Here is a 904,088-nt window from a genome sequence, read left to right on the forward strand (position 1 = left end):
CCAGGTCACCCATTCACCCGACGAAAGCGATATGCTGGCCGCGGTCAGGGAGGCCGGCGATTGGGTCGATGTCCTCCGCAAGGTCCAGCCTACGGGCGCAATGTATTCCTGGTGGTCTTATCGGTGGTGGAACGCCAAAGTCCCGGTCGGTCACAAGAACGACAAGGGCCGCCGGATCGACCATATCTGGGCGTCACCCGATCTTGTTGTCCGCCTGCAATCCGCCTGGGTCGACCGGACCGCGCGGGACTGGAAGGGCACGTCCGATCACGCCCCGGTATTCGCCAGCTTCGATATCTAGCGCCGACCCGCGGCCGGAAGTAAGCGGTGTCCCGACCCCACCTTCCCAGTGAATCTGCAAGCTGCGATTGCGCGTTGTGTGTAGATTTGCACGGGAGGTATCAGTGGGAGTCCATCGGGAGCGCAGTATGGAGGCCGTTGGGTTCGTGGAACTTTTGGCGGCTCCGACGACGAAGCGGCGCTGGTCGGATGAGGCGAAGGGTCGGTTGGTGGCCGAGACGCTAGTGCCGGGTGTCACGGTGAATGAGGTGGCACGTCGGCATGGGGTCAAGGCGAACCATCTGTCCTCATGGCGGACGCTGGCTCGGAAGGGCAAGTTGGTCGTGCCGGAGGTCGAGGGTGCGGAATTTGCGGCCCCCTCGGTTGCCGATCAGGACGCGCCCAAGCCTGCACGTATCGGATCACTTGATCTGGTGATCGGCCCGGTGACTGTGCGGCTCGATGCTGCCACGCCCGCTGTCCGGGTTGCGGAACTGGTCATGGCTCTGCAGGCCCGCCCGTGATCTTCCCGTCGAACCGGGTGCGGATCATGGTGGCGACGAAGCCGATCGACTTCCGCAAGGGCCACGACAGTTTGGCGGCGTTGGTGAAGAATGAGTTGCGCAAGGACCCGTTCACCGGGACCGTCTTTGTGTTCCGCGCCCGGAAGGCGGATCGGCTGAAGCTCCTGTATTGGGACGGGACCGGTCTGGTGATGGCCTACAAGCGGCTGGAGGAGCACGTGTTCACCTGGCCCGCCGTGAAGGACGGGCTGATGGTGATGAACCACGCGCAGTTCGAGGCGCTATTTTCCGGGCTCGACTGGCGTCGGGTTCGGGCCATCGAGGCGCGGGCTCCCGAGGCGGTGGAATGACTGCGGCAGGATGACTCAGGGGCTGCTTTGTGCGGGCGGCGGCGAAGCGGGTGTGGTAGAGCCGCGCCATGTCCGAGACCGCTGATCTGCTTGAAGAAAATGCTGCCTTGAAGGCGATGCTGATCGCCTCGGAGGCGCGCAACCAGCGCAAGGACGAACGGATCGAGCGGTTGGAGAAGCTCGTCGCGGCGTTCCGGCAGGCGGCCTTCGGGCGCCGCTCGGAGAAGAGCGATCCGGACCAGTTCGAGCTGGCGCTAGAGGATCTGGAAACCGCCATCGCAGTGATCCATGCCGAAGCGGACGCCGAGGACCGCGCCGCCAGGCGCCCGGCCAAACCGCGCGCCACCAATCGCGGATCGTTGCCCGGACACCTTCCGCGCATCGAGGAGGTGATCGAGCCCGAGAGTCTGATCTGCGCCTGCGGCGGTTGCCTGCATTGCATCGGCGAGGACGTGTCGGAGCGGCTGGATATCGTGCCCGCCCGGTTCCGCGTGATCGTCACGCGGCGCCCGAAATATGCCTGCCGGTCCTGCACCGACGGCGTTGTGCAAGCACCCGCACCGGCGCGGCTGATCCCGGGTGGCATGCCGACCGAGGCGACGGTGGCGCATGTGTTGGTCTCGAAATACGCCGACCACCTGCCGCTCTATCGCCAGGCTCAAATCTACAGCCGCCAGGGCGTCGATCTGGACCGGTCGACCCTGGCTGACTGGGTGGGCCGCGCCGCCTTCGAACTCCGGCCCGTCTTCGATGCGCTGATGGCCGACCTGAAGCGATCGACGAAGCTGTTCATGGACGAAACCCGCGCGCCGGCGCTCGATCCGGGGGCGCAAAAGACAAAGACCGGATACTTCTGGGCGCTCGCCCGCGATGACCGGTCCTGGGGCGGGAGCGCGCCGCCCGGTGTGGCCTTCACCTATGCCCCCGGTCGGGGCGGTCAGCATGCCGAGCGGATATTGCAGGGCTTTGCCTGATCAGTCCCCAGCGCCGGATGAGGAGCGTCAGTCAACAAACGCATAATTGCCAGGGCCATACATGCGGACCCTGGCAATTCTTCGCGCTCAGGTCATGATGGTCCCTAGTTAAACCACCAACGGCTGACGGCGTAGCGACCGTCGAGCGACGACGGCGACGCGGTCGCTTCCGGCGTGCCAATCTTGTCGGACACCGCATCGACGACATTGTAGAAGGCCGGGATGATCGAGGGGCCTTCGTCGGTCAGGATGCGTTGCGCTTCGGAATAAAGCTCTGCCCGCTTCGCTTCGTCGCGCTCGCCCTTGGCTTGTGTAACGATATTGTCCAGGCGTTCGCTTGAAAAACTGGTCGCGTTCCATGCCGCCCCGGTGCCGAAGGCAAGGGATATGATCAGCGCCTCTGTCGGGCGACCGGTCCAGTAGGAGGCGAAGAACGGATCCTTGCCCCATACTTCGGCCCAATAGCCATCTGCCGGAACCCGCTTAGGCACCAGATTGATCCCAGCAGTCTTAGCGGATTCTGAGTAAAGCTGCGCGGCACTCACCGAACCTTCAAAAGCGCTATCTGACACACTCAATTCCACATTAATGCTGTCGAGACCTGCCTGCTTGAGATGGTAGCGCGCGCGATCGGGATCGTAGCTGTGCTGTTCGATACTTGCGTCGTGGAAGCGGTAGCTCGGTCCGATCGGGTTGTCGTTGGCCACGGTTCCGAAGCCGTTCAGAATCTTGTCGACGAATTCGTCGCGCTGGATCGCATATTTCAACGCCAGTCGAACGTTATTGTCGTTGAAGGGTGCTTGCGCGGTTTGCATGTCGAAGAGGTTGAAGCCGGGGCTGGTACGCGAAACGAGTTTGATGTTGGGTGCAGTGCCCACACGTTGTGCTACGCTTGTATCGACTTCGGCCACGACATGGGCTGCGCCAGTAAGTATCGCATTGACGCGGGCTGCACCATCATTCACCGCGATCAATTCGACACTGTCGAACCAGCCGCGGTCCGAACGGTGGTCGTTCTCGTTTCGCTCGAGTTTCGCACCAGCGCCGGGCTCGAACTCGAGTAGCTTGTAGGGGCCGCAGCCGATTCCCGATTGCCAGTCTGCCACGCCATCCTTGGTGGGCATGATTGAAAGATTGTAATCCGCGAAGACTGCCGGCCAGTCCGCGTCTGGCTGATTCAGCTTGAAAACAACGTCGTCTCCGTCGACGGCATAGCTCTCGAGTGCCGTCATCGTCGACTTGACCGGCGATTTCGTATCCGGCCCCAAGTGAATGGCGATGGAATTCACCACATCTTCAGGTGTCAGGGTCTGGCCGTTGTGGAATGTGATCCCCTTCTTGATTGTCATGCGCCATTCAGTAGCGTTTTCATTGGCCTCGGCACCGGTCGCCACGCTGGGCACGAGTTTGCCGTCCGAGGCGACCTCGAACAGGGTGTCGTGTACGCTCACCCGCAGGACGCCGCCAAAATGGGCCAAGGTCACTTCCGGATCGAATGAGTCGGTCGTGGAAGCCTTCCCGATCGCAAAGATTGCATGTCCGCCACGCTTCGGTTCGGCACGCGCCGCCTTCGGTAGCAGAAGCCCGCCCAGAGACGCAGCCCCAAGCGCTGCCCCGCCCCTAAGCACACCGCGGCGACTGAGGCGACTGTGACCTAGTCCACCTAGCTGAGATCCTGAATAACCCATTAGTTCCTCCCTGTTGGTGGCGCCAGGCGTACCCGGCACATGGCGATTGTACTCTATAGTATGTCAAGATACCATCAAGTATTCATACCTTCTGGTCGTTTTTTATCGGGAGCAATCCGACGGGAGGCCCTGTCTTAACCGGACCCGTTGGCGCGAAAGGTTCGTCGGCATGACGCAACCAGCGCCGACTGCCCACGCTCCATCAGTAAGGCAGCCCCAAAATGCCGCGTTCGTCGTCCTTGATCCGCCGGGCAATTACCAAACGGTTAATGTCGTTCGTTCCCTCGCCTATCGTGTAGAGCAGAGCCTCGCGATAAAGCCGCTCGACGGCGTATTCCTTGATGTATCCGGCCCCGCCGTGAACCTTTACGGCGTCCTGCGCGATCTTGACCGCCACTTCGGACGCGAAGAGTTTGGCCATCGCACCGATCATGTCGCAGCGCTTCCCCGTTTCCTTCTCGCGGGCGGCTTCCATCGTGATCAACCGCGCCGCGACGAGACGGGTCGCCATATCGGCGAGCTTCAGCTGGATGGCCTGATGCTGGTCGATCGCTACGCCAAAGGTCCGGCGCTCGGCAGCAAACTTCCTGGCCTCGGCCACTGCGTTCGCAGCAAGTCCGACGGCACTGGCCGCAATGGCGATGCGACCGACCTCCAGCGCATCCATTAATTGACGAAAACCGATCCCGGTATCTCCGCCCAGAATATTGCGGCTCGAAATGGGAACGGCGCTCATCTCGATCTGAACGGTATCGACCTGCCCGAAGGCCATCTTGCGAAACGTCGTCGTGACCTCGACCCCGTCGCAGGCCTTCTCCACGATCGCGAGGCTGAAACGCGGCTTTCCCGCTGCGTCGCTTTGGGGATGTCGCGCCAGCGTCAGGAGCAATGTCGCCCGCCGCCCGTTTGTGACATAGGTCTTCGACGCATTCAGTCGATAATCCTCACCATCCGGAACCAGCGTGCCCCGAATTGCCTGCAGGTCCGAACCGCAGTCCGGCTCGCTAAGGCAGAGCGCGCCCCGATGCTCCCCCGTCGCCAGACCGGGAAGATAGCGCCGTTTCTGATCCTCGGTCCCGTATGTGGCGATCGCATGTGCGACCGTCGCGTGACTGTTGGCGTAAGCGGCCAACGTCGTCCACGCTCGCGCCAGCGTTTCAAAGACGGCGGCAAAGACGGTGAGGCGGAGGCCAAGCCCGCCGAATTCCTCTGGCACCGCCAGACCGAAAAGCCCCAGCTGCACCATCTCATCGACCAGATCCGCCGGGAAGGTTCCACTAGCCTCGTAGCCAGCCACAAGAGGACGGACGCGTTCCTCGGCAAAGCGCTCCACGGTGCGGACGATCTCCCTTTCGACGTCGGAGAAGGACTCATGCATCAGGGACGGCTCCTGTGAAGTTAGACCGGGACCCTCCGGCCCATGTCAAAGTCGCGCGGACGCGGCGGGGAATTTTCGGCCGAGGTCCTTAAGGATTTCACGCGCCGCGTTGTGCCCCGGCACACCGGTCACACCGCCGCCGGGATGGCAGGCAGCACCGCACATGTAGAGGCTCGCGACTGGCGTGCGGTAATCCGCATAATGCGCGATCGGCCGCCGGAAGAAGATCTGATCGAGGCTCATCTCGCCATGATGGACGTGCCCGTCGGCCATGGCGAACATAACTTCGATGTCCTGCGGCGTCAGGATCTGCGCGTCGACCACTTCGCTCTCGAATCCAGGCGCATAGCGGCAGATCTGCCGAACGACGATGTCGAGAAGTTCTGCCTTCGTAGCTTCGTCCCAGTCCTTGCCGCGCAGCTTGTAGGGCACATGGCCGCCCATGATCTGCACGACATGCCTGCCCTCGGGCGCGACGGTCGGGTCGAAGGCCGAGGGTGTCGTGATCCAGAGATAGGGACGTGGCGCGATCTCTCCGCTCAAAGCGGAGTGAAACGCGTCCTCGAGTTCGTCGGAGTTCTCGGCAAGCACGATCCCGCCGGGATCCCGGTCGTTCAGCCTGCGCGCATCATAGGCTGTCCAGCGCGGCAGGGACTTGGTAGACAGGTTGATCTTGAAGGCGATCGACTTCGTGCGATGCCGCTCGACCTGCTTGATGATGTCCGTGCCAATACGATCCTTGCCGATCAGCCCGAAATAGGTGGCCTTTGCACCGGCATTTGAGACGACAACGGGCGCTTTCAGCACACGTCCATCGTCCAGCCGGACGCCCTCGACGCCCTTGTCTGCAAAGAGAACACGTTCAACGGCGTGTCCGGTGATGACCTCGGCGCCATTCGCCTTTGCCACCTTGCAGAGCGCGTCCGAAATCGCGCCCATCCCGCCTCGAACGAGACCTCCGGGTCCCTGATCGGTCGATCCATCGCGCAGGAACGGGCGGGCGAGGACATAGGCTGAACCAGGGCTCTTGGGGCTGAGCATGCCGGCAGAGCCCGAGGCATAACTCCCGAATACCGTCAGCACCTGATCGGATTCGAACCAGCGCGACAGGAACTCCCAGGCGCTCAGGGTCAGCAGATCCCAGATATCGTGGAAATGCGGCAGGGCGTCACGCATCTTCCAGGCCAAGCGGGCAGCTTTGGCGAGATTTTTCGGCGTCAAGTTCGTGGGATCAAGGGGCGTCTCGAACATCAAACGGCGGATCAACGGGATAATCCGCATCATGTGGTCTTCGTAGTCAGCGTAAGCAGCCGCGTCGCTTTCGGAGAACTGCGCCAGCTCTTCCTGCATACGCGCACGATCTGGCCAGAAGACGATCGAACGGCCGTCGGCGAAGGGCTGAAACGTCGGTGGCGTCGGAATGACCTCAACCCCGTTCGCACGCAGGTCGAGGTCGCGCATGATCTTGGGCTGGAGGAGCGACATCCAGTAGGATGCGACTGACACCTTGTGGCCGGGAAATACCTCGCGCGTGATCGCCGCCCCCCCGACGAAAGGCCGCTGCTCGACCACGCAGACCTTCAGACCAGCCTTGGCAAGGTACGCGGCGCAAGTCAGGCCGTTATGCCCTGCTCCTACCACGATGGCATCGTACCGTGCAGGGTTTTCGCCGGGCATCTCAAGGCACCACGCCGATGGCTTCGACTTCGATCTTGAGCCGTGGATCGTAAAGCTCGACGACTTGGACGAGGACGCTTGCCGGTGGAGTGTCCGCATTCAGATAGCGCGCCCTAACCTTGCGATAGGTCTCGATCAGCTCCGAGCCGCCCTCGGTGACATAGGCTGTCAGACGCCCCAGGTGTTCGAATCCGAGACCGCCCGCCGAGAGCGTTGCTTTCAGGTTCTCGAACAGGGCTGTGATCTGGTCTTCCAAGGAAGTGACGACGGGCTCTCCTTCAGCATCGGTTCCAACGTGACCGGTCAGCAAGAAAATGCCCGAACCTTTCAGGATCGTGCCCTGCGACACGCCCGGCCAATCGGCGTTCAGCGGGTTGAAAGGCGTGATCATCTGTGCCGCCCCGGTCACGCGTCCGGCCGGCAGGCGAACATCACCTTCCATTCGCCGTCCTGGCAGACCTCGCCCCGATGGTTGCGCAACTCGACCCAGAAGGTGACGATGCCGCGCCCGCCCTTCGAGGTCGGGCGCACAGACTCGACCCGCTGGTAGACGTGGATCGTGTCCCCTGCCATGATCGGCGCTTTGAGGTTCCAGTTCATGCCGAGAAAGGCGATTGCGGTGCCTTCCTTGATGCCGAGGCGGCTTTCCAGTCCCGTTGCGACAGCGAAGGCTGCCGGCCCCTGAAAGATGCGGCCGCCGAACTGCGTGGTCTTCGCGAACTCCTCATCGGTATGGATGGGATTGAAGTCCCCGGTCAGGCCCGAGAACATGACGATATCCGCCTCGGTGATCGTTCTTCGCGGCGTAAGCCACTCTTCTCCGACCTTGAAGTCGTCGAAGTATTTAGCGTTTTGCCCGATACCGGCCGCTTTCAGGTCTTTCATGGGAACTCCATACGATTTCTGTCCACCCGGCTCCCTCGCAGCGACCGGAAAGATCAGCTTCCTGATATACTATATCGTCTTTTTATATACCGCAAAGTATTTTTTTGATATGCGCCGTAGAATATTTGCTTCTCGGCGGAATTGAGGGAGACCATGCCGGCCATGGATCCCCGTATCTATCATCCGGGCCATACAATCACGGAACTGCCCTCACATTGGCCCAGGGTGCGTCCCGTTCGAGTTCTGCGGACAACCTGAGAAGGCCAGATTCGTCCCCGAAACGACCGATCAACTGGATGCCGATCGGCAACCCGGCATCGGTTCGATGCAACGGCAGACTTGCCGCGGGCTGACCCGATGCGTTGATGATCGCGAGAAACGTCGTGTAGCTGCCAATCTTGCGCCGGAAGGTGACGAAGTCCTCCGCCATGGAGAACTGTCCGAGCGGCACCGGCGGCTGCGTCAATGTCGGCGTCAGGATGAAATCGTACTCCTCCATGTAGAAGGCAAGCGTACGCCCTAGCGCGTGGAAGCGATTGATCGCCAGACCGTAGGTTTCGGCGCTGATGTTCTTGCCCCGTTCGAAGGCGTCGAGGATCGCGGGCTCAAGGGCTTCGCTCGCCACGATCTTCGGATGTGACCGGAGGTAGCCATTGACGGTCAGCGTCACGCTCGCGGCCATGACGTCGATCATCGCGTCGAGGAATTTCGCGAACTTGATTCCCGGAGGCGGTGCATCGACCACCTCATGGCCGAGCGCACGCAACTTATCGGCCGCGCTGTCCGTCGCAACCTGGCAGACAGACGCGATCCCGATCCCGTCCCAGGCCTCGGTCCATCGGACGATCTTCTGCGGCCGGTCGAACGGGCGACTGAGATCCGCGAGGTAGGAGCGCGGCTTGGATGGTGCGGCATAGGGTGCACCGAGGTCCGTACCGGCAATTCCGTCAAGCGCTGCCGCCGTGTCCCTCACTGTGCGGGACAGCACGCCATCTGCGGCAAGGCCGCCCCACCCTTCTCCGCGATGCGGACCGAACGGGACAAGTCCCCGCGACGGCTTGAGTCCGTAGACGCCACAACAGGATGCCGGAATGCGGATGGAGCCGCCGCCGTCGCTGCCATGCGCGAGGGGCACGACACCAGTGGCCACAGCGACCGCCGCCCCCCCTGACGATCCGCCCGCGGACCGGCTCAAGTCCCAGGGGTTACGGGTTGGTCCACTGTTAGCGATAGCCTCGGTCGTCGGAGCCATGCAGAGTTCCGGCACAGTTGTTCGGGCGAAGGACTGCAGGCCGGACGCCTCGAACCGCTCAGTCAGTGTCGCGTTTGTCGATGACCGCATTCCGGCGAAAAGCCGCGATCCCACGGATCCTTCAAGGAAGGTGGAGGCGAGACCGGAATCCTTGAGGAGAAACGGTATGGCCCCGAAAGCGCCTTCCAGCTTTGCAGTCGCCGCGCATTTTCGCGCCTCCTCGTAGCGCGGATAGCAGATCGCATTGAGTTCGGGTTGGATCGCGTCCGCGCGCGCGATGGCGCAGTCCATCAACTCCGCGGCGCTCACGTCCCCTGACCGCAGACGCTCGGCCAAGCCAAGCCCATCGTATCCCGCATAGTCCGAAAAGTGCATGGCTCGTCCTCGTCAGTTCGCTTGTTCGGCGAGGCGGGTCTTGAGCTTCGCCTTGTCGACCTTCCCGGTCACGCCGAGCGGGAAGGCCTTCTCGAACAGGATGCGTCTTGGCACCTTGAACGCTGCCAGGCGCTTCGCGGCATGCGCTTCAAGCTCTTCGGCTGTCGCGGTTCGACCGCTCGCGAGAACCACAAATGCCACCGGAACCTCCCCAAAGATCCGGTCGGCCGCGCCCACCACGGCAGCCGCTTGCACCGCCGGATGTGTTTCAATGGCTGCCTCGACCTCGGCGGGCGCAATGTTTGCGCCCCCCCGAATGATGATATCCTTGAGCCGCCCGGTGAGAAAATAGAACCCGTTCGCATCCCGATATCCAAGATCGCCTGATCTAAAGAAGCCATCGACGAGAGACTCGCGGGTCAGCACTTCATTCCCGACATAGCGGGTCAACGTCGAAGCCCCCCGCACAAGTATCTCGCCCTCCTCGCCATCCGCGCAGGCCGTACCGTCTGGCCGGAGGATACGTATCTCCGCGCCGGGGGCGGCCTTTCCGATTGCCATCCCCGGAACGGGCCCAGGGTCTTCCCGGTATCGACCGAAGATCGGGGTCGCCTCGGTCATCGCGTAGTAGTTCTGTATCTCGTTCCCGAAGCGGTCCTTGAAGCGCGCGGCGAGTTCGGGGCCAAGCGGCGCCCCCGCACAGATCAGGCTGCGCATCCCGGACAGGTCAAAGAAAATGTCCTGTTGTTCGCAATATTCGAGCATCATGGAGTACATCGTCGGCACCCCCTGAAATACCGTCGCATTCTCTGATACGAAACCTTCGAGCGCCTCACCGGGATGGAAGCGGCGTTGCAGCACGACCGTTGCACCCGACTGAAAGGCGACCGCACAACCGGTCGAAAGACCGTAGAGGAAACCGAGTGGAAGGGCCACAAGCACTACGTCATCGGCGCCAACCCCCCACATCCGGGCGAGGGCTTCCGGTGCAGCGCACTGCCCGCCCTGGCTCAGCATCACGGCTTTCGGCGCGCCGGTCGAACCCGACGTGTAGATCAACAGGAAATCGTCCTCGGAACGGACCTCCGCGGCCGTGATCTCGCGCTCACCGTCGAGCGGTTCGGCTAATGCGTCGATCAATTCGATGCGGTCTTCATCCACCGCAGCCCAGATCGTTTCGGTCATGGACGCGTCGTAGTAGAGGACGTTGGCGCCGCTGTGCTCGACCGCGTAGGCCACTTCTTCTGCAGTCAGCGCGGCGTTGACCGGAACCAGAACGGCGCCCAGTTTCGCCGCTGCATAGTAGGCATACATGATCTCCGGCCGGTTTTGTGAGCAGACGGCCACCACCCCACCACGACCGATCCCGGCACGCGAAAAATGCGCGGCGGCCCGGTCCACCATAATCAGAAAGGTCGTGTAGCTGATCTGTTCGCCGTCGAAAACGATGGCAGTCTTCGCGGGGTGCTTGGCAACGACCTCAGCAAGGGCCTGATAAACAGGGGCAGTTTGGATTGCTTCGCTGACGGCCATCGCTTTCTGATCCCCTTTTGCTGAACAGCCTGCACCGGCCGATTGCTACGCGTGCCTGACTAACGCGGCAGTTGCTTGTCTTGCCTTGAAGCTTCCTCGGCAACCGTGCTGAACGACACACCGGGCCGCGACTTCATGTGGTCGATCAGACGCCCAAGCATTGCCAGTCGCGGCCCACGCCCGATGACCTGTGGATGCAGAGTGAGGGTGAAGACCCCACCCCCAAGCGAATGACAAAAGTCGAACTCGTCCCGCCAAATGCCGAAGACCTCGTCGGGTGCGCGCAGGCCAGAATAGAGGGGGCGATTGAGAAACGTGAAATAGGGGAAGTCGTCGAGTTCCCAGGCAACCGGGATTTCGACTACTTTCGACGGCAGGCCGGGGTCGAAGCCCTCTTCGTCCACAACGTGCCCCTTTCGGGCACGGTAGGGCATGAAATCGGTCGCCATCATCGAGCTGTCGTAGAGCAGCCCGCGCTCTTCTAGAAGCGCCACGCTGTCCGACGACAGATCGAAGGCAGGCGAGCGGTAGCCGAGCGGCCTGAACCCTTGACCGACCGCACCACTCAGCCGGTTGATGGCCCGGTCGAGAAGATCCGCCTCCTCGTCCCGCGTCAGCCCTACGGGAGCTTCGTGGCAGTATCCGTGAAGCGCGATTTCATGGCCGGCGTCCCCGATCGCCTTCACCGCATCCGGGAACGATACGGCGGTGTGCGAGGGCACAAAAAACGTCGCGGGAATGTCATGCTGCCTGAGCAGGCTCAGCATTCGCGGCAGACCTACCTCCGCACCGAACACGCCGCGCGACATCGGTGTCGCCGTGGTCTGGTTGAACGAACTGAACCAGAGTGAGACGGCGTCGAAATCGAACGTCAGGCAGACCGTCGTCATGCGCGACACTCCCTTTTCACCGGGCGGTCCACCCTCCGTCGACCGCGTAAGCCTGCCCCGTTACATAGGAGGCATCATCGCTCAGGAGGAAGCGGATGACCTTCGCAATCTCGCCCGGATCGGCCTTGCGCGCCATCGGGACGTTTCGTGGCAACCAATCGGGATCGGCCCCGACCCCGCCCATTTTGGGGGCGTCCTTGCCCAGAAGCTCCAGCGAATTCTTGCGGATCTCGGTCGCGATGACGCCCGGGCATACCGAGTTGATGGAGATGCCCTCGGGCGCATAGACACAGGCAAGTTGCTTGGTCAGCCCGATGACTGCGTGCTTGGACGCCGTGTAGGCCGGGCCATCCGCCGCCCCGACAAGACCACCAACCGAAGACACGTTGACGATCCGGCCGGACTTCCGTGCCGTCATATGTCGTAGCGCAGCGCGGCAGCCGAAGAAGGTTCCGCGCAAGTTCACGTCAAGGACGTGGTTCCACAGCGCATCGGTGGTATCGAGGCAGGACGCGAAGCCATCGAAGACGGCGGCGTTGTTGATCAGCCCGTCGATCTGGCCGTATCGCGCGACCGCATCGTCCACGAACGCATCGACCTGCGCACTATCGCGCACATCGACCTTGTGGAACTCGGCCTTACCACCGGCTGACTCGACCGCGGAAACCGTCGCCGCGCCCTGATCCCCCAGCATCCCGCCGATGACAATCGTAGCCCCCAGCGCCGCAAGATGCTCGACCGACGCTCGACCGATTCCGGTCTCGCCTCCGGTGATCAGAATGATCTTTCCGTCGAATTCAGACATGTGAGACGTCCTCTCCTAGCGCATACATACCATAAGGTGTTTTTTAATACTCGCAAGTATATTCAGCAGTCAGCCGCGTTCCGTTACATTCATTTCAGCTTGACCTTCACCTGAAGTCGATAGATCATACTCATAAGTACATAAATATTCTAACCCGTATGCAGCGCGCTGAAACCGGGAAAGCCGAGAGGATCAGGATTGTGAAGACCGCGCTGACCGAGATGTTCGACATAGACGCCCCTATCTTCGCCTTCAGCCACTGCCGCGATGTCGTGGCGGCCGTCTCGAAAGCGGGAGGATTCGGCGTCCTCGGCGCGGCCTGGATGACGCCGGAGCACCTGGAACAGGAACTCGCCTGGATCGACGATCATGTGGACTCCAAGCCCTATGGCGTCGATATGGTCTTCGCCGCAAAAGCACAGACAGTGACCTTCTCCTCCAGCCCGCGAGAAGTCCTGCCGCAGACGCATATCGACTTCATCAATGGGCTGATGACCGATGACGGCATCCCGGAGCTACCGGACACCGAGGTCGCGGACTGGTACAGTAACTACGCTTCCAACCTCAGCTTTTCGAACGAGGTGAGCGAACGGCTTCTCGATGTCGCCATGCAGCACCCGATCAAGCTGGTGGTCAGCGCGCTTGGGCTCGCCCCGCAGCACGTCATTCAGCGTGTCCAGGGCGCCGGCATCAAGTTCGGCGCGATGATCGGATCGGCGAAGCATGCCCGAAAACAGGTCGAGGCTGGCGTTGATCTGATCATTGCCCAGGGCGCCGAGGCGGGCGGCCATGTTGGCAACGTCACGACGATGGTGCTCACACCGGAAGTCGTGGATGCCGTCGCGCCGGTTCCAGTACTTGCGGCGGGAGGCATCGGTCGCGGCCGCCAGATGGCGGCGGCGCTGGCGCTTGGTGCGGAGGGGGTGTGGACGGGCTCGATCTGGCTGGGCACTGTCGAAAGTGAGCTCAATCCCGACCTGCGCGACGTGCTGCATGCGGCAAGTTCCGAGGACGCCATCGTGACCTACGGCTATACCGGCAAGCCCTGTCGGGCGCTCCGCAGCAAGTTCACCGAGGCCTGGGCGCGGGCCGATGCGCCCAAGCCGCTCGGCGTTCCGTTCCAGTCGATCCTGTCGGGCGAACCCTTCCGACGCGCCGAACGTGCGCATCGCAAGGACTGGATGACCTATTCCGCAGGCCAGATCGTCGGTCAGATCACCGAACCGACGACGGTCAAGCAGGTCGTCTATGACATGATTTCCGAATACGTCGACACGATGGAGCGCACGACCGCCCTTCTTGAAGACTGAGTTAGGCGCGCGCCCTTCTTCCCGGACGCGCGGCTACGGCCGATCATGTATTGATATTGCCCGCCTGCCAGTTCCACGCCCGCCGCCAATCTCCCGGCAGGCTGGCGAAACGGTCGAGCGTCAGATCGCCGATCGGAAGTTCCGTCCGCCCCTGCAGCGCGAGATCGGCGATGGCCACCCCCATCGCCGGCGCCATACCGAAGCCGTGCCCTGAAGCCGAGGCGGCGACAAGACCGCGTGGCGTATCGAAGGAATGGATCAGGGTCATCGTGTCCGGGGTAATGTCCACGATCCCCGCCCATGAGCGCAGCATCTGCGCTTTCCTCAGGACGGGAAAGACCTCGACCAGCCGCTGCGCGATGTTGCGCACGAGCGGAGTGGTCGGTTTCGCCGGCTCGCCTGTCACATCCACGTCGATCCATTCGAAGGGGCCACCATTGACATGAATGTTGCCGCGCCTGGTCTGACGCACCGCGAGCCCGTGGGCAATGAACGCCTCCTCGAAGAGGGGCGGCAGCGGAGCGGTGACGAACGCCTCAAGCCGCACTGGCGCGAGCGGAAAGACGATGCCCAAAGGCTCGAGCAGCTTCGTCGTATGGGAGGCCGCGCAAAGGACGACGGTTCCAGCGTGGATATCGCCCCGCGTCGTCCTGACGCCATGGACCGCGCCCCCCTTTTCCAGGACCGACAGAACCGGCGTATGTTCCCGAATCTCCCCGCCCCGGTCGAGGAATGCCCAAGCAAAGGCCTGTGTCGTGCGCTGCGGGTTGGCGTGCCCGGCGCGCGGCGTGTAGATGCCGCCGAGGGTCTTGTCGGTCAGCGCCGGGATAAGGTCGCGGCAGGCTTTCGCGTCGATGAACTCGAACCCGATATCGGTGGCCTGAAAGCTCTGGAAGGTCGCCTTGAGCTCGGCAAGTTCGCCGTCGTCAATCGCCGCCCAGAGGCGGCCCTTCTGGGTCCACTCGGTCGGATATCCCAATTCCTCGTCCAGCTCGTCCCACAGCTTCTCTGCAACCTGGGCAAGGGCGCATTCCTCGGGTGTTTCTCCCCGCAGGCTGAGATAGCCAGTCGCGCGCGATGACGCTTCATAGCCGGTCGCGCCCTTGTCGAGAACGAGCACGCGTGCGCCGGATTTCTGTGCGTGATAGGCGGTCGCGAGGCCGACAATGCCCGCGCCGACGACGATTACGTCAAAGCTTTCCATCTGGCGTCCCGGATTGCAAAATAGACCCCCTACACGTCACAGGTTTTCCGGCGCGGCCGGCCAGTAAAGCCAATTCTCGCGCATCTCCGGCGTCTCATCTCCCGCAGCGATCAGGTCAAGGTCGAGCGGCCGGACCGGAAAGCGGTAGCTTCCGGGCTGGATGCTCTCCAATCCGATCCCGAAGCGGGTCGACAGCAAAAGCGCGGCCTCATCGCGGCACCTTTTGCCCTGACAGTGACCCATGCCGACCCGTGTCATGCGCTTCATCTGATCCTGATGGATGCGGGGCACTCCGCAGCGGCCCGTAACCGGTGTCTGCGGGTGCCGAAGCTGCCCATCAAGGTAGCGGGGCGGCTCCAAACCAAGGAAGGCCCCCCGCGTCACGTCCTCGCACTGGCAAAGCATCACGTTGCTGCCCCCCGTCTGGAAGAGCGTGTCGACCCAGAGCTGCAGATAGTCCGCCCGCGCCACGCTCTCCGCTGGAGCAGCAGGTGCAACCGTGTCTCCGCCGATACTGGCGAGGATGGCCTGAACCTGTTCTTCGCCACCTGTGAAGCGCGAAAGCCAATAGACGCCGGCCGCGCTGGTCATTCCGCCTGCATCCGTTTCGGGCAACCATGAGCCAACCGAGGCGTCAAACCTTAGCTGGCACCCCATGGCGGCCGGCAGTTCGATATTGGGCAGGCGGCCAATCGCGATACAGATCGTGTCGCAGTCCAAACCTTCAACCGTGCCGGAACCGTTCGTCGGCACAAGCTGCGCCCCATTGACAGCGGTCTTACCCTCTGCGGCGGTGATGATCCGACCGTAGAGCACGGGAACGCCGAGACCCGCGATTTCGTCCGCCGCAAGCCGACCGGCCGCAAAATGCTGCGTCGGCTCGACCATGCCGACGATCTCCACCCCGGCGGCGAGCGCAGATCGGGTGAACTTTACCGCTTCCGGCGACGTCCCGAGAACGAGCGTCCGCTTGCCTTCGTAGCACTGGTAGATGTCCAGAAGCGCGAGACCCGCCTTCACGCCGAACACGCCCGGCAGATCCCAGCCGGCGAATGAGGGCACGAAATCGCGCGCGCCCGTCGCAAGCACAAGAACGTCATGCTCCAGAAGTTTGTTGCTGTCCTGAGAGACGAGGCCGAGCTTGGGCGTACCGATATGGGCGGAGTTCGGCGCATTCCGGAAAGCACCCCAGGCGATGGTGCCGACCCGGACGTCAACCTCGGCCTCGAAACACTCGAAGATCTCGGGATTCGACTCCAGCACCACCTGCGCGATGGCGTTTTCATTCAGAACGGCGGCAGGGATGGCGGCGCCGTAGAAATACGGCGCATCCAGCGACATCTGCTTCAGGCTTTGCGGGTGCTCATCCACAAGGGTCACGTCATGCCCCGCCTGCCGCGCGGCGAGCGCGAAGGAACAGCCGAGGTCGCTCGCGCCGACGACAGCTATGCGACGAACTGACGACGAAGTCACAATCGGCACTCCTCCTTGGCCCGCCTGATCCGAATACGGCGTCACTGTGGTCCTGCAAACCGGGCTCACCACACGCGGCCGGCAAGACTTGCTGACACCCCAATAAGACCCTTAAGTCATAAAAACATACCGTAAAGTACAAATAGCGCTCCGGAGAAATCTCGTCAAGGCGAGAATCCAGGGATCGGCCTCGGCGGTGATCCACCGGAAAAGCGGAGGCGCGGAGGATTGTGGACCATTCACTCCTGTTGAAGTGAGAGAAGATCCTTGATGTCTCTGCCCCCGTCGGCCACGAGTTCCGGTAGCAAGGTGCGTCCGGCATCAATGATGCGCTTTCCGACCATATAGGCGCGAGGATCGTTCATGGCGTCGAGCGCCAGCAATCGATCGCCCGCGAAATACCAGACAGAGCGCGCGTCGCCCTTCCCTTCACGCACGATGGTCCGGTCATAGCCGACATTCAATCCGGCGATCTGTAACTTGGTGTCGTACTGGTCGGACCAGAACCAGGGTTTGGCGACATATGGCGCACCAGCCCCCAACATGTTTCTGGCTGTGCTCTCGGCATGGTCGATCGCGTGGCCGACACTTTCCAGTCTAAGTCTCCCTTGGCCGATCGGGAATGATGCACAGTCGCCCGCGGCCCAGATTGAATCATCGGAGGTCCGTCCAAATTCATCCGTCCATATCCCGTTCTCGACCCGGAGCCCCGCTTCTTCCGCCAGTCCCGTCGCCGGGACAACACCGATACCCACTATGACGAAATCGACAGCAATCTCCCGCCCATCGGCAAGGCGGGCCATCCTGACCGACGGGGATCCCGAAAGATGGTCAAGACCAACGCCTTCAAGGATCGTCACGCCATGCCGCGCGTGCAGATCTCGAAAATAGGCGGATGTCTCGGGCGCCGCCACGCGTTGCAGGATTCTCGGTGCTGCCTCTATGAGCGTGACGGCAAGGCCAAGTTTTGCCGCGACCGCTGCGGCCTCAAGACCGATATAGCCGCCGCCAACGATCAGAACACGTCGGCCCGGAACGAACTCGGGGGCCATCGCGTCGATATCCGCGATGGTGCGCACCGTATGGACGCCTGCAAGCCCCCCCCCAATCGCCTCGGGAAGCGCGCGCGGAACCGCCCCCGTTGCAAGTGCAAGCTGGCCGTAGGGCAGAGCTTCACCCTCGACCCGGATCGTCTTTGCAGCGCGATCGATTCCCTCCGCCGGCGCCCCGAGACGCAGCTCGATACCCTGCTCGGCGTAAAAGCCTTCCGGGCGTAACAACAGGCGATCTGGCGCCATCGTGCCGAGCAGGTATGATTTGGACAGCGGTGGTCTTTGATAGGGTGGCATTGCCTCATTGCCGATCAGAGTTAGCTTCCCCTCGTATCCCGACGCCCTGAGCTTGATGGCCAGCGAGGCACCCGCCTGCCCGGCCCCGACAATTACAACTCCGCCCATCGCTGACCCGCTCTTCCTGACGGCCGGATTTTTCGGCCCGTTGATCTGATCGCGGCCCCAGAGCGCGATCCATGCGTCATCCTCGGCTTGACGATATGGAGGAAGAAAATTCTGTCAAGTATGTTTTGGTACTGTTAAGTACCTAAGCGAGACCACTTTGTCTTAACGCTTTGCGAGACCGGGAACAGGCATGGAAACAGACACTTGGCATAAACTGGCAAGCGAACTGCCCATATCGGCGCAGTCCTTCGTTAATGGCCAACACGTCTCCGCGCGGTCAGGGGCGGTCATGCCAACCCATAACCCCGCGAATGGAAAGCTGCTGGCAGAGGTCCCTGCTTGCGATGCCCCAGATGTCGACCTTGCCGTCGCCGCTGCACGGCGCGCCTTTGATCGTGGCGTATGGTCCAGCCGCCCGCCCTCCGAACGAAAGCGTGTTCTGCTGCGCCTTGCGGAGCTCATTTCTGAGCACGGTAACGAACTGGCGCTGCTCGAAACGCTGGATGCGGGGAAACCGATTGCCGATACCCTCTCGGTTGACCTTCCGGCGGCTGCAAGTTCCGTGGCGTGGTATGCAGAAGCAATCGACAAGATCTACGACGATGTCGCGCCGACCGCTGGAAACGTGGTCGCGACAATCACCCGCGAGCCGATCGGCGTCGTCGCCGCGATCGTTCCCTGGAATTTCCCGCTGTTGATGGCATGCTGGAAGGTCGCGCCAGCGCTGGCCGCCGGGAACTCGGTCATACTCAAACCGGCGGACCTGTCGCCACTGTCCGCCATACGCCTGGCAGAGCTTGCGGCAGAAGCGGGCGTGCCCGAAGGGGTGTTCAACGTCGTGACGGGCCATGGTTCCAAGGCCGGGCAGGCCTTGGGCATGCACATGGACGTCGATGCCGTGAGCTTCACGGGCTCGACAGCCGTCGGCAAGCTGCTGATGTCCTATTCGGCGCAATCGAACATGAAGCGGGTCGCACTCGAATGCGGCGGAAAAAGCCCCCACATCGTGATGAACGATTGCCGTGATCTCGATGAAGCGGCGCGGGCGGCGGCGTTCGGCATCTTCTTCAACCAGGGCGAAGTATGCTGCGCTGGGTCGCGGCTTCTGGTGCAAGAGGACATCAAGACCGAGTTCCTCGAACGGGTGATCTCCATCGCCAGCACCCTGAAACCGGGCGACCCCCTCGACCCCGATACGAATCTTGGCGCTCTCATCTCGGAAGAACACACGAGGAGCGTGCTCCGGCACATCGACAACGGCAAATCCGACGGGGCAAATCTGATCTGCGGGGGCGCACAGGTGTTGCAGGAGACCGGAGGGCATTTCCTTGAACCCACTATCTTCGATCAGGTGAACATGTCCATGCGACTTGCCAGCGAAGAGATTTTCGGGCCCGTCCTTGCCACACTCACCTTCCGCGATGTCGACGACGCCGTCCGGATTGCCAACGATACGATCTACGGACTGGGGGCAGGCCTCTGGACCTCGGATCTCGACACGGCGCTTTCCGTGTCAAAGCGACTGCGGGCGGGGACGGTCTGGATCAACAACTACGATGAAAGCGACATCACCGTCCCTTTCGGCGGTTACAAGCAATCCGGTATCGGCCGCGACAAATCATTGCAGGCGCTGGATTTCTATCGAGAAATCAAAACGACCTGGATCAAGTTCAGACATCACGAGAAAGCTTGAGACGGAGTCTTTGCCGCGCCTGACGAAAAGAAGAATACTTGTGAGTATCTATTATTGACCCACAAGAATTTCCCGACTACTACAACAGTGAATACCCTTGAACAAAAGGCGGGCTGGCGCCGGACTGGATTGCCCAAGCGACCTGGTTCCTATCGCGCCCGTTGATCCTGAAAGGCATCGCAAGGCATGAAAAGCACATCATCGTTCTGGGTGACATCGGTCAGCTCGATCACGGCGGGCGACATTTTCATTCGCGGTTACGCGATGCAGGATCTGGTCGGGCGGGTTCCGTTTACCGCGATCGCCTACCTGCTCCTGCGTGGGAAATTGCCCTCTCCGGGCGAAGCGCGCATGATGGACGTGATCTGCTCTTCCATCCTCGACTACGGCTTGCAAAAATCGGGGACGATTGCCGCCCGCGCCGTAGCCTCGGTCAACCCTCGGATGAATGCTGGGCTGGCGGCCGGGGTGCTGGGCGCGGGCGACTTTGCCGTCTCGCCCGAGCCCACCGGGCGTTTCATCAAGGATGGATACGCCGAGTACAAAGCGAGCGGTGCGCCGCTGGAGCGTTTCGCAGACGACTATGTCGCCAACCTGCGGGCGGCGAAGCAACGTGTCCCGGGCTTTGGGCACCCTGTGTTCCGCAACGTCGATCCGCGCGCGGAAAAGCTCAAGGCCCTCGCCAAGGAATGCGGCGTCTGGGGCGAGGTCAACGATTGGTACGGGGCCATTCATGTGGCGTTCCGCAAGGCGGCAAACAAGCCCGATCTGGTCATGAACGACGTCGGGATGCTGGCCGGGATCATGGCGCAAATGGGGTTCACGCCCGCAGAAATGGAAGGCCTCGCGCTTCTGTCCACGTTCCCCGGACTGATCGCGCATGTCTCGGAAGAATTGCGGACAGGTGCAATCAACCGGATCGTAGCCGATGAGAACGCGCATTACGCGATTGAAACGAGGGACCTGGAAAAGGATCTCTCCGTCGCCGGTTGGGCGTGACGTGTCCATGGCTGAGACAGCGGTCACCCTGTGGCGCGGTACGGTTCCCGAAGATTGGATCGATTACAATGGCCACATGACTGAATTCCGGTATCTCCACGTTTTTGGAGACACGTCCGACGTGTTCTATTGCGATATCGGTGTCGATCCCGAAAACGCCGATATAGGAGCCTACTACACGCTGGCGACCCAATTGCGGCATCTCTCCGAATGCCGTGTTGGAACGTCGATCTATACCACGACCGAAGTTCTCGGCTACGATGAGAAACGCGTTCATCTGTTCCACCGTCTGTTCGATGATGACGACAAGTTGCTTGCGACAGGGGAGCATCTGGCTATTCACGTCGCATACAAGACGGCTGCTCCCGCCTCGACGGAAATGCAGGGGAAAATTGCCGCTCTATTCGACGATCAACGCACATGGCCCGTGCCCGAACGGGTGGGAAGTGTGCTGACAAGACCGCTGACGTTTTCGCGCTTGGGCTAGATCCCGCGCGATCGCTGGCGTAACGCCGCAGGCATACCTTTTCCGTCAGACCTTGCAGCCGTTCAGCAGGATATCGGCGAAATGCTCGGCAATCTGCTCGGCCTTCAGCCCGCCGTCCTTCTTGTACCAGTCATGCGTCCAGTTGCACATGCCGATGATGCCGCCGATGATGAGTGGTGTCGGGATGTCCTTGAACTGGCCTTCCTCGACCCCGCGGCGATAGACCTTGCGGAAGTTGTCGTTGAAGACCTTGCTGCGCTTCTCGACGATGGCTTTCTGATCGTCATTCAGATTGCCCTGTTCGCGGAAGTAGATGGCGGACCACGCGGTCCGTTCCAGCACGTTCAGCGCGTGCTTGCGGATCATCTGCCACAGCATGCTTGCCGCATCGACGTCGCTGGCGAGGATGTCGTCCATATCGTGGGCCCAGGAATCGTGGATCTGGTTGAAGATCGTCCACAGAACCTCGTTCTTGTCCTTGAAGTAATAATAGACCACCGATTTCGTGTAGCCGAGTTGCGCTGCTATATCGTCGATCGTGACGGTACGATATCCGCCGGAGGCGAAAAGATCGGCGGCCGCACTCGTGATTTCATCTTGAACGAACGCCTGCTTCCGAGCCTTGAGTTCGTCTCTAAGTGATTGGTTCATGCTCTGGCCCTACACTATCGCTGTATCTGCAAATGGCTTCGTTTTTGAGATGTCCTAGCCATTCGAAAACAACAATATCAGGGTTCGTACTGGAGAGTCCATCAATCATACTGCCTCATAGTGAACTCAGTTCGAACGGGTCACTTCAATCAATTTTCGGGAATCCCGTAGTAGGCGTCGGATCCCCTCTCCTTCAGCAATTTCGTCAGCCAGTCCGGGTCCATTTCCGGCACCGAGGAGAGGAGGAGTTCGGTGTAGGGATCGTGGGGCGGCTCGAACATTTCGAGCTTCGGGCCCTGCTCCACCACCTTGCCGTTCTGCATCACCACCACCTCGTCGGCGATCGAGCGCACGGTGGCGAGATCATGCGTGATGAACATGTAGGCGAGGTCGAACTCCGACTGGAGCCGGTCGAGAAGCTTCAGGATGCCCTCGGCCACAAGCTGGTCGAGCGCCGATGTCACCTCGTCGCAGATGATGAACTTCGGCTCGGCCGCAAGCGCCCGCGCGATGCCGATCCTTTGTTTCTGCCCGCCGGACAGCTCGGACGGCAAGCGGTCGATGAACCTGTCCGGCTCGAGCTCGATGAGGCGCAGAAGGTCGCGGATCCGTTCCGTCAGCGCCTTGCCGTGCAGGCCGAGATACATCTGCGCCGGACGGCCGATCAGCTCGCGCAGGCGAAGCTTGGGGTTCAGCGCGGTATCGGCCATCTGGTAGATCATCTGCGCCTGCCGGAGCTGGTCGCGGCTGCGCTGCCGGTAATCGGCCGGCAGGGGCGCCCCGTCGAACAGCACCCTGCCCTGCCGCGGCGGCAGAAGCCCGGTGATCACCCGCGCGGCGGTGGACTTTCCCGAGCCGCTTTCGCCGACCACCGCGACGGTGCGGCGCTTGTGGATGTCGAAGCTGATGTTCCTGAGGATGTCGGCCGCGCCGTATCCCGCCGTCACGTTCTGCACCGAGACGACCGGAATGCCGTCGGTCACCGGCGGCTGGACCGGCCGCGCATAGCTTCTGACCGCCCAGAGCGACTTGGTGTAGTCCTCTTTCGGGGCCGACAGCATGGTGCGGGTATCGGCCTCCTCGACCTCGTCGCCGCGCAGGAGAACCTTGATCCTGTCGGCCATCTGCGCCACGACCGCGAGGTCATGGGTGATGTAGATCGCCGCGGTATCGAATTGCGCGACGATGTCGCGGATCGCCGACAGAACCTCGATCTGGGTCGTCACGTCGAGCGCCGTCGTCGGCTCGTCGAAGATGATCAGATCCGGCCGGCAGGCCATCGCCATCGCCGTCATCGCCCGCTGGAGCTGGCCGCCCGAGACCTGGTGGGGATAGCGAAAGCCGATCTCCTCGGGGTTGGGCAGCCGCATCCGGCGGTAAAGCTCCACCGCGTCCCGCTCCGCCTCGGACCGCCCCATCACGCCGTGCTGGACCGGCGCCTCGCTGTACTGGTCGATGAGCTTGTGGGCCGGATTGAAGCTCGCCGCCGCCGACTGCGCGACATAGGCGATGCGTTTGCCGCGAAGCGCGCGCCGCTGGTCCCTGGTCGCCGCCCGAAGGTCGATCCCGTCAAAGTCGATCGTCCCGCCCGAGATCCGGCAGCCGTCACGGGTGAAGCCCATCGCCGCGAGGCCGAGCGTCGACTTGCCCGCCCCGCTTTCGCCGATGAGGCCGAGCACCTCGCCCTTGCGCAAGGTCAGGTCCACGCCCTTGATGATCGGCGACCAGACCTCCTCGGACCGGCCCTCGATATGGATGTCCCGCATCGTCAGGAGGACGGGCTTTTCCGCTTGCGTGTCCTTCATGGCCCTATTCCTTCAATCCGCTGGCGCGGTGAAGCATCCAGTCCACCACGAAGTTGACCGCCACCGTCAGAAGCGCGATGGCCCCGGCCGGCAGGAGCGGCGTCACGTCACCGAAGGTGATCAGCGCCGCGTTCTCGCGCACCATCGACCCCCAGTCCGCCGTGGGCGGCTGGATGCCGACGCCGAGGAACGACAGCGCCGAGATCGCGAGGAAGACGAAGCAGAACCTGAGCCCGAACTCGGCGACCAGTGGCGCCAGCGCGTTCGGCAGGATCTCCCGCGTGATCAGCCGCCAGAGGCCCTCGCCCCTGAGCTTCGCCGCCTCGATATAGTCCATCACCACGATATTCAGCGCCACCGACCGGGCCAGCCGGAACACCCGGGTGGAATCGATCGTCGCGATGACGAGGATCAGCGTGGTGACGGAGGTACCGAAGATCGTGAGCAGCAGAAGCGAGAAGATCAGCGACGGGATCGCCATCAGGATGTCGACCACCCGGCTCAGCACCTGGTCGAGCCAGCCGCCGACCGTCGCCGCCAGAAGCCCGAGGATCGAGCCGATGGTGAAGGCGAGCGCGGTGGTGGCGAAGGCGATGCCCACCGTGTTGCGCGCGCCGTAGACCAGCCGCGTGAACATGTCGCGGCCGAGATTGTCGGTGCCGAAGAGATGGGTGGAATCCCAAGGCAGGAACTGCGCGCCGACCACCTCCCGCTCGCCATAGGGCGCGATGAGGGGCGCGAGGATCGCCACGACGAGATAGATGAGGATCACCAGCATGCCGAACCCGGCCGTGACCGGCGCCGTGCGCAAGGCCCGGGCCGTCGGCCCCTTGGTCAGCGCGACGGCGGCGGCGCGGAAAAGCCAGCCCGCCCCGAGGGCGACGGCAATGGCGACGGCGATCCAGAAGAGGTTGATCAGGATAGTCATGTCACCCCTTCCTATTTGCGGTGGATGAGACGCGGGTTCGACAGGGTCGACAGCACGTCCGCGGTGAGGTTGAGAAGCACATAGGCCGCCGCGAAGATCAGCGCGACCGCCTGCACGACCGGGAAATCGCGCTTGGCCACGCTGTCCACCATCAGCTGGCCGAGGCCGGGATAGACGAAGACCACCTCGACCACGACGACGCCGGTGATGAGATAGGCGAGGTTCAGCGCCACGACGGTGATGATCGGCGCCAGCGCGTTCGGCAGCGCGTGTTTCAGGATCACCCGCATCGGCTTCATCCCCTTCAGCCGCGCCATCTCGATATAGGGCGAGGCGAGAAGGTTGATGATCGCCGCCCGCGTCATCCGCATCATGTGCGCCGTGACCACGAGCGTCAGCGTCAGCGCCGGCAGGAAGGTGCGGTAGAGCGCCTCGGCGAAGGTCGTGGTCGCATCCATCCGCGCCATCGACGGGAAGAGGCCCGACTGCGCGAGGACGAAGATGAGGATATAGGCGACGAAGAATTCCGGGAAGGAAATCGACGTCAGCGCCAGCGCGTTCACCGCCCGGTCGAAGATCGAGTTGCGGTAGAGCGCGGCGAGAACACCGAGCGCCAGCGACAGCGGCACCGCGATCGCGGCCGCGTAAAGCGCAAGGAAAAGCGTGTTGCCGAGCCGCGTGGCGATCAGGTCGGCGATGGGACGCTTGTTGGCAAGCGACGTGCCGAAATCGCCCTGGAGCGCGCCGAGAAGCCAGTTGATGTAGCGCGTATGCGCCGGCAGATCGAGCCCCAGCTCCCGGCGGAACGCGGCGACCGTCTCCGGCGTCGCCGACTGCCCGAGGATGTTCTTGGCAAGATCCCCGGGCAACAGCTCCGTCGCCCCAAAAATGATCACCGAAATCACGAACAGCGTCAGCAGGCCGAGAGCCAGACGCTTCGCAATCATGGACCAGACGATGGACATTCAACGATTTCCAAAATTCTCAAGCTCAGTGCAGCGCGGCGCCCCATGAAGGGCGCCGTCGACCGTCTCGTTCGGGGAGCAGCGCCTTGGCAGTCACCCCAGTGCGTTAGGCTGGCACCTGCTCCGCCTCAGCCAGTGCCGGAGCGATCGCATCTCGATGCAGCGCCTGGAAATGCGCGATCGCATGTTCGCTCGAGGGCGTGATTTCTTCGGAGATCATGAGCGGTCCAGTGTCGTAAGCCTTGCTATTCAGCCCCACCTGCACCGCCTCGACGATCTCGGCGTCTTCGTTGGCCGTCGTCTCGACATACTGCTTGCACAGGCTGTTGACCTCGGCCTTCGCCTCCTCTGACAGGTTCGGGTCAATGAACCAGGAGTAGCTGTAGGTCGTGCTTACCGGCCCGTCGGCGGAAATGTGGCGAAGCGACACTGAGCGGTGCATCGGGAAAAGCTCGATCGCGACGTTCGGCCACAGATACCAGCAATGCAGGTCGCCATGCGTTTCGCGGTCGCGGATCCGCGCGAGGAAATGCTTGACCACGTTTCCGCTGATATCGGCCCTGTACGTCTCGGCCGCGTAAAGCTGGGTCGTCAGGAACTTGTGCACGACGGCGCAGTGATAGCATTCGTTGAAGTTCTCGAGCGAGACCTCCCAGTTGCAGCGGTGTTCGAACCTGTCCTCGAAGGCCAGCTCCATTTCCGGCAGGTTCGGACAGGCCTTGAGAACGGCCTCCTCGACGCCGGGATAGGTCTCGTTCAGCGATTTCGCGTCCTTGTCGAGATTGACGAAGATGAACCCGGCCAGCGTTTCCAGCCGCACTTCGGTCAGGGCGATGTCGCTCTTGCAGAACCCACCGACGTTCTCGCTGTTGGGCGCCGCCTGCAACTTGCCGTTCAGACGATATGACCACGCGTGGTAGGGGCAGACAAAGAGCCGCTTGTTGCCGCAACCGGATGCGACCGGATGGGCGCGGTGGCGGCAGACGTTGTAGAAACCGTGAAGCGTGCCCTCCTCGTCGCGGGTGATGAGAATATTCTCGTCCGCAATCCTGACGGTCAGGAAATCGCCCGGCTTCGCCAGGCTGCTGATATGGCCGACATCCTGCCAGGTCTTGTGGAAGATCTGCCCCTTCTCGACGTCGAAATAGGCGGCGTCGGTATAGAAGCGTGACGGCATCGTGAACTGGTTCATGGTCTTTCTCCGGTTTGCTCCTGTAACCGCCAAAATCCGGCGTCAGGAGTCCATGTTGACGGTGTAGCCATCGACGGCGATGACCTGGCCCGATACGAAGCGGGCCTGAGGCGAGGCGAGGAAGACCGCCATTTCGGCGACGTCCTGCGGCTGGATAAAGCTGCGCATCGCGACGCAGGCGGTGTAGGATTGGCGAACCTCGCCGTCAGCGATCCCCCGCGCCTCCGCCTCGCGGCGGATGACACCGTCCATGCGCGGCCCATCGACCGAACCCGGGCAGATCGCGTTCGCCCTCGCTCCGAACGGCCCAAGCTCCATAGCGAGGGTTTTCATCAGGCCAAGGACCGCCCATTTGGCCGAGACGTAAGGTGCCCGCCTGGGAAGGGCGCCAAGCCCGGCCGTCGACGATGTGATCAGGATGCTGCCACCCTTCTGCGCCCGCATGTAAGGAACAGCATACTTGCTGGCGAGAAAGGCGCCCTCGAGGTTGACCGAGACGCAACGGCGCCAGTCTTCTAGCGAAATATCCTGCACCCCGGCAGTGGGGCCGGAAATGCCTGCATTGGCGCAGACCGTATCAAGGCCGCCCCACCTGTCGCCGACATCCTGAAACAGGTTCCGCATCGCACCCTCGTCCGAGGCGTCCACGACGCTGGCGCGCCAGGTGTCGGGACAGGATGCGATCGCCGCGGCATCGACATCGGTCACCCAGACCCGCGCACCGGCGCGGTCGAAGGCTTCAGCCATGGACCGGCCAATGCCGGCTGCCCCGGCGGTTATGAGGACGCGTTGGTCGGAGAGATCGGTCATGGCGGCACATCGAATCCAAGGCTTACAAACCCACTAGGCCAATAAAAATACTTGCAAGTCAAATTTTTTATAAAATGCTATCCCCAACATCCAGTCGGCCGGATGAGTTCCGCCGCGGCGAGCCCTCGCAACGGTGCTGTCATTTGTGGACGGCTCCCGTCACCCGCGATACCGTCCCTCTGGCCTTGGCCGGTTACTTCTGATCGCTCGTCGCTCGGCGATGATCGGATGGTCAACTGAGAGCTTTGCGTAGAACCGGCCGCTGGTCGCCCAGTTCATCATCTGCGAGAAGCTGTCGACCTGGTCCTTGAAGGCGCCACGTGGGAAGGCGAGGAGTTCCTGCCGGAACGACGGCAACCACGGCGCCTCTAGCGGTAGCAGGACGAGCCCCTCCGAGACCGGCGCGCAGGCGGCACGGAAGCGCCGCTCCTTGTCAGTCTCTGGCGTGCTCGCCTGGAAACGGCCGCGGTGAACCAGGCGGCAGTCCTGCAGGAGCGGCACGCCCGAGGAGGCCTTCTCGATCAGAACGAGATCAGCCGCCCAGTCTTCGGCCATTGCGAGGCACTTGCGCTTGAGTTCGGGATACTCGAGCCGGGCACGGAAGACGTCGAGAAGCCACCACTTCCGCTCTCGGAAGCCCCAGGTCGTGCAGACCGAGAAGGCTGCATTCGGATCGGCCGAACTCGCCGTATCCCAACTCTGGACCAGCATCTCGAAGGCCGACCGAGATGGCGCCTTCTCGTAGCTGCCGAACCACTCCCACCGCAATGGCGAGCCATCCGCCGCCGTCGGGTTCTGCTGGTACTGGCAGTTGAAGACAACCGACCCCATTTCGCGGCGCATGCGCGCGAGCGTCTCGAGGTCCATCTTGGCGGGGAAGAGGGCCTCGCCCGTTTTCCGGTGATGCACCCGTCCGCGCCCGATCGGGACGGCCTCGTCGGTCTCGGCGATCGCGCGCAGGTTCAGGTGATGGTAGGTTCCGCTCTCGAGCAGGAAGCCCGCCGGGTCCCGCTCGTGCAGGCGCTGCGCGATCATCACCACGCGGCCCTTGGCCGGGTCGTCGAGACGCGACAGGAGCGAGGACTGGATGTAGTCGCGGGCATTCTGCAACTCGGTCTCTGATGTGGCATCGGAGGCCTTCAGCAGGTCGTCGATGATGATGTAGTCCGCGCCATGGCCTGTCACCGCGCCACCAAGGGAGACAGCCTTGCGGCTGCCTCCCCTGGTCGTGCGGATCTCGTCGTTCGTATTGCCGCGTTGCGCGAGGCGCGTTCCCGGGAAGACGCGCCGGTACCAGTCGGCCTCCATGATGCGGCGGCAATCCTCGGAGTGCTTGCGGCCAAGATCGAGACCATAGCTGGCCGCGATCACCTTCGCCGCAGGGTTATGCCCGAGCAGGAAGGCCACGAAGGCGACCGAGACGGTGATCGACTTCAGGTGCCGCGGCGGCACGTTGATCACGAGCCGCAGGTTCTCGCCGCGTCGCAGCCGGTCGAGCTCATGGCACATCGCTTCGATATGCCAGTTCGCAACGAAGCCTTCGGTCCGTCCCGCGTGCAAGGTGCCAAAGGCGCGCCAGAGGAAGGGGAGGAAGTCCTGGCGGCAGATGGCATCGACCACCTGCCGCTCGAGCGCTGGATCGAGCCGCGTCATGGGGCGCCCTCCCGCTGATCGCCATTGCTGTTTTTACCAGATCATCGCCCTGCCCCCGTCGGCCGAATGATCCGGCTTGCCGATCTCGAGACGCTGGACCGGGCCGCGCTTCTTGCGGCCTGGAGCCAGCTCTTCGGCAGCCCGGCGCCGAAGAAGATCAGCCGACCCCTGCTTCTCCGCTTTCTCGCCTTCGAACTGCAGGCGCGGGAGCGGGGCGGATTGCCGAAGTCGGTGCTGGCGGACCTCGCCCGCGCGGCGCGCGCGGGCAAGCCCGCGCATTCCACCGCCCCGCGGCTCAAGCCGGGCGGCCGGCTCCTGCGCGAGTGGAACGGCATCACCAATGTCGTGGAGGTTACCTCGGAGGGTTACCTATGGCGCGGGACGACGCATCGGTCGCTCTCGGCCATCGCCCGGGCAATCACCGGGGCGCATTGGTCGGGCCCGCGGTTCTTCGGCCTCGGGCAGAAGGCAGGCCAGTCATGACGCGTCCGGTGGTCCGTTGCGCGATCTACACCCGGAAATCCTCCGACGAGGGGCTCGAGCAGGAGTTCAACTCGCTCGATGCCCAGCACGAGGCCTGTGCGGCCTATGTCGCGAGTCAGAAGGCCGAGGGCTGGAAGGTCATCTCCAGCGGCCTCCGAGCGGCTGCGATCGAAGCTGCATCACTTCTCGACAGGGCGGGAGAGCGGCGGCGGTTCCTTCAGCCGGGGGCAAATCCACAAGATCCTGACCAACCCGGTCTATCGCGGCCTCACCCGGCACCGGGACAAGACCTACCCGGGAACGCATCCGGCGATCGTGGACGAGACGACGTGGAACTCCGTGCAGGTGGCGCTGCAGGCCGCAAGCGGCCGGCGGCGGGGGGTGACTGCGGGTGCATCGCAAGGACAAGGGACGGTAGCCCGTGCTGGCGTGAACCCTGCCGCGTCACTTCTTGGCAAGGTCCGCGACGAGACGGGCGACCCGCTGACACCGACGCATACGCAGCGCAACGGCCGGCGGCATACCGCGCCCGGCGGCACCCGTCCTCCGACATCTCGATCTCCTCTCGCTTCAACACCGTGAAGCCAAGAAAATCGGAAATCTGCCAACAACGACAAGTGTGTGGCGAATGGACGCTTACAATCGTTCCCTGTTCGGGCGGAAAAATTCCCTGTTCCGTTGCGTAGGGAATTTTTGCGCAAGCCATTGGAATACCTCCATGAATCTTGGGCGCGATCAGAAAAAATGAGCTGGAGTCGTGGAAATTCCCTGTAAATCGGCCCGGAACAGGGAAAAACAGGCAAACCCCACCGCCTCCAGGGGGCGACTGAGACGGCGGCTGGGAATGCGCCCGGATCGGCGGCAAGGGCGCGTCTCACGCGAAATCCCTGCGCGCAAACCCACGGGAATTGCGGGGAAAACCGTGCTCTACAGAAATATTTATCGATAACAAGGGGTTGCTGGCGGAGGAGCCAGTCTGGAGCTATCCCGTCTCTGCAAAATTCCCTGCAAACAGGGAAAATAACAGGGTATTTCCGATGTTTTTGCCAATCTAACGCCGATCTCGGCGAAAATCCCCGCGAGTATTCAATGAGTTATTGGGAGTTTCCCTGCTGAAAAGAACAGGGAACTTTTTCGAGCTGAACACGGTAATTTTCAGATCGAGCAGGGAACCTGGGTAAGCGTCCATTCGCCACACACTTGTCGTTGTTGGCAGATTTCCGATTTTCTTGGCTTCACGGTGTTGAAGCGAGAGGAGATCGAGATGTCGGAGGACGGGTGCCGCCGGGCGCGGTATGGCGAAGCGTTCTGGCGGGCGCATCACGAGGCCTGGAAGCGCGGTGACCTGAATCAGCGGGAATATTGCGAGGTGCAGTGCCTGTCGCTGAAGGCGTTCGGGAACTGGCGGGCGAAGTTCATGGCCGAACCTGAGGTGCCGGTGCGCAAGTTGCTCTGGCGGCGCGGCGGCGCAAGTCACACCCTAGGTCACAACCAGAGTCACACTCTTGGTCACACCGCAGGTCACATGACTTATCCCAGTTCGGAGGTGCCCGAGGTGCCGGCCGTGCCGCCTCTGCGTGACGGTCACCGCCGGCGTTTCAGCGATGTGCAGCGCGCTCGCATCCTGGCCGAAGCGGCCCGACCCGGTGCCAGCGTCTCCGAAGTGGCGCGCCGCTACGGCATCGCCCGGCGCGTGCTTTGCCGCTGGCGGCAGGAAGAGGCGGTGCGGTTCGTGGATGTCGAGATCGCCGATGGGGAGATGGCGCCATGACCTTGCTGCCTGCCGGCGTCAAAGTGCACCTGGCGTTTGGCTACACCGATATGCGGAAGGGGATGGACGGTCTGGCCGTGCTCGTTCAGGAAGTGCTGCATCAGGATCCGTTCACCGGGCATCTCTTCGTGTTCCGGGGGCGCAATGCCAGTCTCATCAAGATCGTGTTCTGGGACGGCACCGGCCTGTGTCTGTTCACCAAGAGGCTGGAGCATGGTGTCTTCGTCTGGCCGGCCAATATCGAGCCGGGACGGACGCTTTCTCTGACATCAGAGCAGCTCTCGCATCTTCTGGAAGGGATCGACTGGCGGGCGCCGGACCAGCGCTGGCGACCGGCGGCGGCGGGCTGAAAGACCTGCGGCGCATTGACTCAGGGCGGTGATAGCGGCGCGGGATGAGCCTGCGGCATGGTACAATCGACCATGTCCATCGACCTTGCCAGCCTGCCGGACGACGTGGAAGCGCTGCACGCGCTGATCGGCGATCTGGTGCGCGAGCGGGACAGCGCGCGGGCCGAGGCGGAGGCCGAGATCGCGCGGCTGAGAGGCATTCTGAAGACGCTGCAGCGGATGCAGTTCGGCCGCCGATCGGAGCGCCTCGATCCCGATCAGCTGCAACTCGGGCTCGAGGACGTGGCCGCCGATCTGGTGGAGCTGGAAGAGGCCGCGGATCGCAATGAACGCCGTCCGGGCACAGCTGCACGTGGCAAGGATCAACGTCTCAGCCTGTCGGACCATCTGCCGCGTGAAGACCGTGTCGCCGATGTGGATGCGGAGGTCTGTCCCTGCTGCGGCGGGGCCCTGCACCTGATCGGCGAGACGGTCAGCGAAATGCTGGACCATGTGCCGGCGCAGTTGCGGGTCGTGCGGATCCGCCGGCCCAAATACGGTTGCCGGACCTGCGGGACGATCCATCAGGCCCCGGCGCCGGAGCGGCCGATCGCGAAGGGACTGGCAACACCGGCACTCCTGTCACATGTCCTGATCGGCAAATACTGTGATCACCTGCCGCTCTACCGGCAGAGCCAGATCTTCGCCCGCCAGGGGGTCACGCTGAACCGCTCGACGCTGGCGAACTGGGTGGCGGGCGCCGCCTGGTGGCTTGCCCCGATCCGGGATCGGATCGCCGATCACGTGATGGCGGCGGAACGGGTCTTTGCCGATGATACCGTGCTGCCGGTACTCGACCCCGGGCGCGGCCGCACCCGCACCGGGCGGCTCTGGGTCTATGCAAGGGACGACCGCCCCTGGGGCGGGAACGATCCGCCAGCGGTTCTCTATCGTTACAGTCCGGATCGGCGGGCCGAGCGGCCGGCGGCGCATCTGGAGCACTTCAGCGGCATTCTCCAAGTCGACGGCTATCCCGGCTTCGAACCGCTGGCCGCACGGCGCGACATCGTGCTGGCTGCCTGCTGGGCGCATGCGCGGCGGAAGTTCTGGGAGGTGCATCAGGCCACCGGATCGCCCATTGCGCAGGAGGTCCTGCGCCGGATCGCGGCGCTCTATGCGATCGAGGCGGAGATCAGGGGCGGATCCGCCGCGGGCCGGCAGGCCGTGCGTGACCACCGTGCGCGCCCGATCGTTGATGATCTGAAGCCCTGGCTGGAACTGCAGCTGCCACGCCTGCCACAGCGCAGTGGTCTTGCAGAGGCCATCCGCTATGCGCTCGCCCGCTGGCCGTCGCTCTGCCGCTTCCTCGACGATGGTCGGATCGACCTTGACACCAATACGGTCGAGCGTGCCATCCGCCCCGTCACGCTCGGCCGCAAGAATGCTCTCTTTGCCGGCTCCGACGGCGGTGCCGACAGATGGGCCACAATCACCACGCTGATCACCACCGCCAAACTCAACAATGTCGAACCGCAGGCCTGGATCACCGATGTCCTGCAGCGCATGACCGACGGCCATCCGATCAGCCGTGTCGATGATCTCTTGCCCTGGAACTGGCAGCCCAGTTCGAACTGACGCCGCGAAGTGTCAGAAATGGACGCTTACGAACCTGGTCACGGCCAATGTCTCAATGGCAGGTTCCAGCCGATGCAGACTCCCGGTGTCATTTGAGCGGCCTCGGACGCGACAGAATCTGGTATCGTGAAGGGGACTCATAGAATGACGAACGACCTTACCCGGGCCTCTGCGGCACCGGCGTTGGATGTTTTTGTTCTGGCGCAGATGGAGGCCGAGCCCGGTGGTGAATCCCGAGTTCCCAGACAAAGCACGCGATGGCCCGTCCCTTGTTCGGGCGGCCGAGTACGTGCGTATGTCTACCGATCACCAGCGCTACTCGACCGAAAACCAGACGGCGGCAATCCAAGCCTACGCCGCACGGCGCGGCATGGAGATCGTCCGCACTTACGCCGATGAAGGAAAGAGCGGGCTGCGGATCGAAGGCCGGGACGCCCTGAAACGGTTGATCGAGACCGTAACTTCGGGAAACGCAGATTTCGACGTCATCCTTGTCTACGACATCAGCCGTTGGGGCCGCTTCCAGGACGCCGACGAGAGTGCCTACTACGAATATATCTGCCGGCGCGCCGGGATCGACGTGCACTATTGCGCCGAACAATTCGAAAACGACGGCAGCCCTATGGCCACGATGTTCAAGGGCTTCAAGCGTGCCATGGCCGGCGAATACAGCAGAGAGCTCTCCAGCAAGGTTTTCACCGGGCAATGCCGCCTGATTGAAAAAGGCTTTCGTCAGGGTGGTCCCGCCGGGTTCGGTTTACGCCGCCTACTCATCGATCAGCACGGGGTTCCCAAGGCAACGCTCACCCAAGGTGAGCATAAGAGCCTTCAGACCGATCGCGTCGTGCTCGTGCCGGGACCCGAGGAAGAAGTTGCCGTCGTCCGTGAGGTCTACCGTTCCTTTGTTTCAGGAGGTCAAAACGAAGCACAGATCGCCGATGGGCTAAATGACCGAGGCATCCTGACGGACCTCGGTCGGCCCTGGACACGGGGATCCGTCCATCAGCTGCTGATCAACGAGAAGTACATCGGCACAAATGTCTGGAACCGGGTGTCGTTCAAGCTCAAGAAGAAGCGCGTCCGCAACGACCCCGAGACATGGATTCGAGCGCCCAACAGCTTTCCGGCAATCGTCGATCCGACGCTCTACGAAGCCGCCAACAAGATCATCGCGGCACGCTCTGCCCGCATGTCCGACGAGGAGATGCTCGCCGCGCTGCAAGCGTTGCTGGAACATCAGGGGGCTTTGTCGGGCCTTATCATCGACGAGGCCGACGAAACTCCATCGAGCAGCGCCTACAGCCATCGGTTCGGCAGCCTTCTCAGGGCCTATCGTCTCGTCGGTTTCCGGCCGCGGCGCGACTATCGCTACATCGAGATCAACCGCGAACTCCGCCGGCTCCATCCCGAAGTCATCGATGAAGTTCTAAGTGGGATCTCCGCTGCAGGCGGTGCCGCCACGCGAGATGCGACGACCGATCTCGTGACCGTCAATGGCGAGTTTTCCCTGTCGTTGCTTATTGTCCGCTGCACCCGCACCCAGGCCGGCTCGCTGCGCTGGCGTGTGCGGTTCGATACAGGGCTCGTACCGGACATCTCCGTTGTCATCCGGATGGACGAACTCAACCGGAAACCTTTCGACTACTTCCTCTTTCCTCTCCTCGACATTGGCACCGGCAGACTTCGTCTTGCCGAGGACAATGGCCTCGCCCTCGACGGTTATCGTTTTGACAGCCTCGATCCGCTCTACGCGCTCGCAGAGCGCAAACCTCTCAGGGAGGTAGCATGACCGATCAGCCCCGTCCCCAGCATCTTCGAATGATCCCGATCGATCGGATCGAGGTTCTAAATCCTCGAGCCCGCAACAAGCGGCTGCACAGGGAAATCGTGGACAACATCGATGCCGTCGGGCTCAAGCGACCGGTGACCGTTCGCAGACACCCTGACGACCCCGAGCGCTACGACCTGGTTTGCGGCGAGGGCCGGCTGGAAGCCTTTCGACTGCTTGGGCAGGAGAAGATTCCGGCCGTCGTCATTGAGGCGGAGGAAGCGGACTGCATGGTGATGAGCCTGGTGGAGAACATCGCAAGGCGCCAGCATCGTCCGATCGATCTGATGCTCGAGATCGGCAACCTTCACCAGCGTGGCTACACCGATGTCGACATCGCCGAAAAGATCGGCTGCACACAGAGCTGGGTGAACATGATCGTCACCCTCCTCGAGCGCGGCGAGGAACGGCTTGTGGCGGCGGTCGAAACCGGCCTCATCCCTGTCAGCCTCGCCGTCGACATCGCCCGAGCGAAAGGCGACGACGTGCAGACTCTCCTGATGGACGCCTATGAGGCTGGTCAGATCAAAGGCAAGAAGCTCGGCAAGATCCGCCGTCTGCTGGACCAGCGGCTCTCGCAGAAGAAGACTGTGCCGGATAGTGGCTTGGGTCGGCGAGGTGGGAGCCGCAAGCTCACCCAGGCCGATCTGATGAGACTCTACCAGCGAGAGGCCGATAAGCAGCGCATCCTGGTCCGGAAGTCCGACGTTACCCAGGCCCGGCTGATCTTCATCGTCGAAGCCCTACGGGATCTGCTTTCTCAGGGGGAGTTTCCAGAGCTTCTCCGCGATGAAGGCCTCATCGACATGCCCAGAGCTCTCGCCGACCGTCTGATGCCGGAGCCAGTCCGATGAGCGCTGATCGCCGCGGCACGCATGCCGTCAAACTTGCCTTCGAACCTGACACCATCGACCTCGCAATCGAACAGCTTGTTCCGCTGAAGGTGCTGCGCCCGGGCGCCAAGGAGAGCAAGAAATACGCGCAGATCCGAGGCTCGATTAAGGCGATCGGACTGGTCGAGGCGCCAGTCGTGGCGCGCAACCTTGATGACGCAGCGAAGTTTTTCCTGCTCGACGGCCACATGCGGATCGAGGCCCTGAAAGACCTCGGCATCCAGCGTGTCGAGTGCCTCGTCTCTACCGATGACGAAACCTACACCTACAACAAACGGATCAACCGGCTGGCAGCGGTGCAGGAGCACAGCATGATCAAGCGCGCGATTGCACGTGGTGTGCCAGAAGCAGCAATCGCCGAGGCGCTCGGACTCAATATTGAAACGATCTTTCGGAGAACGCGGCTCCTGAACGGGATTTGTCCCGAAGCCGTAGAGGTGCTGAAAGACACGTCCGCACCCATGGCGGTATTCGACATTCTGCGACGCATGGGCCCGATCCGGCAGGTGGAAGCGGCCGAGCTCATGGCGGGCCAGAACAACTACTCTGTTCAGTTCGCCAAGGCGCTTCTGGCGGCGACGCCGGACGCGGCCCTTGCTGTTCCGCGCCGAAAGCCGCCGAAGAGAGATGGTCAGGTTTCGACCGAACAGATGGCGAAGATGGAGCGCGAACTGGCGAGCCTGCAGACCCAAGTGAAATCCTTCGAAGAGACCTATGGCGTCGACACGCTGCACCTGACGGTAGCTCGCGGCTATATCCGGAAACTGCTCGCCAATCCGAAAGTGGTGTCTTGGTTGGGGCAGCACCGCGGCGAATATCTCGGCGAGTTCCGTTCGCTCACGGACTCCGATGGCGAGGGCACCGATCGAACGATTGGCTGAAGACGATGGGGACCCGGACCCGACAAGCGCGGGGACCACAGGAGACGCCGCACTGTGGGGCGGATCGAGTGTGGCGATGGGGAGGACGGCGAACCCGTCGGGGCCCATCGAGCCGACCCAGACGGTCGGCGACGTGCTGGCATGCCTGCCGGCGCGTGGATGATAGACTGGGGAGGCCGCGAAGCGCGGCGTGGCCTCCCGCATTTTCCGCGGCGATAGGCGCAATGCTTGCGGGCCGCCGAAATCCAGCCAATTCAATTTGCGAGATCATCTACTCGGGTCAGCACGCGCACACCGACTGATTTTTTTCGCGGTTAGGCAAGCAAGGCCTTCATTGCGTCAGCCTCGTCGACCAAGATCAGGCTTCGCAGTCGACCAAGCATGTCCTTACCGTTCGCCACATCAATGCTTGCCGTTTCGAGAATAGTGTCGTGGCCAGTGATACGGTTCCGAGCGAGAACGAGCTCTCGGCTACCCAGGCCCGAATGATGAGGATAAAGGAGGGTTAGACGTGGCGCGCCATAGAGCTGCGCATAGGCCATCATCTGATAGACGTCGCCCTGTGAAACCCCTTGCTTCGGATCATCGATCCGGGAGGATATCCGCTTCCACTTGGTGTCGATCACATGGACCACGGCACCCCCACGTCGGATCAGAATATCTGGTTTAGTCTGGAAAAGACCGCGCTCCGTCATTTCAGCCGACAAGCAGAAGAGACGCCCGCCCTGCAGAGAGACAGTCATGTCCGTCCCAGCCAACGCGCGCGCAATCAGGCGTCCAACATACTCCTCGAACAATGTGTTCATCTCGAAGAGCAGTGCGGTGCCGCGGCCAGCACCGCCTGTTGTTGTCTGATACCGGCCCTCCAAGAAAAGCCGCGCCATACTCAGCAGCTCCTGCCAGCGGCGATTGGTTCTGTCGATTACCACGTCATCCCATCGCAACGCTGCGGGCTCGATGTCCGCGATGTCTGCGTAGACGAAAGCCAGTTCGCGAAGGCGCTGCTGATTTGCCGTACTCCGTGAGGTACGAGACAAAGACCTAACTGCAGCCTTCATGATCCGATTTAGCGCCATGTCCTCCGAAAGGAGATCAAATCGGCATGCGAGACGAGACGCATTCACAGCATTGCGTGTAAATTGCCGAACGACGTCCAACGTGCCCCGCAGCGCGGGTAGATCGTCCTCGTGCTCGATGTAGCGACGTGGTATTCCTTTCCGGACGGCTTCGGTGAGCTTGTCGCAAAAGATACGGATCAAGATTTCGAGCAGGGTCTCCCGTTGCCAGGCCAAGTCTGTTACGGACCCGAGATCCAGTTTCAGATTCAGGGCAACGGCAAGCATGTGAATTAGCCGTTTCCGGATTGCCGCATTCTGGTTTTCGACTGACTCGTCGGGCGCGACTTCGATCTTGGGCAGGATCTCCAGGCTGCAGTCCCCGGCCGCCAAGATACCGACGACCCCCCGCGCCCGCAGGGCATGCCGGCCATGCTCTAGCACGCCGTTGCCACCTCTCCCCGAAAACGGCGACTGTTGTGCCAAGGCCGCCAGCCGATCCGCCAAATGTCCAGGAATCTGCCCGTCACCGTCACCATATGTGAGCTTGTCCCATTCACGGACGGTATAGGGTCTCATCAGGCTTCGAACTCCGAGAAGTCAAAATCAGCCTTCACGCTCCAGCGCAGTTTGTCGCCGTTCAGATCGTCCTCAGACATACCTTTCGGCGGCGGTAGACTGATGGCTTCAAGGAAGTGTTTCCTGGTCGTCGTCGGCCCGTCGCCCAATACCGCGGCCACCTTGGACCAATCCTCATAGAAGTACTCTGCCAAAAGCGGAATGACCTTGTGGCGCATCACGTCCTCGACGTCTGACCGTCTACGGCATCCCGTGAAGTATGCATGCCCGATCTGATGCTCTCGGTCGAACAGATACTCGATACGTTCATTGATCGTCGACAGCAACTTGCACAGATTGATGCCATCCAGATTATTCGCGTTGAGGCCTTTTTGCGCAAGCGCTTCCGAAAGCGCAGTCGTGCTAGGCATCAACTCCTGAAATGTGAAGCGGCGACGCAATGCAGTGTCGAGCAGAGCAATCGAGCGGTCCGCCGTGTTCATCGTTCCAATGATGTGCAGATTGGAAGGCACACCGAACGGCTTTTTCGAGTATGGGAGCTGAACGCGCACCTCGTTCTGCGCCCCTAGGCGCTTGTCTTGTTCCAGCAGGGTGATCAGCTCGCCGAAAACCTTGGAAATGTTGGCGCGGTTGATCTCGTCGATGATTAGAACGTATTGGTTGGAGGGTTTCTCAGGACCTTTACTAGCCCGATTTTCAGCACTCACGTTATCAATTGGCATCCCACCATCCGGTCTAGACGTTGCACTTGCCTGTGCCTTGGGAACAAGCCAGCCCTGCGCCGGATGACTTGCCCAGTTGGGCATATTGTGGCTTTCCCATCCCCCTGTCGGTTCAATGGCAGCCATCTTCCCCGCCTTCACCAGAGCGTCACGGTACTGGTTCAGCGCGAACCCACGCGGATATCTCTTAACCAACTGCTTCGCGACGTCTTGTGCCAGATGCCTGAACGTACCGGCGCGAACCGGTGGCAATTTTCCGATTGTGAAGAGTTCGCCTTCTGGTTCCTCGTCCAAATTCAACTTATTCAGATCAACCAACGGCTCTAGATAGCCGCCATCATCTGAAAGAGCCTGCTCATCGGAAGAGCCTGAGCCGTCGAGGAAGGGAAGCTCTGCGCCCTCGTGCCCCGCAGGCGTCGTTGACTGCGCCTTTTTTCCGAAGGCAATTGCTTCCAATGTATCCCAGTCGATTTTGTCGGGCGCCAACTGATACATTGGCTGAAACGCACTAAAAGTCTGAGGGTAGAACGACGACCTATCTGCCCCTCTCTCGTCGCCCCAAATCCAATCAACTTTTCGGGTATGCTGTCGATCACCTGCATGCGGATGAAATTCATAGTCACCAGAGATGCGTCCCAACGCGACAATACGATTCTTCCCCACAGTGAGCAGAACATAACTTCCGACGTCGACTGCGCCTCTGAAATACCAAGTACCGCTTATGTCTGCCGATCGGCCGTCAGTTCCTGGATTGCTTTCCAACCAGAGTTGCTTGATCGCTTGGAAGTCCTCGAATTCTGGCGCTGACCAATCAATGCCCGCGCCAAAACCCCATGATATTTGATGCTGCTTCATTGCTGACGCGAGCTGATCCCGCCAGTCAGAGCCGATGAGGCTGAGTTTGAAGAGACCTTGGCTCCGGTCGAGATGTCGAGCGCGATCGTCATCTCCTTGGTCCAGACGTGCGCGTTCACTGATACGTTTGAAAATTCCGTCGTGAGGCTTCAAATCAAAGCCCCCTCCGGATCGGATTTCTTCAGGCGTGTTCGTCTCACCTTCTCCGGTACTCGGCCGAAGGCCTTCAACAAACTCTTCGTAAGAAAACGACTGATGGAAGGTCGTAAATTCGATCCTACCATCATTCACAAGACGTCGATACTCGGCCATCAGAACGTCTCGGTTGTTCTCAAGTTCTGCGGCAACGTCGTTACCCAAACAGAGCCGCACCGCCTCCCAAGCCGTCGCATAGGTCTTCCCGGTTCCGGGCGGGCCGTAGAGGATCAGGTTAGTAGCGGAGAACGCTTTGGTAGAGGTTGCTTCTGTCACGGTATTTGGCTCCGCTTTTGATCCAAGCTGGTAGGTAAATGTGGTCGAGCTACTGGGATTGGGTTCGGTGGACGTTGGGGCTGGGACCTTGGCCAAGTGCTGGAACTTGTCTCCGCCGAGCACCTGACAAATGTTTGGAAACGCGTCTCTGAGCCCCATGGCTTGGGCGAGATCGCCGGCGCGTATTGCCACACTGGATGCCCCGCGCTCGCGAGCCGGCTCGATAAAATAGTTCAGCGCACAGACTCGAATACGGTCCGCATCACGTAAAAGGTGCTCGGCTTTCTCGGGCGGTGTGGCCGGCTTGTCGTCTCGATCCACGACAATGAAGCCCGCATTGTGCATTCGTGCGGCCGCGTCGGCTTTCTGTCCCCAACCGCCATTCAGATCGGTCTTGTTCAGGATGTAGCCAACAAGTGGCTTGGTTGGGTAGACACGGTTTTGGCGCTCCCGCGTCGAACGCACCCAATAATCGCGAGGTTCTCCGAACGCGTTGAAAATGTCACCGTGCTCACCACTGACACGGTAACTGTCGTAGGCGTCCATTGCGGCTTCAACGGTGCCGCGGTTGAACAATTCATCCAAAGTTGCGTCGCCATCATCCTTGTAGTTGTGCACCACCCACAAAGCGCTCTGAACGTCGATCATGTCACGCGGCGCTAACCCACGTTGTTCGAAGGCTTTCCGAACTGCCCTCATGAACCTGAGTTCATCCAAGTAGGTATCGGCCATCGATTCATGCGCAGGAAAACGCGTCCCGATGGCCTCTCGCCACAGATCCTGCCTTACTGAATGCCTGATATAGACCCCTTCGTCAGGCCAAAGATGCAAGAACAGGAACTCTCCAATCTGACGAGCCGCGTCGTCAGAACCCTTTGGCACTGCGTCTCGCCAAGCCGACGCGAACGCTGCCAAAGCTGCGGGATGGCCATCTGTCGGCCCGAGCGCAGCTTGGGCAAGCGCGCCGAGGGCTGGATCCAATTGCGAGCGATCAGCATCGCTTCCTCGCGTCAATGGAAGATATGTGCGCCAATCGAGAAGGTTGCTGTCGGATGCGGCGGCCAAGATCGCCTGGGCAACCGCTTGATCGTCTGCGGCGCCCTCTAACGCTGCGCGTAAATTTGCCACGGTCTTCAGTTTATAGTCGCGTTCGCGATCGTCAAAATCCGGGTCGGGAGTGTCGAAACGATCAAGGTTTGGGAAAAACCTTCGCAAACTTGCAATCCAGCGCTCAACCGCTGCTGGATCGAGCACCAACTCCGCGCCGGATTTCACTAAGAGTTCTAGCAATCGCTTCAGATCCCCAGCGTCGTCAATGCGTAGCACAACGCAGTCAGCCTCACCAAAGGCCCATTCACGACTTAATGCTGAATGCCGCCCGCCATCTTTCATGCCCTTTTGGTATGGCCGCAACTCGCAGGAAAAGCCGGCTTGCTCCAGGTAAGATTGCCATTTCTGGGACAGAAAGACATTCCGCGCCGGACTCTGAATTTCCCACAAGAGGCGCTCCGACGGACCGAACTCGAAGGATACCATCTTCTTGGTAACGCCTTGTCCAGGGCGCAAATTCGATCCGCGTATTACTTCGAAAAGCGCGCGGCGAAGAGGTAGGGACTGCTCTCCTTCATTCTCTGCAATTCGCGCTTCGAATTCACTCCACATTCATTCTTCTCCAAGCTTTCGTAGCGCGCACAATGTGTTGACCAGCCGCATCTGCTCCACGCTCTCGCATTTAGCTTCGCGCAGACGCGGAGCCCCGAAAACCAGGGCCAAACCTTTTGCCCGCGAGACGGCCACGTTGATGCGGTTGAGCGAGAACAGGAAGTCCATCCCGCGCGAAGTTTCCTCAGCAGAGGATGCCGTCATCGAAACGAGGCAGACCGGTGCTTCCTGGCCCTGGAATTTGTCCACCGTGCCCACCCGGATCGCTTCGGGCAAGGCCTCGCGTAGCGCGTTAACCTGAGCGTTGTAGGGCGCGACGACGATGATATCAGATTGACGAATGGGGCGCGTTACGCCGTCCTTCTCCGTCCAAGCGCCCGTAAGCAGTTCCTCGACGGCAGCTTGGATCGCCTCGACTTCTTCCAATGCGACCTGCGCGTTCCCTTCATGTGCCACCGTTACCCAAAAGGCGCCGGCTTCCGAAAAATTCGTGCCGGTCACCGCCTGGCGGGCAGTATCGGGGTGACTTTCGAGACGACCCTCATAGACCTGATCCGAAATGAAGCGATTGACCTCCGGATGCATGCGCCGTGTCACGCCCAGGAAAATGCCGCGATCCGGCGGAATGGTGGCGTGATCACCCAACATCCATTCCAGACAGGACAGGTTCGCAGGCGCCGGATGCGCGCCTTGGATCACCTGCGGCAACTGGCGCGGGTCGCCCACCAGCACGATGTTACGCGCGGCACGGCCCATGGCCGCCATGTTGGCCAGCCCCACCTGGCCTGCCTCGTCCACAAACAGCCAGTCGAAGGTTTGAGTGTTCTCTTCGCGGGAAAAGAAGAATGCCGTGCCGCCCACCACCTGACCACCTGACGCTGCTTCCGCGTTGTCATTGGTGCGGCGGATCGGGCAGTCCTGAGGATAACCATCCTCTTCGCCCGACACCTTGTGGATGAGGTCCAGGTCAATCGGAAGATCCGCGTCTTCCAGCGCCTTCAGACACCCCATCAAAACGTTGCGAATGGCTTCATGGGAATTGGAGGCCACGCCCACCCGTTTTCCCGCTCGGACAAGCGACAGAATTGCACGCGCTGTGACATGAGTCTTGCCGGTCCCAGGCGGTCCCTGAATGGGCATCACCGTTTCATCCATTCGCCCGACTGCCGCGATGGTGCCTGCGACCACGTCACCCTGAGGCAGAATGGGGCCCGCGCCCGTCAGCCTCGGGGCCGACCGCGAGAGAAGATCATCGACGGCGCGGTAGCTCCGAGGACCACACTGGTCATCAATCACGTCGCGCAGGGCGGACGCGATCACGTCGGCATTGATCGGTTTGTCGGGATGAAGTGTCAGGCGGTCCGTCAAGAGATCAGCCCGTGCCGCACCAATCTTCAGTGTAATCGTTCGCCCCGTCCGATCGAACGCCTCGATACTCACCGATGTGAAGCCCTCGGGCGTCGGAATGCTGGCCTTCTTGCCGCCGCGCAATTTGCTTTCCTGCGCCGGAAAGCGGTAGCTGCGCTGCACTGAGCGCTTGATCGGCTCGGCGGGCCCAGTCGCGACGAGTCCTCCCAAGGCATCGAGATCATCGATCAGATCCTCATCATCCTTGCCCAGACTATCAAAAATCGCCCACCAGGCCGGTTTGGCCTCGCGCTTGTGAAACATCCCGAGGTCAAACAGCATCGACTGCCTCTCCTCTGAGAGGTCTGACTCCGCAAGCTGTGATCGTAAGGCCTGGGCCTCGATATCCTCATCACTTTCCTTCGCATCCGCAGATTCAATGAGCTGCGGCCAAGGGCCTTCGGGGCGGATTTCAACCAACCAGTCGCGGAGGCGTTCTGTCGAAACACAGTCGATGCGATTGTAGTCCTCGATCTCGTCGAGGATCTGCTGCTCGCCGGTTTCTCGCCAATGTTCATACGCCACAACCGAACCGCCGGCCGTCTTGACCTCACCCTTGCGTTCAAGCCCATAGAAGGCTTCCAGCGACTTGATCGAATAGTTGGGCTCGGAGCAGATCAGGCTACCGCGCACAACAGCATAGAGATCCACGAAGCGGCGCTCCCGAAGCAGCCGATCCAGGAACGCCTCGCCGATCCCGTATTTCGCGGTCAGGCGGCGCAGGGCCGTGATTTCGTAGGGAGCGTAGTGATAGATCCGCGCCTGCGGGAAACTTGCGAGCCGGTCCCGGAAGAAGTCGAGCAGTTCCGACAGGGCCTGCGCCTCCGCCTTGTGGTCATGCGCCCAGAAGGCTCGAAAGCCTCCATCGAACCAGACGCCATGCAGATATTCGAGCCCGCCTTCGTAATGGGGGTCCCCCTCGATGTCGTAAAAGAGGTCACCAGGCTGCGGCGCCGGCAGCAGATCAAATCCCTTCCCGAATTGGGGTGGACGCAGCTCATAGTGGGGTGCCCCCACCTTCCGGGCATTTTGGAGCCGAGCCTGCGTGCGCAGTTTTTCCAGGGTCTCATTCGCCATGCCGCGAATTGAACCGGCATGCGTCGCCAGCCCCGCCATCGTGGAGATCCCGGCGGCTTCCAGCTTCTTGACCTGCCCCTTGGCGATGTTCGCCACGTTGAAAAGACTGTCCTCGGCATCCCAGACACTGCCGCAGTGATCTGCCCACCGACAGAGAGCGCAATCGGAACAAGGTATAGGCCGCGTCGTCGCGGGTTCAGCCACAAAGGCCTCAAGTCTAGCGCGAGCGGCGCGCGCGTAATGGGCATAGTCCGCCAGCCGCAGGGTCGCCCTCTGGCCTGTCCCCAGTTCGACATGGGCAAATTCGGGTGCCACGCCTTGGATCTCGGCCAGAAGGTCGGAGTAGAGCACCAGTTGCAGCACGTGCTTCGGGTGAGGCTGGCGCTTGAGCTTGGTATCGGCTACCTCATAGCTGAACGGACCCAGAGCCGAAGGGCGCTCGACCCTTTCCAGGAAGTCTGACCATCCGCCCCAGTTGCCCGCGAGAAACGCGCCCTGGAACACCACCTCGGCCCCTATGGCAAGTGCGGCGCGGGTTTCTTCTGCGTTGGCAGCCAGATCACCCCGATCGATCTCGATCACATGCCGCCCGGATGCCTTCAGCTTCGCCAAATGCGCCGCCTCATGCGCATCCCCCTGCTTCTGCAGCAGGGCAGCATCTTCGGTGTCTTGACCGGGCTCAGGCCCCTCGCCGCGCATCCGCAACAGATCAAGCTGGGTTGCGTGAGCGCAGCCCATGAAGCGCATCAGATCCGTCGCAGAGAAAAGGATATTGCCGCCAAATGCCCGCATGGGTTCCTACAATTAATAAAGAGCGCAACTCAAAGCGAAATCGTCTCAGAGTTGCACCTTGTTCAATAACCCAGATGGGTGTCAACAACTGTCACGCACAACATTGCGCGGCAACGGAATACGACGAAGCATTACCCTGATTTCTTCGTGATGCTAGGTGCTTAGAGATCACGCCTCTAGCTTGCACGCACGATCCGCAGGCTTTTCGGCGCGATCAACGAAGGGGCCTTGCCTTTCGCCCCCATCCGAAGTGAGAACCCGCGCTCGATCAGCGCCACCGCTTCGTCGAGCGTCTTCACATAGGTCGCATGCTCGGCATGGTGCTTGTGCTTGCCATGCGCCGGGTCGGCAAGTTGATAGCCCTTGCTGGTGACGACCGGTTCCTCCACGCCGCCGCTCCGGGAGGAGATCCGTTCAATCCTGATGACACGTCCGCTCATGTTGCAGTTCCTTCTGCCAAGTTGGTGCGCCCCGCCGAACCCAAGGAACTCGTGCTGAAATCACCTGCTAAGGGAATCACTCGACAGGGCGCAGGAACCTTCCTAGCCTGCGAGGGTGTCAAACTCTGACAGGCTCGCTCGGTGCGCTTATGTCTTTCGCGAAAGCCCAGGATCTGATCCGCCTCGCTCAAATGGCAGCGGCGCGGCGGTATGGCATAAGCCTTGAAGACATTTGCGCCGAGTTCGACGTTTCGCACCGAACAGCACAGCGGATGACCGACGCTCTGGAAGAGACGTTCAGCAACGTCACTGCGGAAGACGGTGAGGATAGAAAACGTCGCTGGCGCCTCTCCGATCCGCACCTCGATCGGCTTCAGCTGCGCCAAGAGACCGGGATCGAGGCGCTGGAGATCGCGGCGCGCGGCGCCGAGGCCGATGGACGTCTCCGACACGCGCAAGCTCTCACCGATCTTCGTGACGGGCTGCTCGCCAGGCTGTCCTCACGCAGCGCAGCCCGGGTCGAAGCCGATGCCGAAGCGGTTCTGACGGCAATGGGCCAGGTGACACGACCCGGTCCACGCGTCAGCGTTTCCCCTGACATTCTCGACGCGATCATCGAGGCGTTGCGCGGCCCCTTCCGCCTGCGCGTTCTTTACAATGCAGACACGACGTCGCGCATCCTCGAACCTCATGGCGTCCTGCTCGGTCATCGCACCTATCTTGCTGCCCGTGATCCAGCCAAGGCCGATGAGGTTCGGAACTTCCGGATCGATCTCATTCGCGAGGCAACAACGCTCGACGAGAGCTTTGCGCTGAAGGAAGGGTTCACCATTGCGGACTATGCCGCGCAGTCCTTCGGCGTCTGGCAAGACCCGGAGCAATATGGAGAGGTCGTTTGGCGTTTTGCGCCGGAGGCGGCGGACCGGGCGGCGGGGTTCAGGTTTCACCCGGATCAGATCCTCGAGCCGCAAAGTGACGGCAGTCTGATCGTGCGCTTCCATGCGGCCGGATGGCTCGAAATGACCTGGCATCTTTATCAATGGGGCGACAAGGTCGAGGTGATCGCCCCCGAGGGGTTACGCGCCTTAGTGGAGGACTATCGCCGGTCCGATTTCGGGGCGATGCCATGAAAGCGATTTTCAAAGGAGATATTTGATGGACGGCAGTTTGAAATTCAGCGCGCTCAAGGAAAAACAGCGCGCCATTCGGGCCGGCTTCCCTGAAACGATGGGCTTGCGCGTCCACCGCGCCATCAGCTGGGTCGGCAGGTCCGAGGCCTGTGATGGGGACGACGACGCACGCTTCCTGTTTCTCTGGATTGCCTTCAATGCGGCCTATGCCGACGAGCGCGAGTTTCAGTCGATCGCACCGGGTGAACGCGCGGCCTTTCTGGATTTTTTTGGCAAGCTTGTCGCGCTGGACAAGGAGAAGAAGGTCTACAAGGCTTTGTGGCAAAGGTTCACCGGCCCCGTCCGTCTGCTCATGGACAACCGGTTCGTGTTCAATCCGTTTTGGCAGCACCACAATGGGATCGACGGGTATGACGACTGGGAGGCGCGTTTCAACGCCTCCGTCCGATCCTTCACCCAGGCATTCCAGGCCGGGGATACCGCACGCGTCCTCAGCTTTGTTTTTGACCGCCTATACGTATTGCGCAACCAACTCATCCATGGCGGTGCGACCTGGAACAGCGGTGTGAACAGAGCGCAAGTTCGCGATGGCGCCACCATTCTGGCGTTTCTGCTCCCCGTCTTTGTAGACCTGATGATGGACAACCCTGAACAGGATTGGGGGAAGCCGTTTTATCCCGTTGTCGATTAGGATTTTGAGGTCGCCAACATTGTTGCGCCAGGCGCCCCAATTTCCACTTCTCGCCCCAACTGTGACAAAAAGCTTTCCAATCATCACAGCCGTATCTGTTTCAAGGTCCCTCGAAGGCACACGAACCTTGTGTTTCAAGCCGGGAGAAGATCGACGACATCTCAGACTGAAAGACCATCTCGGACCGATCGCTCGCAATGTATGAACCTTCAGACAAGCTTCTCGAGCAGTGCGTGTCGGTCGACATCGAGGTGGATCCCAAGACCGCTCGGATCTTTGCCTTTGCGGCGGTTCAGCGTGGCGAAACGCCTCCGATCCTCTCCCGCAAAGGCGATTTGGAAGGTGCACTTGATCGGCTGGAAAGGTCGCTGGCCAACAGCGATCATCTGATCGGTCACAACATCCTGCGCCATGATCTGCCCCACCTCGCTGCGGCGCGGCCGCGCTTGGCGAAGCTCTTCGGCGCGCCGATCGACACATTGTGGCTCAACCCGCTCGCCTTTCCGCGCAACCCTTACCACCACCTCGTCAAGCACTACCATGATGGCCGTCTGCAGGCGGGACATGTGAATAATCCAGAACTCGACGCACGGTTGGTGTTTCAGGTCCTTGAAAACCAGATCGACGCATTCCGCGATCTCCATAGGGCTGAACCCGATGCGCTGACCGCCTATCATTTTCTGGCCACGCGGCAGGAAGCCTCGGCCGGGTTTGATGCCGTGTTCAACCTTACCCGTTCCGCCCCGGCTCCCTCGGCGCGAGCGGCAGAAGATGCGATCCGGCGTCTCCTGTCAGGCCGTGCATGTAGCCGGCGTATCGAGCAGACGCTGGGGCGATTGGCAAGTCCGCAGCTCGGCTGGCCGATGGCCTATGCCCTCTCGTGGATTTCGGTAGCCGGCGGAGAGTCCGTGATGCCGCCGTGGGTGCGCATGCAGTTCCGCGAGGCCGCGCTCATCGTGCGCCATTTGCGTGATACGGCCTGCGACAGCCCCGACTGTGCATGGTGCCGCGAAAAGAATGATCCCAAACGCGCGCTCTCGCGCTGGTTCGGTTTCGAGGCCTTCCGGCCTCAGCCAATGGACGACATGGGCCGACCCTTGCAGGAACGGATCGTCGATGAGGCGATGCACGGACAGAGCATCCTCGGCATTCTGCCTACCGGCACCGGGAAATCGGTCTGCTATCAGATCCCGGCACTTTCCAAGTTCGACAAGACCGGGGCGCTGACAGTCGTTATCTCGCCTCTGGTGGCGCTGATGTCCGATCAGGTGCAGGGAATGGCACGCGCCGGGATTTCCTCTGCCGTCACAGTGAACGGCATGCTTTCGCTACCCGAACGGCAAGATGCGCTCGACAAAGTACGCATGGGCGAAGCTGCAATGCTGCTGATCTCGCCCGAGCAGCTGCGCAGTGTGTCGGTCCGCTCGGTCCTGGCGCAGCGCGAGGTCGGTCTTTGGGTGCTGGATGAAGCCCACTGTATTTCGAAATGGGGCCACGACTTTCGGCCCGACTACCGCTATGTCGGACGCTTCATCAAAGAATTCTCGGGGGACGAGCCCTCGGCGCCTATCTTGTGCTTGACCGCCACTGCCAAGCCAGAAGTCGTTCGCGATATCCGGGAGCATTTCCTATCCCGACTTGAAGCCGACCTGTTACTCCTGGACGGCGGCGCGGTCCGTACCAACCTGACCTTCGAAGTGCGGCCGACCCAGCGCGGGACCAAGCTTGCCGATATCCTCGACGTGATCGAAGCGAAGCTGCCGCGCGAAGGAGCCTCTGGTGCTGTAGTCTACTGCGCGACGCGCAGCACAACAGAACGGGTCGCGGAGTTCCTCAAACAACAGGGTCTCGCGGCCGAGCATTTCCATGCGGGACTGAAGCCGGACGAAAAGCGGGACATTCAGGAACGGTTCCGAATCGGAGAGCTCCGGGTGATCGCCGCCACCAATGCCTTTGGCATGGGGATCGACAAGCCCGATATCCGGCTGGTTGTTCATGGGGATATTCCCGGATCTCTTGAGAACTACCTGCAGGAAGCCGGTCGCGCCGGACGCGATCGGGAGCACGCCAATTGCGTCCTGCTCTTCGCCGGCGATGATGTTGAGCGCCAGTTCTCGCTCTCCGCCCGGTCACGACTCGCACGGCACGAGATTGGCGCGATCTTGAAGGCCCTGCGCAGACTCGACGGTAGGACCTCGAAGCATGGGGAAGTTGTCGCAACCTCGGGCGAAATCGTGCGCGCCGAGAAGGATCTGGAGTTCGAGCGCGACAGCGCAACCGACGATACCCGGGTCAAGACAGCCGTGTCATGGCTCGAAGAAGCAAAGCTGCTGACCCGCGAAGAAAACCGGGTTCAGGTCTTCCCCTCCTCCCTGCGTGTCCAGCGGCTGGAGGAAGCTGAGACTATTCTCGCGGCAGCCGACATCACCGGCACGCGTCGGCAGCAGCTTCTGGACATCGTGCGCCACCTGATGAACGCACCGCCGGACCAGGGTATCTCGACGGACGAATTGACCGGCGTCAGCGGCTTGACGGGCGGCGGCCTAAACAAGGCGCTGTCCGATCTCGAAGCCCTCGGCATCGCCCAAAATGATGTAGTTGTAACTGTCTTCATTCATGTCGGCGTTGAAGGGCAGTCATCGCAGCGCCTCGGTCAAGCTTCCCGGCTTGAGGAGGATCTGATCGCACTGATGCGCGAGGCGGCCCCCGACATCGAAGGGGATGAGGCGTCACCATTGCATCTCGCCGAGACCTGTCAGGCGCTGCGCGATCGTGACCATGGATCCGCACGCCCGGATATCGTCGAGAAGCTCCTGCGCGGAATTGCAGGGGACGGGCGTGATCAGGATGGCGGGCGCGGCAACATTCGGCTGCGCAAAGCCTCGCGCAACACCCTCATGGTGGCCTTGCAACGCTCGTGGCCGGTGCTGGAACAGACTGCGGCAATCCGCCGGCAAGCCGCGGAACTTCTGCTCGCCCACTTGGTCGGCAAGCTGACCAAAGGAACGCGCGGCAAAGACCTCCAGGTCGAAACCACGATGGGCGATCTGCTCGCATCGCTCAGCGGCGACGCCTTCCTTCGTGGCGCCGTGCAGGACATGAACAAGCTCATGGAGCGAGCCCTTCTGTGGCTGCACGAACAAGAGGTGGTGACGCTCGGCAAGGGGCTGACCGTATTCCGGCCGGCGATGACCGTGCATCTGCGTTCAGGCGGCGGTGGTTTTACCCAGAAGGACTTCACACCGCTCGATGAGCACTACGGCGAGCAAACGATCCAGACCCATGTGATGGCGGCCTATGCCGAAGCGGGTCTCGATGCGATGGATCGGGCGCTGCGGCTCTCTGAAGACTACTTCGTGCTGGATCGCGATGCATTCCTGCGACGCTGGATGCCAGGGCGCGGTGCCGAAATCCGACGCCAGACGACCGGGACATCCTGGAAGGCAATCGTCGAGGCGCTCGACAATCCGGTGCAGCAGAAGATCGTCGCGGACGATCGGGAACAGACCAACGTGCTGGTGCTCGCCGGCCCCGGATCGGGCAAGACACGGGTTCTTGTCCACCGGATTGCCTATCTGGTCCGGGTTCGGCGTGAAGATCCGCGCGGGATTCTGGTCCTTGCCTACAACCGGCATGCCGCCGCCGAAATCCGCGCGCGGCTTCGGCACCTGATCGGCGACGATGCCAGTCGCGTCACCGTGTCCACCTGCCACGCCTTGGCGATGCGTCTCGTCGGCGCCAGCCTTGTCGGCGCTTCGGGAGATGCTCATGATTTCGACGGCATCGTGTTGGAGGCTGTGCGCCAACTGAATGGCGAAGGTCTGACCAGGTCAGAAGCCGAAGCGCAGCGCGACGCGTTGATCCAGGGCTATCGTTGGATCCTGGTCGATGAGTATCAGGACATCGGACCCGAGGAATACGCTTTGATCGCGGCAGTTGCGGGTCGATCCCTAGACGACCCTGACCTGCGCCTGAGCCTCTTTGCCGTGGGCGACGATGATCAGAACATCTATGCGTTCGCCGGCGCCTCGATCCGTTTCATCCGCCAGTTCGAGACGGATTACAAAGCCAAGCCGGAATTCCTCACCGCCAACTACCGCTCGACGCGACATATCATCGATGCCGCCAACAGCGTGATTGCCCCTGCGACAGAGCGGATGAAGACAGGGCACGACATCAGCATAGACCAGAAGCGCGAGAAGGATCCGCCGGGCGGCGCGATGGCAGAGCATGACCCGGTCGCAGCCGGACGCGTGGAGCTTCTGCACTGTCCGCCCGGAGACTTCGCCCAAGCCGTCGCAGCGGTGGATCAGCTTATCCGTCTCTCGCGCCTTGACCCCAATTGGAGTTGGTCGCGTGCGGCCGTCATTTCGCGCGACTGGCGTCGGCTGGGAGCCGTACGGGCCTATTCCGAGGCGCAAGGCATTCCGGTCGAGATGGCCAACGAAAGTCTCCCGAACATCTGGCGTCTTCGGGAAATGCAGAGCTTCGTGGCCGAGTTGCGACGAGACCCTGCGCGGCTTCTCGGCATCGCGGAGCTTCTCGAGCTCCTGAACGAACAGACGCGGAACCGATGGACCGATCTGATCGCCGAAGGCATTGCGGCGCTCGCGCGCGAGATCGCGGACAAGGCGATGCCGGTTCCGGACCTTGTCGAGTGGTTTGCCGAATGGTCGAGAGATACGCGCGGCGAGCAACGAGGCTTGTTGCTGCTAACGGCCCATCGGGCCAAAGGGTTGGAGTTCGACTACGTCGTGATCCTGGATGGGGGCTGGGAGCAGCCTTCGCGTGGAGAGGATGCCGATGCGCCCCGTCGTCTCTTCTATGTCGCCATGACGCGCGCGCGGCGCAGTCTGGCGGTCATGGCCTCGGGTGCACATCCATTCCTCAAGCCCCAACAGGATGCCGTGCTGGAACGACCTGTCGTGCCTGATCCGGCTGGGCTCGCCGGGCGCCCACCCCATTACGTGACACCGGATCTGAAACTGGTGGACCTCTCGTGGGCGGGACGGCTCAATGACGGTCATCCCGCGCTCGCAGCCATTAACGCGGCCCAGGTCGGGGATCCCGTGACGCTGGTCGCAGACGGGACGGCTTGGATCATTCGCAATACTAAGGGGCAGAAGCTCGGCCGCATGGCGCGCGCCTACACAGCCCCTGAGGGGTTGGAGTTTCTGCGCGGCGAGATCGGCGCGATCGTCCGCTGGCGCAAGAGCGACAACAAGGAAGAATTCCGCAGCACTATCCGGCGAGACGAATGGGAAGCGATCCTGCCGGAACTGGTCTTCGGCTGAACGACGTGTGCCAGGCCGATCTTATCTCTTCCAATCCGGGCGCTACGCTAACCCGCGATACTGTGGATCTGCACGCTGTCGCCGCAGACCTCACGCGCAATATCGACCACATGCTGATGGTGCGTGAGGTAGATCGCCTGTCCGCGCCGGCCAACCCGCTCCATCACTCGGCAGGCTGAACGCGTGCGTTCCTCGTCGAAGGTCTCGAAGATATCATCGCAGAAGAAAGGCAGCGCCGCGCCCTGATCCGCCAACTGCTCGTAGGCCGCAGCGCGCAGGGCGAGATAGAGCTGGAACCGCGTGCCTTTGGACATGTCCTGCGCCTGTTTCGCCATGCCACTCGCATCCAGCGCCAACAAGGTTTCTGCAGCTCCGTCGATCTGGGTCTGAAGTTTCGAATAGGCACCATTCGTGAGCTCCGAAAACGCCGTTTCCGTGGCTTGCATCATCGCGCTGCGGTGGGCATCGCGGTACCGACGGATCGCCGCTTCAGCGAGGCGGTGACCCAAACTCAGTTCAAGATGCCGGAGTGCCAGGTCCTGCATTTCGAGTTCGAGCGTTGTCTTTCTCTCGACCAGGAGCGCAACATCCGCATCCCCGCCGATGGCGCGCAGCGCTTGTGCGGCGGAGGTCCGCGCCTCGATCGCACCCTTATAGAGCCCTTCAATGCCATCGAGATCAGCGCTGATTTCGTCGAGCTCGGCCAGCAAACCGGTTTGGGTCGCCCCCGACAAAACGGCTCGCGCGTCCTCCAGGCTCTCCAGGTCAAGGAGCGACAACAGACTGCGCTCAAGGTCCGAACGTCTGGCCCTGTCAGAGATGACCCCGGTAGCAGTGCTGACGGCCTGCCGCAGAGCGCCCAGAGAACTGGTATCTATGCCTTCGGGAAACACCCGTGCCAGTTCAGAGACGGCACGATCTATGTCGTCCAGGACCTTTTGAGCCTTGGCCAATGAGACTTCACGCGCCTTAATCCGCTCGTTCATATCGCGCGCCTTTTCTTCGGCGTCCATCGCCTGCTCCGAGATGGCCTTTAGAGCATCGTAGTCGGACAGTGGCGATCCAGTCGGAGTGGTACCCACCCGCTCGACCAGTTTCTGCACTTTCTCGGCAAACTGGGTCTGGTCGTCTTCCATGGCCGAAACCTGACGCTCCAATGATACGCGTTCCTTGTTGTGTTCACGCAGGTCCTGGAGCGGTTGCAGCGAGGCCTCAATCAAACCTGCGTCCAAACCCTTCGGCAAGGCCGCTGCCACCCGGTCCAGCCAATCACGGCGCGCGCTCGATGCGTCCGCTTCAATGACCGCAAGCTTTTCGGTGCGCTTGGTCCGATCTCGGGTCAGGTCATCAACACGCGCCTTGGCGCCGCGCAGGTTTTCCTGATGGGTGCGCTGCGCGGCGAGATTGGTTTTCGCGACGGCGACCAATTCGTCAAACTCCGGCGCGTCGCGGCGGATGTGTTCCGAGAGCACTTTGATCAGCCGGTCCGCCTTTTTGAACGTCTCCTGATGCTCGTCTTGAATCCGGCGCAATTCGGCATCTGCGCGGGACGCCAATTCAAGCTTGCGCAACCAGCTCACGAAAGTGTCCGGGGCAAGTATGGTTTCGAGACCAGCCTCGGTCGCCGCCCCCGCCAAACGCTCCAATACTGCGTTGCGCGCTCTTTCCAGTTCGGAGACCCGTTGTTCCACCGAGCCCGCCTTTGCTTTCGCCGCCGCGAGATCCCGTTCTTCCTGGCGCAGTGTTCCAAGATCAGCAGCCTGCGAAAGTCGGAGATCCATTGCGGTGTCGACACGCGCCATAGCGACCTCGACGGCGTCAGCGCTCTCGCTGGTCAAGCTGGCTCTGTGAGCCTTCCAGAGGTCATCGCGACCCGCGCGGATGCTGCGGGTCTCGTCATCGTCTACAAGCCCATCCATGGCCTTGATCTGTGCGATCCGAGCGTCGCGTTCCGCGATTTCGACCCGAACGTTTTCCAGCTCCTGGACCGTAGTCTGATGCCGCTGCGTCGTTTCCTGCACATCGCAGAGCAGAGTTTCGGCCCCTTCCAGGGTCAGAGGAAGGGTCGGCAGAGCGTCAAAGCTTTGTCCCTTGATGGCGAGCGCATCCAGCGCGGTGCGTCGGCTGCGGCCCGCGGTCTTTAGAGCTTCGGAAGCAGCCGCATGGCGCGCGGAAAGCGTGTCGACGTCAAAGCGCTCGAGGACTTCCGCAAAGTCGACAGAAGCAGATTCCTCTGAACCAAGACGGCGCAGCTGCTCCTTGGCAGCGTCGATCCTTTCGTCGATCGCAGCCACCTCTTCCTGCTCCCGCGTAACCGCGGCATCTGCATCCCGCATCTTCTCCCGGGCCCGCTCGAGCTCTGATAAGGCGGCCGAGGACAGCACCAGACCCACAGGGTCGATACCGGCGGGTGCACCAAGATCCCGGGTTGCCAGGCCCATATCTGCGCGAACCTGTTCGAGTGTCTTGCGGCGCCGCTCCAGGTCCAGGTCGGCCGTCGCGTAACGGCTCCTCAGGGCGTCCAGATCCTCCAACTCCTGCGTCAGCGCCAGATGTTCGGGATGGTGTTCGATCGCAGCTAGGTCCGAACGCGATCCTTCGAGCTCATCGCCGAGTTTGGTGATGTCGCTCTGAGCCGTGGTCTGTTGGGTGAGCATGCGCACCAGATCTTCAGGGTCGATGTCCAATTGCGCCGGCCAGGTGCTGAAATCCGCCAGCTTGCCATCGAGCACACCGATCTCGCCCAGCACGGGCAAGGCCTTGACCCTGGCGTCCAGCCGAGCTTTCGCGGCAAAAAGCTCCTTGCGACGTTTGGAAACCTGGGCTTCCTCCAGCAGGGCATCGTCAGCCGCCTTCTTGAGCCCGCGATACTGCGACGCGGAAACATCGATTTCCCGGATCTGCTTCTCGATCTCGGCATGTTCTTTTTTCAAGGCCGCGAGCCGCGTCGAGCTCGCCCGCTTGCGATAGAGCCCGTCAGCCTCTTCCCGGACTTTGTCGAGCACATCGGAAAGTTCGCTGATCCCAGCCGCCGCAGAAAACAACAGGCGTCCGATATCGCCCTTGGCCCGGGTGATCTCTTCGCCCCCCTTTTCGATGGTCAAATCGTCCAGACACAGGAGGTTGCGGTAGTCCTCCTCGGAAAGGCCACTGAGATGGGCTTGCAACGCGCTGTTGGGCAATTCCTGGCCATGGGCATCCCGCAGCGACGGATCGCGGGTCGGAAGCCGCGCAAAGGCTGTTTCAGTGCCGTCGATATCCAAAAGGCCGGAAACCCGAAGGTTCTTGCGTTGGTGTAGAAAATCGTAGGGCTCCCTGTGCGGGAACCCGTAGAGAAGCCGGAGATAGCCTTCCATCGTCGTGGTCTTGCCGGCTTCATTTGGCCCGTAGATCACGTGGAAGTCGGGAGTGCCGACATCTCGGCGGGGCCCGAAATCAAACTGTTTGCCGGTAAACCCGCCGAAGAGATCCAGATTGAGCTGGCGCAAGCGTATCATTCCGAAGCTCCCTTCATCAGGGCAAAGAGGTGCTCCGACCCGGCCCCGGCCAACTCCTTCGTGAGGGCGGAAAGCGCCGCGGCATCGGACATGAGCTCCGCGCGCCGAGCTGGAGGAAGTTGCGACAGAACCTCATCGACTTCGGCCTGCGCCTGCGCCGCAAACCCTTCTTCTGCCGCGATCTGCGCCATCAGCCGCCCCAACTCTTGGGTGGCGCTGGTATCAGCCGCCGCATCGGGTGCCTCGAGCGCAAAGATTAGCTTCTCGATCCACAGTCGACCGGTCTCTTCGGCGATCTGCGAGACGGTTTCAGCCCAGATGTCTCGGTCGCGCAAAACTTGCCAATGCCGCGTGGTGCGCCCCGAAAGTTTAAGGCGCAAAATGGCAGCGTCATCGGCGCGCATGTCTTGGATGGGCCCATGCAGGCCACTTCGGATTCTTTGGCGGATCTCGTCATCGGCCTCGGCGCCAGAAACATCGATGCTGTGACCGAGGAACGAAATCACCGAGGTGGGCACCTCTTCGATGCCGATCGCCCCGTTCTCAATCGTTAGAAGCGTGGCCGACGTGGGACCCGCCTCGCCAATGTCGCGCCCCTGGGGGATCCCGGGCATGACGACCCAAGGCACCTCACTGTGCACTTGCCGTTTGTGCACATGGCCGAGCGCCCAGTAGTCAAAGCCCAAGGCGGCAAGTTCACTGACAGAACAGGGCGCATAGTTGTCGTGACCGGCGGCTCCGGCCAGGGACGTGTGCAGCATCGCAATGTTGATGGCGCCGGAAACCGGGCCGCCGAACTTGCCGAGCAGACTGTCGGGGGCGTGTTTACCGTTGAAGCTGACGCCGTGGATCCAGATGTCGGTACCTTCCAACTGCACCTTGCCACCCCGTCCATCGAACACGTGAACGTTGTCGGGGAGTGCAACTTCGCCGGTGATCGGGTTTTCGGCGTCGTGATTGCCTTTGATGTAGAACACCGGGATCCCGGCGGCCCGCAGCCTTTCAAGCTGCCCCACCAGAAAGGCCGCTGTCTTGGCGCTGCGCTGTGCGCCGTCGTACAGGTCGCCAGCGATTAAAAGCGCCCGGACGCCCTCAGCGAGCGCGGTATCGATGATCCGAACAAAGGCGGACCGCGTGGCCGATTGGATGTTCGCGCGCAAAGCCTCGTCGCGAAGCGCCAGGGACGTGAGCGGCGAGTCAAGGTGAACATCGGCGGTGTGCAAAATCTTGATCAAACAAACTCTCCCATAAACCAGCCCAAACGACTGCCCTCGGTCTCGGCTCGGTGTCCACCTTCCGCAATTAATTCGGGCCACGCAGCACGAATCGATCGCCAGCCATCAAACTCAGTCTACGCGCAATGGGTGTCAATTTATGACATGGCTGGTGTGGCGCCGGCGATAGTGAAACCGGGCTCTGGGATTGCCAAAACGGATCCGGAATCTCGTTGCGTCGCCCACGCGTCCAGTTCGGCCGTTTAGGCCCATCACGAAGGGGAGAGACACCCCGTACAGCAGGCGGACCGAGGTTGGCCCTCTTGTCAGCGTGCAGCACCCCATTGGTCCTGTGGCGCGCCCGTACGGCAGGTGCAGGGCAACAGCCGTACGGGCGCTGAAATTGAGACGCCACGGGCAGGCCGCGGCCTCTCTTGATCTAAGCCGCTTTCAGGCTGCCAAGACGCCGCATCGCCTCAGTCGTCCTCCAGCGGCCGATTGCGCAGGGCCTCCGTCGGCAGGCCGAGCCGTTCGAGCCGGGCGATCAGGTCTTCCCGCTTCCGGCGCTTGTCATCGATCTTTGCTTCGACGGCCGGCTGGACCTCAAGCATGATGGTGATGGCCCTCAGGAGCGCCGGCACGTCCCCCTTCAGCCCTTTGCGGCAGAGCGCCAGATAGGCCGCCTCCAGCCCGGCGAGGGACACGGGGCGCCCGTCGGGGGTCCGGGCCGTTACCGGCTCTGACAGGATCGCTGCGGCATCCCTGAGATGGTCCACGCGGGTCTTGGGCCGACCCTTCGGATTGCCCGACTGCCCCTTCCGCCACCGACTGGTTTCGGGCGGCTTGCCGTAGCCGATATCGTAGTCGTCAGGCATCGTCGCCTCCGTCTTTCTTCATCGCCGCGGCGATGCGGCGGAGCGCTTCCACCACCTTCCGCTTTTCCTCTTCAGGGTCGAACCGGTCGACGTCTGCGGCGCCCGCCTCGGCCAGAATCCGGCGCTGCAGCTCCAGCGCGCGGCGGTCACCGGCCAGAGCCAGTTCCCGCAGACGGCGGATCAGAGCCTCGCGGATCGGAATCTGATCGTCACTGCCCTGGAGCTTGACCTTGCGGCTCAGCACCCGGTTCATGTGGCTCCAGAGATCATCCTGCTTGCGCGGCCGGCCGCGGGGGTTTCCGGATTTACCCTTCTTGAAGCGGTGCTGTGCCGGCGGGTTGGCATACCCCGCCGGCTGATTGCCTTGATCGCTCATTCTGCAGCCTCCGGTGCGGGCGCCCTGGCCTCCGTGGAGCGCGTCTCGGCCGCGGCCTCGAAGGTTTCGCCGGTGGCCTCCAGCACCGGCTCGACGCCCGTAAGCGCTGCGTAGCGGCGGCAGATCACGTCACAGTAGATCGGGTCGAGCTCCACCACCCGCGCGACACGGCCGGTGCGCTCGGCCGCGATCAGCGTGGTGCCCGAGCCTCCGAAGCCGTCGAGCACGATCTCGCCGCGGCGGGTGACGTCCTTGATCGCATCGGCCACCAGCGCCACCGGCTTTACCGTCGGATGCAGCGCCAGATCCTTCTGGTTGCCGCCGAAGCTGTTCACACCGGGATAGTCCCAGACATTGGTGCGGTAGCGCCCATGTTCGCCGAGCCCGAAGGTGTTGGTGTGCGGCGCGGTGCCGACCTTCCAGACATAGATCAGCTCGTGCCGGGAGCGGTAGAAGGTCCCCATGCCGCCATTGGTCTTGGCCCAGATGACGAGGTTCTTCAGCTCGCTGTAAACCTTGGCACCGGCGGCCTGCAGCTCGGCCATGTGGCGCCAGTCCATGCAGGTGTAGTGGATCGCGCCATCAAGACTGACCGCGGCCATGGCGCCGAGAGAGGCCTCGAGGAAGGCGGTGAAGGTGTCCGCATCCATCTCGCCCGAGGCCATCGCGAATTCGCGGTGCTTTACGGTACCGGAGCCGCAGACATGGCCGTCGATCTTCACGTTGTAGGGTGGATCGGTGAACACCGCCCGAGCGCGATCGGCACCCATGAGCGCGGCATAGGTCGCCGGGTCGCGCGCGTCGCCGCAGATAAGCCTGTGCTTGCCCAGGACCCAGACGTCGCCCGGCTGGGTCACCGCCGGCCCGGGCTCGGGTTCGAGCATCTCATCAGCCGGGTCCGTGGAATCTTCGTCGGCGCTATCGTCGAGCAGCAGATCGAGCTCGGCGGTCTCGAAGCCTGTGATCTCCAGGTCGAAGTCGAGATCCAGTGCGGCCAGCGCCTGGAATTCGATCTTCAGGATTTCGCGATCCCAGCCCGCGAGCTCGGCCAGGCGGTTGTCGGCGATGACATAGGCGCGCCGCTCGGCCGGCGTGAGATGGCCCAGCACGATCGTCGGCACCTCGGCGATGCCAAGCTGCTTTGCCGCCGCCACGCGGCCGTGGCCGGCGACGATGCCGCCCTTTTCGTCGATCAGCACCGGGTTGGTGAAGCCGAACTTGCGGATCGATGCCGCGATCTGCGCGATCTGCTTGTCGCTATGGGTGCGGGCATTGCCTGCGTAGGGAATGAGATCGCCGGTCTTGCGATAGGTGATCTTGAGCCGGGTGCTTTCCGGCAGGGTCTTGATGTCAGCCATTCTGGGGCCTTTCGGTTTCGCGCTGCCGGCTCGCCGTGACAGGGGCCAGCGCCCATAAGGGCGAGCCGGTCAGCGTTGTTTCAGGGAGAGGCCGGACCGTCAGGTCCTTGCGAAGGGCCGGTCTCCCGGCACAAGATCGGCAGGCCCCCCACCGATCACTTCGCGTCCTTTGCTCAATCCGCTACTGCCGCGCGCGGATCGGCTGCTCCTTGCCATTGGCATGGAAGAAGCGGCCATTGATCTTGGCCATCGTCGCGAGGCGGATCTTTTTCACGTGCTGCAAGTCAATTTGCAGCATGTCACGGCTCCAGCCCGCGAGGTCGCCGAACTCGGTCAGCGTCTTGACGTAGTGCTTGCGCTCTTTCTCGGTGAGCCAGGCGAGCGGCAGCGTCGGGATCGTCTCGATGCCCAGGCGCAGCGCGGCTTCGACGCGCCCCTGGCCCGCGATGATGTTGCCGATGCCGTTCGTGATGACAGGCAGGGCCGCGCCGACCTCGCGGATCGTACGCGCGAAGCATTCGATGTGGTCTTCGCTGTGCTGACGCGCGCTCGGCGCGTGGTAATCCAGCTCACCCGGATGGCACCAGATGATCTTGTCGAGGGTCACGGCCCTCAGGGTGGGAACTTCGGTTCCCGTGGTGGCTGCGTGCATGGATACCTCCTTACGCAACAGGTGCCCCCGGACAATTCCGGGCGCTTCGAAACTTTTTTCGACGCCTGGGCGCCGCGTTTCACCGTTGATGCGTAAGCGAGACCCCATGTGGGGCGCTTACGGATGGGACGGTTTCCCGCCCCGAGACCGGGATATTCCCGCTCTCTGTCTCCGTTGCTGTTGAGCCGGCAGCTTTCTGCGGCTCGTACCCTACATTGGGGCGCTTGCCCAAGAGCGCAAGGGTTTTCTGCCGCGATGTATAAATGGCTTATATAGAATCTGTATTCCGGGTCGGTTTTCGGGGTCTACGAGGCCCCAAAGCATGGTCTTCGCACCAACGCCTGACCAGACGAATCTCTAACTCGCGCCGGAGCGCTGTTCGTCGAGCAACGCACCCACCGGTACGCCCAGCGCCACCGCCAACTTGTCGACCACGGTAATTGTCGGATTGCGCGCCCCGCGTTCCAGGTCGCTGACATAGGTCCGATGCAGCCCGGCCTGATGCGCAAACTCCTCCTGCGACCAGCCTTTCGACTGGCGCAGACGGCGCATGTTGAGGCTCAGGCGTTCGCGGATCTCCATTCCGCTAAAGGACGGGTCATGTCGCCGATCCGTCTACAGACGAACAGTGACATTCATGCTTGACCTCAGCCACCGCGCAAGCGTTGGTCATGTCACTGATCGACGACAATGCGAGGTTGTGACGCTGATGGAAGCGGAAGGCGCAAACGAGACGACGGCGAAGAATTCGCGGGGATGTGGCGATCCCGTCGTCATGCTTGCCGACCATATCGAAGCCATCGGGCTGGAGCCGGTTGGCGTCTCCGAAGAACACCGATATGCTTCCTTGCCGCTCTGCGTGATCGACGCGGTGTTTTCGATCGGCGTGAAATACGCGTCCACGCAAGCCACCGTGGCGCGGTTCTGCGACATGTCTGGCTGGCCGCGGTTTGCATCGTTGCGCGAGGATCGTGGCGCCGGGACCCACAGCCTCTCAGATCTGTTGGCACTCTATGACGGGTTGAGCGCGGAGACCGCAGCCCAAGTGCTCTTCGGGAACCGCCAGCGTACATCGACGACTTCAGGGATATTGAAAGCCGAGGCGGTCAGGCTTTTTGCCGAAGCTCTGCGTCAGTGCGAGATCGACACCTTCGTGGATATCACGGCGGACCGCCTGGAGCTGGCCGAGGCCACTATCCTCGGCCTCCCGGGCCAGGGTAGCGGGATCGCTTTTGACTATTTCAGGATGCTGGCCGGTGACGATGACCTCATCAAGCCCGACCGGATGATCCAGCGCTTCGTCGCCTGCGCGCTGGGGGCCGAAAAAGAACCTGAGCCGCGGCAGGCAGCGGTGTTGGTTCGGCTTGCAGCCCGTGAACTGACCGGGCGCGGGTACCGCTGGACGCCGCTCTGCCTCGATCATGCGATCTGGCAGTATCAGCGGGCCCTGCGCGCAAGCGTCGGAACGGCCTGAGTTTCTCTGCCGGACGGCAGAAACAACTGGACTTTGGCTCCGCCGGAAGCGGTCCTTGCCCGACAGGGATTGGAGCCGGAACGTGCAGGACACCGAAATGCAGGAGCTCTTCGCGCGACTAACCGCACAGTTCGAGGACTGCGCGGCGCTGGCGGCCGAGGGGCAGCGGGCTGGGCTCAGCTGGGAGGAAGCGAGGAAGCTGTTCCACGAGATCAGGGCGACAAAAAGGGCTGCCAAGCAGTCTCTTTCCCGCGTTGAACGGTATCTGGATGGCTAGCGCCAATCAAAGGGCGATGATTTGTAACGGAGCGGCCCTGAAGAGACATTCACGACAACGCCCGATGCCGCGCTGCAGCTTCATCAATCCAGACATTGATCACGGGGCGAAGGTTCGCAGCTGAAGCTCAGCGCGCATGGCCTCAAGATCTGCGCAGTCCGGTTGACAATCAGGGGACCAGAAACCATCACTCAACCCAGTCGATTCCGTTAAGCGTGATGCGAGCGACGCGCCAGCCATTTTCCCGCAGGCGGCCGATCTCGGCGTCGTCGAAGGCATCCGCCCGCATGGCAAGGCAAAGTAATCTGGCCGCTCTCGTCATTGCCACGTAGTGCAGCCTCAAACGCTGCTTTATTCGATCAGATCGACCGTTCCCACCTTGGTTTTGTCCTAGCAGCCACGGCTTTAGCTCTTTTAGATGGTGAGCGTAGTAGAAAGTTTCCAAGACAAGTGTGGCAGTATGCGTCTCCCCCTTGACCGAGTGGATGGATCCAACACGCACTTTAATAGCTGGCTCTTGCGTCGCATCCTTAAGGACGTTGTTCTGTTTTGCTTTCGCAGGATCGCCGCCGCCGATCTCGCTCCAAGCAAGAAATTCATTCGCAGCCGCAGGGGTCGCATCTGCCGCGCTCAGCACACGCCCCAATTCCTCGAAAAGCTGCTTGTACTCGGCGTCCCACCTAACCTGCACTGGAACTAGCCGTGAGACCGCGAATATTCGGACCAAAGACAAATATGTCTCCAGCGCGCCCTTGTTGCCCTCCAGAAGTTCCATAACGTAGCGGTGGTTTCGCTTTCTTGTTCCGATGGCGGTCTCAGGCGACATCAGCCGCGCCAGCCTAAGAAGTCCTTGGGCGAGCTTTTCAACCAGATCGCTTGTTTCGCCAGACAACTCGGCCAGGCGGCGTCCTGCCGCCAAATACTGGAGCAGAGTTTTCGGCCTTGGCTCTGCGCCCGATATCTCTGGATCATACTCGGGCCAGTAGTGCCTTATCGAATATGGTAGATTGTCGTCCTTGTGGGTCCGGTGAACTGCTCCCACGGCGGTGAAGTCGCCGCTGCTTAGCTCCGCCGCTCCAAACTCCTGCCGAAGATAGGCGACATATTCGTCGATGACGCGCCCGGCGCTATCGTCATCGACCAGAAAGATCGCGTGACGGCCCACAAGTTCTGGCTCTCCGCTGCGTCCAACACCTCCCTGCCCAACCAAGCCATGAGGCGAGACGCCGAGGGGATTGGCGAGAGCCGCCACGCTATTTCCGAAGCGATAACTGTTCGGAAGCGTCCACTTGATATCCTCGACGGGGAAGCTATCGGTCGCCGCTCCGTCCTGGCCTTCATAGGCATAGATCGCCTGGTTCTGGTCACCAATTCTCTGGCGCGTTACGGGACGATCGCCCGCCATAAAGATGCGCTGGAGCAACCGGGATTGAGACTCGCTGTTGTCCTGCACTTCATCGATCAGAAGTAGCGGGAAACGCTGCCTCAGATGCCGCACAACCTCGGGATGCCGGTCAAGTAAGTCGGAAGCCCAAACAAACATTTCGTCATGGCAGTACAGCCCTGCCCCATAGGAGTCCCGGCAGACGCCTTGCATGTTTTGATAGGTTTGCGATGACTTGCCAAGCACTCCGCCCTTGCCCCAAGGGATATCGCCAAGATCGAAGTCAGAGTTCTGGTAGCGCAGTCGATGAATGCTCTGCCGCCTTTGTTCGAGTGCTCGCCTGGTGACAAATGGAAGCCTCTTCCATCGCCAATTTAGGCAAATGTCGTCGTCTACGGCCTCAATCGTAATGCCTTTTGATCTCAGCCAAGGCAGGGCGAGGTATTCGTTCACGAATCCATGGATCGTGCCCACATAGTGCGGGTAGGAAAGCAGCCGTTGGCCTTCGGAGGTCGCTCCGAGCTTCCTTTCAATCTCGCGCCGCGCAGCATTGGTGTGGGAAAGGACGCAGATGCCGCGCTCTGCTGCGTTCCAATGTCGGGCGAGAATTGCCAGCTTTGCGACGAGCAGAGTGGTCTTCCCGCTTCCAGGGCACGCTTCCACATCCAAGGTCGCGTTCTCGCGCAACACACCGAGTCGCGGGTCCGCTCCGTCCGCACCAGAAAACGCCGATTCAGGCAGCCCGAGGACTTTGCAAGCCCACTGAACGTCCTGGTCGCTGACTTCTGGTAGCTCGATCACGCCGGGCCACCCGCAACTTCTTCGGCGGGCGCGGCTTCCACTTCACCTTCGCCGATTGGTGCGTCAACTCCACCGCGCCCGGTGGCGTGCCGCACAGCTGCTGTGACGTAAGACGGAAGAAGCTCCGTGAGGGCTGCGGCATCGTATTTGCCCCTCGCAACCTTCCACTCCAGAATCTCCGAGAGGTACTGGGCGGCGATTGGCTTTGACGCCTTCGGGGAGTTCGTAAACAGGGAATAGACGTGGGAAGCCAACTCTTCGGCATTTCCGCACGCCTCCTGTTTTCCCTTGAACTCTGCCTTGGCCGCGCGCGTCACACGGAAGATGTTCTCGGCCTTGTCAGGCTCGTTGATCTTCTCATCTTGCCGCGCAAGCGTTCCGGCAATCCACACTTCTTCAGCCAACCCATGGAGAGCGAGATCATACTCCAAGGTCCAATCATTGGATACGAACGTGTCGACAAACTGGCCGCTGGCTTTCGCGCGGATCGCCTCGCGGCGCACATCCAACTCACCATCCGCGAAGTCGCTTTTCATGCGCCACCGACGGTCCTTAAGGGCCGGGAATGGTTCTGTCTTCCCGACAACCACAGGGGCGCAATCCGGCATTACATCCATATCGGTGATGCAGGCGACAGGCACTTTTATCAGGCCGTCGACCTCAGGATCCTTGCGCTGAAATATTCTGGCGAAGCGGCGCAGCCCGACGCCGCCCACATTGACGATTGAGACGCCATGAGCCGATAAATCCATCTCAATCAGCCGCGCAAGCGTTGGCAGCAGGATATTCTCCGCATCGCCCTCCACGATCATGACGCCTCTCGCGAAGAAGAGGTTTGCCTTGGTCACGTCAAGGAACCGCTGCAAGAAGCGGTAATCGTCGGGACTTAGCTCCGTGTGCCCGCGTGCAAGCGTGAAAGCTTTGCCGCCATGAATGAGAACCAGGCTGTCCAAAGGGATCGCCGAGGCTAGGTTAGGGCTGTGCGTTGTTAGAATAATCTGAATTTCGTTCTCGCCATTCGCTCCGGATCCACTGGATTGCTCTGCCAAGAACTGCATCAGGCGAAGCTGCCTTTGCGGGTGCAGATGTGCCTCAGGTTCTTCAATGAGCAATAGCGGCAGTCCGACATCCTCCGAGCCAAGCAGCAAAAGCTCGCACGCCATAAAGAGCAGGTTGTTGGATCCAAGGCCCCGGTTAGCAGGAAGTTCCGGCGCAGTGCCGCTTCTAAGCTCAAGCTCCAGACGTTCGAGAAGCTGACGAAGCCTCGCGTCGCGGTCACCCTGTCTGCCCACGGATATTTGGCCTTCGAGGTCATCACCTGCAAAGGAAAGCGGCCTAAGATAGGTTTCGTTCAGGGTCTGCCGTGCTTGGCGAATTCCCTCATGCTCAACGATCAATGCACTCGAATAATCTCCGATCCCAAGCACGCTGAGGTCGGCCACATTCGGCGCGGGGTTGGCAGCGGGATCATAGTCTGCGCCTATGTCGGTGACCTGCTTGGTGCTCTTGAGAATCTCCGATAGCCTTGAACCGCGTCCCGCAGCCAGGGCGCGCTCGGCATCACGCAGGGGGCGCAAGTATGTGGAGCGCAGCAATTCCCGCGCCTCGACATCAAGTGCCGGGCCATCACCGTTTTTTCCCGTCCGAACCTCAGAAAAGACCATCCTGCGGCCACTGCGGGCACCGCTTTTGTCCTTGGTAGTCCAGTGGACGTATAACGCGACATCGGGCTCGCCGCCTTCATCCACATAGGTCAGGAACTCGGCGAACGCGCCTTGCTCTTTCAAGCTTAGGCCATCAAGCCGACAGCAAATCCGAATTTCCTTGCGTCTCCCGGCACCGCCGGCGGGCCAGTGAAAGTCGCTATCCTGAACGCGGTAGTATTCCTGATCGCGCGTTCCGAAGATGAACCTCAATGCATCGATGACAGCCGTCTTGCCTGAATCATTTTCCCCTAACAATGCCGTCAGGCCGGGCGAGAGCGGTAGCACAAATTTCTGGTCTCCCTCACCAAAGCACCGGAAATTTTCAATCTCAATCTTGCTAATATACATGGCTGCCCCGCGCTTCTTCCTTCAGGCCTAAAATCCATCTGAAAAACAATGAGGGACACCGAGTATCAAGACAACGCCCCCGGGGTAGTTATCCACAAAATCTGGGTCATCCTAACGATCATCCAGCCGGACCTATTCGCCAGGAAACTCGAACTCGGCAGCTTCATATCTGCGGCCTCTTGTGCCCATATGCACCGATGTCTCCAGCCCGGCAAGCCGGTAGGCGTTTGCCACGCCGTAGTCGTTCGACGAACTTGGCACCCGCTCTATGTAGGCGAGCGATAGCGAAGCGAGCAGGCTTGTCGCTGCTTTGATCTCGTGGCGGCGAATACCGGAGTATTCAATGATCTTGTCAAAACTGATGTTGGCCAGATTGGTATCCCTGCCACGGCGCGCGGCGAAGAGCAGATAAAGCTTGAGGGCGTTCAGCTCCGCCTTGCTGCGCAAGTGGAAGTGTCTGAATGCCTCCACCACAGGGCCGACATAGAGCGGCTTTGCCGGAAGCTTGCACCAACCGCCGCTCAGGTCGTAGCCGACCAGTTGGAAGGAACTGCGGCCATCCTGCCAGCGTTTGACAATGCCGCGCCGCTCAAGAAGGCTTAGACCTTTGGAAAGCTTCGCGCGGCTCATATCCGTAGCCGCACAAAGGTCGTCATAGGTTATTTTGGTCAGGCCGGTCTCTTGGTCCGCGTGATGTGCGATGACAACCAAAGCCATGAGTGCCGCCGTGTTGTCCGAGGCACCATCCGTCCACTTGAACTTCTTAAGACCGTGCTCCTCGATCCAAACCGAGGGCAGATTTACCCATTTGCGTATCGCCATCACTTCTCCTTCTTGGCGACCGTGACCACCGCATAGATCGCGTATGCCGCCAGTCCAAATGCCGCCAAGATCAAGATCAGAACTAGCACTCCGGGCGGCAGGCCGGAGAGCAGTTCACCAAGGTTCGTCAATTCTTCCATCGTTTGCTCCATCGTCGTTTCGCGTTTGCTCGATGAAGCAAAAATTCGCAGAGGACACAGAATATCTCTAGAAACAGTGTCAGGGCAATTCCAAAGAATTTGCAGTCTTAATCGTTTTATTTCAATATATTAAGTTCACAACAATAGGCTTTGAGCGATCCTAAAACAGTTCACGAACGCGAGCCCATGAACCGTATGAGCAGTTTTCGGCAGTATGACCGCTGCTAGTCACCCATCGATATGAGACTTGAAGCATAGCAATTTTTCGGCGCGTTTGCACCCTTGCGGGCCGGGCTGTCGTGAACCGAGCCCGCCTTCGTCGGTCTCGGACAACCGGTTTCCATCACTTGCGAGAAATCGTCGGCCAGCCCCGATGGGCTGACTTTCCTTTTCTTTGTTTGGGGGCCTCACGGCCCCGTCCTCCATCGGGAACAGGCCCTTTGCAAGTACCTCGGGCGGAAGCCAGAAACCGTGGCTCGGCTATCAGCCATTACTAGCTCGATCCACCGACGCGAATCTTGCCCGACCATTGCAACCGCATGTCTTTCTGTCATCCTTTCGCTCTTCAAATTTGGCCCGAATATTGCGCCGCCATCCGTCGGGTCGATTTGCGAGGCGTCCCAGTCTTCCTTCGGCATCGAGTTCTGCTTGTTCGCGTCCGCTTCGATCAGGCTGGCATTGACCGCAATGCGCTGCCCACTCACCAAGCCTTCCTCGATGCAGCGTGCGACCGTCATCTCGAACAGGTGGCGTAGCAGCTCGCTGTCACGAAACCGGCCATGGCGGTTCTTCGAAAAGGTGGAGTGATCCGGCACCCGGTCAGCAAGGTCGAGGCGGCAGAACCAGCGATACGTGAGGTTCAGATGGACCTCTTCGCAGAGCCGCCGCTCAGATCGTATACCAAAGCAATATCCCACCAGTAGCATCCGGATCAGCAGTTCGGGATCGACGGACGGGCGGCCGGTGTGGCTGTAGAAATCCGCCAGATGGGCCCGGATGCTGTTCAGATCGACGAACCGATCAATCGACCGCAGCAGATGGTCTTGGGGGGACATGATCCTCGAGCGAGAACTCGTAAAACAGAGCCGCCTGCGCTTCCTGCCTCGGTCCCATCATCGCAAATCCTCCCGCTCATCGAGAGAATTGAAACAGCGACTTACCACCCAATCAAGCGCGAGTTTTTCAACAAAATACGCCCTTTTGCCCACCAACAATTTCCCGCTGGACTTCGTCTGCCCCGCAAGCGGTAGTCAGGTCATGCCGACACGGCGGGTTCGTTTGGCGCCACTGCCCGGAACTCCGGGCTCTGCTTGGTAGGAAGGCCGGAACGGATCCGACCCCAACCAGGAGGCCAACCATGGCGAAGAAACCCGCGACCACATCCGACACCAACGCAGTCACCAGCGCAACGACCGAGTCGGAAGCTACGATACGCACGGAGAGCAAGAAGGATCGGCTGATCGGGATGCTGAGCCGTGACGGTGGCACCACGATTGCTGCGATCAGCTCGGCACTCGGTTGGCAACCGCATACGACGCGCGCGGCGATCACCGGCTTGCGCAAATCGGGCCACGAGGTCGAAACGGCCAAGCCGGAGGATGGCACCTCTGGGTTGATCTATCGGATCGCCGTCGGCGCTGGCGCCGACGCGAAAGCGAAAAACAGTTCGGAGGTTGACCAATGAGCTTGGCCAACCGACCGGTTTCCCTGAAGGACCTGCCCGAGGCTCTCACCGCTCTTGAAACCGCAGATCGCGCCGCCCTGCTCGACCGTTGGCGCGAGGTGATCGGGGCACCGCCCCCGAAGAGCCTCTCGATGCCGTTCTTGCGCCGCGCGCTCGCCTTTGAACTGCAATGTCAGGCGCTCGGGGGCCCCAAGGTTCGAACCCTCGAGGATCTCGACCGCATCGCCGCTGGCAGCGCATCCCGGGCGTCCGTTGGCACCAAGCTGCGCCCTGGCTCCAAACTGATCCGGGAATGGCAGGGCCGCACCTGGACCGTTGAGGTGACCGACGGTGGCTTCCTGATGGCCGGGGACCGATATGTCTCGCTCTCCGCCATTGCCCGGAAGATCACTGGCGCGCGCTGGTCAGGACCACGGTTTTTTGGGTTGGCTGAGGAGGTTCGGCGGGACGATACGCCCACCAAGCTGTCTCATCGCAGAAAGGCGGCTTGAGATGGCCCGCCGAATCCGATGTGCAATCTACACCCGGAAATCCTCCGAAGAAGGACTTGATCAGGACTTCAACTCGCTCGACGCCCAGCACGAGGCATGCGGTGCCTATGTGACGAGCCAGAAGGCGGAGGGTTGGGTACTCATCCCGATCCGCTACGATGACGGAGGGTTGTCCGGGGGGACCCTGCAGCGGCCTGCATTGCAGCGCCTGCTCGCGGACATCGAGGCAGGTCTCGTCGATCAAATCGTCGTCTACAAGATCGACCGGCTGACCCGGTCGCTGTCCGACTTTGCGAAGATTGTCGATCGGCTCGATGCCGCCGGCGCCTCCTTCGTCTCGGTCACCCAGTCCTTCAACACCGCCACCAGCATGGGACGGCTGACATTGAACATGTTGCTGAGCTTTGCCCAGTTCGAACGGGAGGTGACGGCCGAAAGGATCCGCGACAAGATCGCCGCCTCGAAGAAGAAGGGGCTCTGGATGGGCGGCACAGTTCCCTTCGGCTACCAGCCTGACGGCCGCAGCCTGAAGATCGACGAGACCGAAGCGCCAATCATCCGCCGGATCCATGACCTCTATCACGATCTCGGCTCAGTCCGCGCAACCGCCGAACGTGCGGAAAAACTTGGCTATCGAACTCGGTTTCGGTCGTTCGCTACGGGAACCTCGACCGGCGGAACGCCCTTCAGCCGCGGGCACATCTATCAGATCCTGAGCAACCCGCTTTACGCCGGCCGCATCCGGCACCGGGATAAGATCTATGACGGGCAGCATCCCGCAATCATTGACCCTGCAGCATGGGACGAAATGCAAGAACGTCTTGCCTCCGCAGCGGCCCGCACACGCGGTCGGTCGAACGCGGCGGAACGCTCGCCCTTGGTCGGCAAGCTCTTCGATGAGACCGGAGATCGGTTGACCCCGAGCCATTCTCGGAAAAACGGCAAGCGTCTGCGCTACTACATCTCGCGCAGGTTGGTGACCGACCGGCGTGAGAAACACGCCGATGCATGGCGGTTGCCGGCCCGAGATCTTGAGGCCGGTATTGCCCGTGTCCTCGGCGATCACCTGCGCAAACCCACCGTGGTGACAGATCTGGTCCGGGACATCACGGCCTCCGAGGTTCCCGATCTGCAGGCGAAGCTTCGACAGGTCGCAAATGATTGTGACCCGGAGGGCAGCGCTGACGCCTGGGCACCGCTGCTGCGCCGCGCCGATCTTGCGCAGGGTAGCATCCTCTTGCGGCTCGACCGGAAGGTTCTGGCGGAACGGCTTGGCATCGCGCCGGATCGGATTGAAAGCTCGGCCCGACGGGTTCCCGCATCCTTTCAGATGCAACGTCGAGGTGTCGAAGCACGCATCATTCTCGGAAGCGCGGTTCCGCGGGTCGATCCAGTGCTTGCGAAGAACATCCTGACTGCACAACGATGGTACGCGGCCATTAAGGACGGCGCCTCCTTCGGCGACCTTGCCGCTCGAGAGAAAACCACGTCGAGCCGCATTCAGCAGATGATCGGTCTCGCCTTCCTCGCCCCCGATATTCTGGATCAGGTTGCCGCGGGTAACCAGCCCGTTTCCTTCACGTCGGAATTGTTCAAACGAAGGCAGCTACCCCCAGAATGGAATAAGCAAGAACAGATTGTTCGCGAGCTTTGACTGCTTCTGACATCAGAAAAGTCTCATATTTCAAAGTATTTGGATTGCGCGCGACCATCTCCCCCGATAGCCTGGAATAGGACCAGAAAGTGGGTGCACATAGTTTCGGTGCGCGACAGCTATGCCGGGAGAACATAGTGGACTCCGATAAGTCGGAACTTCGTTGGGGAGTCGAGCAGCGCCTCGAGTTCATAGAGTTCCGCCTGTTCTGGGAGGGGCACGTGAACCGCAGCGATCTGATGAACCAGTTCGGGGTCTCGGTGAACCAGGCGTCCAACGACCTGAACCGCTACATCGGCTTTTCTCCGGACAACATGGTCTACGACAAGAGCGCACGGACCTATGTCCGAGGCGCTGAATTCAAGCCGGTGTTCCTCGAGCCAGACGCGAGCCGCTACCTTACGCAACTTCGGTCTGTCGCAGATCAGATCCTCAGCCGCGAGGATGCCTGGATAGCGGATCTCCCGCCCTACGCCTCGACGCCTACTCCAGTGCGCGGAGTCAATCCAGTGACACTTCGGTCAGTCGTTGGGGCTATTCGTCGGTCCGAGGCGATCGAGGTGAAATACCAGTCTCTGTCTATCCCAGAGCCGCGCATGCGCTGGATTGCTCCGCACGCCATCGCGTTCGACGGGTTTCGATGGCACACCCGGGCGTATTGCTTGACCGAAAGGTGTTTCAAGGACTTCCTGCTCTCGCGAATTCTCAAAATCCGAGCGGTGCGCGAGAGCGAAATATCGGCCGGTGATGATTACGACTGGCATTCCGAAGTCACGCTGGAAGTCGCTCCACACCCCGACCTATCGGAGACGCAGGCGAAAGTCATCGCGCTCGACTACGGGATGCGGGATGGCAAAGCTAAGATCAATGTCCGTCGCGCGCTCCTTTATTACGCGCTAAGGCGGCTGGGATTAGATACTGACCCGGCGGCCAGGGAACCGCAGGATCAGCAGATAGTGCTACTGAATCGGGATAAAATTCACGAGAGCAAACAATTGAGCTCCGAGAGACAAGGTTTCCAATGAAAGCGTTTGAATTCGACCATCAATTGATAAATGCCTACGAGCACTTCTCGCGTTCATTCAGCGCAATCCGAGCGCCTGATCTGAAATCCGAGATCGACGCCCAGTACGACGCCGGAAAATTCTGGCCGGATGCCCTCTTGTCACTGAACCCGCGCTTCATGGCCGGGCCGACGGTCGACGAGCTCGTTGCCACGGGTGATCTTGATGAGGGGACGGGCAAGGTCTTTCGGTTTGGCACGACACCACTACGCTTTCATCGGCACCAAGCCGAGGCAATTGCGAAGGCGAAGCAAAGCAAAAGTTATGTCGTCACTACCGGCACAGGTTCGGGGAAATCCCTGTGCTTCTTCGTACCGGTTGTCGATGCAATTATCCGCGCGCGGCGCGCAGGAAAGCCGCGGCGCACAACGGCAATCATCGTCTACCCCATGAACGCACTGGCAAATAGCCAGATGAAGGAAATTGACAAGTTCATCGCCGGTTCCGGTTTGCCAGATAATCTCAAGCCGGTGGTCAAGCGCTACACGGGTCAGGAAAGCCGAGAAGAACGCGAGCGCATCGCTGCCAATCCGCCAGATGTTCTCCTGACCAACTACATGATGGCGGAACTGCTTCTGACGCGTCAGGACGAACTGGACTCGAAAGTCGTCTCGAACGCGTCCGGTCTCGAGTTCATCATTCTCGACGAACTCCATACCTATCGCGGGCGCCAAGGTGCCGATGTCGCGGTCCTCGTTCGACGCCTGCGGGACAGGTGCTCGCCGGACAAGGAGCCAATCTGCATCGGGACCTCGGCAACGATGGCCTCCGAGGGATCGGACGAGAGCCGCGCGCTTGCTGTCGCGAAGGTAGCGTCTCGTCTGTTTGGCTCCGACATTGGCCCGGACGCGGTCATCGACGAGTCTTTGCAGCGCGCGACCGATGACACCCTGAAGACCGAGCACGTCCTTGGCGCTTTGAAGACGGCCCTGACTCAGCCTTTACCGGACGCACTCGATGACGAAACACTGAGGCGCCATCCGCTCTCGGTGTGGGCCGAACTCGAACTCGGATTGGACGATGGGCTTGAGCTTCGCAGGAAGAAGCCGATCCCTTTCGAAGAGGCCGTCGAAAAGCTCTCTCTGGCCAGTGCGGTCGATGCCGAAACCTGCCGAGACTATCTCGAAAAATTCCTGACCCGGGTAAGCCTGCCGGAGCATGAGCGCGGCGGCGCGAAGGACGGAGCCTTTCTCGCCTTCAAACTCCACCGTTTCATCTCCGGTGCCGGTGAAGTCTTTACGACACTCACAGCCAGGCCGCGTCGGATCCTTCTTGAAGGGCAGCTCGAGGACCCCGAAGCCCCTGGCAACCGCCTCTACCCCACGCGGTTCTGCCGAAACTGTGGTCAAGAATATCATGTCGTGACGAAGGTCGACGATGATGGGAGTTTGCGCTTTCTGCCCCGAAGCATCGACGACACTCCGCTCGACACTGACGAAGACGAGGTCGCAGGGTATCTCTGTCCGGTGACGCCCGGCGATACTGACTTTCAGTTCACTGGCGAGCTTGAGGGTTACCCCGAAAGCTGGCGAGAAGAGAAAAACGGCATTGAACGGCTGAGAGGGTATCGCAAGAAGCGTATGCCGGTATCCTACGTCGTCGGTGCTGATGGTCGCCATGGAGCGGGCGGAAACGATTTCTGGTTCATCCCGGGAAAGTTCGCGTTCTGCCTATGCTGTCATGACGAACCGACGCAGGGGATGCGCGAACGCAGCAAGTTGGCGGGGCTCTCCGGCGAAGGGCGAAGCTCGGCAACAACCTTGCTCGTAGCCAGCGCCCTGGAGTGGATGAACAAACCTGGCAGCGGCGTACCCGAGACGAAGCGGAAGCTTTTGGGGTTCACGGATAACCGTCAGGATGCAGCCCTGCAGTCTGGCCATTTCAATGATTTCCTCTTCGTAAGCCTGTTGCGCGGAGCCATCCTCCGCGCGGTCATTTCTGCTGGCGCAGGTGGGCTCGCAGAAGACGAGTTCGGCCTGCAGGTTGTGAAGGCGCTCGGCTTTACTGCCGCCAACAAAGAGGCGCGCCAGCATTGGCTACTGGATTCGAATGCTGGTGCCATCATTCGCGAAGACGCCCAGCGGTCGCTCGCAAAGGTTTTAGCCCATCGTGTTTGGACGGACCTGCGTCGCGGTTGGCGCTTCACCAACCCCAGCTTGTCTGTCCTGAACCTGATCGACGTGAGTTTCCTCGGCCTCGAGGAAATCTCTGAAGATCGCGAGCGCTTCATGGCCATCCATCCAGCGCTGGGAGACCTCGGCCTCGAGCAGCGGCAGGCAATTCTCAAGGCAATTTTGTCCGCGATGCTCGAGGGCCTGGCTGTTCAGACCGAAGCCTTGGATCTGACTGTCCTCGACGGCGTGGCCCAGAAATCCCGAATGCTGCTTCAGGCACCTTGGGCAATCGACCAAAAGGAAAATCCGCGAGCGCGGTCCTCACTTGTCCTGCGCGCGGGCAGCAAGAACGTCGTCACGCTGCGTGAAGAACAAACGCTTCTCCGGGCAGGTCCGAATTCGCGGATCGCACGGCTCGTGAACCGGAAATCCGTTCTCGGCACGAAGCTGAACAAGGATGAGTACTACGAGTTCATGGAAGGGATGCTTGCCTTCCTGAGCGACGAAGGGCTGCTGGTGCCAGTCGAACTCGATAGCGATGTGACGGGCTGGCGCCTGTCACCATCTGCGGTTCGGCTTGTGCCTGGACCGGCCCTCGATGATGAAACCCACCGCGGCAACCGATATTTCCACGACCTTTACACCGCGATTGCCAGTGACCTTGGCGCTGGGCGTAGTTCCTACTGGGGGCTGGAGGGACGCGAGCACACGGCTCAGGTTTCGCAAAAGCAGCGGGAATGGCGGGAATGGCGGTTCCGTTTCGAGCAGGACGACATGGACCATCTCGCGACCTCGGAGTACCGAACGGAAATTCGGGCGACCGGCGAGTCCGATCGGTTCCTGCCCGCGCTGTTCTGCTCTCCGACTATGGAACTCGGCGTTGATATTTCTGCCTTGAACGCCGTCTACCTGCGCAACGTACCGCCTACGCCGGCGAATTACGCGCAGCGCGCTGGTCGTGCCGGTCGATCGGGTCAGGCGGCGGTTGTCGTGACCTACTGCGCCTCGGGGTCTCCGCATGACCAGTATTTCTTCGAGCGGCGCAACGATATGGTTGCCGGTGTCGTGCGGCCGCCAGCACTCGACATCACGAATGAAGAGCTGGTCCGATCGCACCTGCACGCGGTGTGGCTGGCGGAAGCGAAACTGGCGCTTTCTCCCGACATCCCAGAGATTCTGGACCTTCACGGGGATAAATTCCCGCTGAAGGAGGACGTCCTAGCGGTCATCTCGAAACCCTCTCTGGTTTCGCAGGCACGGGGGCCGATGGCGCGTGTCTTGAAGCAGATTCTGGCGTCCGACGGAGGGCAAACCCCGATCTGGATGGACGATCCGGACGAGTTCGTTCTTCACACGGCCATGAATGCCCCAAAGGAGTTTGACCGCGCCTTCGACCGTTGGCGGGAGCTTTATAGCTCTGCCAGGACGCAATTGGCAGAGGCCAACAAGCGTTCGGAGATCACAGGGCTCTCGGGAGCCGACCGGCGCAAGATCAAGGCCGCACAAATGCAGGCCCAGGATCAGATCGCCATCCTCGAACAAGGCAAAGCCTCGAATGGCTCCGACTTCTATTCGTATCGGTATCTGGCAACAGAGGGCTTCCTGCCCGGGTACAACTTCCCCCGCCTGCCGCTCTACGCATTTGTCCCTGGCGAAGGTAAGACGGGCTCATTCCTTTCCAGAGCCCGCTTCCTCGCCATTTCCGAATTCGGCCCGCGCAGTCTGATCTATCATGAAGGCCGTGCCTACCGAGTCATGAAAGCCAAACTGCCCCCCGAGGTGCGTCAGGGCGACGGATCGGAATTGGCGACCAAGGATATCTACATGTGCTCCAACTGTGGCGCATCGCATGAGGGCGAGGTCGAGCGTTGCCATGGGTGCAACAACCACATGGCGGGTGAGGTCCCCATCAAGAAGACCCTGCGCATCGATAACGTCGAGGCCGCCCCGACTGAGCGCATCACGGCGAACGATGAAGAGCGCGTTCGGCAGGGCTTTGACATCCAGACCGTCTTCTCCTGGCCGAAGAAGGATGGGCAGGTCCAAGTGACCAACGCCAAATTCGTCTGTGGCGAGACTTCGCTCTTGGCCCTGCAATATGCCAACAGCGCAGAAATCAGCCGACTGAACAAGGGCTTGAAGCGCCGAAAGGACCAGACGGTCTTCGGTTTCCACATCGATCCGAGGTCCGGATATTGGGCGAAATCTGACGACGAGGACAGCGACACGGACGTCCCGCCGGACGTGGTCAAGCCGGTTCGCATTGTCCCGATTGTCCGCGACAGAAAGAATGCCCTGTTGTTCCGCTTCGAAAAGCCAGAGCAGTATGAGCCCGAGACGATCGCGACGGTTCAACATGCGTTGCTGCGTGGAATCGAAGTGGTTTTCCAGTTGGAAGAAGGCGAAATCCTCGGTGAACCGCTGCCCGCGAGGGACAACCGTCGCGCAATCCTTGCCTACGAGGCAACGGAAGGCGGCGCCGGCGTGCTCACGCGCCTGATTGATGACGGTAAGGCAATCAACGAGGTGGCGAAGACCGCACTTGGTCTGATGCACTTCGAGAATGTGGATGCTGCGATTGCGGCGGGTGATGCGGATCTGTTGCAGGAGAAGAAAGACGGAAGCTGTGTTCGCGGCTGCTACCGTTGCCTGCTGTCCTACTTCAACCAACCGGACCATGAGCTGATCGACCGCTCGAGCCCGGAAGTGGCGCAATTCCTGATCGATCTTGCACGCGGCACAATTTCCCTTGCTGCGAAGCCGACTGCTGGAACGGTGGCATCACCATGGCTTGAGGCATTCAGCGCAGCAGGCATTCCCCAAGTCGATACGATGCCCGCGAGCTTTGGCGGGCGCGAATTCGAGTTCGTTTGGCGCGCATTCGCGGTTGCCGCAACGACCGCTGACCTGACAGCAGAAGCTGAGGCAGACGCGATGAACAAGGGCTGGGTCGTTTTTGGATTGCCTTCGACTCCGTCGGAAGGACTGCCAGATGGCTTCATGAAGAATTTTGAAGGTTGATATGACTGTGAATTTTACTCCTGGAGATCTTGTCAGAGTGCGCGGCCGTGAATGGGTTGCCTTGCCGACACCCGGCGAGGGCCTGCTCGCCCTGCGCCCCCTCTCGGGCAATGAAAACGACATCGTGGTTCTTGCTCCGGATCTCGAGCTTACACCGGTAGAAGCCGCTCGTTTCGACCTGCCTGACGATGCGCGCACGACAGTGCAGTCCAAGGCGGCCCTTCTTGCCGACGCGTTGCGACTGACCCTCCGCCGGGGGGCAGGCCCGTTCCGGTCCGCCGCACAGCTTGCTTTTGAGCCTCGGACCTACCAGCTCGTCCCGCTTCTCATGGCCCTTCGGCTTCAGGTCCCGCGTCTGTTGATTGCCGACGATGTTGGTATCGGAAAGACCATCGAAGCGGGTCTGATCCTGCGCGAACTGATGGATCGCGGAGAGGTCGATGCGTTTTCGGTTCTCTGCCCTCCGCACCTCGTGGACCAGTGGATCACTGAATTGAAGGATCGCTTCGGGATCGATGCCGTTGCCGTCACCTCCGGGACTGCCGCGCGTCTGGAGCGCAATCTCCCATTGGCGCAAACCCTTTTCGATGCCTATCCCTTCACGGTGGTCAGCCTTGACTACATCAAAGCCGAAAAACGCCGGGATGGGTTCGCCAGGGCCTGCCCGGATTTCGTTATCGTCGATGAGGCACACGCCTGCGTCGGGACGCACAAGGGAAAGCAGCAGCGCTTCGACCTGCTCCAAGGCCTAGCACGCGATCCTGAGCGTCGGTTGATCCTGCTGACAGCCACGCCGCACTCCGGGGACGAAGAGGCATTCGCTCGGCTTCTGTCGCTGATCGACACGGAATTCGGGACCGTCAACTTCGACAACCAGAAATACCGCGAGCGCCTTGTCAGGCACTTTGTTCAGCGGCGGCGCGTCGACCTGGTGGAGGGCGACTGGGATGAGAACCGCTCGTTCCCCAAGCACGAGACGACCGAATACTCGTATCGTCTGAACGACGAGCATCGGGCCTTCCAGGAAGCCGTACTTGATTACTGCTTCTCGGTCGTGTCTCGGGCTGGGGACGCGCAAAGGGATCGCCGGCTTGCGTTCTGGGGCACTCTGGCGCTGATGCGATGTGTCGGATCGTCACCCGCAGCCGCAATGAGCGCGTTGCGAAACCGGGCTTCCAATGAAGACGACCGCCTCGAGCCGCAGATTTACGACGAAGATGGCGATGATGAAGACGCCGTGGACATCGAGCCAAACACCGTCTTCTCAAATGATCCCGCTCTCCAAGGGCTGCTCGACAAGGCCAGCGAACTTCTGACGGCCGAGGATCCCAAACTGAACGCCCTCATCAAGGCCCTCAAACCCTTGATCAAAGACGGCGCTAACCCTGTCGTGTTCTGCCGCTACCTCGCCACGGCCGAACACGTGAAGGAAGGGCTTCGTAAGGCTTTCCCCAAGCTGAATGTGCAGGCCGTGACCGGTGAATTGACGCCGGACGAACGTCGCGATCGCGTGGCGGAAATGGTGGCGGAAGAAGGTGCCGCCACCGATCAGCGCATCCTTGTCGCCACGGATTGCCTGTCGGAGGGGATCAACCTTCAGCAATTGTTCGACACCGTAATCCACTACGACCTCTCCTGGAATCCGACGCGCCATCAACAGCGCGAAGGTCGCGTGGATCGTTTCGGGCAACCCGCCGAACTCGTTCGCTCGATCATGATGTTTTCGCCCGACAGCGCCATCGACGGTGCCGTCTTGGACGTCATTCTTCGCAAAGCCGAGGAAATCCGTAAGGCGACGGGCGTGACTGTGCCTCTCCCCGATGAGCGGGGACCGGTCACCGATGCGCTGATGGCTGCAATGATGCTCCGCCGTGGCGGTGGCAGCCACAAGCAGCTGACGCTGGACCTGCAGATCGGCGACGGTATCCAGGTGATGGAGACCCGCTGGCGCGATGCAAGCGAGAACGAAAAGCGGTCACGCGCCCGGTTTGCACAAAACGCCATGAAGCCGAGTGAAGTCGCTCCTGAATGGGACAAGGTGAAGTCCCTGCTTGGATCGCCAGCGGAAACGCTCGAATTTCTCGAGCGCGCGATGTCTCGGTTCGGGGTGCCCCTCGAGAAGAAGAAATCGCTGCAGTTCGCCCACGTGCATGCGCTTCAGGATAGCCTCAAGGAAAAGCTGGAGCAGCGTGGGCTGAAGGGCTCTCTGAGACTGGCCACGCAGGAACCGGTGCCCTCAGGCGCTTCACTTCTGACCAGAACCCATCCGCTGACATCGTCCCTGGCAGAAAGCCTGCTTGAAGCCTCTCTTGACACCGAAGCGCTGCCGGATCTGGGCATCGGTCGTGTCGGGGCCTGGCCGAGTGCCGCCGTCACTCAGATGACGCGTGTCGCGCTCTTGCGTATTCGCTACAAGCTGACGGTTCATGCACGGCGTGAGCGCCTCCTGCTGGCAGAGGAAGCCGCCCTCGTTGCCCTCGACAGCAATATGGTGATCGCCTCTGGCAGCGAGGCGCGCGCGTTGCTTGCCTCTCCCGCGACTGCTGATCTTGCGCCTGTCGCCCGCGACCGGATGATCAATACGGCGAAGGCGGCCCTTCCTGACCTGCTGGGCGGCCCTATTGCCGATTTCGTGCAAAAGCGTGCCGCGGAGCTGGTTGAAGACCACGCCCGCCTTCGTGCTGCCGCCGGGTCCGCGTCGCGTGTCAGTGTCGAGCCGATCATTCCCCCAGACGTCATCGGCCTCTTCGTTCTTGTTCCGGGGGAGGTGTAATCATGGCCCGCAAACCAATCACCGATATGTCCGCGTGGCCGTCGCTGAGCCTCGAAGGCAACCTGATCGCGCCAGCGATGATCGCAAAGATCGATCAGCGCCATGCACCCGAGCAATCCCCCGAGGAATACGGGGTTCGCAAAGGCCTACAGATCCGCGAAGAAATCGCCACCGCCTTCCGCGTAGGCCAATCGCATTTCGACGCCTTTGTAAAAATCGAGCAACCCTCGGCCGCCGCCACCTCGCGTTTTATCGCCGATTTCTTCAAGGAAACCTTCGGGTACAACGACCTCGCGGTAGCGGCGGCACCGATCGCGCTGATCGCGTCCGACCGTGTGCCCGTTGTCGTCGTGCCGCCGTCCGAGCTGCTTGATCGCCGCAGCCCGACGCTCTCGACGGACAGGTCGCGCTCTCCGGCCTTTGCCCTTCAGGACCACCTGAATGATCGGGACGAGGCCCTTTGGGGTATTGTGACCAACGGGATGCAGTTGCGCCTCATGCGCGACAATGCCTCGCTGACCCGTCCGGCCTATATCGAGGCCGATCTGGCGCAGATGTTCACCAACGAGGACATCGCGTCCTTCGCGGTGCTCTGGCTCTTGATCCACCGCACCCGCTTCGGCGCGGCAGACACCCCCGCCACCGATTGCCCCCTCGAACGCTGGCGCGACGCTGGCTCCAAAGAAGGCGAAGCCGCGCGTGATCGCCTGGCCGGTCAGGTCCAGCTGGCCCTCAAACTGCTCGGCTCGGGCTTCCTCGAGGCCAACCCCGACCTCGCCGCGAAACTGCATTCCGGCGAAGTGAACCTGACCGAATGGTTCAACGAACTCCTGCGTCTCGTCTACCGCCTGATCTTCCTCATGGTGGCCGAGGACCGGAACCTCCTTCACCCGGAAAAGGCCAAACCCGAGGCCCGCGCCCTCTACGCCCAGGGCTATTCGCTCCAGTCGCTGCGCAAGCAATGCTACCGCGCCGCCACCTGGGACAAGCACCATGACCGCTACGAGGGGGTGAAGATCGTCTTCCGCGCCCTCACGCAGGGCCAGCCAGCCCTTGCGCTGCCCGCCCTCGGCGGCCTCTTTGCCGAGGACCGTCTGCCCGACCTCGAAACCGCCCGCCTGCGCAACCGCGCCTTCATGGAGGCGCTCTACCGCCTGTCCTGGCTCGCCGACAAGAACGGCATGGTCCCGGTCAACTGGCGCGCGATGGAGACCGAGGAACTGGGTTCGGTCTACGAATCCCTCCTCGAATTGCAGCCGCAGCTGGGCGACGACGGCAAGACGCTGGTCTTCGCCTCCGAGGCGGCCGAGCAGAAGGGCAACCAGCGCAAGACCACCGGCTCCTACTACACGCCCGACAGTCTCGTTCAGGCGCTGCTCGATACCGCGCTCGACCCCGTGCTCGACAAGACCGAGGCCGAGGCGGACGATCCCGCCAAGGCGCTGCTGAAGCTTTCGATCATCGACCCCGCCTGTGGCTCCGGCCACTTCCTGCTGGCCGCCGCCCGCCGCATCGCCACGCGTCTCGCGCGCATCCGGGCCGAGGGCACGCCCTCGCTCGCCGACTTCCGCCATGCCCTGCGCGATGTCGCGCGCTGCTGCATCCACGGGGTGGACCGCAACCCGATGGCGGTGGAGCTGACCAAGGTCGCGCTCTGGATCGAGACGGTGGACCCCGGCCTTCCCCTCGGCTTCTTCGATGCACAGATCCGCTGCGGCGATGCGCTGCTGGGGGTGTTCGATCTGCAGGTGCTGCAGGACGGCATCCCCGATGCCGCCTACAAGCCGTTGACCGGCGACGACAAGGAAACCGCGAAATACTACCTCAAGGCCAATCGCGATGCGACGGCGGGGCAAGGCGGGTTCGACTTCGGCACCGGTCAGGCGTCGATGCCCGCAATGAAACCGCTGGCGCTGGATTTCTCGGGCTTCCGCGACCTGCCCGAGGATACGGTCGAGCAGATCGGCGCCAAGGCCAAGCGGTTCAAGGAACTGCGAAAGGGGCAGACCTTTGTTCGCGCCAAGGCGGCTGCGGACCTCTATGTGGCTGCTTTCCTGCTGCCCAAGGTGGGCGGCGCACCGGCTGGGGCATCGGCCCGCACCGTGCCGACGACCGAGGAGCTGTGGATGGCTCACAATCAGGGCAAGATGCGCCAGGCGATGGTCGAGGCGCCCAAGGCCGCCCGCAACGCCCGCGCCCTGCATTGGCCGCTCGAGTTCCCCGATGTGATGCAGCGCGGCGGGTTCGACGTGGTGCTGGGCAACCCGCCGTGGGAACGGATCAAGCTGCAGGAGCAGGAGTTTTTTGCTTCCAGGTCACCTGAGATTGCCAATGCGCCGAACAAGGCTGCGCGGGACAAGCTGATCAAGGCAATGGAGAAGGCTGACACTGGCAGCGCAGATCGCGCTCTTTTTGACGCCTTCACCGAGGCGAAGCGCGATGCTGAGGCGACCGGCGAGTTCGTCCGCGTGCCGGGCGAGGATGACGGGCGCTTTGCGCTGACCGGGCGGGGCGACGTGAACACCTATGCTCTGTTTGCCGAACTGTTTGCAAACCTCGCGCGGCAGCGGGCTGGGGTCATCGTGCCAACAGGGATTGCCACCGATGCCACCACGGCCCCTTTTTTCGCGCATCTGGTGGAGCACAAGCGACTGGCGAAACTGGTGGACTTCGAGAACTCGAAACCCATCTTCCCGAGCGTACACCGCAGCTTCAAGTTCGCTCTCTTGACCCTAGGCTACGACGAATCTACTGCCCATTTCGCCTTCTTCCTAACTGAGCCTGCACAACTGGCCGAGCCCGAGCGCAACTTCATCCTCGCGCCCGCCGAAATCGCCGCGATCAACCCGAACACTAAGACTGCGCCTGTTTTCCGCTCCCGGCGGGACGCCGAGTTGACCGCCAAGATTTTTCGCAACTCGCCCATACTGATCGACGAGGGTAAGGGACCGGCAGGCAACCCTTGGGGTGCGTATTATCTAAGATTGATCCATTTTGGTGACCATACCTCAGAACTGTATGACCAGGCGCGTGCCTGTAATGAGGGATTTGTCCGTGATGGACAGATTTGGACATCTTCGTCCGATACGCTCCTGCCTGTTTGGGAAAGCAAACTGACAAATGCTTATTGTCTGCACTACGCGACGTTCAAAGATGGCGACAAAACCGAAGCACTTTCTGAGAATACGAAGCCGGAACTGCAAACCCATAGATATTGGGTCTCAAAAGAATTCTTTCTGGGTCTGATGGAGAAATATCCACGCCAAGCAAATTGGCTTCTTGCATATCGTGATGTAGCAAGAGCCACGGACGAAAGGTCTGTCATTTCTCTTGCGCTCCCTTTTGAACCTGCTTCGATCAAACACCCGACCCTCGGTTGGAACATTGCCCACCCTGGCCATGCACTTTTGGCAAACTTGAATGCTTTGCCTCTAGATTTTGCAGCAAGACAAAAGATCAGCGGCATTTCGCTAAGTTTTTTCGTTTTGAAGCAGCTCCCGGTTCTGCCCCCCGACTTCTACACCGAACCTCGCCTCGCCTTCATCACCCCAAAGGTGCTGGAACTCACCTACACCTCGCACAGCCTCGCCCCCTTCGCCCGCGATCTGGGCCACGACGGCCCGCCCTTCACCTGGGACGAAGACCGCCGCGCGCTCCTCCGCGCCGATCTCGACGCCTTCTACGCCCGCGCCTACGGCCTGACCCGTGACGAGCTGCGCTACATCCTCGACCCCGCCGACGTGAAGGGCCCCGACTACCCCTCGGAAACCTTCCGCGTCCTCAAGGAAAAGGAAATCCGCCAGCACGGCGAATACCGCACCCGCCGCCTCGTCCTCGAAGCCTGGGACCGGATGGAAGCCAACGGCGAATTCGCAGCGATGGGGATGTGAGCGATGCAAGATGAAGTGATTGTCATAGAAGTGCCCGTTCTCGAAGAAGTCGCGAACCCCGAAATCGAGGCCGTCGCTGCCGAGTTTGAAGAGGTGAAGGCCGACGTGGCGGCGGGGCGGGAACCTTCGCGCAGCGTAAGAGAGCTGCTTCGCTGGTTTGGCGCGCGCCGCAGGCGTGGCGGAGTCGTCGAGCGCATCGAAGCAGAACTCGAAGCCGCGGGGCTGCGGACCGATCCTCATTTCACGACAACATGGATCGATGCGCCCGTGATCTTCAAGAAGCGAGAAGCGCAAGCACCCGCACCTGAGGCCGCTCCTGTTGTCGCTGCCCAGCCGGGCGCCGAGGCGGTGGAGGCTGCCAAACCAGCAGATGTCGCGGACATGACCCACCTCGTGCGCATGCTCGAGGCTGCGAACCGCGAGGTGATTTCGGTCAATCCGCAGGATCCGATCGAACGGGCCGTCACGCTGATGCTGGCCTATGACTTTTCACAACTCGCCGTCATGACCGGGCCACGTGATCTGAAGGGTGCGATCAGCTGGAAGTCCATCGGAAGCAGGCTCAGCCAACGAAACGCGTTGACCAATGTAAGTGATGCCATGGAGCAGGCGACAGAGGTCTCTGACGCAGACTCGCTCTTTGAGGTCACGAAGACCATCATTCAGCGGGACTATGTTTTCGTCCGAGCGGCTGCAGATCGAAAAATCACGGGGATCGTGACGGCTACCGACCTCAGTGAACAGTTCCAAGGTTTGTCGGAGCCGTTTCTTCTGTTGGGTAGGATCGAAAACCAGATCCGGCGGCTTATTCAGGATGTGTTCGACGTCGATGCCCTGCGCGCGGCTTGTGATGACAATGATCCAGATCGGAAGGCCGCAGTCACGAAAGCGTCACAGCTGACCTTTGGCGAGTATCAGAGAATTTTCGAGAAGGAGGAAAACTGGGCTCAGCTCGGGTTCGTCGCCTGCAGGAAAACCTTCTGTAAAGAGCTCGATGAGGTTCGTAAGCTTCGAAACGAAATCATGCATTTCCACCCCGATGTGATCGAAGACGGCGATTTCGAGCAGCTTCGCAGGTTTTCGCGTCTTCTTGAGCAGCTTGATCAACTGGCCGGCTAAGGGAGCAGGCAGGAAAGACGCATGACCATGATCGAGATGCCCCAATCCTTCGTGACCCGCCAAGAATGCGACAAGGTCGCGTTCCAGAATGGCTTCCGCCGGTCTCATGGCGAGGCGGATGGCTGGAGGCGCTACAGCTCGACGACGGCGCAAGGCTCGATCTGGATGGCGCATGATGAAGATGGCGGATGGTTGTTGGCCATCGACCATACCGGCGTGGCAGAAGAACTCGACGCAGCAGCGGCCCCGGTCGAGGGACCAGGCGTTGTGCGCTACACATTTACGACCCTGGGCCTGCTCTATGCCTTGATGCCCCGTGTCTACCAGTTGGCCGCCAGCCTTCCCAACGCGCCGCTGGCGCAATTCCAGGCCAAGGTGAAGGATCTGCCAACATCTACGGAGGCCGAACGCCTCGTCGTTCAACGTATTGGTCAGGATGTATTTCGATCGGGACTACTGGAATATTGGCAAGGGCGTTGCCCACTGACGGGTATCGCTGATACCCCGCTACTTCGCGCTTCGCATATCGTTCCCTGGAAGGATTGCCCAAGCGATGCAGAGCGCCTCGATGTTCACAATGGCCTGTTGCTCTCGGCACTCTGGGATGCTGCGTTTGACCGCGGCCTTGTCAGCTTCGATGACACAGGCCATCCATTGTTTTCGCCAGCCCTCGGAGCGGCCGCCCGCGATGAACTGCGCTGGCATCAACCAGTTAGATTGACGGATAGTCATCGCGGACGCCTTGCCTGGCATCGCGCAAATCTTTTCAAAGAAAAATCAAAGTAATGGCGGTCGCCGCAGACAAAATCCTGTCTACACTTGAGGATGAGCGAACATTGCCCAACCCATCGGCCACGGAGTGGGTTCAGTGGAAGCTCGCCTGAAACGCCGTCGCTGTGAGGGACACGTGGGCATTCAGTGGCGGGCGAAGCTCAAAGGCCTTGGGTTCGCGTGAGAAATTCCAGAGCCGGAACAGGCACCATTCCGAACGCCGCTCCTCCGCGACGGCCAGTTCGTTGCGAGTGATATGGAAGGGCGTGCGCTCCCATCCGTTCGCCGTCTTCACCTCGATCAGCCGCGGCCGCCCGTCGGGTTCGAAGCTCGCGATGTCGTAACCCGCACCGTCGCCTTCTTCTTCGGAGACCCAGATCACCTTTCGCGCGAGGTCATCACGACCAGCCGATCGGAGTTGTGCCCGCTCATGTTTCAGCATTCGCTCTTCGCCGGCGCGGCCAAGCGCTCGATTTCGCTCGTCCCGAGCCGCAACGTCGAATTTGCGCGCAACGCGCAGCACCTGCTCCAGCTCGTGCGGCGGCAGTTGGTTTGAGAGTGTGGGAGGCGGTCCAACCCAGATCTGGGACGTTTCACGGAGGCCGGTGCCTTGCGGCGTTTCTGCCACGCGGGCTAGCCAAGATGGGTTCGCCTTTAGCCAGCGGACCACTGCATCTTCCAAGGCCATCTGGAAATTGAATGCAGGTTTGTAGCCGGGGATCCGATCTTCGCCGAGCCCGATCAGAACCGCGCTGATGTTTTGGTGTTTGAACTCGACAGATCCTTCGGACCGATTGTTCAGCAGAGACAGGAGTGCGCGACGATGCTCAGCCTTGCTATAAGAGCGCCCGGAAACATCGTCGGCGAGCATTGCGAAGTAATCCGCGACAATCAGATCGTTCTCGATGTCCGTCCACGCCCCATTCGACATGCCGCCAGGCTGAAGGCGAGAAGTTCCTTTGTCATCAGGGCTTTCAGGCGTCCGCGCTCGACAGGCACGCCCGCCGCTATTAGCCGCTACATTACGCTGAACGCCACGAATTCAGCCCCGCTCCAGCTTCGAAATGGCCCAAAGTCAAGTCCAACGCCTGAAGCCGCGGCCGAAAACCGTATCGCGCCAAATGCCAAACAGAGACTCGCGCCATTCTGGGCGGCTATTTCGTCTGGAATTTCAAGTCTCTAGGGGGCATCGCGCCTCGTATGTCGCGGAAACCACGCCACAATAGGTGAGGTTAAAAATCGTTTACAATCAATGACTTATGTGGTGGCGGAGAGAGAGGGATTCGAACCCTCGAGACGGTTCCCCGCCTACACACTTTCCAGGCGTGCGCCTTCGACCACTCGGCCACCTCTCCGTGAGGCGCCGTTATAGCGGGCAATGCGGCACGATCAAGGGCGAAGTCAGCGGAAGAGAAGGCGTTTGCGGAACTTTTCGCGCCGCGGCATAAAGCGTTCGCATTGCCTGCTGTCGTCGTCGTCGGGCGAGGGCAATGCGGCGCTTGCTGAGGGGCCCTTGCGTTCCCCGCCGCGTTCCGTGCGGTGGTTCGGAGGGTGAGATGCCGGTGAAGCCGCATGAGTTCGTTCACGAAGATCGCCATGAACTCGGCGGCCCGGTCGCCTGATCGAAGAAGCATGGTCCCGCCGGTATTCCTGACCGGCGCGGCCGGGAACTTTATGGAGCCGGAGAAGAAGCGGCGCGATGTGATGAAAGGACCGATCATCATCGGCTTGGTGTGGATGACGTCGATGTAGCCGGTCTTGCGGTGGCGGTCCTCGCCCTCGAACCAGCGGCCGAGCGCCTCGCCTTCAGGCCCCGCCGCGACGCCTTGATTGGACAGCGTCGCGCCCGTCACGACGCTGTCGTCTGGATGGGCGTCGGTGCGGCCGGATAGTTCCGCGACGATCCTGCGCGGCGTGCCGGACGGGCCGGTGAGGGCCGCGCCCATCTCGGGCGCGGCACCGAAGGCGGCGGCGAGAAATCCTGCCTCTTCCGCCCGCGTCATCTGGTCCGCATACCGGCCGAGCATGCCTTCGGGCCGGGGTGGATCGACTGGTGTCAGCGTATTGGAGCGAGCGGCGATGAGTCGGGATTAAGCATCGCCGCCCGGTTGGCGAAGGCGGCCCCGTCCAGGCAGGTATCACCGGTCGCGGGTCTTGACACTGACCCCGCTTTTCGTCCGACGCGTCGCGGCACTCCGTCCCGACGAGCGCAGGATCCGAGACCGCCCTGGCGCCGGTCAAAGAGGTTGCGTCGCGCGAACGGCCGTGCGTCAGTCGGAGAGGATGAGACTGACCCGCCGGTTCTGGCGGCCTTTCTTTTCGATCTTGCCGATCGTCACGCGGCCGATCTCCCCGGTCCGGGCGACATGGGTGCCGCCGCAGGGTTGCAGGTCGATCTGCTCGCCCCCCTGCCCGATCCGGATCAGCCGGACGCGACCCTGCCCGATCGGCGGCGCGACCGACATCGTCTTGACGAGGCCCGGATTGGCGGCGAGTTCCTCGTCGGTGATCCAGTCCCCGGTCACGGGCAGATCGCGGGCGACGAGCTCGTTCACCCGCTCCTCCAGCGCGGTCACGTCGCCCGGCGGGTGCGGCATGTCGAAGTCGAGCCGGCCTTTCTCGGCGCCGATCTGGCCGCCGGTCACTGGCAGCGGGATGACGACCGACAGGAGGTGCAGGCCGGTATGGACCCGCATGTGGCGATAGCGCCGCCCCCAGTCGAGGCGCTGGCGGACAAGCGCGCCAACGGGCGGCAACGGCTGCGGCTCCGCCGGCACGAGGACGACGGCGCCCTCCCCGCCCTTCACGGTCGTGGCGATGTCGATCCGGCCGCCGGACCATTCCAGATGCCCGCTGTCACCGGGCTGGCCGCCGCCCGTCGGGTAGAAGAGGCTCGCGTCGAGGATGATGCCGCCTTCGGCGGTATGGCCGGTGACATGCGCCGGTGCCTCGCGCAGGTAGGCATCATCACGGAACAGAAGCGCGGTCACAGTTCATCCCCATCCGCGAGAGCGTCGGCGTCGGGATCGTTGCGGATCCGGGACGGGTCCGTCTCGGCGGCCTCGACGGGCTTCGCCGGCGCCTCGGGCTTCGGCTCCGGCGCCTTGCCGCGCCCTCCCGGCACAAGCGCCTCGGGATTGCGGATCCAGAGGTCGCGTTGCGCGAACGGAATCTCGATCCCCTCGGCCGCGAAGCGCTCGGCGATCTGGTGCAGGATCTCGGACTGGACGACCATCTTGAAGTTGACGTCGGACAGGATCGTCCGGATCTCGAAGTTCAGGCTGTCGGCGCCGAACCCCACGAAGAACACGTTCGGCGCGGGGTCGACCATGACCAGCGGCTGCGCCTCGGCGATCTCCTTCAGCAGCGTCTCGACCCGGCGGGTATCGGTGCCGTAGGCAACCCCCACAGGAATGATCAGCCGGCCCGTCAGGTTCCCGCGCGTGAGGTTCGTCACCACGCCCGAGACGAGATCGGCATTCGGCACGATCACATCCGTGCGGTCAAAGGTCTCGATCCAGGTCGAGCGCACGGAGATCCCCTTCACCGTGCCGAACTGGCCATTGACCTCGATCATGTCGCCTTCCGAGATCGGCCGTTCGATCAGGAGGATGATGCCCGACACGAAGTTCTGCACGATGTTCTGCAGGCCGAAACCGATACCGACCGACAGTGCCCCGACGACATACCCGAATACCGAGAGGTCGATCCCCGCCCCGGTGATCGCAATAAGCGCGGCAAGGATGATCCCGACATAGCCGATCCCCGAGATCAGCGCGTTCTGCACACCCTTGTCGAGCTTCGTGCGCGGCAGGATCGCCGACTTCAATGCCCCCTGCGCCAGCCGGGTGATCGTGTAGCCGATCGCAAAGATGATGAGGAATGTAACGAGAACCGCGGGCGACAGCCTCGTATCGCCGATGGCAACGCCTTCGCTGAACCGCGTCCACGCCTCGGAAAGATCGGTGACCCTCGCGCCCCAGATCAGCGCGAAGAGCGGCACCGCGAGGATCGTCAGGAGAAAGCCGAAGAGGACCGGCAGCAGGGCCTCCCGCCCTTCCTCGCCGGATTGGGTGGCGACGAGGTAGATATCGGTCGCGAAGCGCTGCAAGAGCACGATCATTCCAACGAGACCGAGCGAGGACACGGTCGGCCAGATCAGCGCGTTCGCCGCCGCGACATATCCGATGACCGCGAGGAGCGGCGCGAGGATCGACACCGCCATCACGGCCATGCCGATCGTGCCGACGATGCGATCCCGGAATTCCGCGGCGGCAATGCGCGCGCCAGCCTCATGGCGCGGGCGAAGAAGCTGGCCGAGGCGGAAGAGGAAGATCGCGAGGATCAAGACAAGGGGCGCCGCCCAGACGGCCTGCGCCGCCATCGACAGGGGCGGCCGCACCTCGGTGATGAAGGCGCGGCGGAAGGCTTCCAGGGCCAACATGAGCGCGATCATGTTGACGTGGAACCGCGCCTCGGCCGGGCGGGCGGACAAGGGCGCGCCAATGCCGTCGACACGGAAGAGCCAGCCACCGATCCAGCGCGCCGTGAAGAACGAGAAGGCCGCCGTCGGCAGCGCCGAGATCAGGGCGCCCGAGCGCAGGCCGGTCATGCCGGTCGCCTTGATCGCCGCAACCAGAAGGATCATGCCGCCGACCGGCACGATCACCTGTCCGAGCGACAGGATCGCGGCGGCGATATCGCGGCCCTTCAAGGAGGCACCGCTCTGGAGCCGGAGCGAAAGCCGCTCGATGAAGATCGGACCGCGCAGGAGAAGAACGCCGGCGATGGCGAGGAGGAGAACGATCACGGGAAGGTTGTTCTTCAGTTCCGTCCGCCGCGCCGGGTTCTTCCAGGCGTCCACGGTTTCGGTCCAAAGCGTCTTGGTGCCTTGCGTCAGCACGGCCCATCCGGCCGGCCAGTTGCTCGGGTTGACCGGTGTCGGCGACAGCCTGAGAAGCTCGCTCGCTTGCCGCGCGCGGACGCGGGCGTCGATCTGGCGGATCAGCCCGTCCGCCCGGCTGCGGGCCTCGACGGCGGTGATCCCCGGGGCCTGGAGCTTGGCCAGCTGATCGTTCAGGGCCTTTCGCCGGTCGGCGATTTCCGGCGCGTCCGGCTTGTCCTCGGACGGTGCGGGGCCGAGCGAGGAGATCTGGCCCTTGACCGTCTCGATCTGTGCCGCATTGGCATTCTGCGCCTGCGTGAACTTGGCGCGCCAGTCGACGATGTCGCTTCGGACCTTTTCCAGCGCGTCCGTGCTTGCACGGTCGGACGCCAGCGCCTCCTCCGCGCGTTTCGCGACCTGTTCCCAGGCCTTGTAGTCCGGCTCCTGAACGTCCTGCGCCGCGACCGCGAGCGGCGTCAGCACCAGCGGCAGCGCCGGCACAAGGCCGAGGCAGAGGGCGAGGAGAAGTCCGCGAAGCGCCCGCATCAGTCGACGAACGCGCTCGGCACCGCGCGCGGCGCCCTGGCGAGCCAGTCCGGCACCGGCAGGCCCTTGGCCTTCAGGAAGTCCGGGTTGAAGAGCTTCGACTGATAGCGCGTTCCATAGTCGCAAAGCGGCGTGACGATCGTGTGCCCCGGCCCCATTTCCAGCGCCATGCGGATTGCGCCGGCGATATTGATCCCGGTCGAGCCGCCCATGCAGAGCCCCTCCTCGACGAGAAGGTCGAAGACGATGGGCAGCGCCTCGGAATCGGGAATGCACCAGGCCATGTCCGGCGTGATCCCTTCGAGGTTGGCGGTGATCCGCCCCTGCCCGATGCCCTCGGTGATCGAAGAGCCTTCGGCTTTCAGCTCGCCGGTCGTGTAATAGCTGAACAGCGCCGCGCCCTCGGGATCGGCAAGGCCGATCTTCACGCCCTTCGGCTGCAAGGCCATCGCGACACCGGCAAGCGTGCCGCCGGACCCGACGGCCGAGACAAAGCCGTCAACCTTGCCACCGGTCTGTTCCCAGATCTCCGGCGCCGTCGTCTCGATATGCGCCTGGCGGTTGGCGACATTGTCGAACTGATTGGCCCAGATCGCGCCGTTTGGTTCGGTTTGTGCAAGCATTTCGGCAAGGCGGCCCGAATATCGCACGTAATTGTTCGGATTCTTATAGGGCGCAGCCGGCACCTGAACCAGATCGGCCCCTGCGAGACGCAGCATGTCCTTCTTTTCCTGGCTCTGGGTCTCGGGAATCACGATCACCGTCTTGAACCCCATCGACGCGCCGACGAGCGCGAGACCGATACCGGTATTCCCCGCCGTGCCCTCGACGATGGTGCCACCGGGTTTCAGAAGCCCCTTCGCCATCGCGTCACGAATGATGAACAGCGCGGCGCGGTCCTTGACCGACTGGCCGGGATTCATGAATTCCGCCTTGCCGAGGATCTCGCAGCCGGTGATCTCGCTGGCCTTGCGCAGCCGGATCAGCGGCGTCTTGCCAACGGCATCGGCGAGGTCACTGTAAACACGCATCTGGATCCTCCTGTCGCCCGTCCCATTCCTAGGACGCGGGCCGTCCGACCTCAAGCCCCGGCTTCGGCGCGCAGCCGCGCCCGGTTGCGGTCGAGCCAGTAGGCCAACACGATCAGCGGGCCGGTATTCACCTCGCCCGTCTCGACCATCTCCATCAGCCGCTCGAAGGGCAGGACATGGGCGCGGATATCCTCGGCCTCGGTCAGGAGACCGCCGAGACCGGCGGCGTCGTCCGGCAGATCGGCAAGGCCGATATAGGTATAGAGATATTCGCCCATCGCCGCCGGTGAGGGATAGTGGTTCGACGCCGGCAAAAGCGCGTGGAGGGCAAGCCCCGCCTCCTCCTCCGCCTCGCGCCGCGCCGTCTCCTCAGGGGTCTCGCCCGCATCGACCCGACCGGCCGGCGCCTCCAGAAGCCAGGCGCACCGGTCGCCGCGGGCATGCGGCCCCATGCGGAACTGTTCGATCAGCAGGACCCGGTCGCGGACCGGATCATAGGGCAGCACGACGGTCGCGTCGCCGCAGAGGAAGACGCCGCGATTGACCTCGGGGCTCATGGTGCCGTCGAAGCGGCGGAAGCGAAGGTCAAACTCCTCGACGGCGAAATAGTTCGCGTAGACTTGCCGCACCCGCGTCTCGGCAACGTCGTCCGGCGCGGGCCGACGACGGGTCGTCAGCCTGGTCGCCTCGTGCCCGGCCCGGACCCGCGCCCCGCCGCGCATCAGCATCATGCCGTAGCGTGCCCAGAGCCGCTCGGCCGGCACGACCCCCATCTGGCGCATGAAATCGCCGGCTGTCGCCACCGCGATCTCGCCCCAGCGGGCGACCCAGTCGGATAGTGACCACGCCGCGCCAGGCTCCCAGCGACCGGGTTCCGGGAAATAGGCCCGCGCGCGACGCGGCCCCTCCGCTGTCTCGATCGTCATCTCGCGGGTGACGAAGGCGAACCCCGCCTCGTAGAAATCGAGGCGCGCGACATCGGCCTCGCTGAGACCGGGCACCCAAAGTCCGTCCGCCCCGGCGCCCCCTTGCCCGATCATCGGGAACGCCCCGTCGGCGGCCCAGGCGACGGAATGATCCGGCAAGCATGCCGGCACCACCCGAACCTCGCGGCCCAGAACCACGCGCAGAAGCGGCGGGTGGCAGAGCGACCCGTAGAAGAAGAAATCGGTCAAGGGTCTATTTCCAGCGCCGCGCCGCCCATTCGGACAAAAGCCCGGCAAGCGCGCCGCCAAGGACAAGAACCGCGATCACGTCCCAGGCGATCATCGTCAGAAAGAAATCGATCGCCAGTTCGAAGATCCCGACGACCGCCTCCATCGGCCCCTTGTAGGCCGGCCGGAACGCGAGAAGGAACATCTCGTAGGTGGAGAAGATGATCAACGCCATCCCGACCATCACGGCAGAGGTCTTCAACCCGGAATTCACCGCCTGCCAGTTGCCGTGCCCGGCTTCCGGCCCCATGACTCGCCAGCCTGCGACAAGTCCGATCAGCGCCGAGACAAAGGAGAAATAGCCGAACTTCGTGCCCTCGGGCATGTGCGGCTTGAAGATTTCGGCCGTGAAAAAGGCCAGCACCGCGAAAGCGAAGGCGGCGAAGAGCTTGGCTGCCGTGGGCACTAGACTGCTGGCCTCGTAACGGTGATCTGCGTTACGTCGCAGTTTCCGCCGTGAAACGCCCCGGCGCAAGAGGTCAGATAGAAATTCCACATGCGCTGGAAACGGGTATCGAAGCCGAGCGAGGCGACCTCGTCCCAGCGCTCGTTGAAAACGTCGTGCCAGCGCCTGAGCGTCTGGCTGTAGCTCTCGCCGAACTCGAAGGATCCGACAAGGCCGAGGCCCGCCCGGCTGATTTCGGCCCTGAGCGCGGATGGCGATGGCAACATGCCGCCGGGAAAGATGTATTTCTGAATGAAGTCAACGCCTTTCCGGTAGATCTCAAAGCGTTTTTCCTGCAAGGTGATGATCTGCAACGTCGCATTCCGGCCGGGCTTCAGCCGCTCGCGCAGCGTCTCGAAATAGACCGGCCAGTACTTTTCGCCCACAGCCTCGAACATCTCGATCGAGGCGATCCCGTCGTAGGTTCCTTGCTCGTCGCGGTAGTCCTGCAACTTCAACTCAACCTTGCTGGAGAGCCCTGCCCGCGCGATCCTGGCCCTGGCATAGGCGAGTTGCTCTTTCGAAATCGTCAGGCCCGTGACTTTAAGGCCACGCTCCTTCGCCGCATATTCGGCAAATCCGCCCCAGCCGCAGCCGATTTCGAGCACGTGATCGCCGGGTTTGACGCCCATCCGGTCGACGAGCGAGGCATATTTCTCCCTCTGCGCGGCCTCCAGGCTTTCCTGTCCTGTCCTGAAGAGCGCCGAGGAATAGGTCATGCTCTGATCGAGCCAGAGCGCATAGAAGTCGTTACCGAGGTCGTAGTGATAAGAGATGTTGCGCTTCGCCTGCCGGCGCGAATTGGACTTGAGCAGATGACGCATCCGTTCGTAGGCGCGAACGAAGGCCATTCCCGGGAAACCGTCGTAGATACTCTCATTATCCGCGTGGACGAGGTCCATGAAGGCTTGCAGGTCGGGCGTCGACCAACCGCCTTCCAGATAGGCCTCGCAGAACCCCAGATCGCCTTCGCGGATCAGGCGCGCGAAGATGTCGTCGTCATGAACCCGGATCTCGCCAACCGGACCGGCGCCAGATCCCTCGGCCCGGAAACGCCGGCCGTCCTGCAAGACGAAATCGAGCCGGCCGTTCTGAATGCCGCCCGCAATCCGGAAGACCTGCGCGAAGTAGCGCGGCAGGTCGCTCTGGCCGTCGGTGCTGCGCAGGATTTCCATTGCAATCCCCCTACAACCGGAGCGTAGCCCGCCCATGCGTCTTCGGGCAAGCGGGTCATTTCGCGGTTGCAGCATCCCGCGTCGCATAGGCGTCGAGCGCCCGCTTGCGGCCCACGGCAAGGTCGATCATCCGCGCCGGATAGGGGGAATTCGGCGAAAGCCGCCAGTGCAACGGTGTCGCCTCGAAATAGGCGCGCGCCGTCTCGGGCGGCTTCTTTTGTCCCTCGGCGATATAGGCACGCCTGTACCCGCCGTCGGGGTCGAACTTCTCGGCCTGGGTTGCGGGATTGAAGATGCGGAAGAACGGCGCCGCGTCCGGCCCCGACCCGGCCACCCACTGCCAACCCATGGCATTCGCGGCCGGATCCCAGTCGGTCAGGCACTCGGCGAACCAGCGAAGGCCGACCCGCCAGTCGGTCAAGAGGTGCTTGGTGAGGTAGGATGCCGCGACCATCCGCGCCCGGTTATGCATCCGGCCGGTGACGAACATCTCGCGCATGGCGGCGTCGACGAAGGGTTCTCCGGTCAGGCCGCGACGCCAGCGTTCCGCATCCGCGTTGTCGCCCCGCCAGGGAAAGTTGTCCCAGTCCGCGCGCCAGTTGCGGCGGTCCATGTCCGGCGCGTGGTACATGAGATGCCAGGCGAACTCGCGCCAGCCAAGCTCCGACAGGAACTTTTCGGCGCCCGCAACGCCGTCATCGCGGGCCGCCATCGCCGCCTGCCAAATCGTACGCGGCGATATCTCGCCCCAGGCGAGGTGCTCCGACAGGCCCGACGTGGCGTCCCGCATCGGATAGTCGCGATCCGTCCCGTAGCGGGAAAGCTTATCATGAAGAAAGGCATCGAGCCGTGCCCGGGCCGCGACCTCCCCGACCGAGGCAAAGCGCCCGACGACCGCCGCCCCGCGTTTCATCGCCGTCCCCATCGCCCAGTCCGCAAGGCTTTCTGACCCCGGCCAGGCCCCAGGTGGCGGGAGCCGCGTCGGTGCGCGGTCCGGTCCGCCCGGATCGCGTCCGCGCACCGCGCGCCAGAACGGCGTGTAAACGCTGTAGGGCCGGCCCTGCCCCGTCTCGACGGTCCAGGGTTCGAAAAGTACGGCACCGGGGAAGCTCCGAGCCCCGATCCCCGCCGCGCCAAGAGTCGCCTTGACCTCCCGGTCGCGCGCGACAGAATCCCGGTCGTAGCCGCGCGTCCAGTGGACCGAACCTGCCCCGGTCTCGGCCACCAGCGCCCGCAGCACGTCAAGGGCCGGGCCCCGCCGCAACACAAGCCGCGACCCGATCACCTCAAGCGTCCGGGCGAACGCCGCCACGCCCTCGCCCAGCCGCCATTTCGCCGCGGCGCCGAGCGTCTCGACCGTTTCGTCATGGACGAAGACCGGGATGACCGGCCGCCCCGTCGCCACCGCCGCCACCAGCGCCGGATGATCCGCAAGCCGCAGGTCGCGCCGGAACCAGAGGATGACCGCTGCGTGCTCCTCAACTGTCATCGTGGTTAAAATACCTCCAGGGCGCGCGGCGGGCGCCCCTGACCGCGCACCGCTCTCACAGCACCCGTTCCAGCGCGCCGATCAGCCTCGCGACGTCCTCGGCCGAGGTATAATGCACCATCGACAGCCGCAGCACCCCGACCGCCGGGTCGATCCCCATCGCTGTAAGCGGCCGGACGGCATAGAAATCGCCCGCCCAGCAATTGATCCCGTGTTCCGCCAGGGCAACCGAAACCGGCTCCGCCGCACGGCCGAGATCCACCGCCACCGTCGGCGCCCGCGCCCCGGCATCGCGAGGGCCGATCAGCCGGACATCGTTACGCGCCGCGAGGTAGTCGAGAAGCGGCTGGCAAACCGCCACCTCCTGCGCCCGCATGAGATCGTGCACCGCCGCCGCGCGCTTCGCCGCATCCGGCTCCGGGGCGAAGTGATGGGCGTGGAGCGCGTCGAAATAATCCGCGATCCCGGCAGAGGCCGCGACCTGCGCGTGGTCGGGCCCCGCGGGCGTGAAGCGCTTGTAAAGCGTGTCGCCGTTGAAGCAATGACCCTGATTGGGCAGTGCCATTCCCAGTTCCTCGCGGATCGCCATGATCCCCTGATGCGGCCCGTAAGTCTTGTAGGCCGAGAAGAGATAGATGTCGGCGCCGAGCGCGCCCACATCCGGTATCCCGTGCGGCGCATAACTCACCCCGTCGACGCAGGCTGCGGCTCCGGCGGCATGGGCCATCGCCACGATCCCGGCCACCGGGTTGATCTCGGCCACCACGTTCGAGCAATGCGGAAAGCAGACGAGCCGGACCCGGCCGTCCGCCAGCAAAGGCCCGAGCCTGTCCGGGTCGAGATGCCCGGTCGCCGGGTCGATCGTCCACTCCCGAACCTCGACCCCGTCTTCCGCCAGTCGCCGCCAGGGTCCGGAATTCGCCTCGTGATCCTGATCGGTGACAACGATCGCCTCGCCGGGTTTCAGCCAGCGGCGCACCGCCTGCGCGAGAACGTAGGCATTTTGCGTCGTGGACGGGCCGAAGCTCAATTCATGCGTCTTCACCCCCATCATCGCGGCCAGCCGCGCCCGGGCCTCGTCCATTTCGGCTCCGCCCGCCTCGGCCGCCGCGTAGGGCGCATAGGGTTGAACCTTCCGCTCCCGGTAGAACCGCGTCAGCCGGTCGATCACCTGACCGCAGGCATAGGAGCCGCCGGCATTCTCGAAGAACGCCTTGTCGGCGAGCTCCGGCACCGAAAACGCTGGAAACTGGCGACGAGCGAAACCGAGATCTAGCTGCATGAACCCCTCATTGACATCTGCCCGGCCACCCTGCCCCGGCGCGACGCGGGCCGCAATGGCAAGCGCCCGGTCCGGCTCCGGCAAACGAAGACGCGCGCCGCGCGACCTTGATCCAAATGCGACCTTTTATGACGCAAACGGACATCGTATGATCGCAAACAGTCCCGACACGGTGCGGCGGGGGCCGCATGGTCCGGTTACGCCATCCGGCCGCACCGGCGCTTCCGGTCCGACCGCCCCGATCATCGGGCCCTGCCGTCGCCACGGCGGCGCCCGTCACACCCGAGGAAGGAGGACCGCGTGTTCAAGAAAATCATGGTTCCGGTGGACCTGCGCCATATAGAGCGACTGGGCCGGGCATTGCAGGCCGCCGCCGATCTCGCACGGCTCTATTCGGCCAGCGTCTGCTACGTCAGCGTCACCACCTCCGAACCGAACGAGTTCGGCCACACGCCTCAAGAGGCGGCCCGGCACTTCGCCGACTGGGGCCAGGCAGAGGCCGAACGCCGGGGGCACGCAGCCGATACACGTATGGTGGTCAGCCACGACCCGACGGTTGAACTCGACAAGGCGCTGATCGACACCATCGACACGCTCGGCGCCGACCTCGTCGTCATGGCGACACATATGCCGAACGTCGCCGACTACATCTGGGCGTCGCATGGCGGAACGCTGGCGATGCATTCGTGCGCGTCGGTAATGCTCCTGCGCGGCTGAGACCCCGCAGGACCGACGAAATTCCCGACAGGAGAAGGAGGCCACATGGCCGAACAGGACAACAGCCCAGGGATCCCGGTACCGGAAGGTGCCGCCGCCATCATCGACACCGATTACACGATCGGGCAGGACAACGTGGAGGGCCAACTCGGCCCCTTCGGCTTCGACGTGCACAACCCGGTCTTCCTGATTTCGGGACTGTCGATCGTCGCCTTCGTCTTCTACGCGCTGGCGCTGCCCGAGCAGGCCGCGACCGTCTTCGGCTGGCTTCGCCCCTGGCTCACCTCGACCTTCGACTGGTTCTTCCTCGGCGCGGCCAACATCTTCGTCCTGTTCTGCCTGTTCCTCATCGTCAGCCCCTGGGGCGCGGTGCGGCTAGGCGGCGTGGACGCGACGCCCGACTACAGCTACATCGGCTGGTTCGCGATGCTCTTCGCCGCCGGGATGGGGATCGGGCTGATGTTCTTCGGCGTGCTCGAGCCGGTCTATCACATGGCGATCTCCGAACCGCTCGGTGTGCCGTCTCCAATTGCCGAGGACGGCTCGATCATCGCGGAGAACGTCGATGCGGCGAAGAAGATGGGTCTCGCCGCGACGATCTATCACTGGGGGCTGCACCCGTGGGCCATCTACGCCATCGTCGCGCTCGCGCTCGCGCTCTTCACGTTCAACAAGGGGCTGCCGCTGACGATCCGGTCGGCCTTCCACCCGATCTTCGGCGAAGCGATCTGGGGCTGGGTCGGCCACGTCATCGACACGCTAGCGGTTTTCGCCACGCTCTTCGGGCTCGCCACCTCGCTCGGTTTCGGGGCGCAGCAGGCCAATGCCGGGCTTGAACATATCTTCGGCATCCCGAACACGATCACCGTGCAGGTCGTGCTGATCACCATCATCACCGGCATAGCGCTCGTCTCGGTCCTGCGCGGGCTCGACGGGGGCGTGAAGGTGCTCTCCGAGATCAACATGGCAATCGCGGCACTGCTGCTGGTCTTCGTTCTCATCGCCGGACCGACCGGAACGATCTTCGCCGACTTCATTGCCGGTCTCGCGGCCTATGCCGCCGATATCGTGCCGCTTTCGAACCCCTTCGGGCGCGAGGATACCGGCTACATGCAAGGCTGGACGGCCTTCTACTGGGCCTGGTGGATCAGCTGGTCGCCCTTCGTCGGCATGTTCATCGCCCGTGTCTCGCGCGGCCGGACGGTGCGGGAATTCATCACCTGCGTTCTGATCATCCCCTCGCTCGTCTGCGTACTCTGGATGGCGGCCTTCGGCGGCGTGGCGATCGACCAGGTGCTGACCGACCCGACGACAAGCGCGGTCAAGGCGCAGGTCATCGACAGCTACAACCCGCCGCTGTCGCTCTTTGCCATGCTGGAGGGGCTGCCGCTCGCGTCGATCACCTCGTTCATCGGGATTATTCTGGTGATCGTCTTCTTCGTGACCTCGTCGGATTCGGGCTCGCTCGTCATCGACACGATCACGGCGGGCGGCAAGGTCGACGCGCCGCTGCCGCAACGGGTGTTCTGGTGCACGTTCGAAGGCGCGGTCGCCATCGTCCTCCTGATCGGCGGCGGGCTCGGCGCATTGCAAGCCATGGTCATCTCGACCGGCCTGCCCTTCACGCTCGTGCTCCTCCTGATGTGCCTGGCAATCTTCAAGGGCCTGCGGAGCGAGACGCGCTGACGGCTGCGGCGGGCGCTCCTTTCGGAAGGGAGCGCCCGTGGCCTTTGCGGTACGGGGATCGCCCTCCCGGTGCATCGGACGGATTGCGCGCCAGATCATCAGGATGAGAGTTCAAGCGAGACCGGAAGCGTCTGGCTTTCGTCGGCTGTTTCCAATGCAGAGGCGAGACGGGCCGCATTTCACACCCTTGCCGCCCCCGCGGCCCCCCCCTATATTGGACCCGTTCGGGGCCTGCTCCGGACTATGGACATAAACGCGCTCGTAATAACCGGATCGGACCCGGGGGCGGTACCCGGCGGCTCCACCAACCACCCGTTATTGGCGGGACATGGGGCCGAAACAGGATCGACGAACGTCTAAAGGGGTTTGCTTTGTCCCGGTGAGGTACCACCGTTATCGGTCCGCAAAGTACAGTTGCCAATAACAACCGTGCTCCGATGGCTCTGGCTGCGTAAGCAGTTCGATCTGTCGAAATCTAAGCCCTTGCGCCTAGCAGCGTAAGGCGGGGTTCGCAGGCACCTGGCAACAGAAGCCTGCACTTCCTGCCTTCATGCTTCGTCAAGATTGCCGGCCTAGGATCGGTCCGGCACGGATATGGCTGGGGGAGTATCCCGGATGACGAAGCTCGACCTCCTGAAGGACTGGTACCGGACCGTCTGGATCGACGGCGACCTGACCGCGATCGACCGCTATTTCGCGCCGAGCGCCGGTGCCGACGGCCTCATGTCCGACGGCCAGGTCAGCATGGAGGATTTTCGCGCACTGGTGCCGGCCCTTCTGGCGCTTGTCCGCGATCTCTCCATCGGCATCGACCGCAGCGTCGAGACCGGCGACTGGCTTTGGGCGCAGATCACCGTCCGGGCGGTGACGGCACACGGGGTCGATCCGATCCACGCCTCGGGCCAGGTGATGGTCCGGGTCGTGGACGGGCAGATCGCTGAGGCTTACAACGCCTTCGACTTCATCACCTTCTTCGAGCAGGCCGGTCTCCTGCCGCAAGATGCATTCATGCTCCTCCTGTCGGGGGAAAGGCTCGGCTGATCGCGCTGGCGCCGCCCCCGTCAGTCAGCGCTTGCCCGGCCGCCGGACCACGGCCATCATCGGGGCATGACATGCGCCCCGGCCGGTTTCGCCCTCTGCCTTGCCCTGTCGACCCTGGCATCGGTCCCCGTCCGGGCCTGCGACGTCGCGCTCCTCCTCTCGGTTGACGTTTCGGGGTCCATCGACCGGGGCGAATACCGGCTCCAGGTCGACGGGATCGCCGCGGCGCTCTCCGACCCCGAAATCGCGGACGCGCTGGTTCTGGGCCAGATCGCGCTCAGCGTGGTGCAATGGTCGGGCACCGCGAAGCAGACGCTCTCGATTCCGTGGCGGCGGATGCTCTCGCCGGCGGAGGTGGCGGATTTCGCCGCCCGCGCCGGCGCCCTGCCGCGCGCCTATACCGGGTCTGACACGGCGGTGGGCGAGGCCATCGCTTTCTCGGTCCAGCAGTTCGACGCGGTCCGCGACTGCCGCCGCAAGGTCATCGACATCTCTGGCGACGGGCCGCAGAACGCGGGCTTTCCGCTCGCCCCCGAACGCGCGGGGGCGGCGGCCGCCGGGATCGAGATCAATGCCATCGCCATCGAGGATGTCGGCCGCTCGATCCCGATCACCGAGTTCTACCGTCGCTACGTCGTCACACGGGACGGCTTCGTGATCACCGCGCGCGGCCTGTCGGATTACCCGCGCGCGATCCGGGAAAAGATCCTGCGCGAGATAGCGAAGCCCCTCGGCTGAGGCGTTGCGCGTTCTGGTCGATCTGGCATGTATCAGAATCCGAACGAAAAGGTTCACATTCTGCCAGAACGCAGACTGGAAACGCTCTGGGCCTTGACGCGCCCGGACGTTGGTGCGAGCCTCTTTCCGTGGGGCTCCGCGACCGCGCCCCGTGAGGCCACGGCCCAAGCGTCGCATCCTTCGCCCGTGTCAAGAAAGGATGCCCCATGCCCGGCTTCGGTTCCATATCCGCGCTCCAGCTCTCGCGCCTGATCGGCACGCCCGATTGCCCCGCCCTTGTCGACGTTCGCACCGACGAGGACTTCGCCGCCGACGCTCGCCTGATCCCCGGCGCGTCGCGCCATCGCTTCGACCGCATCGAAGACCTTGCAAGGGAGATGGACGGCCGTCAGGTCGTGACCATCTGCCAAAAGGGCCGCAAGCTTTCCGATGGGGCGGCTGCTCTACTGCGCTGCCACGGCATCGCCGCCGAAACATTGGCGGGCGGCGCCATCGCCTGGGCCGAGGCCGGTCTGCCGATGATCCCCGCCGAGGCGATCCCGGTATCGCGGCTCTGGGTCACGCGCCACCGGCCCAAGATCGACCGGATCGCCTGCCCGTGGCTGATCCGGCGCTTCGTCGATCCGGGCGCGCGGTTTCTCTTCGTTCCACCGGCGGAGGTCGCCGAGGTCGCGGAACGATTTTCCGCGACGCCGTTCGACGTCGAGGGCGTGCGTTTCAGCCATCGCGGCGAACACTGCAGCTTCGATGCGTTCCTGGACGATTTCGGCCTTCACACCGAGGCGCTCGACCGGCTCGCTATCGTTGTGCGCGGTGCCGATACCGACCGGCACGACCTCGCGCCGCAAGCCGCCGGGCTTCTCGCGATTTCGGTCGGCCTGTCGCGGCAATACAAGGACGATCTCGCCCAGCTCGAGGCTGGCCTTCTTCTCTACGACGCGCTCTACCGCTGGGCGCGCGACGGGCATGAAGAGGGCCACGACTGGCCCGCGGGGCGCACGGCATGAGCGCGACGGAACCGCTTTGGCGCGTCTTCGGGCGGATCGGCCTTCTCTCGTTCGGCGGGCCTGCGGCGCAGATCGCGCTCATGCACCGGGAACTGGTCGAAACCCGGCGCTGGCTGACCGAGGCGGAGTTCCTGCGCGCGCTTTCGTTCTGCATGCTCCTGCCCGGGCCGGAGGCGATGCAGCTTGCCACCTATGCGGGGTGGCGGCTTGGCGGGGTGCGTGGCGGGTTGCTGGCGGGCGGGCTCTTCGTCCTGCCGGGCGCCGCCGTGATCCTTGCGCTCGCGGCGAGCTATGCCGCGTTCGGGCAGGTGCCGCTGGTCGCGGCGCTCTTTCTCGGGGTCAAGGCGGCCGTCGTGGCCATCGTGATCGAGGCGCTGCTGCGGGTGTCTCGGCGCGCCCTGAACGGGCGCGCGGCCCGGCTCATTGCCGTCGGGTCGTTCGCGGCGATCTTCCTCTTCGGCCTGCCCTACCCGTTGATCGTGATCGCGGCGGCGGCCGCCGGTGCGGCCCTCCTGCCGCGGGCGGCCGCCGAACCGCGTCCCTTGCCGGACAACCCCCGGCTGGGCGCGACGCTTGCCGCCGGGCTCGGCCTCTGGTGGGCACCGGTCGCCGTTCTCGCGCTCTTGGGCCAGGAACTTCTCGTCCGGATCGGCGTCTTCTTCTCGGAACTGGCCGTCGTCACCTTCGGCGGCGCCTACGCGGTTCTGGCATACATGACCCAGACCGTCGTGCAGGATCACCACTGGCTGACCACGCCTGAAATGATGGATGCCCTTGGCCTTGCCGAGACGACGCCGGGGCCCCTCATCCTCGTGACGGAATTCGTCGCCTATCTGGCAGGGGCCGGCGCGGGATCCCCGGCATTGGGCCTCGCGGCGGCGGGCCTGACGCTCTGGGTCACCTTCGTGCCGTGCTTCCTCTGGGTCTTCGCCTTCGCGCCCTACATCGAATGGATCGCCAGCCGGCCCCGCCTCGGCGCGGCCCTCGCGGGTGTGAGCGCTGCGGTGGTCGGCGTGATCGCCACGCTGGCGCTCTGGTTCGCGCTGCACCTCTTCTTCGCCACCGTGACCGAGGTCGGCTTGGGCCCCTTCTCCCTTACGCTTCCCGAGCCCGCCTCGATCCGGCCGGCCCCGCTTTTGATCTCGGCTGGCGCGGGGGTTCTGCTTATCGCCCGCCACTGGAATCTTCTTGGAGTTCTGGCCCTCTCGGCGCTGGCAGGCGCGGTGGTCCCGGCCGGTTTCTGACGGTCTCGCAAATCGAACCCCAAGCGCCTCTTTCAATCCGTTCCGAATCCCTTATGCTGACCTCAATTGCAGGCCGGAACTCACGCCCATGTCCAAATCCATCGACTACGGAAACCTCATGCACCGCGCGATGCGCGGACTGATTCTGGAGGTGATGCGCGGGGTCGAACGCACCGGCCTTCCGGGCGAGCATCACTTCTTCATCACCTTCGACACGCGCCACCCCGATGCCGAACTCGCCGACTGGCTGCGCGAGCGCTACCCCGAAGAAATGACGGTGGTGATGCAGCACTGGTACGAAGGGCTCACGGTCGATGACGAAGGCTTCGCCATCACCCTGAACTTCGGCGACTCGCCGGAACCGCTCTACATCCCCTTCGACGCGATCCGCACCTTCGTCGATCCCTCGGTCGAATTCGGCCTCCGGTTCGAGACCCAGGACAGCGACGAGGATGACGAGGAAGAGGACGACGAGGACGTGGAGGAGAGCGCCCCGCAGGAAGCCGAGGTTGTCAGCCTCGACAAGTGGCGGAAGTAGGGCACCGGGACGGTTAGCGCCACCGTTACCGACATCATCCTTGGCCGGGATCGGGGAATCGCATAGCTAATGCGCGACCCGAGCAAAGGACGGATGATTTCCATGACCAAGACCCGCACCGAGACCGACAGCTTCGGCCCCTTGGAGGTTCCCGCCGACAAGTACTGGGGCGCGCAGACCCAGCGCTCGATCATCAACTTTCCGATCGGCTGGGAAAAGCAGCCGGTTGCGATCGTCCGGGCGCTCGGGGTGATCAAGCAGGCGGCGGCCGAGGTCAACATGGCGACCGGCAAGCTTGACCCGGCCATCGGCAAGGCGATGGTTCAGGCGGCCTCGGAAGTCGTCGCGGGCAGGTTCGACGACAACTTCCCGCTCGTCGTCTGGCAGACCGGCTCGGGCACGCAGTCGAACATGAACGCGAACGAGGTGATCTCGAACCGCGCGATCGAGATCCTCGGCGGCGCGATGGGCTCGAAAAAGCCGGTCCATCCGAACGATCACGTCAACATGGGGCAATCCTCGAACGACACGTTCCCGACCGCCATGCACGTGGCCATCGGCATGATGGCCCGCGATGTCCTTTTGCCGGGGCTGGAGAAGCTGCACGGCGCGCTGGTCGCGAAATCCGAAGCCTTCAAGGACATCATCAAGATCGGCCGCACCCATACCCAGGACGCCACGCCGCTCACCCTCGGCCAGGAGTTCTCGGGCTACGCCAAGCAGGTCGAGAACGGGATCAAGCGGGTGGAGATGTGCCTGCCCGCGATCTACGAACTCGCGCAGGGCGGCACGGCGGTCGGCACGGGCCTGAACACCAGGAAGGGCTGGGATACCGCGATTGCGGCGCAGATCGCCGAGATCACCAGCCTGCCCTTCGTCACGGCGCCGAACAAGTTCGAGGCGCTTGCCGCCCATGACGCGATGGTGATGTTCTCGGGTGCGCTGAAGACCGTCGCCGCCTCGCTCTTCAAGATCGCGAACGACCTCAGACTTCTGGGCTCCGGCCCGCGCTCGGGCCTCGGCGAACTGATCCTGCCGGAGAACGAGCCCGGGTCTTCGATCATGCCGGGCAAGGTGAACCCGACCCAGGCCGAGGCGCTGACGATGGTCTGCGCGCATGTGATGGGTAACGACGCGGCGGTCGGTTTCGCCGGCTCGCAGGGCCATTTCGAGTTGAACGTCTACAACCCGATGATGAGCTACAATGTCCTCCAGTCGATGCAGCTTCTGGGCGATGCCGCCGGCAGCTTCACCGACAACATGGTCGTCGGCACCGAGGCCAATATCACCCGCATCGACAAGCTGATGAAGGAAAGCCTGATGCTGGTCACGGCGCTGGCGCCGACCATCGGCTACGACAATGCCACCAAGGTCGCCAAGACCGCGCACAAGAACGGCACGACGCTGCGTGAAGAGGCCATCGCGCTCGGCTTCGTCGACGGCGAGACCTTCGACCGGATCGTGCGCCCGGAACTGATGGTCGGGCCGGAGGATTGATGGCCGAGATCGTCAATCTTCGCGCCGCGCGCAAGGAACGAGATCGCGCGATGAAGCGCGCGGGAGCCGATGAGAACGCGGCACGTTTCGGGCGCACCAAGGCGCTGAAGGTTCTGGAAAAGACGCGGGCGGAGAAGGCCCGCGACACCCTTGACGCGCATCGCCGCGAGGAGCCGCAGGCGTGAGCCGCCCGGTCAAGCGGTCCTTGACGCTGAACGGACACCGCACCAGCGTCTCGCTGGAGGACGAGTTCTGGCGGGAGTTCCGGACACTCGCGGACGCGAAAGGACAGCCCCTCAACGCGCTCGCCGCCGAAATCGACGCGGCGCGCGGCGTGGATACCGGCCTTGCGACCGCGATCCGGCTCTATGTTCTGAGGGAATTGCAGGCGGGTCGGACGCCCCGCTGATGCCGCGTCAGTGGCTGAGGGCGTTGCCCTGATAGGGGTAAAGCGCGCGGCGGATGCGCTTCGCGAGGGTCTTTTCCTGCTCTTCCCGCGCGGTCAGCTTCGATTTCTTCTTCGACCTGACGTTCAACTCGCCCTGAAAGAGCGATTGAAGCTCCTCCCGCGAGACGGTCGGCTGCTCCACGACGGGTTCGGGCAACTGCTGATTCCCCACCGAGCGCCAAGACGGCACGGCGATGCGCAGGTAGCTCGGTACGCTCACGACGGACGAGACATAGTCCGGACCTGACACCGCAAGTGATTTCATCGTCATGGTACCCCCCAAAGGAACCGCAGCGGAGTGAGCAGATTTCAGCCTATCTGTAGACCCCGGCCAGATGAGCAGGATTTGGCCGATCACGCATTACAAAAACCGAATCACCGAGGTGACTACCCGAAAATGCACCACTTTCTTGGCAAGGATCAATTCAAGGTTGCGTTTCAGGATTGTTTCAACCCGCTCACCAATTGTGACGTTGCGTCACGCGGCGTGACCAGGAGACGGATTCCCGACCGCGACCGCACCGTCAGATGGGCCTCGGGCACCGGATCGTGCCCCGCCACGGTCGCGAAGTGCAGGTCGCGGATCAGGATCGCCAGCAAAAGCGGCCCCTCGACCATCGCGAACCCCGCCCCGGGGCAGACCCGGGGCCCGGCGGAGAACGGAAGGTACGCCGCGCGCGCCGCGCGCCGGCCCTCCTCGCTTTGCCAGCGATCCGGGTCGAACGCATCCGGCCGGTCCCAGATCCGCTCGTGCCGGTGGACGTGCCAGGGCGACAGCACGATCTGCGCCGCCGGTGCCACGTCTCGTCCGCGCAACGTCTCGGGCCGGAGGTTCTGTCGCACCATCATCGGCACGGGCGGGTAAAGCCGCAGTGCCTCGCGGAACACATCGCGGGTGAAGGACAGGCGGGAAATATCTGAAAACCCGACATTATCCGGAATTGACGCCACTTCTTCCGCGACCCGGTCCTGAACTTCGGGGAACGCCGCGAGTAGATAGAGTGTCCATGCCAGCGCTGAGGCGGAGGTTTCATGGCCGGCCAGGAAGAAGATCGCGACCTGATCGACCATTTCGGCGGTATCGAAGGGGCGACCCGTCTCGGGGTCGTGCGTCGTCATGATCTTGGTGGCAAGATCGTCCGGCGCCGTCCCGCCCCGGATCGCCGCCATCCGCGCCTCGGTCAGCCGCGTGATCAGCGCCCTGATCGACCGCGCCGTCGCCAACGTCCGCCGCCGGTGAAGGCGCGGAAAAAATCGCGGCAGGGGCAGAAAGGCCGCGAGGTTCAACAAAGGCTGGGCTTTCTGGTGCGCACGGAACTGCGCGAAGACATCCGTCGCGATTTCATGCTCGATCGGGATCGAGAAGAGTGTCCTAAATATCACATCCGCGGCTGCATGGCTTGCCTCGGCCTCGATCTCAACGATCTCTCCGGCTCTCGCGCGAAGCCGATCGCGCGCCGCGACTGCGGCCTCGCGCATGGCAGGGAACGTGTCATGCAGCCGTCCGCGCTCGAAAGCCGGATCGATGATCCGCCGCTGGTGCCGCCATTCAGTGCCGTTGGTGACGAAGACGGAGCGGCCAAGGAGCGGCGCGAGTCCTTCGCGGACCCGGTCGGATTTCGGGAAATCTTCGGGGCGCTCTTTCAGGACCAGGTCGATCAGCGCCGGGTCGTTGCAAAGGTATGAGCGGAAGAAAGGCGTCCGGAATTCCGCCATCCAGGCCCGGTAGAGCCGCGCCGGCTGCGCCGACAGGATGTCGGCCCGGAAGAGCTTCAGATAGCGCCAAAGCGAAACCCTGTCGGGCCGGGATGCGGGTTTCGGCGGGATCATGCGACATCCCTGAAACGGCTCGCCGGGCGTTCGATCCGGCTTTTCGACGGCGCCCGGCCGCGGTACCGCGCCGCCAGCGTCATCGGCCCGGCGGTGATCCGGAAGTAGTCGTAATCCCCCGGCCGGTCGAACGCGCACAGATACTGGAAATGCAGCCGGAAGAACCGCCAGCGCAGCGCCTTCCAGCGCTCGGGGCTCAGCGTCTGGGTGAAGGCCGCCGAGATCACCAGCGGCCAGCGCTTGTCCTCCGGCGCGACACCGCTGACCGCGACGGGATCGCAGAGCGCGAAGGCGCAGCCGTCGCCCGGCGCCGTCACGTCGACCCAGGTGAGTTCGGAGCGCGCCGAGAGATAGGCCAGGTCGCCGCGAAGCGTCTGCGCACGCGGCAGGAACGAGGCCATCGGCACCACATGGCCAAGCGACAGGAAGCCGAGCGCGGGGCCGCGTTCCGGCACCCTGCCCGCCCGGATCAGGTCCGCAAGCGCCGAGACCGCGAGATGCGCGCCCGAGGAATGGCCGACGACGAGCACCTCGTCCCAGTCCTGCAAGAGCGCCTCGGCGATGCGGTCCCGAAACTCCGCCATCCGCGCGCCGAGAGGCGGCGGCGTGGCGCCGCCAGATTGCGCGGTGAACGCGAAATCGTGCATCAGATAGTAGGCGTAAATCCGTCCGTCCGCCCTGCGAAAGCGCCAGAGAACGGCCCAGACAAGTGCCGCCCCCCCGGCCCAGCCAAGCGCGGGCGGCAGGCCCAGGGCCGCCAGCGCCCAGCCGAGACCCAGCGCAAGGCCCCAGCCGGCGAGCACCGCCAGAGCGAGTTGCAGGAGCAAGACGGCGATCGGGTAGAAGGCCGCGATGGTCGGTCCCTTCCTTAGCCGCATCAGCCGGAAAATCGCGCCGGAACCGATATAGGCCCATGCCGTGCGCAGAAGCTGCCAGTAGGTCTGGGCGATGCCGTGGCTCATCGAGCCCCGCACGATGTCGGACCAGACCAGCACCTCGACGTCGGCGTCGGCCGCGTGCCCATCGATACTGGCCGAGACATGCCAGCCATACGCACCACTGCCCGCCTGTTTCGGTTTCAGCGCAATCTCGTAGCCGCTGAGAGCGGCCTGGGATGCCGCCTCCTTGCGGTAAAGCTCGCGGTAGCGGCGGGGATGAAAGGGATCATAGCCGGGAATGTAGAACACCCGGCGCCGTCTGACCCTCTCCCGGTTGCTGCCGCCCATATCGTTGTCGTTCCGCCATCCGGCCCTGCCCGCCGCGATGCTAGCGAAAAGCGCGTCCGGGAACAAAGCCTTATGGCGCGGCGTTCGGGATCAGAGGTCACGCCCGGCCAGAATCCGGCCCGCCTGCTGCCCCAACTGCCGCGACACGTCGACGAAAACCGCGTCGAACCCGGAAAAGAGCGCCGCGTTCAGGGCCTTTCCCGCCTCGGTCCGGGAGAACGCGATGTAGTCCCGCATCTCACTGTCCGAGAGCGGGGCATAGGCCATCGCCAGATAGGAATGGATCCAGATATCGGTCTCGTCGCGGATCACGTCTTCCTGCGACCAGATCTCGCCGATGATATCGTCCTCGGTCATCTCCGGCCCGAGGGCACCGGCATCGCCGAGACCCTGATAGAACGCATAATTCGCGTTCATGGCGCCCGAGACATTTGCCTCGATGAGACCGTTCACCGACACGAACTCCTCGACCAGAGCGACCTGCGGATCGCCCACCGCCCGCATCTCGTCGTATTTCAGCCGGCTCGCATCCTCCACGGCCTCGTCGAGAAGCGCCCGGCGTGCGGATATTTCCAGCGTCGTCACCTTCCGCCCGAGGTCCGAGTCGAAGAAGTCGAGCATCGCCGCGGTATCGGCACCGGGCCGGGAAAGTTCGGCTTCGAACCTCTCGGAAAACGCCGGCAAGATGCGGTCCACTGAATAGATCTGCGCCACGGCGGCGGCCCATAGAGCACCCCCGGCACCGGGAAACATGTCGGTTTCCATCTGGGCACCGTAGACATGCCCCTCCTGGCTCATCACCGCGAAGACGTCGGGCAGTTGCAACGCCGCCTCGAGCGCCGCAACCTCGTCACTGGCCGCGCGGGCCGGGGCCGCGATCAGGACCGCAAGGGCGGCGACCGGCGCGATCAGGCGGCTGAACATTGGGCAAACCTCCGTCGGGGACGCACCACAGGTAATCGCCCGGCCGCGCCCTGCCAAGCCGCGTCACGGAAAAGAGTTGCCATGCGCGGAACGCCGCACCGTTCCCGGCCGCCCGGGCTACAAATAACGGTTGCACTGGCGTCGCCGGCCAGCTAAATCCCGCCCCCACGACGACCCCCGATGCGGAGAGGTGCCGGAGCGGTCGAACGGGGCGGTCTCGAAAACCGTTGTGGGTGTGAGCCCACCCAGGGTTCGAATCCCTGTCTCTCCGCCACCTTCCTTCTGTGTATAAAAATCCATTAGAATCAACAATTTGGGGCTTCCCGTTTCGGGCGCTCCACACACGTTTTCCACACACGTTTTCTGCTAGCATGCATTGCCGGACCCAAGTGAGATTCGACCTAGACTTGGCAGAGTTGGCCGACATGTCCGCTGCGAGGCGGTAACAGCTGTCGAACAATCTGCTCTGGGGCGGGGGTGAACAGGATCGTGCGGTTGGGATGAGACGGCCCAGAGCCGCCGCTCATTTAAGGAAGCGAAGCTGCAATGCAGCTTCCCCAAAACGGTCATGCGGTCTAAGTAGCGTTCCTACTTCAAATTCGATGTGAGCTAGCATGATCACGTACAGAACCGTCGTTGGTACTGAAGCCACAAACGTGGAGGTGGATACCTTCGTCAAGTTGGTTGGGTCAGGCGGCGCCGTCGATGAAAACTATGTCCGGATGGGCGTGATCCGGCCGGGAGCCCAAATCACCTTCGCAGAAGTTGATGGCCAAACAGTTGGTGTTGCTGCCTTGAAAGTACCACAGGTCAGATACCGAACTGGCCTTCAAGGAGCCACAAAGGCGCGCTATTCGCTACCGGAAAGCGAATATCCGTATGAACTCGGCTATGTTTCAGTTTCACCCAAACACTCTCGCCAAGGCATAGCGAAAGCATTAGTTGCTGAAGTGCTGCGCCTTGCGTCTGGAAACGGTGTTTTTGCGACCACAAGCAATCCCATCATGAGAGAAGGTTTGCTACCGTCCTTCGAGTTCGACCCTGTCGGCAAGACTTGGCGGAACGAAGCTGGAGACATACTCAGTCTCATGGTTCGGAAGTCCCAAACGAAGTGATCCCGCCCAATTGCGTCCCGGCCCAGAGCCGTCATTCGCCCCCCGTGCAGCGTATGGCCGGTCCCAAGGACCATGCAGACACAACAGGCTCCGTGGTCCAGCTTTTTCCACGCACTAAGGGGTGAGAAAGCCAAACTTCACAGCTTTGCCGGAATCGTGGAACACTTGCTACGATTCGCCCAAAATCCCGGAGCAAAGAAAGAACCCCGGTTTCCCCACCAGTTCTTAAATGTACGAAATCTGTTCTTCTTTGAATAAGCCTCGATCAATCAACTCCCGCCCCGCATTTTCTGGATTTAGAGAGAAGAAAAGGATACGCAAGTTCACCTCCGCGCGAGAAAAACAGACGTAGGCTAGTTTGCGGGTTAGTTCAGCTTGGCGCTCAGTCGGATCGCCAGCGGTTACTGGAGTCAGCGTCTTCCCGAAGCTATAGGTATTCCAAGATGCTTCGATGTCGTCGATCATCACCAATACGTTTGGGTATTCTTCGCCCTTAGAGCCATGCTGAGTACTAAAGGGAGAATTTTCATGGAGAAAAGCGACGTAAGGGCCAATTTCGCTGCAATCCATTTTGAAAAAGTCATCAGCCAGCCAGTCTCCTTTGTCTCGCTGGTGGTCCTCGTTGTCAGCATCAAAATCTTCACGCGCATCACGTCCTAGCTGCGAAGAAAGGCGATCCGAAACCTGCAACAAGGTGCTGTCCTCACAATATTTGAGAATCTCCTTGGTCGTCGCCCCGCCCCACAACTCAGCCAGATGCTGGGAAATCTCATCAGCGCGACCGAGCATTTGCTTTAGAGACTTTCCCCTATTTATGCCAGCTGGAGAAAACGCAGGGCTTGTTTGGCGCAAGACTTCCAGAACGCGCTTCGGGTCACCCTTGGCCAACGCTGACACAAGTGGATAAATTCCCTCGGCAAAGGGTTTTAGAAGATAGTGCGTCCCATCTTCGTAATCGGATTGCGATCGAGACGATGAGTAAACACCCGTAAAAAGTCGATGGAGTTTCGAGAAGTTCAGCCGCCTTGCAATCATTTGCCGCGCCAAGAACAGCTTCTTCACAGATGAGATGTCTTTCCATTCCCAGTTTTCTAACGCTTGGTGAAAAATGCTGGATACATGATCAAGCTGCTCTGGCGTGTATGTTTTTCTGGGCCCCTCAGGATCGGGGGCCTGAGCAATAATGATTTTAACGCTACCCAAGACATCCGCGTTCTTTCCGGCTGGGAATTGCTCAACATCGTCCCTAAACTTATTGAGAAGATTGATAACTGAAACCGAACAGCGGAAATTTTCGTGCTTTGCGATAGTCACTGAACCTTCTGGTCCGGCAAAATCTCCCGCGCGCTTGTCATAGATTTGCTGCATGGGATCACCAAAATACCCGATGATCGGGAGGCCTTCCCTAGCGCAAACAGAGTTCAGCGCGGCCATGACCTGCGGAAAGGTGTCCTGCGCTTCGTCTACGAAAATATAGGGGTACTTAAACCCAAGACCTTTTTGAAGCATCGGCTTCGTTGCAATTAAGTGCGAGGCGACATCTATGATGTCGTCGTGGTTGAGTACGCATTTCGAGTAATCGCTTACCGTCGTTTCTTCATATTTTACAGGTGGACTATTTTCGACGAGCTCTGCAAGCTCGGCACGCAAACGTTCAACTTTCTTTCGTGCGGCAATCGCCCTTTTCGAGTTCCCACCATTGTCGTCTTGTTGAGCCTTCTCTATATGGGCGGGAACAACGTGCTCGACCAATGCCTCTCTTAGGGGAGCTTGAAACCTGGAAACCTCGCCCCAAAGGAACCCATGGAGTGTCGTTACAGCGTAAAGCGCATCAAACCTCAAACGTGATGAAATCACCCGCACGGCTCGATTAGTATAGGTGATACAAACCACTTTCTGGCCACGCTCTCGCAGTTGACGCCCTTGGGTCTCACGAATTTTTTTTAAGGCCTCGATCAATGACGTGGTCTTGCCTGACCCAGCACCCGCTATGACCGTGAACGATGTTTTTTCAGCGATGCAATTGGCAATTTCGACATCTGCTTCGGTTGGCTGGAGGTCAGGCATTCTGCTCTACCTCAACCGGCTGGTCGCCCACACGGCCTTCTAGCCAGCGCAACCCAACTGCTATGTATTGCGGAACCTTCCAGGGCGCAGCCCCTTCAACGTCCGGATCGCGCGCTAGAACATCCATAGCAAACTCGGTTTTCTTGAACGTGTCACTCTTTATTCGCGTCCAGACAACATCATGAAACTCTGCGGCACCCTCAGGTATCTCTTTTCCAATCGACAACGCGCCACTAGAGAATAGTTCATGATTTTCATAGACAAAGGCCTCCTCAAACGTCCTGCCATGGAAACTGTGAGCAGCACCTCCATACTCGATTTCAACCTTTTTCTGGTAAGAGACGAAGCGCATATTGTCGGCTTGGATATGATCTGCGTCGGCCTTGGCCGTCAAATCGGAGACAAGATCGCTACCAGTGAAGAAATACTTTATTGAAGCGTTCGATGTGACGGCGCCCACATCGGTTGCCTTACATCCTTTTCGATTATTGGCTGGGTCGACCGAGTCGATATCGGTGATGACCAAATAAGGAATACCCAGAAACTCCATCAATTTAGAAAAGCGCATACTGTATGCACCGCCAACTTCCAGAATGGTGAGATACTTCGCGTTCAATCCGCCCGCTGCCAGATCGATCATCTTTGGCAATAGTAATTTCTCAACTGCTCCCTCGACCAAAATCGCGGCGTCGGCGAAGAACAGGTCACAATGTGTCAACCGAAGATACTTTTTCAGAAATGCCAGCGCCTCATCCACACTGACCTCAAGATCGCCAACGTTGATTGCGTCGGGTTGGAACTCCTTTAGACTTGTGACGATCGATCCTGGGTAAGTGTTCCCGGTGCCTTCGTCATCCAAGTCAACGCGGCGGAAGTAGCGAATTTTTGAGAAATCCACTGCATCCAGTACATGGGACGAATGAGTTGTTACAGTGAGTTGTGGGCGCGGTTCATCGGCGCCCGCGCCTTGGGTGAGTACCTTCCACATTTGCTTGATGAAGGTTTGCTGTACTTGCGCATGCAGATGAACTTCGGGCTCTTCGACAAAGATCATCTGGCACAGCGGCCGATTTTCGTCGGTTGCAAGCCACTGCTTGTAGAAGTTGTCGATTTGAATGGCCATGAAGACCAGGTTCTTGAAACCAAGGCCATTATACGCCTCAGGCAACTCATGGCTGGATGTGGCGTCTACATAGAAGAGCTCAGAGCTACCTCGTAACGCGATCTCGGAGCTGAGCGTCGAAACAATTTTCATCGCCCGATCATTGTGCGAGGGCAGTCCCAAGTCTGCGATGATGTCCATCAAAGGCTGAAAGTGTTGACGATAGTGTTTCGTGAGGTTCTGGTTGTTCTGTTCAATCACCGCGACTGCTTCTTCGGCGGCTTCGGCTTGTTCCAGGTTCCTCTGGTAGTACGCTGCAAATGCCTCCGAGAGCTTGTTGCTACGGGTGGCATTCTCGTCGTCGATGTTCCGCTGCGCATCGACGAAATCGACACGAAGCATTGATCGAAGCGTCTTTTTCCCCTCAATAGGGTCAAGGGGCGTCGGGACAACGTCCGCACCGCTATTCTCAAGGGAGTAGTATCGGGTCTTGAAGTGCGCCTTAAGATTTCCTTCTAGGGCGAGGAAATCCACCAGTGCCTTCTTCCGTTGCCCATCTTCTTTGACGGGGAATGCTTGATCATACTTGGTCCAGAGCTCCACGGCATCCTCGACTTCCAAGGAGCATCGAATACCAATTTCGGTAAAGTCGCCCGAGAGGTCAGTTGCGAGCGCAAAAACTGTTCCAAACTCGATGGCGTCAGGGTCAATGTGAAACCAAAGATCAAGCTGGATACATGGGTGGGTGCTCGGAGCAGCAGGGTCGTATGTATTGATCGCCGTCAGGGAGCAGAGCGAGAAATCGTGAATCTTGAAGTCCCGGTTGCTAAGAAAGCTCCTGATCGCAGCGGTTGCGGATGTCTTGCCGCTATTGTTCGGGCCTACAAAGACGGTTTCATTTTCTTCGAAGTCAATCGAGACGTCTTTCAGACGCCGGAAATTTCGTATGGCAATTTTCTTAAGGTACATGCAGTGCCGCCTCCAAATTTCGTCGCGACGATAACAACTTCAGGAGCAACTTGAAACGAGTTTTCATCATATGATTGCGTCTTAGAGGGTCACATGCCCACGCTTGTATGCGACCGTCCAGTCAGAGAGATTTGGACGGAAGTCATGAGCCTCTGAGGTGGTCAGGTCGCACGAAGGTGGCCTTGATATCCGTAATGTTCAGTAAGGCCTCACAACTTTCGTTAGGTTAGGTTCAGCGGTGCAACTCGGCAATCGACGCATGCTACGCACTTCGGTCATTCATATACTACGCAGCGAATGACCGCTTTCCGCCGTCCCAGTGGATGGCAGAGGAGGAGCGAGGCTTAATGCCCCGCCCCCCCCGGCGCCTTCATCGTTCGCTGGTTCCGTCAAGCCCCTCTTCGAGCATTTCCAAACGGTCCGTTAAAGCTTCGATTTTTCCTAAGACCATTTTGGTGTACTCGTCGAGTGCCTCCCTGAAGTCCGCCTCTGTAAGCAGCGACAGTTCGATTTCGGACATCTTGCGTTCATGCCATTCCCAACGATCTTCCAGCTTCCCGAGCCAACGCTCGCTTGCCTTGCCAAGAATGATGAGGACTGCGAACAGCACAAGAACGAAAAACAAGTTGTGTGCCCAGACCGAGCTTGCGAATGCTTGAAACATCTTCCTATACCTCCGACCGCAGGGTCCGGTAGACGGATCGTTCGGAGATTCCGAGACGCTCAGCCACCACTCGCTTTGCCAAGTGTTCGCCCACAAGCCTTTCGATTTCCTGACGCATGATCCGAGCCGTTGGCTTCCTACCCTTGTACTTCCCTTCCGCCTTCGCCTTGGCGATCCCTTCTCGCTGCCGTTCAAGCATCATCTCCCGCTCGAACTGAGCCACTGAGCCCAACACGTTCAGTATGAGCTTCCCAGTGGCTGTCCCTGTGTCGAGCCCCAGGTCCAAGACCCTAAGCCCGACCTGCCGGCTCTCCAGCGCCTCAACCAGCTCTCCCAGATGCCTGACTGATCGAGCCAACCGGTCGAGCTTCGTAACCACCAGCGTATCCCCTTCTCGGGAGAAGCTCAGGGCCTCGCCGAGAGCATCCCTGACGCCCACTGAGCTCACTTGCTCCTCCCAGATGCGCTCACAGCCAACGGCTCTCAGAGACTCTCTCTGAGCCTCCAAGCCAGCCTGAGGTGCCCCTAGTTTCCTAGACACCTGCCTTGTTCAGATTGAGCTGTCTGATTTCGAAGTCAACGGGCGACAGCATGCCGTTTTTCGTGTGCTTGCGCTTCGGGTTGTAGAATAGCTCGATGTATTCGAACACGTCCTGTCTGGCGGCATCGCGGGTCGGATAGGTCCGACGGCGGATGCGTTCGCGCTTCAACAGCTGGAAGAAGCTTTCTGCGACGGCATTGTCATGACAGTTTCCGCGCCGGCTCATGCTCGGTTCCAGATTGTGCTGATGTAGGAACATCTGCCACTCCCGGCTGGTGAACTGAGAGCCTTGGTCTGAATGCACCGTGACCCGGTCCGTCGGCTTGCGTCGCCAGACGGCCATCAGCAGGGCCTGCAGGGCCAAGTCCGTGGTCATTCGGGACTGGGCGGACCAGCCAACAACACGCCGCGAGAACAAGTCGATAACGACACACAGAAACATCCAGCCTTCGTGGGTCTTGATGTAGGTGATGTCGGTCACCCAGACCTGATCGGGAGCGGATGCCTCGAACCGCTGCTCCAATCTATTCTCGGCAACCACGGCGGTCTTGCCGCCATATCGGCCGGGACGGCGCTTGTAGCCCACCTGTGCGGCGATCCCGGCCAGCGACGCCAGCCGGGCAACCCGGTTCTCCGAGATGCGTTCGCCCTGGTCGCGCAGATCGTCGGTCAGCTTGCGGTAGCCATAGACCTTGCCGCTTTCAGTCCAGGCCTGCCGGATCAGCTCGGTCTGACGTGCATCCTCTTGCGCACGGTGGCTTAATGGTTCCTTAAACCATGCGTAGAAGCCGGAGAAATGGACCCGAAGCACTCGGCACATGGCCCGGACGCCGAATTCCTCGCGATGCGCCCGGATGAACGCGTACTTCATTGGGACTCTCGCGCGAAGTACGCCGTTGCCTTTTTTAGAATGTCGCGCTCCTCGGTCACCCTGGCCAGCTCGCGCTTCAGCCGCCGGTTCTCGGCTTCATGATCCACGCCGGGCTTTGGAACCGGCTCCGCGAACAACTTCAGCCACTTGTAAAGAGAATGCGTGCTGACGCCCAAACGCTGCGACACCTCCCGCACCGGATACCCGCGCACCGTGATCTGGTGCACCGCATCCCGCTTGAACTCGTCGCTGTAGTTGCTTGTCCCCATGTCGGCCTCCTCGCCTCAAAGTTAGGGGGCAATGCGTCTACAAATCTAGGGGCACCTCAGAGAAAGCGTCAAGGCGGGCTGTCTCTCCGCCACTCCCCCTAACGCATTGATCTAATGAAGAAATCTCGCACGTTGTCCAGCAGCACGTTGTCCACAATGGACAACAGAAAGGCAGACGGCGAGGACATGCGTTACCTGAAGCAGCCCCGAGGCCCCGGCACAAGCTGGGTGTTTCGCTTCGTTCCCCCCGCCCATCTCGTTGGCTTCCCGAACCCTTGGGACGGCAAACCGATACGCGAAACCATTGCGCGGGGGCTGAATACTCGCCACCTTCCGAGCGTCCGAAAGCTCCGCGATCAGCTTCTTGGTGACGTGCGCAGACTGGAAGCGGCACTATCCGACGACGAGGCTTTCTCTCTGGCGACCGCAGAGGAATGGCGCGACGCTGTCCTGACAGCCCGGCAATCCGCGACCGACCCCGCGAACGTGGGGCTGGAGTTGGTCCTGAGCGACAAGCTGGAACAGGCTGAAACTCGCGGCGTTCCCCGCGACTAACTGAAGCGGTTCTCTCGGGTATCGCCCAGCGCCACCTTGTCCTGTGACCGATACATGAAACCACCAGAATCGACATTCATGCTGTGGTAGATCAGGTCAGCCGCAAAGGCCCCTATCCGAAACCAGCGATGTTGCCCAGCGTCGTTGGTCGTCAACATCACGACAGCGAACTTGAATGCTCCTAATCTCAGCGAGAGAAAAAGGTAGACGTTTTTCGACGGGTTCATCCTTGTTCGGGATTACGACGCCGGAGAATATATTCTGACGCTGTATCTCGAACTCTCGGATTGCTGTCGTGAAGATCGGGCTGAGTTGGGCCACATAGCGTTTTATCGTTGTGTACTTGACCCCACGATCCACCAAGGTTGCTACGAACTCGTTTGCGTGCTCGCGGCGGTATTGGTTTATCGGCAAGTCACCTGCAATGCTCAGAAAGAGATCGAATGCGTTATCGAACTGCGGTCGAGATTTACCGCCCTTCGGCCCCAGCCCCAACGCGAAGTGCTTGTCTCTTGCGTCGGTCAAAGTGGGCGGTAGGGTTTCGCCGTAGTAAAGCTTAACTGCCAGCGCATATTGTGGCGGCAAAGCATCCGAAACGATACGGCCTTCTTCATCCTGCGACAGGTAGCGTAGCTCATCTAAGAATTGGTCAGGCTCAAGCCCTAGCCTCTCGAACTCTCTGTGCTGACCCGGAGCGAGGCCGAATGACTTCAAGGTTTGCATTGCCGCCAGTTGGAGGTCCTTGCCAACAACGTCCTGCCCCGAACGGCATGACTTCCAGAATGTATTCTGTTCAAGGGCCAACTGATGGGCCAGCGTGGCAGCCTTCCGTGGGTCAGATGTCTTCAGCGAAACGAATATCTGATTGGGTTTGTCCGGATAGTGGCGCTGGACATCTGAGGGAACTCTACGCCGGAAGTACCAAGTGTTGTCCCTGCGTTGGAGGTACTTTGCCTTCAGTGTGTAGGCTCCGGGTTCGCGTAACACTACGGCCATGTGTAACCCCTTGTGTCACCCCCAGCAACACAAGATAGCCATCAAGCGTCTGAATTATATAGATAATTTCAGATGATGGTGGCGCACCCGACAGGATTCGAACCTGTGACCTCTGCCTTCGGAGGGCAGCGCTCTATCCAGCTGAGCTACGGGTGCAGCGCCATCGCTCTATAACGGCCGGTCGCGGGCTTCGCAACGGGCTTTCGGCGCTTTCGCTCAGGCAAAGAGTTCGTGGCAAAGTTCCAGCGCCTCGACCAGTTTGTCGACCTCGGCGCGGGTGTTGTAGAGGCCGAACGACGCCCGGCAGGTCGCGGTCACGCCGAGATGATCGAGAAGCGGCATCGCGCAATGGGTGCCGGCGCGGACGGCCACGCCCTTCTTGTCGAGAACGGTCGAGATGTCGTGGGCATGAGCCGGACCCTCGAGGGTGAAGGAAAAGATCGCCCCCTTCCCCGGCGCCGTGCCTTGCAGGTTCAGCCAGTTCAGGCCCTTGAACCGCTCCATCGCGTAATCCCGCAACTCGGCCTCATGCGCCGCGACGTTCTCCATGCCGAGCGACATGAGGTATTCCAGCGCCACACCCATGCCGATCTGCTGGACGATGCCGGGTGTGCCCGCCTCGAACTTCATCGGCGGATCATTGTAGGTCACCGTGTCTCGGCCGACCTCTCGGATCATGTCGCCGCCGCCGAGGAAGGGGCGCATCTCGGCCATCCGTTCCTTCGCGATCCAGATCGCGCCGGAGCCGCTCGGCCCGTACAGCTTGTGCCCGGTGATCGCGTAGAAATCGCAGCCGATCTCGGGAACAGATACGGGCCGGTGCACCGCGCCCTGGCTGCCGTCGACGAGAACCGGCACGCCCTTTTCCTTCGCGCCCCGGCAGATCGCCGCGACGTCGACCAGCGTGCCGGTGACATTCGACATCTGGGTGACGGCGACGAGCCTGGTCTTCGGTCCGATCGCGTCGATCACCTTTTGCGGATCGAGCGAGCCGTCGGCGGCGGGCTCCACCCATTTCAGCACCACGCCCTGACGCTCGCGCAGAAAATGCCAGGGCACGATATTGGCATGATGTTCAAGGACGCTCAGCACGATCTCGTCGCCGGCTTCCATCCGCGGGGCCGCCCAGGCGTAGGAGACAAGGTTGATGCCCTCGGTGGTGCCGGTGGTGAAGACGATCTCCTCCGGGTCCGGCACGGACAGGAACCGCGCGACGATGCCGCGCACCGCCTCGTACCTGTCGGTCGCGACATTGGAGAGATAGTGCAACCCGCGGTGCACGTTCGCATATTCGTTCTCGTACATATGCGTCATCGCGTCGATCACCACGCGCGGCTTCTGTGCCGACGCGCCGTTGTCGAGATAGACCAGCGGCTTGCCGTTCACCTCGCGCGCCAGAATCGGGAAATCAGCGCGGATCTTTTCGACGTCGTACATGCTTTGCCTTTCTAGACCTGCGTGACGATCCCCAGCGCCCCGAAGAGCATCGCGAGGGTCGTGACGATGACGACGAAGCCCGCCACCATGCCGAGGAACACCTTGAACAGGTTCTGAAACCCGTGGAGCGCCGCGGTGAACTGCACCATCAGCCATAGGAAGCCCGCCAGAACCCCGATCGCCAGAAGCGCCCCGAGCGGCGGCAGCACCAGCATCGCCACCATCTGAACCGCCTGGGCGACGGTCAGCAGGAATTCGAGCCAGACCACCAGCAACAGCGCGTCCGCGAAACGGCCGCCTCCGCCGAACAATCCGCCGATCCAGGCCATCGCGGCCGCGATCAACACCAGCGAGGCGATCTGGGCCGGAACGCCAAGCCAGGGATTGCCGAGGATCGCGAAGACCCCGCTCTCCGCCCCGATCGGCATCAGAAAAAGCGCGAGCCGGGTCTCGAAGACCGCGAACACCGCGACGAAGAGAAGCGCGAGCCAGCGCGCCTCCATCGGCGGGTCGAGCGCGACCAGACGCCCAGCCGCCTTGCGCGGGCTGCGCAATGTCTCGCGGGCCAGATCGACAAGAAGGTCGCGCCAGCCGCTCATGCCGCCCCCCCGAATTCGGCGGCGCGCAGGCCGGTGAACCAGAACCACAGGAAGACGGCGAATGTTGCGACACTGACGATGGACAATTGTGGCCCCGGCCCCATGAAACCCGCGACGAGGCCTCTCAACAGCACCATTGGCGTTGTCGCGAGGAGCGCCCAGAAAAGGACGATGCGGGCCGAGAAGAAACTGCCCCGGCCGCCCAGAAATCCTGCGGCGAGCCTGCTCAACGCCGCAATCATGTAAAATACCGGCAGGAGCGCAAGGACACCCAGAAAGGCCGCAATCATCCGCTGGGCCATCGGCACCGGCCCGTCTGGGCCGGCCAGAACGTCGGCGCGCGACAGTGCGGGCCAAAGCGCGATATAGGCGACGATCAGCGCCGCCAAAAGGTAAGCCAGCGCGCGCACCTCGTGCCGCTCGCCCGCCAGAAGCCGGCGCATCACCGCGCCCGGCCCCCGATAGGTTGCGACGATATCGTCGGTTATCGCCATTCAGCCCTTCCTGCGCGCGAGCCAGGCTTCGAGCCGCGAGACGATGTCGTCCACCAGCCGCTCATCCTCGATCTCGGCGATCGCGTCGGCGAGAAACGAGAGGATGAGCAGCGCCGTCGCCTCCTCCTTCGGCACGCCGCGCGAGCGCAGGTAGAAAAGCGCCGTCTCGTCGATGGCGCCGGTCGTGGACCCGTGCGAGCACTGGACGTCGTCGGCGTAGATCTCCAGTTCCGGCTTGGCGAGGAACTGGCTGTCCTCGTCCAGAAGCAGCGACTGGCTGATCTGGTAGCCGTCGGTCTTCTGGGCGCCGGGCTTCACCAGGATCTTGCCCTGGAACACCCCGGTCGCGCCGTTCTTCAGCACCTTCTTGAAGACCTGGCGGCTTTCGCAGCCCACCGCGTCATGGGTGATGAAGACGGTGTCGTCGTGCAGGAACCGGCCCGAGGCCCCGTCGCCGAGCGCCGCACCCGCGACATGGGCGACCGCGTCGTCGCCGACGATCTCCAGCACGCATTCGTTCCGCGTCATCTGACCGTTCACGGTGAGCGTGAAGGACTTGAAGAGCGCGCCTTCGGCGATACGGGCGAAAATATGGGTGATTGCCCGGCGCTCGTGATCGCGTCCCTGCGCGCGGACATGGTGGAAGCGGCCGCCCTCGGCGACATCGACCTCCAGAACCTTGTTGAACCGCGCCGCCGCCGGGCCGCTTTCCAGAAGCGTCAGTTCCCCGCCCGGTTCGACCTTCACACAGTGATGCAGGATCGCGTCGGAAGTCGGCGAGCCGTGGCGGTAAACGAGGTGCACCGGCCTTGCGGCCTTCCCCGAGACCCGGATCAGGAGGCCATCCGTCGCGGCCGCCGTGTTCAGCGTCGCGAAGGGCCGCGCGACCGGGGTCTGGCCCCGCGCCTCAAGCACGCCGTAAAGCTCTTTCGCCCAATGGATATCGGTCCGCGCCGTCTCGGCCAGCCGGGTAATCTCCACCCCGGCGAGCGCAGGGTCGTCCGACGCCTCGGCGTTGAAGACACCGTCCTCGAAGACCAGCGTCAGCCGGTCGACGGCCCCGAAGAACGGGGCCTCGTCCGCGACGAAGAGCGCAGCCTCCGGCGCTTCGACCGCGACGAAGTCCGCCGGATTGGTGTATTTCCAGTACTCGTCGCGCCGCCCCGGCAGCCCCGTCGCCTTGAGCCGCTTGAGCGCGTCCGCCCGCGCGGCGGCGGAGAATCCACCCTTGGGCAGGTCCAGCGCGGCGATCCGCGTTTCAGTCGCCGCCAGCCGGCCGTCGTCCTTTCGCATCGGCGCCGCCATCATGCCGTCTCCGCCAGAATGTCGGCATAGCCGTTCTGCTCGACCTCGAGCGCAAGCTCCGGCCCGCCGGTCTTCACGATGCGGCCGTCCGCCATGATATGGACGACGTCCGGTTTGATATGGTCGAGCAGGCGCTGGTAATGGGTGATGACCAGGAAACCGCGCCCTGCGTCGCGCAGCGCGTTGACCCCGTCCGCCACGAGCCGCATCGCGTCGACGTCGAGGCCGGAATCGGTCTCGTCGAGGATGCACATGGACGGTTCCAGCACCGCCATCTGGAGGATCTCGTTGCGCTTCTTCTCGCCTCCCGAGAACCCGACATTGACCGGGCGCTTCAGCATCTCGGCGTCGATCTTCAGCGTCTTGGCCTTGTCGCGCACCAGTTTCAGGAACTCGCCCGCGCTCACCTCCTCGAGCCCGCGCGCCTTCCGCTGCGCGTTGAGGGCGGTGCGCAGGAACGTCATGTTGCCGACGCCGGGGATCTCCACCGGGTACTGGAAGGCGAGGAACAGCCCAGCCGCCGCCCGCTCTTCCGGCTCCATGTCGAGAAGGTCGTGGCCGTCAAGCGCGGCCGATCCGCCAGTGACGGTGTAGCCGTCGCGGCCCGAGAGCACGTAGGACAGCGTCGATTTCCCCGACCCGTTCGGCCCCATGATCGCGTGGACGCGCCCCGGCTCGACGGTCAGGTCGACCCCTTTGAGGATCTGCTTGTCCTCGTCTTCAAGTTTGACCTGCAGGTTCTTGATTTCCAGCATATTTTCCTCATTCAAACGGATCGGGCGGCCAACGGGCCAATGGCCCGGACCGCAAGGATTTCGGATTGGGTTGGGATCAGCCCGCGGGCGTCAGCCTGTAGTCGCGGCCCTGTTCGGCCATCGTCGCGGCATAGTCCGCCGAGAAGAGATGGGACCAGAATTCCGGCGCGTTCGAGGCGACGGCCGCCTCGCCGTAATGCATCACCACGCAGCCGACCAGAAGCGCCTGGACCCGCGACCGGTTCGACAGGTGGAAGACAACGATCAGGATCAAGGCCAGCACGAAGGCGAAGAGCACCATGCCCCGGTTGCCGAGGTCGTAGAACGCCGGCGGCAGCCCCTCGAGTTTCGCAAGGTGGAAATAGGCGACGCGCCCGACCAGAACCGAGGACATCCCGCACAGGAATGCGATCAGGACCATCATCTTGTCCGCGAAGGTGCGCTTGGGCTTCTGGTTCTTCTTGCCGAAGATCTTGTTGTAGCGCTTCTGGGTCGAATGCCCGATGACATCCACATGCTCGAACTGCTTGCCCGTCTGAATGCGCTTCAGGCGTTCGGCAAAGATCGTCTTCTGATCGACCATCACGGTCATGGTACGGCCCCGAGAGATTCCCCTTCGCCGTACAACCTGACGTCGATTTAAGGCGGAATTCAGACCGGAATAAGGGGAATTTCGCGCCATTGCGGCCAACAATCCGCCGCAAAGCGGAGTGACGCAGCGTCAATCTTTCAGGGACAGTCCCGCTCATCCCAGCGTCACCGCCGTGCCGGAGGCCGAAACCATCAGCATGTTGTTGATCACCTCGTAGTCGAGATCGACACCGACAATGGCATTTGCGCCCATCATCGTTGCCCGTTCTTCCATTTCGCGCAGCGCCGTCTCCCGCGCCCGGCCCAGCTCCTGCTCGTAGGCCGCCGACCGGCCGCCGACGACATCGCGGACAGCCGCGAAGAGATCGCGGAAGATATTCGCGCCAAGGATCGCCTCGCCGGTGACGATACCGTGGTAGCGGGTGATCCTCTGGCCCTCGACGGAGGGGGTGGTGGTGACGATCATGGATCGGGCCTCAGTCTCTGTTCAGGATCATGCCGCTGACGACCCGACGCACGAAGGGCGCCATCCCCTCGGGACCGGACGCGCGATCCTTTAGATGGATCGAAAGATCGGGCCGCACCGCCGCGATGATGCCGACAAGGTCGCCGCGAATATCATCCGGCAGTCCCGCGCCCATGATGACGCACGCAATCTCCGGTTCGGTTTCGAGCTGACGCACCACCTCGCCATGGTCATGCGCGCCGAGCCAGCGGATCGGCAGATCCTCAAGCTCGTCCGCCAAATGCCCGACGATGCCGGGCAGCTTGCCGATCAGAAGAACAACGGGTTTCATCCGACACTCCCCTCCAGCGAAATCGCCACGAGGCTCTGCGCCTCCATCGCGAATTCCATCGGCAGCGCCTGCAACACTTCCCGGCAGAAGCCGTTGACGACCAGCGCCACCGCCTCCTCCTCGTCCATGCCGCGCGAGCGGCAGTAGAAGAGCTGGTCGTCATCGACCTTCGAGGTCGTCGCCTCATGTTCCACGCGGGATGAGTTGTTCTTCACCTCGATATACGGAACCGTATGCGCCCCGCACTTGTCGCCGATCAGAAGGCTGTCGCACTGGGTATAGTTACGCGAGTTCTTCGCCTTCGGGTGCATGGACACGAGGCCGCGATAGGTATTCTGCGCCTTTCCGGCGGAAATCCCTTTCGAAACAATGCGGGAGCGGCTGTTCTTGCCAAGATGGATCATCTTGGTTCCGGTATCCGCCTGCTGCATGTTGTTGGCGATGGCGATCGAATAGAACTCGCCCGAACTGTCGTCGCCGCGCAGGATGCAGGATGGATATTTCCAGGTGATCGCCGATCCGGTCTCCACCTGCGTCCACATCACCTTGGCCCGGTCGCCCCGGCAATCGGCGCGCTTGGTGACGAAGTTGTAGATGCCGCCCTTGCCCTCCTCGTCGCCGGGGAACCAGTTCTGCACCGTCGAATACTTCACCTCGGCATCGTCGAGGATCACGATCTCCACCACCGCCGCGTGAAGCTGCGCGGTGTCGCGCTTCGGCGCGGTGCAGCCTTCCAGGTAGCTCACGTAAGAGCCCTTGTCGGCGATGATGAGCGTGCGCTCGAACTGGCCGGTATTCTCCGCGTTGATGCGGAAATAGGTCGAAAGCTCCATCGGGCAGCGCGTGTTCGGCGGGATGTAGACGAAAGAGCCGTCGGAAAAGACCGCCGAATTCAGCGTCGCAAAGAAATTGTCCGACTGCGGCACGACGCTGCCCAGATATTTCTTCACGAGATCCGGATACTCGCGGATCGCTTCGGAGATGGGGCAAAAGATGACGCCGGCCTTGGCCAGTTCCGCCTTGAAGGTCGTGCCGACCGACACGCTATCGAAAACCGCGTCCACCGCCACTTTCCGCGCATCCGCCGGCGCTTCGTCCGCGCCTTCGACGCCCGCCAGAATCATCTGCTCCTTCAAGGGGATACCAAGCTTTTCGTAGGTGGCGAGAAGCTTCGGATCGACCTCGTCCAGCGACTTCGGCTTCTCCGTCATGCTCTTCGGCTTGGCGTAGTAATACTGCGCCTGGTAGTCGATGTCGGGATAATGGAGCATCGCCCAGCGGGGTTCCTCCATCTCCTTCCAGCGGGCGAAGGCCTTCAGCCGCCAATCGGTCATCCACTCCGGCTCGCCGTTCTTTTCCGAGATGAGGCGCACGATGTCCTCGTTCACGCCGAGTGGCGCGAATTCCATCTCGATCTCGGTTTCCCAGCCGTATTTGTAGGCGCCCATGTTCTGGACGGTCTCGACCGTCTCGCGGTCGACGCCTTCGCGCACATCAAGAACGGCGGTCTCTCCTGCCGTAGCTGCCATTGCTTTTTCTTTCGCCATGATAATGCCTTGCCTGATGTTCCTCACGCGGCTTTCGCGCGAAATTTCCGATATTGGGCGAGCCATGCCGCCGCGAAACTGTCGATCTCTTCCACCGTGGTGGTGGGCCCGAGCGAGACCCGGATCGCCGAGGCCGCCTCGACCTCGTCGAACCCCATCGCCTTCAGGACCCGGCTGGCCCTGACCTTGCCGCTCGAACAGGCGGAGCCTGCCGAGATCGCGAAGCCGGCGAGGTCCATCTGCATCACCTGCGTCTCGCCCTTCCAGCCACGGGTCATGAGGCAGGTCGTGTTGGGCAGGCGCGGCCGGTCGCGCCCGACGATCACGACATCCGGGGCCCCGTCCAAGATCCGGGCTTCGAGCCCGTCGCGCAGGTCCGCGACCTTCGCCGGGACACCCGCGTCGAGGTCGGCAAGGGCCGCCCGCGCGGCGGCGCCGAACCCGGCGATACCGGCGACGTTCTCGGTCCCGGAGCGCCGTCCCTGTTCCTGCCCGCCGCCGGGCCTGAGCGGTGCAATCTCCAGCCCCTCGCGCAGGATCAGCGCGCCGGCGCCCTTCGGGCCGCCGAGCTTGTGGGCCGAGACCAGCGCGAAGTCTGCGCCCGACCAGGAAAAGGCGAACGGCATCCGCCCCACCGCCTGCACCACGTCGAGGAGGAGCCAATCGGCCCGCCGCGCGCCGTAGGCGTAACCATCCCCGGCCTTCGCCGGCGGCTCGGTGATCACGCCGGTCTCGCTGTTCGCAAGACCCATCGCCAGCGTATGGCCGCGCGCGGCGTCCCCGCCCATCCGGGCATGGGCGATCAGGCAGTCATGCGCCGCCGGATCGACATAGACGTCATGCCCGGCCAGCAGTCCCGACAAAACGCCGGCCGCCTCCGTGGCGCCCGAGGTGAAGACCACCTCCGCCGGGCGGCACCCGACAAGCCGGGCCACATCCTCGCGCGCCGCCTCGACGATCGCCTTCGCCGCCCGCCCCTCGGCATGGACCGAGGACGGATTGCCCACGACGTCGAGCGCCGCGATCACGGCGGCCCGCGCCTCCGGCCGCAGGGGCGCCGTCGCGTTCCAGTCGAGATAGGCGCGCGCCGTCATTCGTCCACCAGTTGGAACAGCGCCGGCACCGCCGGACAGGGTTTCAGCGTGTTGCCGATCACGTCGGAAAGGCGGGTCTGGTGCAGGAACACGTAGACCTGCGCCGAAAGCCCCTCCCAAAGCCGGTTGGTCATCGACTGCGCGCGGCTGCCCGACACGCCGCCCGACGCGCCGGCCCCGGTGTGCAGCGCGCTCACCGTCTCGTCGACCGCTTCGAGAACCTCGCTCACCCGGATGTCGGCCGGATCCCGCGCGAGCTTGTAGCCACCGCCGGGGCCGCGCACCGAATCGACCAGCCCGGCCCGGCGCAGCTTCACGAACAGCTGCTCCAGATAGGGCAGCGAAATGTCCTGCCGCTTGGAGATCTCGGCCAGCGAGGTCAACTGATCGTCCCGCACCGTCGCCAGATCGGCGAGCGCGACCATCGCATAGCGTCCCTTGGTCGAGAGTTTCATGCCCTAAAGCCCCGCAAAGACATTGACGCCGGGCGGAAGGCCGCTTAACTCCTTCCCACCCGGTCACCGGCACCCGCCGGTATTTAGAACAATTCTAGGGTGCCTGAGCAAAATCGTCAAGAATGGCTTGGCCAGAATTGACGCGAAGGGCGCCCGCAGAGAGAAGACAGGCGATGCCCGAAGTCATTTTCGCCGGCCCAGAAGGCCGCCTCGAAGGCCGTTACCACCCCCAGAAACAGCCCGACGCACCGATCGCGATCATCCTGCATCCGCATCCACAGTTCGGCGGCACGATGAACAACCGTGTCGTGCACCGGCTGCACTATGCGTTCTACGAGCTTGGCTTCACCGTCCTGCGCTTCAACTTCCGCGGCGTCGGCCGCAGCCAGGGAGAATACGATCAGGGCATCGGCGAGTTGTCCGACGCCGCGTCGGCGCTCGACTATTTGCAGGCGATGAATCCGAACTCCAAGCATTGCTGGGTCGCGGGCTTCTCCTTCGGTGCCTGGATCGGCATGCAGCTCCTGATGCGGCGGCCCGAGATCACCGGCTTCATCTCGGTCGCTCCCCCGGCGAACATGTACGACTTCTCCTTCCTAGCGCCCTGCCCGTCCTCGGGCCTGATCATCAACGGCACCGCCGACCGCGTCGCGCCGCCGAAAGACACCGCCTCGCTCGTCGGCAAGCTCCGCGAACAGAAGGGCATCACCATCACCCACGAGCAGATCGAAGGTGCGGGACATTTCTTCGAGAACGAGGAAGAGCATATGGCCCCGATGATCACGACCGTGCAGGACTATGTCCGCCGGCGGCTCGGCGAACAGACGCGGTAGGATCATGCCGACGACCGAGGAACTCGCCATCGCGCTGGCCGAGGACGTTCTGAAAGCGGTGGAGGAGACCGGCGACGAGGCGCTGGTCAACGATATCAACAAGATCATCGAAGCCTCCTCCTCCGCCCTGCAGGAAGCCTACATGGCCGCCATCCGCGCCCAGCGCTCCGAGGCCAAGGCCCGGCAGATGCTGGACGCGCGGCTGAAACGGGCGCGCGCCGCGCAAGCCGCGAAGACGGGATGACCGACCGGCTCGACGCCCAGTTCGCCTTTCTGATGGAGGCTGACAAGCTCAAGCAGGTCCTTCGCGCCACCACCCTCGCCGACGGCTCGCGTCCCGAGAATTCCGGCGAACATTCCTGGCATCTCGCGCTTTATGCGATGGTCCTGGCCGACCATGCCGGCCCCGGGGTCAGCATCGACCGGGTGATCCGCATGCTGATCCTGCACGACCTGGTGGAGATCGACGTGGGCGACGTACCGATTCACTCGGCGAACGGCTCCGCCCACGGCTCGGCCGAAACGCTGGCCGCCGAGGCACGGGCCGCCGACCGTCTCTTCGGCCTGCTTCCCGGCGATATCGGCCCCGACCTGCGCGCGCTCTGGGAAGAGTTCGAGGCGGCGGAGACGCCGGACGCCATTTTCGCCAAGTCGCTCGACCGGGTGCAGCCGGTCCTGCACAACCTCGCGAGCGGTGGCGGAAGCTGGACGGAGTACAACGTCACCGCCGAGCAGATCGAGGCCCGCGTCGGCCGGAAGGTCGCGCGGGGTGCGCCGAGGTTGTGGGATTTCGTCCGGGGCCGTTTGCGCGGCTACTTTCCCGACCTCTGACCGGCAAGGTCACGGAAGCCGCCGCCCCGCCCGTAGCTGGCCAAGCGCATCCGCCGGCTTCCGGCCGGCACCAAGCCATTTCTGCACCGCACAGGCCGAGGCGGTATAGACCGGCCCCGCCCCCTTGCCGTTCGACTTCGACAGGGCGACGAATTCCTTGCGCGTAGCCGGGAGCTTCCAGTTTGCAACCGCACGGCATTGCGCCACCCCTTTGGGATAGCCGACGGAGCGTGAAATGATCGTCGCCAGCCCCTCGTCGAACCAGGTCGGCAACAGGCCCTTCTTGCGCCCGGCGAAGCCCTCGGCGCGGTGCGTCTCGGCATGGACGCGCTCGTGGACATAGGTGACCGGATCGTTCACCGCTTTGGAAGACACCGTGATCACCAGCCCGCCCAGCGTCATCGCCCGGCTCGTCATCGCGTTCCGGCGGTCGCATTCTTTCGTCACGCAGACCTGCCAGAGCGGTGCCGCCCGAAGCCGGCCAAATTCCGCCCCGACCTTCCGCTCCGCCGCCGCGATCCGCGCCCGGATCGCCTCGACCTGCTTGCCCCCCGCCGCCCGATCGACCCAGATTGTCGGCGTCACCCGCTTCATCCCGACCGCGAGGCCGGGCAGCGACAGGTTCTGCGCGCCGGCGGGAAGCGGCGCGAGGCAAAGGAGAAGTCCGAGCCGGACAAGGAATGATCTGAGGTCCATGACCCTTTCATACCCTTTGGGCATGCCGGGGAAACTCACTTTGTCGTGGTATACCATTGCATACCTTCTTTCCAGCCGCCGGGCATTCGGCTATGACGCGGGCAACGAGTCTGTCCCCAACCGGAGAAGATCATGTCGAAGATCAAGGTAGCGAACCCCGTCGTCGAGCTCGATGGCGACGAGATGACGCGGATCATCTGGGACTTCATCAAGAAGAAGCTGATCCTGCCCTATCTCGACATCGACCTGAAATACTATGACCTCGGCATCGAGGAGCGTGACCGCACCGACGACCAGATCACCATCGACGCCGCGAACGCCATCAAGCAATACGGCGTCGGCGTCAAATGCGCGACGATTACGCCCGACGAGGCCCGCGTCGAGGAATTCGGCCTCAAGCAGATGTGGCGGAGCCCGAATGGCACGATCCGCAACATCCTCGGCGGCGTGATCTTCCGCGAGCCGATCATCTGCAAGAACGTTCCGCGCCTCGTGCCGGGCTGGACCAAGCCGATCGTCGTCGGCCGCCATGCCTTCGGCGACCAGTACCGCGCCACCGACTTCCGCTTCCCCGGCAAGGGCAAGCTCACGATCAAGTTCGTGGGCGAGGACGGCACGGTGATCGAGAAGGACGTCTTCGACGCGCCGGGCGCGGGCGTCACGATGGCGATGTACAACCTCGACGCATCGATCATCGACTTCGCGCGGGCCTCGATGAATTACGGCCTCGTCAAGGGCTGGCCGGTCTATCTCTCGACCAAGAACACCATCCTCAAGGCCTATGACGGCCGCTTCAAGGACCTCTTCCAGAAGGTCTATGACGAGGAATTCGCCGACAGATTCAGATCCGCCGGCATCACCTACGAGCATCGCCTGATCGACGACATGGTCGCCTCGGCGCTGAAATGGTCGGGCGGCTATGTCTGGGCCTGCAAGAACTATGACGGCGACGTGCAGTCCGACACCGTGGCGCAGGGCTTCGGCTCCCTCGGCCTCATGGCCAGCGTCCTGATGACGCCCGACGGCAAGATCGTGGAGGCCGAGGCTGCCCACGGCACCGTCACCCGCCACTACCGCCAGCACCAGCAAGGCAAGGCCACCTCCACCAATTCCATCGCCTCGATCTACGCATGGACCGGCGGCCTCAAGCACCGCGCCAAGCTCGACGGCAACGTGCAGCTCCAGACATTCGCGGAAACGCTGGAGAAGGTGACGGTCCAGTGCGTCGAGGACGGCTTCATGACCAAGGACCTCGCGCTTCTGGTCGGGCCGGACCAGAAATGGCTGACCACGATGGGCTTCCTCGAGAAGGTCGACGAGTACCTGAACAAGGCGCTGGCCTGACCGGATTTCGCCCCGGCTTTGCGCCGGGGCGATCCGCCGGGGGGCGCTGCCCCCCGGTCCCCCCGGAGTATTTCGGCCAAGAAGAAGGACCGGGGCCTCTGGACCTTTCCGCGTCCTTCGCTCATCAGACGTGCCATGACCGACCCCGCCCGCCATACGCTTCTCGAAGACGCCCAGGGCATCGCCTACGGAGCGGGGATGGCGGCGTTCGGGATCGCCATCCTGACCCATCTCGGCCTCGTGACGGGCCAGACGGCGGGACTCGCGGTGCTGATCTCCTATGCGACCGGATGGGGCTTCGGCCCGGTCTTCTTCGCGATCAACCTGCCGTTCTACTGGCTCGGATACCGCCGCATCGGGCCGGTCTTCGTCCTCAAGACCTTTCTGGCCGTCGGCCTCATGTCGGCCCTCGCGATGATCTTCCCGCGCTGGGTGGATTTCGCCCATCTCGACCCGATCGTCGGGGCGGTGCTTTTCGGGGCGATCTCCGGCTCGGCACTTCTGGCGCTCTTTCGCCACGGGGCGAGCCTCGGCGGGGTCGGCATCGTCGCGCTCTATCTTCAGGACAAGACAGGCTTCCGCGCCGGCTGGACCCAGCTGTTGGTCGACCTCGCCATCTTCGCCGTCGCGCTTACGCTCCGCGACCTCGGCACGGTTGCGGTCTCGGCCCTCGGCGCGCTGGTCGTGAACCTGGTGATCGCCGTCAATCACCGCCGCGACCGCTATATCGCGACCTGACGCCGGCGGGGCTGGCGTTTCAGGCGGAATTCCTCTATCGGGGCGCCAACCTCAGGAAATGGCGGACCCCATGGACCTTCGCAACATCGCGATCATTGCGCACGTTGACCACGGCAAGACCACGCTCGTCGACGAGCTTCTCAAGCAATCCGGCACCTACCGCGACAACCAGCAGGTGTCCGAGCGGGCGATGGATTCGAACGATATCGAGCGCGAGCGCGGCATCACCATCCTCGCGAAATGCACGAGCGTCGAGCATGACGGGGTGCGCATCAACATCGTCGACACGCCGGGCCACGCCGATTTCGGCGGCGAGGTGGAGCGGATCCTCAACATGGTCGACGGGGTGGTCCTTCTCGTCGACGCGGCCGAAGGGCCGATGCCGCAGACGAAGTTCGTGACCTCGAAGGCGCTGGCGCTCGGCCTGCGCCCCATCGTCGTCCTCAACAAGGTCGACAAGCCGGACGCGGAGCCGGACCGGGCGCTGAACGAGGTCTTCGACCTCTTCGCCAATCTCGGCGCCGATGACGACCAGCTCGACTTCCCGCATCTTTACGCCTCCGGCCGCTCCGGCTGGGCGGATGCGGAGCTGGACGGGCCGCGCCAGAATCTCGACGCGCTCTTCGACCTCATCGTGCGCCACGTCCCGGCGCCGCGCCAGGTCGCGGATGCCGACAAGCCGTTCCGGATGCTCGCGACGACCTTGTCCGCCGATCCGTTCATCGGCCGCATCCTCACCGGCCGGGTCGAATCGGGCCGTCTGAAGGTCGGCGAGACGATCAAGGCGCTTTCCCGAAAGGGCGAGCGGATCGAGCAGTTCCGCGTGACCAAGATCCTCGCCTTCCGGGGGCTCTCGCAGCAGCCCATCGACGAGGCGCAGGCCGGCGACATCGTGACCCTTGCGGGCATGACCAAGGCCACGGTCGCCGACACGCTCTGCGATCCGGCGATCGACGTGCCGCTCCCGGCGCAGCCGATCGACCCGCCGACGATCTCCGTCACCTTCGGCATCAACGACAGCCCCCTGGCCGGCAAGGACGGCACCAAGGTCCAGTCCCGCGTGATCCGCGAGCGGCTGATGAAGGAAGCGGAATCGAACGTCGCCATCAAGATCGAGGATACGCCGGGCGGCGAGGCCTTCATCGTCTCGGGCCGCGGCGAATTGCAGATGGGCGTCCTCATCGAGAACATGCGCCGCGAGGGGTTCGAGCTGTCGATCTCCCGCCCCCGCGTGATCTTCCGCGAGGAGAACGGCGTCCGCATGGAGCCGATCGAGGAAGTCATCGTCGATGTCGACGACGAATATTCCGGCACCGTGATCGACAAGCTTACCGGCCAGCGCAAGGGCGACCTCGTCGAGATGAAGCCCGCCGGCGTCGGCAAGACCCGGATCGTCGCCCATGTGCCTTCGCGCGGTCTCATCGGCTATCACGGCCAGTTCCTGACCGACACGCGCGGCACCGGGGTTCTCAACCGCATCTTCCACGGCTGGGCCCCGCACAAGGGTCCGATCGAGGGTCGCCGCGTCGGCGTCCTGATCTCGATGGAGAATGGGGTGTCGGTCGCCTACGCCCTCTGGAACCTCGAGGAGCGCGGCAAGCTTTTCATCGGCGCGCAGGAACAGGTCTACGAGGGGATGATCATCGGCGAGCATTCCCGCGACAACGACCTGGAAGTGAACCCCCTGAAGGGCAAGAAGCTCACCAACATCCGCGCCTCGGGCACGGACGAGGCAGTGCGGCTGACCCCGCCGGTGCGGATGAGCCTCGAAGAGGCCATCGCCTATGTGCAGGACGACGAGCTTGTCGAGGTCACGCCGAAGATCGTGCGGCTGAGGAAGCGCTTCCTCGACCCGCATGAGCGCAAGCGGCAGGCCAAGGCCGGCTGAACGCCCCCTTCCCGCGCCCGGCCTATGTGCTAACCTGAGGCCCCCGCCTCAGGAAAGGAACGCGTCATGGGTATCATCGTCATGCTGCTGGTCGGCGCGATCGCCGGCTGGCTCGCCGGGCAACTCGTCAAGGGCTACGGCTTCGGGCTGATCGGCAATATCGTCGTCGGGATCGTCGGCGCCTTCATCGCCGGCCTGATCCTGCCCAGGATCGGGTTCGGCATGGGCGGCGGCTTCCTTGCCGCCATCGTTCATGCCACGATCGGCGCGGTGATCTTCCTGTTCTTGCTGAGGCTGGTGAAACAGAGCTAAGTCTGTCGCAGGGACGAAGCAGACGGTCGGCACGCGGCCTTTGTCTTGGCTGTATTGAAGTGCGGCAGATACTTCGCGTCAAGCTCAACGTGATATCCAACTTGCTTGCGACAGGCACCGAGCGCAACATCGATCGCAGGAGAGCCAAACATGATACTGCCCTCCGAGCTATCCGAAAGGAGTACATCGAATGCCTTTGTACCTGACGCGATTTAGCTACACGCCCGAAACATGGGCCCGACTAACCAAGACCCCCGAGGATAGAAGAGCCGCCGCCAAGAAATACATCGAATCCGTAGGTGGGAAGCTGCACGGGTTTTGGTATGCTTTTGGCGGCCAGGACGGTTACAACCTCTGGGAGGCCCCTGACAATGTGGCGATGGCCGCAACGGCTATCGCGATAAGTGGCGGCGGTGCGCTCAGCTCTTTCGAAACAACGACATTGCTGTCGGTCGAAGACACCTTGGAGGCGTTAAGGTTGGCAAGTTCGATCAAATATCAAGCGCCGGGGGATACGCATTGACGATTGCATTGGATGTATGGCGCTGATCGACAGCGTGCTGCGGAGTTGTAAGACCCCTCTTTCGGCACTCAGGTAATCTTGCCGGACAATTTCCGTTTGCCCTTCGCACCGCGCTTCCATGTCCGTTCCGGGCTCCAAGCCGCCCCTCACGCCCCCGTATCCACCACCTCGAAGTCGTGCGTGACCTCGGCGGTCGCCGCCATCATCGCGGAGGCGGAGCAGTATTTCTCGGCCGAAAGCTGCACCGCGCGTTCGACCTTGGCGGGGTTCAGGCCGCGGCCCGTCACGATGAAATGCATGTGGATCTTCGTGAAGACCTTCGGCTCCGTCTCGGCCCGCTCCGCCGTCAGGTCGCAGACGCAATCCTCGATGGGTTCGCGGCCCTTTTCGAGGATATGCACGACGTCGAAGGCCGCGCAGCCGCCGGTGCCGATGAGGAGAAGCTCCATCGGGCTCGGACCCGGCTTCGGCTTGTCGCCGATCCCGTTGCCGAAGACGATCTTGTGCCCCGCCTCGACTTCCCCGGTAAAGGTCCGGTCCTCGACCCATTTCACACGCGCTTTCATCGCTCACCTCTTGCGGTTCGTTGCCCCTTCTATGAGGGCAAGCGCGCGGCGCTGCAATGTCCTTTGCGGGCGCGCCCTGCGTTGCGCGATTACGGGCTGCGGCGCGCGGTCTGTAGCTACGGGAAACCTACGCTTCTCCTACGCCGAAACGACGCAAGCGCTACGCCGGTTTTCAGTGCAGCCGGAACTCGCCCACGACGTTGCGCCATTCGCCGGGACCGATCAGCTTTCGGTGGCAGAAGCGGACCGAATGCAGCGGCCCCTCGATCTTTTCCTGCCAGAATTCGATGAAGCGGAACAGCTCCGGATAGTCCGGGGCGAGGTCGTATTCCTGCCAGATGTAGGAGTTGAGGACGTGCCGGTAATCCGGCATCCGGTAGTAGAATTCGGCCGTCGTGAGCCCGTAGCCCTTCAGCATCAGCTCCGTCTCGGCCCCCGGTTCGCTCGCGCGCATGAGTGCCTCCGTCAGTGCCTTCCTCGGACCATGCTACATCAGCCTCTGGTAACGACAATGAAAACAATGTGTTATGATTGTGTTGCCGGAACCCGGCGAAAGCGGGGCGGCTGCCATTGCACCCTATGGATGGCATGGGGTATAGTTCGCCGCAACAATATCTAGCGCCCTGAGCGGGCCGAAGGACAGAGGGCGAGCATCCGTGACCGACACCCCGGAAACCCCTGAAAACGCTGAAAACGCTGAAGAAAAACCCCGGCGCCCCACATATGACGGCCCCAGCGTCGACATCGCGGAGGAGATGAAGACCGCCTATCTCGACTACGCTATGAGCGTGATCGTGAGCCGGGCGATTCCGGACCTGCGCGACGGGCTGAAGCCCGTGCACCGCCGCATCCTCTACGCGATGCACGAGACCGGCAACAGCCACGACAAGCCCTACCGGAAATCCGCCCGCCCCGTCGGCGACGTGATGGGGAAATACCACCCGCACGGCGATGCCGCGATCTACGACGCGCTGGTCCGCATGGCGCAGGATTTCTCCATGTCGCTGCCGCTTCTCGACGGCCAGGGCAACTTCGGCTCGATGGACGGCGACAACGCCGCGGCCATGCGCTACACCGAGGTGCGGATGGACAAGCCGTCGGCCTTCCTTCTTGCCGACATCGAGAAGGAAACCGTCGATTTTCAGGACAACTACGACGGCAAGGACAAGGAACCGACGGTCCTTCCCGCGCGCTTCCCGAACATGCTGGTCAACGGCGCGGGCGGCATCGCGGTCGGCATGGCCACGAACATCCCGCCGCACAACCTGGGCGAGGTGATCGACGGCACGCTGGCGCTGATCGAGGATCCCGACCTGTCGATGGAAGCGCTCATGGAGATCATCCCGGCGCCGGATTTCCCGACGGGCGGCATCATCCTTGGCCGCTCCGGCGCGCGGAAAGCCTATCTCGAAGGGCGCGGCTCCGTCGTCATCCGTGCCAAGACGCGGGTGGAGGAGATCCGCAAGGACCGCTATGCCATCGTGCTGGACGAGATCCCGTATCAGGTCAACAAGGCCTCGATGATCGAGAAGATCGCCGAGATGGTCCGCGACAAGAAGATCGAGGGCATCGCCCACGTGCAAGACGAAAGCGACCGGGTCGGCGTGCGCGTCGTCGTCGAACTGAAGCGCGACTCGACGCCCGAAGTGGTCTTGAACCAGCTTTTCCGCTTCACGCCGATGCAGACCTCGTTCGGCTGCAACATGCTGGCCCTGAACGGCGGACGGCCGGAAACCCTGACGCTGCGCGATTTCCTTACGCATTTCATCGGTTTCCGCGAGGAAGTCGTGGCGCGGCGGACGGCTTACGAGCTGCGCAAGGCGCGTGAACGCAGCCATATCCTCTGCGGGCTTGCCGTCGCGGTGTCGAACGTGGACGAGGTGGTGGCGACGATCCGGTCCTCGGCCGATCCCGCCGAGGCGCGCGAGAAGCTGATGACCCGGCGCTGGCCGGCGGCCGACATCGCCGACTATATCCGGTTGATCGACGATCCCACCCACAAGATGAACGACGACGGCACCTATAACCTCTCCGAGACCCAGGCCCGCGCGATCCTCGACCTGCGCCTGCAGCGCCTGACAGCGATGGGCGTCAAGGAAGTCACCGACGAGCTTCAGGAGCTTGCCGGCAAGATCAAGGACTACCTCGACATCCTCGGCAGCCGCGAACGGATCATGGCAATCATCTCGGACGAGCTTCGCGAGGTGAAGGCCCAGTTCGCCGTGCCGCGCCGCACCGAGATCGTCGACTGGGCCGGCGACATGGACGACGAGGACCTGATCGAGCGCGAGGACATGGTCGTCACGATCACCTCGGGCGGGTACATCAAGCGCACGCCCCTGGTCGATTTCCGCAGCCAGCGGCGCGGCGGCAAGGGCCTCAGCAGCATGGCGACGAAAGAGGATGACGTCGTCACCACGCTGTTCGTGGCGAACACCCATACCCAGCTTCTGTTCTTCACTACCGACGGCATGGTCTACAAGCTCAAGACCTGGCGCCTGCCCTTGGGCGGTCGGACCGCGAAGGGCAAGGCGATCGTCAACATCCTGCCGATCCCGACCGGCGTCTCCATCGCCGCGATCATGCCCGTCGACGTGCCGGAGGAGGAATGGGAAGCCTTGCAGATCTTCTTCGCCACCTCTGAAGGCGACGTGCGCCGCAACGCGCTTTCCGATTTCACCAACGTGATGCGGAACGGCAAGATCGCGATGAAGCTGCCCGAAGGCGTCAGCCTCGTGAATGCGCGGATCTGTGACGAGAATGACGATGTGATGCTGGTCACCGCCCTCGGCCGCGCCATCCGCTTCCCGACGACCGAGGTCCGCGTCTTCAAGGGCCGCGACTCGACCGGCGTCCGGGGCGTGCGGCTCGCCGCGAAGGACGAGGTCGTCTCGATGTCGGTCATCCGTCATTTCGAGGCCACGCCCGAGGAGCGCGCCGCCTACCTCAAGCAGCGCCGCCTGATGGCCGGCGTGACCGAAGACGAAGCGCCGGACGAGGACGAGGAAGCGGTGGCAGAAGGTCAGCTCAGCCAGGACCGCTACGCGGAGATGTCCGCGGCCGAGGATCTGATCCTGACCATCACCGCCAAGGGCGCGGGCAAGATCTCGTCCAGCCACGACTACCCGGTGCGCGGGCGCGGCGGCCAGGGCGTGATGGCGATGGACAAGGCGATGCGCGGCGGACGGCTCGTCGCCTCCTTCCCGGTCGAGATCGACGACCAGGTCATGCTCGCCACCTCGACGGGTCAGTCCATCCGCTGCCCGGTCGACGGGATCAGCTTCCGCTCGCGCTCCGCAGGCGGGGTCCGGGTCTTCGACACGGCGAAGGGCGAGGAAGTCGTCTCGGTCGCGCGGATTGCCGATCAGGGCGAGGACGACGAGGCCGAGTGACGCGCCGCACCGGCCTACGGCCGGCGCCGGTCAGCATCGTTAGCGCTTTGTCCCAAAGCGGCATGTCCAGCGGCGCCCGCGCGTTCACGCGCGGGCGCCGCGCGATTCGGGCCGGTTCCGCGCCAAGGGCGGCACAATCTTAAGATGAAAATCAGATCCGAAACAATCTGACGCAACAGGCGCCGATTGTCTTCAAAGCTCGTCGGCAAGGGCAAGATTTCAACAAATTCTTGAGGGCTATTACCACATTCCAACCGAAGTCCCGCCCGATTTGGCTGACAATCATTCAATCAGGGGGAGACTGTTTCGGGTTTATCAGTGATTTGGGTCTCGGTTTTCTAGTTGCCAGAGAAGGGACTGCGTCATGGCGGATCAAGAAACAAGAAACGCACAACTGAACCAGAGCGGGCAGAACCTTGTCCGCATTGTCATCGCCTCGTATTTCCTAGCGGTCTCGCTGGGTCTCATCCCCGGTACCGTCGCCTGGCCATTGACCGCGCCGTTCCTGCCTGAACCCTATGCCGATCTCGCCGGCAAGGCGGTGATCTTCACGACGGCCTATCTGGTTCTGGTCGGCGCCTGGCTGCGGGTCTCCGCGCTTCTTCTGGCGACCGTGCTCTTCTGGTCGAGCTACATCCAGAATATCTCCTCGAACAACCTCGAGGGCTTCTGGCGCGACCTCGCTCTGATCGGTGCGCTGATCCTGACCTACACCCAGACCCTGCCGCGCGCCAATTCCCGCCGGTCGGCGCTGCACTGGAGGCCGCGCGCCCGCAAGATCGCGCCGGCCCCGGTGGTCGCCCCCCGGCGCGTGGTAAACGTCCCGCGGCAACCGCGCGACGAATCGGCACGTCCGCAATCCGCGCGGCCCGGATTTACGACCCATCACGCGGCCCGCCCGAAGCCTGCGCGCGGCATGTCCGTTCAGCCGCATCTCAACCTGGTCGTCAACGACAACATCTTCCGCGAGCACCCGGACCTTGCCCTCGCGTCCTGACCTTGCGTCAGGGTCAGGATGAGTGGCCTGCGGGCCACAATTCCGACACAACCCTCGGTTTATAAATACAACATTAACGCAATCTAAAGAATTTCCTTCCCAGCATTGATTACCACTCATCGCACCATTTCGTGCATGTGCCATTGATCGGGACCGGTTCCGGCCGGCCCTTACGGAGGACGAGACATGAGCCTGTTCGACACCACCGCCAACTATCCGGCCGGACCCGCCCGGACGCCTCTTGGCAGCGCCCTCCTCGCCTCCATCGCCACGGGATTCTCGCATTTCCGCCGTGACCTCGAGACGGAAGCGGAGGCCTCGCACGACCGCTCCAACAAGGCGGATAGGGACTACCTCAAGGATATCGGCGTCGAGATCGGGTTCTGAACCCGATCCGCCCGCACGGGGCTTTTCATTCCGCCGGACATGGCCTAGATCGCGGCCATGCGTGACAGACTCCACATCGTCGGTGGCGGCATGGCCGGATCGGAGGCCGCCTGGCAGGCGGCCACAATGGGGGTTCCCGTCACCATCCACGAGATGCGGCCGAAGGTCGGCACCTTCGCGCACCGCACCGGCCATCTGGCCGAGATGGTCTGTTCCAACTCGTTCCGCTCCGATGACGACGAACGCAATGCGGTGGGCCTCCTCCATTGGGAGATGCGCGCGGCAGACGGCCTGATCATGACCGCGGCCGACCGCCACCGCCTGCCCGCCGGCGGCGCGCTCGCGGTGGACCGCGATCCCTTCGCCGAAAGCATCACCGAAACACTGCGCTCCCATCCGCTGATCGAGGTCAGCGGTGACGAAGTGACGGCGCTGCCACGGGACGGGCACTGGATCATCGCCACCGGCCCCCTCACCTCCGGCGCCCTGGCCGAGGCCATCCGCGCCGAGACCGGCGCCGAGGCGCTTGCCTTCTTCGACGCGATCGCGCCCATCGTCTATGCCGAAAGCGTCGATATGTCGGTCGCCTGGATGCAGTCGCGCTACGACAAGGGCGAGACCGAGGACGAGCGCACCGCCTACATGAACTGCCCGATGACCCGCGACGAATACGAGGCGTTCATCGACGCGCTCCTCGCCGCAGACAAGACGGAGTTCCACGAAGGCGAGACGGCGGGCTATTTCGACGGCTGCCTGCCGATCGAGGTGATGGCCGAACGCGGGCGCGAGACGCTGCGCTTCGGCCCGATGAAGCCCGTGGGCCTGACCAATGCCCACCGGCCGGAGGTCAAGCCCTATGCCGTGGTCCAGCTCCGCCGCGACAATGCGCTCGGCACGCTCTACAACATCGTCGGCTTCCAGACGAAGATGAAGTACGGTGCGCAAACGGATGTTTTCAAACGGATCCCAGGCCTGGAGGACGCAAGTTTCGCGCGCCTCGGCGGCATCCACCGCAATACGTTCATCAATTCGCCCACGCTTCTCGACAGCCGCATGCGCCTGAAATCCCGGCCGCATGTCCGCTTTGCCGGGCAGATCACCGGCGTCGAGGGCTATGTCGAGAGCGCCGCGATGGGTCTTCTGGCCGGGCGCATGGCGGCGGCCGAGATCCTCGGCCGCGACCTGCCGCCACCCGGTCCCGAAACCGCGATGGGCGCGCTCATTACCCACATCACCGGCGGCGCGGATGCGAAGACGTTCCAGCCGATGAACGTCAATTTCGGGCTCTTCCCCCCGATCGACGCGAAGGGCGGCCGCAGGGGCCGGAAGGATCGCTACAAGGCCTATACCGACCGGGCGAAAACCGTTTTTTCGGAATGGCTTGCGGCGCAAGGCTGATGCGCACCCGCTTCGCGCCCTCGCCGACCGGCCCGCTTCATCTCGGCCATGCCTATTCCGCGATCCTCGCCCATGACATGGCCCGACGCGCCGGCGGCGAATTCCTCCTGCGGATGGAAGATACCGACCTCGGACGCAGCAAGCCGGAATGGGAAGCCCTGATCCGCGAAGACCTGTCCTGGCTCGGCCTGAGATGGGACGGTCCCGTCCACCGGCAGTCCGGGCACATCCCCGACTACAATTCCCGGCTGGAGACGCTCGCCGACAGCGGCCTTCTCTACCCCTGCTCCTGCAGCCGCGCCGATATCCGCAATGCGGCCTCCGCACCGCAGGAAGGCGTTGCGCACCAAATCTATCCCGGCACCTGCCGCCACCGACCGATGTCGGACCGCAAGCCCGGCGACGCGCTGCGCCTCAATCTCGGCCGCGCATTCGACCAAATCGACCCGGACGCCCTCGTCTTCACCGAAACCGGAGAATGCCATCGGGGCCAGCACCGCATCAGCCGTGCGAAGGTCGTCTCGGAGATCGGCGATGTGGTCCTGTCCCGGAAGGGGGAGAACATCGTGGCCTATTTCCTCGCCTCGGCCTTCGACGATGCCGACCAGCGTATCAGCCACGTGATCCGGGGCGAGGATCTCTTCGGCTTCACGCCCGTCCAGGTCATCCTCCAGCACCTCTTCGGCCTGCCGACGCCAATCTACCACCATCACCGCCTGATCCGCGACGCGGCAGGCAAGCGGCTCGCCAAGCGCGACGATGCCCGCGCCATTTCGAAGTACCGGGCCGAAGGCGCGAGTCCGGCGGATATCCGCCGCATGGTCGGCCTGGCCTGACGCTCAGGCCTCGGGCGCCATGATCTCGACCTCGCCGCCATCCCGAACGGCGGTGAAAAAGCAGCTCCGGCGGTTGGTGTGGCAGGCCGGCCCGGTCTGCTCGACAAGCGCCAGCAGGCAATCGCGGTCGCAGTCTAACCGCATCTCGACCAGCTTCTGCACGTGGCCCGAGGTTTCGCCCTTCACCCAGAAGGCGCCCCGCGACCGCGACCAGTAGGTCACCCGCCCCGTCGACAGCGTCCGCGCCACCGCCTCCGCATTCATCCAAGCCAGCATCAGCACCTCGCCCGAACCGTGATCCTGCGCGACCACGGGGATGAGGCCACGGTCGTCATAAACCAATGTCGCGGGGTCGAAGGGCATGGCGCCACCTTTCCAAGTCGCTCGTCGCGTCCTATCTAGGGGGGAACCGCCGACAGGAAAAGCCATGAGCGACACCGATCTCATCAAGCTCTATTCGCAGCGCATCCTCGCGCTCGCCGCCGACATCCCGCATGCGCGGCGGCTCGACCACCCGACGGCGACGGCGCGGAAGCGCTCGCCGCTCTGCGGCTCCACCGTGACGGTCGATGTGGTCGTGAAGGACGGCCGGATTGTCGACTACGGCCAGGACGTGAAGGCGTGCGCCCTGGGGCAGGCCTCCGCGGCGCTCTCGGGCGCGCACATGATCGGACGGAGCCGGGAAGAGGTCGAACGCGCGCGCGACGAGCTTCGCGCCATGCTGAAGGAGGGCGGGCCGGTGCCCTCCGCCCCCTTCACCGGCTACGAGGTGCTGGAGCCCGCGCGCGACTACAAGAACCGCCACGCCTCGATCCTTCTCGCGCTCGAAGCGACCGCCGAGGCGCTGGCCGAGGCCGAAGCGGCCGCCTGAGCTTCTTCTGTTCGAAAATACTCTGAGGGGTCCGGGGGGCAACGCCCCCCGGCGGATCGGCGCGCGGCACGCGCGCCGACATAAAAAAACCGCCGCGCTCCGGTTCGGGAGGCGGCGGCAGGAAGCGATTTCCGTTTTCCGGGCGCGCGGCTCGGGGAGAGCCGGGGACTGGGGACAGGCGCAAGACCGGCGGAAAACCGCGAGGCAGTAACGTCAGGATCAGATGAGGCTCGGCAGGTGCAGCCCGACGATCAGCATCGCGACGAGCGATGCAAGGCCGGCCATGTCCTGGGCAAGGGTGCCACGGGCGCGGAGCAGGACGGATTTCAGATCGGTCTTCATCGGGCAACCCCTTCAGCTTCACCTCTGTTGCTCATTTGTTCTCACAGCAGAAGCGCTTTGTAAAGAACTTTTTAAGAACATTAGTGAACGAAAGCGGATTTCCTCATCCGACCTTGATCAGCCGGATCGCCCGGTCCTGCGCCATCAGCCACAGAAGCACCCGCGCCGCTTCGCCCCGCCTGGACGTCAGGCCGGGATCGTCGGCCAGAAGCTTGCGCGCATCGCTCTGGGCCACGGCCAGAAGCGCGGCTTGCCGTTCCAGATCCGCGATGCGGAACCGCGGCAGGCCCGATTGCGCGGTGCCGATGAGATCGCCCGCCCCCCGCATCGCCAGATCCTCCTCCGCGATCCGGAACCCGTCCTCGGTCTCGCGCAGGATGGCCAGCCGCCGCTCGGCGCCGTCGTTCAGCGGCGGCTGGTACATCATCAGGCAGGTCGATTCGGCGGCACCGCGCCCCACCCGGCCCCGAAGCTGATGCAGTTGGGCGAGGCCGAAGATCTCCGCCCGCTCGATCACCATGATCGAGGCATTGGGCACGTTGACGCCGACCTCGATCACCGTCGTCGCCACCAGCACCTTGGTCCGGCCTTCCGCGAAGGCGGCCATCGCGGCGTCCTTTTCGGACGGCGGCATCTGGCCGTGGACGAGGCCGACCACGCCCTCGCCCAGCGACACGCGGAGCGCCCTGAACCGGTCCTCGGCCGCCGTCAGGTCGACGAGTTCGCTTTCCTCGACAAGCGGGCAGACCCAATAGGCCTGCCGCCCCTCGGCGACGGCCTGGCGCAGATGACCGACCACCTCGTCATAGCGCCCGGACGAAACGAGCGCGGTCTTCACCGGCTTCCGCCCCGCCGGCTTCTCGTCGAGGATCGACACATCCATGTCGCCGTATTGCGCGAGGCTGAGCGAGCGCGGGATCGGCGTCGCCGTCATCACCAGCACGTCCGCCGTCAGCCCTTTCGCCGCCAGTTCCATCCGCTGCGCCACACCGAACCGGTGCTGTTCGTCGATGATCGCCAGCCTCAGATCATGGAACGCGACATCCTTCTGAAAGACGGCATGGGTGCCGACGAGGATGTGGATCCTGCCGTCCTTCAGCGCGGCCAATTTCGCCGCCCGCTCGCCCCCCTTGTCGCGGCCAGTCAGAACCTCCAGCACCACGCCGGCATCCTCGGCGAGCGGCCGCAGGCTTTCGAGGTGCTGCCGGGCAAGGATCTCGGTCGGCGCCATCATCACCCCCTGCCCGCCCGCCTCCACCGCGACGAGAAGCGCCATGAAGGCCACCAGCGTCTTGCCGGAGCCGACATCGCCCTGCAAAAGCCGGCTCATCCGCTTGTCGGCGGCCATGTCGGCGGCGATCTCGCCCATCGCACGCTCCTGCGCGCCCGTCGGACGGTAGGGAAGTGCGGCCAGGACCTTGCGCTGATACCTTCCGGTCGCGACACTCGCCCGCCCCTTGCCCCGGCGGAGAGAGGCACGTGCCAAGGCCAGCGTCAGCTGATGGGCGAACAACTCGTCATAGGCAAGCCGCTGGCGTGCCGGCGCCTCGGCGGCAAGGTCGGACATTGTGCCCGGCGCATGGGCGGCGCGGATCGCCTCGGCCCAGCCCGGCCATTTCTCGCGGGCCTTCAGGGCGGGGTCGATCCAGTCAGCAAGGTCCGGCACGCGCGCCAGGGTCGCCGCCACCGCCTTCTGCATCAGCTTCAGCGTGATGCCGGCGGTCAGGGGATAGACCGGTTCGAATTCCGGCAGGTCGCGCGCGTCCTCGGGCCGCAGGATATGGTCGGGATGGACCATCTGGGCGAGGCCGTCGAAGATCTCGACCTTGCCGGAAACGACTCGTCTTTGCCCCGTAGGCAATTGTTTTTGGAGATAGTCCGGTTTCGCGTGGAAGAAGACGAGCTGGAACTCCGTCTCCGCGTCGCGGACGAAAACCCTTGCCGGCCCGCCCTTGCGCCGCGCCGGAACATGGGCGCCGACCTCGACCTCGACCGTGACCGTCGCCGGTGGAACGCAGTCGCGGATCGTGCGTTTCAGGCGCCGGTCCACGCCGGCATAGGGCAGCGTGAAGAGAAGGTCGCGCGGCCGCTCCACGCCCATCTGCGCGAAATGCTTCGCCGTTTTTTCGCCGACGCCCTCCAGCGTGTCCAGTTCCGCGAAAAGCGGGAAGAGGATCGCCGGACGGCTCATCCGCCGATCAGCCTCAGCCAGGCGTCCTCGTCGATCATCTCGACCCCGAGTGCTTCGGCCTGCTTGGCCTTCGATCCCGCACCCGGTCCCGCGACGACAAGGTCGGTCTTGGTCGACACCGACCCCGCCACCTTCGCGCCCAATGCCTCGGCCCGCGCCTTGGCCTCGGCGCGCGTCATCTTTTCGAGCGTACCGGTGAAGACGACGGTCTTTCCGGCGACCGGGCTGCCGTCCGTGCGGGGGCGCGCGACCTCCTGAACGTCGAGATGGGCCACCAGCCGGTCGATGGAGGCGCGCTCGGCCTCCTGGTGAAAGCTGTTGACGACCGAGGCGGCCAAAACGGCACCCACGCCGTCGATGGCGGTCAGCGCCTCCCATTCCGGCCCCTCGCCGACCGTCGCGGCGGTCATCGCCGCCTCGAACGCCGCCCATGTGCCGTAGTTCCGCGCCAGAAGGTTCGCGGCACTTTCGCCGACATGGCGGATGCCGAGCGCGAAGATCAGCCGGTTGAGCGGGATCGTCCGCCGTTCCTCGATCGCCTGGAAGAGGTTCGTCACGGATTTCTCGCCGAAGCCGTCGCGGTTCTTCAGCTTCGAAAGGTGGGCCGCATCGCGCGCGGCGAGGGTGAAGATATCGGCAGGCTCCCGGATCGGCAGCGTCTCGTCGGCAAAGAACATCTCGATCTGCCTGGCGCCGAGCCCCTCGATGTCGAACGCCGCGCGGGAGACGAAATGCTTCAGCTTTTCAACGGCCTGCGCGGGGCAGATGAGACCGCCGGTGCAGCGGCGAACCGCATCGCCCTCCTCGCGCACGGCATCCGACCCGCATTCAGGGCAGGTGGTGGGAAAGACGTAAGGCGCCGCATCGACGGGGCGCTTGGAAAGGTCCACATCGGCGATCTTCGGGATCACGTCGCCGGCGCGGTAGACCTGCACCCAGTCGCCGGGGCGGATGTCCTTGCCGCCCCGGATCGCCTCTCCGCTTGCCGAACGGCCGGCGATGTAATCCTCGTTGTGCAAGGTCGCGTTCGAGACGACGACGCCGCCGACCGTCACCGGCAGGAGCCGCGCCACCGGTGACAGCGCGCCGGTGCGCCCGACCTGGATGTCGATCGCCTCAAGCCGCGTCCAGGCCAGTTCGGCGGGGAACTTGTGGGCGATGGCCCAGCGAGGGGTGGTGGAGCGGTAGCCGAGCCGGTGTTGCAGCGACAGTTCGTCGACCTTGTAGACCACCCCGTCGATATCGTAGCCGAGCGTCGCGCGCTTCTGCTCGATCTCGCGATAGGCATCGAGAAGGGCCGACGGTCCGTCGCAGCGGCGCGTCAGCGGGTTCGTGACGAAACCGAGCGCGCCCAGCCGGGCGATGGCTTCCATCTGCGTCGGGGCCAGCGGTTCGGAATGTTCTCCCCAGGCATAGGCGAAAAACCTGAGCGGCCGCGCGGCGGTGATCGCCGCGTCGAGCTGGCGGAGCGAGCCTGCGGCGGCGTTGCGCGGATTGGCGAAGGTCTTGGCGCCGGCCGCCTCCTGCCGCGCGTTCAGCGCGGCGAAGTCGGCATGGCTCATATAGACCTCGCCCCGGACTTCCAGCACCTCGGGCGCGCCGGAGAGCGTCGTCGGGATATCGGCGATCGTGCGGGCGTTCTCGGTCACGTTCTCGCCGGTCTCGCCATCTCCCCGCGTCGCGGCCTGAACCAGCCGCCCGCCGACGTAGCGCAAAGAGAGCGACAGCCCGTCGATCTTCGGCTCCGCCGTGTAGATCAGGGCCGCGTCGGGGCCGAGGTTCAGGTAGCGCCGGATGCGGTCGTCGAAATCGGTGATCTCCTCCGGCTCGAACGCGTTTTCCAGGCTGAGCATCCGCACCGCATGGCGCACTTTCGCAAAGGTTTCGGACGGGGCCGCGCCCACCTGACCGGTCGGGCTTCCGGCCGAGGCAAGCTCCGGAAACCGCGTCTCAATTGCCTGAAGCCGCCGCTTCAGCGCGTCGTAGTCGGCATCAGATATCTCCGGCGCGTCCTCCGTGTGGTAGGCTTGGTTCGCCCGCGCCACCGCCGCTGCCAGCCGCTGCCATTCCGCCCCCGCCTGCGCCGCGTTCAGCTCCGCGACCGCCACCATGGTGCGGCCGGTGGCGCCCGAATTTCCGGCGCCGGAAGGCGTCTTTGCCGCTGACATGAAAGGACCTCTCCGAAGCTGACCCCGAAAGTGTTAGGGCGCCCGTCCGGAGAGGTCCAGTCTTCGCGTCGCTGCCCGTCCCATTGCGCCCACCGGCCCGCGCCCTCCCCCAAGGGCGCGGAGCGCGCGGCCGCCGCTCAGGCCCCGACCGCGATCTTTCGCGGCTCGCTCGACTCGCTCGGTTCACGCAGCACGTAACCGCGCCCCCAGACCGTCTCGATGTAGTTGTCGCCGCTCGTCGCCTCGGACAGTTTCTTCCTGAGCTTGCAGATGAACACGTCGATGATCTTCAACTCCGGCTCGTCCATGCCGCCATAGAGGTGATTGAGGAACATCTCCTTCGTCAGCGTCGTGCCCTTGCGGAGGCTGAGAAGCTCCAGCATCTGGTATTCCTTGCCCGTCAGATGCACCGGCGTCCCCGCGACATCGACGGTCTTGGCGTCGAGGTTGACCGCGATCTTGCCGGTCTTGATGATCGACTGGGAATGCCCCTTGGAGCGGCGGATGATCGCATGGATCCGCGCCACCAGCTCCTCCCGGTGGAAGGGCTTGGTCATGTAGTCGTCGGCGCCGAACCCGAAGCCGCGGATCTTGTTTTCGGTATCGTCGGCGCCGGTCAGGATCAGGATCGGCGTGTCGATCTTCGCCATGCGAAGCTGGCGCAGCACCTCATGCCCGTTCATGTCCGGCAGGTTGAGATCGAGCAGGATCAGATCGTAGTCATAGAGCTTCGCCAGATCGATGCCTTCTTCCCCGAGATCGGTGCAATAGACATTCAGATTGGCATGGGTCAGCATCAACTCGATACTGCGGGACGTGGTGGGATCGTCCTCTACCAACAGGATTCTCATCAGGCGTTCTCCGCATTAATCCCTCGATCACCCCCACACTGGATCAGAATGGTTAATCACAAGTTACCGTAGCGGCAGGATTATTCTGATCAACCTAAAGTTGACGATATTTCTGGATCGCCGTCACTTTCAAGGCCTTTTCGCCGTGCTTTTCGACGGCATCGCGCCAGATCTCGAACTCCTCCTCGCTGAGCGCGTAACGCTCGAGCGCCTCCCTCAGCGGCAGAAGGCCGTAGGCCACTGCCCTGACAACCCGCGCCTTGCGGCTCGCCACCCAGCGGCGCGTCTCGGCCGGCGGCAGGTCGGCCCGCGTCATGATCGTTCCGTCGGGAAGCGTAATGGCCCTCGGCCCGTCGATTTTCTTCAGGAACATGGTACACCCCTTGTCTTCGCCCGCGGAAAATCTGGACCGCCAGACTTAAGGAGGGGTGAAACTGCGGGTTGTGAGTGGATCGAATTTTCCTATATTCCATTCGATCTTCCCCGGAGTGCACGATGGCGCTGGACCACCACGGACTGAATTCGCTCGGCTTGCCGAAGCCCCCCGCCGAAACGCGGGTCGTCGTCGCCATGTCGGGCGGCGTCGACAGCTCGGTCGTCGCGGCCATGCTGAAGGAGGAAGGCTACGACGTCGTCGGCGTCACCCTGCAGCTTTACGACCACGGCGCGGCGCTGGCCAGGAAGGGCGCCTGCTGCGCGGGTCAGGATATCCACGATGCCCGCCGGGTGGCCGAGGCGATGGGCTTTCCGCACTATGTCCTCGACTATGAGAACATGTTCCGCGAGGCGGTGATCGACGAATTCGCCGACGCGTATCTTGCCGGCGCGACGCCGGTGCCCTGCATTCGCTGCAACGAGCGGGTGAAGTTCAAGGATCTTCTGGCAACGGCCAGGGATCTCGACGCGGATTGCATGGCGACCGGGCACTACATCCAGCGCAAGATGGGGGCGAACGGGCCGGAACTGCATTCGGCCGCCGACCCGAACCGCGACCAGTCCTATTTCCTCTTCTCGACGACGCCGGAGCAGCTGGCCTACCTGCGCTTCCCGCTCGGCCATCTCGCCTCGAAGGCCGAGACCCGCGCGCTTGCGGCGAAGTACGGGCTTTCGGTCGCCGACAAGCCCGACAGTCAGGACATCTGCTTCGTGCCGAACGGCGACTACGCGAGCGTGATCGAAAAGCTGCGCCCCGGCGCGGCCGATCCGGGCGAGATCGTCGACATGGACGGCAATGTCCTCGGCAGCCACCGGGGCGTCATCCACTACACGATCGGCCAGCGCCGCGGTCTCGGCATCGGCGGGCTCGAGGATCCGCTCTACGTGGTCAAGCTCGACCCCGCGACCCGGCGCGTCGTCGTCGGGCCGAAAGAGGCGCTCTCGACCCGCACGGTTCCGGTCCGCGAGATCAATTGGCTCGGCGACGGGGACTTCGACGCGGCCGCCGAACGGCCGGTCCATGTCCGCATCCGCTCCACCCGGCCACCGCGACCGGCCGTGATCCGGCCCCTGTCGGCCACGACGGCGGAGGTCGAGCTTCTCGACCCCGAAGAGGGCGTCAGCCCCGGCCAGGCTTGTGTCTTCTACGACCCGGACGGCAGCCGCATTCTCGGCGGCGGCTGGATCTGGCGCGGAAACTGATCCTCTTCACCTTGCTTCAAATATCCCCCGAGGAGCGTCCTTCGGCAGCCGTGGGAGCCTCCGGCGGGGATATTTCCGGCGAGATGATGTCCAGGGCCTCAGAGATGCGCGAGGACCGAGCGCGCCGCGCGCAGCCCCGGAGCCTCGCCGCCCTGTCCGAGCCGGTCCATCGTCAGCGCCATCGCCGAAAGCTGGGCCGCGCGGGCATCCTCGTCGTCGACGAGCCGCGCGAGTGCGGCGGCGATCGGGCCCGGGCGGCAGGCAGGGCCGAGGAATTCCGGGATGGTCCGGGTCTCCGACACGATATTGACGAGCGTCACCGTGTCGATCAGGGCGGCTCGTTTCATCATCTGCCAGGTGAGCCAGTTGAAATCATGCGCGATGACCATCGGGATCCGGTTGGCCGCGAGCTCCAGACTGACCGTGCCCGACGCGGCGAGCGCGATATCGGCGGCGGCGAAGGCCGCGCGCTTGTCGTCGGCGCCCTCGACCACGAGCGGCACGACCTTCCAGCCGGCCACGATACCGCGCACCAGCGCGCTGACGCCGCGCACGGTGGGGATCACGACGCGCAGGGTCGGCTCGCGGTCGCGCAGCCGGGCGATCGCCTCCTCGAAGCGCGGCGCGAGACGGGTGACCTCGCTGCGCCGCGAGCCCGGCAGGCAGAGGAGGAGCGGCTGGTCGGCGCCGATCATGTGCGTCTCGCGGAACGCCTCCGCCTCGTCGGCGGTACCGAGGCGGTCGGCCACGACCGGATGGCCGACGAAATCGCAGGTCATGCCGGCAGCTTCCATATAGGGCGGCTCGAAGGGAAAGAGTGCCAGCACATGGTCGATGACGGGCGCCATCTTCGCGGCCCGGCCCGGACGCCAGGCCCAGACCGTCGGCGCGACATAGTGCATGGTCCGGAGCGCGGGCCGCAGGGTCCGCGCTGCGGCGGCGACGCGGAGGCAGAAATCCGGGCTGTCGATGGTGATGAGGGCGTCGGGCGCAAGCTCCGCCACGGCCGCGGCGGTTTCCGCGATCCGGCGCTTCAGATGGCGGTATTTCGGCAGGATCTCCACCAGCCCCATGACCGAGAGCTCTTCCATCGGGAAGCGGCTCTTCAGCCCTTCGGCCTCCATCCTCGGGCCGCCGACACCGTGGAAGGCGATGCCGGGCGCGAGGGTCTTCAGTCCCGCCATCAGGGCGGCCCCGAGGGCATCGCCGGAAGCTTCGCCCGCGATGAGGAACAACTTCATCGTTCCCGCGCCCAGAGGAAGAGGCCGGCGGCCCTGGCCGCTTCCACCATCGCGGCGGGGTCGAGCAGGATCACCCCCGACGCTTCCCAGGCGATGCCGGCAAGACCGGCGGCGGCGGCGGCGCGGACCGTGTCGGGCCCGAGCGTCGGCAGATCGACCCGGCGGTCCTGAGAGGGCTTCGGCGCCTTGTAGAAGACGCCCCGCGCACCTGCCGGATCGGGTCTGAGCCTGGGAGCATGGAGTGCCACGAAGGCCAGCATCGCGTCGGTGCCCGGCAGCGTTTCGACGGCAAGGCAGAGCCCCTGCGCCACCACGGCCCCCTGCCCGAGATCGAGCGCGCCGAGGCCCGCGACGATTTCGGCGGCGCGGGCGGCGTCGCGGCGATCGGCCTCGCCCGGCGTGCCGGCGAGAAGTCCGGCGCCGGGAACGAGGTCGGGCGCGAGCGTCTCGGCACCGACGACCTCGAACTCCCAGTCCTCGAAGATCGCGATGACTTCGCGGAGCGCCGCGTCATCACCCTCCCCGATCGCGGCGAGAAGCCGGGGCACGAGCGTCGCCGTTCTCGGATCGAACAGCTCCGGGTCGAGGCGCGGGCGTCGGATCGCCCCGGCAAAGACGACGCGGGTCACTCCGCGCGCGGCGAGATCGTCGAGAAGGAGCGCAAGACGCTCGATACGGAACCGGATCGGGGTCACGCCCGAAACGTCGGCCGGAAACCCGTCGAGTTCGGCCAGGATGCAGGTCTCGCCGCGTTCCGCGAGCGCCGCGACGAGCCGGGCCGGCAGCCCGCCCTCGCCGGCGATGATCGCCGTTCCGCTCATCGCGGCGTGAGGAAGGAGCGGTCGGACGGGCCGAGGATGAAGTCCAGCACCTCGCGCACGAGCGCGCAGTCGGGATTCTCCGCCGACCGTGCCCGCGCGGTATCCCGGAAGGTGCCCTGCCCCAGCGCCGCGACCAGATCGCGAAGCGCGGTGATGTCGCCGCGCCCGGCCCCGCGCCGTTTCAGGCCGACGAGGTTCAGCCCGTCGAGCGTGCCGCGCGGGCCCTGAACGAGACCGTGGGGGATCACGTCGGCCGTCACCATCGTCACCGCGCCGATCATGGCGCCGCGGCCGATGCGGACGAACTGGTGGACACCGGAGAGGCCGCCGACGATGACCTCGTCCTCCAGCACGCAATGGCCGGCAAGGGCGGCGTTGTTGACAAGGATGACCTTGTTGCCGAGCTGGCAGTCATGCGCGACATGGGCCCCGGCCATCAGAAGGCAATCGTCGCCGATCCGGGTCACGCCACCGCCGCCCCCCGTGCCGACATTGATCGTCACGTGTTCGCGGATGCGGTTGCGCGCGCCGATCACGAGCGACGTATCCTCTCCCTGGAACTTCAGGTCCTGAGGGATTTCGCCGATGGTCGCGAAGGGAAAGATGACCGTGCCCTCGCCGATCTCGGTCCGGCCGGTGATCACGGCATGGCTCTTGACCTCGACCGCCCGGCCAAGCACCACCTCCGGCCCGATCAGGCAGAACGGCCCGACCCGGCATCCCGCGCCGATACGCGCGCCCGGCTCGACATGCGCCGAGGGATGGATCTGCGCGCTGGGGTCGATGGTCATCCTCAGTCCCTGAGATCCATCATCGCGGCGATCTCGGCCTCGCAGGCGAGTTGGTCCCCGACCATCGCCCGGCCATCGAACTTCCAGATCTTGCCGCCGCCGCGCTTGACCGTCATGTGCAGTTCCAGAACGTCGCCGGGAACGACCATGCGGCGGAAACGGCAGGAATCGATCGAGAGGAAGTAGGTCAGGAGATCACGGCCCACCACATCCATCGAGATGCCGACCAGAACCGCCGCCGCCTGTGCCATCGCCTCGACCACCAGCACGCCCGGCATGATCGGCTTGGCCGGGAAATGGCCGGTGAAATGCGGCTCGTTGAAGGTGACGTTCTTGATGCCGACACACCCCTTGTCGGGGACGATATCGACGACCTTGTCGATCAGCAGGAAGGGGTAGCGATGCGGAATGATCCGCTGGATCAGATGGATGTCGGCCTCGGTGATCGGCTCTGCTGTCATGAGATCGTCTCCCCCGCGATGGTCCGGTCTAGCTAGCAACTCGCCCCGGCGCTGGCAAGAAGAAGCGCTCAGTTGCCGTCATCCGCCGCGCCCGGTGCCTCCGTCCCGTCGGCGGGCGCCGGCATCGGCACATCCTCCCCGGCACCGATCGAGGCGTCGATCCGGGCGACCATTTCCCCGGTGATGTCGATCACGTCGGCGGCAAGGAAGATCGCACGGGAATCGAGGACCGCGACCGCGCCCCGGCTGCGGAGAACCTCGCCCATGACCGGCAGTGCCGCCGCATAGAAGCGCTGGCGTTCGGTGTCCTGCATCTGACCGATGGCGCGCGCCTTCGCATCCTGCGTGTGGCGGATTTCGGTGACCTTGGCGTCGAAAGCGTCGGCTGCCGTCCGGAATTCCTCGGCCGGCATCGAGGCGCGTTTTTCCGTGAGCGCTTTTTCCTCGGCCGTCAGGTCCGTCTCGATCCGACGGTTCTCCGCGGCGAGGTCCGCAGATGCCGCCTCGATCCGCGCAGCCGCGCGTTTTCCCCAAAGCGTTTCGGCAAAAAGCCGATCCTGATCCAGCGTCAGGATCGGACTTTGGACCGGCTGGGCTGGCGCGGTTTGTGCAATCGCAACATTGGCGCCGGCGAGCCATGCCAGCGCCAGGAGTGCGGACCAGAACCGGCCCATCAGAACCGCGTCGAGACGGTCAGGTCGAAATTCTGCTCCTTGTCGTAGCTCTGCTTGTCGAGCGCTTTCGAGAAGTTGAAGCGGAGCGGGCCAAGCGCGGTATCCCAGAAGATCGAGAAACCGATCGAGGAGCGCAGGTGCATCCCGTCGTCGATGATGCCCAGAGTGTTGTCGAGCCCCCAGACCGAGCCGAAATCGGCAAAAAGACCGCCGCTGATCCCGTATTCCTCGGGCAGTCCAAGCGGGAATTCCGCTTCCAGCCGCGCGACGGCGAAGTAGTTGCCACCGACCGCGTCCTCGTTGGTCGCGGTCAGATCGCGCGGACCAATGCCGTTCGGTTCAAATCCCCGGATCTTTCCGTTCCCGGTGAACCGGTCGACAAGCCGGCTGTCGCCGCCGCTCGTGAACAGCGCACCGCCTTCGATCTCCGCCCGCAAGGTGACTTCCTCGCGGAACGCCTTCATTTGATAGGAGGCAAGAGCCGTGGATTTGACCGACTGGATATCGCCGCCGACGCCGGCAAAATCCTGCCCGAACTCGAACCGGACCGAGCGGTTCGGATCAAGGCCACCGATCCGGGTGTCGTAAGCATAGCGGTAGCCGAGCGAGCTGGTCAGTTCGGCGCCACGGGCTTCCTCGTTCTTCAGGAGCTGGGAGGAATTGGCGTCGACATCGTAGATCTCGTCCTGCGAGACCTTGTAGCTCAGTTCGAGACTGCTGAATTCGCCCATCGGGAACTCGATCGACGGAGAACCGCCGATCCGTTTCGTCGAGTAGTCCGAATTGTCATTCTCCGTAGTGTTGTAATAGGCGGAGAAGCGGAACTTCAGGTCGCGGTCGAGGAAGGCAGGTTCGACGAACGTGATCGAGCTGTTCTTGTTGTCCGTCCCCGCGGCGAGATTGAGGCTGACATACTGGCCGCGTCCGAGGAAGTTCGCCTCGCTCAGTCCGATATTGAATCCGACGCCATTGGAAACCGAGTAGCTCGCGCCGAAGCTGAGCGAGCCGGTCGGCTTTTCCTCGACGTTCACGTCGACAATGACCTGGTCGCCCGCTGTGCCCTGACGCGAATTGACCTCTGCCGTCTCGAAGAATCCAAGCGCCCGGGTCCGCTCCGCGCCCTCGCGGATCTCGCGCGGATTGAACGGGTCGCCTTCCACGGTTTTGAACTGACGCCGGATGACCTTGTCGAGCGTGGTAGCGTTGCCTTCAATGTCGATGCGCTCGACGAAAACCCTCGGTCCCTTGGTCAACGCGAAGACAATGTCGAGCGTCTGGTCGCGCTCATTGCGGGTGACGCGGGGCACGATGTTGACGAAATTCAGCCCCTGATCGAGAGCGATCTTCTCCATCCGGCTGATCGTGGTATCGATCGCGAGAGGAGAGTAGGTCGCACCCGGACGGATCCGGACAACGGCGTCGTAGGGCGCGGCGTCCACGCCCTCGTATTCACTGACCGTCGTGATCTTGCCGAACTTGTAGCTCAGACCTTCACGGACCGCGAAGGTCAGGAAGAAACCATCGCGTTCACGGGAAAATTCGCGCGTCACCGACAGAACCTGGAAGTCGATGTAGCCACGGGCCCGATAGAAGTCGGTCAGCATCTGTTTGTCGAACTCGATGCGGTCGGCGACATAGGTGTCGCGTTGAATGATCGTGCGCAGCAAACCGGCCTGCTTGGTCCCGAGAACCTGCCGGAGGCGGCGGTCGGAATAGGCGCGGTTGCCCGTGAAGCTGAGCCGTTCAATCTCCGTCACCTTGCCTTCGCGGATCTCGAACACCAGATCGACGCGGTTGTTGCCGCGGTCGATGATCCTTGGCTCGACCCGTGCGGCGAGGCGGCCGGCATCGGCATAGGCCTGGGTGATCGCGGCCGCATCCGCCTCGGCCTGGGCTGCCGAGTAGACGCGGCGGGCCTGCGACTTGACGACCCCGGCGAGGTCCTCGTCCTTCAGCCGCCGGTTGCCCTCGAAGTTCACGATGTTGACCACGGGATTTTCCCGCACCCGGATGACGAGCGTGCCGCCGGAGGTGACAATATCCGCCGAAGCGAAGAGACCGGAGCCGATCAAGCGCTGGACAGCGTCGTTGAGCGCCGCGTCCGACACCGTCTCGCCCTGGGCGATTCCTGCGATCTTGACGATGGTCGCGGGCTCGATCAGTTCGTTACCTTCGACCGACACCCGGGAAAAGCTGTAGTTCTGCGCCTCGGCCTGGGTGAAGAGGAGCCCGCAAATCACGGTCAGAACGGTGAAAAGCGCAAACCTGAAACCGCCCTTCAGGTTGCGCCCGATTTTAAATCCATTGCGCCCGTCCGCCGACATGCTCTGCCCCCCGGGTTTTATTTACTACTCTCTGTCGAAGTGACTACCGGGAAAGGCGTATCTTGTCAAAAGGCACGGCGCGGCCCTTTGGGGCCGCGCCGGTATTCGGGCGATAGAAGACTGCCGCGCGGACAGTCAGTGCATGAAGGGGTTTTCCGGGCTCTGGAACTGCGTCAGCTCGGCGCCGATCATCGCGCCGCCGGCAAGGCCGAGGACGATGGCCAGCGGGATCAGGATACGGTCCAACCCGAGGTCGAGCACCAGAGAAAAGCCGCGATATCCGCTCTGAATCAGCTGCATGGGCCTGAACCTTCGATGACCTGGACGATTGGCCCAAAAATTAGGCGCCGAATATGGCAGCAATGCGGCACGATGGGGGCGCTATTGCGCTGCCGCGCCGCGGCATCCGTCCCTCAGCGGCAGAAGAGGTCGTTGGTCAGGCCGAAGAGCATCAGCGCGAGAACGAGCGTCAGCCCGACGGCCATCGCCACGTTCATGAAGCGGTCCGGCGGCGGCTTGCCCGTCGCCCATTCATAGGCGTGAAAGACCAGATGCCCGCCGTCGAGGACCGGAATCGGGAAGAGATTGAGAAGCCCGATCGCCGTCGAAAGCGCCGCGATGAGCCAGACGAAGGAGGACAGCCCCGCACTCGCGGCCGCCCCCGTGGCCTGTGCCATGCCGACCGGGCCGTTGAGGTTGCAGGTGGAAATCTTGCCGGCCACCATCGAGGAAAGCGCCGAGAAGGTGGTCTCGATGATTCCCCAAGTCTGACCGACCCCGGATTGCAGGGCTTCGCCAAGGCCCGGCGCCCGCGTCGCGGGATCGAACATAAAGCTGCCCGAAATGCCGATCTGATAGCCGGTCTGAAGCCCGCCATCCTCGGCCGTGACCGGACGTTCGCGGGGCGCGAGCCTGGTCTCGAACTCCGTTCCGTCGCGCCAGACGCTGAGCGTGATGGGCTCGCCGCCGCTTTGCTTCACGATAGCCTGCAGATCGTCGAACCGCGGCGTCGGTGTGCCGTTCATGGCGAGGATGACATCGCCTTCCCGAAGCCCGGCATCCATCGCCGCGCTTTTCGGCAGCACCGCGAGCACAAGCGCCGGGATCAGCGTCGGCCCGTCCACCGTCACCTCCTGCCCGTCCCGCAGGACCCGGTAAGCGACCGATGCATCGTCCGGCAGCATCTCGGCCACCTTGCCGAGCGCCTCGTAATCCGGTGTCTCGTGCCCCGCCACCGACAGGATACGATCGCCGGGCATCAGGCCGTTCTCCACCGGAAGGGGCCGCAGCGCCTCGATTTCCGGCGCATCTGTGGCGACGCCGCTGACAAAAAGCATGCCCGCGAAGACGACGACCGACAGGACGAAGTTGAAGGCCGGGCCCGCGAAAACCGTCGCGGCGCGCGCCCAGAGCGGGGCACCGTGCATCGTGTGCCGGCGTTCGTCGTCCGAAAGCCGCGACATCGTTGTCGTGTCTGCCCCGGCGGAGGCCGCGTTGGCGTCGCCAAGGAACTTCACATAACCGCCGAAGGGCACGGCGGCGATCTGCCAGCGGGTACCACGCCGGTCCATGCGGCTCCACAGCACCGGGCCGAACCCGAGAGAGAAGACGTCGGCATGGATGCCGGACCAGCGGCCGACGATGTAGTGCCCGTATTCGTGCACCGCGACGATGATCGACAACGCAATCACGAATGCGCCGGCGGTGTAGGCAAAATCGCCGAGCGAGGTCAGAAGTCCGGGAAAATCCAAGGTCAGATCCTGTCGGTTTCGCCGATCACCTCGCCGGCAATGCGGCGGGCAGATCGGTCCATGTCGTAAACCATATCGAGGCTCGTGGCCGGTTTGCCAAGCCCACCCTGCCCGGAAAGCCGGTCGAGCACCTCTTCGACAACACCGGACATGGCCGTGAACCCGATGCGGTCGGCGATGAAGGCATCGAGCGCGGCCTCCTTCGCGGCGTTGAACGCGGAGCCGGCAAGGCCGCCCGCCGCCATCACCTCCCGCGCCAGCCGGAGTGCGGGGTACCGCGCCGGATCGGGGGCGGAGAAGGTCAGCCGCCCGATCGCCGCGAGGTCGAGCCGCGCGACGGGCAGATGCGCCCGGTCGGGCCAGTTCAGCGCGTAACCGATGGCATGGCGCATGTCGGGGGCGCCAAGATGCCCGATCATGCCACCGTCGCGGAAGCTGACCAGCGCGTGGAGCATCGATTCGGGATGGACGAGGACCTCGATCCGGTCGGGGTCTATTCCAAAGAACTCCCTTGTCTCAATGACTTCCATCGCCTTGTTGAACATGGAGGCGCTGTCGATAGTAATCCTCTGCCCCATGTTCCAGTTCGGATGCGTGGACGCTTCGGCCACCGATGCGCGGGCGAGGTCTTCAAGCGGCCAGTCACGGAAGGCGCCGCCCGAGGCGGTAATCGTGATCCGCTCCACCGCGTCCATATCCTCGCCCGCCAGCGCCTGGAACACCGCGGAATGCTCGCTGTCGACCGGCAGGATCCGCGCCGAATGGCGGGCGGCCTCTTCCATCAGCAAGGGACCGGCCGTCACCAGGCTTTCCTTGTTCGCGAGCGCCAAAGTCCCGCCATGCGCCAGAGCCCGGAAACCGGGCGCGAGGCCGGCGGCACCGACGATGCCGGACATGGCCCATTCGGCGGGCCGGTCGGCGGCCTCGGCCACGGCGGCGTCGCCAGCCGCCGTGGCGATCCCCGTGCCGGTGAGGGCCTCCCGCAGGTCCGGCAATAGCGCCTCATCCGCAATGACGGCGATCTCTGGCCGGAGCACCCGCGCCTGTTCGGCAAGCCGCCGCACGTTGCGGCCGGCCGTCAGGGCGACGATGCGGTATGTGTCCGCCCCGCCCTGCCGGGTCAGGAGATCGAAGGTGCTTTCACCGATCGACCCGGTGGCGCCGAAGACCGAAACGCGGCGCATGACTTAGAACCTGACGACGGGCACATCCGTCAGTTGCGCCACGAGAAGCATGAAGAGCGCGGCCCCGAGAAGCCCGTCGAACCGGTCCATCAATCCGCCATGCCCCGGGATCAGGTTCGACGAATCCTTCACCCCGGCCTTCCGCTTGATCGCGCTTTCGGCGATATCGCCCAGTTGCGACGCGAAGGCCAGCAGGGCCGAGATCCACAAGAGGTCGATGCCGGCGGTAGAGAGGCGTAGGAAGACGAGCCCGATAAGAGCCGCGGCGATCCAGCCCGCCACCGTGCCGGACCATGTCTTCTTCGGGCTGAAGCGTGGCCAGAATTTCGGTCCCCCGAAGATCCGGCCCGCGAAATAGCCGGCGATATCGGTGACGACGACGACGAGGACCAGCCAGAGAAGCCACAAGAGCCCGTAGCCCTCACGGAAGGCGACGAGCCCGTAGCTCGCGATCATGACCATCGCCGCGTAAAGCACGAAGGCGAGACGCATCGGCCGTTTCGGGCGCAAGAGACCAAAGAGCGTAGGCACCATGAGAAGTGGCAGATGATAGGGGTTGTGCGAGACGAGGATCGTGCTGAGGATCACGGCAGCGGCGGCGGCCAGCAAGAGCGCCTCGGCCGGACGGCCTGGATCGGTCATCCGCGCCAGTTCCCAGATCATCAGCGCGCCAGCGACGATGGCAAGTCCGGCGAACCATGGCCCACCCATCCAGACCAGCGTCAACCCGCCCACTGCCATCACGGCGCCCGAGATCAGGCGCGGGGCAAGGTCGCCCCATTTGCCGGCATCGCTCATGCCGTCAGCGCGCCGCCGTAGCGGCGTTCGCGCGCGTGGTAGCGCGACAGGATCGCCTCAAGCTCGGCCGGGGTGAAATCCGGCCACAGGGTCTCGGTGAATTCGTATTCGGCGTAGGCCGACTGCCAGAGGAGGTAGTTGGAAATCCGCGTCTCTCCCGAGGTGCGGATCACGAGGTCGGGATCCGGCAGGTCATGGGTGTCAAGCCGCGCCTCGAGCGCGGCATCGTCCACAGCCTCGGGGGCGATCCGTCCCGCAGCCACATCCTCGGCCAGTGTCCGTGCCGCGCGGGCCAACTCGTCCCGGCCGCCGTAGTTGATCGCGACCGTCAGGTGCAGCCGGTCGTTGTTCTTCGTCTTTTCCTCGATCCCGGCCATCAGCTTCTGCAGCTTCTTGTCGAGCCGGTCGCGGCTGCCGATGAAGCGCAGGCGCACGCCTTCGGCCGAAAGACGCTCCGCCTCGGACTGGATGTAGCGGGCGAAGATCGTCATCAGGCCGATGACCTCTTCGGTCGACCGCTTCCAGTTCTCGGTCGAGAAGGCATAGAGCGTGAGATAGCGGATCCCGAGGCCCGGTGCGGCCTCGACGATGGTGCGGACGCGCTCGGCCCCCCTGCGGTGGCCGACGAGACGCGGCCAGCCGCGCGAGGTCGCCCAGCGTCCATTGCCGTCCATGATGATGGCGACATGTGACGGCGCGGCGCCCGTGATGTCCTTCGCGGCCATTGGCCCTGCCCTTTCCGGCCCCCGTGGCAAGTCCTCAGACTTGCATGATCTCCGCCTGCTTGTCTTCCAGTGCCTTGTCGACGGCGGAGATCTGCCGATCGGTCAGGCCCTGCACCTCGTCGTGCCAGAACTTCTGATCGTCTTCGCTCATCCCGTCGTTCTTGGCCTTCTTGATCTGGTCCATGCCGTCGCGGCGCACGTTGCGGATCGCGACGCGCGCGCTCTCGGCATATTGCGCGGCGACCTTCGTCAGTTCGCGGCGGCGCTCCTCGTTCAGCTCGGGGATCGGCAGCATGATGATCGTGCCGTTGAGCTGCGGGTTGATGCCAAGTCCGCTGTCGCGGATCGCCTTCTCGACCTTGCCGACAAGGCCCTTGTCCCAGACGTTGATCGTGACCATCCGGGGTTCCGGCACATTGACGGTGCCAACCTGGTTGATCGGCGTCATCGCGCCGTAGGCATCGACCATGACCGGTTCCACCATGCTCGCCGAGGCGCGCCCGGTGCGCAGACTCGCGAATTCGTGGCGCAGCGCCACCATCGCGCCGTCCATCCGGCGTTCAAGATCGTCGATGTCGATTTCGATGTCGTCTGACATGGGAAAAGTCCGTATTGGGTCGTCAAATTGCTGTTCGGCGCCCTTTACCACGAAAGGCGCAGGAAAGGATAGGATTCAACCGCCGACGCGGGTGTAAGTTCCGCGGCCCGAAAGAATGCCCCGGAAACCGCCGGGCTCGTCGAGCGAAAAGACGATGATGGGAAGGTGATTGTCGCGCGCGAGCGCGATGGCCGAGGCGTCCATCACGCCGAGATGCTTTTGCAACACTTCATCGTAGCTGACCGTGTCGTAGCGCTTGGCATCGGCGTGTTTCTTCGGGTCCTTGTCGTAGACCCCGTCGACCTTCGTGCCCTTGAAGATCGCCTGGCACGCCATTTCGTTGGCGCGCAGCGTCGCGGCGGTGTCGGTGGTGAAATAGGGGTTTCCGGTGCCGGCGGCGAAGATGCAGACCCGCTTCTTCTCGAGGTGCCGGACGGCGCGGCGGCGAATGTAGGGTTCGCAGACCTGATCCATCGGGATCGCGCTGATCACGCGGGTATGGACGCTGAGCTGTTCGAGCGCCGCCTGCATCGCGAGCGCGTTCATCACGGTGGCGAGCATGCCCATGTAATCGGCGGTCGTCCGCTCCATCCCCTGAGCGGAGCCCTGAAGGCCGCGGAAGATGTTGCCGCCGCCGATCACCATGCAGATCTCGACGCCGAGGTCGTGGACCGATTTCACCTCGGCCGCGATGCGGGCCACGGTCGGGGGATGCAGGCCGTAGCCCTGATCTCCCATCAAGGCCTCGCCCGATATCTTCAGAAGAACGCGCTTGTAGGTTACCTTGGGTTCTTCCGCCCCTGCCATTCTTCGCTCCACTTGCCGCCTCTTTTGTTCCGGCGCAAAATGAATGAAATCGACGGCGGGTTCAACCGGCCTCGGCGGGAAAGCGGCAGAGGTCTGCGGCCCGCCATCCAAGACACGTGAAGAGTGGCGGGCACAGCACTGGAATTCATCGACAATATCGACCCCGAAAAACCGGTCGTCATCGCCGGACCGACGGCGTCGGGGAAATCCGCTCTGGCCCTGCGTCTGGCCGAGACGCAGGGCGGCGTAATCGTCAATGCCGATGCGTTGCAGGTCTGGTCGACCTGGCGGATTCTGTCGGCACGGCCAACGGCGGAAGACGAGGCCCGCGCGCCGCACCGGCTCTACGGTCACCTCGCCCCCGGTGCCGACTATTCCGTGGGGCATTGGCTGCGGGAGGTGGCCCCCCTTCTGGAAGGCCCGGAACGCCCGATCATCGTCGGCGGCACCGGGCTTTATCTCAGCGCCCTGACCGAGGGTCTGGCCGAGATTCCGCCCGTGCCGGCGGCGATCCGCGCGGAGGCCGCCGCCCGCCTCGCCGATGGCGGGCCCGCGGCGCTCCTGGGCGAAATCGACGCCGAAACGGTATCGCGGATCGACCGGCGGAACCCCGCCCGCATCCAGCGCGCCTGGGAAGTCGCCCGCGCCACCGGCCGCGGCCTGTCCGCCTGGCAGGACGAAACCGGCGCGCCGCTTCTGTCGGCCGACCGCGCCACCCTCATCGTCCTCGACGCGGAGCGCGACTGGCTGGCCGGGCGGATCGACCGCCGTTTCGAGGCGATGGTGCGGCAGGGCGCACTCGACGAGGTTCGCGCCACCCTCGCCCGCTGGGATCCGAAGGCGCTTTGGGCCAAGGCCATCGGCGCCCCCGAAATGGTCGCGCATCTGCGCGGCGAGATGACGCTGGAAGCGGCGGTGACGGCCGCCCAGGCGTCCAGCCGGCAATATGCGAAGCGCCAGAGGAGCTGGTTTCGCGGCCGGATGCGTGGCTGGACATGGCTGCGGCCAGAGTGACAAGCCGGCCACGCTCCGCCGATCCTGCTGATTCCGCATATTTTTTCCTTGGGGATTGGCGGCCGGCTGGCTATGATCCGGCGACCGCTCAGACGACCCTCCTTTCGCCGCCCGACCGTCGGCCCGATCCTGAGGACCCTGCCCTTGAAGCTTTTCTCTGGCACGCCGCTGTCGCAATTCTCCGACCGGCCCGCCGCCAAGACCGCACCCAAGGCACCGGCAGCCGCGCCGGCGATTCCCGAAACGTCAGCAAAGTCGCCGCTGCGGATCGTGCCGATCCCGCGCCTGGCCGCCGGCGGACGCTGGCGGATCGAGGCGATGCGGTCGCTGTCGGAACCGCTCCTTCTGTGGTTCACCCGAGGTCAGGGCCGGATCACGGTGGGCGGCGTAACGCGGGGCTACGGCGTCCACAACGCGATCTTCATTCCGGCCGGCGTCATGCACGGGTTCGAGGTCGGCGCACAGACCTACGGCACGGCGGTCTTCTTCGGTCGCGGCTGCACGACGGACCTGCCGCAAACGCCCCAGCATCTGCGCATCCGCGAAGTCGGCCCGCAAGCCGAGTTGTCGGGGCTGATCGACAACATCCAGCGCGAGCTGGAAAGCGGCAAGCCCGGCGCGGAACGTGCGGCGCAACATCATCTCGGCCTGCTCGGTGTGTGGCTCGAACGCCATGTCGATGCGGATGGGGCCGGCGCCAAGAAATCCGATGCCGCCCGGCGCCTCGCCGCGCGCTATTCGGCCCTTCTGGAAAGCGAATTCCGCTCGGGCAAGGGCGTGGCCGAATATGCCCGCGCCCTCGGCGTCACGCCCACGCACCTGACGCGGGTCTGCAACCAGACCTGTGGCCGCTCGGCCTCGGACATCCTTCATGACAGGGTGATCTTCGAAGCACGGGTTTTGCTCGCCGAAACCGGGATGCCGATCGCCCGGATCTCGGAGGCGCTGGGCTTCACCTCGGCGGCGTATTTCACCCGTGCGTTCCAGCACCGGACAGGAAAGACCCCCTCGGCGTTCCGCCGCTCCGTCTGAGAGCCTCCCCGCCGTCCGCGATGTCGCAAAAAGACCGCTCGTGACGGAATCGGGCGTTGACGCAGGGGGAAAAAAAGGGCGCAATGCGGGCGTGAGCACAGATCCGGCTGCGTCAGCTACCGCCCGTTCAGGGGCATAGGCGCAACGGAATCAGAGAACGACTCGCAGGGAGAAAACTATGACCAAGCATTTCGCGCCGGAGATCCATCCGGCTGCCATTCACTATGCCGACGAAGTCCGCGCGGGCACGTTGAGCCGCCGGGAGTTCCTGACCCGGGCCTCCGCGCTTGGCGTGAGCAGCGCGGCGGCTTACGGCCTCTTGGGCCTCAAGGCCCCGGCGCTGGCGCAGGACACCCCGAAACCGGGCGGCACGCTGCGCATGCAGATGGAAACCAAGGCGCTCAAGGACCCGCGCACTTTCGACTGGTCCCAGATCGCCGACTTCGCGCGGGGCTGGCTGGAATACCTTGTCGAATACAATGCTGACGGGACGTTCCGCGGCATGTTGCTGGAAAGCTGGGAAGTCAACGACGACGCCACCGAATACACGCTGAAGGTCCGTCAGGGCGTGAAGTGGAACAACGGTGACGACTTCACCGCCGAGGACGTGGCCCGCAACATCACGGGGTGGTGCGACGCCGAGGTCGAGGGCAACTCGATGGTCGCCCGCATGGGCGGTCTCGCCGACGAGACGACCAAGAAGGCCCGGGACGGGGCCATCACGGTGGTGGACACCCATACCGTCAAGCTGTCCCTGCCCGCGCCCGACATCACCATCGTCGCCGGCATGGCGGATTATCCCGCGGCGATCGTGCATTCGAGCTATGCGGGCGGCGATCCGACCGACAATCCGATCGGTACCGGGCCGTACATGCCCGAGACCAACGAGGTCGGCGTCAAGCAGGTTCTGGTCAAGAATGCCGACCAGGTCTGGTGGGGCACCGATGTCTATGGGGGCCCCTACCTCGACCGGATCGAGTATATCGACCTCGGCACCGATCCCTCGGCTTATCTTGCCGCGGCAGAAGCCGAAGAAATCGACGTCACCTACCAGACCACCGGCGACTTCGTCGAGATCTTCGACGGGCTGGGCTGGACCAAGTCCGAGGCGGTGACTTCCGCCACGATCTGCGTCCGCTTCAACCAACTGGCCGACCTCTACAAGGACGTCAAGGTGCGCAAGGGCCTGCAGATGATGGTCGACAATGCCGTCATCCTGGAACTCGGCTACGCCTCGCTCGGGACGGTGGCGGAAGATCATCACGTCTGCCCGATCCACCCGGAATATGCCGAACTTCCGCCGCTCGCGGTCGACCCGGCCGGCGGCAAGGCGCTGATCGACGAAGCGGGGCACGCGGATACCGAATTCGAGCTGATCTCGATCGACGACGACTGGCAGGCGGCGACCTGTGACGCCGTGGCCGCCCAGCTTCGGGACGGCGGTGTGAATATCAAGCGCACGATCCTGCCCGGCTCGACCTTCTGGAACGACTGGACGAAGTACCCGTTCTCGGCGACCGAATGGAACATGCGCCCGCTTGGCGTGCAGGTTCTGGCCCTCGCCTACAAGAGCGGCGGTGCCTGGAACGAAACGGCGTTCAGCAATGCCGAGTTCGACTCGCTTCTAGCCGAAGCCATGTCGATTGCCGACGCCGACAAGCGGCGCGAGGTCATGGCCAAGATCGAGAAGATCATGCAGGACGAGGGTGTGATCATCCAGCCCTACTGGCGGTCGCTCTATCGTCACTTCCGCGAGGGCGTGAAGGGCTGCGACATGCATCCGACCTTCGAACACCACCATTACAAGTGGTGGCTGGAAAGCTGATCGGCCTCTTGGGGGCGTGTGCCGCGGCGCGCGCTCCCGCCCCAATTCGTCTTTGTGACGCCCCGTTCCACCAGATGGCGGAAAGGACATAATAGCGCATGCTCACGTTCCTCCTCCGGCGCATCGTGACAATGATACTGACGGCGCTCTGCCTGACCTTCGTCGTATTCTACCTCACGAACCTGCCTCCGAACCTCGAGAAACTCGCCAAATCCGAAGCCGGAACCCGCATCTCGGACGCAGAGGTGCAAAGCTGGCTGGAAAAGAACGGGCATGGCAGCCCGCTTCTCGTCCGCTACGGCGAATGGCTGGGCGTCATGCCGGGCTGGACGCGCGAGGAAAACGGCGTGACCACGGGGCGTTGCATCGCGCGCGGGCAAGATCCCGCGACGGCGCCCGCCTTCTGCGGGGTTCTCGAAGGCTACTGGGGCTTTTCCTCGGTCTTCAAGGAAAATGTCGGCTCGATCATCGGCACCCGGCTCGGCCTGACGGGCGTTCTCATGTTCTGGGTGATGATGCTCATGGTGCCGGTCTCGCTCATCATCGGAATTCTCGCCGGGATGCGCGAGGGCTCGAAACTCGACCGTTCGCTCTCGACCTTCTCCATCGCCTCGACCGCCACCCCGGAATATGTCTCCGGCGTCATCCTCATCGCGGTCTTCGCGACCTCGATGGGCTGGAAGGTGTTCAAGGGCACCGCGACCTCGGCGATGGACAGCATCACCTTCGAGAACTTCTTCCTGCCGGTCCTGACCATCGCGCTTTACGGCATCGGCTATATCGCCCGGATGACCCGCGCCTCGATGACCGAGGTGATGACGGCGCAGTATATCCGCACCGCACGGCTGAAGGGCGTCAGCTTTGCCAACGTGGTGATGAAACACGCGCTGAGAAACGCCCTCATCGCGCCCTTCACCGTGATCATGCTCCAGTTCCCCTGGCTCCTGAACGGCGTCGTCATCGTCGAGACCCTCTTCAACTACAAGGGTTTCGGCTGGACGCTGGTGCAGGCCGCCGGCAACAACGACATCCAGCTTCTTCTCGGCTGTTCGGTCGTCGCCGTGGTCGTGGTGCTCACCACGCAGCTCATCTCCGACGTGGGCTACGTTTTCCTCAACCCCAGAATCAGGATCAGCTGACATGGAAGACCTTGGCTGGGGTGCCATCCTCTTCGGACTGGCAAAGCAATTCACGCCGGTCTGGATCGCGCTTGTCGTCACCTTCGCGGTGTCGATCCGCTACAAGCGGCGTCTCGGGCTCTATGGCAAGCTCTTCGATTCCACTATCGGCATGATCGGCTTCGCCATCGTCATGTTCTGGGTCTTCTCGGCGCTCTTCGCCGACCTGATCGTGACCCATGACACGCTGAGCCAGATTAGCCAGATGAAGAACAAGGCGCCCGGAACGCTGCAACCGGACGGGACCGCCTGGTACCTCCTCGGCGGCGATCACCTCGGGCGCGACGTCTTCTCCCGAATGGTCGCGGGCAGCCGCGTGGTGATCCAGATCGCCCCCCTCGCAACGCTCTTCGCCTTCATGGTCGGCGTGACGCTCGGCCTGCCGGCGGGATATTACGGCGGCCGGCTCGACACCGGGCTCTCGTTCCTCGCGAACCTCATCCTCGCCTTCCCGGTGATCCTCCTCTTCTACCTCCTCGTGACGCCGGAGATCGTGGAGACCGGGCTGCCGCAATACCTCGCGATCGTGCTCTTCCTCTTTCCGATCATCTTCCTGATGGTGCTGGTGAATTCGCGCTTCTACGTGATGCCGGCTTTCCGCAACAAGATGATGACGGCGATCGCGGTGGTCGGCGGCTACGTCTACCTCTCGCTCGTGGGCGAGGTCGGCACCAAGGTCGCGGTCCTGCCGAACGCGCTCGACCTCATCCACGTGCCGGGCAACATCCTCATCGTCTTCGTCTCGGTGGTCTTCGTGAACTCGCCCACCGTCTTCCGGATCGTCCGGGGCATCACGCTCGACATCAAGACCCGCGACTATGTCTCGGCGGCCCAGACCCGGGGCGAGCGGCCCTGGTACATCATGCTCTGGGAAATCCTGCCCAATGCCCGCGGGCCCCTCATCGTCGATTTCTGCCTCCGGATCGGCTACACCACGATCCTCCTCGGCACCCTCGGCTTCTTCGGCCTCGGCCTTTCCCCCGAAAGCCCCGACTGGGGCTCCACGATCAATGCCGGCCGCAAGCTCCTCACAATCGCGCCGCACCCCGCCATCGTGCCGGCCCTTGCGCTGATGAGCCTCGTCCTCGGCCTCAACCTCCTTGCGGACGGCCTCCGCGAGGAAAGCCTGAAGGACTGAGCCGGTGCGGCCCACCCTTCTTCTTGGCCGAAATACTCCGGGGGTCCGGGGGCAGCGCCCCCGGCTGACCCGCAAGGGAGACACGCCATGACCAAATGGGACTATGACGGCCCGATCCTCGAAATCGAGAACCTGTCGATCAGCTTCTTCACGCGCCTCCGCGAAATCCCCGCCGTGATGGACTTCTCCTGCGTGGTCCAGCCCGGCGAGGCGATGGGCCTCGTGGGCGAATCCGGCTGCGGCAAGTCCACTGTCGCCCTCGCCGTGATGCGCGACCTCGGCAAGAACGGCCGCATTGTCGGCGGAACGATCAAGTTCAAGGGCCGCGACCTCACGACGATGTCCGAGGAAGAACTGCGCCTCATCCGCGGCTCCGAGATCGCGATGATCTACCAGGAGCCGATGGCCTCCTTGAACCCGGCGATGAAGATCGGCCAGCAGCTCATGGAAGTGCCGATGATCCATGAGGGCATTTCGAAGGAGGAAGCCTGGAAACGCGCGCTCGAAGTCGTCACCGACGTGCGCCTGCCCGACCCCGAGCGGATCCTGAAAGCCTATCCGCACCAGCTTTCGGGCGGCCAGCAGCAGCGTATCGTCATCGCGATGGCGCTGATGTCGAAGCCGGCCCTTCTCATTCTCGACGAACCCACGACCGCGCTCGACGTGACGGTCGAAGCGGCGGTGGTCGATCTCGTCAAGGATCTCGGCCGCAAATACGGCACCTCGATGCTGTTCATCTCGCACAACCTCGGCCTCGTCCTCGACACCTGCAACCGGCTTTGCGTGATGTATTCGGGCGAGGCGGTGGAAACCGGCAGCATCGAGGATGTCTTCGACAAGATGCAGCACCCTTATACCCAGGCGCTCTTCCGCTCGATCCCTCTGCCGGGGGCGGACAAGAATTCGCGCCCCCTCGTCGCCATTCCCGGCAACTTCCCCCTCCCGCACGAACGGCCCCAGGGCTGCAATTTCGGCCCGCGCTGCGACTACTTCGTCGCCGGGCGCTGCGACAAGGCCGATATCCCGATGATCCATGTGCCGGGCAACGACCGCCACGATACCCGCTGCCTCAGGGTGGACGAGATCGACTGGGACGCGCCCGTGAAGGCGACGAAGACCGTCGAGAAGACACCGATCGGCGACGTCGTCCTGAAGATGGAGGACTTGAGGAAATACTACGAGGTCAGCGCCAACGCGCTCTTCGGCGGCGGCGACACCAAGGTCGTGAAAGCCAACGAGACGCTGAGCTTCGAGGCGCATGAGGGCGAGACGCTCGCCATCGTCGGCGAATCGGGCTGCGGCAAGTCCACCTTCGCGAAGGTACTGATGGGGCTGGAAACCGCGACCTCAGGCCAGATCTTCCTCTACGACAACGAGATCCAGTCGACCCCCATCGAATCCCGCAATACCGAGACGGTCTCGGGCGTCCAGATGGTGTTCCAGAACCCCTTCGACACGCTCAACCCCTCGATGACCGTCGGACGGCAGATCATCCGGGCGCTGGAGATTTTCGGCGAGGGCAATACCGACGACGAGCGTCGCCAGCGGATGCTGGAGCTTCTCGACCTCGTGAAGCTGCCGCGCGCCTTCGCCGACCGCATGCCGCGCCAGTTGTCGGGCGGGCAGAAGCAGCGGGTTGGCATCGCCCGCGCCTTCGCCGGCGGCGCCAAGATCGTGGTCGCGGACGAACCCGTCTCGGCCCTCGATGTCTCGGTGCAGGCGGCGGTCACCGACCTCCTGATGGAGATCCAGCGCAAGAACCGCACGACGCTTCTCTTCATCAGCCACGACCTGTCGATCGTCCGCTACCTCTCGGACCGGGTCATGGTGATGTATCTTGGCCATGTGGTGGAACTGGGCACGACCGATCAGGTCTTCTCGCCGCCCTACCATCCCTATACCGAGGCGCTCCTCTCCGCCGTTCCGATCGCGGACACCCGCGTCCAGAAGAAGCGGATCGTCCTCGAAGGCGATATCCCCTCGGCAATGAACCCGCCGCCCGGATGCCCGTTCCAGACCCGGTGCCGGTGGAAGTCGAAGGTGCCGGGCGGTATCTGCGATACCGAGATGCCGCCGGTCCGCATGCTCGCGAACGGCCATCAGATCAAGTGCCACCTCCCGGACGAGGAATTCGCCGCCATGGAGCCGGTGATCAAGATCGCGGCCGAGTGAGCGCCGGCAGGACGAGGCCCGTCGCCCCGAGGGCCACGACTTCGGCGCCGGTGCCGACCTTGTACCGGGCAAGGCCGGGCGCGCCTTCGGTATTCACGTCGCCGAGGTCGAGCATCCGGTAGCCGTCCGCCTTCAGACGCAGCACGGCCTGCCAGAGAAGGAGGTTGTGCGCGTTCTGCCGCCGGCCCTCTGGTCCGGCCCAGCCGATGTGGTAGGTGGCCCAGGGCCGGTGCAGGAGAAAGAGCATCGCGGCGATCACCTCGCCCCCACGCCGCGCCTCGACAAGAAGCGCGTGACCCGGATCTCCGGCGAGCCAGGCATGCGTGAACCGGGCCGGCAACGCCCGGTAGCCCCGCGCCTTCTGCTGCCCCGCATCAAGGGTCAGAAGCCGCGCGACCGGCGCCGGGTCGGGATGGCCGAGATGGACGCGCAGGCCCGCCGCCTCCGCCCGGACCAGCCGGTTGCGCCATTTGCCGCGAAGCCCGGCCCTAAGGCGCTCCACATCGGGTGAGAGGTCGAGCAGAGCCACATGGCGCGGGGTGACGATGGGCACGAAACCCCACCCGCCACCGCCGTCTTCCGGCATGACGACGAGCGGCGAGGCGGACCGGGCAAGGACGCGCAACGCCTCCAGCTTCTCGTCAGGCGTCACATCCGCCGTCCAGACAGGTCCGCGAAGCAGAAGCGACAGGCGAAGCGGACCGAAGCGCCGCGAGACGATGCGGGCGAAACCGACCGGATCACTGCCGCGCAGGATCTGAACGCGCCGGGTCGTGCCGCCAAGCCGCCGAAGCGCCGCCGCATAGCCCCGGCTTTGCTGGAGCGGAAGGGCCGCCGCCCCGTCCTCCTCCGCCGCGATTCCGTCCCAGACGATGTTCATGGCCGCATTACGCGCGCGGAAACCTAACGGGTGCCTAATGGCGGCATGAGACAGAGCCACACCCCGGTTCCTCACACCGTCCACGCCGTTCACGCCCCCGCCGCACGGCTGACCTTGCCGGCCGCGCTGCCTGTCGCGATGGGTCTTGCTTCGGCCTTTCTCGCTGTGCTGGCGGGTGTCAGCTTCGCCATGACGATGATCCGGCCCGGCTGACCCTCATCGGTAAAGAAGCGAACGGCCGACATGGAACAGGTGGACCCTGGCGGGGTCCACCCGCAGCCCGACCGACGCGTGCCGCAGTCCGGGATGAATGCCGGGAAGCTTGGCGATGACCGGCGCCGTGCCGTTCCGGGCCTTGAAATACAGAAGCGTCACCTCGCCAAGCGCCTCGGTGATCTCGACCTCGCCGCGCCAGGCCACCGCCGCATCATCCGCCGGCACGAAATGCTCCGGCCGGATCCCGACCCGGACCTTGAGCCCGCGGTCGCCAGCTTCCGTAGGGACCGTCGAGGTCACCGTCCCGCCAGAATCCAGCCGCACCGTTGTCTCCGCCCCGGTCCCGGTGATCTCGCCGTCGAGAAGGTTCATCGCCGGGGATCCGATGAACTGCGCGACGAACTCGGTCTCGGGGCGTTCGTAGAGATCGAGGGGCGTTCCAACCTGCGCGATGCCGCCCCCCGAAAGAACCACGATGCGGGAGGCGAGTGTCATCGCCTCCACCTGGTCATGCGTGACGTAGATCATCGTCGCCCCCGGCATGTTCTCCTTCAACTGCGCGATCTCGATCCGGGTCGCGACACGCAAGGCGGCGTCGAGGTTGGAAAGCGGCTCGTCGAAAAGATAGACCCTGGGGTCGCGCACGATCGCCCGGCCGATGGCGACACGCTGGCGCTGGCCGCCGGACCGCGCCTTTGGCAGCCGGTCGAGATAGGGGGTCAGTTGCAGGATTTCGGCCGCCCTGCCGACGGCGGCCGCGATCTCCACCCGGCTTTTCCTCGCGATCTTCAGCGCGAAAGCCATGTTGTCGCGCACCGTCATATGGGGATAGAGCGCATAGGACTGGAACACCATCGCGATGCCGCGCTGGGCCGCGGGAACCGCGTTCGTCACCACGCCGTCGATTTCCAGCGTGCCACGCGTGATCGGTTCCAGCCCCGCGATCATGCGCAGGAGCGTCGACTTTCCGCAGCCCGACGGGCCGACGAACACGATCAGTTCGCCCTGCCGGATATCGAGATTGATATCCCTGAGGACCTCGACATTGGCGTAGGATCTGCCAATGCCTGTCAGTTTCAGCCCGGCCACCGACGCCTCCTCACGCCGCGCGCCGCAGCAGGTTGCACTGCCACGGCCCAAACGCCAACACCCCGCCCTCCCGCGGCGCGGCGCCGCGCCACCAGTCCCGGTCCCCGTCAAGCTGCGCCGCTGCCGGCAGGTTCGTCGCGGTCACGTCAGCCCCCTTTCACGGATCCAGCGAGTATGCCCCGCACGAGGAATTTCTGCATCGAGAAGAACACCAGAAGCGGCACCGCGACGGAGACGAAGGCCGAAGCCGCTAGAATCTCCCACTCGCCGCCCCGCGAGCCCATGAGATTCACCAGCCGCCCGGTCAGAACCAGCTTCTCGTCCTGCGGGCCGAGAAAGACCAGCGCCACGAGAAGGTCGTTCCAGGTCCAGAGGAACTGGAAGATCGCGAAGCTCGCGAGCGCCGGAAAGGAAAGCGGCAGGACGATCCGGGTGAAGATCTGGACGTCGCTCGCCCCGTCGAGACGGGCGGACTCCATCACCTCGCGCGGAAGCCCGGCCATGTAGTTGCGCAAGAGATAGATGGCGAGCGGCAGTCCGAACCCGGTATGGGCAAGCCAGATGCCGAGATAGCTTTTCGGTTCGAAACCAAAGGCTTGCCCGGCAGAGTTGTAGATCTTGAGGAGCGGGATCAGCGAGATCTGCAAGGGCACGACCTGAAGCCCGACCACCGCCGCGATCAGGAGGGAACGCCCCGGAAACGGCATCCAGGCCAGCGCATAGGCGGCGAATGCGGCGACAAGGATCGGGATCACGGTCGCGGGCACGGCGACGGTCATCGAGTTCAGGAAGGACCGGCCGAGACCGGCCGCCGTCAGGACGCCCCGGTAATTCTCCGCCGTGAAGCGCGGCGGCAGATCGGCGGTGTAGAAGATACGCTGCCCGCGCGCCCCGGCGGAACTTTGCGGGCCCGAGAGTTCGAACCTGCCGTCTTCCGCGACGCTGAGCGTCACGCCGTCCTTCAGTTCCGCCGTCGCCCCCGGCGCGAAGGCGGCCGGGTCGCGCGAGGAGAAGCCGAAGGCCGACACGCGGCCGGCCCCGCCCTCCAGCACGTTGCCGGTCAGGACGTGGCGGCCCGCCACCAATGGTCCCCCGTCACCCGGCGGCGCGCGGAAGACGCGGTTCTGCGACGAGGTCGACAGCGCCGTCCACCAGCCCGAGACCGAGATCTGGTCCTTATCCCGGAAAGACGAGACGAGAAGCCCGGCCGTCGGCAGCGTCCAGAGCAGGACGAGAATGGCGACCGAAAGCTGCACGGCCCAGGCGAGCGGGGATCGCGGCCGCGACGGCATCACCGATCCCCCGTCTCGGACCGCGCCCGCAGGATGTTCCAGATCATGATCGGCACGACGAGCACCATGATCACGACGGCGATGGCCGCCCCGCGCCCGAAATCGCCGCCACCCCGAAACATCCAGTCGAACATGAGGTTCGCGAGGACCTGGCTGTTCCACTGGCCGTTCGTCATGGCCAGCACGATGTCGAAGACCTTGAGGACGGTGATGGTGATGGTGGTCCAGACGACCGCGATCGTGCCCCAGATCTGCGGCACCATAATCCGCAGGAAGATCTGAAGACCCGAGGCGCCGTCGAGGATGGCCGCCTCGATTGTTTCTTCCGGAATCCCCCTCAACGCGGCCGAGAGGATGACCATCGCGAATCCGGTTTGGATCCAGATGAGGATCACCATCAAGAAGACGTTGTTCCAGAACGGCAGGGCGATCCACGCCTGCGGTTCACCGCCGAGGGAGACGACAATCGCATTGAGGAGGCCGATCTGATCGGAGCCTTCGCCCCGGTAATCGTAGACGAATTTCCAGATCACCGCGGCGCCGACGAAGGAGATCGCCATCGGCATGAAGATCAGCGATCTGGCGATGTTGCCCCAGGCGATCCGGTCTGTAAGGGCGGCGGCGACAAGGCCGAGGAAGTTCGACGCCGCCGGCACCACGAGAAGCCAGAGAAGGTTGTTCACCATCGCTTCCCGGACCCCCGGATCGCCCAGCAGCCAGCGGTAGTTGGCGAGCCCGACGAAGTCCTGCCCGCTCCGGTCGTGAACGCTGAGCCAGATCGACGCGAAAACCGGGTAGACGAGGTAGAGCCCGAGCGCCAGCAAGGCGGGCCCGAGGAAGAGCCAGGGCCGGATCAGCGCCGCACGGGCGATGTTGCGCGACGCCACCGCCCTGTCGGCGGCCCGGAGCGGGAAGATCCGGTCAAGACACCAGTTGGAGCCCCAGAAATAGAGACCCGCCCCGGCAATCCCGCAGACGATGGTGAAAAGCGCGGCCCAGAGCTGTTCCATACCCCCTCCCCCCGGCGGGCCGCCTTACTTGATCGCGTCCCACTCGGCCTGGATCGCCGCCGCGACGGCGCCGGTCTCCTTGCCGCCGGCGTAGTCGACCATGCCGGTCCAGAAGGCACCGGCGCCGATCTTGCCCGGCATCAGGTCCGATCCGTCGAAGCGGAAGGTCGTGGCGCCGAGGAGGATCTCGCCCTGCTTCCTCAGCGCGGAATTGGCATAGGCGTCGACATTGACCGCCTTGAAGGGGGTGAGAAAGCTCGATTGCGCCATCCAGACCTCGTGCGCGATGGGCGTTTTCAGAAACTCGATGAACGCCCGCGCGGCCTCTCCGTCCCGGGTGATCATGGCGAGCGTGCCGGCGCCAAGGACGGGTTTCCCGAGGTCCTTGCCCGCATAGGCCGGAAAGTAGAAGAAATCGGCGTCGCGCCCCAGTTTCGTTCCTTCCGGGAAGAAGGACGGGATGAACGACGCCTGGTGATGCATGTAGCATTTCGGCGGCGAGGCGAAGAGCCCCTTGGCGCTGTCACGGAAATCGGTCGTCGCGACCGCGGCGGCTCCGCCATCAACGAAGGCGTCGTTGCGGGCGAACCAGCCGAATTCGTCGATCGCGCCGGTGATGGCGAGGTCGGTGAAGGGCAGATCATTGCCGATCCACCTGTCGTAGACATCCGGCGCGGCCGTCCGAAGCAACAGATCCTCGACCCAGTCAGTCGCGGGCCAGCCGGTCGCGCCACCCGAGCCGAGACCGATACACCACGGCGTTCCGCCATCGGCGGTGATCCGTTCGGTCAACGCCTTCAGGTCCTCCATCGTCCCCGGGACCTCGTAGCCCGCATCCTCGAAATTCTCGGGCACGTACCAGACGAGCGATTTCACGTCGATCTTGTAGGGGAACGCGTAGAGCGCCGAGGTTCCGTCGGCGCCCTTGTAGATACCGAGGCCGGCCCAGCTGTCGCCCGCAGCGTAGTTCCCGCGAATCCATGCCTCGGTCTCGTCGCCGAGCGGCGCCAGCAACCCTTTCGCGGCGAGGTCGCCGATCAGCCCCGGTTGCGGCAGGATCGCGATGTCGGGCGGGGAGCCGGCCTGGGTGTCGATGACGATCTGCTGTTCGTAGTTCTCCGACGAGGAGTAGATCACCGTGATACCGGTGGCGGCGGAGAAATACGCAAGGACACTTTCCGCGAGCACCTGATCCTCGCCCCGCCACGGTCCGAAGATCGACAGCGACTGACCGTCAAGGTTGTATTTATTGGCATAGGAATCGAAGCTCGCCCAGTCGAAACGCGCATCCTCGCCCGGTTCGAATTTCAGCTCCTGCGCTGCCGCGCCGCCGGCAAGAAGCGCCAGGGCGGCGGCTCCGACATGAAGCGTACTCGTCATGATATCCCCACATCGTTCGTTGGCGTTCCGACACTCATTATCCTTTTTTATAATGATTACAAAGCGTTTTAAAACATGATCCGCAGGCCCGCGTCGGGGCGGCTCAACGTCGTCTGGACGATCTTCCGCCACGCGCCGGATTGCACGCCTGAACCAGGCGGGCGGTGAGTATCGAGGCGGCCGACGGCCTTGCGTATACTCAACCGAAGGACGATCTCTTGGACGTGACCGCGCATCATGGCGCGGCATTTCCGGACGACCGTCTCATGGTCCGTTGGCGGCCATGTGGCTGACCTACTTCGGCGTCTTCGGGATGTGGGCGACGCCCGCGCCGCGTCACCCCCACCACGCCACGCACGGGATCGCGGCATCGGCCGCCCAAAACCCGTCTTACGTCCCGATATCGGCGCAGCGCGCTTGATGCGGACCCCGAAAGCATCCTATCACGCCATTGAGGGCCCCACGACCAAAGCCCCTGCAAAGCGAAGATGCGGATGCCTGAGACCCTTTCGCTCGTGGCCGATATCGGCGGCACCAACACCCGCGTCGCGCTGGCGCGGGGGGATGCCGTCGACCGCGCGACGATCCGGCGCTTCGCCAATGCCGATTTCCCCGGTCTCGGCCCCGTCCTCGTCCGATACCGGGCCGAGTCGGGCAATCCGGCCTGTGCTGGCGCCTGCGTCGCCGTTGCCGGGCCGGTCGATCACGGCGTTGCACGCCTCACCAATCTCGACTGGACCATCGACCGGGCTGCAGTCGGGGCAGCGACCGGGGCAGAGCGGGTCGCGGTCCTGAACGACCTTCAGGCCCAGGGCCATGCGCTCGGCCACATCGCGGCCGACTGCCTGCGGCCGCTGATCGTGGCCGAGGGTTCCGGCCGGACCGACGGGCCGCAACTCGTCATCGGCGTCGGCACCGGCTTCAACGCCGCCGCCGTCCACGAGGCGCCCGGCGGGCGGATCGTCACCGCCTCCGAAAGCGGCCATGCCAGCCTGCCGGTCCGGACCGAGGCCGATCTGCGGCTGATGCGGTCCGTCGAGACGGCACACGGGTTCGCCGGGGTGGAGGATGTGCTTTCGGGTCGCGGGCTCGAACGGCTCCACGCCTGGGCGGCGAGCGAGGCCGGTCGCGACGAACTTCTCGGGGCCTCCGCGATCATGGCGGCGATCGCCGAGGGCACGGACCCGGTCGCGACCGAAACGGCGCGCGCCTTCCTCCGCCTCCTTGGCACCGTCGCCGGCGATCTGGCGCTGACCCACCTGCCCTTCGGCGGCATCTACCTGATCGGCGGCGTCGCCCGTGCCTTCACCGATCACTTCGACCGCTTCGATTTCGCCGCCGCCTTCCGCGACAAGGGGCGGTTCTCGACCTTCATGCGGGAATTCCCGGTGTCGATCATCGAGGACGATTACGCCGCCCTCGAAGGCTGCGCCCGCTACCTGAGCGCCGCCGCTATCTAGCCGACCCGCCGTCCAGGAAATCTTGACGACGATGCCCGTCAGCCGCCACCGAGCGCCGCGACCAGCATCCGGGTGGAGCCGTCCTTGCCCTCGGCACTTTCCCGCCCGGCAAGTATCGGTTCGAGCGCGAGCGCCAGTTCCTTGCCAAGCTCCACCCCCCATTGGTCGAAGGAATTGATCCCGAGGATCACGCCTTCGACAAAGACCCGGTGTTCGTAGAGCGCCACGATCTGGCCGAGCGTGTAGGGCGTCAGCCGCTCGTAGACGAGCGTCGTGGAGGGGCGGTTGCCGGGGAAGACCCGGTGGCGCGCCTGCCGGTCAAGCTCCGCCCCCGTCAGGCCCTTCTTCGCCATCATCGCCCGCGCATCTTCAAGGCTGCGACCGCGCATCAGCGCCTCGGACTGGGCGAGGCAGTTGGCGACGAGAAGGCGGTGCTGGTGGGCAAGCTCCGGCTCGTGGCCCTCGCGGCCAACCATGAATTCGCACGGGACGACCCGCGTTCCCTGATGGATGAGCTGGTAGAAGGCGTGCTGGCCGTTCGTGCCAGGCTCTCCCCAGACAACGGGACCGGAATGCTCGATCAGGTCCGAGCCATCCATTGCGACGCGCTTGCCGTTGCTTTCCATCTCCAGTTGCTGAAGATAGGCCGGCAGGCGCGAGAGGCGCTGTTCGTAAGGCAGGACGGCGCGGGTCGCGTGGCCGCAGATCTGGTTGTGCCAGATACCGGTGAGGGCGAGCATGACCGGCAGGTTCCCGGCAAACGGCGCCTCGCGGAAATGCGCGTCCATCGCGGCCCCGCCGACGAGGAACCGCCCGAAATCCTCAGGACCGACAGCGATCATCAAGGACAGCCCGATCGGCCCCCACATCGAGTAGCGCCCGCCGACCCAATCCTCGAAGCCGAAGACACGGGCGGCGTCGATGCCGAAGGCGGCGGTCCTGCCGGCGGCGGTGGAGACGGCGGCGAATTGCGCGGCCGGATTCGCGACCTTGGCCGCCATCCAGTCCCGCGCGGTCTCGGCGTTCGTCATCGTCTCGATCGTCGTGAAGGTCTTCGAGGCGACGATGACCAGCGTCGTTTCGGGGTTCAACGGCGCCAGAACGTCATGCACATGCGCCCCGTCGACGTTCGAGACGAAATGCGCCCTGGGCCCGTCGGCATGGGGCGCAAGCGCGAGACAGGCCATCGCCGGGCCAAGGTCGGACCCGCCGATGCCGATATTGACCACGTCCGTGATCGCGCCCCCGGCCCCCGTGAACCGCCCGTTGCGAACGTCGCGCGCGAAGGCCACCATGCGCGCGTGGGTCGCGCGGACCTCGGGCATCACGTCGCGGCCATCGACGGTGACGGAGCCCGCGAGATTGCGAAGCGCGGTATGCAGGACGGCGCGGCCCTCCGTTTCGTTGATCTTCTCGCCGGAGAACATCGCGTCGCGCTTGCCGGCGACGCCCGATGCCTCGGCAAGCCGGATCAGGAGGTCGCGCGCGTGGGCGTCGATCCCGGTCTTGGAATAGTCGAAAAGCAGCCCGTCGGCGCGGATCGAGAAATGCCGCGCCCGGTCGGTGCCCTCGAAGAGCGACAGGATCGGCCTGTCTTCATGCCCCTTCCGGTGAAAGCGCAGGTCATCCCAGAGGCTCATCGACATCTCCCTCGTTCCGAAAATCTCATTCCGCCCAATGCACCGTCGCATCGGCCAGGACCGCGCGAACCGGCGCCTCCTGGTCCGTCAGCGACTGCGCGCGCTCCAGCGCGGCGCGCTTTTCCGCCCCGGTGATCAGGATGTGGCAGGACATCGCCCCGGCGAGGACCGGCGCGGTCAGCGTCACCCGGGGTTCGGGCGCGCCGGGCGCGCGCATCGGCATCAGGATCGGCGCCTCGGGCGACAGCGCCTCCTCCAGCCGGTCGGCGCCGGGGAAGATCGACGCGGTATGCATGTCCGCCCCCATGCCGAGCAGGAGGACCGAGATCGGCAGGCAGGGTTCGATCGCCGCCGTCAGCGCGTCGAGCGCGGCTTCCGGCTCCGGCGCGTCGGCATAGAGCGGGACGTAATGCGCGGCGGCGGCGCGGCCGGTGAGGAGCCGTTCCTTCAGGAGACGACCGTTGGAGCGCGGATGGCTCTCCGGCACCCAGCGTTCGTCGTTGAGGAAGACCGAGACCCGGTCCCAGTCGAGCTTCACGCCGGAGAGCACGTCGAAGACCGGGCCGGGCGTCGTGCCACCCGGCACGCAAAAGCTCACCCTCTCATGCTGGCGAAGCGCCATCGCAAGCTCGCTCGCCAGATGATCGGCGAGTTGGAACATCATCAGTTCGCGGTCAGGATACTCGACGAATTCCATCGCTAACTCCTCCAACTTTTCCGCCCTCGTGCCGCAACGAGGTCGCGAGCCGTGGTTCTGGCGAAGCTGTTCATTCCCGAATCTCCCGCCACCTCCGGCCGTCGCGATGAAGCAGCATCAAGGCGTCTTCCGGTCCGGACGAGCCCGGATCGTAGCCTTTCGGCTTGTCGCCCCGCGCCTCCCAGGCGGCAATGATCGGGTCGGTCCAGGCCCAGGCGGCCTCGACCTCGTCGCCCCGCATGAAGAGGGTCTGATTGCCCCGGATCACGTCCATGATCAGCCGCTCGTAGGCGTCGGGAATGTCGGTTCCGTCCTCGCCGAGCGCCTCGGCGAAGGACATGTCGAGCGGCACCTCGGTCAGGCGCATGCCGCCCGGCCCCGGCTCCTTGATCATGACCGAGAGCGTCATCCCCTCGTTCGGCTGCAACCGGATCGACAGCACGTTCTCGCGCCAGCCCTCTTCGTCGTCGAAGATCGAATGCGGCACTTCCTTGAATACGACCGCGATCTCCGAGGCGCGGGCGCGGAGCTTCTTGCCGGTGCGCAGGTAGAAAGGCGTGCCTTTCCAGCGCCAGTTGGCGATCTGCACCTTCAGCGCGATGTAGCTTTCGGTCTTCGAGGCAGGATCCTCGGCATCCTCGACATAGGACGGCTCTCCCCCCGCCCTCGGGCCGCCGCGATACTGCCCCCTGACGATATCCTCCGGCCCGATCTCCTTGAGCGCGCGGATCACCTTCAGCTTCTCGTCGCGCACCGCATCCGGGTCGAACCTGTACGGCGCCTCCATCGCGATGAGACAGAGAAGCTGCATCAGGTGATTCTGCACCATGTCCCGCATGGCGCCGGACTTGTCGTAATAGGCGCCGCGCCCCCCGACCCCCACCGTCTCGGCCACGGTGATCTGGACGTGATCGACATGGCGGGCGTTCCACAGGGGTTCGAAGAGGATGTTGGCGAATCGCACCGCCATCAGGTTCTGGACGGTTTCCTTCCCGAGGTAATGGTCGATCCGGTAGATCTGGTGTTCGGTGAAGTGCTCGGCCAGCGTCGCGTTCAGGGCGCGGGCGCTGTCCAGATCGCGCCCGAAAGGTTTCTCCACCACGATCCGCGCCGTCTCCGTCGCGATCCTGAAACGGTGCAGCCGCTCGGCGAGGTCGCCGAAGAGCGATGGTGCGACCGAAAAATAGAAAGCCTGTACGACATCCTTGCGCATCAGGCGCGCGAGATCCTTCCAGCCGCCATCGCCCTTCGCATCGACCGACACGTAGTGGACATGACCGAGAAAACGGGCGAGCGTCTCGCCGTCGCGTTTGCCTTCGCTCACGAATTCGCCGATCGCCTCGGCGACAAAGGCCCGAAATCCGTCGTCGTCCATCTCGCCCCGCGCGGCGCCGATGATCCGCGACGAGTCGGGAACTTGCCCGGCAAGGAAGCGCCGGTAGAGGCCGGGCAGGATCTTTCGCCGCGCCAGATCGCCGGTTCCCCCGAAGATGACAAGGTCGAACGGATCGACCGGAATCACGCGTGAGACCATATTGCCCGTTCCTTTCCGGCGTCCGTTAGCGCTAACGGTTCCGCTGATACCGCCTTGCCGTTCGAAAGTCTAGCATCGGGTTTTGGGGCTGGCCATGCCGAGGACCGGGTACTCGTCTTCGGACATCCGGAGACCATTCCGGGGCACCTGTCGAGGCGCAGCGCCCAGCCCCCGTCGACCCTGGGCCCGAAGACTATGTCAGCCTGTTCATCCTAGCCAGCGCGGACAGTGATGCGCCACGTCTCGCGCGGCTTCACATGCCGTGAAGTGGCGGCCGGTTGGGCCGCCAGGCCCGGGTTTCAGGCGTTCACGTCAACGACGACGCGGCCCTTGACCTGGCCCTTCAGGATATCCGCGCCGAGTTTCGGCAGGTCCGACAGCGTCGCCGGCTGGATCATCGCATCGAGCTTGTCCATCGGCAGATCCCTGGCGATCCGTTCCCAGGCGCGGACGCGGTTCGCATAGGGCTGCATCACGCTGTCGATGCCGAGAAGGTTCACGCCGCGCAGGATAAAGGGCGTGATCAGCGCCCCCTCGATCGCCGCGCCGCCGGCAAGGCCGACCGCCGCGACAGAGGTTCCGTATTTCATCTGCTTCAGAACGCGGCCGAGCATTGCGCCCGCGACGGCATCGACGCAGCCCGACCACTGCTCGCCCTCAAGCGGCTTGCGCGTGACCTCGGTCAGTTCCTCGCGCGCGACGATGCGACTGGCGCCGAGGCCGGTGAGGTAATCGGCCGTCTCGGGCCGCCCCGTGACCGCGGCCACCTCGTATCCGAGTTTCGCGAGGATCGCCGTCGCGACCGAGCCGACACCCCCCGCCGCGCCGGTCACCAGAACCGGCCCGTGGCCGGGTTCCAGCCCATGATCCTCGAGCGCCATCACCGCGAGCATCGCCGTCAGCCCGGCGGTACCCACCGCCATCGCGGCCCGTGTGCTCAACCCGTTCGGCAGCGGCACCAGCCAGTCGGCGCGCACCGACGCCTTCTGGGCATAGCCGCCCCAATGCGCCTCGCCCACGCGCCAGCCGGTCAGCACGACCTTGTCGCCGGACTTGTAGCGGGGATCGGAAGACGCCTCGACCGTGCCGGCGAAGTCGATCCCCGGCACATGCGGATAGTGCCGGACGAGCCCACCGCCGGGGCCGACGCAAAGCCCGTCCTTGTAGTTCACGGTCGAATACTCGACCGCGACCTTCACCTCGCTCTCGGGAAGGCGGCTTTCCTCGATCGCCTGAACCGAGGCGCTGGTCTTGCCCGACGCCTCGTCCTTTTCCACCACAAGTGCGTTGATCATCGTCCCGCCTCCTTCAAATCCAGAACTTGTCCTGCACAACGGCATCCCGCATGCCGTCCTGCGTCTCGACCTCGACCGTCGTCCCCGCGCCCCAATGGCTCTTGTCGATCATCCCTATGGCGACGTTGGTATTGAAGTCGGGGCTGTATTTCGCGCTCGTCACCTGCCCGACTTTCGCACCGTCGGCATAGACATGCCAGAGCCGGTCGCATCGCGGCAGGTCGCCCGAAATAGCGACGGGGCGGATCATCCGTTCGGCCGGCCGCGCGGCAAGGGCCGCCTTGCCGATGTAGTCTGCGGGCGAGTTGACGAACTTGCCCAGACCCGCTTCGAACGGCGTGTTCGCGCGCGTCATGTCGTTGCCGTAGCTCAGAAGCCCGCCCTCGACCCGCTCGATCAGGTTCGGGCAACCGGCGCGGACGTGAAGATCCTCTCCGGCCGCGAACAGCGCCTCCCAAAGCGGCATGCCGTAATCCCCGTCATCGACATAGATCTCGAAGCCGCCCTGCCTGGAGTAGCCAGACCGGGCGACGATCATCTCGCGCCCTTCGAAGCTGAGCCGCTTGTAGCGGAAAAAGCGAACGTCCCGGACCGCGTCACCGAAAACCCGCGCCATCAGATCGTCCGATTTCGGGCCCTGCACCGCGAGCGGCGAGACATCCGGTTCCTCAGCCTCGACATCGAGCCCGAGCGCGTCGGACACACCGAGAACGTATTGCAGAAAATCGCTGTCGGCGATCGAGATCCAGTAATGATCCGCCGCGATCTTCACCGCCACCGGATCGTTGAGCATGCCGCCGTTGCGGTCGACCACGGGGATATAGTAGCACTGATCGTCCGCCATCTTGGCAAGATCGCGCGGGCTGATCAGCGTCATCAGCCTTGACGCGTCCGGCCCCCTGACGCTCACCTGCCGTTCGCAAGCCACGTCCCAGACCTGAACGTGACGCTTCAGATGGTGGTAATCCTCGACAAATCCGCCGAACTGCGCCGGAAGTAGCATGTGGTTGTAGACCGTGTAGCTCGTCACGCCTGCGGCCTCGACCCCGGGCGTGAATGGCGTGCGCCGCACGCGGCGCGAGGATGTGATGACCGTCATGTCGCGCTCCCCGCCCCCGTCAGTTGGGCCCGTGCCAGTCGATCTGGCAGATCTCGGCCGAGCGGCCGTCGAAATCCCAGACCCGGCCGAAGGCGCGGACCTTGCCCTTGCTGGCCTTGGCGACCGTGATGTCGGGGCCCATCCAGTATTCGGTATTGGTCACCACGATATCCTTGCCGCCGTGGCCCTCGACCGGCGCGATCTCGCCCTTGATGGCGCGGCCGACGGTCAGGCGGCGGGTCTTGCCCTCGGTCTCGAACGTCACGGGCGCGCGTTCGGCGCCGAGGAATTCGCTGACGAGCACCTTGAAAAGGCCCGTCGTCCCGCGCGCCTGGCCGGTGAAGACCTTCAGAAGGCCGTCATAGGCCTTGTTGCTGGCACGCTCGTCGATATAGGCCGCCGCCTTCCAGTTGCCGCGCCCCATCCGGCCGGGGATCTCCAGAAGCAGTCCGATGTTCAGCCCCGACAGATCCTCGCCGTCGTAATGGCCCGCATCGATGCGGATGCCGGCCCAGCCCATGCAGTGGCCTTCGGTCGGCGGGTGATCGCCGAGCGAGATCACGCACGGGCAGAAGACCGTGCAGTTGCAGTTGAGGATCAGCTCCCCCTTGATGGCCCATTCCGGCAACTCGCTGCCCATGTCGTCCTCCCTCAGACAAATCCGGTGGCGCGGAGTGCCGTAACGCCCCCCGCGATGATCAGCGCCCATCCGACGGGCCGGGTCAGGCGCCGCCCTATATCGGGCAGTTTTTCGAGCGTCATGAAGAGCGTCGCCGCCCCCATCCAGACGAGGTTCATCACCCCGCCGACAAAGCCGAGCGCCATCAAGGCCCAGCAGCAGCCAAGGCAGACCGCGCCGAGACGGAGCCCCATCGCGAAGGCGGCGGGCGCGCCCGGACGCCAGCGCTCCATGAAGAAGGTCAGCGGCATCCGGCATTTGGCAAGGCAGGCCGCCTTGACGACCGAGAACTGGTAGAGCCCGGCCCCGACCAGAAGCGCCGCCGTCAGCCAGGGCGAGAGGCTCGCCCCGAAGGGCGTCAGCATCCCCGCCCGCGCCAGCGCCGCCTGCGCCCCCGCGCCGAGCGCCGAGGCCGTCAGCCAGACCGCGCCATATCCGGCGACGAGCGCCGCCGCGCCCGCAGCGGTCGTCGCGCCGGTCGCGGAGAGGTCGGCAAAGGTTCTGAGCGCCGGCACGAAGGTCGGCAGCATCATCGCCGCCGCCATCAGCGCCCACATCGCCCAGAGCGCCGGCAGGGACGCCTCGGCCGCCGAGGCGCAGAGCGCCGCCCAGAACTCCGCCGGGATGCCGCCTGAGGCCTGGCCGCGCGCCATCAGCGCCACCGAGACCCAGGCCAGAAGGATGAGCGCGTAAAAACCGATCCAGCCCCAAGCCCGCCGGGACGGCAGCGCGATGCCGCGCCCTTCGCCAGACTGGACATTCACGGACATGGCCCCCTCATTCCCGAAAAAAGCGATGGACGGATGACACCCTCCTGCCTACGGTCACCCTGACCGGATCAAATGTCAAACAATTAATGTCTGACATTTGAAGATCGCGAGGACGGAATGGAGAAACTGACGCTCGGCGCCGAAGGGGAATTGCCGATCCGCATCGCGGAAGGCATCCGCGAGGCGATCGTCGAGGGGCGGCTGATCGTCGACGAACGGCTTCCTTCCGAACAGGAACTGGCCGAGACATTCGGCGTGTCCCGCCCCACGGTGCGCGAGGCGCTGAAACGGCTGGCCGCGCAAAGCCTGATCCGCACCCAGCGCGGAGCGACCGGCGGCGCCTTCGTCAACCGGCTGTCCTACGACGAGGCGCGCGAGCAGCAGGTCACCACATCGACGCTGCTGCTCAGCATGAACGCGGTCGATTTCGAAACAGCCTGCGAGGCGCGCTACGCGCTCGAACGCGCCTGCGTGCCCTTCGCGGCGGACCGGCGCGGGCCCGACCATCTGGCGGCGATGCGGGCCGAGATCTTCCGGCAGGGCCAGCCGGGCCTTTCCGACGAGGGTTTCTGCGCCTCCGACGTGGCCTTCCACCGCGCGCTCGTCGATGCGGCGGGCAATCCGGTCCTGTCCTACCAGCTTGCCGGCGCGGTCGAGGCGATGCAGCCGCTGATGAACATGATCACCTTCTCCGCCCGGTCGCGCGAGTGGATCGTCGCCCTTCACACCGCCATCGCCGACGCGGTCGAGGTGTCCGATGCGCCCCGCGCCGAGGCGGCGCTGGCGGAGCTTTCGGTCTACACGGTCGCCCTGGCCCGCGATATCCGGGCGGCCCGGCAGAAACGCGACGGCGGCTGATTGCCACAGCTTCGCGCAATCATCGCCCAAGTTTTGTCCAAGGACCCTGACAAAACCGGCCAGAACACACAGAGCAGAGACGAGGCCCCATGAAACCGGAAACCCTCCAGCGGATCTCCACCTGTTTTCTGATTTCCATGGTGGCGCTGGTTGTTGGAATCCTGTCCGGGCTGAAGGAATGGACGCCGGCAACGCTTTATACAACGGGCCAACAGATCGTGCTGTCGCTGCGCGATACGGGGCGGGTCCTGCCGGAGCACGCCTATTCGCGCCGCCGCGCCGGGTCGCCGGACGAGCGTTATGTCGTGAACCGTCCCGAATCGATTGCGCCGGGCGACCTGCTCATCAACCGGCTCCAGCTTCCCGAAAACCGGTTCGTGACCGAACTTCTCGACGAAAGGGGCGAGGTGATCGGCAGTTGGCCCTCCGACTATTCGAACGTAGTCGAGAACGGCAAGCCCGGCGGCACCTTGCAGGCGACCTACCCCCTTCCCGACGGGTCGTTGCTTCTGGCCTACGATCAGGGGACCGCTCTTGTCCGGGTCGATATCTGTGGCAAGATCCTTTGGTCGCGGACGGATCAGACCTATCACCATGCGATCCGCCCGGACGAGGATGCGGGCGGTTTCTGGGTCTGGCAGGCCGGGATGTGGTATGGTGGTGACGACCAACGGCTCGTGCGCTTCGACGAAGAGACCGGCGAGATCCTCGAGTCGATCGACCTGATCGACGACATCATCCTCAGATCTCCTGCGAGCAAAGTCGCGTTCGGCTTTCCCGACGGCTTCAATTTCTACCGCGACCTGCCGGAAGAGGCGTCGTCCGACGTTTTCCATCCCAACGACATCAAGCCTCTGCCGGCCCGGCTCGCGCGGGCTTTCCCGCAGTTCAAACCGGGCGATCTGCTGATCAGCCTGCGCAACATCAACCTGCTGGCCGTCGTCGACCGGACCACCAAGCAGCTGCTCTGGTCGAGGCACGGCCCCTGGCAGGAGCAGCACGACCCCGACTGGCAGGCGGATGGCACGATCACGGTCTATTCCAACAACCAGCGCCGCGGCGTCACGACGATCCTTAAGATCGACCCGAAGACGGACCTGGCCGAGGATCTTTTCGCCGACGCCAGCTTGCGGTTCTTCTCGCGCGTCATGGGTCAACACCAGTTGCTGCCGAACGGTAACTGGCTGATCGTCTCGCCGCTCGAAGGTGCCGCCATCGAAGTCTCCCCCGCCGGCGAGATTCTGCGCGAGGTGAGCAACCGGCTCACGGGCGAGTTCAACGGCATCCTGTCCTACGCGCAACTCTTGCCGCCGGGCTACTTCACCGCCCCGCCGCGCTGCGGGCGGTGACCGGGGGCCATCAGGGCCCTCTCTTCCCCGCCTTTTCCGCGCGCTCCTTCAGCAGTTTCGTCAGCCAGTCCGGGTCCATCTCTGGGACGGAGGAGAGGAGGAGTTCGGTATAGGGATCGTGGGGCGGCTCGAACATTTCGAGCTTCGGGCCCTGCTCCACCACCTTGCCGTTCTGCATCACCACCACCTCGTCGGCGATCGAGCGCACGGTGGCGAGATCATGCGTGATGAACATGTAGGCGAGGTCGAACTCCGACTGGAGCCGGTCGAGAAGCTTCAGGATGCCCTCGGCTACAAGCTGGTCGAGCGCCGATGTCACCTCGTCGCAGATGATGAACTTCGGCTCGGCCGCAAGCGCCCGCGCGATGCCGATCCTTTGTTTCTGCCCGCCGGAAAGCTCGGACGGCAAGCGGTCGATGAACCTGTCGGGATCGAGCTCGATCAGGTTCAGAAGGTCGCGGATCCGTTCCGTCAGCGCCTTGCCGTGCAGGCCGAGATACATCTGCGCCGGACGGCCGATCAGCTCGCGCAGGCGCAGCTTGGGGTTCAGCGCGGTATCGGCCATCTGGTAGATCATCTGCGCCTGCCGGAGCTGGTCGCGGCTGCGCTGCCGGTAATCGGCCGGCAGGGGCGCCCCGTCGAACAGCACCCTGCCCTGCCGCGGCGGCAGAAGCCCGGTGATCACCCGCGCGGCGGTGGACTTTCCCGAGCCGCTTTCGCCGACCACCGCGACGGTCCGGCGCTTGTGGATGTCGAAGCTGATGTTCCTGAGGATGTCGGCCGCGCCGTATCCCGCCGTCACGTTCTGCACCGAGACGACCGGAACGCCGCCGGTCACCGGCGGCTGGACCGGCCGCGCATAGCTTCTGACCGCCCAGAGCGACTTGGTGTAGTCCTCTTTCGGGGCCGACAGCATGGTGCGGGTATCGGCCTCCTCGACCTCGTCGCCGCGCAGGAGAACCTTGATCCTGTCGGCCATCTGCGCCACGACCGCGAGGTCGTGGGTGATGTAGATCGCCGCGGTATCGAACTGCGCGACGATGTCGCGGATCGCCGACAGAACCTCGATCTGGGTCGTCACGTCGAGCGCCGTCGTCGGTTCGTCGAAGATGATCAGGTCCGGCCGGCAGGCCATCGCCATCGCCGTCATCGCGCGCTGGAGCTGCCCGCCCGAGACCTGGTGGGGATAGCGGAAGCCGATCTCCTCGGGGTTGGGCAGCCGCATCCGGCGGTAAAGCTCCACCGCGTCCCGCTCCGCCTCGGCCCGTCCCATCACACCGTGCTGGACCGGCGCCTCGCTGTACTGGTCGATGAGCTTGTGGGCCGGATTGAAGCTCGCCGCCGCCGACTGCGCGACATAGGCGATGCGTTTGCCGCGCAAGCCGCGCCGCTGGTCCCTGGTCGCCGCCCGAAGGTCGATCCCGTCAAAGTCGATCGTGCCCCCCGAGATCCGGCAGCCGTCACGGGTGAAGCCCATCGCCGCGAGGCCGAGCGTCGACTTGCCCGCCCCGCTTTCGCCGATGAGGCCGAGCACCTCGCCCTTGCGCAAGGTCAGGTCCACGCCCTTGATGATCGGCGACCAGGTCTCCTCCGACCGGCCTTCGATATGGATGTCCCGCATCGTCAGGAGGACCGGCTTTTCCGCTTGCGTGTCCTTCATGGCCCTACTCCTTCAATCCGCTGGCACGGTGAAGCATCCAGTCCACCACGAAGTTGACCGCCACCGTCAGGAGCGCGATGGCCCCGGCCGGCAGGAGCGGCGTCACGTCGCCGAAGGTGATCAGCGCCGCGTTCTCGCGCACCATCGACCCCCAGTCTGCCGTGGGCGGCTGGATGCCGACGCCAAGGAACGACAGCGCCGAGATCGCGAGGAAGACGAAGCAGAACCTGAGCCCGAACTCGGCGACCAGTGGCGCCAGCGCGTTCGGCAGGATCTCCCGCGTGATCAGCCGCCAGAGGCCCTCGCCCCTGAGCTTCGCCGCCTCGATATAGTCCATCACCACGATGTTGAGCGCCACCGACCGCGCCAGCCGGAAGACGCGGGTGGAATCGATCGTCGCGATGACGAGGATCAGCGTGGTGACGGAGGTTCCGAAGATCGTGAGCAGCAGAAGCGAGAAGATCAGCGACGGGATCGCCATCAGGATGTCGACGATCCGGCTCAGCACCTGGTCGAGCCAGCCGCCGACCGTCGCCGCCAGAAGCCCGAGGATCGAGCCGATGGTGAAGGCGAGCGCGGTGGTGGCGAAGGCGATGCCCACCGTGTTGCGCGCGCCGTAGACCAGCCGCGTGAACATGTCGCGGCCGAGGTTGTCGGTACCGAAGAGATGGGTGGAATCCCAGACCAGGAACTGCGCGCCGACCACCTCCCGCTCGCCATAGGGCGCGATGAGGGGCGCGAAGATCGCCACGACGAGATAGATGAGGATCACCAGCATGCCGAACCCGGCCGTGACCGGCGCCGTGCGCAAGGCCCGGGCCGTCGGCCCCTTGGTCAGCGCGACGGCGGCGGCGCGGAAAAGCCAGCCCGCCCCGAGGGCGCCGGCAATGGCGACGGCGATCCAGAAGAGGTTGATCAGGATAGTCATGTCACCCCTTCCTATTTGCGATGGATCAGACGCGGGTTCGACAGGGTCGACAGCACGTCCGCGGTGAGGTTGAGAAGCACATAGGCCGCCGCGAAGATCAGCGCGACCGCCTGCACGACCGGGAAGTCGCGCTTCGACACGCTGTCCACCATCAGCTGCCCGAGGCCGGGATAGACGAAGACCACCTCGACCACGACGACGCCGGTGATGAGATAGGCGAGGTTCAGCGCCACGACGGTGATGATCGGCGCCAGCGCGTTCGGCAGCGCGTGTTTCAGGATCACCCGCATCGGCTTCATCCCCTTCAGCCGCGCCATCTCGATATAGGGCGAGGCGAGAAGGTTGATGATCGCCGCCCGCGTCATCCGCATCATGTGCGCCGTGACGACCAGTGTCAGTGTCAGCGCCGGCAGGAAGGTCCGGTAGAGCGCCTCGGCGAAGGTCGTCGTGGCATCCATCCGCGCCATCGACGGGAAGAGGCCCGACTGCGCGAGGACGAAGATGAGGATATAGGCGACGAAGAATTCCGGGAAGGAAATCGACGTCAGCGCCAGCGCGTTCACCGCCCGGTCGAAGATCGAGTTGCGGTAGAGCGCGGCGAGAACACCGAGCGCCAGCGACAGCGGCACCGCGATCGCGGCCGCGTAAAGCGCAAGGAAAAGCGTGTTGCCGAGCCGCGTGGCGATCAGGTCGGCGATGGGACGCTTGTTGGCAAGCGACGTGCCAAAATCGCCCTGGAGCGCGCCGAGAAGCCAGTTGATGTAGCGCGTATGCGCCGGCAGATCGAGCCCCAGCTCCCGGCGGAACGCGGCCACCGTCTCCGGCGTCGCCGACTGGCCGAGGATGTTCTTGGCAAGATCCCCGGGCAACAGCTCCGTCGCCCCAAAAATGATCACCGAAATCACGAACAGCGTCAGCAGGCCGAGGGCCAGACGCTTCGCAATCATGGACCAGACTATGGACATCTTCGCCCCCTGTTCATTGTGCCACGCGTTCCGGCGGCTTGGCCCCGATGGGGCGAAAGGCCCCGGCGGCGACCGCCGGGGCCGGGATCATCAGGCGAGCCACCAGCGCTCGATCATGCGCAGGCCGTCCATGCCCTGGTTGGTGCCGACCACTTCGGGAACGCCGACCTTCTCGGTATGCGCCATGACGTAGTTCGCGAACATCGGGATCACCGTGCCGCCTTCGTTGGCGCAAAGATCCTGCATTTCCCAGTACATCTGGCGGCGCTTGTCCTCATCGAGTTCCGACCGCGCGGCGACCAGAAGCTCGTTGAAGCGGGCATTGTCCCAGAAGCTTTCGTTCCACGGCGCACCGCCCTGGTAGGCGACCGAGAACATCAGGTCCGGCGTCGGACGCCCACCCCAGTAGGAGGCGCAGAACGGCTTTTTCATCCAGACGTTGTCCCAGTAGCCGTCAGACGGTTCGCGCACGACCTCGATGTTGATCCCGGCGGCGGCGGCGCGTTCGGAGTAGAGAACCCCTGCATCCACGGCACCGGCGAAGGCGGAATCCGCGACCGAAAGCTGGACGCTGAGCGAGTCCATCCCGGCTTCCTTCAGATAGAATTTCGCCTTGTCCGGGTCGTAGGCCTTCTGCTCCAGTTCGGTGTTGTAATAGGGCTGCTGCGCCCCCATCGGGATGTCGTTGCCGATCGACCCGTACCCTTGCAGGATCTTGTCGACCAGCTCTTGCCGATCGATGCCGTATTTCAGCGCCTGACGCACGTTGTTGTCGCTGAACGGCGCCGCACGGGTGTCCATCACGAAGACGTAGTGCTGGTTGCCGGCCACCGGCAGGATGGTGATCCCCTGCGCGCGCTGGAGCAGCCCGACGGTGTTCAGATCGACGTTGTCGATCAGGTCGACCTCGCCGGTGATCAGCGCGTTCTGCCGGGCGGCGGGATCGACGATCGACAAAAGCTCGACCTCGTCGAACCAGGCGCGGTCCGTCTTCCAGTAGTTCGGGTTGCGCTTCAGCTTCCCGGAAACGCCCTGGTCCCACGATTCGACGATGTAGCCGCCGCAGCCATCCGTCGTCATCGGATCGATCTTGCCGTCGGCCGAGGGCAGGATGACAAGGTGGTAATCCGCCATGATGAACGGGAAGTCGGCGTTACCGCCCGAAAGCGTCACGACGACGTTCTGCCCGTCCGCCTTGATGTCGGTGATCGGATCGACATAGGGCTTCGCGGCCGACTTCGAGTCTTCGCCGCGGTGATAGTTGATCGAGGCGACGACGTCGTCGGGCGTCAGCGTCTTGCCCGAATGGAAGGTGACGCCTTCGCGGATCTTGAACGTCCAGGTCGTCGCGTCGGCCGAGGCTTCCCAGCTTTCCGCGATCTCGGGGGCGAGGCTGCCATCCGGTGCGACCTCGGTCAGCGTGTTGTTCCGGGCGGTGTTGAAGATCTGCGTGTAGACCGAATCCCAGGTGCCGGGATCGTAGCTGTCGGTCGTGTTGCCGCTGGCCACCGCGATGCGGATGGAGCCGCCCCGCTTCGGTTCGGCCATGGCCCGGCGCACGCCCGCCGGCAGGATCAGCGCGGCGGTGCCGAGCGCGGTCGCGCCCTGCAGAAGTCCGCGGCGGCTGACGCCTCTCGGGGTGATGTTTTGTGTCATGTCGTCCTCCTTGTTGTCGGTAAGTGTTTTTCGCAGTTACGGCGCGAGGGAGCGCCCCGGTCAAGCCTCAACCGCACTCCTTTGATAGGTCGCCCGGTCGAGCCAGGCGGGATCGATGTCCACCCCCCATCCGGGAGCGTCGGAAATGATGACCTTGCCATCGCGGACGGCAAAGGGATCACCGCGGAACAGCCCGTCCTGCCACGGGTAATAGTCTGCGCCCTCGATAGAGAATTCCAGGTATTTCCCGGCATTCGGGATCGCGCCGAGAAGATGCATCGTGCAGATCGTCACGAGCGACAGGTTGGCACTGTGCGGCGTACAGGGCAACCCCGCCCTGGCAGCCATCCCGGCAACGAGGAGCGTCCGGGCGATACCGCCCATGTACATTACGTCCGGCTGCACGACATCGACCGCGCGCATGTCGATCATCCTCTTCCAGGTGGCGAGGTCCCAGTCCTGCTCGCCCCCCGTCACGTCGATGTCGAGCGCGTCGGTGACCTCTTTCGTCTGCTCCAGTTCCCAGTAGGGACAGGGTTCCTCGAAATGCGAAATGCGTTCGGCTTCCAGCTGCCGGCCAACCGCGATCGCCCGCGCCGGGGAAAAGCCGGAATTGCCGTCGACGAGCTTCGCGACACCGTCGCCAAGCGCCCGCGCGACGACCGGAATCACCTCTTCCGTCCGGCCCGGCCATTCGTCCACGTCACGCCCGCATTCGGCGCCGACGCGCCATTTGAACGCATCAAACCCCTTGTCGTCGCGCAGACGGCAAAGCCGCGCCGCCTCGTCCTCCGGCGTGATATCGCGCTTCATCGAAGACGCATAGGCCCGCAGTTGCCCCGGCCTGCCGCCCAGCAATTCCACGACCGGCTTTCCCTCGCGCCGACCGCGCATGTCCCAAAGCGCGGTATCGAGCCCGGCAAGCGCCCGGCAGCGATAGGAGCCGGGGAACTTGTGCTCCTTCTCCTCGATCCGCTGCACGAGGCCGAGAATGTCGTCTGTCCCGGCACCGAGCGCATGGGGGGCCACCTGGCGGTGGAGGATCTGGGCGGTGATGTCGGCATTGTAGGTGGAGCACTGGCCCCAACCGATGGCGCCGTCCTCGGCGGTGATGCGCGTGAAGCAGACGAATTCGTTACTAAAGGTCTCGACGCACGAGATCTTCACCATCCAGCCCCGCTCCCCCCTTATGTCCGTCATGTGCCGGTCTCACCGGCCTCGAGCGCCTTATCCCATAACGTCTAGGCTGCGACGATTTGGCGCCAACTCTGAAAACCGACGATAGACATAGCGTTTGCGACATCAAGGAAATTTTTGTTGATTGACTGGTCAATCTAAAGAATTTGCCGCGCAAGGCCCGCAAAACATTCGGAACATCCGCTCTTTCGGCAGATCAGACGGACGAACCGGGCGTGGCGCCGAGGTCAAAGCGCTCGCCGGGAAATGCTTTCTCCAGCCGCAGATCGGCGGAACGGGCATGACCTTCCATCCCCTCGTGCCGCGAGATCCGGGCAGTGACGGCGGCCAGATCGCGAAGCGCCTCGGGCGAAACCTCCTGCCAGGTGACGGCCCTGAGGAACTTGTGCACCGACAACCCGCCGGTATAGCGCGCCGCGCCCGATGTCGGCAGCACATGGTTGGTGCCCGCCGCCTTGTCGCCGAAGGCGACGGTCGTCGCCGCCCCGAGGAAGAGCGACCCGTAGGCCCGAAGCCGCCCCCGCCACCAGCCGAGATCGGCGGCCTGCACATGCAGATGCTCGGGCGCGATCCGGTCGGCATGCGCCGCCATCTCCTCGCGCGTATCGCACAGAACGACCTCGCCGCGCCCCGACCAGGCGGCAGCGGCGGCGGTCCGGTTCGGCTCCGGCAGGCTCGCGATGCAAGCCGGCACCCGCGCCATCACCGACTCCGCCAGATCGGCACTGTCGGTCACCAGCCAGACCGGAGAGGTCGGCCCGTGCTCGGCCTGTCCGACGAGGTCCGCCGCCACCAGATCGGCGTCGGCTCCGGCATCGGCGATCACCATGCTGTCGGTCGGCCCCGCCACCATGTCGATGCCGACACGGCCGAAGAGCTGGCGCTTGGCCTCGGCGACATAGGCGTTGCCGGGCCCGACGAGGATATCGGCGGGCGGCAGGCCAAACTGGCCGAAAGCCATCGCCGCGATCCCCTGCACGCCGCCGAGCGCAAGCACCGCGTCCGCGCCGCAAAGGTCGAGTGCGTAAAGGATCGCCGGCGGAATGCCCGTGCCGGGGCGCGGCGGCGTGGCGGTGGCGATATGGGCGACACCGGCGACCTTCGCGGTCGTCACGGTCATCAGCGCCGAGGCGATATGACTGTAGCGCCCGCCCGGCACATAGGCACCGGCGGCGGCGATCGGGATCAGCCGTTGCCCGACCTTGAGGCCGGGTCGCAATTCCACCTCCGTCTCCCGGCAACTCGCGAGCTGGGCGCGGGCGAAGGCGGCGATGTTGTCATGCGCGTAGCGGATGTCGTCTTTCAGTCGCTCCGGCACCGCCGCGGATGCGGCCTCGATCTCGGCGCGCGGGATGACCGCTGGGCCGGTCCAGCCGTCGAGCTGCTCGGCATAGTGGCAGGTGACCGTCTCGCCGCCCGCCTCGATCTCGGCCAGGATCCGCGCCACCGTGACTTGAACCTCGGCCGTGAGCGAGGCTTGCTCTGCCGCCGCCTGCTTGAAAAATCTGACACTCATGACAGCCACCCACTCCCGTCTTTGCCTCGAACGGCCTTGACCGGACCTCCCATCAGGTTCAACTTTCCGAAAGGTCCACCCGTCTGCCGCCCCGGAGCGCCATGCTCGCCAAAGGCATCACCCTGCGCGCGCTCGAGCTTTTCGAGGCGATCGCCCGCACCGGCACCGTCGCGGACGGCGCCCGGGCCGTGGGGCTTAGCCTGCCCGCCGCCTCGCAGCAATTGTCGAACCTCGAAACCTCGCTCGGCACCGTGGTCTTCGACCGCGCCCACCGGCCCTTGGGCCTGACTCCGGCGGGGCGCATTCTCCTCCACCGCGCGCAGGCGGCGCTGAGCCAGATCCGCCAAGCGCAGGCGGAATTGACCGTGCTCGACATCTCGCATCTGAAAAGCCTCAGGCTGGGCGTCATCGACGATTTCGATACCGAGATCACGCCGAACCTCGTGATCGCGCTCGCGAAGAACCTGCGCAATTGCGACTTCCACCTGACCACGGCGCCAAGCCACGACCTGACCGCGATGCTGGCCGCCCGGACGCTCGACATCGCCGTCGCGGCCGCGCCGCAGGATGCGCTGGCCGGGATCCGCGAACATCGGCTTCTGCGCGATCCCTACCTCCTCGCCGTTCCGCGCGGGTTCGGGTTGCCGAAGGGCGGGGACATGGCCGCGCTCGCCGCATTGCCGCTCCTGCGCTATGACCGGACCCAGTTCATGGGCCGCCAGATCGAGGCGCATCTCGCGCGCCACCGGATCACCCTGCCTGACCGGTTCGAAATCGACAGCAACCAGTCGATCATGGCGCTGGTTGCCAGCGGCACCGGGTTCTCGATCACCACGCCGCTGGCGCTTCTCCGCGCCAAGGCGTTTCTCGGTCAGGTCGATATCCACCCGCTGCCGCTCGCCGCGATGTCGCGGACCATCTCGCTCTTCGCGCCGACCGACCAGCGCGACGACGTCGCGACCGAGATCGCGCGCACCCTGCGGGCGACAATGGCGACACGTCTGATCGCGCCGATGCAGGACCTCGCCCCCTGGCTCGGCGACAGCTTCGCCGTCATTCCTGCCTAGACCCGCGATCACGCCCCCTCCACCGCCCGACAAACCCGCGCGGACGATTGGCAGTGGGAAGCCCCTGTCAGGCAAGAACTGCCCGTCGGGTTTCGCAAGATCGAAGGTCGGATTTCGAAAAGTGGAATTGCAGCGCATCGGGCGGGCGGCATAAGCCGCGTCTCAGACCGTCCTAGCGCTGACCGTAATAGAGGCCGACGACATGCTCCGCCTCGGCGAAGAAGAGCCAGCGGGCAACGAACGCCCCGGCGAGATGAACCACGAAGACAGTCGCCATGAACGGCAGGATCGGCGGCAGGACGAGCAGGCCCAGGAACGGCAACAGCGCCGCGAGGACGACCGCGATCACCCTGAGCCGCCTCGCATGGCGGCGCCCGACGACATGGATCATCTCTCGCGTCAGGTAGTTCGGCCCGGTATGGGCGGGTGCGAACTGACGGACAGCGCCCCCCTTGCCAAGCCCCGTCGCGGTCGAGAGCGTCTGGCCTGCCGCCGCGAAGCGTCCGTCCCCGATCCGGAAGGCAACGATCAGGAGCAACCCGAGGACGAGGCAGGCCAGCGCCGCGATGGGCACCTGTCCGCTGAGGATCGCGCCCGATACCGTGGCGAAGGTGAGGAACAGCGCCGGCGTCGTCCAGTGGTTCCAGCGCGGCACCGTCTTCAACTGCGCATAGATCATCGACGTCGACACCACGGCTAAAAGGCAGGCCAGCGCGCCGATGGCCCCGAAATGCCCCGGCAGCCCGCCGCCCATGATCGCCGCCAGCGCCACCGGCGCGAGAAGCAGAAGCGCCCCCGCCGAGGCCCACGCCTCGCGGCTGAGCCAGCTTGTCCGCCACTGGGTAAAGGCCCGAAGCGCCCGCGCCGGATTGCCGAGATGGAAGGTCGAGGCCAAAAGACCCGCCACGCTCAGTCCGTAGCCAACGCCCCAAAGCAGGAACGCCGCTGCCCCGTAGACCTCGACCGCGCCGAGTGCGAGGAAGGCCAGAAGGCCGAAGCCCGCACCGGAAAGAACCGTAAAGACGATGACGGAGGGGGCGGGATGCATCAGAACTTCTCCAGAAGCCGGTCGAGCCACCCGGCGAACCCGGTCTCGGGACCATCGCTGAGCGGCTCCAGTGCCGCCTCGGGGCGTGCGCCCTTGGGCCGTGGCGGCAGGTATTTGTTGACTGGCTTCGTCCCCATGTCCGGCATCAGGTCATAGCCGCCGCGCTCCGCCACCAACCGGCTGACAGCGCTGTCCGGGTCGCCGAGATCGCCGAAATGCCGCGCGCCGGTCGGGCAGGTCCGGACGCAGGCCGGGACGCGGTCCGCCTCGGGCAGGTTCTCGTTGTAGATCCGGTCGACGCAGAGCGTGCATTTCTTCATCACCCCGGCCGAGGGGTCGAGTTCGCGCGCACCGTAGGGACAGGCCCAGGCGCAAAGCCCGCAGCCGATGCAGGCATCCTCGTTGACCAGCACGATCCCGTCCTCGGCGCGCTTGTAGCTCGCGCCGGTCGGGCAGACGGTGACGCAGGGCGCGTCTTCGCAGTGCAAGCACGAACGCGGGAAGTTGACGATCTCGGCCGGCCCGGTCGCGGGTGTCACCTCATAGCCGTGAACCCGGTTGAGGAACGTCCCGCAAGGCGTTGATCCGTAAGCATCCTGATCGGAAAGCGGCGCACCGTACGCCTGATCGTTCCAGCCCTTGCAGGCCGTGACGCAAGCCTGACAGCCGACACAGGTGTCGAGGTCGATGACCAGCCCGAGTTTCTTCGCGGATGGCGGCGGAAGCGCGGTCATGGCCCGTTTCTCCGCGCCGGCGGCACCGGCGATGCAAGCGGCGGGAAGGCCGGCTGTGCCTCATCCGGCGACGCCACCTTTTCGATCCGCACGCGAAGGTCGAACCACGCGGCCTGACCGGTGATCGGATCGGAATTCGACCAGCGTAGACCGTCGCCCTTTTCCGGCAGAAGTTCGTGGATCAGGTGGTTGAGAAGAAAGCCTTTCGTGGCTTCCGGCGCGGCGGGATCGAGGGCCCATGCGCCCTTCCGCTTGCCGATCGCGTTCCACGTCCAGATCGTGTTGTCGTTGAGCGCCGCCATATGCGCGACCGGCACCGTGATCTCTCCGCTGGGCGAGGTCACACGCGCCCAGTCGCCATCGCGGAACCCGTGTGCCTGCCAGAGCTTCGTCGGCAGGTAGAGCGGATTGACCCCGTGGATCTGCCTCAGCCAGGCGTTCTGGGAACCCCAGGAATGATACATCGCCATCGGCCGCTGCGTCAGGGCATGGACCGGATAGGCCGCCCCTGCCGCCTCGCCGAAAGGCTCGTACCAGATCGGCAGCGGGTCCATCGTCGCTTTCAGTCGGTCGCGCAGGTGTTCCGGCGGCTGGCGCTCACCGTGCCCTTCGGCCGCGAGGCGGAAGCGCTGCAACGGCTCCGACCAGAGCGAGAAGAGATAGGGCTGCGGCTTGTCATAGAAGCCGAGCGCGACAGCCCAGTCTTGGTAGGCGGCGTTCCACGGTTTGAAATAGGTGGCCTCGTCCGGGATATGCTCCACACAGAACCCGCCATTGGCGATATAGCGCTGAAGCTGGTCCGGGTTCGGCGCCCCGCGCCCGACCTGATCGCCCGCGCCGCGCCAGCCCATCAGCGGGCCAACGCCCGGCCGGCGCTCATGCCGGACCATGTAATCCGCGTAATCCCGGTACCTTGCGCGCCCTTCTTCATCCACGAAACCCGGCAGGCCGAGCCGCGCGCCAAGATCGACCAGCACCGACTGGAAGCCGCGCACATCGCGGTCGGGCTCCACCACCGGCCAGCGGATCGCGTCCGCCGCCGCCTCCGCCTCGCAGATCGGGCGATCCAGCAAGGATATGCAGTCGTGCCGTTCCAGATAGGTCGTATCGGGCAGGATCAGATCGGCATAGGCCACCATCTCGGACGCATAGGCATCGGAATAGATGATGCGGGGAATCCGGTATTCGCCGTCCTCGTCCGTGTCGGTCAGCATCTCCATGACCGAGGCCGTGTTCATGGAAGAGTTCCATGACATGTTGGCCATGTAGAGCAGGAGCGTGTCGATTCGGTAGGGATCGCCGGCATGGGCGTTCGGGATGACCATGTGCATCAGCCCATGCGCCGACAGCGGGTTTTCCCATGTGAAGGCCTTGTCGATCCGCGCCGGGCTGCCGTCGGGCTTGAACGCCAGTTGCTCGGGCCCCTGCACGAAGCCCAGATGCGGCCCGGCCAGCGGCTTTCCCGGCACGCAGGCGCAATGCGGTGTCGGGTGCGCCTCCACCGGTTTCGGATAGGGCGGCTTGAAGCGGAAGCCGCCGGGCGTCTCGACCGAGCCGATGAGGATTTGCAGAAGATGCAGGGCGCGGGCCGTCTGAAAGCCGTTCGAATGGGCCGAGATACCGCGCATGGCGTGGAACGCCACGGGTCGGCCCACCATCCGTTCGTGACGGTCCCCCCGGAAATCCGTCCAGGCCCGGTCGAGCACCACCGGCGCGTCGAAGGCAGCATGGGCAATCTCGGCCGCGAGGCCCCGGATGCGGCCGGCCGCGATACCGGTGCGTTCGGCCACCGCTTCCGGCGCATAATCGTCCGACAGGTAGCGTTCGGCGAGATGCTGGAAGACCGTGCGGCAGCCCTTGTAGGTCGCGGCCAGATCGGGGGTCACACCCGTCCTGTCGAAAGGCGCGGGCTTGCCCGTGGTCCGGTCGATGACCAGAAGCTTGCCATCCTTGTCGCGCAAGAGAAGCCCCTGCCCCGGCCCCTCCGCCGCATCGACCAGACAGGGCGCGTTAGTGAACCGGGCGAGGTAGTCGAGGTCGATCTTGCCGGCCTTCAGAAGCTCATGGATGAGCGAGAGGATCAGCAATCCGTCCGTCCCCGGCGTGATCCCGTACCAGTCGTCGGCCACACCGTTATAGCCGGTGCGGATCGGGTTCACCCCGATCACCCGCGCACCGCGTTTCTTCAGCTTGCCGATACCGATCTTGATCGGGTTCGAATCGTGGTCCTCCGCCACGCCGAAGAGGATGAAGAGCTTCGCCAAGTCCCAGTCGGGCTGGCCGAATTCCCAGAACGCGCCGCCCATCGTGTAGATGCCGGCCGCCGCCATGTTGACCGAGCAGAACCCGCCATGCGCCGCGTAGTTCGGTGTGCCGAAGCCTTGGGCCCAGAAGCTCGTGAAGCTCTGCGACTGGTCGCGGCCGGTGAAGAAGGCGAGTTTCTCCGGCGCCGCCTCGCGCAGCGGTTTCAGCCAGCCGACGGCGATCTCAAGCGCCTCGTCCCAGCCGATCTCCTCGAACGCGCCCGACCCGCGCGGGCCGACCCGCTTCAACGGCGCGCGAAGCCGGGAGGGCGCCGTCACCTGCATGATCCCCGACGCCCCCTTGGCGCAGAGGACGCCCTTGTTCACCGGGTGGTCGCGGTTGCCCTCGATATAGGAAACCTTGCCCGATTTCAGGTGCACGTTGATGCCGCAGCGGCAGGCGCACATGTAGCAGGTGGTCTTGCGCACCTCGTCCGACACTTTGGGAGATGTGTCCAGCTTCGGTTCCTGAAAGCCCATTTCGTTCCCTAACCCTGTCCGCAGGCGGAACGTTCTCCGCCTTAGTCGCGCGATGCAACCCCGTTGTCTCGCAAGGCCGCGCTCATGCCCCGGCCCCGTCAAGCCGGGTGCGCACCTCGGCGGCGATCTCGGCCTCCTCCGCGGCCGGAACGATGACGACGGGCAAACCGCCCGCGTCGATCCGACGGGCATTCGCGGCATTCCCGGCCGGGTCGAGCGCAACGCCCATGAAGCCGAGGCCCTCGGCGATCGCCGTCCGCACCGTCGCGTCGTTCTCGCCGATGCCGCCGGTGAAGGCGACGCAGTCGAGCCCCCCCATCGCCGCGATCATCGAGCCGGCGTGCCGGACGGCCCAGTAGCAGAAATGCACGATGGCGAACCGCGCCGCGTCCGTTCCCGCCGCATGGAGCGCCCGCATGTCCGAGGCATTGCCGAGCGCCAGAAGCCCGCTTTCGCGGTTGAGGATACGGGCCGCGCCCTCGATGCCGTGATCCCCGGCCAGCCGCAGCACCGCGTTGCCGTCGATCGCGCCCGTGCGCGTCCCCATCGTCAGCCCGTCCAGGGGCGAATAGCCCATCGTCGTGGCCACCGAGCGGCCGCCGCGGATCGCGCAGAGCGAGGCGCCATTGCCGAGATGGAATGCCAGCACCCGCTCCGGCATGGCGCCGAGAAGGCCGGGCAGCCGCGCTGTCAGGCTCTGGTAGGAGATCCCGTGAAAGCCGTAGCGCCGGATCCCCTTCGCCTCTTCGGCGGCCGGCAGCGCATAGCGCAGCGCGACCTCCGGGTTGGTCGCGTGGAAGGCGGTGTCGAAGACCGCGACCTGCGGCAGGTCGGGCAAAAGCCGCCGGACCGCCCGGATGCCCGACAGGTTGTGCGGGTTGTGCAGCGGCGCGAGCGGGATGCAGGCGGCGATCTGTGCCTCCACCGCGTCACTGACACGGACGCTGGCGGTGAGGTCGCGCCCGCCATGGACGATCCGGTGTCCGGCCGCATGGAACCGCGAGAGCGGAAAGCCTGCGGCGGCGAACGCATCGAGAAGCAGGGCGAGCGCGGCATCGTGATCGGGCGCCGCGCAATCGCGTTCCTCCGCGCCGACCTTCAGCCGTGATACACCCCCGATCTCGGTCACGGCACCCGACGCGACCGGAACCTCGCCCGTGCCAAAGAGGGCGATCTTGATCGAGGACGACCCGGCATTCACGACAAGGATCAGATCGCCCGCCATCTCAGATCACAGATTTCAGAAGACCGAGAACCGCCAGGATCGCCAGCAGTCCGATGGCGAGGCGACGGAAGCTCGTCGGCGCCGATTTGCTGAAGCGGAAACTGCCGAAATGATTGCCGATGAGCAGGAGCGGCAAGGCGACGGCGCAGGCGACAAGGGTGTCCCGCGTGATCAGGCCCGCATGCAACAGGACCGGCAGCGACAGAAGGTCGAGGATGGCGAAATAGGCGATGAGCGTGGCGCGGAAGATCCGTGGCGGAATCGGCTGGGCCGAAAAGACGGCCGCGACCGGCAGGCCCGCCATCGCCGCGCCGTTCGCGACGCCCGACGCGAAGCCGAGAACGGCATTCGGCCAGCCGCGCACCTCGCGGGTGGTGTGCCATCCGGCAAGAAGCACGCCGCACATCACCAGGATGAAGAGCGAGATCGCGACGCGGGACGCGTCGAGCCCGATCGCGATCAGCCCGTGCACCCCGATCGGCAGGCCGATGGCCGCGCCGGCGAGAAGAAGGCCGACGCGCCGCCAGTCGATATCCCTGGCAATGCCCTTCGCGGCCTGGAGCGTCATGACCACCTCGCAGAACAGCGCGACGGCGACCGCATTCAGGGGGTCGCTGACCAGCCCCGTCGCCACCACCACGAGCGCCGAAAAGCCGAAGCCGGAGAACCCCCTGACGATCGCCGCGATCAGGACCGCCGCCAGAAGGAACGCCGCTGCCTCCGGCGAGAGGCCGAAGGGAAGCGCCATCACGCTCCCTTCTGGGGACGCATGTCGGCAGGGTCGATCCCCGCGACCTCTACCGGCTTCTTCATCGCGTCGCGGCGGAAGGGCTCCCCCAGTTCCTGGTTGATCAGCGCCTCGATGAAGGTGGTCTTGCCCGCCTTCTGGTCCTTCAGGGCCTGATCGAGCGCCGCCGTCAGCTCCTCCATCGTCTTCGCCTGGCCCCCCTTCAGGCCGCAGGCCTGCGCGATGCCGGCATAGCTGACGCCGTCGTTCAGTTCGGTCCCGACGAAGTTGTCGGCATACCAGAGCGTCGTGTTGCGCTTTTCCGCGCCCCACTGGTAATTGCGGAAGACAACCATGGTGATCGCGGGCCATTCCTTGCGGCCGACCGCCACCATCTCGTTCATCGAGATGCCGAAGGCACCATCACCGGCAAAACCCACGACCGGAATGTCGGGATTGCCGATCTTGGCGCCGACGATCGCGGGGAAGCCGTAGCCGCACGGGCCGAAGAGACCGGGCGCGAGGTACTTCCGCCCCGCCTCGAACGACGGGTAGGCGTTGCCGATGGCGCAGTTGTTGCCGATGTCGGAGGAGATGATCGCCTCCTTCGGCAGCGCGGACTGGATCGCGCGCCAGGCCATGCGCGGGCTCATCCAGTCGGGCTTGGCCTTCCGCGCCCGGTCGTTCCAGCTCGTGCCCGGATCGTCCTCTTCGTGGTCCATCGAGGTCAGTTCCTGCGCCCAGGCCGACTTCGTCTTCGCGATCAGGTCCTTGCGCTCGGCCCGGCCGGCATCGCCTGCCCCGTCGCCAAGCTGCGCGAGGATGCTCTCGGCGACGCCCTTGGCATCGCCAACGATCCCCACGGCAACCGGCTTCGTCAGGCCGATCCGGTCGGGGTTGATGTCGACCTGGATAAGCTTCGCCGTTTTCGGCCAGTAGTCGATACCGTAGCCCGGCAGCGTCGAGAACGGGTTGAGACGGGTGCCGAGCGCCAGCACGACGTCAGCCTTCGAGATCAGCTCCATCGCCGCCTTCGAGCCGTTATAGCCAAGGGGGCCGGCGAAGAGGGGATGCGAACCCGGGAAGGCGTCGTTGTGCTGGTAATTGCAGCAGACCGGCGCATCGAGGCGCTCGGCAAGCGTCTGGCTGGCCGGGATCGCGCCGCCAAGGACGACGCCCGCGCCGTTCAGGATCACCGGGAACTTCGCCCCGCTCAGCAGCTTCGCCGCCTCCGCGATCGCGTCGGCGCCGCCAGAGGGGCGCTCGAAATCCACGATGGCGGGCAGGTCGATGTCGATCACCTGCGTCCAGTAGTCGCGCGGCACGTTGATCTGTACCGGCGCCGAGAGCCGCTTGCCCTTGGTGATGACCCGGTTCAGCACCTCGGCGATGCGCGTCGGATCGCGCACCTCCTCCTGATAGGCGACCATGTCCTTGAAGGCGGCCATCTGTTCGACTTCCTGGAACCCGCCCTGACCGATGGTCTTGTTCGCCGCCTGCGGCGTCACCAGCAGCATCGGCGTATGATTCCAGTAGGCGGTCTTCACCGCCGTCACGAAGTTGGTGATGCCCGGCCCGTTCTGGGCGATGATCATCGCCATCTTGCCGGTGGTGCGGGTGAAGCCGTCGGCCATGTAGCCGCCGTTGCATTCATGCGCCACGTCCCAGAACGTGATGCCGGCGCGCGGGAAATAGTCCGAGATCGGCATGAAGGCCGATCCGATGATCCCGAAAGCATGTTCGATTCCATGCCGTTGCAGGACTTTGACGAAAGCTTCCTCGGTGGTCATCTTCATGGCGTGTCTCCCTGAGTGTTGACCGGTAATATGCCGGGACGATGCGCCCCTGTAGGGCCAGTCAGGCGGGCTTGTTATGTCCAGATTCACGCAAGGATTCGGCGATAAGGGCGATCCCTTCAGGAATCCGGCTTTGCGCGATCGAGGAATAGGCCAGCCGGTAATAATTGCCCGGCGCGGTCCCCGGCGCGAAGAAGACGCGACCGGGCTCGATCAGCACGCCCCTGGCCCTCAGTTCCGCCGCCAGCGCCCCGGTATCGACCCCGGCCGGCGCCCGCATCCAGAAGCTCGATCCGCCGAACGCGCCCTGCCCGGCAATTTCCAGCCCGTTCGCCCGGATCGCCTCGTCCATCGTCGTGCGGCGGCGCTTGTAGGCCTGGCCAAGCCGCTTGATCAGCGCGTCGTAATGGCCGAGGGCAAGGAAATAGGCGACGGTGCGCTGGATGTGGCCCGGCGGATGGCGCAACATCGCGGCGCGAAGCGCCCGCGCCTCGCGGATGAAGGCCTCGGACGCGACGAGATAGCCGAGCCGCAAGCCCGGAAAAAGCGATTTCGAGAATGACCCGGCATGGATCACCCGCCCCTCGCGGTCGAGCGATTTCAGCGCCGGCGCGGCGGGCTTCAGGAACGACATCTCGAATTCGTAATCATCCTCGACGACAAGGAAATCCTCCCGCCCCGCGCGTTCCAGAAGCGCCACGCGCCGCTCCATCGGCATCGTCGCATTGGTCGGGCAGTGATGGCTCGCCGTGGTGAAGACCGCCGCGATCCCCTCGGGCACCCGGTCCGGCGGCAACCCGTCCTCGTCGACATCGACGGGCAACACCCGCGCGCCAAGCTGGTTAAGGATCGCGCGCAGCCCCGGATAGCAGGGGTTTTCCACCGCCACCGCCCCGCGCGGCGCAATCAGCACCTCGGCGGCGAGCCAGAGCGCGTTCTGCGCCCCCATCGTCAACAGGATTTCTTCGGGCCGCGCAACGATCCCGCGCCGGGGCAGAATGGTGCGGGCAATGTATTCGACCAGCATCGGATCGTCGCGTTCGTAGAAATCGTCCGTCAGCACCCCGAAATCGCGCTTGCCAAGGGCGCGGAGCGCGCATTGCCGCCAGTTCTGATGATCGAAGAGGCTCGCATCCGCCTGCCCGTAGATGAACGGATAGGGATAGGCATGCCAGTCCTGCGGCTTCGCCGGCAGTTCATGGCGCGAGAAGCGCCGGCCGATGATCCGCTCCCAGTCGACGCTGTCGCGGCGCGGAGCGTTCGCGACCACGAAACCCGGCTGCACCGGCGCGGTGTCCGAAACGTAATAGCCCGACCGTCCCCGCGCGCTGAGATAATCGCCCGAGACAAGCTCCGTATAGGCCAGCGTCACGGTGATCCGGCTGACGCCGAGATGCTGCGCGAGGCCCCGGCTCGACGGCAGCCTTTCGCCGGGCCGGAACCGGCCGCGCAGGATGCCCTCGGCCACCATCTGCTGTATCTGCTGCTGCAAAGTCCCGTTGAACCCGGGCGTGAGAAAGAAGCTTTCGGCGGGGATCGACATGGCTGGACTTATGAAGAAAACGATCTGGACATAGAAAGAGTGGGATCCGGACCGAGGTCAAGGACAATTCGCAAATGTCGACCGCAATTGGCCCCATGCCTTCCACAATACAGCCATATATCTTTTGTCTTTCGGAAGCCAATTCACCTGCGAGAGCCCAGAGATGAGCAGTCACGGCACCGATTCCAACGCGCTTCCGTCGATGCGCCGCGCGCACGCGGCCGATGGCAGGCAGATTTCCGGTGCACTTCTGTCGCTGCTGATCTCCATGGCGCTTATGGCCGTTCTCTGGGACCGTCCAATCAACCACGATACCGCTTGGTATCTTCTCGCCACGCGCGAATGGCTGGCCGGGGAGCGGCTTTACATCGACATCTACGAAGTCAACCCGCCCCTGAACTTCTACCTCACAATTCCCGCGATCCTGCTGGCGGATCTAACCGGCATGAGCGAGACCAACGCGCAATATGCGGTGACCTGTTTTCTGACGGGCGCCAGCCTGCTTTGGTGCACGCGCCTTCTTGTCGCCCGAAATGACCTCTCGTCCGCCCGACGGACCATGTTTGTCCTTGGGCTCGGCACCGCGATGGTCCTGCCGGCGCTCGGCGATATCGCACAGCGCGAACACGTGCTTGTTATTGTCGCCATGCCCTGGGCCATCGGCCTTCTGCCCGGAACCATATCGGACGGGTGGCGGCCGGCGGCACTGCGCGGGGCGGTGGCCGGACTCGGGATATGCCTCAAACCTTTCTTCCTGCTTTTCCCCATTGCCGCGACGCTTTGGGCAATGGCGCGGAGCCGATCTTTGTCGCCCACGCTGTCGGCTGGAAACATCGCGATGTTCGGTGTCGGGCTCACCTATGTCGCGGCAGTCTGGCTGCTGCACCCGGAATACTTCCGCGACATCATCCCGACGGCCCGCTTGGTCTATGGCGCTATCGGCGCCTCGGACGAAGTCGTCTACATGATGCTCGCCGTTACCGCCGCGCCCTTCGTGCCGCTGATGCTCGCGCTTTCGGTCGCGCGCACCTACCCGCCGGGAACCTGGCTTTTCTTCATGCTCGCGCTTGCCGGGTTGGGCAGCTATCTCGTCCAGTGGACGGGCTTTGCCTACCACCTCGTCCCGTTCAAAGCCTTCGGTATGGCGGCGGGATTCTGGATCCTCATCCATACGACCCGGTTCACACCTATCCTGATCGCCGCCCTGATCGCGCTCCTGACAACGGGTTACGTCGCGATATCGCGCGGAACCTACGGCGTGCCCATCATTGCGGAGTTGGCCGAGGATCTTGCCACCCTGCCGCACCAAGAGAGCCTTTTCGTGGCTTCAACCTTCGTACACGCCGGCCCACCGCTCGCGCTGAGCCTCGGCGCGCGCTGGGTCAGCCGCTATCCACACAACTGGCTGACGCCCGGCGCCCTGAAGGCGTTGGCCGAGACGGACTGCGCCCGGGCACCCGACCGTTGCGCGCAATACCGCGCGATCACCGACAGAAATCGCGACGACAACCTTGCCGACATACTGGCCGCACACCCGGATCTGATCGTCATCGACAAGCGAAAGGGCTATATGACCGATCCCGATTTCTCATGGCACGACTATTATGACGCAAACCCGGATTGGGCGCGGATCCTGCGGTCCTATCGCCAGATCCGCGACACCGAATCCTTCGACGTCTGGTCACGCTGCGCCCTTGACACCGCCACGCCCGGTCAGGACTGCCGTTAGAACGGGTCGCACCCGACCTAGCTGAAGACCTTGGTCAGCGCCTTGTCGATCGCTGTCGTGATCTCGTCGATATCGTCCGCCGTCGCGATCAGCGCCGGCGACAGGCAAAGCGTGTTGTTCAGGCCCGGCAGCGAGCGGTTGGTGGCGCCGATGATCACGCCCTGCGCCATGCAGTCGGCGACCACGGCCTGCACCTTCTTCTCGTCCACCGGCTCCTTGGTCTGGCGGTCGGCGACCAGTTCGGCGCCGCAGAACAGGCCCTTGCCGCGCACGTCGCCGATCACCCGGTGCTTGTCCATCAGCGCGTGAAGGTTGTTCATCACCCGCTCGCCCATCTTCACCGTGTTAGCCAGAAGCCCCTCGTCCTCGATGATCCGCATGTTCTCGACCGCCGCCGCCGGGCCGGCCGTGCAGCCGCCGAAGGTGGAGATGTCGCGGAAGTAGTTCATCGGGTCGGCGGCGTCGTCCTTGAACATCTCGAAGACGGCCTCGGTCGTGACGCAGCAGGCGATCGCGGCATAGCCGGAAGCGACGCCCTTCGCCATCGTCACGAAGTCGGGCTTGATGCCGTAATGCTGATAGCCGAACCAGGTGCCGGTACGGCCAACGCCGCACACGACCTCGTCGATATGCAGAAGGATCTCGTACTTCCTGCAGATCTCGCCCACGCGCTCCCAGTAACCCGCCGGCGGCACGATGACGCCACCACCTGCCGTCACCGGCTCCAGGCAGAGCGCGCCCACGGTATCCGGGCCTTCGCGCAGGATCACCTCCTCGATCGCGTCGGCGGCGCGTTCGCCGTAATTCTCCACGTCCCACTGCTTGCGGTATTCGAGGCAGTGCGGGACCTTGACGAAGCCCGGCACGAACGGCCCGTACTGGGCGTTCCGCTCCTCCTGACCGCCCGCCGACATCGCGGCGATGGTGGCGCCGTGGTAGTCGCGGTCGCGGAAGAGGATCTTGTGCTTCTTGCCGCCATAGCGCTTGTGGGCGATCTGGCGGATCATCTTGAACGCCTTCTCGTTCGCCTCCGATCCCGAGTTGGTGTAGTAGACGCGGGACATGCCCGGCATCTTCTCGATCAGCATCTTGGCGAAGATCGAGCCGGGGATGGACCCCGCCGAATTGGCGAAGTAGTTCATCTTCACCAGCTGGTCATAGACCGCCTTGGCGATCGACTCGCGGCCATAGCCGACGTTGACGGTCCAGACCCCGCCCGACACGGCGTCGAGATGTTCCTTGCCTTTTGCGTCCCAGACCCGCATCCCCTTGCCCTCGACGATGATCCGGGGATCGTTGGTCTCGAAGGGCTTGTGCTGGATCAGGTGATGCCAGAGATGCGCGCGGTCGGCTTCGACCACTTCGGAAATGTCGTTGGAATACACAGCGTTGCTCATGTGCGTTGCCTTTTTGCCGGTGTTCTGTCGCCGGGCGCGATCATGTCAGGGGCCGCGCGCGGACGGAATATCGCTCTTTCGCTGAAATCATCACGAAAGCAAGCCGCCCCGTAGGGCCAGAATGCATACTCCGATAGCGCCAGATCGCCCAGCACGGCCAAATTTGCCGGATTCGCCCGCAACCGCTCGGTCGAAACCGGTCAGTAGCCCGGCTGTCCGAAGCTGGCCGTGGTGCCGTTGACCGCGTGAATCCGCTCCAGGTTGACGATGGTCGACAGCATGATCCGGTCCGGGCTCCAGTCGCCGGGCCGCTGGATCGCCACCGATGCCAGAAGCGTGACGACCAGCGCCGGAGCGGCCAGTACCGCGAAGGCCAGCGTCGGATGCCGTTCGGCCCGCCCCTCGATCACCGACATCATTCGCCGCTTCAGAAGCGTCGCGGAGCGGCTGCCGAAGAACCGGTTCTCGGTCCGGACGAGCGCCACGATCGGCGCCTCGACCGCCAGCAGGCGGCGCGGGCGCAGCCCGTCATGGCACACCCTGAGAAGGCAGTTGCAATAGGCCGCGACGTCATAGCCGCGCCGCGACAGGACCTGCCGGTCGCACGAGAGTTCGCGAAGTTCCTCGACCTGGTGCTTCCAGATGTAGAAGGCCGGGTTCCAGAACAGGAAGGGCCGGATCAGCCCCGTCACGAATTCCCATTCGACATCGCCCTGTCTCAGGTGCTGCAACTCGTGGCCGAGCGCGATCCTGAGATCGTCGCCTCGCGCCAGCATCGTTGAGGGCAGGACCACGATCCGCGACCGGAGACCGCGCGTCGAAAACGGCACGCTCGCCGTATCCGAAACGCGCAGTTCGACCCGGCCGAAGCGGCGCCAGACATAGCTTTCCGCGATGACACGGCGGAGCTTCAGGACGCTCCAGCCAAGCCGGACGAGGCAGGTCGCGATGCCCGCGGCCAAGGTCCACTGCACCCCCTGCCCGACGGGCGAAACCAAGGCTTCGGCGAACCGGCTGCGCAGGCTGACCATATTTTCGAGGGCCGACGGGCTCATGTCGAAGCGGCCTTGCAGGTATTGCGCGACGATGAAATCGGTGAGGTTCACGGAATGGTCCGTCGTCACATAGCCCGACCGGCCGAGCAGCGCAAAGAGCGCCACGAAGACAGGGCTGACGAGAACCGCGAGGAACACCGCCCGCAGCATCCTCAGCCGGGCCGTCGCGGCATAGGAGAACCCCACGAAGTCGAGCAGGCGCCCCGACACGAACCACAGGCCGCAGACGAAAGCCAAAAGCAGATTCACGTCGAGATAGGCGTCGAAAAGGGTGTTAGCGTTTATCATCCCTGAGCCTCTTATCTATCAGCGCCCGGATCTCGTCGAGCGCTTCCTGAGACAGATCGTCGTCGTCAACCAGCCGCGCGACGAGCGTCGCCGGGGCATTGTCGAACAGCTTTTCGGAGAGATTCTTCAGCGAACGCGACTGGTAGGCGTCCTTGCTCAGCGTCGCCCTGTAGATGAAGGTCTTGCCCTGTTTCGTGCTTTTCACGAATTTCTTTTGTTCGAGGATCCTGAGGATCGTCGCCGCCGAGGTGTAGGCGAGCTTGCGGGCAGGCGCGAGCGCGTCCTGCACGTCACGCACCGTCGCCTCGCCCAGATCCCAGAGCTTCGACATGAATTCCAGCTCCACTTCGGTCAGGAATTTCGTCTTTTTCTTCTCGCTCATCTCGGCTTCGGTCCTGATGCTGCACGATCCTCGTGCACCCTTTCTACTAAGCTTTGCGTATTTCTCCAAACGCCATCGCGATCAGACCTTCCAGAAACAGAAGATGCCCCAGCCGATGGCGATGACCAGCGGCCACCAGAGCGGCATGCCGATGAACCCGAGCCAGGCCATGAAGATGTAGCTGGTCCCGAGAAGCGTGATGAACAGCCGGTCGCCGCGCGTCGTCGTCAGGCCGAGCACACCGCGCCGCTCGTCTCCGCCGGGGCGGCGGACTTCCAGCACCGTCAGGACCGCCATCGCCGAAAAGATGCCGACGAAGACGGCAAGCGTCGCCGGCGTCCAGGCCATCCAGAACGACGGCCAGAGCGGCTGGGTCCAGGAAAACGCCTTTTCCACCGGCTTGCCGACATTGCCCCAGCCCGCCTGCTGGGCACCCGCCATCGTCGGCAGGAGGGCGAGAAGGATCGCGAGATGACGCATCACACCCTCCCCAGGGCGAAGCCCTTGGCGATGTAGTTGCGGACGAACCAGATGACGATGGCGCCGGGGATGATCGTCAGCGTTCCGGCGGCGGCGAGAAGCCCAAGCTCGTAACCCGCGGAGGAGGCTGTCTTGGTCATCGTCGCGGCGATGGGTTTCGCGTAGACCGCCGTCAGCGTCTTGGCCAGAAGCAGCTCCACCCAGGAGAACATGAAGCAGAAGAAGGCGGCGACCCCGACCCCGGCCTTGATCGTCGGCAGGAAGATCGTGGCGAAGAAGCGCGGGAAGGAATAGCCGTCGACGAAGGCGGTTTCGTCCAGTTCCTTCGGCACGCCGCCCATGAAACCTTCGAGGATCCAGACCGCGAGCGGGATGTTGAAGAGGCAATGCGCGAGCGCCACCGCCCAGTAGGTGTCGAAAAGCCCGACCGCCGAATAAAGCTGGAAGAACGGCAGAGCGAAGACCGCCGCCGGGGCCATCCGATTGGTCAGGAGCCAGAAGAAGAGCTGCTTGTCGCCAAGGAACCGGTAGCGCGAGAACGCATAGGCCGCCGGCAGCGCCACGGTGACAGAAATCACCGTGTTGATAGAGACATAGGCGATGGAGTTGATGTAACCCCAATACCAGGTCGGATCGGTGAAGATGGTCCGGTAGCTCGCCAGCGTCCATTGGCGCGGGAACAGCGAGAAGCCGCCGAGGATCTCCTGTGTGGTCTTGAAGCTCATCGCCACCAGCCAGTAGATCGGCAGCATCAGGAACAGGATGTAGAGGATTGGAATGATGGAGCGTTTCTTCATTTTGATCCCCTATTTCGCGTCGTTGCGCGTCATCAGCGTGTAGAAGAGCCACGACACGAAGAGCGTGATCGCGAAGTAGATCAGGCTCATCGCCGCCGCCGGGCCGAGGTCGAACTGGCCAAGCGCGATCTTCACGAGGTCGATCGAGAGAAGCGTCGTGGAATTGCCGGGGCCGCCGCCGGTGAGAACGAAGGGCTCGGTATAGATGTTGAAGCTGTCCATGAAGCGCAGCAGCACCGCGATGGTCAGCACCTGCTTCATCTTCGGCAACTGGATGTAGCGGAAGACCGACCAGTTCGACGCCCCGTCGATCTTCGCCGCCTGATAATAGGCGTCGGGGATCGAGACGAGGCCCGCGTAGCACAGAAGCACGACGAGCGAGGTCCAGTGCCAGACATCCATCGTGATGATGGTGACCCAGGCGGCCAGCGGGCTGCGGGTCATGTTGTAATCGATCCCGAGCGTATGGTTCATCAGGTAGCCCAGAAGCCCGATATCGGGCAGGGTAAAGATGTTCCACATCGCCCCGACGACGTTCCAGGGAATGAGCATCGGCAGCGCCATCGTCACAAGGCAGACCGGCACCCAGAACCCCTTGCGCGGCATCGACAGCGCGATGATCACACCGAGCGGCACCTCGATGGCAAGGATCATTCCGGTGAACAGGAACTGCCGCCCGAGTGCGGCATGGAAACGCTCGGACCGCAGTATGTCCTGGAACCAGCCGAGGCCGTGCCAGAAGAACTGGTTGTTGCCGAAGGTCTCCTGCACCGAATAATTGACGACCGTCATCATCGGCACCAGCGCGTTGAAGGCGACGAGGACGAGGACCGGCAGGACGAAGAGCCAGCCCTTCTGGTTGACCTTGCGCATCAGGCGGCCCTCCCTTTTTCCGTGGCGATCCAGCCGTCGCGGTAAAGCCGGGTCTGGTCGGGCCGGAAGGCAAGGTGCACCGCCTCGCCCTGCCCCGGCACTTCGCCTTCGACGATGGCACTGATCCGCGTGTCACCCGCCACCGCCTCGACCACCGAATGGCGGCCGAGGTCCACGACCTTGCGCACCGTCGCCCTGAGGCCGCGCTCGGCAAGCGAGACGAATTCCGGCCGGACGCCGATCTCGTGCCGCCCGTCGCCGGGCGCGACGGCACCTTCCAGGGGGACGGCCTCTCCCATGAAGAAGGCGCGCCCGTCCTTCAGTTCGGCCGGCAGCACGTTCATTCCCGGAGAGCCGATGAAATGGCCGACGAAGGTATGGGCCGGGCGGTCGAAAAGATCGACCGGCGTGCCGATCTGCACGACCTCTCCGTCCTGCATCACGACGACCTGATCGGCGAAGGTCAGCGCCTCGGTCTGGTCGTGGGTGACATAGATCATCGTCACCTTCACGCGCTGATGCAACTCCTTGAGTTTGGATCTTAATTTCCATTTGAGATGTGGATCTATGACGGTCAGCGGTTCATCGAACATCACTACGTTCACGTCGTCGCGGACAAGGCCCCGGCCCATGGAGATCTTCTGCTTGTTGTCGGGGCTGAGGTTCGACGCGCGGGTGCCGAGCATCTCGGTCACTTCCAGCATCGCCGCGATCTCCTCGACCCGGGCCTTGACCCGATCCTCGCCAACGCCCCGGTTGCGCAAGGGGAAAGCGAGATTGTCGTAGACGCTCATCGTGTCGTAGATCACCGGGAACTGGAACACCTGCGCGATATTGCGCCGGTCCGGCGGCAGGCCGGTCACGTCCTTGCCGTCGAACAATATCCGCCCCTCGGACGGTTGAAGAAGGCCGGATATGATATTGAGAAGCGTAGATTTTCCGCAACCGGACGGCCCCAGAAGCGCATAGGCCCCGCCATCCTGCCAGTCGAGGTTGATCTCCTTCAGCGCGTAATCCTCGGGCCCTTTCGGGTTGCCCATGTAGCTGTGACGCAGCTTGTCGAGGGTGATCTTGGCCATCTCGTCCTCCTCACGCCACAAACGCGCCGTCGGGCGCGAAATAGAAGCAATGGGCGGGATCCATGAAGAACTCCTGATCATCGCCCACCCGGTAGGGATGCACCCCCGGCGCGAGCGAAACCCAGATCTCCGCCCCCATGCGGAAATGCGCGGTGGACTCCGAGCCGGACAGTTCGGTGATCTGCACCGTCCCAGTCATCGGCACATGCGCGCGCTCGGACCGCACGGGCGAGATGTAGTTCGGGCGAATCGCGACTGTGTAGGCCCCGTCGCGAAGGCCCGCCGCCGCCCCGGTCAGTGTCCAGCCGACGCCGTGGCCAAGCTCCATCCGGTCGCCTTTCTTCGTCACCGGCGCGGAATTGATCGGCGGGTCGGAAAAGACCTTGGCCGAGGTCAGCGTGTTTGGATGGCGGAAGATCTCTGCCGTGGCCCCGAACTGCGTCACCCGCCCGTCCTGCATCAGGGCCGTCTTGCCGCCCAGCATCAGCGCCTCTGCGGGTTCCGACGTCGCATAGACGACAATGGCACCTCGGCCCGCGAAAAGGTCCGGCAACTGGTCGCGCAACTCCTCGCGGAGCTTGTAATCGAGGTTCGCCAGAGGTTCGTCGAGGAAGACGGCCGTCGACTCCTTGGCGATGGCGCGGGCGAGCGCGGTGCGCTGCTGTTGCCCGCCCGACAGTTCATGCGGGCGGCGGTGCAGCATCGGCCGCAGTTGCAGCACGTCGGCCGCCGCCTCCACCCGCCCCTGGATCTCGGACTTCGCCATGCCTGCGACCCGCAAGGGGGAGGCTATGTTGTCGAAGACGGTCATGTGCGGATAGTTCACGAAGAACTGGTGGACGAGGCTGATATTGCGCTTTTGCGGCGACAGGCCCGTCACGTCGCGCCCGTCCATGAAAATCCGCCCGGAAGCCACCCGGTCGAGCCCGGCCATCAGCTTGATCAGCGAGGTCTTGCCCGATCCCGTCTCGCCCAGGAGGACGTTGAAGCGTCCCGGCTCCAGAACCAGTGAAGTTTCCTTGATATGCGTCACCTGGCCCACGCGCTTGGTGATCGCTTTCAGTTCGAGCGCCATGTCCCCTCCCCGGATCTTGTCCACAGGCCGGAACCTGCGGCTGGCGAAGGCCGGGGCGCGCGTGCTGCCCCGGCCCTGCCCGCCCGGACGTCGCCGGACGGGCCGTTTTTGTCAGGACCTCAGTTCTCGGCCCACTGCTTGATCAGCTCGTCGTAGCTGATCGTCACGCCCTGCTCTTTCTCGTTCTCGAGCTTGGCATGCGGGCCGTTCTCCTTGCCGAGCCATTCGGACGGATCGACCTCGGGGTTCAGGCGCGGGCCGCAGCCGCCGTAGACGTTGGCGCTTTCGTCGGCCGCCTGCATCCGGGCCATCGTGATGTCCATCTCTTCGGCAAGACGGTCCATGGCTTCTTGCGGAGTGAAGGCACCCGAGTTCACGTCACCGATCTGCTGCCACCAGATCTGCGCGAGCTTCGGATAGTCCGGCACGTTGATGCCGGTGGGCGACCACCGCACACGGTCGGGCGAGCGGTAGAACTCCACGAGGCCGCCAAGTTTCGGCGCGCGTTCGGTGAAGCTTTCATGCCGCACCGTGGAGTCGCGGATGAAGGTCAGACCCACATGGGACTTCTTCACGTCGACGGTCTTCGACACGACGAACTGGGCGTAAAGCCAAGCCGCCTTGGCACGGTCTTCCGGCGTCGACTTCAGGAACGTCCACGAGCCCACGTCCTGGTAGCCGACCTTCTGGCCTTCCTTCCAGTAGGGGCCGTGCGGGCTTGGCGCCATCCGCCACAGCGGATTGCCGTCGCCGTCCACGGTGTTGTTGCCTTCCGACTTCGGCTTCACCATGTCGGCGGTGAAAGCAGTGTACCAGAAGATCTGCTGGGCGACGTTGCCCTGGGACAGCGCCGGCAGCGACTGGTAGAAGTCGTAGGAGGCCGCCCCCGGAGGCGCGTATTTCCTGAGCCACTCGTCCCACTTGGCGATGGCGAAGACCGCCGCCGGGCCGTTCGCCTCGCCGCCGCGCGACACCGAGGCACCGGCCGGGTTGCACGATCCGGCTTCCATCCGGATGCCCCATTCGTCGATCGGCACGCCGTTGGGTTCGCCCGGAGACCCCGCCCCGGCCATCGAGAGCCAGGCATCGGTCATCCGCCAGCCAAGGTCCGGTGCCCGCTTGCCATAATCCATGTGGCCGTAGATCTGGACGCCGTCGACCTCCTTCACATCGTTGGTAAAGAACTCGGCGATATCCTCGTAGGCCGACCAGTTCACCGGCACACCGAGGTCGTAGCCATACTTGGCCTTGAACGCTTCCTGCAGATCGGCACGGTCGAACCAGTCCTTGCGGAACCAGTAGAGGTTGGCGAACTGCTGGTCGGGAAGCTGGTAGAGCTTGCCGTCGGGACCGGTGGTGAAGCTCGTGCCCATGAAGTCCGGCAGGTCGAGGCCCGGGTTCGTGACGTCGGCCCAGCTCCCGGCCATCATGTCCGACAACGGATAGGCGAGCTGAAGGCGCGAATGGGTGCCGATGAGATCCGAGTCGTTCACGTAACCGTCATAGAGGTTGCGCTGGGTCTGCATCTGCGTCTGGACCGCCTGCACGACCTCGCCTTCGCCGAGGATCTGGTGGTTGACCTTGATTCCGGTGATCTCCTCGAACGCCTTGGTCAGCACTTCGGATTCATAGGAATGCGTCGGGATGCCTTCCGACAGCACGTTGATTTCCATGCCCGCAAAGGGCTCTGCGGCCTTGATGAACCATTCCATCTCCGACATCTGCTCGTCTTTCGAGAGCGCCGAAGGCTGGAATTCGTTGTCGATCCATTTCTGTGCGGCCGCGGCGTCGGCAAAAGCCGATCCGGCCCCCGCAATGACAGCACTCACTGCCACTGCGGAGAGAAGATACTTCCGCATCCTGTCTCCTCCCTGAGATATGAGAGCCAGTTTCCCTGGCTAAGCGATAGTCTGCCGAGCTGTTCGCGTTTGTCAAACTAAAACTTTAGTAGAAAATAGATACACAAAAACACGCCACAACACATTGAAATAAAGTTATATTTCAAATCTTAATTAGAGCGACCTCCTGTCTCCACGCGCCTGAACCGCGCCGAAGTGCATGATGTGGGCGCCTGTCTCCGACGCGGCGGACAGCCCTCCGACCACGGGCGGGTTTTCGCAATCTCGCCCGGTTCTCGGCAAAGAATGGCCATCCCCGCATGGCGAACTGGCCGCAGACATCAACGGCCCGGAGACCCGGATCTCATGAAAGGACGCTTTGAAACGGCCACCGCGGCCGCGACGCGGCGGCATGGCCGTGCGGTCAACCCTCTGCGCAGGGTCGTTGGCGTCGTGCTGGTTGCCCTCGCGTCCACCACCGGCGCGGCCGCGGCACCGAAACCGTTGACCTCACACCTGGTCGCGGTCAAACCCATTGCCGCGCCGAACGGGGTCGGCGATCTTTGCCGCCGCTATGACTGGGCTTGCGCCAACCCGGCCGGTAGCCGGATCGCGGCCGGGAACGTCTTGGCACTCGCCAAAGCCGTGAACGCGGCGGTCAACGCAAAGGTCCGCGAAGTCTCCGACCGCCGGCAATACGGCCGCGAGGATGTCTGGGCGCTTCCAACGGCGCGCGGCGGCGATTGCGAGGATTTCGCGCTCGCCAAGAAGAAGCAACTGATCGAGGCAGGCGTTCCGCCGACATCCTTGCTGATTGCGACCGTCCTCGACAGGCGACGCAACCCGCACGCGGTCCTCGTTCTCAGGACCGCGACGGGCGACTACGTGCTCGACAACCTGACCAACCGGATCCTGCCCTGGCAGGAAACCGGCTACAGTTTCCTCAGGATGCAGAACCCCAAGGCCCCGCGCCTCTGGGACGCGATCCTTGCAGGCGGAATCTTCGCTCGCTCCTGAGCCCGAGCCGCGTCAGATCCCCTTCGGCGACTCCTTCTCCTTCGACGGCCGGTCGCTCGGCGCCCGTTCGTTGTCATTGTTGCGCGGCATTCTGCCGATCGAGGCTGTCGCCCCGTCGGCGAGGACACCGGCGACGTTCGGGCAGGCCTCCAGCGTATAGGTCAGGATCAGCGCGAATTCGCGGCTGCGCTGAAGGCTGTTGATCTCGCTCCGCGTGAATTCCGTCCGCTGGCAGAGAAACTCGACCTGCTCCTGCAAGGCAGCCGACATGACCGGCTGGGCGCTGGCCGCGCCTGGAAAAACCAAGGCGCCGACCAGAAGCGCAGCCGAAACACCGCCACAAAGCGGCAACGCGATGAACCTGTTCATGACCTTAACCCCCACAACGGCCCCGGCACCTCCGCGCCCGAACCGAACCAAAAAGTAGCACCCGGAAAAACATCGCATATCCGGCGGCAAATGTGACCGGAAAACGGCGAATTCCCGCCCGGAACGTGGCACATGTTGCGAAAATGCAGACAATGACCGCAACATGGTGCGGATTGGAGCGGGAATTCACCCTCCCGCTACGCGGTCCGTTCGGCAATCTCTGCCCCGGCCCGGGCGGAAAGCGCCATGATCGTCAGCCCGGGATTGTGGAACGGGTTGGTCGGAAAGGACGCGGAATCCGTGACATAGACATTCGGCGCGTCGTGCAGCCGGTTCTTCGCATCGCTCACATGCCGCTTGGGGTCGTCGCCCATGCAGGCACCTCCGGTCTCATGAATCGAGGAACCCGGGATCAGCGCACCTTCGGGTGTGTAGACCAGGGGCCCGGCGAGCTTGTAGGCCAGTTTCGAGATCAGGCTTTCGCGGCCCAGAAGGTCGTCGGGCAGCCCGAAGGTTTCCGACACGTCCTTCAGGCTCCGGTTCATGTCGCGGATCATCGCGCGTTCATTCTCCGAATGCCTGAGCGTGACCTTCGCCGCCGGAATACCCCAGGCGTCGCGCTTCGACGGGTCGATCTCCACCCGGTTCTCGGCGCGCGGCAACACCTCGCCGATCGCCATGAAAAACCAGCCCGGCTCCAGCCGCCCGACGGAACCCAGAAGCGAATAGCCGCGCAGAAAACCGCGCCCGTCGTCACCGCCGACATTGCGGAAGGAGGGGACGTAGATTCCCGATTGCTGGCCGAAATCGTAGGGGTCGTGGCCCGCGCCCATCCCCTCAATCTCGGGCAGGGTGCCGGCGCGGAAGACCATGAGGTGGTCAGAGAGGTAGCGCCCGAGATTTCCGCTCGAATTGCCAAGTCCGTTCGGATGGCGCCCGCCCCGGGAGTTGAGAAGAATCCGGCAGCTTTCGATGGTCGACGCCGCGACCGCGACATGGCGCGCCGCCACCGTGACCCGTTCGCGGCTGTCCGCATCAATATAGGTGACGCCAGTCGCGCGCCCGGTGTCGGGATCGGTCTCGATCCGCTCGACCACCGCGCCAGAGCGCAACTCGAACCGGCCCGTCGCCTCGGCGGCCCGCAAAGGGGGCGGCGTCCGGTTCGGCATGTGGTGAATGATCCGGCAGGTCGTCGCCGGCCGGTCGGGCCATTTCTCGGCCATCTCGGCCAGAAGCCGACGTTCGGCCTTCGTCAGTGGATGAGGGCCGGAATAGACGCCGTCGGGCAGGTTCGGAATGCCCGCCGCCTCTCCGGTCACGCCGAGGAACTCCTCGACCCGCGCATACCAGGGCGCGAGGTCGGCATGGGAGATCGGCCAACTGTCGCCGAATCCGTCCGCCTCGGCCGCCTTGAAATCGAGATCGGAGATGCGAAGCGCGTTCCGCCCCCAAAGGTGCAGCCGTCCGCCGACCTGCCGGGACCGGTACCAGTTGAACCGCGCACCCGTGCCGGTCGTATAGGGATTCTTCCGGTCGTTGAGGAAAAGGTGCGCGGTCTGCGGCGTGAAGGACATGCAGCGCGCCTGCACCTGCTGGCCGTTGAGGATCGCCATCACCCGCGTCAGGATCGAGACACGGCTGCCGCCCTCGTGGTCCGGTTCGGGGAAGTCCTTCGCCGGGTCGAGCTTGCGCCCCGCCTCCAGCATCAGGACACGGGCGCCCCGTTCCGCCGCTTCCTTGGCGACCCAGCCGCCCGAGGCGCCCGATCCGATGACGATGAGATCCCAGGGCTCGCTCATGGCTTCTTCGTCACATAGCCCCAGACCTCGCCCAAAATCCAGGACGTGGTCAGGATCATCGTGTAAGGAAGCGCCTTCAAATATCTGATACCCCTTCCCTTTTGCCTTTGCGTCAACCCGTGGCGGACCCAGAGGAGCGGCGGGATCAGCGGGCTCATGAGGATCAGCTTCCAGCGCTCGCCCTCGCCCATCGTCATCGTGCGGATATGGCCGAAAAGCCGCCCCCAGTGGAAGCGTTCGGGGATAAGATAGGAAAGCGTACAGGGCGGCCGGCCGTGGAAGATGATCATCTCGTTCGACAGCCAGAGCTTCTCGCCCTTCTTCATCAGGTAGTCGTGCAGGACCGGCTCGTGATACCGCTCCTTCCAGAGATGCCGCATTTCCTCAAGGGATTGCCGGGAATAGCTCACGTTGACATCCGACACCCACTCCGCCGGGCCGCTGTCGAACGGCAACCCGTAGCGGCCGAAATCGGTGAGGTAGAAGGCGAAGTTCAGAAGGCTCGCGGGTTCCCGGCATTCGATGCCGCCGCCAACGACGTGGCAGCCGGTTTCGGCATGCAGGCGCACGATCTGGCGCGCCCAGTCGGCGCGCGGATGGCCGCGATCCTCCAGAATGGCGATGATCCCGCCCCTTGACGCGGCAAGCCCCCGTGCCCTGCGGCGGTCGTAAAGCTCGTGCAGCCCCGCCTCGGTGGTAATCGGGTGAATGGGGTCGATCCGGCCGATATCGAGGAAGGTCACCGTCGGAAACTCCGCCGCCATCGCCGGAACCTCCGGGCGGCTCGCGTCATAGGGCAGAATAATTTCGTGGGAGGGCGGGTGGTCGAACGACGTCACCGCGCGCAGGAAATCGCGCAAGGGTTCGCCGCCGTCGATGATGGTGACGACGATGGACAGCTCCGGCCCCTCGCTCACAGCACCATCGCCCCGAGGTTCTCCAGCTGCACCGGCTGCCCGGTGCGCGAACTTTCGGCAACCGCCGCCGCCACCTCGACCGCCCTTAGCGCCGCGTGCCCGTCGGCGATGCGCAGGCCCGCGCGGCCTTCTGTCAGGGCGATGAACTCCGCCAATTCCTCCTGGAACGAGGCCAGAGCCGTTGTCTTCCACGATTTCAGTTTCTCGCGGATCTGGATATCGAGATAGCGCTTCTTCACCGTGGTGGTCGTGCCGCCGGGTTTTTCCATCGTGATCAGCATGTTCTCCATCGGCGCATAGGCGCCGCGCACCACGCCGTGGCTGCCATAGACCTCGACGGCGCTCTTGTAGCCCTTCCAGTCGGTCCAGGTCGCCTGGTAGATCGCCGGGACGCCCGAGGGCGACTTGAAGATCGCCAGGGCATTGTCTTCCGAACCTTTGACTTTCCACACCTTTTCAGTCGCGACGCCGTAAACCTCAGTGATCTCGCCCAGAAGGTGCCGCGCCATGTCGGTCATGTGGATGCCCACGTCCCAAAGCGCGCCGCCGCCCGAGATCTCCGACTTGTACTCCCAGTCGAAGGCAAATTTCGGCAGGCCCTCATGCCCGCCATAGACGCGGATATGGTCGATCTCGCCGATCCTGCCGCTCTCCATCACGTCCTTCACATAGGCGAAGGCCGGGTAGTAGCGCATGTTGAACCCGGCGCCGAGATGGCGCCCCGCGGCCTTCGCGGCGGCGAGGATGCGTCGGCTGCCCTCGACCGTGTGATGCAGGGGCTTTTCCGAGAGGACATGCAGGCCCTTCTCGAAGGCGGCAAGGCACAGGGGTTCGCGCACATGGGCGGGGGTGGAGATCACGACCCCGTCCATCGGCACCGACAGGAACTCTGCCAGATCGGTGAAGGCCGGCGCGCCGTGGGCGTGTTCGCGTGCCTTTTCCATAGTCATGTCCATGACGGCGGCAAGTTCCGCCTTCGGTTCCGCCAGAATCGTCGCGACCCGCATCTGGCCGATCTTGCCCGCCGCCCCGATCACTCCGATCCGCATCTGCCGTCCTTTCCGTCCGCCGGGTGGACGAAGCTCGAATTCCGAAAATCAATGCAAAACGGCTAGCATGGCGGCCGGATTCGGGCCAGCCTGCACCGGCCGGACAGGTTCCAATGGCGCCTGTCTGTGGCTATTCTGCGCTGCGGCGGCAAAAGGGGTAAGGACATGGAAACAGCGCTCAAGGGCAGGAAGGTCGTCGTCACCGGGGCGACCGGCTTCATCGGCCGCCGGCTGGTCTCGGCGCTGCTGAAGTTGGGCGCCGAGGTCACGGTGCTCACCCGCAGCCGCTCCGGCCTCGCCGATCTGCCCTCCGGCATCCGCGCCGAGATCGGCGGGATGGGCGATCCTGCCGTCCTCGCCCGCGCGCTGGCCGGGCAGGAAGTGCTTTTCAACCTCGCCTACGACGTCCGCGCCTCGGCGGGTGAGAACCTCGCCGCATTCGACCAGCTGCTTGCCGCCGCGCACGAGGCGGGCGTGGGCCGGATCGTCCATACCAGTTCCATCGTCGTCTACGACGCCTGGCCCGATCATGATTGCGACGAAGGAGGCAGCATGGAGCGCCCGGGCGGCAGCCCCTACCGGCAGGCCAAGATCGCGATGGAGAAACGGCTCCTCTCCGGACCGCTGCCCACCGCGATCCTGCAACCGACCATCGTCTACGGTCCGGGATCGTCGCTCTGGACCGACGGGTTCGCATCGGCGTTGCTGGCGGGTGGCGTGGTGCTGCCGGAACCGGAAGGGCTCTGCAACGGCGTTTTCGTCGAGGACGTGGTGCAGGCCTGCCTGAAGGCCGCCGCCCTGCCCGATCTTGGCCGCGAACGCTTCGTTATCTCGGGGCCAGCGCCTTTCGCCTGGTCGGCGCTCCTCGAAGGCTACGCCGCGATCCTCGGGCGCGGCGCTGTCCGCCGGGCGCCCTTGGCCGAGATCGAGCGAAATCTCGGCCCAAAGCCCGACGAAAGCGCCGATCACAGTCCCTCTCTCGCCGCCCGCGTCAGCGCCGTGGCGCGGCGGCTGATCGGCCACAAGCGGTTCGAGGCGCTGGTCCGGGCCTTGAAGAAGCGGCTTTCGAAGGGCGGGGAACTCTACCCCAACCACCACCTTCTGGAGGAATATTCCGGCAAGGGGATCTGCCGGATCAGCCATGCCCAGTCACGGCTCGGCTATGCGCCGGACTTCGATCTGGAACGCGGGCTGGCCGCGACGGCGGATCATTTGCGGGCGATGCGGGCCTGATTGCAACGGACGACGTGTCGGCCTGCGGCGGGAGCCCTTCCTGTTCGCGGGCCCGTGGTTACCGCCGTCCGGCCAGTGCGACATAGGTTTTCTCGAACTGCCGGTGCACCCAGTCGGGGTCGAAGCGGTCGAGCCTTGACTTCGCCAGAGCCGCCGCCGCCATTCGCGCGCGCAAGCCTTCATCAGTCAGGATTGCCGTCACCGCCCCGGCGATCGCCTCCACATCGCCGATCGGCACCACCGCGCCAACCTCATCGTCGATCAGTTCGACGACCCCGGAACAGGCCGTCGCCACCGCCGGAATCCCGGCCTGGAACGCCTCGACGATGGTGAAGGGCAAGGCTTCCCAGCGCGAGGTCAGGAGGAACAGATCCGAGGCACGCAGGTAAAGATGCGGCCGGTTCACCCGTCCCAGGAAGCGCAGATGATCCTGCACGCCCGTCTCGCGCGCCAACGCCGTCAGCTTCGCCTCGTCCACGCCGTCCCCAGCAACGACGAACCGGAAGCCGGGATGGTCCGGGATCATCCGGGCCACCGCCTCGATCAGGACGTCGATCCCCTTCTGATGTTCCAGCCGCGCGACGGTGATGATCAGCCGCTCACCATCGCCCAGAAGGTCGCGGCGAAGTGCGGCCACCTCCTCCGCGCTGTCCTCGGGCGGCGGCGCCACGCCGAGGCCCAGCACTTTCAGCTTCGCCTCTGGCACCCTGCCGATCTTGGCCAGATCCCCGGCCGAGCGGTGCGATGGCGTGATCACCAGATCCGCCTTCGCGGCGATGCCGCCGAAGGAGGCGATGCGGGACGGCTCCGAGCCGTGATACGTCACCGCAAGCGGGATATTGAGCCCGCGCCGCGCGAGGTTCGCCACCAGCGCCGGCGCCGATTCATGGGCGTGGATCACATCCACCGGGTTCCGCTTCAGCCAGCGGCGCAGCACCCATGCCGACTTCGCGACATTGAAAAGACGCGCGGGCAACGACCCGCCCTCGCCGGACACGTATTTCGTCGGCAGGTCGAGGAAATCCGTCTCCGTCTCCGGCCCCGCCCAGGCCGCCGGCGTGCCGCCGAGCGTCACCCGGTGGCCCTGCCCCCGCATCCAGTCGCGCAAGGCCAGGACATGGCGGGTGATGCCGCCGACCCCGAACTGCGTCTGCATTTCCAGAATGTGAAGCCGCCCGCCCGCGGAAGTGTCCTTCGCCATCGTGCCAAATTCGCTTTTCTCAACCCGTCCCTCGTCCATAGCGCAACCCTGCGCGCGCCGCACCTGCAAGATCGGCCCGCGCCACATTTCCGTCGCCGATCGGCTCCGGCGGGGAAACGAAGTGGCGGATTTGCCACCTTTGCCCACGCTCGCGCCGGACCATATGCGCGCGCCGGTCGAAGCGATTGGGCATCCGCCCCAAATCGGCATAGGTAAAGGCAACGCAACAAGGCAGGGACGCGCCGCGCGATGCATGTCGGGATAGACGCCAGCGCCTGGGACAACGAACGCGGCTTCGGGCGCTTCACTCGCAGCCTCGTCGAGGCGCTCGCGGCCCGCGACAGCGGCTTTCGCTACACGCTCCTCTTCGGCCGTCCGCCGGAACGCCCGGTGCCCGCAGGCGTCGCCACCGTGATCGCCGGGGCGCAGAAGTCGATGGCGGAGGCATCCTCCGGCACGGGCGCGCGGGCCGGGGCCGACATGCTGACGCTGTCGCGGGCGGCGTCCCGGCTCGGCGCGGATCTCTTCTTCTTTCCGGCCAGCTATTCCTTCTTCCCGATCTTCTCGCGGGTGCCGAAACTCGTCTGCATTCACGACACGATCCCCGAACGCTTCCCCGACCTCATCTTCCCGACACGGCGCAACTTTCGGTTCTGGCAGGCGAAATCCTGGCTTGCCCGCGCACAGGCGACGCGAATCCTGACGGTATCGGAGGCATCGGCCGCCGATATCTCATCCATGCTTCGCGTGCCGCGCGACCGGATCGACGTGACGACCGAAGGGGCGGACGCGACCTTCCGCCCGGTCACCGATCCTGCGCGGCTTGCAGCCACCCGCGCCCGCCACGGCATCGCGGAGGGCGACAAGGTGCTGATATATATCGGCGGCTTCAACCGTCACAAGAACGTGCTGAGGCTGATCGAGGCGATGCCGGCGATTCTCGCCGCCTGCCCGGGCGCCCGGCTGGTCATCGTCGGCCGCACCACCGGGGACCGGTTCTGGGACAATGTCGACGAATTGAAGGCGGGGGCCTCGAAGGATGCCCGTGCCTCGGACCGGATCGGCTTTGCCGGAGAGATTTCCGACGCCGACATGGCGGAGCTTCTCAACGTCTCCGAAGCCTTGGTCTTTCCCTCGCTCTGGGAAGGCTTCGGCCTGCCGGCGGTCGAGGCGATGCAGTGCGGCACGCCGGTCCTCGCCTCGGACCGCAGCAGCCTGCCGGAGGTGGTCGGCGACGGGGGGCTCCTCTTCGATCCCGAACGGACGGAGGATCTTGCCGGCGCCGCGATCCGACTTCTGACCGAGCCCGGCTTGCGCGATCGGCTGGCGGCGGCGGCATCCGAACGCGCGCGCCTCTTCACATGGGAGAAGGGCGCGGAGCTGACCGAGGCATCGTTCAGAAAGACCTCAGGGCGCGCCTGAATGCGCAGCACTGAGGGCCGCGCCGACCCTGGGCGGGCGCTTCTCAACGGCCGAGCATGGAACTTAATGGTGCCACAACCCTCCACCGGTTTTCCTAAGCCCGACGCAGCAATGCGCCCTCCCGAGGGGAGGGTCGGGCGCGGCCCGGGCTGGTCGCCCGAACCATCACGGGTAGGAAGCGCAGCCCAAACCTCTGACGCCCCTCACGCCCGGCCGAACTCGTCCTCGATCCGCTCGATATCGTCCTCTTCGAGATAGGTGCCGGTCTGCACCTCGATGATCTCGACCGGGATCCTGCCGGGATTGGCCAGCCGGTGAACCTCGCCGATCGGGATGTAGACGCTCTCGTTCTCGTGCAGGACCGAGACCTTGTCGCCCAACGTCACCTCGGCGGTGCCGCGCACCACGACCCAATGCTCGGCCCGGTGATGATGCTTTTGCAGCGACAGCCGCGCGCCGGGCTTCACGACGATCCGCTTCACCCGAAACCGTTCGCCAAGGTCCATCGTCTGGTACCAACCCCAGGGCCGGTGGTTTCGGATATGCTCGACTGCCTCCGGCCGACCCTGGCCCTTCAGCGCGCCGACCAGCGCCTTCACCTCCTGCGCCTTGTCGCGCGGGGCGACCATGATCGCGTCCGTGGTCTCGACGATGGCGAGGTTCTCGACCCCGAGGGCACAGACCAGCCGGTGCTCGGAATGGATGAGGTTGCCGCGCGCGTCCAGTGCCAGCGCATCGCCGCGGACCGCATTCTCGTCCGCGTCGCGCTCCGACGCCGCCCAGACCGCGTTCCAGTCGCCGACATCCGACCAGCGGAACCCGGCGGGAACGACGACCGCCTCGGATGTCCTTTCCATGAAGGCATGGTCGAACGAGATCGCCTTGACGCCCGCGAACGCCTTGCCCGGCACCCACATGCCGAGATCGGGTTTCATCGCGGCGACGGCATCGCCGACCGTGCGCACCGCCTCGGGCTCCAGCGCGGCCATCGCGTCGATGAGCCAGCCGGCGCGGAAACAGAATATGCCGGCATTCCAGAGGCAGCCCTCGAAGATCAGCCGGTGGGCGCGGTCCTCGTCCGGCTTCTCGACAAAGCGCGTTACCTTGAACGCGCCGCCCGCCGCCGCACCCGGCTTGATGTAGCCATAGGCGGTCGAGGGTTCGGTCGGCGTCACGCCGATGACCGCGATCCCGGTTTTCGCCACGGCCGACGCCGCCGCGCCGATGGCGCCGCGAAACGCGTCCGTCTCGCGGATCAGGTGATCGGACGGCATCACGGCGAGGATCGCGTCGGGATCGTCGGCGGCCGCGATGGTTGCCGCCAGAAGCACCGCCGCCATCGTGTCGCGCCGTGCCGGTTCGATGACGATGCGCGCCTTCGGGGCCACCGCCTCGACCTGATCGCGGATCGTGAACCGCACGGGGTGAGAGCCGATCACCATCGGGTCGGCGAAATCCGGCCCTGTCGCCCGCCGGAGCGTCATCTGCAACAGCGTCTCGTCGCCGATGATCGGCAAAAGCTGCTTGGCCATCCCCTCGCGCGACACCGGCCAGAGCCGGGTGCCGGTTCCGCCGCAGAGAATGACCGGCAGGATCTTTTCGCTCATCGCCCACCCTCCCGGATCATTTCGCGCATTGCGGCACCGTGGTCAGGTAGCCCGGATCGAGATGTTCCGAGTACAGCACCAGCGTATTGTAGGTGTCGTCGAGGATATTGTTGTATTCCCGCACGATCCGCCCCTCCGGCGTCACCTCCAGAACCCGCCCCTGAATGGTCGAGGTGATCTGCCAGTTGCCGTTTTTCAGGTGCTGGTGCTTGCCCATGATGAAGCTGTCGAAGCTGAGGCCGGTGCCGTCGAAAAGATCGTGCGCCTGCCCGGTCTTCGGATCGACCTCGATGATGGAGGAGCGGAAGCGGTCGGTATTGTTGGAAAACACCGTGATCGTGCCGTTGGGCTGAAAATCGGCGTCGTGCTGGTGCTGCCAGGGGCCATACTGGGCCCACTTGATCTCACCCGTCTTGCGGCCGATCACGGCCAGCTGGTCGATATTGCGCATCGACACCAGAAGGTCGCCGGCCTCGAACTGCGGAAACGCCGCGGCCATTTCGGGCATCAGCTCCTCCAGGTCGTTGGGATGGAAGATGTCGGCCCGGTCGCCGTAATGCGTCGTGCGGTCGAACTTGTAACCCTCGGGCACCACCATCGCCAAACGGTTCGCCGGGGACTTGGCGATCACGTCGTCGATGAGGTCGATGGATTCGAGGATCTCGCCGGTTTCGGGATCGAAGCGGATCATCCGCTGGTCCTCGCCGCCATTCCAGATCGCCGACTGCCAGGTCCAGTAGCCGTCGACCCCGCGCTCGATCGAATGGTGGTAGATCTGATCGGTCTTGGCCCAGACCGGATCGCCGCAGGCATCGAGCCGCGCCATCCCCGGCGCGTCGTCCCAGACGACGAGAACCGAGCCGTCGGGCAGCATCGTGGCGATATGCGCGAACTCGCCGGGGCTGCCGCCGTCCTTGATCCGCGAATAGTCGATCGGCCGGGTGTTCACGACATTGCCGTCATCGTCCAGGAGGTCGAGGTGGTAGGTCTTGGTCGGGCCGTCGAAGCGGTTGATCACCATGTAGCCGGGTGCCGCTGCCGCCGCATCGTGCACGACGTAGCGCTCATCCGGGACGTCAGGTTTGCGCCGCGCGAAGGTGTCGGCCTGCAAAAAGAGCCCGGTCGCGCGGAAGGACCGCCAGGCGGTCTGCGCCTCGGAGACCTTCTGCCAGGGCCACCATTCCTTGTAGGTCGTCCACATCCCGGCAAGGAACGTCCCGACGAAGGCGAGGAATACGGCGGCGAGGATCGAAAGGGTCTTGGCGCTCATGCGAAATCCACGAAAGAAGCGGCGCGGCGCGCCGGGGCTATGGAAGGACAATAGACGGAGCGATGCGGCTTAGCGACCCCGCTCCACAATGCGCGGGCAATTGGCCGGAAGCCGGAAACAATTTTTCGCCTCGCGGGCATTTCACTCCGTTTCGCCGCCAACGCGGACCCGGCGCGTGAGAGAATCCATCGCCTCAAATCCACGGCCGCCACCCAAATCCGTCCCAGTGCCGACCCTCCTCGGCAGAGGCTATGCGCAACCTCCCCTTCCGATCAATCTGCGACTATGCAGACGGCTCGACATCCGCGGCCGATCTGTCACAATCGCCCGCGCTAACGGATTGAAAAAGCGGGCGGATATGGCACCGAAATTCGGGACGAGCGGGTTGCGCGGGCTGGTGAGCGAGCTGACGGACGGTCTTTGCGCGGGCTATACGCGCGCCTTCCTCGCTTCCGTGCCGCATCGGGGCCTTCTGATGATCGGGCGCGACCTTCGCCCCTCCTCGGCGCGGATCGCGGGCGCCGTGGCGGCGGCGGCGCGCGAGGCCGGGCTCGATGTCCGCGACTGCGGCGAACTGCCGACGCCCGCCCTCGCGCTCGCCGCGATGGCGGCCGGGGCGCCGTCGATCATGGTCACCGGCAGCCACATCCCCGCCGACCGCAACGGGCTGAAATTCTATTCCCCGACCGGCGAGATCACCAAGGCCGACGAGGCCGCGATCCTCGCCGCCTATTCCGGCGATGCTGGCGCCCCTCCCGCCGCGGCGGAGCTGCACAATTCCGCCCTGCCCGCCTACGCAATCCGCTACCGCGACGCCTTCGGGACGTCGGCCCTCAAAGGTCTCAGGGTCGGGGTCTATGAGCATTCCTCCGTCGCCCGCGACCTGACGCGCGATCTCACCGCCGATCTCGGCGCCGCGGTGATCCCGCTTGGCCGCTCGGAAAGCTTCATCCCCGTCGATACCGAAGCCGTCGATACCGGCACTCGCGCCCGTCTCGCGGGCTGGGCGGCGGCGCACCGGCTCGACGCCGTGATCTCGACGGATGGCGATGCCGACCGGCCGCTCGTCGCCGACGAGACCGGGGCTGTGATCCCCGGCGACATACTCGGCACGCTGACGGCCCTCGCCCTCGGCGCGCGGACGGTGGTGACGCCGGTCTCCTCCAACACGATGATCGAGGCGACGGGCCGCTTCGCGGCTGTCCTGCGCACCCGCATCGGCTCCCCCCATGTCATCGCGGCGATGGAGACGGCCATGCTGGACGCCGACGCCCGGACGGTCGGGTTCGAGGCCAATGGCGGATTCCTTCTGGGGTTCGAGGCCGACGGTCCCGGGGGTCGTCTCGCGCCGCTTGTGACCCGCGACGCGATGCTGCCGATCCTGATGCCGCTCGCCGAAGCGGTCCGGCAGGGCCGGCCACTCTCGGCGCTCGTCGCTGCGCTTCCCGACCGACGGACCGCGAGCGACCGGCTGGAAAATGTGCCAACCGAAACCTCTCAGGCCCTCGTCACCCGGCTCACCGAGGATACGACCGAACGCGCCCGGTTCTTCGCCGGTCTCGGCCCGGAACGCGGGATCGACACGACGGACGGGCTCCGGATCAGCTTCGCCTCGGGCAACATCGTGCACCTGAGGCCCTCGGGCAACGCGCCCGAACTCCGGTGCTATGCCGAAGCCAGCACGACCGCGGAGGCCGACGCCCTCGTCCGCCGCACCCTCGACGCGATCCGCGCCGCGATGGCTTGACGGCGGCCCGGCCCGCGAGGCACCGTCGCACCACCATCGAAAGGACCGCCATGACCCGCCTTGCCCGCACCCTCGCCGCCATCGACGCCGCCAACGGTGCCGATCCCGACCGGAGCGAAGGCACACCCGCCGCGCGGCTTTACGGTGAGCGGATGACGGCGGAACTGGAGCGGCTTTTCCCCGACGCGTCCGAGGACCTCAGGATCGCCGCGCGCGGCCAGCATATCGAACGCTGGACCTCCCCCCGTTCCGCCTATCCCGAGGGGCGCGAAGGCTACCTTGCCTGGCGGCGCGACCTCGCCGCCTTCCATGCCGGCCGGGTGGGCGAGATCATGTCCGCCGAAGGCTATGGGAACGACGCGGTCGAACGGGTCGGACAGATGATCCGCAAGGAGGGCATCAAGCGCGACCCCGAAGTCCAGGCGCTTGAGGACGTGATCTGCTTCACCTTCCTGCGCTGGTATTTCCAGCCCTTCGCCGAGGGTCGCGACGCGGGCGGGCTGGAACGCATCGTCGCGAAGACGGCGCGCAAGATGTCCGCCGAGGCGCGGGCGCGGGCGCTGAAGGAGTTCGACCTGCCCGCCCCCTTTGCCGCCGCATTCCGCATCTGAGTCCAGCGGAACAACCCTGAATTGTCCACCCGGCGGGTTGTCGCCCAATTCTGTTTCGGATTCGTAACTTTTCCCCGGTTTCGACGGGCGGACTGTTGCCGCGCGGACTCGCAATCCGGCGGAATGCCGCGCCGCGGCTTGGCGGATCGGAGTGTCGGGCGCAGAATCACTTGACGGAGCCGAAGCGCGGCCATATCTGCGCCGCGCCAAAGCCACCGTCACGTGTGAGTATGGCCTGAGGACAGGTTTGTAATTGCGGCCAGAAGGGGCCGTGCGGGAAGGAAGAGAACGATGGAAATGCCAAAGCAGATGAGCGCTGGCGAAACGCAACCGCGCGCGCGCAAGCAGCAAGGGCAAAGCGAGGACATGCCGGAACGCCGCAAGACGGAATCCGATGTCGCCCGGTCGGCCGGAGAGCAGATGCAGGCGACGCATTTCAGCGACTGGGCCTCGATCTGAGCCTTTTCGCCTGAGCCCGGGCCGGACAGGCGTATCAGGTTCACATCCGACGAAACGTATCGGAATTCGGCCCAACGGGGTACGAATTCCGATTAAAGGCAGATCCGAAATGCCTTAATCTGAGGCTCCGCGAGGAGCCCTGATGCCCGACCCCGTATCGACCATTCCCAATCTCGGCCCCGCCTCCGAAGCGGCCTTCGCCCGCGCGGGCATCCATACGGCCGACGAACTGCGCGCGCTCGGCGCGGACGCGGCCTATCTGAGGCTTCTGCAATCCGGCAGCCGGCCGCATTTCATCGGCTACTACGTTCTCGTCATGGGCCTTCAGGGCCGCCCCTGGAACGATTGCCAGGGTGCCGAGAAGGCTGCCCTGCGCAAGTCCTTCGACGCGCTGAAGGCCCAGGCCGCCACCACTCCGACAAAGGAAAAGGACCGCGCCCGGCTGGACGCGATCCTCGATGAGATCGGGTTGCTCACGCCAGCCCCGCGCTGACCGGCGGTCGCCGGATCAGTTCCCGCCCGCGGCCGGAGGATAGGCCGGCAGCGCCACGCACTCGGCGGCTGAGACCCCGCACACCCAGTCGCGCAGTTTCAACGCTGTGGCATTCCCGGGTTCGCGCGCGAGCACCTCGCGCGCGTCCGACGCCGCACCGGCATAGTCGCCGGAAAGCTGCCGGCTCAATCCGCGCATCAGGAGCTTTTGCGGATTTGCCTCATCCCAGTCCGGCATGGATTGGAGGACGTCTTCGTATTCCCGAAATTGCCTCGCCCTCGACAGCGCAAACAACAGCACTCCCCAGTCGGGATACGACTCCGGCTCACGCGCGACGACCTCCCGGAGGGCGTTCGCAGCCGCGGCATGGTCCTCGCGCCGCAGATTGATCCGCGCGATCATCCGGTAGCCGCCCGCCCTGTCCGGTTCAAAGGCGATCGCCCGTCCGGCCGCGTCGAGCGCCGCGTCCCAGTCCCCAAGGTCGAGATGCGCAAGCGCCTGCCATTGCGCGATCTGGTAGTGTTGCATCCGGGTGAGCAGGCGCCGCGAGGAAAGGTCGCGACAGGCCGCGGCGCGGGATGCCGCCGGCCGGGCCGGATCGGCGCAAGGCGCGACGAACGTCGCAAGGTCGGGTGCGGGCGTCAGCGCATAGGATGCCAGCGCGGTCGTCGTGCCGGCGACGGCAAGGGACAGAAATCGCAGGGACAGTGTCAGTTTCCTCCGTCGCAGCATTCCGTTTCCTCCTGAGCGACAACATCGGCGGAACTAAGGCACGAAAAAGGGGCCGCCCCTTCGGGCGGCCCCATCCGATTTCGCGACGGCTGTCCGCTCAGCCGACGAGTTCAAGGCCGGAGAAGAAGTAGGCGATTTCGACGGCGGCAGTTTCCGGGGCGTCGGAGCCATGGACCGAGTTCTCGCCGACCGAGAGGGCGAATTCCTTGCGGATCGTGCCCTCGGCCGCGTTGGCCGGGTTGGTGGCGCCCATCACTTCACGGTTCTTCGCGATGGCGCTCTCGCCTTCGAGGACCTGCACCACGACCGGCTCCGAAGCCATGAACTCGCAAAGTTCGCCGTAGAACGGCCGGTCCTTGTGGACCTCGTAGAACTTGCCGGCCTGGGCGAGGCTCAGGTGGATGCGCTTTTGCGCGACGATGCGCAGGCCCGCTTCCTCGAACTTGGCATTGATCTTGCCGGTCAGGTTGCGGCGGGTCGCGTCGGGTTTGATGATGGAAAGCGTGCGTTCGGTCGCCATGTGATGTGCCTCTGATCTGGTGCGGCCGGGCCGCGTCTCGGTTCGGGTTCGGTTCGGCGCGCCTGCTAGCATGGCGGCGCGGGATTGAAAAGGTGGCGCGGGCAGCGGGTCGGGATGCCTCCGGCGGAGGTATTTCGGGCAAGATGAAGGCAGGAGTGCTTTTCCCGCCCCCGCGCCTCTGCTATGCGGCCCGCCATGCTCAGGATTTCCGACATCACCTATTCGGTCGAAGGCCGGCCCCTCTTCGAGGGCGCATCGGCCGTGATTCCCACCGGCCACAAGGTCGGCCTCGTCGGCCAGAACGGCACCGGCAAGACCACGCTCTTCCGGCTGATCCGGGGCGAGCTGTCGCTCGAGGGCGGCGAGATCGCGATGCCTTCGCGAGCGCGGATCGGCGGCGTGGCGCAGGAAGTGCCGTCCTCGGCGACCTCGCTTCTCGACACGGTGCTTTCCGCCGATACCGAGCGCGCGGCGCTGATGGCGGAGGCGGAAACCGCGACCGATCCCCACCGGATCGCCGAGATCCAGCACCGGCTGGCGGATATCGACGCCTGGTCTGCCGAGGCGCGGGCCTCGGCGATCCTGAAAGGGCTCGGCTTCGACACCGAGGCGCAGGCGCGGCCCTGTTCGGACTTTTCCGGCGGCTGGCGAATGCGCGTGGCGCTGGCGGGGGTGCTTTTTGCCCAACCCGACCTGCTCCTCCTCGACGAGCCGACGAACTACCTCGACCTCGAAGGGGCGCTCTGGCTCGAAAGCTACCTCGCGAAATATCCCCATACGGTGATCATCATCAGCCATGACCGCGGGCTTCTGAACCGCGCCGTGGGGGCGATCCTGCATCTGGAGAACTGCAGGCTGACGCTCTGGTCCGGTCCTTACGACCAGTTCGCCCGCCAGCGCGCGGCGCTCCGCGCGGCCCAGGCGGCCGAGGCCAAGAAGCAGGAGGCGCGGCGCGCCCATCTGCAAAGTTTCGTCGACCGCTTCAAGGCCAAGGCATCGAAGGCGGTCCAGGCGCAGAGCCGGGTGAAGATGCTGGAGAAGATGACGCCGATCCTGGCGCCGGAAGAGGCGAAGAAGGTCGTCTTCACCTTCCCCGAGCCCGAACAGCTGTCGCCACCGATCATCACGATGGAAGGCACTGCGGTCGGCTATGACGGTCCGCCGGTGCTGCGCCGGCTCGACCTCAGGATCGACCAGGACGACCGCATCGCGCTTCTCGGGCGCAACGGCGAGGGGAAATCGACGCTCTCGAAGCTTCTTGCCGGCAAGTTGCATCCCTGCGAGGGCAAGATCGTCCGCTCCTCGAAGCTGCGCATCGGCTATTTCGCCCAGCACCAGGTCGACGAGCTGCATCTGGACGAGACGCCGCTGCAGCATATCCTTCGGCTGCGTCCGGCCGAGGGGCAGCCGAAGCTCAGGGCGCGGCTCGCGGGGTTCGGCCTCGGCGCCGATCAGGCCGATACCGTGGTCGGGCGGCTTTCCGGCGGGCAGAAGGCACGGCTGTCGCTCCTGCTGGCCACGATCGACGCGCCGCATCTCCTGATTCTCGACGAACCGACCAACCACCTCGACATCGAGAGCCGCGAGGCGCTGGTCGAGGCGCTGACCGAGTATTCCGGAGCGGTGATCCTCGTCAGCCACGACATGCACCTTCTCGGCCTCGTCGCCGACCGGCTCTGGCTGGTGAAAGGCGGGGCCGTCGCACCCTATCCGCATGATCTGGAGACCTACCGCAAGGACCTGCTGGCCGGCGACGACGCCGAAAAGCCGGTCGAGAAGCCGAAGGAGAAGGCGCCCAGACCGTCCCGCGACGCGGTGCTCGCGCTGAAGGCGGAGGTGCGCCGCGCCGAGGAAAGGCTGGCCAAACTCAACGAAATGCGGGACAAGTTGGCGGTGAAGCTTGCCAACCCGGAACTCTACGAACGCCCCGCCGAAGCCGTCATCTGGCAAAAGAAATACGCCGAGGTGATGGAGGCGCTCGACCGGGCAGAGGGATTGTGGCTCACGGCGGCGGAGAAGCTCGAAGCGGCGGAGGCCTGAGGCCCTGGACCCGGCATTCTACATCACGGCCTTCGTCACGCTCTTCGTGATCATCGACCCCGTGGCGCTTGCCCCGCTTTTCGTGGCGCTGACGCAAGGCATGGACAGCGCCCATCGCCGGGTCGTGGCGCTGCGCGCCTGCGGCATCGCGATCGTGCTGATGACGCTCTTCGGGCTTCTCGGCGACAAGATCCTGAGCGTGATCGGAATCTCCATGCCGGCCTTTCGCATCTCGGGCGGGATCCTGCTGTTCGTGACCGCGCTCGACATGCTTTTCGAGCGCCGCACCCAGCGCCGCGAGGGACAGCACGCCGATCCCCATCACGATCCTTCCGTCTTTCCGCTCGCCACCCCGCTGATCGCGGGGCCGGGCGCCTTCACGACGATGATCCTTCTCGTCAACAACTCGCCGTCGACCGGCCTCGCCCATACGCTCGCCATCCACGGCGTGATGATCGCGGTCGTCGCCTGCGCCTTCGTCTTCTTCCTTGCCTCGGGCATCATCGAGCGTGCGCTCGGGCGGACCGGAATCGTGGTGATCACCCGGCTTCTCGGCATGCTTCTGGCCGCGCTTTCGGTGCAGTTCGTGCTTGACGGCGTCAAGGGCACCGGGCTCCTCTGAGCCATGGATTTCAACGACCTTCCGCGCCTTGCCTATTTCGTCCTGCTTCTTGCCGTGGTCGGCGGATATTTCCTGATGGAGAACCGCAAGAACCTCGGCAAGACCGCGCAGCAGGCGGCGATCTGGGGGCTGATCTTCCTTGGCGCCATCGCGGTTTCGGGACTGTGGGGCGATATCCGCCGTGGCGCCCTGCCGACCGAGGTTGTGGTGCACGGCGATACGCTGGAAGTGCCGGTGGCCCAGGATGGGCATTTCTATCTCACGGCGGAAGTGAACGGGACGAAGGTGCTTTTCGTCGTCGATACCGGCGCCTCCGACATCGTGCTGACCCAGCGCGACGCGGAACGGGTGGGGCTGAAGCCCGGGACGCTCAACTACTTCGGCACCGCGATGACGGCGAACGGAAGGGTCGAGACGGCCCCCGTCCGGCTCGGCACGCTCGCCCTCGGCGAGGTGACGGACACGAACGTGCCGGCCGTGGTCAATGGCGGCCAACTCGACACCTCGCTTCTGGGGATGAGCTGGCTTGGCCGGCACGAGGTGACGTTCGCGCGTGACCGGCTGATCATCCGGCGGTAGCGGCAGGGCCCGGCGGATCCCGGCCCCGAGGCGCAGAGGGCCGCGCCCGTTCTGCCCCTCACCCGCCGCTTTCGGCCTTCTTCGCCCAGCGGCCGCTTTCCTCGGACCAGTATTGCGCCGCGACCCCGGCGCCGGTCAGCGCCTTCCACTGCCCCCGCGCCCGGTCGGTCGCCGCCGGGTCGTTGCCGTCGAAAAGGATGCAGACCCGTTCGAGCCCGGCGCAGTCCTCCGCCAGAACCTCGGCGCCGTCCATGGACATCAGGCAGACGGCGCCGTTCGGCGCCTCCCGTCCCGTCGTGAGCAGGATCGGCTGGTCGGCGTCATACTTTCCACCCGCGAGCCCGTGCGGCAGGAAGCTTTCGTCGCCGCCCTGCCAGAGCACCTGGTCGAGCCAGTCCATCCGCTGGGCCGCAGTCCCGCGCACCACGACATGCCAGCCCGCCTGCAACGCCTTCGTCAGGAGAAGCGGCAGCGTCGCCTCCAGCGGCGAGCGCGTCAGATGGTAGAAAAGCGCGGCCCCCATCAGCCTTCCAGCATGTCCCGCACCAGCCGGTCGAGCGCCATGACCCCCCAGCCCGTCGCCCCTTTCGGCGCGAGTGTGGTTTCCTTCGGCGGCAGCGCCACCCCGGCAATGTCGAGATGGCACCACGGCACATCGTCCTTGACGAAGCGCCTGAGGAACTGCGCCGCCGTGATCGAGCCCGCCGGCCGGCCGCAGGAATTCTTCATGTCGGCGAGGCGCGATTTCAATAGCGCATCATAGGCCGGCCCCATCGGCATCCGCCAGGCGCCCTCGTCCTCGGCCGCCGCCGCCTTGAGGAAGGCGTTGCAGAGGGCGTCGTCGTTCGAAAACACCCCGGCATTCTCGTGGCCGAGCCCGACGATGATCGCGCCGGTCAGCGTCGCGAGGTTGATCATGCCGGTCGGTTTGAACCGCTCCTGCGCGTACCAGAGCACGTCCGCCAGCACCAGCCGCCCCTCGGCATCGGTGTTGATGACCTCGATCGTGTCGCCCTTCATCGAGCGGACGATGTCTCCCGGCCGCTGCGCCCGCCCGTCCGGCATGTTCTCGACCAGGCCGACAAGGCCCACGACATTGGCCTTGGCCTTTCGCAGCGCGAGCGTCCGCATGACGCCGGAGACGACGCCGGCGCCGCCCATGTCCATCGTCATCTCTTCCATCCCGGCCGCCGGCTTGATCGAGATGCCGCCGGTATCGAAGACCACGCCCTTGCCCACCAGCGCGAAGGGCGCGTCGCCCTTCCTGCCGCCGTTCCACTGCATGACGACGACTTTCGACGGGCTTTCGGAGCCCTGCCCGACGCCCAGAAGCGCGCGCATGCCGAGCTTTTCGAGCGCCGGTTCGTCCAGCACCTCGACCTCAAGCCCGATCTCTCGCATCGCAGCCAGGCGCTCGGCGAAGTCGGTGGTGGTCAGGACGTTCGCCGGTTCGTTCACGAGATCGCGGGTGAAACAGACGCCGTCGGCCAGGGCCATCAGGGGCGCGGCCTTCGCCGAGGTGGCGTCGGGATCGTCGACGAGCATCGTCACCGCGCCTTTCGCGGGTTTCTCGGCGGTGTGGTAGAGCGCGAAGTCATAGGCCCTGAGCGTCAGGCCGAAGGCGATCTCGGCAGCGCGGGGATGGGCCGCGGCAAGGACCACGACGCCCGCTTCGCCCAGCGCCTTCCCGACCGAGGCGCCGGCCTTGCGCGCCTCGGCGGTATCGGCGCGGCGGGCCAGCTTCACGAGTTGCACCGCCTCCGCCTTCAACCCGGCGGGATACGAAAGATCGAGCGCGTCGCCCGCTTTCAGCTTGTCCCAGGCCTTGCCTTGCAGGGCCCGTCCGATCGCGCCGCGCGTCGCCCGGTCAAGCCGTTTTGCCACGGCGCCGAGCTTGCCGTCGGGCCCGACGATCAGGGCGACCCGCCCCTCGGCGTCGGTCAGGGCCTCGAACCCGGTCTTTTCGAATTGAACCGTCACGGGCGTTGTCATGTCTTGTCTCCGGCATGGTTTTGCCGGACCCTAGCGCCCGCCCCGGCCCTTGGCCAGATATGAGTTTTCCCGCCGGTCGGTTTCGGCTAGGGATGGGAACCGAGGCAGACGGGAGACAGGCGAAGTGTCCAGATTCGACAGATACTTGCTGTCGCAGCTGATGATGCTCTTCGGCTTCTTCGCCCTCATCCTCGTTACGGTCTACTGGATCAACCGGGCCGTCATCCTCTTCGATCAGCTCATCTCCGACGGCCAGTCGGCCTGGGTTTTCCTTGAATTCACAGCGCTGACGCTGCCGAACGTGATCCGCCTTGTCCTGCCGGTCGCGGCCTTCGTCGCCTCGGTCTACGTGACCAACCGGCTCTCGTCGGAAAGCGAGCTCGTGGTGATGTCGGCGACCGGCTTCTCGCCCTTCCGGCTCGCCCGCCCCGTGCTTTACTTCGGCCTCATCGTCACCCTGATGATCGCGATCCTCATGCATGTCCTCGTCCCCGCAAGCCGCGCCAAGCTTGCCGAACGGCGGGGCGAGATCGCCGAGAACGTCACCGCGCGGTTCCTGACCGAAGGCGCCTTCCTGCACCCGGCCGACGGCATCACTTTCTACATCCGCCAGATCACCCCCCTCGGCGAATTGCAGGATATCTTCCTCGGCGATGCCCGGACACCCGGCAAGCGCACGACCTACACGGCCGAGCGCGCCCTGCTGGTCAAGAGCGAGGCCGGACCGAAGCTGGTGATGTTCGAGGGCATGGCCCAGACGCTGGACGTCGAGACGAGGGCGCTGGCGGTCACCCGCTTCGCAGACTTCTCCTACGATATCGGGGCGCTGATCGGCGCCGGCGCGGACCGGCCGCCGGGTGTCGAGGAGATGTCGACCCTCACCCTCCTGTCCTCCGACGCGGCCGAGGCGAAGCGTCTCGGCACGACGCGGAGCGAGATGCTTCTGGAAGGCCACGGGCGGCTGTCGCAGCCGTTCCTCGCGCTCGTCGCGGCGCTGATCGGGTTTTCCACCCTGCTCACCGGCGGGTTCAGCCGCTTCGGCCTCTGGCGCCAGATCGCGCTCGCGGTCGGGCTTCTGGTCTTTGTCCAGTTCCTCGCGAACGGCGCGACCAGCCTCGTGACCGGGCGCCCGGCGCTCTGGCCGGTGCTTTACGTCCCGATCGTCGCGGGCCTCGCCCTCGCTGCCCTCTTTCTGACGATGGCCGGGCGGGTGCGCCGGGTCCGGCACGGCCTTGCCTCGGCGGTGGCGTCATGACGCTGTCGCTCTATATCGCCCGGCGGTTCCTCGCGACCTTCGCGATGGTCTTCGGGGGCTTTTCCGTCCTGCTCTACCTGATCGACATGGTTGAGCAGATCCGCCGGTTCGCTAGCGCCGATCTCGGCCTCGGCGCGGCCGCCGAACTCGCCGCGCTGAACACACCGCAATCGGTCTACCGCATCCTGCCGATGATCGTGATCCTTGCGTCCATCGCGCTCTTTCTCGCCCTCGCCCGCTCGTCCGAGCTGGTGGTGATCCGGGCGGCCGGGCGGTCGGCGCTGAGGATGCTGGTGGCCCCGCTGGTCACCACGCTAGTGGTCGGCGCCGTCGCGGTGGCCGCGCTCAACCCCATCGTCGCCGGAACCGCGAAGCGCTACGAGGTGCGCGCGAACCAGTACAAACTCGGCGAGGGCAACGTGCTCTCGGTCACCCGCGAAGGCCTCTGGCTGCGCCAGGGCGGCCCCGAAGGCCAGACCGTCATCCGCGCCGCGCGGTCGAATTACGACGGCACGGTGCTTTACGACGCCACCTTTATCGCCTTTGCCGAGGCGAGCGGCCCCGTCGCCCGCATCGACGCGGCCGAGGCGACGCTGACCGAAGGCGCCTGGCTTCTGACCGACGCGAAGGAATGGACCTTCACCCCCGGCGGCAATCCCGAACGCGAGGCGGTCCGCCGGGACGCGATGCGGTTGCCGTCGGAACTGACCGTCGACCAGATCCGCGACAGTTTCGGCACGCCCTCGACCGTACCGATCTGGGATCTGCCGGCTTTCATCGCCGGGTTGGAAAGGGCGGGATTTTCGGCTCGCAAGCACAATGTCTGGTTCCAGATGGAACTCGCGCTGCCGCTTCTTCTCGTCGCGATGGTCCTCGTCGGCGCGGGCTTCACGATGCGCCACGCCCGGTCCGGCAATACCGGGGTGATGGTGCTTCTCGCCGTGGTCTCGGGGTTCGCGATCTTCCTCTTGCGGAACTTCGCCCAGGTGCTTGGCGAGAATGGCCAGATTCCTGTCCTCCTCGCCGCTTGGACGCCGCCCGTCGCCGCACTTCTTCTGTCGCTGTCGCTGCTTCTGCACCTGGAGGAGGGCTGAATGCGCCGCCTCCTCGCCGCCCTCGCCCTCTGGCTCATCGCGCTGCCCGCCCTGGCGCAAGACCCGGCAACCCTGATCGCCGACCGCGTCTTTCTCAGCGGCGATGAGACGCTGACCGCCGAAGGCGCGGTCGAGGTCTTCTACAAGGGCGCGCGGCTGACGGCGCGGCGGATCATCTACGACGGCACCACGGAGCAGTTGACCATCGAAGGGCCGATCACGCTCATCGACGGCACCGGGACGGTGGTGCTGGCCGATTCCGCCGAACTGTCGCGCGACCTCACCGACGGGATCCTCACCGGCGCCCGCATGGTGCTCGATGACCAGTTGCAGCTTGCCGCCGCGGAAATGGCGCGGGTCGGCGGGCGTTTCACGCGGCTCAGCCGTGTCGTCGCCTCGTCCTGCCAGGTCTGCCCGTCCAATCCGACCCCGCTTTGGGAAATCCGCGCCCGCCGCGTCATCCACGACAAGCAGGAACGGCAGCTCTACTTCGACCATGCCCAGTTCCGCGTCGCCGGGCTGCCGGTCTTCTACGTCCCGCGCCTCAGGATGCCCGATCCCACGCTGACGCGCGCGACCGGCTTTCTCATGCCGCGTTTCCGCACCACGACGGCCCTCGGCCCGGGCCTCAAGCTGCCGTATTTCTTCGCCATCGGCGACAGCCGCGACCTGACGCTCACCCCCTATGTCTCGGCCAGCAAGACCCGCACGCTGGAATACCGCTACCGTCAGGCGTTCCGGACCGGCACGGTCGAGGTGAACGGGGCGGTGACCCGCGACGACCTGCTGCCGGACGACACCCGCGGATACGTCTTCGCCACGGGCGAGTTCGATCTGCCCCGCGACTTCACGCTCAACTTCGCGATCGAAGCGGTCAGCGACGACGCCTACCTTCTCGACTACGGCATCGACGACACCGACCGGCTGGCCAGCGGCGTCACGGTCACCCGCACCCGGCGCAACGAACATATCGACGCTCGGGTCTTCCGCTACTGGTCGATCCGCGCGGGTGACGACAATTCGGTGCTGCCGGTGCTTGTCGGCGACCTGACCTTCCAGCGCCGCTTCACGCCCCGCTATCTCGGCGGCGAGGGCCAGTTCAGCTTCGACCTCCACAGCCAGCGCCGGTCCTCATCGGTCGCGACCGATGCCAACGGCGACGGCGTGACCGACGGCCGCGACCTCAGCCGCGCGACCGCCTCAGTCGACTGGCGCCGCAACTGGGTCTTCGGCAACGGGATGGTTCTGTCAGGCGCGACGGAGTTGACGGCCGATTTCTACTCGATCAGCCAGGACGCCGCTTTCCCCGGTACCGTCACCCGCCTCACCCCCTCGGCGGCGGTCGAACTGCGCTGGCCCTGGGTCAAAGCGGCACCGCGCGGCGGCGCGACCCATGTCATCGAACCCATCGTGCAACTGGTCTGGAGCCCCGACAGCACCGACGCGGTTCCGAACGAGGACAGCCAGATCGTGAACTTCGACGAAGGCAACCTCTTCGGCTTCAACCGCTTTCCCGGCGCGGACCGGCACGAGCTTGGCCGCCGCGTCAATGTCGGTCTCGGCTGGACGCGGTACGATCCGTCGGGCTGGACGCTTGGAGTGATCGCGGGACGAGTCTTCCGGCAGAAGGATCTCGGCCAGTTTTCCGCCGCCTCCGGGCTCGACGGCACGACCTCGGACTGGCTTGTCGCCACGCAGTTCCAGACCGCCGACGGCCTCGACATCATCAACCGGGCGGTGTTCGACGATTCCTTCGACATCAGCCGGGAAGAGCTGCGCATCGCCTACGCGGCGGAGCGTTACGATGTCACGGCGGGCTATCTCTGGCTGGTCGCCGACCCGACGGAGGGTCGCAATCAGGCAAGCTCGGAACTCGTGCTCGATGCCGGGTGGGACATGGGGCGGAACTGGCGCGGCTCCCTCGCCGGCCGCTACGATTTCGAGGCGGCGCGGGCGACGCGGGCCTCGTTCGGTGTCGCCTACCGGACCGAATGCGCCACGGTCGATCTTTCCCTCTCGCGTCGGTTCACGTCCTCGACTAGTGTGAAGGCCGATACGGATATCAACCTGTCGGTCATCCTGCACGGCTTCGGCACCGGGACAGATGGGCGCAATTACAGACGCAGCTGCGCCCGCTAGACCGAACTGGAAGGGTCCGTGAGGCGGCGGCAAAGACCGGAAACGAAGAACAGAGCAGACGGACGACGGACGATGCGCATGATGACCACTCTTTCTCTCGCCCTTGCGGCGCTGATGACCTTGATGACGCCCGCGCTGGCGCAATCGGGCAAGTTCGCGCCGGCGATCATCGTCAACGACAGCGTCGTCACGCAATACGAGCTCGACCAGCGGATCCGCTTCCTCACGATCCTCAGGGCGCCCGGCGATGTGGTCGCCGAGGCGGAAAAGGGATTGACCGAGGACCGGCTGCGGAGCCAGGCGGCCAAGGCCGCCGGCATCACGCCCAACGACCAGCAGATCGCCGCCGGCATGGCCGAATTCGCCAGCCGCGCCAACCTCGATACCGAGCAGTTCCTGCAGGCCATCGGCCAGGCCGGCATCGCGCCCGAGACCTTCCGCGATTTCGTCTCCGCCGGCCTCGCTTGGCGCGAGGTCGTGCGCGGCCGCTTCGGCCCGCGCGTGTCCATCAGCGAAGCCGAGATCGACCGCGCGATGTCGGTCGCCGCGCAGCGTGGCGCCGGGCCGCGCGTCCTGATGTCGGAGATCCTGATCCCGATGAACCCCGGCAATGCCGCCGAGATCCGCGACCTGGCGACCGAGCTTTCCGGGACGATCCGCTCCGACGCCGCTTTCGCCGCCGCCGCGCGGCAATATTCGGCCGCGCCCTCGCGCGCAGAAGGCGGCCAGCTTGACTGGATCCCGCTGACCAACTTGCCGCCGCAGGTGCGCCAGATCATCGCCGGCCTTGCCAACGGGCAGGTCAGCCCGCCGGTCCCGCTCGGCAACGCGATGGGGCTGTTCCGGCTTCGCGGCCTCCAGCAGGGCGGCGAGATTTCGGCCGCGAACATCTCCGTCGACTACGCCCAGCTTCTGATTGCCGGCGGCCGCACGCCAGAGGCGCTGGCCATGGCCGAGCAGGTGCGCGGCGAGGTCGATACCTGCGACGACCTCTACCGCGTCGCCAAGGGCCGACCGGCCGGGGAACTCCTCCGCGAGACGCGCCCCCTCGGTCAGGTGCCGGCCGACATCGCCGCCGAACTGGCGCGGCTTGACGACAATGAAAGCTCGACCGCGCTCACGCGTGGCAACGCGCTGGTGTTCCTGATGCTCTGCAAGCGGTCCGCGACCCTCGCCGCCGGGTCCGCGCCCGTCGTGACGGACGTGTCGGCGCCGACCGGCGACGGCGTGCCCGCCATCGACCCGGCGCTCGGCTTCGGCCAGGGGCCGAGCCGGGCGCAGGTGCGCGAGGAACTGGTCAATCAGCGCCTCGCCGGCTTCGCCGACGGGTACCTCGCGGAACTGCGGGCCAACGCCATCATCCGCACCCCGTGAGGGGCGGCAGATGAGCACGCTTCCGATCGCGGTCAGTTGCGGCGAGCCTTCGGGCATCGGCCCGGAGATCGCCGCCAAGGCGAGGGCGAAACTCGGCTCCGAACTGCCGTTCTTCTGGATCGGCGATCCTTCGCACCTGCCGCAGGGCACCGCGTGGCACGAGATCGCGCGGCCGTTCGAGGCGCTGACGGTCCCGGCCCGCCTGCTGCCCGTGCTGCGCCACGACTTCCCCGCCGCCGCTTTACCCGGCCAGCCAGACCCCGCCAATGCCGCGTCGGTGATCGCCGTCATCGCACGGGCGGTGGCCTTGGTCGAGAAGGGCGAGGCGGCCGCGCTTTGCACGGCGCCGATCCACAAGAAGGCACTGAAGGACGGCGCTGGCTTCGCCTTTCCGGGCCATACCGAATACCTCGCCCACCTCGCCGGGGTGGAGCGCGTGGTGATGATGCTCGCCTGCGACGCGCTGCGCGTCGTGCCGGTGACGATCCACATCCCTCTCGCCGAGGTGCCCGCCGCGCTGACCGCCGCGCTACTGGAAGAGACGATCCGCATCACCCGGACCGGCCTCATGAGCGATTTCGGGCTGGAGGAACCGCGCCTCGCGGTCGCCGGGCTCAACCCCCATGCCGGCGAAGGCGGCGCGATGGGCGGGGAGGAGATTGGCATGATCGCGCCCCTCCTCGACCGGCTGAAGGCCGAGGGGATGGCGATCGCCGGTCCCCTGCCCGCCGACACCATGTTCCATCCCGGCGCAAGGGCGCGCTATGACGCGGCGATCGCCATGTATCACGACCAGGCGCTGATCCCGATCAAGACGCTCGACTTCGCGGGCGGGGTGAACGTGACGCTGGGCCTGCCGTTCATCCGCACCTCGCCCGATCACGGCACCGCCTTCGACATCGCCGGTCAGGGCCGCGCCGATCCGTCGAGCCTGATCGCCGCGCTGAAAATGGCGCGCGACATGGCCCGGAACCGGACTGGCTGATGGCTTTCCTGCTGGAAACAGACCTGGTCCCGGCGCGCCTTTCCCTGCGCGCGGACGGGGGCTGCCTGCCCCCGCGCCCTTCGGGCGTCCCCCGGAGGTATTTGGGCAAGGTGAAGACGGAGGGTCGGGCATGGCGGCGATAGACGGGCTGCCGCCCCTGCGCGAGGTGATCGCGACGCACGGGATCGCGGCGAAGAAGGCGCTCGGCCAGAACTTCCTTCTGGACCTGAACCTGACCGCGAAGATCGCGCGCGCGGCGGGGGATCTCGGCCAATGCGACGTGCTCGAGGTCGGGCCGGGCCCCGGCGGGTTGACGCGGGCGCTTCTCGCGGAGGGCGCGCGGCATGTTCTTGCGGTCGAAAAGGATGCGCGCTGCCTGCCTGCGCTGGCCGAAATCGCGGCGGCCTGGCCCGGGCGGCTCGACGTCATCAACGGCGACGCGCTCGAGGTGGACGCCCCCGCGCATCTCGCGCCCCCGATCCGCGTCGTCGCCAACCTGCCCTACAATGTCGGGACCGAGCTTCTGGTGCGCTGGCTGACGCCCCCGTCATGGCCGCCCTTCTGGCAAAGCCTGACGCTGATGTTCCAGAAGGAGGTGGCCGACCGGATCGTCGCCACCCCCGGATCGAAGGCCTACGGGCGGCTCGCGCTTCTCGCGCAGTGGCGTTGCGATGCCCGGATCGTCATGACTCTGCCGCCCGAAGCCTTCACGCCGCCGCCGAAGATCCATTCGGCCGTCGTCCACCTGACCGCCCTGCCGGAGCCGCGCTATCCGGCGGATGCGAAGATCCTGAACCGGATCGTCGCGGCGGGGTTCAACCAGCGCCGCAAGATGCTCCGGGCCAGCCTCAAGGGCATCGCACCGGGGATGGAGGCGAAGCTCGAAGCCGCCGGCATCGCGCCGACGGCCCGGGCCGAGGAGATCCCGCTGGAGGCCTTCTGCGCGCTGGCGCGGATCGTCGCGGCGGGCTGAGCGCGCTCCGAAGCGCGGTTCCCCGCAGGAAACGAGACTGGCAACCGTCGGTTGGAGTGTAGACCCGCGCCGGAGCGGGCCGCGTTATTCGGCCGCGCTCGGGGAGGATTCGTCCGGCGTCGCGGCCGGCTTGTCCTTAGGCTCGCGCTTCTCGCGCGGCTTGCGCGGCGCGCGGGCCGGCTTTTTCGCGGCGGCCGGCTCGGGCTGGGTGTCGGGCTGCGACAGATCCGGCATCATCGTCGCCGTCGGTGCCGGGCGCTGGCGCGCCTCGGGCGTTTCGACGAGCCCCGGGCCGTCGTCGGTGTCATCCTCGCGCTCCGGCGCCACGGCGGGCCGCGTCACGTCGGGCTGCTCGCGCTCGCCCCGGTCTTCGTAGCGCGGGCGCTGATGCTGCCGCTCGCCGCCCTGGCCGCCGTTGTGGCCGTTGCCGCCGTGCTGCCCGCCGCCGTTCTGCTGGCCCCCGCCATTCTGCTGGCCGCCCTCGTTCTGGGCCTGCCGCTGTTCCTGCTCGCGCGTCATCTCGCGCTGCGCCTCGCCCAGCATCCGCGTGTAGTGTTCGGCATGCTGGAGAAAGTTCTGCTCGGCCACGCGGTCATTGCCCAGTTGCGCGTCGCGGGCCAGCGTCAGGTACTTGTCGATGATCTGCTGCGGCGTGCCGCGCACCTTGCCCTCGGGGCCTGAACTGTCGAAGACGCGGTTGACGATGTTGCCAAGCGAGCGCTGCCGGTTCGATTTCGAACGCGAACGGGATTTGGATGATCTCATGTGTTTTTGTCTATCCGAGCCTATGGGCTGTCATCTGGCTTGCCCGTCTCCACGTCCAGCGCCGGGAGTATCGGCAGCGGTCGCGGCTGGTGATATTGCTGGGCGAAGCGGTCCGGGCGGCGCCAAACGCCCCACCCGTCACGTTTCCCTTAATGCATGATGCGACCCGCGTGACAAGCGGATTCTGCGAAAGCCGTTGCATTTTACCGCGATTCCCGGCCGATCCGGCGGAAATGCCACGTCGCGCGCGGCAATCCGCCGCCCCTCAGGCGCAGCCGCATTCGTCCGCATCGCCGGGCATGATCGCGATCACCACGCGGTCCCGCCCGTCGAGGTCGCGGCGGATTTCCGGGACGGGAAAGCCCTCCGCGAGAAGAAGGGCCGCTACCGCCCCGGCCTGGCTCGGCCCGATTTCGAGGATCAGCCGTCCGCCCGCCATCAGCCGCGCCGGCGCCCCCCTTGCGATCGCCCGGTAGGCGTCGAGACCGTCACCACCGGGCGTGAGCGCACGGCGCGGTTCCCAGTCGCGGACCTCGGGCGCGAGGCCGGCCATCTCTTCCTCGGCGATATAGGGCGGGTTGGAGACGACGAGGTCGAAGCGACCCGGCACCGAGGCGAACCAGTCCGATGGCAGGAACCGTGCCCGCCGCGCGAGGCCGAGCGTTTCGGCATTCTCCGCAGCGACGGCAAGGGCGGCCTCTGAGAGGTCAGTGCCGATGCCGCTCGCGAAGGGCATGCCCTTTAGGCAGGAGAGAAGGATGCAGCCGGTGCCGGTGCCAAGGTCGAGCATCCGCACGAAAGGCCGCTCCAGCGCCGCCGCGACGAGAAGCTCCGTCTCGGGGCGCGGGTCGAGCGTCTCGCGGGTCACCCGGAAGCCGAGGCCGTAGAACTCGCGCCGCCCGGTGATCTGGCTCACCGGCTGCCGCGCCGCCCGCGCCGCGACGGCCGCCGCGAAGAGGGACTCCTGACCGGGGGTCATCTCGTCCCCGGCCACCACGGTGATCCGTTCCGCCGGAACGCCCAGCGCATGGGCCAGAAGCCTTCGCGCATCCCTCGCGGCGCCCTCGATCCCGGCCTCGGTCAGCCGCCGCAACGCGCCGCGCAGGGCCTCGGCCCCGGTCATGCGCGCCCCCCGCCGCCGATGTTCAGGGCCAGAGGCCCGGGAACGAGGCGTCCCCTCCTCACGCCTCGAGCTCCGCGAGACGGGCCGCCTGATCGTGGGCGACAAGCGCGTCGATGACCTCGGTCAGGTCGCCCGCCATGATCTGGTCGAGCCGGTAGAGCGTCAGGTTGATCCGGTGATCGGTCATCCTTCCTTGCGGGAAATTGTAGGTGCGGATCCGCTCCGACCGGTCGCCGGAGCCAACTTGCGCCTTGCGGTCGGCGGCACGGGCATCGTCGGCGCGCGCGCGTTCGAGGTCGTAGAGGCGCGCGCGCAGGACCGCCATCGCGTTGGCGCGGTTCTGGTGCTGCGACTTCTCTGACGAGGTCACGACGATCCCGGTCGGGATATGGGTGATCCGCACCGCCGAGTCGGTCGTGTTCACGTGCTGCCCGCCGGCGCCCGAGGCGCGCATCGTGTCGATGCGGATATCGGTGGCGGGGATCTCGATCTCGACCTCCTCCGCCTCGGGCAGCACGGCGACGGTCGCGGCGGAGGTGTGGATGCGCCCCCCGGCCTCGGTCTCCGGCACCCGCTGGACCCGGTGGACGCCGCTTTCGAATTTCAGCCGGGCGAAGACGCCGTCGCCCTCGATCCGCGCCATCGCCTCCTTGACGCCGCCAAGCTCGGTCTCCGACAGGTCCAGAAGCTCGAACCGCCAGCCCTGGCTTTCGGCGTGTTTCTGGTACATGCGGAGAAGGTCGCCGGCAAAGAGCGCGGCCTCCTCGCCGCCGGTGCCGGGGCGGATCTCGAGGATCGCGGGCCGCGCGTCGGCGGCGTCCTTCGGCAGGAGCGCGATCCTCAGGCGCCCCTCCATCTCGGGGATGCGGGCCTTGAGCGCCGGGATCTCGTCCTCGGCAAGCGCCCGCATCTCGGGGTCGGAGAGCATCGCCTCGGCCTCGCCGAGATCGGCGAGCGCCTGCCGGTAGGCGGCGATCTCGGCCACGACCGGCTTCAGCTCGGAATATTCGCGGCTGAGCGCGGCGATCTCGGCCGGCTCCGCGCCAGAGGACAGCTTCGCTTCGAGGAACCCGAAGCGGCGCGTGATCTGGTCGAGCTTGTCCAAGGGCACCATGGCGCGGGTTTGGCCCTTGTCCGCGCGGCGGTCAAGGGGGAGCGCGCGCCGGGGGTCTCACACCCCCGGACCCCCGTGGAGTAATTTGCCCAAGAAGAAGCACGGGCGCGCCGTAGCTACGGAAAACCTACGCGGAACCTACGGAGGGGTTACGGGGAACATCCGCGATAGAGCGCGGCAAGAGCCTCCGGTCCGGGCGGATTTGATCACGACCCTAATCATGCGTTAACCGGGCGATCCAGTCCCGGAGCCGGGCGGCGTTGACGCCGAAATCACGGCGACCGAAACGCTGGCGGGCATGAAGCGTCAGGATAGTATCGGGCCCGTCCTGATGCGCGACGGCGGTGGTATAGTCCGGAAAGCCGAAGATGGCCGAGCGTGTCACCCAGGTGATCGACCCCTCCTCTGGGCTTCCCGCCAGACGGGTCGTGCGAGGCGTCGCCAATGCAACGGCGTCGAGACGCGCCAGTGCGGCGCCTGGGGCAATCCCGGCCAGCGTGACCGCTGCATGGGCGCTTCCTGCGACCATCTGCACCGGGTCGCGACCTGAAACCGCACCGGATCGATCTCCGACCGTTGAGGTAATTCTGTGCCACCGCGCGGGATCGGACGGGGCGAGGCGGATATAAGCCATGCCTCCGAGGACGGCCAGGGCGGCGAGGAGGAGCGCCAGCCTCACCCCTTCCGCCGGGTCCAGCCGTAGAGGCAGATGAGTTCATGCGCGACATGGGCGCCGGCGATGGCCGTCGCCCCGGTCGTGTCGTAGGCGGGCGAGACCTCGACCACGTCGCCGCCGACGAGGTTGATTCCGGCGAGATCGCGCAGGATCGCGGCGGCCTGCCAGCTTGCCAGCCCGCCCCAGACCGGCGTGCCGGTGCCGGGCGCGAAGGCGGGGTCGAGGCAGTCGATGTCGAACGTAAGGTAGGTCGGCCGGTCGCCGACGATCCCCTTGATTTTCCTCACGACTTCGGCCACGCCGGTTTCGTGCACCTCGCGCGCGTCGATGACATTCACGCCCATGAAATCGTCGTTATGGGTGCGGATGCCGACCTGAACCGAGGTCGCGGGGTCCACGATCCCCGACTTGATCGCCTTGTAGAACATCGTCCCGTGGTCGATCCTGTCGAAATCGTCATCGACCCAGGTGTCGGAATGGGCGTCGAAATGCAGAAGGCTGATCGGCCCGAACTTCTCCGCGTAGGCTGTCAGGATCGGGAAGGTGATGTAGTGATCGCCGCCGAGCGTCACCGTCCCGGCGCCGGCCGCGAGGATGCCACGGATATGCGCCGTGAGCGCCGCCGGGAAGTCCGAGACCTTCGCGTAGTCGAAGGCGAGATCGCCGTAGTCGACGATGTCGAGTTCCTCGAGCGGCGAATATCCCCAGCCATAGGGCGGATCGTAAGGCTGCAGGGCGCTCGCCTCGCGCACCGCGCGGGGGCCGAAGCGGGTGCCGGTGCGATGCGTCACCGCCTGATCGAACGGGACGCCGGTGATCGCCAGATCGACGCCCGTCAGGTCCTTGCTGTAGCGCCGCCGCAGGAAGCTTGTCGCCCCTCCGAACGCATTTTCGAAGGCGAGCCCGCGCCGTTCGGTCGCCGTGAAGGCCAGATCAACCTGCTTTTTCGCATCTTCCAGTGCCATCGGAACAATCTCCATGAGGACAGGACATCGTTCGGGGCCGGAGATGTCGACGATCCGGGTGCGCCCAGCCGAGGGCAGACGGAGCGATTTGTCAAGAACATTTGATCAAATTGTCGATCCCCGTGAAGCTTTTGCCCCTGGCTTCGGGACGCCAGGATAGTGATCAGCCCGAGACGTCGTAGGGGGATCGCGACCGCGGATGAGATCTTGGCCCGCGGTTCCGGATTCTCGGGCCGTCGGGCCGCTTTCGCCCCCTTCGAGGCCCCCATGCCGCAACGTCACAAAGGCTGCGCCCGCTCCACCAGCCGCGCGAAGAAGGTGGCGCCGAAGGGGGCGGCCTCGTCGTTGAAATCGTAGGCCGGGTGATGCAGCCCCGCCCCCTGGCCCTGCCCGAGAAACAGGTAACAGCCGGGGCGCTTTTCGAGGAGGTAGGAGAAATCCTCAGCCCCCATCTCGCGGCCGGCCTCGGCGTCGACCCCCGCCTCGCCCGCGACCTCGCGGGCGACATCGGCGGCGAAGACGGTCTTTCCGGGCTCGTTGACCGTCGCCGGATAGCCGAGATCGTAGTCGATTTCGGCAGTCACCCCGTAGGCCGCGGCATGGCCCGCGACGATCTCCTCGAAACGGCGCTTGACCTGCATCCGCACCTCGTCGCGGAAGGTCCGCACCGTGGCCATGAACCACGCCGTCTCGGGGATGATGTTCGAGGCTGTGCCGGCATGGACCTGGGTGATCGAGACGACGACCTCGTCCAGCGGGTTGACGTTGCGGCTGGCGATGGTCTGGAGGGCCGAGATCATCCCTATGGCGGCCGGGATCGGGTCGACACAGTCATGCGGATAGGCGCCGTGGCCGCCCTTGCCGGTCAGATCGACGCGGACCGTGTCGACTGCGGCCATGATCGGGCCGGGAGTCGTCACGAACCGGCCGAGCGGAACCTGCGGCGTGTTGTGAAGGGCATAGACGGCGCCGATGCCGAACCGGTCGAGGATACCCTCGCGCACCATGACCTCGCCGCCGCCGCCCTCTTCCTCGGCCGGCTGGAAGATCAGCGCGACCCGGCCCGTGAAGCGGCGGGTTTCGGCAAGGTATTTCGCAGCGCCGAGAAGCATCGTCGTGTGGCCGTCATGGCCGCAGGCATGCATGACGCCGGGCACGGTCGAGGCGTGTTCAGCGCCGGTTTCCTCGGCGATGGGCAGCGCGTCCATATCGGCGCGCAACCCGATGGTCGGCCCCTCGCCCTGCCCTTCGATGATCGCGACGATCCCGGTCTCGGCGATACCCTCGTGGATCTCGTCCACCCCGAATTCCCGGAGCTTGCCGGCGACAAAGGCCGCCGTCTTGTGGCAGGCGAAACTCAGTTCCGGGTGCTGATGGAGGTGGCGCCGCCATTCAGTCATTTCGGGGGCGAAGTCGGCGATACAATTGAGGACGGGCATGATGGACCTGCAGTCTGAGGACGCGCACGACGATGGCAGGACGGCGCGCGCTCCGCAATGGGGAACAGCACCTCAGCCCAGCGGGAGCGCCCGTTCGACGAGGCGCGCGAAATAGCTCGCGCCAAAGGGTGCCGCCTCGTCGTTGAAATCGAAGTCCGGCTCGTGGACCATCGGGCCGACGCCCTGCCCGAGGAAAACCATCGCACCGGGGCGCACGGCCAGCATCGCGCCGAAATCCTCGGCCCCCATCAGCGGCGGATGATCCGGGATCACCCGGTCACGGCCGGAGATTTCCTCGGCCACGGCGACGGCGAAATCCGTCTTCGCGGGGTCGTTCACCGTCGGGGCAAGGTCGATCAGCCCGCCGATCTCGACCTCCACCCCCATCGCGGTGCCGATTCCGTCGCAAATCTCCTTCATCCGGCGCCTCACCATCTCCTGCACGGCGGCGCTGTAACTGCGGATCGTGCCGCCGAGATAGGCTTCCGCGGGGATCACGTTATGCGTCGTGCCGGCATGGATCTGGGTGATGGAGATCACCAAGGGTTCGATCGCGTCGGAATTGCGCGAGCTGATCGTCTGGATCGCGTTGCCGATGGTCAGCGCCGCCGCCACCGGATCGCGGCTGTTCTGCGGATAGGCGCCGTGGCCACCCCGGCCCCTGATCCTGATGTCGAAATCCGTGACCGCCGCCATCAGCGGTCCCGGACGGGTGGCGAAGGTGCCGACCTCGTGGCGCGGCGAGGTGTGGAGCGCATAGACCTCCTCGATCCCGAAACGCTCCATCATGCCGTCGGCGAGCATCGCCGGGCCGCCCTGCCCGGTCTCTTCCCCCGGCTGGAAGATCAGCGCGACGGTGCCCGCGAAATTGCGCGTTTCGGCCAGGTATTTCGCCGCCCCCAGAAGCATCGTCGTGTGCCCGTCATGGCCGCAGCCGTGCATCCGCCCCGGCACGGTCGAGGCATGCTCGGCCCCCGTGCCTTCCGTCATCGGCAGCGCGTCCATATCGGCCCTGAGGCCGATCGTGCGGCCCGGCCCCCGCCCCCGGATCAGCGCAACCACCCCGGTCTTGCCGACGCCCTCGTGGATCTCGTCAACGCCGAACTCCTTCAGCCGCGCCACCGCGAAGGCCGCCGTTTCGTGACAGTCGAGCCCCAGTTCCGGATGGGCATGCAGATGCCGCCGCCAGGCCTTCATCTCCTCCGCCATATCCGCGATACTGTTCAGAACCGGCATCCCCCGCCCTCCCGCTGCGCCCTATGGGCCAGCCTAACCCCGCAACCGACGAAGAAGGAAGCGCCATGTCCCGCGAAGAAAGCCAGCGCCTGTGCCTCGACCCAGAGGGCGGCATCGACCGGCTGGTGGAGATCATGGCGCGACTCCGGGATCCCGAGACGGGCTGCCCCTGGGATCTGGAACAGGATTTCGCGAGCATCGCCCCCTATACGATCGAGGAGGCCTACGAGGTCGCCGACGCGATCGAGCGCGGGGCCTGGGACGAGCTCAGGGGCGAGCTCGGCGATCTGCTGTTCCAGGCCGTCTACCACGCGCAGATGGCGCGCGAGGCGGGGCATTTCGGCTTCGACGATGTCGTGCGCGCGATTTCGGACAAGATGATCGCACGGCACCCGCATGTCTTCGGAGACGAGAGCCGCGACAAGACGGCCGAGGACCAGACCCGCGACTGGGAACGGATGAAGGCCGCCGAGCGGGCGGGAAAGGGCACGCTCGACGGCGTCGCCGCCGGACTTCCAGCGCTGACGCGGGCGGTGAAGCTGCAAAACCGCGCCGCGCGGGTCGGCTTCGACTGGCCGTCGACGGGCGAGGTGATCGACAAGATCGCGGAGGAGACACGCGAACTCAACGAGGCGCGGGAGACGCTGGGCGAAGCGGAGATCTTCGAGGAGTTCGGCGACCTCCTCTTCGTCGTCGCCAACCTCGCCCGGCATCTGAAGATCGACCCGGAAGCCGCGCTCAGGGCCGCGAATGCCAAATTCATCCGCCGGTTTGCCATGATCGAATCGGCGCTGGCCGTACGCGGCAAGCGGCCCGAGGACTCGGACCTTGCCGAGATGGACGCTCTTTGGGACGAGGCGAAACGCGCCGAGAAGCACGGCGCGCCGGCCGCATGAGCGCCCCCGCCCGCAACGCCCATAATAGTCGATTAATTTTATCGGGTATTGACGCGGCGCCCGGCCCGACGCATAAACCGCGAAATATCTGACTAAAGGAGTCGACTATGATCGCGCGAACGTCCCTCTTCGCCATGATGGCGCTGGCCTCCGCCACACCGCTGTTGGCCGATGAGGTCAATGTCTATTCCCTGCGCCAGCCGGAGCTCGTACAGCCGCTTTTCGATCTCTTCACCAAGGAGACGGGCATCGACGTCAACGTCGCCTTCGTCGAGAAGGGCATGGTCGAACGGCTTGTCAGCGAAGGCGACCGCAGCCCGGCCGACCTCGTGATGACGGTCGACATCGCGCGCCTCGCGCAGGTCGTCGAGGCCGGTGTGACCCAGCCCGTCACGTCGGACGTGCTGGCCGCGAATATCCCGGCCGAGTTCCGCGACCCCGGCAACCAGTGGTTCGGCCTGACAACGCGGGCGCGCATCGTCTATGCCTCGAAGGACCGTGTCGCCGATGGCGAGGTCACGACCTACGAGGATCTGGCCGACCCGAAGTGGAAGGGCCGGATCTGCACCCGTCCCGGCACGCATGACTACAACCTCGGCCTGATGGCGGCGATGATCGGGCATCACGGCGCCGACTACGCGCGGGACTGGGCGAAGGGGCTCCGCGCCAACCTCGCCAAGAAACCCGAGGGCAACGACCGGAGCCAGGTCAAGTCGATCTGGGCCGGCGAATGCGACATCTCGCTCGGCAACACCTACTACATGGGCGAGATGCTGGCCGATCCCGAGCAGGTGGATTGGGCCAATTCGGTACGCATCGTCTATCCGGTCTTCGAAAACGGCGGCACCCATATGAACGTCTCGGGCGTCGCGATGACCAAGGCCGCGCCGCACCATGACGCGGCGCTGAAACTGATGGAATTCCTGTCCTCCGACGCCGCCCAGAAGGTCTATGCCGAGACCAACCACGAATTCCCGGTGAAGCCCGGCGTCGAGCGGTCGGCACTGGTGGAAAGCTGGGGTCCGTTCACGCCCGACGATCTCAACCTGATGGACGTGGCCCGGTCCCGCCCGGAAGCGCTCAAGCTGATGGAAGAAGTGAACTTCGACGGCTAGGCCATTCGAATTACAAAACAAGAGATCCCCGGCCTCTGGCCGGGGTTTTCGCATCCGGACCTATTCGGCCGCCATCGCCGGAAGAACGCTTCCGACGACCTCGACCCCCGGCATCCGCGCCAGCGTATCGAGATCGGCGACAAAGCGGCCGCGCAGATCGGCGAGCTGGAGCCCGGCAAACCCGTGTTCGCGCGCCGCCTGCGGCTGGCGGGCATGGAAGGCCAGAAGCCGGTCGCGTTGTCCCGGCGCGAACCGCGCGCCCTGGCGGTAGTGGCGCTGGATCATCGCGATCGCGCTGTCGGTTATTGTTGGAGTGGCCCCCGGCAGGAGCGGATCGGCAACCCGCACCTGCGGCGCCAGGTGCGACAGCAGATCAAGCGGCTCGGTCCGGGTGGCGAGGACGACGACTTTCCGGGCGGAAAGCCCCTCGCGCAGCCCCTCGACGACCTCGACCCATCCGCCGGTGAAGCTCGCCATCGCCGGGACGTATTCCGAGAACGGCTCCATCTGCCGGTCGAGCGCGAAGCGCCGCCAGGCGGCGAGGAAGAGCGCGTCATAGGATTTCACCGTCAGGACCAGCCGGTCCACCGGCTTTCCGAGTGCCCGGCCAAGAACCTCCGCCCGCTTCGCCGCAGCCGGATAGAACCGGCCGCCAAGAAGGTTCGCCATCCGACCGGCAAGGTCATGTTCCGACAGGATCAGACCCCGACCGCCCCGGCACATACCGTTCAGGACGGATTCGACCGTCTGCACGAATCCGTCGATATCGGAACCCTGATGGCGCGGTTCGGGGAACGCGCAGTCGAAACTGCCACCAGTCGCGCCACCGCGCCCCGGATAGGCAAGATCGTATCCCGTGGCTTCGATCGCCGCGCGGTTGGTGCCAAGGAAGCGCTGGAACATCTCCGCGCCGCTGCAATGGGCACCGGCATGGACAAGAATTTCGTACGAGTCGTCGCGCATGGGAAACGCCCTTTTCCGGACCGTTTCCAAGCTGGCAACGAATTGTGGCGTAGGTTTGGCAACTTTTGGTTGCAGATCGGGCCAACGCCTCCCTCGCCCCCGTCTGGACAAGGGCGAAAGCGCAAGCCAGTCTCCGCGCGTGGGCTCAGAGGAGACGGCAATGCGCGCGAGGAAGATCATCATTGACACCGATCCGGGTCAGGACGATGCCGTCGCCATCCTTCTCGCCCTCGCCTCGCCTGAACTGGATGTGCTGGGGATCACCGCCGTCGCGGGCAACGTACCGCTGGAATTGACGGCGAAGAACGCCCGGATCGTCTGCGAATTGGCCGGACGCAGCGATCTCAGGGTCGTTGCGGGCTGCGACCGACCCCTGCGGCGCAAGTTGGTGACGGCGGAACATGTGCATGGCAAGACCGGCCTCGACGGCATCGCGCTGCCCGATCCGGTGATGCCGCTGGCCGAGGGGCATGCGGTCGACTTCCTGATCGAGACGCTGCGAAAGGAGGCGCCCGGCACGGTGACGCTGTGCCCGATCGGGCCGCTCACCAACATCGCGACCGCGTTTGAGAAGGCACCCGACATCGTGCCGCGCGTGGCCGAGATCGTGCTGATGGGCGGCGCCTATTTCGCGGTCGGCAACATCACGCCGGCGGCCGAGTTCAATATCTATGTCGATCCGGAGGCCGCCGAGATCGTGTTCAGATCGGGGGTGCCGCTTGTCGTCATGCCGCTCGACGTGACGCATCAGGCGCTGACGACGCGCGCACGGGTCGAGGGGTTCCGCAATCTCGGCACCAGGGTCGGTCATGCGGTGGCAAGCTGGACCGATTTCTTCGAACGCTTCGACATGGCGAAATACGGCTCCGAAGGCGCGCCGCTGCACGACCCCTGCACCATCGCCTACCTGATCAGGCCCGACCTTTTCTCGGGCCGGCACATCAACGTGGAGATCGAGACCGAGGGACGGTTCACGACCGGGATGACCGTCGCCGACTGGTGGCGCGTCTCGGGGCGCGAGGCCAACGCGATGTTCATCGGCGATATTGATGCGGACGGGTTCTATGCGCTCCTGACCGAACGGCTCTCCCGTCTCTGATCCCGGCCCCGTCCGAGGGAAAACTTCGCCGGGAACATTCCCTTCGCCGGCTCCGACCCTTATCTTGAAGGCAGGAGCGCCGCCGACATGACCGTCACTTTCGACAATTCCTATTCCCGCTTGCCGGACAGGTTCTTCGTCCGGATGCAGCCGGCCGCCGTCGCGGAACCGGGACTGATCGCCGTGAACGCCCCCCTTTCCCACAGGCTCGGCCTCGACCCCGATCTGCTGGCGCAGCCTGACTGGGTCGCCATATTCGCCGGCAATGCCGTGCCTGACGGTGCCGCGCCGCTGGCACAGGCTTATGCCGGGCACCAGTTCGGCGGCTGGGTGCCGCAACTCGGCGACGGGCGGGCCCTGCTTCTGGGCGAGGTCGTCGCCCCCGACGGGCGCCGCTTCGACATCCAGCTCAAGGGATCGGGGCCGACCGCGTTCTCGCGCCGGGGCGACGGGCGCGCCTGGATCGGGCCGGTCCTGCGCGAATACATCGTCTCGGAGGCGATGGCGGCGCTCGGCGTCCCGACGACAAGGGCGCTGGCCGCTGTCACCACGGGTGAAGTTGTCTGGCGCGAGACGGCCCTTCCCGGTGCGGTCCTCGCGCGGGTCGCGTCCAGTCATATCCGCGTCGGCACCTTCCAGTATTTCGCGGCGCGCGGCGATAGCGAGGCGCTGCGCCTTCTCGCCGACCACGTCATCGCCCGCCACTATCCCGACGCCGAAACCCCGCTCGATCTGCTCGACAGGGTCGTGGCGGCGCAGGCGCGGCTGATCGCGCGGTGGATGAGCCTTGGCTTCATCCACGGGGTGATGAACACCGACAACATGGCGATCTCGGGCGAGACGATCGACTACGGGCCCTGCGCCTTCATGGACGCCTACCACCCCGAAAAGGTCTTTTCCTCCATCGACCAGTTCGGCCGCTACGCCTTTAACAACCAGCCCCAGATCGCCCTTTGGAACCTGGCGCAGTTCGCTTCCTGCCTTCTGCCGCTGATGGGCGAGGAAGGCCCGGCCATCGAGGCCGCCACCGCGTCGATCAACCGCCTGCCGGAGATCTACGGGGACGAATGGCTGCGCCTCTTCCGCGCCAAGATCGGGCTTGCGACGGAAGAGCCCGGCGACCGTGCGCTGATCGAGGCGCTCTTGTCCCGGATGGCCGAGGGCCGCGCGGATTTCACCCGCACCTTCCGGGGCCTCGCCGAGGGCACCGCCGCCGCCGAATTCGCCGCGCCCGACGCGTTCGAGGGATGGGCGACGGACTGGCAGGCGCGGCTGGCGCGCGAGGCGGATCCCAAAGCTACGCTCGCCACGGCGAACCCGGCCTACATTCCCCGCAATCACCGGGTGGAGGAGGCGATCCGCGCCGCCGTCGCGGGCGATTTCGACCCGTTCCACCGGCTGAATGCCGTCCTCGCGCACCCGTTCGAGCGCTGCCCGGAAGCCGAAGGCTACGACGCGGCCCCCGGCGAAGGCGAAGTCGTCACCCGCACCTTTTGCGGCACCTGATCAGCGGCGGAACTTGCGGAAGAAGCGGCGATTGGCGTGGACGAATTCCTGCAAGACGCCTGTGAGTCCGCCGAATTCCTGCTCCTTGAGGTACAGGTATCCCACCGTCGCACCAAGCCCTGCGCCGATCGTATCGACGATCAGATCCCACATCGTGTCGACAAGCCCGGTCTTCTGCATGTTCAGCCCGAAAAGCTGATCCATCGCGAATTCGAAGATTTCCCAGACCGTGCCGATCGAAAGGGCGAAACAGAAGCTGACGAAAGCGACGCCCCAGGCCGGCGCGGCGTAGCGGTCGCCTTCGAACAACATGAAGACGAAGAGAAATCCGATCAGCCCGAAGGCCAGCGCCGACCCGCCATGCAGCGCGATGTCCCACCACCAGAACCGGTTGTAGAAATCGAAGGCCTCGCCGAGGAAGATCGTCGCGAAGACGAAGATCACGATCCAGCCGAAGAACCGGACCGGAAGCCGGATGTCGAAGCGGCGCTGGAAGAGGACCGGCAGCAGGGACAGGCCGAACGTCGCGACGGAGACGAAGGCAAGCGACCAGCGCGCCGTGACCAGCGCCACGACGAAGGCCACGGCCAGCACCGTCCAGATCGCCTGGACGACGAGAGGTTGGCGGCGGAGGCGCTGAAACCACATGGCGCCAAGCTAGACCTCCGCAATCGGTGCTTCAACCCCGCCTCCGGAATGCATAAATCTGTCACATGAACGTTCGTCTCGCCTCCTACAACGTCCATAAATGCGTCGGTCTCGACCGGTTGCGGATCCCCGAGCGCGTGATCGCAGTCGTCAATGCGCTCGACGCTGACATCGTCGCCTTGCAGGAGGTCGACCTCCGGCTGCCGCCCCGTCCCACCGCCCTGCCCTACGCGCTGATCGAACAGGAAACCGACTTCGGCATCCTGCCGTTCGCGCTGGACGGGCCGAGCCTTGGCTGGCACGGGCAGACCATCCTTGTCCGCAAGGGAATCTCGGTCGACAAAATCCGCCGTATCGCCCTGCCGGGGCTGGAGCCACGCGGCGCGATCCTGGCCGAGATCTCGTCCCGGGCGGGGCCGTACCGGGTCGTCGGCGTGCATCTGGGTCTCATCCGCCGCTACCGCTCCATGCAGCTTGCCGCGATCCGTGCGGCGATCGGCCGGCGGGGAGAGATGCCGACCGCCATCCTCGGCGATTACAACGACTGGACGGCGCGCGGCGGGGCCGAGGCGCTTGGCCCCGGCTTCCGGCTCCACGCGCCCGGCCGCAGCTACCCCGCCGCCGGCCCGATCGGCGCGCTCGACCGCATCGCGCTCAGCGACGGGCTGCACATGTCCCGGGCCGGCGTCTTCGGCGGTACCCCGGCGCGGGTCGCGTCGGACCATCTGCCGATCTGGGCCGACATCCGGATCGAGACCGCCCGCTGATCGGCATGCCGCCGGCCGATCCGCTTGCCCCTTGCCTCCTCTTGCGCCGCGCGGTAATCAGCGAACCATGCGGGTGTAGCTCAATGGCAGAGCAGAAGCTTCCCAAGCTTACGACGAGGGTTCGATTCCCTTCACCCGCTCCACTCCTGTGACGACCGTTTCTTGCAAACCAACTGCACGAGGAGACCTTCGATGAAACTGACATACCTAGCGACCGCTGTCTTTCTCGCGATGACGGTGCCGGCTTTTGCGACGCAATGTCCGGGGCTCATGAAGCAGATCGACGAAGCGATGGCGACGACGACCGCCGATGACGCCACCAAGGCCCAGGTCATGGAGCTTTACGAGAAAGGCAAGGCCGCGCACGAGGCCGGCGACCACGCCACGTCAGAGGCCGATCTGGGTGAGGCGCTGAAGCTGCTCGGCGGCTGACCGGCGCTCGCGTTTCCGCTTCCCTCGACCTTCCGCACTGGTTAGGACATGTCCGAACCCGGTCACAGGAAAGGACGAGGTATGAGCGGAATTACCAGAATTGAAATTGGCAAGCGCATGTCGAATGCGGTGATCCATGGTGGCGTCGCCCGGCTCGCCGGTATCGTCGGCGAACCGGGCGGTGACGTCACGCAGCAGACGAAGGATTGCGTGGCCGAGATCGACCGGCTTCTCGCGCTGGCAGGTTCGGACAAGACGCGGATTCTGCGCGCGCAGATCTGGCTTGCCGACATCAACCGCGATTTCGCGGCGATGAACGCGGTCTGGGACCAGTGGGTTCCCGAAGGACACACGCCGGCCCGCGCGACCGGTGAGGCGAAGCTCGCCACGCCGGACTATCTTGTCGAGATCATCATCGACGCGGCCGTCGCCTGATCGCGGGCCCGCGGCCCGTCAGAGGGCCGCGACCATCACGCAGAGCATCTCGAACATCAGCGAGGCGCCGAGCCACGCGGTGCCGCCGGTCGGGTCGACCGGCGGCGACACTTCGACGAGATCGGCGCCGACGATCTTCAGCCCGGCGCATTCGCGCACGACCTGCATCGCCTGATAGGCGTTGGGCCCGCCCCATTCAGGTGTCCCGGTCCCCGGCGCGACCGAAGGGTCGACGAAGTCGATATCGTAGGACATGTAGGCGGGCGCTGTCCCGACGATCTCGCGCGCTTCGGCCATGACGTCAGGGACGCCGCGGTCGAAGAATTCCTCGATCGTGACGATACGGATGCCGTTCGCCTTGGCGAAATCGCGGTCGGCACTGTCGTACATCGTGCCCCGGATGCCGATCTGGATCATCCGCTTCGGGTCGAGCAGCCCCTCCTCGACGGCATTCCGGAACGGGTTGCCATGGGTCAGCGTCTTGCCGCCGAAATAGGCCGGGAAGAGGTCGGTATGGCTGTCGAAATGCACGAGGCCCAAAGGTGTGTCGCGGGCGATGCCGCGCAGGACCGGAAGCGTGCAGAGATGATCGCCCCCCGCGCTCAGCGGCCGGATGCCCTTGGCCTTCAGGCCCGCGAAGGCGCGTTCGAACCGGTCGAGCGTATCGGGCCCGTCCACCGGGTTCGGGCCGATATCGCCGAGATCGGCGCAGTTCGCGGCCGCGAACGGCCGAAGGCCGGTCACCGGATGCTGGGCGCGGATCATCGTGGAATAGTCGCGCAGCTGGCGCGGCCCGTGCCGGGGGCCGGGCCGGTTCGAGGTGCCGCCGTCCCAGGGCAGACCGACAAGTCCGATCTGCACGTCCGATTCGCGCGGATGGCCCGGCGTCACATGCGGAAGCCGCATGAAGGTCGGGATCCCCGCGAAACGCGGCAGCTCCATCCCCGAGATCGGTTGAAAAAATGCATCGGCCATGACTGGTCCCCCTGTTTTCGGGGCGAGCTTAGCGGTGGCGAGGGAAAGGTAAAGCGGGCGCCGTAATCAGGCTTCCAGTTCCGCGTCCCAATAGAGGAAATCGGCCCAGCTGTCGTGCAGGTAGTTCGGCGGGAACCGCCGGCCGGCGCGCTGCATGTCCTCGGCCGAGGGCGCGCGCGGCGCCTTGCGCAGCGACATGCCCGATTGTTTCAGAGACTTGTTCGCCTTCCGCAGGTTGCAGGGCGAACATGCGGCAACGACATTGTCCCAACTCGTCACCCCGCCGCGCGAGCGCGGCAGGACATGGTCGAAGGTCAGGTCACCCCGCGATCCGCAATACTGGCAGCAGAATTCGTCCCTGAGAAAAAGATTGAAGCGCGTGAAGGCCACGCGCTTCTGGGGTTTGACGTAGTCTTTCAGGACGACCACCGACGGTATCCTGAATTCCGCGTGTTGCGAGTGCACCACCGCGTCGTATTCGGCCGCCACGATCACCCTGTCGAGGACGGCGGCCTTGATCGCCTCCTGCCACGGCCAGAGCGACAGAGGATAATAGGAGAGCGGGCGGAAATCGGCGTTCAGGACCAGAGCCGGGTAGTGCTTCAGCACCGAAGGCTCCCGGACGAAGGTCGTCCTGAAATCGTCCTGATGAACCCTGTCCAGCATCAAAGACTCCGTCCTCGCCCTGTCTGTCCACCGACACCAAAGGCGGGAGCACCCGCCCCTGCTTATCCACAACTATATCTGGCGCATTCTCACTGGCAAGCCCCGCTATATGCGATAGGGTAGTATCGCGGCAAAGTGACAGGGGAATGACGAAAATGTCGGCGCCCGCGATCCTCGGCACGCTGGAAAGCGCGCTCTACACGGATGATCTGGACGCGGCCGAGCGGTTCTATGCGGGCACGCTCGGGCTAAAGGTCGTGACCCGGCAGGCCGGACGGCACGTCTTCTTCCGCGTCGGGGGGGCGATTCTCCTGGTCTTCGATCCGCGTGCCACGGCGCATCCGCCGCGCCCGGATGCCAGGATCCCGGTGCCGGCGCATGGTGCGAATGGGCCGGGACATTTCTGTTTCTCGGTCGCCGCCGAAGCCCTGGACAACTGGCGCCGCCATCTGGAGGCCGCCGGAATCGAGATCGAGGCCGACTTTCGCTGGCCGAATGGTGCAAGGTCGATCTATGTCCGCGATCCGGCGGGCAATTCCGTGGAGTTCGCGGAACCAGCCCTCTGGGCCTGACGGCCCGGCGCCGGTCGCTGTCAGGCCGCCGGCAGCCGCTCGCTCAGAAATGCCAGCGCCACCGACAGCCCGTCGGGCGCGATCCCGTGACCGGTGCCCTGCATGACATGGCCATAGGTCTCGAACCCCGCTGAGGTCAGGGCCTGCCCCGCGAGGCTCATGTCGGCGAAGGGCACCATCGGATCCTGATCGCCGTGGACCAGAAGCACCGGCGGCTTCGACACCGCCTCGGCCGCGAGCCGATCCGGCTGGAGGAGCCGCCCGGAAAAGGCGACGAGCCCGGCGACCGGCGCGGGGCGGCGCGGCAGGACATGAAGCGCCATCATCGTGCCTTGCGAGAAGCCCACGATGGCGAGACGGTCGGGCGTCATCCCCTCAGCGGCGAGCTGCGCGTCGAGGAAGGCGTTGAGGTCTTCCGACGACCGGCGCAGCCCCTCTGCCGCCGCCACCTCGGACGACCCGTCGAGCCAGGGGATCGGGAACCATTGCCGGCCGAAGGGATTTCCCGCGCAGGGTTCGGGCGCGTCGGGCGCGACGAAGACGGTGCCGGGCATGTGCGGCGCCAGCGGATCGGCGAGGCCGAGAAGATCCGCGCCGTCGGCGCCATATCCGTGCAGAAAGATCACGAGCGAACTCGCCTTCCCCGACCGGGCCGGTTTCCGGCCGAATTTGAGTTCCCGCGTCACCTGATACCCTCCCGGCTGCGCCTCACGCGGTAGTAGGCCCAGAGCGCGCGGGCCGCAACCGCCCTCCACGGGCTCCACTCCAGCGACATTTCGCGAAGGGCGCGCTCGGACGGACGCTCCGGCAAATCGAAGAGCAGCCGCGCCGCCTCCTGCAAGGCAAGATCGCCCGGCGCGAAGACGTCGGCCCGGCCGAGCGAGATCAGCGCATAGACCTCGGCCGTCCAGCGGCCGATGCCGGGCAATGCGGTCAGAATGGCGATCACCTCCTCATCGGGGCATTCCTTGAGCGCGTCATAGTCGATACCGGCCCGCGCCAGAGCATGGGCGTAGCGGATCTTTTGACGCGACAGCCCGCAGGCGCGCAGATCGTCCTCCGACGCTGCCGCCACGGCGCCTTCCGTCACCAGCCCGGCCGCGTCCATCCGCGCCCAGAGGGCGGCGGCCGAGGCGGTGGAGACCTGCTGGCCGAGAATCGCGTCGAGGAGTGCGGCGAAGCCGTCCGGCCGCCGCCGCAGCGGCAAGGGGCCGGTTTCGTCGAGAAGCGCCGCGAAACGCGGCTCGCGCAAGGCGAGCCATGCGGCCCCTTCGGCGACGCAAGCCCCGGTCTCGATGATCCGGCCCGGCATCGGCGCTCAGACCGGCAGATCGCCGGGCGGGTGGCGCAAGAGCCGCGCCATCGCGTCGAGCGCGCGGGCGAACTCCGCCTCGGTCGAGGACCCGTCGAGCGCGATGCGCACCGCGTTCGGCGAATGGCTGTCGATCAGCGCGTATTCGTCCGCCGACCGCACCAGAACGCCCTCCGTCTCCGCCTCTCGCACGAAGGTGGAGGCGCGCCAGCCGTTCGGCATCTTCAGCCACACGAAGGCGAGGCCCTTCTGCCAGGCGATATCGAACGTGCCGAGGATGTTCAGCGTCATCTCGAGCCGGTGCGCGAAAACCTCCTGCACGCGGTCGCGGAGGCGCTCCGCCTCACCCGAGGCGAAAAGCCCCATCATCAGGTCGACGATCGGGCGGGCCAGGCCGAAATAGGAATGCTGCGCGGCCAGGCGCGCCGGTTCGCCCTGCCCGGTCGGACAGACGATGCAGCCGAACCGAAGCCCCGCCGCGAGCGATTTCGAGATCGAGGTGATATGCCAGGTCCGTTCCGGCGCGAGGGCGCGGAGCGAGGGCGCGCTGGCGATCCCCACCGAATAGCAGTCATCCTCGATGATCTGGAGGTCGTGATGGCGGGCGACGGCGACGATCTCGGCCCGCCGCTCCATCGGCATCCGCACGGTTGTCGGGTTCTGCGCCTCGGTCGTGACACAGACGATGCGGGCGCCGGTGCGCCGGCAGGCGTCGTCGAGCGCCTCGGCGGAAAGGCCCGCGCCGTCGATCATCACCGGCACGATCTCGGCCCGATTCAGGCGAGCAGCGTGGCGGAAGCCGGGATAGGCGAGTTCTTCGAGAATCACATGCGGTCGCGCGCCCTTGAGGCAGCATTGCAGGGCAAGCCCAATGGCGTTTTGTCCACCTTGTGTCAGTACAATATCATCCGCCCCGAACGCCCCGAGGTTTCGGTCCGCAAGCCAGGCGACCAGAGCCGACCGCAAATCCCGGTCGCGTTTCAGACCCGGATAGCCGAGATAGTCGAACCGACCGGCATCCGAGAGCCGCCGGTAGATCGCCGAAAAGGCCTCGTTCTGGCCCACTTCCGGCAATCGCGGGCTCCGCAGGTCCGCAGGGCCAACCCCCTCTGCCGCATCCTCGCGCGGCCGGGTCGGCGTTTCGAGTATAAGCGCCTGGGATGCCCCAAATTTCGGGTGCGTCGCGGCAACGAAGGTCCCGCGCCCGACAGCCGCCTCCAAGAGGCCCTCCTGGGTCACGATCTGGTAGGCGCGGGCAACCGTGCCGGGCGTCATACCCAGCCGCCAGGCAAGATCCCGGACCGGAGGGAGCCGCTCGCCCTTCTCGAGCCCGCCGGTCCGCACCGCCTCGCGCAAGGCGCGGGTGAGCGCCAGATACTTCGGACCGTCAAAGCGGGAAAGGTCGGGCTGCCAAATTGTATCCGCCACAATGTACCTCTGGAACAGGCGTCGCGCGCATTGTAGGAATACACTTACCGAAATGACGAATTTGTATCAATACAAAAGGTGCGCCATGACCCATGCCGCAAGAACTGCCCCGAAACTGCATCTCCCGTCCGGCCGCCTGACGGCGCGGGCAACCGTCGCGCAGCTGGGCCGCCTTGTGAACGAATGGTCGGGCCGCCGCCGCAGCCGGCTCGCGCTGTCCCGTCTCGATGATCGCCTGGTGCGCGATATCGGCCTCGACAGAGCCCTCTGCGAAGACGAGGCGCTGCGCCCGTTCTGGCGTTAATGCAGGGTCCTGACCATCCCCGACGGACCCTCATCCTCGGCCGGGCCCTGCCCGGCCGTTTTTTTCACTCGGCATGATGCGCGCGCACCCCCGGAACGGTCGAAGCATTCGCGACCGTGGCATCAACGGATCACCGGCGATCGTGCCGCGAAGTCCGGGCGGGGCGTGACCCGCGCGGCGGATCAGGCCGCGATTGCCTCGATCGCGATCGACCGCCGCTTCAACTCCGAGAGAAGCGCCGGCAGAACCCGCGTCTGGTCGACCGCATAGCGCAGGACCTCGCCGATCGTGTGATCGGCCGCCTGGGTCCGGACACGCCAGATCATGCGGCGGGCAACGCCATCGTCATAGACGATCTCGAACGCACCCGACGGCACCTTGCGAAAGCCAAGGAAATCGAAGCCCCCGTGGGAGCTGTGGTAGGACTGGAGGGGCATTTTTCTGCTCTGTTGTCTGCCTCAATGGCGCGACCATGCTCCGGCGCCCGCCGCCCCGTCAATCCGGTCGCTCACACATCCGCGTGAGCGAGTCCGCGCGGCAACAGGGCAAAAATCCCCTTGTTTCAAACGAAAAGGGCGCGCCCGGCAGGCGCGCCCAAGATCTTGCGGTCAGTCCGGAACCGGACGCGATATCAGCGCTTCGAGAACTGGAAGGACCGGCGGGCTTTCGCCTTGCCGTATTTCTTCCGCTCGACCACGCGGCTGTCGCGGGTCAGGAAGCCGGCCGCTTTCAACGCCGGGCGAAGGCTCGGCTCATAAAGCTGGAGCGCGCGGCTGATTCCGTGCTTCACCGCACCGGCCTGGCCCGAAAGCCCGCCGCCGGCAACCGTGGCCATCACGTCGAACTGGCCTTCGACATTGGCGACCTGGAACGGCTGGCGCAGGATCATCTGCAGCACCGGGCGCGCGAAGTACTTCGAATAATCGATGTACTCGCCCTTGTTGTTGCGGATCAGGAACTTGCCCGAACCCGGCTTGATCCAGACGCGGGCGACCGCGTCCTTGCGTTTGCCGGTGGCATAGGACCGGCCGAGCGCGTCACGCTTCGGTTCGCGCGGGGCGTCCATCGCTTCGACAGCGGCGGGGGTGCCCGACACGGCCGATTTCAGATCGTCGAGAGACTTGATTTCGTCGGCCATGCTCATGCGCTCCGGGTGTTCTTCGGGTTCATCGACTTGACGTCGAGGACTTCGGGCGACTGCGCCTCATGCGGATGCTCGGCCCCGGCATAGACGCGCAGATGGGTCATCTGCTGCTTGCCGAGCCGGTTGCGGGTGATCATGCGTTCCACCGCTTTTATCACCACCCGCTCGGGGTGGGCACCGTCGAGCACCTGCTCGGCCGTGCGGAACTTGATCCCGCCCGGATGGCCGGTGTGCCAGTAATAGCGCTTGTCGGCGCGCTTGTTGCCGGTCATCTGCACCTTGTCGGCGTTGATGACGATCACGTTGTCGCCCATGTCCATGTGCGGCGTGAAGGTCGCCTTGTGCTTGCCACGGAGGCGATTGGCGACGATCACGGCGAGGCGGCCCAGAACGACGCCCTCGGCGTCGATCAGGATCCACTTCTTCTCGATCTCCGCCGGTTTCGCGGTATAGGTTTTCATCGGTTGCCCTTCGAGTTCGGGAGCGGAATGGGCACCACGAGGGCACCCGAATTCGGATGCTGGCTTTTCCAGTATTCGCCCCGCCCCGTCAAGGGCTTTGCGTCACAAGAAATCGTTTGTTTTCATTGACTTGCAATAACGGTATTAATTTACCCCATAATTTCCTCTGCGATCCGACCTGATACACCCTGCAGCCGGCCCCGATCGGGTACATGCCCCAGCCAGTGGATTCTAGCGCCGGGGCGGAATCGAATAGGTCATGTTGGCCCGCGCGACCGGCTCCTCCTGCCCGTCCGAGCGGATGAGAACGTCTCCGACCGCCAGAACCCGCCCAAGTTTCAGGAGCCGCGCGGTCCCGATCAGGTCCACGCCGGCCGCGGGCTTGCGCAGGAAATCGACGCCGGAACTCGTCGTCACCGCCAGTGCGACCGGGCCGATCCGCGCGAGAATCGCGAGATAGACGGCGACATCGGCCAAAGCGAAGATCGACGGGCCCGAAACGGTGCCGCCCGGCCGAAGGTGCCGCTCTGCCACCTTGAGACGCATCACGATGCCGTCCTCCGTCAGGCGCTCGATCGCGAAGTCGTCGCAAACCTGCGGGAATTCCCGCGCAATGAAGGCCGACAAGTCCGCCTGTGTCATTATCGCCCGCATCTTCACTCTCCGCTGTCGCCGGCCTAGACTTCCCCGAACCGGAGGGAATGACAAGATGAGCAACGACCTGCTTTTGCGCACCGACGAGGACGCTATCGCGACGCTGACACTGAATGCGCCGGCCAGTCTCAACGCTTTGTCGGACGCGATGCTCGCCGCGCTGAAGGCGGAGTTCGGCCGGCTTTCGGAAGACAAGGGCATCCGCGTCGTGATCCTGAAAGGCGCGGGCAAGGCCTTCTGCGCCGGCCACGACCTGAAAGAGATGCAGCGCGGACGTGAAGCCGAGGACAAGGGCCGGGCCTATTTCTTCGATCTCTTCGCGCGCTGCGCCGAGGTCATGCAGATGATCCCCGCCCTGCCCCAGCCGGTGATCGCAGAGGTGCACGGCATCGCGACGGCTGCCGGATGCCAGCTCGTCGCCTCCTGCGACATGGCGGTCGCGGCCGAGGGCACGCGCTTCGGTGTCAACGGGGTCAATATCGGACTCTTCTGCTCGACCCCGATGGTCGCGCTGTCGCGCAACGTGCCCCGCAAGATCGCGTTCGAGATGCTGACGACCGGCCAGTTCATCGATGCGGCCCGCGGCTGCGAGGTCGGTCTCATCAACAAGTCGGTGCCGGCCGAAAGCCTCGCCACCGAAACCCGAGCTTTGGCCGGGATCGTGGCCAAGAAACTCACCGACGCCGTCAAGATCGGCAAGCGCGCCTTCTACGACCAGGTCGAGATGACGCGGGCCGAGGCCTACGACTATGCGGCCCAGGTCATGGTCGAGAACATGCTCTGGCGCGATACGGACGAAGGTATTTCGGCCTTCCTCGAAAAGCGGCAGCCCGACTGGGCCTGATCGCCTTCTTCTTCTCGGAAATACTTCGGAGGCCCGGGGGGCAGCGCCCCCCCCTGGGTATCAGATCCCGCGCGTCCGAAGCCAAAGCGCCATACCGAGCGCCCCGAGCGCGAAGACCAGTGTCACCGACAGAAGAAGCGTGACGCCCCCCGCCCCGATCAGAAGCGCGCCGAGGAACGGCGCGGCGGCCGACGCCGTCAATGGCGCCATCGCCAGGGCTCCGCTCATGGCGCCGAAATTCTCCTGACCGAGCGCCTCGGCGGTCAGAAGCGGCCTCAGGATCGACTGCACGCCAATGGAAGCGCCCTGGCAGACCGCATAGACCAGAAACAGCGCGACCTGACCGGTGGCGATCAAGAGGGTGAAGCTCGCCAGGCTCATGCCGATGGCGATGGCGCGGGCGGCGGCGCCTGCGTGAATCCGCGCGCCGCCCAGCATCAAGAGAACGCGCCCCGCCACCTGCATGGGCCCGACGGTCGAGGCAACAAGGACCGCTACGGCCGCCGCCGCCCCCCGCTCGGTCAGGATCAGCAGGGCGAAGGTCGTCAGCATCATGTGGTTGCCCATCAAAAGCCCGAAGAACCCTGCAAGCGCCCAGAACTCCGGCTTGCGGAGCACCGCGCGGACCGCCCCCTTCGGCGTCGCCACCACGGGACCGCCGCGCCGCTCGCCCCGCCGCATGTAGCGCACGCCGAAGATGTTGGCCGGCAACGTCACCAGAAGTTCCACCGCCGCGAAGACGAGGATCGCGCCGCGCCAGCCGAAGGTCGCGCCCGTCCAGGCGCCGAGCGGAAAGGCGAAGGTGGAGGCGAAGCCCGCCACCAGCGTCACCCGGATGATGCCCTTGCGCGCCTCCGGGCCAAGCCGTCGGGTCAGGAAGGAAAAGCAGGTCTCGTAAAGGCTCGCCGCCTGCGCGACGCCGATAACGATCCAGAGGACATACCAGAGCCAGAGCGCGGTCACTTGCGACAGAAGGACAAGGCAGAGCCCGCCAAGCACCGCCGCCCCGCCAAGGAGCGACCCGCCATAGCCCTTGTCGACGAGGCGCCCGGAGAACGGCGCCAGAACCGCCTGGGTCAGAAGTGCACAGGTCGGCCCGAGCGCAAGCTCGGCCCGCGTCCAGCCGCTGCCGTCCTCCAGCGAGAGGATGATGGCGCCGAAGATGTAGATGAGCGCGGCGAAGCCCGCAGTCTGGCCGATCGCGAGAAACCAGACGCCAAGGCTTTCGTCGCGCGACATCCGGTCAGAGCCCGTAGATCGCCCGGAACTTCCCTTCGAGGTAGTCGAGAAGCGGCGCCTCGGACGGCGCGAAACCGCAGGCGCGCTCGATCACCTCGGCAGGTTTGTAGAGCCCGCCGAAACGCTGCACCTTCGCGCGCAGCCACTCCGTCGCCGGGCGCCCATCGCCCTTCGCCAGCGCATCGTCGAGGTCGGGGATGTCCGCCCTGAGCGCTTGGTGCAGGCAGCCCGCATAGACATTGCCAAGGGAATAGGTCGGGAAGTAGCCGAAAAGGCCGACCGACCAATGAACATCCTGCAACATTCCATGCGCCGGTTTGTCGACAGAAACACCGAAATCCTTCACAAATCGAACATTCCACGCCTCTTCAAGGTCGGCAACCTCGAGCCTGTCGCCAAAGAGCGCGCGCTCGAGGTCGAAGCGCATCATGATGTGCAGGTTGTAATGGACCTCGTCCGCCTCGGTGCGGATGAAGCCGGAGCCGACCCGGTTGACCGTGCGGTAGAACTCGTCCGGCGAGGCGATGCCGTGATCGCCGAAGACCGCATGCATCTGCCCGTGCAGCCAGCCGGTGAAGGCGCGGCTGCGGCCAAGCTGGTTCTCGTAGATCCGGCTCTGGCTTTCATGCACGCCCATCGAGACGCCCTGTCCGAGCGGCGTGAAGAGATGGGACTGGTCGATGCCGAGTTCGTAGGTCGCGTGGCCGACCTCGTGGATCGTCGAATAGAAGCAGTTGAACGGATCGCTCTCGACCACCCGCGTGGTGATCCGCGCGTCGTTGCCGGAGCCGGAGGAGAAAGGATGCACGGCAAGGTCGAGACGGCCCCGGTTCCAGTCGTAACCGAACGCCGTCGCGAGATCGCGGGCGAGGCCGAGCTGGCGCGCCTCTGCGAAATGGCCCCGAAGCGGCGCGGGTGGGTTCGCCGCGCCAAGCACCGCCTCGCGCAGGGCGACAAGGCGCGGGCGCATCCGGTCGAACATCGCGGCGAGTCCCTCTGCCGTCGCCTCGGGCTCGTAATCGTCGACCAGCGCGTCGTAGGCGTTGCCGCCGCCGAACCCGGCGGCGGCCAGCGCCTGGCCCTTTTCGCGCATCAGTTCCACGACCTTATCCAGCGTCGGCAGGAAATGCGCCACGTCGTTCTTCGCCCGCGCCTCCGCCCAGATGCCCTGCGCGACGCTCGTCACCCGCGCGATCTCGGACGCCAGACGCGCGGGCACCGCCGCATTCCGGCCATAGGCCCGGCGGATGAGGGCGAGCGACCGCGCACCCGCCGCGTCCGGCGCCTCGGCCTTCTCCAGCCAGTCGCCGACGCGCGGATCGGTGCGGCGGGAATGCAGCACGCCCTCGATCGCCGCCATTTCCTCGCCGCGCTGCTCGGCCGCGCCGTCGGGCATCACGGTTTCCTGGTCCCAGCCGAGCCGGCCGGCGATCTGGCTCAGCGCCTCGGTGTCGCGCTGGAAGGCCATGAGGTCGGTGAATGCGGTCATGAGCGGCTCCGGATCGATTGGACAACGGGATATTGCGCGCGGTGGCGGGCGCGCAGGATCAGCACCCAGACCACGAGCGCGCCCAGCTGGTGGGCGAGGCCAAGCGCCAGCGGCGCGGCGTGCAGAACCGTGACGATGCCGAGGACGACCTGGCCGAACATCATGGCGGCCATCCAGTCGAAGGCGGTTTTCGTCACCGGATGGGCGGAGCGCCGCCCCTTGCGCCAGACAACCACCGCGAAGGCGAAGAGAAGGTAGCCCGACATCCGGTGGACGAATTGCACGAGGCCCGGATTCTCGAAGAAGGCGAGCACGGCCGGCCCGCCCTCGGGCAGGTAGAACGCGTCCGCCGGAAAGAAGCTTTCCCCCATCAGCGGCCAGGTCGGAAAGGCACGGCCGGCGTCGATCCCGGCCACCAGCGCGCCGAGCAGGATCTGCAGGAAGGCGAAATGCATGAGGCCGGTGGAGAGCGAGAAGAGCTTTGCCTCGCGCGAGCGCCGGGCCTGCAACAGCGCGGATTCCGTCCGCGACAGCGAGAGCATGTCCCAGGCGATCAGCCCGAGGATCGCGAAGGCGAGGCCGAGATGGACCGCCAGCCGGTAGGAGGCGACATCGACCATACGGCCCGTGAGTCCGGAGGAGACCATCCACCAGCCGATCGCGCCTTGCAGCCCGCCGAGCGCGCCGAGGCCGAGAAGGCGCCCCGTCCATCCGGTCGGAATCCGCTTCGTCGCCCAGAAGAAGACGAAACCGGCCGCCCAGACGAGGCCGATGACCCGGCCGAGCTGCCGGTGCCCCCACTCCCACCAGTAGATCGACTTGAAAGCGTCGAGGTCCATCCGGTGGTTCTGAAGCTGGAATTCCGGGCTCGCCTGGTATTTCGCGAATTCCGACTGCCAGTCGGCCTCGTTCATCGGCGGCAGGGCGCCGGTGACGGGCCGCCATTCGGTGATCGAGAGGCCACTGTCGGTGAGCCGGGTCAGCCCCCCCACCGCGATCATCGCCACGACGAGGGCGAAAAGCACCGCAAGCCAGATCCGGATCGCGCCGCGCGCGCCGCCCCGACCCCGGTCGATCATGCCGCCCTTCGGCGCCTCGGCGGGCTTCGTCCCGGCCCCGACCTCTTCGAAGATGCTGCGTTTCTCAGCCATCCGCCCCTCCCGCTTCGCGCCGCGGACACTAGGCCCGGGGCCGGGGAGCTTCAAGAGTGGGCGCGCCGGAGAGGCGTTTTGCCCCGGCCCGCGCGACCCGGCCCGCCCTATCCGTCCCGCTTGCGCAGGATCTGCCTGAGGACGCCGTGGAGCGTCTGCACATCGGCGCGGGTCAGCGGCATCCGGCTCCAGAGGTTGCGAAGGCTGAGCTTCATGCTCTCTTCCCGCGTGGCCGGGAAGAAGTACCCGGCCTCTTCCAGCCGCTCCTCGTAGTGATCACCGAGCTTCCCGATCTCGATTGCGGTCGCAAGCTCCGTCCCGGCAAGCTCCAGGACCTCGGCCGGTGTCGTGTCTCCCTGCCGCCGCCACTCGTAGGCGCAGAGTAGAACCGCCTGAGCAAGGTTGAGCGAGGCGAAGTCGGGGTTCACCGGCACCGAGATGATCGCGTTCGCACGCGACACGTCGTCGTTCTCCAGCCCCGCGCGTTCCGGACCGAAAAGAACCGCGACCTTCTGGCCCGAGGCCGACAGGGCCCGCGCATGCTCCATCGCCCGTTCCGGCGTCATCACCGGCTTCGTCAGGTCGCGCGCGCGCGCCGTCGTGGCGAAGACATAGGCGCAGTCGACGATCGCCTCCGGCAGCGTCGGAAAGACGCCGGCATGGTCGAGCACCCGCCCCGCCGCCCCCGAGGCCATCGCGACGGCGCGCGGGTTCGGCCAGCCGTCGCGCGGATCGACGAGCCGCATGTGGCTCAGCCCGAAGTTCAGCATCGCGCGCGCGGCCGCGCCGATATTCTCGCCCATCTGCGGGCGGACGAGGACGATGGCGGGCTGAAGGTCGGACATCCGTGCGTTTCCTGAAAGTGCGGGGCCTGATACGATGCCCACACCCATATCGCAAGGCGGCCGCATGCCCTGGGACGCAAGACCGGCGCAGTGCCTGCGCGACGATCTCGCCGCGCTGCCTGCCGGACACCGCCGCGTCCGACGATGCGCGGCGCGGGCGGCTCATGGCGATGGCGCTTGCCGTCGTCCGCGCGCTGCCGCCGAAATGAGCCTGCCCGTAGCCAAGCCGGAAAATCTGCGCTAAGGCCGCTTGCGCAGAGATATTCCGGAGCCTGACATGGCCAGCACCGACCGACCGCAGATCTACCTCATCACGCCGCCGGACTTCGGGCTGGAGACGTTTCCCGACCAGCTTGCCCGCCTCCTCGACGGGACCGAGATCGCCTGCATCCGGCTGGCGATGGCGGGATCGGACGCCGACAAGATCGGGCGTGCGGCCGACGCGCTCAGGCTCGTCGCGCATGAGCGCGATGTGGCGCTGGTGGTCGAGACCCATGTGCAGATCGCCGAGCGCCACGGGCTCGACGGCGTGCATCTGACCGACGGCGCCCGCAATGTCCGCGCCGCGCGCAAGGTGCTCGGCGCCGATGCGATCGTCGGCGCGTTCTGCGGCGACTCGCGACATGAAGGCATGAATGCGGGGGAATCGGGGGCGGATTACGTGGCATTCGGCCCGGTCGGCGACCTGCCCCTCGGGACCGGAACGAAGGCGGATCGCGACCTCTTCGCCTGGTGGTCGGAGATGATCGAGGTTCCGGTCGTCGCCGAAGGCGGGCTGACGCCGACCTTGATCACCGACCTTGCGCCCGTCAGCGATTTCCTGGGCATCGGCACCGAGATCTGGTCGGGCGAAGACCCGCTGGCCGCTCTGAAGGCCCTTCTGGCGCCCCTCGGCTGAGCACTGCCGCTCAGCCCTGGTAGCCTTCCCCCAAGGTCTGGCGCACGGTGCCGCGCACCGCGTCTTCGCAGTAGCGCGCGAGGTCCTTGCGCGACGCGAACGCATCGACGCTGACCGGCGCGTGGAAGGTGATCTCGACACTGCCCTGCCGCCACTGCGCGAGCGTCTTGATGAGGTGGGCGCCGAAGCTCATGTCGCCCCACCAGCCGTAGAAACGCTCACTGCGCCCCTCCGGCGCGCGGTAGATCACGCTGACCGGCTGGATCTGCATCTCGTGATCGAGACCGTGGCTGTAGAACGCGGCAAACAGCGTCGACTTGAACGGCAGAACCCTCAGCCCGTCGGTCGAGGTGCCCTCGGGGAAGAAGAGGAGCTTGTGCCCGGCCCGGATCCGCGCTTCGAAAAGCGCCTGCTGCTCTTTCGCGGCCTTAGGGTCGCGGGCGATGAAGGCGGTTCCGGTCGCCCGCGCAAGCCAGCCGATCAGCGGCCAGCCCGCGACTTCGGATTTCGAGACGAAATAGACCGACTGGCAGGCATTGAGCGAGAAGATGTCGAGCCAGGAGGCATGGTTCGCGACGACGGCCCCGGGCTGGCGCATCGGCCGGCCCGTGACCCTGTAGCGCATCCCCATGATCGGAAAGGCGAGGCGGCAGACCGCGCGGGTGACGTGCGGGGAGACCGGCCTGTCGAGCCCGGCCAACGGGCGCTCCACCAGCCGCACCGCGAGAAGCACCAGAAGGCCGCCATAGGTCACGGTCCCGAGGGCCGCCCCGCGCGTCAGCGCCAAGATCCACCCCGCCGGCCCGATCCGCACCTTGTCGCCGGAATCCTCGGCGCGCCAGGTGGTCACGCCCGCGCCTCGTGCTTGCGGGTATAGAATCCCCGGTGGCGCGCGCTCATGGCCGCGGTGTCCATCAGCAGGCAGACATCGGTCGTGTTGAACTCCCGGTCGATGAAGGCGCCCTCGCCGACGAACCCGCCGAGCCGCAGATAGGCCTTGATCAGCGCCGGCATGGCCACCATCGCTTCGCGCCGGTCGAGCGCATCCGCCGGGATCAGGTCCATGCGCTGGAAATGCGACGGGAGCGCGCGGACCCGCAACGCCTCCGGCGCGAGATGGTGATGGTGGAGCCACGACAGCGGCACTTTCAGCGCCTCGATATCGGTGCCGTGAAAACTCGCGACGCCGAAGAGAACCTCGATCCCGTTATCGAGCACGTAGTCGGCCAGCGCGTTCCACAAAAGGAACATCGCGGTGCCGCCCCGGTACTCCGCATCGACGCAGGAGCGGCCAAGCTCCAGAAGCCGCCGGCCCGAGGCGCGAAGCGGCCCGAGGTCGTATTCGCCGTCGCAATAGAAGCGCCCGAACCGCTCCGCCTGTTCGCTGCGCAAGAGCCGGTAGACGCCGACAACATGATCGCAGGCGGCTGCGTCGCGCGTCGTGTCGATGAGGACAAGGTGATCGTTCACGGGATCGAAGTCGTCGCGCTCGAAGCGGCGGGCATGGTCGACCAGCGGGCCGTCGCCGCCAAGCTCCTCGACAAAGACCCGGTAGCGCAGACGCTGGGCTGCCAGGAAATCGGCTTCGGAAGCCGCGAGACGGACCTGAAACTGGCTGCTGTCGGGGGTCATGTCCGGCGCTTTGATCCGCGTCCCATCGAATGTCCGCGGTTTTATGCGGCGGTCCGGCCATTTGCAACCGGTTGACTCGAGCTCCGCCGCGTTGACACTACCTTACGTTGCTTTTAACTTCATTATATCGCGTTAAAGTTATTCATCAGGATCAATGATCAGGATCAGTTCCACCCGTGACCCGTCTATGACGACCTTGCCCGCATGTTCGAAATTCACGGTGATCCGCGTTCCGATCCGCGTACTGGACCTGTCCAAGCCCCCAGTCCGTCTCGCCCGGATGGCGCACCAGCATGCCCGGTTCGAGGATCTCGTTCACGCGCCGCCTCCAGCACCAAGGATAGATAATGTCATCCGACCAACCTGACGTGATCGCGCTTCTCGGCTCGCGCATCTGCCATGACCTTATCAGCCCGTTGAGCGCGATCGGCAATGGGGTGGAGTTGTTGATGATGTCGGGTACTGTTCCGGGACCCGAACTTGCCCTGATTTCGGAAAGCGTAACCAATGCCAACGCCCGCATCCGCTTTTTCCGCATCGCCTACGGCGCGGCCAGCCCCGGCCAAAGCGTCGTACGGTCCGAAATCCGCTCCATCCTCGACGACATGACGCGCGGCGGGCGGCTGTCGATCGACTGGCAGGCGCCGGGCAATGCCGCGCGGATCGAGGTGAAACTCGCCTTCCTCGCGTTGCAATGCCTTGAAACCGCACTTCCCTATGGCGGCCGGGTGACGATCGCGGCCGATGGCGATGCCTGGCGGATCGGCGCGGAGGCCGCTAAGATGAAGGTCGACGAAAATCTCTGGTCGCGGCTCACCGCGCCCGCGTCCGGGGCCGAGGTGGCGGCCGCCCATGTCCAGTTCCTGCTCTTCCCGGCGGAGCTTGCGCGACAGGGACGCAGGCTCACGCTGCAAATGTCCGAACCCCGGATCGCGATGCGATACTGAGCGCTTCGGGTTCGTGTTGCCCCGGTCCGCGCTCAGGCGCGGACGGTGCCGTCCCCGGTGACGAGATACTTGAAGCTGGTGAGCTGTTCGGCTCCGACCGGCCCGCGCGCGTGAAGCTTGCCCGTGGCGATGCCGATCTCCGCCCCCATGCCGAATTCGCCGCCGTCGGCGAACTGGGTGGAGGCATTGCGCATCAGGATCGCGCTGTCGAGCCGCTCGAAGAACCGGGCGGCGGTCTCGTCGTTCTCGGTCAGGATCGCCTCGGTATGCTGGGAGCCATGGCGCCGGATATGGGCGATCGCCCCGTCCACCCCGTCGACGAGCTTCGCGGCGATGATCATGTCGAGGAACTCGCGGCCGAAATCCTCCGGCGCCGCCGGCACCGTGCCCGGCACTTCCAGCAGTTCGCCTTCGGTCCTGACCTCGACGCCCGCCTTGAGCAGGTCGGCGATCAGCACCGCCCCATGTTTAGCGTGGAACCGCCGGTCGATCAGCAGGCACTCGGCAGCCCCGCATATGCCGGTGCGCCGTGTCTTCGCGTTCAGGATCACCGCGCGCGCCTTCTCAAGATCGGCATCGCCGTCGGCATAGACGTGGCAGATGCCTTCGAGATGGGCAAAGACCGGCACCCGCGCCTCTTTCTGGACAAGGCCGACAAGGCCCTTGCCGCCCCTCGGCACGATCACGTCGATATGCGCGACCATCCGCAGCATTTCCGACACCGCCGCCCGGTCGCGGGTGGGCACCAGCTGGATCGCTGCCTCCGGCAGGCCCGCCTCTTTCAGCCCGGCCACGAGACAGGCATGGATCGCGCGCGAGGAATGGAAACTCTCCGACCCGCCGCGCAGGATCACGGCATTGCCGGACTTCAGGCACAGCGCCCCGGCATCGGCGGTCACGTTCGGCCGGCTTTCATAGATGACGCCGATGACACCAAGCGGCGTCCGCACCCGCTGGATATGAAGGCCCGAGGGCATATCCCATTCCGCCATGACCGCCCCCACCGGATCGGCCTGCGCGGCAACGGAGCGGAGCCCGCCGACAATCCCGCGAATCCGCGCCTCGTCGAGCATCAGCCGGTCCATCATCGCCGGCGACAGCCCCTTTTCGGCCCCGTAAGCGAGATCCTTCGCATTGGCCTCGACGATCTCCTGCCGGCGCGCCCAGACGGCCTCCGCGGCCGCGACCAGCGCGGCCTCTTTGCGGTCGGCCGGGGCAAAGCACAACTCCGCCGCCGCGGCTTTCGCCGTCGCGCCGATTTCCGCCATCAGCGCGGGAATGTCGCCCAGATCCTTCATCGCGCGCCCCTTCATCTTGCCGCAAATATCCCCGCCGGAGGCATGCGCAATCTGCGCATTCCAAGGCGTGCCCCGGTCATCACCGGGCCATGTCGTCCCGGTGCACCATCGGCCCGCGCCCGGCATAGCCGAGAATGGCCTCCATGTCACCCGAGCGGCGCCCCGCGATCGACCGGGCTTCACTGGCCGAATAGCGCACGAGGCCCTTGGCCAGCGCCTCGCCCCCGGGGCCGAGAATGGCGACCGGATCGCCGCGCCCGAACGCGCCGGCAACCGCCGTCACCCCGGCCGCGAGAAGCGACTTGCCCTGCCCGAGCGCCGCGACCGCCCCGGCATCGAGGCGCAGTTCACCGCGCGGCTTCATCGTCGCGATCCAGCGCTTGCGGGCAAGCTGAGGCGTGTCCTCGGCCAGGAACCAGGTGCAGGCGGCGCCCCTGGCGAGCGCGTCGAGCGGCCGCAATACCGACCCCTCGGTGATCGCCATCGCACATCCCCCCGCCACGGCGGTCTTCGCCGCCATCAGCTTGGTCTTCATCCCGCCCTTCGAGAGGCCGGAGACCGGATCGCCGGCCATTGCCTCGATCTCTGGCGTGATCTTTTCAACGACATCAAGGCGATGCGCGTCCTTGTTCACCTTCGGATTGTCGGAATAAAGCCCGTCCACATCGCTCAGGAGCACAAGCTGATCCGCGCCGATCGTGACGGCGATCTGTGCCGCAAGCCGGTCATTGTCGCCAAACCGGATCTCGTCGGTCGCGACCGTATCGTTCTCGTTGACAATCGGCACGACGCCGAGCCCCAGAAGCGTCTCCATCGTCGCGCGGCTGTTGAGGTAGCGGCGGCGGTCCTCGGTGTCCTCCAGGGTCACCAGCACCTGCCCGGCCGTCAGTCCATGCGGGGCCAGAACCTCCTCATAGGCGCGCGCCAGCCGGATCTGGCCGACAGACGCGGCGGCCTGGCTTTGATCGAGGGTCAACGCACCGGCGGGCAGCCCTAGAATGCCGCGCCCGAGCGCGATGGAGCCGGACGAGACGAGGATCACATCGGTGCCCCGCGCCTTCGCCTCGGCGACATCCTCGGCCAAGGCGGTCAGCCAGCCGCGATGCAACCCGCCGCCCCGGTCGACGAGGAGGGCCGAACCGATCTTGACGACGAGCCGCCGGGCGGCGGCGACCGAAGGGGTCAGGGGCGCCATTCGTCGTCCTCAGGGGCTGTCTCGGCCCGCGCCTCGGCAATGATCGACCAGAGGGCGCGCAGGACCTCCGGGATACCCTGCCCGGAGACGCCGGACATGACGTAGACCGGCCCGCCCGAGGCCTTTTCGAGGCTGCGCCTGCGCGATGCGAGGGTCTTCGCGTCAAGCGCGTCGATCTTGTTCAGCGCCGTGATCCGGGGCTTGTCCGCAAGGGCGTCGGAGTAGGCCTCCAGCTCTCTCAGGATCGTCTTGTAATCCTTTGCGATCGTTGACGATGTTCCGTCGACGAGATGAAGGAGAACCGAGCAGCGCTCGACATGGCCGAGGAACATGTCGCCCAGTCCACGCCCTTCCGAGGCGCCCTCGATCAGGCCCGGAATATCGGCCATGACGAATTCCCGGCCATCGACACCGACGACGCCGAGATTGGGGACGAGCGTCGTGAACGGGTAGTCGGCGATCTTCGGCTTGGCGTTCGAGACGGCGGCAAGGAAGGTCGACTTGCCGGCATTCGGCAGGCCCAGAAGCCCGGCATCGGCGATGAGCTTGAGGCGCAGCCAGATCGTGCGCTCCACCCCCTCCTGGCCGGGATTGGCGCGGCTCGGCGCGCGGTTGGTCGCGGATTTGAACCGCAGGTTGCCCCAGCCGCCATTGCCGCCCTGTGCGAGGAGGACGCGCTGGCCGACCCTGGTCAGGTCGGCGATCAGGGTTTCCTCGTCCTCGTCGAGGATCTCGGTCCCGACCGGCACCTTCAGGACGATATCCTCGCCGGTCTTGCCGGTCCGCTGGCTGCCCATGCCGGGCTGGCCGCTCTTGGCGAAGAAATGCTGCTGGTAGCGGAAGTCGATGAGCGTGTTCAGCCCCTCCACCGCCTCGGCCCAGACCGAGCCGCCATTGCCGCCGTCGCCCCCGTCCGGCCCGCCGAACTCGATGAATTTCTCGCGCCGGAACGACACGCAGCCGGCACCGCCCCCGCCGGAGCGGATATAGACTTTGGCGAGGTCGAGGAACTTCATGGCGGCGCTTTCGTAAGGATGTGACAGGCGATAGCGGCAGGCGGGCTATTTCGCAAGGGCGGCGCGAAACCGGCGTATGTTTCGCGTCGTTGCGGCGTAGGTCTCGCGTAGGTTTTCCGTAACTACAGACCGCGCACCCGAAAGCCGGAGCATCGCGCCGTCCGGACCTGCCGCCAGGTCCGGATGCGGCGCCTCATCCCATCTTGCGCAGGTAGGTCCAGGTGGGCACCGTGGCGCCCCGTGCGACCGAAAAGGCCTCGGCGTCGCCGAGATAGTCGAAGCCGGTATTGGTCAGCACCCGTGCGGAGCCGGGATTGTCCTGAAAGACCTCGGCAAACAGCGTGCGCGAGCGATGCGGGTTGGCCGCGACGATGGCGGACACCGCCTCCGACGCGTAGCCGGTGTTCCAGAAGGCGGGCGCGACCCAGTACTTGATCTCGCTCTGGTCCCGCTCCATCCGGGTCAGGCTGACGATGCCCAGAACCTCCGCATGGCCGCGTTCGGAACCGTCCATGACCCAGACATCCTCGCTCCGCTTCTCGGCGAGGCTGCGGGCGATATAGGCCTCGACCGCGCCGGGGGGCAGCGGATGGGGGATCGTGCGGGTCCCTTCGGCGAGCCGGCGGTCGGCGGCATACATCGCGATGAGACCGGCGTCCGAGCGCCTGAGCGGGCGCAGCCCGAACCGCTCAGCCGCGAGTTCGGGCTGAACGACGATAGGTTCCTGAATCATACCGTCCCTCCTCCGAAACGGATCGTGAGATCCACGGCCGCCCTACCGGCCCGGACCTCTTTGAAACTCGCAACCCGGCGCCAGGCCCCTCCCGGACCCGTTGGCGCCGCCTTGCCCGATACACCCGAAATGGGGCGTGAGAGTGGCCGGTTCAACCGGGCCGGGTTCACGCTTGCGACGGTCGCGCTGACAATCGCCTGTTCGCGTGACATGTCTGGCATACTCCCGCCACCAATGAAGAAGGGGACCGACCTTCCGGCCGATCCCCCGTTTACAATCCGATTGTAAAGGTTCGGCTTACTCTGCTGCCTCCGCCGCAGGGAGGACCGAAATGAACGTACGGCCCTTGAGACCCTTCTTGAAGGTCACGAGTCCGTCGACGGTCGCGAAGATCGTGTGGTCACGACCCATGCCGACCCCTTCGCCCGGCCACCACGTGGTGCCGCGCTGACGCACGATGATCGCACCCGGCTGCGCCGACTGGCCACCGAAGAGTTTCACGCCGAGACGACGGCCGACCGAGTCGCGACCGTTGCGGGACGAACCGCCTGCTTTTTTGTGTGCCATGGGGTGTTACTCCTTCGTCGCGGCGGCTTTTTTGGCCGGCGCCTTCTTGGCAGGCGCGGCCTTCTTTTCTGCCTTCGCCTCGGCCGGCGCGTTGTTGTGCGCGGCGACGCGGGCGGCGTGGGTGCCGATCGCTTCCTTCACGCCCGACTTGTCCGCGCCCGAGGCGAGGATGTCGGTGACACGAACCAGCGTCAGTTTCTGCCGGTGGCCGCGGGTGCGCTGCGAGGAGTGCTTCCGGCGGCGCTTGTGATAGGTGATGACCTTGTCGGCCTTGATGTCGTCGATGACCTCGGCCTGCACGGCGGCACCCTTGACCATCGGCGCGCCGAGCACGGGCGTGTCGCCACCGATCATCAGAATCTCGTTGAACTGGACTTTGTCACCAGCGGCGGCCGCGATCAGTTCGATGCGGAGCACGTCGCCCGCCTGAACCTTGTATTGCTTGCCACCGGTCTTGAGGACCGCGAACATGGGTCTTTCCTTCATCTCTGCCGCGCCCTGTGGCCCCGGATCCATCCGGCGTTTCGGGGTTTCCCCGCCTCGGGCAGCGCGCCCCGTTTCGGGACGACGTTACCGAATATAGACTCCCGGCCGGGCCGAGAGACCCGCCGGGATGCGGGCTTATCGGGCAAGTGGCGCGGGAAGTCAAGCCACGGCAGGCGGCGATTCTTCGCGGCTGCACCCCGCCCGCGCGCTCAGTCGAGCGGGGCCTTGCCGCCCGCCGCCGTGCGGTCCGCGATATACCGGGCGATGCGCTCGCCCCGCTCCCCGGACCCTTCCGGCGGCCGGTAGTCCGAAAGGATCCGCTGCCAGATCGCCGTCGCCCGTTCCGTCGCGGTCTTCGCCCCCGCCGCTTCCCAGGTGCCGTGGTTCGAGAGGTCGGCGACAAGCGGCGCGTAGAAGGCGCGGTCAAACCGCTCCATCGTATGCGGGGTCGCGAAGAAGTGGCCGCCGGGCTGCACATCGGCAAGCGCGTCCCAGGCCAGATCGGCCTCGGGCGAGGTCAGGGGCTGGCACAACTCGGCAATCGTCTGGAGCGCCTCTATATCGTTGATGAACTTCTCGTAGCCGAAGCTGAGCCCGCCTTCGAGCCAGCCGGCGGAATGCACGGTCAGCGTCGCGTTGGCCATCAGATTGGCCCAGAGACCCATGTGATTCTCGCCCGCCGCCTGCATGTCGGCGGTGTTGGAGGCCGAGCCCGCCGCCGAGCGCCACGGCAGGCCGACATGGCGAGCGAGTTGCCCGGTGCCGATCGCCATCCGGATATGGGTCGGCGTGCCGAAGGCGGGCGCGCCGGACTTCATGTCGACGTTCGACGAAAAGCCGCCATAGCTGACCGGCGCGCCAGGTTTCGCAAGCTGGGCGAGCGTGATCCCGGCAAGACATTCGGCATGTTGCAGGACGAGCGCCCCTTCCACCGTCACAGGGGCCATCGCGCCGGCAAGACAGAAGGGCGTGATGATCAGCATCTGCCCGGCTCGGGCGAAGTCGATGATGCCTTCGGCCATCGGCCTGTCGATCTGGCGCGGCGAATTGGTGTTGATGACCGTCCCGCACCAAGCGCCGTCCGTGAAGTCGGCGTCCGAGAGGTCGAGCGCCATCCAGATCATTTCGAAGCTTTCGGCGACCTGGCCGCGGCCGCGCGCGTAGACGAACATCGGCTTGTCGCCGAGCGTCAACTGGGCGCGCATCATCGCGTAGTGGCGCAAATGCGTCGGCACGTCCTGCGGTTCGGCCGAGGGGCCGAGCTTGTGGATGACGTCGAAGCTCTGATGGAGTTTCAGCGTCTCCTCGTAGGCGGCGAAGCTGCCGGGGCGCCGGCCGCGCAGGGCATCGGTGACGTTCGGGCAGCCGCCGCCCGGCGAGAAGATCAGGGCGCCATCCTCGTAGTCGAGTTCCCGCCCCGGATCGGCCGCGCGCATCCGGATGGATCTCGGGGCTGAGAGAAGCGCGGCCGCCACCATGTCGCGGCCGATGCGGACCATCTCGGTCGTCTCGTCCACAAGCGCGCCGCCGGTGGCATAGATCGCCCGAGCCTCGGGCAGAAGAACCTTGATCCCAAGCTCCTCGAGCACCTTCAGCGCCATGTCGTGGATCGCCGAAACCGCGTCGTCGCTGATGACCTTCTGCGGCGCGAACGGGTAGCGCAGATGCCGATAATCCACGACACGCGCCGGAGCGGCGGTCCGTCGGGCCGCGCGGCCGCGGCGGTGATGCGGTTCGTCCATGTCGTGCCTCCCGGTCCTGCGTGGCACGAACCGGAGCTTGCGGACGAGGCGGCCCCTCCGCCCCGCCGGTCCCCGGCCCTGCGGGCGCGATGATCCGGGACCGGGCGCGGCGGTGTCGCGTTCCTTTCCGACCTGCGGATGACGCTCTTGCGGGCCCCGCCCGCCTGCCCGGCACCGCCCGCGCCCGACGTCGCGGGCGTTTTGCGCTTCACCCCCTTCGGGATTTCCCGTAAACCGCGCGGCGGAAAGGTGGCCGGGAATGCGTCAGACCATCATCGAACGCTGCGAGACCAAGGGGCTTCGGATGACCGAGCAGCGCCGGGTGATCGCGCAGGTGCTCGAGGAGAGCGAAGACCACCCCGATGCCGAGGTCCTCTATACCCGTGCCTGCGCCATCGACCCGAAGATCTCGCTCGCCACGGTGTACCGGACGCTCAAGCTTTTCGACGAGGCGGGTATCCTCGACAAGCTGGAATTCGGCGACGGACGCGCCCGCTACGAGGATGCCGAGCGGGCGCATCACGACCACCTCATCGACCTCACGACCGGCGCCGTCATCGAATTCGTCGACGCGGAAATCGAGGCCTTGCAGGACCGGATCGCCAAGCGCCTCGGCTACCGCCTGAAGGGACACCGCCTGGAACTCTTCGGCGTTCCCCTGAAGCGCAAGGACTGACCCAGTGCACAATCTTCGCGGCATCTTCCTCATCGTCTTTTCCATGGCCGCCTTCTCGGTCGAGGATGCGTTCATCAAGGCGCTGACGGGATCGCTGCCCGTCGGACAGGTGATGCTGTCGCTTGGCCTTGGCGGGGTTCTGGTCTTCGCGGCCGTCGCCGGACCGAGGGCCTGGCCGGGCATCGCCCGCGCGCTCTTCGTGCCGCAGGTGGCCCTGCGCACCGCCGGAGAGGCCGTGGGCGCGGTGTCCTTCATCACCGCGCTCTCGCTGATACCGCTCTCGACCGTCGCGGCGGTCTTTCAGGCGACACCGCTTGCGGTCACGGCGGGCGCCGCGCTGATCTTCGGCGAAGCGGTCGGCTGGCGGCGCTGGAGCGCCATCGCCGCAGGCTTCATCGGTGTCCTGATGATCCTGCGCCCCGGTTTCGAGGGCTTCCGTCCGGAGGCCGCGATCGTCCTTGTCACGGTCGTGGCCATCGCGCTCCGCGACCTCGTCACACGGCGCATTCCCGCGCATGTCCCCTCGGTCGCGGTGTCGTTCCACGGCTTCTTCGCCCTCGTGATCGCGGGCGCCGTGCTTCTGGCCATCGGTCCCTCGCCCGTCGCGCCCGATGCCGGCGTCTGGGCCCGGCTCGGCGCCGCGGTCCTGTGCGGCACGACCGGCTATTACGCCATCGTCGCGGCGATGCGGTCGGCGGATGCCTCGGCCCTCATGCCGTTCCGCTATTCGCGTCTGGTCTTCTCGCTGGTCATCGGCGTCGCCGTCTTTGCCGAACACCCCGATGCGATGACGCTCGCCGGCGCCGCGCTGATCGTCGCCGCCGCCTTCTACACCTATCTGCGCGAACGCCGCGCCCTTGTCGCGCAGCCCGCCTGAGGGGACTTTCCCTTGGGCCGGGGACCGCGTAAAGACCGACCAACCGTGGTTTCCGCCGAAAGGACCTGCCCCATGAGCACGATCATCGACATCCATGCCCGCGAGATTCTCGACAGCCGGGGCAATCCCACGGTCGAGGTGGATGTGATCCTCGAAGACGGCACGATGGGCCGCGCCGCGGTGCCCTCGGGCGCGTCCACCGGCGCGCATGAGGCGGTCGAGAAACGCGACGGCGACAAGGCGCGCTACATGGGCAAGGGCGTGCTGGAGGCGGTCGCCGCCGTCAACGGCGAGATCGCCGAGACGATCATCGGCGAGGACGCGACCGAGCAGGTCGAGATCGACCGGCTGATGATCGAGCTCGACGGCACCCCGAACAAGGGCCGGCTCGGCGCCAATGCGATCCTCGGCGTCTCGCTCGCCGTCGCCAAGGCCGCGGCCGATTTCACCACGCAGCCCCTCTACCGCTATGTCGGCGGCACCAATGCCCGGATCCTGCCGGTGCCGATGATGAACATCATCAACGGCGGCGAACATGCCGACAATCCGATCGACATCCAGGAATTCATGATCATGCCGGTCGCCGCGCCGGATATCCGCGGCGCCGTGCAGATGGGCTCAGAGGTCTTCCACACGCTGAAGAAGGAGCTTTCGGCGGCCGGGCTCGCGACCGGCGTCGGCGACGAGGGCGGCTTCGCGCCCAACCTGTCCTCGACCCGCGACGCGCTCGACTTCATCCTGAAATCGATCGAGAAGGCCGGCTACAAACCCGGCGAGGACATCTGCCTCGCGCTCGACTGCGCCTCGACCGAATACTTCAAGAACGGCAAGTATGTGCTTTCCGGGGAAGGCAAAACCCTCTCTCCGGAAGAGAATGTCGACTACCTCGCGGCGCTCGTGAAGGACTACCCGATCATTTCGATCGAAGATGGCTGCGCCGAGGATGACTGGGACGGCTGGAAGCACCTGACCGATGTTCTCGGCGCCAGGTGCCAATTGGTCGGCGACGACCTTTTCGTCACCAACCCCGCCCGCCTTGCCGACGGCATCGCGAAGGGCTGCGCCAACTCGCTCCTCGTCAAGGTCAACCAGATCGGCACGCTGACCGAGACGCTCGACGCCGTCCGCATGGCCGACCGCGCGCGCTACACCTCGGTGATGAGCCACCGCTCGGGCGAAACCGAGGACGCGACCATCGCCGATCTCGCCGTCGCGACCAATTGCGGGCAGATCAAGACCGGCTCGCTCGCCCGGTCGGACCGGCTGGCGAAATACAACCAGCTGATCCGCATCGAGGAGATGCTCGGCGAGACGGCGGAATATGCCGGCCGCTCGATCCTGCGCGGCTGATTTCTTCTTGGCCCAAATACTCCCGCCGGAGGCAACCCCGCCTCCGGCGGGTTTTTATTTCAGGGCAAGAGCTTACAGCGCGACCTTGTATTCCTGCACGGTATTGCCGCCATCCACCACGATCAGCTGCCCGGTGACATAGCTCGCCTCCTCCGCCGCAAGGAAGAGGACCGCATGCGCCACCTCCTCCGGCCGCCCCGGCCGGCCGACGGGCGTGTGGTGTCCGGCGACGATCTCGTCGGCGCCGGACGATCCCGTCTCGATCCAGCCCGGCCCGACGCAATTGACCGTCACCCCCTCGCGCCCGACATCGAGCGCCAGGGCCCGTGTCATGCCCATCAGCCCTGCCTTGGCCGAGGCGTAGACGCTGCTCGTCGCGATTCCGACGACCGGGCCGGTGACGGATGACATCTGCACGATCCGCCCGAACCGGCGCGCGCACATGCCGGGCAGGACCGCCCGCGTCAGGCGGAAGGTGGAGGTGAGGTTGATGTCGATCCCGTAGCTCCAGTCCTCGTCCGTCAGGCTCGCGAAGCGCTTTCCCGGCATGTCGATCCCCGACTGCACCATGCCGGCATTGTTGACGAGAATATCGATGGGGCCGAGCGCCGCCTCGGTCTCCGCCACCAGCCGTGCGACGTCATCCTCGCGGGTGAGATCGGCGGTCGTCGCGAACGCGCCGTCCGGCCCGAGCGCACGAAGCCGGTCGAAGATCCGGCCGGTCGTCGCCGTGATCGCCACCTTCGCGCCGGCCGCCTTGAGCACCCGCGCCGTCGCGAAGCCGATTCCATCGGCGCTCCCCGCGCCGGTCACCAGCGCGACGCGCCCCGAAACGCCTGCCATCTGTCACCCCTTTCCACACATCGGCGTCACGCTACCGGCGCTTGCGGGGGTTGGCCAGCCGCGTCAGCGGATCTCGCCACGGCGGATGATCCGGGCCGCAAGCGCGTCATAGGCGGTCCGCCAGGCGGATTCCAATTCGGGCGTGAACCCCTCCCCCAGCTCGTCCCGCAGCGTCTCCAGAAGCGCCTCGCCCATCGGGGCGAAATGCGCCGCCTTCACGCCGAGCAGCGCGTGGCCGCGCCCCAGGTCGGCGAAACGGTCGCCCAGCGCCTCCGGGCTTTCGAGATTGCCGATGATCGAGTCGAGCGTGGTTATGAACTTCATCCCCTGCCCGGCGAGGTCGTCGCGAAACATAGACCGAAGCTCCGGCGCGCGCCGGAACAGCGCCTCGTAGAACGACATCGAGGCGGGTTCGAGCCTTTGCCGGAGGGTGTGGAAACTCTGGCGGATCAGCTCCGCCTGACGTGCCGTTACCGTCATGCTTCCGTCCTTTCGCCCTTGAGTCCGGGAAAGGCTGCGCCGCCCCCGGACACGCTGCCTTGATCCATCTCAATTTGCCGGCATCATGTCGGCGAAACGGAAGGATGGCCGGATGACTGCCGAAGACATCATCGAACTCTTGCACCTCGCGCCCCATCCCGAGGGCGGCTGGTACCGCCAGACATGGGTTGCGGACGGTCCCGGAAGGCCGGCGGGGACGGCGATCTATTTCCTCTTGAAGGCCGGGGAGCGCAGCCATTGGCACCGGGTCGATGCCGCCGAGATCTGGCACCATTACGCCGGTGCGCCCCTAGTTCTTTCCATTTCGGAAACAGAAAAAGGGCCCGCGCGCGACCACCGGCTGGGCCCGGATCTCCCGTCCGGCGAACGGCCGCAAATCCTCGTGCCGCCCCATCATTGGCAGGCGGCCCGAACGGCCGGAGACTGGACCCTCGTCGGTTGCACCGTGTCGCCCGGCTTCCGGTTCGAGGGGTTCGACCTCGCCCCGGACGGGTTCACGATCCCATCCGCCGGATAACGCATTTGATGGCTTGCGGCCCGGCCCGAGCAGCGGGATCATCCGCCCATGACCGATCACAAGACCTTCCTCTCCGCCCTGCCCGCCGCCGACAAGGCGGCGCTGACCGAGACGCGCGACGGGGCGGGATTGATCCATCTGACGGGTCATGGCGGGATGATCCTGATCACCGGCGCACTGATCGCGGCGCGGGTGCCGTTCTGGCCGCTCCTTCTGCCGGCGCAGGGCGTGCTGATCATCTTCCTCTTCACGCTGGAGCATGAATGCACGCACCGCACCCCGTTCCGGTCGCATGCGCTCAGCAACTGGGTCGGGCGGCTTTGCGGATTTCTGATTGTCTTGCCCTTCGAGTGGTTCCGGTCGTTCCACCTTGCCCATCACCGCTTCACCAACCTGCCGGGCAAGGATCCCGAGCTTGACAGCCCCAAGCCTGAAACCCGCCGCGACTGGATGATCCACGTCTCAGGCGTGCCGGTCTGGTGGGGCAATGGGCGTCTTCTTGTCCGCCTCGCGCTGGGGCGGGAGCGCGCGCCCTACCTGCCGGAGCGGGCCCTGCCCCGGATGGAACGCGAGGCGCGGATCATGCTGGCCCTCTATGGCGCGGCGGCGCTCTCGATGTTCTGGTCGCCGGTCCTTCTTTGGGTCTGGCTCGTGCCGATCCTTCTGGGTCAGCCTGCGCTCAGGCTCTATCTCCTGGCCGAACATGGCGACTGTCCGCGCGTCGCGAACATGTTCGAGAATACCCGAACCACCTTCACCACGAGGGCCGTGCGCTTCCTTGCCTGGAACATGCCCTACCATGTCGAGCATCACGTCTTTCCCACCGTTCCCTTCCACCGCCTGCCGGAGCTGCACCGGCTGATCCGGGACGAGTTGAAAGTCACCGCGGACGGCTACGCGGCCTTTACCCGCGACTACCTCGCGCGGCGGCGCTGAGCGAATGTAAGGGATACAATCTTCGCATGGTGCGGCCCGCAGCGATGGGTTAGGCAGGCCCGACCCTTGGGCGCACTCCTTCATGGCCGATACCACCACCCCCATTCCCCGGAACGAAGACAGCCTTTCCGGCTTCGGCTTCGCGCTCGCCGCCTATCTCCTCTGGGGGTTTTTGCCGCTTTACATGAAGGCGCTGGCGCATGTTCCGCCTGTCGAGGTCATCGCCCACCGGATCCTGTGGTCGGTTCCGATCGCCGGGGCGCTCCTGATCCTGACCGGACGGACGGCGGACCTGCGGCACGCGATCACGACGCCGCGCATGCTCGGCATGGCGGCGGTGACGGCGGCGCTCGTCTCGACCAATTGGGGAATCTATGTCTGGGCCATCGGCTCCGGCCATACGCTCGACGCCGCGCTCGGATACTACATCAATCCGCTCTTCTCGATCTTCCTCGGCGCGGTTCTCCTGCGGGAACGGCTGGCGGCGGCGCAATGGGTCGCCATCGCGCTGTCCGGGCTGGCGGTGACGATCCTGACGCTGGAGGCCGGGCGGTTGCCGGTCGTGGCCCTCGGGCTCACGCTGACCTGGGGCTTCTATGCCTTGTTCAAGAAGTCGCTGCCCATCGGCCCCAATCAGGGCTTCATGCTCGAGGTCCTGCTGCTGTCCCCCGCGGCGCTTTACTACATGGTCCATCTGGCCCGCGCGGGGACGGGCCATTTCCTTGAAGGGGTCAGCTTCGACAGCTGGATGCTTTTCGGCTGCGGGGCCGTGACGGCGGTGCCGCTCATTCTCTATGCCAACGGCGCCAAGCGGCTGAAGCTGTCGACCATCGCTCTCATGCAATACATCGCGCCGACGATGATCTTCCTGACGGCGGTCTTCGTCTTCGGCGAGGAGTTCGGGTCGGCACGCGCCGTCGCCTTTCCGCTGATCTGGGCGGCGCTCGTCCTCTATACCTGGTCGATGGTGCGTCAGGCCCGCGTGGCGGGGCGGTAGCCGTTCAGCGAAGGTGGCCCGGCCGGCTGATCTGGCCGCCCCCCACCGCCGCCGCGACGCCGGTCGTGCCGGGGCAGGAGGTCGGCAGGCCGCGCGCCACCCGCACCGCGAGATGGGCGAAAGCCTGCGCTTCCAGCATGTCGCCGTCGAGGCCGACGGCCTCGACAGGTTCGACCGGGCAGTCGAGAAGGCCGGCGATCATCCGCATGAGCGTCGGGTTGTGCCGCCCGCCGCCGGTCACGAGAAGCCGGGCGACGGGCGCCGGAAAATGCTCCGCCCCGCGCGCGACGGCCGCCGCCGCCGCCGCCGTCAGGGTCGCGGCCGCGTCGGCATCCGGCAAACCGGAAACGGCGTCGAGAAGCCCGTGAAACTCGTTCCGGTCGAGCGATTTGGGCGGCATCCTGAAGAAATACGGATGGCTCAGGAAATGCGCGACGATGCCCTCATCCGCCTCGCCTTCTGCCGCCAGCGCCCCGCCTTCGTCCCGCGACACGCCCCGCCGCGCCTGCATCAGGTCGTCAACGGGCGCGTTCGCGGGGCCGGTGTCGAAGGCGAGGCAGGCGCCGGGCACGTCCGGCGCGGGCTCTCGCGGGTCGAGCCAGGTGAGGTTGCCGACCCCGCCGAGGTTGAGGAAGGCCACGGGTTCGCAGGCGCCGATCCAGCGGGCGCAGGCGAAATGGAAGAAGGGCGCCAAAGGCGCCCCCTGCCCGCCCATCCGCACATCGGCGGAGCGGAAATCCCAGACGACCGGCAGGCCCAGAACCTCGGCGAGGACCGATCCGTCGCCGGCCTGATGGGTGCCCCGCCCGGCCGGATCATGGGCGAGCGTCTGGCCGTGGAAGCCCGCGATCTCGGCCTCGCCGGCAAGACCCGACATAACGGCGGCATGGGCGGTTTCCACCACCTCGGCGGCGGCCTCCACCCCGTCGCCGCCCGGCCAGCGCCCGAGGGCGGCGCGGATCGTCGCCCTCTCGGCGCTGGAATAGGGCCGGTAGGCGTGACGGCCGAATGCCTCGATCCGGTCGCCATCGGTCTTCACCAGGGCGGCGTCCACCCCGTCGAGCGACGTGCCCGACATGGCCCCCAAGGCCCAGACCGCGCCCGGTTTCAACATGGACTTCCCCTTGCCCGTCCGCACGGATATACGGACCTTCAAGCTCAGAATGGACGATCCGGCAATGACCTACCACCCGAAATCCGACTTCATGCGCGTGATGATGGAGCGCGGCTTCCTCGCCGACTGCACCGATTACCAAGGGCTGGACGAGGCATTGGTCAAGGGCGTCGTGCCGACCTATATCGGCTATGACGCCACGGCGAAGTCGCTGCATGTCGGGCATCTTCTGAACATCATGATGCTGCGCTGGCTGCAAAAGACCGGCCACAAGCCGATCACACTGATGGGCGGCGGCACGACCAAGGTCGGCGACCCCTCGTTCCGGGCCGACGAACGCCCCCTGCTGACGCCGGCCCAGATCGACGACAACATCGCCGGCATGAAGCAGGTCTTCGCCCGCTACCTGACCTATGGCGACGGTCCGGCCGACGCGGTCATGCTGAACAATGCCGAATGGCTCGACAACCTCAACTACCTCGATTTCCTGCGCGACATCGGCCGGCATTTCAGCGTCAACCGGATGCTCAGCTTCGAGAGCGTGAAATCGCGGCTCGACCGGGAACAGAGCCTGAGCTTCCTCGAATTCAACTACATGATCCTGCAGGCCTACGATTTCCTCGAACTGCACCGCCGCTATGGTTGCCTGTTGCAGATGGGTGGCTCGGATCAATGGGGCAACATCGTCAACGGGATCGACCTGACCCGGCGGGTATTGGATCAGGAGATCTTCGGGCTGACCTCGCCCCTGCTGACGACGAGCGACGGCAGGAAGATGGGCAAGTCGGCCTCGGGCGCGATCTGGCTGAACGCCGATATGCTGTCGCCCTACGAGTTCTGGCAGTTCTGGCGCAACACGACCGATGCCGATGTGGGCCGCTTCCTGAAGCTCTACACCGAACTGCCGGTCGAGGAATGCGACCGGCTCGGCGCGCTGGAAGGGGCAGAGATCAACGACGCCAAGATCGTGCTGGCGAATGAGGTGACGAAGCTTGCCCACGGGGCCGAAGCGGCCGCGGCCGCGGAAGCGACGGCCTTCGAGGTCTTCGCGAAGGGCGGTGTGGGCGACGACCTGCCGACGCTGTATGTCTCGGCAGCCGAGGCGGCCGACGGGGTGAGCCTTGCCCAGCTTTTCGTCCGCTCCGGCCTCGCCAAGTCCGGCAAGGACGCCAAGCGGCTGATCGCCGAGGGCGGCGCGCGGGTGAACGACGAGCCTGCGCTCGATGCCGGGCAGATGTTCGGCGCCGGCGATCTGGCCGATCCGGTGAAGCTGACGGCGGGCAAGAAGCGCCACGCGCTGGTGGTTCTGGGCTGAGCGTTTCGCGCGCGCCGGGGCAGCCCGGGCGAGATGCGGCCTCCGGCGTCCCGCCAGGGTCGGTGGCCCGCACCATCCCATCGTCTATCGACGCCGACGCGAAACCGCATAGGCTCGGGCCATGTGCGGGCGATTCATCCTCAGCGACGGAACCTGGACGGAATATAACGAGGTCCGGTCGGTCATTCGCGGCACCAGCGCTCCCGTCAGCTACAACATCAAGCCGACCGAGACGATCAGCCTCGCACTGAGCATCGCCGCCGCGTCGGCGCGGTGGTGGTTCGTCCCGCACTGGTTCCGGGACGATAGCCACCCGCACGTCCTCTCGGAAACCGACGGACGCTAAACCATCGGGACCAGTCAGGGCGGGGCAACTCCTTTCTACGTGACCTGTAGCGCCCCGGGAACATGAGTTCCGGGGCGCTTTCATGATGTTTTCCATTCGGCTGCGCCTTGTTTGGCTCCGAAGTCCGATGCAAAGATCGATTTGAGTAACGCTCAAGGAGTTGGAGCCTCCGGCAAACCCGGGGCGGTTCACTCTGACCGAAAAGGCCGAGGTCAAAGGCATAGGTCCCTGCAGTGAAACTGGCTGTGTCTGTTGCAAGCTGCCCCTCCAGGCTGACACGCCCGTACCGTCGATTTCGTTTCGATTTCGTCCGACTTTCCCGCGGATCAAGCTGCCCTGTGCGAAGCTGATTTCGCGAAAACGCATAACAGCAAATATCAATGGAGAGCTTCATGACACGCCATGTTCTCGCTTCCGCCATCCTCGCGGTCGTAGCTGGCCTTCCTGCAACTGCCGAAGAATTTGTGGTCCAGCTCGGTTCGGCCTACAACGGCGCGAGTGACCGCCTCCTCGCGTCTCTTGAGACGACCGAGATCCAGAGTTTTTCCGTGGAGGGGGCGAATTTCGTCATTCTCGACGCACCCAACGAAGCCTACGTGCAGGCCTTTTTCTACGCCCTGCGTCAGGATGTCGTCGGGCTGAACGTCCTTGAGGCCAATTGGACCGCCCCGGCCTTCGCCGAGCTTTCGCTCGCGCAGCGGCTCGGTTTCCTGCGTCCGGTCCAGTGCGAGTTCTGCAGAAGCTGAACTGCGACTATGGTCCTTCGGGTACGTCTCACGAACACTGCGGAGGCAAGGCGCGGACAGGGCGCGTGACGTCAAATCGAACCCTGCATGAGCCGACGGCGCCCCAAGGGAGTTGATCTGGAGTGCATTTGGCGGCCAGTCTTGAGACATCTCGACTCGTTGCGGGGGCCCGCGACATGGAAAAGACGAACAATACAGCCATGATCCTCGGCACTTGCGCCTTCGAACCATCGAGTCTGACGTTGCGAGATGCGTCGGGCGCCGTGTTGCCGCTGAGGTCGCAGTCCCTTCGAGTCCTCTCGGAACTCGCACGGACGCCCGGCCAGTTGGTGTCACGCGATCGGCTGATCGAGGCGGTCTGGCCCGGCATCGCCGTCACCGACGACAGTCTGGTGCAGTGTATTAAAGACGTGCGGCGCGCCCTTGCAGACCGCGAGAGGACGATCGTGAAAACGGCTATCGGCCAGGGATACATCCTGAATGCCCGTGTGCCCGACGTCCCGACGGATGCACCGCCCACCATTCTGGTCGAACGGTTCAGCGCCACGACCGCGCTGGCGCAGGAAGTGGGCGAGGTCATCTTCGAGGAACTCCTGGTCCGCCTCGCGCCACGGCGGGGGATCGTGGTCGAGACCGATCCAGACAGGCGTTGCGATGCCAAGTACATGGTCTCCGGGCATGTTTCCGAGCGCTCCGGTGGCGTGCGGGTATTCTACCGCATCACACGGCTCGGCGGTGGCGGCGACCTCCATGCCGCCGCCGTACTCTCCGACGCGGCGGGGATGTGGGATCTGCCCGTCAAGGTCGCTGACTCGATTGCAGCGCAACTGCGCGTGCAGATGGGAATGCGCGACGGATCCGACTACGCCACGCGCGAGGACGTCGACCTTTCCGTCCAGGAGCTCTTGGCCAAGGCGGCCTGGCACATGATGCGCTACCGCCGCAGGAACTGGCGCACGGCGCGGGCCGCACTGGAGCGCGCTGCAAAACTTGCGCCGGACAACCCGATCGCCCTGAGCATGCTTGCATCCATGGAGACGCAGATGATCCCGCTGATCCCGTTTTCCGAAATCGCGGCCGATCCCGATCGTGCGATGGCGCTGTGCGAGCGGGCCGTCGAACTCGACCAGTCGAACGACTGGGTTCTCCGCACCAGGGGCAATGTCCGCCTCTGGCTGCTCGGAGATCACGAGGGTGCCCGTCTTGATTGCCGGCGCGCGCTCGCCATCAACCCGGCCTTCCACCTTGCCCACCTGACGATTGCAACGAGCGACATCCTCTCCGGAGCGTTCGAAGTTGGGGCAACTAGGCTCGAAGAGATGATGCACAGGGTGCCCTTCGACTCCCAGAATCCGCTGTACTTCTCCCTGATCGCGATCGCGCGGCTGCTGGACGGGCAGGCCGGGAGAGCGATCGAAGCGGCGAGGGAAGGGCATGAACAGAATCCGTTCGGCGCCTGGAACGCACTCGTCTATGCGACCGCAGTAGCAGACGATGTTGCGATAACCGGATCAGCCACCTTCAGGAAGCTTCTCGATCGCATCGATCTTGCGCCCTCGCATTTCCTGGAGTTCCCCTTCACCGATCTCGAGAGGGCGGCGGAATTGACATCTCGCGCCGAGGCGGCCGGTGTAGGTCGGTCCCTCTCGCCGCCGCGCCTCTATTCGGACAACGGTCGGTGAGGGCTTGCGTCCAGGCTGCCAGCAAACAAGCCCGCACACCAGCTATCGCAAAAAACAGTGATCCAATACCTGCCGAGAGCGTCCGGTGTGGTGGGCTGCGCAGCAGCGAAGGACCGGTCGAGCGAGCGTCCGGTAAGGGCCGAGACCGGCCATCCGGCGCAACAAGTCCATCGACCGACTCGCCGTGGCTCATCCGCAACACCGCGCAGTAACCGTTGTCGTGCTTCCATAGTGCTCCATGGATTTCGACGCACGGCCCGCGTCGCGCGAACATGCCGTTAAGAAATTGATATATAATAAAAATTTGGTGCCCCCAGAGAGACTCGAACTCCCGACCCTCTGATTACAAATCAGATGCTCTACCAGCTGAGCTATAGGGGCGCCCTGACGCACATAGAACGAGGCGCGCGGTTCTGCAAGCATCGTGTCGGGCGCGCGGCGCAGGAACACGGTTGCGAGAGAGCCGGGGGCAGCCGCGCTGCGGCGCCCGCAATCGCTAGCGGCGCCCTCCGGACAGATGGGCACGCGCCAGGAACGCGACCGCGACCAGTCCGACGGCGATGACCAGAAGCGCGGGCGGCGCCGCCTCGGCGATGTTCTCAAGGCTCGCCTTCTCATGGGCGCGTGTCGCGAGGGTGTCGTAGTTGAACGGGCGCAGAAGCAGGGTCGCCGGCAGTTCCTTGACGCAGTCGACGAAGACGAGGAGGAGCGCGGTGCCGACCGAGCCCCGCATCAGCGGCAGATAGACCTCCCTGAGCGCCCCGCCCGCCGTGCGGCCAAGCGAGCGCGCCGCCATCGGCAGCGAGGGCGAGACCCGGCCGAAGGCCGCGTCGGTGGCCCCTTGCGCGATGGCGAAGAACCGCACCGTGTAGGCCAGCACGATCGCCGCCGCCGATCCGGTCAGGATCAGTCCGGGGTCGCGGCCCGTCAGCCACAACATCGCATCCGCCACCCGGTGATCGAAGGCCGCGAGCGGGATCAGGATGCCGACCGCGAGCACCGCGCCCGGGGCCGCGTAGCCGATCGTCGTGACCGGCAGGATCAGCCGCGGCAGTTTCCGCCCCGTCAGCCGCACGCCGTAGACCATGAAGAGCGCCGCCGCGACGGTCACCGCCGATGCGGCCCCGCCGACCGTGAGCGTGTGCAGGAACGCCCGGCCAAGCCCCGCGCTGACCCAGCTTTCCGGCCGGTCGAAGGCGTGGCCCGCGATCACGCCGAGCGGCAGCACGAAGCCCGCCGCGACAGGCAGGGCACAAAGCGCTGTCGCAAGCCACCCTGCCCCGCCCGCAAGCCGGATCCGGGTGATCGGCCGGGGCTGGCGCGCGGAATGGTAGTAGCGCGAATTCCTGCGGCTGACCTTTTCGAGCGCGACGAGCGCGAGAATGACCGTGAGGATGACGCAGGCGATCTGCGCCGCGCCCCCGGCATTTCCGGTCTCCAGCCAGACCGTGAAGATGCCGGTCGTCAGCGTCTGGACCCCGAAGAAATCGACGACGCCGAAATCGTTCACCGTCTCCATCATCACGATGGCCGCCCCGGCGGCGATGGCCGGACGCGCGAGTGGCAGGCCGACACGCCAGAAAAGGCCGAAGGGTCCGGCGCCCAGCGCGCGGGCGACCTCGTAACTGCCGGCGGATTGTTCGCGGAAGGCGGCGCGGGCCAGCATGTAGACGTAAGGATATAGCGCCGCGGCGAGGACGATCACGGCGGCGGTGCGCGACCTGACCTGCGGGAACCAGTAATCGCGGGACGAAGTCCAGCCCGCCGCCTCGCGCAGGGCGACCTGGACCGGGCCGGAATAGTCGAGGAAATCGACGAGCGCGTAGGCGCCGATATAGGCGGGGATCGCCAGCGGCAAGAGGAGGAGCCATTCCAGAAGCCCGACGAAGGGAAAACGGTACATCGTCACCAGCCAGGCCGCCCCCGCGCCGACCGCGGCGGCAAGCGCGCCGGCGCCGAAGGTCAGGATTGCCGTGTTGCCGGCATAACGCGGCAGGGTCGTGGACAGAAGATGCGGCCAGATGTTCTCGGTCGGGTGAAAAGCCAGCACCAGCACCGACAGGACGGGCAAGACCACGAGCGCCGCGATGACCAGCGCCCCGGCCGACCAGACACCCGCGCCCGGACCGCCCGGCACCCGCGACCGGACCGGTGGGGCACCCATTGCTTGACTGTTTTGCTCGGTCATGAGCCAAGCGGTTACAGGAAAGCGGTTTTCCTGTCCAGCAAGCGCGTATAGGGTCGGCGGCGGAACAGGCAGGACGATACCGGCATGCAGATCGCGTACCACCTCGGTGCTCATTGTACGGATGAAGACCGGCTGGTCCGGGCGCTTCTGAAGAACCGCGGGACGCTCGGCGCTTCAGGGATCGTGGTGCCGAGCCCGAGCAAGTACCGCCAGCTTCTGCCGAAGGTCGCGAAATCGTTGCGCGGCGCGCCTGCGGGCTCCGACACCGAGCAGGTGATCCTCGACGCCGTCATGGAGGAGGACGAGGCCGAACGCCTGGTCTTCAGCAACGACAACCTGCTTTGCTATCCGGTGAACGCCATCTCGGCCCAGGGATTCTATGCGACCGCGCCGCAGCGCATCGCGGCCTATGCGAACCTCTTCCCAAAAGCGCAGTCGGAATTCTTCTTCGCCTTGCGCAATCCGGCGACGATGGTCCCGGCGCTGATCGAGCGGGTGAACGAAGGCACCTACGAGACGGTGATGAGCGATCAGAGCCCGATCGCGCTCCGCTGGGCGCCGGTGATCCGCCGCATCCTCGCCGCCGTCCCCGGCATCGTGCTGACGGTGTGGTGCAACGAGGATACGCCGCTGCTCTGGCCCGAGATCCTGCGCGCCGTCGCGGGGCTTGGCCCCGACGCGGTGCTGGACGGCGATTTCGACGTGCTCGGCATGATCATGACGGACGAAGGGCTTGGCAAGCTCAAGGCCTATCTCGAAACGCACCCCCCCGCCTCACTCGACCAGCGCCGCCGCGCGACCACGGCGTTCCTCGAAAAATACGCGCGGCCCGAGGAGATCGAGGTTGAGGTCAACCTGCCCGGCTGGACAGACGAGCTGATCGCGGCGCTGAGCGCGGCCTACGACGAGGACTGCGCCGAGATCGCGGACCTGCCGGGGGTCGATTTCATCGTACCTTGACCGTGCGGACTGCCCGGCCCGAACACCTTGTCCGGCGGCCGCGGCGACGCCGGGAACGCCGCAACCGTGACCGGATGCGGTCAGGCCATGCCGAGCGCGGCCTTGTACATCTCCAGAACCGCCTCTTCCTCGGCCAGGTCGTCCTTGTCGCGTTTGCGAAGTGCGATGACCTTGCGCAGCACCTTGGTGTCGTAGCCGCGCCCCTTGGCCTCGGCCATCACTTCCTTCTGCTGGTCGGCGATGTCCTTCTTTTCCGCCTCCAGATGCTCGTAGCGTTCGATGAACTGGCGCAGCTCGTCGGCGGCGACGTTGTAGGTGGCATCGGAAACGGGCTGGTTCATCGCGTTGCTCCTTCTGGCGGACGCCCCTGACTAGACGCAAGGGGCCATACCTTCAAGCCCCGCCCTTGCCGTGCCGGCGCCATCGCGCTAGGCCATGCCGGGCAGGACAGGATACGAAGGGGACCGGCATGGACTGGCTGATCTGGACAGGGGCCGTGGTGACGCTCGCGGGGCTCGCGGGGCTCGTCTGGTGCATCCTGAAAGTTACGGCGGCCAGGCGCGCGGGCCTCTCTGATGCCGACCTGCGGACCCGACTCCAGCGGGTCGTGGCCCTCAATCTCGGCGCGCTCTTTCTTTCAGCGATCGGCTTGATGATGGTCGTGGCGGGGATCCTTCTCGGCTGACCCGTGCCGCCCCGTCGCCCCGTGGAAACGCTCAGATCCCGTTCAGATCCGCGAAGCGCCGGCCGTTCTTGATCAACTCGGCCCAGATCTCCGCCGGCCGCCAGAAGGCTTCCTCCTCGCGCGCGAAGTCCCGCAATTCGTTGCGGATTTCCAGAAGTCCGGCCTGATCGGCGGCCATCATCGGCCCGCCCCGCCAGCGCGGGAACCCGAACCCGGCGAGCATCACGACGTCGATATCCGACGGACAGCGCGCGATCCCCGCGTCGAGAAGCCGCGCGCCCTCGTTCGCCATCGCGGCAAGCGCCCGACGCTGGATCTCTGCCGCGCCGACCTTGCGCGCGATCAGCCCTTTCGCCTGCCGCTCCGCCGCGATCAGTTGCAGCACCTCGGGATCCTCGGCGCCTTTCCGCCCGCCCTCGGGATAAAGGTAGTAGCCCTTCCCCGCCTTCTGGCCGAGCCGACCGGCCTCGCACAGCCGGTCGCCGATCGCCACATAGCGCCGCGCCGGATCGCGGCGAAGCGACAGCCGCCGCCGCCGCGCCCAGGAAATGTCGAGGCCGGCAAGGTCGAGCCCCTGATAGGGGCCAAGCGGAAATCCGAAATCTCGCATCGCCCGGTCGATCTCGTACGGCGAGGCCCCGTCCTCCAGAAGAAAGTCCATCGCCGTCCGGTAGGCGGTCAGGATGCGGTTGCCGATGAAGCCGTCGCAGACACCGGACCGCACCGCGATCTTGCCAAGCCGCCGGGCCAGCGCGAAGCCCGTCGCCGTCACCTCCGGCGCCGTCCCGGCCCCGACCACGACCTCCAGAAGCTTCGTCGCCTGAGCGGGCGCGAGGAAATGCAAACCGACCACATCCTCGGGCCGCGATGCCGCCGCCGCGAGCCGGTTCACGTCGATATGGGAGGTGCTCGTGGCAAGCACCGCGTTGCGTTTCGCCACCCGGCCAAGACCAGCAAAAAGCTCGGTCTTCAACGCCTCGTCCTCCGTGACCGCCTCGACGATCAGATCGGCGGTGGCGAGCGCCCCGATATCCGTCGCGCCCGATATCCGGTCCCACTCCGCCTCGCGCGCCTCCGGCGTCAGACGCCCCTTCTCGACCGCCCGCTCGTGGATCGTCGCGACCCGGCCAAGCCCGGCGGCCAGCGCGGTCGGGTCCCGCTCGACCAGCGTGACCGGCAGGCCGGCACCGAGAAGCGCCACGGCGATCCCCGCCCCCATCTGCCCGCCGCCGGCGACGCCGGCGCGGTGGATCTCTCGCGGCGAGATCCGGTCGAGATCCGGCTGCCGCATCGCCCGCCGCTCGGCAAGGAAGGCATGCCGGAGCGCGGCCGCCTCGGGCGTCGCGACCAGTTCGGCGAAGGCCGTCCGTTCGAAGGCGAACCCCTCGTCTTCCGGCAGAAGAAGCGCCGCCTCGACGCAATCGATGATCCGCCCCGGCGCGGGGAGCCGCGGATTGCCGAGCCCGGCGCGCGCGGCCGAGACGGCCGAAAGCCACGCATCGGCATCCGTCCCGCGTCCCTTCCCGCGTTCCGCGGCCGTCGGCAGCTCCGCCGTTCCCGCGAGATAGGCTCGCGCCAGCCCCTCGGCGGCGGTCGCGGCGGCACCCTCGCTTACCGCGTCGACAAGGCGAAGATCGAGCGCCCGGTCCGCCGCGATCGGCAATCCGCTCAGCATCAGGCCCAGCGCCGGCTTCGCGCCGATCAGGCGCGGCAGGCGCTGCGTCGCACCGCCTCCCGGCGGGATGCCGAGCGAGACTTCCGGCAGGCCGAGCGTCGTGCCCGGTTCAGCGACCCGGACGCCTGCGGCCAGCGCAAGCTCAAGCCCGCCGCCGAGCACTGTGCCATGCAAGGCGGCGATGACAGGTTTCGCAGACCGGGCGACGGCATCGCAGAGGTCGGGCAGTTCCGGCGCCGCGGGCGGATGGCCGAACTCCCGGATATCGGCCCCGGCGGGCCAGGTCCTTCCGGCCGCCGCGAGGATGATCACCCGCACCGAGGGATCGGCCGAGACCGAGTCGAACGCGGCCATCACCTCCGCGCGCAAGGCCGTTCCGAGCGCGTTGACGGGCGGGTTGTCGAGGGTGATCGTCGCGATCCCTTCGCTTCTGGCGGTGCGAACCTCTTCGGTCATGGCTGGCCCTTCCCGGTGACGTGATCCTCGGGATTACTCTAAGGGTCCGGCTTTCAATGGCAATGGCCCCGCCGCATCGGCGCGGGGTTCTCCCGTCACTTCGACGACGCGCAGCTCGCACAGAACGGGGTGGCCGGAATAAGGTCCAGCCGCTCTTCCGCGATCTGGCTGCCGCATTTCACGCAGTAGCCGTACTCGTCCTCGTCGATCCGACCCAGGGCCGCCTCGATCATGCGCAGTTCCACCTGCGCCGACTGGCCAAGATCCTCCAGCACCTCGTCCGCCTCGCGTTCGGTCGCCATCTCTTCCCAGTCCTTGGCGTCGTGACTGTCAAGTTCGGCGCCGATCCCGGCGATGCGGGCCCGAAGATCGGCCTGGCGCGCCAGCATTGCGGCCTTGCGTTCGGGGACGGATTTCATCGGGCTCTCCTCTGCCTCTTCCCTATCGTTCTAGAGAACCAGTGTTCCCGGCAGCCTTGATTCAAGTCAATCCTGCAATTTCGCGGCCCCATCGCGATCACATTCCATTCTTGCAATGTATCTGACCTGGGCTATACCTGAAACGGAACGCGCGAAACAGGCGGCAAATGAAAGCCCGCCGCCTGGAACAGGGAGACATCATGCATATTGACTGGATCTGGGGGTTGGCCGGAGGGCTGATCATCGGCTGTGCGGCCGCTTTGTACCTGCTCGTGAACGGGCGCATCATGGGGGCATCGGGCATCCTCGGCGGCCTCGTCGACGGGACCGCGCGGAACTTGGCGGCAGAGCGGCTCTCGTTCATCGCCGGCCTCGTCGCGGTGCCGGTCGTCGCGGCCCCGTTTCTTGGCCATGACATCACCCATCTGACCTCGAATCCTCTGGTCCTGATCGTCTCGGGCCTGCTCGTCGGCGTCGGCACCCGGCTCGCCAACGGCTGCACCTCGGGCCACGGCGTCTGCGGCATGTCCCGGTTCTCGTTCCGGGGCATGGTGGCGACGGTCTTCTACCTTCTCGGTGGCGGGATCGTGGTCCTCGTCTTCCGTCATCTGCTGGGAGTGATCTGATGCTGCGCAATGTCTTCGCCGCCCTCTCTGGCGGTCTGTTCGGCCTTGGCCTCGTGGTGTCGGACATGACCAATACGCTCAAGGTGCAGGGCTGGCTCGACGTCTTCGGCGCATGGGATCCAACGCTCGCCTTCGTGCTTGGCGGCGCGGTGATGCCGATGGCGGTCGCGTGGGTCTTCGCCGCCCGGCGGGACCGGTCCGTGCTTGGCACGCCGTTTCCCGCACTGCCGAAGCCGGTGGCCGAGCCCGACATCGTCATCGGCTCCCTTCTCTTTGGCATGGGCTGGGGGCTGTCGGGCCTCTGCCCCGGCCCGTCGATGGCCGTCCTCGGCTTCGGCGGCTGGCAAGGCGTCGTCTTCCTTCTTTCCATGATCGCCGGTATGGTCGCGACACCCGCGATACGGGGCTGGATGAGCCGCCCCGTCGCCGCCTGAGGAAAGACGATGGAAATCCGATACCTGACCGACGATTACGCCGTTTCGCCGCAGATCGCCCCCGAGGACGTCGCGGCGATCAGGGCTGCCGGTTTCACCACGGTGATCGACAACCGGCCCGACGGCGAGATCCCGCCCCAGCTTCACACCGATCCGATGCGGGCGGCGGTCGAGGCGGCCGGGCTGCGCTTCGTCGTGAACCCCGTGATCGGCGGCGCGATCAGCGACCAGAACGTCACGGCCCAGCGCGCGGCGATCGACACGGCCGAGGGGCCGGTCTTCGCCTATTGCGCCTCGGGCAACCGCTCCTCCATCGTCTGGGCAATGAGCCAGGCGGGCCGGGCGCCGACCGACACGCTGATCGAAACGGCGGCGCGCTGGGGCTACAACCTCGAACCCTTCCGGCCGCGCATCGACGGCTTCGCCGCGCAGACCTGACCGGGCGTCACGCCGGAGGCGCTCGGGACCGGCTGACAAGGCGCGTTCAGGCAGACCGGCGCCAATGCCTCAGCCTGAAGCGGCCCGGCCCTTCTCGGTCGGCACGGGCGCGGCATCCGCCCCGGCCACTTGCTGCGGCTCGCCCGCCTCCTCGACGCGCGGCGGCGACAGAGGCCGTGCCAGCGATTGGACGGGTGCGGCGGTTTCGGCCGCGGGTTCGAAATCCACCCGCTACTCGCCGTCCTCCTGCAAACTCAGATGCACCCTGACGGCAAGGTGCCCCCGGCTCTGGCCAAGCCGCCCCCAGGCGACGAAGCGGTGCCCTTTCCCCTCGATCTTGACCCGGCTTAGCGCCGCCTTCGACACCGGCACCATTGCCCCCGGCCTCAGCGCCAGCACCGCCGCGAGCGGCAGGCTGACCCGGTCGAGAACCGCCTCGATCCGTACCTCGGCCCCGTTCACCGCCGCCTCGATCCGTTCGCCCCATTCCGCGGCGACCGCGGCCGCGCCGGGATCGGACACCGCGCGATCGGGCGCGTCCGGCATCCGGCCCCGGCCCTCGGCCGGAACCGCCAACATGATCGTCCCCCGGCGCGCGCCTCCGGCGCCGAAGCCGAGTGTCAGATGCAACACCCGGTACGCGATATCCTCAAGCATCAGCCCCAGCGGTCGCGGATCATCAAGGAAGGACGCATAGCGATACCCGCCCGCCCAGGTGATCGCCGCGTCGGAGGCGAGCGTGACCTCCAGCTCCGCCATAATCCGGTCGACGAAGCGCACCGACATCGCGGCATCGGTGCGCGTCGGCCGCCGTGCCGGCACCTCCGCCGCGCCGATCCGCCCGGTCGTCTGTACCTCGATCAGGCTGGCGAGCGTCTCGCTCGACAGCGCCACGAGGCCGAGCGCCTCGTCCGGACCATCCATCACCGCGAGAAGCGCGCGTTCGCTCATCCGCTCCGGCAGTTCGGCGAGCGATGCGCGGAGCTCGACGGCCTCGATGACGGCTATCGGCAGGTTCAGCATGTCCTGCGCGGACTTGGCGACGGCCTGCCCGAACAGGCGCGCGGGCGATCGCGGCGCGTCCCCACCATGGGGACGGCCAGCCGCCGTCTTGCGTTTCAGCACTGTCTGTCGCGCGGTATCCGTCATTCCTCCGTCCCCGGACCCGGGATGCGGGTCTCGGCAAGACTAGGCGAAACGGGGTTACCAAAGGGTTGAGGCCTGCGCGAAGCGCGGAGCCCGCCCGGCCGGGAACGGGACCAGCCTCCTACGCCGCCTCGGCCGCAACGGCGTTCTCCGGCCGGACCGGCAGGGACACCCGGAACGCCGCCCCGCCCTGCCCCGGAAGGTAGGCGATATTGCCGCCGAGATTGGCCATGATCTCGCGGCAGATGGCGAGGCCGAGCCCGGCACCGCCCGCCCGCGCGGTATCGGTCAGCCGGGCGAACTTCTCGAAGATCAGCCGCTGCGACGCCTTCGGTATGCCCGACCCGTTGTCGATGAAATCGACGATAATCCGGCCGCCCCGGCGCCGCGCGGCGATGGTCAGCTCCGGCCGCTCGGCATCGCAGTATTTCCGCGCGTTCGACACGACGTTGATGAAGACCTGCACCAGCCGGTCGGTGTCGGTGATCACCGGCAGGTGCTCCGACGGGAAGTCGCGACGGATCGTGAAGGCGCGCTCGGGCCGGGTGTTCGACGCCGCCTGCACCGCCTTGTTGAGAATGTCGTGCAGGTTCGCCACCTTGACGTTGAGCTGCACCTTGCGGTTCTCCAGCACCGACAGGTCGAGCAGATCGTCGAGAAGCCGGGTCAGCCGGATCGTCTCGTCATGGATCACTTCGGCATACTTCTGCTGCATCTCACCGGGAAGTTCGGGGTCCATCAGGATCTCCGAAAACGCCCGGATCGAGGTCATGGGTGTGCGCAGCTCGTGGCTGATCTGGCTCAGGAACGTGTCCTTCTGCACCGAGAGATCCTTCAGCTTCTCGTTGGCCTCCTGCAACTGCCGTGCGGTCCGCGCCAGTTCCTCGGACTTGGCCTCGAGCTGGGTCGAGTATTCGAGGATCTGCTGCGCCTCGGAGGCGACCGCCATCAGGTCCTGCGCCGAGACGGCGGCACCGACGGCGAACTGCGCGATCATCGCGTGCGCCGTCGCGGTGCCGACCGCGCCGGCGAGCCGGCGTTCCAGCCGTTCGATGAATTCGGGGGTCGTGTCGGGCAGGAACCCGGCCTTTCCCTGCGCCTCGGCCTCGGTCTGGAAGAAGCGCTGCGCCACCTCGGCCCCGAGGATGCCCTGGCTCATGATCAGGAGATCCTCGGCCTCGGCACCGCCCCGGCTCCAGCCGCGCGCGCCGGGATCCTGCTCGAAGGCATTGACGAAAGCGAGGCCCTGCATCCGTTCCACCGGGCTCGGGAAGGTCAGGAGCGACCCGGCGACAAAGATTCCGGTATTCAGCGAGATCGACCAGAAAAGCGCGTGCAGGAGCGGGTCGAGCCCATTGATCCCGAAAAGCGCCTGCGGCCGGAGCCAGCCGATCCCGCCCGGCCCCTCGCTGAGCAGCGCCTCGGACAGAAGCCCGCTGGGCCCGAAGGACGGCAGGTAGAGCGTATAAAGCCAGACGAGGAACCCGGTGACGAGGCCCAGCGCCGCGCCGACGCCGGTTGCCCCGCGCCAGAAGATGCCGCCAAGCATCGCCGGCAGGACCTGCGCCGCGCCGACGAAGGAGATGAGCCCGATCGCCGCGAGCGCCGCCGAACCGCCCGACAGGTGGTAATAACTGTAGCCGAGCGCCAGCACGCCCGCGATCGATACCCGCCGCGACATCAGGACAAGGCCGCGGACATCGCCCGGCGCCCGCGCCCCGCCCGCGCGCAAGGAGAGCCAAAGCGGCGTGACGATATGGTTCGACACCATCGTGGCGAGCGCGATGGCCGCCACGATGACCATCGAGGTCGCGGAGGAGAAGCCACCGAGAAACGCGAGCATGGCAAGCTTGCCCTGGCCCTGCGCCAAGGGCAGCGTCAGGACGAAGAGGTCGGGATTGGCACCCTCGGGCAGGACCGAGAGGCCGACGACCGCGATCGGCAGCACGAAGAGGCTCATCAGCATCAGATAGAGCGGGAAGGCCCAGGAGGCGGTGGCGAGGTGCCGCTCGTCCGAATTCTCGACCACCATCACCTGGAACATCCGCGGCAAGGTCAGCACCGCCGCGCCGGCGACGAAGGTGAGGCCGATCCACCGGCCGGGCATCAGCGGCCAGTCGGCGATGGGCGAGGCGTCGATCCGCGCCATCACGTCGCCGACCCCGCCCGCGACGCCCCAGACGACGAAGACCCCGACGGCGAGAAGCGCCACCAGCTTCACCACGGCTTCAAGCGCGATGGCCATGACGACGCCGTGGTGCCGTTCGTTCGCATCGAGGTTGCGGGTGCCGAACAGGATGGTGAAGAGCGTGAGCCCCCCCGCGACCCAAAGCGCGGTGGCGCTCTGGTCCGGCAGGGCCCAGCCCTCGGGCGTGCCGGAGGCGAAGACTCCGAAGGACAACGTGACCGACTGGAGCTGGAGCGCGATATAGGGCGTCGCGGCCACGACCGCGATGATCGTGACGATGACGCCGAGCAGGTTCGACTTGCCGTAGCGCGACGAGATGAGGTCGGCGATCGAGGTCACGCGCTGCGCCTGCCCGATACGGACGAGCTTGCGCAGCACCAGCCACCAGCCGGTCAGCACCAGCGTCGGGCCGAGATAGATGGTGACGAATTCCAGCCCCGACCGCGCCGCGTAGCCGACGGCGCCATAGAAGGTCCAGGCGGTGCAGTAGATCGACAGCGACAGCGTGTAGATCACCGGAGAGCGCATCCAGCCGGCGCGGCCCCGTTCCGCCCGCCGCTCGGCCGCGAAGGCGACGAGGAAGAGAAGGCAGACATAGGAAAGGCAGACCGCGACGAGGATATTGAACGGCACCATCAGCGCGCCCCGTCATCCGGCGCGCCGTCCGCGGCACCTTCATCCCGCGCCGCGCTCGACAGGCGGCGGGCGAGGACGAAGGCGACGGCGATGAGGAACAACCAGACCGCGAAGAGATAGACCCCGCCTGGCGCGGTGTCCGGCTCCGGCGTGGCGGCCGGGCGCCAGAGAATCGGCAAGAGGATGAGAAACAGGCCGAGAAGCGGCAGGAGCCGCGCCGCGTCGATCATGCGGCGACGGCGATAGGAACGGTGCGCCAGGAATTTCGGCGGTGTCTGCGCCTTCATGGCGCCCCTCTTCCCGCGCGACGTGTCATGCGCCCGCCATCTGGCGAAGGGTGGCGACGATCTCGGCATTGGCGAAGGGCTTGGCAATGAAGCGCGACGCGCCGGCGCCTTCGGCCAGCGCCCGGTCGGCGCTTTGCCCGCGCGCCGACAGGACGAGGACCGGCAGCGTCGACAGGTCGGGATCGGCGCGCATCTCTTCGAGGATCTCGTAGCCCGACCGCCCCGGCAGCATCACGTCGAGAACCACGACGTCCGGCGCCTCGCGGCGGATCACCTCGACCGCTGTCCGGCCCTCGCCGTGGCTCGCCACCGCCCAGCCGTCGCGGACGAGGATGTATCGGATCGCCTCGGCGATATGCGGTTCATCCTCGATGAGGAGGACACGTCTCGTCATGCCGTTTTCCTCCCTGATCTCCGCCCCCTGACGGCGACTATCACAGATCGGCCCCGGCCCTGTCAAAAGCTATGGCGACGGCCGGAAACGGGAAAGGGGGGCCGCCCGGCCCTGTGGCGAGGGACGCCGCGCACGCCCATCAGCCGCTCTCGGCCAGGATCGACGGTTCGCGCCGGGCGACGCAGGCGCCGCGCGGGCAGATCCGGCAGGACGGCCCGATCGGGCGCTCGGCGCCGGTCCGCGCCTCGGATGCCGGCAGGATCAGCATCAGCGCCTCGACCACGGGCGGCCCGTCGAACCCGCCCGGATGGCGCGGCTCGCTATAGGCATAGGTGAGGAACCGGACCGGCACCCGACCGGCCATTTCCACCGCCGCCCGAATCGGCACCGTCGGCCGGGCGAGCGCCTCGTAGAGCGGCCACAAGGGACAGGCGGCGCCGTGGCGCGGCAGCGTGAAGCCCGGCATCGGCCGGCGAAAGGTCAGCGTCCCGGAGGCGTCGCAGATCACGAGGCCCACCTGCGGGCCTATCCCCTCCGGCAGCGTCGCGAGCCGCCGGAAGACCGGGGCAAGCCCGGTTCCCATGCGCCGCGCCAGCGCGGCGGGGTCTGGCCCCTCCTCGGCCAGCGTCTTAAGAAACGGCTCCAGCGGCAGCGCCATCGCGTCGGCCCGGTAGCGGGCGATATGGGCAAGCGCCAGCTTCCGCCCCGCCCCGCTCGCCAGTTCCGGGACACCGTTCACGAGGCTCTCCGCCGGCGTCGGATGGGCCCGCTCCAGCCCCGCGAGGTGATAATGGGTTCGCGCCAGCCAGGCCTCGACCTCCTCCTGCGGCGACGAGAGCCCCGTCTCGCTCTCCTGGCTCGCGTCGAGATAGGCGACGAGCGCGGCGGCGGCCTCCGACAGACGGATACTGTCCTCGTAGATGTTGCGGTGGAAGCGTTCGCGCCAGTCGGGCGCGATCTCCTCGCTTTCCGCGAGGATCGCGGCGGTGGACCGGACCGATGTCACCGCCGAGACGACCTCGTGCAGCGAGGCCGAGAGGTGCGGGTCATGCGCCATGCGCTCGCTCAACGCCTCCACCGTGCGTTCGAGGACGCCGATCCGCGCCTGGCGGTCGGCGAGAAGCGCCGCCCAGCCGGGAAACCGTCCGACGAACTCCTCGATCCGGTCCAACTCGGCGGCGGCTTCGGGCGTTCCCGCCGCCGTCATCGCCGCCGCGGCCTCGCGCAGCCCCTCGAAGAGGGCGCTTTCGGCGCCCTCCGCCAGCGCCGTCTCCTCGACCCCGAGCGCATCGGAGAGCGCCGTCAGAAGCTCCGCCCCGACCCGGCGGCGATTATGCTCGATCAGGTTGAGATAGGCAGGAGAGATCGCCACGGCCCGCGCCAGATCGGCCTGCTTCATGCCGATCCGGAGCCGCCTTTCGCGCACCCGCGTCCCCGTCAGTGCCGATCGCACCATGTCGTCTCTCGCCCAACCATGCGGCCCGGCGCGACTTTACAGCTTTTTCAAACGATTTGCGAGCCTTGGAGCAAGCTTTTCAGCATCAGCCGGCAGGGTCAGCAATTCGGCGGCGCCACGTCGAGCGTGCGTTCCACCACGGGGCGGCCGTCGACGCATTCGGTCAGGTAAAGACGGTCGCGATTGCAGCCCGCAAGGACGCCCAGCCCCGTCAGAACCAGCGCCATTGCCGCGCCGCGCCCGATCCCGAACCGCTCCGTCTTCGCCCGCATCGCCTTCGCCCCCCGTGCTGCGCCCCTGCCCCCGAGATAGACCGCGATCCGCGACCGAGGGCAAGCGAAAAGGTCCACGCAGCGGCCCCCGGAACGAAGCGGCACGGGAATGCGCCCATGCGGGCGGCGGCGGCACGTCCTGCCTGCGGCCCTTTCCAAACCCGACAAGAGGCGGATCGCGATCCACCCCGTCAAGGCCGGTCAGCAGTTGGCCGGCACCAGCGTCGTGGCCGCGCTCAGCCCGCCGACGCCTTCCTCGCATTCCCCAAGCTTCTGTTCGGGCTCCGCACAGGCGGCAAGCGCCATGACGAGGGCCAGGGCAAAGCCCGCGAGATGCGGACGCCGGTCGCCGGTTCTGTCGGTCAAGCGCATTCTCACTCTCCTTCCGCCCGTCCGCAGGCGCGGGGCAGGCCCTTCCGTTGATGAAAGCGTCAGGCGACGGCAGAAACGCTGCGCCCTCAAACCATCGTCGCGGTTCGCGACCGCGCCGCCTTGATGCCGATCAAGCGCAAATGAAAAACGCGCGGGACCGAGTGGCCCCGCGCGCGTCCATGACCCGGGCTTCGGGATTTACTGGAGCGCCTTGTCGGTGATCTGATGCGTCCAGGCCCCTTCCGGTTCCTTGGTGATCACCGGATCCGAGCCGCCGCCGAGCAGCGTCGCCACCGTGCGCGCATAGTCGGCTTCGTCCAGAGCGCCGTTCGACCCCGCCGTCAGCTTCGCGACCTCGCCCATCATCCGCTTCTGGTGGGTCTCGGTCTGCGCCCCCGTCTCGTCATTGTCGAGCACGATCATCGCGGCGTCGTCCGGGTTCTCCTCGGCCCATTTCCAGCCCTTCATCGAGGCGCGGACGAAGCGCACCATCTTGTCCTCGAAGGCTGGATCGGCAAGCTTGTCCTCGAGCACGTAAAGCCCGTCCTCCAGCGTCGCCACGCCCTCGTCCTCGTACTTGAAGGTGACAAGGTCGTCGGGGCTGATCCCGGCGTCGATCACCTGCCAGTATTCGTTGTAGGTCATGGTCGAGATGCAGGCCGCCTGCTTTTGCAACAGGGGATCGACGTTGAATCCCTGCTTCAGCACCTCGACCCCGTCGGCCCCGCCCGTCGTCGGAATGCCGAGATGCGCCATCCACGACAGGAACGGGTATTCGTTGCCGAAGAACCAGACACCGAGCGTCTTGCCCTTGAAATCGTCCGGTCCCGCGACGCCGTTCTCCTTCAGGCAGGTCAGCATCATGCCCGACGACTTGAAGGGCTGCGCGATATTGACAAGCGGCAGGCCCTTTTCGCGGGCCGCCAGCGCCGAGGGCATCCAGTCGATCACCACGTCGGCCCCGCCGCCGGCGACGACCTGGGTCGGCGCGATGTCCGGCCCGCCCGGCAGGATGGTGACGTTCAGCCCCTCCTCGTCGTAAAAGCCCTTGTCCTTGGCCACGTAGTAGCCCGCGAACTGGGCCTGCGTCACCCATTTCAGCTGCAAGGTCACGTCGTCGGCGGCCTGGGCGGCGGTGGCGAAGAGCCCCGCGGCCAGAACCGAAGTCATCAGTTTCTTCATCGTTCTACTCCCCTGTTGTCAGCTCCGCGCGCGCTGCGACGGATGCCAGAACGTGACGCTCTTCTCGATCAGCGCCACAAGCCCGTAAAATGCCGAACCGGCCAGGGCCGCCACGGCAATCTCAGCCCAGACCATGTCCAGCGCAAGCTGGCCCACGGCCGTCGAGATGCGAAATCCCATCCCCCGGATGGGAGAGCCGAAAAATTCCGCGACGATGGCGCCGATGAGCGCAAGCGTAGTCGCGATCTTCAGCCCGTTGAAGATGAACGGCATCGCCGCCGGCAGCCGCAGCTTGAACAGCGTCTGCCAATAGCTCGCCGAATAGGTCGCCATCAGGTCGCGCTGCATCCGGTCTGTGGCGGCAAGCCCCGCGACGGTGTTCACGAGGACCGGGAAGAAGACCATCACAACGACGACCGCCGCCTTCGACTGCCAGTCGAAGCCGAACCACATGACGAGGATCGGCGCGATGCCGACAATGGGCAACGCCGCGACGAAGTTCCCGACCGGCAAGAGCCCCGCCTTCAGGAAAGGCGAGCGGTCGATGGCGATCGCCGTCAGCACCGCCGCGCCGCAGCCGATGACATAGCCCGACAGCGCGCCTTTCAGGATCGTCTGCACGAAATCGCCCGCAAGGACCGGCACCGAGGCGAGGATCGTCGCCCAGATCGCCGAGGGCGCGGGCAGTATCACGCCGGGTACGCCGAGCCCCCGCACCGCCCCTTCCCAGAGAATGAGCAGAGTCACCCCGAAAAGCGCCGGAATGAAGAGCCGCACCACCCGGCTCCGCGCGACCTTCCGGTTGGCGAGCCAGACGTTGAACGCCCAGGCCGCGAGCCAGAAGATCACCGCGCCCCACAACCAGATCATCGCACCATCCCCATGCGGCGCAGCGTGCCGCGCTCGATCACGCCGATGATCATCACCAGACCGGCCGCGAGGATCGCCGCGGCGAAAAGCGCCGCCCAGATCTGGATCGTCTGGCCGTAATAGCTCCCCGACAGAAGCCGCGCGCCAAGCCCCGCCGAGGCCCCCGCCGGCAATTCGCCCACGATCGCGCCGACGAGCGAGGCCGCGACCGAGACCTTGAGCGAAGCGAAGAGATAGGGCATCGAGGCCGGCAGCCGCAGCTTCCAGAACGTGTCCCAGCGCCCCGCGCTGTAGGTCCTCAGAAGGTCAAGCTGCATCGCGTCGGGGCTCCTTAGCCCCTTCACCATGCCGACGACGACCGGGAAGAAGCTGAGATAGGCCGAGATGATCGCCTTCGGCAAAAGCCCTGTCACCCCGACCGAGGCCAGAACCACGATCACCATCGGCGCGATGGCGAGGATCGGGATGGTCTGGCTGGCGATGGCCCAGGGCATCACGCTCAGATCCATCGCCCGGTTATGGACGATCCCGACAGCAAGGAGAATCCCCGCGAGCGTGCCGATGACGAAGCCGACCAGCGTCGCCGAGAGTGTGACCTGCCCGTGATAGACGAGGCTCCGCTTCGAGCTCACCTTCTGCCCGAATAGCCCCTCCCAAAGTCCCGCCGCCACCTGGTGCGGCGCCGGCAGGACCGGGCGTTCCTGCGCCATCGTGTCGGCCAGAAGCTCAGGCAACGTCACCTCGACCCCGGCCCGCGCCGCCTGGTCGTAGGTCCATTGCGCATTCAGCCAAACGGTCGCCGCATACCAGAGCGCCACGATAGCGGCGAGAACGGTGAGGATCGGCAGAAAGGATTTCACGCCGCGTCCCCCTTCATCTTGCCGGAAATATCCTCGGGGGGTGTCCCGGACCCGGTCCGGGACCGGGGGGCAGACCGCCCACCGCGCCGCGCCCGAAGACGTTGCGCAAGGCCCGAACGCAGCGTGCCCCCTGTAGCTACGGAAAACCTACATGAAAACCACGCCGGACCGACGGGAAGATGACGGGTGTCAGACCTCATCGCCATGCCCCGCCCTCAGCCCCTCGCGCACCCGGTGCGCGATGGCGATGAATTCCGGGCTGTCACGGATATCGAGCGGCCTTTCCCGCGGCAACGTGCTTTCGATGACGTCGGTGATCCGCCCCGGCCGGGGCGACATCACGACGATCTTGGTGGACAGATACACCGCCTCCGGGATCGAATGGGTAACGAAACCGATGGTCTTCTCCGTCCGCGCCCAGAGCTTCAGAAGCTCCTCGTTGAGCCGGTCGCGCACGATCTCATCCAAGGCCCCGAAGGGCTCGTCCATGAGGAGGATATCTGCGTCGAAAGCCAAGGCCCGCGCGATGGAGGCGCGCTGCTGCATGCCGCCCGAAAGCTGCCAGGGAAACTTCCTGCCGAACCCTTCAAGGTCGACGAGTGCCAGGACCCGCTCCACCCGGGCCGCCTGTTCCGCCTTGGAAAACCCCATGATTTCAAGCGGAAGCTTGATGTTTCCGGCGATCGTCCGCCACGGATACAGCCCCGCCGCCTGGAACACGTAACCGTAGGCCCGCGCCTGCCGGGCGGCATCGGGGCTCATCCCGTTGACGCTCAGCGTGCCTTCGGTCGGATACTCCAACGCCGCGATGGCGCGCAGAAACGTCGTCTTGCCGCAACCCGACGGCCCGATGAACGAGACGAACTCCCCCTTCCCGATGGTCAGGGTCACATCCTTCAGCGCATGGACCGGCCCGTCATTGGTCTGGAAGGTCAGCCCCAGCCCCTTCGCCTCGATGACCGGCGCGGTGGTGAGGGTGTCCTTCATGCGCGCTCCAGCCCGGCTACAGATTTCGGTTCTCGTCGATAGATCAGTGTCGCCGCCATGCCGCTGGCAACGGCCGCAATTCCCCCGAGAAAAAGGAAATTACCAAGGTCCTGCCTCCACGCTTCATCCCAGCTTAAGACGAAAAGTACGATGAAGAAGCCAAGCCCGGTCACTGCTGCCGCGATCTGGGCCGCTCGACGTCTCGACACGCCGCTCGCCGTGAGCAAACGGAAGCATACACTCCAGAAGGTCACGGCCCCGACGAAGAGGTAGGGCATCTTCAGTGCAAGAATAAGAACAGATAGGAGACCAAAGAAGACTACCGAGGGAACGGTAACGATTGTGGTTCCTATTTCCCCGGGGCTTTGGAACATGGCCTTGGCGCCGAGCAAGACTGCAACGCCAGCATTAGTGAAGAAGACGGCAGTAAACAGCAACCAGACGAGTTGCTCATCCATTCCCCACCGCTTCCGAAGCGCTCGCATCACACCCCGCTCGCCGGAATGCCCGTCCGCTGCACGGGACGCGGGTTCGTCAGTTCCTTCCACGACGACAGCGCCGTGTTGACCGGGTTGCCGGCCGCGCGCCGGACGAATTCGCCGTGGCCCTCCTTGGTCTCGACCGTGCCGTCGTTCACCGCGACCATGCCACGGGTCAGCGTGTAGCGCGGCAGACCCTTGACTTCGTGGCCCTCGAAGACGTTGTAGTCGATGGCCGACTGCTGCGCCTTCGCGGAAATGGTCTTCGTCCGCTCGGGATCCCAGACCACGATATCGGCATCGGCCCCGACAAGAACCGCACCCTTTTTCGGATAGCAATTCAATATCTTGGCGATGTTCGTTGAGGTGACCGCGACGAATTCGTTGGGCGTCAGGCGGCCGGTATTCACCCCATGCGTCCAGAGCATCGGCATCCGGTCCTCAAGCCCCCCGGTCCCGTTCGGGATCTTGGTGAAATCGCCGACGCCGAAGCGCTTCTGATCGGTTGTGAAGGCGCAGTGGTCGGTCGCGACGACGGAGAGCGAGCCGGACTGCAACCCGGCCCAAAGGCTGTCCTGATGCTTCTTGTTGCGGAACGGCGGGCTCATCACGCGCCGCGCGGCATGGTCCCAGTCGGGGTTGAAATACTCGCTCTCGTCCAGCGTCAGGTGCTGGATCAGCGGCTCGCCCCAGACCCGCTTGCCCTGCATCCGCGCCCGGCGGATCGCCTCATGCGCGTCCTCGCAGCTCGTATGCACGACGTAAAGCGGCACGCCCGCCATGTCGGCGATCATGATCGCGCGGTTCGTCGCCTCGCCCTCGACCTGCGGGGGGCGGGAATAGGCATGGGCTTCGGGTCCGGCATTGCCGTCGGCCAGAAGCTTGGCCGACAGTTCCGCCACTACGTCGCCGTTCTCGGCATGGACCAGCGCGATCCCGCCCAGTTCGCCGAGCCGCTTGAACGAGGCATACATCTCATCGTCATTGACCATGAGCGCGCCCTTGTAGGCCATGAAATGCTTGAAGGTGGTGATCCCCTCCTTCTCGATCACGTCCTTCATCTCGTTGAAGACCTGCTCGCCCCACCAGGTCACCGCCATGTGGTAGGAGTAGTCGCAGTTGGCCCGCGTGGACTTGTTGTGCCACATCTTCTTGGCGTCGATCAGCCCCTGCCCCTGCCCCGGCAGCACGAAATCGACGACCATCGTCGTGCCGCCGGCGAGGGCCGCGCGGGTGCCGCTCTCGAAATCGTCGGTGGAATAGGTGCCCATGAAGGGCATTTCCAGATGCGTATGCGGGTCGATCCCGCCCGGCATGACGTAGCAGCCGGTCGCGTCGAGCACCTTGTCACCCTTGAGGTTTTCCCCAATCTGGGTGATCTTGCCGCCGTCGATCAGCACATCCGCCTTGTAGGTCAGATCGGCGGTGACGATGGTGCCGTTCTTGATGACTGTGGTCATGTCCTTGCTCCCATTTCAATAACACTCAACGAGGCCACACCTAGGCTTCATCATCCTTGACATCGGACTCTCTGAATTGTTCCACGGCTGAATTGTGAGCTACTATAGAGGTCTCGCGACGCAACCGCTTCATATCATTTTGTAGATCTCGAAGCGCGAGACTACGCATGTCATGCCGCGCCTGATCCAATTCAATCTGTAGTTTCTGCATCTCAAGTTCGCGCTTCGTGTCTTCTACCTGCTGTTTGCGCCGACCAATCAAAAAGAAAATGCAGAGCATAGCAGCTGACATTACACAGGCAAATAGAAGCAACGGGAGTGAAAGCTTGAAATAATCATTCTCTACAATAACGTACGGCTCTGCCTCAACAACAGGCTCGTCAAAGTCTGCATGTATGTCTTTTAAAAACCTTTCTTTAAGCTGTCCTCGCTCTTCGACAGTTGCCGCTGCTGACACCTGATTTAAGTGCTCCACAAATTCCGCGCCTTTTGGAAACTTGACGTATAAGCCGGTCAATTGGTCAGCAATTACTTCAACCCTAAGCGACCGCTCATTTGGATCGGAGGTTACGACCAGCCTATCAAGCTTCTCAGAAAATTCGTCGCTCGCCAAAACACTACCGAATTCGTCGAGAGCGGTCAGTTGCCTTTCGTATGCTGCTAGGTGTTGGGAACTTTGATTTTCCCAGTAGGCGACCCGGGATTCAAGCTCACGATATTCATTTTTCGTAAACCAGACTGTGAAAAATACTAATCCAAGTGTTAGCGCAGACAGCGACGTCAATATCAGTGCGCGGATTTCGATCATCAACCCACGACCTCCGCCGTCTCCAGAACCGCGTGCAGCAGCACATCCGTCCCCGCCGCCGCCCATTCCGGGCTGATCTCCTCGGCCTCGTTGTGCGAAAGCCCGTCCACGCAGGGGCACATGATCATCGCGGTCGGCGCCACGCGGTTGATCCAGCAGGCGTCGTGGCCGGCGCCCGAGACGATGTTCATGTGGGAATAACCGAGCCGCTCCGCCGCCGAGCGCACAGCCCCGACGCAGCCGGGGTCGAAGGTCACCGGGTCGAAATGCCCCGTCGGCTCGATCTCGATCCCGAGGCCGAGGTCGCGGGCGATCTGCTGGGCGGCATGCTCGATCTGGTCCCGCATCGAGGTCAGCTTGGCGATGTCGGGTGAGCGGATGTCGATGGTGAAGACCGCCTTGCCCGGAATGACGTTCCTCGAATTCGGGTAGACGTTCGCCTGCCCGACCGCCCCCACCGCGTTCGGCTGGTGCGCCATCGCGATCTCGTGCACGGCTTCCGTGATCCGCGCCATACCGAGCCCGGCATTGACCCGCATATGCATGGGCGTGGAGCCGGTATGGGCGTCCTTCCCCGTCAGCCGCACTTCCAGCCACCAGAGGCCCTGCCCGTGGGTCACGACGCCGATATCCCTTCCCTCGGCTTCGAGGATCGGGCCCTGCTCGATATGCAGCTCGAAAAGCGCGTGCATCTTGCGGGCGCCGACCTTTTCCTCGCCGACCCAGCCGATGCGCTTCAACTCGTCGCCGAAAGCCTTGCCCTCGGCATCCTTGCGGTCATAGGCCCAGCCCTGCTCGTGCATCCCGGCGAAGACGCCGGAGGCGAGCATGGCAGGGGCGAAGCGCGTCCCCTCCTCGTTTGTCCAGTTGACGACCACGATAGGGTGCCTGGTCTTGACCCCAAGGTCGTTCATCGTCCGCACCACCTCCAGGGCGCCTAGGACACCGAGAACCCCGTCATATTTCCCGCCCGTCGGCTGGGTGTCGAGGTGCGAGCCCATGTAGACCGGCAGCGCGTCCGGGTCCGTCCCCTCGCGCCGGGCGAACATCGTGCCCATCTGGTCGACGCCCATCGTCATGCCGGCGGCCTCGCACCAGGACTTGAAAAGCTCCCGCCCCCTGGCGTCGTCATCGGTCAGCGTCTGGCGGTTGTTGCCGCCCGCCACGCCGGGGCCGATCTTGGCCATCTCCATGAGGGTTTCCCACAGACGTGCGGAATTGATCCTGAGATTCTCTCCGGGTGCGGGCATGTCTTCCTCCTGTCGGTCTCGTCCCCGGGGTCTTTCTGCCCCTTGCGACGACTCGTTTTCTGACCGTATGGTCAAGGTTGAGAGCACCACAACCTGACCAACCGGTCAACGATAATCTAGGGGCCGATGACCGCACCCGAACGCATCTCGAAGCGAAACGCGATCCGCCGGGAAAATGAGCGGGTGATCCTGGAGGCTGCCGAAAAAGTGTTCGCCGAGGCGGGGTTCGGGGGGGCGACGATGCAACTCATCGCCGACATGGCGGGGCTGCCGAAGGCCAACCTGCATTACTATTTCGCGACGAAGGAAGACCTCTACCGCAAGGTCGTCCGGCAGATCTTCGAAATCTGGCTGCACGCGGCCGAAGTCTTCGACAAAGCACCGGGGCCCGTCGAGGGGATCGGCGCCTATATCGACGCGAAGATGGAAATCTCGCGGCGGCATCCGTTCGGATCGAAGGTCTGGGCGTCGGAGGTGATGCACGGCGCGCCGGTCATCCAGGACTACCTGGAAACTACGCTCAGGGACTGGACCGAAGGCCGCGCCGGGGTCATCCAGCGCTGGGTGGACGAAGGCAAGATGGCCCCCGTCGATCCGCGTCACCTGCTCTACATGCTCTGGGCGACGACCCAGCATTACGCCGATTTCGGCCACCAGATCGAGACGCTGAACGGCGGCAAGCCGCTTTCGGACCGGCAGTGGAAAGCCGCGAAGGACAGCGTCAAGACGATCATCCTGCGCGGAATCTCGGCGCTTCCGGCCTAGCGGTGCTGCGGCTATCCTGGGGCGGCAGCGAAGCGGTCACTTGAAGGGCAGCGACACCTGTCCGCCGAGAATGTCCCGTATCATCGCGCAACCATCCTCCGCGCCCTGGAACAGCTGCCAGGCATTGTTGGCAAAGACGCGCGGGGCGAGCGCATATATGCCGGGATTGACCATGTCGCGCGAGCCTTTCGGCCGCACGGGATCGGCGGCCAGCAGCGCCTCCCGCGCCTCTTCGCCATAGGCGGTCATCTCGAAGACGCTGGCGATGAATTCATGGCCCGCCGGGGCGATCCGCGCCTGATCCGCGTTGTGCGCGACCAGCGCGTGGGCGAGTTCGTGCGCAATGAGCCCGCGGAACACGACGTCCACCGGCAGGTCGCGCCGGGCATCGCTTTCGGGAAGAAGTGCCGCGTATCCCTTCGGATCGGCCACCTCGATACAGTCGTTCCGGGCATCGAAGTAGCCGAGGCACACGCCGAATTGCGGATGCGACGGGGCATCGACAATCGAAACGGAGATCGGCCGCGTCGGTTCGATCCCGCATTCGGCCAGCGACGCACGGGCCGAGACCAGGGCATCACAGGCCGCCGCCGCGACCTCGCCGCTATCGGCCGAGACGGTAAAGACCGCATCCGCGCACGCCACGGTGTCGGCCCGAAGCGCGCCGCAGATGGCCGCGGCAGAGAGCACGAATACCACCGCAACGCCAGAAATGAGCGCACCCTTCATAGTCGCCCCCCTCACCTTCCGCCTATCCCGGCGTCGTCCAGTCACTCACCCGGCGTCAGGATGCGACGAGGACGGCCGCCCCGGCAACCCAAACCTGTTCACCGCGCCGCGCGCTGCCGGACGGGAAACAACGAAAGAATACGTTGACGCCGCGGCCACTTGCGCCAATCGTGGACCCATTCAAGAAAACCGGACAGTGAACCTTTTGCATTTCACCATCAGAAAACCGAGCGAACAGCAGGTCTTTCACGGATCGCGCGCCAGGATCCTCTACGAATTGATCGGCTGGTGGTTTCGCGATGCCACCGACCTGCGTTTCATGAACTACGGCTACGCGTTCGAGAGCGACCGCGACGTGCCGAAGATCCGCCCCGAGGACGAGGCGGAGCGCTACTGCGCCCATCTCTATCACGCTGTCGCAGCGCAAGCCGACCTGAGGGGGCGCCGGGTGCTCGACATCGGATCGGGCCGGGGCGGCGGCGCGTCCTACGTACACCGGTATCGCGGCCCATCGGAGACGGTGGGGTGCGACGTGGCGGAACACGCGATCGACTTTTGCACTCGACTTTACGCCGATATACCGGGGCTGAGCTTCCGGCGCGGCAATGCGATGGACCTGCCCTTCGACGCGGCGGAATTCGACGCTATTCTGAATGTCGAAAGTTCGCACTGCTACCCCAGCCGCGCCGCGTTCTTCGCCGAGGTTTTCCGGGTCCTCAAGCCCGGGGGGCACTTTCTTTACACCGATTTCACTCCGCCCCGGACCGATCCGGCGGCCGAGCGCCTGCGTGTCGGTGCCGATCTGGCGGCGGCGGGGTTCGCCGAGGCCCAACTTCGGGACATAACGTCGAACATCCTGCGCGGCCTCGACCACGACGACGACCGCCGGCACCGCGAGATCAAGGCGCGTTTCCCCTTCGGCACAAGGCGCTTCGCGCATCTCTGGGCCGGTACACGCGGCTCGTGGATCTATCGGGATTTCGCGGAGGGACGACGGGCTTACCTCATGTACCGGGCGTCGAAACCGGACCTTGCCGGAACCGCGCATGGCGCCGGACCCCAATCCGGCGCGGCGGCCACGAATTCGTCGGCAGAGCCGGTCCGCACACCGGCCTGATCGTTGCAGAGGCCGGCCGATCAGTGCGACGCGGTACCGGCGCTCTGCAAGGCCACCAGAAGCGCAACCGCCTCTTCCGCCCGGTCTGCGGGAACGAAGGCATGGTCGTGGTGAAAGGCCGCGACCATGTTGCAGGCGATGCCGGCCTCCGCGAGTACACCCGCAACCGCAGCTGTCAGTCCCACCCCGTCGAGCGCCGAATAGACGTTGAGCCGGATGCAGCGCATGACCGCATCGGTCGCGACCCCCGCTGCGGCCGCGCGGTCCCTGGCAAGGATCAGCGACAGGCCCTCCTCTTCACGGAAGATCGCCAGCGCCTCGCGGATCAGCGGCTCAGCCCGATCCGGCGCCGGGATCGTGCAGAAGACGTATTCGCCCGGAAGTAATTCCGGTGTCATCTCCACGATCATGCGGGCGCCGTCGGAGATCGGCCGGGGAGGGTTCGTCACAGCAGTTCGACCTCGACGAAGGTCATCGCGTTCGGACCGGCATTGACGACATTGTGCTCCACCCCGGCCTTGCGGGAATAGGCGGTACCGGCCGGCACCGTGACCCGACGCGTTCCGCCACCGGGTTCTTCGAGCAGCATCTCGCAATCGGTGACGGCGACGATGACATAGTCCGCACCATGAACGTGCCAGCCGGTCTCGGCGCCCGGCTCGAAATCGAACCGGGTGGCGCGCAGATGCGGCTCTTCGATGGAACGCGTGGCTTTGCAGGTCGGGCGCATGGCGTCTCCGTTGCTTGATGGTCGGTTGGCCGAAACTGTCGTTCCGTTTGTTTTCAATCGGATAATGTTCCCCTCACGTGGAAAGGAAGCGTGAATTCATGCCTCGCAGGGATCGCCCCTGGAATTGCCATTTGACCAAACGGTCGAGAACAGGCTAGCAGAAAAAGACAGGGGGAGGAGATCTCGCGTGGAGGAAAACGAGCCGGCCGAACGGCCGCTGACGCGGATTCAGCAGAAGAACCGGCAGACCATCCTCGAGGCGGCGCTGGAGGTGTTTTCCCAACACGGCTTCCGCGGCGCGACGCTTGACCAGATCGCCGAGGTGGCGGGGTTGTCGAAACCGAACCTGCTCTACTACTTCCCCTCGAAGGAGGCGATCCATGTGGAGCTTCTGTCCACCCTGATGGATGCCTGGCTCGATCCCCTCAGGGCGCTCGATCCGGCGGGCGATCCGGTGGAGGAGATCCTCGGCTATATGCGCCGCAAGCTGGAACTCAGCCGCGACTATCCGCGCGAAAGCCGGCTTTTCGCGAATGAAGTCCTGCAAGGCGCGCCCCGGATGATGGAGGCGCTTCGGGGCGACCTGAAATCGCTCGTGGACGAGAAGGCCACCGTCCTCACCCGCTGGACCACGGCGGGCCGCATCGCCGATGTGCCGCCGCACCACCTGATCTTCTCGATCTGGGCCCTGACCCAGCACTACGCGGATTTCGACGTGCAGGTGCGCGCGGTTCTCGGCGAAGGTCACGATCCCTATGCCGAGGCGCAGGGTTTTCTCGACACGCTCTTTCGCAAGCTTCTCGCCCCCTGAGCGTCAGCCTGCCGGTTTCAGCGGATAGCGGTCGCCCTTACCGTCGATCAGGAGCACCCGTCCGACGCTGCGGATAAACAGGTCGCAGCGCGAGGCGCCGTTGACGAAATCCAAGCAGACCGAGCCGTCCGCCTCGATGCGATACCGTCCCTCGGTTCGCCCCCGGTCACATCGGCCAGTCGCCGGCCTGCCAAGGCACCGAAGGGTGAGCGGACGGCCTATTCGGCCGCCTTCACCGCCATGGGGTTGTTCGGATGGGTCGTCCAGTTCGCGTAGTCGCCCACGGTCTTGCCGGTCCGGGGATCGACCTCTCCCTTCGCGAGCGGTCGCATGGTGATACAGTTTTCGACCGGACAGACGTCGATGCAAAGGTTGCAGGCGACGCATTCCTCGTCCTTGACGCTGAAGGTCCGGTCGTCCGACATCGCGATGGCCTGGTGCGAGGTGTCCTCGCAGGCGGCAAAGCAGCGACCGCACTTGATGCAGAGGTCCTGGTCGATCTCGGCCTTGGTGACGTAGTTGAGGTTGAGGTATTGCCAATCGGTGACGTTCGGCACCGCACGACCCACGAGGTCGGCGGTGGAGGTCATGCTTTTCTCATCGAGATATTGCGACAGTCCCGAGATCATCTCCTGCACGACCTTGAAGCCATAGGTCATCGCCGCCGTGCAGACCTGCACGTTGCCCGCGCCAAGCGCCATGAACTCAGCCGCATCGCGCCAGGTCGTGACCCCGCCGATGCCGGAGATCGGCATTCCCCGCGTCACCTCGGCGCGGGCAATTTCCGACACCATGCTGAGGGCGATCGGCTTCACCGCCGGTCCGCAGTAGCCGCCATGCGCGCCCTTGCCGTCGATCGAAGGCTCGGGGCTGAAGCTGTCGAGGTTCACGGAGGTGATCGAGTTGATCGTGTTGATGAGGCTCACCGCATCCGCGCCGCCGCGCTTGGCGGCTTCGGCCGGTTTGCGGATATCGGTGATGTTGGGCGTGAGCTTCACGATGCAGGGCGTGCGGGAATACTGCTTCACCCAGCGCGTCACCATCTCGATATACTCCGGCACTTGCCCTACAGCCGAACCCATGCCGCGCTCGCTCATCCCGTGGGGGCAGCCGAAGTTGAGTTCCACCCCGTCGGCGCCGGTATCCTCGATCCGCTTCAGGATGTCCTTCCAGCTTTCCTCGTCGCAGGGCACCATGAGGCTGATCACAAGCGCCCGGTCCGGGTAGTCGCGCTTCACCGACTTGATCTCGCGCAGGTTCACCTCGAGCGGCCGGTCGGTGATCAGTTCGACGTTGTTCAGCCCGAGAAGCCGCCGGTCCGCCCCCCAGATCGCGCCGTAGCGCGGGCCGTTGACGTTGACGATCGGCGGCCCTTCGGAGCCGAGCGTCTTCCAGACGACGCCGCCCCACCCGGCCTCGAAGGCGCGGCGGACGTTGTATTCCTTGTCCGTCGGCGGGGCCGAGGCGAGCCAGAAGGGGTTGGGGGACTTGATCCCGATGAAATTGGTGGTCAGATCGGCCATGTCTCGGTCTCCTGTTGCGCGCGTCCCCGACTTGATCCGGGTCCTTCCGGCGCGGGGTGGAGGCCCCGGAGTGGGTCCGGGGCGGGGTGTGTTCCTAGGCGATCAGGCTCGCATGAATATCCTCGGCGGCGTCGCGCCCCTCGGCCACCGCCGTGACGGTCAGATCCTCGCCTCCGCTCGCGCAGTCGCCCGCCGCCCAGACGCCGGGAACGCTTGTCCGCCCCGCACCGGTCACGGCTATCTTGCCTCCCGCGATCTCCAGCCCGTCTGGCGCGCCCGCAAGCGTCTGGCCGATGGCCTTCATCACCTGGTCAGCCTTCAGCCGGAACGTCTCGCGCTTCAATTTCAGCCCGTCCGGCCCGTCTTCGGTATAGGCGAATTCCACCTCGGTCGCAGCACCGTTCCCGATCACCCGGACCGGCGCCGCATGGTGGACGATGCGCACGCCGACCGAGGTCGCATGTTCCTGTTCGTCAAGCGAGGCCGACATCCGTTCCTGCCCGCGCCGGTAGACGATGGTCACGTTCTCGGCGCCGAGAAGTTTCGATTGCACCGCCGCGTCGACCGCCGTCATCCCGCCGCCGATAACGACGACATCACGGCCGATGGGCAACTTCGACATGTCGGGCTCCTGCCGCAATCCGGCAATGAAATCGACGGCGTCGAGCACGTTTTCAAGCGCTTCGCCGTCGGCGCGCAGCGCATTCACCCCGGCTAGCCCGATCGCCAAGAGCACCGCGTCGTGATCCTTCCGCAGACCGTCGAGGGTGAGGCCGCCGCCAAGGCTCTTGCCGGGCTCGACCCGGATCCCGCCGATCTTCAGAAGCCAGTCCACCTCGGCCTGCGCGAAATCGTCCGGGGCCTTGTAGCTGGCGATGCCGTATTCGTTGAGCCCCCCGGCCTTGGCGCGCGCGTCATGGATCACGACGTCGTGGCCCTTCATCGCCAGCCGGTGCGCGGCGGCAAGACCTGCCGGCCCCGCGCCCACGACGGCCACGCGCTTCCCGGTCGGTTTCGCCCGCGCAAAGGGATGGACACCCTGTTCCATCAGGCTGTCGGTGGCGAAGCGCTGCAAGCGCCCGATCTCGACCGGCTTGCCTTCGGCCACCTCGCGCACGCAGACCTCTTCACAGAGCTGTTCGGTCGGGCAGACCCGGGCGCACATGCCGCCGAGAATGTTCTGCGAGAAGATGGTTTTCGCCGCCGCCTCGGGCGTTCCGGTCGCGATCTGGCGGATGAAGAGCGGAATGTCGATCGTCGTCGGACAGGCGGTCATGCAGGGCGCGTCATGACAGAAATAACAGCGGTCCGCCGCCACCCGCGCCTCGTGCGGGTCGAAACGCGGCGCGATGTCGGAGAAGTTCCTCGCATAGTCCCCCGCCCCCAGACGACCGGCGGCAATGCCCGGAGTGAGCTGGCTGTTGGTCACGGCGACCTCCCTGATCTTTTCTTACCCGAAAGGCTGCCAGCGAATCATTTTTTTATCAACTGGTAAATTTTTATCGGGGTAGCGAGCGGGGAAAGTGGCGCTTTTCACCGTCCGGCCAAGCGCGTATAAGCGGCCAGACGACAAGGCCCCGCGGGAAATGACGGGGCGCCGGACAGGACCGATCGAGGATATCGATGACAAAACCTTCCCATGACAGTGACGTGGCCTTCATCGAAGCGCTGGCCGACCTTTTGAACAAGAACGGCCTCGCCGAGCTCAGCGTGAAGCGGGAATACGGCGACAACGACAGCCTGAACGTCCGCGTGACCAAATACGCGGCCCAAAGCGCCGCCCCGGCCGCGCCGGCGCCGATGGCCGCCGCAGCGCCCGCCGCGGTCGCGGCCCCCGCCCCGTCCGCACCGGCCGCCGCCGCGGCGGCCGATCCGGCCAGCCATCCCGGCGCCGTGACCTCGCCGATGGTCGGGACCGTCTACCTTTCCCCGGAACCGGGTGCCGACGCCTTCGTGACGACCGGCGCCCAGGTCAAGGAAGGCCAGACCGTGATGATCATCGAGGCGATGAAGACCATGAATCACATCCCGGCCCCGCGCGCCGGGACGGTGAAGCGCATCCTCGTCGAGGATGGCAGCCCCGTCGAATACGGTGCTCCGCTTCTCATCATCGAGTGAGGGCCTGATGTTCGAAAAAATCCTGATCGCCAACCGGGGCGAGATCGCTCTGCGGGTCATCCGCGCCTGCCGGGAAATGGGTATCCGTTCGGTTGCCGTCCACTCGACGGCCGATGCCGATGCGATGCATGTGCGCATGGCCGACGAAAGCGTCTGCATCGGTCCGAACCCGTCGTCGCAAAGCTACCTGTCGATCCCGGCGATCATCTCGGCCTGCGAGATCACCGGCGCCCAGGCGATTCATCCGGGCTACGGCTTTCTGAGCGAGAACGCGACCTTCGTGCAGGCGCTCGAGGATCATGGCATCGCCTTCATCGGCCCGACGGCGGAGCATATCCGCATCATGGGCGACAAGATCACGGCCAAGGAAACCGCGAAGAACCTTAGCATTCCGGTCGTGCCCGGCTCGGACGGCGGCGTGCCGGACATCGCGACCGCGAAGACGGTGGCGAAGGAGATCGGCTATCCCGTGATTATCAAGGCGACCGCCGGCGGCGGCGGGCGCGGCATGAAGGTCGCGCAGGACGAGGAAGGTCTGGAAATCGCCTTCCGCACCGCGCGGTCCGAGGCCAAGGCCGCCTTTGGCAACGACGAAGTGTACATGGAGAAGTACCTCCAGAAGCCGCGCCACATCGAGATCCAGGTCTTCGGGGACGGCAAGGGCAAGGGTGTGCATCTGGGCGAGCGCGATTGTTCGCTGCAACGCCGTCACCAGAAGGTGTTCGAAGAAGCGCCAGGCCCGGTCATCACGCCCGAGAAGCGGGCCGAGATCGGCAAGATCTGCGCCGACGCGATCGCCAGCATCAACTATATCGGTGCCGGCACCATCGAGTTTCTCTACGAGGACGGTGAATTCTACTTCATCGAGATGAACACACGGCTTCAGGTGGAGCATCCGGTGACCGAGGCGATCTTCGGCGTCGACCTTGTACGCGAGCAGATCCGCGTGGCCGACGGCTATCCTCTCTCCTTCACCCAGGACGAGCTCGAAGTGAACGGCCACGCGATCGAGGTGCGGATCAATGCCGAGAAGCTTCCGAGCTTCTCGCCCTGCCCCGGCAAGATCACCCAGTACCACGCACCCGGCGGCCTTGGCGTGCGGATGGATTCCGCGCTCTACGACGGCTATTCGATCCCGCCCTATTACGACAGCCTGATCGGCAAGCTGATCGTTCACGGCCGCGACCGGCCCGAGGCGCTTGCCCGGCTCAGGCGGGCGCTGTCGGAGCTTATTGTCGACGGCGTCGACACCACGATCCCGCTCTTCCATGCGCTCTTGCAGGAAGAGGATATCCAGACTGGGAACTACTCGATCCACTGGCTGGAAAAGTGGCTGGCGAAGGAATTCGGCTGAACCGCGCAGATCGCGGCCGTGCGGTCTCAGCGCGGTCGCATCAGGCAGGTGCCGCGACGCTTGAATTTTTCCCGGTAGTAGTCGGGAAGCGCCCCCCGGCGGTCATGCGGAACCCTCTCCCAGTCCAGCCATTCGGTATCATAGCCCAGCACCTCCGCCATCAGCTCCATCGCCTTGTGGCTCGGAACACCGATCAGCGTACGCGCGAACCCCTCTTCATTCGGGATCGCGTTCAACTCGTTGTCCGTGTCTTCGGGCATGACCCGGATCACCGCGTTCGGCGCCATCGCAAACTCGCTGTCGACGATGATCAGACGCGGCTCAAGCTGCCGGATCAGCCGGAACAGGAGGAAATGATCCATGACATGGTAGAGGATGCCGAGCACGCCGACGACGTCGTAGCGCTGGCCTTCTGCGATCTCCGCCCGCAAGCCATCGAAGATGTCGCCGCATTTGAGCGTGACCTTGTCGCGCGGCCGGCCTTCGGGAAAGCATGCGAAACGGTCGATCAGGCTCTGGCGTCCTTCGATCCCCACCACCTCGCGCGCGCCGGTCGCGGCGAAGGCATAGGCCCAGCGCCCGTCATGCGCGGCAAGGTCCAGCACCCGCGCCCCGTTGATCTCGGCCCTGAGCGGCCGGATCAGCATCCGATAGCGCTCATTGAGACGGGCAACGGAACGGGCATCCTCCGCATAGCGTTCGATACCCGTCAGAAAATCAAAGAACCCCATATAAGCCCCGATGCAGATACACTATCTCGCATACGCCCCTCGTGCATGAAGATTCCCGCCCCGAATGTCTAGAACAACCAATGCCGATCTCTTGCTCAACGCCTATGCGCGCGGAATCTTCCCGATGGCGGCCGCGCGCGAGGATGCGGAACTCCATTGGGTGGACCCGCGGTTGCGCGGAATTTTTCCCTTGGACAATTTCCACGTTTCTCGGTCCCTTGCCCAGGCTATCCGTCGAGAAAACTATGAAATTCGAACAAACACGGCCTTTTCAGAGGTTGTGTGCCTCTGCGCGTCCCGGTCCGAGACCTGGATCAACGCGACACTCGCGGCCCTTTACGACGAGTTGCACGCGATCGGCCACGCTCATTCGCTCGAAGTCTGGCAGGACGGCGAGCTGACCGGGGGCGTCTTCGGGATCAGCCTTGGCGGGGCGTTCTTTGGCGAGAGCATGTTTTCCACCCGCACCGACGCTTCCAAGATCGCGCTGGCCTTCCTCATCGACAGGCTGACAGAGGGCGGGTTTTCGCTGTTCGACACGCAGTTCCTGACCCCGCATCTCGCCTCGCTCGGCGCGATCGAGATTTCCCGCGCGGACTACCGGAAACGGTTGGCGGAGGCCCTGCGACAGGACGCCGATTTCACCGTGCCGGAAACGCCGCCGGCTCAGCTGCTCCTGCAGCGCAGAACCCAGAGGTCGTAGCGCGGATCGTCGAGGGCCGACAGGGCCGGACTCGACGCGATCATCCAGCCGTCGAAGAGCGCGGCGCCCGACGTCGCATCCGTGATGGTCAGATGTGCATAGGCGTTGGATGACGGGTCCTCGACGGGATAGCGGCAATCCGACAGCGTCACCGCCAGCCGCCCGAAATTCGCCGTCTGCCCGCGGGAAAGGTCGATATCGACCGTCTCGCCCGACACCTTGTCGAGGCCGCGCAAGGTCGCCGACGGCGCACTTGCGACCTCTTCCGCCGACGCGATGCCGGCGCCGGAAAGCGCCAGGACAAACGCCAGGGCGATCTTCATGGCTCGGCCGTATCGGTGCTGTCGCCGGAAGCGGCGCCGACGAACTTCATCATCAGGGCGATCATGCTGACCGCGCCTTGCGTGTTCTCGATCTCGGCCCCCGGTTCGAGATCCATCGGGCTGCCGCCCGGCAGGATCTCGATGAAGGCGCCGCCGAGAAGTCCCTCCGAGGCGACAACGATCGTGCTGTCGTCCGGCACGGCCACGTCCTTGCGCACCGTCACCTTCGCATCGGCGAAAAACGTCTTGGGGTTGAGGGCAAGCTCTGTCACCGTACCGACCTTCACGCCCGCCAACCGGACATCGGTGCCGACCGTAATCCCCTCGACCGAGCGGAAACTCGCGGTCAGCTCGTAGCTGTCGGCGGTACGGGTCAGACCTTCGCCGTTGCTCGCGAACACCAGAAACCCGAGCGCCGCAGCCAGCACGCCTGCGCCGGTCAGAACCTCTGTGATGTTCTCGGCCATCCTATTCCGGGCTCCACGCCTCATAGTCGCGCCGCTCGGCCGGGGCGGCACGGCGGATTGAGCCCGCGGGCGCGTAGGCCATCGCGGTGCCGGTCAGGTTTTCCTGATGCGGCTTTTCCCAGGACTTGTGCGCAAGCGCAGCCTTGGTCGGCGGCTCGTTCCAGGTGAAGTGCAGCCAGCCGTGCCAGTCGGGGCTGACCCGCGAGGCTTCGCTTTCGCCATTGTAGATCACCCAGCGGCGCTTGCCGTCGCGCGTCTGGTAGAAGGTGTTGCCCTGCTCATCCTCGCCCACCTTCACACCCTTCCGGGCGGTGAAGATCTGAGTGCCAAGCGTCTGGCCATTCCACCAAGTAAGCAGGCGCAGCAGAAAATCCATGGGCGACCTCCGGGGCATCGTTGCCCCCTTATAGCGCAGGCGCCGGCGAGGTCTAGGGGGCGTTGGCCTCACATTGGTCGCCAATAGACGAGGACAGCAAGGCGATGAGCCTTGGAGTAGAGTTGCGCGCCGCCATGCTCGGTCCACCATGTACCATCGTCGCGCGCAGCAGCTCGAACGCGCGCGTAGATCTTTGCGTTCCAGTTCTTTTGCGCGCACCCCACCATCGGATCGCGCCCGCTGAGATCTACGACTGGAGTGCCGTATTCGGCCAATAGCCACTGTGAAGGCCCAGGTTTCCACTCGCCGCCAAAATTTGCCCTGAACGGACGACCCGTCCGGGTCGGGGGCGTCGCTGGCGCTTCCGTGGAAGGTTCCACAACGACCGAGGTGCAGCGATTGAACAGCCCGCCATGCTTCTGGGAATCGAGAACAGCGTCGTAGGGAACCAAATCCCCGAAAACCATACGGGCGTACGACTTGTTCGCGAAGAGGCCTTTGGCGTAGTCCCAACCCTCGCTAACGCCCATTAATGCGAGCACGGTGAGCGTTAAGAAGATGGCGGTAGCGAGGGCCACGAAGCCGGCCCTGAACAGCCACTCGAGGATCACCCGGCCTTACCCGGCTGTCGCGGTCTTCTCGGCCTTGCTGTCGGCGTGAATCAGAAGCGGCTTGGCGCCGGCATCGACGGCCTCTTCGTTCACCACGACCTCATCGACCGAGGTCATGCCGGGCAGTTCGAACATGGTATCCAGCAGGATATCCTCCATGATCGACCTGAGCCCCCGCGCGCCGGTCTTGCGCTTGATCGCCCGCTTGGCGATGGCGGTCAGCGCGTCGGCGGTGAAGGTCAGCTTCACCCCCTCGATATCGAAGAGCCGCTGGTACTGCTTGACGAGCGCGTTCTTCGGCTCGGTCAGGATCGTGACCAGCGCCGCCTCGTCGAGATCGGTCAGGGTGGCGATCACCGGCAGGCGGCCGACGAATTCGGGAATCAGGCCGAATTTCAGAAGGTCTTCCGGCTCAAGCTCGGTGAACATCTCGCCGACGCCGCGGGCATCGGGATCCTTGACCTCGGCGCCGAAGCCGATGGCCGAACCCTTGCCGCGCATCGCGATGATCTTTTCGAGCCCGGCGAAGGCGCCGCCGCAGATGAAGAGGATGTTGGTCGTGTCGACCTGCAGGAATTCCTGCTGCGGATGCTTGCGCCCGCCTTGCGGCGGCACGGAGGCCACGGTGCCCTCCATGATCTTCAGAAGCGCCTGCTGCACGCCCTCGCCCGACACATCGCGGGTGATCGAGGGGTTGTCGGACTTGCGGGTGATCTTGTCGACCTCGTCGATGTAGACGATGCCGCGCTGCGCGCGCTCGACATTGTATTCCGAGGCCTGAAGCAGCTTCAGGATGATGTTCTCGACATCCTCGCCCACATAGCCGGCCTCGGTCAGTGTCGTCGCATCGGCCATCGTGAAGGGCACGTCGAGGATGCGGGCCAGGGTCTGCGCCAGCAGCGTCTTGCCGCAGCCCGTGGGGCCGATCAGCAGGATGTTCGACTTCGCCAGTTCGATATCGGCGGCTTTCGAGGCGTGGTTCAGGCGCTTGTAGTGGTTGTGGACCGCGACCGAGAGGACCCGCTTGGCGTGCTCCTGGCCGATCACGTAGTCGTCCAGCACCTTGCAGATGTCGCGCGGCGTCGGCACGCCGTCGGTCGATTTCAGCCCGGTCGACTTCGTCTCCTCGCGGATGATGTCCATGCAAAGCTCGACGCATTCATCGCAGATGAAGACCGTCGGGCCGGCAATCAGCTTGCGCACCTCATGCTGGCTCTTTCCGCAGAAAGAGCAGTAGAGCGTGTTTTTGCTGTCGCTGCCAGAATTGTTCGCCATCGTCACCCTCTGCGGCCTGTTCGCAAATCGCTCATCGTCTTTGTGGCTGCCCTTTCCGACAAGATTAGGGCAGCCACCATGTCACCACAATGCCAAAATACCCTACCTGGCATCACGGATTCGGGCTGGCCCCGTCACTTCTTCGCGTCTTCGCCGGGACGGGCGGCGAGAATCTCGTCGATCAGCCCCCAGTCCTTGGCATCCTCGGGCGACATGAAGTTGTCGCGCTCCAGCGCCGCCTCGACCTTCTTCACCGGCTGGCCGGTATGCTTGTGATAGATATCGTTCAGCCGGTCCTTGAGCTTCTGGGTCTCCTGCGCATGGATCATGATGTCCGTCGCCTGGCCCTGATAGCCGCCCGAGGGCTGGTGCACCATGATCCGGCTGTTCGGGAGAGAGAAGCGCATCCCCTTCTCACCCGCGGTCAGCAGCAGCGATCCCATCGACGCCGCCTGCCCGATCACCAGCGTCGAGACCTTCGGCCGGATATACTGCATCGTGTCGTAGATCGAGAGACCCGAGGTCACGACCCCGCCGGGCGAGTTGATGTACATGGCGATTTCCTTCGACGGATTTTCCGCCTCGAGGAACAGAAGCTGCGCGCAGATCAGCGTCGACATGCCGTCGTGAACCGGACCGGAGAGGAAGATGATCCGCTCCTTCAAGAGGCGCGAATAGATGTCGTAGGCCCGCTCCCCGCGCGAGGTCTGCTCGACCACCATCGGCACGAGGGTGTTCATGTAAAGGTCATAGGGGTCTTTCATCGTCGTCCGCCTGTCGCTGTTCCCGGGTGAAATGCTTATGCTCAGAACCTTGACCGAGTCTTAGAGACGCGCACCGGGGGCTGCAAGGGCCGGTCGCCGCCCGGAGGGACGGGTGGCCGGATATTCGGGCACCCGCGACACGGGCCGCGGGGCAGTCGGCCGATTGCCGAATTCCGCGCGCTGTGTCTAATTGCCCCAATAGCAGGCGGGGCGGGCATGATTTCGGAATACGGCGACTGGGATGCGACCGCGATGGCGGCGGCGGTCGACGCGGGCGATGTGACGGCTTCGGAACTCCTCGACGAAGCGTTGCGCCGGGTGGCGGAGCGGAACCCCGCGCTCAACGCCGTCGTGCTTGTCCAGGAAGAAAAAGCCCGGGCCTCTATCAAGGCGGGCCTGCCCGCGGGGCCTCTGCGCGGGGTGCCGTTCCTGCTGAAGGATCTCGGCTGCGAAGCAGTGGATTTTCCCTCACACAATGGCTCCCGGCTGCTCGCCAATACGACCTACAGGCTCGACAGCGCCATCTACGACCGCATTCGCGCGACCGGATCCGTAACCTTCGGACGGACGACCTCGCCCGAAGGCGGGATCGGCCCCGCGACCGAATCCGCCGTCTATGGCGGGCCGACGCGCAACCCGTGGGATCTCACGCGCACTCCGGGCGGATCCTCCGGGGGGGCGGGCGCGGCCGTGGCGGCGGGAATCGCCCCGGCCGCGCACGGCTCGGATGGCGGCGGTTCGGTGCGAATCCCGGCCTCGTCCTGCGGGCTCTACGGGTTCAAGGCGACGCGCGCGCGGTTGCCGGACGGTCCCTATACCGGCGAGGGCTGGGCGGGGATGGCGATCGACGGGTTCCTGACCCGGTCGGTTCGCGACAGCGCGGTCCTGCTCGACGCCTGCGAAGGCGCCGATTCCGGCGCGCCCTACTGGGCGCCGCCGCTTGCCGAGGGATACCGGGCCGCCATCGCCCGGCCGCCCCGGCGGATGAAGATCGCGCTTTGCGAGACGACACTGACGGGGGATCCGATCCACCCCGATTGCCGCGGGGCGGTCCTCGACGCGGCGAGGCTGCTCGAAAGCCTCGGCCACAGCGTCGAACCGGCCCGGCCAACCGCAGACACCAAGGGCATGATGCGCGCCTGGACGACGGTCGTCGCTTGCGGCACCGCCCTCGGCATCCGCAAGACGCTGGCCGCGACGGGCCGCGACCTCGCGCCGGACGACGTGGAGGAGGTGAGCCGCAGCGCGATGGCCTACGCCGCGACCCTGTCCGGCGCGGATTACCTTGAGGCGGTTGGCAAGATCCACGCCTATGGCCGTGAAATGGCAGGCTGGTTCGACCGCTGGGACATGCTCCTGACCGCGACGCTCGCCGAACCGCCGGCGAAGGTCGGGCGTTTCTCCCACGGCGGCAAGGACTATGTCGACTACCGCATGGGATCGGGCATGGTCTTCGACTATTCGCCCTTCTGCGCGGCCTTCAACGCCTCGGGCCAACCGGCGGCCTCACTACCGCTTTACTGGAACGCCGAGGGCCTGCCGATCGGTATCCACCTCGCCGCGCGCTTCGGGGCCGACGAGGACCTGATTGCACTATCGGCAGCGTTGGAATCGGCCCGCCCCTGGGTGAACCGGCGCGCGGCTGCATGGCGGGCACCGGCACAGGCAAGCGGGATTTGATCATGGCCCCAAAGGGCACCTGAGTGGGAGGATTTCTCGAAGAATCGTTTGACAACAAATGTCCCGTTCGCCGACCATTCCCAAAGGTGCTCTCCTATCACCGCCAATTGATCAAATTCTGACGCCCATCCGGGGAGGGACTGCAGAATGACCGAGACCCATGCCGTCGAGGCCCGCAACGCGGTCAAGGAATTTGGCCAGGGCACGCAGGCGGTCCGAGCGCTCGACTCCGTCTCGGTCGCGATCCGGCAGGGGGAATTCTTCACGCTTCTCGGCCCTTCAGGCTGTGGCAAGACCACGCTCTTGCGCCTGATCGCGGGCTTCGAAAGCCCGACCTCCGGCACGATCCTGCTTGACGGTCAGGACATCACCGACCTGCCCCCGAACAAACGCCCGGTGAACACGGTCTTTCAAAGCTACGCGCTCTTTCCGCATCTGAGCGTGGCCGACAATATCGGCTTCGGCCTCGAAATGCTCGGCCGCCCGAAGGCCGAGGTGGCCGCGCGCACGGCGGAGATGCTGGCGCTCGTGAAGCTGGAGGCGATGGCGGGGCGCAAGACGTCGCAGCTTTCGGGCGGCCAGCAGCAACGCGTGGCCCTTGCGCGGGCGCTCGCGCCGAAGCCGAAGGTCCTTTTGCTGGACGAGCCGCTTTCCGCGCTCGACCTGAAACTCCGCAAGGAGATGCAGAGCGAGTTGAAGCGGCTTCAGCTGGAAACCGGTATCACCTTCATCTTCGTCACCCACGATCAGGAAGAGGCCCTGACGATGTCCGACCGGATCGGCGTGATGTCGGGCGGGCATATCCTGCAGATCGGCTCCCCCCGCGAGATCTACGCCCACCCCACCAACCGTTTCGTCGCCGACTTCATCGGCGAGACCAATTTCATCCCGGCCCGGATCCGGGGCGGCGCCGCTCATCTGGCCGGCGGGATCGAGATCAGGCTCGACCAGTCCCGCGCCGAGGGCGAGGCGACGCTCGCCGTGCGCCCCGAACATCTGCGCCTCGTGCCGCAAGGCATGGCGGGCGCCCTGTCGGCCACGGTCAACCACTCGGTCTATTTCGGGACCGACAGCCACGTGCACCTGACGCTTCTCGACGGCACCGAGCTTGTCGCGCGCCAGCAGACCGATCCCGAGGGATCGGGCGGTCCGAAACCCGGCGCCGTCGTCGGCGTCAGCTTCGCGCCGGGCGCGGTGCAGGTTCTGGAGGACTGAGATGGCGGGGGGCGAGGCGAGACGCGAAGCCGACCGGGTCCGCCGCAACTGGCTCCTCTCGGCGCCGGCGCTGGTGCTTCTGACCGTCGGCGCGGCGGGGCCGCTTCTGATCGTCCTCGTCTACTCGTTCCTCGAACCCGGTCAGTATTCCGGGGTCGAATGGTCGTTCACGCCCAAGGCCTGGATGAACATCTTCCTCACGCGCGACATCTTCGACGACACGCTCGGCTGGGCCGACGCGCATCTGGCGATCTTCTGGCGCTCGGTGAAACTGTCGTTCCTGACGACGCTGATCACCTTCGTCGTCGGCTTCCCCACCGCCTGGTTCATCGCAACGAGGCCGCCCTCGGCGCGGGCGATGTGGCTCTTTCTCATCACCATCCCGTTCTGGACCAATCTCCTCATCCGCACCTTCGCGATCAACGAGGTGATCCGCAACGAGGGGCTGCTGAACACCGCGCTGATCAAGCTTGGGCTGATCTCGACTCCGATCCAGCTCATCTACACCGATACCGCGGTTCTGATCGGGATGACCTATGTCTACCTGCCGCTCATGGTGCTTCCGCTCTACGCCGCGATCGACCGCTTCGACCTGCGTCTGGTCGAGGCGGGCTACGATCTTTACGCCAGCCGCTGGAAGGTGCTGCGCCGGGTGATCCTGCCGATCGTGAAGCCGGGCATCGTCGCGGGTTCCATCCTCGTCTTCGTGCCCTCGCTCGGCGCCTACGTGACGCCGCGCATCCTCGGCGGCGGCAAGAAGATGATGATCGGCAATTTCATCGAGCTGCAGTTCGGCCAGGGACGCAACTGGCCCCTCGGCTCGGCCCTGTCGATGATGCTCCTGATCATCGTGATGGTCGCGCTGCTCTTCTACGTCCGCGCGTCGACAAAGGGGGGCAAGGAATGAGGAGACGCGGCTTTTCCGTGACCGACCTGCCCGGTTTCGCGCCGATCGCGATCATGGCTTTCGTGGCGCTCTACACGCCGATCCTGACGCTGGTCGCCTACAGCTTCAACGGCTCGTCCTCGATCGCGGTCTGGGGCGGCTTCTCCTTGCGCTGGTACGCCGAGGCCTGGGAGAACCGCGCGGTGCAGGAGGCGACGGTGCGCTCGCTCGTCGTCGCGGTCTCGGCCGCGCTGGTCGCGACTGCGGTGGCGACGATGGCAGCACTCGGCACGACGCGGACGCGCGCCTTCAAGGGCCAGACCTTCATTTACGTGCTAATCAACCAGCCGCTGATGGTGCCCGAGATCGTGACGGCCGTGGCGCTTCTCATCTTCTTCGCGGGGGTCAAGGTCGCAACCGGCTATACCGGCCTTGGCTACCTGGTCCTCGCCCATTCCGCCTTCTGCGTGCCTTTCGCCTACCTGCCGATCCGCGCCAGGCTGGAAGGGATGGACCTGACGCTCGAAACCGCCGCCGCCGATCTTTATGCCGATCGCTGGCAGACCTTCCGGCGGGTGACGCTGCCTCTCATGGCGCCCGGTATCCTCGCCGGTGCCATGCTGGCCTTCGTGATCTCGCTCGACGACGTGGTGATCACCGAATTCGTCAAGACGGCGGGTCAGGAGACGCTGCCGACCTACATGCTCGGCCAGCTCCGCCGCGCCATCACGCCGGAAGTGAACGCGATCTCGACCGCGCTTCTGGTGCTGACGGTGGCGATGCTGACCGCGTTTTTCCTGCTGACGAAGAAGCGGGGCTGAACCCCGCCCAACCGAAGACGACCGAAACCAACATGGAGAGAAAGATGAAAAGACTGCTTTGCGCCACCTTCCTCGTCGCCGCCGGACCGGCGCTGGCCGAGGGCGAGCTCAACATCTTCAACTGGGGCAACTACACCAACCCAGACCTGATCACGAAGTTCGAAAAGGAATACGACGTCAAGGTGACGGTCACCGACTACGATTCAAACGACACCGCGATGGCCAAGATCGAGGCCGGCGGCCACGGCTTCGACATGGTCGTGCCGACCCACAGCTACATGCAGATCTACATCAACAAGGGGCTGTTGATGGAGACGCGGCCCGACCAGATGGAGAATTTCAAGAACATGGCGCCCGAATGGGTGGATGTGGACTGGGATCCGGGCCGGCACTACTCGGTGCCGTGGCAGTGGGGCACGACCGGCATCGCCGTCAACACCACCGCCTATTCGGGTGATCCCAACACCTCGGCGATCTTCATGGACCCGCCCGAGGAGCTTGTCGGCAAGGTGAACGTCGTGCCGGAAATGCAGGACGTGATGAGCCTCGCGCTGATGTATGTCGGCTCCGAGCCCTGCACGACCGACAAGGAAGCCTTGAAGAAGGTCCGCGACGCGCTGGTCGCGGCCAAGCCGAAATGGCTGTCGATGGATTACGGGATGACCGAGAAACTCTCCTCGTCCGACGTAATGGCCTCGGTCAACTGGAACGGGTCGACGTTCCGGGCGCGGCTGGCCAATCCGAATGTGGTCTACGGCTATCCGAAGGAAGGCTATCCGCTGTGGATGGATTCGATCGCGGTCCTTGCCGACGCCAAGAACGTCGAGAACGCCAAGCTCTTCCAGAACTTCATCATGGACCCGGAGAACGCCGCCCTGATCTCCGCCTTCGCGCGCTATGCCAACGGCATCGCCGGGTCGGAGGCCTTCATGCCGGACGACATGAAGACCGCGCCGGAGATCGTGGTGCCGGAAGAGCTGAAGGCGGCCGGCAAGTTCTCGCCCGCCTGCTCGGACGAGGCGCAGGGCTACTACACCGCGATCTGGACCGAGTTGCAGAAATGACCGGGTTTCGGGCGCTGCCGCGCCCGACCCGCCGGGGGGCGTTGCCCCCCGGACCCCCGAGAGTATTTTTGAACAGAAGAAGGGCAAGGCGGTGGACCTGACGGGTCTGAGCGCGACGGAGCTGTCGGACCGGATCGCGGGCGGGGCGGTTTCGGTCCGCGACGTCATGTCGGCCTTTCTCGACCGGATCGAGGCGATCAATCCGAAGATCAACGCGATCGTGTCGCTGCGGCCGAGGGCCGACCTGATGGCGGAGGCGGCCGCGGCGGAGCGCTCCGAGAGGCGCGGCTGGCTGCACGGGATGCCCGTCGCGGTCAAGGATCTGGTGGCGACGAAGGGGCTTCGGACCACCTACGGGTCGCCGCTTCACGCGGATTTCGTGCCGGACACCGACGATCTTGTCGCCCGGCGGCTGAAAGCGGCCGGGGCAATTCTCATCGGCAAGACGAACACCCCGGAATGGGGGCACGGGTCACACTCCTTCAACCCGGTACATGGCACCACGCTCAACCCCTATGACCTCGGCCGAAGCGCGGGCGGCTCGTCGGGCGGCGCGGCGGCGGCGCTGGCGGCGCGGCTCGTTCCGGTCGCGGACGGGTCGGACATGATGGGATCGCTGCGCAATCCCGCCGCCTTCTGCAACGTCTACGGTTTTCGCCCGACCTGGGGCCTCGTGCCGCAGGATGCCGAGGGCGACACGTTCCTCTCAACGCTCTCCACCGAGGGGCCGATGGGGCGGAGCCCCGAGGATGTCGCGCGGCTTCTGTCCGTGCTGGCCGGCCCGAATGCCGAGACCCCGTTCGGGCGACCCGGCGAGGATTTTGCCGCCGGTCTCGACCAACCCCTTCGCGGCAAGCGCATCGGCTGGCTTGCCGACTGGGGCGGCGCCTATGCGCTTGAACCCGGCATCGCCGGTCTTTGCGAGGCTGCGCTGGCGGTCTTCGAGACGGAAGGCGCCATCGTCGAGCCGCTTGCCCCGCCCTTCGCGGCGGAGGATCTGTGGCGGTCCTGGACCACGCTTCGCGCGATGCTGAATGCCGGGGCGAAGGCCGACCTTGCTTCCGACCCGGCCAAGCGGGCCATGACGAAACCCGAAACCCTGTGGGAGATCGAGCGCGGGCTCGGGCTGTCGGCCGCCGATGTCTACGCGGCAAGCGTCATCCGGTCGCGCTGGTACGCCGCCGCTGCGCGGCTCTTCCACCGGTTCGATGCGCTGGCGCTCCCGGCGGCGCAGGTCTGGCCCTTCCCGGCGGAATGGCGCTGGCCCGAGGCGATCGGCGGGCGGAAGATGGATACCTATCACCGCTGGATGGAGGTCGTGGTGCCAGTCAGTCTCATCGGTCTGCCCTGCCTCGCCGTGCCGGCCGGGTTCGGGGAGAACGGCCTGCCGATGGGGATGCAGCTCTTCGGGCGGACCGGGGCCGACGCGGCGATCCTCGCGATGGGCCATGCCTATCACCGGGCCACGGACTGGCCGAACCGGCGGCCGCCTTTGCTCTGATCGCTATCAGCTCCGACCGTCAAAGCCCTGAAGTGCGGCGTAGAGATCCGGCCGTCGGTCCCGGAAGACCCCCCAGCTGCGGCGGAGGTCGCGTATCGCGTCGAGATCGAAACTGGCAAGCAGCACCGCCTCGCCGTCGCGCCCCGCCTTGACGACGAGCTGCCCGGTCTGGTCGGCGATGAAGGACGAGCCGTAGAACGTGACCTCCCGCCCATCCTGCACCTCGCGTCCGATCCGGTTCGCGGCGGCGACCGGCAGGATATTCGCCGCCGCGTGGCCGCGCATCGCCATTTCCCAGTGTGGCTGGCTGTCGTAGCCGGGCGCCGGCGGTTCCGATCCGATGGCGGTCGGATAGAGGAGCATCTCGGCCCCCTGAAGCGCCATGGCGCGCGCGGCTTCGGGAAACCATTGGTCCCAGCAAATGCCGACACCGATCCGGCCGAAGCCCGTTTCCCAGACCCGAAATCCGGTATCGCCCGGTGTGAAGTAGTATTTCTCCTCGTATCCCGGTCCTTGCGGGATATGGCTCTTGCGGTAGCGGCCGAGCACGCGTCCGTCCCCGTCGATCATCGCCAGCGTGTTGAAATGCGCTTCCCCCGCCCGCTCGAAGACCGTGACCGGCAGGACGACGCCGAGTTCGCGCGCCAGATCGGCAAAGCGGGCAATGACCGGATGGCCCTCGAACGGGGCGGCGAGGGCGAAATGGCGGGGATCTTCGGTGATGCAGAAATAGGGCGCGGCGAAGAGTTCCTGGATCACGATCACACCTGCCCCGTCCGCGGCCGCCCGGCGCACCAGCGCCTCCGCCTTGTCGAGATTGGACGGCAGATCCCATGAGCATGCGAATTGCGTGACCGCGACCGTGACCTCGCGCATGATCGTCCCCCGCCTTTTCCTGCCGCACTCGCCCCCGTACCATGGCGCGGTCCGGCAGGATTCGAAAGCAGTATGACGAGAACACCAAAATCCGACCCCGGCCTCAAGCTCCGCCTCGTCGTCGCGGGGGGCGACTGGATCGGCCCCGGCAAGGCGGACCTCCTGGCAGGGATCGCCCAGACCGGCTCGATCTCGGCCGCGGGCAAGCGCATGGGGATGAGCTACAAGCGTGCCTGGGGCCTCGTCGACGTGCTGAACGGGATGTTCCACGAGCCATTGGTGAGCGCGAGCCGGGGCGGCGCCGGGCATGGCGGGGCCGAATTGACCGAGACCGGACAGAGGGTGCTGGCCCTCTACAGGACGATGCAGGCCAAGGCAGACACCACCCTTGCCGCAGAGATCGCGGAGCTTGTCGGGCTGTCCGTTATTCCCGCCCGGAAATAACGCTTGCCTAGCGCCGCTTCCTGCCGTTATCTCCGCTCGGACATAACGAGAGTCTGGGATGCGTCTGCTTCTGTCGGCCCTTTTCATCGCGCTGGCCGTGCCCGTCCGGGCCGAAACGGCACTTGTCGCCGTCGCGACCAATTTCCGCCCGGTGGTGGAGGCGCTGGCACCGGCGTTCGAGGGCGAAACGGGACACCGGATCGAGTTGAGCGCGGCCGCCACCGGCAAGCTCGCCGCCCAGGTCGAGGCGGGCGCGCCGTTCGACGTCTTCCTCGCCGCCGATACGACGACGCCGGACCGACTGGTGTCGGAGGGGTTCGCGGACAGCGAGAGCCGGTTCACCTATGCGGTCGGGCAGCTTGTCCTTTGGTCCGCGAACCCCGCCGCCGACCTCGGCGACCCGACCGCCGCCCTGCGGGCCGCCCGTCACATCGCCATCGCCAATCCTGAGATCGCGCCCTACGGCAAAGCCGCGATGCAATCCCTCGCCTTCATGGGGCTGCCGGACCTCTCCGACAAGTTCGTCACCGGCGAGAATATCGGCCAGACGCATGCGCTCGTCGCCTCGCGCGCGGCCGAACTGGGCTTTGTCGCAGGCTCGGCCGTGACCGATGGGACCGGCACGGGCTGGACGGTGCCGGCAGATCACCACGATCCGATCCGGCAGGATGCAGTCCTGCTGGCGCATGGTGAGGGCAACCCGGCCGCATCCGCGTTCCTCGCCTATCTCCGCTCCGATGCCGCCCGGGCGGTGATCGCGCGATTCGGTTACACGACCGCCCCATGACGCTTGCAGACCTCGCCCCTCTCTGGCTGACACTGAAGCTCGCCGCGATCGTGACGGTGCTCCTTCTGGTCCTCGGAACACCACTTGCGTGGTGGCTGGCGCGCAGCCGCTCGCGCATCGTCCCGGTTTTCGAGGCGATCACCGCCCTGCCCCTCGTCCTGCCGCCGACCGTGCTCGGCTTCTACCTGCTTCTGGCATTCAATCCGACGGCGCCCTTCGGGGCCTTCTGGCTGTCGGTGACGGGCGGCACGCTGACATTCTCCTTTGCCGGTCTCGTCCTCGCCTCGCTGATCTATTCGTTGCCGTTCACGGTTCAGCCGCTTCAGGCGGCCTTCACCACCCTCGGCCGCGCACCGATGGAGGCGGCGGCGAGCCTTGGCGCCAGCCCCTGTGACGCGTTCCTGACCGTCGCCGCGCCGTTGTCGCTGCGGGGCTATCTGACGGCCGCGATCCTGACCTTCGCCCATACGCTCGGCGAATTCGGCGTGGTGCTGATGGTCGGCGGTAACATTCCGGGCGAGACGCGGGTCATCTCCATCGCGATCTACGAAGATGTCGAAACCCTCGACTACGCGACCGCGCATCTTCTTTCAGGCCTCCTCCTGGCCCTGTCCTTCGCGATCCTTCTGGCGCTCTACACCCTCAATGGCCGCAGCCGGCAGCGGGGCCAGGCATGAGCGTTCTGGACCTCAGAATCAAGCTGCAACTCTCTGGTATCAAACTGGAAATCTACCAGTCTATACCGCTTTCCGGGGTCACGGCCCTGTTCGGCCCCAGCGGCGCCGGCAAGAGCACGCTTCTGCGCGTGATCGCCGGCTTCGAAAGGGGCGCAGGACGGGTCGCCTTCGCGGACGAGGTCTGGGAAGACGGGCGGAGCTTCGTGCCGCCGCATCGCCGCCGCGTCGCCACCGTCTTTCAGGACCCGCGCCTGTTCAGTCACCTCGACGTGCGTGGCAACCTCGCCTACGCGGCGCGGCGGGCAGGCCAGGTTCAAGCCCTGCCCGCGATGATCGACCGCTTCGGTCTTGCCCCGCTCATGGATCGCCGGCCCGAAACCCTTTCGGGCGGCGAGGCGCAGCGGGTCGCCCTTGCGCGGGCGCTTCTGACCGCACCGCGCCTGATCCTCATGGATGAGCCGCTTTCCGCGCTCGATCACGCAAGGCGTCAGGAAATATTCCCTTATATTGAGGAGTTACGGGACGAAGCCAAGATCCCGATCCTCTATATCAGCCATGTCCATTCCGAAGTCGCGCGGCTTTGCGGCCATATGCTGACATTGGCCGAGGGCCGCATCACCGGCTTCGGCCCCACATCCGACATCCTCAGCGATCCCACGCTCGCCCCGGGTTTGTCCGGCGAAGAACCGGGCAGCCTGATCGCCGCCACCGTCGAGGGCATGACCGAGGATGGCCTTTGCGCCCTCGCTTTTCCCGGCGGCACGATCCTGACACCCGAGCGGCTTGGCGCCGACGGCGCCAGGGTGCGGCTCTTCGTCCGCGCCCGCGACGTCATGCTCGCGCGTGAGAGGCCCGAGGGGTTGAGCGCGCTCAACATCCTGCCCGCCGTCGTGCGCTCCGTCACCGGGGCGGGCCCCGCCTCTGCCGACATTGCCCTCGACTGCGGCGGCACGCTGCTCCGGGCCCGGATCACCCGCCGGTCTACCGCGACCCTCGGCCTTGCGCCGGGTGTCGCCTGCCACGCGATCCTGAAGACGGTGGCTTTGGCACGCGACTGATTGCCTTCGGCCACCGATCAGCTAGGCTCATCCTCCATGACACGACACGCTCTCATCGTCGCGCACGGGCAACCGTCCGATCCCGAACCGCCGGAGGCGGAGATGGCGGCGCTGGCACGGAATGTCGCCGGGCGGCTACCCGACTGGCGGATCGGGTCGGCCACCCTCGCGGCGTCGGAAAGCTTGAAGAATGCGCTTCAACCTTCTGACAACGCACTTATCTTCCCGTTCTTCATGGCCGACGGCTGGTTCATCAGATCGCTGCTGCCGCGCCGGCTTGCGGAAGCGGGCGCGCCTGACGCCCGGATCCTTACGCCCTTCGGCCTTCTGCCCGGAACCGCAGAGCTCGCCGCCGATATCCTGACGGATGCGCTCGTGACGCAAGGCTGGCAGCCAGAGGAGACGACGCTCATCCTCGCCGCCCACGGATCGGGCCGCAGCCCGCGTCCCGCCACCGCCGCGCGAAGCCTGCAAACCGCCATTTCCTCGCGGCTGGCCTTTGCCGATTGCCGCCTCGGCTTCATCGAGGAAGCGCCGGAGCTTGTCGAAGTCGCCGGGGATGTCGGCAAGCGCGCCCTGTGCCTGCCGCTCTTCGTCGCCCGCTGGGGCCATGTCACGGACGATATCCCGGCCGCCCTTCACGCGGCCGGGTTTCAGGGTGTCACGCTCCCCCCCCTCGGCACCGACGCCCGGGTGCCGCAGCTCATCGCCGAGGCGATCGCGGCGGCCTGACGCTAGCCGTGCTTGACCATGACGTGGCGCACCACGGTGTAGTCCTCGAGCGCATAGGCGGACATGTCCTTGCCGTAGCCCGACTGCTTCAGCCCGCCATGCGGCATCTCGTTGACCAACATGAAATGCGTGTTGACCCAGGTGCAGCCGTAGCGAAGCCGCGCCGCTGTTCCCATCGCCCGTCCGACATCCCTGGTCCAGACCGATGACGCGAGGCCATAGTCGCTGTCATTCGCCCATGTGACGGCCTCATCCACATCCGAGAACGGCGTGACCGAGACGACGGGCCCGAAGACCTCGCGCCGCACGATCTCGTCGCTCTGCGTCGCCCCGGCCACGACGGTCGGGCGGTAGTAGTAGCCGCCGTCGCCCATCACTTCGCCGCCGGTGGTGATCCGGATATGGTTCTGTTCGCGCGCGCGCTCGACAAAGCTCGCCACCCGGTCGCGCTGGCGGAGCGAAATCAGCGGCCCGATCTCGTTCGTCGTGTCGTCCTCGTTGCCGAGCTGGATGGAGGAGACGGCCGCGGTCAGGTCCGCCACCAGATTGTCATAGACCTTCTTGCCCGCGTAGATCCGGCAGGCGGCGGTGCAATCCTGCCCTGCATTGTAGTAGCCGAACGCCCTCAGCCCCTCCACGACCTCGGAAATGTCCGCGTCGTCGAAGACCACGACCGGCGCCTTGCCGCCCAGTTCCAGATGGGTCCGCTTCACCGTCTTCGCCGCGGCGTCCAGCATCTTCTTGCCCGTCGCCACGTCGCCCGTCAGCGAGATCATGTCGACGCCGCGATGGTTGATGAGGTAGTTGCCGACCGTTTCGCCCCGCCCCGGCAGGACATTGACGACGCCCTCGGGCAGCACCTCGGCAAGGATCCTGGCGAGCTTCAGCGCAGTCAGCGGCGTCTGCTCGGATGGCTTGAACACCACCGTATTTCCCCCGCCAATGGCCGGCGCGAGCTTCCACGCCATCATCATCAGGGGATAGTTCCAGGGCGCGATGGAGGCGACGACCCCGATCGCGTCGCGCCGGATCATCGAGGTGTGGCCGGCAAGGTATTCGCCGGCAATCGCCCCGTTCTGGCAGCGGACCGCGCCGGCGAAGAACCGAAAGCAATCGACGATGGCCGGAATCTCGTCGTTCCGCGCCGCGTTGATCGGCTTGCCGCAGTTCAGGGCTTCCAGCGCCGCGAACCCGTCGGCCTCTGCCTCGATCCGGTCGGCGATGGCGAGAAGCGCCGCCGACCGTTCGCCCGGCGTCGTGCGCGACCAGCCTTCGAAGGCACCCCGCGCCGCGGCGACGGCACGATCCACCTGATCGGTCGACGCCTCGGCCAGATCGAGGATCAGGCCGCCGGTGCGCGGATTCAGAACCTTCTCTCCAGCTTCCTGGCCGGGTTCAAACCCGCCGTCGATGAGAAGGCCGGTGTCGAATTGCATGGTCATGGGCTCTCCCTTTCATTTCCCTCCGCCGGCGGTCTCTTCGCCGCCGCGCGTGAGGTAATAGGCTGCAAGGATCGGCAGGAACGTCGCCGTGAAGACGACGATCGCCACCACGTTGGTCACCGGCCGCTGGCGGGGCCGGACAAGCTCGTTCAGCATCCAGATCGGCAGGGTCGACTGCTGGCCCGCCGTGAAGGTCGTGACGATCACCTCGTCGAACGAGAGCGCGAAGGCGAGCATGCCGCCCGCCAGAAGCGCCGAACCAAGGTTGGGCAGGATCACATGGCGGAAGGTCTGGAAGGGACTGGCGCCAAGATCGGCCGACGCCTCCAGCATCGACGCCCCGAGGCGGCGGAACCGGGCCACGGCGTTGTTGTAGACGATGACGATGCAGAAGGTCGCGTGGCCGAGGACGATGGTCAGGGTCGAAAACGGGATATCGCCGATCGCGAAGGCCGAGCGCAGCGACATCCCGGTGATGATCCCCGGAAGCGCAATCGGCAACACGACCAGCAGCGAGATCGTGTCGCGCCCGAAAAACCGCGCCCGCGCCATCGCGGCGGCGCAGAGCGTGCCGAGGACCAGCGCCAGCGCCGACGAGATCGCGGCCACCCTCAGCGAGAGATAGAGCGGCGGCCAGATGTCGGCACGGTTCCACGCCACCGCGAACCATTTCGTCGTGAGCCCGGGCGGCGGGAACTGATAGCTCCGGTCCTCGGTCGTGAAGGCGTAGAGGAAGATGAGAAGGATCGGCAGATGCAGGAAGGCAAGGCCAAGAATGGCGCCGATGGTGAGGCCAAGGGGCGGACGCGCGTCAGAGTGCATCGAACGCCCCCATCTTCCGCGCCACCGTCAGGTAGACCAGCATGATCGCGATCGGCACCACCGCGAAGGCCGCAGCCAACGGGATGTTTCCGGCCGTGCCCTGCAACGAATAGACGGCCTGGCCAAGGAAGAACCGGCTCGACCCCACGATCTGCGGAATGATGTAGTCGCCGAGCGTGAGCGAGAAGGTGAAGATCGACCCCGCGATCACCCCGGGCAGGGCCAGCGGCAGGATGACGCTCCGGAACGTCCGCCACCCGCCCGCGCCGAGGTCGGCCGACGCCTCCAGCATCGACGTCGGCACACGCTCCAGCGACGCCTGCATCGGCAGGATCATGTAGGGCAGCCAAACGTAAAGAAAGACGATGAAGGTCCCGATATAGCTCGTGGAAAGCGAATTGCCGCCAATCACCGGGGTGGCCAGGATCGCGTTCAGGACATTCCCCGCGCCGATCCCCTCGGCGGCCCAGGTGGCGATGCCCTCCTTGGCGAGGATCAGCTTCCACGCATAGACCTTGACGAGATAGCTTGACCACAAGGGCAGCATGATCCCGAGATAGAAGACCGCCTTCCAGCGTCCCTTCGCGTGGCGCGCCGCGAAGAAGGCGACCGGGAAGGCGACGACGACGGCTGCCAGCGTCACCGCCGCCGCCATCGCCACGGTCCTGAGGATGATGTCGGCATTGGCCGGAATCAGCAGCTCGCCATAGGTCTTCAGCGTGAATTCCGGCACGACGAGGCCGGAGAACTCGTCGATCGAATAGAAGCTCTGCACCAGGAGCGCCACCAGCGACCCGAGATAGACGACGCCCAGCCAGAGCAGCGGCGGCAGCAGCAGCACGAGGGTCAGCAGCTTCGGATGCCGCCAGAAAAGGCCCGCCAGCCGGTCACCCGTCCCCCTTGCCGGATGCGCCGCCCCGCTCACGCCTCGCCCTCCATCGCATGAAGCGCCGCCCGATCCCAGTCGAGCGACACCTCGGCCCCAATCTCAGGCACCGGCACCCCAGCCGGCACCAGAACCGCGATCTCGCCTTCACCTTGCTCCAAATATCCCGGGGTCTGGGGCAGCGCCCCAGCCCGCACGCTGAGCCGCGTGCCGGCACCGAGATAGCGCGCTCCCGTGACGGTGCCCGTCAGACGGCCCGCCGGTGCGATCGCGATCGCCTCCGGCCTGAGGCTCGCCCACGCCCGCGGCCCGCCAAGGGCTGCCGTCAGATCCGGCGGCAGGACATTCGACGACCCGACGAAATCCGCGACGAACCGCGTCGCCGGACGCTCATAGATCTCGGCCGGCGTGCCCACCTGCGCCACGCGGCCTTCGTTGAAGACGGCGACCTTGTCGGCCATGCTGAGCGCCTCGCCCTGATCGTGGGTGACGAAAACAAACGTGATCCCAAGGCGTTGCTGAAGACTTTTCAACTCGTCCTGCATCGCCTCGCGGAGCTTCAGATCAAGCGCCCCGAGCGGCTCGTCGAGCAAAAGCACCCGCGGCTCGTTCACCAGCGCCCGCGCCAGCGCGACGCGCTGGCGCTGCCCGCCGGACAGCTGCGCCGGCTTGCGGTCGCCAAAGCCGTCGAGCTTCACGAGCGCCAGCATCTCCTCGGCCCGCTCATGGCGGGCCTGGCGGCCGATGCCGGCGACCATGAGCCCATAGGCGACATTGTCGCGCACCGACATGTGGGGAAAGAGCGCGTAGTCCTGAAACACGGTGTTCACCTGTCGGCGGTTGGGCGGCACGTCGCCCATATCCTCGCCGAAGATGCGCACCGTTCCGGACGTGGGCTTCTCGAACCCCGAGATCAGCCGCAGACAGGTTGTCTTGCCGGAACCGGACGGCCCGAGCATGGCGAAGAATGACCCCTCGGCGATGGAGAGATCGACATTGTCCACGGCCCGCACCGTCCCGTAGTGGCGCGAGACGGAGCAGAATTCGACGGCTGCGGTCATGAAAAACATCCCTGATACCCCCGCATGCGCGCGGAGGGCGGAGCAGTCCGGTCCCGGCGCCCCTCGGACGCCGGGCGGAGGTCGGGCGTCAGCGGCCGCCGATCACGCCGATATAGTCGGAAACCCAGCGGTAGTAGGGCACGCACGCCCCTTCCCCTTGCGAGCAGTTGGCCACCGGCGTGGTCCAGAACCGGATCTTCTCGAAATCGTCCATCCCGTTCGCGGTGCAGCCTTCCGCGTTCTGCATCCCCGACCCGTCGGAGCACGAGGCCGGCGTCACCGGGTTCGACCCGAACCAGACCGAGAGGTCGGATTGCAGGTTCGACGACAGCGTGTGTTCCATCCACTTGTAGGCGCAGTTCGGATGCGCGGCGTCGGCCTGCATCATCGTGGTGTCGGCCCAGCCCGTCGCCCCTTCCGACGGGATGGTCGAGGAGATCGGCAGCCCCTCGGATTTCAGGAGGTTGACCTGGAACGGCCAGGAGCCGGAGGCGACGACGCCCTCGTTCTTGAAGTCGTCCATCTGGATGAAGGCGTCATGCCAATAGCGGCTCACGAGTTCGCGTTGCTGGCGCAGCAGGTCGAGCGCCGCCTTGTACTGGTCCTCGTTCAGCTCGTAGGGCGACGTGATGCCCAGTTCCGGCTTGTGCGCCATTAGGTATTGCGCGGCATCGGCGACATGGATCGGCCCGTCATAGGCCTGAACCCGGCCCTTGTTCGGCTTGCCGTCCGGCAGATCCATCGGCTCGAAGACCACGTTCCACGACGTGGGCGCCTCGGGGAAGACATCGGTGTTGTACATCAGGACGTTCGGCCCCCACTGGTAGGGTACGCCGTAATGCACGCCGTCCACTGTGAACCAGGGCGCGTCCTTCAGCCGGTCATCCACCTTCGACCAGGAGGGAATGAGGTCCGTGTTGATCGCCTGCACCCGCTTGCCCGCGACAAGACGCAGTGAGGCGTCGCCCGACGCGGTCACGAGGTCGAAACCGCCCTCGTTCATCAGGGCCACCATTTCGTCCGAGGTGTTAGCGGTCTTGATATTGACCTTGCAGCCGGTGGCTTCCTCGAACTTGGTCACCCAGTCGAAGGCGGCATCGGTCTCGCCCCGCTCGATATAGCCCGGCCAAGCGACGATATCGACCTGCCCCTCGCCGTCTCCGACAGACGTCATCTGCGCGGACGCAGCGCCCGCATTGGCCAGCACCAGCGCGGCCGATGTCAGCAGAAACCGTTTCATCATCGTCATACCTCTCCTGTCGCGGGCCGGTTACATCAGGCCCAGTTGCTTGTAGAATCCGAGCGCGTCGTAATAGTCGGACTGGCGGGCGATCTTGCCGTCCTCGACTCGGAACAGCGACATGCCGTGGAAGCTGAACGCCTTGCCGGTGGCCTTTGTCCCATCGGCCCAGTCGCCGGTATTCGTGCCGCCGAAGGTCCATTCGAAGGCGACGGCGTTGCCGCTGACGACCGGCTCGCCGTCGCGGGTCCAGGCCGCGTCCGGCGCAGCGTTGATGAAAGCATCCACCACCTGGGTCTTCGCCGCCTCTCTGCCCTCCACGGGCGTGCCGACCGAGGCATCGTAATAGACGACCCCGTCGGCAAAGAATTCCGCCGCCGCGGCGCTGTCATGCGCATTCCAGGCGGCCATGTAGCCGTCCACGACGGAGAGCGCGTCCTGCGCCAGGGCGCCCATGCCCCACATCACTGCCACTGGCAGCGCCAGCGCACGCACCGCACACGAAGCCGAAATTGCCATCTGGTGACTCCCTGAAAATCGGGTTCCGCCCCCCGCGGAACCACGACAGGAAAAGCATTGCGGCCACCTCGCACCAATCGCAATATCAAAAGAAAGATACGTCCGTTCGGAAATTCCGATATTTTAACGTTCCGGAACGGCCCCCTGCGCGGTCCGGATGAATGCCCGTGCCAGGTCGGACAGGGGCGCCCCCTTGCGCCAGCACAGGCCCACCTGCACCGAGGGCAGATCGCCCGAAACGTCGCGGATCTCGATCCGGTCGCCCTCAAGCGACCACGGCCGGTAGACGAGCGACGGCAGCACTGCCACGCCGGCCCCAGTCGCCACGAGGCTGCGGACCGCCTCGACCGAGCGGGTGCGGAAGGCGATGTCCGGCTTGACCGACAGCGCCGCCATCAGCTTGCGGGTGCTCTCCTCGATCTCGTCGACCGTGAGCAGGATCAACTGCTCGCCCGCCAACTGGTCGAGCGAGATCGCCTCCGCATCGGTCAGCGGATGGCCGAGCGGCAGCCAGAGCCGGTAGGGAGAGACCAGAAGCTGCTCCACATGCATCGCCGCCCGGTCGCGGATCGACGATGTCAGCATGACCGCGACGTCGAGCTCGCCGCCGATGAGCAGGTGCTGAAGATAGTCGCCATTGTCCTCGATCGCCGAGAGCTCCACCTGCGGCCAGGCCCGCCGAAAGCGCGAAAGGATGTCGGAAAGCACATAACCCGCCACGAGCGAGGTGACGCCGAGCGACAGCTTCCCAGCCATCTGCCCCGCCTCGTCCCGGAACGCCATCCGCGCGTTCGAAACGTCGCCGAGGATCTGGGTCGCATGGCGCAGGAACAGCGACCCCTTGTGGGTCAGTTCAAGCCCCCGCGCCTTGCGCTCGAAGAGCATCACGCCCAGATCGTCCTCAAGCGACTGGATCGCCTCGGTGACCGAACTCTGGGAAATGGAAAGGGCCCGCGCAGCGCCGGAAACGCTGGCTTTCTCGGCCGCAGCAACGAAGAATTGCAACTGTCTGATGGTGAATGCCAACCGCACCTCCGCAGCGCCCCACTGACCCAACTGAGGCCTCGGCGGATTGAAGTCAACAGGACTGACGGAGTGGCAAAGGGCGGAAACTGGCGGATTGTAAAGGTTATGTGACAGTTTTATGACAGCGAGACTCGGGACAGCACAAGGACGACAAAATGCCTGAAACCTCGCCGCTCTTGTTCCTGCTGCATGTCGCCGGCGCCGCCGCCCTCCTGATCTGGGCCGTGCGGCTGGTTCGGACCGGCGTGGAACGCGGGTGGTCGGTGCCGCTTCGGCGGCTCTTGCGGCGGGGGGCCGAGAACCGGCTGCTGGCCGCGCTGACAGGGACCGGGGCCGCGATCGTCCTGCAAAGCTCGACTGCGGTCGCGATCCTGACCGCGAATTTCGTCGGCGCGGGAACGCTGGCCGCCATGGCGGGCCTCGCGATCCTGCTCGGCGCCGATCTCGGCTCGGCGATCGTGGCGCAGATCCTGCTGACTCGCGCCGACTGGCTGGTGCCGGTGCTGCTGGTGGCGGGCGTGGCGCTTTTCCTCAAGGCCAATAGCCGGGACTACCGGATGGCGGGCCGCGTGCTTATCGGTCTCGCGCTCATCTTCGTGTCGCTGGCGATGATACGAACGGCGACGGAACCGCTCCGCGACAGCGCCGGTCTGGTCAGCGCGATGGGTTATCTCGGCGGCGATCCGGTAACGGCCTTCGTCATTGGGGCGCTCTTCGCCTGGGCCGTGCATTCCTCGGTCGCGGCGGTCCTCCTGTTCGTGACCCTGGCCGCCGAGGGTGTGCTCCCGGTGACGGCCGGCATCGCGATGGTCCTAGGCGCCAATCTCGGCGGCGCGATCATCGCCTATGTCCTTACCCTTGGCTCCGACATTGCCGCGCGCCGCGTGATCATCGCCAACCTCTCGCTCAGGGGCGGCGGCGCGGCCCTTGCGCTGCTTGGTCTCTCGGTCTTCACGCCACCCCTCGACCTTCTCGGCGCCACCCCGGCGCGGCAGGTGATCAACCTGCACCTCGTCTTCAACCTTGCGCTGGCGCTTCTGGCATTGCCGGCGATCGGACCGGTGTTGCAGCTCGTCTCCCGCTGGGTGACGCCGCCTGCCGAGGCCGCGAACCTGTCGCGGATCAGCGCGCTCGACCCCGCAGCCCTTCAGCATCCCGACCGCGCGCTCGCCTGTGCCGCGCGCGAAGTCCTGCAGATGGGCGAAGGGGTGGAGGCGATGCTTCGCTCCGTCGTCGGCCTTTACGAGACATGGAACGACACGACCGCCTCCGCGATCCGCGCGAAGGAAACGGAACTCGACAAAATGCACATCTCAACAAAGCTTTATTTGGCAAAGCTGCAACGAAATCTGAACGACGAGGATGTCGCGCGGCGGGGGCTGGAGCTTGCCGACATGGCGGTCAATCTCGAAAGTGCCGGCAACGCGATCGCCGACACGATGCTCGGCCTAGCGCGGCGGCTCGATCAAAGCGGAGCCGCATTCTCCGAGACCGGCTGGCGCGAGATCCGCGATTTTCACGACCGGGTCCTGTCGAACGCCCAATCCGGCCTGAACGTGCTGATGACGCTCAACCCCGACGCCGCCCGCGCCCTCGTCGAGGAAAAGGACCATGTCCGCGACATCGAACAGCGCCTGCAACGGTCGCATCTCGACCGCCTGAAGCAGGGCCTGACGGAAAGCATCGAGACCTCGAACATCCATCAGGAAACCCTGCGTGCGCTGAAGCAGGTGAACTCCGCCTTCACGATGATCGCCTATCCGATCCTGTCGGAAACGGGCGACCTGCTCGCAAGCCGCCTCAGCCGCGGAAAGAGTTGAATATCGGCGCGCAACTAACGGAAAAAAATCGAATTTCTCCGAGTGGGTTGTCGCATCAGGATCGAATACGCAGGTTCTCCGGGTCGTAGAATGGCGCCATCGCGATCCGCGCCGGAAGAACCTCATTGGCCACGACAAGTTCGTAGCGCCCCGAGCCGAGGAAATCGTCGGTGACGCCGTCCGGGTTGCGGACATAGCCGTAGCCGATGCTCTTGCCGACCGTGTACCCATACCCGCCCGAGGTCAGATACCCGACCGGCTGCCCGTCCCGCAGGATCGTCTCGCGCCCGACCAGAACGGCATCGGGATCGTCGAGCGTGAACCCGGCCAGGCGCTTTTTCAGACGCCCGCCCCATGCCGCTTCCAGCGCCGGGCGACCAATGAATTCCGCATTCGAACGTAGCTTCACCGCCCAGCCGAGCCCGGCCTCGAACGGCGTGTCGTTCGGGGTGATATCGGACGACCAGGCGCGATAGCCCTTCTCCAGCCGCAGCGATTCAATCGCCCGGTAGCCGACCGGCCGGATCCCCGCGCCCGCGCCCGCCGCCATCAGCGCATCGAAGACTGCCCCCGTCGCAGCCAGCGGGACATGCAGTTCCCAGCCCAGCTCCCCCACATAGGTCACGCGCAGCGCCCGGACTGTTGCGCCGGCGACGCCGATCTCCCGCACATGGCCGAAGGGGAACGCCGCGTTCGACACATCCGCTTCGGTCACCCGCGCCATCACCTCCCGTGCCTTCGGCCCCATTAGCGACAGCACGCCCCAATCCTCGGTAATATCGCGGAACGCCACGTCGCCTTTCGGAAGATGTTCCGCGATCCAGGCGTGGTCATGGGTGCGGAACCCGGTGCCGGTGACCAGGTAGAACCGGTCCTCGGCCAGTTGCGCGACGGTCAGGTCGCATTCGATCCCGCCGCGCGAGTTCAGCGCCTGCGTATAGGTCAGCCGCCCCGGCCCCTTGGCGACCTTGTTGGCGAAGACATGTTCGAGCGCGCGGGCTGCATCCGCCCCGGTCACTTCGTATTTCGCGAAGGACGACTGGTCGAAGATGCCGACCGCCTCGCGCACATGCCGGTGTTCCTCTCCGACCGGGGCGAACCAGTTCTGGCGGCCCATCGAATAGACGTCCTCGGCCACCATCCCCTCGGTTGCGAACCAGTTCGCCCGCTCCCAGCCGAGCTTCGAACCGAAGACCGCCCGATGCGCCTTCAGCCGCTCGTAAAGCGGTGAGGTGATGCGCGGCCGGCCGGAGGTGTATTCCTCATGCGGAAAACCGATCGTGTAATGTTTGCCATAGGCCTCGCAGGTCCGGTCCGAAACCCATTGCCGGTCGCGATGCATCGCCGAGAACCGCCTGATATCGACCACCCAGAGGTCGAGCGGCGCCTCGCCGTTCATGACCCAGTCGGCCAGCACCCAGCCCGCGCCGCCACCGCTCGCGATCCCGAAAGCGTTGAACCCGGCGCCGACATACATGTTGGCGCATTCGGGCGCGGGACCGAGGATGAAGTTGCCGTCCGGGGTGAAGCTCTCCGGCCCGTTGATCATTTGCTTGACGCCGACCGTCTCCAGCGCCGGCACCCGCGCCATCGCCTGCACCAGATGCTGTTCGAAATGGTCGTAGTCGTCCTCGAAGAGGTGGAACTGCCAGTCGTTCGGAATATCGCCCGTGGGCAGGGGCTGCGGGTTCGGCTCATAGCCGCCCATGACGAGGCCGCCGACCTCTTCCTTGAAATAGGTGCGCCGGTCCGGGTCGCGGATCGTCGCCGCGTCGCCCGCCAGCCCCGGCACCTTCCCGGTCACGATATACTGGTGGCGCACGGCCTGGAGCGGCACCTCGATCCCCGCCATCGCGCCCACCTGCCGCGCCCATTGCCCGGCGCAGTTCACGACTTTCTCGCAGGTGATCTCACCCGCCGAGGTCTTGACGGAGGTGATCCTTCCGCCCTCCATTCCGAAGCCCGTGACCCGGATCTCTTCATGGATCTTCGCCCCATGCATCCGCGCGCCCTTGGCGAGGCTCTGGGTGATGTCGGAAGGGGACGCCTGACCGTCCGTCGGCAGCCAGCTTGCCCCGACGAGATCGGAGACCTCCATCAAGGGCCACATCCGCTTCACCTCTTCCGGCGACACGAGATGCATCTCCATCCCGAAGCTCCGCGCCGTCGTGGCGAGCCGCTTGTATTCGGTCCAGCGGTCCTCGTTGGTGGCAAGGCGCAGGCAGCCGGTCATCTTCCACCCGGTCTCCAGCCCCGTCTCCGCCGCCAGTTCCTTGTAAAGCTCGACCGAGTATTTCAGCACCCGGGTGATCGAGGCCGACGACCGGAGCTGCCCCACCAATCCCGCCGCATGCCAGGTGGAGCCGGAGGTGAGCTTCCCCTGCTCCAGAAGCACAACGTCCGCCTTGTGGTCTCGCGCGAGGTGATAGGCGGTCGAACAGCCGATGATGCCGCCGCCGATGACGACGATCTGGGCGTGCGAAGGCAAGGTCATGAGGCGATCTTTCCGTGAAGGGATTGATAACGGTCGAGCGCGGCGTCGAGCCGGCCGAGATAGTCGCGCGCATGGGCACCGTAGTCGGCACCGGGTGCGGCGAGGAAGATTTCCGACACCATCGCCCACATCGCCTCGCGCGCGAGGCTCGCGCATTGCATCGCGTCGAAGGCGCGTCGCGTGGCGGAATCCGGCGGGGCGCCGAAATAGGCCGCCAGCAGCGCCTCTGCCTCTGCCTCCCCCATCCCGGCATTGGAGGCCGCACCGGCAAGATCGAACATCGCCGTGCCGAACCCGGCATATTCGTAGTCGATGAGCCAGAGCCGCCCGCCGGCATCCTCAAGGAAGTTCGCGGGCAGAAGATCGTGGTGACCATAGACGATGGGGAGTGGCACCTGCGCGGCCTCCATCGCATCCGCGATCGACACCAGAAGCGGCAGATCGCCGGCGAACCGGCTGCCGTTGCCCGCAAGGGTCCGGGCATAGTCCCGGATGACGTGGAAGACCCAGAAGATGACGCCCGGCCCCGAGACTTCGCGCGGCATCCGCGCATGAAAGTCGCGCAGGAGCCGCCCGAGCCGCGCCGGATCGGAGCGGACCTCCGCCTCCCCCCAGGTCCGCGCCTCGACGAAGGCAGAGACCATGACACCGGGGGCGGTGAATTCCACCGCGGGCGCGAACCCGGCCGCATGCGCGGCCCGCGCCGCCATCACCTCGTTGGCGCGACTGACATGATGGAACGGGAAGTCCTCGCCAAAGCGCACGACGTGGACACCGGCGGCATCGGCGACCTTCCAGCTCTCGTTCGACAGCCCGCCCGCCAGCGGCTCGGCCGAAATCTCCCCCACCCAACAAGGCAAAGCAGCGATGCGGTCCAAACTCATGCGCCCGCCCCTTCATCTTGCCGGAAATATCCCCGCCGGAGGCATCCGCACTCCGCCGCTGCGCGCCGCCCGACCCTCATGCCGCCCCCTCCCCGAGCCCGAGCCGCGCACGCGCCGCCCTCGCGCCGGCATGGATCAGCCGGTCGGCGATGATCGCGATGAACGCCACCGCCAGACCCGCCGCCAGCCCGCGCCCCGGATCGGCCTTGGTCAGCGCGATATAGACCTCCTGCCCCAGATCGCGGGTGCCGACGAGCGCGGTGATGACAAGCATCGAAAGCGCAAACATGATTGTCTGGTTGAGGCCAAGAAGGATCTCCGGCAGGGCGAGCCGCAGCCGGATCCGGGTGAGGATCTGCCGGTCCGTGCAGCCCATCGCCCGTCCCGCCTCGATCAGCCGCGGATCGACGCCCCTGAGCCCCAGCACCGTGTAGCGGATGGCCGGGGCCACCGCGAAGGCCACGACCGCGATCATCGCGGTGAAGTCGCCGACCCGGAACAGCATCACCGCCGGCATGAGATAGACGAAGGAGGGCAGCGTCTGGAGCGTGTCGATGACCACGCGCACCACGGTCCAGAGCCGGTCACGCTCGGCCGCTAGGATGCCGATCGGCAGGCCGATCAGCATCGCGATCACGGTCGAGATCCCGCAGAGATAGACGGTGATCATCGCCTTTTCCCAAAGCCCGGCCACTGCGATCAGCACGGCGAGGGCACCGGTCAGACCCGCGAGGCGCCAGCCGCCGAGCCGCCAGCCCGCGAGGGCGAGAAGACCGGCAACCCCTGCCCAAGGCAGACCCAGAAGGAAGCGCTTGAACGGGACGAGGAGGTTGAGCAGGACCGCGTTCTTGATCGCCTCGAGGAAGTCGAAGAAGTTGACGTTGATCCATTCCACGACCCGGCTCCAGAAGGTGCCGGTCGACAGCTCCCAGGCGGCCGGATAGGTCTGCACCGACGGCGCCGCCAGACCCAGAGCCCCCGCGATCAGGACTGTGGCGAGCGCCGCCGCGAGATAAGGGTGGCGCGCAACCATTCGTCCGCCAATCACCCTGCCCTGCCGCGTCGCCACCGCATGGCTCAGCCGGTCGAGCGCGATGGCGAGCGCCACGATGGCGAACCCGGCCTCGAGTCCCGCGCCGAAATCGAGCCGCCTCAGCGCCGCAAGAACGTCGAAGCCAAGACCGCCCGCGCCGATCATCGAAGCGATGATCACCATGTTGAGGCTGAGCATGATGACCTGATTGACACCGACCATCAGCGCATCCCGGGCCGACGGCACCATGACCCGCCAGAGCATCTGCCGAGGCGTGCAGCCAACCATGTGACCAAGATCCGAAAGTTCCCTTGGCACCCGCGCCAGCGCGAGCTGCGTCACCCGCGTCATCGGAGGCATCGCGTAGATCAGCGTCGCGACCACTGCCGCCGTCGGCCCGAAGCCAAAGAGAAAGAGGATCGGCACCAGATAGGCGAAGACCGGGATCGTCTGCATCAGATCGAGGACCGGACGGATCGCCCGCTCGAATAGCCGGCTCCGCCAGGCGAGGATGCCGAGAAAGAGCCCGCCGGCGACACCCAGCGGCACCGCGACAAGGATCGAGGCGAGCGTCACCATCGCGCTTTGCCACTGCCCGAAGACCGCGATGAAGATGAAACAGGCCGCGACCAGCAGGGCGAGCCGTCGCCCCCCGGCCCAGGCGCCCATGATTGCGAAGACCGCGATCACCGCGATCCAGCTCAGCGGCGGCAAGACCTGCACCGCCCCGGATCCCTGCCCCTTCAGGAACCCGGTCGAGAGCAGCGACAGAACGACCCGGTAGGGAAAGTCGATGACGGCGGCGATGAAGCGCGTCAGCTCGGCGAAGGTGAAAAGCCCGAACGTGGCTTCGTTCAGCAGCCATTTGGTGAAGGCCGAGATCCACCGCGCGACAGGCACGGTCTGCGCCTTCGGCCAATCGAACGCCCAGGGGGCAAGATCTTTGCCGGCGACCCAGATCAGGACGAAGACGCCAAGTGCCAGGGCCCAGCCCGACCACCGGGGCCAGATCCGCGACGAAGGAACGGAGACCTCGGCCATCCCCTCACCCTCCGAGCATCAGCTTGACGACATCGGCGCGGTGGAGGTGCCCCGTGACCGCGCCATCCGGCCCCGTCACCGCGAGAACCTCGCCCGCGTCGAGGAACATCGGCGCCACTTCGGCCACCGTCGCGCGTTCCGACACCGTTCCGCTGGCCGGACCTGTCGCGGGCCGCATCGCGCTTTTCACCCGCACGACCTTGGCCTTCGGCACGGCCCGGGTGAATTCGCGCACGTAATCGGTCGCGGGGCTCATCACGATCTCTTCCGGCGTGCCCTGCTGGACGATCGCGCCGTCCTTCATCACCGCGATCCGATCGGCCAGCCGGATCGCCTCGTCGAAATCGTGGGTAATGAAGACGATGGTCTTCTTCAGCACCGATTGCAGACGCATGAACTCGTCCTGCATCTCGCGCCGGATCAACGGATCGAGAGCCGAGAACGGTTCGTCCAGGAACCAGAGCTCGGGTTCGACGGCAAGCGAGCGGGCGATGCCCACCCGTTGCTGCTGGCCGCCGGACAACTGGCGCGGCAATGCGTCCTCCCGCCCTGCCAGGCCGACGAGCGCGATCATCTTCCGTGCCCGCGCCTCGCGCTCCTCCCGCCCCACGCCCTGGATTTCGAGCGGAAAGGCAACGTTCCCCAAGACCGTCAGATGCGGCAGAAGCGCGAAATGCTGGAAGACCATCCCCATCTTGTGGCGGCGGATCTCCACCATCTCCTCGGTCGACGCCGCCAGAAGGTTGCGGCCGTTGAAGAGGATCTCGCCCGAGGTCGGTTCGATCAGCCGCGACATCAGGCGCACCAACGTCGACTTCCCCGACCCCGAGAGCCCCATGATCACGAAGATCTCGCCCTCGCGCACGGCGAGGTTGACGGCGCGCACCGCCGGCACCAGCCCGGCACCGACGATGCGCGCGACGTCCGGTTCGGGGCCGAGCGCCCCCAACACCTCGCCCGCACGGGCACCGAAGAGTTTCCAGACCTCTCGGCAGACAAGCTTGGCGTCGGAAGGCAGGGACGTGGCGTCGGTCATCTCATGTCCGAAAAAGGCGTCAGTGACCCGCCCGCGCCGGGAGCCGCACGGGCGGGAGGCGGTGGAACCGGGCGGATTACTGCCCGATCCAGCCCTTCCAGCGGCCCTCGTTCGCGGCCATCCACTCGTCGGCGACCGCTTCCACGGTCTTGCCGTTCAGATCGACGTCGGTGATCATCGCGCCCATCTCGGCATTGTCGATGGTGAAGGCCTGGATCGCGGCATAGGCGCCCGGCCACTTGTCCTTCACGCCGGCCCAGCCGACCTTCCAGATCTCGCCGAATGGCTTGCCGCAATCATAGGCCATGTCGGGATTCAAGCCCCAGGCCGGATCGGTGTAGCACTCGGCCGTGTATTCCGGGAATTCGACCCATTCGCCTTCGTACTTGGCCGGCGCCCAGTGCGGCGCGTAGATCCAGAGCATGATCGGCGCCTGACGCTGATAGGCACTTTCAAGCTCCGCAAAGAGCGCCGCGTCCGTGCCGGCATGGATCACCTCGAACGGCAGGTCGAGCGCCTCGACCCGCTCGTCGTCGAAGCCGCCCCAGGTCACCGGCCCGCCGAGATAGCGCCCTTTGGGCGCGGTTTCGGCGGTGGAGAACGCCTCGGCGCAGGCCTCGTCCTTCAAGGCTTCCCAATTCGGCAGTCCGGGGCATTTCTCCTTCATATAGGTCGGATACCACCACTCCTCCTTGGCCTTCATTCCGGTCGGGCCGAAATTCTCGACCTTGCCGGTCGCGGTGGCCGCATCCATCGCGTCGCGCCCCGTCGTTTCCCACATTTCCATCGCGACATGCAGATCGCCGGTCTCAAGGCCTGCGAACTGCGCGAGGTAATCGGCCTGCACGTATTCGACGTTGTAACCCGCCTCTTGCAGGATATCGCCCATGAGCTGGGTGGTGATCAGCTGACCAGTCCAGTCATGCAGCGTCAGCTTGATCGGATCGGTGGATTCCTGGGCCAAAGCGGCCCCGGCAAGAAGCGCGGCGGCCGACACGGCCATCGCGCGGCCCCGGATAACGGTATTGGTCTTGGACATTGGTGAACCCCCTGTTCGGCCGGCTTCGCCGGTCTTCGGACGGTCGTTCCACGGGGCACCGTCAGCGCGCCCTGCCCGTCCCTGCCGTCAAGTAGGGCCGAGCGAAGTGATTCCGTCAATCTCCATGTGTGGTTTTTTGTGTTTTTTGCGCCCGTTTCACGCCCGATAATTGCGGACCCTCACCATCTCGCCTAAGATCGCGCCATCACCGGAGCCCGATCATGCTGTCCAAACGCCATTCCGATATCCTCAAGATCCTCGAGACCGAGGGCACCGTGACGATCTCGGACCTCGCCCGACAACTCGGGGTCTCGCTCGAAACCGTACGGCGCGACGTGAAACCGCTCAGCGAGACCGGCGCGGTGATGCGCGTCCACGGCGCCGTCGGGCTTGCCGGACAGATCGGCGAGGCGCCGTTCCAGAAGCGGATGCGCGAGAACGCGGCGGCGAAGCAGGCGATCGCCCGGGCCCTCGCGGCGTCGATCCATGACGGCGAATCCGTGATGTTCGACACGGGCACGACGACGAGCTATGTCGCCCGCGAACTGATGGGGCACCGGCGGTTGACGGTCGTCACCAACTCCTCCGACATCGCCCGCACGCTCGCCACCGTCAACGGCAACCGGGTCTACATGGCCGGCGGCGAGTTGCGCAGCGATTCCGGCGCGGCCTTCGGCAAGTCCGCCCTCGACTTCATCGCCCGGTTCACGGTCCACCATGCGGTGATCTCCGCCGGTGCCGTCGATCCGTGCGGGGTGATGGACTACGCGCTGGAAGAGGCCGAATTCGCCCGCCTCGTCCTGTCGCGCGGGGAACGCCGGGTCGTCGTCACCGATCACACGAAATTCGGCCGGCGCGGCCTCATCAGCGTCGCCGGGTTCGACGGTATCGGCGAGGTGATCACCGACCAGCCGCCCGCGCCCGAGATCACGGCGGCCCTCGACGCCGCCGGCACCACCCTGACGCTGGCGGGCTAGACCGCCTCGGCCCGGACCGCCTCCACGACGATGCCAAGCGCCCGGTCCAGATCCGCGCGCCCGATCACCATGGGTGGCGACAGGGTGAGCACGCATCCCGCGCTGATCTTGAAGCTGAGCCCCGCCTCGAGGCAGCGGTAATAGATCCGTTCGGCCCGCTCCTTCGCCGGCACCCTGGTATCGCGGTCCTCGACGATCTCGACGCCGAACATCAGGCCCCGTCCGCGAATGTCGCCGACCAGCGGGTGATCGCCGAGCGCCTCACGCAGCCGCGTCTGCGCATGCGCCCCAAGCTCCGCCGCCCGCGCGACCAGCCCCTCGTCGCGGATCACCGCAAGCGTTTCCAGCGCCGCCCGCGCCGTGACCGGGTTCTTCTCATGCGTATAGTGACCGATGGCGAAGTCGCCGCAGACATCGAGGTCGCGCCGCGCCACGACTGCGGCGATCGGCAGGATTCCCCCGCCGAGCGCCTTGCCGAGTGTCACGATATCGGGAATCACCCCGTCATGTTCGAAGGCGAACATCGCGCCGGTCTTGCCGAGGCCGGTCGGGATCTCGTCTATGATCAGGAGCGCGCCATGCCGATCGCAGGCGGCCCGCACCGCCTTCCAGAACCCGGGCGGCGGCACAACCGGCACCGCCCGCATCGGCTCGGCGATGACGGCGGCGACATCGCCTTCCCGCTCGAGGACGTAATCCACCATCTTCGCACAGGCCAACCCGCAGCGTTCCGGCCCCGCATGCCCATAGGCGCAGCGATAGCAGTTGAAGGGCGCGACATGCTCGGCCCCCGGCAGGAGCGGCCCCGCGATACCACTCCGGAACGTCGCTTCGCCGCCGACCGACGACGCGCCGAACCCGGCACCGTGGAACGCGTCCCAGAAGCTCAGTGTCTTGAACCGCCCCGTCGCTGCCCGCGCGATCCTCAGCGCGACCTCGTTCGCATCCGACCCGCCGGTGGTGAAGAGCACCTTGCCCAGATCGCCTGGCACGATCTTGCCCAAGGTTTCCGCCAGTTCCACCGAAACATCGTTGGTGAATCGGCGCGGGGAAAAGCTCAGATCGTCGAGCTGCGCCTTGATCGCAGCCACAACACGCGGATGGGAGTAACCGATATGGTGCACGGAATTACCATGAAAATCCATGAACCGCCGTCCAGCCGTGTCCTCGATCCAGATCCCTTCGGCCTTCGCGATTGTCGAAAGACAGGGCGAGGACAGCGACTGGTGGAGGAAGGCCTCGGCATCCCGCGCCAGGAGATCCCGCGTCGCGGCATCGGGATGGCACGCCGCCCATTTCCGGCGGGCTTCGGAGGTGTTCGACTCGCCCTCGGTATGGGTGATCCGGCTCTCAGCTTTCATCTTGCCCAAAATACCTCCGCCGGAGGCTCCCGCACCCTCCACGGGGCCTAACGTGGCCATGGGAGCGAATAGGTCTTGACGTTTGTGAAGAACTTCATGGCTTCGGTGACGCCTTCCTTGACGCCGTTGCCGCTGTCCTTGATGCCGCCGAAGGGCGAGGTCTCGATGCGGTAGCCGGGCTGTTCCCAGATGTTCACGGTGCCGACGTTCAGCCCCTCGATATAGGCCTGCATGCGGCGGAAGTCGTTGGTGCAGACGCCGGAGGAGAGGCCGAACTCCGTGCCGTTCGAGATCCGCATGACCTCCGCGTCATTGTCGGGCACGCGGACGATGGGGATCACCGGACCGAAGGTCTCCTCCATCACCAGTTCGGAATCGTGTGGCACGCGGTCCACGACGATCGGCGGCAGGAGCGCGCCCTTGCGGCCGGGATCGTAGAGGACCTTCGCGCCCTGCTCCGCCGCCCTGTAGACACGGCTTTCGAAGAGCGCCGCCGCCTTCGCGCTGATGACGCAGCCAAGCTCGGTCGCGGGGTCCATCGGGTCGCCGAAGCGGATCTTCTTCGCCTTCTCCAGCACCAGCGGCACGAAGCGGTCGGCGACGCTTTCCTGCACGAGGATGCGCTTGATCGCCGTGCAGCGCTGGCCGGAATTGCCCGTGGCGCCCGCGACGGCAATGGTCGCCGCCTTTTCCAGATCGGCATCGTCGAGGTCGTTGAGCACGATCAGCGGGTCGTTACCGCCCAGTTCCAGCGCCTGACGCTTGTAGACGGCTTTCGCCGCGATCATCTTGCCCACCGGCACGCCGCCGGTGAAGGTGATGATGTCGATGTTCTCGTTGGTGATCATCTCGTCGCCGATATCGGCCGGCAGGCCGGTCACCACCTGGAACATCTCGGGCGGCAGCCCGGCCTCGTAGAGGATATCGGCGAGGGTCAGTGCGGTGAGCGGCGTCAGTTCGGTCGGCTTGCAGACCATGCAATTGTTGGTCGCGATCGACGGCGCGATCTTGTGGCTGACCATGTTCAGGGGGTGGTTGAAGGGCGTGATCGCGCTGATCGCCCGCACCGGCTCGCGCTTGGTGTAGATCTTGCGGTCCTTGCCGTTATGGGTGAGGTCGCAGGAAAAGATCTGCCCGTCGTCCTGCAGCGCCTGCGCGGCGGCGAAGGTATAGACATCCTGCGCGCGTTTCGTCTCATAGACCGCGTGCTGCCAGCAGATGCCAAGCTCCAGCACAAGCCATTTGGCCAGATAATCCCGCCGCTCGCCGATCAGCTCGCCCGCCCGCTTCAGGATCTGGCTGCGCTCGTAGCGCGTCAGCTTCGAGCGGTAATTGGCGGCAATCTCGAAGGCGCGGCGGGCATGTTCGGCGGTTCCGGCCGGGACCGTCCCCACCACTTCGTCGGTATAGGGATAGCGGACCTCGATCACCTTGTCGGTGAAGACCGTCTCGCCGCCGATCCGCATGCCTTCGTGCCGGACCTCGATCTTCATGTCCTGATCCTTCATGGTCAGAGCGCCGCCGCAGTGGTGGCGTAGAAGAAGGCGTCGAAGTTCCTCAGAACCGGCGCGTTCGGCAGGTCGACGACACGGTTGACGATGAAGGGCACCTCCTGCTCGGTCAAGCCGCCGTGGCTCCGCAAGGGCTCCTTCAGCGCGGCGAGGTTGTGGCGATGTTCCGAGGTGCCGATGGTCATGGTCTCGCCCGAGATCATCACGATATCGCCGATCCGGTCGGCGGGCAGCTCGAACCGCTTCACCGCCTCCGCGCGGTCCACGACCAGGATCAGCTCCGGCAATGCCGCGAGGCGGGCCATGATGCCGGCCTTGTCCGCACCTTCGGGCAGATAGGCCGTGGCGAACGAGCCGAGCGCGCCGTGGTGGACGACGTAAGGATCGGTGATCGGCAGGATCACCCGCGCCGCGTCCTTGCCGAGCCAGTCGTCCATCAGGTCCTGCACGTAGATCACCGCCGGCGTCCCGTCGGCATTGTGCTTGGGCTTCATGCCGTGGTCCGCCGTCACGACGATGGCGGCGCCGAGCGCGTCGAGCGCACCGAGGTAGCGGTCGAACATCTCGTAGAAGTCCTTCGCCCCCTGCTGGTCGGGGGCGTATTTGTGCTGCACGTAATCGGTCGTCGAGAGATACATCACGTCGGGCGCCCACTCCTTCAGAAGCTTTACGCCCGCGGCGAAGACGAACTCCGACAGCTCCGCCGAATAGACCTCCGGCACCGGCATGCCGAGCCAGGCGCTCGCATTGTCGATCCCGTGGTCCGCCTTGGTCGTCGTGTCGGATTTTTCCGAGGAGAACGCGATGGCGCGATCCTCGTCGAACCTCAGCCCCGCGCCCAGGAGCGCGCGCAGCTTGTCCTTCGCCGTCACCACCGCGACCCGCGCGCCCGCCTCGTAGAAGCGCGAAAACACCGTCGGCGCGCGCAGGAACCGCACGTCGTTCATCATCACCTCTTCGCCCGTCTCCGGGTCGTAGAGGTAGTTGCCGCAGATCCCGTGCACACTCGGCGGCCGGCCGGTGGCAATGGACAGGTTGTTCGGGTTGGTGAAGGACGGAATGACCGAATGCGCCAGACGGTCGGTGCCAGTCGCGCGCATCCGCTTGAGGTTCGGCATCAGACCTTCCGCGATCGCCACCTCCAGATACGCCGGCTCGCACCCGTCAAGGCAGATCGCGATGGCGGGCACCTTCGGCCACGGATAGGCACGACCGTTCGCAATCACGGGGGCGCGGTTTTGAATGTTCATCGTCAGTCCTTCCGTCAGAATTCCGTTTGCGCCTCAGGCGGCGAGTTTGGCGCGTTCAGCGATGGCCGCTTCGGGCGGCGCGGCCGAGGCCACGCCCATCCCAGCCAGCGATTCCTTCGCAGCCCGCACCACCTTCAGCATCACATGCTCGTCCATCCGCCCGATGCAACCGATGCGGAACGAATCCACGACCGTCAGCTTGCCCGGATAGATGATGAAGCCCTTGGCCTTCATGCGGTCGTAGAAGTCGGCGAAGACGAACCTGGGATCGGCCGGGCAAAAGAAGGTGACGATGATCGGGCTGAGCCAGCGGTCCTTCAAAAGCGTCTCGAAGCCGAGATCCCGCATCCCTTCCACCATCACGTCGCGGTTGCGGGTGTAGCGCGCGCCGCGCGCGGCGACGCCGCCTTCCGCCGCGTGCAGGCGCAGCGCCTCGAGAAAGGCCGCGACGACATGGGTCGGCGGCGTGTAGCGCCACTGACCGGTCTTTTCCATGTAGGCCCACTGGGCATGAAGATCGAGCGCCAGCGAATGGCTGTTGCCCTTCGCGGCCTCGATCTCGGTCCGCCGTGCGACGACGAAGCCGAAGCCCGGCACGCCCTCGATACACTTGTTGGCCGAGGAGACCATCGCCTCGTACCGGATCTCGGTCACGTTCAGCGGCAACGCGCCGAACGCCGACATCGAGTCGATCAGGAGCTTCCTGCCGCGCGCATAAACGGCCTCGGAAATCTCGGCGACCGGATTCAGGATACCGCTCGACGTCTCGCAGTGGATCGCGATCACGTGCGTGATCGCCGGATCGGCGTCAAGCGCGGCACCGACCTCGTCTCCGCGCGGCGGCATGTAGTCGCCCTTGTCGATGAGGGTGTAGGCCCGGCCGAGATAGCGCATCGTCTCGGCCGCGCGAAGCCCGTAGGCGCCGTTGGCCAGCACCAGCACCTTGCCGTCGCGGGGCACGAAGGTGCCCAGCATCGCCTCGACCGCGAAGGAGCCGGAGCCCTGAACCGGAACGCAGGTGAACTCCCCCGTCGTGTCGCCTGCCAGCGCCACGATCTGGTCACGCAGCGATTTCGTCATCGCCCGGAAATCGGCATCCCACGACCCCCAGTCGCGCAGCATCGCCTCCTTGACCTCGTAAGCCGTGGTGAGCGGCCCCGGCGTCAGGAGGTAGGGCTCGCCCAGCTTCGGCGCGGGCAGTGGTTCGGAACGGGACGGCATCGGCGGACCTCCTTGACGGGCAGCACGGGATGCCTCGCATGTCCCACGCGCCAACCCATATGTAAAATCGTTATTTTAGATTGATCCATAAGTTTTACTTTTATACCGTCAGGTAGCCACCCGAGAGCCTTGCCCATGCGTTACGTCCAGCTTCGCGCCTTCCACTACGTCGCCATCTCCGGCGGCTTTTCCCGCGCGGCAGAAGAGCTTCACCTCACCCAACCGGCGATCTCCGATCAGGTCCGCAAGCTCGAGGAGGAATACGACCTCCTCCTCTTCAATCGCCACAAGAAGCAGGTGAGCCTGACCCCGCAGGGCGAGAAGCTTCTGGAGATCACGCGAAGACTGTTCGACAGCGAACAGCAGGCACTGGAACTCCTTTCGGAATCGCGCGCGCTGCGCGCCGGGACGCTGCGCATCGTTGCCGACAGCGCCCACCACCTCCTCCATATCCTCGCGCGGTTCCGCGAGCGGCATCCCGGCGTGAAGATCACCGTTCGCGCGGGCAATACCGAAAGCGTTCTGGCCGCGCTCCACGGCTACGAGGCCGATATCGGGGTTCTGGGCGACCTGCCCGAAAGCCGCGATATCGAGGCGTTGCAGCTGAACTCCACCCCGATCACCGCTTTCGTCGCACGAACCCACCCGCTGGCCCGGCGCGCGTCGCTGAGCTTCGCCGAATTGAAGAACCTGCCGCTGGTGCTGCGCGAAGAAGGATCGAAGACACGCCGCAAGCTGGAAGACGCGGCTCGCGCTGCCGGCGTCGCCCTGATCCCGGCGATCGAGGCCGAAGGGCGCGAGGCGGTGCGCGAGATCGTGGCATCCGGCGCCGGGATCGGCTTTGTCTCGGCGGCGGAATTCGGCGCCGACGCGCGGCTTGTCGCGATCCCGGTCGAGGGGGCCGGAGCGATGGTGATGGACGAGGCGCTGGTCTGCCTGCGCGAGCGGAAGGGCGGCAAGCTCGTCCAGACCTTCTTCGACATCGCGCGCGAGATGGCGGGCCGCTAGCCGGCGGCAGAACGCGCCTTTGTCCGGCGCCTCACTTCACGATGGTCTCCGGCCCCATCACCTGCGTCGGCAGCCAGGTCGAGAGGATCGGCACGTAGGTGACGATGATCAGGAAGACGAACAGCACGGCGAGGAACGGCAGCGCCGCCTTCACCACACGCATCATCGACATGCCAGCAACGCCCGAGGTCACGAAGAGGTTGAGGCCGACCGGCGGGGTGATCATCCCGATCTCCATGTTCACCACCATGATGATGCCGAGATGGATCGGATCGACCCCGAGCGAGATGGCGATGGGGAAGACCAGCGGCGCCACGATCAGGATGAGGCCCGAGGGTTCCATGAACTGGCCGCCGATCAGAAGGATCACGTTGACGATGATGAGGAACACGATCTTCCCAAAGCCCGCGTCGAGCATCGCGGCGGCGATCTGCTGCGGGATCTGCTCGTCGGTCAGCACATGCTTCAGGATCAGCGCATTGGCGATGATGAACATCAGGGTGACGGTCAGCTTGCCGGCCTCGAACAGCGTCGCCTTCGTATCTCGGTGAACAAGACAGGTCAGAAGTGCCATCGGCTTCTGGATAAGCGACAGATTCTTTCCTTCCCGCGCCAGGGGCCCCATGTCGCGGTAGATGAACGTCGCCACGATGAAGGCCCAGACGGAGGCGACGGCGGCGGCTTCGGTCGGTGTGAAGATCGCCTTGGTGATGCCGGGAATGCCGTAGAGGCCGACCATGATGATGACGATCAACATCAGGCCCCAGAACGCCTCGCCGAAGCTTTCGGCGATCTCGCCCCAGCCGAGCCATTCGCCCTTGGGCAGGTTCTTCCAGATCGCCCAGATCAGGATCGTGGCCATCAGCATGCCGCCCGCCAGAAGGCCGGGGAACACACCGGCGAGGAACATCCGCCCGACCGAGACGTCGGTGGCCGAGGCATAGACGACCATGACGATGGAAGGCGGAATGAGGATACCGAGCGTGCCGGCATTGCAGATCACGCCCGCCGCGAAGTCCTTGGAATAGCCCACCTGCCGCATCGCTGCGATGACGATGGAGCCGATGGCGACCACGGTCGCGGGGCTCGACCCCGAGAGGGCGGCGAAGAGCATGCAGGCGAAGACCCCGGCAATGGCGAGCCCGCCCGGCAAGTGGCCGACGCAGGCAATGGAGAAGCGGATGATCCGCTTGGCCACGCCGCCCGTCGACATGAAGCTTGAGGCGAGGATGAAGAACGGGATCGCCAGAAGCGTCGCGTGCCCCTCCATCGCCTGATAGAGCGTCTGCGCGATCGAGGCGAGCGAGGTGTCGGAGAACCACAGGAGGAACAGCGTGGACGACAGGCCGAGCGAGATCGCGATCGGCACGCCGATCAGCATGAAGCCGACAACCATCACGAAAAGAAGAACGACTTCCATATGTTATTCCTCGAAATTCATGTGGCGGACGTCGTCGACCGCGTCCTCGGCCTCGTGGCTGACGATCAGGCTTTCGCGGGTGCCGGTGACGATGCCCCAGCTCGCCTGGATCAGCCGGAACAGCAGCAGCGCGCAACCAAGCGGCAGCATGACATAGGGAATGAACCGCGGGAGCTTTTCGTAGTGCTCGCCCTGGTTGAAGATCGGCTCGATGAATCTCAGCCAGTCCGGCATCGGGATCTGCTCGGTCTCGTACCAGGCCTGGTCGCGGGTCTTGATGAACCCTTCGGGGAACCAGCGCCCGCCGGTCTGCTCGAACCCGCCGAACGGCGCCCAGTAATCCCAGGCGCCCTTCATCAACAGGAACGCATAGACGAGGCAGCAGGCCGCCGCGACGAGCGCGAGGATGCGGCGGCCGCGATGGGGCAGGATGTTGATGACCGCATCGACCCCGAGATGGGCGGTCGTCTTGACGGCGTAGGACATGCCGAAGAGCACCAGCCACGCGAAGAGCGCCGACGTCAGTTCAAGCCCCCAGATCAGCGAGGAGTTGAAGACGTAGCGCAGGACGACGTTGACGAAGGTAATGACCGTCATCAGCCCGAGTATCACGGCGATGACGGTTTCCTCGAATTCGTGAACCACGCGGCCAAGGCCGGTGGCGGGCTCGTATTTGCCGCTCATTGTCCCCTCCCCCTGTCCGGCAGTCCGGACCCGGCCATCCCCAGCCGGGTCCGGTCAACCCCGTTCGTGCGTGGCGCCTCAGCTGCCGGAGTTGAAGGCCTGCGCCGCGTCGATGTTGTTCTGGCCGACACCGTCGACGAACTTGTCCCAGACGGGCTTCATCGCCTCGACCCAGGCCTGGCGCTGCGCGTCGTCAAGCTCGCGGATCACCCCGCCGGCGTCGAGGATTGCCTGGCGCGCGTCGGCGTCAACCTGGCCGACGGCGGCGTTGCGCTCTGTCGTCACCTCTTTGAGGATCGTCGTGACCTGCGTGCGCACGTCCTCGGGCAGGCTGTCCATCCAGTCGACCGAGGCGACGACGAGATAGTCGAGCACGCCGTGGTTGGTTTCGGTCGTGCCGTCCTGCACCTCGTAGAACTTCTGGCCGTAGATGTTCGACCAGGTGTTCTCCTGCCCGTCGACAACGCCGGTCTGAAGCGCACCGTAAACCTCGGCGAACGCCATCGGCTGCGGCGAGGCGCCAAGCGCTTCCATCTGGGCGACGATCACGTCCGAGGGCTGCACGCGGATCTTCAGCCCCTTCATGTCCTCGGGCAGCAGAACCGGCTTGTTCGCCGACATCTGCTTCAGCCCGTTGTGCCAGAATTCAAGGCCGAGAAGCCCGCGCCGGACCATCGATTCCTTCATCGCCTGGCCGGATTCGGAGTTCTGGAACCCGTCCACCGCCTCGATGTTCTTGAACATGAACGGCAGGTCGAAGATCTGGAACTGCTTGGTGAAGGCCTCGAACTTCGACAGCGAGGGGGCAGCGAACTGCACGTCGCCCTGAAGCATGGCTTCGAGCACCTGGTCGTCGTCGTAAAGCGTGGAGTTCGGATAGACCTCCATGCAGGCCTTGCCGTCCATCTCGTTGTTCACCCGCTCGGCGAAGAGGCTCGCGGCAATGCCTTTCGGATGCTTGTCGGAGTTCGTCACATGGGCGAACTTCATCACGATCTCGCCCTCGTCGCAGCCGGGGCTCGCCACGGCCGCGCCGGCGGACAAGGCAAGCGCGATCGCCGTCATGGCGGTTGTCATCGTCTTCATCGGTTTCCTCCCGTCGTCGATTCACTCGTTCGTCACGCTGTGGGTACAGCGATCCACGACAGCAAAGCGGTGCTGGGCGCCGCGATCAACGATTAGTTTTCCGCGCAAGGAAAGTCAGATTTTTCACATTCATTTCTGTATATTACGAAAATTTCTTGAGGCGCGCCGCACAATGGCCGGGCGGAATTTCACACAAAGGTTATCGCTCACCGTGCGGAAATCCGCACACCGCGCCGGGCCATACCGCCGCGGAATCGCACAGGGCCCCCTCGACGATGGCCCTCAACGGGTCGAATATCTTCGGTCGCAGACTGACGACCTCGCGCCCGCTGGTCAGCACGGTGCGGCCCGTGCCCGCTTCCGTCGCCTCAGCCGCGATAGTCCTCTGCCCGGATCCCGTGCCGGGCCAGCTTATCGTAGAAGGTCTTGCGCGGCAGTTTCAGCGCGGCAGCCGCCTCGGTCGCGTTTCCCCCCTGCCGGACCAGCGCCTCGATCAGAAGCGACCGCTCCACCCGGGCCATCTGGCCGGCGAGGCCGGGGGCTTCGGCGTCCTCGTGCGTCTCTCCCAGCCCCATTGCAAAGCGCATCGCGGCGTTCATCAGGGCGCGGGAATTTCCGGGCCAGTCCTGTGCCATGAGGTCCGCGATCACTTCGGGGGTGATTTCCGGCATCGGCAGGTCGGACTGCTCACAGGCGATGGAGACATAGTGCCGGAAAAGGACGGGAATATCCTCGGGCCGTTCGGTCAGCGCGGGGATCCGCACCCGCATCACGTCGAGCTTGTAGAAGAGGTCGGGGTTGAAACGCCCCTCGGCCGCCTCGCGGGCAAGATCGCGGTAGGTGCCGGCAATGACCCTTGTGCCGGGGTGGCTGTCGATCAGGTCGAGAAGCGCGAACTGCGCCGCCGGCGGCAGGGCCGCGACCTCGTCGAGAAAGATCGACCCGCCCTCGGCCCGCCCGAAGAGGGCGGCCAGCGTCTCTGGCGTCGCTGCGGCGGCGGAGAGCTTCTGAAAGGGGCGCATCGCGGCGGCGGAGAGAAGGTGGACGACCTCCGCCATCTTCGCCGTCCCCGCCCCCGGCGGACCCGAGATCAGCACCTCGGCCGAGGTCCGCGCCGCGCGCCGGGCCGCCTCGCGCATCTGTTCGGAGATCGCCGAGGAGCCGACCAGCATGCGCGACGCCGCGTCGCCGCGCCGGATCTCGCGCTTCAGCGCGCGGTTCTCCAGGATGAGCGCCCGTGTCTTCAGCGCCTTGCCGACGACGGCGAGAAAGTCCGACGGGCCGCACGGTTTTTCGAGGAAATCGAACGCACCGCCCGCCATTCCCCGGACGGCAGTCGGCACGTCGCCCTCGCCGGTCAGAAGGATCACCGGCAGGTCGGGATCGACCTTACGGGCGTGGTCGAGAAGCGCGAAGCCGTCCTTGCCCGGCATGCGGATATCGCTGACCACGATACCGGCGAAGTCGGCCGAGATGTGGTCCTTCGCCTCGATGAAGCTTCCCGCCAGGATCGGCCTGTGGCCGGCGAGTTCGAGCGTTTGGCCCAGGGCCTCGCGCACCGCGCGGTCGTCATCGACCAGAAGCACCCTGTCCGTCATGCCGCCTTCGCCCCCCGCGCCGCCGCCGCCAGTTCCACCGTGAATTCCGCCCCGCCGCTGTCGCGGTTGCGCCCCGCGATCGTGCCGCCGAAGCTCTGGACGATGCCGTAAGAGATCGAGAGGCCAAGGCCCATGCCCTCGCTCGCCCCCACCTCCTTCGTCGAATAGAAGGGGTCGAAGATGCGGTCGGGCTCGGCGATGCCCGGCCCGGTGTCGGCGACCGAAATCCGCACGCGCCCGTCGGCCCGTGCGACGCGGATCGTCACGGTCCCGCCGCCCTCCATCGCGTCGGCGGCATTGGCAAGAAGGTTGACGAGCACCTGCTGGAGCCGCACCTCGCCGCCCCTGACCCAGACCGGCCGCGCGGGCGGCGCCCAGTCGACCCGGACCGACGCCGCCCTGAGCCGCGCTTCGGTCAGCTCCAGCGCCGCCGCGACGACCTGGACGAGATCCACATCGCTCATCCCCTCGCTTTCCTGCCGCGCGAAGGCGCGCAGGTTCTTGATGATCCGCCCCATGCGGCGGGCCAGATCCGAGATCCGGCCGAGGTTCTCCGCCGCGCGGACCGGCTCCTCCCGGTCGAGGAAGAGGCCGGCATTCTCGGCATAGGACTGGATCGCCATCAGGGGCTGGTTGAGTTCGTGGCTGATCCCGGCCGACATCTGGCCGAGCGCGGAGAGCTTTCCGGCCTGCACCAGTTCCGCCTGGGCCCGGCGCAGCTGATCGTTGGCCTCGGTCAGCTCACGCGTCCGTTCGGCGACGCGGATCTCTAGCTGGGCATTCGCCTCCGCCTCGGCGGCGAGCCGCCCGGCCAGCGCCCGGCGCCGCTCCATCAGGGCATAGAGAACCGCGCCCAGACCGAGACAGACGAGCGCCGCCACCAGCGCCTGGAGAACGGCCTGGCGTTCGGCCGGAGCGACATCCACGAGCGCTTCGCCGGTCATCCCGATCACCGGCAGGTCCCGGGTCAGATGCAGCGCATGGGCCGGCAGATAGGGCCCGCCGTCGAGATCCCAGACGACGTGGCGCCCCAGCGTCCTCTCTTCGCGCCGCAAGAGCTTGTCGCTCGCCCCGTCCGGCAGGAGCGAGAGCCGCACGAGGATCAGTTCGTCCCGGTTCGACACGAAGGCGACGCCGTCGCGGTCGGTGAAGAACACGATCATCGGCTCACCGCGCCAGATCACCTCGACCGCCTCGGTGTCGATGCGTGAGATAAGCGCGCCCGCGACCGGCCCTTCGGGCGAAAAGACCGGCGCGGCATAGACGAAGAAGCGGCGACCGGTCACAAGATCGATCTCGTGGTGAAAGCCGAGCGCACCCTGCATCGCGCGCTTGAAATAGGGCGTGGCGGAGCGGTCGGTCCCCTTGTCGGAGCCCGAGGCGGCCAGGACACGCCCCGCACTGTCGGTCAGCATCAGCTCGTCCGAGCGGGTCATGTCGGCCGTCCGCTGCAAAAGCGCATCCACCGGCGCCGGCGGCCTGCCGCGATCGAGCGCCAGCGCCAAGACGTCCGGATGGTCGGCCATCAGGACCGTCATTTCCCGATACCGCTGAAGCTGACCCAGAAGCCGGTCGCCCGCCAGCGCAAGATCGGCCTGCCCGCGCTCTTCCAGCCGCGACAGCGCATCTGTCAACGCTCGCCACCAGACCCCGCCGGTGACGCCTGCCGCCAACACGAGAAAGACGGCCAGAACGGCCGCGCGTCGGATCATGCGCCTCCTCCTCCGGGTTCGCAGTCTAGCGAAGGCACGGGGGCGAAGGCCAGACGGAACACGCGGGAGACGAAGGCAAGAAACTGCGCCGGGCGTGGCGGGAACCTGCGCGGAAATTTCGCCCATGCGGGCGAAAGAGTTTGTGCGCGCCGCGCCCGCGCGACTAGCAAACCCCATCCCCGACCGGGCATACCGGGCGGGACGATGCGTCATTGGGAGGACAGCATGATCAATCTGAAAGGCAAATTCGCGGCAATTCTCGTCGCCGCCACGCTCGCGGCGCCCGCCACCGGGCAGGCCGAGGAGTTCATCAATATCCTCACCGGCGGCACGTCGGGCGTCTACTATCCGCTCGGCGTCGGCCTGTCGAAGATCTACGCCGACAACATCGAGGGCGCCCGTACCCAAGTGCAGTCGACCAAGGCCTCGGTCGAGAACCTCAACCTTCTCCAGCAGGGCAAGGGCGAACTGGCGCTCGCCCTCGGCGACAGCGTGAAACTCGCCTGGGAAGGCAATGCCGATGCCGGCTTCAAGGAGCCGCTTTCGAAGCTGCGCGGGATCGCCGCCGTCTATCCGAACTACATCCAGATCGTCGCCTGCGCGTCCTGCGGCGCCACGTCGCTCGATGCGCTGAAAGGCACGAGCATGTCGGTCGGCGCACCGAAGTCCGGCACGGAACTCAACGCGCGCGCGATCTTCGCCGCCGCCGGGATGAGCTATGACGACCTTGCGAAGGTCGAATACCTGCCCTTCGCGGAATCGGTCGAACTGATGAAGAACCGCCAGCTTGACGCGACGCTGCAATCGGCCGGCCTCGGCGTCGCCTCGATCAAGGACCTCGCCACCTCGATCGACATCAACATGGTGGCCGTCCCGCCCGAGGTCGTCGAGAAGCTCGGCGCACCCTACATCGCCGCGACCATCCCCGCCGGCACCTACCAGGGCCAGGACGCGGACGTGCCGACCGTGGCCGTCGTCAACTTCCTCGTCACGCATGAGGATGTCTCGGATGAGACCGCCTACCAGATGACGAAGCTTCTCTTCGAACATCTCGGAGAGCTTGAGGCCGCCCACAAGGCCGCCGCGCAGATCAAGCTCGAAAATGCCCTCAACGGCATGCCGATCCCGCTGCATCCGGGCGCCGAACGCTTCTACAAGGAAGCCGGCCTGATGTAAGCTCGACGGACCGGGCGGCCCCGCGCCGCCCGGTCCGCACGGTTTTCAAGGGGAGGGGAAAGCCGCATGTCTCAGGACATTCATCACGACTTGCCAAAGGATGCGCCCGATCTGGGGCTGCACGATCCCCTGGCCGAGAGCTTTCCCGCGACTGCGGAGGGGCGCGCGCTCTTCTGGATCGCCGTCGCCTTTTCGGTCTTCCAGATTGCCACGGCGGCGCATCTCGTCGACCTTCCGAGCCAGATCGTCCGCGCCTTCCATGTCGGGTTCCTGACGCTTCTCGGTTTTCCTCTGCTTGCGGCGCTCCGGCGGAAGTCGCCACCGATGAAGGCGCTGGCCTGGACGATGGCGCTCGCCGGCGTTCTCGTCGCGCTCTACCAGTGGTGGGAATATACACCCCTCATCCTGCGCGCCGGCGATCCCCTGCCCCGCGACATCGTCTTCGGCATCCTCGCGATCTTCACCGTCTTCGCCGCCGCCTGGTCGCTGATGGGGCCGGCCCTGCCGATCATCGCGGGCGCGTTCCTGGCCTATTGTTTCTTCGGCGAGCATCTGCCGTCGCCGCTCAATCATCGCGGCTACGATTTTTCGCAGGTCATCGACCACATGGCCTATGGGACCGAAGGGATTTACGGCATCCCGACCTATGTCTCATCATCCTACATCTTCCTCTTCATCCTCTTCGGCTCGTTCCTCGAACGCGCGGGGATGATCAAGCTCTTCACCGATGTCTCGCTCGGCCTCGTCGGCCACAAGCAGGGCGGCGCGGCGAAGGTCGCCGTGGTTTCCTCGGGCCTCATGGGCACGATCTCGGGCTCGGGCGTCGCCAATGTCGTGACGACGGGTCAGTTCACCATCCCGCTGATGAAAAGATTCGGCTATCGCCCGGCCTTTGCGGGCGGGGTCGAATCCACCTCATCCATGGGCGGCCAACTCATGCCGCCGGTGATGGGTGCGGTCGCCTTCATCATGGCCGAGACATTGGGCGTCGAATACATCGAGGTCGTGCGCGCGGCGCTGATCCCGGCGATCCTCTACTTCGCCTCGGCCTTCTGGATGGTCCATCTTGAAGCCGGCCGCCACGGCCTTCGGGGCATGGCGAAGGCCGACCTGCCGTCGCCGGTCAAGGCGCTGAAGGAGAACTGGTACCTGATCCTGCCTCTGGCGGTGCTCGTCTACCTCCTCTTCTCCGGCTTCACGCCCCTCTTCGCCGGAACGATCGGCCTTGCCATGACGGTGATGCTCATCCTCGGCGGCTCTGTCGCGCTTGGTCTGCCCGAAGGCGTCATCCGCATCCTCTTCTGGATCGGCCTCGGCGCGGTCGCTGCCGCGTTCTTTGAATTCGGCATCCTGCCCGTCGCCGTCGCCATCGCCGCGCTCATCGGCTGGAACGCGATCTCGAAAGGCGGGCGCGAGACGCTGACGCTCTGCCGCGACAGCCTGGCCGAAGGGGCGAAGACCGCCTTGCCGGTCGGCATCGCCTGCGCGCTTGTCGGGATCATCATCGGCACGATGACCCTGACCGGGGCGGCCAACACGTTCGGCCAGTTCATCGTCCATGTCGGCGACAAGAGCCTTATCCTGTCGCTGATCCTGACGATGATCACCTGCATCGTACTCGGGATGGGAATCCCCACGATCCCGAACTACATCATCACCTCCTCGATCGCCGGCCCGGCGCTTCTGGCGCTTGGCGTGCCGCTGATCGTCAGCCACATGTTCGTCTTCTATTTCGGCATCCTCGCGGACCTGACCCCTCCGGTGGCGCTTGCCTGTTTCGCCGCCGCGCCCATCGCCAAGGAAAGCGGCCTGAGGATCTCGATGGAGGCGATCAAGGTCGCCGCCGCCGGCTTCGTCATTCCGTTCATGGCGGTCTACACGCCCGCGCTGATGCTTCAGGATGGCGGACCGCTGGCCGAAGCCTTGGGGTTCGCGCCGGCGGTCGCCTATATCGTCGCCAAGACCGTTCTCGCCATCGGTCTCTGGGGCTCGGCGGTCATCGGCTGGCTCGGCCGCCCGCTCGGCTGGCCGCTCAGGGCGCTCGCCGCGCTGGCCGCGATCACCCTCATCGCCGCCCTGCCGCTGTCGGATGAGGCGGGCTTCGCGCTGGCCGCCCTCTTCGCCGTTGCGATCTGGCGCGGCCGCACCGCCCGGCCGGCATGACGGGTCCCTGCCTCCTCGTCGGCGCCACGATGCTGACCCTGGCCTCGGGGAGTTTCGACCTGACCTGGCGGCATTCCGTCGAAAAGACCGAATGGCGCGAAAGCTGGCGCATCGAAGGCCGCACGCTGCGACTGACCGAAGCCGCGGTGAAGGGGTCAGGCGCCGGGATGGATCCCGGGCCGGGCGCGCGGCTGGAAGACGGCTGGTGGATCTGGACACCCGATCTTCCCCCGGTTCCCGACCTGACCCTCGCCGCCTCGGGCGCAACCGGCGGCGGCTGGCGGCTTTGCGACGCCGACACCTGCCATGAGATCGGCGAACGCCCCGGCACGGCCATCCGCCTTGCGCCCTGCCCGGACTAGGCGATGCGACAGGACCGTGACCTTAACCCCGCGCTCGTCTACGCTTTGGTCCGAATCCTCGGGGTGCAAAGGCGAATTCGGCAGTGGCAAAGGCAGGACCGGGACAGTCGAGGACGATGGCGATGCGCCGCATCCTCCTGACCTTCCTTGCCGTCGCCCTAATCGCGGCCGGCCTTGCCTACGCGCTCAGCTACCGGGCCGGGCTCAGGGCGCTCGATGCCGAACTCGACCAATCCCTGATCCTCACCCGCCGCGCCATCGAGAGCGAGATCGAGCGCTTCCGCTACCTGCCCGACGTCGCCGCCGAGGATGTCCGGATCGGCGTCGCGCTCCGCGACCGGACCGAAACCGCGACCGCCGCCGCCAACCGCTACCTCGAAACCGTGACCGCGCGGTCGGGGGCTGCCGACCTCTACCTGCTCGACGCGTCGGGCACCGCGATTGCCGCGTCGAACTGGAACACCGCGCAAAGCTTCGTTGGCAGCAATTATGCCTTCCGCCCTTATTTCACCGATGCGCTCGCGACAGGAAAGGGTCGGTTCTACGCCATCGGCGTCACCACCGGGAAGCCGGGCTATTTCCTCTCCACCCGCATCGGCGGCGTCGACACGCCGGGTGTGATCGTGGTGAAGATCGACCTCAAGCCGCTCGAGGAAACCTGGAAAGCCGCCGGCGTCCCGACGGCCATCGCCGACCGCGACGGGGTGGTGTTCCTGTCCGGCATCGCGGACTGGCTTTACCGCCCCCTGACGCCCCTCTCACCCGAGGCGCTGGCGGAACTCGCCGCCCGCCGCACCTATGACGGCATCGCCCTCGCTTCGGCGCCGCCGCTTCTGCCGGCAGGAGCGGCAACGACGGCGCTGGCATTGCGCGGACCCGATGGCGGCCGGTTGCACGGACGCGTCGCCGCGATCGAGGCGGATGGCTGGCGCGTCATTTCCGCCGCCCCCCTTGCCCGCATCATCGCCGCCTCCGCGCTCTGGGCGGCGGGCGCTGCGCTCGTCGCCACTGCCGCGACGGGCCTTGCCATGATCTACAACCAGCGGCGGCAGCTTACCCAGCTTCGCCTGCGTCAGGGCGCCCTTTTGGAAACGCGCGTCGCAGAACGCACGCGCGAACTCGCACACGAGATCGAGGCGCGCAGGAAGACCGAGGCCGATCTGCGCGCGGCGCAGGAAACCCTTGTCCATACCGAGAAGATGGCCGCCCTCGGCCGGATGTCCGCCGCCATCGTGCACGAAATGAGCCAACCGCTGGCCGCGATGGAGGCGACGCTCGCGGCCGCCGAACTCTCCGCCGACGCGGAGAAGACGACGACCCGCATCGGCACCGCGCGCAACCTCATCCGCCGGATGCAGCGCACCACGAAGCACCTCAAAAGCTTCAGCCGCAAGGAGCAGAACACCCGGCAGATCACCGACCTCAACAAGGTCGCCGAAAACGCGCTCGACCTCGTCGCGCCGCGCGCGAAAGCGGCCGGCGTGGCGCCAGGGTTCCGGCCGTCCGACACGGCGCCACTGGTGATGGCCGGGCCCGTCCGTCTCGAACAGGTCTGCCTCAACCTCCTTCTCAACGCCCTCGACGCGGTCGAGGGGCGCGAGGGTGCCGCCGTCACCCTCGCGACCGGCGTCAGGGAGGGCACGGCCTTCCTCGCCGTCACCGATACCGGCGCGGGCATCGCTCCCGAGGACATGGCGCGCGTGACGGAGCCGTTCTTTTCCACCAAGATCGGCGGCGAGGGCCTTGGCCTTGGCCTGTCGATCAGTCAGGCCATCGTCACCGAATTCGGCGGAAGGATCGACATCGCCTCCGCCCCCGGCGCGGGCACCACGGTCACCGTGGAACTGCCGGCGGTGGCCGCGCTCGGGGAGGCGGCGGAATGAAAGGCCTTGTCTTCGTCGTCGATGACGATGCCGACCACCTCGCCGCCGCCTCCGACCTGATCGAGGCGGGCGGGCACGAAGTGATCAGCTTTCCCGGTGCCGCCGAGGCGCTCGCGGCGCTCGATCGCGCTGATCCCGGCGTGATCCTCACCGATCTCAGGATGCCGGGGATCGACGGGTTCGGCTTGATCGCGGCGCTGAAAGAACGCGGCGGCGACCATCCGGTCATCGTGATGACCGGCCACGGCGATGTGGCCCAGGCCGTTCGCGCGATCCGCGAAGGGGCCGAGGATTTCCTCGAAAAGCCCTACGATGCCGGGCATTTGCTGCTGGTCATCGACCGTACGCTCAAGGCCCGCGCGACGCGCCGGGAGCTTGCGCGCCTGCAATCGGCCCTGTCAGCCGACGAGATCCTCGGCGAGAGTCCCGCGATCACGGCCCTCCGCGCCCGCATCGCGGCCCTCGCCCCGCTCGATGTCGACCTCGTCGTGACCGGCGAAACCGGGACCGGGAAGGAACTGGTCGCCCGCGCCCTCCATGCCGCGAGCCTTCGCGCCGCCGGTGCCTATGTCGCACTCAACTGCGCCGCCCTGCCCGAAGCACTCTTCGAGGCCGAGGTCTTCGGTTACTCCGCCGGCGCCTTCCCCGGCGCGGCGACCGACAAACCCGGCAAACTGGAACTGGCCTCTGGCGGAACGCTCGTCCTTGACGAGATCGAGGCGATGCCCCTGCCCTTGCAAGCGAAACTCCTCCGCGCGCTTCAGGAGCGCAGCGTGGAGCGTCTTGGCGAGAACCGCCTGCGCCCGCTCGACCTTCGGGTCATCGCGATCTCCAAGGCCGATCTCAAGGCGATGAGCTACGAAGGCTCGTTTCGCCCCGATCTTTTCTACCGCCTCGCCGGGGCGGAGATCGCGACCCCGCCGCTCTCGGAGATGGGCTCCGACATCCTCCTTCTTTTCGCGCATTTCGTCGCGCGCGCCGCCGCCCGTCATGGCCGCGCGGCGCCGGCGATCACCTTCGCGACCCGCAGCGCCCTGTCGCGTCGTGCCTGGCCGGGAAACGTGCGCGAATTGAAGGCCGCCGCGGAACGCTTCGCACTCGGGATCGACGGCGACGACACAGAAGCGCCGCGCGCGATCAGCGGAGAGACTCTGGCCGACCGGCTTCTCGACTTCGAGGCGCGCGAAATCCGCGCCGCCCTCGACCGTTGCCGCGGCAACACCGAACGCGCGGCGCAACTTCTGGGCATTCCCCGGCGGACGCTGAACGACAAGATGAAGCGGCTCGGCCTCTCTGCCTGAGCGCGCCCAAAACATTTGCCGACAAACGATTTCTGTGGGACCATCCCGCCATCCGAGGCACCACAGAAGAGGCTTCCGCATGGCCGACGCCGCCCCCGCCCCGACCGGCAAGACCAAACTCGTCATCCGCAATACCGGCCAGATCCTCTCCGGCAGGATCGAGGAACCCTTGATCGACGGCGACTGCGTCGTTTGCGAAAACGACCGCATCGTCGCGGTGGGCTACGAGAAGGACCTCGACACCGATCGGGCCACGACGGTCGTGGACGCCAAGGGCGTGACTCTCTGCCCCGGCCTCATCGACAGCCACGTTCATCCGGTGATCGGCGACTATACGCCGCGCCAGCAACAGCTCAACTGGATCGACAGCTGCCTCCACGGCGGCGTCACGACGATGATTTCTGCCGGCGAGGTCCATGCGCCGGGGCGGCCAAAGGATATCGTCGGCCTCAAGGCGATGGCGATCGCCTCGCAGCGCTGGTACGAGAATTTTCGTCCCTCGGGCGTCAAGGTCCATTCCGGCGCCCCGGTGCTGGAAGAGGGCATGGTCGAAAGCGACTTCAAGGACCTTGCGGATGCCGGCGTGAAGCTTTTGGGCGAGGTCGGCCTCGGCTCGGTCAAGGCGGGCGAGACGGCGGCCCAGATGGTCAAATGGGCCCGCAAATACGGCATCCAGTCGACGATCCATACCGGCGGTCCGTCGATCCCCGGCTCCGGCCTCATCGACAAGGACGTGGTGCTCGAGGCCGACGCCGACATCATCGGCCATATCAACGGCGGCCACACAGCCCTTCCCGACGACCAGATCACCTGCCTCTGCGAAAGCTGCCTGAGGGGCATCGAGATCGTCCACAACGGCAATGAACGCGCCGGTCTTCTGGCCATGCGCACCGCCTTCGAACTCGGCCAGCCGGAGCGGGTCATCCTCGGCACCGACGCCCCGGCAGGATCGGGCGTGCAGCCGCTCGGCATCCTGCGCATGGTGGCGATGCTGTCGTCCCTGGGCGACGTGCCGCCCGAGATCGCCTTCTGCTTCGCCACCGGCAACACCGCCCGGATGCGCGATCTCGACTGCGGCATCATCGAGGTGGGCAAGGCCGCCGATTTCGTCCTTCTTGACATGGCCCAGCATGCACCCGGCGGCTCGATGCTCGGCTCGGTCCACCAGGGCAACCTGCCCGGCGTCGGTATGACCATCATCGACGGCATCGTCCGCACCACCCGCAGCCGCAACACGCCGCCTGCGACCCGGCTGCCCGAAATCGTCGGAAGCTGAGCCCGCATTCCTTCTTCTGTTCGCAAATACCTCCCGCCGGAGGCAGATCCGAGCTGCCGCCGCGCAAGCGGCGGCGGCGAGACAGGTCGGCGCGCCTGAAAGGCGCTCCGCAGGATCTCCGACCTAGCCTTTGCGCGCCGTCCCCTGCGGCGCCCCCGGCACGGCCCGCGTCGTCCGCACCCGCCGCTCGATCTCCGACTGCACGTCCTCGACCCGCCGCACCTGCCCCATATGCCCGCCAAGGTCCGCGTAATCCGACAGCCGCAGCGTGAACTCGACCGGCGCCACCAGCGCCGGGGTCGGCACGTAGCCGAAGGCGTTGGACGGCATGTCCATGACATCCGCCATGAAGGTGATCCCGCCACCCGGCCAGATGTAGCACTCCGCCCCGCCGCAGGTGACATTCGTCACCGCTTCCCGCACCGACCGCGTCAGCCGCACCGGGTTTTCGGTCACCCCTGCCCGCAGCGATCCGCCCGCTCCGCCCATGAAAAGGACCGAGGTCACCGAGGGCTCGCAGTTCTCGGCGATCCGTTCGACCGAGGTCCTGAGGCTCTCGGGCAGGTCTGCCTTCACCGGCCGCAGGTCGTCGTCGAGGACATAGTAGCCCCATTGCTCGCCGGTCGTCGAAACCATCAGGAGCGTCAGCCCCGGCCGGGCCTGGGGCGCCCGCCACGGCCCGAGGATCGTCAGCGGATCCTCGATATTCGTGCCGCCCCAGCCGGTGCCGGGGTCCGCCACGCGGAAATAGCGCCCCGGCGTCGATTTGTGGCCGAGGATCTTGATCCCCGTCGGCGCCACGCCAAGGAGCTTGCCCGCCTGATGCTCGCTCAGCACCCCGGTGATATGGTCGTCGACGACCACAACTTCGTCGACCAACCCGCTCCACTGCCTGGCGAACATCCCGATCGTGGCCGACCCGCAGCCGACCCGCATCAGGTGCTCCTCGACCCCGTTCACCACGGGTGGCTTTCCGGCCTGCAGCACCACGTCCGATCCACCGTCGATGCTGACCGTCACCACCTCCCGGTTGCAGAGCTTCAGGAGCGCGTCGCAGGTGGCGCGGCCTTCCTTCTTCGACCCGCCAGTCAGGTGATGCACGCCCCCGAGCGACAGCATCTGGGAGCCGTATTCGGCCGTCATCACATGGCCGACCGGTTCCCCGTCCACCCGCACCGGCGCCGCTTCCGGCCCGAGGAAGCGATCGGTGTCGATCTTCACCTTGGCGCCGCAATAGGAAAAGATCCCCTCGGTCACCACGGTGACCATGTCGACTCCGTCATGTTCCTGCGCGACGATGAACGGCGCAGGCTTGTAGTCGGGATAGGTTGTCCCGGCGCCGATGGCAGTGATGAAGGGGCGCTCCGTCCTCAGGATGTCGCCGTCCCATTCGCCGGCCGCGACCTCCAGGAACGGCACGATCTGGCCGTCGCCCTCCTTCGCCGCCTCCAGGACGGTGAAGGGATCGAGCCGCACCAGTTCGCCGCCCTCGTTCGCATAGCGGTCACAGGCCCCGGCGCGGCCTTCGGCGATGTAGCACATGACCGGGCAGGCATCGCAGCGGATCTTGCCTTCCATACGCGATTCAACGGCTTGGCGAACCATCCTAAACCTCACATGCGGCGCGGATCGCCGCCAGAACCCGGTCCGGCGTCGCCGGAAGCCGCGTCACCCTTGCCCCCGTCGCATGGCGGATCGCCGACAGGATCGCCGGCGCGGTCGGGATCAGCACATGCTCGCCCAGACCCTTGGCGCCGTAGGGCCCGTGCGGATCGGCGACCTCGACGATATGCGAGGTGATGGGCGGCACGTCCCCGATCGTCGGAATGAGATAATCGTGGAGGTTGTCGGTGCGCCCGGCGATGTATTCCTCCATCAGCGCAAGGCCGATGCCCTGCGCGACGCCGCCGTGGATCTGCCCCTCCACCAGCACAGGATTGATCGCCCGGCCGACATCGTGGGCCGCGTGGATATGGTCGAGCGTGACGGTCCCAAGCCCGGTATCGACCGTCAGCTCCACCATCTGCGCGGTGTAGCCATAGACCGCATAGGGCACGCCCTGCCCGTTCTCATCCAGCGGCAGCGTCGGCGGGTCGTAGGTCTCGGCCGCCTCGATCGCATAACGCCCCCCGCCGGACAGGGCCGCATGGTGGATGGTGCCGCCCGGCGCAGTGACTGTCACCGCGCCCGGTTCCACCGCGATCTGCCCGTCCGTGGCATTGGTTCTTCGCAGAAGCTCGGCGCGGAGCGCGAGCCCGGTGAGCCGGGCTGCGTTGCCCGACACAAAGGTCTGCCGCGAGGCCGAGGTCTTGCCGGCATCAGGTGTCACATCGGTGTCCGGCCCGACGATCTCCACCTGCCGAACGTCCACCCCGAGGGCTTCGGCGAAGATCTGGGCGATGACCGTATTCGCCCCCTGACCGATATCCATCGCACCCTGATGCAGCACGATCCTTCCGTCCACCGTGATCCCTGCCCGGATCGTCGACGGGTTCGGCAGCGAGGTGTTGCCACAGCCATACCAGCCGCAGGCGATGCCCACGCCCTTGCGAAGGACGCCTTTCTTCGCATTGAATTCGTTTGCCTTCTTCATGGCCCCACGCCAGGCGGTCCGCAGCGCGTCGAGGCAGGGCCTGATGCCCACCGCCCCGTCGAACACCTGTCCGGTCGTCGTCGGAACGCCGTTATCGAGCGCGTTGAGATAGCGGAACTCCAGTCGGTCCATGCCGAGCTGCCTCGCGAGATCGTCAAAGATCGATTCCTGCGCGATGGCCGCCTGCGGCACACCAAAGCCACGGAACGCTCCGGCGGGAACGCAGTTCGTGTGCACCCCCTCGGCCCGCGCGACGTAATCGGCATGGGCATAGGGACCGCCGGCATGGACCGGCACACGGTTGGCTACGGTCGGCCCCCAGGACGAATAGGCGCCGGTGTTGAACGTGCCCTCGAAGGCGAAGCCGGACAGCCTGCCATCCTTCGTCGCCCCCGCCCGGACGCGCATCAGGCCGGGATGCCGTTTTGTCGTGGACGCCATGGATTCCGACCGCGAATAGACCATTCGGACTGGCCGCTTCAGCTTCATCGCCGCCAGGGCCACGTGGGGCTGGAACGAGATGTCGAGCTTCGATCCGAACCCGCCGCCGACCGCCGTCGGAACGATGCGGATCGCCTCCACCGGAAGGCCAAGGATCTCGGCCAGCGAGTCGCGGTTCATGTTGGGCGCCTGGGTGCCGCCATAAACCTCGACCCGACCGTCCTTCCAGTCCGCGAAGCCCGCTTCCGGCTCGATATAGGCATGTTCGATGAACCGCGTCTCGAACGTGCCCTCGGCGGTGATGTCGGCCCGCGCCAGCGCGGCCTCGGCATCGCCCTTTCGGACGAAGCCGGCGCACATGACGTTCTCGGCCCGGCCCGGATGAAACTCCGTCATGGATTTGGCGGCTTTCGGCTCGCGCGCCGCGAGGATCGGCTCCCATGTCACTGGGAAAGTTTGCAAATCCAGCTTTGCGACCACCTCAGGGCACCCCACGACTGCCGCCACCGCCTCGCCCCGGAAAAGCGCCTTGCCTTCGGCATAGACCGGCTGGTCGATGAAGCCGGGGATGGTGCCGAAGAGGTTCTTCCCCGGCACATCCCGCGCGGTCAGGATCAGGTCGAGCTTCTGCTCCTTTGCGTAACCGTCGAGATCGCCGAAGGCGAAGCGGCAATGATCCTCCGGCGCCCGGATGACCTTGAGGACAAGAGCGCCCGACGGCGCGGCGTCGTCGCCGAAGACCTCGCGCCCCTCGACCTTGCGGGCGCCGTCGAGGCGGGCGATGCCGGCGCCGACGCCGCCCCCCTCCGCGACCGGCGCGGCCACGCCCCGCACCGCGTCGATGATCTTGCGGTAGCCGGTGCAGCGGCACAGAACACCGCCCAGCGCGTCCCGCACCGCGGCCTCGGACGGCGCCGGGGCCGCGCGCAGAAGGGCGACGGCGGCCACCATCATGCCCGGGGTGCAGATCCCGCATTGCGCCGCGCCGTGCGCGAGGAACGACGCGTAAAGCGTTGAAAACACAGGGTCACCGTCGCGCAATCCCGCCAACGTTTCGACCTGACGCCCCTCGACCCGTCCGGCGGCGGTGATGCAGGAACAGACCGGCTCTCCGTCGACAAGCACCGTGCAGGCGCCGCAGTCGCCGGCATCGCAGCCGACCTTCACGTCGGTGCAGCCGAACTCCGTCCGAAGCACCCGCGACAACCGGTCGACCCCCTCGCCCCGATGCGCGGCGGCCCGGCCATTCAGGGTGAATCCGATCCCGCTCATGCCGCTGCCCCGCATCGGTCAAGCATACGCCGCGCCAGCGTCGCGACCGCGTCGCGTCGATACGCGGCCGAGGCGCGCACGTCGTCGATGGGAGCGAGGCCGTCGAAATGGTCCGCGCGCACCCCGTTCCCAAGTCCCCCGGCCGGCATGCCGATCAGGTCGCGCTCCAGCGCGGGAAGTCGCGACGGCACCGGCGAACAGGCGCCGACCGCGACCCGCCCCTCCGCCACCGTCCCGGCTTCGATCCGGAGAAGGACCGCCAGGGACACAATAGAAATGACGAGATACGCACGCGCGCCCAGTTTCTCGAAACCCGCACGAACGTCGCCGTCAATCGCGGGAACAAGGACTGCCGTCACCATCTCGTCCGGTCGCAGATCGGTCTTCCGCACCCCAGTGACGAAATCCGCCAGCGCCACAACGCGCCTTCCGCCGGCCGAGGCAAGTTCCACCAACGCATCGAGCGTCAGAAGGACCGGCACCCCGTCGGCGGCAGGCGAGGCGTTGCAGATGTTGCCGGCGATCGTCCCGGTGGTCTGGATCTGCACCGAACCGACCTGCCTCCCGGCGGCCTTCAGCGCGTCGAATTGCGCCGGCAGATCGGCGCGGATCAACTCCGCCCAGGTCACCCCGGCGCCGATCCGCCAGTGCCCCTCCGCCCGCGCGATTCCCCGGAGGTCCGAAACAGCCGTCACGTCCAGAATGCGGGGTGGCGCGGGGCGGTCGCCGAGTGACGGGAAGACATCCGTCCCGCCGGCAAGCACGACCGCCGGCGCCTCGGCGAGGTAGCCGAGCGCATCGGAGAGGTTGCGGGGGCGGAACATGGTCATTCTCAGCGCAGCCCGTCCTTGCCCTCGGCCTCTGCATGGGTCAGCCCGCCGACGCGCGGCAGCGGCCGGCCGCTGTCGGTCACCGCGACCGCGACAAGGATTTCATCCGCCCGGGGCGCGTCGTTGACTGAGACCTCCATCCCGTCGAAATGCGACCGCACATAGGCCGCGTCCTTGTGGCCCAAGGGCACGTCGATGGGATGGCCCATCGGCCCCCGCTTCTTGTTGGAGGGGACGAGGGCCGCCCCCTTCTCCACCGCCGCGCGCAAAGGTTTGCCAAGACGCGGGTGCAGGATGGCGGCCGCATGTTCGAGTTCGCCGTTCTCGCCGACAAGGGCCGCCTTGCCGTAGCTCTGCGCCTCCTCCGGCCTGATGCCCAGGGCTTTGACGCAGGCCTCGCCAAGAATCTCGCCCAATTCCTCGCCCATCACCATCAACTCCTCGAGGTCCGCGACATAGCGGCCGGCAAAGGGGTTCTCGATCACTGCGAGGGCGGCGGCGCGCCGGGTAGGCGGCGAGACGACCTGCCCCATCTCGCTCCGGACTTCCTCGACCACCGTCACGATCTTGCGGATGTTCGCCTTTGTCATCGGTCCTCGCCTCCTCCCGTCTTCAATCCACCATCCTCGATCCGCATCGCCGCGGCAAAGCCCGCGCCGACGCCCCGCGCCTGCCCTTGCAGGGTAAGGAACGCCGCCCTGATCAGTCCGCGCGCGACGTAACCCTCGGCCCGGGCGACACCGGCGGCAAGGGCGGTCGCGATCTCGTCCGGCGTCAGATCCGCCACGTCGACCGTGACCGGCAGGTCGCCGAGATCGCTGTCGGGCGACAGGTCCCGCGCCGGACGCCGGGTGACGCGGGACGAGCCCGGAAGGTCCACCGCATTGGCGATAAGCGTCGCCGCGGCATCGGCCTCGGCCGCGCTTGCCGCGAGCACCGTCACCGCATCGGCGACCCCGAGCGAATGGCTGCGGCCGCGCCAGCCGCTGGTCGCGACCCCGCCGATGCCATCGCTGGCGCCGATCTCGACGATGCCTGCATAGCGGCCGAAATGGCGGTAGTCGTGAATGCCGATCCGGTAGCGCTGCGACCCGATCAGATGAAGGGCAATATCGCCACCGTTGTTGACGACGGCGCGGGACACCCCGGCCCCGGCCCGGATCGCGTCGCGCATGTGGTCCGCGACCGCCCCGGCAACCGCGGCCATCGGGGTGATGAACTGGTCAGCGAAGGGCCGGACCGCCCGCATCATGCGCCGTGCCACCGGCCCCTCGGGGTCGGGCGTTCCCGGACCAACGGGGCTGCGCAAAAGCGGCAGTTCGGCCACGAGCGCCTCCAGAAGGCCGTCGAACGCGCGGCCCGCGACAACCTCGGCCGCCGCGACCTCTTCCGGCGCGCCGCCCAGATCGAAGACCAGATCAATCGGTCCGTGGCTCAGGTGCAGCCGGCCGTCAGGATCGTGGGTCTTTCCCGGCCAGCCGCGCGACGGCCAGGCGATGACCCGCCGCAGCCCGCCCTGCCCCGTCTCGGCCGCCATCCACGCCGGTCCAGACACCGGTATCCGCCTTTCCTGCTGCCGCCGCGCCTGATCGCGACGTCACGACCCTTCTTCCGATTACGCGGCGAGTTTTGTTTGCTGTCAAACGAATTTTCCACGCGCGGGCCACCCACTACCGGGCTCGGCGCTTGTCAACGCGCGCCAAGCCGTTAGGATTTCCCCGGCAAGGGACAGGGAGGCATCGGACCCGCGTGACCAAGGACGCGCCATATCGGCTAGAGGACCAGATCGGTTTCAAGCTGCGCCTTGCCAATCAGCGGCATCTGGAGATTTTTTCGTCCCGGATGCCGGATATCACGCCACGCCAGTTCGCGGTCATGGCGAAGCTGAAAGACGAAGGCACGCTGTCGCAAAATCATCTCGGCCGGCTTGTGGCGATGGATGCGGCCACGACGAAGGGCGTGGTGGAGCGGCTGGCCCGGAAAGGTCTGATCATGACGGCGCCGTCGCCCACTGACCGGCGGCGGGTCGAAATCTCGCTGACCGACGCAGGCCGCGACTTCCTTCGCGAGGCGATTCCCCTCGCCGCCGAAATCTCGGAACGGACCGCGCGCAACCTCAACCCGCGTGAACGGGATCGGCTTCTGGCGCTGCTCGACAAGATCTAGGAGGGTGCGCGACCACGTGCCGGGCGCCCTGTGCGGGCCTCATCCGGAAACGCGAGGGGTAAGAGTGGTGCGGTTGAGAAGACTCGAACTTCCACGGGGGTTAGCCCACAGCGACCTCAACGCTGCGCGTCTACCAATTCCGCCACAACCGCACCGGGCCTGGGAACGAACGCCCCCGGGCGAGGTGGGCGTTACTTAGCCAATGGCTCCGGCGATGTGAAGGGGATTTTTCGGACCCTTGAAAATTTTCCGGGGGCGGGCATCGAACACGCAAGAAAGCGGGCGCGGAAACCCGCGCCCGCTGGATTTCCCCGCCGGTCTCAGTTGCGGAAAAGAAGGAATGGCAGCCGCGCCGCGAGCGGCAGCGCGTCAACCTGATCGGCGGTCATCGCGACCGGCGTCGGCGCCTCGGCGGGTGTCGTTGCCGCCTCGGCGGTCTTTTCCGGTGCGGCGGGCACACTGAAGCTTGGCAGCGTGGCGGGCGCCGTTTCGGGCATTGCCGCCTGATCGGCGCGGCCCGCGATCGTGTAGGCGGCCTTGCGCACAAGCTGCATCCGCTCCGGCTGGCCCGGCGCGAAGGGCACGGAACCGCTCTGGTCGGCGGCCTTCAGCGCCATGTCGTACCAGTCGAAGGCCAGATCGGCCCGCCGGGCCGCGCCGAACCCCTGGCTGAGATGGTGCCCCAGAAGTTCCCCATAGGCACCTTCTCCGAGTGCCGCGAGGATCAGGCCGGAGGCCACCGCCACATCCATGTCGTCCTGCGCATAGCCGACCGACAGGCAGATCTTCGCCGTGGCCGAAAGCTGCGCCGGCGCCATTCCGGTCGAAAGCACGAAACCGCGCACATCGCCAATCACCTTATCGGCCGATTCGAGCGAGAGCGCCGCGACCTGTGCCTGCATCGCGGGGCCGAATCCCGCGCACTGGGCGCGAATCTGCTCGGGCGTGACGCCCGGCACCCGCGCCGCCATCTCCTCGCCCTCGGCGATGGTGAAGGAGCGGACAAGGCAGAACTGCTCGCCGAGCGCGGTCATCGGATCGGTCATGGTGGCCACGGTCGTATAGCCCCCCGCCGTTGACGCCATCAGCCCGACGCGGTTGCAGTGCGAGGCGAGCGAGGCTTCCGTCGCGGCCCCTCCGAGGAAGGTCGGCAGACCGGGCGCGGCCGGCGCCGGGGCGGCGGCCTCTACCGTCGGTTCGGCGGCCGGCACCTCGGGCACCGCCGGAACGGCCACCACCTGGCCCTGCGGCGGAATGCCCATCGCTTCGTCCCGCCAGGTCACGAGAAGCCCCCGCATTCCCATCGGATTGGCCGCCGCCTGCTGCATCGTCAGGGAGCCACCCGCCACCGCGCGGTGATAGGACCCGATCAGGTGATTGCGCTCGTATTCCGTCAGTTGCCCCGTCGCCGGATAACCGAGCGTCATCTGGTATTGCGAGATCGCGTTGCGCGAATTCCGGCCAAGGACGCCGTCCGGCGTTCCGACCGGATAGCCGAAATAGTTGAGCGCGACTTGCGTTTCGCGATTGGCCTCGCGCTGCGCGGTCGTCATCCCGGAACTCGTTGACTTACGCACCACCGTGCGCTTCTTGTTGTTCTCGTTGACGATGGCGCCGCCGATGATCCCGCCGATGATCCCACCGACAATGGCATCGCCGCCGTTGGCGAAGGCCGGGCCGACCGGACCGAACGCCAGGGATGCGGCAGTCCCGGCAATCGCAATTCGTTTGAACATCATGATATCTCTCCTGCGTTCAGGACCAAATTCACCACGGGGCGGCCCCCACCGCCCCGCGACAGTCTTTTAAAAACAGGGGAAGTCTGAACCCGGCGAGCATGTCTGGCAATGCCTGATTTACCCAACGGCAGCTGAATTCGACCCGTAACCGCAACCTTCGGGAGATCAACGGCGATAGCGCGCACGGTTCATTTGCGCGACCGACGGCACCGTCAGGAAGTAGGCTTGTGTGTTGCCGGGCACGTAGGTGCGCGGCACGCTGGCGCGCGCCGACAGGTCGGCCGCCGGTGCGGCGCGGGGATGGTAGAGCGGCCGGTTCATCTGCGCCGACGTCTGCGCCGGCTCTCCTTCGGCCGCCATCAGGAGCGATGCGAGCAAAAGCCCGAGGGTCAGGGCGACGGAGGACGCCGCCACATGATATACGTTCATGTCAGCCTCCAAAATTTCTTGATTGAATGCCCCGCGCAAAGGTGGGGCCGTGTTCAGTATCAAAGTTCCTGCGAATGCGGGGAATCATGCGCCCAAAGCCCCGGATCGCACAGTCCGGAATTCCTGCCTCGGGCCATCCTCCGCCGATCGCCGTGAGAACCGCCCACGAAAGCGGGTGCTTTTCAGACCGGGGCAAGCGGATTATGTGCTGTCGCACGGACACCGCCTGAAGGAGCGACCCCGTGGTCGAATGGACGCATCTGCCCGGTCTCTCGGACTACGCCGACACGCTTGCCGCGATGGAAGCCCGGGTTGCCGACATCTCGGCGGGGCGCGCCGGCGAGGCGATCTGGCTGCTGGAACATCCGCCGCTCTACACCGCCGGCACCTCGGCCCGGGCCGAGGACCTGACCGATCCCGGCCGCTTCCCGGTCCATGTGGCCGGTCGCGGCGGGCAGTATACCTATCACGGGCCGGGCCAGCGCGTGGCCTACGTGATGCTCGACCTCAACCGGCGCGAACGCGACGTGCGCGCCTTCGTCCACCAGCTCGAAGGCTGGATCATCACGGCACTGGCCGAGTTCAACGTGACCGGCGAGATTCGCCCCGACCGGGTCGGGGTTTGGGTCACGCGGCCCGACAAGGCGCCCGGCGCCGGCGGCCGCCCGTGCGAGGACAAGATCGCCGCGATCGGGGTAAAGCTCAGGAAATGGGTGAGCTTCCACGGCATCTCGATCAATGTGGAGCCGGATCTGAGCCATTTCGACGGCATCGTGCCCTGCGGCATCCGCGATTATGGCGTGACGAGCCTCGTCGATCTCGGCTTGCCGGTGACGATGGACGACCTCGACACCGCGCTGAAGGCGACATTCGGGACGGTCTTCGCCGGGTAAGGATTCCCGCGACAACCGGATTTCAGCCAGATCAGGGCAAACACAGCCGTGCTGTCGATCGTCCTTGCCGGCAAGCCCGGCAGAAGCGAGGCGGCGGCGCAGTCGCGCCGCAAGCGCGTGATCCGTGCAGGCCCTGCGAATTGACTTATCGCAAGTCGGACATAGATCGGGCATGGTATGAGCGCGCGAACCTGCGTCTTCGCGACCAACTGAAAAAGAGGAATGCTGATGAAAACCGAACTTCTCGCCGCCGTCGCCGCCCTGTCCCTGGCCGGCCCTGCGCTTGCGTCCGGTGACGCCGCCAAGGGCGAAAGCGACTTCAAGAAGTGCAAGGCTTGCCACATGATCGTCGCCGACGACGGCACCGAGATCCAGAAGGGCGGCAAGACCGGGCCGAATCTCTATGGCGTTGTGGGCCGGGCCGCTGGCGCGACCGACTTCAAATACAGCGACGTGATGAAGGAAGCCGGAGAAAAGGGCCTCGTCTGGGATGAGGAGAACCTCGCCGAATATCTCCCCGACCCCTCGAAGTTCCTCGAGGAGTTTTCGGGAGATGCCGCCGGCAAGTCGAAAATGACCTTCAAACTGACCAAGGGCGCCGAGGACATGGCTGCCTACCTCGCCTCGGCCGGACAATAAGCACCGACACTTTCTACGGGCGCGGGGCCGAGACAATTTTTCGTGCCCGGCGCCCGCTTCTGTGATTGCCCATCCCGTTCCCGCCAATTATTACGGGGCAATAGCCTTGGCGGGGAGCTGTGCGCCCCCTGCCGCGCATAAGGAATGGGAGATCAGCATGGCCGACGCAGCCGTTCATGGCCACGGCGAACATGACCGCCCCGGGTTCTTCACCCGCTGGTTCATGTCCACCAACCACAAGGATATCGGAATCCTTTACCTCTTCACGGCCGCGGTCGTGGGTTTCATCTCTGTGGCCTTCACGGTCTACATGCGGCTGGAACTCATGGATCCGGGCGTGCAGCACATGTGCATGGAAGGGTCGCGGCTGTTCGCCTCGGACGAGCCCTGCACGCCGAACGGCCACCTCTGGAACGTGCTCGTCACCGCCCACGGCATCCTGATGATGTTCTTCGTCGTCATTCCGGCGCTCTTCGGCGGTTTCGGCAACTACTTCATGCCGCTGCATATCGGCGCGCCCGACATGGCGTTCCCGCGGATGAACAACCTCTCCTACTGGCTCTACGTCGCGGGCACCTCGCTCGCCGTGGCATCGGTTCTGGCACCGGGCGGCAACGATCAGGCCGGTTCGGGCGTGGGCTGGGTGCTTTACCCGCCGCTCTCGACGAACGAGGCCGGCTGGTCGATGGACCTCGCGATCTTCGCGGTGCACGTCTCGGGCGCATCGTCGATCCTCGGCGCGATCAACATGATCACCACCTTCCTGAACATGCGCGCTCCGGGCATGACGCTGCACAAGGTGCCGCTCTTCGCCTGGTCGATCTTCGTCACCGCCTGGCTGATCCTGCTGTCGCTGCCGGTTCTGGCCGGCGCCATCACCATGCTGCTGACCGACCGCAACTTCGGCACCACCTTCTTCCAACCTCAGGGCGGCGGTGACCCGATCCTCTACCAGCACATCCTGTGGTTCTTCGGCCACCCGGAAGTCTACATCATCATCATCCCCGGCTTCGGCATCATCTCTCACGTCATCGCGACCTTCTCCAAGAAGCCGGTCTTCGGCTACCTGCCGATGGTCTACGCGATGGTGGCGATCGGGGTGCTCGGCTTCGTCGTCTGGGCGCACCACATGTACACCGTCGGCATGTCGCTGACCCAGCAGTCCTACTTCATGCTGGCCACGATGGTGATCGCGGTGCCCACCGGCATCAAGGTCTTCAGTTGGATCGCGACGATGTGGGGCGGCTCGATCGAGTTCAAGACGCCGATGCTCTGGGCCTTCGGGTTCCTCTTCCTCTTCACCATCGGCGGCGTGACCGGGATCGTTCTTTCCCAGGCGCCGGTGGACCGCGTCTATCACGACACCTACTACGTGATCGCGCACTTCCACTACGTGATGTCGCTCGGCGCGGTCTTCGCGATCTTCGCCGGCATCTATTTCTGGATCGGCAAGATGTCGGGACGGCAGTATCCGGAATGGGCGGGCAAGCTCCACTTCTGGATGATGTTCATCGGTGCCAACCTGACGTTCTTCCCGCAGCACTTCCTCGGCCGTCAGGGCATGCCGCGCCGCTACATCGACTATCCGGAGGCCTTCGCCCACTGGAACTTCGTCTCGTCGCTGGGCGCGTACCTGTCGTTCGCCTCGTTCGTCTTCTTCATCGGCATCGTCGTCTACACGCTTCGCGCCGGCAAGCGGGTGAGCGAAGCGAACTACTGGAACCCCTACGCGGACACGCTGGAATGGACGCTGCCGTCCCCGCCGCCGGAGCACACGTTCGAGACGCTCCCCAAGCCGAGCGACTGGGATCACGGCCACGCGCACTGACATGCCCTACGAATGGGTTGTGTCCCTTGACGAGGCCCCGGAGCAATCCGGGGCCTTTTCTTCTGAAACGGTGCTCGCGGAGCTGCATCTCTGGCCGTTCAGATCGTTGCCGCGAAAGGGCTTCGTGCTCTTCATCGCCATCACCGCGACGATGCTCGGGCTGCCGCTCATGGCGATGCTCGGCACGGTGATCCTCTGGGGGATCCTGCCCTTCATCGCGATTGCCGTCGCCGGCGTCTGGTGGGCGCTGTCACACAGCTACCGTCAGGGCGAGTTGACCGAGGTGTTGACGTTCCGCCGGGACCGGATCGACCTGACGCGCCGGGCGCCGGACGGGGCGGAGCAGTCCTGGCAGGCCAATCCCTTCTGGGTCCGGGTCCATTTCTATCCGGAAGGCGGGCCGGTGCCGTCCTATCTGACGCTGAAAGGCGAGGGGCGCGAGGTCGAACTCGGGGCGTTTCTCAGCGAAGAGGAACGCAAAGCCCTCTATTCGGAGCTCCGCGAGCACCTCTCCAATCTGCGCTGAGGGTCTGTCGGGGGCGTTTAGGCGCGCCCCCTTCCCTGGAACGACGGGCACAGGCGCAGGCGCAGTTCCCTTGCTACCGCGACGGCGTGCGCCTTATCCCAGCCGGTCCTTGACCATGGGGCCCGTGGCGCCGAAATCCATCTGGCCGGTATACCTGGCCTTCAGCGCGGCCATGACCTTGCCCATGTCGCGGATCGAGCTGGCGCCGACCTCGGCGATCGCGGCATCCACGGCCGCGCCGACCTCCTCGGGCGTGAGCTGGCGCGGCAGGAAGTCCTCGATCACCTTGATCTCGGCGAGTTCCTTCTCCGCGAGTTCCAGCCGCCCGCCCTCTTCATAGGCCCGCGCGGATTCCTGACGCTGCTTGACCATGCGGCCGAGTATCGCCAGCACCTCCGCGTCGCCGACCGAGGCGTCGCCGCCCTCGCCGCGCAACGCGATATCCTTGTCCTTGATCGCGGCATTGATCAGCCGCAGGGTCGACAATCGGTCCGCGTCCCTGGACTTCATCGCATCCTTGAGGGCCGCGCCGATCCTATCGCGCATATTCATCGGGTCTCCATCCCCTGAGCTTCCGAAGCTCCCACCATATCGTTATCCGGCACCGGACACAACCAGCCATATTCTGCATAAGTTGTTGATTTCGCTACGTAAGCCAAAACATTATCCGACCCTTGACCATAGCCGCCGACACCCGTAGTTTCCGCGGGATTTGTGATCCGGGGAGTCGCGCCATGCCCACGAGCCAGAAGCCTCAGGACAAGCCCACGGCCTGCCTCGCGCTCGCCGACGGAACCGTGTTCTACGGCAAGGGTTTCGGTGCCACCGGCACAACGGTGGCCGAGCTTTGCTTCAACACCGCGATGACCGGCTATCAGGAGATCATGACCGATCCGTCCTATGCCGGGCAGGTCGTGACCTTCACCTTCCCCCATATCGGCAATACCGGTGTCAATCCCGAGGATGACGAGACCGCAGACCCGGTGGCGGCCGGGATGGTGGTCAAATGGGATCCTACGGAGCCGTCGAACTGGCGCGCGGCGGAGCCTCTGGTCGGATGGCTCGCCAAGCGCGGCCGGATCGGCATCGGCGGCCTCGACACCCGGCGCCTGACCCGCGCGATCCGCCAGCAGGGCGCCCCTCATGTCGCGCTGGCGCATGATCCCGACGGCAAGTTCGACATCGGCGCGCTCGTCGCCAAGGCGCGGGCCTGGTCGGGCCTCGTCGGCCTCGACCTCGCCAAGGAAGTGACCTGCGCGCAGAGCTACCGTTGGGACGAGACCCGCTGGTCCTGGCCCTCGGGCTACGGCAAGCGCGAAGGCGACGGGTTCCGCGTCGTGGCGCTCGATTACGGCGCCAAGCGCAACATCCTGCGTTGCCTCGCCACCGTCGGCTGCGACGTCACGGTCCTGCCCGCCACCGCGACGGCGGAAGAGGTGCTCGCGCACAATCCCGAGGGCGTATTTCTCTCGAACGGCCCCGGCGACCCGGCGGCGACGGGCGCCTATGCCGTGCCGATGATCAAGGGCGTTCTCGACCGTGATCTGCCGGTCTTCGGCATCTGCCTTGGTCACCAGATGCTGGCGCTGGCGCTCGGCGCCACGACCATCAAGATGAACCACGGCCATCACGGTGCCAACCATCCGGTGAAGGACCTCGAAACGGGCAAGGTGGAGATCACCTCGATGAACCACGGCTTCACCGTGGACAGCCAGACCCTGCCGAAGGATGTGCGCGAGACCCACATCTCGCTCTTCGACGGCTCCAACTGTGGCATCCGGCTTGAGGATCACCCGGTCTTCTCCGTCCAGTATCACCCAGAGGCAAGCCCCGGACCGCAGGACAGCTTCTACCTCTTCGAACGCTTCGCCGAGGCGATGCGAGCCCGGCGCGCCGCCTGAGGCCGCCGACCGGGTCCGATCCGAAGGAGCGCGCAAGCGCGCATACCTTCATCTCGCAGCCTTCGCTTGCGCGAAGGGCGCTCGGCCGGCCCGAAATCTCACCGTTTCGCCGCAATTGAGCGGTTTTCGTTAACCGCCCGTTAACCACGGACGGCGGAGGCTCGGCCCGATCGCTTCCGTTCGGACCGTCATGTCGCCACCATCCACCCACCTGCGCCTTGTCACGCCCGAAATCGCGCCGCCACCCTTCGTGACGGAGCGACCAGCTTTCGCGCCCCGCGCACGGCCCCGACGCGCGCGCGCGCGGCGAAAGCCGCTCGGCCAGATCCTGATCGACATGAAAGCCGTCGAACCCGGCAACATGCTCAAGGCGCTGGCCTTGCGTGACCGGCAGGACGCGCGCATCGGCGACATCCTCCTCACCCGCGGCTGGGTCAGCGAGGCCGACCTGATGGTCGCCCTGTCGATCCAATGGGGCGCGAAGGCGGTCGACCTCATCACCGAACCGCCCGACGCGCGGCTGATCGACGGCCTCGGCGCCGAGTTCTGCCTTGCCCACGGTGTCCTTCCGTGGCGCCGGATCGGCGGGGCGACCGTGTTCGCGACGGCGCGCCCGGAGGAGTTCGCGCGGATGCGCGCCGAACTGCCCGGTGATTTCGGCCCGGTTCTGATGGCGCTGGCACCCGAGCGGGACATCCATGCAGCGCTCATCGCCACGCGCCAGACCGCCCTCATCCGGCGGGCCGAAACCAGGGTCGCGGCGGCGGAAAGCTGCCGGTCGCAGGACGGCGCGCGCGCGGGCAGGATCGCCTTCGCGGTGGTGTCGCTGCTGGTGGCCGGGCTGATTTTTGCCCCGACACCGACCTTCGCGCTTCTGACGCTCTGGGCGGTGGCGACGCTTCTTGCCTTCACCGGCCTGAAATTCGCGGCCTTTCTCGCCGAAGCCACCGCCCGGCGGGAACCAAAGGCGCCGCGCCCGGCCCTGGCGCGCCTGCCCATCGTTTCGGTAATGGTCCCGCTCTTTCGCGAGAACGATATCGCCCCCCCGCTGATCCGCCGGATCGGGCGCATCGACTACCCGAAGGAACTGCTCGACGTGCTCCTGGTCGTGGAAGAGGACGATCTTCTGACCCAGGAAGCGCTGGCGAGCCGCAGCCTGCCGCGCTGGATGCGGGTGGTGATCGTGCCCTCCGGCCCGATCCGCACCAAGCCGCGCGCGCTCAACTACGCGCTCGACTTCTGCCGTGGCGCTATCGTCGGCATCTGGGACGCCGAGGACGCGCCCGATCCGGGCCAGATCCACGCCGTCGTGCGCCGCTTTCAGGACTGCGCGCCGGATGTTGCCTGCCTTCAGGGCATCCTCGACTTCTACAATGCCCGCCACAACTGGATCACCCGCTGTTTCGCGGTCGAATACGCCGCCTGGTTCCGCGCCATGCTGCCCGGCCTCGCCCGGCTCGGCTTCGTCGTGCCGCTTGGCGGCACCACGCTCTTTTTCCGCCGCAAGGTGCTTGAGGAACTCGGTGGCTGGGACGCGCACAACGTCACCGAGGATGCAGACCTCGGCGTCCGTCTGGAGCGGCACGGCTACCGGACGGAGCTGATCCCCACCGTGACCCGCGAAGAGCCGAATGCCCGGCCGGTCGCCTGGATCCGGCAGCGCTCGCGCTGGCAGAAGGGTTACGCAATGACCTGGGCCTGCCACATGCGCGATCCCGCCCGGCTGTGGCGCGATCTCGGGACGAAGCGGTTCATCGGGGTGCAGATCCTCTTTCTCGGAACCCTGTCGCAGTCGCTGCTAGCGCCGGTCCTGTGGTCTTTCTGGCTGCTTGCATTCGGACTGCCGCACCCCCTGAACGGGGTGCTGCCGCCTGCCGCCCTCGCCACGCTCGGAACGCTTTTCGTCGCGTCGGAGCTCGTCAATATCGCCGTCGGGATGTGGGCCACGCGGGGAGCCGATCACCGCTACCTGATGAAATGGGTGCCATCGCTGCACTTCTATTTCCCGCTCGCGGCGCTCTCGTCCTACAAGGCGCTTTACGAATGCCTGACGCGGCCGTTCTACTGGGACAAGACCTCGCACGGGGTGATCGCAGCGCGTTCCGGCCCGCCGGAGCTCTTGCCGGTGCTGATGCTCAGCAATCCCGTCCACGTGCCCGCCGCCGATCCGGCCCCGATCCCCCTCCATCCCGCCGCCCGTCCGGCGCGCCTGCATCTCAGCCCCCCGTCGAGCGCGGCAGCGGAGGCGCCCGAATCCCGGACCCAGCCCGGCAGGCCAGCGCTGGTCCTCGTTCCGCCCGCCGACGTGGCGGAGGTCAAACGCCAGCGGACCGCCTACATTCTCGGCTCAGCGATCGCCAGCGCCCCGCGGCGCCCCGGCATCGAGTTTCAGCCGTGTTTCGAAGGCTTTGGAGATATGTGAGCGCAAGGCTGCCTGCGCCGCCTCGCCGTCGCCCTCGGCGATCGCCCGGACGATCTCGGCATGTTCGTTGAGGGCCGCCAGCCCGCGCCCCTCGGCGGCAAGCGACGTCGTCGCTAGAAGCGCCATAGAGCGGTGGACGAGGTCGAGCTGCTGGACGAGGTAGCGGTTGTGCGAGGCAAGGTGGATCTGCTTGTGGAACCGCCGGTTCGCACGGCTGAGTTCGGACGGATCCCCCACATGCGCCCGGTCGGCCGCCACCATGTCCGAGAGCACCTTTACCTCTTCCGGCGTCGCATGCTTCGCCGCAAGCCGCGCCGCCAACCCTTCGAGTTCCGACCGCACGACGTAAAGCTCGGCCAGCTGGTTGTGGTCGAGCGAGGCGACGATCAGCGACCGTCCGTCCCGCGCCAACATCGACTGTGTCTCCAGCCGCTGCAACGCCTCGCGCACCGGGGTGCGCGACACGCCGAAACGCTCGGCCAGCTCCGCCTCGACCAGCCGGTCTCCGGGCCGGTAGATGCCGCTGTCGATGGCCTCGAGGATGAGCGTATAGGCGTCCTTCTGCATGGCCTTCCCTTCCCGTGCCGCCCGTCCATGCGGCGGCGCGCGAGCCTAGGCCCCCCTGCCGGACATGGCAAGCCGGTCCATTGCCGCCGCCGGTCAGAACGCGTAGTCTCGGCCCCATGCACACAGCCCGTTTCACGCATGTCGAGGCTTGGGTCTTCGACCTCGACAATACGCTCTATCCGCCCGCCGCCCGGCTCTTCGATCAGATCGAGGTGCGCATGACGGATTTCGTCATGCGGACGCTCGGTGTCGGGCGGAGCGAGGCCGACCGTCTGCGCCATCACTACTGGCAGCTCTACGGCACCACGCTCGCCGGGTTGATGCACGAACATGATCTCGATCCCGTCCCCTACCTCTACGACGTCCACGACATCTCGCTCGGCCATCTGGAACCGGATGCGCCGCTCGGGACGGCCATCGCGGCGCTGCCGGGCAAACGGATCGTCTACACCAACGGCTCGGCGCCCTATGCCGAGCGGGTGCTGGAGGCGCGCGGCCTTTCCGGCGTCTTCGACGCGGTCTACGGGGTCGAACATGCCGGCTACCGGCCGAAGCCGGACCGCGCGGCGTTCGAGACGATCTTTGCCAAGGCCCGGATCGACCCCGCCCGCGCGGCGATGTTCGAGGACGATCCGCGCAACCTCGCCGCACCCCATGCGATGGGAATGCGGACCGTTCACGTCGCCCCCGCGCCGGAACCGGCGGAGCATATCCACCACCACACCGATGACCTCGCGGAGTTTCTCTTCCGGCTCGCGCCCTGAGGCCGGAAGCGCCCGCGACGACCTGCCGCGCGTCATTCCGACCTGTTGAAGCCGAGGCCGGGGCCGCATACCTCGCGCGCCAGCGAACAGGAGAACCCCATGACTGCCACGACCAACCCACCTGGCCTGCCCTGGTACTATTCGATCCCCGTCGTCGGCTGGATCGCCCGCGACCTCGTCCACGGCAGCCGCGACAACATCCTCTACTTCCTCGTCATTCTTTTGACGCTTCTGGTTCTCGCCGTGAAGACCTGGGGTCTCGTTGCGCTCGGCCTCACGGCCCTCGCCACGGTTCCGGTCATCTTCTCGGTTCTGATCCTGATCACGATCGGCAAGTAGGGCCGCGACGTCTTAGCCCTTGGACGACCGCCGCCCCGGGGTCTATTGTCGCGCCGGAAACGAGGTGCGGCGATGGCTGACAAAGTGATGCCCGAGACGACAGATGTGCTAATTTCCGGCGGCGGCGTCGCCGGCCTGACGGCGGCGGCGGCCTTCGGCGCGGCCGGATTTTCGGTGATCTGCGTCGACCCCGCCCCGCCGGTCACGGACGCGGCGGAGGCGGGCGCCGACATGCGCACCACCGCCTTCCTGCAACCGGCCCGGCGGGTGCTGGAGGAGGCCGGGCTCTGGTCGCGTCTCGCCCCCCATGCGGCGGCGCTGAAGATCATGCGCATCGTCGATGCGGGCGGCGAGGCGCCGGAGCCGCGCATCGTCAAGGATTTCGACGCCGGCGAGATCGGCGAGGAGCCCTTTGGCTGGAACTTCCCCAACTGGCTTCTGAGGCGCGAGATGGTCGCGCGGATCGCCGAACTGCCCAGCGTCGATTTCCGCCCGGGCAACGCGACGAAGGCGGTGCTGACGCGCGCGGGCGAGGCCCGGGTGACGCTCCGTGACGGCGCACGGATCTCGGCCCGGTTGCTCATCGCTGCGGACGGGCGGTCAAGCCCGGTGCGCGAGGCGCTCGGCATCGGCGTCAAGACGACCCGCTACGGCCAGAAGGCCCTGGCCTTCGCCGTGACCCATCCGATCCCGCACGACAATGTCTCGACCGAGATCCACCGGTCGGGCGGACCGTTCACGCTGGTGCCGCTGCCGGACCGCGACGGCAAGCCCTGCTCCGCCGTCGTCTGGATGGAGCGCGGACCGGAGGCGCTGCGGCTTGCCGCGCTCGACGTCGGGGCGTTCGAGGCCGAGATGTTCGCGCGTTCCGCCGGGCTCCTCGGGCCGCTGACGCTTGTCACGCGACGGTCGGTCTGGCCGATCATCAACCAGATCGCCGACCGGTTCGAGGCGGAGCGGGCCGCGCTTCTGGCGGAGGCCGCGCATGTCGTCCCGCCGATCGGGGCGCAGGGGCTGAACATGTCGCTCGCCGATCTCGCCTGCCTGCTCGACCTCGCACGGGAGGCGCCGGATCGGCTTGGCGACAGGTCGATGCTGACCGCCTATCACCGCCGGCGCTGGCCCGAGGTCAAGGCGCGGGTGACGGGGATCGATCTTCTGAACCGGACCTCGATGATCTCGGCGCGGCCCCTGCGCGACTTGCGGGCGGGGGCGCTCAACGCGCTCTACTCATTCGCCCCGGTGCGCAAGACGTTGATGAAAACCGGGCTCGGCATGCGCTGATCCCGGCAGGCGGGGCCGGTCGCGTCCCGGCCCGCGCGCCATTCTCAGGGTTCAGCCCAGGGCGGCATCGAGCGCGCGCCGGACGCGCGCCACCGTTCCCTCGACATCGTAGAGCTTGTCGAGCCCGAAAAGGCCGATGCGGAAGCTGCGATAGCCCTCGCCCTCACCGACCTGCAAGGGCACGCCCGCCGCGATCTGGACGCCCTGCGCGGCGAATTTCTTGCCGTTCTGGATCTCGGGATCGTCGGTGAAGCTGACCACAACGCCCGGCGCAGCGAACCCGGAAGCCGCGACCGACCGAATGCCGCGGGAGGCGAGTTCGTCCCGCACAGCGGAGCCGAGCGCCCGTTGCGCGGCGCGGAGTCGTTCGAAGCCGTACTCCTTGGTCTCCTTCATCGTGTCGCGGAAGGCGCGAAGCGCGTCGGTGGGCATCGTCGCATGATAGGCGTGGCCGCCCGCCTCGTAGGCCGCCATGATCGCGCGCCACTTCTTCAGGTCCATCGCGAAGCTCGACGAGGTCGTCTCTTCCAGTCGTTTCAGGGCCGCCTCGGAGAACATCACGAGGCCCGCCGAAGGCGAGGCCGACCAGCCCTTTTGCGGCGCCGAGATGAGAACGTCGACGCCGACCTCCTTCATGTCGACCCAGATGCAGCCGGAGGCGATCGAGTCGAGCACGAAGAGCGCGCCCACGTCATGGGCGGCCCTGGCCAGCGCCTTGAGGTAATCGTCGGGCAGGATCATGCCGCTCGCGGTTTCCACATGGGGCGCGAAGACGACATCGGGCTTCACTTCGGCGATCTTCGCCGTCACCTCCTCGATCGGCGCGGGGGCGAAGGGGGCGTCGGGGGCGTTGCCGTCCCGGCGCGCCAGGGCGACATGGGATTCGGCCGCGAAGCCGCCGGCGTCGAAGATCTGCGTCCAGCGGAAGGAAAACCAGCCGTTGCGGACGATCAGCGCGCGGGCGCCGCCGGCGAACTGGCGCGCGACCGCCTCCATCGCGAAGGTGCCGCCGCCGGGAACGAGGGCCACGGCCTCGGCCGCATAGACCTCCTTCAGCATCGCCGAGATGTCGCGCATCACCTCCTGGAAGGCGCCGCTCATGTGGTTGAGCGAGCGGTCGGTGAAGACGACCGAGAATTCTTCGAGCCCGTCGGGGTCGATATCGGTGAGCAGCGCGGGCATGGGACCTCCGTATTCGTGTTCGTCCTTGGGGTATCGCAGACCGGGGGCAAATGCCAAGCGGAACTGTCGCCGGGGGCTGCCCGCCCCCGCCCCGGACCCTGGTCCGGGACTCCCCGGGAGGTATTTTCGGCAAGATGAAGCAGCTTGCGAATCCGGTCGTCAGCCAAGCGGGCCCGGGCGGCGTTCTTCCGAAAGAAGCACATTCGCCTCGACGTTGCCGACGCCGGGCAGTGTCATGATGCGGCGGCGCAGGACGCGCTCGAAATCGGCGAGGTCGCGCGCGGTGACGCGGAGGCGGTAGTCAAAGAGACCGAGCACATGCTGGACGGTCTGGACCTCGGGGATGGCGGTCGCGGCGCGCTCGAAGTCCTCAAGGCTGACGCGGCCCTTGGTGGCGAGTTTGACGCCGAGGAAGACGGTCACGCCGAAGCCCAGAGCCTCGGCATCGAGGTCGATGCGGCGGCCGGCGATGACGCCGGCCTCTTCCAGCCGCCGGATCCGGCGCCAGGCGGCGGGCTGGCTGAGGCCAAGCGCACGACCGATCGCGCCGGCGCTTTGCGTGGCGTCGGCAACGAGGGCGCGAAGGATCGCGCGGTCGGTATCGTCAAGGTCGATCACAGCGCGAGGCTCCCGGTTTCCTTGATCGTCGAGACGAGCATCAGGCTTTCGATGTCGGCGATATGCGGCAGCGTCAGGATGCGCTCTCGATAGATCTCCTGGTAGTGGCGCATGTCGCGCGCGATGACATCGAGGCGCACGTCGACGCGGCCGAGGAAGGTCTGGATCTCGATCACCTCGGGCACCTCGCGGGCGGCGACGAGGAATTCGTCGAAGGCGCGCGGGTTGGTCTTGTCGAGGGTGAAGCGCAGGGAGACCTCGACCGCCCAGCCAAGACGCCGCCAGTCGACGACGGCATGCTGCCCCTTGAGGATTCCGGCCTGGGTGAGTTTCTCGATACGTCGCCAGCAGGTCGCGGCGGTGACACCGGCGCGCAGGGCGAGGTCGGCCGTGGCAAGGCCGGGCTCCGCCAGAAGTTGGCGCAGGATGCGGCGGTCGGTGTCGTCGATTTGCATGGAAGTTTTGCCAAGATGCGAATTGATGAATGATCATTCTCACATATGGCTCATATCGTCAAATTTTGAACGGGAATTCGGCGCTTTCCCCCTATGCTCGCCGCCAGAAACGAAGAAAGGAACACATCATGCGCGTCTATTACGATCGCGACTGCGATATCAACCTCATCAAGGACAAGAAGGTCGCCATCCTCGGCTATGGCTCGCAGGGCCACGCCCATGCGCTGAACCTGCGGGATTCGGGCGCCAAGAACGTGGTGATCGCGCTCCGCGAAGGCTCCCCCTCCGCTGCCAAGTGCGAGAAGGAAGGCCTCAAGGTCATGGGCATTGCCGAGGCGGCCGCCTGGTGCGACCTCATCATGTTCACCATGCCGGATGAGCTTCAGGCCGCGACCTACAAGAAATACGTCCATGACAACCTGAAGGAAGGCGCGGCGATCGCCTTCGCACACGGCCTCAACGTCCATTTCGGCCTGATCGAGCCGAAACCCGGCGTCGATGTCATCATGATGGCGCCGAAGGGCCCGGGCCACACGGTGCGCGGCGAATACGTCAAGGGCGGCGGTGTGCCCTGCCTCGTGGCGGTCCATCAGGACGCATCCGGCAAGGCGATGGAGATCGGCCTGTCCTACTGCTCCGCCATCGGCGGCGGCCGCTCGGGCATCATCGAGACCAACTTCCGTCAGGAATGCGAAACCGACCTCTTCGGCGAACAGGCGGTGCTTTGCGGCGGTCTCGTCGAACTGATCCGCATGGGCTTCGAGACGCTGGTCGAGGCCGGCTACGAGCCGGAAATGGCCTATTTCGAGTGCCTGCACGAGGTGAAGTTGATCGTGGACCTGATCTACGAAGGCGGCATCGCCAACATGAACTACTCGATCTCGAACACCGCCGAATACGGAGAGTATGTCTCCGGTCCGCGCATCCTGCCCTATGACGAGACGAAAAAACGCATGAAGGAAGTCCTGACCGACATCCAGACCGGCAAATTCGTGCGCGACTTCATGCAGGAAAACGCGGTCGGCCAGCCGTTCTTCAAGGCGACCCGCCGCCTGAACGACGAACACCAGATCGAGCAGGTCGGTGAAAAGCTGCGCGCCATGATGCCCTGGATCTCCAAGGGCAAGATGGTCGACAAGTCGCGGAACTGACGTTTCGCCCGCGACCGAAACATTGACAAGGGGCAGCCGCTATGCTGCCCCTTGTTCTTTTGAGGGGGCCCAATGCCGCATCCGACCCTGCGCGACTGGCTGTCGATCATGGCGCTCGGCCTGATCTGGGGCGCGACCTTCATGGTGATCGCGTTCGCATTGCGCGGTTATGGGCCAGTGACGGTGGCCACCGCGCGCACCACGCTCGGCGCCGTGACGCTTTGGATCGCGGTTCTGGCGCTCCGGCGACCCCTGCCCCGCTGGTCTGGCAGATTGGGCGCGCATATCGTGGTCATCGGGCTCACCTCGACGGCCCTTCCGTTCTTTCTTCTCTCATGGGGTCAGCAAAGCGTCCCCTCGGCCTTCGCCGGGCTTTCGATGGCGGCCGGGCCGCTCTTCGTCCTGCCGCTCGCCCATGCCTTCGTGCCCGGAGAACGGCTGAGCTGGCGCAAGGCGTCCGGCTTCTCGCTCGGCTTTCTCGGGGTCCTGGTGCTGATGGCGCCGGAGGCGCTGGCCGGCGGCCCTGCGGCCCTGCCGCGCCTCGCCTGCCTTTGCGCAGCGCTCTGCTACGCGGTGTCGTCGATCACCACCCGACGCTGCCCGCCCGTCGATCCGGTCCCGCTGGCCGCGTTCGCGCTTCTCGTTGGAGCAGCCGCCCTGATCCCCGCGATGTTGCTGAGCGAGGGGCTGCCCAAAACCGCGGGCGCCGTACCGATGGCGGCGATCGTCATCCTCGGCCTTGTGCCCACGGCGCTCGCGACGCTGATCCGGGTGCAGGTGATCCGCTCGGCGGGCCCGAGCTTCATGACGCTGACCAGTTATCAGGTTCCGCTCTGGTCATTCTTCTTCGGCGCGCTGGTGCTGGACGAGGCGCTGTCGCCGCGTTTCTTCGCGGCGCTGGGGCTCATCCTCTCCGGTCTGGTCTTGAGCCGGAAGCGGACCAGCTAGGCGCTGGCCCTCAGACCGCCGCCTGCACCGCCTCGACGATGCCGTCCACGACTTCGGCGAGAAGCGCCGCATCCTCGCATTCGGCCATCACCCGGATCAGCGGTTCGGTGCCGGACTTGCGGATCAGAAGACGGCCGGAACCGTTCAGACGCGCCTCGGCACCGGTGATCGCGGCCTGCACGGACGCGACAGAAAGGGGTTCTTTCCCAGCACCGTAGCGGACGTTCTTCAACAACTGCGGCACCGTCTCGAATTGCCGGACAAGCTCCGACGCGCGGCGCCCAGTCTCGGCCATCGCAGCGAGGAACTGGAGGCCCGCGATCAGCCCGTCGCCGGTCGTGGCATAGTCGGTCATGACGATATGGCCGGACTGCTCGCCGCCGAGGTTGAACCCGCCCTCGCGCATCCGCTCGACCACGTAGCGGTCGCCGACGGCGGTCCGTTCGAGCCGCAGCCCCCGCCCGACGAGGAAGCGTTCAAGCCCGAGATTGGACATCACCGTCGCCACCAGCGCGCCGCCCTTCAGCCTGTCGGCCTCGGCCCAGCGCGCGGCGAAAAGCGCCATGATCTGGTCGCCATCCGCCACCCGGCCGTTCTCGTCGAGGATCATCACCCGGTCCGCATCGCCGTCGAGGCAGATGCCGAGATCGGCGCCGTGGGCGACGACCGCCTCGGCGGCCGTCGCGGTGTGGGTCGAGCCGCATTTGTCGTTGATGTTGTGGCCATTCGGGGCGACGCCCACCGGGATCACGTCGGCGCCGAGTTCCCAGAGCACCTCGGGCGCGGCGCGGTAGGCCGCGCCGTTGGCGCAGTCGATCACCACCTTCATGCCCGAAAGCTGACCACGCGCGGGAAAGGTCGTCTTGGCATATTCGACATAGCGGCCGCGCCCGTCGTCGATCCGCTTCGCGCGGCCGATATTCTGCGGCTGCGCCGGCTCGATCGCGCCGGAAAGGATCCGCTCGATCTCCGCCTCCGCCTCGTCGGAAAGCTTGAAACCATCGGGGCCGAAGAACTTGATACCATTGTCATGGGCATGGTTGTGCGAGGCCGAGATCATGATGCCGAGATCGGCGCGCATGGACCGCGTCAGGTAGCCCACGGCAGGCGTCGGCACCGGGCCGAGGAGGAGAACGTTCATGCCGGTCGAGGTGAGGCCGGCGGTCAGCGCGTTCTCCAGCATGTAGCCCGAGAGCCGCGTGTCCTTGCCGATCACGACCCGGTGGCCATTCCGCCCGTCGGTGCGGAAGTAGCGCCCGGCCGCCGCGCCGAGTTTCAGCGCCATTTCGGCCGTCATCGGGTAGGAATTCGCCGTGCCGCGCACGCCATCGGTGCCGAAGATCTTCCTGCTCATGTTTCTTCTTCTCCAAGGGTCACGGCCTGCCAGAGCCGGAGCGCCTGTTTTGTCTCGACGATATCATGGACGCGGTGAATCTGCACACCCTGCGCCAGACCGGCCAGCATCACCGCGATGGTGCCCGGCCCGCGCCGGTCGGCCTCGGTCGCGGCACTGCCACCGCCGAGCGTACCGATGAAGCGCTTGCGCGACGCGCCGAGAAGGATCGGGCAACCCAGCCCGTGAAAGAGCGAGAGCCCCCGGATCAGCGCGAGGTTGTGGGCCACCGTCTTGCCGAACCCGATGCCCGGGTCGACGGCGATCCGCTCGCGCGGAATGCCGGCCGCCTCGGCGGCGGCGACACGTTTGGCAAGGAAGTCGTAGACGTCGAGCAGCACGTCGTCGTAGCGCGGATCGTCCTGCATCGTCGCCGGCGTGCCTTGCGCATGCATGAGGCAGACCGGAACGTTTCGCGATGCAGCCAGCTCCGCGAGGTCGGGATCGTAATTGAGGGCCGCGACATCGTTGACGATCGCAGCCCCCGCATCGAGCGCGGCCCGGGCCACCTCGGATTTCCGGGTGTCGATCGAGATCGGAGCGTCGAGGCCACCGGCCACCAGCGCGGCAATCACCGGCGCGGTACGCCGGATCTCATCCCCCTCAGGCACGTCGGCGGAGCCGGGCCGCGTGCTTTCGCCGCCGATATCGAGGATGTCGGCCCCTGCCGCGACCATCCCGCGCGCATGGGCGAGCGCCGCCGCCGGCGCATCGAAGCGGCCGCCATCAGAGAAACTGTCAGGGGTCACGTTGAGAATCCCCATGAGGCGCGGTGCGTCCAGAGTCAGGCCGGCAAAGGCCGGGCGCGGCAGCGACAGGCGCCGCAGGACCGTTTCGGGAACGTCGTCGACGGTGACGACCCGCGGTTTCTTGCCGCGTTCAAGCCGTTCCAGCCGGTCGAACCAGCACCAGCCCCCGGCAAGCCGGGGCGCCAGGGGCGGCCTGGCGGCGTCGGTCTGGGCGATGGGGCGGTAGTAGATCATGGTCGGGGTTTAGGACCGTCCGGGCGCGAAAGGCAAGCGTCCGGCATCACGCCCTTTCCACCGGCACGCGGCAAGCCGCCGGGACTGCAACATCGCCGTGAACGACCAGGGCGGTCGCGTCGAGGTCCTCGGCAAGCCAGGCGGCCAGCGTCGCCCCCGCCGTCGCCTCCGGTGCGCCGGCGGTATCGAGGACGATCTTCGATGGCGCCCAGACCACCGTCTGGCCCTGTTTCAACGCCCAGTCGAGTTCGGTCCGCGTGGCGACGACCGTCAGGCCCGGATGGCGCGCGGCAAGCGCCCAGGCGGCCTGCTCGATCTCCAGAAGATCGATCCGCCGTCGTGCCTCTGCCGTCGCGGCCTCGGGCCGGTCGGTCGGGGGGAGGTCGGGCACGATGACCGCCGGCCCGGCATCCCTAATTTCGGGCAGGTTGCCGGCGACGTCGAGGACGTGCACGACCGGACGCGGGGCGGCGGCGACCGTGGCAGGGGCGTCGGCGTCGGTCCGGCTCCGGACGATCTCGACACCCAGTGCCCCCGGCCCCCGGTCCAGCTTCTCGACCCGGAGGAACACCCGCAGCGGTTGCGGTTCGGCGAGGATCCGCGTCGCGATGCGTTCGGCGAGGGTTTCGAGAAGGTTGAGGCGCTCGGCCGCGAGTTCCGTGGCGATCGCCTCGGTGATCCGGTCATAGGAAAGGATGCGGTCGACATCGTCGCCCGCTTCCTCCTGGGGGGCGAGTTCCACGACCACGTTGAAGCGCAACCGCTGGGATTGGCCGCGCTCGACCTGAAAGGCACCGATGTCGGCCGACACGATGTGGTCGCGCAGGCTCAGCCGGTCGGGAGGGTGGGCGCCGGCCAGGGCGGCCGCCCGGTTTTCGAGCGGGCCGAGGGCCAGGCTTGCGTCTTCGGTCATGAATCGTTGCTCCGGCGGGGTCGCGGCATCATAGCGATGCGCTCCCGCTGCGGAAGTCCGAAGACGGCGCTTTCGCGCGCGACCGCGGCCTTGCCCGTTCCGGCCCCGCGCCATATCCCGGGGCCGGACGCCTCAGTTCATCGCGGTCTGGATCGGCGCGCGGTAGAAGATGTGCCGGCCGATCTTCGCGGTCAGTTCGAACCGCCGCGCCCAGGACGGCCGCACGGAGGGCGTGTGGAAATAGGTGGCCCCGTCGGTCAACTGGCGCGGCGCGCCATCCATCATCGCCCGGGCGATCTTGCGCGCCACGGACCAGGCGCCCTGCTCGCGGATACGGTCGGAATAGCCGTCACAGGTATAGGAGAACTGGCACCCCCGCCCGTTCGACTGGTTCACGACACCGCAGATCGTCCTGGGGAATTGCGGGCTCTCGACCCGGTTCAGGATCACTTCGGCGACCGCCGCCTGACCCTCGATGCCCTCGCCGCGCGCCTCGAAGTAAAGCGCGGTCGCGAGGCATTCGAATTCCGCGCCGCCTTGCGCGGCCGGCTGGCTGGCGAGCCAGACATTGTCATAGGCGATCTTGCCGCCCTTGGTTTTTGACTTTGCCGCCGGCGCCGGCGGTGTCATGATCGCTTCAAGACGCGCGCCGCTGACGGCGCCCAAAGCGGCTTTTTCTTGTCCCAGAAGGGCGGTCAGGTTCATCCCCACCGCCGCCGCCGGATCATTGGACTGGCTCACCGTCATCTCGGCACGCACGCCTCCGGCGAGGGCGAGGAGCATGACTATGCTCCCGGTCCAGCACTTCAGCACTGACATCGTTCTTTCCCGAATTATTTCGTCGAGCCACAGCCCCCCAAGGCTTTGACCGCGTCGGGATAGCCCAAACGACCTGCCCCGTCCACCCATGCGACATTTATGCAACAGTCAATCGGCATAGAGATGCCGATGTTTCCGAAACGGAAACCGGACCCCTTGACGGCGCAAACCGCTGACATCAGCGCAAGCTTTTGGGAATCAATGATCTTCTTTTCGAGGCCGCGGATCAACAAGCGCGAATTGCGCCGCAGCGAGTCGCGCGACCGGCACCCTGAAGGGCGAGCAGGAGACATAATCAAGGCCGACCCTGCGACAAAATGCAATAGATTCCGGGTTGCCGCCATGCTCGCCGCAGACCGAAAGCGTCACATCTGGTCGCATTTCGCGCCCGCGCGCGCTTCCAATGAGCAATAATTCGCCGACGCCGTCCTCGTCGAGAACGTGGAAAGGATCCTCTGGGTAGACTCCCTGCTGCACATAATCGCCCATGAAGCGACCGGCGTCGTCGCGTGACAGGCCATAGGTCATCTGGGTGAGGTCGTTCGTGCCGAAAGACAGGAACGCCGCCTGCTGGGCGATCTCTCCGGCGCGGAGGGCCGCGCGCGGGGTCTCGACCATCACGCCGAGCCGGTAATCGAAATTCGCGCCGGTATGGATCCGCACCGCCGCCGCCACCGCGTCGACGCGGGTCTTGATGAGTTCAACCTCGCGCTTGGCCGAGACGAGCGGGATCATCACCTCAGGCACGACGGCGGCGCCGCGCTTCGACGCCTCGACCGTCGCCTCGAAGATGGCGCGGGCCTGCATCTCGTAGATCTCGGGCACGGTGACGCCGATCCGTACGCCGCGCATCCCGAGCATCGGATTGAATTCGCTCAGCGCCTCGACCCGGCGCGTCACTTCCGAAAGCGGCCGGTCGAGTGCCTCGGCCAGTTCCCGCAAACCCTCGCGGTCCTGCGGCAGGAACTCGTGAAGGGGCGGATCGAAGAGACGGATGCAGACCGGAAGTCCGGCCATGATGTCGAAGAGCGCGATGAAATCCGCCCGCTGCATCGGCAGGAGCCGGTCGAGCGCGACCTTCCGGTCCTTCACGGTGTCGGCGAAGATCATTTCGCGCATCACCGTCAGCCGGTCCTCGTCGAAGAACATGTGCTCGGTGCGGCAGAGGCCGATGCCTTCCGCTTCGAACATGCGCGCGGTGCGGGCGTCGTCGGGCGTGTCGGCATTGGCGCGCACGCCGATGTCGCGGACATTGTCGGCCCAGTGAAGAAGCGTGCGAAACCATTCGTCGAGCGCGGGTTCCAGCATGTCTGCGGTGCCGGCCAGAACCTCGCCATTGGTGCCGTCGACCGTGATGACGTCGCCTTCGTGGAAAACGCGACCATCGCGAACCTTGAACGTCCTTTCCCGCGTATTCAGGCTGAGATCCGACGCGCCGACGATACAGGGAAGGCCAAGGCCCCTTGCAATCACGGCGGCGTGGCTGGTGATCCCGCCCCGTTCGGTGAGGACCGCCACGGCGGCATGCATGCCGCGGATATCCTCGGGCGCGGTTTCGCGGCGGACGAGAATGCAGCGCTCGTCGCGGGCGGCCGCGGCCTGCGCATCGGCAGAGGAAAAGACGACCTTTCCGGAGGCCGCGCCGGGGCTTGCCGCGATGCCGCGCGCCACGCGATCGCGCGGCAGGCGGGGATCGACCTGGGAATGCAGAAGCTCGGACAGGGCGCGCGGCTCGACCCGCAGGATCGCCTCCTCGCGGCTGATGATACTGTCCTTGGCCAGCGTCACGGCGATGCGAACCGCCGCGCGGGAGGACCGCTGCGTCTTCACCGCGTCTATGACCTTTAGCGCACCATTCTCCAGCGCGAATTCGATCACCATTTCCTCGCGAAGCCGCTCCCGGCAGGTCCGGCAATGGGCCTGAAGGGTCGCGAAGACCTCCGGCGCCGCTTCCTCCAGCGAATGGCCGCGCCTGTCCTTGACGAGATAGAGCGTTTCCTCGGCCTTCCGGTTGGCCGGGTTGAGGCCGCGGAAACGCCCTGTCACCTGCGGCGCGCCGGTCACCGGCTCCACGAGCTGGACCGTACCGGCCCCCGAAAGCCCCGGCCCTACCGCCTGCGCCATTTCCTGCACGATCAGGCCCAGCGCCGCCTCCGGCGGGGCGCCCTTCGCCTCGCGCAGGAGCCGCGCGGTCGTGCCTTCCCAGGCCCGCGCCATGGAGCGCAGCACCTCGCCGAGTTGCCTGGCGGGCGATTGCGGGAACTCCTCGTCCATCTCCGCCTCGTAGGCGGCAAGCGCGGCGGCGAGCGCTTCGGACGACGGTTCGGCGGTGAACATGTCGGGATCGAGCCGCGCGACATGGATCGCGTATGACTGCACGAACCCGAGATAGAGCGCGTTGGCGTGCGCCGCGCCATGGTCACGGGTCAGCGCGGCGTGCTTCGCCGCGTTCATCCCGACATTCAGCACGGTCCCCGGCCCGCCCCAGTCCGGGTTCGCGGGCGACGGCCGGATCGAGACGAGCGCGCCGTCAAAACCCGCCGCCAGCTTTTCGGTGTTGAGCATCTGGCCCGCCGCGATCAGTCGCACGGTCTCGCAGGGCAGCGCCACGGTCCGGGGCACCGGAAGGTCGATCCGGATCAGCCGTTGCAGGCATTTCGCCCGCCAGCCATGCCGCGCAGAGTCAATCGCCGCACTGGGCGTGATCTCGGTGAATTCGGCGAATTCGGCGTGTTTCTGCACTGCGGCGTTCCCTTGCTCGGCGGCAGAATACGCGCCTGCCGATTCTGCGCAAGGGAAAGCGGCTGCCTCCGACGCTTGCGTGGCGGGCCGGCTTGGGCCATGACTGACCGGAAGACCAGGGAGCAAGGAATGGCACTGCCGGGGCGACAACAGATGAAGTACTGGGGCATCGCCGCGGCGCTGTTCTTCGCGGTGCTCTGGGGGCTCGGGAATGTCATCCTGCCCTTCCTCGTGGGCGGCGCCATCGCCTACTTCCTCGACCCCATTGCCGACCGCCTGGAACGCGCCGGTTTGAGCCGGACGGCGGCGACATCGGTCATCTCGATCATCGCGCTCTTCATCTTCATCCTGCTCGCGTTGCTCATCGTGCCGATGCTGGTGCGCCAGCTCATTCAGCTGGTGAACGCGGCGCCGACAATCTTCGGCGAATTGCAATCCTTCCTGACCGCCAAATTCCCCTCGATCATGGATCAGCAGAGCGTCGTGCGCGAAACTCTGGCCTCCATCGGCAAGACGATCCAGTCCAGGGGCGGAGAGTTGGCGAGCGGGCTTCTCTCCTCGGCTTTGTCGGTGATCAATGCGATCGTGTTCGTCGTCGTCGTCCCGGTCGTGGCCTTCTACCTGCTGCTCGACTGGGACAACATGGTCGCGAAGATCGACAGCTGGCTGCCGCTTGATCATCGCGACATGGTCCGCACGCTCGCGCGCGACATCGACCGGGTCCTGGCCGGCTTCGTGAGGGGGCAGGTTTCGGTGTGCCTGATCCTCGGCACGTTCTATTCGGTGTCGTTGATGGTGGCGGGACTCGATTTCGGGCTGATCGTCGGGGCCATAGCGGGGCTCATCACCTTCATTCCTTACGTCGGCGCGCTGATCGGCGGGGCGCTCGCCATCGGCCTCGCCTTCTTCCAGTTCTGGGGCGACTGGGTGCAGATCGGCATCATCGCCGGCATCTTCGCCATCGGCCAGTTCCTCGAAGGCAATATCATCACGCCGAAGCTGGTCGGCAATTCGGTCGGACTGCACCCGGTCTGGCTGCTGTTCGCCCTGTCGGCCTTCGGTACGCTTTTCGGCTTCGTCGGCATGCTCGTCGCGGTGCCGGTCGCGGCCGCGATCGGCGTCCTGACCCGGTTCGCCATCTCGCAATACCTCGACAGCCGCCTCTACCGGGGCCTGTCGACGGAGGACGAGGCCTGACATGCCACGCCAGCTGACCTTCGACCTGCCGGTGCGACCCGCACTGGGGCGCGAGGATTTCTTCGTTTCGCCATCGAACGCGGAGGCCGTCGCGATGATCGACGCGCCGACCCTCTGGCCCGGGCGGAAACTCCTGCTGATCGGTCCCGAAGGGGCGGGCAAGAGCCATCTCGCCGAGGTCTTTGCCCAGGAGCGGCGGGCGATGATCGTGGCGGGGGGCGATCTTTTTTATCTCTTCGATATCGAAAAATTGCCGGACGCCGTCGTCGTCGAGGATGCCGAGAAGGTGGCGGGACGGCACGAGGAGACGCTTTTTCACCTCCACAACCGCATGGCCGAGACCGGGGGGCTTCTTCTGCTGACGGCAGGCGGGGCGCCGGGCGAATGGGGATTGCGGCTGCCCGACCTTCTGTCGCGGATGCAGGGCACCGCCGTTGCGAAGCTCAACCCGCCCGACGACGCGCTGCTCGGCGCCGTGCTCGTCAAGCTCTTCGCCGACCGCCAGATCTCCGTCGCGCCCACGCTCATCGACTGGCTCCTGCCGCGAATGGATCGTTCTTTCGCGGCCGCCCGCAGGCTTGTCGCCGAACTGGACGCGCGGGCGCTGGCCAAGGGCGGCGCCGTGACGCGGGCGCTGGCCGCCGAGGTTCTGGACAGCGCCCGCCCGGACGCGCCATGATGCCCGGGCCCGCGACATAAAACTGTTACGAATTGGGACCGATAAGCCGCTTATGACCCAGGCAGATTTCCTCAAGGCCCCCTTCCCCGCCCCCGTGACCCTTCCCGAGGCGGAGATCACCGGCGCGCATCGGTTCTTCAACCGCGAAATGAGCTGGCTCGCCTTCAACTGGCGCGTCCTTGACGAGGCGCGCAACCCGCGCGTGCCGCTTCTGGAACGGGTGCGGTTCCTGTCGATCTCGGCCACGAATCTCGACGAATTCTATACCGTCCGTGTCGCGGGCCTGCGCGAGCTTGTGCGCGAGGGCAACGCGATGCCTTCCGACGACGGGCTCAGCCCGGCCGCGCAGCTCAAGCTCATCAACGACGACGCGCGGCGGCTGATGCAGATGCAACAGACCGTCTGGAACAAGCTCAAGCGCGAGATGGAGGCGGCGGGGATCACCCTCCTCACCCGCTCGAAGCTTACCAAGCGCGATGACGAGTTCCTTGCCGACTACTTCCTCAACCGGGTGTTTCCGGTGCTGTCGCCGCTGGCCATCGACCCGGCCCACCCGTTCCCGTTCATCCCCAATACCGGCTTCTGCCTCGCGCTGGAGCTTGAGCGCTCGACGGACCGGCGCCGCCTTCAGGCGCTTCTGCCGATCCCGCAGCAGATCGCCCGGTTCGTGGCCCTGCCCGGCGGCAAGCGCTTCCTGCCGATGGAGGAGTTGCTTCTTCTTCATCTCGGCTCGCTTTTTCCCGGCTACCGCGATACCGGCCACTGCACGTTCCGCGTGCTCCGTGACAGTGACCTCGAGGTCGAGGACGAGGCCGAAGACCTCGTGCGGGAATTCGAGACGGCTCTGAAACGCCGGCGCCGGGGGCAGGTGATCCGCATGAAGATCACCGTTGGGGCGCCCGAGGGGTTGCGCGCGCTGATCATGGACGAGCTTGGTGTCACCCCCGACGAGGTGGTCGAGGTCAAGGGCATGGTCGGGATGGCCGACCTCAAGGAACTGGTCCTCGACAGCCGCCGCGATCTGCAATGGCCCGCCTTCACGCCCCGCGTGCCCGAACGGGTGCAGGACCATGACGGCGACATGTTCGCGGCGATCCGGCAGAAGGACATGCTGCTGCATCACCCTTACGAGACCTTCGACATGGTGATCCGTTTCCTGACCCAGGCGGCGGCGGATCCGAACGTGCTGGCGATCAAGCAGACGCTCTACCGCACCTCGCAGGACAGCCCCATCGTCTCGGCGCTTTGCGAGGCGGCGGAGGCCGGGAAATCGGTCACGGCGCTGGTGGAACTGAAGGCCCGCTTCGACGAGGCCGCGAATATCCGCCAGTCGCGGCGGCTTGAACGCGCCGGCGCCCACGTCGTCTACGGCTTCATCAACTACAAGACCCATGCCAAGATCTCGACCGTTGTCCGGCGCGAGGGCGAGGCCCTCGTCACCTACACGCATTACGGCACCGGCAACTATCACCCGATCACCGCGCGGATCTACACCGACCTCAGCTTCTTCACCTGCGACCCGGCCCTTGGCCGCGACGCAACCAAGGTCTTCAACTACCTCTCGGGTTACGTTCAGCCGGAAGGCCTGGAGAATATCGCGATCTCCCCCATTTCGTTGAAACAGCGCCTGCTGGACCTGATCGAGGCCGAGGCGGAGCATGCCCGCGCCGGCAAGCCGGCCGAAATCTGGGCCAAGATGAACTCGGTGATAGAGCCCGACGTGATCGACGCGCTTTACGCCGCAAGCCAGGCCGGGGTGAAGATCCAGCTCGTCGTGCGCGGCATTTGCGGCCTCCGCCCCGGCATCAAGGGCCTGAGCGAGAATATCCGGGTGAAGTCCATCGTCGGCCGCTTCCTCGAACACAGCCGCATCGTCTGTTTCGGCAACGGCCATGGCCTGCCCTCGAAAAAGGCGCGGGTCTTCATCTCGTCCGCCGACTGGATGGGCCGGAACCTGTCGCGCCGCGTGGAAACGCTGGTCGAGATCAGGAACGACACCGTGAAGGCGCAGATCGTCAGCCAGATCATGGCCGCGAACCTCGCCGACGAGGCGCAGAGCTGGGTTCTCGGCCCCGGCGGGCGCTATGTCCGCGACCTGCCCGAAGGGCGCGACGATCTTTTCAATTGTCACCGCTTCTTCATGGAGAACCCCTCGCTGTCCGGGCGCGGCTCGGCGGGCGCCAAGGACGTACCGAAGCTTGCCCATACGATGGACTAAAGAGTAAAGCGTGGGACGGAGCCGCGAATCCCGAAAGCGCCGGAGGGCAGAAGCCATGGACGCGAAGAGCGAAACGCATGGCGACGAGTGGGGCCCTTTCGGCCGGCCGCTGTTCGACGATCCGTCGGCGCGGGCGCTGGAGCGGGTGGGCGTGGTCGATGTCGGCTCGAACTCCGTGCGCCTTGTCGTCTTTGACGGCGCGGCGCGAAGCCCCGCCTATTTCTACAACGAAAAGGTCATGGCCGGCCTCGGCCAGGGCCTGGCGCAGACCGGCAAGCTCAACCCGCAAGGCCGCATCCGGGCGATCGACGCGCTGAAACGCTTCGCGGCGCTGGCGAAGGGCATGAACCTGCCGCCCCTGACCTGCGTCGCGACGGCCGCGGTGCGCGAGGCCGAGGACGGGCCGGCGTTTCGGGCCGAGGTGGAGCGTGAGACGGGCCTCAAGCTCTGGGTCATCGACGGCCCGGAAGAGGCGCGGCTCTCGGCGCAGGGCGTGCTTCTGGGCTGGCCCGAGGCCGAGGGACTCGTCTGCGACATCGGCGGCAACTCGATGGAGTTGGCCGAAGTGTCCGGCGGCAAGGTCGGCCGCCGCGTGACCTCACCGCTCGGACCGTTCCGGCTCCAGCAGGTGCCGGGCGGCAAGAAGGGCCTGGCGGCTTACATTCGCGAGACGATGGAAAAGCTCGCCGCCGAGATCGGCACCGGACATGAACGCATCTACCTTGTCGGAGGGTCGTGGCGGGCCATCGCGCGGCTCGACATGGAGCGGCGGAAATACCCTATGACGGTTCTGCACGAATACCGGATGGGGCCGCAATCGGCATTGCAGACCGTGAACTGGATCGCCGAGAACGATATCGACGCGCTCAGGGCCCGGACCGGCACGTCGGCGGCGCGGATGGACCTCGTGCCCCTGGCCAGTCAGGTGTTGCGGCAACTCGTCCTGACCTTCCGCCCGAAGGAGATCGACGTCTCGTCCTACGGTATCCGGGAGGGGCTGCTCTACGAACAGATGCCCGAACGGCTCAGGATGCGCGACCCTCTGATCGAGGCCTGCCGCTATGCCGAACGGACGATGGCGCGGATGCCGGGCTTCGGCAAGAAACTCTACGCCTTCATCCTGCCCCTCTTCCGCGCCGCGAGCGAGGAGCGGTTGAGGATCGTGAGGGCCGCCTGCCTATTGCACGACACGACCTGGCGCGCGCATCCCGATTATCGGGCGGAGGTCTGCTTCGACAACGCGACCCGCGCCAACCTTGGCGGGCTCAGCCATCCCGAACGGGTGTTTCTTGGCCTCGCCCTGTTGCACCGCTACAAGAATTCGCGTGCCGGGTCGCGGCTGGAACCCCTCTTCGCGCTGTTGAACGACCATCAGATCCAGGACGCCGAGGTGCTCGGCAAGGCGATGCGCTTCGGCGCGATGTTCGCGGTGAAATCGCCGGAGGAAGCCGGGGAACTGGTGTGGCGGCCGAAGAAGAAGGTGCTGGAACTGCGGCTCAATTCCAAAAGCGAGGCGCTGTTCGGCGAAGTCGCGCAGGCTCGTTTCAAGTCACTCGCGGACGCGCTCGGTGCCGAAACGAAGGTGACGCTCGTCCGCGTGTGAACGCGCTGCGCCGCGTGTCGGGGGGCACCCCTGCCCGGTCAGATCTCGATCTCCTCGCCCGGCTTCGGTGCGGCCAGTTCGTCGGGGGTTTTCCGACGGATGATGATGTCGCCATTCGGCAGCATCTCGGGCGCATGATAATTGCGGATGTCGCCGATCATCTCGACAAGCTGGCCGAGCGCCGGCCCCATCTCGTCCATCGCCTCGCCGAAATCCTTCTGGAGATCCTTGAGCGTCGGCTCGACCTCGTCAATCATCGACCGGAGGATGATCTTCGCGCCCTCTTCCAGAAGACTGAACCCGTCCTCGGGCGTAGCTTCCTTGTCCTGCGCAACGGCGGGAAGACCAACGATGACCATAACGGCGAAGGCGGATGCGATCCGTTTCATGCGCTCAATATAGACCCCCGGACCGATTTTTTACAGGGCGCGGTCAGAGATCTATATCAATCGTGACCGGGAAATGGTCCGACGCGGTCAGCAACGCCTCGCGCAGTTCCGGCACGCGGTAGCAGCCCTGATCATCGAACGGGTGCCAGATCCGCCACTTCGGCGCCTTCGCCCTCAGATCGGGCGAGACCATGATGTAGTCGAGAAGGGCGGAGAAATACTGCCCCTTGTCATCGAGATAGAACCGCGCCGTCGACGGCATGGCAGCCAGTTTCTTGCCGAACGCCACGCGCGCGTGCGGATCGAACAGCCGCGTCGGGCGCGGCTCGTCCCAGCCAAGGACGATCTCAACCCCTGACCGCCCGAAGAGCTTTTCGTATTCGTCAAGGCCCGGACCGTCGTTGAAATCGCCCATCACCATCAGGCTTTCGCCCGCGTTCAGATGCTCCAGCACCCGCTCCCGCAGCCAGATGCATTGCGCAAGCTGCTTCCGGCGGTTCTCGATCGCGAGGCGTTTGATCTGCGCCTCGGTGTTCGCGCCATGCGGGGCCTTCGACTTGATGTGAACGCCGATCATCCGGAAATCGACGCCGCCGGCCGTGCGCGCGGCGATCTCCAGCGGCGGCTTGGAAAACCGCACCGTGTCCAGCGTCGCGTCGATGTCGAGGTCGATCCTGTAGCTGCCGTCGAAGCGCGGGCTTGCCATCCCATCGACCGGCTGATCCGGCAGGCCGATCGGATCATGCACGGCCGACAGTTTGTCGGGATCGTAGAGCAGTGCGATTTCCTGCTGGGTTTCATTCTCGTAGCCGATCAGCGCGCGTCGCGTGCGAAGCTCATAACGCTCCGCGAAGGCCTCAAGCATCTCGGTCGTCTTGTGCCGGCGGTTGTTGTCGGGCGCCTCGATGATCATCACCGCATCGGCGTCCATCGCGGTGAAGACGATGGCAATCGCGGCCAGCTGGTCGGCCCGCGTCACGTTGTAGCGCGCCGACCATCCGCCATCCTCCAGAAGCGCGCCCTTGCGGTCGAAGAGATTGTTGAACCATTCGACGTTATAAGTGGCGATGCGCATGGGCTCAGGCCGCCTCCTTGGCCTGGATCTCCTCCCACGCCCGGTTCACGTCGATCAGCCGCTGTTCGGCGAGCTTCAGCGCCTCTTCCGGAAGGCCGCGCGCGCGCATCCGGTCGGGATGGCTGTCGCGCACCGCTTGCCGCCAGGCCGTGCGCACATCCGCGATGGGCGCGTCATGCGGAACCCGCAGCACCTCGTAGGGATCCCTCGGCGCGTCCGGCACGAAGCGGATCAGCAGAGAGCGGAAGCAGCGGTCGTCCACCCCGAAGATCCGCGCCACCTCACGCAGGAACGTGTCCTCGTGGGGGTGAAAGTCGCCATCCGCCATCGCGATGTGGAACAGCCCCTCCATCAGGTCGACAAGGACCGGATCGCCGGGCCCGAGCATCGCGGCGATCTTGCGGGCATAGAGATCGAACCCGGCCACGTCCTGACGGGCGAGATTGAAGATCCGGGCAGCGTTGCCCTCCTCCTCAGGCGCGATCGCGAAGACCTCGCGGAAGGCGGTGACCTCGTCGCGGGTCACCTGCCCGTCGGCCTTGGCCATCTTGGCGCCCAGCGCGATCACGGCGATGGTGAAGCCGACCGAGCGTTCCGGCGGTGTCTTCAGCCGGTCGAACACGGATGAGAGCCCCTCGCCCTTGGCGAGGGCGGAAAGTGCGTCGGCGATGCGGGTCCAGATCGACATAGACCCACACTAGCCGCAGCGCAGCGACATGTCAGCGGGGCAGAACGTCTCGGAAACGAAGATCACCGAAAGGTCATCCGAGGCGCTTCATCATCAGGACGAGGTCGAGCCAGCGGCCGAATTTCCGCCCCGCCTCGGGATAGCGGAACTCCGTGTCGAACCCCATCCGGCGGTGGAAGGCGATGCCGGCCTCGTTTTCCCCCGACACCCCTGCAAAGAGTGTGTGGGCCCCGCCCGCCCGCGCATGATCCTCGATCCGCGCCATCAGCGCGCGGCCAGCCCCCTTGCCCCAGAGGTCGGGGGCGAGGAGGATGGTGTGCTCCATCGCATGGGCATAGCCCGGCCCGCCCCTGAACTGGTCGTAGGTGGCAAAGCCCACCGCGTCGCCGACACGCGCCACGAAGAACTCGCGCCCGGCCCGGCGGCGCTCCGCGATCATGGCGCGCAGGCTTTCGGGGGTCTTTTCGAGATTGGTGAAGGTGATCGTCGTGTCGCGGATGATCCGGTTCCACTGGGCGACGAGCGGGTCGATATCGGCCTCTTCGGCGGGACGCAGGATCATCCCAGGCGCCTTTCCCCGTGGGGCGTCGCGATGGTCGCGCGCAGTGCCGGTTCGCCCGGAACGACGATCAGGCGCGGATCGGAGAGCGGCAGCGCCGCGCGGAGCGCCGCCGCGTCGGGATGCGCAACCTCCAGGCGGAGAAGCCGGCAGCCGACATCTGGCAACGCGGCTGCCGGGTGAAGGTTTCCCCGCCATTCGATGAGCGCCGGAAAGGCGTCGTCGAAGGGCAGGCAACCATCGTCCGGCACCCCCATGCGCCAGCGATAGGGGCCGCGTTCGAGATCGACCGCCCGTCCCGCCCCGTCTGGTGCCATGGCGAGCACGGCGTCAAGATCGTCAACGCGGACGATCCAGTTCGAAAGCCGGGGCGCGCCCGAAAACCGGTCGAGCCGGAACCAGCGCGGATGCGGCGGCGGCGGAGCGGCGGGGTCGACGGCGATCACTTCGAGATATTCACCGGCGCCGAGGCCCAGAAGCCGGTTGTGGGTGCCCATGAAGGGATGCACACCGCCCACGCCCACGGCGACACCCAGCGCGTCCTCGATGGCGGCCGCGCCGTCTTCCAGCGTCGCGGCCGAAACCGCCAGATGATCGAATGCCGCCATAAACCCTCGCCCGGACGGGCGCATCCTAGAGCGGCGCGAATTTCCCGCAAGCGGGGAAAAGCGCCGGCCCTCGTGTTGACATCCCCCGGCCCGGCCCCATCTTGGACCAAACATAACGAAAACAATCGGGATATCGGATGACCCTTGTGCGCGCCCTCGACCGCTTTTTTCGCCACGACGCCGCAGGAGGCGTCCTTCTCATGGCGGCGGCGCTCCTGGCGCTGATCGTTGCCAATTCCGGGCTTTCGGACGGCTATCACGCCCTGCTCCTCAAGAAATTCTCCATCCTCCTCGACGGCGAGGGCCTGTCGAAACCGCTGATCCTCTGGATCAACGACGGTCTCATGGCGGTCTTCTTCTTCCTCATCGGGCTTGAGCTGAAGCGCGAGATGTTGGAGGGCAAACTCAAGAGCCCCTCGGACGTCATGTTGCCGGGCATGGCCGCGCTCGGCGGCATGGTGGCGCCGGCCCTCGTCTATCTTGTGCTGAACTGGACCGACCCGGTGACGCGCGGCGGCTGGGCGATCCCGGCGGCCACTGACATCGCCTTCGCAGTGGGCGTGTTGGCGCTTCTGGGCAAGCGGGTTCCGGCGGCGCTCAAGATCTTCCTTCTGACGCTTGCGATCCTCGACGACCTCGGCGCGATCCTCATCATCGCGCTCTTCTACACCAAGGACCTGCACCTCGATTACCTCTTCCTCGCGCTCGCCCCCCTGGCCGGCCTCTACCTTTTGAACCGGGCCGGGGCGCACCGGATCGCGCCCTTCGTGCTTCTGGGGACGGTGCTTTGGGTTCTGGTCCTGAAATCGGGCGTCCACGCAACGCTCGCGGGCGTGGTCACCGCCTTCTTCGTGCCGCTGAAGGACAAGTACGGAAAGTCGCCGCTGCACGGACTGGAACACGCACTGTCGCCTTACGTCCTCTTCCTCATCGTGCCGGTCTTCGCCTTCGCCAATGCCGGCGTGGTGTTGAAGGGCCTGACCTTTTCCGACCTCTTCGCGCCGTTGCCCCTCGGCATCGCGGCGGGTCTGGTGATCGGCAAGCAGGCCGGGGTCTTCGGCATGACCTGGCTGATCGTCAAGGCGGGCTGGGCGCGGCTGCCCTACGCTGTGACCTGGGCCCATATCTACGGCCTCGCCTGCCTTGCCGGGATCGGCTTTACCATGTCGCTTTTCATCGGCGGGCTGAGTTTCGACGATCAGGCCCATATGAACGCCGTCCGGCTCGGCGTGCTGGCGGGATCCGCGATCTCGGCACTGATCGGCTACAGCGTCCTCTTGTTCAACGCCAAGCCGGTCGAGACCAAAGAGCCGCACCCGGCCCCGGCCATCCATAACTGAGCCTAGAGGAAACGTCGCGGCGGTCGGGCCTCAACCGTCCGGCCGCGACCCGTTTCGCCACGGAGCCAGCAGAGCGGCGACCGCCGCGCTGTTCGGCGTGGCGATGCCAAGCTCCCGGCCCATCCGCGCGACCGCGCCGCAGATCCGGTCCACCTCGATCGGCTTGCCGAGTTCGAGGTCATGCGCGGTCGAGGATCGCGCGTCGTCCGGAAGGCGCGCCCAGAGGCGCATCGTCTCGTCCACCGCATCGGGCGGCAGGTCGACACCCCGCGCCCGCCCGACGGCGTCAACCTCTTCGACCAGTCCGCGGGAGAAGGCCAGAAGCTCCGGATTCTGCCGGATCTCGCGGAACCGGCAGCGCGCGGCCGCCGTCGATCCGCTCACCGCGTTGAAAAGCAGGAACTTGCGCCAGAGATCCACCGTTACATCGCCGCATTCGGGCACCTTGATCCCCGCCTCACGGAACGCCTCGATCACCGCGCGGACACGCGGCGAGGACTGGCCGCCCCGGTGATCTCCGATCGTGAAGCTGTTCGCGCCGCCATATTGGGTCACGACACCGGGCGCCGTGATGTTGGAGAAGATCCGCGCCACGCCGATGAGTGTGTTGTCGGCCCCGAACGCGCCGGCCAAAAGATCGGGCGCATCGACGCCGTTCTGGAACGGCAGCACGAGGGTATCTGCACGCGCATACGGCCGATAGAGGTCGATCATGGCGGGCAGATCCTGTCCCTTCACGGCGAAGACGGCCAGATCGGCGGGCGGCAGCGCGGCAAGATCGTCGCTCGCTGCCGCGGGATGCACGACGGTGTCGGCGCCGTCCTCGACCAGGGTAAGCCCGTTGCGCCGGATCGCCGCAAGATGCGCGCCCCGCGCGAGGAGCGAGACGGAGTATCCGGCGGGGATCAGCCTGGCCGCAAGATATCCGCCGATCCCGCCCGTGCCGAGCATCAGGATGTTCATCGTTCGCCCCCTTTTCGGATGTCGATCCATGCGATCACGGATCGACGTAGTGCATTCAAGCCGCCCGCGCCTCGCGAATGAGGCGCAGGATATCCTTCGCGGCTTCGGGGATGTTGGTCCCCGGCCCGAAGATCGCCTTGACCCCGGCCTTCTTGAGGAACGCGTAATCCTGCTGCGGGATGACGCCGCCGCAGATGACGAGGATATCGCCCGCCCCCTTCTCCTTCAGCGCCGCGATCAGCTTCGGCGCCAGCGTCTTGTGCCCCGCCGCCTGCGAGGAGATGCCGATGACATGCACGTCGTTGTCGACGGCGTCCTGCGCCGCCTCTTCCGGCGTCTGGAACAGCGGCCCAACATCGACGTCGAAGCCGATATCGGCGAAGGCGGTCGCGATCACCTTGGCGCCGCGATCGTGGCCGTCCTGCCCCATCTTGACGACGAGCATCCGGGGCCGCCGCCCCTCCTCCTCAGCGAAGGCTTCCACGTCCTTCTGGATCGCCGCGAAGCCCTCGTCGCCTTCATAGGCCGCGCCGTAGACGCCGGCGAGCGTCTTCACCTCGGCCCGGTGACGGCCGAACACCTTTTCCATCGCCATGCTGATCTCTCCTACGCTCGCCCGTGCCCGCGCCGCCTCGACCGCCGCTTCAAGAAGATTGCCGCCGTCCCTCGCGCGGCGTTCCAGTTCTGCCAGTGCCGCCTCGCATTTAGCGGTGTCACGCCTGGCGCGGATCTTTTCCAGCCGCGCCACCTGCGCGTCGCGAACCTTCATGTTGTCGACATCGAGGATGTCGATCTGGTCTTCCTTGGTCGGGCGGTACTTGTTCACCCCGACGACGACCTCGTCGCCCCGGTCGATCATCGCCTGACGCTTTGCTGCGGATTCCTCGATGCGGAGCTTCGGCATGCCGGAGGCAACGGCCTTGGTCATCCCGCCCATCGCCTCGACCTCCTCGATCAGCGCCCAGGCCTTGTCGGCCAGTTCCGCCGTCAGGCTTTCGACATAGTAGGACCCCGCCAACGGATCGACGACATGGGTGATCCCGGTCTCTTCCTGCAAGATCAACTGCGTGTTCCGCGCGATCCGCGCCGAGAACTCGGTCGGCAGCGCGATCGCCTCGTCGAGCGCGTTGGTGTGGAGCGACTGTGTGCCCCCGAGTGCCGCCGCCATCGCCTCGTAAGCGGTGCGGATGACGTTGTTGTAGGGGTCCTGCTCTTGCAGGCTGACGCCCGAGGTCTGGCAATGGGTGCGCAGCATCATCGAGCCCGGCTTCTTCGGATTGAACTCCGACATGATCCGGTGCCAGAGCAACCGCGCGGCGCGGAGCTTCGCGGCCTCCATGAAGAAGTTCATGCCGATGGCAAAGAAGAACGACAGCCGCCCGGCGAAGGCGTCCACGTCCATGCCGCGCGCGAGGGCGGCGCGAACGTATTCGCGCCCGTCGGCGAGTGTATAAGCCAGTTCCTGCACGAGGTTCGCGCCCGCCTCCTGCATGTGGTAGCCGGAGATCGAGATCGAGTTGAACTTCGGCATCTCGGCCGAGGTGTATTCGATGATGTCGGCAACGATCCGCATCGACGGTTCGGGCGGATAGACATAGGTGTTCCGCACCATGAATTCCTTGAGGATGTCATTCTGGATCGTGCCCGACAGTAGGCTCCGGTCCACCCCCTGCTCCTCGCCCGCGACGATGAAACTCGCGAGGATCGGAATCACCGCGCCGTTCATCGTCATGGAAACGCTGATCTTTTCGAGGGGAATGCCGTCAAAGAGGATCTTCATGTCCTCGACGCTGTCGATCGCCACGCCCGCCTTGCCGACATCGCCGACGACGCGCGGGTGGTCGCTGTCATAGCCCCGGTGGGTGGCGAGGTCGAAGGCGACCGAGACGCCCTGCTGACCGGCGGCGAGGTTCTTGCGGTAGAAGGCGTTCGATTCCTCGGCCGTGGAGAAGCCGGCATATTGACGGATCGTCCAGGGCCGTCCGGCATACATCGTCGCCTTGACCCCGCGCGTGAAGGGCGCGAGGCCGGGGACGGACCCCATATGGGCAAGGCTTTCCGTGTCCGCCTCGGTGTAAAGCGGTTTGACCGGGATTCCTTCGAGCGTGTCCCACGTCAACGTCTCGGGCGACCGCCCCTTCAGCTCCTTCTCCGCCAGCTGTGTCCACGCCGCCATCTTGTCCGTCATCGCATCATCCTTTCGTCGCGGCCGGTGGGTTCGTCGAACTTTCCGGCATAAGTCTTTGGCAATCCGTTCATTCCGCCTATATCTTGGGGAAAGGAGAGCCGATGAAATTTCTTGCCGCCCTCATCCTGTCCGGCCTTGTCGCCACCGTCGCGGAGGCGCAAGCCGCAGAGACCCCGGTGCTGGAGCCGATTCCGGCCGCCGGGGTGGAGTTGGACGATTTTCTGTGGCTGAAGCGCCCCATCGTCGTCTTCGCCGACAGCCCGAACGATCCCGCCTTCCAGCGCCAGCTTCTCAATCTTGCCGAAGATCCCGGCGAGCTCATCAAACGCGACGTGGTGATCCTGATCGACGCAGACCCCAAGACCCCGTCCGAGGCACGCGAAACCCTGCGCCCGCGCGGCTTCTCCATGGTGCTTCTCGACAAGGACGGCGCGGTGAAGCTCCGCAAGCCCCTGCCCTGGAGCGTGCGCGAGATCGTGCATGCAATCGACAAGTTCCCCCTGAGGCAGCAGGAGATCCTTGACCAGCGCGCCCTGCGGTAGCGCCTGGGGGCCGGGCACCGGGTCACACCCGCACCTCCGGTTCCAACACCAGAATGGCGTCTTTCGGCAAGGTCGGCGCGAACTCTTCCAGCTTCGCGCGCATTTCAGGGGCGTAGGCCGGGTCGGTCGCATAAAGTGCCACGACCCAGTCGCCCAGCGCGCCGCGCGGATTTTCCATCCGCAGTTCACCGACGCGCACCCAGTCCGGCCCGACCGCCGAAGCGAACCACTTGTCGTAGATCAGCGCGGCCTGGACGGCGTGGGCGGCCGCCAGAGGTCCGGCCCAGCCTGGCGCGGGCGGCACGGGGCCGAAGCGGATCTTGCGCGCCTCGGCCGAACCGAGCCCCCAGATATCGAGCACATAGTTAGGATTGCTCCAGGACACCCGGCCGAGATCGTTCACCGCGACAGGCACCTTCAGGTAATCCTGCACCAGTCGCCCCATCTGCGCCTGCTGCAAGTAAATTGCCCGGGTGTTCCAGCCATAGGGCCCCCAAAGCGTGGGAAGGTAGGCAAGCCCTGCCGCGAGGCCAGCTACCAACGCGATCGTATGCATTGCGCCGCGGCGCGTGCCGTCAACGGCCGTCGCAGCCAGAAGCAGCACCCCGACGAGGCATGCCAGAACGTAGGGTTCATACCTGTGCATCCAGCCGATCTGGCCGAGGACCAGATGCCCGGCGGCGCTGATCCAGGCGACCGCCAGGACCCAGCCGGTCGCCCCTCGCCGCAAGCCGGGAAAGGCGATGAACATGCCGAGGCTCGCGACAAGCAGAGCGGCCATGATCATGCCCGCAGGCTTGGAGAGATTGACCAGAACCCCAACGACGACGCGCAGCGCGATCCCGCCTTCGGGATCAAGCCCCGCCGTCTTGGCCAGAACCGAACTTGGCAGCGGATCGAGGCCCAGTCCGATCAGGAACAGGCTGAAGGCAACCACGCAGCCGACAGCGCCGACAGCAATCAGCGCCCCCGCCCGCCGCTCTCGGTTCAGGGCCAGTGCGACGGCGGTCGTGAGCGCCAGTGCGAGCCCCTCGTACCGCAGAAGCGGGGCGGCGATCGCCGCCGCGACGAACCAGACCGCGACGCCGCGTCCCGTCATTACCTGCCAGAGGCCGAGAACGATCATCAGGCTCGCAAGCATATGCGGCGCGGCCTCCATCCCGGTATAGCCGACGCCCGACATGTTCAGGTAGATCGGACCCGCCGCGGCCGAGATTGTGCCCAATTTTCCCGAGAGGCCCGCTTCCGCCACGATCCGCCCCCAGACCCAACCGCAGCCGGCGACCGCGAGCGCGTTCCAGAAAAGCGGCAGCAAGCGCTGGAACTCCGTATCCGGAAACGGCACCAGCAGGAACGGATAGAGGATCGACGAGGCCGCAGAGGCCGCCTCCCCCGCATTCACACCATAGGTGCCATGGGCGATGTTCGAGGCCATTGCGAGGTGGATATAGACATCGTCGAGCGGGTATTCGAAAACCCCGGCGCGCAGAAAAGCCAGCACCTCGAGGCCGACAAGACCCGCGAGCGCCGCGATCAGCCCGAAGAGGGGATAGGCTGGGGGCTTCGCCGCCGTCATCTCACTCGAACTCCATGATCACGTCGTCGACCTTGAGGCTCGCCCCCGCCGACGCCGCGATCTTCTTGATGACGCCCTTCTTCTCGGCGCGCAGGATGTTCTCCATCTTCATCGCCTCGACGGTGGCGAGCGCCTGGCCTTCCTGCACTTCCTGCCCCTCCTCGACGCTGATCTTCACGATCAGGCCCGGCATCGGGCACAGGAGGAATTTCGACGTGTCGGGCGGCAGTTTCTCCGGCATCAGCCGGCCAAGCTCGGCCTGGCGCGGGGTCCGGACATGGACCTTGAGGTCGGCGCCGCGGGTGCGGATGCGGAAGCCGGACGGGATCTTGCCGACCTTCAGCACGACCGGTTCCCCGTCCACGTCGAGCCGCGCGAGCGTCTGGCCCGGCGTCCAGTCCGAGGTCACGCGGTGGCTGGTGCCGTCGTCGAAATGCACCGTTGCCCCGTCGCGGTCGGCCGAGATCTTCACCGCGATCTCCTCTCCCTGAAGTCCGACGACCCAGTCGTCGCCAACATGGCGTTCGTGGTTGCCGAGCGTGCCGGAAATGCGGGCGCGCCGGATCTCCGCCACCCGGTTCATCGCGGCGGCCGAGGCGGCGACCTTGCGAAGCTGGCCCATCGGCAGCATAACGCCCTGGAAGCCGTCGGGATATTCCTCGGCGATGAACGCCGTGGTCATCGCACCCTCGACGAAGCGGGGATGGTCCATCACTGCCGAGAGGAATGGCAGGTTGTGGCCAATCCCCTCCACCTCGAACGTGTCGAGCGCGACGCGCATCCCCTCGATCGCCTCGCCCCGGGTCGGCGCCCAGGTGCAGAGCTTCGCGATCATCGGGTCGTAATACATGGAGATCTCGCCGCCCTCGTAGACGCCGGTATCGTTGCGGACGACGCCCGTCGCCGTCGCGGCCTCGACCGGCGGGCGGTAGCGGGTGAGACGGCCGATCGAGGGCAGGAAGTTGCGATAGGGATCCTCGGCATAAAGCCGGCTTTCCATCGCCCAGCCGTTGATCTTCAGGTCCTTCTGCGCGAAGGGCAGCTTCTCGCCCGCCGCGACGCGGATCATCTGCTCGACCAGATCGACGCCGGTGATCAACTCGGTCACCGGATGCTCCACCTGAAGGCGGGTGTTCATTTCGAGGAAGTAGAAATTGCGGCTTCCGTCGACGATAAATTCGACCGTGCCGGCGGAGGTATAGCCCACCGCTTTCGCGAGCGCGCAGGCCTGTTCGCCCATCGCCTTGCGGGTGGCCTCGTCGAGGAACGGGCTCGGCGCTTCCTCGATCACCTTCTGGTTCCGCCGCTGGATCGAGCATTCACGCTCATGCAGGTAGACGCAGTTGCCGTGCTTGTCGGCCAGGACCTGGATCTCGATATGCCGGGGCTGGGTGACGAATTTCTCGATGAAGATGCGGTCGTCGCCGAAACTGCTGGCGGCCTCGTTCTTCGAGGACTGGAAGCCGTCGCGCGCCTCGCCGTCGTTCCAGGCGATGCGCATGCCCTTGCCGCCGCCGCCGGCGGAGGCCTTGATCATCACCGGATAGCCGATCTCGTTGGAGATCTTCACCGCCTCGTCGGCATCGGCGATCAGGCCCATGTAGCCCGGCACGGTCGACACGCCAGCCTCCTGCGCGAGTTTCTTCGAGGTGATCTTGTCGCCCATCGCCTCGATCGCCGGGGACGGCGGGCCGACGAAGACGACACCTTCCTTCTCAAGCGCCTCCGCGAACTTCATGTTCTCGCTGAGAAACCCGTAGCCGGGATGCACCGCCTCGGCCCCTGTCTGGCGGATCGCCTCCATGATCTTGTCGATCACGATATAGGACTGCGCGGCGGGCGGCGGACCGATATGGACCGCCTCGTCGGCCATCCGGACGTGGAGGGCATCGCGGTCGGCATCGGAATAGACGGCCACCGTCTTGATCCCCATCTTTCGCGCCGACTTGATGACGCGACAGGCAATCTCGCCCCGGTTCGCGATCAGGATCTTCTTGAACATCTCCGTCCCCTCTTCTCAGGCCGCGCCAGAGTTTGCCCCGGCCGCGAAAACAAAAAGACCACCGTGGCGGAAAGCCACGATGGTCCGGTCATAAGTCCGTTCGGGGCGGTTATAGCCCCGGATCAGCGCATCAGTTGCAGATGCCCGCGTCGTCGCAGAACACGCCAGCGCCAGCGCCGATGATCGCGCCGGTGACGGCGCTGTTGCCTGTCGCGTCCGCGATGACCGCGCCGGCGGCCGCGCCGGCGACGCCGCGCTCGGCGTCGTTATTGAGGCACCCGGCAAGGGCGCCGACAAGCGCCAATGCAACGATGGATTTGGTGAACCGCATACCGCTCTTCCTTCAGCTAGGTTTCTTATGCGGACACACTTTATCCTATCCGCGGAAACGCGGAAGTGAAATCGCCGTGAAAAACACCGATCGGCGGCAGGTCGCCGACGCAACCCCGCCCCTGCGCTGAACAAAAGTGGCCTGACCCCGAGGGGGCCAGGCCGTAGAGAAGGGGAAGGGTAACGGTTTTGACAAATCGGGGCGCAATGCTTGCTGTAGGGTGACGCCCCACAAACAGCTTGTCCGCCATGCGCCGATTGCGCAAACGCAAAGTTTCCGAATGCGAAACGATCGGCAATATCGCGCCCAAACACGGCATAGTTGCGCGGGTTCATGCCTAATCCTCCGCCTCGAATATGTCGGGGAAGGACGCGCGGGCGCGGCCCACGTCGATTTTCAGGAGCGCGTCATAGCTTTCAGGGTCGAACGGGTCCTCGGCCGGAATCACCTCGCGGCCGAACAGCCAGCTCAGCCGCCCGGCATCGAGATTGCCGCGCTCGAAGGGCTCCTCGCCGAAATGCTCCCAGAGCGCGGCCATGAAGCCGAGGTCCGCGCGCTTGTCGACCGGGCTCCGGTCGCGGAAGCGTTCGCGCGAGATGAGCTTCGTCGCCCCCTTCGGGTTACCGCGCCGGATGACGAACTGGAAATCGGTGCCGGGAAGACGGCCGGGAAAACCGCGATGTTTCAGCATGTTGCACCCTCCCGAGTCAAGGGGCGCAGCAGATCCGGGTTCCGGCGCGGGGCCGGAACCCGGCGGGCAGCGTCAGCCGCCGTACTTGCCGGTGAACACAGGCTCGGCCGAGACCGGCTGTTCTGCGTAGACCACTTCCTTTTCCTTGGCGGCGCAAGCCGCGAGGAATGCAACGACGACACAAGCGAAAATCGCCTTACTGGACATGTCTTTCTCCTGCTCACTGTGGCGGACGCGCGGTTGGCCGCGTTCTCCCGCCGGTCTGTTCCGTCATGAGCCGCGCCATCGCGGCCTGATGCGATCATAGTCGAAGCGGGTTCGTAGGCACATGGTGCGCATGCCAAGGCCGAAAGCTGTGGCGGGGCGGCATCACAAGGGCCGGGCACGACCTGGAAACCCGCAAGATGTTGAGGCTTCATCAGAAAGGCTCCCAGACGCAGTGACCGTCTTCGATGCTGTAGGCCTCGAAGAACTGGGTGGCATCGGGGGCCGCCTCGCCGAACAGCACCGCGCGGTCGGAGAGCGAAATGACGATCTGCGCCGGTGCCGGGCCGGTCGAGGGCAGGCGCGGCAGCGCGTAGGTGTCGCAAAGCCAGAGCATGTCTGCCTGCGCCGCCTCGGCATCGACGCTGCCGCCCACCTTCGTGATGCCGGGGGCGACAAAGCGGAAGCGCACGGCGAGCCCCTCGGTTCCGGGCGCCGACTGCACGGTTTCGAGAAAGCTGATCTCCTGCCCCGACGGCGGCACGATCCCGGCCGGCGCCACCGGCGCCTGCTCTTCCGTTCCTCCCAGCGCAAACCATAGCATGATGAGTAAAACCACTCCTCCCAAAGCCCCGACGACCCGGATCATGTGCCGCCCGCATCGCGCGGCGGCTCCGCCCGCAATGCCCTCCAATGGCCAGCTACATGCCCCATCTCACCCTCCCCGAACGACCATCAAAGGGGGATGTTGTCGTGCTTCTTCCACGGATTGGAAAGCTTCTTCATCCGCAGGGACGCGAAGGCGCGGGCCACCCGCTTCCGGGTCGAATGCGGCATGATCACCTCGTCGATGAAGCCCTTCTCGGCGGCGACGAAGGGATTGGCGAAGCGATCCTCGTAATTCTTCGTGCGCCCCGCGATCTTCTCCCTGTCGGCAAGTTCGCTGCGATAAAGGATCTCGACCGCCCCCTTGGCGCCCATCACCGCGATCTCGGCGGTGGGCCAGGCATAGTTGAAGTCCCCGCGCAGGTGCTTGGATGCCATGACGTCATAGGCGCCGCCATAGGCCTTGCGGGTGATGACCGTGACCTTCGGCACCGTCGCCTCGCCATAGGCAAAGAGAAGCTTCGCGCCGTGCTTGATGACGCCGCCATATTCCTGCCCCGTCCCCGGCAGGAAGCCCGGCACGTCGACAAAGGTCAGGATCGGGATTTCGAACGCATCGCAGAAGCGCACGAACCGCGCCGCCTTGCGCGAACTGTCGATGTCGAGGCATCCGGCGAGGACCATCGGCTGGTTCGCCACGACGCCAACGGTCTGGCCCTCGATGCGGATGAAGCCGGTGATGATGTTGGCCGCGTAATCCTTCTGGATCTCGTAGAAATCGCCCTCGTCCGCGATCTTCAGGATCAGCTCCTTCATGTCGTAGGGCTGGTTCGGATTGTCCGGGACCAGCGTGTCGAGGCTGTCCTCCACCCGCGCCACGTCGTCGAAGAAAGGCCGTGTCGGCGCCTTGTCGCGGTTGTTCAAGGGCAGGAAATCGACGAGCCGCCGGACCTCGTAGAGGGCCTCCACGTCGTTCTCGAAGGCGCCGTCGGCGACCGAGGACTTCTTGGTATGGGTCGAGGCGCCGCCAAGCTCCTCGGCCGTGACGATCTCGTTCGTTACGGTCTTCACGACGTCGGGGCCGGTCACGAACATGTAGGACGTGTCCTTCACCATGAAGATGAAGTCGGTCATCGCCGGCGAATAGACCGCGCCGCCCGCGCAGGGGCCCATGATCACGCTGATCTGCGGCACCACGCCCGACGCCATGATGTTGCGCTGGAAGACTTCCGCATAGCCGGCGAGCGAGGCAACGCCTTCCTGGATCCGGGCGCCGCCGGAATCGTTCAGCCCGATCACCGGCGCGCCGTTCTGCATCGCCATGTCCATGATCTTGCAGATCTTCTGGGCGTGGGTTTCCGAGAGCGAACCGCCGAAGACCGTGAAGTCCTGGCTGAACACATAGACCATGCGGCCGTTGATGGTGCCCCAGCCGGTGACGACGCCGTCACCCGAGGGCCGGTCCGCCTCCATCCCGAAATCGGTGCAGCGATGGGCGACGAACATGTCGAATTCCTCGAACGACCCCTCGTCGAGCAAGAGTTCGATCCGTTCGCGCGCGGTCAGCTTGCCGCGGGCGTGCTGCGCGTCGATCCGACGCTGGCCGCCACCAAGGCGCGCCGTGGCGCGACGGGCTTCGAGCTGTCCCAGAATATCCTTCATCTTGTCCCCCCTCAGGCGATTGGCGCAAACTAGCCCGCGACTCCGCGACAAAAAAGCAGTTTCCCGAAAATTTGCAACATCTACGCAATGCGCGATTTGCTAATCGCAAATTTGCGTATTCTTATGCGCCCTTCCCGCCGCTGCCGCGCCGGAATATAGCAGGCCAATCCCCGCCGCACACGGACATCATGAGCTGGCTTCCCATCCCCGTCGTCACGATCGGCCTTCTCGTCGCCTCGAACGTCTTCATGACATTCGCCTGGTATGGCCATCTGAAGTTCAAGTCCGCGCCGCTGATCGTGGTCATCCTTGTCAGCTGGGGGATCGCCCTCTTCGAATATATCCTGCAGGTGCCGGCAAACCGCCTCGGGCACAGCCAGTTTTCGGCGGCGGAACTGAAGACCATCCAAGAGGTGATCACCCTGTCGGTCTTCGCGGTCTTCTCCGTCACCTACCTCAAGGAAAGCCTGAGCTGGAACCATGCCGTCGGCTTCGCGCTGATCGGCGCGGGCGCGTTCTTCATCTTCCACAAATGGGCGTGAGTCGCGCCGCACATCGCGTTGTGCGTTTCCGACGCTGGACAAGGCAATCCTGCGCCCATACGCCTTCGGAATGAGCATGTCCGCCCGCCCCCCCGTCCGATTTCTCGACCGCGCCACACCGCCACACATCGTAACCCTTGTGGTGGTGACGGGAATCTCGGCGCTGACGATGAACATCTTCCTGCCATCGCTGCCCGGCATGACCGCATTCTTTCAGACCGACTACCGGCTGATGCAGCTGTCGGTCTCGCTCTATCTCGGCGTCAGCGCGCTTTTGCAGATCGTCGTCGGCCCGATTTCGGACCGCTATGGCCGCCGCTCGGTCTTGCTGTGGTCGACGTTGCTCTTTCTCGTCGCCACGCTCGGGACCATATTCGCGCCGACCGTCGGCGTGTTCCTCGCGTTCCGGATGATGCAGGCCGTTGTCGCTGCCGGAATGGTGCTGAGCCGCGCGGTGATCCGCGACATGGTTCCGGCGGAAGAGGCCGCCTCCATGATCGGCTATGTGACGATGGGGATGGCTCTGGTGCCGATGGTCGGGCCGATGATCGGCGGTGTCCTCGACGAAGCCTTCGGCTGGCAGGCGAATTTCATCCTTCTCTTCCTGCTTGGCGCCGCGACGCTCTGGCTGATCTGGAGCGATCTCGGCGAAACGTCGGCCGGGAACCGCTCTCGCTTCGCCGATCAGGTCAGGCAATACCCCGAGCTTCTCGGCTCTCCGCGCTTCTGGGGCTATTGCCTTGTCGCCGCCTTCTCGTCGGGGTCTTTCTTCGCCTATCTCGGCGGGGCGCCCTATGTCGGCAGCGAGATCTTCCACCTGTCGCCTGGACAGCTCGGCCTCTACATGGGCGCGCCGGCGGTCGGCTACGGGCTCGGCAACTACATCTCGGGGCGCTATTCGGTGCGGATCGGCATCGACCCGATGATCCTCGCCGGCACCGTGATCACGGTTGTCTTCATGGCACTTCTGACCGCCGCCGCGGCAGCGGGCCTCGCCGGGCCGAACCTTTTCTTCGGCGCCATGGTCTCGGTCGGGCTCGGCAACGGCATGGCGCTGCCCAATGCCAATGCCGGGATGCTGTCGGTCAGGCCGAGCCTCGCCGGCACCGCCTCGGGTCTGGGCGGCGCCATCATGATCGGCGGCGGCGCGGCATTATCGGCGCTTGCAGGCTGGGCCCTCGGCCTCGGCGGCGGCGCCACGCCGCTGGCGGCGCTGATGCTCGCCTGCTCGGTTTTCTCCGTCGCCTCGATTCTCCTGGTGATCCGGCGCAGCCGCCGGCTCGGTCTCTGACGCCTGCCCCGAAGCCATTGCGCAACTCGCAAAATCGGCTAACTTCGCCGGCAAATCTGCAAAGCCGGGATGAGGGCATGGATTTTACCGACGGACTCGTGTCCGGATTCGCTCCGCGGTTTCGATCCTTCGACGACGATCGGAAACGCTGCGTGGTTGCGGTCGTGGATCTGGAAGGATCCGGCAAGATCACGCGACAGCCCAACGCTCCCCTCTCCGTCGGCCATTGCGGCAGGGGCCACGGCTTGCCGATTGATCCCGGTTTTTCGGACAATTTCCGCACGGCGACAGGGAGCGCCTGATGGCCACGCAAAAACTCTATGCCGGTGTAAAGCTGCGGGAAACCCGCAACCGGCTCGGCCTGACGCAGAAAGCCTTCGCGACCAAGCTCGGCGTCTCGCTCCCCTATCTCAACCAGATGGAGAACAACCATCGCCCGGTCTCGGCCACGGTCGTTCTGGCCCTCGCGGGCGAATTCGGGCTCGACGTCACCGAACTTTCCGCCGGGGATGCCGAGCGCCTCGTCTCCGACATGCGCGAGGCGCTGGCCGATCCGGTCTTCGCCGACACGCCGCCACCGCTCGCCGACCTTCGCCTAGCCGCCTCGAACGCCCCCATGCTGGCCCGTGCCTTCCTGGAGCTTCACCGCGCCTACCGGCAGAACCACGAGCGCCTCGCCTCACTTGACGAGGCCCTGGGCCGCGATGGTGGCGCGATCAGCGCATCGCCCTGGGAAGAGGTCCGCGACTTCTTTCACTATTGCGACAATTACATCGACGCGGTGGATCGCGCGGCCGAACGCTTCGCGGCCCCGGACGGCAAACCCCTGGACCTCGAAAGGCAGGCCCGGGCACTGCTGTCCGCCCGTGGCATCGAATTGCGCTTTTCCGACAATCCGGACATTCGCGCCCTCGATGACCGAAGCCTCACGATTTCGACCCGCAGCGCCGTGCCGACGCAGCGCTTCCAGCTCCTTCATCAGATCGCGCTTCTCACGCAGGGAGAGCTGCTGGAGGCGACGCTCGACCTCGCCCGGTTTCAGACCGATACCGCGCGTTCGATCGCCAAGATCGGCCTCGCGAACTACTTCGCCGGTGCCGCCCTCCTGCCCTACCGCGCCTTCCTCGAAGCGGCCGAGGAAACGCGGCACGATCTGGAACGGTTGTCAGACCGGTTCGGCGCCTCGATCGAACAGGTCGCCCACCGGCTCTCGACGATGCAAAGGCCCGGAATGAAGGGCATTCCCTTCTTCTTCGTCCGCGTCGATCAGGCCGGCACGATCACCAAACGACATTCGGCCACGCGCCTCCAGTTCGCCCGGTTCGGCGGCGCCTGCCCCCTGTGGAACGTCCACCAGGCGTTCGAGACGCCGGGCCGTTTCCTGCGCCAGCTGGCCGAGACGTCCGACGGCGTGCGCTATCTCTGCCTCGCCCGCGACGTCTCCAAGCCCGGGGGGTCGTTCCACGCCCCAGTCCGGCGCTACGCCATCGGCCTCGGCTGCGAAATCAGCCATGCCAAGGGCCTCGTCTATGCCGATGACCTCGACCTGACCAATGCCCGCGCCTTCGAGCCGATCGGAATCTCCTGCCGGATCTGTGACCGGCGGGACTGTCATCAGAGGTCGGTCCCGCCGCTTGAACGGCAACTCCGCGTCGATCCGGACCGGCGCGGGATTCTGCCTTACGAGATCGGCTGAGATCAGGCCGCCGCGATCATCCGGTAAATCTCGTCCTTCAATGCCGCGCGCTTCTTGCGCATCTCGACCTCGGCGAACTGGTCGACCGGCTCGACGCCGGTCTCGGCCCGGTGCACCTCGCGGTTCAGCGCGTGGTATTCGTCCGCGAGCCTGGCGAAATGCGCATTGGAGATTTTCAGCGCGTGGATCTTCTCGGCCTCGGCGGGGAATTCCTCGTGCAGTTCGTGCGGGGTGTTCGACATGACCGCTGTTCCTTTCGTGCTGTCCCCTCCTTTCTGGCGCCGCTTCGGCTTGGGCTCTTTGACCTCGGTCAAACCGGCGCGACACCGGCGACGGGAACGGTCGGAAAAGCGGCGGCTCCGTGCTTGCGTCCGGCGTCCGGAACGATCAAGTTCGCCCGCGACTGACCACCGATCCGGCGCGCCCCAATGATCCTCCTCGAAGACGGCCCCAATGGCGCCCCGACGGCGTTCGATGCGCCCCGCGACCTGATCCGCGCCGATTCCGGGGCGGAGCTTGACGGCGCGCTCGCCGCGCTGGACGCCGCCCGCGCCGCGGGCCGCTGGCTCGCCGGTTTCGTCAGCTACGAGGCAGGCTATGCGTTCGAGCCGCGCCTTGCGCCTATGATGCCGCAGAACCGCCGGGTGCCGCTCCTCGCCTTCGGCGTCTATGACGCGCCGGGCGACGCGGCCCCCGTCCTCGCCCGCGCGGCAGATGAGGCGGGCGGCGCCGGGCTCAGCCCTGCCACCCCCGCCTGGGACGCGGGGGCGCATGGCGCGGCGCTTGCCCGGATCCTTGCCTATATCGGCGCGGGCGACATCTATCAGGCCAATCTGACCATGCCGATGCACGCCATGCGGACCGGCACCGCGCTCGGCCTCTACGGCGCGCTCGCGGCGCGCCAGCCGGTCCACCACGGCGGCATCGTCGCCCTGCCGGATCTGCCGGTCCTCATCTCGCGCTCGCCCGAGCTCTTCTTCGCCACCGATGCCGATGGCCGGATCGAGACCCGTCCGATGAAAGGCACCGCGCCGCGCGCCTCAAATCCCGCCCATGACGCGGCGCTCAGGCTCGACTTGCAGCAAAGCCTGAAGAACCGCGCCGAGAACCTTATGATCGTTGATCTTTTGCGCAACGATATCTCGCGGATCTGCGAGGTCGGCTCGGTGAAGGTGCCTGAGCTTTACGCCATCGAATCCTACACGACCGTGCACCAGATGGTCTCCCGCGTCACCGGCCAGATCCGCCCCGGCATCACGCCGGCGGCGCTTCTGCGCGCGCTCTTCCCCTGCGGCTCGATCACCGGCGCCCCGAAGATCCGGGCGATGGAGATCATCCGCGAACTCGAACCCGCCCCGCGCGGCGCCTATTGCGGCGCCATCGGCTGGATCGGCCCGAACGGCGCCGCGCGCTTCAACGTGGCGATCCGCACGCTGACGCTCTACGGTGAGAGCGAGGTCGAATTCGGCGTCGGCGGCGGCATCGTCGCGGATTCGACGCCCGAGGGCGAATACGAGGAGGCGCTGTGGAAAGCCCGGTTTGTAGAGCTGACACAAGGCTGATCGAGACCTTCGGATGGGACGGCGCCGGGTCTCGCCGCCTCGACGCCCATCTCGCCCGCGCCCGCGCTTCGGCGGGGGCGCTCGGCTTTCGCTGGAACCGGGCCGCCATCGACGACGCCCTCGCCACGATCGATGGGTCCGCGCCCCTTCGTGTCCGCCTCACGATCGGTCGCGCCGGGGACGCCGAGGTGACCACCGCCCCCCTCGCCCCGAACCCGCCCGAATGGCATCTGGTCGTCGCCGCCGACCGTCTCGATCCGGACGCTCCGCTCCGTCGTCACAAGACGACCGAGCGCGCGCTCTACGACCGAACCCGCGCCGCCCTGCCCCGGGGCATCGACGAGGCGCTTTTCCTCAACACGCGCGGCGAGGCCGCCGAAGGGACGATCACCAACCTCTTCGCCGATCTCGGCGACGGCCTTCTGACCCCGCCCCTCAGCTCGGGCTGCCTGCCCGGCATCCTGCGCGCCGAGCTTATCGCCTCGGGACGGGCGCGCGAAGCGGTCCTAAAAGCCGAAGATCTCGCCCGCGCGCGCCTCTACATGGGCAACGCCCTCCGCGGCCTCATCCCCGCGCGCTTCGCATAGCCCCTTGATCTTCTTCTTGTGAAAAATACTCAGGCCGGTCGGCTCGCCGCAGGCGGGACGAAACCGGACCTAGCGCTGTGCCACCTTCCAGCGCGGGCTCAACCACGGCTCGGAATTCGCCGGCGCCAGCATGCCGCGACCGAGCACGTGGTCGGCGACCTTCTCGCCCACCATGATCGACGGCGCGTTGAGGTTGCCGTTCGGGATGCGCGGGAAGACCGAACTGTCGGCGACGCGCAAGCCGTCGACGCCGATCACCTTCGCCTCGGCGTCCACCACCGCCATCGGATCGTCGCGCCGCCCCATCTTCGCGGTGCCGCAGGGGTGATAGGCGCTTTCGGCATGCTCGCGGATGAAGGCGTCGATCTCCTCGTCGGTCCCGACCGCCGCGCCGGGCTGGATCTCGTGGCGGACGAAGGGTGCGAACGCCTCCTGCGCGAAGATCTCCCGCGTCAGCCGCACGCATCTGCGGAATTCCACCCAGTCGTCGGGATGCGACATGTAGTTGAAGCGGATTTCGGGCGCCGCCTTCGGATCGGCCGAGCGCAGCGTCACAGCCCCCCGCGATTTCGAGCGCATCGGCCCGGTATGGGCCTGGAACCCGTGCCCTTCCGCCGCCGCCTTGCCATCGTAGCGCACCGCGATCGGCAGGAAGTGATACTGGATGTCGGGATAATCGACCCCCTTGTCCGAGCGGATGAAGGCCGCGCTTTCGAACTGGTTCGACGCGCCAAGCCCGGTGCCGGTGAAAAGCCACTGCGCCCCGACGAAGGCCTTGCCCCAGAGGTTCCAGTACTTGTAAAGCGTGATCGGCTGTTTCGAGGCATATTGCATATAGATTTCAAGGTGATCCTGAAGGTTCGCCCCGACACCCGGCCGATCCGCCAGAACCTCGATCCCATGCGCACCAAGATGTGCGCCCGGACCCACGCCCGACAGCATCAGAAGCTTCGGCGTGTTGATCGACGACGCGGCGAGGATCACCTCGGCCCGTGCGCCGATCACCTCGAGATTGCCGCCACGCTCGACCTCGACGCCGATGGCGCGGCCGTCGCGGATCACCACCTTGCGGGCCAGCGCCCGGACCAGGGTGCAATTGGCGCGCTTCAGCGCCGGCTTCAGATAGGCATTCGCCGCGGACCAGCGCCGGCCCTTCCAGATCGTCGCCTCCATCGGTCCGAAGCCTTCCTGCTTCTCGCCGTTGTAATCCGATGTCACCTCGTAGCCGGCCTGCCGCCCGGCCTCGACGAAGGCGTGGAAAAGGGGGTTGCTCCGCGGGCCGCGCGTGACATGCAAGGGCCCGTTCGCGCCGCGGAATTCGCCCGCGGCACCGTTACCGCCGTGCCAGGTCTCCATCCGCCGGAAGTAGGGCAGAACGTCGGCGTAGGACCAGCCAGTCGCTCCAGCTTCGGCCCAGTGGTCGAAATCCTTCGCATGGCCCCGCACGAAGACCATGCCGTTGATCGAGGACGAGCCGCCGATCACCTTGCCGCGCGGCGTGGCGAGCGTGCGGCCGCCGAGATGCGGCTCCGGCTCCGTCCGGTAGCCCCAGTCGTAGATCCCCATGTTCATCGGGTAGGAGAGCGCACCCGGCATCTGGATGAAGGGGCCCGCATCCGACCCGCCATGCTCCACGACGATCACGCTCCGTCCCGCCTCGGCCAGCCGGTAAGCCACCGCGCAACCGCCGGAGCCTGCGCCGACGACGATGTAATCCGCTTCCATCACACCCCTGCCCCCAATTCGCGCTCAAGACATTCAAGGACGACGGCCGCCGCCGCCGCCCCGTCCGGCACCCCGCCCTTCAGCGCCTCGCGGATATAGACCCCGTCGATCATCGCGCCGAGCACATGGGCCACATCGCCCGCCCGCGCCCCGACGAGCGGCCGGAGCGACTGGACGAGGTTGGAGCGCAAGCGGCCCTGATAGATCGCGAGCAGGCGTCGCGCCTCCGGCTGGGTCTGCGCGAGAACGTAGAAATTCAGCCAGGCGCCGATCACCTCGCGGCGGAAGCTCGACGTCGCGAAGCTTGCCCGCACGATGGCCTGAAGCCGGCCCTTCGGCCCCTCGGCGGCGGCCAGCGCGCCGCGCACCTCGGCCCCGTAAAGCGTGAGGATATGGCGCATCGCGGCGAGGAAGATCTGTTCCTTCGAGCCAAAGTAATGGTGCGCGAGGGCCGAGGACATGCCGGCCCGCTTGGCGATCTGGCTCACCGTCACGTCGAGCGAACCGGCGCGCCCGATCTCGGTGATCGTCGCCTTCACCAGTGCCGCCTTGCGAATCGGCTCCATTCCAACCTTCGGCATCAGACCCGCCTTTCCGAATGAGACCATATTCGCTAGCCGATCCTTTATTGACTCGTCAATCAATAAAAATAGACCTCGCTGGGTCAAAGTCCCTTTTTCCTTTGCGGAACTTGGTCTAGGTTTGCGCCCACTCCAATCTGGCGGGCCCCTCCCCGGGGTTCGAGACTGCTCTTGCCAAGGCCGGAAGCCCGCCGCCTGACGAAACACCAAACAAGAAAACAGGGAGCAACAAAGGATGACCTTTTCCTCCAACCTCCGGACGACGCTACTTGCCGGCGCCGCGCTGGCGCTGTCGGCACCAGCCTTCGCAGCGGGCTGCGACAAGGTGATCTTCTCGGATGTCGGCTGGACCGACATCACGGCGACGACCGCCGCGACGACCACCATTCTCAACGCGCTCGGCTACGAGACCGAGGTGAAGATCCTCTCGGTCCCGGTCACCTATACCGGTCTCGCCCAGGGCGATATCGACGTCTTCCTCGGCAACTGGATGCCGACGATGGAGGCCGATATCGCGCCCTACCGCGAGGCCGGCACGGTCGAGACGGTGCGCACCAACCTCGTCGGCGCGAAATACACTCTGGCGACCAACGAGGCCGGCGCAGGCCTCGGGATCAGCGATTTCGGCAACATCGCCGAATACAGGGACGAACTCGACGCCAAGATCTACGGAATCGAGCCCGGCAATGACGGCAACCGGCTGATCCTCGACATGATCACGAACGACCAGTTCGGCCTGTCGGATTTCGAGCTCGTCGAAAGCTCGGAACAGGGGATGCTCGCCCAGGTCGCGAAGGCGGACGGCGACGGCGAGCCGATCGTCTTTCTCGGCTGGGAACCGCACCCGATGAACGCGAACTTCAAGATGACCTATCTCTCGGGCGGCGACGAAGTCTTCGGCCCGAATTTCGGCGGGGCCGAGGTCGCGACCAATACCCGCGCGGGCTATGTGGCCGAATGCCCGAATACCGGCAAGTTGCTGCAAAACCTCGAATTCTCGCTCGCGATGGAGAACGAGATCATGGGCGCCATCCTCAATGACGGCGAAGACCCGAACGACGCCGCCAAGGCTTGGCTCGCCGGCCACAAGGAGGTGCTCGGCCCCTGGCTCGACGGCGTGACGACCAAGGACGGCGGCGACGCGATGGCCGCGGTCGAGGCGGCGCTCAACTGATCCGGCCACGGCCTTCCGCCCCGGCGGGCAGAAGGCCGTTCACGACCATGCCGGATGGCCGGACGCAACCGGCCACCGGCTTTTCCTCAGGGAGGGCGCGGGGATGGAATGGCTGACTGACAGCAAGATTCCGGTCGGCAAGGCCGCCAAACAGACATTCGACTGGCTCAAGGACAATGCCGAGCCGATATTCGACGGCATGTCGCAGGTGATGGAATGGCTGATCGCCGCGATCCTCTGGGTGCTGCAAACGCCGCATCCGCTGGTCATCGTCGCCGCCTTCGTCGCGTTGACCTGGGTCTTGCAGAAAAGCTGGAAGACCTGCCTTCTGATCCTCGCGGGGTTCCTCTTCATTCTCAATCAGGGCTACTGGAAGGAAACCACGGAAAGCCTGACACTGGTGCTTTCCTCCTGCGTCGTCTGCATGGCTGTGGGCGTGCCCATCGGCATAGCGGCGGCGCACAGGCCGAGGCTTTATGCCTGGATGCGTCCCATCCTGGACCTGATGCAGACGCTGCCGACCTTCGTCTATCTGATCCCGGCCATTGTATTCTTCGGCATCGGCATGGTGCCGGGGCTGATCGCCACCGTGATCTTCGTCCTTCCGGCTCCGATCCGGCTCACCCATCTCGGGATATCCTCGACGCCACAGCCTCTTCTCGAAGCCGTCACGGCCTTCGGCGGCACCAGGCGCCAGACCCTCTGGAAGGTCGAACTTCCCTACGCGCTGCCGCAGATCATGGCGGGGCTGAACCAGACGATCATGCTCTCGCTTTCGATGGTGGTCATCGCCGCCCTCGTCGGCGCCAACGGGCTTGGCGTCCCGGTCGTCCGCGCGCTGAACTCGGTCAACACCGCGCTCGGGTTTGAGTCCGGCTTCATCATCGTCGTGGTCGCGATCATGCTCGACCGGATGCTCCGGATCGGAGGTGCGAAATGACAGTCGCGGTCGAGTTCGACAAGGTCAACATCGTCTTCGGCGATCATCCAGAACAGGCGTTGCCCCTGATGGATGAAGGGCTGGACCGGCCGGAGATCCAGCGCCGGACCGGTCAGGTGTTGGGAGTCCACAACTGTTCGCTGACGGTGGAAACCGGCGAAATCCTCGTCCTCATGGGTCTCTCTGGGTCCGGCAAGTCGACGCTCCTGCGCGCGGTGAACGGCCTGAACCCGGTCTGCCGCGGCAGGGTCACCATCCATGACGAGGGCTGGTCCTGCGAGGTCGGCCATGCCTCGGTGCCCGACCTTCTCAGGGTACGGCGCGAATGCGTGGCGATGGTGTTCCAGCAATTCGGGCTTTTGCCGTGGCGAACGGTACACGAGAATGTCGGCCTCGGCCTCGAACTCGCCGGCCAAAGCCCAGCCGAACGGCGGGAAAAGGTCGATCAGCAACTTGCCCTTGTCGGCCTTTCCGACTGGGCGGACCGCAAGGTGGGCGAGCTTTCGGGCGGCATGCAGCAACGCGTCGGCCTCGCCCGCGCGTTCGCGACCGAGGCGCCGATCCTCCTCATGGACGAACCCTTCTCGGCCCTCGACCCCCTGATCCGCACCCGGCTTCAGGACGAGCTTTTGGAACTTCAGGACAAGCTCCGCCGCACGATCATCTTCGTCAGCCACGACCTCGACGAAGCCTTCAAGATCGGCAACCGGATCGCGCTGATGGAGGGCGGGCGCATCGTCCAGTGCGGCACCGCCCGCGAGATCATCGCCAACCCGGCCTCGGACTACGTGGCGGATTTCGTCGCCCACATGAACCCCCTGGGCGTGCTCCGCGCCTCGGACATCATGCAGCCCGGCCCGGCCCGTGCGCCGAACGCGCCCGAGGTCCATCCCGACACCCCGGTGCGCGAGGTGATGGAGCGACTGCGCGAGGTTCCGGCCCTCGCCGTCACCGACGGCGGCAAGACGCTCGGCCGGATCACGCGGGAAAGCGTGATCGGACGGCTCCTCGACCCGCGCGGCTAGAGCTTCGCGGCCTCCGGCGTGGGCGTCACCGCGCGACGTCGCAACTGCGCCTCGCGCCAGGTCATGTAGCTGATCGCTGCGATGATCATCGCGCCGCCCGCCAGGACAAAGGGATCGACCGCCTCGCCGAAGACGAGGGCGCCGAGGAGTGTCGCCCAGACGAGTTGCAGGAAGACCACCGGCTGGGTCACCGCCAGGGGTGCCGCAACGAAGGCGCGGGTCATGCAGTAATGTCCCGCCGTCGCGAAAAGCGTGACGAGGACAAGGATCGCGATCTGCGTCAGATCGGGCGTCACCCACACCGTGAGCGCGGGAATGAAAAGCCCGATCGCCACCGTCAGCGACATCATCGCCACGACCTCCGTCGCCGAGGCCAAGGCCGACAGCCGCTTGACCATCAGGTAGGAACAGCCAAAGATGATCGCCGCACTCAACTGCGCCAGATGCCCCGAGGAAAGCTCCCTCAGCCCCGGCCGGAGCACGATCAGCGCCCCGAGCAGCGCCACCGCAATCGCGGTCAGGCGCCGCGCCGCGAGCTTCTCGCCCAGAAGGACCGCCGCGCCGAGCGTCACCACGATGGGGTTGAGGTATCCGATCGCGGTGACCTCCGCCACCGGCAGCCGCGCCATCGCGTAAAACCAGAGCGCGGTCGCGAGCGAATGCAGCGCGCCCCGCGCCGCGAAGAGCGGCAGCGCGCCTTTCGGCAGCCCCGCGCGAAAGACCCGAGCCAGCACCGGTGCCAGAAGGATCGAGCCGAAGACGAAGCGCAGGAAGGCCGACTCGGCGGCCGGCAGCCCGGTGCCCAAATAGCGCACCGATCCCGTCACCGCGACGAAACAGAGCCCGGTCGCGAGCATCCAGAGAACCCCTTCGACGGGGCGATTTGCGGGATCATCGTTCATGGCGCGACATGACGCGATCCGGCGGTCTTGTGCAAGGTCAACCGACCGCAAGTGTCACGGCGATCGACCACATCACCACACCGACCCCGGCATCAAGCACCCGCCACGCCAGCGGGCGCGCGAAGACTGGCGCAAACACCCTCGCGCCAAAGCCCAGCGCGAGGAAGAAGGCGAAGGAGGCGAGCGCCGCGCCCGCGCCGAACTCCACCGCCCGGCCCGGATACTGCATCGAAATCGATCCGATCAACACGACCGTATCGAGCCAGACATGCGGATTGGCCCAGGTGATGAGCGCGAGGAGGCCGAGGACCTGCGGCAAGGGTTGCGCCTCCCCCCGCGCCACCGAGAGTGTCCCGTTACCGCGCCAGGCGGCGCGCAACGACCGCGCGCCGTACCAGAGGAGGAAGGCGACCCCGCCCCAGCGCAGGGTCGGCGCGACCCAAGGGGCGATGGCGGCAAGCGTGCCGATCCCCGCCACTCCCGCAGAGATCAGCACCGCATCGGAGCCGGCACAGAACAGGCAAACCGCCAGAACGTGCTCGCGTCGCAATCCCTGCCGCAGGACGAAGGTATTCTGCGCGCCGATCGCCATGATCAGCCCCAAAGACAGTTGGAATCCGGCCAGAAACGCCAGTGACATCACGCTCTCCCAAGGTTCGGTTCGACCCGGTCTAGCGATCGCCCATGATTTCGTCTAATTAATCTGATAGTCTTTGGATTAGAATCTCTAATGTTCGACTACGACCAACTCCAGGCCCTCGCGGCGATCCTTCGCACCGGCAGTTTCGACGGCGCGGCCGCGGAGCTTCACGTCACCTCCTCGGCGATCTCGCAGCGCATCCGCGCGCTCGAGGACCGCCTCGGCACGGCTCTGGTGATCCGCGCGCAGCCCTGCCGCGCCACCGAGGCCGGCGCGCGGCTTGCGCGGCATGTAGACGACGTGCGGCTTCTGGAAGCGGCGGTGAAGGGCGATCTCGGCGGCAGGAGCGGCGCCGCGCGCGTGCGCATCGCGGTCAACGCCGACAGCCTCGCCACCTGGTTCCTGCCGGCCCTCGCCGCCGTTCCGGGCCTTCTTTACGATGTCATCATCGACGACCAGGATCATTCCGCCGACTGGCTCCGGCGCGGCGAGGTGCAGGCGGCCGTTACCGCCCATGAGAGCGCCGTCACCGGCTGCGACCTCTACCCGCTCGGGCGGATGCGCTACAACGCGACGACAAGCCCCGGTTTCGTGGAGCAATGGTTCGCGGAGGGCGTCACGGCCGAGACGCTGGCCCGCGCGCCCGCCCTGACCTTCAACCGCAAGGACCGGTTGCAACGCGACTGGGCGCGCCAGGTCGTCGGCCGCCCGGTGGTCGTGCCCACCCATCTCCTCGCCTCGAGCCAGGGCTTCGTCGATGCCGCCCGGCTCGGCCTCGGATGGGGAATGATTCCCGAGCTTCTGATCCGGGACGATCTCGCCTCCGGCCGCCTCGTGCCGCTCGTGCCCGGCGCCCCGCTCGACACACCGCTCGTGTGGCAGGTCGGCCGCCTGACCGGCGCCGCCCTCGCCCCGCTCACCTCGGCAATTCGCCGCTCGGCCGCGGCCGCCCTGCTGCCAGCCGCACCCTGAGGCTCATTTCACTTTGCAAAAAATACCTCCGCCGGAGGCACCGGGCCGCCCCCGGGGCGGCCCGCAACGACATGTAGCGACGCCGAAGGCGTCTCCGCTTGACGACGGCCGTGCTCAGAGCGCCGCCGCAATCTCTTCCGGGATGTCGAAATTCGCCGTCACGGTCTGGACGTCGTCATCGTCCTCCAGCGTCTCGATCAGCCGCATCAGTTTCTGCGCCGTGTCCAGATCGACATTTGTGCGGTTCTGCGGCCGCCAGACCAGCTTCGATTCCTCGCTCTCGCCAAGGACCGCCTCCAGGGCGTCCGAGACCGCCGAAAGATCGCCGTCGGCGCAATAGATCCAGTGGCCGTCCTCGTCCGATTCCACATCCTCGGCACCCGCCTCGATCGCCGCCAGCATGACGGTGTCTGCATCGCCCGCGCTCGCCGCGTACATGATCTCGCCCACCCGGTCGAACATGAAACTGACCGAACCCGTGGTGCCGAGGTTCCCGCCGAACTTCGAGAACGTGGACCGCACGTTCGACGCGGTCCGGTTGAGATTGTCTGTCATCGCCTCGACAATGATCGCGATCCCGTTCGGACCGTAGCCCTCGTAGCGGATCTCGGTATAGTCCGCCGCGTCGCCGCCGAGCGATTTCTTGATCGCCCGCTCGATCACGTCCTTGGGGCAAGACACGGCCTTCGCCGCCTTCACCGCGAGCCTGAGGCGCGGGTTCTTCTCCGGATCCGGGTCGCCCATCTTCGCCGCGACCGTGATTTCCTTGGCGAGTTTGGAAAACAGCTTCGAGCGGGCGGCATCCTGCCGACCCTTGCGATGCTGGATATTGGCCCATTTCGAATGGCCTGCCATGACCGTCTCCGTCCGATTTCGAGGTTCGCGCCTCTATATGTCACCCCCACCCCCGCCCGCAAGCCCGGGGCCGGTCAGGACTTGCATCCAGTCGCAGCGGGGTCTTCACTAGAGAGATGACCCTCGACCAGATCATCCTCTTCGCGCTCTTCGCCCTCGTCTTCGCGGCCCTGATCTGGGGGCGGTGGCGCTACGATCTCGTCGCCTTCGCCGCCCTTCTCGCCGGTGTCGTCCTCGGCGTGGTGCCGGCGGAAACGGCTTTCGACGGTTTCGGCCATCCGGCGACACTGGTCGTGGCGATCGTCCTCGTGGTCTCGGCCGGGCTGACGCGGGCCGGCGTCGTGATGCTGATCACGCGCCGCTTCGTCCAGGCCGGCCGCGCGCTCGGCGCCCATATCGGCATCATGGGCGCGGTCGGCGGCGTTCTCTCGGCCTTCATGAACAACGTCGCGGCGCTGGCGCTTCTGATGCCGGTCGACGTGGCGGCGGCGCGCAAAGCCGGGCGGGCGCCGGGCCTTTCGCTCATGCCGCTCTCCTTCGCCACGATCCTGGGCGGCATGGTGACGCTGATCGGCACACCGCCCAACATCATCATCGCGACGATCCGCGCGGATTCGCTCGGCGCGCCATTCTCGATGTTCGACTTCGCCCCGGTCGGCGGGATCACCGCGCTGGCCGGGCTCGTCTTCGTGGCGCTCGTCGGCTGGCGCCTCATCCCCAGGCGCGAAGAGGCGGGGACCACGCGGGAAACCGCCGCGTACATTGCCGAACTGACGGTGGCGGAGGGCTCGTCGCTGATCGGACGCACGCTCGACGACCTCTATGACGAAGCCGACCGCACCGGCACCGCGATCATGGCGCTCGTCCGCGACGGCAAGCGCCGCTACGACGCGCCCCGCGAGACCGGGATCGTCGCCGGCGACGTCGTCCTCGTCGAGGCCGAAGCGGAGGCCATTGACGAGTTCCGCGCGAGCCTGAAGCTCGATTTCGCCGATCGTCGCCGCAAGAGCTATCTCGAAGCCGAAAAGGCGGGGCTCGTGATGGTCGAGGTGGTTGTTCCCGCGACCGCGCGCATTCGCGGCAAGACCGCCGAGGCGGTCGGCCTCGTCTGGCGCCACCGGACCCTCCTGATGGGCATCTCCCGGCGCGGGCATCCGATCTCCGGCCCCTTGCGCAAGGCCGTGGTCCGTACCGGCGACATCCTCCTCCTCCTCGCACCTGCCGAAACGGCCGACCACGTGGTCGACTGGCTCGGCTGCCTGCCGCTCGCCGAACGCGGACTCGCGGTGACGAAGCAGGAACGCACGGGCGCGGCGATCGCGATCTTCGGCGCGGCGGTCCTTGTGGCGAGCCTCGGCTGGGTCGACCTGCCGGTCGCCCTCGGCTGCGTCGTCGTCGGCTATGTCCTGGCCAAGGTCCTGCCCCTCTCCGAGATCTATGACCACATCGAATGGCCGGTCATCGTGCTCCTCGGCTCGATGATCCCGCTCGGCGCGGCGCTGGAAACGTCCGGCGGAACCGCGCTCATCGCCCATACGCTCGTCGGCCTCACCACCGGCGCCCCGGCCTGGGTGGCGCTTCTGCTCCTGATGGTGGTGACGATGACGCTCTCCGACGTCCTCAACAACACCGCTACCGCGATCGTCGCGGCGCCGGTCGGCATCGCGATGGCAAGGGCGCTCGACGCGTCCCCCGACCCGTTCCTGATGGCGGTCGCGGTGGCCGCATCTTGCGCTTTCCTCACGCCCATCGGCCACAAGAACAACATGCTGATCCTCGGGCCCGGCGGCTACGAGTTCGGCGACTATTGGCGCATGGGCCTGCCGTTGGAGATCCTGGTGATCGCGGTCTCGCTGCCCTGCATCCTCGTCTTCTGGCCGCTCTGATCCAAAGGCCGCGCCGTTCCGGCGCGAAGAGATGTCTCGCCCCCGCGGGAGTATTTGGGAACAGAAGAAGGCAGGCCGGTTTCTGCCTTTTCTGTTCAACAATACTCCTCAGGGGTGAATTGCCGCGCCTGCGGCAAGAGGGGGCCGATGCCCCCCAACGCGCCGCGCGCGATGCGCGGCGCCACCGAAAGGCTTGACGCCACACGGCGTCTCGATTGAACCGGATGCCCTCAGAGCGGCCAGATCAGGGGAATTGTCAGGCTGGCCGACACGGCAAGGATCAGGTTGAGCGGGATCCCCACTTTCAGGTAGTCTGAAAACTTGTACCCGCCCGGCCCGTAGACGAGCATGTTGGTCTGGTATCCGATGGGGGTCGAGAACGCCGCGGAGGCCGCGAACATCACCGCGACGACCAGTCCGCGCGGGTCGAGCCCGAGCGAATGGCCAAGCTCGATGGCGACCGGCGTGAAGATGACGCCGACCGCATTGTTCGACACGATCTCGGTCAGCACCATCGCCAGCAGATAGACCGCGAAGATCACCATCTGCGGCGGCAGGTCGGTCAGTGACGGGCTGATCCAGCCGACCAGAAGCCGCGCCGCACCGGAATGATCGAGCGCGGCCCCCACCGCGAGCATCGAGAAGATCAGCGCGAGAAGCCTCCCTTCGATGAAGGAAAACGCCTCCTCGGCGTCGATGCAGCGGGTCAGAAGGACGATCGCGACACCCACGACCGAAAGGGCGAGGATCGGGGCCACGCCGATCCCGGAGAGGGCGACGATGCCGGCCAGCACACCGAAGGCCACGGGCGCCTTGGCACGGCGATAGGCCTTGACCGTCGGTTTCGACACGTCGACGAGTTCCATGTCGGCGGCCAGCCGCTGGATGTCCTCCGGCGCCCCTTCGAGAAGGAGCGTATCGCCGACAACGACGACGAGATCGTCGAGCTGACGGCCGATATTCTGGTTCCGCCGGTGCACCGCGAGCGTGTAGACCCCGTAGCGGCGGCGCAGGCGCAGTTCGCCCAGGGACCGCCCGACCATCCGGCAGCCCGGCGAGATCAGCACCTCCACCGTCTCGGTCTGCACCGAGGACAGCTTGTCGACAAGCCGGATATCCTTGTTCTCCTGCATGCCGAGCAGCTCCGCCATCTCGGTCCTCAGAACGACCCGGTCGCCTTCCTGCAATTCCACCGGCGCAAGATCGCGGCGGAGCGAGGCGTCGCCCCGCAGGACGTCGATCACCCGCACCCCCGGCCGCTTGAAGAGATCGACCTCGAGCACTTTCTGGCCGACGAGGTTGGACCCCTCCGGCAGCGCCACCTCGGTGAAGAACTTCAGCTTCCGCCGGTCGCCGAGCATCACCCCCATCGACTGACGGTCCGGCAAAAGCCGCCGCCCGATGGTCGCGACGTAGATCATGCCGATCAGGACCTGCAATGCGCCGAGGGGCGTGATCTCGAAGATCGAGAAGGGCTTCATGCCCTGCGCCTTGGCCACGCCGTCGACGAGGAGGTTGGTCGAGGTGCCGATCAGCGTCACCGTGCCGCCGAGGATCGCCGCATAGGAGAGCGGGATCAGGAGTTTCGAGGCCGAGACGTTCAGCTTCCGCGCGATCGAGACCATCACCGGGATCATCACCACGACGACCGGCGTGTTGTTGAGGAAGGCCGAGGCAAGGGCCACGAACCCGAAAAGGATGACCAGCGTCACGGTCGGGCGGTGATCGGCATTCGCCTCGGCCGTGTGGGTCAGCCATTCCAGCGTCCCGGTCCGCACGAGTGCGCCCATGATCAGGAACATCGCCGTGATCGTCCAGGGTGCCGGATTCGTCAGCGCCTTGAGCCCGAGGTCATAGGGCAGGATCCCGAGCACGAGGAACAGCGACGCCCCCGAAATCGCGATCACCTCGGTCGGATAACGCTCGCGCACGAACATCACAAACATGCCCACGACGATCAGCAAGGTCAGGATGGCCTCGCCGTCGGGCGAGAGGGCTAGGTCGATCATTCAGTGACCCTTGGGCTCATGAATCGGGATATTACCCTCGCCCAACGGCAGGGCAAGCAAACTTCCGTCGCCGGACCGCGCGGGGCGCGGCTGCACAAGGAAGAGACCGGCGAAGACGATGCCGAGCGCGCCCCAGATCCAGAGCGAATACCGCTCGCCGAGGATCGCCACGGACCACAGGATACCGGTGCCGGTGATGATGTAGCTGACCTGCGCCGCAAAGACCGCGCCGCCATGCCCGACGATCCAGACATAGCCCGAATAGGCGACCGCATGGATCAGCGCCGTCACCACGAGCGACGCCCCCGCCCGGCCCATCGGAAAGCTCGGCGTGATCCAGCTTCCGCTCGCCCAGACGAATGGCAGGACCAGCACGAGGCCGATGAACGACGCGCCGAACAGCAGCTGGACGGGATCGAGGCCGTCCGTGCCGAGCCGCCCGAGCCCCGTCGCCTCGGCCGCGTAGAAGACCGGGGCGGCGAGCGCGAAGGGCACGAAGACAAGGGCCGCGCGGTCGGGCAGGCTCGCTTCCGGCAGGATGATCATCGCGATCCCGGCGAGACCGGCGAGGATGCCGAGAAACCGCAACGGTTCGGGGCGTTCGAGCCTGAGCCCGATAGCGAGCGGCAGGGCGAACATCGGGACCAGCGCGATGAAAAGCGCGACGAGGCCCGCAGGCAACCCCTCCTGTGCGGTATAGAAGGCCGCCCCCGGCAGGATCGTGCCGAACATCGCGATGAAGGCATAGCGGGCGAGCGATCCGGGGCTCAGCGGCACCGGCCGGCGCGCGACGATCAACCAGAAGCCGAGCACCGCCACCGCCACGACCTGTTGCCAGAAGACGATGCCAAAATGGCGATAGCCACCGAGCACGATGTATTTCGACAGGGGAGTGGTCAGCCCCCAGGCCGCCCCGATCACGAAAAGCGCGGCGAAAAGCATGCGGGAGGTCATCAGGGCCGCGCCTCTTCCAGCCGTCCGCCGACGCGGATCATCCGGACCCTGGTCGCAAGGCCGGTGCGGTCGTCGGTCTCGACATAGGTGCCTGAGAGGGTGGCCTCGCCGTTTGCCGGGGAGAAACGCTCCTTGCCCATGCCGGTGACGAAGCGGCGCATCGGTTCGAGCTTGTCCATCCCGATCACCGAATTGTAGTCGCCACACATGCCGGCGTCGGAGTGAAACGCGGTTCCGCCCGGCAGGACCTGCGCATCCGCGGTCGGAACATGGGTGTGGGTGCCGACGACGAGGCTCGCCCGTCCGTCGCACCAGTGGCCGACCCCCATCTTCTCGCTGGTCGCCTCGCAATGGATGTCGACGATCGCCGCCTGCACCGATCCGCCGAGCGGATGCGCGCGCAGGACCGCGTCGAGTGCCGAGAACGGATCGTCGAAGGGCCGCTTCATGAAGACCTGCCCAAGCGCCTGCGTCACCAGAACCTTGCGGCCGCTTTGCGCGGAGAAGACGCGCGCGCCCTTTCCGGGCGCGGTCTTGGCGTAGTTGAGCGGCCGGAGGATGCGCGGCTCGGTCTCGATGAAGGAGAGCATGTCCTTCTGGTCGAAGGCATGGTCCCCAAGGGTGATACAATCGGCCCCGGCCGCGAGAATGGCCTTCGCATGTTCGGCCGACAGACCCACGCCCGAGGTCGCATTCTCGCCGTTGACCACGACGAAATCGAGGCCCCACTCCGCCCGCAGCCCAGGAAGCCGCGCCGTCACCGCCGCGCGTCCTGCCCGCCCCATCACATCGCCGAGAAAGAGAAGTTTCATGCGCCCTGCCTAGAGCGGCGCGGGCCGCGACGCAAGCGCCTGAACGCCCGAAACGGAGGGATGAAAGGCGCAGGAACCGGGTCGCTCGAACGGCATCGTTCGACAAGAAAGGGGAAGTCCGAGGAGAGTGACCATGACCACCGCCGAGATTGCCGCCCTTTTGATCTTCCTCCTGCCGCTGGCCTACAGCCCCGGCCCCGGAAACCTCTTCTTTGCCGCGAGCGGCGCCCGCTTCGGCTTCGGCGCGACACTCGCCGCCAATCTCGGCTATCACATGGCCACCTGGGTCGTGACCGTCATGATCGGACTCGGCTTTGCCGGAATCCTCGCCGCCGGAGGCGCGGTCGCCACCACGATCCGGATCGCGGGAAGCGCGTATGTCTTCTGGCTGGCCTGCTCTTTCCTTCGGGCCGGTCTCGGCGCGGCTGCGCCAATGCCCCGGCGCGCGGGGTTCGTCGGCGGATCCCTCCTCCTTATTCTCAACCCAAAGGCCTATGTCATTATCTTTCTTATGTTTTCCCAGTTTCTGACGGGACATCTCCCGACCCCGTCCGGCGTTCTGGCCATCGCAACGATCTTCACCATGAACAACTGCCTGGCCTTCACGCTCTACACGCTTGCCGGGGACCGGATCGCCCGATCTTTCCGCGACCCCGCCCATTCGCGAATGCTGAATATCGTTTTCGGTCTGATGCTTGCGGCCGTTGCTTCATGGATGATCACCGCATGATTTTCGGCGAGAATCCGCCGTGACATTCACGCGCCAGTTGACGGAACCGCGACGCGCGACCTACCGTTTCCATTGGGTGGGCAGTCAAGGACAACAACATGGAAAATCGGGCCATTGGAAACGCCGCGACGATTGTCGCGCTGCTTGCATCGACGGCCGCGGCGAGTGCCGCGACGATCTCCTTCAGCGCCCTGCCCGACGAAGGAGCTCTCTCCACGACATATACCGAAAACGGCATCACCGCGACGGCGGGGAGCGGCACGCTCGGCTGGTATACGGCGCCCGGCACCGCCCATGTCGACGATGCCGGCACCGGATTCACCTCGGACATCACCTTCACCACCGGCGGCATCTTCGACGCGACGAGCTTCACGCTCACCTCGCTCGGCTACAACTTCCTGAATTCGCCCGGCACCGTCTCCGACAACATCCTCGTCGCGGGCTATGTCGGCGGCAGCCTCGTCGCCGGTGCCAACTATACGCTGTCGGCTGTCGCGGGCACGGTGCAGACGATCCTCCTCGGCTCCGCCTTCACGGCGATCGACGCCTTCACGATCAGTCTGCTCTACCCGCGCACCGGCCGCGACTGCGATGCGCCTTGCGGGCATTTCGACCTCAATTCGGTGACGCTCGACACCGGCCCGGCCCCGGTGCCACTGCCCCCGGCCGCGCCGCTGATGGGCGCTGCCGTTCTCGGGCTTTTCGCCCTTCGCCGCCGGCGCGGCGCCTGACCACTGAATTGAAAGGATGTTGTCCCGCCCTGCGCACCGGGCGGGACGAATGACGTTCGATCAGCCTGTTTCCGTCTTGTCCTTCCCAGGCACGATCACTTCTGCCTCGGTGACGATCAGGTCGAGCTTCTGGTCCGTCGCCTCGATCGGCACCGCGTCGACTTCCTGCGCCGCGAAGGCAAATCCGATCGCCATGACCGGCCCCGCCGCGCGCAGCGCCTCCAGCGTGCGGTCGTAGAACCCGCCGCCATAGCCGAGCCGGTAGCCCCGCCGGTCGAAGGCCAGAAGCGGCACGACAAGCACCTCGGGAACGATCCACTCGCCCGACTCCGGGATCAGCGCGCCGAACGCGCCCGCCACCATCGGCACGTCCGGCGCCCAGCGCCGAAACTTGAGCGCCTGGCCCGGCCCGAGGATCACCGGCACACCGACCGGGCCGTCATGCGCCGCCATCGCCGGCAGGCAGTCGATCTCGGTCCGCATCGGCATGTAGCCCGCCAGCGGTCGCGTCCCCTGTTCAGCAAGAACCGCTTTCAACCGGTCGGCATCGCCGTCCGTTCGCGCCTGAAACGCCACCTTGCGGCGCGCGAACGCCTCGGCCCGCGCCGCCGCCTTTATCTCCGCCAATGTCACAAAAGCACCAATGCCGCCAATCCCAGGAAGGCGAAGAATCCGACCACATCGGTCACCGTCGTCACGAAGGCCCCCGAGGCGAGCGCCGGGTCCACGCCTGCCTTCTCAAGAGCCACAGGAACGAGGATCCCGGCAAGCCCGGCAACGACCAGATTGACCACCATTGCGGCAGCCAGCACCACACCGATCATCGGCGATCCGAACCAGACCCACCCGACCAGGCCCATCACCAGCGCGAAGACGATTCCGTTGACCGCCCCCACCATCGCCTCGCGCCGCACGACACGCCAGACGTTCGATCCGGTCAGGTCGCGCGTCGCGATGGCGCGCACCGCCACCGTCAGCGCCTGGGTCCCGGCATTGCCGCCCATCGAGGCGACGATCGGCATCAGCACCGCCAGCGCCACGATCTGGCTGATCACCCCTTCGAACTGGGAAATGACTATGGAGGCCAGGATCGCCGTGACGAGGTTCACCGCAAGCCACGGCAACCGCTGCGTCGTCGTCTCGATCACAGTATCGGACAACGACCCCTCGCCGACGCCGGCGAGGCGGAGGATATCCTCCTCATGCTCCTCGTCGAGAACCGCCATTGCGTCGTCGATGGTGATCACGCCGACAAGCCGGTCGTCGGCATCGACTACGGGGGCCGAGATCAGGTGATACTGGTTGAAGGCATAGGCGACATCGCCTTCCTCCTCCAGCACATCGATGGTGCGGAAACTGTCCTCTGTGATGTCCTTGAGCGGCACAGAGCGTTTCGACGACAGAAGCTTGCCGAGCGTCACGTACCCCACCGGATGCCAGCGCGGATCGACCAGGATCACATGGTAGAACTGATCCGGCAACTCCTCGGCGTTTCTCAGAAAATCAATGGCCTCGCCCACCGTCCAGTGTTCCGGGGCCGTCACCACCTCGCGCTGCATGAGGCGGCCGGCGGAAAACTCCGGATAGGTCAGCGACTGTTCGACCGCGACCCGGTCGCTGTCTTCGAGCGCCCCGAGAATCCGCTCCTGCACCGGCTCCTCGAGGTCCTCGATGAGATCGACGACGTCGTCCGAGTCGAGCTCGCGCACCGCCTCGGTCAGAACTTCCTGCGGCAGCGCCGCGATCACTTCCTCGCGGATCGACTCGTCGAGTTCCGAAAGGATCTCGCCGTCGATCCCGCGCGACCAAAGCCGCAGAAGGCCGGCCCGCTGCGCCGGTCCGATCTGTTCGAGAAGGTCGGCGATGTCGGCCGCGTGAAGCGGCTCCATCAGCTCGTCGATGGTGGCGGCGTCGCCGGCCTCGACCGCGTCCAGGATGGCGTCGACGACCTTAGGATCGAGGCTGTATTCGTCCTCGTCCCGCTCGGCGATGTCGTCGTCCTGCTCCGCCATTCTTCCCCCGGTCCGATTACCGCGACCTTATCGGAAGCAGTTTCAAAGAAACAGGGGCAAAGGACGGATTTCCCTGCGCCCCGCATGGGCTTAGACTGGCCGCGCAACAGGAACATGAAGGCGCGCGACCATGACCGACCTGCTCATCGGCCAGACCTTGAGCTTCAGCGGAAACCCGATGACCGAGGGGATCGCGGCCGCCCGCCATTCGGCGCGCGGCGGCCTATTGATCGAGGGTGGAAAGATCGCGGCGGTGGGTGAGGCGGACGACCTTCGCCGGGCCCATCCGGACGCGCGCGTGACCGATTACGGCGACGCACTGATCTCGGCCGGCTTCGTCGACGCCCATGCCCACTACCCGCAGACCGCGATCATCGCGAGCTGGGGCAAGCGGCTCATCGACTGGCTGAACGCCTATACCTTCCCCGAAGAGATGCGGTTTTCCGACCCGGCCCATGCGGCCGGGATCGCCGCCCGCTACTTCGACCTGACGCTGTCGATGGGGACGACGACCGTCTGCTCCTATTGCACGATCCATCCCGAAAGCGTCGATGCCTTTTTCACCGAGGCGCAGCGGCGGGGCCTTCGCGCCTATGCCGGCAAGACCTGCATGGACCGGAACGCCCCCGACGGGCTCCGCGACACGCCGCAATCGGCCCATGACGACAGCCGCCGGCTCCTGCAGAAATGGCATGGCGTGGACCGGCTGTCCTATGTCATCACGCCACGCTTCTCGCCGACCTCGACGCCGGAACAGCTGTCGGCCCTCGGCGCGCTCTGGGCCGAAAATCCGTCCTGCCTCATGCAGACGCACCTCTCCGAACAGACCGACGAGATCGCCTGGGTGAAATCGCTCTACCCTTCGGCGCGCGACTATCTCGACACCTACGAGGCGCACGGCCTTCTCGGCCCGGGCGGGCTTTACGGCCACGCGATCCATCTCGAACCGCGCGAGCGCGACCGGCTGCGCGAGGTCGATGCGAGCCTCATCCACTGCCCGACCTCGAATACCTTCATCGGCTCGGGGCTCTTCGACATGGACGGTCTTTCCGCCTCCGGCCACCGGATCGGGCTCGCCACCGATACCGGCGGCGGGTCGAGCTTCTCGATGCTCCGCACGATGGCGGCGGCCTACGAGATCGCGCAGCTCCGTCACCGGGCCCTGCACCCTGCGGAACTCTGGTGGCTCGCCACCGAAGGGGCCGCCCGCGCCTTGCGCGCCGACGACCGGATCGGCAACCTCGCGCCGGGAATGGAGGCGGACCTCGTCGTTATCGACCTCGCCTCCACCCCCGCCATCGCCCAGCGCGCGGCGCGCGCGGGCGATATCTGGGAAGCGCTCTTCCCGACGATCATGATGGGCGACGACCGGGCGATCAGGTCGGTCTGGATTGCCGGCCGCCCACTTCCGAAGACGGCCTGATCCAGCTGCGGCGCCTCCGGCGCCATTCCTTCACGGGGTCGCCGCGCCGGGGCGCGGCTCCGCTGCCCCGGGCCGATGCCCGTCTTCCGTACCCTCCTTCTCGTTTCATCTTGCCCGAAATACCTTCGGGGGTCCGGGGGCGGAAAGCCCCCGGCCTACGCCATGAGCCGGCGGGCCAGCCGAGACTGGTCGGCGATCGCGCGCCCCAGATCCAGCGTCGTGACCTGACCGTCGCGCACGACCGGCCGGCCCTCGACGAACAGATCCCGCACCCGCGTCGGCCCGCACAGGATGAGGGCCGCGACCGGGTCCCAGGCGCCCGCCGCCTCGATCCCCGAGACGTCCCAGATTGCGATGTCTGCCCGTTTGCCAGGCTCCAGCGATCCGCAATCGCGCCGCCCCAGCACCCGCGCGCCGCCAAGCGTCGCGATCTCCAGCGCCTCGCGGGCGCTCATCGCATCGGCACCGTTCGCCACGCGTTGCAGGAGCATCGCCTGCCGCGCCTCGGCGACAATGTTGCCGGCGTCGTTCGAGGCCGAACCGTCAACGCCAAGCCCGACCTTGACGCCGGCATCGCGCATCCGGCGTACCGGCGCGATGCCGGAGCCGAGACGGCAGTTCGAGCAGGGGCAATGGGCGATCCCGGTCCGCGAGCGGGCGAAGAGGTCGATCTCCGCCCTGTCGAGCTTCACGCAATGGGCGTGCCAGACATCGTCGCCGGTCCAGCCGAGATCTTCGGCATACTGGCCGGGACGGCAGCCGAATTTTTCGAGGGAATAGGCGATATCCTCGTCGTTCTCCGCCAGGTGGGTGTGCAACATCACCCCCTTGTCGCGGGCGAGAATCGCCGCCTCGCGCATCAGGTCGCGGCTCACCGAAAAAGGCGAACACGGGGCAAAACCGACCCGGACCATCGCGCCGTCCGAAGGATCGTGGAAGGCGTCGGCGACGCGCTCCATGTCCTTCAGGATCGCCGGCTCCGCCTCCACCAGCGCGTCGGGTGGCAGCCCGCCCGCGCTCTCGCCGATGGACATCGCCCCGCGCGTCGGATGGAAGCGCAGCCCGATCTCGCGCGCCGCGTCGATCGTGTCGTCAAGCCGCGCCCCGTTCGGGTAGAGGTAGAGGTGGTCCGAGGTCAGCGTGCAGCCCGAAAGCGCCAGCTCCGCCAGCCCGACCAGCGCCGAGACCCGCATCTCCTCGGGCCCGAACCGGGCCCAGATCGGATAGAGCGTCTTCAGCCAGCCGAAGAGCAGCGCATCCTGTCCGCCCGGCACCGCCCGCGTGAGGGTCTGGTAGAGGTGGTGATGGGTGTTGACGAGGCCGGGTGTCACCACACAGCCCCTGGCCTCGACGACCTCGCCGGTGGTCTGCAATCCCGGCCCCACCCCGGCGATGACGCCGCCCCGGATCAGCACATCGGCGCCCGCGACCTCGGCACGGTCGGCGTTCATCGTCACAACGCGCTCGGCGCCCCGGATGAGGATTTCGGACATGTGTTCCCTCCTGCCACCCCTTCGGCGCTACGGGAACGGCCGGCGACAGAAGGGGGAAGGACTCGTCCGGCAAGAGCAAGTCTAGGCAAATGCGGGGACCAGCACCAGCCGTTCGGGCCGAAAGGACTTTCGCCCGAAGCCTGCGAATGGATCAGGAATTAAGGACTTCCATGGCCGCGCGATGCATTTCCGCATTCGCCGCGGCGAGGACGCGTCCGCCCTGATGAGCCGGCTGCCCTTCCCAGTCGGTGACGATACCGCCTGCCGCCTCGATCACCGCAATCGGCGCCTGCACATCGTAGGCTTGCAGCCCGGCCTCGACCACGAGGTCGATCTGCCCGGCCGCGATCAACGCATAGGCATAGCAATCGAGCCCGTAGCGGGTCAGCTTCGCACGCGCCTTCAACCGGTTGAAGGCCGCGCCCTCCTGTTCGGTGCCGACTTCGGGGAAGGTGGTGAACAGGATCGCCTCGTTCAGGGGCCGTGGTCCGCGGGCCTTCAGCCGTCGCGTTCCCATCGGGCCGACAACCTCCGCCACACCGAACCCGCCGCAGAAGCGCTCGCCGATGAAGGGCTGGTCGATCAGGCCGAAGACCGGCCCGGACGCGTCGGCGACGGATATCAAAACCCCCCAGGTCGGCGTGCCGGAGAGGTAGCTTCGCGTCCCGTCGATCGGATCGAGAACCCATGTCAGGCCGGAGGTTCCCGCCTTGACCCCGAATTCCTCGCCGAGGATGGCGTCGTCGGGGCGCCGCTCTGCGAGGATCTCGCGCATTCGCTCTTCCGACGCGCGGTCAGCGATCGTCACCGGATCGAAATGCGTCGTGACCTTGTTGTCGGCGGACAGCCCGTCGGAACGGAAATGCTCCAGCGTCGCCGCGCGCGCGGCGTCGGCCAGAGCATGTGCGGTGGCGATGAGCGCCGCGCGCTCAGCGTTGGAAATGGGGCTCATCGGGGACCTCGCTTGCTGCCCAAGCGGTAGCCCCCTGCCCCGGTCCGGTCAAGGCGCCTCAGGCGGCGTCCGAAAGCACCTTTGCAAGGTCGAAGAGCCGACGGCGCTGCGCCTCGGGAATCGCGTAGTAGGAGCGGACGAGCATCAGCGCTTCCTTGTCGGCGAGGATATCGCCGTCGATCTCCTCGACGATCGGGCTGCGCTGGTCGAGACCTTCGAAGAAGAAGCTGATCGGAACGCCCAGCGAATCCGCGATGTCCCAGAGCCGGGAGGCAGAGATCCGGTTCATGCCGGTTTCGTATTTCTGGATCTGCTGGAACTTGATTCCAACCTTGTCGGCGAGCTGTTGCTGCGTCATGCCCACCATCCAGCGGCGATGGCGTACGCGCTTGCCAACATGGACGTCAACTGGGTGTTTCATCGTCATCTCCATACTATCGCTATAAGAATATCAAGCAAGTTACGTGCCAAACAGGCATGCCCCCAAAGTTTTTCACGAAAATATTAAACCGGGGGAACTCGCTCAACGTCACGCGGATAACGCAAAGGAATGCCTGCAATTCGGGAAACAGTCACCCTATACGAAAATACATGTTCCTCCGCTCGCCTCCGGAGTCCTTCTCATTTTGCATTGCATTTTGCTAATCATGCGGATCAGGATTTTTCCATTTTGCAACACGCTTTTCCCGAACCGGGCTGGTCCTGCCCTTCCGGTGTGGATAGCTTGGCGCAAAGGGAGACGGTCATGGAAGCATTCGGAATTCGCGCCTACGGCGAGGCGCCGCAACGCCTCGATCTGCCAATGCCGGAGCCGGGGCCCGGTGAGGCGCGTGTGCGCATCGCCGCCTGCGGCCTGAATTTCGCCGATCTCCTGATGATCGACGGCAAGTACCAGGAACGGCCGGAACCGCCCGTGACGCTCGGCATGGAGCCGGCGGGCTGGGTCGATGCGCTCGGCCCGGATACGGACGGTCCGCCGGTCGGAACCCGCGTCGTCGTCTATGCGAATGCCGGCGGATTGGGCGAGTACGGCTGCTTTCCGGCCGCGCGCTGCCTGCCGATTCCGGATGCGATGCCCTTCGACCATGCCGCGGCCTTCCAGATCGCCTACGGCACGAGCCACCTCGCCCTCGACCACAAGGCGCGGCTTCAGCCCGGAGAGACGCTCCTCGTCCTCGGCGCCGCCGGCGGCGTCGGGCTGACGGCGGTAGAGATCGGCAAGCGCATGGGCGCGCGGGTCATCGCCTGCGCCCGCGGCGCCGACAAGCTCGACGCGGCGCGGGCGGCGGGGGCCGATCACCTCATCGACAGCACGGATGCGGATCTCAGGGCCGAGGTCAAGGCGCTTGGCGGCGCCGAAGTGGTCTACGATCCGGTCGGCGGGGACCAGTTCGACGCGGCCTTCCGCGCGACCAATCCCGACGGCCGCATCGTTGTCATCGGCTTCGCCAGCGGCAAGGTTCCGCAGATCGCCGCCAACCACCTTCTGGTCAAGAACATCTCCGTCATCGGACATTACTGGGGCGGATACCTGAAATTCCGGCCCGAGATACTGACCGGCAGCCTCGAAACCCTGATCGGCTGGTATGCGGAGGGCGGATTGCGCCCGCATGTCTCCCACCGGCTTCCCCTGGCCCGCGCGGGCGAGGCGCTGGAGCTACTGCGCAGCCGTCAGTCGACCGGAAAAGTCGTCGTCACCCTCTGAGGCGCGATCCCCGGCGATCACCCTCAGGCAGCATTGCGCGTCGCCATAGGCGCAGCGCAATTGCGTCACCAGCGCGTTGACGACCTCGCCCTTCTGCACGCCGGCCTGATACATGCAGATGTCGAGATGGCCGAGATCGGGCAGCGCGTTCGCGCCGTCGATGGCGACGGTGCCGGTGGGCAAGGCACCGTCCATCCGCGCGCTGATCGAAAGGTCGGCGGCGACCGTCGCATCGGCCACCTGCTCGGATTCCCCCCCCACGGCGATCTCCCAGCGGATGCCGGCGCCGTTGAGGGCCGCCTGCGCGATGGGCCGGAAGAAACAGGTCTCGACGAAGGCGAGCCTGAGGGGACGCTGCTGCCAGGCGTTGCCGTCCGGCGCGCCGACCCAGACCAGACGGCGGGTGGCGAGCCGCTCGCCCCCCTCGCCCGGCGCTGCCTCGGTCGTCAGGATCACGTCGTAATCGCCGCGCGCGAATCCTTCCTTCAGCTTCGAGGTGAAGCAGGAAACGAGATTGATCCGCATCCGCGGATATTCCGCCGCCATCGCCTTCAGGATGCGCGGGATCTGAGGATAGACGATGTCATGCGGCACACCGAGGCGAAGCTCGCCCTCGAACGCGGTATCGGTCATCCGCGACAGCGCCTCGTCGTTCAGCTCCAGCATCTTGCGGGCATAGTTGAGAAGCTGTTCCCCCTCCGGCGTCAGCGTCAGCTTGCGCTGCGCGCGCGAAAAGAATTCCAGCCCCAGCCCCTCCTCCAGCCGCTTGATCTGCATCGAGACGGCCGACTGCGTGAGGTTCAAGAGCCCGGCCGCACGCGTGACGCCGCCGGCATCATTGACGGCGACGAGGGCGCGGAGGGCGGTGAGGTCGAGATTCCGGGGCATGTTCAAAATCCGTGATGGAAGATCGGACAATCATTCATTTCCATAATTCATCACAAGGGCGCATATAAATCAAGCCTCCTGATGGATGCAGCCCGAAACATCACGATCAGACAGGAAACCAGATGGAACACGCCCTTCCCCGCCGTCACCTCAGCCGCCCTGGCCTTCTCGCCCGGCTCCGCCACCGGATGGCCCATATCCGCCACCGCCGCAGGCTTCGCGACCTCAGCGACCACATCCTCGACGACATCGGAATCAGCCGCGACGCGGCCGAACGCGAGGCGTCGCGGCCGGTCTGGGACGTCCCCAACACCTGGCGCAGATGAATCGACCAGGCAGTGGACTGAAGATCTTGAATTCTTCCAATTGCTTCCCGATATTCCCTTGGGAACGCGCGGCTTTCGGGCCGCGCGAATAGGAAATGTAACGGGAGGCTTTGATGGCTGACTATCAAACGATCCGCGCCGGCCGGGCTGGTACCCGGACGCTTGCGGTCGATGAAGGGCTTCGCGCCCATATGAACAAGGTCTACGGGCTGATGTCCGTCGGCATGCTACTGACGGCCGCTGCGGCCTGGGCGATTTCGGGCCTCGCGGTCACGACCGACCCGACGCTCGCCGCGGCGCAGATCGGCGCGGACAAGTACCTGACCGGCTTCGGCGCCGCACTCTACACCTCGCCGCTGAAATGGCTGGTGATGTTCGCCCCCCTCGCCTTCGTCTTCGCCTTCAGCGCGATGATCGGGCGGATGTCGGCGGCGGCGGCCCAGCTCGTCTTCTACGCCTTCGCGGTGACGATGGGCGTGTCGATCAGCTCGATCTTCCTCGTCTTTACCGGCATGTCGATCGTGCAGACCTTCCTCGTGACCGCGATCGCCTTCGCGGGCCTGTCGCTCTGGGGCTACACGACCAAGAAGGACATCTCGGGCTGGGGCTCGTTCCTGATCATGGGCGTGATCGGGCTTCTGGTGGCGTCGATCGTCAACATCTTCCTCGGCTCGCCGGCGGTCATGTTCGCGATTTCGGCGCTTGGCGTCCTGATCTTCGCGGGTCTCACCGCGTATGACACGCAGAACATCAAGAACACCTACATCGCCCATGCCCAGCACGGCGATGCGGAATGGCTGGGCAAGTCGGCGATCATGGGGGCGCTGAACCTCTATCTCGACTTCATCAACATGTTCATGTTCCTGCTGCAGTTCATGGGCAATCGCGAGTGATCCGAGGCGACCAGACCAAAGACGAAGGGCCGGGGATTTCCCCGGCCCTTTTTTCTTAGCCGCAACTCAGCGGGACGACGAAGGCCGCGATACCGGAATGGCTGCGTTTCCTGGGCCGGCGGGGCGAAAATATGTCGATTGACTACTTCCGATCCAAGGCGGGACAAAACGAAAAGGCCGCGCAACGGCGCGGCCTTTGGATCCTTGCGGAAATGCCAGATCTTACTTGATCTTGCCTTCCTTGTATTCGACATGCTCGCGCTTGACCGGATCGTACTTCCGCACGACCATCTTCTCGGTCATGGTGCGGGCATTCTTCTTGGTCACATAGAAGTGCCCGGTGCCCGCCGTCGAGTTCAGACGGATCTTGATCGTCGTCGGCTTCGCCATTGTCGTTCTCCACTAGCCGGACGACCCTGGCCGCCCGCGAAATCCTTGAAGCCCGCCTTTTACCGACGCGCCGGACGGAGTCAACAGCCAAACCGACAGGACCGGAATCAATTTCCGCGCGGCGGCGGCCCCATCGGGTCGCCGCGGGGGAGGCGGGGGCACCTCACCATCCGGAAGGCGGTGCGCCCGCCCGACGCCCGTCAACATCACGCGGTCGGGCGCCCCATGGCCTTGTGCAGGCGCGCCCGCGTCGCTGCATCGAGCCCGAGCGCGGCCGCGAGCTGGGCGAGGTAGGCCTCTTCCGCCGGCGTATCGACCCGGATCGCCATGAGCGAGGTCGCGTAGACCTGTTCGCGCATCGCCGTGCCGGCATCCGTGGCAAGGGCCGCGAGGTCCCCGGGCTCGTCCAGAGCGGCCTGGACAAAAGCGATCTCCTCATCGCTGGCATCGTTGAGATGATCGAGAATCTTCGCCCGCTCCTCCGCGTCGATCTCGCCGTCGGCCTTGGCGGCCATGATCATGGCGCGGATCATCAGCTTGGCGTTCTCCTCGTTCATCGCCGAGGCGGGCGAGGCGCCGGAGATCGCCTCCATCATGTCGCCCATCATCTTGCCGCCGGCTGTGGCCGCCCCGGTCATCGAGGCGATGAGCCCGCCGAGGCCCGCCTCGGCCGCCTCCGACGCGCCCCCGAAGCGCTCGTACATCTCCCGCACCGTCTTCGCGCCACCCGGAAGGCCCATCTTCTCGGCCTGCTGGCCCCACTGGTCGACGGCGCCGCCCGGCTCCCCGGCCTTCTTCATCGCCTCCTTCACGCCGGTCATCCCGCCAGCATCCCTGTACTTGTCATACCCGCGCGCGGCGGCGAACCCGATGGCCAGGGTGGCCAGTGTCTTGACGAAACTCATGTCGGTTACTCCTTGACAGCCCAACCCATCATAACCCGGCTTCCGTGACGCGCACCCACCAATCTGCGGGGCGGCGAAACCGCGCATGATGGTCCAGCCATCGCAGCGGGACATTTAGCGTGGCCTTGGTGGATAATCTGCGCGGAGGGCCTGTAAGCCGGATTCTGTCCACCCCGGACCGTGATCCGGGGCTGGATGACCATTCATCTCGCCCCGCCGTTGCCGACGGGATCAAGCTGCCAACCCGGGCCTCTCGGGCTGAAGCGTCCCTGCGGGCGGTCTCCGTTGCCGGACCGGCCCCCGCGCGAGGCCCCTATTTGGCATTGCTCCCGGTGGGGCTTGCCGTGCCGTCCCTGTCGCCAGGTCCGCGGTGGGCTCTTACTCCACCGTTTCACCCTTGCTGCCGCCGGAGCGGAAGCGGTTTCTTCTCTGTGGCGCTTTCCCTCGGGTTTCCCCGGCCGGGCGTTACCCGGCACCGTTGCTTCATGGAGTCCGGACTTTCCTCGAAGGGCGAACCCCTCGCGGTCATCCGGCCCTCCGCGCAAGCGATGAGTTAGGTGTCCCGCTGGCCGCCGTCAACCGGGAAGCGGCGGGAAAGCTCGGCGGCAAGCGCCCGGTCGGCCGCCGCCTCCGGCCCCGAGGCGCCCGGTCGGAACCGCAGTCGAAACGCCGCGAGCCGGGCGTCGGGCGCGGCGTCGGGGTAACCGAGCGCACGGGCCGAGGCGGCGAAGTCCGTCTCTGGGTCGCCGTGCATGTCAGGCCAGACCGAGAGCCCGCCAAGCGCCAGCCGCCGCCAGTCGAAACGCGGGCCCGGATCGCGCTTGCGTTCCGGCGCCATGTCGGAATGGCCGATGACCCGCTCGGGCGAGATCGCCCAGCGCGCCATGATACCGGGAAGTAGCGCTTCAAGCGCGGCCATCTGCGGCTCCGGGAACGGCGCGTCGCCGGGATTGGCAAGCTCGATCCCGATGGAATGGGAATTCACGTCCGTGATGGCGCCCCAGCCACCTGCCCCGGCATGCCAGGCGCGCGCCTCTTCCGGCACCAGTGCCTCGACCTCACCCGATTCCGAGATCAGGTAGTGGGCCGAAACCTCCGCCTCGGGGTCGCAAAGGCGCGCCCGTGCCTCCGCGCATGTCGGCATCGCGGTATAGTGGATGACGATCAGGCTCGGACGCGCGCCATCGCGCCGCTCCCCGAAATTCGGCGAGAGCTGCGACGGGGCCACGGCCCTAGCCGCGCGCCTTCTGGAACGGGGTCGGATCCCAGTAGCAGGCGAAGCCGTCGCCGTCCGGGTCGAGGTTCTTCGGATCGCGCTTCGGCCCGCCCGACTTCAGGAACGCCTGCTGCGCGGCCTCGGGTGTGGCGTAGCGGGCGCAGGCCTTCTGCGAATTCGACAGCGAGATCTTGGAGCGCGGATAGACCGCCTCACCGATCCGGTTGGGCGCGCTCAGCGCGTACTGGACCAGATCGACGGCCCCGCTCGACTCGTCGGTGCGCTGCGGCAGTTCGGTCGGCTGGACCTGCTGATATTGCGCCCGGTTCTGGGCGATGCGGGCCTTGTCGGATTCGATCGTCTCGCGCGAGGCGACGGCGCTGAAATCCTGCTCGTCCGAGATGCCGGTATGGTTGACCGGAGCGGCCGGGGCATCGGTCGCCGACGGCGGGTAGTAGGCCGTGCCTTCGGTTACTTGAGGATTCGCCGGCGGGATGTTCGCAGGCAAGGTTCCCGTCGTGCCGAACTGCCCGGACCCGATCCCGGCCTGGGCGAGGTCCGACGCCGTCGGGGCGCCGTACGCGGAGTCCGTGGGCGCCGCGGCCGTTGCCGGGAACGGCACGACCGGATTCTGCACCGGCGCCTGCACGACCTGAGAGGGGGCGGCGATGCGCGCTTGCGCTTCTGCATAGCGGCGCGCCTGATAGTCGGAATAGCTCTCGAACCCGACACCGCCGACGCGGCTGTCCGGTATCGGCGGCTGACAGCCGGCCACAAGAAGAAGCGCCAGTCCTGGCAACAGAAGTCGCATCGCGATGTCCCCGATCCCCATTCTGAACGGGCCCATTACCACCATTTCGACGGCTTGGAAACAAATCCTGCCGCGCGTTCCAGCACATAGGCGTGATTCAGCAGATCGCCTTCCTCCCACGGCCGACCGATAAGCTGAAGCCCCAGGGGCAGCCCCTGACGGTCAAGCCCGGCCGGAACCGCGACACCCGGAAGACCGGCGAGGTTGACCGTCACGGTGAAGACGTCGTTGAGATACATGGCAATCGGATCGGCATTCGCCATCTCGCCCAGCCCGAAGGCGGCGGACGGGGTTGCGGGCGTCAGGATCGCGTCGATGCCGTCCGCGAAGACGTCCTCGAAGTCCTTCTTGATCAGGGCGCGGATCTTGCGGGCACGGTTGTAATAGGCGTCGTAGAACCCGGCGCTGAGCACATAGGTGCCGATCATCACCCGGCGCTGGACCTCGTGGCCGAAGCCCTCGGCGCGGGTCTTTTCGTACATCTCGGTGATGCCGTCGCCTTGCCCGAGTTTCGCCCGGTGGCCATAGCGCACCCCGTCATAGCGCGCGAGATTCGACGACGCCTCGGCCGGCGCCACGACGTAATAGGCGGGCAACGCGTATTTCGTGTGCGGAAGCGAGATGTCCTCGATCTCGGCGCCCGCGTCCTTCAGCATCGCGGTGCCGTCGGCCCAAAGCTTTTCAATCTCGTCCGGCATCCCGTCCATGCGGTATTCGCGCGGGATGCCGATCTTCTTGCCGCGAATGTCACCGGTCAGCGCCGCTTCGAAATCCGGCACCGGGATGTCGGCGCTGGTGGAATCCTTCGGATCGTGCCCGCACATCGCGCCCAGCATGATCGCCGCGTCGCGCACGTCCTTGGTCATCGGCCCGGCCTGATCGAGGGAGGAGGCGAAGGCCACGATCCCCCAGCGCGAGCAGCGCCCATAGGTCGGCTTGATCCCGGTGATGCCGGTGAAAGCGGCGGGCTGGCGGATCGACCCGCCGGTATCGGTGCCGGTCGCCGCGAGGCAGAGATCCGCCGCGACCGCTGCCGCCGATCCGCCGGACGATCCGCCGGGCGTGAGCGGGGCTTCGTCATTGCCGCGCCGCCAGGGGTTGACGACATTGCCGTAGCACGAGGTCTCGTTCGACGAGCCCATGGCGAACTCGTCCATGTTGAGCTTGCCGAGCATGACCGCCCCGGCATCGGCCAGTTGCTGGCTGACGGTGGATTCGTATTCGGGCCGGAAGTTCTTCAGGATGTTCGACGCCGCCTGCGAAGGCACGCCCCGGGTGCAGAAGAGGTCCTTGATCCCGACCGGGATGCCGCACATCGACGGCGCCTCGCCCGCCTTCAGCCGCTTGTCGGCCGCCAGCGCACGTTCATGGGCGATCTCGGGTGTCTTGTGGACGAAGGCGTTCAGGACATCCGCCGCCTCGATGGCCGACAGGCAGGCCTCGGTCAGCTCGGCAGACGTCACCTCGCCCTTGCGGAGCGCGTCACGCGCGGCGGCGATCGTCAGTTTGTTCAGTTCAGTCATTCGACCACCTTCGGAACCGCGAAGAACCCTTCCCGCGCGTCGGGCGCGTTCGACAGGATCTGTTTCTGGATATTGCCGTCCGTCACGACGTCCTGCCGGCGCTTCAGCCGCATCGGCGTGACCGAGGTCATCGGCTCCACGCCGTCCACGTCCACCTCGTTTAACTGCTCCATGAATGCGAGCACGGCGGAGAGTTCGCCGGCCAGCGCCGGCAGGTCCTCTTCCTTCACGGCGATCCGCGCCAGATGCGCGACCTTCCGCGCGGTGTCGGTATCGATGGACATGGCTCTACCCGTTATCGCGATTTCCCGCCCCGTTTAACTTCGCCGGGCCTGGCCTGCAAGCCGGTCCCATGCCCCAGCCCGCAGCAGACGCGCAACGGAATCCACCGCGCGGCGCGCACCCCTGCCGCAGCCGTTCGCTTCCCGGTTGCCTCGACCCTGCCGCCGATCTAGCCTGTTTTCCTGCCCGGCAACCATCGGAGGACCCCATGAAGATCACCTGGCTCGGCCATTCCGGCTTTCGCATCGAGATCGAGGGCGCGGTGCTCCTTGTCGATCCCTGGCTGACCGGCAATCCGATGTTCCCCGCCGAACGCCGCGCCGAAGCCGTCGCCGGCGCCACCCATATCCTGATCACGCACGGGCACGGCGACCATACCGGCGACGCCGTCGGGATCGCCAGGGACGCGAATATCCCGGTCGTCGGAATCTATGACCTCGTCAGCCATTGGGAGGCCGCCGAGGGCATCACGGGCATCGGCTTCAACAAGGGCGGCACCGTCGATCTCGGCGGCGCGGCGGTGACGATGGTCAACGCCTGCCACTCCTCCTCGATGGCGGGCAAGACCGGGCCGATCTATCTCGGCCACGAGGCGGGCTTCATGATCACCGGCGAAGGCCACACGATCTATCTGACGGGCGACACCGCGATCATGGCCGATATGGGCTGGATGGGCGAATATTTCGCCCCCGACATCGGCATCCTCTGCGCCGGCGGGCATTTCACGATGGACATGAAGCAGGCGGCCTGGGCGGCGAAGAAGTTCTTCGATTTCAAGACCGTGATCCCGTGCCACTACCGGACCTTCCCGCTCCTCGCGCAGTCGGCGGACGAGTTGCAGGCGGGCCTGCCAGGCGTTCGCGTGATCGAGCCCGAGGTCCTCGAACCGATCACGATCTGACCTCCGCGCCGGCGTTCGGGCAGGGTTTCCCCTGCCCGCCCGGGCTTACAGATCCCAGTATTTCCGGCTCTCCGGCCGCGGCACAAGGCCGATATCCCGGCGGATGCGGTCAGAGAGGTCGGCGTCGTACCGCCGGGGCGGCGGACGCCGCCGGGCGATCAGCGCCGCAAGGGCCAATGCCACGCGGACAAGCCCATGCTCGGCCACGAGCGCCTGCAGGGCGATCGCGGGTTGCGGGATTTCGGGACTCACTTGTGCATTCATCATCTCACACAGCCGGCCGCCTATTCGGCGCGCAGGCTCCTCATGGTCGAATTGGGGACGGGGCTCCAAAGACCGGAAGACACTTTTCCCGGCATCTGGAAACGGCGGTTGGGGTGGTCTGGGTGGAAGGGGCCCGGCGCTATCGCGGCCGGGTCGGGATCAGCAGTTGATGCCGGTGCCCGTGCCGCGCCATGCGGTCAGTCCTTCGATGACGCCAACACCACGGCGGAGTACGACGAGATCATATCTGTTCATCTGACGCCTCCTTCTTCTGGTGCTGCGACGGGCGAAACATACACCGGAATGCGCTGGTACAAAGCACTAGATTGTACCCATCGCTCAGAGCGGATTGTACGTGTCGCAAGGGACACAATCGGGGTGATGATCGAAGAGCCAAGGCGGCGGACTTGTCCGGGATTTTACCGTCAGCCGGTCGGGTGCGGCACGGGCCCGGCGCGGTTTACCCCCGCCGGTCGCGAAAGAACGCGGCAAGCAGCTCCGCCGATTCCCGCGCGCCGATCCCGTCATAGACCTCCGGAACGTGATGGCATTGCGGATGGGAAAACACCCGCGCGCCATGCGCAACCCCACCGGATTTCGGATCCTCGGCGCCGTAATAAAGGCGACCGATCCGCGCGAAGGAGATCGCCGCAGCGCACATCGGGCAGGGTTCGAGCGTGACATAGAGATCATGGCCCGGCAGCCGCTCTGACCCCGCAGTCCCGCACGCGGCCCGCAAGGCGAGGATCTCGGCATGCGCGGTCGGATCGTTGAGCTCCCGCGTCCGGTTGCCGGCCCGGGCGACGATACCGCCATCCGGCGCCACGACGACCGCGCCCACCGGCACCTCGCCCCGCTTCCCCGCCGCCCGCGCCTCTTCCAGCGCCAGAGCCATATGGCTTTGAAATCCGCTCATGCCTCCTGATGCCCCGGCCCGCGCCCGCACGCAAGCGCTTCCCCCCCGGCGCGTTTGACGGTATGAGCCTCGCTTCAGATCAGTCCCGGGGGCCGAAGATGGCGGAAGAGAAGACAGGCGGCGACCGCATCGCCAAGGTGATGGCCCGCGCGGGCGTCGCCTCGCGCCGCGACGCCGAGAAGATGATCGTAGAGGGCCGGGTGGCGGTGAACGGCGTGACGGTGAAAAGCCCCGCTCTCGACGTCCTGCCGTCCGACAAGGTGACGCTGGACGGCAAGCCCATCGACGCCCCGCAGCCGGCGCGGCTCTGGCTTTACTACAAGCCCCTCGGCCTCGTGACCTCGGCCAAGGACGAAAAGGGCCGCCAGACCGTCTTCGACACCATGCCCGCCGACATGCCGCGGGTGATGAGCGTCGGCCGGCTCGACCTCAATTCCGAAGGGCTGCTTCTTCTGACCAATGACGGCGCGCTGAAGCGGCGGCTGGAACTGCCGTCGACCGGCTGGCTCAGGAAGTACCGGGTCCGGGTCAACGGCCGCCCGAACGACGCGACCTTCGACCCCCTGCGGCGCGGCGTGATCATCGAGGGCGAGGAGTTCCAGCCGATGGAGGTCACGCTCGATGTGCAGAAGGGCGCCAACGCCTGGCTGACGGTCGGGCTGCGCGAGGGCAAGAACCGCGAGGTCCGCCGGGCGATGGCCGAGGTCGGGCTGATCGTGAACCGGCTGATCCGGGTCAGCTACGGCCCCTTCCGGCTCAACACGATGAAACCGGGCGACGTGGTCGAGGTGAAGCAGAAGGTGCTGCGCGACCAGCTTGGCGACCGTCCCGCGCAGGACGATGACAAACCGGCGGCCCGCCGCGACGGGGATCGCAAGCCGCGCATGACGCGCGACGGCAAGCCCGCCAAACCGCGCGCCCCGCGCGAGGGCTCCGACGCACCACGCGACCGCAAGGCGTTCAAACCGCGCGGGGACCGCCCGACGGACGACCGCAAGCCCCGGGAGGGCGGCAAGCCGTTCCGACCGCGCGCGGCAGCGGCTGCCGGCGGGCCCGGCGACCGGACGGAAAGCGACCGGCCACGCAAGGCGCGCCCCCCGCGCGACGGCGATCGCCCGTTCAAACCCCGCCAGGTTCGGGACGGCGATGCACCTGCGCAAGAGAGGGGCGAACGCCCCTTCAAGCCGCGTCCCCCACGCGACGGTGACTCGCTAACCGGCAACCGGCCTTACAAACAGCGGTCTCCACGCGGCGACGACGCGCCGGCGCGCGGCAAGGGCGACAGGCCCTACAAGGCCCGGCCGCCGCGTGAGGACGCCACCGCGCCGCGCGGCGAGCGCCCGCAAAAGCCGCGTCCCCCGCGCGACGGTGACGCGGGGCGGCAGGACCGGGGCGGGCCGCGGGGCAAGGGCGGCTCTGGCGGCAAGCCCTTCGCAGGCAAGCCGTCGCCATCCAGATCCGGCCCCGGCGGCCCGCGCAAGGGCGGCGACCGTCCATCCGGCGGTCCGCGCCGGGGTGGACCCGGCCCGAAGAAGTGACCGCGGAACCGGCGCCTCACGTCGCGTAAACCGCGAAATCCCGCCGTTCGACGGGAGGATGCCCCCTCTCGGGGCTTGGCCATTCCCGCGCGCCGTGCCAGTCTGCGGATCGTGGCCGTAGGGGGTACGGATGACGGAATCCGGGTTGCAGCGTATCGCCTTCAATCTGTTGCTGGCGCTGACGCTTTATGTCGCCCTCACCGGGGGCGGATGATGGCCGAGCGCTTCAGCGGCAAATACAGCCCCTCCCCGTCCGGCGCGGACCCGGCCCCGCGACCGCAGGGGGCGAGCCGCGCCGAAAAGCGCACCGGCTGGCTCTTCCTCGTTGCCCTGCCCTTCGCGGTCAAGGCGTTCTTTCAGGACCCCGCCGGACTGACCCGCAACCTCGCCGCCTTCGCCGTTCTGGTGCTCGCCGCCTGGCTGACGCGTGAAGGCATTCGCGCCGCCGAAGCCTATGCCGCCCGCAGTACCGCGCGGCGTCCGGCGCTGCCGCGCAAGATGATCGGGTCGATCCTGACCGCGCTCGGCCTTGGGATCGGCGCAGCATCGGGGGGCGAGATGGCCGCACTTCTTCTCGGGCTGACCGGGGCGGCCCTGCATCTTTATGCCTTCGGTCCCGACCCGACGCGCGACAAGGGCATGGAGGGGATCGACACATTCCAGCAGGACCGCGTCGGCCGCATCGTCGCCGAGGGCGAGGCCTACCTGAAAGAGATGCGCGCCGCCGCCGACCGTGCCGGCGACCGCCAGATCACCGCCCGCGTCGACCGTTTCGCCATCACCGCACGCACGCTCTTCCGCACGGTCGAGGAGGATCCCCGCGACCTCACCGCCGCTCGGCGCTATCTTGGCGTCTACCTGATGGGCGCGCGCGATGCGACGATCAAGTTTGCGGACCTCTGGACCAAGACCCGCGATGCCGGCGCAAGGGCGGACTACGAGGCGCTTCTCGACGATCTCGAGACCAATTTCGCCCAACGCACGACCGCCCTTCTGACCGACAACCGCAGCGACCTCGACATCGAGATCGGCGTCCTGCGCGATCGGCTGAAGCGCGAGGGCGTGCGGCTGGACCCCTATCCCCCGAAGAGTGGAGAGTAATATGTCCAATATCCGCGAAGACGCTGCCAAGGCCCTTGCCGCCGTCGAGGAAGTGACGGCCGTGATCCTGCCCGAACCGGCGAGCGAGGTCGTTCCCCTGCAGGACGCGCCGAAACCGCTTGCCGCCGAGATCCGCAAACGCATCGCCGAACTCGACATGACGGATACCGGATCCATCGTGAATTTCGGCTCGGCCGCGCAGGGAGAGTTGCAGCAGATCAGCCAGGCGATGCTCGCCGACGTGCGCAACAAGGATGTGGGCCCGGCGGGCGACAGCTTGCGCGATATCGTGACGACGATCCGGGGGTTTTCGGTCTCCGAACTCGATGTGCGGCGGAAACTCTCCTGGTGGGAACGGCTTCTGGGGCGCACCGCGCCCTTCGCAAAGTTCCTTGCGCGGTTCGAAAGCGTGCAGGGCCAGATCGACAAGATTACCGGCGACCTGCTGACGCACGAGCATAAATTGCTGAAGGATATCAAATCCCTCGACGTGCTTTATGAGAAGACGCTGAACTTCTACGACGAACTCGCGCTTTACATCGCGGCGGGCGAGGCGAAGATCGCGGACCTGGATGCGACCGGGATTCCGGCGAAGGAAGCCGCCGTCGAGAAGGCGCCCGAGGCCGACAAGGTGATGGCGGCGCAGGAGCTGCGCGACCTGCGATCCGCCCGCGACGATCTGGAGCGGCGGGTGCATGACCTCAAGCTCACAAGGCAGGTGACGATGCAGTCGTTGCCCTCGATCCGGCTGGTGCAGGAAAACGACAAGAGCCTTGTGACCAAGATCAATTCGACGCTGGTCAACACCGTGCCGCTTTGGGAAACCCAGCTTGCGCAGGCCGTGACGATCCAGCGGTCAGCCGAGGCGGCCGGCGCGGTTCGCGAGGCCAACGACCTGACCAACGAGCTTCTGACCGCGAACGCGAAGAACCTTCGCCAAGCCAATGAAATCGTTCGAACCGAGATGGAGCGTGGCGTATTCGACATCGAGGCGGTGAAGGCCGCCAATGCCGAGCTGATCGGCACCATCGAAGACAGCCTGCGCATCGCCGACGAGGGCAAGCGCAAGCGCGCCGCGGCCGAGGCCGACCTGAAGAAGATGGAGGCCGACCTGCGCGATACGCTCGCCGCCGCCAGGGCACGGGCGACCGGCACGGGCGCCAACCTCGGGACCAGCGTCTGAGATCATGCGCGCCAGCCTTCTCCCCCGGCTTTTCCTTATCCCCGTCCTGCTGGCGGCACTGGCCGGCTGCGACACGACGGCGGGCTTCGGATCGGGGTCCGCCAGTCAGTTCCCCCGCGACGTGGCGCCGCCGGAGCCGGTCGTGACCGAACCCTCTGCCGCGACCCGCGCGGCGCGGGATTATTATGCCAGGGTCGAAGCCAATTACTTCGCCCAGGACCTTCTGCGGGCCGATGGCGGCGGCAGCGACACGCCGTTCACCGCGCGGGATCTGGCCGAGAACTTCATCCGGATCGCCTTCTACGACGAATTCGCCGAACGCGACGGGCAACTCATCCAGCAGTCGGTGGAGAACCGCCTGCACCGCTGGCAGGAGCCGATCCGGCTCGACGTCGAATTCGGCTCCTCCATCCCCGCCGATCAGCGCGCCCGCGACCGGGCCGAGATCGCGGCCTATGTCATGCGGCTCTCCTCGCTCACCGGCCTGCCGATGCGGATGAGCGGCTGGCGCCCCAATCACTCGGTGTTGATCCTCAATTCCGACGAACGCAAGACCGCCGCCGCCCGCATCGCGGCCCTCGCGCCCGCAACCGGCGCGGCGGCGATCCGCTCGGTGACGGATATGGCGCCGGAGACGTACTGCACCGTCTTTTCCTTCACCCCCGGCCGAACGGCGACCTATACCCGCGCGATCACCGTGATCCGGGGGGAGTTGCCCGAGCGGATGCGCCTGGCCTGCATCCACGAGGAACTGGCGCAAAGCCTCGGCCTCGTGGCCGATTACCCCCGTGCGCGCCCCTCGATCTTCAACGACAACGAAGAATTCGCGCTGCTGACACGGCAGGACGAGATGATGCTGAAGATGCTCTACGATCCGCGGCTCCGGCCCGGCATGACGCTGAATGAGGCGCGCCCGATCGTCGAGGTGATGGCGGCAGAGTTGGCGGGCGGCGAGAGCTGACCGAAACAGGAGGTTGATATGGGTATTCTCGATTTTCTGACGGGCGAGTTCATCGACGTCATTCACTGGGTGGACGACACCCGCGACACCATGGTCTGGCGGTTCGAGCGCGAGGGCCACGCGATCAAGTACGGCGCCAAGCTGACGGTGCGCGAGGGTCAGGCAGCGGTCTTCGTGCACGAGGGGCAGATCGCCGATGTCTTCTCTCCCGGTCTCTACCTTCTGGAGACCAACAACATGCCGATCCTGACGACGCTCCAGCATTGGGATCACGGCTTCCAGTCGCCGTTCAAGTCCGAGATCTATTTCGTCAACACGACGCGCTTCACCGATCAGAAATGGGGCACCAAGAACCCGATCATCGCCCGTGACCCGGAATTCGGGCCGGTGCGCCTCAGGGCCTACGGGACTTACGTCATGCGGGTTTCCGACCCGGCGAAGTTTCTCTCTCAAATCGTTGGCACGGATGGAGAATTCACTGCTGATGAGATCAGCTTCCAGATCCGCAACATCATCGTGCAGGAGTTTTCGCGGGTCATCGCCTCGTCCGGGATCCCGGTCCTCGACATGGCGGCGAACACCGCCGACCTTGGCAAGATCGTCGCCAAGGCGATCACGCCCGCCATCGCGGCCTATGGGCTGGAGATTCCGGAATTCTACATCGAAAACATCAGCTTGCCAGACGCCGTTGAAGCGGCGCTCGACAAGCGGACCTCGATGGGGATCGTCGGCGACCTGAATCGCTACATGCAGTATTCCGCCGCCGAGGCGATGGGCCGGGGCGAAGGCACGGCCGGGGCCACGATGGGCGCCGGCGTCGGCGCCGGGATCGGCATGGCGATGGGCGCGCAGATTGGGCCCTGGGGGGCGGCGCCACAGGCGGCCCCGTCGGCGGTACCACCCCCGCCCCCGCCGCCACCGGTCGAAAAGGTCTGGCATCTCGCGCGGTCGGGCACCGTTGACGGTCCTTATGGCCGCGGGCATCTCGGGCGACTCGTCACCGATGGCAGCTTCACCCGCGAGACGCTGGTCTGGGCGCCGGGTCAGGACGGGTGGAAGCCCGCCGGCGACATCGACGAACTGGCGCAGCTGTTCACCGTGATGCCGCCTCCGCCGCCACCGGCCGGCTGAGCCACACGCCATGCAGGCCCCGACCCAAGCTCCGGCGGAGGAACACCGCTTCCCCTGCCCGCAATGCGGCGCCGACTTGCGCTTCGCGCCCGGAGAGGGCCGGCTGATCTGCGATCATTGCGGGCACGAGGAGCCGGTCAGCGCCTCGGGGCGCACCCACCAGCCGATCCCCGAAACCGATTTCCGCCGGGGTGTCGAGGCTGCACTTCCCGATAGCGAGATCGAGGTCGCGCGCTACTCGAAATGCCCCAATTGCGGCGCCGAGGTGGAATTCGACCCCGCCGTCCACGCCGCCGAATGTCCGTTCTGCGCCACGCCGGTCGTCGCCGATACCGGCGAGGGACGGCACATCAAGCCGAAAGGCCTCGCCCCGTTCGTCCTGACCGAGCCCGAGGCGCGGAAGGCGATGACGAACTGGCTCGGCTCCTTGTGGCTCGCGCCTTCGGGTCTGGCGGACTATGCCCGCAAGGGCCGCGCGATGCAGGGCATCTACGTGCCGTACTGGACCTTCGACGCCGACACCGCCTCCGCCTATCGGGGCCTGCGCGGCACCGTCTATTACGTGACCGAACAGGTCCGCGTCCGCGATCCGAAAGGCGGGGTCCGCACGGAAAGGCGCCAGGTCCCGAAGATCCGCTGGACGCCGGTCGCGGGCCGCGTCGCGCGGTTTTTCGACGATGTGCTGGTGCTCGCCTCGCGGTCGCTGCCTCAGGGCTACACCGAGGCGCTTCTGCCGTGGGATCTTTCGCGGCTGGAACCCTACCGACCGGAATTCCTCGCCGGGTTTCGGGCCGAAGGCTACACGGTCAGCCTCGAAGACGGCATGTCGAATGCCCGCGCCCAGATGGACCGCATGATCGAACGCGACGTGCGTTTCGACATCGGCGGCGACCGGCAGGAGATTCAGTCCATCGAGACAAGGGTTTCGGACGTGACCTTCAAGCACATCCTGCTCCCGGTCTGGAGCGCCGCCTACCGATACCGGGGCAAGAGCTACCGGTTCGTCGTCAACGGACAGACCGGGAAGGTCAAGGGCGAGCGGCCCTGGTCGCCGGCCAAGATCGCCATCGCGGTGATCCTTGGACTTATCCTCGCGATCGTGGCGTTCTTCCTCCTGCAATATGCCGACCAACAGGGATATATCGACCTGCAGAGCTATTGAGCCGGCGGGCCGCGCCGAACCCGGAGCGCATGTCCGGGTCGGCCCGCAGTGCGCGTTGCCGGATCAGCTCTTGCCGATCGGCACCTTCCGGGACTTCGCGACTTCCGGGGCGGCCCGGGCGACGGTCAGCGTCAGAACCCCGTCCTTGAGGTCTGCGCTGATCTTGCTCTGATCGGCATCCGCGGGCAGCCGGAAACTGCGGCTGAAGCTGCCATACTGACGCTCGCTGAAATACCAGGTGTCGCCCTTCTCCTCGCGCTCCTCCTTTTTCTCGCCCCTCACCGTGACCATACCTTCATCGACAGTCACATCGATGTCCTTCTCTTCGACGCCCGGAAGCTCGATGGCGATGCGGTAGGCCTTGCCGTCCGAGGAGGCCTCCGAGGCCGGGGCGAGCCATTCGCTGAGACGGGTGCCGAAGTTGCGGAAAGGCTCGTAGAACGACGGCCAGAACGTGCTGGCGGGGGTTTCTCTACCATTGGAATCTCCAGTTCCATGCTATTTGAGGGAACGGGCGGACCATGCCATCCTTGGGGCCCTGCCGCGTTGACGCGCGTCAAGGCTCTTGATCGTTGCGACGACGACGAGGCTCGGGTAAGGGAATGCCGTTTACGCTAACATGAAGGGCCGACCGATGATCCTGAGCTGCGGCGAAGCGCTGATCGACATGCTGCCGAGGCAGAGCGCGGATGGCGAGGACGCCTTCGCGCCCTATGCCGGTGGCGCGGTCTTCAATACCGCGATCGCGCTCGGGCGGCTCGGCGCGCCTTCCGGGTTTCTCTCCGGCATCTCGACCGACCTTTTCGGCGAGGTGCTGATCGCCGCGCTCGATGCGTCGGGCGTCGACACCGCCCTGACGATCCGCTCGGCGCGGCCGACTACGATGGCCTTCGTCAAGCTCACCGACGGGCAGGCGAGCTACGCCTTCTACGACGAGAACACCGCCGGGCGGATGATCACACCGGACGATCTTCCGGCCCTGCCCGGCACCGTTGAGGCCCTCTTCTTCGGCGGCATCAGCCTCATGGTGGAGCCGGGTGGCGCCACCTACGAGGCGCTGATGGAGCGCGAGGCGGGATCGGGCCGGGTGATGATGATCGACCCCAATATCCGCCCCTCCTTCATCTCGGACGAGGCCGCCTACAGGGCGCGGATCGCGCGGATGATCGGCCTTGCCGACATCGTCAAGCTGTCGGACGAGGATCTGCGCTGGCTCGAAGGCAGCCACGGCATCGCCGCCGGGGCCAGCGCCATCCTCGCGAAAGGGCCGAAGATCGTCTTCGTGACCGAAGGCGCGGCCGGCGCGCATGCCTTCACGGCGGCGCATTCCGTCTTCGTGCCCGCCCGCAAGGTCGACGTCGTCGATACCGTAGGCGCCGGCGATACGTTCAACGCGGGCGTTCTCGCGGCCCTACACAAGGCCGGCCTTCTGACGAGGGCAGGTGTCGCGGCGCCCTCCGAAGAGGCGTTGCGGGCCGCCCTCACCCTCGGCACCCGCGCGGCGGCCATCACCGTGTCGCGCGCCGGTGCCAATCCGCCCTGGGCGGAGGAGATTGCCTGATGCGGGCGCTGGTGCAACGGGTCCGGCAAGCGAAGGTCACGGTCGCCGGGCGGGTCACGGGCGAGATCGGCGAGGGGTTGATGATCCTCGTCTGCGCGATGGCGGGGGATACCGACGCGAAAGCGGCGCAGCTTGCCCAGAAGATCGCGAAGCTCCGCATCTTCCGCGATGCCGATGACAAGATGAACCGCTCGATCCTCGATACCGGCGGCGCGGCGCTTGTCGTCAGCCAGTTCACCCTTGCCGCCGACACGTCGCGCGGGAACCGGCCGGGCTTTTCGACCGCCGCACCGCCCGAGGAGGGCGAACGGCTCTACATGCGCTTTTCGGACGATCTGCGGGCGCTGGGCATCCAGGTCGAGAATGGGGAGTTCGGCGCCGATATGGACGTGGCGCTCGTCAATCAGGGGCCGGTGACGATCTGGCTCGACGTGTGACTTGGGGACGGCCGGCGATCAGCCCTGGGGCGTCATCGCCTTGCGCTGACGGTTGCGTTCGAGGCCGAGGCGGCTCTCACGCCAGATGATCAGGATCCCGGCACACACGACCAGCGCCGCGCCACCGATGACCGTCCAGGTCGGCACCTCGCCGAACACCGCATATCCGACGGCGATCGCCAGCAGCATCGAGGCATAATCGAACGGGGCCACGACCGACGCATCGGCATGGCGGTAGGACGAGGTCAGAAGAACCTGCCCCACCCCACCCAGAAGACCCGCTGTCACGAGCATTGCCGCACTCGTCGGGTCGGGCCATGCCCAGCCGAAGGGCAACGTCACCAACGACAGGAGGGCCGAGTTTACCGAGAAATAGAAAACGATCGCCGTCGTCTTCTCCTCCATCACCAGCCGGCGCACGAAGACTTGGGCGAGCGCCGCGAAGACCGCTCCCACAAGAACGACGATTGCGCCCAGCGCCTCCTCGGCCCCGATCTGTCCCGACGAAAGCGCCGTGAGGCGCGGCGAGAGCACGATCAGGACCCCGACCATGCCAAGCGCCACTGCGAAGATGCGGAAGCCGCGGACCTGCTCCCCAAGAAACATCGCCGCAAAGACGACGACGAGAAGCGGGGCCGCATAGCCGATCGCCGTCACCTCCGGCAACGGCAGCAAGCCGAGGCCGGCAAAGCCGAAGCCCATGGCCGCCGTGCCGACAAGTCCGCGCCAGAAATGGCCGAGGGGGTTGGAGGTCACGAGGCCCGTGCGCAGCGCCCTCGTTGCGATCAGCCAGATCACGATCACCGGGATCGCGAAGGCCGACCGGAAGAACACCGCCTCCCCCGGCGGCACCGCGTCGGAGGCAGCCTTGATCAGGCTCGCCATGGCCATGAAGACCGCGACCGAACAGAGCTTCAGTACAATGCCGCGCAGAGGATTCATGCTTGGTCCTTCCCGGAGCGAGAAAGGCGGAAACGCGCGGCCGCTTCAAGCGGAAAGCGCTCCGGGAGGAACCCGGCCGACGCTTTTCCCGCAAAGCGGCGCCAGAGCGGGGAACACGGATAGTCGCCCACCGCTCTCCGCCTGTTCTGGTCCGGGCGCCCGCGACGGGCCGGGCCCGAACCTACTCCGGCTTCACCCGCGCCGCCGTCTTGTTCGCGAACGCCTCAAGCCGCCCGCGCGATGCCGGTTGGGTGTTGACGATCCCGGCGACGACCGCCTCGGCATAGGCCGCGTCGAGCGCGGACATGTTCTGCATGTGGCTGATCGCCGAACAGATCGCGAAGTTCGACAGCGGCGGATTCTGCGCGGCCGCGCGCGCGAGTTCCATCGCCTTTGCCTCGCTGTCCTCGACGAGATACTGGCAGAGCCCGACCGAGACCGCCTCCTCGCCCTTGTAGATGCGGCCGGTCAGCATCATGTCTATCATCCGCGCCTTGCCGACGAGGTCGGCGACCCGGATCGTCGCGCCGCCGCCGGTGAAGAGGCCGCGCTGCCCTTCGGGCAAGGCGAAATAGGTCGACGCATCGGCCACGCGGATATGGGCGGCCGAGGCGAGTTCCAGCCCGCCACCGACGACCGCGCCCTTGAGCGCAGCGATGATCGGCACGCCCGAATATTCCATCTTGTTGAAGGCTTCGTGCCAGCGCAGGCACACATGCATGAAATCCGCCGCCGAGCGGTCTTCCTTGAAATGCTCGACAAGATCGAGGCCGGCGCAGAAATGCTCGCCCTCGGCACGCAGCAGCACCGCCCGCACGCCAGACCTAGGCAGGGCGGAGAAGAGCGTCACCAACTCCTCCACCGTCACCGCGTCGAGGGCGTTGCGTTTGGCGGCGCGGTCAAGCGTCACGGTGGCGATGCCGTCGGCATCCACCGCGACGGCAAGGTTATGAAGCGGCAACTCGTCGATCGAGGTCATGTCGGTCCTTCGTCTTGTCTCCGGGCCGAAGATGGCAGAGGGCGGGCGGCTTTGCCACACCCCGCGCCTCCCGATCTGCGATGACACGGCGTCACGGCACCGTGACCGGCCCGATCCTTCCCGCGTCCCGCAACCGGCGCGTCAGAGGCCCTTGGACCGGTAGCTCTTCGCCACCCGGTCGATCGCGACGATATAGGCGGCCATCCGCAGATCGGTCACGTCCTGGCGGCCGTTCCACATCTGGCTGATCGATTGGTAGGCGCCGCGCATCGTGTCGTCGAGACCGGAGCGCACCAGTTCCAGCTCGCCCGCGCCCTGAAGGTATTGCTGCTTGAAACCCGGCGAAAGCGTCCAGCCGAGTCCCTTGTCCGCAGACAGCCGTTCAAGCTCGTCGATCAGAAGCTGGTGGCGCGCCTCTTCCTGGCGACGCTGCATGCGGCCGAACCGAATATGGCTGAGGTTCTTGACCCATTCGAAATAGGACACCGTGACACCGCCCGCATTGGCGTAAAGATCCGGAATGATCACCGTGCCGCGCATCCGCAGGATCTCGTCCGCGCCGGCGGTGATCGGACCATTCGCGGCCTCGATGATCAGCGGCGCCTTGATGTTGCCGGCGTTGGACTGGTTGATCACGCCCTCCATCGCCGCCGGGATGAGGATGTCGCATTCCTCTTCGAGAAGCTTCGCGCCATCCTTGACGAAGGTCCCTTCCGGGCAGCCCTCGACGCCGCCCTTCTCGGCCAGCCAGTCGCGCACCGCCTGCACGTTCAAGCCCTCGGCGTTGAAAAGCCCCCCGTCGCGTTCGATGATCCCGGTGACACGCAGACCGTCCTCGCCGCGAAGGAACAGGGCCGCATGGTAGCCCACGTTGCCGAGGCCCTGGACGATCGCCCGCTTGCCGTCGAGGCTGCCCGTGAGCCCAGCCTTGGCCATGTCGTGAGGATGGCGGAAGAATTCGCGCAAGGCATACTGGATGCCGCGCCCCGTGGCCTCGACCCGGCCGGAAATACCGCCGGCGTTCAGGGGCTTGCCGGTGACGCAGGCGGCGCCATTGATGTCGGTCGTGTTCATCCGCTTGTACTGGTCGACGATCCAGGCCATCTCGCGCTCCCCCGTGCCCATGTCCGGGGCCGGCACGTTCTGGGCCGGGTTGATGAGGTCACGCTTGATGAGCTCATAGGCGAAACGCCGGGTGATCAGTTCCATCTCGTGCTCGTCCCACTCGCGCGGGTCGATGCAGAGCCCGCCCTTCGAGCCGCCGAAGGGCGTTTCCACGAGCGCGCATTTGTAGGTCATGAGCGCGGCGAGCGCCTCCACCTCGTCCTGATTGACCGATGTCGCGAAACGGATGCCGCCCTTGACGGGTTCCATATGTTCGGAATGGACCGAGCGGTAGCCGGTAAAGGTATGAATCCCGCCCCGCAGCCGCACGCCGAAGCGGACGGTATAGGTCGAGTTGCAAACGCGGATCTTCTCCTCCAGCCCCGGCGACAGGTCCATCACCGCGACGGCGCGGTTGAACATGAGATCGACGGATTGTCGGAAACTGGGTTCGCCGTTGACAGCCATTCGTTCCTCCCTGACCGGCTCCCGGCCGCTTCGGGCCATATCGCGCGCCGCCGCAAATCCATGCGTTCTTGCGAAGCTGGCGTGCAAGCTACTCAGCCTTGGTTACCAGAGCGCAAAGGAAACACAAGCTGCAAGCGGGTCATTTACGCAGCGGCACCTGCGGGGTCGGCCCGCGGCGCCGGAAAAGAATCGTTAAGGCAGATTGTCGCGAGATGAGACACGATCATCGACATCGGCGGTCACCGGAACCGATTGCCGGCCAATAACCGCCGACCTGCCGTGGTTGCCTCATTTTTGCCTCACCTGAGCCCCTAGTTTTGCCGCAAGTAACACCGAGAAGGAATGCCGTGCTCGGTGCGTTCCGAGGAATCCGCTGCGGATTCCGACCTGGGGAAAGGGTTTGTGATGTCGATGATTGCCCCCGAAGTGATTTGTTCGGCTGCCGCCGTTAAACCCCCTGCGTTTTCCAGGGCCCTCGGCCGCTTCCGGCGCGAGGAAGACGGATCGCTGCTCATCTTCGGGCTTTTCGCCTTCGTCATGATGCTGTTGCTCGCAGGCGTCTCCCTCGACCTGATGCGGTTCGAGGAACGCCGCACCACGCTGCAAAACACGGTCGACCGCGCCTCGCTGGCGGCGGCCGACCTCAAGCAGACGCTCGATCCCAAGGATGTCGTCCGCGACTACTTCCAGAAAGCCGGCCTGACGCCGCCGGCGCCGGAGGACATCATCGTCACCCAGGGCACGCTGAGCGACTACCGCAAGGTCGAGATCAAGGTCTCCGAAGAGATGCCGACCTGGTTCATGGCCCTTGTCGGCGTCAAGACGCTCTCGACGCCCGCGGCCTCGACCGCCGAGGAAAGCGTCGGCCAGATCGAGATCTCGCTGATCCTCGACGTCTCCGGTTCGATGAACTCCAACAGCCGACTGACCAACCTCAAGCCGGCCGCGAAGAGCTTCGTCGACCAGATCTTCGACTCCGCAGAGAACGACAAGGTGTCAATCTCGATCATCCCCTACGCGACGCAGGTTGCGATCAGCGACGACCTTGCGAGCTATTTCAACATGACCGTCGAACACTCCTACTCGAACTGCATCGAGTTCGAGGAAAGCAAAGGTGACTTCGACACGGCCGCGGTGTCGTTCGGAACCGACCCCGGCGACCGTATCTACCAGCGCAACGGCCATTTCGACCCGTTCTACAAGGCGAGTCCGCCGAACCTGACGAACTGCCCGGCCGAGGCCGACCGTGAGTTGCTGCCCTTCTCGGGCGACCGCAACCAGCTCAAGACGTTCATCGACGGCCTTTCCGCCGAGGGCAACACGTCCATCGACATCGGCATGAAATGGGGCGCGGCGCTTCTCGATCCCTCGATGCAGGGCGTGGTCGACGGGATGATCGCGTCGGGCGACCTTCCCGGCACCTTCTCCGAACGGCCTTATGCCTATACCGACGGCGATGTCCTGAAGATCATCGTCCTGATGACCGACGGCGCGAACACGACGGAATACCGGCTGCGCAACAACACCACGTCCAATCCCTATTTCGACGAGGGTGTGAGCCTGCTGACGCGCAACCCGTACTACGAAACGAACGGTGTTTCCTCTGACGACTACACGCTGGAGCAGTATTCGCTCTGGGATGCGTCCAAGAACCAGTACTATATCTTCGCCCTCAACCAGTGGCGCGACAAGCCGTGGGGCGACAGCACCTATACGACGACTTCGTGCAACAAGTGGGGCACCTGCACCACGACGACCAAGAACGACGTTGGCTATTCCGGATCGCCCACCTCGATCCCGATGACCTGGCCGGACGTCTGGGCCCAGATGTCGATCTACTATTTCTCGGACAACATCATCTACAAGGCCTATGGAAGCTCGTCCCTCCGTAACCAGTGGCGCCCGTCCGCGACGTCGAACCCGAAGGCGAACACATACATCAACGACGACAAGGACGCTCTGACGCTCGACATCTGCGGCGCGGCCAAGAACCAGGGCGTGCGCATCTACACCATCGCGTTCGAGGCGCCGACCGAAGGGCAGCAGTTGCTGAACAATTGCCAGAATGCCGGCTACTACGCGGTGGAAGGCCTCGACATCAATGACGCGTTCGCGGGCATCGTGAACTCGATCAACAAGCTGAGGCTGACGCACTGATGGGCAACTTCATTTCCGCCATGCGCGCCTGGCTCGGAAGCAAGGCCAGCGAAGAGGACGGGACCGCGACGATCCCCTTCATCATCTTCCTGCCCTTCTTCATGCTCCTCGTCATGTCCGCGTTGGAAATGGGCACGGTCATGCTGCGCCATGTCATGCTCGAACGGGCGCTCGACATCTCGGTGCGGGATCTCCGGCTCGGAAACTGGAACAATCCGACGCACGAGGATTTCAAGCGCGTCGTCTGCAACCGCGCCGGGGTCATTCCGGACTGCATGAACGTTCTTCTGGTCGAACTGCGCCCGGTCAGCACCTCGACCTGGGAGCCGCTGTCCGCCGGTCCGATCTGCGTCGACCGGGCCGAGCCGATCAAGCCGGTGACGACCTTCGATGCCGGCGCCGGGGACGAGATGATGCTGATCCGCGCCTGCGCGAAATTCGACCCGCTCTTCCCGACCTCGGGGCTCGGGTTCCAGTTGCCGAAGGACAATACCGGGGCCTACGCGCTGATTTCGGCGACCGCCTTCGTGAACGAACCGGAAATTGGAGGCTGAGATGTCGCTCTATTCGCGCCTGAAACTCCGGACCCGCCGCCTTGCGGACGATACAAGCGGTTCGATGCCGGTCGAGGGGCTCCTGGCGAGTACCTTCCTGATCTGGTGGTACATCGCCTCGTTCCAGTTCTTCGACGCCTACCGGCAGAAGAACATCAACCTCAAGGCGGCCTACACGATCGCCGACATGATTTCTCGCGTGCAGCCCGACCAGGCGATCGACTCCGACTATATCGAGGGGTTGAACACGCTCTTCGACTACCTGACCTTCTCGCGCAAACCGACCTGGGTGCGGGTGTCGAGCGTGATCTGGGACGATACCGCCGACCGCTACGAGATCGCCTGGTCCTATGCGACCGGCTCGACCGGCGGCCAGACCGACGACTCGATCCAGGCCGACAAGAACCGCATCCCGATCATGCCGGCAGGCGACTCAGTGATCCTCGTCGAAACCAACATGGCCTACGAGCCGATCTTCAACATCGGCCTCAAGGCACAGTGGTACACGACCTTCATCACCACCCGTCCGCGTTTCACGTCCTGCGTGAAATACGACCTCAAGGACGGGGTGACACTGCCGGCCTGCATCTACGACAGCGATGTCGACATGACCGACAATGTCAGCGACGACAACACGACTGACCCGTCGATTGGCCTCTGAGGCCTAGCGGTCGCGCCGTGCGACCGACGCGGCGATCAGATCGGCCATCGCCCGCCCCTCGGCGCCTGAGATGACGCCGCCGACGCCGACTCGGCGGCCCATCCGCCACCAGAGGCCCGGCGCCCACGCACCGGGTCTTTTGTCCTTGAGATGCAGAACGAAGCCGTTCGACGGCTTGAACGCGAAGGCTCCGCGCTCCACCTTGCGGATCTCGTCCAGGGTCGCGACCACGCGCCCGTCGGAATCCGACAGCGCCTCGGTGGTCAGCACCAGCCCCCGCCCCGCCGCCGCATGGAGTCTGATGCAAAGAACGAGCGCCACGGCGCCGAGCGCGATCAGCATGGCCTGAAGCGGCAGCGATGCCGGCGGGCGGAGGAAGGCCAGAAGCTCCAGCAACACGCCAAGGCCGCCGAGAACCGATGTCGCGAACACTCTCCTTGCCGGTGAGGGTGTGATCCGCGCCAGAATTTCCGTGGTCGCATCGTTCATGGCACCCTACCCTCCGAATTTCCGGACCGTCGGCCGCTTTGTGCGCCCGGACACAAGAGATGTGCCCCCGATCCTGTGCCCGCCCCCTGCTCCCGGAACGGTTTTCGCCCTATATTACGCGGAGCGAACAGGAGAAACCCAAATGTCCATCCGCCCGGTCCTCGAATCCCGCCGCGCCATGCCGACCATGGAAGGCGCCGGCGTCAAGCTTCATCGCGCCTTCGGATTTCATGATCCCTCGGAACTCGACCCCTTCCTTCTCTTCGACGATTTCCGCAACGAACGGCCGGAGGATTTCCATCGCGGCTTCCCCTGGCATCCGCACCGGGGCATCGAGACGATCACCTATGTCCTCGCCGGGACGGTCGAACATGGCGACAGCCTCGGCAATTCCGGCCGGCTCGGCGCGGGCGACGTGCAGTGGATGACCGCGGGATCGGGGATCATGCATCAGGAAATGCCGCTCGGGAACGCCAAAGGGCAGATGCACGGCTTCCAGCTCTGGGCCAACCTGCCCTCGCGTCTCAAGATGACCGCGCCGCGCTATCAGGACGTGAAGTCGGCCGAGATTCCCGAGGTGATCGACGATGATGGCACACGAGTGAAGGTCGTCGTGGGCTCCTTCTGGGGCCGCACCGGGCCGGTGGACGGCATCGCCGCCGATCCGCAATACCTCGACATCTTCGTGCCAGCTGGCGTCCTGAAGACGTTCAAGGTCGACACGTACCGCCGCGCCTTCGCCTATGTCTTCGAAGGCTCGGGCCGCTTTGCCGACGCGTCGCGGCCCGAAGGCGTGCTTCTGGAAAAGGAGGTCATGGGCGAGGAGGTCAACATCCGCGACATATCCGGCAACCGCACGTTGATCCGCTTCGGCACCGGCGACGAGGTGACGGTGCAGGCCGGCGATCAGGGCATCCGGTTCCTTCTGATTTCCGGCGCACCGATCGAGGAGCCGGTGGCCTGGCACGGGCCGATCGTGATGAACACAAAGGCCGAGATCCAGCAGGCGATGGCGGATCTGCGCAACGGCAATTTCATCCGACCCGCGCACTGATCGTCACGCCCGGGGGCGCTGCCCCCGGGCCCCCGGAGTATTTGGGAACAGAAGAAAGGGCGGTCAGGCGGCGACGGCCTTGCGCACCATGTCCCAGTAGATGTCGCCGACCTTCTGGCGCGACAGTCGCCCGCCCTCGCGGTACCAGGTGTTGACGCCGGTCAGCATCGCGATGATCGCGAGCGCGGCAATCTTTGTGTCGGGCGCGGCGAAGACGCCCGCCGCCTGCCCCTCGCGCAGGATCGTTTCCAGCCGCGTCTCGTAATCGCGCCGAAGCGCCTCAATCGCGGCGAAATTCCCGGACCCGAGGTTGCGCAACTCCATGTAGGACAGGAACACGGCATCGGGGCGTTCGAGGTTGAACCGGATGTGGAATCGCACGAATCCCTCGAGCCGCGCCACGGGCCCCTCGCCTTTCGGCTCCGCCTCCCAGGCCTCGATGAGATCGTCCATATGCGCCTTCAGGAGGTCGAAGAGCAGCGTCTCCTTGTCGGGGGTGTAAAGATAGAGCGCGCCGGCCTGCACACCCACCTCCGCCGCGATCTGGCGCATCGAGACAGCGGCGAATCCATGCCGCGCGAAGAGCTTGAGCGCGGCATCACGGATGCGCGGGCCAGTGATTTCGGAATGCGAGCCGGTTTTGCGTGCCATTCCGCCAGATTATCTGAACACACGTTCAATACAATCCCCGTGCCGCTTGCGGAGAAAGGCTGCGAAAGACTAAATTCGGCGCGTCCGTCCGAAAGAACCGCAATGCGCGTTGCCCGCCTGATCGCCGTCCTTCTGCTGCCGCCGCTCGGCGGCTGCGCGACGTTTCCGGCCCTTGATACCGCACCGCAACCCGGTGCGAGCCAGGCGGCCTATCCGGACCTCCTGCCGCTTGACGTCTTCATCGCCCGGGTCCCGCCGCCCCCCGAGACCGATCCGGCGGCCGAACTCGCGGCCCGCGCGGCGGCCCTGAAAGCCCGCGCGGCCGCCTTGCGGGCGGCGGACCTGTCGGGCTGACGCGGCCGCATCACGCGCCTGGACCATTTCAGCCCGAGCGCGTTGCAAGCCTGCGAATGTCAGGCTACATGCGTCTGGCCCGTTCGGGCCGATGATCCAACCACGGAGTTTCCCATGACCCAGCCCCTGCGTCTCGGCATTGCCGGTCTCGGCACGGTCGGCATCGGCACCGTGAAGATCATCCAGCGCCATGCCGGTCTGCTCGCGGCCCGCACGGGGCGTGACATCGCGATCAGCGCCGTCTCGGCCCGCAGCCGCAGCAAGAACCGCGATGCCGACCTGTCGGCATATGGGTGGGAAGACGATCCAGTAGCGCTCGCCACTCGCGAGGATATCGACGTCTTCGTCGAGTTGATGGGTGGCTCTGATGGCCCGGCGCTCGCCGCGACGCGGGCCGCGATCGCCGCCGGCAAGGACGTCGTGACGGCGAACAAGGCCATGCTCGCCCATCACGGACAGACGCTCGCAGAGGCCGCCGAGGCGAAGGGGCATGTGATCCGGTTCGAGGCCGCCGTCGCGGGCGGTATCCCGGTGGTGAAGGCGCTGACCGAAGGGCTGGCGGGGAACGAGATCCGCCGCGTCATGGGCGTGATGAACGGCACCTGCAACTATATCCTGACCCGGATGGAAAGCGCCGGTCTGCCCTATGCCGAGATCTTCGAAGAAGCGCGCCAGCTCGGCTATCTGGAGGCTGATCCCAACCTCGACGTGGGCGGGATCGACGCCGGTCACAAGCTCAGCCTGCTGGCCTCCATCGCCTTCGGCACCAAGGTCTCTTTCGACGCGGTGGAGCTGGAAGGCATTGGCCGGATTTCCATCGACGACATCCGCCGCGCGGGCGACATGGGCTACCGGATCAAGCTGCTCGGTGTCGCACAGATGACCGGCCGCGGGCTCGAACAGCGGATGTCGCCCTGCCTCGTTCCCGCCGACAGCCCCCTCGGGCAGTTGCAGGGCGGAACCAACATGGTCGTCCTTGAAGGCGACAGCGTCGGCCAGATCGTGCTGCGGGGCGCCGGTGCCGGCGAGGGGCCGACGGCTTCGGCCGTGATGGCCGACGTCATCGAGATCGCCCGCGGCTGCAGGATCTCGACCTTCGGACAGCCGGCCGCCTCGCTCTCGGACGCGGTCGCTGCGAAGGCGGCGGCGCCGGCGCCCTACTACCTTCGCATGGAACTCTCGGACAAGCCCGGCGCGCTCGCCAAGGTGGCGACGATCCTCGGCGACGAAGGCATTTCCATCGACCGGATGCGGCAATACGGCCATGCCGATACGTCGGCTCCGGTGCTGATCGTTACCCACAAGGCGACCCGCGATGCGATCGACCATGCGATGAAGCGGCTTCCCGCGACCGGCGTGGTGGTGGGCGACGCGGTGGCGATCCGCATCGAAACCGTCTGACCTCGGCGCCGGGGCCTTGCCCCGCGCCCCCGCGACCGGCTAGATGCTCCTGACCGAAGACCATCAGGAAGAGACCATGGCCGACGCCCAGGAATTCCACGACCGCATGCTTTCGCTGGGCCTCGCCCGCGTCTCCGAAGCCGCCGCCCACGCCTCGGCCCGCCTCATCGGGCGCGGCGACGAGAAGGCCGCCGACCAGGCCGCCGTGAACGCGATGCGCGACCAGCTCAACCTTCTCGACATCAAGGGCACCGTCGTCATCGGCGAGGGCGAGCGCGACGAGGCGCCGATGCTCTTCATCGGCGAGGAGGTCGGCACCGGCAACGGGCCGGAAGTGGACATCGCGCTCGACCCGCTCGAAGGCACGACGCTGACGGCCAAGGACATGCCGAACGCGTTGACCGTCATCGCGATGGCGCCGCGCGGTACGCTCCTGCACGCCCCCGACGTCTACATGGACAAACTCGCCATCGGTCCCGGCCTGCCGAAGAACGCCGTCTCGCTCGACATGAGCCCGACCGAGCGCGTCGTCGAACTCGCCAAGGCCAAGAAATGCAAGCCGACGGATATCACCGTCTGTATCCTCGAACGCCCCCGGCACGAGGACATGATCACCGAGGTCCGGGCGACCGGCGCGGCGATCCGGCTGATCACCGACGGCGACGTTGCGGGCGTCATCCATTGCGCCGAAAGCGAGATCACCGGGATCGACATGTACATGGGATCGGGCGGCGCGCCGGAGGGTGTGCTCGCGGCTTCCGCTCTCAAGTGCATGGGCGGCCAGATGTGGGGCCGGCTTCTCTTCCGCAACGACGACGAACGCGGCCGCGCGGCGAAAGCCGGGATCACCGATCTGAACCGGGTCTATACCCGCGACGAGATGGTCACGCGCGACGTCATCTTCGCGGCGACCGGCGTCACCAACGGCTCCATCGTCCGCGGCGTCCGGCGCGAGCCGAATTTCATCGAGACCGAGACGATCCTGATGCGGTCGAAAACCGGCTCGGTCCGGCGGATGATCTACCGCAACCCGATTAAGTGACGGCCGCCCGCGCCTTCCTCGGCGTCGAAGCCTCCATTACCGGTCGGCGCTGGACCGGCCCCACGGTTGAGGCCGACCGGCTGGCCGAGGCGATGGTGCAGGAAACCGGCCTGCCGGCGGCCCTCGCCCGCGTGCTCGTCGCGCGCGGTGTGGCGCCGGCTGAGGCCGAACGCTTCCTTGAGCCGCAATTGCGCGACCTCCTGCCCGACCCACGGTCGCTGAAGGACATGGAGACGGCCGCGGGACGGTTCGTGAAGGCGGTGAAGGACCGCCAGAGTATCGCCGTCTTCGCCGACTACGATGTCGATGGCGGTTCCTCCGCCGCGCTTCTGATCACCTGGCTCCGGGCGATGGGTCGCGCCGCCACCCTCTATATTCCCGACCGGATCGACGAAGGCTATGGGCCCAACGTGCCTGCGATGTCCGCACTGGCGCGGGATCATGACCTGATCGTCTGCGTCGATTGCGGCACGCTCAGCCACGAACCGATCGCCGCAGCCAGGGGCGCCGACATCATCGTGCTCGACCATCACCTCGGCGGAGAGACGCTGCCCCCTGCCCTCGCGATCGTGAACCCCAACCGCCAGGACGAGAGCGGCGAACTCGGCCACGTCTGCGCGGCCTCGGTGGTCTTCCTGATGCTGGTGGAGGCGAACCGGCACCTGCGCGAGGAGGGCGTGAAAGGCCCCGACCTGATGGCGCTTCTCGACCTTGTCGCGCTGGCCACCGTTGCCGACGTCGCGCCGCTTGTCGGCGTCAACCGGGCGCTGGTGCGGCAGGGGCTGAAGGTCATGGCGCGGCGCGAGCGGGTCGGCCTGACCACGCTCGCCGACGTGGCGCGCATGGATCGGGCGCCGACGCCCTACCATCTCGGCTTCCTCCTTGGCCCGCGCGTCAATGCCGGCGGCCGCATCGGCGCCGCCGATCTCGGCGCACGGCTTCTGGCGACCGACGACCCGCACGAGGCGCAGGCGCTGGCCGACCGGCTCGACGCGCTCAACACCGAACGGCGCGAGATCGAGAACCGGGTCCGCGACGCCGCCCTCGCCCAGGCCGAGGATCGCGGGCTCGACGCGCCCCTTGTCTGGGCGGCAGGCGAAGGCTGGCATCCCGGCGTCGTCGGCATCGTCGCGGCCCGGCTGAAGGAGGCGACCAACCGCCCCGCGATCGTCATCGGGTTCGACGGCGACGAAGGCAAGGGCTCCGGCCGCTCGGTCGAGGGCGTCGACCTCGGCGCCGCGATCCAGCGGCTGGCGGCCGAGGGGCTGTTGCTCAAGGGCGGCGGGCACCGCATGGCCGCCGGGCTCACCGTCGCGCGCGACAGGCTGGAGCCGGCAATGGCGCGGCTCTCCGACCTCCTCGCCCGCCAAGGCGCCGGCACGACCGGCCCGCGCGACTTGCGCCTCGACGGACTTCTGATGCCGGGCGCGGTGAGCCCGGCACTGATCGAAGAGATCGAGCGCGCCGGCCCCTTCGGCCAGGCCGCCCCCGCGCCCCGTTTCGCCTTCGCCGGGATGGCCATCGCCCATGCCCGCCGCATCGGCGAGAACCACCTGCGCATCGCCTTCTCCGACGGCCTGTCCGCGCCGGTCGAGGGTATCGCCTTCGGCGCCTTCGACACACCCCTCGGCCCCCTCCTCGAAGCACATGGCGGCATGCGGTTCCACCTCGCCGGCCGGCTCGAACTCAATCACTGGCAGGGCCGGACAAAAGCCCAGCTCCGGCTTGAGGATGCCGCGCGAAGCTGACGCGGGCCGACTACCAAAAATCTGAAAAAACCCTCTTGCGAGTCACCGCCCCGTGGCCTAAACACCGCCGCACGCCAGAAGTGGCCCGTTCGTCTATCGGTTAGGACGTCAGGTTTTCAACCTGAAAAGAGGGGTTCGACTCCCCTACGGGCTGCCAAACACCCCGCCATTTTGGAGACATGTGACCCGGGCCGGGTATTGTCGCGCGTCATCCGTGGCTTACGCGACATGGTTCAATCCGGAGACCGCAAATCTGGCGCACAGAGAGCGCAAATGCGCGGCCTGTCTCTCTTCGCCGATTTCGTATTTCCAGTTTGGGAGTGAGCAAGATCAGGCGGCGCGGAAGAGCGCGTCCTGCGCGCTCCAATCGGCGGGGATATCATTCTTCAGGCACCAGTCGGCCGTGAGGAACGAGGGCTGCCGCCCCTCGATGATCTGCCGCACCGAGTGCGGCGAGAGGAACGCAAACTCGAGGATCTGCTGGACCCGCTTGACCGACACGCCATGGCCCTCGGCGATGTCCTGGAAGCTTCGACCGGCCGTGACGTCGTCGAGCATCGCGTGCCCCTTGGCAATGTTGGCAATCAGCGTCTCGTCGCGGGGAAGCACATCGCCATCCAGTAGCAGCCGGGTTTCGACGCCGCGTCTGCGCAGCGTGGTCGGCGCTTCGAAGCGCAGGCTGTTTGGGTTTATACGATCGGGCGGAACACTCAGGGCGTGTCCCAAATCCTTCCGCGACAGCGTGAGAGCCAGCCGACCCGCCCCAACCACAACGCGTTCGATCATCGATAACAGGTCGGTGCCCGCGTCCGCGATCACCGAGGTAGCATCGGCGATCAGCTTTACCTCCGCCAATGGCACCAGGTCCCGCATCAGAGTAGTCTGGAGATGGCGCCGGACGGCTGCCGCGATACGATCCTCGAAGGCCCTGGCGGGCAGCCGCCAGCCCGTTGTCCTGTCCGGCGGAACCGGAGCGGTCTTCAGCGCCTGAGAGATGTAATAATCGTAGCGTCGCCCCCGCTTCTGGGTGTGGACTGGCGTCAGCCGCGCGCCCTCCGCGTCGAAGATCTTGCCGGTCAGCGGCGCGCTGGGTCGACCGGATGTCTTCTGTCCCCGTGGGATCGCCGATTGCTCTTGCAGGACCTGCTGTACCTCCTCCCACTGGTCCACCTCGATGATCGCGGGATGCTGGCCTTCGTGGATCACCCCCTTGTGGCAGACCTTGCCGATGTAGAGTGGGTTGGTGAGGATCTTGTGGATATGCCCCCGAGACATCTCTTGGCCGCCCTGGTCACGGCCCGACTTGTCACGTAGCGCTTCGACATCAGCTCGAGACGTTGGGCCTCTTTAGCGGCGAGATGCAGCGCGCGATGCGTCTCGTAAATCGCGAAAAGCGTCCGAACCGTCTCGGCCTCCGCTGTATTGATGTTCAATGTCCGGCCCGCGGCATCGTAGCCGAGAGGCACATAGCCGCCCATCCACAGCCCCTTCCTCTTTGAGGCGGCGATCTTGTCGCGGATCCGTTCGGCAGTCACCTCGCGTTCGAATTGTGCAAAAGACAAAAGTACATTGAGCGTCAGCCGCCCCGTGCTGGTTGCGGTATTAAAAGACTGGGTCACCGAGACGAAGGAAGCCTTCGACGCGTCGAGCCGGTCTACAAGCCGGGCGAAGTCGGCAAGCGAGCGTGTCAGCCGGTCGATCTTGTAGACGACGATCTGCTCCACCCTGCCCTCGTCCACATCTTGCATCAGGCGCTGCAGAGCCGGCCGCTCAAGGTGCCCGCCGGAGATGCCACCATCGTCATAACGCTCCCGGACCAGTTCCCAGCCCTCGTGGCGCTGGCTGGCGATATAGGCCTCGCAGGCCTCGCGCTGCGCATCGAGCGAGTTGAACTCCTGCTCCAGCCCTTCATCGGAGGATTTGCGGGTATAGATGCCGCAGCGGATGCGGACCAACTCACCCTGGGCCTGTACCCGCGTCTCCGCATCGTCGAGACTGCCCTTGAGAGGCTAACGCAAGCAATGGTTGAGGCGCGCAGCGGCTATCTGCCAATGGCCGAGGCCCATGCGCTACTTGAAGAGCTACACTCTTCACAGAACCAAACCGAGCGGAGCCTCTTCTTCCAGCTGAAGAATGTGGGCGTCTTGACTGTTGAACCGGTGATCGACGGACCGACGATGGTGGAGCAAGTTCGCTTCACCTTTGAGCGATTGAGCGATCATCGGATCGCCCACACGCTCCTCGACACGGCAATAACCGGTGACAATCCAGCGCCTGCCTTTTCACCGGGTGGAGCGCTTCGCGAATATGTCGTCGGAACCAACGCGTATCGTTTTGCCGGAATAGCCGAAGCCTTCGCCGTACAATTGCCTGAACTGTTCGGCACCGAGCTGCTTGATCTCATTAATGACATCAACGCGAGCTACGACCTGCTGCCCGGTTTCCGGACCAGCCTGCTGTGGCGAAGGCAAGAGGCCTTTAGCGAACGCACGCTGGAACTGCTGGAAGAACACGCAGACTACCTGGACGGCGATCTCTGGCTCGATACCCTGATCGCGGTCGCAACCGAACCCGGCAATGCCTTCAATGCGGATTATCTCGACAGTTGGTTGCGCCCGATGTCGATGCCGGAGCGGGACGAATTGTGGTCAGTGCGAGCCACGTACATCGCGACCGATGATGGCAATTCTATTGATACACTGATCCAATGGATTTTGACCAATGGTTACAATCCTATTGAACCCGAGCGTGCCAGGCTTGCCGCGATCACGCTCGCGTGGCTCACCAGTCTCAGTCACCGGATTGTCCGCGACATGGCGACGAAGGCTCTAGCCGCGCTGTTGGTAAATCGCCGTGAGCTTGGTGTCCATCTCATCGATCGATTTGTCGGCCTCGACGACGCTTATGTTGTTGATCGTGTGTTGGCGGCCGTTTACGGCGGCGCGACCCGTAGCAGCAGTAACGAGGGCCTCGCAGCATTGGCCGACACCGCTTATTCAGCGGTATTCGCGAATGATCCTATTCCCACTCATGCACTGATCCGCGACCATGCACTGGGCATCATCGAACTGGCTGCTTATCGCTGCGTCCTTTCAGCAAAGGTGTCGCTCGATCGCGCGAGGCCGCCTTATCCGGCATTCCTTCGGCCAACCCTCTACCGATCGTTCCTTTCGCGACCTGCTCAGGTGGCACCGCGAAGGGAACAGGGCGCGCTGGCCCAGCCATGTTGCCGTGACGCCGACAGTGCCGCCGGAGCGCAGTGACGAAGCGCGCATCACCATGGTGGGCCATGCCACGATGCTGATCCAGGTCGCCGGGCTCAACCTGTTGACCGACCCGGTCTGGTCCGACCGTGCCAGCCCCGTTCGCTTTGCCGGCCCACGTCGTGTCACTGCGCCGGGGATCGAATTCAACCACCTGCCCCCGATCGACGCGGTGCTGATCAGCCACAACCATTACGACCACCTCGACACCGCGACTTTGCGCTGGCTGCAGTCGCGCCACCGCCCTCATATGGTGATGCCGCTGGGCACCGATGCCACGATTCGCCGGGCCGTGCGAGGGGCGCAGATCTCGACCGGAGACTGGCATGATCGAATCACGCTGGCACCCGGGATCTCGGTCACGCTCACTCCCGCCTATCACTGGTCGTCGCGTGGCATCCGCGATCGCCGCATGGCGCTGTGGAGCGGGTTCTGGATCGAGAGCCCCGACACGCGCATCTGGTTCGCGGGCGATACCGGCTACGGCGACGGCGCGATCTTTCGCGACATCCGGGTCCGCCATGGCTCCCCCGAGATCGCGCTGATTTCGATCGGTGCCTACGAGCCGCGCTGGTTCATGTCCGCGCAGCACGTAGCCCCGGACGAGGCGGTCCGCATCTTTGCTGATATCGGCGCGGACCAGGCGTTGGGATATCATTGGGGCACGTTCCAGTTGACCGACGAGCCGCGGGAGGAACCGGCCGAGCTGCTTCAAAGCAGCCTGAATGCTGCCGGTATCGACACAGGCCGTTTTACTCCGCTTGCCCCGGGCCAAGCTTACACCGCAAGGCAGCCCTGAGAGAGGAATGGTCGTCGTGCGCGTCGCAAAAGGCCGCTTTCCACCCGATCGCGTCGATTGACCGCTCGATAGTGTCACAGCGAATCTGGCACATGATGGAGTTCGGTTTTCCGGCTATCGTACGACAACGCGGCAGATCGGGAGCAATTGGATGCTGCACAAGGGCGACGGGACCGCAAAGGGGGACTCGGAAGGTAAGATGATGGCGGTCGTGACGACCGGCACGGGAGGCTATGACAAGCTTGACTACAGACGAGTCTCGATACCCGTTCCGGGATCGGGCGAAGTGGCGCTCTCGGTGCTGGCCGCGGGGGTCAACAATACCGACATCATCACGCGGCTTGGATGGTATTCCGAGTCCGTCAGGGGGGCAGTCTTCATCGGAATGTCCGCACAAGAACCATCGCTTCGATGACAGGTCGTGCAACTCAGCGCTCGCAGCGTTGCCACCAGGTCCTTCCACTCCCCCGCCCGCCCAGGGCCCGATTCTCGTTGCCCCTCGGCGACTTTGCATTTATCAGTGTCTTTATGCAAAATGGGGTGAAAGCGTGATACCTGACGAAGTTCGTGCCGCCTATGCGCCGACAGGCACGCTGCGCGCGGCCGTGAACCATGGGAACCGCGTACTCGTGTCGCGGGACGAAACCGGAGAGGCCCGAGGCATCACCGTCGACCTCGCCCGCACTCTGGCCGAGACGCTGAACCTTCCGCTGCAGTTCGTGCACTACGAACGGGCTGTCGATGTCTCCTCTTCCGTCACCAGTGGGGACTGGGACATCTGTTTCCTCGCGGTCGACCCAAAGCGAGCCGAAACGATCGATTTCACAGACCCCTATGTCCGCATAGAGGGCAGCTACCTTGCCGCGCCCGCCACGCCCTACGATACCTCCGCCGACCTCGTGGCCTCGGGCGATCCAGTCGGTTCCGTAGTGGGATCAGCCTACTCGCTGACCCTGATGCGTTTGCCAGGGGCCGAATATGTGGTCATGTACGAAGACATTCACGCCATGCTGGCCGCGCTCGACAGTGGAGAGGTCAGGGCCGCCGCAGGAATCGGCAGCGTGATGGAAAAGGAGGCCGCCCTGCGACCCGGTGCCCGGATAGTCAGCCCCCCCTTCATGGAGATCCGGCAGGCCATGGCCATGCCAAAAGGACGTGAACCCGCCGCGACACACCTCAGGACTTTCCTTACCGATCTCGCACGGTCGGGCCGCGTCGGCGATATCCTCGAGCGGCATGGTGTTGACCGCGACGCGGCCATCCAGCCTGCCTGACCGATCCCCGGCAAGGACGACCAATCCCCCCGCCGCCGCAATCGATGCCAAATCAATCGGACCGGCGCGCCCGATGACTGCCCGAATTGACTTAGCCGCCCACACACCCGAGGCCGCCTGCGTGCAGGGCTTGCGGGGCAGGTCGGCACCGGCGGGATCGTGATCGTCCGGACACGAGCATTCGGCGCCGAAATTCGCCGTATGCCGGATCGCATTCGGACCCTGGTGACTGCACCCTTGCGGTGGCGCAAATGAATGCCGGACACCCGGGGCCGACCCGGACGAGGGCACCAGACCGGCGTCCATGGTCCTGAACCAGTTGCGACATTCAAGAGCGCTTCACTTCCTCGCGCCCGGCCACAAACCTTCTTTGCCTTTGTTGCTGGAAAAGTGCCAAAGTAAGGCAGGACACCATGACCTGCTCGAACCACAACAACACCGTATATTGAATTTTGCGATCAACTTCGGCAAAAAATTGCACGACGATCAAGGGGAGCATGATCAGATGAAAGCCAGCCTTCTCGCCGAGAAGATCGCTCAGGACATCACCCAGAAGATCGCGACGCGTGAAATGCCGGCAGGCGAGCACCTGCGCGCGCAGGCGTTGGCGGATCGTTACGGTGTGTCACGCTCGCCGATCCGAGAGGCTTTGAAGCTGCTCGAGACGGCGGGACTTGCCGAACAGAAGACCAACCGCGGGTTCTATGTTGCTGACCGGGCCGAAGGAGTGGCGGCGGCCGTCCCTGAAGCGCTGAAACAGGAACAGGAAGGCCCCTATCAGCGGATCGCGAACGACTGGCGGAACGACCGCTTGCCGGAAGAGGTGACCGAGAAATTCCTGCGCGAAACATACGCTCTGACGCGGGTCCAGGTGCGGGACATACTGGCGCGCGCCTCACGCGACGGATGGGCCGAACGAAAGCCGGGTTACGGCTGGCGGCTTCAGGACGTTGCCAAGTCAAACGAGTCTTTCCGACAGATCTACCAGTTCCGCATGGCAATCGAACCTGCGGCCATGCTGCTTCCGGAATATACCGTTGACAAAGTCCTTCTGGAAGAACTCAAGACAGCACAGAAACGCATGCTTGAAAGGGACATCGATCGCCTGCCGGTAGAACAATTGCTGAGCGTCGGGGCGGACTTCCATGAAGAACTGATCAAGTTCGCCAATAATCCCTACTTCCATACGGCGCTTGTCCGGGCCAACCAGATGCGGCGACTGCTGGAGTACCGCGCCGCCTATAGGCCTGAGCGGTTCATCCAGCAGTCGACGGAGCATTTAATGATCCTCGAGCTACTCGAACGGGGTGAGATCCTGGAAGCCTCGTTCTCGATGAAGAAACACTTGGCCGGCGCCCTAACGGAAAAGGCCGAACTTATCAGGGCATTGGACGAAAGATCGGCGGCGCCGGCCTGATCGCTTCGTCGATGCGCCTCGAGCAGGCCTTCAGGCGGATACACGTCGCCCGATCTGTTCGCCAAGTGCCTTGTGCAGGATTGACGGGATGACCCCGCCCGACCTCAGCAGCCGGACGTCCTGTTGCGTCTCGACAGCCGCCACGGTCTGGATCACCGTTTCCTCGCCATTCGCCCGTTTCAAGACAACCGGAACCTCTTGCCGCGGCACCAGGCTGCCAGGCGCCACGTCCACCACAAACAGGTCCTGCGGCGTGATCCCCGCAGAGGCGGGCACGAAGCCATCGACGATCTGCAACGGCAGGACGCCCATGCCGATCAGATTCGACCGGTGAATGCGTTCGAAGCTCTGCGCGATCACGGAACTCACGCCGAGCAGCGCGGCCCCTTTGGCGGCCCAGTCGCGGCTCGACCCCATGCCGTACCGATGACCCGCGAGGATGACGCGTGCGCGCCCCTCGGCGTCGAGCCGCGCCGCGGCATCGTGCACCAACAGCCGCGAGCCGTCATGAAGCACGGTCGTCGCGGGCGGCAGGTCGTGGGCAAGGTGGTTCGTTGCGGACTTGTTGGTGAAAAGGCCCCGCAGCATCACCTCCCAGTTCCCGCGATAGGAGGCATAGACGTTAAGGTCCCTCGAGTCCCCTCCCCGTTCGATCAGCCATTGACCCGCCGCGCTGTCGGGCGAAATCCAGCCGGCAGGGGATATATGGTCAGTCGTCATGTCATCACCGAGCACCAGCAGCGGGACGGCCTCATAAGTGCCAAGTCGCGAAGGCGCATCTTTCTGCACGAAAGCGGGGCGGCGCAGGTCGCGTGACGACGGATCCCACGGAAAACATTTGCCCTCGGGCGCCTGCAGCGCCGCCCAGTCGGCATTGCGCCGCGCTTCGCGGAACAAGGCCGGCACATCCCGCGGGACGATCGCTGTGGTCATCGCCGCATCGATCTCGGCATCTGTCGGCCAGAGGTCGACCAGCGTGACAGGCTCGCCATCGCGATCCAGGCCGATCGGGTCGGTCACGATATCGCCTCGCACGTCCCCACGCAGCGCAAAGGCGACGACAAGTGGCGGCGAGGCGAGGAAGCCGAGGTCGAGTTTCGGATGCACCCGCCCGGGGAAGTTCCGGTTGCCCGAGAGGACAGCGGCCACAGCCTTGCCGTCGGCCAAGGCCTTTTCGACGACGTCTGGCAGCGGGCCGGAGTTGCCGATGCAGGTCGTGCAGCCATATCCGACAATACTGAAACCGGCCGCATCCAACGCGTCGAGCAAACCGGCACGGGCCAGCATGTCGCGCGCCGATGGAGACCCCGGCGCGAGCGAGGTCTTCACCCAATCGGGCGGCGTCAGCCCTAGCGCGGCGGCGTTCCGAGCAAGAAGCCCCGCGGCCAGCAAAAGCCGCGGTGACGAGGTGTTGGTGCAACTCGTGATGGCTGCGATGCCGATCGCGCCGTCCGGCACGCCATCCTCCTCGGGCGACAGAGTGCGGCCAATGGCATGTTCCACAGCACCTGCAGTAGCCGATGCGGACAGACGGTCTTGCGGTCGGCGCGGCCCGGCCACAAGCGGGGCAAGCGACGACAGATCGATGTCGATCTCCCGATCGAACCGGGGGTGTGCGGCTGGATCGAACCAGTGGCCCTGCGCCGTGAAAAGCGGTTCGATCCGGTTCAGCAGATCATCGGGCCGCCCGGTGCGGCGCAGGTAGGCGACGCTTTCCTTGTCCGCCGGAAAGAATCCGGTCGAGGCGCCGTATTCCGGCGCCATGTTTGCCACCACGGCGCGGTCGTCGGCAGAGAGCGTCGCGGCCCCCTCTCCGAAGAACTCCACTAAGGCTCCGGTCACGCCGATCCGGCGCAGCTGATGCGTCACCTCCAGCGCGAGATCCGTAGCAAGGACGCCGGGCCGCAGCCGACCCGAAAGGCGGACGCCGACGACCTCGGGGAAAGCCAGCGAAAGGGCCTGCCCGAACATCGCGGTTTCGGCCTCGAGCCCGCCGACCCCCCAGGCCAGCACGCCGATGCCGTTGATCATGGGCGTATGGCTGTCGGTGCCGATCATCATGTCAGGGTGCCAAAGCCCGCCCTCCCCGACCACCAACGTCGCCAGTTGTTCAAGGTTGATCGTATGCATGATCCCGGTACCAGGCGGGTTCACGTTCAGCGTCGACATGTTGCGCGCCGCCCATTTCATGAACGCGTATCGCTCGGCGTTGCGTTCGATCTCGTTGGCGGTGTTTTGCGCCAGCGCGACACTGGACCCGTAGGCATCTACGGCGAGCGAGTGATCGACCGAGACCTCGACGGGAATGTCTGGCGTCAGGACGGATGGATCATGCCCTGCTTCGGCAAGTACGTCGCGCATCGCGGCGACGTCCGCAAGCGCGGGCGTGCAGGTCGTGTCGTGCATCAGGATGCGGTTCGGCCGGAAGGCGAACTCCATATCGGGATGGCCGCCGCCAAGCCAAGTCTCCAGGGCCGCAATCACGTCAGACGCCATCCCTGTCTCACGCAGGTGATTCTCGGTCAGCAGACGGAGAACATGCGGCAGCCGGTTGAGACTGCCTCCGAGCACTGCCCGCAGATCAATACACTCCATCGCCCCCGAAGTGCCGGACACGGACAGCCGCGGCAATCCGTGTCCGTCTGTTTTGCTGCCTTTCCCTCGGGTCATCCTCAGTCCCCTACGCTGACTTCGTCCTGCGCGTTCGCCATCCGACGGCGCAGCCGCCCACCAAGGATGATCGGCATGATGAAGCCGATGATCGCAATGATCCAAAGGATGATCGCCAATGGAGAGCCGACGAGTATCGACCAATCACCATCTGAAATGGTCATCGCCCGACGCAGGTTTACCTCCATCTCGTTTCCAAGAAGGATGCCAAGGATGATCGGCACCATCGGAACCTCAAGTTTGCGCAGGACCCAGCCCGCCAATCCGAACCCGACCATCAGCATCACGTCGAAGGTCGACCCGGTGATCCCGTAGATCCCGACGAAAGAGATCATGGCGACCACCGGCATCAGGATCCGCGTCGGCACGAGAAGCACGCGAGTGAACAGCCCGACCATGGGAATGTTAAGCGCGAGGAGCATGAAGTTGGCAATGAAGAGCGCCGCGATCAAGCCCCAGACGATGTCCGGGTTCTTGGTGAACAGCAGCGGTCCGGGCGTAATGTTGAGCTGCAGTAGAACCGCCAGAAGCACCGCCGTGGTTCCCGAACCGGGAACGCCAAGCGCCAGCATCGGAACCAGCGCCCCGCCCGCAGCCGCGTTGTTGCCGACCTCGGGCGCGACGACGCCGCGGGGGTCGCCTTTGCCAAAGGTCTTGCCTTCACGGTCCACGGTCGACTTCTCGACCGAGTAGGACAGAAATGACCCGAGAGAGGCCCCCGCCCCCGGCAGCACGCCGGACAGGAAGCCAATGATCGTGGCCCGCCCCATGGTGGGAACACAGCGACGCAGCACCGACCAATCCGGCGTCAGCCGACCAACCTTCATCTGGCCGACTGAAGCGGCAGAACCGCCGCGGTGATGCTCCAGGAAGATGAACACCTCGCTCAAAGCAAAAAGGCCAACGATGGCAACCAGGAAATCTATCCCGTCGTAAAGGTGGATATGGCCGAAAGTGAACCGCTCGGAGCCGGTCTGACTGTCGGCCCCGATCATCGCAATGCCCAGGCCGAGCGCGGCGGCAAATGCCGACTTCGCTTGGTTTCCGGCAGAGATACCGCCGAGCGTGGCGAAGGCGAGCGTGAAAAGAACGAAGTATTCCGCCGGTCCGAACAGAAGCGCGATCTTGACTAACTGAGGTGCCAGCAGAACCAGTCCCCAAGTGGCGAAGAACGACCCGACAAAGGAAGCGATGCCGGAAAGCGTCAGCGCTTCGCCTGCCCTGCCCTGTTGTGCCATCGGATAGCCATCCAAGCACGTCATCATGGCCGGTTCGTCACCGGGGATGTTGAGCAGGATCGACGAGATCCGCCCGCCGTACATCGCTCCGTAATAGACCGAAGTCAGCAGGATCAGGGCCGAGACCGGCCCAAGGCCCAGAGAGAAGGCGATCGGGATCAAGATCGCGACACCGTTGGCGGGTCCGAGGCCCGGCAATGCCCCCATGAGCGTTCCGAGAAAGCATCCCAGGAGCGCCAAAAGCAGATTCTGGAAGGTAAAGGCGACTGCGAAACCATCGGCGAGAGAAGCAAGCGTATCCATGACAACCTCAGAAACCGAACGGGCCCTTGGCCAGCGACAGGCCAAGGATCAGGTGAAAGACGATGTAGATGCCACCGGACGTGGCTGCGCCCGTGACCAGTGACATCAGGGGCGTCGTACCGAGCCGCCATGTCAGGTAGGCGGTGGCGAAGACCGTGGCGATGAGAAAGCCCAGTTCCGGCAGAGCCCAGCAATAGAGAAAGAGGACCGCTCCGGCGAACAGGACTTCTGCAAGGTCGCGGAAGGCCGGCCAGATCGGGTCGGCGTCGGGGCGCAAAATGAAAATCAGCGAACTGATGGCAAGAACTGCTCCGACCATATAGGGAAAGGTGCGGGGCCCGATTACATCCGACATGAAACTGTCGGCGATGATGGACGTGGCCCAGAAATAGAAGATCGAAAGCGCCAAACCGACGACGCCGAAGATACGGTCACTCATGGAAGCCTCCCCGCCCCAGGTAAGACCGGACCGCCGAGCAAGTTCAGCGGTCCGGACGATCGTCAGTTGATGATGCCGATGGACTTCGATGTCTCGGTGATGTCAGCGATGTTCTGATCCACGAAAGCCTGCATGTCGGCGCCGAAGTTGTTGAACGACTCCATCGCCGCGTCGTCGAGGGTCTTCTGGAACTCCGGGGACTCGGTCATCTTCTTGATCGCGTCGCTCCAGAAAGCCTTGGCCTCGTCCGACGCGCCTTTGGGCATGTAGAGACCGCGCCAGTTGGCACCGTTCACATCATAGCCCTGTTCCTTCGCGGTCGGCAGGTCGGGGAAGTGCTTGAGCCGCTCGGGCGCCAGCACGGCCAGAACACGGATGTCACCGGATTCGAGGAACCCGCGCGCTTCTGAGAAGTCGCCCGAGAACGCCTGAACGGCGCCGGACAGAAGGCCGGTCATCGCTTCGCCGCCGCCAGAGAAGGCGACGTATTTCAGCTGACGCACGTCTTCCATTCCGGCTTCCTTGGCCAGAAGCATCGGTTTGATGTGGTCATAGCTGCCCACGGAGGATCCGCCCGCGATGCCGACGGACTTCGGGTCGGCCAGGATGGCATCCATCATCTCCTTGAGGGTCTGGAACGGAGAATCCTTGGCCACGGCGATCACGCCGTATTCGGCACCGAAGGTCGCAAGCCAATGAACGTCGTCTTTGGTCGCGCCTTCAAAGATGCCTTGCGCGATACGCGCGGTAGTGGAAACCGAGGCTGCGACGATGACGTTGTTGTCCTCTCCCCGCTCCTTGGTGACATGCGCAAAGGCCACGCCACCGCCTCCGCCGGTCATGTTGTTGACCTGCATCGTGCTGTCCAAGATGCCAAGATCAAACAGGAATTTCGCCGTGGTGCGGCAGATGAAGTCCCATCCGCCACCTGGGCTTGCGGGCGCGATGCATTCGGGGTTTTCGGGCTTGAATTCGGCCGAAGCAGGCGCTGCGACGATAAACATCGCGGCAATGCTGAGTGCGGTGGCGCGGAAAGTATTCCTGATCATGTAGTCCTCCCTTGACGATCCGACGTCGAATCGACGCGCCCCAACATTGCACAATATCGCACCAAAGTGCAAAGATAGATTGGGCGGGATCTTTGATTTGGCAGACAACTCAACAGAGGTTGATGCCGCCCGAAATTCTTGAGCATGCCGAAGCGACCGGGAATGCCGGCAAGACCTGCTGGTATTTTGGGATCGGCCGCTAAAGTTTCTATCGATGGTGACGTGTCCGGCAGATTCGAAGCACACAGCAGGGTCGTCCCTCACCGCGTCGTTCCCGATCAGCCTCTCCATCTTGGCGGCGGCCTGTGGGTCGACATGCCGGATACGTTTTTGCCGACCGAACTCAGCGCCAATAAAAAAAACTCCTTGCAGACGGGACGGGCCATACGTTTTTGAGCAGGCGGTTCACCCCGGCATGATCTTCCGGACCAGTGCGAGCTTTTCCTCGCCGAGAGCGATGAAGCGGAGGTTGTCCGCGATCTCGTCGGGATCGGTCTCGGTCTCATTGGCCTCGCGGAGCTGGGTGACGCCGTCTACGATCCACTTGAGTCTGATCAGACCTCTGCAAACACTTGAGCTGGTCGTCGTCGATCGACGTTACGAAACCACCCTGTCCCACATAACTCGGGTCCATCTGACGCCGATTCGCTCGGGTATCACCTGCCGCGAATTAGGTCGCTTGCCCGCTCAGCGATCATGATCGTGGGTGAGTTCGTATTGCCTGACGTGATGCGCGGCATGACTGACGCATCCACCACCCTAAGGCCATCAACCCCCCGAACCCGAAGATCAGGGGTCACCACGGCGCGATCGTCGGCACCCATGCGCGCCGTGCCGACCGGATGAAAGATCGTCGATGCGATTTTGGCTGCTCCGATTGCAAGCTCCGCATCCGTCTGGAACTCCGGTCCGGGCTTGAACTCTTCTGGCCGGTAACGTGCGAGCGGCGCCTGGCCCATGATCTTTCGGGTCAGCCGGATTGCGCGCGCCGCGGTCAGGCGGTCGCCCTCTGTCGAAAGATAGTTCGGCTGAATCTCGGGATGCGTGGTGGGATGGGGTGACGTGATGCGGACATGCCCGCGGGCTTCGGGGCGCAGGTGGCAGACACTGGCGGTGATCGCGGGAAAGCGATGTGGCGCCTGGCCAAATGCTTCCAGCGTGACGGGCTGGACGTGGTATTCGAGATCGGGTGTTGCCACCCCCTCATGGGAATAGGCAAAGGCGCCAAGCTGGCTCGGTGCCATCGACATCGGGCCAGTCCGTTTCAGCGCGTATTCCAGCCCGATCATCGCCTTACCCCAGAGCGTCGCCGACATGGTATTGAGCGTCTTCGCGCCGGTGACCTTGTAGGCGCAGCGTATCTGCAGGTGATCCTGCAGGTTGGCGCCCACGTCGGGGCAATCGTGGACCACGTCGATCCCGTGTTCGCGCAATAGGGCGCCCGGCCCGATGCCGGAAAGCTGCAGGAGTTGAGGCGATCCGATCGCGCCCGAGGCGAGGATCACCTCGCGCCGCGCGGTCACCCTGGCGGGGATGCCCTCGCGGCGGAACTGGACGCCCGTCGCGCGGCGGCCCTCCAGGATCAGCCGGTCGGCCTGGGCGTGGGTCATGACGGTCAGGTTGGACCGGCCCATTGCCGGCCGCAGGAACCCTTTCACGGTGCTCCAGCGCCAACCCTTGCGCTGATTCACCTTGAAATAGCTCACCCCGAAATTGTCGCCTGCGTTGAAATCCCGGGTCTCGGGGATACCTGCGGCGATGGCGGCGTCTTTCCAGGCATCCAGGATCTCCCAGCGGAGGCGCTGCTCCTCGACCCGCCATTCACCTCCGACGCCGTGATTGTCGCTTTCGCCCGCGTAGTAGTCCTCGGACTTGATGAAATACGGCAGGACGTCGTCCCAGCCCCAACCCGTGTTCCCCATTTGCCGCCAACCGTCGTAGTCGGCGGCCTGGCCGCGCAGGTAGAGCATTCCGTTGATCGAGGAGCATCCGCCAAGAACCCGCCCCCGTGGATAAATCAGCGACCGGCCACCAAGACCGTCGCAGGGGGCGGTCGAGAACCCCCAGTCTGTGCGCGGATTGCCGATGCAGTAAAGATAGCCCACAGGGATGTGGATCCAGTGGTAATTGTCGTCGCCGCCCGCTTCGAGCAGCAGGACACGTACTTTTGGGTCTTCGCTGAGCCGGTTGGCCAGGACACAGCCTGCGGAACCAGCGCCCACTATGACGTAGTCGAATTTCCCAAAATCCTGCATAAGGTGCCCTCCGCAGCGCCAGAAGTTTCGCGCCGCCGACAGGATGACCGGGAGCGAGCGCAAGAGAAGTCACGATATTGCACATTCATTGTCGAATTTCGTGCGCGACGACCTGACGGTCAGCTGAAATTATCTCAAAGAGGTGTTCTCACCGTTCGACCGGGGCGATGTTTGAGCTGACCCGCGTTGGTCGGGACGGTCATGCGCTCGCCCTGCTTTGGTCGATCTGCCGAACAAATCGGGCTTGGGCGAAAACCATCCCCCAGAACTCGGCATGCGGGGTTTTCGCGACCGAAGTCGACGAAAGCAGACCAATCCCTGTTCCGCCTGATCGCCACCGTAAGCGTCCATTTCTGACACTTCGCGGCGTCAGTTCGAACTGGGCTGCCAGTTCCAGGGCAAGAGATCATCGACACGGCTGATCGGATGGCCGTCGGTCATGCGCTGCAGGACATCGGTGATCCAGGCCTGCGGTTCGACATTGTTGAGTTTGGCGGTGGTGATCAGCGTGGTGATTGTGGCCCATCTGTCGGCACCGCCGTCGGAGCCGGCAAAGAGAGCATTCTTGCGGCCGAGCGTGACGGGGCGGATGGCACGCTCGACCGTATTGGTGTCAAGGTCGATCCGACCATCGTCGAGGAAGCGGCAGAGCGACGGCCAGCGGGCGAGCGCATAGCGGATGGCCTCTGCAAGACCACTGCGCTGTGGCAGGCGTGGCAGCTGCAGTTCCAGCCAGGGCTTCAGATCATCAACGATCGGGCGCGCACGGTGGTCACGCACGGCCTGCCGGCCCGCGGCGGATCCGCCCCTGATCTCCGCCTCGATCGCATAGAGCGCCGCGATCCGGCGCAGGACCTCCTGCGCAATGGGCGATCCGGTGGCCTGATGCACCTCCCAGAACTTCCGCCGCGCATGCGCCCAGCAGGCAGCCAGCACGATGTCGCGCCGTGCGGCCAGCGGTTCGAAGCCGGGATAGCCGTCGACTTGGAGAATGCCGCTGAAGTGCTCCAGATGCGCCGCCGGCCGCTCGGCCCGCCGATCCGGACTGTAACGATAGAGAACCGCTGGCGGATCGTTCCCGCCCCAGGGGCGGTCGTCCCTTGCATAGACCCAGAGCCGCCCGGTGCGGGTGCGGCCGCGCCCGGGGTCGAGTACCGGCAGCACGGTATCATCGGCAAAGACCCGTTCCGCCGCCATCACGTGATCGGCGATCCGATCCCGGATCGGGGCAAGCCACCAGGCGGCGCCCGCCACCCAGTTCGCCAGCGTCGAGCGGTTCAGCGTGACCCCCTGGCGGGCGAAGATCTGGCTCTGCCGGTAGAGCGGCAGGTGATCACAGTATTTGCCGATCAGGACATGTGACAGGAGTGCCGGTGTTGCCAGTCCCTTCGCGATCGGCCGCTCCGGCGCCGGGGCCTGATGGATCGTCCCGCAGGTCCGGCAACCGTATTTGGGCCGGCGGATCCGCACGACCCGCAACTGCGCCGGCACATGGTCCAGCATTTCGCTGACCGTCTCGCCGATCAGGTGCAGGGCCCCGCCGCAGCAGGGACAGACCTCCGCATCCACATCGGCGACACGGTCTTCACGCGGCAGATGGTCCGACAGGCTGAGACGTTGATCCTTGCCACGTGCAGCTGTGCCCGGACGGCGTTCATTGCGATCCGCGGCCTCTTCCAGCTCCACCAGATCGGCGGCCACGTCCTCGAGCCCGAGTTGCAGCTGATCGGGATCGAGGCGCTCCGATCGGCGGCCGAACTGCATCCGCTGCAGCGTCTTCAGAATGCCTCTCAGCCGCGCGATCTCGGCCTCCGCCTCGGCCCGCGCGCTGTCCCGCTCGCGCACCAGATCGCCGATCAGCGCGTGCAGCGCTTCCACGTCGTCCGGCAGGCTGGCAAGGTCGATGGACATGGTCGATTGTACCATGCCGCAGGCTCATCCCGCGCCGCTATCACCGCCCTGAGTCAATGCGCCGCAGGTCTTTCAGCCCGCCGCCGCCGGTCGCCAGCGCTGGTCCGGCGCCCGCCAGTCGATCCCTTCCAGAAGATGCGAGAGCTGCTCTGATGTCAGAGAAAGCGTCCGTCCCGGCTCGATATTGGCCGGCCAGACGAAGACACCATGCTCCAGCCTCTTGGTGAACAGACACAGGCCGGTGCCGTCCCAGAACACGATCTTGATGAGACTGGCATTGCGCCCCCGGAACACGAAGAGATGCCCGGTGAACGGATCCTGATGCAGCACTTCCTGAACGAGCACGGCCAGACCGTCCATCCCCTTCCGCATATCGGTGTAGCCAAACGCCAGGTGCACTTTGACGCCGGCAGGCAGCAAGGTCATGGCGCCATCTCCCCATCGGCGATCTCGACATCCACGAACCGCACCGCCTCTTCCTGCCGCCAGCGGCAAAGCACGCGCCGGGCGATGCCGTAGCGGCGCGCCACTTCGGAGACGCTGGCACCGGGTCGGGCCGCTTCGGCCAGGATGCGAGCGCGCTGCACATCGCTGAAACGCCGGCGGTGACCGTCACGCAGAGGCGGCACGGCCGGCACCTCGGGCACCTCCGAACTGGGATAAGTCATGTGACCTGCGGTGTGACCAAGAGTGTGACTCTGGTTGTGACCTAGGGTGTGACTTGCGCCGCCGCGCCGCCAGAGCAACTTGCGCACCGGCACCTCAGGTTCGGCCATGAACTTCGCCCGCCAGTTCCCGAACGCCTTCAGCGACAGGCACTGCACCTCGCAATATTCCCGCTGATTCAGGTCACCGCGCTTCCAGGCCTCGTGATGCGCCCGCCAGAACGCTTCGCCATACCGCGCCCGGCGGCACCCGTCCTCCGACATCTCGATCTCCTCTCGCTTCAACACCGTGAAGCCAAGAAAATCGGAAATCTGCCAACAACGACAAGTGTGTGGCGAATGGACGCTTACTCGCCACCCTATTCCGCTCGTAAGCGTCCATTTCTGACACTTCGCGGCGTCAGTTCGAACTGGGCTGCCAGTTCCAGGGCAAGAGATCATCGACACGGCTGATCGGATGGCCGTCGGTCATGCGCTGCAGGACATCGGTGATCCAGGCCTGCGGTTCGACATTGTTGAGTTTGGCGGTGGTGATCAGCGTGGTGATTGTGGCCCATCTGTCGGCACCGCCGTCGGAGCCGGCAAAGAGAGCATTCTTGCGGCCGAGCGTGACGGGGCGGATGGCACGCTCGACCGTATTGGTGTCAAGGTCGATCCGACCATCGTCGAGGAAGCGGCAGAGCGACGGCCAGCGGGCGAGCGCATAGCGGATGGCCTCTGCAAGACCACTGCGCTGTGGCAGGCGTGGCAGCTGCAGTTCCAGCCAGGGCTTCAGATCATCAACGATCGGGCGCGCACGGTGGTCACGCACGGCCTGCCGGCCCGCGGCGGATCCGCCCCTGATCTCCGCCTCGATCGCATAGAGCGCCGCGATCCGGCGCAGGACCTCCTGCGCAATGGGCGATCCGGTGGCCTGATGCACCTCCCAGAACTTCCGCCGCGCATGCGCCCAGCAGGCAGCCAGCACGATGTCGCGCCGTGCGGCCAGCGGTTCGAAGCCGGGATAGCCGTCGACTTGGAGAATGCCGCTGAAGTGCTCCAGATGCGCCGCCGGCCGCTCGGCCCGCCGATCCGGACTGTAACGATAGAGAACCGCTGGCGGATCGTTCCCGCCCCAGGGGCGGTCGTCCCTTGCATAGACCCAGAGCCGCCCGGTGCGGGTGCGGCCGCGCCCGGGGTCGAGTACCGGCAGCACGGTATCATCGGCAAAGACCCGTTCCGCCGCCATCACGTGATCGGCGATCCGATCCCGGATCGGGGCAAGCCACCAGGCGGCGCCCGCCACCCAGTTCGCCAGCGTCGAGCGGTTCAGCGTGACCCCCTGGCGGGCGAAGATCTGGCTCTGCCGGTAGAGCGGCAGGTGATCACAGTATTTGCCGATCAGGACATGTGACAGGAGTGCCGGTGTTGCCAGTCCCTTCGCGATCGGCCGCTCCGGCGCCGGGGCCTGATGGATCGTCCCGCAGGTCCGGCAACCGTATTTGGGCCGGCGGATCCGCACGACCCGCAACTGCGCCGGCACATGGTCCAGCATTTCGCTGACCGTCTCGCCGATCAGGTGCAGGGCCCCGCCGCAGCAGGGACAGACCTCCGCATCCACATCGGCGACACGGTCTTCACGCGGCAGATGGTCCGACAGGCTGAGACGTTGATCCTTGCCACGTGCAGCTGTGCCCGGACGGCGTTCATTGCGATCCGCGGCCTCTTCCAGCTCCACCAGATCGGCGGCCACGTCCTCGAGCCCGAGTTGCAGCTGATCGGGATCGAGGCGCTCCGATCGGCGGCCGAACTGCATCCGCTGCAGCGTCTTCAGAATGCCTCTCAGCCGCGCGATCTCGGCCTCCGCCTCGGCCCGCGCGCTGTCCCGCTCGCGCACCAGATCGCCGATCAGCGCGTGCAGCGCTTCCACGTCGTCCGGCAGGCTGGCAAGGTCGATGGACATGGTCGATTGTACCATGCCGCAGGCTCATCCCGCGCCGCTATCACCGCCCTGAGTCAATGCGCCGCAGGTCTTTCAGCCCGCCGCCGCCGGTCGCCAGCGCTGGTCCGGCGCCCGCCAGTCGATCCCTTCCAGAAGATGCGAGAGCTGCTCTGATGTCAGAGAAAGCGTCCGTCCCGGCTCGATATTGGCCGGCCAGACGAAGACACCATGCTCCAGCCTCTTGGTGAACAGACACAGGCCGGTGCCGTCCCAGAACACGATCTTGATGAGACTGGCATTGCGCCCCCGGAACACGAAGAGATGCCCGGTGAACGGATCCTGATGCAGCACTTCCTGAACGAGCACGGCCAGACCGTCCATCCCCTTCCGCATATCGGTGTAGCCAAACGCCAGGTGCACTTTGACGCCGGCAGGCAGCAAGGTCATGGCGCCATCTCCCCATCGGCGATCTCGACATCCACGAACCGCACCGCCTCTTCCTGCCGCCAGCGGCAAAGCACGCGCCGGGCGATGCCGTAGCGGCGCGCCACTTCGGAGACGCTGGCACCGGGTCGGGCCGCTTCGGCCAGGATGCGAGCGCGCTGCACATCGCTGAAACGCCGGCGGTGACCGTCACGCAGAGGCGGCACGGCCGGCACCTCGGGCACCTCCGAACTGGGATAAGTCATGTGACCTGCGGTGTGACCAAGAGTGTGACTCTGGTTGTGACCTAGGGTGTGACCTAGGGTGTGACTTGCGCCGCCGCGCCGCCAGAGCAACTTGCGCACCGGCACCTCAGGTTCGGCCATGAACTTCGCCCGCCAGTTCCCGAACGCCTTCAGCGACAGGCACTGCACCTCGCAATATTCCCGCTGATTCAGGTCACCGCGCTTCCAGGCCTCGTGATGCGCCCGCCAGAACGCTTCGCCATACCGCGCCCGGCGGCACCCGTCCTCCGACATCTCGATCTCCTCTCGCTTCAACACCGTGAAGCCAAGAAAATCGGAAATCTGCCAACAACGACAAGTGTGTGGCGAATGGACGCTTACTTCCGCTCCCTACAATACCCAGTTCAGGCAATTTGAATTCCCTGTTATCCCACGCAGGGAATATTCCGATAAAGCATTGAAATGAAGCTTATATTCAAAGGAAGGATTGCTGTCACACCCCCAAACCACGCCAATTTCCCTGTAAATTCCCTGTAAACAGGGATTTCAATAGCCGAGACCGGATAGCCCAAGACTTCCAGCACTGCTAAACACCCCGCCATTTCAGAGACTGACGACCCACACCGAGCATTGTCTCGTGTTATCCGTGGTTTACGCGGGATCCTAAATTCCAGAGACTGCAGAACTGGCACACTGCGCGCGCAAATTAGCCGCGCGTCTCTCTTCGCGGATTTCGCATTTCCAGTTTGGAAGACGAAGTCTTTCAGGCCCTGTGGAAGAGCAGGTCCTGAGCTGACCATGCGACCGGGATCTCGTTCTTCAGACACCAGTCCGTCGTCAAGAATGAGGGCTGCCGACCTTCGATCAACTGCCGCACAGTGGTCGGCGAGAGGAAGGCAAACTCGAGAACCTGCTGCACCCGCTTGACCGAGAGCCCATAGGCTTCGGCGATCTCCTGGAAGCCCCGGCCGCCCGTGACTTCGCCAAGAAACGCCTGCGCTCTTGCGATGTTGGCGATCAGCGTTTCGTCGCGAGGCAAGGACTGCCCCTGCAACAGCAGCCGCGTTTCAACCCCACGCCGGCGGATCGTGAATGGCGCATTGCCGTGGAGATCTTCTTCGTTCACGCAATCCCTCGCGACGCCGAGCCCTTCGGCAACCGAAGCCCGCGCTAGCGTAATGGCAAGTGCACCAGTTTCCAAGACGACCCGGTCAAGCATCGTCAGCATGTCGAGGTCCTCATCCACCAGTTTGGTGGCAACATCAGCGATCATCTTGGCGTCTGCCGACCAGAGCAGGCTCCGCATTGCCGCAACGCGCAGATGCCTGCGCACCGCCTCGCCGACACGCACTTCAAGATCGCGTGCCGGAAGACGCCAGCCGCTGGTTCGGTCTGACGGAACAGGAGCGGTCTTCAGCTGCTGAGAGATGTAGTAGTCATAGCGGCGTCCTCGCTTCTGCGTGTGGACCGGCGTCAGCCGTTTTCCCTCCGCATCGAAGAGCTTGCCGGTGAGGGCCGCGCTCGGGCGACCGGATATCTTCTGGCCGCGGGGAATCCCCGACTGCGCCTGCATCAGCCCTTGCACCCGATCCCATTGCTCCTTCCCGATGAGCGCCGGGTGCTGGCCCTGATGGATCACCCCCTTGTGCCCAATCTTTCCGATGTAGAGCGGGGTGGCGAGGATCTTGTGGATATGCCCCCGAGACATCTCTTGGCCGCCCTGGTCACGGCCCGACTGTGTCACGTAGCGCTTCGACCTGAGCCCAAGCTGCTTCGCCTCCTTCTCGACGAGATGAAGGGCGCGATGGGTCTCGTAGAGCGTGAAAAGCGTTCGGACTGTCTCAGCCTCGGCTGCGTTGATGGTCAGGGTCCGGCCCGCCGCATCGTAGCCGAGAGGCACATAGTCGCCCATCCAGAGCCCCTTTTTCTTCGAGGCCGCGATCTTGTCGCGGATCCGTTCGGCGGTCACCTCGCGTTCGAACTGTGCGAATGACAGCAGCACATTCAGCGTCAGCCGCCCCATGCTGGTCGCGGTATTGAAAGATTGGGTCACCGAGACGAAGGAGGCCTTCGCCGCGTCGAGCCGATCGACGAGCCAGGCGAAGTCCGCGAGCGGGCGTGTCAGCCGGTCGATCTTGTAGACCACGATCTGGTCCACCCTGCCCTCGTCCAAATCACGCATCATGCGCTGCAGAGCCGGCCGGTCGAGATGGCTACCGGAGATGCCGCCATCATCGTAGCGCTCCCGAACCAGTTCCCAATCCTCATGGCGCTGACTGGCGATATAGGCCCCGCAGGCCTCGCGCTGCGCATCGAGCGAGTTGAACTCCTGCTCCAGCCCCTCGTCCGAAGATTTGCGGGTATAGATTGCGCAGCGGATGCGGACCAACTCACCCTACCCGCCTGGGCCGGAGCCCGAAGAAGCGCGGCCCGCTCCAGTGAGCGCCGGTTATCCGCTTCGCAATCGTGGTGAGCGAGCGATAGGTCCGGCCATCGAGGATGTACCCCCCGGAGGTGACCTCCACACCGTTGGTGCGACCATTCCACTCCCGGACAAGGTACGATCCGGCTGACGCTTTTGGGGGCGTAGCACCCCCGCGCCTGGCGGCCTCTGCGACGGAGCGCAACTCGCGCCCGATCGGAGCGGGGTAAGCGTCGCATCTGGCGCAAGATACACATCGGGATCGACGAAGAAACGCTGGAGGTGCGGGCCGTCGAAGTCACCGGCAGCAACATCGGCGATGCGCCCATTCTGCCTGACCTTCTGGATCAGATCCCCGCAAACGAGCAGATCGGGTCCGTGACAGCCGACGGCGCCTACGACACCCGCAAATGCCATGAGGCGATCGCGGCCCGAAGCGCGGTCGCAGTCATCCCTCCGCGCAAGAACGCCAAACCGTGGAAACCGACGAGCCCGGGGGCCGTCGCACGAACGAAGCGCTACGCGCTTCGAACTACCTGGGCCGTGCCATCTGGCGACGATGGAGCGGCTACCACCGCCGGAGCCGGGTCGCGTCAAAGATGAACTGCATCAAGCTGCTCGGCCAATCCCTCATGGCCCGAGACTTCGAGCGCCAGGTCGCCGAGCTGCAGGTGAGTATCGCCGTGCTCAACGGCTACACCGCCCTTGGCATACCTGTCACAGTGCCCGTAGGATAGGTCCGTCTGGGGAAAGGGAAACTGCGCAAAGACCCGGATTTGGGCAACAGCGCCGCTTGCTGCGTCCCCGCCGTTCATTTCGACAGGGATCTTACGCCCCTTGGACAACGGGATAACCGCCTCGTTTGGGTGGAGGATCGACGGGATTCCGCTGGTGTTCGGGGTGCCTTGGGCGAAGTGCGGGGCAGGCGAGAATGACGCCGTTGTTGCGTGAGCCGCAGACATTGCCGGGCGGTCGCTGTACCCGTCCTGCGAATGAGCGTATCCCGGTCCAGCCATAACAGCAGCGACCCGCGCTGTCCCAGCACGTCGTTTTTAGATGGGCCATCTCGTCGTGCGGTAGCGGGCGGATATCGGCTTCGTCATGCCCCCGTCGATCCGAGGGACGCGCTATGCGGATCTTCGCTCGCTGCTTTTGTTGCGACAATGCCGATAAGGGCGTAAGTCTGGATTGACGGCTTCCTTCAAGTCTGAGAAAGTAACTAGTTAATTACATAGCGGTGAACCGCAAACTGCGACTGGGAGGAAGTATATGAGACTGCCTATGCAAGCACGGCTGCAATTGTCTGCCAGAATCGGCGCACTTGCAGCTCTTTTCGCGATCGGTGTGTATGGCGACAAGGCGCTGGCCGCCGATATTCAGATCAAGATCGGGCACGACATGCCGGAGTTCAGCCCGCACCACAAAGCCGTGGTGCGCTGGAAGGAACTTGTGGAGGAACACAGCAACGGCAAAGTGGAAGTCATGATCTTCCCCGCCAGCATACTCGGCTCGGCCACGCAGATGGTTGAGCAGGTGCAAGCCGGTGCGCTGGAGGCGGCAATGCTTCCGAATGCGCAAATTGCTCCGATTGCACCTGAACTTACCGTCCTCGACCTGCCGTATCTGTTTCCCAACCGGGAAATTGCCCATGCAGTTGTCGACGGTCCGGTCGGCGACACTATCCTCGCTGTCTTGGATAAATCCAACATCATCGGCCTTGCTCACTGGGAAAGCGGATTCAAGCAGTTCACGGGCAATTTCCCCATCGCCGCGCCCGCCGACTACGAAGGTCGCAAGATACGCACCATGCCATCGCAGGTCGTCCAGCAACAGTTCCAGGCTTTCGGAGCAGTGCCGACCCAGATCGCCTTTTCCGAACTCTACAGTTCGCTGCAGCAGGGTGTTGTGGATGGGCAGGAAAACCCCATTGCGACGATCGCGGCAGGAAAGCTGTATGAAGTTCAACCCTACATTACGCTCTCCGATCACGGGTTTCTGGGCGAAGTCTTCATGATCAACAAGACCTTTTTCGAAGGACTTGATCCGGAAATCCAAACGGTTCTGCGCGAGGCGGCATGGGAAGGGCGGGATTATCAGCGGCAGTTGATCGCCGAGAACGAGCAGGAACAACTGGAGATGTTCAAGAAAGCGGGCGTTAACATCATCGAATTGACGCCCGAAGACCGAGAAAAGTTCGTCGCCGCCGCGCAACAAGTGCATGAGTGGTATCGTTCACAGAACGGTGGAGAGCTTCTTGATGCCATCCAGGCGGACATAAAAGAACGTGAAGCAGGCGGGAACTGAACCCTCGCTAAGGAGCCTAGGAGCTGCGATGAAAACGATTGACCGTGCTCTCTCGGCCTTGGAACGGTGGATTGTCGGCGGCGCAATGCTGCTGGCAGTCTGCATCCTTTTGGCAAATGTGTTCCTGAGATACACATTCGCCGCTCCAATTTCATGGGCGGAGGAGTTGGCAATTCGACTAGTGATTTGGATGGTGTTCGTAGGGTGCAGCATCCTCGTGCGAGAGCAAGGACACCTGGCGATCGATCTGTTGCCGCGCTCGCTATCTGACCGTATGCGCGGCGGGCTTACCATTCTCGTGTGGCTTATCTCGGGCGCATTTCTCGCCTGGCTCCTTCTGGTCAGCTCACAGCACACCATCAACGCGTACCGATCTGGTCAGGTCCTTCCGATGCTCCAGTTACCTATTTGGCTCGGGTATCTGGCTATACCGGTCGGATCGCTGCTCATGATTGTCCGGATTTTGCAACACATCGGGCGTGCGCTCTGCATTGGGATCGATTGGTTCGATTTCAGAGAGCACGGAATATCAGAATAGGGTGTTCCAATGACGTCACTGCTGATCGTGGCATGCCTTGTCTGCGGCCTTCTGATATCGCTGCCGATCTTCGTGGTATTTGCCGCGACGGCTTTCATCACATTCGGCCTTACGAGTGAGATCCCCCTTTCAATATTGCCGCAACGGATATCCGCAGGCCTTGAGAGCTTTACGCTGCTGGCAATCCCCTTTTTCTTTCTGGCCGCCCAGATCATGAGCCGGGGGGGGCTTTCGGACCGGTTGATCGCCTTCGTACAGACACTGGTAGGCCATTTGCCGGGGGGGCTCGGCATGACGGTTGTTCTCACCTGCATGCTGTTCGGTTCCATCACCGGGTCCAGCGCCTCGACAATTGTTGCGGTGGGAACCATCCTCGTGCCTGCGCTTACAAAGTCCGGATATTCACCTCAATTCGCCATCGGTTCCGTGACGTGTTCCGCATTGATCGGCATGCTTATTCCGCCCAGCAATGCGATGATCATTTATGCTGCGGTCGCCAACGTATCGATCGGCGCCCTATTCATGTCCGGTATCGGCGCCGGATTGCTGTTCAGTTTCGCTTACTGCGCCTACTGCGTAGGTTACGCTCAGATCGCGGGTGTTCCGCGCTCACCACGGGCCAACCTGTCCCAGATCATCGCGGCAGCCCGAGAAGTGGTTTGGGGCGTTGGCATGCCCATCGTCATTCTGGGAGGCGTATATGGCGGTGTATTTACCGCAACTGAAGCCTCGGTCGTGGCGGTTTTCTATGCGGCATTCGTCGGAATGGTGGTCTATCGCCAGATCAATCTGTCCGACCTGTGGGAGATCTGCATCGACTCCGGTATCGCATCATCGCGCGTGCTCATCCTGGTGGCCGCTGCCAGCCTTTTTTCCTGGCTGATGAGTATAAGCGGAACCACCGCCGCCATGGCGGCACCGCTGCGTTCGTTTTCGGGGGAGCCATCGCTGATCCTACTGGCGACCAATGCCTTGTTGCTGGTCGGGGGCATGGTGGTGGACGTCTATTCGAATTTACTGATCATGGCTCCGGTCATACTGGGTCCGGCGGGCGCTGCGGGTATTAACACGACCCATTTGGGTGTTGTCATGGTCGTCAATGTAGACATCGGCAACATCACACCACCATTCGGCCTAAACCTGTTTGTGGCAGCTGCCGCTTTCGGCCTGCCGTATTTCTCCATCGTGCGGGCAGTGTTGCCGTGGCTCGCAATTTCCTTGGTTTGCCTGATTGTGATCACGTATGTTCCGGCAATCCCGATGTGGCTACCGGAGCGGTTGTATCCATGATAATTTGCGTTGCTCTTGGACTTGCCCGGAAAAAGGCGGAGAGCCATCGTCGATGCTCGGCGAAGTGACTCGCATGGCGCTGGCGTCTGAGACGTTCGACGTGATCTTGACCACGCGCGACCCGACCAAGACCGATGCTGCGCACGTGAAGGGCTGGGTTGCACATATCCAGAAGGGGATTCATCTTGTGAATCCAGTATGGTAGCTGGACCGTATGAGCAGCCCTACGCGCGCCACCTACAAGACTATGAACTGGCCAGCATATAACGAGGCGCTCAAGCGCCGTGGCTCGTTTGTGATCTGGTTCGACCCCGAGATAAACTGGAATGCGGTGCCAAACGGCAAGCGCGGCCGACAGCAGACCTACAGCGATGCCGCCATCCAGGCCTGCCTGTCCATGAAAGTTCTATTCGGCATGATGTGAGACTGATGTGAGACCGTCAAACTGGATCGTTTGAGGCTGGAGTTTTCCGCGTAACCTGCCCTTGGCCGGGAGGAGTGGAAGACGATGAAGGCATCGAAGTTTTCGGACGCCCAGAAGGCGTTCATCCTGAAGCTGGGCGCGGACGGCATGCCGGTCGCGGAGATCTGTCGCAAGGCCGGGATCATCTAGGCGACCTACTTCAACTGGAAGAAGCGGTATGACGGGTTTCTACCGACCGAGATGGGACGGCTGGAGCAGCTCGAGGATGAGAACGGCAAGCTCAGGAAGCTGGTTGCCGACCTGTCGCTTGACAAGGAGATGCTGCAGGACGTCATCCGCCGAAAGCTCTGAGGCCTGCCCGGAAGCGCAAGCTCGTCGATCTCGTCTGTGCGGACTGGAACGTTTCGATCCGGAGGGCCTGCGCGTTTTTCCTCGTCGACACGTCGACCTACCACTACAGAGCGCGCCGGCCCGGGCAGGCCCATCTCGAACAACGGATCAGGGAGATCTGCGAGACCCGTGTACGTTACGGGTATCGCCGTGTCCATGTGTTGCTGCGCCGGGAGGGCTGGATGATCAACCAGCAGAAGACACGCAGGGTTTACAGCGAGTTGGGCATTCAGCTGCGGAACAAGAGGTCAAAGCGCATGGTCAAGGCGGCGCTCCGGGAGGACCGCCGGGACGCGGTCGCGCCCAACGAGACCTGGGCGATGGATTTTGTCCATGACCAGTTGGCGACGGGACGCAGGATCAGGGTGCTGACTGTGGTCGACATCTTCTCGCGCTTCTCGCCGGTGATCGATCCGCGGTTCAGCTACAGGGCAGAGAACGTGGTCGAGACACTGGACCAGATCTGCGTGCAGGTCGGCTACCCGAAGGCGATCCGCGTGGACCAGGGGAGCGAGTTTGTGTCCCGCGATCTCGACCTTTGGGCCTATGCCCACGATGTCACCTTGGACTTCTCCCGACCCGGCAAGCCGACCGACAATGCCTTTATCGAGGCGTTCAATGGCCGGTTCAGGGCGGAATGCCTGAACACGAACTGGTTCCTGACGCTTGCCGACGCCCGGGAAAAGATGGAGGCTTGGCTCAGATACTACAACGAAGAACGACCCCATGGCGCGATCGGTTACAAGGCCCCGATCGAACTCGTGAATCCCGGCAGCGAAACCGGCCAGCTGCCCCGATGAAGCCCGGAAACTCCAGCCCCGGGCGATCCAAGGTTGGGTCTCGCTTCATCACCCCAAGGACTCTCCCGATCCCCGGAGGGAAGACGGGGCTCAGGTCACAATCAGTCGCGCCCCCATTTCGACCGGCGCGATAACGGAGAAGCCCTTGCCCTCCGGCTCACGCCTTCGGCCAATCGGACCGGGGAACGGTCCACTGGACCGTATCCATCCGGTGAAGGCCGTGGGGGATCAGGCTTTGGGGTCGCCTTCCATTGCGATCATCTCGATGAGATTTTCGACGCCGAACTGGGTGAAGGCGAGGATTTCGACCTGGTGGAGCAATGAACCCAGATGGCGCCGTCTGCGGGCTCCATGCCGATGGCGAGATTATGGAGCCGATCGACGGTTTCGCCGAGCTCTGCTGCGACGCGATCGACGGTCTTGACGGCGTGCGCCTTGTTCAACTGCATGTTCAGGCTGCCTGGGCCATGTTTTGGATTGTCCAGTTCCAGGGGAGAAAATCCGGCAGGCGCGAGGGGGGCATGTCCGGCAACCGAGCAAGGACATCAGCAAGCCAAGCCTGTGGGTCGATGTCGTTCATCTTTGCGGTGACGACCAGGGAGTACATGAAAGCGGCGCGGTCACCGCCCCGCTCGGAGCCGGCGAAGAGCCATGACTTCCGACCGAGGGCCACGCCGCGGAGTGCTCGCTAGGCCGCGTTGTTCGTCAGGCAGGCCAGTCCATCCTCGAGGAAGCACGTGAATGCCTCCCAACGGCCCGTCGTGAACATATAGCCGACCGCCTTGGCGACGGGGTTGTGCTTCGACATCGTGTCGCGCTCGGCGAGCATCCAGTCGCGCAATTCCTCCAGCAGCGGACGGGACAGCCGTTGCCTGGCCTTGAGACGGGAAGTGGCATCCAGCCCGTTGATCTGGCGCTCGATCTCGAAGATGGCGTCGATCCTCGCCACCGCCTCCAGCGCGACAGGAGATATGTCGTGGGCGGACTTGCCCTTGCGGACATTCCCCTTGATGTCGGCAAGCTCGAAGAACTTCCGGCGGGCATGGCTCCAGCATGCCCCGCCGCATATCCGTCACCCCGCCGGCGATCCGGACGCGCACCCCCGCCGGGAAGGCGATCATCGAGCTTCCAGCACCGGAAGCAGCCGAGCCAGCATCTCCGGATCCGCAGAGGAACTGAAGATAAGCCGACGCCCATCGCGCAATACAACCTCAAGCTGGACAGCCGGCGGATCACACCGCGCCACTGAGGCCGGCGCGGGCTCTACCACAGGACCATCTGGCGAAAGCGTCATCGGGATGAATGCAGGCAGCGTCTCGTCGCCAAGCTCGCCGTTCCGATACTGCCCGCGCCATATCGTCAGCAGAGAGCGCGAAACGCCATGCCGCCGCGCCGTCGCAGTCACCTGGCGATGCCCCGGAAAGCTCTCCTCCACGATCCGGACCTTGTCCGCATCGCTTCAGGGCCGCCGGCGCGGGACATCCGCGGCAGAAAGCACTTCGATCTCGGGCCTGAACTTATGGTCGGCCATAAGGTCGAACTTAACACCGACGCCAAAATCCCGTCAGACGACCTCCGCCGGAGGGATACACTGGACCTTCCGCTGACGGTCCTCTGCGCCAGTTGAAAACCTGACGCCCTTCCCCGACACTCCCCCCGAACGCACTCGGCTTGGGAGGCCCAGCATGACCGACGTCACCGGCGGATGCCTTTGCGGCGCGGTGCGGGTGACCGCGCGGGGGGAGCCCTATCGGGTCGGCCTCTGCCATTGCCTCGACTGCCGCAAGCATCACGGCGCTCTCTTCTACGCCGCCGCGATCTTTCCCGCTACCGCCGTCACGGTCGATGGCACGACCAGCGCCTACAACGGCCGCCACTTCTGCCCGCGCTGCGGCTCCTCCGTCTTCGCCCGCTGGGAGGACGAGGTGGAGGTCCATCTCGGCACGCTCGACGCCCCGGACCGGTTCCTGCCGACCTACGAGAACTGGACGATCCGCCGCGAGCGCTGGCTGCCGCCCTTCCGGGTCAGGCACAGCTACGAACGTGACCGGGAAGGGACGGGGCGCACGGAGGATTAGGGCGCAAGGACAAGAGGCCCGGCCCGATCCTTGCGGATCAGGCGTTCGCGGCGGAAACCCTCCACTGGAGGGTTTCTGATCGCCGCTCACCCCAGATAATCGAACATCACCGTGCCGTGGCGGCGATCCACCGATTGCGGGTTCAGAAGCCCCGCCTTCCCCGCTGCCTCGTAAAGCGCCATCGCGCCGAGCGTGGCCGCCTCGGCCTCCGCCGCCGAGGCGTAGAGGGCAACGTTCGCGGCCTTGCCGGCCCCGAAATCGACGAGGACCGAGGTCTTCGGCCCAAGGTCTTTCACCTTGTCGGCGATGGAGCGGCAGAACGCCTCCACCTCGCCGCGCTTGTCCGCCGGGTAATCGAAGGTCGTGATCGTGCAATGCATTTCCGGTTCCTCCGTGATGAAAGCGCGCAGATTACACCAAACCGGCCCGATCCCGAAGCGCGTGGACGGCCTGCCGCCCGTGCCAACCGGCCGCATCCCGTTGCCGGCCGCGCCTTCCTACCTAGGCAGGGAGAAGCAACAGGAGGCCCCCATGTCCTACACGATCGACCGAATTCTCCCCTCCACGAGCCTCGCGGAGGCCGAGCACCGCACCCGCGCCGCGCTTTCCGCCAAGGGCTTCGGCGTCCTGACAGAGATCGACGTCGCGGCGACGATGAAGAAGAAGCTCGACCGCGACATGGCCGGCTACAGGATCCTCGGCGCCTGCAATCCCAGCATGGCCTGGGAGGCGATCGGGATGGAGCCCCGCGTCGGCGCGATGCTGCCCTGCAACGTGATCCTGCGCGCGGTGGGCGGCGGCGTGGAAGTGAGCGCCATCGACCCTGTCGCTTCGATGGCGGCGATTGACAATTCCGGGTTGAAAAACCTCGCCCATCAGGTCCGCGACATGCTGGCCGAGGTCGTCGCGGCCATCTAGGGCCCTTGTCGCGCGGCTTGCCAACGCACCCGACCTCGTCCACGCTGGGGCCGAAACGCAAGCCGCCGGGTCCGATGAGCTTCGTCAACGACCACCAGCTGCCGCTGATCCTCGCCTGCTTCCTCCTCGGCAGCCTTGGTGCGACGATGCTTTTCCGGCGCCGCGTCACGGCGCGGGCGTGGAAGATCGCCGATCTCGTCTGGGTCTGCCTCGGCGGCATAGGCGCGATCACCGCCGTCATCGCGGGGGTCTACACCGCCGACAGTTCGCGCCTCGACCGGCAGATCGACCTCGCCTATGCGGCGAGCGGGGCCTTCGACCGCGACGCGGCCCGCTTCCGCCTCGCCCATTGCGAGACCGACCACCCGAGCCCGGCCTTCCGCTCCGCGATCCGCGACCTCTGCGAGAAGGTCGAGTTCCTGTCGGCCTCAACCGCCGGGAACAGCGCCCTGCCCCTTTTCATCGCCGTTACCGAACGCGCGGCGCCCCTGAGCGGGCTCCGCCTTTTCGGATCCGGCGGCATGGCGGAGATGGAAGCGGAGGTGGCACGGTTCGAACCTGCGAGTTTCCTCGCCTTCGTGGCCGAGGACGACGTGACCCGCGCCGCCGTGGCGCTTTTGCGCGCCGCGCCCTCGACGGCCGGAATCGCGGGCGAATACCTGGTCATCGCCCGCTCCTACGAGGAGTTGATCGAAGAGGTCATGCATCTCGGCGCGGAATGGGACTATCTCCAGTCCCGCTCCGGCATCCTCACGCTTCAGGTCCTCGCGCTCTGCCTCGTCGCCTTCGCGGCCCCGTTCCGACTGGGCAAATCGGTCGTCGACCTAATGTAAGCGGTCAGCCCGGCGACCAGACCTGCGGCACCGTCGCCTGAAAGCTCGGGCGGTCCTCAAGCGACCGGACGAGTGACCAGAGCCGTTCCCGTCCACCCCAATCCGGGCCGCCGCGCGCCTCCGACCACAGAAGCAGGCACGCCGCCGCCACACCTGGCAGGGTCACACCGGGGCGCAACCGCCCGGCACTGGCGTGATCCTCCAGCCAGTCCAGTGTCTCGGCAAAGCGGCGCAGATGCCGCGCCCCGAGATCGTAGCCGATATGGTTCGTGGCCACGGGCCGCAGTCCGCACCAGTCCTGATAGAAGGCTGCCACCATCGCGTCGCCGGCCTGAAGCGTGGTCAGCAGTATCTGCCGCTCGTCTTCCGGCCGGTATCCATCGTCGGGCCGCCCGGCCACATCCCACAGCCGTTCAAGGATCAGAAATGTGGGAAAGAGCGCCTTGTCCCCCTCGACGAGCGCCGGAACCTGGCCGAGCGGATTGAGCCGGAACAGATCGTCGAGCGGAGGGAAGCTCCATTCCACCGGCGTGATCGGCAAGGACCATTCGGCAATCAGAACCCGCGCCATCCGCGCATAAGGCGATCCCGGAAAATAGCAAAGTTCGGCTTTCGGCACCCTGCCCTCCCCCGGGCGTCGCATCCTCTTACTTTTGCAGACCCTTCACGTAGTTGGCGAGGGCGATCAGATTGACCGGCGTCGGCGTCGCGATGCCGTCGCCGGTATCGTACATGACCAGCGGGCCTTCCTGAAGCGCGACCCCAAGCTCCGGCATGACCGAGGAGCGGTCGCCGCGGCGCGTATACCCGTCAATGGTGGACATGACCCGCACCATCGGGAAGGTGCCGCCATTGCGGGCGGCAATCGTGGTGAGGTCCGCCGGCGCCTTGCCCAGCCCCTCCGCCGCCGCCCCGTCGCCCTTGCCGCTGTCGCCGTGGCAGGATGCGCAATAATCCGTGAAAAGTGCCCGGCCCGAGACCTGGCGCTCCGGCGCACAGGCCACAAGCAGCGCCGCCGCCGCCATGCTCGTTGCGAATATCCGGATCATGTCGGCCTCCTGCCCGTTTTCCCCACTTTGCCCCGGCGCGGACCGCGCTGCAACCGGCTCACTCCGCCGTCTGGATCGAGGCGAGGTAGTCGGCGAGCGCCAGGACGCGGGCGGAAGTGATCACCGGACTGCCGTCCGGTGCGTCCGCCGCCTTCGTGTCGCCTGAAAAGAGCGCGCCGAAAAGCGGCATCGGCCCGCCGTGGCCGCGCAGCCCGGTGCGTCCGTCGATCATGTGGACGACCTTCAGCCACGGGAACTCGCCACCATTGCGCGCGGCGATCCGGGTCAGGTCCGGCACCGGGATGCTGATCAGGTCGACCATCGGCCCGTCGCCCTTTGCCTCGGCTCCGTGGCAGGCGGCACAGGCCCCGTGATAGGTTTCGCGGCCAAGGGTCAGGTCATCGGCGGCAAATGCCGGACCTGCGGCAAGAAGCAGAAAAAGAACGGGTTTCAACATGGGAACCTCCGGTTCGCGTGGCGCCATCCTGCGCCGGGATACGGATGCGGCGCCTTGATCCGGATCAGGCGGCGCCGGCGAGTGAGAGGACGCTCTGCCAGAGTGGATCGGGCACCTCGGCGGTCTCCTCGCCCTCGACCCGTGCGCCGGGCAGTCGCGCGCCCTCGTCGGCGGCGATGGCCTCGGCCAGGCGGGCAAAGCGGGCGGCGAAATCGCGCGAGGTCGCCGGGTCGATCAGGATGTAGAACTGGCCAAGGTCGTGCGGCGGCCCTTCCGGCGCTTTCAGGGGCTTCACGTCCAACGAATTGCGGCCGCCGGTCATGCCCGCCGCCAGAAGCTCCGCCATGAGGCCAAAGCCCCAACCCTTGTGCCCGCCCGACGACAGGAGCGCGCCCGACAGCGCCGCCTCGGGGTCGGTGGTCGGATTGCCGTCCGCGTCTACAGCCCAGCCAAGCGGGATCGTCACGCCCGCCGCCTTGGCCATGGTGATCTTGCCAAGGGCGACGGCGGAGGTGGAGAAATCGAACTGCATCGCGATGCCGCCCGCCCCGTCCGGCACCGAGAAGGCGATCGGGTTGGTGCCGATCACCCGCGCCTTGCCGCCCGGCGGGGCGACGATCGGCGTCGCGTTGGTGAAGCCGATGGCGATCAGCCCATCGCGCGCGATCTGCTCGGTGAAATAGCCAAGCGAGGTGCAGGTATGGGCGTGACCCACCGCCAGAGTCGCGGTGCCGTAGTCGCGGGCCGCAGCCACCGCAACGCCGCGCGCGCAGGCAAAGGCCGGCTGGGCGAAGCCCATGCGCGCATCGACCCGAACCGTGCCGGGACGGGGGCGACTGACGACCGGCTCCACGTCGCCCTTGACCCGACCGGAGCGGAGCTGCTGGCAATAGCTTTCAAGGTAGTAGAGCCCGCAGATCACGTTGCCGGTGGCCTCGGCCCGGCCAATCGCGCGCGCGACCTCCGCCGCGACCCACTCCGCCGCGCCATGTTGCATCAGCGCGGCCCTGGAGCGGTCTTCGATCTCGACGATGCTGATCCGCGGCATGGTCGTCCTTCTGACTTAGTGAAGTCTTCCGTTGTCGAGGTGCACCACGCGGTCCATCCGAGCGGCAAGTTCGAGATTGTGGGTGGCGATCAACGCCGACAGGCCGGTATCGCGGACAAGCTCCATCAGCGTCGCGAAGACCTGGTCGGCGGTTGCAGGGTCGAGGTTGCCGGTCGGCTCGTCGGCCAGAAGGAGCTTCGGTGCGTTGGCGAGCGCCCGGCAGAAGGCGACGCGCTGCTGCTCGCCGCCCGACAGCTCCGCCGGACGGTGATCGGCGCGGGTGGCGATGCCGACGCGGGTCAGAAGCTCCCGCGCCCGCGCCTCGGCCGTGGCCTTCGGCACGGCATTGGCGAGCTGCGGCAGCACGATGTTCTCCAGCGCCGAGAATTCCGGCAGGAGGTGATGGAACTGGTAGACAAAGCCCACCTCGCCCCGCCGCACCTCGGTCCGGGCGCGGTCCGAAAGCCCGGTCATCTCGCAGCCCGAAATCGCCACCGCGCCGGCATCGGCGGTGTCGAGCAGCCCGGCGATGTGCAGAAGCGTGGACTTGCCCGCGCCCGAGGGGGCGACAAGGGCCACGACCTCGCCGCGCTTCACCGAAAGATCGAGGCCAGAGAGCACCCGCACCTCGCCCGGCATGCCCTTGAGGTAGGATTTCGCGATGCCCTTGAGGGCGAGGACGCTGTCACTCATAGCGAAGCGCCTCCACCGGGCTCATCCGCGCCGCCCGTCTGGCGGGGAAGATGGTCACGACGAACGAGAGGACGAGCGACAGCCCGACCGCCCGGCCAACATCCCAGGCCCGCAGATCCGCCGGCAGCCGGTAGATACCCCGGATCGACGGGTCCCACGCCCCGCCGCCGGAAAGGTAGTTCACCGCCGACATGATCCCGTCGATATTCCAGGCGACGAGGCAGCCGAGGATCACCCCCGCAACGGTGCCGATCACCCCTGTGAAGGCGCCACAGAGGAAGAAGACGCGCAGGACCGAGCCCTCGGTCAGGCCCATCGTCCTGAGGATGCCGATATCGCGTCCCTTGTTCTTCACCAGCATCACCAGCCCCGAGGTGATGTTCATCGCGGCGATCAGGACAAGGATCGCGAGGATCACGAACATCACGTCATCCTCGATCGAAAGGGCGCTCAGGAACGCGCCCGACGCATCGCGCCAGCTCCAGAGGATCGTGCCCGCGCCCGCGGCGCCGAGAAGCGGAACCGTGTAGTCGTCCACGGCCTCGGGATCGGCGACGTAAACCTCGATCTCGTCCGCCCCCGCCTCGCGGTTGAAGAAGCTCTGCGCCTCGGCATAGGGCATGTAGATGCGGGTCCGGTCGATGTCCCAGCGCCCGGCGGAAAAGATGTAGACGACCTCGTAGGCATTGACGCGCGGGCTGGTGCCGAACGCGGTCTTCACACCGTTCGGCTGGAGAAGCTTCACCTTGTCGCCGATGCCGATACCGAGATCGCGGGCGATGCCCGAGCCGATGGCGATCCCCTCGTCGAAACGGTCGATCTCTCCCAGCGCATCGGATGAGCCGCCGACACGCGGAATGGTCTTCAGATCGGCAAGCGAGATGCCGTAGATCTCCGCGACGTTGGAGCGGTCGTTCGCGGTGACCATCGCCTGCCCCCGGATGATCGGCGCGGCACGGGTGACGCCGGGAATGGCGCGGATTTCGGCGGCGACCGTATCGGGGTTCACGATGGCCCGCGTCGCGACGCCGTTCTCGTCCAGGTAAGTCGCGCGGCTGACCGAGACATGGGCATTCGCGCCCAGGATCGTGTCGACGAATTCGGCCCGGAAACCGGCCCGCACCGCCATCGTCGCAACCAGCGCCATGACGCCAAGGGCGATGCCGATCAGGCTGATCCAGGTCATCACGCTCACGCCCCCCTCGGCCCGGCGGGCCCGCAGGTAACGCCACGCGATCATGAACTCGAAAGGGGAAAACGGCGCGGTGCGGCTGGCCATGCTGGCTCCGGTCGGAAGGGCGCGCGCAAGGTGGCGGCGCGGGGGGGAAAGGTCAAGGGCGGCACCGCCCTCAGCGCGGCGCGCGCCTGCGGAACGGCGTCGCGACGAGCGTCAGAAGCCCCATGACGGCCGCCCAGCCGCCGAGAAACCCGATCCCTGCCGTGGTCACGCCCGTCAGCGTCACCGGCACCGCCGGCTTGAACTCCGCGAGTGTCGCCTGGAACAGCTCCGTATCGGCGAAACGTTGCGGCATGAAGACCCGTTCCACCGGCCCCGCCGCGCGCAGGAGCGTAAGGTCGCCGGTCAGCCGCTCGAACCGCGCGAAGGCGTTGCGCATATCCTCCTGCCGGAACCCGAGGAACTCGGTCCCGGTCATCGAGGCGAGCGCCCTTTCCCGGTCCATGCCCGCCTTTTCGGCCGAGGCGTCGAAATCGGCGGTGACGGCGGCCAGGGCATCGACCTGACCGCCGAGGCGCTGGAGGTATTGCTGCGAGAATTCGGGGAACTGCGACAGCGTCCCCGCCCCGGCCAGTCCTCCGACGAAGGCCAGGAGCCTCAGCATCAGCGCCCTGCGTAGATCTGGGCGACGCGGTCGATGGCGGCCTCGGGGCTCATCTCCTCGCTTGTTCCGGTCGCACGCGAGGTCAATTCCACCTTGCCGGCTGCAAGCCCGCGCGGCCCGACGGTGATCCGCCAGGGCAGACCGATCAGGTCCATCGTCGCGAACTTGGCGCCGGCGCGTTCGTCGCGGTCGTCGTAAAGCGCCTCGAGCCCCTTGGCCCTGAGGGCGGCATAAAGCGCGTCGCAGGCCGCGTCCGCCGCACCGTCGCCCTGCTTGAGGTTGACGATACCGACCGGGAAGGGCGTGACGCCCTCGGGCCAGATGATGCCCTTATCGTCGTGGCTGGCCTCGATGATCGCGCCGAGAAGGCGGCTGACGCCGATCCCGTGCGAACCCATATGAACCGGGACGCGGGTGCCGTCCGGGGTCACGACGGTCGCGCCCATCGGTTCGGAATACTTGGTGCCGAAGTAGAAGATCTGCCCGACCTCGATGCCGCGCCCGACCTTGCGATGCGCCTCGGGCACGTTCGCGAACACCGCCTCGTCATGGGTCTCGTCGGTGCGGGCGTAAAGCGTCGTGAATTCCTCACAGACCTTCGCGACCTGGCCCTTGTCGTCATAGTCGATGTCGCGGGCGCCGAGCTTGAGGTCGGTCACGCGGTCGTCGTAGAAGACCTCGCTCTCACCGGTCGAGGCGAGGACGAGGAATTCGTGGGTGTTGTCGCCGCCGATCGGCCCCGAGGCCGCGCGCATCGGGATCGCGGTCAGGCCCATCCGCTCGTAGGTGCGCAGATAGCTGACCATGTGGCGGTTGTAGGCGTGAAGGGCGTCTTCCTTCGTCACGTCGAAATTGTAGCCGTCCTTCATCAGGAACTCGCGGCCGCGCATCACGCCGAAGCGCGGGCGGATCTCGTCGCGGAACTTCCACTGGACGTGGTAGAGGGTCAGCGGCAGATCCTTGTAGGAGCCGACATGGGCGCGGAAGATGTCGGTGATCATCTCCTCGTTCGTCGGCCCGTAGAGCATGTCGCGGCCATGCCGGTCGCGGATGCGCAGCATCTCCTCGCCGTAATCGTCGTAGCGACCGGATTCGCGCCAGAGATCGGCGGGCTGGAGCGTCGGCATGAGAAGCGGGATATGGCCGGCGCGGATCTGTTCCTGGTGGACGATCTCCTCGATCCGGCGCAGGACCCGGAAGCCCATCGGCAGCCAGGAATAGATGCCGGCCGCCTGCTGCTTGATCATGCCGGCGCGTAGCATGTAGCGGTGGCTGACGATCTGCGCCTCGGCGGGGTTTTCCTTGAGGACAGGCAGGAAGTAGCGGGAAAGGCGCATCGGGGTCTCGGTCCTTGGAAGTCGGGTCGTCCCCGCTTATGCGAAAGAGGGCCGTCAGGCAAGCGGGCGGGCGTGCCGCGATCCGGCGGAGGCCCGTTCCGGGCCGCTCTCTTTGCCTCGCCGCCGGGACGGCGGCTCAGGCGCCTCCGGCGGAGGTATTTTCGGCAAGGTGAAAGGACGGTCGGCGCTCAGCCGGCGAGGAGCGCGCGGGCGGCATCGCGCGCGGCCTCGGTGACGTTCTCGCCCGCGAGCATGCGGGCCAGTTCGCCGATCCGCTCCTCGGGCGCAAGCGCGGTGACGGTCGAGGTCGTGGCCCCTTTCGCGACCCGTTTCTCCACCCGCCAGTGATGGGCGCCGCGCGCGGCAACCTGGGGCGAATGGGTGACGACGAGGATCTGCGCCCCCTCGGCCAGCCGTTCGAGCCGGCGGCCGACTGCATCCGCGGTGGCGCCGCCGACGCCGCGGTCGATCTCGTCGAAGATCATCGTCAGCGTCTCTCCGCCCCGTGCGAGGCAGACCTTGAGCGCGAGAAGGAAGCGCGACAGCTCGCCGCCCGAGGCGATGCGGTTCAAGGGCCCCGACGGCGCGCCGGGATTGGTGGCCACCGTGAAGGCGACCTGGTCGCGGCCTTCGGGGCCGGGTTCGCCCTCGGCGATCTCGGTAGTGAAATGGGCGCGCTCCATCTTCAGCGGCGCGAGTTCCCCTGCGATGGCCCTGTCGAGGCGCTGAGCCGCTTTCCGCCGCTGGTCCGAGAGCCGGGCGGCCGCCGCGTCATAGGCCGCGCCCGCCGCCGCGACCCGGTCGCGCAAGCTGCGGAGATTGGCGGCGCCGCCGTCGAGCGCGGCGAGGCGCGACCGCAGATCCTCCGCGAAGGTGCCGAGATCGTCGGGGAGGACGCCATGCTTGCGCGCCAGGGCGCGGATCGCGAACAGACGCTCTTCCACCCGCTCCATCTCGTGCGGATCGAAACTCAGCCGGTCGAGCGCGGTCTCCACCCCCTGCGCGGCCTCGCCCAGCTCGGTGAGTGCCCGGCCAAGCGCCGCGACCGGCTCGTCGATCAGCCCCTCGGCCCGGTCGGCCGCGCCCTCGAGCCAGCGGATCGCATCGCCCATGAGCCCCTCGGCCCCGTCGGGCCCGAGCGCCTGCAGCGCCTTGGCCACATCCTCGCGGATCCGGGCCGCGCTCTGCATCATCCGCCGCCGGGCGTCGAGGTCCGCTTCCTCGCCGGGCCGGGGATCGAGCGCGTCGAGTTCGCCAACGGCGTGGCGCAGGAAGTCCTCCTCGGCCCGCATCGCCGCCAGCTCCGCCTCGGCGGCACCGAGCGCCTTGTCGGCCGCCGCGCGTTCGGCCCAGGCCCGGCGCACCGGGGCGAGGTCGGCGCCGGCGAAGGCGTCAAGCAATTGTCGGTGGCCGCGCGGATTGAGAAGGCCGCGGTCGTCCTGCTGGCCGTGCAGTTCCACCAGCGTGTCGGAGAGCGCGCGCAAGACCTCGCCGCTCGCCCTGCGGTCGTTGACAAAGGCGGTCTTGCGGCCGTCGGCGGTGTTCACGCGGCGCAGGATCAACTCGTCCATCTCGGGAAGGCCCGCCTCGGCAAGGACCGACCGCGCCGCGTGGCCCACGGGCAGATCGAAGACCGCCGTCACCTCGCCCTGCTCGGCCCCCGCCCGCACCAACTCGGCGCGCCCGCGCCAGCCCAAAACGAAGCCGAGACAGTCGAGCAGGATCGACTTCCCCGCCCCCGTCTCCCCGGTCAGCACGTTGAGGCCCGGCCGGAAATCGAGATCCAGCCGGTCGATGATCAGCATGTCGCGGATTTCTAGCGACCGAAGCATCCTTGCCCCCGATGGATGCGCCTCAGCGCACCGTCACAGCCATTCGCCGCGGATCACCTGCCGGTAGACCTTGGCGAGCCAGCTGTCGCCCTTCGCCTCGGGCGTGAGACCCTTCCTGGTCAGGAGCCGGTAGCTGTCCTCGTACCAGACCGTGGACTGGAAGTTGTGGCCCAGGATCGCGCCTGCCGTCTGCGCCTCGTCCGTGAGGCCGAGCGAGAGGTAGCTTTCCACCAGCCGGTGCAGCGCCTCGGGCACATGCGTCGTGGTCTGGAAATTCTCCACCACCACCCGGAACCGGTTGATCGCGGCGGTGTAATGCTTGCGCTTGAGGTAGTAGCGGCCGATCTCCATCTCTTTCGCGGCGAGATGGTTGAAGGCGAGGTCGAACTTCAGGATCGACGAGCGGGCATATTCGCTGTCAGGATATTCCTCGATCACCGCGCGCAGCGCCTGAAGCGCCTGGAAGGTCAGGCCCTGGTCGCGGCCGACCTCGTCGATCTGGTCGTAATAGCTGAGCGCGAGAAGGTACTTGGCATAGGCCGCGTCCTCTTCCGCCGGATAGGTGTCGATATAGCGCTGCGCTGTGGCGCGGCTGTTCTCGTAATCGCGGTCCTTGTGATAGGCGAAGGCCTGCATGATCAGCGCCCGCTTGGCCCATTCGGAATAGGGATAGAGCCGCTCCACCTCGGAGAAATAGGTGACCGCGTCCTCGCCCTTGCGGCTCGTCTCCAGCTGGTATTCGCCGAGCTTGTAGATCGATTCCGCGTCGAGCGTTTCGAGGGCCGGTTCCTGATTGCCGCCGCCACAGGCCGCAAGCAGGGCGACAAGCGCGAGGCTGCCGACCAGATGCGCCGCTTTTCCGCCCCGACCCATTGCCCGCCTACCCCGTTCCTGCTTCACGCTTTTCCGCCGCCGAAGGCACCCTTCGGTCCGCGGTTCGCCTCGTCCTAGCACAGAAAAATCCGGGGCGCAAAACGCCTTTCGCACGCCTCGTGCGTTCAGGCGACGGCCGGAATATCGGAGCGGTTGATCCCCGTCCCGGGCAGCAGGCGGCGGCGCGCCTCGTCGCATTCGACGATGCGGAAAGCCGCCGGATTGGCGAAAAGCGCCCGCAAAAGCCGGTTGGTCATCGCGTGGCCCGCCCGGTTGCCGGTGTAGCGGCCAAGGATCGGCGCGCCGGCCAGCGCGAGATCGCCGAGCGCGTCGAGCATCTTGTGGCGCACCGGCTCGTCGGCGCGGCGCAGGCCGCCGGGGCTCAGCACCTTGTCGCCATCGAAGACGACGGCATTCTCGCCGGGCGCGCCGCCAAGCGCGAGGCCGTTGGCCTGCATCGCCTCCACATCCGCCTGGCGGCAGAAGGTGCGGCAGTCGCTGAGTTCGCGAAGGAAAGCGCCGTTCGACATCGTGAGGTGCTTACGCTGGTGACCGATCGCGGCATCGGCGAAGTCGATCTCGAAGTCGATTTCCAGCGTCTCGGCCGGCTCCAGCCGCGCCACGGCCGCGCCCTCGCGGACCTCGACCGGTTCAAGGATCTCGAAGCACCGCAAGGACGCCTCAAGCTCGCGCACGCCGCGGGCGAGGAACGCCGCGGCGAAGGGGGCGGAGGATCCGTCGAGGATCGGCACTTCCGGCCCGTCGATCTCGATCAGCGCATTGTGGATGCCGCAGCCGGCAAGGGCCGCCATCACATGCTCGATGGTCGACACGCTGGTGCCGGCGGCGTTGGAAATCTCGGTGCAGAGCCTCGCGTTCGACACCGCCGACCAGTGCGCCTGCACCATCGCGTCGCGGCCGATCACGTCGGTGCGGCGGAACCAGATGCCGTATTCGGCCGAAGCCGGGTGCACGGTCATGCGCGCGCGAAGGCCGGAATGCAGCCCCCTGCCCGTGAAGGTCACCGCCGATCTGATGGTCGTTTGCACGTCGCAACCCCGGTTAATCGAAGGTTATCCCTTCGGTAGCGTTGAGGTAATGGGCGCGCCCGTGAAGCTCAACTCACTCTTTGCGACGGAATGTAACAATCCATTCAAAGCTCGGCGAAGGTCGGCCCATCGCGCCAGGAGCGGGGCGGAACCCCCTGATCAACAAAGGAAAAGGGCCGGAACGTTCCGGCCCTTCCCTCGAAATCGTGACTGCAGATCAGTTCGCCTGGCGGCGCAGGAAGGCGGGGATTTCGATCCGCTCCTGGTCCGGATCGATCTCCGGCTCCTCGTCATAGGCGGCCGAAACCTGCGGCTGCTGGCGCATCGGCGGGGCGGCGCGCTCGACCCGCTCCGGCTGTTCGGCCGGATGACCGGCCATACGGTTGAGGAGCGTGTTGATGCCGAAACGCGGCTTGTCTGCCATGCGCGACTGCGGCTGCGGTGCCGGGGCCTGCGGACGCGCCGCCGGCTGGGCCGCGCGCTGCTGGGCCGGCGCGCGGTTGACGGCGGCCTGAAGCCGGGCCATCGCCTCGGGCGTCGGGGTGCCGGGCGCGCGGGGGCGCGGGGCGACGAAGGCCTGCGCCTCGTCCTCGACATGGACAGCGGCGGGCTGCGGCGCGGGGGCCGGACGGTAGGCCGGCGGCGGCAGATCGTCACCGGCGCTCTGCGCGTCGAAGAGCGACCGCTCGTCCTCGCGCTCGGCCCGGGCCGGTTCGCGTACCTCCTCGCGGGCAACGGGCGCGGCGGGGGCCGCGGGGGCCGCGGCTTCGACCGGGGCCGGAGCGGCGGCCGGCGCACGCTCTTCCAGAACCATCGCCGGTTGCAGCGGTTCGGCCAGACGGCGGCGCGGCGTCGGGATCTCGGCATGCGACACCGTGGCGTCGATGCCGGTGGCAACGACCGACACCCGCATCACCCCCTCCATGCCATCGTCGAGCGTCGAGCCGACGATAATGTTGGCGTCCGGGTCGACCTCCTCGCGGATCCGGTTCGCCGCCTCGTCAAGCTCGAAGAGCGTGAGGTCGGACCCGCCGGTGATGTTGATGAGAACGCCCTTGGCGCCCTTGAGGCTGATCTCGTCCAGAAGCGGGTTGGCGATCGCCTTCTCCGCCGCCTGCACGGCCCGGTCTTCACCGGACGCCTCGCCGGTGCCCATCATCGCCTTGCCCATCTCGTCCATCACCGCGCGGACGTCGGCGAAGTCGAGGTTGATGAGGCCCGGACGCACCATGAGGTCGGTAACACCCTTGACGCCCTGATAGAGCACATCGTCGGCCAGCGCGAAAGCCTCGGTGAAGGTCGTCTTCTCGTTGGCGAGGCGGAAAAGATTCTGGTTCGGGATGATGATCAGCGTGTCGACGACCTTCTGGAGCGCCTCGATCCCGTCATCGGCCTGGCGCATCCGCTTGCCGCCCTCGAACTGGAACGGCTTGGTGACGACGCCGACGGTCAGCACGCCCAACTCGCGCGCGGCCTGCGCGATGATCGGGGCAGCACCCGTTCCGGTGCCGCCGCCCATGCCGGCGGTGATGAAGCACATATGCGCGCCGGCCAGATGGTCCACGATCTCTTCGATCGTCTCCTCGGCGGCGGCGGCGCCGACCGAGGGGCGCGCACCGGCGCCGAGACCTTCGGTGACCTTCACGCCCATCTGGATGCGGGCCGTGGATTGGCTTTGCTGAAGCGCCTGCGCGTCGGTGTTCGCGACCACGAACTCCACGCCTTCCAGCCGCTTCTCGATCATGTTGTTCACGGCGTTACCGCCAGCACCACCTACCCCGAACACCGTGATCCGCGGCTTCAGGTCCTCCTGTTCATTCAAAGTCAAATTCAATGCCATTTTATCCGCCTGTCATGTCCCCGGCCTGACTTGGGCCGCCTTTTCCGCATTGACGCGATTCTAATGAGAGATTCCCATTAGGTCACGCAAAAAACACCCTCCCGCCACATAATATGGTGCGTCGCACTTCCATTTAAGCGGCATTTCGCCGACCTCTCAAGATCGTGGGGTTACCAGTTGTCTTTAAACCATTTAACGGCCCTGCGCAGGGAGCGGGCCGGATAGCGTTCCGCCGGAATCTCGAAATCCCACCACTCGTCCTGCGGGTTGGCCGCGAAGAGACACATGCCCACGGTTGAAGAAAACGCGGCCCCCGTGGCGGCCTGCGGCAGCCCCTGGACGCGAAGCGGGCGTCCGAGTCGCACGTTCTGGCCGAGGATTCGCGCGGCCAGCATGTCGAGGCCGGGAATCTGGCTCGCCCCCCCGGTCAGCACGATCTGCTGGGAGGGCAGCTGGTCGAACCCGGCCGCGTCGAGGATGGTGCGCACCTCTTCGAGGATCTCCTCGACCCGCGGCCGCATGATGCCGATCAGTTCGGTGCGGCTGACCTTGCGGCGGTCCTTTTCCCAGTCGCCGCTGTCGCCGCCGATCTCGATCATCTCGCGGTCGTCCATGCCGGTCGCATGGACACCGCCGTGGATGGTCTTGATCCGCTCGGCGGTCGCCAGCGGCACCTGAAGCCCCTTCGAGATGTCCGAGGTCACGTGATCGCCGCCAAGCCGCACGCTTTCGGCGAAGATCATGTGCTTCTTGATGAAGATCGACAGCCCCGTGGCGCCGCCACCCATGTCGATGCAGACCGCGCCCAGTTCCTGCTCGTCCTCGACAAGGCTCGCCAGCCCCGAGACGTAGGAGGACGAAGCCAGCCCCGCGATTTCCAGATCGCAGCGGCGGATGCAGTACAGCAGGTTCTGCACCGCCGTCGTGTCGATGGTCAGAAGGTGCATGTCGGCTGCCAGGCGGTTGCCGACATGACCGCGCGGGTCGCCGAAGCCTGACCGGTGGTCGATGGCGAAGTTGACCGGATGGGCGTGCAGCACCTCGCGCCCGTGCCCGAAATCCGGCACGTCGCAGGCCGCCAGCACGCGGGCCACGTCCTGTTCGCTCACCTGCCCCTCGTGCAGCTCGATCTCTCCCGCAAGGCCGTAGCTGCGGGGATGGGCGCCCGAGAAGCAGGCGATGACGTGATCGACGCGCGTCTGTGCCATCTTCTGCGCCGCCTGCACGGCGGTGCGGATCGCGCGCTCGGTCTCCTGCATCGCGTCGACCTCGCCGAAGCGCACCCCGCGCGACCGCGTCGTGGCCGCGCCGATCACCCGGAACTGCGACTGCCCGGCGAGCGACCCGAGCCCGTCCTCGCGCGCCTCTTCGGCATTCTCGAACCTCAGGACGAGGCAGGCGATCTTCGATGTCCCGACATCGAGAACCGCCACCACGCCCCGTTGCAGGGCCGCGCGCCGCATGTTCCGCATCGCCCGTTGAGACTGATAGAGATCGGTCATTGCCCTGCCACCTTGGTTTCGAGTTCATCTTGCCCGCCCGGCATCGCGAGCCGGATCGTCGGGCGGTTGGTATTGCGCATGTCCACGACCGTGAGGTCGCGTCCCAGCATGTCCTCGGCCTGATCGAGCGCGATCACCCGGCGCACCGCCTCCACCTGCCCCGCCTCGGGCAGGAGGATGCGCTGCTGGCGGTCCAGAACGATGTCCCAGCGCCGCTCTCCGACCCGGACAAGGCCGCGGATCCGCGCATGGATCGGCCGCGCGGCGCCGAGGATGTCCAGCGCCTCGGCGACCCGCGCATCGGCCCCTTCGCCGGCGATGACCGGCAGATCCGGCCGCGCGGTCCGGTCGAGAAGTGTGGCCACCCTGTGCCCGGTCCCGTCGAGCATTTCGAGCCCGGACGGGGTGCGCCACAGAACCGCCGGCTGGCGCTCGGTCACCGTCACCTGAAGGATGCCCCCCTTGCGGATGTGAAGGTCGGCCGAGGCCACCGCGTCGATCTGCGCGATCGTCGCCCGCAAGGCGGCAAGATCGAGCCGGAAGGACGAGGCCGGCAAGGTGACCGGCAGCATGGAGCGGATCGCGTTCGCGACCGGCTCCGACGCGCCGTCGATGGCCATGAGGCTGACCTGGAATTCCGGCCGGTTCTCGACGCTTTCCCTCAGATCGGAAAGCATCGTCTGCAACGCGCCGCGCCGGTCGGCGTCGGCAAGGTAGCCCGCGACCGTCGCGGCGACCAGGAAGGCCGGCAGGCCCACCCGCACCACCTTGCGGAAGGCCGGCGTCAGCCACAGACGCTCCACCCGGTAGGACAGCCGCGACGGTGCGGGATCGCGGCGCTGCGGCTCGGCGTAGCGGCGTTCGGGCGCTCTCATCGGTTGCATGACGCATCCTCCACGATCCAGGCGCAGAGATCGGCGAATGTCATCCCCTCCGCCGCCGCCTGTTCGGGGCTGAGCGAGGTCGGCGTCATGCCGGGTTGGGTATTGGTTTCAAGAATGAAAAGCCCCGCAAGGCCCCGCGTGTCGTCCCAGCGGAAATCGCTGCGGCTGAGGCCCCGGCAGCCCAGCGCCCGGTGCGCGCGCAGCGCATAGTCGCGGGCCGCCTCGGCAATCTCCTCCGGCAGGTCGGCCGGACAGACATGCGACGACCCGCCCGGCGCGTATTTCGCGTGGTAATCGTACCAGCCCGCCGTCACAATCTCGGTCACGCAGGTCGCCCGGTCACCGAAGACCGAACAGGTCAGTTCGCGCCCCGGCACGTACTGTTCGACCATCGCGATCTCGGGCATCTCGGTCCCGAGCTGCGGCGGCGAATTGGCATCCTTCGCGACGATGTAGACCCCGACCGACGACCCCTCGGCATTCGGCTTCACCACATAGGGCGGCGCCATCACGTGCCGGGCCATGACCTCGGCCTTCGGCGCCAGCAGGCTTTCGACCACCGGCAACCCGGCGGCGCGGTAGATGTCCTTCGCCCGCGTCTTGTCCATGGCGAGCGCCGAGGCGAGCACCCCCGAATGGGTATAGGCGAGGCCCAGCCATTCGAGCATGCCCTGCACGCAGCCATCCTCGCCCCAGCGGCCGTGGAGCGCATTGAAACAGACATCCGGCTTGATCTCGGCAAGGCGCAACGGCAGGTCGCGGCCGGCATCGACCTCGACCACCTCGTATCCCGCCTCCCGCAGAGCGGCCGCGCACTCACGCCCGCTGACCAGCGACACCTCGCGCTCCGCGGAAGGGCCACCCATCAGTACCGCCACCTTGGGGGCTGTCCTGCTCGACCTGCCCGCCACTTGTGCCTCGTCCCGGTCCTTTTGCGGACCGCTGTTCTTACGTTTCTACGCGTCTGCCTCGGGCGTCTTTTCGCCCACGCGCATGATTTCCCACTCTAGCGTCAAACCGCTGGATTCGAAAACCCTTTTTCTGACGTCCTCGCCCAAATCCTCCAGTTCCGCGGCCGTCGCGCCGCCGGCATTGGTCAGGAAGTTGGGGTGCTTCTCGCTCATCATCGCGCCGCCCCGGCGGTAGCCCCTGAGGCCCGCGTCCTCGATCAGCTTCCAGGCCTTGAGGTCGTGGACGTCGTCCGCGCGGCCGGTGGAGGAAAACCCCGCCGGATTGCGGAAGGTGGAGCCCGCCGTGCGGTCCTTGACCGGCTGCGTCGCGTCACGTCTGGCGAGCTGATCGGCCATCTTCGCCTCCAGCACCGCCGGATCGCCGGGATCGCCCTCGAACACCGCCTCGACGATCACCGCGCCCTCCGGCAGGGTCGAGGAGCGGTAGGCAAACCCCATCTCCTCCGGCCCGACGGCCCGCAGGCTCCCGTCGCGCATCGCCACCGTCGCCTGAACGAAATGATCGGCCGTGTAGGTGCCGTAGCAGCCCGCATTCATCCTGACCGCGCCGCCGATGGCGCCCGGAATCGTGCGCAGGAAGGTAAGGTCCACCCCCGCCTCCGCCGCCTTCCGCGCCACATGCGAGTCAAGCGCCGCCGCCCCGGCCGTCACCCGGGTTCCCGCCACCGAAATCCCGTTGAACCCGCGCCCGAGCCGGATCACCACGCCCCGTATGCCGCCGTCCCGGACGATGAGGTTCGACCCCACCCCCATCGGAAAGACCGGCACAGCGGGATCGAGCGCGGCGAGAAAGGCGCAGAGATCCTCAGGATCGGCGGGTTGGAACAGCACCTCCGCCGGCCCGCCGACGCGAAGCCATGTCAGGTCGGCCAGGGGCCGGTTCGGGGTCAGCGTGCCCCGGACGGAGGGAAGGTCGAAACTCATGGCCCGAGGAGTTAGAGCCCGGCACCGAAAGCCGCAACCCCCAGTGCCGACCCAACCGCCGCCTTCGTCGCAAAGGGATCGCGAAAAGACACCCTCATCGGCACAAAACCGCCCCCGCGCCGCCCGAATTTACCACGATCATGATCCTAGGACATACTATTGGGAGAATGGTGATGAGAGTTGTCCAACACACACCGCACCCGTCGACCGGCGGCCGATCCTATACCCCGCCGTCTCATGTCATCGCAGAGCGGGAACGGCGTCTCGCGCTTGATCACGACCCGGTGCTGGATGTCGTCGACCTCGCGAAAGACCCCGGCCTGATCTACCGCCTCTACGCGATCCTGTACGGCTGAGACGCAGTCGGGCTGGGCTTTTCGGTCGTCCCGAACGCGGGCACGGAGGTCCGATTTTGCAGCTCTCCGGTCAGCGTGAACCGGGCAGCACAATCCTTGAACGCCTCCTTCGCGACCTTCTGCGCATCAGCCATCTTCATGTTCCCGAAGATCGCGATGCCGGCCGCTATGGCCCAAACGCGCGCGTAGCTACGCTGTAGCTACAGGAAACCTACGCGAAACCTACGCGAAAGATATGCTCCCGTACGCCCTCAGCGCACCGTCTTCCGCCGCACCCAGCGCCAGAGGTAGATGAGCGGCCAGCGCAGGATCGAGGCGCCGGCGGCAAGGACGATGAGGCCGACCCAGGGGCCGTTCTCGTAAGTCACCCAGCCAAGGATCGGAATGCCGGCGGCGATAAGGAGATAGGCCGCCCGCCAGTGGTGATCGCGCGAGGGCAGCATTGCGGTGACGGTCGCGGTGATCGCCCAGAGACAGGCAAGGGTGATGGAGTGGCTCATTCCGGTTCCCTCTCCTTGGTGGGCGTTTTCTTTCCCATCGCCTTTTTGATCAGATAACGCAATGGGTTGCGGAACATCGACAGGAAGCCGGCGAAGGCGGCAAGGCCGATCCAGACGTTGGTGGCCATCGCCAGCCAGACGATCATCACCGGCGCGGCGACGAGGAGGACAAGGCCCGGCAGGATCTGGTAGCGCATCGGCAGGAAGGCGACGATCGTCGCGGCGAGGACCCAGAAGCAGGCGAGGACGACCGGCAGCGTCATGCGAACCGCCCCCAGATCGCCGCCGCGAAGGTGAGGATGCAGCCTGCCATGCCGAGCCAGGGGACCAGGGGCGCGACCGTAAACGGCGCCTCCGGTCGCTTTTTCTTCGCCCCAATCAGCGCGGCGTTAACCGTGGTGAAGACGATCAGAAGCGCCAGCGTCGTGCCCTCGGCCAGAACCGCCACCGGCAGCGTGAGCGCCGAGACGATCACCGCCGCGCCGACGAGCAGGTTCGCCCTTGCGGGGGTGCCGAAGGTCGGATGCGCGCGGCGGAAGGTCAGCAGCGCGGGCGACCATTTGCCGAGGCCGAAGAGCACGCGGGAGGCCATGACGATCTGCGCGAGGATGCCGTTCAGCGCCGCCGCGACCGCGATTGCGGCGAGGAAGGTGGCGCTGGTGCCGGTTCCGGCCTCCCACACCAGGGCGAGCGGCCGTTCGGAGGCGCCGAGCACGTCGCGCGGGACGGCGCGGACGGCGGCGAGGGAAACGAGGGCGTAAAGGCTCGCCGTGATCGCCAGCGACCACAGGATCGCGCGCGGCATGTTGCGTTCGGGCGCGTGGGATTCCTCGGCCATGTTGACGAGATCGTCGAACCCGATGAAGGCGAAGAAGGCGAAGGTCGTGGCCGCGGCGATCCCCGTCCATTCGGGATCGGGCAGCGGCAGGTGGAACGCCGCCACAGGGTCCGCATTGAAGCCCGCGCCGATGACGAGGAGGAGGCCCGCCACCTCGATCACGGTGAGGACGGCGGCGAAGGTCAGGCTTTCAAGGACGCCGACGATGGCGATGCCGGTCAGCGCGACCCCGAGGCCGATCACCGCCCATTCGAACGGCACCGGAACGATCGCGGTGAGGTAGCCCACCCCGCCCCGCAGCACCGCCGCCGCCGCGACGATGCCCGCGACCACGTTGATCGCGCCGATGAGCATGGCGAGCCAGTGCCGGCCAAGACCGACCTCGACATAGGAACTGTCGCCTGCCGCTTCGGGGATGCGCGAGGCAAGTTCCGAGAATGAAAGCGCCGAGGGCACCGCGACGAGCCCGGCGAGAAGGAAGGCCAGCGGCGCCCAGAGGCCGGCGGCACCGGCAGCAGCCCCTGTCAGGACATAGATGCCGGCGCCGACCATGACGCCGACGCCGTAGGCAATGAGAAGCCCGAGCCCGAGGCGGCGTTTGAGCGCCCCGGACAACGGATCAGGCCTTCAGCCGTTGCGGCAGGGCGTTGGCCCAGGCCGAGATCGTGCCGGCGCCAAGGCAGACCACCATGTCGCCGGGCCGCGCCTGTTCGCGCACCAGCCGCACGAGGTCGTCCTCGTCGAGGATGGCGCGGGCATGGCGGTGACCGTGGGCGACGAGGCCCGCGACCAGATCGTCGCGGGTCGCACCAGGGATCGGGTCTTCGCCCGCCGCATAGACCTCGGCGATGGCGACGACGTCGGCTTCGTTGAAGCAGGTGCAGAAGTCGTCGAAGAGGCTGTGCAGACGGGTGTAGCGGTGCGGCTGGTGAACGGCGATGACCCGGCCCTTCGTCGCCTGCCGCGCGGCCTTCAGGACCGCCGCGATCTCCACCGGATGGTGGCCGTAATCGTCGATGACGGTAACGCCGCCCAGCACCTCGCCGACCTTGGTGAAGCGCCGGTTCACCCCGCCGAAATTGGCGAGGGCGGAGCGGATCTCGTCCTTCTTCATGCCGAGATGGCGGGCGACCGCGACGGCGGCGAGCGCGTTCGAAACGTTGTGATCCCCCGGCATCGGCAGGGTGCAGCCCTCGATCACCGACGGCTTGCCATCCTCGTCCTTGCCTTCGCTTTGCAGCGCGATGTCGAAATGGGCCACACCCGCCTCGTAGGTCAGGTTGATCGCCCGCACGTCGGCCTGGGTATTGAAGCCGAAGGTGATGACCCGGCGGTCGGCGACACGGCCGACGAGGGTCTGGACCTCGGGGTGGTCGGTGCAGCAGACGGCGACGCCGTAGAACGGGATGTTCGACACGAAATCGTAGAAGCCCTGCCGGAGCGCGTCGAAAGAGCCCCAGTGCTCCATATGCTCGGGGTCGATATTGGTGACGATGGCGATGGTCGCCGGCAGGCGGTTGAAGCTGCCGTCGCTTTCATCCGCCTCGACGACCATCCATTCGCCGGCGCCCGCGCGGGCGTTGGAGCCGTAGGCATGGATGATGCCGCCGTTGATCACGGTCGGATCGAAACCGCCCTTGTCGAGAAGCGTCGCCACCATCGTCGTGGTCGTCGTCTTGCCATGCGTGCCGGCGACGGCGACGTTGGAGCGCAGGCGCATGAGTTCGGCCAGCATCTCGGCCCGGCGCACGACGGGCAGACCGCGCCGCCGGGCTTCTTCCAGTTCAGGGTTGCCCTTCTTGATCGCCGAGGAGATCACAACGACCGCCGCCTCGCCGATATTCTCGGCGCGCTGGCCCTCGAAGAAGGTGGCCCCCAGCTTAACCAGACGGTCGGTGATCTTCGAGGCCTTGGCGTCGGAGCCCTGTACGCGGTAGCCGAGCGTCATTAAGACCTCGGCGATGCCCGACATGCCGATCCCGCCGATGCCGACGAAATGGATGGGGCCAAGCTCTCCGGGCAGTTTCGTCGCGGCGTTCATCGGTTATTCTTTCACTCTCAGGGCTTCGACCATCTCGACCAGACGGTCGGTCGCATCGGGGATGCCGTAGGCGAGGGCCGCATGGGCCATCCGCGTCGCGGCACCGGGGTTTTCAAGGATCGCGGCGACATGCCCCGAGAGCGTCGCGGCGTCAAGGCGCGATTCCGGGATGAGGATCGCCGCCTCGGCACTGACGAGGCCCCGCGCATTGGCCGTCTGGTGGTCGCCCGCGGCGGCGGCGAAGGGGATCAGGATCGACGGGCGGCCGATCACCGAGATATCGGCGACCGAGGACGCGCCGGAGCGGGAGATCACCAGCTGCGCCTCGCTGAGGCGGGCGGGGACATCGTCAAAGAAGGGTTTGACCTCGGCGCGGATCCCTGCCCCGGCATAGGCGGCGGTGACGCGGTCGAGGTCTTCGGGGCGGGCCTGATGCGCGATGCGAAGGCGGTCGCGTAGCGTACCGGGCAAGGATGCGAGCGCGTCTGGAACGACGTCCGAGAGGATCCGCGCGCCCTGGCTGCCGCCGATGACAAGCAGGCTCATCGGGTAGTCGCCCGGCGGGATGTAGGGCGCGCCTGCCCGTTCCAGAACGGCGGCGCGGACGGGGTTGCCGGTATGGATCACCTCGACGCCGCCGGGCACCTCGGTCGGCCAGGTGCCGCAGGCCACCGCGTGAATGCGGGCGCGGGCGGCGAAGAACGCGTTGACCCGGCCAAGGACCCCGTTCTGCTCGTGCACCATGCGCGGCAGTTTCAGCATCTTCGCCGCCGCCAGTGCCGGGATCGACGGGTAACCGCCGAAGCCGACCACGACGGCGGGCTTATCGCGCAGCATCGCGACACAGGCGCCGATGACCCCGCCGAGGATGCGAAAAGGTACGGCGAGTTTCGCGAGCGGTCCGCCGCGCGCGAAGGTGGCGGAGGCGACCTCCTCGATCACGACTTCCCTCGGGTAGCCGCCGGCATAGCGCGCGCCGCGCGCATCGGTCGACAGCTTCACCCGCCAGCCCCGCGCCACCATCGCCTCGGCAAGCGCCTGGGCGGGAAACATGTGCCCGCCGGTGCCCCCGGCCGCGATGAGAAGAAGGGGCGCGGACATCAGCGGCCCCGCTTGATGAGGTAATCCTCGATCCGGCCCTGCGGGCGGGCGCGGGTGAAGGCGAGAAGCATGCCGACCGCAATCCCGGACGCGATGACCGACGATCCGCCGTAGCTCACGAACGGCAGCGTCATCCCCTTGGCGGGCAGAAGCCGGACCGCGACGCCCATGTTGATCATCGCCTGCACCCCGAAGGCGCAGGCAAGGCCGGTGCCGGCGAGCCGGGTGAAGGGGTCGCGCTCCCGCATCAGCCGGAAGAGCGACCGGGCGGTGATCGACGCATAGACAGCGATGATGAGAAGGACGAGGATCAGCCCGTATTCCTCGGCCGCGACCGCGATGATGAAGTCGGTATGGGCGTCTGGAAGCGACCATTTCACCGTCCCCTCGCCGACGCCGACGCCGAAAAAGCCGCCTTCCTGGATGGCATTGGTGGCGTAGCCGATCTGCGTCCGCGGATCGACCTCTGCCGACAGGAACCCGTCGATGCGGCGGGCGAAATGCTCCGACACGTCATAGGCGAAGATGCCGCCCGCGACGACGAGGCCGCCGATCACGGTCAGAAGCGTGATCGGCGCGCCGGCGACGAAATACATCACGCCCCAGGCGAAGAGGATCAGGCAGGCTTGACCGAAATCCGGCTGAAGCGCGAGGAAGATCACGATGATCAGCGTCAGGACGAAACTGTAGAGCCGCCCCGGCGGGCCGTTGATCTCCTGCGCGGCGGCCATCAGCCACGCGGCCATCACCACGAAACCGGGCTTGAGAAACTCGGACGGCTGGAAGCTCGCGAAGCCGAGCGAGTACCAGCGCACCGCGCCCTTGCCGAAATCCGTTCCGAAGACCGGCAGCAAGAGGAGTGCCACGAACGCGGCCAGAAACCCCAGGACCCCCAGGCGGCGCACAAGATCGGGCGACATCATCGATGTGACGAGCATCGCGACGATCGCCATGCCGCCGAAGAAGGCCTGCCGCGTCACGTAGTAGAAGGGATCGAGCCCGTTCTTTTCCGCCAAGGGCACCGAGGCCGCGAGGCCGAGCAGCAGCCCGATACCGAAGAGCACCAGAACCCCGCTCAGCGACCACTTGTCGATGGTACGCCACCAGCGGGGAAGAACCGGCTCACCCGCCCGCAAGGGCACGGTGCCGTAGACCATTTCCGTCATGGATTACCGCTTTCACTGCCTCGATGTCGCCCGTTTGCCGGGTCTCGAATTCAGTGTAACGCGGAACAACAGATGGCGCTAGGGAAACATCGCCGCCGCCGCCCCGGCGGAAACGTGCCGGTTGGATGCACCCGCTTCATCGGGCGAGCAGCGCGTCGCACCGCGCGAGTGCGCCTGCGGACCAGTAGACGTTGCGGTCGTAATAGCCCGGCACCGCAGGCACGCCATCGGGCAGAACGTACCAGGGCAACTTGGTCGACGTGAAGATATGGATGTCCGGCGGACACGCGCCGGGATCGTCGAGCGTTCCGACCCGGACGAAGGCAATCTTCCGACCCGCCCCCGGATAGTACGACCAGAGCGCCACGTGGCAGTCCGGGCAGCGCAGGATGGTCTGGCCCTTGCCGGAACTGGACGGTGTCAGCACTTCGGCGGGCTGGCCCGAAAGAAGTTCCACCTTGTCCGCTTCGATCATCGCGTTCAGCGCATGGGCCGTGCCGGTTTCGCGCTGGCACCACGTGCAGTGGCAGGCATGGGTGAAGAGCGGGCGGTCGGTCATCCGGTAACGGACCTTCCCGCAAGTGCAGCGGCCTTCGTGCATGGCGGATCTCCCCTTCGCCGGTCGAGCCTAGCAGGTCCGCGCCGGATCAGACGAGACGGAAGTTCGCGCCCCGGTCAGGCCAGGAGGATATCGTCGACGTAGAACGCGTCGCCCGCCCCGGCGATCACGTTGAATTGTATGACGTCGGTCGCGTTGGTGAAGCGCAGCACGCCATCCGGGTCGACATCGGCCGAGGTCACGGTCACCTGTCCGATGCCGTTCCCGACCGCGTCGGAGAAGACGATCTCGGCGGTCTCTCCCACGTCGAAGCCGATCATCGAGAAGCCGACGAGGTCGAACGCGGCGTTGTCCTTGTGCTTGACGTTCATTTCGTGAGTGGTGCCGTTCGGATCGGTCCAGATGCGGAACTCGTCATCACCGTCGCCATCGTAGTCGAAGCTCGTCGCCCCTTCGTCGCGCTTCTCGAAATAGTTGGTGGCGGAGCTCAGCTGGCTGATCCAGTAGCTGCCGTTCGGGCCATCCTGGTAGATCCAGATGCCGAAGATCTCGGCGGTGATATCGTCATAGACGCTGACCATGTCCTCGAACTGGATATCGCCGGCCTGGGCCGGATAGGTCACCTGGAAGGTCACGTCGCCGTATTGCACGTTGCCGGACCCGTCGGAGACTTCGTACCAGAACTGCACCACCGGCGGCGGCGCGCCCGCGCCCGGTTCGATGTCGTAGACGCCGTTCGGATCCCAGGTCAGCGTGCCGTCGGAATTTAGCGTGAGAAGCGAGCCGTCGTTCAGAAGCCCGCCGCCCATGTAGTAGCTGAGCGGCTGGCCATCCGGGATGAGGTCGATGTCGTTGATCCCGTCCTGGTCGAGGTCGATCTGCACGTCGAGAATGGCGCTGAGCGTCAGCCCCACCCCCGGCTGGCCGCCTTCGAGGTAGTCGTTGGCAAGGACATCGACCGTGGCCGTTCCGTCGAAGGGCGCGTAGTCGAAGTCGCCTTGCGTGATGATATCGCCGGTCGCGGGCAGCTGGACGAAGATCAGCTCGTCGACATTGGTGATGATATCGACGTCGCCCGACCCGTCGAGCGCGGTGACCGTGAAGCCCGTCACCACGGTCTGCTGGTTCTTGCCCTTGCCGACCGTCGTCGTGTGGATGGTGTAGTCATAGTCCACCCCGACCTCGCCGTAGTAGATGACGGTGTCGACGCCGCCATCCGTCCCGCCGTCGATCGTGTCGCTGCCGGGCCCTGCGATGATCACGTCGCTGCCATCGCCGCCGTTGATCACGTCGTTTCCGGCACCACCATAAATCGTGTCGTCACCGGCCCCGGCCTCGATCACGTCATTGCCGTCCCCGCCGTCGATCTCATCGTCGCCGCCAAGGCCCCAGATCACGTCATCGCCCGAGGTCGAGAAGATCCCGGACGAGAGCGGCGTGATCAGATCGGCGCTGTCGGTGCCGACGATGGCACCGGCAGGCGGCGTCGGCGCGGCCTTTCCACCAGAGCTGGACGGTTTCGGCATGAAGTCCTCCTTGGCTGCGTGGTGTCGGTTAGAATGCGGGATATACCTTCGTAGCCGGCCATTTCCGACATTTTCCCGCCGAAACTGCGGCTATTCCGCGCCATTGGCGGCGCTTGGGCGTCAATCCGGATGGGTTGACAGCGACTGTCGCTGAATGGCTGACGACCCGAAGATTACGCCCGCGCCAACCAGTCCGCGACCCGCGCCGCGAAATCCTCGCCGCGCTTCTCGAAGTTCGGGTACTGGTCGAACGACGCGGCCGCCGGAGCGAGGAGGACGACCTCGCCCGCCTCCGCTTCTTCCGCCGCGCGGGCGACGGCGCGCTCCATTGTCTCGCAGATCTCGTGCGGGGTGTCGCCAAGCTCCAGCGCGAAGTCGCGCGCCGAATGGCCGATGAGATAGGCCTTCACCACGGAACCGAGATGCGGCTTCAGCGCCGCGATGCCGCCGTCCTTGCCAAGCCCCCCGGCGATCCAGCGGATCTTCGGGAAGGCCTGCAACGCCTTGGCGGCGCTGTCGACGTTGGTCGCCTTCGAGTCGTTGACGAAGCGCACCCCGCCCCGCTCGCCGACAAGCTGGCTCCGGTGCGGAAGCCCCGCGAAAGAGTGCAAGGCGCCCTCGATCAGCTTCGGCGCGAGGCCGAGCGTACGAACGGCCGCATAGGCGGCGCAGGCGTTCTGGTGGTTGTGGGCGCCCGGCAGCCCCGCGACCTCGCGCAGGTCGATTGCGGCCACCTGCCGCCCTTTGCGCCATTCGGACAGGAACCCCTTGCGGGCAAAGACCGTCCAGCCCTCGCCGTCCAGCTTCTGGCCCGACGAGATACGGATCACCCGGTCGTCCGCCGGCCCCTGCGCGAGTTGGTTGGCAAGGAACTGCCCCTCGACCTCGTCCACCCCGATCACCGCCCGGTCCGGCCCGCCCTCGGCGAACAACCTGCGCTTGGCGGCGAAGTAACCGCCCTTGCCGCCGTGCCGGTCGAGGTGATCGGGCGAGAGGTTGGTGAAGACCGCGATATCGGGGGTCAGGGAGCGCGCAAGTTCGGTCTGGTAGGAGCTGAGTTCCAGCACCACGACCTCGCCGTCCTCCGCCGGGTCGATGTCGAGCACGCCACGGCCGATATTCCCCGCCATCTGGGTCGGACGTCCGGCGACATTGAGGATGTGGTGGATCAGCGCCGTCGTCGTCGACTTGCCGTTCGACCCGGTGACCGCGATGACTTTCGGAATTTGGTCCATCTCGTCCCAGCCCGCCACGGCCCAGGAGCGGAAGAACAGCCCGATATCGTTGTCGACCGGCACGCCGGCCGCCATCGCGCGCGCGATCAGCCGGTTGGGCTCCGGGTAAAGATGCGGGATGCCGGGCGAGACGATCAGCGCGGCGATCCCTTCCCAGGCAGTGGCGCGCGTGAGGTCCGTGACCGCGAAGCCCGCCGCCTCGGCCGCCGCGCGGGCCTCGGGCGCGTCGTCCCAAAGGCACGGCTCCGCCCCGCCCGCGATCAGCGCCCGCGCCGTGGCAAGCCCCGACCGGCCGAGCCCCAGAACCGCGACCTTACGCCCCCCAAACCCTTGAACCGGAATCATAATGCCCCGCCCTCCGACTTTTCGGGACAATGCCCCGAGGCCCCGCCGCCCGCAAGTTCGCGCGTCGAGACGGGCGCACGGGTTTACCTTGACTGTCATGCCCGTTAGGCTGGACCCTCGTGAGAACCCGCGCAAGGGCGCGGCCTCGGCCACTCATCCCCACCCCGAAAGGACGACATGACCCAGGTAAAGACGGGCGACACCGTGCGCATCCACTACACCGGCACTCTGCAGGACGGCACGACCTTCGACAGCTCCGCCGGGCGCGACCCGCTGGAATTCACCGTCGGCTCCGGCCAGATCATTCCCGGCCTGGACCGCGCGCTGCCGGGCATGGAAGTGGGCGAGCAGAAGACCGTCACCATCGCCCCGGAGGACGCCTACGGCCCGCGCCACGCCGAGGCCGCGCAGGACGTCCCGCGCCACCAGATCCCGCCCGAAATCCCGCTCGAGATCGGCACGCCCTTGCAGATGCGTACCCCCGACGGGCGCAGCATCAACGTCACGGTGGCCGGCTTGACAGAAGAGACGGTGACGCTCGACGCCAACCATCCGCTTGCCGGCAAGGCGCTGACCTTCGCCTTCGAGATCGTCTCGATCGGCTGAGGCTCAGCCACCAAGCGGCGGCCCCGACAGGCGCCGCCGCCACAATTTCGCACGCGCCCTGCCCCTTTGACGCTTCATTTACCTGTCAGAGCGATATCCAAGGCAGGGGGTATCGCAGATGTTCACCACGGCTGCTCAAAGGTTCCGCGACGCGCGCAGGCTGATCCTGTTCGCCACGCTCATGGCTTTCACTGCCGGCGTCGTGACCTATCTGCGCTACGACATGACGGTCGGCATCCTGCCGTTGCCGCTTTACACGGGCCTCGTCTACGCGGTGCTGATCGGCGCCGCCGCGACGATTTCGAGCATTGTCCTGCCCGTGCTTGGTGCCTTTATCGAAGCGACCGCGATCTCGCGCCTCGGTGTCGCGCTCGCCGCCTACGGCAGTCCTGACTTCGGGCTGGCATTGCAACAGTCCCCGTTCCTCAGCGCAACCGCCGTCGTCGGCGGCGCGATCCTGATCCGGAAGGCTACGGCCCATCCCTCGGCGCAGGGCTGGGCCTTTCTCGGCCATCTGCCCTCCCGCAGGATCCTGTAGGGTCTGGCCTAGCCTCGGTACCGGCGCGACGCGCATCGGCGACGGGCCAGTTCCGCAATACAATGCACACCGTCGACGGCCGCCAGAACCAAAAAAACAGGTGATGGCGCATGGCCAGCCGGCCGAAAATACAGCGCCGCAAGGTCCGGAATCCGGTCAAGCCAGCCCGGGAGCTTGCGCCGCCCCGGGCACGGTCGTTGCGGCGAGGCCCTTGGGTGTGAGCGCGTAGATACCCCTATCCACCCGCTCGAACCAGCCGTAATGGTCGTCGCGAAGCATCCGTCCGGCCCGGACGACGCCGGTCGCGGCCGCGATGTCGGCTGCTTTCGACGGCCCGCAGGCGGCAAGGTGGGCGGCGCAGCGCAGCGCCTCCTGCCGGTAGGCGGTCATGCGTGTCGTCCCGGTCGTGCCGCCGGTATTCGGATCGCCCACCCGCCGTTCGAACTCGCGCAGGAGCCGTCCGGCCCTGGCAGTGTTGCGGCGCGGCGTGTAAGGCCCCGGATCGAGATGGGTCTCGACCTGTCCCGGCTTCACGGCCAACAACCCTAGACCAAGACGGCGGCAAAGCCGGAGGATGTCCTTGTAGCGCAATTTCCAGCCGCGATCCGACGAGACCGGGACCGCAAGGTACACGTGATCGAACAACGACTGCCGCGCCACGCCCTGCATCACCAGCGCTAGGGAAAAGGTCAGCTTCAGCTCCACCACCACCGGCGGCTCGTCGCCGCGCCGGGCGAGGACGTCGCAATCGCCGATCTCGGCCTTGACCTCATAGCCCTGCGCCTCCAGATGCGCCTTCACCGGGGCGTAGAGGTCGGCCTCGCGCATCAGCGCACTTTCAGCGTCGCCAGCCCGATCAGCGCGAGGATCAGCGAGATGATCCAGAAGCGGATGACGATCTGCGGCTCGGCCCAGCCCTTCTTCTCGAAATGATGGTGGATCGGCGCCATCAGGAAGACGCGCTTGCCGGTGCGCTTGAAGTAGAGGACCTGGATAATGACGCTCAGCGCCTCGACCACGAAAAGACCGCCGACGATCGCCAGAACGATCTCGTGCTTTGTCACGACCGCGATCGCGCCGAGCGCGCCCCCGAGCGCGAGCGATCCGGTATCGCCCATGAAAACCGCCGCTGGCGGCGCGTTGTACCATAGAAAGCCGAGTCCCCCGCCGATCAGCGCGGCGGTGAAGATCAGGATCTCGCCGGTGCCGGGGACATAGTGGACGCCGAGATAGTCGGTGAAGTCCGTCCGGCCGACCGCGTAGGCGATGACGCCGAGCGTACCGGCGGCGATCATCACCGGCATCACGGCGAGCCCGTCGAGCCCGTCGGTCAGGTTCACCGCGTTGGCCGCGCCGACGATGACGACCATCGCGAAGGGCACGAAGAACCAGCCGAGATTGAATAGCGCGTTCTTGAAGACCGGGAAGGCGAGCTGGTTGGTCAGGTCCGCCGGGTGAACATAGGCCGCCATCCCGCCCGCGAAAGCGGCGATCAGCAGGCCGAGAAGGAAGCGGAGGCGCGACGAGACCCCCTTTGTGTTCTGCTTAGTCACCTTCGCGTAATCGTCGGCAAAGCCGATAAGACCAAAGCCATAGGTGACGAAGAGGACGATCCAGATATACGGGTTGTCGAGCCGCGCCCAGAGCAGCGTCGAGACGAGGATCGCCGACAGGATCAGGAGCCCCCCCATCGTCGGCGTGCCTGCCTTGGCGAAATGGGTCTGCGGCCCGTCATCGCGGATCGGCTGGCCCTTGCCCTGGCGGCGGCGCAGCAGGTTGATCAGCGGCTGGCCGAATAGAAACCCGAAGACGAGCGCGGTGAAAAAGGCCGCCCCGGCGCGAAAGGTGATGTAGCGAAAGAGGTTGAAGACGTCGCCGCCCTCGGCCAGACCCGACAACCAATAGAGCATTACTCGTTCCCTCGCGCTTCGCCCGCGCCCGGTTGCCCGAGTTTGCGGAGTGCGTCAACCACAAGGCTGACCTTCGATCCCTTGGAGCCCTTGACCAGCAGAACATCGCCGGCATCGGCGAGGTGATGGGCGCGCACCGCCAGTTCGGGCGCCGTCTCGTGCCATTCGCCGCGTTTGGGCAGCGGCAGCCGGTCCCAAAGCGCGCGCATCCGGGGCCCGACGCAATGGATGAGGTGCACCGAGGCGATCGACGGATGATCGGCGATGGCGCGATGCATCGCGGCCTCGTCCGGCCCGAGTTCCAGCATGTCGCCGAGAATGGCTATCCTGCGGCCCTCGAGAAAGCGGCCGATCCCGTCGCGCGGCCGCGCTGCGGCCAGAACTTCGAGGGCGGCGTCCATCGAGGTCGGATTGGCGTTGAAGGCGTCGTCGATGAGGTCGAAGGAGAGGTTCTCGTCGACGATATCGAGGTAGACGCGTTCGCGCTGCCCCCGCCCCGCCGGCGGGCGCCACTGGCCGATGTCGCAGGCAGCGACGGCAGGATCGGCGCCCACCGCCTCGGCCACGGCGAGAACGCCGAGCGCGTTGGCGGCAAAGTGGCGGCCTGCGGTCTGGACCTTGAAAAGGATCGGTGCGCCGGCGCGGTCGGCTTTCACGATCGTCGTGTCCTGCGCGAGGGTGACACCTGTCAGTCGGTAATCGTCACCCGGCTCCGCTCCGAACCGGATGATGCGGGCCGCGCTCGCCGCGCCCTCGGCAAGGATCGGGGTGACGGACAGGCCCGAGGGGATCACGGCGATGCCGCCGGGCTCCAGCCCCTCGAAGATCGCCGCCTTTTCGCGGGCGATTCCATCGAGTCCGTCGAAGGCTTCGAGATGCGCCGGCGCGATGGTGGTGATCATCGCCACATGCGGGCGGGTGAGCCGCGCGAGCGGCGCGATCTCTCCGGGATGGTTCATGCCGATCTCGACCACGGCGAAATCGGCGTCCTTCGGCAGCCGCGCCAGCGTGATCGGCACGCCCCAATGGTTGTTGAAACTCGCCTCGGCGGCATGGACGCGCCCCTGTCCCGCCAAGACCGCGCGCAGCATCTCCTTGGTGGAGGTCTTCCCGACCGACCCCGTCACCGCGATCACCCGCGCCTTCGCGCGCGCCCGCCCCGCCGCGCCGAGTGCCGTGAGCGCGCCCAGCACGTCGGGCACGATCAGAAGCGGGTCGGCCTCCGAGCAGCCCTCGGGGATGCGCGAGACCATCGCCCCCGCCGCGCCCTTGTCGAGTGCGGCGCGGACGAAGTCGTGACCGTCGCGCACATCCTTCAGCGCGACGAAAAGCTCGCCCGGCCGAATGTTGCGGGTGTCGATGGAAATCCCTGTCGCCTCAAAGGCTTGCGTTGCCAGCCCGCCCGTGGCGGCCGCAGCCTCGGCGGAGGTCCAGAGTGCGGCCATTAGATTCGACCTTCGAGGGCGGCGACGGCGACGCTGGCCTGTTCGGCATCGTCGAAGGGATAGACGTCGTTTCCGACGATCTGGCCGGTTTCATGTCCCTTGCCGGCAATGAGGAGCGCATCGCCCGGCTGAAGCGCGTCGACGCCGCGCAGGATCGCCTCGGCCCGGTCGCCGACCTCGGTCGCCTCGGGACAACCCTTCATCACCTCGGCGCGGATCGTGGCGGGGTCCTCGCTGCGGGGATTGTCGTCGGTGACGATCACCACATCGGCATGGGCCGCCGCCGCCTCGCCCATCAGGGGCCGTTTCAGCCTGTCGCGGTCGCCGCCCGCGCCGAAGACGACGACGATGCGGCCCATGACATGAGGGCGCAGGGATTGCAGCGCCGAGGCCAGCGCGCCGGGCTTGTGGGAATAATCGACGAAGACCGTGGCGCCGTTGTCGCGCTTGGCCGCAAGCTCCATCCGCCCGCGCACCGTCACGAGATCGGGCAATGTGTCGATCACCGCCTGCGGATCCTCGCCCGCCGCCATCGCGAGACCGGCGGCGGCCAGCACGTTCTCCGCCTGGAACCCGCCGATCAGCGCGAGGCGCACGAGGTGCGGGCGCCCGTCATGGGTAAAGCGCAGGTCCTGTCCGGTCGCGTCGAAGCGCTGCGAGGTGATCCGAAGGTCCGCCACCAGGTCGCGCCCAACGGTCAGGAGTGATTGCCCCCGGCCTCTTGCGATCTCCAGCATCTCGCGGCCCCGCGCCTCGTCGATATTGATGACGGCGGTGCCGTCCTCCGGCAGGACGCGGGCGAAGAGCCCGGCCTTGGCTGCGAAATACTCGTCGAAGTTCGCGTGGTAATCGAGGTGATCCTGGCTGAAATTCGTGAACGCCGCTGCCTTGAGGCGCACCCCGTCGAGCCGGACCTGGTCGAGCCCGTGCGACGAGGCTTCCATCGCCGCATGGGTGATTCCGGCATCGGCCATGTCGCGAAGGATGCGGTGAAGGGTGATCGGCTCCGGCGTCGTGTGGGCGAGCGGCGCGGTGAAATCGCCGAGAACGCCCATCGTGCCGAGATTGGCGGCGCTGAGGCCGAGGGCCTGCCAGATCTGCCGCGTGAAGGTGGCGACCGAGGTCTTGCCGGACGTGCCGGTGACGGCCACCATGACCTCGGGCTGGCGGCCGAACCAGAGCGCGGCGGTGTAGGCGAGCGTCTGGCGCGGATCCTCGGCGATGATCAGGGCGGCATTCGACGCCGCCAGTTCGGCCTTCGCGATCTCGGCCCCCGCGCGATCGGTGAGGATCGCGGCGGCCTCCATCCGGAGCGCATACTGGATGAATTCCGCGCCGTGGATCTTCGTTCCGGGTAAAGCCGCGAAGAGGTGGCCGGGCTTCACATGCCGGCTGTCGACGGAAAGCCCGGTGATGCGCGCCTCGCGCCCGCCCTGCGCCCTCAGGCCCAGTTCGGATAGCGATTTCGATACCTCTGCCATGCGCTGAACCCCCGCCACATGATCGCCCTCAATTGCGAACGCGTATTACGCTGGCCTCGGCCACGGGTTCAAGCTCTGGCCTCAGACCAAGCAGGGGCGCGGCGCGACGGATGATCTCGGCCCCGACCGGAACCGCGGTCCATCCGGCGGTGCGGCGCGGCTCGGTGCCAGACGTTTCGACCGGCTCGTCGAGCGAGACGACGAGGACGTATTTCGGGTCCGACATCGGGAAGGCGGCGGCGAAGGTCGCGACGACCTTGTCCTTGAAATACCCGCCCCCGTTCGGTTTCGGCTTGTCGGCGGTGCCGGTCTTGCCGCCGACCTCGTACCCCTCGACGTCGCCAAAGGTCGCAGTGCCCCGCTGCACGACCTGACGCAGCATCGAGCGGATGATCGCCGATGTGCCTTCGCTGATGATGCGCGGGCCCGTCTCGACCTTCGTGCTTTTCAGGACCGTCGGGGCGACCTTCGTGCCGCCGTTGACCATCGCCGCATAGGCGGCGGCAAGGTGCAGCGGGCTTGCCGCGACGCCGTGGCCGTAGGAGACGGTGAGCGTGGTGATCTCGGGCCATTTCGCCGGGCGGAGCGGCTTGCCTGTCGGTGCCTCCACCAGCTCCACCGGGGTCGCGTCGAACATGCCGAGCCTGCCGAGGAAGTCCTGCTGGCGTGTCCCGCCGATCGCTTGCGCGACATGGGCGGTGCCGATGTTCGACGACTTCACGATGACGTCCGTCACCGAAAGCTGCGGGCCGTAATTGTGGAAATCGCGGATGCGGAACTTGCCCCAGACCATCGGCCCCTTCGTCTCGACCATCGTTTCGGCGTTGACGAGGCCGAGGTCGAGCGCCTGGGCAATGGCGAAGATCTTGAAGGTCGAGCCGAGTTCGTAGACACCCTGAACGGCGCGGTTGAAGAGCGGGCTGTCGGACGGGTCGCCCTTCAGAAGCGGCGCGGGGCGCGTGTTCGGGTCGAAATCCGGCAGCGACGCCATCGCGACCACCTCGCCCGAACGCACGTCCATCAGGATCGCCGTCGCGCCCTTGGCGTTCATCAGCTTCATGCCGCCGTAAAGCACATCCTCGACCGTCGACTGGATCGTGAGGTCAAGCGACAGCTGCAGCGGCGCGCCGCCATTGGCGGGATCACGGAGCCAAGTGTCGAAGGTCTTCTCGACCCCGGCGGTGCCGACGACCTCGGCCGACTGGACACCCTCACGGCCGAAGCTCGCACCGCCGAGGACATGGGCCGCGATGGCACCGTTGGGATAAAGCCGCATCTCGCGCGGGCCGAAGAGTAGGCCGGGATCGCCGATCTCGTGCACACGCTGCATCTGTTCGGGCGAGATCTTCTTCTTCACCCAGAGGAACTTGCGCGTGCCGGTGAAGTCCTTCTTCATCCGCTCCACATCAAGATCGGGGAAGATCTCCGCCAGCTTCTTCGCTGCACCGAGGGGGTCGACCATCTGCTGCGGCTGGGCGTAAAGCGCATGCGTGATCAGGTTCGTCGCGAGGATCCGCCCCTGCCGGTCGGTGATGTCGGCGCGCTGCGCGACGATGGAGGCGCCTGCGACGGCCGTCTGCGGCTCCACCGGCTCGGTCGCGGCCAGCAGCCCCATCCGCGCGCCCACGGTCAGGAAGGCGACGACGAAACCGACGCCGAGCAGCAAGAGCCGCCCCTCGGCCCGAAGCCGCGCCTTGTCGCGCATCTCCTCGTGGCGCAGGCGGATATTCTCCCGCTCGATCGCGTCGGGATTCTCGCCCTTGGCGCGGGCGGAGAGGATGCGGGCCAGCGGACGGAGCGGCGTGCGGGTCATGGATTGCCCTCGTTCAGCGCGATCGTGTCGATGGGGACGGTGATGGGCGGCAGGGCGACGGCGGGATAGCTGACTTGCGACACGCCGCCGAACTGGCGCGGTTCGAACGGCAGAAGGCCGAGACGTTCGAAGTTGATGTCGGCAAGCTCCCTCAGTCGGTCCGGACGGTTCAGATAGGCCCATTCCGCCTTGAGAACGCTCAGGGATTCGCGCAACTGCCCGATTTCGTTCTGAAGCCCCCGCACGTCGGCAAGCTCCGCCTGGGTGCGGTAATTCTCGCGGTAGGCCCAGAAGGCGAGGCTCATGACGGCGAGCGCGGAGAGAAGGAGGAAGAGGCTGCGCATCAGTTCTGTCCTTTGAGCGCGGGTTTCGGAAGCCCGAGGGCGGCCCGGTCGGCCTGGCCGGCGGGGGCATCGGTGCGGATTCCGACGCGGAGCTTGGCGGAACGGGCGCGCGGGTTCTCGGCCAGTTCGGCCTCGTCCGGGCCGACGGCGCGGCGGGTCTTGAGCGTGAAGGCCGGCGTGACCGCTTCCCGCTCGGGGGCATAGCGGCTGCCCTGCCCTTCGCCGCCTGAGCGAAGCTGGAAAAACCGTTTGACCACGCGGTCCTCAAGCGAATGGAAGGTCACGACGGCAAGCTGCCCGCCGGGCTTCAGCGCCCGCTCCGCCGCCTCCAGCCCCTCGGCGAGCTGGCCGAACTCGTCGTTCACCGCGATGCGGATCGCCTGGAAGCTCCGGGTTGCCGGGTGGCTTTGCCCCGGTTTCTGGCGCGGCAGGCAACGCTCGACGACATGGGCGAGTTGCAGGGTCGTCTCGAAGGGGCGGTTGGCGACGATGGCGCGGGCGATGCGGCGCGCGGCGCGCTCCTCGCCATAGTGATAGAGGACATCGGCGATCTCGGCTTCGCTGGCCTCGTTCACCAGATCGGCGGCGGTGGGGCCGCTGTCGCCCATGCGCATGTCGAGCGGGCCGTCCTTCTGGAAGGAGAACCCGCGCTCCGGCTGGTCGATCTGCATCGAGGACACACCGAGATCGAGGACGACCCCGTCCACCTGCTCTCCGGCAATAGTATCGAGATCGGAGAACGTGCCTTCGACAAGGGTCAGCCGGTCGCCGTAAGCGCCGGCCCAGCTTGCGGCCATGCGGAACGTGCTCGGATCGCGGTCGATGGCGACGACGTTGTCGGCGCCCGCCTCCAGAAGCCCCCTTGTGTAACCGCCGGCCCCGAAGGTGCCATCGACCCAGAGGCCGGAGACAGGCGCGACCGCTTCAAGAAGCGGCCGCAGCAGAACCGGGATATGGGGGGCGGGATCGTCCGTGCGGGCTGCGGCAGCGGCCATCGCTCAAGCCCTCGGCAAGGGCGGCAGGAGGCTTCTGGGATCGAAGTCCTCGGGATACTGGTCGGCCAGGCGCTGGCTCCGGCGCGCGGCCTTCGCCTCGTAGGTCTCGGGGTTCCAGATGCGGAAATAGTCGCCGGCGGAGATGAAGAACGCCTCGCCCTTCAACCCGATCTTCTCGCGCAGTTTTTGCGGGATCGTCAGGCGCCCGTCATCGTCGATCACGCTTTCGATCGACTGGCCGTACATGCGCTCCTCGATCATCAGCCGCTCGGACGAGCCGCGCTGCATAAGGGAAATCTGCTCGTCCATCTCGTGGATCGCTTCCATCGAGAAGACTTCGAGCCAGTCCTGGCTTTCGGGGCCGTAGACGATGACGATGTTCGGGCGCAGACCTTCTTTCCAGTCCGGGTCGGAGGCTTCGATCACGCGGCGGAACGGCGCGGGGATGGATACGCGACCTTTCGCGTCCACCTTGAATGTCTCCGAACCTCTGAACCTGCGTGCCACGCGGCGCGCTCCTTAGCCACTGTCCCCTCCCCCCGAACCGATACCGCCAGACCAGACCGCGACCGGCCTCGATGCGGGGCCCTGAACGGACAACGGCGGATCGGGCTGCTGCCACTGCCCGATCCGCCGCCCTGTCCCATCGCTGGGTTTGTCCGGCTGCGCATGCCACCTGGGGGGATGTCTGCTCGCTCGCGCGCCGGATCTCTCTGGTTCGATGAAAGCGGGTGCCTGTATGAAACCTGCTTTTCGCCTTTTGGGTCTTTGTGCCCGTTTAAGCCCGTCTTCATCGGTGATCTAGGGATTGCATGGGATTTCATGGGAATCAACAAAAATCTGCGGCCAAAACATACAACATGAAGTTACGGACATACCCAAGGCACTGGATTTTGTGGAGCAGTCAAAACAAGAATTCCCACTTGTAGATAAAATTCTTCATTTATACACCAGATATGGACGTCATCATGCCCGACACTGGCATCCCATGATTTCCCGAAAAATTTCGGAAAGTTCGACCTCGACGTCAGAATTTGACGACAACTCACCCCAAAATCCCGTCAGTCGCGCTGAATTCACTCCATTTCACGGAGCGGTGATTCGGTTTTAGCCAGTAGGTCTTGGCGATTTCCCGTGCATTCCCACGGAACCGCGCTCTGTCCCATGAAATCCCGGCAGGTCACGCTTCAACCCCTTCCGCCCGCCACAAGACGATCCGGGAGATGCGCCCGGCGGCGGCGCCCGAGCGCGGGCCGGCCCAGATCTTGCGCCATTTCGGGATCGGACGCCTCGACGACGAAGCGAGCCGCCCCTGTTCGACCCCCGGCGCACGGACCAGTCCGCACGAGAAGGGGGTGCCGTCACTAGGCGATGCAATGCGGACAAGCGCGTCGAGGACGACGGGCCGGGCGATGATCGTCGGAGGCCCCTCTTTTATCAGCGCACAAAGATTGGACGCCTTGCATGCGAGAACAACAGCAATGGCCCGGCTCGCAGAAGAATTGGGCAAGCTACCGTTACGTAACGTAAATTCAGAGCAGGTCGCCATGCGTTTGCCGCATGGCAGCATTGACGACGCGAGGTATTGTGCACTTGCAGCATAAAGCTCATGTTGGCCCTAACGGCGCCGGACCTGGTGCTAACGAAATGAGATGAGGCTTAGAGAAATGGCATATGTAAATGGAGTTCGCGGGATCGAAGCCAGCCTGGCCGAGCGCGCCGCGGCCTTTGTGAACGGACTGCGTGACAATCACCGCCGCTACCGCGTCTACCGTCAGACGATGAACGAGTTGCGGGCGCTGAGCGATCGCGAACTGAACGATCTCGGCATCCACCGCTCGGCGATCACGGCAATCGCGATGGAAGCCGCCTACGGCAAATGATTTCTCTTCCTGGGACCCTCTCCTCCTCCCTCGGGTCCCGGAAATCCGCGGCGACATCCTCCTCCTCCCTGATGTCGCCGCGACCCTATCGGGCCCGACAAGCCCCCTGACGATGCGACGGACCCGTCTCCTCCTCCCTCGGGTTCGACGTTGTGAAATGCGGCGGTGACGTCCTCCTCCCTGTCATCGCCGCATCTTCACCCTGCATTGGCGGTCCGACCTCCTCCCTCGGGTCGCTGACATGGAGACCGGCGGCGCCCCCTCCTCCTCCCTGGGGCGCCGCCGATCTTCACCGGACGACCGGGTCCCATCTCCTCCCTCGGGATCCGTCAAGACCACTTGCGGCGCCATTTGGCGCCGTTTTCCTTTTCTGATGGCTGTCTGGCGGCAGGGATATGCACGCCCAGAGGATGCGGGCGTCAGAACGGGATGTCGTCCGCCGTCTCGGCCGAGACGATGTAGCTCGCAAGGACATGCTTGGTGCCGGCCTTGTCGAACGCCACTTCGAGCTTGTCGCCCTCGATCCCGTCGACGCGGCCGTAACCGAACTTCTGATGGAAGACCCGGTCGCCCTCGCTGAAGGCCGAAACGGCGTCGAGGTCGATCACCACGTGGCGCGATTCGCGGGGCTGGCTCACCGGACGCGCGCCGGCGCGGTCCTGCATCCGCTTCCAGCCCGGCGAGTTGTAGACGTCGGCGCGCGCCGCCCGGTCCTCGATCCCCGACGACATCGCCGCCGCACCGTAGCCGCCGCCGTAAAGGCCGGGCGGCGTCAGCACCTCGACATGCTTCGCCGGCAATTCGTCGATGAACCGCGAGGGCATCTGGCTTTGCCACTGTCCGTAAACCCGGCGATTGCCGGCGAAGGAAATCGTGCAAAGCTCCTCGGCCCGCGTAATCCCGACATAACCGAGCCGGCGTTCCTCCTCGAGGCCCTTGAGCCCGCTTTCGTCCATCGAGCGCTGCGAGGGGAAAAGGCCGTCCTCCCATCCCGGCAGGAACACCACCGGGAATTCCAGACCTTTCGCGGCGTGAAGCGTCATGATGGAAATCTTCTCGGTCGCATCCTCGGTGTCGTTGTCCATGATCAGCGCGACATGTTCGAGGAACCCTTGCAGGTTGTCGAACTGCTCCAGCGCCTTGATCAGTTCCTTGAGGTTCTCGAGCCGCCCCGGCGCCTCGGGCGTCTTGTCGTTCTGCCACATCTCCGTGTAGCCCGATTCCTCGAGGATCATCTCGGCCAGCTCAATATGGCTCTGGCCGTCGCGCAGGGTCAGCCGGTGCCAGCGCTCGACATTCTCGACGAATTGCAGAAGCTGACCGGCCGCCCGGCCGGACAGCTGACCGGAGGCGAGCGCCCGGCGCGCGCCGACAGACAGGCTCGCGCCCGCATCGCGGGCGCTCCGCTGGATCACCTGCTGGCCCTTGTCACCAAGCCCGCGCTTGGGGGTATTCACCACGCGTTCGAACGCGAGATCGTCTTCGGGCGAGACGGCGAGGCGGAAATAGGCCATCGCGTCCCGGATCTCGAGCCGCTCGTAGAAGCGCGGGCCGCCGATGACGCGGTACGGCAGGCCGATGGTCAGGAAGCGGTCCTCGAAGGCGCGCATCTGGTGCGAGGCGCGGACGAGGATCGCCTGATCGTTGAGGCTCACGGGCTCCATGCCGCGGGTCCCCCGTTGCAACGCCTCCGCCTCCTCGCCGATCCAGCGCGCCTCTTCCTCGCCGTCCCAGTGGCCGATGAGGCGGACCTTCTCGCCGCCCTTCGCCTCGGTCCAGAGGGTCTTGCCGAGCCGCCCGGCATTGGCCGAAATCAGCCCGGAAGCGGCGGCGAGGATATGCTCGGTCGACCGGTAGTTCTGTTCGAGCCGGATCACCGTGGCGCCGGGAAAATCCTTCTCGAACCGCAGGATGTTGCCGACCTCGGCGCCGCGCCAGCCATAGATCGACTGGTCGTCGTCGCCGACGCAGCAGATGTTCTTGTGCTTTGCGGCCAGAAGCCTGAGCCAGAGATACTGGGCGACGTTCGTATCCTGATACTCGTCGACAAGGATGTAGCGGAACCAGCGCTGGTATTGTTCGAGAACGTCAACGTGGTTCTGGAAGATCGTCACGACATGGAGGAGGAGGTCGCCGAAATCGGTGGCGTTCAGCGTGAGAAGCCGCTGCTGATAGGCCGCGTAAAGTTCGGTGCCCATGTGGTTGAAGGCGCTCGCTTCCGCGCTCGGCACCTGCTCCGGTCCCCAGGCGCGGTTCTTCCACTGGTCGATCAGCCCGGCCAGTTGCCGCGCGGGCCAGCGTTTCTCGTCGATATTCGCCGCCGCGATCACCTGTTTCAACAGGCGGATCTGGTCGTCGGTGTCGAGAATGGTGAAATTGGACTTCAGACCGACAAGCTCGGCATGGCGGCGCAGGATCTTCACGCTGATCGAATGGAAGGTGCCCATCCAGGGCATCCCCTCGACCGCCTGCCCCATCAGCCGCCCCACCCGTTCCTTCATCTCGCGCGCGGCCTTGTTGGTGAACGTCACGGCGAGGATCTCGTTTGGCCGCGCATGTCCCCGCGCCAGAAGATGCGCGATCCGCGCTGTAAGCGCGCGCGTCTTGCCGGTGCCGGCCCCGGCGAGCATCAGGACCGGCCCGTCGAGCGCCTCCACCGCCTGCCGCTGCGCGGGATTGAGCCCGTCGAGGTATGGCGCCGGCCGCGCGGCCATCGCGCGGGCGGACAGCGAGGCGCCTTCGAAGGCGTCGTGATCGTCATAGCTGCTCATGGGTGGCAATCTAGCCGCATCGGCGGACGAATAAAAGACAAGTTCACACTCTGTTCCATCCGTTTCGCTGGACTTTCGCGGCGGGCCCCGTGAGATATCCGGCATGGACCTGAACCAACGCTATCCGGCCATCGCCGACCTCAAGGCCAGCGCCCGCGCGCGCATCCCGCTTTTCGTCTGGGAATATCTCGACAGCGCCACCGGAACCGAGGCGACTCTCCGCCGCAACCGGGCGAAGCTGGACGAGGTTCTGTTCCGCCCCTCGATCCTGCACGGCGAGTTCACGCCCGACCTGACGACCGAGCTTTTCGGCCAGCGTTTCCCGCTGCCCTTCGGAGTCTCGCCCGTCGGCATGTCCGGGCTGATCTGGCCCGATGCCGAACGGCTGCTCGCGGCTGCGGCGGGCAAGGCCGGCCTGCCCTATTCGATCTCGACGGTGGCGAGCCAGACGCCGGAATTCGTGGCGCCCGTCCTCGGACAGCACGGCTGGTTCCAGATGTATCCGCCGCGCGACCCCGAGATTCGGCGCGATATGCTGAAGCGCGCGAAGGATGCCGGGTTCTCGGCGCTGATCCTCACCGTCGACGTCCCCGTGGCGAGCCGGCGGGAGCGGCAGACCCGCTCCGGCCTGACCCAGCCGCCGAAACTGACACCGCGGCTTTTCGCGCAAGTGGCGATGCGGCCGGCCTGGGCGCTTGGCACACTCAGGATGGGCATGCCGCGAATGCGCCTGATGGACGACTATGCGGAGAACAAGGTCAGCCTCTCTTCGACCGCCCATATCGGGTATCTCCTTCGCACCTCGCCCGACTGGGACTACCTCATGGCGCTCCGCGACGCCTGGGACGGGCCGCTAATCATCAAGGGCGCCCTCGACCCTGACGACGCGGCGCGACTTCAGGACGCCGGCGCGGATGCGATCTGGGTGTCGAATCATGCCGGCCGGCAGTTCGACGCCGCCCCGGCCACAATCGAGGTCTTGCCGGCGATCCGCGCCGCGACCACCCTGCCGGTTATCTTCGACAGCGGCATCGAGGGCGGGCTCGACATCCTGCGCGCCATCGCGCTTGGTGCCGATTTCGTCATGCTGGGCCGGGCCTGGCACTATGCGCTCGGCGCGCTCGGGCCGGACGGTCCGGCACATCTGATCGACATGCTGACGAAAGACATGACGGCGAATATGGGCCAGCTCGGGGCGCGGCGCCTGTCGGACCTCCCGGGCCGCGCGCTGCCCGGCCCCTGAACGGCGCCGCGCCACCGCCGCAGCGTCCGTTCGCGCCGCGCACCGCAACCGGGGGGCGTTCGGTGCGCCATGCCTCCCCGCCCGTCGACAGGTCGCTTTCGTCAGAATTGCTTCGCTTCCACAGCAGTCTGCGTCGTCGCGGGGCATATGCCGAACGAATTGCTACCGAATCCTAACAATTCGGTCGTTCTGGGTATTGCGCCGCGCCGCAGCACCCCTATTGTTCGGCACGCGCGACCGGGGAGGGACCGATGGCTGAGTTCAAGAAAATTCTGATTGCCAACCGCGGCGAGATCGCCATCCGCGTCATGCGTGCTGCGACCGAACTCGGCAAGCGGACCGTCGCGGTCTATGCCGAGGAGGACAAGCTCTCGCTCCACCGCTTCAAGGCCGACGAGGCCTACCGGATCGGCGAGGGGCTCGGTCCCGTCGCGGCCTATCTCTCGATCCCCGAGATCATCCGCGTGGCGAAGGAATGCGGCGCCGACGCGATCCATCCGGGTTACGGGCTCTTGTCCGAAAACCCCGATTTCGTTGAGGCCTGCGCGGCGAACGACATCACCTTCATCGGCCCGAAGGCCGAGACGATGCGTGCCCTTGGCGACAAGGCCAGCGCCCGGCGCGTGGCCATCGCGGCGGGCGTGCCGGTCATTCCCGCGACCGAGGTGCTCGGCGACGATTTCGACGCGATCATGACGGAAGCGGCCGGGATCGGCTATCCGCTGATGCTGAAGGCCTCCTGGGGCGGCGGCGGGCGCGGAATGCGGCCGATCACCAAGCCCGAGGAACTCGTCGAGAAGGTCCGCGAGGGCCGGCGCGAGGCCGAGGCCGCCTTTGGCAACGGCGAGGGCTATCTCGAAAAGATGATCCTGCGCGCGCGCCATGTCGAGGTGCAGATCCTCGGCGACATGCATGGCAATATCTACCACCTTTACGAACGCGACTGCACCGTCCAGCGCCGCAACCAGAAGGTCGTCGAACGCGCCCCCGCCCCCTACCTGACCGAGGCCCAGCGCGCCGAGGTCTGCGAGCTTGGCCGCAAGATCTGCGCCCATGTGAACTATGAATGCGCCGGCACCGTCGAGTTCCTGATGGATATGGAGGACGGCAAGTTCTACTTCATCGAGGTCAATCCCCGCGTCCAGGTCGAGCATACCGTGACCGAGGAAGTGACCGGGATCGACATCGTCCAATCGCAGATCAAGATCGCCGAGGGCAAGACGCTGGCCGAGGCGACCGGCATCAGCCGTCAACAGGATATCGAGCTTCGGGGCCACGCGCTCCAGTGCCGGGTCACGACGGAAGATCCGCAGAACAACTTCATCCCCGATTACGGCCGGATTACCGCATACCGGTCCGCGACGGGCATGGGCATCCGCCTTGACGGCGGCACCGCTTATGCGGGCGGCGTGATCACCCGCTACTACGACTCGCTTCTCGTGAAGGTCACCGCCTGGGCGCCGACACCGACGCAGGCGATCGCCCGGATGGACCGGGCGCTGAGGGAGTTCCGCATCCGCGGGGTCTCCACCAACATCGCCTTCGTCGAGAACCTCCTGAAGCACCCGACCTTCCTCGACAACACCTACACGACGAAGTTCATCGACACGACGCCGGGTCTTTTCAACTTCAAGAAGCGCCGCGACCGCGCGACGAAGATCCTGACCTACATCGCCGACATCACGGTGAACGGGCACCCCGAGACCGCCGGCCGGCCGAAACCGCCCGCCGAGGCGCGGAGCCCGAAGCCGCCGAAGCTGCGCGCCGCCCCGGTTCCGGGCACCCGGAACCTGCTCGAGGAACAAGGCCCGCAGGCCGTCGCCGACTGGATGGCCGCGCAGAAGAAGCTGCTGCTGACCGACACCACGATGCGCGACGGGCACCAGTCGCTTCTCGCCACCCGGATGCGGTCGATCGACATGATCAAGGTGGCGCCGGCCTACGCGGCCAACCTGCCTGAGCTGTTCAGCGTCGAGTGCTGGGGCGGCGCCACCTTCGACGTGGCCTATCGGTTCTTGCAGGAATGCCCCTGGCAGCGGCTCCGCGATCTCAGGAAGGCGATGCCGAACCTGATGACTCAGATGCTGCTCCGCGCCTCGAACGGCGTCGGCTACACGAACTACCCCGACAACGTGGTGCAGGAATTCGTGCGCCAGGCCGCCAAGACCGGCATCGACGTCTTCCGCGTCTTCGACAGCCTCAACTGGGTCGAGAACATGCGCGTCGCGATGGACGCGGTGATCGAGAACAACAAGGTCTGCGAAGGCGCGATCTGTTATACCGGCGACATCCTGAATCCCGACCGGGCGAAATACGACCTCGCCTATTACGTCGACATGGGCAAGGCGCTGAAATCCGCCGGCGCCCATGTCCTCGGGCTGAAAGACATGGCCGGTCTTTTGAAACCGGCGGCGGCCCGCGTCCTCTTCAAGGCGCTGAAGGAAGAGGTCGGCCTGCCGATCCACTTCCATACCCATGACACGTCGGGCATCGCCGGGGCGACGATCCTCGCCGCCGCCGATGCCGGCGTCTCGGCCGTCGACGCGGCGATGGACGCCTTCTCCGGCGGCACATCGCAGCCCTGCCTCGGCTCCATTGTCGAAGCGCTGGCCCATACCGACCGCGATACCGGCCTCGACATCGCGGCGATCCGGCAGATTTCCAACTACTGGGAAGGCGTGCGCCACCAGTATGCGGCGTTTGAGTCCGGGCTGGAGGCCCCCGCCTCGGAGGTCTATCTGCACGAAATGCCCGGCGGCCAGTTCACCAATCTCAAGGCGCAGGCGCGCTCGCTGGGGCTTGAGGAACGCTGGCACGAGGTGGCGCAGGCCTATGCCGACGCCAACCAGATGTTCGGCGACATCGTCAAGGTCACGCCCTCGTCGAAAGTCGTCGGGGACATGGCGCTAATGATGGTCGCGCAGAACCTGACGCGCGCGCAGGTGGAAGACCCCGCCACCGACGTGGCCTTCCCCGACAGCGTCGTCGACATGATGCGCGGCAACCTCGGCCAGCCGCCGGGCGGCTTCCCCGAGGGCATCGTCGGAAAGGTACTCAAGGGCGAGCGGCCGAACACCGAACGGCCGGGCAAGCACCTGAAACCCGTCGATCTGGAAACGACGCGCGCCTCCGTCTCGAAGGAGCTTCTGGGGTTCGCCGTCGATGACGAGGACCTGAACGGCTACCTGATGTATCCCAAGGTCTTTCTCGACTACATGGGCCGCCACCGGCTCTACGGGCCGGTCCGCACGCTGCCCACCCGCACCTTCTTCTACGGCATGCAGCCGGGCGACGAGATCGCTGCCGAGATCGACCCTGGCAAGACCCTCGAAATCCGGCTTCAGGCGGTGGGCGAGACGACCGACGACGGAGAGGTCAAGGTGTTCTTCGAACTCAACGGCCAGCCCCGCGTGATCCGCGTGCCGAACCGGCTGGTGAAGTCGCAGACGGCGGCGAAACCGAAAGCGGCCGACGGCAACCCCAACCATGTCGGCGCGCCGATGCCGGGCTCCGTCGCCTCCGTCGCGGTCACGGCCGGTCAGAAGGTCAATGCCGGCGATCTTCTGCTGACCATCGAGGCGATGAAGATGGAGACCGGAATCCATGCCGACCGGGCGGCAACGGTGAAAGCCGTCCTCGTCCATCCCGGCAGCCAGATCGAGGCCAAGGATCTTCTGGTCGAACTGGAGTGACCCCTGCCCCGGCCCGCGATTGGCGCCCTGTTGGGACTCGGGGCGCCAGTCTCCGGCCGGGGAACATGAGGGGTGACCGATGACTGACTTGACACACACGGCGTTCGAATCCTTCCTCGTCGAGGATGTCATCCTGACGCTCGGCAACCTGCGCGGTTCGCTCGACTGGCTCAGCGCCGGCCCGGAGCAGAACCGGGTCGGGCGCGAACGGCTCGACCGCCAGCTTGGCCATCTGGAGGACCGCGCCCGCGCCGTGTGCCGGGAGCTTCGGAGCGAGCGAGCCGTGGATCCGGTGGGAGCCGAACCTGCCAACCTTTTCGCCGACGATTTCGCGCCCTATATGCCGCAGCGGGCGAAAGTGGGGCCGAGGGCGGCGGGCATCCCAATCGGGACCGCTATCCTCGATACCCTCGGCGATGGCGAGAGGCACGCGGACAGCGCCGTCTTTCGCAGCCGGCGCGCCTGACATGCGAAACCGAAAACGGGGGCGCCCTGCCCCCGTTCTTCACGGCATGTCGCGCCCCTGCTCAAGCCGCGCGGACCAGATCGTCGCTGCGCGTGATCCCCGCCGCGATCAGCGCCGGCATGGCCCCGGCCCGCGACTCGTCCAGCACATCGAAAAAGGCGCGACCGGCCGTGGCCGCCTCGGGCCCCTCGGTGGCGCAATGGATCAACGCGCCGGAATTGACATAGACGATTTCCTCGCTGGCGAAGCGCAGGCTCAGCGCTTCAGCCGGACGGAGAAGGTTCCGCCGCGCGATGCCCCGATACCCCACGAGGGCCGAGGCCGGGATCAGCGTGCCGGCGCAGCACCTCCTCGGCCACATGGGAGGCCACCAAGACGTGCTGACCCGCCAGGAGGCTGAAGTCGCCGCGATTGTCGAGGGCACCGCCCGGCACGTGGACCATGTCGGCCTCGGCGGCGGGCCAGAGATGATGCCGCTCGACCCGGGCGACGGGGCGGAAACCGCCGTCATAGGTGGCGACACGGGTGCCCCGGGCCAGGGTCTCGACCGGGCGCCAACCCGCTTCGGTTTCGACGAGGCTGCCGACCAGAATGCCGGCGCCGTCGAAGTCCGGCAGGAAATTCAGCCCGTGGAGCGCGAGGGAGATCTTCTCGGCGGCGCGGAAGGTCGTGGCGTTCTGCATGAACATGGCTTGGATCCCTTCGGTTGATCTGGAGGCCTCGTCGGCCGAGGCGGTGCCGTTTCTGCGGTGGACCCAGTACGCGCCCGGAATTCGCCCGTATTTCGAGATAGTTGCGACATCCGCACGGCACTATCTCGCCCTGATTGTTAATCCGGCCACCACAGCCCGCTTTGATCTCCATTTCGCGTGCCGTTAAGATCTTTTTTGCCATTTTATATATTAAAAACACTATCTTACACGCTAAAATCAACAGAAGGGGGAATCGCGCAGCACCCGCGAAGCGGCCGAACACCGGTCGTCGACGGGGGCGGCAGAGGAGAAGCCGAACCTTACGCGCGCGCTCCCCACCCGAAACCCGAACTTTCTGTCCGTGGCCCGCACTTTTCCTCTTGCAGCCGGGCAGGAGAATTTATACATCGCTCCCACCCAAGGATGCGGGCGTAGCTCAGGGGTAGAGCATAACCTTGCCAAGGTTAGGGTCGTGAGTTCGAATCTCATCGCCCGCTCCAAAATCTCTCTTGCGCGGAAGCGTTGCGAGACACGGGATGGGGCCGCCTTCGGGCGGCCTTTTCGTTTCAGCGGCAGCGATGCGACAGGGCGCGGAATTTCGTCTGCCGCCGCTGGCACTGCCTTTCTTCGGCGCCTATAAGACGCGCGAAGCGAAAGGAGCGCCCATGCGCAAGGCCCAGATCACGCGGAAGACCGCAGAGACCGAGATCGCGGTCGAGATCGACCTCGACGGCACCGGCACCTATTCCAACGAGACGGGCGTGGGTTTCTTCGACCACATGCTCGACCAGTTGTCGCGCCATTCGATGATCGACTTGACGATCCGGGCGAAGGGCGACCTGCATATCGACGACCACCACACGGTCGAGGATACGGGCATCGCGCTCGGGCAGGCTCTGACGAAGGCGCTTGGCGACAAGAAGGGCATCCGCCGCTACGGGCACTTCGCGCTCGCCATGGACGACGCGCAGGTCGCGACCGCGCTCGACCTCTCGGGGCGGCCCTACCTCGTCTGGACGATGGAGTTCCCAACGGCGAAGATCGGCACCTTCGACACTGAGCTTGTGCGCGAATTCTTCCAGGCACTCTCGACCCATGGCGGGATCACGCTGCACATCGACCGCGTGCACGGGATCAACAGCCACCACATTGCCGAAGCCGCGTTCAAATCCGTCGCCAAGGCGCTCCGCATGGCGGTCGAGCCCGATCCGCAGGCGGCGGGCGTGTTGCCGTCGACCAAGGGGGCGCTGTGAGCCTTACGGTCGTCGTCGATTACGATTCCGGCAATCTCCACTCGGCCGAAAAGGCGTTCCAGCGCATGGCGGCCGAGACGGGGGCAGGCTCCGTCCTCGTGTCGTCCCGGCCCGAGGATGTCGCCCGCGCCGACCGGATCGTTCTGCCGGGCGACGGCGCCTTCCCGGCCTGCCGGGAGGCGCTCGACCGCTTCACCGGGCTGTTCGAGGCGATCGAAGAGGCGGTGACGGCGCGCGCGCGCCCGTTCCTCGGCATCTGCATCGGCATGCAGATGATGGCGACGCGCGGGCTGGAATACCGCGAGACGCCGGGCTTCGGCTGGATCGGCGGCGAAGTCGTGAAGATCGAGCCTGCGGACAAGGCGCTGAAGGTTCCGCATATGGGCTGGAACGACCTCGTCATCGACCGTCCCCACCCGGTGCTGGCGGGGATCACGACCGGCAACCACGCCTATTTCGTCCATTCCTACCATTTCCGCGTCGCCGACCCGGCACATCTTCTGGCGCATTGCGACTATGGCGGGCCGATCACCGCGATCGTCGGCCGCGACAACATGGTCGGCACCCAGTTCCACCCCGAAAAGAGCCAGTCGACGGGGCTCCGGCTCATCGCCAATTTCCTCGCCTGGCGCCCCTGATGGACATCGCCGCGATCCTGCGCGAGGTCCACGAAAGCGTCGGCCAGAGCGCGGACCGCGGCGCGGTCGCCACCTACATTCCCGAACTGGCCGATATCGATCCCGGCCTTTTCGCGATGTCGGTGGTGCTGGCCGATGGCAGCCAGCATTCGGTCGGCGACGCCGCCATGCCGTTCTCGATCCAGAGCATCTCGAAGGTTTTCGCCCTTGCCCTCGCGCTCGGCCGGCTCGGCGACCGGCTCTGGTTCCGCGTCGGGCGGGAGCCGTCCGGCCTCGCCTTCAACTCGATCCTCCAACTCGAACACGAGAAGGGCATCCCGCGAAATCCCTTCATCAATGCCGGCGCCATCGTGGTCACCGACGCGGTCCTCTCGCACCACGCCCCGCGCGAATATCTCGGCGAACTGCTGCGCTTCATCCGCACCGCCGCCGGCGACGACGACATCCATATCAACCGGGCCGTCGCGCGATCCGAGACCGAAAGCGGCCACCGCAACTTCGCGCTCGCGCATTTCATCCGCGCCTATGGCAACCTCGTCAATCCGCCCGACCTCACACTCGGCGCCTATTTCCACCAATGCGCTGTCGAGATGAGCTGCGATCAGCTGGCCCGCGCCGGGCGGTTCCTGATGGGCGCGCCGGGCATGCCGCGGCTTGTCTCGCCGGGCCGGGTGCGGCGGATCAACGCGCTGATGCTGACTTGTGGCCATTACGACGGCTCGGGCGATTTCGCCTTTCGCGTCGGGCTGCCCGGCAAGTCGGGTGTCGGCGGGGGGATCCTGGTGATCGCGCCCGGCCGCGCCTCGATCGCCGTCTGGTCGCCGGGGCTCAATGCGCAAGGCAACTCGAAGCTCGGCACCGAGGCGGTCGAGCTTCTCGCCCGCCGCGCCGGCTGGTCGGTCTTCGGCTAGCTCACTTCACACGCTGCCAGGTCTGCTTTGAGCACAGAAGCCCGCCCGCAACGCAGCCGGCCAGACGCAGGCTGTCGCCATTGAGCTGGATCTTCCCAATATAGACCTTGTCGTTCGACGGCCGCCAGACCTTGCCGGCATAGGAGCCGTCGCCGTTCGGCACCATGTCGATAACCAGCGTCTTGCCGAGGTTGGGAGATTGATATTCCCCATCCGTCTTGAAGGTCCGAGAAATCTTGCCGCAATAGGCACTGCCGCAGGGCGCCATCGTGACATAGGCATATGATCCGTCATCCACCTCGGTCTGCCACACCCCCTCGACAGGGTCGGCCGACGCCATGCCTGCGGACAAGACCAGGGCCGCCGCGATCACCGTCTTCTTCATATCCGATGTCCTCCCTGACATTTGCGCCGATGATCGGGCAATCCGCCCCGCCCCGTCCAGCGTGACGTGGCGTTGAACCGCCTTTGCAATCGCCGGGCCGCTGTGGCAAGAGGCCGGCGACGAGAAAGGAACTGCCGATGATCCTCTATCCCGCCATCGACCTCAAGGACGGCCAGTGCGTGCGGCTCCTGCATGGAGAGATGGACAAGGCCACCGTCTTCGGCGACGACCCGGCCGCGCAGGCGGCCGCGTTCGAAGCCGCGGGATGCGAGTGGATCCACCTCGTCGATCTCAACGGCGCCTTCGCCGGCGCGCCGGTGAACGCGGCGGCGGTGGAAGCGATCCTCGCCCGCGTGTCGGTTCCCTGCCAGCTCGGCGGCGGCATCCGCGACATGAAGACCATCGAAGGCTGGCTCACCAAGGGTCTTGCCCGCGTCATCCTCGGCACCGTCGCGGTGGAGAACCCGACCCTCGTGCGCGAGGCGGCGCTGGCCTTTCCCGGCAAGGTCGCCGTCGGCATCGACGCCCGCGACGGCAAGGTCGCGACCAAGGGCTGGGCGGAAGAGACCGACATCAGGGTCACCGAGCTTGCCCGCCGCTTCGAGGATGCCGGCGTCGCCGCGATCATCTACACCGACATCAACCGCGACGGCGCGATGACCGGCCCGAATATCGAGGCGACCGAAGCCCTCGCCCGCGCCGTGACGATCCCGGTGATCGCCTCGGGCGGCGTCTCCTCGCTCGCCGACCTCCTCGCGCTCCGCGACACCGGCGTCATCTCCGGCGCCATCTCCGGCCGGGCGCTCTATGACGGCGCGATCGACCTTAAGGAAGCGCTGGGGGCCTTGAAGGCCACCGCCTGACCTTCGCGCACCCGGCACCGGCGCCGCTTCAGACGGAATGGCCGGCGCCCGCGCCGCCACCGTCATCGAGATCCGGTTGGAACCGGCGGGGCATCAGCCCGGCCTGGAACCAGACGAGATAGCTGTAGATCGAGAAGACCGGCAAACCGGTGGCCCGGCGCACGTCGGCGGCATAGGGCACCATGTTGGTGCATTCGAGCACGATCGCGCCAAGGTCGGGCGTCGCGCGGTGAAGGCGGAGCGCTGCGTCGACCACATCGGCGCGGGCCTGTGCGAAGTCGACGGACAGGGCATCCGACAGGATCTTCTGCGTGAACTCCCTGCCATCGTCCGTGCCTTCGACCGGCGTGCCGTCCGGAATGCCGGCGGCTTTGCGGTGCCGTTCGGTCAGCGTCGCACGCGAAATCGTGACGATCCCGACGCGCCGGTCGGGCGGCAGCATCCGCTGCACCATCGGCACCTGCATCAAAGAAGAGCTTGCGACCGGCACGCCGAGAGCATCAGACATGTGATCCTGCAAGGGCACGAGGAACCCGCAATTGGTCGCGATCCCGTCGCAGCCATGCGCCACGAGGTCACGGCCCGCCGCGATGAAGGGCGCGGTCAGCGCGTCGGCGTCCCCCCGCACCGCCTTGTCCGGCGATGCCCCGCGCACGATCCGGTACTGGACGGGAAACGGCCAGGTCAGCGCGTTGCCGATATCGCCCGGAATGCGGGGGAACTGCGTGTCCAGCATCAGGATGCCGAGGGTCGCGCCGAAGACGGTCTTTCCGCCGGTCTCGATCATTCCGCACCCTCCCTTGGCGCATAGATATCCGCGAAGGCGAGGCGCACGGCCTCTGTCGCCTGATCGCGGCGCTTCTCGATATGGGCGCGCATCGCGTCCATCGCCGCCGTCTTGTCCCGCGCGATGAGCAACTGCAGCACCCGGCGATGGGCCGACATCCGCTCGGTCACGGCGCCAGACGCGCGCATCTGCTTCAGGTCGATCGACCGCACGTATCGGATACGGCCGTTGACGTTGGAGAGCATGCTGTCGAATTCCGGGTTTCCCGCCAAGGCGCACAGCCGGACATGGAAGCCCTCGTCCATCTCCAGCAACTCCACCGGATCGGTGCTGCGGTCATAGGCGCCTTCGGTGCGGTCGAGGTAGGCTGCCAAGCCGGCGATCGCCGCATCTTCGGCCCGGTCGATCGCGGCGCCCAATGCGGCGCATTCGATGGCGGCGCGGGCTTCGTATAGGTGAAAGATTCCTTCGGGGCTGAGCGCGCGGCAGAAGAATCCCTGCCCGCTACGGAAATCGAGGAACCCTTCGGCCACCAGCCGGTTCAGCGCCTCGCGCAAAGGCGTGCGGCTCGCGCCGAGGCGGAGGGCGAGCCGGGATTCGTTCAGGCGCTCGCTCGGGCGGAATTCGAAATCGGCGGCCATCCGGCGAAGTTCGCCGTAAAGCCGACCGACCGTATCCTCGGGCATGGGTTGGGTTTCGATCACCGGGTCGCTCCGTTGGGTCCATGCCGAAAATAACGCAGCCTTGATCTGCTGACAACGCTGTGCAACGATCTGTATACAGAAATTCGGGTGGGCGGATGACATGTCGAATTCACCGACGGGTGCCGACGCAATGGTTCGGATGCTGGAGGCGCATGGCGTCCGGCATGTCTTCGGCCTCTGCGGAGATACGAGCCTGCCGCTCTACGACAGCCTCCTCAGGCTCGATCACGGCATCACCCATGTCCTGACCCGCGACGAACGTTCCGCGACCTACATGGCGGATGCCTATGCCCGCGTCACCGGGCGGCCCGGCGTCTGCGAGGGGCCGTCGGGGGGCGGCGCGACCTATATCCTGCCCGGGCTGATCGAGGCGCGGGAATCGAGCTATGCGGTCCTGGCGATCACCACCGACATCTCGGTCGCGAGCTACGGGAAATACCCGCTGACCGAGGTCGATCAGGAGGTGCTGATGCGGCCCCTGACGAAATGGAACACCGTCGTTCGCCGTGCTGACCATATCCCGCGCATGGTCCGCGCGGCCTTTCGCGCGATGACCACGGGGCGGTCGGGCTCGGCCCATATCGGCCTGCCCTATGACATCCAGTACGACACCGTGGACCCGGCGGACATCTGGGCCGATCCCGCGCTCCAGAGCTTTCCGGCCTACCCCGCCGCCCCTGCTCCCGGCGCGGCCGAAGCGGCGCTTGATGCGATCCAGTCGGCCAGATTGCCGCTGATCGTCAGTGGTGGCGGCGTGGTGATCGCCGGGGCGATGGAGGAGCTTGACCGGCTCGCCCGGCGGCTCGACATTCCCGTCGTCACCTCGATCTCCGGTCAGGGCGCGCTGGCCGAGACGCATCCGAACGCGGTCGGCGTCGTCGGCTCGAACGGTGGCACGGACGAGACCTGGGCGGCGATGGAGGCGGCGGACCTCGTCGTCTTCATGGGCTGCCGGGCGGGATCGACCACCACCGCACGGTGGGAGGCACCGAAGCCCGGCGCGCGGATCGTGCATTTCGACAGCGACCCGATGGTGATCGGCGCGAACTACCCGACCGAGGTCGGCGTCGTCGCCGACCTGAGGCTGGCGCTGGCCGAGGTCAACCGCATCCTCGACGCCCGCAAGGACGGCGCCGCGGCATTCGGCGGCGCCGACCTCGCCGCCGACATCCGCCAGCGCAAGTTCGACCGGTTCCGCACCCTCGCGGCCAGCGACGCGACGCCGATCCGGCCCGAACGGGTCATCGCGGCGCTCCAGCGCGTCCTGCCGGAAGATGCGGTCATCCTTTCCGATCCCGGCACGAGCTGTCCCTATTTCTCGGCCTACTATCAGCTTCCCCGCCCCGGCCGCCATTTCATCACCAACCGCGCGCATGGCGCGCTCGGCTATGCCCTGCCCGCCGCGCTCGGCGCCTGGTACGGGCGGCCCGGCGACAAGGTCGTGGCGCTGATGGGCGACGGGTCATTCGGGTTCAACTGCGGCGAGCTGGAGACGATCTGCCGCGCGCGGGCCGACATCACCTTCATCGTCTTCTCGAATGCGAGTTTCGGCTGGATCAAGGCAAGCCAGAAGGCCGACAAGGGTGCGCGCTATTACAACGTCGATTTCAACCGCACAGATCAGGCCGCCGTCGCCGCCGCGTTCGGCGTGAAAAGCTGGCGGGTGGAAGACCCGGCCGAACTGGACCGGGTGCTGCGCGAAGCGGTGGCGCATGACGGCCCGACCCTCGTCGACATCATCACCCAGCCGCTCGAAGAAGCCTCGGCCCCGGTCAGGAGATGGATGGGATGACGGACACCTCGAACACGGTTGCGATCATCGGCGCGGGGATTGTCGGGGTCTCGACGGCGATCTGGCTTCAACGGGCCGGGCACCGGGTGATCCTGATCGACCGCAAGGGACCCGGCGAGGGGACAAGCCACGGCAATGGCGGCGTTCTCGCCTCCTGTTCCATCGTGCCCGTCACGGTGCCTGGGCTTATGCGGAAAGCGCCGCGGATGCTGTTCGACCCGAACCAGCCCCTGTTCCTGAGATGGGGCTACCTGCCGACGCTCGCGCCCTGGCTCATCCGCTATCTCCGCCATGCCAATGCCGACGCTGTGCGCCGCCGCGCGGCGGCACTCGCGCCGATCATCGGCGACAGCCTCGCCGAACATCAGGCGCTCGCAGCCGGGACCGGCGCCGAGAAATGGCTTCACCCGGCGGATTACCTGTTTCTCTACAACGACCGCCGCCACTACGACGGCGACGCCTTCGGCTGGTCGATCCGCGCCGAGCACGGCTTCAAATGGGATCTTCTCGAAGGAGAGGCGTTCCGGGACTACGATCCGGCCTTCTCGCCCATGCTCACCTGCGCGGCGCGGCTGAAGGATCACGGCCGCATCTCCGATCCCGGCCGCTACGTGAAGGACCTTGCCGCCCATGCGGAAGCCGGCGGCGCACGGATCGTCATGGGCGAGGTCACCGATATCGCGCGGGACGGCGGGCGGGTGACAGGTGTCAGGGTCGGCGGCGACACCCTGCCTTGCGATGCCGTGGTTCTTGCCGCGGGCGTCTGGTCGAAACCGCTGGCGGAACGCCTTGGCCTCAGGATGCCGCTGGAAACCGAACGCGGCTATCATCTGGAGCTATGGGAGCCTTCGATCATGCCGCGTTCGCCGGTCATGGTCGCATCGGGCAAGTTCGTCGCGACGCCGATGGAGGGGCGGCTCCGCCTCGCCGGCATCGTCGAATTCGGCGGTCTCGACGCGCCGCCCTCGCGCGCGGCCTTCGCGCTACTGGAGCGCAGCATCCGCGCCGCCATGCCGGGGATCAGCTGGAAAAAGACCGTGGAATGGATGGGGCACCGGCCATCCCTCATCGATTCCACCCCCGTCATCGGACCCGTTCCGGGGGTCGAGGGCGCCTTTCTCGGCTTCGGCCACGACCATGTCGGACTGACCGGCGGGCCGAAGACCGGGCGCCTCCTCGCCCAGCTCATTGGCGGGACGGCGCCAAACATAAACCTTGCGCCCTACGCTCCCGCGCGATTTCAATGACGAAGGACAAAGAAGCCAAGAAAGAAATCAAGCCAACCAACCTGGGAGACCGAGATGAAGACACTCACCTGCCTGCTTGCCGCCACGGCCCTCACCGCCACCGGCGCCCTTGCCGAGACCTGGGACATGCCGATGGCCTACCCGGCGACCAACTATCACACCGAAAATGGCGCCGTCTTTGCCGACTGCGTGAAGGGCGCGACGGGCGGGGCGCTGGAAATCGTGGTCCATCCCAACGGTTCGCTCTTCTCGGGCAGCGACATCAAGCGCGCGGTCCAGACCGGGCAGGCGCCGATCGGCGAGCGCCTCCTGTCGGCCCATGCCAATGAAAACCCGCTTTTCGGCGTGGACTCGATCCCCTTCCTCGCCACCTCGTTCGACGATTCAGACAAGCTCCTCGCCGCCGCCAGGGATGCTGTCGCCGGCGCCCTCGACGAACAGAACCTCGTCTACGTCTACTCGGTGCCGTGGCCGCCGCAGGGCCTCTACTTCAAGAAGGAAGTGAATTCGGTGGCCGACATGGCCGGCGTGAAGTTCCGCGCCTACAACGCGGCGACCGCGCGCATCGCGGAACTCGCCGGCATGGTACCGGTGCAGATCGAGGCGGCAGAACTCAGCCAGGCATTGGCGACCGGGGTCGCGGAAAGCTTCATCTCCTCGGGCTCGACCGGCGTCGACTCGAAGGTCTGGGAAAGCCTCACGCATTTCTATGACGTTCAGGCCTGGCTACCGCGCAACACGGTCTTCGTGAACAAGGACAGCTTCAACGGGCTCGACGACGCCGGCAAGGACGCGATCATGGAGTGCGGCGCGCAGGCCGCCGCCTCCGGCGAGGCACGCGCGAAGGAGCTGACCGACCAGTACCTGAAGACCCTGGCCGAGAACGGCATGACCGTGTCCGCGCCATCGGACGAGTTGAAGGCCGGCCTGAAAGGCTTCGGCGAGACCATGACGCAGGAATGGATCGCGGCCGCGGGCGACACCGGCAAGGCCGTGGTCGACGCCTATCTGGCGCAATAACCGGCAAGGGCGGGCGCGCGGCCACCCCCGCGCGCCCGGCCGCAACGAAGGGGAAGTCCCATGCAAAAGGACAGCCGCCCCGGTGTCATGCGCCGGATGCTCGACCGCATCTATGCCGCCTGCATCGGCCTCGCCGCGCTCTGCCTCGTCGCGATGCTCGGCGTGATCGTGATACAGATGATCGCCCGCTGGTCGGCCTTCACCTTTCCCGGCGCGACGGAATATGCGGGCTACCTGATGGCCTCGGCCTCGTTCCTCGCCTTCGCGGGCGCGCTCAATTCCGGTGCCCATATCCGCGTGGGGCTTGCGCTGACCGCTCTCGGCCGCCACCGCTTCTGGGGAGAGCTCTGGTGCCTCCTGATCGGCACCGCCGCGACGGCCTACCTCGCCTGGTATGCCGTGCGCCTCGTCTACTGGTCGCGCAAGCTCCATGACGTCAGCCAGGGCCAGGACGCCACGCCGCTCTGGATCGTACAGATGCCGATGGCCTTCGGCGCGATCCTTCTGGCCATCGCATTCCTCGACAATCTCGTCACGCTCCTGATGACCGGACGCGACAACATCCGCGACGACGTCGCAGCCCAGAGCCACGCGGAATAGGAGGCGACATGGCACAGGAATTCTGGCCGCTGGCGATCTTCCTCTTCACGCTCTTCTTCCTGCTCGGATCGGGCGTGTGGATCGGCCTCGCGCTTCTCGGCGTGGCCTTCGTGGGGATGGAGCTGTTCACGACCCGCCCGGCGGGCGACGCGATGATGACCACGATCTGGCGATCCTCGTCCTCCTGGTCCCTGACGGCGCTGCCGCTCTTCATCTGGATGGGCGAGATCCTCTACCGCACCCGATTGTCCGAGGACATGTTTCGCGGCCTCTCCCCCTGGATGGCACGGCTGCCCGGCGGGCTTCTCCATACGAATGTCGTGGGCTGCACCGTCTTCGCGGCGGTCTCGGGCTCATCCGCCGCCACGCTCACGACCGTCGGCAAGATGTCGATCCCGGAACTGATGAAACGCGACTACCCCGAGCCGATGGTGATCGGCACGCTGGCGGGCGCGGCGACGCTCGGCCTGATGATCCCGCCGTCGCTCACGCTCATCGTCTACGGGGTGACGATCAACGAGTCGATCTCCAAGCTTTTCATGGCCGGGATCTTCCCCGGCCTCGTCCTGGCCGCGATGTTCATGGGCTACATCGCGATCTACTCGCGGCTGTCGTCGCGCTTCAATCCCAAGCCCGAACCGGCGACGAGCTTCACCGAAAAGCTTGCGAATTCCCGCTTCCTGATCCCGGTGATGCTGCTCATCACCCTCGTCATCGGCTCGATGTATCTCGGCTTCGCCACCGCGACCGAGGCGGCAACCTTCGGGGTTCTCGGCGCGATGGCGCTTGCCGCCTTCCAGGGTTCGCTGAACTGGACGAGCCTGAAGGAAAGCCTCCTCGGTGCGACGCGGACCTCGGCGATGATCGCGCTGATTCTCGCGGGCGCGTCCTTCCTGTCGCTGGCCATGGGCTTCACCGGCCTGCCACGGGCGCTTGCCACCTGGATCGGGTCGCTCGGGCTGACGAAGTTCCAGCTCCTCATGGCGCTTCTCGCCTTCTACGTCGTGCTCGGCTGCTTTCTCGACGGCATTTCCTCGGTCGTGCTGACAATGGCCGTGGTGGAGCCGATGATCCGTCAGGCCGGGATCGACATCATCTGGTTCGGCATCTTCATCGTCGTCGTGGTCGAGATGGCGCAGATCACGCCGCCCATCGGCTTCAACCTCTTCGTGCTTCAGGGCATGACCGGGCATGAGATGAACTTCATCGCCAAGGCGGCGATCCCGATGTTCCTCATCATGGTGGTGATGGTCTTCGTGCTGATCGCTTTCCCCGGCCTCGCGACCTGGCTCCCCGAAAACATCATCCAGCGACCGGGGGGTTGAGGCGGCAGTGGAGGCGCTTTTTGCCCATGTGACGACGTCGCCAGCGGTTGCGGCGCTGGTCCTCCTGATCGTTTTCGCGGCCTCCGTCGTGCAATTCGGGCTCGGCATGGGGTTCGGCCTGACCGCCGCGCCGCTTCTGGCGCTGATCGACCCGATGCTGGTCCCGGCGCCGGCGCTCTTCATCGGGCTCGTGACCTCCTCCTGGGGCGCCTGGCGCGAACGCGGCGCGATCCGCTGGGCTGAGGTTGCTCCCGCCGCCTTCGGCCGGATTGTCGGCGTCGCCCTTTCCGCCGCGATCCTGTCGCTTGCGATCACCCGCGAAACCTTTTCACTCCTCTTCGGGCTGTTCGTCGGCCTCGCCGTCCTCCTGTCCGTGACGGGATGGCGGCTTGCCTTCACCCGGCGAAATATCGTCGCGATGGCGACGGTGTCCGGGCTGATGGGCACCATCACCTCGGTTGGCGCGCCACCCCTCGCCATCGTCTATCAGGGCCAGCCGGCGCACAAGGCACGCCCGACCCTCGCCGCCTTCTTCGCCATCGGCTGCGCGATCTCCCTGGCCGGGCTTTTCGCAACGGGCTGGGCCACGGTCCGCGACGCGGGGCTTGCCGTCCTGATGCTGCCCGGTGTCCTCGCGGGGGCCGTCGTTGCAGGGCGGATCGGCACACGGCTCGACCGCCGATACCGGCCGATGCTCCTTTCCGTCGCCGGCATCGCCTCCGGACTCCTGATCCTCAGGGGTCTGGCGTGACCTGGCTGGTTCGCGGTCTCGTCTTTGCCGGGGGGCACGGGCGGCTCCTCCTCGTTCTCGGGCTCGTCGCTGGCGTGCTGCTTCCCGATCTCGCGCTGGCAATGAAGCCCTGGCTGCAGGAACTCGTGGCCCTTCTCCTCTTCGTCGCAGCGCTCCGCGTGGGGCCGGGCCGCGCGGTGGGGTCGCTGCGGGGGGTGTTGCCGACGCTCGGGCTCACCCTCGTCTATCAACTCGCCCTGCCCCTCTGCGCGGCCGCGATCGCCACTGTTGCCGGAATCGCGGACACGCCGGGCGCGATCGCCATTGTCCTGATGCTCGCCGCCGCGCCGATCTCCGGCAGTCCGAACCTTGCCATCCTTTCGGGCGCCGACCCGGCCCCCGCCTTCCGCCTGCTGATCCTCGGGACCGCGCTTCTGCCCCTGACCGTGATCCCGGTGTTCCAGGCCATGCCGACCCTCGGTGAGGGCGGAGACGTCTTTCGCGCGGCCGGCCGGCTTCTTGGCGTCATCGCATTCGCCGCAGGCGCCGCGTTTCTGCTGCGCCGGACGCTGCTTCGCGAAGCCGGCGAGACCGGCATCCGGGCCATTGACGGCGCATCGGCGATTACCATGGCGGTCGTGGTCATCGGCCTGATGTCGGCGGTCGGCCCGGCGATTCGGTCAATGCCCGCAACGCTTTTCGCCTGGCTCGCGCTGGCCACAGCGGCGAATTTCGGCGCGCAGATCGGAGCGGCGGTGCTTCTCGGAAAGGCTGCCGCGGGGCCGGTTCTGCCGGCTCTCGCCATCGTCGCCGGCAATCGCAACATCGCGCTGTTCCTGGTGGCGCTGCCCGCCGCGACAACCGATCAGATCCTGATGTTCATCGGCTGCTACCAGATTCCGATGTATCTGACGCCACTCATGCTCGCCGGCTTTCACCGAAGGATGGCGACGGCTTGAGCCGGAACAGGCCCTTGCGCCCCGGCACCGGCCTTCCCTCTGGCGGCGGCGCGAACCCGCGCTGTCTTAGGGCCGACCCGCCGCGCCGCGCTGGTCTTCGGGCAAATGCAGCCCCGGACCGTAGATCGTGCATTGCGCCCGCCCCCGCCGCTTGGAGACATAGAGCGCGGCATCGGCATCGCTCAGCATCCGGTCCGCATCCGGCCGCTCGTAAAGGCCGGAGAGCGTCGCGCCGATACTGCCTGAGATCCGGCAAGGCGCGCCTTCGAACATCACCGGCACTTCCAGCTCGGCGATGATCCGGCGCGCGATCGTGGCGACCATCGCCTCGTCCACCGGGCCGGGCAGGATCATCACGAATTCGTCGCCCCCAACGCGTGCAACAATGTCCTGCTTTCGGGTCGCTCGCCGCAGGATCGCAGCGACATGGGACAGCACCAGATCGCCCGCCGCATGACCGAACGTGTCATTCACCGCCTTGAAGAAGTCGATGTCGAGGTGAAGAAGCGCGAAGCCCCGGCCGCCCCGGGCCGCCGCGTCGAGCACCCGGACGAGCGCATGGTCGAGCGCCCGGCGGTTGGCAAGGCCGGTCAGGGCGTCGGTCAGCGCCTGCTCCTCCGCCGTCCGCTGGGCGGTCCGGAGCCGCGCATTCAGCGCCGCCAGCTCCTCCATCACCGCCGCCTTCACCTCGGTCAGGTAGAGGAGTTCCACCGTCAGGTCGGTCGGCGCGAAATCGGCGTTGGTCAGCGCATGGTCGCGCACCGCCTCGGCTGCCGCGATCCCGAAGGAGAGGTTGACGACCATCCCCTGCCCGTCCTGCAACGGCACGACAAGGCCGCGAAGCCCGGTGCGGGGCTTTTCGCGCAGAGCGAGATGCAGCCGCTGCCCCGCCAACCGCCGCACTTCATCCATCGACCGGGCCGCCTGCGGCTTGCGGATCTCGAACACGTCGAGAAAGCGGAGCCCGGCCAGCGCCACACCCTGAAAAAGCTTCGAAAGCGTCGGCCCGACCGCGCGGATATGTCCCGTCGGTGCAATCCAGAGGTACATCGGCATCAGCCGGCCGAGATCGGCGATGCCGATCAGGACCGGATCGTCGCGCGGAGGGCCGTCCATCACATGCCCTCCGGCCGGGCGAGGTCGAAGCGCCGCCCGGTCGCGAACCGCGCCTCGAGAAGCTCGATTCCCACGGTTTCCGCATGGCCGTTGCCACCGCCCGCCTCGATCAGCACGAGCGCCCCGTAATCGTCGGCCATCGCCCGCAGAACACCCGCGAACACGGCCCCGAACCCCTCGTGCCCGGCGCCGCAGACGAGCGTGAACCGTCCCGGCCCGGTGGCCTTCAGAACCAGTTCGGGCATATCGAGATCGGGCACCGCGAGGTGGATGCGGTCCGGCAGTTCGTCGAGCGATTGCAGGAAGTCGGGGTAATCCACCCCGCCGAAGCGCAGGAGCCGGCGTAAGGGTTCGAGCCCGGCGAGGTAAATGCCCACATCCTCTAGAAACGCCTCGCGCGGCTTTCCCAGCTGCCGGGCGGCGACGTCGATCATCGCGTCGGTCAGCCTGTCGTCGTAATGCAGAAGGGCTTCGAATCCGGCCGGGCCGATCCCGGCCTCTTCCGCGACGGAAATCCAGCGCGCGACGCCATAGGTGTCGCGCAGAAAACACTGTACCGACCGGTTGACGAGCCCGTGCATCTCACCTTCCTTCCGCGCCCGGCAAAGCTATGCCGGAGCGCGTTAAGAAAGGGCAAAGCCGGGCGCAGACTGCCGCTTAGAAATCGGTGGGGGCGCCGCCTTCTTCCTTGCGCCGCGCGACGAAGGCCTGCAGTTCCTCGCGGATGCCCTCCTCCATCGGCGGCGCCTCGAACTCCGCGACGATCGCCTTGGCGATCCGGTGCGCGCGTTCGGCGGTCCAGACCGATCCGTCAAGCTGCCACGCCTCGAAGTTGCGCCAGTCGGAGGCGATAGGCTGATAGAAGGCGGTGGCGTAGCGGTCCTGTGTGTGCTGGCAGCCGAAGTAGTGCCCCTCTGAACCGACCTCGGCGATCGTGTCGATGGCGATGTCGTCCGGCGTCGTCGCCCAGGTCTGGGGCTCCATGTAGCGCTGGAGCATCTGGAGCATTTCACAGTCCATCACGAATTTCTCCGGGCTTGCGATCAGCCCGCCTTCGAGCCAGCCCGCGGCGTGATAGACCATGTTGGTGCCGGACTGCATCGCGGCCCAAAGGGAATTCGAGGTCTCCCACATCGCCTGCCCGTCCGGCACGTTCGCCGCGCAGACCCCGGAGGAGCGCAGGGGCAGCCCGTAGAACCGGGCCAGCTGCCCGGTCATCTGGGTCGCGCGCATGTATTCCGGCGTGCCGAAGGCCGGTGCCCCCGACTTCATGTCGACGTTCGAGGTGAAGGTGCCGATCATCGACGGCGATCCCGGTGCCACGTATTGCAAAAGCGCGATCGCGGCCAGGGCTTCGGCGATCGACAGCGTCACCGCACCCGACATAGTGACCGGCGCCATCGCACCCGCAAGCGTGAACGGCGTCACGACGACCAGCTGCCCCGCCCGCGCCAGTCTCAGCGCCCCGTCGATCATCGGGAAGTCGTGCTTCAAGGGCGAGACGGAGTTGATGTTGGTATACATCCGCGGCCTGGCCCGGAACTCCGCGTCGCTGAGACCGCCTGCGATCCGCACCATTTCCATCGCGTCCTCGACCCGCTCCTTGCCGAGCGCATAGGCATGGCAGACCTTGTCGGTCAGCGTGAGCTTTTCGTAGAGGCAGTCGAGGTGGCGGACCGACGGGTGGATGTCGATCGGCTCCACCGGATAGCCACCGGCGAAATGGATGCAGTTGAAGTATTGCGTCAGCTTGATGAAGTCCCGGAACCCGTCCATGAAGCCGGAAACCTTGCCGCGCGCGAGATCCCAGTAGTTAGGCGGAGACGAAACGTTGCCGAAAAGAATGTGCTGGCCGCCGAACGGCAACGTCCGATCGGGATTTCGCGGAGTGACGGTGAACTGACGGGGGGCGCGCGCCACCATCTCCATGACGAAATCCTCGTCCAGGAAAACGGTCTCGCCGTCGACCTTGCAGCCCGCCTCGCGGAAGATCGCCAGCGCCTCGTCGTTGAGAAACCGGATCCCGATCTCGCCGAGAACCCGCATCGCGCCCTTGTGGATGGCGTGGACGCCTTCGGGGCCAAGCGGTTCGATCGGCCGGTCAGGGTTGACCGGGATGCGCCAGGGCATCTGGTCGATAACCTTGATGCCGGCGCGTTCCGCATGGCCGGCCCGCCCGCCCGCGCGCTTGCGCTTGAGTTCGCTTCCCATGCCGGTTCCTCCAATGCAGGTCGAACCAAGCATGCTGCGGCGCGGGAACGCTTCGCCACCCTTCGCGACGTGAATGCGTCGTTTTTGGACGTCGCGGTCAGCCCCCGTTTGGCGCGCCGGAGGCGATCCAGCCCGGCAGATGGCCGATATCGGGCAGGACCACATCTGCGAAAGGACGGAGTTCGTCCGATCCTGCGATCCCGGTCAGCACCGCGACCGTGCGCATGCCCGCCGCGCGGCCGGCGACGAGGTCGTGGCGGCTGTCGCCGACCATCGCCACCTTTCCCGGGTCCAGCCCCTCGGCCGCGGCGAAGGCCAGGAGCGGGCCGGGATCGGGCTTGGCGCCATGACCGCTGTCGAAGCCCGAGACGAAGTGGAAATAGCGCGCGATCCCGGCAGAGCGAAGATGCGCGTGGGCCGGCTCCTCCGCGTCATTGGTGGCGAGCCCGATCTTCAAGCCGGCCTTGGTAAGGCCGTCGAACAGGGGCACCAGCGGCACGGCCTCGACCAGGTCGGTGACCGCGGCCATCGCGTTCATCCGTGCGACCAGAACCGCATGGTCGGCACCTGGCAGATGCGGCAGAAGCTTTGCGGCGATTTCGGGCGCGGTATGCGCGATCACCGGGCTGTCGGGCGCGAATACACCCGAGACGAGGTCGAACCCGATCGCCTGGCCAAGCCGCCCGGCAAGAGCCTGCGAACCGCAGGCAAGCTCTTCGAGCATCCGCCGGGACCAGCCGCCCCAGGTCGCGCGGAAATCGAAAAGTGTGCCGTCCTTGTCGAAGACGAGACCGTGGATGTCGTTCATGATTCCTTCCCGGGACCCGGGACGGGTCCAACGCCGCGCGAAACTGGCCAGTTTCGTGCCGGAACGCAACGCCCCTTCAGGTCCAGTGCGCCTCCTCGCCGCCCGGCAAGGCATGGCGCGCCGATTTGGGCAGGGTGTATTCCAGCCCCTCGGCGTCGCAGAAGGCAATCACCCAGGCATCGTCCATCAGGATGAAATCCAGCACGGAAACGAGGAATTCCGGCTCCGACAGCCGGCGTTTCAGCTCTTCCGGCGCGGTTCCGGTCGCGCCGAGAAAGACCGGCAGGAGGTCGTCCTGCCCCGCCAGCCAGCCCAGCGCCTTCAGCGCAACCGTGTCGGCATCTGCCCGCCCGTTCACCGATCCGTTTCTCATTCCTGACCTTCGTGGAAAGCATTTCTTAACCATTCCGAACAGAGAATGAGAGCAAGGAACGGACAAGTAAAGCGAACGGAGGTCCTCGCGTGGGCGGCAAGATCCTCATAGTCGACGACGTCGCGACCAATCGCATTGTTCTGAAGGTCAAGCTCGCCTCGGCTTTTTACGAGACCGTTCAAGCCTCGGGCGGCGCCGAGGCGTTGCGTCTGGCCAGGAAGATGCGGCCCGACCTCGTGCTTCTCGACGTCGAGTTGCCCGACATGAGCGGCATCGAGGTCTGCGAACAACTGAAGGCCGATGCCAGGACCCGTGACATCCCCGTAGTGATGATCACCGCCTTTCGCGACATGGCCCGGAAGATGGAGGCGCTTCGGGCCGGGGCCGAGGAAGTGTTCTGGAAGCCGTTGGACGAGATGGTCCTGCTCGCGCGGCTCCGAAGCCTCCTTCGCGCGAGGGAGACGGCCGAGCAGCTTGGCCTGCGCGGCAGCACCTATCGGGAGCTTGGATTCGCAGAGGCCGCGCCCAGCTTCGGCGATCAGGCGCTCGTGGGTCTCGTCGCGGGCCGGATGGAAGCCGCGCTCGCTTGGAAGCGGGAATTGCAGCCGTATCTTTCGGACCGGATCCTCGTGCTTGACCGCGAGACGGCGATGGGGGACTTCCCGAACGGCAAGGTTCCCGACGTCTTTGTGGTCGAAGCCAACCTCACGCGGCCAGGCGAAGGCTTGCGGCTCATGTCGGAACTGCGCTCCCGCACGGGGACGCGCTATTCCGCGGTTTGCGTGATGCTGCCGGCCGAGGCGTGCGAAACGGCTGCGGTCGCGCTCGATCTCGGCGCCTCGGACCTGATCGAGGCTCAGGCAGACCCGGCCGAGATGGCGCTGCGTATCCGCACCCAGATCGCCCGCAAACGCCAGTCCGACCGCCTGCGCAATTCCGTCGCGGACGGGCTGCGGCTGGCCATGACGGACCCTCTCACCGGGCTTCACAACCGCCGCTACGCGCTGCCGCATCTCGCCCGGATCGCGAACAGGGCGCAGGCCGCGGGACGGCAATTCGCGGTGATGGTGCTCGACCTCGACCGGTTCAAATCCATCAACGACACCTGGGGGCATGCCGCCGGTGACGCGGTCCTGATCGAGGTGGCGGCGCGGTTGAAATCGAACCTGCGCGCCGTCGACCTCATCGCCCGGATCGGCGGCGAGGAGTTCCTGATCGCCCTGCCCGACACGACGCTCGAAGCGGCACAGGCAACGGCCGAGCGGCTGCGCCGGGTGGTGGGTGAACGGCCGGTGCCCCTGCCGAAAGGCACGGGAAGCATTCCCGTGACGCTCTCGATCGGGCTGGCGCTCGGCGCCGGTCAGGATTCCGGGTCGGTCGAAGATCTCATCGGGCTCGCCGACCGCGCGCTTCTGGGATCGAAGGCCAACGGTCGCAACCAGATCCAGATCGGCCGCTCGGCCGCCTGAGCCCCGGGGCCGGCGCCTAGTTCTTCCGCCAGCCGCGCGCGGCCGCGGCCTCGATCCGGTCCGCGAGCGCCGCCCGCACCTCCGGCGTCATCGCCGCCAGACGCTCGACCAGAAGCCGCCGCCCAAGCTCGATCCGTTCGGACGTGCGCGCGCCCCGCTCGGCCAGAACCGCCTCGGTCGCGGTCCGGTCCCAGGGATCGGCGCGCAGGGACGCGACAAGACGGTCGAAGTTGGCTTCGGCCGCGCGGCGGGCGTCGCGGAAGTCGGGCGCCGCCGCGATGAAGGCATCGCGCAAGGCCGCGCGATCCTCGCGCGTCAGCGCCTCGGTGAAGGGGCCGAAGCCCACGTCCCGCACGTCGCCATGCGGCATCCGATGATGGCGCATGCCTGCGCCGACCACCGTGGCCACGACAAACAGGTTGACGGCGAGCGACGCGATAAGCGCCCAGATCATCCAGCGCCCGCCCGGCTTCGCCTTGCTTCCATCGGCATCCGCCATTCTCATCCCTCCCATCCGGCAGCCAGCGCGAAGACCTCCGCCCCCGGCATAAGTTCAACCGTCGCATTCGCCCCGTCGTCACCCCATAGGCCCCCGGTCAGCAGGGCGGGATCATCGAGCCCCGCATAGCCGAGCCAGAGGCCGGCCACCGTCGCGGTCGCCAGCCCGCCGATCCCGCGCCAGCCCCCGAAGGCCGCGGCAAGCCAGGACATCATAGCGCCGCCTTTACCTGCCGGCCGGGGCAGCGGCTGCGGTGCGGAGGCGCGCGGCATCTCGGCCTCCGCATCCGCGAGAATGCGCGCCATCAGCGCCCCGGAGGGCACGGGCCCGGCGTCCCGCGCGGCGCGGAAGCAGCCTTCCAAGAAGTCGTCACCCCGATCCAGATCAGCCATCGCCATACCCCAGTTCCGCGCGCCGCCCCGCCAGCGCCTGCACCAATCCACGCTTTCCCCGCGCCGTCAGACTTTCGACCGCCTCGACGCCCACGCCCATGATCTCCGCGATCTCCGGGTTCGCGAGGCCTTCGAGGTGGCGCAGCACCACCGCCTCGCGCTGCCGCTCCGGCAGGGTCTGGAGCGCGGCGTCGAGGGCGGCGGCGCGGTCCGCCTCGATCAGCCCCTCGTCGGCACCCGGCCGTCCGTCCTCGGGTTCGGGCCCGTCGTCAAGCGGCACGCTCCGCCGCCGCCGCAGCCGGTCGGTGCAGAGATTGACCACGACCCTGTAAAGCCAGGTCGAGACCTTCGCCGCCCCCGCCTGCCAGCCCGGCGCCGCGCGCCAGAGCCTCAGCATCGCCTCCTGCGCCACGTCCTCGGCCTCGGCCGGATCGCGGAGCATCCGCTGCGCGACCCGGAACGCCAAAGGCGCAAGTCGTTCGGCCAAGGTCCGCGCAGCCGCCCTGTCGCCCTGCCCGTAAAGGGCCAGGAGCGTGTCGTCGGATGGATCGTCCTGCGCGTCGAGGGCCATGGCCATTGTTCCATGAGGCCTAAACCGGAAGGCCCCGGCCGGCAAACGGGAAATCTCCGGGGCGGTCAAGCGACCACGCCCCGGAGATTCCCGTGCCGGGCAGGCTGGGGATCACTGATCCCACCCGAACCCGTTGCCCCAGCCGCCACCGAAGCCGTCCATCATCGGATGACCCTGCATGCCGGGATGGCCGCCGTATTGCCCCATATGGCCACCCATCCAGCCATGATCATCATCATGGCCGTGTCCACGCCCCATCCGGCCCTGCCGCTCGCCCCGCTGCCCGTCTTGCCGGTCGCCCATCGCGCCCATCCGGTCACGCATGGCGGCGATCTCGTCCTCGCTGACGGCGCCATCACCATCGGTATCGAGCCGCTGGAACAGCTGCCCGACCATCGGCGGGGCGAGAAGCTCCTCGACGCTGAGCTTGCCGTCGCCGTTGACGTCCTGCGCCGCGATCCGGGCCTTGGCCATCTCGTCCGCCCGCGCCTGCATCTGGGCCATCATCCGCGCCGACAGTTCCTCGGCCGAAATCATGTTGTCGCCATCGGCATCGACACCAGCGACATGGGCCTGCCGATAGGCGGACAGCTCGGCCTCGGTGATCTTGCCGTCGCCATCGGTGTCCACTGCGGCGAAATCGAAGCCGCCCCACGGCGCACCCATCATTCCGCCCATCGACTGACCGCCCATCATGCCGCCCATGCGGTTGTTCCGATCGAAGGCGGAAAGCGCAGTCGGCGCCGCAAGCGCTGCCGCACCAAGCGAGAGGGCAATTGCCGCGAGAAGAGGTTTCGAAGCCATCTGTTCTTCCTTTCGGTTTCGCTCAGGCGGATCGCCCGCCATCTGATTGTTCAACGCGCAAGCCACGGCATTCCGTCGCCGCATGCACCGAAATCGCGACATTTTCGCATTTCCAGCTCCCCGGCCTTTTGCAACGAGGGAATTCGGTGCTACATCGCCGGGAACAGGAGACGCCCATGACCGATGCCACATTCGAACCCGAAGACGATCGCGCCATGCGCCCCGCCATGTGGCGCGGCTGGCGCAAACGCTGCCCGTCCTGCGGCGAAGGCCGGCTCCTGCAAGGCTACCTGAAGGTGCGCGAGACCTGCCCCGCCTGCGGCGAAGCCCTGCATCACCACCGCGCCGATGACGGGCCGGCCTATCTCACGATCCTCATCGTCGGCCACCTCATGGCGCCGCTCATCATGTGGGCCTTCGTCACCTGGCGGCCCGATCCGATTGTCATGTCGAGCGTTTTCGCCGTCGGCTGCGTGTCCTTGTCGCTCTTCCTCCTGCCCCGGCTCAAGGGGGTGATCGTGGCGATCCAGTGGGCCAAGCGCATGCACGGCTTCGGTGGCCAGATCGATGGCTGATCCGGCCGCCGTGCCGATACGCGATGCCGCGACGGTGCTTCTCGTCCGTCACGATTCCGGCCCGCCCGCGATCCTGATGGGGCAACGCGGCGCGGGCGCGGCCTTCATGCCGAACAAATACGTCTTTCCCGGCGGCGCCATCGACCCCGGAGATGCGACGGTTCCGCTCGCGGCCCCGCTCGCACCGGCCTGCACCAGGCGCCTCGAAATCGACGCTCCGTCCGGTCTTTCCCCTGCGCTGGCGGCCGGGGCAGTAAGGGAACTGTGGGAAGAGACCGGGCTCCTGCTCGGCGCGCCGGGCGACTGGCCGATCCCTGCGCCCGACGACTGGCACGACTTCGCCGCAACCGGTCTCTTGCCGACCGCTTCCCCCCTTTCCTTCGTCTTCCGCGCGATCACGCCAGCCGGCCGGCCGCGCCGGTTCGACGCGCGGTTCTTCCTTGCCGATGCGGGCAAGCTCGTCGGAGATCCGGACGATTTCAGCCGTGCCTCGGACGAACTCAGTCATCTCCACTGGGTGCCGATATCCGAGGCGCGCCGCCTCAACCTTCCTTTCATCACCGAAGTCGTCCTCGGCGAGGTTGCGGCCCTTCTGGCGCGCGGCGGCGCGCCCGAGGTCGTGCCTTTCTTCGACAATTCCGGGCCCGATCCGGTCTTCCGCCACATCGAGTGAGCCGACCCAGCGCCGGGCGATCAGCCGAAGCTGAGGACGATGACGACCACCGAGGCCACGACCAGCGCGATGCCCAGGCCCTCGCGGAGCGCGAGCCGCTCGCGGAAGACCAAAGCCGAGGCGACGAGGGTGAACACGATCTCCACCTGACCGAGGGCGCGCACATAGGCCGCGTTCTGCAACGAGAAGGCCGCGAACCAGCCGAGCGAGCCGAGCATGCCGGTAATGCCCACGAAGACCGTCCGCCGCCAACGCGCCAGCACGCGGGCGATCTCGCCGGGCTCGCGCCAGATCAGCCAGAGGCCCATCGCGAGGGTTTGCAGGACGGTCGCCGCCGCCAGCGCGAGAAGCGCGCGAAGGAAGAACGGCAGCGGCATCAACGCTAGCGTCGCGCCCCGGTACCCGATGGCCGAAAGCCCGAAGAGGCCACCGGCCAGCACGCCGTACGCGGCGGCACGTCCGAACAGCGTGGCCCCCGCTTCCGTTCCCCGCGACAGCATCAGAACGCCGGCAAGGCCGATGCCGATCGCCGCCCAGCCGAGCGGGCTCACCGCTTCGCCGAGCAGGACGGCGGAAAAGAGCGCGACCTGCACCGTCTCGGTCTTGGTGAAGGCCACGCCGACGGCAAAATTCCGCATCGCGAAAAGCGCCACCGTCAGGAAGGTCGCGACGATCTGGCCGGCGGCACCGAGCGAGACATAGGCCCAGAACCCCGGCCCCGGGACCGGCAGGGCCTCGCCCGTCGCGGCGAGCGCCAGCGCCGCCAGCACGCAGGCGATCGGCGCGGCGAAGAGAAAGCGCGAGAACGTCGCGCCGCCCGTCGACAGGCCCGCGCCTTTCAGCTGCTTTTGCAGCATGAAGCGCACCGTCTGCATGGCGGCGGCGGCCAGTGTGAAGATCACCCAGAGACTCATCGGCCCCTTCTGTCACGCGCAAGACGCGGAGGGAAGCTCAGTTCCCCGGGCGAAGCGGATGCGGAACCGGGTCTTTCGGGGTGAGGAAATGCCGGCGGAACACCTCGCCGTAGGAGGCATAGCGATACCCCTCGTTCCGGCGCAGGAACTCCTCGCGGTTCGCGGCATAAAGCGCGGGCAGCCGGTACCAGGCCACGCCCGGCTTGGCGTGATGAACCACATGGAGGTTGTTGTTGAGGAAGAGAAAGGCGAGCGGCCCGCGATCCTCGACGATGACGGTGCGGCCACGCGCCAGATCGTGCGCCCGGTGTTCGAGGAACGTCCGGATCTTCAGGATCGACATCCCCGCATAGGCCGCGACGAAATAGGCCCAGACCGGCATCGCCGTCGCAGCGATCCAAAGGCCCACCAGAACCAGCCCCGCCGCGTGCAGCGCCCAGTCGCGGGCGATGGCGCGGTCGCCGCCAAGGATCGCCCGCCCGTCGCTCCGCAGCACCGCGGCGACGGAGATCGCGGGACCGAGGACCATCCGGCCAAGGAGCGTGTTGTTCGCCCTCAGGATCAGCCGCAACCATCCCGGCAGCCGCGCCCAGACCTTCGGGTCGAGATAGTTCGATTCCGGATCATCATAGGGGTCGGTCAGGCTCTCGTCCCGGTGATGCGCGAGGTGCAGGTCGCGAAACCGCCCGTAGGGAAAGAAAAGGCCGAGGGGCAGGAAGACCAGCGCCTCGTTCAGCATCCGCGACCGGAACGGGTGGCCATGCAGCACCTCGTGCTGAAGCGAGGAATGCAGCGCCACCGACAGGACCAGCGCCACGACGCCCAAGGGCAACCAGAAGGCGGAAAGAACTGTCGTCGCCATCGCCCAGACCGCGTAGCAGGCGATCAGCAAGAGAAGCGTTGGCCATTCGACCGCCGGGCGCCGCTCAGCCATGCGACCGCCCCCAGGAGATCCGCGCCCAGACACGTTCGTAGAGGATGTAACTCGTGAACCCGACGGCGGTGTTGATGGCAGCCATCGCGCCGCCCAAGGCGAGCGATCCAGTCATCAGAAATCCGACAAGGGCCATCGAGGTCAGCCCGAGCGCATTCCACAAAATCGCCTTCAAAACCGTCCGTTTACCCGTATCCATTCACATCCCTTTCCCCTTCCGTCAGCTAAGCCGAACGGGGCGGCATTGCGAATTCCGAATATGATTAACATTTGTCAGCAAATGTGATTTTATTAACCATATGAGTGGAAATGTCGACAAACGCGATCGCGCCGGCCTGTTCCGTGACCGGCTGAGCCAGGCGATGGCCGAGAAAGCCATGACCCAGAGCGGCCTTGCGCGCGAGGTCGGGGTCGACCGCTCGACCGTCTCGCAGCTTCTGACCGGTCAGGGCGCGCGGCTGCCGAACGCGCAGGTCGTGGCGGAATGCGCCGCCGCGCTCGGCGTCTCGGCCGACTGGCTTCTGGGGCTGACGGAGCGGCCCGAACGGCTTGCGGACCTTCTCGCCACCTCGCTCACCATGACCGAGGCGCCGCGCGCGCTGATCGACGAGACGATCTTTGGCTGGCATCAGGAAGCGGCCGGCTACAAGATCCGCCACGTGCCCGCGACGCTGCCCGACATGCTCAAGACCCGCGACATGCTGCGCTGGGAATACGAACCGCAGCTTGGCCGCACCGCCGAACAGGCGATCGGCGCCTCGGAGGACCGTCTTGGCCTGATGGCCCGGTCAGGCTCGGATTACGAGATCGCCCTGCCGAGCCACGAGATCGAATCCTTCGCGCGCGCCGAGGGCTATTATCGCGACCTGCCTGCGGCGATCCGCTCCGCGCAGATAGCGCGGCTCCGCGATCTCTACCGGCAGCTCTACCCGGCCTTGCGCATCTACGTCTTCGACGCCCGCCGGGTCTTTTCGGCGCCGGTCACGATCTTCGGCCCGCTCCTTGCCGTGCTCTATCTCGGCCGCCACTACATCGCCTTCCGCGACAGCGCGCGGGTGACCGGGTTTTCGGCGCATTTCGACTGGCTGGTGCGCGAGGCCGAGCTTGGCGCCCGCGACTTCCCGACCTTTCTCGATGACCTCGCGCGGCAAAACGGCCTCTAGCCGCGGCCGATCGCGGCGTCAGTACGGCATCGGATGCGCCTTGTGCGCCTCCGCGATCTCGGCCAGAACCTCGTCGGAAAGCACGACATCAGCAGCCCCCAGCGCATTTTCGAGTTGCGGCAAAGTCGTCGCCCCGAAGATCGGCACGACCGGGAACGGCCGCGTCATCACCCAGGCCACCGCCATCTGCGCAGGGTCGAGGCCATGGCGGCTGGCAATGCCGAGATAGGCCGAGACCGCCTCCCAGACCCGCGGCGTGATCCGGCCGCCAAGTGCGGCGTTGCCTTCGCGCCGCGACCCGGCCGGGATCACGTCGCCGGCATATTTCCCGGTCAGAAGCCCCGCCCCCATCGGCGAGAACGCCAGAAGCGTGACCTTCTCGTTATGGCCGAGCTCCGCCAGATCGGTGTCGTAGAGGCGGCAGAGGAGCGAGTATTCGTTCTGAACCGACAGCGGCCTCGGGCCGAGCCCCTCTCCGGACAGCCTCAGCCACTGCGAGAGCCCCCAGGTGCTTTCGTTCGACAGGCCCCAGTCGCGGATCTTGCCCTCGGATTTCAGTGCGGCCAGCGTCTCCAGGCATTCCGCCATGTTGGCGAGGATCGCCGCGCGGTCCTGCTTGCGCGGATCGAAGCCCCAGTTCTGCCGGAACATGTAGCTGCCCCGGTTCGGCCAGTGGAACTGGTAAAGATCGACATAATCCGTGCGGAGCCGCGTCAATGCCGCCTCGATCTCGCGCCGGATCGAGGCGCCGGTGATCTCCTCGCCGCCGCGTGCCATACCGCCTTCGCCGCCGATCTTCGTGGCGATCACCCAGTCGTCGCGCCGGCCGCCCTTCGCGATCCAGTTGCCGATGATCTCCTCGGTGCGCCCGATCGTCTCGGCCCGCACCGGATTGACCGGATACATCTCGGCCGTATCCATGAAATTGATGCCGCGCTCGGCGGCCATGTCGATCTGGGCATGCGCCTCTGCCTCCGGCGTCTGGTTGCCCCAGGTCATCGTCCCGAGGCAAAGAGCCGATACCGACGGCCCGTCGGCCCCGAGTGTCACGCGCTTCATCGCATCCCATCCCTTGCTTCCCGGCCGCACCCTAACGCTTCAGGCGACCGGGGCAAGGCGCGACGGCGACGGCCCGCCGGTCCCGGTCAGGGCCTCACATAGGCGTAGCCGAGCTCCTGAAGCTCCACGAGGCGCACGACGCCCGACGGAACGACGGTCGCCTCGCTCATCAGCTTGATCGGGTGCCCGGCCTTCTTTTCCATCCCGGCGAGCGTGTTGGCGCAGGCCGCGAAGGTCATGTGCTGGATCTCCAGCGACATCGCAGAGATGCGGTCGGCCACCGGGCTCGTCCCGTCGACGAGCATCTTGAGACCGGGACCGTAGGCCACGAGTTCGATGTCCACCTCGTCCCCCTGCTCGGCGTAGTAGGCGGAGACGTTCTGTGCGTTGTTCAGCACCATGTTCATCACCGCCGGATCGTCCTGAGAGATATGGAGCGCGATATGGTGGGTGACGCCGGCCGCGAACGAAGCGGTTGCGCTGGCCATCACGGCAAGAAAGGCGAGTACGGGTCGTTTCATGGTTTCCTCCCTGTTCGACGTGATCATAGTGTTATTCGAATATTTCTACCTGTCGAGAATTTCCTGCGTGCCGCACGAACGACGGGCACTTGCACGATTGAGAACATAAAGGGAACATACTATACTCGCCCCATGCCGACTCACGCCCTTGCCCAGATCATCTCGCGCCACCAGCGCCGCCCCCGTGCCGGGCTGCCTTTCCTCGGCGCGCTCTCGCTGGCGCGGGCCAGGGTGCACGAATTCTGTGGTCCGGCCCGCCGCACGCTGGCGCTGATGGCGGCGCGGGGAACGGAGGGGCCGGTGCTCTGGCTGCGGCCCGGCTGGCTGCCGGACCGGCTCTTTCCCGAAGGCGTCGTCTCGATCATCGAACCGGGGCGGCTGATCTTCGTCACTCCGCGCCGGCCCGAAGACCTCCTGTGGTGCTTCGAGGAGGCGCTGCGCGGCGGCGCCACGGCGCTCGTCGTCGCCGAACTGCCGGAACCGCCGCGCCTCACCCCGGTGCGGCGGCTGCAACTCGCCGCCGAAACCGGCGCCGAGGAGGGGCGCGTCATCCCGACCGGGCTGATGCTGACCCCCGGCGACGGCGGGGCGCAGGGCGTCGAAAGCCGCTGGCGCCTCCTGCCCCGGCATGGGGAAGACACGACGCGCTGGCAGCTCGACCTGCTGCGCGCCCGCAGCGATCCGCCGGGCAGCTGGATGCTCGCCGCCTGCGACGACCGGCCGGGCTTCACCCTCGCCCGGATCCGAAGCACCGGGGCGGACGATCACGCGGAAATGACCGCCGCAGCGGCCGGAGGGGTATAGTCTGAACGCTGTCCGGCACCGCGCCGGCCGGAGATCGCCGATGCGCCCCCTCCTCCTCGCCCTGATGCTCGCGGCGGCCTCTCCGGCGGTCGCCGCGCCGATCCGCTACCACTACGACGCCGCCGGCTCCACCGTCGGGTTCGAGGCGGATTTCGGCCAGACCCCGATCCGTGGCCAGATGCCGGTCGCCGACATCACCCTCGCACTCGATTTCGACCGCGTCGCGGCAAGCCATGTCGAGGTCACGCTCGATGCCGCGGCGGCGCGCGCCAACATTCCCTTCGCCACCCAGGCGATGAAGGGCGAGGACGTGCTGGCGACGAGGGACCATCCCCAGATCCGGTTCGAGAGCACCTCGGTCCGCCCCACCGATACCGGCGCCGAGATCACCGGCCGCCTCACGATTCGCGGCATCAGCCACGAGGCGGTGCTCGACGCGGTTCTCTACCGCCCGCCAGGCAGCGATCCGGTCGAACGCGACGACCTGAAGATCCTGCTGACCGGCGCGGTCAGCCGGTCGGCCTTCGGCGCCACGGGTTTCGCCCACCTCGTCGGCGACCAGGTGCGGCTGAAGATCCTCGCCCATATCCGCCGCGCGGGATAGGCCGCGCCGCCGGCTTCCCGTCCTCCGGGCTAACTTAGGATCGGCTCCAACGGGCGGGACAGGGTTGTCGACGGCACACCACCGGATCGCAAAAATCCCTATGCAAACGACAGCGGCGGGAGGACACTCGATCGACAACGGGAAGAGGGACACGACATGGCACTTCAAGTCATCGGCTCCGGGTTCGGCAGGACCGGTACGAAAAGCCTGAAGGCGGCTCTCGAACGGCTGGGCTTCGGCCACTGCCATCACATGCACGAGATCGTGGAAAACCCCGGTCAGGTTGTCCATTGGCAGACCCTCGCGGCCGGCGGCGATGTGGATTGGGAAACCGTCTTTGCCGGCTATACCTCACAGGTGGACTGGCCCGGGGCGCATGTCTGGCGCGAACTGGCCGGGGCCTTTCCAGATGCGAAGGTCGTCCACACCGTCCGCCCGGAAGAGACCTGGTGGGCGAGCTTCGACAAGACCATCGGCAAGCTGATGGCCCGGTACGAGGACCTGCCGCTGCCGCCACACATCCGCGACATCCTCTCGGCATGGAACGATCTGGCCGGCAAGGGCACGTTCGGCGGCATCCTGAACGACAGGGAAATCGGCCTCACCGCCTTCCGCCGCCGCACCGAAGACGTCCGCGAGGCGCTGCCACCCGAACGCCTCCTCGTCTTCGATGTGGCCGAGGGTTGGGGACCGCTTTGTGCGTTCCTCGACGTTGACGTTCCGGACGAACCCTTCCCCCACCACAACCTGCGCGCCGACTTCTGGGAGGTTCTGGGCGGCGAGCCCGCCTGACGGCACGACCCTTGCCGCAGGCGCTCTGGCACATCCGGGCGCGGCAACGCGGCCAGCCCCGGGTGGAAATCGGACCAAACCTGCGAATACGGCTGGGCATTCCCGCACGCAGGCGACATGGTTGCGGTGATCCAACAGCCCGACACGCCATGCGCCTCCTGATCTCCTTCGCCGCCCTTTTCCTCTCGGTCATCTTCCTGCAACTCGGCACCGGCGGCGTGGCGCCGCTCGACGCGCTTTCGGGCGTGGCGCTGGATTTCTCGAAGGCCGAGATCGGCACCCTCGGCTCAGCGCATTTCTTCGGCTTCTTCATCGGCTGCTGGTGGGCGCCACGGCTGATGGGCGCGGTCGGCCATTCCCGCGCCTTCGCCGCCTTCACCGCCGCCGGAACGATCGGGCTCATCGCGCACATGATGATCGTCCATCCCTATGCTTGGGCGCTCCTGCGCATGCTTTCGGGCCTCTGCGTCGCCGGCTGCTACACGATCATCGAGGCCTGGCTCCAGGCCAAGGTCACGAACGAGACGCGGGGCCGCGCGATGGGGATCTACCGGATCGTCGACACGACGGGCTCGCTCGGCGCGCAGCTCGTCATCGGTATCCTGAGCCCGGCCACCTATTTCTCCTACAACCTCCTCGCCATCCTCTGCTGCGCGGCGCTCCTGCCCGTCACGGTCAGCAAGGCGGAACAGCCCGACATGCCGCCCGCGCCCCGGCTCCGCCCCGGCCTCGCCTGGGCCCGCTCGCCGCTCGCCTCGCTGGGGGTCGTGGTCTCGGGCATCACCTCGGCGGCCTTCCGCATGGTCGGCCCGATCTACGGGATCGAGGTCGGGCTTTCGGCCGACATGATCGCGCTCTTTCTCGCGGCCTATGTTCTCGGCGGGGCGCTGGTGCAGTTCCCCATCGGCTGGCTCGCCGACAAATACGACCGCCGTCATGTTCTCATCGCGATTTCCGGCGCCGGGATCGCCGCCTGCGCACTGACCGTGGGCCTGTCGGGCATGGGCACCGTCCCGGTCTTCCTCGCCGCCGCGCTCTTCGGCGCCGCCACCCTGCCCGTCTATTCGATCTCCACCGCCCACGCCCACGACTTCGCCGACAGCGCCGAGCGGGTGGAGCTGTCGGCGGCGCTGATGTTCCTTTACGCGATCGGCGCCATCGCCTCGCCGCTCATCGCGTCGACGCTGATCGACGCGTTCGGCGCCTCCGCGATGTTCACCTTCATCGCGCTCGCCCACCTCCTTCTCATCGGCTTCGGCCTACTGAGGATGTGGAGCCGGCCCGCGCCCTCGGCGCGCACGCGTTATGTCTACACGCCCCGGACGTCCTTCCTTGGCGGCCGGCTCTTCGGCCGTGCGCGCGACGACCGCTGAGACCGCCAAGCCTCTGGCCCTTCCCCGACAAAGCCGCTAAATCGGCGCCAACGGCACGAAAAGGCGCGCATATGTCCCGGATTCTGATCACCTCGGCGATCCCCTACATCAACGGCATCAAGCACCTCGGCAATCTGGTGGGCTCGCAGCTCCCGGCCGATCTCTACGCGCGCTACATGCGCATGCGCGGGCATGAGGTGATGTTCATCTGCGCCACCGACGAACACGGCACCCCGGCTGAGCTTGCCGCCGCCAAGGCCGGCAAGCCGGTGGCCGAGTATTGCGCCGAAATGTGGCAGGTGCAGTCGGACCTCGCCAAGGGCTTTCGCCTCTCCTTCGACCATTTCGGCCGCTCGTCGAGTGCGCGCAACCGCGCCCTCACCCAGCATTTCGCCAAGCGGCTTGCGGAAAACGGCTTCATCGAGGAAGTGACAGAGAAACAGGTCTTCTCCGTCGCCGACAACCGCTTCCTGCCCGATCGCTACATCGAGGGCACCTGCCCCAATTGCGGCTACGACAGGGCGCGCGGCGATCAGTGCGAGAACTGCACCAAGCAGCTCGACCCGACCGACCTCATCAACCCGCGCTCGGCCATCTCCGGCTCGACCGAGCTCGAGGTGCGCGAGACCAGGCACCTCTACCTCAGGCAGAAGGCGCTGAAGGGCGAGATCTCGGACTGGATCGACAGCAAGACCGACTGGCCGGTCCTCACCACCTCCATCGCCAGGAAATGGCTGAACGACGGCGAAGGCTTGCAAGACCGCGGCATCACCCGCGACCTCTCCTGGGGCGTGCCCGTTCAATTCGACGGCGCGCCGTGGTCGGGGATGGACGGCAAGGTGTTCTATGTCTGGTTCGACGCGCCCATCGAGTACATCGCCGCGACAGCGGAATGGGCCGACGCCAACGGGCTGTCCGATGACGCCTGGCAGCGCTGGTGGCGGACCGACAGGGGCGCGGAGGACGTGACCTATGTGGAATTCATGGGCAAGGACAACGTGCCCTTCCACACGCTTTCCTTCCCCGCGACGATCATGGGATCGCGCGAGGCGTGGAAGCTTGTCGACTACATCAAGTCGTTCAACTACCTGAACTATGATGGCGGCCAGTTCTCCACCTCGCAAGGACGCGGCGTCTTCATGGATCAGGCACTGTCGATCCTGCCGGCCGATTACTGGCGCTGGTGGCTTCTGAGCCATGCCCCCGAAAGCTCCGACAGCGAGTTCACCTGGGAAAATTTCCAGGCGAGCGTCAACAAGGATCTCGCCGACGTCCTCGGCAACTTCGTCAGCCGTATCACCAAGTTCTGCCGCTCGAAATACGGCGAGGCGGTGCCGGAGGGCGGCACGCTCGATGATCGCGCCCTTGCCCTGATCGACGAGCTGGAGACCCGCACCCGCGCCTACGAGGCGCATATGGAGGCGATGGACATCCGCAAGGCCGCGACCGAGCTTCGCACGATCTGGGCCGCCGGCAACGAATACCTGCAATCCGCCGCGCCCTGGACCGTCCACAAGACCGACCCGGAGGCCGCCGCCGCGATGGTGCGCCTGTCGCTGAACCTCGTCCGCCTCTACGCGATCCTGTCGGAACCCTTCATCCCGGATGCCAGCGCCAAGATGCTCGCCGGCATGAAGACCGACGACCGCACCTGGCCCGGCCCCGTCGCCGAAGCGCTGACCGTCCTGGAACCCGGCCACGCCTTCGAGACGCCCGAGGTCCTCTTCGCCAAGATCGCCGACGAGGAGCGCGAGGACTGGCAGAAGCGGTTCGCGGGCGTTCGGACTTAAGGCGGGATATACCTTTCGTCCAGGCCCCGCGCCTCAGGCCCGCGCCGTCACCACGTTCGAGACATGCGGGAAGCGGATCGCGGTGCCGTCGTAGCCGCCGCCGAGCCCGGCCAGAAAATCGGCTATAGCGGCTGCGCGGGCGGCCTCGGTGCTTTTCGACAGCTTGTCGCCGGTATGCATGCCACCCATCGCGCCTTCGGCGAAGGCCCGCCCGTCTGGGTGGTAGAGCGTCAGGCTGACCTTCTCCACCGCGACATCCCGGAACCCGGCATCCGCGAAAAGCCCCCGGATCACCCCCCCGTCCGGCAGGCCGCAGATCGCCCGCACCGCCGCCCCGGCCTCGGGGCCGACGTGTTTCTCCAGCGTTTCCGCCTGCGCCCGAAGCTGGGGATTCTCCGCGATCCCGGTCTGGACGCAGAACGCCACCCGCCCGCCGGGCCGCATGACCCGACGCAGCTCACCGAGGGCGGCGGGGCGATCGGGAAAGAACTGGAAGGCCTGCTGACAGAAGGCGACGTCGAAACAGTCGTCGGGCACCGGCAACTCAGCGGCGTCCGCCTCAATCCATGTCGCCTCGACGCCCGCCTCCTCGGATCGCGCGCGGGCCTCTGCCAGCATGTCGCCGTTGTAGTCGACACCGGTCAGGCTTCCCGGCCTTGCCCCGGCGGCGGCGACCTCGCGCGTGACAACGCCGGTGCCGCAGCCCAGATCGAGGATGTGCTCTCCGTCCCGAGGGTCTGCCCGGCGGATCAGCTCCCGTGCCCAGGGCCGGAAGATGACCGGAACCAGAACCGTCTCATAGCGGCTGGCAAACCGCGTCGGGCCGTCGCCCATGGTGTCGACCGTCATGGCGCCCCCCTTTCGCAAAACGGAAGTCTAACACGAAATCCGCCGCGACGGGACTTCGGACGGAGCGGCGCCCTTTCCGCCTGCTCGCTCCGCAGTGCGGTCTGTAGCTACGGAAAAGCTACGCGAAACATACCCGGACATGACAGCATCCACACCCGCGCCATCACGTGAAAAGGGCGGAGCTTTCGCCCCGCCCCTTTCCGAATTCCGATCAGCCTGAAATCAGGCGAGCGCGAGGTTCGTCGCCGACTCGCGGCCATCGCGGCCAGCTTCGATGTCGAAGGTGACCTTCTGGCCGTCCTTCAGATCGCGGATGCCGGCGCGCTCAAGCGCCGAGATGTGAACGAACACGTCCTTCTTGCCCCCGTCGGGAGCGATGAAGCCGAAGCCTTTGGTAGCGTTGAACCATTTCACGGAGCCAGTCGCCATCGTGATATCTCCTGTCATGTCACCGCCCACACAGCGTGGCGGCCCGGCGCAGTCAGTCAGCAATCGAAGAACTGAGGCCGAGAACGGAGACAGCGGTCGATAGAGGTAACGTCGCGCGCTCCATATGGGCCCGAAACTTCGAAAAAGCAAGGAACATCGGCGTTTCCGGCCTTTTCAGCGGCAAAAGGCGCGGCCCCTGGGCAAGGGCCGCGCCGGCTTTGACCACCGAACGGTCAGTTCGCGCCGAGGTTCTTGATCCGGCCCTCGACCCCGGTCGTGACCTTTCCGGCCGCGGCGATGTAATCCATCACGTCATTGGCCATGAGGTTGCCATTCCCGGCATTGATGATCACCTTGCCTCCGCCGAGCGCGCCGTAACCGTCGCCGCCGCCAAGCATGTAGTCGTTGGTCGCGACCTTGTAGACCTTGTCCATCTCGAGCGGCGCGCCACCGACCATCACCTCGGACACCCGCGACCCGGCGGGGGCCGAGGGATCGAAGGCAAAGGTCATGCCGGAGACCTGCGGGAAACGCCCCGCCCCCTTCTCCACCTGGCTGACCCCGTTTTCGAGCGCCGCGAGGATCTGCGAGCCCGGAAGCTCCGTCACCACCGTGACATTGCCGAAGGGAAGTTCGGTCAGGACGTCGCGGCGGGTCAGGACGGTGCCGGCGTCATAGGTCCGGTCGGCCCGGATGCCGCCGCCGTTGGTCAGCCCGATATCCGCCCCGGTCGCCGCGCGCATCGCGTCGGCGATCAGGTTGCCGACCGCCGATTCCTCCGCCCTGACGACATTGCGACGGGAATCGAGCGGCACGTCGGTGGTGCCGATCTCGACGTTCAGGCTCTCGTCGAGCTTGGTCGTGAACTGGTCGACCATCGCCTGCGTATCGGGGTCGGGCGTCACGGCCGCCGTGTCGATGAACCGGAACGAAGGTATCCAGTCGATCGTGCGCTTGCCGTCCTTGTCCGCCCCGATCTCGACCATCAGGTCAACGGGCGACAGGAACCGCGCGTCCATCGAGGTCTCCACATAGACGGTCACGCCGTCATAGGCCGTCGCATAGGAGTGATCGTCACCCGACATGATCACGTCGAAGGCATGGCTCGCGATCAGCTTGCGGTCGTTGGCGACATCGGCCTGGACCACGCCGACGACGATGTCGGCCCCATCCTCGCGCGCCTGCCGCGCGGCGGCGATGCCGGTGTCGGCAGTCGACAGGAACTTCAGGTCGCCGGGGCTCGACGTCTCGGGCGTCGTATCCTGGGCGACAGGGACCAGCGCCACCTTGAGGCCGCCGACCTCCTTCATCATGACGCCGCCGAGGCCCTCGATCGGTGAGCCGTCCGCGTTGGTGATGTTGACCGCCGCCCAGGGATATTTCGACGCCTTCATCTTCTCGAAGAAGTTCTCCGGCCCGAAATCGAACTCATGGTTGCCCGGCACGGCGATGTCGAACGGTTCGAGGTTGGTCAGGTCGATGGTGTTCTGCCCCTTGTCGAAGCCTGACAGCAGAGACGGCGACAGCATGTCCCCGTCGAACACATAAAGCGTGTTCGGATTGGCCGCGCGCTCCGCCTTCGCGACGGCATTGAGGCGGGCGAAACCGCCACGTCCGTTGTCGTCGGCAAAGGCATAGGCGTCACCGACACCAAGGATCGTCAGCTTCACGGTTTCGGCCTCGGCCGCGCCGATGGCGCCGACGCCCAGAATGCTCGCGCTCAGCAGCATGGCGGCAAATCTTCGAATACGGATGGTCATTCGTTCAATCTCCTGCTGGATCTTTATCCCGAGAGACTGCGACCTCTCCGGGCACGAGTCAAAGTCATTCGAACGCGACTCGGCGGAACATATGAAGAGGCGCCGCAAGCTCCGGCATTGACCCGGAGCAACGCGCGGGGCATGAGAGCGCCATGCTGGTCTTCAAGATCCTCCGCCGCCCCGAATGGGATGCGTTCCGCGCCGCTGGCGAAACCGCTGGCGCGCCGGTCGATCTCGCCGACGGCTTCATCCATTTCTCGACCGCGCCGCAGCTGGCCGAGACCGCCGCTAAACATTTCGCCACGGAAAGCGACCTCGTTCTGGTCGCCTTCGAAAGCGACAGGCTCGGCCCGGCGCTGAAATGGGAACCGTCGCGCGGCGGCGCCCTCTTCCCCCATCTCTATCGGCGCCTCCGCCTTGACGAGGTTGTCTGGGACAAGTCCCTGCCGCTCGGCGCCACCGGCCATATCTTCCCCGAGGGCGTGCTGTGAACCTTGTCGAACGCGCGGGCCTCTGCGCGCTCCACCGGCTCGATCCCGAAGTCGCGCACGGGCTTTCGCTGAAGGCGCTCGGCGCGGGTCTTGCGCCGCTGCCGGGCCCATTCACCACGCCGCGCCTCGCGACGGTTGTTGCGGGCCTTCGCCTGCCCAACCCTGTCGGCCTCGCCGCCGGCTACGACAAGAACGCCGAGGCGGCGGGCGCCCTCACCCGGGCCGGCTTCGGCTTCATCGAGCTTGGCGCCGCCACCCCGCGCCCGCAGCCCGGCAATCCCAGGCCCCGCCTCTTCCGCCTGACCGAGGACCGCGCCGTCATCAACCGCTTCGGGTTCAACAACGACGGCGCCGAGGCGATCGCCCGCCGACTTTCCGGCCTTCAAAGGTCCGTCCCGGTCGGCATCAATCTTGGCGCGAACAAGGATGCCTCCGACCGCGCCGCCGATTTCCGGACGGTTCTCTCGGTGTGCGGACCCCATGTCGATTTCGCAACCGTCAACGTCTCTTCGCCGAATACCGAGAAGTTGCGCGAACTTCAGGGCAAGGCTGCGCTTTCGGCGCTTCTTGCCGGCGTGATCGACACCCGCGACGGATTGGAGCGGAGAATCCCGGTCTTCCTCAAGATCGCCCCGGACCTATCCGAGGCCGAACTTGCCGACGTGGCCGACGTGGCCCTCGCCTCCGGCATCGACGCGGTCATTGCCACCAACACGACGCTCTCCCGCGACGGGTTGAAAAGCCGCCACCGGGACGAAGCGGGCGGCCTGTCCGGTGCGCCGCTCTTCGACAAATCCACCCGCGTTCTTGCCCGGCTGTCGGCGTTGACAGAAGGCCGCCTGCCCCTCATCGGCGTCGGCGGCGTCGGTTCGGCGGATACGGCCTATGCCAAGATCCGCGCCGGCGCCTCGGCGGTGCAGCTTTACTCGGCGATGGTCTATCAGGGCCTTTCCCTCGTCACCGGGATCGCGAAGGAACTCGACGCGCTCCTCGCCCGCGACGGCTTCGCCTATGTCGCCGACGCCGTCGGCACCGGACGAAAGGACTGGCTGTGACCACGATCTGGCACAATCCACGCTGTTCGAAATCGCGCGAGACCCTGGCGCTGCTGACCGCGCGGGGCATCGAACCGAATGTCCGCCTCTACCTTCAGGATCCGCCCTCAGTGGTCGAGATCCGCGCGGCCCTCGCCGCCCTCGGAATGCCCGCCATCGCCCTCGCGCGCACCGGCGACGCGCTCTTCAGGGAGCTTGGTCTGACCCGCGACATCGACGAGGACACGCTCATCGCCGCGATGGCCGCGCATCCCGCGCTCATCGAACGGCCGCTCGTCCGCCACGGCAACCGCGCGCGGCTCGGCCGCCCGCCCGAGGCCGTGCTCGACCTCTTCTGACCTTCATCTTGCACGAAATATCCCGGGGGAGCGCCGTGAAGTCGGCGCAGGGGCAGCGCCCCCTACCCCGCGGCCGCCAGTTCCGCCCGACGGTAAAGCACGGCCATTGTCGCCCCCCGCGCAAGATTCAGCACCATCAGCGCCGCCCAGAGCCCGTGATTCCCGTAGGCTCCCGGCAGCATGAAAAGGGCCACGACGTAGACCGCGACCGAGGTCAGCATCGCGATGCGCATCTCGCGCGACAGCGTCGCTCCGATGAAGATGCCGTCGAACATCCAGCTCGCGATGCCGATCAGCGGCGCCAGCACGACCCAGGGCAGGAACTCGCGCGCCGCCAGGCGCACCTGCGGCTCGGTCGTCATCAGGTCGATGAGGGCCGGCCCCGCGATCCAGAAGCCGAGTCCGAGCGCGACGGCGGCGACGGCGCCCCACTGGCTCGTCACCACCGAGGCGCGGCGCACCGAACGGGCCGACCGCGCGCCCACCGCCTGCCCCACGAGCGATTCCGCTGCAAAGGCGAACCCGTCGAGCCCGTAGGCGACGATTTCGAGGAATTGCAGCAGCACCTGGTTCGCCGCCAGCGTCACGTCGCCGTGGCGCGCGCCGAGGAAGACGAAGGTGGTGAACGAGGCCTGCAGGATCACCGAGCGGATCATGATGTCGCCGTTGAGCTTCATCATCCGCGCGATCCGTGCCCGGTCGAAGACCCGCGCCCAGTCGTGCCACTGCCCACCCGCGAAGGCCGGCCGGCAGAGCCAGAGACCGAGCGCCAGCCCGGTCCATTCCGCGATCAGCGTCGCCGTGGCGACGCCTTCGATGCCCCAGCCGAAGCCGAGGACGAACAGGAAATCGAGCGCGATGTTCAGCCCGTTCATCCAGAGTTGCAGGACGAGCACCCCACGCGTGCGTTCGACCGCGATCAGCCAGCCGGTGACGGCATAGAGCGCGATGGTCGCGGGCGCCCCCCAGATCCGGATCACGAGGTAATCCCGCGTCAGCGCCTCGACCTCGGCCGAGGCGGGCGCCAGGGCCAGGGCGGCCTTGAAGAGGGGCGCCTGCAACAGAAGGAAGACAAGGCCCGCCGCGACACCGATCATCAGCGCCCGCATCAGGATCGCCCCGGACTCGGCCGGGTCCTTCCCGCCATGCGCCTGGGCCACGAGGCCCGACGTGCCCATCCGCAGGAACCCGAAGATCCAGTAGATCGAGGCGAGCATGACTGCGCCCACCCCTACCGCTCCGATCGGCGCCGCCTGCCCCATCTGGCCGATCACGCCGGTATCGACGGCGCCGAGAAGCGGCACCGTGGCATTCGACAGAACGATGGGCAGCGCGATCCTCAGGACCCGCCGGTGGGTAATCTCATCCATTCGGCGCGGCGTCCCGCTCCGGCATGAGGAAATGCCCGGTCCCCTGCGCGAAAAGCCTGGAGCGGTTGTCCTGCCACGCCTCGACATGGACGCTGGCATAGCGCCGGCCGGACCGGTTGACCCGGGCCCGCGCATAGGCATCGCGCGGCAGGCCGGTCCGGAGGTAGTCCACAGTGAAGTCGATCGTCTTCGGCAGCCGCGGCAAATGCGTCGGATCGAGCTTGCGCGGATCGAGCCGGCCGCTCTCCATCTCTTCCCAGATCAGCGACCAGCTCAGCTCGATGATCGCGGTGACTTCGAGGAAGGCCGCCGTCACCCCGCCGTGGATCGCCGGCAGAAGCGGATTGCCGATCAGCTTGTCGTCGAAGGGAAGAAGCGCCGTCAACTCGTCGCCGCGCCGGTCGAACTCGATGCCGAGAAACTGGATATAGGGCACGCCGTGCACCAGCGCCTTCAGCGCGGCGTCGCGACGCTCCTTCACGACCTGCACGGGTTCGGGCTTCGGACGCGGGCTCATGCCTTCGTCTCCGGCGCGCGTTCGAGCGTGAAGGCCCCGGTCGCGGTCGCCACGGGCCGGTCGGCGTCGGCGTCATGCGCGGTCGCGCGCACGAAGGCGACGGAACGGGTGACGTGATAGCATTCCGCCCGCGCGGTGATCCGGTCGCCCGGTCGTGCGGGACGCATGTAGTCGATCCGAAGGTCGATGGTTGCGGTTCCGGCGACACCGGTCGGATGGCTCATCACCGCCGCCCCACCGCACGTATCCATGAGCGCCGAGACGGCTCCGCCATGGATCACTCCGGTCTGCGGATCGCCGACGAAGCGCGCGTCATAGGGCATCGAGATGACCGCCACTCCATCCTCCAGCGTATCCAGCATCATGCCCAGCGCCCGGGAATGCGGGATCGCCTCGACGAACTGTCGTGCGGCGTTGAGTTTCCTGTCGTCCATCACCCTGTTCCCGCCTTCGAAGACCGGCCGATTTATTGGCCCTTGCCAAATCGACCGCAAGTGCTAACTTCTGCATTTGCGACTTATTCTTAATTGCACAACGGATGACGATGTCGGACCTGACCCAAACGATCCCTGCCCCTCTCGACGCCGCCCGCCCCGGACCATTTCGGCCCCGCCGGCTGCTGCTCGTCTCCGTGCTGGCGGCGCTGGCGCTGGCGCCGGGCGATCTCGGCGCACTGACGCGCGGCCTGATGCAGGACGCCTTCGTGCAGGTTTCGGCTTTCGTCGCAGCGACGCTCCTGATGTTCTACGGGCTGGAAAAGCTCTTCCGCTTCGACATGGGCACCGCGATGGGCCGGGCGCGGATCATGCAGGTGCCAATTGCCGCCCTTCTCGGCGCGACACCGGGCTGCGGCGGCGCCGTCGTCGTCGTCGCGGCCTATGCCTCGGGCAAGGTCAGTTTCGGGGCCGTTGTCGCGACGCTCACGGCGACGATGGGCGACGCGGCCTTCCTCCTCATCGCGACGCGGCCGGACACGGCGCTGATCCTCTTGCCGACACAGTTCGCGGTCGGCATCCTCACCGGATGGTTGATCGACCGCTTCGTCACGGTGGACTACCGGCCCAACGGGGCGTCCTGCGAGATCGCCCCCCGGATCGGCGCGCTCAGGGCGCGCGACCTCGCCTATCTCGCCGCCGCCCTGCCGGGCCTCGCCGTCGGTGCCGCGCAGATTGGCGGCGTCACCCTTGATGATGTGCTTGGCGTGCCGGTCGCATGGATCGCGCTTGCGGGCATCTTCACCGGCCTCGCGATCTGGGCCGCCTCGCCCGTCTCGGCGATGACCAATCCGGCCGACGGCCCCGTGACCCGGATGGCCGAGGAAACGTCGTTCATCTCGGTCTGGGTCGTCATCGCCTATCTCGCGTACGATTTCACCGCTGCCTATGCCGGACTCGACCTCAAGGCGCTCTTTCAAAGCATCGCCCCGGTCCTGCCGCTGATCGGCGCCGCGATCGGCTTCATTCCCGGCTGTGGCCCGCAGGTTCTTGTCGCGACCCTGTACGTCAATGGCGCGATCCCCTTCTCCGCCCTCGCCGCCAACGCCATCTCGAACGACGGCGACGCGCTCTTTCCGGCGATTGCGTTGGCCCCGCGCGCGGCGATCATGGCGACGGTCTTCTCGACCATCCCGGCCCTGATCGTCGCTTATGGGCTGTACCTCTTCGCGCCGGGGTTTTTGAACTGATCGGCCGCGCCAAGCGAGTTGTGCACGTCCGCCTCTGCGGCTAGGTTTCGCGAAGGAGGATCGCGATGGCCGACGAACCGCTCAGCTTCAAGGACATGTGCGCACGTTTCGACGTGACGCCGCGAACGCTGCGCTATTACGAGTACATCGAGCTTCTGTCGCCCATCAAGGAAGGCCGCGCCCGGTTCTACGGGCCGCGCGAACTCGCCAGGATGACGCTGATCCTGCGCGGCCGGCGCTTCGGCTTCAGCCTGGAAGAAATCCGGCAGTGGCTTCTGCTTTACAACCAGAAGGGCACGCGGGAACAGTATCTCGTCTGGATCGACCTCGCCAACCGGCAGCTTGAGGAGCTGGAGAAGCAGCGCACGCAGCTGGACGAAACCATCCGGGACCTGAAGGCGTTGCGCGACCAGACCGCCGAGTCGCTCTGATCCGGGAACGGTCAACGCCAAGCGACGTCCGCTTCGCCGGGACAGAAAATGTCGCTGACCCTGCGTCACCCATTACGGACATTACGTCATCCCCGCCGTGACGCCACGTTACGCTGACGTGCGCGTCACCTTCGCTTGTAAGGTGCCGGGGAAACGCCATTTTGCCCGGCCATGACGTTAGGACAACCCATGGAGGGGCAATTCTTGAGTGATGATGTAATGACGATTCGCGAGATGTGCGATGCCTTCGATGTGACCCCGCGCACGCTGAGGTTCTACGAATCGAAGGAGCTTCTGTCGCCGGTCCGCGAGGGACAGAAACGGCTCTTTACCCGCCGCGACCGCGGGCGCCTGAAGCTTATCCTGCGCGGCAAGCGCTTCGGTTTCAGCCTTGAGGATATCCGCCAGATCCTCGACCTTTACGATCTTGGCGACCGGGAACGGACGCAGATGACGCGGGCCATCGAGGTGGCGCGCCAGCGGCTTGCCGAGATGCAGCGCCAGCGCGACGATCTCGACACGACGATCGCCGAACTCGGCGAGCAGATCCTGCTGGGCGAAAAGACGCTGGCCGAGGCCAACCAGACCGCAGCCTGAGATTACGAGGGAGACCAGACCATGCCGAGTTACACCGCGCCGATCCGCGACATGCAGTTCGTCCTGAACGAGGTGCTGAACGTCGCGGCAAGCGACGTGCCCGGCTATGGCGACCTCGAACCCGAATTCACCTCGGCGGTCCTGGAGGAAGCGGGCAAGATCGCCCGCGACGTCCTCGCGCCCCTGAATGCCTCGGGCGACGCCGAGGGCTGCCGGCTGGAAAACGGCGTCGTCTACACGCCGAAGGGCTACAAGGACGCCTTCGCAGCGATGAAGGAAGGCGGCTGGAACGGCCTCGACCTGCCCGAGGAATATGGCGGGCAGAACATGCCCTACCTATTGGGCACGGCCGTGGGCGAGATCTTCGTCTCGGCCAACATGGCCTTCAACATGTATCAGGGCCTGACCCACGGCGCGATCTCGGCGATCCTCGCCCACGGGACGGAGGCTCAGAAAGAGACATACCTGCCGAAGATGGTCGCGCTCGACTGGACCGGCACGATGAACCTGACCGAGCCGCATTGCGGCACCGATCTCGGGCTTCTCCGGACCAGGGCGGAGCCGCAGCCGGACGGCAGCTACAGCATAACCGGGCAGAAGATCTTCATCTCGGCCGGCGACCATGACCTGAGCGAGAACGTGATCCACCTCGTCCTCGCCAAGGCGCCGGGCGGCGGCGAGGGAACGAAGGGGATTTCGCTCTTCATCGTGCCGAAGTTCCTCGTGACTGAGGACGGTTCCCTCGGCGCCCGCAACGCGGTCTCGGTCGGCAAGATCGAGGAAAAGATGGGCATCCACGGCAACGCGACCTGCGTCATGAACTACGACGGCGCGACCGGCTACCTCTTGGGCGATCTGCACAAGGGCATGCGCAACATGTTCACGATGATGAACGAGGCGCGGCTCGGGGTCGGCCTTCAGGGCTATGCCCAGGGCGCGGCCGCCTATCAGAACGCGGTCGCCTATGCGAAGGACCGGCTCCAGGGCCGCGCGGTGACCGGCGCCGAGAACCCCTCGGGCCCGGCCGACCCGCTGATCGTGCATCCCGACATCCGCCGCAACCTCATGGACCAGAAGAGCTTCGTGGAGGGCGCCCGCGCCTTCACCTTCTGGGGCGCGAGCCTCATCGACCGGGCGCACCGGTCGGGCGACGCGGCGGCGGAGGGGCTCGTCTCGCTCCTGACCCCGGTCATCAAGGGCTTCCTGACCGACAAGGGGTTCGAGACGGCCGTGAATGCCCAGCAGGTCTATGGCGGCCACGGCTATATCGAGGAATGGGGCATGTCGCAATTCGCCCGCGACGCCCGGATCACGATGATCTACGAAGGCGCCAACGGCGTGCAGGCGCTCGACCTCGTCGGCCGCAAACTCGCGCAGGACGGTGGCAAGCACGTCATCGCCTTCTTCGAGATGGTGAAGGGTTTCATCAAGGAAAACGAGGACGACGCGGCGTTGAAGAAGGGCTTCCTCGATCCGCTGAAGGCCGCGTCGAAGGATCTTCAGGCGGCGGGCATGTTCTTCATGCAGAACGGCATGAAGAACCCCAACGCCGCGCTCGCGGGGTCCTACGACTTCATGCACCTCTTCGGCCATGTCTGCCTCGGCCTGATGTGGGCACGTTCGGCCAGGGCCGCGACGGCCGCACTGGTGAACGGTGCCGACGACAGGGCGTTCTACGAGACGAAACTCGCGACCGGGCGTTATTACATGGCGCGCCAGCTGCCGATGACCGCCACTCATCTCGCCCGCATCCAGTCGGGTGCCGACCTCGTGATGGCGCTGCCCGCCGAGGCGTTCTAAGGTCTCGGGGAGGAGACACTCACGGGATGGCCCCCGCGATCCGCGGGGGCCGGCCGCGACACCGGAGGACCGATGCCGAAACGCCTGCGCCTGACCCGCCGCTTCCCCGTCGCCGTGACGAACGACGCCTACCGCTCCCTCACCCGCTTCGCCACCGAGGCCGGCATATCCACCGACGAGGCGCTGACCTTCCTCTTCGAGCATTTCGGCTCCGTGGTCGATCACGACAACCTGAGCCACAGGCTCCGGCTCTTCAAGGCTGAGCTCGAAGACCGCAGGGCGTGAGGGGTGGAGGGGGTGGAATTGAGTATTTTTACCAAGAAGAAGCAGAGGATGCGCCCCGGACGTGACGCCGGCCCGCAAACCTGGGGTGCTTCTCGTCACGTCCGGAGCGACTTCTCCTTGGGCGGTCATCGGCACTCCTGCCTGTACCGCCCCGCGAAGATCGCCCGATTCTGGTTAACAGATCCTTGTTCTTCTTGGCCAAAATACTCCGCGGGGGTGTGGGGGCGCGAAGCCCCCACTCCGGCGATCAATCGAGGGGGCGCGACATGACGGCGAAACTCCACTGCTTCGGCGAAAGCGGCAACGCCTACAAGGCCGCGCTCACGCTCGCGCTGTCGGGCTATGAGTGGGAACCGGTCTTCGTCGATTTCTTCAACGGCGCCACCCGGACGCCCGAGTTCCGCAAGCTCAACGTCATGGGCGAGGTACCCGTCCTCGAGGACGAGGGCGAGGTGATCAGCCAGTCCGGCGCGATCATGTATCACATCGTGTCCCGCACCGGGAAACTCGGCGGTGGCCCGGGCGAGGCGAACGAGGTCTTGCGCTGGGTTCTCTGGGACAATCACAAGATGTCGAGCCAGGCCGGCACGACGCGCTTCTTGATGAACTTCCTGCCCGCAGACAAGCGCCCGAAGGACGTGATCGACTTCATGCAGGCGCGCCTCAAGAACGCCTATGCCACGCTCGACTCCCATCTCGACGGCCGCGACTGGATCGTCGGCACTGGCGTGACCGTCGCCGACATCTCCTGCTGCGGCTATCTCTACTACCCCGAGCCGTTCGGCTTCGACCGCAAGGCCTGGCCGAATATCGACCGCTGGCTCGACGCCATCGCCGCCCTGCCCGGCTGGAAACACCCCTACGACCTGATGCCCGGCAACCCTTCGGACCGGGCCTGAACGGAGGATACGCCATGAAGTGGATGCTCGTCGCCCTCGCCTACACCGTGACCGCCGAGAACGTGCCGCACGAGGTCCGCGTGCATGAAATGCCTTTCGCGACCGAGGCCCTGTGCGAAACCGCGCGCGCCAAGATGGAAGACCAACTCAGGACCCGCGTGATCACCGTCAAGGCGACCTGCGTGCAGGTCAGCGAATAACACCGGAGAAGACCATGACAGACGCCTATATCTACGACGCCGTCCGTTCCCCGCGCGGCAAGGGCCGCAAGGACGGGAGCCTGCATGAAGTCACCTCCGTCGCGCTGTCGGCAAAGATCCTGAACGCGGTCAAGGAGCGCAACGGTCTCGACGGTCACGCGGTCGAGGATGTGATCTGGGGCAACGTCACGCAAGTGGGCGAACAGGGCGGCTGCCTTGCGCGCTCGGCGGTGCTGCTCTCCGACCTTGACGAGCGCATCCCCGGCCTTGCCATCAACCGCTTCTGCGCGAGCGGGATGGAGGCGGTGAACTTGGCCGCGAACCAGGTGAGGGGCGGCGCGGGTCAGGCCTATATCGCCGGCGGGGTCGAGATGATGGGCCGCGTCGCGATGGGCTCCGACGGGGCGGCGATCGCCGTCGATCCGAGCCTTGCGATGAAGACTTATTTCGTGCCGCAGGGCATTTCGGCTGACATCATCGCGACCGAATACGGCTTCACCCGCGACGAGGCCGACGCGCTCGCGGTGGAATCGCAGAACCGGGCGGCGGCGGCCTGGAAGGACAATCGGTTCGCGAAATCCGTCGTCACGATCCGCGACCGGAACGGGCTGCCGATCCTCGACCACGACGAATACATGCGCCCCGGCACAGACATGCAGGCGCTGGGTGCGCTCAAGGCGTCGTTCAAGGACATGGGCGAGGTGATGCCGGGCTTCGACAAGGTCGCGCTGATGAAATACCCGCATCTGGAGCGGATCAATCACATCCACCATGCCGGCAACTCGTCCGGCATCGTGGATGGCGCGGCGGCCGTGCTGATCGGCAACAAGGAATTCGGCGAGGCGCACGGGCTGAAGCCGCGTGCCCGAATCCGGGCGACCGCCAAGATCGGCACCGACCCGACGATCATGCTGACCGGGCCGGTGCCGGTGACCGAGAAGATCCTGAAAGACAGTGGCATGGCGATTTCCGACATCGACCTCTTCGAGGTGAACGAGGCCTTCGCCTCCGTCGTCCTGCGCTTCATGCAGGCGTTTGACGTCTCCTCAGACAAGGTCAACGTCAACGGCGGCTCCATCGCGATGGGCCATCCCCTTGGCGCCACCGGCGCGATCATCATCGGCACGCTCCTGGACGAACTGGAGCGCAGCGGCAAGGGCACCGGTCTTGCGACGCTCTGCATCGCCTCCGGTATGGGTGCCGCCACGATCATCGAGCGGGTCTGAGCGATGCCCAAACTCGACATCTCCAAGGCGCCCCTGAAAACCGGCTCGGTCTACCCCGAGCCCTATGCGGGCGACATGAAGGGGCGGTCGTCGCTGCGCCTCGGCGATCTGGCGGGTCTGACCCAGTATGGCGTGAACATCGTGGTGCTGGAGCCCGGCGCGGTCTCGTCGCTACGCCACTGGCACCAGAACGAGGACGAGTTCGCGATGGTGCTCGACGGCGATCTCGTGCTCATCGAAAACGATGGAGAGACCATCATGAGTCCCGGCGACTGCGCCGCCTGGAAAGCGGGGGTCGCGAACGGCCACCGCTTCGTCAACATGTCCGACAGGCCGGCGCGATTCCTCGTCGTCGGCAGCAAGGCGCCCAGCGAGGTGGCGACCTATTCGGACATCGACATGATGATCCACATCGACGGCGGCAAGGCCCGCTTCACCTACAAGGACGGCACGCCCTGGGACGGTCCCCGGTGATCATCGGCAAGGGCATGGCACGGGATGACGGGGCAACGCCGGATGCGGCCGAAGCGCCCGTCATGATCAATGCCGAGCTGATTTCGAACCGCAGCAGCATCACCCGGTTGCAGGCCTTCGTCGGAGCGCTTTTCCCCGGGGACGCCGCATCCCGGAAGACGGGTGTCGCCAGCGCCCATCGCGTTCGGAACCGTGCCGACGCGCCGTGCAAATCCCCCGTGCTCGTCCCCCGCGCGCCGTCCGACCGCGTCCATTTCGCCGATATCGACAAGCTCTACACACGCGACAACGGCACCGTCATCCGCTCCGGGCGCGACGGCCCGCCACTCGACTGAAAGGAAACGACATGGCCGATTTCACCTATTCCGTCGATGCCGACGGCGTCGCCACGCTCACCTGGGACGTGCCGGGCAGGTCGATGAACGTCATGACGCGCGAGGCTTTCGCGCTCGTGAACGGAATGATCGACCGGGCGCTTGCCGACGACAAGGTCAAGGGGATCGTCATCACCTCCGGCAAGAAGGATTTCGCGGGAGGCATGGACCTCAACGTTCTCGCCTCGGTCCGCGAGGAAGCGGGCGACAACCCCGCCCAGGCACTCTTCGACTTCACCATGTCGGCGCACCATGTCCTGCGAAAGCTTGAGCGCGCGGGCATGGACCCCAAGACCTTGAAGGGCGGCAAGCCCGTGGCCTGCGCCATCCCCGGCACCTGCGCAGGCATCGGAACCGAGGTCGCGCTTGCCTGTCACCGGCGAATCATGGCGGACAATGCCAAGGCCAAGATCGGCCTGCCCGAGATCCTTGTCGGCCTTTTTCCGGGCGCCGGCGGCACGACGCGGTTTTCGCGCATGGTCGGCGCTATGGCCGCGGCGCCGGTGCTTCTGGAGGGCAGGATGCTCGACCCGAAGAAGGCAAAGGCGGCGGGGCTGATCGACGAGGTCGTCCCGGCCGCCGACCTTCTGGCCCGCGCCAAGGAATGGGTCCTGTCCGCGACCGATGCCGATATCGTCAAGCCCTGGGACCAGAAGGGCTGGAAGATGCCGGGCGGCGCCCCCTATCACCCGGCGGGGTTCATGACCTTCGTCGGAGCCAATGCGATGGTGCTCGGAAAGACGCAAGGCGTCTACCCGGCGGCGAAGGCGCTCCTCTCGGCCGTCTATGAAGGGGCGCTGGTGCCCTTCGACACGGCCCTGACCATCGAGGCGCGCTGGTTCACCTCCATCCTGATGAACCCCTCGTCAAGCGCGATGATCCGCTCGCTATTCCTGAACAAGGAAGCGTTGGAGAAAGGCGCGAACCGGCCAGCCGTCGCCGACCAGACCGTGAAGAAGGTCGGCATCCTCGGCGCCGGCATGATGGGCGCCGGCATCGCCTATGTCTCGGCCAATGCCGGGATCGAGGTGGTGCTGATCGACGCCAGGCAGGAGGCCGCCGACAAGGGCAAGGCCCATGCCGAGAGCATCCTCGACAAGGGCATGAAGCGCGGCAAGGTGACGGCCGAGAAGAAGGCGGAGGTTCTTGGCCGGATCAACGCGACGACCGACTACGCGGCTCTGAAAGGCTGCGACCTGATCGTCGAGGCGGTGTTCGAGGATATGGGCGTGAAGGCGGACGTGACGGCCAGGGCCGAGGCGGTGATCCCGGAAAGCGCGATCTTCGCCACAAACACCTCGACGCTGCCGATCTCCGACCTCGCCAAGGCGTCGAAGCGGCCCGGGCAGTTCATCGGCATCCACTTCTTCTCGCCCGTCGACAAGATGATGCTGGTCGAGATCATCAAGGGCAAGGAAACCGACGATGTCGCCGTCGCCAAGGCCCTCGACTACGTGCGCCAGATCCGGAAGACCCCGATCGTCGTCAACGACGCGCGGTTCTTCTACGCCAACCGCTGCATCATTCCCTATATCAACGAAGGCATCCGGATGGTCGCGGAAGGCGTGGAGCCTGCGCTGATCGAGAACGCGGCGAAGCTTCTCGGCTTCCCGCTCGGCCCGCTGCAACTTGTCGACGAGACGTCGATCGACCTCGGCGTGAAGATCGCAAAGGCGACGAAGGCGGCGATGGGCGACGCCTATCCCGACGGCGCGGTGGACGCGGTCCTCTTCGCGATGGCCGACCAGGGGCGGCTGGGGCGAAAGTCGGCGGCGGGCTTTTATGCCTATGACGACAAGGGGGGCCGGCTTGGCCTCTGGGACGGCCTATCCTCGGCCTGGCCGGTGGCGGGGGCGCAGCCAGATCTGAGCGAGGTACAGCACCGACTGATGATGGCGCAGGTGCTGGAGGCAGTGCGGGCGCTGGAGGACGGGGTGCTCGAGGATATCCGCGAAGGCGATGTCGGCGCGATCCTCGGCTGGGGGTTCGCGCCCTGGTCGGGCGGGCCGTTCTCCTGGCTCGACATCCTCGGCGCCGAGAAGGCCGTCGCGATCTGCGACGGGCTGGAGAAGGCGCATGGAGCCCGCTTCGCCGCGCCGACGCTCCTGCGCGACGTCGCGACGAAGGGTCAGACCTTCTATGGCCGCTTCGGTGCCGCCGCGACGGCGGCCTGAACCGTCGGATGTGGGGGTTTCACACCCCCACGCCCCCGTGGAGTATTTCTCCAAGAAGAAGGATCAGTCGGGGTCGAAGCGGTAGCCGAACCGCGTGATGTCTTCGGCGCAGGTCGCGCGGAGGGTCTCGGCATCCCGGTCGCTATAGTAGCCGCGCCAGTCACGGGCGCGGTCGGATGGGTTGGCGACGGCGAGGGGCGCGAGGCGAAAGCCGAGACGGGCCTCGAGCGGGCGCACTTCGTCGTCGAAATGCTCAAGCCGGATGAAGAGGTCGCAGCGCTCGGTGCCGTCTCCGGCCGTCACGTAGCTGCCATAGGGGTGGGCGGCGAGGCTGGCGTGGGTTTCGGGCGCATTCAGGAACGTGCTGAAATCAGCCGCTTTCGCGAGCGCGACGGCGGGATGGGCGAAGTCCTGCACCCGCAGCCAGTGGTAATAGCTCACCATCCTGTCCCAAGGGTTGCGGACCAGCGTGAAGGTGAAGAACGCGCCGATCTCCTCGTCGCTCGCGAGGCCGCGGATATCGGCGAGGGTGGCATGCTTCCAGAGGCGTCCGGCGGCGGTCACGCCCTTGAGCCTCCGGCGCCGGCTTCGCGCCTTCGGCGTGTCGCCGACGAGGATATCGTCCCTCATCGCCCGGGCTTCGAGCGCCAGCGCGAGCGCCGTGCCGCCGGTCTTCGGAATATGGATGAAGATGTAGCGGCGGCCGCGGGAAAGGATCATGGCGCGCAGGCTATCGCGTTTCGCGGCAGGAGTGAAAGCCGGTCCGTTCGCCCCGGCCCCCGCACGTCAGCGGCCGCGCAGGGCCACGATAGCGCCCGCTGCGACAATCAGCGCCATGCCTGCCAGGGCCCGGAACGACAGGACCTCGCCCCAGAGTGCCCAGGTCCAGAATGCGCTGGCGGGCAGCGTGGCATATTCGAAGATCGCGACCCGGCTCGCCTCGGCGATCTGGTAGGCGCGCACCATCAGGCCGATCGCCACGAGCGATCCGGCCGCCTGCAACAGGGTCAGAAGAAGGAACGTCTGCGACGGCGCCACCCAGCCCCGGAGGGCGAATCCCTCGGTGCCCGCCGGCACGTCCGGCTGCCAGATCGCCAGAACGGCGAGCCCCGCCACGCCGAACGCCCCGAGCGCCGCGAAGAAGCCGAGCGTCAGCGTCGTGGTGCTTTCGCCCTCGCACCATTCCCGCGTTGCGATACTGCCAAGCGCATAGAGGACCGCCGCCGCCACGGGCAGGACGGCGGCGACACTGACACCGGCGCCGCCTTGCGGACCGAGAACCAGCACCGACCCGACGAAACCGATCCCCACGGCAAGAATGCGGAACGGCCCGATATGCCGCCCGAACGCGACGCGCGAGATCAGGAGGACGAAGATCGGCGCGGTGAAAAGGCCCGCCGCGGCCACGGCGACCGGCAGGAAGGCGAGACAACCGAAATAGAGAAGAACCGCGAAGCCTTGCAGCAAGCTCCGCGCGACGACTCCGCCCCAACGTTTCGGCCTCGGCTCGAGGCCGAGAAACGGAGCCGCCGCCGCGACGATCGCGAAGGCCATGAAAGTACGGGCCGCGTGGAACTGCCACAGACCATGCGTCACCGCGACAAGCCGCACGTAATTGTCGGTGAAACCGATGATCGCCGCATAGAGCACGATCGCGGCGCCGGCCAGAACCGTGTGATTCACGACCGCCCGAGTCGCCGTGGTTTCGCTTGCGGTATCGGGACAGGTCGCCATGTCGTCTCCCTAAGTCGGTTTCCCGGTTCCCTTCAAGCCCGGCACCGGGCAATAATCGCGCCCGTTAGCGACATGGCACACTGCCGGGGAGGACGGAATGGGCTGGATGGCGGATGAGACGGGGCTGGAGCGCAATGCGGCGAATTTCGTGCCGCTGACGCCCTTGTCGCACCTCGCCCGGGCGGCGGATATCTTTGCCGGTCACACGGCGCTGGTCTATGGAAAGACCCGCAGGACCTATACCGAATATCGCGACCGCGTCAGCCGGCTGTCGTCGGCCCTGGCCTTGCGCGGGATCAAGCCCGGCGACGTGGTCGCGACCCTTCTGCCGAATATCCCCGCCCAGGCCGAGGCGCATTTCGGCGTGCCGGCGGCGGGCGCGGTCCTCAACACGATCAACACCCGGCTCGACACCGACACGGTCGCCTACATCTTCGGGCATGGCGGGGCAAAGATCGCCCTCGTCGATACGAGCCTTCTGCCCCTCGCCGAAGCCGCGATTGCCGCGATGGAGGGGCCGGCGCCGGAGATCATCGAGGTGGCCGATGCCGAGGCTGGATTCACCCCCTCAGGCCGATACACGGAATATGAAACGCTCTTGGCGGACGGGGATCCCAAGGCGCGCTGGAAGATGCCCGAGGACGAATGGGAAAGCCTCGCGCTCAACTACACGTCCGGCACGACCGGACGGCCGAAAGGCGTCGTCTATCACCATCGCGGCGCATATCTCATGACGATGGGGACGGTGGTCAGCTGGCGGCTGGTGCTGCACCCCGTGTATCTCACCATCGTGCCGCTCTTTCACTGCAACGGCTGGTGCCATGCCTGGCTCATGCCGCTCATTGGTGGCACGGTGGTCTGCTGCCGCGACATCACCGCGAAGAACATCTATGACGCGATCGCCGACGAGGGGGTGACCCATTTCGGCGGCGCGCCCATCGTCCTGAACGCGATCATCAACGCCAAGCCCGCCGAGCGGCGCGCTTTCGACCACATCGTCGATGTGTTCACCGCCGGCGCCCCGCCGCCCGCCGCTACCCTCGCGGCGATCGAACCGCTGGGGTTCCATGTCACCCAGGTCTACGGGCTGACGGAGACATACGGCCATGTCACCGAATGCCTCTGGCGCTCCGAATGGGACGCGCGGCCGGAAGAGGAACGCGCGGCAATCAAGGCGCGCACCGGCGTTCCGATGCCGATGATGGAAGATATCACCGTGCACGACGATCAGGGGCGTCCGGTGCCGCGCGACGGCGTCACGGTCGGCGAAATCGCTATCCGTGGCAATTCGGTGATGAAGGGCTACTACCGCAACCCCGAAGCCACGGCCGAGGCGTTCAGGGGCGGATTCTTCCATTCCGGCGACATCGCCTATCAGCATGACGACGGTTACATCAAGATCACCGACCGGGCGAAGGACATCATCATCTCGGGCGGCGAGAATGTCTCCTCGGTCGAGGTCGAGGGGGCGTTGATGCACCATCCGGCGGTCTCGCTCTGCGCCGTGGTCGCCAAGCCTGACGAGAAATGGGGCGAGGTGCCTTGCGCCTTTGTCGAACTGAAAGACGGCGCGGAGGCCGGTGAGGCCGAACTCATCGCCTTCGTCCGTGCCCGGCTCGCCGGGTTCAAGACGCCGAAGAAGGTGGTGTTCTGCGACCTGCCCAAGACCTCGACCGGCAAGATCCAGAAGTTCGAGCTGCGGGCGCTGGCAAAGACGTTGTAAGGATCGGGCACCGGACGGAGCCATCTCTCCCGGGGCCCGGGAGGCCGATCCCGGTCGCGCCCGCCCAAATGGCGGTTTGACACGACCCTACGCACGGTCCCGGCGAGGGGCGCGCCATACCCCGATTGTCCGCCCCTCCCCGATCCGCTATCCTCATTCCAACGAGAGGCAGCGAGCAGGCCCGCCCGCCGATGACGGCGCTTCAGGAATATCAGCGGCTGGAATGCACCGGCCTGTGGCGCGACCGTCCCGACGGTCAGCGCCGCGAGGTGATCGTCTCCTTCGGCGAAGCGACGCTGGTGATTTCCGAGATGCGGTCGGAGCGTGCGCTGACCCATTGGTCGCTTCCCGCCGTCGTCCGCCTCAATCCCGGCGAGCTTCCGGCGCGGTTCTCGCCTGATCCCGACGGCGACGAGGAACTGGAACTCGACGACGAGGCGATGATCGCCGCGGTATCCAAGGTCCACACGCTGATCGAGGCCCGGCGGCCGCATCCGGGACGCCTTCGCACCGCGCTTCTCGGTTCTGCTCTGGCGGGCGTGTGCGCGGCTCTCCTCTTCTGGGTGCCGAACGCGCTCGTCACCCACACCGCCGCGGCACTCCCCTTCGCCAAGCGGCAGGCGATTGGCCGCGCGGCCCTTGCCGACCTTACGCGCCTGACGGGCCAACCCTGCGCCGCCTCCGAAGGGCAGGACGCGCTTGGCCGCTTGCATGACCGCCTTCTCGGACCGGCGGGCGAGATTTTTGTGCTGCCGGAGGGCCTGAAACGGTCCGCCGTCCTTCCCGGTGGCATCGTGCTTCTGTCCCGCGCGCTCGTGGAGGATCAGGACACGCCCGAGGTCGCGGCCGGCGAGGTTCTGGCCGCCGACCTTCGCCGCGTCGCCCAGGACCCGATGGTCGCCATTCTCCGCCATGCGGGTATCCGGGCGACCTTTCGGCTCCTGACGACGGGCGATCTTCCGAACGGATCCGTCGACGGCTACGGCGAAGAGTTGCTCTCGGCCAATGTCGAACCGGCCACTGAAAAGGCCCTGCTGGACCGCTTTCGCGCGGCGGGCGTCGCGTCCGGCCCCTATGCCTATTTTCTCGACCCGACTGGCGAAAGCGTGCTTGCCCTTATCGAGGCGGACCCGTTCCGGGCTGTCTCGTCAAATCGACCTGTCATGAGCGACGCCGACTGGGTGTCGCTTCAGGGAATCTGCCGAGGCTAGGCCCCCGCGTTTCAAGCATCCGGTTCGTCAGGTCTCGCCGAAGCAGGGACGGGGTTCAACCCCGCGCGAAGGCGTCGCGATAGCCGTTCCGCCGCGCAACGGCGAGCGCCGACTGGAGGTCCGCTGCCGTCGCGAAGGGGCCGGCGAGGACGGCCTTGATCGGCTTGCCGCCCTTGCGCGACATGGAGCTTGCCACGGGCAGGCCAAGCGCCTTGAGCCGGGCGATCGCGCGCGCTGCGTTGGCCGGATCGGCGTAGACGCCGACCTGAACGTATCCGCCCGCACCGGCCGGAACCGGCCGTTTCGTCGACATCGCCGGTGCCGCGACCGAATTGGCAATCGGGCCATTGCTCCAGATCACGCGGTGGTTCCCCTGATCGGCCCGCAGCGCCCGCCGGACCTCCGCCGGGTCGGGCGACCCCTCGGCCACCAGGAGACCCGGCATTCCGAGACCGTTGAGATAGGCGACAGGGGCCTCCGTGCCAGCGCCGCCGCAGCGTGTCACGCGGCGGCCGTCGCTGAGCAGGTAGCGCTGCGCTTGGTCGATGTTTGACAGACAGTAGGTCGCGGCCTTGCCGACCGGGCGGACATGCACGAGACGAACCGACGGCCCCGCCCCGCGCGTCGGTGCGGGCGCCACCTGCGCCTTGGCTGCGGGCACGACCGCCGCAGGTGTGGGGGCCGGGATCAGTGCCGGTGCGGCCGCTACCGCCTCGGGTGTGGGCGCGTCAGGTGCAGGCGCCGGAGCGGGTGTCGTGCTTTCCGGGGCCGGGTTCTTCAACGCTTCGACGCCGTCGAGCAGACCGGGCGGGAAGGTCGGCTCGTAACCGCAGACAAGCTTGCGGTCGCGGCTGACGCGCGGCACCCAGGTCGTCTGGCTGCCGACGCCGGCACGGATGAAGACGCAACCGGCGCTGTCCACATACTGATTGCCCGTAAATGCGGCAGGCGGAAGCTCCTTCGGTCCGTTCACCTGCGACAGCGGCTGCGCCCCGACCGGAATCCCCGACATCACGGCCGCCAGACACGCGGCCGAAACCACCTTCAATACCTGCATTGTCCGCCTCGGTTATAATTTCCGGGCAGAATGCCAAAGGCCGAGTCGTGAGTAAAGGGAAAATGGCCTATTTAGTGCCGAACATCCGGTCGCCCGCATCCCCTAGGCCGGGCACAATATATCCATGCTCATTCAGCTTCTCGTCCACAGCGGCTGTGACGATCGGCACGTCGGGATGGGCTTCCTTCATCCGCGCAACACCCTCGGGCGCGGCGAGAAGGCACATGAAGCGAATGTTCCTAGCCCCTGATTTCTTTAATAATTCTACCGCCGCAGCCGACGAATTCCCGGTGGCGAGCATCGGGTCGAGCGCGATGACCAGCCGGTTTTCAAGCTCGGACGGGACCTTGTAGTAATACTGAACCGGCTGAAGCGTCTTTTCGTCCCGGTACAGCCCCACAAACCCCACACGGGCGGCGGGGATCAGCTCAAGCACCCCGTCCAGAAGCCCATTCCCAGCCCGTAGGATCGAAATCAACGCCAGTTTCTTGCCGTCGATCACCGGCGCGTCCATCGGACAAAGCGGCGTCTCGATATGTTTGGTCGTCATCTCCATTTCGCGCGTGATCTCATAGGCCAGAAGCTGGCTGATCTCACGCAGGAGGCGGCGGAAGGAATTGGTCGACGTGTCCTTTTCGCGCATCAGCGTCAGCTTGTGCTGGACCAAGGGGTGACGGACGACGGTCAGATGCTCAAGCATCGGCTTTCTCCAGTTTCTTCAGTATCTTGTCGCGCGTTCCTTCATCACAGAACGCGGCCTTGGCAGAGGTTCGGGCGATCTCGTCGAAGACGCCGTCATCCCATTCGAAGGCATCGGCGAGCATTTGGTATTCGCGGGCCATCGTGGTGTGAAAGAAGGGCGGATCGTCGGTCGAAACCGTCACCTTCACGCCCCGTTCGCGCAAGGCGTGGATCGGGTGGGCGCGGAAATCCGCGTAAAGCCCAAGCGCGACGTTGGACCCGGGGCAGACCTCGAGAATGATCCCCTTTTCGGCGATCTCGTCGACCAGGGCGAGGTCCTCGATCGCGCGCACGCCATGCCCGATCCGTTCGACCCCGAGGTCACGGATGGCATCGCGGACGCTCTCCGGCCCGCCCCATTCCCCGGCATGACAGGTCAGGCGCAGACCGGCTTCACGCGCCGCATCAAAGGACCATGCGAAATCCTTGTTTTTTAATGTTTTTTCATCGCCGGCGAGGCCGAACCCCACGATCCAGTCGCCCGCCGTCTCGGCGGCGCAAAGCGCCACCTCCTTCGCCTTTTCCGGTCCGAAATGCCGGATCGGCGTGACGATCCCGCGCAGGGTAATCCCGTCGCGGCGCTCCGCCAGTTCGGCCGCCTCGCGGATCGCGTGCAGGTATTCCCGCCAGGCACCAAGATCGCGGCCGCCACAGAAATCGGGACTGATGAAGGTTTCCGAATAGATAACGCCGGACGCGGCGCTTTCCTCGAGCACGGCGAGAGTCAGGCGGCGATAGTCCTCCGGCGTGCTAAGCGTCTCGGTGGCGGCCTCGTACACCTTCAGGAAATCCCAGAAGTCACCGTAGGCGTAATCGCCCCGCTCATCGAAGATCCCCGAAATGTCCATCTTCTTTTCGGCGGCCAGCCCCCGGATGAACGCGGGCGGAGCCGCACCTTCGAGGTGGAGGTGAAGCTCGACCTTGGGAAGGATCACAGGAAGGATCTCCCCGTGCCGCGCGGTGCGACGCCGAGATGGGTCGCGACGGAGGCGCCGACATCGACGAACGCCACCTGCCCCGCCGCGCGCGCTCCGGCCCCCCAGCCGACGACCGGCACACGTTCGCGCGTATGGTCCGTACCCGGCCAGGTCGGATCATTGCCATGATCGGCCGTGAAAAGCGCGAGGTCGCCGGGCCGGAGCGCCGCGAGAAACTCACCCACCCGGCCATCAAACCATTCCAGCGCCCGCGCATAACCCGAGACGTCGCGACGATGGCCGAAGAGCGTATCGAACTCGACGAAGTTCGCGAAGGTCAGCGACCCCGGCTCGGCATGCTCCGCCGCGGCCATCAGGTGGTCGAAGAGAACCGCATCGGTCCCTTTCTTCACGTCGTCGATCCCGCGCATCGAGAAGATATCGCCGATTTTGCCGATCGCGTGAACCTTGCGCCCGGCCTCGTGCAGCCAGTCGAGCAATGTCGGCGCGGGGGGGGCGATGGCGTAGTCGTGGCGGTTCGCGGTTCGCCTGAAATTCCCGCAATCGCCGACGAACGGGCGCGCGATGACCCGGCCGACCCGCATCGCATGGAGCCTCGGCGCGATGTCCTGGCAAAGCTTCAGGAGCCGGTCGAGCCCGAACGTCTCCTCATGCGCCGCGATCTGGAATACGCTATCGACGGACGTGTAGCAAATCGGCCAGCCGGTCCGCATGTGCTCGACGCAATGTTCCTCGATGATCGGCACGCCCGACGCGTGGCAGTTGCCGAGCGTCCCGCCCGTGCCGGCGAGGCGCGCCACCTCGTCCATCAGGTCCTGCGGAAAAGCCCGCTGCGTGTCCGGAAAATAGTGCCAGTCCCAGGGCACGGGCACGCCGGAAAGTTCCCAGTGGCCCGAAGGCGTGTCCTTGCCTTTCGAGATCTCCGTCGCGGCGCCCCAAAGCCCCTGCGGCACCGCGTCGAACCCCGGCACAGCCGCTCCGGAGGCGAGCCGCACCGCCGCGCCGAGGCCAAGCGCGTCGAGATTGGGCATCGTCAGCGGCCCCGAACGTCCGTCCTCCGCCTCACCGGCCGCGCAGGCTTCGGCGATATGGCCGAGCGTGTTGGCCCCGGTATCGGGAAGATTGCCATTGAAGAACGCCCCGGCATCGGGGGCGCCGCCGGCGCCGGCGCTGTCCATGACGACGAGGAACGCGCGTGCCATCACCCGATCCTCTTGTGAATCAGCGGCGGTTCTTCCGGCTCCTCCTCGCCGATGTGAATGGCGGCGGCGACGGCGGCGATGGCGCGCTCCGCCTCCGCCTCGGATGACGCATGGATCCGGGCGATGGTCTCTCCGCGCTCGACCGGCTCGCCGAGTGGCATCAATTCCGACAACCCGACCGAGGGATTGATCTTGTCGCCGCCCTTCAGGCGCCCTCCGCCCAGGTGCACGACAGCATGGCCAAGCGCCTCTCCGTCGATGGTGGCGATGTAGCCCGAGGTATCGGCCAGAACGTCGCGGACGACACGTGCGGCCGGCAGGCGGTCAGGATAGCGTTCCACGAAGTCGCCCGGCCCGCCAAGCGCGGCGACCATGCGCCCGAAGGTTTCAGCCGCGCGGCCCGACTCCAGCGCTTCCTCGATCTGATCGGCCCCCTCGCCCGCATCTTCGGCGAGCCCGCCAAGCGCCAGCGCCTCTCCCCCCAAGGCCACGGTCACGTCCCAGAGCGCCTGGTTGACCGCGACGCCCGTCAGCGTCTCCATCACTTCGAGGACTTCGAGCGCATTGCCCGCCGACGACGCGAGCGGCTGGTCCATGTCGGTGATCAGGGCGGCAGTCATACAGCCCGCGCCCCGGGCCGTCCCGACCAGAGAGGAGGCCAGCGCCTCGGCATCCGCCATCGTCTTCATGAACGCGCCGGAGCCGACCTTGACGTCGAGGATCAGGGCTTCGAGCCCGGCGGCGAGCTTTTTCGACAGGATCGAGGCGGTGATGAGGTCGATACTCTCCACCGTGCCTGTCACGTCGCGGATCGCGTAGAGCCGCCGGTCGGCGGGCGCGATATTCTCCGACGCCCCGACGATGGCGCAGCCCACATCCGCCACCAGCCGGCGCAGGTCCTCGACCGACACGTCGCAGCGATACCCCGGAATCGCTTCGAGCTTGTCGAGCGTGCCGCCGGTATGGCCAAGGCCCCGGCCCGAGATCATCGGCACATAGGCGCCGCAGGCGGCAAGCGCCGGGGCGAGCAGGAGGGAGGTGCAATCGCCGATGCCGCCGGTCGAATGCTTGTCAATCACCGGGCCCGGCAGTTCCCATTCCAGAACCCGGCCGCTGTCCCGCATCGCCCGGGTCAATGCGACACGGCCATCCTCGCCGAGGCCGTTCAGAAGCACAGCCATCGCGAAAGCCCCGGCCTGCGCGTCGGTCACGTCACCGGAAGCGAGCCCGTCCGCGAACCATGTCGCGGCGTCGGGGGACAAGCCCTTGCGGTCACGGACCCCGGCGATGATCGTGCGGGCGTCCATGTCAGGTTCGGTCCATATGGGCGACCTCGAAGCGACCGGGCAGCAGGTCGCCGACCGTCGTCTCCATCGTCTTGCCTTCGGTCGTGGCGAGCGTCACCGGCACGTCGTGCCGGCCGAACTCGGCCAGTTTCTGACGGCAGCCGCCACAGGGTGGCACCGGCGCGGGGCTGTCGGCGATCACCGCGACCTCGGTGATCTCGGTCTCTCCCGCCGCGACCATCGCGGCGATCGCGCCGGCCTCCGCGCAGGTGCCTTCGGGATAGGCGACATTCTCGACATTGCAGCCGGCATAGATCGCGCCCGACCGGCCGCGCACGGCGGCGCCAACCTTGAAATGGGAGTAAGGGGCATAGGCGTTTTCGCGCACCTCGCGCGCAGCGTCGATGAGCGACATCTCACTCTCCTTGTCTGGCCCAGAGACTGCGTCCGCGGACGCGAGGATGCAAGCTTAACCGGCGATTTCCGTGGCGAAAGCTCCCGGCAGGGAAACTTCCAGAATCTCGACATCGGCGCTCGGACCGGCCCAGCGGGTGCGCATTCCCGGCGGGATGACGAAGGCGTCACCGGGGGTCAGGCGGAAGGGGTCCTTGCCCTCGCCTTCAAGCGTGACCGCGCCTTCCATGACGAAACCGAACAATATGTCGGCGTCGTGGACTGTCCAGGCCGGCTCTCCTTGCCCTTTCCGAACAACCTGGACACTGGCGACGCCCCTAGTGTTGCGGTTGATCGTGGTGTCGCGGCTGACATAACCCGGCAGCCGGAACGGTGCCCAGTCGGCACCGGCCGCGACATTGTAAACGAAGCGCTGCCCCTGCCATTCACGGTCCGGGCGCAGATGCGGGGTGGGCAGCTTCATCTCATGGTCGATCTCGGTGATATGCTCGGCGGGCACGCCGATCTCGATCACCTCGATCCCGTCCGAGGCTTCCAGAACGCGGTGACGAATCTCGGGCGGCTGGATGAAGCAATCCCCGGCGGTCAGCCGGATCGGCGGGCCCTGATCCTCGTAGACCACGTCGACCCAACCCTTGTAGCAAAAGATCAGCTGGAACCCGACCTTGTGGAAATGCACCATGTCGGGCACCGGACCGCCATCCGGGATGCGGATATGGCTGGCGATGATCGAACCGCCGAGCCGCGAAGGGATGAGGTCGCGGTACTGCATCCCCGCCCGCCCGATCACCCAGGGCGCCTGATCGGCAAGGCGGCGGACGACGAAGGCATGTTCGGTCGGCGGCAGAACGAGCGGCGGGTTCAGCGCATCGACAAACACCCGCGTCCCGCCGGGAGAGACGAGATCGCGCGCACCATCGGCGAAGCCGTCGGGGTCGTCTGTCCGGATGTTCAGGGTCGCAGGGTTGCCCTCTTCCTCCGCGTCGAGCCGGACGCGCAGCCCGTGACCGGAAAACACGGCCACCGCCGGATTGTCGGCCGGATAGATCATGTCGAGACGCATACGGAGCACGTTGGTGAAGAACGACAGGTCCTTTCGCAGACTCGCGGTCGGCAGAACGATCTCGGCGCGAATTTCAGACATTTCCCGCTCCTCCCATGCTATGGCAGACTGGGAGGCGGCGCGTCGAATTGCAAGACGTTGCCGACCGCCGCCAAAAGGGCTATCGAAGTCAAAGAGGGTAGTTTAATACTAAACGACATTTTCGGGGGAGGAGCGAACATGGACGAGACACGGCAGGAAAACACCCGCCAGGCGGCGCTCGACTATCACGAGTTCCCGAAGCCCGGAAAGCTTGAGATCCGCGCGACGAAGCCGATGGCCAACGGCCGCGATCTTTCCCGCGCCTATTCGCCCGGCGTCGCCGAGGCCTGTCTTGAGATCAAGTCGGACGCGGCCACCGCCAGCCGCTACACCGCCAAGGGCAACCTCGTCGCCGTCGTCACCAACGGCACCGCCGTTCTCGGGCTCGGCAATATCGGCGCGCTGGCGTCAAAGCCGGTGATGGAGGGCAAGGCGGTTCTCTTCAAGAAATTCGCCTCGATCGACTGTTTCGACATCGAGCTGAACGAACCCGATCCCGAGAAGCTCGCCGACATCGTCTGCGCGCTGGAGCCGACCTTCGGCGCGATAAACCTTGAAGACATCAAGGCGCCGGACTGTTTCATCGTCGAGAAGCTTTGCCGCGAGCGGATGAACATCCCGGTTTTCCACGACGACCAGCACGGCACCGCCATCGTCGTCGGCGCGGCGGCGACCAACGCGCTCCACGTCGCGGGGAAATCCTTCGACACGATCAAGGTCGTCTCGACCGGCGGCGGCGCGGCGGGGATCGCCTGCCTCGACATGCTCCTGAAGCTTGGCGTGCGGCGCGAGAATGTCTGGCTCTGTGACCTCGAAGGCCTCATCTACGAGGGCCGCGAGGCACAGATGACCCCGCAGAAGGCCGCCTATGCGCAAGGCACGACGCAAGCGACGCTCGACGAGGTGATCGAAGGCGCCGACCTGTTCCTCGGCCTCTCCGGCCCCGGCGTGTTGACGGCTGCGATGGTCAAGAAGATGGCCGCGCGCCCCATCGTCTTCGCGCTCGCCAATCCGATGCCGGAGATCCTGCCGGACGAGGTGCGATCCGTCGCCCCGGACGCGATCATCGCCACTGGCCGGTCGGATTTCCCGAACCAGGTCAACAACGTCCTCTGCTTCCCGTTCATCTTCCGCGGTGCCCTCGACGTCGGCGCGACGACGATCAACGACGAGATGCAGCTCGCCTGCATCGACGGGATCGCCGCTCTCGCCCGCGCCACGACCTCGGCGGAGGCCGCCGCGGCCTATCAGGGCGAAACCCTGACCTTCGGCGCCGATTACCTGATCCCGAAGCCCTTCGACCCGCGCCTGATCGGCACCGTCGCCTCCGCCGTCGCCAAGGCGGCGATGGCCACCGGCGTCGCCGCGCGCCCGATCGAGGACATGGACGCCTACAAGCGCAAGCTCGACGGCTCCGTCTTCCGTTCCGCGCTTCTGATGCGGCCGGTCTTCGAGGCCGCCCGCACCGCCCAGCGCAAGATCATCTTCGCCGAGGGCGAGGACGAACGGGTGCTGCGCGCCGCCAACGCGATACTGGAAGAGATGACCGACAGCCCGATCCTGATCGGCAGACCCGAGGTGATCGAGCGGCGCTGCGACCGCGCCGGCCTGCCGATCCGCCCTGGCCGCGATTTCGAGGTCGTGAACCCTGAAAACGACCCGCGCTACCGCGACTACTGGGGCAGCTACCACGAGCTGATGGCGCGGCAGGGCGTGACGCCCGATCTCGCCCGCGCGATCCTCAGGACGAACACCACCGCGATTGCCGCCATCGCCGTCCATCGTGGCGACGCCGACAGCATGATCTGCGGCACGTTCGGGCAGTATCTCTGGCACCTCAACTACATCCAGCAGATTCTCGCCCGCGACGGGCTGACGCCGCATGGCGCGCTCTCGCTGATGATTCAGGAGGACGGCCCCCTCTTTATCGCCGACACCCATGTCAATGCCGTGCCGACGCCCGAGCAGATCGCCACCACGATCTGCGGTGCCGCCCGGCACGCGCGGCGCTTCGGCATCCAGCCCAAGGTGGCGCTCTGCTCGCATTCGAACTTTGGCAGCCTCAACTCCGATTCGGGCCAGCGCATGCGCGCGGCGATGGAGATCCTCGACGCCAAGGGCGTTGACTTTGCCTACGAGGGCGAGATGTCGGCCGACGTCGCGCTCGACCCCGACCTGCGTGCCCGGGTCTTCCCCGGCAGCCGGATCGAGGGCGCGGCCAATATCCTCGTCTTCGCCTATACCGACGCGGCCAATACGGCGCGAAACATGCTGAAGATGAAGGCAAACGGGCTCGAGGTCGGGCCGATCCTGATGGGGATGGGCAACCGGGCCCATATCGTTACCCCGTCGATCACGGCGCGCGGGTTGCTGAACGTGACGGCCATCGCCGGCACACCGGTGTCGCTATACAGTTGACCGGCGGACCGAATCAGATTTCCGGAATTTACAATCCGCCCGACGGAGGGTTTGCAAACTTTCGCCGGCTTCGCGCATTATTCTGACGTTGGGGCAAGTTTGCAAAAATTTGCGGGCGACGCCTGGCCAATTCTGCAAATGAATCCCCCGCCACGCCGCTTGTGATCGGTAACAGCGTTGCGCGCGCGACTGCGGGTCGCGTAACTATCCGCAGGCTTTGGAGGAGGCGTCGACGATGGGATATTCCGAGATCTATTCCGCCTGGAAGGCTGACCCGGAAACATTCTGGATGCGGGCAGCCGAGGCGATCGACTGGGTGACACCGCCGAGCAAGGCGCTCTTCGCCGAACATGCGCCGATCTACGAATGGTACTCCGATGCCCGGGTCAACACCTGCTGGAACGCGGTCGACCGCCATGTGGAGGCCGGGCGCGGCAACCAGCTGGCGATCATCCACGACAGTCCGATCACGCATTCGACCAAGGGCATCACCTATGCTGAACTCCGCGACCGGGTGGCCAGCCTCGCCGGCGCACTCCGCGCCAAAGGGATCGAGAAGGGCGACCGCGTCATCATCTACATGCCGATGGTTCCCGAGGCGCTGGAAGCGATGCTGGCCTGCGCCCGGCTGGGCGCCATCCATTCGGTCGTGTTCGGTGGTTTCGCCGCGAACGAACTCGCCGTCCGGATCGACGATGCGAAACCGAAGGCCATCATTGCCGCGTCCTGCGGTCTCGAACCGGGGCGCACGGTGCATTACAAGCCCCTCCTCGACGCCGCCATCGACCAGGCGACGCACAAGCCCGACTTCACCGTGATCTTCCAGCGCGAGCAGGAGGTGGCGAAGCTGATCGAAGGCCGCGATTTCAACTGGCACGGCTTCCAGTACGGCGTCGAGCCTGCCGAATGCGTCCCGGTCGAGGGCAACCATCCAGTCTATATCCTCTATACGTCCGGCACGACCGGACAGCCGAAGGGCGTCGTGCGGCCGACCGCCGGGCACCTCGTCGCGCTGAACTGGACGATGAAGAACCTCTACAACGTCGAGGCCGGCGACGTCTTCTGGGCGGCTTCGGATGTCGGCTGGGTCGTCGGCCACAGCTACATCTGCTACGGCCCCCTGATCGCCGGCTGCACCACGATCGTGTTCGAGGGCAAGCCGGTCGGCACGCCCGACGCGGGCACCTTCTGGCGGGTGATCCAGAACCACAGGGTGAAGTCGTTCTTCACCGCGCCGACCGCGCTGCGCGCGATCAAGCGCGAAGACCCGAACGGAGAACTTATCAAGGACTACAACCTGCGCAACCTTCAGGCGCTTTACCTTGCGGGCGAACGCGCAGACCCCGACACGATCAAATGGGCCCAGCGCCACCTGCGCATGCCGGTGATCGACCACTGGTGGCAGACCGAGACCGGCTGGGCCATCGCCGGCAATCCGCTCGGGATCGAGGAGCTTCCGGTCAAGATCGGCTCCCCCTCGGTCGCCATGCCCGGCTACGACGTGCAGGTGCTCGATGAGGGCGGCCATCCGCTGAAGCCCGGTGAGCTTGGCGCCATCGCCGTGAAACTGCCCCTTCCCCCGGGCACGCTGCCGACGCTCTGGAATGCCGAGGAACGGTTCAGGAAGTCCTACCTCAACCACTTCCCCGGCTATTACGAGACGGGCGACGCGGGCTATATCGACGAGGATGGATACCTCTACATCATGGCCCGGACCGACGACGTCATCAACGTCGCCGGCCACCGGCTTTCGACCGGCGCCATGGAAGAGGTGCTGGCATCCCACGACGACGTCGCCGAATGCGCGGTGATCGGCGTCGCGGATCAGCTCAAGGGTCAGATGCCCGTGGGCTTCCTCTGCCTCAACAAGGGGTCGAACCGGCCGCATGAAGAGGTGGTGAAGGAGTGCGTGAAGCTGGTGCGCGACCAGATCGGTCCCGTCGCTGCCTTCAAGCTCGCCTGCGTGGTGGACCGGCTGCCCAAGACACGCTCGGGCAAGATCCTGCGCGGCACGATGGTCAAGATCGCCGATGGCGAAAGCTACAAGATGCCCGCGACGATCGACGACCCGGCAATCCTCGACGAAATCGCGGTCGCGCTGCGCGGTATCGGCTATCCGGCTGGATAGCAGAACGAAACAATCCTTGCCCCCGCTGCGGATATTTGCCGCAGCGAACCGGAACTTGACCATTCAGACAGGTTGGCGGAAGACAGAACCTCGCGTACAAGCAGAGTATCATGCAACTAAAACTTGTATTCAAAGGTTTATCGAGTTTCGTTCGCCCCCTGGAGTTCCATCTTGGACGACGGTGAACCACGCGCGTCCGGCCGATCTCGGCGCGAGGTCGAAACGGGCAAGATGACTCTTCTGGGCCACGACCTGAGGGCCGCCGTTTCCGATATCATCGGGGGCCTCCGGCTGATCGACCAGGACGGGTTCGACGACGCGACGCGGCTGCAGCTGGAACGGATCCGCGCCTCGGGCGAAATCCTCGCGCGGCTTCTCGAACAGGGCCTGGCGATGATGCTCGGAGAAGACGATTTCGCCGCGACGCACCCCGCCAACCTGCAAATGGCGCGGTTCCTTTACGATATCGAGATGCGCTGGTCGGGGCGCGCCAGCGAGAAGGGGCTGGACTTCAAGGTCTCCCGCTCCGGCGACGTGCCGCAAGTCTTGACACTCGACCGCATCGCGTTGGAACGGATCCTCTCCAACATCCTCTCCAACGCCGTCAAGTACACCGATGAAGGCACTGTTGGCCTCGACATCTGCATGGCCGACACCGGCGCGCTCAGGATCACCGTCGTCGACCAGGGCCCCGGCTTTTCGGCCGATGCTCTGACCCGGCTCTTCGAGTTCAAGGGACGCCCTGACGGCACCGGAAAGCCCGGACAGGGGCTCGGGATGCATATCACCAAGAGCATGGCCGGACGCCTCGGCGGCACGATCAGCGTGGAGAACCTGCCGACTCGCGGGGCGCGCGTGACGCTCGACCTGCCGCCCGATACCTGGACGATTGCAGCGTCGGAACCGATCGTGGAATTGCCGGACCTGAGCCGGACTAAGGTTCTCGTGGCCGAGGACAACGCGACCAACCAGACCATCATCGGACACATGCTCGCCAAGATGGGCGCGCAGTACGAGATCGCCGAAGACGGGGTCGAGGCGCTGCACTGGCTCGAACGCGAGAATTTCGACCTCGCCCTCATCGATATCGAGATGCCGCGGCTGAGCGGGATCGACGTGATCCGCGCCCTGCGCGCCAACGACCGGCTGCATTCGCACATGCCGATCATCGCGATCACCGCCTATGTGCTGCGCGCCAACCGCGATGCGATCTACGCCGCCGGGGCCGATGCGATCCTCGCCAAACCGCTGGCGGGGCTCGAAACCTTCGGCATGGCCATCACCAACGTCCTCAACCGGGTAAACCGGCCCGAGGAAGACCAGACCGTCCAGGCCGACGAGATGGCGGAGTTCGACCGCGCCAGCTTCGACCGGTTGATCGACATCGCCGGGCCGGTGGCATCGCGCGAACTGCTGGAGCGTCTTTGCAACGATCTGCGCAAAACGGAACGCGGCCTCGTTGCCGGACTGGCAGACAACGACATCGCCGCCATCCGGGCCGAGACCCACGTGCTCATCGCGCTTGCCGGGGCGGTCGGCGCGGCGCGGCTTCAGGCGCTGGCACAGACCTTGAATGTCGCCGCCCACCGGCGCGAACGCGGCGATCTCTCGCAACTCGGCCGCGATGCGCTGGCGCAGCTCGACCGGCTCATCCATTTCGTCAATCAGGAACGCGCGCGTCGGGGCGAGGCCGCATGACCGGCCGACCGCTTCTGCTGGTCGAGGACACGCCATCCCTCCAACTCGTCTATGAATCCGTGCTTCGTTCCGCCGGCCACGAGGTGCAGAGCGCAGACGATGCCGCCTCGGGTCTCGCCGCGTTCAAGACACTTCAGCCGCCGGTCGTCCTTCTCGACTTGATGCTGCCCGACCGCGACGGGCTCGACCTCATGCGCGAGTTCCTGACGATCAAGCCGGACACCCATGTCATCGTGATCACGGCCAACGGCTCCATCAACAAGGCCGTCGCGGCGATGCGCGCCGGGGCGCATGAGTTCCTCGTCAAGCCCTTCGACGAGCAGCGCTTTCTCAATGCGATCGACAACGCTTTGGCGGGAACCACCGACAATGGCCCGGCATCGGCGAACGGCAAGGCGGCCACCGCCCCAGGCGATTTCATCGGTGAGTCCGAGCCGATGCGGCAGGTCTATGCGAAGATCGGCTCCGTCGCGCGCTCGATGGCCACGGTCTTCATCACCGGCGAGAGCGGCACCGGCAAGGAGTTGTGCGCGCAGGCCGTCCATGACTTGTCGAACCGCGCCCGGGGTCCATTCGTCCCGCTCAATTGCGGCGCCATCCCCTCCGAGTTGCTGGAATCCGAGGTGTTCGGCCATGTGAAGGGATCCTTCACCGGCGCGATTTCCGACAAGCCCGGCGCCGCCGCCGCCGCCGATGGCGGCACGCTGTTCCTCGACGAGATCTGCGAGCTGGATCTCAACCTCCAGACCAAGCTCCTGCGATTCCTCCAGACCTCGACGATCCAGCCGGTAGGCGCCACGCGGTCGCGAAAGGTCAATGTCCGCATCATCTGCGCGACCAACCGGGACCCCTTGCAAGAGGTCCGGCGCGGCCGCTTCCGCGAAGACCTTTATTACCGGCTCCACGTCGTGCCGATCCTCATGCCGCCCCTGCGCGAACGCGGCGACGATGTCGTCGCAATTGCAGAGGCAGCGCTTGCCCGCTTCGCGTGCGAGGAAGGCCGGCAGTTCCGCGACATCGACCCGGACGTGAAGACGCTTTTTCGTGCCCTCGACTGGCCGGGCAACGTGCGTCAGCTTCTCAACGTGATGCGCCATGTCGTGGTTCTGAACGACGGGCCGACGGTCACCCGCGCCATGCTGCCGTTCGAGCTGCATCACGAACTGGAGCGGGCCGGGGATGCCGCACAGGAGAGCGCGGCGCCTCAGGTGCCGCTCGAAGGGCTCGTCGGGCGCACGCTGGCGGAAATCGAGCGCCTCGTGATCGAGGAAACCATCGCCCGGCACGGCGGATCGGTGCCGAAGGCGGCGCGGGTGCTCGACGTCTCGCCATCGACCCTCTACCGCAAGATCGAAAGCTGGAAGCAGCGTAGCTAGGCCCGTTCAGACGAACTGTTCGCGCGTCAGCCGCTCTTCGAGACCGTGACCGGGATCGAAGAGAATGCGGTGGCGCACCGACGGCTCCGACTGCACCTCGACCGTCACCACGTCGCGGGCGGAGCGCCCGTCGGCATCGGCCATGACCGGGCGCTTCTGCGGGTCGAGCACATCGAAACGCACCTTCGCGGTCATCGGCAGAAGCGCCCCCCGCCAGCGCCGCGGCCGGAATGCCGCCATTGCCGTCAGCGCCAGCACCTCGGCGCCGATGGGCAGGATAGGCCCGTGCGCGGAGTAGTTGTAGGCGGTCGATCCCGCCGGCGTGCACACCAGCGCACCGTCGCAGACAAGCTCCTCCATCCGCATCTTGCCGTCGATGGTGATCCTGAGCTTCGCCGCCTGCGGGCCGGCGCGCAGAAGCGAGACCTCGTTGATCGCCAGCGCCTCGTGGACGGTCCCGTCGGCACGGGTCGCGCGCATGGAAAGCGGGTTGATCACCTCTTCCTCGGCCGACTCGAGCCGCTCGCGCAGCCCCTCCTCGCCGTATTCGTTCATCAGAAAACCGATCGTGCCGCAGTTCATTCCATATACCGGAACATCCATCGCCTGCGTCGCGTGCAGCGTGTGCAGCATGAAGCCGTCGCCGCCGAGCGCAACGATCACCTCGGCCTTATCCAGAGGCACCGAACCGTAGATCGCCGAGAGCTTGGCAAGCGCGTCCTTCGCCGCCTCGCTGTCGCTTGCCAGAAACGTGATCTTGCCTGCCTTCGGCACCGCTGGCCCCTTTCGTCCTTTCGTGCATTGATCCATGCAGTGGACTGCGAAGACAACCCCATCCGCGCCGTGCAGTGATTGGATGAGATGGAAAGGCCCGCCCGTGACTCTTTTGCCAACCGTTTCCCGCCGCACTCTGCTGGCCGGCCTCGGCGGCCTTGCACTCGCGGCCCCGGCGCTTCTGCGCCCCCGCCCGGCCTATGCCGCGCTGACCGGGCGGCCGTTCGCGCAGCCCGCTCTCGACGCCGGCCGCACGGAAGCCGGGCGCCGGGTCTTCGATCTCGCGGTCGCGGCGGGTCGCCACCAATTCCTCGACGGGGTCGAGACCGCGACGACCGGCATCAATTCCGCCTTCCTCGGCCCGATCCTCTCGGCCCGGGCCGGTGACGCGCTCCGGATGAACGTCGCGAACGGTCTACGGGAGCCGATGACCCTTCACTGGCACGGCCTTCACCTTCCTGCCGCCGCCGATGGCGGCCCGCATCAGGAAATCGCACCGGGCGCCGTGTGGTCGCCGGAATTCGACCTGCGCCAGAAGGCGGGCACCTTCTGGTTTCACGGTCACCAGCACCGCAAGACCGCCGAGCATGTCTGGGCGGGCATGGCCGGGGTGATCCGGATTTCTGACAACGAAGAGGACGCGCTGCCCCTGCCCCGGACGCATGGCGAGGACGATTTCACCCTCGTTCTTCAGGACCGGCGCTTCGACCCGGCGGGCCAGATGCCCTACGACGCGAACATGCACGACCGCATGGCCGGGATGCAGGGCGACGTGATGCTGGTTAACGGCCTCGCCTCCCCCGTCCTCGACGCCGATGCCCCGCGTCTCCGGCTGCGGATCCTCAATGGCGCCAACGGGTCGTTCTACCGCCTCCATTTCGCAGACGACCGCGTCTTTCACCAGATCGCCTCGGATGGCGGCCTGCTGGGTGCGCCCGTGGCAATGCGGGACACAGTGCTCAGCCCCGGGGAACGCGCCGAATTCCTGCTCGACCTCGCCGACGGTGCGACGGCCCAGCTCCGGGCCGAGGCCTTCGGCGCGGAAGCGCCGGTGATGGGCAGCGCCGGCATCCGCGAGGTGATGACCTTCCGCCCGAAAGCCGCCCGCGCATCGGCGCCGGCGCTGCCGGCGCGGCTGGCCGAGATCGCCCCCCCGCCCAAGGCGACGGGCGAGACCCGCAGCTTCATGCTTTCGATGAGCGGCATGGGCATGGTGGGCGATTTCCTCATCAACGGCAGGCAATACGATCATGCCCGAATCGACTTCTCCGTCCCGCTAGGCGCGGCCGAGACCTGGATCTGGGAAAACACCACGCCGATGATCCACCCGATCCATATCCATGACGTGCAGTTCCGCATCCTCGACCGCAACGGACGGCCACCCGCACCGAAGGAAGCCGGGCTGAAGGACACGGTCCTGATCGGACCCGGCGAGAAAGTGACGCTCAGGATGCGGTTTGACGATTATGCCGACCCGGTTCACCCCTACATGTATCACTGTCATATCCTCGAACATGAGGACGCGGGCATGATGGGCCAATTCACGGTCGTCTGACGACGTTCGCGAAGTGTTTCCTATAGTGAATTTTATTTCGCCCTTGTGCGCGAAGAGGTCGGATTCTTTCTTTTCGCATCGCCGAGCGTCGGCTAAAGAGCATAAACCGCTGGCTTCAGGAGACGCCCATGACCGCCCCCCACCGCGACACCGGATTCTTCACCGCACCACTTTCCTCGCGCGATCCCGAGATCTTCAAGTCGATTACTGACGAGCTTGGCCGTCAGCGCGACGAGATCGAACTGATCGCCTCTGAAAACATCGTCTCGAAGGCGGTCCTGGAGGCGCAGGGCTCGGTTCTGACGAACAAGTATGCCGAAGGCTATCCGGGCAAGCGCTACTATGGCGGCTGCCAGTATGTCGACGTGGCCGAGACGCTGGCGATCGAGCGTGCGAAGAAGCTATTCAACTGCAACTTCGCGAACGTCCAGCCGAATTCCGGCAGCCAGATGAACCAGGCGGTGTTCCTGGCGCTCCTGCAACCCGGCGACACCTTCATGGGCCTCGACCTCAACTCCGGCGGCCACCTCACCCACGGCTCGCCCGTGAACATGTCGGGCAAGTGGTTCAACGTCGCCTCCTACGGCGTGCGCCAGCAGGACGAACGGCTTGACATGGACGACGTCCGTGCCAAGGCGCAGGAACACAAACCGAAGCTGATCATCGCCGGCGGCACCGCGTACAGCCGCGTCTGGGACTGGGCCGCGTTCCGCAAGATCGCGGACGAGGTGGGCGCCTACCTCATGGTCGACATGGCCCATATCGCGGGCCTTGTCGCGGGTGGCCAGCATCCCTCGCCGCTGCCGCACGCGCATGTCGTCACCACGACCACGCACAAGTCGCTCCGCGGCCCGCGTGGCGGCATGGTCCTGACGAACCACGAGGACATCGCGAAGAAGATCAACTCCGCCGTCTTCCCCGGCCTTCAGGGCGGCCCGCTGATGCACGTGATCGCCGCCAAGGCCGTGGCTTTCGGCGAGGCGCTGGACCCCTCGTTCACGAACTACGCCGCACAGATCGTCAAGAACGCCAAGGCGATGGCCGATCAGCTGATGAAGGGCGGGATCAACATCGTCTCCGGCGGCACCGACAACCACCTGATGCTCGCCGACCTGCGGCCGAAGAAGGTGACCGGCAAGGCGACCGAGGCGGCACTGGGCCGGGCCCATATCACCTGCAACAAGAACGGCGTGCCGTTCGACCCGGAAAAACCCTTCGTGACCTCCGGTATCCGCCTCGGCACCCCCGCCGGCACCACCCGCGGCTTCGGTGAGGCCGAGTTCCGCCAGATCGCCGACTGGATCGTCGAGGTCGTGGACGGGCTCGCCGCGAATGGCGAGGACGGCAATGCCGAGATCGAGGCAAATGTCCGGGCCAAGGTCGAAGCCCTCTGCGCGCAGTTCCCCCTTTATCCGGGGATGTGAGCGCGCCGCTTAGGACGGTAGACGTAGTGAAGCCCCCGCTCACGCGGGGGCTTTGCTTATTGGCCCCGGATCATTTCGGCTCGGTCACGAACTCCGCCAGAAGCTTCTCGTTCCGCGCCTCTTCAAGCTGGCGGATCCGGTCGTCCAGCGCGCGGGAGTCGAAGCGGTACTTGACCACGTTGATCAGGCTCAGGGTCAGAAGAACGATCCCCATCCCCCAATACCCCTTGGTGGCGAGCGGCACGTCGACCGACATGTAGAGCGAGATCGCGAGAAGCGTGTAGGCGGCAACCACGCCCAGCGCATTCAGGCCCATGATCATTGCGGCGTCGGTTTTCTGGAAGTTCATCTCAGGTCTCCTCGTTCGGAAATGGTTGGCATTGTGTCAGTCGTCTGCGCGAAGCCGCGTCAGGATCTCGACCGCCGTCACCTTGAGCGGCTTGCCGAACCCCTCTGCGGCCATGCGGCCGGTAAGGTCCTCCTTCGTCAGGCCGCGGTCGATCTCGCGCAGAATCTCCGCTTCCTCCTGCGGCTCGTCGCGGGTCAGAACCTCGGCGATCAGTGCGTCGGCCTCGTCCATCGGGCTCCGGCCCGACAGGGTCGTGCGGATTCGCGTCTGGATTGCCCGTTCCTGTCGCACAGCCCTTGCGGCGACAGCGCCCTGCTTCAGGTCGATGATCCGCCGGTTCGTCGTCTCGACCGATTGGCGCAGGCGCAGGATCCGGGCGTCGAGCTGGGCGACGGTCTCGGCGCGGAGCGCGCTTTCGTTCTCCATCTCGGCGATCGCCTCTGCGGCCTCTCCGGCCAGCGTGTCATTACCCGCCGCAAGCGCCGCGCGCGCCCGGACGGTCAGATCGGCGGCCCGCGCTTCAAGCGCGGCAAGCTGGCGGGTTTCCGAGCGCTGGCGCTGGATAAGGCTCGCCAGGGTCGCTTTCGCCGCCTGCAAGCCGCCTTCAGCCTCGCGGATCTTCTGCTCGATCAGTTCGACGGAATACGTTCGTCGCACCGCCTCCTCGGCCCTAGCGCGTTCCCCCAGGAAGAGGGTTCGGATCGTCGTGAGCATCGGCTCCTCCATCAATGAACATTGTTCATGACGGAGATGTAAGGAAGCGTGAACGTTGTTCAAGGATAATATGAACGGCGTTCGGGAAACGATCAGTTTCCAATGCGGCAAAGAACCTGCGCGATCATCGCCTCGATGTTGTGGCGCGACACGCCCGAGATCCGGTTTTGCAGGCCAAGCAGGACAATCCCGTGCACCGCCGAGAACAGGGCGCGGACCATCAGGTCCAGCTCCTTCGGGCCGAGATCGGGGAAGAGTTCGGCCACCGGACCCGCGATATGGCCGAAGAGCGTCTGAAGCTCGTCACGGTACCAATCGGGCACCGCGCCGTCGTTGCTCATGTCGATGTCGAAGAGCGCGCGCCAGAGATGGGTGTTTTCGGCGGCAAAGCCGAGATAGGCGTTCGACATCAGGATCAGCCGCTCGACCGGCATCCTGCCGGCGCTGTCGGAAAGGGATGCGGCCACAGCCTCGCCAATCTTGCGGAAGGTTCGCCCGTTCACCGCCAGGATCAGCGCGTTCAGGTCGTCGAAGACGTTGTAGATCGCACCGAGCGCGCAGCCGGCCTCGGCCGCGACGTCCCGTGCCTTCACGGAGGACAACCCGTCTGACGCGATCCTACGCCCGGTCACGTCAACAAGCCGGTCGCGCAATTCCGCCTTACGCTGTTCTGCCTTGCTGCTCATCGCCACTCCCCTGAACTGCGTTCATGGGTAGCGCACGAGCCTGTCGAGGAAAAGCCCGGATGCCCCCGCGCTCCGCTCAGAGAAAACCGCGCCAGATGAGGAGAGCGATCACCAGAACGCCGGTGGCGAAAAGACCGGTGGCAAAGCCGGTAAACATGTCGAGCAGGATCGCCTTGCGGCGCGCACCGGCACCGAGCGGCTTCAGATAGCGGACGCAGACATCGTAGGCATCGGCAATCCGTTCGTGATCGAGCCGGGAGAGCAGCTTCGGCACGCGCGCCTCCTCGTCGGCCTTGGCGAGATACTCGGCCTCGCGGCGCACCTTGCGCGGCAGGAACCGCCCGCCGCGGCGCAGTTTTTCGGCAAGCCCTTCGCCCCGGACACGCAGCCGCGCCTCCATCAACTCGGCGATCCGGCCGGCCATCTGCTGTACGGTCACGCCACTCATAAGACTCCCCTTGCCCTGCCAGATTACCGCTTGCCTTCCGCTGTCGCAACGTCACTGGAAGCGGTCGCGCCATTGGGCTAGGAAGGCGCATGCTGAATTACACCGACCACGGAACGCCGAGCGGCCTGCCGACCCTTCTCATCGTGCATGGTCTGTTCGGGTCAGCCCGCAACTGGGGCGCCGTCGCCCGCCGCCTCGCCGATGCGCGGCGGGTCGTGACCGTCGACATGCGCAATCACGGCGAAAGTTTTCACGCCGACGGTCACGGCTATGCCGACCTCGCGTCCGATCTTGCCAAGATCATCACCGAGATCGGCGCCCCTGTCGATGTCGTCGGCCACTCGATGGGCGGCAAGGCGGCCATGCAACTGGCGCTGACCCGGCCCGATCTTGTCAACCGCCTCATCGTCGCGGATATCGCGCCGGTCGCCTACGGCCACAGCCAGGCCCACCTCACCCGGGCGATGCGGGCGCTCGATCTCACCGGCCTTACCGCCCGTGGCGATGCCGACCGCCGGCTTCAGGCCTTCGTGGACGACCCCGGCCTCAGGGCCTTCCTGCTGCAATCCCTCGACCTCAAGGGCGAGGTGCCGCGCTGGCGGCTCAATCTCGACGTTCTGGAGCGCGAGATGGACAGGATCACCGGATGGCCGGGCACGGACGGCCGGTTCGGGGGGCCGACGCTGTTCCTGACGGGTGCCCTGTCGGACTATGTCCGGCCCGAGCATCGCCCCGAAATCAAGCGGCTCTTCCCGAATGCGCGTTTCGCGAAACTGCCCGGTGCGGGGCACTGGCTCCACGCCGACAAGCCCCGCGAGTTCGAGGCGGCCGTCAGGGCGTTCCTGACGCCCTCGGGCGGCTGAGAGCGGTTTGGCGACGGCGGCGGACCCGGCCAACGCGTCAATGATCGCGAACAGGCGGGACATCGTATCTTCCCCACCAGCGCGTGTCGCCGCTTGGATTTCAAGGCACCTCAACCGTTCCGGCCGTTGATCCGGATCACGTCCGGCAGTCGAGTGAAAAACGGGCGACGCCGGTATCTCCGGGGATCTTCGTGACCATCGAGTTCGGGATCACCCGGCACCCGGTCGCGGCCTCTGCCGCCTCGACCATCATACGCGGCACGGGCGCGCGCTCCGCACGGGTGAGGTAGCCCATGCGCACAACTTCCGCCTCGCTTCCCTTGTGAAAGACAACGAATTCTATCCCGCCCCGCGTCACCTCTGCCCGGCCCGCGCCGAACATGTCCGGCGCGGGAGAGGCACAGGCGGAGAGGAAGAAAAGGAGAGCGAAACCCTTGCTCATGGCGCCATATTCGGCCGGCCGTGGTTAACGCCGGGTTAACGCCGTCACCGCCCCGAGATCGCCCTGACAAAGCCGGCACGATGGCTCGTAGCGTCAACGGGCGCCGCACACGGATATCCGCCCTTGAACCCGACCGTCCTTGCCCTCAGATTTGCAACGACAAGACCCTGGGAGATACCGATGATCCGCCTGACCCTGCCTCTTCTCGTCCTCATGGCCCTCACCGCTTGCGAAACCGTCAAGGGCGCCGGCCGCGACATCCAGGCCGCCGGCGCGACGATCTCGTCCGGGGCGAGCCAGGTTCAGTCAGACATGTAATCCGGTCGCGTCAGTTTCCCATCCGCCCCGCGACGCCGACGGCGGCAGAACCGACACTGCCGGCCGACGTGCTCGACGGCGAGAAGAGCGCGGCGGGGACCGAAGGCTTGAACGCCCGGCCCGGGTTCTGCCCGGCCCAAAGCGCATAGGCGCCGACGATCGCGCCGCCGATGACGAGAATGCGTCCCATGACTCACCTCCCTGCATGCCTGCGAAAGTGTGTCGCGGAAATCTGGCGAATTTTAGGCTTATTGCCGGGACGGGGTGCCGCGCCCTGACGAACGCGGTCAGGATGACGAGGCGTTGTCCCGCCGCCCGGCCCTCGATCTGCGCGGGATTGTCGATGCCCCCCCGAGGTGCCGCATGTGGCGGCGCAGCGCATATGTTGCGGTTTTCCGCGCCAGACCTACGAGATTTCGTTGATCTTTGCCCCCATCCGCGCTATGGGTCGGCCCACAGGTGCTACAGACGCGGTAGTGCATCCCTGATGCGGACGGGGCCCCCTGGAAACAGGCGGGTCCCGTTGCGTTTCGGATGAGCGAAAAATCGGACTCAGAAAAGGCGCCAGGTGCTCAGACGCGGTCTTCGCACGTGCCTTGCGGCACACCCTGACGCCTTCCTGATCGGTCCGCCCGTTGCCGGGCCTTCCCACCAGTTCGCGACGATTCAATGAACCGCCACAACCACTTAGGGCCCGAAGACCTCTCGTGGCCCGCTCCGGTCCTTGCGCCACCGCGACCGCTTCAAGTCCGAGGACCGTCCACGATCCGCCAGCGGTCCGCACCGTGCGAGGGGTCGATACGGCCGGAGCCCATCTTACCACCCGCGAGTTGCGGAGACCTTTGCGTCCGCCCGGTGTCTTGCGATCCGTTGCGGTAAAGCCACGTTCGCCCTTCCCCCCGAGTCGGGCAAGGGAATAGCACCGCAGCATGGAAATTTCCGGGGGATAAACCCTTGAAATCACGTGTGGAAAAGCTGTGGAGAAGGCGAGGAAACGCTTTCGTGACGGGCGGTTGCGGGATTGAACCGGACGCGGCCGGGCGGTGGCGGATTTCTGCACCCGCGAAGGGCCGCGCGCCAAACCGCCTGCGTTCGGGCGCGGATTTGTCCCGTCATTCTCCCGTAGGTTTCGCGTAGGTTTTCCGTAGCCCCGGTCCGCCCCCCGGCGGAAGCGGGAAGGACGGAACCCGCCCTTCCCGCCACGCCCGCCCGCGCGGCCCTAGTTCGGGGCGCTGTACTTGCCGGCGATGGCGCCCGCGGCCTTCTGCGCCGCGAGGAACTCGGCCGAGGTGAAGCACTGCACGGTCTTGAGGTTCGAGACCGCCCCCGTGGCCCCGGCGACCATCAGCCCCGACAGCATCTTCGTCAGGTCGTCGGTCGACACGCGCATGATGAAGTCGCTGTCGCCGGTGGTGAGGAAGAAACTTTCCATCTTGCCGCCCGTCGAGGCGATGAGCGCCGCCGCCGCCTTTTCCCGGTCGCTCGGGTTGGCGATCATACCTTTCATGGCGGCCGCGGTGTAGCAGCCGGTAATGATGTACTGTGCCATGTCCTGGTCCCTCCCGGGCGGGCACTCGCACACCCGGCCCACGGAATGCAGGCCGATCCCGGAGACCCACCCAAGCGCGGAATGTAGCACAAATTGGCCGGCGGAGGGAGATGCGGTCGAGGACCGGAAAGGGACGTGCCAGTGGCATATGAGGGGGACCGTCGCGCCAGTGGCGCCGCGTAAGCCCCCGAATGACCCGGTCCGATTGGCTGGAGGCGTGAGCCGGAAGCCAAGTGGCTCTCCGTTATCGCCGTCGGTCGAAAATCGGGGCGCGGGACAGATCGGGCAGGAGCGGGAAGTTTTGGCGCGGATGATCGCTGAGGAAAGCTCATCCTACGGCTTTCACTACCAAAATGTAAGATCGGCTGAGATGCAACACGCCAAAGTTGGAACTTCTCGAGCCAAGCAGTATCGTGTTATAAGTACGTTGATAGTAGTAGCTTGGAAGTTTAGCATAATATGATTCACTGGCATTTGATGCATGGCTGACATTTCTTTTGAGCGAGAGATTTTGACAGCGCTTGGAGGCACCGCTGTTGGCGCGCTTCTTTACACCGTTGGCAGCGCATATTTGGGCGGATACTATCAATATTTTGATATCTCTTTGAACGAACTCGATCTATCTCTTCATCAAATATTGTACTATGCGCTCTTCGGATTATATTCATCACTGCTCGCGAGCGCTCCATTGGTTATCTCGGTGCTTGTGTTATGGAAGTTGGCTTTGGACGAAAGCTTTCCACTAAAGAGGACCTCCCTCAATCCACACCTGATCGCCACGTTTTTGTCTTTGGCGGCTCTATTTATTATTGTATATTTAGTGATTCAAGCGAAAGATGCGGGAATTTCGAAGGCAGCCGCCGACCTACCAAATATTAAAAAAACCTATGTAAAGGTATACAATAATGAATCTGCGGCAAAATTAATTCGAAGTTTTGAGCTATCCGACAGCGAGGTCTGGGAGACGCACCACCTAATCTCGACAAAGGACATAACGTTCATAGTTGTTACCGCCCCGAACAACTCAACACGCCACACAATCAAAATTCCATTGAATAAATCTACCATAGTTTCAATTCAAAGAGGTAACTAAGATGAGCCAGGGATTGCGCTACTGCCTTCACTGCTCCGCATGCCTTATGCTACTCGTGCAGCCTTCTTCTGGACAGGGCACATCTGAAGACAGTCTGATTACCTTATCAACCTCCGTAAACATCGAGGGTAAGGTTTTTCGAATAATCGGCGATCCTTCAGACAAGTTTGTTTTTGTTGACTCCCCGATGACGACGAACTCTCAAGGGAAAATAAAAGTAAGCGATTGTTATTCAAGTAAGATATATTTTTTTGATAGAGAAGAGCTGCAAAAGGAATCGGACGATCCTTGCGGTGACGCTGGAGGTTGGCGTATTGGCCCTGATTATGTCATAAAAATATTCTCTGAGGAAGACGGAAAGGTTAAAGACCTTGGAATCCTTAAATATGTTTCCGGTGACGCTGACAGCGTCGTGTATGAATACACCGCAAATACCGACAGTCATTTTGACGTGACGAAAATAACTCGAACATTCAATTTCAATGGTAAGGAAATATCCACACTCGACGGAGATCGAGTAGATCTAACGATTAAGAATAACTATGATGGCTATGGGTATTTGCGCGTCAACCCCGATTGGGCAGGCATGCCGCCGACGCTGCCAGACGACGGCTAGCTATCCATCTTCAGCGCGCTAATAAACGCCGACTGCGGGATCTCCACCTTGCCGAACTGGCGCATCTTCTTCTTGCCGGCCTTCTGCTTGTCGAGAAGCTTCCGCTTCCGCGTCGCGTCGCCGCCGTAGCATTTCGCGGTCACGTCCTTGCGCATCGCGGAGAGCGTCTCGCGCGCGATGACCCTCGCCCCGATGGCGGCCTGGATTGGGATCTTGAACATGTGGCGCGGGATCAGCTCCTTCAGCTTTTCCACCATCGCGCGGCCGCGCGCCTCGGCCCGGTCGCGGTGGACCATGATGGAAAGGGCGTCCACGGGTTCGTCGTTCACGAGGATCGACATCTTGACGAGGAAATCCTCGCGGTAGCCGATCATCGCGTAGTCGAAGCTGGCATAGCCCTTGGTCACCGATTTCAGCCGGTCGTAGAAGTCGAAGACGACCTCGGCCAAGGGCAGGTCATAGACCACCATCGCGCGGGAGCCGGCATAGGTCAGGTCCATCTGGATGCCGCGCCGGTCCTGGCAGAGCTTCAGCACGTCGCCGAGATAGTCGTCGGGGACCATGATGGTGGCCTTGATCCGCGGCTCCTCGATATGGTCGACGTAAGTGAGGTCGGGCATGTCGGCGGGGTTGTGGAGGTCGCGCACCTCGCCGTCCTTCATGTGGAGCTTGAAGACCACGGAAGGCGCGGTGGTGATCAGGTCGAGGTCATATTCGCGCTCCAACCGGTCGCGGACGACTTCGAGGTGGAGAAGGCCGAGGAAGCCCATGCGGAAGCCGAAGCCGAGGGCGGCCGAGGTCTCCATCTCGTAGGAGAAGGAGGCGTCGTTGAGGGCGAGCTTCTCGATGGCGTCGCGGAGCGCCTCGAAGTCGTTGGCGTCGATGGGGAAGAGGCCGCAGAAGACCACGGGCTGCGCAGGCTTGAAGCCGGGGAGCGGCTTGTCGCAGGGCTTCTTTTCGTGGGTGATCGTGTCGCCGACGCGGGTGTCGCGGACCTGCTTGATCGAGGCGGTGAAGACGCCGATCTCGCCCGGCCCCAGTTCGGCGATGTCGGCCATCTTGGGTTTCAGGACGGCGAGCTTGTCGATGCCGTAGATGGCGCCGGTCTGCATCATCTTGATGCGGTCGCCCTTGCGGATCACGCCGTCCATGACGCGGATCATCACGACGACGCCGAGGTAGCTGTCATACCAGCTGTCGACGAGCATGGCCTTGAGGGGGGCATTGCGGTCGCCCTTGGGGGCGGGCAGGCGGTGGACGATCGCCTCCAGCACGTCGGGGATGCCGACGCCGGTCTTGGCGGAGATCGGGATCGCCTCGGAGGCGTCGATGCCGATCACGTCCTCGATCTCCGCCTTCACGCGGTCGGGCTCGGAGGCGGGCAGGTCGATCTTGTTGAGGACGGGAACCAGATCGTGGTCGGCGTCGATGGCCTGATAGGCGTTGGCGAGCGTCTGCGCCTCCACCCCCTGGGTCGCGTCAACCACCAGAAGCGAGCCCTCGACCGCGCGCATGGAGCGGGAGACCTCGTAGGCGAAGTCGACATGGCCCGGCGTGTCGATGAGGTTGAGGACATAGGTCTTGCCGTCCTTCGCCGGGTATTCGATGCGGACGGTGTTGGCCTTGATGGTGATGCCGCGTTCGCGCTCGATATCCATGCTGTCGAGCATCTGGGCCTTCATGTCGCGCTCGGCGACGGTGCCCGTGAGCTGGATCAGCCGGTCGGCAAGGGTGGATTTGCCGTGGTCGATATGCGCCACGATGGAGAAATTGCGGATCTGTGCGAGCTCGGTCATGATTGGCCGGATATGCTCGGGAAATGGCGGGCGGTCAATGGGGGAGACGTTGCGTACCGGCCGCTGGCGCGCGCGCCCGATGGCGCTGCAAGAGCGGGAATGACGCCGCTTCGGGCCTTGAGCCTCGGCGCGCGTTGCCACCTCGGGTCCGATGCGGGCGTGACCGTCTTGGTGACAGGCCGGGGGACCGCACTCACGATTGATCTTTGTCGTTCCCCGATCCCGGGGAGGATGCGCGAGGGGGCACCGCATCGCGAAACTCTTCGTAACCCTTCCATGCCGGCTCGACGGGTGCCTCTCCGGCACGAGGGATATATTCGGAGGGGCCTTCGCTGCCCGGGATGTATCGCGGACAATTGGGGAAGATCGCCCGCGCCCTCACGCGGATCAGAAGCTGGGCTCCGACAAACCGTCGCATCTCCGGATCGTCACGCGACACGGTCGCGGTTCCGTTCACGCGCAGTCGGCGCGGATTTTCGCCCATCGCGATGAAGAGCAGACCGACATTCGGATTGGCCCGGATGTTGCCGAGGCTCTTGAACATGCCGTTCCCGTCGAAGTCGGGAAAGACAAGTTCGTCCGGGCCGGTGACGCGAACGAAACCGGGCGCACCGCCCTTGAACGAACAGTCTGGCCGGCCTTCGGGATCGGCGGTCGCAAGGAAGAAGAATTCCGCGCCTTCGATAAAGGCGCGGTCATCCTCGCGAAACGCCTGACGGAGTATCACCTTTTCCATGCAGTCGGCGAGCCTGCGCGTATCGAACTGATCCTGCAGGCTCCGATTGCCGTCGTGGTAGAGCAGGCTTGTCATGACCCGGTGCTCCATATGGCTTGTGCATCATACCACGCTCCGGCCGCTCAACGAGGGCAAAAGAAGAGGCTTTGGGGGATGAATCGTTTGCCCCCGCGGTCAAGAGGAGGCGCCGACAGTCGCGCACCGGCCATCGGCAGGGCTCAGCCGAAGCGCACGCCCTTCGTCTGCGCCCTCAGCCTCGGGTCATGCGATGTCACCAGCACCGGCCGACCCGACAGCGCCTCGTCGCAGCGGTCCAGCGTTTCGCGTTCGAGCCGGTCCATCGCCTCGGCGGTGTAGAAGGTCAGGTGCGGCAGCATCAGGACGTTCGGCAGCCCGAAAAGCGGGCTCATCACGTGGCCGGACCGGCCGAGGGGTTCGGCGGAGAAGACGTCGAGGCCGGCGCCGGCGATGCGGCCCTCGGTCAGGGCGGCGACCAGCGCGGCCTCGTCCACCAGCGCGCCGCGCGAGGTGTTGATGAGGATCGCGGCCGGCTTCATCGCGGCCAGTTCGGCCGCGCCGATGATGTGGCGGGTCGTGTCGTTCAGCGTGCAGTGGAGCGAGACGATATCCGCCTCGGCCAGAAGCGTCGGCAGGTCCGCCTTTTCCACCCCGAGTGCCGCCATCTCCCCGGCGCTCACCCCCGGATCGCAGGCGATCACCCGGGCGCGGAACCCCTGCCCCGCCATCCGCGCGAAGCTGCGGCCGATCTTGCCAAGGCCGACGATCCCCACCGTCTTGCCGGCGATGTCGGCGCCGAGCCAGCGCGGCTCGGGCCAGGCCCAGCCTTCCGCCTGCATCTGCCGGTCCAAAGGCACGATCCGCTTCAGAAGCCCGATCATCAGGGCGAAGGCCCCCTCGGCCACCGTCTCCTCGGCATATTCGGGGATGTTGACGACCGGAATGCCCTTCGCCATCGCCGCCGGAATGTCGATCGCGTCGATGCCGACGCCGTATTTGACGATGGCTTTCAGCCGCGTCGCGGCACCGATCACCCGCGCCGTCACCGGCGTGTAGCACATGAGAAGGAGGTCGGCATCGGCCACCTCCCCCGCCAGCGCCGCCTCGTCCACCCCGTCGGGAAGGAGGACGAGTGCGCCCCTCTTCCTCAGTTCGGCATCGAGGCGGGGCGTCTGGAGTTCCCGGTCGGTTCGGACGATCTTCATGGGCGCATTCCGTGCTAGGATCGCCGCGAGACTGCCCGAAGGGAGGCCGGGATGAAAGAGATCGCCTATTCCGTGCGCGTCACCGGACGGGTGCAGGGCGTCGCCTACCGGGCCTGGGCGCGCGCCGAAGGAATGCGCCTGGGGCTGAGGGGCTGGGTCGGGAACCGCGACGACGGTTCGGTCGAGGCGCTGATCGCCGGGCCGGAACCGCAGGTCGAGGCGATGATCACCGCGATGGGCGAAGGTCCGGGGGCGGCGCGCGTGACCGATGTCTGGACCGAGCCGGCAGAGCCCGGAGAGGTGCCCGCCGGGTTCACGATCCGCCGCTGATCCCGACCAGAGCGGGCGCCGGGTCTTGACGTCTTGCCGCGCGGGGCCGATCTATGCGCCAGCAGATGCGGAGCGGCCCCAGATGAAACTCTCGATCCCCGACATGACCTGCGGCCATTGCAAGGCCGTGGTCGAACGCACGATCATCGACCTCGACAGCAAGGCCGATGTCGTCGTCAATATCGCCGCCCATACCGCCGAGGTCGCCACCACGGCCGCGCCTGAGGCGATCCTGACGGCGCTCAGGGCCGAGGGCTATCCCGCCACGCGGATCGACTGATCCGGCGTGAGCCGACGGAATTGCATTGCGGCGCCGTTCCATGCATACTCCGCGCGAAATCGTGACGCCGGATCCAGCCGGCGCGTGATCGGGCGACGAGGACGACGGGTGAGAACCGCTTTTCTTGCAGCAATGCTGAGTGTCTTTTTCCCGCTCGCGGGCGCTGCCGGACCGATCGATTCCGCCTGCATCCAGTCCAACCGGGCGGCGAACCCGCTCCTGTGTGACTGCATTCAGCGCGTGGCCAACATGACGCTGTCGGGCGCCGACCAGCGGCTCGCGGCGAAGTTCTTCCGCGATCCGGGCAAGGCGCAGGAAGTGCGCCAGTCGGGCCGCAGCAGCCACCAGGCCTTCTGGACCCGCTACACCACCTTCGGCGAAGCCGCCGAGCAGGTCTGTTCGCAATAACCTCTCAGGCGCCCGCCGCCAGCCGGGCGACGAGCGCATCCGCCCCCGCCTCGATCAGGTCGAGCGCCGCGTCGAAGTCGCGCGTATAGTAGGGATCGGGCACTTCCCTCGCCGCAATGCCCGCCACGCCATCGAGAAAGAGCCGGAGCGGGGTCGCGTTGCCTGCGGGGCGGATCGCCTGAAGCGCCGAAAGGTTCGCACGGTCCATCGCGAGGATGAGATCGAAGGCCGCGAAATCCGCCGGACGCGCCTGCCGCGCCCGAAGCGGGGAGAGGTCATAGCCCCGCGCCGCCGCCGCCGCGATCATCGGCGGATAGGGCGGTTTGCCGGCCTCCCAGTCGCTCGTCCCGGCGCTGTCGACGCCGACCGCCAGCCCGGCCGCCCGCGCCCGAACGGCAAAGACCGCCTCGGCGGCGGGAGAGCGGCAGATATTGCCGAGACAGACGAAGAGGATACGCTGCATGGGGCCTCCGGTTTAGAAGGCCATCGCAGAGGGAAGGACCGATGTCAAAACCGATCCGCCAGATCGTCATCCTGACCGGCGCCGGGATCTCGGCCGAAAGCGGGCTCGGCACCTTCCGCGATGTCGGCGGGCTCTGGTCGCGCTACGACTGGCGCGACCTCGCGACGCCCGAAGGGTTCGCCCGCGATCCGGGCTTCGTCCTCGCCTTCTACAACTGGCGGCGCGAACGGGTGCGGGCGGCGCGCCCGAACCCGGCGCATGAGGCCTTGGCACGGTTGCAACGCGACTGGCCGGGCGGGGTGACGCTCATCACCCAGAACGTCGACGATCTTCACGAACAAGCCGGCAGCACCGGTGTCGTCCACATGCACGGCACGCATCTCACCGCGCTCTGCGCCGCCTGCGGCCACCGCTGGCCGGCGCCCGAGGTGATGGCGGCCCCCGACCCCTGCCCCGCCTGCGCCCGGCCCGCGACCCGACCCGACGTGGTCTGGTTCGGCGAGACGCCCTACCACATGGAACGGATCGGCGCGGCCCTCTCCTCCGCCGACCTCTTCGTCTCGATCGGCACCTCTGGCACAGTCTACCCGGCCGCCGGGTTCGCCGCCCTGGCGCGCAAGGCCGGGGCGCGGACGCTGGAATTGAACCTCGAACCCTCCGAAAACGCCGATCTCTTCGACGAGGCCCGCCACGGCCCGGCTTCCACGATCGTTCCCGGCTGGGTGGCCGCCCTTCTCGGCTGACCCCCACCTTCTTCTGTTCGAAAATACTCCGGGGGAATGGCCCGGAACGGGCCATGGGGGCAGCGCCCCCAAACCGCCCGCCGCTCAGCGGAACGCCGGCCCGTGCGCCCAGATCGTCAGCGACCAGCGCGTGCCCTCGGTGACCGGCGTCACCCGGTGGAGCACGAAGCTCGGGAACAGCGTCGCCGCCCCGCGCGCCGTCTCGGCGGCACGCGCATGCGCATCCGGCATCACCTCCAGCACACCGCCGCGGTAGTCGGCCGGATCGGAGAGTTGCACGACCATCGTGAGCTTGCGCCGTGCGGCGGCCGCGCCGGTGCCGATATCGGAATGCCAGTCGAAATGGCCCTCCCGCTCGGCCCCGTAGCGCGCGACCTGGGCGCTTTCGGCGAAATCGCTCAGGGCGAAGTCGAAGGCTTCGCGATTGGCGCGGGCGACGATGGCGATGATCCGCTCCATCACCCAGTCCGCCCCGTCACGCTCATCGAGCCAGGCAAGATCCGAGCGGCGGATATTGTGGTCGGAGGCGTTGCGGACGAGGCCGGCATCGGCCAGCGGCTCGGCCTGAGCGAGCGCGATGATGCGGTCGCAATCGGGGCCGCTGAAAGCGTCGGGCAGGGTATAGGGCGCGAACATCGGAAACCTGAAGCTGCAGGTAGCGCCTCTTGCCGCGCGCCGATGCCGGTTTCCCCCCCGAAAGCGACCGGGTGATCCGATTGCGACATCCTTGGAAATAGGCCCCGGCCACCGCCCCGCCGCGATCAGGGCGCGGCGGCTCAGACGCGAAGTCCCGCGAGCCGGAAGCTGTCCAGCCAGTGCCCGGCATCCTCTGGGCGCGCGCAGAGCTTCGCCTCGCTGCGCGCACAAAGTTCTGGGTCGTAGCCAGGCGGCAATTCCGCGATCACCCGCCGCGCGCCCGCCGGATCGCCAAGCCGTGCAAGGTTCGCCGCCTTGAGAACACCGACATATGCGAACGGCGTGGCGATTGCGTCGAGCGCCTCCTGGCTGCCGCGATAATCGTGCAGCATGTGCCGCACTTCGGCCAGCGCCGAATGGCAGCCGGGCGACAGGCGCGGTTCGAGCGCGATCGCCCGCTCCAGCATCCGCAACCCGTCACGCTTTTCACCGAAGCAGGCGAGGGAAAGCCCGTGGATGACGAGAATCTCGCTGTCATGCGCGCTTTCCAGGGCCGCCGCTTCGGCATAGCGGAGCGCGGCTTCCGGCTCGCCGAGCATGAGATATGTCATCGAGGCGCGCTGGAGGATGAAGGGATCGGTCGAATCTGCCGACAGCGCCAACCCGATCTCGCGGCGCGCATTGGCCAGAAGGTCGGCCTCGCCGATGCCGAACCATTGGCCGAACACGCCGAACGCGTAAAAATAGCCGGCATAGGCACGCGCCCGGGCAAAGCCGGGGTCGAGCGCGACCGCCCGCAGCGCGCATTCGAGGGCGCGGCGCGGTGCGCCGTTGCGCCAGTGCATCCGCGCGCTGAGGAACTGCACATAGGCGTTGCCCGAGGAGGTCGGGTCGCGCCGCCGCTGCCGCGCCGCGGCCTCGTCGAGGTTGAATGCCAGCCGTGCGACCACGGCGGCAACGATCTGATCCTGCACGGAGAAGAGATCGCCCACCGCGCTCGTGAAGCGATCGCCCCAGGCCACGGTTCCGGTCTCGGCATCGATGAGCTGCACCGACACCCGGATCACATCGCCCGCCGTGCGGACACTGCCACAGACGATGAAATCGACGCCAAGGGCCTGCATCGCCTCGTCCCGCGCCCGGCCCGCGCCGCCGTGATAGGAACTGACGCGATGTCCGACCACGGAGAGATGGCGGTAGCGCGCAAGCTCCGTGATGAGATCCTCGGCGAGCCCCTCCGACAACAGCCGTTCGTCGCGCCCCTCCGCGGCATTTTCAAAGGGCAGAACGGCGACGGAAGTCGTGGCGCGGTCCGGCGCATGGGCAGGATCGGGATGGACGGCGCCCGCCGCGTTCGGCTGCGGCCCGATATACTTGTAGCCGCGCCCGTGCACGGTCTGGATCAGCGCGGGACCAAGCGCCTTTCGCAGGGCGGAGACATGGACCTGAAGCGTATTGTCCTCGACCGCCACGCCGGACCAGACCGTGTCCATCAACTCGGTCTTGCTCACCACCTCGCCCGCTTTGCTCAGGAGCGCCGCGAGGATGTCGCATGACCTCTCTCCCAGTTCGACGGCGCCGTCGGGTCCGTCGAGCTGCCTCATGTGACCGCGAAGCAAATAATCGCCAAACCGAATGTCCATGACGCCGCCAGTCTACGGCAAAAAAGGACCGCTGCGAACATATCTGAATCGCGCCTTCAGGAAACTTCAGACTCCGGAAGGAGATCGCCAAGGACTCGCGTCCCGCGCCGCCCCATAGTCGGAACAGGAGGAACACGAGGATGACGGAGATATTCACCACCCCGATCCGCCCTGCAAAACATCCGCCGGCGATTGGCCTGGCTGCGTCCGCGCGCATCTGCCGCGACGGGCTGAAGGCCCTGGTTCGCGCGACCGGAGAAGCGATGCGGCTTCTTGCCGGTGCGATCCAGGACGCCTCCAGGATGGCCTATATCGATCCTTTCGCACTCCGCCGCGACAGCCGGGGCGACGGCGGCCGCCGGAGGTAGACGCGCAGCAACCGGGGCGACTGCCCTCTCCCCCCGGACGGGGGAAGAGGATGGCCTGCGGAGAGCAGGCGTCCCGATAGTCTCAGCGCGCGGAATCCACGGGCACGTCAACCTCGACCGTGCCGGCCTTTTCGAAGGTCAGCGTGAGGTGAACCGTCGCGCCTTCGGCCGGCCGTTCGTTCAGCCCCATGAACATCACGTGGTCACCGCCGCGCTGGAGCATGTGCTGACCATGCGCGGGGATGGGAAAGCCTTCGGGCACGTGGATCATCTGCATCGTGCCGTCGGTCCCGGCCTTGTGGGTATGAAGCTCCACCTTCATGGCGATGTCGGAGGCGACATCGACAAGCTGATCGTCCGCGTCGCCGCTGTTCTCGATCGTCATGAAGGCGGCGCCGGCCTTCGCACCCGGCATGAAGCGGGCATAGGCGTCAGTGACGGTGATCGTGTCGGCGGCCAGTGCCGGCCCGGAGAAGATGGGGAAGAGAGCGGCGACCGCGACGGCGGCCAGCCCGGATTTGAGGTAGGTCATGATCATTTTCCTTTGAGTTCGGTCTGAGTGTCGGGTCAGGCCGGAACCGGGGGACCCCTTGCGCGCAGGGCCGGCGTCGAGCGCGTCGCGCGGGTGACGGCGGCGTCGGGAGCGATCGCCCTGGGGGCCGCTTCCGGACGCGTCAGGTCTGGAAGGGCCAGATCCAGAGCCGCCAGAAGCGCAGGCGCGAGATCGGGGCAAAGATGCGCCTTGCCGGTCGGCTGGCCATTCTCGTCTCGCGTGAACTGGACGAGTCCGCCGCCGGAGCAGAGTACGATCGCCGCGCCACCGGCGCGGGTCTGGCCGCGCGCCGCCGCCGCGACAAGGCTCATCCCGCCGATGGCGATCATCAGCAGGGCAAGAATCGCGGAACGGGCGGACTGCCGGATCATGGTGCCGTCTTACGCCCCGGCATCACTGATGGGAACAGGTCAAAACGAAGCGACCCCGCCGAGGCGGGGCCGTACCGTTTGTCCAAGGCGCGCCGGATCAGGCGGCTTGCGACTTGGCGATGTCCTTCTTGATCTTCAGCGCCTTCGCGGACAGCTCATCGTCCTTCGCCTTGGCGAGGAAGGCGTCGAGCCCGCCGCGATGATCGACCGAGCGCAGCGCGGCGGCCGAGATCTTCAGCTTGAACGACTGGCCGAGCGCATCCGAGATGAGCGTGACATCGTTCAGGTTCGGCAGGAAGCGGCGCCGCGACTTGTTGTTCGCGTGGCTCACGTTGTTGCCCGTCATCGGGCCCTTACCGGTCAGTTCGCAAACGCGCGACATGGGGTTCTTCCTTGTTCTTCGGGCCTCGTGCCCGGCCTCAGGCTAACAGCTATGGGCGCCGCAAAAGCGACGACCCCGAATTCCGTCCGCGCCATGTACGGCCATTGCCGCGCGGCGTCAAGCGATTCATCCCCGATCCGCCAAGGCTTCTGCAATCGTCCTCAAGGCAGGTTTCATCCCCCTGCCCGGCAGGGGGGGCGGTCAGGCCGCGCCTGACGGAAAGGCCCGCGCAAAGGCCCGCTCCCCTTCCGGGGTGAAGGCGATGATACGGGTTCCGGTGAGCCGCCGCGCCCAGCCCTTCGCCTCGATCCCGGCAAGGTAGGCGCGCCCGAGCCGGCCACCGAGATGGCTGCGCCGCGCGCTCCAGTCGAGGCATTCGCGGCAATGCGGCGGCCGGGCGCGGGCAAAGCTCTCTGGCGCGATGCCGAAGCCCGCCGCGAAATCCCAGCCGTCCGGGCTGAGCGTCAACCCCTCTGCCCCGGTCACGAGGTGCCCGCGCGCGATCAGGCTGTCGTACAGCCGCACCCCCATCTCGCCGGCAAGATGATTGTAGCAGACCCGCGCCCTTCTCAGCGCCGGATCGCGCGGCCCCGGCGCGCGTTTCGGTGCCGGCAGGTCGCCCGCGAAGCCCATCAAGGCCTCGATCACGGCGGCGGCAGCCTCCGAGGCAAGGCGGAAATACTTGTGCCGCCCTTCCTTGCGCGGCGCTACAAGCCCGCCGGCCTCAAGCTGCGCCAGATGGCTCGACGCGGTCGGAAGGCCGACGCCGGCCTCGGCGGCGAGTTCGCTCACCGTCAGCGCCTGCCCGCGCATCAGCGCGACGAGGATGCGCGCGCGCGCCGGATCGCCGATCAGCGCGGCCACGCGGGATATGTTCGGGCCTTCAGTCATAGTTCGGTCATAACCGAAGCATGACCGAACATCCATCGGCTATCCATCCCTCATGCCAAAAAAGGGAAGCTCAATGCCGCGATCGAAGCTTGCGCTCATTCGCGCAGGCCCGCAATGTTGCAGCTCTGACGGCGCGCGTGGTCGCGGCGCTCCCGTGACGAACTTGCCCCACAGTGCTTCCTTCCATTCCCGCGAATGGATCGCACCATCAAACCGCGGGATCAAACAGCTAGGTTCCGGGCTCCTGCATCTCGGCAAGGATCCAGTCGCGGAAGACGCGGATGGCGGGCGCGTTGCGGCGGCGTTCGGGATAGACGAGGTACATCGCGTAATCCTCGGTCCAGAGGATGTCGAAGGGCTGGACCAGATCCCCGCGGGCCAGCTCCGCGCGAAAGAGGCGCGGGTTGAGAAGGCAGGCGCCATGCCCGGCGATCGCCGCCTGGGCGGTCAGCGCCTGGGTGCCGAAAAGCGTGCCGCCCCCGGCATGGACGCCCGGCGGTTCGACCCCGGCGGCGCGGAACCACCCCGCCCACCCCTCGTCGGTCTCGTCGATGCGCGGCAGGGCGAGAAGGTCCGCCGGCCGTTCCGGCCGCCCGTGCCGGGCCACGAAGGCCGGTGAGATCATCGGCGCGTAGGTTCCCGGCATCAGGAAATGCGCGGCAAGCCCCGGCCAGACCCCGCGTCCGGCGCGGATCGCCACGGTCGCCTCGCCGCCCAACAGATCGACGGCGCGGCTTTCAACCTCGACCCGCGTGGTGATCGAGGGATGGGCGATCTGAAACGACCCGAGGCGCGGCGCGAGGAATTGCTGCGCCACCGTGGGCAGGACCGAGATGACCAGCGTCTCGTCGCGGGCACGGTTCACGTCCGCGAAGGCTAGGCGCAGGATGTCGAACGCCTCGCCCGCGCGTTCGGCAAGCCGAGCGCCCTCGGCCGTCAGCGTCACGCCGCGTGCCTTGCGGTGGAACAAGGGAAGGCCCGCGCGATCCTCGAGAACCTTGATCTGATAGCTGACCGCCGCCTGCGTCATGCCCAGTTCCGCGCCCGCCGCGGTGAAGCTGCCCTGCCGCGCCGCGGCCTCGAAGGCGCGAATCGCGGAAAGCGGCGGAAGGTTGGATTTGGCGCGTTCGGTCATGACCGTTATTCATAAGCTGTCTTTATGATTGATATCCCGGATTCAATTGGTGTCAAAGCCCTTCTTCGACCAAACTGATAGCCAGAGGATTTCACGAAGGAACAGGGCCATGGCCGAAACGACGCTCCATATGCCCTTAAAATCAACAGGTATCGCCAGGGCAATCCTGAAGAAAGTAGCCGCATGGCGCGAGGCGCGGCGGCTTGACTGGGAATTGCAGGTGGCCGCGCGGCGGTTGGCCGATCTCTCGCCCCACCTTCTCGCAGACATTGGCTTGACTGATGCGTCGGAGGCGCGGCGCTGAGGCTGGACGGGGGCGCGGAACGGAGCATCTGGACTTCGCCCCCGGCCCGTGGGACGCTGTCGCCATGCCCCATGACGACCACGATCACCCGCATTCCCTCCTGCCGCCGGAGCCCGCGCTGCGCGTCAAGGCATTGGAGACGATCCTGACCCGCAAGGGCCTTGTCGATCCCGCCGCGCTCGACGAGATTCTCGACACCTATGAACGCAAGGTCGGCCCCCATCTCGGCGCCGCCGTCGTCGCCCGGGCCTGGAGCGATGCGGCTTACCGCGAACGCCTTCTCGCCGATGCCACGGCGGCGATCGCGGAGTTCGGGATTTCGGGCCGTCAGGGCGAACATGTGGTGGCGGTGGAGAATACGCCCGACACCCACAACATGGTCGTCTGCACGCTCTGCTCCTGCTACCCGTGGCCGCTTTTGGGCATCCCGCCCGCCTGGTACAAATCCGACGCCTACCGCGCCCGCGCGGTGCGCGAGCCCCGGAAGGTCCTGGCCGAATTCGGCGTGACCCTGCCAGAGGCGCAGCGCGTCCGGGTCTGGGATTCGACGGCCGAGGTCCGATACCTCGTGATCCCGATGCGGCCCGAAGGGACCGAGGGGCTCGACGAGGCGGCGCTCGCCGCCCTCGTCACCCGCGATTCCATGATCGGCACCGGCCTTCCGGCGGCCCCGGCATGACGCGCGTCCACGACTTGGGCGGACGCTGGGGCGACGGGCCGGTGACGCCGGAACCGCAGGGCATGGCGCCCTTCGCCGAGGACTGGCACCGCAAGGCCCTCGCGCTGACGCTGGCGGCGGGCGGGCTTGGCCAATGGTCGATCGACACGTCACGCCATGCCCGCGAATGCCTCTCACCGAAGGACTATGCGCGGTTCTCCTATTACGAGAAATGGATCGCCGCCCTGGCCGACCTTCTCGTCGCCGGGGATCTGGTCACGCGGGAGGAGCTGGCGGAGGGAAGCGCAGGTCCGTCCGCCGCGCATCCGAAGCTTTTCCGCGCCGACGCCGTGAGCCCGGCGCTGGCCAAGGGCTCACCCTATTCCCGGCCCGGCCCAGTCCCCGCCTTCGCCCCGGGCGACCGCGTGCGGACGCGCCTGCCCGCGCGAAACATCCATGTTCCGGGCGGGCATACCCGACTGCCCGCCTATGCCGCCGGCCAGACCGGCACGGTGATGCTCCTCCACGGCGCCCATGTCCTGCCCGACACCAATGCCCACGGCCTCGGCGAACGGCCCGAACCGCTCTACACCGTCGCCTTTTCCGCAGCCGACCTCTGGGGCGTGGCCGAGATGGACGGCGACGAGGTCACGCTCGACCTCTGGCAAAGCTATCTGGAACCGGCATGACGGCACCGGCGCCGCCCCGTTTCGACGAACCCTGGCAGGCGCAGCTTTTCGCCCTGACCGTGGCGCTGAGCGAGGCGGGCCACTTTTCCTGGCCCGATTGGGCTCAAGCCTTCGGTGCGACGCTGAAGCGACACGGCGCCGACCGTGCGCTCGATGGCGAGGCAGATTACTACGCGGCATGGTTGGAGACGCTGGAGGCATTGCTCGACACGGGCGGTTTCGCGGGGCGGGAAGAGGCCGGCAGGATTCGCGCGGCGTGGGAGGAGGCCTACCTCACCACCCCGCACGGCGCGCCGGTGCGGCTTCGCAGCGCCTGAGGCCGGCGCGTCAGCCCTCGATCCGGAACACCTTGTCGCGCGCGGTATCGCCCCGGATCAGCACCAGCCGTGACTTCGCGACCCCAAGCGCCTTGGCCAGAAGCTTGACCACGGCCGCATTGGCCTTGCCGCCCTCGGGCACCACCGTGACATAGACGCGGATCGCCCCGTCCTCGACCACGATGGCGTTGCGCGAGGCTTTCGGCGTCACCCGCACGGAAATCTCGGTGCCTGGTTGGGCAAGATGGCTGAGATCGCTCATCCCTCCTCCTACTCCGGCATCCGGGCCGGTGCCAGAGCGGTGCCGCCTTGCGCCGGGCCTGCGAATGCGCAAGATCGGCGCCACCTTCAAGGAGACTGCGATGACCGAGCCGAACCTAGCCGCGATGGACTTCTTCCTTGCCCGCCGCTCGCGGCCGGCCAAGATCCTGCGCCCGCCGGTTCCTTCCGAGGACGCATTGCGCCCGATCCTGACGGCGGCGGCCCGGGTGCCCGATCACGGCAAGCTCGAACCCTGGCGATTCCTCGTCCTCGAAAAGCCCGCGCTGACGCGCCTTGCCGGCCTTGCCCGGACAAGGGGGGTCGCGCTCGGCCTCGACCCGGACCGGGTCGAGAAAGGCGTGCTTCAGTTCAGCGACGCCGACCTTGTCGTCGCCGTCGTCATGGTGCCGCGCCCGACCGACAAGGTGCCCGAGATCGAACAGCTCCTGTCCGCCGGCGCCGTCTGCCTGACGCTTCTCAACGCCGCTCTCGCCTCGGGTTGGGGCGCCTCGTGGCTGACCGGCTGGGCGGCGCACGACCCGGAGTTTTGCGCGGCCGGGCTCGGCCTTCACGCGAGCGAGCGGATCGCCGGGCTGATCCATATCGGGACCGAGACCGCGACGCCGCCCGACCGGCCACGCCCGGATCTCGATGCGATCACCACCTGGGTCCGGGAATGATCTTCGGGGATTTCCTGAAGGCGCTCGGCCAGCTCTCCGATCGCCGCTTCCTCAAGGTCGTGGTCCTTGGCGTCGCGCTGTCGCTCGCGCTGCTCTTCGCCGCCTATGCGGGCTTCGTGCAGATCATCGCCTGGCTCACGCCCGAGACGCTCTCGCTGCCCTGGGTGGGAGAGATCACTTGGGTGCACGACCTCCTCGGCTGGACCTCTCTCCTCCTGATGATCGGACTTTCGGTGTTCCTGATGGTCCCGGTCGCGTCCGCCTTCACGGGTCTTTTCCTCGACGAGGTGGCGGGCGCGGTGGAGGACCGTCACTACCCCGCCCTTCCCCCCGCGCCCCGGCAGAAGATCCTCGACGCGGTGATCGACAGCGTGAACTTCTTCGGCGTGATCGTCGCGGTGAACGTGGTGGCGCTCATCCTCTATGCCTTCGTCGGACCGCTCGCGCCCTTGATGCTCTGGGCGGTGAACGGCTACCTGCTCGGGCGGGAGTATTTCCAGATGGCGGCGATGCGCCGGCTCGGGCGGAACGGCGCGCGCGACCTGCGCAAGCGCCATGGCGGGCAGATCTGGGTCGCCGGCATGCTGATGGCTGCGCCCCTGTCGCTGCCGCTCGTCAACCTCGTGATTCCTGTCCTCGGGGCCGCGACCTTCACCCACATGTTCCACCGGCTCAATGGGGACGGCGCTCTTTGAGCGCTCAGATGATAGTCGGTACCCGCAAGCGCAACGACAACGCGAGGCCCGATGAGGCCTCGCGTCAGGAGATGTCAGGTCAGTGGAATCAGGCCGCGCGCGACAGGAGGACGTCGTCCACCTTCTTCTGCGCGCCCGCCTCGTCGGTGCCGGAGACGGCGGCCACTTCGCGGGTCAGACGTTCCAGCGCGGCTTCGTAAAGCTGACGCTCCGAATAGGACTGCTCGCGCTGGTCGTCGGTGCGGTGGAGGTCGCGCACGACCTCGGCGATCGCCATCAGGTCGCCGGAATTGATCTTCTGCTCATATTCCTGGGCCCGACGCGACCACATCGCGCGCTTGACCTTGGCCTTGCCCTTCAGCGTTTCGAGCGCCTTGGTCACCAGATCCGGCGAGGACAGCTGGCGCATGCCGATCTCTGTCGCCTTGTGCGTGGGCACGCGCAGGGTCATCTTGTCCTTCTCGAACGAGATGACGAAAAGCTCAAGCTTCAGCCCGGCGATTTCCTGCTCCTCGACCGCCATGATCTTGCCGACGCCATGCGCCGGATAGACGACGAAATCGTTCGGCCGAAAATCGGTCTTCTTCGTTTTGCTCATAAATGCTTCCTCGCAGAGACACTACCGTCATGGCGAAAAAAGAACCCGGGGGTCTCACAACCTCCGTTCAGCGATCCCGTTTTCGCCTACTTACCCCTTTAGCTGCCGAGCGGGACAGCTTGACGGACAGTTATCCTCATCCATTTGTGTCGTTTGTATAACAGAAAATCGGTCTGTTATAAAGGGCTGCGACGAACAGTCGCCGCGATTCGGCTCAATCAGCGGTGCGGAAAGCGCTTCGCACCACGAGATTTTTGGCTTGCGGCGGCATGCCAGGCGATTCGCACCGGTGCAAATCGAATCAGTCGCCCTCGCCGGGCGTCTCGGAGAAATACTTGTCGAGCTTGCCGGTCTCGCCGTCGCGGGCCTCGGCCTCCGGCAGCGGATCCTTGCGCTGGGTGATGACCGGCCACATCTCCGAATATTTCCGGTTGAATTCCACCCATTTCTCGAGATCGGGCTCGGTATCGGGGCGGATCGCATCGGCCGGGCATTCCGGCTCGCAAACGCCGCAGTCGATGCATTCGTCGGGATGGATGACCAGCATGTTCTCGCCCTCGTAGAAGCAGTCCACCGGGCAGACTTCGACGCAGTCGGTGTATTTGCAGGCGATGCAGTTGTCGGTGACGACATAGGTCATGGGCGGGATCCGGCGTTTCGGTTTCGCAAGACACCTAGCGGCAAGGCGGGCATCATTCAAGACGCCCGGACGGGAAAGACCGTCGAACCGGCCGGGGCGCGCGCCGGTGGAACGTCAGTCCTCCGCCCCTGCTCCGGGCGGAACGGCATCGCCCGGCGGCGGATCGAGATCGGCATAAAGCGTCTGGGCCTCGGTCGCGGGACCGCGTCGCGTCCCGCAGGCGAGGATGCGGACGACACGCACCCGGGCGGCCTGGCGGAAAGTCAGGACGTCGCCGGGCCCGACCGCGCGGCCGGGCTTGGCGATCCGGTCGCCGTTGAGGCGCAGATGACCGGACGAGACGACCTCGGCGGCAAGGCCGCGGGTCTTGAAGAACCGCGCCTGCCAAAGCCATTTGTCGATGCGGATGCGGTCCTCGGCCAAGCCCGCCTCAGATCTTGTCCCGAAGCCCCATCAGCGCGGCGGCGAAGGGGTTGTCGGGGTCGATCCGGTCCTTCTTCGGCGGGCGCGTCTCGAAAGTGCGGCCGCCGCCCTGCTCCTCGCGCTTGCCCTTGCCGCCGGGCTTGCCGCCGGGTTTGCCCTTGTGGGGCTTGCCGCCTCGGTCGCCGCGCGGCTTGCCCTCGCGCTTCTCGCCGCCGCCGTCGCGCGGGGCCCCGCCGGGGCGCTTGCCGCGCTCGGGACGGTCGCCACGCGGCGCGCGCGGACGCGGCGCCCAGGTAAAGGTGTAGAAGACCTCGGTTTCGGTCACGGTTTGCAGCGCCGCTTCCTCTTCGGTGATCGGATTGGCGGTCTTGCCCTCTTCCGTCGGCTGCGCGACGGGTTCGGAACGGACCTTCTCGCGCTCGCCCGGCTCGCCCTTATAGCCGAGACCGGCCATCAGGTCGGCGAACTGCTCCAGCGTCATGCCGGTGATCGAAAGCATGTCGGGATTGGCCTCGAAGCCCGCCCGGCTGTCCATCGTGCGCAGGATGTCGGCGAGGCGCTCCAGCATGTCGATGCGGATCGCCCGGGCGCCGGCCGGGTGATAGCCCGAGAGCGTATAATAGCCCTTCGGCACATCGGGGATGTTCGGCACGGTCACGAGACCCGGCGGCGGGCTTTCGGGGAATTCGTCGAGCCCTTCGAAAAGCGACCAGAGCACCAGACGGAGCCGCGTCGGCGCGGGCTTCAGCAGGAGCGGCTGGAAGATCGTGTACTGGCCGAACCGCACGCCATGCTTCCTGAGCGCGCCGCGCATGTCCTGGTCGAGCGCCTTGACCTCGTCCGCCACGCCTTCGCGCGGCAGGACGCCCAGAGCCTCCACCAGCCGGAAGGCGAAGCCGCGGGCAAGACCGGTGAGCGTTTCGTCGCGCTGAAGGTTCAGAAGCGGCTCAAAGAGCGTCGCGACCTTGCGGTCGATGAAATGCTGGAGCCGGCGGCGGACCTTTTCGGCCACGTCGAACCCGGCCTCCTCGTCGACGAAGGCCTCGACCTGCGGCTTCATCACGTCGGCGCCCTTCACGAGCTTGCCCATGGCGGAGCTGCCCCACATCAGCCCGCCCTGCTCGGTGAAGTCGAGCTCGGTATCGGGCGCGTTGTAGAAGCGGTCCGCACGCAAGTGGAATTCGGGGCGCAGCGCCTCATAGGCCGCCTGTTTCAGCGTCTTCGCCTCGTCGGGCGTGGCCGATCCGTCCTGATGGAAGCGGAATCCTTCGAGACGGCCGACGAATTCGCCCTCGACCGTCACTTCGCCCTTGTCGTTCACCTCGGCCACGAGGCCCTCCTTCTGCTTGAGCCGGCGAAGGAGGACACTCGTCCGCCGGTCCACAAATCTCTGCGTCAGCGCACCGTGCAGCGCATCCGACAGGCGGTCTTCTACAGCGCGCGTCTCGTCGCGCCAATGGCTTTCGTCCTGAACCCAGCCCGAACGCTGCGCGACATAGGTCCATGTGCGGATATACGCCAGCCGTTTCGACAATGTGTCGATATCGCCTTCGGTGCGGTCGATCCGGCGAATTTGCGCCGCCAGCCAGTCGTCGGGGACGTGTCCTTCCTGCAGGAACCCGAAGATCCGCTGGAGGAGGTTCGCATGTTCCTGGGCCGAGATGCCCTGGAAATCGGGGATGCGACAGACATCCCAGAGAAGCCGCAGGTCGCGCGAATGGCGGGCGCGGTCGCGGATCGCCGGCAGGTCGGCCAGCGTCTTCAGCGCGCGCAGGTCGTCCGCCTCGCGGCCCCGCATCAGCCATTCGTCCTGCGGCGACACTTCGAGCGAGGCGACGAGCCGGTCGACCGTGCCGAAATCCAGCGCGGAGGAGCGCCAGTTGAGCCGCTGGATCGGGCTGAAGCGGTGGTTCTCGATGCACTCGATGACTTCCGGCGCGAGGGGCGCCGCCTCGCCCGTCACCCCGAACGTGCCGGGCGCCATGTGCCGCCCGGCGCGGCCGGCAATCTGGGCCAGTTCATGCGGGAAGAGGCTGCGCATCCGCCAACCGTCGAACTTTGCGGTCGCGGAAAACCCGACATGGCCGATATCGAGGTTGAGGCCCATGCCGATGGCGTCGGTTGCGACGAGGTAGTCGACCTCGCCATTCTGGTACATCGCCACCTGCGCATTGCGGGTGCGGGGGGAAAGCGCGCCCATCACAACCGCCGCACCGCCCTTCTGGCGGCGGATGAGCTCGGCAATCGCATAGACGTTTTCAACCGAAAACCCGACGATGGCGCTGCGGGCGGGCATCCGGCTTATCTTTTTCGAACCTGAATAGGTCAGCGTCGAAAACCGCTCCCGCCGCAGGAACTGCACCTTCGGCACCAGCGCCGCGATCGCGCCGCGCATCGTGTCGGAGCCGAGGAACAGGGTCTCCATGAGGCCGCGCGCGTTCAGGAGACGGTCGGTGAAGACATGGCCGCGCTCGGGGTCCGCGCAGAGCTGGATCTCGTCCACGGCAAGGAAATCGGCGCCGATATCGGTGGGCATCGCTTCGACCGTGCAGACCCAGTACTGGGCGCGGGCACCGACGATACGCTCCTCTCCGGTGACGAGCGCGGCGACGGCGGGCCCGCGCGCGGCAACGATCCGGTCGTAGACCTCGCGCGCGAGGAGCCGGAGCGGCAGGCCGATCACGCCCGTGCGGTGCGCGAGCATGCGTTCGATCGCGTAATGTGTCTTGCCTGTGTTCGTCGGTCCGAGGACCGCGGTGATCCTCGTCTCCGCCGCCATGAGACCGCTCCTAGAGTGCCGTTCCGGACGTCTTCTTTTCCAGCCGTTCGAGCGCCTGCTTTATGTTGTCCTGATGCGGATGTATAGCCAGCGAGGCGCGGTAGACCTCCATCGCCGAAGCGTCGCGGCCAAGCTCTTCGAGAATCATCCCGAGGCCGTCGAGGGCGCCGAAATGATGCACGTTCAGGGCGAGCGTCCGCTCGATGTCCGCGACCGACGGCCCGAACTGTCCGGCGAGGAAATAGGCGGTGGCCCGCGCGTTCCAGCCTTCGGCGAAATCCGGCGCATGATCGGTGAGCGCGGTAAAATGCTCGATCGCGGCGACAAGGTCGCCGGCATCCATCGCCTCGCGCCCCCGCTTGAGCAGGAGATCCATCGACGCCGAGCCGGATTTCGACCATTCCCGCAGGATATCGGCCTGTGCCCTTTGCCACTCCGGGTTGTTCGGGTCAGCAAGTTCAGCGTAAAGGTTGTCGAGCATATCTGACGCGGCGGCAACCGGACCGGCCAGCGATAACGCAACGGCAAAGGCCGCCGATAGCACGTGGAGGTGGGTGGTTAAACGTCCCATAACGGTGCAGAGTGTAGACGAAACGCGCCGGAAAGCGAGACCCCCGGCGGTCACATTTGGAGGAACGATGAGCGAAGTGGTGAAGGCGGCCGTGGCGGCGCTGAGCGAGAAGATCACCGGCGGCATTCCGGGCGTGGCGAAATTCGTCATCCAGGACGAAGGCGCGCTGATCATCGACGGCACCGGCGTCCGAGCCGGCGACGATGAGGCCGATGTCACGCTGACGGCGGACCGCGAGACCTTCGAGGGAATCCTGTCGGGCGACGTCAATCCGACGGCGGCCTTCATGCAAGGCAAGCTCGCCGTCGACGGCGACATGGGGCTGGCGATGCAACTGGGCGCGGTCCTGTCCTGAGGATGGAGACGGCCCCCTTCTACGACGACGTGGCCGAGGCGCCCGCAGGTGCGACCTGTGTCTGGCTCGGCACGTCCGACGGGGTGCGCATTCGCGCGGCGCATTGGCGCGGCGGCACGAAGGGGACGGTGCTGCTGTTCTCCGGCCGGACCGAGTACATCGAGAAATATGGCCCTGCCGCGGGGGAGTTCGCGGAACGGGCCTATGCGATGGCGGTGCTCGACTGGCGCGGCCAGGGCATCGCCGACCGGCTCATCGAGGAACGGGCGCCCGGCCATGTCGGCAGGTTCGGTGATTACCAGCGCGACGTGGCGGCCTTCATGGAGTTCGTCCGGGCGGAGAAACTGCCCGAGCCCTATTTCCTCCTCGGTCATTCCATGGGCGGCTGCATCGGGCTTCGGTCGATCTATGACGGGCTTCCGGTCCGGGCGGTGACGTTCTCCGCGCCGATGTGGGGGATCAAGATGCATCCCCTCCTGCGCCCGGTGGCCTGGACTTTGTCCACCCTCGCGCCGATTCTGGGGATGGGCGACCGCCTGGTGCCCTCCACCTCGCCGATGACCTATGTGCTCGAAGCGCCCTACGAGGGCAATTTCCTGACGCGCGACCGGGAGATGTTCGATTTCATGCAGCGCCAGCTGACAGTGCATCCGGACCTCGCCATCGGCGGACCGACGCTGCAATGGCTGCGCGAGGCGCTTTGCGAGACGCGGGCACTGGCCCGCCGCCCCTCGCCCGGCCTGCCCTGCCTCACCGTTCTCGGGTCCGAGGAGCGGATCGTCCACGCGCCCGCGATCCACGCGCGGATGGGGCGCTGGCCGGGGGCGGAATTCGACCTTGTCGACAATGCCGAGCACGAGCTGATGATGGAAAACCCGGCCATCCGGAAGCGGTTCTACGACATGTCGGCCACGCTCTTCGACGCCCATCGCGGCTGAACCGGAGGCCGGCCGGTTCGCGTCAATCCGTCAAGGTCGGTAGGATCAGATCTTCACCTTCGCGAAACTGTCGCGAAGCGCTTTCGACCAGGCCGCGCTCATCTTGGCGAAATCGGGATCGCCTGCCTCGATCCGCCGCTGCTCGGCGACGCGGCAGTCGTCGCGGCGGATGACCGCGAGGTCGAGCGGCATCCCCACCGACAGGTTGGAGCGGAGCGTCGAGTCCATCGACAAGAGCACCGCCTTCTGGGCATCGGCAAGGGACGTGTCGGGCCGCACCACCCGGTCGAGGATCGGCTTTCCGTATTTGTGCTCTCCGATCTGGAGGAACGGCGTGTCGTCAGTCGCCTCGATGAAATTGCCCTCCGGATAGATGAGGAACATCCGCATCGCCCCGCCCTTGCGCTGGCCGGCGACGATCATCGAGGCCGAGACCCCCTGGCGCATCACGGCCAGCTTGTCGTCCACCGTCTGGCGCACCCGGGCAAGCGTATTGCCGACGATCTCGGCCACCGACAGCATGGTCGGCGCCATCATGATCGAGGTGTCGGGCCCGGCCTCGGGATCGTCGATCGCCTCGCGCAGCTCGGCGATGGCGGTCTGGGTGACCGACAGGCTGCCCGCCGTGACGATCGCGATCACGCGTTCGCCGGGATCCTCGAACATGAACATCTTGCGGTAGACCGCGATATTGTCGAGCCCGGCATTGGTACGCGTGTCCGAAAGGAGCACGATACCCTCGTTCAGCAAAAGCCCGACGCAATATGTCATGTTCCGGTTCCCGATCCCCTCGCGAGGCGCGACACTATTGCTGAGCTTGCTGGACCGCAACCGTGACTTCGAGGCTTTCCACCCCGAGGCCACGGGCTATGCCGCGGATGGGCGCGGCGTTGTGGGCGTCGTAGCCGGACCCGAGGCGGACATAGCGGTCGTCGGGGCAGCAGCGGTTGGCCGGGTCGAAGCCGATCCAGCCAAGCCCGTCGATCCAGATCTCGGCCCAGGCATGGGCCGCCTCGTGCGGGCTGCCGTCCTCGGCGGCGAAGAGGTAGCCCGAGGCATAGCGCGCCGGCAGGCCGAGGACCCGCGCCGCGGCGATCAGCGCGTGGGCGTGGTCCTGGCAGACACCTTCGCCGAGGGCCAGCGCCTCGGCGGCCGTCGTGTGCGCCTCGGTCGCGCCGGGGCGGTAGGCGATGGCGTCGGCCACTGCCCGTGAAAGCGCATGGGCGCGCGCCAGCGGCTCGTCCTCCGCCACGGCTTGCGCCAGTGCGTTCAATCCCGCGTCGGCCCGGGTCGCGTGCGTTTCGCGCAGATAGACGACCGGGTTCACCGCCTCGCGATGCCCCTGCAACAAGCCCGACAGGTCGGCCGTCTCGACGGTGCCGGAGACCGCCACGGTGACGTGATCGGCCGGCCCCCGGACCGACCAGCTTTCGATCCAGTCCCCTGCCCCGTCGCGGAAAGCCGCGCCTTTCTGGCCGCCCTCGACTTCGATCTCCCAGTCGAGAACCTTCTGGCCGTCGAACACCGAGGGGGTCAGCCGCAGGCTTTGGACCGCGACCCGGATCGGCGCGTCGTAGCGGTAGACCGTGCGGTGCGAGACGCCGAGCTTCATCGCGTCTCCCCACTCAGATAGGTGTCGTGCACCAAGGCGCCGATCCGGGCGATCTGGCCGATGAACCGGGTCAGGAACTCGTGCATGCCCTCCTCGAAGATTGCCTCGACCGTCAGACCCGCGACCTCGTCGCGCAATTTGTCGGCGGCGTGTTTCGCCGGGGTCTCGCGCCCGTAGGCCGTGGCGAGGTGATCGAGATGCGCCGCCGCGCCCGTGATCGAGGTCAGGAGCGACCGCGGGCATTGCCGGTTGAGGATCAGGAAATCCGCGACCTTGGCGGGCGTGATCTCTCCCCCGTAGGCCCAGTGAAAGGCGCGATGGGCCGAGAGCGCGCGGAGCAATGTCGTCCACTGGTAGGAATCGAGCCCGCTCCCCACATATTCCGCGCGCGGCAGGAGCACGTAGTATTTCACGTCGATGAGCCGCGCGGTGTTGTCGGCCCGCTCCAGCCGGTAACCGAGGCCGAGGAAATCGTAGCCGTCGTTGCGCAGAAGCGTCGTGTCGATGGCGCCCCGGACCTGGGCCGCGTGGCGCATCGTCCATTCGGTCAGCTGGCTCGTCTCGACGGCGCTCCGCTCCGCCCGCTCCAGCTGCCGCAACTCCTGATAGGCGGTGTTAAGCGCGTCCCAGACCTGCGCGGTCAGGGCGGTGCGGACGATCCGGCCGTTCTCGCGCGCGCGTTCGAGGCAGGAGGCGACGGAGGACGGGTTGTCACGGTCGAAGAAGAGATAGCTTTCGATATTGCGCTGGATCGGGTCGCCGTACTTCTTCGCGAACCCGGCGGCCGTCCCGGATGCCTGGAGGAGCGAATCCCATTCGTTGCGGTAGCCATGCCCGGCCGAGGGCAGCAGCGCGATCCGGGCGCCGACCTCGAGAAGCCGCGCCGAGGTTTCGGCCCGCTCCATGTAGCGGCCGATCCAGTAGAGATTGTCAGCAGTCCGGCTCAGCATCGCATCACTCCGCCAGCACCCATGTGTCCTTGACGCCGCCCCCTTGCGAGGAATTGACGACAAGCGACCCCTCGGTCAACGCAACCCGCGTCAGGCCGCCGGGCACCAGTTCGATCGTCTCCCCGACGAGGCAATAGGGCCTCAGATCCACATGGCGCGGCGCCACGCCTTCGGCGACGAAGGACGGACAGGTCGAGAGCGCCAGCGTCGGCTGCGCGATGTAGTTGCCGGGATTTTCACGGATGAGATCGGCGAAGGCGGCGATCTGCGCCTTGGTCGATTTCGGCCCCACCAGCATGCCGTAGCCGCCCGAACCGTGCACTTCCTTCACCACGAGGTCGCCGAGGTTGTCGAGGACATGGCCAAGGTCGTCGGGCCTGGCGCATTGCCAGGTCGGCACGTTCTGCAGGATCGGCTCCTCGCCGAGATAGAAGCGGATCATCTCGGGCACGTAGGTATAGACCGCCTTGTCGTCGGCCACGCCTGCACCCGGCGCCGAGCAGATCGTCACCCCTCCCGAACGGTAGACGTCCATCAGCCCCGGCACACCAAGCATCGAATCCGGCCGGAAGCACAGCGGATCAAGGAAGGCGTCATCGACGCGGCGGTAGATCACGTCGACCCGTTTCGGCCCTTCCGTCGTGCGCATCCAGACGAGCCCGCTTTCTACGAAAAGGTCCGGCCCCTCGACCAGTTCGACCCCCATGAGGTCGGCAAGGAAGGAATGTTCGTAATAGGCCGAGTTGAAATGACCGGGCGTCAGGATAACGACCGTCGGCTCGCCCTCGCATTTCGCTGGCGCGACCGAGGCGAGCGTGCGGCGCAGAAGCTCCGGATAGGCGTCCACCGGCTCGATCCGGTTCTCTCGGAAGAGGGCGGGAAACATCCGCATCATGATCTCGCGGTTTTCCAGCATGTAGCTGACGCCGGACGGGGTGCGGCAGTTGTCTTCCAGCACGAAGAAATCGTCCGGGCCGGTGCGCACGAGGTCGATACCGACGATATGGGCATAGACCCCTTTCGGCGGCACGAAACCGGCAACCGCCTTTTCGTAAGCCTCGTTGCCGTAGACCAGATGCGCCGGGATGCGCCCGGCGCGGATGATCTCTCCGCGTCCGTAGACATCGACGAGAAAGGCGTTGAGCGCCGCCGCCCGCTGCTTGATACCGCGATCGAGGCGGCGCCACTCTGCCTGCGAGAAGATCCGCGGCAGCATATCGAACGGGATCAGCCGGTCCGGGTCGCCGCCGTCGCCATAGACCGCGAAGGTGATGCCGATGCGGCGGAACAGCGTCTCCGCCTCGGCCTGCTTCATTGCCCGCAATTCCGCCGGCATGGACCGGGTCCAGCCTTCAAGGGCCGCATAGAGGCTGCGCACCGCGCCGCCGTCATACATCTCGTTGAAATAGTGTGCGGTCATTGATCATCCCGTGCCGCTCCGGCGATTCCGCGGGCGGTTGTCGAATTGTTAGGCACCCAGGACAGTGGCGCAAAGCGCGACCACGCGATCAGCCCATGACCCGAACGAAAAAACGCTGAAAAAATCCACATACGCCTAAATATTGGGCAGAAAACTGCGAGGTTCTCGACCTTGCAGAGCGCGCGCCCCGCGCCTTATGTCTGGGGCACCGGAAAAAAGAGGACGCCATGATGATCGCCACGCCCCGCCCCGTTCACGACGCCAACGCGACTGCGGGAGGCGGGCTCGGCAAGTTGCCGGAATGGGATCTGAGCGACCTCTACACCGCCCCCGACGCGCCGGAAGTGGCGCGCGACCTCGACTGGCTGGAGAAGGCCTGCGCCGGGTTCGCGTCCGACTACGAAGGCAAGCTTGCCGGTCTCGATGCCGAAGGGATGCTCGACTGCATCCGCCGCTACGAGCGGATCGAGGCGGTGGCGGGGCGGATCATGTCCTATGCGGGCCTGCGCTACTATCAGAACACGGTCGACGCGACCCGCGCCAAGTTCATGTCGGACTGCCAGGACAAGGTCACCGATTTCACCACGCCGCTCGTCTTCTTCTCGCTCGAGTTCAACCGGATCGAGGATGCGGCCTACGACAGGCTCTTTACGGCCAATGCCGAGATCGGACGCTACAAGCCGGTTTTCGACCGGATGCGCGCGATGCGGCCCCACCAGCTTTCGGACGATCTGGAGAAGTTCCTGCACGATACCTCTGTCGTCGGCGCCTCGGCCTGGAACAAGCTTTTCGACGAGACGATGGCGGGGCTGGAATTCACCGTCGCCGGCGAAGACGAGCCGATGAGCCTCGAAGCCGTCCTGAACCTTCTCTCCGAGCCCGAGCGCGACCGCCGCGAGGCCGGGGCGCGGGCGCTGGCGCAGGTCTTCGGCGAGAACGTCAAGCTTTTCGCCCGGGTGCACAACACGCTCGCGAAGGAAAAGGAGATCGAGGATCGCTGGCGCAAGATGCCCACGCCACAGACCGCGCGGCATCTCTCGAACCACGTCGAACCCGAGGTGGTCGAGGCGCTGAGGAACGCCGTCGTCGCCGCCTACCCGAAGCTCTCGCACCGCTACTATGCGCTGAAGGCGAAGTGGATGGGGCTCGACAAGCTCCAGGTCTGGGACCGGAACGCGCCGCTGCCGATCGAGGAAAAGAAGACCGTCGGCTGGGACGAGGCGCGCGAGATGGTGATGTCGGCCTATGCCGATTTCGCGCCCGAGATGGCGAAGATCGCGGAACCCTTCTTCGACAAGGGCTGGATCGACGCCGGTGTGAAGCCCGGCAAGGCGCCCGGCGCCTTTGCGCACCCGACGGTGACGGATGTCCACCCCTATGTTCTCCTGAACTACCTCGGCAAGCCGCGCGACGTGATGACGCTGGCGCATGAGCTTGGCCACGGCGTTCATCAGGTGCTTGCCGCCCCGCAGGGCGAGATGCTGGCCTCGACGCCGCTGACGCTCGCCGAGACCGCCAGTGTCTTCGGCGAGATGCTGACCTTCCGCCGGCTTCTCGCCCAGGCGAAGACGCCGAACGAGCGCAAGACGCTTCTGGCCGGCAAGGTCGAGGACATGATCAACACGGTCGTCCGCCAGATCGCCTTCTACGATTTCGAATGCAAGCTCCATGCCGCGCGCCGGGCGGGTGAGCTGACGCCTGAAGACATCAACACGCTCTGGATGAGCATCCAGGGCGAAAGCCTCGGGCCGGTCTTCGAATTCATGGACGGATACGAGACGTTCTGGTCCTACATCCCGCATTTCGTCCACTCGCCCTTCTACGTCTATGCCTATGCCTTCGGCGATGGCCTCGTGAACGCGCTCTATGCCGCCTACGAAGAGGGCCTGCCGGGCTTCGAGGAGAAGTATTTCGAGATGCTCAAGGCGGGCGGATCGAAGCACCACAAGGACCTTCTCGCGCCCTTCGGGCTCGATGCGAGCGATCCGACGTTCTGGGACAAGGGGCTCAGCATGATCGCCGGCATGATCGACGAGTTGGAGGCGATGGAGGACTGACGCCGGGCCGCGCGGCCCTCTGTGCGCGCACCGCGTGGCATTGCTACAATTTTGCCGATTTGCCCCAAGATCGAGCGCAAACAGATGATTTGCGCCATTTTTCCGCCCGAAAACCGTGAAAAACACGCGCTAGCCTCAAGTGTGAGAGGAACGCCCGGCTTGCCGGACCAGACGAGTGTGAACGTGTGAAAACGACGGATCTTCCCGCGCGCGATCCGGATCTCCCCAACGGGGGTCCACTCCATCGCCACGGCCCCGCCTGCTTCCACGGAATGAGGAAGTAGCCAATGGCGACGACGTTCAACTGGATCTATCTCGGAACGTCGTCGACGATGCTCGACCCGACCGAGGGCAATACCACCGCCGAAAACATCAACGCTTTCGTCGGCAGCACTTTCGGATCGTCCGGCAATCCGCTCTACACGCACATCACCTCGGCCACGATGGTCAACGTGGGCGGTTCGGCGACCGCGCTGGACGGGAACAACAACCTTGCCAACGACCGGTTCACCACCGATATCGGATCGGGCACCCAGACCTTCACCTTCGACATCAGCGTCCAGTACAACGCCACGGTGACCTATGCCGACGGGACGACCGGGACGGTGACGGCCGTCGTCCTGCAAAGCACGACCGGGCAGCTTTTCCTGGCCCCCGAAACCGCCGCGGGGTCCGACACCAACGTCTATGAAGCCAAGCCGATCCAGTCGATCACGTTCAACTCGGCCGCGAGCTACAGCGGCAACCTCGGCACAGATCGCTATGTCACCGGCTTCGACGACGGTTTCGTCGAGGGGACCGCAGGCAACGACCTGATCAACGCCAGCTATGTCGAGCCGGTCGCCAACGGGACCGACCGGATCGACAACGGCGACGGGATCTCGAGCGCCGGCACGGCCTGGCAGGACGACCGCGTCCGCGCCGGGGCGGGCAACGACACGGTGCTGGCCGGGCTCGGCAACGACTACGTCGACGGTGGAACCGGCGCGGATTCCATTGATGGCGGCAGCGGCAACGACTCGCTCTACGGCGGAGACGGCGTCTTCAACGACACCATCCTCGGCGGAGACGGAAACGACACGATCGACGGCGGAGACGGAAACGACTCGCTTCTCGGCGGCGCGGGGGCCGACAGCATCGCGGGCGGCGCCGGAGACGACTACGTCGATGGTGGCGACGGCAGCGACATCATCGACGGTGGCCCCGGCAACGACACGTTGATCTTCGGCGCCGGGGACGACACCGTCCATGGCGGCGACGGCAACGATTTCATCGACGACGCCATCGGGGCCCAATTGGTCGGCGCCAACCTACTGGACGGCGGCGCGGGCAACGACACGATCTACGGTGGCGGCGGCGACGACACGCTGATCGGCGGCGCGGACGATGACCGGCTGTTCGGCGAGGACGGGGCGGACAGCCTCGATGGCGGCACCGGGAACGATGCACTCGACGGCGGTACCGGCAACGACACGCTGATCGGCGGCGCCGGCGACGACACGATGACCGGCGGCACCGGAAGCGACTATTTCGCCGGGCTGACTGCCGGCGACGTCGTCGATGGTTCCGAGGATGCGGGCGGCGGCGACAACGACGTGCTCGACCTCTTCGGGTCCGGCTGGACCAAGGCGACCACCAACATCGTCTTCTCGACACCCGACCACGAAAACGGCACGGTCGAATTACTCGACGGGTCGGGCAATGTCGTCGGGACGATGACCTTTTCCAACATCGAGACCATCGTCCCCTGCTTCACGCCCGGCACGCGGATCGAGACCAGGCAGGGCCCGGTCGCCGTCGAGCGGTTGAAGGCGGGCGACCGTGTCCTGACGAAGGATCACGGCTACCAGACGCTGCGCTGGATCGGGCGGCGTGATCTGACGCCTGCGGATCTCGCAGCGCATCCGACGCTCAGGCCGATCCTGATCCGCGCCGGGGCGTTCGGCCCTGCGATGCCCGCGCGCGACATGCGCCTGTCGCCACAGCACCGGGTGCTTCTCAGCGGCGCACGGGCCGAGCTGTTCGCTGGCGAGGCAGAGGTCTTCGCGCCCGCGGTGCACTTCGTCGGATTGTCCGGCGTGGTGCGGGACGCGGCCTCGGGCGGCACGAGCTACATCCATCTGCTCTTCGACCGGCATGAGATCGTTCGCTCCGACGGGATCTGGAGCGAGAGCTTCCAGCCCGCGGCGGCGATGCTTTCGGGGCTTGAGCGCGACCAGCGCGACGAGGTTCTGGCGCTGTTCCCGGAACTGATCGGGGACCTTTCCCCCGCGAACAATGGGAACTATCCTGCGGCGCGATCGACGGTGAAACGGCACGAGGCGCGGCTGATCCTCGCGTCCTGACGGCGAGGGCGGCGCATGTGGCTCATCTGGAGGATACTCGCGGCGCTCGCCGTCATCGCCGCGCTCGGGTTCTTCCTCTTTGCTCCGGGCATCGTCGAGAGGCGGCAGAACCCGGTTATCGCCCACGATCCCTGGCCGGTCAGCCCCGCCGCGAAGGCGATGCACGAGCGGCTGATCATCGGGGACTGGCACGCGGATTCGCTGCTTTGGGGGCGTGACCTGACCGAACGCGCGTCGCGCGGGCAGGTCGACCTGCCACGGCTCGCCGAGGGCAATGTCGCGGTACAGGTCTTCACCACCGTCACGAAAAGCCCCTCCGGCCTCAACTACGAAAAGAACGCGGCGGACGCGCGCGACGACATCACGCTGCTGTTCCTGGGCCAGCTCCGCCCCCTGCGCGCCTGGCTCGATCTGACGCAACGGGCATTGGTTCAGGCCGCAGCGCTGGCGGCCGCCGAGGACAGGGCGCCCGATGCGGTGAAGATCGTGCGGACGCGGGCCGATCTCGCCTCCGTACTCGACCGCCGGGCGGGCGGCGAAAAGGTCGTCGGCGCGATCCTTGGCGCCGAGGGCGGTCATGCCCTGTCAGGCGAGATCGGCAATCTCGACAAGCTGTACGATGCCGGGTTCCGGCTGATCGGGCTCACGCATTTCTTCGACAACGCGCTTGGCTCCTCGCTTCACGGCGAGGCCGGGGCGGAGAGCGGCCTGACCGATTTCGGCCGGGAGGTGGTCAAGAAACTGGTCGAGAAGCGGATGATCATCGACCTTGCCCACGCCTCCCCGGCGATGGCGCGGGAGGTTCTGGACATGGTCGATGTGCCAGTCGTGGTCAGCCATACCGGCATCTACAGCCACTGCCAGACGGTGCGGAACTTCCCCGACGACCTGATGAAAGCGGTCGCCGACAAGGGCGGCCTGATCGGGATCGGCTTCTGGAAAGAGGTCACTTGCGACGACGGCCCGGCAGGGATCGCCGGCGCCATTGTCGCGGCGATTGCGCTTGTCGGCGCGGATCACGTCTCGCTCGGATCGGATTTCGACGGGGCGGTGACGACACGGTTCGACGTGTCCGAACTCGCGGCCCTCACACAGGCCCTCATGGACCGGGGCCTCGACGAACCGGCGATCGCCAAGGTCATGGGCGGCAACATGATCCGCTTCCTCGAGGCGGCGCTGCCGGACGCCTGACGCCCCGCCCGGGCGAATGCTAGATCGACAGAACACCCGTAAAATGGCCGGGCAGATCGTGGAGCGGTACGTTCACGAGGTCCTTCGCCAGATCGGCGTGAAGGGCCGCCGCCGGGGCGCCCTTGATCTGGCCGCGCAGGACGCCCAGCATCTTCGCGGGCGCCGCCACCACCAGACGGTCGAATTTTCCCGCCGACCATTGCTGCGCCAAGGCCTCGACCACGTGCCTGGCAAACCGCCCGCGTTCCTGTTCGTCCGCCGAGTCATGCGGATCGAATCCGTGACGGGCAACGCCGCCAGGCCCGCCGGTCTGTCGGCCCGGCCGGTCGCTGTAATCGACCTGGGCCGCGGCGAACTGGCTGATCGAGATGTCGCAAACCTCGCTCAGCCCCTTGCCGACCCCTTGATTGAGAAAGAAGCGGGCCGATTCCTCACCCGCAACAAGAACAAGCGTGCGTATCGGTTTCATGGGCATCCTCCACATCAGGCTTTGATCCCATATGGGAACGACGCTGCCGCCTCGCCATGATCGGCGTCAACGTCAGGTTCTATTTTGCCGCGGCGAACACCCGGTCGATCATCGCCTGCGTTCCCTTCGCATCCTCGAGGCTCCACGGATAGGCCGCGCCGTCGCGGATCGTGCGGCCGAACGCCTCGACCTGGTTCCGATACTGGCGGGCGCCGGGAAACCGCTCGACATGATCGGGCTTTCCGGGGCGGAACATGTGAAGCTGCGCCTCGCCGAACAGCCCGGCGTTGAAGGGCGCAGTCAGGCGTATAAGTCCGGTCTCGCCCTGGAACACCACCTCCTGCCGGGGCGGCAACCGCATCGAGGTCATGGCGCCGTAGGTGAAGCGCCCGCCCGGCCCCTCCATGTCGGCGATCACCTGCGCAAAGACGTCGACGCCGTTCTCCAGAACGATCCTGGAGCGGATGTCCGTGGGCTCCGCGCCCGTCGCCCAGCGCACGGAGCCATAGGCATAGACCCCGATATCGGGGATCGAGCCGCCGCCGGTTTCCGGGCGGTTGCGGATATTGCCGGGATCGGCGCGGTTGTCGTAGCTGAACGCGGCATCGGCATGAAGGATGCGGCCGATCGCGCCCTCGTCCAGCAGCGCCTTGGCGCGCTGCCACTGCGGGTGGTGGACGATCATGTAGGCTTCGGTCGCGAAAAGCCCGGAGCGATCGCGCGCCTCGATCAGCGCGTCGATCTCCTCCGCCTTCAAGGCGATGGGCTTTTCGGTCAGCACATGCTTGCCGGCGGCAAGCGCCTTCAGCGTCCAGTCGACATGTAGGTGGTTCGGCAGCGGAACATAGACAGCCTCCACCGCCGGATCGGCAAGCAGCGCGTCGTAGGAGGCATGGACCTTCAGATCGGGGCAGAAAACGGAAAAGCCCGTCGCCTTCGCCGGGTCGGAGGTTGCCAGCGCGTAAAGACGCGCGCCTTCGGCCTCATGGATCGCGCGGGCCATGTGCTGCCGGGCGAAGTTCGCGGCGCCGAGGACGCCCCAGTTCACGGTTTTCATGGGCGGCTCCCTCTTTTTGCGGTCGTAAATGGGTAGCGCCGCCCCGCCGTCATGGCAATGCCTGCGCCGGTTGATCCGGGTCAAGGCGGCGCAGGCGCCCTCGTTCGCATCGGAATGCGACACCGAAAGGGGACACGATGCAGCAGCGCAGCCGTGTCCGGCGCGTAATTGCGCGCCCATCCGCAAGCCGGCCATATCTGGGCTGGACACGACACAGATATTTTCCAAGAAATCGCGTGGTTCCTGTGGAGAATCTGACCTCTCAGGCCGGGATCAGCATGCCCTTGTCCTTGGCGAGGTTGCGCATCTCGGATTGCAGCTTCTCGAAGGCGCGCACCTCGATCTGGCGGATGCGTTCGCGGCTGACGCCGTATTGCTCGGACAGATCCTCCAACGTCACCGGGTCGTCACGCAGCCGGCGCTGCATCAGGATGTCCTTCTCGCGGTCGTTCAGCACGTCCATCGCGCTTTCCAGAAGCTCGCGGCGCACCGACAATTCGTCCTCCGCCTCGTAATTGGCGGCCTGATCGGCATCCTCGTCCTCAAGCCAGTCCTGCCACTGCGCCGTGCCCTCGTCCGACCCGATCGTCGCGTTGAGCGAGGCATCGCCGCCCGACAGGCGCCGGTTCATCGAGATCACCTCTTCCGCGGTCACGTTGAGGTCGTGGGCGATCTTCTCGACATGTTCGGGGCGCAGATCCCCCTCTTCCAGGGCACCGATCCGGGCCTTGGCCTTCCTGAGATTGAAGAAGAGTTTTTTCTGCGCCGAGGTCGTGCCGAGCTTCACAAGGCTCCATGACCGCAGGATGTATTCCTGGATCGAGGCGCGGATCCACCACATGGCGTAGGTTGCGAGACGGAAGCCCTTTTCGGGATCGAAGCGCTTCACGGCCTGCATCAGGCCGACATTCGCTTCCGAGATTACCTCGGCCTGTGGCAAGCCGTAGCCGCGATAACCCATCGCGATCTTCGCGGCGAGACGCAGGTGTGAGGTGACGAGTCTGTGCGCGGCCGAACTGTCCTGATGGTCGACCCAGCTCTTCGCCAGCATGTATTCCTCTTCCGGCTCCAGAAGCGGGAACTTGCGGATTTCCTGAAGATACCGGTTCAGCCCCTGTTCGGGACTTGGCGCGGGAAGATTCGTGTAGCTCGCCATTTCTGACCCCCTGTTCCGGTCGAGGACCTGAAAATCTATGGCCCCGGACCGTCTTGCGCAAGGCGTGACCTTACAATCCACCTTTTAACGCCAAATGCTTTCCGATCCGTCGTTGTTCCAGAAATGTTTCAGCCTTTCACCACCTTGTCAGGCGACGCGAGCGTGGCTGATCAAAGCAACGGCCCCATCGTCGCGAAGAGGTTGTCGACCATCCTAGTGATCCAGTGCCGCGTTTCGACCTCCTCGCAGGCAAGCTCCCGCGCGTCGGAAAGATAGGCCAATTGCCGCGTTCGGATGAGGCCCGTGACATCCTCGGAGGCGAGAATGAGGTTGTTTTCGAAGTTCAGCTCGAAGCTGCGACGGTCCATGTTGGCAGAACCGATGCAGGCGGCGCGGCCATCCACCGTCAGCGTTTTGGCGTGCAGAAGCCCCTTGCGATACTCGGCGATCCGCACCCCGGCCCGCAGGAGGTCCGGATAGTAGCTCCGGCTCGCCCGCGCGACGAAAAAGCTGTCGTTGCGCTCGGGCAGGATCAGGGTGACGTTCACGCCGCGCAGCGCCGCGCCGTGGATGGCGCGCTGCAACGTGTCGTCGGGAACGAAATAGGGCGTCGTGATGATGACCTCGTCCTCGGCCGAGGCCAGCAGCAAGGCGAAAAGGTCCGAGACCGCGCGATTGTCGACGGTCGGGCCGCTGCCGACGACAATCGCGGGGAATCCGGCCGGATCGGCGGGAACGGGATCGTCGAGCATCGCCGAGATGTCTTCCTGCCCGTGGGTCATCCAGTCGATGGCGAAGATATGCTGCAACTGGCCCACGACCGGCCCTTCGATCCGCAGGAACGTATCGATCCAGGGGGCGTATTTCGCCTTCACCCGGAACTCCGGATCGGCGCAGTTCTGGCTGCCGCAATAGCCGGTCCTGCCGTCGATGACCGCGATCTTGCGGTGGTTGCGCAGGTCGATCCGCGCGAAGAAGATGTGGAAAAGAAGCCAGCGCATCTTGAAGGTGATCGCGGTTTTCACCCCCGTTTCGCCAAGGCGGCGCCAGCGCGCGGACCGCGCCATCCGCCTGGAGCCGAGCCCGTCGATCAGAAGCCGGCAGGTCACACCACGCGCGGCGGCACGCTCGACCGCGTCGAGCACACGTAGCCCGTTTCCGTCTTCGAGCCAGATGTAGAAAAGCAGGTGCACGTGATCGCGCGCGGCGTCGATATCGGCGATCAGCGCCGCGATCTCGGCATTCTCGTCCGGTGGCAGACTTGCGGTGTTCCCCGCGAGCGGGCGGAACCCGTTCACCGCCACGGCGCGGCGGAAGACCTGTCGGAACTGCGCGGGAATCTCGGCCTCGGACGTTTTGCCCCCCCGCAGATGCCCGAGACGCCTGGTTGCATTCGCCATCCGCTGCGCCGTCCTGCCGCCGATCTTCGTCTCGCCGAAAAGGAAGTAGAAGACGATCCCGACAAACGGCAGCGCCGCGATGAGCAGGAGCCAGGCCGCGCGCGAGGCGGGTTGGCGGTCCCGACGGCTCAGCGCGCGCGCGGCGGTGATGACCTGCAAGGTAATGTGAGCGAGGACACCGAAGGACAGCGTCATGCCCGGCCCTTCCCATTCCGCCCAAGGCGGATCACCCGCGCAGGCACGCCAGAAGCTCCGAAAAATCCTCCGGCAGGTCGGAGGTGAACTGCAACTCCTCGCCCGTCACGGGATGGATGAAGCCGAGCGTCGCGGCATGGAGCGCCTGACGGGGAAAGTCGGACACCGCCTTGGCGGCGGCCTCGCCCAGCGCCTTGACGGCTGGCTTGCGCCGTCCGCCATAGGTCGGGTCGCCGACAAGGCCGTGGCCGATATGCGCCATGTGAACGCGGATCTGATGGGTGCGCCCGGTCTCCAGCCAGCATTCGACGAGCGCGACGGCGGGCGGCTCTCCGAACCGTTCGACGACACGCACCCGCGTGACTGCATGGCGGCCACCATGGAAAAGGACCGCCTGCCGCTGGCGGTCGGTCTTGTGCCGGGCAAGCTGCGTGGTGATCTTCAGCACACCGCCCGGTTCGAAGTTCGTGCCCTTCGTGCCGTGGAGCCGCGGGTCGTTCTGCTCCGGAACGCCGTGGACGAGCGCGAGGTAGCGGCGGTTGACGGCGTGCTTCTCGAACTGCCGGGCAAGCCCGTGATGGGCGCGGTCGGTTTTCGCCACGACCAGAAGGCCGGACGTGTCCTTGTCGATCCGGTGCACGATTCCCGGCCGCCGTTCGCCCCCCACCCCGGACAACGTCTCGCCGCAATGATGCAGAAGCGCGTTGACCAGCGTCCCGTCCCTGGACCCCGGCGCTGGGTGCACGACCATGCCGGCGGGCTTGTCGATGACGATCAGGTCCTCATCCTCCCAGACCACCGTCAGGGGAATCGCTTCTGCCTTCGTCTCCACCACTTCGGCGGGGCCGACGGTGATCTCGTAGACCTCGCCCTCGGCCACCCTGGCCTTGGCGTCGGTGACGGGCGCGCCGTCGCGGCGGATCGCGCCATCGCCCAGAAGCTTCGCGATGCGGGAACGGGACAGGGCCGCTTTCTCTGGCACAAAGCGGGCCAGCGCCTTATCAAGACGGTCGGGCGGGTTTTCCCCGATCACGACGCGAAGGGCTGGGCCGGTGGCATCCGACATGAACGACGCTCCACTGGGCGAAAGCGCGGACCGGCCGCCGGAACTGCGCTTTCTGAAGGTATTGGTCTCGGTTCTGGCCGGGACGATGATCCTCGGCCTGATAACGATCATCGCGCTGATTGTCATCCGCTTCCCCACCGCAATGTCCTCGCGCCCGGCCCTGCCCGAGACCGTCAGCCTGCCCGAGGGCGTCCGGGCCGAGGCCGTCACCTTCGGCCGCGGATGGATTGCGGTCGTCACGGACACCAATGAAATCCTGATCCTCGACCCGAAGTCCGGGGCACTCCATCAGCGCGTGGCGATCGAGCCGGGCAACTGATTGACGTCCCTATCGCGGCGCACCGGCTCTGGCCGGCCATTCGGCATGCTTGACAGGCCTCCGATTCTGACACAACTATACGACAGTTCAGCAGAGAGTGCGCCATGGCCAGGCCCCCGCGTTATGACGTTCTGTTCGAGCCGGTCCGGATCGGGCCGAAGACCGCGAAGAACCGCTTCTTCCAGGTCCCCCATGCCTCCGGCATGACCAATGCCAACCCGCATGTCCGCGCCGCCTTCCGCGCCACCAAGGCCGAGGGCGGATGGGGCGTGGTCTCGACCGGGGCCTGCTCGGTCCATCCCTCCTCCGACGACAGCCCCTTCCCCTTCGCCACGCTCTGGGACGAGGCCGACATCCGCGCCCATGCGGTGATGACGGAGGCAGTCCATGCCCACGGCGCGCTGGCGGCGGTGGAGCTCTGGCACGGCGGCGCGGCGGCGGTGAACCGCACCTCGCGGCTTGCGCCGCTCTCGCCGTCGGGCGTGCCGTGGATGGCGACGCATGTCGGCTTCATGTCCGCCGCGCGGCCGAAGGTGATGGACGGGGACGATATCCGCGACCTGATCCGCTGGCACGCGGAGGCGGCGGTCCGGGCCGAACGTGCGGGGTTCGACATCGTCTATGTCTATGCCGGGATGGGCTATCTGCCCTACCAGTTCCTTCTGGAGGACTACAACCACCGCACCGACGCCTATGGCGGATCGGTCCGCAACCGCGTGCGGCTGGTCGAGGAGCTGATCGACGCCGTGCGCGAGGCGACGCACGGGCGCTGCGCGGTCGCCTTGCGGCTGTCGTTGCAGGAACTCAGGGCGCGGCCTTCTCAGAACGCCCCCTCGGAGGCGCACGAGGTGACAGCCCATCTCAGGGATGCGCCGGATCTCTTTGATATCAAGATGGACTATTCGACAGCGGATTGCGCGCCCTCGCGGTATGTCGCGGAAGGCAGCCATGAGCCGGTCGTCGATTTCGTGAAATCGCTGACCGACAAGCCGGTCGTCGGCGTCGGTCGTTTCACCTCGCCGGACACCATGGTTTCGATGGTGCGGCGCGGAGTGCTCGATCTCATCGGCGGCGCCCGACCGTCCATCGCCGACCCGTTCCTGCCGAGGAAGATCGAGGAAGGGCGCGAGGACGAGATCCGCGAATGCATCGGCTGCAACATCTGCATCTCCTCCTGGCATGACGGGGTCTGGGTGCGCTGCACGCAGAACCCGACGGCGGGCGAGGAATGGCGGCGCGGCTGGCATCCGGAGCGGGTGCAAAAGGACGCGGGCGGCTCGGTACTGGTCGTGGGTGGCGGGCCTTCGGGGCTGGAGGCGGCGCTGACGCTCGGGCGGCGGGGCTACCAGGTCTCGCTTGCCGACAAGGCGCGCGACTTCGGCGGGCGGCTCTTGTGGGAAACCCGGCTGCCGGGCCTCAGGGAGTGGTTCAGGGTCGCCGACTATCGCCTTGGTCAACTTCGGAAAATGCCGAATGTCTCGCTTTTCGCCGAAAGCGACCTCACGCCGGCGGACGTGCGGGAGTTCGGCGCCGATCATGTCGTCATCGCCACCGGCGCGCACTGGACCGCGAACCTCTGCGGCGCGAACGAGATCCCGGCCGCCCCCGTCGACGCGCCGCGCGTCTACACGCCCGACGACATCGCGCGCGGCGTGACGATCGAGGGGCCGGTCTCGGTCTTCGACTTCGACAATTACTACATGGGCTCGGCCATTGCCGAACATCTGGCGGCGCAAGGCCTCGCCACGACCTACATCACTACCGCCGGGGCCGCGCAGGCCTGGGGCTTCATGACCAACGAACAACCCTTGGTGCATCAGGCCTTCCTCAAGGCCGGGATCGGCTACCGGACGCTGGAAATCGTGACGGGCTTCGACGGTGAGACGCTCCGCCTCGCGCAGATCTTCACCGGCGAGCCGCGCGAGATCGCCGCGCGCTCGCTGGTGATCGTCGGCCAGCGGGCGGGAGGATCGGCGCTTTACGACGCGCTGCGGACGGATGGGACGGGCTTCCGCTCACTCAGCCTCACCGGCGACGCGAATGCTCCGGGCGCCATCGCCCATGCGGTCTGGCAGGGCCACCGGACGGCGCGCGAGATCGGGCTGGCGGCGGCCGATATCGCCGTTCTGCGCGATGCGCCCTTCGCGCCGCGCGACTTCGCCGAGCCACACGAGGCGGCGCAATGAGCGCCCGTCCCCGACGCGCTGCGCGCAGTTCGCGAGATATCGCCCAGGCGCCGTTCGGCCAGCGTCGGCGCCCATATAGCCCCGTCGAGGTGATCAGCGCCGATCAGGTCGCGGCGATCCACGGTGCGGCGCTGAAGGTGCTGTCGACGCTCGGCATGCGCGTCCTCGATCCCGGCGCGCGGGAGCGGTTCCGCGCGGCCGGCGCGGAGATCGCGGGGGAGACGGTGCGCCTCGACCCTGGCCTCGTCGCCGAACGGCTGAAGACGGTGCCGCGAAGCTTCACGCTCGCCGCCCGCAACCCCGCCCGCGATCTGACAATCGGCGGCGAGTATTGCGTCTACGCCTCGGTCGGCGGGCCTGCCTATGTCATGGACAACGACCGGGGACGGCGTGACGGCACATTCCAAGACATGTGCGATTACATGCGTTTGGTGCAGGTTCTGAATGTGGTGCATCAGGAGGGCGGCGGCCCGTTCGAGCCGATGGACCTGCCGGCGAACACCCGGCACCTTGACATCTACCGCGCCCAGATCGGGCTTCTCGACAAGAACTGGCAGACCCAGACCTTGGGCCGCGCCCGCACCATGGACGGGATCGAGATGGCGGCGATCGCGCTCCGGACGACGCCCGAGGGCTTGACCGGCCGACCCGCCCTTCTCGGCGTCATCAACACCAACTCGCCCCTGCAACTCGATATCCCGATGGCCGAAGGGCTGATCGCGATGGCCGAACACGGGCAGGCACTGGCGATCACCCCCTTCACGCTCGCGGGCGCGATGGCGCCGGTCACTCTCGCCGGCGCGCTCGCCCAACAGCATGCCGAGGCGATGGCCGGGATCGTGCTGACCCAGATCGTCCGCCCCGGCGCGCCGGTGCTTTATGGCGGCTTCACCTCGAACGTCGACATGCGCTCCGGCGCCCCCGCCTTCGGCACGCCGGAATATGTGAAGGCGGCGCAGGCGTCGGGCCAGCTCGCCCGCCATATCGGCGTGCCGTTCCGGTCGTCGAACGTGACGGCGGCGAACGAGGTCGACGCGCAGGCGGCCTACGAGTCCCAGATGGCGCTCTGGGGCGCGCTGATGGGCGGCGCGCATCTGCTCGAACATGCCGCCGGCTGGATGCATGGCGGGCTGACGGCGAGCTTTGAGAAGCTTATCCTCGACGCGGAAATGCTGCAGATGATGGACGCCTATTTCACACCGATCGCCACCGATGCGGACGCGCTGGCGCTCGACGCCATAACCGAGGCGGGACCGGGCGGGCACTTCTTCGGCACGACCCACACGATGGAGCGCTACGAGACCGCCTTCCACACGCCGCTTCTCTCCAACTGGGACAACTATCCGACCTGGCTGGAAAAAGGCCGCGTCGATGCGCGAACGCGGGCCAACGCCGTCTGGAAGCAGCTTCTGAGCGATTACGAGGAACCAAAGCTCGACCCCGCCGTGGCCGAGGCGCTCGATACGTATGTCGGGCGGCGCAAGGCCGAGGGCGGGGCGCCGATGAACTGAGGGGAACCATGCCGACGATCCGCGATACCTTCCCGCACGAGATCGAGATCATCGAGAACATCTTCGTGCCGATGCCGGACGGCACACGGCTTGCCGCGAAGCTCTGGCGGCCAAAGGGGGCCGGCCCGGTGCCGGCGATCCTCGAATACCTGCCCTACAGAAAGCGCGAGGGAACCCGGGGCCGCGACCAGAAGATGCATGCCTGGCTCGCGGGGCATGGCTATGCCTGTGTCCGCCTCGACATCCGCGGCACCGGCGACAGCGAGGGGCTGATCGACGACGAATACACCGTGCAGGAGCAGCAGGACGGCTGCGACGCCATCCAATGGATCGCCGCGCAGGACTGGTGCGACGGGCAGGTCGCGATGTACGGGATTTCCTGGGGCGGCTTCAACGGCTTGCAGATCGCCGCGCGGCGGCCGCCGGCCCTGAAGACGATCATCACCGTGGGCTCAACCGACGACCGCTACGCGACCGATGTGCACTATGTCGGGGGATGTCTGTCAAAGGACAACTTCGACTGGGCCGCGACGATGTTCGCCCATAACGACCTGCCGCCCGACCCCGAGATCGTCGGTGCGAAATGGCGCGACATGTGGCGGGCGCGGATGGAGCATAACCGGCCGTGGGGCCTCGACTGGCTGAGGCATCAGCGGCGCGACGATTACTGGAAACAGGGTTCGGTCTGCGAGGATTTCTCCAGGATCACCATCCCGGTCTTTGCCGTCTCGGGCTGGGCGGACAACTATTCGGAAAGCGTGCCACGGCTTCTCGCCGGCCTCTCCGGGCCACGGCTCGGCCTTGTCGGCCCCTGGGCGCATTCCTTCCCGCATGATGTCGCGGTCAAGCCGGCCATCGGCTGGCTCCAGGAGGTTGTGCGCTGGTGCGATCACTGGATGAAGGGCCGCGACACCGGGATCATGGACGGGCCGATGTACCGGGTCTGGATGCAGGAGAGCGTGCCGCCGCAAACCTGCTACCTCGACCGCTCCGGCCGCTGGGTGGGCGAGGCGGAATGGCCCTCGCCCCGGACCGAACACCGGGCGCTTTACCTCAACGCGGGCGGAACGCTCGACCCGGTGCCGGGCGCGGGCGGCGGCGTCGCGATCAACTCGCCGCTTTGGGTCGGGCTCGGCGCCGGTGAGGTCGGGCGCTACGGCGAGGATGCCGACTGGGCGGGCGACCAGCGCGAGGATGACGGCGGGTCGCTCGTCTTTCTCTCCGACCCCCTGCCCGAACGGACCGAGATTCTCGGCGCGCCGCAGCTTCACCTGCGCTTTTCCTCCGACAAACCGCTGGCGCTGGTCGCCGTCCGGCTGAACGACGTGATGCCGGACGGGCGCTCGACGCGGGTGACACTCGGCTGCCTCAACCTCACCCATCGCGACAGCCACGAGCACCCGGAACCTTTGGAGCCGGGCCGTGTCTACGATACCGTCGTCGATCTCGACGACATCGCCCATGCCTTCCCGGCGGGTCACCGGATCGCGGTGTCGCTCTCCACCACCTACTGGCCGATCTGCTGGCCCTCGCCGGAGCTGGCGACGCTGACGGTGCGCACGGGCGAAAGCTGGCTCGACCTGCCGGTGCGGCCGGACAACCCGGCGGATGCGCGGCTTCGCGCCTTCGACCCGCCCGAGATGGCCGCGCCGACGCCGGTGATCGACCATCCCGCCCCTTCCGGTCACCGGCGCAGCATCCGCCGCGACCTTCTCAGCGGCGAGATGACCGTCGACTTCCCGCGCTGGACCTCAGCGCACGAGATGCCGGATATCGCCCAGACGGTGACATCGGACGCGCTCGCCCGCTTCACCATCACCGACGGCAATCCGCTCTCGGCCTGTTGCGAGACCGAGGCGAATGTCGTGATCCGCCGCAAGGACACCACGACCGGCCACCATTCGACCGGGCGGCTGACCTGCGACGCGCGCCACTTCCGCGTCGAGATGCAGCTCCGCGTCACCGAGAACGGAGACACGGTCTTCGAGCGCGATTGGGATGAAAGGATCCCGCGTGACATGGTTTGAGATCAAGGGACGCGACGCCCCGTCCTGAGCTACGCCATCACGCGCATCGGCCTTGCTGTCGTGATCCTGTCTACGGTGATGCTGGCGGTGTACGCGATGGTGTTTCTCGTGCCGGGCGGCCCGGCCTCGCTCGCGCTCGGCCCCTGTGCGACACCGGCGCTGAAGGAGTTGTTGCGCGAGAGGATGGGGCTCGACCAGCCGGTCCTCGCGCAGATCTGGCACTTCTTCTGCAATGCCGCGACTGGCGATCTTGGCTACGATGTCTGACCGACCCCTTCGCCCCCTTCATCGTCATCGCCCCCCCGTATCACGGCGGCCATAACGTCTGCGAGGCGGCGGTCGAGGCGGCGGGTGGCAGCTACGCTGATCGAAGGCGAATCTTCGCGCCAGGTCTGGCTGACGATCAACCAGAAGGCCGAGCCCTTGAAGGACATCCGGGTCAGGCAGGCGATCCAGTACGCCTACGACAGCGACGCGGTGCTTTACGGCGCCTATGACGGGCTTGTATCTCGGTCCGCCGGCGTGGTGCAGCCGGGGACGAGCTTTGCCCGCGAGAAGAATATCATCGACACCCGCGATGTCGAGAAGGCCAAGACGCTTCTGGCCGAGGCGGGGACCGAGGGGCTGACCCTGAACCTCGTCGCGCTGACCGATTCCACCTCGCAGACCATCCAGGCGAGCCTTTGCGAGGCTGGGATCACGGTGGAGATCCAGCCCACCGAGGAGGCCGCCTGCTGGGCCCTGGGCGACAAGTCGGCCGGCGACGACTACCTCTCCATCGAGCTCGTGCTGCAACGCTATGCGGGCGGCATCGACCCGACGGAAAATCTCGTCCGGTTCCGGCGCGACCAGATCGGGGTCTACAACTGGACGTTCTTCGACAGCCCCGAATACGAGGAGATCTACCAGAAGTCGCTCGTCGAGCTAGACCCCGAGAAGCGCCGGGCGATGTTCAACCGCATGGAGGATCTGATGGAGCTTTCGGGGGACTGCCTCTTCATTTGCTTCGAACCCTTGGTCGCGATCCACGATCCCGACCTCAATCCGGTGATCCTTGCGGACGGTCATCCCGACCCGGTACAGTTCACCAAAGCCTGACCGGCAAAGCGGCGCCCACAAGTGCGCCGCCCTTTTCAACGGGTTGCAGATGAGCCGAGCCAAGCCCGAGCCGAAATTCACCCGCCTGACCAGCGAGGAACGCCGCGCCGGGCTGATCGCGGCGGGGCTTGCCTGCATGGCGCGGGGCGGCATCCAGGAATTCACCGTCGACAAGATCTGCCTGGAAGCCGGCGTGTCGCGCGGGCTCATCACCCACCATTTCGGCTCGATGAACGGCCTTCTGGCGGCGGTCTATGCAGCGATGTACCGGGAAGAGACGACCCTCTCCCATTCTACCCGGCCCGGCGAATTCCGTCTTTCCGCACTTCTCGACGCGATCTTCGCGCCTGTGGCGTTCAATCGGGAGAGGCTGACGATCTGGCTGACCCTCTGGGGACAGATCTCCATCAACCCCGAACTCGGCAACGAGCATCGCGCGCAATATGCCGACTATCTGGACCGCGTGGCCGCGGCAATCGCAGAGGTGGCGGAGGCGCGCGGCCTCGGCATGGATTCGCGGCCCCTTGCAAAGACGCTCATCTGCCTGATCGACGGACTTGGACTTCAGCATTGCATCGACCCGGAGACGATGCCGCCCGATACCGCGAAAGCCGCCTGCCGGGACTTGCTGGAGAGGCATCTCGGCGCGTTCTGAACGCCTGACCGGTTCGGGATGGTACCGACGCCCCGGCTCGAACGGGGGACCCCTAGATCCACAATCTAGTGCTCTAACCAACTGAGCTACGTCGGCACTCGGGGGCCATTTAGCCCCCTGCCCCCGCGAATGCAAGGGGCAGATTGGCCTGGCGAAAGCAGCGCCCCGGGGTCAGAGCGCGCGTTCCCATGTCTGGTCGACGACAGCCTGCCCGAACGCCACGCCGGGGCTTTCGCTGGTCATCCGAAAACCCGCCGAGGCATAGAGCGCACAGGCCGCCCGGTGGCTTTCATGGGTCCAGAGCACGATACGGGTGTAACCCGCCTGCCGCGCGAAGGTGAGGCAGAGGTCGAGCATCTTCCGCCCGGCGCCCCGGCCCCGCGCGGCGGGTTCAAGAAGAAACAGCCTGAGGCGGGCCACATCGTCGGATTCGCGGACGCAGAAGATACATCCGATCCGCAGCTCGCCAGACCGCGCCACCCAGGCCCGTTCGCGGGCCGGGTCGCGGCTCCGGATGAACCCGGCGACGATCCCGGCCACCAATCCCTCGAAGCTCAGATCGTAGCCTTCGTCCTGCGCGTAGAGCGCGCCGTGGCGCGAGATGATCCACCCGGCATCACCCGGCGCAAGATCGCTGAAGGTCAGCGGCGGCGCTGGCAGGTCGGGATCGCCAAGACCCCGGCGCATCGCGACCGCGCCGGCAAGAACACCGGCGCGGGCATCCGCATTGAGTTTGCCCAGACGCGCGGCGACCTCCGCGCGCGACCGCGCCTCGAGCGGCGCCATAGCAGCGCCGCCCGCCGCCGTCAGGGTGATCCGGCGCCGGCGCGCGTCGCCCGTATCGGCATGGCGCGCGATCCAGCCGCGCCGCTCGAATCCTTTCAGGACGCGGCTCAGATAGCCTTCGTCGAGGGCAAGCCGCTCTGCCAGCTCCCGCGCCGTTGCGGGGGCGGCATGCGCGACTTCGTAGAGCACCCGCACCTCGCCCACGCCGAGACCGGACCCGAGGTAGGACCGGGAGAGAAACCCAAGCTCGCGCGTGTAGAATCGGTTGAAGGCCCGGATTTCGTCGATCTCGTCCATTGTCCCGCCTGGCATCCTGCGCCGACTTTCCGCCCCCAACTTGATCCCGTCAAGTATTTTGCCGCCTTGCCCGCCCGCCCCTTCCGCGCTAGCCAGTCAGACGCAGCCAGGGAGAGCTTCGATGGGTATCGACAAGGAAAGCGAGATCGCCGCGAACCTGCAGATCGGGCCGACGACGCTCGGCATGGTGCGGATTTATGTCGAGGCCGACGGCGTCGAACTGCCGCTCGATTTCGAGCCGGAAGAGGCGGAGGAGATCGCCGAGGAACTGCGCGCCGCCGCAGAAGCGGCACGCGGCATGGGCGGCGGACCTAAGGGGAAATCCCGGAAGTCGTGACACCGGGATCGCGGTAGCCTTGCAGCCTGAGCGCTGCATGGCGGGCGAATTTCTGCATCATCACCTTGCGCCGCGCCCCTGCGAGCGGCGTCGCCGGTCCCATCCGCAAGATCTCTGCATCATAGGCGTCGGCGACGATCAGTCCGGTATCGTCCGGCAGAAGGTCGGCCGGGAAATCGGCGTCGACCGCCCAGAAGAAGCGGTCGGACCATTCCAGGTAGTTCTGCCACTTGCGGTCCGAGGTGAAATCGACACGGCTCGACTTGCATTCGATGATCCAGACCTCGCCCTTCGGGCCGAGGGCCATGACATCGACCCGAAGTCCCGGCGCAGGCACCAGTTCCTCCACCGTCACGAAGCCGTGGTGAAGGAGGTGGCGGCAGACGCCACGGGCGAGAAGCTGGCCGGGCATGAGGGTGTCGGACATGGGCGGACTATGAACACAAGGTGAACATTTGTCCAGCCCATGCCGGGCGCCATCCTATGCCGGAAGCGCCGCGCCCCGGCTGGACGGCCGCATCGCCGTCTGGACGAGGTTGACAAGGAACGTGACCATCGCCGCCGCCGTGACGAGCGATCCGGCGATGGCGAATGCCTCGCCGCCACCATTCACCGCGATCGCGATCCCCGGGACCATGAGCCAGAGGCCGAGCGTCGCAAGGCCGAAATGCACCCGCGAGAGCAGGCGCTCCGCCGCCTTGGGCGTGAGCTGGTAGAAGATGCCCATCAGGCACATCGTGACGAAGCCGAGGAGGTTCAGGTGCGCGTGGGCTGGCGCCAGGGTGAAATCCTGCGCCGCGCCCATCCAGATCCCGAGCGCCATGCCAACGACCACATAAACGACGCCCGAAGCGAAAAACAAAAGGCCAATGCCCTTCATGATAGTCTCTTTTCTGAAATGACACCGGGTCGCGCCCCGGCGGCGGGCAGGTAGCACGACTGTTTGCATACAAACAGTCAGGAGAACCTTACCCTTCACTTCACGGCGATCCTGGCCGCACACTCCCCGCAGCCTCTTGCGGCAAGCCTCGCGCGCGCCTAGATTACCCGCTGGCGGGTTCTGCCCCTCTCGTGCGAGGCCCTTTTCCAGTGGCCGATAATCTCTTCCGAGGGAGCTGGCTCTGCCGGGATCGTGGTCCCGGTATCTGGCGCCCACCTGGTTAAGCCAGGCTCTCGGGAAAAACACGTCTCCACGGTTGCCGCGGTTCCCGCCACTTCCGCCTTTGCCGATCGTTCGCCTAGCGCCGCGCGTCCCGATGATCCTGCCGGGCCCTGGCCGGCACATGGATGAGCGCGGGGATCGTCGTGGCCACTGGCACCTTGCGGCCGCGCCCGCCGGTGTCCTCGGGCTTCGCCATCCGCATGATCACGATGGCGAACTGCACACCGCCGAACACGATGCCGTTGAAGACGAAAAGCATCGCCACGGCGATCCAGCCCTGCGGCGAGGTCGAGATCAGGTGCCAGAGATTGGCGACGTTGAGCCAAAGAAGGGCACCGACGAAGACCGCCGACAGCGCGAAGCCAACGATCACATTACGGATATAGAGACGGACAAGCGCGGGCATGGTGGACGCTCCCTTCCACCCCAATCTAGCAATCTCGTCGCGGAATCCCAGAGGCATGCTGTCGCAGCCGGTTCGGACGCGTCGCGGCGACGGCCTCAGAACGCCTCTGGCCGCGCCTCGCGCGCCATGTGATCGAGAACCGCGTTGACGAATTTCGGCTCTTTCCCGTCCGGAAAGAACGCCCGGGCGATGTCGACGAATTCGGTGATCACCACCTTGGGCGGCGTGCCCTGGGTCAGAAGCTCGGCGCCGGCGGCGCGAAAGAGCGCGCGCAGGACCGGGTCGATGCGGTCGATGGGCCATTTCGCCACCAGCGCCCGGTCGGTCATCTGGTCGATCTTCGCCTGCCAATTCACCGCATCTTCCACCGTCTTGCGGAAGAGGCCGGTATCGCCCTCGGCCATCTCGTCCTCGTCATAGACGGCGCCGAAGCGGAAGTTCTCGAATTCCCGCGCGACCTTGTCGACGGTCTGGCCCGCCGCTTCCATCTGGAACAGCGCCTGCACGGCATAAAGCCGGGCGGCGGATTTCATCTGGCGCTTTTCGGCGAGGGTGGGCTTGCGGTCGTCGCTCATGCGCGGCTGGGTCCTTCGGTGTCACCGGCGATGCGGAATTCCTCGCCCGCGGGCTTGAATCCGATGCCTTTCGTCTGGCGCGCCCATTTGCGGGAAAGCGCCACCAGATGCAAGGCCGCTGCAGCGGCACCACCACCCTTGTTCTGGCCCGCCGGATCGGCGCGCACCTCGGCCTGATGACGGTTCTCGACCGTCAGGATTCCGTTGCCGAGGCAGACGCCATTGAGGCCGAGCATCGTCAGCCCGCGCGAGCTGTCGTTGCAGACCGTGTCGTAATGCGTCGTCTCGCCCCGGATGACGCAGCCGAGCGCGACGAAACCGTCGTAATCGGCCATGCGGCTCGCCAGCGCGATGGCCGCCGGGATCTCAAGCGCCCCCGGCACCTCGACCAGATCGGCCTCGGCCCCCGCCTCCGCTGCCACCGCCTTCGCGCCCGCGACGAGGTTGTCGGCGATGTCCTTGTAATAGGGCGCAACGACGATCAGCAGCCGCACCCTTTTGTCGAATTTCGGCAGATCGAGGACGTGATGGGTTTCTGCGGTGGCCATGCCTCAGCCCTCGCTGATCGGGCGTGTGCCCGTGATGGCCAGATCGTAGGCATCAAGGCCGACATAGCGGGTCAGGGGCGAATCCGTCAGCAAGATCAGATCCTTGAGCCCCATCGTTGAAAGGATCTGCGCGCCGAGCCCGGTCTGCTTGACCGTGCGCGGCCCGTCCTCTTCCTCGGTCACGAGCTTCGCCTTCGGGTCGCGGAACAGGCAGACCGCCCCCCGCCCCTCCTTGGCGATGATCTTCATCGCGCGCGCCAGCTCCCCCTCCGGCGCGGGGCCGAGTGCCAGGACATCCTCCAGCACGTTGAGCGCATGGGTGCGGACCAGAACCGGCTCGGGCGTGGTGATGTCGCCCTTGGTCAGGACGACATGCTCCGTCCCCTCGGTCTGGTCGGTGAAGACCCGCATCACCCAGTCGCCGCCATAGGCGGAGGTGACCGTCTGCGTCATCGTCTCGCGCACCAGATTGTCGTGACGGCGGCGATAGGCGATGAGATCGGAAATACTGCCGATCTTCAGCCCGTGCTTCTGGGCAAACGCGATCAGATCGGGCAGCCGCGCCATCGTGCCGTCCTCGTTCATGATCTCGCAGATCACGCCCGAGGGGTTGAGCCCGGCAAGACGGCTGACATCGACGGCGGCCTCGGTATGGCCGGCGCGGACAAGAACGCCGCCGTCGCGGGCGCGGAGCGGGAAGATATGGCCCGGCGTCGCGATATCGGCCGGCCCCTTCGTCGGGTCGATGGCGACCGCGACGGTCAGCGCCCGGTCGTGCGCCGAGATGCCCGTCGACACGCCTTCGCGCGCCTCGATGGAGACGGTGAAGGCGGTCTCGTGCCGCGACGAATTCTTCGTCGACATGAGCGTGAGCCCGAGCGCATCGATCCGGGCGGAGGTCAGCGTCAGGCAGATCAGGCCGCGCCCGTGCGTGGCCATGAAATTGATGGCATTCGGCGTGCACATCTGCGCCGGGATCACCAGGTCGCCCTCGTTCTCGCGGTCCTCGTGATCGACGAGGATGAACATGCGGCCGTTGCGCGCTTCGTCGATGATTTCCTCGGTCGAGGAAATGGCAGCCTTGAAGTCTTCGGTCATGTTGTCGCCATGTCTGTTGCATCCCCGCCGCCCGGATAGCCCAAGCGCCGTCCTTTGGCCAGTGCGGAGGCGACGCTTACTGGCTTGCCTCCGCCGCGGCACCGCCGAAGTAGCGGGCGGCGGGAAGAAAACCCGCCATCCGCGCGGCCCCCGCCCAATCGCGTTCGAGCGCCGTTTCGCCGATCACCAGAACCCGGTCGGCCGGCGCCCGGATCTCGCCCAGAAGGTCAAGAAGCACGCGCCGGGTCTCGCCCCAGCCGAGCGCGATACCGGGCGCGCGGGCCGCGGCATCTATCGCGACCCCCTGCCCGGCAAGGCCCTGCCGCAACCGTTCGGGATCGAGAGGGGGCTGCGCGGCGATCAGGCGGCCGACGTGCCGCGTTCGCGCAATCCTCTCCGCATCACTGGCCCGCATCCGGTCGCCCTCGCGCAAAAGGCGCAGCGCGTTCGTCGAGAACAGGAAGGCGACGAGGTCATGCCCGGTCGTCGCGCGCACTCCGGCATAGGTCTTGTAGTCGAGCCCGATTTCCGCCGCGCGCTTCACATGAAGACGCACCACTTCGAGCGGCAGCTTCGGCAAGAGGTCCGCCCGCGCCGCGCGCCAGCAATGCCGCCGCCAGCTTCCGCCGGATTCGATCGACGGGCCGCCGTTATGGCCCAGCCCGCTCACCGCCCCGCCCAGTCCTGTAGCCGCGCCACGTAGCGCGCCAACGTGTCGATCTCGAGGTTCACGAGGTCGCCGACCTGCGCCCGCCCCCACGTGGTCACGGCCTTGGTGTGCGGGATGATATTGACGCCGAACTCGGCGCCATCGACTTCGTTCACCGTCAACGACGTGCCGTTCAGCGCAACCGACCCTTTCGGCGCGATGAAGCCCGCCAGCGCCTTTGGCGCGCGGAAGGTAAAGCGGGTGCTGTCGCCCTCGTCCCGCATCGCCACGATCTCGGCGACGCCGTCGACATGGCCCGAGACGATGTGGCCGCCAAGCTCGTCGCCGACCTTCAGCGCCCGTTCGAGGTTGAGCCGCTTGCCGACATGCCAGCCGTTTCGGCCGATATTGGTCTTCGACACCGTCTCGGCGGAAATCTCCACGTCGAACCAGCCGCGCGGGGTCTCGCCGGTGGACACGACCGTCAGGCAGACGCCGTTGCAGGCGATGGAGGCGCCGATATCAATCCCTGAAACCGGATAGGCGGTGGCGATCCGGGCGCCGAGGTCGCCCCTCTGCTCAAGCGCGATGACCTCGCCGATATCGGTGATGATCCCTGTGAACATCGCGACACTCCCTTTGACCCCTGCCTAGCCCCTGACCGCTTGCGCCGCAAGTGCCCCGAAAGGCCATAGTGCTGCCGCAAGCTCCTGCTAGGAGTTATGCCGTGACAGCCGGCCGAAAAGCGGTCAGAAGAGACCGCCGGCCCGGCAGGAGACGAGCATACGCGTGCGGAACCGAAACCGAAGCAGAGACACATCGCGACGGGTCCTGATGCTTCAGGGACCGCACGGGCCGTTCTTCCGCCAGTTGGGCGACATGCTCCGCAAGGCCGGGGCGGAGGTCTGGCGCGTCGGGTTCAACAAGGGCGACGAGGTCTTTGCCGGACGCCAGGGCTATCTCCCCTATACCGGAAAACCCGACGACTGGCCCTTGGCCTGTGACGAGGTCTTCACGGAGAAAGGCATCACCGATCTGGTGCTCTACGGCGATTCACGGCCGATTCACGCGGCGGCCATCGCCGCCGCACGGGATCGCGGCATCACCGTCCACGTGTTCGAGGAAGGCTATCTCAGACCCTATTGGGCGACCTACGAACGCGAAGGCTCGAACGGCAATTCGCGGCTGATGTCGATGCCGCTCCCGGCGATGCGGGCCGCGCTCGAACGGTCTGAGATGGAGATGCCGAAGGCGCCGGCGCGCTGGGGCGACATGCGCGAGCATGTCTTCTACGGCGCGCTCTACCATTTCTTCGTCATGGCCTTGAACGGACGCTACCGCAACTTCCGGCCCCACCGCGACCTCACCGTCGGGCAGGAATTCCGGCTCCATCTCTGGCGGCTTCTGATGATGCCGTTCCACCGGCTGGAACGCTGGGTCGCGACCTGGCGGATCCGGTTCGGCGGTTTCCCCTATCATCTCGTGCTGATGCAGCTTGAACACGATGCGAGCTTCCGCGCGCATTCCGACTTTGCCTCGATGACGGAATTCCTGACGCTCTGCCTCGACGGTTTCGCGGCCGGCGCCCCGCGCCACCACCACATCGTCTTCAAGGCCCATCCGCTGGAAGACGGACGCGCCGCCGTCGCCTCGACGATCCGCGGCACGGCGCGGCGGCTCGGCATCTCCGACCGTGTGCATTTCGTGCGCGGCGGCAAGCTCGCGCGGCTTCTCGATGGGGCGCGGAGCGCCGTCACCGTGAACTCGACCGCCGGCCAGCAGGTTCTCTGGCGCGGCCTGCCGCTCCGGGCCTTCGGACGGGCGGTCTACGGCAAGCCGGAATTCGTCTCGTCCCAGCCGCTTGCGGATTTCTTCGCTTCGCCGCGCCGGCCGGACCAGCGCGCCTATCGCGACTACCGTCACTACCTTCTTGAAACCTCGCAGATTCCCGGCGGTTTCTACTCGGCACGCGGACGGCGTTATCTTCTCCGGCAGGCGGTAGACATGATCCTTGCGGCGGAAGATCCCTATGATGCGCTCGTGTCGGGCAAAGCGGCACCACGGCAACAGTTGGTTGCGGTGGAATAGAAGGACTGGCATTTTGCCCGCCGCGCAACTACCCTCGGCAAAAATTCGAGGCAGGTTCTATCAAAGAGGAGCCCGAGAAGTGACACCCGCCATGTCCCGCTGGGCCAGATCGCTGGTCTTGCTCGTTACCGTTGCGGGCGTTGCGGGCTGCGGCCTCCCGCGATCCGGCCCCAGCAAGCGCGAAATCTTCGAAAGCTCGGTGCAACAGGAAGGCGATGCCTTCGTCGTGGCCGTCGATGCCGAAGTCGCGCGCGCGGCCTCCGTTGTTCCGACGCTCGGCTTCACCAACGGCTTTCTCGGCGCCGGCGTGGTCGGATCTGACGATATCCGACCGGGTGACGTCCTCGGCCTGACGATCTGGGAAAACGTCGATAACGGGCTCCTAGCGAATCAGGGCGTGAACTCGACGGCGCTGAACGAAGTGCAGGTCGATGGCGCCGGCTACATCTTCGTCCCCTACGCGGGCCGCATCAAGGCTGCGGGCAACACGCCGGAGGGTCTGCGCCGGATCATCACAAACAAGCTCGACGCCCAGACGCCGGATCCGCAGGTGACGGTGGCGCGCATCGCCGGCGACGGCGCGACGGTTTCGGTCATGGGCGGCGTCGGCGGCCAGGGCGTCTACCCGATCGAGCGGCCGACCCGGACGCTCTCGGCGATGCTGGCAAAGGCGGGCGGCGTCATCATCGAGCCGGAAATCGCGCAGGTCACGATCACCCGGGGCACGCATACCGGCACGATCTGGCTCAAGGATCTCTATTCCGACCCGCGTATGGATGTCGCGCTGCGGCCCGGCGACGTGATCCTGGTCGAAAAGGACCAGCGCGCCTTCACCGCGATGGGCGCGACCGGCGGGCAGAATCGCGTGCAGTTCGAAAATCAGGATCTTTCGGTGATCGAGGCGATCGCCCAGGTCGGCGGCCTGTCGACCCACTTCGCCGATCCGACCGGGGTCTTTGTCCTTCGCAACGAAACCCCGGACATTGCCAATACGGTCCTCCGGCGCAGCGACATCACCCAGCCCGTCCGGATGGCCTATATACTCGACCTCACGCAACCGAGCGGGATCTTCAACGCCCGCGATTTCATGGTGCGTGACAATGATACGATCTACGTCACCGAAGCGCCCTACGTGCAGTGGTCCAAGACGCTCTCGGCGTTGACCGGCACGGCCAATTCGGCCAACGCGTTGAACCGCGCAACCGGAAACTGATGGCCACACGATCGAATGACGTGGCCGCCGGACCCGATCCCCGGCGGCTTTTCGTATTCTCCGGCGGCTTTCTCACACAGCCCCGCATCCGCCGCATCCTCACGCTCGCCGGCTACGACATCCGGCTCGGCAAACCCTCCGACCCCGGTGACCGCATCGGCGTCTGGGGCCGCAGCCCGACCGCGCCACGGGGAGAGGCGGTCTCGGACTGGACCGACACCCCCGTCGTGCGGGTCGAGGACGCGTTCCTGCGCTCGATCCGGCCGGGGCGCGAGAGGGGCGAACCGCCCCTCGGCCTCCTGATCGACGAGATGGGTGTGCATTTCGACAGCTCGGCGCCCTCAAGGATCGAGCAGATCCTCGCCACCGATCCCCTCGACGACGGCGCCATGCTTTCGCGGGCGCGCGACGGCATGGCGCGGCTGAAGGCGGCGCATCTGTCGAAATACAACCATTTCGACCCTGCCCTCCCGGTGCCGGAGCCCGGCTACGTGCTGGTCCTCGACCAGACCCAGGGCGATGCGTCGATCACCCATGGCGGCGCCACCGCCTCCACCTTCCGCGAAATGCTGGTCTTCGCGCAGGAAGAGAACCCCGGCGCGAGGGTCGTGATCAAGACCCATCCCGAAACCGCGGCCGGCAAGCGCCCCGGCCACTACAACGACGGCCACGCCCACGGCCATATCTCGATCGTGAGCGATCCGGTCTCGCCCTGGACGCTTCTTGATGGCGCCATCGGGGTCTATACCGTATCCTCGCAGCTCGGCTTCGAGGCAATCATGGCCGGCCATCGCCCCCGCGTCTTCGGCCAGCCCTTCTATTCTGGCTGGGGCCTCACCGCCGATGAAAACCCGGTGGCGCGGCGCGAGCGCAAGCTGACGCGGGCCCAGCTTTTCGCGGGCGCGATGATCCTCGCGCCGACATGGTACGATCCCTGCCGCGACCGGCTGTCGTCGTTCGAAGAGGCGGTCGACCATCTCGAAGCCGAGGTGCGCGCCTTCCGCGACGACCGGGCGGGCCATGTCGCCACGGGCATGCGGCTCTGGAAGCGGGCGCATCTGCAAAAGGCGTTCGGCCGCGAGAAGCGGCTGGTCTTCGCGAACGATCCCGGCCGTGCGGCCGCCCGCGCGAAATCCGAGGGGCGCGGGCTGCTGGTCTGGGCCGGGCAGGAGACGGAGACGCTGCGCGAACTTGCGCGCGGCCTGCCGCTCCGCCGGGTCGAGGACGGATTCCTGCGCTCCCGCGGGCTGGGCGCCGACCTCGTCCCGCCCCTGTCGCTGGTCGCCGACGCGCGCGGCATCTACTACGACCCGTCGGGCGACAGCGATCTCGAACAGCTGATCCTCGCCGGGCCGCCGCCCGGCGGCGAGGCGCGGGCCGAGCGGCTCGTCGCCCGGCTGACCCGCGCGGGGCTGACGAAGTACAACCTCGACGCCGAGGCGCTGCCGGACCTGCCGCGGGGGCACAAGATCCTTGTCCCCGGCCAGGTCGAGGACGACGCCTCCGTCCGGCTTGGCGCCGGGCGGGAGCATACCAACCTCGCGCTCCTTGAGCGTGTGCGCTCGGAAAACCCCGACGCGGTGGTGATCTACAAGCCCCATCCCGATGTCGAGGCCGGTCTGCGCACGGGCGCCGTGCCCGAAGCCGAGGTGCTGAGCCACGCTGACAAGATCGTGCGCGGAGTAAGCCCGGCAGCGCTGATCGAGCATACAGACGAGGTCTGGACCATCACCTCGGCTCTGGGATTCGAGGCCCTTCTGCGCGGGCGGCCCGTTACCTGCCTCGGCATGCCCTTCTACGCGGGCTGGGGGCTGACCCGAGACCTGTTCCCCGAACCCGAACGGCGCACGGCGCGGCCGACGCTTGCCGCGCTCGCCCATGCCGCGCTCATCGCCTATCCGCGCTATGTCGACCCGGTTTCAGGCCTGCCCTGCCCGGCCGAGGTCATCGTCGAGCGGCTGGCCCGGCACGAGATTCCCCTGCCCGGCAAGCCAAACCGCCTTCTGTCGAAACTGCAGGGGCTTTTCGCCAGCCAGTCCTGGCTCTGGCGGTAAGGGCGGATGCCTCCGGCGGAGGTATTTGGAGCAAGATGAATGGGACGGTCAGTCACGCGTCCAAAGGCTGAGCGTGTCGGGACCGATGGTCCGGCACTCCGTCAGGCGGTAACGCGGGACGTCGGCCAGCGCGTCGAGGCCAAGCGGCCCGACCGCCGCACGACCATCGGCGCCAAGTGCGAGACCGGCGCTGAAGAGCGCAATCTCATCGACGATGCCGGCCATGAGAAGCGCGGCCGCAAGCTGCCCGCCGCCTTCGCAGAAGACCCGCGTCAACCCGGCCGCCCCCAAAGCCGCCAGCATCGACACGGGGTCGAGTCCGGCCCCGGTTTCGGTGACCTCGATCAGCCTTGCCCCCGCCGTGACCCAGTCCGACCGGGCGCGATCCGGGGCCGACGCCCCGTGAAGAAGCCAGACCGGCACCTCGCGCGCTGTCCTTCCAAGCGCCCCCCCGACCGGCAGGTCGAGGCGCCGGGCCGCGACAATGCGAACAGGCTGATGCGCCATGCCGAGCCCGCGCACCGTCAGCGACGGATCGTCCGCCCGCGCCGTGCCGGCCCCGACCAGCACAGCGTCGTGCGCGGCCCGCATCGCGTGGACGCGCGCGCGCGCCTCCGGGCCGGTGATCCAGCGGCTTTCGCCCGACGCGGTGGCGATCCGCCCGTCAAGGCTCGTCGCGAGCTTTAGGGTCAGCATCGGCCGGCCTTGCGTCACCCGCGAGAGGAACCCGCGTTGCATAGCCCGCGCCTCGTCCTCCAGAACGCCCTCGGTCACGTCGATACCTGCCGCGCGGAGGATCGCATGGCCGCGCCCCGCGACGCGGGGGTCGGGATCCTGAAGCGCGCTCACCACCCGTGCGACGCCGGCGCCGACCAGCGCCTCGGCACAGGGTGGCGTCTTCCCGTGATGCGCGCAGGGTTCGAGCGTCACATAGGCCGTCGCCCCCCGCGCCGCGTCCCCCGCGGCGGCGAGCGCCACCGTCTCCGCATGCGGCCGGCCGCCGGGTCGGGTGAAGCCACGCCCGACGATCCTGCCCTGTTTCACGAGAACGCAGCCCACCGCCGGATTGGGCCAGACCCGGCCCAGCCCGCGCCGGGCAAGGCCGAGAGCATGGGCGATGAAGCGTCGGTCGTCTTCCGCCGTCACTCTTCCGCGACGCCGTCGGGGCGCAGCTCCGAGACGAACTTGTCGAAATCGTCGGCGGCCTGGAAGTTCTTGTAGACGCTGGCGAACCGGACATAGGCGACGGTGTCGATCCGCGCCAGGGTCTCCATCACGATCTCGCCGATGGTCTTCGACGGGATATCGGTCTCGCCCATGCTTTCAAGTCGGCGCACGATGCCGGAAATCATCTGGTCGATGCGCTCCGGCTCTATCGGGCGCTTCTGCATTGCGATCCGGATCGAGCGTTCAAGCTTGTCGCGGTCGAAATCCTCGCGCTTGCCGGACGACTTGATGACGACGAGATCGCGAAGCTGGACCCGCTCATATGTGGTGAAGCGTCCGCCGCAGGCCGGGCAGAAGCGACGCCGCCGGATCGCGACATGATCCTCGGCGGGTCGGGAATCCTTCACCTGCGTGTCGGCATTTCCACAAAATGGGCAACGCATTCCTTATCCCTCGGTCCAGTATTCCGGTTATCCACAGGCACTATAGGACCCCCTCTAGGATTTGGGTAGGGGGCAATTGTCGCCACCAGATAACGGCGCAGATCCGGGGGAAATCCGGCAACATCTTCCCCCTGACCGGAGGGCGCAGTTCGGCGATGGTGATGCCAGCCTGCGCGGACGCTAAAGACCCCGGGCCATTTGACCGTCCTCACGGATATCCCGGGCAGTAAAGCGCGAAAGTCGGTGACGCACGGGATCGCACGCTGCCGCGCGCCTTGTCAGTTCTGCCTAGATGCGCAGGGCACGGTAAAGGGTCCAGCCGGGGCCGGCCGCGACGGCCGTTGCGCCCGGGACCGGCGTGATCTCCGAAACCGCCCCTTGGCACAGAACCACCGTTTTGAAACCGGACAGCAGCAGCGCCTCGACCTGCGCCGTTCCGGCCAGTCCGGGGGTGAGCGCTTCGCGTTCGTCATAGGCCGCGCTTGCCTCGGCGAGCGGCCCGATGATCGCCAGCGGTTGTTGCGTCGGATTGGCGAAGGTCGGCACCGCCATGCCGCGGCTGAGACCGAGGAGGAACGACAGCGGCTTGCAGCTGCGCTGCGTGTCGCGGGTCTGGGCGCCTTCGGCAAAGGCTGCCGCGCCGAGCCCGCCGGGGGGCAGGGTTTCGGCGACGTCGAGGAATTGCACGTAGCTTTCCCGGTCGCGCGCCCAGCCGAGCGTGACCATCAGAAGATGGAGCGGCAGTAGCGCAATCAGCGCCCGCGACACGCGTTGGCCCCGCCGGTCGCGCGCCTTCCCGGACAGACCGGCGGCCAGCACCGCGAGCAGGCAAAGCGGCAGCCGTTCCGAGAGATGCCCGACGCCGAAGAGGTTCGGTGGCGTGACGACGACGAGAAGCACGAGCACCGGAACCGCGAAGCGGAGCCGGCGGTCGAGGACGAGCCGGCCCGTCGCCAGACCGAAGGCGAGAAGCCCCCAAAGCAGCGCCCCGAACAGCCTGTCGACAACCGGCCAGGTCGTCTCGGCCACCCGCAAGGCCGCATCCGCGCGGAACCAGACCTCGTCGAGAAGGCGCTCCGCAAGGCTGCCTTCGCGCAGATGCGCCGCCAGGTTGACGAACGCGTCCGTGACACGGCCCGTGCCTTGCGACAGATCGCTCACCAGAAAAAGGCAGGCCGGCACCACGGCAATCAGAAGCAGGCGTGCGGCGCGGCGGGCAAGGTGCAATAAGTCGGGCCGCCGATGCGATCCGCCTTCGGCCATTTCGATCAAGAAAAGCAAAAGACCCCAGATGGCGAAGACGAAGCCGTGCGTGAGAAAGATCGCGATTCCGATCGGCATCGCGATCAGGAGCTGTCGCCGGGGCGCGTTCTGGTTCGAAATCCAAAGGCCGAGACCGGCCAGCGCAAGTCCAAGGCCAAGAAGGAAATTCGCGAACCCCCAACCCAGGACGAAGTTCTGCGCGAGAATGCCCGCGAGCGCGACCGAGAGCGGGGAGATCCGCCCCTGAAGGCTGCGCGCAAGGACGAGCGTTCCCGCGAACGGCGCCGCGATGATGACAAGCGCGAGGATCTGGGCGGCAACGAGCGCCGGCAGGATGCGGAAAAGCGCGGTCCCGATCAGGTCCAGCCCGAGATTGGGCAGGAGTTTCCAGGCCGTCCGGTAGTTTTCGGCCAGGGCCGGGTCACGCCCCACATTGGCGAGAATGTCGTAGCGCAGGGCATGGGCGTAGAAATCAACAAGCGGCAGGACCGGCGTCGTCAGCGCCGGAAAGAGGCAGAGCACGGCGACAAGCCAGGGACGCAGCCGGGCGTCGGAAACGACCAACGTCGACGTCACCGCAGCGTCGCTTCGGACCCGTGCCACCGCTTGCTCTCCACCGCCCAACAGACCCGACAAGCCTGACTCAGCGGATGCGTTTTGCCAAGGTTAATGGCGGAACTCATCCACTGCGGATCGGAAGATCCGCCCCCAATAGCCGGATATTTTGCGCTTTTTTGCTTATTCCGCGACGACTGCGGGCGATTTTCCGCACACCAGACCCTGCTGCCCTCAACACCTGCGGTCGCCGCGCATCCGGTGATACAGGCGCCGCGCTTCCTGATAAAGGACGTTGCGGCGCGGGAAATCCGGCCGCCGTGTCTTGCGGTCGAAGACGGTGAATTCGACCGTCTCTTTCCAGTCGAGTGCGGTGATGAGGTCGTAGCGGAGATCGAGTTTCCACGCGAGATAGGGAAAGGAGATCTGATCGCGGCGGGAAAATCTCAGCACATGCTCGAACCAGCGCTCGCCGAAGCGGACGATGTCCGGGTCATTGTGGCGGCGGACGATGAAATGGCCCTCGATCAGGCCAAAATGCTCCGGCATTTGTTCTGCGCGATACGTGCGTTCCCGCTCTTTCAGGGTTGCGTGATCGTCGAGCCCGCCCTCCCGGCAGGTCTGAAGCTCCTGGTAAACGCAGTCACGGCGAAAATGCGGAAAGGCAAGGAAGGCCGCGTCGGACTGGCGCTCAAGGGCGGCGAGGATCTCCTCCGGATCGCGCGTCAGGCGCGACTTGTTGTCGATCCAGATCGAATGCTCCGCCTCGGGGAAATAGCGGTGCGGCATCAGCTTCGCCCGGCGCGATGCGCGGGCCGGATCGAGCCCGTCGAGCGGGTCGTGAATGACCTCCACCCTCGGCAGGACGAGATCCGCGCGATCGGTGAAAAGGACGCGCCGGCAGTTCTCATATCCGCCGAAGACGTCCGGGTTCAACGGGTCTGCCGTGCCGTAACGGGCGGAGTAGAGGACGAGGCTCATGGCGCCGAGTATAAGGTGGCCACGGGGCTTGGGAAGCGGGATTTCTTCGGAAAAATTTGCGCCGGAGTCGACCTAACCGACTGGAATCACGCCTTTTAGGAAGGGCGACAACCGAAATACGTTGGCCATTCGCCCAGGATTGATGCAGGTTTCACGGGCGCTTGCGGACCATTTCGCAAAACGCTTGCGCATGCCCGACTGTCAGACCCGCCCCCTTCGCGCCGAGAATGGCGAGCCCCGTCGAACTCGCCGCTTCTTCGCCCCGGAGCGTGAAGCGAATCCCCTCACCCGACCGGCGCGGCGGCTCAGAAGCGCGGTAGATTAGCGTGGTCGGCGAAAGGTGGAGCTTGCGGATCGCGTAGTCACCGGCGGCACACCAGAAATCGGCGGGCCCCGACTTGCCGCGCCAAGGAACGGTGAATGCGTCCGGCCCCTCGGGCCGAACGATCAAGCCGTTCTGGGCGGTGAAGGCCGAAGCCGGCGTGGCGAGACCGAAAGCAAGCAGAAGAGCGGCGAGGCGCATGGGGGCGATCCTTTTCGGGAAACCGGTTTCATTGATATAGGGAGGGAATGGCGGCGTTCCCATATGCTTCAATGGATTGTTCCGAAGTCGCGACCGATTAGAAGAAGTTGGCAATCCCGCACAACGGGTTAACTACGTTTTGTGCGTCCGTCGGGCAAGAAAACGGCGCGGGATTTCCTTGGCATCAAGATAGATGCCAACAAAATGAACGATGATGGGACCGCCAAGGAAAACGATGAAATCAGCGAAAAGGCGTAAATCTGGTCGGCGCACCGATCCGTCACGAGAATGGGCAACCCAATCGCGACGACAAAAGCGGTGCAAACTACGACCAACCGAGCGAAACGGGGTCACATCTACTGATCGAGGAAGCTTCTCAACTTCCGGCTCCGGCTCGGATGCTTCAGCTTCCGCAGAGCCTTCGCCTCGATCTGGCGGATCCGTTCGCGGGTGACGCTGAATTGCTGGCCGACCTCTTCGAGCGTGTGGTCGGTGTTCATGCCGATGCCGAAGCGCATGCGCAGCACCCGCTCCTCGCGCGGCGTCAGGCTTGCCAGAACCCGGGTCGTCGTCTCCTTCAGGTTCTCCTGAATGGCGCTGTCCAAGGGCAGGATCGCGTTCTTGTCCTCGATGAAATCGCCGAGCTGGCTGTCCTCCTCGTCGCCAATCGGGGTTTCGAGGGAAATCGGCTCCTTGGCGATCTTCATCACCTTGCGGACCTTTTCGAGCGGCATTTGCAGCTTCTCGGCCAGTTCCTCGGGCGTCGGCTCGCGGCCGATCTCGTGCAGCATCTGGCGGCCGGTGCGGACCAGCTTGTTGATCGTCTCGATCATGTGGACCGGGATACGGATGGTCCGCGCCTGATCGGCGATGGAGCGCGTGATCGCCTGACGGATCCACCAGGTCGCGTAGGTGGAAAACTTGTAGCCGCGCCGGTATTCGAACTTGTCCACGGCCTTCATCAGGCCGATATTGCCTTCCTGAATGAGATCAAGGAATTGCAGGCCACGATTGGTGTACTTCTTGGCGATCGAGATGACGAGCCGCAGGTTCGCTTCGACCATTTCCTTCTTGGCCTGCCGCGCTTCCTTCTCGCCCTTCTGGACCTGGTTCACGATGCGGCGGAATTCCTGGATGTCGACACCGACATACTGGCCGACCTGCGCCATCTCGGCGCGCAGCTCCTCCACCTTGTTCTGGCTCTTTTCGATCAGGGTTTGCCAGCCGCGCCCGGATTTCTCGGCCATCCGGTCGAGCCAGGTCGGGTCGAGTTCATACCCGCGGTATTCGTCGATGAACTCGCGGCGGTTGATGCGGGCCTGATCGGCAAGCTTCACCATGCCGCTGTCGATCGTCATGATCTTGCGGTTGATGCCATAGAGCTGGTCGATCAGCGCCTCGATCCGGTTGTTGTGCAGGTGAAGTTCGTTCACCAGCACGACGATCTCGGAACGGAGCTTCTGGTAGGCCGTCTCGTCGGCGAGCGAGAAGCTGTCATCTTCGTTCAGCGTCGCCGACATGCGCAGATCCTGCATCTCGGCAAGCTTGGCATAGTCGCGGGCGATGATCTCGAGCATTTCGAGAACCCGCGGCTTCAGCGCCGCCTCCATCGCCGCAAGCGACATGTTGGAGGCTTCGTCCTCCTCGTCGTCGTCATCGGCCTTGGCAATCGGATTGCCGTCGGCGTCGAGCTCGGGCTCGCTGTCCTCGGACGACCGCGACGACGTGGTCTCGGTGCCCTGGACCACCGGCTCGTCCTGCTCGCCATCTTCGTCGAGCGAGCGACCGAAGGTGGTTTCAAGGTCGATGACGTCGCGCAGGAGGATGTCTTCGTTGAGAAGTTCGTCGCGCCAGATGGTGATCGCCTGGAAGGTCAGCGGGCTTTCGCAAAGCCCGAGGATCATCGTGTTCCGGCCCGCCTCGATCCGCTTGGCGATGGCAATCTCGCCCTCGCGGCTCAGAAGTTCCACCGTGCCCATTTCGCGCAGGTACATCCGCACCGGGTCGTCGGTCCGGTCCAGCGCCTCGCCCGAAGAGGTGGCAACCGCCACTTCGCGCGAGGTCGAGGCCTCGACCACCGCGCCGGAACTGCCGGTATCCTCGGCCTCGTCCTCTTCGATGACGTTGATGCCCATCTCGGACAGCATCGACATCACGTCCTCGATCTGTTCGGAAGAGACCTGTTCCGGCGGAAGCACCTGGTTGAGCTGGTCATAGGTGATGTAGCCGCGCTCCCGCGCGTCGGCGATCATCTTCTTGACCGCGGCCTGCGACATGTCGAGCGTGTGCTCGTTGTCGTCGGTCTCGGGCTTCTGCTCGTCGGTGTCCTTGGCGGCCATCGGGGCTCCTTTGGTCTCGGCGAATCGCGGGGGGTACGAATCGGTTCCGGTTATGTAGCGAATCACGGACGCGAATCACAGGGGCGGCTGTGCGGCGTGCGGTGCGTTCAGTTTTTCTTCTTCTCCCAGACGGCGGCGTCGATCAGGCGCTGGAGCCCGGCCGAAAGCGCGCCGCGATCCTCACCCATGTCGCTGTCGTCGTCGAGTTTCGAGCGGCCTGCGAGGTTGCGGGCCTCGGCGGCCTGGCCGAGGCGCCAGGTAAGACCCTCGTCGACAAGCCCGGTCAGATCCTCCATAGCCTCGGCAATCTCGGCCACGACCCCGCGCCGCGCTTCGAGCTTGGCAAGCTCCTCGGCAAGGCACATCGTGGCGAATGCGTCATCCGCTCCGCTGCGGACGGGCGGCGCGATCTGCACATGGGCGAGGCTCATGAGCTTTTCAAGCTCCGGGCCGGCGGCGGCGGCGACTTTCGTCGTCAGATCCTCCGCCCCGCCGTCATGGCTGGCGACCAGAAGCGCATGGCGCAGCCGCTCGTGGCCGGGATCGCGCATCTCGATGGTCTCGAGCTGGCTTTCGAACCGGGCGATACAGGCCGGATGGGCCAGCGCGATGGCAAGGATCATCGCTTCGCGAAGATAGTCCTCGACCTCGGCACCGGGTGCGGCGGCAAGAAGCGAGGCCCGCGTCGCGGGCAAGGGCTGAGCCGGGGCGGATTTCCACTTGCCGTCCCTGCGGGCGGGCCGGTCGGCCGGCGCCCGGCGCGCGGCGCCGAAAAGCTCCCGGCGCAGGCGTTTGATCTCCTCCCCGTAATGGGCGCGGATCGAAGGGTCGGCAATGCGCTTGATCGCCTCCCTGAGGCTCTTGTCGAGGGTCGCCTTGCGTTCGGGGCTGTCGAAGATCTTGCCTTCCGTCTCGCGCCGCCAGAGCAGGTTAACCATCGGCTGCGCCTCGGCGACGAGCTTCGCCATCGCCTCGCGGCCGCGCATCTTGATCAGATCGTCGGGGTCCATTCCCTCGGGCAGGATGACGAACCGAAGGCCCTGCCCGGCTTCGAGCATCGGCAGGGCGAGATCGACGAGGCGGGTTGCCGCACGGATGCCGGCGGCATCGCCGTCGAGCATGATCAGCGGTTCGGGATGGATGCGCCAGAGAAGGCGCAGCTGATCCTCGGTGATCGCGGTGCCAAGAGGGGCGACGGCCGCCTCGAACCCCGCCCCGACCAGCGCGATCACGTCCATGTAGCCCTCGGCGACGATCAGCGGCTGGCCCTTGCCCGCCGCCTCGCGCGCCGGCCCGTGGTTGTAGAGGCTGCGGCCCTTGTCGAAGAGTTCGGTTTCCGGCGAGTTGAGGTATTTCGCGCTGTCGGACGGGTCCATCGCGCGGCCGCCGAAGGCAATGCAGCGCCCCCGCGCGTCGCGGATCGGGAACATGATCCGGTTGCGGAAGGCGTCGTAGGGCGCCTTGCTCTTGGTGCTGGGTTTCGCGAGCCCCGCTCCAAGGATCAAATCGTCGGCGATGCCCTTGGCCTTCAGATGGTCCCAAAGGCCCTGCCAGCCCTCCGGCGCGAAACCGATCTCGAACCGGTCCTGCGCGGCGTCCGAGAGCTTGCGCCTTGAAAGATAGTCGCGCGCAGCCGAGCCGGCGGCCGTCTTCAATTGAAGCCGGTAGTGGCGGACCGCTTCTTCCATGACTTTCGCAAGCTCGGTCCGCCGGTCGGCGCGTTCGGCCGCCTGCGGATCGCGCGCCGGCATCGTCATTCCGGCCTCACGGGCGAGAACCTCCACGGCCTCCATGAAGGACATGTTCTCGGCCTCTTTCAGGAACGAGATCGCATCGCCCTTCGCATGGCAGCCGAAGCAGTAATAATAGCCCTTGCGGTCGTCGACATGGAAAGACGCGGACTTTTCCTGGTGGAAGGGGCACGGCGCCCACCAGTCGCCCTTGGCCTGGTTGGACTTGCGATTGTCCCAGACCACCTTCCTGCCCACGACGTGGGACAGCGAGGTGCGGGTGCGCAGCTCATCAAGGAAACCGGGGGGCAGACTCATCCGGTGAATATCGGCTCTTCAGGGCGGCCCGGCAAGGGGGCGTTGCCCCCTCGCCCGCCTTCAGCGCGCCGCCGCGCGGGCCGCGCAGGCCGCCATCGACTGATGCAGTTCGTGGACCGCCGATGCCGCCATTGAGCGAAAGACGAGAATGTCGAAGCGATCGGCATCCACCCGCGCCAGAACCATCATCATGTGATTGAGCCCGCTTCGCGCCGCGGCCCCCACCGGGAACGCCTCTGCCCGCAGATCGAGCGGCACCAGACGCGCCAGGACGGCCTCTGCCCCCGGCCCCGCGAGGCGCATCCGCGCCCAGCCATCCGACTGGTCGGTCAGCGCCGCGATGCCGGAAAGCCCCTCCGGATCGGTGCCGATCAGGAACGCCTGCCCGCGACCGGTCCAGAGGCATGTGGCCGCGCCCTTCGTGACGCTCTTTCCCGGTGACGGCCAGCCAAGACCGAGCACCTTCAGCGCCGTCCCGACCGCGCGTTCCTTGCCCGCGAGGGGTGCCACGGAGGTGATGCGCGCGGGCCGAAGTTCACTAAGGGCCACGCCCCCCGCCGCAACCGGCAGCAGGCCCTCGCAGGCGGTCTTTTCGATCAGGCTAGGCACGGGCGCGTCCTCCCTCCGGGTCGAAAAAGACCGGGTTCACCACTTCGCAAAGCACATCAGTCTTCCGCAGGTGATCGACAAGCCGGACCCGGCTGCCGATCCGCGCCCGGCCGTCCTTCATGAAGCCCAGCGCCAGATAGGACCGGAGTGTCGGTGAATAGCAGACCGACGTGACATAACCCCGGTCGTTGGCCGAGACCGGCTCTGCTCCTTCATCAAACAGATGCGCGCCGGCGCCAACCTGACGGCCGGCGGGGATCGGACGAAGGCCGACGAGCTGTTCGCGGTCCGCGCCCGACAGGCCGGGCCGCTGGCTCGCGCCCTTGCCGATGCAGTCCTTCTTGGCACTCACCATGCCCTGGAGCCCGATATCGAAGGCCGTGACCCGCCCGTGGATCTCGGCATGGGTGATGAAACCCTTCTCGATCCTGAGGACGTTCAGCGCCTCCATTCCGTAGGCGCCGCCGCCGAGGCTTTCCGCCCGCGCGACGAGGTCACGGTAGAGCGCCTCGCCGTAGCGGGCCGGCACCGCGATCTCGTAGCCGAGCTCGCCCGAGAAGGAGATGCGGAAGAGCCGCGCCTCGACATCCATCAGCCGCACCGTGCCGCAGGAGAGGAAGGGGAAGCTTTCGCCGTCGATGGGGCTTTCGAGGATCGAGTTCAGAAGCTCGCGCGCCAAGGGGCCGGCGACCGCGAACTGCGCCCACTGCTCGGTGACGGAGATCATCCGCACCTCCCAGTCAGGGCAATGCGCCTGATGGACGAATTCCAGATGCCGCATCACCTGTCCGGCGGCGGCGGTCGTCGTCGTCGTCAGGTAATGCCCCTCGCCGAGGCATGCGGTGGTGCCGTCGTCCATCACCATCCCGTCCTCGCGCAGCATCAACCCGTAGCGCACCCGGCCCGGCTTCAGGGTCGAGAAGGTGTTGGTATAGACGAGGTCGAGGAACCGGCCCGCGTCCTTTCCCTGTATGTCGATCTTGCCGAGCGTCGAGACATCGACAACCCCCACCCGCTCGCGCACCATCGTCACCTCGCGGTCGCAGGCTTCACGCCAGGTCGCCTCGCCGGGGCGCGGGAAATAGGAGGGCCGGTACCAGAGGCCGGCCTCGATCATCGGCGCATGGCGGTCGCGCGCCGCCTTGTCCGAGGTGGTGAAGCGCTGCGGGGCAAAGCCCGCGCCCTGCCCGCCGGCCCCCATCGCGGCGATGGAGACGGGCACATAGGGTGGCCGGAACGTCGTCGTCCCGGTCTCGGGGATGCCTCGCCCTGTCGCGTCGGCGAGGACCGCAAGCGCGCCGACGTTGGAGTTCTTGCCCTGATCCGGCGCCATCCCTTGCGTCGTGTAGCGTTTCATGTGTTCGACCGAGGCGAAGTTTTCCTGCGCGGCGAGCCGGACGTCCTTCGTGGTCACGTCGTTGGCGAAGTCGAGCCAGGCGCGGTGCTTCGGCTCCGGCACTTCCCAATAGGCCCGAAGTCGGACGCCGCAGTCCTCGGCCTGCGGGATCTCGGCCTTCTTCGGCTTGCGGCCAAGCGCCTCCAGCGCCTCTTCGGCGGCGGCGGCGCCTTCGGCAAGGCAGGCTTGCGTCGAGAATGCACCATTCGCCGCGCCGGCCGCCGCGAGCCCCGGCACCATGCCGGGCTTCGGCACGAAGGCCGAGATGTCGTCGCGCCAGACGGGGCGGCCGTTCATGTGGCAGGTCAGGTGAAGCGCCGGGTTCCAGCCGCCCGACACGGCAAGACAGTCGCTCACGATGCGCTGGATCTTCCCGTCGCGATCGGCGATCACCACCTCGCGCAGGCCCTTGCGGCCGACCGTGTCGATGACCCGGCATCCTGCATGGACCGGGAAGTCGCCAGGGACGGATACATCCTCGCGAACATCCACCAGCCCGGCGACGCGGACGCCGGCGGAGGCAAGGTCGCGGGCGGTGCGATGGGCATCGTCGTTGTTGCCGAAGACCGTCACCGAATGGCCGGCAGCCACGCCCCAGCGGTTGAGATAGGCACGAACGGCGCCCGCCGTCATCACGCCGGGCCGGTCGTTGTTGGAAAACGCGATCTGCCGCTCATGAGCGCCGGCGGCCAGCACAGCGCGTCTTGCCACGATCCGCCAGAAACATTCGCGCGGCAGGTCCTTCGGCGGATTGGCAAGGTGCAGGCCGACCCGCTCCAAAGCCCCGAACGTCCCGCCGTCATAAGCGCCGGTCACGGTCGTCCGGGTCATCAGCCGCACATTCGGCGCTGCCGTCAGTTCCTCCAAAGCGTCCGCCACCCAGCGGGCGCCGGGCTTGCCGCCGACCTCGTGGGTCTCGGCCAGAAGCCGCCCGCCCATCGCCGCATCCTCCTCGGCGAGGATCACGTCGGCGCCCGCCCGCGCCGCCGTCAGTGCCGCCATCAACCCCGCCGGGCCTGCCCCGATCACCAGGAGGTCGCAGAAGGCATAGGCTTTCTCATAAGCCTCGTCGTTCGACTTGCCGGACAGCGCCCCAAGCCCCGCCGCGCGACGGATCGCCGGTTCGTAAAGGCTTTCCCAGAACGCCTTCGGCCACATGAAGGTCTTGTAGTAGAACCCCGCGCTGAAGAACGGCGCGAAAAGGTCGTTGACCGCAATCGCATCGAAGCCGAGCGAGGGCCAGCAGTTCTGCCCCCGCGCCTCGAGCGTGGCGTGGATCTCCTGCATGGTCGCCCGCACGTTGGGTACCTGCCCCGCCCCGCGCCCGACGGTCACGAGCGCGTTGGGTTCCTCCGACCCCGCCGTCATCACCCCGCGCGGACGATGATACTTGAACGAGCGTCCGAAGACCTTCACCCCCGAGGCGAGCAGCGCCGAAGCGAGCGTGTCGCCCTGAAACCCGGCATAATCCCGGCCGTCGAAGCGAAAGCCCACGGGCGCGCCGCGGTCAATAAGACCCTTGCCCGCGATCCTCATGCCGTCTTCCCCCCGCGCTTCGCCGCCGGCTTCACCTTGCCGGAAATATCCCCCCCGGAGGGTCCGCCCTTGCCACGCTCGGCCACCAGACGGGTGGACAGCACCGCATGCGTCACGGTATCGCGCGTGACTTCGATCCAGGCCGAACAGCCCATCTCGTGATACCAGAGATCGCGCGTCTCCCCGGCCGGATTGTTGCGCAGGTGCAGGTAGGCGTCCCACGCCTCCGGTGCTGCATCCTCGCCCGGCCGGTCGGCATAGATGGCATCGCCGTAATAGGTGAATTCGCGCCGGTCGCGGGTTCCGCAGAGGGGACAAATGATGCGCATCTCTCTCCCCTCAATGCAGGTTGTGCTGCGACCCCGTGCCTTCCTCGTCGAGAAGATGGCCGGTCGCGAAACGGTTCAGGCGGAAGTGGCGGGCGACCTCGTGGCTCTCGCCGGTCGCCATCAGGTGCGCCATGCACCAGCCCGAGGCCGGCACGGCCTTGAAGCCGCCGTAGTTCCAGCCGCAATCGATATAGAGCCCGCCGACATCGGTCCTGTCGATGATCGGAGAGCCGTCGGGCGTCATGTCCATGATCCCGCCCCAGGACCGCAGGACCTTGGCCTTGCCGATCATCGGCATCAGTGTCATCCCCGCCTCCATCACATGCTCGACCATCGGCAGATTGCCCCGTGCGGCGTAGGAGCTGTAGAAATCGAGATCGCCGCCGAAGACGAGGCCCCCCTTGTCGGACTGCGAGATGTAGAAATGCCCCATCCCGAAGCTGACGACGTGGTCGATGATCGGTTTCAGCCCCTCGGTCACAAAGGCCTGAAGGACGTGGCTCTCCACCGGCAACCGGATTCCCGCCATCGCGGCCACCTGGCCCGAGCGTCCGGCAACGATGATGCCGATCTTCTTCGCCCTGATCGCGCCCCGCGTGGTCTGAACGCCGCGTACGCGCCCGTCCTCGATGTCGATCCCGGTCACCTCGCAGTTCTGGATCAGGTCGACGCCGCGCTGATCGGCGCCCCGCGCATAGCCCCAGGCGACGGCATCGTGGCGCGCCGTGCCGCCGCGCCGGTGCAATAGCCCGCCATAGATCGGGAACCGCGTCTGCTCGAAATCGAGATAGGGCAGATAGCGCCGCACGCCCTCGCGGTCGAGAAGCTCCGCGTCGTCGCCCTGGTTGATCATCGCATTGCCGCGCCGGGCGAAGGCATCGCGCTGGCCGTCGGAATGGAAGAGGTTGATGAGGCCGCGCTGCGAATGCATGACGTTGTAGTTGAGCTCCGCCTCCAGCCCCTCCCAGAGCTTCAGAGAATGGGAATAGAACTCCTGGTTGCCGGGCAGGAAGTAGTTGGCGCGCACGATTGTCGTGTTGCGCCCGACATTGCCGCCGCCGAGGTAACCCTTCTCCAGTACCGCTACATTGGTGATGCCGTGGTTCTTCGCGAGGTAGTAGGCGGTCGAAAGCCCGTGACCGCCACCGCCGATGATGACGTAGTCGTATTCCGCTTTCGGATCGGGGTCTCGCCAGGCAGGCTGCCAGCCCTTGTTGCCGAAAAGCCCCTCGCCGATGACCCTGAGCCCTGAATAGCGCATGACATGCCTCCCTGCCCGTCTCAGTGAACCGGCCCCAGCGCGAGATTTCAATGCCTGACAGCGTTTTCCCCGCCATTCCGCGACAAAGGACGTCGCTCCCCGGCCCATGAGGGAAAAAAGCCCGACCGGTTCGCATGAGCCGGCCGGGCAGGTCGTCGCAGAGCGACGAGGGAATGACCCGGCCTGCGGAGCGGCCGGGCGGGAAGTCTCAGCGCGCGAGGCGGAAGTAGGCCGCGGCGTAATTGTTGTTCATCCCGGCGCCATCGCAGAAGCCGAAGACCCCGTTCGAGGTCACGTCGAGCTTGCCGCCGGAAACGATTGCGACCCCCTCGATGCCGTCGGCATTCGCCGTCAGCGCGATATCACCCACGGCAATGATCTGGCTGCCGAAAATGTTTGTCTTCGCCGCGAAATCCACCCCGCCAAGCGTCACCATCTGCACGTCGCCGCCCGTGGCGCAGTTGTCGTCCTTGCCAATGACGATGTCGGACGAGGCATAAAACGACTTCCCGTCGGTGTTCTTGGTGATGATCACGGAATCCTCGATGACCGCGCCCGACGCGAATTGCAGGCGGCAATCCGTGATCAGCACCATGTTCCGGAGGACGAATCCCGAGCCTAACTGCTTGTGGCTCTGGTCGTTCTTGCAGTCCATCTCGTGGATTCGCCCGGTCTTGAACTTGGTCGGATCGAGCGAGGTCGCACCTTGCGCCTTGATCGTGATCGGCGAGGCGTTGGTGATGTAGGACCTGTAGTATTGCGAGCCGGGGGCCATGATTCCGATCTGCGGGTCGAACGGAGTGGTCTCGATCCCACGGATGATATCGTTGACGCGGTTGAGAATCCGCAGCTTGTAGGAACCGTCGCGCAAGGCCGCCGAGAGTCCGGTATTGCTGGTGAAACCCGAGTTGGGAAGTTGAATGTCGCGCCGGTCGGGCATCGACACGACCACGCCCGGCTCGAACGTGTTGCCGGAGCTGGCGATGACATAGGCCTGCGAATGGATGCAGAAGCCCGAGGTGAAATAATCGTTCGACTGAATCTCCACCGGCTCCTGCGCGACGAAACCTTCCTTGAAGCAGGTCGGATAGTAGGTTTCGAAGACCGAACCCGACTGCACATCCCAGGTATTCCGTCCGACCAGGCCGAGCATGTAGGTCGTGACACCGTTGCCGCCGCTCGCATAGCGTTTTGTGGAGACGAGAACGGCATCGCGCGATCCGGGATCGACGGTGAAAAGCTGCTTGTCCTTGTCCCAGTGGCCAAAGCTGATGTCCTCCGGCTTCAGCACCGTCCCGTATTTGCCGCCGGGCATGTTGAGGGCCGCGATCTGCAGGGCGGCGGTTCTCGCCTGATCCGCGGAATGCAATTCTCGCGTGTAGAGCGCGGCATGCGCGGCCGAATCCGCGGCGACCTGAAGCTGATTCTTGGAGGCAATGCCGTTGCCGAAATCGACCGCGAGCCCCCCGAGCACCAGAGCGGTCATGAAGATCTGCAGGCTGAGGGCGGTGATGCCTCCCTCTTCGCGGGTAAGAAACCGGGCCGCGGCGGATGCGAGACGAAGCGCCATCCCTCAGTTCTCCATAAGATGTTCTGCGCGCACCGTCATCCGCGCGCCGGAAAAGATGCCTGCGACACCGAAGAGGTCGAGATCGACCAGCGGCACGCTCACGGTCGTCGTGATCATGCCGGCGGTCAGGCTCGTCGCGGCCAGCGAATGGGGGCTGAGTTCATTGGCGCGGGCGAGGACGAAGTTCTCCGTCTCGGTGGTCGAGGTGAGCCGTCCGATCGACATGTTGCGGTTCGCGTCCTGCGCGATCCGCAAGAGCCGCGACTGGCCGTGGAACATCATCGACACATCCGCGAGAAGCGCGATGAGCATCACATACATGGGAAGCCAGAGAACAGCTTCGACCGTAGCGGCCCCGTCCTCGGCGCGGCCAAAGCGAAAGAGACGACCGAAATGGAAGTGAAGGCAGCGCATGGTTACCGTTTCCCGTTAACAGCGGCCGGTTGATCCGGCCTGCCACAGCGCCCCCACGAAACAATGAGCCCGGCAAATGAGGCGAAAATGCGGCAACAGCCCCCTTGATCGGGCGGAACCGCGAAAGAATTCCTTAAAAAAGCTTGATTTCAGGGGTTCTGGCGCGAGGAATCCGCCGGATTGGCTAATTTTTCGTCATCAATCCCGAATCGTGACGAATTCTCCCTTGGGTTGATTCGGCCGCGATAACGCACAATCAGACCCAGACCGAGCGGCGCGCGCAGTTCGACGTCGAACCGGAACCCTCCCTCATCTTCCGTTTCGGTCGCGATGCTCACGGGCATAAGGACACGCGGCAGGGGCAACGGGCCGAGCCACCCACCGGCGACCGGAAAGTGCAGCGCGCCATCCCGGACCGTGAGACCAATAACGAAGGTGAACGGGTCGAAGCGTTCGGTGATCGCGCCGCGTCGTCGTGCGAGGTACGAACGGAATATCCGCCCGCCGAAGTCGCGTTCCCAGATCTCGCCATCGGGAGCGGCGCGCTTGGTGACGCGAACCGGGACGTCCGCCCCTTCCGGCGGAAAGCGGAAGATCGCGGCGACGAGCCGGGCAGCGAGCCCGCGTCCGCGCGTGACCGTGGCGCGGCCGTCAAGGCGGAAGCACCCGGCCCAGTCGTGGCTCCGCCGCACCGCGCCGGGCAGTTCCTTGAATGCGACTCCAAGATGGGCGGGAAAGAGCGGCTGGACCGGGTGGTTGTCGCGGGAAAAGCCGATGCTCAGATCGGCCATCGCCGCCTCGAATTCCGCAAGCGGCAGCATCGTCAGGGCCGGTCCGGCGCCGGAAGGGATGCGGGAAGCGGCGCGCAGGATCGCGCGGGCGGCAATGGCCGGAACATAGGGCCCCGCGCCCGCCTCGGCCAGAAGACGCCATTCGGCGCGGATGAGACCACCGTCTTTTCGCCCGATGACGCGCACGACCATGCCGCCCTGCGCCGAACCGAACGGCCAGAGCATCAGCGCCATCCCCCGCGTCAGCGCGACGATCCGCGGCCCGACCGCGATGCCGGTTGCGGCCCTGAGGCGGGAGAGCAGAGCGAGCCCGGCATTCATGACCGGAAGCTCAAGCCCAGCACGAAAACTCACCGAATGCGCACCGAAACGGGCCGGGAAAAGCCGGGTATCGGGCACCTCGATCAGGTAGCCGCGCCGATGGAGGCCGGGGCCAAGACGATAGGCGCGCGGGTCGCTCCAGCCGCGCCGCTCCTCCCACGCCGCCCCCTGCCAGAGCCGGAACGGCGTTCCGGTCCGGGCGAGGATCGCACCGACCACGGAACGCCCGCGCGGGGCCCGGTTGCCGGGCAGGATCGCCGTGTCGATCTCTTCGAGACGGTCCATGCCCTTCGCGAGCGCGTCAACGGCCGCGGAGGAGAGCGCGGGCACCGAGGAGACGCCTGAAAGCGCGAAGGTCCCGGCGGCCTTCGCCGCGCCGTCGAGCGTCGCGATGCCGGCGCAGAATTCCGCCTCGTCGGCAAGGTCGAGGTAGTTGATCCCCCGCGCGATGCAGGCACGCGGGAGCCGCCACGGATCGGCGCCATAGGCATGGAACGGGCCGGCGGCGTCAACGACCGCGTCAGGCGCCTCTGCCCAGAGCGGCGCGAGGTCGGACCCGAGATCGACCCTGATGGCACGGGCGCCGAGACGGCGGGCCAAGGCTTCGGCGCGCTTCAGGTCGCGGGCGGCGATCGTCACGTCTTGGCCATCGCGAACCAGCAGCTCCGCGAGACGGCTGCCGAAAACCCCGGTGCCGCCAAGAACGACCACTTTCATCTCATGAGCCGCGCACGAAGCCGGGGCGAGGCAAGCGCGCAAAGATCCGCCCGGCCGAACATCCGATACCGGTTGCGGGCGATCCGCGCATAAAGCCAGTCCCGCAAGGGGCGCGGGATGAGGAGAAGAAGGCCAAGCCCCCGCGCCCATCCGCCGGACCGCAGACCGACCCGAGCCATCGCATCGAAATCACGCCACGCCCGTCCACCTTCGAGGAACAGCCAGCTTTCGGGATCGTCGGGCCTGAGGCCGTAATGCATGAGGATCGCCTGACCGAGCGGGGTCGCGACCGGGCAGATGCGGATATCGCCCCTCCGGTCGATCCGGTCGATCATGCGGGCGCCGAAGCTGCAGAGCGCGCAGTCGCCATCCATGAACGCCACCGGCGCGGCATCGTCGAACTCCGGCACCGCCGGGTCGTTTCTGTAACTGTAGGCGGCGCGCATTGCGGGGCTCCGGTCGTGCGGCGGAACTCTGCCGCCGGACAAACCGATTGTCGAGGCGACCCGACTGCACAAGGGGCCGGCCCGACGGTGGAACAGGGCGTTCCCGTGCGGATCAGTCCGCCCAGTCCCAGGGCCGCGTGTATTCACCGAGTTTGTGCCTCAGCGCCTCCTCGTCCACTGCGCCGGTCCGCTCCAGCCGCGCGACAAGACCGCGCTTCTTGTCCTCGGTCACTTCGCGGACACGAACCGCAAAGCCTGCCTCGGCGAGGACAGCGTCGTAGATGCGCTGGATCGCGCGCTTCCGCAGATCCGGCTTGAAGATCTTGCCGACCGCCGTCTTCGGCAATTCGGAGAGAACCTCGATATACTTCGGCACCGCCGCGCGTTCCTGGATATGTTCACGTGCGAAGTCCATCAATTCCTCGGGCGTGACCTCGGAACCGGCGACAAGCTCCACATAGGCGCAAGGCAGTTCGCCCGCGAGGGCATCCGGCTGGCCGATCGCGCCGACGAAGGCGATGGCGGGATGCGCCATCAGCGCCTCCTCGATCTCGGCCGGGTCGATATTGTGCCCGCCGCGAATGATCAGGTCCTTGGCGCGGCCGGTGATCCAGAGATAGCCGTCCGCGTCGATCCGGCCGAGATCGCCGGTACGCAGGTAGCGCCCTTCGGTGAAGAGGGTGCGGTTCTTGTCGACCTCGGTGTAGGTCGATCCCTCGAAGACGCCGGGGTTGGAAATGCAGATCTCGCCGACCTCGTCGGTGCCGCATTCCTTGATGACATTGGCGCCGCCATCGACATGCAGGATGCGCACCTCGGTATAGGGCAGCGGGACGCCGACCGACCCGATCTTCTTCTCGCCGTCCGGGGGATTGAGCGAGACGAGGCAGGTCGCCTCGGTCAACCCGTAGCCCTCGAGGATCTGCACCCCCGTCGCCGCCTCGAAGCGCTTGAAGAGTTCGATGGGCAAGGGCGCGGACCCCGAAATCGCGGATTTCAGACTGGAGACATCGGCGTTCACGGGGCGCTGCATCAGTACCGCGATCGCGGTCGGCACGGTGATGAGGAACGTGACGCCCCAGCGCTCGATGAGCTTCCAGAAATTGTCGAACACCCCGTCGCCGCGATAGCCCGCCGGCGTCGGCAGGACGATATGCGCCCCGCTCGCGATGCAGGACATGAGCACCGGATAGGATGCCAGCACGTGAAAGAGCGGCAGCGGGCAGATCAGCACGTCCTTTTCGGTGAAGAGCAGCGAGCCGCCCAGCCAGCCGTTGTAGATCATGCCGGAATACTTGTGCTGGGCCACCTTCGGCATGCCGGTCGTGCCGCCGGTGTGGAAATAGGCCGCGACCCGGTCGCCCGCGCTGTCGGCAAAAGTCAGGCTGTCGCCGGGCTGGCGTGCGCATTCGGCGTTGAAATCCTTGACGGTCGCCTTGTGCTCCACCGGGTTCTTCGGCCGGATCAGCGGCACGATCCAGCTTTTCGGCGGCGTGAGGTAGCGGCTGAGATCGACCTCCAGCACCGTGTGCACATCGGGTGCCAGCTTCAGCGCGGCGGCGGCCTTTTGCGGGACGTCGGTCTTCGGGAAGGCCCTGAGCGTGACCAGCACCTTCGCCTTCGTCTCGCGCAGGATGGCGGCGATCTGTTCGGGCTCCAGAAGCGGGTTGATCGGGTTGACGATGCCGGCGACGGCGCCGCCGAGGAGCGTCACGGCGGTCTCGTTCGCATTCGGCAGGAGATAGGCGACGACGTCCGTCTCGCCGATACCGAGGCTGCGGAACAGGTTCGCCGCCTGGGTGATGCGGCCGTGAAGGCCGTTCCAGGTCAAGGTCTCGGCCTTGGCGCCGGGGTCGGAAAGAAGCTGGAAGCTGATCGCGTTGCGCGGCCCGTGCGCATCGCGGGTGCGGCTCAGGAACTGGTACAGCGTGACCGGCAAGTCGCGCTTTTCATACGGCATTTCCCTTTCGATCGCGTCGCGATCGGCAATGCCGGAAAACTTCCCCATTTACTCTCCTCCCCTGACCCGCTCCCCCGGGCCCTGTCGATAGGGGGAGGATGGGGGCAAAGCCAGGTCAGGGCAAGAGTGACGCTCGGTCCGGCCGGCCGGGACGCCGCGTCAAATTGGCCGCCCCGCGCGGGGCGGCGGACGGTACGCGCCTCACTTCGGCGGAATGCGCAGAACCTGGCCGGGATAGATCTTGTCGGGATGTTTCAGCATCGGCTTGTTGGCCTCGAAGATCTCCGGGTAGCGATTGGCATTGCCGAGCGTCTTCTTGGCGATGGCCGACAGCGTGTCACCCTTGACGACGGTGTGGAAGACCGCGCCCTTCGTATCGTCGTCGTGGCTGGTCTCGACCTCGGCCACGCCATCGACATTGCCGACCGCAAGGATGACCTTTTCCTTCATCTCGGGGCTGACGGCGGCGCCAGAGACCTTGACCTTGTCACCCTCGACCTTGATGCCGAGGCCGCTCGCGTCGAGACCGAGATCCTTGATCTCCTTCTTCAGCGCCTCTTCCTGCACCTCGGCCGCCTCGGCCGCGCCGCCGCCGAAGAGCTTCTTTCCCGCGTCCTTCACGAAACTCCAAACGCCCATGGTCGCCTCCACTCATTTACCGGTTTCACTCCGCCACGGACTCCGACAAGCCGACGCGGCACTGCCACTATTCGAGTTTGCGAGACAAATGGCAACCGCCCCGACCCGGGATTGGCCCAAGGTCCGGAGACCAGCAGAGGATGACCCGGCGATGCCGGCGGACGGTCGCGTTATTCGGCCGCCATGCCTTCCGTGAACTGGAGCCGCGCGAGGCGGGCATAGAGCCCGTCTTCCGCCACCAGCTTGTCATGGGTGCCGGTGGCGACGATCCGCCCCTGATCGAAGACGACGATGCGATCGGCCTTCTTCACCGTGGCAAGGCGATGCGCGACGATCAGCGTCGTGCGGCCCTTGGCCAGCGCCTCGACCGCGTGCTGCACCGCGCGTTCGCTTTCGGCGTCGAGCGCGGAGGTCGCCTCGTCGAGAAGAAGAACCGGCGCGTCGCGCAGGATCGCGCGGGCAATGGCGATCCGCTGTTTCTGCCCGCCCGAAAGCATCACGCCGCGTTCGCCGAGATAGCTGTCATACCCTTCGGGCAGCGCGGCGATGAAGTCATGTGCGGCGGCGGCGCGGGCGGCGGCCTCGACCTCGGCATCGGACGCCTCGGGCCGGCCGTAGCGGATGTTCTCGCGCGCCGAGGCGGCGAAGATCACCGGATCCTGCGGCACCAGCGCCACGGCGCGGCGGAAGTCGGAGCGCGCCATGTCGGGCAGCGCCACGCCGTCGATGGTGACGCGGCCCATGTCGGGGTCGTAGAAGCGCAGGAGAAGCTGGATCACCGTGGTCTTGCCCGCCCCCGACGGGCCTACAAGTGCCACCGTCTCGCCCGGCCGGACATGCAGATCGACGCCTTCCAGCGCGGACTGGTCGGGGCGGGATGGATAGTGGAAGGTGACAGCTTCGAAGGCGATTTCGCCTTTCGCGGGGCGCGGCAGGGCGACGGGCTTCGCCGGGTCGTTGACGCTGTCGGTGGCGTTCAGAAGCTCGACCAACCGTTCGGTCGCCCCCGCCGCGCGCTGCAATTCGCCCCAGATCTCGGACAGCGCCGCGACCGACCCCGCGGCCATCACCGCGTAGATCACGAACTGCACCAGCTCGCCCGGGCTCATCGTGCCCGTACGCACGTCCCGGGCACCGATCCAGAGGACGCCGACGACACCGGCGAAGACCAGGAAAATGACGATCACCGTCATCACCGCACGGGTGCGGATGCGGGCCTTGGCGGAGCGGAAGCTTTCCTCGGTCACGCGGCCGAAATCGGCGCGCGCCTCGGTCTCATGCGTGAAGGCCTGCACGGTCTGGACCGCGCCCAGCGCCTCGGCGGCGGAGCCGGAAGAGGCGGCGATCCAGTCCTGGTTCTCGCGGCTGAGGCGGCGGAGCCGGCGGCCTTGCGTGATGATCGGCACGATCACCGCCGGCACGATGAGAAGGACGAGGCCCGTGAGCTTCGCCGAGGTCAGGAGCATCAGGAGGATGCCGCCGATCAGGATCAAGAGGTTCCTGAGCGCCACCGAGACCGAGGAGCCGATCACCGAGAGGATCAGCGTCGTGTCGGTGGTGATGCGGCTCACCACCTCGCCGGTCATGAGCTTTTCGTAGAAGGCCGGGCTCATCCCGATCACGCGGTCGAAGACCGCCTTGCGGATGTCGGCCACGACCCGTTCGCCAAGCCGCGTCACGAGGTAGTAGCGCGCGCCGGTGCCAAGGGCGAGGAGCGCGGCAATGGCCATCGCCCCGGCGAAGTAACTGTCGAGCAGCTCCGCGCCCGCGCTGAACCCGTCGATGACGCGGCGCACCGCCACCGGCAGGATCAGCGAGATCGAGGCGGTGAGGGTCAGCGCCATCCCGGCGAGGATCACCAAAGTGCGGTAGGGCGCGATGAACGGCGCGAGGCCCGCAAGGGCCCCCACCCGCTTCGATGCCGCGCGGTCTTCGCTTGTCGTGTCCTGTCGTCGCGCCATGCCATCCCCTCCGGTTCCAAGCGGTTTAGGCCCCCGGGCGCGCCGGGGCAAGCGGCGGGAAGGTCGCAGGCCGGGCGGATCGCCGCCCGCCCGGCGGCAACCGGACGCGGCGATTGCGAAATCGGTCGTCCCGACGCTAGTATTGCCCTCGGCGCCCTCCGGAGCGGCGCGTTGATTTAGTGAGGAATTTTCGTGGCAACGCATTCGGCTGAAAATGCCCGCGACCTGCAGGCCGCCCTGCGCAAGGCCGCCCCCCGCGACATTATCGAGTTGAACGGCGCCTTCGGTGCGGTCACGCTCGGCGGCTACCAGCCCGAGACCTCGGTGACGATCCGCGCGGCCAAGCCCGGCGCCGCGCATTTCGAAAGCCTGCTTCTGCAAGGCTGCGCCAATCTCAGCTTCGAGAGCCTGTCGTTCTGGCCCCTCTCGCCCGTGCCGAAAGGCCGGAACAAACCGTATCTTGTCACCGCCTATCCAAACTCGACGGGCATCGAGATCAGCGACTGCCTGTTCCGCGGGCGGGCCGACAGCGACAACCACGCGCGCTGGAGCCCGGCCGACTGGGACGCCGCCAAGATTGGTGCCGTGCTGCTCAGAGGAGAGCGCAGCGTGATCCGCAATTCAGCCGCGATCGGCGTTTATTTCGGCTACGGGGTCAGCGGGCGCAGCTCCGAGATCTTCGGTAATCTCGTCTTCGGCTTCTCCGGCGACGGGCTCAGGGTGACGGACGACAACTGCGTCGTGATCGGCAACCGCGTGACCGATGCGATGCAGATTGACAACAACCATTCCGACGGGTTCCAGGCCTTCAAGGTCAAGGAACTGCTGAACGGCCTTGTCATCAAGGACAACGTGTTCCTGGAATGGACGGTCCGGCCCGACAATCCGCTGCGCGCGAAGATGCAAGGGATCAGCCTGCATAACGGGCCCTATGCGAACGTCGTCGTGCGCGACAACGTGGTCGAAACCTCGGCCGCGAACGGAATCCGGCTGCACAGGGTCCGCGATGTCGAGGTCGTGGGCAATCGCGTCCGTAATTCGAACGGCCCGAATGGCCGGCATCCCTGGATCTCGCTCGGCAATTGCAGCGGCCGGATGGTGGTGGAAAACAACGAGGCGGAGCAGTTCAGGCTCGACCGCAACGTCGTGCAGCGCGGCAACCGCAAACCGGATTACTCCGCGCGCTACTGAGTGAGCGGCGCGTCGGCGAATTCACTCCGCCCCCCGCCCGTCCGGCACCCGCTTCCAGGGTATTGCCCTGAGTTAGGAGACCTGCGCCACATCGCCCGCGAACCCATCCAGGCTGCCCGAAGGCAACCCTGACGCGGGCTGAATATCGCATGCTCCGACACGCCCGCCATGGTCCGATGCAGCGTAAGCGTTTTCTGGTGCCCGCGGCCGGACTTGAACCGGCACGGCCGAAGCCTAGGGATTTTAAGTCCCCTGTGTCTACCATTTCACCACGCGGGCAGGCCGGCCGACCATAGCGCAACCGGCGGTGGCGGCAAGCTCAGAGGCCGGTTTCCTTCACCGCCTCCATCGCCACGTAGGTCGAGGTCGAGGCGACATGCGGCAGGGTCGAAATCCGCTCGCCCAGCACCCGGCGGTAATCGCCGATATCGCTGGTCCTGACCTTCATCAGATAGTCGAACCCGGCCGCCATCATGTGGCATTCCTCGATCTCCGGCATCCCGCGCACGGCCTTGTTGAAGGCCTGGAGCGCCGCCTCCCGCGTGTCCGAGAGCCGCACCTCGACATAGGCCACATGCGCGAGCCCCATGCGGATCGGATTGAGGACGGCGCGGTAGCCGGCGATGACGCCGGTCTCCTCCAGCCGCTTCACCCGCGCCTGGGTCGGCGTCTTGGTCAGCCCGATGCGGCGGGCCAACTCGGTGACGGACATCCGGCCGTCCTCCGACAGGGCGCGCAGAATCGCGGCGTCGTATCGGTCGGCTTCCACTGGTCCATTTTGCATAATAATATGCTCAAATTTGGTCATTTCGACTTTGATTTATGATTATTTGGGAAAATAGCCTAACGCGCAAGCGATATCATGGTCGCATCTGATGGAGGACCGAATGCACGATCTCTGGCACGCTATCGCGACCGGCACGCTTCAGCCGGAAGCCCCGCTTCTCGAACGCCTGATCGGCGCCGCGGGCCTCGACGGCACCGACCGGGCACGGATCTCGGCCGAGGGTGCGTCGCTCGTCAAACAGATCCGCGCCGATGTGCGGCCGGGGCTGATGGAGGTCTTCCTCGCAGAATACGGACTTTCGACCGAAGAGGGCATTTCACTCATGTGCCTTGCCGAGGCGCTGCTGCGTGTGCCGGACGCGGACACGATGGATGCGCTGATCGAGGACAAGATCGCGCCCTCGGACTGGGGCCGGCATCTTGGCCACTCCGCCTCCTCGCTCGTCAATGCCTCCACCTGGGCCTTGATGCTGACCGGCAAGGTGCTGGAGGAGAAGGAACCTGGCATCGTCGGGCACCTGCGCGGCGCGGTGAAGCGCCTCGGAGAGCCGGTCATCCGCCGCGCCGTCCGCCAGGCGATGAAGGAGATGGGCCGGCAGTTCGTCCTTGGCGAAACCATCAACGCCGCGATGGAACGCGCCGCGAAGATGGAGGCGCAGGGATATAGCTATTCCTACGACATGCTCGGCGAGGCTGCGAAGACCGCCGAGGATGCCGAGCGCTATGCCGTCGCCTACTCCAAGGCCATCGCCGCGATCGCGAACGCCGCCGTCAGCGACGACATCCGCGACAATCCAGGCATCTCAGTCAAGCTCTCGGCGCTGCATCCCCGCTACGAAGTCTCGCAGGAAGCGCGCGTGATGGCCGAACTGGTGCCGGTCGTCCGCAAGCTGGCCCTGCAGGCCGCGCAGGCGCGGATGGGCTTCAACATCGACGCGGAGGAGGCCGACCGGCTGGCCCTGTCGCTGAAGGTGATCGAGGCGGTACTCTCGGACGAGGATCTCGCCGGGTGGGACGGCTTCGGCGTCGTCGTGCAGGCCTATGGCCGCCGCGCCGGCGCGGTGCTCGACTGGCTCCACGCGCTCTCCGAGAAGCTCGACCGCAAGATCATGGTGCGGCTGGTGAAAGGCGCCTACTGGGATGCCGAGATCAAGCGCGCGCAGGTCATGGGCCTCGACGACTTCCCGGTCTTCACCCGCAAGGAAGCGACCGATGTGAGCTATATCGCCAACGCGAAGAAGCTCCTCGGCATGACCGACCGCATCTATCCGCAATTCGCCACCCACAACGCCCATACCGTCGCCGCGATCCTCGACATGGGCACCGGCAAGCCCTTCGAATTCCAGCGCCTGCACGGAATGGGCGAACGGCTCCACGACATCGTGCTGAAGCGCGACAAGACCCGCTGCCGGATCTACGCGCCCGTGGGCGCCCACCGCGACCTGCTCGCCTATCTCGTCCGGCGCCTTCTGGAAAACGGCGCCAACTCCTCCTTCGTCAACCAGATCGTGGACGAGGACGTGGCGCCCGAAGAGGTCGCTGCCTGCCCGCTGACCGCCGTCGAAGCGATGCTGCCCGGGCTGACGAATCGTGCGATCCGCAAGGGCCCGGACCTCTTCGCGCCCGAACGGCGCAACTCGGTCGGGTTCGACCTGACCGATGCCGAAACCCTCGCCCGCATCGACGCCGCGCGCGATCCCCACGGCAAGACCGAATTCGCCGCCCAGCCGATCCTCGCCTGCAAGGTCGCTGGCGCGAATCCGAAACGGGTGCTGAACCCGGCCACCGGCCAGCTTGTCGGCCGCGTCACCGACGCGACGAAAGAGGATGTCGACGGCGCGCTTGCCGCCGCCAAACCGTGGAAGGCGACCGCCGCCGAGCGCGCCGCGATCCTCAACCGCGCCGCCGATCTCTACGAGGAAAACTACGGGCCCATCTTCGCGCTCCTGGCGCGCGAGGCCGGCAAGACGCTGCCCGATGCCGTCGCCGAACTGCGCGAGGCGGTGGATTTCCTGCGCTACTACGCGGCGCGCGGACTGGAGCTTCAGCACCCGGCCCTCGGCACCTTCGCCTGCATCAGCCCCTGGAACTTCCCCCTCGCCATCTTCACCGGCCAGATCGCCGCAGCGCTCGCCGCCGGCAATGCGGTCTTGGCGAAACCGGCGGAACAGACCCCGCTCATCGCCGCCCATGCCGTGGCGCTTCTCCACAAGGCCGGTGTCCCGGCCTCGGCCCTGCAACTCCTGCCCGGTGACGGCGCCACGGTCGGCGCCCGCCTCACTTCCGATCCGCGCGTCGACGGCGTCTGCTTCACCGGCTCGACCGAGACGGCGCTGATGATCCGCCGCGCGATGGCCGAGCACCTCGCCCCCGGCGCGCCCCTGATCGCCGAGACCGGCGGGCTGAACGCGATGATCGTGGACAGTACGGCCCTTCCCGAACAGGCCGTGCGCGACATCGTCGCCTCCTCCTTCCAGTCGGCCGGCCAGCGCTGCTCGGCACTCCGCTGCCTCTACGTGCAGGACGATATCGCCGCGCACTTTACCGACATGCTCTTCGGCGCAATGGAGGAACTGACGGTCGGCGACCCCTGGCATCTGCCCACGGATACCGGCCCGGTGATCGACGCCGAAGCCGAAGGTGGCATCCGCGCCCATATCGAGAAGGCCCGCAAGGAAGGCCGCCTCCTCCGCCAGCTCTCGACCCCGAAATCCGGGCATTTCATCGCGCCCACGGTCCTGCGCGTGAAGGGCATCACCGAGATGAAGCAAGAGATCTTCGGACCCGTCCTCCACATCGCGACCTTCGCGGCCGAGGACCTGCCGAAGGTGATCGACGACATCAATGCAACGGGTTACGGGCTGACCTTCGGACTTCACACGCGGATCGACAACCGCGTGCAGGAAGTGACCGAGGCCCTCCATGTCGGCAACATCTACGTCAATCGTAACCAGATCGGCGCGGTCGTCGGCTCCCAGCCCTTCGGCGGCGAGGGGCTCTCGGGGACCGGCCCGAAGGCCGGCGGCCCGGACTACCTTCACCGCTTCACCGCGCCCGACCCGGCAACGGCCGCGGGCACGGCCAATGGCAGCGCCGACCCGCTGAAGGTGCAGGCGGCGCTGAACGCCGCCCCGCGGCCCGGTGTCCTCAGCCAGACCGACCTGCCCGGCCCGACCGGCGAGTCGAACCGCCTGACCCTCGTGGCCCGCGCGCCCTTCCTCTGTCTCGGCCCCGGCCCCGAGGCGACCGAAGCGCAGGCCGAGGCGCTCCATGCCCTCGGCGGTCAGGCAGTCGCGGTGGCCGGCACGCTCGACCCCGGGGCGCTCGAAACGCTGACTGGCTTCGCCGGCGTCCTCTACTGGGGCGACCCGGAAACGGCGCGGAGCCATGCTCAGGCCCTTTCCCGCCGCGCCGGGCCGATCCTGCCCTTGATCACCGCGATGCCCGATCGGGGCCATGCCGCGCAGGAACGCCATGTCTGCGTCGACACCACCGCCTCGGGCGGCAACGCGGCCCTTCTGGCCGAGGCGGGTTCCGCTTGACGGAACGGACCGGACGGGCGACCGTCGCGCCATGTTTCCCTTGCGCGATCACAACCCGTCCCAACGCACGCCTTTCGTGGTCTATGCGCTGATCGCCGCGAATATCGCGGCGTTCCTCCTGCAACTGCCCTACACCGGCAGCGAACGCGCGATGCTCGGCTTCTGGCGAGACTGGGCAATGATCCCGGTCGTGGTGACGCAGGGCGGCGAATGGCACGGCATCTTCACGTCGATGTTCCTCCATGCCGGGCTCCTGCACCTCGGCGGCAACATGCTCTTCCTGTGGATCTTCGGCGACAATCTCGAAGACCAGCTCGGTCATCTCGGCTTTCTCGTCTTCTACCTCGCCTCCGGAACCGCCGCCGCGCTCGCCCATATCGCCGCCGATCCCGGCTCTGCGATCCCGACCGTCGGCGCCTCGGGCGCCATCGGCGGGGTGATGGGCGGCTACCTTCTTCTCTTCCCGAGGGCGAAGGTCGACATCCTCCTGATCTTCGTGATCTTCTTCCGGGTCTTCACGATTCCCGCCTGGATCTTGCTCGGCCTCTGGTTCGGCATGCAGATCTTCTCCGGCCTCTCGACGCCGACCGATGGCGGCGGGGTGGCCTACTGGGCGCATGCCGGCGGGTTTCTCGCCGGGATCGCGTTCACCGTGCCGGCCTGGCTGAAACGCGGCGCCGGCACCTACTGGCAGCGCACCGCCGGCCACCCGCCGCATCCCGGCGCCGAATATTCCCGCTCGACCATCCCTGTGATCCGCCGACGGAGACGCTGACATGCTGCCCGAACTCACATCGCCCCACCGAGCCACCTGCCATTGCGGCGCCGTCGAACTCGACGTCACGCTGACCGACGGCCTCGCCACCGCGCGGCGCTGCGATTGTTCCTTCTGTGCAAGACGGGGCGCCATAGCGGTCTCCGCACCGCTCGACGGCGTTCGGATCGTGAAAGGCGCGGACAACCTCACCCTCTACACGTTCAACACCGGCACGGCGCAGCACTACTTCTGCAAGACCTGCGGCATCTATACCCACCACCGGCGCCGCTCGAATCCGAACGAATACGGCGTCAACGTCGCCTGCCTCGACGGCGTCAATCCCCGCGACCTCGGCCCGGTCGCATGGACCGACGGCATCAACCACCCGTCCGACCGGACCTGACCTTCATCTTGCCGGAAATATCCTCGGGGGTGAGCCCCGGATTCAATCCGGGGCGAGGGGGCAGACAGCCCCCCGATCCTCAGGCCGGCTCGCGCAACACGCCGGCAAACTGCGCGAAGATCTCGCCATTCGCCGCGATGACCGCGCCGGTGTCGAAGATCTCGCGCCCCTCGCGCACGGCCGCGACGAAACCTCCGGCCTCGCGGACGAGAACAAGCCCCGCCGCAATGTCCCAGGGCGACAATTCGCGCTCCCAGAACCCGTCGTAACGGCCCGCCGCCACATAGGCGAGATCGAGCGCAGCCGCGCCCCAGCGCCGCACGCCGGCACAGGCCGGCATGAGCCGCGCGAGGTCCTTCAGCGTCGCGGGCAGGGTTTTCTTCGTGCCGAACGGCACGCCGGTGGCAAAGACCGCCTCCGACATCGCCCGCCGGCCGGAGACCCGGATGCGGGTCTCGTTCATCCAGGCGCCCGCGCCCTTTTCGGCGACGAACATCTCGTCCTTCGCCGGGTCGAAAATGACACCCGCGACGATCTCACCCTTGTGCTCAAGCGCGATGGACACGGCCCAGTGCGGCAATCCGTGCAGGAAGTTCGTGGTCCCGTCCAAGGGGTCGACGATCCAGCGCCGGGTCGGGTCCGCCCCGTCCGCGCCGCCGGATTCCTCGCCAAGCCAGCCATAGGTCGGGCGGGCGCCCATCAGCTCGTCGCGGATGATCTTTTCGGCCGCGATGTCGGCGCGGCTGACAAAGTCGCCGGCCCCCTTGACCGAAACCTGAAGGTTCTCGACCTCGCGGAAGTCCTTCACGAGGCTGCGGCCCGCCTTGCGCGCGGCCTTGATCATCAGGTTGAGGTTGGCGCTGCCTTGCATGGTCTCGTCTCCGGGGATCAGGGCGCGGTTCTACGCAAGCGGGGCGGCGATGTGAAGAGCTATTCAGCCTGCACCCTGCTCCGCCGCGCGATCACCTCGCGCAGACGCGTCGGCCGGTCGCTCATCAGCCCGTCGACGCCAAGGTCGAGCAGATGCTCCATCTCCGCCTCCTCGTCGACCGTCCAGACATGGACCTGCACGCCCAGCGCATGGGCGGCGCGGACGAAGCGGCGGGTGACGAGCGGGATACCCTTGTAGGAGACCGGCACCTGAACCGCCGGAAACGAGGGCCGCGCGGACGGCACCCCCCAGCCGCGCAGCCGGAGCCCCAGGACCCCGGCATGGGAGGGCGACCAGCAGAGGCCGGGCCCGAGACGCGCGCGAAGTTCCGCCGTGCGCTTCGCCTCGAAACTGCCGACGCAGATCCGGTCCAGCGCATCCGCCCGCCGGATCGCCTCGGCCATCGGTGCCACGGCGGCGTCGGCCTTGGCCTCGAGGTTCACGAAAAGGCTAGACCAAGCCCCAAGCATTTCGTCGAGGCGGGGGATCGCCGCCCCGCCCCTCGTCCGCCGCGCCGTCAGTTCCTCCCAGCTCAGCGCGTCCACCCGCACGTCCTCCCCAGTCATCCGCTCGAGCGTGTCGTCGTGGAAGATCACCGCCACCCGGTCGCGCGTCGCCTGTACGTCGGTCTCGACATGCGAATAGCCAAGGCCGACGGCATGGGCGAAGGCATCCATCGTGTTTTCCTCCGCCTCCAGCGATCCGCCGCGGTGGGCGAAGGCGATGGGGCGCGGATGGTCGAGGAACGGATGAAGCTTGCCGATGTCGCCTGCCATGATCAGGGCCTCCTCAGCTTTTCTGAGTGTGCCGCCCGCCCGCCGCCTCTGGCAAGTCCGGCGCTAAGGGGCCTCCAAGGCAGCGCGGAAGAACTCTTCCGGCCCCTCCTCCTCGATGAGCCGCCTGCCGTCGATCCGCCAGAAGCGGTTGCCGACCGCCCGCACGAAGGCCCGGTCATGCGAGACGAGAAGCGCGCTCGTCTCACCCGCAAGGAGTTCCGCTTCCAGCGCCTCCTGTCCCTCTATATCGAGATGGTTGGTCGGCTCGTCGAGAAGATAGAGATTGGGCCGCGTTAGCCTGAGGATCAGCATCGCAAGCCGCGCCCGCTGGCCCCCCGACAGCCGGGCGGAGGGGCGCGATTGCAGGTCGATGCCGATCCCCGCACCGGCGAGCATCCCCCGCGCCGCCTGATCGCCGATATCGAAGCGCCGGGTCACCGCCTCGTGCGGCGTCTCCCCGCCCGCGACCTGGCTCAGACCCTGGTCGGAATAGCCCGGCACCACGGTGGGCGAGACCTTGATCCCCACGCCCCCGCCCGCCGCAATGGCGGCCGCCACCGCCTCCAGCAGACGTGTCTTTCCCACCCCGTTCGGCCCAAGAATCACGATCCGCTCGCCCGGCCCGATCCATTTCCGCCCGGTGCGGAACAGTGCACGACCGTCCAGTGCCGCGACCTCCGCATCCTCCAGCGTCACCAGGGCACGGGCATGACTGCCGCTGCCCTCAAGCCGGATCTCGCCCGCCGAGCGTTCCCGGTATCCCGGCCGGGCGGCGGTCTCGATCCGCTCGGCGCGCTCGGTCAGTTGCTTGGTCTTCGTCACCAGAAGATCGCTGCCCGAATTGATGCCGATGTTCTTCAGCTTCGCCGCCTGCCGCCGCAGCTGCGCGGCGGCGCGAAGATCGTTGTCGAACCGCCGCGCATCCGCCGCGTCCACCTCGTCAAGCGCCGCTCGTGCCCGACTGTAGGGCAGCGCGAAATCGCGGCTTGCCGTCTCGCGCAGGAAGAGCGTGCGGGTCGTCACCCGGTCGAGGAAGGCGCGGTCATGGCTGGCGATCACCAAGGGGAATCCGCGCGGCAACCCCGCGATCCAGCGTTCAAGAAAGCCGATGCGGCCAAGATCGAGATGGTTGGTCGGCTCGTCCATCAGCATCAGGTCCGGCTCCGCCACCCAGACCCGCGCCAGCAACGTCATCCGCCGCCAGCCGCCCGACAGCGCGGCGATAGGCCGGTCGCGCAGCTCCGCCGGGATGGCAAGATCGTCGAGCACGATATCGACGCGCCAGCTTTCGGTCTCTGCCTGATCGGCGCTGAGGGCGTCCAGCACGGCAGCGTAAAGCGACAGTGGCAGCAGCGCCTCCGGCGCCTCCTGCATCAGATGCCCGACCTTCAGCCCGCGCGCCCTCGTGATCTGGCCTTCGGTCGGATCGGCCTCGCCCGCAAGCACCCGCAGAAGCGTGGACTTGCCGCGCCCGTTGGCAGCGACAAGACCGATGCGGTCGCCGGGATGGACGGTCAAGGAAAGGTCGGTGAAAAGCGGCGCCCCGAGGGTCACGCCAAGGTCCTTGAGGGATAGGATCGACATATCGGTTTTCTCTGCCAGTTCCGGACCGGGGCAAGGCCACGCGGTCTCGGTCTCAATTCGGACGGTGCGCCCGTCGGGGCCCGCACCGCCCATCAGGGCAGATCAGGTCAGCTTTCGTCCGATCCGCCCCGCACGCCGTCATGCGGGGCCGGAACAGGGCCATAGGTCAGATGCCGCCTCGTCGATGTCATCGCGGCCCTCCCCTCGTCGGCTGGTCTGCCGCATCATGTCCCGTACGGCCCGTTCGATCAAGCCCGGAAGGCCCCTCACCTGCCACGTGCGGTCACGAAGCGGATCATGGCAAAGACGCCGAGCCCGACGATGGGCAGGCTGCCGGCGAAGATCACCCGCGCCACATGGATCGCCTCGTCGGGGGTGGAACCGGCGCCGAACCCCGCCCGGTTGGCGAGGATCCCCATCACGGCGGCGCCGAGCGCATAGCCGAGCCGCGCGATGGTCGGCAGCGCCGCCGAAAGCCGGTCGACATCGTCCGGCTCGGCCAGCGTGTTCGCCCGGCGCAGGATGAAGGTCCAGGCCATGCCATAGCCGAACCCTTCCAGCAGGGTGCAAAGGGCGATCAGTGCCAGAGGCCCCTGCGGCACGGCGTAGACCGACAGCGCGACGCTCGCCGCCACCATCGTCATGCCGACGCCGATCATCGCCCTGTCAAGACGCGCGGGCGCGCCGGCGACGACGACGGCCGCGATCGTCCACGAGATGGACACCGCCGCGACGAGATAGCCCGCCACCAGCGCCGAGGTCCCGTGGATGAGGTCCAGAAGAAGCGGGCCGTAGGTGGCAAGGCCCATCGTGCCGACGTTCATCGCCAGCACCATCACCAGCCCGGCCCCGACCGGCGTCCTTGGATCGAGGGCACCTCGCGGCCAAAGCCGGTCCGCGCCGCTACGCGCATCCCGCCGCGCAAAAAGCGCGAGCGCCCCGAGCCCGGCGCACAGCGCCAAAGCCATGACCGCGGGCGCCTGTGCGATCCCGGCATAGGCCACGCTCACGATCGCCGCCGCGAGAAGCGCGAGCCGCGTGGCCGGCAGCCGCGCCACGTTCTCCGCCCTCGGCGCCGCCGCGATGCGCAGCCCGAACCCGATCCAGAGCGCGAGGATCGCCGCCTGAAGCCCGAAGAACAGGAACCCGACGCGCCACGTCGTATAGGTCACGAAGACCCCGCCCGCGAGCGGGCCGAGGAAGGCCGACGCCCCCCAGACCAGCGACAGCGCCGCCATCGCGCGCGGCATGAGCGGCCCCGGAAAGAGCCGCTGCACCGAGACAAACGACAAGGAGACGAGCCCGCCGCCGCCCAGCCCCTGCGCCACCCGGCCGGCAAGGAGAACCGGCATCGACGGCGCCAGGGCGCTCACGAGGCAGCCTGCCGAGAAGAGCGCCGCCGCCAACGCCATCGGCAGCCGCGGCCCGCTCCGCAACGCCACGAGGCCCGCCGCCGCCCCCGCCGTGATCGAGCCGACCTCGTACAGCGCGAAATTCCACGCGACGAGCTTCGCCCCGCCGATCCCCTCGACGATCGCCGGCATCATCGTCGTGATCAGAAGGGCATCGGCGGCATGAAGCCAGACCCCGACGCAAACGAGGATCAGGGGCGCGATATGCTGCGCGCCGAGAATCTCGCGCCAGCCCGCCGTCTCCGCCCTCTCTGTCACCATCGTCATCCGCCGCTCTCCGCGTGTCCCCGAATCCCCTGCTACCGCCTCAACCTAAGTTGAGGTCAAGCGCTCAGGACCGCTGGAGCTTGACCGGTTCGATCCGCGCGAGCTTGAGGAAATGCGCCATGTAAGGTCGCGTCGCATCCTCCTCGCGCGTGGCGGCATACATGCGCTTGGTGATCCCGTGCTTCGTCAGCGGCCGCGTGATGTAGTCGGGCCGATATTTCACCTCCCGCAGCACCCAGTCGGGCAGGACCGCGACGCCACGCCCCGAGGCGACGAGCATCAGGATGACCGCAGTCAGTTCCGCCTGCCGCACCGCCTCGGGCTCCACCTTCGCCGGCGTGAGGAGCGTGGTGAAGACATCAAGCCGCGTGCGGTCGACCGGATAGGTGATCAGGATCTGGTCGCGCAGATCCTCGGCTTCGATATAGGTCTTCCTGGCCAGCGGGCTGTCAGCGGCCGCGACGAGCGTGGGCGCATAATCGAACAGCGGGTTGAAGACGATGCCGGGCAGCTTTTCGGGATCGGAGGAAACGACAAGGTCCACCTCCTCGCGGTCGAGCGCCGGCAAGGCCTCGAACGCGAGGCCAGGACGGATATCGACATCGACATCGGGCCAGGCGCGGCGGAACGCGTCGAGGACCGGGAAGAGCCAGTCGAAACAGGCATGGCATTCGATGGCGATATGGAGCCGACCGGTCTTGCCGGCGCGCAACGCGCGAAATTCCTCGGTGACGGCGGCGATCTCCGGCAGGATCCGCTCGGCCGCGCGCAAAAGCCGCTGCCCCGCGGCGGAGAGCTTCAAGGGCTTGGATCGGCGGACGAAAAGCTCCACCCCCGCCTGATCCTCCAGCCCCTTTACCTGATGCGACAGCGCCGACTGGGTGATGTTCAGCGTCTCGGCCGCGCGCGCCAGCCCGCCAGCCTCGTGAATGGCCTTGATCGTCTTGAGATGCCGGAGTTCGAGATGCACGGTCAGCCCTGATTTGCAATCATCCTCATATTGATCTTGAGGATTATGAATTTGTCTCACGTTCCAATCCGTGAGACAAGAGGATCGGAAATTGAAGGACCTTCATCATGGCCGCTCCGCGCATCTCGTTCGAATTCTTCCCGCCGCAGACGCTCGATGCGTCCTTCCGGCTGTGGGAAACGGTGCAAACCCTCGCGCCGTTGAAACCATCCTTCGTCTCGGTCACCTACGGGGCCGGCGGCACCACCCGCAAACTCACGCATGACGCGGTGACGACGATCGGCGCGAATTTCGGGCTCAACGTCGCGGCACATCTCACCTGCGTCGAGGCGACGCGGGACGAGACGCTGGACATCGCCCGCACCTATGCCGAGGCCGGCGTGACCGAGATCGTCGCCCTGCGCGGCGACGCGCCGAAAGGGACGGAGCGGTTCACCGCCCACGAGGACGGCTTCGCCTCGTCGGTGGAACTGATCGAGGCTTTGGCCGGGACCGGGAACTTCACCCTCCGCGTCGGCGCCTACCCCGAGGCGCACCCCGACGCCGCCGACATGGCCGCGAACGTCGCCTGGCTGAAGCGCAAGATCGACGCCGGCGCCTCCTCCGCGATCACCCAGTTCTTCTTCGAGGCGGAGACCTTCTTCCGCTTCCGCGACGCCTGCGCGGCGGCCGGGATCGACGCGCCGATCATCCCCGGCATCCTGCCCGTGATCTCCTGGGCCGGCGCCCGGCGCTTCGCCGAGCGCTGCGGGACGAGCATTCCGCAATGGCTCGACGACGCCTTCACCGCCGCCGTGCGCGACGGGCGCGAGGAGCTTCTGGCAACCGCCGTCGCGACCGAGCTTTGCGACGACCTTCTTCGCGGCGGGGTCGAGGATCTGCATTTCTACACGCTGAACCGCCCCCACCTCACCCGCGACATCTGCTTCGCGCTCGGCATCGTGCCCGAGGTCTCCCTGCAGAATGTCGCCTGACCGGCGTCGTTTTGCCTTCCGGCCCTGAACGGACCATCGTTCGGGGCCGGCTTTTCCCGTCGGGCGCGATGCGGGGATTCCCGCGCGACGCAGCGACCTGCTTTCCCATCGCGCCAATCCGGGCTAGGCCGGTTTGCCGCCACAGGAAAGCCAAGCGATGACCAGCCCCTACCCTGCGAAAAGCCCCGACGACCTCTTGCCGCGCGAGAGGTTCCTGTCGATGTCCGGCCTCGATTTCATGCAGGCGGTGCGCGACGGGCGCATCGCCGGCCCCGCGATCACCGCCACGATGAACTTCCGCGTGACCGAGGTGGCGCCGGGCCGCGTCGTCTTCGAGGGCATGCCGGACTTCGCCCACACCAACCCGACAGGCGCGCTGCATGGCGGCTGGTACGGCGCGATTCTCGACAGCTGCATGAGCTGCGCGGTGATGACCACGGTGCCGAAGGGCAGCTACTACACCACGCTCGAATACCGCGTGAACATCACCCGCGCGATACCGCTCGGCACGCGGGTCATCGCCGAGGGGGTGGTGCAGCATGCCGGTCGCTCGACCGGCGTCGCGCGGGGAGAATTGCGCGGGGCGGAAGATGGCATGCTTTACGCCACCGGCTCGACCACCTGCCTGATCATGTCCGGCGGCTGAGCCAGATCAGCGGCAGCCGCCAGCCGCCGCGCGCCGACAGGACGGCGGCGCTTGGATGGACGCTTTCGGACGGGTCGCGCCCGACCTCCCGCTTCGCCCGCAACAGAAACGCCTTGCCCCAGCCGCGCACCGTGCCGACCGAAGGCACGCCGGAATCCGTCGGGAACCGGGCGCGCCAGCCCTCCGGCAGGTTGAGCCCGCAGCCTTCGGCCCTTTCCAGCATCCAGACCAGCGGGATATTGGCGAGCGGCCGCGCGGCGTCGAACCCGGCCAACTGGCCGCCCACATCGCCATGCGCGCCGCGGAACCAGACCTGCTCCACCCGCCCCCACCAGTCGCCATCCGTCGTCTTCCACATGATCGGATCGAACGCGGCGCGGGTCTCGTCCAGCGCCAGCGCCTGATAGCCGTGCTTCACCACCGGGCCGAGCGCATGGTTGTGGAACTCGTGCTGCGGCTCGGTCCACATCCACAGGAACGGAAGCCGTACGCCCAGCGCCTTCACCGTGTCGAAGGCGCCGATCATCTCGATCCCGACATTGTCATGGCAGAAGCGGCGGCTGAACACCTTCTCGCCGGGGCTGCCGGGTTCGCGCTGATAGTAGCGGTAGGCAAGCCGGACGTTGCGCTCCGTCGCGTGCTCGGCCTTCAGAAGGCCGACCTGATCCATCATCCCGGCCAGCGACCGCACCGCGTAGGCGCCGCGCGAATAGCCGAAAAAGTAGATCCGGTCTCCCGGCCGGTAGCGGGTGGAAAGCCAGCCATAGGCGCGGCGGATCTGGCGGTTGATCCCGCGCCCCATCGCAACGTCGGCCGTGTGGCGCCACATGTGCCACTGCACCCCGGCTTCGTAATAGAGCGACAGCCGCGCCGAAGCGGGCTGCGACTGAAGAAGCCGGTAGATGAGGCCGATATTGGTCTCTTCGCCCGGCTCCAGCGATGAGAGCGTGCCATCGAGAAGGATCACATGGTCGCAGGGCCCGCGCCCACGAACCGGGACCTGTGTCTCGACCCGCCGGCCGATCCGCAGAAGTTCGAAGAGCTTGCTGGCAAACTGCCGCACCACGTCCCGTCTCCTTGCCCCTGTTCAATGCTACGCCCTGAAACCTCATCCGCCAACTGACGCACCGCCAATTCCGCGTGATAGTGTGCAACCGTTTCGAACATTGCGACAGTCAGAGAATCCTAACCCGGTATCGTTGACGAAGCCTTGCCGTTGCACGCGCTCCTCAGGGCGCAGACTGGGCCCGCGCGAGACTCAGCCGCAACGCAGCATCGCCCCGCCCTCCCCCGGTGTCCCGGGGGTGCGGCCATCAATCGCGGGACGGAATCGCGACCGGCGCTTCCGCCCGACCGGACCCGGACGGGCGACGCGACGCCGGTTGTCAGGACGCGATCAGGCGTCGAGGCGCATCACGGTTTCGATCGCCAGCGCACCGAAGCCGTTGAAGCGGGTGTTGGTCGCCGTCGAATAGGCACCCATGCCCGAGATCACGACATAGTCGCCCTCGGCCAGATCGCCCGGCAGCATGACCTCGCCCGGCAGGCGGTCGACACTGTCGCAGGTCGGGCCAAAGATGATGCGCGAACGCGGCGCCGCAAACCGGCGCTGGCCGTCCGGGGCGATGACGGCAAGGCGGTCGATCATCCCGGCCAGCGGCAGTTCGTCGAGCGAGCCGTAGGTGCCATCGTTCAGGAACACATGCTCGTCGTCGCGCAGACCCTTGACCTGCGCGGCCAGGGTGAAGCTCTCGGCGACAAGGCCGCGGCCCGGCTCGCAGACAAGCGCCGGGGGCGTGCCCTCGAACGCCTCGTCGGCGACGCGGTCGATCAGCTCGAAGATCGCGTCGAGCTGCGGCAGCTCGTCCAACACCCGGTGCGAGGGGAAACCGCCGCCGACATTGAGGCGGCGGGCCTTCACGCCCGCGATGCGGCAGATCTCGGCGGCGGCGCGGATATAGGCGTCCCACGCCATCGGATCGGTGCATTGCGTGCCCGGATGGAAGGTGAGCGAGGCGACATAGCCGCTGTCGTCGACGACGCGCAGAAGCTCTGCCGCCTTTTCCACGGTCGCGCCGAACTTGGCGCCGAAATTGTAGGCCGCGCCGGAGACCGGCAGCTTGAACCGCACCGAGATTTCAGCGCCGGCGGGCACGATCTCGATCAGCTTCCGCAATTCGGAATGGCTGTCGACGGAATAGGAGGTGACACCCATCGACACGGCATATTCGATCTCGTGCCGGGCGCGGACGGGGTTGTGGTAGTGCATGGCGGCCGTGGGCGCGAGCCGCGCGATCATCTCGATCTCGGCCGGAGAGGCGACGTCGAAGCCTTCGATCCCCGCGGCAACGAGATTCTGGACGACCATTTCGTCCGGATTCGACTTGACGGCGTAGGTCACGAGACCCGGAAAGCCGTCGATGAACCGGCGCGCGGTCGATTGCAGGACGGCGGGCGCGAAGAAGATGACCGGGTTGACCGGCTGTTGCGTGCGAAGAAATTCGGACGGATTCGTCCAGATAGTCTTGGAAAGCCCCATCGGCCTGCTCCTGCCAACAGAGCGCAGCCACCTCTTGCCCCGGCTTGACGGGTCGGGAGACGCTTGCGCGTTTCAACCAACCAGGCCAGGTGCGTATGAGCCGCCCTTTTCCTGTACGAAGTGTCGGGGATATGAGGCACAAACTGACCGATAAAAAGAGTAGATTTGCGGCGTGCGGTCGTTAATATGACGAAAACGTCAGTCAAATCGCCGGTGTTGCAGAATGGACGATCTCGACCGCTCGATCCTGGGCTTCCTGGGCTCGGATGCCCGCATCTCGGTGGCGACTCTCGCCCGGCGCCTGAAGGTGGCGCGCTCGACGATTCAGGCGCGGCTCGAGCGGCTCGAGTCGTCCGGCGTGATCGCCGGCTACACCGTAAAGCTGGGCGAGGCGGCGCGACAGAACCGGATTCGGGCGACCGTGCTTCTCACGATCGAACCCCGCGCCCAGGCCAATGTGCTGACCCGGCTGCGGGCGATCCCCGAGGTGGAGCGGATCCACACGACCTCGGGCCGGGTGGACTTTCTCCTTCAGGTCGCCGCGTCCTCGACGGCGGCGCTTGACGACGTGCTCGACCAGATCGGCGAGATGACCGGGGTGAAAAGCTCCGAAAGCCTGATTCACCTCTCGACCAAGCTCGACCGCGCGGTCTGAGGTTTCGGCCACCGCCTGAAGCCCCGTTCAAACCTGCTTTATCGGCGCGGCCTTCCCCCTTGCCGTAAGCCCCCTCCGGGGCGCAGGCTGGCGCAGGGCCGGCCCAACCTAGCCGGCACCGGAATGGAGGAACGATCATGGCGAAGACCCGCAAAGGCACCCCCTGCTGGTACGAGTTGGCGACAACGGACCCCACCGGCGCGGCCGCGTTCTACGGCCATGTCCTCGGCTGGACGACAGCCGATGCCGGCATGCCCGGCTTCGACTACCGTCTCGCCTCGTCGGGCGATGACATGGTCGCCGGGATCACGCCAGGATCGCCCCCGGCCTGGATCTTCTATGTGACCGTCACCGATTGCGGCAAGGCGGCGAAGGCCGTGGTCAAGGCCGGCGGCGCGATCCTCAACGGCCCGATGGAGGTTCCCGGCACCGGCACCGTCGCGATCCTCGCCGACCCGCAGGGCGCCCGGTTCGGCATCCTCGCGCCCCTTGACGACGCCGGCCGCGCCTTCGACCAGAAGCAGGCGGGCCACGGCAACTGGCATGAACTGATGACCTCGGACCCTGCGGCGGCGATGGCGTTCTACGGCAAGGAATTCGGCTGGAAGCCGAGCCGCAGCATGGATATGGGCGCGATGGGAAGCTACGACATCTTCAATCACGCCAAGGCCGATATCGGCGGCATGATGCGGCAGGCGCCCGGCATGCCGGGCCCCGGCCATCCGTTCTGGGTCCCCTATTTCGGCTGCGATTCCGTCGAGGCGGCGATGGCCCGCGTCACCGCCGGCGGCGGCCGGGTGTTCATGGGCCCGCAGGAGGTGCCCGGCGGCGCCGTCATCATGGTCGGCCAGGATCCGCTGGGCGCCATCTTCGCCCTCGTCGGCCCGAGGTGACACGGCGCTTGCCAAGGCCCTGAAAATCCGCTCCCCTTGCCGCGCACGCACCAGGAGGAAGGCGATGGAGAAGGTCAGCTTCACCCAGATGAAGGATGGCACGAGAGAAGAGTACGAATTCCTCACCGCGCACGAGATCGACTACACCAAGGGCACGGCAGACCGGCTGCTGACGGCGCTCGTCGACCTCGACAAGGGGCTCTCGGGCTACCAGATCACCCGCCTTGGCCATTCGGTGCAATCCGCCACCCGCGCCTGGCGCGACGGGGCCGACATCGACTGGATCGTGGCGGCGCTTCTCCACGACATCGGCGACATCTACGCGCCCTACAACCACGACGAATACGCCGCGACGATCCTGAAACCCTTCGTGCGCGAGCAGTGCACCTGGTGCGTCCAGACCCACGGCGATTTCCAGATGCTCTACTACGGCCACCACCTGCAAGGCTTCGACCAGCACAAGCGCGAACGCCACCGGGGCACCCCCTATTTCGACGACTGCGCCGAATTCTGCGAACGCTGGGACCAGGCGTCTTTCGATCCGGATTACGACACGCTGCCGATCGACTTCTTCGCCCCCATGGTGCGCGAGGTCTTCGCCCGCAAGCCCTACCATCCGGCCGTAATCCGACCCGGTGAACGGGAACCGCTGACAGATGCGACGGTGGCGGCGACCCGCTGACCCACCTTCGTGCAGCATGCCGCGGCCAGACTGGCTTATCCATCGGCGCCCAGGGCGCGCTGAGCGGCGCACGATGCCGATCTTCGGCCGCGCCGCCACGAAAGACTCGCTTCAAGACCGATTCTGACGATCGTCAATCGTCAGAACAACATCTGAATGTTCTTCGAACTGATCAGGTTTGCGTATTTCTGCTCCATGTCGAAGAGGTTTGCATCGTGGGGAGCCTGCGCACGGTCACCGACGCAATCCGATATGACCGTCGGACGGAAGTTGCCGCTGATGGCGTCCACAACCGTTGCTCTGACACATCCGCTGGTGGTTGCGCCGACGACGGCAACGGCGTCGACGTTCCTACTGCGCAAAACCGATCCAAGGTTCGTGTCAAAGAAGGCGGATGGCTGGGTCTTGCATAGTACGTATTCTCCGCTCCTCGGCCGCAGGATATCAATGACGTGGCTTGCCGGATTGCGCTCCGTCAACTCCCGCAGGCGGGGTGCTTTCTCGCACCAGATTCCTACGTCAGACCCATCCTCCGCATAGACAATGCGCGTAAAGACGACCGGCAGACCGCGCTCTCTGAATGCCGAAAGGACGCTCACACTGGCCCTTGCCGCTTCGAGACAGTTCCCGCCCCCGAAAATCTCAGGGTCGATGAAGCCGTTTACGAAATCGACCACGATCAACGCCGTCCGGTTGCCTTTTTCAACCGCGCCGCCCAGTTGCTGTTTTCGGTAGATGTCTATCTGGCTCATTGGGACGCGCCCTGTGCATTGTCACAAGGGACAGTAGCACGATCTGGTCGGAATCGCAGGTTCGTTCCGCCAAGCAACCGTTCATCGACAATACTCCAAGGCCGGTTCCCGGATTTCGCCGCGCACACCGCTGCCGGTTCCCGCCTGAAGAACCACAGCCCCCCGCAATGCCGGGGCCGGGCAGAGCGACCGGGCATCCGGCGCTTGCCTTCGGCGGGACAATCGTCTCCCCTTCCGGGGACCCGACCGGAGCGCCCGATGCTCGACGCCCTCATCCTTCTCGCCGGCCTCGCCGCCGCCGCGCTCCTGCTCTGGCCGCCCCTGGCCCGGTCACCACTCTGGCGGGCGACGATCACGCCGTTGGCCTCGATCATCGGCTCGGGCTTTCTCGTCCTCGGCCCGGTGCTTGAGCACAGCTACGGCTACTACGCCCCCCTCGTCATGGCCGCCCTCTGCGCCGCCGCCTACGCCTTCGGGAATGCGATCCGCTACAACATCACGCTGCGGATGGACCGTGACCACGACCGTTCAGCCACCGAGGAATGGCTGGAAAAGGTCGCCTCCTGGGCGCTCGCCTTCGCCTATGTGATCTCGGTCGCCTACTATCTCAACCTCTTCGGCGCCTTCGCCGTCGACCTCACGCCCTTCGACAGCGACGCCAGCGGCCGCACCGTCACCACCGCCGTCTTCGCGCTAATCCTCCTCACCGGCTGGACCAAGGGGTTTCACGCGCTCGAACGGATGGAGCAGGTCTCGGTCGGCGTCAAGCTCGCCATCATCGCCGCGATGATCGCGGGGCTCGCCTTCTATTTCGAGGGCAAGCTCAATGACGGCGGCCTGATCTTCGACCCGCCGACGCTCACCGGCTGGCCGGCCCTCACGCTCGCCTTCGGCCTTATCGTGACGGTGCAGGGGTTCGAGACGGCGCGCTATCTCGGCGCCGATTACGACGCGAAGACCCGGCGCCGCGCGATGCGCATCGCGCAATGGCTCTCGACCGCGATCTACATGGCCTATATCGGGCTCATCGCCTTTCTCTTCGCACCGGGCGAGGCGGAACTTTCGGAAACCGCGATCATCGACATGATGAGGATCGTCGCCCCGGTCCTGCCCGGCCTCCTCGTCGCCGCGGCCCTAGCCGCGCAGTTCTCGGCCGCCGTGGCGGATACCGGCGGCGCGGGCGGGCTTGTCGCGGAGCTGACCCGAGGCAGGGTCGGTGTGCGCAAGGCCTACGCCGTCCTCGTCGGGGCGGGCGTGGCGCTGACCTGGGTCAGCGACATCTTCGCGATCATCGCCTATGCCTCGCGCGCCTTCGCGCTCTACTACGCGCTCCAGGCCGCCATCGCCGCCACCGGCGCCTGGCGCCATGAAGGCTCACGCCTGCGCGCGGCCCTCTACGCGCTCCTCGCGCTCTTCGGTCTTGTCGTCGCGGTCTTCGGCACCCCCGCCGAAGGCACCTAACCCAAAAGCTTCAGCTTGCGAAACAGCCAGATCTGGAAGACGCAGATCGCCAGCAGCAGCCCGCAGACCGCCCAGAAGGCCCAGCGCACCCCTTCCCCCGGAATCCCGCCGACATTGATCCCCAAAAGCCCGGTCACCAGCCCCAGAGGCAGGAAGATCGCCGCCACGACCGACAGGACCAGCATCTGGCGGTTCATCGCCTCGGCGCGGAAATCGACGATCTGGTCGCGCACCACCTGCGACCGGTCGCGGATCGCCTCCAGCTCCTCGGCGAGCCGCGTCACCCGCTCCGTCGCCTCGCGCACCCGGCTGCGGTCGCGCTGGCCGAGCCAGTCGAGATCCTCGATCTCCAGCGTCGAGAGCGCGTCGCGCTGGGGAAACATGAACCGGCGCAGCACCGACGATACCCTCCGGATATCGGCCAGCTCGCTCCGCAATTCCGGCGGCGCCTCCGTCGTCACCTGGTCCTCCAGATCGTCCAGCCGCTCGTTCAGCCGCGCCACCACCGGCTCCGCCCGGTCGGCGAGCCTCAGCGCGATCCGCGCGATCAGGTCGCCCGGTGTCGTTGGCCCGTGGCCGTTTCGAAGCCCCTCCATCACGTCGTCGAGTGCGGAAAGCGGCCGGCGATGCGACGACACGACCCGCCCCGGCATCACGCAAAGCCTGAGCGACACCATGTCCTCGGGCTCCGCGCCGGGGTTGAGGTTCACACCGCGCAGGTTGATCAGCGCCATCTCGCCGTGGACCGTGCAGCGCGGCCGCGTCTCGTCGGCCGTCAGCGCCTCGCGCGCGATGGGGTCGAGCGTCGCGCGCTCCAGCCACGCGATCCCCGCCGCGCTGGAGAAATCGACGTTGATCCAGACGAAACCGCCCGCCCCCGCGGCCTCCGCCGAGGCTTCGGCGGGTTCCGCATGCCCGCTGCCATCCATCGCGAATGCCGTCACGTCCGCCATGCCGATCCCTTTCACCGCACCTGCCTGCGGGGGACAGAGTGCGCGGGCCGCGCGGCATTGTCACGCCCTTCCCGCAGCGCGCCCCTTCCCCTCCGCCCGGCCATTCGCTAAGGGAAACCGACAAAAGGACGGATGCCCGAGATGCCGATGGAAAAGACCTTCAACGCCGCCGAGGCCGAGACCCGCCTCTACGCCGCCTGGGAAAAGGCCGGCACCTTCAGGGCCGGTGCCAACGCCAGGCCGGGGGCGGAGACCTTCTGCATCATGATCCCGCCGCCGAACGTGACGGGCTCGCTCCACATGGGCCACGCCTTCAACAACACGCTGCAGGATATCCTCGTCCGCTGGCACCGGATGCGGGGTTTCGACACGCTCTGGCAGCCGGGGCAGGACCATGCCGGCATCGCCACCCAGATGGTCGTGGAGCGCGAGCTTGCCAAGACCAACCGCCGGCGGACGGACATGACGCGCGAAGATTTCACCGCGCTCGTCTGGGAGCAGAAGCAGAAATCCGGCAATACGATCATCGACCAGCTGAAGCGCCTCGGCGCCTCCTGCGACTGGTCCCGCAACGCCTTCACCATGTCCGGCGCCAGAAACGCGCCCGACGGCGAAGAGGGCAATTTCCACGACGCGGTCATCAAGGTCTTCGTCGACCTCTACAACAAAGGCTGCATCTATCGCGGCAAGCGGCTGGTGAACTGGGACCCGCATTTCGAGACCGCGATCTCCGACCTCGAGGTCGAGCAGATCGAGGTGCAGGGCCAGATGTGGCACTTCAAATACCCGCTCGCGGGCGGCGAGACCTATGAGTATGTGGAGAAGGACGAGGACGGCAACATCACCTTGCGTGAGACGCGCGACTACATCTCCATCGCCACGACCCGGCCCGAGACGATGCTCGGCGACGGCGCGGTGGCGGTGCATCCCTCGGACGAACGCTACGCGCCCATCGTCGGCAAGCTCTGCGAGATTCCGGTGGGCCCCAAGGAACACCGCCGCCTGATCCCGATCATCACCGACGAATACCCCGATCCGCATTTCGGTTCGGGCGCGGTCAAGATCACCGGCGCGCATGATTTCAACGACTACGCGGTCGCCAAGCGCGGCAACATCCCCTGCTACCGGCTGATGGACACCAAGGCCCATATGCGGGCCGACGGCGCCCCCTATTCGGAGGCCGCCGCCATCGCCATGGCCGTCGCCAAGGGCGAAAAGACCCTGACCGAGGCCGAGGTGGACGCGATCAACCTCGTCCCCGACGACCTGCGCGGACTGGACCGCTACGAGGCCCGCAAGCGCGTCATCGAGCAGATCAATGCCGAGGGGCTGGCCGTCACGATGCTGCACAAGAGCATCGACAAGGAAACCGGCGCCGAACATCTCGAACGCCTGCCCTTGGTCGAGCAGAACAAGATGATGCAGCCGCATGGCGACCGCTCGAAGGTGGTCATCGAACCGATGCTGACCGACCAGTGGTTCGTCGATACCGCGAAGATCGTGGAACCCGCGCTGCAAGCCGTGCGCGACGGCATGGCGGCGCAAGAGGCCGGAACCTTCGACGAAAAGGCCGGCTACACCCGCATCCTGCCCGAACGCGACGCCAAGACCTATTTCCACTGGCTGGAAAACATCGAGCCCTGGTGCATCTCCCGCCAGCTCTGGTGGGGGCACCAGATTCCGGTGTGGTATGGGCCGCCTTTGAAAGACCTCGGATCAGAGGGCGAAGAGCCGTGCGGCTTCTGCGCCTCAACCGAAGCTGAGGCTAAGAAACAGGCTCAGTCGTTCTATAGCGAGAAGCTTGGTCGCGACATCCGCGTTTACCTCGCCAAAGAGCGCATCGAAGGTGCTGGCCGTGAAAGCTACGGCGTCGGCACCGAAAACGACATTGTCACGAATGTCCTCCTAGTTCGCGACCCCGACGTCCTCGACACCTGGTTCTCCTCCGGCCTCTGGCCCATCGGCACGCTCGGCTGGCCCGAGGAGACGGAGGAACTGAAGAAATACTTCCCGACCGATGTCCTCGTCACCGGCTTCGACATCATCTTCTTCTGGGTCGCCCGGATGATGATGATGCAGCTCGCCGTCGTCGATCAGGTCCCCTTCCACACCGTCTATGTCCACGCCCTCGTCCGCGACGAGAAGGGCAAGAAGATGTCGAAGAGCTTGGGCAACGTCCTCGACCCCTTGGACCTCATCGCCGATTTCGGCGCCGACGCGGTGCGCTTCACCCTGACCGCGATGGCCGCGATGGGCCGCGACCTCAAGCTCTCCAAGGACCGCATCGCCGGCTACCGGAACTTCACCACGAAGATCTGGAACGCCACCCGCTTCGCCGAAATGAACGGGTGCTTGCGTCGTGACGCTGTAGCTACGGAAAACCTACGCGAAACCGACGCCAAACATACGGTCAACCGCTGGATCATCGGAGAGACCGCCCGCGCCCGCATGGCGGTCGACGAGGCGCTCACCAACTACCGCTTCAACGACGCCGCGAACACGCTTTACGCCTTCGTCTGGGGCAAGGTCTGCGACTGGTATGTCGAATTCGCCAAACCCCTGATGGACGGCGAGCACGCAGGCGAAACCCGGGCCACGATGGCCTGGGTCCTCGACCAGTGCTACACCCTCCTCCACCCGATCATGCCCTTTATTACCGAGGAATTATGGGCACTTACGGGCAAGCGCGCCAAAATGCTCGTCCACGCCGACTGGCCGACCTACGGGGCGGAACTGATCGACGAGGCCGCCGACCGCGAGATGAACTGGGTGATCTCCCTCATCGAGGAAATCCGCTCCGCCCGCGCCCAGATGCACGTCCCGGCGGGCCTCAAGCTCCCCATCGTGATGACCGCGATGGACGAGCGCGGCCGCAAGGCCTGGGCCGAGAACGAACCCATGATCACCCGCCTCGGCCGCCTCGACGGCATGACGGAGGGCACGGCCCCCAAAGGCGCGATCACCGTCGCCGTCGAAGGCGGCAGCTTCGCCATCCCGCTGGAGGGCGTGATCGACATCGCCGAGGAAAAGGCCCGCCTTTCCAAGGCCTTGGAGAAACTCGAAAAGGACCTGAACGGGCTCAAAGGCCGCCTCGCCAACCCCAAATTCGTCGAAAGCGCGCCCGAGGAGATCGTCGAGGAAACCCGCGAAAAGCTGGACCTCGGCGCGGAAGAGGCGGCGAAACTGAAGACCGCCCTGAAACGCCTCTCCGACATCGGCTGAGCTTCATCTTGCCGGAAATATCCCGGGGGTCAGGGGGCTGCGCCCCCGGCCTTTCCCGTGGCGAAGACCTCCCCTATATTTCCGGTGGAGGTAGCGCATGGCCAGTTGGATCGACCGCATCGCCGAACGCCGCATGCTCAAGGCCCGGGCCGAGGGCAAGCTGCAAGGCCTGACCGGCGAGGGTAAGCCCCTCCCCGACCGCGCCGGCGACATCTTCACAGATCCCGGAGAGGCGATCGGTTTCCGCGTCATGGCCGAAGCCGGCGTCCTGCCCGAAGAGATCACCCTGAAAAAGCAGATCGCCGTGGCGAAAGAGATCTATGCCAAGGCCGGGACGGACGACGCCCGCAAGGCCGCGATGGCCGAGATCGCCCGCCTCGAACTGCGCCGCGGCATCGCCGAGGATGCGCGCCGCAAGTTCCTGAGATCCTGAACCTCAGGCCAGTTCCACCGGTGGCAAGGGCGGCGCGTCGTCGTGCGGCGGCACCGTCTGCCGCTCGATCTTGCGCCAGACCTTCGGCGGCTCCGCCCCCCGGTGCAAGGCCCGGATCGCGGTCTGCACCGCCTCGTCGGCCTTCGTCCGCCGCGCGAGGTGGCGGGCATAGTCCACCCAGGTCGGCACGTAGTACTTCTCGCTCCACATTTCCGGCCGGTTGAGGTCGCGCAGAAGCGCCCAGCGGCTCGCCCCGTCGCGGATCCGGATGCGCCGCCGTTGCTGCATGAGGGCGAGGAAATCGTCCACATCCTCCTGCGCGATCTCGTATTCGACCATGATGAAGATCGGCCCGCTCCGCGCCCTGAGGTCGATCTGCGGCTCGACCGCGGCGACGAGGCCGAGCGGCGTCAGGTCGAGATCGGTAAACTCATGAACCTGAAGGAGTTTTCCGGTCAAGAGCCCGACCAGAAGCACCGCTGCGGCCAGCCAAAAGGCAAGGTGGACCCCACCGTGATCGGCCACAGTCCCCCAGAGCCATGCCCCCCCGGCCATGCCGCCGAAGGTCGCCATCTGGTAGAATGAAAGCGCCCGCCCCAACACCCAGCGCGGCGTCGAAAGCTGCACCGTGGTGTTGAAAAGCGACAGCGCCAGCACCCAGCAGGCCCCGCCGAGCATCAGCGCAGGGACGATCAGGAAGACCGGCGGCACCTGCGCGAGCACCGCGAGCGCCACCGCGAACCCGGCGAAACCCAGCCGCACGACCCGTTCGTTCCTCAGCCACGCCCGCAGCCGGGCATTCATGAACACGCCGCCGATCGCCCCCGCCCCGAAGCAGCCGAGGAAGAACCCGTATTGCAGGGCCGACCCCTGCAGCGTGTCGCGCGTGTAGATCGGCAGAAGTGCCATCAGGCAGGACGCGCCGATCCCGAACAGGCAGGACCGCGCCATGACCCGGATCAGCGCCGGCGACATGACCATGTAGCGGAACCCCGCGCCCAGCGCGCGCGCCAGATCCTCGCGCGGCAGCGTCCGCTTCGCCTCGGGCCGGCGCCAGCGCCAGATGCCGAGGATGAAGCCCACATAGCTTGCCGCGTTCACGGCAAAGGCCGCCGCCGCCCCCGCCGCCGCCACGATGGCCCCGCCGATCGCGGGCCCGACGGATCGCGCCAGGTTGAAGCCCATCGAGTTGAGGCTGACCGCCTGCGCCACCTCGTCGCGCGGGACGATGTCGCCGATCGAGGCCTGCCAGGACGGATTGAAGAGCGCCGTTCCGCAACCGATCAGGAAGGTGAAGCCCAGAAGCATCCACGGGGTCAGCCATCCGGCCCAGGCAAAGACCGCCAGCAGCACGGACACGACGAACATGAACCCCTGCGCCGACAACATGATCCGGCGGCGGTCGAAGTTGTCGGCCAGCGCGCCAGCGAACAACGAGAACACCATGATCGGCAGGGTGTTCGAGGACTGCACCAGCGCAACCATGCCGTGGCTGGTCGTCAGGCTGCCCATCATCCAGGCCGCACCGACCGCCTGGATCAGTGAGCCAAGGTTGGAGGCCTGGCTTGCTATCCAGAGACCGCGGAAGTTGCGGTTGGCGAGCGGTGCCAATGTCAGCGGCGTGGCGATCTGTTCCTCCCGTCCTGCGCGCCTCCTTTCTGCGCCGGCAGGGTCGGGAGGGCAAGGTGCGTCGGACATTCAAGATACTTGCCGATGCCCGCGCTTTCTGGAATTGATCGCGCCATGACCGGACCCCGCTACACGCCCCTCGTCGACAGGCTTCCCGCCACGGTGCCCTTCGTCGGCCCCGAAACCCAGGAACGCGCGCGCCATCGTCCCTTTGCCGCCCGGCTCGGCGCCAACGAGAGCGTCTTCGGCCCCTCGCCCGAAGCCGTCGAGGCCATGGCGAAGGCCGCCCGCGAGGTCTGGATGTACGGCGACCCGGAGAACCACGACCTCCGCCACGCGCTTGCCGCCCATCACGGCATAGGACCGGAGAACATCGTCGTCGGCGAAGGGATCGACGGGCTTCTGGGCTACCTCGTCCGTATGCTCGTCGGCCCCGGCGACGCGGTCGTGACCTCGGACGGCGCCTATCCGACCTTCAATTTCCACGTCGCGGGCTTCGGCGGAACTCTCCACAAGGTGCCCTACAAGGGCGATCACGAAGACCCGGAGGCGCTGACCGCAAAGGCGGCCGAGACCGGGGCGAAGCTCATCTACCTCGCCAATCCCGACAATCCGCTCGGTTCCTGGCACGGGGCGGTGACGATCGTCCGCATGATCGAGGCGGTGCCGGCAGGCTGCCTTCTGGTCCTCGACGAGGCCTATATCGACCTCGCGCCCGACGGGACGGCGCCCGCCATCGACGCGCAGGATCCGCGCGTGATCCGGATGCGCACCTTCTCCAAGGGATATGGCATGGCCGGCGCCCGGGTCGGCTACGCGATCGGGGCCGCCCCTCTCGTCACCGCCTTCAACAAGATCCGCAACCATTTCGGCATGTGCCGGATCTCTCAGGCCGGCGCGCTCGCTGCGCTGGCCGATCAGACCTATCTTTCCGAGGTCCGGAAACGGGTCGAAGGGGCGCGACGCGAACTGGGTCAGATCGCCCGGCTGAACGGCCTTGCCCCCCTGCCCTCGGCCACCAACTTCGTGACGATGGATTGCGGCGCCGACGGTGCCTTTGCGCGGAAGGTGCTCGCCGAACTCGTGGCGCGCGACATCTTCGTGCGGATGCCCTTCGTCGCGCCGCATGACCGGTCGATCCGCGTCAGCTGCGGCCGCGTGCAGGATCTTACGCTCTTCGCCGCCGCCTTGCCCGAGGCGCTTGCCGCCGCGCGGCAAGCGTAGCGCGCAAGGGGTCAGGCGGCCCCGGACACCACCTGCGCCGCGGCGTCGAGCGCGCCTGGTCCGTGCGGGATCTTCAAGGCCCGCATCCCGGATTCCATCACCGCCAGGACACCAAGCGTCATGTGGGCGTTCACATGGCCCATATGCGCGACCCTGAGGAAATCGCCGTAGGCGGGATCCGACGGTTCCGCCATCCCCAGACCGATGCCGAGCGTCACGCCCGCCTCCTCCTCGCACCACTGGCGCAGCCGCGCGGCGGCGCCGCCAATCCGTGCCGCCGTCACCGAACAGCCTCGGCAGGCCGGATCGGCGATATTGAGCGCGATGTCGCCCGCCGCCCCCCACGCCCCGAACGCCGCCCAGACCGCACCGGCAAGCGCCTTATGCCGCGACCAGACGGCCTCCAGCCCCTCCTCGTCGAGAAGCATCGTCAGGGCCTCGCGCAGGCCGAACAGGTGATGGGTCGGCGCGGTGCCGAAGAAGAGCTGCCAATATTCCGACGGGAAGGCACGCGGTTCCCAGTCCCAGTAGGGTGTGCGCAGGTCCGAAGCGCGGCAGGCCTCGCGCGCCTTGTCCGAGAACCAGACGAAGCCGAGGCCCGGCGGGGTCATCAATCCCTTCTGGCTTGCCGCGACCAGCACGTCGATGCCCCATTCGTCCATGTGCAGCGGGTCGCAGCCGAGCGAGGCAATGGCATCGACGGCCAGAAGCGCGGGATGGCCGCTCGCATCCATCGCCGCGCGGATCGCGGCAATGTCGTTCCGGACCGAGGTCGCGGTATCGACATGGGTCACCAGCACCGCCTTGATCTCGTGGGCCTTGTCCGCCGCGAGCGCCTCGGCGATGCGCGCCGGATCGGCTGGCGCCCTTCGTCCGAAGTCAATCCGCTCGACCCGCACCCCCATCCGTTCCACGGTATTCGCCCAGCTCGCGCCGAACTGACCAGTGACGGCAACGAGCGCACGGTCGCCCCGGGAAAAAAGGTTGGCATTCGCCGCCTCCCACGCCGCGTGGCCGTTGCCGATGTAGATAGTCACATGCGCAGTGGTGCGCGCGACGCGCCGCAGGTCGTCGATGATCGTGTCCGTCATGTCAAGCAGCGCGCCGCCGTAGATGTTCGGCGCGGCGCGGTGCATCGCCGAAAGAACCCGGTCGGGCATCACCGACGGTCCGGGAATGGCAAGATAGGGACGGCCGTGGCGCAGACTCATGCGGGTTCTCCTCTCAGCCGCCAAGGCGTAGGGCGCGGCCGGGGGAAGGTCAATCGCCCTCCCGCAGGGCCGGTCGCCTTGCCAGCCCCGGCGCTTTCGGGCTAGATCGGCCCGATCTGCGGCGCCGAAGCCGCGCTGAGCGAAGGCCCGCCCGTTGCCCGTAAAAGGCGCCCCATCCGAACCCGACGCGGAATCCTATTCGTCCCGGGCACTGCTCGGGCGGCTCTGGCGCGGCTATCTTTCCCGGCACAAGTGGACGATGGCCGTCGCCGGGTTTTTCATGGTGATCGAAGGCTCGACCCTCGCGGCATTGTCCTGGATGCTGAAGCCGCTTTTCGACCGGGTCTTCGTCGCCGGCGATGCCGGGGCGATCTGGTGGGTGGGTGGGGCGATCCTGTCGCTCTTCATGATCCGGGCGGTGACGCTGATCATCAACCGGTCGCTCCTGACCCGGGTGGCGATGAAGACCTCGACCACGATGCAGACCGATCTTCTTGCCCATGTGCTGACGCTCGACGGGCCGTTCTTCCAGACCAATCCGCCAGGCGCGCTGATCGAGCGGGTTCAGGGCGACACGATCGCCGTGCAAGGCGTCTGGCAGCTCCTGATCACCGGGATCGGCCGCGACGCGGTGGCGCTGGTCACGCTCTTCGGCGTTGCTGTCGCCATCGACCCCGGCTGGACGCTGACCGCCCTCATCGGCGCGCCGATCCTCATCCTGCCGTCCCGCGCGGTGCAGCGCTATATCCGGCGGAAGACCAGCCATGTCAGGGGCGAGGCCGCCAAGCGCGCCACCCGGCTCGACGAGATCTTTCACGGCATCACGGCAGTCAAGCTGAACCGGATGGAGACCTACCAGCTTTCCCGCTTCCGCCAGATCGTCGACCGGATCGTCCGGGCCGAGGTCAAGACGGCGGCGAGCCGCGCGACGATGCCGGCCCTGATCGACATCGTCACCGGTCTCGGGTTCTTCGGCGTCCTCCTCCTCGCCGGCCCCGAGATCACGCGGGGCGACCGCAGCGTCGGCGAGTTCATGTCGTTCTTCACCGCGATGTCGCTTGCCTTCCAGCCCCTGCGCCGCCTCGGCGACATGGCCGGCACCTGGCAGATCGCGGCGGCGAGCCTCGAACGGCTCTACCGGCTCTTTGACGCGCAGCCGGCGATCTCCCGCGCGGCCGATCCGGTCACGGTGCCGCCCGCCGACACCGGCATCCGGTTCGAGGATGTCCGGCTCTCCTACGGCGACAACACGGTGCTGCGCGGCCTGAGCTTCGTCGCCGAACCGGGACAGACGACGGCCATCGTCGGCCCGTCCGGCGCCGGCAAGTCCACGGTCTTCAACCTGCTGACCCGGATGGTCGACCCCGAAAGTGGTCGGATCACCGTCGGCGGCACCGGGATCGACGCGTTCGACATTGCAACCTTGCGCGACCTTTTCTCGGTCGTCACCCAGGACGCGACCCTGTTCGACGAGACGATCCGCGAGAACGTCCTTCTCGGCCGCAGCGACGTCCCCGACACGGCGCTGACGGCGGCCCTGGACGCCGCGCACGTCAGTGCGTTTGCCGATGCGCTTCCGGACAGGCTCGAAACACAAGCCGGCCCGCGCGGTTCCGGCCTCTCCGGCGGCCAGCGCCAGCGTGTCGCCATAGCGCGCGCGCTACTGCGCAACGCCCCGATCCTGCTGATGGACGAAGCGACCTCCGCCCTCGACGCGGCGAGCGAGGCCCTCGTTCAGGACGCGCTCGACCGCCTGAGCAAGGGGCGGACGACACTGGTCATCGCCCACCGGCTTTCGACGGTGCGCGGGGCGGACAAGATCGTGGTCATGGACCGGGGCGAAGTCGTCGAAGAGGGCACGCATGACACGCTTCTCGCACGAAACGGTCTTTACGCGGGACTTTGCCGGCTGCAATTTTCCGACGGACCGGATGTTGCGAGGGAGGCGGGCAGATGACGAGTTTGGGCGAAGCGGCTCCGGACCGGACGGTCTTCGCCGTCTCGGGTGCGGATCGAGAGGCGTTTCTTCGGGGACTCGTGACCAACGATCTCGGCAAGCTCCGCGACGGCCTCGTCTATGCGGCGCTTCTGACCCCGCAAGGCAAGTATCTGGCCGATTTCTTCCTGGTGCCGGGGAAGGACGCGATCCTGATCGACGCAAAGGCAGATCAGGCCGACGCGCTGATCCGCCGGCTGTCGATGTACCGGCTTCGCGCGGCGGTGACGATTGCGGCGACGGACCTTCGTGTCAGCCGCGGACTGGGCCCCGCGCCCGACGGCGCCATGACCGACCCCCGCCACCCTGCCCTCGGCTGGCGGAGCTACGGGGCCGAACCCGGCGCCGCGCCCGGGATCGACTGGGACGCGATCCGCGTCGCCCATTGCATCCCCGAAAGCGGCATCGAGTTGATCCCGGACGAGACCTACATCCTCGAGGCCGGGTTCGACCGGCTGAACGGCGTCGATTTCCGCAAGGGCTGCTATGTCGGGCAGGAAGTCACCGCGCGGATGAAACACAAGACCGAGCTGCGCAAGGGCTTCTTGAGTGTCGCGATTGACGGGTCGGCACCGGTCGGCACCGAGATCCTTTCGGACGGCAAGCCGGCCGGGCAGGTCTTCACGCAATCGGAAGGCCGGGCCATCGCCTGGCTCCGCTTCGACCGTATTGGCGACAACATGACGGCCGGGGACGCGCATCTGCACGCCCTCGGACCGGAGGGTTCGTAAGCCGGGGCGCCCGCTACCGGAATGCCGGCCGAAACTTCGTTCGGCCAGCCGCGGTCAGGCGCGTTCGGAATATTCCATGAACTCGGTGTGGACGACGATGTCCTCGCCCTCGCCGATGAAGGGCGGCACCATGATCCGGACGCCGTTGTCGAGGATCGCCGGCTTGTAGCTGTTCGCCGCCGTCTGGCCCTTCACCACCGGTTCAGTCTCGACGACCTTGCAGACGACCTTCTGGGGCAACTGAACGCTCAGCGCCTCGTCGCCGTAATATTCGATCGTCGCCGTCATCCCGTCCTGCAGGAACGGGCGGCGGTCGCCGAGGAACTCCGCGTCGATCTCGATCTGCTCGAAGGTTTCGCTGTCCATGAAGACAAGCCGGCCGTCGCTCTCGTAGAGGAACTGCTGGTCCTTCTGTTCCAGCCGCACCTGCTCCACCTTGTCTTCCGAGCGGAAGCGTTCGTTGAGCTTGCGGCCGTCGCGCAGGTTCTTCAGCTCGACCTGGGCAAAGGCGCCGCCCTTGCCGGGCTTGACGTGGTTGACCTTCACAGCCGCCCATAGGCCGCCGTCATGCTCCAGCACGTTGCCGGGGCGGATTTCGTTGCCGTTGATCTTGGGCATGAGACAAAACCTTGCTGAAAGGTTGAATGGATTTGGCCGGCACCTATATATTGCCGGCTGTTGACTGGCAAGTTCACCAGATACGGTGGAGTCAGAGACGAGCCATGCACAAAGCGCATGGCAGTCATTCCCAAAGGGGCATACCGAATCGGGGGTAAAAAGCCATAGACAGCGGAACGCCGGTGAACGCAAGAGCAATAAGAACGGACAAAGAAGATGCGCGATTTCGTTGACGGCACCGCATTCAACTACGAGCAAGGGCAAAGGTCGCGCAAACTGTTCGCGGCTGTGGTTCTTGCGGCGCTGGATGATGCGATTGCCGATGACAAGAAGTATGGTAACGGGCCTGAGCAGATCGCCCGCTGGGCGCGGTCGCGTGACGGCCGCGAGGTTCTGTCCTGCGCCGGGATCGACCCCAACGAACGGGTCGTGAAGGGGCTTATGGAATTCGTGGGCAAGGGCGTCCGCACCTCCGTCGCGCTGTCGCGCGAGGAAAGCGAGCGTCGCCACGCTGCTGAAGAAGCCGAGGCTGCCTGAAAGGCCGGCACGGCGGCGCCTGATCCCGGATCAGCGCCCATGAAAGACGCGCCCGGTTTCGGGCGCGTTTTTCGTTCTTGCGACAGGGAGCTCGACGGCCAGGGCCCCGTTCCGGTCAGTCCAGATTGCGGCTTTCCAGCGCCCGGTTGATCTCGCGCCGAACGAGCATGCGCACGTTGCGGGTGATCCGCTCACCGAGCGGGCCTTGCAGTTCCTCCCGGATGATCTCGGCAACGATGTCGCGCAGCATGTCCATGTCGATGACCGTTTCGTCGCCCGCGCTGAAGAGGCCGGAGGAGTCGTCGCCGTCGACGTCATCGAAGGCCCCGGATTCCGGCCCGTCATTGATGAGCGGCTCGGCCTCCGGCGCGTCGTCGCGATCCCACTGCGCCTCGCCGCCCCGAACCGCGTCGGCGGCCGTCAGGGTCAGCCGACGGGACGGAGCGGTCGAAACCGGCGCCGCCTCCGCCGTCTCCCGAGAGGGGCGCAAGCCGCCGCCATGGACGAACGCCGGGACCGCGTCGGGACCGCCCTCCTCTGTCGCATCCGCCAGGTCATGCGCCATCGGTTCAGCCGAACGGGCATCATCCAGATCCGCGTATTCGAGCGCCGCCTCATCCGCCACGACAGGCTCGTCCAACGCGCCGTCGGCCGCCGCGACCTCCGTCTCATCATCGGAGGTTTCATCACCGCCCTGCCAAGCGGGTGCCGACGCCACGTGCCTGTTCCCCATCTCTCCGGACGTTACCGGCTGCGTCAGGTCCGCGCTTTCCTCCTCCGCGGCCTCGTCAACGGCAAAACCGTCCTCGAATGCATCCTCGAGCGCGGCATCGGTCGGCACGCCCTTCGCTACTTCGCTGCCGTCAGGCTCGAATTCGCCGCCGATCCCGGCCACCGCCGCCTCCAGTTCGGCAATCGTGTCCTCGAGCGATTGCGCGTCAGACGCGCTGTCGACATCCCAGTCGCGCAAAAGCGCACTGCCGTCCGGCAAGGCGACATCCGCGTCGGGCAGATGTTCGGCGTCATCGAAAACACTGTCGCCGGAAACACTCTGGCGCAGCGTGTCCTCTCCGGCCGAAGATATCTCCCGCACGCCATCCGCTTCGGGAACCCTCAACGCCTCGGTCAAGACCAGTTTGGTCTCGACTCGCTCGCCAGGAGCGTCGTCGGCGCGCTTGCCCTCGCGCTCTTCCCTGCGCTCCTTCTCCGGTTCGGACCGGTGCCGGTTATCCTCGGACACCAGACGCCGGATCGACGACAGAACATCCTGAATTTCCAGATTGGTCAGGGGGTCAGACATGGGCAATCCTCAACCGGTCACGCGTCAGTGTAAGACGCCCCGGCCCGGCCCACAACCGATCAGACGCACTCAATTCCGCCCGATGGCCTGGAGAACGCGGTCGAGGCTCTTGCCCTGCACCGAGGTCACGGGCGCATCCTTGACGGCGTTGTAATAGGCCTCCGGATCGTAGGTCGGTATCCCGAGTGTCAGATGGTCCGCCGTCAGAAGACCCATAGACGCCAAAAGTGAATAGTTCGCTACCTGAAGATTGGCTTCGGCCGTGATCTTGGTGGCGCGGGCGTCGAGGAGTTCCTGTTCCGCGTCAAGCACGTCGAGCGTGGTGCGGGCGCCCAGCTTGGCCTCTTCCCGCACGCCGTCATAGGCAATGGTCGCCGCCTCGATCTGACGCTCCGTGGCCGAGATCTGGGCGCGGGCAACCTCGATATCGGCCCAGGCATTGCCGACGCCTTGGGTGACCGACACGCTGGACTGCAAGAGCGCCGCCCGCGCGGCATCGCGCCCGGCGATGGCCTTGCGATGCGCGGCGGAGAGCGCGCCGCCCGAAAAGATCGTCTGCCTGAGTTCGATGCCGATGGCCGAAGTATCGCGGCCCCCCTCGTTCTTCGTCAGACCGGCGCTGCCGGTCAGTTCCGGCATCCGCGAGGCTGCAGCGAGCGCGATCTGGATGTCGGATACCTTGGCCTGATGCTGGGATTGCAGGATCGCGGGATGGCTGCGCTGCGCGATGGCGCGCGCCTCGTCGAGCGATCGCGGCAGCGCCGGGGCGCGCGGTGCTACGGCGAGCGGCCCGGGATAGTGGCCAGTCGCGGCCTTGTAGCTTTCGCGGGACGCGGCGAGCTGACCCTCGGCCGCGGCAAGCGACGCCCGCGCCGCGGCAAGGCGTGCCTCGGCCTGGGCGACATCGGTGCGCGTCACCTCGCCCACATCGAACTGGTCCTGCGTCGCGCGGACGAACTCGCCCACGACGCGCACGGAGTTTTCGTTGATCGAGACGTTTTCCAGCGCGCTGCGAACCCCGAAATAGGACTGAACCGCGCTGAAGAGCACACTCTGCTCAACCCCGACCAGGGCATCGCGGGTGGCAAGGACGGACTCCTTGGCGATATCGACCCCCAACTGCGAGCGGCCGAAATCGTAAAGCATCACCTGCCCCTGCAGGCTGAGCGAGGTCGAAATCCGGCTCGACAGCCCGTTATCGACAAGGTCGCTGCTGGCGACCCATTGCAGCACCGGCCGCAGAGCGGCCACCGCCCCCGCCACATCCTCGTCCGCCGCGCGCAGGACCGCGCGGTTCTGGTCGAGGAGGTTGGAATTCTTGTAGGCCGAGATCAGTGCGTCGGCCAAGGTCTCTGCCCGCGCCGGCAGGCCCGCGAGGAGCGTTGCCGCGCAGACGGCGGCGGCAAGAAGGCGAGTGGGCGCGAACATGGTCATCTGTGCTTTCCTTCGTATTCGGCTGCCGCGCCGGTCGCGCGCCGCCCCGCCGGGATCAGAGCGCGAATTCCCGTCTGACCTCGAAGCCGGGCAGGACCGGCGCGGAGGCGTTGAACGCGAAGCGCCAACTGACGGCACCGTCGACCTTGTGCCCGATCCGGCAAAGGCCCAGAGCCCCTTCCATGAAGAGGCAGGCGATGCGTCCGCCGTCCTTGAGTTGCGCGAGGATCGCATCGGGCACCTGTTCGGCCGCGCCCTCGATCACGATCGCATCGTAGGGGCCGTGCTTGGCCGCACCTGCGGCCAAGGGCCCCTCGATCACCGCCGCGTTGTCGACGCCGCCCGAGGACAGCCGCGCCTGCGCCTGCCCGGCCAGCGCGGCATCTTCCTCGACCGCGACGACGGCTTCGGCCATGCGCGCGATGACGGCCGTCGAATAGCCAAGCCCGCAGCCGACATCGAGCACCAAGTCCGCAGGGTGAATATCGAGCGCGTCCAGCATCTTGGCCAGGGTCCGCGCCTCGAGCATCACGCGTCCGCCGCCGATATCGAGATTGCCGCCAACATAGGCCGCCTCGCGCTGGCCGCCGGGAACGTAGTCCTCGCGCGGAACCCCGAGCATCGCATCGATGATCGGGAACTTCGTGACATCGCTGGGGCGAACCTGCGTATCGACCATCATCGTACGGCGGGCGGCGAAATCGGTCATCGACTGAACTCTTCGGTCTGGTTTCCGGTTGAAAATCGTCTTGCCACAGAAAGAAGGAGGGGGCAACGGGACAACGCGCCGCGCGCCCACCGGAATGGGTTGCACGGCGATTTGCCTTGGTATATCTCCGCCCCACCTCCGGCGGGTTGGCGGAGAGGTTACGCAGCGGATTGCAAATCCGTGTAGACCGGTTCGATTCCGGTACCCGCCTCCAAACTTTTCAAGCACTTAGCTTCAACCCGAATGCTCAGGGTATCACTGAGGGTATCAGATTCCCACTTTGGCCCCGTTCTGTTCATTGCCGTTTCTCCCGCGCCTGACGCGCTCGCATGATCTGCCGCGCCTCGCCCGCATACTTGGCGATCATCGCTTTGGATGCATGACCACTATAGGCCGCGATCTCGTCATCGTCGCAGCCGTGCCACGCCAACTCTTGCACGCCGCGATAACGGAGCGCGTGTAAATCATAGGCCTCCAGCCCAAGTCGCTTTCGCTCATTCAGCATAAGATCCGCCATGTACCGGTAGCTTATCGGATTGCCGTCGCGCTAAATCAGAATAGGATGCGCGGCAATCGGCACTGCGCCGAGCTCGGCCCTGGCGCGGTCTAGCGCTGCCTTCAGTTGGCCCGTGCAAGGCAGCACCAATGGCCTATTGGTCTTGTTCTGCCGCACTTTCAGAGAATCGCCATCATAGCCCCCCATCGGAGCCCAACCCAATCACCGGGCCGCTGTACGCTGCCGACGCCGATCTCGAATATTAGGCAACACAAATCGTTCGCCTCCTGCCGGAACTTTTCGACGGCCCAATCTGGCCAAGGCAAATGCATTCTCTTGCAATCTTCGGGAGTCTTGAGCGCCCGAACGCCTTTAGCGGGATTGTCCTTTAGCCATCCTAGATCACTTGCATGCTCGCAGAGGACCACGAACATCTGAGGGATGTAGTTCGCAAAGCGGGTTCGGTGCGCATTAGCCTTTTGTGCCGCAATTACATCGGCGCGCGTCAGAACTTTCGTATCGCGAGTGCCGATCTTCACGCGCAGGTAATCCATCATCTTAACCGTGTCACCGAAACCTCAGGCTGGTATCGACATGACCTTCGGAGAACGGCGTCCACAATCATGCAAGCCCTCAAGGTGCGCTCATCAACAATCGACCAGATTCTTGGGCACACTAACCCGCTCAAGCGCGAGAACGTAAGTGGCGCCGCCTCGCACTACCTGAGGCTCACGAGAGTCATAAAGGACATCCGCGATCCGCAAGAGGAAGCTTTGAGCGAACTGGCTGCTGCTATTGCCGTTTTGAATGGTTACACTGGCAGTAACCGGCATTAAGCCGGTTATTGCGGTTAAGCATTCACGACCATGCAAAACGCCTGAAGTCGTTCGAGATCGCGGCGGATGCCATGAATGACGTTTAGGACATTCTTCTCGCCACAACCGAATAGAGGAGCCTAGAACCGTTCCCCTTGGTGGCGCCAGAAGGCATCCCCATCCTGCGATCACGGATTTCCTAGGACTTCGATCTCAGCTGTGCAGCACACGATGTGTCAACGTTCTGTAAGGGTGACGTTCAGCTCCGATCAGCTCGGGACACGCCGTTCGGCACTCTGCGCCCGTTGAGCCATTCCTATTTTCACGGGCCGTCCTACCAACCCGCGACGGCCGTTCATGCCAGGGATATCCTAGAGCTTCGACTTGGCTTCTTAAGAACGCCACACATAGAACGGCCAAAGGCAAGAACATTGATAGCGTCCTCATTCGATTGATCGCGGTCAAAGTGCCTTTCGCGGCCAACTGTTATCAGCAGACACCGTTACAGCGTTTCTCTGACCCAACGCGATGCTAAGGAGATCCGATATGGCTGACGCGGGCAAGACCGACTGGGATGTCATCGTTATCGGCTCAGGCATCGGCGGCATGGCCACTGCCGCCGCTCTGTCGAAGCTCAGGCGCAAGGTGCTGCTGCTGGAGCAATACCAGACACTTGGCGGCTTGACCCACAGCTTTTCCGTTGAGGGCTTCTCTTGGGATGCGGGCATCCACTACCTCAGCTGTATCGCCCCAGGCGATCGGGAGCGCGACATTCTGGACTGGCTATCGGACACGCCGATCGAGTTCACGTCGATGGGCGCCATCTATGACAATCTGCATATCGGGGATGCCGAGCCGCTGGCTTTGTCCCGCCCCTACGAGGCACAGGAGCGCGATCTAAAGGATCGGTTCCCGGATGAGGCGAAGGCCATCGAGGCATGGACCGCTGCGCTCAGGGAGGGCCGGGAGGCGGTCATCAAGGTCACCCCGACCCGCGCGATGCCCGAGATCATCGGCTCCGCGTTGAAATGGTGGCACGGCCGGGCCATCGAACGTTGGTGCACACGGACGACGCAGCAGGTGATCGACGAGATCACTGACAACCCCGACCTCGCGGCAGCCTTCGCCGCGCAGTGGTTCGATCATGGCGGCAGGCCGAGCAATGCGAGCTTCGGGATGCATGCCCTGATTTCCGCATCCTACCTGGAAAGCGGTGCTTGGTATCCGGTAGGCGGCGGCGCGGCTTTTGCCGAACATATCCTGCCGACGATCGCGGCGGGTGGAGGCGAAGCGAGGGCAGACACCAAGGTCGAAACGCTTCTCTTCGAGAACGACCGGGTCGTCGGCGTGCGGACGGCGAAAGGAGAGCACATCTGCGCCTATGCTGTGGTCTCGGATATTGGGGCACGCGAGACGGTGAACCATCTTCTTCCGGCCGATTGCGGGCATCAGGACTGGATCGACGAGATCCGCGCCCTGCCCCACTCCGTCGCCCATTTCTGCCTGTTCATGGGCTTCGAGGGCGATATCGAAGATGCCGGGGCGACCCGCTCGAACCACTGGATATACCCGACCGGGAAAGTGGATGTCGTCTGGACCGACGCGCCCGACAGCCCACCTCCGGGCATGTTCGTTTCCTTTGCCTCGCTGAAGGACTCAGCGCACAACCCGGGCCCTTTAAATAAACACGCCGGTGAGTTGGTGGCCTGGGCCGACTGGTCGGTCGTGGAAAGATGGGCCGATATGGAGCCGGGCGCGCGCGGCGGCGACTACCAGTCATTCAAGGCAAAGGTCGAGGAGGTGCTGTTCGCACAGTTCGAGGCTTACTTCCCGGAATTGGCCAAGCTCGTCGTGTTCCGCAATCTCTCGACGCCGCTTTCCACCGCCTCGATCACAGGGCATTACCCCGGCGCGTTCTATGGAATCGATGTCACGCCCGATCGTGTGCTCAGCGGAGCGCTTCAGGCAAAAACGCCAGTCCCCGGCCTCTTCCTTGCTGGCCAGGACGTTGTAAGTCCCGGCCTTCCCGGTGCCCTTTGGGGTGGGCTGCTCGCCGCGGCCAGCTTCGATCCGAAGGTGTTTCGTCAATTGCCCGGTTAGAAGGTAACTGGTCACAAGATCTCATTGTCCAACACTCGCAATTGCCGAGCTTCACGCAACACGCCCGAATGCGCGCTCCAATCACACTGAGGTCATTGGGCACTGTCCCAGCGAGCGATCGTTTTGAGCCCGAGTTTACGCAGCGCTGCACAGCACTCAGATGTCAGTTGTTGGTGCGCGCGGCCAAGAACGTGACAAAATCAACCCGGGTTTCGCCATCGATTGAAGGTTGCTGTTGAACGAGAGGATCGACGTATTCTGCGGCAGCGTTGCCTGATTTCTCCTGGATCAATCGCCACGGGTTCGATCCGGATGCGAGTCCTGAAACGCGTCCAACACTGCCCGAACGTGGCAGGCAACGGGGTCGAGAAATTGCAGACCGTCAACCTCGAACAGCGTTTCGCCCTCCATTTCCGGAAATGCGTCAATAAGATCGGTGCAGCCAAGGATGATCGTCGGGTTGGGGCTGCCAGGGGTCTCGGCAAGCTTGGCCCTACAGAACTCGAGAAGCGACGCTCGGCCGTCGCGCGCATGCCCCGGATAGAAATACGTTTCGAGCATGGCGCCGAACGCATCAATCTGTTCTGGATTGAACCGCCGGTCTGCCCGCACGCCTGCGGATTCGAACGCGCCGTCAAACAGGCCAGCCCGCAAGACCAGGGGTGTGCCTAGACAGAGCACATCCGATACCCCCGCGGCAGTCGCGCGTTGCACCGTCGCATCGAGAATGCTGATGACTGGCTTTTCCGCGCTCCGGGTGATGCCGGCAAAACGGATATGTGGGGTGACGCTAGCAATCGCCAAGACCGAGCAGCCCACGCGCTGCAGAGTTTCAAGTGCCCCGGCGAAGATGCTCTCGAAAGTCCGCCAGCTCGCTTCGTCGTCGCTTTGGCCTCGGCTGGCCATTGTCGTTCGCATGTCGAGCGACTCGATAACCATAGGTGGCGAGCCGCCCGGATAGTCGTCGGCAGCTGCCCTGCAGATTGCGCGATAGTAGGTGGCAGTCGCTGGCCAGCCGACACCTCCGACGATGCCGATCTTCGTCATATCGTCCGCGCCTCGTTCTTGCGGCGTCAGGATTGCAACGCCGGCGAATTAAGGTAGGCTACATAAGCAATATGCTATATAAGAAAGCTCCTATATGGTGATCGATGCCGAGTCAACAATCTTGGCGCTACGCGCCTTGTCCAATCCGCGAAGGCTGACGATCATGCAGTGGTTGACGGACCCGGTTCAGCACTTTCCGCCGCAACGCGACGGAGACTTGGTTGAGGATGGCGTCTGCGTCGGCTTCATCACGAAAAAGATCGAGCTCAGCCAGCCTGCGGTGACCGCACACATGCAGGTTCTTGCCGATGCCGGATTGGTGACGTCGAAACGCATCAAGAACTGGGTCTTCTACAAAGTCGACCGTATTCGGCTGGCTGCGGTGATGGCCGATCTCAATGTTGCGTTCCCTGACGACGCGTCGGCGACAGGGAAACAAGCGCGTTTCGTCGGCGACGGATCCGACACGGGCCGGGGAGAATGATCGTGACATCGGGAGCAATGTTCGACAGCTGGGCTGCCGGCGACAACTATGAAACCTACATGGGCCGCTGGAGCCGGCAAATCGCGGCCGAATTTCTTCGCTGGCTGGCTCCGGCAGAGGGGCTCGACTGGCTGGAGATCGGGTGCGGCAGCGGTGCGCTGACATCGGCGATCCTAAACAGTTGCGCGCCGGCCTCGCTGCTTGCCACCGACAACTCTTCGGATTTCGTCGCGCATGCGAAGGCCCATCTCTCGGGGACGCGTGCCGAATTTCGCGTAGCTGATGCGCAGGCGCTGCCTCTCCAAGATGGCACGGTCGATGTCGTGGCGTCAGCCCTGGTCCTGAATTTCGTTCCGGACAAGGTTGCGGCGCTGGTAGAAATGCAGCGGGTGCTGCGGTCCGACGGCCTTCTGTCTCTCTATGTCTGGGATTATCCGGGCGGGGGTATCGGGTTTATCGATGCCTTCTGGAAGGCGGCAGCGCAGCTCGACCCGGCTGCAGCAGAGCTGGACGAAGGCAAGCGTTTCCCGTTCTGCACTGCCGAAGGTCTGGCGGCACTCTGCGGTGAGGCAGGACTGAAAGACGTTGACGTCGCCGCGATCGAAATCATGAGCGAGTTTCCGGATTTCGAGGCGTTCTGGCATCCTTTCACCCTCGGCGCCGGTCCCGCGCCAGGCTACTGCATGAATCTCGATGAAGACCGGCGTGCCGATTTGAAATCGCTGCTGGCCGAGATGGTGGGTCAGCAGGGTCCGGTGCGTCTGCCCGCGCGCGCCTGGGCCCTGAGGACCCGAAAGGCAGGATAGCGAAATGCCAGATACCAGCGACCATCGGTCTCGTCTTTCGCGCGAAGATCTGGAACGCCTGCCCGAAGCGCATATCCGGCATCCCTTGAATCCCGCTTCGGATGTCTTTCTGAAACGCCTCTCTCCGCTGTTCGGTCTCCAAAGACTGGCCCTCTACATTGCGCGCGTTCCGCCGGGGAAGGAGAGCTTTCTGTATCACCGTCATGAACGGGACGAGGAGTTTCTGGTAATCCTCTCGGGCCGCGGGCTGGCCGAGATCGGCGACGGGACAGTCGAGATCGGCCCGGGCGACATCATGGCCTTCCCCGCACCCGACGGTCCGCCGCATCATCTGACCAACCCTTTCGAGAATGACCTGGTTTATTTTATGGGCGGCGAAAGCTCGGCCGTCGATGTGGTCCATTTCCCGAGAACGGGCCGGCACATGGCCTTCACGCCGTCCGGCCTCTGGTCCTTCGGCGACAGCACGAGCGAGCGACTCACGTTCTCGGACTGGACTGTGCCGGAAACGCCCGAGACGTCCTGAAGTTTCGCGACAGAATTATTTCCGAAAGGCAACCGATCGTGACCGCGACTTATCGCGGCAGATGCGTTTGCAGGGCGGCAAGTTTCGAAATCGACGCTCCGATCAAGTGGTGCGTCCGTTGTCATTGCGAGAGCTGCCGCAGACAGTGCTTCGACCGCCTAACTCTGCGTCGACGATGGCCACTGGCGGTGGGCCGCTGCGGCACCCAAGGTCAATCATTCGTCACCCGGCGTCGAACGCACCTCCTACGATCCCTGCGGGACGCCAATGTCTTTCAGGTCAGAGACCATGTCCGGCCTTATGCATTTTTTTGTTGCGGCAATGGAGGAACCGGAGCGGTGTTACGCGGAGCTTCATGTCGCGCATGCAGAAAGACTGCCTTGGGTCGACATCGACGATAAATTGCCGACGAAGACCGGGCCGCGCGTGATCAACGGCTAAGCCCCGCAGGTCATCAGTCCGTTCGCTACGCCGCGCGGCACGCTTCGCACAGGAACCCGCCGCGTCGAATCGGGAATCCATGCGCTTGGTCGCTGTGCCGCATCGCCTCGTATGCGGCATGATTGCGGTCTTTGCTTGACCGATTTTCATGCCTTCTGAACCTAATTCATTGCAGAGCAGCTCGATTGTTACCGACCTGAACCGCCGACCTGACCATTTAGACAACTTCAACTTGGGGATGAGGCCGCAGATACTTCCTAACACATTGAGACTACTAATTTTATGTGGTGACGAGTGAAACAAGTGCGTAAGAGTTCAAGTGTATTTCCTGATTTGGTTCCGCCCATTGGTGGGGATGCGGCGGAGCCAAAGTCACTATACCGAATGGCACAAGAATCAGACCTCTTGCTGGCGATCGCGTTCATCGCCGGCGTTGCCGTGATGATCGTCGCGCTCGCCTTTTGACCGCGTGCCCCCAGGGAACTTCGGCGGTCTTTTGTAGCTTACGTGAGCGATCCCACACTTAGCGATGACGCGCGAAGGAGAGGCAATCAAATGTAGCCCATATGTAGCCCCGAGCGCTGTCGGCACGATTGTCGAGCTTCTGCCTCGATATTTTTCAATTATTGTTTAAGGGATTTAAGTGGTGCCCAGAGCCGGAATCGAACCAGCGACACGCGGATTTTCAATCCGCTGCTCTACCAACTGAGCTATCTGGGCACCGGGGGCGCGCGGCGCCCGGCTCGGCGTGTTTAGGCGAGCGGCGCAGGCCTGTCCAGAGGGTTTGGTGGAAAAATGACGGGCAGAGGTGCGGTCTTGAAAGCGGCCACGCGCCTTGCCATCCGGACGTGCTCAGTGTGGCCGCGGCGGAGCGAGTTCGTCTTCGTTGGGGCGGTCGTCTTCGTCGGCCGGGATTGCATAGGCTCCTGTGAGCCAGCGTCCGAGATCGACATCGGCGCAGCGCTTCGAGCAGAAGGGCCGGTATTTCGGGTCGGTCTCTTTATGACAGATCGGACAACTCATCCCGCGCCTCCCGTCAGGATCACGGCGAGCGGCAGGCGGTCGCGCTTGCGCTGCAGCTCGAAATTGCCGAGCGGCGTCCAGCCGGCGAGGCTCGTTTCGGCCGCCTCGCCCTTGAAGGCGGTGCGAAGCTGTTGGTCGAGCGTGGCGCGGTCGCGTTTCGGCATCGGCGCGAAATCGACCGTCACCTGGCCACCGAGGCCGCGGAGGCGGAGCTGGCGCGGCAGATCGCGGGCGGCGGCGATGTTGGCCTTGAGGCTCGCGGCCGGAGAGGTGTCGGCGCCGGTATTCACATCGACGGCGACAAGGGCCCGGGTCGGTTCGACTGCCATGTAACCGCCACCGGGCAAGGACACATCGGCAGAAAGGAGCGCGTCGATCATCTCCTCGACGCCGTGCCGGGCGAAAGCGCCCTCGCCGTCCGCCACCTCATCCGGTGCGGGATCGGCCCAGTCGCGTGCAGCCTCCTCATGCGGCGTGGCGGAATCGACGAGGAGTTCCGGCCCTCCGCTCAGGTCGGCCACGACCGCCTCGGCCAGCGCCCTGCCTGAAGCGATGTCGGCGGCGATCTCCGCATCTTCGGCGCCTGCCGCGGCCGAGCGCAGGATCAGGCCAAAGCCGCAGCCTGCCATCGCGGCTTCCGCGAGCGATTCGAGCCTTGCGCGGTCCTCCGCGTCGCGGATACGGCGCGAGATGTTGAGGCCCGGTGCGGCGGGCGTGACGATGGAGAGTCGGCTCTTGAAGAGGAGCCGGGTCGTCACCGGCAGCGCCTTGCCCGGTTCGGTGAAGCCCGACACCTGCACGATAACCGGCTTGCCGGGGGCGAGCCCTTTCGTTTCGCGCAGGAAGCCCTTTTCGCCGCCCGGCAGTTTCACGAAGGCGCCGCCCTGGCCCTTCATCGGCCGGTCGAGCACACCGCGCAGGATCGCGCCGGGGGCGAACCCGCCCGCCTCGCCCGGGTCGAGCAAAAGGTCTTCAAGCCGCCCGTCGACGATCAGGGCAGCCGCCTCGCGGCCCCTGTAGCTGTCCAGAACGACGATACGGCCCTTCATGCGTCCACCCCGTGAATGTCGATCCCGGCCGCTTCGAGAAGATGCGCGGTTTCCGCGACAGGCAGCCCCACAACTCCGGTGAAGGAGCCCTGAAGCCAGGGGATGAAGGCACCGAAGCGGCCCTGGATACCGTAGCCACCGGCCTTGCCCCGCCATTCGCCGGACGCAAGATAGGCGTTGAGTTCGCCGTCCGACAGCGGTTTGACCTTCACCACCGTCTCGACCGCGCGTTCCCAGATCCGACCGCCGCGCCGGACGGCGACGGCGGTAATGACCCGATGGCGACGGCCCGACAGCTTCAGCAGGAATTCCGCCGCCTCGCCCGCGCTTTCGGGCTTGCCGAGAATGCGGCGGCCAATCGCCACAGTCGTGTCGGCGCACAAGACCACCTCGTCCGGCCCGGCCGGAACGGCCGCGACCTTTTCACGGGCCATGCGGGCGCAATACGGGCGCGGCAACTCGCCCTTCAAGGGTGTTTCGTCGATGTCGGGGGCACGGACAGCGTCGGGTGTCAACCCGAGTTGGGCCAGCAGTTCCTTCCGGCGCGGGCTGGCCGAACCGAGGACCAGCCTCGGCCGCACCTTACTTGAAGCGGTAATTGATCCGCCCCTTGGTCAGGTCGTAAGGCGTCATCGTCACCTGAACCTTGTCGCCGGCGAGAACCCGGATGCGGTTCTTGCGCATCTTTCCTGCCATCGTCGCGATGATCTCATGGCCGTTTTCCAGCTCGACCCTGAACGTCGCATTCGGCAGGAGTTCCTTCACGACGCCCGGAAATTCGAGACCTTCTTCCTTGGCCATGGTCACTCCATCTTTGTCCTGCCCGGTCACGCCGGGCGCGTCCTAATTGCGCCCGATGGGCTGCGATTTCAAGCGCAATGTCAGGTTTTCCGGCGAAGCGCAACCTTGGCTAGCTGCGGCTCCTGTTCCGGCCAGTGGCGGAAATTGAGGACATTGCCGTCGGCCCGGACATCGGCGATCGCGGCGCGCGAGATTTCGGCATAAACCCAGCCCGGCTCACCCAGCCCGCCTTCGGCGAAGATGCCGGTGGCGGGAAAGCCCCGGTCGGGCGGTCCGTAGATCGAGGCACGGCCGGTATTCTCCTCCATCCCGTAGCACCAGGGCGCCGCGCCGACGACGGGGGAATGGATCGACACCATCTGCCCTTCAAGCGCGCGGGCCATCGCGCCGACCCGAACGCGGGTGAACCCCGCGAGCGCTTCGGTCGCAGAGGGCACCAGCAGGATTTCCACGCCCGCTTCGGCGAGGGCCCGGCCGAGAAGCGGGAATTCGCTGTCGTAGCAGATAAGGATGCCGATCCGGCCGAGATCGGTGTCGAAGACATTGAGCCCGGTGCCGGCGACGACGTTCCAGTCCTCGCGCTCGAACCGGGTCATCATTGCCTTGTCCTGATGACCGATGAACCCGTGCGGGCCAAAGAGGCTCGCCCGGTTGACCGGCCGGTCGCCGGCATGGGGCACGTCATAGACCGGACCGGAGCCCGCGAGGATGTGGACGCCGTAGCGCGCCGCGAGCCGCGCCATCATCGCGTCGGAACCGGCCTTGTGGCGGTCCGCCTCTCGCAGCGCCCCCTCGATGTCGGCGGCAACCGCGAGCCCGCCGAGCGAGGCAAGCTCCATCGCGCCGTATTCGGGAAAGACGAGAAGCTCGGCGCCCTCCTCCGCAGCCTCCGTGACCCAGCGGTCGAGCTTCGTCTCGTAGTCCGACCAGTCGTCGAACCAGTCGAGCGGATAGGCAGCGGCGGCGACCTTCATCGCATTCTCTCCCGTCTGGGCCCCGCGCAAGCGGGGTATCGGTTTTCGGTCTTGGCAAGTCCGGTTTCAACCCAACTTACCGGGCGGCGCGCTGGGTCACAACGCGCGGAGCCAGAACTGCATCGGCTTTCGCGTCTCTTCCGCATCGCCGATATCCTTCCACGCATATTCGGCGACCGCGCCTTCCAGGGGCGCGTAGCCGCGCTTCCTCCAGAATCCGTCGAGCGGACGGTAGTCGGCCGGCTTCAGCGGATGATCCTCCGGACGCACCACCCGGCAGAAGGCCGAATGGGTCCGCCCGAGCGACCGCGCGTGACCCTCCCGCGCATCGAAGAAGGCGTGGCCGAGCCCCCTGCCCCGGTATTCGGGCAGCAGAACCGATTCCGCGAAGTAGAAGATGTCGGAGAGGTTCAGCCCCGTGCCGGCGAAGGCCGCACCGAACTCCGCCCCGTGATCCTCCATCGGCGTGCCGGTCGCCGCGCCCACGAGGCGGTCACCATCGAAGGCTCCGACCACGATCGCCTGCGGGCTTTCCCTGTAGGTCGCGATGTAGCGCCGTTCGTAGGCGAGATCGCCGTCATAGAGATAGGGCCAGTCGCGGAACACCGTGATCCTGAGCCGCGCCACGTCGTCGAGCACCGCCTCCAGCTCCGCGCCGGTCAGGCTGCGGACGGCGATGGTCATGCGGAAACCTGCCGGATCCAGTCATTGAGGTTATAGTAAGTCGTCACCCGGGCGATCTTGCCGTTCTTCAGCGAGAAGAAAGAGCCAGCCGGCAGAACGTAGGTCTGGCCCTTCGCCTCCGGCAGGCCCGGATCGGTTTTCAGGTACTGGCCGTTCACCACGAATTCCGCGGCCGCCCGCGTGCCGTCGTCGTTCGAAAAGGCGACGATATCGGTCAGCGTCTCCTTGTAGGCGTGGTTCATGTGGGCGCAGAACTCGGCGAAGGCGAGCTTGCCGCGGCGGATGCCGCCCTCATTCACGTGATGCTCGATATCGGTATCGAGAAGCGCCAGCATCGCCTCCACGTCACCCGCGTTGAACGCATCGAAATACGCTTCGATCACGGCCTTGGTCATGTCTTTTCCCCTTCTTTGTCAGGTGCGGGCGGCGGCCCGAAACGGTCGATCATCCGGGCGCGGATCTGGTCGCGCGTCTGGCGGTAGGCGGCAAGCTTCGCCTCGCGCGTCTCACCGATGCCGGTCGGGTCCATGACCGGCCAGTATTCGACGTCGAGATGGAAGAACCGGGTAAATTCCAGCGCCTGACGCTGGCTTGCCGGCGACAGGGCGACGACGAGGTCGAAGCCCGAAAGGTCGTCACCCCACTGCTGCATTTCCTCGAAGCTGCGCGATCGGTGACGCGCGAGTTCGATCCCCAGCTCCTGGCATACCGCCACGGCGAATCCGTCCACCTCCAGATCGTTTTTGACACCCGCCGACTGCACGTAGCAGTCGCGGCCGTAGAGTTGCTTCATCAGCCCTTCCGCCATCGGCGAGCGGACGGCGTTGTGATCGCAGCAAAAGAGCACCGAATGCGGCAGATCGCGGCCCAACGATCAGCCCCCGAAATGCAGGACGCAGATAAGGGTAAAGAGCCGGCGCGCGGTGTCTATGTCGAGATCGGCCTTGCCTTCGAGCCGCTCCTGCAGCACCCGCGCGCCTTCGTTGTGGATTCCGCGCCGAGCCATGTCGATGGCCTCGATCTGTGCCGGCGGCAGACGTTTTACCGCCTCGAAATAGCTTTCGCAGATCTGGAAATAGTCCTTCACCACCTGCCGGAACGGCCCAAGCGACAAATGGAACTCCGCCACCTTGCCGCCCCCGTCGGCGCCAATGTCGAAGACCAGCCGCTTTTCCCGGATCGCAAGGCCAAGCCGGAATGGCCCATCGGGCGGGACGGCCCCTTCCTTGCCCGGCAGGGCAAAGGAATTGTCCTCCAGAAGATCGAAGATCGCGACCTTGCGTTCCTGTTCGATCTCCGGGGTCGGCGCCGGCAGGCCGGTATCGTCGATTTCGATATGGCAGATGCTGCTCATCCATCCCTCTCCCGGTTCAGCCGGTCGAGCCGGGCGCGGACGGACAGGCCGTGCGCCTGAAGGCTTTCCGAGATCGCCAGCCGCTCGGCTGCCGGGCCGATCGCGGCAAGCGCCTCGGGCGTCATCCTGGCAATCGTCGTCCGCTTGAGAAAATCCATCACGCTCAACCCGCTTGAAAACCGTGCCGAGCGCGCCGTGGGCAGCACATGGTTCGGCCCGCCCACGTAATCGCCGATGGCCTCGGGTGTCCAGTGGCCGAGGAAGATCGCCCCGGCATGGGTGATCTTCGCGGCCAGCGCGTCTGGACCGGCGACGCAAAGCTCCAGATGCTCGGGCGCGACCCGGTTCGACAGGCGCGCCGCCTCATCCAGGTCGCGCACCACGATCACCGCGCCGTAGTCGCGCCACGACGCCCCGGCAATGGCGCGCCGCTCGAGAGTCTCCAACCGCGCCTCGACCGCCGCCGCAACGGCTCGCCCGAAGGCCGGATCGTCGGTGACGAGGATCGACTGCGCACTTTCATCGTGTTCGGCCTGGCTGAGCAGATCGAGCGCGATCCAGTCGGGATCATTGTCCTTGTCCGCGATCACGAGGATCTCCGACGGGCCGGCGATCATGTCGATACCGACGCGGCCGAAGACCCGCCGCTTGGCCGCCGCGACATAGGCATTGCCGGGTCCGGTGATCTTGTCCACCGGCCGGATCGTCGCCGTCCCGTAGGCGAGCGCCGCGATCGCCTGCGCGCCGCCGATGCGGTAGACGGTATCGACGCCCGAGAGCCGCGCGGCGAGAAGCACCAGCGGATTGACCACGCCGCCCGGCGTCGGGCAGGCGATCACCAAACGCTCCACCCCCGCCACCTTCGCCGGGACCGCGTTCATCAGCACCGAGGACGGATAGGAAGCGAGTCCGCCCGGCACATAGAGCCCCGCCGCCGAGACCGGACCCCAGCGCCAGCCGAGTTCCGCACCGGCCGCATCGGTCCAGCGCGCATCCTCCGGCATCTGGCGCGCGTGATAGGCGCGGATCCGCTCTGCCGCCATTTCCAGCGCCGCGCGGTCCTCCGGCGAGACCTTTGCGCATTCCGCCGCGATCTCGGCCTCGGAAAAGGCGAGCGTCTCTGGCGTCAGGTCGAGCCGGTCGAACTTCGCGGTCAGCTCGATGACCGCCGCATCGCCCCGCGTGCGCACGTCGTCGATGATCGCCGCCACCGCGGCATCCACGTCCGGCGCATCCTCGCGCTTGGCCGAGAGCAGCGTCGAAAACCCGGCCTCGAACCCGGTATCGGCGGTCGAAAGAAATACAGGCATCGGCGGCACTCCCAGATCCCGCCCCCCATACAATCGACCGCCGCCCGCCTCAAGCCGTCCCGCTGCCGCGGCGCCCGAACGTCGCCCGACAGGCACAGCCCCGTGCATTCACGCGGATGACGGCCCCGGCCGGTCCCGCCGGTCAGAGCGCCCGCCACATGCTGACCTCACGACGGCCGCAAGACAGGCCCCGAGGTTCGCGCCTTCGGCCGCGACGAACCCTGCCCGGCGATACGCAGCCTGTGCCGCCGCGTTAGGCGCACCGACCTCAGGCCCGATTCCCGAACGGAGATCAATCGGGATGCGCAGGCGCCTTGTGGGAGGGCGCGAGATAGGGCCGTGTGACATCCTTGAGCGTGATGTCGAGACACTCGACCTCTGCCGCGATGGCACCGTCGCCGGCCAGCACCAGTTCGACCCGCCCCGCTGCATCCGCACCCGGCTTCCACTCGACCGAGAGGATCGACAGGATCGCCGCCTTGTCGTTACGGTCTATGCCTTGAGAGGCCACTGCGGTCACCCCGTCGATCACCAGAAGCGCGCGCACCCGTTCGTAGCGCCGGCCTCGCGCCTCGGCGGCGGTGCGGTCTTCCCAGCGGAAACGGTTGATCAGGAAGGCAAGCCGGCGCAGATTCGGCTGCCAGCTCATGTCGGCGATCGTCAGGACCGCATCCTGAACAAGCGCGGCGATCACCGGCACGTCCTCCGCCGTCTCGGCCTTCAGGTGGAGCGGCCGCTCGCCGCCGTCTTCGAACCGTGCGTCCTCGGCCATCACTCCCCCTTCACCCGCTCGATCCGCGCGCCGCAGGCCGATAGCTTCTCCTCGACTCGCTCATAGCCGCGGTCGAGGTGGTAGACCCGGTTGACCACCGTCTCCCCCTCCGCGGCGAGTCCGGCGAGGATCAGCGAAACCGAGGCGCGAAGATCCGTCGCCATGACCGGCGCGCCGCGCAACCGGTCCACGCCGGTCACAGTCGCATGGCCGCCATGCACCTCGATATTGGCCCCCATCCGCATCAGTTCGGGCGCATGCATGAAGCGGTTTTCGAAGATCGTCTCTTCCAGCACGCTGACCCCGTCGGCGGTGCACAGCAGCGCCATCATCTGGGCCTGAAGATCGGTCGGGAATCCGGGGAAGACTTCCGTCTTCACATCGACGGCATGGGAGCGGCCATTGACCCGCGCCACCTTGAGGCCGCTGTTCGTCTCGGTGATCTCGACCCCTGTCTCCTCCAGCTTCTCGCAGAAAGCCGGCAGAAGATCGCGGCGCCCGCCAATCAGTTCGACGGAGCCGCCGGCAATCGCCGGGGCGATCATGTAGGTGCCAAGCTCGATCCGGTCCGCGACCACGGCATGCGTGGCCCCATGCAGCCGGTCCACGCCCTCGACGCGAATCTCGGTCGTGCCCTCGCCCTCGATCCGCGCCCCCATCGCGCGGAGGCACTGCACCAGATCGACGATCTCCGGTTCGCGCGCCGCGTTCCTGAGGACCGTGGTGCCCTTGGCAAGCGTCGCGGCCATGACGATGTTCTCGGTCGCGCCGACGCTGGCAAAGCGCTGTTCGATCACGGCCCCCTTCAGCCCCCGCGGCGCCACGGCATGAAGATAGCCGTCGCGAAGCTCGATCTCGGCGCCAAGCGCCGTCAGCCCTTCGATATGCAGGTCCATCGGGCGCGCACCGATGGCGCAACCGCCCGGCAGCGACACGACCGCATGGCCCGCACGGGCCAGGAGCGGCCCCAACACGAGGTTGGAGGCGCGCATCTTGCGCACGATGTCGTAGTCTGCGCGATGGCTCGTGAGATCGTGGCTCGACAACGCCAGCACCCGCCCGCCCTGCATCGAGGTCACCTCGGCGCCGAGCGACTGCAGAAGCAGGGTCATCGTCTTGATGTCCGAGAGCCGCGGCGCATTGGTCAATGTCAGCGGCTCGTCGCTCAGCAGCGTCGCAGGCATCAGCGCCAGGCACGCGTTCTTGGCGCCGGCGATCGGAATCCGGCCGTCAAGTTCGGTCCCGCCCGTCACGATGATCGAATCCATGCCCGCCTCAGCTTTCTTTCCTGTCCCCGCCCGGTTTCTCACCGCGCGCCCGGGCCTGGGCCTTGCGCCGCGCGAGATTGGCCTTGAGCGCCGCCTTGAGCCGCGCCTCGCGCGTCCCGCCGTCCTTCTGGGCGCCGGTTTTCGGGGGTTTCCTGTCCATGGCGCTCTCTCTACCCCGGAAGCCGGATAGCGTCCAGATTGCCCTTGCGCGGCAGAAAATTTGCGTCTAACACGCGGCCCACGAAAAAGTGCTGCGGTAGCTCAGTGGTAGAGCACTCCCTTGGTAAGGGAGAGGTCGAGAGTTCAATCCTCTCTCGCAGCACCATTGTCATTCAGAAAAATATGCTTATACAACAATGGCTTGGATCGCGTCCACAAAGCCGTTCTTAGCTCGTTTCGGGCACGGCTTGTTTCGACAAAACTCGACCGATCTTACGTAAATCGGTGCAAATGTGTGCAAATTCCGTGCATAGTCAACGTCGCGGATGATCACCAAGCGTTGGCAATGCACGATGCATGTACGTCCGAAACCAAAAAAATTCAGCCCGACAGTACGAGGCACGTGAAGCTCCATGACCAACTCGCCAAGTTACACTTTGAGGGTGTCCGTCAAAGTCCTCGGAAGAGAACCCATTACCGGTCTTGAGCCAGAGCCTTCGTTCATGGCGGAAGACGTTTCAGTGACCGTAAAGCAGCGATGGCCCTACCTGATCTTGCTGGCAAGCGGGTTCGGCTCCGAAGCCGATGCGGAACAGTTCTTACCTCGAATCCAGGCGGCCCTATGGAACCTCGCGCTCACCTACAACATTTCATTCAAGCCATGCTTTCGGCGTAGCGACATTAGTCGGCCCGATGATCCTTATCAGGGCGCTCGCAATTTGGCCAAAGCGTTTGGGCAAACTGTTACTGAACCGGTGGAGCCACTGCACGGGCTCACTCAAGAAGAAGGATATGCGATCTTTGAAAGCAGCGAGAACATCCGAGTTCTCGCCATGGGAGATGGGTCAGTCCACGTGTCCACAAGCTGGGCAAATGCCAGTCGCGCACTGGCGGAAGGAATTCGTACCGCTCACACCATTGCAAAAGATGCTGATGACGATCTCACGACCGCTATCGATCTTTATTTGGCGAGCTTTTACGAAACTTCAGTTCGCGCGCGATTTCTCACTTTGATGACTTGCTTGGAAGTTCTCGCGCCGGTGACCGACAAGCATGGCACTGTCACCAAGCTACTTGCAGACTTCGGGGCCAGCGTGGAAACCCAGCTTTCATCGGCGACTAACACTGAAGAACGGGACGCGCTGGAAGCGCTTCTGCGAGAGCTAAATTTCAAGAAGGAAACATCTATTCGCCGGAGACTTCGTTTCCTCATACTGACCGAAGCAGCAGTTGAAAATGACGCAAGGGAGAACCTGGCCAGGCAAGTGGTAGCGGCATACGACTTGCGAGGAACAATCGTTCACCGCGGCTTAGTCTCGGACCAGGAGTTGCGTGAAGCGAATGACACAGCCCTTGCAACAGTCAAAATGCTGTTGCGTGCACGTCTAGGCCTTGTTGATCGGCCAGCCCGCACCTGAGAGCGGACACAAGTCTACCCACCCCACCAGCACCAGGGCAAACGAACTCGTTGCCGCCGGCGACGCATCGGCGCCCTCGTAGATCGCGGAGAGCGTCCGCAGCAGATAGCTGGCGGTCGTCGGGATAGCTTCTGGCGCGCCCCTCAGGCAAGATCAAGCGTCATGAAGACCGAATTCGGATCAGGGCGGTAGCCTTCGAACGGGCCGCATTCAACGAACCCCGCCCGCGCGTAAAGCCCGCGCGCGGCCGTGAAGCCGGGCTGTACCCCGGTTTCGAGGCTGATCCGCGTGTATCCCGCCGCCCGCCCCTCGGCGATGAGGTGGTCGAGCATCTTTCTCGCGAGGCCCCGCCCACGCTCTTCGATCAGGATATGCATCGACTTGATCTCCGCATGTCCCGCATCAATCCGCTTCAAGGCGCCCATCCCGATCGGACGACCGGCGTCGCGCATCACGAAGAAATCGATCCCCGGCGCGGCCAGCGCGCCCGCCGGCAGCATGTGGATGCTCTCGGGCGGGGTCTCGGAATGCATGTCGGCGGTGTGACGCTCGTGGAGCAGCGCCAGATCCGGGCCAAGCGGGCTTTCGCGGGCGATGTCGATCATGGCTGCCCCGCCAGCGCCGACATGTCGAGTCCGTTGACTAACACCTTACCCTCCCCCGTCATCTCCACGACCCAGGCGAAACGTCCGACGCCGGCGGGCTTCGCGATTCCGCGCAGCATCATCAGCCCCGGCACGGCCCCCGCCCGAATATCCTCCGGCGCGGCGCTCAGCGCCTCCAGTACCGCTTCGATCCCCGTCGCCCCGATGGTGACGCTGCCTTCCGGCAGCCGACCGGGCCCGGCATCGAACCCGCCTTCGATATCGAGCGTGTAGATCGCCGAGGCAGCACCCTGCGGGCCGAGTTCGATCGTCACCCTTCCTTGCGGCAGCAGGGCCGCGAGGAGCCGCGCCTCCATTTCCGGCGTCGGGGCAATGTCGAGCTCGCTTTCGTCGAGCAGGATCTTCGCCGGCGCTGCCAGATCGAAACCCGATACCGCGACATCGACCGTGACCTCGTCGGGCAGGAGCGCCGGCACCCATTCCGGCAAGAGGTCCGCGGGCAGGTCGAGACCTTTGAGCGAAACCCTCTCGCGAACCCGCCCGTCGGCAACAATTCCGTTTACATCGACGGCGATTCTCGCGCTCTTCGCGCCTCCCGAACCGAACGGCGTGTTCACGGCGATGTCCTGCAGCTCGCCGGTACCCGAAAGGCTGTCCCAGATCGGGAGCGCCGCGCGGGCCGCCTCCTTCATCCCGTCGAAATCGGCCCGCGCCGCCTCTTGGGACGGATGCGCGACGAGCCAGGCCAGGAGCCCGAGCACCCCCTCGGTCCGCACGCCCTTAGCGTCGGCCACGACATCGTAGCGCGCCGCCTTGAACTCGAACTGAAAGGGCGCCGACCCCGGAGCCGAGAAGGTTTCGGCGAAACCCGTCGCCGTGTAGCGCAGCGTTCCGTCGACGCCGCCGCCCGGCGCGGCCGTCGCGCTGGACACGATGTCGATTCGGTCGATCCGGTAGTCGACGGTACTCTCGGGGCTGCCCGCTTCGGTGAAGCGCTCGGTCACTTGCAGGTCCTCGAAGCGCCCGTCGGACGATGCGAACGCCATCAGGGCCTCGTCGAAGACCCCGGCCCAACGCGCCACGCCAACGCTGAGATCAACGGAAAGCGCCTCCGGCACGTCGAGCTTGAGGGCGAAAGGCTCGTCTTGCGTCACGCCCCACTTGCCATCACCATCGTCGGTCAGCGTCAGATGAATTGGAGAGATCGCGCCCGTCACGTCCGCGCCCTTGCCGAGCGCGACAAACGGCGTCGCATCGAGCGTCACCGCATAGGTCTCGCCCTGCGGAACGACCGCGACCACACCATCGAGCGGGCCGAGATAGGTTCGCAGCCCCGCCTCGATCCGCGCCGCGCCTTCGGGCGTCGCGGGCTCTGCCCGGACGGGCGCGGCACTGAGGCAGAGAAGGGCTGCGGCGGAAAAGCGAAGGAACATGAGACGCCTATTCTGTGAAAGAAAAAGAGGCGCCCCGATGCGCCTCCATCGGGCCGCGACGAGGCGCGGCCAGAAAACCGGCGCTCAGTGCGTCCAGGGGCTGAGGCGGTCGGTGGCGAAATTCTCGCCATATCCGCGCGGGCGGATATTGGGTTTGCGCTTGTGGGGTTCGGCGGCGGCGAACTCGATACCATGGGCGCGGGCATAGTCCTCGGCGGCCTCGCGGCTTTCGAACCGCAGGCGGACCTGGGTCTGGGTATCGCCCGATCCCGTCCATCCCATCAAGGGATCGACCTCACGCGCTTCGGCGGGGGCGTATTCGAGGATCCAGACCTTTGTCTTCGCCGTTCCCGACTGCATCGCGTTACGGGACGGTTGATAGATACGCGCGCGCATGGCCAAACTCCGTTTCTTCCCGGATCCTTATCGTGAAAGAAGGCCGCCCGCGCAAGGGGGCGGGCGGTCTCTTTAGGAGGGAAGGGCAAGCCTGACTCTTTAGGAGGGAAGGGCAAGCCTGACTGCCGGTCTCTTGCTCTGGGGAGCGTGGGTGGGTGGTGGCTGGGTGGGTGCCGAGACCGGCAGTCAGTGCTGCTTGCATCTGTAACTTAGAACCGGAAATCGCATTACACAACCTAAAGTTGTTGTTGATCTTGTAATTTCTCGTCAATTTCCGGATTTGGCGACAGAACGAGGAACCCAATGACCATCGTCGCGTCAGGATGAACAATCCACATCCGGCATTCGCCTTGAACCGGAACAAAAACAGATCAAATCTGGGGGACCGGAAGGAATCGCCATGCCGCACAACAACACTAACGCCCCCGCGCCGCGCCCCGAAGTGCTGACCCGCCCGAAACTGGAAGGGGGGCGGCGATTCGTGATGAAGACCGATTTCGCCGCCGCGGGCGACCAGCCCACCGCCATTACCGAGCTTTCGGACGGCGTCGCGGCCGGCGAACACGACCAGGTCCTGCTCGGCGCCACCGGCACCGGCAAGACCTTCACCATGGCCAAGGTGATCGAGGAAACCCAGCGCCCCGCCATCATCCTCGCCCCGAACAAGACCCTCGCCGCCCAGCTTTACGGCGAGTTCAAGGGGTTCTTCCCGGATAACTCTGTCGAGTACTTCGTCAGCTATTACGACTACTACCAGCCCGAGGCCTATGTCGCGCGGACCGACACCTATATCGAGAAGGAATCCCAGATCAACGAGCAGATCGACCGGATGCGCCACTCGGCCACCCGGGCGCTTCTGGAGCGCGACGACGTCATCATCGTCGCCTCGGTCTCCTGCATCTACGGCATCGGCTCGGTCGAGACCTATTCGGCGATGACCCAGGACATGGAGGTCGGCAAGCTTTACGAGCAGCGCAAGTTCCTGTCCGAGCTTGTCGCCCAGCAATACCGCCGCGCCGACGCGGCCTTCCAGCGGGGTGCCTTCCGGGTGAAGGGCGACACCGTCGACGTCTGGCCGGCCCACCTCGAGGACCGGGCCTGGAAGTTCAGCTTCTTTGGCGAGGAGCTTGAGGCGATTACCGAGTTCGACCCGCTGACCGGCCAGAAGACCGACACGTTCGCGAAGATCCGCATCTATGCGAATTCCCACTACGTGACCCCGCGCCCGACCCTGCAACAGGCGATCACCGGCATCCGCAAGGAACTGGCGCTGCGGCTGAAGCAGTTGCAGGAGGAGGGCAAGCTTCTGGAGGCGCAGCGGCTGGAGCAGCGCTGCAACTTCGACCTCGAGATGCTGGAGGCCACCGGCTCCTGCGCGGGGATCGAGAACTATTCGCGCTACCTGACCGGCCGCGCGCCGGGTGAACCGCCGCCCACGCTCTTCGAATTCATCCCCGACCACGCCATCGTCTTTGCCGACGAATCCCATGTCTCGGTCCCCCAGATCGGCGGCATGTACAAGGGCGACTACCGGCGCAAGTTCACGCTCGCCGAACACGGCTTCCGCCTGCCCTCCTGCATGGACAACCGGCCTTTGAAGTTCGAGGAATGGGACGCGATGCGCCCGCAATCCGTCTTCGTCTCCGCCACCCCCGCCGCCTGGGAACTGGAACAGACCGGCGGCGTCTTCACCGAACAGGTCATCCGCCCGACCGGCCTTCTGGACCCCGAGGTCGAGATCCGGCCCGTCGAGATGCAGGTGGACGACCTTCTCGACGAGGTGCGGAAAGTGGCCGCCAAGGGCTTCCGCACCCTTGTCACCACGCTGACCAAGCGCATGGCCGAGGATCTGACCGAATACATGCACGAACAGGGCATCCGGGTCCGCTACATGCATTCCGACATCGACACGATCGAACGGATCGAGATCCTGCGCGACTTGCGGTTGGGGGCCTTCGACGTGCTGGTCGGCATCAACCTGCTGCGCGAGGGGTTGGATATTCCCGAATGCGGGCTGGTCGCGATTCTGGACGCCGACAAGGAGGGCTTCCTGCGCTCCGAGACCTCGCTGATCCAGACCATCGGACGTGCCGCGCGGAACGCGGAAGGCCGCGTGATCATGTATGCCGACCGGGTGACCGGCTCGATGGAGCGTGCGCTGGCCGAGACCAACCGCCGGCGCGAAAAGCAGGTGGCCTACAACGAGGCCCACGGCATCACCCCCGAGACGGTGAAGAAGAACGTCGAGGACATCCTCGCCGGCCTCTACAAGGGCGACACCGACCAGAGCCGCGTGACCGCCAAGGTCGACAAGCCGATGCACGGCGCCAACCTCGAGGCGCATCTCGACGCGCTGAGGAGCGCGATGCGAAAGGCCGCCGAGAACCTCGAATTCGAGGAAGCGGCCCGACTCCGCGACGAGGTCAAGCGCTTGGAGGCCGTGGACCTCGTCCTGTCCGACGATCCCCTGGCACGGCAGTCGGCGGTGGAGGAGGCAGTGGAGGCCGCGACCAAGGCCAAGGGTCGGTCAACGGCCGGACGGCCGGGGCAAAGGGGCGGGAAGAGGCGGAGGGGGTAGCGTGTCCGAAGTAGTCGAAACTCGACTCCCTGAGGCGCAATGCTCGCTTAATGTCTAGCGGGAGATTACTCCCCCGCTTACTTTCCGGCATCTCGGTGATGATCTATCGCGACGAATTCTTGAGCCAATCAATGGCAACTGATCTGTCGCCGAAAACCGGTCTTCCCGGCATCATGATCCTTTTACCATCAACCACAACGTACTCCTCACCTCGGTAAAGAGGAATCCAGTTGCCGGTAGGGTCCAGCTTTTCGAAATAGATAATTTTACGCGTTCCGATCTCCGCTACAAGTCTACGATTTCTCGTGTTTTCTCGCATTTCTGCTTCACTTTTCGTTTACCGTGTTTACGAAGTGGGCATTGCGGCCACGCATTCAACGGTAGGGCTGAGTCAGAAAGAACCGTTCATCATCACGAGTGAACGGGAGAAGAACGTAGGCCCTCAGAAATGAACTTGAACAAACACAGCGAGCTTAATAACGTCTCGCAATCGTCCGGCCTGTTGAATTGACCACGAAGCCCAGCGCACTAGTACCTCCCGTTTTTCCTAGACACCTAAGAGAACACCTTAAAATGTGGAAATACTTCGCTACTTCTGCCTACCTTGTTGGGGGGGCTGCACAGGCTGCCTGTCAAGTGGACGAAATTCACAAGAACACCGCGAGCGTTCCTCCCGCCTGCGAAGTTCACATGCAGAAACTCCAAAACTACATGTTTGAGAGGTGGGAAGGGGTGTACATGCCCGCTGACCCTTACATTACAACAAGTATCGTGGCCATTCGAATAGAGACGGATCCTACCCGCAAATGGTATGTGGAATCAGGGATTCTCGAGGAGGTGCTCCATGAGGCTTGCCGGCTGTTTTCCAAAGCTCAGTGGACGGGCATCATAGAAATCAACGGTCCCGTTGAATCTTTTTTTGACAAAGAGCCATTGACAATGTCGGTTAGCAGGCTCTGTCGGTAAGCGATCGTGGCATAGCGCCACTTTCGCGGCTTGGCGCGGGTTCACCCTCATTCCCTTTCGACCACCCTTAACCCGTTCTTAATCACCCCGCGCCAATCCTCCACCCATGCGGAACCTGAACTCCCCTCTCTCCCCCGAGGTCTGGCTAAAGGACTTTTCGCCTCGAAAACGGTGCAGGAGGGCGCCGTGATCCGCCGCAAGGCGCGCGACATCGAACGCTTCGTGGGCATGGATCGCTTCATGGCCGAGATCGACCGGCGCGGCTATCAGGTGGCCAAGAACTCCGGCGAATATATCATCTTCTGCAACCGCGCCCCGGTCCGCTGGCTCACCCCGCCCCGCTGACGCCGGAACCGCTTTCTCGAAAAGAAAGCGGCGCCCGAAATCCTTTCGGGATTTCGGCCCCCTCACCCATCCCGCGCCCGCGCCGCTTGTCCCGAATCCCCTCCGGGCGCAGAATGGTGCCGTCAAGCGGGCGCCCGGAGCGGCCCGGGGCGCGGCGCCCGCCCGAAAGAGGAGGACGCCCGAAAGAGGAGGACGCCCATGAGTATTGCCAAACGACTGAAGACCCAACTCGACGCGCAAGGCATCGCTTTCGAGACCACACGCCATCCGCGCACCGCCACCTCGGCCGAGACCGCCGAAGTCGCGCATATCCCCGGCAACAACTTCGCCAAGGCGGTGCTCGTCCATCTCGACGACGATTTTTCGCTGGCCGTCGTGCCCTCTACCCATCGGGTCGATCTCAGTGCCCTGCAGAACGTCATCGACCGCCGCATCGGGTTGGCGAGCGAATCCGACATCGCCCGGTTGTTCTTCGATTGCGACACCGGCGCATTACCGCCCGTGGGCGCGGCCTATGACGTGCCCTGCGTGGTCGACGAGGCGCTGTCAGGGCTCGAACGGGTCTGGTTCGAGGGCGGCGACCACCGGACGCTGGTCTCAGTCAGCGGCGGCGATTTCGACACGCTTATGCAGAGTGCAACGCACGGCCAGATCAGCAACCACGCCTGAACCCGCGCGCAACGGTGCGACCGGGCGAGGCATGGATAGAGCTAACAGGCGGGCACGAAATTGCGTCACACAGCACCGCGCGCGCCTCAGAAGACCTCCGCGACCTCGTACATGACCGGTTCGAACCGCGAGCAAAGCGCGGAGAGACGCCGGTTTCTTTCGCGCATCTCGGGCGTGCGGAGCATGGCCTGGAAATCCTTGCGGTCGCGCCACTGCGAATAGTTCGCGATCCGGGTCTGGGCGTCGTTCATGTGAAGGCCGGCCCCGATGAAGCCAGGCTGGTAGCGAATGAACTGATCGTAGGCATCGCGGAGCGCGTCCATCAAGTCCTGCGCCGTGCCAGGCGTCATCTCGAAGGTGGTGATCACGGTCTGACCGCTGAAGTCGCTGGAAATCTTCGGCATGGGCTGGCTCCGTTCGAGGGCGCGTTCTCCCCGACTATCGCGCCCGGCCCGCCGCGTGTAAACTGCGATCAGAAATCAAAAAGCTCCGACAGGAAGCTCTCGCGCCGTTTCTTGCGCGAGTAGCGACGGTCGTCATCGTCGTCGCGGTGGCGGCGTTCGTCGCGAGAGGCGCGCGCCGGCTCACTCAACGCCACCGGCCGCTGCGCGTCGGCCGTGCTCCGGTCGATGATCTTGTCAAGCTCGCCACGGTCGAGCCAGACCCCCCGGCAGCTCGGGCAATAGTCGATCTCGACGCCGTTCCGATCGGCCATGACGAGCGTGGTGTTGTCGACGGGGCATTTCATCTCTCGGGTCTCTCCTGTCAGGATTGTCCCGTTCGATATGGGTGCCTGCCGCCGCGGTGCAAGTCACCCGGCAAGAAGCCGCAGAACCTCGTCGGTCAGTGCCGCGACCTCGTCGGCCGCAGCCCCGCGCCCGGCCTCGGCCGCGCCAAGCCCCTGCCCCAGCGTCTCGGCATAGACGACCCGATTGGCAAGCCGCGCCTCGGCCAGTCCGGCGCTGAGTTCGGAAGCAGCCCGCGCCACATCCTCGCCCAGCCGCGTTCCCGCCCGGGCCCGGTTCAGTACCATCCAGGCGCGCTTCCTCTCCCGCGCGGCGAGGTCGAGCACGCCTTCGGTCGCCCAGAGATCGACGTGGGATGAGGCGACCGGCACCAGCACCAGATCCGCCTCGCGCAATGCGGGGCGCAGATCGGCGTCGACCTTCGGCGGTGTGTCCACGATCACCAGATCGGTCGCCTTCTTCAACTTCTCGCATTCGTAGGACACGCCCCAAGCCGATGAGGTCGAGAACTCTAGCCCCGCCTCACCGAGACGCTCGCGCCGGGTCATGAACCATCGCCCCAGCGAGCCCTGCGGATCGGTGTCGAGCAGCGCCACGCTCAGACCCCGCTTCAGGCACGCGACGGCGAGGTTGACGGCCAGCGTCGTCTTGCCCGACCCGCCCTTCTGCTGCACGACGGCGATGACTTTTCCCGACATGGAATCTCCAATGCTGCGCCGCAATTGCCGCATCGCAGCATACACCATATCCAGACGGGATGCACGGCGCGCGGGGCATGGAAACCGGGCCCTTCGGCACGGGATCTAACCCACTGACAAGGCGGGCATCCGGCTAGCGGACCTTCAACACGATCTTGCCGATATGACCGGAACTTTCGATCCGGCGATGCGCCTCGGCGGCCTCGTCCAGGGGAAACTCCGAATCGATCACCGGCGCGAGGCGCCCCGCTTCGATCATCGGCCAGACGTGGGCAAGAAGCTCCGCCGCGATCCGCGCTTTGGCGAGGTCGCTCTGCGGGCGGAGCGTCGATCCGGTGATCGTCTGGCGCTTCATCATCATCGGCGCGAAATTCACCTCGGCCTTGGGGCCGTTCAGGAAGGCGATCTGCACCAACCGCCCGTCCTCGGCCAGCGCCCTGAGGTTGCGGGCGATGTAGTCGCCGCCGACCATGTCGAGGATGACGTCGGCGCCGCCCTCGGCCGCAAGAACCTCGACGAAATCCTCCTCGCGGTAGTTGATCGCCCGTTCGGCGCCGAGACCTTCGCAGGCGGCGCATTTCTCGACCGACCCGGCGGTCGTGAAGACCCGCGCCCCGAATGCGTTAGCAATCTGGATCGCGGTCGTGCCGATGCCGGACGATCCCCCATGGACGAGGAACCTTTCGCCCGCCCGCAGACCGCCGCGCATCACGACGTTCGACCAGACGGTGAAGCAGGTCTCGGGCAGGCAGGCGGCCTCGCGAAGCCCCATTCCCTCTGGAATCGGCAGCGCGTGGGCGGCGGGTGTCACGACATAGTCGGCATATCCCCCGCCGGGCAGAAGTGCCGTCACCCGATCGCCCACGGCCCAGTCGGATACATCCGGCCCGACCGCCGCGACCCGCCCCGCGGCCTCAAGCCCCGGCAAGGGCGAGGCCGAGGGCGGCGGCGCATAGGACCCCGCCCGCTGCAACGCGTCGGGGCGGTTGACCCCTGCATAGGCGACCTCGATCAGGACCTGGCCCGGCCCCGGCATGGGGACAGGCACCTCCGTCATCTGCAAGACCTCCGGCCCGCCCGGTTTGGTGATCTCGACCGCGCGCATCGTCTTCGGTAGCGTCATGCCTTCTCCTCGTCCTTCACTCGTCCCGGCAGATCCCAGGGCGCCCCCGCCGGCGCCTTGACCCGGCCGAGCGCACGCAAAGGCCCGGCCAACACCTTGCCCAGGACCGGATTGTCCCTGATCTGCGCCTTGAATTTCTCGAACCGCATCACCTCCTCGATCCGCCGGTCGAGGAAGTCCCACGTCGCGGTCTGCCCGTCGCTCTCGTCGCCGAGCCAGAAGAGCACTGTCGCCGAATAGACGGCCGACAGCGTCGCGCGTTTGGAATACCAGTTGATGTCCTCGGAGGTGTCGCCCAACGCCCGCCAGATCGCGTCCGCCGTGCTCCAGATCAGCCCCGCCCCGGTTGCTGCGTTCTGTGGCAGCGCGAAAAGCGCCGCCCCGCGCCGCACGATTTCCCGGTCCGCCGCCTCCAGCCGGAACCTTACAGCCCGCGCGATCCGGTCGCGAAAGCGCAGTTCGGAGGGATCGCTGGCCCGCAAGGCCTCCTCCATCGCCATGTCGCCGCGCCGGTGGTAGGCGACGGCAAGGTCGAGCGCCCCACGCGGACACAGGACACGGGCAAGATCGAGGGAAAGACCAATGTCGTCCGCAGCCGCGCGGAAACTGGTCTCTGACCAACCGTCAAAGGTGACGTGACCAAGCGCAGCGTCGAGTAGCCGCTCCTTCGCCCCTGCCAGATCGTGCGTGTTATCCATGACTCTGGCCCCCTTTCGCCACCCGTAGACAATCGCGGCGCGCTTTGCTATAGGGGCGCCTCCTGCAACGGAATGCAACTCTAACTTAGGAAGGTGGTGACAACCACATGCAGGTCAGCGTTCGCGACAACAACGTCGAACAGGCGCTTCGCGCTCTGAAGAAGAAACTTCAGCGCGAAGGGGTTTTCCGTGAAATGAAGCTCAAGCAGCATTTCGAGAAACCCTCCGTCAAGAAAGCGCGCGAGAAGGCCGAGGCCGTCCGCCGTGCCCGCAAACTGGCACGCAAGAAGGCCCAGCGCGAAGGCGCTCTCTGAGAAGCGGCTGGAACAGCTGGCGGGAGCGATCCCGCAGAGACGATCAACCCCCGAGGCTCCGCCGCGGGGGTTTTTCTTTGACGTGCCGAGGTGTCAGCCGAATTTCGGCTGGCTGAGGAGATAGCGGTCAATGATCGGCAAGGCGGCCGCCCCGATCGCGCGAGCATTGCGGCCGACCGAGGCTTCGACCACCACCGGCTCCTCAATTCCTTGCGTGTCGATCTCGAGAATGGCCGCCCGGGTCTTTTCGACGATCGCGCTGCGAACCTGCGGAGGACAGTTGGCATCGACGAGGATGCGCTCGAAGTCGATCACCGAGGCGACCGCGACAATGCCGATGGCAAGATGGCGCGCGGTATGGTCGATCCATTCCGTCAGTGGTGCGCCGAACGCGCTCCAGTCCGTATCCGGTTTCCAGATCGCGGCCGGGTCGAGGCCCGCCTCCGCCAGCCTGCGTTCCAGGAGGTAAAGCGAGGCGTGCCGGATGAGTTGCCGCGTGCCCTGCTCGGACGCGACAGGGATCGAGCCGAAAGCACCGGCATTTCCCGTCCGGCCGGTATAGACGGTGTCGTTCAGAACCACGCCACCCCCGATGAACGAGCCGATGAAGAAGTAGGCGTAATCGGCGAATTCACGGCCCCGCCCGAACACATGCTCCGCCGTGCAGGCGGCAATCGCGTCGTTCTGGACATTCACCGGCAGGCCGGTCGCGTCGCCGACCGCCGCAGCGATATCGAAATCGCGCCACTGGTTCATCTCGTCCTTCGGCGCATTGACCGCGTCGAGCCAGTTCCAAAGCTCGAACGGCGCCGCGACACCGATCCCGGCAAGACTGCCCGTCTGGCGCTGTGAAAGCTTGCCGGTGAGAGACAGGAACCCGTCTTGCAGGAACTCCCTGATGATGGCGGGCGTCGGATAGCCGTATGTCCGCTTGACGTAGGTCCGGGTGGTCCCGGTCACGTCGATCAGCACCAGATCGGCGCTCTTGCGGCCGATATTGAGGCCAAGCGACAGGATTCCGTCGGGATTGAGTGCCATCGGGGTCGATGGCTTTCCCACCTTGCCCCGAATCGGTTCGCCCCGGATCAGCAGCCCGTCCCGTTCGAGCGCCCGGATGATGATCGACACGGTTTGGGCCGACAGGTTCGAGCGTCGGGCGATATCGGCGCTCGGCAAGCCGCCATGCCGCTGGATCAACGACAGGACCAGCCTTTCGTTGTGATCGCGAATCCCCGATTGATTCGCCCCCCCCATCGGGTCGCGGATTGAGACGGCATCCATGTTCTCTGCCATGTCGCGTACCTTCCTTGTAGTCAACTGTAAGCGCGCTCAAATTAATAAATCAAGTTTATTTATTTATTGACAGTGAGTAGCGACTCGGCGCATATCGAGACCGAGGGCAGGCGGAATGACCGCTGCCCGGCAAACGGCCGGCGCGGATCTGCGCCTCTGGATCGACGTCAGGGAGGACGACATGAAGAGACTGGCTTCCAGCGCCGCAATCGCGGCTTTGGCCATGGGCATTGCATCGGCGGCATCCGCCGAAAGCGCGTGCCTGATCACCAAGACGGACACCAACCCCTTCTTCGTGAAGATGAAGGAAGGCGCGCAGGCGAAGGCCGACGAGTTGGGCCTCGATTTCAAGTCCTACGCCGGCAAGGTCGACGGCGACAACGAAGCCCAGGTGGCCGCCATCGAGACCTGCATCGCCGACGGCGCCAAGGGGATCCTGCTGACCGCCTCGAACACCTCGGCGATCGTGCCGTCGGTGCAGAAGGCCCGTGACGCCGGCATTCTCGTCATCGCGCTCGACACGCCGCTCGACCCGATCGACGCCGCCGACGCGACCTTCGCGACCGACAACTTCCTGGCCGGCGAGCTGATCGGCAAATGGGCCGCCGCCAAGCTTGGCGCGGACGCCGCGACCGCGAAGATCGCCACGCTCGACCTCGACGTGTCGCAGCCGACCGTGGACGTCCTGCGCAACCAGGGCTTCCTTCAGGGCTTCGGCATCGACCTCGCCGACCCGAACGTCATCGGCGACGAGAGCGATCCTCGGCTCGTCGGCAGCGACGTGACGCAGGGTAACGAAGAAGGCGGCCGCCGCGCGATGGAAAACCTCTTGGCGAAAGATCCCGAGATCAACGTCGTCCACACCATCAACGAGCCCGCCGCCGCCGGCGCTTACGAGGCGCTGAAGGCCATTGGCCGCGAGAACGACGTGCTGATCGTGTCGGTCGACGGCGGCTGCCCCGGCGTTCAGAACGTTGCGGACGGCGTGATCGGCGCCACGTCGCAGCAGTATCCGCTGCGCATGGCGGCACTCGGGATCGAGGCGATCAAGGCCTGGGCTGACAACGGCACGAAACCACAGCCGACCGAAGGGAAGAACTTCTTCGACACCGGCGTCGCGCTGGTGACGGATCAGCCGGTCGACGGCGTCGAGTCCATCTCGGTCGCCGAGGGCAAGGATCTCTGCTGGGGCTGATCCCCGGCCACCGGAGGGTGGTGCGGCCGCCCTCCGGCCCAGTTTGGTTAACTTCCCGAAATTCGTTAGACTGACCGAGAATGCCCGGCCGAAAACGCCGGGGCATCAGGGGGGAGACTTTCATGGCGAACACCTCAGCGGACAACTACGAGTCGCAGACGCGTGGCGGCGCCGCCGACACGCTCGCAGAGTTCGAAGAACACAAGCGCGGCTTCCTCGGCACGATCCACCACCTGCTGCATCAGAACCCGGCAATCGTGCCGCTTCTCGTGCTGATCACCGCCGTGATCGTATTCGGGATACTGAACCCGAACTTCCTGCGGGTCTCGACGCTGAGCCTCATCTTCCAGCAGATCGGCATTGTCGGCATTCTCGGCATCGCACAGACCCTGGTGATCCTCACTGCCGGTATCGACCTGTCTGTAGGCGCGATGGCTGTACTGACTTCGGTTCTCATGGGGCAGTTCACCTTCCGTTACGGCCTGCCGCCGCAACTCGCCATCGTGGCCGGCCTCGCCGCCGGTACGGCGATGGGTGCGCTGAACGGATGGCTCGTCGCCAAGATGCGCATTCCTCCCTTCATCGTGACGCTTGGAACCTGGCAGATCTTCCTGGCGACAAACTATATCTACTCGGCCAACGAGACGATCCGCAGCCAGGATATCGAGGCCAACGCCGCGTCGCTCCAGTTCTGGGGATCGACCTTTAAGATGGGCGGCGCGACGGTGACGATTGGCGTCGTGCTGCTGGTCTTGCTTGTGCTCATCATGGCCTACGTGCTTCGGCACACCGCCTGGGGACGGCACGTCTATGCCGTTGGCGACGACCCCGAGGCGGCGCAGCTTTCGGGCGTCAACCGCGACAAGATGCTGATCCAGGTCTACGCGCTGGCCGGTCTTTTCTGCGGCCTTGCCGGCTGGCTGATGATCGGGCGCTTCGGATCGGTATCGCCCTCGGCGTCGACGGGTGTGCTGGGCAACATCCAGTCCATCACCGCCGTGGTGATCGGGGGCATCTCGCTCTTCGGCGGGCGCGGCTCGATCATCGGAATGTTCCTTGGTGCGCTGATCGTCGGCGTGTTCGAAATGGGCCTGCGCATGGCCGGTGCCGACGCGCAGTGGACCTATCTGCTTATCGGTGTCCTCATCATCGCCGCCGTCGCGGTCGACCAGTGGATCAGAAAGGTGTCGGCATAATGGAACCCATTCTCAAAGGGCGGAACCTGGTCAAGCGCTACGGCAAGGTCACGGCACTCGACCACTGCGACTTCGACCTCATGCCGGGCGAGATCCTGGCCGTGATCGGGGACAACGGCGCCGGCAAGTCGACGCTCATCAAGGCGGTCTCCGGGGCCGTGATCCCCGACGAGGGCGAGATCTGGCTCGAAGGGAAGAAGGTGCACTTCACCTCGCCCATCGAAGCACGGGAACGCGGCATCGAAACGGTGTACCAGACCCTCGCCATGAGCCCGGCCCTGTCGATCGCGGACAACATGTTCATGGGGCGCGAGCTGCGAAAGCCCGGCCCGATGGGCAAGTTCCTGCGCCAGCTCGACCGCCCGGCGATGGAAAAGTTCGCCCGCGACAAGCTGTCGGAACTGGGGCTGATGACGATCCAGAACATCAACCAGGCCGTCGAAACGCTGTCGGGCGGCCAGCGTCAGGGGGTGGCGGTGGCGCGGGCGGCGGCCTTCGGCTCCAAGGTGATCATCCTCGACGAGCCGACGGCGGCGCTTGGCGTCAAGGAAAGCCGGCGGGTTCTGGAACTGATCCTCGACGTGCGCTCGCGCGGCATTCCGATCATCCTGATCAGCCACAACATGCCGCATGTCTTCGAGGTGGCCGACCGCATCCACATCCACCGGCTTGGCCGGCGGCTGTGCGTGATCAATCCGAAGGACTACACGATGTCCGACGCGGTCGCCTTCATGACCGGCGCCAAGGAGGCGCCCTCGGAAACGCCGGTTCCCGCCTGAAACCGTTCAAATGCGGTCGGCAGGCTTCCCGCGCCCGGGATCGCAGGGTATGACGGCCAAAAGCCAGGAGCCTGCCGATGCACACCCTATCCCGACGCGCCGCGCTGGCGCTTCTCGCCGCCGGCCTCGCGGCCTGTGGACGGCGCGAGCGTGAACGCACCCGCGCAGCAGGGCCGGCCGAGATCAACCGGCTGATCGCAAAGCACGCGCGGGCCTATGATGTGCCCGAGGATCTCGTCCATCGCGTCGTGCAGCGGGAAAGCAGGTACAATCCCGCCGCCCGGAACGGCCCCTATTACGGGCTGATGCAGATCCTTCCGCAAACGGCCGCGACGATGGGCTACCGCGGCGCGCCCGACGGGCTTCTCGACGCCGACACCAACCTGCGCTACGGCGTCAAATACCTGCGCGGCGCCTGGATCGTCGCCAAGGGCAATCGCGACAAGGCCGTGATGTGGTACGCCAAGGGCTATTACTATGAGGCAAAGCGGCGCGGCCTCCTAAAAGAAACCGGGCTGAGAAGCTGAGGGGAAGCGGGGTGGAGGCGATCCTGAAGCCCTTCGCATACGTCGCCGCGATCAATGCACGGCGCTGACATCTTTCATGGCATTCCGGCGGCAAGGCTCCGGACCGGCGTCACACCGGGATCGCGGTCGTCTGGCGGACCGTGCGGAGCGCGAAGGACGAATGCATCTGCGCCACGCCGGGAAGACGGGCAAGGTGTTGCCGGTGGATGCGGGCAAAGTCCTCGGTATCCTCGGCAATGACCTTCAGAAGGTAATCCGCCGACCCCGCCATCAGGTGGCATTCGAGGATATCGGGGACCAGTTTCACCGCTTTCTCGAACGCCTCCAGCACTTCGTCCGCCTGTCCCGACAGCGTGATCTCGACAAAGACCGTCGTCGGCCGCTTCATCTTCCGGGCGTTCAGGAGGGCGACGAAACCGTCGATGAATCCCTCCTCCTCCAGTCGCTGCACCCGTCGGTGGCAGGCCGAGGGGGACAGGTTCACCTGTTCGGATAGATCGGCGTTGGTCACCCGCCCGTGCTTCTGCAAGACCCCGAGGATACGGCGGTCTGTCCCGTCAAGTTCCATATTCGCGCAACTTTCTTCGAATAATTGGCCTGTTTTCCGCAGAAACCACGCAAGCCTTACCAAATGCCCGGCCAATTCTCAAAGCAATTTCATGCCAATTGCGGCACGATTACGCCCACAGTTCTTCGGGGAGGGAGACATGAAGATAGGATGCCCAAAAGAGATCAAGCCGCAGGAATTCCGCGTCGGCATGACTCCAGCCGCCGCGCAGGAAGCGGTGAACAACGGCCACGAAGTGGTCATCGAAACCAATGCCGGAATGGGCGCGGGCTTCACCGACGCGGATTACACCGCCGTCGGCGCGAAGATCCTCCCGACCGCGAGTGAGATATTCGCCACCGCCGACATGATCGTGAAGGTGAAGGAGCCGCAGGCGGTCGAGCGGAAGATGCTGCGCGAAGGCCAGATCCTGTTCACCTACCTGCACCTCGCGCCTGATCCGGAGCAGACCAGGGACCTTCTCGCCTCCGGCGCGACCTGCATCGCCTATGAGACGGTCACCGACCGCTCCGGCGGCCTGCCGCTTCTCGCGCCGATGTCCGAGGTCGCGGGCCGTCTTGCGCCGCAGGTCGGGGCCTGGACGTTGCAGAAGGCCAATGGCGGGCGCGGTGTGCTGCTGGGGGGTGTGCCGGGGGTACGTCCGGCCAATGTCGTCATCATCGGCGGCGGGGTCGTGGGAACCGCCGCCGCGCGCGTCGCGGTGGGCATGGGCGCGAACGTGACGGTGATGGACCGCTCCATCCCCCGCATGTCCTATCTGGACGATATCTTCATGGGGCGGCTGACCAGCCAGTATTCCAGCCCGGCCAATCTCGCCGAGCAGATCGCGACGGCTGACATGGTGATCGGCGCGGTGCTGATCCCCGGCGCCGCCGCACCGAAGCTGATCTCGCGCGCACAGCTTGCCACGATGAAGCCGGGCGCGGCGCTCGTCGATGTCGCCATCGACCAGGGTGGCTGCTTCGAGACCTCGCGGGCGACCACGCATCAAGACCCCGTCTACGAGGTCGACGGCATCATGCATTACTGCGTGGCCAACATGCCGGGCGCGGTCGCGCGCACTTCGACCATCGCGCTTGGCAATGCCACGATGCCATTCATGCTGGCGCTGGCGAACAAGGGCTGGAAGCAGGCGTGCAGCGACAATCCGCATCTGCTGAACGGTCTGAACATCCATGCCGGCAAGCTGACCTACGAGGCCGTGGGCGCGGCGCTTGGCCTTCCCTCGATCCCGGCGGCGGACGCGCTCAAGATCTGAGAGCGGCTCCCTGAAATGCAAAAGGCCCGCCGATCCGGCGGGCCTTTCTCGTGTGGTCGGGCGCCTACTTTTTCAGCGCGTCGCGGATCTCCATCAGAATGTCGAGCTCGCTCGGCCCCGCCGGCGTCGCGGCGACCTCTTCCTTCTTGGTCGCGGCATCCTTCACCCTGTTGACCATCTTGACCAGAAGGAACACAACGAAGGCGATGATCAGGAAGTTGATCACGGCCGTGATGAACGAACCATAGGCAAAGACCGGTGCGCCCGCTTCCTGTGCGGCGGCAAGCGAAGCGTAGTCGCCCGCCCCGAGATTCACGAAGAGATTGGAGAAATCCACGCCGCCCGTGATGACCCCGATGATCGGGTTGATGAGGTCGCTCACCAGCGAGGTCACGATCGCTGTGAATGCCGCGCCAATGATGATGCCGACGGCCATGTCCATAACGTTGCCCTTGGCGATGAAGTCCTTGAATTCGTTTATCATCTCAGTGTCCCCACGATACTTGTGATTGAAGCGCGTTTCCTGTCCTCGCGCTTACGCAGCAGAACCTTATCACGATTTGTCACCGTGAAATCGCCCTTTTTTCCGCATCCCGCCGCGCCACATCTAGACGATGCGAAGACGTTGCGCAGGGGGAAATAATGGCTGAGATTACCATGTTTCCAATCGCGCGCCGTCGGCCACCGCCGCCAGAGGCGATCCGGCCTTACCCGATAAGCACGCCCGGCGGCTCAAGGCGTTCGAGGATGAGGACGCCAAGCTGAAGAAGCTGCAGGTGAGGAAGCGCGGCGGTCGCAAGCGATCTCCGGGCACGCGCAGGCCGATGTCGGTGCCAGAGCGACCCAACGAACGCTGGAGCCTGGACTTCGTATCTCACGCTTTCGCCGACGGGCGTCGGTGCCGCGTGTTGGCCATCGTGGACGACTTCAGCCGGGACTGCGCGGACACGTCGCTCTCCGGGCTGCGCGTCACGCGCGGGCTGACAGGGATCATGGCGCGACGCGGGCGGCCCAAGACCATCGTCCGCGACAACGGGACGGACCTGACCAGTATGGCAGTGCTCAGATGGTGCCAGGAAACGCGGATCGACTAGCATCACATCGCGCCAGGAAAGCCGATGCAGAACGCCTTCGTCGAGAGCTTCAACGGCAGCTTTCGGGACGAGCTTCTCAACGAAACCCGGTTCTCATCGCTGGACGAGGCCATACCCAATCCAGACCACCATGCGTTACGCACACCGAGCCGACGATCCGGTGCGGCGGGCCGCGGAAGAGAATGCCAACCGGCTGAGTGCCTTGGTCTCGGGCGGACATCGGGGGGCGGCACCCCTAACGGTGATAAGATAACACTTCATACGTTAGCCTAGGGAGGGCGCAGCATGGCCTAGGCTAGGCTAGGGTCAGATGGGGCCTTGTTGCACAAATCGGGGTCTGACCGCAGTTCCCCTTTCCCCCGACGGACTTATTCTACGGGCTCCGTGACAGGTGTGCCAAGCGCGTTGTAGCCATTCGGGATGGCCATGCGGACCTGCTGTTCTGCGACCTGGCGCTCGAAGTCGCGCGCCATGAGGGATTGGCCGGGCAGCTTGATGCAGTTCATCTTTGACTCGACCCGACTTTGGCGGCGATAGCCGCTCCATCGTCGCCAGACGGCGCGGCCCAAATACTTCGATGCCCGCAGAGCCTCGCTGCGTGCGATGGCCCCCGGGCCCGTCGGTTTCCAAAGCTTGACGGTCTTGCGGGGCGGGATGACAGCAGTGGCGTTTCTGTCTGCAATTGCCTCGTGGCAATTGCGGGTGTTGTAGGCGCCATCGGCGGTCACGGACCCGATCCGTTCGTCTGCCGGGGTCGCCGCATCCTGAGACGCCCGTGGGAACCTACCGTCGAGCTGGCCCGGTTTTGCCTGTTCTCGGGGATGCGGGCAGGCGAGGCAGCGGGTCTTCTTCGTGAAGATCTGGTGAGCAAGGGCGGCAACGGCATCTTCGTCCGTATCCGTCCCAATGAAATGCGGCTGCTCAAGACCGATGCGGCGGAACGGGAGGTGTCCGGCTCTGCCGCAGCCGGATGATGTTCGCCCGGGCCTGCATGCGCGAGAGCCAGGAGCCTCAGCCATCGGGCTCGGACCGATGGCGCCACGATGGCTTCGATCTTCGACGCGCATGACCGGGCCTTCGCCTTCTTCCGGGGCGCCTGCACGCGAGGCATCTGTGACAATATGAAGACGGCCGTGGAGGCGATCTTCATCGGCAAGGAGCGGCTCTACAACCGGCGCTTCCTGCAGATGTGCAGTCACTACCTGATCCAGCCGCCGTCCATTGGGCTTGAACCAATGGCGCCTCAATGAACGGCCCCGCACACCGGCGTCGGGCTGGGAGAAGGGTCAGGTCGAGAACCAGGTCGGTCTGGTGCGGGAGCGGTTCTTCACGCCGCGCCTGCGGGTGAAGACACGCTGCATCTCGGTCGCGGGATAGGTCTTGTCGGCCATTTCTGCCCCACCTGTTGTCCCCCGTCAGACCGCCAGTCGGCGCGGCTGTATAGCTTGGACCAAAAGCCTCGTGAAAAGCTCTCGACGACCGCTCGAAACGGCCCTTTGCGGTCACTCAGGCGATCCTCGGTACTGCGATGCGGCTTCCCTGAAACGGCCATTCGGTCATCGACGCAGCATTGTCTCGGCCCTGGTGGCAGATATGCTGACGACGCGGTACTTGGTAGTTTGGATTGTCGGGCGCATCCACGGACCCGGCCGAATTTGGTCGAAGCCAATTTGCTCGCGATCTCCTTCCCCAATCCGGACGTTGGCCCAAGCCTCCTTGATCCTGGAGGCTTGGTGACTGGCAGTCACAATTCATCTTACCTGCGAACTCGGTACCACGCTCGGGCAAGAGAAGTGCTAGAGAAGTATGTGTCCTTGCGCCAACCATCAATTCGTCGGGCCACGGTCCGTCCCGTTTTTGATCAAGAAGAGTGATCAGAGACCACCTTCGGTTGCATACTGTTCGAACCAGTCGAGAAAATGTGAGAACTATGCTATAAGAAGAAAAGAGAGTTGAGTGTGCACCGCGAGATTGCGGGGGCGGATTATCGCATAAGACTGTTTAATTTCGACATTTCTGCCTCCGCGGACTCGCCGGTTTTCCAAAGGAGGACAAATGTCTCATAGCGATAGTCCGACCTCCAACGGCCCTCTCGATACTGCAGTAGACTATGAGTGGCGCACGCTGGCTGCGCAGGTGATGCGCGGACGCAGCGGCAATCAGTGCGCGCAGACGAACGTCAGCCTACTTGCCGCAGCCGAACGAGAACCGGAAGCGCCGCCCGCACCGTTCTTTCGTCTTTGGATGGCCGACAACCTGGCCTTCGACGGCAACTACACCGAGGCCGCAAAACACTACGACGACTGCCTTACCGCCTGCGACAGGGCGGCACGGCTCACGCCTCACCAGGACCCCATCGTGGGGGTGCTGGTCCACAAGGCGGCTGCACTGGATCTCGCCGGGGATTTAGCGGCGGCTGTCGCAACCTACCGGGACCTAGTGAACCTGCGGCCGTCGTACCGGAGCGCATCATTCGAAGCGGGCAGGATTGCCGACCGCATGGGAGACGACGCGGCAGCATACGAACTTTACAAAGGCGTTGCGAGCAAGGACCTGACACCGAAAACTGATGATCCTGCCCAGCTCGCGCGGCGCGCTCTGGATCGCCTGGCAGATGGCAGCGTGCCCTACCGCGGCAGCGCAACGGAACTGGCGGATGACCTTACGACCTTGTTGGAGCGCCGAGACACGCGCGGCCTCGAGCGGCTGGCCAGCCGGACCCATTTCGCCGTCGGCCCAGTCGGTGGGCACATCGGCTTCGAGATCCGTGAAATCCTGGAAGAATTCCTCCAGGACCTTTCACAGGGCGACGTGCTTGTGAAACGCCAGCTTTTGGGTTGCGGCGGTAAGCGCTACCTGCCGACAACCGGTTGGAAGGGCAACTGGTTTCACGACGACGTGACGCTGATCCTCTCGGAAGCCCCGAAGGGATGGCAATGGACAGGCGTCGCGCTCCACAATCCGAACGCGAATTGGATGGAACGGTGGAAACCCGCTGTCATCGAGACCAATCAACCGCTGCCTTTCGAACTGCGTGCGCCCTGGCCAGAAGGAAAGTGCTTCACGGCGGGCGGACTGCTTGAGCACATCGCAGAGGCCGCCATCGTCGCTGCGGCCTGGCCGTTTTCAGGCCTGGTTGCGGTGGGCTTTGCCTCAGCGAATTGCTGCGGCTGGGGCCCGCGGGGCTACTACTACAACATCGGTCCGACTCATGACGAGGAGGATGCCTTCGCCATCGACTTCACCCGCTACCGGCGTTTTGTGCCCTACGACAACGAAAGCGGCGGCACACCGGTTCTTGCCGTTCACGAGGGCATCGTCAGTTTCGTGCGTGCGGGTAAGGCGTCGGGCGACTCGTCCACCGACAACCGCGTCGAGATCGAACACGCAGATCCGGCGAACGCAACGGACCTAAGCCGATTTACCTCCAAATACCTTCACCTCGAGGGTCCATTTCGGATCCCAGTGAGCCAGGGGATGCCGGTGCGTGTCGGCACACGCCTTGGGTTCATGGACGACACCGGCAACTCGATTCTCGACCACCTGCATTTCTCTATCCACGACCGACAATTGCCTTATCCGGGTGCGCCAGAAGGCAAAAGCGTCAGGCCCTCCCCCATGAGCGGCCAGACCCTAGGCGACTCCGATTCCAATAAGTGCATCGAGTCGAACAACGTCGACTACACCGGAGACAACATCGTGCTACATCCATCGAGCTTCGCTGGCCAGAACTGGCTCATCACTCCGGCTTCGCTCGCCGTAAACGAGGCGCAGCCTTCCTCGATAACAGATCAGAAATGGCTCCTTGTGATGTCTGGGGTGGCCAACATCGATCTCAAGGGCAACAGCTCGCAATGGCTCCGCGAGACGTTTAGAATAATGCCCGACATTAACGCGCCTATGAACCACGCCATCAGTCGTTACAACATTCCGACACCGGCGAACTCTGGGTTCACGCTGCGATTCCAAGTCGAGCAATGGGTGCCGCACGCCGCTCCAAGTTCCATGTTCAACAAGAACCATTCCGTGAACTCGGGGTTTGCCGTGGATCTCTGGCGTCCTCACCCGTTTGGTACCGACACGGACGTCGTGACAAATGCGAGCTTCGGGAATGTGTTCTCGGGCATTCAGGTCGACGTCGCCGTCTCGGACATAGACGCGTTCTTTTATCGACTGAGCTACCATATCGTTCTGCTGGGAAAAATCCGCTTCGGAAAGCCGATCATCATCGAATGACAGAATTCACAGGTCGCCGTGCTTTTGCGCGCGATGGGCTCGCCCCGACAACGGGACCGTGTGGCACATCGGCACTGATCGGAAGCAGTGACGGCCATTTTTTGAATGAGAACGGTCGCCTATAACTTGTCAGTCACAGCGACTGGCATTGACCCGATGCATCTCGGCCCCGATTGGGCGGAGAAAGGTCACTCAGCGAGCGACTGGTGTAAGCGCCCCCGCCGGTCCCCTATGCGGCGAGGCTTGACGTTTTCCGGAAGGCCCAGGGCATGAGGTCCTCGATCCGGCTCTTTGGGTGGCCGTTGAGAAGGGCGCGGAGCGTTTCAGCGATGTAGTCGACGGGGTTCACGTCGCTCATCTTGCAGGTGGGATGTGCAAGGCGAGCATTGCCCAGTTCTCGGCGCCGACCTCGTGGCCGGCGAAGAGCGCGTTCTTGCGCGTGAGAGCCACGCGGAGGATCTGGTTCTCCACCGGGTTCGTGTCGAGTTCGAGCCGGCCGTCCTCCAGGAACCGGGTCAACCCAGGCCAGAGAGCGAGCGTGTAGCGGATATCGGTCCTTCTCTTACAGGATATCCCGGGTATCAATGTTGGAATAGAGTTCGAGACAGATGCCACAGTGCAGGAGACTATGCCCGGCGACCGGCTGCCGCAGTAGTGAGACAAGAGGTCGGGACCGGGGGCGCCGGCCGAATATCAATCACCTGGAGATCTGATACATGTCCATTCGTTTCCTTGGCGTAATACTGATCAGCTCAGTCGCCGTGATCAGCGTCCCTGCCACCGCACAAAACACTGAAATCCGGCACGTTTCCTTCACACCCGGCACGACGAGCGCCGAACTCACTGGCAGCATCAAAGGGGACCAGATCGTCGACTACATGCTGGGCGCCACGATCGGGCAACGGATGGTGGTGGACATGACCACCTCGAACGCCAGCGCCTATTTCAACGTCATGCTGAAGGATGCGCCCGAGGCGGTCTATGTCGGCTCGATCTACGGCCTGCATTACGACGCCGCGTTGCCGGCAAGTGGGGACTGGGTGATCCGTGTCTATCTGATGCGCAACGCCGCGCGACGCGGCGAGGTGGCGGACTACACAATAGACGTGAACATCGATGCTGTCGGCGCCGCCGCAACCCTGGGCGACCCGGAGAAGGTTTGCCTCGACGAGGTGGTGCGCATAACCAACACGGCTCAGGTGGAGGTGATCGGTTCGGATTTCTCGGAGGCCGGCACGATGGTTCGCCTAGCGGTCGGATCAAACAGCGCGCCCTGGCAATGCATCGCTTACAAGGACGGCAGCACCGCCGGCGTCATGTTCCTGGGGGACGACAGCGCCGGCACGACCTCATCGCCGGGCCAGACCTATGCCGATGGCGACGCCGGCGGACCCGACTGGTGGCAGGTGACGGGTGCTGCTTCGCTCAACATCCGTTCCGGGCCGGGAACGGACCAGGCCGTGGTCGGCAAGGCGGCGAGAGGGCAGCTCTTGCGCAACCTGGGTTGTCATGGCACCGGCGAGGATCGCTGGTGCCATGTCGAGGCCGATAGCGGCGCCACCGATGGATGGGTATCGGGCGCCTATCTCTCGGAAGGTGCCGCGCCTGCGGCGACGGGGATCGGGACGACCGTTCCCTCGGACAGTCCGCTCAAGCCCGATCTTCATGTGCGCCCGACCGGCGAGATCGAGGCATCCTGGTCCTCGGGATGCACGGTTCTCTACAATCCCGCACGCAGCCGGATCAATGCCGGCGCCAGCTGCTCGGAGGCGCAACTAGTCGCCTCGGACCTCTGGGTCGAGCGCATGAAACAGTGAGACTGGCCCGGACACCTGCTCGATGAGATGACTGTCCGGTGTCCTCGTCCGCTGCGGCATACCCGGATTGCAGCAGCATGGCGCCGCCACAGGATCGATCCCGTCTAAGGCCAAATGTTTCCATCCTGCCCACTCACGATCTGCGCAAAGTTGCGGAAGGCAGCTCGCCGAAACGAAGGCGGTACTCACGAGCAAATCGGCTGAGATGTGCGATTCCGCATTCCCCGGCTATTTCGGTGACTGTGGAAAATGGACGCGTCAGCAACATTTCGCGGGCGGCTTCGAGACGCTGTGCGGCAAGAAATGCCCTTGGCGTGCATCCGAGGATCTGCTTGAACGAGAGCTGGAGGTATCTGATGCTTACTTCTGTCTCACGCGCAATGTCGGATATGGTAAGTGGGACGTCGAGATTCTGGCGTATGAACTCCTGGGCGCGCCGTACAACTCTTACCGATCCTTCAAGCCGTTCGGGCCGCAGCTTCAACGCATTGGTTGCCAACAGCAGCTGGAAAAATGTTTCGACGATAAGTGCCTCCAGAAGGCGACCTCGCTTGTCCGAATTCCCAAGGGCATAGCAGTTCAGATACGTTGACGCATGCTCGGTCAGAGAGATCAGCGGGCCATCGAGCCCTTCTGCCCCGGACTTCTCGATGAGCGTGAATTCCACGGATCCGGTAAGCCGCTCGTTGCCTTGAAGAAGGAACCGGTCCAGCCGTTCGGTCGACAGTGTCGTGGCGATCCCGTGAAAGCGCCCGGAAGTCGCCCGCAACTGCAACTCCGCCGGACCCGGTCTAACAATGGCGGCCACATCGGAAGGGGCGTCGAAGTCGGATCTTCCGAGACCCACGCCCATTGCGCCGGTCATCATCTTCTCGTACCGGATGATGTCGATGTCGGGCAGCTGAAGGACGCAGTTGGTGGCAACGGCATTGGTCACCGAAATATGCCCATCTCCGATAAGTCCGCCTTCGACGGCGAAGTAGCCTTCCTCCCGGTCCGAGAAACGCAAGGCTCTGACGCCTTCGGCGTGGCTGCCATAAGCAGCGGCAAAGCCGGAGCGGACCATGTCCTCTTCAAACCGGTGGCCGCGGACTTCTATCAATTCCGAACCCTCTCGCACATATGAACCGTGACGTTTCAGACGTATCCGGGCTAAGATCATCCGCACAAAGATTATGATAACCGGGTGCCTCGCAAGACCTGTACTACTGCGCCAGCCTAGCAGAGCATTGCCGACATGTCGCGGCTTTGACGTCCCAAAGCAATTTCAACCTCGGTACAATCTCTGTCCGATGTGAATTCCGGGCAGATTTAGTGTTTGGGATCGTCATCCTCCGCGCTTCGGCTAGCTCGGCATCCGAGGTCTTACTAGAGTCTAACCAAGACCCTGACCTGCGGTGGCGGATCCCATGCTGTTGCTTCCGTGTCATTAATTGGGGCAGTTGCACCCCGGATTTCTATTCAGGACTTGGCCAATGGTGCCACCAATTGGAGGAGGGGCGAATGAAACTATTACACGCAGTTGCCACAGGCTTGGTAATCGGCCTTGCCGCGGTGTCGGGCGATCGTGCCGAGGCAGCAGGGGCCGCTAGGGCCGTGGGTGCGCCGGTGCTGTCGCCAAGCCTGTCATTGCCCCAGAGGTTCGATACGGAGAGGTTTCTGATCGAGGTACAGGGCGGCCCGGATTTCTGGGTCATGACCGGTGTGCCCGCGGGCGACACGCTCAACATGCGATCCGGTCCGGGCACCGGTTACGGCGTCATCGCACGTGCCCAGAACGGCCAGATCTTCCGCAATCTCGGCTGTCGCGGCTCGGGCAACTCCCGCTGGTGCGATGTCGAGACCAAGAGCGGAAGCGTGCGCGGCTGGGTCAGCGGCCGGTACTTGCAAGAGTCCGGTGGCGGCGCGTCCACGGGCAGCGCTTCCGGTGACGTGCCAGAGCTCGCCCTCAGGAGCGGCGGCGAGATCGAAGTGCGTTGGGGTTCGGGCTGCACGATGCTGTACAATCCGCGCGGAAACCGGATTCAGTCGGGGTCAAGCTGTTCGCGTTCGCAGCGCAGCCGGTCCGACGACGCGGTGGCCCGCCACCTGCGTGAACAGGGCGGCAGCACGGCTGAAGGTGGCGGCGGCGCGGTGGACATGCGCGGCGTCGGTCTCCTGACGCAGGGCGGCCCGCTGATCGGCAGGATCACCTCGAAGAACTGGCGCAGCTATGCGCTGAACCTCACGGCGACCCGTGACGGATTCACCTGCACCGGTTCTTTCGACGAGGCGCCGGGTAGCCGCAACTCGATGAGCACGTCGATCCACTGCATGAACGGCGACAGCGGCAGCGCCATCCTGAAGGGCGAACTCCTAACCTTCAGCGCTGGCGGCAAGGGAGGCTACGTGCGGTTCTGACAATTGGCCCGCACGGCCGTGCCCCGCCAGCCAATCACCTCACCGGCGGGGCCATTCATCAGGCGAACCAGAGGTGTCCGAAGGAGCGAAATGGCAAACTTCCCTACGGACGCGGAACGGTTCGGCTGGCTTGAAAGGGACGGCGACGACTTTCCGTACTACCGCGGCTCACCGGTCGGAATTTCGACGGGCGGATGGTTGGTGGTGCTGGCGGGCGTGGCGCTCGGCTTCGCCGTTCTCCTGCTTGGACCGAGGTTTGTCGGCGCAGGATCGGCGCGTTTCCTGCTCGCATTCCTTTTCTGGGCGATCCCGCTCGCGGCACTCGCACTAGTTGCGGGACGGGATTGGACCGCGCTCTTCCGACGGCTCAGAGCAGTCGATTTCCTTTGGATGATCGGCTTCGCAATCCTCAACGCGCTCGTCACCCTCGTCACCGGATCGCTCATCACGCATCTGACCGACGCGACCGCCAATACGGCCGTGACGGGCGCCGGGCAGATGGAGGCGGGCCGGGCGCTACACTTCTTTGCGATGACCGGGATCCAGCTGATCGGCGAGGAAGTGACGTCGATCCTGCCGTTTCTCGCCCTGCTTTACTGGTTCGGTGGCCGCGGCGGCGTGGGACGCAAGACAGCCATCACCCTCGCGACGCTAATCGTCGCGGTCCTGTTCGCGGTCGAGCACGGACCGACCTATGACTGGAACCTCTTGCAGATGTTGCTCGGGGTCGGGGTGGCGCGGATCGTGCTGCTTCTTCCTTACACATGACCAAGAACCTCGCGGTCTCGGCGGGGGCGCACATTCTCAACGACTGGATGTTCTTCGGTCTGTCGATGTTGAACGCCGCAACCTCGGCGATGACCTGAACCCTGCGTTCGGGGAGGAAACAGCATGAGAAGACCTGCCTGGACGATCGGTGTCGCCACCTATCTGGCGTACCTCGCGCTGATCTTCACTGCCTGGGTCGTGATGGGGGTAGACTACCGGAACCTTGTCGGTGCCGACGTCGTGTTCAAGAGCGTCGTTGTGCCGCTGACGCTGGGCGCTCTCCTGCTCGCGCCCGTCATAACCTGGCTCGGCTGGTGGCGGCCGGTCATGATCGAGGAACGCTGCGGCGGGCCCGCGTGGGCTATGTGGACGATGTTGGCGGTCATGGTAGCCACGATCGTGACGGGTTTTGCCTCGACCGACTGGTCTGCGCTGGCGATGGGACATGTGGTGTTGATCGCGCTCGCCGGCATGCTGGTCGGCTTCAACGAGGAGGCACTGACCCGCGGCATCCTGATCGTGGGTTTCCGTGGCTCGATCCGCTCCGAAGCATGGGTCTGCATCTGGTCCGCGGCTCTGTTCGGGCTCTTGCACCTGATCAATGCCTATTTCGGAATCGGACTGGTCGGCGGGCTGATGCAGGTCGTGATGGCCGGATGCGCCGGCTTCGGGTTCTATGTCCTGCGTCAAGTCTCGGGGGGATTGCTGCTACCAATGGTCATGCATGGGCTGTGGGATTTCGCGAGCTTCACCCGGCAGGCCTCCGGCAGCGAGCCAGCCGCGATCACGCCCGTGTTCCAGTTCGGCACCTATCTCGTCGCGATCATAGCCGTCGTTTTTGTCCTGCGCCATCACGCGAAGCCCGCAGCGCGGATGGTCACACCGCAGGTCACATGACTATCCCAGTTCGGAGGTGCCCGAGATGCCGGCCGTGCCGCCTGTGCGTGAGGGTCACCGCTGGCGTTTCAGCGATGCGCAGCGCGCCCGCATCCTGGCCGAGGCGGCGCGGCCCGGTGCCAGCGTCTCCGAAGTGGCGCGACGCTACGGCATCGCCCGGCGCGTGCTCTGCCGCTGGCGGCAGGAAGAGGCGGTGCGGCTCGTGGATGTCGAGATCGCCGATGGGGAGGTGGCGCCATGACCTTGCTGCCTGCCGGCGTCAAAGTGCACCTGGCGTTTGGCTACACCGATCTGCGGAAGGGGATGGACGGTCTGGCCGTGCTCGTTCAGGAAGTGCTGCATCAGGAACCGTACACCGGGCATCTCTTCGTGTTCCGGGGGCGCAATGCCAGTCTCATCAAGATCGTGTTCTGGGACGGCACCGGTCTGTGCCTGTTCACCAAGAGGCTGGAGCATGGTGTCTTCGTCTGGCCTGCCAATATCGAGCCGGGACGGACGCTTTCTCTGACATCAGAGCAGCTCTCGCATCTTCTGGAAGGGATCGACTGGCGGGCGCCGGACCAGCGCTGGCGACCGGCGGCGGCGGGCTGAAAGACCTGCGGCGCATTGACTCAGGGCGGTGATAGCGGCGTGGGATGAGCCTGCGGCATGGTACAATCGACCATGTCCATCGACCTTGCCAGCCTGCCGGAAGACGTGGAAACGCTGCACGCGCTGATCGGCGATCTGGTGCGCGAGCGGGACAGCGCGCGGGCCGAGGCGGAGGCCGAGATCGCGCGGCTGCGAGGCATTCTGAAGACGCTGCAGCGGATGCAGTTCGGCCGCCGATCGGAGCGCCTCGATCCCGATCAGCTGCAACTCGGGCTCGAGGATGTGGCCGCCGATCTGGCGGAGCTGGAAGAAGTTGCGAACAGCCGTCCGGGCAATCCGCGCTCGCCTTCCGACCGGGCCGGCCCGCGCCTGAGCCTGCCCGATCATCTGCCGCGCGACGAGCGTGTCGCCGATGTGGATGCGGAGGTCTGTCCCTGCTGCGGCGGGTTGCTGTACCTGATCGGCGAGATGGTCAGCGAAATGCTGGACCATGTGCCGGCGCAGTTGCGGGTCGTGCGGATCCGCCGGCCCAAATACGGTTGCCGGACCTGCGGGACGATCCACCAGGCCCCGGCGCCCGAGCGGCCGATCGCGAAGGGGCTGGCAACACCGGCACTCCTGTCACATGTCCTGATCGGCAAATACTGCAATCACCTGCCGCTTTTCCGGCAAAGCCAGATCTTCGCCCGCCAGGGGGTCACGCTGAACCGCTCGACGCTGGCGAACTGGGTGGCGGGCGCCGCCTGGTGGCTCGCCCCGATCCGGGACCGGATCGCGGATCACGTGATGTCGGGGGAACGGGTCTTTGCCGATGATACCGTACTGCCGGTGCTCGACCCCGGGCGCGGCCGGACCCGCACCGGGCGGCTCTGGGTCTATGCAAGGGACGACCGCCCCTGGGGCGGGAACGATCCGCCGGCGGTTCTCTATACCTATAGCCCAGACCGGCGGGCCGAGCGGCCGGCGGCGCATCTCGAACGCTTCAGCGGTATCCTGCAGGGTGAGCGGGAACCGTGGCCCCAGTGGGGCCGCGTAAGTCCCGCGAACGGCTATCCCGGCTTCGAACCGCTGGCCGCACGGCGTGACGTCGATCTGGCTGCTTGCTGGGCGCATGCGCGGCGGAAGTTCTGGGAGGTGCATCAGGCCATCGGATCGCCCATTGCGCAGGAGGTCCTGCGCCGGATCGCGGCGCTCTATGCGATCGAGGCGGAGATCAGGGGAAGATCCGCCGCTGGCCGGCAGGCCGTGCGGAACGCGCGATCTCGCCCGATCATTGATGATCTGAAACCCTGGCTGGATCTGCAACTGCCACGCCTGCCACAACGCAGCGGTCTTGCCGAGGCGATCCGCTATGCGCTCGCCCGCTGGCCGGCGCTCTGCCGCTTCCTCGACGATGGCCGGATCGATCTCGACACCAATACGGTCGAACGCGCCGTCCGCCCGGTCACGCTCGGCCGCAAGAACGCCCTCTTTGCCGGGTCCGACGGCGGCGCCGACAGATGGGCCACAATCACCACGCTGATCACCACCGCGAAACTCAACAATGTCGAGCCCCAGGCCTGGATCACCGATGTCCTGCAGCGCATGGCCGAGGGCCATCCGATCAGCCGCGTCGATGATCTCTTGCCCTGGAACTGGCAGCACAGCTCGAACTGACGCCAGAACGTGTCAGGAATGGACGCTTGCGAACGGATCAGGGAAACAGGGACGCTGCTATTTGCGCCGGCCGCGCATGCCAAACCCGGGCGGGCCAAGCTCGTCGGGCCCGCCCTCTTCTGTGTCGTCCTCATCGGTCCGATCGGCCCAGAGCAGCGTGACGGCGTGTCCTTCCTTGCCGACACGGGCCTGCTCGTAGATCTCCACGCCGTCCCAATCGGTCTAGGCCGCGGCCGGGTTTTCAACCATATTGGTGTAGTCCGGCTTTGCGTAGAGGATAGCTCGCGACGCCCGCGTCAGATCGAAGAAAATCTCGCCTTTGCCGCACGTAATCCATGGGAAGTTGCGGTGTCGCTTGTCTGACGTCAGCCCCCCCGCGGAGAGATTTAGAGTTTTTGAGCAAAGGAGGGTTCTGGTTCATCGAAGCCGCCAAGGCGCGAAGATGAAACAGACACCCGGAACCGTGAAGCCGACGGCGGAGTCGATTGTGAAGGACATCCGCCGGCGCACTCGCAAGCACCATTCGGCCCACGAGAAGATTAGGATCGTGCTTGAAGGGCTGCGCGGCGAGGACAGCATTGCTGAGCTCTGCCGGCACGATGGGCGCAGAAGTTCGGCCGCATCACGTCCAGGAGACCCGCCTTCAGCGATCACGGTCCTCCGGTTGCTGGCTCTGGATGAAGCCTTCCTCAAGATCGGTGGCAATATCGTCTATCTTTGGCGTGCTGTCGATGACGGGGGAGAGGTACTCTATGTGCTCGCCCAATCGAAACGGGGCCGGAAAGCAGCAATGAAATTGTTGCGAAAATTGCTAAAATGTTAGGGCTATGTGCCTGATGTGATCGTGACGGACCGCCTTCGGTCCTACGCCGTCTTGCGCGAGCTGGACTTGGCCGAACGGCATGTGATCGGCAGGCTGTCAAACAACCGGGCGGAGGTTTCACATCAGCCCACCCGACGCCGAGAACGTCAGCAAATTCGTTTCAAGACGCGCGGATGGGCGCGGCGCTTCCTCTCCTCCCACACCAACCATTTCAATGTCCAACGCCATCTGATCTCTCGCCGCATGCTGAAGACCCTGCGCGCTGCGGCCGCTGCGAACTGGCGCGAGATCGCTTCGGCCTGAGGCTATCTTCGGAAGGTGCTGCCGGCCACCCCGAGTTGCTGTGATAATGCCGTCTGACCGCTTACAGCGCTTAGACCCGGTTCGTAGTCATCCTGCCGATTTAAGCCAGTGGAAGATGCGGTCGCTGCTCATCGGCAGACGGTCGATCAGCTGTGCTCGGCCCATGGCGTGCTCTACAGCCGAGGCCAGTGCCGCCCCGGAAGCGGTAATGCCGCCTTCGCCGGCCCCCTTGACTCCCAACGGGTTGATCGGGCTGGGGGCATCCTCCCGCAAAAGCACCTCGACCGACGGAACTTCGAGTGCGGTCGGCATCAGATAGTCGGCCAAGCTTGCGGCCAGTGGTTGACCCACGTCGTCATACACGAATTCCTCGTAGAGCGCGCCCCCGATGCCCTGCGCCACCGCGCCGACAATCTGTCCCTCGACCAGCATCGGATTGATGGCGCGGCCCACATCGAAAGCCACCACATAGCGCTCGATCCTGACGCCACTGGTCTCGGGGTCCAGCCGAACCTGCGCAAAATGAATGCCATAGGGATAGGTCATATGGTCAGACCTGAATCGGCCTTCGGCAACCATCTCGCCCCCGCTGGCAGTCGCGATCTGCCCCAAGGTCACGATGCTTCCGTCTTGTGCGCCATGTATTTCACCAGCCAAGAAGCTGAGCTGGTCGCGCGGAGTCTCGGTCATCTCCGCGGCTCTGTCGAGCGCCTGCCCGATCAGGGCCTCAGCGGCAAGCCGGGTTGCCGAGCCCGACATCACTGTGACGCGAGTGGCAAAAGCACCCAGCCCCTGTTCGATCAGCCGGGTCTGGCCATGAATGACCTCCATCTCTTCGGTGTTGATCCCCAACGTGTCGGCACAAATCTGGGCAAGGACGGTTTCCACCCCCTGGCCGATAGAGGCCACCCCCGTCACGATCCGGATCGAACCGTTGCCGCCGACATAGATGCGGACCAAATCTTCGGGGCCGAGGCCACTTTTCTCGACGAAATAGCCAATTCCGTATCCGACCAGTTCGCCCTTCCGACGCCGTTCAGCGATCTTGCGCTCGAGGTCGGGCAACTTCACATATTCTTCCAGCCGCGTCAGCAGGTCATGATACTTGCCGCTGTCATAGATCACATCGGTTCCCAGCGCCCTGATGCCGCGACTGTGCGGCATCGACGTCTCCGGGAGCAAGTTGCGACGCCGGATCTCGAACCGGTCCACCCCGATCGTTGCCGCAATGAAGTCCATGAGCCGCTCGCGCGCGAAACTGCTTTCGTAGCGGCCCGGAGCGCGATAGGTTCCAGCGGGCGTCTTGTTGGTCAGGCGGACGCGTCCGACGGCGCGATAGGCTGGAATCTGATAAGGCCCCGGCAGCAGCGCCGCTGACAGGTCCGTCACAGTTGCGCCGTGGGTGCGGATATAGCCACCCTGATCGCTAAAAAACTCGACGTCGAGCCCCGTGATCACGCCATCGGCGTCGACAGCCGCGCGCATCCTGTATTGCTGGTCGCGGGAATGGTTCGCGGTCAACAGATGCTCTTTGCGATCTTCCACCCATTTCACCGGGCGGCCCAGCCGCCTTGCGGCCAGGCAGACCAGAACATCCTCGGGATAAAGTTCACCCCGAATGCCGAAACCGCCGCCGACATGCCCTTCGCTAAGCTGGACCCGTTCCTGCGGCAGATCCAGCATCCTGGCAATTGCATCCCGGTTGTAGTGGGGCACCTTGGCGGCGCCGAACATCGTGATCACATCGGTCTCGGCGTCGTGGACTGCCAGCGCACCGCGGGTCTCCATCGGCACACCGGTATGGCGCCCCACGGCCACGTCGAGATCAACCACGAGCGCGGCAGCCGCGAAGGCCGCGTCAACGTCGCCATAGGATTTGCTCACTACCGCCGCTTCATTACCCAGTCCCGGCAGAGTTTCGGGCATGAATTCGGTCGTATCCGCATCGGCGGACAGAACCGGAGGCAGTTCCTCGATATCCGGAAAGATCAGGTCCGCCGCATCCTCGGCAACATAGGGGTTTGTCGCGAAGACTACGGCAATCGGATCGCCGACATAGCGCACATAGTCCTTGGCCAGACACCATTGCCGGTATGGCTCGAGACCCTTGAGATTGGTCATACGAAAATCGATCTGCGGCAGATCGGCGATGTCGTCGATCGTCCAGACCGCGACGACACCCTCAAGCTCAAGTGCCTCCGCGGTGTCGATTTCCACAATACGGCCGAAGGCGATCGGAGAGCGTACGACACGCATGTAAAGCTGGTTTTCGCGGTTCTCGTCGGCAACGAAGCGTCCTGCTCCGATCAGAAGCGGGCGATCCTCAAGCCGTTTAATCGCCTGCCCTATGGCGTTGCTATTGCGCATCAGCCGACGTCCCGGCGCATTACGTCCGCAGCGGCCCTCACCGCCTTGATGATGTTTTGATAGCCGGTGCAGCGGCATAAGTTCGACGACAGGACATCAAGGATTTCTTCGTCGCTCATGTCCGGGTTCTCGGCCAGCGCGCCCTTTGCCAGCATCAGAAAACCGGGCGTGCAAAAGCCGCATTGGAGGCCGTGGCTTTCCCAGAATGCCTGCTGCAGCGGGTGTAGTTTCTCGCCCGCGGCCAATCCCTCGACCGTCTCGATCTTGGTGCTTTCGGCTTGAACCGCGAACATCAGACAGGCGCGGATTGGCTTGCCATCCATCAACACTGTGCAGGCGCCGCAGACGCCGTGCTCGCATCCGACGTGCGTGCCTGTCAGGTGGCAGTCATCTCGCAACGTATCGGCCAGGTTGCGGCGCGGCTCCACCGCAACCTCATACTCCCGTCCGTTCACGTTCAGCTTGATTTCAATCTTGTCTTCCATAGGAAAAACCTGCCTGTCATTTGCCCTTCGCATTGCGGATTGCCGCGCGAATACGGTCCGGGGTGCTGGGGATAGTGTTCAGAGTGACGCCGAATGGTTGCAGCGCATCGGCGATCGCACTGACGACCGCCGCAGGTGCGCCGATCGTGCCGCCTTCGCCGACGCCCTTTGCCTTGGTCATGCTTTCCGGTGAAATCGTCTCCATATGTACGATCTCGATCTTCGGGATCTCATGCGCGGTCGGCGGCAAGTAGTCCGCGAGCGACGCGGTAAGCAGAGTGCCATGGTCGTCATAGATCATTTCTTCGTAAAGGGCATTGGCGATGCCCTGGGCGACCCCGCCGGAAATCTGCCCGTCCACGATCAGGGGATTGATCAGTACGCCGGCATCCTCCACCACCAGAAAGCGGGTGATGGTCACGCCTCCCGTTTCGATATCGACGTCGACTTCGCACAGATGGGCCGCATTCGAGAACGTTCCGGACGGGTCATAGAATCCATGCTCTCTCAGTCCGGCCTCTCCCTTGAAACGGTGGCTCTGATGGTGGAGCGCGCGGGCGACCTCGGCAATCGCCAGCGAACGGTTGCTGCCGTCGACACTGGCGAGATTGTCGCGCAAGGTGATCGTGTCGGGATCAGCCTCCAGCATGATGGCGGCCGCCTCCTTCAGCCTTCGCGCGATCTTGTCCGCCGCGAGTTGGCTGGCCCCACCAGATATCACCATGGATCGAGAGGCAAATGTGCCCCAGCCGTAAGGGGTCGCGTCGGTGTCGCCCGAGATAACCCGGATTGCCTGAGGTGCGATACCCAGACGGTCGGCGACAAGTTGGGCCAAGGCCGTCTTCAGCCCTTGGCCGTGCGGCGACGCGCCGATGCGCAGGGTAACGTTGCCCGAAGGGTCCATCTCGCAATCGACGCTTTCAAATCCGACGACGATATCCAGCGCGCGGGCCGCAAAGGCCGGCGTGCCGTATCCGGTGCGTTCCGAGAAAACGGAAACCCCGAGGCCCAGGTAGCGGCCTTCCTGGCGCGCCTCTAGCTGCCGCCTGCGGAAATCGGGGATATCGGCCAGCTTCTCGGCAGCCTCCATTGCCTTGAGATACGACCCCTCATCATAGATCAGTCCCGTTGGTGAGCGATGAGGAAACTTCGTGATCAGATTCCGGCGGCGGATCTCGAACGGGTCCAGCCCCAACCGGGTCGCCGCGCGATCCATCATCTGTTCCATTGTGAAGGTCAACATCGGCCGCGCGACCCCGCGGTAAGGGGCCATCATCGAGGTATTGGTGGTGATCCCTCGCGCTCGCACTCCGTATTCGCAGAAATTGTAGGGGCCCGGCAATTCGGCAAAGGCCATCATCGGCTCGACACCGCAGGTGACCGGATAGCACGAGAACGCACCGACATTCGAACACAGGTCGGCGTCAACGGCCAGCAGCCTGCCCTCGGCGTTGAAAGCCCCTTTGACGGTGTATTTCTGGTCGCGCGAATGGGACGAGGCCAGCAGGTTTTCACGCCGATCCTCGATCCAGGACAATTTTCGTTTCAACCGCAACGCCGCCCAGACCAGCGCGACATATTCCGGGAACAGCGACATCTTCTGCCCGAAACCGCCGCCCACATCGGGCGCGACGACACGCAGGTCGCCTTCGCGGATGCCAAGCACATCGGCGATACCGGTGCGCAGCATGTGTGGCATCTGGACTGAGGCATAAAGTGTGACCCGCCCCGTTGCCCGGTCATAATCGGCCACGCCGCCGCGCGCCTCCATCGGCATGGCCGACTGTCGCTGCGAGCGCAGGTCGAGTTCGATCACATGGGCAGCCTCGCGGAATGCGGCATCCAGGCCATCGGTGCGCATAACGCCTTCGATCATGACGTTTCCGGGCGCTTCGGGATGAACCTGTCTTGCGCCCTCCGCCAGCGCCGCATCGATCGAAGTAATCGCCCGTTCACTCTCGATACCGACAAAAACCTGTTCGGCCAGATCTTCCGCCTCTGCCTCCGTGGGGGCAACCACGAGTGCGATGGCCTGCCCCGAGAACGAGACCTTGTCCGACGGTAGGACCGGATGGGGAACCCGCCGGTAATCGGGGCGGTGCACGACCGCCTGAATCGGCTTTACGCCGTCGGCTTCAAGATCGCGGCCGGTAAAGACGATGCCTTCGTCGGGCAGTTCGATGTCCTCGATCCGGCCCGCGGCTTCGGGGCTTCGGACGAATTTGACTGACCAGCTGCCGGCGGCAAGATCCGAGACGTAACTGCCCTGACCTTTCAGCAGGCTGGGATCCTCAAGGCGCGGAAGGGTTCTGCCGACCCAGTTCATGCTGCCCCCCCCGTACGGCAATCGGCCCTCGCGGCGGCAAGCGCGCGCCTGATTACCGTGCCGGTCAGGTCGCGGCGATACTCAGCCGAACCGTGAATATCCGAGCTTGGCGACACCATTTTCTGAGCCGCAGCCGCGACTGCGGAAAATGTTTCATCGGTGGCACACTGACCCTTCAGTTGGGCTTCAAGCGCGTCCAGCCGCACGGAATGGGCGGATACCGCCCCCAACCCGAGCCTTGCGTCGATGATCCTGTCACCATCGAGCCGCAGCATTGCCAGCGCCATTGCCAGGGCAAAGTCGCCCTTGCGCCGAGAGAATTCGTAGAACCCGCTGCCCCAACCGTGCGGCAGGCGCGGCAGGCGGAGCCGGGCGAGAAGCTCGGTTTCACCCACGGCGGTCATGAAGGTACCGCGGAAAAATTCGCTGGCGGCGACCCTGCGGGTCCCATCCTGCCCGGCAATTTCGATCTCGGCGCCAAGTGTTATGGCGACGAGGCACCATTCCGAAGCAGGGTCCGCGTGGCAGAGCGATCCCCCGAAAGTGCCACGCTGGCGGATGGGATAGTGGGCGATGTTCTGGACAACCTTGCTCAACATCCGACCCACCGGATCGTCACAGACCGGCTTGTGGAAGGTGGCGTGACGTGTCACCGAGCCGATGACGATGGTATCGTCTTCAACCCTAACGCCTTGAATTTCCGGAATGTTGTTGATGTCGATGAGAACGTCCGGCCTGGCCAGACGAAAATTCATGGAGGGAACGAGGCTCTGGCCGCCCGCAATGATCTTTCCAACCGCCCCGTGAGTTGCAAGGGATCTTACGGCTTCGTCCAGGCTTGCTGGACGATGATACGAGAACGGAGCAGGTTTCATTTCATATCCACATGATGAATCGGCAGTATGTCGGGAATTGTGCGGAGTGCGCGCCAGTACCCGGGCGGTCGCCGGCGCGTGCCCACGTTGTTACGGCATGTACGCTTCGTTCAAGCCAAGCTCACGCAGCATCCGGCGGTAGTTGATCGCGGGCTGGTCGGGCACGCGCATGTGAAGCTCTTCCTTCACATCCGTCGGGATCTTCTCCGGCCGCTGACTTTCGACAATGACTCGGTCCTGCTCCATCACCGCATCAAAGCCTTCGCTGAAGACACTATCTGGTTTGTCCAGAGAGTGATTTCGCGTCACGAAGACATAGATTCGCGTCGTGGTCTCGGTCATCGGAGTCGGGATGAACGACAGGATGGTCTTGTCACCCGTCGCACCGGACCCCTGGTCGGACCAAGTCTTGCCGCCCTCAGGGTTGACGATGGTCTTGCTGTCGTGGATCTGGAACGGAAACTCCAGCGTGTATTCACGCAGCAAATGCGTATCGTCATAGGCGAATTTTAACCCGGTTTCCGTTCTCTCCACCGGGTAGGGTTTGATCACCGGACCGTCAGATAGTTCGATGTAGCCCTGATGAACGAAGTTGAAATGCGAGAAGTCCATCGCGTTTTCGATCATCCGTCCAGCCGATGTCTTCCAGTCCCAGACGCCGACGAGGAACATCCTGAACTTGGAATCCTTGTCGAGTGCCTCAAGATAGGCCGGGAAGGGTTCCGGGCTGTCGGATTGCGCAGCCCAAACTAGCCCGAATGCCTCACGGGTCGGATAGACGACTGTCTTGGCCTTTTCGGGGATCGGAGCGTTCGCAGGCAGAGAGGGGATCTTTACGCAGGCGCCGTCGCAGCCATAGGACCAGCCATGATAAGGGCAGACAATGTTGTTGCCCTCGACGTGACCGCCGGCGGTGAACTTTGCGCCGCGGTGGATGCACAGATCCTTCATTACCGTCGCTTTGCCATCTTCGCCACGCCAGACGACAAGCTCCTCGCCCAGCATCACCCGCGCCAGCGGTGTCTTGGTGACGTCCTCGCTCTTCGCAATGGGGTTCCAGTATTTCCTCAGGACTTCTAGCATGAAAGGCTCCTTGTTTTCAGGGTTGCTCCGGCGGGTCCGAGTCGGGAACGACCTCGGGGAAGGCGACGGCCAGCGGTGGTTCGTTTTCCGACCAGCAAGGCGATCCCGTCTTGTCGCGACGGGCCACACCCGCCGGGGTTGGCCCTATGATCATGACGTTCATTGTGCTGCGCCCTCAGCAATCGGAGCCCTCCCCAGGCCGTTCGTCTGGGCATTGGCGGCCGTGCGCCTACACCCGCACATCGCGCTTCTGGACACTCCGATCACGCAAGAAGTAACCCGCTGCCTTATGAGGATTTCCCGCTCGCGAGGAGACCGCCCGGCCCAGAAGCATGCCTCTACATCATTCCCTGGCGTCGCTGGAAGAGCGACCGGAACCAGCCCACGATCGCCAGCCAGAGCAGCCGGCTTGCACTCATCGGCGCCTTGGGTTGTGCTCGGGCTTCGGATTCCCGGGTGTTCCCGACCGGCTCGGCCGCTGCGGCACCGGTCGGCGCCATTTTCGTTTCGACGTTGCCGACGAAATCCGAAATCAGGACCGACGCGATTTCCTCGATGATGCCGGTGCGCCCGAATTGCGCGATCGGTCCGGAAAGCTGCACGTCAGCATCCACCAGAATCTTGGTCGAGGTGTCAGCTTCGATCAGGCGGCAATCCATCGTCATCTTGCCTCTGGATGCACCCTTCCGGTCAATCCCCTTGCCCTCCATGCTGATCGCATGGGTGTCTTCGTCATACGCCACCTTGGCCGCGCCTTCGAAGGCGGCCTGAAATGGCCCAACCTTCATCGACATCTTGCCAGTATGGGAGCCGTCGTCATTGACTCCCAGATACTCGGCGCCTGGCAGGCAGTCGGCCACGGAAGAAACGTTGTGGAAGAATTTCCAGACCTCACTCCGCGTGCGGTCGAGTGTGAATTCCTTGTGCAGCTTCATACTGGTTCAGCTCCTTTTGCTGATCTAGGGCATGAGACTAGAGCCGTCGGCTTCCAATCGTCAGGCCATACACGTCCGTCCGTCGATCCTCCCGCGGCCGCACCAGCGGCGAGCGCACCCTAGCTGCGCGGATCTCGGCGATATCGAATGTCGCGCGCAAGCTGCCGGTATCGTCCCGGCCCATCGGCCCGCCAACGCAGGTGCCATGTGCATCGGCGATTAGCGACGAGCCCAGTAGCCGCAGGCCCTGATCGCCGCCACTCTGGCTGGCGCAGATCATCGGCAACTGATCCAGATTCGCCTGGACCAGCGCGCCGCGCGCTTGACCAATATATCCTGAAGCATCGTGCGAAACCCGGTCAAAACCGCCAACCCAAGCAGTCGGGATGGCCAGAATGTCGGCGCCCGCAAGGGAAAGGCCGCGCGCCACCTCAACGAAACGCAGGTCGTAACAGACACAGATCCCGATGCAACCCAGATCGGTCTCGGCCAGAACCAGCCCCAAATCGCCCGGAGTGAATATTTTCTTTTCCTGATCGAAGAGATGCAGCTTGCGATAGATCACATCACTGCCACCGGGTCTGACCAGAATGGCCGAGTTGAAGAGTTCCCCAGCGGGTCCGCGTTCGCAGAAGCCGCAGACGATCACGACACCCAGCTTTTCCGAAAGGCCGCGGAGCAGGGCGGCCGTCGGGCCATCCGCCGGCTCGGCGCAGGCGGGCAGTCCCTGTGGATCGAGGCAATAGCCGGAGATTGCCAGCTCCGGCAGCACCACGAGTCGCGAACCGTGTGCGGCTTCGGCCCGAACAAACGCTTCGACAGTCCTGCGGTTTTCCTCCACTGCAAGATGCCTGGCGCCGAATTGGACGGCTGATACCTGAAAGGCGTTGCTCATTCGGGCAGATCCACACAGAAGCTGGCGGGTACCTCGCAATCCGCGCTCAGAGCCTTGACCATGCGCAGCAGTGGCACATCGGCGGGTGCGGGGCCGCCGACCGAGATGATCCGCCTCCCCTTGTCGGCATGGACGGAATGCTTCACCCCTACAGGCACGTGGACGATGCAGCCGGCGTGGAACGGCAGGGACACCCCGTTGGTGTGATCCACCGCGGTTCCTTCGCCTTCGAGAATGAAGATCGTGTCCTCGGAAACCGGGTGGATATGCGGCACGTTTGCCTCACCCGGCTGCAGTACGACGTAGTTCACGTTTGCATTCCACGCTCCGACGCCAGGCCAGACAATGAATCGCGCGTCCTTGGAGATCAGGGGCAGTCGCAGCGATGGCCGGTCGCGATGAAAGACACGAATGCTCATGCGGCACCCCCTCCGGGTTTCAGGTTGTAGAGATCCGGGTCGACAGGTACGCAGCCGCCAACCGCCTTCATGCCAATTTCGCCGCCCTCGAGGCGATAGGCATCGCGCGGCCCGATGTGGATCATCGAACCTTCAACAAGTTCCTGAGTCTCGTTGGTCACGAGATCGCGCACGCAGCCGCTTCCCGAGGCAATGTAGTAGACACATTCATGCGCGTGGCTCAGATCCACCGTCCGCCCCCCACCGCCGAGATCAATGATATTGACCGTGCGGTAGCAGGCCCCATTTCCCGGCCACAATATTGCGTTCGCGCACCCTTCCCCCACCGTGATCGGGAGTGGGTGCCGGGACAGGGCGCTGTCTATCACTTGCACGGTCTTCGACGACGCATCGGTCATGAGGCATCCCTATTGCCTTTTCAATACAGTTTTTGATTATTTATAAATTTTGATACCGTCAACAGAAATTTGACTACTGCCAAACAAGAATTCAGTCAAGTATTTGATTTCATGAAAAAATTATGCCAAAGGTGAGCAAAATCGTGACTTTGTCTTGAATAGGGTTGATTTTCCGGGAATTCCGTCAAGCCGCTCCCGGGCATACACTCCCGGCATCTGGCGGATCGGATCAACGAAGAATCCGGCCAACGCCGAAGTTGTAGAGGGCCATGACGTCGGTGAGGTGGATGCTTGACTGCTGACGGCTCTCACAGTGATCGCGCTTCACGGCGGCGCCCGAACGGTGCAGGTCATCCGCTTGACCAGGCCATTCTCGGGGGATTTTATCCCCTGGATCAGGCCCTGATCCCCCACACTCCAGAGATGGTTGGGCTTGGTCAGGCGCGCTTGATCCCGTTCGCGAACCGGTCGCCGCGAGACCGCCGAAATCGGGCCGTTAGGCGCGTTCGTCCTGGAGTGCTCCCCATAACGACTCGGACGGATTCCACCTCGTCCTGCCTTGTTCGTCCGCAATGGCGCGGCCAAAAGAAGGAGCGGGGCAACCGAGGCAAAAGTTTACATTTGACAAACTTATTGCGACACTTTTTAATCATGTTGAATATGCTTCGTGCTCACGGCGCATTATTTCAAGCGACGCTCACTAGGGAGGAGAAAGTATGCTGAACTCACGGATGCTTTGTGGCGCCTGTCTGTTGGGGGCCGGAATCGCCACCATCCAGGCGACGACTGCCAATGCGGCTGACGACACGCCGGTGAAGATCGGGCTGATTATGGAGGCCAGGCCCGAGGTCGAGCCGTGGAGCCTTGCTTGGCATGACTCCGTCGAGGCGATGAAGGCGCAGGATTCCAGCCTGTCGGTTGTCGAAACCTACGATGCGTATGATGCGACGCGCTCCGAGCCTGTCATCCGGCAATTGATTGACACGGGTGGAAATGTCATAGCCCTGTCGACGTTCGTGCTGACGGACGTGGCGAAGGTCTTGGCCACAGACTACCCGGAGGTGCCTATGGTTTTAACCTCATTCAACGTCATTCAGCAACCGAACCTGTCATCTGCAACGGCAAGCTATCTGGAGATCGGCTATGCCACCTGCTGGCTGCTGGCAAAGCTGTCGGATGACGGCCGTGTCGGGTATATCGGCGCGCAGAAAGCACCATTCGAGGTTGAGTCCTACGAGGGCTGCCAGCTTGGCGCGAAGGCCGCAAACCCCGCTGCCGAGGTTACTCTGGTCAACAGCAACAGTTTTGTCGATCCGCAGGCCAACCGCGAGCAGACCCAGAGCTTGGTAGACAAGGGAATCACCGAGATATTCCTGGGCTCCGGCACGGAAGATGCCGTCGGTGGGCTGCGTCTTTGCGAAACGGTCGGTGCGCACTGCGCGACCTGGGGCGGGGATGGGCGCAAGTGGGCGCCGACCGCCAGCGTCCTCACTGTGGTACTCGACTGGAGCGTGGTGCTTGACGATCTGGTGAAGCAGGCTCGCAGCGGCCAGTTGGAGGCGAAACAGTGGGATCTCACATTCGGTAACGGCGGCCTAAAAGTCACGGACTTTTCGGCCACCGATGCGGTTAGCGACGAACTCGCTTCCGAATTCAATGAAATCGTTGCCGGACTCGGTTCTTTGGCAATCGAGCTTCCCGAAAGCAAGGTGCACCCCGGTGTCCGTTAACACGGTTGCCCAGCGTACACGGGCTGTCTTGCCCGTGTACGCCGTCAAACTCGATCAACAGCGTTGTGGAGATCAGAGCCGCATGGCATCTGGAGCGGAGCGGGTTGCGCTGACATCGGTAACCAAGGCTTTTGGTGATATCGTCGCAATCCGGAGTGCGAGCCTGTCGGTCAACTATGGCGAGGTGCACGCCCTGATTGGGGAAAACGGTGCCGGCAAATCGACCCTGATGCGGATCCTCGCAGGGCATATGGCGGCGGATCAGGGAAGTCTGGTTTTCGAGGGTAAGTCGACGCCAATCAACAGGCGAATATTGGGACATCGCGCCGGCGTCGGTTTCGTCGAGCAGGAAGGCGGTCTGATCGAGGAACTTACCGGGGCTGAGAATTTTGTACTTGCTCAAGGCAAGGGCCTGATTGCCGACCGACGGGGCGCGATCTCTATGATCCAGAGCCTTGCGCGGCGGTTCGGCGGTGAAATCGACCTGAATGTACCCATCTACAGCCTGCCTATGGGGCAACGTCAGAGGCTGGAAATCCTCATCGTCCTGGCGCTTGGTGCCAATGTGCTGATCCTGGACGAACCGACCGCATCCTTGGCAGAGGAAGATTCACGGACCCTCAGCCAGATCATCCGCACCTTCGTGGGCGATGGCGGATCAGTAATCTACATCAGCCACAAACTGCATGAGGTCAAGGAAATCGCCGACAGGATCACGGTCATGCGCCGGGGTGAGGTCGTCGGATGCCACGACGCCCGATCGGTGACGGTCAACCAGCTTGCCACGGAAATGGTCGGCGATATAACGCCGCTGGACCGCCGAGCGGACAGAAAAGGCGCTCAGATCGCTTCCGATGAACTCCTGGATGTTGCACTTGGTGCCCACCCCTCGGTTCATCATCGTGAATCTGCCCGCGCCGCATGCGTGCTCGAGAGCGTATCGGCGCGGTCGCCCTACAAGTCCGAAGCAAATCTGGCCGATGTGAGTCTGAACGTCAATGCTGGCGAGATTGTCGGCATCGCCGGCGTCGTCGGCAGCGGGCAGACCGTGCTTGCCGAGGTTTTGGCAGGAATTCTTATGCATACCGGTGGGACCGTCCACAGGCCGTCTGGAGCTATCGCCTACGTTCCGGAAAATCGCCATCGTGATGCCGTCGCGCTTCACATGTCTATTCGCGACAACCTGATGGTTCACCTTCATTCAAAACCGGAATACGCCTCCGGTCTATGGCCGCGCCGGGGGGCGATGAATACCAAGGCGGGCCAGATGCTGCTGTCGTCGCGGGTCGTTGGCGCGCGAATCGAAGCGCCGGTGGCCAGCCTGTCTGGTGGAAACCAGCAGAAGCTGGTTCTGGGTCGCGAGCTTGAGCAGAATCCATCGCTCGTGGTCGCGCATAACCCCTTCCGAGGCCTTGATGTCCGCGCTATTCGTGATGTCAAGGACGCGCTGATCGGCGCCTGTGATGCCGGAGCGGGCGTGATCATGATCAGCTCAGATCTGGACGAGATCCTGCAGCTGGCGGATCGCGTTGTCGTGCTTTTCTCGGGTCGCGTCATGGGCTCAGTCGTGATCGACTCCGGGGATCTCGACGCGATTGGAAAGATGATGGGCGGGATCAGTCAATGATGATGGGACAGTCGATGCGCATGCTTAGGGTTATCGCCCCGATCACGGCGACACTGCTTTTAGCACTTGTGGCAATCTGCGTTCTGCTGATTGCGGTGCATGTAGATGTTCTTCTTGCCGCGCGAGCGTTTTACCAGTCGACATTCGGGTCGCTACGTACCTTTGGCGAGGTCTTGGTCAGATCGACCCCGCTGCTGCTGATCGCGGCAACGCTTTTACCGTCGCTCCGATCAGGGTTCTATAACATCGGGGCTCCGGGTCAGGTCGCGGCCGGCGGGCTGGCGGCGACGTTTGTGGCTCTCAATATGTCTGGTGCTCCTGCCCCACTTGCCTTGGTGTCTTGCGCCATTTCGGCAGCTGTTGCCGGAGGGCTGGTCAGCATGCTACCCGGTTTCCTGAAGGCTCGCTGGACGGTCAATGAGATCGTCTCGAGCCTTGCCATGAATTTCATCATGATCGCCGTGCTTGGCTATCTGTTGAACGGTCCGATGCAAAGCGACTTTGCGAACCTTCCGCAGTCGGATTCGCTCCCCGCAAACAGCTCTGTTCCAAAGATTTTCGATGGAACGCGGGCGCACATGGGGGTCTACATCGCACTTATGGCGATCCCGCTGCTGATTCTGCTGGACAAGTCGATAATCGGATACCGGTTACGGGTTTTCTATGCCAATCAGAATCTGTCGCGGCGCGCCAATGTCAATCCGGGCGCCTACACGATCTGGATGTTTGTACTGGCCGGCACCGGCGCTGGACTTGCCGGATGGATGCAGGTCGCGGCCATCGACCATCGCCTTTATCCCGGTATCGCTGAGCCTATCGGCTACGCTGGTCTATTTGTGGTCTTTCTGGGTGCCCTGCATCCGGTCGGTATCGTTCTGGCGGCGTTCGCCCTTGGCGCGCTCATGCATGGGGGTGGGTCGCTGCAGGTCGGTGCCGGCGTTTCAGCCGAAATCGTGCAGGTCTTTCTAGGCGTCGTCTTGATCGTCTATGCAGTCATGCCGCGGGCGTCGGGTTCATCGGCCGATGGGCGGAAATAGCAGACAGGAACCAGTCTCATGGAACTAATCGAAGCCGTTACCAGCAGTTCGGTGCGCCTGATGGTACCCCTGCTCCTAGCCATGCTGGGTGAGCTCATCTCCGAGCGGGCCGGTATCCTCAATGTCGGGCTTGAAGGCATGATGACCGCCGGAGCCTTTGCAGGGTTCATCGCCTCCGTCACCCTGTTTAACATCCCCATGGCCATCTGCATCGCCGCGCTGGCCGGAATGGTGGTTGCCTCGGCAATGGCGGCTGGGACCGTCTGGCTGAAGGGCAACGCCATCCTGGTCGGATTTTCTCTGTTCATTCTTGTTCCGGGCATCGCGAATTTCCTTTATATTCAAGGTGGTTGGACAGAAGCCGCCCCGGCCGTGCCGATCCTTCGTGTTCCGGTACTGTCTGATATCCCGGTAATCGGGTCGGCACTGTTCGCGCACAATGCCTTTTATTTCCTCGCGGTCATCCTGACCGCGGCAGTCTGGTTCTTGTTTGCCAGGACGCGGGTGGGGCTAGTGATCTCGGCCGTCGGCCACGATCCGCGTGCCGCCGAAAGCAAGGGTGTTTCGGCGCGCTGGGTGCAGACGCTGGCCCTGTTGACCTGCGGCGCCTTTGCGGGCATCTCCGGTGCCTCGCTGTCGCTGGGCGCCGTTGGATCCTACGTTCCCGACATCATCGGCGGGCGCGGGTTCATTGTGATCGCCATTGTCATTCTCGGTCGCTGGACGGTCCCCGGCGCGGTGGCCGGAGGTTTCCTGCTGGCGGTTCTGGATGCGATCAAGCTGAGCCTCGCGCAGCAGCCCGGTGTTCCTGTCCAGCTTCTCGGCGCGCTGCCCTGGGTCGTTGTCATCGCGATGCTGATCATCAGTGCGAACATGCGCTCGAACGCGCCGCGCACCTTGGTCCACTAAAAAGCAGAAAGGTCGAAGTTTATGCCACAGCACTATCTCTACGGTGAACTCCGCACCCTTCCCTCCACCGAAGCCTACCGGAAGTTCTTCGACATCGCTGAAACCGCGGTGATCTGCATTGACATGCACAAGGGCCATCTGTCGGACGCACCCGAGTGCCCGTGTCCGGCGCCGCGCGGACGCCCGCTGGTAGGGCCAATCGACACCTTCCACGACACAGCGCGGGGCATGGGGATTCGGATTGTTCATGTCAAATCCCAACTGCGCAAATCCGGTGCAGACGACCTCAACGGCATTCCAAGCGCCTGGCGGTTGGGATTCAGCGAATATGTCGGCGGGATCCCCAATATCGCCGAACATGCGATCGAGGGAAGCGAATGGACCGATCTGGTGACGCGGGTCGAACCCGGGGACGAAATCGTCAGTTCAAAGAAGCGTCTGTCGGCCTTCTATCCCAGCGATCTGGATTTTTTGCTGCGCCAGATGGGCGTCAAGACGATCGTACTGACGGGTATCATGACGGATTGCTGCATCCTGAGTACGGCCTTCGAGGGATCGAACCGCAACTACCGTGTCGTCACAGTCCGCGACCTTGTTGCGGGAACGAACGACGAGCTGGAGGAGGCAGCGCTGAAGATCATGTCGCTGAACACCGGACTCGTCATGGATTCCGGCGATCTGATCGAGGCGTGGACTAGCAGTTACGTCTCGGCATCAGCGGGATCGGATCGACGGTGAATCGATCAGGCTCAGAAGTCCAGCCCTTGCAGATCTATTCGTAAGGTGTGAGGCCACGGAGGGTCTTGAGCCTGCGAACGTAGTTGTGGGGCTGCCGTGACGAACGTGTCCCATAGTGCTTCCGGCTCTTCCGGCGGCTGGATCGCACCATCAAACCGTGGGATCAAACAGTTGGCTACCCTGCTGCGTTTGTGAGATGAGGTCTTCCGTGATTTGGGCAGAAGAGCGCCGGTACGACCAAAACCGCTTCGCGCGCTGTGCAATCGCAAGCCGCATTGTGTGCGCTTCAAGGCTTGGACAACAACAGTCCCCCAGAGACCAGGCATGAGACCGGATGTTTGCCGACTACGATCGCTCTGCCCGGGTCAAGGGCGACCGTGGCATGCATAAGTGGGTTAAATCTCTGGATGATCGCCGTTGAAGGGTCCGGTGGGTTGCTTCGAAAGCGCAGTTCGTAGCCTGGTGGGGAGGTCCGAGAACGATGATGCCGCGTTGAGCCAGGCCATTGGGCCTGCAACGGGTCGTTCATTGAGATCCGAGGTTAAACCAGATGGTTTTTGCCTTCTTGCTGCTTCGGTTCTGAATCCGGTGCGGCCGCTGGGAAGAATAGCAGATGAAGTCCCCCGGGATCAGCATGTGGTTGACGCCATCGACCTCGACATGAAGCTCTCCTTCGAGGAGAAACCCGTATTCGTGACCGTCATGCGTGATCGAGACGTCGTTCGAGGCGCTACCCGGTCCGTATTCGTTGATCGCCACGGTTACGTCGTTGAGGGTGTCTTCCGTCAGTATCCTGCGGATCACGTCCTCTGCGGTTACCACGACGCGCGCATCGGCCGATCGCACGACAATGTTTTGCTTGTCGGCGTTGCCGTCGGTCAGGTCTGACATCTTTACGCCCAGCGTTTCGCTAATAACGATTAGCGAGCCGATCGATGGTGCCGCGCGACCGCGTTCGACCAAGCTAAGCATCGATGTGCTCAAGCCACATTCTTCTGCGAGTTGCTGGAGAGTCATTCGTCGGCTCTTCCGTATCTGCCGAATGCGTTGTCCGATGATCCTCAGCGTCAGCATTGCAGTATTGCTGAGCTGTGGATCCTGAGATTTGGGTTTCGACTGGTTTGCCAAAGTCTTGATCTCTCGTAGGGTCTGACACCGCCGGCGAAAGGAATACGTCACGCGATCTTCTTAATGCAAACTTGGCACTTCTGCGAGATGAATGTCAACACAGTTAAATTGTCATTGCGGGAACGGACGGCGCAGCGTTGTAAAAAATGCATATCTTTCATTGATATGAAGGGATGTTTCCGTGCCATCTAACACCTTTTGGCGGAAGAAAAATTTATCTTTTTTAAAATTAATCCAATAATAGTAAATTTGGTTCCTGATCTGTTACCTCATGGTATAGATGTGGTCCCCTCCTGGGAAGTTGGACCGGTCTGAGTGAGGATTTTCCGCTACGGGGACGTCACCCTGTTTCTGGTCCGGACGTCATGCGACCTTTCGGGTTGGTTGGTTCCCTCCCGGAATCTGGACCACCCTAAGTATGGAATCCGGGCGGTTGGTCGGCTAGGGATGATGTCTTGAGCCAAGGCAGCATGGCCATCGGCGGTTGGTCACCGATTGCGCCATGCGGTCTAGCTTCGTTGTATTCCCGGCGCCAGGTTTCGACCTTTTCGCGGGCGTCTTCGCGGCTCAGGAACCAGTGCTGCGCGAGGCATTCCAGACGCACGATGGCATTGTAGCTCTCGTGACCTGCCACGGGTCTTTCATCCAGCAGCGACGGGAGCCCGGTTGGTGTTTACGCCGATCGGCGCAGGTTGAGCAATCGCCCGACGCGCGGAGCTTTCATCTCGCGCAGTGGGGCGGGCGATTGCGGTGGTCAGGGCCCGCGCGTAGTCTGCCGGTGTCAGGTAGTCCAAGGCCGAGTGCGGGCGTTCGGTATTGTAGTCGGCAGCCCAGGCGGCGATCACGATCCGCGCGCGGGCCAAGTTGCGGAACATGGTCTCGTTGAGCAGCTTGTCCCGCATCCGCCCGTTGAAGCTCTCCACGAAGCCGTTCTAAATCGGCTTGCCCGGCGCGATGTAGTGCCACTCGACCGGTGCGCGGCAGCGAAGGTTAAGATTGCATTACTGGTCAGTTCGGTGCCGTTGTCAGAGACAATCATCCCCGGCTTTCCGCGGCGCTCGATCAGGGCCGTCAGTTCACGCGCCACACGGCGCCCCGAGATCGAGGTGTCCGGGATCGCCGCGAGGCACTCCCGGGTGACATCGTCGACCACGTTGAGCACCCGGAAACGCTGACCGTTGGCGAACTGGTCGTGAATGAAATCCAGCAACCATCGCGCATTGGGCCGCGCCTTGACCAGGATCGGGGCTCGCGTCCCGATAGCCTTGCGCCGTGCCTTTCGCTCGCGCACCGTCAGCCCCTCCTCGCGATAGAGCCGATAGATCCGGTTGATGCCGGAAGGCCGCCTTCGCGCCGCAGCAGCACGAAGAGCCGCCGATAGCCGAACCGTCGGCGCTCGTTGGCCAGCTCCCGCAACCGCCCGCGCAGCACCGTGTCCGGTGCACGCTGCGCCAAGTAGCGGACCATCTTGCGAGCCGGCCCGGCAATCCGGCACGCCCGCCGTTCCGAGAGCCCGAACCGGGCCTTCAGATGCGCAACAGCCTCGCGCTTCACAGCAGGCGTCACCACTTTTTTGAAACCAGTTCCTTCATCGCCGCCAGATCCAGTATCTGCTCGGCCAGCAGCTTCTTCAGCTTCGCGTTCTCATCCTCGAGCGCCTTTAGCCGCTTCGCCTCCGACACCGTCATGCCGCCGAATTTGGCCCTCCAGTTATAGAAGGTGCCTTCAGACATGCCGTGCTTGCGGCACAGATCCGCGCACTTCACCCCTGCCTCGTGCTCGGCCAGGATGCCGATGATCTGCTCGTCCGTGAATCTCGTTCGCTTCATTGTCCGTCCTCAAGTTGGGCCGGACTCTAATCGACGGTGGAGGAAAAAATCCCGTGGCAGGTCACCTTTGGCCGACCGTGCTTCCGGCATGCGTCGTCCAGGGAGTAGATCACTTCCATGGCGGTCTCCGACCGGCAGACCCGAATTACCGGAGAGAGACGACTCCAGGTGTCGATCACGGTCAGGACCCAGAGCAGTCTGCCGTCAAATGTTTCGTCTAACATCCGATCCATCGCTCAGACCTGGTTTGGCCCGGTCGCGTCGCTGCGATCGCTCCGGAGCTCCGCCATGACCCGCCGACGTGACGGTTCCAGCCGCATCTGGAGCGCCTCAAGATTGTACAATCGCCTGACCCGTTCTACGTTTATCTCCCAGCTTTCACGCCGCAGCAGGATATGGATACGCCTGTACCCGTAGCGGACACCCTCATTGCCGACCACGCCGAAACGGTGCCAGACCCGTTTCCAGAGCAACGGCACCTAATCTGCAGCCCATTCTGTTACATCAGCGCTTTTCAACATCATCCGCCTTGCCCTTTCGGGCGTTGCGGCGGCGAACAGTCTCATCTCGGCCGCCTCGATGCGCCTCTTGGGTGGAACCAAAATCGGATTAGCGAGCAATGACATATTGCTACTGCACAAGACTGCCCGCCAAAGCTCAACCAGATTTCAGATGCACGTCACGCATTCACATCTATGCAAAGTTTTGCGTTCGGCGATGAGCTCTGGGCTGACCAGATGTCGGTAATATTGCTAAGCGTCATTCGCTTGGTTGGCAGAACGAAGTCGCCTTTATTGGCAAGTTCACACAACTCGGCATAGGCCGCCTTCCGGACGTCAGGAGATTCAGTGGAGGACGAATACCCGACAATCGACGCCGTCTTGCCGCGCAAGAAAGCCGGAGCTAGTGGCATCGAGACCGCCGCAGAATGTCCAATCTGCACAAGTCGGGCTTTCGCCGTTGAGGCCAAGAGAGCAGCATGCGCCGGCATTCCCCAAACTGGATCGAGGATGACGTCAAGCCGACCCGATGCCGCTTGGCGAATTTTGTCTGCCAACGTGAAGGCGTCTTCATCGTCCGCAATAGCCACGTTGGCATCTGCACCGAGGTCCTGGATCGCGGCCAGATTCCGGGCGGCCGCAACAACCCGGCCTGCGCCCAGACGACGTGCAAGCTGAACGGCACCCTGGCCTACGATCCCGCTGGCGCCCAGAATGAGAACCGTCTCGCCCTTCTGCAGATTACCTCCCGATTTCAGCGAAAAATACGAGGTCAGTCCGCCGATACCCAGCGCAACGCCCATTTCATCGCTGACGCCGTCGGGAAGATCGAAGGACCGGTCAGGCGCGGCCACTGCCTTTTGCGCCATGGATCCATATGGCGAAACTGCAGAGAAATAGACCCGCTTGCCATCCAGCATGCCGACCCCTTCGTTGCCGGGCACGCGCGGAAATCCGACGCCGGGCTGGGTGGCCAGGAACATGTCGATCGGGTTCATGCCCGCAAGTGCCACTTCGACAACCGGCCCGGCAGTATTGCCCGCCGGCACAGGGAAGTCCGCAAATGCAGGAACGCCGGCCTCGGTCAGAACGGCAGCTTTCATTCTAGTCATGGTGTGATCTTCTCAGGCAAGGGGGTGTCCAGTTCGCCGGCGTCCAGAAAGAGGGCAAGCAAGGGATAATACCCCGCGATGGCCGTCGCTTCTGTGGCGATCTCGGGCCCGAACGCCTTGGCGATCCGGGCAAGCTCTTCTGCATTGGCGCGGCGGGCCTGAACGGCATGGCGGACATAGCGCACGATGGCACGGTCGCCGCCAGTCAGCCCGTCGCCGCTGCCGTCAAGGATGCTCTGCCGCTCGGCCGGGGTTAGTCCCGCCTTCACGGCAAGCTTGTCGTGATAGTCCCACTCATATCCGGATCCGTTGGCCGCCGCTGCGGCAAGAATTGCAATCTCACGCTGGCGATCGGTCATCTTGCTGCGATAGCGAATGGCTTCCCCGACACCCTGAATTGCGTCGCAAAGCGCCGGGCTGTCCAGGATCGCGAGGAACGGCAAGGGGACGCCACCGCGCGGCCCGTTGGAGATCCGGTCGTGGACCGCACGTTGTTCGGCAGTCATTTCGCTGATGTCTCGGGCACCGATCCGCATGTCTGCTCCGTCAAAAAAGCGGGCAGGACGGCAACACTGTCGCCCTGCCCTGGGGGGATGGTCTCAGCGCCGGTTGAAGATGGCCTTCGCGGCGTCTCCTACCGCCTCGACCTTCTCTTCGACATCTTCCATCAGCAGGATGCGGCAGGGGCTGGATTCCAGGCCGTCATAACGCCAAGGATAAGCGCCGATCAGTCCGCGCTTGTTCAGGCACAGTTCGATGTCGCCGCCGACATTTTCCGCGTGGATCAGACCACGGTCGAACCCAAGGGCGTGGAAGGGAAACAAGCTTTCGGTCACTTCGCGGCCCGAGCGGCTGTGGGTATAGCTGTAATCCCCGAAGAACTCCTCGCAGGTCATGCCGACCTTTTCTTCGAAGCGCTTTGCCAGGTCTGGCCGCATGTTCCGGATAGACGTGTTCATCGCATGGTCGCCCGACCCGCAGTCGACGCCGAACCACTTGATCTTCATGTCCAGCATCCATTCCAGCAACTCCATCTTGCCGCCCGGGTGCATGCAGAAGTAGCGCACCAAATCCTGCTGCGGCTGGCCTTCCCAATAGCGGTGCCAACCGGTGTGCAGGATCAGAATGTCGCCTTCCTTGACCTCGACCGGCGCGCTTTCGATCATAGCCGGTGTGATGACGGCCCAGTCCTCCATGTGTTCGGAGATGTCGACGACCGCGCCCGGGCTGACCAGGTAGTCCATCGGATAGGACGCCATGTCGCCCATGCCGTCAGCGCCGTGCATCGCGCCGTCGATATGGGTGCCGGTATGCATCGCGATATCCACGCGCTGCGCCACGATCTGCTTGGTTTGCAGGTTCTGGGCATAGTACATCTTGTTGCCCGCATAGCCGACCCATCCAGGTGTATGGATGTTCATCATATGCGTCATATCGGTGATCTTCATGACTCGCTCTCCATCCTTGTGCGGCCGCGATGGCCGTCAAAAAATCTAATCTCATTAAAACTTAGTCAAGCATGACTGACAATAGGCGAATCCGGCCGTGGCCAAAAAATCTCTAGAATCTTCCGAACCCACAGCATGTGGTAGCGCATGAGGGGGAATTCGATATCGAACCGCAACCCAGCATTGACAAAATCATTAAAAAAGCTTTTAGTGTTTTGAAAAGTGGTTGCACCCTCCAGTTGCGACGCGCTGGCGTGCCGCTCGGACGAATGCACGCCCGCTGCCAAACTGGAAGGTCTGCATATGATCAAAAAGATTAAAGTCCGCGTGCGCTCGATCGTTGAACTGACCGATCGGGTTCGGTCCTATGAACTGGTGTCCCCGGTCCGATCGCAGACGCTGCCGCCATTCACCGCCGGAGCGCACGTCACGGTGTATCTCAAATCTGGCACGGAACGCCGTTATTCCCTGTGCAACGATCCGCAGGAATCGCACCGCTACTGCATTGCCGTTCAGCGCGAGGATGGGGGGCGCGGCGGCTCAAAGGAAGTTCATGGGACCATCCAGGTTGGTGACGAGATCGAGATTTCCACGCCGCAGAACCACTTTCCGATGGACAGCCGGGCCAAGAATTCCGTTCTGATCGCCGGTGGCATCGGGGTGACGCCGATCTTGTCCATGGCGCGCCGTCTTGCACGCCGCGCCGCGCCTTTCACGCTGCTTTGCCTAGCCCGCGACGAGGAATCCGCCGCCTTCTATGATGAAATTCAGGATTTGCGCAACGAGTCCGTCAAGGTTACCTGGCATTTCGACGGGGGCGATCCGTCCCGGCTTTTTGATATCAAGGGCTTTCTTGCGGCGCAGCCCGAGGGTGCCCACCTCTATTGCTGCGGGCCGACCGGCCTGATGGACGCAGTACAGTCCCTGTCCGCGCATTGGGCCAAAGGATCAGTGCATTTCGAATATTTCGCCAATGACGATGCCGGTCTGACCGACGACGACACGGCCTTTACGGTTAGTATTCCTCGGCTTGGCAAATCGGTCGAAGTTCTTGCGAACCAAACCATTATCGAAGCCCTGGAACAAGCGGGGGTCGATGTCGATTACAGCTGCCTTGAAGGCACCTGCGGCACCTGCATCGTTCCGCTGCTGGAAGGCGAGGCCGATCACCGCGACAAAGTCCTGACGGAAAGCGAGCTTGCGTCAAACATCGCGCTTTGCTGTTCGCGCGCAAAGACCAAGTCCATCACAATCGAGCTGTAAATCCCGGCGTCGGCAACCTGCCGCGATGCCACAAGTCCGAGCAAGACCATAAGCACCGCGGTTGCGACGGCACGCGGATCGTGATCGGCCATGTCCCGACGCGGGTCAGCATCTTCACCCCCCGCGAGTTCGGCCATGCGCAAAGCGATGCCGTCGAACAGGGACGCGTCGCCCTGCTGGACGCGGTCGAGGAACAGAAGCCCCAGCGCCGCGCGCCCGCTTTGCGACGCGTCGAGACCTCGAAGCGCGTCAGTGAAACGCAGGATGGCGGGATCCTCTACACGGCTCGAAAGCGCGGCAAAGGGCGGAAAGCCTGAGCACTATCTCGGCCTGTGAGGCCTTCCAAATATAGAGGCGCGCACATGCGGATACCCCATTTGGGCGCTCCGGCTGAAAGGTCGGCTGACGCCGGATAGATGTTTGCAACGGATCTACGCGGCCAAGCCCTCTGAACCCTTGCAACGGGAGAGCCGTCCATAGAGGTAGTGCCTCTCGCCATTATTCTTCACGAAAATCTCGTCGAGATGCCATTGCCAGCGGCTTGACCGCATGCCCGCGAGGCGCCTCCTCCGGATCTTCGAGGCGAACATCGTGAACCGCCCCGGTTTTGCCGGAGGTTCCAACTCCTGAGTAGGATGGAGCATCCTGAGCAAGACCACGAACAAGTTTTCCCCTGAAGTCCGCGAACGCGCCGTGCGGATGGTTCTCGACGGCGAAGGGCAGCGCGGCTCCCGCTGGCAGGCGATCACGTCGATCGCAGCGAAGCTCGGATGTTCGGCGAACACGCTGAACGACTGGGTCAAGAGGGCCGAGGTCGACAGCGGGACGGCTCCACCCATCTGGTCGACTGCGCCGATACGCCCGAGACGACACGGATGCGGGAACGGCTCCGGGCCTATAACGAGCTTCTGGCGCGCACCTTCATCGACATTCCGGGCCTCGAGGAGCCCGTGATCCAGGCCGGAGACGGGGCGGCAAACCGGGTACTGGTTGGACCATCACGGAAATTCGTGAGGCGGATTTTCAATCCGGGGTCTTGGGAACTCAACGGTCGCTTCTATGGCGGCTGGTGGCAGCAGGTCGGAAAGGACTGGCGGTCCCAGATCTTCATCAACGACACGCCAACGGTGGAGGTGGACTTCAAGGGCCTCCACGTCGCCATCCTGAGCGCCGAGAAAGGCAAACCGCTGGAAGGCGATCCCTACGCGTTGCCCGAAGGGACGCTGCCGGGAACTGCGCCGGAGCTCCAAAGGGCGCTGATCAAGAAGCTGTTGCTGACTGCGATCAACGCCAGAGACGACAAGTCGGCTTTCCGATCCTTTCGCGACGGCTTCCCGGCGGGGCATATGGCCAAGGGGCTGACCAACAATCAGCTTTCTGCTTTTCTTTCTGCCTTCACCGACAAGCACCCCCACCTCTCAGATGCCCTCTGCTCCGACCAAGGCATCCGGCTGATGAACGTGGACGCCCAGATCGCAGAGCGGGTCATTGGTCGATTTACCGCCCTCGGGCATCCCGTCCTCTGCATCCACGACAGCTTCATTGTCCCCTACACCCACGTTCGGGCGCTCCGGGGCACCATGCGGCAGATGGCGTGGCAGGTGGTCGCGGCGGAACTTGCCGTTGACGCCTCGGCCCCCGGTCTGGACGAGATGGGCGACCGCCCGCCGGACGTGCAGCTGGACTTCATCGCCTGGATGCAGTCGCCCCGCTGCCCCGGCTACCTCTCGCGGCTGGACGAGCACGAGCGGCTATGGGGTTCTCTCCCTGTGTTTCCTAAGAGGGGTTAAGAAGAATGCTGCAGGAGAGGCTTCTTCTGGTCCTCTCCCTGCTCCTATCCTTCTGTTTCTCCATTACTTATACCTATTAGGAGACCCCCAGCAGACAGGGAGCGATCCCTTGTGCTGCAGTATGCATACCCATCCCTTAAGGCCCAGCGCCCCGGAGCGACCCCGTAGCGGCCCGCAACAGGTGGGGCACTATCTGGGGCACTCGGAGGAGCCAGAAGCTCCCACGGTCTCAATCCACGTTCCACGGAGAGTTGATGGCTGTGCTGGCAGTCCCGGGCTAGCCGGTCTCGGACTTCGAAATCCCTGTTTACAGGGAATTAACAGGGAAATCGGCGCGCTTTCGGGGTTCAGGGGCGCGTTTCGCCCTAATTAGTGACGCTTTTTCAATGCGTTGTGTGACAATTCCCTGCGCGCAATAACAGGGAAATGGAATTGCGTGATCAGGGAAGCTCACAGGGAAGTACAGGGAACGGAGTAAGCGTCCATTCGCCACACACTTGTCGTTGTTGGCAGATTTCCGATTTTCTTGGCTTCACGGTGTTGAAGCGAGAGGAGATCGAGATGTCGGAGGACGGGTGCCGCCGGGCGCGGTATGGCGAAGCGTTCTGGCGGGCGCATCACGAGGCCTGGAAGCGCGGTGACCTGAATCAGCGGGAATATTGCGAGGTGCAGTGCCTGTCGCTGAAGGCGTTCGGGAACTGGCGGGCGAAGTTCATGGCCGAACCTGAGGTGCCGGTGCGCAAGTTGCTCTGGCGGCGCGGCGGCGCAAGTCACACCCTAGGTCACAACCAGAGTCACACTCTTGGTCACACCGCAGGTCACATGACTTATCCCAGTTCGGAGGTGCCCGAGGTGCCGGCCGTGCCGCCTCTGCGTGACGGTCACCGCCGGCGTTTCAGCGATGTGCAGCGCGCTCGCATCCTGGCCGAAGCGGCCCGACCCGGTGCCAGCGTCTCCGAAGTGGCGCGCCGCTACGGCATCGCCCGGCGCGTGCTTTGCCGCTGGCGGCAGGAAGAGGCGGTGCGGTTCGTGGATGTCGAGATCGCCGATGGGGAGATGGCGCCATGACCTTGCTGCCTGCCGGCGTCAAAGTGCACCTGGCGTTTGGCTACACCGATATGCGGAAGGGGATGGACGGTCTGGCCGTGCTCGTTCAGGAAGTGCTGCATCAGGATCCGTTCACCGGGCATCTCTTCGTGTTCCGGGGGCGCAATGCCAGTCTCATCAAGATCGTGTTCTGGGACGGCACCGGCCTGTGTCTGTTCACCAAGAGGCTGGAGCATGGTGTCTTCGTCTGGCCGGCCAATATCGAGCCGGGACGGACGCTTTCTCTGACATCAGAGCAGCTCTCGCATCTTCTGGAAGGGATCGACTGGCGGGCGCCGGACCAGCGCTGGCGACCGGCGGCGGCGGGCTGAAAGACCTGCGGCGCATTGACTCAGGGCGGTGATAGCGGCGCGGGATGAGCCTGCGGCATGGTACAATCGACCATGTCCATCGACCTTGCCAGCCTGCCGGACGACGTGGAAGCGCTGCACGCGCTGATCGGCGATCTGGTGCGCGAGCGGGACAGCGCGCGGGCCGAGGCGGAGGCCGAGATCGCGCGGCTGAGAGGCATTCTGAAGACGCTGCAGCGGATGCAGTTCGGCCGCCGATCGGAGCGCCTCGATCCCGATCAGCTGCAACTCGGGCTCGAGGACGTGGCCGCCGATCTGGTGGAGCTGGAAGAGGCCGCGGATCGCAATGAACGCCGTCCGGGCACAGCTGCACGTGGCAAGGATCAACGTCTCAGCCTGTCGGACCATCTGCCGCGTGAAGACCGTGTCGCCGATGTGGATGCGGAGGTCTGTCCCTGCTGCGGCGGGGCCCTGCACCTGATCGGCGAGACGGTCAGCGAAATGCTGGACCATGTGCCGGCGCAGTTGCGGGTCGTGCGGATCCGCCGGCCCAAATACGGTTGCCGGACCTGCGGGACGATCCATCAGGCCCCGGCGCCGGAGCGGCCGATCGCGAAGGGACTGGCAACACCGGCACTCCTGTCACATGTCCTGATCGGCAAATACTGTGATCACCTGCCGCTCTACCGGCAGAGCCAGATCTTCGCCCGCCAGGGGGTCACGCTGAACCGCTCGACGCTGGCGAACTGGGTGGCGGGCGCCGCCTGGTGGCTTGCCCCGATCCGGGATCGGATCGCCGATCACGTGATGGCGGCGGAACGGGTCTTTGCCGATGATACCGTGCTGCCGGTACTCGACCCCGGGCGCGGCCGCACCCGCACCGGGCGGCTCTGGGTCTATGCAAGGGACGACCGCCCCTGGGGCGGGAACGATCCGCCAGCGGTTCTCTATCGTTACAGTCCGGATCGGCGGGCCGAGCGGCCGGCGGCGCATCTGGAGCACTTCAGCGGCATTCTCCAAGTCGACGGCTATCCCGGCTTCGAACCGCTGGCCGCACGGCGCGACATCGTGCTGGCTGCCTGCTGGGCGCATGCGCGGCGGAAGTTCTGGGAGGTGCATCAGGCCACCGGATCGCCCATTGCGCAGGAGGTCCTGCGCCGGATCGCGGCGCTCTATGCGATCGAGGCGGAGATCAGGGGCGGATCCGCCGCGGGCCGGCAGGCCGTGCGTGACCACCGTGCGCGCCCGATCGTTGATGATCTGAAGCCCTGGCTGGAACTGCAGCTGCCACGCCTGCCACAGCGCAGTGGTCTTGCAGAGGCCATCCGCTATGCGCTCGCCCGCTGGCCGTCGCTCTGCCGCTTCCTCGACGATGGTCGGATCGACCTTGACACCAATACGGTCGAGCGTGCCATCCGCCCCGTCACGCTCGGCCGCAAGAATGCTCTCTTTGCCGGCTCCGACGGCGGTGCCGACAGATGGGCCACAATCACCACGCTGATCACCACCGCCAAACTCAACAATGTCGAACCGCAGGCCTGGATCACCGATGTCCTGCAGCGCATGACCGACGGCCATCCGATCAGCCGTGTCGATGATCTCTTGCCCTGGAACTGGCAGCCCAGTTCGAACTGACGCCGCGAAGTGTCAGAAATGGACGCTTACGAACGGATCAGGGGAAACAGGGACCAGCTATTTGCGCCGTCTGCTCCTGCCAAACTCCGGCATGCCAAGTTCAGCCGGCCCGCCCTCGTCCGCATCATCGTCGTCGGGCAGATCGGCCCAGAGCAATGTGACGGCATGCCCGTCCCGGCCAACGCGTGTCTGCTCGTAGATCTCCACGCCGTCCCGGTCGGTCCAGGCCGCGGCCGGGCTATCCACCATCTCGGTGTAGCCCGGCGTGCCATTGCGGATGGCCCGCATGGCTTGGGTCAGATCAGACAGCGTCTCGCCCCTGCCGCGCGGAATCCATGGAAAAGCAGGATGGCGCTTTGCCGAGCGGACCTTGCCACCCTTTGTCCAGATCGCCGCGACTGGCAGATCGAAGAGATCGAGATAGCGCCGGATCGTCGCCTCCAGGCTCAGGTCAAGGGCGTCAGCCGCCTTCTGAAGTGTGCGCAGATCCGGATCTCCTCCGAGGCAGGTGCGCATCCTGTATGCCGGCGCCAGGAGAGCGATCGCGAAGAGGTTTGCTTCGGCCTCCTGCTTGTGGTGCCGCGTATCGTCGCGCGCCTCACTCATGTCCGTGGTGGTGCACCGGAAACCGCCCTCCCCGCTCAGCAGGTGCCGCTCCATGAGAAAGTGCCCGAGCTCATGGGCTATGCTGAAGCGCGCCCGACGCGGACCGTGCGACATGTTGACCAGGATACTGCCAATGCTGCGCGACCTGTTGGTCAACAGCATGCCCTCGAGACCTTCGAGCTGCTCCCGGCGGACCTCCCCGATGTCGAGCGCATATGCGATCTCACCGACGGGAACCGCGCAGTCGATTGGACCAAGCTGTCGGTGAATGGCGTCGGCCAAGCGCTGGGGCGCGTGGATGTCCGCAAGGTCGATCCGATTGAGGTCCAGTGGCCTAAGCTTTCTCGTCCATCCGGTCGCGCATCGACCGGATCATGTCCTCCACGACGAGACGATCGCGATCCGACAGGTCATGCAGATCGCGGTGAATGCGCTCGATGCGCTGTTCTTTCATCGAGGGCGCGGTCTCTTCGCCGACCAGCACATCGATGCTGACCCCGAAGTGCCGCGCGAGTGCGCGGACGAGTTCGAAGGACGGGTTCCTGCTGCGGCCTTTCTCAAGCTCCCAGACATGCGCCTTCGAAACCCCTGCCGCATCGGCGACTTGCTGAAGAGACTCGCCGCTCTTCCGGCGCAGATCGAACAGCCGCTCCCCGATGTTCATGGTTCACCTCAAAATAAGCTTCGTCGAACAGTACTGTAAACCATATTTGACGACAGGCAATGTCAGACTTATCTTACAGCGCAGGTCGGCGAATCATTCGCCGGCGGGCAGTCAAGAAAGGAGGCTCCAATGAAGGGCCTGTTCATCGAAGAGATCGCCGTGGGCGATCTGAGACCCTGGGCGAAGAACGCCCGCACCCATTCGAAGAAGCAGCTTCGCCAGATTGGCGAGAGCATCCGGACCTTCGGGTTCACGAACCCGGTGCTGATCGACGCGGCGAGCACGATCCTCGCCGGCCATGGCCGGGTCGAGGCGGCCAAGCTCATCGGCATGAGCCATGTGCCCTGTGTCCGGCTCGAACACATGACGCCGGAGCAGAAGCGGGCCTATGTGCTTGCGGACAACAAGCTCGCCTTGAATGCCGGCTGGGACGAAGAGCTGCTGGCCGAGGAATTGCAGGCGCTGATGGGCGTCGAGGATCTCGGCTTCGACATCGGCGTGACGGGCTTTGAACTGGGTGAGATCGACACGCTGGTCACCGGGCTCTCGGTCGAGGAGCCGGGCGACCCGGAGGATGACGTGTTGCCCGTGGCGGCGCCGCGACGGGTCTGCCCGGGCGATGTCTGGCAGCTTGGGCGGCATCGGCTGGTCTGCGGTGACGCGCTCGATGCGGATGTCGTGGCGACGCTCATGGCAGGCGAGAGTGCACGAATGGTGTTTTCTGATCCGCCCTATAACGTGAAGATCGACGGCCATGTCGGTGGCTCGGGCAAGATCAGGCACCGCGAGTTCGCCATGGCCGCGGGCGAGATGACGGTTTCGGAGTTCACCGACTTTCTCACCCGCGCCTTCCGCAACATGGCCGAGCACAGCATGGGCGGCTCGATCCACTATCTCTGCATGGACTGGCGCCATATGGGCGAGATGCTGGCAGCGGGACACGCGGTTTACGGCGAGCTGAAGAACCTGATCGTCTGGGCCAAGGACAATGGCGGCATGGGCACGTTCTACCGCTCGCGCCATGAACTGATCTTCGCCTTCAAGAAAGGTGATGCGCCACATGTGAACACCTTCGAGCTTGGTCAGCACGGGCGCTACCGGACGAACGTCTGGCAATATCGCGGCGTGAACACGATGCGGGCGGGCCGGATGGAGGAACTGGCGCTGCATCCGACCGTCAAGCCCGTGCAGATGATCGCGGATGCGATCCGCGATGTCTCGGGCCGGGGCGAGATCGTGCTCGACCTCTTCGGCGGATCGGGCTCGACGCTGATCGCGTCGGAGAAGACCGGGCGACGGGGATACCTCGTCGAGCTGGATCCCATCTACTGCGACCGCATCCTCGCTCGCTGGGAGGCTTATGCGAAGGACGAGGCCGAACGCCTGGTCTGCGGCTGGCCGCAGATCCATCAGAAGCTGGAGGCGGCGGAATGAGTGGGCGGGGAAAAGACAGGCAATCCCGGGCACTCGTCGCGCGCCCGGGTTACGAAGTGGGGTTTGGCAAGCCGCCCGCGGCGACGCGGTTCAAGCCCGGCCAGTCAGGCAATCCGCGCGGGCGGCCGAAGGGCGCGAAGAACAAGCGGCCGGGGCTGCACGAGGAGCGCATGAAGGACATCATCCTCGACGAAGCCTACCGGACGATCACGGTCCGGGACGGGGATCGCAACATCACCGTGCCGATGGCACAGGCGATCATGCGCTCGCTCGCGGTCAATGCCGCCAAGGGTCAGCATCGGGCACAACGGCTTTTCGCGGAGCTGTTGGCCTCGGTCGAGACCAGCAACAAGATGCTGAATGATGAACTGCTGAACTCCGCGATGGATTACAAGATCGCCTGGGAGCGTGAGCTCGACCGGCGGGACCGGCTTGGCATCACGGACCTGCCGGATCCCTTGCCGCATCCCGACCACGTGGTGATCGACATGAACCGCGGCACCACGCGCATCATGGGCCCGGTGACACGTGCCGAGGAGGCCGAACTGAAGAAATGGCGGGAGCGCCGGGATGACTTCGCCGAGGAGCTCTCCTGGATCGTTGAGCAACTGGAATCCGAAGAGAATGAGCAGGTACGCAAGGCTCTCGAAGACGATGCAGATCAAACTCGCAAGGTGCTCGAGATCATCGACACTGCGCTCGCGCACGTGCCGGCGCCAGGGTCGACGCGGTTGCTTGGGAGAAACGGTTGAACGGCGGGAACGCGGAGCCGCGTCGATTCATCCCAAATTCGATCCAACAGATGCCGGGGGTGAACACCTAGAGCCCGCAGTACGAATCTCGCCGCCGGAGTCGGGCCAGCAGGCGGTCGATCTCTGCGGCGGCCCGATCGGTCAGCTTCGGACCAGGCGTCCGGAGCGCGGCCTCGGCGATGGCGCCGCGACGGGCGAGGATGTGCTTGCGGACTGTGAGACCGATGCCGGGCTGATGCTCATAGCGCAGCAGCGGCAGGCGTGCGTCGAACAAGTCGGCCGCTGCCTCCGGGTCAGTGACTGAGAGGTCGACTACCCGGCGCAGCATCTCGGGGAAGGCATAGCCGGTCATTGCACCGTCGGCGCCACGGCCCATTTCCATGTCGAGAAAGAGCCCGCCGTTGCCACAGAGAATCGAGAGCGCGCGCAGCTCTCCGTTTGCCTGCCAGTCCCGAAGCGCGCTGATCTTCTCGAAGCCCGGCCAGTCCTCGTGCTTCAGCATCACGCAGGCGGAGTGGGCCTCAACCACGCGGCGGATCACACCGGGGCTCATTATGACGCCGGTCACCGCCGGATGATCCTGCAGCACCCAAGGCGTATCGTGGCCGATAGCGTCCACCGCATTGGCGAACCAGTCGGCAATCTGGTCGTCGGTACGCATAGTGCCGGGAGGTGTCATCATCACGCCCGCTGCGCCCGCATCCATCGCCGCCGCCGACAGATCGTGGATGGCCGGCATACCAAGCGCAGACACGCCGACGATGATGGGCTTGCCGACCGCTGCCGCGATCACCTCTCGGACAACAGTCAGGCTTTCTTGCGGCCTAAGCTTATGGGCCTCGCCCGTGATACCGAGAATGGTGATCCCGTCGATTTCCCGCTCAAGGTACCAATCGGTCATGCACCAGGGCGGCGGCGGTGGTGAAGCCGACGGCCAGACCCTTCTGGCAGGCCGCCAGGCCGAGGCCGAGGGCGACATGGGTCTTGCCGGTTCCTGATGGCCCGAGGGCGATGACATTCTCGCGCCGCTCGATCCATTCCGCAGTATCTTGTCGAAGCGCACCCCAAACTTGCGACGATAGAAGGAATCATCGCCAACCCCGACCTGGTCGGCAACCGGTTCTTCTCGTGCCCCGATGGCTGGACCTGCAATTATACCAACTGCCACATGGCTGAAGCCGCAAAGATGCAGGAGGTCGGCATCGAGGTCTTTGTGCTAGGATCGGGCGAGACGCTAACAGCCTCGCTGGCTTCGGCCTATGCCGATAAGCAACCTTGGTTCCGCTACTACTGGGCGCCGACCCCGATTCTGGGCAAAAATCCAATGCTCATGGTCGATGTGGGCCCCTACGACAAGGATGCGTTCGACTGTAACGCGTCGGAGGATTGCAGCGATCTGAAGATATCGGCCTAAATGGCTCGACGAGGCGGAGGGCACACGAACCGTTGCTTCTCAAATCTGATGTGTGGACCGGCAAGAAAAATACCTATGCCTTGGAGCCAACATAACCTCGATCCACCCCTGCCTCTGGTATTTATCAATATGACCTAATCCGGATCTCTGAACGCCACTCTGATCCAACTGATGAATGCTTCCGCGGCGAGCGTTGGTCTTCTGGTCGTCGGGATGGCCAGATAGAATGATCGTCGCTTGATCGGTTTGGCCAAGACGGGTTGAACGAGCTTCCCGGACGAAAGGAACGTCTCCATCAGCGGCGTGCCGATCAGGGCGAAGCCCTGACCATCGAGCACAGCCTGCACCAAGTTCGTATAGGTGTTCACCGTGATGCCACCCTTCAGCCGGAAACCTTTGCGACCGTTAACTTCGAACCAGTTCTGCCAGCGGGTTTGCTGGTCATAGGGCCCGTCGAGATGAATGAGCGGGAAGGCTTCCAGATCCTCCGGGCACAGTATGCGGCCAGGTGTGATGAAATCTGCGGCGCAGGTCGGTGCAATGACTTCCTCCTGAAGATACTCATAATTCACATTGGCGGCGGGAGGCGCACCATACCTGATGGCGATGTCGATGCTCTCTTCAGCTATGTCCAGATAGCGGTCCGAGACGACGAAGCGCAGGTCTATCTCCGGATACTGTTGGCGAAAGGTCCCGATCCGCGGCATCAACCAATATGTCGCAAAGCCGGTGGTCGCGGTGACCACCAAGATTTTGTTGTCAGGCTTTCGGACAATGTCGGTCGTAGCACCCGCGGCCCGTTCCAGCGCTGCGGCGATTTCATAGTGGTATCGTTGCCCGACTTGGGTGAAAGACAAAGCCCTGTTCTCTCGGCGGAACAAAATCACACCAAGATAGCTTTCCAGCGCCTTGATCTGCTGGCTCACCGCGACTCGCGAGACGTTCAGTTCCTCTGCGGCCTTTGTGAAGTTCATAAGCCGCCCCGCCGCTTCGAATGTCACAAGCAGGTTTGGCGGTGGTAAGACGAAGCGAAGCCTTTGCATATCACGTTTTTTAGCCGCACTGCGGCACATTTTCTAGAGTGTCATAGTCAATGGCCACATGTGCGCCGGTAGCCAGCAAACGAGGTCGGCGTCAGTTTAGGGTCGTGCGATGCGAATGCGGCGACCGGCCGAATTGCGCGCGAAACAGCTTGCAGAAATGCGAAGGCGAGACAAAGCCGGTCGCGACGGCTATTTCGGTAATCGAAAGTTCGGTCTGTAGGAGAAGGTTGCGAGCGCGCTCCAGCCGCATCCTGTTGAAATAGGCCTTCGGCGAGGAAGACAGGAACTTCTTGAACAATCGCTCTAGCTGGCGCGTCGAGATCGTAAGCTCTTCGGCAATCGCGGCGGGCGAGAGCGGATCTTCGATGTGCTTTTCCATGATGGATATAGCCCGCACCACCGGACCGCAGCGCATCCCGTGGCGAGACTGAATGGAGACACGCTGAGCCGCGCTTTCCTCGCGCACGGTATTGTACACCATCTGGTCCGCGACCAGTGTGGCGAGGTCTTCGCCGTGCTTCTGCCGGATCAGGTGCAGCATCAGGTCCGCTACCGCCGTTCCGCCGGCCGCGGTCAGGACGTTCTCATGTGCGACGAACACGCTGCGCACCAGCCGAACGTCGGGGAAGGCTTCGGCAAAGATGTCGTGATAGGCCCAGTGGAGCGCCACATCCATCCCGTCGAGGAAACCGCATTTGGCCAGGGCAAAGGCACTGGCTCCAAGCCCCGCCAGTGGCGTGCCGGTGGCACGTTCCCGTCTGAGGTAGGCCAGAACCGCCGGGGGCAGTGCCTTCTGTATGTCGTTGCCAGTGATAAGAACAAGGCGCTCGGCACCTCGTGCCGGTTCAAGTCCGCAGTCCACTTCCAGCTTGCAGCTATTGGAGGCCATTACCGGACAGCCGTCCTCGCTGGCGACCGTCCAACGGAAGTGCGTTTTGCCGCTTGCAAGGTTCGCGAGACGCAGGGGCTCGACCGCGCAGCAAAACGCCAGATGCGAAAACTGCGGCAACAGCAAGAACACGAAATGCGACGGGCCGTTCGCTTCCGGGCTTGGATTGAACTCTCTTGTTCGAAGGAAGGTCATCTACAGATACCTTCTACTGCGGGGCGCTTCAAGCCGAGTGCAGAGGGTGATGGTTTCGGAGGCCGGGCTATCTGGCCGCATGGCGGGCCTTGGCAAGTGGTCGATAGACAAGACCGACGGGCCCGGTCTCGTACCATCGGCGATGACCCCGGTCCCGGGCGGATACGCCGAAGCTTTGCGAAACCCGGTCGATCATGATGGCGAGGCAGACAATCCCCAACCCCCCAACCGTGGCAATGCCCATGTCAAGACGACCGATTCCGCGCAGAACCATCTGGCCTAGACCCGTGACGGAGATCATCGAAGAGACCACGCTCATCGCCAGCGCCATCATTATGGTCTGATTGACTCCTGCCATGATGGTTGGCGCAGCGAGTGGAAGCTCGATCTTGAGCAATGTCTGTCGACGGCTGGCCCCGAAGGCGCGCGCGGCCTCGACCATGTCGGGCCGCACCTGGCGGATGCCGAGATTGGTCAGTCGCACGACGGGAGGGAGCGCATAGATGAAGGTGACTATGACCCCCGAGACGTTACCGATCGAGAAAAGCATGACGACGGGGACCAGATACACGAAGGATGGGATCGTCTGCATCAGGTCAAGGATCGGTCGCAGGATTAGCCAGAAACGATCGCTCCGCGCGGCATAGATCCCGAGCGGAATCCCGACAAGGGCGCAAAAGATCACGCAGGTCAGGACAATCGACAGAGATGTCATCGCTGGTTCCCACGCACCCATCAAGCCGATGGCCAACATCGAGGCCCCGGCGATCAGCGCGATCCTGCGGCCACCTGCCTGCCACGCGATCAACAGGATGACCCCGTAGATCAAGAGATCGGGGGCACCGGTTAGGGCGCCTTCGAACCCCCGCAGAACAAGGTCGAAGGGAACCTTGATCGCCTGAAATATGTAGCGGAAATTCTCGACGACGTATTTCAGCGTCGCCTCGACCCAGTTACCCACCGGCAACCAAACCGTGTCGAAAATGTTGTACAGGTCCACTTTCATGCGTCTACCCTCGCAGCGCGCGCAGCGCGTCGGTGATGGTGATCTGCCCGACCGCCGCGCCGAACGGATCGGTCACCGTCAGAGGCTGCTGGTCAGACAAGAAGAGGTCGATGACGGCATCAAGCCGAGAGCCGGTGGAAATAGTCTTGGGCGTGACCTCGCGACCATCGAGCGGCGTCATGATGGTTTCCGCTCGCACCAATCCGATGCGGGAAATTCCTTTCACAAACTCCTGCACATAGTCGTCGCTGGGCCGGGTGACGATTTCCTCGGGCGTTCCGATCTGGACGATCTCGCCATCGTTCATGATCGCGATGTGTCTGCCCATGCGGATCGCCTCATCCAGATCGTGGGTGATGAAGACGGTCGTCTTCTTCAGCTTGGTCGACAGTTCCAGAAACTGATCCTGCAACTGCCGCCGGATCAGGGGATCAAGCGCGGAGAAGGGTTCGTCCATCAGAAGGATTTCCGGATCGGCGGCGAGAGCGCGGGCCAGGCCGACGCGCTGCTGCATCCCGCCGGAAAGCTGATCCGGGTAGTGGTCCGCCCAGCCATCCAACCCCATCGAGGCCAGTGCCCTTTCCGCCGCGGCGCGGCGTTGCGCGGGCGGGATGTCGCGCACTTCAAGGCCAAAGGCGGCATTTTCCGCAAGCGTGCGATGGGGCCACAGCGCCATGTGCTGGAACACCATGCCGATCTTTTCGGCACGCAGCTGGCGCAGTTCGGATTCGCCCATCCGGTCGACTCTTGCACCTGCAACGTGAATCTCGCCCGAGGTGGGGTCGATCAACCGGTTGATATGGCGCACCAGGGTCGACTTGCCTGAACCTGACAGACCCATGATGCAGAAGATCTCGCCGCGTTCGACCGTGAAGCTGACATTTCGTACACCGAGCACGCAGCCAAACTGGTCACGGACCTGTTCCTTGGAAAGGCCACGCTCCTGCACGGCCCGCATCGCTTCGGCCTCGCGCTTGCCGTAGATCTTCCACAGGGCGCGGCATTCGATCTGGGGTTCGGACGCCGGCTCTCTCCGATCCGCTTTCGATGGGTTGTCTAACATACGGAACCTCCATGCGCCGATCGTTTGTCTGTTCCACATTGGGGCGACGCGGCCCAAGCCGGTTTTCGTTCGGCGGCTTTCAAAGTGAGGCACTCAGGCGCAATGAATCCAGAATGGCCGCGTGGATGTTGCGGCTGGAGATCGCGTCACCCACCCGGTAGAGTTCAAACCTGCCCTTCCCGGCACGGATCGGCTGCGGCGCGCTGGTGATCAGCGCATCCAGGTCGGTCACGCCATCGTTGACTGAATCACTGCGCAGGTCGAGGAAAAGCCCGTCCAGCGGCAGGGTGCCGCATTCAACAATCACCTGCGGCGCGCGCAACACCTTCTCTTCCAGCGTGACCTCGTTGACCAGCACAGCTTCCAGTTCGTTGCCTGCTCGCTGGACACGCCGCAGATGGTGTTCAAACAGCATCGGCGTGCTTAGCTGGTGCATTCGGCGCTTCCAGCCGAACCTTTCGCCATAAACCAGATCCTGGCCCATCTGGACATCCAGCGAAACCAAGGTGGTCGCCTTGCCCTGTTCGCCAGCCATCTCGGCGCAGAGCAGGGCAGGATGGCGGCCGGTGCCGTCATAGATGATCGAGCTTTCGCGCAGCGCGACTTCCTTCGTCAGGATGTCCCAGACGCTGGTGCAGAGCTCGGCTCCGGGAAGCCAGCCGAGATCGGGCATTCCGCCGGTCGCTACGATCACCACGTCGGGATTTTCAGCGCGGACTTCGTCGGCCTCGACAAAGCGGTTGAGTCGAACTTCGACGCCGAGTCGTTCCAGCTCGGCCTCCCGCCACTGGACGATGCCGATCAGATCTTTGCGCCACGATCCCTTGGCACCCAGCAGAACCTGGCCGCCAAGCTCGCGGTTCGCCTCGAAGAGCACGACCTTATGGCCGCGCTCGGCCGAGATGCGCGCGGCTTCGAGGCCGGCCGGGCCACCGCCGACGATGACCACCCCGCGCCCCGTTTCTGGGGAGGGGGCCGCATGATGGGGCAGTTTTGCCTCGCGGCCTGTTGCCGCATTGTGCAGACAGGCAGGCCGATAACCCGACATGCAATGAGTGGCGCCGATGCATGGACGGATCCGGTCCTCTTGTCCCGCCGCGAGCTTGCGGACCAGATGCGGATCGGCGATATGGGCGCGGGTCATGCCGACCATGTCGAGCAGCCCCTGTCGGATAGCATGGCGGGCCGAGGCCACGTCCAGCACACGCGCGGCGTGGAAGACCGGCAGGCCGACCTCGCGCCGGAAGGTGCCGATCTTCTCGACCCAGGGGGCGATCGGAGAATCCATCCCTGGCATACTGTCGCGGGCCTGACCGCGTTCGGTATCGGCACGACCATAATTGGCGTTGAAGAAGTCGAGCCCGGCCTCGGCCTGCAGGAGCTGCGCCGCAGCGATGCAATCGGCGAGCGACAGCCAGCCCTCACCGCCCTCTTCCACCGTCAGGCGCATCCCCACGATGAATTCGTCGCCGACCTGGCGGCGGATTTCCTGATGCACCAGAATTGGAAAACGCATCCGGTTCTCCAGAGAGCCGCCGAAACGGTCGGTGCGCTGGTTCATTGCCGGCGACATGAACTGCCCGATCAGGTGGCCGGCAGCAATCGTTTCCAGCCCGTCAAGCCCACCCTCCTTACACCGTCGCGCAGCTGCACCGAAAGCCTTCACGACACGGGCGATGTCGTGCTCATCCATTTCCTTGGGAAAGCTGCGATGCAGGGTCTCGCGGATCGGCGAGGGTCCGATGGTCGGCAGCCAGTTTCCGGCATAGGGCTCGCCGCGCCGGCCAAGATGGGTGATCTGGCACATCAACGCCGCGCCCTGACCGTGCATCCGTTCCGAGAACTGCTGAAAATAGGGAATGATCCGGTCATCCCCGACATAAAGCTGCTGGAAGACCGAGGGCGAATCCGGTGCCACATTGGAGGACCCGCCGAACATGCTGAGACTGATCCCGCCGACTGCCTTTTCCTCGTGGTAACGCTGATACCGCTCGGCGGGCATCCCACCCTCTTCCAGGCCGCAGGCATGGCTGGTGCTCATGATCCGGTTGCGCAGCGTCAAGTGCTTGATCTTCAATGGCTCTAGCAACGGGTCACGGCGCGTGGCGGTTGCGGCGTCTTCCACAGTGTTAGGTGTCGGGCTGGTCATGACGGATAGTATCCCGGTCGATGTACGGCATTGCTGGCGGATGGGGTCAGGTGGGGCGATATGCACCGCCCCACCATGTCATGTCTTTTCGGCCAGCTTACTGGCCAGCCTTCATCGCTTCATCGATCCAGGAGTCATAGTCTGCCTGGTGTGCGGCGATCCACTCTTCGGCATTCTTGTAGATCTGCGCGCGGTCGGCGTTGCTTTCATACTCGCTCAGCAGTTCCGCATTCACTTCCTCGACAGGGACCGTCACAAGTTCGAAAAAGCGCGCGGCGGCGGGATTTTCCTCGGCGAATTTGCGGTTGGCGAGGATGCGGATGTTGTTCACATCGAAGCCCGAATTGCTGCCGTCTGGCTGGCTGGTGTCGGCAGCGTCATTATCAGGCAGCGACGAGAAGGGGACGTTCAGCTGCACCACGTCTTCACCGGCCTTCAGCACCGAGCCAACCCAGAGCGGCGACCAGGTGTAATAGAGGATCGGACTTCCGGCCTTGTAGCGGGTGATCGTATCGGCGATCAGTGCGTAGTAGCTGCCCTGGTTATGGCTGACGTGATCGCGCAGGTCGAAGGCGTCCAGCTGGTGCTCGATGACGCGTTCGCAGCCCCAACCGGCTTCGCAGCCGGTCAGGTCTGCCTTCCCGTCCCCGTTGATGTCGAAGAGGGCGCTGATGGCGTGATCCGCAAGCTGGCCAAGGTTTTTGATACCGTATTTCTCGGCAGTCGCCTTGTCGATGAAATAGCCCTGCGTCACGTTCGGGGTAAGCATACCGATCCGTGTCAGCTTTTCGTCACCGCCCGCCTTTGCATAGGTGGCAGCATGCAAACGGTCCCAGTGGATGGCGGTGTAGTCGGCGTCGCCCTGCGCAATGGCCAGATGCATGGGCGGATACTGGGCTTCAAGCGAGTCCTTCACTTCGTAGCCAAGACGTTCCAGCCCAATCTGGACAATCGCGTGCTGAAAGATGTGCCCGGTCTGGCCGGTGGCGATCGGTTGGATGGATTTGCCTTCGCCCGGCAGGCCATCAGCGAAAGCGGGCAGCCCCAGCATGATGCCGCCGGTAGTCGCGATGACCGCAAGGCTGTTTCTGAGAACAGACATCTTCTTTACTCCCTTTTTGTTTGGTTGGTCTTTCTTGTTGGCCCCGCCGGGATCTGATGTGGCGAAGGCTGTCGCTCAACTGCCCCCCGCAACGGTCGCACGGGGCATCGCGGATGGGCCTACTCGATCCCGTCCGGCAACTCGGCCTTGCGCCTGCGCACGAAATCCCGCAGCGCCTCGTCCTTGGCTGCGTCAAGCGGCGGCGGGCTATAGGCGGCAAGGCTCTTCACGGCAAGCTCTGTAGCCAGAACCGCGGAATCCTTAGCGCCTTCGTCGTGCCATTGTTCGTAAGTGTTCACGTCCGAGGTGCGCGGCACGAAGAAGGCGGTCTGATAGCGTTCGATCGTGTGCTGGCAGCCAAGGAAGTGGCCGCCCGGCCCCACCTCGGCAATGGCATCTGCGGCGAAATCTTCTGGCGTCAGCGACACCCCTTGGGTCAAACGTTGCAGAATTGAGAGTTGCTCGACATCCAGCATGAACTTGGCGAAGGAGGCCGAAAGTCCGCTTTCCATCCAGCCTGCCGAGTGCAGAAAAAAGTTTCCTCCTGCAAGGATGGCAGGGAGCATAGTCTGGAGGGATTCGAACCCGGCCTGCACGTCCAATGCCTTGGCGCCGTGTCGCATGCCGCCCGTCCGCATCGGCAGCTTGTAACGCCGCGCCATTTGCCCGGTCAGGAAGGTCAGCACCTGCGTTTCGGAGGTGCCATACATCGGCGCACCGCTTTTCATCGAGACCGTCGAGAGCGTTGCGCCATAGATAACCGGCGCTCCGGCCCGGACGAGCTGGGCGTAGGCGACCCCGGCCAGCGCCTCGGCATTCAGTTGCGAAAAGGCCCCGGCGGTAGTGATCGGAGTGTTGGCGCCCTGCATGATGAACGGGCTGATGATGCAGGCCTGATTGGACGCGGCATAGACCCGGATCACCGAAAGCATCGTCTCGTCCCAGACAAGGGGCGAGTTGCAATTGGTCAGCGAGGTCATGACGGTATTGTCTTGAACAAAGTCCGCGCCGAAGAGAATGCGGCACATCTCCAGACAGTCCTCGGCCCGCGAGGCATGGGTCACGCCGCCCATGAAGGGCTTGTCGGACAGGCTGATATGGCCGTAAAGCATGTCGAGATGGCGCTTGGCCACCGGAATGTCGGTCGGCTCGCAAACCGTACCGCCCGAGATGTTCAGCGACGGCGCCATATAGGCAAGTCGGACGAAATTCTCGAAATCCTCAAGCTGGGCGTAACGTCTTTCGCCAGTCAGGTCGCGGACATAGGGAGAACCGTAGATTGGCGCAAAACCCATGGATCGGCCGCCGATCCTGACCGAACGTTCCGGGTTTCGGGCGTGGTGGACATAATCGGCCGGCGCCAGCGCCACCAGAGACATGAGAAGGTCGCGCCCGATCCGTACTTTCGAACGTGCCTTGTCCACATCGGCCCCCGCCTGGCGCCAGCTTTCAAGCGCAACAGGATCACGGAATTCGATCCCCTGCTCCTCCAGCAAACGCATCGACGCGTCATGGATCAGTTCGATCCCGGCTTCGGAAATCAAGTCATAGACCGGAATCAACCGCTCTGGGATCCGGCTGTTGATCTGAGGGGCTTCCCCGGTCCCGCTTTGCGCACCACGCCGCCCACGCCTGGTTTCGCGATGAGAGCTCACGATTTCGGTCATTGTCGTATTTGCCCCCGTATGGCCGCATTTGGACTCGCTAAAGAAAAGCTAGGGATCTCCGTAAAGCTGACAACTTGGAAAAAACTGATCAGTAGAGTAAGCACTGCTTAACAATATCGCGCCGAAATGCTGTAATGAAGCAGCGTCGGGGATCGGATCAATCGCGGCATCGCTGTAGTCGGGCTGGCGACCGCGCTTTCACCGCTGATCCAGCACAGTGCTCCGTCCACATCGATTGTTCTTCCCGCGAAGCTGCATCATGCGGCGACCACTGTCGACTGTAAGACAACCATGCACCTGGCAGCGTCGCAGTTCAGATCGAGAAGGCCTTGGCCCCGGCATTTGCAGACAACCCCTTCGTTCACCCCGGCAAACGTCAAGGGGAGTGGGCGAAACTTGGCGTTCAGGTGGCGATCCCTGAAACAGACAGCCTTCCATCAAGGCCGGCCGCATAAACACAGTTGCTAGGCAAGCATTCTTGCGCTCGCAGGATCATAGAACGGAGCGAGGCTGATCTCCGCTGGGATTTCTCGCCCCTCCACCATGACAAAGTACTGCCCGCCTAGGAGCGCCTCCCTGCCGGAGAACCCGGCCGGTGGAGCCAGAAGGCAAAGGCCGACCGCCGTCCCTTGGGAATTGGACCAAGCTCCGGCCGTCACATAGCCCGCAATGCTGCCGTCCCGCACGACCGGCTCATTGTGATGCAACAGGTGCGCCGGGTCGGCCAGTTTGACGAAGCACAGGAACGGCCCTTCGTTGGCGGCCTTGCGATCAAGATAGGCGTCACGACCGATAAACTTTATCCCCTTGTTCGGCTTGCAGGCAAAACCGAGCCCCATCTGATGCGGCGCATCGCTGTAGGCCATGTCGTGGCCCCAGTGGAGAAAGCCCTTCTCGATGCGGAGCGCGTTCAATGCCTCGCCGCCGGCCAGCCGCAGCCCCAGCCCCCTTCCCGCTTCGATTAGCACATCGAAGACATGCTCGGCGAAGTCGGGCGTCACGAAGATCTCCCAGCCAAGTTCGCCCGTGTAGGACAAGCGCTGCGCAAAGACATGTGCGTGCCCGATATGGAAGTGCCGGAGACTGTTGAACGGGAAGGCCGTGTTCGAGACGTCGATGTCGGCCACTGCGGCCAGCAGGTCACGCGATTTCGGACCGGCAACCGCCAGAACGCCATAGGCGGTGGTGGCATCGCGCAGGCGCACGTCCTCGTCCGCGCGCAAGGCATCGCGCAGATGCAGATAGTCACGCCGCGTATGTGAGATCGAGCTCATCACCATGTAGGCGTCGTCGGCATGGCGCGCCACGGTAACATCGCTTTCGATCCCGCCGCGGTCGTTCAGCATCAGCGTATAGGCGACCCGGCCCACGGGCAGCGCCAGGTCGTTGGTGCAGACCCGTTGCAGGAAGGCCTCGGCATCCTTTCCCTCGACCATCAGCTTGCCCAGCATCGAATAGTCGAACATCGCCACCGCCTCGCGCGCCGCCTTCTGTTCGGCCTGCGCATGGGCGAACCAGCTTGGACGGCCAAAGCTGTAGTCGTATTGCGGTTTCACACCCTCGGGCGCGAACCAGCCAGGGCGTTCCCATCCCTGAACCTCGGCGTAGCAGGCGCCGCGGGCTTTCATCGCGTGGTAGAACGGCGTCCGCCGCAGGTTTCGCGCGGTTTCGCGCTGACGGCCGGGCCAGTGCATCGCATAGGTCAAGATCAGCGTCTCCGGGCAACGCTCCCGAAGATAGGGATCGCGAGTCTGGAACTCTTCGCAGCGCTTCGGATCCATCTCGCTAAGGTCGATTGGCGGATGGCCCTTCATGATCCACTGCGCAAGAGCCCGGCCGGCGCCGGGGCCCGACTGAATGCCCGTGGAGTTGACCCCGGCCAAAACGTAGTAGCCCTTGACGTCCGGCGCCTCGCCAAGTGTGAAGCGACCGTCATAGGAATAGCTTTCCGGCCCGTTGAAGAAGGTTCGGATGCCGACATTCTGCAACACCGGCACCCGGTTCATCGCCAGTTCCAGCACATCCATCACGTCTTCTTCGACAAAAGGCAGGCTGTCGAAGCAGAACGTGTCCGGTATACCCTCTGTCCCCCAGGCCCTGGGATGGAAATGCGCGAAGCCGAAAAGCAGCTTGCCCGCATCTTCTTTCCAGTAGGTGCCGTCGCAATAGGACCGCAGGACCGGCAAGTTGCCCGAAAGACCAGCGATGGGTTCGGTGACGAGGTAGTAGTGTTCGCAGGCATGAAGCGGCACACCGACGCCGTTCTGACGGCCCAGCTCGCGCGCCCACATACCGCCGCAATTCACCACGACATCGGCGGTGATCCGGCCTTGTTCGGTGCATACAGCCCGCGCCCTGCCGCCCTCGACCTCCACCGCCTCAATCTTCACGTGTTCGAAGATCTGCGCCCCGTGCATCCGCGCGCCTTTGGCCAAAGCGGTCGTCAGGTCTATGGGATTGGCAGAGCCGTCGCTCGGCATATAGATGCCGCCCAGCACACCTTCGGGGTTCATCAGCGGCCAGCGCTCGGCGATCTCGGGCGCGGTCAGATAGTTTGCCTCAATCCCGAACAGCGAGGCGAAATCCGCCTTGCGTCTCAGTTCCGCCAGCCGTTCCTCGTTGATCGCGATCGAGATGGAGCCCGAGCGACGGTAGCCAGGATTCTGGCCCGTCTCGGCCTCGATGTCCTGCAAAAGCTCGATACCGTATTTTGCGAATGCGGTTGTCGCATGGCTGCCTTGCAACTGCCCGACCAGACCTGCCGCATGCCAGGTGGTGCCAGAGGTAAGTTGCTTGCGCTCCAGAAGCACAACGTCTTTCCAGCCTTCCTTGGCCAGATGATAGGCAACAGAACAACCATGAATGCCACCGCCGATGATAACGACTTGGGCATGGCTGGGTAGGGGCTTCGACACGGTCAATCTCCTGCCGCTTGGGGATGTCAGTATTGGAACAGCCAGCCTGCGCCATCGGCTCCGCCGCTGATGCCGGCGAGCCGCATCAGATGCCAGGCCGTGGCCTGATTGCTTGAAATCACGGGCTTTCCAAGCTGCATCTCGGCCTCGGCAATGACCGGCAGGACCCGGAGACTGGTGCAGGAGACAAAAACCGCGTCACAGGTGTCGCACTGACCGACTGCAAGAATGGCGTCCAGAATGCTACGCGAACTGATCCGCGCCACTGTGAAGTCATCTGACTGGTTGAAGGAGGCCACCGCGCCAGTCTGGAACCCCGCACCCGCCAGGTTCCGCTGCATCTCGACGGTAACGGACGGCGCGTAAGGCGTGACGAGCGCGAAGCGCCTTGTGCCGAGTGCTGTGAGTGCCGCCTTACACGCGGTCAGCGGATTGGTGGTTTTCGCGCCGGGATGAATTCGGCGAATGATCTCATCGACGCGATCTTCTCCGATGATAGTCGCGCCGGAGGTGCAGCAATAGCCGATGACGTCAAAGTCGAATGACGGGGGCAAAAGCCCGGCCGCCACGGGCAGATCTCGCTCCATCGCTCGGAGCGTCTCGGGCGTCACCTCCATCGCGTTCGGGATGCGCGCGTGGTAAAGTGCCACACCGTCACCGCGCAGAAGCGCGGCAAATTCGTGCTCGGCCGTCTGGTCGCTCTTCAGAATGATCAACCCGATCCGAGCCCGCGATCCCAAGCCTGAGTCCACGCTGAATACCAGTTCTTCAATGCTTGCGCCGCTCAGCATTAGCGGACATCCTCCGTGTCGATTCGATATTGGTATATACCAGCAATGTCTTGGCGTCTATGACCAGGCGTAGTAAGAGTACGGAAGCTTCTCAGGGTGCCCATGAACCGACCGCGACTAGCCGCTTCGCCCTCGCGCTTTCGTCAGATTGTCGAAAGCATCCGGAGTGACATTGTTGCGGGCGCGCTGCCTGAACACGCAGCGCTTCCCTCCGAACGCGTGATGGCCGAGCAATTTGGTGTCAGCCGGATGACCGCCCGCCGGGCGCTGGAAGCGATCGAGGCCCAGGGATTGGCCTATAGCGAAGACCGCAGAGGGCGCTTCGTCTCGCCCAAGCGGGTCCGGTACGACATCAGCAAACGCGTTAGCTTCGCCGCCGACGCACACGCCTCCGGCACCGATCTAGAAATAACGGTCTTGCGCAAACGCTCGGCCCGTGCGGACGACGCGCTCTCGGCTGACCTTTCGGTCCCGATCCGGGAAAAGCTGCACGAATACACGCGTTTATTTAGTATCAACGGCCACCCAATCTTGATCGAGACGGAATTCGTCGTCGCGAGCAGATGCCCTGATTTGTTGGATCATGACCTGCGGCAGTCGACCACCCGTGTGCTCGAGCAGCATTACGGCATCGCGGCGCGCACCGGAGACGTTGTCATCCGAATGTGCCCAATCCAACCGGACGAGGCGGCAATCCTGGGGTTGCCGCCGTATCAGGCCGGGATCGAACTGGCGCAGACCATTCGCGACGACGCTGGGAAGGCCTTCTGCGTCGGGCGACAGATCTGGCGTGGCGAACTGGCTGAGTTTTCCGCTCGGGCCATTGTGAACCGTTGATCGGGTGCGCCTCAGTCTGGACGCCCAGCAAAGTTCACGGCCGCCAATTCCGTAATAACGTCGCGAGAAGCTTCAAAGTCGAAGTTTTTCATCGCCGCCGCATTGATTTTCGACGCAAATAATCGCCTCGACGCTCTAATCTCGACATGCGATCCGAAGGAGAGTCATATGGACAAGCGTCATCAGGAACTGGTCGCGCTCAGGCACGCATTCCACCGCAATCCTGAACTGGGCTTTCAGGAACTGCGCACCAAGGCCAGGATCGCGGCGCATCTACGCAGGCTTGGCATCGAGGTGCATGAAGGTGTGGGCGTCGTCGGCATTCTCAAGGCCGGATCCGGCAACCGCGCCATCGGCCTGAGGGCCGACATGGATGCGTTGCCGATAACCGAGAAGAGCGCCCATGGCTATGTCTCGGAAAATCCGGGTGTCATGCATGCCTGCGGCCATGACGGCCACATGACCATGCTGCTTGGCGCTGCGGAATCCCTTGCACGCGACAGCGATTTCGATGGCACGGTCGTATTCCTCTTCCAGCCGAACGAGGAACACGGGCTGGGCGCTCGCGCGATGATCGATGAGGGCGTTCTGGAGAGGTTCCCAGTCGAAGAGGTCTACGCCATCCACAACCTGCCGGGCGCGCCTGTCGGGCAGATCTCCACCCGGCCGGGCCAGATCTGCGCCTCCGAGAGCCTGTTCGAGATCGCGATCACCGGCAAGGGTGGCCATGCCTCGATGCCGCACGTTGGCGTGGACGCGATCACGGTGGGGGCCGAGTTGGTGCTGGCGTTGCAGACCATCGTCTCGCGCAAGCTGGCACCAGGGGCCGGCGCGGTCGTGTCTGTGACGGAGTTTTTGACCGATGGGCAAAGAAACGTGCTGCCCGGTCGCGCAACGCTCAAAGGGGACGTGCGCGCCCGCCTGCCCGAGGACCGGCAGGCCGTGGAGGGTTTTATGCGCCAGGTCGTGGCCGGCGTTGCCGCGACCCATGGCGTGACCGCAACGATGAATTTCAACACAGAATTCATCGAGACGATCAATGCCCACGGCCCGGTCGAGGCGGTTGTCCGCGCCGCCCTCGCGGCGGGGCTGGAGGCCGACGGCAACCGCCCGCCGATGAGTTTTTCTGAGGATTTCGCCCATTTTTCCGCGGCCGTGCCCGGCTGTTTCCTTCTGATGGGGAACGGCACCGAAGGTCCGCACGGTCAGCCGCTTCATGCCGCCGACTATGATTTCAACGATGCGCTCCTGCCGATCGGTGCCGCCTTCTGGTCTGCGCTGGTCAAGGACCGACTTCCCGCCCGAAAGGACTGACTGATGAGCGATCTTTTGCCACCTGCCCGCCTCGGCCATGCTGCCGCGACCCGCAAAACCGGTGACGCCGCACTCCGGGTTTTGAGCCCCGGGGATTTTGCGACGGCGCAAACCGAGATCATGGCTTGGGACGGTTACGCAGCGACGCCGCTCGTCTCTCTCAAGGCGCTGGCGCAACGGATCGGTGTGGGTGCAGTATTTTACAAGCATGAGGGGCCGCGTTTCGGGCTGGGCAGCTTCAAGGCGCTCGGCGGGTCCTACGCCGCCCTGCGCGTGCTCCAACGTGAGATATCGAAGAGTCTCGGCCAAGACGTCAGCCTGGCAGATATCCGCGCCGGCAAGCACCGCGATGACGCGGCGCGGATCACGCTCGTTTCAGCGACCGACGGCAATCACGGCCGCTCGCTGGCTTGGGGGTGTCAGCGCTTTGGCGCGCCCTGCCGCATCTACATCCATGCCGAGGTCAGCGAAGGCCGCGCCGCGGCGATGCGCGATCTTGGCGCCGAGGTGATCCGCATCGCCGGCGACTATGACGATTCGGTCGACTTGGCGAAGGCGGAGGCCGACGCGAATGGCTGGTTCGTCGTCTCCGACACGTCCTGGCCGGGCTATTCCCAACCGCCCCGCGACGTCATGGCGGGCTACGGTGTGATGACCAGTGAGATTTGCGAGGCGCTTGACGAGGCGCCTACCCATGTCTTTTTGCAAGGCGGGGTCGGCGGCCTTGCCGCAGGTGTCGCCGCTGGGCTGCGCCAGCATTGGGGTGAAAGGGCCCCGCGCGTGGTGATCGTGGAACCGGAGCTGGCAGCCTGTCTCTATGAAAGCGCCAAGGCCGGTACCCCCACCTCGGTCAAGATTGAGGAAGAAACACTTATGGCAGGTCTCTCCTGCGGCGAACCTTCCCCGCTCGCCTGGGAGATCCTGTCGGAGGAGGCATCCGATTTCCTGACCATCCCCGAACCTGTCGTTGCACCCACGGTGCGGCTTCTCGCGCGTCCCCTCTCCGGCGATCCGGTCGTCGAGGCGGGCGAAAGCGCGGTTGCGGGCCTTGCAGCGCTAATTGCGGCGCGGGCCGATACGGGCCTATCATCGAAACTCGGCCTTGATGCGAAGTCCCGCGTGTTGCTGATCGGCTCCGAAGGCATCACCGACCCGGCGATCTTCAGGATGATTATGGATGGACGAGATGTCGACTAACGCCCCCGAACGCGGTTTCCCCGAGGCGGAATTTGCCGCCCGCACTGCCAAGGCGCAAGAAAGGATGGCGAAGGAGGGGCTCGCCGGACTCCTCCTGATGACCGAACCCGATGTGCGTTACTTCTCGGGCTTCCAGACCTTGTTCTGGCAAAGCCCGACCCGGCCGTGGTTCCTGTTCGTCCCCGCCACGGGCAAGCCCGTCGCGGCGATTCCGGAAATCGGCGCCGTCCTGATGCGGCGCTCGTGGCTTGACGATGTTCGCACGTGGAGCGCGCCCTGCCCGAAGGACGACGGGATCAGTATTCTAACCGACCTCCTCGCACCGCTTGCAAGTGAGCGGGCGAAAGTTGGCTTGATGAAGGGGCACGAAACGTCGCTCCGGATGCCGCTTGGCGATTGGGAGCGGCTGACGGCCAACCTGCCTGGCTTGCACTTCGCCGACGCCACCTGGCTCGTGCAGGGCCTGCGCATGGTGAAATCTCCCGCCGAGATCGAAAAGCTAGCCCATATCTGCGCCATCGGATCGGCCACGTTCGCCCGAGTGCCCGAGATCGTGGCCGAAGGCATGCCGTTCGAAGAAGTGTTCCGCAGTTTCCGGCGCGAAGCGCTGGCTCAGGGGGCGGATGACGCTCCCTATGTGGTCGGCGCGTCCGAGCCGGGCGGCTATACAGATGTCATCTCGCCCCCCTCGCGGCGACCGCTTCAGGCGGGTGACGTGCTGATGCTCGACACAGGCTGCACGTGGGACGGTTATTTCTGCGACTTCGACCGCAATTGGGCCATCGGCAAAGCCGATGACATGTCCCGACGCGCCCATGAGACGCTCTGGCATGCGACGGAGGCGGGGCTTGCGGCTGCCAGACCCGGCAATACTTGTCGCGACCTCTTCCACGCCATGTCGACGGTCATCGCAGAGATGGACCCGTCGGGCGGCGATATCGGGCGGCTGGGCCATGGACTCGGGATGCAACTCACCGAACAACCCTCCCATGCAGCTTTCGACGAAACCGTGCTTGAAGCCGGTATGGTACTGACTTTGGAACCCTCGCTGTCCTACGGGGCCGGCCTGATGATGGTACACGAGGAAAACATCGTGGTAAGGTCAGGCGGGGCCGAACTTCTCACTACACGCGCACCGCAGAGCCTGCCCGTCATCGGCGGCTGAAGCCAGATTGCCATGCCCCCGGCTGCAAAGGCTGCCGGGAGTGCGAGCCTCACCCTATAGGATGTCGAGCGATACCTTAACTCGATCCATCACGATTGAGGAGGTGAACCGGCTGATATTCGATTCATCGAAGAAATATTCTTGGGTGAACGCCTCATACTCCGCGATGTCCTTGACCACTACGATCACGATGAAGTCGGCTTCGCCGGTTGTGTAGTAGCATTGCTGCACGGCGTGGGAATTGCGCATCTTCCGTTTGAAAGCATCAAGATGCATTCGGCTTTCCCGCTCCAGCACGACCTCGACTATCACCGTCAACTCGCGCCCGAGCTTTCCGGGCGACAGAACGGCGATTTCCTTCTCGATCACCCCGGTTTCACGCAGCCGCTTGAGCCGCTTCTGAACGGCTGGCGTCGACAGCCCGATCGACAACCCCAATGATTCGGCCGTCAGACGCGCGTCTGACTGCACCAAGCGAAGGATTTCATGATCTTTCTCGTCCATGGCTGCATTTCGATCATCGAGCCCATCATGCGCAACCCTTTTTATCGAAATTTGCGGGAATTTGACGAAAAGCCTCCCGTCAAGTCGATAAGCTTTCACGTGGGAAATCAGTGGGGAAACGTAGGTGGGTGAAGTGGCAACAGTTTGGTGCTGCTATATTTTCCTCGTCTGGGGCTCCCGCATCCGGTATCTGCATCACTAGGGAGGAACGTATGACATCCAAATTGAACACAGCGCTCATCGTCGCCGGAGGCTTGCTAGCAGCCAGTGCGATTTCGGCTACCGCCGGCCCGCTGGCCGACCGGATCGCCGCGGGCGAACCGATCCGTATCGGTTTCTCGAATATTCCGATCTGGGGGTATCCGGATGAAAAGGGGGAAGCCAAGGGTTTCGTGAACGAAATCGCGCTCGGCATACTTGCCAAGATGGGTCACACCGACGTCGAAACCTCCGTCAACGATTGGGGCGGCCTTATCCCTGGGCTTCAGGCGAACCGCTACGACTTGATCACTGGTGGGCTTTATATTCTCGGCAGCCGTTGTGAGAACATCAACTTCTCCGAGCCGATCGTAGTCACAGGCGATGCGTTCCTGGTGCCTGCCGGAAATCCGAAAAATCTTAATAATTACAAGGATGTACTGGCGCAGAGCGATTCTGTCTTGGCGATGTATGCAGGTTCCAACACAGTTGAAGCGGCGCGGAAAGAAGGCCTTGTCGACGCTCAGATCATGCAGTTGCCCGGGCCAGCAGAGGTACTTGCTGCGATGAAATCGGGACGCGCAGATGCTGCGGCACTGACGTATTTCGAAGCGGTGGACTTCGCCGCGCAGTCTGATGGGAAATTCGAAATCACCGATCCCGACGCGCTGCCTGACTGGACCAAGAACTGGGTCGGGGTCGGCTTCCGGTTCGAGGACGAGGACTTCATGAAGGAGTTCAACGCAGCGCTGGCTGAATATGTCGGCTCGGAAGAGATGCTTGCGGCAGTCAAGGAATACGGCGTTACTGAAGTAAACGTACCGAAAGGCGAGACCACCGAGTGGATCTGCGCCAACCGCTGATCAACCGCGGCGGCACCCGACTGGGTGCCGTCGCGACCTTCAAGACGTTTGCAACAGAATGCACCCATGAGCACACTCGACTTTCTTGTCCTCTACTGGCCGCGATTGCTGTCCGGGACAGGCATTACCATCGCCCAGTTCTTGCTCGCAGCCGTTCTGGGCGTCGCAGTATCACTGTGCATGGGCCTGTTGAAGCTGTCTCACAGTCCGGTTTTGCGCGGCGCGGCGGTCACATATATTGAAATATTCCGCGGCACGTCCCTCGTTGTCCAACTTTACTGGATTTTCTTCGTACTGCCCCTCTTTGGCCTGTCGATCGAGAAATTTACCGCCGGTTTCGTAGCGGTTGGTTTGAATATCGGTGCCTATGGCGCCGAACTGGTGCGAGGCGGTATCCTGTCGGTGCCGAAGGGCCAGTGGGAGGCCGCGCTTGCGATCAACATGAGCCCGGCAAAGCGCATGTGCCGCATCATCCTGCCGCAGGCTCTGGTGAACATGCTGCCGCCCTGGGGCAACCTGATGATCGAGCTTCTGAAGGGCACGGCACTCGTTTCACTCATCTCGGTTGCGGACCTGATGTTCGAGGCGCGGCAGATCAATGCTTCCACCTACCTGTCGGCACAGATCTTTGGCGCCGCGCTGATCATCTACTACATCCTCGCCCGGTTCATGGTGACGCCCTTCATGCGCTGGCTGGAACGCCATATGGCGCGCAAACTGGGGAAGGCCTGATCCATGTTCGACTGGAAGTGGGACTTCACATGGGAAATTCTGCCGCGCCTCATCCACGCGACCGGTAATACGCTGATCGCAGCGCTGGCGGGATATGCAATCGCGGTCGTCCTCGGCCTCGGGCTGGCACTGGCGCAGCGTACGCCCTACCGGCCGGTGACACTGTTCGTGCGGGAATTCGTCGAATTCATCCGCTCCACCCCGCTGATCCTACAAATCTTCTTCGTCTTCTATGTCGGGCCGCAATTCGGCATCCGGCTCAGCCCCTGGACCTCAGGCATGATCGCCATCGGCCTGCATTACTCATGCTATCTCGCGGAGGTCTATCGCGGCGGCATCGAAAGCGTGGCAAAGGGCCAGTGGGAAGCCGCGACGGCACTGAACATGACCACGGCCCAGAAATACCGGCGCGTTATCATCCCGCAGGCGATTCCCCCTGCACTGGCTGGCATGGGCAACTATCTTGTCGGCATCTTCAAGGATACGCCGATGCTGTCGGTGATCGGGGTCGCCGAACTGATCCACACCGCCAATGCCATCGGCTCTGAGAAGTACCGATTTCTTGAACCCTACACGATGGTGGGCATCATCTTTCTGGCGATATCGCTTCCCGCGGCCGGCCTGATCCGGCTTTTCGAAGGCTATGTCCGCCGCAAACTGGGACTTTGACCATGCACGACGTATCGGCTTTTCCGCTCGAAATCACCGGTGATCCAAAGCCAATGGTGAGCTTTCGCAAGGTGAAGAAATCCTACGGTACACTTACGGTTCTGGACGATCTTGACCTCGATATCGCGGCAGGCGAGATGGTGTCTATCATAGGCCCTTCCGGCTCCGGCAAAACAACAGTTTTGCGCATGCTGATGACGCTGGAACAGATCAATGGCGGCGTGATTTATGTCGACGGCCAGCCGCTGACCCATATGCCGAAGAATGGCGCCTTGGTGCCCGCGAGCCAGAAACACTTGCGAAAAAGACGCGCCGATATCGGCATGTGCTTTCAGCACTTCAATCTTTTCCCCCATATGACCGCTCTTGAAAACTGTATGGAAGGCCCCGTACAGGTGCTTGGCCTGCCAAAGAAGGAAGCGCGCGAACGCTCCGAGGAACTTCTGGAAATGGTCGGCATGATCGGCAAGAAGGATCAGCATCCCTCGCGCCTTTCGGGCGGTCAGCAACAGCGCGTGGCCATTGCACGAGCGCTAGTCATGCGGCCAAAGGTGATGCTGTTCGATGAAGTTACATCCGCGCTCGACCCAGAGGTGATCGGAGAGGTGACCAACGTTATCCGCAAACTGGTCGGCGAGCACAACCTGACCATGCTGATGGTCACGCATCAGATGGGCTTTGCCCGCGACATCTCCGACCGGGTCTGCTTTTTCTACGGGGGCAAGATCGAGGAACAGGGGCCGCCCGCCGAACTCTTCGGCAATCCGAAGAAAGAGCGGACCCAGCAATTCCTGAGCGCGGTTAGGGAAGCCGTCTGACGTCCTTCTCGGTTCAGACGCGGATGCCCACCTCGCCGAGAAGCGCGCGGGTGCGGTCGCTCATGCTGCCCATGCGCCAGATGATGAAGTAGCTTCGACCTGTCCTAAGCTGATAGTCTTCCAGTGCGACCAGCCGGCCCGCCTCGATTTCGAACTGAAGAACGGAGGGACAGCCTAGCGCGATCCCCTTGCCACGCAATGCGGTGTCGAGTGTGCTGCCATAAGAGCGCAGGTTGACCTTCGGCGCGGCCGCAATCTCGCTGTTCCCGCTTAACGCGGCGAAATCGCTCCAGTTGATCCATTTTGGAGTCAGCTTGTCGAAATCGAGAAGTGTCGCAGTTGGGAAGCAGCTCGTCGAACTGATCAGCGAGGGCGCCGCGACGGGCAGCCAAATCTCTTCGAACAGCGGCGCTCCATCCCAACCGGTAGGAATATCCGAACCGTAGAAAAAGACGGCGTTGGTTTCGAGTGAAAAAAGATCGGCGTCCTTGTCCGATGCGGTCATTGTCACCGGCACGGCGTTCGGACCAAGCAGGTATTCATTGATGCGCGGGGTCAGCCAGTACTGCGCCACCGCGACATTCGCCGCCAGCGACAGCCGTTCAGTGCCCGTTGTGCGGCGCATTTGCTGCAAACAGGAATTCAGATAATCGAGCGCCTCGGTCGCATTCGCAGCCAGTGTTTTTCCGTTGCGCGACAGCGAGATATTGCGCCCGCTTCGATGTACGAGTGGAAGGCCCAGCCAGTCTTCCAACACTTTCACCCGCTTACTGACAGCCGCCTGGCTGACATTCAGTTCTTCAGCGGCACGGGTGAAGTTGCCGTGTCGGGCTACGGCCTCGAAAAACAGGAGATAGTCGAGCGGCGGCAGGGAGCGACGGAAGTTCTTCATAACTAGTGGTTATCATAAATCCACAACATATGTCACTTTGGAAATCGCCGCATCAAGCCTACGTTCCAGCAGCACTTCGGCCCGTTTGTCGGGAACGCAGGGTTGGGTCGGACGCGAGAGGGGATACCATATGTTTACCGAAAGACTGTCCCGTTTTCAGACTCGCCTGGCCAAGGCCGGTATCGACGTGGCTCTGATCACGGATGACGACAATGTCTATTACCTGACAGGTTACTACGACTATCTGCACATGGAATTCGGTCGCCCGACGATCCTCGTCGTGCCGAAGGACGGCCCCTCGCTTCTGATCACGCCGACCATTGACCTGAACTCCGCGAAGGCCGCAGCGCGGGTAGACCGCATCGCGCCTTGGAATGACGGCATGGGGAAGGAATGGCGTGAGGAATTGCCGGCCGCCGTAAAGGGCGCAAGCAAGGTGGGGATCGAGCCCGGCCATATGCCACCGCTCGTCCGCGCCTATGTAGACGAACTGGTCGGCAGCGAAAAGCTGACCAGCGTCACGCCGATCCTCAACGACATGCGGATGATCAAGTCGACAGAGGAACTGCAACTAGCCCGCCATGCCGGACAGGTCGCGACCTCGATGATGGCCGCCGGGCGCGCGGCGATTGCCGATGGTGTGCCGGAATACGAAGTGGCAATTGCCACGTCGCAGGCCGGGACCCGCAAGGCGGCCGAACTCTTGGCGGCGCATTACGACGACGCCGATATGTCGCCCAACACACATTTCCTGCAGATCATGGCCTCGGGCCGTGACATCATCAAAACCCATCACCGCGCCTCAACCCGCATCATGCGGCAGGGGGAGCCGGTCTTCCTGTGCTTCTGCGGCATGACCAATTTCCACCGCTTCAAGCTCGGGTTCGACCGCACCTTCTGGATCGGCGAGGCGCCCGCCGATCACGTCGAGGTATATGAGGTGGCGCTCGCCAGCCAGAAGGCGGCCCTTGCCGCGCTCAAACCCGGCGTCACCGCCGAAAGTGTACACGCGGCCTATGCCGAGGTCATTCAGGGCGCGGGTTTCGAATATCCGTTCCGCTGCGGTAGAGCGACCGGGTTCAGTTTCCTTGAATCCCCCCAGCTTGTCACCGGCGACAAGACTATCATCCAGCCCGGAATGGTGCTGGCCGTCGATGGCTCGGTCTCGGTCGAGACGTTCCGCGCGCAGGTCGGCGACAGTTTCATCATCACCGATACCGGCTGGGAGCCGCTGACAAGTCACCCCAAATCCGTCGAGGAGGTTATTCTCTGATGTTCAAGCCTGGTCAAATCATCGCGTCCAAGCCCCGCACGCCCGAGATGGATGCAGGCCGTTTTCACCGCGCCAAGCTTGGATTCATCCTTATGTCCACCGACCCTTCCGCCGAGGGCGATTTCTGGGATATGGCACCCGAGGGCGTCGCCGTCTATGTCACACGGCTCAAGACCGACGATCATACAACAACCGAAACCCTAGCCAAGCACATCGAACATATGGCCGACGCCGCCGGGCGCATCCAGCCCGAGGCGAAACCGGACGTGGTCAGCTATAGCTGCACCTCCGGCTCCATCGTGATCGGCGAAGACCGGGTGATGGCCGAGATCAAGAAGGGCGCCCCCTGGGCGAAGCCGATGTGCCTTGTTCAGGGCGTTCTCGATGCGCTCAACGAACTTGGCGTAAAGAAACTGGTGGTCGGAACGCCTTATCTCGACGACATCAACACCGCCGAGGCGGAGTTTCTGGTCAAGCGCGGCTTCGACGTGCTCGATATCCAGGGGCTCAACATAGCCAGCGGCTGGGACATGGGTCTGGTTACGCCCGCCTACTGGAAGAAATTCGCGCTGGAAATCGACCGGCCCGATGCCGATGCGATCTTTCTCAGCTGCGGCGGTGTTCGCTCGCTTCCCGCCGTCGCGGAGATCGAGCAGATCACCGGCAAGCCGGTCATCACATCGAACCAGGCGCAGTTCTGGTCCTGCCTGCGCCGCGCGGGAATCATGGATGAGTTGGAGGGCTTCGGTCAGATCTTCAAGCATCCGGGCAAGCATCTGCGCAAGATCGACTGAACACATGACCCGCTTCACCGCATGGAATGTCTTCTGGCAGGGCATGACCGGCCAGAAAGGCTGGAGCCGTCAGTGGCGCGACCCGGCACCCAAGGCCCATTATGACGTGGTCATCGTCGGCGGCGGGCTGCACGGGCTCGCCACAGCTTACTATCTGGCCAAGACCCATGGCGTGAAGAACATTGCGGTTCTGGAAAAGGGCTGGATCGGCGGCGGCAACGCCGGGCGCAATACCACCATCGTGCGCTCGAACTACGCCCAGCCCGGCAACCGCGAATTTTATGAGCACTCGCTCAAGTTGTGGGAAAATCTCAGCCATGAGCTGAACTACAACGTCATGTTTTCCCAGCGCTCACACGTCGCACTGCTGCACAGCCCGGGCGCCATCGACGCGGCATCGCGCAACTACAATACCATGCGGCTGACCGGTACGCCGGATGCTGAAATCTGGGATCTGCCGACGCTCAAACGCGCGGTACCGCACCTAAACTATGCCGCCAACGCGCGCTTCCCCATCATCGGCGCTGCGGTCCAGAAGCGCGCCGGTACTGCGCGCCACGACGCGGCAGTCTGGGGCTATGCCCGCGCCGCCGATGCGCGCGGCGTGGACATCCTCCAGAATTGCAAGGTCGAGGGGATCTCCCGCGACGGCGGCCGGATCACTGCGCTAGACACCTCGCGCGGCCGCATCACCGCCGGCAAAGTCGCCTTTGCCGTCGCTGGCAGCACTTCTTTGCTGTGGCAGATGGCGGGGCTTGGCGGCCTGCCAATCGAAAGCCACAAGCTGCAGGCCTTCGTCTCCGAACCCCTGAAGCCGCTTCTCGATCAGGTGGTGGTCTTCGGCATGGGCGGCGCGCATTTCTACATTTCGCAATCCGACAAGGGCGGCATGGTCTTTGGCGGCGATCTCGACTGGTACAAGTCCTATGCACAGCGGGGCAACCTGCCCATCGTACAGGACGTGGCCGAGGCGGCCATGTCGGTCCTACCCTGCCTTGGGCGGGTGAAGCTGCTGCGCCATTGGTCGGGGCTTGTCGACATGTCGATGGATGGTTCGCATTTCATCTGCAAGACGCCCTTGGACAACCTCTACCTGAATGCCGGCTGGAACTATGGCGGTTTCAAGGCCAGCCCGGCCTCGGGCTGGTGGTTCGCAGACCTCATCGCAAGCGACCGACCCGCGCCAATGATCGCGCCCTTCGACCTGAAGCGGTTCGAACGCGGACTTCAGATCGATGAGCGCGGTGCTGGGCCGGACTGCAAGCTGCACGGATAGGAAACAATGCTCAGAATTGCCTGCCCCTTTTGCGGCACCCGCGACCACAGTGAATTCAGCTATGGTGGTGACGGTTCGGTCAACTATCCGGCGCTAGACGCGGCGCTAGAGGCTTGGCACGACGCCGTCTTTCTACGCGACAATATCTGCGGGCGGCAGGTCGAGACTTGGCAGCACGTCCACGGCTGCCGAATGTGGCTTTTGGTCGAGCGCGATACGATGACCCATGAGATCTTTTCGGTTCGCCCCGCCCATGCGGGGCTGGCGACTGTGCTGGAGGCGACGGAATGACTGCCCGGCGTCTCGAAAAAGGTGGGCGGATCGACCGCACACGGCCCATCAGCTTCCATTGGGACGGTCAGACATACCGCGGCTTCGAGGGCGATACGCTCGCCTCGGCGCTCATGGCGAACGGGCAAAGGGTGCTCGGCCGCAGTTTCAAATATCACCGCCCGCGCGGGATCATGTCGGCTGGCGTCGAGGAATCTGGGGCCATCGTCTCGGTAGGCTCCGGCTCGCGGCATGAGCCGAACGTCAAGGCGACGATGCAGGAGCTTTACGACGGGCTGGAGGCAAAGGGGCAGAATGCCTGGCCCAACGTGCGTTTTGATCTGGGTGCGGTGAACGGGCTCTTCGGGCGCTTCTTCTCGGCAGGGTTCTACTACAAGACCTTTATGGGCCTGCCCCCTTTCGAATGGGGACGGGGCACCGGCCTCTGGATGCAGTACGAAAAACTGATCCGCAAGGCTGCGGGCATGGGCGCTGCCAGCCGTGATCCCGACCCGGATGCTTACGACCACGCACACGCCTTTTGCGATGTCCTTGTTGTCGGCTCCGGACCCGCGGGCCTCAATGCCGCGCTGACAGCGGCCGACGCGGGCCGTGACGTGATGCTGGTCGAACAGGATTCCGAGCCAGGCGGCGACTATCTGAACGATCCCGGTGCCGAGGCTGAACGTGCCGCGCTCGTCGCGGCGGTGGAGTGCGCGGGCGTTCGCGTCCTGACCCGGACCACCGCTTTCGGGCTCTACGACGGCGGCGCCGCGGGGTTGGTGGAGCGGGTGACAGACCATCTGTCCGCGCCCGATCCGCATCTGCCGCGCCAGCGGTTCTGGACGGTGCGCGCCGGCGCGACAGTGCTGGCGACAGGTGCGCTTGAGCGCTCGGTGGCTTTTGCGGGCAATGACCGGCCCGGCGTGATGACCGCAGCGGCGGCGCGGGCTTATGTGAACCGGTTTGCCATCCTGCCAGGTCAGCGCATTGTCATCGCCACAACCAATGACAGCGCCTATGGCGTCGCAAGCGATCTGACCCAAGCGGGAGCCGAGGTCGTGCTGGTCGACGCAAGAAAGGATGTCCCTTCGGCCCCTGCCGGGGCGACTGTGCGACCGGGGCTGGCGCCGCTATCTGCTGTCGGGCGGCGCGGCGTTGAGGGCGTCACTCTGGCCGCGCGATCGGGCAACGGCTGGGCCGCGGCAACCCGGGAAGACTGCGACCTGCTTCTAATCTCGGGCGGCTGGTCGCCTGTCGTGAACCTATCTTCCCACCGTGGCGCAAAACCTGTCTGGAACGCCGAACTGGCCTGTTTCCTTGCCGGGCCGACGGATGAGCCGATCCACGTGGCAGGATCTGCTGCGGGCATCTGGAACAGGGCGGATTGCGCCGCTTCAGGCGCGGCAGCCGCGCGGCGGGCGATGGGGGAAAAAACCCATATGGTTGCCACAGGCGGCTGGTCTCGCCCGATCCTGCCGCTTTACGAAGTGCGCGTACCCGGCGCCAAGGCCAAGGCCTTTGTCGATCCGCAACACGACGTGACCGGTGACGACGTGCGGCTGGCCCATCAGGAAGGCTTCGTTTCGGTCGAGCATCTGAAGCGTTACACCACCCTCGGCATGGCGACCGATCAGGGCAAGATGGGCAATGTCATCGGCCTCGCCCTGATGGCCGAGGCCATGGGCACCGAGGTTCCTGCCGTCGGCACCACGCGGTTCCGGCCGCCCTATACGCCGGTCGCCATAGGTGCGCTGGCGGGTCGCAACGTCGCGGGCCATTTCAAGCCCCTCCGCCGCACGCCGCTTCATGACTGGAACCTCCGCCAAGGCGCCACGATGACCGAGGCCGGGCTCTGGCAAAGAACATGGTACTTCGCGCGGGACGGCGAAACAATCAGCGAGGCCTATATCCGCGAGGCCGCCACGGTGCGCGAGACCGTCGGCATCTGCGATGTCAGTTCGCTCGGCAAGATCGCGGTACAGGGGCCGGATGCGGCAGAGTTTCTCAACCGTGTCTATATCAATGCCTTCGCAAAGCTGCCTGTGGGCAAGGCGCGCTACGGCATCATGCTGCGCGACGACGGGATCGTCATGGATGACGGGACCACCTGGCGGTTGGGTGACAGCGATTTTCTGATGACCACGACGACGACCAATGCCGGCAAGGTGATGGTCTGGCTGGAAGAGTTATTGCAGACGCGGTGGCCCGACCTGCGTGTCCATGTCACCTCGGTCACCGATCGCTGGGCAGGGGTATCGGTCGCCGGGCCGAAATCTCGCAAAGCGATTGCCGCCTGCCTTGAGGCGGGAACGGATATCTCGAACGAGGCGTTGCCCTTCATGGGCGTTGCGCCGATCAGCCTCAAAGGCGGAATCAACGGCCTGATTGCCCGGATCAGCTTTTCCGGTGAACTCGCTTATGAACTTTATGTGCCTGCCGATCACGGTGTGGCGTTGATGGACCTGCTGTGGCCCGCGGCTGAAACGCTCGGCGGATGCCTCTACGGGTTGGAGGCCCTCGGCACGCTCCGGATCGAAAAGGGTCATGTGACCGGAGCCGAACTTGACGGCCGTATGACCATCGACGACGCCGGTCTGGGCAAGATGGCCTCGTCCAAGAAACCCTTTATCGGCGCCGCGCTGCGCCAGCGCCCCGAACTGACCCGCGAAGATCGCCCGCGCCTCGTGGGTATCCTCCCGAAAAACCGCGGCCAGACCTTCAACGGCGGAGCGCTCCTCTGTGCTGCCGACAAGATGACGGGTTTTGGCGAGGGCTGGGTTACCGCGGTGACGCATTCGCCTGCTCTCGGCCACTGGATCGGGCTTGGCTATATCTCGGGCGGGCATGAGGCTTGGGCAGGCAAGGCGGTCACAGCCGCCGATCCGGTGCGCAAGGGCAATGTCGCGGTCGAGATCGTCTCGCCTCACATGTACGACCCCGAAGGAGTAAGGATGCATGGCTGACGCCCTCTCCGCAGTTGTGGACCATCTAGTGCCGGGGCGCTCCGGAACGCCTGGCATGGCCGGCGTCCGGTTCTCCGAGATCCGCGGGTCGACGCTGATCCAGTTCGCGGCGTGGCCGGACAGTGCAGTTCGGGCCGGTGCCGAAGCGGCGAAGGCAGTGGGCGCCAAGTTGGCACCAAAACCCGGACGAGTTACGACCGGAACGGATGGCACTCTGCTGCGCGTAGAACCGCTGAAATGGTGGCTGATCAGCGAAACGGCCAAAGCCCCTTCGCTTTCGAGCGAAGCCGGCGTGGCGCTCGACCTTTCCCAGTCCCGCACCCGGCTGCATGTCAGCGGCCGGCAGGCCGCCCGGCTTCTGAACCATGTCCTGCCTCTCGACCTGTCGGACACCGCTTTCCCCGAGGGCTCAGTGAGCTCCACCGCCTTCCACCATATCGGCGTGACGCTCTGGCGCGACGGGACTGGCTTCAACTTGTTCCTGCCGCGCAGCTTCGCGGTCTCGCTATGTGAAATTCTGATCGAAATCGCGCGGCAGTACGGGCTGGAGATCGCCTGAACCGTCGCTTCACCATCCAAAGGAGGGTCTGATATGAAACCGCATATGCCGCTGGACGAATTGCTCGATGCGATCGCGCGCAACGCCGCCCTGCCTGATGAACTGGCCGAGGCGACACCGCCCCAGGTCTACACCTCGCCCGAATTTCTTGAGCTGGAGCTGGACGAGATCTTCAACCACGAATGGTTCTGCGTCGGGCGTGAGGACGAATACGAAAACCCCGGCGATTACCGCGCCACCACGATCGGCCGCGATCCGGTGGTCGTCTTGCGCGACCGCGACGGCATGCTTCGCGCTATGTCGAATATCTGCCGCCACCGGATGGCGACGCTCCTGAAAGGGACGGGCAATATCAAGGGCCGCATCAGCTGTCCTTACCATGCCTGGACGTACAATCTCGACGGCAGGTTGGTCGGTGCGGCCTATATGCGTGACAATTTCGACAAGAAGGAGGTCTGCCTGCCGCAATTCAAGGTCGAGGTCTGGCAGGGCTGGGTCTATGTCTCGCTCGACCCCGAGGCCGCCCCGCTCGCACCGCGGCTGGCGAAATTATCGGAACGGCTGGCCAACTACCAGTTGCCCAAATATCGAACCCTGTTCCGCGCCGAGGAAATCTGGGACACCAACTGGAAGATCCTCGTCCAGAACTTTACCGAGGGCTATCACCTTTTCGTCGCCCATGCCCAGACGATCGAACCGGCGATGCCTACAGAGCTCGCCAACGCGATGCATGGCGGCGACGGGTTTAGCCTTTATGAGCAGGGCCGAGTGCCCGGCAAATCCTATGAACGCAATTCCGACATGGTGGTCGATAATCCGGCCCTGACCGAGGAGGATCGGAACAAAGCGGTCCTGTCCGCGATCTTCCCGGCACACGTCTTCTCGGTGGTGGCCGAACGCACCTTCTGGCTGTCGCTGCAGCCCCTTGGCACCGACAAGGTCAAGGTATTCTGGGGGGCGGACGCTTATCCCGGAGCCGTTCCGGACGATCCGGAGGAACGCGCCGCGTATGCTGCCGAACTCAAGGCAGGTTTCGACCGCATCAACGACGAGGACAAGCCGATCATCGGCAGCATCGTCAAGAATGCCGGGGCGTTGGCGGCCGCTCCGGGGCGCCTGTCTCCGAAAGAACGGACCGTCTGGTATTTCCAGCAATACCTCGCTCGAACGCTCTGCCGACTACGTCCAGCTCACGTCAAGGCCAAGATAGGCTGAGACCTCGCCACTCGGCGGATCAGGTCGGAAAGGACGTTATGGCGAAGATCACTTACGTGGAATTTGGCGGCAACGAACATGTCGTTGATGTCCCGAACGGACTGACCGTGATGGAGGGCGCACGCGACAACGGGATTCCTGGTATAGAGGCCGATTGCGGCGGCGCCTGCGCCTGTTCGACCTGCCATGTCTATGTCGATCCGGCCTGGGTCGAGAAACTTCCCCATCGCGACGCAATGGAAGAGGACATGCTCGATTTTGCCTATGAGCCCGATCCGGTCCGTTCGCGGCTGACCTGCCGACTGAAGGTCTCGGACGCGCTCGAAGGGCTAAAGGTCTTCATGCCGGAAAAGCAGATCTGACGCAGGGACAGTGCGGCGGATGAACTACCGTTATCGCCACATCCGGCGAACAGATGGAGGATGCGCATGGGTGGGATCGTGATCGTCGGCGCGGGCCAGGCCGGTGCGTCGCTTGCGGCAAAGCTCCGGACGCTCGGTCACGACGGCGCAATCACTATGATCGGCGAGGAGGCCGCCCCACCCTACCAGCGCCCGCCCCTGTCGAAGGGATACCTGCTGGGAGAGATGGAACTCGACCGTATCTATCTGCGTTCGTCCAGCTATTGGCAGGAACAGATGGTTACGCTGAAACTCGGCGCGCAAGTGGCGGCAATTGACCGCACCGCAAAAACCGTGCGCGTCGATGCCGAAACCATACCCTACGACCAACTCGCCCTGACGACCGGGTCGCGCCCGCACCGGTTGCCGGCGGCTGTGGGCGGCGATCTGAGAGGGGTCTACACCGTCCGGACCCTCGCGGATATAGACGCTATGGCGCCGGAGTTCGAAGCCGGGCGCAAGCTTCTCATCGTCGGTGGCGGCTATATCGGGCTGGAGGCGGCGGCGGTGGGCGCGAAGCTCGGCCTCGACGTCACGCTGATCGAGATGGCGCCGCGCATCCTGCATCGGGTGGCCGCGCCAGAGACCTCGGACTATTTCCGCAAGGTCCACGACGATCACGGCGTGAAGATCCTGGAGAATACCGGGCTGGACCGGCTGACCGGCGAGGCCCGCGTGTCGGGCGCGGTCCTGTCGGACGGAAGCCACATCGAAACCGACTTCGTCATCGTCGGCGTCGGCATCACGCCCGCGACGCAGCTTGCCGAAGAGGCGGGGCTTGCGATCGAGAACGGCATCCGCACCGACGAATTCGGCCGCACCTCGGACCCGGCGGTCTGGGCCGCGGGTGATTGTGCGTCCTTCCCGCATCGGGACGGGCGCATCAGGCTGGAAAGCGTCGGCAACGCGATTGATCAGGCCGAGGTCGTGGCCGCGAACATGCTGGGCGCGGGCAAGGCCTATCAGGCCAAGCCGTGGTTCTGGTCCGACCAGTTTGATGTGAAGCTGCAGATCGCCGGGCTGAATACCGGCTATGACCGGATCGTGACGCGGCCGGGTGAAGGCGACGCGGTCAGCTTCTGGTACTACCGGGGCTATACGCTGCTTGCGCTCGACGCCATGAACGACGCACGCGCCTACATGATCGGAAAGCGTCTGATCGAGGCGGGTATGTCGCCCGACCCGGCCATCATCGCCGACCCGGCGGCCGACCTCAAGCCGCTGCTCAGGCCGTGAGGATCAGACGTTGCGTGGCTTCCCGGACCCGGGCTGGTGCACGGTTGCGCTGCTACCTCTCGCACCGGCTCGTAGCGCTGAGCGGGGAGGCTAAACAAGTCGGATTCGAACCAGAGACCATCTTTTTATGGTGGTAGGGTTTACATAGCAAATTCAGATCTTTGCCGGATATTTCCCTGGACTTCTCTGTTTGGGAGAGCGGTACTGTCGACAGCGGCGCACGATTGCGGCGGCGCAAATGTCTCCGCCCGGATTGCCGGGCTTTGGTCAGTAGCAGAAGCCAAAGCGGGTCTGCAGGATCAGAACGGAGATGAACATGACCAGACCATCAACAAAGTCAGAACCGACGACACCCGCAAACCCACGGTCGGAGCAAAACCCAAAGCCGGCATCCGCGCCGCGGGCGGTCACAAAGAAAGCCAGGCTCATCGCCTTGCTCGGCCGGAAGGACGGGGCCGACGTAGCGACGATCAGCAGGAATCTCGGCTGGTTGCCGCACACCACGCGTGCGGCTCTGACGGGCCTCCGCAAGGCCGGATATGACATCACGTCCGCCAAGCCGGGCAACGGGAAATCCCCGCGGTACCAGATCATCGCCATGCCGGATGCGGATGCAAGCTGATGATGGCAGGTGATGTGATAGGGGCACGATGGGCGGGCCTGAGCGCGATGGATCGGTCCGCCCTCCGCGTCGCATGGGCGGAGGCATTCGGTACAACGCCACCGCATTTCCTGTCGATGATCTTCATGCGCAAGGCATTGATCTGGCATGAGCAATGCCGGAGGTTCGGGGGACTGCCCCAGGACCTGAAGCGCGCCCTGAATGCGGTTGCAGACGGCAAGCCGGCTCGTGACCCGGCTCTGGCGGTCAGACCCGGGACGCAGCTGATCCGGGAATGGAACGGCCGCCGGTATCAGGTTGACGCGACAGAGAACGGCTTTGTCCTGAATGACAAGCGTTACAAATCGCTGTCGGCCGTTGCTTTGCATATTACGGGGACGAGTTGGTCAGGACCGCGCTTTTTCGGGCTGAACAAAGCAACCGGCAGCGGCGCATGAAAAAAATCCGCTGTGCGATCTACACCCGCAAGAGCTCGGAAGACGGGCTGGAACAGGACTTCAACTCGCTTGATGCTCAACACGAAGCCTGTGCAGCCTATATCACCAGCCAGAAGAACGAAGGCTGGGTGCAGGTGCCGGATCGCTATGATGACGGCGGCCTCTCCGGCGGCACTATGGAACGGCCCGGTCTGCAGCGGCTCCTGGCGGATATCCACCGGGGAGCTGTCGATCAGATCCTGGTTTACAAGATCGACCGTCTGACCCGGTCGCTGGCCGATTTTGCCAAGATCGTCGATATTCTGGATGCGGCCGGGGCCTCGTTTGTTTCCGTCACCCAGTCCTTCAATACAGCAACAAGCATGGGACGTCTGACGCTCAACATGCTGCTGAGCTTTGCCCAGTTCGAGCGCGAGGTGACGGCCGAGCGCATCCGGGACAAGATTGCGGCATCCAAGAAGAAAGGGCTCTGGATGGGGGGCAATGTGCCTCTGGGCTATGAACCCGATGGCAGAACGCTGAAGATCACTGAGAAGGATGCGCGGACGATCCGCACCATCTACGCTCTCTACGGCCAGCATCGCAATATCCGGGTCGTCAAAGCCGAGGCGGACAGACTGGGTCTGAGGACAGCAATACGGACATTGTCGTCAGGCCGGCTGAAGGGCGGAACGCCATTCAGTTTCGGCCATATCCATCACATCCTGACCAACCCGATCTATGCGGGCCGTATCAGGCACAAGGCAAAGGTTTGGCCCGGCCAACATCCGGCGCTTATAGACCCTGCCGCCTGGGACACATTGCAGGAACAGCTGAAGTTTGGTGCTGTCATGTCGCGCTCGGGCAAAGGACGAAACAGCGACGGTGCAAAACGCCATGTTTCTCTACTAACCGGAAAGGTATTTGACGAAACGGGCGACCGATTGACGCCCAGCCATACCCAAACGGCAAAGGGCCGCAGGCTCCGGTACTATGTGTCCCATCGTCTGATCCGCAGTTCCGGTCCGGAACATCCCGGTGGCTGGCGATTGCCCGCGCCGGAACTTGAAACGCTGGTTGCCGATCTGGTCAGGAACCACCTGCGTGTACCGACGGTACAGGCCAACATCGTCCGCGATGCCACGACGGAAGAAGTGGCATCAAGTGTCAAGCTTTTGGCAGAACTGGCCGGCGGTGACACCGAGACCGGCGACGAGAAAGCCGGGGAAGTCCTGTGCCTTGTCGATCGCGTACAGATCGCGCCAGGGAAGATCGGAATTGATCTCTCGGCGAAGGAAGTCGCAGCGCGCCTGCGGACCGAACACGGACGCATTTCCAAGGATCACCTGATCCTTGAGTCCGCGTTCAGGCACCGCAAACGCGGCGTCGAAACAAAGCTCGTCCTCGCGGGTGCTGCCGGCACTCGCGACGAGACTCTCTTCAGAAACATCGCTCTGGCGCATCGCTACTTCGACATGATCCGTTCCGGTCGAACCTGCGCGGAAATCGCGCAAGCTGAAGGCGCCTCGAAACGGCGCATCCAGCACCTTCTCGAACTGGCTTTTCTGGCTCCGGGCATTATTCGCGATGTATTCGAGGGCCGGGCGCCGACCGGCCTCACGTCCGACTGGCTCAAATCCCACGCAGTCCCGTCGAGCTGGCAAGAACAGCGGGCGCTGTTCAGATCACTCTGAACGGACGACCCGTTGCCGGCGCAGCGAAAATAGCAAAACCGTCCCTTCACCGATCATCCCGCCTGCAAACTGCTACCGCCGAAATGGCGTTTCCAGACTTTCGGCGGATTCTGTGGGTTTTCCGCCAGATCGGCAGTCTGTCGTATTCTGGAACCCGCAAACGCCCGCGAATACAGGCGAAAATTTCGACAAATATACATTAATATCAATGAGTTATCTTAGGTGGCTGTGCTGGCAGTCCCAGGCTAACCGGTCTGGGGCACGAAAGTCAGATATATCTTTAATTTACTGCAAGTTACATGAAGTCGCCGCAGCCAGCGAGTCCAAGAATATGAGGCAGGACGCGCGTTTTCGAGCGATTTTGTTGTCGGCAAGCCGGACGGGATTGCTCGGAAGGCGGATGGCATTGTCGTGAAGGCGGTAGAAATTGCCGTGAAGCGCGTAGGTCGTGCGTTGAACGGTGCGGCATTGCAGTCATAGCCGAGGAATTTGCGCATGCTCCGCCATCGAATGATGTCAAGCGTCGCGGATTGCGCGAGGATGGACGGGTACCGCCGGGCGATCGCCGGCTTCGTTCCGGGCGCAGTCAAGGGAAGCCTGCCCCCGGCAGTCTCAGAGATGCCGCGACGCCGTACAATCGGAGATCGGCGCAGGTGGCAGGGCCCCGCGCCCGGGCTGCCCCGGAAACCCTGCATGGCGCTCCGATCCGAGGACCGTGCTACGGCCGCGAGAATCTTACCGTGTCACACCTGCGCCAACGACGTTAGCACGTGAGGCCCCTCATTCAAACTCGGAGTGGTGGCACATGCTGGCGTCCGCTGGAGAGAACAGGATCGGCGATCGTCTGGAAGCGATGCTCTTGGGCGATATGGCGCGAAGCGCCCGCGCGGCCGTAGCGGGCACCGCCCCTCCATGCACAACGTCCGAGCCGTAGCGGATCACGCCCGGTTCATCCCCGCATGTGCGGGGAACGCAGTAGGGGTCAAACCTACGTTACGATGTTCTGCGGTTTATCCCCGCATGTGCGGGGAACGCGATTTGATCGATTACTACGCGCTCATCTACAACGGTTCATCCCCGGATGTGCGGGGAACGCGTAGGGGAAGCCGGAACCGACGTGGTGATCGGCGGTTCATCCCCGCATGTGCGGGGAACGCATCGCCGCGACGCAGACGGTGACGATCAACACCGGTTCATCCCCGCATGTGCGGGGAACGCGCGGCCAGTTGCCCGCCAGAATTAATCTGCGGCGGTTCATCCCCGCATGTGCGGGGAACGCTTCGATCTGCTGCCCGGCGAGGAGGTGCAGAGCGGTTCATCCCCGCCTGTGCGGGGAACGCAGTCTCAGGTGCGGCTCGCCCTCGTCCAGCGTCGGTTCATCCCCGCATGTGCGGGGAACGCTATCCATCATGTCAGGCGAATTCATCCCAGTCCGGTTCATCCCCGCATGTGCGGGGAACGCATCACCAGGCCGCCGGATTCGAAGGTATGGACCGGTTCATCCCCGCATGTGCGGGGAACGCGCCGCCCCACCAGCCACGGGCAGCTCGGCTGGCGGTTCATCCCCGCATGTGCGGGGAACGCATCTCCTGATCAACCTTTCCCCATACCCACCTCGGTTCATCCCCGCATGTGCGGGGAACGCGAGGCGGCGCGGGTTGGTTACATCACCGTGGCCGGTTCATCCCCGCATGTGCGGGGAACGCGAACGTGATCCTGTCGTCCCCGGCCAGGCGGTCGGTTCATCCCCGCATGTGCGGGGAACGCATGACGCCCCGCAAAATCCTCCGCTCCATCCGCGGTTCATCCCCGCATGTGCGGGGAACGCTTGTCGTGCATCCTGACAATGGGAGGTTCCGGCGGTTCATCCCCGCATGTGCGGGGAACGCGGTAGGTGTCTTTCCTACATTACGATGTTCTGCGGTTCATCCCCGCATGTGCGGGGAACGCGGTAGGGCTCTTTCCTACATTACGATGTTCTGCGGTTCATCCCCGCATGTGCGGGGAACGCCTGGCACAGTTCGCCGATCAGGGAGGCAACGCCGGTTCATCCCCGCATGTGCGGGGAACGCAAGGATATGACGACCGACCAAGGCGGCGATATCGGTTCATCCCCGCATGTGCGGGGAACGCGGGATAGATGACCGACACGCCCGTGCTGTCCTCGGTTCATCCCCGCATGTGCGGGGAACGCTATGAGCCGATGAATGACGTCTGGAACCGCAACGGTTCATCCCCGCATGTGCGGGGAACGCGAAATAATCCGATCAATCGCCGACGCCGACGCCGGTTCATCCCCGCATGTGCGGGGAACGCTCTGCCGTTCTCTCGGACTAGCCGAGGTAATGCGGTTCATCCCCGCATGTGCGGGGAACGCCGCGGCAGTTGTTCCGATTGCCATTAGATCACCGGTTCATCCCCGCATGTGCGGGGAACGCGCGCCGAGAGGTCGCCGAGCGCGCCGCTGATCGCGGTTCATCCCCGCATGTGCGGGGAACGCGCTTCCGTTTCCGTTTCGACTGCGGTTTGTTCCGGTTCATCCCCGCATGTGCGGGGAACGCGAGACGCGGGTGATCCGCATCCCGTTGCCGACCGGTTCATCCCCGCATGTGCGGGGAACGCGCATTCCCCCGCCGCCACCTTGGCGCGTAGCTCGGTTCATCCCCGCATGTGCGGGGAACGCACCGTAACGCCGCCGCCGCCGATGGCCGAGACCGGTTCATCCCCGCATGTGCGGGGAACGCTCGACCAGCACGTTCTCGAACGCGAGCGAGCGCGGTTCATCCCCGCATGTGCGGGGAACGCGTGGGGGTCCGAAGTCCGGTGTACAACCTCATCGGTTCATCCCCGCATGTGCGGGGAACGCATTTCCCAATTCCGGGCCGCCTGATAGGCCGACGGTTCATCCCCGCATGTGCGGGGAACGCGGTGTGACCATGAAAGCTGGCGCGCGAAAAAGCGGTTCATCCCCGCATGTGCGGGGAACGCTTGGCCTCTTCCATCCGGTCCAGAACTTCCTTCGGTTCATCCCCGCATGTGCGGGGAACGCTTGATAACGCGCTTACGGGCGGGCCGATCATGCGGTTCATCCCCGCATGTGCGGGGAACGCGGTAGGGGTCAAAATCCCGTTACGATGTTCTGCGGTTCATCCCCGCATGTGCGGGGAACGCCACTCTGCCCCGTATCCACGTTCCTGCCGTGTCGGTTCATCCCCGCATGTGCGGGGAACGCAAACGAACCCGGCGAATACGGATGCTCAAACCCGGTTCATCCCCGCATGTGCGGGGAACGCATCCCGTGGCGGATGCCGGTCGGGATGTGGGACGGTTCATCCCCGCATGTGCGGGGAACGCGGCAGGACCGAGAGATTGCGCGCGGTTGCCGCCGGTTCATCCCCGCATGTGCGGGGAACGCTCGCTCTCGGCCTTCACCATTTCGGGAATGACCGGTTCATCCCCGCATGTGCGGGGAACGCAATGCCAGAGGCGCGGAGCGCACCTGATCCGGCGGTTCATCCCCGCATGTGCGGGGAACGCAGGGACCGGCACCCACTCATCCCCGCTGAGAACGGTTCATCCCCGCATGTGCGGGGAACGCGCTGCGGCCTGAGACTGGCTCAAACCGAGGGCCGGTTCATCCCCGCATGTGCGGGGAACGCGGCACGTCGAGCGAGTAATTGCCCGCCGCGTCCGGTTCATCCCCGCATGTGCGGGGAACGCAGCTCGCCGATCCGCGCCCGTCTCGCAGCGACCGGTTCATCCCCGCATGTGCGGGGAACGCTGCGGCTCAGGGCAACGTCGGGATGCTGTCGCCGGTTCATCCCCGCATGTGCGGGGAACGCGCCGGCAGCCTCGGCATGGGCCGATCTCAGCGGCGGTTCATCCCCGCATGTGCGGGGAACGCTCAGACCCCTCCTCGCGGATCGTCGGGATGAGCGGTTCATCCCCGCATGTGCGGGGAACGCGGATTGCCAAAGGGACAGGCGATCTATCCGGCCGGTTCATCCCCGCATGTGCGGGGAACGCTTCCGCCCGGTGCCCTTGACGAAGCCAAGCGGCGGTTCATCCCCGCATGTGCGGGGAACGCTACAAGAAGGACGGCAAGTGGTGCCTGTCCATCGGTTCATCCCCGCATGTGCGGGGAACGCCTCTCGAAAAAGCCTGCGCTCGGCGCGGCGTTCGGTTCATCCCCGCATGTGCGGGGAACGCCGCGTGTTCTGACAGCACAGCACGAACCACTCCGGTTCATCCCCGCATGTGCGGGGAACGCTGGGTTTGATTGGTGGCTGTTACCATTCGAAACGGTTCATCCCCGCATGTGCGGGGAACGCACGTCGCCCGCGTATTCGGCGGGGCGGTAATCCGGTTCATCCCCGCATGTGCGGGGAACGCTTTTCGAGGACGAGGCTGCCTTTGACATTCACCGGTTCATCCCCGCATGTGCGGGGAACGCACTGTTGAATACCACCATATGTGCCGAAAGTGCGGTTCATCCCCGCATGTGCGGGGAACGCGAACCTCCCATTGTCAGGATGCACGATAAGGACGGTTCATCCCCGCATGTGCGGGGAACGCGAGACCACCATGACTATGGTAAAACATGACCGCGGTTCATCCCCGCATGTGCGGGGAACGCTCCCACGGGAACGGCGCGACGGTCACAGCCGACGGTTCATCCCCGCATGTGCGGGGAACGCCTGGCGGGCGGCGGATATCGCGCGGCAATGTTCGGTTCATCCCCGCATGTGCGGGGAACGCCGCGTCCGGTAGTATTCCTGGATGATCTCGCCCGGTTCATCCCCGCATGTGCGGGGAACGCGGCGTGGACGTGCGACGTATCATCGGATCAGTCGGTTCATCCCCGCATGTGCGGGGAACGCTACCTGGGAACGCACCAGATCGGCAGGCACAGCGGTTCATCCCCGCATGTGCGGGGAACGCGTGAATTATGCCGCCATGAGTGAAAACGCGCCCGGTTCATCCCCGCATGTGCGGGGAACGCTTTTCTGCTCATTGCGCCGACAGGCTCCATTCCGGTTCATCCCCGCATGTGCGGGGAACGCGAGGCCCTGCTGCATGAAAGGTATGGAATAGCCGGTTCATCCCCGCATGTGCGGGGAACGCGACTGAGCCAATAACTCCATGTCGGCCCACCACGGTTCATCCCCGCATGTGCGGGGAACGCGGCAGAACCGAGAGTTTACGCGCGGTCTCGGCCGGTTCATCCCCGCATGTGCGGGGAACGCGCCCCCAACGACGCCCCGTCCATGCCCGCGATCGGTTCATCCCCGCATGTGCGGGGAACGCTCTGTTGACGCGCAGCACATTGAAACGAGGCGCGGTTCATCCCCGCATGTGCGGGGAACGCTTAGCAGCCCAGGCTATTCCCGCGCCTTAGTCCGGTTCATCCCCGCATGTGCGGGGAACGCGGCGGCGGGGTGCGGTCGGCCTGACCGAGTTTCGGTTCATCCCCGCATGTGCGGGGAACGCGGCGGCTCTCTGCGCCGCGTAGCCCGTGAATTCGGTTCATCCCCGCATGTGCGGGGAACGCTCGTATTGGTAAAGCGTGTTCCCCGAGGCGTCCGGTTCATCCCCGCATGTGCGGGGAACGCCTTGTGTGCAGCAGCAATAAGTTTGATCAGCCCGGTTCATCCCCGCATGTGCGGGGAACGCTTTCACACATATGGGGTATGCGCAAGGGGTTCCGGTTCATCCCCGCATGTGCGGGGAACGCGTGGTGTCACCATCAAGCGCCAGGTCTACCAGCGGTTCATCCCCGCATGTGCGGGGAACGCTCTTCATGTCGCTGCGGATCTCGTAGACCGGGCGGTTCATCCCCGCATGTGCGGGGAACGCTCTTGCTGCAGGCTATTGATCCAGCACGGTTTTCACAATGTCAAAGAGCGTACCGAATTTTCGGCACCCGGAACCGGCCGCTCAGCACGGCGTCTCGGGCAGGAAGTTGACGAGTTTAAGACCATCGAAATCCACCGGCATCCGGCGGTTGCGGCCCGCCGTCAGGAACTCATATCCCTGATCGGTCGGAACCTTCCAGACCATCACCGCATCGCCTGTCTCGATCCCGGCGAGAACCTGGTTCCAGATCATCTCGCGGGTGCGGGCGGAGTAGTCGCCGACATAGACCCCGGCGCGCAGTTCCACCAGCCAGGCGGCGAGTCGCCCCCGCAGGCGCGGTGGCGCATTCGAGACCACGACCACCATCATCCCCTGTGCCCCGCATCGCCGGATTGTCCGCCCTCAAAGGCTACTGGCATTGCCTCAACTGGTGGTTCGGGGCGCGGCAATTCCCCTGCCGACAGGACCTCTTCGATCGCAGGAATGATCCGCCCCAAAAGCCCGGTGCGACGGAACGCATCTCGGCAGGCCAGCCGAACCGCACGATCGGGCGACATCTCAAGCCTGCCCTTCGCCGCCTGCCCTGCGATACGGAAGGCCTCGGGCACCACGGTATCGAGTTTGAAGAGATCCGCGATGTCATAGACGAAGGACAGCGGCTTGCCGGAATGCAGGAACCCGATGGCCGGCGCGTAGCCCGCCGCCAGCACCGCCGCCTCGGACAGGCCATGCAGGCAGGCCGTGGCCGCCGACAGGCAGCGGTTCGGCACATCGCCCGCTTCCCAGTCCTTCGGGTCGTATTTGCGCCGGCTCCAGCCAACGCCATATTGCTGGGCCAGAAGCGCGTAGCTTTCGCGTACCCGCACCCCCTCGATCCCGCGCAACTGGTCGATGGAGCGGCGCTGGGGCGCGTCCTCGCCGAAGCGCATCGCATACATCTTGCGCACGACCCGCAACCGTGCAGCATCGTCGAGAGCAATCTTTGCCTGCCAAAGGAGCCTGTCCGCCCGCGCACCTCCCGGCTGACCGGCGGAGTAGAGCCGAACGCCGCCCTCGCCCACCCAGGTGATCAGCGTGCCGACCCGCGCCGCCAGCGCCACTGCAGCATGGGAAATTCGTGCGCCCGGCTCCAGCATGATCCCTGCCAGGCCACCCACCGGGATCTGGGTCCGTGTCCCGTCCGCATTGACAGCGACGAAAGCGCCGTCGAGCACATCAAGCCGGGCATGTTCGACGAAGACGAGCGAAGCGCGGTCCTTGAGAGGGATCGGCTTGGGGGGCGGCAGCCCCGGCAAGCCGCCTTGGCTTGTCCCGCTCACGTCGTACGCCTGATGAGCATCAGACCGCAGCCGAATGCTTTAGCACGGCCGAAGCCCCGCCCGAGTTGTGCAACGAATGCGTCCGGATCCGTGACCTCGATCCGCCCGCTCAGATCAAGAATGCCAAATCGCGGCTGTCCCTTGCGCGGGCCGGACGGGCCTTCGGTCGAATAGTCTTCGGCCAGCGCGGAGAGAACGCGGAAGCCTGCCTTTTCGCCCTGACGCTCAAGCCAGGCGCGGCCCTCTCTGCTTGCGGCCTCCATCCGCTCGGGCGCGCGGGCGCCCTCAGGCAGGGCGTGAATCGCATCCATCACCACATCGACACGCTCTCCACTCCGCTTCTGCCGCGTGGCATTGGCGCGGAGCACAACCCCAAGCCGGTCCCCGGAAGCCAGAACAGGCGCAAACTCTTTCACCTCGGGCGTTTCGAACAGCGGATGTGGCACCGGCGGACGTTCTGACAACACCAGAAACCGCCCTTGCCCTTCCGATCGCCAGAGAAAATCCCGCCGGCGCTCTGCCCCATCGGCAAAGAGCGTCCAGATCAGCCGGTGGTGCGCGTCCATCGCACGCCCGGCCTCGGTGGGATCCAGTAGCCCCTGCAAGGCCGCATTTCCCGCCCCGCGATCCAGGCGCAGCCGCGACAGATAAAGCGTCAAGTCCCGCCCTCCAAGTGGATCACCGAACGCGAGCGGAAGGACCAGGAAGCCCGGTCGGCGGGATCGTCCCAGCGGGTCTCCCGCAGCCCCGACACGCCCGGATAGTTGTCACAGGCCACGGCCCCCACCTGTGCAGTCTCAGCCCATCGCGGACGCACCGCATGGGAAAGCGCCGCAACGGGGGTTTCCGCCTCGACCAGACGTGGCGCCATAGGCACCGTCAGCGGACAGGCCTTTCGGCCGAGATAGGGCGTGAAGTAAGGTGCGGCAAGCGCCTCGGCCAGCACCGGTCCGTCCCCGCCCCACAGCGCGACGGCGAATGCGCAGTCTGTGACGTAGTCGCGGAGCGTCAGTACCGGATTGTCGGAGGGTTTCAGCGCCGCCAACGCGTGGCGCCGCGCGTTCGGCCGCTTGATCCGGGCCGTCGGCACCGCCTGTGCGGTGTGGAAATCGCGAAACGGCGCACCGAGAGACAAAGTCCCCACGGCCATCCGCCAGTCTGCCAGCGCCGCTTGGCCCGCAGCGTCCTCGCGCCGCACCCCAAGGGCCGCGCCGATCAATCCGAGAACCGCCGACCGCCCCGGCCAGAGCTGTGATCCACGCCGCTCATGCCCGGCAAGATCTCCGAATGACCCCATCGCGCCGGCCAGCGTGAAGACGAGAAACTCAGCCATTCGCGAGCTGCGCCTCGACGAACCCAACCACCTGCGCCAGAGATCCCTGCCCCGAGGCCAAATCCATGACCTCCTGCGCCCAGGTCTGGCCATATGCCCGGTCGAGCGCCTCGGCCTCGGTGTTCAGCGCGGCAACAGATGCCGCCATCAGATCCTCGCCCGAGACCGGGCGGAAGAACGCCCCGGCAAGGCTGCGCGGCTGCTGGCGGCCGAATTCCGCGCGGATATGGCTGGCACGGGGACGATGGGCGAAACTGTTCTGCTTGCCCGAGGGCGCACTCGTCGCCAGAGCCTCGACCAGCGCCTTGGCGCCCTCGACCGCCAAAGCCCGGTCCCCGGCGAGGTTCTCCTCAAGCAGGTCGCAGTCGACGCAGGCATAAAGGTAGAACACGCCCGAACCAAAGCCCGCATCGCCAACGAACCCCGCCCCGGCATCCACGGCGGCGGTCTTCAAATCGTCGACGGCGGTATAGAAGTCATCCTCGACCAGCGCCCGGTGCGTGGTGATCGCGTGGGCTACCTGCACCGCCGCCTCGCGATTATAATCGGGGTCATCGGCCAGCATCCGGCCGAACATAGCGATGTCCACCGCCCCGTCCGCATGGCGCAGCACGTCGGGCGCGGGCACAGAATAAGCGGCCTCGTTTTCCTTCTTACCCGGCTTCCCGCCCGTCCTGTAAAGCTCGGGATCGGCCAGCATCGCCCCGGCAATCTCAAGCGCCCTGGCGCGTTCATCCGGCGAGATGAAAGCAAGCTGCTCGGTCACCACCGAGTCACCGGCCTTGAGCTTGCCGAAAGCGTCCGCCACCGCCCGCGCGATCTCGACGGCGCGGTCCGCGTCGGCGCCCTGCCCTTCCAGATGGGCGCGGATCACCTCGCCGATGCGCTGCGTGCGCGCGCCTGTCTTGCACTGCAACCGCTCGACCATCGGCGCCGACAGCCGCACCGCGCGCTTGAGCGACTGACTGGAAATCCGCAGCCGATCCGCGCCGCCGTAGCGGGCCGTCTTGGGCCGCCCCTGATCGTCGCGGTTGGGGTTGGAGGGCGGATAGATCGTCAGGAAATGCAGTTGCAGAAAACGGCTCATGCCTTGGTCTCCTCGGGCTGTTCGGGCGCGGCCGAGGTCGCGCCGTAATAGGAAAAACACCAGCGGGTCCGCACCGTGTCGGACCAGTAGAAAAGATCGTGCGCCAGCGCGACAACATTGGCAGCCCCGTCGATCTGGGCCAGCGCGCGGCGCAGGGGCACGATCAGATCGCCCGGAGCTTCGATCCGCACCAGACGCTGAAACCTCAGCGGCGCAACCCGGCCCGCCATCCTTTCGGCGGCCTTATCCTTCGGGTTCTCGCGCAGATTGGCCAGCGCCACCGCGATCAGGGCCAGCTTGTCGCCCCGCCCGGTCAGCGCGCCGCCCAGCCTGCGGTTCAAGTCATGGACGGCCGCGATCTGCACTGCCTCGACCGGGGCCGACACGCGGCGCAAACGGGCGCGCGTGGCGCGGCCGGGGCCATCCTCTCCCAAGTGCGCGCGCCACCAGCCCAAAGCCGCAGCGCCCACATCCAGATCGCTCATCTCCCCTCCTTCCCGGGCTTTTCCAGCCCAAGTGCCGCGTGGATCTTCGACCCATGAAGCGTCCGCAGCAGCCCTGACCGCGCCTCGACCAGCGTCTTCATCGTCGGCCGCGTGCTGAAGGGCTGCACATCCGCCGGGATCGCATCGTAATCCTGCGGTCGGGCCAGCGCGTCGAACTGCGCCAGCGACTGCCTGCGCAACACCCGCAGCCAGTCGGCCGACAGCGCCGCCCCGCCCTGCCCCGCCACGAGCCTGCGCAGGGCCGTGCGGAACTTCGCCTCCGTCGCCTGATAAAAGGCCTCACGCAGCGGCTCGGCCGGCGTGCCCTCGCCCGTCATCAGCGCCACTTTCGCCGCGCGCATCAGCGCGCGCGAGGCCAGATCCGCCGCCTCGACCAGTTGCGCGGCCTGCCAGGTTTCGGGCGCATCGGGGCCGAAGGGAAAGAGCGGCTGTTCCGACCAGATGAAATCCAGCGGCGACATGTTCGACATCGCCCATCCACCCGCCAGGATCGTCGCGTTCAGATCGTCGGTGCGATCCAGATAGGTTGCCACAGCCCCCGCGCGCCAGCGCGTCTGCCCTGCCTCGGGCTGCGCCAGAGAAACCCCCATCCAGTTGCGGTAGCTTTGCGGACCTGGACGCGGATGCACCGCCAGCCTCTCCTCCCCCGCCTTCATCGCGTAATAGGGGGACAGCGGATGCTGCCAGAGGCCGTAGTTGGTGCCGTAGGGGCGCTGGATCACGCCGGTGATCCGGCCGCCCTCCGCCACCAGCCGCAGGCGGCGCGGCATGCCGAAGAACACCTCGACCGGCGAAAAATCGGCCTCGCGCTGATGCCTCACCTGCCCCTTTTCCGAGGTCACAGCCGGCCGCATCCAGGGCAGTTCCGTCAGATCGGCAAGCGCCCGCCCCTCGGGAACATTCGCCCAGACCAGCGACCAGAGCGGCGCCGGGCCCGGACGTGACGGCTGCGCCAGCGTGACCAGCGGTCCGCCGCCGCGCATCGAGGTGCGGTTGCCCGCACCGCCTGCCGGGGCATGGGCCTGCAAGGTGTAAAGCGCCATCGCCGCCGCGGGCAGGTCGAGCGCGCCGAATCGGCCGCGCTTGACCATCAGATCGGCATTCTTCCTGGCCGCGTTTTCGCCTGCCGCGTCGATGAACAGCATCTCGGGCGATTGCGCCTCGCCCTCCAGCGGCGCGATATCCTGCAAGAACCGCGCCCCGTCGCCCAGCAGGTGAAAGGCCGGGGCCAGCGGCGCCAGCGCCGCGCGCAGGGCCTGCGGATCGGGTTTGCGGGCCAGCCAGTCATCGGTGCCACCGGGGGGCGCCGCCAGATAGACAAGGCCGATCAGCAGCTCGAGACAGGCAAGGTTGAAGTCGGGCCGCGGCCAGTCCAGCACCTCGACGCCTTCCTCGGCGATCTGGTCGGGCCGGATCAGCTCACGCGCCCCGGCGCGGCGCACAGGAATCCACGGATCAAGGATCAAATTCAAGGACATGGCCGCTCTTGAAAGAACGTGAAAGCAAGATCAGGCTAGGCGGTTCGCGCCAAGGTTGTCAAGCAGGATTCATCCTTTCAGTCTATCCTCTTACAGACTTTATATCCCCGCTATGGCGGGGAACGCGTCCGCTAACCTCTGACACACGGGTCATCCCCGGCCTTCCGGGGCCTCTCTCAGCAGGCCACGAGTGGCATCGTAACGCAAGCCCCCCGCAATGCGACCGTCCACCTCAACTACGGCAATCTTGCGCACTGCAAGCTCCCAGTCCTTCCAGCCTGCGCGCAAGGCAGCGATCCCGGGCCT

The 904,088-nt window shown here is 65.2% G+C and carries 865 protein-coding genes, 13 tRNA genes, 3 other RNA genes, 19 pseudogenes and 1 CRISPR repeat array (2 of these 901 running past the window's edge); of the genes and pseudogenes, 373 read left to right on the top strand and 527 right to left on the bottom strand.

Annotation, left to right across the window (positions count from 1 at the left end; genetic code table 11):
• The 4 genes and pseudogenes from V5734_RS12530 to tnpC (V5734_RS12545) all read left to right on the top strand — a co-directional run.
• Positions 1-301 carry the end of an exodeoxyribonuclease III gene (locus V5734_RS12530; RefSeq protein ID WP_347309980.1) on the top strand. It extends 503 nt beyond the left edge of the window, so only the last 301 of its 804 coding nucleotides appear in the window; its start codon lies off the left edge, out of view; it ends in the stop codon at positions 299-301.
• A gap of 127 nt (positions 302-428) precedes the next feature.
• Entirely contained in the window at positions 429-803 is a 375-nt protein-coding gene (locus tag V5734_RS12535) for a transposase (protein WP_347309981.1), read from the top strand.
• On the top strand, positions 800-1,153 hold the full coding sequence (gene tnpB / locus V5734_RS12540) for an IS66 family insertion sequence element accessory protein TnpB (RefSeq protein WP_347309982.1): 354 nt from the start codon (positions 800-802) through the stop codon (positions 1,151-1,153). Before V5734_RS12535 ends, tnpB (V5734_RS12540) begins: the two co-directional genes overlap by 4 nt.
• Positions 1,154-1,221: 68 nt before the next feature.
• Positions 1,222-2,121, top strand: a pseudogene (gene tnpC / locus V5734_RS12545) (IS66 family transposase); the annotation flags it as partial.
• A 110-nt stretch (positions 2,122-2,231) separates the two neighbouring features.
• Here the strand turns inward: tnpC (V5734_RS12545) and V5734_RS12550 are convergent.
• The 9 genes from V5734_RS12550 to V5734_RS12590 all read right to left on the bottom strand — a co-directional run bounded on the left by V5734_RS12550 (position 2,232) and on the right by V5734_RS12590 (position 12,610).
• Positions 2,232-3,605: an ABC transporter substrate-binding protein gene (locus V5734_RS12550; protein WP_347309983.1), complete on the bottom strand. Its 1,374-nt coding sequence runs from the start codon at positions 3,603-3,605 to the stop codon at positions 2,232-2,234.
• Positions 3,606-4,017: 412 nt separating this feature from the next.
• Positions 4,018-5,193, bottom strand: coding sequence for an acyl-CoA dehydrogenase family protein (locus V5734_RS12555; RefSeq protein ID WP_347309984.1), 1,176 nt, complete (start codon positions 5,191-5,193; stop codon positions 4,018-4,020).
• Positions 5,194-5,238: 45 nt separating this feature from the next.
• Positions 5,239-6,870, bottom strand: a complete 1,632-nt coding sequence (locus V5734_RS12560) for a phytoene desaturase family protein (protein WP_347309985.1) — start codon at positions 6,868-6,870, stop codon at positions 5,239-5,241.
• Between the two features lies 1 nt (position 6,871).
• Positions 6,872-7,312 (bottom strand): RidA family protein, encoded by a 441-nt coding sequence (locus V5734_RS12565; RefSeq protein ID WP_347309986.1) that lies wholly within the window; start codon positions 7,310-7,312, stop codon positions 6,872-6,874.
• Positions 7,276-7,755 (bottom strand): MaoC/PaaZ C-terminal domain-containing protein, encoded by a 480-nt coding sequence (locus tag V5734_RS12570; protein WP_347309987.1) that lies wholly within the window; start codon positions 7,753-7,755, stop codon positions 7,276-7,278. Before V5734_RS12570 ends, V5734_RS12565 begins: the two co-directional genes overlap by 37 nt.
• A 196-nt stretch (positions 7,756-7,951) precedes the next feature.
• A complete protein-coding gene (locus tag V5734_RS12575) occupies positions 7,952-9,382 on the bottom strand; it encodes an amidase (RefSeq protein ID WP_347309988.1) in 1,431 nt (476 codons plus the stop codon).
• Positions 9,383-9,394: 12 nt separating this feature from the next.
• Complete coding sequence (locus tag V5734_RS12580; RefSeq protein WP_347309989.1) at positions 9,395-10,915, bottom strand: class I adenylate-forming enzyme family protein; 1,521 nt, start codon at positions 10,913-10,915, stop codon at positions 9,395-9,397.
• Between the two features lie 59 nt (positions 10,916-10,974).
• The gene (locus V5734_RS12585) at positions 10,975-11,805 is read right to left on the bottom strand and encodes a polysaccharide deacetylase family protein (RefSeq protein WP_347309990.1); all 831 of its coding nucleotides are present in this window, start codon (positions 11,803-11,805) and stop codon (positions 10,975-10,977) included.
• Between the two features lie 16 nt (positions 11,806-11,821).
• The gene (locus V5734_RS12590) at positions 11,822-12,610 is read right to left on the bottom strand and encodes an SDR family NAD(P)-dependent oxidoreductase (protein WP_347309991.1); all 789 of its coding nucleotides are present in this window, start codon (positions 12,608-12,610) and stop codon (positions 11,822-11,824) included.
• Positions 12,611-12,810: 200 nt separating this feature from the next.
• Between V5734_RS12590 and V5734_RS12595 the strand changes: the two genes are divergently transcribed.
• Complete coding sequence (locus tag V5734_RS12595; RefSeq protein ID WP_347309992.1) at positions 12,811-13,920, top strand: NAD(P)H-dependent flavin oxidoreductase; 1,110 nt, start codon at positions 12,811-12,813, stop codon at positions 13,918-13,920.
• Between the two features lie 43 nt (positions 13,921-13,963).
• Here the strand turns inward: V5734_RS12595 and V5734_RS12600 are convergent, their stop codons facing one another.
• The 3 genes from V5734_RS12600 to V5734_RS12610 form a co-directional block, all read right to left on the bottom strand.
• Positions 13,964-15,124, bottom strand: coding sequence for an NAD(P)/FAD-dependent oxidoreductase (locus V5734_RS12600; RefSeq protein ID WP_432759624.1), 1,161 nt, complete (start codon positions 15,122-15,124; stop codon positions 13,964-13,966).
• Positions 15,125-15,160: 36 nt separating this feature from the next.
• The gene (locus V5734_RS12605) at positions 15,161-16,597 is read right to left on the bottom strand and encodes an FAD-dependent oxidoreductase (RefSeq protein ID WP_347309993.1); all 1,437 of its coding nucleotides are present in this window, start codon (positions 16,595-16,597) and stop codon (positions 15,161-15,163) included.
• A 239-nt stretch (positions 16,598-16,836) separates the two neighbouring features.
• Positions 16,837-18,054 carry an NAD(P)/FAD-dependent oxidoreductase gene (locus V5734_RS12610; RefSeq protein WP_347309994.1) on the bottom strand — a complete coding sequence of 406 codons (1,218 nt, stop codon included), beginning with the start codon at positions 18,052-18,054 and terminating at the stop codon, positions 16,837-16,839.
• A gap of 190 nt (positions 18,055-18,244) precedes the next feature.
• On the opposite strand from V5734_RS12610, the gene V5734_RS12615 reads away from it, so the two are divergent.
• The 3 genes from V5734_RS12615 (at position 18,245) to V5734_RS12625 (ending at position 21,233) form a co-directional block, all read left to right on the top strand.
• Positions 18,245-19,747 carry an aldehyde dehydrogenase gene (locus V5734_RS12615; RefSeq protein WP_347309995.1) on the top strand — a complete coding sequence of 501 codons (1,503 nt, stop codon included), beginning with the start codon at positions 18,245-18,247 and terminating at the stop codon, positions 19,745-19,747.
• A gap of 186 nt (positions 19,748-19,933) precedes the next feature.
• On the top strand, positions 19,934-20,746 hold the full coding sequence (locus V5734_RS12620) for a citryl-CoA lyase (RefSeq protein WP_347309996.1): 813 nt from the start codon (positions 19,934-19,936) through the stop codon (positions 20,744-20,746).
• Between the two features lie 7 nt (positions 20,747-20,753).
• Positions 20,754-21,233 (top strand): thioesterase family protein, encoded by a 480-nt coding sequence (locus V5734_RS12625; RefSeq protein ID WP_347309997.1) that lies wholly within the window; start codon positions 20,754-20,756, stop codon positions 21,231-21,233.
• A 45-nt stretch (positions 21,234-21,278) separates the two neighbouring features.
• Here the strand turns inward: V5734_RS12625 and V5734_RS12630 are convergent, their stop codons facing one another.
• From V5734_RS12630 to terL, 7 genes are all read right to left on the bottom strand, one after another.
• A complete protein-coding gene (locus V5734_RS12630) occupies positions 21,279-21,884 on the bottom strand; it encodes a TetR/AcrR family transcriptional regulator (protein ID WP_347309998.1) in 606 nt (201 codons plus the stop codon).
• A 149-nt stretch (positions 21,885-22,033) separates the two neighbouring features.
• Positions 22,034-23,689 (bottom strand): ABC transporter ATP-binding protein, encoded by a 1,656-nt coding sequence (locus tag V5734_RS12635; RefSeq protein WP_347309999.1) that lies wholly within the window; start codon positions 23,687-23,689, stop codon positions 22,034-22,036.
• Positions 23,690-23,693: 4 nt separating this feature from the next.
• Positions 23,694-24,617, bottom strand: coding sequence for an ABC transporter permease (locus V5734_RS12640; RefSeq protein WP_347310000.1), 924 nt, complete (start codon positions 24,615-24,617; stop codon positions 23,694-23,696).
• Between the two features lie 11 nt (positions 24,618-24,628).
• The gene (locus V5734_RS12645) at positions 24,629-25,582 is read right to left on the bottom strand and encodes an ABC transporter permease (protein WP_347310001.1); all 954 of its coding nucleotides are present in this window, start codon (positions 25,580-25,582) and stop codon (positions 24,629-24,631) included.
• A 106-nt stretch (positions 25,583-25,688) separates the two neighbouring features.
• Positions 25,689-26,774, bottom strand: coding sequence for an aromatic ring-hydroxylating oxygenase subunit alpha (locus V5734_RS12650; protein WP_347310002.1), 1,086 nt, complete (start codon positions 26,772-26,774; stop codon positions 25,689-25,691).
• A 42-nt stretch (positions 26,775-26,816) separates the two neighbouring features.
• Positions 26,817-27,584, bottom strand: a complete 768-nt coding sequence (locus tag V5734_RS12655; RefSeq protein ID WP_347310003.1) for an SDR family oxidoreductase — start codon at positions 27,582-27,584, stop codon at positions 26,817-26,819.
• A 159-nt stretch (positions 27,585-27,743) separates the two neighbouring features.
• The gene (gene terL / locus V5734_RS12660) at positions 27,744-29,237 is read right to left on the bottom strand and encodes a phage terminase large subunit (RefSeq protein ID WP_347310004.1); all 1,494 of its coding nucleotides are present in this window, start codon (positions 29,235-29,237) and stop codon (positions 27,744-27,746) included.
• Positions 29,238-29,303: 66 nt separating this feature from the next.
• Between terL and V5734_RS12665 the strand changes: the two genes are divergently transcribed.
• The 8 genes from V5734_RS12665 to V5734_RS12695 all read left to right on the top strand — a co-directional run bounded on the left by V5734_RS12665 (position 29,304) and on the right by V5734_RS12695 (position 37,057).
• Positions 29,304-29,720 (top strand): DUF2924 domain-containing protein, encoded by a 417-nt coding sequence (locus V5734_RS12665; RefSeq protein ID WP_347310005.1) that lies wholly within the window; start codon positions 29,304-29,306, stop codon positions 29,718-29,720.
• A 105-nt stretch (positions 29,721-29,825) separates the two neighbouring features.
• Positions 29,826-30,302 carry a recombinase family protein gene (locus V5734_RS21605; RefSeq protein WP_432759625.1) on the top strand — a complete coding sequence of 159 codons (477 nt, stop codon included), beginning with the start codon at positions 29,826-29,828 and terminating at the stop codon, positions 30,300-30,302.
• Between the two features lie 682 nt (positions 30,303-30,984).
• A complete protein-coding gene (tnpA, locus tag V5734_RS12670; protein WP_347310006.1) occupies positions 30,985-31,491 on the top strand; it encodes an IS66 family insertion sequence element accessory protein TnpA in 507 nt (168 codons plus the stop codon).
• On the top strand, positions 31,488-31,841 hold the full coding sequence (gene tnpB / locus V5734_RS12675) for an IS66 family insertion sequence element accessory protein TnpB (protein ID WP_347310007.1): 354 nt from the start codon (positions 31,488-31,490) through the stop codon (positions 31,839-31,841). Before tnpA (V5734_RS12670) ends, tnpB (V5734_RS12675) begins: the two co-directional genes overlap by 4 nt.
• Positions 31,842-31,913: 72 nt before the next feature.
• Positions 31,914-33,455, top strand: a complete 1,542-nt coding sequence (gene tnpC / locus V5734_RS12680) for an IS66 family transposase (RefSeq protein ID WP_347313631.1) — start codon at positions 31,914-31,916, stop codon at positions 33,453-33,455.
• A 295-nt stretch (positions 33,456-33,750) separates the two neighbouring features.
• Positions 33,751-35,244, top strand: coding sequence for a recombinase family protein (locus tag V5734_RS12685; RefSeq protein WP_432759685.1), 1,494 nt, complete (start codon positions 33,751-33,753; stop codon positions 35,242-35,244).
• The gene (locus V5734_RS12690; RefSeq protein WP_347310009.1) at positions 35,241-36,137 is read left to right on the top strand and encodes a plasmid partitioning protein RepB C-terminal domain-containing protein; all 897 of its coding nucleotides are present in this window, start codon (positions 35,241-35,243) and stop codon (positions 36,135-36,137) included. The genes V5734_RS12685 and V5734_RS12690 overlap by 4 nt, the downstream gene beginning before the upstream one ends.
• Positions 36,134-37,057 (top strand): plasmid partitioning protein RepB C-terminal domain-containing protein, encoded by a 924-nt coding sequence (locus tag V5734_RS12695; protein WP_347310010.1) that lies wholly within the window; start codon positions 36,134-36,136, stop codon positions 37,055-37,057. The genes V5734_RS12690 and V5734_RS12695 overlap by 4 nt, the downstream gene beginning before the upstream one ends.
• 314 nt (positions 37,058-37,371) lie before the next feature.
• Here the strand turns inward: V5734_RS12695 and V5734_RS12700 are convergent, their stop codons facing one another.
• The 4 genes from V5734_RS12700 to V5734_RS12715 form a co-directional block, all read right to left on the bottom strand.
• Positions 37,372-38,691: an McrC family protein gene (locus V5734_RS12700; RefSeq protein WP_347310011.1), complete on the bottom strand. Its 1,320-nt coding sequence runs from the start codon at positions 38,689-38,691 to the stop codon at positions 37,372-37,374.
• Positions 38,691-42,401 (bottom strand): AAA family ATPase, encoded by a 3,711-nt coding sequence (locus tag V5734_RS12705; protein ID WP_347310012.1) that lies wholly within the window; start codon positions 42,399-42,401, stop codon positions 38,691-38,693. The genes V5734_RS12700 and V5734_RS12705 overlap by 1 nt, the downstream gene beginning before the upstream one ends.
• On the bottom strand, positions 42,402-45,677 hold the full coding sequence (locus tag V5734_RS12710) for a TM0106 family RecB-like putative nuclease (RefSeq protein ID WP_347310013.1): 3,276 nt from the start codon (positions 45,675-45,677) through the stop codon (positions 42,402-42,404).
• A 176-nt stretch (positions 45,678-45,853) separates the two neighbouring features.
• Positions 45,854-46,117, bottom strand: coding sequence for a hypothetical protein (locus V5734_RS12715; protein WP_347310014.1), 264 nt, complete (start codon positions 46,115-46,117; stop codon positions 45,854-45,856).
• 272 nt (positions 46,118-46,389) lie between these two features.
• Here V5734_RS12715 and V5734_RS12720 point away from each other — a divergent pair, with 272 nt between their 5' ends.
• The 3 genes from V5734_RS12720 to V5734_RS12730 all read left to right on the top strand — a co-directional run bounded on the left by V5734_RS12720 (position 46,390) and on the right by V5734_RS12730 (position 53,232).
• Positions 46,390-47,247: a helix-turn-helix transcriptional regulator gene (locus V5734_RS12720; RefSeq protein ID WP_347310015.1), complete on the top strand. Its 858-nt coding sequence runs from the start codon at positions 46,390-46,392 to the stop codon at positions 47,245-47,247.
• Between the two features lie 25 nt (positions 47,248-47,272).
• Entirely contained in the window at positions 47,273-47,938 is a 666-nt protein-coding gene (locus tag V5734_RS12725) for a hypothetical protein (protein WP_347310016.1), read from the top strand.
• Between the two features lie 197 nt (positions 47,939-48,135).
• Entirely contained in the window at positions 48,136-53,232 is a 5,097-nt protein-coding gene (locus V5734_RS12730; protein WP_347310017.1) for a RecQ family ATP-dependent DNA helicase, read from the top strand.
• 47 nt (positions 53,233-53,279) lie between these two features.
• Here V5734_RS12730 and V5734_RS12735 read toward each other — a convergent pair whose 3' ends face one another.
• From V5734_RS12735 to V5734_RS12765, 7 genes are all read right to left on the bottom strand, one after another.
• Positions 53,280-56,729 (bottom strand): ATP-binding protein, encoded by a 3,450-nt coding sequence (locus tag V5734_RS12735; protein WP_347310018.1) that lies wholly within the window; start codon positions 56,727-56,729, stop codon positions 53,280-53,282.
• The gene (locus V5734_RS12740) at positions 56,726-57,964 is read right to left on the bottom strand and encodes a metallophosphoesterase family protein (protein WP_347310019.1); all 1,239 of its coding nucleotides are present in this window, start codon (positions 57,962-57,964) and stop codon (positions 56,726-56,728) included. The genes V5734_RS12735 and V5734_RS12740 overlap by 4 nt, the downstream gene beginning before the upstream one ends.
• 455 nt (positions 57,965-58,419) lie before the next feature.
• Entirely contained in the window at positions 58,420-58,818 is a 399-nt protein-coding gene (locus V5734_RS12745) for a DUF5681 domain-containing protein (RefSeq protein ID WP_347310020.1), read from the bottom strand.
• Positions 58,811-59,194, bottom strand: a complete 384-nt coding sequence (locus V5734_RS12750; RefSeq protein WP_347310021.1) for a DUF5681 domain-containing protein — start codon at positions 59,192-59,194, stop codon at positions 58,811-58,813. The genes V5734_RS12745 and V5734_RS12750 overlap by 8 nt, the downstream gene beginning before the upstream one ends.
• The gene (locus tag V5734_RS12755; RefSeq protein WP_347310022.1) at positions 59,191-60,552 is read right to left on the bottom strand and encodes a site-specific DNA-methyltransferase; all 1,362 of its coding nucleotides are present in this window, start codon (positions 60,550-60,552) and stop codon (positions 59,191-59,193) included. Before V5734_RS12755 ends, V5734_RS12750 begins: the two co-directional genes overlap by 4 nt.
• A 181-nt stretch (positions 60,553-60,733) precedes the next feature.
• Positions 60,734-61,204, bottom strand: a complete 471-nt coding sequence (locus V5734_RS12760) for a ParB N-terminal domain-containing protein (protein WP_347310023.1) — start codon at positions 61,202-61,204, stop codon at positions 60,734-60,736.
• A gap of 357 nt (positions 61,205-61,561) precedes the next feature.
• Positions 61,562-61,786 (bottom strand): helix-turn-helix domain-containing protein, encoded by a 225-nt coding sequence (locus V5734_RS12765; RefSeq protein ID WP_347310024.1) that lies wholly within the window; start codon positions 61,784-61,786, stop codon positions 61,562-61,564.
• Between the two features lie 55 nt (positions 61,787-61,841).
• On the opposite strand from V5734_RS12765, the gene V5734_RS12770 reads away from it, so the two are divergent.
• The gene (locus V5734_RS12770; RefSeq protein ID WP_347310025.1) at positions 61,842-62,678 is read left to right on the top strand and encodes a hypothetical protein; all 837 of its coding nucleotides are present in this window, start codon (positions 61,842-61,844) and stop codon (positions 62,676-62,678) included.
• Positions 62,679-62,760: 82 nt separating this feature from the next.
• Complete coding sequence (locus tag V5734_RS12775) at positions 62,761-62,955, top strand: hypothetical protein (RefSeq protein WP_347310026.1); 195 nt, start codon at positions 62,761-62,763, stop codon at positions 62,953-62,955.
• A gap of 187 nt (positions 62,956-63,142) precedes the next feature.
• Here V5734_RS12775 and V5734_RS12780 read toward each other — a convergent pair whose 3' ends face one another.
• The 5 genes and pseudogenes from V5734_RS12780 to V5734_RS12800 all read right to left on the bottom strand — a co-directional run.
• A complete protein-coding gene (locus V5734_RS12780; RefSeq protein ID WP_347310027.1) occupies positions 63,143-65,140 on the bottom strand; it encodes a UvrD-helicase domain-containing protein in 1,998 nt (665 codons plus the stop codon).
• Positions 65,137-67,194: an ATP-dependent nuclease gene (locus tag V5734_RS12785; protein ID WP_347310028.1), complete on the bottom strand. Its 2,058-nt coding sequence runs from the start codon at positions 67,192-67,194 to the stop codon at positions 65,137-65,139. Before V5734_RS12785 ends, V5734_RS12780 begins: the two co-directional genes overlap by 4 nt.
• Before the next feature lie 132 nt (positions 67,195-67,326).
• Positions 67,327-68,016: a hypothetical protein gene (locus V5734_RS12790; protein WP_347310029.1), complete on the bottom strand. Its 690-nt coding sequence runs from the start codon at positions 68,014-68,016 to the stop codon at positions 67,327-67,329.
• On the bottom strand, positions 68,016-68,156 hold the full coding sequence (locus V5734_RS12795; protein WP_347310030.1) for a hypothetical protein: 141 nt from the start codon (positions 68,154-68,156) through the stop codon (positions 68,016-68,018). The genes V5734_RS12790 and V5734_RS12795 overlap by 1 nt, the downstream gene beginning before the upstream one ends.
• A 617-nt stretch (positions 68,157-68,773) precedes the next feature.
• Positions 68,774-69,272: pseudogene (locus V5734_RS12800) on the bottom strand (transposase); the annotation flags it as partial.
• A gap of 241 nt (positions 69,273-69,513) precedes the next feature.
• On the opposite strand from V5734_RS12800, the gene V5734_RS12805 reads away from it, so the two are divergent.
• The 9 genes from V5734_RS12805 (at position 69,514) to V5734_RS12845 (ending at position 86,752) form a co-directional block, all read left to right on the top strand.
• Positions 69,514-69,840 carry a DUF3489 domain-containing protein gene (locus V5734_RS12805; protein ID WP_347310031.1) on the top strand — a complete coding sequence of 109 codons (327 nt, stop codon included), beginning with the start codon at positions 69,514-69,516 and terminating at the stop codon, positions 69,838-69,840.
• Entirely contained in the window at positions 69,837-70,331 is a 495-nt protein-coding gene (locus tag V5734_RS12810; protein WP_347310032.1) for a DUF2924 domain-containing protein, read from the top strand. The genes V5734_RS12805 and V5734_RS12810 overlap by 4 nt, the downstream gene beginning before the upstream one ends.
• Position 70,332: 1 nt before the next feature.
• Positions 70,333-71,985 (top strand): recombinase family protein, encoded by a 1,653-nt coding sequence (locus V5734_RS12815; protein ID WP_347310033.1) that lies wholly within the window; start codon positions 70,333-70,335, stop codon positions 71,983-71,985.
• A 137-nt stretch (positions 71,986-72,122) separates the two neighbouring features.
• A complete protein-coding gene (locus tag V5734_RS12820) occupies positions 72,123-73,010 on the top strand; it encodes a WYL domain-containing protein (RefSeq protein ID WP_347310034.1) in 888 nt (295 codons plus the stop codon).
• On the top strand, positions 73,007-78,184 hold the full coding sequence (locus tag V5734_RS12825) for a DEAD/DEAH box helicase (protein WP_347310035.1): 5,178 nt from the start codon (positions 73,007-73,009) through the stop codon (positions 78,182-78,184). The genes V5734_RS12820 and V5734_RS12825 overlap by 4 nt, the downstream gene beginning before the upstream one ends.
• 1 nt (position 78,185) lies before the next feature.
• Positions 78,186-80,957, top strand: a complete 2,772-nt coding sequence (locus V5734_RS12830; RefSeq protein ID WP_347310036.1) for a DEAD/DEAH box helicase — start codon at positions 78,186-78,188, stop codon at positions 80,955-80,957.
• A 2-nt stretch (positions 80,958-80,959) separates the two neighbouring features.
• A complete protein-coding gene (locus V5734_RS12835; RefSeq protein ID WP_347310037.1) occupies positions 80,960-84,847 on the top strand; it encodes an Eco57I restriction-modification methylase domain-containing protein in 3,888 nt (1,295 codons plus the stop codon).
• 3 nt (positions 84,848-84,850) lie between these two features.
• Entirely contained in the window at positions 84,851-85,966 is a 1,116-nt protein-coding gene (locus V5734_RS12840; protein ID WP_347310038.1) for a CBS domain-containing protein, read from the top strand.
• 21 nt (positions 85,967-85,987) lie between these two features.
• Entirely contained in the window at positions 85,988-86,752 is a 765-nt protein-coding gene (locus V5734_RS12845; protein ID WP_347310040.1) for an HNH endonuclease, read from the top strand.
• Between the two features lie 79 nt (positions 86,753-86,831).
• On the opposite strand, the gene V5734_RS12850 is transcribed toward V5734_RS12845, so the two are convergent.
• Together V5734_RS12850 and V5734_RS12855 are read right to left on the bottom strand one after the other, a co-directional pair.
• On the bottom strand, positions 86,832-87,668 hold the full coding sequence (locus tag V5734_RS12850; RefSeq protein WP_347310041.1) for a DUF3883 domain-containing protein: 837 nt from the start codon (positions 87,666-87,668) through the stop codon (positions 86,832-86,834).
• A 334-nt stretch (positions 87,669-88,002) separates the two neighbouring features.
• A tRNA-Ser gene (locus V5734_RS12855) sits at positions 88,003-88,092 on the bottom strand.
• 241 nt (positions 88,093-88,333) lie between these two features.
• Here V5734_RS12855 and V5734_RS12860 point away from each other — a divergent pair.
• A complete protein-coding gene (locus V5734_RS12860) occupies positions 88,334-88,489 on the top strand; it encodes a hypothetical protein (RefSeq protein ID WP_347310042.1) in 156 nt (51 codons plus the stop codon).
• 518 nt (positions 88,490-89,007) lie between these two features.
• Here V5734_RS12860 and V5734_RS12865 read toward each other — a convergent pair.
• From V5734_RS12865 to V5734_RS12900, 8 genes are read right to left on the bottom strand one after another with little or no spacing between them, the layout of a single operon-like run.
• Positions 89,008-89,727: an alanyl-tRNA editing protein gene (locus V5734_RS12865; protein WP_347310043.1), complete on the bottom strand. Its 720-nt coding sequence runs from the start codon at positions 89,725-89,727 to the stop codon at positions 89,008-89,010.
• Positions 89,724-92,168: a DUF3772 domain-containing protein gene (locus tag V5734_RS12870; RefSeq protein ID WP_347310044.1), complete on the bottom strand. Its 2,445-nt coding sequence runs from the start codon at positions 92,166-92,168 to the stop codon at positions 89,724-89,726. The genes V5734_RS12865 and V5734_RS12870 overlap by 4 nt, the downstream gene beginning before the upstream one ends.
• The gene (locus V5734_RS12875; protein ID WP_347310045.1) at positions 92,168-93,199 is read right to left on the bottom strand and encodes a cysteine synthase A; all 1,032 of its coding nucleotides are present in this window, start codon (positions 93,197-93,199) and stop codon (positions 92,168-92,170) included. The genes V5734_RS12870 and V5734_RS12875 overlap by 1 nt, the downstream gene beginning before the upstream one ends.
• 50 nt (positions 93,200-93,249) lie before the next feature.
• Positions 93,250-94,374, bottom strand: coding sequence for an NUDIX domain-containing protein (locus V5734_RS12880; protein WP_347310046.1), 1,125 nt, complete (start codon positions 94,372-94,374; stop codon positions 93,250-93,252).
• Between the two features lie 4 nt (positions 94,375-94,378).
• Entirely contained in the window at positions 94,379-94,819 is a 441-nt protein-coding gene (locus tag V5734_RS12885; RefSeq protein WP_347310047.1) for a TrgA family protein, read from the bottom strand.
• On the bottom strand, positions 94,819-96,033 hold the full coding sequence (locus tag V5734_RS12890) for a cyclopropane-fatty-acyl-phospholipid synthase family protein (protein ID WP_347310048.1): 1,215 nt from the start codon (positions 96,031-96,033) through the stop codon (positions 94,819-94,821). Before V5734_RS12890 ends, V5734_RS12885 begins: the two co-directional genes overlap by 1 nt.
• A gap of 55 nt (positions 96,034-96,088) precedes the next feature.
• Entirely contained in the window at positions 96,089-97,522 is a 1,434-nt protein-coding gene (locus tag V5734_RS12895; RefSeq protein WP_347310049.1) for a cryptochrome/photolyase family protein, read from the bottom strand.
• Positions 97,523-97,577: 55 nt separating this feature from the next.
• A complete protein-coding gene (locus tag V5734_RS12900; RefSeq protein WP_347310050.1) occupies positions 97,578-98,804 on the bottom strand; it encodes an aminotransferase class V-fold PLP-dependent enzyme in 1,227 nt (408 codons plus the stop codon).
• A 300-nt stretch (positions 98,805-99,104) separates the two neighbouring features.
• Between V5734_RS12900 and V5734_RS12905 the strand changes: the two genes are divergently transcribed.
• From V5734_RS12905 to V5734_RS12955, 11 genes are all read left to right on the top strand, one after another.
• Positions 99,105-99,521 carry a universal stress protein gene (locus tag V5734_RS12905; RefSeq protein ID WP_347310051.1) on the top strand — a complete coding sequence of 139 codons (417 nt, stop codon included), beginning with the start codon at positions 99,105-99,107 and terminating at the stop codon, positions 99,519-99,521.
• A 45-nt stretch (positions 99,522-99,566) separates the two neighbouring features.
• Complete coding sequence (locus V5734_RS12910) at positions 99,567-101,207, top strand: BCCT family transporter (protein WP_347310052.1); 1,641 nt, start codon at positions 99,567-99,569, stop codon at positions 101,205-101,207.
• Positions 101,208-101,390: 183 nt separating this feature from the next.
• Positions 101,391-101,747, top strand: a transfer-messenger RNA (tmRNA) gene (ssrA, locus tag V5734_RS12915).
• A gap of 75 nt (positions 101,748-101,822) precedes the next feature.
• Positions 101,823-102,248, top strand: coding sequence for a nuclear transport factor 2 family protein (locus V5734_RS12920; RefSeq protein ID WP_347310053.1), 426 nt, complete (start codon positions 101,823-101,825; stop codon positions 102,246-102,248).
• 66 nt (positions 102,249-102,314) lie between these two features.
• Positions 102,315-102,986 carry a DUF1194 domain-containing protein gene (locus V5734_RS12925; protein ID WP_347310054.1) on the top strand — a complete coding sequence of 224 codons (672 nt, stop codon included), beginning with the start codon at positions 102,315-102,317 and terminating at the stop codon, positions 102,984-102,986.
• 206 nt (positions 102,987-103,192) lie between these two features.
• A complete protein-coding gene (locus tag V5734_RS12930; protein WP_347310055.1) occupies positions 103,193-103,993 on the top strand; it encodes a sulfurtransferase/chromate resistance protein in 801 nt (266 codons plus the stop codon).
• Positions 103,990-105,237, top strand: a complete 1,248-nt coding sequence (gene chrA / locus V5734_RS12935) for a chromate efflux transporter (RefSeq protein ID WP_347310056.1) — start codon at positions 103,990-103,992, stop codon at positions 105,235-105,237. The genes V5734_RS12930 and chrA overlap by 4 nt, the downstream gene beginning before the upstream one ends.
• Positions 105,238-105,325: 88 nt before the next feature.
• Positions 105,326-105,775: an SspB family protein gene (locus V5734_RS12940; RefSeq protein WP_347310057.1), complete on the top strand. Its 450-nt coding sequence runs from the start codon at positions 105,326-105,328 to the stop codon at positions 105,773-105,775.
• Positions 105,776-105,877: 102 nt separating this feature from the next.
• Complete coding sequence (fumC, locus tag V5734_RS12945) at positions 105,878-107,272, top strand: class II fumarate hydratase (protein ID WP_347310058.1); 1,395 nt, start codon at positions 105,878-105,880, stop codon at positions 107,270-107,272.
• Entirely contained in the window at positions 107,272-107,457 is a 186-nt protein-coding gene (locus tag V5734_RS12950; RefSeq protein ID WP_347310059.1) for a DUF4169 family protein, read from the top strand. Before fumC ends, V5734_RS12950 begins: the two co-directional genes overlap by 1 nt.
• Positions 107,454-107,681 (top strand): ribbon-helix-helix domain-containing protein, encoded by a 228-nt coding sequence (locus V5734_RS12955; RefSeq protein ID WP_347310060.1) that lies wholly within the window; start codon positions 107,454-107,456, stop codon positions 107,679-107,681. Before V5734_RS12950 ends, V5734_RS12955 begins: the two co-directional genes overlap by 4 nt.
• A gap of 7 nt (positions 107,682-107,688) precedes the next feature.
• On the opposite strand, the gene V5734_RS12960 is transcribed toward V5734_RS12955, so the two are convergent.
• The 4 genes from V5734_RS12960 to V5734_RS12975 form a co-directional block, all read right to left on the bottom strand.
• Entirely contained in the window at positions 107,689-107,991 is a 303-nt protein-coding gene (locus tag V5734_RS12960; protein WP_347310061.1) for a hypothetical protein, read from the bottom strand.
• A gap of 167 nt (positions 107,992-108,158) precedes the next feature.
• Positions 108,159-109,550: a cytochrome P450 gene (locus tag V5734_RS12965; RefSeq protein ID WP_347310062.1), complete on the bottom strand. Its 1,392-nt coding sequence runs from the start codon at positions 109,548-109,550 to the stop codon at positions 108,159-108,161.
• Positions 109,547-110,776 (bottom strand): hypothetical protein, encoded by a 1,230-nt coding sequence (locus V5734_RS12970; RefSeq protein WP_347310063.1) that lies wholly within the window; start codon positions 110,774-110,776, stop codon positions 109,547-109,549. The genes V5734_RS12965 and V5734_RS12970 overlap by 4 nt, the downstream gene beginning before the upstream one ends.
• A gap of 90 nt (positions 110,777-110,866) precedes the next feature.
• A complete protein-coding gene (locus V5734_RS12975) occupies positions 110,867-111,700 on the bottom strand; it encodes a hypothetical protein (RefSeq protein ID WP_347310064.1) in 834 nt (277 codons plus the stop codon).
• 184 nt (positions 111,701-111,884) lie between these two features.
• Between V5734_RS12975 and V5734_RS12980 the strand changes: the two genes are divergently transcribed.
• Both V5734_RS12980 and V5734_RS12985 read left to right on the top strand, forming a co-directional pair.
• Positions 111,885-111,974: transfer RNA gene (locus V5734_RS12980), tRNA-Ser, on the top strand.
• 340 nt (positions 111,975-112,314) lie between these two features.
• Positions 112,315-112,815, top strand: a complete 501-nt coding sequence (locus V5734_RS12985) for a GNAT family N-acetyltransferase (protein WP_347310065.1) — start codon at positions 112,315-112,317, stop codon at positions 112,813-112,815.
• Between the two features lie 225 nt (positions 112,816-113,040).
• On the opposite strand, the gene V5734_RS12990 is transcribed toward V5734_RS12985, so the two are convergent.
• The 5 genes from V5734_RS12990 to V5734_RS13010 all read right to left on the bottom strand — a co-directional run bounded on the left by V5734_RS12990 (position 113,041) and on the right by V5734_RS13010 (position 119,298).
• A complete protein-coding gene (locus tag V5734_RS12990) occupies positions 113,041-114,882 on the bottom strand; it encodes a UvrD-helicase domain-containing protein (protein ID WP_347310066.1) in 1,842 nt (613 codons plus the stop codon).
• A complete protein-coding gene (locus V5734_RS12995) occupies positions 114,875-116,953 on the bottom strand; it encodes an ATP-dependent nuclease (protein ID WP_347310067.1) in 2,079 nt (692 codons plus the stop codon). The genes V5734_RS12990 and V5734_RS12995 overlap by 8 nt, the downstream gene beginning before the upstream one ends.
• Before the next feature lie 370 nt (positions 116,954-117,323).
• Positions 117,324-117,617: a hypothetical protein gene (locus V5734_RS13000; protein WP_347310068.1), complete on the bottom strand. Its 294-nt coding sequence runs from the start codon at positions 117,615-117,617 to the stop codon at positions 117,324-117,326.
• 4 nt (positions 117,618-117,621) lie between these two features.
• Complete coding sequence (locus tag V5734_RS13005) at positions 117,622-118,158, bottom strand: recombinase family protein (protein WP_347310069.1); 537 nt, start codon at positions 118,156-118,158, stop codon at positions 117,622-117,624.
• Positions 118,151-119,298 (bottom strand): IS3 family transposase gene (locus V5734_RS13010; protein ID WP_347310070.1). Its coding sequence is split into 2 segments (ribosomal slippage): positions 118,151-119,055 and positions 119,055-119,298, totalling 1,149 coding nucleotides; the frame shifts between segments, so codons are not numbered across the junction. Before V5734_RS13010 ends, V5734_RS13005 begins: the two co-directional genes overlap by 8 nt.
• 186 nt (positions 119,299-119,484) lie before the next feature.
• Here V5734_RS13010 and V5734_RS13015 point away from each other — a divergent pair.
• Positions 119,485-119,853, top strand: coding sequence for a hypothetical protein (locus V5734_RS13015; protein WP_347310071.1), 369 nt, complete (start codon positions 119,485-119,487; stop codon positions 119,851-119,853).
• A gap of 96 nt (positions 119,854-119,949) precedes the next feature.
• On the opposite strand, the gene V5734_RS13020 is transcribed toward V5734_RS13015, so the two are convergent.
• From V5734_RS13020 to V5734_RS13080, 13 genes are all read right to left on the bottom strand, one after another.
• Positions 119,950-120,849, bottom strand: coding sequence for a DUF6538 domain-containing protein (locus V5734_RS13020; protein WP_347310072.1), 900 nt, complete (start codon positions 120,847-120,849; stop codon positions 119,950-119,952).
• 79 nt (positions 120,850-120,928) lie between these two features.
• Positions 120,929-121,005 (bottom strand) — tRNA-Arg (locus tag V5734_RS13025).
• A gap of 60 nt (positions 121,006-121,065) precedes the next feature.
• Positions 121,066-122,286, bottom strand: a complete 1,221-nt coding sequence (locus V5734_RS13030) for a cysteine desulfurase (RefSeq protein ID WP_347310073.1) — start codon at positions 122,284-122,286, stop codon at positions 121,066-121,068.
• An 11-nt stretch (positions 122,287-122,297) separates the two neighbouring features.
• Entirely contained in the window at positions 122,298-122,885 is a 588-nt protein-coding gene (locus V5734_RS13035) for a YIP1 family protein (RefSeq protein WP_347310074.1), read from the bottom strand.
• Positions 122,882-123,379 carry a YIP1 family protein gene (locus tag V5734_RS13040; RefSeq protein ID WP_347310075.1) on the bottom strand — a complete coding sequence of 166 codons (498 nt, stop codon included), beginning with the start codon at positions 123,377-123,379 and terminating at the stop codon, positions 122,882-122,884. Before V5734_RS13040 ends, V5734_RS13035 begins: the two co-directional genes overlap by 4 nt.
• Positions 123,380-124,684: a SufB/SufD family protein gene (locus V5734_RS13045; protein WP_347310076.1), complete on the bottom strand. Its 1,305-nt coding sequence runs from the start codon at positions 124,682-124,684 to the stop codon at positions 123,380-123,382.
• A complete protein-coding gene (gene sufC, locus V5734_RS13050; RefSeq protein WP_347310077.1) occupies positions 124,684-125,439 on the bottom strand; it encodes a Fe-S cluster assembly ATPase SufC in 756 nt (251 codons plus the stop codon). Before sufC ends, V5734_RS13045 begins: the two co-directional genes overlap by 1 nt.
• Positions 125,440-125,515: 76 nt before the next feature.
• Complete coding sequence (locus V5734_RS13055) at positions 125,516-126,031, bottom strand: hypothetical protein (RefSeq protein ID WP_347310078.1); 516 nt, start codon at positions 126,029-126,031, stop codon at positions 125,516-125,518.
• A gap of 153 nt (positions 126,032-126,184) precedes the next feature.
• The gene (locus V5734_RS13060) at positions 126,185-126,496 is read right to left on the bottom strand and encodes a heavy metal-binding domain-containing protein (protein WP_347310079.1); all 312 of its coding nucleotides are present in this window, start codon (positions 126,494-126,496) and stop codon (positions 126,185-126,187) included.
• Positions 126,497-126,506: 10 nt separating this feature from the next.
• Entirely contained in the window at positions 126,507-126,827 is a 321-nt protein-coding gene (locus tag V5734_RS13065; protein WP_347310080.1) for a hypothetical protein, read from the bottom strand.
• A complete protein-coding gene (gene sufB, locus V5734_RS13070) occupies positions 126,824-128,356 on the bottom strand; it encodes a Fe-S cluster assembly protein SufB (RefSeq protein WP_347310081.1) in 1,533 nt (510 codons plus the stop codon). The genes V5734_RS13065 and sufB overlap by 4 nt, the downstream gene beginning before the upstream one ends.
• Before the next feature lie 41 nt (positions 128,357-128,397).
• Positions 128,398-129,468: a cysteine desulfurase family protein gene (locus V5734_RS13075; RefSeq protein WP_347310082.1), complete on the bottom strand. Its 1,071-nt coding sequence runs from the start codon at positions 129,466-129,468 to the stop codon at positions 128,398-128,400.
• Positions 129,465-129,923 carry an Rrf2 family transcriptional regulator gene (locus tag V5734_RS13080; protein ID WP_347310083.1) on the bottom strand — a complete coding sequence of 153 codons (459 nt, stop codon included), beginning with the start codon at positions 129,921-129,923 and terminating at the stop codon, positions 129,465-129,467. Before V5734_RS13080 ends, V5734_RS13075 begins: the two co-directional genes overlap by 4 nt.
• A 173-nt stretch (positions 129,924-130,096) precedes the next feature.
• Here V5734_RS13080 and V5734_RS13085 point away from each other — a divergent pair, with 173 nt between their 5' ends.
• Genes V5734_RS13085 through V5734_RS13095 form a run of 3 tightly spaced genes read left to right on the top strand, consistent with a single transcriptional unit; the run spans position 130,097 to position 131,587 of the window.
• On the top strand, positions 130,097-130,756 hold the full coding sequence (locus V5734_RS13085; protein WP_347310084.1) for an alpha/beta hydrolase: 660 nt from the start codon (positions 130,097-130,099) through the stop codon (positions 130,754-130,756).
• Positions 130,757-130,760: 4 nt separating this feature from the next.
• On the top strand, positions 130,761-131,000 hold the full coding sequence (locus V5734_RS13090; protein WP_347310085.1) for a hypothetical protein: 240 nt from the start codon (positions 130,761-130,763) through the stop codon (positions 130,998-131,000).
• A complete protein-coding gene (locus tag V5734_RS13095; RefSeq protein ID WP_347310086.1) occupies positions 130,997-131,587 on the top strand; it encodes an HD domain-containing protein in 591 nt (196 codons plus the stop codon). The genes V5734_RS13090 and V5734_RS13095 overlap by 4 nt, the downstream gene beginning before the upstream one ends.
• Before the next feature lie 9 nt (positions 131,588-131,596).
• Here the strand turns inward: V5734_RS13095 and V5734_RS13100 are convergent, their stop codons facing one another.
• A complete protein-coding gene (locus V5734_RS13100; RefSeq protein ID WP_347310087.1) occupies positions 131,597-132,340 on the bottom strand; it encodes a hypothetical protein in 744 nt (247 codons plus the stop codon).
• A gap of 75 nt (positions 132,341-132,415) precedes the next feature.
• Between V5734_RS13100 and V5734_RS13105 the strand changes: the two genes are divergently transcribed.
• From V5734_RS13105 to V5734_RS13125, 5 genes are all read left to right on the top strand, one after another.
• A complete protein-coding gene (locus V5734_RS13105; RefSeq protein ID WP_347310088.1) occupies positions 132,416-133,627 on the top strand; it encodes an NADP-dependent isocitrate dehydrogenase in 1,212 nt (403 codons plus the stop codon).
• 135 nt (positions 133,628-133,762) lie between these two features.
• The gene (locus tag V5734_RS13110) at positions 133,763-134,365 is read left to right on the top strand and encodes a YitT family protein (protein ID WP_347310089.1); all 603 of its coding nucleotides are present in this window, start codon (positions 133,763-133,765) and stop codon (positions 134,363-134,365) included.
• A gap of 70 nt (positions 134,366-134,435) precedes the next feature.
• Positions 134,436-136,253 (top strand): translational GTPase TypA, encoded by a 1,818-nt coding sequence (gene typA / locus V5734_RS13115; RefSeq protein WP_347310090.1) that lies wholly within the window; start codon positions 134,436-134,438, stop codon positions 136,251-136,253.
• A 66-nt stretch (positions 136,254-136,319) separates the two neighbouring features.
• Positions 136,320-136,565 (top strand): GlsB/YeaQ/YmgE family stress response membrane protein, encoded by a 246-nt coding sequence (locus tag V5734_RS13120; protein ID WP_347310091.1) that lies wholly within the window; start codon positions 136,320-136,322, stop codon positions 136,563-136,565.
• Between the two features lie 190 nt (positions 136,566-136,755).
• Positions 136,756-137,088 (top strand): GYD domain-containing protein, encoded by a 333-nt coding sequence (locus tag V5734_RS13125; protein ID WP_347310092.1) that lies wholly within the window; start codon positions 136,756-136,758, stop codon positions 137,086-137,088.
• Positions 137,089-137,234: 146 nt separating this feature from the next.
• Here V5734_RS13125 and V5734_RS13130 read toward each other — a convergent pair whose 3' ends face one another.
• On the bottom strand, positions 137,235-137,654 hold the full coding sequence (locus V5734_RS13130; protein ID WP_347310093.1) for an OsmC family protein: 420 nt from the start codon (positions 137,652-137,654) through the stop codon (positions 137,235-137,237).
• A gap of 172 nt (positions 137,655-137,826) precedes the next feature.
• The gene (locus V5734_RS13135; protein ID WP_347310094.1) at positions 137,827-138,108 is read right to left on the bottom strand and encodes an usg protein; all 282 of its coding nucleotides are present in this window, start codon (positions 138,106-138,108) and stop codon (positions 137,827-137,829) included.
• Between the two features lie 202 nt (positions 138,109-138,310).
• Here V5734_RS13135 and gyrA point away from each other — a divergent pair, with 202 nt between their 5' ends.
• The 5 genes from gyrA (at position 138,311) to gluQRS (ending at position 144,664) form a co-directional block, all read left to right on the top strand.
• Positions 138,311-141,046, top strand: a complete 2,736-nt coding sequence (gyrA, locus tag V5734_RS13140) for a DNA gyrase subunit A (RefSeq protein ID WP_432759626.1) — start codon at positions 138,311-138,313, stop codon at positions 141,044-141,046.
• A gap of 364 nt (positions 141,047-141,410) precedes the next feature.
• Positions 141,411-142,043, top strand: a complete 633-nt coding sequence (locus V5734_RS13145) for a hypothetical protein (protein ID WP_347310095.1) — start codon at positions 141,411-141,413, stop codon at positions 142,041-142,043.
• A 186-nt stretch (positions 142,044-142,229) separates the two neighbouring features.
• Positions 142,230-142,430, top strand: a complete 201-nt coding sequence (locus tag V5734_RS13150; protein ID WP_347310096.1) for a hypothetical protein — start codon at positions 142,230-142,232, stop codon at positions 142,428-142,430.
• A 57-nt stretch (positions 142,431-142,487) separates the two neighbouring features.
• Positions 142,488-143,828, top strand: coding sequence for a methylenetetrahydrofolate--tRNA-(uracil(54)-C(5))-methyltransferase (FADH(2)-oxidizing) TrmFO (gene trmFO, locus V5734_RS13155; RefSeq protein ID WP_347310097.1), 1,341 nt, complete (start codon positions 142,488-142,490; stop codon positions 143,826-143,828).
• The gene (gluQRS, locus tag V5734_RS13160; RefSeq protein ID WP_347310098.1) at positions 143,828-144,664 is read left to right on the top strand and encodes a tRNA glutamyl-Q(34) synthetase GluQRS; all 837 of its coding nucleotides are present in this window, start codon (positions 143,828-143,830) and stop codon (positions 144,662-144,664) included. The genes trmFO and gluQRS overlap by 1 nt, the downstream gene beginning before the upstream one ends.
• Before the next feature lie 3 nt (positions 144,665-144,667).
• Here gluQRS and hisI read toward each other — a convergent pair whose 3' ends face one another.
• Entirely contained in the window at positions 144,668-145,027 is a 360-nt protein-coding gene (gene hisI / locus V5734_RS13165; RefSeq protein WP_347310099.1) for a phosphoribosyl-AMP cyclohydrolase, read from the bottom strand.
• Positions 145,028-145,091: 64 nt separating this feature from the next.
• Here hisI and V5734_RS13170 point away from each other — a divergent pair, with 64 nt between their 5' ends.
• Positions 145,092-145,535 carry an iron-sulfur cluster assembly scaffold protein gene (locus tag V5734_RS13170; protein ID WP_347310100.1) on the top strand — a complete coding sequence of 148 codons (444 nt, stop codon included), beginning with the start codon at positions 145,092-145,094 and terminating at the stop codon, positions 145,533-145,535.
• A 219-nt stretch (positions 145,536-145,754) separates the two neighbouring features.
• On the opposite strand, the gene V5734_RS13175 is transcribed toward V5734_RS13170, so the two are convergent.
• The 5 genes from V5734_RS13175 to V5734_RS13195 form a co-directional block, all read right to left on the bottom strand.
• A complete protein-coding gene (locus tag V5734_RS13175; protein WP_347310101.1) occupies positions 145,755-145,877 on the bottom strand; it encodes a hypothetical protein in 123 nt (40 codons plus the stop codon).
• 103 nt (positions 145,878-145,980) lie between these two features.
• Positions 145,981-148,068: an ATP-dependent DNA helicase RecG gene (recG, locus tag V5734_RS13180; protein WP_347310102.1), complete on the bottom strand. Its 2,088-nt coding sequence runs from the start codon at positions 148,066-148,068 to the stop codon at positions 145,981-145,983.
• Positions 148,065-150,179: an NAD-dependent DNA ligase LigA gene (ligA, locus tag V5734_RS13185; protein ID WP_347313633.1), complete on the bottom strand. Its 2,115-nt coding sequence runs from the start codon at positions 150,177-150,179 to the stop codon at positions 148,065-148,067. The genes recG and ligA overlap by 4 nt, the downstream gene beginning before the upstream one ends.
• Before the next feature lie 194 nt (positions 150,180-150,373).
• Positions 150,374-151,087 (bottom strand): response regulator transcription factor CtrA, encoded by a 714-nt coding sequence (ctrA, locus tag V5734_RS13190; RefSeq protein WP_347310103.1) that lies wholly within the window; start codon positions 151,085-151,087, stop codon positions 150,374-150,376.
• A gap of 94 nt (positions 151,088-151,181) precedes the next feature.
• Positions 151,182-151,460 (bottom strand): DUF1153 domain-containing protein, encoded by a 279-nt coding sequence (locus V5734_RS13195; protein ID WP_347310104.1) that lies wholly within the window; start codon positions 151,458-151,460, stop codon positions 151,182-151,184.
• 122 nt (positions 151,461-151,582) lie between these two features.
• On the opposite strand from V5734_RS13195, the gene mnmA reads away from it, so the two are divergent.
• Entirely contained in the window at positions 151,583-152,725 is a 1,143-nt protein-coding gene (gene mnmA, locus V5734_RS13200; RefSeq protein WP_347310105.1) for a tRNA 2-thiouridine(34) synthase MnmA, read from the top strand.
• Between the two features lie 98 nt (positions 152,726-152,823).
• Here the strand turns inward: mnmA and lpxB are convergent, their stop codons facing one another.
• The 13 genes from lpxB to pyrH all read right to left on the bottom strand — a co-directional run bounded on the left by lpxB (position 152,824) and on the right by pyrH (position 164,900).
• On the bottom strand, positions 152,824-153,966 hold the full coding sequence (lpxB, locus tag V5734_RS13205; protein ID WP_347310106.1) for a lipid-A-disaccharide synthase: 1,143 nt from the start codon (positions 153,964-153,966) through the stop codon (positions 152,824-152,826).
• Positions 153,963-154,787: an LpxI family protein gene (locus V5734_RS13210; RefSeq protein ID WP_347310107.1), complete on the bottom strand. Its 825-nt coding sequence runs from the start codon at positions 154,785-154,787 to the stop codon at positions 153,963-153,965. The genes lpxB and V5734_RS13210 overlap by 4 nt, the downstream gene beginning before the upstream one ends.
• Positions 154,784-155,578: an acyl-ACP--UDP-N-acetylglucosamine O-acyltransferase gene (gene lpxA, locus V5734_RS13215; protein ID WP_347310108.1), complete on the bottom strand. Its 795-nt coding sequence runs from the start codon at positions 155,576-155,578 to the stop codon at positions 154,784-154,786. Before lpxA ends, V5734_RS13210 begins: the two co-directional genes overlap by 4 nt.
• Positions 155,579-155,580: 2 nt before the next feature.
• Positions 155,581-156,039 (bottom strand): 3-hydroxyacyl-ACP dehydratase FabZ, encoded by a 459-nt coding sequence (fabZ, locus tag V5734_RS13220; protein WP_347310109.1) that lies wholly within the window; start codon positions 156,037-156,039, stop codon positions 155,581-155,583.
• 68 nt (positions 156,040-156,107) lie between these two features.
• Entirely contained in the window at positions 156,108-156,713 is a 606-nt protein-coding gene (locus V5734_RS13225) for an OmpH family outer membrane protein (protein WP_347310110.1), read from the bottom strand.
• Positions 156,713-159,037, bottom strand: a complete 2,325-nt coding sequence (bamA, locus tag V5734_RS13230) for an outer membrane protein assembly factor BamA (RefSeq protein WP_347310111.1) — start codon at positions 159,035-159,037, stop codon at positions 156,713-156,715. The genes V5734_RS13225 and bamA overlap by 1 nt, the downstream gene beginning before the upstream one ends.
• Positions 159,038-159,172: 135 nt before the next feature.
• Positions 159,173-159,337, bottom strand: a complete 165-nt coding sequence (locus tag V5734_RS13235) for a hypothetical protein (protein WP_347310112.1) — start codon at positions 159,335-159,337, stop codon at positions 159,173-159,175.
• Positions 159,338-159,450: 113 nt separating this feature from the next.
• Positions 159,451-160,788, bottom strand: coding sequence for an RIP metalloprotease RseP (gene rseP, locus V5734_RS13240; protein ID WP_347310113.1), 1,338 nt, complete (start codon positions 160,786-160,788; stop codon positions 159,451-159,453).
• A gap of 2 nt (positions 160,789-160,790) precedes the next feature.
• Positions 160,791-161,972, bottom strand: coding sequence for a 1-deoxy-D-xylulose-5-phosphate reductoisomerase (gene dxr / locus V5734_RS13245; protein WP_347310114.1), 1,182 nt, complete (start codon positions 161,970-161,972; stop codon positions 160,791-160,793).
• Positions 161,973-161,975: 3 nt separating this feature from the next.
• Positions 161,976-162,770, bottom strand: coding sequence for a phosphatidate cytidylyltransferase (locus tag V5734_RS13250; RefSeq protein WP_347310115.1), 795 nt, complete (start codon positions 162,768-162,770; stop codon positions 161,976-161,978).
• A complete protein-coding gene (uppS, locus tag V5734_RS13255) occupies positions 162,767-163,495 on the bottom strand; it encodes a polyprenyl diphosphate synthase (protein WP_347310116.1) in 729 nt (242 codons plus the stop codon). Before uppS ends, V5734_RS13250 begins: the two co-directional genes overlap by 4 nt.
• Positions 163,496-163,529: 34 nt before the next feature.
• Positions 163,530-164,093, bottom strand: coding sequence for a ribosome recycling factor (gene frr, locus V5734_RS13260; protein WP_347310117.1), 564 nt, complete (start codon positions 164,091-164,093; stop codon positions 163,530-163,532).
• Positions 164,094-164,168: 75 nt separating this feature from the next.
• Positions 164,169-164,900 (bottom strand): UMP kinase, encoded by a 732-nt coding sequence (pyrH, locus tag V5734_RS13265; protein WP_347310118.1) that lies wholly within the window; start codon positions 164,898-164,900, stop codon positions 164,169-164,171.
• A gap of 123 nt (positions 164,901-165,023) precedes the next feature.
• Between pyrH and miaA the strand changes: the two genes are divergently transcribed.
• The 6 genes from miaA (at position 165,024) to V5734_RS13295 (ending at position 173,259) form a co-directional block, all read left to right on the top strand.
• Positions 165,024-165,914, top strand: a complete 891-nt coding sequence (miaA, locus tag V5734_RS13270) for a tRNA (adenosine(37)-N6)-dimethylallyltransferase MiaA (RefSeq protein WP_347310119.1) — start codon at positions 165,024-165,026, stop codon at positions 165,912-165,914.
• Positions 165,915-166,058: 144 nt separating this feature from the next.
• A complete protein-coding gene (locus V5734_RS13275) occupies positions 166,059-166,946 on the top strand; it encodes an AraC family transcriptional regulator (RefSeq protein WP_347310120.1) in 888 nt (295 codons plus the stop codon).
• 178 nt (positions 166,947-167,124) lie between these two features.
• Positions 167,125-168,771, top strand: coding sequence for an ABC transporter substrate-binding protein (locus tag V5734_RS13280; RefSeq protein WP_347310121.1), 1,647 nt, complete (start codon positions 167,125-167,127; stop codon positions 168,769-168,771).
• 98 nt (positions 168,772-168,869) lie between these two features.
• On the top strand, positions 168,870-169,910 hold the full coding sequence (locus V5734_RS13285) for an ABC transporter permease (RefSeq protein ID WP_347310122.1): 1,041 nt from the start codon (positions 168,870-168,872) through the stop codon (positions 169,908-169,910).
• Between the two features lies 1 nt (position 169,911).
• Positions 169,912-171,087 (top strand): ABC transporter permease, encoded by a 1,176-nt coding sequence (locus V5734_RS13290; RefSeq protein WP_347310123.1) that lies wholly within the window; start codon positions 169,912-169,914, stop codon positions 171,085-171,087.
• An 87-nt stretch (positions 171,088-171,174) separates the two neighbouring features.
• Complete coding sequence (locus tag V5734_RS13295) at positions 171,175-173,259, top strand: ABC transporter ATP-binding protein (RefSeq protein ID WP_347310124.1); 2,085 nt, start codon at positions 171,175-171,177, stop codon at positions 173,257-173,259.
• Here the strand turns inward: V5734_RS13295 and V5734_RS13300 are convergent.
• The gene (locus V5734_RS13300) at positions 173,240-174,139 is read right to left on the bottom strand and encodes a GNAT family N-acetyltransferase (RefSeq protein ID WP_347310125.1); all 900 of its coding nucleotides are present in this window, start codon (positions 174,137-174,139) and stop codon (positions 173,240-173,242) included. The two genes, V5734_RS13295 and V5734_RS13300, sit on opposite strands and share 20 nt — an antisense overlap.
• A 45-nt stretch (positions 174,140-174,184) precedes the next feature.
• On the opposite strand from V5734_RS13300, the gene V5734_RS13305 reads away from it, so the two are divergent.
• Positions 174,185-174,352: a hypothetical protein gene (locus tag V5734_RS13305; protein WP_347310126.1), complete on the top strand. Its 168-nt coding sequence runs from the start codon at positions 174,185-174,187 to the stop codon at positions 174,350-174,352.
• A gap of 3 nt (positions 174,353-174,355) precedes the next feature.
• On the opposite strand, the gene V5734_RS13310 is transcribed toward V5734_RS13305, so the two are convergent.
• Genes V5734_RS13310 through V5734_RS13330 form a run of 5 tightly spaced genes read right to left on the bottom strand, consistent with a single transcriptional unit; the run spans position 174,356 to position 179,126 of the window.
• Complete coding sequence (locus V5734_RS13310) at positions 174,356-175,444, bottom strand: ABC transporter ATP-binding protein (protein WP_347310127.1); 1,089 nt, start codon at positions 175,442-175,444, stop codon at positions 174,356-174,358.
• Positions 175,445-175,454: 10 nt separating this feature from the next.
• Positions 175,455-175,589 carry a hypothetical protein gene (locus V5734_RS13315; RefSeq protein WP_347310128.1) on the bottom strand — a complete coding sequence of 45 codons (135 nt, stop codon included), beginning with the start codon at positions 175,587-175,589 and terminating at the stop codon, positions 175,455-175,457.
• A gap of 1 nt (position 175,590) precedes the next feature.
• Positions 175,591-176,736, bottom strand: coding sequence for a carbohydrate ABC transporter permease (locus V5734_RS13320; RefSeq protein ID WP_347310129.1), 1,146 nt, complete (start codon positions 176,734-176,736; stop codon positions 175,591-175,593).
• Positions 176,736-177,746 carry a carbohydrate ABC transporter permease gene (locus V5734_RS13325; RefSeq protein ID WP_347310130.1) on the bottom strand — a complete coding sequence of 337 codons (1,011 nt, stop codon included), beginning with the start codon at positions 177,744-177,746 and terminating at the stop codon, positions 176,736-176,738. The genes V5734_RS13320 and V5734_RS13325 overlap by 1 nt, the downstream gene beginning before the upstream one ends.
• 24 nt (positions 177,747-177,770) lie before the next feature.
• Complete coding sequence (locus tag V5734_RS13330) at positions 177,771-179,126, bottom strand: ABC transporter substrate-binding protein (protein ID WP_347310131.1); 1,356 nt, start codon at positions 179,124-179,126, stop codon at positions 177,771-177,773.
• A gap of 488 nt (positions 179,127-179,614) precedes the next feature.
• Between V5734_RS13330 and V5734_RS13335 the strand changes: the two genes are divergently transcribed.
• Positions 179,615-180,586: a glucokinase gene (locus V5734_RS13335; RefSeq protein WP_432759627.1), complete on the top strand. Its 972-nt coding sequence runs from the start codon at positions 179,615-179,617 to the stop codon at positions 180,584-180,586.
• A 38-nt stretch (positions 180,587-180,624) separates the two neighbouring features.
• Here the strand turns inward: V5734_RS13335 and pgi are convergent, their stop codons facing one another.
• The 7 genes from pgi to V5734_RS13370 all read right to left on the bottom strand — a co-directional run bounded on the left by pgi (position 180,625) and on the right by V5734_RS13370 (position 188,300).
• Entirely contained in the window at positions 180,625-182,226 is a 1,602-nt protein-coding gene (gene pgi, locus V5734_RS13340; protein WP_347310133.1) for a glucose-6-phosphate isomerase, read from the bottom strand.
• Positions 182,227-182,251: 25 nt separating this feature from the next.
• Positions 182,252-182,923: a 6-phosphogluconolactonase gene (pgl, locus tag V5734_RS13345; protein WP_347310134.1), complete on the bottom strand. Its 672-nt coding sequence runs from the start codon at positions 182,921-182,923 to the stop codon at positions 182,252-182,254.
• A gap of 70 nt (positions 182,924-182,993) precedes the next feature.
• Positions 182,994-184,457 carry a glucose-6-phosphate dehydrogenase gene (zwf, locus tag V5734_RS13350; protein ID WP_347310135.1) on the bottom strand — a complete coding sequence of 488 codons (1,464 nt, stop codon included), beginning with the start codon at positions 184,455-184,457 and terminating at the stop codon, positions 182,994-182,996.
• A 299-nt stretch (positions 184,458-184,756) separates the two neighbouring features.
• On the bottom strand, positions 184,757-185,752 hold the full coding sequence (acuI, locus tag V5734_RS13355; protein WP_347310136.1) for an acryloyl-CoA reductase: 996 nt from the start codon (positions 185,750-185,752) through the stop codon (positions 184,757-184,759).
• A gap of 13 nt (positions 185,753-185,765) precedes the next feature.
• A complete protein-coding gene (locus V5734_RS13360; RefSeq protein ID WP_347310137.1) occupies positions 185,766-186,851 on the bottom strand; it encodes a dimethylsulfoniopropionate demethylase in 1,086 nt (361 codons plus the stop codon).
• Between the two features lie 19 nt (positions 186,852-186,870).
• The gene (locus tag V5734_RS13365) at positions 186,871-187,491 is read right to left on the bottom strand and encodes a DUF1326 domain-containing protein (RefSeq protein ID WP_347310138.1); all 621 of its coding nucleotides are present in this window, start codon (positions 187,489-187,491) and stop codon (positions 186,871-186,873) included.
• Positions 187,492-187,502: 11 nt separating this feature from the next.
• On the bottom strand, positions 187,503-188,300 hold the full coding sequence (locus V5734_RS13370; protein WP_347310139.1) for a DUF2182 domain-containing protein: 798 nt from the start codon (positions 188,298-188,300) through the stop codon (positions 187,503-187,505).
• 117 nt (positions 188,301-188,417) lie between these two features.
• Between V5734_RS13370 and V5734_RS13375 the strand changes: the two genes are divergently transcribed.
• On the top strand, positions 188,418-189,158 hold the full coding sequence (locus V5734_RS13375) for a FadR/GntR family transcriptional regulator (protein WP_347310140.1): 741 nt from the start codon (positions 188,418-188,420) through the stop codon (positions 189,156-189,158).
• 89 nt (positions 189,159-189,247) lie between these two features.
• A complete protein-coding gene (locus tag V5734_RS13380; RefSeq protein ID WP_347310141.1) occupies positions 189,248-190,507 on the top strand; it encodes an arylsulfotransferase family protein in 1,260 nt (419 codons plus the stop codon).
• Positions 190,508-190,517: 10 nt separating this feature from the next.
• Here V5734_RS13380 and V5734_RS13385 read toward each other — a convergent pair whose 3' ends face one another.
• The 6 genes from V5734_RS13385 to hisD (V5734_RS13410) form a co-directional block, all read right to left on the bottom strand.
• A complete protein-coding gene (locus V5734_RS13385) occupies positions 190,518-192,167 on the bottom strand; it encodes an ABC transporter ATP-binding protein (protein WP_347310142.1) in 1,650 nt (549 codons plus the stop codon).
• A 4-nt stretch (positions 192,168-192,171) separates the two neighbouring features.
• Positions 192,172-193,095, bottom strand: a complete 924-nt coding sequence (locus V5734_RS13390) for an ABC transporter permease (protein WP_347310143.1) — start codon at positions 193,093-193,095, stop codon at positions 192,172-192,174.
• Positions 193,096-193,106: 11 nt separating this feature from the next.
• Positions 193,107-194,060: an ABC transporter permease gene (locus tag V5734_RS13395; protein WP_347310144.1), complete on the bottom strand. Its 954-nt coding sequence runs from the start codon at positions 194,058-194,060 to the stop codon at positions 193,107-193,109.
• Positions 194,061-194,150: 90 nt separating this feature from the next.
• Positions 194,151-195,716: an ABC transporter substrate-binding protein gene (locus V5734_RS13400; RefSeq protein WP_347310145.1), complete on the bottom strand. Its 1,566-nt coding sequence runs from the start codon at positions 195,714-195,716 to the stop codon at positions 194,151-194,153.
• Between the two features lie 60 nt (positions 195,717-195,776).
• Positions 195,777-196,916, bottom strand: a complete 1,140-nt coding sequence (locus V5734_RS13405; RefSeq protein ID WP_432759628.1) for a mandelate racemase/muconate lactonizing enzyme family protein — start codon at positions 196,914-196,916, stop codon at positions 195,777-195,779.
• A 193-nt stretch (positions 196,917-197,109) separates the two neighbouring features.
• A complete protein-coding gene (gene hisD, locus V5734_RS13410; protein ID WP_347310146.1) occupies positions 197,110-198,429 on the bottom strand; it encodes a histidinol dehydrogenase in 1,320 nt (439 codons plus the stop codon).
• Positions 198,430-198,530: 101 nt separating this feature from the next.
• Between hisD (V5734_RS13410) and V5734_RS13415 the strand changes: the two genes are divergently transcribed.
• Positions 198,531-199,496 carry a LysR family transcriptional regulator gene (locus V5734_RS13415; RefSeq protein WP_347310147.1) on the top strand — a complete coding sequence of 322 codons (966 nt, stop codon included), beginning with the start codon at positions 198,531-198,533 and terminating at the stop codon, positions 199,494-199,496.
• 172 nt (positions 199,497-199,668) lie between these two features.
• Here V5734_RS13415 and V5734_RS13420 read toward each other — a convergent pair whose 3' ends face one another.
• The 7 genes from V5734_RS13420 to V5734_RS13450 form a co-directional block, all read right to left on the bottom strand.
• The gene (locus V5734_RS13420) at positions 199,669-200,544 is read right to left on the bottom strand and encodes a dimethyl sulfoxide reductase anchor subunit family protein (RefSeq protein ID WP_347310148.1); all 876 of its coding nucleotides are present in this window, start codon (positions 200,542-200,544) and stop codon (positions 199,669-199,671) included.
• A complete protein-coding gene (locus V5734_RS13425; protein WP_347310149.1) occupies positions 200,544-201,278 on the bottom strand; it encodes a 4Fe-4S dicluster domain-containing protein in 735 nt (244 codons plus the stop codon). Before V5734_RS13425 ends, V5734_RS13420 begins: the two co-directional genes overlap by 1 nt.
• Positions 201,275-204,061 carry a molybdopterin oxidoreductase family protein gene (locus V5734_RS13430; RefSeq protein ID WP_347310150.1) on the bottom strand — a complete coding sequence of 929 codons (2,787 nt, stop codon included), beginning with the start codon at positions 204,059-204,061 and terminating at the stop codon, positions 201,275-201,277. The genes V5734_RS13425 and V5734_RS13430 overlap by 4 nt, the downstream gene beginning before the upstream one ends.
• An 82-nt stretch (positions 204,062-204,143) precedes the next feature.
• Positions 204,144-205,286 (bottom strand): acetate/propionate family kinase, encoded by a 1,143-nt coding sequence (locus V5734_RS13435; protein ID WP_347310151.1) that lies wholly within the window; start codon positions 205,284-205,286, stop codon positions 204,144-204,146.
• Position 205,287: 1 nt separating this feature from the next.
• Positions 205,288-206,034, bottom strand: a complete 747-nt coding sequence (locus V5734_RS13440) for a sulfite exporter TauE/SafE family protein (RefSeq protein WP_347310152.1) — start codon at positions 206,032-206,034, stop codon at positions 205,288-205,290.
• Complete coding sequence (gene xsc / locus V5734_RS13445; RefSeq protein ID WP_347310153.1) at positions 206,034-207,809, bottom strand: sulfoacetaldehyde acetyltransferase; 1,776 nt, start codon at positions 207,807-207,809, stop codon at positions 206,034-206,036. The genes V5734_RS13440 and xsc overlap by 1 nt, the downstream gene beginning before the upstream one ends.
• A gap of 61 nt (positions 207,810-207,870) precedes the next feature.
• Positions 207,871-209,352 (bottom strand): PLP-dependent aminotransferase family protein, encoded by a 1,482-nt coding sequence (locus V5734_RS13450; RefSeq protein WP_347310154.1) that lies wholly within the window; start codon positions 209,350-209,352, stop codon positions 207,871-207,873.
• 163 nt (positions 209,353-209,515) lie between these two features.
• Between V5734_RS13450 and V5734_RS13455 the strand changes: the two genes are divergently transcribed.
• Positions 209,516-211,081, top strand: coding sequence for a hypothetical protein (locus V5734_RS13455; RefSeq protein ID WP_347310155.1), 1,566 nt, complete (start codon positions 209,516-209,518; stop codon positions 211,079-211,081).
• A gap of 17 nt (positions 211,082-211,098) precedes the next feature.
• Here the strand turns inward: V5734_RS13455 and V5734_RS13460 are convergent, their stop codons facing one another.
• From V5734_RS13460 to V5734_RS13500, 9 genes are all read right to left on the bottom strand, one after another.
• Positions 211,099-212,478, bottom strand: a complete 1,380-nt coding sequence (locus tag V5734_RS13460) for an aspartate aminotransferase family protein (protein WP_347310156.1) — start codon at positions 212,476-212,478, stop codon at positions 211,099-211,101.
• 200 nt (positions 212,479-212,678) lie between these two features.
• A complete protein-coding gene (locus V5734_RS13465; RefSeq protein ID WP_347310157.1) occupies positions 212,679-213,821 on the bottom strand; it encodes a M56 family metallopeptidase in 1,143 nt (380 codons plus the stop codon).
• Positions 213,808-214,203 carry a BlaI/MecI/CopY family transcriptional regulator gene (locus V5734_RS13470; RefSeq protein ID WP_347310158.1) on the bottom strand — a complete coding sequence of 132 codons (396 nt, stop codon included), beginning with the start codon at positions 214,201-214,203 and terminating at the stop codon, positions 213,808-213,810. Before V5734_RS13470 ends, V5734_RS13465 begins: the two co-directional genes overlap by 14 nt.
• Before the next feature lie 81 nt (positions 214,204-214,284).
• Positions 214,285-214,551 (bottom strand): DUF2160 domain-containing protein, encoded by a 267-nt coding sequence (locus tag V5734_RS13475; RefSeq protein ID WP_347313635.1) that lies wholly within the window; start codon positions 214,549-214,551, stop codon positions 214,285-214,287.
• Between the two features lie 131 nt (positions 214,552-214,682).
• Entirely contained in the window at positions 214,683-215,480 is a 798-nt protein-coding gene (locus V5734_RS13480; RefSeq protein ID WP_347310159.1) for a carbohydrate ABC transporter permease, read from the bottom strand.
• Between the two features lie 9 nt (positions 215,481-215,489).
• Complete coding sequence (locus V5734_RS13485) at positions 215,490-216,353, bottom strand: carbohydrate ABC transporter permease (RefSeq protein ID WP_347310160.1); 864 nt, start codon at positions 216,351-216,353, stop codon at positions 215,490-215,492.
• Positions 216,353-217,432: an ABC transporter ATP-binding protein gene (locus tag V5734_RS13490; protein ID WP_347310161.1), complete on the bottom strand. Its 1,080-nt coding sequence runs from the start codon at positions 217,430-217,432 to the stop codon at positions 216,353-216,355. Before V5734_RS13490 ends, V5734_RS13485 begins: the two co-directional genes overlap by 1 nt.
• Before the next feature lie 10 nt (positions 217,433-217,442).
• The gene (locus V5734_RS13495) at positions 217,443-218,507 is read right to left on the bottom strand and encodes an ABC transporter ATP-binding protein (RefSeq protein WP_347310162.1); all 1,065 of its coding nucleotides are present in this window, start codon (positions 218,505-218,507) and stop codon (positions 217,443-217,445) included.
• Between the two features lie 119 nt (positions 218,508-218,626).
• Positions 218,627-220,366, bottom strand: a complete 1,740-nt coding sequence (locus V5734_RS13500) for an ABC transporter substrate-binding protein (protein WP_347310163.1) — start codon at positions 220,364-220,366, stop codon at positions 218,627-218,629.
• Between the two features lie 345 nt (positions 220,367-220,711).
• Between V5734_RS13500 and V5734_RS13505 the strand changes: the two genes are divergently transcribed.
• Positions 220,712-221,362, top strand: a complete 651-nt coding sequence (locus V5734_RS13505; RefSeq protein ID WP_347310164.1) for a transglutaminase-like cysteine peptidase — start codon at positions 220,712-220,714, stop codon at positions 221,360-221,362.
• 12 nt (positions 221,363-221,374) lie between these two features.
• Here V5734_RS13505 and V5734_RS13510 read toward each other — a convergent pair whose 3' ends face one another.
• From V5734_RS13510 to V5734_RS13525, 4 genes are all read right to left on the bottom strand, one after another.
• The gene (locus V5734_RS13510) at positions 221,375-221,731 is read right to left on the bottom strand and encodes a hypothetical protein (RefSeq protein ID WP_347310165.1); all 357 of its coding nucleotides are present in this window, start codon (positions 221,729-221,731) and stop codon (positions 221,375-221,377) included.
• 197 nt (positions 221,732-221,928) lie between these two features.
• A complete protein-coding gene (locus V5734_RS13515) occupies positions 221,929-223,530 on the bottom strand; it encodes a GMC family oxidoreductase (protein ID WP_347310166.1) in 1,602 nt (533 codons plus the stop codon).
• Positions 223,527-224,447, bottom strand: a complete 921-nt coding sequence (locus tag V5734_RS13520; protein ID WP_347310167.1) for a hypothetical protein — start codon at positions 224,445-224,447, stop codon at positions 223,527-223,529. Before V5734_RS13520 ends, V5734_RS13515 begins: the two co-directional genes overlap by 4 nt.
• Positions 224,444-225,496 (bottom strand): Gfo/Idh/MocA family protein, encoded by a 1,053-nt coding sequence (locus tag V5734_RS13525; RefSeq protein ID WP_347310168.1) that lies wholly within the window; start codon positions 225,494-225,496, stop codon positions 224,444-224,446. Before V5734_RS13525 ends, V5734_RS13520 begins: the two co-directional genes overlap by 4 nt.
• A 165-nt stretch (positions 225,497-225,661) precedes the next feature.
• Between V5734_RS13525 and V5734_RS13530 the strand changes: the two genes are divergently transcribed.
• The gene (locus tag V5734_RS13530; protein ID WP_347310169.1) at positions 225,662-226,729 is read left to right on the top strand and encodes an NAD-dependent epimerase/dehydratase family protein; all 1,068 of its coding nucleotides are present in this window, start codon (positions 225,662-225,664) and stop codon (positions 226,727-226,729) included.
• A gap of 58 nt (positions 226,730-226,787) precedes the next feature.
• Here V5734_RS13530 and V5734_RS13535 read toward each other — a convergent pair whose 3' ends face one another.
• On the bottom strand, positions 226,788-227,930 hold the full coding sequence (locus V5734_RS13535; RefSeq protein WP_347310170.1) for a glycosyltransferase family 4 protein: 1,143 nt from the start codon (positions 227,928-227,930) through the stop codon (positions 226,788-226,790).
• A gap of 249 nt (positions 227,931-228,179) precedes the next feature.
• Here V5734_RS13535 and V5734_RS13540 point away from each other — a divergent pair, with 249 nt between their 5' ends.
• Complete coding sequence (locus V5734_RS13540; RefSeq protein ID WP_347310171.1) at positions 228,180-229,352, top strand: glycosyltransferase family 4 protein; 1,173 nt, start codon at positions 228,180-228,182, stop codon at positions 229,350-229,352.
• A gap of 203 nt (positions 229,353-229,555) precedes the next feature.
• Here the strand turns inward: V5734_RS13540 and V5734_RS13545 are convergent, their stop codons facing one another.
• Both V5734_RS13545 and V5734_RS13550 read right to left on the bottom strand, forming a co-directional pair.
• On the bottom strand, positions 229,556-230,959 hold the full coding sequence (locus tag V5734_RS13545) for a mannose-1-phosphate guanylyltransferase/mannose-6-phosphate isomerase (protein ID WP_347310172.1): 1,404 nt from the start codon (positions 230,957-230,959) through the stop codon (positions 229,556-229,558).
• Between the two features lie 16 nt (positions 230,960-230,975).
• Positions 230,976-232,229 carry an arylsulfotransferase family protein gene (locus V5734_RS13550; protein ID WP_347310173.1) on the bottom strand — a complete coding sequence of 418 codons (1,254 nt, stop codon included), beginning with the start codon at positions 232,227-232,229 and terminating at the stop codon, positions 230,976-230,978.
• 358 nt (positions 232,230-232,587) lie between these two features.
• On the opposite strand from V5734_RS13550, the gene V5734_RS13555 reads away from it, so the two are divergent.
• The 4 genes from V5734_RS13555 (at position 232,588) to V5734_RS13570 (ending at position 235,539) form a co-directional block, all read left to right on the top strand.
• Complete coding sequence (locus tag V5734_RS13555; RefSeq protein WP_347310174.1) at positions 232,588-233,976, top strand: phosphomannomutase; 1,389 nt, start codon at positions 232,588-232,590, stop codon at positions 233,974-233,976.
• Between the two features lie 50 nt (positions 233,977-234,026).
• Positions 234,027-234,587, top strand: coding sequence for a DUF4202 domain-containing protein (locus V5734_RS13560; protein WP_347310175.1), 561 nt, complete (start codon positions 234,027-234,029; stop codon positions 234,585-234,587).
• Between the two features lie 291 nt (positions 234,588-234,878).
• Positions 234,879-235,046 carry a hypothetical protein gene (locus tag V5734_RS13565; protein ID WP_347310176.1) on the top strand — a complete coding sequence of 56 codons (168 nt, stop codon included), beginning with the start codon at positions 234,879-234,881 and terminating at the stop codon, positions 235,044-235,046.
• A 142-nt stretch (positions 235,047-235,188) separates the two neighbouring features.
• Positions 235,189-235,539 carry a TfoX/Sxy family protein gene (locus tag V5734_RS13570; protein WP_347310177.1) on the top strand — a complete coding sequence of 117 codons (351 nt, stop codon included), beginning with the start codon at positions 235,189-235,191 and terminating at the stop codon, positions 235,537-235,539.
• 15 nt (positions 235,540-235,554) lie between these two features.
• Here the strand turns inward: V5734_RS13570 and V5734_RS13575 are convergent, their stop codons facing one another.
• Both V5734_RS13575 and ndk read right to left on the bottom strand, forming a co-directional pair.
• A complete protein-coding gene (locus V5734_RS13575; protein ID WP_347310178.1) occupies positions 235,555-236,271 on the bottom strand; it encodes a tetratricopeptide repeat protein in 717 nt (238 codons plus the stop codon).
• 97 nt (positions 236,272-236,368) lie between these two features.
• Positions 236,369-236,791, bottom strand: coding sequence for a nucleoside-diphosphate kinase (gene ndk / locus V5734_RS13580; protein ID WP_347310179.1), 423 nt, complete (start codon positions 236,789-236,791; stop codon positions 236,369-236,371).
• Positions 236,792-236,986: 195 nt separating this feature from the next.
• Here ndk and V5734_RS13585 point away from each other — a divergent pair, with 195 nt between their 5' ends.
• Genes V5734_RS13585 through V5734_RS13595 form a run of 3 tightly spaced genes read left to right on the top strand, consistent with a single transcriptional unit; the run spans position 236,987 to position 240,032 of the window.
• On the top strand, positions 236,987-238,831 hold the full coding sequence (locus V5734_RS13585; RefSeq protein ID WP_347310180.1) for an ABC-F family ATP-binding cassette domain-containing protein: 1,845 nt from the start codon (positions 236,987-236,989) through the stop codon (positions 238,829-238,831).
• A gap of 4 nt (positions 238,832-238,835) precedes the next feature.
• Positions 238,836-239,453, top strand: a complete 618-nt coding sequence (locus tag V5734_RS13590) for a MarC family protein (protein WP_347313636.1) — start codon at positions 238,836-238,838, stop codon at positions 239,451-239,453.
• A 3-nt stretch (positions 239,454-239,456) separates the two neighbouring features.
• Complete coding sequence (locus V5734_RS13595; protein ID WP_347310181.1) at positions 239,457-240,032, top strand: retropepsin-like aspartic protease family protein; 576 nt, start codon at positions 239,457-239,459, stop codon at positions 240,030-240,032.
• Between the two features lie 58 nt (positions 240,033-240,090).
• Here V5734_RS13595 and V5734_RS13600 read toward each other — a convergent pair whose 3' ends face one another.
• Together V5734_RS13600 and V5734_RS13605 are read right to left on the bottom strand one after the other, a co-directional pair.
• Positions 240,091-240,555, bottom strand: coding sequence for a DNA polymerase III subunit chi (locus V5734_RS13600; protein WP_347310182.1), 465 nt, complete (start codon positions 240,553-240,555; stop codon positions 240,091-240,093).
• Positions 240,555-242,024: a leucyl aminopeptidase gene (locus V5734_RS13605; protein ID WP_347310183.1), complete on the bottom strand. Its 1,470-nt coding sequence runs from the start codon at positions 242,022-242,024 to the stop codon at positions 240,555-240,557. Before V5734_RS13605 ends, V5734_RS13600 begins: the two co-directional genes overlap by 1 nt.
• A 124-nt stretch (positions 242,025-242,148) precedes the next feature.
• Between V5734_RS13605 and lptF the strand changes: the two genes are divergently transcribed.
• The 6 genes from lptF to rsmA all read left to right on the top strand — a co-directional run bounded on the left by lptF (position 242,149) and on the right by rsmA (position 249,844).
• A complete protein-coding gene (lptF, locus tag V5734_RS13610; protein WP_347310184.1) occupies positions 242,149-243,279 on the top strand; it encodes an LPS export ABC transporter permease LptF in 1,131 nt (376 codons plus the stop codon).
• A complete protein-coding gene (gene lptG, locus V5734_RS13615) occupies positions 243,276-244,373 on the top strand; it encodes an LPS export ABC transporter permease LptG (RefSeq protein WP_347310185.1) in 1,098 nt (365 codons plus the stop codon). Before lptF ends, lptG begins: the two co-directional genes overlap by 4 nt.
• Complete coding sequence (locus V5734_RS13620) at positions 244,374-246,512, top strand: LPS-assembly protein LptD (RefSeq protein WP_347310186.1); 2,139 nt, start codon at positions 244,374-244,376, stop codon at positions 246,510-246,512.
• A gap of 81 nt (positions 246,513-246,593) precedes the next feature.
• Positions 246,594-247,886: a peptidylprolyl isomerase gene (locus tag V5734_RS13625; protein WP_347310187.1), complete on the top strand. Its 1,293-nt coding sequence runs from the start codon at positions 246,594-246,596 to the stop codon at positions 247,884-247,886.
• 10 nt (positions 247,887-247,896) lie between these two features.
• Positions 247,897-248,871 carry a 4-hydroxythreonine-4-phosphate dehydrogenase PdxA gene (pdxA, locus tag V5734_RS13630; RefSeq protein WP_347310188.1) on the top strand — a complete coding sequence of 325 codons (975 nt, stop codon included), beginning with the start codon at positions 247,897-247,899 and terminating at the stop codon, positions 248,869-248,871.
• 130 nt (positions 248,872-249,001) lie between these two features.
• A complete protein-coding gene (gene rsmA, locus V5734_RS13635; RefSeq protein ID WP_347310189.1) occupies positions 249,002-249,844 on the top strand; it encodes a 16S rRNA (adenine(1518)-N(6)/adenine(1519)-N(6))-dimethyltransferase RsmA in 843 nt (280 codons plus the stop codon).
• 84 nt (positions 249,845-249,928) lie between these two features.
• Here rsmA and V5734_RS13640 read toward each other — a convergent pair whose 3' ends face one another.
• The 7 genes from V5734_RS13640 to V5734_RS13670 all read right to left on the bottom strand — a co-directional run bounded on the left by V5734_RS13640 (position 249,929) and on the right by V5734_RS13670 (position 257,162).
• The gene (locus V5734_RS13640) at positions 249,929-250,609 is read right to left on the bottom strand and encodes a DUF4167 domain-containing protein (RefSeq protein ID WP_347310190.1); all 681 of its coding nucleotides are present in this window, start codon (positions 250,607-250,609) and stop codon (positions 249,929-249,931) included.
• A gap of 265 nt (positions 250,610-250,874) precedes the next feature.
• Positions 250,875-251,732 (bottom strand): peptide chain release factor N(5)-glutamine methyltransferase, encoded by an 858-nt coding sequence (prmC, locus tag V5734_RS13645; RefSeq protein ID WP_347310191.1) that lies wholly within the window; start codon positions 251,730-251,732, stop codon positions 250,875-250,877.
• A 58-nt stretch (positions 251,733-251,790) separates the two neighbouring features.
• Positions 251,791-252,846: a peptide chain release factor 1 gene (gene prfA / locus V5734_RS13650; protein ID WP_347310192.1), complete on the bottom strand. Its 1,056-nt coding sequence runs from the start codon at positions 252,844-252,846 to the stop codon at positions 251,791-251,793.
• A gap of 214 nt (positions 252,847-253,060) precedes the next feature.
• The gene (locus tag V5734_RS13655) at positions 253,061-253,525 is read right to left on the bottom strand and encodes a DUF1499 domain-containing protein (protein WP_347310193.1); all 465 of its coding nucleotides are present in this window, start codon (positions 253,523-253,525) and stop codon (positions 253,061-253,063) included.
• Positions 253,522-254,487 (bottom strand): agmatinase, encoded by a 966-nt coding sequence (gene speB, locus V5734_RS13660; RefSeq protein ID WP_347310194.1) that lies wholly within the window; start codon positions 254,485-254,487, stop codon positions 253,522-253,524. The genes V5734_RS13655 and speB overlap by 4 nt, the downstream gene beginning before the upstream one ends.
• Positions 254,488-254,765: 278 nt before the next feature.
• Positions 254,766-255,926 carry a M20 aminoacylase family protein gene (locus V5734_RS13665; RefSeq protein ID WP_347310195.1) on the bottom strand — a complete coding sequence of 387 codons (1,161 nt, stop codon included), beginning with the start codon at positions 255,924-255,926 and terminating at the stop codon, positions 254,766-254,768.
• A gap of 72 nt (positions 255,927-255,998) precedes the next feature.
• Positions 255,999-257,162, bottom strand: a complete 1,164-nt coding sequence (locus V5734_RS13670; RefSeq protein ID WP_347310196.1) for a M20 aminoacylase family protein — start codon at positions 257,160-257,162, stop codon at positions 255,999-256,001.
• A gap of 65 nt (positions 257,163-257,227) precedes the next feature.
• Between V5734_RS13670 and mazG the strand changes: the two genes are divergently transcribed.
• Both mazG and V5734_RS13680 read left to right on the top strand, forming a co-directional pair.
• Positions 257,228-258,058, top strand: a complete 831-nt coding sequence (gene mazG / locus V5734_RS13675; protein ID WP_347310197.1) for a nucleoside triphosphate pyrophosphohydrolase — start codon at positions 257,228-257,230, stop codon at positions 258,056-258,058.
• A 107-nt stretch (positions 258,059-258,165) separates the two neighbouring features.
• Entirely contained in the window at positions 258,166-259,173 is a 1,008-nt protein-coding gene (locus tag V5734_RS13680; protein WP_347310198.1) for a Fe(3+) ABC transporter substrate-binding protein, read from the top strand.
• A 60-nt stretch (positions 259,174-259,233) separates the two neighbouring features.
• Here V5734_RS13680 and V5734_RS13685 read toward each other — a convergent pair whose 3' ends face one another.
• Positions 259,234-260,136, bottom strand: coding sequence for a hypothetical protein (locus tag V5734_RS13685; RefSeq protein ID WP_347310199.1), 903 nt, complete (start codon positions 260,134-260,136; stop codon positions 259,234-259,236).
• Positions 260,137-260,296: 160 nt separating this feature from the next.
• On the opposite strand from V5734_RS13685, the gene V5734_RS13690 reads away from it, so the two are divergent.
• On the top strand, positions 260,297-261,235 hold the full coding sequence (locus V5734_RS13690) for a nucleoside hydrolase (protein ID WP_347310200.1): 939 nt from the start codon (positions 260,297-260,299) through the stop codon (positions 261,233-261,235).
• 87 nt (positions 261,236-261,322) lie between these two features.
• Positions 261,323-262,741 (top strand): protein adenylyltransferase SelO, encoded by a 1,419-nt coding sequence (locus V5734_RS13695; protein ID WP_347310201.1) that lies wholly within the window; start codon positions 261,323-261,325, stop codon positions 262,739-262,741.
• Here the strand turns inward: V5734_RS13695 and V5734_RS13700 are convergent, their stop codons facing one another.
• Positions 262,742-263,389 carry a hypothetical protein gene (locus V5734_RS13700; RefSeq protein WP_347310202.1) on the bottom strand — a complete coding sequence of 216 codons (648 nt, stop codon included), beginning with the start codon at positions 263,387-263,389 and terminating at the stop codon, positions 262,742-262,744.
• Between the two features lie 65 nt (positions 263,390-263,454).
• Between V5734_RS13700 and V5734_RS13705 the strand changes: the two genes are divergently transcribed.
• The 4 genes from V5734_RS13705 (at position 263,455) to V5734_RS13720 (ending at position 265,023) form a co-directional block, all read left to right on the top strand.
• On the top strand, positions 263,455-264,156 hold the full coding sequence (locus tag V5734_RS13705) for an endonuclease/exonuclease/phosphatase family protein (RefSeq protein WP_347310203.1): 702 nt from the start codon (positions 263,455-263,457) through the stop codon (positions 264,154-264,156).
• Between the two features lie 69 nt (positions 264,157-264,225).
• Positions 264,226-264,299: transfer RNA gene (locus V5734_RS13710), tRNA-Gly, on the top strand.
• A gap of 49 nt (positions 264,300-264,348) precedes the next feature.
• Positions 264,349-264,588 (top strand): hypothetical protein, encoded by a 240-nt coding sequence (locus V5734_RS13715; protein ID WP_347310204.1) that lies wholly within the window; start codon positions 264,349-264,351, stop codon positions 264,586-264,588.
• A gap of 81 nt (positions 264,589-264,669) precedes the next feature.
• Positions 264,670-265,023, top strand: coding sequence for a RidA family protein (locus V5734_RS13720; protein ID WP_347310205.1), 354 nt, complete (start codon positions 264,670-264,672; stop codon positions 265,021-265,023).
• 18 nt (positions 265,024-265,041) lie between these two features.
• Here V5734_RS13720 and V5734_RS13725 read toward each other — a convergent pair whose 3' ends face one another.
• Positions 265,042-265,998 carry an agmatinase gene (locus tag V5734_RS13725; protein ID WP_347310206.1) on the bottom strand — a complete coding sequence of 319 codons (957 nt, stop codon included), beginning with the start codon at positions 265,996-265,998 and terminating at the stop codon, positions 265,042-265,044.
• A gap of 66 nt (positions 265,999-266,064) precedes the next feature.
• The gene (locus tag V5734_RS13730; protein ID WP_347310207.1) at positions 266,065-266,664 is read right to left on the bottom strand and encodes an HNH endonuclease; all 600 of its coding nucleotides are present in this window, start codon (positions 266,662-266,664) and stop codon (positions 266,065-266,067) included.
• Positions 266,665-266,819: 155 nt separating this feature from the next.
• On the opposite strand from V5734_RS13730, the gene V5734_RS13735 reads away from it, so the two are divergent.
• Complete coding sequence (locus tag V5734_RS13735) at positions 266,820-267,236, top strand: VOC family protein (RefSeq protein WP_347313637.1); 417 nt, start codon at positions 266,820-266,822, stop codon at positions 267,234-267,236.
• A gap of 20 nt (positions 267,237-267,256) precedes the next feature.
• On the opposite strand, the gene V5734_RS13740 is transcribed toward V5734_RS13735, so the two are convergent.
• Genes V5734_RS13740 through V5734_RS13750 form a run of 3 tightly spaced genes read right to left on the bottom strand, consistent with a single transcriptional unit; the run spans position 267,257 to position 269,976 of the window.
• Positions 267,257-267,922, bottom strand: coding sequence for an alpha/beta hydrolase (locus V5734_RS13740; protein ID WP_347310208.1), 666 nt, complete (start codon positions 267,920-267,922; stop codon positions 267,257-267,259).
• On the bottom strand, positions 267,919-268,548 hold the full coding sequence (locus tag V5734_RS13745; RefSeq protein ID WP_347310209.1) for a DNA-3-methyladenine glycosylase family protein: 630 nt from the start codon (positions 268,546-268,548) through the stop codon (positions 267,919-267,921). Before V5734_RS13745 ends, V5734_RS13740 begins: the two co-directional genes overlap by 4 nt.
• A gap of 6 nt (positions 268,549-268,554) precedes the next feature.
• On the bottom strand, positions 268,555-269,976 hold the full coding sequence (locus V5734_RS13750; RefSeq protein WP_347310210.1) for a PLP-dependent aminotransferase family protein: 1,422 nt from the start codon (positions 269,974-269,976) through the stop codon (positions 268,555-268,557).
• Positions 269,977-270,061: 85 nt separating this feature from the next.
• On the opposite strand from V5734_RS13750, the gene V5734_RS13755 reads away from it, so the two are divergent.
• Entirely contained in the window at positions 270,062-270,280 is a 219-nt protein-coding gene (locus V5734_RS13755; RefSeq protein ID WP_347310211.1) for a DUF1127 domain-containing protein, read from the top strand.
• A gap of 182 nt (positions 270,281-270,462) precedes the next feature.
• Here the strand turns inward: V5734_RS13755 and V5734_RS13760 are convergent, their stop codons facing one another.
• The 4 genes from V5734_RS13760 to V5734_RS13775 all read right to left on the bottom strand — a co-directional run bounded on the left by V5734_RS13760 (position 270,463) and on the right by V5734_RS13775 (position 272,539).
• On the bottom strand, positions 270,463-270,717 hold the full coding sequence (locus tag V5734_RS13760) for a hypothetical protein (protein ID WP_347310212.1): 255 nt from the start codon (positions 270,715-270,717) through the stop codon (positions 270,463-270,465).
• 194 nt (positions 270,718-270,911) lie between these two features.
• On the bottom strand, positions 270,912-271,418 hold the full coding sequence (gene rpsI / locus V5734_RS13765; RefSeq protein WP_347310213.1) for a 30S ribosomal protein S9: 507 nt from the start codon (positions 271,416-271,418) through the stop codon (positions 270,912-270,914).
• Between the two features lie 2 nt (positions 271,419-271,420).
• A complete protein-coding gene (gene rplM, locus V5734_RS13770) occupies positions 271,421-271,885 on the bottom strand; it encodes a 50S ribosomal protein L13 (protein WP_347310214.1) in 465 nt (154 codons plus the stop codon).
• Between the two features lie 231 nt (positions 271,886-272,116).
• Positions 272,117-272,539, bottom strand: coding sequence for a PaaI family thioesterase (locus V5734_RS13775; RefSeq protein WP_347310215.1), 423 nt, complete (start codon positions 272,537-272,539; stop codon positions 272,117-272,119).
• A 55-nt stretch (positions 272,540-272,594) separates the two neighbouring features.
• On the opposite strand from V5734_RS13775, the gene V5734_RS13780 reads away from it, so the two are divergent.
• The gene (locus V5734_RS13780; protein WP_347310216.1) at positions 272,595-273,383 is read left to right on the top strand and encodes an enoyl-CoA hydratase; all 789 of its coding nucleotides are present in this window, start codon (positions 272,595-272,597) and stop codon (positions 273,381-273,383) included.
• Positions 273,384-273,443: 60 nt separating this feature from the next.
• Here the strand turns inward: V5734_RS13780 and V5734_RS13785 are convergent, their stop codons facing one another.
• The 4 genes from V5734_RS13785 to V5734_RS13800 all read right to left on the bottom strand — a co-directional run bounded on the left by V5734_RS13785 (position 273,444) and on the right by V5734_RS13800 (position 278,107).
• Entirely contained in the window at positions 273,444-274,622 is a 1,179-nt protein-coding gene (locus V5734_RS13785) for an MFS transporter (protein ID WP_347310217.1), read from the bottom strand.
• 4 nt (positions 274,623-274,626) lie between these two features.
• Entirely contained in the window at positions 274,627-276,111 is a 1,485-nt protein-coding gene (locus V5734_RS13790; RefSeq protein ID WP_347310218.1) for a carboxypeptidase M32, read from the bottom strand.
• Positions 276,108-277,262: a heme A synthase gene (gene ctaA, locus V5734_RS13795; RefSeq protein WP_347310219.1), complete on the bottom strand. Its 1,155-nt coding sequence runs from the start codon at positions 277,260-277,262 to the stop codon at positions 276,108-276,110. The genes V5734_RS13790 and ctaA overlap by 4 nt, the downstream gene beginning before the upstream one ends.
• Before the next feature lie 107 nt (positions 277,263-277,369).
• On the bottom strand, positions 277,370-278,107 hold the full coding sequence (locus V5734_RS13800) for an RNA methyltransferase (RefSeq protein ID WP_347310220.1): 738 nt from the start codon (positions 278,105-278,107) through the stop codon (positions 277,370-277,372).
• 277 nt (positions 278,108-278,384) lie between these two features.
• Here V5734_RS13800 and V5734_RS13805 point away from each other — a divergent pair, with 277 nt between their 5' ends.
• On the top strand, positions 278,385-279,005 hold the full coding sequence (locus tag V5734_RS13805; RefSeq protein WP_347310221.1) for a thiamine phosphate synthase: 621 nt from the start codon (positions 278,385-278,387) through the stop codon (positions 279,003-279,005).
• A 10-nt stretch (positions 279,006-279,015) separates the two neighbouring features.
• On the opposite strand, the gene V5734_RS13810 is transcribed toward V5734_RS13805, so the two are convergent.
• The 3 genes and pseudogenes from V5734_RS13810 to V5734_RS13820 all read right to left on the bottom strand — a co-directional run bounded on the left by V5734_RS13810 (position 279,016) and on the right by V5734_RS13820 (position 280,956).
• Entirely contained in the window at positions 279,016-279,855 is an 840-nt protein-coding gene (locus V5734_RS13810) for a lysophospholipid acyltransferase family protein (protein WP_347310222.1), read from the bottom strand.
• Complete coding sequence (locus V5734_RS13815; RefSeq protein WP_347310223.1) at positions 279,852-280,637, bottom strand: GNAT family N-acetyltransferase; 786 nt, start codon at positions 280,635-280,637, stop codon at positions 279,852-279,854. The genes V5734_RS13810 and V5734_RS13815 overlap by 4 nt, the downstream gene beginning before the upstream one ends.
• Before the next feature lie 138 nt (positions 280,638-280,775).
• A pseudogene (locus V5734_RS13820) lies at positions 280,776-280,956 on the bottom strand (DUF3553 domain-containing protein).
• A gap of 28 nt (positions 280,957-280,984) precedes the next feature.
• Here V5734_RS13820 and V5734_RS13825 point away from each other — a divergent pair.
• On the top strand, positions 280,985-281,584 hold the full coding sequence (locus V5734_RS13825; protein WP_347310224.1) for a histidine phosphotransferase family protein: 600 nt from the start codon (positions 280,985-280,987) through the stop codon (positions 281,582-281,584).
• A gap of 32 nt (positions 281,585-281,616) precedes the next feature.
• Here V5734_RS13825 and V5734_RS13830 read toward each other — a convergent pair whose 3' ends face one another.
• From V5734_RS13830 to V5734_RS13860, 7 genes are all read right to left on the bottom strand, one after another.
• Positions 281,617-282,882: a glutamate-5-semialdehyde dehydrogenase gene (locus V5734_RS13830; protein WP_347310225.1), complete on the bottom strand. Its 1,266-nt coding sequence runs from the start codon at positions 282,880-282,882 to the stop codon at positions 281,617-281,619.
• A 79-nt stretch (positions 282,883-282,961) separates the two neighbouring features.
• Entirely contained in the window at positions 282,962-284,077 is a 1,116-nt protein-coding gene (gene proB / locus V5734_RS13835) for a glutamate 5-kinase (protein WP_347310226.1), read from the bottom strand.
• The gene (obgE, locus tag V5734_RS13840; protein WP_347310227.1) at positions 284,065-285,093 is read right to left on the bottom strand and encodes a GTPase ObgE; all 1,029 of its coding nucleotides are present in this window, start codon (positions 285,091-285,093) and stop codon (positions 284,065-284,067) included. Before obgE ends, proB begins: the two co-directional genes overlap by 13 nt.
• A gap of 193 nt (positions 285,094-285,286) precedes the next feature.
• Positions 285,287-285,826 carry a GNAT family N-acetyltransferase gene (locus V5734_RS13845; protein ID WP_347310228.1) on the bottom strand — a complete coding sequence of 180 codons (540 nt, stop codon included), beginning with the start codon at positions 285,824-285,826 and terminating at the stop codon, positions 285,287-285,289.
• A 297-nt stretch (positions 285,827-286,123) separates the two neighbouring features.
• Positions 286,124-286,393 carry a 50S ribosomal protein L27 gene (gene rpmA, locus V5734_RS13850; RefSeq protein ID WP_347310229.1) on the bottom strand — a complete coding sequence of 90 codons (270 nt, stop codon included), beginning with the start codon at positions 286,391-286,393 and terminating at the stop codon, positions 286,124-286,126.
• Between the two features lie 6 nt (positions 286,394-286,399).
• Positions 286,400-286,864, bottom strand: coding sequence for a 50S ribosomal protein L21 (gene rplU, locus V5734_RS13855; RefSeq protein WP_347310230.1), 465 nt, complete (start codon positions 286,862-286,864; stop codon positions 286,400-286,402).
• Between the two features lie 224 nt (positions 286,865-287,088).
• Entirely contained in the window at positions 287,089-288,621 is a 1,533-nt protein-coding gene (locus V5734_RS13860; RefSeq protein WP_347310231.1) for a trimethylamine methyltransferase family protein, read from the bottom strand.
• Between the two features lie 259 nt (positions 288,622-288,880).
• On the opposite strand from V5734_RS13860, the gene V5734_RS13865 reads away from it, so the two are divergent.
• The 3 genes from V5734_RS13865 to eno all read left to right on the top strand — a co-directional run bounded on the left by V5734_RS13865 (position 288,881) and on the right by eno (position 291,524).
• On the top strand, positions 288,881-289,297 hold the full coding sequence (locus tag V5734_RS13865) for a Fur family transcriptional regulator (RefSeq protein WP_347310232.1): 417 nt from the start codon (positions 288,881-288,883) through the stop codon (positions 289,295-289,297).
• 4 nt (positions 289,298-289,301) lie between these two features.
• Positions 289,302-290,174 (top strand): DMT family transporter, encoded by an 873-nt coding sequence (locus V5734_RS13870; protein WP_347310233.1) that lies wholly within the window; start codon positions 289,302-289,304, stop codon positions 290,172-290,174.
• A 72-nt stretch (positions 290,175-290,246) separates the two neighbouring features.
• The gene (gene eno, locus V5734_RS13875; protein ID WP_347310234.1) at positions 290,247-291,524 is read left to right on the top strand and encodes a phosphopyruvate hydratase; all 1,278 of its coding nucleotides are present in this window, start codon (positions 290,247-290,249) and stop codon (positions 291,522-291,524) included.
• A 72-nt stretch (positions 291,525-291,596) separates the two neighbouring features.
• Here eno and V5734_RS13880 read toward each other — a convergent pair whose 3' ends face one another.
• Together V5734_RS13880 and V5734_RS13885 are read right to left on the bottom strand one after the other, a co-directional pair.
• Positions 291,597-292,367, bottom strand: coding sequence for an SDR family NAD(P)-dependent oxidoreductase (locus V5734_RS13880; protein ID WP_347310235.1), 771 nt, complete (start codon positions 292,365-292,367; stop codon positions 291,597-291,599).
• A gap of 63 nt (positions 292,368-292,430) precedes the next feature.
• Positions 292,431-292,847 (bottom strand): globin domain-containing protein, encoded by a 417-nt coding sequence (locus tag V5734_RS13885; RefSeq protein WP_347310236.1) that lies wholly within the window; start codon positions 292,845-292,847, stop codon positions 292,431-292,433.
• Positions 292,848-292,959: 112 nt separating this feature from the next.
• On the opposite strand from V5734_RS13885, the gene V5734_RS13890 reads away from it, so the two are divergent.
• From V5734_RS13890 to rarD, 3 genes are all read left to right on the top strand, one after another.
• Positions 292,960-293,385 carry a cupin domain-containing protein gene (locus tag V5734_RS13890; protein WP_347310237.1) on the top strand — a complete coding sequence of 142 codons (426 nt, stop codon included), beginning with the start codon at positions 292,960-292,962 and terminating at the stop codon, positions 293,383-293,385.
• Positions 293,386-293,433: 48 nt separating this feature from the next.
• Positions 293,434-294,321 carry a fatty acid desaturase gene (locus V5734_RS13895; protein WP_347310238.1) on the top strand — a complete coding sequence of 296 codons (888 nt, stop codon included), beginning with the start codon at positions 293,434-293,436 and terminating at the stop codon, positions 294,319-294,321.
• 82 nt (positions 294,322-294,403) lie between these two features.
• The gene (gene rarD / locus V5734_RS13900) at positions 294,404-295,318 is read left to right on the top strand and encodes an EamA family transporter RarD (RefSeq protein ID WP_347310239.1); all 915 of its coding nucleotides are present in this window, start codon (positions 294,404-294,406) and stop codon (positions 295,316-295,318) included.
• A gap of 4 nt (positions 295,319-295,322) precedes the next feature.
• On the opposite strand, the gene V5734_RS13905 is transcribed toward rarD, so the two are convergent.
• Positions 295,323-296,432 carry an anhydro-N-acetylmuramic acid kinase gene (locus tag V5734_RS13905; protein ID WP_347310240.1) on the bottom strand — a complete coding sequence of 370 codons (1,110 nt, stop codon included), beginning with the start codon at positions 296,430-296,432 and terminating at the stop codon, positions 295,323-295,325.
• A 64-nt stretch (positions 296,433-296,496) separates the two neighbouring features.
• On the opposite strand from V5734_RS13905, the gene tyrS reads away from it, so the two are divergent.
• The 4 genes from tyrS to V5734_RS13925 all read left to right on the top strand — a co-directional run bounded on the left by tyrS (position 296,497) and on the right by V5734_RS13925 (position 300,521).
• Positions 296,497-297,747 carry a tyrosine--tRNA ligase gene (tyrS, locus tag V5734_RS13910; RefSeq protein ID WP_347313638.1) on the top strand — a complete coding sequence of 417 codons (1,251 nt, stop codon included), beginning with the start codon at positions 296,497-296,499 and terminating at the stop codon, positions 297,745-297,747.
• Between the two features lie 121 nt (positions 297,748-297,868).
• Entirely contained in the window at positions 297,869-298,093 is a 225-nt protein-coding gene (locus tag V5734_RS13915) for a hypothetical protein (protein WP_347310241.1), read from the top strand.
• A gap of 392 nt (positions 298,094-298,485) precedes the next feature.
• Entirely contained in the window at positions 298,486-298,839 is a 354-nt protein-coding gene (locus V5734_RS13920; protein ID WP_347310242.1) for a hypothetical protein, read from the top strand.
• A 176-nt stretch (positions 298,840-299,015) separates the two neighbouring features.
• Complete coding sequence (locus tag V5734_RS13925) at positions 299,016-300,521, top strand: winged helix-turn-helix domain-containing protein (protein ID WP_347310243.1); 1,506 nt, start codon at positions 299,016-299,018, stop codon at positions 300,519-300,521.
• Positions 300,522-300,826: 305 nt separating this feature from the next.
• On the opposite strand, the gene V5734_RS13930 is transcribed toward V5734_RS13925, so the two are convergent.
• Positions 300,827-300,902 (bottom strand) — tRNA-Thr (locus V5734_RS13930).
• A 115-nt stretch (positions 300,903-301,017) separates the two neighbouring features.
• A complete protein-coding gene (locus V5734_RS13935; RefSeq protein WP_347310244.1) occupies positions 301,018-302,685 on the bottom strand; it encodes an ABC transporter permease in 1,668 nt (555 codons plus the stop codon).
• 108 nt (positions 302,686-302,793) lie between these two features.
• Between V5734_RS13935 and V5734_RS13940 the strand changes: the two genes are divergently transcribed.
• Positions 302,794-303,669, top strand: a complete 876-nt coding sequence (locus V5734_RS13940; RefSeq protein WP_347310245.1) for a hypothetical protein — start codon at positions 302,794-302,796, stop codon at positions 303,667-303,669.
• 80 nt (positions 303,670-303,749) lie between these two features.
• Here V5734_RS13940 and V5734_RS13945 read toward each other — a convergent pair whose 3' ends face one another.
• Positions 303,750-304,010 (bottom strand): DUF2312 domain-containing protein, encoded by a 261-nt coding sequence (locus tag V5734_RS13945; protein WP_347310246.1) that lies wholly within the window; start codon positions 304,008-304,010, stop codon positions 303,750-303,752.
• Between the two features lie 128 nt (positions 304,011-304,138).
• Here V5734_RS13945 and V5734_RS13950 point away from each other — a divergent pair, with 128 nt between their 5' ends.
• Positions 304,139-304,354 (top strand): hypothetical protein, encoded by a 216-nt coding sequence (locus V5734_RS13950; protein WP_347310247.1) that lies wholly within the window; start codon positions 304,139-304,141, stop codon positions 304,352-304,354.
• Positions 304,355-304,385: 31 nt separating this feature from the next.
• Here V5734_RS13950 and V5734_RS13955 read toward each other — a convergent pair whose 3' ends face one another.
• Complete coding sequence (locus V5734_RS13955; RefSeq protein ID WP_347310248.1) at positions 304,386-306,485, bottom strand: 3-hydroxyacyl-CoA dehydrogenase NAD-binding domain-containing protein; 2,100 nt, start codon at positions 306,483-306,485, stop codon at positions 304,386-304,388.
• 95 nt (positions 306,486-306,580) lie between these two features.
• The gene (locus tag V5734_RS13960) at positions 306,581-306,904 is read right to left on the bottom strand and encodes a TraR/DksA family transcriptional regulator (protein WP_347310249.1); all 324 of its coding nucleotides are present in this window, start codon (positions 306,902-306,904) and stop codon (positions 306,581-306,583) included.
• A gap of 200 nt (positions 306,905-307,104) precedes the next feature.
• Between V5734_RS13960 and V5734_RS13965 the strand changes: the two genes are divergently transcribed.
• From V5734_RS13965 to V5734_RS13975, 3 genes are read left to right on the top strand one after another with little or no spacing between them, the layout of a single operon-like run.
• Positions 307,105-307,530: a YeeE/YedE family protein gene (locus tag V5734_RS13965; protein ID WP_347310250.1), complete on the top strand. Its 426-nt coding sequence runs from the start codon at positions 307,105-307,107 to the stop codon at positions 307,528-307,530.
• Entirely contained in the window at positions 307,530-307,964 is a 435-nt protein-coding gene (locus V5734_RS13970) for a YeeE/YedE family protein (protein WP_347310251.1), read from the top strand. Before V5734_RS13965 ends, V5734_RS13970 begins: the two co-directional genes overlap by 1 nt.
• A gap of 9 nt (positions 307,965-307,973) precedes the next feature.
• Entirely contained in the window at positions 307,974-308,402 is a 429-nt protein-coding gene (locus tag V5734_RS13975) for a TIGR01244 family sulfur transferase (RefSeq protein WP_347310252.1), read from the top strand.
• A 69-nt stretch (positions 308,403-308,471) separates the two neighbouring features.
• Here the strand turns inward: V5734_RS13975 and V5734_RS13980 are convergent, their stop codons facing one another.
• The 16 genes from V5734_RS13980 to V5734_RS14055 all read right to left on the bottom strand — a co-directional run bounded on the left by V5734_RS13980 (position 308,472) and on the right by V5734_RS14055 (position 323,049).
• Complete coding sequence (locus V5734_RS13980) at positions 308,472-308,630, bottom strand: hypothetical protein (RefSeq protein WP_347310253.1); 159 nt, start codon at positions 308,628-308,630, stop codon at positions 308,472-308,474.
• 3 nt (positions 308,631-308,633) lie between these two features.
• Positions 308,634-309,551 (bottom strand): FliM/FliN family flagellar motor C-terminal domain-containing protein, encoded by a 918-nt coding sequence (locus tag V5734_RS13985; protein ID WP_347310254.1) that lies wholly within the window; start codon positions 309,549-309,551, stop codon positions 308,634-308,636.
• Between the two features lie 118 nt (positions 309,552-309,669).
• Positions 309,670-312,369, bottom strand: a complete 2,700-nt coding sequence (locus tag V5734_RS13990; RefSeq protein WP_347313639.1) for a sensor histidine kinase — start codon at positions 312,367-312,369, stop codon at positions 309,670-309,672.
• 2 nt (positions 312,370-312,371) lie between these two features.
• Positions 312,372-312,659: a hypothetical protein gene (locus tag V5734_RS13995; RefSeq protein WP_347310255.1), complete on the bottom strand. Its 288-nt coding sequence runs from the start codon at positions 312,657-312,659 to the stop codon at positions 312,372-312,374.
• 25 nt (positions 312,660-312,684) lie between these two features.
• On the bottom strand, positions 312,685-313,053 hold the full coding sequence (locus V5734_RS14000; RefSeq protein ID WP_347310256.1) for a response regulator transcription factor: 369 nt from the start codon (positions 313,051-313,053) through the stop codon (positions 312,685-312,687).
• 139 nt (positions 313,054-313,192) lie between these two features.
• Positions 313,193-314,509 carry a short-chain fatty acyl-CoA regulator family protein gene (locus tag V5734_RS14005; RefSeq protein WP_347310257.1) on the bottom strand — a complete coding sequence of 439 codons (1,317 nt, stop codon included), beginning with the start codon at positions 314,507-314,509 and terminating at the stop codon, positions 313,193-313,195.
• A 98-nt stretch (positions 314,510-314,607) separates the two neighbouring features.
• The gene (locus V5734_RS14010; RefSeq protein WP_347310258.1) at positions 314,608-314,781 is read right to left on the bottom strand and encodes a hypothetical protein; all 174 of its coding nucleotides are present in this window, start codon (positions 314,779-314,781) and stop codon (positions 314,608-314,610) included.
• A gap of 201 nt (positions 314,782-314,982) precedes the next feature.
• Entirely contained in the window at positions 314,983-315,153 is a 171-nt protein-coding gene (locus V5734_RS14015) for a hypothetical protein (protein ID WP_347310259.1), read from the bottom strand.
• Positions 315,154-315,351: 198 nt separating this feature from the next.
• Complete coding sequence (locus tag V5734_RS14020) at positions 315,352-316,335, bottom strand: ABC transporter substrate-binding protein (protein WP_347310260.1); 984 nt, start codon at positions 316,333-316,335, stop codon at positions 315,352-315,354.
• Between the two features lie 18 nt (positions 316,336-316,353).
• Positions 316,354-317,205: an ABC transporter permease gene (locus tag V5734_RS14025; protein ID WP_347310261.1), complete on the bottom strand. Its 852-nt coding sequence runs from the start codon at positions 317,203-317,205 to the stop codon at positions 316,354-316,356.
• The gene (locus V5734_RS14030) at positions 317,202-318,065 is read right to left on the bottom strand and encodes an ABC transporter permease (RefSeq protein WP_347310262.1); all 864 of its coding nucleotides are present in this window, start codon (positions 318,063-318,065) and stop codon (positions 317,202-317,204) included. Before V5734_RS14030 ends, V5734_RS14025 begins: the two co-directional genes overlap by 4 nt.
• Before the next feature lie 189 nt (positions 318,066-318,254).
• On the bottom strand, positions 318,255-319,052 hold the full coding sequence (locus V5734_RS14035; RefSeq protein ID WP_347310263.1) for an ABC transporter ATP-binding protein: 798 nt from the start codon (positions 319,050-319,052) through the stop codon (positions 318,255-318,257).
• Positions 319,049-319,510, bottom strand: coding sequence for a hypothetical protein (locus V5734_RS14040; protein ID WP_347310264.1), 462 nt, complete (start codon positions 319,508-319,510; stop codon positions 319,049-319,051). Before V5734_RS14040 ends, V5734_RS14035 begins: the two co-directional genes overlap by 4 nt.
• A gap of 26 nt (positions 319,511-319,536) precedes the next feature.
• The gene (gene hydA, locus V5734_RS14045; protein WP_347310265.1) at positions 319,537-320,991 is read right to left on the bottom strand and encodes a dihydropyrimidinase; all 1,455 of its coding nucleotides are present in this window, start codon (positions 320,989-320,991) and stop codon (positions 319,537-319,539) included.
• 40 nt (positions 320,992-321,031) lie between these two features.
• Complete coding sequence (locus tag V5734_RS14050) at positions 321,032-321,799, bottom strand: hypothetical protein (protein WP_347310266.1); 768 nt, start codon at positions 321,797-321,799, stop codon at positions 321,032-321,034.
• Positions 321,799-323,049 carry a Zn-dependent hydrolase gene (locus V5734_RS14055; RefSeq protein WP_347310267.1) on the bottom strand — a complete coding sequence of 417 codons (1,251 nt, stop codon included), beginning with the start codon at positions 323,047-323,049 and terminating at the stop codon, positions 321,799-321,801. Before V5734_RS14055 ends, V5734_RS14050 begins: the two co-directional genes overlap by 1 nt.
• A 126-nt stretch (positions 323,050-323,175) precedes the next feature.
• On the opposite strand from V5734_RS14055, the gene V5734_RS14060 reads away from it, so the two are divergent.
• On the top strand, positions 323,176-323,814 hold the full coding sequence (locus V5734_RS14060) for a TetR/AcrR family transcriptional regulator (RefSeq protein ID WP_347310268.1): 639 nt from the start codon (positions 323,176-323,178) through the stop codon (positions 323,812-323,814).
• Between the two features lie 36 nt (positions 323,815-323,850).
• On the opposite strand, the gene V5734_RS14065 is transcribed toward V5734_RS14060, so the two are convergent.
• On the bottom strand, positions 323,851-324,543 hold the full coding sequence (locus tag V5734_RS14065; RefSeq protein ID WP_347310269.1) for a DUF6639 family protein: 693 nt from the start codon (positions 324,541-324,543) through the stop codon (positions 323,851-323,853).
• Positions 324,544-324,739: 196 nt separating this feature from the next.
• On the opposite strand from V5734_RS14065, the gene V5734_RS14070 reads away from it, so the two are divergent.
• Positions 324,740-325,660, top strand: coding sequence for a class I SAM-dependent methyltransferase (locus tag V5734_RS14070; RefSeq protein WP_347310270.1), 921 nt, complete (start codon positions 324,740-324,742; stop codon positions 325,658-325,660).
• Between the two features lie 20 nt (positions 325,661-325,680).
• Here V5734_RS14070 and V5734_RS14075 read toward each other — a convergent pair whose 3' ends face one another.
• Positions 325,681-326,109, bottom strand: a complete 429-nt coding sequence (locus tag V5734_RS14075; RefSeq protein WP_347310271.1) for an ACT domain-containing protein — start codon at positions 326,107-326,109, stop codon at positions 325,681-325,683.
• On the bottom strand, positions 326,106-326,390 hold the full coding sequence (locus V5734_RS14080; protein WP_347310272.1) for a cupin domain-containing protein: 285 nt from the start codon (positions 326,388-326,390) through the stop codon (positions 326,106-326,108). Before V5734_RS14080 ends, V5734_RS14075 begins: the two co-directional genes overlap by 4 nt.
• Before the next feature lie 187 nt (positions 326,391-326,577).
• On the opposite strand from V5734_RS14080, the gene V5734_RS14085 reads away from it, so the two are divergent.
• The gene (locus V5734_RS14085) at positions 326,578-327,201 is read left to right on the top strand and encodes a TetR family transcriptional regulator C-terminal domain-containing protein (protein WP_347310273.1); all 624 of its coding nucleotides are present in this window, start codon (positions 326,578-326,580) and stop codon (positions 327,199-327,201) included.
• A 218-nt stretch (positions 327,202-327,419) separates the two neighbouring features.
• Here the strand turns inward: V5734_RS14085 and preA are convergent, their stop codons facing one another.
• Both preA and V5734_RS14095 read right to left on the bottom strand, forming a co-directional pair.
• Entirely contained in the window at positions 327,420-328,724 is a 1,305-nt protein-coding gene (gene preA, locus V5734_RS14090; RefSeq protein WP_347310274.1) for an NAD-dependent dihydropyrimidine dehydrogenase subunit PreA, read from the bottom strand.
• Positions 328,725-328,818: 94 nt separating this feature from the next.
• Positions 328,819-330,153 carry an NAD(P)-dependent oxidoreductase gene (locus V5734_RS14095; protein ID WP_347310275.1) on the bottom strand — a complete coding sequence of 445 codons (1,335 nt, stop codon included), beginning with the start codon at positions 330,151-330,153 and terminating at the stop codon, positions 328,819-328,821.
• A 194-nt stretch (positions 330,154-330,347) separates the two neighbouring features.
• On the opposite strand from V5734_RS14095, the gene accB reads away from it, so the two are divergent.
• Positions 330,348-330,842: an acetyl-CoA carboxylase biotin carboxyl carrier protein gene (accB, locus tag V5734_RS14100; RefSeq protein WP_347310276.1), complete on the top strand. Its 495-nt coding sequence runs from the start codon at positions 330,348-330,350 to the stop codon at positions 330,840-330,842.
• 7 nt (positions 330,843-330,849) lie between these two features.
• On the top strand, positions 330,850-332,196 hold the full coding sequence (accC, locus tag V5734_RS14105; protein WP_347310277.1) for an acetyl-CoA carboxylase biotin carboxylase subunit: 1,347 nt from the start codon (positions 330,850-330,852) through the stop codon (positions 332,194-332,196).
• A 26-nt stretch (positions 332,197-332,222) separates the two neighbouring features.
• Here accC and V5734_RS14110 read toward each other — a convergent pair whose 3' ends face one another.
• Entirely contained in the window at positions 332,223-332,927 is a 705-nt protein-coding gene (locus V5734_RS14110; protein ID WP_347310278.1) for a class I SAM-dependent methyltransferase, read from the bottom strand.
• A 64-nt stretch (positions 332,928-332,991) separates the two neighbouring features.
• Between V5734_RS14110 and aat the strand changes: the two genes are divergently transcribed.
• The gene (gene aat / locus V5734_RS14115; RefSeq protein WP_347310279.1) at positions 332,992-333,630 is read left to right on the top strand and encodes a leucyl/phenylalanyl-tRNA--protein transferase; all 639 of its coding nucleotides are present in this window, start codon (positions 332,992-332,994) and stop codon (positions 333,628-333,630) included.
• Here aat and V5734_RS14120 read toward each other — a convergent pair.
• From V5734_RS14120 to V5734_RS14145, 6 genes are all read right to left on the bottom strand, one after another.
• Positions 333,594-333,953, bottom strand: coding sequence for a DUF2155 domain-containing protein (locus V5734_RS14120; protein WP_347310280.1), 360 nt, complete (start codon positions 333,951-333,953; stop codon positions 333,594-333,596). The two genes, aat and V5734_RS14120, sit on opposite strands and share 37 nt — an antisense overlap.
• Entirely contained in the window at positions 333,950-334,420 is a 471-nt protein-coding gene (gene mlaD, locus V5734_RS14125) for an outer membrane lipid asymmetry maintenance protein MlaD (RefSeq protein ID WP_347310281.1), read from the bottom strand. Before mlaD ends, V5734_RS14120 begins: the two co-directional genes overlap by 4 nt.
• 1 nt (position 334,421) lies before the next feature.
• Positions 334,422-334,796 carry an NADH:ubiquinone oxidoreductase subunit NDUFA12 gene (locus tag V5734_RS14130; RefSeq protein ID WP_347310282.1) on the bottom strand — a complete coding sequence of 125 codons (375 nt, stop codon included), beginning with the start codon at positions 334,794-334,796 and terminating at the stop codon, positions 334,422-334,424.
• Positions 334,797-334,864: 68 nt separating this feature from the next.
• Positions 334,865-335,407 (bottom strand): hypothetical protein, encoded by a 543-nt coding sequence (locus V5734_RS14135; RefSeq protein WP_347310283.1) that lies wholly within the window; start codon positions 335,405-335,407, stop codon positions 334,865-334,867.
• Positions 335,408-335,413: 6 nt separating this feature from the next.
• Positions 335,414-336,682 (bottom strand): ATP-dependent Clp protease ATP-binding subunit ClpX, encoded by a 1,269-nt coding sequence (gene clpX, locus V5734_RS14140; protein WP_347310284.1) that lies wholly within the window; start codon positions 336,680-336,682, stop codon positions 335,414-335,416.
• Positions 336,683-336,816: 134 nt separating this feature from the next.
• Entirely contained in the window at positions 336,817-337,446 is a 630-nt protein-coding gene (locus tag V5734_RS14145) for an ATP-dependent Clp protease proteolytic subunit (protein ID WP_347310285.1), read from the bottom strand.
• Between the two features lie 216 nt (positions 337,447-337,662).
• On the opposite strand from V5734_RS14145, the gene V5734_RS14150 reads away from it, so the two are divergent.
• From V5734_RS14150 to V5734_RS14175, 6 genes are all read left to right on the top strand, one after another.
• Positions 337,663-339,126, top strand: coding sequence for an amidase (locus tag V5734_RS14150; RefSeq protein ID WP_347310286.1), 1,464 nt, complete (start codon positions 337,663-337,665; stop codon positions 339,124-339,126).
• 147 nt (positions 339,127-339,273) lie between these two features.
• Positions 339,274-340,341, top strand: coding sequence for an ABC transporter ATP-binding protein (locus V5734_RS14155; protein WP_347310287.1), 1,068 nt, complete (start codon positions 339,274-339,276; stop codon positions 340,339-340,341).
• A gap of 1 nt (position 340,342) precedes the next feature.
• Positions 340,343-341,248 carry an ABC transporter permease gene (locus tag V5734_RS14160; RefSeq protein ID WP_347310288.1) on the top strand — a complete coding sequence of 302 codons (906 nt, stop codon included), beginning with the start codon at positions 340,343-340,345 and terminating at the stop codon, positions 341,246-341,248.
• Positions 341,245-342,048: an ABC transporter permease gene (locus V5734_RS14165; RefSeq protein WP_347310289.1), complete on the top strand. Its 804-nt coding sequence runs from the start codon at positions 341,245-341,247 to the stop codon at positions 342,046-342,048. Before V5734_RS14160 ends, V5734_RS14165 begins: the two co-directional genes overlap by 4 nt.
• A 44-nt stretch (positions 342,049-342,092) precedes the next feature.
• Positions 342,093-343,112: an extracellular solute-binding protein gene (locus V5734_RS14170; protein ID WP_347310290.1), complete on the top strand. Its 1,020-nt coding sequence runs from the start codon at positions 342,093-342,095 to the stop codon at positions 343,110-343,112.
• Positions 343,113-343,203: 91 nt separating this feature from the next.
• Complete coding sequence (locus tag V5734_RS14175; RefSeq protein ID WP_347310291.1) at positions 343,204-344,613, top strand: amidase; 1,410 nt, start codon at positions 343,204-343,206, stop codon at positions 344,611-344,613.
• 6 nt (positions 344,614-344,619) lie between these two features.
• Here the strand turns inward: V5734_RS14175 and aguB are convergent, their stop codons facing one another.
• Positions 344,620-345,489 (bottom strand): N-carbamoylputrescine amidase, encoded by an 870-nt coding sequence (gene aguB / locus V5734_RS14180; protein WP_432759629.1) that lies wholly within the window; start codon positions 345,487-345,489, stop codon positions 344,620-344,622.
• Positions 345,490-345,561: 72 nt separating this feature from the next.
• Between aguB and V5734_RS14185 the strand changes: the two genes are divergently transcribed.
• The 5 genes from V5734_RS14185 to V5734_RS14205 are packed head-to-tail and all read left to right on the top strand — an operon-like array spanning position 345,562 to position 349,187.
• The gene (locus V5734_RS14185) at positions 345,562-345,933 is read left to right on the top strand and encodes a winged helix-turn-helix domain-containing protein (RefSeq protein WP_347310292.1); all 372 of its coding nucleotides are present in this window, start codon (positions 345,562-345,564) and stop codon (positions 345,931-345,933) included.
• 58 nt (positions 345,934-345,991) lie between these two features.
• The gene (gene modA / locus V5734_RS14190; RefSeq protein ID WP_347310293.1) at positions 345,992-346,720 is read left to right on the top strand and encodes a molybdate ABC transporter substrate-binding protein; all 729 of its coding nucleotides are present in this window, start codon (positions 345,992-345,994) and stop codon (positions 346,718-346,720) included.
• On the top strand, positions 346,717-347,397 hold the full coding sequence (gene modB, locus V5734_RS14195) for a molybdate ABC transporter permease subunit (RefSeq protein WP_347310294.1): 681 nt from the start codon (positions 346,717-346,719) through the stop codon (positions 347,395-347,397). Before modA ends, modB begins: the two co-directional genes overlap by 4 nt.
• Positions 347,394-348,455 carry a molybdenum ABC transporter ATP-binding protein gene (gene modC, locus V5734_RS14200; RefSeq protein ID WP_347310295.1) on the top strand — a complete coding sequence of 354 codons (1,062 nt, stop codon included), beginning with the start codon at positions 347,394-347,396 and terminating at the stop codon, positions 348,453-348,455. Before modB ends, modC begins: the two co-directional genes overlap by 4 nt.
• Positions 348,456-348,491: 36 nt before the next feature.
• A complete protein-coding gene (locus V5734_RS14205; RefSeq protein WP_347310296.1) occupies positions 348,492-349,187 on the top strand; it encodes a CbiX/SirB N-terminal domain-containing protein in 696 nt (231 codons plus the stop codon).
• 2 nt (positions 349,188-349,189) lie between these two features.
• Here the strand turns inward: V5734_RS14205 and V5734_RS14210 are convergent, their stop codons facing one another.
• The 7 genes from V5734_RS14210 to V5734_RS14240 form a co-directional block, all read right to left on the bottom strand.
• The gene (locus V5734_RS14210) at positions 349,190-350,629 is read right to left on the bottom strand and encodes a gamma-aminobutyraldehyde dehydrogenase (protein WP_432759630.1); all 1,440 of its coding nucleotides are present in this window, start codon (positions 350,627-350,629) and stop codon (positions 349,190-349,192) included.
• A 12-nt stretch (positions 350,630-350,641) separates the two neighbouring features.
• A complete protein-coding gene (locus tag V5734_RS14215; RefSeq protein WP_347310297.1) occupies positions 350,642-351,451 on the bottom strand; it encodes an ABC transporter permease in 810 nt (269 codons plus the stop codon).
• The gene (locus V5734_RS14220; protein WP_347310298.1) at positions 351,441-352,376 is read right to left on the bottom strand and encodes an ABC transporter permease; all 936 of its coding nucleotides are present in this window, start codon (positions 352,374-352,376) and stop codon (positions 351,441-351,443) included. Before V5734_RS14220 ends, V5734_RS14215 begins: the two co-directional genes overlap by 11 nt.
• Positions 352,373-353,398, bottom strand: coding sequence for an ABC transporter ATP-binding protein (locus V5734_RS14225; RefSeq protein WP_347310299.1), 1,026 nt, complete (start codon positions 353,396-353,398; stop codon positions 352,373-352,375). The genes V5734_RS14220 and V5734_RS14225 overlap by 4 nt, the downstream gene beginning before the upstream one ends.
• Before the next feature lie 88 nt (positions 353,399-353,486).
• The gene (locus tag V5734_RS14230) at positions 353,487-354,641 is read right to left on the bottom strand and encodes an ABC transporter substrate-binding protein (protein WP_347310300.1); all 1,155 of its coding nucleotides are present in this window, start codon (positions 354,639-354,641) and stop codon (positions 353,487-353,489) included.
• Between the two features lie 27 nt (positions 354,642-354,668).
• Positions 354,669-355,157: an ester cyclase gene (locus tag V5734_RS14235; protein ID WP_347310301.1), complete on the bottom strand. Its 489-nt coding sequence runs from the start codon at positions 355,155-355,157 to the stop codon at positions 354,669-354,671.
• A 123-nt stretch (positions 355,158-355,280) separates the two neighbouring features.
• Complete coding sequence (locus V5734_RS14240; RefSeq protein WP_347310302.1) at positions 355,281-356,183, bottom strand: LysR family transcriptional regulator; 903 nt, start codon at positions 356,181-356,183, stop codon at positions 355,281-355,283.
• Positions 356,184-356,338: 155 nt separating this feature from the next.
• Here V5734_RS14240 and V5734_RS14245 point away from each other — a divergent pair, with 155 nt between their 5' ends.
• Positions 356,339-358,003: a Na/Pi cotransporter family protein gene (locus tag V5734_RS14245; RefSeq protein ID WP_347310303.1), complete on the top strand. Its 1,665-nt coding sequence runs from the start codon at positions 356,339-356,341 to the stop codon at positions 358,001-358,003.
• Between the two features lie 55 nt (positions 358,004-358,058).
• Here V5734_RS14245 and V5734_RS14250 read toward each other — a convergent pair whose 3' ends face one another.
• The 5 genes from V5734_RS14250 to V5734_RS14270 all read right to left on the bottom strand — a co-directional run bounded on the left by V5734_RS14250 (position 358,059) and on the right by V5734_RS14270 (position 365,530).
• Entirely contained in the window at positions 358,059-360,497 is a 2,439-nt protein-coding gene (locus V5734_RS14250) for a GcvT family protein (RefSeq protein WP_347310304.1), read from the bottom strand.
• Positions 360,494-361,381, bottom strand: a complete 888-nt coding sequence (locus V5734_RS14255; protein ID WP_347310305.1) for a phosphotransferase — start codon at positions 361,379-361,381, stop codon at positions 360,494-360,496. Before V5734_RS14255 ends, V5734_RS14250 begins: the two co-directional genes overlap by 4 nt.
• 76 nt (positions 361,382-361,457) lie before the next feature.
• Positions 361,458-363,455 (bottom strand): ABC transporter permease, encoded by a 1,998-nt coding sequence (locus V5734_RS14260; RefSeq protein WP_347310306.1) that lies wholly within the window; start codon positions 363,453-363,455, stop codon positions 361,458-361,460.
• A 4-nt stretch (positions 363,456-363,459) separates the two neighbouring features.
• Entirely contained in the window at positions 363,460-364,491 is a 1,032-nt protein-coding gene (locus V5734_RS14265) for a quaternary amine ABC transporter ATP-binding protein (RefSeq protein ID WP_347310307.1), read from the bottom strand.
• A gap of 76 nt (positions 364,492-364,567) precedes the next feature.
• A complete protein-coding gene (locus V5734_RS14270) occupies positions 364,568-365,530 on the bottom strand; it encodes an ABC transporter substrate-binding protein (protein WP_347310308.1) in 963 nt (320 codons plus the stop codon).
• 221 nt (positions 365,531-365,751) lie between these two features.
• Between V5734_RS14270 and V5734_RS14275 the strand changes: the two genes are divergently transcribed.
• Entirely contained in the window at positions 365,752-366,507 is a 756-nt protein-coding gene (locus V5734_RS14275) for a DeoR/GlpR family DNA-binding transcription regulator (protein ID WP_347310309.1), read from the top strand.
• Here V5734_RS14275 and pbfA read toward each other — a convergent pair.
• From pbfA to V5734_RS14295, 4 genes are read right to left on the bottom strand one after another with little or no spacing between them, the layout of a single operon-like run.
• The gene (pbfA, locus tag V5734_RS14280; protein ID WP_347310310.1) at positions 366,504-367,868 is read right to left on the bottom strand and encodes a (R)-1-hydroxy-2-aminoethylphosphonate ammonia-lyase; all 1,365 of its coding nucleotides are present in this window, start codon (positions 367,866-367,868) and stop codon (positions 366,504-366,506) included. The two genes, V5734_RS14275 and pbfA, sit on opposite strands and share 4 nt — an antisense overlap.
• 47 nt (positions 367,869-367,915) lie before the next feature.
• Positions 367,916-369,361, bottom strand: coding sequence for a phosphonoacetaldehyde dehydrogenase (gene phnY / locus V5734_RS14285; protein WP_347310311.1), 1,446 nt, complete (start codon positions 369,359-369,361; stop codon positions 367,916-367,918).
• Positions 369,362-369,378: 17 nt separating this feature from the next.
• A complete protein-coding gene (gene phnA, locus V5734_RS14290; protein ID WP_347310312.1) occupies positions 369,379-370,629 on the bottom strand; it encodes a phosphonoacetate hydrolase in 1,251 nt (416 codons plus the stop codon).
• A 33-nt stretch (positions 370,630-370,662) separates the two neighbouring features.
• Positions 370,663-371,850: a 2-aminoethylphosphonate--pyruvate transaminase gene (locus V5734_RS14295; RefSeq protein WP_347310313.1), complete on the bottom strand. Its 1,188-nt coding sequence runs from the start codon at positions 371,848-371,850 to the stop codon at positions 370,663-370,665.
• A gap of 135 nt (positions 371,851-371,985) precedes the next feature.
• On the opposite strand from V5734_RS14295, the gene V5734_RS14300 reads away from it, so the two are divergent.
• Positions 371,986-372,858 (top strand): LysR substrate-binding domain-containing protein, encoded by an 873-nt coding sequence (locus V5734_RS14300; RefSeq protein WP_347310314.1) that lies wholly within the window; start codon positions 371,986-371,988, stop codon positions 372,856-372,858.
• Between the two features lie 31 nt (positions 372,859-372,889).
• Here V5734_RS14300 and V5734_RS14305 read toward each other — a convergent pair whose 3' ends face one another.
• The 5 genes from V5734_RS14305 to V5734_RS14325 form a co-directional block, all read right to left on the bottom strand.
• Entirely contained in the window at positions 372,890-374,278 is a 1,389-nt protein-coding gene (locus V5734_RS14305) for a TRAP transporter large permease (protein ID WP_347310315.1), read from the bottom strand.
• Positions 374,279-374,281: 3 nt separating this feature from the next.
• On the bottom strand, positions 374,282-374,962 hold the full coding sequence (locus tag V5734_RS14310) for a TRAP transporter small permease (protein ID WP_347310316.1): 681 nt from the start codon (positions 374,960-374,962) through the stop codon (positions 374,282-374,284).
• Positions 374,963-375,040: 78 nt separating this feature from the next.
• Complete coding sequence (locus tag V5734_RS14315; protein ID WP_347310317.1) at positions 375,041-376,048, bottom strand: DctP family TRAP transporter solute-binding subunit; 1,008 nt, start codon at positions 376,046-376,048, stop codon at positions 375,041-375,043.
• A 368-nt stretch (positions 376,049-376,416) separates the two neighbouring features.
• Complete coding sequence (locus tag V5734_RS14320; RefSeq protein WP_347310318.1) at positions 376,417-377,646, bottom strand: sigma-54-dependent transcriptional regulator; 1,230 nt, start codon at positions 377,644-377,646, stop codon at positions 376,417-376,419.
• Positions 377,643-379,358, bottom strand: coding sequence for a sensor histidine kinase (locus V5734_RS14325; protein WP_347310319.1), 1,716 nt, complete (start codon positions 379,356-379,358; stop codon positions 377,643-377,645). The genes V5734_RS14320 and V5734_RS14325 overlap by 4 nt, the downstream gene beginning before the upstream one ends.
• 225 nt (positions 379,359-379,583) lie before the next feature.
• On the opposite strand from V5734_RS14325, the gene V5734_RS14330 reads away from it, so the two are divergent.
• The 6 genes from V5734_RS14330 (at position 379,584) to V5734_RS14355 (ending at position 387,519) form a co-directional block, all read left to right on the top strand.
• Entirely contained in the window at positions 379,584-380,534 is a 951-nt protein-coding gene (locus V5734_RS14330) for a TAXI family TRAP transporter solute-binding subunit (RefSeq protein ID WP_347310320.1), read from the top strand.
• A 66-nt stretch (positions 380,535-380,600) separates the two neighbouring features.
• Positions 380,601-382,697 (top strand): TRAP transporter permease, encoded by a 2,097-nt coding sequence (locus V5734_RS14335; RefSeq protein WP_347310321.1) that lies wholly within the window; start codon positions 380,601-380,603, stop codon positions 382,695-382,697.
• Entirely contained in the window at positions 382,694-383,059 is a 366-nt protein-coding gene (locus V5734_RS14340; RefSeq protein ID WP_347310322.1) for a DUF1850 domain-containing protein, read from the top strand. Before V5734_RS14335 ends, V5734_RS14340 begins: the two co-directional genes overlap by 4 nt.
• 122 nt (positions 383,060-383,181) lie before the next feature.
• Positions 383,182-384,942 (top strand): sensor histidine kinase, encoded by a 1,761-nt coding sequence (locus tag V5734_RS14345; RefSeq protein WP_347310323.1) that lies wholly within the window; start codon positions 383,182-383,184, stop codon positions 384,940-384,942.
• Positions 384,939-386,243 carry a sigma-54-dependent transcriptional regulator gene (locus tag V5734_RS14350; RefSeq protein ID WP_347310324.1) on the top strand — a complete coding sequence of 435 codons (1,305 nt, stop codon included), beginning with the start codon at positions 384,939-384,941 and terminating at the stop codon, positions 386,241-386,243. The genes V5734_RS14345 and V5734_RS14350 overlap by 4 nt, the downstream gene beginning before the upstream one ends.
• Positions 386,244-386,322: 79 nt before the next feature.
• Positions 386,323-387,519 (top strand): amidohydrolase family protein, encoded by a 1,197-nt coding sequence (locus V5734_RS14355; RefSeq protein ID WP_347310325.1) that lies wholly within the window; start codon positions 386,323-386,325, stop codon positions 387,517-387,519.
• 123 nt (positions 387,520-387,642) lie between these two features.
• On the opposite strand, the gene V5734_RS14360 is transcribed toward V5734_RS14355, so the two are convergent.
• Genes V5734_RS14360 through V5734_RS14380 form a run of 5 tightly spaced genes read right to left on the bottom strand, consistent with a single transcriptional unit; the run spans position 387,643 to position 394,210 of the window.
• Entirely contained in the window at positions 387,643-389,097 is a 1,455-nt protein-coding gene (locus V5734_RS14360) for a 6-hydroxynicotinate reductase (protein ID WP_347310326.1), read from the bottom strand.
• A gap of 28 nt (positions 389,098-389,125) precedes the next feature.
• Positions 389,126-391,825, bottom strand: coding sequence for a molybdopterin-dependent oxidoreductase (locus tag V5734_RS14365; protein WP_347310327.1), 2,700 nt, complete (start codon positions 391,823-391,825; stop codon positions 389,126-389,128).
• Positions 391,822-392,649 carry an FAD binding domain-containing protein gene (locus V5734_RS14370; RefSeq protein WP_347310328.1) on the bottom strand — a complete coding sequence of 276 codons (828 nt, stop codon included), beginning with the start codon at positions 392,647-392,649 and terminating at the stop codon, positions 391,822-391,824. The genes V5734_RS14365 and V5734_RS14370 overlap by 4 nt, the downstream gene beginning before the upstream one ends.
• 8 nt (positions 392,650-392,657) lie before the next feature.
• Positions 392,658-393,245, bottom strand: coding sequence for an amino acid synthesis family protein (locus V5734_RS14375; RefSeq protein ID WP_347310329.1), 588 nt, complete (start codon positions 393,243-393,245; stop codon positions 392,658-392,660).
• Positions 393,242-394,210: a UPF0280 family protein gene (locus V5734_RS14380; RefSeq protein ID WP_347310330.1), complete on the bottom strand. Its 969-nt coding sequence runs from the start codon at positions 394,208-394,210 to the stop codon at positions 393,242-393,244. Before V5734_RS14380 ends, V5734_RS14375 begins: the two co-directional genes overlap by 4 nt.
• Before the next feature lie 194 nt (positions 394,211-394,404).
• Here V5734_RS14380 and V5734_RS14385 point away from each other — a divergent pair, with 194 nt between their 5' ends.
• Positions 394,405-394,821, top strand: coding sequence for a MarR family winged helix-turn-helix transcriptional regulator (locus V5734_RS14385; protein WP_347310331.1), 417 nt, complete (start codon positions 394,405-394,407; stop codon positions 394,819-394,821).
• A gap of 65 nt (positions 394,822-394,886) precedes the next feature.
• Here V5734_RS14385 and V5734_RS14390 read toward each other — a convergent pair.
• The 3 genes from V5734_RS14390 to V5734_RS14400 all read right to left on the bottom strand — a co-directional run bounded on the left by V5734_RS14390 (position 394,887) and on the right by V5734_RS14400 (position 396,989).
• Positions 394,887-394,973, bottom strand: a tRNA-Leu gene (locus tag V5734_RS14390).
• A 168-nt stretch (positions 394,974-395,141) separates the two neighbouring features.
• Positions 395,142-396,560: a peptidoglycan-binding domain-containing protein gene (locus tag V5734_RS14395; RefSeq protein ID WP_347310332.1), complete on the bottom strand. Its 1,419-nt coding sequence runs from the start codon at positions 396,558-396,560 to the stop codon at positions 395,142-395,144.
• Between the two features lie 165 nt (positions 396,561-396,725).
• Complete coding sequence (locus V5734_RS14400) at positions 396,726-396,989, bottom strand: hypothetical protein (RefSeq protein ID WP_347310333.1); 264 nt, start codon at positions 396,987-396,989, stop codon at positions 396,726-396,728.
• A 299-nt stretch (positions 396,990-397,288) separates the two neighbouring features.
• Here V5734_RS14400 and lipB point away from each other — a divergent pair, with 299 nt between their 5' ends.
• The 4 genes from lipB (at position 397,289) to V5734_RS14420 (ending at position 400,875) form a co-directional block, all read left to right on the top strand.
• Positions 397,289-397,882, top strand: coding sequence for a lipoyl(octanoyl) transferase LipB (gene lipB, locus V5734_RS14405; protein WP_347313642.1), 594 nt, complete (start codon positions 397,289-397,291; stop codon positions 397,880-397,882).
• A gap of 228 nt (positions 397,883-398,110) precedes the next feature.
• Positions 398,111-398,521, top strand: coding sequence for a c-type cytochrome (locus tag V5734_RS14410; RefSeq protein WP_347310334.1), 411 nt, complete (start codon positions 398,111-398,113; stop codon positions 398,519-398,521).
• Between the two features lie 157 nt (positions 398,522-398,678).
• Positions 398,679-400,349, top strand: coding sequence for a cytochrome c oxidase subunit I (gene ctaD, locus V5734_RS14415; protein ID WP_347310335.1), 1,671 nt, complete (start codon positions 398,679-398,681; stop codon positions 400,347-400,349).
• Position 400,350: 1 nt separating this feature from the next.
• Positions 400,351-400,875, top strand: coding sequence for a DUF2244 domain-containing protein (locus V5734_RS14420; RefSeq protein WP_347310336.1), 525 nt, complete (start codon positions 400,351-400,353; stop codon positions 400,873-400,875).
• Between the two features lie 93 nt (positions 400,876-400,968).
• On the opposite strand, the gene V5734_RS14425 is transcribed toward V5734_RS14420, so the two are convergent.
• Positions 400,969-401,427, bottom strand: coding sequence for a GatB/YqeY domain-containing protein (locus tag V5734_RS14425; protein ID WP_347310337.1), 459 nt, complete (start codon positions 401,425-401,427; stop codon positions 400,969-400,971).
• Between the two features lie 182 nt (positions 401,428-401,609).
• On the opposite strand from V5734_RS14425, the gene carA reads away from it, so the two are divergent.
• On the top strand, positions 401,610-402,776 hold the full coding sequence (carA, locus tag V5734_RS14430) for a glutamine-hydrolyzing carbamoyl-phosphate synthase small subunit (RefSeq protein WP_347310338.1): 1,167 nt from the start codon (positions 401,610-401,612) through the stop codon (positions 402,774-402,776).
• A gap of 190 nt (positions 402,777-402,966) precedes the next feature.
• Positions 402,967-405,198 carry a glycosyltransferase gene (locus V5734_RS14435; protein ID WP_347310339.1) on the top strand — a complete coding sequence of 744 codons (2,232 nt, stop codon included), beginning with the start codon at positions 402,967-402,969 and terminating at the stop codon, positions 405,196-405,198.
• Here V5734_RS14435 and V5734_RS14440 read toward each other — a convergent pair.
• Positions 405,124-405,765, bottom strand: a complete 642-nt coding sequence (locus V5734_RS14440; protein WP_347310340.1) for a GntR family transcriptional regulator — start codon at positions 405,763-405,765, stop codon at positions 405,124-405,126. The two genes, V5734_RS14435 and V5734_RS14440, sit on opposite strands and share 75 nt — an antisense overlap.
• Before the next feature lie 116 nt (positions 405,766-405,881).
• On the opposite strand from V5734_RS14440, the gene V5734_RS14445 reads away from it, so the two are divergent.
• From V5734_RS14445 to V5734_RS14455, 3 genes are all read left to right on the top strand, one after another.
• On the top strand, positions 405,882-406,529 hold the full coding sequence (locus V5734_RS14445; protein WP_347310341.1) for a pyrimidine 5'-nucleotidase: 648 nt from the start codon (positions 405,882-405,884) through the stop codon (positions 406,527-406,529).
• Positions 406,530-406,628: 99 nt separating this feature from the next.
• Entirely contained in the window at positions 406,629-406,868 is a 240-nt protein-coding gene (locus V5734_RS14450; RefSeq protein ID WP_347310342.1) for a hypothetical protein, read from the top strand.
• 72 nt (positions 406,869-406,940) lie between these two features.
• Positions 406,941-408,152 carry a UbiH/UbiF family hydroxylase gene (locus V5734_RS14455; protein ID WP_347310343.1) on the top strand — a complete coding sequence of 404 codons (1,212 nt, stop codon included), beginning with the start codon at positions 406,941-406,943 and terminating at the stop codon, positions 408,150-408,152.
• Between the two features lie 51 nt (positions 408,153-408,203).
• Here V5734_RS14455 and V5734_RS14460 read toward each other — a convergent pair whose 3' ends face one another.
• From V5734_RS14460 to V5734_RS14470, 3 genes are all read right to left on the bottom strand, one after another.
• Positions 408,204-409,334 carry an aminotransferase class V-fold PLP-dependent enzyme gene (locus V5734_RS14460; RefSeq protein WP_347310344.1) on the bottom strand — a complete coding sequence of 377 codons (1,131 nt, stop codon included), beginning with the start codon at positions 409,332-409,334 and terminating at the stop codon, positions 408,204-408,206.
• Positions 409,335-409,493: 159 nt separating this feature from the next.
• Positions 409,494-409,952, bottom strand: coding sequence for an Lrp/AsnC family transcriptional regulator (locus tag V5734_RS14465; RefSeq protein ID WP_347310345.1), 459 nt, complete (start codon positions 409,950-409,952; stop codon positions 409,494-409,496).
• Positions 409,949-410,407, bottom strand: coding sequence for an Lrp/AsnC family transcriptional regulator (locus tag V5734_RS14470; protein WP_347310346.1), 459 nt, complete (start codon positions 410,405-410,407; stop codon positions 409,949-409,951). The genes V5734_RS14465 and V5734_RS14470 overlap by 4 nt, the downstream gene beginning before the upstream one ends.
• Positions 410,408-410,535: 128 nt before the next feature.
• On the opposite strand from V5734_RS14470, the gene ilvC reads away from it, so the two are divergent.
• Both ilvC and V5734_RS14480 read left to right on the top strand, forming a co-directional pair.
• A complete protein-coding gene (gene ilvC / locus V5734_RS14475) occupies positions 410,536-411,558 on the top strand; it encodes a ketol-acid reductoisomerase (protein ID WP_347310347.1) in 1,023 nt (340 codons plus the stop codon).
• Positions 411,559-411,630: 72 nt separating this feature from the next.
• Positions 411,631-412,506, top strand: a complete 876-nt coding sequence (locus tag V5734_RS14480) for a DMT family transporter (protein ID WP_347310348.1) — start codon at positions 411,631-411,633, stop codon at positions 412,504-412,506.
• Positions 412,507-412,516: 10 nt separating this feature from the next.
• On the opposite strand, the gene glmM is transcribed toward V5734_RS14480, so the two are convergent.
• The 5 genes from glmM to V5734_RS14505 form a co-directional block, all read right to left on the bottom strand.
• Complete coding sequence (gene glmM / locus V5734_RS14485) at positions 412,517-413,860, bottom strand: phosphoglucosamine mutase (protein WP_347310349.1); 1,344 nt, start codon at positions 413,858-413,860, stop codon at positions 412,517-412,519.
• Positions 413,857-414,882: a dihydropteroate synthase gene (gene folP, locus V5734_RS14490; protein ID WP_347310350.1), complete on the bottom strand. Its 1,026-nt coding sequence runs from the start codon at positions 414,880-414,882 to the stop codon at positions 413,857-413,859. Before folP ends, glmM begins: the two co-directional genes overlap by 4 nt.
• Positions 414,883-414,928: 46 nt before the next feature.
• Entirely contained in the window at positions 414,929-415,795 is an 867-nt protein-coding gene (locus tag V5734_RS14495; protein WP_347310351.1) for a dihydroneopterin aldolase, read from the bottom strand.
• Positions 415,796-415,927: 132 nt separating this feature from the next.
• Positions 415,928-416,614, bottom strand: coding sequence for a cell wall hydrolase (locus tag V5734_RS14500; protein ID WP_347310352.1), 687 nt, complete (start codon positions 416,612-416,614; stop codon positions 415,928-415,930).
• Positions 416,615-416,812: 198 nt separating this feature from the next.
• The gene (locus tag V5734_RS14505) at positions 416,813-419,356 is read right to left on the bottom strand and encodes a putative PEP-binding protein (RefSeq protein WP_347310353.1); all 2,544 of its coding nucleotides are present in this window, start codon (positions 419,354-419,356) and stop codon (positions 416,813-416,815) included.
• Positions 419,357-419,485: 129 nt separating this feature from the next.
• Between V5734_RS14505 and V5734_RS14510 the strand changes: the two genes are divergently transcribed.
• From V5734_RS14510 to V5734_RS14525, 4 genes are read left to right on the top strand one after another with little or no spacing between them, the layout of a single operon-like run.
• On the top strand, positions 419,486-420,553 hold the full coding sequence (locus tag V5734_RS14510; protein ID WP_347310354.1) for an AI-2E family transporter: 1,068 nt from the start codon (positions 419,486-419,488) through the stop codon (positions 420,551-420,553).
• Between the two features lies 1 nt (position 420,554).
• A complete protein-coding gene (locus tag V5734_RS14515; protein WP_347310355.1) occupies positions 420,555-421,232 on the top strand; it encodes a chromosomal replication initiator DnaA in 678 nt (225 codons plus the stop codon).
• Positions 421,233-421,284: 52 nt separating this feature from the next.
• On the top strand, positions 421,285-423,450 hold the full coding sequence (locus V5734_RS14520) for an RNA degradosome polyphosphate kinase (protein WP_347310356.1): 2,166 nt from the start codon (positions 421,285-421,287) through the stop codon (positions 423,448-423,450).
• Positions 423,451-423,505: 55 nt separating this feature from the next.
• Positions 423,506-425,053: a Ppx/GppA family phosphatase gene (locus V5734_RS14525; protein ID WP_347310357.1), complete on the top strand. Its 1,548-nt coding sequence runs from the start codon at positions 423,506-423,508 to the stop codon at positions 425,051-425,053.
• Positions 425,054-425,091: 38 nt separating this feature from the next.
• Here the strand turns inward: V5734_RS14525 and V5734_RS14530 are convergent, their stop codons facing one another.
• The 5 genes from V5734_RS14530 to V5734_RS14550 all read right to left on the bottom strand — a co-directional run bounded on the left by V5734_RS14530 (position 425,092) and on the right by V5734_RS14550 (position 428,372).
• Entirely contained in the window at positions 425,092-425,442 is a 351-nt protein-coding gene (locus V5734_RS14530) for a hypothetical protein (protein WP_347310358.1), read from the bottom strand.
• Positions 425,443-425,485: 43 nt separating this feature from the next.
• Entirely contained in the window at positions 425,486-426,517 is a 1,032-nt protein-coding gene (locus V5734_RS14535; RefSeq protein WP_347310359.1) for an endonuclease/exonuclease/phosphatase family protein, read from the bottom strand.
• Positions 426,518-426,521: 4 nt separating this feature from the next.
• Positions 426,522-427,205: a molecular chaperone DjiA gene (locus V5734_RS14540; protein ID WP_347310360.1), complete on the bottom strand. Its 684-nt coding sequence runs from the start codon at positions 427,203-427,205 to the stop codon at positions 426,522-426,524.
• A 73-nt stretch (positions 427,206-427,278) separates the two neighbouring features.
• Complete coding sequence (locus V5734_RS14545) at positions 427,279-427,764, bottom strand: GNAT family N-acetyltransferase (protein ID WP_432759686.1); 486 nt, start codon at positions 427,762-427,764, stop codon at positions 427,279-427,281.
• Entirely contained in the window at positions 427,764-428,372 is a 609-nt protein-coding gene (locus V5734_RS14550) for a VOC family protein (RefSeq protein ID WP_347310362.1), read from the bottom strand. The genes V5734_RS14545 and V5734_RS14550 overlap by 1 nt, the downstream gene beginning before the upstream one ends.
• A gap of 137 nt (positions 428,373-428,509) precedes the next feature.
• On the opposite strand from V5734_RS14550, the gene nhaA reads away from it, so the two are divergent.
• Positions 428,510-429,712, top strand: a complete 1,203-nt coding sequence (gene nhaA, locus V5734_RS14555) for a Na+/H+ antiporter NhaA (RefSeq protein WP_347310363.1) — start codon at positions 428,510-428,512, stop codon at positions 429,710-429,712.
• A 30-nt stretch (positions 429,713-429,742) separates the two neighbouring features.
• Here nhaA and V5734_RS14560 read toward each other — a convergent pair whose 3' ends face one another.
• Entirely contained in the window at positions 429,743-430,675 is a 933-nt protein-coding gene (locus V5734_RS14560; protein WP_347310364.1) for a ketopantoate reductase family protein, read from the bottom strand.
• A gap of 55 nt (positions 430,676-430,730) precedes the next feature.
• Positions 430,731-432,863: a methylmalonyl-CoA mutase gene (scpA, locus tag V5734_RS14565; protein WP_347310365.1), complete on the bottom strand. Its 2,133-nt coding sequence runs from the start codon at positions 432,861-432,863 to the stop codon at positions 430,731-430,733.
• Between the two features lie 101 nt (positions 432,864-432,964).
• Between scpA and V5734_RS14570 the strand changes: the two genes are divergently transcribed.
• Positions 432,965-433,405, top strand: coding sequence for a DUF4174 domain-containing protein (locus tag V5734_RS14570; RefSeq protein ID WP_347310366.1), 441 nt, complete (start codon positions 432,965-432,967; stop codon positions 433,403-433,405).
• 22 nt (positions 433,406-433,427) lie between these two features.
• Here the strand turns inward: V5734_RS14570 and V5734_RS14575 are convergent, their stop codons facing one another.
• From V5734_RS14575 to V5734_RS14605, 7 genes are all read right to left on the bottom strand, one after another.
• Positions 433,428-434,981, bottom strand: a complete 1,554-nt coding sequence (locus V5734_RS14575; protein ID WP_347310367.1) for a hypothetical protein — start codon at positions 434,979-434,981, stop codon at positions 433,428-433,430.
• Position 434,982: 1 nt separating this feature from the next.
• On the bottom strand, positions 434,983-436,983 hold the full coding sequence (locus V5734_RS14580) for an acetyl/propionyl/methylcrotonyl-CoA carboxylase subunit alpha (RefSeq protein ID WP_347310368.1): 2,001 nt from the start codon (positions 436,981-436,983) through the stop codon (positions 434,983-434,985).
• A gap of 130 nt (positions 436,984-437,113) precedes the next feature.
• Positions 437,114-437,314: a hypothetical protein gene (locus V5734_RS14585; protein ID WP_347310369.1), complete on the bottom strand. Its 201-nt coding sequence runs from the start codon at positions 437,312-437,314 to the stop codon at positions 437,114-437,116.
• 337 nt (positions 437,315-437,651) lie between these two features.
• Positions 437,652-438,005 (bottom strand): hypothetical protein, encoded by a 354-nt coding sequence (locus V5734_RS14590; RefSeq protein WP_347310370.1) that lies wholly within the window; start codon positions 438,003-438,005, stop codon positions 437,652-437,654.
• 72 nt (positions 438,006-438,077) lie between these two features.
• Positions 438,078-438,212: a hypothetical protein gene (locus tag V5734_RS14595; RefSeq protein WP_347310371.1), complete on the bottom strand. Its 135-nt coding sequence runs from the start codon at positions 438,210-438,212 to the stop codon at positions 438,078-438,080.
• Between the two features lie 211 nt (positions 438,213-438,423).
• Positions 438,424-438,813 (bottom strand): DUF6497 family protein, encoded by a 390-nt coding sequence (locus V5734_RS14600; RefSeq protein ID WP_347310372.1) that lies wholly within the window; start codon positions 438,811-438,813, stop codon positions 438,424-438,426.
• 131 nt (positions 438,814-438,944) lie between these two features.
• On the bottom strand, positions 438,945-440,477 hold the full coding sequence (locus V5734_RS14605) for an acyl-CoA carboxylase subunit beta (protein WP_347310373.1): 1,533 nt from the start codon (positions 440,475-440,477) through the stop codon (positions 438,945-438,947).
• Between the two features lie 188 nt (positions 440,478-440,665).
• Here V5734_RS14605 and V5734_RS14610 point away from each other — a divergent pair, with 188 nt between their 5' ends.
• The 4 genes from V5734_RS14610 (at position 440,666) to V5734_RS14625 (ending at position 444,006) form a co-directional block, all read left to right on the top strand.
• Positions 440,666-441,019 carry a DMT family protein gene (locus V5734_RS14610; protein WP_347310374.1) on the top strand — a complete coding sequence of 118 codons (354 nt, stop codon included), beginning with the start codon at positions 440,666-440,668 and terminating at the stop codon, positions 441,017-441,019.
• A 76-nt stretch (positions 441,020-441,095) separates the two neighbouring features.
• Entirely contained in the window at positions 441,096-442,310 is a 1,215-nt protein-coding gene (locus V5734_RS14615) for a multidrug effflux MFS transporter (RefSeq protein WP_347310375.1), read from the top strand.
• Positions 442,311-442,387: 77 nt separating this feature from the next.
• Complete coding sequence (locus tag V5734_RS14620) at positions 442,388-442,612, top strand: hypothetical protein (RefSeq protein ID WP_347310376.1); 225 nt, start codon at positions 442,388-442,390, stop codon at positions 442,610-442,612.
• Positions 442,612-444,006, top strand: a complete 1,395-nt coding sequence (locus V5734_RS14625; RefSeq protein ID WP_347310377.1) for a helix-turn-helix domain-containing protein — start codon at positions 442,612-442,614, stop codon at positions 444,004-444,006. The genes V5734_RS14620 and V5734_RS14625 overlap by 1 nt, the downstream gene beginning before the upstream one ends.
• 2 nt (positions 444,007-444,008) lie before the next feature.
• On the opposite strand, the gene V5734_RS14630 is transcribed toward V5734_RS14625, so the two are convergent.
• Entirely contained in the window at positions 444,009-444,248 is a 240-nt protein-coding gene (locus tag V5734_RS14630) for a YdcH family protein (RefSeq protein WP_347310378.1), read from the bottom strand.
• Between the two features lie 186 nt (positions 444,249-444,434).
• On the opposite strand from V5734_RS14630, the gene V5734_RS14635 reads away from it, so the two are divergent.
• Positions 444,435-445,568, top strand: coding sequence for an aminodeoxychorismate synthase component I (locus tag V5734_RS14635; RefSeq protein WP_347310379.1), 1,134 nt, complete (start codon positions 444,435-444,437; stop codon positions 445,566-445,568).
• Entirely contained in the window at positions 445,532-446,155 is a 624-nt protein-coding gene (locus V5734_RS14640) for an aminotransferase class IV family protein (protein ID WP_347310380.1), read from the top strand. Before V5734_RS14635 ends, V5734_RS14640 begins: the two co-directional genes overlap by 37 nt.
• 69 nt (positions 446,156-446,224) lie before the next feature.
• Here V5734_RS14640 and betA read toward each other — a convergent pair whose 3' ends face one another.
• Together betA and betI are read right to left on the bottom strand one after the other, a co-directional pair.
• A complete protein-coding gene (betA, locus tag V5734_RS14645) occupies positions 446,225-447,880 on the bottom strand; it encodes a choline dehydrogenase (protein WP_347310381.1) in 1,656 nt (551 codons plus the stop codon).
• Positions 447,880-448,461 (bottom strand): choline-binding transcriptional repressor BetI, encoded by a 582-nt coding sequence (betI, locus tag V5734_RS14650; RefSeq protein WP_347310382.1) that lies wholly within the window; start codon positions 448,459-448,461, stop codon positions 447,880-447,882. Before betI ends, betA begins: the two co-directional genes overlap by 1 nt.
• A 235-nt stretch (positions 448,462-448,696) precedes the next feature.
• Between betI and choX the strand changes: the two genes are divergently transcribed.
• From choX to choV, 3 genes are all read left to right on the top strand, one after another.
• On the top strand, positions 448,697-449,635 hold the full coding sequence (gene choX, locus V5734_RS14655; protein ID WP_347310383.1) for a choline ABC transporter substrate-binding protein: 939 nt from the start codon (positions 448,697-448,699) through the stop codon (positions 449,633-449,635).
• 103 nt (positions 449,636-449,738) lie between these two features.
• Complete coding sequence (gene choW / locus V5734_RS14660) at positions 449,739-450,575, top strand: choline ABC transporter permease subunit (RefSeq protein WP_347310384.1); 837 nt, start codon at positions 449,739-449,741, stop codon at positions 450,573-450,575.
• Positions 450,572-451,600: a choline ABC transporter ATP-binding protein gene (gene choV, locus V5734_RS14665; RefSeq protein ID WP_347310385.1), complete on the top strand. Its 1,029-nt coding sequence runs from the start codon at positions 450,572-450,574 to the stop codon at positions 451,598-451,600. Before choW ends, choV begins: the two co-directional genes overlap by 4 nt.
• On the opposite strand, the gene V5734_RS14670 is transcribed toward choV, so the two are convergent.
• Complete coding sequence (locus V5734_RS14670) at positions 451,597-452,502, bottom strand: DMT family transporter (RefSeq protein ID WP_347310386.1); 906 nt, start codon at positions 452,500-452,502, stop codon at positions 451,597-451,599. The genes choV and V5734_RS14670 overlap by 4 nt on opposite strands.
• A gap of 37 nt (positions 452,503-452,539) precedes the next feature.
• Complete coding sequence (locus tag V5734_RS14675; RefSeq protein WP_347310387.1) at positions 452,540-453,142, bottom strand: LysE/ArgO family amino acid transporter; 603 nt, start codon at positions 453,140-453,142, stop codon at positions 452,540-452,542.
• A gap of 90 nt (positions 453,143-453,232) precedes the next feature.
• Between V5734_RS14675 and V5734_RS14680 the strand changes: the two genes are divergently transcribed.
• Positions 453,233-454,114: a LysR family transcriptional regulator ArgP gene (locus tag V5734_RS14680; RefSeq protein ID WP_347310388.1), complete on the top strand. Its 882-nt coding sequence runs from the start codon at positions 453,233-453,235 to the stop codon at positions 454,112-454,114.
• Between the two features lie 114 nt (positions 454,115-454,228).
• Here the strand turns inward: V5734_RS14680 and V5734_RS14685 are convergent, their stop codons facing one another.
• Positions 454,229-454,969: a YebC/PmpR family DNA-binding transcriptional regulator gene (locus V5734_RS14685; RefSeq protein WP_347310389.1), complete on the bottom strand. Its 741-nt coding sequence runs from the start codon at positions 454,967-454,969 to the stop codon at positions 454,229-454,231.
• A gap of 116 nt (positions 454,970-455,085) precedes the next feature.
• Between V5734_RS14685 and V5734_RS14690 the strand changes: the two genes are divergently transcribed.
• Positions 455,086-456,855 (top strand): SLC13 family permease, encoded by a 1,770-nt coding sequence (locus tag V5734_RS14690; protein WP_347310390.1) that lies wholly within the window; start codon positions 455,086-455,088, stop codon positions 456,853-456,855.
• Positions 456,856-457,085: 230 nt separating this feature from the next.
• Here the strand turns inward: V5734_RS14690 and V5734_RS14695 are convergent, their stop codons facing one another.
• The 3 genes from V5734_RS14695 to V5734_RS14705 are packed head-to-tail and all read right to left on the bottom strand — an operon-like array spanning position 457,086 to position 460,630.
• Positions 457,086-458,864, bottom strand: a complete 1,779-nt coding sequence (locus tag V5734_RS14695) for an SLC13 family permease (protein ID WP_347310391.1) — start codon at positions 458,862-458,864, stop codon at positions 457,086-457,088.
• On the bottom strand, positions 458,865-459,818 hold the full coding sequence (locus tag V5734_RS14700; protein WP_347310392.1) for a DMT family transporter: 954 nt from the start codon (positions 459,816-459,818) through the stop codon (positions 458,865-458,867).
• A complete protein-coding gene (locus V5734_RS14705; protein WP_347310393.1) occupies positions 459,818-460,630 on the bottom strand; it encodes a TIGR00282 family metallophosphoesterase in 813 nt (270 codons plus the stop codon). The genes V5734_RS14700 and V5734_RS14705 overlap by 1 nt, the downstream gene beginning before the upstream one ends.
• Before the next feature lie 133 nt (positions 460,631-460,763).
• On the opposite strand from V5734_RS14705, the gene V5734_RS14710 reads away from it, so the two are divergent.
• Complete coding sequence (locus V5734_RS14710) at positions 460,764-461,360, top strand: LysE family translocator (protein WP_347310394.1); 597 nt, start codon at positions 460,764-460,766, stop codon at positions 461,358-461,360.
• 98 nt (positions 461,361-461,458) lie between these two features.
• Positions 461,459-462,091, top strand: coding sequence for a hypothetical protein (locus V5734_RS14715; RefSeq protein WP_347310395.1), 633 nt, complete (start codon positions 461,459-461,461; stop codon positions 462,089-462,091).
• 60 nt (positions 462,092-462,151) lie between these two features.
• Here V5734_RS14715 and V5734_RS14720 read toward each other — a convergent pair whose 3' ends face one another.
• Positions 462,152-462,724, bottom strand: coding sequence for a 5-formyltetrahydrofolate cyclo-ligase (locus tag V5734_RS14720; protein WP_347310396.1), 573 nt, complete (start codon positions 462,722-462,724; stop codon positions 462,152-462,154).
• Positions 462,721-464,103 carry a magnesium transporter gene (mgtE, locus tag V5734_RS14725; protein ID WP_347310397.1) on the bottom strand — a complete coding sequence of 461 codons (1,383 nt, stop codon included), beginning with the start codon at positions 464,101-464,103 and terminating at the stop codon, positions 462,721-462,723. The genes V5734_RS14720 and mgtE overlap by 4 nt, the downstream gene beginning before the upstream one ends.
• Positions 464,104-464,233: 130 nt before the next feature.
• On the opposite strand from mgtE, the gene guaD reads away from it, so the two are divergent.
• Positions 464,234-465,526, top strand: coding sequence for a guanine deaminase (guaD, locus tag V5734_RS14730; RefSeq protein ID WP_347310398.1), 1,293 nt, complete (start codon positions 464,234-464,236; stop codon positions 465,524-465,526).
• A 155-nt stretch (positions 465,527-465,681) separates the two neighbouring features.
• Here the strand turns inward: guaD and V5734_RS14735 are convergent, their stop codons facing one another.
• From V5734_RS14735 to V5734_RS14745, 3 genes are all read right to left on the bottom strand, one after another.
• Positions 465,682-467,019, bottom strand: coding sequence for an 8-oxoguanine deaminase (locus V5734_RS14735; RefSeq protein ID WP_347310399.1), 1,338 nt, complete (start codon positions 467,017-467,019; stop codon positions 465,682-465,684).
• Between the two features lie 151 nt (positions 467,020-467,170).
• A complete protein-coding gene (gene hisN, locus V5734_RS14740; RefSeq protein ID WP_347310400.1) occupies positions 467,171-467,971 on the bottom strand; it encodes a histidinol-phosphatase in 801 nt (266 codons plus the stop codon).
• A 58-nt stretch (positions 467,972-468,029) separates the two neighbouring features.
• Positions 468,030-468,392 carry a helix-turn-helix domain-containing protein gene (locus V5734_RS14745; protein ID WP_347310401.1) on the bottom strand — a complete coding sequence of 121 codons (363 nt, stop codon included), beginning with the start codon at positions 468,390-468,392 and terminating at the stop codon, positions 468,030-468,032.
• A gap of 324 nt (positions 468,393-468,716) precedes the next feature.
• Between V5734_RS14745 and V5734_RS14750 the strand changes: the two genes are divergently transcribed.
• The gene (locus tag V5734_RS14750; protein ID WP_347310402.1) at positions 468,717-469,676 is read left to right on the top strand and encodes an NADPH:quinone oxidoreductase family protein; all 960 of its coding nucleotides are present in this window, start codon (positions 468,717-468,719) and stop codon (positions 469,674-469,676) included.
• On the opposite strand, the gene V5734_RS14755 is transcribed toward V5734_RS14750, so the two are convergent.
• Positions 469,629-470,564, bottom strand: a complete 936-nt coding sequence (locus V5734_RS14755) for a LysR family transcriptional regulator (RefSeq protein ID WP_347310403.1) — start codon at positions 470,562-470,564, stop codon at positions 469,629-469,631. The genes V5734_RS14750 and V5734_RS14755 overlap by 48 nt on opposite strands.
• A gap of 122 nt (positions 470,565-470,686) precedes the next feature.
• Between V5734_RS14755 and V5734_RS14760 the strand changes: the two genes are divergently transcribed.
• A complete protein-coding gene (locus V5734_RS14760) occupies positions 470,687-470,890 on the top strand; it encodes a DUF1127 domain-containing protein (RefSeq protein ID WP_347310404.1) in 204 nt (67 codons plus the stop codon).
• 113 nt (positions 470,891-471,003) lie between these two features.
• Entirely contained in the window at positions 471,004-471,783 is a 780-nt protein-coding gene (locus V5734_RS14765) for a Bax inhibitor-1/YccA family protein (protein ID WP_347310405.1), read from the top strand.
• A 222-nt stretch (positions 471,784-472,005) separates the two neighbouring features.
• Here V5734_RS14765 and rpmG read toward each other — a convergent pair whose 3' ends face one another.
• From rpmG to gatC, 7 genes are all read right to left on the bottom strand, one after another.
• Positions 472,006-472,173: a 50S ribosomal protein L33 gene (gene rpmG / locus V5734_RS14770; RefSeq protein ID WP_017928995.1), complete on the bottom strand. Its 168-nt coding sequence runs from the start codon at positions 472,171-472,173 to the stop codon at positions 472,006-472,008.
• Between the two features lie 206 nt (positions 472,174-472,379).
• Positions 472,380-473,078 carry a tellurite resistance TerB family protein gene (locus V5734_RS14775; protein WP_347310406.1) on the bottom strand — a complete coding sequence of 233 codons (699 nt, stop codon included), beginning with the start codon at positions 473,076-473,078 and terminating at the stop codon, positions 472,380-472,382.
• A 137-nt stretch (positions 473,079-473,215) separates the two neighbouring features.
• Positions 473,216-473,619, bottom strand: an RNA gene (gene rnpB, locus V5734_RS14780) — RNase P RNA component class A.
• 12 nt (positions 473,620-473,631) lie between these two features.
• The gene (locus V5734_RS14785; RefSeq protein ID WP_347310407.1) at positions 473,632-474,306 is read right to left on the bottom strand and encodes an N-acetylmuramoyl-L-alanine amidase; all 675 of its coding nucleotides are present in this window, start codon (positions 474,304-474,306) and stop codon (positions 473,632-473,634) included.
• Positions 474,307-474,310: 4 nt separating this feature from the next.
• Complete coding sequence (locus V5734_RS14790; RefSeq protein ID WP_347310408.1) at positions 474,311-475,105, bottom strand: hypothetical protein; 795 nt, start codon at positions 475,103-475,105, stop codon at positions 474,311-474,313.
• Positions 475,106-475,140: 35 nt separating this feature from the next.
• Positions 475,141-476,628 carry an Asp-tRNA(Asn)/Glu-tRNA(Gln) amidotransferase subunit GatA gene (gene gatA, locus V5734_RS14795; RefSeq protein ID WP_347310409.1) on the bottom strand — a complete coding sequence of 496 codons (1,488 nt, stop codon included), beginning with the start codon at positions 476,626-476,628 and terminating at the stop codon, positions 475,141-475,143.
• The gene (gene gatC / locus V5734_RS14800) at positions 476,625-476,912 is read right to left on the bottom strand and encodes an Asp-tRNA(Asn)/Glu-tRNA(Gln) amidotransferase subunit GatC (protein WP_347310410.1); all 288 of its coding nucleotides are present in this window, start codon (positions 476,910-476,912) and stop codon (positions 476,625-476,627) included. The genes gatA and gatC overlap by 4 nt, the downstream gene beginning before the upstream one ends.
• A 206-nt stretch (positions 476,913-477,118) precedes the next feature.
• Between gatC and V5734_RS14805 the strand changes: the two genes are divergently transcribed.
• Positions 477,119-477,811, top strand: a complete 693-nt coding sequence (locus tag V5734_RS14805) for a metal-dependent hydrolase (RefSeq protein ID WP_347310411.1) — start codon at positions 477,119-477,121, stop codon at positions 477,809-477,811.
• Between the two features lie 45 nt (positions 477,812-477,856).
• Here V5734_RS14805 and V5734_RS14810 read toward each other — a convergent pair whose 3' ends face one another.
• Both V5734_RS14810 and V5734_RS14815 read right to left on the bottom strand, forming a co-directional pair.
• Complete coding sequence (locus V5734_RS14810) at positions 477,857-478,063, bottom strand: hypothetical protein (RefSeq protein ID WP_347310412.1); 207 nt, start codon at positions 478,061-478,063, stop codon at positions 477,857-477,859.
• 472 nt (positions 478,064-478,535) lie between these two features.
• Positions 478,536-478,991, bottom strand: a complete 456-nt coding sequence (locus V5734_RS14815) for a nucleoside deaminase (RefSeq protein WP_347310413.1) — start codon at positions 478,989-478,991, stop codon at positions 478,536-478,538.
• Between the two features lie 98 nt (positions 478,992-479,089).
• Between V5734_RS14815 and V5734_RS14820 the strand changes: the two genes are divergently transcribed.
• From V5734_RS14820 to V5734_RS14845, 6 genes are all read left to right on the top strand, one after another.
• Complete coding sequence (locus V5734_RS14820) at positions 479,090-480,529, top strand: pseudouridine synthase (RefSeq protein ID WP_347310414.1); 1,440 nt, start codon at positions 479,090-479,092, stop codon at positions 480,527-480,529.
• 213 nt (positions 480,530-480,742) lie between these two features.
• Positions 480,743-481,630: a 5-bromo-4-chloroindolyl phosphate hydrolysis family protein gene (locus V5734_RS14825; RefSeq protein WP_347310415.1), complete on the top strand. Its 888-nt coding sequence runs from the start codon at positions 480,743-480,745 to the stop codon at positions 481,628-481,630.
• Between the two features lies 1 nt (position 481,631).
• Complete coding sequence (locus V5734_RS14830) at positions 481,632-482,813, top strand: toxic anion resistance protein (protein WP_347310416.1); 1,182 nt, start codon at positions 481,632-481,634, stop codon at positions 482,811-482,813.
• 4 nt (positions 482,814-482,817) lie between these two features.
• A complete protein-coding gene (locus V5734_RS14835; RefSeq protein WP_347310417.1) occupies positions 482,818-483,774 on the top strand; it encodes a DUF2927 domain-containing protein in 957 nt (318 codons plus the stop codon).
• An 18-nt stretch (positions 483,775-483,792) separates the two neighbouring features.
• Entirely contained in the window at positions 483,793-484,905 is a 1,113-nt protein-coding gene (locus V5734_RS14840; RefSeq protein WP_347310418.1) for an SPFH domain-containing protein, read from the top strand.
• A gap of 10 nt (positions 484,906-484,915) precedes the next feature.
• Positions 484,916-486,067, top strand: coding sequence for a TFIIB-type zinc finger domain-containing protein (locus tag V5734_RS14845; RefSeq protein ID WP_347310419.1), 1,152 nt, complete (start codon positions 484,916-484,918; stop codon positions 486,065-486,067).
• Positions 486,068-486,130: 63 nt separating this feature from the next.
• On the opposite strand, the gene V5734_RS14850 is transcribed toward V5734_RS14845, so the two are convergent.
• Positions 486,131-486,418 carry an Hsp20/alpha crystallin family protein gene (locus V5734_RS14850; protein ID WP_347313643.1) on the bottom strand — a complete coding sequence of 96 codons (288 nt, stop codon included), beginning with the start codon at positions 486,416-486,418 and terminating at the stop codon, positions 486,131-486,133.
• A 283-nt stretch (positions 486,419-486,701) separates the two neighbouring features.
• Between V5734_RS14850 and V5734_RS14855 the strand changes: the two genes are divergently transcribed.
• The gene (locus tag V5734_RS14855; RefSeq protein WP_347310420.1) at positions 486,702-487,628 is read left to right on the top strand and encodes a carbohydrate kinase family protein; all 927 of its coding nucleotides are present in this window, start codon (positions 486,702-486,704) and stop codon (positions 487,626-487,628) included.
• On the top strand, positions 487,628-488,065 hold the full coding sequence (gene dtd, locus V5734_RS14860) for a D-aminoacyl-tRNA deacylase (RefSeq protein WP_347310421.1): 438 nt from the start codon (positions 487,628-487,630) through the stop codon (positions 488,063-488,065). Before V5734_RS14855 ends, dtd begins: the two co-directional genes overlap by 1 nt.
• Before the next feature lie 18 nt (positions 488,066-488,083).
• Here the strand turns inward: dtd and V5734_RS14865 are convergent, their stop codons facing one another.
• From V5734_RS14865 to V5734_RS14875, 3 genes are all read right to left on the bottom strand, one after another.
• A complete protein-coding gene (locus tag V5734_RS14865; protein ID WP_347310422.1) occupies positions 488,084-489,007 on the bottom strand; it encodes a DMT family transporter in 924 nt (307 codons plus the stop codon).
• A gap of 181 nt (positions 489,008-489,188) precedes the next feature.
• Positions 489,189-489,986 carry a crotonase/enoyl-CoA hydratase family protein gene (locus tag V5734_RS14870; RefSeq protein ID WP_347310423.1) on the bottom strand — a complete coding sequence of 266 codons (798 nt, stop codon included), beginning with the start codon at positions 489,984-489,986 and terminating at the stop codon, positions 489,189-489,191.
• A gap of 141 nt (positions 489,987-490,127) precedes the next feature.
• On the bottom strand, positions 490,128-491,558 hold the full coding sequence (locus V5734_RS14875) for a Glu/Leu/Phe/Val family dehydrogenase (protein WP_347310424.1): 1,431 nt from the start codon (positions 491,556-491,558) through the stop codon (positions 490,128-490,130).
• A 405-nt stretch (positions 491,559-491,963) separates the two neighbouring features.
• Here V5734_RS14875 and V5734_RS14880 point away from each other — a divergent pair, with 405 nt between their 5' ends.
• From V5734_RS14880 to V5734_RS14890, 3 genes are read left to right on the top strand one after another with little or no spacing between them, the layout of a single operon-like run.
• Positions 491,964-493,715 carry a pilus assembly protein TadG-related protein gene (locus tag V5734_RS14880; protein WP_347310425.1) on the top strand — a complete coding sequence of 584 codons (1,752 nt, stop codon included), beginning with the start codon at positions 491,964-491,966 and terminating at the stop codon, positions 493,713-493,715.
• A complete protein-coding gene (locus tag V5734_RS14885; RefSeq protein WP_347310426.1) occupies positions 493,715-494,269 on the top strand; it encodes a TadE/TadG family type IV pilus assembly protein in 555 nt (184 codons plus the stop codon). Before V5734_RS14880 ends, V5734_RS14885 begins: the two co-directional genes overlap by 1 nt.
• A 1-nt stretch (position 494,270) precedes the next feature.
• Positions 494,271-494,930: a TadE/TadG family type IV pilus assembly protein gene (locus tag V5734_RS14890; RefSeq protein WP_347310427.1), complete on the top strand. Its 660-nt coding sequence runs from the start codon at positions 494,271-494,273 to the stop codon at positions 494,928-494,930.
• 3 nt (positions 494,931-494,933) lie between these two features.
• Here the strand turns inward: V5734_RS14890 and V5734_RS14895 are convergent, their stop codons facing one another.
• Positions 494,934-495,419, bottom strand: a complete 486-nt coding sequence (locus tag V5734_RS14895; protein WP_347310428.1) for a hypothetical protein — start codon at positions 495,417-495,419, stop codon at positions 494,934-494,936.
• A 142-nt stretch (positions 495,420-495,561) separates the two neighbouring features.
• On the opposite strand from V5734_RS14895, the gene V5734_RS14900 reads away from it, so the two are divergent.
• Positions 495,562-496,473 carry a pirin family protein gene (locus V5734_RS14900; RefSeq protein ID WP_347310429.1) on the top strand — a complete coding sequence of 304 codons (912 nt, stop codon included), beginning with the start codon at positions 495,562-495,564 and terminating at the stop codon, positions 496,471-496,473.
• Between the two features lie 63 nt (positions 496,474-496,536).
• Here the strand turns inward: V5734_RS14900 and V5734_RS14905 are convergent, their stop codons facing one another.
• The gene (locus V5734_RS14905) at positions 496,537-497,124 is read right to left on the bottom strand and encodes a TetR/AcrR family transcriptional regulator (RefSeq protein ID WP_347310430.1); all 588 of its coding nucleotides are present in this window, start codon (positions 497,122-497,124) and stop codon (positions 496,537-496,539) included.
• 102 nt (positions 497,125-497,226) lie between these two features.
• Here V5734_RS14905 and V5734_RS14910 point away from each other — a divergent pair, with 102 nt between their 5' ends.
• From V5734_RS14910 to V5734_RS14930, 5 genes are all read left to right on the top strand, one after another.
• Positions 497,227-497,478 (top strand): hypothetical protein, encoded by a 252-nt coding sequence (locus tag V5734_RS14910; protein WP_347310431.1) that lies wholly within the window; start codon positions 497,227-497,229, stop codon positions 497,476-497,478.
• Between the two features lie 114 nt (positions 497,479-497,592).
• Positions 497,593-498,879, top strand: a complete 1,287-nt coding sequence (locus V5734_RS14915) for a homoserine dehydrogenase (RefSeq protein ID WP_347310432.1) — start codon at positions 497,593-497,595, stop codon at positions 498,877-498,879.
• A gap of 76 nt (positions 498,880-498,955) precedes the next feature.
• Entirely contained in the window at positions 498,956-499,921 is a 966-nt protein-coding gene (gene glpX / locus V5734_RS14920; RefSeq protein WP_347313644.1) for a class II fructose-bisphosphatase, read from the top strand.
• Positions 499,918-501,669 (top strand): single-stranded-DNA-specific exonuclease RecJ, encoded by a 1,752-nt coding sequence (gene recJ, locus V5734_RS14925; protein ID WP_347310433.1) that lies wholly within the window; start codon positions 499,918-499,920, stop codon positions 501,667-501,669. The genes glpX and recJ overlap by 4 nt, the downstream gene beginning before the upstream one ends.
• An 82-nt stretch (positions 501,670-501,751) precedes the next feature.
• Positions 501,752-501,826: transfer RNA gene (locus tag V5734_RS14930), tRNA-Glu, on the top strand.
• Between the two features lie 173 nt (positions 501,827-501,999).
• On the opposite strand, the gene V5734_RS14935 is transcribed toward V5734_RS14930, so the two are convergent.
• Both V5734_RS14935 and V5734_RS14940 read right to left on the bottom strand, forming a co-directional pair.
• Positions 502,000-502,944, bottom strand: a complete 945-nt coding sequence (locus V5734_RS14935; protein ID WP_347310434.1) for a recombinase family protein — start codon at positions 502,942-502,944, stop codon at positions 502,000-502,002.
• Entirely contained in the window at positions 502,872-503,624 is a 753-nt protein-coding gene (locus V5734_RS14940) for a recombinase family protein (RefSeq protein ID WP_347310435.1), read from the bottom strand. Before V5734_RS14940 ends, V5734_RS14935 begins: the two co-directional genes overlap by 73 nt.
• A gap of 66 nt (positions 503,625-503,690) precedes the next feature.
• Here V5734_RS14940 and V5734_RS14945 point away from each other — a divergent pair, with 66 nt between their 5' ends.
• The 5 genes from V5734_RS14945 to V5734_RS14965 all read left to right on the top strand — a co-directional run bounded on the left by V5734_RS14945 (position 503,691) and on the right by V5734_RS14965 (position 508,422).
• Entirely contained in the window at positions 503,691-504,932 is a 1,242-nt protein-coding gene (locus V5734_RS14945; protein WP_347310436.1) for a hypothetical protein, read from the top strand.
• Positions 504,901-505,731, top strand: coding sequence for an MBL fold metallo-hydrolase (locus tag V5734_RS14950; protein ID WP_347310437.1), 831 nt, complete (start codon positions 504,901-504,903; stop codon positions 505,729-505,731). Before V5734_RS14945 ends, V5734_RS14950 begins: the two co-directional genes overlap by 32 nt.
• A 151-nt stretch (positions 505,732-505,882) precedes the next feature.
• Positions 505,883-506,146: a hypothetical protein gene (locus V5734_RS14955; RefSeq protein WP_347310438.1), complete on the top strand. Its 264-nt coding sequence runs from the start codon at positions 505,883-505,885 to the stop codon at positions 506,144-506,146.
• A gap of 133 nt (positions 506,147-506,279) precedes the next feature.
• Positions 506,280-507,005 carry a transporter substrate-binding domain-containing protein gene (locus V5734_RS14960; protein ID WP_347310439.1) on the top strand — a complete coding sequence of 242 codons (726 nt, stop codon included), beginning with the start codon at positions 506,280-506,282 and terminating at the stop codon, positions 507,003-507,005.
• 304 nt (positions 507,006-507,309) lie between these two features.
• Positions 507,310-508,422 carry a GntR family transcriptional regulator gene (locus tag V5734_RS14965; RefSeq protein ID WP_347310440.1) on the top strand — a complete coding sequence of 371 codons (1,113 nt, stop codon included), beginning with the start codon at positions 507,310-507,312 and terminating at the stop codon, positions 508,420-508,422.
• 30 nt (positions 508,423-508,452) lie between these two features.
• On the opposite strand, the gene acnA is transcribed toward V5734_RS14965, so the two are convergent.
• The 13 genes from acnA to V5734_RS15030 form a co-directional block, all read right to left on the bottom strand.
• Positions 508,453-511,092, bottom strand: coding sequence for an aconitate hydratase AcnA (acnA, locus tag V5734_RS14970; RefSeq protein WP_432759631.1), 2,640 nt, complete (start codon positions 511,090-511,092; stop codon positions 508,453-508,455).
• 2 nt (positions 511,093-511,094) lie between these two features.
• Complete coding sequence (locus V5734_RS14975; protein WP_347310441.1) at positions 511,095-512,633, bottom strand: tripartite tricarboxylate transporter permease; 1,539 nt, start codon at positions 512,631-512,633, stop codon at positions 511,095-511,097.
• Positions 512,634-512,640: 7 nt separating this feature from the next.
• On the bottom strand, positions 512,641-513,072 hold the full coding sequence (locus tag V5734_RS14980) for a tripartite tricarboxylate transporter TctB family protein (protein ID WP_347310442.1): 432 nt from the start codon (positions 513,070-513,072) through the stop codon (positions 512,641-512,643).
• Positions 513,073-513,134: 62 nt separating this feature from the next.
• Positions 513,135-514,412, bottom strand: coding sequence for a Bug family tripartite tricarboxylate transporter substrate binding protein (locus tag V5734_RS14985; protein WP_347310443.1), 1,278 nt, complete (start codon positions 514,410-514,412; stop codon positions 513,135-513,137).
• 365 nt (positions 514,413-514,777) lie between these two features.
• Entirely contained in the window at positions 514,778-516,376 is a 1,599-nt protein-coding gene (locus V5734_RS14990; RefSeq protein ID WP_347310444.1) for a GMC family oxidoreductase, read from the bottom strand.
• A gap of 369 nt (positions 516,377-516,745) precedes the next feature.
• Positions 516,746-518,287, bottom strand: coding sequence for an IS66 family transposase (gene tnpC / locus V5734_RS14995; RefSeq protein WP_347313631.1), 1,542 nt, complete (start codon positions 518,285-518,287; stop codon positions 516,746-516,748).
• A 72-nt stretch (positions 518,288-518,359) separates the two neighbouring features.
• Positions 518,360-518,713 (bottom strand): IS66 family insertion sequence element accessory protein TnpB, encoded by a 354-nt coding sequence (gene tnpB / locus V5734_RS15000; RefSeq protein ID WP_347310007.1) that lies wholly within the window; start codon positions 518,711-518,713, stop codon positions 518,360-518,362.
• Positions 518,710-519,216 carry an IS66 family insertion sequence element accessory protein TnpA gene (tnpA, locus tag V5734_RS15005; RefSeq protein ID WP_347310006.1) on the bottom strand — a complete coding sequence of 169 codons (507 nt, stop codon included), beginning with the start codon at positions 519,214-519,216 and terminating at the stop codon, positions 518,710-518,712. The genes tnpB (V5734_RS15000) and tnpA (V5734_RS15005) overlap by 4 nt, the downstream gene beginning before the upstream one ends.
• 136 nt (positions 519,217-519,352) lie before the next feature.
• The gene (gene tnpC, locus V5734_RS15010) at positions 519,353-520,894 is read right to left on the bottom strand and encodes an IS66 family transposase (protein ID WP_347313631.1); all 1,542 of its coding nucleotides are present in this window, start codon (positions 520,892-520,894) and stop codon (positions 519,353-519,355) included.
• A gap of 72 nt (positions 520,895-520,966) precedes the next feature.
• The gene (tnpB, locus tag V5734_RS15015) at positions 520,967-521,320 is read right to left on the bottom strand and encodes an IS66 family insertion sequence element accessory protein TnpB (protein WP_347310007.1); all 354 of its coding nucleotides are present in this window, start codon (positions 521,318-521,320) and stop codon (positions 520,967-520,969) included.
• The gene (gene tnpA, locus V5734_RS15020) at positions 521,317-521,835 is read right to left on the bottom strand and encodes an IS66 family insertion sequence element accessory protein TnpA (RefSeq protein WP_347310445.1); all 519 of its coding nucleotides are present in this window, start codon (positions 521,833-521,835) and stop codon (positions 521,317-521,319) included. The genes tnpB (V5734_RS15015) and tnpA (V5734_RS15020) overlap by 4 nt, the downstream gene beginning before the upstream one ends.
• A gap of 469 nt (positions 521,836-522,304) precedes the next feature.
• Positions 522,305-523,930, bottom strand: coding sequence for a recombinase family protein (locus V5734_RS15025; protein WP_347310446.1), 1,626 nt, complete (start codon positions 523,928-523,930; stop codon positions 522,305-522,307).
• 1 nt (position 523,931) lies between these two features.
• Positions 523,932-524,168 (bottom strand): DUF2924 domain-containing protein, encoded by a 237-nt coding sequence (locus V5734_RS15030; protein ID WP_347310447.1) that lies wholly within the window; start codon positions 524,166-524,168, stop codon positions 523,932-523,934.
• Between the two features lie 5 nt (positions 524,169-524,173).
• Here V5734_RS15030 and V5734_RS15035 point away from each other — a divergent pair.
• The 7 genes and pseudogenes from V5734_RS15035 to V5734_RS15065 all read left to right on the top strand — a co-directional run.
• Positions 524,174-524,700, top strand: a pseudogene (locus V5734_RS15035) (IS5 family transposase); the annotation flags it as partial.
• Positions 524,701-525,244: 544 nt separating this feature from the next.
• Positions 525,245-526,267, top strand: a complete 1,023-nt coding sequence (locus V5734_RS15040; RefSeq protein ID WP_347310448.1) for a TRAP transporter substrate-binding protein — start codon at positions 525,245-525,247, stop codon at positions 526,265-526,267.
• A gap of 28 nt (positions 526,268-526,295) precedes the next feature.
• Positions 526,296-526,805, top strand: a complete 510-nt coding sequence (locus V5734_RS15045; RefSeq protein WP_347310449.1) for a TRAP transporter small permease — start codon at positions 526,296-526,298, stop codon at positions 526,803-526,805.
• Between the two features lie 9 nt (positions 526,806-526,814).
• Positions 526,815-528,095, top strand: coding sequence for a TRAP transporter large permease (locus V5734_RS15050; protein ID WP_347310450.1), 1,281 nt, complete (start codon positions 526,815-526,817; stop codon positions 528,093-528,095).
• A 52-nt stretch (positions 528,096-528,147) separates the two neighbouring features.
• Positions 528,148-528,300: a hypothetical protein gene (locus tag V5734_RS15055; RefSeq protein WP_347310451.1), complete on the top strand. Its 153-nt coding sequence runs from the start codon at positions 528,148-528,150 to the stop codon at positions 528,298-528,300.
• Between the two features lie 9 nt (positions 528,301-528,309).
• Positions 528,310-528,513 (top strand): annotated as a pseudogene (locus V5734_RS15060) (transposase); the annotation flags it as partial.
• Positions 528,514-528,603: 90 nt separating this feature from the next.
• Positions 528,604-529,709 (top strand): annotated as a pseudogene (locus V5734_RS15065) (IS3 family transposase).
• A gap of 257 nt (positions 529,710-529,966) precedes the next feature.
• On the opposite strand, the gene V5734_RS15070 reads toward V5734_RS15065, so the two are convergent.
• From V5734_RS15070 to tnpA (V5734_RS15080), 3 genes and pseudogenes are all read right to left on the bottom strand, one after another.
• On the bottom strand, positions 529,967-530,158 hold the full coding sequence (locus V5734_RS15070) for a hypothetical protein (protein WP_347310452.1): 192 nt from the start codon (positions 530,156-530,158) through the stop codon (positions 529,967-529,969).
• A gap of 2 nt (positions 530,159-530,160) precedes the next feature.
• A pseudogene (locus tag V5734_RS15075) lies at positions 530,161-530,763 on the bottom strand (IS66 family transposase); the annotation flags it as partial.
• Positions 530,764-530,826: 63 nt separating this feature from the next.
• On the bottom strand, positions 530,827-531,144 hold the full coding sequence (gene tnpA, locus V5734_RS15080) for an IS66-like element accessory protein TnpA (protein ID WP_347310453.1): 318 nt from the start codon (positions 531,142-531,144) through the stop codon (positions 530,827-530,829).
• Positions 531,145-531,394: 250 nt separating this feature from the next.
• Between tnpA (V5734_RS15080) and V5734_RS15085 the strand changes: the two genes are divergently transcribed.
• Entirely contained in the window at positions 531,395-531,787 is a 393-nt protein-coding gene (locus V5734_RS15085) for a GFA family protein (protein ID WP_347310454.1), read from the top strand.
• A gap of 86 nt (positions 531,788-531,873) precedes the next feature.
• Here V5734_RS15085 and V5734_RS15090 read toward each other — a convergent pair whose 3' ends face one another.
• Positions 531,874-532,167, bottom strand: coding sequence for a hypothetical protein (locus V5734_RS15090; RefSeq protein WP_347310455.1), 294 nt, complete (start codon positions 532,165-532,167; stop codon positions 531,874-531,876).
• A 151-nt stretch (positions 532,168-532,318) separates the two neighbouring features.
• Between V5734_RS15090 and V5734_RS15095 the strand changes: the two genes are divergently transcribed.
• Together V5734_RS15095 and V5734_RS15100 are read left to right on the top strand one after the other, a co-directional pair.
• Positions 532,319-532,705 (top strand): DUF302 domain-containing protein, encoded by a 387-nt coding sequence (locus V5734_RS15095; protein ID WP_347310456.1) that lies wholly within the window; start codon positions 532,319-532,321, stop codon positions 532,703-532,705.
• 74 nt (positions 532,706-532,779) lie between these two features.
• A complete protein-coding gene (locus tag V5734_RS15100) occupies positions 532,780-533,538 on the top strand; it encodes a hypothetical protein (RefSeq protein WP_347310457.1) in 759 nt (252 codons plus the stop codon).
• Positions 533,539-533,542: 4 nt separating this feature from the next.
• On the opposite strand, the gene V5734_RS15105 is transcribed toward V5734_RS15100, so the two are convergent.
• From V5734_RS15105 to murB, 16 genes are all read right to left on the bottom strand, one after another.
• On the bottom strand, positions 533,543-534,157 hold the full coding sequence (locus V5734_RS15105) for a glutathione S-transferase family protein (protein ID WP_347310458.1): 615 nt from the start codon (positions 534,155-534,157) through the stop codon (positions 533,543-533,545).
• 28 nt (positions 534,158-534,185) lie between these two features.
• On the bottom strand, positions 534,186-534,587 hold the full coding sequence (locus V5734_RS15110) for a c-type cytochrome (RefSeq protein ID WP_347310459.1): 402 nt from the start codon (positions 534,585-534,587) through the stop codon (positions 534,186-534,188).
• 58 nt (positions 534,588-534,645) lie between these two features.
• On the bottom strand, positions 534,646-535,044 hold the full coding sequence (locus V5734_RS15115; RefSeq protein WP_347310460.1) for a c-type cytochrome: 399 nt from the start codon (positions 535,042-535,044) through the stop codon (positions 534,646-534,648).
• A 64-nt stretch (positions 535,045-535,108) separates the two neighbouring features.
• On the bottom strand, positions 535,109-536,092 hold the full coding sequence (locus tag V5734_RS15120; RefSeq protein ID WP_347310461.1) for an Ldh family oxidoreductase: 984 nt from the start codon (positions 536,090-536,092) through the stop codon (positions 535,109-535,111).
• A gap of 15 nt (positions 536,093-536,107) precedes the next feature.
• A complete protein-coding gene (locus tag V5734_RS15125; RefSeq protein ID WP_347310462.1) occupies positions 536,108-536,785 on the bottom strand; it encodes an ABC transporter ATP-binding protein in 678 nt (225 codons plus the stop codon).
• On the bottom strand, positions 536,778-538,064 hold the full coding sequence (locus V5734_RS15130) for a lipoprotein-releasing ABC transporter permease subunit (protein ID WP_347310463.1): 1,287 nt from the start codon (positions 538,062-538,064) through the stop codon (positions 536,778-536,780). Before V5734_RS15130 ends, V5734_RS15125 begins: the two co-directional genes overlap by 8 nt.
• A 70-nt stretch (positions 538,065-538,134) precedes the next feature.
• Entirely contained in the window at positions 538,135-538,626 is a 492-nt protein-coding gene (locus V5734_RS15135; protein WP_347310464.1) for a DUF2937 family protein, read from the bottom strand.
• Positions 538,626-539,963: a proline--tRNA ligase gene (proS, locus tag V5734_RS15140; RefSeq protein ID WP_347310465.1), complete on the bottom strand. Its 1,338-nt coding sequence runs from the start codon at positions 539,961-539,963 to the stop codon at positions 538,626-538,628. The genes V5734_RS15135 and proS overlap by 1 nt, the downstream gene beginning before the upstream one ends.
• A gap of 188 nt (positions 539,964-540,151) precedes the next feature.
• Complete coding sequence (gene recN, locus V5734_RS15145) at positions 540,152-541,795, bottom strand: DNA repair protein RecN (RefSeq protein WP_347310466.1); 1,644 nt, start codon at positions 541,793-541,795, stop codon at positions 540,152-540,154.
• A gap of 33 nt (positions 541,796-541,828) precedes the next feature.
• Positions 541,829-542,668 (bottom strand): outer membrane protein assembly factor BamD, encoded by an 840-nt coding sequence (locus V5734_RS15150; RefSeq protein ID WP_347310467.1) that lies wholly within the window; start codon positions 542,666-542,668, stop codon positions 541,829-541,831.
• A 125-nt stretch (positions 542,669-542,793) separates the two neighbouring features.
• A complete protein-coding gene (lpxC, locus tag V5734_RS15155) occupies positions 542,794-543,717 on the bottom strand; it encodes a UDP-3-O-acyl-N-acetylglucosamine deacetylase (RefSeq protein WP_347310468.1) in 924 nt (307 codons plus the stop codon).
• Positions 543,718-543,934: 217 nt separating this feature from the next.
• Positions 543,935-545,557, bottom strand: coding sequence for a cell division protein FtsZ (gene ftsZ / locus V5734_RS15160; RefSeq protein ID WP_347310469.1), 1,623 nt, complete (start codon positions 545,555-545,557; stop codon positions 543,935-543,937).
• A gap of 170 nt (positions 545,558-545,727) precedes the next feature.
• Entirely contained in the window at positions 545,728-547,059 is a 1,332-nt protein-coding gene (ftsA, locus tag V5734_RS15165) for a cell division protein FtsA (protein WP_347310470.1), read from the bottom strand.
• A complete protein-coding gene (locus tag V5734_RS15170; protein WP_347310471.1) occupies positions 547,056-547,943 on the bottom strand; it encodes a cell division protein FtsQ/DivIB in 888 nt (295 codons plus the stop codon). The genes ftsA and V5734_RS15170 overlap by 4 nt, the downstream gene beginning before the upstream one ends.
• Positions 547,931-548,854 (bottom strand): D-alanine--D-alanine ligase, encoded by a 924-nt coding sequence (locus V5734_RS15175; protein ID WP_347310472.1) that lies wholly within the window; start codon positions 548,852-548,854, stop codon positions 547,931-547,933. The genes V5734_RS15170 and V5734_RS15175 overlap by 13 nt, the downstream gene beginning before the upstream one ends.
• 45 nt (positions 548,855-548,899) lie before the next feature.
• Complete coding sequence (gene murB, locus V5734_RS15180; RefSeq protein WP_347310473.1) at positions 548,900-549,838, bottom strand: UDP-N-acetylmuramate dehydrogenase; 939 nt, start codon at positions 549,836-549,838, stop codon at positions 548,900-548,902.
• A gap of 173 nt (positions 549,839-550,011) precedes the next feature.
• On the opposite strand from murB, the gene V5734_RS15185 reads away from it, so the two are divergent.
• Positions 550,012-550,194, top strand: a complete 183-nt coding sequence (locus V5734_RS15185) for a hypothetical protein (protein ID WP_347310474.1) — start codon at positions 550,012-550,014, stop codon at positions 550,192-550,194.
• Positions 550,195-550,445: 251 nt separating this feature from the next.
• Here V5734_RS15185 and V5734_RS15190 read toward each other — a convergent pair whose 3' ends face one another.
• The 9 genes from V5734_RS15190 to murD all read right to left on the bottom strand — a co-directional run bounded on the left by V5734_RS15190 (position 550,446) and on the right by murD (position 559,505).
• Positions 550,446-550,694 carry a DUF2484 family protein gene (locus V5734_RS15190; RefSeq protein ID WP_347310475.1) on the bottom strand — a complete coding sequence of 83 codons (249 nt, stop codon included), beginning with the start codon at positions 550,692-550,694 and terminating at the stop codon, positions 550,446-550,448.
• Positions 550,691-550,957, bottom strand: a complete 267-nt coding sequence (locus V5734_RS15195; protein WP_347310476.1) for a DUF2484 family protein — start codon at positions 550,955-550,957, stop codon at positions 550,691-550,693. The genes V5734_RS15190 and V5734_RS15195 overlap by 4 nt, the downstream gene beginning before the upstream one ends.
• On the bottom strand, positions 550,954-552,147 hold the full coding sequence (locus V5734_RS15200; protein WP_347310477.1) for an APC family permease: 1,194 nt from the start codon (positions 552,145-552,147) through the stop codon (positions 550,954-550,956). Before V5734_RS15200 ends, V5734_RS15195 begins: the two co-directional genes overlap by 4 nt.
• Before the next feature lie 4 nt (positions 552,148-552,151).
• On the bottom strand, positions 552,152-553,573 hold the full coding sequence (murC, locus tag V5734_RS15205) for a UDP-N-acetylmuramate--L-alanine ligase (protein ID WP_347310478.1): 1,422 nt from the start codon (positions 553,571-553,573) through the stop codon (positions 552,152-552,154).
• 3 nt (positions 553,574-553,576) lie between these two features.
• Positions 553,577-554,674, bottom strand: coding sequence for a UDP-N-acetylglucosamine--N-acetylmuramyl-(pentapeptide) pyrophosphoryl-undecaprenol N-acetylglucosamine transferase (locus V5734_RS15210; protein WP_347310479.1), 1,098 nt, complete (start codon positions 554,672-554,674; stop codon positions 553,577-553,579).
• Entirely contained in the window at positions 554,674-555,840 is a 1,167-nt protein-coding gene (gene ftsW, locus V5734_RS15215) for a putative lipid II flippase FtsW (protein ID WP_347310480.1), read from the bottom strand. Before ftsW ends, V5734_RS15210 begins: the two co-directional genes overlap by 1 nt.
• A 136-nt stretch (positions 555,841-555,976) precedes the next feature.
• Positions 555,977-556,441, bottom strand: a complete 465-nt coding sequence (locus V5734_RS15220) for a GFA family protein (protein WP_347310481.1) — start codon at positions 556,439-556,441, stop codon at positions 555,977-555,979.
• A gap of 74 nt (positions 556,442-556,515) precedes the next feature.
• Positions 556,516-557,925: a calcium-binding protein gene (locus tag V5734_RS15225; RefSeq protein ID WP_347310482.1), complete on the bottom strand. Its 1,410-nt coding sequence runs from the start codon at positions 557,923-557,925 to the stop codon at positions 556,516-556,518.
• 173 nt (positions 557,926-558,098) lie between these two features.
• Positions 558,099-559,505 (bottom strand): UDP-N-acetylmuramoyl-L-alanine--D-glutamate ligase, encoded by a 1,407-nt coding sequence (gene murD / locus V5734_RS15230; protein ID WP_347310483.1) that lies wholly within the window; start codon positions 559,503-559,505, stop codon positions 558,099-558,101.
• A 177-nt stretch (positions 559,506-559,682) separates the two neighbouring features.
• Here murD and V5734_RS15235 point away from each other — a divergent pair, with 177 nt between their 5' ends.
• Positions 559,683-560,111: an FKBP-type peptidyl-prolyl cis-trans isomerase gene (locus tag V5734_RS15235; protein ID WP_347310484.1), complete on the top strand. Its 429-nt coding sequence runs from the start codon at positions 559,683-559,685 to the stop codon at positions 560,109-560,111.
• 118 nt (positions 560,112-560,229) lie between these two features.
• The gene (locus tag V5734_RS15240; RefSeq protein WP_347310485.1) at positions 560,230-560,649 is read left to right on the top strand and encodes a hypothetical protein; all 420 of its coding nucleotides are present in this window, start codon (positions 560,230-560,232) and stop codon (positions 560,647-560,649) included.
• A gap of 156 nt (positions 560,650-560,805) precedes the next feature.
• On the opposite strand, the gene V5734_RS15245 is transcribed toward V5734_RS15240, so the two are convergent.
• From V5734_RS15245 to V5734_RS15280, 8 genes are read right to left on the bottom strand one after another with little or no spacing between them, the layout of a single operon-like run.
• A complete protein-coding gene (locus V5734_RS15245; RefSeq protein WP_347310486.1) occupies positions 560,806-561,477 on the bottom strand; it encodes a DUF2161 domain-containing phosphodiesterase in 672 nt (223 codons plus the stop codon).
• On the bottom strand, positions 561,477-562,559 hold the full coding sequence (gene mraY, locus V5734_RS15250; RefSeq protein ID WP_347310487.1) for a phospho-N-acetylmuramoyl-pentapeptide-transferase: 1,083 nt from the start codon (positions 562,557-562,559) through the stop codon (positions 561,477-561,479). The genes V5734_RS15245 and mraY overlap by 1 nt, the downstream gene beginning before the upstream one ends.
• Positions 562,559-564,004 carry a UDP-N-acetylmuramoyl-tripeptide--D-alanyl-D-alanine ligase gene (locus V5734_RS15255; RefSeq protein WP_347310488.1) on the bottom strand — a complete coding sequence of 482 codons (1,446 nt, stop codon included), beginning with the start codon at positions 564,002-564,004 and terminating at the stop codon, positions 562,559-562,561. The genes mraY and V5734_RS15255 overlap by 1 nt, the downstream gene beginning before the upstream one ends.
• Positions 564,004-565,485: a UDP-N-acetylmuramoyl-L-alanyl-D-glutamate--2,6-diaminopimelate ligase gene (locus tag V5734_RS15260; RefSeq protein ID WP_347310489.1), complete on the bottom strand. Its 1,482-nt coding sequence runs from the start codon at positions 565,483-565,485 to the stop codon at positions 564,004-564,006. The genes V5734_RS15255 and V5734_RS15260 overlap by 1 nt, the downstream gene beginning before the upstream one ends.
• A 28-nt stretch (positions 565,486-565,513) precedes the next feature.
• The gene (locus V5734_RS15265) at positions 565,514-567,298 is read right to left on the bottom strand and encodes a peptidoglycan D,D-transpeptidase FtsI family protein (RefSeq protein WP_347310490.1); all 1,785 of its coding nucleotides are present in this window, start codon (positions 567,296-567,298) and stop codon (positions 565,514-565,516) included.
• The gene (ftsL, locus tag V5734_RS15270) at positions 567,295-567,642 is read right to left on the bottom strand and encodes a cell division protein FtsL (RefSeq protein ID WP_347310491.1); all 348 of its coding nucleotides are present in this window, start codon (positions 567,640-567,642) and stop codon (positions 567,295-567,297) included. Before ftsL ends, V5734_RS15265 begins: the two co-directional genes overlap by 4 nt.
• Positions 567,642-568,637, bottom strand: a complete 996-nt coding sequence (gene rsmH, locus V5734_RS15275; RefSeq protein ID WP_347310492.1) for a 16S rRNA (cytosine(1402)-N(4))-methyltransferase RsmH — start codon at positions 568,635-568,637, stop codon at positions 567,642-567,644. Before rsmH ends, ftsL begins: the two co-directional genes overlap by 1 nt.
• Positions 568,638-568,640: 3 nt before the next feature.
• The gene (locus V5734_RS15280) at positions 568,641-569,108 is read right to left on the bottom strand and encodes a division/cell wall cluster transcriptional repressor MraZ (protein ID WP_347310493.1); all 468 of its coding nucleotides are present in this window, start codon (positions 569,106-569,108) and stop codon (positions 568,641-568,643) included.
• 1,196 nt (positions 569,109-570,304) lie between these two features.
• On the opposite strand from V5734_RS15280, the gene V5734_RS15285 reads away from it, so the two are divergent.
• Positions 570,305-570,520 (top strand): DUF1127 domain-containing protein, encoded by a 216-nt coding sequence (locus V5734_RS15285; protein ID WP_347310494.1) that lies wholly within the window; start codon positions 570,305-570,307, stop codon positions 570,518-570,520.
• Between the two features lie 419 nt (positions 570,521-570,939).
• Here V5734_RS15285 and V5734_RS15290 read toward each other — a convergent pair whose 3' ends face one another.
• Entirely contained in the window at positions 570,940-573,291 is a 2,352-nt protein-coding gene (locus tag V5734_RS15290; RefSeq protein WP_347310495.1) for an ATP-dependent helicase, read from the bottom strand.
• A gap of 103 nt (positions 573,292-573,394) precedes the next feature.
• On the opposite strand from V5734_RS15290, the gene V5734_RS15295 reads away from it, so the two are divergent.
• The 3 genes from V5734_RS15295 (at position 573,395) to V5734_RS15305 (ending at position 578,692) form a co-directional block, all read left to right on the top strand.
• Positions 573,395-574,534: an alpha-hydroxy acid oxidase gene (locus V5734_RS15295; protein WP_347310496.1), complete on the top strand. Its 1,140-nt coding sequence runs from the start codon at positions 573,395-573,397 to the stop codon at positions 574,532-574,534.
• 251 nt (positions 574,535-574,785) lie between these two features.
• Positions 574,786-578,226 (top strand): pyruvate carboxylase, encoded by a 3,441-nt coding sequence (locus tag V5734_RS15300; RefSeq protein ID WP_347310497.1) that lies wholly within the window; start codon positions 574,786-574,788, stop codon positions 578,224-578,226.
• A gap of 79 nt (positions 578,227-578,305) precedes the next feature.
• Positions 578,306-578,692: a hypothetical protein gene (locus V5734_RS15305; protein WP_347310498.1), complete on the top strand. Its 387-nt coding sequence runs from the start codon at positions 578,306-578,308 to the stop codon at positions 578,690-578,692.
• Positions 578,693-578,753: 61 nt separating this feature from the next.
• Here V5734_RS15305 and V5734_RS15310 read toward each other — a convergent pair whose 3' ends face one another.
• Positions 578,754-579,002, bottom strand: a complete 249-nt coding sequence (locus V5734_RS15310; protein ID WP_347310499.1) for a hypothetical protein — start codon at positions 579,000-579,002, stop codon at positions 578,754-578,756.
• Positions 578,956-579,381 (bottom strand): Hint domain-containing protein, encoded by a 426-nt coding sequence (locus V5734_RS15315; protein ID WP_347310500.1) that lies wholly within the window; start codon positions 579,379-579,381, stop codon positions 578,956-578,958. The genes V5734_RS15310 and V5734_RS15315 overlap by 47 nt, the downstream gene beginning before the upstream one ends.
• A 428-nt stretch (positions 579,382-579,809) precedes the next feature.
• Between V5734_RS15315 and V5734_RS15320 the strand changes: the two genes are divergently transcribed.
• The 4 genes from V5734_RS15320 (at position 579,810) to V5734_RS15335 (ending at position 582,186) form a co-directional block, all read left to right on the top strand.
• Positions 579,810-579,884: transfer RNA gene (locus V5734_RS15320), tRNA-Gly, on the top strand.
• A gap of 165 nt (positions 579,885-580,049) precedes the next feature.
• Positions 580,050-580,637 carry an imidazoleglycerol-phosphate dehydratase HisB gene (hisB, locus tag V5734_RS15325; RefSeq protein WP_347310501.1) on the top strand — a complete coding sequence of 196 codons (588 nt, stop codon included), beginning with the start codon at positions 580,050-580,052 and terminating at the stop codon, positions 580,635-580,637.
• Positions 580,634-581,275 (top strand): imidazole glycerol phosphate synthase subunit HisH, encoded by a 642-nt coding sequence (gene hisH, locus V5734_RS15330; protein WP_347310502.1) that lies wholly within the window; start codon positions 580,634-580,636, stop codon positions 581,273-581,275. Before hisB ends, hisH begins: the two co-directional genes overlap by 4 nt.
• Positions 581,275-582,186: a glutaminase gene (locus V5734_RS15335; protein WP_347310503.1), complete on the top strand. Its 912-nt coding sequence runs from the start codon at positions 581,275-581,277 to the stop codon at positions 582,184-582,186. The genes hisH and V5734_RS15335 overlap by 1 nt, the downstream gene beginning before the upstream one ends.
• A 1-nt stretch (position 582,187) precedes the next feature.
• Here the strand turns inward: V5734_RS15335 and V5734_RS15340 are convergent, their stop codons facing one another.
• Positions 582,188-582,571 (bottom strand): DUF2147 domain-containing protein, encoded by a 384-nt coding sequence (locus tag V5734_RS15340; RefSeq protein WP_347310504.1) that lies wholly within the window; start codon positions 582,569-582,571, stop codon positions 582,188-582,190.
• Between the two features lie 137 nt (positions 582,572-582,708).
• Here V5734_RS15340 and hisA point away from each other — a divergent pair, with 137 nt between their 5' ends.
• Positions 582,709-583,434: a 1-(5-phosphoribosyl)-5-[(5-phosphoribosylamino)methylideneamino]imidazole-4-carboxamide isomerase gene (gene hisA / locus V5734_RS15345; RefSeq protein WP_347310505.1), complete on the top strand. Its 726-nt coding sequence runs from the start codon at positions 582,709-582,711 to the stop codon at positions 583,432-583,434.
• Between the two features lie 28 nt (positions 583,435-583,462).
• On the opposite strand, the gene V5734_RS15350 is transcribed toward hisA, so the two are convergent.
• Together V5734_RS15350 and V5734_RS15355 are read right to left on the bottom strand one after the other, a co-directional pair.
• Entirely contained in the window at positions 583,463-584,218 is a 756-nt protein-coding gene (locus V5734_RS15350) for an aspartate/glutamate racemase family protein (RefSeq protein ID WP_347313646.1), read from the bottom strand.
• Positions 584,218-584,925 carry a GntR family transcriptional regulator gene (locus tag V5734_RS15355; protein ID WP_347310506.1) on the bottom strand — a complete coding sequence of 236 codons (708 nt, stop codon included), beginning with the start codon at positions 584,923-584,925 and terminating at the stop codon, positions 584,218-584,220. The genes V5734_RS15350 and V5734_RS15355 overlap by 1 nt, the downstream gene beginning before the upstream one ends.
• 100 nt (positions 584,926-585,025) lie before the next feature.
• Here V5734_RS15355 and V5734_RS15360 point away from each other — a divergent pair, with 100 nt between their 5' ends.
• Genes V5734_RS15360 through V5734_RS15390 form a run of 7 tightly spaced genes read left to right on the top strand, consistent with a single transcriptional unit; the run spans position 585,026 to position 592,598 of the window.
• A complete protein-coding gene (locus tag V5734_RS15360; protein ID WP_347310507.1) occupies positions 585,026-586,717 on the top strand; it encodes a thiamine pyrophosphate-binding protein in 1,692 nt (563 codons plus the stop codon).
• A complete protein-coding gene (locus tag V5734_RS15365; RefSeq protein WP_347310508.1) occupies positions 586,714-587,964 on the top strand; it encodes an NAD(P)/FAD-dependent oxidoreductase in 1,251 nt (416 codons plus the stop codon). Before V5734_RS15360 ends, V5734_RS15365 begins: the two co-directional genes overlap by 4 nt.
• A gap of 54 nt (positions 587,965-588,018) precedes the next feature.
• Positions 588,019-588,984, top strand: a complete 966-nt coding sequence (locus V5734_RS15370; protein WP_347310509.1) for a TRAP transporter substrate-binding protein — start codon at positions 588,019-588,021, stop codon at positions 588,982-588,984.
• A gap of 60 nt (positions 588,985-589,044) precedes the next feature.
• Positions 589,045-589,584, top strand: coding sequence for a TRAP transporter small permease (locus V5734_RS15375; protein ID WP_347310510.1), 540 nt, complete (start codon positions 589,045-589,047; stop codon positions 589,582-589,584).
• A gap of 8 nt (positions 589,585-589,592) precedes the next feature.
• A complete protein-coding gene (locus tag V5734_RS15380; protein ID WP_347310511.1) occupies positions 589,593-590,909 on the top strand; it encodes a TRAP transporter large permease in 1,317 nt (438 codons plus the stop codon).
• A gap of 7 nt (positions 590,910-590,916) precedes the next feature.
• Positions 590,917-591,660 carry a sulfite exporter TauE/SafE family protein gene (locus V5734_RS15385; RefSeq protein WP_347310512.1) on the top strand — a complete coding sequence of 248 codons (744 nt, stop codon included), beginning with the start codon at positions 590,917-590,919 and terminating at the stop codon, positions 591,658-591,660.
• On the top strand, positions 591,657-592,598 hold the full coding sequence (locus V5734_RS15390; RefSeq protein ID WP_347310513.1) for a hypothetical protein: 942 nt from the start codon (positions 591,657-591,659) through the stop codon (positions 592,596-592,598). The genes V5734_RS15385 and V5734_RS15390 overlap by 4 nt, the downstream gene beginning before the upstream one ends.
• 66 nt (positions 592,599-592,664) lie before the next feature.
• Here the strand turns inward: V5734_RS15390 and V5734_RS15395 are convergent, their stop codons facing one another.
• The 5 genes from V5734_RS15395 to V5734_RS15415 form a co-directional block, all read right to left on the bottom strand.
• Entirely contained in the window at positions 592,665-593,714 is a 1,050-nt protein-coding gene (locus tag V5734_RS15395) for a GGDEF domain-containing protein (RefSeq protein ID WP_347310514.1), read from the bottom strand.
• The gene (locus V5734_RS15400) at positions 593,714-594,295 is read right to left on the bottom strand and encodes a heme NO-binding domain-containing protein (RefSeq protein WP_347310515.1); all 582 of its coding nucleotides are present in this window, start codon (positions 594,293-594,295) and stop codon (positions 593,714-593,716) included. The genes V5734_RS15395 and V5734_RS15400 overlap by 1 nt, the downstream gene beginning before the upstream one ends.
• 76 nt (positions 594,296-594,371) lie before the next feature.
• Positions 594,372-595,925 (bottom strand): trimethylamine methyltransferase family protein, encoded by a 1,554-nt coding sequence (locus V5734_RS15405; RefSeq protein WP_347310516.1) that lies wholly within the window; start codon positions 595,923-595,925, stop codon positions 594,372-594,374.
• Between the two features lie 97 nt (positions 595,926-596,022).
• Complete coding sequence (locus V5734_RS15410; RefSeq protein WP_347310517.1) at positions 596,023-596,733, bottom strand: HAD family hydrolase; 711 nt, start codon at positions 596,731-596,733, stop codon at positions 596,023-596,025.
• A gap of 76 nt (positions 596,734-596,809) precedes the next feature.
• Positions 596,810-597,106, bottom strand: coding sequence for a DUF3572 domain-containing protein (locus tag V5734_RS15415; protein ID WP_347310518.1), 297 nt, complete (start codon positions 597,104-597,106; stop codon positions 596,810-596,812).
• Positions 597,107-597,195: 89 nt separating this feature from the next.
• On the opposite strand from V5734_RS15415, the gene V5734_RS15420 reads away from it, so the two are divergent.
• Positions 597,196-598,575, top strand: a complete 1,380-nt coding sequence (locus tag V5734_RS15420) for a diguanylate cyclase domain-containing protein (RefSeq protein WP_347310519.1) — start codon at positions 597,196-597,198, stop codon at positions 598,573-598,575.
• A gap of 16 nt (positions 598,576-598,591) precedes the next feature.
• Here the strand turns inward: V5734_RS15420 and V5734_RS15425 are convergent, their stop codons facing one another.
• From V5734_RS15425 to V5734_RS15440, 4 genes are all read right to left on the bottom strand, one after another.
• Positions 598,592-599,074, bottom strand: a complete 483-nt coding sequence (locus tag V5734_RS15425) for a periplasmic heavy metal sensor (protein WP_347310520.1) — start codon at positions 599,072-599,074, stop codon at positions 598,592-598,594.
• A gap of 2 nt (positions 599,075-599,076) precedes the next feature.
• A complete protein-coding gene (locus tag V5734_RS15430) occupies positions 599,077-599,466 on the bottom strand; it encodes a dihydroorotate dehydrogenase (protein ID WP_347310521.1) in 390 nt (129 codons plus the stop codon).
• Entirely contained in the window at positions 599,459-600,043 is a 585-nt protein-coding gene (locus V5734_RS15435; RefSeq protein WP_347310522.1) for an RNA polymerase sigma factor, read from the bottom strand. The genes V5734_RS15430 and V5734_RS15435 overlap by 8 nt, the downstream gene beginning before the upstream one ends.
• A gap of 105 nt (positions 600,044-600,148) precedes the next feature.
• Positions 600,149-600,841 (bottom strand): EF-hand domain-containing protein, encoded by a 693-nt coding sequence (locus V5734_RS15440; protein WP_347310523.1) that lies wholly within the window; start codon positions 600,839-600,841, stop codon positions 600,149-600,151.
• A gap of 176 nt (positions 600,842-601,017) precedes the next feature.
• Between V5734_RS15440 and V5734_RS15445 the strand changes: the two genes are divergently transcribed.
• Both V5734_RS15445 and V5734_RS15450 read left to right on the top strand, forming a co-directional pair.
• The gene (locus tag V5734_RS15445) at positions 601,018-601,416 is read left to right on the top strand and encodes a DUF983 domain-containing protein (protein ID WP_347310524.1); all 399 of its coding nucleotides are present in this window, start codon (positions 601,018-601,020) and stop codon (positions 601,414-601,416) included.
• The gene (locus V5734_RS15450; RefSeq protein ID WP_347310525.1) at positions 601,409-602,089 is read left to right on the top strand and encodes an NUDIX hydrolase; all 681 of its coding nucleotides are present in this window, start codon (positions 601,409-601,411) and stop codon (positions 602,087-602,089) included. Before V5734_RS15445 ends, V5734_RS15450 begins: the two co-directional genes overlap by 8 nt.
• 20 nt (positions 602,090-602,109) lie before the next feature.
• Here V5734_RS15450 and V5734_RS15455 read toward each other — a convergent pair whose 3' ends face one another.
• The 3 genes from V5734_RS15455 to V5734_RS15465 are packed head-to-tail and all read right to left on the bottom strand — an operon-like array spanning position 602,110 to position 604,136.
• Positions 602,110-603,003, bottom strand: coding sequence for a DMT family transporter (locus tag V5734_RS15455; protein ID WP_347310526.1), 894 nt, complete (start codon positions 603,001-603,003; stop codon positions 602,110-602,112).
• A gap of 37 nt (positions 603,004-603,040) precedes the next feature.
• A complete protein-coding gene (locus V5734_RS15460; RefSeq protein WP_347310527.1) occupies positions 603,041-603,937 on the bottom strand; it encodes a fatty acid desaturase in 897 nt (298 codons plus the stop codon).
• Positions 603,930-604,136, bottom strand: a complete 207-nt coding sequence (locus tag V5734_RS15465; protein WP_347310528.1) for a DUF2061 domain-containing protein — start codon at positions 604,134-604,136, stop codon at positions 603,930-603,932. The genes V5734_RS15460 and V5734_RS15465 overlap by 8 nt, the downstream gene beginning before the upstream one ends.
• Positions 604,137-604,236: 100 nt before the next feature.
• On the opposite strand from V5734_RS15465, the gene V5734_RS15470 reads away from it, so the two are divergent.
• On the top strand, positions 604,237-605,100 hold the full coding sequence (locus V5734_RS15470; protein ID WP_347310529.1) for a helix-turn-helix domain-containing protein: 864 nt from the start codon (positions 604,237-604,239) through the stop codon (positions 605,098-605,100).
• Between the two features lie 18 nt (positions 605,101-605,118).
• Here the strand turns inward: V5734_RS15470 and V5734_RS15475 are convergent, their stop codons facing one another.
• The gene (locus V5734_RS15475) at positions 605,119-606,159 is read right to left on the bottom strand and encodes an aldo/keto reductase (RefSeq protein WP_347310530.1); all 1,041 of its coding nucleotides are present in this window, start codon (positions 606,157-606,159) and stop codon (positions 605,119-605,121) included.
• 86 nt (positions 606,160-606,245) lie between these two features.
• Positions 606,246-606,680: a hypothetical protein gene (locus tag V5734_RS15480; protein ID WP_347310531.1), complete on the bottom strand. Its 435-nt coding sequence runs from the start codon at positions 606,678-606,680 to the stop codon at positions 606,246-606,248.
• 132 nt (positions 606,681-606,812) lie between these two features.
• Here V5734_RS15480 and V5734_RS15485 point away from each other — a divergent pair, with 132 nt between their 5' ends.
• The 5 genes from V5734_RS15485 (at position 606,813) to metG (ending at position 612,043) form a co-directional block, all read left to right on the top strand.
• Positions 606,813-607,484 carry an ImuA family protein gene (locus tag V5734_RS15485; protein ID WP_347310532.1) on the top strand — a complete coding sequence of 224 codons (672 nt, stop codon included), beginning with the start codon at positions 606,813-606,815 and terminating at the stop codon, positions 607,482-607,484.
• A gap of 40 nt (positions 607,485-607,524) precedes the next feature.
• Positions 607,525-608,088, top strand: coding sequence for a YceI family protein (locus V5734_RS15490; protein ID WP_347310533.1), 564 nt, complete (start codon positions 607,525-607,527; stop codon positions 608,086-608,088).
• Positions 608,089-608,244: 156 nt separating this feature from the next.
• On the top strand, positions 608,245-608,880 hold the full coding sequence (locus V5734_RS15495; protein ID WP_347310534.1) for a sulfotransferase family protein: 636 nt from the start codon (positions 608,245-608,247) through the stop codon (positions 608,878-608,880).
• A 149-nt stretch (positions 608,881-609,029) separates the two neighbouring features.
• Positions 609,030-610,253, top strand: coding sequence for an MFS transporter (locus tag V5734_RS15500; RefSeq protein ID WP_347310535.1), 1,224 nt, complete (start codon positions 609,030-609,032; stop codon positions 610,251-610,253).
• 71 nt (positions 610,254-610,324) lie between these two features.
• Entirely contained in the window at positions 610,325-612,043 is a 1,719-nt protein-coding gene (gene metG / locus V5734_RS15505) for a methionine--tRNA ligase (RefSeq protein WP_347310536.1), read from the top strand.
• Between the two features lie 33 nt (positions 612,044-612,076).
• On the opposite strand, the gene V5734_RS15510 is transcribed toward metG, so the two are convergent.
• The 3 genes from V5734_RS15510 to V5734_RS15520 all read right to left on the bottom strand — a co-directional run bounded on the left by V5734_RS15510 (position 612,077) and on the right by V5734_RS15520 (position 615,081).
• A complete protein-coding gene (locus V5734_RS15510; protein WP_347310537.1) occupies positions 612,077-612,892 on the bottom strand; it encodes a class I SAM-dependent methyltransferase in 816 nt (271 codons plus the stop codon).
• A 222-nt stretch (positions 612,893-613,114) separates the two neighbouring features.
• Positions 613,115-613,321 (bottom strand): cold-shock protein, encoded by a 207-nt coding sequence (locus V5734_RS15515; RefSeq protein WP_347310538.1) that lies wholly within the window; start codon positions 613,319-613,321, stop codon positions 613,115-613,117.
• 233 nt (positions 613,322-613,554) lie between these two features.
• Positions 613,555-615,081 (bottom strand): bifunctional metallophosphatase/5'-nucleotidase, encoded by a 1,527-nt coding sequence (locus V5734_RS15520; RefSeq protein WP_347310539.1) that lies wholly within the window; start codon positions 615,079-615,081, stop codon positions 613,555-613,557.
• A gap of 152 nt (positions 615,082-615,233) precedes the next feature.
• Here V5734_RS15520 and V5734_RS15525 point away from each other — a divergent pair, with 152 nt between their 5' ends.
• From V5734_RS15525 to arsC, 3 genes are read left to right on the top strand one after another with little or no spacing between them, the layout of a single operon-like run.
• Positions 615,234-615,572, top strand: a complete 339-nt coding sequence (locus V5734_RS15525; RefSeq protein ID WP_347310540.1) for a DUF952 domain-containing protein — start codon at positions 615,234-615,236, stop codon at positions 615,570-615,572.
• On the top strand, positions 615,569-616,627 hold the full coding sequence (locus V5734_RS15530) for a quinone-dependent dihydroorotate dehydrogenase (protein WP_347310541.1): 1,059 nt from the start codon (positions 615,569-615,571) through the stop codon (positions 616,625-616,627). The genes V5734_RS15525 and V5734_RS15530 overlap by 4 nt, the downstream gene beginning before the upstream one ends.
• Positions 616,624-616,965 (top strand): arsenate reductase (glutaredoxin), encoded by a 342-nt coding sequence (gene arsC, locus V5734_RS15535; protein WP_347310542.1) that lies wholly within the window; start codon positions 616,624-616,626, stop codon positions 616,963-616,965. Before V5734_RS15530 ends, arsC begins: the two co-directional genes overlap by 4 nt.
• A gap of 62 nt (positions 616,966-617,027) precedes the next feature.
• Here arsC and V5734_RS15540 read toward each other — a convergent pair whose 3' ends face one another.
• Genes V5734_RS15540 through V5734_RS15550 form a run of 3 tightly spaced genes read right to left on the bottom strand, consistent with a single transcriptional unit; the run spans position 617,028 to position 619,286 of the window.
• Positions 617,028-618,335: an MATE family efflux transporter gene (locus V5734_RS15540; protein ID WP_347310543.1), complete on the bottom strand. Its 1,308-nt coding sequence runs from the start codon at positions 618,333-618,335 to the stop codon at positions 617,028-617,030.
• Positions 618,328-618,852, bottom strand: coding sequence for a PaaI family thioesterase (locus V5734_RS15545; RefSeq protein ID WP_347310544.1), 525 nt, complete (start codon positions 618,850-618,852; stop codon positions 618,328-618,330). The genes V5734_RS15540 and V5734_RS15545 overlap by 8 nt, the downstream gene beginning before the upstream one ends.
• Positions 618,849-619,286, bottom strand: a complete 438-nt coding sequence (locus V5734_RS15550; protein WP_347310545.1) for a PaaI family thioesterase — start codon at positions 619,284-619,286, stop codon at positions 618,849-618,851. Before V5734_RS15550 ends, V5734_RS15545 begins: the two co-directional genes overlap by 4 nt.
• A gap of 110 nt (positions 619,287-619,396) precedes the next feature.
• On the opposite strand from V5734_RS15550, the gene V5734_RS15555 reads away from it, so the two are divergent.
• The 11 genes from V5734_RS15555 to V5734_RS15605 all read left to right on the top strand — a co-directional run bounded on the left by V5734_RS15555 (position 619,397) and on the right by V5734_RS15605 (position 628,996).
• Positions 619,397-620,536 carry a putative manganese transporter gene (locus V5734_RS15555; RefSeq protein WP_347310546.1) on the top strand — a complete coding sequence of 380 codons (1,140 nt, stop codon included), beginning with the start codon at positions 619,397-619,399 and terminating at the stop codon, positions 620,534-620,536.
• Between the two features lie 65 nt (positions 620,537-620,601).
• Positions 620,602-620,967, top strand: a complete 366-nt coding sequence (locus tag V5734_RS15560; protein WP_347310547.1) for a MerR family transcriptional regulator — start codon at positions 620,602-620,604, stop codon at positions 620,965-620,967.
• A gap of 204 nt (positions 620,968-621,171) precedes the next feature.
• A complete protein-coding gene (locus tag V5734_RS15565; protein ID WP_347310548.1) occupies positions 621,172-621,564 on the top strand; it encodes a MerR family transcriptional regulator in 393 nt (130 codons plus the stop codon).
• Positions 621,565-621,585: 21 nt separating this feature from the next.
• A complete protein-coding gene (locus V5734_RS15570) occupies positions 621,586-623,364 on the top strand; it encodes an acyl-CoA dehydrogenase C-terminal domain-containing protein (protein ID WP_347310549.1) in 1,779 nt (592 codons plus the stop codon).
• Between the two features lie 72 nt (positions 623,365-623,436).
• On the top strand, positions 623,437-623,649 hold the full coding sequence (locus V5734_RS15575) for a hypothetical protein (RefSeq protein WP_347310550.1): 213 nt from the start codon (positions 623,437-623,439) through the stop codon (positions 623,647-623,649).
• 266 nt (positions 623,650-623,915) lie between these two features.
• Positions 623,916-624,548: a glutathione S-transferase family protein gene (locus V5734_RS15580; RefSeq protein WP_347310551.1), complete on the top strand. Its 633-nt coding sequence runs from the start codon at positions 623,916-623,918 to the stop codon at positions 624,546-624,548.
• A 14-nt stretch (positions 624,549-624,562) separates the two neighbouring features.
• A complete protein-coding gene (locus V5734_RS15585; RefSeq protein ID WP_347310552.1) occupies positions 624,563-624,748 on the top strand; it encodes a hypothetical protein in 186 nt (61 codons plus the stop codon).
• Positions 624,749-624,762: 14 nt separating this feature from the next.
• Positions 624,763-625,974 carry an acetyl-CoA C-acetyltransferase gene (locus V5734_RS15590; RefSeq protein WP_347310553.1) on the top strand — a complete coding sequence of 404 codons (1,212 nt, stop codon included), beginning with the start codon at positions 624,763-624,765 and terminating at the stop codon, positions 625,972-625,974.
• Positions 625,975-625,977: 3 nt separating this feature from the next.
• Positions 625,978-626,448: a cupin domain-containing protein gene (locus tag V5734_RS15595; protein WP_347310554.1), complete on the top strand. Its 471-nt coding sequence runs from the start codon at positions 625,978-625,980 to the stop codon at positions 626,446-626,448.
• Positions 626,445-626,783, top strand: a complete 339-nt coding sequence (locus V5734_RS15600) for a hypothetical protein (protein WP_347310555.1) — start codon at positions 626,445-626,447, stop codon at positions 626,781-626,783. Before V5734_RS15595 ends, V5734_RS15600 begins: the two co-directional genes overlap by 4 nt.
• An 11-nt stretch (positions 626,784-626,794) precedes the next feature.
• Entirely contained in the window at positions 626,795-628,996 is a 2,202-nt protein-coding gene (locus V5734_RS15605) for a 3-hydroxyacyl-CoA dehydrogenase NAD-binding domain-containing protein (protein WP_347310556.1), read from the top strand.
• A gap of 63 nt (positions 628,997-629,059) precedes the next feature.
• Here the strand turns inward: V5734_RS15605 and V5734_RS15610 are convergent, their stop codons facing one another.
• Both V5734_RS15610 and V5734_RS15615 read right to left on the bottom strand, forming a co-directional pair.
• Positions 629,060-629,716, bottom strand: a complete 657-nt coding sequence (locus V5734_RS15610) for a sulfotransferase family 2 domain-containing protein (protein ID WP_347310557.1) — start codon at positions 629,714-629,716, stop codon at positions 629,060-629,062.
• 66 nt (positions 629,717-629,782) lie between these two features.
• Entirely contained in the window at positions 629,783-630,730 is a 948-nt protein-coding gene (locus tag V5734_RS15615) for a DMT family transporter (RefSeq protein WP_347310558.1), read from the bottom strand.
• Positions 630,731-630,827: 97 nt separating this feature from the next.
• Here V5734_RS15615 and V5734_RS15620 point away from each other — a divergent pair, with 97 nt between their 5' ends.
• Positions 630,828-632,453 (top strand): AMP-binding protein, encoded by a 1,626-nt coding sequence (locus V5734_RS15620; protein WP_347310559.1) that lies wholly within the window; start codon positions 630,828-630,830, stop codon positions 632,451-632,453.
• A gap of 191 nt (positions 632,454-632,644) precedes the next feature.
• Complete coding sequence (locus V5734_RS15625) at positions 632,645-633,664, top strand: hypothetical protein (RefSeq protein WP_347310560.1); 1,020 nt, start codon at positions 632,645-632,647, stop codon at positions 633,662-633,664.
• Positions 633,665-633,719: 55 nt separating this feature from the next.
• Here the strand turns inward: V5734_RS15625 and V5734_RS15630 are convergent, their stop codons facing one another.
• The 7 genes from V5734_RS15630 to V5734_RS15660 form a co-directional block, all read right to left on the bottom strand.
• Positions 633,720-634,721 carry an SPOR domain-containing protein gene (locus tag V5734_RS15630; protein ID WP_347310561.1) on the bottom strand — a complete coding sequence of 334 codons (1,002 nt, stop codon included), beginning with the start codon at positions 634,719-634,721 and terminating at the stop codon, positions 633,720-633,722.
• Between the two features lie 67 nt (positions 634,722-634,788).
• Positions 634,789-635,421, bottom strand: a complete 633-nt coding sequence (gene upp / locus V5734_RS15635) for a uracil phosphoribosyltransferase (protein WP_347310562.1) — start codon at positions 635,419-635,421, stop codon at positions 634,789-634,791.
• Positions 635,414-636,397, bottom strand: coding sequence for an adenosine deaminase (locus V5734_RS15640; RefSeq protein WP_347310563.1), 984 nt, complete (start codon positions 636,395-636,397; stop codon positions 635,414-635,416). Before V5734_RS15640 ends, upp begins: the two co-directional genes overlap by 8 nt.
• Positions 636,394-637,602: a phosphopentomutase gene (locus tag V5734_RS15645; RefSeq protein ID WP_347310564.1), complete on the bottom strand. Its 1,209-nt coding sequence runs from the start codon at positions 637,600-637,602 to the stop codon at positions 636,394-636,396. Before V5734_RS15645 ends, V5734_RS15640 begins: the two co-directional genes overlap by 4 nt.
• Positions 637,602-638,909, bottom strand: a complete 1,308-nt coding sequence (locus V5734_RS15650; RefSeq protein WP_347310565.1) for a thymidine phosphorylase — start codon at positions 638,907-638,909, stop codon at positions 637,602-637,604. Before V5734_RS15650 ends, V5734_RS15645 begins: the two co-directional genes overlap by 1 nt.
• 1 nt (position 638,910) lies before the next feature.
• Positions 638,911-639,303, bottom strand: a complete 393-nt coding sequence (locus V5734_RS15655) for a cytidine deaminase (RefSeq protein WP_347310566.1) — start codon at positions 639,301-639,303, stop codon at positions 638,911-638,913.
• A 54-nt stretch (positions 639,304-639,357) separates the two neighbouring features.
• Entirely contained in the window at positions 639,358-640,446 is a 1,089-nt protein-coding gene (locus tag V5734_RS15660; RefSeq protein WP_347310567.1) for a cupin domain-containing protein, read from the bottom strand.
• 138 nt (positions 640,447-640,584) lie between these two features.
• Between V5734_RS15660 and V5734_RS15665 the strand changes: the two genes are divergently transcribed.
• The 4 genes from V5734_RS15665 (at position 640,585) to V5734_RS15680 (ending at position 648,066) form a co-directional block, all read left to right on the top strand.
• Positions 640,585-642,864, top strand: coding sequence for an NADP-dependent malic enzyme (locus V5734_RS15665; RefSeq protein ID WP_347310568.1), 2,280 nt, complete (start codon positions 640,585-640,587; stop codon positions 642,862-642,864).
• A 235-nt stretch (positions 642,865-643,099) separates the two neighbouring features.
• The gene (gene prpE / locus V5734_RS15670; protein ID WP_347310569.1) at positions 643,100-644,992 is read left to right on the top strand and encodes a propionate-CoA ligase PrpE; all 1,893 of its coding nucleotides are present in this window, start codon (positions 643,100-643,102) and stop codon (positions 644,990-644,992) included.
• A gap of 231 nt (positions 644,993-645,223) precedes the next feature.
• Positions 645,224-646,690, top strand: a complete 1,467-nt coding sequence (locus V5734_RS15675) for a response regulator (protein WP_347310570.1) — start codon at positions 645,224-645,226, stop codon at positions 646,688-646,690.
• Positions 646,687-648,066, top strand: coding sequence for a sigma-54-dependent transcriptional regulator (locus V5734_RS15680; RefSeq protein WP_347310571.1), 1,380 nt, complete (start codon positions 646,687-646,689; stop codon positions 648,064-648,066). The genes V5734_RS15675 and V5734_RS15680 overlap by 4 nt, the downstream gene beginning before the upstream one ends.
• Before the next feature lie 6 nt (positions 648,067-648,072).
• Here V5734_RS15680 and V5734_RS15685 read toward each other — a convergent pair whose 3' ends face one another.
• Entirely contained in the window at positions 648,073-648,840 is a 768-nt protein-coding gene (locus V5734_RS15685; protein ID WP_347310572.1) for an NAD kinase, read from the bottom strand.
• 103 nt (positions 648,841-648,943) lie between these two features.
• On the opposite strand from V5734_RS15685, the gene V5734_RS15690 reads away from it, so the two are divergent.
• Positions 648,944-650,395 (top strand): multicopper oxidase family protein, encoded by a 1,452-nt coding sequence (locus V5734_RS15690; RefSeq protein WP_347310573.1) that lies wholly within the window; start codon positions 648,944-648,946, stop codon positions 650,393-650,395.
• 128 nt (positions 650,396-650,523) lie between these two features.
• Positions 650,524-651,819: a serine hydroxymethyltransferase gene (gene glyA / locus V5734_RS15695; RefSeq protein WP_347310574.1), complete on the top strand. Its 1,296-nt coding sequence runs from the start codon at positions 650,524-650,526 to the stop codon at positions 651,817-651,819.
• Between the two features lie 70 nt (positions 651,820-651,889).
• On the opposite strand, the gene V5734_RS15700 is transcribed toward glyA, so the two are convergent.
• The 4 genes from V5734_RS15700 to V5734_RS15715 form a co-directional block, all read right to left on the bottom strand.
• Positions 651,890-652,168, bottom strand: coding sequence for a hypothetical protein (locus V5734_RS15700; protein ID WP_347310575.1), 279 nt, complete (start codon positions 652,166-652,168; stop codon positions 651,890-651,892).
• A gap of 36 nt (positions 652,169-652,204) precedes the next feature.
• Positions 652,205-652,882 carry a PspA/IM30 family protein gene (locus V5734_RS15705; protein WP_347310576.1) on the bottom strand — a complete coding sequence of 226 codons (678 nt, stop codon included), beginning with the start codon at positions 652,880-652,882 and terminating at the stop codon, positions 652,205-652,207.
• Positions 652,883-652,974: 92 nt separating this feature from the next.
• Positions 652,975-653,568, bottom strand: coding sequence for a TetR/AcrR family transcriptional regulator (locus tag V5734_RS15710; protein WP_347310577.1), 594 nt, complete (start codon positions 653,566-653,568; stop codon positions 652,975-652,977).
• A gap of 76 nt (positions 653,569-653,644) precedes the next feature.
• Positions 653,645-654,016 carry a hypothetical protein gene (locus V5734_RS15715; RefSeq protein WP_347310578.1) on the bottom strand — a complete coding sequence of 124 codons (372 nt, stop codon included), beginning with the start codon at positions 654,014-654,016 and terminating at the stop codon, positions 653,645-653,647.
• Positions 654,017-654,105: 89 nt separating this feature from the next.
• On the opposite strand from V5734_RS15715, the gene V5734_RS15720 reads away from it, so the two are divergent.
• The gene (locus tag V5734_RS15720; RefSeq protein WP_347310579.1) at positions 654,106-654,879 is read left to right on the top strand and encodes an alpha/beta fold hydrolase; all 774 of its coding nucleotides are present in this window, start codon (positions 654,106-654,108) and stop codon (positions 654,877-654,879) included.
• A gap of 136 nt (positions 654,880-655,015) precedes the next feature.
• On the opposite strand, the gene V5734_RS15725 is transcribed toward V5734_RS15720, so the two are convergent.
• Complete coding sequence (locus V5734_RS15725; RefSeq protein WP_347310580.1) at positions 655,016-655,321, bottom strand: hypothetical protein; 306 nt, start codon at positions 655,319-655,321, stop codon at positions 655,016-655,018.
• Positions 655,322-655,501: 180 nt separating this feature from the next.
• Here V5734_RS15725 and V5734_RS15730 point away from each other — a divergent pair, with 180 nt between their 5' ends.
• Entirely contained in the window at positions 655,502-655,639 is a 138-nt protein-coding gene (locus V5734_RS15730; protein WP_347310581.1) for an entericidin A/B family lipoprotein, read from the top strand.
• Positions 655,640-655,649: 10 nt separating this feature from the next.
• On the opposite strand, the gene V5734_RS15735 is transcribed toward V5734_RS15730, so the two are convergent.
• Both V5734_RS15735 and V5734_RS15740 read right to left on the bottom strand, forming a co-directional pair.
• Positions 655,650-655,829 (bottom strand): hypothetical protein, encoded by a 180-nt coding sequence (locus V5734_RS15735; RefSeq protein WP_347310582.1) that lies wholly within the window; start codon positions 655,827-655,829, stop codon positions 655,650-655,652.
• A 1,029-nt stretch (positions 655,830-656,858) separates the two neighbouring features.
• Positions 656,859-657,188 carry a GYD domain-containing protein gene (locus V5734_RS15740; protein ID WP_347310583.1) on the bottom strand — a complete coding sequence of 110 codons (330 nt, stop codon included), beginning with the start codon at positions 657,186-657,188 and terminating at the stop codon, positions 656,859-656,861.
• A 481-nt stretch (positions 657,189-657,669) separates the two neighbouring features.
• Here V5734_RS15740 and V5734_RS15745 point away from each other — a divergent pair, with 481 nt between their 5' ends.
• A complete protein-coding gene (locus tag V5734_RS15745; RefSeq protein ID WP_347310584.1) occupies positions 657,670-658,281 on the top strand; it encodes a hypothetical protein in 612 nt (203 codons plus the stop codon).
• Position 658,282: 1 nt separating this feature from the next.
• On the top strand, positions 658,283-658,897 hold the full coding sequence (locus V5734_RS15750; protein ID WP_347310585.1) for a hypothetical protein: 615 nt from the start codon (positions 658,283-658,285) through the stop codon (positions 658,895-658,897).
• On the opposite strand, the gene lepA is transcribed toward V5734_RS15750, so the two are convergent.
• The 3 genes from lepA to V5734_RS15765 all read right to left on the bottom strand — a co-directional run bounded on the left by lepA (position 658,894) and on the right by V5734_RS15765 (position 662,652).
• Positions 658,894-660,693: a translation elongation factor 4 gene (lepA, locus tag V5734_RS15755; protein WP_347310586.1), complete on the bottom strand. Its 1,800-nt coding sequence runs from the start codon at positions 660,691-660,693 to the stop codon at positions 658,894-658,896. The genes V5734_RS15750 and lepA overlap by 4 nt on opposite strands.
• A 193-nt stretch (positions 660,694-660,886) precedes the next feature.
• Positions 660,887-661,504 (bottom strand): pyridoxamine 5'-phosphate oxidase family protein, encoded by a 618-nt coding sequence (locus V5734_RS15760; RefSeq protein ID WP_347310587.1) that lies wholly within the window; start codon positions 661,502-661,504, stop codon positions 660,887-660,889.
• Between the two features lie 143 nt (positions 661,505-661,647).
• Positions 661,648-662,652 carry a C-terminal binding protein gene (locus V5734_RS15765; RefSeq protein ID WP_347310588.1) on the bottom strand — a complete coding sequence of 335 codons (1,005 nt, stop codon included), beginning with the start codon at positions 662,650-662,652 and terminating at the stop codon, positions 661,648-661,650.
• A gap of 51 nt (positions 662,653-662,703) precedes the next feature.
• Here V5734_RS15765 and V5734_RS15770 point away from each other — a divergent pair, with 51 nt between their 5' ends.
• From V5734_RS15770 to V5734_RS15780, 3 genes are all read left to right on the top strand, one after another.
• Complete coding sequence (locus V5734_RS15770) at positions 662,704-662,982, top strand: acylphosphatase (protein ID WP_347310589.1); 279 nt, start codon at positions 662,704-662,706, stop codon at positions 662,980-662,982.
• 82 nt (positions 662,983-663,064) lie between these two features.
• Positions 663,065-663,262, top strand: coding sequence for a heavy-metal-associated domain-containing protein (locus V5734_RS15775; RefSeq protein WP_347310590.1), 198 nt, complete (start codon positions 663,065-663,067; stop codon positions 663,260-663,262).
• A gap of 108 nt (positions 663,263-663,370) precedes the next feature.
• Positions 663,371-663,670, top strand: coding sequence for a hypothetical protein (locus V5734_RS15780; protein WP_432759632.1), 300 nt, complete (start codon positions 663,371-663,373; stop codon positions 663,668-663,670).
• A gap of 4 nt (positions 663,671-663,674) precedes the next feature.
• Here V5734_RS15780 and V5734_RS15785 read toward each other — a convergent pair whose 3' ends face one another.
• Complete coding sequence (locus tag V5734_RS15785; protein WP_347310591.1) at positions 663,675-664,133, bottom strand: low molecular weight protein-tyrosine-phosphatase; 459 nt, start codon at positions 664,131-664,133, stop codon at positions 663,675-663,677.
• Positions 664,134-664,186: 53 nt separating this feature from the next.
• Here V5734_RS15785 and V5734_RS15790 point away from each other — a divergent pair, with 53 nt between their 5' ends.
• On the top strand, positions 664,187-664,876 hold the full coding sequence (locus V5734_RS15790; RefSeq protein WP_432759687.1) for an NAD-dependent deacylase: 690 nt from the start codon (positions 664,187-664,189) through the stop codon (positions 664,874-664,876).
• Between the two features lie 84 nt (positions 664,877-664,960).
• Here V5734_RS15790 and V5734_RS15795 read toward each other — a convergent pair whose 3' ends face one another.
• Positions 664,961-665,512: a 2OG-Fe(II) oxygenase gene (locus V5734_RS15795; RefSeq protein ID WP_347310593.1), complete on the bottom strand. Its 552-nt coding sequence runs from the start codon at positions 665,510-665,512 to the stop codon at positions 664,961-664,963.
• 140 nt (positions 665,513-665,652) lie between these two features.
• The gene (locus V5734_RS15800) at positions 665,653-667,155 is read right to left on the bottom strand and encodes a winged helix-turn-helix domain-containing protein (protein WP_347310594.1); all 1,503 of its coding nucleotides are present in this window, start codon (positions 667,153-667,155) and stop codon (positions 665,653-665,655) included.
• Between the two features lie 140 nt (positions 667,156-667,295).
• Here V5734_RS15800 and V5734_RS15805 point away from each other — a divergent pair, with 140 nt between their 5' ends.
• The gene (locus tag V5734_RS15805; protein ID WP_347310595.1) at positions 667,296-667,523 is read left to right on the top strand and encodes a hypothetical protein; all 228 of its coding nucleotides are present in this window, start codon (positions 667,296-667,298) and stop codon (positions 667,521-667,523) included.
• Between the two features lie 82 nt (positions 667,524-667,605).
• Here the strand turns inward: V5734_RS15805 and V5734_RS15810 are convergent, their stop codons facing one another.
• From V5734_RS15810 to V5734_RS15830, 5 genes are all read right to left on the bottom strand, one after another.
• Positions 667,606-668,055, bottom strand: a complete 450-nt coding sequence (locus V5734_RS15810; protein WP_347310596.1) for a copper chaperone PCu(A)C — start codon at positions 668,053-668,055, stop codon at positions 667,606-667,608.
• 35 nt (positions 668,056-668,090) lie between these two features.
• Positions 668,091-668,447 carry a DUF2946 family protein gene (locus V5734_RS15815; protein WP_347310597.1) on the bottom strand — a complete coding sequence of 119 codons (357 nt, stop codon included), beginning with the start codon at positions 668,445-668,447 and terminating at the stop codon, positions 668,091-668,093.
• A 97-nt stretch (positions 668,448-668,544) separates the two neighbouring features.
• On the bottom strand, positions 668,545-668,829 hold the full coding sequence (gene rpmB, locus V5734_RS15820) for a 50S ribosomal protein L28 (protein WP_347310598.1): 285 nt from the start codon (positions 668,827-668,829) through the stop codon (positions 668,545-668,547).
• Positions 668,830-669,030: 201 nt separating this feature from the next.
• A complete protein-coding gene (locus tag V5734_RS15825; RefSeq protein WP_347310599.1) occupies positions 669,031-669,720 on the bottom strand; it encodes an ArsR/SmtB family transcription factor in 690 nt (229 codons plus the stop codon).
• A gap of 229 nt (positions 669,721-669,949) precedes the next feature.
• A complete protein-coding gene (locus tag V5734_RS15830; protein ID WP_347310600.1) occupies positions 669,950-670,855 on the bottom strand; it encodes a LysR substrate-binding domain-containing protein in 906 nt (301 codons plus the stop codon).
• Between the two features lie 109 nt (positions 670,856-670,964).
• Between V5734_RS15830 and V5734_RS15835 the strand changes: the two genes are divergently transcribed.
• The 4 genes from V5734_RS15835 (at position 670,965) to V5734_RS15850 (ending at position 672,823) form a co-directional block, all read left to right on the top strand.
• Positions 670,965-671,159 carry a DUF1127 domain-containing protein gene (locus V5734_RS15835; protein ID WP_347310601.1) on the top strand — a complete coding sequence of 65 codons (195 nt, stop codon included), beginning with the start codon at positions 670,965-670,967 and terminating at the stop codon, positions 671,157-671,159.
• 64 nt (positions 671,160-671,223) lie between these two features.
• Positions 671,224-671,838, top strand: coding sequence for a nitrile hydratase subunit alpha (gene nthA, locus V5734_RS15840; protein ID WP_347310602.1), 615 nt, complete (start codon positions 671,224-671,226; stop codon positions 671,836-671,838).
• Complete coding sequence (gene nthB / locus V5734_RS15845) at positions 671,835-672,506, top strand: nitrile hydratase subunit beta (RefSeq protein ID WP_347310603.1); 672 nt, start codon at positions 671,835-671,837, stop codon at positions 672,504-672,506. The genes nthA and nthB overlap by 4 nt, the downstream gene beginning before the upstream one ends.
• Positions 672,503-672,823 (top strand): nitrile hydratase accessory protein, encoded by a 321-nt coding sequence (locus V5734_RS15850; protein WP_347310604.1) that lies wholly within the window; start codon positions 672,503-672,505, stop codon positions 672,821-672,823. Before nthB ends, V5734_RS15850 begins: the two co-directional genes overlap by 4 nt.
• A 10-nt stretch (positions 672,824-672,833) precedes the next feature.
• Here V5734_RS15850 and V5734_RS15855 read toward each other — a convergent pair whose 3' ends face one another.
• Positions 672,834-673,085 (bottom strand): DUF167 domain-containing protein, encoded by a 252-nt coding sequence (locus V5734_RS15855; protein WP_347310605.1) that lies wholly within the window; start codon positions 673,083-673,085, stop codon positions 672,834-672,836.
• Positions 673,086-673,185: 100 nt separating this feature from the next.
• On the opposite strand from V5734_RS15855, the gene V5734_RS15860 reads away from it, so the two are divergent.
• Together V5734_RS15860 and V5734_RS15865 are read left to right on the top strand one after the other, a co-directional pair.
• Positions 673,186-673,764 (top strand): nitroreductase family protein, encoded by a 579-nt coding sequence (locus V5734_RS15860; protein ID WP_347310606.1) that lies wholly within the window; start codon positions 673,186-673,188, stop codon positions 673,762-673,764.
• Positions 673,764-674,459 carry an EI24 domain-containing protein gene (locus V5734_RS15865; protein WP_347313648.1) on the top strand — a complete coding sequence of 232 codons (696 nt, stop codon included), beginning with the start codon at positions 673,764-673,766 and terminating at the stop codon, positions 674,457-674,459. The genes V5734_RS15860 and V5734_RS15865 overlap by 1 nt, the downstream gene beginning before the upstream one ends.
• An 88-nt stretch (positions 674,460-674,547) precedes the next feature.
• Here V5734_RS15865 and V5734_RS15870 read toward each other — a convergent pair whose 3' ends face one another.
• The 5 genes from V5734_RS15870 to V5734_RS15890 form a co-directional block, all read right to left on the bottom strand.
• Complete coding sequence (locus V5734_RS15870) at positions 674,548-675,057, bottom strand: CarD family transcriptional regulator (RefSeq protein WP_347310607.1); 510 nt, start codon at positions 675,055-675,057, stop codon at positions 674,548-674,550.
• A gap of 301 nt (positions 675,058-675,358) precedes the next feature.
• Entirely contained in the window at positions 675,359-675,697 is a 339-nt protein-coding gene (gene fdxA, locus V5734_RS15875; RefSeq protein ID WP_347310608.1) for a ferredoxin FdxA, read from the bottom strand.
• Between the two features lie 114 nt (positions 675,698-675,811).
• Positions 675,812-676,120: an RNA-binding S4 domain-containing protein gene (locus tag V5734_RS15880; RefSeq protein WP_347310609.1), complete on the bottom strand. Its 309-nt coding sequence runs from the start codon at positions 676,118-676,120 to the stop codon at positions 675,812-675,814.
• Between the two features lie 7 nt (positions 676,121-676,127).
• Positions 676,128-678,899 (bottom strand): helicase-related protein, encoded by a 2,772-nt coding sequence (locus V5734_RS15885; protein WP_347310610.1) that lies wholly within the window; start codon positions 678,897-678,899, stop codon positions 676,128-676,130.
• Between the two features lie 10 nt (positions 678,900-678,909).
• Positions 678,910-679,380, bottom strand: coding sequence for a tetratricopeptide repeat protein (locus tag V5734_RS15890; RefSeq protein ID WP_347310611.1), 471 nt, complete (start codon positions 679,378-679,380; stop codon positions 678,910-678,912).
• Positions 679,381-679,537: 157 nt separating this feature from the next.
• Here V5734_RS15890 and V5734_RS15895 point away from each other — a divergent pair, with 157 nt between their 5' ends.
• Both V5734_RS15895 and V5734_RS15900 read left to right on the top strand, forming a co-directional pair.
• Complete coding sequence (locus V5734_RS15895; protein WP_347310612.1) at positions 679,538-679,825, top strand: SCP2 sterol-binding domain-containing protein; 288 nt, start codon at positions 679,538-679,540, stop codon at positions 679,823-679,825.
• Positions 679,826-679,827: 2 nt separating this feature from the next.
• Positions 679,828-680,763, top strand: a complete 936-nt coding sequence (locus V5734_RS15900; protein ID WP_347310613.1) for an alpha/beta hydrolase — start codon at positions 679,828-679,830, stop codon at positions 680,761-680,763.
• A 45-nt stretch (positions 680,764-680,808) separates the two neighbouring features.
• Here the strand turns inward: V5734_RS15900 and V5734_RS15905 are convergent, their stop codons facing one another.
• Genes V5734_RS15905 through V5734_RS15920 form a run of 4 tightly spaced genes read right to left on the bottom strand, consistent with a single transcriptional unit; the run spans position 680,809 to position 684,745 of the window.
• Positions 680,809-681,534, bottom strand: coding sequence for a proteasome-type protease (locus V5734_RS15905; protein WP_347310614.1), 726 nt, complete (start codon positions 681,532-681,534; stop codon positions 680,809-680,811).
• A gap of 34 nt (positions 681,535-681,568) precedes the next feature.
• A complete protein-coding gene (locus tag V5734_RS15910; RefSeq protein WP_347310615.1) occupies positions 681,569-682,375 on the bottom strand; it encodes a transglutaminase family protein in 807 nt (268 codons plus the stop codon).
• On the bottom strand, positions 682,372-683,325 hold the full coding sequence (locus V5734_RS15915) for an alpha-E domain-containing protein (RefSeq protein ID WP_347310616.1): 954 nt from the start codon (positions 683,323-683,325) through the stop codon (positions 682,372-682,374). Before V5734_RS15915 ends, V5734_RS15910 begins: the two co-directional genes overlap by 4 nt.
• A 4-nt stretch (positions 683,326-683,329) precedes the next feature.
• Positions 683,330-684,745 (bottom strand): circularly permuted type 2 ATP-grasp protein, encoded by a 1,416-nt coding sequence (locus V5734_RS15920; protein ID WP_347310617.1) that lies wholly within the window; start codon positions 684,743-684,745, stop codon positions 683,330-683,332.
• A 227-nt stretch (positions 684,746-684,972) separates the two neighbouring features.
• Between V5734_RS15920 and V5734_RS15925 the strand changes: the two genes are divergently transcribed.
• From V5734_RS15925 to V5734_RS15935, 3 genes are all read left to right on the top strand, one after another.
• On the top strand, positions 684,973-686,802 hold the full coding sequence (locus V5734_RS15925) for a M3 family oligoendopeptidase (RefSeq protein WP_347310618.1): 1,830 nt from the start codon (positions 684,973-684,975) through the stop codon (positions 686,800-686,802).
• 287 nt (positions 686,803-687,089) lie between these two features.
• Positions 687,090-689,147: a Hint domain-containing protein gene (locus V5734_RS15930; protein WP_347310619.1), complete on the top strand. Its 2,058-nt coding sequence runs from the start codon at positions 687,090-687,092 to the stop codon at positions 689,145-689,147.
• 15 nt (positions 689,148-689,162) lie between these two features.
• Positions 689,163-690,338, top strand: coding sequence for a dipeptidase (locus tag V5734_RS15935; RefSeq protein ID WP_347310620.1), 1,176 nt, complete (start codon positions 689,163-689,165; stop codon positions 690,336-690,338).
• Positions 690,339-690,357: 19 nt separating this feature from the next.
• On the opposite strand, the gene V5734_RS15940 is transcribed toward V5734_RS15935, so the two are convergent.
• From V5734_RS15940 to V5734_RS15960, 5 genes are all read right to left on the bottom strand, one after another.
• The gene (locus V5734_RS15940; RefSeq protein ID WP_347310621.1) at positions 690,358-690,807 is read right to left on the bottom strand and encodes a host attachment family protein; all 450 of its coding nucleotides are present in this window, start codon (positions 690,805-690,807) and stop codon (positions 690,358-690,360) included.
• Between the two features lie 79 nt (positions 690,808-690,886).
• On the bottom strand, positions 690,887-691,864 hold the full coding sequence (locus tag V5734_RS15945; protein ID WP_347310622.1) for a Gfo/Idh/MocA family protein: 978 nt from the start codon (positions 691,862-691,864) through the stop codon (positions 690,887-690,889).
• Positions 691,865-692,126: 262 nt separating this feature from the next.
• A complete protein-coding gene (gene rpoH / locus V5734_RS15950) occupies positions 692,127-693,020 on the bottom strand; it encodes an RNA polymerase sigma factor RpoH (RefSeq protein WP_347310623.1) in 894 nt (297 codons plus the stop codon).
• Between the two features lie 170 nt (positions 693,021-693,190).
• Positions 693,191-694,615 carry a cardiolipin synthase gene (gene cls / locus V5734_RS15955; protein ID WP_347310624.1) on the bottom strand — a complete coding sequence of 475 codons (1,425 nt, stop codon included), beginning with the start codon at positions 694,613-694,615 and terminating at the stop codon, positions 693,191-693,193.
• Between the two features lie 31 nt (positions 694,616-694,646).
• The gene (locus V5734_RS15960; protein WP_347310625.1) at positions 694,647-695,681 is read right to left on the bottom strand and encodes an RluA family pseudouridine synthase; all 1,035 of its coding nucleotides are present in this window, start codon (positions 695,679-695,681) and stop codon (positions 694,647-694,649) included.
• Here V5734_RS15960 and V5734_RS15965 point away from each other — a divergent pair.
• The 7 genes from V5734_RS15965 (at position 695,680) to V5734_RS15995 (ending at position 703,477) form a co-directional block, all read left to right on the top strand.
• Positions 695,680-696,000: a DUF6476 family protein gene (locus tag V5734_RS15965; RefSeq protein ID WP_347310626.1), complete on the top strand. Its 321-nt coding sequence runs from the start codon at positions 695,680-695,682 to the stop codon at positions 695,998-696,000. The two genes, V5734_RS15960 and V5734_RS15965, sit on opposite strands and share 2 nt — an antisense overlap.
• A gap of 104 nt (positions 696,001-696,104) precedes the next feature.
• The gene (locus V5734_RS15970; RefSeq protein WP_347310627.1) at positions 696,105-698,186 is read left to right on the top strand and encodes an FAD-dependent oxidoreductase; all 2,082 of its coding nucleotides are present in this window, start codon (positions 696,105-696,107) and stop codon (positions 698,184-698,186) included.
• On the top strand, positions 698,183-699,697 hold the full coding sequence (locus V5734_RS15975) for a trimethylamine methyltransferase family protein (protein WP_347310628.1): 1,515 nt from the start codon (positions 698,183-698,185) through the stop codon (positions 699,695-699,697). The genes V5734_RS15970 and V5734_RS15975 overlap by 4 nt, the downstream gene beginning before the upstream one ends.
• Positions 699,698-699,705: 8 nt before the next feature.
• Positions 699,706-701,724, top strand: coding sequence for a CocE/NonD family hydrolase (locus tag V5734_RS15980; protein ID WP_347310629.1), 2,019 nt, complete (start codon positions 699,706-699,708; stop codon positions 701,722-701,724).
• Between the two features lie 60 nt (positions 701,725-701,784).
• Positions 701,785-701,991, top strand: a complete 207-nt coding sequence (locus tag V5734_RS15985) for a hypothetical protein (protein WP_347310630.1) — start codon at positions 701,785-701,787, stop codon at positions 701,989-701,991.
• A gap of 84 nt (positions 701,992-702,075) precedes the next feature.
• Complete coding sequence (locus V5734_RS15990) at positions 702,076-702,822, top strand: ABC transporter substrate-binding protein (RefSeq protein ID WP_347310631.1); 747 nt, start codon at positions 702,076-702,078, stop codon at positions 702,820-702,822.
• 49 nt (positions 702,823-702,871) lie between these two features.
• On the top strand, positions 702,872-703,477 hold the full coding sequence (locus V5734_RS15995; protein WP_347310632.1) for a TetR/AcrR family transcriptional regulator: 606 nt from the start codon (positions 702,872-702,874) through the stop codon (positions 703,475-703,477).
• A gap of 19 nt (positions 703,478-703,496) precedes the next feature.
• On the opposite strand, the gene V5734_RS16000 is transcribed toward V5734_RS15995, so the two are convergent.
• Positions 703,497-703,573 (bottom strand) — tRNA-His (locus V5734_RS16000).
• A 75-nt stretch (positions 703,574-703,648) separates the two neighbouring features.
• A complete protein-coding gene (locus V5734_RS16005; protein WP_347310633.1) occupies positions 703,649-704,560 on the bottom strand; it encodes a bifunctional helix-turn-helix transcriptional regulator/GNAT family N-acetyltransferase in 912 nt (303 codons plus the stop codon).
• 121 nt (positions 704,561-704,681) lie between these two features.
• Here V5734_RS16005 and V5734_RS16010 point away from each other — a divergent pair, with 121 nt between their 5' ends.
• Complete coding sequence (locus V5734_RS16010; RefSeq protein ID WP_347310634.1) at positions 704,682-704,897, top strand: DUF6324 family protein; 216 nt, start codon at positions 704,682-704,684, stop codon at positions 704,895-704,897.
• On the opposite strand, the gene V5734_RS16015 is transcribed toward V5734_RS16010, so the two are convergent.
• Positions 704,872-705,324: an MmcB family DNA repair protein gene (locus V5734_RS16015; RefSeq protein WP_347310635.1), complete on the bottom strand. Its 453-nt coding sequence runs from the start codon at positions 705,322-705,324 to the stop codon at positions 704,872-704,874. The genes V5734_RS16010 and V5734_RS16015 overlap by 26 nt on opposite strands.
• Before the next feature lie 54 nt (positions 705,325-705,378).
• Entirely contained in the window at positions 705,379-705,777 is a 399-nt protein-coding gene (locus V5734_RS16020) for a hypothetical protein (RefSeq protein WP_347310636.1), read from the bottom strand.
• A gap of 174 nt (positions 705,778-705,951) precedes the next feature.
• On the opposite strand from V5734_RS16020, the gene ssrS reads away from it, so the two are divergent.
• Positions 705,952-706,109, top strand: a non-coding RNA gene (ssrS, locus tag V5734_RS16025) — 6S RNA.
• Positions 706,110-706,135: 26 nt separating this feature from the next.
• Here ssrS and V5734_RS16030 read toward each other — a convergent pair.
• The 6 genes from V5734_RS16030 to V5734_RS16055 all read right to left on the bottom strand — a co-directional run bounded on the left by V5734_RS16030 (position 706,136) and on the right by V5734_RS16055 (position 709,961).
• Positions 706,136-706,465, bottom strand: a complete 330-nt coding sequence (locus tag V5734_RS16030) for a hypothetical protein (protein WP_347310637.1) — start codon at positions 706,463-706,465, stop codon at positions 706,136-706,138.
• 95 nt (positions 706,466-706,560) lie between these two features.
• Positions 706,561-707,040: a transcription antitermination factor NusB gene (gene nusB / locus V5734_RS16035; protein WP_347310638.1), complete on the bottom strand. Its 480-nt coding sequence runs from the start codon at positions 707,038-707,040 to the stop codon at positions 706,561-706,563.
• Positions 707,037-707,588, bottom strand: a complete 552-nt coding sequence (locus V5734_RS16040) for a 6,7-dimethyl-8-ribityllumazine synthase (RefSeq protein WP_347310639.1) — start codon at positions 707,586-707,588, stop codon at positions 707,037-707,039. The genes nusB and V5734_RS16040 overlap by 4 nt, the downstream gene beginning before the upstream one ends.
• 3 nt (positions 707,589-707,591) lie before the next feature.
• Positions 707,592-708,686, bottom strand: coding sequence for a 3,4-dihydroxy-2-butanone-4-phosphate synthase (gene ribB / locus V5734_RS16045; protein WP_347310640.1), 1,095 nt, complete (start codon positions 708,684-708,686; stop codon positions 707,592-707,594).
• Between the two features lie 76 nt (positions 708,687-708,762).
• The gene (locus V5734_RS16050; RefSeq protein WP_347310641.1) at positions 708,763-709,356 is read right to left on the bottom strand and encodes a hypothetical protein; all 594 of its coding nucleotides are present in this window, start codon (positions 709,354-709,356) and stop codon (positions 708,763-708,765) included.
• A complete protein-coding gene (locus tag V5734_RS16055; protein ID WP_347310642.1) occupies positions 709,353-709,961 on the bottom strand; it encodes a riboflavin synthase in 609 nt (202 codons plus the stop codon). The genes V5734_RS16050 and V5734_RS16055 overlap by 4 nt, the downstream gene beginning before the upstream one ends.
• 208 nt (positions 709,962-710,169) lie before the next feature.
• Between V5734_RS16055 and V5734_RS16060 the strand changes: the two genes are divergently transcribed.
• From V5734_RS16060 to V5734_RS16070, 3 genes are all read left to right on the top strand, one after another.
• Complete coding sequence (locus V5734_RS16060; RefSeq protein WP_347310643.1) at positions 710,170-711,423, top strand: capsule biosynthesis protein; 1,254 nt, start codon at positions 710,170-710,172, stop codon at positions 711,421-711,423.
• A gap of 79 nt (positions 711,424-711,502) precedes the next feature.
• On the top strand, positions 711,503-712,636 hold the full coding sequence (locus V5734_RS16065) for a polysaccharide biosynthesis/export family protein (protein ID WP_432759633.1): 1,134 nt from the start codon (positions 711,503-711,505) through the stop codon (positions 712,634-712,636).
• Positions 712,636-714,690, top strand: coding sequence for a capsular polysaccharide biosynthesis protein (locus V5734_RS16070; protein ID WP_347310644.1), 2,055 nt, complete (start codon positions 712,636-712,638; stop codon positions 714,688-714,690). The genes V5734_RS16065 and V5734_RS16070 overlap by 1 nt, the downstream gene beginning before the upstream one ends.
• Positions 714,691-714,738: 48 nt before the next feature.
• Here V5734_RS16070 and ribD read toward each other — a convergent pair whose 3' ends face one another.
• The 18 genes and pseudogenes from ribD to V5734_RS16160 all read right to left on the bottom strand — a co-directional run bounded on the left by ribD (position 714,739) and on the right by V5734_RS16160 (position 737,959).
• Positions 714,739-715,836, bottom strand: a complete 1,098-nt coding sequence (ribD, locus tag V5734_RS16075; protein WP_347310645.1) for a bifunctional diaminohydroxyphosphoribosylaminopyrimidine deaminase/5-amino-6-(5-phosphoribosylamino)uracil reductase RibD — start codon at positions 715,834-715,836, stop codon at positions 714,739-714,741.
• The gene (gene nrdR / locus V5734_RS16080) at positions 715,833-716,300 is read right to left on the bottom strand and encodes a transcriptional regulator NrdR (protein WP_347310646.1); all 468 of its coding nucleotides are present in this window, start codon (positions 716,298-716,300) and stop codon (positions 715,833-715,835) included. The genes ribD and nrdR overlap by 4 nt, the downstream gene beginning before the upstream one ends.
• A gap of 288 nt (positions 716,301-716,588) precedes the next feature.
• Entirely contained in the window at positions 716,589-718,166 is a 1,578-nt protein-coding gene (locus V5734_RS16085; protein ID WP_347310647.1) for a hypothetical protein, read from the bottom strand.
• A gap of 186 nt (positions 718,167-718,352) precedes the next feature.
• A complete protein-coding gene (locus V5734_RS16090; RefSeq protein WP_347310648.1) occupies positions 718,353-719,099 on the bottom strand; it encodes a glycosyltransferase domain-containing protein in 747 nt (248 codons plus the stop codon).
• Between the two features lie 151 nt (positions 719,100-719,250).
• On the bottom strand, positions 719,251-719,622 hold the full coding sequence (locus V5734_RS16095; protein ID WP_347310649.1) for a hypothetical protein: 372 nt from the start codon (positions 719,620-719,622) through the stop codon (positions 719,251-719,253).
• Between the two features lie 356 nt (positions 719,623-719,978).
• Positions 719,979-721,961, bottom strand: a complete 1,983-nt coding sequence (gene rpoD, locus V5734_RS16100; protein WP_347310650.1) for an RNA polymerase sigma factor RpoD — start codon at positions 721,959-721,961, stop codon at positions 719,979-719,981.
• A gap of 107 nt (positions 721,962-722,068) precedes the next feature.
• Positions 722,069-724,009, bottom strand: coding sequence for a DNA primase (gene dnaG, locus V5734_RS16105; protein WP_347310651.1), 1,941 nt, complete (start codon positions 724,007-724,009; stop codon positions 722,069-722,071).
• A gap of 60 nt (positions 724,010-724,069) precedes the next feature.
• The gene (locus V5734_RS16110) at positions 724,070-724,618 is read right to left on the bottom strand and encodes a sarcosine oxidase subunit gamma (RefSeq protein ID WP_347310652.1); all 549 of its coding nucleotides are present in this window, start codon (positions 724,616-724,618) and stop codon (positions 724,070-724,072) included.
• Positions 724,611-727,550 carry a sarcosine oxidase subunit alpha family protein gene (locus tag V5734_RS16115; RefSeq protein WP_347310653.1) on the bottom strand — a complete coding sequence of 980 codons (2,940 nt, stop codon included), beginning with the start codon at positions 727,548-727,550 and terminating at the stop codon, positions 724,611-724,613. The genes V5734_RS16110 and V5734_RS16115 overlap by 8 nt, the downstream gene beginning before the upstream one ends.
• Before the next feature lie 77 nt (positions 727,551-727,627).
• Positions 727,628-727,879 (bottom strand): annotated as a pseudogene (locus V5734_RS16120) (sarcosine oxidase subunit delta); the annotation flags it as partial.
• A 10-nt stretch (positions 727,880-727,889) separates the two neighbouring features.
• Positions 727,890-729,140, bottom strand: a complete 1,251-nt coding sequence (locus tag V5734_RS16125; protein WP_347310654.1) for a sarcosine oxidase subunit beta family protein — start codon at positions 729,138-729,140, stop codon at positions 727,890-727,892.
• A gap of 208 nt (positions 729,141-729,348) precedes the next feature.
• The gene (locus V5734_RS16130) at positions 729,349-730,710 is read right to left on the bottom strand and encodes a pilus assembly protein TadG-related protein (protein WP_347310655.1); all 1,362 of its coding nucleotides are present in this window, start codon (positions 730,708-730,710) and stop codon (positions 729,349-729,351) included.
• 3 nt (positions 730,711-730,713) lie between these two features.
• A complete protein-coding gene (locus V5734_RS16135; protein WP_347310656.1) occupies positions 730,714-731,124 on the bottom strand; it encodes a TadE/TadG family type IV pilus assembly protein in 411 nt (136 codons plus the stop codon).
• A 149-nt stretch (positions 731,125-731,273) separates the two neighbouring features.
• A complete protein-coding gene (locus V5734_RS16140; protein ID WP_347310657.1) occupies positions 731,274-732,953 on the bottom strand; it encodes a DUF4166 domain-containing protein in 1,680 nt (559 codons plus the stop codon).
• On the bottom strand, positions 732,950-733,399 hold the full coding sequence (locus V5734_RS16145) for a thiol-disulfide oxidoreductase DCC family protein (RefSeq protein ID WP_347310658.1): 450 nt from the start codon (positions 733,397-733,399) through the stop codon (positions 732,950-732,952). Before V5734_RS16145 ends, V5734_RS16140 begins: the two co-directional genes overlap by 4 nt.
• 112 nt (positions 733,400-733,511) lie before the next feature.
• Positions 733,512-735,407, bottom strand: coding sequence for an acyl-CoA synthetase (locus V5734_RS16150; protein WP_347310659.1), 1,896 nt, complete (start codon positions 735,405-735,407; stop codon positions 733,512-733,514).
• A 153-nt stretch (positions 735,408-735,560) separates the two neighbouring features.
• Positions 735,561-735,998 carry a peptidoglycan-binding protein LysM gene (gene lysM, locus V5734_RS16155; protein WP_347310660.1) on the bottom strand — a complete coding sequence of 146 codons (438 nt, stop codon included), beginning with the start codon at positions 735,996-735,998 and terminating at the stop codon, positions 735,561-735,563.
• A 170-nt stretch (positions 735,999-736,168) separates the two neighbouring features.
• Positions 736,169-737,959 (bottom strand): ABC transporter transmembrane domain-containing protein, encoded by a 1,791-nt coding sequence (locus V5734_RS16160; RefSeq protein WP_347310661.1) that lies wholly within the window; start codon positions 737,957-737,959, stop codon positions 736,169-736,171.
• Between the two features lie 192 nt (positions 737,960-738,151).
• On the opposite strand from V5734_RS16160, the gene V5734_RS16165 reads away from it, so the two are divergent.
• Complete coding sequence (locus V5734_RS16165) at positions 738,152-739,150, top strand: right-handed parallel beta-helix repeat-containing protein (protein WP_347310662.1); 999 nt, start codon at positions 738,152-738,154, stop codon at positions 739,148-739,150.
• A gap of 195 nt (positions 739,151-739,345) precedes the next feature.
• Here the strand turns inward: V5734_RS16165 and V5734_RS16170 are convergent.
• Positions 739,346-739,429 (bottom strand) — tRNA-Leu (locus V5734_RS16170).
• 40 nt (positions 739,430-739,469) lie between these two features.
• Positions 739,470-739,934, bottom strand: coding sequence for an Lrp/AsnC family transcriptional regulator (locus V5734_RS16175; protein ID WP_347310663.1), 465 nt, complete (start codon positions 739,932-739,934; stop codon positions 739,470-739,472).
• A 103-nt stretch (positions 739,935-740,037) separates the two neighbouring features.
• On the opposite strand from V5734_RS16175, the gene putA reads away from it, so the two are divergent.
• The 3 genes from putA to V5734_RS16190 are packed head-to-tail and all read left to right on the top strand — an operon-like array spanning position 740,038 to position 744,638.
• Positions 740,038-743,478: a bifunctional proline dehydrogenase/L-glutamate gamma-semialdehyde dehydrogenase PutA gene (putA, locus tag V5734_RS16180; protein WP_347310664.1), complete on the top strand. Its 3,441-nt coding sequence runs from the start codon at positions 740,038-740,040 to the stop codon at positions 743,476-743,478.
• A 31-nt stretch (positions 743,479-743,509) separates the two neighbouring features.
• Complete coding sequence (locus V5734_RS16185; RefSeq protein WP_347310665.1) at positions 743,510-744,253, top strand: rhomboid family intramembrane serine protease; 744 nt, start codon at positions 743,510-743,512, stop codon at positions 744,251-744,253.
• Between the two features lies 1 nt (position 744,254).
• Complete coding sequence (locus tag V5734_RS16190; protein WP_347310666.1) at positions 744,255-744,638, top strand: GFA family protein; 384 nt, start codon at positions 744,255-744,257, stop codon at positions 744,636-744,638.
• A 79-nt stretch (positions 744,639-744,717) separates the two neighbouring features.
• On the opposite strand, the gene V5734_RS16195 is transcribed toward V5734_RS16190, so the two are convergent.
• The 5 genes from V5734_RS16195 to V5734_RS16215 all read right to left on the bottom strand — a co-directional run bounded on the left by V5734_RS16195 (position 744,718) and on the right by V5734_RS16215 (position 750,578).
• The gene (locus V5734_RS16195) at positions 744,718-745,509 is read right to left on the bottom strand and encodes an inositol monophosphatase family protein (RefSeq protein WP_347310667.1); all 792 of its coding nucleotides are present in this window, start codon (positions 745,507-745,509) and stop codon (positions 744,718-744,720) included.
• Positions 745,510-745,568: 59 nt separating this feature from the next.
• Positions 745,569-746,345 (bottom strand): glycerophosphodiester phosphodiesterase, encoded by a 777-nt coding sequence (locus V5734_RS16200; protein WP_347310668.1) that lies wholly within the window; start codon positions 746,343-746,345, stop codon positions 745,569-745,571.
• Positions 746,346-746,408: 63 nt separating this feature from the next.
• Positions 746,409-747,929 carry an ABC-F family ATP-binding cassette domain-containing protein gene (locus tag V5734_RS16205; protein ID WP_347310669.1) on the bottom strand — a complete coding sequence of 507 codons (1,521 nt, stop codon included), beginning with the start codon at positions 747,927-747,929 and terminating at the stop codon, positions 746,409-746,411.
• Between the two features lie 266 nt (positions 747,930-748,195).
• Positions 748,196-749,608: an MFS transporter gene (locus V5734_RS16210; protein WP_347310670.1), complete on the bottom strand. Its 1,413-nt coding sequence runs from the start codon at positions 749,606-749,608 to the stop codon at positions 748,196-748,198.
• A 64-nt stretch (positions 749,609-749,672) separates the two neighbouring features.
• On the bottom strand, positions 749,673-750,578 hold the full coding sequence (locus V5734_RS16215; protein WP_347310671.1) for a LysR family transcriptional regulator: 906 nt from the start codon (positions 750,576-750,578) through the stop codon (positions 749,673-749,675).
• Between the two features lie 107 nt (positions 750,579-750,685).
• Here V5734_RS16215 and metF point away from each other — a divergent pair, with 107 nt between their 5' ends.
• Positions 750,686-751,552, top strand: coding sequence for a methylenetetrahydrofolate reductase [NAD(P)H] (gene metF / locus V5734_RS16220; RefSeq protein WP_347310672.1), 867 nt, complete (start codon positions 750,686-750,688; stop codon positions 751,550-751,552).
• Positions 751,553-751,709: 157 nt separating this feature from the next.
• On the top strand, positions 751,710-752,198 hold the full coding sequence (locus tag V5734_RS16225) for a PaaI family thioesterase (protein WP_347310673.1): 489 nt from the start codon (positions 751,710-751,712) through the stop codon (positions 752,196-752,198).
• Here V5734_RS16225 and V5734_RS16230 read toward each other — a convergent pair.
• Together V5734_RS16230 and V5734_RS16235 are read right to left on the bottom strand one after the other, a co-directional pair.
• The gene (locus V5734_RS16230) at positions 752,182-753,261 is read right to left on the bottom strand and encodes a DUF2235 domain-containing protein (RefSeq protein WP_432759688.1); all 1,080 of its coding nucleotides are present in this window, start codon (positions 753,259-753,261) and stop codon (positions 752,182-752,184) included. The two genes, V5734_RS16225 and V5734_RS16230, sit on opposite strands and share 17 nt — an antisense overlap.
• A gap of 333 nt (positions 753,262-753,594) precedes the next feature.
• The gene (locus V5734_RS16235) at positions 753,595-754,737 is read right to left on the bottom strand and encodes a type III PLP-dependent enzyme (RefSeq protein ID WP_347310674.1); all 1,143 of its coding nucleotides are present in this window, start codon (positions 754,735-754,737) and stop codon (positions 753,595-753,597) included.
• 223 nt (positions 754,738-754,960) lie between these two features.
• Between V5734_RS16235 and V5734_RS16240 the strand changes: the two genes are divergently transcribed.
• From V5734_RS16240 to V5734_RS16250, 3 genes are all read left to right on the top strand, one after another.
• Entirely contained in the window at positions 754,961-755,392 is a 432-nt protein-coding gene (locus V5734_RS16240) for an Lrp/AsnC family transcriptional regulator (RefSeq protein WP_347310675.1), read from the top strand.
• A 137-nt stretch (positions 755,393-755,529) separates the two neighbouring features.
• A complete protein-coding gene (locus V5734_RS16245; RefSeq protein ID WP_347310676.1) occupies positions 755,530-756,285 on the top strand; it encodes a VOC family protein in 756 nt (251 codons plus the stop codon).
• A gap of 64 nt (positions 756,286-756,349) precedes the next feature.
• Positions 756,350-756,967 carry an HD domain-containing protein gene (locus V5734_RS16250; protein WP_347310677.1) on the top strand — a complete coding sequence of 206 codons (618 nt, stop codon included), beginning with the start codon at positions 756,350-756,352 and terminating at the stop codon, positions 756,965-756,967.
• Between the two features lie 140 nt (positions 756,968-757,107).
• Here the strand turns inward: V5734_RS16250 and V5734_RS16255 are convergent, their stop codons facing one another.
• On the bottom strand, positions 757,108-757,719 hold the full coding sequence (locus tag V5734_RS16255) for an isochorismatase family protein (RefSeq protein ID WP_347310678.1): 612 nt from the start codon (positions 757,717-757,719) through the stop codon (positions 757,108-757,110).
• 258 nt (positions 757,720-757,977) lie between these two features.
• Here V5734_RS16255 and V5734_RS16260 point away from each other — a divergent pair, with 258 nt between their 5' ends.
• Positions 757,978-759,180, top strand: coding sequence for a hypothetical protein (locus V5734_RS16260; RefSeq protein ID WP_347310679.1), 1,203 nt, complete (start codon positions 757,978-757,980; stop codon positions 759,178-759,180).
• Here the strand turns inward: V5734_RS16260 and V5734_RS16265 are convergent.
• Positions 759,177-760,133, bottom strand: a complete 957-nt coding sequence (locus V5734_RS16265) for a zinc transporter ZntB (RefSeq protein WP_347310680.1) — start codon at positions 760,131-760,133, stop codon at positions 759,177-759,179. The two genes, V5734_RS16260 and V5734_RS16265, sit on opposite strands and share 4 nt — an antisense overlap.
• 141 nt (positions 760,134-760,274) lie before the next feature.
• Here V5734_RS16265 and V5734_RS16270 point away from each other — a divergent pair, with 141 nt between their 5' ends.
• Both V5734_RS16270 and V5734_RS16275 read left to right on the top strand, forming a co-directional pair.
• Complete coding sequence (locus V5734_RS16270; RefSeq protein ID WP_347310681.1) at positions 760,275-763,355, top strand: valine--tRNA ligase; 3,081 nt, start codon at positions 760,275-760,277, stop codon at positions 763,353-763,355.
• A 97-nt stretch (positions 763,356-763,452) separates the two neighbouring features.
• Positions 763,453-763,788: a DUF1992 domain-containing protein gene (locus V5734_RS16275; RefSeq protein ID WP_347310682.1), complete on the top strand. Its 336-nt coding sequence runs from the start codon at positions 763,453-763,455 to the stop codon at positions 763,786-763,788.
• Positions 763,789-763,791: 3 nt separating this feature from the next.
• Here V5734_RS16275 and V5734_RS16280 read toward each other — a convergent pair whose 3' ends face one another.
• Complete coding sequence (locus V5734_RS16280; protein WP_347310683.1) at positions 763,792-765,486, bottom strand: MFS transporter; 1,695 nt, start codon at positions 765,484-765,486, stop codon at positions 763,792-763,794.
• A gap of 45 nt (positions 765,487-765,531) precedes the next feature.
• Here V5734_RS16280 and V5734_RS16285 point away from each other — a divergent pair, with 45 nt between their 5' ends.
• Positions 765,532-766,641 (top strand): pyridoxal phosphate-dependent aminotransferase, encoded by a 1,110-nt coding sequence (locus V5734_RS16285; RefSeq protein ID WP_347310684.1) that lies wholly within the window; start codon positions 765,532-765,534, stop codon positions 766,639-766,641.
• An 11-nt stretch (positions 766,642-766,652) separates the two neighbouring features.
• On the opposite strand, the gene V5734_RS16290 is transcribed toward V5734_RS16285, so the two are convergent.
• Positions 766,653-767,852, bottom strand: coding sequence for a pyridoxal-phosphate-dependent aminotransferase family protein (locus V5734_RS16290; RefSeq protein ID WP_347310685.1), 1,200 nt, complete (start codon positions 767,850-767,852; stop codon positions 766,653-766,655).
• Between the two features lie 259 nt (positions 767,853-768,111).
• Between V5734_RS16290 and V5734_RS16295 the strand changes: the two genes are divergently transcribed.
• Together V5734_RS16295 and V5734_RS16300 are read left to right on the top strand one after the other, a co-directional pair.
• Positions 768,112-769,809, top strand: a complete 1,698-nt coding sequence (locus tag V5734_RS16295) for an ABC transporter ATP-binding protein (RefSeq protein WP_347313651.1) — start codon at positions 768,112-768,114, stop codon at positions 769,807-769,809.
• A complete protein-coding gene (locus tag V5734_RS16300; RefSeq protein ID WP_347310686.1) occupies positions 769,806-770,579 on the top strand; it encodes a YgfZ/GcvT domain-containing protein in 774 nt (257 codons plus the stop codon). Before V5734_RS16295 ends, V5734_RS16300 begins: the two co-directional genes overlap by 4 nt.
• Before the next feature lie 54 nt (positions 770,580-770,633).
• Here V5734_RS16300 and efp read toward each other — a convergent pair whose 3' ends face one another.
• Positions 770,634-771,197 carry an elongation factor P gene (gene efp, locus V5734_RS16305; protein WP_347310687.1) on the bottom strand — a complete coding sequence of 188 codons (564 nt, stop codon included), beginning with the start codon at positions 771,195-771,197 and terminating at the stop codon, positions 770,634-770,636.
• A gap of 216 nt (positions 771,198-771,413) precedes the next feature.
• On the opposite strand from efp, the gene V5734_RS16310 reads away from it, so the two are divergent.
• Positions 771,414-771,734, top strand: a complete 321-nt coding sequence (locus tag V5734_RS16310; protein ID WP_263741044.1) for a DUF6280 family protein — start codon at positions 771,414-771,416, stop codon at positions 771,732-771,734.
• A 115-nt stretch (positions 771,735-771,849) separates the two neighbouring features.
• On the opposite strand, the gene V5734_RS16315 is transcribed toward V5734_RS16310, so the two are convergent.
• The 3 genes from V5734_RS16315 to V5734_RS16325 all read right to left on the bottom strand — a co-directional run bounded on the left by V5734_RS16315 (position 771,850) and on the right by V5734_RS16325 (position 775,177).
• Positions 771,850-773,034, bottom strand: a complete 1,185-nt coding sequence (locus V5734_RS16315) for a hypothetical protein (protein WP_347310688.1) — start codon at positions 773,032-773,034, stop codon at positions 771,850-771,852.
• Positions 773,035-773,103: 69 nt separating this feature from the next.
• Positions 773,104-774,468, bottom strand: coding sequence for a TolC family outer membrane protein (locus V5734_RS16320; protein ID WP_432759634.1), 1,365 nt, complete (start codon positions 774,466-774,468; stop codon positions 773,104-773,106).
• A gap of 55 nt (positions 774,469-774,523) precedes the next feature.
• Positions 774,524-775,177 carry a protein-L-isoaspartate O-methyltransferase family protein gene (locus V5734_RS16325; RefSeq protein WP_347310689.1) on the bottom strand — a complete coding sequence of 218 codons (654 nt, stop codon included), beginning with the start codon at positions 775,175-775,177 and terminating at the stop codon, positions 774,524-774,526.
• A 140-nt stretch (positions 775,178-775,317) separates the two neighbouring features.
• Between V5734_RS16325 and V5734_RS16330 the strand changes: the two genes are divergently transcribed.
• Positions 775,318-775,391, top strand: a tRNA-Cys gene (locus V5734_RS16330).
• A gap of 81 nt (positions 775,392-775,472) precedes the next feature.
• Here V5734_RS16330 and V5734_RS16335 read toward each other — a convergent pair.
• Together V5734_RS16335 and V5734_RS16340 are read right to left on the bottom strand one after the other, a co-directional pair.
• Positions 775,473-775,694 carry a hypothetical protein gene (locus V5734_RS16335; RefSeq protein WP_347310690.1) on the bottom strand — a complete coding sequence of 74 codons (222 nt, stop codon included), beginning with the start codon at positions 775,692-775,694 and terminating at the stop codon, positions 775,473-775,475.
• A gap of 158 nt (positions 775,695-775,852) precedes the next feature.
• A complete protein-coding gene (locus V5734_RS16340; protein WP_347310691.1) occupies positions 775,853-776,230 on the bottom strand; it encodes a hypothetical protein in 378 nt (125 codons plus the stop codon).
• 66 nt (positions 776,231-776,296) lie between these two features.
• Between V5734_RS16340 and V5734_RS16345 the strand changes: the two genes are divergently transcribed.
• Positions 776,297-776,509, top strand: a complete 213-nt coding sequence (locus tag V5734_RS16345) for a hypothetical protein (RefSeq protein WP_347310692.1) — start codon at positions 776,297-776,299, stop codon at positions 776,507-776,509.
• Positions 776,510-777,034: 525 nt separating this feature from the next.
• Positions 777,035-778,588 (top strand): phytoene desaturase family protein, encoded by a 1,554-nt coding sequence (locus tag V5734_RS16350; RefSeq protein WP_347310693.1) that lies wholly within the window; start codon positions 777,035-777,037, stop codon positions 778,586-778,588.
• 288 nt (positions 778,589-778,876) lie between these two features.
• On the opposite strand, the gene V5734_RS16355 is transcribed toward V5734_RS16350, so the two are convergent.
• On the bottom strand, positions 778,877-779,635 hold the full coding sequence (locus V5734_RS16355; RefSeq protein WP_347310694.1) for an aspartate/glutamate racemase family protein: 759 nt from the start codon (positions 779,633-779,635) through the stop codon (positions 778,877-778,879).
• Positions 779,636-779,729: 94 nt separating this feature from the next.
• On the opposite strand from V5734_RS16355, the gene V5734_RS16360 reads away from it, so the two are divergent.
• From V5734_RS16360 to V5734_RS16370, 3 genes are read left to right on the top strand one after another with little or no spacing between them, the layout of a single operon-like run.
• Entirely contained in the window at positions 779,730-780,119 is a 390-nt protein-coding gene (locus V5734_RS16360) for an ArsR/SmtB family transcription factor (protein ID WP_347310695.1), read from the top strand.
• A gap of 17 nt (positions 780,120-780,136) precedes the next feature.
• Positions 780,137-780,925 (top strand): class I SAM-dependent methyltransferase, encoded by a 789-nt coding sequence (locus tag V5734_RS16365; protein ID WP_347310696.1) that lies wholly within the window; start codon positions 780,137-780,139, stop codon positions 780,923-780,925.
• A 4-nt stretch (positions 780,926-780,929) separates the two neighbouring features.
• A complete protein-coding gene (locus V5734_RS16370; RefSeq protein WP_347310697.1) occupies positions 780,930-781,451 on the top strand; it encodes a cupin domain-containing protein in 522 nt (173 codons plus the stop codon).
• Between the two features lie 1,085 nt (positions 781,452-782,536).
• Here V5734_RS16370 and V5734_RS16375 read toward each other — a convergent pair.
• The 14 genes from V5734_RS16375 to V5734_RS16440 all read right to left on the bottom strand — a co-directional run bounded on the left by V5734_RS16375 (position 782,537) and on the right by V5734_RS16440 (position 791,287).
• Positions 782,537-782,612: transfer RNA gene (locus V5734_RS16375), tRNA-Phe, on the bottom strand.
• Positions 782,613-782,744: 132 nt separating this feature from the next.
• A complete protein-coding gene (locus tag V5734_RS16380; protein ID WP_347310698.1) occupies positions 782,745-782,915 on the bottom strand; it encodes a DNA gyrase inhibitor YacG in 171 nt (56 codons plus the stop codon).
• Positions 782,912-783,964: a ribonuclease E/G gene (locus V5734_RS16385; RefSeq protein WP_347310699.1), complete on the bottom strand. Its 1,053-nt coding sequence runs from the start codon at positions 783,962-783,964 to the stop codon at positions 782,912-782,914. Before V5734_RS16385 ends, V5734_RS16380 begins: the two co-directional genes overlap by 4 nt.
• Complete coding sequence (locus V5734_RS16390; protein ID WP_347310700.1) at positions 783,961-784,545, bottom strand: Maf family protein; 585 nt, start codon at positions 784,543-784,545, stop codon at positions 783,961-783,963. Before V5734_RS16390 ends, V5734_RS16385 begins: the two co-directional genes overlap by 4 nt.
• Position 784,546: 1 nt before the next feature.
• Positions 784,547-784,765 carry a translation initiation factor IF-1 gene (infA, locus tag V5734_RS16395; protein WP_105513450.1) on the bottom strand — a complete coding sequence of 73 codons (219 nt, stop codon included), beginning with the start codon at positions 784,763-784,765 and terminating at the stop codon, positions 784,547-784,549.
• A gap of 80 nt (positions 784,766-784,845) precedes the next feature.
• Positions 784,846-785,739: a carbon-nitrogen hydrolase family protein gene (locus V5734_RS16400; protein WP_347310701.1), complete on the bottom strand. Its 894-nt coding sequence runs from the start codon at positions 785,737-785,739 to the stop codon at positions 784,846-784,848.
• Positions 785,740-785,835: 96 nt separating this feature from the next.
• Positions 785,836-786,423 (bottom strand): GNAT family N-acetyltransferase, encoded by a 588-nt coding sequence (locus tag V5734_RS16405; protein WP_347310702.1) that lies wholly within the window; start codon positions 786,421-786,423, stop codon positions 785,836-785,838.
• Positions 786,420-786,818, bottom strand: a complete 399-nt coding sequence (locus tag V5734_RS16410; RefSeq protein ID WP_347310703.1) for a ketosteroid isomerase-related protein — start codon at positions 786,816-786,818, stop codon at positions 786,420-786,422. Before V5734_RS16410 ends, V5734_RS16405 begins: the two co-directional genes overlap by 4 nt.
• Positions 786,815-787,231 (bottom strand): low molecular weight phosphatase family protein, encoded by a 417-nt coding sequence (locus V5734_RS16415; RefSeq protein ID WP_432759689.1) that lies wholly within the window; start codon positions 787,229-787,231, stop codon positions 786,815-786,817. Before V5734_RS16415 ends, V5734_RS16410 begins: the two co-directional genes overlap by 4 nt.
• Before the next feature lie 66 nt (positions 787,232-787,297).
• Positions 787,298-787,777, bottom strand: coding sequence for a UPF0262 family protein (locus V5734_RS16420; protein ID WP_347310705.1), 480 nt, complete (start codon positions 787,775-787,777; stop codon positions 787,298-787,300).
• A complete protein-coding gene (gene hisD, locus V5734_RS16425) occupies positions 787,774-789,087 on the bottom strand; it encodes a histidinol dehydrogenase (RefSeq protein ID WP_347310706.1) in 1,314 nt (437 codons plus the stop codon). Before hisD (V5734_RS16425) ends, V5734_RS16420 begins: the two co-directional genes overlap by 4 nt.
• A 292-nt stretch (positions 789,088-789,379) precedes the next feature.
• Positions 789,380-789,859, bottom strand: a complete 480-nt coding sequence (locus V5734_RS16430) for a DUF2948 family protein (RefSeq protein WP_347310707.1) — start codon at positions 789,857-789,859, stop codon at positions 789,380-789,382.
• Positions 789,859-791,127, bottom strand: a complete 1,269-nt coding sequence (gene murA, locus V5734_RS16435) for a UDP-N-acetylglucosamine 1-carboxyvinyltransferase (RefSeq protein WP_347310708.1) — start codon at positions 791,125-791,127, stop codon at positions 789,859-789,861. The genes V5734_RS16430 and murA overlap by 1 nt, the downstream gene beginning before the upstream one ends.
• 7 nt (positions 791,128-791,134) lie before the next feature.
• On the bottom strand, positions 791,135-791,287 hold the full coding sequence (locus V5734_RS16440; protein WP_347310709.1) for a hypothetical protein: 153 nt from the start codon (positions 791,285-791,287) through the stop codon (positions 791,135-791,137).
• Between the two features lie 90 nt (positions 791,288-791,377).
• Between V5734_RS16440 and V5734_RS16445 the strand changes: the two genes are divergently transcribed.
• Both V5734_RS16445 and V5734_RS16450 read left to right on the top strand, forming a co-directional pair.
• Positions 791,378-791,452, top strand: a tRNA-Thr gene (locus tag V5734_RS16445).
• 337 nt (positions 791,453-791,789) lie between these two features.
• Entirely contained in the window at positions 791,790-792,704 is a 915-nt protein-coding gene (locus V5734_RS16450) for a hypothetical protein (RefSeq protein WP_347310710.1), read from the top strand.
• Between the two features lie 143 nt (positions 792,705-792,847).
• Here V5734_RS16450 and V5734_RS16455 read toward each other — a convergent pair whose 3' ends face one another.
• From V5734_RS16455 to V5734_RS16465, 3 genes are all read right to left on the bottom strand, one after another.
• The gene (locus V5734_RS16455) at positions 792,848-793,309 is read right to left on the bottom strand and encodes a GNAT family N-acetyltransferase (RefSeq protein ID WP_347310711.1); all 462 of its coding nucleotides are present in this window, start codon (positions 793,307-793,309) and stop codon (positions 792,848-792,850) included.
• The gene (locus V5734_RS16460) at positions 793,306-794,742 is read right to left on the bottom strand and encodes a hypothetical protein (RefSeq protein ID WP_347310712.1); all 1,437 of its coding nucleotides are present in this window, start codon (positions 794,740-794,742) and stop codon (positions 793,306-793,308) included. Before V5734_RS16460 ends, V5734_RS16455 begins: the two co-directional genes overlap by 4 nt.
• A gap of 84 nt (positions 794,743-794,826) precedes the next feature.
• Positions 794,827-795,138 carry an ETC complex I subunit gene (locus V5734_RS16465; protein ID WP_347310713.1) on the bottom strand — a complete coding sequence of 104 codons (312 nt, stop codon included), beginning with the start codon at positions 795,136-795,138 and terminating at the stop codon, positions 794,827-794,829.
• A 400-nt stretch (positions 795,139-795,538) separates the two neighbouring features.
• On the opposite strand from V5734_RS16465, the gene uvrB reads away from it, so the two are divergent.
• From uvrB to V5734_RS16480, 3 genes are all read left to right on the top strand, one after another.
• Positions 795,539-797,716: an excinuclease ABC subunit UvrB gene (gene uvrB, locus V5734_RS16470; RefSeq protein WP_347310714.1), complete on the top strand. Its 2,178-nt coding sequence runs from the start codon at positions 795,539-795,541 to the stop codon at positions 797,714-797,716.
• Positions 797,717-798,868: 1,152 nt separating this feature from the next.
• Entirely contained in the window at positions 798,869-799,027 is a 159-nt protein-coding gene (locus V5734_RS16475) for a hypothetical protein (protein ID WP_347310715.1), read from the top strand.
• Positions 799,028-799,225: 198 nt separating this feature from the next.
• Complete coding sequence (locus V5734_RS16480; protein WP_347310716.1) at positions 799,226-799,696, top strand: aminoacyl-tRNA deacylase; 471 nt, start codon at positions 799,226-799,228, stop codon at positions 799,694-799,696.
• Positions 799,697-799,782: 86 nt separating this feature from the next.
• On the opposite strand, the gene V5734_RS16485 is transcribed toward V5734_RS16480, so the two are convergent.
• From V5734_RS16485 to V5734_RS16505, 5 genes are all read right to left on the bottom strand, one after another.
• The gene (locus tag V5734_RS16485) at positions 799,783-800,100 is read right to left on the bottom strand and encodes an antibiotic biosynthesis monooxygenase family protein (protein ID WP_347310717.1); all 318 of its coding nucleotides are present in this window, start codon (positions 800,098-800,100) and stop codon (positions 799,783-799,785) included.
• Positions 800,101-800,168: 68 nt separating this feature from the next.
• The gene (locus V5734_RS16490) at positions 800,169-800,444 is read right to left on the bottom strand and encodes a zf-TFIIB domain-containing protein (RefSeq protein ID WP_347310718.1); all 276 of its coding nucleotides are present in this window, start codon (positions 800,442-800,444) and stop codon (positions 800,169-800,171) included.
• 63 nt (positions 800,445-800,507) lie between these two features.
• Positions 800,508-801,140: a ParA family partition ATPase gene (gene parA, locus V5734_RS16495; protein WP_347310719.1), complete on the bottom strand. Its 633-nt coding sequence runs from the start codon at positions 801,138-801,140 to the stop codon at positions 800,508-800,510.
• Positions 801,141-801,273: 133 nt separating this feature from the next.
• Positions 801,274-802,263 carry an NAD(P)H-quinone oxidoreductase gene (locus V5734_RS16500; protein WP_347310720.1) on the bottom strand — a complete coding sequence of 330 codons (990 nt, stop codon included), beginning with the start codon at positions 802,261-802,263 and terminating at the stop codon, positions 801,274-801,276.
• The gene (locus V5734_RS16505) at positions 802,260-802,961 is read right to left on the bottom strand and encodes a COQ9 family protein (RefSeq protein ID WP_347310721.1); all 702 of its coding nucleotides are present in this window, start codon (positions 802,959-802,961) and stop codon (positions 802,260-802,262) included. The genes V5734_RS16500 and V5734_RS16505 overlap by 4 nt, the downstream gene beginning before the upstream one ends.
• Before the next feature lie 107 nt (positions 802,962-803,068).
• Here V5734_RS16505 and rpsU point away from each other — a divergent pair, with 107 nt between their 5' ends.
• Positions 803,069-803,275 carry a 30S ribosomal protein S21 gene (rpsU, locus tag V5734_RS16510; protein ID WP_011748553.1) on the top strand — a complete coding sequence of 69 codons (207 nt, stop codon included), beginning with the start codon at positions 803,069-803,071 and terminating at the stop codon, positions 803,273-803,275.
• Between the two features lie 93 nt (positions 803,276-803,368).
• On the opposite strand, the gene V5734_RS16515 is transcribed toward rpsU, so the two are convergent.
• Positions 803,369-804,568, bottom strand: coding sequence for an ROK family transcriptional regulator (locus V5734_RS16515; protein ID WP_347310722.1), 1,200 nt, complete (start codon positions 804,566-804,568; stop codon positions 803,369-803,371).
• Between the two features lie 181 nt (positions 804,569-804,749).
• On the opposite strand from V5734_RS16515, the gene V5734_RS16520 reads away from it, so the two are divergent.
• The 4 genes from V5734_RS16520 (at position 804,750) to V5734_RS16535 (ending at position 808,265) form a co-directional block, all read left to right on the top strand.
• Entirely contained in the window at positions 804,750-805,763 is a 1,014-nt protein-coding gene (locus tag V5734_RS16520) for a sugar ABC transporter substrate-binding protein (RefSeq protein WP_347310723.1), read from the top strand.
• A gap of 122 nt (positions 805,764-805,885) precedes the next feature.
• On the top strand, positions 805,886-806,959 hold the full coding sequence (locus tag V5734_RS16525; RefSeq protein WP_347310724.1) for an ABC transporter permease: 1,074 nt from the start codon (positions 805,886-805,888) through the stop codon (positions 806,957-806,959).
• Complete coding sequence (locus tag V5734_RS16530) at positions 806,959-807,738, top strand: ATP-binding cassette domain-containing protein (protein WP_347310725.1); 780 nt, start codon at positions 806,959-806,961, stop codon at positions 807,736-807,738. Before V5734_RS16525 ends, V5734_RS16530 begins: the two co-directional genes overlap by 1 nt.
• A 77-nt stretch (positions 807,739-807,815) precedes the next feature.
• Positions 807,816-808,265 (top strand): lytic transglycosylase domain-containing protein, encoded by a 450-nt coding sequence (locus tag V5734_RS16535; protein ID WP_347310726.1) that lies wholly within the window; start codon positions 807,816-807,818, stop codon positions 808,263-808,265.
• Positions 808,266-808,374: 109 nt separating this feature from the next.
• On the opposite strand, the gene V5734_RS16540 is transcribed toward V5734_RS16535, so the two are convergent.
• The gene (locus V5734_RS16540; protein WP_347310727.1) at positions 808,375-808,833 is read right to left on the bottom strand and encodes an Lrp/AsnC family transcriptional regulator; all 459 of its coding nucleotides are present in this window, start codon (positions 808,831-808,833) and stop codon (positions 808,375-808,377) included.
• A gap of 139 nt (positions 808,834-808,972) precedes the next feature.
• Between V5734_RS16540 and ald the strand changes: the two genes are divergently transcribed.
• On the top strand, positions 808,973-810,091 hold the full coding sequence (gene ald, locus V5734_RS16545; protein WP_347310728.1) for an alanine dehydrogenase: 1,119 nt from the start codon (positions 808,973-808,975) through the stop codon (positions 810,089-810,091).
• Between the two features lie 64 nt (positions 810,092-810,155).
• Here the strand turns inward: ald and mscL are convergent, their stop codons facing one another.
• A complete protein-coding gene (gene mscL, locus V5734_RS16550; protein WP_347310729.1) occupies positions 810,156-810,575 on the bottom strand; it encodes a large conductance mechanosensitive channel protein MscL in 420 nt (139 codons plus the stop codon).
• Positions 810,576-810,861: 286 nt separating this feature from the next.
• On the opposite strand from mscL, the pseudogene V5734_RS16555 reads away from it, so the two are divergent.
• Positions 810,862-811,296, top strand: a pseudogene (locus V5734_RS16555) (integrase core domain-containing protein); the annotation flags it as partial.
• A 257-nt stretch (positions 811,297-811,553) separates the two neighbouring features.
• Here V5734_RS16555 and V5734_RS16560 read toward each other — a convergent pair.
• Positions 811,554-811,937 (bottom strand): annotated as a pseudogene (locus V5734_RS16560) (transposase); the annotation flags it as partial.
• A 197-nt stretch (positions 811,938-812,134) separates the two neighbouring features.
• On the opposite strand from V5734_RS16560, the pseudogene V5734_RS16565 reads away from it, so the two are divergent.
• Positions 812,135-812,538, top strand: a pseudogene (locus tag V5734_RS16565) (hypothetical protein); the annotation flags it as partial.
• 702 nt (positions 812,539-813,240) lie between these two features.
• The gene (locus V5734_RS16570) at positions 813,241-815,421 is read left to right on the top strand and encodes a peptidoglycan DD-metalloendopeptidase family protein (RefSeq protein ID WP_347310730.1); all 2,181 of its coding nucleotides are present in this window, start codon (positions 813,241-813,243) and stop codon (positions 815,419-815,421) included.
• Positions 815,422-815,650: 229 nt separating this feature from the next.
• Here V5734_RS16570 and V5734_RS16575 read toward each other — a convergent pair.
• A pseudogene (locus V5734_RS16575) lies at positions 815,651-815,976 on the bottom strand (IS66 family transposase); the annotation flags it as partial.
• 161 nt (positions 815,977-816,137) lie between these two features.
• Here V5734_RS16575 and V5734_RS16580 point away from each other — a divergent pair.
• On the top strand, positions 816,138-817,238 hold the full coding sequence (locus tag V5734_RS16580; RefSeq protein ID WP_347310731.1) for an SH3 domain-containing protein: 1,101 nt from the start codon (positions 816,138-816,140) through the stop codon (positions 817,236-817,238).
• A 133-nt stretch (positions 817,239-817,371) separates the two neighbouring features.
• On the opposite strand, the gene V5734_RS16585 is transcribed toward V5734_RS16580, so the two are convergent.
• Positions 817,372-818,304: an AraC family transcriptional regulator gene (locus tag V5734_RS16585; protein WP_347310732.1), complete on the bottom strand. Its 933-nt coding sequence runs from the start codon at positions 818,302-818,304 to the stop codon at positions 817,372-817,374.
• 437 nt (positions 818,305-818,741) lie between these two features.
• On the opposite strand from V5734_RS16585, the gene V5734_RS16590 reads away from it, so the two are divergent.
• The 6 genes from V5734_RS16590 (at position 818,742) to tnpC (V5734_RS16615) (ending at position 823,550) form a co-directional block, all read left to right on the top strand.
• Positions 818,742-819,638, top strand: coding sequence for an SH3 domain-containing protein (locus tag V5734_RS16590; protein WP_347310733.1), 897 nt, complete (start codon positions 818,742-818,744; stop codon positions 819,636-819,638).
• A gap of 90 nt (positions 819,639-819,728) precedes the next feature.
• Positions 819,729-820,406: a CPBP family intramembrane glutamate endopeptidase gene (locus V5734_RS16595; RefSeq protein WP_347310734.1), complete on the top strand. Its 678-nt coding sequence runs from the start codon at positions 819,729-819,731 to the stop codon at positions 820,404-820,406.
• A 123-nt stretch (positions 820,407-820,529) separates the two neighbouring features.
• Positions 820,530-821,303 (top strand): CPBP family intramembrane glutamic endopeptidase, encoded by a 774-nt coding sequence (locus V5734_RS16600; protein WP_347310735.1) that lies wholly within the window; start codon positions 820,530-820,532, stop codon positions 821,301-821,303.
• Positions 821,304-821,337: 34 nt separating this feature from the next.
• Positions 821,338-821,544 carry a transposase gene (locus V5734_RS16605; RefSeq protein ID WP_347310736.1) on the top strand — a complete coding sequence of 69 codons (207 nt, stop codon included), beginning with the start codon at positions 821,338-821,340 and terminating at the stop codon, positions 821,542-821,544.
• Positions 821,541-821,894, top strand: a complete 354-nt coding sequence (gene tnpB, locus V5734_RS16610; RefSeq protein WP_347310737.1) for an IS66 family insertion sequence element accessory protein TnpB — start codon at positions 821,541-821,543, stop codon at positions 821,892-821,894. The genes V5734_RS16605 and tnpB (V5734_RS16610) overlap by 4 nt, the downstream gene beginning before the upstream one ends.
• A gap of 72 nt (positions 821,895-821,966) precedes the next feature.
• Positions 821,967-823,550: an IS66 family transposase gene (gene tnpC / locus V5734_RS16615; protein WP_347313653.1), complete on the top strand. Its 1,584-nt coding sequence runs from the start codon at positions 821,967-821,969 to the stop codon at positions 823,548-823,550.
• Between the two features lie 57 nt (positions 823,551-823,607).
• Here the strand turns inward: tnpC (V5734_RS16615) and V5734_RS16620 are convergent, their stop codons facing one another.
• Positions 823,608-823,757 (bottom strand): hypothetical protein, encoded by a 150-nt coding sequence (locus V5734_RS16620; protein ID WP_347310738.1) that lies wholly within the window; start codon positions 823,755-823,757, stop codon positions 823,608-823,610.
• 235 nt (positions 823,758-823,992) lie between these two features.
• Between V5734_RS16620 and V5734_RS16625 the strand changes: the two are divergent.
• The 3 genes and pseudogenes from V5734_RS16625 to V5734_RS21615 form a co-directional block, all read left to right on the top strand.
• Positions 823,993-824,154: pseudogene (locus V5734_RS16625) on the top strand (IS3 family transposase); the annotation flags it as partial.
• Between the two features lie 60 nt (positions 824,155-824,214).
• Complete coding sequence (locus V5734_RS21610; RefSeq protein WP_432759690.1) at positions 824,215-824,373, top strand: DDE-type integrase/transposase/recombinase; 159 nt, start codon at positions 824,215-824,217, stop codon at positions 824,371-824,373.
• A 21-nt stretch (positions 824,374-824,394) separates the two neighbouring features.
• Complete coding sequence (locus tag V5734_RS21615; protein ID WP_432759635.1) at positions 824,395-824,676, top strand: hypothetical protein; 282 nt, start codon at positions 824,395-824,397, stop codon at positions 824,674-824,676.
• A gap of 87 nt (positions 824,677-824,763) precedes the next feature.
• Here V5734_RS21615 and V5734_RS16635 read toward each other — a convergent pair whose 3' ends face one another.
• From V5734_RS16635 to V5734_RS16680, 10 genes and pseudogenes are all read right to left on the bottom strand, one after another.
• On the bottom strand, positions 824,764-827,043 hold the full coding sequence (locus V5734_RS16635; protein ID WP_347310739.1) for a xanthine dehydrogenase family protein molybdopterin-binding subunit: 2,280 nt from the start codon (positions 827,041-827,043) through the stop codon (positions 824,764-824,766).
• On the bottom strand, positions 827,043-827,528 hold the full coding sequence (locus V5734_RS16640) for a (2Fe-2S)-binding protein (RefSeq protein ID WP_347310740.1): 486 nt from the start codon (positions 827,526-827,528) through the stop codon (positions 827,043-827,045). Before V5734_RS16640 ends, V5734_RS16635 begins: the two co-directional genes overlap by 1 nt.
• A 16-nt stretch (positions 827,529-827,544) precedes the next feature.
• Entirely contained in the window at positions 827,545-829,548 is a 2,004-nt protein-coding gene (locus V5734_RS16645; RefSeq protein ID WP_347310741.1) for a xanthine dehydrogenase family protein molybdopterin-binding subunit, read from the bottom strand.
• Between the two features lie 3 nt (positions 829,549-829,551).
• Positions 829,552-829,854 (bottom strand): annotated as a pseudogene (locus V5734_RS21620) (hypothetical protein); the annotation flags it as partial.
• Entirely contained in the window at positions 829,851-830,729 is an 879-nt protein-coding gene (locus tag V5734_RS16655; protein ID WP_347310743.1) for an FAD binding domain-containing protein, read from the bottom strand. The pseudogene V5734_RS21620 and the gene V5734_RS16655, both read right to left, overlap by 4 nt.
• A 90-nt stretch (positions 830,730-830,819) precedes the next feature.
• A complete protein-coding gene (locus tag V5734_RS16660) occupies positions 830,820-831,812 on the bottom strand; it encodes an aromatic ring-hydroxylating dioxygenase subunit alpha (RefSeq protein WP_347310744.1) in 993 nt (330 codons plus the stop codon).
• Positions 831,813-832,150: 338 nt separating this feature from the next.
• Positions 832,151-832,747 (bottom strand): CoxG family protein, encoded by a 597-nt coding sequence (locus tag V5734_RS16665; RefSeq protein WP_347310745.1) that lies wholly within the window; start codon positions 832,745-832,747, stop codon positions 832,151-832,153.
• A gap of 37 nt (positions 832,748-832,784) precedes the next feature.
• The gene (locus V5734_RS16670; protein ID WP_347310746.1) at positions 832,785-833,642 is read right to left on the bottom strand and encodes a carbon-nitrogen hydrolase family protein; all 858 of its coding nucleotides are present in this window, start codon (positions 833,640-833,642) and stop codon (positions 832,785-832,787) included.
• Positions 833,639-834,061 carry a cupin domain-containing protein gene (locus V5734_RS16675; RefSeq protein ID WP_347310747.1) on the bottom strand — a complete coding sequence of 141 codons (423 nt, stop codon included), beginning with the start codon at positions 834,059-834,061 and terminating at the stop codon, positions 833,639-833,641. Before V5734_RS16675 ends, V5734_RS16670 begins: the two co-directional genes overlap by 4 nt.
• Positions 834,058-834,459 (bottom strand): hypothetical protein, encoded by a 402-nt coding sequence (locus V5734_RS16680; RefSeq protein WP_347310748.1) that lies wholly within the window; start codon positions 834,457-834,459, stop codon positions 834,058-834,060. Before V5734_RS16680 ends, V5734_RS16675 begins: the two co-directional genes overlap by 4 nt.
• Positions 834,460-835,175: 716 nt before the next feature.
• Here V5734_RS16680 and V5734_RS16685 point away from each other — a divergent pair.
• The 5 genes from V5734_RS16685 to V5734_RS16705 all read left to right on the top strand — a co-directional run bounded on the left by V5734_RS16685 (position 835,176) and on the right by V5734_RS16705 (position 840,500).
• The gene (locus V5734_RS16685; protein ID WP_347310749.1) at positions 835,176-836,189 is read left to right on the top strand and encodes a BMP family ABC transporter substrate-binding protein; all 1,014 of its coding nucleotides are present in this window, start codon (positions 835,176-835,178) and stop codon (positions 836,187-836,189) included.
• Between the two features lie 82 nt (positions 836,190-836,271).
• Positions 836,272-837,816, top strand: a complete 1,545-nt coding sequence (locus tag V5734_RS16690) for an ABC transporter ATP-binding protein (RefSeq protein ID WP_347310750.1) — start codon at positions 836,272-836,274, stop codon at positions 837,814-837,816.
• Positions 837,813-838,853, top strand: coding sequence for an ABC transporter permease (locus V5734_RS16695; RefSeq protein ID WP_347310751.1), 1,041 nt, complete (start codon positions 837,813-837,815; stop codon positions 838,851-838,853). Before V5734_RS16690 ends, V5734_RS16695 begins: the two co-directional genes overlap by 4 nt.
• Positions 838,854-838,871: 18 nt before the next feature.
• Positions 838,872-839,762 (top strand): ABC transporter permease, encoded by an 891-nt coding sequence (locus V5734_RS16700; RefSeq protein WP_347310752.1) that lies wholly within the window; start codon positions 838,872-838,874, stop codon positions 839,760-839,762.
• Positions 839,763-839,783: 21 nt separating this feature from the next.
• Positions 839,784-840,500, top strand: a complete 717-nt coding sequence (locus V5734_RS16705) for a cysteine hydrolase family protein (protein ID WP_347310753.1) — start codon at positions 839,784-839,786, stop codon at positions 840,498-840,500.
• Here V5734_RS16705 and V5734_RS16710 read toward each other — a convergent pair.
• From V5734_RS16710 to V5734_RS16740, 8 genes and pseudogenes are all read right to left on the bottom strand, one after another.
• Positions 840,457-840,624 (bottom strand): annotated as a pseudogene (locus V5734_RS16710) (IS481 family transposase); the annotation flags it as partial. The gene V5734_RS16705 and the pseudogene V5734_RS16710 sit on opposite strands and share 44 nt — an antisense overlap.
• Before the next feature lie 401 nt (positions 840,625-841,025).
• Positions 841,026-841,574: a helix-turn-helix domain-containing protein gene (locus V5734_RS16715; protein WP_347310754.1), complete on the bottom strand. Its 549-nt coding sequence runs from the start codon at positions 841,572-841,574 to the stop codon at positions 841,026-841,028.
• Between the two features lie 466 nt (positions 841,575-842,040).
• Positions 842,041-842,262 (bottom strand): integrase core domain-containing protein, encoded by a 222-nt coding sequence (locus V5734_RS16720; RefSeq protein ID WP_432759636.1) that lies wholly within the window; start codon positions 842,260-842,262, stop codon positions 842,041-842,043.
• 7 nt (positions 842,263-842,269) lie between these two features.
• Positions 842,270-843,457, bottom strand: a pseudogene (locus V5734_RS16725) (IS3 family transposase).
• 236 nt (positions 843,458-843,693) lie between these two features.
• Complete coding sequence (locus V5734_RS21625) at positions 843,694-843,936, bottom strand: IS3 family transposase (RefSeq protein ID WP_432759637.1); 243 nt, start codon at positions 843,934-843,936, stop codon at positions 843,694-843,696.
• Between the two features lie 200 nt (positions 843,937-844,136).
• Positions 844,137-845,069 (bottom strand): quinone oxidoreductase family protein, encoded by a 933-nt coding sequence (locus V5734_RS16730; RefSeq protein ID WP_347310755.1) that lies wholly within the window; start codon positions 845,067-845,069, stop codon positions 844,137-844,139.
• Positions 845,066-845,575, bottom strand: coding sequence for a carboxymuconolactone decarboxylase family protein (locus V5734_RS16735; RefSeq protein ID WP_347310756.1), 510 nt, complete (start codon positions 845,573-845,575; stop codon positions 845,066-845,068). The genes V5734_RS16730 and V5734_RS16735 overlap by 4 nt, the downstream gene beginning before the upstream one ends.
• Before the next feature lie 93 nt (positions 845,576-845,668).
• On the bottom strand, positions 845,669-846,517 hold the full coding sequence (locus V5734_RS16740) for a cyclase family protein (RefSeq protein WP_347310757.1): 849 nt from the start codon (positions 846,515-846,517) through the stop codon (positions 845,669-845,671).
• Positions 846,518-846,820: 303 nt separating this feature from the next.
• Between V5734_RS16740 and V5734_RS16745 the strand changes: the two genes are divergently transcribed.
• Together V5734_RS16745 and V5734_RS16750 are read left to right on the top strand one after the other, a co-directional pair.
• Positions 846,821-847,780 (top strand): PDR/VanB family oxidoreductase, encoded by a 960-nt coding sequence (locus V5734_RS16745; RefSeq protein ID WP_347310758.1) that lies wholly within the window; start codon positions 846,821-846,823, stop codon positions 847,778-847,780.
• Positions 847,735-848,097 carry a hypothetical protein gene (locus tag V5734_RS16750; RefSeq protein WP_347310759.1) on the top strand — a complete coding sequence of 121 codons (363 nt, stop codon included), beginning with the start codon at positions 847,735-847,737 and terminating at the stop codon, positions 848,095-848,097. Before V5734_RS16745 ends, V5734_RS16750 begins: the two co-directional genes overlap by 46 nt.
• Positions 848,098-848,256: 159 nt before the next feature.
• Here V5734_RS16750 and V5734_RS16755 read toward each other — a convergent pair.
• Positions 848,257-848,370, bottom strand: a pseudogene (locus V5734_RS16755) (IS6 family transposase); the annotation flags it as partial.
• 55 nt (positions 848,371-848,425) lie between these two features.
• On the opposite strand from V5734_RS16755, the pseudogene V5734_RS16760 reads away from it, so the two are divergent.
• The 5 genes and pseudogenes from V5734_RS16760 to tnpC (V5734_RS16780) all read left to right on the top strand — a co-directional run.
• Positions 848,426-848,605, top strand: a pseudogene (locus tag V5734_RS16760) (transposase); the annotation flags it as partial.
• A complete protein-coding gene (locus V5734_RS16765; RefSeq protein WP_347310760.1) occupies positions 848,551-849,570 on the top strand; it encodes a hypothetical protein in 1,020 nt (339 codons plus the stop codon). The pseudogene V5734_RS16760 and the gene V5734_RS16765, both read left to right, overlap by 55 nt.
• A 561-nt stretch (positions 849,571-850,131) precedes the next feature.
• Complete coding sequence (gene tnpA / locus V5734_RS16770) at positions 850,132-850,638, top strand: IS66 family insertion sequence element accessory protein TnpA (RefSeq protein WP_347310006.1); 507 nt, start codon at positions 850,132-850,134, stop codon at positions 850,636-850,638.
• A complete protein-coding gene (gene tnpB, locus V5734_RS16775; RefSeq protein ID WP_347310007.1) occupies positions 850,635-850,988 on the top strand; it encodes an IS66 family insertion sequence element accessory protein TnpB in 354 nt (117 codons plus the stop codon). The genes tnpA (V5734_RS16770) and tnpB (V5734_RS16775) overlap by 4 nt, the downstream gene beginning before the upstream one ends.
• Before the next feature lie 72 nt (positions 850,989-851,060).
• Entirely contained in the window at positions 851,061-852,602 is a 1,542-nt protein-coding gene (gene tnpC, locus V5734_RS16780) for an IS66 family transposase (RefSeq protein WP_347313631.1), read from the top strand.
• Between the two features lie 57 nt (positions 852,603-852,659).
• On the opposite strand, the gene V5734_RS16785 is transcribed toward tnpC (V5734_RS16780), so the two are convergent.
• Together V5734_RS16785 and V5734_RS16790 are read right to left on the bottom strand one after the other, a co-directional pair.
• Entirely contained in the window at positions 852,660-853,490 is an 831-nt protein-coding gene (locus tag V5734_RS16785) for an ImmA/IrrE family metallo-endopeptidase (RefSeq protein ID WP_347310761.1), read from the bottom strand.
• Between the two features lie 52 nt (positions 853,491-853,542).
• Positions 853,543-853,872, bottom strand: a complete 330-nt coding sequence (locus tag V5734_RS16790) for a helix-turn-helix domain-containing protein (RefSeq protein WP_347310762.1) — start codon at positions 853,870-853,872, stop codon at positions 853,543-853,545.
• A 129-nt stretch (positions 853,873-854,001) separates the two neighbouring features.
• Here V5734_RS16790 and V5734_RS16795 point away from each other — a divergent pair, with 129 nt between their 5' ends.
• Both V5734_RS16795 and V5734_RS16800 read left to right on the top strand, forming a co-directional pair.
• Positions 854,002-855,306, top strand: a complete 1,305-nt coding sequence (locus V5734_RS16795) for a site-specific DNA-methyltransferase (protein WP_347310763.1) — start codon at positions 854,002-854,004, stop codon at positions 855,304-855,306.
• The gene (locus V5734_RS16800; protein ID WP_347310764.1) at positions 855,303-856,058 is read left to right on the top strand and encodes a DUF5681 domain-containing protein; all 756 of its coding nucleotides are present in this window, start codon (positions 855,303-855,305) and stop codon (positions 856,056-856,058) included. The genes V5734_RS16795 and V5734_RS16800 overlap by 4 nt, the downstream gene beginning before the upstream one ends.
• Before the next feature lie 67 nt (positions 856,059-856,125).
• Here the strand turns inward: V5734_RS16800 and V5734_RS16805 are convergent, their stop codons facing one another.
• Positions 856,126-856,959, bottom strand: coding sequence for a dihydrodipicolinate synthase family protein (locus V5734_RS16805; protein WP_347310765.1), 834 nt, complete (start codon positions 856,957-856,959; stop codon positions 856,126-856,128).
• Positions 856,949-857,098, bottom strand: a pseudogene (locus tag V5734_RS16810) (ATP-binding protein); the annotation flags it as partial. The gene V5734_RS16805 and the pseudogene V5734_RS16810, both read right to left, overlap by 11 nt.
• Before the next feature lie 50 nt (positions 857,099-857,148).
• Between V5734_RS16810 and V5734_RS16815 the strand changes: the two are divergent.
• On the top strand, positions 857,149-857,472 hold the full coding sequence (locus tag V5734_RS16815; protein WP_347313654.1) for a glycine betaine ABC transporter substrate-binding protein: 324 nt from the start codon (positions 857,149-857,151) through the stop codon (positions 857,470-857,472).
• Between the two features lie 134 nt (positions 857,473-857,606).
• Here the strand turns inward: V5734_RS16815 and V5734_RS16820 are convergent, their stop codons facing one another.
• From V5734_RS16820 to V5734_RS16860, 9 genes are all read right to left on the bottom strand, one after another.
• Positions 857,607-858,446, bottom strand: a complete 840-nt coding sequence (locus tag V5734_RS16820) for a LysR substrate-binding domain-containing protein (protein WP_347310766.1) — start codon at positions 858,444-858,446, stop codon at positions 857,607-857,609.
• Positions 858,447-858,606: 160 nt separating this feature from the next.
• Entirely contained in the window at positions 858,607-859,599 is a 993-nt protein-coding gene (locus V5734_RS16825; RefSeq protein ID WP_347310767.1) for a GlxA family transcriptional regulator, read from the bottom strand.
• 67 nt (positions 859,600-859,666) lie between these two features.
• Entirely contained in the window at positions 859,667-860,605 is a 939-nt protein-coding gene (locus V5734_RS16830) for an ABC transporter permease (RefSeq protein WP_347310768.1), read from the bottom strand.
• A 4-nt stretch (positions 860,606-860,609) separates the two neighbouring features.
• The gene (locus tag V5734_RS16835) at positions 860,610-861,668 is read right to left on the bottom strand and encodes a quaternary amine ABC transporter ATP-binding protein (RefSeq protein WP_432759691.1); all 1,059 of its coding nucleotides are present in this window, start codon (positions 861,666-861,668) and stop codon (positions 860,610-860,612) included.
• Between the two features lie 79 nt (positions 861,669-861,747).
• The gene (locus V5734_RS16840) at positions 861,748-863,817 is read right to left on the bottom strand and encodes an NADH:flavin oxidoreductase (protein ID WP_347310770.1); all 2,070 of its coding nucleotides are present in this window, start codon (positions 863,815-863,817) and stop codon (positions 861,748-861,750) included.
• A 97-nt stretch (positions 863,818-863,914) separates the two neighbouring features.
• Positions 863,915-864,919 carry a glycine betaine/L-proline ABC transporter substrate-binding protein ProX gene (gene proX / locus V5734_RS16845; RefSeq protein ID WP_347310771.1) on the bottom strand — a complete coding sequence of 335 codons (1,005 nt, stop codon included), beginning with the start codon at positions 864,917-864,919 and terminating at the stop codon, positions 863,915-863,917.
• Between the two features lie 119 nt (positions 864,920-865,038).
• Complete coding sequence (locus tag V5734_RS16850) at positions 865,039-866,586, bottom strand: trimethylamine methyltransferase family protein (RefSeq protein ID WP_347310772.1); 1,548 nt, start codon at positions 866,584-866,586, stop codon at positions 865,039-865,041.
• A 464-nt stretch (positions 866,587-867,050) separates the two neighbouring features.
• Positions 867,051-869,501: a GcvT family protein gene (locus tag V5734_RS16855; protein WP_347310773.1), complete on the bottom strand. Its 2,451-nt coding sequence runs from the start codon at positions 869,499-869,501 to the stop codon at positions 867,051-867,053.
• Positions 869,502-869,527: 26 nt separating this feature from the next.
• Positions 869,528-870,292 carry a maleate cis-trans isomerase family protein gene (locus V5734_RS16860; protein WP_347310774.1) on the bottom strand — a complete coding sequence of 255 codons (765 nt, stop codon included), beginning with the start codon at positions 870,290-870,292 and terminating at the stop codon, positions 869,528-869,530.
• A gap of 102 nt (positions 870,293-870,394) precedes the next feature.
• Here V5734_RS16860 and V5734_RS16865 point away from each other — a divergent pair, with 102 nt between their 5' ends.
• The 4 genes from V5734_RS16865 (at position 870,395) to V5734_RS16880 (ending at position 874,805) form a co-directional block, all read left to right on the top strand.
• Positions 870,395-871,129: a GntR family transcriptional regulator gene (locus tag V5734_RS16865; protein ID WP_347310775.1), complete on the top strand. Its 735-nt coding sequence runs from the start codon at positions 870,395-870,397 to the stop codon at positions 871,127-871,129.
• Positions 871,130-871,297: 168 nt separating this feature from the next.
• Complete coding sequence (locus V5734_RS16870; RefSeq protein WP_347310776.1) at positions 871,298-872,443, top strand: amidohydrolase; 1,146 nt, start codon at positions 871,298-871,300, stop codon at positions 872,441-872,443.
• 3 nt (positions 872,444-872,446) lie between these two features.
• Positions 872,447-873,640, top strand: coding sequence for a diaminopropionate ammonia-lyase (locus V5734_RS16875; RefSeq protein WP_347310777.1), 1,194 nt, complete (start codon positions 872,447-872,449; stop codon positions 873,638-873,640).
• Entirely contained in the window at positions 873,630-874,805 is a 1,176-nt protein-coding gene (locus V5734_RS16880) for a M24 family metallopeptidase (protein ID WP_347313655.1), read from the top strand. The genes V5734_RS16875 and V5734_RS16880 overlap by 11 nt, the downstream gene beginning before the upstream one ends.
• A gap of 54 nt (positions 874,806-874,859) precedes the next feature.
• Here the strand turns inward: V5734_RS16880 and V5734_RS16885 are convergent, their stop codons facing one another.
• Complete coding sequence (locus tag V5734_RS16885; RefSeq protein WP_347310778.1) at positions 874,860-875,309, bottom strand: Lrp/AsnC family transcriptional regulator; 450 nt, start codon at positions 875,307-875,309, stop codon at positions 874,860-874,862.
• 212 nt (positions 875,310-875,521) lie between these two features.
• Here V5734_RS16885 and V5734_RS16890 point away from each other — a divergent pair, with 212 nt between their 5' ends.
• The 4 genes from V5734_RS16890 to ehuA all read left to right on the top strand — a co-directional run bounded on the left by V5734_RS16890 (position 875,522) and on the right by ehuA (position 878,589).
• On the top strand, positions 875,522-876,370 hold the full coding sequence (locus V5734_RS16890; RefSeq protein WP_347310779.1) for a transporter substrate-binding domain-containing protein: 849 nt from the start codon (positions 875,522-875,524) through the stop codon (positions 876,368-876,370).
• A gap of 66 nt (positions 876,371-876,436) precedes the next feature.
• The gene (gene ehuC, locus V5734_RS16895; RefSeq protein WP_347310780.1) at positions 876,437-877,102 is read left to right on the top strand and encodes an ectoine/hydroxyectoine ABC transporter permease subunit EhuC; all 666 of its coding nucleotides are present in this window, start codon (positions 876,437-876,439) and stop codon (positions 877,100-877,102) included.
• A gap of 3 nt (positions 877,103-877,105) precedes the next feature.
• Positions 877,106-877,771 carry an ectoine/hydroxyectoine ABC transporter permease subunit EhuD gene (gene ehuD, locus V5734_RS16900; RefSeq protein ID WP_347310781.1) on the top strand — a complete coding sequence of 222 codons (666 nt, stop codon included), beginning with the start codon at positions 877,106-877,108 and terminating at the stop codon, positions 877,769-877,771.
• A gap of 2 nt (positions 877,772-877,773) precedes the next feature.
• On the top strand, positions 877,774-878,589 hold the full coding sequence (gene ehuA / locus V5734_RS16905; protein ID WP_347310782.1) for an ectoine/hydroxyectoine ABC transporter ATP-binding protein EhuA: 816 nt from the start codon (positions 877,774-877,776) through the stop codon (positions 878,587-878,589).
• Between the two features lie 13 nt (positions 878,590-878,602).
• Here the strand turns inward: ehuA and V5734_RS16910 are convergent, their stop codons facing one another.
• Positions 878,603-879,481 carry a LysR family transcriptional regulator gene (locus V5734_RS16910; protein WP_347310783.1) on the bottom strand — a complete coding sequence of 293 codons (879 nt, stop codon included), beginning with the start codon at positions 879,479-879,481 and terminating at the stop codon, positions 878,603-878,605.
• A gap of 130 nt (positions 879,482-879,611) precedes the next feature.
• Between V5734_RS16910 and V5734_RS16915 the strand changes: the two genes are divergently transcribed.
• The 12 genes from V5734_RS16915 (at position 879,612) to V5734_RS16970 (ending at position 892,203) form a co-directional block, all read left to right on the top strand.
• Entirely contained in the window at positions 879,612-880,754 is a 1,143-nt protein-coding gene (locus V5734_RS16915; protein ID WP_347310784.1) for a M24 family metallopeptidase, read from the top strand.
• Entirely contained in the window at positions 880,754-881,548 is a 795-nt protein-coding gene (locus tag V5734_RS16920; RefSeq protein WP_347310785.1) for a maleate cis-trans isomerase family protein, read from the top strand. The genes V5734_RS16915 and V5734_RS16920 overlap by 1 nt, the downstream gene beginning before the upstream one ends.
• Positions 881,549-881,552: 4 nt before the next feature.
• On the top strand, positions 881,553-882,824 hold the full coding sequence (locus tag V5734_RS16925; RefSeq protein WP_347310786.1) for a sarcosine oxidase subunit beta family protein: 1,272 nt from the start codon (positions 881,553-881,555) through the stop codon (positions 882,822-882,824).
• A 6-nt stretch (positions 882,825-882,830) separates the two neighbouring features.
• The gene (locus V5734_RS16930) at positions 882,831-883,115 is read left to right on the top strand and encodes a sarcosine oxidase subunit delta (protein WP_347310787.1); all 285 of its coding nucleotides are present in this window, start codon (positions 882,831-882,833) and stop codon (positions 883,113-883,115) included.
• Positions 883,112-886,060 (top strand): sarcosine oxidase subunit alpha family protein, encoded by a 2,949-nt coding sequence (locus V5734_RS16935; RefSeq protein WP_347310788.1) that lies wholly within the window; start codon positions 883,112-883,114, stop codon positions 886,058-886,060. The genes V5734_RS16930 and V5734_RS16935 overlap by 4 nt, the downstream gene beginning before the upstream one ends.
• The gene (locus V5734_RS16940) at positions 886,053-886,619 is read left to right on the top strand and encodes a sarcosine oxidase subunit gamma (protein ID WP_347310789.1); all 567 of its coding nucleotides are present in this window, start codon (positions 886,053-886,055) and stop codon (positions 886,617-886,619) included. Before V5734_RS16935 ends, V5734_RS16940 begins: the two co-directional genes overlap by 8 nt.
• Positions 886,620-886,652: 33 nt before the next feature.
• Positions 886,653-887,834 (top strand): aromatic ring-hydroxylating oxygenase subunit alpha, encoded by a 1,182-nt coding sequence (locus V5734_RS16945; protein ID WP_347310790.1) that lies wholly within the window; start codon positions 886,653-886,655, stop codon positions 887,832-887,834.
• A 38-nt stretch (positions 887,835-887,872) separates the two neighbouring features.
• Positions 887,873-888,196 carry a 2Fe-2S iron-sulfur cluster-binding protein gene (locus tag V5734_RS16950; RefSeq protein ID WP_347310791.1) on the top strand — a complete coding sequence of 108 codons (324 nt, stop codon included), beginning with the start codon at positions 887,873-887,875 and terminating at the stop codon, positions 888,194-888,196.
• 66 nt (positions 888,197-888,262) lie between these two features.
• Positions 888,263-889,471 (top strand): NAD(P)/FAD-dependent oxidoreductase, encoded by a 1,209-nt coding sequence (locus V5734_RS16955; RefSeq protein WP_347310792.1) that lies wholly within the window; start codon positions 888,263-888,265, stop codon positions 889,469-889,471.
• Between the two features lie 316 nt (positions 889,472-889,787).
• Positions 889,788-890,093: a DUF3489 domain-containing protein gene (locus V5734_RS16960; protein ID WP_347313656.1), complete on the top strand. Its 306-nt coding sequence runs from the start codon at positions 889,788-889,790 to the stop codon at positions 890,091-890,093.
• On the top strand, positions 890,093-890,530 hold the full coding sequence (locus V5734_RS16965; RefSeq protein WP_347310793.1) for a DUF2924 domain-containing protein: 438 nt from the start codon (positions 890,093-890,095) through the stop codon (positions 890,528-890,530). The genes V5734_RS16960 and V5734_RS16965 overlap by 1 nt, the downstream gene beginning before the upstream one ends.
• Positions 890,527-892,203 (top strand): recombinase family protein, encoded by a 1,677-nt coding sequence (locus V5734_RS16970; protein ID WP_347310794.1) that lies wholly within the window; start codon positions 890,527-890,529, stop codon positions 892,201-892,203. The genes V5734_RS16965 and V5734_RS16970 overlap by 4 nt, the downstream gene beginning before the upstream one ends.
• Before the next feature lie 945 nt (positions 892,204-893,148).
• Positions 893,149-898,059: a CRISPR direct-repeat array (repeat unit 29 nt; unit sequence CGGTTCATCCCCGCATGTGCGGGGAACGC).
• Between the two features lie 81 nt (positions 898,060-898,140).
• Here the strand turns inward: V5734_RS16970 and cas2e are convergent.
• The 8 genes from cas2e to cas3 form a co-directional block, all read right to left on the bottom strand.
• A complete protein-coding gene (gene cas2e / locus V5734_RS16975) occupies positions 898,141-898,428 on the bottom strand; it encodes a type I-E CRISPR-associated endoribonuclease Cas2e (protein WP_347310795.1) in 288 nt (95 codons plus the stop codon).
• The gene (gene cas1e / locus V5734_RS16980) at positions 898,425-899,378 is read right to left on the bottom strand and encodes a type I-E CRISPR-associated endonuclease Cas1e (RefSeq protein WP_347310796.1); all 954 of its coding nucleotides are present in this window, start codon (positions 899,376-899,378) and stop codon (positions 898,425-898,427) included. The genes cas2e and cas1e overlap by 4 nt, the downstream gene beginning before the upstream one ends.
• Positions 899,375-900,037 (bottom strand): type I-E CRISPR-associated protein Cas6/Cse3/CasE, encoded by a 663-nt coding sequence (gene cas6e, locus V5734_RS16985; protein ID WP_347310797.1) that lies wholly within the window; start codon positions 900,035-900,037, stop codon positions 899,375-899,377. Before cas6e ends, cas1e begins: the two co-directional genes overlap by 4 nt.
• Positions 900,034-900,711 carry a type I-E CRISPR-associated protein Cas5/CasD gene (gene cas5e / locus V5734_RS16990; protein WP_347310798.1) on the bottom strand — a complete coding sequence of 226 codons (678 nt, stop codon included), beginning with the start codon at positions 900,709-900,711 and terminating at the stop codon, positions 900,034-900,036. Before cas5e ends, cas6e begins: the two co-directional genes overlap by 4 nt.
• Positions 900,704-901,798, bottom strand: coding sequence for a type I-E CRISPR-associated protein Cas7/Cse4/CasC (gene cas7e, locus V5734_RS16995; protein WP_347310799.1), 1,095 nt, complete (start codon positions 901,796-901,798; stop codon positions 900,704-900,706). The genes cas5e and cas7e overlap by 8 nt, the downstream gene beginning before the upstream one ends.
• Entirely contained in the window at positions 901,795-902,283 is a 489-nt protein-coding gene (casB, locus tag V5734_RS17000; protein ID WP_347310800.1) for a type I-E CRISPR-associated protein Cse2/CasB, read from the bottom strand. The genes cas7e and casB overlap by 4 nt, the downstream gene beginning before the upstream one ends.
• A complete protein-coding gene (gene casA, locus V5734_RS17005) occupies positions 902,280-903,782 on the bottom strand; it encodes a type I-E CRISPR-associated protein Cse1/CasA (protein ID WP_347310801.1) in 1,503 nt (500 codons plus the stop codon). The genes casB and casA overlap by 4 nt, the downstream gene beginning before the upstream one ends.
• A gap of 150 nt (positions 903,783-903,932) precedes the next feature.
• Positions 903,933-904,088, bottom strand: partial view of a CRISPR-associated helicase Cas3' gene (gene cas3 / locus V5734_RS17010; protein WP_347310802.1) — the 3' portion only. It continues 2,304 nt past the right edge of the window; the window shows 156 of its 2,460 coding nt (coding positions 2,305-2,460); its start codon lies off the right edge, out of view — the gene reads right to left on this strand; its stop codon occupies positions 903,933-903,935.

The organism is Defluviimonas sp. SAOS-178_SWC (assembly GCF_039830135.1).
GTDB lineage: Bacteria > Pseudomonadota > Alphaproteobacteria > Rhodobacterales > Rhodobacteraceae > Albidovulum.

Excerpts from the sequence above, each read along its gene's own strand:
- acuI (WP_347310136.1), bottom strand. The coding sequence starts at position 185,752 with ATGATCAACGCACTTGTGGTGGAAAAGGACGAGGCGTCGGGCAAGACC.
- tnpB (WP_347310007.1), top strand. The coding sequence starts at position 850,635 with ATGACCTTGCTGCCTGCCGGCGTCAAAGTGCACCTGGCGTTTGGCTAC.
- tnpA (WP_347310445.1), bottom strand. The coding sequence starts at position 521,835 with ATGTCGGAGGACGGGTGCCGCCGGGCGCGGTATGGCGAAGCGTTCTGG.
- cls (WP_347310624.1), bottom strand. The coding sequence starts at position 694,615 with ATGACGCTGTCCTTCGGTGTCCTCGCTCACATTACCTTGCAGGTCATC.
- V5734_RS16450 (WP_347310710.1), top strand. The coding sequence starts at position 791,790 with ATGGCGGAAGACGTTTCAGTGACCGTAAAGCAGCGATGGCCCTACCTG.
- V5734_RS13825 (WP_347310224.1), top strand. The coding sequence starts at position 280,985 with ATGTCATCCGACCAACCTGACGTGATCGCGCTTCTCGGCTCGCGCATC.
- V5734_RS16480 (WP_347310716.1), top strand. The coding sequence starts at position 799,226 with ATGAGTATTGCCAAACGACTGAAGACCCAACTCGACGCGCAAGGCATC.
- V5734_RS13095 (WP_347310086.1), top strand. The coding sequence starts at position 130,997 with ATGACCGACCGGCTCGACGCCCAGTTCGCCTTTCTGATGGAGGCTGAC.
- V5734_RS14350 (WP_347310324.1), top strand. The coding sequence starts at position 384,939 with ATGAAAGGCCTTGTCTTCGTCGTCGATGACGATGCCGACCACCTCGCC.
- uvrB (WP_347310714.1), top strand. The coding sequence starts at position 795,539 with ATGCCGCACAACAACACTAACGCCCCCGCGCCGCGCCCCGAAGTGCTG.
- V5734_RS15125 (WP_347310462.1), bottom strand. The coding sequence starts at position 536,785 with ATGAGTGACAGCGTCCTCGCCCTCAAGGGCATCGCGAAATCCTACCTC.
- V5734_RS14790 (WP_347310408.1), bottom strand. The coding sequence starts at position 475,105 with ATGCGACTTCTGTTGCCAGGACTGGCGCTTCTTCTTGTGGCCGGCTGT.
- V5734_RS12970 (WP_347310063.1), bottom strand. The coding sequence starts at position 110,776 with ATGGGCGGCAGCAACCGGGAGAGGGTCAGACGGCGCCGGGTGTTCTAC.
- V5734_RS16040 (WP_347310639.1), bottom strand. The coding sequence starts at position 707,588 with ATGGCCACCGCAGAAACCCATCACGTCCTCGATCTGCCGAAATTCGAC.
- V5734_RS14590 (WP_347310370.1), bottom strand. The coding sequence starts at position 438,005 with ATGCTGAAACATCGCGGTTTTCCCGGCCGTCTTCCCGGCACCGATTTC.
- V5734_RS14320 (WP_347310318.1), bottom strand. The coding sequence starts at position 377,646 with ATGACGGACAGGGTGCTTCTGGTCGATGACGACCGCGCGGTGCGCGAG.
- V5734_RS14345 (WP_347310323.1), top strand. The coding sequence starts at position 383,182 with ATGCGCCGCATCCTCCTGACCTTCCTTGCCGTCGCCCTAATCGCGGCC.
- V5734_RS16960 (WP_347313656.1), top strand. The coding sequence starts at position 889,788 with ATGACCAGACCATCAACAAAGTCAGAACCGACGACACCCGCAAACCCA.
- V5734_RS15245 (WP_347310486.1), bottom strand. The coding sequence starts at position 561,477 with ATGCGCGAGGCCGACCTCTACGCCCCGGTGAAGGCGCATCTGGAGGCG.
- V5734_RS14595 (WP_347310371.1), bottom strand. The coding sequence starts at position 438,212 with ATGTCCAGTAAGGCGATTTTCGCTTGTGTCGTCGTTGCATTCCTCGCG.
- V5734_RS15625 (WP_347310560.1), top strand. The coding sequence starts at position 632,645 with ATGACGGCGCTTCAGGAATATCAGCGGCTGGAATGCACCGGCCTGTGG.
- casA (WP_347310801.1), bottom strand. The coding sequence starts at position 903,782 with ATGTCCTTGAATTTGATCCTTGATCCGTGGATTCCTGTGCGCCGCGCC.
- hisA (WP_347310505.1), top strand. The coding sequence starts at position 582,709 with ATGATCCTCTATCCCGCCATCGACCTCAAGGACGGCCAGTGCGTGCGG.
- V5734_RS15580 (WP_347310551.1), top strand. The coding sequence starts at position 623,916 with ATGACGGCGAAACTCCACTGCTTCGGCGAAAGCGGCAACGCCTACAAG.
- V5734_RS14420 (WP_347310336.1), top strand. The coding sequence starts at position 400,351 with ATGCCCTACGAATGGGTTGTGTCCCTTGACGAGGCCCCGGAGCAATCC.
- V5734_RS16345 (WP_347310692.1), top strand. The coding sequence starts at position 776,297 with ATGCAAGCCCTCAAGGTGCGCTCATCAACAATCGACCAGATTCTTGGG.
- V5734_RS14455 (WP_347310343.1), top strand. The coding sequence starts at position 406,941 with ATGGCTGACAAAGTGATGCCCGAGACGACAGATGTGCTAATTTCCGGC.
- tnpB (WP_347310007.1), bottom strand. The coding sequence starts at position 518,713 with ATGACCTTGCTGCCTGCCGGCGTCAAAGTGCACCTGGCGTTTGGCTAC.
- V5734_RS16235 (WP_347310674.1), bottom strand. The coding sequence starts at position 754,737 with ATGGGGCTTTCCAAGACTATCTGGACGAATCCGTCCGAATTTCTTCGC.
- V5734_RS14235 (WP_347310301.1), bottom strand. The coding sequence starts at position 355,157 with ATGGCAATTTCGGCTTCGTGTGCGGTGCGTGCGCTGGCGCTGCCAGTG.
- V5734_RS15290 (WP_347310495.1), bottom strand. The coding sequence starts at position 573,291 with ATGAGCAGCTATGACGATCACGACGCCTTCGAAGGCGCCTCGCTGTCC.
- V5734_RS16500 (WP_347310720.1), bottom strand. The coding sequence starts at position 802,263 with ATGACGCTACCGAAGACGATGCGCGCGGTCGAGATCACCAAACCGGGC.
- V5734_RS16090 (WP_347310648.1), bottom strand. The coding sequence starts at position 719,099 with ATGAGCCTCGTCCTCTACTCCGCCCGTTACGGCACGGCAGACCCGTTG.
- V5734_RS12560 (WP_347309985.1), bottom strand. The coding sequence starts at position 6,870 with ATGCCCGGCGAAAACCCTGCACGGTACGATGCCATCGTGGTAGGAGCA.
- V5734_RS15775 (WP_347310590.1), top strand. The coding sequence starts at position 663,065 with ATGAAACTCTCGATCCCCGACATGACCTGCGGCCATTGCAAGGCCGTG.
- preA (WP_347310274.1), bottom strand. The coding sequence starts at position 328,724 with ATGGCCGATCTGACCACCAATTTCATCGGGATCAAGTCCCCCAACCCC.
- V5734_RS15120 (WP_347310461.1), bottom strand. The coding sequence starts at position 536,092 with ATGCCGCGGATCAGCATCGTCGAGATCGAAGACCGCTCCAGGGCCGCG.
- V5734_RS13030 (WP_347310073.1), bottom strand. The coding sequence starts at position 122,286 with ATGTACGACGTCGAAAAGATCCGCGCTGATTTCCCGATTCTGGCGCGC.
- V5734_RS13540 (WP_347310171.1), top strand. The coding sequence starts at position 228,180 with ATGCATGTCGGGATAGACGCCAGCGCCTGGGACAACGAACGCGGCTTC.
- V5734_RS15400 (WP_347310515.1), bottom strand. The coding sequence starts at position 594,295 with ATGCACGGGCTCGTCAACCGGTCGGTACAGTGTTTTCTGCGCGACACC.
- V5734_RS14450 (WP_347310342.1), top strand. The coding sequence starts at position 406,629 with ATGACTGCCACGACCAACCCACCTGGCCTGCCCTGGTACTATTCGATC.
- V5734_RS16175 (WP_347310663.1), bottom strand. The coding sequence starts at position 739,934 with ATGCAAAATGGACCAGTGGAAGCCGACCGATACGACGCCGCGATTCTG.
- V5734_RS14145 (WP_347310285.1), bottom strand. The coding sequence starts at position 337,446 with ATGAAAGACCCCTATGACCTTTACATGAACACCCTCGTGCCGATGGTG.
- V5734_RS13720 (WP_347310205.1), top strand. The coding sequence starts at position 264,670 with ATGAGCGGAATTACCAGAATTGAAATTGGCAAGCGCATGTCGAATGCG.
- V5734_RS14325 (WP_347310319.1), bottom strand. The coding sequence starts at position 379,358 with ATGATCCGACGCGCGGCCGTTCTGGCCGTCTTTCTCGTGTTGGCGGCA.
- clpX (WP_347310284.1), bottom strand. The coding sequence starts at position 336,682 with ATGGCGAACAATTCTGGCAGCGACAGCAAAAACACGCTCTACTGCTCT.
- putA (WP_347310664.1), top strand. The coding sequence starts at position 740,038 with ATGCACGATCTCTGGCACGCTATCGCGACCGGCACGCTTCAGCCGGAA.
- V5734_RS15965 (WP_347310626.1), top strand. The coding sequence starts at position 695,680 with ATGAACGACGCTCCACTGGGCGAAAGCGCGGACCGGCCGCCGGAACTG.
- ribB (WP_347310640.1), bottom strand. The coding sequence starts at position 708,686 with ATGACCGAAGACTTCAAGGCTGCCATTTCCTCGACCGAGGAAATCATC.
- V5734_RS16290 (WP_347310685.1), bottom strand. The coding sequence starts at position 767,852 with ATGAGTCTGCGCCACGGCCGTCCCTATCTTGCCATTCCCGGACCGTCG.
- prmC (WP_347310191.1), bottom strand. The coding sequence starts at position 251,732 with ATGACCGGGGCCGAGGCCCTGCGCGGCGCGTTGCGGCGGCTGACCGAG.
- V5734_RS16655 (WP_347310743.1), bottom strand. The coding sequence starts at position 830,729 with ATGAAACCTGCTCCGTTCTCGTATCATCGTCCAGCAAGCCTGGACGAA.
- V5734_RS13595 (WP_347310181.1), top strand. The coding sequence starts at position 239,457 with ATGGATTTCAACGACCTTCCGCGCCTTGCCTATTTCGTCCTGCTTCTT.
- V5734_RS16135 (WP_347310656.1), bottom strand. The coding sequence starts at position 731,124 with ATGCGCTGCCTTCACTTCCATTTCGGTCGTCTCTTTCGCTTTGGCCGC.
- V5734_RS15675 (WP_347310570.1), top strand. The coding sequence starts at position 645,224 with ATGACTCTTCTGGGCCACGACCTGAGGGCCGCCGTTTCCGATATCATC.
- V5734_RS16275 (WP_347310682.1), top strand. The coding sequence starts at position 763,453 with ATGGCCAGTTGGATCGACCGCATCGCCGAACGCCGCATGCTCAAGGCC.
- V5734_RS15070 (WP_347310452.1), bottom strand. The coding sequence starts at position 530,158 with ATGCAGTTGAACAAGGCGCACGCCGTCAAGACCGTCGATCGCGTCGCA.
- V5734_RS16635 (WP_347310739.1), bottom strand. The coding sequence starts at position 827,043 with ATGCGCAATAGCAACGCCATAGGGCAGGCGATTAAACGGCTTGAGGAT.
- V5734_RS15835 (WP_347310601.1), top strand. The coding sequence starts at position 670,965 with ATGGCCGAAACGACGCTCCATATGCCCTTAAAATCAACAGGTATCGCC.
- V5734_RS14160 (WP_347310288.1), top strand. The coding sequence starts at position 340,343 with ATGGCGGGGGGCGAGGCGAGACGCGAAGCCGACCGGGTCCGCCGCAAC.
- V5734_RS15870 (WP_347310607.1), bottom strand. The coding sequence starts at position 675,057 with ATGAGCAAAACGAAGAAGACCGATTTTCGGCCGAACGATTTCGTCGTC.
- V5734_RS16460 (WP_347310712.1), bottom strand. The coding sequence starts at position 794,742 with ATGTTCCTTCGCTTTTCCGCCGCAGCCCTTCTCTGCCTCAGTGCCGCG.
- V5734_RS15995 (WP_347310632.1), top strand. The coding sequence starts at position 702,872 with ATGAGCCGAGCCAAGCCCGAGCCGAAATTCACCCGCCTGACCAGCGAG.
- infA (WP_105513450.1), bottom strand. The coding sequence starts at position 784,765 with ATGGCCAAGGAAGAAGGTCTCGAATTTCCGGGCGTCGTGAAGGAACTC.
- V5734_RS13470 (WP_347310158.1), bottom strand. The coding sequence starts at position 214,203 with ATGAGCGAGAAGAAAAAGACGAAATTCCTGACCGAAGTGGAGCTGGAA.
- V5734_RS16380 (WP_347310698.1), bottom strand. The coding sequence starts at position 782,915 with ATGAGTTGTCCGATCTGTCATAAAGAGACCGACCCGAAATACCGGCCC.
- V5734_RS13210 (WP_347310107.1), bottom strand. The coding sequence starts at position 154,787 with ATGAGCGGAACGGCGATCATCGCCGGCGAGGGCGGGCTGCCGGCCCGG.
- V5734_RS14245 (WP_347310303.1), top strand. The coding sequence starts at position 356,339 with ATGCCTGAAACCTCGCCGCTCTTGTTCCTGCTGCATGTCGCCGGCGCC.
- V5734_RS14805 (WP_347310411.1), top strand. The coding sequence starts at position 477,119 with ATGAAGATCACCTGGCTCGGCCATTCCGGCTTTCGCATCGAGATCGAG.
- V5734_RS21605 (WP_432759625.1), top strand. The coding sequence starts at position 29,826 with ATGTCGCGAGTCAGAAGGCCGAGGGCTGGAAGGTCATCTCCAGCGGCC.
- V5734_RS15460 (WP_347310527.1), bottom strand. The coding sequence starts at position 603,937 with ATGGCTGAGCGGCGCCCGGCGGTCGAATGGCCAACGCTTCTCTTGCTG.
- V5734_RS15225 (WP_347310482.1), bottom strand. The coding sequence starts at position 557,925 with ATGCCGAAACCGTCCAGCTCTGGTGGAAAGGCCGCGCCGACGCCGCCT.
- V5734_RS13170 (WP_347310100.1), top strand. The coding sequence starts at position 145,092 with ATGAGCGACACCGATCTCATCAAGCTCTATTCGCAGCGCATCCTCGCG.
- V5734_RS16360 (WP_347310695.1), top strand. The coding sequence starts at position 779,730 with ATGGTGATCGATGCCGAGTCAACAATCTTGGCGCTACGCGCCTTGTCC.
- V5734_RS16010 (WP_347310634.1), top strand. The coding sequence starts at position 704,682 with ATGGGTATCGACAAGGAAAGCGAGATCGCCGCGAACCTGCAGATCGGG.
- V5734_RS12750 (WP_347310021.1), bottom strand. The coding sequence starts at position 59,194 with ATGAGCGATCAAGGCAATCAGCCGGCGGGGTATGCCAACCCGCCGGCA.
- V5734_RS14880 (WP_347310425.1), top strand. The coding sequence starts at position 491,964 with ATGTCGATGATTGCCCCCGAAGTGATTTGTTCGGCTGCCGCCGTTAAA.
- typA (WP_347310090.1), top strand. The coding sequence starts at position 134,436 with ATGGACCTTCGCAACATCGCGATCATTGCGCACGTTGACCACGGCAAG.
- V5734_RS12950 (WP_347310059.1), top strand. The coding sequence starts at position 107,272 with ATGGCCGAGATCGTCAATCTTCGCGCCGCGCGCAAGGAACGAGATCGC.
- V5734_RS16935 (WP_347310788.1), top strand. The coding sequence starts at position 883,112 with ATGACTGCCCGGCGTCTCGAAAAAGGTGGGCGGATCGACCGCACACGG.
- fumC (WP_347310058.1), top strand. The coding sequence starts at position 105,878 with ATGACCAAGACCCGCACCGAGACCGACAGCTTCGGCCCCTTGGAGGTT.
- nthA (WP_347310602.1), top strand. The coding sequence starts at position 671,224 with ATGCCCCATGACGACCACGATCACCCGCATTCCCTCCTGCCGCCGGAG.
- folP (WP_347310350.1), bottom strand. The coding sequence starts at position 414,882 with ATGATCTACTACCGCCCCATCGCCCAGACCGACGCCGCCAGGCCGCCC.
- V5734_RS13640 (WP_347310190.1), bottom strand. The coding sequence starts at position 250,609 with ATGAGATCATCCAAATCCCGTTCGCGTTCGAAATCGAACCGGCAGCGC.
- V5734_RS13560 (WP_347310175.1), top strand. The coding sequence starts at position 234,027 with ATGACCCGCCTTGCCCGCACCCTCGCCGCCATCGACGCCGCCAACGGT.
- V5734_RS12665 (WP_347310005.1), top strand. The coding sequence starts at position 29,304 with ATGATCCGGCTTGCCGATCTCGAGACGCTGGACCGGGCCGCGCTTCTT.
- guaD (WP_347310398.1), top strand. The coding sequence starts at position 464,234 with ATGACCGACCTGCTCATCGGCCAGACCTTGAGCTTCAGCGGAAACCCG.
- V5734_RS16115 (WP_347310653.1), bottom strand. The coding sequence starts at position 727,550 with ATGAGGATCGCGGGCAAGGGTCTTATTGACCGCGGCGCGCCCGTGGGC.
- V5734_RS12795 (WP_347310030.1), bottom strand. The coding sequence starts at position 68,156 with ATGGAAGAATTGACGAACCTTGGTGAACTGCTCTCCGGCCTGCCGCCC.
- V5734_RS16890 (WP_347310779.1), top strand. The coding sequence starts at position 875,522 with ATGACATCCAAATTGAACACAGCGCTCATCGTCGCCGGAGGCTTGCTA.
- hydA (WP_347310265.1), bottom strand. The coding sequence starts at position 320,991 with ATGACCACAGTCATCAAGAACGGCACCATCGTCACCGCCGATCTGACC.
- V5734_RS12900 (WP_347310050.1), bottom strand. The coding sequence starts at position 98,804 with ATGCAGCTAGATCTCGGTTTCGCTCGTCGCCAGTTTCCAGCGTTTTCG.
- V5734_RS16465 (WP_347310713.1), bottom strand. The coding sequence starts at position 795,138 with ATGCGCGCGCGTATCTATCAACCGTCCCGTAACGCGATGCAGTCGGGA.
- V5734_RS13195 (WP_347310104.1), bottom strand. The coding sequence starts at position 151,460 with ATGTTCCTGAAGAAAATCGACGGGCCGAGGGCCATTACGCTTCCCGAC.
- V5734_RS14375 (WP_347310329.1), bottom strand. The coding sequence starts at position 393,245 with ATGACAAAGGCGAACATCCGCAAGATCGTGACGGTGGTCGAGGAAGTC.
- murB (WP_347310473.1), bottom strand. The coding sequence starts at position 549,838 with ATGAGTTTCGACCTTCCCTCCGTCCGGGGCACGCTGACCCCGAACCGG.
- V5734_RS16125 (WP_347310654.1), bottom strand. The coding sequence starts at position 729,140 with ATGCGCTATTCAGGGCTCAGGGTCATCGGCGAGGGGCTTTTCGGCAAC.
- V5734_RS12960 (WP_347310061.1), bottom strand. The coding sequence starts at position 107,991 with ATGACGATGAAATCACTTGCGGTGTCAGGTCCGGACTATGTCTCGTCC.
- V5734_RS15440 (WP_347310523.1), bottom strand. The coding sequence starts at position 600,841 with ATGGCTTCGAAACCTCTTCTCGCGGCAATTGCCCTCTCGCTTGGTGCG.
- V5734_RS14715 (WP_347310395.1), top strand. The coding sequence starts at position 461,459 with ATGGAAAATCGGGCCATTGGAAACGCCGCGACGATTGTCGCGCTGCTT.
- V5734_RS16580 (WP_347310731.1), top strand. The coding sequence starts at position 816,138 with ATGTCCATTCGTTTCCTTGGCGTAATACTGATCAGCTCAGTCGCCGTG.
- V5734_RS13505 (WP_347310164.1), top strand. The coding sequence starts at position 220,712 with ATGAAAGGACGCTTTGAAACGGCCACCGCGGCCGCGACGCGGCGGCAT.
- murA (WP_347310708.1), bottom strand. The coding sequence starts at position 791,127 with ATGGATTCGATCATCGTGACGGGCGGGACCGAACTTGACGGCCGGATT.
- V5734_RS16430 (WP_347310707.1), bottom strand. The coding sequence starts at position 789,859 with ATGGCCGAGGACGCACGGTTCGAAGACGGCGGCGAGCGGCCGCTCCAC.
- V5734_RS13415 (WP_347310147.1), top strand. The coding sequence starts at position 198,531 with ATGCTCGCCAAAGGCATCACCCTGCGCGCGCTCGAGCTTTTCGAGGCG.
- V5734_RS15170 (WP_347310471.1), bottom strand. The coding sequence starts at position 547,943 with ATGCAACCGATGAGAGCGCCCGAACGCCGCTACGCCGAGCCGCAGCGC.
- V5734_RS13295 (WP_347310124.1), top strand. The coding sequence starts at position 171,175 with ATGACCAAATGGGACTATGACGGCCCGATCCTCGAAATCGAGAACCTG.
- V5734_RS13450 (WP_347310154.1), bottom strand. The coding sequence starts at position 209,352 with ATGTCGATCCCCGCCGAAAGCTTCTTTCTCACGCCCGGGTTCAACGGG.
- V5734_RS15055 (WP_347310451.1), top strand. The coding sequence starts at position 528,148 with ATGCTCGGCGAAGTGACTCGCATGGCGCTGGCGTCTGAGACGTTCGAC.
- V5734_RS14015 (WP_347310259.1), bottom strand. The coding sequence starts at position 315,153 with ATGCGCTTGACCGACAGAACCGGCGACCGGCGTCCGCATCTCGCGGGC.
- V5734_RS14535 (WP_347310359.1), bottom strand. The coding sequence starts at position 426,517 with ATGCGCATCGCCACTTATAACGTCGAATGGTTCAACAATCTCTTCGAC.
- V5734_RS13565 (WP_347310176.1), top strand. The coding sequence starts at position 234,879 with ATGGAAATGCCAAAGCAGATGAGCGCTGGCGAAACGCAACCGCGCGCG.
- V5734_RS15805 (WP_347310595.1), top strand. The coding sequence starts at position 667,296 with ATGACGGAGATATTCACCACCCCGATCCGCCCTGCAAAACATCCGCCG.
- V5734_RS14975 (WP_347310441.1), bottom strand. The coding sequence starts at position 512,633 with ATGGATACGCTTGCTTCTCTCGCCGATGGTTTCGCAGTCGCCTTTACC.
- ligA (WP_347313633.1), bottom strand. The coding sequence starts at position 150,179 with ATGGTGGCGGTCGCGGAGCTGAACGCGGCGCAGGCGGGGGCGGAATGG.
- V5734_RS14750 (WP_347310402.1), top strand. The coding sequence starts at position 468,717 with ATGGAAGCATTCGGAATTCGCGCCTACGGCGAGGCGCCGCAACGCCTC.
- V5734_RS14695 (WP_347310391.1), bottom strand. The coding sequence starts at position 458,864 with ATGATCGACCTAGCCCTCTCGCCCGACGGCGAGGCCATCCTGACCTTG.
- V5734_RS16310 (WP_263741044.1), top strand. The coding sequence starts at position 771,414 with ATGCGCGATTTCGTTGACGGCACCGCATTCAACTACGAGCAAGGGCAA.
- V5734_RS15045 (WP_347310449.1), top strand. The coding sequence starts at position 526,296 with ATGAAAACGATTGACCGTGCTCTCTCGGCCTTGGAACGGTGGATTGTC.
- V5734_RS13125 (WP_347310092.1), top strand. The coding sequence starts at position 136,756 with ATGCCTTTGTACCTGACGCGATTTAGCTACACGCCCGAAACATGGGCC.
- V5734_RS14965 (WP_347310440.1), top strand. The coding sequence starts at position 507,310 with ATGGTCCTGAACCAGTTGCGACATTCAAGAGCGCTTCACTTCCTCGCG.
- V5734_RS14840 (WP_347310418.1), top strand. The coding sequence starts at position 483,793 with ATGGGTATTCTCGATTTTCTGACGGGCGAGTTCATCGACGTCATTCAC.
- V5734_RS13860 (WP_347310231.1), bottom strand. The coding sequence starts at position 288,621 with ATGGACGAACCGCATCACCGCCGCGGCCGCGCGGCCCGACGGACCGCC.
- V5734_RS15365 (WP_347310508.1), top strand. The coding sequence starts at position 586,714 with ATGACGGACACCTCGAACACGGTTGCGATCATCGGCGCGGGGATTGTC.
- proS (WP_347310465.1), bottom strand. The coding sequence starts at position 539,963 with ATGCGCCTTTCCCGCTACTTCCTGCCTGTCCTCAAGGAAAACCCCGCC.
- aat (WP_347310279.1), top strand. The coding sequence starts at position 332,992 with ATGTCTAGAACAACCAATGCCGATCTCTTGCTCAACGCCTATGCGCGC.
- trmFO (WP_347310097.1), top strand. The coding sequence starts at position 142,488 with ATGCGTGACAGACTCCACATCGTCGGTGGCGGCATGGCCGGATCGGAG.
- V5734_RS15885 (WP_347310610.1), bottom strand. The coding sequence starts at position 678,899 with ATGGCGGCGGAGACGAGGATCACCGCGGTCCTCGGACCGACGAACACA.
- V5734_RS15395 (WP_347310514.1), bottom strand. The coding sequence starts at position 593,714 with ATGGACGGCCCTCCGCGCGACGATCCGGTCCTGATCGGCATCGCCGAT.
- V5734_RS15890 (WP_347310611.1), bottom strand. The coding sequence starts at position 679,380 with ATGCTCGACAACCTTTACGCTGAACTTGCTGACCCGAACAACCCGGAG.
- V5734_RS16440 (WP_347310709.1), bottom strand. The coding sequence starts at position 791,287 with ATGGACAGGAAACCCCCGAAAACCGGCGCCCAGAAGGACGGCGGGACG.
- V5734_RS14675 (WP_347310387.1), bottom strand. The coding sequence starts at position 453,142 with ATGTCACTGGCGTTTCTGGCCGGATTCCAACTGTCTTTGGGGCTGATC.
- V5734_RS15495 (WP_347310534.1), top strand. The coding sequence starts at position 608,245 with ATGGCACTTCAAGTCATCGGCTCCGGGTTCGGCAGGACCGGTACGAAA.
- V5734_RS15785 (WP_347310591.1), bottom strand. The coding sequence starts at position 664,133 with ATGCAGCGTATCCTCTTCGTCTGTCTCGGCAATATCTGCCGCTCTCCC.
- V5734_RS12570 (WP_347309987.1), bottom strand. The coding sequence starts at position 7,755 with ATGAAAGACCTGAAAGCGGCCGGTATCGGGCAAAACGCTAAATACTTC.
- eno (WP_347310234.1), top strand. The coding sequence starts at position 290,247 with ATGAGCACGATCATCGACATCCATGCCCGCGAGATTCTCGACAGCCGG.
- V5734_RS12755 (WP_347310022.1), bottom strand. The coding sequence starts at position 60,552 with ATGGCTGACATCAAGACCCTGCCGGAAAGCACCCGGCTCAAGATCACC.
- obgE (WP_347310227.1), bottom strand. The coding sequence starts at position 285,093 with ATGAAGTTCCTCGACCTCGCCAAAGTCTATATCCGCTCCGGCGGGGGC.
- V5734_RS15650 (WP_347310565.1), bottom strand. The coding sequence starts at position 638,909 with ATGGACGCCCGCACGATCATCGCCGGGGTCCGTGACCGCAAGGGCTTG.
- V5734_RS16350 (WP_347310693.1), top strand. The coding sequence starts at position 777,035 with ATGGCTGACGCGGGCAAGACCGACTGGGATGTCATCGTTATCGGCTCA.
- choW (WP_347310384.1), top strand. The coding sequence starts at position 449,739 with ATGGAATGGCTGACTGACAGCAAGATTCCGGTCGGCAAGGCCGCCAAA.
- V5734_RS12685 (WP_432759685.1), top strand. The coding sequence starts at position 33,751 with ATGTCTACCGATCACCAGCGCTACTCGACCGAAAACCAGACGGCGGCA.
- V5734_RS13335 (WP_432759627.1), top strand. The coding sequence starts at position 179,615 with ATGCGGATGCCTGAGACCCTTTCGCTCGTGGCCGATATCGGCGGCACC.
- V5734_RS16335 (WP_347310690.1), bottom strand. The coding sequence starts at position 775,694 with ATGGCGGATCTTATGCTGAATGAGCGAAAGCGACTTGGGCTGGAGGCC.
- V5734_RS13290 (WP_347310123.1), top strand. The coding sequence starts at position 169,912 with ATGGAAGACCTTGGCTGGGGTGCCATCCTCTTCGGACTGGCAAAGCAA.
- V5734_RS14985 (WP_347310443.1), bottom strand. The coding sequence starts at position 514,412 with ATGGAGAGGCTGATCGGGAACGACGCGGTGAGGGACGACCCTGCTGTG.
- V5734_RS15130 (WP_347310463.1), bottom strand. The coding sequence starts at position 538,064 with ATGGCCAGCCGCACCGCGCCGTTTTCCCCTTTCGAGTTCATGATCGCG.
- V5734_RS15480 (WP_347310531.1), bottom strand. The coding sequence starts at position 606,680 with ATGAAACGACCCGTACTCGCCTTTCTTGCCGTGATGGCCAGCGCAACC.
- V5734_RS14955 (WP_347310438.1), top strand. The coding sequence starts at position 505,883 with ATGCTGCACAAGGGCGACGGGACCGCAAAGGGGGACTCGGAAGGTAAG.
- V5734_RS13905 (WP_347310240.1), bottom strand. The coding sequence starts at position 296,432 with ATGTTGAAACCGGGCGCGGTCTGGGCCTTGGGGGCCATGTCGGGCACG.
- V5734_RS13280 (WP_347310121.1), top strand. The coding sequence starts at position 167,125 with ATGACCAAGCATTTCGCGCCGGAGATCCATCCGGCTGCCATTCACTAT.
- rsmA (WP_347310189.1), top strand. The coding sequence starts at position 249,002 with ATGGCGGCGATAGACGGGCTGCCGCCCCTGCGCGAGGTGATCGCGACG.
- V5734_RS14435 (WP_347310339.1), top strand. The coding sequence starts at position 402,967 with ATGTCGCCACCATCCACCCACCTGCGCCTTGTCACGCCCGAAATCGCG.
- V5734_RS13425 (WP_347310149.1), bottom strand. The coding sequence starts at position 201,278 with ATGACCGCGCTTCCGCCGCCATCCGCGAAGAAACTCGGGCTGGTCATC.
- V5734_RS13705 (WP_347310203.1), top strand. The coding sequence starts at position 263,455 with ATGAACGTTCGTCTCGCCTCCTACAACGTCCATAAATGCGTCGGTCTC.
- dxr (WP_347310114.1), bottom strand. The coding sequence starts at position 161,972 with ATGCGCCGCGTTTCGGTCTTCGGCGCCACCGGGTCGATCGGTGAAAGC.
- V5734_RS14885 (WP_347310426.1), top strand. The coding sequence starts at position 493,715 with ATGGGCAACTTCATTTCCGCCATGCGCGCCTGGCTCGGAAGCAAGGCC.
- V5734_RS16420 (WP_347310705.1), bottom strand. The coding sequence starts at position 787,777 with ATGAGCAGCATCTGCCATATCGAAATCGACGATACCGGCCTGCCGGCG.
- pyrH (WP_347310118.1), bottom strand. The coding sequence starts at position 164,900 with ATGGCAGGGGCGGAAGAACCCAAGGTAACCTACAAGCGCGTTCTTCTG.
- V5734_RS12920 (WP_347310053.1), top strand. The coding sequence starts at position 101,823 with ATGACGAAGCTCGACCTCCTGAAGGACTGGTACCGGACCGTCTGGATC.
- V5734_RS12930 (WP_347310055.1), top strand. The coding sequence starts at position 103,193 with ATGCCCGGCTTCGGTTCCATATCCGCGCTCCAGCTCTCGCGCCTGATC.
- V5734_RS13960 (WP_347310249.1), bottom strand. The coding sequence starts at position 306,904 with ATGAAATCCGTCCCCGAACGCAAGGCCGCAATGCTGGCGCGCCAGGCC.
- phnA (WP_347310312.1), bottom strand. The coding sequence starts at position 370,629 with ATGAACATTCAAAACCGCGCCCCCGTGATTGCGAACGGTCGTGCCTAT.
- phnY (WP_347310311.1), bottom strand. The coding sequence starts at position 369,361 with ATGAAGATCGAGGTCCGGCACGAAGGCATGCGGATCGGCGGCGAGACG.
- V5734_RS14445 (WP_347310341.1), top strand. The coding sequence starts at position 405,882 with ATGCACACAGCCCGTTTCACGCATGTCGAGGCTTGGGTCTTCGACCTC.
- metF (WP_347310672.1), top strand. The coding sequence starts at position 750,686 with ATGGCCGCTCCGCGCATCTCGTTCGAATTCTTCCCGCCGCAGACGCTC.
- V5734_RS15910 (WP_347310615.1), bottom strand. The coding sequence starts at position 682,375 with ATGAAGCTCGGCGTCTCGCACCGCACGGTCTACCGCTACGACGCGCCG.
- V5734_RS13600 (WP_347310182.1), bottom strand. The coding sequence starts at position 240,555 with ATGGGGGCCGCGCTTTTCTACCATCTGACGCGCTCGCCGCTGGAGGCG.
- V5734_RS14170 (WP_347310290.1), top strand. The coding sequence starts at position 342,093 with ATGAAAAGACTGCTTTGCGCCACCTTCCTCGTCGCCGCCGGACCGGCG.
- V5734_RS15260 (WP_347310489.1), bottom strand. The coding sequence starts at position 565,485 with ATGGCAGAGGTATCGAAATCGCTATCCGAACTGGGCCTGAGGGCGCAG.
- tnpC (WP_347313631.1), top strand. The coding sequence starts at position 851,061 with ATGTCCATCGACCTTGCCAGCCTGCCGGACGACGTGGAAGCGCTGCAC.
- V5734_RS14025 (WP_347310261.1), bottom strand. The coding sequence starts at position 317,205 with ATGATCTGGTTGTGGGGCGCGGTGATCTTCTGGCTCGCGGCCTGGGCG.
- V5734_RS14745 (WP_347310401.1), bottom strand. The coding sequence starts at position 468,392 with ATGAAACACCCAGTTGACGTCCATGTTGGCAAGCGCGTACGCCATCGC.
- V5734_RS14410 (WP_347310334.1), top strand. The coding sequence starts at position 398,111 with ATGAAAACCGAACTTCTCGCCGCCGTCGCCGCCCTGTCCCTGGCCGGC.
- V5734_RS13525 (WP_347310168.1), bottom strand. The coding sequence starts at position 225,496 with ATGCGGATCGGAGTGATCGGGGCGGCGGGCAAGATCGGCCAGATGCGG.
- V5734_RS14700 (WP_347310392.1), bottom strand. The coding sequence starts at position 459,818 with ATGACCTCCCGCATGCTTTTCGCCGCGCTTTTCGTGATCGGGGCGGCC.
- V5734_RS14625 (WP_347310377.1), top strand. The coding sequence starts at position 442,612 with ATGGCCACGCAAAAACTCTATGCCGGTGTAAAGCTGCGGGAAACCCGC.
- V5734_RS12985 (WP_347310065.1), top strand. The coding sequence starts at position 112,315 with ATGATCACGTACAGAACCGTCGTTGGTACTGAAGCCACAAACGTGGAG.
- V5734_RS13575 (WP_347310178.1), bottom strand. The coding sequence starts at position 236,271 with ATGCTGCGACGGAGGAAACTGACACTGTCCCTGCGATTTCTGTCCCTT.
- V5734_RS13385 (WP_347310142.1), bottom strand. The coding sequence starts at position 192,167 with ATGAAGGACACGCAAGCGGAAAAGCCGGTCCTCCTGACGATGCGGGAC.
- V5734_RS13475 (WP_347313635.1), bottom strand. The coding sequence starts at position 214,551 with ATGGCCTGGACGCCGGCGACGCTTGCCGTCTTCGTCGGCATCTTTTCG.
- pbfA (WP_347310310.1), bottom strand. The coding sequence starts at position 367,868 with ATGAAAGCTGAGAGCCGGATCACCCATACCGAGGGCGAGTCGAACACC.
- V5734_RS12925 (WP_347310054.1), top strand. The coding sequence starts at position 102,315 with ATGACATGCGCCCCGGCCGGTTTCGCCCTCTGCCTTGCCCTGTCGACC.
- V5734_RS16595 (WP_347310734.1), top strand. The coding sequence starts at position 819,729 with ATGGCAAACTTCCCTACGGACGCGGAACGGTTCGGCTGGCTTGAAAGG.
- V5734_RS13455 (WP_347310155.1), top strand. The coding sequence starts at position 209,516 with ATGAGCAGTCACGGCACCGATTCCAACGCGCTTCCGTCGATGCGCCGC.
- hisN (WP_347310400.1), bottom strand. The coding sequence starts at position 467,971 with ATGAGCCCCATTTCCAACGCTGAGCGCGCGGCGCTCATCGCCACCGCA.
- V5734_RS15800 (WP_347310594.1), bottom strand. The coding sequence starts at position 667,155 with ATGGACATTCGGTTTGGCGATTATTTGCTTCGCGGTCACATGAGGCAG.
- V5734_RS16055 (WP_347310642.1), bottom strand. The coding sequence starts at position 709,961 with ATGTTCACAGGGATCATCACCGATATCGGCGAGGTCATCGCGCTTGAG.
- V5734_RS15295 (WP_347310496.1), top strand. The coding sequence starts at position 573,395 with ATGGACCTGAACCAACGCTATCCGGCCATCGCCGACCTCAAGGCCAGC.
- betI (WP_347310382.1), bottom strand. The coding sequence starts at position 448,461 with ATGCCGAAGGTTGGAATGGAGCCGATTCGCAAGGCGGCACTGGTGAAG.
- V5734_RS13805 (WP_347310221.1), top strand. The coding sequence starts at position 278,385 with ATGGCCAGCACCGACCGACCGCAGATCTACCTCATCACGCCGCCGGAC.
- V5734_RS14945 (WP_347310436.1), top strand. The coding sequence starts at position 503,691 with ATGGTTGAGGCGCGCAGCGGCTATCTGCCAATGGCCGAGGCCCATGCG.
- V5734_RS16200 (WP_347310668.1), bottom strand. The coding sequence starts at position 746,345 with ATGGCAGGCGACATCGGCAAGCTTCATCCGTTCCTCGACCATCCGCGC.
- V5734_RS15945 (WP_347310622.1), bottom strand. The coding sequence starts at position 691,864 with ATGAAAACCGTGAACTGGGGCGTCCTCGGCGCCGCGAACTTCGCCCGG.
- V5734_RS15720 (WP_347310579.1), top strand. The coding sequence starts at position 654,106 with ATGCTGAATTACACCGACCACGGAACGCCGAGCGGCCTGCCGACCCTT.
- V5734_RS14710 (WP_347310394.1), top strand. The coding sequence starts at position 460,764 with ATGACCACCGCCGAGATTGCCGCCCTTTTGATCTTCCTCCTGCCGCTG.
- V5734_RS14470 (WP_347310346.1), bottom strand. The coding sequence starts at position 410,407 with ATGCAAATCGACGACACCGACCGCCGCATCCTGCGCCAACTTCTGGCG.
- V5734_RS14215 (WP_347310297.1), bottom strand. The coding sequence starts at position 351,451 with ATGCACTCTGACGCGCGTCCGCCCCTTGGCCTCACCATCGGCGCCATT.
- V5734_RS16130 (WP_347310655.1), bottom strand. The coding sequence starts at position 730,710 with ATGGCGCTTCGTCTCGCATCCGCCGCGGCCCGGTTTCTTACCCGCGAA.
- V5734_RS13665 (WP_347310195.1), bottom strand. The coding sequence starts at position 255,926 with ATGCCCGTCCTCAATTGTATCGCCGACTTCGCCCCCGAAATGACTGAA.
- V5734_RS14225 (WP_347310299.1), bottom strand. The coding sequence starts at position 353,398 with ATGACCGCAGCCGTCGAATTCTGCTCCGTCTCGCGCCACTACGGGACG.
- rpmG (WP_017928995.1), bottom strand. The coding sequence starts at position 472,173 with ATGGCGAAGCCGACGACGATCAAGATCCGTCTGAACTCGACGGCGGGC.
- V5734_RS12730 (WP_347310017.1), top strand. The coding sequence starts at position 48,136 with ATGTATGAACCTTCAGACAAGCTTCTCGAGCAGTGCGTGTCGGTCGAC.
- V5734_RS14330 (WP_347310320.1), top strand. The coding sequence starts at position 379,584 with ATGATCAATCTGAAAGGCAAATTCGCGGCAATTCTCGTCGCCGCCACG.
- V5734_RS13940 (WP_347310245.1), top strand. The coding sequence starts at position 302,794 with ATGCAGATCGCGTACCACCTCGGTGCTCATTGTACGGATGAAGACCGG.
- V5734_RS15830 (WP_347310600.1), bottom strand. The coding sequence starts at position 670,855 with ATGACCGAACGCGCCAAATCCAACCTTCCGCCGCTTTCCGCGATTCGC.
- tnpA (WP_347310006.1), top strand. The coding sequence starts at position 30,985 with ATGTCGGAGGACGGGTGCCGCCGGGCGCGGTATGGCGAAGCGTTCTGG.
- V5734_RS16060 (WP_347310643.1), top strand. The coding sequence starts at position 710,170 with ATGCTTCAGGGACCGCACGGGCCGTTCTTCCGCCAGTTGGGCGACATG.
- dtd (WP_347310421.1), top strand. The coding sequence starts at position 487,628 with ATGCGGGCGCTGGTGCAACGGGTCCGGCAAGCGAAGGTCACGGTCGCC.
- V5734_RS16915 (WP_347310784.1), top strand. The coding sequence starts at position 879,612 with ATGTTTACCGAAAGACTGTCCCGTTTTCAGACTCGCCTGGCCAAGGCC.
- V5734_RS12965 (WP_347310062.1), bottom strand. The coding sequence starts at position 109,550 with ATGATCCCGCCGAAACCCGCATCCCGGCCCGACAGGGTTTCGCTTTGG.
- V5734_RS16920 (WP_347310785.1), top strand. The coding sequence starts at position 880,754 with ATGTTCAAGCCTGGTCAAATCATCGCGTCCAAGCCCCGCACGCCCGAG.
- V5734_RS15210 (WP_347310479.1), bottom strand. The coding sequence starts at position 554,674 with ATGTCCGCGCCCCTTCTTCTCATCGCGGCCGGGGGCACCGGCGGGCAC.
- V5734_RS15450 (WP_347310525.1), top strand. The coding sequence starts at position 601,409 with ATGGCTGATCCGGCCGCCGTGCCGATACGCGATGCCGCGACGGTGCTT.
- V5734_RS16260 (WP_347310679.1), top strand. The coding sequence starts at position 757,978 with ATGCTCGACGCCCTCATCCTTCTCGCCGGCCTCGCCGCCGCCGCGCTC.
- hisI (WP_347310099.1), bottom strand. The coding sequence starts at position 145,027 with ATGCCCTTCGACCCCGCGACATTGGTTTATGACGACCGTGGCCTCATC.
- V5734_RS15855 (WP_347310605.1), bottom strand. The coding sequence starts at position 673,085 with ATGAGCGATCTCAGCCATCTTGCCCAACCAGGCACCGAGATTTCCGTG.
- tnpC (WP_347313631.1), top strand. The coding sequence starts at position 31,914 with ATGTCCATCGACCTTGCCAGCCTGCCGGACGACGTGGAAGCGCTGCAC.
- V5734_RS16765 (WP_347310760.1), top strand. The coding sequence starts at position 848,551 with ATGTTCGGCGAACACGCTGAACGACTGGGTCAAGAGGGCCGAGGTCGA.
- V5734_RS16930 (WP_347310787.1), top strand. The coding sequence starts at position 882,831 with ATGCTCAGAATTGCCTGCCCCTTTTGCGGCACCCGCGACCACAGTGAA.
- ftsL (WP_347310491.1), bottom strand. The coding sequence starts at position 567,642 with ATGCGCAGCCTCTTCCTCCTTCTCTCCGCGCTCGCCGTCATGAGCCTC.
- mlaD (WP_347310281.1), bottom strand. The coding sequence starts at position 334,420 with ATGGCCGAGAACATCACAGAGGTTCTGACCGGCGCAGGCGTGCTGGCT.
- rpmA (WP_347310229.1), bottom strand. The coding sequence starts at position 286,393 with ATGGCACACAAAAAAGCAGGCGGTTCGTCCCGCAACGGTCGCGACTCG.
- V5734_RS13995 (WP_347310255.1), bottom strand. The coding sequence starts at position 312,659 with ATGAAGGCGCAGACACCGCCGAAATTCCTGGCGCACCGTTCCTATCGC.
- V5734_RS13250 (WP_347310115.1), bottom strand. The coding sequence starts at position 162,770 with ATGAGCGATGCCGGCAAATGGGGCGACCTTGCCCCGCGCCTGATCTCG.
- V5734_RS16185 (WP_347310665.1), top strand. The coding sequence starts at position 743,510 with ATGTTTCCCTTGCGCGATCACAACCCGTCCCAACGCACGCCTTTCGTG.
- V5734_RS15190 (WP_347310475.1), bottom strand. The coding sequence starts at position 550,694 with ATGAGCCACTCCATCACCCTTGCCTGTCTCTGGGCGATCACCGCGACC.
- V5734_RS16070 (WP_347310644.1), top strand. The coding sequence starts at position 712,636 with ATGGCCACACGATCGAATGACGTGGCCGCCGGACCCGATCCCCGGCGG.
- uppS (WP_347310116.1), bottom strand. The coding sequence starts at position 163,495 with ATGGCCGCGAAGGACATCACGGGCGCCGCGCCGTCACATGTCGCCATC.
- V5734_RS13670 (WP_347310196.1), bottom strand. The coding sequence starts at position 257,162 with ATGCCGGTTCTGAACAGTATCGCGGATATGGCGGAGGAGATGAAGGCC.
- V5734_RS15475 (WP_347310530.1), bottom strand. The coding sequence starts at position 606,159 with ATGAAGCGCGTGACACTCGGGGCCGACGGGCCGTCGGTATCGGCTCTT.
- V5734_RS14825 (WP_347310415.1), top strand. The coding sequence starts at position 480,743 with ATGGCCGAGCGCTTCAGCGGCAAATACAGCCCCTCCCCGTCCGGCGCG.
- V5734_RS15470 (WP_347310529.1), top strand. The coding sequence starts at position 604,237 with ATGAGTGGAAATGTCGACAAACGCGATCGCGCCGGCCTGTTCCGTGAC.
- V5734_RS13550 (WP_347310173.1), bottom strand. The coding sequence starts at position 232,229 with ATGAGCGCCAAGACCCTTTCGATCCTCGCCGCCGTATTCCTCGCCTTC.
- V5734_RS13400 (WP_347310145.1), bottom strand. The coding sequence starts at position 195,716 with ATGACACAAAACATCACCCCGAGAGGCGTCAGCCGCCGCGGACTTCTG.
- V5734_RS13800 (WP_347310220.1), bottom strand. The coding sequence starts at position 278,107 with ATGTCCGACCTTCAGCCCGCCATCGTCCTCGTCCGCCCGCAGATGGGC.
- V5734_RS12745 (WP_347310020.1), bottom strand. The coding sequence starts at position 58,818 with ATGCCTGACGACTACGATATCGGCTACGGCAAGCCGCCCGAAACCAGT.
- pdxA (WP_347310188.1), top strand. The coding sequence starts at position 247,897 with ATGAGCACGCTTCCGATCGCGGTCAGTTGCGGCGAGCCTTCGGGCATC.
- scpA (WP_347310365.1), bottom strand. The coding sequence starts at position 432,863 with ATGACGGACAAGATGGCGGCGTGGACACAGCTGGCGGAGAAGGAGCTG.
- V5734_RS15380 (WP_347310511.1), top strand. The coding sequence starts at position 589,593 with ATGGCACAGGAATTCTGGCCGCTGGCGATCTTCCTCTTCACGCTCTTC.
- V5734_RS13375 (WP_347310140.1), top strand. The coding sequence starts at position 188,418 with ATGGAGAAACTGACGCTCGGCGCCGAAGGGGAATTGCCGATCCGCATC.
- V5734_RS12790 (WP_347310029.1), bottom strand. The coding sequence starts at position 68,016 with ATGGCGATACGCAAATGGGTAAATCTGCCCTCGGTTTGGATCGAGGAG.
- ftsZ (WP_347310469.1), bottom strand. The coding sequence starts at position 545,557 with ATGGCATTGAATTTGACTTTGAATGAACAGGAGGACCTGAAGCCGCGG.
- V5734_RS15040 (WP_347310448.1), top strand. The coding sequence starts at position 525,245 with ATGCAAGCACGGCTGCAATTGTCTGCCAGAATCGGCGCACTTGCAGCT.
- V5734_RS14185 (WP_347310292.1), top strand. The coding sequence starts at position 345,562 with ATGACGAGAACACCAAAATCCGACCCCGGCCTCAAGCTCCGCCTCGTC.
- ilvC (WP_347310347.1), top strand. The coding sequence starts at position 410,536 with ATGCGCGTCTATTACGATCGCGACTGCGATATCAACCTCATCAAGGAC.
- V5734_RS13135 (WP_347310094.1), bottom strand. The coding sequence starts at position 138,108 with ATGCGCGCGAGCGAACCGGGGGCCGAGACGGAGCTGATGCTGAAGGGC.
- bamA (WP_347310111.1), bottom strand. The coding sequence starts at position 159,037 with ATGTCGGCGGACGGGCGCAATGGATTTAAAATCGGGCGCAACCTGAAG.
- V5734_RS15545 (WP_347310544.1), bottom strand. The coding sequence starts at position 618,852 with ATGAGCCCGCGTCCGAAGCCCGAACCCGTGCAGGTCGTGAAGGAGCGT.
- V5734_RS16300 (WP_347310686.1), top strand. The coding sequence starts at position 769,806 with ATGACGAGTTTGGGCGAAGCGGCTCCGGACCGGACGGTCTTCGCCGTC.
- V5734_RS13965 (WP_347310250.1), top strand. The coding sequence starts at position 307,105 with ATGCATATTGACTGGATCTGGGGGTTGGCCGGAGGGCTGATCATCGGC.
- modA (WP_347310293.1), top strand. The coding sequence starts at position 345,992 with ATGCGTCTGCTTCTGTCGGCCCTTTTCATCGCGCTGGCCGTGCCCGTC.
- V5734_RS16355 (WP_347310694.1), bottom strand. The coding sequence starts at position 779,635 with ATGACGAAGATCGGCATCGTCGGAGGTGTCGGCTGGCCAGCGACTGCC.
- V5734_RS16520 (WP_347310723.1), top strand. The coding sequence starts at position 804,750 with ATGAAGAGACTGGCTTCCAGCGCCGCAATCGCGGCTTTGGCCATGGGC.
- V5734_RS13480 (WP_347310159.1), bottom strand. The coding sequence starts at position 215,480 with ATGAAGAAACGCTCCATCATTCCAATCCTCTACATCCTGTTCCTGATG.
- V5734_RS16670 (WP_347310746.1), bottom strand. The coding sequence starts at position 833,642 with ATGAGCAACGCCTTTCAGGTATCAGCCGTCCAATTCGGCGCCAGGCAT.
- frr (WP_347310117.1), bottom strand. The coding sequence starts at position 164,093 with ATGTCAGACGACATCGAAATCGACATCGACGATCTTGAACGCCGGATG.
- V5734_RS14620 (WP_347310376.1), top strand. The coding sequence starts at position 442,388 with ATGGATTTTACCGACGGACTCGTGTCCGGATTCGCTCCGCGGTTTCGA.
- mscL (WP_347310729.1), bottom strand. The coding sequence starts at position 810,575 with ATGATAAACGAATTCAAGGACTTCATCGCCAAGGGCAACGTTATGGAC.
- V5734_RS13110 (WP_347310089.1), top strand. The coding sequence starts at position 133,763 with ATGACCGACCCCGCCCGCCATACGCTTCTCGAAGACGCCCAGGGCATC.
- V5734_RS12990 (WP_347310066.1), bottom strand. The coding sequence starts at position 114,882 with ATGCCTGACCTCCAGCCAACCGAAGCAGATGTCGAAATTGCCAATTGC.
- V5734_RS14005 (WP_347310257.1), bottom strand. The coding sequence starts at position 314,509 with ATGGTGCGATCGGCACTGACGGGGACGCGGGTGCGCGAAAGGCGGCTC.
- V5734_RS16695 (WP_347310751.1), top strand. The coding sequence starts at position 837,813 with ATGATGATGGGACAGTCGATGCGCATGCTTAGGGTTATCGCCCCGATC.
- modB (WP_347310294.1), top strand. The coding sequence starts at position 346,717 with ATGACGCTTGCAGACCTCGCCCCTCTCTGGCTGACACTGAAGCTCGCC.
- proB (WP_347310226.1), bottom strand. The coding sequence starts at position 284,077 with ATGGCGCCCCTGACCCCTTCGGTCGCCGCCGCCCGGCGGCTCGTCGTC.
- V5734_RS15085 (WP_347310454.1), top strand. The coding sequence starts at position 531,395 with ATGACCGACGTCACCGGCGGATGCCTTTGCGGCGCGGTGCGGGTGACC.
- V5734_RS12650 (WP_347310002.1), bottom strand. The coding sequence starts at position 26,774 with ATGAACCAGTTCACGATGCCGTCACGCTTCTATACCGACGCCGCCTAT.
- V5734_RS13515 (WP_347310166.1), bottom strand. The coding sequence starts at position 223,530 with ATGAGCGAGCCCTGGGATCTCATCGTCATCGGATCGGGCGCCTCGGGC.
- V5734_RS14335 (WP_347310321.1), top strand. The coding sequence starts at position 380,601 with ATGTCTCAGGACATTCATCACGACTTGCCAAAGGATGCGCCCGATCTG.
- V5734_RS12765 (WP_347310024.1), bottom strand. The coding sequence starts at position 61,786 with ATGGAGATCCGCGAACGCCTGAGCCTCAACATGCGCCGTCTGCGCCAG.
- gluQRS (WP_347310098.1), top strand. The coding sequence starts at position 143,828 with ATGCGCACCCGCTTCGCGCCCTCGCCGACCGGCCCGCTTCATCTCGGC.
- V5734_RS15315 (WP_347310500.1), bottom strand. The coding sequence starts at position 579,381 with ATGTTCATGCAGAACGCCACGACCTTCCGCGCCGCCGAGAAGATCTCC.
- V5734_RS13015 (WP_347310071.1), top strand. The coding sequence starts at position 119,485 with ATGCGTTACCTGAAGCAGCCCCGAGGCCCCGGCACAAGCTGGGTGTTT.
- V5734_RS16490 (WP_347310718.1), bottom strand. The coding sequence starts at position 800,444 with ATGAAATGCCCCGTCGACAACACCACGCTCGTCATGGCCGATCGGAAC.
- V5734_RS15705 (WP_347310576.1), bottom strand. The coding sequence starts at position 652,882 with ATGCTCACGACGATCCGAACCCTCTTCCTGGGGGAACGCGCTAGGGCC.
- V5734_RS15485 (WP_347310532.1), top strand. The coding sequence starts at position 606,813 with ATGCCGACTCACGCCCTTGCCCAGATCATCTCGCGCCACCAGCGCCGC.
- V5734_RS14570 (WP_347310366.1), top strand. The coding sequence starts at position 432,965 with ATGAAATTTCTTGCCGCCCTCATCCTGTCCGGCCTTGTCGCCACCGTC.
- V5734_RS14830 (WP_347310416.1), top strand. The coding sequence starts at position 481,632 with ATGTCCAATATCCGCGAAGACGCTGCCAAGGCCCTTGCCGCCGTCGAG.
- V5734_RS14165 (WP_347310289.1), top strand. The coding sequence starts at position 341,245 with ATGAGGAGACGCGGCTTTTCCGTGACCGACCTGCCCGGTTTCGCGCCG.
- V5734_RS16370 (WP_347310697.1), top strand. The coding sequence starts at position 780,930 with ATGCCAGATACCAGCGACCATCGGTCTCGTCTTTCGCGCGAAGATCTG.
- V5734_RS13585 (WP_347310180.1), top strand. The coding sequence starts at position 236,987 with ATGCTCAGGATTTCCGACATCACCTATTCGGTCGAAGGCCGGCCCCTC.
- V5734_RS12610 (WP_347309994.1), bottom strand. The coding sequence starts at position 18,054 with ATGGGCGGAGTTGTAATTGTCGGGGCCGGGCAGGCGGGTGCCTCGCTG.
- V5734_RS15730 (WP_347310581.1), top strand. The coding sequence starts at position 655,502 with ATGATCCGCCTGACCCTGCCTCTTCTCGTCCTCATGGCCCTCACCGCT.
- murC (WP_347310478.1), bottom strand. The coding sequence starts at position 553,573 with ATGAACGCCGCGACGAAACTGCCCGGAGAGCTTGGCCCCATCCATTTC.
- V5734_RS13760 (WP_347310212.1), bottom strand. The coding sequence starts at position 270,717 with ATGCCCCTCCAGTCCTACCACAGCTCCCACGGGGGCTTCGATTTCCTT.
- V5734_RS13420 (WP_347310148.1), bottom strand. The coding sequence starts at position 200,544 with ATGCATCCCGCCCCCTCCGTCATCGTCTTTACGGTTCTTTCCGGTGCG.
- V5734_RS13680 (WP_347310198.1), top strand. The coding sequence starts at position 258,166 with ATGATCGCGCGAACGTCCCTCTTCGCCATGATGGCGCTGGCCTCCGCC.
- V5734_RS16400 (WP_347310701.1), bottom strand. The coding sequence starts at position 785,739 with ATGAAGGTCGCCGCCGCTGCCTATCCGCTCGACTGGTTCGACGACTGG.
- V5734_RS14440 (WP_347310340.1), bottom strand. The coding sequence starts at position 405,765 with ATGCAGAAGGACGCCTATACGCTCATCCTCGAGGCCATCGACAGCGGC.
- V5734_RS12995 (WP_347310067.1), bottom strand. The coding sequence starts at position 116,953 with ATGTACCTTAAGAAAATTGCCATACGAAATTTCCGGCGTCTGAAAGAC.
- V5734_RS14010 (WP_347310258.1), bottom strand. The coding sequence starts at position 314,781 with ATGCGGGCGAAGACGGAGCGGTTCGGGATCGGGCGCGGCGCGGCAATG.
- V5734_RS16005 (WP_347310633.1), bottom strand. The coding sequence starts at position 704,560 with ATGGACGAGATCGACGAAATCCGGGCCTTCAACCGATTCTACACGCGC.
- V5734_RS15550 (WP_347310545.1), bottom strand. The coding sequence starts at position 619,286 with ATGGACGACAGGAAACTCAACGCCGCACGACAGTTCGTCGAGGCGATC.
- V5734_RS16315 (WP_347310688.1), bottom strand. The coding sequence starts at position 773,034 with ATGTCTGACCCCCTGACCAATCTGGAAATTCAGGATGTTCTGTCGTCG.
- V5734_RS16825 (WP_347310767.1), bottom strand. The coding sequence starts at position 859,599 with ATGACCTTCCTTCGAACAAGAGAGTTCAATCCAAGCCCGGAAGCGAAC.
- V5734_RS15660 (WP_347310567.1), bottom strand. The coding sequence starts at position 640,446 with ATGTCTGAAATTCGCGCCGAGATCGTTCTGCCGACCGCGAGTCTGCGA.
- V5734_RS13695 (WP_347310201.1), top strand. The coding sequence starts at position 261,323 with ATGACCGTCACTTTCGACAATTCCTATTCCCGCTTGCCGGACAGGTTC.
- V5734_RS16705 (WP_347310753.1), top strand. The coding sequence starts at position 839,784 with ATGCCACAGCACTATCTCTACGGTGAACTCCGCACCCTTCCCTCCACC.
- nrdR (WP_347310646.1), bottom strand. The coding sequence starts at position 716,300 with ATGCGTTGCCCATTTTGTGGAAATGCCGACACGCAGGTGAAGGATTCC.
- V5734_RS13685 (WP_347310199.1), bottom strand. The coding sequence starts at position 260,136 with ATGCGCGACGACTCGTACGAAATTCTTGTCCATGCCGGTGCCCATTGC.
- V5734_RS14250 (WP_347310304.1), bottom strand. The coding sequence starts at position 360,497 with ATGACCTTGCCTTCGCACGCCCAGATCGTCGTCATCGGCGGCGGCATC.
- V5734_RS16540 (WP_347310727.1), bottom strand. The coding sequence starts at position 808,833 with ATGGAACTTGACGGGACAGACCGCCGTATCCTCGGGGTCTTGCAGAAG.
- V5734_RS16385 (WP_347310699.1), bottom strand. The coding sequence starts at position 783,964 with ATGAAGGGCCGTATCGTCGTTCTGGACAGCTACAGGGGCCGCGAGGCG.
- V5734_RS14495 (WP_347310351.1), bottom strand. The coding sequence starts at position 415,795 with ATGACCGAAGACGCAAGCCTGGCCCTCGGCCCGCTCGAAAACCGGGCG.
- ctaA (WP_347310219.1), bottom strand. The coding sequence starts at position 277,262 with ATGGCTGAGAAACGCAGCATCTTCGAAGAGGTCGGGGCCGGGACGAAG.
- V5734_RS15900 (WP_347310613.1), top strand. The coding sequence starts at position 679,828 with ATGGAGACGGCCCCCTTCTACGACGACGTGGCCGAGGCGCCCGCAGGT.
- V5734_RS13465 (WP_347310157.1), bottom strand. The coding sequence starts at position 213,821 with ATGATAAACGCTAACACCCTTTTCGACGCCTATCTCGACGTGAATCTG.
- V5734_RS16325 (WP_347310689.1), bottom strand. The coding sequence starts at position 775,177 with ATGACCGATTTCGCCGCCCGCCGTACGATGATGGTCGATACGCAGGTT.
- efp (WP_347310687.1), bottom strand. The coding sequence starts at position 771,197 with ATGCCCAAGATCAACGGCAACGAAATCCGCCCCGGCAACGTGCTGGAG.
- V5734_RS13080 (WP_347310083.1), bottom strand. The coding sequence starts at position 129,923 with ATGAAACTCTCGACCAAGGGACGCTATGCGATGGTCGCGCTCGCCGAT.
- V5734_RS14230 (WP_347310300.1), bottom strand. The coding sequence starts at position 354,641 with ATGATGAAACGGTTTCTGCTGACATCGGCCGCGCTGGTGCTGGCCAAT.
- V5734_RS14835 (WP_347310417.1), top strand. The coding sequence starts at position 482,818 with ATGCGCGCCAGCCTTCTCCCCCGGCTTTTCCTTATCCCCGTCCTGCTG.
- V5734_RS13460 (WP_347310156.1), bottom strand. The coding sequence starts at position 212,478 with ATGAGCAACGCTGTGTATTCCAACGACATTTCCGAAGTGGTCGAAGCC.
- V5734_RS14340 (WP_347310322.1), top strand. The coding sequence starts at position 382,694 with ATGACGGGTCCCTGCCTCCTCGTCGGCGCCACGATGCTGACCCTGGCC.
- V5734_RS14520 (WP_347310356.1), top strand. The coding sequence starts at position 421,285 with ATGACCCAGGCAGATTTCCTCAAGGCCCCCTTCCCCGCCCCCGTGACC.
- V5734_RS15915 (WP_347310616.1), bottom strand. The coding sequence starts at position 683,325 with ATGCTGAGCCGGACTGCTGACAATCTCTACTGGATCGGCCGCTACATG.
- V5734_RS15715 (WP_347310578.1), bottom strand. The coding sequence starts at position 654,016 with ATGAGTGGCGTGACCGTACAGCAGATGGCCGGCCGGATCGCCGAGTTG.
- V5734_RS13700 (WP_347310202.1), bottom strand. The coding sequence starts at position 263,389 with ATGTGGTTTCAGCGCCTCCGCCGCCAACCTCTCGTCGTCCAGGCGATC.
- V5734_RS12940 (WP_347310057.1), top strand. The coding sequence starts at position 105,326 with ATGTCCAAATCCATCGACTACGGAAACCTCATGCACCGCGCGATGCGC.
- V5734_RS16640 (WP_347310740.1), bottom strand. The coding sequence starts at position 827,528 with ATGGAAGACAAGATTGAAATCAAGCTGAACGTGAACGGACGGGAGTAT.
- V5734_RS14755 (WP_347310403.1), bottom strand. The coding sequence starts at position 470,564 with ATGCCCCGGAATCTCGACCTCACCGCCCTCCGCGCCCTCGTCGCCGTC.
- V5734_RS12910 (WP_347310052.1), top strand. The coding sequence starts at position 99,567 with ATGGCCGAACAGGACAACAGCCCAGGGATCCCGGTACCGGAAGGTGCC.
- V5734_RS13145 (WP_347310095.1), top strand. The coding sequence starts at position 141,411 with ATGGCGGATCAAGAAACAAGAAACGCACAACTGAACCAGAGCGGGCAG.
- V5734_RS13365 (WP_347310138.1), bottom strand. The coding sequence starts at position 187,491 with ATGGGCAGCGAGTTGCCGGAATGGGCCATCAAGGGGGAGCTGATCCTC.
- V5734_RS16945 (WP_347310790.1), top strand. The coding sequence starts at position 886,653 with ATGAAACCGCATATGCCGCTGGACGAATTGCTCGATGCGATCGCGCGC.
- V5734_RS12585 (WP_347309990.1), bottom strand. The coding sequence starts at position 11,805 with ATGACGACGGTCTGCCTGACGTTCGATTTCGACGCCGTCTCACTCTGG.
- cas2e (WP_347310795.1), bottom strand. The coding sequence starts at position 898,428 with ATGATGGTGGTCGTGGTCTCGAATGCGCCACCGCGCCTGCGGGGGCGA.
- V5734_RS15340 (WP_347310504.1), bottom strand. The coding sequence starts at position 582,571 with ATGAAGAAGACGGTGATCGCGGCGGCCCTGGTCTTGTCCGCAGGCATG.
- V5734_RS12705 (WP_347310012.1), bottom strand. The coding sequence starts at position 42,401 with ATGTGGAGTGAATTCGAAGCGCGAATTGCAGAGAATGAAGGAGAGCAG.
- V5734_RS13065 (WP_347310080.1), bottom strand. The coding sequence starts at position 126,827 with ATGAAACCCGTTGTTCTTCTGATCGGCAAGCTGCCCGGCATCGTCGGG.
- casB (WP_347310800.1), bottom strand. The coding sequence starts at position 902,283 with ATGAGCGATCTGGATGTGGGCGCTGCGGCTTTGGGCTGGTGGCGCGCG.
- V5734_RS15810 (WP_347310596.1), bottom strand. The coding sequence starts at position 668,055 with ATGACCTACCTCAAATCCGGGCTGGCCGCCGTCGCGGTCGCCGCTCTC.
- V5734_RS12845 (WP_347310040.1), top strand. The coding sequence starts at position 85,988 with ATGACCATGATCGAGATGCCCCAATCCTTCGTGACCCGCCAAGAATGC.
- V5734_RS12805 (WP_347310031.1), top strand. The coding sequence starts at position 69,514 with ATGGCGAAGAAACCCGCGACCACATCCGACACCAACGCAGTCACCAGC.
- V5734_RS13430 (WP_347310150.1), bottom strand. The coding sequence starts at position 204,061 with ATGGGCTTTCAGGAACCGAAGCTGGACACATCTCCCAAAGTGTCGGAC.
- V5734_RS13830 (WP_347310225.1), bottom strand. The coding sequence starts at position 282,882 with ATGAAGGATCTGGGCGACATTCCCGCGCTGATGGCGGAAATCGGCGCG.
- V5734_RS16525 (WP_347310724.1), top strand. The coding sequence starts at position 805,886 with ATGGCGAACACCTCAGCGGACAACTACGAGTCGCAGACGCGTGGCGGC.
- V5734_RS16665 (WP_347310745.1), bottom strand. The coding sequence starts at position 832,747 with ATGAAGCTGCACAAGGAATTCACACTCGACCGCACGCGGAGTGAGGTC.
- V5734_RS14395 (WP_347310332.1), bottom strand. The coding sequence starts at position 396,560 with ATGATGTTCAAACGAATTGCGATTGCCGGGACTGCCGCATCCCTGGCG.
- V5734_RS14845 (WP_347310419.1), top strand. The coding sequence starts at position 484,916 with ATGCAGGCCCCGACCCAAGCTCCGGCGGAGGAACACCGCTTCCCCTGC.
- mazG (WP_347310197.1), top strand. The coding sequence starts at position 257,228 with ATGTCCCGCGAAGAAAGCCAGCGCCTGTGCCTCGACCCAGAGGGCGGC.
- V5734_RS16745 (WP_347310758.1), top strand. The coding sequence starts at position 846,821 with ATGATCAAAAAGATTAAAGTCCGCGTGCGCTCGATCGTTGAACTGACC.
- V5734_RS15925 (WP_347310618.1), top strand. The coding sequence starts at position 684,973 with ATGATGATCGCCACGCCCCGCCCCGTTCACGACGCCAACGCGACTGCG.
- V5734_RS12625 (WP_347309997.1), top strand. The coding sequence starts at position 20,754 with ATGGCTGAGACAGCGGTCACCCTGTGGCGCGGTACGGTTCCCGAAGAT.
- acnA (WP_432759631.1), bottom strand. The coding sequence starts at position 511,092 with ATGACCCGAGGGAAAGGCAGCAAAACAGACGGACACGGATTGCCGCGG.
- V5734_RS14060 (WP_347310268.1), top strand. The coding sequence starts at position 323,176 with ATGACCGCACCCGAACGCATCTCGAAGCGAAACGCGATCCGCCGGGAA.
- V5734_RS13880 (WP_347310235.1), bottom strand. The coding sequence starts at position 292,367 with ATGGCAGGCGTTTCGGGGCGCGTCGCGCTGGTGACCGGCGCGGGGAGC.
- hisD (WP_347310706.1), bottom strand. The coding sequence starts at position 789,087 with ATGCCTGTATTTCTTTCGACCGCCGATACCGGGTTCGAGGCCGGGTTT.
- V5734_RS14305 (WP_347310315.1), bottom strand. The coding sequence starts at position 374,278 with ATGGAAGTCGTTCTTCTTTTCGTGATGGTTGTCGGCTTCATGCTGATC.
- V5734_RS14110 (WP_347310278.1), bottom strand. The coding sequence starts at position 332,927 with ATGGGGTTCTTTGATTTTCTGACGGGTATCGAACGCTATGCGGAGGAT.
- V5734_RS14040 (WP_347310264.1), bottom strand. The coding sequence starts at position 319,510 with ATGGATGAGCAACTCGTCTGGTTGCTGTTTACTGCCGTCTTCTTCACT.
- accC (WP_347310277.1), top strand. The coding sequence starts at position 330,850 with ATGTTCGAAAAAATCCTGATCGCCAACCGGGGCGAGATCGCTCTGCGG.
- V5734_RS15725 (WP_347310580.1), bottom strand. The coding sequence starts at position 655,321 with ATGAGCAAGGGTTTCGCTCTCCTTTTCTTCCTCTCCGCCTGTGCCTCT.
- V5734_RS15560 (WP_347310547.1), top strand. The coding sequence starts at position 620,602 with ATGGCCGACGAACCGCTCAGCTTCAAGGACATGTGCGCACGTTTCGAC.
- V5734_RS15050 (WP_347310450.1), top strand. The coding sequence starts at position 526,815 with ATGACGTCACTGCTGATCGTGGCATGCCTTGTCTGCGGCCTTCTGATA.
- V5734_RS13620 (WP_347310186.1), top strand. The coding sequence starts at position 244,374 with ATGCGCCGCCTCCTCGCCGCCCTCGCCCTCTGGCTCATCGCGCTGCCC.
- V5734_RS13730 (WP_347310207.1), bottom strand. The coding sequence starts at position 266,664 with ATGCTGGACAGGGTTCATCAGGACGATTTCAGGACGACCTTCGTCCGG.
- V5734_RS13970 (WP_347310251.1), top strand. The coding sequence starts at position 307,530 with ATGCTGCGCAATGTCTTCGCCGCCCTCTCTGGCGGTCTGTTCGGCCTT.
- V5734_RS16715 (WP_347310754.1), bottom strand. The coding sequence starts at position 841,574 with ATGCTGACGCTGAGGATCATCGGACAACGCATTCGGCAGATACGGAAG.
- V5734_RS15285 (WP_347310494.1), top strand. The coding sequence starts at position 570,305 with ATGGCATATGTAAATGGAGTTCGCGGGATCGAAGCCAGCCTGGCCGAG.
- proX (WP_347310771.1), bottom strand. The coding sequence starts at position 864,919 with ATGTCTGTTCTCAGAAACAGCCTTGCGGTCATCGCGACTACCGGCGGC.
- tnpC (WP_347313631.1), bottom strand. The coding sequence starts at position 520,894 with ATGTCCATCGACCTTGCCAGCCTGCCGGACGACGTGGAAGCGCTGCAC.
- V5734_RS15370 (WP_347310509.1), top strand. The coding sequence starts at position 588,019 with ATGAAGACACTCACCTGCCTGCTTGCCGCCACGGCCCTCACCGCCACC.
- V5734_RS13085 (WP_347310084.1), top strand. The coding sequence starts at position 130,097 with ATGCCCGAAGTCATTTTCGCCGGCCCAGAAGGCCGCCTCGAAGGCCGT.
- V5734_RS13815 (WP_347310223.1), bottom strand. The coding sequence starts at position 280,637 with ATGACCCCCGACAGCAGCCAGTTTCAGGTCCGTCTCGCGGCTTCCGAA.
- ctaD (WP_347310335.1), top strand. The coding sequence starts at position 398,679 with ATGGCCGACGCAGCCGTTCATGGCCACGGCGAACATGACCGCCCCGGG.
- V5734_RS14575 (WP_347310367.1), bottom strand. The coding sequence starts at position 434,981 with ATGACGGCGGCGAAGCCCCCAGCCTATCCCCTCTTCGGGCTGATCGCG.
- V5734_RS14585 (WP_347310369.1), bottom strand. The coding sequence starts at position 437,314 with ATGCGGTTCACCAAATCCATCGTTGCATTGGCGCTTGTCGGCGCCCTT.
- V5734_RS12735 (WP_347310018.1), bottom strand. The coding sequence starts at position 56,729 with ATGATACGCTTGCGCCAGCTCAATCTGGATCTCTTCGGCGGGTTTACC.
- V5734_RS14895 (WP_347310428.1), bottom strand. The coding sequence starts at position 495,419 with ATGAACGATGCGACCACGGAAATTCTGGCGCGGATCACACCCTCACCG.
- betA (WP_347310381.1), bottom strand. The coding sequence starts at position 447,880 with ATGGAAGCGGATTACATCGTCGTCGGCGCAGGCTCCGGCGGTTGCGCG.
- parA (WP_347310719.1), bottom strand. The coding sequence starts at position 801,140 with ATGTCGGGAAAAGTCATCGCCGTCGTGCAGCAGAAGGGCGGGTCGGGC.
- V5734_RS16245 (WP_347310676.1), top strand. The coding sequence starts at position 755,530 with ATGGCGAAGACCCGCAAAGGCACCCCCTGCTGGTACGAGTTGGCGACA.
- V5734_RS14685 (WP_347310389.1), bottom strand. The coding sequence starts at position 454,969 with ATGGCAGGCCATTCGAAATGGGCCAATATCCAGCATCGCAAGGGTCGG.
- V5734_RS13755 (WP_347310211.1), top strand. The coding sequence starts at position 270,062 with ATGACCCATGCCGCAAGAACTGCCCCGAAACTGCATCTCCCGTCCGGC.
- gatA (WP_347310409.1), bottom strand. The coding sequence starts at position 476,628 with ATGACTGAACTGAACAAACTGACGATCGCCGCCGCGCGTGACGCGCTC.
- V5734_RS16150 (WP_347310659.1), bottom strand. The coding sequence starts at position 735,407 with ATGGGGAAGTTTTCCGGCATTGCCGATCGCGACGCGATCGAAAGGGAA.
- V5734_RS14530 (WP_347310358.1), bottom strand. The coding sequence starts at position 425,442 with ATGAAACGGATCGCATCCGCCTTCGCCGTTATGGTCATCGTTGGTCTT.
- V5734_RS16265 (WP_347310680.1), bottom strand. The coding sequence starts at position 760,133 with ATGGCGGACGTGACGGCATTCGCGATGGATGGCAGCGGGCATGCGGAA.
- V5734_RS14020 (WP_347310260.1), bottom strand. The coding sequence starts at position 316,335 with ATGAAGAAACTGATGACTTCGGTTCTGGCCGCGGGGCTCTTCGCCACC.
- V5734_RS14370 (WP_347310328.1), bottom strand. The coding sequence starts at position 392,649 with ATGTTCCGCCCCCGCAACCTCTCCGATGCGCTCGGCTACCTCGCCGAG.
- V5734_RS14890 (WP_347310427.1), top strand. The coding sequence starts at position 494,271 with ATGTCGCTCTATTCGCGCCTGAAACTCCGGACCCGCCGCCTTGCGGAC.
- V5734_RS15920 (WP_347310617.1), bottom strand. The coding sequence starts at position 684,745 with ATGACCGCACACTATTTCAACGAGATGTATGACGGCGGCGCGGTGCGC.
- V5734_RS16925 (WP_347310786.1), top strand. The coding sequence starts at position 881,553 with ATGACCCGCTTCACCGCATGGAATGTCTTCTGGCAGGGCATGACCGGC.
- ehuC (WP_347310780.1), top strand. The coding sequence starts at position 876,437 with ATGAGCACACTCGACTTTCTTGTCCTCTACTGGCCGCGATTGCTGTCC.
- V5734_RS16735 (WP_347310756.1), bottom strand. The coding sequence starts at position 845,575 with ATGACTGCCGAACAACGTGCGGTCCACGACCGGATCTCCAACGGGCCG.
- speB (WP_347310194.1), bottom strand. The coding sequence starts at position 254,487 with ATGGCACTGGAAGATGCGAAAAAGCAGGTTGATCTGGCCTTCACGGCG.
- nthB (WP_347310603.1), top strand. The coding sequence starts at position 671,835 with ATGACGCGCGTCCACGACTTGGGCGGACGCTGGGGCGACGGGCCGGTG.
- pgi (WP_347310133.1), bottom strand. The coding sequence starts at position 182,226 with ATGAGCCTCTGGGATGACCTGCGCTTTCACCGGAAGGGGCATGAAGAC.
- V5734_RS15710 (WP_347310577.1), bottom strand. The coding sequence starts at position 653,568 with ATGAGCAGCAAGGCAGAACAGCGTAAGGCGGAATTGCGCGACCGGCTT.
- V5734_RS16250 (WP_347310677.1), top strand. The coding sequence starts at position 756,350 with ATGGAGAAGGTCAGCTTCACCCAGATGAAGGATGGCACGAGAGAAGAG.
- V5734_RS13690 (WP_347310200.1), top strand. The coding sequence starts at position 260,297 with ATGCGCGCGAGGAAGATCATCATTGACACCGATCCGGGTCAGGACGAT.
- V5734_RS16590 (WP_347310733.1), top strand. The coding sequence starts at position 818,742 with ATGAAACTATTACACGCAGTTGCCACAGGCTTGGTAATCGGCCTTGCC.
- rplM (WP_347310214.1), bottom strand. The coding sequence starts at position 271,885 with ATGAAAACCTATACCGCGAAACCGGCGGAGATCGAGAAGAAGTGGATC.
- V5734_RS14120 (WP_347310280.1), bottom strand. The coding sequence starts at position 333,953 with ATGAAGATCGCCCTGGCGTTTGTCCTGGCGCTTTCCGGCGCCGGCATC.
- choV (WP_347310385.1), top strand. The coding sequence starts at position 450,572 with ATGACAGTCGCGGTCGAGTTCGACAAGGTCAACATCGTCTTCGGCGAT.
- V5734_RS16820 (WP_347310766.1), bottom strand. The coding sequence starts at position 858,446 with ATGAACTTCACAAAGGCCGCAGAGGAACTGAACGTCTCGCGAGTCGCG.
- V5734_RS14000 (WP_347310256.1), bottom strand. The coding sequence starts at position 313,053 with ATGACGAGACGTGTCCTCCTCATCGAGGATGAACCGCATATCGCCGAG.
- aguB (WP_432759629.1), bottom strand. The coding sequence starts at position 345,489 with ATGCGCGAGGTCACGGTCGCGGTCACGCAATTCGCATGCTCATGGGAT.
- V5734_RS14580 (WP_347310368.1), bottom strand. The coding sequence starts at position 436,983 with ATGTTCAAGAAGATCCTGATCGCGAACCGGGGCGAGATTGCCTGTCGC.
- V5734_RS12565 (WP_347309986.1), bottom strand. The coding sequence starts at position 7,312 with ATGGAAGGTGATGTTCGCCTGCCGGCCGGACGCGTGACCGGGGCGGCA.
- V5734_RS13890 (WP_347310237.1), top strand. The coding sequence starts at position 292,960 with ATGACTGCCGAAGACATCATCGAACTCTTGCACCTCGCGCCCCATCCC.
- V5734_RS15405 (WP_347310516.1), bottom strand. The coding sequence starts at position 595,925 with ATGGGAAGCGAACTCAAGCGCAAGCGCGCGGGCGGGCGGGCCGGCCAT.
- V5734_RS14050 (WP_347310266.1), bottom strand. The coding sequence starts at position 321,799 with ATGATCGAAATCCGCGCACTGATATTGACGTCGCTGTCTGCGCTAACA.
- V5734_RS12975 (WP_347310064.1), bottom strand. The coding sequence starts at position 111,700 with ATGTTCAGCCGCCTGATCGCGCCGGTCGCCGCCCTTGCGGTCCTGATC.
- V5734_RS15445 (WP_347310524.1), top strand. The coding sequence starts at position 601,018 with ATGACCGATGCCACATTCGAACCCGAAGACGATCGCGCCATGCGCCCC.
- V5734_RS15700 (WP_347310575.1), bottom strand. The coding sequence starts at position 652,168 with ATGAACTTCCAGAAAACCGACGCCGCAATGATCATGGGCCTGAATGCG.
- recN (WP_347310466.1), bottom strand. The coding sequence starts at position 541,795 with ATGCTTCGGTCGCTAGAAATCCGCGACATGCTGATCATCGACCGGCTG.
- V5734_RS14480 (WP_347310348.1), top strand. The coding sequence starts at position 411,631 with ATGCCGCATCCGACCCTGCGCGACTGGCTGTCGATCATGGCGCTCGGC.
- V5734_RS15585 (WP_347310552.1), top strand. The coding sequence starts at position 624,563 with ATGAAGTGGATGCTCGTCGCCCTCGCCTACACCGTGACCGCCGAGAAC.
- xsc (WP_347310153.1), bottom strand. The coding sequence starts at position 207,809 with ATGAAGATGACCACCGAGGAAGCTTTCGTCAAAGTCCTGCAACGGCAT.
- V5734_RS12815 (WP_347310033.1), top strand. The coding sequence starts at position 70,333 with ATGGCCCGCCGAATCCGATGTGCAATCTACACCCGGAAATCCTCCGAA.
- fabZ (WP_347310109.1), bottom strand. The coding sequence starts at position 156,039 with ATGACAGCAGAGCCGATCACCGAGGCCGACATCCATCTGATCCAGCGG.
- tnpC (WP_347313631.1), bottom strand. The coding sequence starts at position 518,287 with ATGTCCATCGACCTTGCCAGCCTGCCGGACGACGTGGAAGCGCTGCAC.
- V5734_RS13510 (WP_347310165.1), bottom strand. The coding sequence starts at position 221,731 with ATGAACAGGTTCATCGCGTTGCCGCTTTGTGGCGGTGTTTCGGCTGCG.
- V5734_RS15235 (WP_347310484.1), top strand. The coding sequence starts at position 559,683 with ATGACCCAGGTAAAGACGGGCGACACCGTGCGCATCCACTACACCGGC.
- V5734_RS16805 (WP_347310765.1), bottom strand. The coding sequence starts at position 856,959 with ATGACCGATTGGTACCTTGAGCGGGAAATCGACGGGATCACCATTCTC.
- V5734_RS14875 (WP_347310424.1), bottom strand. The coding sequence starts at position 491,558 with ATGGCTGTCAACGGCGAACCCAGTTTCCGACAATCCGTCGATCTCATG.
- V5734_RS16885 (WP_347310778.1), bottom strand. The coding sequence starts at position 875,309 with ATGGACGAGAAAGATCATGAAATCCTTCGCTTGGTGCAGTCAGACGCG.
- V5734_RS13120 (WP_347310091.1), top strand. The coding sequence starts at position 136,320 with ATGGGTATCATCGTCATGCTGCTGGTCGGCGCGATCGCCGGCTGGCTC.
- V5734_RS14905 (WP_347310430.1), bottom strand. The coding sequence starts at position 497,124 with ATGGCACGCAAAACCGGCTCGCATTCCGAAATCACTGGCCCGCGCATC.
- V5734_RS16940 (WP_347310789.1), top strand. The coding sequence starts at position 886,053 with ATGGCTGACGCCCTCTCCGCAGTTGTGGACCATCTAGTGCCGGGGCGC.
- V5734_RS14400 (WP_347310333.1), bottom strand. The coding sequence starts at position 396,989 with ATGAACGTATATCATGTGGCGGCGTCCTCCGTCGCCCTGACCCTCGGG.
- V5734_RS16210 (WP_347310670.1), bottom strand. The coding sequence starts at position 749,608 with ATGACGATGGTGACAGAGAGGGCGGAGACGGCGGGCTGGCGCGAGATT.
- V5734_RS15300 (WP_347310497.1), top strand. The coding sequence starts at position 574,786 with ATGGCTGAGTTCAAGAAAATTCTGATTGCCAACCGCGGCGAGATCGCC.
- V5734_RS15620 (WP_347310559.1), top strand. The coding sequence starts at position 630,828 with ATGGGCTGGATGGCGGATGAGACGGGGCTGGAGCGCAATGCGGCGAAT.
- V5734_RS14900 (WP_347310429.1), top strand. The coding sequence starts at position 495,562 with ATGTCCATCCGCCCGGTCCTCGAATCCCGCCGCGCCATGCCGACCATG.
- V5734_RS13950 (WP_347310247.1), top strand. The coding sequence starts at position 304,139 with ATGGACTGGCTGATCTGGACAGGGGCCGTGGTGACGCTCGCGGGGCTC.
- hisB (WP_347310501.1), top strand. The coding sequence starts at position 580,050 with ATGCGCAAGGCCCAGATCACGCGGAAGACCGCAGAGACCGAGATCGCG.
- V5734_RS13100 (WP_347310087.1), bottom strand. The coding sequence starts at position 132,340 with ATGGTATACCACGACAAAGTGAGTTTCCCCGGCATGCCCAAAGGGTAT.
- V5734_RS14255 (WP_347310305.1), bottom strand. The coding sequence starts at position 361,381 with ATGAGTTTGGACCGCATCGCTGCTTTGCCTTGTTGGGTGGGGGAGATT.
- V5734_RS13285 (WP_347310122.1), top strand. The coding sequence starts at position 168,870 with ATGCTCACGTTCCTCCTCCGGCGCATCGTGACAATGATACTGACGGCG.
- V5734_RS15435 (WP_347310522.1), bottom strand. The coding sequence starts at position 600,043 with ATGGCCATGGCCCTCGACGCGCAGGACGATCCATCCGACGACACGCTC.
- ftsA (WP_347310470.1), bottom strand. The coding sequence starts at position 547,059 with ATGACCGATCTCTATCAGTCTCAACGGGCGATGCGGAACATGCGGCGC.
- V5734_RS14630 (WP_347310378.1), bottom strand. The coding sequence starts at position 444,248 with ATGTCGAACACCCCGCACGAACTGCACGAGGAATTCCCCGCCGAGGCC.
- lpxB (WP_347310106.1), bottom strand. The coding sequence starts at position 153,966 with ATGAAGTTGTTCCTCATCGCGGGCGAAGCTTCCGGCGATGCCCTCGGG.
- glpX (WP_347313644.1), top strand. The coding sequence starts at position 498,956 with ATGGCCGACGCCCAGGAATTCCACGACCGCATGCTTTCGCTGGGCCTC.
- V5734_RS16830 (WP_347310768.1), bottom strand. The coding sequence starts at position 860,605 with ATGAAAGTGGACCTGTACAACATTTTCGACACGGTTTGGTTGCCGGTG.
- V5734_RS13105 (WP_347310088.1), top strand. The coding sequence starts at position 132,416 with ATGTCGAAGATCAAGGTAGCGAACCCCGTCGTCGAGCTCGATGGCGAC.
- V5734_RS15930 (WP_347310619.1), top strand. The coding sequence starts at position 687,090 with ATGGCGACGACGTTCAACTGGATCTATCTCGGAACGTCGTCGACGATG.
- V5734_RS16205 (WP_347310669.1), bottom strand. The coding sequence starts at position 747,929 with ATGTCGATCCTATCCCTCAAGGACCTTGGCGTGACCCTCGGGGCGCCG.
- V5734_RS13035 (WP_347310074.1), bottom strand. The coding sequence starts at position 122,885 with ATGAGCGGCTGGCGCGACCTTCTTGTCGATCTGGCCCGCGAGACATTG.
- V5734_RS13380 (WP_347310141.1), top strand. The coding sequence starts at position 189,248 with ATGAAACCGGAAACCCTCCAGCGGATCTCCACCTGTTTTCTGATTTCC.
- V5734_RS16730 (WP_347310755.1), bottom strand. The coding sequence starts at position 845,069 with ATGACTAGAATGAAAGCTGCCGTTCTGACCGAGGCCGGCGTTCCTGCA.
- V5734_RS14635 (WP_347310379.1), top strand. The coding sequence starts at position 444,435 with ATGATCCTCCTCGAAGACGGCCCCAATGGCGCCCCGACGGCGTTCGAT.
- V5734_RS12575 (WP_347309988.1), bottom strand. The coding sequence starts at position 9,382 with ATGCACTTTTCGGACTATGCGGGATACGATGGGCTTGGCTTGGCCGAG.
- ald (WP_347310728.1), top strand. The coding sequence starts at position 808,973 with ATGAAGATAGGATGCCCAAAAGAGATCAAGCCGCAGGAATTCCGCGTC.
- V5734_RS15090 (WP_347310455.1), bottom strand. The coding sequence starts at position 532,167 with ATGCATTGCACGATCACGACCTTCGATTACCCGGCGGACAAGCGCGGC.
- V5734_RS16870 (WP_347310776.1), top strand. The coding sequence starts at position 871,298 with ATGGACAAGCGTCATCAGGAACTGGTCGCGCTCAGGCACGCATTCCAC.
- V5734_RS14155 (WP_347310287.1), top strand. The coding sequence starts at position 339,274 with ATGACCGAGACCCATGCCGTCGAGGCCCGCAACGCGGTCAAGGAATTT.
- rpoH (WP_347310623.1), bottom strand. The coding sequence starts at position 693,020 with ATGGCGAGCTACACGAATCTTCCCGCGCCAAGTCCCGAACAGGGGCTG.
- tnpA (WP_347310006.1), bottom strand. The coding sequence starts at position 519,216 with ATGTCGGAGGACGGGTGCCGCCGGGCGCGGTATGGCGAAGCGTTCTGG.
- V5734_RS14205 (WP_347310296.1), top strand. The coding sequence starts at position 348,492 with ATGACACGACACGCTCTCATCGTCGCGCACGGGCAACCGTCCGATCCC.
- V5734_RS16835 (WP_432759691.1), bottom strand. The coding sequence starts at position 861,668 with ATGTTAGACAACCCATCGAAAGCGGATCGGAGAGAGCCGGCGTCCGAA.
- V5734_RS12635 (WP_347309999.1), bottom strand. The coding sequence starts at position 23,689 with ATGAAGGACACGCAAGCGGAAAAGCCCGTCCTCCTGACGATGCGGGAC.
- V5734_RS15375 (WP_347310510.1), top strand. The coding sequence starts at position 589,045 with ATGCAAAAGGACAGCCGCCCCGGTGTCATGCGCCGGATGCTCGACCGC.
- V5734_RS12700 (WP_347310011.1), bottom strand. The coding sequence starts at position 38,691 with ATGAGACCCTATACCGTCCGTGAATGGGACAAGCTCACATATGGTGAC.
- V5734_RS13150 (WP_347310096.1), top strand. The coding sequence starts at position 142,230 with ATGAGCCTGTTCGACACCACCGCCAACTATCCGGCCGGACCCGCCCGG.
- V5734_RS13090 (WP_347310085.1), top strand. The coding sequence starts at position 130,761 with ATGCCGACGACCGAGGAACTCGCCATCGCGCTGGCCGAGGACGTTCTG.
- V5734_RS16530 (WP_347310725.1), top strand. The coding sequence starts at position 806,959 with ATGGAACCCATTCTCAAAGGGCGGAACCTGGTCAAGCGCTACGGCAAG.
- V5734_RS15740 (WP_347310583.1), bottom strand. The coding sequence starts at position 657,188 with ATGGCACAGTACATCATTACCGGCTGCTACACCGCGGCCGCCATGAAA.
- gatC (WP_347310410.1), bottom strand. The coding sequence starts at position 476,912 with ATGTCCATCGATACCGACACCGCGCGGAAGGTCGCGCATCTGGCGCGG.
- V5734_RS14600 (WP_347310372.1), bottom strand. The coding sequence starts at position 438,813 with ATGCTATGGTTTGCGCTGGGAGGAACGGAAGAGCAGGCGCCGGTGGCG.
- V5734_RS13885 (WP_347310236.1), bottom strand. The coding sequence starts at position 292,847 with ATGACGGTAACGGCACGTCAGGCGGAGCTGATCCGCCAGAGTTTCCAC.
- V5734_RS13975 (WP_347310252.1), top strand. The coding sequence starts at position 307,974 with ATGGAAATCCGATACCTGACCGACGATTACGCCGTTTCGCCGCAGATC.
- V5734_RS12695 (WP_347310010.1), top strand. The coding sequence starts at position 36,134 with ATGAGCGCTGATCGCCGCGGCACGCATGCCGTCAAACTTGCCTTCGAA.
- rpmB (WP_347310598.1), bottom strand. The coding sequence starts at position 668,829 with ATGTCGCGCGTTTGCGAACTGACCGGTAAGGGCCCGATGACGGGCAAC.
- V5734_RS12590 (WP_347309991.1), bottom strand. The coding sequence starts at position 12,610 with ATGTCTGAATTCGACGGAAAGATCATTCTGATCACCGGAGGCGAGACC.
- V5734_RS14560 (WP_347310364.1), bottom strand. The coding sequence starts at position 430,675 with ATGAACATCCTGATGCTCGGCACGGGCGGGATCGGCGGATATCTTGCG.
- V5734_RS12860 (WP_347310042.1), top strand. The coding sequence starts at position 88,334 with ATGAACTCGGCGGCCCGGTCGCCTGATCGAAGAAGCATGGTCCCGCCG.
- V5734_RS15815 (WP_347310597.1), bottom strand. The coding sequence starts at position 668,447 with ATGATCCGGCAGTCCGCCCGTTCCGCGATTCTTGCCCTGCTGATGATC.
- V5734_RS14870 (WP_347310423.1), bottom strand. The coding sequence starts at position 489,986 with ATGACCTCGATCGACGAGTTGCCGCTTCATAACCTTGCCGTCGCGGTG.
- V5734_RS14300 (WP_347310314.1), top strand. The coding sequence starts at position 371,986 with ATGCGTTACGTCCAGCTTCGCGCCTTCCACTACGTCGCCATCTCCGGC.
- V5734_RS16660 (WP_347310744.1), bottom strand. The coding sequence starts at position 831,812 with ATGCTAGAAGTCCTGAGGAAATACTGGAACCCCATTGCGAAGAGCGAG.
- V5734_RS16225 (WP_347310673.1), top strand. The coding sequence starts at position 751,710 with ATGACCAGCCCCTACCCTGCGAAAAGCCCCGACGACCTCTTGCCGCGC.
- V5734_RS13130 (WP_347310093.1), bottom strand. The coding sequence starts at position 137,654 with ATGAAAGCGCGTGTGAAATGGGTCGAGGACCGGACCTTTACCGGGGAA.
- V5734_RS12770 (WP_347310025.1), top strand. The coding sequence starts at position 61,842 with ATGCTTGACCTCAGCCACCGCGCAAGCGTTGGTCATGTCACTGATCGA.
- V5734_RS15895 (WP_347310612.1), top strand. The coding sequence starts at position 679,538 with ATGAGCGAAGTGGTGAAGGCGGCCGTGGCGGCGCTGAGCGAGAAGATC.
- chrA (WP_347310056.1), top strand. The coding sequence starts at position 103,990 with ATGAGCGCGACGGAACCGCTTTGGCGCGTCTTCGGGCGGATCGGCCTT.
- V5734_RS13530 (WP_347310169.1), top strand. The coding sequence starts at position 225,662 with ATGGAAACAGCGCTCAAGGGCAGGAAGGTCGTCGTCACCGGGGCGACC.
- ehuA (WP_347310782.1), top strand. The coding sequence starts at position 877,774 with ATGCACGACGTATCGGCTTTTCCGCTCGAAATCACCGGTGATCCAAAG.
- V5734_RS16570 (WP_347310730.1), top strand. The coding sequence starts at position 813,241 with ATGTCTCATAGCGATAGTCCGACCTCCAACGGCCCTCTCGATACTGCA.
- V5734_RS14210 (WP_432759630.1), bottom strand. The coding sequence starts at position 350,629 with ATGACCATGCAATTCGACACCGGCCTTCTCATCGACGGCGGGTTTGAA.
- sufC (WP_347310077.1), bottom strand. The coding sequence starts at position 125,439 with ATGCTGGAAATCAAGAACCTGCAGGTCAAACTTGAAGACGAGGACAAG.
- V5734_RS12615 (WP_347309995.1), top strand. The coding sequence starts at position 18,245 with ATGGAAACAGACACTTGGCATAAACTGGCAAGCGAACTGCCCATATCG.
- V5734_RS13935 (WP_347310244.1), bottom strand. The coding sequence starts at position 302,685 with ATGGGTGCCCCACCGGTCCGGTCGCGGGTGCCGGGCGGTCCGGGCGCG.
- upp (WP_347310562.1), bottom strand. The coding sequence starts at position 635,421 with ATGCTTGAGCATCTGACCGTCGTCCGTCACCCCTTGGTCCAGCACAAG.
- V5734_RS16865 (WP_347310775.1), top strand. The coding sequence starts at position 870,395 with ATGAACCGACCGCGACTAGCCGCTTCGCCCTCGCGCTTTCGTCAGATT.
- V5734_RS16970 (WP_347310794.1), top strand. The coding sequence starts at position 890,527 with ATGAAAAAAATCCGCTGTGCGATCTACACCCGCAAGAGCTCGGAAGAC.
- V5734_RS16195 (WP_347310667.1), bottom strand. The coding sequence starts at position 745,509 with ATGCAAGGCAGCGCCAACCTCAACCTGATGATCAAGGCCGCGCGCAAG.
- V5734_RS14260 (WP_347310306.1), bottom strand. The coding sequence starts at position 363,455 with ATGGCCGAGGTCTCCGTTCCTTCGTCGCGGATCTGGCCCCGGTGGTCG.
- V5734_RS13055 (WP_347310078.1), bottom strand. The coding sequence starts at position 126,031 with ATGACCGTGATGGTCGATCAGAAGACGATCTTTGCCGAACGCCTGAAG.
- ftsW (WP_347310480.1), bottom strand. The coding sequence starts at position 555,840 with ATGACGGAAATGGTCTACGGCACCGTGCCCTTGCGGGCGGGTGAGCCG.
- V5734_RS13490 (WP_347310161.1), bottom strand. The coding sequence starts at position 217,432 with ATGGCCAAGATCACCCTCGACAAGCTGCGTCACAGCTACATGGGCAAC.
- V5734_RS13790 (WP_347310218.1), bottom strand. The coding sequence starts at position 276,111 with ATGACCGCATTCACCGACCTCATGGCCTTCCAGCGCGACACCGAGGCG.
- V5734_RS14515 (WP_347310355.1), top strand. The coding sequence starts at position 420,555 with ATGCCACGCCAGCTGACCTTCGACCTGCCGGTGCGACCCGCACTGGGG.
- V5734_RS13500 (WP_347310163.1), bottom strand. The coding sequence starts at position 220,366 with ATGCGGAAGTATCTTCTCTCCGCAGTGGCAGTGAGTGCTGTCATTGCG.
- V5734_RS13715 (WP_347310204.1), top strand. The coding sequence starts at position 264,349 with ATGAAACTGACATACCTAGCGACCGCTGTCTTTCTCGCGATGACGGTG.
- V5734_RS13925 (WP_347310243.1), top strand. The coding sequence starts at position 299,016 with ATGGAAAAGACGAACAATACAGCCATGATCCTCGGCACTTGCGCCTTC.
- V5734_RS15515 (WP_347310538.1), bottom strand. The coding sequence starts at position 613,321 with ATGGCGACTGGCTCCGTGAAATGGTTCAACGCTACCAAAGGCTTCGGC.
- V5734_RS12830 (WP_347310036.1), top strand. The coding sequence starts at position 78,186 with ATGACTGTGAATTTTACTCCTGGAGATCTTGTCAGAGTGCGCGGCCGT.
- V5734_RS13060 (WP_347310079.1), bottom strand. The coding sequence starts at position 126,496 with ATGATCGTCACCACCACCCCCTCCGTCGAGGGCCAGAGGATCACCCGC.
- V5734_RS13435 (WP_347310151.1), bottom strand. The coding sequence starts at position 205,286 with ATGGCGGGCGATCTGATCCTTGTCGTGAATGCCGGGTCGTCCTCGATC.
- V5734_RS12840 (WP_347310038.1), top strand. The coding sequence starts at position 84,851 with ATGCAAGATGAAGTGATTGTCATAGAAGTGCCCGTTCTCGAAGAAGTC.
- V5734_RS13895 (WP_347310238.1), top strand. The coding sequence starts at position 293,434 with ATGACCGATCACAAGACCTTCCTCTCCGCCCTGCCCGCCGCCGACAAG.
- V5734_RS15570 (WP_347310549.1), top strand. The coding sequence starts at position 621,586 with ATGCCGAGTTACACCGCGCCGATCCGCGACATGCAGTTCGTCCTGAAC.
- V5734_RS14365 (WP_347310327.1), bottom strand. The coding sequence starts at position 391,825 with ATGAGCGGGATCGGATTCACCCTGAATGGCCGGGCCGCCGCGCATCGG.
- cas5e (WP_347310798.1), bottom strand. The coding sequence starts at position 900,711 with ATGGCTGAGTTTCTCGTCTTCACGCTGGCCGGCGCGATGGGGTCATTC.
- V5734_RS14765 (WP_347310405.1), top strand. The coding sequence starts at position 471,004 with ATGGCTGACTATCAAACGATCCGCGCCGGCCGGGCTGGTACCCGGACG.
- V5734_RS13915 (WP_347310241.1), top strand. The coding sequence starts at position 297,869 with ATGTGCGGGCGATTCATCCTCAGCGACGGAACCTGGACGGAATATAAC.
- V5734_RS15795 (WP_347310593.1), bottom strand. The coding sequence starts at position 665,512 with ATGTTCGCGCCCTATACCCTGCCCGACGCTTTCAGCGGCCCCGATTGC.
- V5734_RS14295 (WP_347310313.1), bottom strand. The coding sequence starts at position 371,850 with ATGCCGTCCCGTTCCGAACCACTGCCCGCGCCGAAGCTGGGCGAGCCC.
- V5734_RS14425 (WP_347310337.1), bottom strand. The coding sequence starts at position 401,427 with ATGAATATGCGCGATAGGATCGGCGCGGCCCTCAAGGATGCGATGAAG.
- V5734_RS14270 (WP_347310308.1), bottom strand. The coding sequence starts at position 365,530 with ATGTCCAAGACCAATACCGTTATCCGGGGCCGCGCGATGGCCGTGTCG.
- V5734_RS13845 (WP_347310228.1), bottom strand. The coding sequence starts at position 285,826 with ATGATTCAGGAACCTATCGTCGTTCAGCCCGAACTCGCGGCTGAGCGG.
- V5734_RS12620 (WP_347309996.1), top strand. The coding sequence starts at position 19,934 with ATGAAAAGCACATCATCGTTCTGGGTGACATCGGTCAGCTCGATCACG.
- lipB (WP_347313642.1), top strand. The coding sequence starts at position 397,289 with ATGGAAGCCCGGGTTGCCGACATCTCGGCGGGGCGCGCCGGCGAGGCG.
- V5734_RS12720 (WP_347310015.1), top strand. The coding sequence starts at position 46,390 with ATGACCGACGCTCTGGAAGAGACGTTCAGCAACGTCACTGCGGAAGAC.
- V5734_RS16535 (WP_347310726.1), top strand. The coding sequence starts at position 807,816 with ATGCACACCCTATCCCGACGCGCCGCGCTGGCGCTTCTCGCCGCCGGC.
- V5734_RS14540 (WP_347310360.1), bottom strand. The coding sequence starts at position 427,205 with ATGTCGATCTGGACCCGCATCGCCGACGCACTTTCCGCCCTCGCCAAG.
- V5734_RS16240 (WP_347310675.1), top strand. The coding sequence starts at position 754,961 with ATGGACGATCTCGACCGCTCGATCCTGGGCTTCCTGGGCTCGGATGCC.
- V5734_RS15750 (WP_347310585.1), top strand. The coding sequence starts at position 658,283 with ATGAGCCAGGGATTGCGCTACTGCCTTCACTGCTCCGCATGCCTTATG.
- V5734_RS12655 (WP_347310003.1), bottom strand. The coding sequence starts at position 27,584 with ATGACCGATCTCTCCGACCAACGCGTCCTCATAACCGCCGGGGCAGCC.
- V5734_RS15455 (WP_347310526.1), bottom strand. The coding sequence starts at position 603,003 with ATGAGTCTCTGGGTGATCTTCACACTGGCCGCCGCCGCCATGCAGACG.
- V5734_RS13370 (WP_347310139.1), bottom strand. The coding sequence starts at position 188,300 with ATGTCCGTGAATGTCCAGTCTGGCGAAGGGCGCGGCATCGCGCTGCCG.
- V5734_RS16600 (WP_347310735.1), top strand. The coding sequence starts at position 820,530 with ATGAGAAGACCTGCCTGGACGATCGGTGTCGCCACCTATCTGGCGTAC.
- V5734_RS15415 (WP_347310518.1), bottom strand. The coding sequence starts at position 597,106 with ATGAGAAACGGATCGGTGAACGGGCGGGCAGATGCCGACACGGTTGCG.
- prpE (WP_347310569.1), top strand. The coding sequence starts at position 643,100 with ATGGGATATTCCGAGATCTATTCCGCCTGGAAGGCTGACCCGGAAACA.
- V5734_RS13000 (WP_347310068.1), bottom strand. The coding sequence starts at position 117,617 with ATGTTTCAAGCATTCGCAAGCTCGGTCTGGGCACACAACTTGTTTTTC.
- V5734_RS14980 (WP_347310442.1), bottom strand. The coding sequence starts at position 513,072 with ATGAGTGACCGTATCTTCGGCGTCGTCGGTTTGGCGCTTTCGATCTTC.
- cas7e (WP_347310799.1), bottom strand. The coding sequence starts at position 901,798 with ATGAGCCGTTTTCTGCAACTGCATTTCCTGACGATCTATCCGCCCTCC.
- V5734_RS12835 (WP_347310037.1), top strand. The coding sequence starts at position 80,960 with ATGGCCCGCAAACCAATCACCGATATGTCCGCGTGGCCGTCGCTGAGC.
- V5734_RS12725 (WP_347310016.1), top strand. The coding sequence starts at position 47,273 with ATGGACGGCAGTTTGAAATTCAGCGCGCTCAAGGAAAAACAGCGCGCC.
- V5734_RS16675 (WP_347310747.1), bottom strand. The coding sequence starts at position 834,061 with ATGAGCATTCGTGTCTTTCATCGCGACCGGCCATCGCTGCGACTGCCC.
- V5734_RS13225 (WP_347310110.1), bottom strand. The coding sequence starts at position 156,713 with ATGGGCCGGTTCTGGTCCGCACTCCTGGCGCTGGCATGGCTCGCCGGC.
- V5734_RS13945 (WP_347310246.1), bottom strand. The coding sequence starts at position 304,010 with ATGAACCAGCCCGTTTCCGATGCCACCTACAACGTCGCCGCCGACGAG.
- lptG (WP_347310185.1), top strand. The coding sequence starts at position 243,276 with ATGACGCTGTCGCTCTATATCGCCCGGCGGTTCCTCGCGACCTTCGCG.
- V5734_RS16950 (WP_347310791.1), top strand. The coding sequence starts at position 887,873 with ATGGCGAAGATCACTTACGTGGAATTTGGCGGCAACGAACATGTCGTT.
- V5734_RS13320 (WP_347310129.1), bottom strand. The coding sequence starts at position 176,736 with ATGCCGTCGCGGCCGCGATCCCCGCTCGCCTGGGCCGTGCAGCTTTCG.
- V5734_RS15970 (WP_347310627.1), top strand. The coding sequence starts at position 696,105 with ATGGCCAGGCCCCCGCGTTATGACGTTCTGTTCGAGCCGGTCCGGATC.
- V5734_RS14705 (WP_347310393.1), bottom strand. The coding sequence starts at position 460,630 with ATGAAACTTCTCTTTCTCGGCGATGTGATGGGGCGGGCAGGACGCGCG.
- V5734_RS13745 (WP_347310209.1), bottom strand. The coding sequence starts at position 268,548 with ATGCCGGGCCGGATCATCGAGACCGGGGCTTGCGTCGCCGAAGGGGCC.
- terL (WP_347310004.1), bottom strand. The coding sequence starts at position 29,237 with ATGACGCGGCTCGATCCAGCGCTCGAGCGGCAGGTGGTCGATGCCATC.
- V5734_RS13865 (WP_347310232.1), top strand. The coding sequence starts at position 288,881 with ATGCGTCAGACCATCATCGAACGCTGCGAGACCAAGGGGCTTCGGATG.
- V5734_RS15655 (WP_347310566.1), bottom strand. The coding sequence starts at position 639,303 with ATGTCGCTCATCGACGCTGCGCGCGAGGTGCGCGAAAACGCCTATGCC.
- V5734_RS13605 (WP_347310183.1), bottom strand. The coding sequence starts at position 242,024 with ATGACAACGCCCGTGACGGTTCAATTCGAAAAGACCGGGTTCGAGGCC.
- V5734_RS13235 (WP_347310112.1), bottom strand. The coding sequence starts at position 159,337 with ATGCAGCTGATTCAGAGCGGATATCGCGGCTTTTCTCTGGTGCTCGAC.
- V5734_RS12690 (WP_347310009.1), top strand. The coding sequence starts at position 35,241 with ATGACCGATCAGCCCCGTCCCCAGCATCTTCGAATGATCCCGATCGAT.
- V5734_RS12825 (WP_347310035.1), top strand. The coding sequence starts at position 73,007 with ATGAAAGCGTTTGAATTCGACCATCAATTGATAAATGCCTACGAGCAC.
- dnaG (WP_347310651.1), bottom strand. The coding sequence starts at position 724,009 with ATGAGTCTGCCCCCCGGTTTCCTTGATGAGCTGCGCACCCGCACCTCG.
- V5734_RS13485 (WP_347310160.1), bottom strand. The coding sequence starts at position 216,353 with ATGCGCAAGGTCAACCAGAAGGGCTGGCTCTTCGTCCTGCCGGTCCTC.
- V5734_RS16850 (WP_347310772.1), bottom strand. The coding sequence starts at position 866,586 with ATGACCGAAATCGTGAGCTCTCATCGCGAAACCAGGCGTGGGCGGCGT.
- V5734_RS13495 (WP_347310162.1), bottom strand. The coding sequence starts at position 218,507 with ATGGCGCTCGAACTGAAAGCGATCACCAAGCGCGTGGGCCAGGTGACG.
- V5734_RS13300 (WP_347310125.1), bottom strand. The coding sequence starts at position 174,139 with ATGAACATCGTCTGGGACGGAATCGCGGCGGAGGAGGACGGGGCGGCG.
- lepA (WP_347310586.1), bottom strand. The coding sequence starts at position 660,693 with ATGACCGAGCTCGCACAGATCCGCAATTTCTCCATCGTGGCGCATATC.
- V5734_RS15110 (WP_347310459.1), bottom strand. The coding sequence starts at position 534,587 with ATGATCCGGATATTCGCAACGAGCATGGCGGCGGCGGCGCTGCTTGTG.
- V5734_RS16285 (WP_347310684.1), top strand. The coding sequence starts at position 765,532 with ATGACCGGACCCCGCTACACGCCCCTCGTCGACAGGCTTCCCGCCACG.
- V5734_RS15860 (WP_347310606.1), top strand. The coding sequence starts at position 673,186 with ATGACCGAGCCGAACCTAGCCGCGATGGACTTCTTCCTTGCCCGCCGC.
- nhaA (WP_347310363.1), top strand. The coding sequence starts at position 428,510 with ATGACCCTTGTGCGCGCCCTCGACCGCTTTTTTCGCCACGACGCCGCA.
- V5734_RS14670 (WP_347310386.1), bottom strand. The coding sequence starts at position 452,502 with ATGAACGATGATCCCGCAAATCGCCCCGTCGAAGGGGTTCTCTGGATG.
- V5734_RS15770 (WP_347310589.1), top strand. The coding sequence starts at position 662,704 with ATGAAAGAGATCGCCTATTCCGTGCGCGTCACCGGACGGGTGCAGGGC.
- V5734_RS13360 (WP_347310137.1), bottom strand. The coding sequence starts at position 186,851 with ATGACGGTCATCACATCCTCGCGCCGCGTGCGGCGCACGCCATTCACG.
- V5734_RS13535 (WP_347310170.1), bottom strand. The coding sequence starts at position 227,930 with ATGGCGAAGGACACTTCCGCGGGCGGGCGGCTTCACATTCTGGAAATG.
- V5734_RS16690 (WP_347310750.1), top strand. The coding sequence starts at position 836,272 with ATGGCATCTGGAGCGGAGCGGGTTGCGCTGACATCGGTAACCAAGGCT.
- V5734_RS14935 (WP_347310434.1), bottom strand. The coding sequence starts at position 502,944 with ATGTCTCGGGGGCATATCCACAAGATCCTCACCAACCCACTCTACATC.
- V5734_RS15525 (WP_347310540.1), top strand. The coding sequence starts at position 615,234 with ATGCTGGTCTTCAAGATCCTCCGCCGCCCCGAATGGGATGCGTTCCGC.
- V5734_RS16910 (WP_347310783.1), bottom strand. The coding sequence starts at position 879,481 with ATGAAGAACTTCCGTCGCTCCCTGCCGCCGCTCGACTATCTCCTGTTT.
- V5734_RS13330 (WP_347310131.1), bottom strand. The coding sequence starts at position 179,126 with ATGACGAGTACGCTTCATGTCGGAGCCGCCGCCCTGGCGCTTCTTGCC.
- V5734_RS16015 (WP_347310635.1), bottom strand. The coding sequence starts at position 705,324 with ATGTCCGACACCCTCATGCCCGGCCAGCTTCTCGCCCGTGGCGTCTGC.
- V5734_RS16955 (WP_347310792.1), top strand. The coding sequence starts at position 888,263 with ATGGGTGGGATCGTGATCGTCGGCGCGGGCCAGGCCGGTGCGTCGCTT.
- V5734_RS15540 (WP_347310543.1), bottom strand. The coding sequence starts at position 618,335 with ATGGATGAGATTACCCACCGGCGGGTCCTGAGGATCGCGCTGCCCATC.
- V5734_RS16255 (WP_347310678.1), bottom strand. The coding sequence starts at position 757,719 with ATGAGCCAGATAGACATCTACCGAAAACAGCAACTGGGCGGCGCGGTT.
- zwf (WP_347310135.1), bottom strand. The coding sequence starts at position 184,457 with ATGGTCTCACGCGTGATTCCGGTCGATCCGTTCGACCTTGTCATCTTC.
- V5734_RS13405 (WP_432759628.1), bottom strand. The coding sequence starts at position 196,916 with ATGACGGACATAAGGGGGGAGCGGGGCTGGATGGTGAAGATCTCGTGC.
- V5734_RS14035 (WP_347310263.1), bottom strand. The coding sequence starts at position 319,052 with ATGAAGGACACCCTCACCACCGCGCCGGTCATCGAGGCGAAGGGGCTG.
- V5734_RS16485 (WP_347310717.1), bottom strand. The coding sequence starts at position 800,100 with ATGCCGAAGATTTCCAGCGACTTCAGCGGTCAGACCGTGATCACCACC.
- V5734_RS14605 (WP_347310373.1), bottom strand. The coding sequence starts at position 440,477 with ATGAAGGATATTCTGGGACAGCTCGAAGCCCGTCGCGCCACGGCGCGC.
- V5734_RS12850 (WP_347310041.1), bottom strand. The coding sequence starts at position 87,668 with ATGTCGAATGGGGCGTGGACGGACATCGAGAACGATCTGATTGTCGCG.
- V5734_RS12895 (WP_347310049.1), bottom strand. The coding sequence starts at position 97,522 with ATGACAGTTGAGGAGCACGCAGCGGTCATCCTCTGGTTCCGGCGCGAC.
- V5734_RS16140 (WP_347310657.1), bottom strand. The coding sequence starts at position 732,953 with ATGAAAGTGGTCGTTCTTGGCGGCACCGGGGTTTTCGGCAGCCGTCTC.
- V5734_RS15255 (WP_347310488.1), bottom strand. The coding sequence starts at position 564,004 with ATGGCCGCACTCTGGACCTCCGCCGAGGCTGCGGCCGCCACGGGCGGG.
- V5734_RS14615 (WP_347310375.1), top strand. The coding sequence starts at position 441,096 with ATGTCCGCCCGCCCCCCCGTCCGATTTCTCGACCGCGCCACACCGCCA.
- V5734_RS16410 (WP_347310703.1), bottom strand. The coding sequence starts at position 786,818 with ATGACCAAGGCCGTGATCGAAGCGTATTTCGATGCGTTCAACGCGGGT.
- glyA (WP_347310574.1), top strand. The coding sequence starts at position 650,524 with ATGACCGCCCCCCACCGCGACACCGGATTCTTCACCGCACCACTTTCC.
- carA (WP_347310338.1), top strand. The coding sequence starts at position 401,610 with ATGCCCACGAGCCAGAAGCCTCAGGACAAGCCCACGGCCTGCCTCGCG.
- V5734_RS16800 (WP_347310764.1), top strand. The coding sequence starts at position 855,303 with ATGAGTGGGCGGGGAAAAGACAGGCAATCCCGGGCACTCGTCGCGCGC.
- V5734_RS14855 (WP_347310420.1), top strand. The coding sequence starts at position 486,702 with ATGATCCTGAGCTGCGGCGAAGCGCTGATCGACATGCTGCCGAGGCAG.
- V5734_RS15410 (WP_347310517.1), bottom strand. The coding sequence starts at position 596,733 with ATGAACGACATCCACGGTCTCGTCTTCGACAAGGACGGCACACTTTTC.
- V5734_RS16365 (WP_347310696.1), top strand. The coding sequence starts at position 780,137 with ATGTTCGACAGCTGGGCTGCCGGCGACAACTATGAAACCTACATGGGC.
- V5734_RS14500 (WP_347310352.1), bottom strand. The coding sequence starts at position 416,614 with ATGTCAGTGCTGAAGTGCTGGACCGGGAGCATAGTCATGCTCCTCGCC.
- V5734_RS16160 (WP_347310661.1), bottom strand. The coding sequence starts at position 737,959 with ATGGCGCGACGACAGGACACGACAAGCGAAGACCGCGCGGCATCGAAG.
- V5734_RS15150 (WP_347310467.1), bottom strand. The coding sequence starts at position 542,668 with ATGGGTCGGGGCGGAAAAGCGGCGCATCTGGTCGGCAGCCTCGCGCTT.
- V5734_RS12535 (WP_347309981.1), top strand. The coding sequence starts at position 429 with ATGGAGGCCGTTGGGTTCGTGGAACTTTTGGCGGCTCCGACGACGAAG.
- V5734_RS16505 (WP_347310721.1), bottom strand. The coding sequence starts at position 802,961 with ATGGATAACACGCACGATCTGGCAGGGGCGAAGGAGCGGCTACTCGAC.
- V5734_RS14360 (WP_347310326.1), bottom strand. The coding sequence starts at position 389,097 with ATGGAAGGCAAGATCCGCTGCGATGCCTGCCCGGTCATGTGCTACATC.
- V5734_RS15100 (WP_347310457.1), top strand. The coding sequence starts at position 532,780 with ATGAGCTTCGTCAACGACCACCAGCTGCCGCTGATCCTCGCCTGCTTC.
- V5734_RS13045 (WP_347310076.1), bottom strand. The coding sequence starts at position 124,684 with ATGGCGGCGCCGATGCGAAAGGACGACGGCCGGCTGGCGGCGACTGAA.
- V5734_RS15490 (WP_347310533.1), top strand. The coding sequence starts at position 607,525 with ATGCGCCCCCTCCTCCTCGCCCTGATGCTCGCGGCGGCCTCTCCGGCG.
- V5734_RS15305 (WP_347310498.1), top strand. The coding sequence starts at position 578,306 with ATGACTGACTTGACACACACGGCGTTCGAATCCTTCCTCGTCGAGGAT.
- V5734_RS13020 (WP_347310072.1), bottom strand. The coding sequence starts at position 120,849 with ATGGCCGTAGTGTTACGCGAACCCGGAGCCTACACACTGAAGGCAAAG.
- V5734_RS14150 (WP_347310286.1), top strand. The coding sequence starts at position 337,663 with ATGATTTCGGAATACGGCGACTGGGATGCGACCGCGATGGCGGCGGCG.
- V5734_RS13175 (WP_347310101.1), bottom strand. The coding sequence starts at position 145,877 with ATGAAGACCGATCTGAAATCCGTCCTGCTCCGCGCCCGTGGCACCCTT.
- V5734_RS14275 (WP_347310309.1), top strand. The coding sequence starts at position 365,752 with ATGCTGTCCAAACGCCATTCCGATATCCTCAAGATCCTCGAGACCGAG.
- V5734_RS14990 (WP_347310444.1), bottom strand. The coding sequence starts at position 516,376 with ATGCAGGATTTTGGGAAATTCGACTACGTCATAGTGGGCGCTGGTTCC.
- V5734_RS16685 (WP_347310749.1), top strand. The coding sequence starts at position 835,176 with ATGCTGAACTCACGGATGCTTTGTGGCGCCTGTCTGTTGGGGGCCGGA.
- V5734_RS14865 (WP_347310422.1), bottom strand. The coding sequence starts at position 489,007 with ATGAATCCTCTGCGCGGCATTGTACTGAAGCTCTGTTCGGTCGCGGTC.
- choX (WP_347310383.1), top strand. The coding sequence starts at position 448,697 with ATGACCTTTTCCTCCAACCTCCGGACGACGCTACTTGCCGGCGCCGCG.
- V5734_RS14915 (WP_347310432.1), top strand. The coding sequence starts at position 497,593 with ATGACCCAGCCCCTGCGTCTCGGCATTGCCGGTCTCGGCACGGTCGGC.
- V5734_RS14735 (WP_347310399.1), bottom strand. The coding sequence starts at position 467,019 with ATGTCCGAAATCCTCATCCGGGGCGCCGAGCGCGTTGTGACGATGAAC.
- V5734_RS15615 (WP_347310558.1), bottom strand. The coding sequence starts at position 630,730 with ATGGCGACCTGTCCCGATACCGCAAGCGAAACCACGGCGACTCGGGCG.
- V5734_RS16680 (WP_347310748.1), bottom strand. The coding sequence starts at position 834,459 with ATGACCGATGCGTCGTCGAAGACCGTGCAAGTGATAGACAGCGCCCTG.
- V5734_RS14690 (WP_347310390.1), top strand. The coding sequence starts at position 455,086 with ATGACCCTCGACCAGATCATCCTCTTCGCGCTCTTCGCCCTCGTCTTC.
- V5734_RS15665 (WP_347310568.1), top strand. The coding sequence starts at position 640,585 with ATGGACGAGACACGGCAGGAAAACACCCGCCAGGCGGCGCTCGACTAT.
- ehuD (WP_347310781.1), top strand. The coding sequence starts at position 877,106 with ATGTTCGACTGGAAGTGGGACTTCACATGGGAAATTCTGCCGCGCCTC.
- pgl (WP_347310134.1), bottom strand. The coding sequence starts at position 182,923 with ATGGAATTCGTCGAGTATCCTGACCGCGAACTGATGATGTTCCAACTC.
- V5734_RS14610 (WP_347310374.1), top strand. The coding sequence starts at position 440,666 with ATGAGCTGGCTTCCCATCCCCGTCGTCACGATCGGCCTTCTCGTCGCC.
- V5734_RS16880 (WP_347313655.1), top strand. The coding sequence starts at position 873,630 with ATGTCGACTAACGCCCCCGAACGCGGTTTCCCCGAGGCGGAATTTGCC.
- glmM (WP_347310349.1), bottom strand. The coding sequence starts at position 413,860 with ATGAGCAGGAAGATCTTCGGCACCGATGGCGTGCGCGGCACGGCGAAT.
- V5734_RS16515 (WP_347310722.1), bottom strand. The coding sequence starts at position 804,568 with ATGGCAGAGAACATGGATGCCGTCTCAATCCGCGACCCGATGGGGGGG.
- V5734_RS14460 (WP_347310344.1), bottom strand. The coding sequence starts at position 409,334 with ATGCCCGCGCTGCTCACCGATATCGACCCCGACGGGCTCGAAGAATTC.
- ndk (WP_347310179.1), bottom strand. The coding sequence starts at position 236,791 with ATGGCGACCGAACGCACGCTTTCCATCATCAAACCCGACGCGACCCGC.
- tnpB (WP_347310007.1), bottom strand. The coding sequence starts at position 521,320 with ATGACCTTGCTGCCTGCCGGCGTCAAAGTGCACCTGGCGTTTGGCTAC.
- V5734_RS15465 (WP_347310528.1), bottom strand. The coding sequence starts at position 604,136 with ATGGATACGGGTAAACGGACGGTTTTGAAGGCGATTTTGTGGAATGCG.
- V5734_RS15975 (WP_347310628.1), top strand. The coding sequence starts at position 698,183 with ATGAGCGCCCGTCCCCGACGCGCTGCGCGCAGTTCGCGAGATATCGCC.
- V5734_RS15095 (WP_347310456.1), top strand. The coding sequence starts at position 532,319 with ATGTCCTACACGATCGACCGAATTCTCCCCTCCACGAGCCTCGCGGAG.
- V5734_RS13775 (WP_347310215.1), bottom strand. The coding sequence starts at position 272,539 with ATGCGGGCGATAATGACACAGGCGGACTTGTCGGCCTTCATTGCGCGG.
- V5734_RS16190 (WP_347310666.1), top strand. The coding sequence starts at position 744,255 with ATGCTGCCCGAACTCACATCGCCCCACCGAGCCACCTGCCATTGCGGC.
- V5734_RS12785 (WP_347310028.1), bottom strand. The coding sequence starts at position 67,194 with ATGTATATTAGCAAGATTGAGATTGAAAATTTCCGGTGCTTTGGTGAG.
- V5734_RS16270 (WP_347310681.1), top strand. The coding sequence starts at position 760,275 with ATGCCGATGGAAAAGACCTTCAACGCCGCCGAGGCCGAGACCCGCCTC.
- tnpA (WP_347310006.1), top strand. The coding sequence starts at position 850,132 with ATGTCGGAGGACGGGTGCCGCCGGGCGCGGTATGGCGAAGCGTTCTGG.
- V5734_RS15645 (WP_347310564.1), bottom strand. The coding sequence starts at position 637,602 with ATGGCACGCGCGTTCCTCGTCGTCATGGACAGCGCCGGCGCCGGCGGC.
- V5734_RS14910 (WP_347310431.1), top strand. The coding sequence starts at position 497,227 with ATGCGCGTTGCCCGCCTGATCGCCGTCCTTCTGCTGCCGCCGCTCGGC.
- V5734_RS16340 (WP_347310691.1), bottom strand. The coding sequence starts at position 776,230 with ATGATGGATTACCTGCGCGTGAAGATCGGCACTCGCGATACGAAAGTT.
- V5734_RS13570 (WP_347310177.1), top strand. The coding sequence starts at position 235,189 with ATGCCCGACCCCGTATCGACCATTCCCAATCTCGGCCCCGCCTCCGAA.
- V5734_RS13040 (WP_347310075.1), bottom strand. The coding sequence starts at position 123,379 with ATGGCGATAACCGACGATATCGTCGCAACCTATCGGGGGCCGGGCGCG.
- V5734_RS14055 (WP_347310267.1), bottom strand. The coding sequence starts at position 323,049 with ATGCCCGCACCCGGAGAGAATCTCAGGATCAATTCCGCACGTCTGTGG.
- V5734_RS16145 (WP_347310658.1), bottom strand. The coding sequence starts at position 733,399 with ATGCGCGCCGCCTACAGTTACAGAAACGACCCGGCGGTGCCGGAGTTC.
- fdxA (WP_347310608.1), bottom strand. The coding sequence starts at position 675,697 with ATGACCTATGTCGTCACCGACAACTGCATCGCCTGCAAATACACCGAC.
- V5734_RS13625 (WP_347310187.1), top strand. The coding sequence starts at position 246,594 with ATGACCACTCTTTCTCTCGCCCTTGCGGCGCTGATGACCTTGATGACG.
- V5734_RS14355 (WP_347310325.1), top strand. The coding sequence starts at position 386,323 with ATGGCCGACGCCGCCCCCGCCCCGACCGGCAAGACCAAACTCGTCATC.
- V5734_RS13305 (WP_347310126.1), top strand. The coding sequence starts at position 174,185 with ATGAGACAGAGCCACACCCCGGTTCCTCACACCGTCCACGCCGTTCAC.
- V5734_RS14820 (WP_347310414.1), top strand. The coding sequence starts at position 479,090 with ATGGCGGAAGAGAAGACAGGCGGCGACCGCATCGCCAAGGTGATGGCC.
- V5734_RS15595 (WP_347310554.1), top strand. The coding sequence starts at position 625,978 with ATGCCCAAACTCGACATCTCCAAGGCGCCCCTGAAAACCGGCTCGGTC.
- V5734_RS14525 (WP_347310357.1), top strand. The coding sequence starts at position 423,506 with ATGGACGCGAAGAGCGAAACGCATGGCGACGAGTGGGGCCCTTTCGGC.
- V5734_RS15960 (WP_347310625.1), bottom strand. The coding sequence starts at position 695,681 with ATGTCGGATGCCACCGGCCCAGCCCTTCGCGTCGTGATCGGGGAAAAC.
- V5734_RS14680 (WP_347310388.1), top strand. The coding sequence starts at position 453,233 with ATGTTCGACTACGACCAACTCCAGGCCCTCGCGGCGATCCTTCGCACC.
- V5734_RS15185 (WP_347310474.1), top strand. The coding sequence starts at position 550,012 with ATGAGAGTTGTCCAACACACACCGCACCCGTCGACCGGCGGCCGATCC.
- V5734_RS14775 (WP_347310406.1), bottom strand. The coding sequence starts at position 473,078 with ATGAGTTTCGTCAAGACACTGGCCACCCTGGCCATCGGGTTCGCCGCC.
- nusB (WP_347310638.1), bottom strand. The coding sequence starts at position 707,040 with ATGAGCGACGACCGCAAGCCCACCCTCGCCGAAAAGCGCCAGATGAAA.
- mraY (WP_347310487.1), bottom strand. The coding sequence starts at position 562,559 with ATGCTCTATTGGTTGTCGGGTCTGGCCGAGGGCGGCGACGTCTTCAAC.
- V5734_RS14080 (WP_347310272.1), bottom strand. The coding sequence starts at position 326,390 with ATGCGCCCGACCTGCAAAGCCACGCGTTCCATCGAAGAGCCGCATCTG.
- V5734_RS15765 (WP_347310588.1), bottom strand. The coding sequence starts at position 662,652 with ATGAAGATCGTCCGAACCGACCGGGAACTCCAGACGCCCCGCCTCGAT.
- mnmA (WP_347310105.1), top strand. The coding sequence starts at position 151,583 with ATGGCGCTGGACCACCACGGACTGAATTCGCTCGGCTTGCCGAAGCCC.
- V5734_RS12580 (WP_347309989.1), bottom strand. The coding sequence starts at position 10,915 with ATGGCCGTCAGCGAAGCAATCCAAACTGCCCCTGTTTATCAGGCCCTT.
- V5734_RS16585 (WP_347310732.1), bottom strand. The coding sequence starts at position 818,304 with ATGGTCCGCTCCGGCTTTGCCGCTGCTTATGGCAGCCACGCCGAAGGC.
- V5734_RS15735 (WP_347310582.1), bottom strand. The coding sequence starts at position 655,829 with ATGGGACGCATTCTCGTCATCGGCGGCGCGATCGTCGGCGCCTATGCG.
- V5734_RS16295 (WP_347313651.1), top strand. The coding sequence starts at position 768,112 with ATGGCCGTCGCCGGGTTTTTCATGGTGATCGAAGGCTCGACCCTCGCG.
- V5734_RS15335 (WP_347310503.1), top strand. The coding sequence starts at position 581,275 with ATGGACATCGCCGCGATCCTGCGCGAGGTCCACGAAAGCGTCGGCCAG.
- V5734_RS16795 (WP_347310763.1), top strand. The coding sequence starts at position 854,002 with ATGAAGGGCCTGTTCATCGAAGAGATCGCCGTGGGCGATCTGAGACCC.
- V5734_RS15360 (WP_347310507.1), top strand. The coding sequence starts at position 585,026 with ATGTCGAATTCACCGACGGGTGCCGACGCAATGGTTCGGATGCTGGAG.
- V5734_RS13780 (WP_347310216.1), top strand. The coding sequence starts at position 272,595 with ATGAGCAACGACCTGCTTTTGCGCACCGACGAGGACGCTATCGCGACG.
- murD (WP_347310483.1), bottom strand. The coding sequence starts at position 559,505 with ATGATTCCGGTTCAAGGGTTTGGGGGGCGTAAGGTCGCGGTTCTGGGG.
- V5734_RS15610 (WP_347310557.1), bottom strand. The coding sequence starts at position 629,716 with ATGATCCTTTCCCGCGGCCGCCGCTACATCTTCATCCATATTCCGAAG.
- V5734_RS15510 (WP_347310537.1), bottom strand. The coding sequence starts at position 612,892 with ATGACGGTCGACACCATGGGCGACGGCCCGACGCGGTTTGCCAGCCGC.
- V5734_RS16700 (WP_347310752.1), top strand. The coding sequence starts at position 838,872 with ATGGAACTAATCGAAGCCGTTACCAGCAGTTCGGTGCGCCTGATGGTA.
- V5734_RS16790 (WP_347310762.1), bottom strand. The coding sequence starts at position 853,872 with ATGAACATCGGGGAGCGGCTGTTCGATCTGCGCCGGAAGAGCGGCGAG.
- V5734_RS15760 (WP_347310587.1), bottom strand. The coding sequence starts at position 661,504 with ATGACAAGCCTGCTCTACCACGACGGCAATCGGAGCCTGCAGGATCAG.
- V5734_RS13390 (WP_347310143.1), bottom strand. The coding sequence starts at position 193,095 with ATGACTATCCTGATCAACCTCTTCTGGATCGCCGTCGCCATTGCCGGC.
- V5734_RS12555 (WP_347309984.1), bottom strand. The coding sequence starts at position 5,193 with ATGCATGAGTCCTTCTCCGACGTCGAAAGGGAGATCGTCCGCACCGTG.
- V5734_RS15240 (WP_347310485.1), top strand. The coding sequence starts at position 560,230 with ATGTTCACCACGGCTGCTCAAAGGTTCCGCGACGCGCGCAGGCTGATC.
- V5734_RS16860 (WP_347310774.1), bottom strand. The coding sequence starts at position 870,292 with ATGCTGAGCGGCGCAAGCATTGAAGAACTGGTATTCAGCGTGGACTCA.
- V5734_RS15430 (WP_347310521.1), bottom strand. The coding sequence starts at position 599,466 with ATGGCTGATCTGGATCGGGGTGACGACTTCTTGGAAGGCTGCTTCCGC.
- V5734_RS13955 (WP_347310248.1), bottom strand. The coding sequence starts at position 306,485 with ATGACCGAAGAGGTTCGCACCGCCAGAAGCGAAGGGATCGCGACGATC.
- V5734_RS14065 (WP_347310269.1), bottom strand. The coding sequence starts at position 324,543 with ATGAAGGGTGCGCTCATTTCTGGCGTTGCGGTGGTATTCGTGCTCTCT.
- V5734_RS15500 (WP_347310535.1), top strand. The coding sequence starts at position 609,030 with ATGCGCCTCCTGATCTCCTTCGCCGCCCTTTTCCTCTCGGTCATCTTC.
- rarD (WP_347310239.1), top strand. The coding sequence starts at position 294,404 with ATGGCCGATACCACCACCCCCATTCCCCGGAACGAAGACAGCCTTTCC.
- rpsU (WP_011748553.1), top strand. The coding sequence starts at position 803,069 with ATGCAGGTCAGCGTTCGCGACAACAACGTCGAACAGGCGCTTCGCGCT.
- metG (WP_347310536.1), top strand. The coding sequence starts at position 610,325 with ATGTCCCGGATTCTGATCACCTCGGCGATCCCCTACATCAACGGCATC.
- V5734_RS14760 (WP_347310404.1), top strand. The coding sequence starts at position 470,687 with ATGGAACACGCCCTTCCCCGCCGTCACCTCAGCCGCCCTGGCCTTCTC.
- V5734_RS15680 (WP_347310571.1), top strand. The coding sequence starts at position 646,687 with ATGACCGGCCGACCGCTTCTGCTGGTCGAGGACACGCCATCCCTCCAA.
- ctrA (WP_347310103.1), bottom strand. The coding sequence starts at position 151,087 with ATGAGAATCCTGTTGGTAGAGGACGATCCCACCACGTCCCGCAGTATC.
- V5734_RS12710 (WP_347310013.1), bottom strand. The coding sequence starts at position 45,677 with ATGCGGGCATTTGGCGGCAATATCCTTTTCTCTGCGACGGATCTGATG.
- V5734_RS13545 (WP_347310172.1), bottom strand. The coding sequence starts at position 230,959 with ATGAGCGAAAAGATCCTGCCGGTCATTCTCTGCGGCGGAACCGGCACC.
- V5734_RS15195 (WP_347310476.1), bottom strand. The coding sequence starts at position 550,957 with ATGACGCTGCCGGTCGTCCTCGCCTGCTTCTGGGTCCTCGCCGCGACG.
- hisD (WP_347310146.1), bottom strand. The coding sequence starts at position 198,429 with ATGAGTGTCAGATTTTTCAAGCAGGCGGCGGCAGAGCAAGCCTCGCTC.
- lysM (WP_347310660.1), bottom strand. The coding sequence starts at position 735,998 with ATGGGCGTTTGGAGTTTCGTGAAGGACGCGGGAAAGAAGCTCTTCGGC.
- V5734_RS12890 (WP_347310048.1), bottom strand. The coding sequence starts at position 96,033 with ATGGAAATCCTGCGCAGCACCGACGGCCAGAGCGACCTGCCGCGCTAC.
- V5734_RS16840 (WP_347310770.1), bottom strand. The coding sequence starts at position 863,817 with ATGACCAGCCCGACACCTAACACTGTGGAAGACGCCGCAACCGCCACG.
- V5734_RS16280 (WP_347310683.1), bottom strand. The coding sequence starts at position 765,486 with ATGTCCGACGCACCTTGCCCTCCCGACCCTGCCGGCGCAGAAAGGAGG.
- V5734_RS14310 (WP_347310316.1), bottom strand. The coding sequence starts at position 374,962 with ATGAGCGGCAAATACGAGCCCGCCACCGGCCTTGGCCGCGTGGTTCAC.
- V5734_RS16405 (WP_347310702.1), bottom strand. The coding sequence starts at position 786,423 with ATGACCATCGCCGTCCGCAGCCTGACCGGCGCGGAGCTGGAGGCGGTG.
- V5734_RS13440 (WP_347310152.1), bottom strand. The coding sequence starts at position 206,034 with ATGGCGCTTCCCTTCGGCCTCTCGCCGGAGGCAGCGGCGTTCCTTCTG.
- V5734_RS13785 (WP_347310217.1), bottom strand. The coding sequence starts at position 274,622 with ATGTCGCGCGACGAAAGCCTTGGCGTCTGGTTTCTCGCGATCGGCCAG.
- V5734_RS15630 (WP_347310561.1), bottom strand. The coding sequence starts at position 634,721 with ATGCAGGTATTGAAGGTGGTTTCGGCCGCGTGTCTGGCGGCCGTGATG.
- accB (WP_347310276.1), top strand. The coding sequence starts at position 330,348 with ATGACAAAACCTTCCCATGACAGTGACGTGGCCTTCATCGAAGCGCTG.
- V5734_RS15520 (WP_347310539.1), bottom strand. The coding sequence starts at position 615,081 with ATGACCATCCGTATTCGAAGATTTGCCGCCATGCTGCTGAGCGCGAGC.
- V5734_RS12600 (WP_432759624.1), bottom strand. The coding sequence starts at position 15,124 with ATGGAAAGCTTTGACGTAATCGTCGTCGGCGCGGGCATTGTCGGCCTC.
- V5734_RS14130 (WP_347310282.1), bottom strand. The coding sequence starts at position 334,796 with ATGGATTTTCTGCTGCGCCTGCTTACTTGGTGGAATGGCCAGACGCTT.
- modC (WP_347310295.1), top strand. The coding sequence starts at position 347,394 with ATGAGCGTTCTGGACCTCAGAATCAAGCTGCAACTCTCTGGTATCAAA.
- V5734_RS12870 (WP_347310044.1), bottom strand. The coding sequence starts at position 92,168 with ATGCGGGCGCTTCGCGGACTTCTCCTCGCCCTCTGCCTCGGCCTTGTG.
- V5734_RS15605 (WP_347310556.1), top strand. The coding sequence starts at position 626,795 with ATGGCCGATTTCACCTATTCCGTCGATGCCGACGGCGTCGCCACGCTC.
- V5734_RS14315 (WP_347310317.1), bottom strand. The coding sequence starts at position 376,048 with ATGAAGACGATGACAACCGCCATGACGGCGATCGCGCTTGCCTTGTCC.
- tyrS (WP_347313638.1), top strand. The coding sequence starts at position 296,497 with ATGACCTACCACCCGAAATCCGACTTCATGCGCGTGATGATGGAGCGC.
- V5734_RS16740 (WP_347310757.1), bottom strand. The coding sequence starts at position 846,517 with ATGAAGATCACCGATATGACGCATATGATGAACATCCATACACCTGGA.
- tnpB (WP_347310007.1), top strand. The coding sequence starts at position 31,488 with ATGACCTTGCTGCCTGCCGGCGTCAAAGTGCACCTGGCGTTTGGCTAC.
- V5734_RS15555 (WP_347310546.1), top strand. The coding sequence starts at position 619,397 with ATGTCGGACCTGACCCAAACGATCCCTGCCCCTCTCGACGCCGCCCGC.
- V5734_RS15220 (WP_347310481.1), bottom strand. The coding sequence starts at position 556,441 with ATGCACGAAGGCCGCTGCACTTGCGGGAAGGTCCGTTACCGGATGACC.
- V5734_RS12715 (WP_347310014.1), bottom strand. The coding sequence starts at position 46,117 with ATGAGCGGACGTGTCATCAGGATTGAACGGATCTCCTCCCGGAGCGGC.
- V5734_RS12760 (WP_347310023.1), bottom strand. The coding sequence starts at position 61,204 with ATGCACGCAGCCACCACGGGAACCGAAGTTCCCACCCTGAGGGCCGTG.
- V5734_RS12875 (WP_347310045.1), bottom strand. The coding sequence starts at position 93,199 with ATGCGTGTTTACAGTGACCTCGCCGATGCCGTTGGCAAGACGCCGCTG.
- V5734_RS14265 (WP_347310307.1), bottom strand. The coding sequence starts at position 364,491 with ATGACCGACGCCACGTCCCTGCCTTCCGACGCCAAGCTTGTCTGCCGA.
- V5734_RS16095 (WP_347310649.1), bottom strand. The coding sequence starts at position 719,622 with ATGCGCCTCGCCGCTCTTCTGCTTGCTTTCGGTCTCGCCACGCCGGCT.
- sufB (WP_347310081.1), bottom strand. The coding sequence starts at position 128,356 with ATGGCAGCTACGGCAGGAGAGACCGCCGTTCTTGATGTGCGCGAAGGC.
- V5734_RS14510 (WP_347310354.1), top strand. The coding sequence starts at position 419,486 with ATGGCACTGCCGGGGCGACAACAGATGAAGTACTGGGGCATCGCCGCG.
- V5734_RS15935 (WP_347310620.1), top strand. The coding sequence starts at position 689,163 with ATGTGGCTCATCTGGAGGATACTCGCGGCGCTCGCCGTCATCGCCGCG.
- V5734_RS13075 (WP_347310082.1), bottom strand. The coding sequence starts at position 129,468 with ATGACGGCGCGCGCCTATCTCGACTGGAACGCGACGGCGCCCCTGCGG.
- rplU (WP_347310230.1), bottom strand. The coding sequence starts at position 286,864 with ATGTTCGCGGTCCTCAAGACCGGTGGCAAGCAATACAAGGTTCAGGCG.
- V5734_RS16965 (WP_347310793.1), top strand. The coding sequence starts at position 890,093 with ATGATGGCAGGTGATGTGATAGGGGCACGATGGGCGGGCCTGAGCGCG.
- prfA (WP_347310192.1), bottom strand. The coding sequence starts at position 252,846 with ATGGTGCCCTTGGACAAGCTCGACCAGATCACGCGCCGCTTCGGGTTC.
- V5734_RS15905 (WP_347310614.1), bottom strand. The coding sequence starts at position 681,534 with ATGACATATTGCGTCGGGCTTTTGCTGAACGAGGGTATCGTGCTCCTT.
- V5734_RS14550 (WP_347310362.1), bottom strand. The coding sequence starts at position 428,372 with ATGGCGGCATTCGATCATCTGGCGGTTTCGGCCGCGACGCTGGAAGAC.
- tnpC (WP_347313653.1), top strand. The coding sequence starts at position 821,967 with ATGTCCATCGACCTTGCCAGCCTGCCGGAAGACGTGGAAACGCTGCAC.
- V5734_RS13725 (WP_347310206.1), bottom strand. The coding sequence starts at position 265,998 with ATGGCCGATGCATTTTTTCAACCGATCTCGGGGATGGAGCTGCCGCGT.
- tnpB (WP_347310737.1), top strand. The coding sequence starts at position 821,541 with ATGACCTTGCTGCCTGCCGGCGTCAAAGTGCACCTGGCGTTTGGCTAC.
- V5734_RS15575 (WP_347310550.1), top strand. The coding sequence starts at position 623,437 with ATGCCGAAACGCCTGCGCCTGACCCGCCGCTTCCCCGTCGCCGTGACG.
- V5734_RS13985 (WP_347310254.1), bottom strand. The coding sequence starts at position 309,551 with ATGACGGATACCGCGCGACAGACAGTGCTGAAACGCAAGACGGCGGCT.
- V5734_RS12645 (WP_347310001.1), bottom strand. The coding sequence starts at position 25,582 with ATGTCCATCGTCTGGTCCATGATTGCGAAGCGTCTGGCTCTCGGCCTG.
- V5734_RS16020 (WP_347310636.1), bottom strand. The coding sequence starts at position 705,777 with ATGAAGGGCATTGGCCTTTTGTTTTTCGCTTCGGGCGTCGTTTATGTG.
- V5734_RS13735 (WP_347313637.1), top strand. The coding sequence starts at position 266,820 with ATGTCGGCGCCCGCGATCCTCGGCACGCTGGAAAGCGCGCTCTACACG.
- V5734_RS15940 (WP_347310621.1), bottom strand. The coding sequence starts at position 690,807 with ATGAAACCGATACGCACGCTTGTTCTTGTTGCGGGTGAGGAATCGGCC.
- V5734_RS15590 (WP_347310553.1), top strand. The coding sequence starts at position 624,763 with ATGACAGACGCCTATATCTACGACGCCGTCCGTTCCCCGCGCGGCAAG.
- V5734_RS14815 (WP_347310413.1), bottom strand. The coding sequence starts at position 478,991 with ATGAGCGGATTTCAAAGCCATATGGCTCTGGCGCTGGAAGAGGCGCGG.
- lpxA (WP_347310108.1), bottom strand. The coding sequence starts at position 155,578 with ATGACCATCGACCCCAGCGCGCAGATCCATCCCTCGGCGCATGTCGAG.
- V5734_RS16455 (WP_347310711.1), bottom strand. The coding sequence starts at position 793,309 with ATGATCGACATCGCCCGCGAAAGCCCGCTTGGCCCGGATCTGGCGCTG.
- V5734_RS13920 (WP_347310242.1), top strand. The coding sequence starts at position 298,486 with ATGACACGCCATGTTCTCGCTTCCGCCATCCTCGCGGTCGTAGCTGGC.
- recG (WP_347310102.1), bottom strand. The coding sequence starts at position 148,068 with ATGAGCCGTCCGGCGATCCTCTTCCCGCTTTTCGCGGAACTGGACACG.
- V5734_RS13325 (WP_347310130.1), bottom strand. The coding sequence starts at position 177,746 with ATGGAACAGCTCTGGGCCGCGCTTTTCACCATCGTCTGCGGGATTGCC.
- V5734_RS15265 (WP_347310490.1), bottom strand. The coding sequence starts at position 567,298 with ATGACCCGCACGCCGCTCCGTCCGCTGGCCCGCATCCTCTCCGCCCGC.
- V5734_RS13555 (WP_347310174.1), top strand. The coding sequence starts at position 232,588 with ATGGCACCGAAATTCGGGACGAGCGGGTTGCGCGGGCTGGTGAGCGAG.
- V5734_RS12630 (WP_347309998.1), bottom strand. The coding sequence starts at position 21,884 with ATGAACCAATCACTTAGAGACGAACTCAAGGCTCGGAAGCAGGCGTTC.
- rpsI (WP_347310213.1), bottom strand. The coding sequence starts at position 271,418 with ATGGCCGACGAAATCAAGTCTCTCGACGATCTGAAATCGGCCGTGTCG.
- V5734_RS16320 (WP_432759634.1), bottom strand. The coding sequence starts at position 774,468 with ATGACCATGTTCGCGCCCACTCGCCTTCTTGCCGCCGCCGTCTGCGCG.
- V5734_RS16875 (WP_347310777.1), top strand. The coding sequence starts at position 872,447 with ATGAGCGATCTTTTGCCACCTGCCCGCCTCGGCCATGCTGCCGCGACC.
- V5734_RS15425 (WP_347310520.1), bottom strand. The coding sequence starts at position 599,074 with ATGGCGGATGCCGATGGAAGCAAGGCGAAGCCGGGCGGGCGCTGGATG.
- V5734_RS15850 (WP_347310604.1), top strand. The coding sequence starts at position 672,503 with ATGACGGCACCGGCGCCGCCCCGTTTCGACGAACCCTGGCAGGCGCAG.
- V5734_RS12810 (WP_347310032.1), top strand. The coding sequence starts at position 69,837 with ATGAGCTTGGCCAACCGACCGGTTTCCCTGAAGGACCTGCCCGAGGCT.
- rsmH (WP_347310492.1), bottom strand. The coding sequence starts at position 568,637 with ATGGCCGCTGCCGCAGCCCGCACGGACGATCCCGCCCCCCATATCCCG.
- V5734_RS16030 (WP_347310637.1), bottom strand. The coding sequence starts at position 706,465 with ATGCCCGCGCTTGTCCGTCTCTATATCCGTAATGTGATCGTTGGCTTC.
- V5734_RS12640 (WP_347310000.1), bottom strand. The coding sequence starts at position 24,617 with ATGACTATCCTGATCAACCTCTTCTGGATCGCCGTCGCCATTGCCGTC.
- V5734_RS15115 (WP_347310460.1), bottom strand. The coding sequence starts at position 535,044 with ATGTTGAAACCCGTTCTTTTTCTGCTTCTTGCCGCAGGTCCGGCATTT.
- rpoD (WP_347310650.1), bottom strand. The coding sequence starts at position 721,961 with ATGGCCGCCAAGGACACCGACGAGCAGAAGCCCGAGACCGACGACAAC.
- V5734_RS15825 (WP_347310599.1), bottom strand. The coding sequence starts at position 669,720 with ATGACTGAAGGCCCGAACATATCCCGCGTGGCCGCGCTGATCGGCGAT.
- V5734_RS13395 (WP_347310144.1), bottom strand. The coding sequence starts at position 194,060 with ATGTCCATAGTCTGGTCCATGATTGCGAAGCGTCTGGCCCTCGGCCTG.
- V5734_RS15980 (WP_347310629.1), top strand. The coding sequence starts at position 699,706 with ATGCCGACGATCCGCGATACCTTCCCGCACGAGATCGAGATCATCGAG.
- V5734_RS15745 (WP_347310584.1), top strand. The coding sequence starts at position 657,670 with ATGGCTGACATTTCTTTTGAGCGAGAGATTTTGACAGCGCTTGGAGGC.
- mgtE (WP_347310397.1), bottom strand. The coding sequence starts at position 464,103 with ATGGCGGAGCAGGACGACGACATCGCCGAGCGGGACGAGGACGAATAC.
- V5734_RS16415 (WP_432759689.1), bottom strand. The coding sequence starts at position 787,231 with ATGGCGGAAGGGCTGATGAAGCAACTCTACGGCCGCGACTGCTACGTG.
- V5734_RS15135 (WP_347310464.1), bottom strand. The coding sequence starts at position 538,626 with ATGCTGAGGCTCCTGGCCTTCGTCGGAGGACTGGCCGGGGCGGGGACG.